Origin of the sequence: Nannocystis bainbridge (genome assembly GCF_028368995.1) — a bacterium.
GTDB classification, from domain to species: domain Bacteria; phylum Myxococcota_A; class Polyangia; order Nannocystales; family Nannocystaceae; genus Nannocystis; species Nannocystis bainbridge.
Map to the genome: position 1 here is coordinate 114,317 of NZ_JAQNDL010000002.1, position 922,746 is coordinate 1,037,062.

The window sequence follows — 922,746 nt, forward strand, 5'->3', positions numbered from 1 at the left end:
AGCGGAGGGATCGGGCGCAGGGATCCCGGGGGACGGGTCGGGCGGCAGGACGGGCGGGGAGGATGTCCCTGGGGACATGTCACTCGGCGGCGGGGACGGGGAGGTCGAGGATGTCCCCGGGGACATGTCACTCGAGAGCGGTGGGTCGTTCGCGGAGGTCGAGGATGTCCTCGGGGACAGGTCGTCGGGCAGCGAGGATCGGTCGCCGGGGGAGGTCGAGGATGGCCTCGGGGACAGGTCGGGTGACGCGGCGGCGGATGGCCTCGGGGACAGGTCGGGTGACGCGGCGGAGGATGTCCTCGGGGACAGGTCGGCGGGCAGGCGGCGGCTGACGGACAGCGGGTCGAGGTGGATGGCGATCAGGAGGGCGGTGGCGCGCGCGAGGTCCTGGCAGCTCTCGGCGTGGATGGTGCGGCGGTAGTCGGCGCCGCGCCCTTGCCCGCGCGACACGAGTCGCAGCTGCCAGCGGGCGCCCGTGCGGGTGACGACGGCGCGGGCGACGGCGCGGGCGGGCACGGCGTCGCCGGTCGGCTGGCGCAACAGCGCGCCGACCATGTCGACGACGGCGACGGCGGGCGGGCACTCGCGGGGGGCCTGCCAGTCGAGGTCGACCGGCGGCGCGGCGAACGAGAGGCGAGCGAACACCAGCGCGGGGAGGGCGAGCAAGCGAGGTCCTGAGCTCCGGCATCGTCGCCGCACGCGGGGAGGGCGTCAACCGCTCCGTCGCAGCTCGACGCTCGCGCGCAGGCGTGCTCCAGAGCGCGGTCACGTGGCCAGGAGCAAGCCTGTCTCTCGGGACAGGCCATGGTGCCCGTTACGAGCGCGGAGGAGGTTCGGCGCCGCTCTTCGCCGGCGCTGGCGGCCCGCTCACGCCGCGCGGCGGTCGAAGTTCACGAGCACCAGAGAATCGACGGCGGGACCGCGGTGGAGCACGCCGAGCAGCCGTAGGTGGTGCGAGACCAGGCGGATGGCCTGGAGCTCGGACAGGTCGGCGGAGAGGAACGCCGCGACCTCGGCGGCGCCGCTGTCCGGCCGGTCGAGGAACTGGCCGTAGAGCTTGCGCGTCATCGTGTTGTCGATGCTGCGGTCGAGCAGGAACACGCCGTCGCGGCCGCCGAGGCTGCGCGCGCGCGTCGGGTCGAAGCCGTAGCGGGCGTTTTTCAGGGTGATGGGCAGCGCCGGGGCTTGCCAGATCCGGGCGCGGCGGGTGAGCTTGAAGAAGCGGCGCGTGAGCACGACGCGCAGGGTCCGGCCGTCGCGCTCGACGGGCGGGAGCTCGGCGAACGCGTCGGTCTGGAGCTGCGCGGCCGCGGCGTCGAGGGCCAGGCGCAGGGCGGCGAGTTCGTCGGTGCCGGTCACTTGGGCTTGCGGCCGATCTCGAGGTCGTAGGCGGTGGCGGGGTCGACGGCGCCGGCTTCGAGCAAGCCGAGCTTCACGAGCTGATCGGCGAGGGTCTTCCAGCGGGCCGGGTCCATCGCGCCGATCGTGCCGCCCTCGGGTGCGGCGAGCGGCTTGAGGGCGGTGGCGCCTTTGGCCAGGATCTCGGGGCTGAGTTCGGTGTTGCGGGCGCGGATCTCGGCGTTGGCGGCGCTCGGGTCGCGCGCGTACTGCTCCCACCCGCGCAGGGTCGCCGCGGCGACGCGGTCGGCGAGCTCGCGGCGGTCCTTGAGCGTGGCTTCGGAGGTGACGAGCACGCTGGCGTAGGGGTTGAAGCCGAGGTCGGCGACGAGGATGCAGCGGACCTTGGCGCCCTCGGACTCGGCGATGATCGGCTCGCTGAAGACGTAGGCCTGCTGCACGGCCTTGGGGTCGAGGAGGAAGGGGGCGATGCTGCCGCTGTACGGGACGACCTGGACCGCCTCGGGCCAGCGGTACTCGGCGCGCAGGAAGCTGGCGAACGGCTCGCGCACGCTCATCTGCACGCTGCCGGTCTGCAGGTCCTCGAGGTCGGTGATGCCGGAGGCCTCGTGCACCATCATGCAGCGCGGGCTCTTCTGCAGGCCAGCGACGATCGCCACGACCGGGGCGCCCTGGGCCCGCGCGAGCAGGACCTCGCTGGCGTCGGCGACCGCGAAATCGACGCGACCGGCGGCGACCTGCGGCAGCACGGGAGCGTCGGGGCGGCCCGGCACGATCTCGACATCGAGGCCCTCCTCTTTGTAGTAGCCGTGCACGAGGGCGGCGAAGTAACCGCCGTGCTCGACCTCGGGGAACCAGTTGAGGGCGATCCGCACGCTCGGGTTCGCCTGCTCGCGGCCGCAGGCGGCGAGCAGCAGGGCGAAGCAGGCGGCCAGCAGGGGCAGGACGGCGCCGAGGCGCGGGCGCGGCGGGACCGGTCGGAGCGAGGCGCGCATGCCCACAGGGTATAACGGAGCGCGGCGGTCGTACCAGCGGACTCGACCGGCCGGGCGGCAGGATCCTGGCGGCTGGACTTCGGGACATGGTGAAAGGGCCATGTCCTCGAGGTCATGTCGCACCTCGGCTCGGGCGGAGCACGGGGTAGGCGGAATCAGGCGACCGGGATCGGCAGCGGTAGGATGCTGTCGGGCTGGCCGCCGGCGATCCGGGCCCGGCTGTCGTGGACCTGCCGGTGCGGGGTGTCGAGGGGGATCGCGCTGGCGTCGTCGAGGCGCGCGCGCTGGGCCGGCGAGAGCTCGAGGGTGAGGGCGGCGAGGGCGGCGTCGAGCTGTTCGCGGGTGCGCGGGCCGAGGATCGGGACGCGGGCGCTGGTGGAGGCGGCGGCGTGGGCCAGCGACCAGGCGAGGGCGACCTGGGTCGGCGCGACGCCGGCCTCGGCGGCGACGGCGAGGACGGCGTCGAGGACGGCGGTCTCGCGGGCGCTCTTCTCGGTGTGGACCAGCATGCCGAGGCCGGTGAGGCGGCCCTCGTCGCCGGTGCGGTACTTGCCGGTCAGGAAGCCGCCGCCGAGCGGCGACCACAAGGCCGCGCCGAGCCCCAGCGCCTCGGCCATCGGCAGCAGCTCGCGCTCGCCGGTGCGCTCGACCAGGCTGTGCTCGATCTGGATGCCGGCGAGCGGGGTCCAGCCGCGTAGCTCGGCGATCGCGTCGCCCCGCGCGACCCGCCAGGCGGGGAAGTTGGAGAGGCCGCCGTGGAGGATCTTGCCGGCGCGGGCGAGGTCGTCGAGGCCGCGCACGATCTCGTCGATCGGCGTCAGGCCGTCGGGGAAGTGGACCCAGTACAGCTCGAGGCGATCGGTCTTGAGCCGGCGCAGGCTGGCCTCGAGGGCGGCGATCATGGTGCGGCGGCTGTTGCCGGTGGCGTGCAGACCACCCTGGACGCCGAGGGTGTACTTGCTGGCGACGACGAAGCGGTCGCGCTCGGCGGCGAGGAACTCACCGAGGAGCTGCTCCGACTGACCGACCTGGTAGGCGTCGGCGGTGTCGATGAAATTGCCGCCCGCCTCGGCGTAGGCGTCGAAGATCCGCCGCGCCTCGGCAGGCTCGCTGCCGTGACCCCAACCCGTGCCGAAGTTGCCGGTGCCGAGCGCGAGCTCGGAGACGCGTAGACCCGTACGACGACCGAATGGCTTGTAACGCATGGTTCGTTCCTGGTTCTATATTATGGTCGTCATATGAAATAGGCAAGGGACCGTTTGTGAGATCGGTTGAGTCGGTGCGGGCGGATCCGCTCGGCCGGCGCTTGCGATCGGATCGGTGTTCGTTCAATGATTGAACGCATGCATGTTCGCCTGTCGCCGTTGGTCGTGGCCAGCCTCGCCGTGTTCGCGGTGTTCCTCGACACGACGGTCCTGTTCGTGGCGTTCCCGTCGATCGTGGCGTCGTTCCCGGCGGTGCCGACGGCCGAGCTGTCGTGGGTGCTGAACGCGTACACGATCGTGTTCGCGGCTGCGCTGGTGCCGTTCGGGCGGCTGGCCGATCGCTGGGGTCATCGGGCGACGTTCCTCGCGGGCTCGGTCGCGTTCACGCTGGCGTCGCTGCTGTGCGCGGCGGCGCCGACACCGGGGCTGCTGGTGGCCGCGCGCGTGCTGCAGGCGGCCGGCGGCGCGGCGCTGGTGCCGTCGTCGCTGGCGCTGGTGATGCGGGCGACGCCGCGCGAGCAGCTGCCGGTGGCGCTGGCGGTGTGGGGCGCGACGGGGGCGGTGGCGGGGGCGGTCGGGCCGACGCTCGGCGCTGCGCTGATCGAGGCGTGCGGCTGGCGCTGGGTGTTCGTCATCAACCTGCCGGTCGGGCTGGTGACGGTGCTGCTCGGCCGTCGGCGGCTGGCCGAGTCGCGCGACCCGGACAGCGTGCTGCCGGCGCCGCTCGGGGTGGTGCTGCTGGTGTCCGCGGCGGTGCTGGTGACGCTGGCGCTGGTGCTCGGGGAGGCGTGGGGCTGGACGTCGCGGAGGACGATGGCGACGCTGGTGGCCGGGCTGGCGACGCTGGCGGCGTTCGTGATCCATCAGGCGCGCACGCGGGCGCCGACGATCGATCCGTCGCTGTTCGCGTCCCGCAACTTCCGCTGGGCCAACGCGGCGACGTTGACCTTCGGCGCGGCGTTCACGGCGATGTTCCTGGCCAGCGTCCTGTTCCTCACCGCGGTGTGGGGCTGGTCGATCCTCGCGGCGGGCTTCGGCGTCGCGCCCGGGCCGCTGCTGGTGGCCGTGATGTCGCCGCGGTTCGGGCGGCTGGCGGCGCGGATCGGCCAGCGGCCGCTGCTGATCGCCGGCGGGCTGGCGTTCGCGCTCGGCGGGCTGTGGCGCCTGGTGATGCTGTCGGCCGAGGTCGACTACGCGGTCGACTACCTGCCGTCGATGCTGCTGACGGGGACGGGGGTGGCGCTGTGCCTGCCGCAGCTGTCGAGCGTGGTCGGCCAGGCGCTGCCGGCCAACCGGCTCGGGGTCGGCGGGGCGGTGCATCAGGCGCTGCGCCAGTTCGCGGGGACGCTCGGGGTGGCGCTGGCGATCGGGCTGACGGCCGGGGCGAGCGGACCGACCGACGCGCTGGCGCGGTTCGATCAGGTGTGGTGGGTGCTGATCGCGGGCGGGGTGGCGACGGCGCTGTGCTCGCTGCCCCTTCGGACAGGTCCGGCCCGGCCGTGATACAAGGTGCCCCGTGCGGCGCAAGCGGCTCGACCGGATGCAGTGCTCGATCGCGCGGGCGCTCGATGTCGTCGGCGATCCGTGGACGCTGCTGCTCGTGCGCGACGCGCTGCTCGGGGTGACCCGCTTCGAGGCGTTCCAGGCGCGGCTGCAGATCCCGCGGGCCACGCTGACGGCCCGGCTGGAGCACCTGGTCCGCGCCGGGATCCTGGAGCGCCGGTCCTACCAGGACCACCCGCCGCGCGAGGAGTACGTGCCGACGGCGAAGGGCCGCGGGCTGCGGCCGGTGATCATCACGCTGATGCAGTGGGGCGACGAGTTCGCCCGCGACGATCCGCCGCCGACCGTCCTCGAGGACGCGAGCACGGGGCTGCCGATCGAGCCGACCCTGGTCGACCGCGTCAGCGGGGCGCCGCTCACGGCGCTGCGCGTGCGCGCGGTCGGACCGCTGGTGCCGCGGCGGGGCTGATGGGAGCGAGACATGCTCGATGGGGCATGTCTGTCGGGACATGAACGATGGGGCATGTCGAAGAGGACATGCCCGAGGTCAGTGGACAGACAGCTCGCGGCCGCGCCAGCGGCGGAGGGCGAGCTCGCCGAGCAGGGCGACGGCGCCGAACAGGACCAGGCCGAGCAGGGTGGCGGCGAAGATCGCGGCGAACAGGTAGGCCGTCTGCAGGCGGCCGCTGGTCTGGAGGATCAGGGCGCCGAGGCCGAGGTCGTCGGCCCCGAAGCCGGCGAAGAACTCGCCGACGATGGCGCCGATGACGGCGAGGCCGCCGCTGATCTTGGCGCCGGCGACGAAGTAGGGCAGCGACCCGGGCAGCCTGAGCTTGAGCAGCAGCTGCAGGCGCGAGGCGTCGCTCATGGCGAACAGCTCGAGCAGCTGCGGGTCGACGCGCACGAGGCCGGTGGTGCCGTTGGTGATGATCGGGAAGACGCTGAGGATCGCGGCGGTGAGGATGACGCTCTGCAGGCCGGTGCCGAACCACACGACGATCAGCGGGGCGACGGCGACGATCGGGACGGTCTGCAGGAAGATGGCGTAGGGGTAGAGGCTGCGCGCCGCGGTCCGCGACTGCGAGAAGAGGACGGCGACCAGGCCGCCGACGAGGAGGCTGGCCCCGAGCCCGCCGAGCGCGCCGATGGCGGTGAGCAGCGCGGCCTGGGCCAGCTCGCCGGCGTGCTCGACGGCCTGGCGCGCGACCTCGGCCGGGGTGGGCACGAGGTAGGTCGGCAGGGCCAGCGCAGCGCAGGCGAGCTGCCACAGGCCGAGGAAGCCGAGGAAGACGAGGAGCGGCGGATACGCGGCGCGAGCGGCCGATGCGAGCTTCATGCGGGGGACGGCGGGAAGAGCGGGCTAGACGAGCGGAGGAGGGGACCGGAGGGCAAGGCGAGAAGGAGATCGTAACAGGTCTGAAGGACAGGTCTAAAGGGACAGGCTCGATCGGACAGGTTCGAAAGCACAGGTCCCGAGGGTCAGGTCCGAACGGACAGGTCCGATGGGTCAGGTGGTGCGGCGGCGCGCAGGCGGGCGCGGACCTCGGCGGCGACGGCGGCGAACTCGGGGCTGCCGACCAGCGCGGCGCGGCGCGGGCGGGGCAGCTCGACGCGGATGTCGGCGACGATCCGGCCGGGGCGGGCCGAGAGCACGAGGACGCGGTCGCCGAGCAGGACGGCCTCGGCGACGCTGTGGGTGACGGCGAGGGCGGTGAAGCGGTCGCGCTCCCACAGGCGCAGCAGCTCGTCGTTGAGGCGCTCGCGGGTGAGCTCGTCGAGGGCGCCGAACGGCTCGTCGAGCAGCAGCAGCTCGGGCCGGCCGACGAGCGCGCGCGCGAGCGAGGCCCGCATCTTCATGCCGCCCGAGAGCGCGGAGGGGGCGGCGGCGGCGAATTCGGAGAGGCCGACGAGGGCGAGCGCGGCGTCGGCGGCGAGGTCCTGCTCGGCCCGGGGGACGCGCGCGAGCTCGAGCGGGAGGCGGACGTTGGCGTGCAGGCTGCGCCACGGCAGCAAGGTCGGGTCCTGAAACACGAAGGCGACGGCGCGGCGAGCCCGGGCGCGCTCGGGGGGCTCGCCGGCGACGGTCAGGAGGCCGGCGCTGGCGGGCGCGAGGCCGGCGGCGACGCGCAGGAGGGTCGACTTGCCGCAGCCGGAGGGGCCGATGATGGCGAGCAGCTCGCCGCGGCGGACGACGAGGTCGAGGTCGCTCAGGGCCTGGACGCCGCCGGGGAAGCGCACGCCGAGGCCGCGGGCCTCGAGGTGGGGGGCTGGGACCGGCTCGGTCACGCGGCGGACGCTAACACAGGCGCGGACGCGCTGCGCGGGCGCTGGGGCTTCGAGGCCGCGGCCCGGGCGGAGGGAGCGAAGACCGACGGTGAGGTCGAGGTCGGTCGCTGCGGGGGCTCCGAGGTTGCGCGAGATGCACGACGTGGGGTTCGGGGGTGCTTCGCTAGCGACCTGTCTCGAGGGACAGCTCGATCGAGCGCTCGCGTCCGATCGAGCGCCGCGTGACGAGGGGCCGGGCGCGTGAGACTGTGACCGTCGGGCGGCGCGCGGACGCCCTGCGGAGGACGGGGCCCGCGACGGGGCAGGAAGTTGGCGGATGGTGACGAATCCACCTGAAGACATCACCGAGACGGTGCTCGAGGGCCGCTACCGGGTGCTGCAGCAGATCGGCCACGGCGGGATGAGCAGCGTGTACGCCGGCGAGGACACGCGGCTGCGGCGGCGCTGCGCGATCAAGGTGCTGAGCCCGCGGCTGGCGGCGGAGCCGGAGCACGTCGAACGCTTCCTGCGCGAGGCGCAGATGATCGCGTCGCTGCAGCACCCGAACATCGTCGACATCTATTCGTACGGCGAGGATCCAGCAGGGTGGGTGTATTTCGTGATGGAGCTGCTGACCGGCGAGGACCTCGATTCGCGGCTGCAGGCGCGCGCGGAGCGGCCGTTCGGGGTGGCGCATTGCTGCCTGTGGGCGCTGCAGGTGGCGGAGGCGGTGGCGGTGGTCCACGAGGCGGGGCTGGTGCACCGCGACCTCAAGGCCGCGAACGTGTTCCTGGCCCGGCGACGCGACGGGACCGAGGTGTGCAAGCTGCTCGACTTCGGCATCGCGCGGGTGGAGGACGGGCCGAAGCTGACGCGCACGGGCGTGACGCTGGGGACGCCGAGCTACATGTCGCCGGAGCAGGTCCGCAACGATCGCCTCGACGGCCGCAGCGATGTCTATTCGTTCGGGGTGCTGCTGTTCAAGCTGCTGACGGGGCGAGTGCCGTTCGTCGGCGCGCCGATGCAGGTGGCGATGGCGCAGTGCGAGTCGCCGCCGCCGCGGCCGACGACGCTGGCGAGCGGCATCCCGCCGAACCTCGAGGACATCGTGCTGACGGCCCTGGCCAAGCGGCCCGAGGAGCGGTTCCAGTCGATGCGCGCGCTGGCGTCGGCGCTGCGCTCGGTGCTGGCCGAGGAGGCGCCCGAGCTGGCAGGGGCCCTGCAATCGGCGGTGAGCGTGACGCTGGCGGGTGAGAGCGCGCGGGCGGTGCAGGCGGCGACGGCGACGCTGCAGGACGGGCCGACGCCGGGGTCGCCAGCGCGCCAAGGGAGCATGACGGCGGCGATGTCACCGCGCGGGCGCATGCGGCCCCTGCTGTGGGTGACGGCGAGCGTGGGGGTGGCGACGGTGGCGGTGCTGGTGACGGCGGCGCTGCGCGCTCGAGCGGTGGTGGCGGAGCCGGGGCCTGCGGAGGCCGGGTCCATCGTCGAGGCGCCGCGGGAGCCGTCAACGGCTGCGAGCGCCGTGCCGGCGATCCACATGCCGCGAGTATCGCCGACGGATCCGGGCGCCGCGCCGGTGCCGGCCGAGGCGCCGGCTGAGCCGCAGAACTCCGCCACCGCGATCGAGCGCGAAGGGCCGCAGGAGCCACCGCCGAATTTCGAAGAGGCCTTGCCGCCGCTGTCGCCCGAGCTGCCCGCGTCGCGCGAGGCGACGGGGCAGCCGTCGCGGCCGGCCTCCGATCCGCTGCGGCAGATCGAGGTCGCGGCGAAGAAATGTCGCAAGAAGCACAAGGCGGTCGGGGGGCCGAAGATCGAGGTCGACTACGCGGTCGGATCGAGCGGCGAGGTGATTCGCGCCGTGCCTGCGACCGCCGATCCGCTGGGCCGTTGTCTGGCTGATGCGGTGCGGGCGACCCGGTTCGCCGCCAAGATCGTGCTGGGTCGCAAGGTCTCGCTGTGACGCGCGTCGCTGCGGGTCCGCGAGGGTCGACGCGAGCGGAGCGCGGGGTCCTCGCGCGCGCGCGTCGGCGCGAACAGGGCCGGCGTCGCTGTCGCCGCGAGCGCGGCGATGCGGGCTGCACCGCCACGATCGGCCGCGTCGTGGCAGCACGCAGGGCACGGGCGTGTCCGCGCGATCGGGACGTGGATCGGCGGTAGCACGATTTTCGCGAGTGGGTCGCGCGGCCCGGCGATCGGCGAGGCCGCGTGTGGGTGGAGAGTGGTGGCTCGGCGGGCCGATGCTACAGACCGGATGTGACGGACGATGGGGCCGACGATGTCCTCGGATCGCTGCTGGAGGGCCGCTATCGAGTGCTGCGGCGGCTCGGGGGCGCGGGGGTGGGCAGCGTGTTCGTCGGCGAGGACGAGGTGCTGCGCCGGCGCTGCGCGCTCAAGCTGCTGCACCCGGCGCTGGCCGCCGACGCAGAACGAGCGGCGCGGTTCCTGCGTGAGGCGCAGACGATCGCGGCGCTCGATCACCCGAACATCGTCGACATCCATTCGTACGGCCAGGACCCGCGCGGCACCGTCTACTTCGTGATGGAGCTGCTCGCGGGCGAGGACCTCGATGCGCGCCTGCGCGACCGCGCGGCCAGGCCGGTCACGGTGCGCGACGCGTGCCGGTGGGGCCTGCAGATCGCCGCGGCGATGGCGGTGGTCCACGAGGCCGGGTTCGTGCACCGCGACCTCGAGGCGTCGAACGTGTTCCTGGCCCGCCGCCGCGACGGCAAGCAGGTGTGCAAGCTGCTCGATTTCGGCATCGCCCGCGCGGTCGAGCGCTCGGAGCTGACGCGCGCGGGGGTGCGGCTGGGGACGCCGGGCTCGATGTCGCCGGAGCAGATCCGCGGCGAGCAGCTCGACGGTCGCAGCGACGTGTACGCGTTCGGGGTGCTGCTGTTCAAGCTGCTGACCGGGCGGCTGCCGTTCGCCGGGGATGCGCTGGCCGTGGCGCATCAGCACTGCGAGGCGCCGGCGCCGGCCCCGTCGTCGCTGGCGCCGACGGCGAACATCTCGCCGCGGCTGGACGCGCTGGTCCTCAAGGCCATGGCCAAGCGGCCGGCCGATCGGTTTGCGACGATGTCGGCGGTGGCGGCGGCGCTGTGCGTCGTGCTGGACGCGCCGGCCCTCGAGTCGACGGTGCGCGGGGTGGTGCCGGACGTGATGGCGGAGATGACGCTGCGCGCGGGGGTGCCGGAGCCGGCGGCGCCACGGGAGATCCGTGGGCGCACCGCGGCGACGGCGTCGATGCGCGTGCCGACGCCGCGCGGGGTGCAAGGGCTCGGGCTGGCGTTCACGGCGCTGCTGGCGGCGACTTCGCTGGCGGTGCTGCGCGCGAGCGGCGGTGCGGGCGTCGGGGGCGCGGCGCTCGGGCCGGCGCCGGCCGAGGCTGTTCCTCTGGACCTGTCGCATGGGACGACCGCGGCTTGGGGTGATGCTGTCCCGGGGGACAGGTCGCGCGGGGCGGCGAGGGGTGATGCTGTCCCGGGGGACAGGTCACGCGAGGCGGGGACCGGAGCGTCGCCTGTCCCGGGGCACAGGTCGACGAAGGTGGCGGCTGCGCCTGTCCCGGCGGACATGCCCGAGCCGGAGGTCGAGCTGCCGCCGCTCGAGGACGAGTTCGCCGGCGCGCGCGCGAGGCAGCGGGCGGACCGGATCTTGCGCCGGCTGGAGGCCGAGGCGAGGCGTTGCCGGCAGGTCCACGGCGCGGTCGACGGGCCCGAGATCGAGGTCGACTATACGGTCGGTCCGAACGGGGCGGTGACGGCGGCGACGGCGGCGACGAGGGACGCGCTCGGGGCGTGTCTGGCGGCGGCGGTGCGACGGACCCGGTTCGCGCCGAGGGCCGCGCCCGGGCGGAAGATCTGGCTGTGAGCCCGGGCCGATCGAGCGCGCTGCCGACGAGAGACCGTCTCGGGGATCGGGTCGTGGGTGACCCGCGGGACCGCCTCGGTCCGCTCGAGCGCCGCACGCTGCTGCGCCTGCAAGCGTCGCAGAACGAGCGCTGCGCCTCCTGAGCCCGCTCGAGCGGCGCGGGCGCTAGGCTCGCCGGCTGCGGGGCTTGCGGGTGCGGGCGGGCTTGGCCGGGAGGGCCGGGGGCGGCTCGGGTTCGGGCGCCGATTCGCCTGTCTCTGCGGGCATGTCCGTGAGGACCTGTGCTTCGGGACCGGTCGCTTCGGACATGCCCTCGGCGTCACCCGGGTCGAGGCCGCCGCTGCGGAGGGTGCGGGGCGGCAGCAGCTCGGGCTCGCTGACGACCTTCTTGGCCAGGAAGATGGCGGCGTCGATCTGGGAGAAGCTGCGGGCGCGGTAGAACTGGAGCGCGCGCCGGTTGTTGGCGGCGACCTCGAGCACGAGGTGGGTGCAGCCGCGGACGCGGGCGAGGTGCTCTAACTGCTCGATGACGAAGCTGCCGATCCCGCGGCCCTGGAAGTCGGGGTGGATGGCGATCTCCTCGACGAACAGCGGGCGCATGTCGCGGCTCTCGAAGTAGCGCTCGTTGATCCAATTGTCGGAGCCGATGACCTCGTAGGCGCACTCGGCGTAGCCGACGATCACAGGGGCTTCGCCCTCGTGGATCTCGAACAGCAGCTGCTCGATGCCCTCCTCCTCGTAGATCTCGAGGAAGCGGGTCTTGGTGCGGGGGCGCTGGTATTCGACGGTCTCGCGGTTGACCGAGCGGAACACGCGCTTGAGGAACTCCCACACCTTGTTGAGGTCGCGGCGGTGGATCCGGCGGACACGGATGGTCGGCTCCGTGACGGCGAGCGCGGGCTTGCGAGAGGCCACGGCCGGAGTCTAGCACCGGCCGGCGGGCGCTCGTCCGGCTTGCGGGGCCGCACGCGCGCGTGGCATGCTCGGCCGATGCGTCCCCGCGCCGCCGCGTCCGCTGCCCTGTCTGCGCGTCGCCGTGGTCGAGATCGCAGCGCGAGGCTGCGCGGGCTCGGGCTCGGGTGCGTGGCCGTCGCGCTCGCTTGCGGGGCCGACGAGCAGAAGTCGGTCAAGGCCGAGGCGAACCCGAACATGCCCGACCGCGTGCACGCGCCCGAGCCCGCGCAGGAGCGGCCGGCGATCCGCGACTGCCCGGAGGCGCTGCAGGGGGTGGAGCAGGTCGACCGCGTGATCGGCTCCGGCTGCAAGCCGGTGACGGTCCACCCCGGGTATAGGGTCGAGAACGGGTCGCTGACGATCGAGGCCGGGGTCACGCTGCAGTTCATGCCGGGGGCCGAGCTGGGGGTCGGCTTCGAGCGGCCGGCGACGCTCCACGTGCGCGGCACGCCCGAGTCGCCGGTGCGCTTCACGGCCACCGGCGAGGGGGCGAAGCCCGGGGCGTGGAAGGGGGTCGCGCTGTACGAGCACGCGGACGAGTCGGAGATCGCCGGGCTGGTGCTCGAGTTCGCCGGCACCGACCTGCGCGGGGCGATCTTCGTCCAGGCGGTCGACGTCAAGATCGACGGCTCGACCGTGCGCGACAGCCAGAACGTGGCGGTCCACGTGACTTCGCAAGGCCACGTCAGCAGCTTCAAGGGCAACCGGCTCGAGCGCGTGAGCTCGCCGGCGCTGCTGCTGCCGGCCCGCTCGGCGGGCTCGGTGGCGCCCGACAACACGTTCCCGCCCGACTCGGTGATCCACGTGCTCGGCGGGATGATCCGCGATCGGGCCCGCTGGGACGTGCCGAAGGTGCCGCTCGTGATCGGCGGGGTGATCGAGATCGAGGGCCCCGACGACAAGCACGAGGCGCTGCTCGAGCTGGCGCCGGGGACAGTGCTCAAGTTCGACGACGACGCCTACTTCACGGTCGGCTACGACCACCCGGCGTCGCTGGTGGCCGAGGCGGCGGGCAAGGAGCCGATCGTGCTGACGACGGCGACGGAGCCGCGATCGCAGGCGTGGCGCGGGGTCAACCTGTACCGCTCGGCGACGGCGAGCTTCAGCAACGTGGTGTTCGAGTACGGCGGCCAGCGCTCGGACCGCGGGGTGGTGTACGCCAACAACGAGGCGCGCCTCAGCGTGAAGGGCTGCACGTTCCACGACAACGGCGGCGGGGTGACGCTGCAGGGCGCGGCGGTCCGCCTCGGCGAGTTCAGCGGCAACACGTTCGAGCGCTCGCACCCGGCCTTCGACGTGAGCCCGCAGCTGTACGGGATGATCGGGCCCGACAACAAGCTCGACGCCGAGACGACGGTGCAGGTCGAGGGCGGCGAGATCGACAAGGACGCGGTGTGGCAAGACTTCGGGGTCCCGATCGAGCTCAAGCGCCCGATCGCGGTCGACGGCGAGGCGACGCTGACGATCCGCGCGGGGGCCAAGCTGCGCGTGCACGACGGGTTCTCGCTCGGGGTCGGAGAGTTCGGCGGCGGGACGCTGCGCATCGAAGGCACGGCCGACAAGCCGGTGCAGATGTTCGGGGTCACCGACCGCCGCGGGACGTGGGACGCGATCCGCCTGTACGAGAAGGCCCGCGGCAACGTGTTCGAGCACGTGCAGCTGCGCAACGCCGGCGGCGAGGGGGCGATCAACGTGGCCATCGGGGTCGACGCGACCGTCCGCGACGTGTCCTGCGTGCGCTGCTTCAGCCCGACGCTGACGTGGGCCTGCGGCTCGAAGGTGACCTCCGAGCGGGTCACCGGCGGGGCCGAGACGCCGGCAGCGACGCTGCCGCCGTTCGGCTGCGACCCGGCGTAATACGCAGAGGCGCGGCCGGGTGAGGGCGCCGTGACAGGGGCTAATTTGTGATCCCTTGGGGGCTGTTTGGGCCCACAAAGGATCATAAATTGGCTGGTATTTTTCGCTGCCGATGGGCGCGTGACGATGCCCGCGCGTGGGTCCCGAGGGATGTCTCCTCTGCCGACAGGGGCGTGACGATGCCCGCGTGGGTCCCGAGGAATGCTCTGCGGCCTGCGAGCAGCGTCGAAGTCGCGGCAGGCGTGGCAGCGCGTCGGCTCGAGCTCTGAGCTCCGCGGGCGTTCTGCCTTCGGAAGACTCCATGGCGAAATGGACAGGTCGAAATGGATATGGTGAAAAGGACATGGCGGATGCGCCATGTCCTGTTCGCCATGTCCTTGCGGTCATGGCCGCGGAGGCGGCTTCGGGCGGGCGGCGGCGCGGGTCAGCAGGCGCTCGCTGGCGGCCAGCTGGCGGGCGAAGCTGGCGCCGGCGCTGCGGTAGAACGCCAGCGCGGCGCCGAGGTGCGGGCGGGCGGCGGCGATGGCGGGAGGCGTGGCGGTCAGCATGGCCTCGGCGAGGGTGCGGTGGGCGCGAGCGAGGCGCGGGGCCCAGTGCGGGTCGGCCTCGGCGAGCGGGGTGAGCTCGGCGACGGCGGCGGCGAGCGGGACGCGGGCCTCGAGCGGGCGATCGCGCATGAGCAAGTTCTGGCCGAGGACGAGGTGCAGCTCGGCGAGCTCGTCGCTCGACCAGGTGGCGTCCGGCAGGCGGTCCAGCGTGGCCCGCAGGTGCTCGACGGCGGTGTCGTCGTCGAACGGGCCGGCCAGGCCGCGATAGCCGGCCAGGAGCGTGGCCTCGGGGCCGAACAGGCGGGTGCCGGACAGCTCCGACAGCTCGGCGGCGGCGCGGAAGACGGAGGCGGCGTCGTCGTCGTCGCCGATCTCGATGGCGGCGCGGCCGAGGTGAAAGAGGCACCGCGTGCGCCGCACGAGGTCGTCGGGCAAGAACCGCTCGAGCGCGACGCAGCCGCTCTGGAGGATCGACCACGCCTCGCCAGGCTCGGCCAGCTGAGCCGCGGTGATCCGGGCCTCGATGGTGGCGGGGTGGACGACGCCGAGCTCGGCGTCGAAGATCTCGAGCGCGCGGGCGAGCAGCTCGTCGCGCGGGCGGCCCGGATCGGTGACGGCGGCGAGGTCGAGCAGGGTGGAGCCGACGTCGCGGTGGCCGACCGACAGCGCGGCCTGGCGCACGCCGAGGGCCTCGGTGAAGTAGCGCCGGGCCTCGACGGTGTTGCGCTGGGCGAGGTGGGCGACGCCGAGGTTGTGGAGGACGAGGCCGCGCAGGGCGTCGGGGTCGGCGCCGCGCGAGGCGAGGGCGAGGGCGAGGGGCTCGTCGGCGAGGGCGCGGCCGACTGTCTCGGGACGCCGACCGACAGCGACGATCCGCAAGGCGACGGCCTCGGCCGCGATCGCGTCGCCGCGCGACTCGATGCCGCTGCGCATGGCCCGGGTGAGCCACTCGAGCTCCTGGCCGGTCTCCTCGGCGGTGTTGAGCGAGAGCCGCCCGCGCAGCAAGGCGACCTCGGCGCGCAGCGGGGCGTAGCCGACCTGCTCGGCGGCGGCCTCGATGTCGACGGCCTCCTCGACGGCCTCGTGGACCCGACCGAGCCGGGCCAGCGCCTCGGCCCGGGCCATGTGATCGCGGAGGTCGGCGACCCGCTCGCCGAGGTCGGGGTCGTCGGGCGCAGGCGGCTCGGCCTTGAGGAAGGCGAGGTTGTGGCAGGCGGAGGGCGGCACGAGGTCGCTGGCAGCGCCGAGCGCCCGCGGGGCCATGTCCATGTCGGCGATCGAGAGCGCTTTGACGGTGGCGTCGAAGGCGTCGCGCCGGCGCTCGAGGCAGCGCCGCTGGCGATCGAGGAGGGCCTCGGTGTAGCGGCCCTGGTGCTCGGCGAGGCAGGTGTCGCGGTGGTTCTCGGCCCAGGCGGCGGCGAACCGATCGAGCTTGTCGGCGACCTTCGGCCACAGCACGGCGGCGTAGTGAGGAGCCGCGTCGCGCAGGGCGGTGGCGACGGCGTTGCGCTGAGCAGGACCCCAGACGCGGGCGATCTCGGCGTCGGCGTCGGCACACGGCGATTCGGCGGAGGCCTCGGGCACGACGGCGAGACCGGCGGCGCCGGCGGTGAGGGCGAGCGCCACGGCGGCGCCGACGAGCCGCCAGGTCCGACCGTGCGACGGGGCGAGCGCGCCGAGCAGGGCCTCCATCGACGGGTAGCGATCACGCGGCTCGGTCTTGAGGCCGCGCATGAGGGCGCCGACCAACCAGGCGGGCACGCCATGGTTGCGCGGAGGTGGCCGCGGCGGGCCGCTGGTGATCGCGTGGGAGAGGGCGAGGATGTCGTTGCCGGCGAACGGCGGCAGGCCGAACAGGGCCTCGTAGAGCGCGACGCAGAAGCTGAACTGATCGGAGGCGGGCTGGGCCGGGCCGCCGCGCCAGCGCTCGGGCGCGAGATAAGCGGGGGTGCCGAGGATGTCGTCGTCGTCCTCGCCAGTGAGGCGCGCGCGCATGCTCTGGTTGGCGCTCTGGCCCGACAGCTCGAGCAGGCTCGGACGATCGGGGGTGGCGCGCACGAGGCCGAAATCGAGGACGCAGGCGCGACCGGTGGCGTCGATCATGACGTTGCCGGGCTTGAAGTCGCGATGCAAAAGGCCGACGCCGTGCGCGGCGGCGAGGCCCCGCGCGGCCTGGGTGAAGATGTCGTGGATCTCGCGCCAGGTGCGTGGGCCGGCGGCGAGCCAGGCAGGCAAGGCAGCGCCGCGGATCAGCTCCATGGCGATGTAGACCTGACCCTTGACGACGCCGGCTTCGAGCACGGTGATGACGTTGGGGTGGCTGACCCCGGCCATCGCCTGGGCCTCGCGCAGCAGCCGGATCTGGCCCCTGGAGCCGGTGTCGGGCAAGACCTTGATGGCGATCTTGCGATCGAGGAGCTCGTCGTAGGCGGCGTAGACGGCCGCCGTTCCGCCGCCGAGCCGCTCGAGGATGGTGAACCGACCGAGCCGCGGAGGCAGGGTCGCAGGGATGATCGCGACACCAGGCAGCGACTGCGTGATGTCCACCGAGATCCCCGACGCGTCCGTATCGGGAATGATGACGCTCATGGGATTCGACCAGTCTTGCACCGACCTCCACGTACGCCGGGACCACGGGGTCGCGGGGCCGATGTAGGCCGTTCAAGCGGCGCGGCGGCCTCGTGGGGCGCGTCCGCTCGATGGTCACGCGCAGCGGGCGCTCGTCATGACCTGTCCTCGAGTTCTAAAAATCGGGCGTTGGTGGAATGGCGGCAGAGGGCCGCGCAAGGCGGTGTGGGCGCGATCTGTGGTTGATGGGGTGCGGCGTATGTGCGCCGGATCAATTCGATCGCGCGGACGCGAGATGTGGATCGTGGCACGGCGATTTCCGTCGCCGACGCTCCGTCGCGGCGCTCGCGTCGCGGTCGCGTCCGCGATCGCGGCGGGCCTCGTGATCGCGCCGAAGCCGAGGCCGGGGCCGCGCGCCCGGGGGCGCGACGGCGAAGGGCGGTACCGGTGTTCCGCCGCCGCGCGGCGCGTGCGGAGGATGGCCGCCGGTCCGGATTGCGCGCGGCGGCGGCAACGGGCACCTTCGGCCCGGATGTCGAAGGTCTCCGACGGCCCCGCGAAAACTCCGTCCCGCGCCCGCGTGCTGCGAGGTCGCCTGCTGTGCCCCGATCCGCGGCAGGCGAAGATCGAGCGCATCGCCGACGGCCTGCTGACGATCGGCGAGGACGGCCGGATCGTGTCGATCGCGCCGGCGCCGGAGGATTGCCCGCTGCCGCCGTCGTACCCGGGCGCGGTGATCCTGCCCGGCTTCGTCGACACCCACGTGCATTTCCCGCAGACGCGCGTGATCGGCAGCGCGAGCGGGCCGCTGCTGCGCTGGCTCGAGCGGTCCGTGTTCCCGGAGGAGCTGCGGTTTCACAGCCTGCGCTACGCGGCGGCGGTGGCGTGGGAGTTCTGCGAGGCGCTGATCCGCCAGGGCACCACGTGCGCGGCGATCTACGCCTCGAGCCACGAGGCGGCCACCGACGTGCTGTTCCACGAGCTCGACCGCTGCGGGCTGCGAGCATTGGTCGGCATGACGCTGATGGACCGCGGGGCGCCGGAGGGGCTGCTGGTCGGCGTCGACGAGGCGATGGCGGGCTGCGAGCGGCTGATCGCGCGCTGGCACGGTCACGACGGGCGGCTCGGCTTCTGCGTCACGCCGCGGTTCGCCCTCAGCTGCACGCCGGGGCTGCTGCGCGCGGCGGGGCGGCTGGCCGAGACCCACGGCCTGCATGTCCAGACGCACCTGTCCGAAAATACAGACGAGCTGCGGCACACGGCGGCGGCGTTCCCGGCGGCGCGTGATTATCTCGAGGTGTACGAGTCGCACGGGCTCAGCGGGCCGCGCTCGTTGTTCGCGCACTGCGTGCACCTGTCGGACGGCGAGTGGGACCGACTGGCGGCGACCGGCGGCGCGGTGGCCCATTGCCCCGACAGCAACTTCTTCCTCGGCAGCGGCTGCATGCGCCTGCGCGCGGCCACCGGGCGATCGATCCGCGTCGGCCTCGGCACCGACGTGGGCGCGGGCCGCAGCTTCTCGCTGCGCCAGGTGATCGCGAGCGCCTACGACGCGAGCCTCATCGCGGGGGCGCCCGCGACGGCCGAGGAACTGCTGTGGCTGGCGACGCGGGGCGGAGCCTGCGCGTTGGGGATGGCGGACGAGCTCGGTTGCCTGCAGCCCGGTCACGCGGCCGATCTGGCGGTGATCGACGCGCCCGAGATCGCGGGCGCCGAGGGGCTGTTCGACGCGCTGGCGTTCCGCCGCGACGCGGCGCCCGCTCGCGCGGTGTTCGTGCGCGGGGCGCTGCTCCGCGGGGCGGTCGCTGCGGGTCCCGAGGTGGTGTAAACCGGAGCATGCTCCGCGAGACGTATCCCCTGTTCCTCGGCGGCCGCGCGGTGCAGGCCAACTTCGACCTGCCCGTGTTGGACAAGTTCTCCGGCGAGGAGGCGGCCCGGGTGGCCCAGGCCGACGCGGGCACGCTCGACGCGGCGATCGCCGCCGCCGCAGGGACGACGCGGGCGACCGCCGCGATGCCGCCGTACGCCCGCCAGGCGGCGCTCGAGCACTGCGTGCGGCGGTTCGAGGAGCGCGCGGCGGAGCTGGCGATGGTGCTGTGCATCGAGGCGGGCAAGCCGATCCGCGACGCCCGCGGCGAGGTTGGTCGCCTGATCGAGACGTTCAAGGCGGCCGCGGCCGAGGTGACGCGGCCGGCCGGCGAGGTGCTGGCGATGGCCTCGAGCCCGCGCCTGCACGGCTACCGCGGGCAGTGGAAGCGGGTGCCCATCGGCGCGTGCTCGCTGATCTCGCCGTTCAACTTCCCGCTCAACCTGGCGGCCCACAAGATCGCGCCGGCGATCGCGGCGGGCTGCCCGTTCGTGCTCAAGCCGGCCAGCGCGACCCCGATCTCGGCGCTGCTGATCGGCGAGGTGCTGGCCGAGACCGAGCTGCCCGAAGGGTCATGGTCGATCGTGCCGTGCCCGCGCGCCGGCGCCGACGCGCTGGCCAGCGACGAGCGCCTGAAGCTGCTCAGCTTCACCGGCTCGCCGGCGGTCGGCTGGGCGATGAAGGCCCGCGCCGGCAAGAAGAAGGTGGTGCTCGAGCTCGGCGGCAACGCGGCCTGCGTGATCGACGAGACGGCGGACCTCGAGAAGGTGGTGCCGCGGCTCATCACGGGGGTGTTCTATCAGTCGGGCCAGAGCTGCATCAGCGTGCAGCGGATCCTCGCCCACGCGTCGATCTACGCGGAGCTGCGCGACCGGCTGGTGGCGGCGACGGCCGAGCTCAAGGTCGGCGACCCACGCGACGAGGACACGTTCATCGGCCCCATCATCTCGGAGAAGGAGGCGCGCCGGATCGCCGCGTGGATCGAGGCCGCGGTGCAGGCCGGGGCGCGGCGGCTGTGCGGGGGCGGGCGCGACGGGGTGATGGTAGCGCCGACGCTGCTCGAGCGCGTGCCGCGAGACCAGCCGATCGCCGCCGAGGAGGCGTTCGGGCCGGTGGCGCTGCTGCAGGAGTTCGCTACGTTCGACGAGGCGCTGCAGCAGGTCAACGACAGCAAGTTCGGGCTGCAGGCGGGGGTGTTCACCCGCGACATCGAGCGCATGCACCAGGCCTGGGACTCGCTCGAGGTCGGCGGGGTGATCGTGAACGACGTGCCGTCGTTCCGCGCCGACCCGATGCCCTACGGCGGGGTCAAGGACTCGGGCCTCGGCCGCGAGGGGCTGCGCTTCGCCATCGAGGACATGTCGGAGATCCGGATGCTGGTGGTGCGCTGAGGCTGGCCTTTGGCGCATGTCGTGAGGGACATGCGCGAAGGGACATGTACCACTGTCAGACGACCGGGACGGTGCCGCCGTCGATGGTGGTCTCGCTGCCGTGGATCGAGCCGGCGCGGTCGGAGACGAGGAAGGCGACCAACTCGGCGACCTCCTCGGGCCGGCCGGGGCGGCCGATGGGGATGCCGCCGAGCGAGGTCATGAGGCCGTTGCGGGCGGTGGCCTCGTCGGTGCCGGACTCGGCGGCGAGGCGGACGACGAGGGCGTGGGCGGCGGCGGTCTCGATGAAGCCGGGGGCGATGCTGTTGACGCGCACGCCCTGGGGGCCGAACTCCCGCGCCAGGCCCTTGCTGTAGGTGCTGAGGGCGGCCTTGGCGGCGGCGTAGGCGAGCGTGGCCTCGGGCAGCGGCATGCGGCGCTGGATCGAGGAGACGTGGAGGATGACGCCGGAGCGCTGGGCGACCATGCCGGGCAAAAAGGCGCGGTCGAAGCGGACGGCGGCGAGGAGGTTGAGGTCGAGGTCATGACGCCAGTGGTCGTCGTCGAGGGCGAGGGCGCCGCCGCCGGGAGCGGACGAACCGCCGGCGTTGTCGACGAGGATGTCGACGCCGCCGAAGGCGTCGGTCACGGCCCGCACGACCCGCTCGACGCCCTCACGGGTGGCGATGTCGGCCTGCACGAACAGGGCGGGCTCCTGGCCTTCGGGCAAGGCGGAGCGCGCGGTGGTGGCGACCGTCGCGCCGCCGGCGGCGAGCCGACGCACGACGGCGGCGCCCATGCCCTGGGTGCCGCCGGTGACGAGGACGCGCTTGCCGGTGAACTCGCGGGAGTCGTAGAAGAAAGGCTGGGTCATTGGATCGATCTCCGATCGAGCACACGCGCGGCGCGACGTTCGCCGCCGACGATTGCCCGGACCGCGAAGATGGGCCCAGTATGCAGGGGTGACAAGGACGCACGAAGAAGTGAGCCGCTCACCTGCAGGTAAGTCGGAGCCGTGGACGCCGGAGACCGCGGCGGAGGCCGTGAGCGAGGCGCTGGCGCTGCTCGAGGGGCGCTGGAAGCTGCGCATCTTGTTCCACCTGTTCGGTGGCAAGGTGCTGCGCTACTCGGAGCTGGAGCGCGCCATCCCGGAGGTGTCGCAGAAGATGCTGGCGCAGCAGCTGCGCAAGCTCGAGAGCGACGGGCTGGTCCGCCGCGAGGTGTTCGGCGAGGTGCCGCCGCGCGTGGAGTATCGCCTCACGGAGTGGGGGCAGTCGCTGTGCCCGGTGCTCGATGCGCTGCTGCAGTGGCACGCGCGGCGGGAGGGGAGCGATGCGGAGACCGCCGACGCTGCGGGCGAGGCGGTCGCGGTCTCGTCAGGGGCAGGGCGGCAGAGATGTCCTGAAGGCCAGGTCGATGACGCGAGGCGGTGATGTCGAGGCTGAGTTCGCGGCCGGTCGTCGGCGGCGGGCCGGAGCGGGCAGGTCGAAGTGGCTGTCCTGAAGGCCAGGTCGACGGCGGCGAGTCGGAGCTGGGAACTCGATGCGGCCGGCTGTGCTCGCGGCCGGGCGGGAGCGAAATAAGCTGTCTCTCAGGACAGGTCGATGCTCGGCCGGCCCGGGCCCGCCAGGGCGTGCGGTCGCGACGAAGCCGCCCGGAGTCGCGAGACGCCGGGCGGGACGGAGGGCCGGCGCGCCGATTACTTCAGCGAGTTGCGCAGCCGCGGGATGGCGTCCGGGAGGACGACGCTGACGAGGATGCCGAGGGGCGCCTTGACGCAGTCGACGGCCATACCCATGCGGTACTTGTCGGTCAGGTCGACGACGATGATCATGACGTTGCCCTCGTCGCCGAGGCGCAGGAGCGTCTGGTAGACGAAGTCGGGCACCGGCAGCTGCGACTTCTTGAGCGCCTCGGTGATCCTCTCGCAGAGGATGTTGAAGAGGGCGCACGCCTTGGGCGAGCTGCGAATACCGGCGACGGACATACCGGAGGTCTTGCTGAAGACGTCGATGGTGGCGAGGCCGCCCATCAGGCCGTCTTCGATCTCGGTGAGGGTCGCATTCACGTCTTTCAGGTTCATCTCGGTGTGCCTCTCGGCCGCGATCAGCGAGCGCGACGACCACACTACCTGGAGCCGGGGTCGGTGCTCGCGCGATCGAAAGGGCGAGCGTGAAAAACCGACCCCCGCAGTCCGCGGGCGTGTGCGCGGCGCGCCTTTCACGCCGGACACCGAAGCGGCCGTAGAGCGGTGCTCGTATCGTTCTGACGCATCGCGGGGTGCGCGCGGCAGATCCGAGGCGGCGAGAAATCCCGGGGAACCTGGGGGGATCCAGGATCGGGGCCTGCCGACGGCTGTAGATCACCCCGCACCGGGTTCGGGTGGACCAGGCGTCCAGATGTCCGCCGGTCAAGCCGAGGGGCCGGTCCCGGGACGGCGCGGAACCGCGGTCCGGGGGGCAGGTGAGAGCTGGCCTTCGGGACAGGTCGAAGCCGCGACCCGCTGGCCTTCGGGGCGGTCGGAGGGACGATAGACGCCGCGTATGGCTGTCTTTCGAGACAGGTGGCGAGTCGCCGGGGCAGCGCCGAAGCTGTCCTTCGGGACAGATTTATAATCGCGACGACGGCGAGGCCGACACAAAGGCCGACCTCGCCGCGGGGCTGTCTTTCGGGTCAGGTGCTGCTCAGGCCAGGAGGGCGGCGCACGGGGTGTTGGAGTAGCCGTCGCCGTCGCCGTTGGTGGCGCCGACCTCGGTGGCCTCGGGCACGACCGACTGCAGGCACGCGAGCAGGATGTCCGACGTGTTCTCGCTCGAGGGCGAGTGGTAGTGCTCGGCGGGGTAGCGCAGGGCGCCGCCGCCGCGGCCGGCGACGATGCACGGCTGGTCGAACACGCTGTGGGTGTAGCCCGAGGCGGCGTCGCTGCCGAGGATCACGCACGAGTTGTCGAGCAGGTTGCCGTCGCCCTCGGGCGTCTCCTTGAGGCGATTGAGCAGGACGGCGAAGCACTCGACGGTCTTGATCGTGGACTGGTCGACCGCCTCGTTGTCGGCGGTGTCGTGGGTCATGTCGTGGTGACCCTTGCTGTGGCCGAGGCTCTTGAACACGTGATAACCGACCGAGCCCGAGAACTGGATGCTGACGATCCGGGTCAGGTCGCAGCGGAACGCCTCGATGATGATGTCGACCATCGCCGCGTTGACGAGCTCGATCGGCTCGGCGCCGTCCATGTCGCTGTTGGTCTCGATCGGCATGCCCGGCAGGATGCAGGCCGGCGGCAGGGTCTCGATCTGCTTCTTGATCTGCTCGACGCTGGCGAGGTGAGCGTCGAGGCGCAGCTTGTCGGCGCTGCCGACCCGCAGCTTGAGCGCCTTCACGTCCTCGCGCACGGCGTCGAGGATGTCGACGCGCGGGCCCTTGGTCGGATCGTCGGGCGGGACGAAGCTCTCGAACAGGGCGGCGAAGGCCAGCTGCGGGTTGAAGAACGGCGGCAGCGGCTGGTCCGGGCCCTTGTGCGACAGGTACTGCAGGGTCGGGCCCTCGCCGCCGATGACGCGCTTCGAGATGGCGAGCTGCAGCGACGGCATGAAGGTCTGGGCGCCGACGGCGGCGGCGGCGACCTGATCGATCGAGGGGCCGCCGAACTTGGAGGAGTAGCTGTTCTCGGCGTGCGGCAGCTCGATGAACGGGTAGCCGGAGAAGAAGCCGGCGCAGCCGTCGTGGTGGCCGCGGCGGTGCTTGGACGCGGCCTTGATGTCGAAGCCGGTCAGCAGGTTGCAGTACTCGCGCACGCCCTCGAGCGCGGCCAGCTGCGGGGTCAGCGGGTAGCCCGGACCGGTCTCGGCGGGGGCCCAGCGGTTGCCCTTGCCGACGTCGGCGGGGTCGACGAGGGCGACGCCGTTGCCGAAGTGCCAGGTGATCATGCGCCGCGGCAGGGCGGTGCCGTCGGCGTGGGCGGTGCCGTTCGAGTTGAGCATGACCTCGAGCAGCGGGAGCGCGAGCGCGACGGAGGTGCCGCCGGCGACGCCGCGGAGCATGGTGCGACGGCTGAGTTGATGGCGCTTCATGACTCGTGCTCCTTTCACTCGGGGGTGCCCACGCGCAGGAAGGCGGGGCTGGCGACGAGCTCGGCGAGGAGCTCCTTCATGCGGTACTCGTTGTCCTCGAACACCTGGTCGAGGTCTTTCAGCGCGTCGGCCTCGCCGGGCAATTCGAGGTGGCCGGTGGCGTGGCGGAACAGGTTGCGCACGAGGCAGCGGGTGACCGCGGGGCTCTCGCGCAGGAGGCCGCCGAGCTGGCGGGCGCCGTCGAACTCGCCGCCGTCGAGCACGCTCTTGGTGTCGAGGTCGACGCCGTTCTCGGTCAGGCGGAAGGCGCCGATGCCGTCGAAGTTCTCGAGGCCGAAGCCGATGTCGTCCATGAGCTTGTGGCAGCCGGAGCAGGACGGGTTGGTCTGGTGCTCGGCGAGGCGGTCGCGCATCGTCTTGTACTCCTCGCCGTTCGGCAGCTCGGTGACGATGTCGGGCGGCGGCGCCGGGATGCCCTGGCACATCAAGACCTCGCGCACGAACTTGCCGCGCAGGGTCGGCGAGCTGCTGCTGATGTGGGCGTAGGCGGCGAGGAAGCCGCCCTGGCCGAGCAGACCGCCGCGCTTGCCCTCGACCGGGAGGTCGAACTTCTGCCACACGTCGCCGAGCACGCCCGCGTCGGGGATGAGGCCGTAGAGCTGGGCCAGCGGGCCGTTGGCGAAGGTGTAGGGGGCGTCGAGGAAGTCGCGGAAGTCGGCCTCGCGGGTGAAGGCGATGTCGTCGATGAGCTTCAACGCCTCGTCGCGCATGCTGGCCCCGAGCGCGGGCGTCCAGGCCGGGAACACGCCCGGGTCCTTCGGCAGGGCCTCGAGGGTGCGCAGGCGCAGGACCTCGGCGAAGAACCCGCCGAGAGCGCCGCGCGCGGCCGGGGTCTCGAGCATGGTCCAGGCGACGCCGCGCACGGCGTCGGCCGTGGCGAGCCCGTCAGTCTCGCCGAGGTCGATAAGCTCGCGGGTCGGCGTGGTGTCGAGGAGGAAGAAGCTGAGCCGCGTGGCGAGCTCGACGCCGGTGAGCACGCGCTGGCCCGGAGCGTCGGGGTCGGGCTCGCCGACCTCGACCTGATAAAGGAAGTAGGGCGACTGCAGCATGCCGGCGACGGCGAACTCGCGGCCCGACTCCCAGTTGCCGAACGCGAGCGCGGCGTCGCGACCGACCGCGCCGTAGCGATCGATCTCGGCCTGCGTGAGGCTGCGGCGCCAGGCGACGCGGCCGAAGTTGGCGACGAACTCCTTGTGACAGGCGTCGTCGTCGGCGCCGGTCGGGACGCAGGTGTGGTAGCTGGCGAGGATGGCGTCGTCGGCGGCGGCGGCGACCTTGCGCGCCGATTTCTCGTAGGTGTCGACGGCCTGGTCGTTGAGCGCGAGCTGGGCGGCGCCGATCGCCTCGAAGCCGTTGAGCGCGCTGTCCGGCGGGGTCTCGGCCTCGGCTACCGCGGCGTCGCCGAGCAGGTAGGCGACCGAGCTCCGGTACTGGCGGGCGAGCAGGATGCGCAGGCGGGCCGGAGCCGGGGCGAACTCTTCCCCACCGCCGTCAGTCGGGTCGGTGCCCTCGGTCGGATCGCCGTCGGTGCCGGCGGAATTGGCCCCGCCGGTCTCGGTGGGATCCTCGCCGCCGGTGAGGGTGGGGTTGCTGGCGCTCTGGTCCTGGCCGGCGCCGTGATAGCAACCGCCGGCGAGGCTCGCCGTGAGGGTGAGGAGGACCGCGAGACCGCCCGGACCTTGCGGCCGGGATGGTGTGCGGGCGAAACGACGCTGCCTGGGCATGGGCGGCTCCTTGCGGGGGACGATCCACCATAAAGGGGTCCCAGGATCTGCGTCCACGGCGCGCACGTGAGGGGGACTGTCTGCTGAGATTCCCTGTCCGCAGAAGACCCCACGCGCCGAGGTCGCGTCGTGACGCGCGCGTGAAAGCGTTGTATTACCGATCCCGGAGCGATGAACCTCCTCCCACCGACGTACATCTGCCTCGACCTGCCCGAGCCGCAGGCGTCGGAAGTGATGGCGCTGCGTCGCCGCTACTGCCAGCGGCTCAAGGACTTCCCGCCGGAGATCACGGTCACCGGCTCGAGCGGCGTGGGAGCGATGCTGCCGCAGCCCGAGTGGGACCGCGTCGAGCCCAAGCTCGAGGCGCTGGCGCAGGAGTGGGCGCCGATCCGCGCGAGCCTCGGCGGGATGGTCCGCTTCCCGGACACCGACATCTTCTGCCTCAGCATGTCGGACCCGATGCCGTTCATGGCCCTCCACGAGGCGCTCAAGCACTCGGGCATCGCGTTCGAGGACAGCCAGTTCCCGTTCTTCCCCCACTGCACGATCCGCATGGCGGGGCCGCTCACCGACGCGGACATCAGCGCGCTGTTCTCGTTGACCGTGCCCGGCGAGTTCGTGATCGCCGAGCTGGCCCTGTATCAGCGCACGAGCGACGACCGGATCGTGCGCGTGTGGTCGCGGCCGCTCGCGGGCGCGTGACGCGAGCTCGCGGTCGGCTCGGGGGCTCGCCGGCAGGCTGCGCGTCCTCGTGGGCGGCGAGCCGCAGACGAGCGACGCGCGGGCGCTGCGAGGACGCGCGACGTGGTCGCCGTTCGTGGGCTGCGCGATAAAAGCGGCGAGGAGATCCCGCGCCGCGGCCGTTCTGCGCGCAGCGCGAGGCCGGGGGCGTTCCTGCTCGAAGCGGAGGGCGCGGTCGAGAGGGCATGTCGCATCGGACATGTTTCATCGGACATGTCAACGAGGACATGCCGCGAGGGACATGTCCTCAGCGCGCGGCTTGCAGGGTCGGCGCCAGCATGCCGGCGAGGCAGCCGAGGGCGGCGTTGTAATCGCTGTCGCAGACCGACTCGATGCAGCAGCGCACGCCGCGTTCGTCGACGGCGGTGTCCGGGTCGTCGGGCAGGTCGAGCGACTGGCAGACCTCCTGGATCCGCCCGGGCGGGACCGCCTGGCCGGCCGGGCCGACGCAGCCGGGGCCGATGCCGAACTCGAACTGCTTGTCGGCCGGGGTGTCGGTGTCGCCGGGCAGGATGTCCTCGGGCCGCCAGTCGCGGTAGACGAGGGCCTCGGCGCCGCCGGACAGCGGTTCGAACGGCGGGTCGTCGCTGTGCGCGGTGACCTGCGGGACGCCGCCGAGCACCAGCATGACGACCTCCTTGTCGTGGAGCTGGCGCAGGCTGGTCAGGGTCTCGACGTAGCGGGCGACCGGGTAGAGGACCTGCTTGTCCTCGGACATGCACCACTCGTACACGCCGTCGTCGTCGTCGTCGGCGCAGGTCATGCCGGCGTTCCAGCACACGGCGCTGGTCGGCTCGCGCTTCTGGCCGCTGTCGGGGTCGAGCGGCCAGTACTTGCCGAACTCGGGGTCGTCCTGCAGCTTGGGGTCGAAGTAGGCGAAGTTGAGGGTCGAGCAGTCGGTCTCGTCGGTGACGAGGACGATCGCCAGCGGCGCGCCAGGGCGCAGGAACGGCCGCTCGCCGCGGTTCCAGCGGGCGCCGAAGTCGAGCGCGCGGGTCATGGCCTCGAGCGGCGACTCCATGCCGCAGCCGTCGATGCCCTGGGGGCCGATGCAGGCGAGGGCGTCGGCGGCGGCGTCACCCAGACCGTCAGGGTCGATGACGTTGTGGGTGGTGGGGTTGAAGTGGATGAACGGATCGGTCGGGACCGAGGGGGCGGCCTGCGAGCAGCGCGAGGTGCAGATCTCGGGCATCACCGGCGGGTCGGCGCCGAGGCCGGTAAACCGCGTCAGCCGCTCGGTGCAGGGAGTCTCGATCGGCTGGCCGTCAGCGGCGTCGTAGTCGGGCTTCTCGAACGGGGTGCACAGCGGGTGCGGCACGTCAGTGGTGGTGACCATGATGTGCACGTCGGCGCCGACGAGCTTGCCGTTGGCGTCGCTGAGGCCGCGCAGCAGCGAGACGAAGGCGGGGAAGCTGTCGGCGAGCTGGCTCTGCTCCTCGCCCATGGTGCCCGAGTTGTCGATGACGAACAGGACGTCGAGCTGATCGCACGAGCCGCCGTCGCTGCAGCCGAGCGGCGGCGGCGGCTCCTCGCCGGTGGTCACGGGCTCGCCGGTGGTGCCCACGGGCTCCTCGCCGGTGGTCACGGGATCGAAGGTGGTGGTCGGCGGCGGTCCGGCGGTGGTGTCGTCGACCGGCGGCGCGGTGACGACGAGGGTGCCCTGGCCGGTGGTGCCGTCGGTGTCGCTGGCGTGGGGGAACTCGCCGAGGCCGCTGGGATCGAGGAAGCAGGCGAGCTGTACCAAAGGACAGGTGAGAACCACGGCGCGGCAGACCCTCGCCGCGGAGGCGATGGTGCTGCGGTGCGTGCGGGGCGTGGGCACGGGGGGTCTCACCCGCCGCGGTCAGGGCTGCGCGGCCGGTTCATTACAAAGCGTGGCCGCCCGGTCGACCAGAGGCGAGCCCGGGAATTGTCGCGGGTAGCTGGTGGCGAGCTGGCGCGCGGCGTCGCGCTGGCCGAGGGCGCAGCGGGCCTCGATCTCGAGCAGGCCGCGCTCGGCCGCCAGGATCCCGCCGGGGAACCGCCTGGCGTGCTCCTCGAGGAGCTGCAGGCGCTCGGCGGGCCCGGCCAGCTTGGCCCGCCGTAGCAGGTCGACCTCGGCGGCGACGCTGTCCTCACGTGCAGGCCGGCGGGTCTTGGAGGTGTCCGAAGGGACAGGTTTGTCGGCGGGCGGCTCGTCAGGCGCGACCTCGAGGATGGGCTCGGGGGCCGGGGCGCGGGCCTCATCGGCGCGGCGGACGGGCTCGGCGGTGTGCGAGGCGTCGCCCTCGCGGGCCTGGTAGGGCGCGGCGACGTGGTTTTGCGGCGCCTCGCCGCCCCGCGTGACGGCCCAGGTCAGGGCCAGCAAGACGCCGGCGGCCAGAGCGAAGCCGGCGAACACGCGCGGGGCGAGGCGCGAACGAGGATGTGCTTCGTCGTCGAGGTCGTCGCTGCCGACCTCGTCGCGGCGCTGCTCGAGCGCGGCGAGGACACGATCGGCGATGGCGCGGTCGGGCGACTCGGCCCTGCGAAATGCGGCCAGGCGCGCCCGCGCCTCCGAACTCAGCGGTTCCATGCAGCTTGCCTCCCATCCGTCCGCTCGGTCTCGGCGATGGCGCGCTCGAACTCGGCGCGAGCGGCCCGCAGACGCGAATAGACGGTGTTCAGTTTGACATCGAGGGCCTGGGAGATCTCCGGCGCCGTGAAGCCCTCGAGGTCGGCCAGGATGAAGACCATGCGCTTGTCGTTGTCGAGGCTGTCGAGGAAGCGCTGAACGAACTCAGCGGCCTCGGCGCGCTCGGCGTCGCGCTCGCGCGGTTGGTGGGTATGGACGACGGCGAACGCCTGGATCCGGCGCTCGTGGCGCCGCAGGCCGCGGCGGAAATCGCTGGCGACCCGCCGGGCGGTGCCGAACAGCCAGCTCCGCAGCGAGATCTGCGGATCGAGGCCCGGGAGGCGGCGGTGGAGCACGAGGAACACGTCCTGGGCGGCGTCCTCGAGCTGGTCGTAAGGGACCCCGAGGCGACGGAGGATCCGCCAGACGAGGTCGAAGTAAGCGTAGTAGACGGTGGCGAACCCGCGCTGCGCGTGCTCCTCGGGGCCAGGGCCAGGTATGGGCGGCTGAAGCTTCAGCACGGCAGTCACTTGTTTCGTGGCCAAGCTCGGCCGCTTCCGTCACGGCGCGCGCCGGGGCCGAGACGAATCTCGACGCCGGCGCCGGCCCGGACGCCGACCGGCTGGGTGATGAAGACGACCTGGTCGCTGATCGCAAACGGTGCGCGCAGAGGGGCGACCACGAATTCGGTGCGCAGGCCGAGGCCGACGCGCGGGTGCGGCGACCACACCAGGCCGACGCCGAGCAGGGCGGCGAGCCAGGGCGGGCGGGCCCGTCGCGGGTCGACGGTGATGCCGGCGCCCTCGGCCAGCAGCTGGCCGGCTTCGATGCCGAGGCACAGCGGGATCTCGAGCACGCCGCGGACGAATCGGCCGCAACCGCGGGCCCCGAGCGCCCAGCGGGCGACCATGCCGACGCGAGCGTCCTCGAAGGTCAGCGGGCGGGCCGGCATGTAGTGACCGAAGACCTCGAAGCGGAGGCGGCGGTGGAGGAGGCCGACGGCCGCGCCGATGTCCCCGGCGATCGTCGGCGTGGCGCCGGCGTCGATGGCCCCGTCGACCCGCAGCAGCGCGGTGAGCCGGCGTGGGGGCGGGCGCGGGGACGGGGGCGGGGCCGCGGGTGATGCGGGCTCGGGCTCGGGCTCGGGCGCGGGCGCGGGCGGGGTCGGCGTGGGCGCGACGACCTCGGGCGGCGGGGGGACCGGGGTCGGCGGGGCGGGCTCGGGCACAGGCTCGGGCGCGGGCTCGGGGGCTGGCGCGGGCGGGGCGAGCTGGCCGGCGAACTCGAGCGGGTCGATGGCGATGGCGATGATCAGGGCGGCGGCGCCGTCGAGCGACTCGCAGGCGTCGGCGCGCTCGATCCGTCGCTGGGTGAGCTGGGGGGTGTGGATGTCGAGCCGCAGCTCGTAGCGCCCGGAGATCCGGCGGACGACGCCGCGCACGCGCACGCCCTCGAGGTCGGGCGGCCGCGTGAGGGCGGCGAGGGCGCCGAGGACGTCGTCGCGGGTCGGACAGCCGGCGGGGGCGCGCCACTCGATCGCGGGCGGTCCGGCCAGCGAGAGGAGGAGCAATCCGGAGGTCGGCCCGAGCATGAGCGCAGCAGCGTCGGATGGTAGGCCCGAGCGCGGTCGGGACGCCAGGGGCTGGGGCGGGGTCCGTGGGCCGTTCGGCGGCGAGGTTGCGATCTGTCTCTCGGGACATGTGATTGCCGGGCCTGCCGGAGGTCAGGGCGGTTCCGAGCCGGCTCGCCGGCGCGCTCGCAGGCAGGCCGCGGGGGTGTCAGCGCGGGCGAGGCGGCGGCGTTGTGGGGCTGCACGCCGGGACCCGGGGCTGTCAAGCTGACCCGAGTCCCGGCCCAAGGAGACGCGCATGAACCCGTGGATGAAGTGGATCCTCCTGGCGACCCCGATCGCGCTGACGCAGTGCCGCTCGAGCGCGGTGACCCCGATCGGCACCGTGACGCCCGACGGCAACAACAACGTGATGCTGGCGCACGGGCAAGGGGACGTGGCTTACGAGGCGCCGCCACACACGTTCTCGCCGCGCCCGCACCCGCCGCGCAGCCGCGGTGACGCGCCGCCGCCGAACCTGGCGGCGCTGCCGAAGATGGTGTCGCGGATCGATCAGTGCTACGGGCCGAGCGGTGGGGCGGTGGCGACGGGGTCGAGCCCGATCGCCCGGCCGGCGAAGAAGCCGGCGCCGGCGCAGCCGAAATACAAGCAGGTGCCCTACAACCAGGGCGGGGCCTCGCCGCCGCCGGCGCCCTCGCCGATCCAGAGCTCGCCGTCCGGCGGGGTGCTCGGCAAGGGCAGCGCCGGGCTCGGGGAAGGTCGCGCCAGCAGCCGCGGGTATGGGGACGCCGGGGGCGGTCCGCCGCCGCCGCCGACCACAGCTTCCAAGTCGGCGGCGCCGAAGCCGGAGTCGGCGGCCGACGTGCGCGCCGAGAAGAAGAAGCAGAAGGACGCCGAACGCCGGCGCGACAAGTCGGCCGAGATGGCGCCGTCGGCGAGCCCGCCGGCCGAGGCGCCGCTGGCCGCCCGCGAAGAGGCGGAGGACGCGAGCTCGGTGGCGTACGAGCCGGTCCGCCCGACCGACGGCGACCAGGAGCAGCAGTACAGCGACTGGGGTCAGGCGACGTACCTCTCGAACGACGACACGATGAGCCTGTCGTCGGCGCAGCGGGTGATCTTCGCCATCGACAAGTTCTTGCCGGTGCCGCTCGAGCACATCCGCCCGCACGAGCTGCTCAACTACTTCTCGTTCGAGACGGCCGAGGTGGCGCCGACCGACGACTTCTCGGTGCTGCCCGAGGTCACCAAAGATCCGAAGCAGGAGGGCATCTACAACCTCGCGCTGGCGATCCGCGGGCGCCCGGTCGACAAGCAGGCGCGGCGCAACGGCAACCTGACGTTCGTGGTCGACCGCTCGGGCTCGATGAGCGACGAGGGCCGCATGGACTACCTCAAGCGCGGCATGCGGAAGATGCTCGGCGAGCTCAAGACCGGCGACCTCGTCAACGTGGTGCTGTTCGACCACGAGGTGTGCGTGCCGGTCGAGAACTTCGTGGTCGGGCGCGACAAGCCGGAGGCGCTCGAGAAGGCGATCGACAGGATGAAGCCGCGCGGGTCGACCGACGTGCACGCGGGCCTGACCCGCGGCTACGAGCTGGCCGACCGGGGCTACCAGCCGACCTACAACAACCGGGTGGTGCTGGTCACCGACGCGCTCGCCAACACCGGCAACACCGACCCGCGGACCATGGCGATGGTCAGCAAGTACTACGACCAGCGGAAGATCCGCCTGTCGGGCGTCGGCGTCGGCACCGAGTTCAACGACGCGCTGCTCGACAAGCTGACCGAGCGCGGCAAGGGGGCCTACGTGTTCCTCGGCTCGGAGGCGGAGGTCGACGCGGTGTTCGGCCCGCGCTTCATCTCGCTGCTCGAGACGACGGCGATGGACGTCCACTTCCAGCTGCACCTGCCGCCGTCGCTGCGCATGAACGTGTTCTACGGCGAAGAGAGCTCGGCGGTGAAAGAGGACGTGCAGGCGATCCACTACTTCGCCAACACCTCGCAGCTGTTCCTGGTCGACGTGATGGCCCGCGGCGACAAGAAGCTGCGGCCGCAGGACCAGATCATGCTGACGATCGAGTACGAGGACCCGGAGTCGGGGCAGAAGATGCTCGAGGAGCGGGCGTTCTCGCTGGGGGAGATCGAGCGCGAGGCCTACAACATCCGCAAGGGCCGGCTGCTGATGGCGTGGGCCGACCGGCTGGCGCTGATGGCCTCGCGGCCGCAGCCGATCGGCACGGCGCCGGTGGCGGGCGCGTGGATCGACGCCGACGGCTGGCAGCAGTGCGAGCAGGGCAAGGCGGACCTGCGCGACATGGCCCAGGGCATGAACGACCCCGAGGTCACGCGCGTGGTGTCGCTGTGGGACAAGTTCTGCGCGCGCTACGAGCAGCCGCGCAACCCGGTGCGCCGCACGCCGGCGTCCGGGCCCGACGCCTGGCCGTCGGCCCGCTGAGCCGGGTACGAACGAGGGCCGCGCGCCGCAGCTCGTAGGAGCGGCGGCCGCGGCCCTGGCCTTTGGGGCATGTCCTCAAAGACCTGGCGCGAGGAGCATGTCCCGGGGGACATGCCCCTTCGGACTAGATGCAGGGCGGCGAGGCCTCGATGGTGTGGCCGCAGTGGACCTCGGCCTCGGCGGGACCGGTGGCGGCGATCGTCAGGTGGTAGAGGCGGCAGGCGAGCGTGTTGCCGGTGGCGTCCTCGGCGTTGTACGGCTCGGTGTCCATGAAGTTGGCGCAGGTGGCCATGCACTCGCCGGGGCTCGCATGCTCGCCCGGGCACAGCGCGGTGGCGATGGCGCAGAAGCCCTCGCAGTTCTGGCCGCACGCGCCGGCGCCGCCCGGGCCGGCGTGCACGCAGTGGACGGTCGGCTCGATCGAGGCCATGCCGGCGTGGTAGGCCCGGCAAGCCAGCGAGTTGCCCGAGGTCTCGCCCGGCGAGCCCTGCGGCAGGCCGCTGCAGGCGCCGAGGCAGCTCTCCAGGCTCGGGTACTGGGCGTCGACGAGGGTGCAGCTGCCCATCATCGCCGCGCAGTACATCATGCAGCCGGCGTCGGGATCGCCGCCGGTGGTGGTGGTGCCGGTGGTCGGATCGACGGGGCCGGTGGTCGGATCGGCGGGGCCCGTCGAGGTCGAGGTCGGCTCGTCGGTGGTCCAGCCGGTCGAGGAGGTCGTGGTGCTCGTGGTGGTCGTGAGGTCGCCGCTGGCCTGGGTCGCGGTCGTGATCACGGCGGTGCCGGCGGAGGTCGAGCCGGTGTCGTCGCCGCGCGAGTCGTCGAAGCAGGCGGAGGACAGGAGGGCACCGAGGAGGGGGAGGACGAGGACGCGAGAGATCATGCGTGGGCCTTGCGTGGCGGGGTGAACCGGCGTGGACAGGTCACACGCCGCCGCTGCTCGCTTCCGTCGAGCGCGAGGCGTGCGCGATCCTGGCCTTGTCGATGGCGATCCGAGTCTGCGGCCCGCGCGATCGGGTTGTCAACCGCGGGGCGTGGGGCTTTGGGGCCGCAGAGGCGCGGTGAAGAACCTGTCTGCAAGGACATGTGAACGCGGTAGACCGGGGCCGCGCGGCGAGTCGCGCGGGCCCGCGTCAGCGCAGGCAGACGTGGCTGATCTCCTCGGTCGAGGTCGCCCGGGCGATGCAGTCGCGCGCGCCCGGCGGCAGCGACAGGCCCTCGCAGCGCTGCAGCTCGGGCACGAACCGGCGGGCGAACTCCTGCTGCTTGCGCCGCGTCAGCACGGGGTCGCTGTAGCCCTGCTCGGCGAGCTCGAGGGCGACGATGCGGTCGAGGATGACGGCGCAGTCGTCGGCGCCGGCCCGCTCCGAGCGGCACGTCAGCAGCAACAGCGCCAGGCCGAGCGGGGCGAGGCGAGGCGAGCGCGGCGGCGGCGTGGGCTGCGGGTCGGTCATGGCCGGGTGGTCGATGGGACATGTCCTCGAGGACAGTCCGGATAAAGCTGCTCGGTGAAGCTGAGGATGTCCCTCAGGACATGTCTTCGAGGACGGGTGGCAGCGAGAGATCAGCGGTCGCGGGTGAAGTGGACGCGGATGGCGGGCGAGCGGGCGCGGACTGGCCGGCCGTCGCGGTCGAGCGCGGGGGTGAAGCGGGTCCGGCGGGCGCAGGCGAGGGCGGCGGCGCCGAAGCCGTCGCCGGGGTCGGCGACGAGCTCGGCCTTTTCGACGACGCCGCGCTCGTCGACGAGGACCCGGATGGTGGCGACCTGCTCGTCGAGCGCCAGGCCGTCGGCCTCGAGCGGCCACGGGCAGTTCCATTCGCTGCTGGCGAGCGCGACCGGGCGCGAGCGATCGGCGGCGGTCGGAGCGGCGGGCGGTGGCTTGATCGGCGCGGGCTGGGGCGGCGGGGCGGTCGGCTGCGAGCTGGCGTTCGGGACAGGTCGGGTGCCGGTGCCGGTCGAAGTGGTGGCGCCGCCGACGTACGCGCTGGCTCCGCCGACGATGACGACGTCGCCGGTCAGATCGAGGGCGCCCGGCGGCGCGGCGACGACCCGGCCGGCGCGTGCGGGCGCGGGACGGGCAGGTTTGGCGGGCGCGGGCACGGCGGCGGCGACGGCCGGGGCGGGCTCGCTGGCGGCCGGCGGAGGTTCGGGCGCGGCTGGCTCAGGGGGCGGCGGGGGCGGCTCGGTGCGCTCGACGTCGGCGAGCTGCAGGCGGGTAAGCTCGTCGTGCACGCGCGCGGCCATGGTGGCGCTCCAGGTCTCGAGCGTGGGCTGGGCCCGCAAGATCATGACGGCGAGGCCGAGGTGCAGGACGACGGCGACGATGATCGCGTGGTGCCGCCGCGAGGCCGGCGGGGCGGCGGCGGCGAACACCTGGGCGGCGATGCCGGGCCGGGTCACGCGCGGGCCTCCGGGCAGGATGTCCCGCGGGACAGGTGAGAGAGGCGCGGGGCCGGGGCGAGCGGGGTCGGGCAGGATGTCCCGTGAGGCAGGTCGAGACACCGGTGAGACAGGGGCGTGTTCGCGCAGGATGTCCCACGGGACATGTCTTCTTGGACGTGTGCGGAGGACGCCTGGCGAGTCACGGGGTCGCCTCCGGGGCTGGCGCGGGGGCCAGGGTGGCGAAGGCGACGCGGTAGACGCCGCCGCGCTGGAGGGCATCGATGGTGGCGATGACGCGGCGGTGGGCGACCTCGCCGTCGGCGTGGATGACGGCGCGGACCTGGGGGCTGCGGGCGCGCACGGCGGCGGCGCGGCGGACGAGGTCGTCGTCGCCGGCGAGCGGCTCGCCGTCGACGAGGGTGGCACCGCGCTCGGGGACGATGACGCTCAGCACGACCTGGACCTCGCCGGCGGTGCTGGCCTCCGGCAGGTCCATCTCGACCGCGGGGGTGACGATGATCTTGGCGGTGACGATGAAGATGATGAGCAGGACCAGGACGACGTCGACCATCGGCGTGACGTTGATGCCGACGATGAGGCCGCCCGGGTCGCCGCTGGAGTGACCGGCCATCAGCGCGCCTCCGCCGGGCCTTCGGGACCTGGCTTTTCGGACATGTAGGCGAGGACGAGGTTGGTGAGCGCCTCGCTGCCCTGGCACAGCGAGGTGATCCGGCGCTGGAAGGCGTTGTAGGCGGCGACGGCGGGGAGGGCGACGAGGAGGCCGACGGCGGTGGCGACGAGGGCCTCGGCGATGCTCGACATGACGGCGTTGGAGGCGACCTGCGAGGCGGCGCCGGTGCCCCCGCCGTGGCCGGGCGCGGCGTGGCCGAGCTCCTCGAAGGCCGCGATGACGCCGATGACGGTGCCGAGCAGGCCGACGAAGGGGGCGTTGTTGCCGAGGGTGCCGAGGAATATAAGCCCGCGCTCGAGCTGGCCGCGCTCGAGCGCGAGGGCGCTCTGCATCGCGTACTCGGCGGCCTTGGGGCCGCGGTCGGCGAGGCGCAGACCAGCAGCGGCGATCGCCGCGGCGACGCTGGGCGAGTCGGCGAGCAGCCGCAAGGCGCCGTCGCGGTCGCCGGCCTGCAAGAGGTTGCCGACGCGGCCGGCGAGCAGGCGCAGGTCGCCGCCGCGGGCGCGCAGGACCAACCAGCGCTCGACGGTGAGGGCGACGCTGACGACCGAGAGCAGGCCGAGCAGCCACAGCACCCAGCCGGCGCCGGCGCGGAGGAAGAGCTGCTGGAGGGCGTCGATCGGGGTCATGGGGTCACTCCTCGGCGGTCCAGGCCAGCCGCGGCGGGACGGCGATCATGGCGAAGCGCACGGCCGCCAGGGCGTCGGCGGCGGGCGAGGCCGGGTCTTCGGCGGCGAGGGCGTTGAGGTCGTGCGGGCCGGGGCCGAGCGCCGCGAGCTCGTCGAACTCGACGCCGGCCCACCAGGCGGCGCCGTCGACGGTGACCTCGAGCGCGCCGCCAGGGTCGAGCTCGAACGGGCCGATCCGCAGGCCCTCGAGGGTGCGGCTGCCGCGGAGCACGGGGGCGACGTCGAGGTCGGCGGTGAACTCGAAGGACATGTCCCCGGAGACAGCCGTGCCGGCGAACCGCGCCGCGCGCCCGCCGGGGGCGCCCTCCTGCGCGCGCGGCTTGGCCTGCGTCTTGAGCCAGGTGACGCCGTAGTCGAGCATGGCCGAGCGGACCTGGCCGGGCAGGACCTCGAGCTCGCCGAGCGGCTGCGGCTGGGGGTCGAGCAGGTCGACGGCGGCGACGGCGGCGAACTCGGCGGCCGCGGTGGCGCACAGCTCGGAGGACGCGGCCGCGGTGGCGCACAGGTAGAGCGGGCCGAGGCCGAGCTCGGCGCGCGTGAGGGTGACGGTCCAGGCGCCCACGGTCAGCTCGGTCGCGGCCCCGCGCGCCCGCAGCGGGGCCCGAAAGGCCGGCTCGCCGGTGGCGCCGCAGGCGGCGCAGAGCAGCAGGAGGATGGCTGGTCGAAGGGACATGCGCGAAAGGACCGGTGACGAGGGACAGGTGTGAGAGGACAGGTCCGAAGAGGCAGGTGGCTAGAAGTGGAGGGTGAGGGTGCCCATGACGCTGAGCGGGGGGCCGGCGGCGAAGTGGCGGGCAGGCAGGAGGGAGGGGATCGGGCGGGTGCCCCAGTCGGAGACGAAGTTGTACTCGGTGGCGGCCCAGCGGCGGGCGAGCAGGTTGAAGACCTCGACGCCGACTTCGACGACCCTCCAGCGGACGGCGGCGCTGGCGTCGAGGAGGTGGACGGGGTCGGCGAACTGTCCGTAAGGCAAGGGCCGCGGGGACAGGTAGGAGTAGCCGAGGCCGACGCGCAGGCCGAGCGGGTGGCCCCCGAGCTCCACGAGGTCCTTGTCGATGCCGATGTCGCCGCGCACGACCACCGGCGGGACGTAGGGCAGCAGCTGGCCGGGGACGTAAGGCGGCGAGGGGTTCTCGGCGGTGGCCGGCGGCGGGGCGCGCAGGACGGCGTGCACGTAGGTGACGCTGCCGGCGGCGACCAGCCATGGGAGAGGGCGGGCGATCAACTGGAGGGCGGCGCCGGCCCGGCGGGTGGGGCCGACTTTCTCGAGCCGGCCCTCCTCGGGATCGAAGGCGAGGTCCTGGGCGAGGAAGGTGGCGAAGCCGGCGGCGCTGAGCTGGAGGCGACCGCCGAGCGGGCTCATGCGCACGCCACCCTCGGTGCTGTGGACCTTGGCGAACGGGGCCCGCTCGCCCTCGTCGAGCTGGCGCGCCTGCGGCGAGCGGTAGCCCTGGCCGTAGGCGGCGAACAAGCTGACCCAAGGGACAGGCGCGACCTCGAGGCTGACGCGCGGGCCGGCGGCCACGCCGGTGGCGGTGCGGCGGTGACCGACGAGGTGGCTCTCGATCTGGTAGGGGGCGATGAAGTTGCCGAGGCGATCGTCGATGTCGTAGTGGAGGACGTCGGCCCGGCCGCCGCCGCGCAGGCGCACGCGCTTGCCGAAGCGGAGGTCGAGGTCGCCGTAGAGGCCGACGTCGCTGGCGAGCACGGTGGCGTCGACGCGGCGGTCCCAGGTCTCGTTCTGCGGGGCCTGCAGCAGGTTCTGGGCCTGCTGGATGTTGTGAATCCGGGCCGAGGCGCCGACCTCGAAGGCGGCGTGGAACCACGGGGCGGGGCGCCAGCCGGCTGTCCGATGGGACAGGCGCATGCCGCCGCCGAAGTCGCGGTTCTGCTGCTCGATGAGGTCGCCGCGGCCGACCCACATCGGCATGACGACGCCGCGCTGGGTGTAGCCGGTGAAGTTCTCGCGGCTGTGAAAGTCGACGAGGGCGGTCCACACGGCCATGCGCGTGACGGCCCCGCGCTCGCCGCGGCGCTCGAGCTCGAGCGAGAGGTGGCCGCGCGCGGCGGAGGCGGACTGACTGTTGGCGGAGGGGTCGCCGTAGCTGTCGTAAAAGCCGACGTCGCCGGCGGCGACGTCGTCGCGGCGGAGGACCCCGGCGAGGCCGGCCCGCGCGGCGTAGGCGGCGACGTGGACCTTGCCGCGCCAGCCACCGGCGGCCGAGAAGGCGAACTGGCCCATGGCCATGCCCGAGAGGCCGCCGCGGTTGATGCCGAAGCCGCGGGTGCGGCGGACGGCGGCGGCGGCGAAGGTCTCGTCCTCCTGACCCTTGGGGGCCCACAGCACGAGCTGGCGGAAGGTGGCGAAGGAGCCGCCGGTGCTGCGCAGCTGGACGCCGCGGCGGGGGACGGCGAGGTCGAAGTCGATGCTGCCGGCGACGGCGAAGTCGCCCTGCCGCGGGTCGTAGACGCCCTCGGTGACGCGGATCGATCGCACGGTCTCGGGCACGATCCAGTTGAGGTCGGCGTAGCCCTGGCCGTGCAGGTGCGAGACCTGGTTGAGCGGCAAGGCGCCGGCGGTGATCTCGATGTCCTGACCGTGCGCCGCGTTGAAGCCGCGCAGGGTGATCTCGTGGGCGACGGCCTCGCCCTCGGCGCGGGCGACGTAGACGCCAGGGGCGCTGCTCAGCATGTCGGCGGCGCTCTGCCGCGGCGGGGCGGCGAGGATGTCGCGCTCGACGACAAAGTCGCTGGCGGCCCGCGGCGGAGGCCGGCGGCTGCGAGCGGCGACGTCGAGGACGGGCTCGCTATCGCTGGGGGCGCCCGGCGGGGTGGTCGAAGGGGCAGGTGAGGTGGTCGAAGGGACAGGTTGCTTCGGGGTGGCCGAAGGGGCAGGTTGGCTGTCCGAAGAGGCAGGTTGCGCGGGGCTGTCCGAGGGGGCAGGTGATGGGTCCGAAGGAGCAGGTTGAGCGGGGCTGTCCGAAGGAGCAGGTTCGACGTCCGCGGGCTGGACCGGGGGGGCGAAGCTGAAGGGGACGCGGATCTTGACGGCCACCGGGAGGTCGCCGCGGCGCGCCGGCTCGAACCGCCACTGCTTGACGGCGGCCACGGCGGCGTCGTCGAAGGCGGCCCCGCCGCTCTTGAGCACCTCGGTGGCGCCGACCCGGCCGTCGGCCTCGACGGTGACGGCGAGCTCGACGGCGACGGTGTCGCTGCGCGCCTCGGCGAGCGGGTAGACGGCGTCGACGCGGTGCCGCGGGCTCGGCGGGACGACGGCAGGCGCGGCCCACCCCGGAGCGGCCCACAGGCACGCCGCGAGGCAGGCGCAGAGGGTGACGCGAGCGCGTGACACCGGGATCGAACGGTTAAGAGATCGAGGCCGAGGCCGTCAAGCGAGCGGGCCGCTCCCGCACTCGAGTCGCTGTTGTCAGCCGACTGCAATTGCAATGCGAGTGCATGTGCGGATTGTGCGCGAAGTGGCTTCGGGCGGCCCCAGGCGGCGCGCACGGGCGCCAGGGGACTTACGCGGCGAGACCGTGGGCGGCGAACGGGCCGTCCGGTCGGAGTTAGGTCACGGGTCCGGAGGCCGGTCGCCGCCAGCGACGTCGGGCGCGCCGGCGGTGGCGGGCCGCGCATCGCCGTCGATGTCGGTCTGCGGGTCGCCCGGCTGCCAGCGGGCGCGGCCGGCGAGCGCGCCGCCGTCGCCCGCGAGGTGGAGCAGGCCGGCGTCCCAGCCGGCGAAGATCGGCGAGACCTCGTTGGCCTGGATCAAGTGGGTGTTCTTGTCGGGGTTGGCGAACGGCCCGAGGGTCACGACCGAGTCGCGGATGTCGACGGCGCTGGGGACACAATCGAAGGTGTCGACGAGGACGTGGCTGAGGAGGGCGGAGTTGCGGGCGACGAGGGTGGCGGTGCCGTCGAGGCAGGTGAAGAGGCCGAACATGTGCTGGGTGATGTCGCCGAGCGTGGTGTAGACGAGGTCGGCCGCGGCGGCGCTGCCGATCGCCAGCGCCGGGCCCATGTTGAGGTGGGCGACGAGGCTGTTCTCGAGCCGCAAGGTGCCGCCGTCCTCGACGAGCATGCCCTCGAGGTTGAGCCGGAGCTCGCTGCGGCGCAGCACGACGTCGCAGTCGGACACGGCGACGGCGCGGCCGGTGAAGCCGAGGATGGCGGAGTCGTCGAGCCAAAGATCGGCGGCGGCGCTGCAGCGGACGGCGGCGCTGCCCTGGCCGCCCTCGATCACGATCTGCGAGAGATAGAGCTCGCTGTCGATCGGCGGGCGAGCGAGGCCGAGGCGGATCACGGGGTCGGCGTCGACGGTGAACACGACGCCAGGCCCGCCGAGCACGGCGATCCGGCGCCCGCCTTCGCTCACCTCGATGCCGGCCTGGTAGAGGCCGGGGGCGAGGTGGAACACGAGGTGGGTGGTGTCGAAGAACTGGCCGTGCGCCTGGGCGACCGAGCAGCACGGCTGGGCGAACGAGCACGGCTGATCGCTGCAGGCGCTGCTCGGGTCGACGTAGGCGTGCGAGGTGGCTTCGTCCGGGAAGCAGAGGCCGTCGTCGAGCTCGCAGGCGGTCTCGGGGCATTCGGCGTGCTCGCGGCAGCCGCGGCAGACGTGGTCCACCGGGTCGCACACGCGGCCGCCGCAGGTGGCGCTGTCGATGCACTCGACGCACTGGCCGGCGTGACACTGCAGGCCGGGCTCGCAGTCGACGTCGCCCTGGCAGGGACAGATGTCGAGGGTGCAGGGCTCGAGGGTGGTGCTGGTGCCGGTCGGCGGCTCGGTGGCGACGCCGGTGGTGGTAGTGGTGGTGGTGTCGGTGTCGGCCTCGCCGGTGGTCGGCTCGACGGCGGTGGTGCCGGGCTCGGTGGCGGTGGCCGGCGGCTCGGTGGTGTCGCCGCTGGTCGGCCCGGCGGTGCCCGGGTCGCTGCCGGTGGGGCTGAAGCAGGCGGTCAGGAGGAGGGCTGAACCGAAGGACAGGTAGGATGTCTTCACGGTCATGCTCTTGAGGACAGGGTCATCGGGTCATGGATCGAGGGACAGGCGAGGCAAGCCGCGTCGACGGCACGGCGCCGGTCGCGGCAGCGCGAAGCGACGAAGGTGAGGCGTGGCCGAGCGCGAGCATGCCGGCATGCCTCGGCGTCAGCGCGAGAGGGCAAGCTCACAGGTCGATCTTGAGGCCGAGCTTGAGCTGGGGAGCGAACTTGGTCGCCTTGACGGCGGCGGCGAGGCACTTGCCGAGGGCGTCCTGCTGCGAGGGCACGGCGCGGGTGACCGAGCCGTCGCTGCCGGTGGCGTAGTCGACGGTGATCTTGGGGCCCTTGACCGCCTTGTGGGTCTTGCGGCAGCCGTCGGCGGCGCGCCGCAGCCTGGCGACGGGGTCCTGCGGCTTGTCGGCGGGCTTGTCGCCGGCCTTGACGACAGGGTCCTTCTTCTTGCCCTTGAGGTCGTCGACCTTGGGCTCGCCCTCGCTGTCCGCAGGGACAGGTTCGACGTCGGGGGCGGTGGCCGAGATGTCCGAAGGGACAGGCTCGATCTTCGGCTGGGCCGGCGGCTGGACCGGCAGGTCGGGCGGCTTGATCGTTTCGAGCTTGGCCGGCGGAGGCGCGACCACCGGGTCGGTCGCGGCGGGCGGATCGCCGCCGCGGTTGAACAGGACCACCAGCAGCACGGCGACGGCGGCGGCGCCGGCGAGCAGCGGCATGAGCAGCCGGGAGCGCGCAGGCGAGGGGGATGCGTCGGCGGCGTCGAGGTGAATCTCGACGGTGGCGGCCGGCGGGCGCGGGTTGTCGAGGCCGGTGCGAGCCGCGAGGCGCGGCAGACCGCCGGCCGGGGTCGACGGCGCGAGCACCGTCTTCTGCGCCGAGCGCGAGGCGGCGGCGCTCTGCAGCGTCGACTCGGGGCCGGGGTGATTGGGGGCCGAGTCGTTGAGGCCGCCGGTGACCGGCGCGGCCATCGGCAGCGGGCCGGTGCCGGGACGCTGGGCGAAGCTGTGGGCCGCCAACAGGTCGTGGAGGAACGCCTCGATGTCCTCCATCGTCTGCGGGCGGGCGTCGCGGTCCTTGGCCAGCATGCGCAGGACGAAGGCGTCGAGCTCGGGCGGCACGCCGGCGTCGGGGCTGATGGCGAGGATCGTCGGCGGCGGCACGTTGCAGTGCTGCATCGCCACCTGGATCGGCTCGCCGACGAACGGCATGCGCCCGGCCAGCGCCTCGAAGAACAGCACGCCGAGCGAGTAGATGTCGGTGCGCGCGTCGAGGGCCTGGGCCAGGATCTGCTCGGGCGACATGTAGAACGGGGTGCCGAGGGCGGCGCCCGTGCTGGTCAGCGCGGCGTGGTGGGCGGTCTTGGCGATGCCGAAGTCGAGCAGCTTGACCATCTCGCCGCCGCCGCGCTTGAGGGTGAGAAACACGTTCGAGGGCTTGAGGTCGCGGTGGATCATGCCGGCGGCGTGCACGGCCGACATGGCGCTGGCGACCTGCTCCATCCACAGGGCGATCTGCTGCCAGCTGAGCGGCTTCTTGGCCCGCTCGAGCAGGCGCGACTCGAGGTCCTTGCCGACCAGCATCTCCATGGCGAAGAACACCACGCCGGAGTCGACGTCCTCGCCGAGGTGGTAGATGTCGACGACGTGCTCGTGGTGGATCTGCGCGATGGCCTGGGCCTCGCGCAGGAATCGCTCGACGCAGTCCTTGTCCTCGGTGAGCTCGGGGAGCAGGACCTTGAGGGCGCAGCGGCGACGCAGGCGCAGCTCGTCCGCGACGTAGACCCGGCCCATGCCGCCCTCGCCGAGCAGTCGCTCGACCTGGAAGCGTCCCTCGAGCACGGTTCCGACGATCGGGTCCTGCTGGGCCTCGATTGGCATGCGTAGACTGGCTTACCTACACCAGCCGTGGCCGATCTGCACGCTAGAACGGAGTCCGCTTCTGGAGCGAGGCGCAGAACGGGCGCGCCGGCGTCAGCGGGCGGATCTGCGCTGAAACGGCGCCTGCGGGGGCGCTGCAGCGAATCGTCCGCGGCGCGGGACGAGCCGGCGTGCGGGCCTCGAGCGGCCGGTGGGTGTGCGGGATCCTCCTCCCGCGACGCGGTGCGAAGGCCGTCCAGGCGCGTGGCTGCAGGGCGCCAGCGACCGCCGCGCCGGCGTCACGGGCCGCAGCGATCCGCGGGCGAAGCACGGGCGCGCCGAGCTCGAGGGCATGGCACAGGCCAGGCGCGAGCGGATCGGGCGGGTCGAGGTGATGTACACTCCCGCCGGTTTCTCCCCGGATGCCGCTTCGCCCGCAACCCGCTCGCCGCCGTCGTCCACGGCCGCGGCGGCCCCCTTCGGCCCCGCTCGCAGCCCGGCGGCGCTCTCGTTGCCACGTGTCGTCCGGCTCGCGGCGGCGCGGCTGACCGGACCGTTCCGACATGTCCTTTCGGACACCTCCCCCCACGCCATGAAGCACGCCACGCGTCCCTCCCGCGTCCTGTCCCTCGTCACCGCGCTGGCCCTGCTGGCGCCGCCGCCGGCGCTGGCGGCCCCGGCCCAGGACGCCAAGGCGCTGGCGGCCTTCGAGTCCGGGTTCAACGAGGGGCAGGCGAAGTTCGACCGCGGCGAGCATCTCGAGGCGGCGCGCACGTGGATCGCGGCCGCGGCCAACCTCAAGGAGACGAACGCCCACCGCGACAACCGCACGGCGGTCTACGAGTACGTGGTCGACGCGTTCACCCGCGGGCTGCAGGGCGAGACCCAGCCGGAGGCGCTGCGCGAGGCGGCCCAGGCGCTCGACGCCTACTGCGACGGCTTCACGCGCGCGTACGGGACCGAGACGCCGCTGAGCCCCAAGATCGTGGCGGCGCGCGACGAGTTCAAGCAGCGGCTCGCCAACGCCGAGGCCGCGGCGGCCGCTGCGGCGGCGCCGGTCGATCCGACGCCGGAGGGGCCCGAGGACCTGCCGCCGCCGCCGCCGCCGGACGAGACGCGGGGAGCGGGGAAGCCGTGGAAGGGCCTGGCGATCGGCGGCGGGGTGATGATCGGCCTCGGGGTCGGCGCGGCGGTGGTGGCCGGGTTCGGGGCGGCGCGCGGCAAGTCGCTGGCGAAGGAGGTCGACGATCCGGCCAACATGTGTGTGATCGCGATGCCGTCGCCGTCGTGCCAGGACCTGCTGGACCGCGGCAAGGCGGCCAACGCGATGGGCGTCGCCGGGGTGGTGCTGGCCCCGCTGCTGCTCGGCGCGGGCGTGGCCCTGCTGGCCGTCGGGCTGAAGCGCCGCTCGCGGGCGAACACCGCGTTCGCGCCGGCGCTCGCGCCGGGGTTCGCGGGGCTGAGCCTGCGCGGGTCGTTCTGAGGCGGTCTGGAGGGGCATGTCTGGAGGGGCATGTCCCCAGGGGCATGTCTGCGGGGACATGTCTCAGAAGGGGCATGTCTGATGGGACATGTTCCAGAGGAACAGCAGCGGGCGTCACGCCTGGCGGCGCCATCGCGTCACGCGTGGAGCGCGGGCGCCATCGCGTAGAGCGGCCTTCGGGGAGCGCCGGAGCTGTTCACAGGGACATGCTCGATCGAGCATGCCCTGGCGGGCATGTCTGAACAGACATGTCCTGGCGGACATGTCTGAACGGCCATGTCCTGGCGGACATGCCCGTTCGGGCAGCTCACTCGCCGCCGAGGCAGACGCCGTCGCGGCGGGGGTCGCCGAAGCCGACCAGGCGGCCGTCCCGGGTGCGCTGGACGGTGTGCACGCCGCCGAAGAACATGTTGAGCTCGGGCCAGGCGGTGGTGCGGGCGAACAGGCCGGCGAGGGCCTCGGCGGCGGCGGGCGAGAAGCCGGCCTCGAAGCTGACGTGGTCGTCCTCGACGTGGATCCGCGGGGCGGCGATCGCCTCGGCCAGCGGCATGCCGAAGTCGAGCACGTTGGAGACGACCTGCAGGACGGCGGTGCGGATCCGCTTGGAGCCGCCGCTGCCGCACACGAGCAGGCTGCCGTCGTCGCCGACGATCGCGGTCGGCGACATCATCGACGCCAGCCGCTGGTCGAGCGGCCAGGCGTGCGGGCCGGGCGGGTTCACGTCGTCCTCGCCGAGCATGTTGTTGAGCATCATGCCGGTGCCGGGCACGATCTCGCCGCAGCCCTCGCCGTTGCTGACGGTCACCGAAGCGGCGTTGCCGGCGGCGTCGATGACGCTGATGTGGGTGGTGCCGCGGCTGCGCAGCGGGCCGGCCAGGGCGGCGGCGTGGGCCGCCAGCAGGTCGCCGCCGAGCCAGACCGCCTCGATGCCCTCGCGCGGCGGGCCGGCGGCCGCGCGGGCGCGCACGGTCTCGGCCTGGACGCGGGCCAGCAGGGCCGCGTGCTCGGCTGTCTGAAAGCCCATGGCCTTCGGGTCATGTCCCGAGAGCAAGGCGAGGGCAAAGGCGATCATCAGCCCGCCGGCGGCCGGCGGCGGGTTGGTCAGCAGGGTGGCGTCGCGGTAGCGCAGGCGCAGCGGGGCGCGGGCCTGGACGCGGTAGGCGGCGAGGTCGTCGGCGGTGAGGTGACCGCCGGCCTCGCGGTTCTGGCGGACGATCGCGGCGGCGACGTCGCCGCGGTAGAACAGGTCCTCGCCCTCGCGCGCGAGCTGCTCGAGCATGTCCCCGAGGACAGGATTGAAGAGGCGCGCGCCGGCCTTGGGCGGCGCCGGGGCGCCGCTCAGCGTGGCCGTGGGGTCGCCGAAGATCGCGCGCGCGGCCGGCTGCTCGAGGTAGATCGGCGCGACCAGCGTCATGAGGTACGCCATGAACGGCGACACGGCGATGCCGTCGCGGGCAGCCTGCACGGCCGGGGCGGTGATGACGGGCATCGGCAGGCGCGCGAGCTCGCGGTGGACCGCGAACATGCCGGCGACGAGGCCCGGCGTGGCGGCGCAGCCGACCCCGACGTGGAACGCCTGCTGCGCGGTGCCCCAGTCGGTGACCACCTCGCGCGCGCACGCCTCGGCCTGCGGCCGGCGCACCCGCGGGGTGTGCACGAAGGCGTCGTAGAGCCGCGGCTCCTGGCCGGCCGGGAGCGCGAGGATGAAGCCGCCGCCGCCGGGCGAGGCGAGCACCGGCTCGGCGACGCAGGCGGCCATCAGCGCCGCGAGCACGGCGTCGAACGCGTTGCCACCGGCCGCGAGCGCGTGCATCGCGGCCGCGGCGGTGACGGGGTGACCGGCAGCGACGCAGCCGCGGCGGTCGTGATGGATCTCGGGTGGCGTGTCCGGTGTGTAACGTGCGTGAGGGGTCGCGCGCAACGGCGCTTGGCGCGTCGGGTAGGCGTCGGTATCCTCGCCGCCGATGTCGACCCCGCATCCTGCTTCGCCCGAGGCCCGTGATCGTCTGGTGTTGGGAGTGGTCGGTGGCTCGGGGCTCTACGAGATCGAGGGGCTGCAGGAGGTCGAGCAGATCGCGCTCGAGACGCCGTTCGGACGACCGTCCGACTCCTACACCGTGGGGCTGCTGCCGCGGGACGGCGGGCTGCCGCCGGTGCGCGCGGTGTTCTTGCCGCGGCACGGGCGCGGGCACCTGTTGCTGCCGTCCGAGATCAACTTCCGCGCCAACGTCCACGGCTTCAAGCAGCTCGGCGTGACCCACCTGCTCAGCGTGTCGGCGGTCGGGTCGCTGCGCGAGGACATCGCCCCCGGCGACGTCGTCATCGCCGATCAGTTCATCGATCGCACGGCCGGTCGGGCCCAGACCTTCTTCGGCGGCGGGCTGGTCGCGCACGTGCAGATGGGCGACCCGGTCGACCCCGGCTTCTCGCGGCGGGTCGCCGGCGCGGCCGCGGCCGAGGGCGCGCGAGTCCACGAAGGCGGCACCTGCATCGTCATGGAGGGCCCGGCTTTCTCGACCCGCGCCGAGTCCAACCTGTACCGCTCGTGGGGCGCGCACGTGATCGGCATGACTGCGCTGCCGGAGGCCAAGCTGGCCCGCGAGGCCGAGATCGCCTACGCCGTGGTCGCGCTGGCCACCGACTACGACTGCTGGCACGAGGTCGAGGTCAGCGTCGAGGCCGTGATCGCGGTGGTCAAGGCCAACGTGGCGCTGTCGCGGCGGATCATCCGCCGCCTCGCGGCCGGGCTGCCCGAGGCCACCGCCGAGCTGCCGTACCCGCGCGCGCTGCAGTTCGCGACGATCACCGATCCGGCGCGCATTCCGGCCGAGGCGCGCAGGCGGCTCGACCTGATCGCCGGCCACGTGCTGCCGCCGTCCGAATGAGATGTCCCGTGGGACATGCGCCGATGGCCATGTCCCGCAGCGCCTGTCCCTACAGGCATGTCTGAACGAACAGGAACGAAGAGAGAGCCATGACCGTGCAAAAGCCCCACCTCGTCGTCGTCGGCAGCGTCGCCATCGACTGGATCATCACGCCCCGCGCCGAGCGGCCGGAGAGCGTCGGCGGGTCGGCGACCTTCTTCGCGATGGCGGCGTCGTACCTGGCGCAGGTGCGGCTGGTGGGCGTGGTCGGGCGCGACTTCCCCGACTACGCGGTGGCCGACCTCAAGGCCGCGGGCGTCGACGTGTCCGGCCTCGAGATCGTGCAGGACGGGCTGACCTTCCGCTGGAAGGGCCAGTACCACGAGAACATGAACGACCGGACCACGCTCGAGACGCACCTCAACGTGTTCGAGAAGTTCCAGCCGAACCTGCCGGCCGAGTTCCGCGGCAGCGAGTACCTGTTCCTGGCCAACATCCAGCCGCGGCTGCAGAGCGACGTGTTCGCGCAGATGCAGCGGCCGCGCCTGGTCGGCCTCGACACCATGAACCTGTGGATCTCGATCGCCAACGACGACCTCAAGGCGGTGCTGAAGGACGTCGACGTGCTGACGCTCAACGACGAGGAGGCCCGCCAGCTCAGCGGCGAGCACAACATCGTCAAGGCGGCCCGCGCGATCCGGGCCCTCGGCCCGCGCAACGTCGTCATCAAGCGCGGCGAGTACGGCGCGCTGCTGTTCGACGCCGACGGCGAGATGTTCTCGGCCCCGGCGCTGCCGCTCGAGGACGTGGTCGACCCGACCGGCGCCGGCGACAGCTTCGCCGGCGGCTTCATGGGCTGGCTGGCCCGCCCCGGCGTCGAGCCGAACGGCGCGTCGCTGCGCACCGCGATGATCTACGGCTCGGTGATGGCGTCGTTCTGCGTCGAGGGCTTCTCCTACGACCGCCTCAAGGGCCTCGACCAGGCGACCATCCAGAAGCGGTTCGAGACGTTCGCGGCACTGACAAACTTCGCCCGCGCGAGCCTGACCTGAGCTGGAGCGTCGGTCCGCGAATTGCCGACTGCGCCTCGCGGGGGGTCCGGGGAAGGGGCGGCCGCGAGTTAACCGGCAGGATGGCTGCTCGCTCCTCGCGCCGTCCTGCCTCTAATTCGCGTCCGCCCCTTCCCCGGACCCCTGGCACGGCTACAGCCGTGAGGAGCCGCCGCGCCGAGTTCGGCTTCGATGGGGAGCCTGATCTTTGCAGCAGGACGTCGGCGTCGATGCGACGGCCAGGTCTGGCCGGCGCATCGACGCTTTCTCGCGTCCTCGCCCGGCGTGGCCCAGTCCGCGGTGCGGCCGATCTGTCGCGCGTGGCGCTGCCCTGCGGCTGCGCGGATCAGGCCGTGACCAGCGAGTCGCGGGTGATCGCGCCCTCGACGGTGTCGCCGCCGATCGAGACGTAGAGCCGGCCGTCGGTGCGCACGAGCTCGAGCTTGGCCTTGCGGTCGAGCCGGGCCTCGAGGGCGTCGAGGAAGGCGGGCTCGAGCAGCCACACGGCGATCGTGTCGGCCTTGTGGATCGCGCCGCCGGCGGCGTCGCGGCGCAATTGCGTGAGCGAGGCGGCGGTGAACAGCGAGACCTGGCGCGCGGCCTTGGTGGCCTTGTGGAGGCGCTCGGCGGCGGGGGTGCCGACGTCGATCCACTCGAGCAGGATGCCGGTCGGATCGCGGATGGCGATCGGCGGGTCGTCGGTCGAGGCGATGCCGTCCTTGCTGAACGCGATGCCCTCGGCGTGGCTCAGGCAGTAGGCGATCGTCCGCGTCCACATGAAGCGCGGGCTCTCCGACGGGTGCCGGGCGATCCGCAGGTCGAGGTCCTCGTAGACGCCGCGGTCGATGTCCGAGAGGTTGATGTGCAGGTTGTAGAGCGTCGCGGTCAACGCCATGCGCATGACTACCACGGATGGTGGCGCCGCCGCCGGGCCGCCGGGCGTTCGGCGTGCGAGGGCTGGCGTCGAAGGTCGCGGGCGGGCCGCTCGGCGGTGCACGGGCCCGACGAGCCCTTCGGCGCAGCACGCGGACGGGCGGGAGGCGAAGCCCGAGCGGAGCCTTGACGGACCGAGCCGCGGGTCTCCTCGGGTCCGGTGGCCTTCGATCCGCGGCCGCGCCACGCTGCTCGCATGGGCGACGCAGGGACAGCGGACCCAGCCAAGTACCTCGTCACCGGGCTGCTCCGCGAGAGCTCCGGCGCCTGCATCTACCGCGCGGTTCGAGTCGAGGACGATCGCGCGGTGGTCATCAAGACGGTCGACCCGCGGCTCTGTCCGGCGCGGGAGCTCGAGCGGCTGCGGGCGGAGTACGAGCTCGGGCGCGCGCTGGACCTCGCGGTCACTGTCAAGCCGATCGCGCTCGACACCTATCGCGGGCTGCCGGCGCTGGTGCTCGAGCACTTCGACGGGGTGTTCCTCGAGCAGCTGCTGACGACAGAGCCGCTGGCGATCGAGCGCTTCCTGACGCTGGCGATCGCCATCGCCGGCGCGGTCGAGGCGCTGCACCGGCGCGACGTGGTCCACATGGATCTCCGGCCGGACAACATCGTGGTCGATCCGGAGCGCGGCGAGGTCAAGCTCGCCAACCTGGGGAGCCCCGGTACGCTGCAGGACGCCTCGCGGCCGGCGCAGAGCCCCGGGATCCCGACCGAATCACTGGCGTACATGTCGCCCGAGCAGACCGGGCGGCTGAACCGCCCGCTCGACTGCCGCACCGACCTTTATTCGCTGGGCGTCACGTTCTATCGGATGCTGACGGGGCGCCTACCGTTCCGCGCCCGCGATCCGCTCGAGTGGGTGCACTGCCACCTGGCGCGACGGGTGACGCCGCCGGCGTCGCTGCGGCCGGCGGTGCCGGCGGCGGTGTCGGCGATCGTGGTCAAGCTGCTGGCCAAGGTGGCGGAGGACCGCTACCAGAGCGCGCGCGGGCTCCGTTGCGATCTCGAGCGGTGCCTGGCCGAGTGGCGGGAGCACGGGCGCGTCGAGGCGTTCCCGCTCGGCGAAGATGACCTGTCCGAACGGCCATCCGAGCCGCAGGAGCTGGTCGGCCGCGAGCGCGAGCTGGCCGCCCTGACCGGCGCGTTCGAGGCGATGCTCGAGACCGGCGCGCCGGGGCTGGTGTGCGTGTCGGGTTATTCGGGGATCGGCAAGTCGTCGCTGGTCCACCGGCTGCGGCGGCCGATCGCGCAGGCGCGCGGCTATTTTCTCGCCGGCAAGTTCGATCAGTACCAGCGCGGCATCCCGTACGCGACGATCTCACAGGCGTTCCGCGGGCTGGTTCACGACATCCTCGCCGAGCCGGAGGCGCGGGTGGGCGAGTGGCGCGCACGACTGACGGCGGCGCTCGGGCTGAACGCGCGGCTGTGCGTCGACATCATCCCGGAGCTGGCGCTCATCGTCGGCGAGCAGCCGCCGGTGTCGGAGCTGTCGGGGACGGAGGCGCAGCTCCGGTTTCACCGCGTGTTCCGACAATTCGTCGCGGTGTTCGCGGCCCGGGAGCATCCGGTGGCGCTGTTCCTCGACGACCTGCAGTGGGTCGATCCGGCCAGCCTCGCGCTGCTCGTCGATCTGATCACGCACCCCGACGTGCACCACTTCTTGTGGATCGCGGCGTACCGCGACAACGAGGTGACGACCGGGCACCCGTTGCTGGCGGCGCTGGACGAGGTGCGAGCGGCGAAGGTGCCGGTCCGCGTCATCGAGCTCGCTCCGCTGACCGAAGAGAACGTCGTAGCGATCGTCAGCGCGACCTTCGGCGGCCGCGTGCGCGGGGCGGAGGACCTGGCGCGGCTCGTGCACGACAAGACCGGCGGCAACCCGTTCTTCGCCTTGCAGTTCCTGAGCATGCTGCACCGGGAGGGGCTGGTCGCGCTCGACCTGTCCTCGGGGACATGGTCCGGAGACCTGCCGCGGATCCGCGCCAAGACCTCGACGAGCAACGTCGCCGAGCTGGTGGTGGGCAACCTGCAGCAGCTGTCCGCGTCGGCGCAGGAGGCCCTCGAGCTCGCCGCGTGCCTCGGCGGCGTGACCGAGGTCGAGCTGCTCGCGGCGCTCGGCGGGCGGTCCGCGGAGGCGGTGCAGGGCGACCTGAAGGCGGCGGTCCGCGCGGGCCTGATGCTGCGCGACGGCGACGCCTACAAGTTCGCGCACGACCGGGTGCAGGAGGCGGCGTTCTCCCTCATGCCGGCGCACGAGCGGGCGGCGGTGCACCTGCGGGTCGGGCGGCTGCTGCTGGATCGCCTGTCGCACGAGCAGCTGGAGGCGCGGGTGTTCGAGGTCGCCGGTCACTTCGAGCGCGGCGGGCACCTGCTCGACGGCGCGGAGGAGCGGGTTCGGGTCGCCGAGGTCCAGCTGGCGGCCGGGCGCAAGGCGAGGGCCTCGACCGCCTACGCGGCGGCCGTGCGCTACTTCTCGGCGGGGATCGAGCTGCTCGGGCCGGAGGCGTGGGCCGAGCAGCACGCGCTGGCGTTCGCGCTGGGGTTCGGCCAGGCCGAATGTGAGTACCTGCAGGGCCGATTCGAAGCGGCGGAGGAGCGATTCGCGGCGCTGTTCGAGCGCGCCCGCACGCGCGGCGAACGGGCGGAGATCCGGCGGGTGGAGGTCGATCTTTTCACCAGCCGGCAGGAGCTGCGCACGGCGGTCGAGCGCGGGCTCGACGGCCTGCGACTGCTCGGCGTCGAGGTGGCGCCGCACCCGACGCGGGCGCAGGTGCTGGCCGAGGTGCAGGCGATCTGGGACGCCATGGGCGAGCGACGGATCGAGGACCTGATCGATCTGCCGCCGCTCACGGACCCGGACATGCGCGCGGCGCTGGCGATCCTCGCGGTGCTGTTCGCGCCGACGCTCAACACCGATCCCCATCTGCCGGCGCTCTGTTACTGCCGCATGGTCGAGATCAGCCTCCGCCACGGCAACGGCGACGGCTCCGCGCTCGGCTACGCGTACTTCGGGATGGTGCTGGGCCCGGCGTTCGGCCGCTATCACGCGGGCTATCGCTTCGGCGAGCTCGGGTACGCGCTGGCCGAGCGCAGCGGGGTGATGGCGTACCGCGCCAAGCTTCACTTTATCTTCGGCGATTGCATCCGCTTCTGGACGCGACACCTGCGGGGCGCGCTCCGCTACCTCGAGATCGCGTTCCAGTCGGCGCGCGAGACCGGCGACCTCACCTTCGCCTGCTACTGCTGCAATCACTACGTGACCGACCTGCTGGTCCTCGGCGAGCCGCTCGATCAGGTCGAGCGCGAGACGGAGCGGCGGCTGAAGTTCACGCGCGACGCCAGGTTCGCCGGCTCGTCGCAGGTGCTGATCGGGATCCAGCGGCTGGTCCGCAACCTCCAGGGGCGGACGTCGAGCCCGGCGAGCTTCGGCGACGAGGCGTTCGACGACGTGGCCTATCAGGCGATGATCGACGATTCGCCGTGGCGGGTGGTCGCGTGCTGGTATGCCATCCAGAAGCTGCAGGCGCGGTTCTTGTGGGGTGACCACGCGGGGGCGCTGGCGGCGGGCGATCGCGCGGCGCCGCTGCTGTGGTGCTCGCTGGCGCATATCCAGGAGCCGGAGTACTGGTATTATTATGCGCTGGCGCTGGCGGCTTCGGTGTCGGGCGGGACGCCGCAGCGGCAGCAGGAGGCGCTCACGGTGCTCGCGCGGCACGAGGCGAAGCTGGCCGGGTGGGCGGCAGCGGGTCCGGAGAACTTCGGCCACAAGCACGCGCTGGTGGCCGCCGAGATCGCCCGACTCGAGGGCCGGGACCACGACGCGCTGGCTTGCTACGACCGCGCGATCGCGGGGGCGCGCGCGCACGGCTTCGTCAACAATCAGGCGGTCGGCGACGAGCTGCTGGCCGGCTTCTACCGCGAGCGCGGGCTGGCGGCGCTGGCGGTGACGCACTTGCGGGCCGCCCGGGCCGGCTACGCGCGGTGGGGGGCGCACGGCAAGGTCCGCCAGCTCGACGCGCAGGATCCGGGCGCGATCGACGTCGGCCAGCGCCGCGGCGGATTCGGCGACACGGTCACGGCGGAGCACATCGATCTGCTGGCGGTGGCCCAGGCGTCGCAGTCGATCTCCAGCGAGATGGTGGAGGAGAAGCTGCTCCGCCGGCTGCTCGCGGTGGTGCTCGAGCAGAGCGGGGCGCGTACGGCCCACCTGATCGCGGTCCGGCACGGCGAGCTGACGCTGACGGCGAGCGCGACGCTCGACGAGTCAGGGATGCGCGCCGATCTGCGACCGCGAGGCCCCGGCGAGCTGGGTCGCGTGGTGCCGTCGTCGATCGTGCAGTACGTCCACCGCACCGGCGAGCAGGTGCTCCTCGACGACGCGCGCGCCGACCCGGGTCGATTTGGCCGCGACGAGTACGTGGCGCAAGCGCAGCCGCGCTCGCTGCTGTGCTTCCCCATCCGCCGCCGCGGGGCGGTGCAGGATGTCCTCTGTCTCGAGAACAGCCTGGTCCCGAGCGCGTTCCGCCGCGAGCAGCTGACGGTGCTGGAGCTGCTCGCGGCCCAGGCGGCCATCTCGCTGGAGAACGCGACGCTGCTGGCCCAGGAGCAGGCGGCCCGCCAGGCGGCCGAGGCGGACCAGCGGCGCGCGACGTTCCTCGGCGACGCGAGCAAGCTGCTCGGCGAGTCGCTCGATCACGAGGAGGTGCTGCATCGATTGGCCGATATGTGCGTGCGATCGTTCGCCGACTGGTGCGTCATCGATGTCGTCGAGGACGGCGCGATCCGCCGCTTGACGTGGCCGCCGGCCGATCCGGCGCAGGCGGCCCTGCTGGCCGAATTGCGCTCGCGCTACCCGCCGGGCATGCATTCGCCGCACCCGTCCGCGCACGCGATCCGTACCGGCGAGGCGCTCCGCCTCGAGAGGAGCGAGGAGACGCTGACGCGCTACTGCGTCGACGCGGGCCACGCCCGGATCCTGCGCGAGCTCGGGGTCGAGTCGGCGATCGTCGCGCCGCTGACGGTGGGCTCGCGGATCGTCGGCGCCATCACGCTCGCCTCGGCTCGGCCGGGCTTCCGCTACGCGCCCGCGGACCTCGAGCTGCTGATCGAGCTGGCCCGGCGCGCGGCGATCGCGATCGACAACGCCCGGCTGTATCGCCAGACCCAGGCGGCGCTGCGGCTGCGCGACGAGTTCCTGTCGGTCGCCTCGCACGAGCTGCGCACGCCGATGACATCGCTGACGCTCGCGCTGCAGACGCTCGCCAGGCGGACGCCGGCCGGCACGCCGCTCGATCCGCAGGTGGCGGGCAAGCTGATCGACCTGGCCATCCGGCAGTCGGGGCGGATGAACCGTCTGATCGGCGACCTCCTCGATGTCTCGCGCATCGAGACCTGGCAGCTGGCGCTGGCGCTGGCGGAGGTCGAGCTGTGCGGCCTGGTGCGCGAGGTCGTGGCCCGGTTCCAGCCCGACCTGGTGCGCGCCCGGAGTGCCGCGAAGATCCGCGCCGAGGGGCCGGTGATCGGCCGCTGGGACCGTTCGCGGATCGAGCAGGTCATCTCCAACATTTTGGCCAACGCGGCCAAGTTCGGGGCCGGCGCGCCGATCGAGATCGCGGTCGAGCGGGTCGACGATGTCGCGCGGGTGACGGTCCGCGACCACGGGATCGGCATCGAACCGGACCGCATGCCGCGGATCTTCGAGCGCTTCGAACGCGGCGTGTCGGCCCAGAACTACGGCGGACTGGGGCTGGGGCTGTACATCGCCCGGAGGATCGTCGAGGGTCACGGCGGCTCGCTGCGCGCCACCAGCACGCCGGGCGAGGGCTCGACCTTCACGCTCGAGCTGCCGTGCGAGCGGTCGCCGGGCGCGGCGGAGGGGGGCCTCGCGGCATGACGGACGGCGATCAAGCGGGCGGCCTGGTGCTGGTCGTCGACGACGATCTGGACGTGTGCGAGACGCTGCAGACGGTGCTCGAGGTGTCGGGCTATCGGGTGGTGGCCGCGAGCAACGGCCGCGAAGCGTTGATGACGCTGCGCAGCGGGGTCCGCCCCTGCCTGGTGCTGCTCGACCTGATGATGCCGGTGATGAACGGGATCGAGTTCCGCGCCGAGCAACGCGGCGATCCGAAGCTCGCGGAGGTGCCGGTGGTGGTGGTGTCGGGCGATCACGGCGTGGCCGAGAAGGCGACGGCGATGGGCCTCGAAGGGTTGAGCAAGCCGATCGACATCGACGACCTGCTGCAGGTGGTGGGCCGCTTCTGCGGGCCCCCGGCGTGCACGTGCGGAGGGGCCGGGGAGTAGCTGATTCGCGCGCTTGACAACTAATAAGCATTGGCTTATGAGTTGGACATGCAGAGCGCGGCCGTGCTCGAGGACAGGGTTTTCCAGGCGCTGGCGGATCCCAGCCGTCGGGCCATCTTCGAGTCGCTCACGCGGGGCGAGGCGGCGGTGAAGGACCTCACCGCGCGCTTCGACATCTCGCAGCCCGCGGTGTCGCAGCACCTCGCCACGTTGAAGGACGCCGGCCTGGTCAACGGCCGGCGCGAGGGGCGTTGCGTCTACTACCGGGTCGAGCCGCGCGGCATGAAGCCTCTCATCGACTGGATCGAACACTACCGTGCCTTCTGGACGGAGCACGTCGATCGCCTCGATCAACTCCTCAAGAGGATGGAGCCATGAGTCTCACCGACAAGACCGAAGCATCGCAGACGGAAGCCCTCACCTTCGAATTCGACCTGGCGCACCCGCCCGAGAAGGTGTGGCGCGCGCTCACCGACCCGGAGCTGCTCGCGGAGTGGCTCTTGCCCGTGACCGGGTTCCGGCTCGCGCCGGGGGCGGCGTTCACGTTCAAGACACAGGCCTATCCCGGCTGGGACGGCACCGTGAACTGCCGGCTCGTCGAGATCGAGGCCCAGCGCAAGATCAGCTACACGTGGAGCGTCCCGTTCCTCGACACCGTCGTGACCTTCACGATCACGCCGACGACCGCGGGGACGCGGCTGTCGCTGGTGCAGTCGGGCTTCAAGTCGGACCAGAAGCAGGAATTCGGCGGCGCCCGCTACGGCTGGAAGATGATGGGCGGCAGGCTCGTCGAGCTGCTCGACAAGATCGCGTGAGCCGTCCGCGGCTCGCATCGATGACATGATCAAGGTCGGGCGTGGGGGCCACGATGTTCGTGGTCCACGCGTCCCGTGCCCATGTACTGGGGTCGATCGGCGAGGCGCTCGGGTCCTCGTCGTGACTCCGCTTCACGCGTGTTCACAAGGAGGTTGCAATGCGAACGAACAACTGGATTCGGCAGACCCATCGCTGGCTGTCGATCGCCTTCACGGTGGCTGTGCTCGTCAACATCATCGCCATGGGCGTCGGCTCGCAGGCGGTCTGGATCGGCCTCGTGGCCCTGTTTCCGTTGATCCTGCTGATGATCAGCGGGCTCTACCTGTTTGTGCTGCCGTACCTCGCCAAGGGACGCGGCGCCGCGGCTCGCGGGTGACCTGCGAAGTCAATCCGCACTTGACACTCCCCTGAGACTCGACGTTCATGAGCGCGAACATGCCCGCATCCAATCGACACGCCGCCGATAGCCATGACTGGATCCGGGTCCAGGGGGCCCGCGAGAACAACCTCAAGGACGTGAGCGTCGAGATCCCCAAGCGACGGCTGACCGTGTTCACCGGCGTGTCGGGCTCGGGCAAGTCGTCGCTGGTGTTCGGCACCATCGCCGCGGAGTCGCAGCGGCTCATCAACGAGACCTACAGCGCCTTTTTGCAGGGGTTCATGGGGTCGCAGTCGCGGCCCGAGGTCGACGTGCTCGAGGGGCTGACGACGGCGATCATCGTCGACCAGGAGCGCATGGGCGCCAACTCCCGCTCGACCGTCGGCACGGCGACCGACGCCAACGCGATGCTGCGGGTGCTGTTCAGCCGGCTCGGCAAGCCGCACATCGGCTCGTCGAACGCGTTTTCGTTCAACGTGCCGTCGATGCGGGCGGTCGGCGAGATCACGGTCGACAAGCCCGGGGCCAAGGCCGAAAAGAAGGTCTTCAGCGTCAACGGCGGCATGTGCCCGCGCTGCGAGGGCATGGGCTCGGTCAACGACATCGACCTGTCCCAGCTCTACGACGAGAGCAAGTCGCTCAACCAAGGGGCGCTGACGATCCCCGGCTACAACGTCGACGGCTGGCACGTGCGCATCTTCGGCGCCTCGGGCTTCCTCGACCCCGACAAGCCGATCCGCAAGTACACCAAGCAGGAGCGCCACGATTTCCTCTACAAGGAGCCGACCAAGGTCAAGATCGAGAAGATGAACCTCACCTACGAGGGCCTCATCCCGCGGATCCAGAAGTCGTTTTTGACCAAGGACGTCGACGCGATGCAGCCGCACATCCGCGCGTTCGTCGAGCGCGCGGTGACCTTCAGCGCCTGCCCGGACTGCGGCGGCTCGCGTCTCAACGAGGCGGCGCGGTCGTCGAAGATCAAGGGCGTCAACATCGCCGACGCCTGCTCGATGCAGATCAGCGATCTGGCGGCGTGGGTGCGCGGCCTGGAGGCGCCGTCGGTCGCGCCGCTGCTGGCGTCGCTGCGGCACACGCTCGACTCGTTCGTGGAGATCGGGCTCGGCTACCTCAGCCTCGACCGCCCGGCGGGCACGCTGTCGGGCGGCGAGGCGCAGCGCACCAAGATGATCCGTCACCTCGGATCGTCGCTCACCGACGTGACCTACGTGTTCGACGAGCCGACGGTCGGGCTGCACCCGCACGACATCCAGCGGATGAACGGGCTGCTGCTGCGGCTGCGCGACAAGGGCAACACGGTGCTGGTGGTCGAGCACAAGCCGGAAGCGATCGCTATCGCCGATCACGTGGTCGACCTCGGCCCGGGCGCCGGCACGGCGGGCGGCGAGGTGGTGTTCGAGGGCACGCTCGAGGAGCTGCGGGCCAGCGGTACGCTCACCGGCCGGCACCTGAGCGATCGCGCGGCGCTCAAGCCGGCGGTGCGCAAGCCGAAGGGCGCGCTGAAGGTGCGCGGGGCTCGTTCGCACAACCTGAAGGACGTCGACGTCGACATCCCGCTCGGCGTGCTGGTGGTAGTGACCGGGGTGGCCGGCTCGGGCAAGAGCTCGCTCATCCACGGCTCGGTCAGCGGCAAGGAAGGGGTGGTGTCGGTCGATCAAGCGCCGATTCACGGCTCGCGCCGCAGCAACCCGGCGACCTACACCGATCTGCTCGAGCCGATCCGCAAGGCGTTCGCCAAGGCCAACGGGGTCAAGCCGGCGCTGTTCAGCGCCAACTCCGAGGGCGCGTGCCCGACCTGCAACGGCGCCGGGGTGATCTACACCGATCTGGGGATGATGGCCGGGGTGTCGACGGTGTGTCAGGACTGCGAGGGCAAGCGGTTCCAGGCGTCGGTGCTCGACTACAAATTCGGCGGGCTCAACATCGCCGAGGTGCTCGATCTGCCGGTCGACGCGGCGGTGAATTTCTTTGGCACCGGCAAGGCGAAGACGCCGGCGGCGCACGCGATCCTGCAGCGCATGGCGGATGTCGGGCTCGGCTATCTGCGGCTCGGCCAGCCGCTGACGACGCTGTCGGGCGGCGAGCGTCAGCGGCTCAAGCTGGCGACGCACATGGGCGCCGAGGGCGGGGTCTACGTGCTCGACGAGCCGACCACCGGGCTGCACCTGGCGGACCTCGAGCAATTGCTGAAGCTGCTCGATCGATTGGTCGACGCGGGCAAGTCGGTGATCGTGATCGAGCACCATCAGGCCGTGATGGCCCACGCGGACTGGATCATCGATCTCGGGCCGGGCGCGGGCCACGAGGGCGGCAAGATCGTGTTCGAGGGGACGCCGGCCGCGCTGGTGGCGGCGAAGTCGACGCTGACCGGCAAGCACCTGGCGGAGTTCGTGAGCACGCCGAAGGCGTCGCGCGCTCGCTGAGCTCGGAGGCGAGTGAGCGTCCCTGGACGCTCACCGCGTGAGGCCGCGGCTCGCCGCGGAGTCGCGGATTGCCGGCGCTCCGTGGGCGCCCGCGGCTGCTCACGAGGGGTGCGTGGTCGAGGCTGGGGGAGCGTCGCGGAGGCGGGCCGGGAGGCCGACGCGCCAGAGGCTCGCCTGCAAATGCCAGCGCGCGCCCCCGTCGAGCTCCTGGGCGTCGAGGAAGGCGGTGATACGCGCGGGACCCAGCTCGGTGCAGCGCTTGACGGCTTGCTCGTGCTCGCGGGCTCGCTTGCGATCGGCCCACGGTTCGAGATCGTCGGCGCGGTGCAACATCGCCAGCCACAGCCGCGGGAGGGCCGCGGCGGGCAGTGACTCACTGCTGCGCTCGAGGGAGCGGCGGGCTGCGTCCGCGAGCTCGCGCGCGGCGTCGATGCGGCTCGCGGGCGCCCCCTCGAGGACGGGCAGTTGGTCGAGCCACTCGAGCGTCGCAACCACGCCGAAGGCGAGGTGGAAGGTCGGCGAGGCGAGGACCGGCGATTCGGCGAGCGCGCGGCCGAACGCGAGGATGATGCGAGGCTCGCGGGTGCGCTCCAGCAGGTCGAAGAGGTGCTCGCAAGCGAGATCGCGGACGGGGGCGCGGGGCGTCGCGCGGAGGGTCGCCATGGCCGCGTCGGCCCGCTTGCGGACGGCCGCGCGGCGTTTGGCCTCGCCGTCGTCGCGGTGGACGCTGGCGGCGAACAGCAGATCGACGGCCGCGTCGGCCGTGTCGCCGCGGGCCAGCGCGACGGCGGCCCGGCGTTCGGCGAGCTCGCGCGCGAGGTCGAGGAACCACCAGTCGCGCTTCTGCTTGCGGGCCGCGGCGAGCAATTGCTCGAGCTCCGCCGCGAGCCCGCCGGCGCCCTGCGGGGCGAGCTCGGCGAGGATCGCCGGCACCTCGGGTTGCTCGCCGGCGATCAGCGATCCGACGACCGCCGCCGCGTCGACGGTCGGCAGGGCGCGGAACTCGTCCCGCGTCCACACGCGCAATTCGCCGGCGTCGCCCTCGCAGAGCAGCGTGCCGCCGGCCGCGAGCGCGACGCGAGCCGCGGGCTTCGGCAACTGACGCGCGACCCGGCGACCCTGCGCGTCGACGACCTCGACGAGCTGTGACCGGGCGCGCACGGCCGCCCAGCCGTTGGCGGCGAAGCAGGCGTGCTGCGGCGCGAACGGGACGGACAGCCAGGTGATCGCGGGGGTGCGGCCGCCGAGGCGCACGAGCGCCAGCGCGTCGGCGGTGCCGAGGAGCAGCTCGCGCTCGCGGACGGCGAAGATCCGCGGCGCGACCAGGCGCTTGTCATCGAAGCGGACCTCGGCGCCGCGATCGGGGCGCAGGAGCGCCTCCCCGGTCGCGCCGAAGATCACCAGCGCGCCGTCGACGAGGGCCAGCGCCGCGGCGGTGACATCGAGCGGGAGCTCGCGCGCGCCGGCAGGCGTGACCTCGAACAGCCGCGAGCCGGAGGCAGCCCTTCGTCGCGCGCCGCGAGGCTTCCGCTCGTCCGCCGCCGGGCTGACGCAGGCGAGGACGCGGGGCGCGGTGGCGTCGACGGCGAGCGCGACGAGCTCGGGCAAGCCGGCCTCGTCATCCCACTCCAGCGGGAGCGCGCCGCGGAGCTCCAGCTCGCCTGCGGGCCCGAAGCGCTCGATCCAGAGCTGCTGCTCGTCCCAGTACACGATCGCAAACGAGCGGCCGTCGGCGGCGTGGGCGAGCGCGAGGACCTCGCCGTGATAGGTGTCGCCGTCGCGCACGACGCGGCGGCGCCAGCGATCGCCGTCGCGTCGGTGATGCACGACGTCGCCGCCGCGGTGGTGCGGCACGAAGGCGTGGACGGCGACCAGTGATTCGCCGACCGGCAGCAGGTCGAGCAGCGCAGGGCTGCGGACGCCCGAGCGGAGGATGGTTCGGGGGCGAGTGGGCATGCGACCTCGCCATTGTATGGCGCGAGGCCGTCCGGTCAGTCGAGTCGGCCGTGCCAGATCGATCGGTCGCCGACCTGGTACTGGCCGCACACCGCGAACTCGAGCGCGCCGGCCTGGCCCTGCTGATAGGTTGGAGATTCGACGTAGATGGCCGAGGGCGCGGCGAAGCCGGGGCCGGGGCTGGCGACCTCGAGGACCTCGGCGTCCGCCCACGCGACCGGGCCGCCCGGCGCGGGGGCCCGCAACAGCTCGACGCCCTGGCCACTGAGGCTGCCGCGGATCAGCCACAGGGGAGCGCCGGCCGGCCGGGCGAAGCGGGCGCGGTAGGTGTCGGCGAACACGTGCAGCGGGGAGGTGTGGGTGTCCCAGGCGGCGCCGGCGGGGCGGTGGTAGTAGGCGACGACGTCGTCGAAGTAGGCCAGCACGTGGGTGTCGCCGGCCGGATCGTGGAACAGATCGGCGCCGCTCTGGACCTGGGCGGCTGGATCGGGTGGCTCCAAGGACATGTACTTCGGGACCTGTCCCATGGTGACATCGGCGACCACCGCGGCGTAGCTGCCGTCGGGGTAGTTGCCGGTGAAGGTCTGGCCGACCAGCGCCAATTCGCCGCCGGGCGTGGCCATGGCGTGCACGTAGCCGAGGTCGTTGGCGCCGCCGAGATCGACCTGGACCGGGCCGTTCCAGCCGCCGCCGTAATTGTACGTGTAGATCCATTGACCGGGCCCGCCGCCCGCGCCGACGACGGTAAACCACACGACCCGCGCGCCCGGGCCGAGCACCGCGGCGCCGACGTAATTGGAGGAGGGCGGGGTGGTGTAGACATTGCCGCTGACGAGCACCGCGTTGCAGGCCCGCAGCGCCGGATCGGCGGTGTCCAGATAGCACTCCTCGAGGAACTGCTGCTGAATGTTGACGCCGTAGGTGTAGAGCATCGAGCCGACGAGGATGCTGGCGGCGTTCTGCTGCACGCCGTCGGTGTGCGGCTGCTCGGCGACGAGGCTCCACGCGGGTTCGTCGGGGCCGCGGCGGAAGTAGCGGATGGTGCGGTTGTGAAGCACGTCCTCGCCGGCGTCGACGTGGAACCACAGGCTGCCGTCGGGCGCGCGCATGAGGCCGCGCAGGTGCGGGCCCCAGCCGCCGTGCATCTCGACGTAGGCGCGGTTGTCGTCGGTGATGAGCGTCAGCGCGACGTTCGGCGGCGGCTCGGTCCCGGTGGTGCTCGTTGTTGAAGTGTCGGTGGTGGCAGTGCCCGTGGTGGTTGCATCGGGCCCGTCGCTGGTGGTGGTGGGAGCCGCGGTGGTGGTCGTGCTGGTCGTCGTCGTGGTGTCGGCGCTGGTGCTGGGCGGAGCGGTCGCGGTGGTGGTCGTGGTCGTCGGTGTGTCGGTGGTGCCCGCGTCGCCGGCGGGGCAGGCGGTGAGCCCCACGGCGAGGCATGCACCTGCGGCCAGGCCGGCGAGGGTTTCACGAGGGGGGCGCAGGCCAGCCGCGGCGAGGGTCATGGCGCCATGGTGACGCGTCGCCGGGCGCGAGGGCGCGCCCGGCGACATGCGAAAAAACCGGCGTCAGAAGCCGCAGCAGCGAGCGGCCTCGGCGAGCACCGCGTCGCCCGTGGCGCACACGTCCTCGGAGGCGCACTCACCGAGCTCCACGCCGCCCTCGAGGCAGGTGCAGGTCGAGCCGTCGCAGATCATCTGCCGCAGCGGCGCATCCATGCACTCGATCTGCAACTCGCACGCGTCGTCGCTGGTGGACATGCTCTGCGAGCATTCGTCCCCGGCGCAGACGTCGGTCACGGCGGCCTCCTGCTCGCTGCACGGCCCGCCTTGCTCGATCGAGCCCAGCAGATCTTCGCAGCCGAGGGCGGTGAAGCAGCCGAGGACTTCGAGGTTGGCCTGCTTGCAAGCGCCGGCGAGGCCGATCTGGTTGTCGGCGCAGCCTTCGATGCAGCCGGCGAGGTCGGGCTGAAAGCCGCACGCCTCCCACCGCTCGCAGTAGGCCTGGCAGGCGCTCAGGGCGTCGGGATCGACCTCGCCGGTGGTGGTGTCGGGCCCGGTGGTGGCGTCGCCGGTGGTGGCGTCGCCGGTGGTGGTGTCACCGGTGGTGCCGTCGCCGGTAGTCTCGCCGTCCTCGGTGGTCGAGGTGGTGGGCGCTTCGGTGGTGGTGGGCGCGGTCTCGGTCGTGGAAGACGCCGCGTCGGTGGTCGATGCTTCGGCGGTCGCGTCGGTGGTCTCCGGGGCGTCGTCGTCGTCGCCGCACGCGCCGGTGAAGAGGAGCAGGGCGAGGGTGGATACGTAGGATCGTGAGGTCATGATAATTCCAGGCGGTGCCGCGATTCGCGGGGCCATCGGGCCCCCGTCGCTGCGCCGCACGGGAGTAGCTGCGTCGGTAGCGACGAAGGATCACGGCGGTGATGCGGAGCGGCCGTTCGCAGCCGCACGTCGAAAGCGTGGGCGAACGAGCCGAGCCAGTGAAACCAATCGGGCCGGGTCGAGGGCGGCGAAAGGTTTCGCGCGGAGGTCGAAGTTTGCCGCTCGCTCGCGTTCGTGGACGGGTCGAGCGGTCGAGAGCGCGAGCTCGACGAAGGTGAGCCGACGATGTCGAGGTAGCGGCATGTCCACGAGGACATGTCTAAAAAGAAATGTGCTTAGGAGCATGTCGATGAAGACATGTCGAATGGGACATACTGGTGCGTTCGTCCGTGCGGCGATCCGGCATTAAAGGAGGGATGCCGGAGGGCTGCGCTGGATGCGCGTCGACAGCGCGACCTGCCCGAAAGAGCAGGTCGGAGCGTAACCGCCCACCTGCTCTGGAAGGCCGCGAGGGGCCACAGATTCTCGCTTGACGCCTTACTACACCTGTAGTACTACGCTTGTCGTTCATGGGTGAGGACCACCAGCTCAGCGACTCGCAGCTCGGCCTGCTGCGGATCTTGTGGGGCCGCGGCGAGGCGACGGCGCTCGAGGTGCACGCCGTTCTGGCCGAGGGGGACCTCGGGCTCGCGCCGACCACCGTGTCGACGATGCTGTCGCGGCTGGAGAAGAAGGGGCTCCTCGCCCACCGAACGGAGGGCCGGCAATTCATCTATCGCGCGCTCGTCTGCGAGGCGGATGTGCGGCGGTCGATGCTCGGTCGGGTCACTGATTTTTTCTTCGGCGGGGACGTGCCATTGCTGGTCAGTCACCTCGTCGAGGGCCGCGGCGTCGATCCGGACGACCTCGCGCGCCTGCAACAATGTTTGGCGGAACGATCCGGTGAAGCTGAGGAACACGACGATGCTTGACCTTGCGATCGATCCTGCCGGCCTCGCCGGTCTCGCCGCGCCTGCGGCTCACAAGACGGTGAGCTGGCTCGGCACCTACTTCGTCCACAGCACCGTGATGATCGGCGGCGTGTGGGCGTTCAGCCGCTTTTTGCCGCTCGACGCGCTGACCCGCAGCTTGCTGTGGAAGATGTCGCTGGTCGGCGGGCTGTTCACGGCGACGCTGCAGACCGGGCTCGGGGTCGAGCCGATGTTCGGCCGCGTCAACGTGGCTACCAACGAGGCGCCGACCACGGCCCCGCCGATGATCGCCGCGCCGCCGCCCCCGCTCGTGGAGGAGCCAGCGACGCTGCTGCTGCCGTTCACGCGCGCGTGCGTCGGTTGTGAGTCGCACCTGGTGGTGATCAGCGACGACGACATGACGGCGGTGTTCGCCGCGCCGCCGCTGTTCGTCGACGTGCCGGGGTGGGCGGTCGCGCCGCCGCAGCCGCCGATGGCCGCGCCGGCGCCGCTCCAGATGGCGACCGCGGGGCCGGTCGGGGGCGTGAGCGCGGCGGTGTGGGCGTTCGCGGGGCTGTTCGTGTTCGGGGCTGCGGCCTCGCTCGGGCGGGTCGGGCTGTCGTTCCGTCGCATGCGTCGCGGGCTCGCCGACCGGCGGGTGCTGGGCTCGGGTCCGCTGCGCGAGCGGCTGACGCGGCTCCTGGCCTCCGCGCGGGCCCCGGGCGCGAGCGTGCAGCTCAGCATGTCGGACGTGATCACCTCGCCGATCGCCATGGCGGGCCGCGAGATCGTGGTGCCGGAGCAGGCGCGCGAGCTGGCGCCGCGGCAACAGGAGGCGATGTTGGCCCACGAGCTGGCCCACGTGCTGCGCCGCGATCCGGCGTGGCAGATGCTGGCGGCGGTGGTCGAGGCGGTGCTGTTCTTCCAGCCGCTCAATCGCGTGGCCCGCCGCGGGATGCAGGAGGCGGCCGAGGAGCTGTGCGACGACTGGGCGGTGCGCCACACCGGCTCGGAGGTGCACCTGGCGCGCTGCCTGGCCGAGGTCGCGGCGTGGCCTGGTCATCGGGACATGTCGACGTTCGCCAGCCCGATGGCGGGGCACGCGTCACAGCTGGCGCGGCGGGTGCAGCGGCTGCTGCACGTGCACCTGCGCGACCGCGGGCAGTGGGCCCGCCGCTGGCGCGTGGGCCTGGCGGCGGCGCTGCTGATGATGGTGACGTTCGGCGCGCCGGGGCTGTCGATCGCGGCGACGACCGGGCCGCACGAGCCGCAGGAGTGGCCGACGGCGCCCGACAACGGGCCGGCGCCGCAGCCTTCGCTGGCGTTCGTGCACGTGCCCGAGTCGCCGGTCGTGGTCGTGCGCACGCCCCACGATCACGCGGTGCACGGGCACGAGGTCATCGTCGTCCAGCAGTCGCAGGAGCTGACGCGCAAGCAGAAGCGACTGCTGCGCCGCGCCGAGCGTCACGCCAAGAAGGCGGCCAAGCTGCGGGCCAAGAGCGGGTACTACGCGGCGCCGGCGGTGTACGTGCCGGTGTCGCACGTCTCGCACGTCTCGCACGTCTCGCACGTCTCGCACGTGGCACCGCCGACGCCGCCGACGCCGCCCAGGCCGCCGACGCCGCCGACGCCGCCGACGCCGCCGAGCTTCAAGGTGGTGATCGGGCACGACCACGACGACTGCGACGACGACGATCACGACGTGATGGCGCTGGCGGTGCCGCACGTGGCGGTGCATCCGGGGGCGTTCCACGTCTCGGGCTTCGACGAGGAGGCGCTGGCGGCCCATGCCGAGGCGCTGGCCGCCCAGGTCGACGCGCAGCTCCAGGGCCTCGACGAACAGATCGAGCGCGAGCTGGCCGGGGTCGATTTCGAGAAGATCGCGGCGGACGTCCAGCGCGGGGTCGCAGCCTCGCTCCAGGGAGTCCAGCGGGCGCGCGAGCAGGCGGATCGGGCCCGCGAGCAGGCGGACCGGGCGCGCGAGCAGGGCGAGCGGGCGCGCGAGCGGGGCGAGCGAGCGCGTGAGCGGGCCGAGCGGGCGCGCGAGCGGGCCGAGCAGCACTCCGACCGGGATCGCCGGCGGGGCGAGGCGGCCAGGGCCGCCGGCGCGGCCGTGCGCAGCGCGGTCGACGAGGCGCTGCGCGACGGGGTGATCGACGCCGAGGAGCAGCGCAAGATCAGCGAGGCGGCCCGCAAGGCCCGCGCGAAGTGATCTCGTAAGGTGTCGGAAGGGACATGCTCGTGAGAGCATGTCCCTTTATTTATGGTCGAAGGGGCATGCCCGATGGGGCAGCCTTCGCGGACTGTCGCAATGTGGCGGCGCTCCGGAGGCCGTCGAGCGCGGCGGCCCCGGCGAATCCCGGCCGGACTTTCGCCGCGGGGCGTCCGCTCACGCGGGCGCGGTCACGGAGACTTCCAGGTGCACGGATCGGGCGTGGCCTCGCCGCCGGCGTCCGGGTCGGCGGGCAGGTCGAGGGCGACGACCAGGCGGTCCTGCAGCTTGATCGCGCCGGCCAGCGCCTTGTAGGGCGCGATGCCCCACTGCGAGGGCACGAGGGTGAACTCGGCGTGCAGGCGATCGCCTTCGACGCGGACGGGGGCGCGGACCGGGACGGTCTTGCCGAGCATGACCAGCCGGCCGTCCAGGACCCCGCCCGGGGTGAGCGCGCCGGCGAAGCTGACCTCCGGGTGCTGCGCCGTCAGCAAGATCTCGTCGGTGATGTTGCGCTGGATCTTGGCCTTGTCGCTGGCGCCGAGGCCCTCGACGTCGACCCGGCCGTCCTTGCCGACGACGCCGTCGACCTTCAGCGAGGCCGGCCAGAAGCGACCGCTGAGCGCGGTGCCATCGCGGCGGATCTCGAAGCGCCCCAGCGACAGCCGCAGATCGTGGGCGAGCCGCGCGAGCAGGCCGTCCTTGAACGTGAACACCGTGATCTGGGCCGGTTCTGGCGTGCTCATCGAAATCCCCTGTCCGTGGCTCGGTCGCCGACGGGGGCCGGCGAGCGTGTGGCCGAAGGCTAGCACAGCCCGGGCGGGGCGCGACCGTCGGGCCGGTCGTCGGCGGCGCGAGGCGTCGAGGGTCGGGGCGGGTACGGGGCTCATCCGTGGCTCGCAGGGGACCGCGCGATCGGGATGCTTCATGGGACATGTAGAGAGGCATGTTTGATAGGACATGTCTTTAAGGGCATGTCTTTGGAGGCGTCGAATAATGTCCTTAAGGACATGTTCCGAAGGTCACGCTCGCGCGGCGGTACGACCCGCGACGATCGCCTCGGGGACGCGCGGGCCTCGACGCGGCCGGGGTGCCGGCGCGGCAGGTCCTGCGGGGTCTCCATGCGCGCGAAACGATCACGACCGCCGATGTGGACGCGGCGCGTGACGCGTCCGCGGATGGGTCGCGTCGTGCTCCAGATTTGGGCGCCGCCGTTGGGATCCCGCGTACGGTGAATCCGGTGCACGCGGCTTCATCGGGCCTGCTCCGAGCCTGCGGGCGGCAGCGGTCGGAGCGCTGGCCACGCCGGGGGTCATCGTCGACGGATCGTGATACGTAGGGGCACTTGTCCGTCCGCCCGCCACTGCTGCTCCGACAGCACGTCTGGCGCGCCTTTTTGCGGGTCGCGCTGCTCCCGTTGTTGCTCGTCGAGATCGCGCTGATCGCCGTCTACTTGCTGGCGAACGGCGCGGGCACCCGCGAGAACCTGGCGGCGGTGCGCGAGATCGCCGACGCCGAGCTGGCGCGAATCGCCGCGTACAAGGCCTCGATCATCGACGGGCAGCTGGCCGGCGTGCGGCAGATGGCGACGCTCTACGCCCGCCAGACGCGAGAGGCGCTGACGCGGCCGTACGCGCTGACGCCCGAGCAGCGCGCGAGCCTCAGGACCTCGCCGGACGGCGCGCTTTACAGCGAGACGGGGGCGCCGGGCAGCTCGGTCTACTACAGCGCGGTGACGTCGATCGGTCCGGCCGAGCTCGACAAGGTCGCGCGCACGGCCCAGCTCGAGCCGGTGATGCGCGACATCCTGGCGAGCAATCCGCTGATCGTCCAGCTGTACTTCAACGCGTTCGACTCGCTGAACCGGATCTTGCCGGGGGTCGACAGCCTGGCGCAGTACGGGACGCGCATGGACATCCCCTCGTACAATTTTTATTACGAGGCGGACGCGCGTCACAACCCCGGGCGCGAGGCGGTGTGGACCGACGCGTACGTCGATCCGGCGGGGCAGGGCTGGATGGTCTCGTGCATCGCCCCGGTGTACCGAGACGAGTTCCTCGAGGGCGTGGTCGGCCTCGACATCACGACCAAGACGATCATCGGGGAGGTGCTCGAGCTGCAGCTGCCGTGGAGCGGCTACGGCGTGCTGGTCGGCAAGGACGGCTCGCTGCTGGCGTTGCCGCCGGCGGGCGAGGCCGACTGGGGCCTGCACGAGCTGACCGAGCACTCGTACACCGAGATCATCAGCCAGGACACGTTCAAGCCCGACGACTTCAACCTGTTCAAGCGGCCCGACCTCGCGCCGCTGGCGGGCGAGGTCCGCGGCGCGCGGCAGGGCGTGGCCGCGGTCGAGCTGCACGGCCCGCACGTGGTCGCCTGGGCGACGGTGGCGCAGACCGGCTGGACGCTGCTGATCGTCGCGCCCGAGCGTGACATCTACGCCCAGGTCACCAGCCTCGGCGACCGCTTGTTCCGCATCGGCGGCTGGATGGTCTGCGGCCTCATCGCGTTCTATTGCGGGTTTTTGTGGTTCATCGCCCGCCGCGCGCGCCAGATCTCCGCCGAGGTCGTCACCCCGCTGCTCGCCATCGACGGCCTGGTGCGGCGGATCGGCGCCGGCGAGTACGTGGTCGAGCCGCCGCCGATCGTGATCGCCGAACTCGACGCCAGCGCCCACGCGGTGGCCGAGATGGGCCGCCAGCTCGGCGCCGCCTATCACGAGGCCGAGGTCGCGCGCGACGGGGCGCAGCGGGCCTCGCAGCTCAAGTCGGAGTTCCTGGCGACGATGAGCCACGAGCTGCGTACGCCGCTCAACATCGTCATCGGCATGAACGAGCTGCTGCGCGAGGACGTGGCCGATCCGGAGCTGTGCCGCTACACCGAGGCGATCGACAGCGCCGGCCGCGACTTGCTGCGGATCGTCGAGGACATCCTCGACCTGTCGCGCATCGAGGCCGGGCAGATCGAGCTGGCGACCGCGACCTTCGACCCGGCGGGGCTCGTCGAGTCGGTGGTCACCCTGTTCACGCCGCAGGCGCGGGCGCGCGGGCTGCACCTGGCGGTGGTCGTCGAGCCGGCGCTGCCGGCCGCGATCGTCGGCGACCCGGGGCGCATGCGGCAGGTGCTTTTCAACCTGGTCGGCAACGCCATCAAGTTCACGCCGCGCGGCGACGTGGTGGTGCGGGCGCGGCGGAGCGACGCGCGGCTGCGCGTCGAGGTCGAAGACACCGGCATCGGAATCCCCGAGCAGGCGCGCGAGCGGATGTTCCAGCTGTTCACGCAGGTCGACGGCTCATACGCGCGCCGTCACGGCGGCACTGGCCTCGGCCTCAGCGTGTGCAAGCGGCTGGTCGAGCTGATGGGCGGCGCGATCGGCTATCAGAGCGAGGCGGGCGAGGGCTCGCTGTTCTGGTTCGAGCTGCCGCTGGTCGAGCAGGCGCCGGCGGCCGAGATCTCGCCGTTCGCGGGCCTGCAGGCGCGGATCGTCGGCGCGAGGACGCCGTCGCGTGACGCCCTGGTGGCGACGCTGCGCAACCTCGGCCTCGCGGTCGAGCGCGCGAGCGACCCCGCGATCGCGGGCGAGGGCCGCGGCGTGGTGTGGATCCTCGAGGGTGACGCCGAGGCGCCGGCGCACGCCGTGGCGATCGCCATCGCCGACGGTGCGCCGCCCTGCGGCTTCGTGGCCGCGCTCGCCGAGCCCTTCACGCGCGAGGCCGTGCGCGTCGCGCTGGCCACGGCCGTGCGGACCCTTCCGTCACCCGCGGCCTGAATCTCGCCGCCGTTGCCAGCGCCGCGGTCATGGCCTATGACCGGGCGTGCGCATGCTTTGTCGGATCCGTCATTCGTCGTTGTGGGCAGCGCTGGCCGTCGCCGCCCCCGGTTGCTTCCTGCTGGACGGTGAAGCGAGCCCCGTCGAGCACACCCTCGCGCTCTCGACCGGCATCGACCTGGCCTACCACGAGCTCGGCGATCCCGACGGCGACGCGGTCATCTTCCTCCACGGGTACACCGACACCTCGCGCTCGTTCATGCCGACGGCGCTGGCGCTGCATGAGCTCGACGACGACTATCGCCTGTACGTGCTCGACCAGCGCGGCCACGGCGGCTCGTCGATGCCGCCGGCGTCAGCGTGCGCGGCCGCGCCGGAGCAGTGCTTCGCGCCGGCCGAGCTCGCCGCCGACGTGATCGCGTTCATGGACGCCAAGGGCATCGCCCGCGCCTCGATCGTCGGCCACTCGATGGGCAGCTTCGTGGCCCAGGAGCTGGGCCTGTCGCACCCGCAGCGGGTCGACAAGCTGGTCCTGATCGGCACCGCGGCGGGCGTGGCCGGCAACGTGGTGCTGCAGGACTACGTGCTCGCCGATCCGGTCGAGGGCGCGTGGAAGGCCGGCTTCGAGGCCCAGGGCCTGCAGTTCCCGGAGGACGTGTACGAGCTCGATCCGCTCGACGCCGAGGCCGACGCGCAGGCGTGGATCGAGGGCGCGTGGGTGGTCGACCCGGCGGCCGACCCGGCGTTCCTGGCCGCGATCGCGGCGGAGACGGCGGCGACGCGCATGGGCACGTGGATCGGCGCGGCCCGGGCGCTGCTGCAGACCGACAACACCACCCGCCTGCACGACCTGAGCGTGCCGACGCTGATCCTGTGGGCCACCCAGGACGGCTTCTTCCCCGACGACCCCGACCAGCAGGCGCTGCGCGCCGCCCTCGACGTCGCGGTCGACGCCTGCAAGCTCGAGTACTGGTTCAAGCAGTACGGCAAGCGCCCGCTCGCGCCCGACGGGGTGCAGGTCGACGACCTCGGCCACAACACGCAGTGGGCCGCGCCCGCCGAGGTGGCCCGCGACCTCAGGGCCTACCTCGACACCGGCAAGCCGACGAAGGACTGGTACTACTCGGCCGACGGCGATCCGCAGGACATCGTCACCCAGAAGAAGGCCGCGCCGCTGATCCACGGCAAGTGCGAGTGACTCGCGGGCGCCTGGCGCGCTCGCTCATGAAACCGAGATGTCCGAAAGGACATGTTTGATGAGGCATGTCGCTTCGAGCATGGCTCTTCGGACATGCCTGAACAGGCATGTCCGAAAGCCCAGGCGGCCTCAGACGTACTCGATCTCGATCGCCAGGTCCGGGCCCGCGGGCAGGCGGGTCACGCGGCAGTCGTACGGGTACGTCGCGTGCCAGCGGGCGAACCCGTGGCACAGCGTCTGGACCGCGCGCAGCCAGCGGGTCACCGCCTCGACGCGGGGGAACTCGGCGCGCAGCAGCTGCGACGCGCCGGTCAGGCCACACAGGCTCTCGTCGTGCAGCGCCTCGACCTCGGCGGCGGCGGCGGCCGGGCTCAGGCCCTCGTTGTAGAGCATGCAGCCGAGCAGGTTGGGGCGGTGCGAGGCCAGGTCCTCGGCCACGCCGACCAGGTCGTCCTGGACGGCGACCAGGCGGGCGGCGTAGCGGCGGACCGCGGCGTGGGCCGGGTGGCTGCGGACCGCCAGCGGCAGCGGACAGTCGCCGACGTACTCGAGGAAATCGATGGCCGGGGCCACGCCGACGCTGGCGACCCGGATCGGCAGCAGGTCCTGGCGCGCCGGGTAGGCCGCGTCGGCCTCGAGCTTGGCGCGCCAGTGCGCCTCGCAGCGGCCCGCGTCGAGCCAGTCGGCGAAGTCCTCGGCCAGCCGGCCGCACCAGGCCGGGCCCATCGCCGTGCGGCAGCGCCGGGCCACCTCCCACCACGCGCGCAGAGCCGCCGGGGTGCTCGTCGGCAGGTCGTCGCTGCCGCGCACCGCCGCCAGCAGCTCGGCCTCGGGGAAGCCGACCTCCTCGCCGAGGAGAGCCCAGAAGGTCAAAAATCGCAGGGCCGTGGCGGCGCGCTGCGGGTCGGCGGCGAGCGTCGGCCAGCCGCCGAGGCGGGCGACCGCGAGGCCGCGGAAGCCGGAGCCGCCGAGCAGACGCGGGCCCGGGCTCAGGAGCTCTTGCAGGCCGAGGTCGCCGGGTGAAAACCAAGGCAACGGATAACGCAGCGTCACCTCGATCGCCAGCTCGGCCGTCATCCGTGATCGATCGTCGCTTGGGAACTTCATGCTGGGAGGAGGTGGGGAGGGAGGGTCCGCCCCGACGCCCGAGACCGGCGCCCTCGGGCCCGGAGCGCCGGCGAATTGTCCTCGGCTGGATCGATGGCCAGGACGTGGTCGAACCCGTGCGAGTCCGGGTCACGACACGAGAAATGCTCCCGGTCGTCCAGTGAGCGACACCACCGGGCCTTTCGGATCACGGCGATCACGGGTCCGCGAGGCGGAGACGTTGGGAAGCCAATTTGTCGCTCCAAGCCCCCATTTAGGGGCTTTGCGTGCATTCTGTCGCGAAGGCGAGACGACGCAAGTTTTTCGACCGGACGTCGTGTCGCAGATCAGACCGAGGTTCACGGTCGCCGCGGACGGCTGTCCTCCGGGCGAGGACTGAGCGGCCGATCAGGGCGCCGACAGAGGCCCGGCGGACGTCGTCGAGGTGTCGGCCGTCGCGGAGGGTACGTGGACCACCCGCTGTGGCAGCGGGATCACGAGGCCCTCGCGGCGCAGGCGGATCAGCAGGCGCTTGACCATGGCGGTGGTCAGCGGGTTGCGGTCGACGAAGTTCTGGATCGGCACGAACAGGCGGACCTCGAGCGACCACTCGCCGACGCGCAGGCGCATGGCCGGGGCCACCTCGCGCAGGCCGGGCAGGACCTCGCGGGCCTTCCGGACCTCGTCGAGCAGGATCGCCTCGAGCGCCTCGGGGTCGACGTCGAGGCCGACGCGGAACGGGACCTCGATCCACATGGTCGGGTCCGGCCGGCTGAAGTTGGTCATCATCGCCTCGCCGAGGCGCTTGTTGGGGATGAAGATCAGCAGGTCGTCGAGCGTGCGCAGGGTCGTGGTGCGCCAGCCGATGTCGGCGACGAAGCCCTCCATCTTGGCGTCGACGCTGATGAAGTCGCCGACCCGGATCTGCCGCGAGGCGGTCAGGTTGACGCCCGCGAACACGTTGGCGAGCGTGTCCTGGAAGGCCAGCGCGACCGCGAGGCCGCCGACCCCGAGGGCCGTCAGGGCCGGGAACACCGACACGCCGAACAGGCCGAGGATCGCGCCGCCGCCGAGCAGCAGCAGCACCGAGTTGATGATGTACTTGATGAGGGTCGTGCCGCCGCCGGCCGGCGATTGATTGCGGCCGACGACCTCGGACACGATCCGCATCAGCGTCAGCGTCACCGACAGGGCCAGCAGCGCGAACGTGACCTTCTCGCCGAAGGCGATCGAGCGGGCCTTCCACGGCATGTCGGGCAGCGCCGAGAGCAGGCCGCCGAGCAGCGCCCACAGCAGAGCCCGGTCGCGCAGGCGCGCCGTGATGATGTCGTCGATGACCCACTCGTTCTTGGCGCTGGCGCGGACCAGCAGCGGCAAGACGATGAACCGCAGCAGGAGTCCGAGCAGCAGCGCGAACGTCAGCTCGGCCGCGACGTCGGCGTAGCCGCGCGCAGCCTTGGGCAAGATCTCGAGCGCGACCCATTGCAGCTGCGGCAACGGGAAGATCGCGTCGTCCATCGGGGCGGTCAGAAATTCGATCACGGCGAAACGAGCGCGGCCCACAGGCCTTCGATGTGCTCGCGGAGGAACATATACTCGAAGGCCGCGAGCGCCAGGAAGGGCCCGAACGGGACGCGCGCCCCGAGCACGCCGTCGTCCGGGTCTTCGTCGCCGAGCTCGGGGTCGTCGCCGTGGACCTCGGCGAGCGCGGTGTTGGCCACGCCCCGCCCGAGCAGCAGCATCGGCACGGCGACGAGGAGGCCCTGGATCGCCCCGGCCGCGAGGGTCCACATCAGCCCGCGCGCGCCGGCGAAGGCGCCGACCATGCACAGCAGCTTGCCGTCGCCGAGCCCGAGCGCCTCGATGCCGCGGAAGCGCAGGTAGACCCAGCGCAGCCCGGCGATCAGCAAGTAACCGCACGCGGCCGCGAGGCCCGCCTCGAGGATGCCGACGCCGAGCGTGGCCGGGCTGGCCGCGGCGACCACCAGGCCGAGGCCGGCGATCGGCAGCACGACCTCGTCGGGGATGATCCACACGTCGAGGTCGGTGTACGTGGCGATCAGCAGGCCGAGGCCGAAGCAGAACCACAGCAGCCACGCGAGCAGGCCGGGTGGGCCGCCCTGGACCATCGGCCGCAGCACGAACTGCAGGTAGAGCGTGAAGCTGAGCACGCCGCCGAGCAGCTCGACGACGAGGTAGCGCAGGGCGAACGGCTCGCCGCAGCGGCGGCAGCGCCCGCGCAGCAACAGGTACGAGAGGATCGGGATGTTGTCGTACCAGGCGATCGGGTGCTCGCACGCGGGGCAGGCCGAGCCCGGACGGACGACCGACAGTCCGCGCGGCAGGCGCCAGATCGCCACGTTGGCGAAGCTGCCCCACAGCGAACCGAAGAGAAACGCCAACCACGGCGCCCAGGGGGCCATCAGGGCCTGCACCAGGACCGGATGGGTCTCGACCAATTCGAGGGTCTCCGGGCCCTGGAACATCAGCAGCGGCTCGAGCATCGGGTGGCCCGGATCCTACGCGATCCGGCCCGCGCTTGTTCCTGTTATCCTCCGCGCGTGCCAGCGCCCTCGATCCGGCCGGTCCGCGGCCTCGCCCTCGCGCTCGTGCTCGCGGGCGGGCCCGCCTGCGGCGGCGACGACGACGACAACCTGCCGGTCGCCGAACCCGCCGCCCTGCCGCCCCGCCCCGGGGCCGAGCACAAGAGCCAGGAGGAGCAGGCCCGCGCCGGGGTCGACGCCCTGCTGGCGACCCCGAGCCCGGCGACCCTGCTGGCGGTGCTCGGCCAGAGCCACGCCGTCGCCCGCGCGCTGCTCGGCCGCCACACCCTCAAGTACACCGCGGAGTTCAGCCTCACGCCGGTCGAGCCGGTGCGTCCCGCGGTCGATACGCCGGTGCTGCTGGCGCAGAAGGTCGTCGACGAGCTCGATCTGCAGTGGGCCGCCGGGGCCGGTGAACCTGTCCGTTTCTACCTGTCCCAACATACCGATCAGCACCGCGGCCGCGAGCTCGTGGTGATCGACGAGACGGCCTACACGCGGCTGATGCACCGCGCCTGGCACGTGCGCCCGCTCGACGCCGACCTCCACCAGCGCTGGCTCGACGAGGCCCAGCGCAGCGTGCACGACGTGGTCGAGCTGGCCGCGCCGGCGCTGGCCGTGGCCGCGGCCGACGAGGGCGAGACGGTGCGGGTGACGCTGTCGCTGGCCGAGCCGGGCGCGCGCGTGCCGGTGCCCGCGGGTGCGGCGCCTGGCCGGGAGTGGCGTGAGAAGGCCGAGCTCACCGCGATCGAGGGCACGCTGACGATCGAGCGCGCCACGGGGCTGTGGCAGTCGGCCGAGGTCCGCGTCGGCTACGGCGTCCGCGACGAGCTCGAGCGAGCGCTGGTCGGCGAGACCCACCTCACCGGCACCGCGGCTCGCACCCCGGAGCTCGAGCTCCAGGCGCCCGAGCACGTCCTGCCGCTGCCCGAGCGGGTCCGCTACGAGAGCGAGCGACGGCGGCTGCTCGACGGCCTCGCCGGCACCTGAGCGCGAGCTCGCGTGACGCGGGCGCGGCCCGAGGGCGCGAGGAGCCTGCACCGCGTCGGCGAGGTCGGGCGTGAGCGGGCGCGGGCCCGAGGGCGAGCGAGGCTCCGCCACGAAGCCACGGCTCCCGCGGGGGAGCGGGCGCCTCCGCGTGAGCTGACGCGCCCGCGTCCGAACCGGGGGCCTTTGCGGCGCCGCTCGCCCGCGCTAAAAGGCCACGCGTGACGAAGCCTGCTCTCTCGCGCGCGGCCCTGCCGCCCGCCATCCAGCGCGCCCTCGACCTCGCCGTCGACGCCAAGGCCGCTGCGCCCGTCGTCCTCCAGCTCACCGACGTGGCCGGTTACACCGACTGGGCGCTGGTCGTGTCCGGCCGATCCGACCGCCACGTCGGCGGCATCACCGAGGCGATCATGGCCGGTCTCAAGGACCAGCAGCGGTCGCCGATCGGCACCGACGGCCTCGAGGAGCACCTGTGGGACCTCCTCGATTACGACGATTTCCTGGTCCACGTGTTTTACCACCCGGTGCGCAAGCACTACGACCTCGAGAGCATGTGGCGCGACGCGCCGCGGGTCGAGCTCGGGCTGCCTGAAGATGTCATGGACACCTCGGCGCTCGAGGGCCTGACGCCGCCGACCGACATGCCGCCGTTCCGCGGCGGCAGCTTCGGCGCGTTCCCGGGCGAGCTCGAGGACGAGGAAGAGCTGGCCGACGCGCCGGGTGAGCTGCCCGAGGGCGCCGAGGACGAGGAGCCCGAGGAGGGCGACGAGGACGAGGCCGCCGAGTACGACGAGCCCGACGACTTCGCCGACGAAGAGGGCGAGTACGCCTACGACGAGGGCGACGAGGGCGACGAGGACGACGACGCGCTGGCGGCCGAGGACCCGGACAGCGACGCGGCCCCGGCCGACGCGCCCCCGGCCGACGCGCCCCCGGCCGACGTGCCCCCGCGGCGCAAGTGAGCGTTCGCCCGTGAAGATCAGCGTCGTCGCCGCCGGCAAGCTCAAGGACACCGCGCTCGTCGCGTTGTGCGCCGACTATGCTCGGCGCGTGCAGCCGTTCGTCACCGTCGAGACGCTCGAGGTGCGCGACCTGGCGGCTATCCGCGCCCACTGGACCCGCCACGAGGGCGCGCGCGTGCTGCTCGACGAGCGCGGCGAACAGATCGCCACCCGCGAGCTGGCGCAGTGGATCGACCGCTGGCGCCGCGACGCCCGCGACGTCGCGCTCTACATCGGCGACGCCGACGGCTTCACCGTCACCGACCGCACTCAGGCGGACCGCCTGATGGCCCTGTCTCGCCTGACCCTGCCGCACCGGCTGGTCCGGCTGATCCTGCTCGAGCAGCTCTACCGCGCCGGCAGCCTGCTGGCGGGTCACCCGTACCACCACGGGTGAGGCTGTCCGAGCGGGCATGTCCCGAAGGGCATGTCTCGAAGGGCATGTGTTGGAGGGCATGCCCGAAAGAGCATGTTTGAAAGGACATGTTCAAAAGGCGAGCCGACGTCGTCTGGACGCAAGCGCGACTCGTGACGGGCGGCGTGGCCCGCGTGTCCGCGTCTCCCTGCGCTGCCCAGGCGTCCTCCGCCTCGCCGCGGTCGCGCCTCGCGCCTCGGCCCGTCGGTGGTTTATCCTGCGCTCGCCGTGGACCAGCCGCCGCGCGGACAGCCCGACCTGCTCGCCCTCGTCGCGCGCCACGCGACGAGCGAGGGGCGGACCGACTCGCCGTACCCGGGCCTGTGGTTTTGGCGCGCCGATCGGCCGTTCAGCGGGCGCAAGTCGCAGGCGCTCACGCTGTCGCTGCTGGTGGTCGTCCAGGGCCGCAAGACCGCCAACTTCGGCGCGCAGGCCCTCACCTACGATCCGCTCCACTACCTCCTGCTCACCGGCGAGGGCGAGTTCGAGAGCGCCGTGATCGAGGCCGACCCGGAGCGACCGTACCTGTCGCTCAGCGTCGCCATGCCGCCCGATGTCGTCGCTCGCACCCTGATCGCCCTGGCCGACAGCGAAGTCGGCGGCGGCGACGAGCCGGCGCCCGCGTACGTGTCGCGGCTCGACGCCCCGATCGTCGGCGCCCTGTGTCGCTTGCTCGAGGCAGTCGGCGATCCGGCCGAGCGGACCGTGCTGGCGCCGCTCATCGTCGAGGAGATCGTGTTCCGCCTGCTGCGCTCCGAGGCGGCGGCGGTGCTGCGCCGGGCCGTGCGTCGCGGCGACGAGGCCCGGATCCAGGAGTCGATGGCGTTCATCCGCGCCCACGCGAGCGACCGCCTGACCGTCGAGGAGCTGGCCCGCCGCGCCGCCATGAGCCCGTCCCACTTCGCCCACCGCTTCCGCGCCGTCGCTCGCGTCAGCCCGATGCGCTACGTCAAGCACGTCCGCCTGCACGAGGCGCGCGCGCTGCTGCTCCGCGGCGCGCGAGCCGGCGAGGCCGCCGATCAGGTCGGCTACGCCAGCGCCTCGCACTTCACCCGCGACTTCAAGAGTTACTTCGGCGTCCCGCCGGCCGAGTACGCCCGCCGTCTGCACGCCGCGCCCGGGCAGCCCGCCTAGCTCGCGCGGCCCGCGGATCGCAGGATCGGGCCGGCGTAGCGCCGCGCCCGTCCTCGCTGGTGCGTGCCTGCGTCTCGCAGGATCGGGCAAGAGAAGCGCAGCGGTCGGCGTGGCGGCCGCGGGGGCTGTCGCATACACAGGAGGCCATGAAGACACGCAAGCTCGGCACCTCCGGCATCGACCTGTCCGCCATCGGCCTCGGCTGCATGGGCATGTCCGACTTCTACGGCCCCGCCGACGAGCAGCGCTCGATCGCCGTCATCCACCGCGCGCTGGACCAGGGCCTCAATTTCCTCGACACCGCCGACATGTACGGCAGCGGCGCCAACGAGGCGCTGGTCGGCAAGGCCATCCACGATCGCCGCGACGACGTCGTGCTCGCCACCAAGTTCGCCATTCGCCGCGGCCCGAACGGCGAGTTCCTCGGCGTGTCCGGCAAGCCCGAGTACGTCAAGGCCGCGTGCGACGCCAGCCTCCAGCGACTCGGCGTCGAAGTCATCGACCTCTACTACCAGCACCGCGTCGATCCGGAGGTCCCGATCGAGGACACCGTCGGGGCGATGGCCGACCTGGTCAAGGCCGGCAAGGTCCGCCACCTCGGGCTCAGCGAGGCCGCGCCAGCGACGATCCGGCGCGCCGCCAAGGTCCACCCGATCGCCGCGCTGCAGACCGAGTACTCGCTGTGGAGCCGCGATCCCGAGGACGAGCTGCTCGGGCTGTGCGCCGAGCTCGGCATCACCTTCGTCGCCTACAGCCCGCTCGGTCGCGGCTTCCTCACCGGCCAGATCAAGTCGGTCGACGACCTCGCGCAGGACGACTATCGCCGCCACTCGCCGCGGTTCCAGGGCGAGAACTTCCAGCGCAACCTCGACCTCGTCCGCCAGGTCGAGCGCCTCGCCGCGGCCCGCAAGGTCACCGCCGCCCAGCTCGCGCTCGCGTGGCTGCTCGCGCGCGCCGAGCACGTGGTCCCGATCCCCGGCACCCGCAGCGAGGCGCGCCTGACCGAGAACATCGGCGCCGTCGACCTCGAGCTGACCGCCGAGGAGCTGCAGGCGATCGACGCCGTCGCCCCGCGCGGGGCCGCGGCCGGCGAGCGCTACCCGGCCGCGAGCATGAGCCAGGTCAACGGCTGAGCCAGCGGCCGGCGAGGGCGCGGTGGCCGGCCGAGCGAGCGGGACGCCGAGGTGGAGCGTACCTGTCCGATGGGACAGGCCGAATCCGATGTTTGCGAGGTCGTCCGCTCGCGCGATCGTGACGCCGCGATCGTCGCCGCAGGTCTGCTCGTGGTGCGGCCGCCGGTCGAGCGAGCAGCTCGCCGGGGAGCTCTGCAGGCCCGGGCGCCCGGGTTGCGAGAGGTGCTGTCGCGGTTCTGCGGCAGCGGTCGCGTGGGGCCGCAGGACATGTCTGTTTGGATATGTGCGAATGGACATGTCGTCATGAACATGTCCTGAGTTTTCGTCCGGGCGCCGCCGGTCGGTGCATCCCGCGCGAGCAGGGTCGGTGACGCGCCCGTCACCGGGATGTCGCCCGCCCGTGGTCCGGCGCCGCGGCTCACGCGCGGGCGGTCCGCGGCGACGGACGGGCGTGCGCGCGCGATCGCGGGTGTACGCGCGAACGCGGCGCGTGGGGCTGCAGCAAAAGCGGCGCGGGCTTCCCGGGGCCCGAAGGACGCGCTAGACGACCCGCATGCCTGCACGCTTCGCTTCCTCCGCGCTCCTGCTGTCCGTCGCCGTCCTGCTCGCCTGCAGCCCGAGCGAGCCCGCGACCACCGACGACACGACGGGCGGCACCGGCACCGGTGAGACCGACGCGACGACGACCACCGGCACGCCGACGACCACCGCCGCGCCGACCAGCACGAGCGACACGAGCACCAGCGACGGCACCACCTCCGAGGGCACGACCTCGCCGGTCGACACCACGACGGACGCCGAGACGACGACGACGACGACCGGCGAGACGACGACCGGCGAGGCGACGACCGGCGAGACGACGACCGGCGACGAGACGACCACCACGACCACCGGCTCGACCACCGACGACACCGGCGAGACCACCAGCGGTACCACCGGCGACGAGGGCCTCGGGCCCGACGCCCAAGCGGCGATCGACGCCCTCGAGCTGGTCGTCGACGGCGTGCTGTGGACCAGCGAGTCCGACTACCCGTGGACCGTGTTCGGCCTGCCCGACGCTGCGCCGATCGGCGTCGACAACCTCAAGGAGCTGCTCGCCCCGCAGATCGTGGTCGAGAACGGCGAGGCCCCGCTCGAGGAGCAGACGATCGAGCAGAAGCCGTGGGACAAGATCTTCCTCGACATGACGACGCCGCAGGACTGGTGGACCGACTACGAGATCCAGCGCGCCGAGCAATACCAGGCGATCCAGGACGTGCTGGAGGGCCACCTCGTGAACCTGAAGATGTTCCGGATCGGCGAGAAGTCCGGCAACTGGCTGTCGGGCGCGATCGACATGTTCGTGATCGGCGAGACGGTCGACGGCGACCTGGTCGGGATCCAGACGATCACCGTCGAGACCTGAGCCCCTGGCGCTCAGGGCATGTCCGAAGACACAGGGCCTTTCAGGCATGCCCTTTCGGACATGCCCGAAACGCCAGGCAGCCTCACTGCTTGCGGACCACGCCCCCGTCGTCGACCGTGAACGTCAGCTCCTCGCGCAGCAGCTGGTTGCTGTCCTGCGAGCGCGACAGCATCACGGTCGCCGTGGCCTCCTCGAAGCCCTCGGCGACCGACAGCAGCACGCGGAAGGTCTGGGGCGTGCGCGGCGGGACGAAGCCGTCCCAGCGGGTCGTGCCGCCCTCGACGTTGAAGCCCTTGATGTAGATCTCGGCGACCAGCTTGTTGGTCTCGACGATGCCGGCGACCCGCATCTTGAGCACGAGCTCGACCTGGCGCGGGCCCTTGGGTTCGTAGGTGAGGTCGAGCTGGAGGTCGGCGGCGTCCTCCTTGACCGACTCGCTGCGCAGGGAGACCGGGCCGGCTGCCGGCTTGTGGGCGCAGCCGAGGAGCGACGCGGCGAGGGCCAGGGACACGAAGAGGCGCATGGGGGCCGGTTTTACCCCGACGCCGCCGCGGCGTCAGCGGGGCCCGAGCCCGAACTGCAGCGCGAGCTCCAGCCCGAGCGACAGCTCGAGGCCGCCGACGCGGAAGCGGGGCACGCCGACCGCGTCGGCCAGGCCGACCACCCGCGGCCCGTCGTGGTCGTCGATCCCGAAGCTGCCGCCGAGCTCGATCCGCGGGCCCACGCGCAGGCCGAGCCGCGGCGACGGCCGAGCCCGCCAGCCCGGCGACAGCCGCAGGAACCCGCCCAGCAGCGGCGGACGGGCCACCGTGTCGTCGTCGCCCGACGCCGCCAGCGGCGCTCGCTCGCCCGCGCGCGTGACCCACCACGGCTCGATCGCCAGCCCGACCAGGATCGGCAGCTCGAACCGACCGCGGCGCAGGGCGTAGCCGGCCGCGATCGCCACGCGCAGGCGGCCGAGGCCGACCCCTGCCTCGGCCTGGCCGATCGCGCGGGTCTCGAGCGCCGCGGCGAGGCCCCGCGGACTGCGGACCTCGAGGCCGAGCCCGCCGCCGCCGCCGCCCAGGGCGCCGCCGTACGCTGGCGGACCGAGGCCGAGCACCGCCGCGGCGTGCAGGCCGACGCCGAGCTCCCAGCGTGGCCGATCGGACATGTCCTTTTGGACCTGCGCTTTTGGGCCTGTCTCTTCGGCCATGTCGAGGGGCGGCGACGGCTCGGGAGGTGGCGGCTCCGGCGGGGCCGGCTCGGGTGGCACCAGCTCGGGAGCGGCTGCGGGCGGTGGGATCGCCACGTCCTCCTGGTCGGGGATCACCGCGCCTTGCTCGACGGCGAAGATCAGGTTCGCGGCGGTGCTGGCGACCACGCGGACCTCTTGCCCGATCTCGACCGCGAAGCTGCGCTCGTACGCGCGGCCGTCGGAGGTGATCACGCGGATCGTCCCGCGGTCGTCGGCGGCGCGGGTGAGCTGGAGATAGAGGTACGGCGCCTCGGTCGGGGCCGCGCCGCCGTGGCGCTCGATCGGCAGCCGCGGCAGGCGCAGGGCCAGGGCCGCCAGCACGGCGGCCTCGTCGAACCCGCGGATGTCGGCCCGCGCGGCCCGGAACTCTTGCGGCTCGCCGGTTGTCGCGTCACCTGTCCCCGGGGACATGCCCGAAGCGACACCCGGCTCGGCCGCGGGGGCGACCAGCACCGTGACGAGCGCGCATGTCGAGGCGAGGAGCACGGGGCGAGCCTAGCGTGTTTCAGCCGCAGCCGTTGTCGACGCACACCGCCGCGCCGAGGTAGGCGGAGTCGCAGCAGACTTCGAGGTCGCCGGCGCAGGCCGACGGGCACGGGCAGGTCAGGCAGGCGCCCGCGTAGGCGAACGGGCGGCAGTCGCCCGCCAGGCACAGCTCGTCGCCGGGGCACGCGCTGCCGCAGTCGTCGCAGTGCAGCGGGTCCTCGGCGAGCACCACGCAGGCGCCGTCGCAGTCGACGCGGCCGTCGCCGCAGCCCTCGGCGCACTTGCTGGCGTTGCACACGCCCTGGTCGCCGCAGTCGTTGTCGCACTCGCCGCAGTGGCGCGGGTCGCTGCGGGTGTCGACGCAGGTCTCGCCGCAGCGGACCAGGCCGTCGCGGCAGCGACACTCGCCGCCGTCGCAGCGCTCGCGCTGGGCGTCGCAGGTGCCGTCGCAGCAGGCGTCCGCGGCCACGCAGCCCTCCCCGCACTGGACCTGGCCCTCGGGGCACGGCGACTCGCCGCAGGCGGTCGAACAGGTCGGATCGCAACCTTCCTGGCCTTCGGGACAGGCGGTGTCCTCGCCGCAACCTTCCTGGCCCTCGGGACAGGTCTCGGAGTCGTGCGAGGTGTCGTCGCTGTCGTGATCGCTGTCGTTGTGGTTGTCGTCGGTCGAGCCGGCGCCGCCGATGGTGTACTCCTTGAGGCAAGCCGGAGCGCCGAGGAGCAGGGTCAGGGCAGCGAGGCGGCGGAGCGCGCCTGGAAGGTCGAGGACGGGGGCGGGCGCGAGGCGGCGGAGCGGGCTCGGGGGGCTCGCGGTGGTGGCCGGATCGAGGGGGGCGGCGGCGAGGCTGCGGCGCGCGTTCATCGGGCACGGGGAGCTCGGGGAGCTCGCGGTGGTGGCCGGCTCGAGGGGCGCGCAGGCGAGGTCGCGCAGGCTCACCTCGCTCGCCTCGCGCGCTCGAGCGGCCGGGCGGAGCGGGCTCGCCGGGCGGGCCGGCCTCGCGCAGGCGTCGTGGGTCACGGCGTCTCCCCGCCGGCGAGGGCGGCGTCGGCTTGCTTGCGGTGGGCGCCGGTCGGGTGGTGCTCGAGATAGTCCTGCCAGCAGGCAGCGCGGGCGTCGGCGGGGCTGCGACGGCACAGACCGGCGCGCGCGTCGTCGGCGAAGCGGCCGGCGGGGAAGCGGCCCAGGTACTCGCGCCACGCGGCGGCCTGGCCGTCGCCGCCGCGCAACTGGCGGGTCAGCGCGAACAGATCGCCGTAGGCCAGCTCGGCCCGCGCGCCGGCGCCGGGCAGGGCGAGGATCTCCCGGAACTTGCGCTCGGCGGCCGCGAGCTCGCCCTTCTGCCACAGCTGTTGCGCCTCGTCCTCGAGCGACAATCCGGGCGCGGCGTCCTCCTGCGACTTGCGCCGGCGGGGGCCGTCCTTGGCGAGGGCTTTGCGCGGGCGCGTTTCGTCCGGGACGTCGACAGTCGGTGATGTCCCTCGGGACATGTCCTCGGGGGCACTTTCACGTGTCGTTTTGGGCATGTCCTGGGGGACATTCGTGACTGTCTCTTGGGACATGTCATTCCGGTCCGCGGCCCGCTCGGCGGCGCCGTCGGTGTGGACCTCGGTGGTGCCGCCGAAGCGCGCCTCGCCGTGACGCCCGCCCGCGCCGTCGAGGGCCGCCGCGGTGCCGCGCTCGCCGGCCCGCTCGGCCACGAGATCGGGGCCGACGACGGCGAGCAGCACGGCCGCGGCGAGGGCCGCGACGACGCCGAACACCACGCCGAGGCGGCGGCGCCCGGGGACGGGGGCCGGCGGGATGCTGGCCAGGCGCCGCTCGGCCAGCTTGCCGTCGAGCTCGGCCTTCAGCGCGGTGGTGAACGGCGCCAGCGCCCCGGCGTCGCCGCGCCCGTGGCCCGGCGCGAGCGGGACCACGGGCGGCAGGACGCCGGCGCGCGCGACCGCGTCGGCCGGGACGGCGGCGGGGTCGAGCTCGCGGGCGCGGGCCAACATGGCCGCAAAGTCAGGTGCGGGTCGGGCCCTGGCGACCAGGCGATCGAGGTGCTCGGCGGTGTCGCGGGCGAACGGCGCGAGCGCGGGCGGGGTGCCGTCTTCGTCATGCGTCGCCATGGTCGCGCTCCTTGTCGGCCGAGTCCTCGGTGAGCCAGCCGAGCCGCACGAGCTCGCTGCGGATCCGCGCACGCGCCCGGGTGGCGCGCACGCGGAGGTTGCCGGGCGAGATGCCGAGCTCGGCGGCGGCCTGCGGCGCCGGCATGTCCTGCAGGTCGCACAGCACGAACGCCTCGCGCAGCTGCGCGGGCAAGGTGTCGAGCACGGCGAGCAAGACCTCGGCGCGGCGCTGCCGGAGGTGCGCGCCCTCGGGGTCGGCGTCGGTGCCGACGCTGCTCTGGGCGCTGACGACCTCGAGGCGATCCATGGCCTGGTCGCCACGGTAGCGCGAGCGCCAGTGCTTGCGCACGATGTTGACGGCGATCCCCCGCAGCCACCCGGCGAAGGCGCCGCGGCCCTCGAACTGGGCCAGGCCGACGAAGGCCCGCGCGAAGGTCTCCTGGACCAGGTCCTCGGCGGCCGCGGTGTCGCCGGTGAGGTAGGCGAGGTGGCGGAACACGCGGTCGAAGTGCTCCTGATAGAGGCGCGACCAGGCTTCGATGTCGCCGCCGCGGGCGCGATGAAGGAGCTCGGCCTCGCGGTCCTCCGCTTCGGAGGCGCTCGGCGCGGAGCCCGGACGTAACAGTTGCAGGAGCGAACCCACTCAGCCCCCAGGTACCCGATCGCACCGCGGTGTTACAGGGAATCGCAGGCGCGAAAGCGCACTGTGGGGAGGGCGAAAAGTTTTTTGACCAGCGGCTGTAACAGGCCGGCCGCGGCGGGGACTCGGGGCGGGAGACCCAACATCATGCGCATCCTCGGCACCGCGATCCTTTCCCTTTCCACGACCCTGTTCCTGTTCGGCTGTGACATCGACCTGAACGGCAAGAACGCCGACGACCAGGCCGATGACGACAAGGAGGGAGACGGGGACGGCGAGGGTGGCGGGGACGGCGACGGTGGCGGGGACGGGGAGTCGCAGGGCGATGGCGAGTCGCAGGGCGATGGCGAGTCGCAAGGTGACAATGAGTCGCAAGGCGACGGCGAGTCGCAAGGCGAGACGCAGGGCGACGGCGAGTCACAAGGCGAGACGCAGGGCGACGGTGAATCGCAAGGCGACACGCAGGGCGACGGCGAGTCGCAAGGCGACACGCAGGGCGATGGCGAATCGCAGGGCGACACGCAGGGCGATGGCGACACGCAGGGAGACGGCGAGTCGCAGGGCGATGGCGACACGCAGGGCGACGGCGGTGAGTCGCAAGGCGACACGCAGGGCGACGGCGGTGAGTCGCAAGGCGACACGCAGGGTGATGGCGGCGAGTCGGAGGGCGACACGCAGGGTGATGGCGGTGAGTCGCAGGGCGACACGCAGGGCGACGGCGGCGAGTCGGAGGGCGACACGCAGGGCGACGGTGGCGAGTCGCAAGGCGACACGCAGGGCGATGGCGAGTCGCAAGGCGACGGCGAGTCGCAAGGCGACACGCAGGGCGATGGCGAGTCGCAGGGTGACACGCAGGGCGATGGCGAGTCCGAGGGCGACACGCAGGGCGACGGCGAGTCCGAGGGCGACACGCTCTGATCGCTTCGGAGCGCCCAGTGCATGCGCCTCGCACTTCGAGGCGCGGCCCTTCGAGGCGTTACCGTGAGCTCGTCATTGTCAGCCACGACGGCGATCCTCGCGGACACGCGATGCCTCGCATCTGAAGAAATGCGGCGTCGCGTCTCGCCATCTTCGTGAAGCAACACCGATCGACGTCTCCGAACGCGACGACGCGCCGGAATCGACCTCGACGAGGTCGATCCGGCGCGGGCACCGTCACTCGGACTGCAGGGGCTCAGCGGTTCTGCTGATCCTTGCGCATCGGATCGCGCTGATCCGTCTCGACGTCCTGGCCCACGCCGGTGCGGCCACGGTTCGGGTCCTGCTGCTGCTGCTGCTGGTCCCGGTCGGTGCGCGGCGTGCTGGCCGGCATGTCGGGCTGCTGGCGGCCGCCCTGCTGCGGGTTGCGCTGACGATCGTCCTGCGTCTGGCCGACACCGCGGTCGCGGCGGTTGTCGTCCTGCTGCTGCGGGTTCTTCTGATTCGGGGTCGTCATGGATCGTTCTCCTGAACATGTCCCTCGGGACAGGGCGGTGATTCGCCCGTCCGGGGCTCGGCGTCGGGAGCATGGTCGGCAGCGCGAGGCGGGCAAGTGATTTGGTGACGGTCGAAGCGCGGCGCGCCGTGCGACGATGCGACTTCGACGCGGTCCGCCTGCGAAACCGTTGTACCGCGGTGGCAGGGTCCGCTCGGGTGATCGGACCGGACTCGGCCTCGTGCGGCGCCGCGGCCACGCCGTCCGCGCGGACGGCGTGGCGTGCTCGACTGCCGCGCCCGGGCTCAGGTCACCAGCTCGGCGAAGATCCGCAGCATCGGTTCGGTGAACAGCGGCGACGGCAGGATCGTGCCGCCGAGGGCCCACGCGCGCGCCAACGGCAGCGGCCAGCGGCGCACTCCCAGCGGGCCCTCGACCGCCAGCAGCAAGCCCTGCAGCGAGAAGAACGCGGCCGTCCGCACGACCATGTCGAGGTCGAGCGCGGCGGCGACGATCCAGGTGTGGAGGGCGACGCTGACGGCGAAGGCGAGCGCGAGGCCGGCGCCGGGGCGGCCGCGGCGCGCCAGCGGGACGAAGCAGTGCTGCCGGAGCCAGCGGTTGACCACGAGGTTCCAGCGCTCGCCCCAGAAGTCGCGCAGGCTGCGGGCGAGGATCGGGTGGCGCTGGACCGGCGGCACGCGGGCCCCGAGCAGGCGGCCGATGCCCTCGAGCAGGCCGGCGGCGGTCTCGGCGAAGCCGTAGAGGAAGGCGCAGCCGGCCAGCCAGCGCAGCGGCAGCCCGCCGACCTGCGGGGCCAGGACGACGCCTGTCCACAAGGACATGAACATAAAGACAGCCGCGGCCGCGGTCCGCGACCACACCGCGGGGTCGAAGCGCGGCGGGACCCACTCGCAGCGGCGGCTGTCGACGATCGCCAGCACGTGCACGACCCGGCGCAGCGGGCTGAACTCACGCGGCTCGCGGGCGAGGTCGATCAGGCGCGCGAAGCCCCAGAACGCCAGCGCCGCCAGGAGCGCGCGGGAGAACGGGGTGCTGGCGGCGAACGGGGCGAGGAACGCGGGCAGGGCGACGCACAGCCCGAGCGCGCGCCGCAGCGGCGAACCAGCGGTCACGAGGGCGGCGAGGACGAGGAGCGCGAGCATCGTCGCGCGCAGTGTACCCGGCCGGCGCCGCGCTCGACCAGCTGGCTCGTGGGACAGGTCACAGCACCGCTGCGCCGACGCACCGCAGCGACGATCCCGCGGCGCGCACGCGCGAGCGCACCCGCTCGAGATCGCGGCTCAGCCCGTTCGAAGCGCACGCCTCGCGCTCACGGGCAGAAGTTGCCGTGGGGGTTCTCCGAGGTGCAGGTGTTGAGGGTCGCGCCTTGACCCTTGGGCACGCTGACGGTCTCGAGGTGGATGTGCGGGGCCGACGAGCAGCCGGAGTTGCCGCTGTAGGCGACGAGCTGGCCCTGATCGACGTGGCTGCCGTTCTGGATCCCGGGGCCGAGTCCCTCGATGTGGAGGTAGTAGACGAACAGGTCGTTGGCCGGGTTGTTCGGGTCGCCGCAGTCGGACTTCAACTTGACGTAGTTGAAGGCATTCCAGCACTGCATCGTGCAGCCCATGTCGTAGCAGTTGGGCAGGCCGGTCTGCTGGCCGACCACGGTGCCGCCGATGCCGGCGTAGATCGGGGTGCCGAGCGCGACGCCGTAGTCGATGCCGTAGTGCGAGCCGCCGTTGCCGCAGGCCGAGAAGCCCTGGGTGACCACGCCCGGCGGGACCTGCAAGCAGCACTCGCCGCCGTTCGGCACCGCCTTGCACGCGTCGGCGACGCCAGGCGCGTTGACCTGGCAGCCGTCGGGGCACACGGTCTTGTTCACCGTCTTGCCGCCGGCGCAGTCGTAGAGATCGTTCGCATCACCCGCGGGCAAGCTCTGGCCGCAGTAGAGACCGTCGCCGCTCATCGCGCCCTGGCACGGATCGCTCTCGGGGTTGCACGCGTCGGCGACGCCGGGCGGGTTGACCTTGCAGCCGGCGTTGCACGCGGTCTGACTGGCGGTGGCGCCGTTCTGACAGTCGTAGAGGACGGCCGCGTCGCCGCCCATGAGCGTGCCGCCGCAGTAGAGGCCGTTGCCGCTCATGGCCGAGGCGCACGGATCTTGCGCGATCGCCTTGCACGCGCCGGCCTCGCAGCCGGCCGGGCAAGGCGTGACCGATCCGGTGAGGCCGCCGCTGCACTGGTAGAGGCTGTTGTGATCGGCGAGACCGCCGAGCTCGCCGCCGCAGTGCGGACCGTCGCCGAGGCCGTCGCACGGATCGGCGGGCAAGTTCGGGTCGGTGGTGCTGGTGGTGAGCGGACCCTGCGTGGTGCCGTCGCTGGTGGTGGTGAGCGTGGTGCTCGTCGGTTCGCCGGACGTCGTGGTCGGTGGACACAGCGTGAGCTGGTCGCACGGCGCAGCGGTGGTCGCGCTGTCGGTCGTGGTCGCTCCGCCCGTGCTGCCGGAATCGCTCGTCGCGGCGTCGGTGGCCGTCAGCGCCGACGCGCTCGTGATCGTGCCCACCGACAGGCCCGATGGCCCCGCGGAGTCACCGCAAGCGAGCGTGAAGCTGACGAGCAGGACAGGCGACAGGAGCGCGGTCGAGCGAGTCATCGTCGTCGACGATACGCGCGCGCTGCACCGGGGGACAAGGCAGGGCTGGGCGAGCCTCGGCGAATTCGCGAAGCTAGGCCGCATGCGCATTACGTTATCGCTCGCTCGCGTGTTCGTCGTGTCGCTCGCCGCCGCTGGAGCGGGGGCGTGCGGCGACGACGAGAAGGGCAGCGCCTCGGGGTTCGCGACCGGGACAGGGACGACGGTGACGAGCGACGACTCGACGACGGCGCCGACGACCGAAGCTCCGACGACGACGACCTCGACCTCGACCAGTTCGACTTCGACTTCGAGTTCGACGAGCACGAGCACGAGCGAGCCGGTGGTCCCGACCGCCGGCATGACGACCGACGAGACGACCGACGAGACGACCTCGACCTCGACGACGGACGGCAGCAGCGGCACGACGGGGACCGAGGAGTGCGGGGCGCCCGGCATCTTGCTGGTGTGCGACAAGGGCGACGACGTCGATCCGTTCCACGCGATCGGCGTCGGTTGTCCGGGCGCCGCGGAGAACACCATCCCGATCACGAGCCCCGTGTTCAACTCGCAGCCGATCGCCTGGCGAGCGGCGCGAGGCTTCGGCACCGCCGAAGATCCGAATGCGCCGGGCGAGCTGCTGTTCCGCCCGCGCGAGGGCGAGAAGTTTTTGGTCCTCAGCACCGGCCGGGTCGAGAAGCTCGACGGCGACGGCGTGCTGGTCGAGACCGTGCCGCAGTTCGACAACGACAACAACTTCAACCCCGACGAGCCGAACGCCCTGCCAGCGCCGATGAGCCACCTGGTCGGCTCGGACAACGGCCAGGGCGGGACCCCGTTCGCCGGGTGCGACGGGGTCCACGACTGCTCGGACAGCATCGAGCCCAACTGGACGCTCGGCAACGGCGACCCGAACGACATGCTGTCCGGCGCGTTCACGGTCGAGGTCCCGCCGGGGGTCGACGGCTTTTTGTTCGACGCGGTGTTCTTCTCCTCGGAGTACCCGGCGTTCGTCGGCGACACCTACAACGACATGTTCATCGGCTGGTCGACGAGCGAGGCGTACACCGGCAACGTCACGTTCTTCGACGGTCAGCCGTTCACGGTCACGTCGCTGGCAGAGGCGATGGAGACCGCCGGCTACGTCGCCGACGCGCCCGAGCTGGCGGGCACCGGGTTCGAGACCCACGGCACCACCGGCTGGGTGACGATCCAGGCCCAGGTGGTCCCCGGCGAGACTTTCACGTTCGCGTTCGCGTTGATGGACATGGGCGACAGCAGCAAGGCGACCGTGACGGTGGTCGACCACTGGCGCTGGGACTGCAAGGGCTGCGTGCCGCTCGAGGTCGATCCGCTGTGCGGCACCGAGGGCCACCCGAAATGCTGCGGCCTGTGCGTCGATCCGGCCGACGATCCGCAGTGCGGGAGCGAGGGTCACCCGGCCTGCTGCACCGCGGGCTGACCCGCCGTCATCGCCATCGCGGAGGCCCGGATCGGGAGATCCACCCGGGCCGGCGGTGGGCCCGGGGCTCTCGCGGGCGAGGGGGCGCGTCCGCGCGGAGGTCTCCACGGCCGGCTCCGGCGGCGACAGTGGTTCTCACGTCGGCGATACGATAGGGTGGCGGCCATGGCTGTTCGCTCTGGCTTTCGTCACCTGTCTCTTGGCACATGTTCTCTCGTATTCGCGCTGGCTGGCTGTTCGACGGCCGCGAGCGGCACCGGCGGGTCGACCGACGGGCTGACCGACGCCGACTCGGGCGGTAACAACTCGACCGGCCAACCGGGCACCGGCTCGGACACGGCGGTGCCGACGGGCGGGAGCAGCGAGACCTCGCCGACGACCAGCGACGACGGCGTCACGTTCGGCTCCACCGACGCGACCGCGACGGAGGGCGTGACCAGCACGACCGAGGCCGGCACGACCGAAGGCCCGCAGACGACCTCGGGCACCGACTCGGACACCGCCACCACCGCCGTCGACACCACCGACGGCACGAGCACCACGGGTGAGAGCTCCGACGGCACGACGTCCTCGACGACCGAGCCGGTCGACGATGACGACGACGACGACGACATGGTGCCCGACGTCGACGACAACTGCCCGAACGACGCCAACCCGCTGCAGGAAGACACCGACGGCGACGGCATGGGCGACGCCTGCGACGACGACGACGACAACGACACCATCCCCGACGACGTCGACAACTGCCCGCTGGTCCCCAACCAGGATCAGAAGAACACCGACAACGACGCGTTCGGCGACGCCTGCGACGGCGACCTCGACGGCGACGGGATCCCCAACGGAGACGACCCGTTCGCCAACGACGGCAACCTGCCGGGCGTGACGACGCCGTTCAAGATCTACGCCCACTCGTCGGGCAACCTCTACACCGTCGACGTCACCGACCCGTACGCGGTGTCGATGGTCAGCAACTTCAAGTTCTCCAACGACAACTGCGACCACTCGGTGACCGACGTGGCGATCGATCGCTGGGGCGTGCTGTACGCGGTCACGTTCGGGTGCGGCTACGTCATCAACCCGCAGACGGCCCAGGCGTACAAGCTCGGGACCCTGCCGCAGAGCTTCAACGGGCTGACGCTGATCCCGAAGGGCATCCTCGACCCCAACAAGGACGCGCTGGTCGGCATCGCCAACACGGGTCAGTGGTACCAGCTGACGCTGCAGAACGGGATGTTCGCCATCCAGCAGATCGGCCAGTACGGCGCCGGCTACACCTCGGCGGGCGACGCGTTCTCGATCGAGAACGTCGGCACCTACGGCGCGGTCAACAAGCAGGGCGTCGCCGGCACGGTGATCGTGCAGGTCGACCCGAAGACCGGCGCGGTCCAGAGCGAGCTGGCGACGCTGCCCCAGAACCCCGCCGTCTACGGGCTGGCCGGCTGGGAGGGGCTGATCCTGGCGTTCGACTCGAGCGGGCAGATGTTCCGCATCGACCCGCAGACCAAGGTCGTCACGCCGCTCGGCAACAAGGGCGTGGCGTGGTGGGGCGCCGGCGTCGGCACCGTGATCCCGCAGTAAACAGCAGGGCGAGGGCGGCCCAGCCGCCCGCCTCGCCCCCGCTGTTGCAGCCGCACGGCTCGTAGACCGGCGGCATCGAGGCGGTGTCGCCGGTGGCATCGCCGGCGGTGCCGTCAGTCGCAGTGCCGGTCGTGGCCTCGTCCACGACGGTGTCGCTGACCGTGCCCATCGTCGGCGAGGTGCCCCACGCCGGCTCGTCCTCGGCCTTCAAGACCCCCGTGGTGGTGGCGGACGGCGCGAGCAGGGCGAGGGCGAAGACGAGGGGGTGGACCATGCCCGCGAGCATAGGCGGGCGCGCGCCCGCCTGTCCACCGCGAACGTCCGGGCCGTGAGGGCTCGGAAGAGCACCCGAACGGACATGTCACGGAGGACATGTCGCATGGGCTATGTCGCCGAGGACATGTCCATATCAACATGTCCTCGACGCCATGCGCGCGCGGTCAGGCCGGCTTGCGGATCGCCCAGTGGGCCTCGAGCGGGGCGTCGCACAGGCCGCTGCGGTGCGACTCGAAGTTGATGGCGTTGCGCGGGCCGAGCGGGGCGCTCTCGCCCTCGCTCAGCGTGATGTCGGCGCCGCCGAGGGTGAACTGCAGCTCCCACAGCTCGGCGTCCTGGCAGCAGCCCTCGCAAGCGCAGGTCTCGAGGCTGTGCGGGGTGACGGTGAGCTCGCCGGCGGCGGCCTGGGTCGGGGTGAAGCCGCGGCCGGCGTGGTAGACGGCGGGCTCGCCGGGCGCGCCGAGGTCCCACACCGAGATGGCGGCGAACTGACAGCCGCCGAAGCCCTCGACGCGGTCGACGACGATCCGCGGGCAGGCCGGCATGAGCGGCAGCCAGGCGGCGGGGGCGGAGACGTTGAGGGTCCAGGGGTCGGGGATCAGGCAGTTCTGACCGCAGGCGCAGCCGTCGAGCTGCCACAGGGGGCCTTTCTCGGGGCTGATGCGGGTGCCGGTGAACTCGAGCGGACCGCACGCGACGGGCTTGCCCTGCTGCACGAGCTCGGCGCCGAGGTCGTCGCCGTCGACGCCGCACACGCCTCCGCCGGTGGTGGTGTCGGTGGTGTCGGTGGTGGCGGTGGTGCCGGGCTCGGAGGTGCTGGTGGTGGTGCCGTCGGTGGTGGTGGTGCCGGTGGCGTCGGTGGTGGTGGTGCCCGGCCCGGTGGTGCCCGTGGAGGTGGAGGTGCTGGTGACCGTGCTGGCGCCGGTCGGCTCGGGCGTGGTCGTCGGCGCGTCGGAGGTGGCGTCGGGCCCGGTGGTCGGCCCGCTGGTGTTGTCAGGGCCGGTCGCGTTGGCGGTGGTCGAGGGGTCGCCGCCGGTGGTCATGGCGGTGGTGTCGTCGGCGCAGGCGACCGCGAGCGCGGCGAACATGGATAGGGCGAGTTCAAGGCGAGGCATGCTGCAAGGGTAGCGAGTCAGGGCGCGGATGGCCCGTCGCGTCCGCGAACGGACCGATGTGCGCGGCGCACTGCGGGCCCGCGAGCCCGGTGCGCGGAGGGTCCAGGGCCCGTCGGCCCACGAGCACGAAAGGTCGCGCGCGTGAGCTCCGAGGGCGTGATGGGCGTGACGCGGCGGCTCCGCGGAGTCGCGCGGGTGAGCTCCGGGAGCGTGACGGGGCACTACGCGGAGGTTCCGCGGAGTCGCGGATGAGCTCCGGGCGCGTGACGGGCACGACAGGACGCGGGCTCCGGTGCGCGTGGTGGCCGGGGCGCGGACGTTCCGTCGCGGTCATGCCCGGGACCGCGAGCGAGGTTGCCGGGCAGTCAGAGAAGACGCCGCGAGTGACGGTGGCCACGCGCGTGGGCGCGGCTTCAGGGCGACTTCTCGCCGGCGGGGACGGCGAACGGGAGACGGTTCTCGGCCAGCGGGACAGGGCAGGTGGCGTAGGCCGTGAAGGCGCAGGGGGGATTGTGGGCGCGGTTGAAGTCGAGCAGGACGCTGCCGTCGACCGGCAGCTCGGCGAGCAGGAAGCGGCCGCCGTGGTAGGTCTCGCGGCCGCTGGTGCGATCGCTGAAGACGAACAACAAGGAGTCGCCGTCGGGGCCGTGCTCGAGGATCGGGGTGAGGCGATGCTCCTGGCCGGCGATCGTGAAGACGGCGACGCCGGGGACCTGGACCGGCTGGACGGTGCCGAGCACGGTGGGATGCTCGAGGGTCCGCGGGCTCGCCAGCGCCTCGAAGCGAGCGTGGACCTGCCAGGCCGGATCGAGGGCGAACGTGGCGATGCCGGCGAACTCGCGCCGCTCGGGGGCCTGCAGGTCGTAGAGGCGCAGGCCGAGGCGCTCGCCGCGGGCGATGATCAGGAAGGTGAAGCGATCGCCGAGCACGACGCGATCGGCGGGCTGCGATGGATCGATGTCGGAGCGCAGCGAGACGTCGGTGATGGCCTCGCCGCGCAGGCGAGCGTCGACGCCCGGGGCGAGGCGCAGGCGGACGCGGCCGGCGGCGAGGGCGAGCACGCCGACCTCGGCAGGGGCGCCGTCGGGGAAGACGATGTCGGCCCCCGGATCGGCGCCGAGCCGGTAGTCGCCGTCCCGCAGCCAGTAGAGCCCGGCGAGCGCGAGCCAGCCCTGCGGCTGCGTCAGCGCCTCGATCCGCGCGGCGTGCCAGCGGGCGTGATCGGCGGCGAAGGCCGGATCGGCGGCGGGCGGCGGCGGCGGCTGCGGGCGACAGGCGGCGAGGGTCACGCCGAGCGCGAGCGTCACCCGGGCCTTTTTAAAGAATGTGGGTCGCATGGGTACGCGAGGGGGCGGCCTTGACAGATGTGTCCTGAAGGACATGTCGTGGAGAGCATGGCCTTCGAGGCATGTCGCAGGGAGCATGCCCTTCGGGGCATGTCCCGACGGTCAGAAGGTGATGCCGACGTCGAAGATGAAGCGGCCGTTGCGGTCGTCGATCGGCTTGACGTTGCCGGGGGCGATCGAGTTGGGCAGCAGGATCGCGTAGCCGAGGGCCAGGGTGACCAGCTTGATGTCCCACTTGACGAAGTTGATGCCGACGCTGCGGCGGAAATCGCGGGCCAGCTGCACCTGCGACCAGCGCTGGGTCAGGATGCCGAAGTCGAAGAACAGCGAGTGGTGGATCTTGCCGCCGAGGAAATCGTTGAGCGAGGTGACCTGCAGGGCGATGGTGGCGAGGGCCCGGATGTGGCCGCCCTGGGCGGTGTAGTGCAGGCGCTTGAAGCCGTCGCCGGTGTCGATCGCCTCGATGTCGACCAGCATCGTCTCGGGGAAGATGCCGCGCAGGCCGAGGTCGGCCGTGCCGCCGCCCCAGTAGCGCCAGATCTCGGGCACGCCCGCCGCGCCCGAGCCGCCCGGCAGGTTCGGCAGCGGGATGGCGTGGCCGTAGCGCAGGGCGTAGCGGAAGTTGAGGCGGTTCGCCGTGCGCGGGATCGGGATGAAGTGCTGGAACGCGAGGTCGGTGCGCAGGAACCAGTCCTGGCCGCCGAAGTAGGGCGAGGCGAAGCGCACGTCGCCCTGGATGATGATGCCCTTGTCGGGGTTCGAGGGGTTCTCGGTGTTGTTGTAGGTGAAGCCGGCCGTGAGCGCGCCGGTGCGATCGGAGACGATGGCGTCGCGGCGGTTGACGACGGTGGGCAGGCCGAGCTCGGTGTCGGGGGTGAACGCCGGCTTGGAGATGTCCTGCGAGATGTTGCTCTTCTGGATCAGGTAGCCGACGTAGAGCTGGAGCGCGCGGCTGCGGCTGTAGCTGAGGGTGATGTTGCCGACGGCGAGCTCGATAGGTCCGCGCGCCGGGGTGACGCGGCGCTGGTACTGGCCGTTGATCTCGAGCGTGAGCGGGGTGGCGAAGATCCGCGGGCGGGCCAGGCGGCCGCGGACGCTGCGCTCGTAGCAGGGCTGGCCGGCGCAGTCGCCGAGGAACGGCACGTTGGACGAGAAGCGCTGGGTGTTGAAGCCGTAGTGGCCGAGGATGTCGAAGTCCCAGGCGGTGCCGAACAGGTTGGGGAAGATCGGGTGGAGGAACACGTAGAACGGGTCGAGCGTGGCCAGGCCGACGCCGCCCTGCAGCTTGACCGAGACGTCCTTCGACTCGCGCATCTCGAGCACCTGGTGGACGGCGCAGCGCTCGTTGGGGTCGTCGTCGAGGTCGCAGCCGGTCGGGTAGGCGGTGAGCTCGGTGCTCTCGGCGACGTCGAGGCCGTCGACGTTGGCGCGCGACTCGTCGGCCTTGGCCCGCGAGTACACGCCGCCGGTCTTGTGGGCGAACTGGCGCCGCAAGATCCAGTTGTGGGTCTTGAAGTTGCCGCGCACGACGGTGTCGCCGAACACGCCGGGGCGGCCCTCGTAGACGCTGATCTCGGCCTCGACCTCGACGGCGGAGCCGCTCTTGTACGCCTGGCACAGGCCGATCTCGGGGTCGACGAGGCGCCTGGCGTTCGGGACAGGTTTGACCTCTTTGGTGCGCGGGTCGGTGTAAAGCCAGCGCAGCTCGGCGTCGGCGACCGGGAAGCCGTCGTTGCGGTAGTTGTCGACGATGCCCTGCTCGGTGTCGCGGTCGAGCGAGGTGGCGAGCGGGATGTTGCCGGGGCGGTCGTCGCCCTTGTGGCGCAGGGCGGTGCCGCGGAGCATGCGGGTCGCGCCCCACTCGCCGCGGTCGTGGTGCGGCTGGCCCTCGATCTCGCGGTCGCCGGGGACCGGGCCGTCGAGGTAGCGGACGACCTCGGGCTTGCGCGAGGTGAACACGCGCGGGCCCGGCTCGACGCTGACGCGCACGTAGAGCTCGGCGCGCGACTGCTTGCGCAGGGCCGCGAGGCCGCGGGGGTCGAGGTCGCGCACGGCCCAGGCGGCGAACGAGTCGCGGCGCAGGATCGTCTCGACGTCGACGTCGGCGTACTCGCCCTTCTTGTCGAGGCCGTCGGGCCAGAAGGCGACGCGCACGCCGGCCTGGGCGCACAGGTAGCCGGCGTCGGCGAACTTGGCGAGCAAGGCCGAGAGGTGGTCGACGACGGCGGCCTCGGTGAAGGTGCCGGGGGCCCGCAGCACGCGCTCGTCGGCGAACTCGCGCTCGAGCCGCTCGCGCACGCCGCGAGGGACGCCGCGGCCGACCACGAGGTCGAGCTTCTTCATGCGCACGACCGGGCCCTCCTTGATCTGGAAGGTGAGGGCGCCGGGGGCGTTGCCGTAGTCGTCGTAGCGGCCGTCGATCTCGGCCAGCAGGAAGCCCTTGCCCTGATAGAAGCCGCGCAGGTTGGCGGCCTCGCGCTGGGCCGTCTGCGCGCTCGGGGCCTCCCGGCGCGAGAACAGCTGCAGCTCGCTGCGCAGGCGCTGCTCGGAGTAGCTGCGGCGGCCGATGAAGGACGTCTTGACGCCGGGGCCGAGGTCGACGTCGACGGTCAGCGGCAGCTTGCCGGTCTTCGGGATGTCCTCGGGCTTGAGGTCGTCGTAGCTGGTGCCGACCTGGACCTGCGGGTAGGGCAGGGCGAGCCGCGAGGTAGCGGTGCGGCGGATGATGGCGTCGCGCGGCTCGGCGAACTGCCGCTCGACGCGCTCGCGGCTCTCCTCGATGCGCTCGCGGGTGATCCGGGCCGGGAACGGGGTGGCCTTGACGCGCGGCCAGAAGGCGCGGCGGATCCAGCCCTTGTCGTCCTCGGAGACCTTGCCGACGACCTTCACCTGGCGCATCGGCACGCGGAAGGCGGGGCCCTTGTCGAGGTACACGTAGAGGTCGACCTCGTCGCTGGCGCGCCCGCACGTGAGCCCGAGCGAGGCGTTGCCGCGCAGGTAGCCCTTGTCGTAGAGGTAGCGCTTCAGCCGATCGATCTCGTCGGCCTCCCACTTGGTGCAGGCGGCGTCGCCCGGCTCGCACACGGACGGCCGCTCCTTGCGCTGCTGTCGCGGCGAGACGCACTTGCCTCGCGACAGCGAGCCGGGGCGCGAGTTGATGCTGAGCTCGCGCTGGACCTCGGTCTTCGACAGCGGCAGGTGGCCGCGGACCCGCACGCGGCGGATGCTCTGGCCCGGCTCGACGCGGATCGACAGCAGGTTGGCGCCGTCGGGCTCGAACTGGGCCCGGTAGCCGAGCTGCTGCAGCTGGGCGGAGATGGCGGCCGGGATCAGGTAGCCGGTGCCGAGGTTCAAGATCTTGCGCAGGCGGACGCCGTCGTCACCGGGCAAGAACTTGTCGCCGACGACGCGCGAGCGCTCGATGCGGGCGAACACGACGCCGGGGTCCTCGCCCTCGAGCACGGGGCGGACGCTGAGCTCGACCTCGCCGGCGCCCTTGGGCTCGAGGGCGATGACGTAGCTGCCCTCCTCGGCGGTGAGCTCGAGCTGGTAGTAGAGGAGGGCGTAGTCCTTGCCGCGCAGGTCGACGACGCAGGCGGTGCCGCGCAGGGTGGTGCCGCGCTCGCGCGTGCCGACCTCGAAGCCGCCGCGGTCGCGCAGGCTGTCGAGCGCGCGGTCGATGAGGCCGAACGGGTCGGCGCCGGCGTCGACGCGGGCGCAGGTCGGGCCGCTGGTGACGACGCTCGGGGCCTGGATCTCGGGCGCCTCGGTGGTGGTGGTCGGCGCGGCCAGCTCGCTGCCCTCCGGTGGCAGCTCCTTGTCGGGGGCGGGCGCGGACTCGATCGGCACGTCGGTGATGCCGACCGGCGCGGCCGGCGGGGCCGGCTGGTCGGGCTTGGCCGCCGGCCCCGCGTTCACGCCCTGCGGCTTGCCGACCGGGGTCCGGCTGTCCTTGGGGGCAGGTTCTTCGGGACCTGTCCCTTCGCTACTGTCGTGGGGGGCAGGTGCTTTGGGACCTGTCCCATCGTTGCTGGTCTTCGGGGCAGGCCCCTTGGGGCTCGCGCCGGAGTCGTCGGGGCTCGGGGCCGGCGTGGTGGTGATCGGCGCCTGCGATCCGGGCGGCGGGCCCGGGGGCGCGGCGGCCCACGCCGGCGCGGCGCTCGTCCACGCGAGCGCGAGGGCGGCGAGCAGGCGCGCGAGGCGGCGGTCAGCGCAGGCTGGGAAGCTGGTATTCAAGGCGCAGCTCGAGCGAACGCTGGCGGAGAGGGTCGAAGATGATGCGCTCGTTGAAGTAAGAGCGGCGGTTGTCGCGGAACTCGAGGACGGCGGAGTCGAGCAGGCGGAAGCGGACGCGCCAGTCGTAGCTGTTGCGCAGGAGCAGGCCCGGGTAGCCGCGGGTGTAGCCGGCGCCGATCGTCATGTTGCCCCAGTCGGTGCGGAACCACGGGCGCGGGGTCTCGGCGTTGACCTCGACGCCGAGCTGACCGAGCTGGGCGCCGACCTGCGGCAGGTAGGGGGCGAGGCGCGGGACCGACTTCTCGACGTAGCGGTTGAGGTTGATCTCGGTGAGGTTGCCGACCAGGCCGAGCGGGCGCCCGAGCAGGCCGCCGGAGCCGTAGCGGCGGACGTTGGCGTCGGCGACCTCGCGGTTGCCGCTGCCGAGGATGGCGTAGTCGACACACTCGCGCTGGGTCCGGCTGCGCGCGCGCGTGTCGCCGAGCACGGCGCAGCGGAAGGTGATGGCGTCGAGGGTGCCGCCGAGGATCAGCGACATCTGCCGCGGCTGGTTCTCGATGTAGACCGGCTCCTGCCGCTGGGCGCGGACGTCGACCTTGCTCGACGACAGGTTGTTCTCGAGCAGGACGCGGCCGAAGGTGATGTCGTAGGCGCCGTTGAGGATGGCGACGTCGAGCACGCCGGCGGTGACGTCGACGCGGCCCGACATCTCGAGGTCGGCGATCGAGCCGCCGATCGCCAGCGAGACCTGACCCTCGACGCCCTTCATGATGTTGTTGTCGACCCGGAATGGCGTGGTCGTGCGGAGCCGGAGGTCGAGGTTCATGTCGCGCAGGATCTCGGGCGGCGGAGCGGACGGCGCGGAGCTCGGATCGGCGAAGGATAGCACCTTGACGCCCTGCTGCGCGTCGCGCACCCAGCGGCCGCGCGCGACCTGCACGTCGCCGCGCAGGGTCTGGACGTCGCGCCCCTCGAGGACGATGCCCTTGCCCGAGATCGCCGCGTAGAGCTGCGGGCGACCCGAGTTGTCGAACATCTTGTACTGCACCTCCTCGAGGTCGACCCGCAGGCTGCTGCTCTCGAGGCGCGAGAAGTCGGGCGCGAGCACGACGTTGCCCCACAGCGACAGCGAGCCGCGGTCGCCGACGCGGGCCGCGAGGTGGCCCTCGGGCGCGACGAGGTCGTCGATCGCGGCCGTGCGACCGCCGACGATCACCGCGAAGCCTTCCTGCTTGCCCGGGCACGGGTCGGACTCGTTGCAGCGCTGGATCTCGATCACGCCGTTGTCGAGCTCGATCGCCTCGAGGCCGAGGCCCGCGAGCTCCATCATCAGGCCGCCGGGCGCGGGCTGCAGGCGGGCGCGCACGGTCTTGAGATCGAGGCTGTCGCCGACGCGGCCGGCGGCGTGGGCGTCGGCGATCTGCAGGCCGCCCGAGCTGGCCGCGAAGGTGTCGGGCAGGAACTCGCGCAGCAGCCGACCGTCGAGGCGGCCGCGCGCGGCGGCGGAGAAGCTGCCGCCGCACTCGCCGCCGAGCACGTAGAAAGTGCGGTGGCCGTTGAGGTCGCCGAACTGCACGGTCTGGCCGCGCACCGACAGCTCGCCCGAGGCGAGCAGGGCGTCCTGGGCCCACTGCAGCGACAGCTTGGGCACGGCGAAGGTGGTGCCGGCGGCCTTGGCGGTGACGGGCTTCTGCGGGTCGGGGACGCTGAAGCTGCCGGTGATGATCGGGTCGCTGACGTGGCCGTCGAGCTTGACGTCGAGGCCGATCTTGCCGGCGATGCCGGACACGGCGGTGCCGGCGACGAAGGGGTGGAGGCCGGCGAGGTCGAGCTCGCCGGCGACGCGGGCGCTGGCGCCGGTGGCCGGGGGCGTGCGCGCGGCGGTGGGCGGCTCGCTGCAGTCGCGCTTCTCGTCCTTCTTCGGCGCCTCGGGCGAGGCCGACAGCTCGACGTCGCCGGACACGGTGAGGGTCTTGCCGACGGCGACGCCGCCCGAGCGCAGCTCCCAGCCGTCGCGCAGGCTGAGGCGCGTGCCCTGCAGGGTGGCGACCAGGCGGTTGGCGGTGCACAGCGAGTCGGACTCGCGGCACGGGTCGCCGGGCAGGTTGCTGCCGGCGGCGACGCCCGAGCTCGGCGAGCGACCGGCGGCCCACAGGCGATCGAGCTCGACGAGGATCTTGAGGTCGCGGTCGCCCTGGTCGTCGTGCCACAGGCACGAGGTGATCAGCGGCTGTCCCGGAGGACAGGTACGGGCTGTGACCGTCAGGCCCTCGGCCTGGCCGTGCAGGCCCTCGCCGGGCTCGATGCCTGCGGCGCCGAGGAGGTTGCGCAGCGGCAGGTTGGCGAAGTGGACCGCGAGGTCGGCGGCGTACGGCGGGCCGGCCTTGCTGCCGCGCGGCTTCTCGCCGATGGCGACGATGGCGTCGACGTCCCACTCGTACGGGGCGCGGCGCCGGCGGCCGCCGTCGTCGCCGAAGCGGCCCTTGACGACGATCTCGCGCCGCGCGGCCAGGCCGTCGCCGGCGGGGCGGTCGTTGCTGTCGAGCTGCAGCTCGCCGCTGCCGAGCGGGATGCCGACGGCGTTGATGGCGGTCAGCTCGACGGTGCCGTGCACGCTCGGGCGCGTCAGCGTGCCGGTGATCTCGAGGTCGGTGCCGCGATCGATCTGGGCCCCGGCGGGCAGGTCGGTGAGGCCGGCGATCGCGGCGAAGGTGCTGATCGGCAGGCGGCGGCCGCTGATCTTGAGGTCGAGCTGCGGGTCGCTGTCGAAGCTGACCGAGCCCTTGCCGGTCAAGGAGCCGACCGGGACGGTGAGGTCGGGCGCGGCCGAGGGGCTGGGCCGGCGGTGCTGGCGGGCCACGAACTCGTCGATGTTGACGCCGTCGCGGGTGAGGCTGAAGCGGGCCTCGGTGTCGCGCAGCTCGCCGTGGCCGACCTTGAGCTCGGGCACCGAGGCGGCGCCGCGGGCCTGGAATTTGGAGAGCGGGACCGGGCGCTTGGCGTCGTCGCCGACCTCGAGCCGGATGTCGGCCTTGCCGGCGACGCTGTCGCCAGCGACGCGCTCGAGCTCGACGCCGGTGAGGTCGATGGTGGCGCGCAGGGTCGGATCGCTGCTGACGCCCTTGCCGTCGAACAGGCCGACGTCGACGTCGAGCGCCCCGGCGCCGCCGAGCACGGTCGCCCGCTCGCTCTTGAGGCTGAGCACGCCGTCGCGCAGGCCGAGCGAGACGTCGCGGATGTTCTGCACCGCGAACTGACCCTGGCCGACGTCAGACAATTGCAGCGACCCGTTGCGGCCGCTCGGGCGACCGAGCGGGCCGTGGACGGTGAGGCCGGCCTGCAGCCGCTCGACGAACGGGCTCATGCCGAGGCTGGCGAAGAAGCTCTTGCCGTCGGTGATCTTGAGCTTGATGTCGGTCGGCTTGAGGTGGGCGAACTTGGCGTCGAGGCCGCCGTCGACGCTGAGGCTGGCGCCGTCGACGGTGACGAGCAGGTCGGCGAGGTCGAGGCCCTCGACGCGGTCGAGGACGACGCCGCCGTCGATGCGGATCCGTCGCGGCAAGCCGTCATGGGTGCGCCGGCGCTCGATCTTGAGGCCGCCGATCTCGAGCACGATGCGGTCGAGCGGCGAGGCCTCCTCGGCGGGTGGAGTGCTCGCGGCGGCCGAGGCGAGGGCGTCGGCGACCGGCTCGGCGGCCTCGCCTCGCGCCTTGGGCCGGGTGGCCTTGCCCGACTTCTTGGGCGGCGGCGCAGCGGGAGCGAGGGCGTAGGTGACGTCGGCCGGGGTGGCGGCCGGGGCAGGCGCGGTGTCGTCGCTGCTGGTCGGGGCCGGGGCGCTGAGCTCGAGCGCGAACTCGCGGAGGTCGAGCTTGCCCGAAGCGGTGCCGGCGAGCATCGCCCGGGTGCCGCCGGCGGCCACGAGCTCGCCGGGGTCGATGCCTTGCAGCTCGGTCTGCGCGGTCAGCAGCATGCGCCGCTCGGGGCCGGTGCCGAGCACGAGGTGGTTGCGGGCCTCGTGCTCGCGCAGGTGGAAGCTGCCCCCGAGGACATGTCCTTCGAAGCGGGCGATGTCGAGGATCCACCGCTCCTCGCCGGCCGGGATGTACTGCGACCAGGCGACGGGCACGGGGTCGCGGCCGAGGGTGGCGTCGATGGCGGCGTCCTTGATCGCCCAGTCGACGTTCGGGTCGGTGAAGAAATTGAGGCCGACGCCGGAGGCGGCGATGGCGATGCGGATGTCGTCGAAGGGGCCGCGGAAGGCCAGCTGCGCCGGGGCGCCGAAGGCGTCGATCATCGGGTCGGCGAGGCCGTGGACGCGGGTGATGAGGCGACCGATCGGGCCGGCGTCGGTGAACAGGGCGGTGACGTCGACGCTGCGCTTGCCGGCGGTGAAGATGTCGCGCAACCACCCGCGCAGGATGCCGTGCGAGCCGCCGATCTCGCCCTCGGCGCGGATCCGGATGTCGCCGAGCGGGCCGTCGCCGCCGGAGGCGAACTCCTCGAGCTTGAGGTTCTGGATCGGGAGTTCGTAGCCGAGCGCGGTGATCCGCGCGAAGCCGGTGGTGGCGAGCGCGCTGAGGCCGAATTGCAGCGGCTTCTTGAGCGGCGGCGGCTCCTTGGGGTGCTGACCCTCGAACAGGAGGACGGCGCCGACATCCTCGAGCGCGAGCTGGGTCTGCCAGCCGGTCTGGCCGCGGAAATCGAGGTCGAGCGCGAGCTCGGCGAGGTCGGTGTGGTCGATGCGGATGCTCAGCGCGCGGGTGTGGACCTCCGGGTAAGGTCCAGGGCCGGGCCCGAAAGCCTCGACGAGGTCGACGATCCAGGCCTCGGTGCCGTCGCCGTAATGGGTCTTGATCTCGGACACGTTGAGCCGCATCGGCGCTTCGGTCCAGATGTCGGTGAAGTGCAAGACCCACGGGACCTCGAGCACGGCCGGCACGAGGAAGCGGTTCCACGGGATGATCTCGTGCAGGATGATCTCGGCGTCGATCGGGCCGTCGCACTCGGCGATGACGGTGTCCGGCTCCGGCATGTCCTGCTTCATGTAGCCGCGCCACAGCTTGAGGCCGGTGACGGTGGCGTGGTGCGGACGGCCCGTGATGAGATCGAGGATGAGGTCGGGGCCCCAATGGACGCTGCCGAGCTCGAGCCGGCCGTTGACCTGCTTGTCGATGACGACGGTGAGGATCCGGCCGAGAGTGGCGTCGTTGACGAAGAAGTAGGCGACGACGTAGACGACGCTGAAGAGGCCGAGGAAGCCGAGGACGAACGAGATCGGCAGCTTGATCAGGAGGAACCGCAGCAGCGGGTTCTGGCGCCGGACCGGCTGCGGCGAGGCGGCGAAGCGGACGATCTGGGGGTGCAGCGCGCCGATCTCGTCAGGGTGCGCGAGCGCGTGGAACAGCAGGGCCTCGCGCAGCTGGCCGAAGCCGTGGTGCAGCCGCGGATCGACGTCGGGGCCGGGGACGTCGCCGTCGACGCGGCCGAGCACGTGGTCGCGGATCCGCGGCTCGACGTCGTCGTCGACGGCCTCGAGCGCCTTCTCGACGATCGGCGGCAGCTCGGCCCGGAAGGGCCGCGGGCGGGCCAGCGGGATCCGGTAGGCGAGCCGCAAGGAGCGCTCGACGGCCTCCTCTCGCACGCGTCGCCGCAGCTGCTTGCGCAAGGTACGGCGTGCGCTGCGCAGGTCGCCGGCGGCGATCCGGCCGACGAGGCGCTGGCGCCCCAGGTCCTGGTAGGCGTCGAGCAGGAGGGCGAGGCTCGGTCCGCCAGGGAAGAGGTGACGGAAGCGTCGGGAGTTGCACAGCCGTTCGAGGCGCACCCGCCCGTCAGCGAGGAGATCGGCCTCCTGCTGCCATGCGCTGCCCGTTACCCCGGCGTTGGCCACGGTTCAGGGCTCTAGCCTATCATCCGCGGCACCACCAGGGCCGGACGGCGGGGCAGAAGTTGCACCCCCCGACGCGGCGGCCGGGCGGCCCCACGCAGGATGATGGAGCCGGACCCGCTCGCCCGTCGCAGGCAGCGCGACTTGACAGGCGAGGCGACTCGGCCCCGTGAAGCCGAATCGCGCCTCGATCGCGGTCGGCTGCGAGAGGGCCGCGAGCCCGACCTCGACTTCGACGGCGCAGCTGCGACAGACACCCTCGCCGCGGCAGCTCTGGCCGAGCGGCAAGCGAGCCGTTCGCACGGCGTCGAGCAGGGTCGGCGGGAGCTCGTCGTCCGCGGCGACGATGTCGGCGACCTCGAGGACGATCTGCCGCGTCGCGGTGAAGAACTCGATCGCCACGCGGGATCGAGTGTGGCCCAATCTCGCGGGACGGCGCTGCTAAATCCGTGGCGCCCGCGAGGGGCGATCCGCGGCGTCGCGTGCTCGCCGCGCGGCGTGCAGGAGGGCGAGCCTCGGCGCGCTCAGCCGCAGCGGGCGCGGCCGCTTCGCGGCACAAAAAAAGAAGGGCCCGTTCGTGAGAACGGGCCCTTCAAGAGTAGCGGGGACGGGATTTGAACCCATGACCTCCGGGTTATGAGCCCGGCGAGCTACCTGGCTGCTCCACCCCGCAGCGAGGACTTGCCTTGTACTTCTCTGGCGTCGGCGCGTCAACGAAATTGTGTTGGCCCTCGGTCGATTTGGATCTGGGCATGGGGCGAAATCGCGCAGAGAGGGTCTCGAGACAGGGGACAGGCGGGGCCTGGTGGTCCTGAATCAGCGAATTGGCCCCGGATCGGGCTCGCGGGCGAGGTCGGCGAGGTCGACGCGGACGGGCGAGAGATCCCCGGTACCGTCCGCACGATCCCAGAGGGTCGCCAGGACGGCGAGCGGCTGATTGACGGCGTCGAGGCGCAAGACGCTCTCCCGCGGCGGCGGGCCCGCGGTGAAGTTGAGGGGGCAGTGGTCGACGCGCGGGGTGGGGTCGGCGACGGCGACCGGCAGGCCGTGCGAGCGGCAGATCAGCGGGCGCTCGGCGTAGACGGCGCAGGCGCCATCTACGAGGAGGGCGCAGTGGTGCTGGTGAGCCGGGTCGTCGGCTTGCTCGCGGACCCTGTTCCGAAGGACAGGTGTCCGGACGGACAGGTCGGCCAGCGCGCGACGGATGGGCTCGGCCTCGGCGGCGTAGACGCCGAAGCGGTGGTGACAGCAGCTGTCGCAGCCCGCGCGACAGGCGAAGGCCGCGGGGGTGCGCGCCTCGGCGGCGGCGAAGTGGGCGTCGACGCGGCCGCGCAGCTGGACGAGGATGGCCGCGAGGGCAGGTCGGTCCGGGTCGCTCACGCAGGCGACGGGATACCAGAGGCCGCGGGCTCAGGCGCCGGAATGCGCGCGCGCGGCCGTGAGGGGGGCGGCGGGCCGGCTGCTGCGGAGCGTGGCGGTGATGGCGCGCTGGACGGCGACGGCGCGGTCCTCGTCGTCGGCGGCGAAGGTGCAGCCGGCGACGTAGGGGTGGCCGCCGCCGCCGTGCGGCTCGAGCAGCGCGGCCATGCTGTGCTCGCGAGCGTCGCGCGGGAGCCAGGGGTTGTAACCGGCGGTCAGCTTGATCCGGCGGTCGGGGCCGCGGGTGAGGGCGACGACGTAGCGGATCCGCGGGTGGTGGTAGTACGGGATGAACTTGTTGTAAGCGCGGACCGGCTGGTCGATGAGGCTGTAATGAAGGACGTCGCCCTCGACCACGGCGGTCTCGCCGATCAGCCGGATGTCGTGGCGGTTCTGCTCGAGCCGCGGGCGCAGGAGGGCCTGGACGTAGTCGGCGGCGGCCAGGCCCGCGAGCGAGCAGACGAGCAGGTCGTGGATGAAGCGCTCGCCGAGCTCGCGGTCGTGGTTGTTCTCGACGAAGGTCATCAGCAGCAGCGCCGGTTCGGTCAGCTCGACCGGCATGCGCGGGTCGGGGAAGGCGGCGCTGTCGATGATCTCGGCCCAGCGGATCAACTCCGCGTGGGCCGACAGGTCGCAGGCGAACCGCTCGCGCACGACGCGGGCCAGATAGCCGGCGCAGCTGCTTGCGGTCGGGTCGTGGAACTTCTGGCCGCTGGTGTCGGCGAGGAAATGTTCGCGGTCGCCGGGCAGCTGGAAGGCGCTGGCGTGGTGGTCGAAGTACCAGGCGAGCCGCGGATCCTGGCTGTAGCGAAAGTCGACGCTGGCGACGTCGTCGGCCTCGAAGTCTTCGGGGTCGTAGGGGTCGCCAGGCCGGTGATCCTTGGGGATCAGGCGGCAGGGGCGGGGGCCATGGCGCTGGCGATCGAAGGCGGCGAACAGCGCGGCCGAGGCGGCGCCGTCGAAGCACCAGCCGTGATGGAGGATATGAACCGCCATGCGGCGGCCCTTATACCGGCGGCGTCCGGCGCCGTCTCCAAAGCGGCTATTCGTCGCGCTCGACCTGGCCGGGCTGGCGCGCGTGGAGCGTGAAGATCCCCTCGGGCAGGCGGCGCAGCTCGGCGCCCTCGGGCGCGGGCGGCAGGTCCGCCGGGCCATCGTCGTGGATCAGCAGGGAGGCCTGGACCCGCGATTCGGGGCCGTGGGCGAGGGTCCGCCGCGAGCCGGCCGGGGCCGGGGCGTCGGCCACGAGCAGCCGGCCGCCGCGGTGGATCACGCCGACGGTGCGGCCGTCGCAGACGAACAGGTTGAGCCGGGCGGGACGGCCGAGCATGTCGTCGAGGGTGGCGAGGGCGCGGCGGATCTGCGGCGGGGCGACGTATGGTTTGTTCAGGTCGCCGGTGGCGTGGAGGGCGGCGAGGAAGCCGAACACGACCAACTCGCGGTCGCCCGAGTGGGTGAGGGCCCGCTGCAAGAAGTCGGGCAGGGAGGCCTTGAGGCGGTCGCGGAGGGCGTCGCCGGGGTCGTCGGCGACGGCCAGGGCGCCCTCGGCCCGCACGCCGAGCCAGCGCTGGAAGCGGGCCAGGCCGAGGCGCGGCACGGGGATGTCCTCGGAGCCAGGTCCCGAGGCCGCGAAGGCGTGGGCGGCGAGGGTGGTCTGGCTCGGCGCACGCAAGAAATCGGCGATGAAGTCGGCGCGCAGCTCGCGGACCACGGGACGCGACTGCACGAGGGTCTCGCTGCCCTGCACGCCGCCGACGCTCCAGGCCCGCACGAGCGCCGGGTCGACCGGAGGCCCGTCGTCGGCGATGAAGCCGTGGCCCTCGCAGCAGCGCGACAGCACTCCGGCCAACCAACTCGCAGGCACCCCACGACCGTCCGGATTGCCGTGCACAAGCGCAAACAGGGCTACGTTATCCACGTTCCGATCATAGCGAGGGGGGGGCGCAGGGACCAGTGCGACGGCGACGGGTCCGCGTCACAGCGGGGCCACGCGCACACCGCCCCGCGCGGCGATGCATCGGCGCAGAGTCCGAACGCGGCGGAGGGGCGATCACGAGGGCTTTGCAGAGGTCGCCGTGGGACTCTCGCAGCGTCGGCTCGGTCGCTGCCGGGGTGACGCACGCCAAGTGCGAGATCGCCTGTCGAGGACGGGAAAAACACCCTGGGAGGCCGCGAGAATCGACGGGGGCAGGCGTATACAGGCACGAATTCGCCTGTTGGGACCGTTGGCGACGATTGCGCCGAAAACTCGCGTGGAGGTAGGTATCGGTGTGAAAATGCTTGCCCGGGGGGTTGCCGCCGAACGCGGCTTGATCTCAGAATGTGCGCGCATGCGAGTTCCCACGGGCCGCCTCCGGATCGTCAGCACCCAACCCACCGAGGGCGCCGAGGTGCATGAGGGACCGCCGTCGCCGGGCCGTTACATCCGGGAGGCGCGACAGCGCCGGGGGATAAGCGTCGAGCAGCTCGCGCTCGAGACCAAGATCCCTCGCCCCAGCCTCGAGGCGCTCGAGGACGATCGGTTCAGCGCGTTGCCCGGGCCAGTGTTCGTCCGCGGGTTCTTCCGCTGCTGCGCGCGCTCGCTGAGCCTCGACTCCGACACCGTCGCCGGGTTGCTCCACGACCACCTGCACGCCCAGAAGGCGGGCGCGCAGCGAGGGACGCGGCGCCCCGTGGCCCACTCGGCCAATCATCGAGCGTCGGCGCCGGTCCAGGCGATCGGCGGCCCGCGCAGGCCGGCTCGCGCCGAGGGTGCGAAGTCGAAGCCGGCCACGGAGTCCGCCCCGCGTCCGGCGGCGCTGGCAGCGGCCCCCGTGGCTGCCGCAGAGTCGGGCCCGAACGTGGTGTTCGAGGCGGTCCATCGCTTCGGCGTCCAGTCGCTCGACATGCTGCGCGCGCTCAACCGGATCCCGCAGAGCCGCACGCTGATGTGGATCGCGGTGTGCCTGGTGATCGCCGTGATCGCGGTGACGGCCTTTGCGCTGTCCGGCGGACAGGTGACCCCGCCGCACTCCTGATGCCTCGAGTCGTCGCGCCCCCTCCTTACTTAAGGAAGAGGCAGTGACGCTCGACGCTGCGGTCGCGTGAACTCCGGCGTAAGGCGGTCAAATCGTGGCGAAGACCCGTGACACGCGGTTTGGGCACGGATTGGCGCCTGCTCGTGGACGGTTGCGTATAGTGGCCCCCGCATGACGCCGGCGCTCAACCAAAACGATCTGGCGCGGCTGGTCCATGCGGGCGATCCGCGGCGGGTCGCGCGGGCGCTCGCGCGGCTGGACGCCGTACAGATCGCGGCGTACCTCGACAACTTCGAGCCGCACGAGCAGGACCTGGTGTTCCAGGCGCTGCCCGCGGAGCGGCGGCCGCAGGTGCTGGCGGCGATGCGCTACGAGGTGGCGGCGGAGCTGATCGGCAGGCGGGCGCCCGAAGAGGCGGCCGGGATGCTCGGCGACATCCAGGAAGATGACGCGGCCGACATCCTGGGCCGCGTCGACGAGGGCAAGCTGCGCGAGATCCTGGCGCACTACGGCGACGAGGACGCGCATGCGCTCGAGGAGCTGCTGGCGTACGGCGAGCGCACCGCGGGCGGCATCATGTCGCCCGAGGTCTTCTCGATCCACCACGACGTGACGATCGCGGAGGCGACCCGGATGGTGCAGACGGCGGACGACCTGCCGCAGCACGTCCACTACCTCTATGTCGTCGACGAGCACGACCGCCTGGTCGGGGTGATCGGGCTGCGTCAGCTGGTGCGCAGCAAGCCGGACATGCCGATTCACGCGGTGATGACGACCGAGCTGGTGTCCGTGACGGCCGAGACAGATCAGGAGCAGGTCGCCGAGCTGGTGAGCCGCTACGACCTGGTCGGCATCCCGGTGGTCGACGACCAGCGGCGGCTGCTCGGCGTGATCACGATCGACGACATCCTCGACGTCGTCCGCGAAGAGGCGACCGAGGACATCCTGAAGATGGCGGGCGCGGGCCAGATGATGGTCGAGACCCGCACCTTCTCGGCCAGCTTCCGCGCCCGCATGCCCTGGCTCCTGGCGGCGGCGGCGGGCGGGCTGCTGGTGGCGGCGTCGCTGCAGGGCTTCGAGGGGGCGCTGCAGTCGGTGCCGGCGCTGGCGCTGTTCATGCCGGTGGTCGCCGGGATGGGCGGCAACGTCGGCACGCAGAGCTCGACGATCGTCGTTCGCGGCCTGGCGGTCGGCTACGTCGAGACCAATCGGCTCGGCCGGCTGGTGCTCCGCGAGGTGGGGCTCGGCGCGACGCTCGGCGCGCTCTACGGCACCGGGATCGCGGTCGCGGCGCCGTTCGTCGGCGCGACCAGCAGCGATCCGGTCCACCTCGGCGCGGTCATCACCCTGGGGATGATGGGCAGCATGATGATCGCGGCGGCCGTGGGCACCAGCGTGCCCCTGCTCATGAACCGGCTCAACATCGACCCGGCGGTGGCGACGGGGCCGTTCGTGACGACCTCGGTCGACATCCTGGGCCTGCTCTTCTACTTCTGGCTGGCGACGGTGCTGCTCGGAATCTCCGGCTGACCGCGGCGGTTGTCCCCGAACTCGCGCATGCAGTCGCAACCAACGCCCGCGGTCATCCTCCGCACGCGCCCGCTCGGCGAGGCGGACCTGATCGCGATCGTGCTGACGCCGGAGCAAGGCAAGCTCGAGACGGCGGCGGCGCGGGCCCGCAACTCGAAGAAGCGGTTCGCCGGCGGGCTGTCGCCGGGGATGCGCGGGGTGGCGGCGATCGCTCGCGGGCGCGGGGCGCTGCTGCGGCTGGAGAGCTTCGACGCGACCGCCGCGCACGCGCCGGTCGGCGCCGACCTGACGCGCTTCGCCTATGTGGCCTACCTCTGCGAGCTGACCGACGAGCTGGTGCTGGCGCGCCACCCTGACCCGGAGCTGTTCGCGGCCCTGTGTCTGGCGCTCGAGCAGATCATCGCCGGGGCGCCGCAGGCGCTGCATCTGCGGCAGTACGAGCTGGCGCTGCTGCGCTGCCTGGGGCTGTCGCCGGCGCTGACGCGCTGCTGCGTGTGCGGGGTCGAGGTCGAGGTCGAGGGCGACGGCAGCGCGGCGTTCGACGGGCCGCGCGGCGGGGTGCTGTGCCTGGAGCACGAGCGCGGGGCGCCGCGGCTGCCGACCGCTGCGCTGGCGGCGATCCACCACCTCGAGTCGGGCGGCGATCCGGCGGCGCTGGCCTCGGCCCCGCCGGCGCTGCGCCGGGCGGTGCGTGACGCGATCCAGTCGATCGTCCGCTCACACCTGCGGCGCCCGCTGCACGCGCAGGCCTTCTTCGCGGCGCTGCCGCGCGACGCCGGCGCGGAGGGGGTGTAGGTGCCGCGCGGCTGTGTTAGGGTCCCGCCGATGTCGCGCCCCAAGTCTGCGTTCGCGTGTGCGCTGGCCGTGCTCGCCGCGTTGGGCGCTTGTGAGCGGCGCAATCAGGGCATCTCGGCCGCCGAGGCCGGGATCTACTTCCCGGCGGCGCTGACGCTCGACCCGCGCGTCGCCGACGGCGACCCGGCGCGGTGGTTGTTCGTCGCCAACGCCAACAGCAACCTGGCCTACAACGCCGGCTCGCTGGTCGCCGTCGATCTCGATCGGTTCTTCCACGCGTGGATGAACTGCCCGAGCCTCTGCCTCTACAAGGTCGACGACGGCACCTGCAGCGCCGCCGCCAAGACCGACCCGTGCGGGATCCGTGAGACCGTGCAGGACATCGGCGAAGACGTCGACGCCGACACGCCGTGTCGCCACGCCGCGTTCCGTCCGCAGGTGATCGAGTGCGAGGACACGCAGGTGATCGCCCGCGTCGACGTCGACGGCGACGGCGAGTCCGACAAGCCGCTGTCGGTGCGCATGGGCAGCTTCATCACCGCGCTGGCGGGGTGGAGCCGCAGCGCCAAGGAGGCGCTGCTGCTGGCGACGGTGAAGGCCGACCCGAGCATCACCTGGGTCGAGCTCACCGGCGGCATCGCAAAGCCCTTCGATCCCGAGCGACCGCTGGCGCCGACCGACCTCTCGTTCGAGTGCGGGCAGGGCACGACCGACCTGTTCGACTCGGGACGCTGCGCCCGCTCCGGCGACGACTCGCACGCGCTGCGCTTCCCGTTCGACGACGGCGACAACCGCCGCATCGGCCCGGAGCCGTCGAACATCCTGGTGTCGAAGCTGCGCAACTGGGCGTTCGTGACGTTCGCGACCACGCCCGAGGTGGTGCTGATCGACCTCGCGTACCCGGTCGGCGGGCAGCTGCCGGCCAACCCCGACGACACCACCGGCGAGCCCGACACGACCACCGGCACGTCGACGACCACGAGCACCTCGACGACCAGCGACACGACCGACACGTCGAGCACGACCGACGCCTCGAGCACGACGGACACCTCGAGCACGACCGACGCCACGAGCGCGGGCGACACCTCGACGACCACCGGCGCGCCGCCCGAGCCCGAGCCGGTGCCGCCGGGGACCAAGCCGCTCATCGTCGACGCGCGCTCGGTGTTCCTCATCGGCGAGTCGTTCGGCGGCGGCGGGTGGGGGATGGCCGAAAGGCCATGTGTGCCCGGCAGCTCGCAGGTGCCCAACGTGACGAAGGTGCCGGTCACCGCTGACGGCGAGCCGACCGACTGCGGGCGCTCGCTGATCTACAGCAGCTTCCGCACCGGCCTGTTCTTCGCCCGCCTGACCCCGGACGAGGCGCTGCCGACCGCCAACCAGGTGTGCATCGGCGCGCCGCGGCTCGACGCCGAGGGCAACCCGATCGACCAGGAGGGCCAGCCGATCGACGCGCCCGAGCCGGTGCAAGCGGGCGAGCCGGGGGCGCTGCTGTGCACGCCGCAGATCTTCTCGGCGGGGTTCACGTCGGCGGTCGGCTTCACGGTGCCGCAGGGCTCGGGGCAGATGGGCGACATCGCCTTCTCGCGCGACGGCCGGCGCCTGTTCGCGGTCCAGAGCAGCCCCGGCGCGCTGCTGTTCGTCGACACCAGCGTCGACGAGCGCGGCGAGACCCGCGACGAGTCGGCCGGCCTCGTCGAGCTGTGCAGCGGCCCGAGCCGCATGGCGCTGTTCGAGGACGGCGCCAACGAGTACGCGGCGGTGTCGTGCCCGACGCCCAGCGAGGTGTTCATCATCGATCTGTCCGGCTTCCGCGTGGTCGCCAACGTGGCCACCGGCGCCGGCCCGCACCCGATCGTGGTCGACCAGGCGCGCCAGCTGCTCTACGTCGGCAACACCCTCGACGCCACCGTCAGCGTCATCGACATCGCCCGCGACCGCCCGACGCGATTCGCCGAGATCGCTCGCGTCGGCCTGCAAACGCCCTACAAGCGCTAGCCCGATGACCCGCCGCCCCGCAACCACGCGTGTGAACCTCTCGGCCCTCGCCGCGCTCGTCGTGCTCACCGCGGGCGCGACCAGCTGCGGCAACCGCCAGAACCAGGTCGTCCCCAACCGCGTGCTCGACCGCCCGCTCGACATGGCGCTCGCGTGCGTGCGCAACGAGAACGGGGTGCTCACGCCGCAGTCGCTCGACCTGTGCTCCGACGCGGTGTCCGAGTCGGTGTGCGGCGACCTGCGGTTGGTCGGCTTCGTCGCCAACTCCGAGCGCAACGACATCGCGATGTTCAGCCGCTGCGCCGGCTCGGTCATCGACATGAACATCGGCGCGCCGGGGCCCCAGCTCATCAGCGCCGGCGAGGTGCCGTCGAGCATGACGGTGACGACCGGCCTGCAGGCGGGCTGCTTCGCCGTCTCGGGCAACCTCGGCAGCTGCGACCTGAGCGTGCTCGACGTCACCGGCCTGGCCTCGTACGCCTTCGAAGAGCCGCCCGAGGAGGACCCGGCGGCCTACGTGTCGACGGTGGCGCCGCGCCGCGCCGACGGCACGCCGCTCGGCGCCCGCCCCGGGCAGGTGCTGGCGGTGCCGCCCGAACTGAGCAACACCGGCGAGCCGATGCAGGGCTGCGACCCGGCCAACCCGGGCAGCGTGTACGTCACGTTCCCGTCGTGCCAGCTGATCGCCGAGGTCGACTTGCGGACCCAGCGGATCCTGCAGAGCCGTCAGTTCGTGCGCGACCCCAAGAACGACGCGATCACGGTGGTCGACACCGGCGCCGATCCGTCGTGCCCGATCGACTGCGCCGAGCAGTTCGAGGACCCCGACTACGCCGACGCGCTGGCCAGCGCGCCGACCGGCGACCCCGACGGCATGTACCCGCTGGCGATGGCGCTCGTGACCCCGCCGGTCGATCCGACCGCCTGCGTCGACCTCGCCGACCTCGCCATCGAGGACGTCTCGCTGTACGTCGGCGGGCTCGGGTCCGACAACGTCTACGAGCTCCGCTTCGACAACAAGACCTGGACCGACGATCCGCTCGAGTTCGAGTTGACGGCGGCGCAGGGCATCTCGGCGATCCGGCCGACGCCGCCGATGCTGATGGCGAGCGGCAACAACCTCGAGCCGGAGCCGTATCAGTTCCTCTACGTGATCGCGGGCGACGGCTCGACCCGCGTGGTGCGGCGCGACTTCAGCCCCAACCGCACGGAGCTCGGCAGCGAGTGCGACACGCAGGTCGACCCGACGGTGGTGACGGCCGCCGCGTGTCACCCGGCCGAGTTCCCCGGCGAAAATCCGCCGGACCGGCGGCCGTTCGCGCGCGGGCCGGGCATCCGCGGGCCCAACGGCTCGCTCATCACCGACTGGACGTTCCAGAAGTGGTACCGCTCGTCCGAGGTCGAGGCCGCCGGCGGCAGCTTCGATCGCTGCCCGTCGAGCAGCGCCGACACGGCCGAGGCGACCGCCGAGGGCCGCGAAATCTCGTCGCCGTTCACCGGCCCGGGCGTGGTCGGCGTGGCCTCGACCAGCTTCGGTCGCCTCGTCTTCGGCGTGTTCGATCAGTTCCAGGACGATCGCCGGATCGCCACCGCGTACGACTACCTCGGGATCATGGACGCCCAGATCCCGCCGCACTCGCTGTGGCCCAACGTCGACCCGACGCAGCCGACGACCACGATCGAGTCGCTGCCGCGGATGGACGACAAGGCGCCCGAGCGCCTGCTGCCGAACGGCATCTCCGATCCGACGGTGACGCGCGTGCTGTCGCCGAGCCTGCGCCGGATCGATCGCGCCTACGAGACGCGCGTGAGCTGCGACGACGACAACGACTGCAACGACAGCCGCTGCTTGAAGAGCCCTGGCGAGGTCACGGGCTACTGCGAGCAGCTCGGTCCGGCCCTGTCGCCGCCGGTGTCCGAGCGCGAGCAGGATCGCCTGGCCAAGAGCGACGCGGACGACGACGTGATGGCGTCCGGCCTCTACGAGAACGACGTCGTCCGGGCCGTGGTGCGCGACTACTCGGCGTGGGTGACCGGGACGTGGAACCTCTTCTGGGAGGGCGAGATCCCGGGCACCACCAGCTCGAGCGGGCAGCTGCTGTGCGAGGAGCCCGGCTGGGCCGGCGGCACCTGCCTCAGCACCACCGCCGGTGACACCCGCCTGGTCGACAAGACCGCGCAGTTCTGCGAGCGCGGCGTGCTCGGCGGCGACAAGCTGTTCATCCTCGGCTGCAACCAGGACCCCGAGTGCGGCGCCGGTCAGTACTGCTTGCTCGATCCGCAGGCGCCGGCGGGCTCGCCGGGCCTGTGCGTGTCGGAGGTCTCGTACGGCACTTCGCGCGAGGAGCTGCTGCAGATGTGTCGCCCGTTCCTGCGCGACGACTGCGGCTCGGCGCGGCGCGAGTGGGCGATCACGCGGGCGTTCCAGCAGGAGCTGTGGCTGCAGGTGCTCGACCGTCCGCTCGACTCGTTCGTGATGATGCGCGGCGAGGGCACCTCCGCTTCGACGCCGGTCACCGAGGTGGAGCGCGAGGGCCTGTGCCGCGGCGACTACGTGGTCGGTCACGTCGTCGACGACGAGGCGACCTGCGCGCGCGCGTCTGACGAGCCGAACTGCGGCGCCGACGGGGCGCTGCCGTGCTGCTCGCCCGACTACGAGTTCATCGGCGATCCCGGGTTCGTCGAGTGCGAGGGCCGCCTGTCCTGCGCCCCGGCGCAGCCCGACAACGGTTGCAGCACCCACGCCGACTGCGCGGCGCTGTCGTCCGAGTTCCCGCTGTGCCTCGACGGCCTGTGCAAGCGCCAGTGCGGGGATGACGAGGACTGCTCGCTGACGCCGTTGCCCGGGCCCGAGTGCTTCCGCGAGCTCATTCGCTACCAGGTGCTCGCGCGCAACAGCTTCATCGTGCGCGGGCCGTACGACTTCCTGCCGCAGAAGGTGAAGGCCGATCCGGACTCGGGGGAGTGCTACGAAGATCCCGAGGTCTCGAACCTTCTCACCAGCCGGATCCGCCTCGGCGAGGACGAGCAGGACTCGCGGCAGAACTCGCTGTGGCCGATCCCCAGCTGCCCGGCCGGGAGCAATCGGCCCGACGGGGCGGCGCCGAACCCCTGCTTCATCGACGTGTCGCGCCCGGCGACGCTGAGCAGCCAGGACACCGCTCGCGCGCTGTACCACTTCTTCATGTACGGCCCGCCCGAGGACGGTCAGCGCCCGGTGCCGGCGATCCGCTACAGCAACCCGATGATGAGCTTCGTGCTCGACCTGACGAGCCTGCTCGATCTGGCGGCGCCGATCCCGGGCACCGACGACGCGCTGTGGCCGGCCGAGTTCGCCGAGTTCAAGCGATCGCGGATCCCGGGTCGCGCCCGCGAAGCGTTCGGGACCAAGGCGGGTTATGCGCCTTATGACGCAAATGTGGTCACGGCCAGCGTGACGCTGACGGGGCCGACGCGGGTCGTAAACGCGCCCGAGCTCTCGACCGTGTTCGTGGTCGACAGCGCTGGCGGCACGACGCGCGGGCAGGTCGTGCGCGTGACCCTCGCCGGCGGTCAGGTCCAGCCCGACGTCCGGTTCCTGGTCCGCTAGGAACGCCGACCCCGGCGGGTCCTGCGAGCGTGAGGGGGCGGGACTGCCGCCGCCCGCGCAGCGGGGCCTGGGGGCGTGGAGCAGCGCGGTGAGGCTTGGGGGCGCCCCGGCACTTGCGTTACCATGGGCGCCGCGGTGCCGCAGTTCAAGATCAAGTTCGGGGGGCGCACCTTGTCCCTCCCCACTGGGTCCCACCTGGTCGGGCGCATGAGCGACTGCTTCTTCACGCTCGACGACGACCTGACCTCGCGCTACCACGCGCGCCTGCACGTGTCCGCCTCGGACCTGCAGGTCGAGGACCTCGACAGCAGCAACGGCACGTTCCTCAACGGCCAACGCCTGCCGGGTCGCGTGAAGACGCAGCTGGTCCACGGCGACAACCTGAAGATCGGCCGCGAGGTCATCGCCATCCTCAGCGACGGCAGCCAGGCGCCCGTCGACGATCCGATGGACAGCCTGCGCAAGACCATCGGCCCGCACGAAGAGACCCAGTTCCCGTCGCTCATCAGCCAGCTGGTCCAGAAGAGCCTCAACATGGGCAAGATCAAGGAGGCGGAGCGCTACGCGCTCGCGCTGACCAATCAGCTCATGGGCTCGAGCGTGCCGGTCGATCACCCCACGGCCAGGTCGTGCGTGGTGTGCCTGATCGCCCTGGCCCAAAAGTCATCCTCGGGCGTGTGGCTCGACCGCGTGTTCCGCCTGCACGCCGTGCACGGGTGGCTGATGCCCGACGAGATCATCGAGCAGCTCCGCGGCGCGCTCGACCGCATCACGCGGATCCCCGGCACCGGCCTCGAGGACTACGAGCGCACGCTGCGAGAGATGGCCCGCGACGGCGTCGACGTGCCGCGCGGGTTGATGTCGACGATCGCCGAGTTCAGCGACGCCTTCGGCGGGCCCTGAGCTTCTTCAGCGGGTGAGCGGCGTAAGCCGTCGCAAGCGACGCGACGCTTACGGTGCGCGTCGTCCTGCAAGATTGTGCGCGTGCATGGAGCACGCGCCGACGTGCTTGAGAGCGACATCCCCACGCGTGCATCGTCCGCTTCCGATGCGGCGTGTGCTCGCATCGAGGATGCGTCGTTATGCTCGGTGATTGAGAAGCAGCGATCAGGGCGTCGTTCTCCTCCGATGCGGCGGGCGCTCGCATCGAGGATGCGTCGTCATGCTCGGTGATTGAGAAGGAACGACGACCTTGTCGCGTGCGTCGTCCGCTTCCGATGCTGCGGGCGCTCGCATCGAGGATGCGTCGTCATGCTCGGTGATCGAGAAGGAGCGACCACGGCGTCGTCCTCCTTCGATGCGGCGGGCGCTCGCATCGAGGATGCGTCGTCATCCTCCGCCTCTGATGCGGCGGGCGCTCGCATCGAGGATGCGTCGTCATCCTCCGCCTCCGATGCGGCGGGCGCTCGCATCGAAGATGCGTCGTCATGCTCGGTGATTGAGAAGGAGCGATCACGGCGTCGTCCTCCTCCGATGCGGCGGGCGCTCGCATCGAGGATGCGTCGTCATGCTCGGTGAGTGAGAAGGAGCGACGATGTCGTCGCGTGCGTCGTCCGCTTCCGATGCTGCGGGCGCTCGCATCGAGGATGCGTCGGCATGCTCGGTAGGTGAGAGCAGCTCACCATGCGCATGAAGCTCGTCGGATGACGACAGCACCGATCCGGAGCGAGCAGGTGCAGCTCGCTCGTCAGGATCGGTGCTCACGGCGGCGCGGCCCGTGACGGGCGCGGCGCTCAGGAGTGCATGCGCTTCTTCTTGCGCCGGCGCCGACGCGGGGCCGTGGCCTCGTCCTCTTCGACCGCGGGCGGCGGCGGCGGCAGCGGTTCGTCGTCGGCGAAGTCGACGTCGGCGGCGAGCGGGGGCAGGCCGAGGCGGTCGCGGCGGGCGTCGCTGAGCTGGAAGAAGTTGGCCAGTTCCTCGAGCACGGCGAAGCGCAGCTCGTGGTCGAACTGCTCGGCCGAGCGGGCCAGGCGGACCAGGTTGCGGCGGTAGATCGCGAGGCCGGTCAGCTCGGGCGGCTCGTCGTCGGAGCCGCCGCGGGTGGCCAGACTGAGCGCGCTGATCCGCGGGTCGACGCCCTCGAGCACCAGCTCGAGCGACGGTACCTCGTGGACCAGCAGCACCAGCGCGGCGCGGCGCTGGCCGAGCTCGCGCAGGGTCTCGTCGGGGCAGTTGCTGAGGATCTGCACCACCTTGCGGTGCAGCTGCGCCGGGCTCGGCAGCCACTTCGGCGGCGCGTGGTTTTGGTCGAGCCGGTACACGCGCAGGGCCGCGTGGCAGGCCGCGCGGGCGTCACCGCGGGCGTACTCGGCCTCGCTCAGCAGGTGCCAGGCGTCGCCGTTGTTGGGGAACCGCTCGGCCGCGGCGCGCAGGGCCGGCAGGGCCGACTCGGGTACGCCGAGGTCGAGCCACAGCCGGCACATGCGCAGGATGAACTGCAGCACGCGCTGGACCTGGGCGCCGCGCTCCTCTTCGTCGAGCGGCTCGCCGTCCTCGTCCTCGTCGAGCTCGGCCACCGCGGCTTCGGCGGCCTCGGCGGCCTCGGCGGCCTCGGCGGCCTCCTCGGCGTCGACGGCTTCACCGTCGCCGCCGGCCTTCGCCTCGCTGTCCTCGCGCACGATCACCGGACGCCGGCGGCGACGCTTGACCGAGCCGTCGAGCTCGAGGTCGGACGCCTGCGTCGAGGATGAACTCAAGGACATGTCCTCTTCGCCAGCCTCGATGTCGCCGGCCTCGAGCGACGCGTTCAGGATCGCGGAGAACAGCGGGTGCTCGCGCAGCGCGTCGAGGCGGGCGCGGGCCTCCTCGTCGCGGCCGAGCGAGACCAGGCACTCGGCGCCGAGCAGCTCGAGGTCGAGGGCGTCGATGGCGCTGACCGACTCGACGCCGAGGCCGTCGTCGCAGAACTGCAGGGCGCGCGCGGAGTCGCCGAGGTCGAACAGGGCGATCTGGGCGGCAGCGGCGTAGGGCTCGAAGTAGTCGGGGTCGAGCTCGATCGCCTGGTCGTACCAGCGCAGGCTCTCGACCGGGTCGCCCTCGGCGAGTGCGATCGCGCCGAGCAGCACCGCGGCGTCGGGCGCGTCGGGGCGGATCCGCTGGGCCTGCAGCGCCGACTGGCGCGCGGCCTCGTAGTCGGCGCGATCGAGCAGAGACCAGCCACGGTCGAGATGGGCCGCGTAACGGCTGGTCTCGCCGAAGCCGGAGTCGTCGAGGTCTTCCCCGTCGCCGATCGACATGCCCGCTCCGTATAGCACGCCGTGCCATGGTTCGGACGGGGCGCGCGCGCGGCCGAGGTCGCCGCGGACGCATGGCCGATTGCTTGGGCCCGTCGACGCGGCCGGCGTATGCTCGCGGGCCATGAGCCGATTGCCCGCACGTTCGCGACCGGGTGCGCCGGGCCCGAGGGTCCTCAAGCCGCGCGGAGGCTCGCTCGGGCGAGCGCTCCTTCACACCGCCGTGATGGTCGCCGTGCTCGGCGCCTGTCGTGGATCGCAGGCGGTCGGTCCGGCGGGGCAGGCGACGCGCAGCGTCGATCCCGGCCAGGTCGATCCGGCGTTTCAGGGCGAATGGGACGCCGTGCAGGCCGCCCACGAGAAGGACCCGAGCGGGGCCGCGGTCGTCGAAGCGGCCGATCGTCTGCTCGCCCGCGACCCGCCGCTCAACCTGCGGCTGGCCGCACAACAGTTGAAGGCCGACGCGAACCTCGAGCGCGGAGACTACGCGGCGGCGCTGACCTCGGCGCGCGCGGGTCTCGAGGACGTGGCGAAGGTCCGTGCGAAGGGGACCGATCTCGCTCCGCCCGAGCGCGAGCTGGCCGAGGACCTCGGTCGCACCCGCGCGCTCGCCGAAGCCGAGGTCGGGGATCCACAAGCGGCCCTGCAGGCCATCGCCGCGGCGACCCGCGGCGACCGCGGTCCAGATCTCCTCGCCGCGACCGCGCGAGCGCGCGAGCGCCTCGGCGACCGGGCAGGCGCGGCGCTGGCCTACGCGCAGTGGCGCGAGGTCGTGCCCGACGGCAGCGCCGCGGCCGCGCTCGCCGAGGCTCGCATGCGCGAGCAGTGGCGCGGCCTCGACGCGAGCGCGCTCGAGGAGGCGGCGCGCACGGCCGCCGGGACCGCGGCCGCGCAGTGCCTGCTGGTGCGCGCCGGTCGAAGCGCGCCGGCGGGCGCTCCGGCGTGGGTCGGCGGCTGTCAGGCGGCGAGCGCCGGCGGGCCGCCGCGGATCGGGCTGCTGCTGCCGCGCTCGGGCAAGTTCGCCGGGCTGGCCGACGTGCAGCTGGCGGCCGCGACCGCGGCGGTGCGGGTATTGGCCGGGCCGGCCGGACGCGGCCTGCAGGTCGCTTGGGAGGATGCCGGCTCGAGCCCGGCCGAGGCCAAGCAGGCCGCCGCGGCGCTGCTCGCCTCGGGCGCCTCGGTGCTGGTCGGCCCGGTCGGCCCCGGCAACGTCGAGGCCGCCGCCGAGGTCGCCGCCGCCAGCGGCGGCCGGGCCCGGCTGGTGGTCCCGGGGGAGGGCGCAGGTCAGGTCGTCGGGGTCGCACCGACGATCGAGGCCCGCGCCGCCGCGCTCGCCCAGGCCGTGGGCCGCGCGAACCGCACGACTGCGGTGATCCTCGCGCCCGACAACGCGTACGGCAAACGCGCCGTGGCGGCTTTCGAGAAATCACTTCCGAAGATGGGGGTGAAGTCTCTGAAAACAATCTACTATCCGGCCAACACGACAAGCTTCAGCAAGATCCTCGACCCGGTCCGCTCGAGCCTGAAGACGGCGGCGGTGCTGATCCCCGACCAACTCGGGCGGGTCGAGCTGGTGGTCCGGCAGATGGTCCGCGACGGCGTGGTCGTCGAGCGCGCCAAGCAGCCCGGGGTGCCGGTGCTGACGACCGCGGAGGGCTGCTCGCCCGAGGCGATCGGGGCCGGGCACGAGGTGCTGGAGGGCGTCCTGGTGGCGCCCGCGGGCTGGGAGACGCCCGAGGCGGCCGGCTTCACCGAGGCGTACACGGCGATGGAGGGCTCGGGGCCGCCGGACCAGGCGTGGCTGGTCTACCGCGCGGTCGCCCAGGCATGGGCCGGCGGCGACGCGGCGCCCCCTCCCGCGGCGGCCGTGCTCAGGGTAGAAAGCGGTCGCTTTGTCGCGACCGAATCGGCCGTCTCGCTCACTCCCGCGGAGCGCCCCCAGGGCCGCTGACGCGCCGTCCGGCCCGGGCCGGCGCGGTCCTCATGGCGCACCGGCAGAGGCCGGTCGGGGCTCTCGCGCCCGACCCGAAGCCCAGCCGGAGCGCGGGCACGGAGCCCAAGGCTCGCCGGAGCGTGGCCGTGGGGCCCAGGGCTCGCCAGAGCGTGGCCGTGGGGCCCAGGGCTCGCCGGAGCGTGGCCGCGGGCCGCAGCCCGGGTCGCGCGACGGCCAGCACGGGCGGCCAGATCCGCGCGGGCGTGACGGTCAGCGCGGCCGTTCGGAGGGCCCGGAGCGGGGCCCTGGAGCGCGTGCGGGCGACAGGCCCTCGCTCGGGCGCGACGACTACCTCGTGCCCGGCGAGCGGGCCGTCGTCGAGCTGCTGCGCGGCGCCCCGGCGCGGGTCAGGCGGATCCTCGTGCTGCCCGGGCACGAGCTCGAGCTGCGGCGTCACGCGCCGTCCGGCGTCACGATCGATGTCTGTACACTGGACGCGATCGCCGCGGTGATCTCGCCCGAGCTGGCGCGGGGGGTCGTGGCGATCGCCCGTCCGCCGCGCGCCTGGGACCTTGAAGAGCTGCTCGAACTCAAGCCACCCAAAGGTGCCAAACAACTGTTGATTGCGCTCGATGGAGTGCAAGATCCACACAACCTCGGGGCGATCGTGCGGAGCGCTGAATTCTTCGGCGCGACTGGGGTGTTCTGGGCCCGTGACCGGTCGGTGGCGGTGACGCCGACGGTGGTGCGGGCGTCGGCGGGGGCGACCGAGAGGTTGCCGCTGGGGCAGGTGACGAACCTGGCGCGCGCGCTGGCGCGGGCCAAGGAGCTCGGCTTCTGGGTGGTCGGCACGGTTGCCGAGGCCGGCGCGGACCTGCGCCGACTGGCCGCGGACGGCATGCCGGACGCGCTGGTGCTGGTGCTCGGCAGCGAGGGGTCAGGGCTGCGCCGGTTGACGCGTGACTCCTGTGATTTTCTCGCGACCATTCCGGGCGCGGGCGGAGTCGCGTCGCTCAACGTCTCGGCGGCGGCTGCCGTCGCGCTCGCGACCCTCTGTACGCCGGCGCCGGTCGAGGTCCCGATCGAGCGGGACGGCGGGTGAATCCGGGGGAGTCCGAGTCGCCCCGCGATTTCGCGGCCGGCTGCTTTAGGACCTAGCGAAGCAGGCAAATCTTCGCCACCCTATGGCAGCCTTCGCATGCCGCTCGCACGGCAGACGCCCCGCGGCGTCGCCCCTTGAGGCTTTCTATGTCCGAACTCCGCTCCGTCCTGTTTCAGTTCCTGACCCAACCGTCTGACCCGGCACGGCGCAGTGAACTCGCCGCCTCGTTGGCTTCGGTCGACCTGGCGACGGCGCGCGCCGAGGCCAAGCAGGACCCCGGCTCCGGGGACGCCGCCGCGAAGGTCGTCGGCCGCATGATCCTCGACGGCGCCAGCAACGAAGAGGTCGTCGAGGTCGCCAAGCTGGCGGCGCAGAAAGCTCCGCGCGAGGGCGCCGGCAACGACGTGGCCCTGCTCGCGGGCGTGGTGGTGTGGCGGCTGTCGAACCAGGCGACCCAGGCCGAGCCTTACTTCCGCCGGGTCCGCCGCAACGAGCCCGCCAATCCCCAGATCCTCGCCTTTTATCGCGAGATGTTCTCCGCCGACGCGGACGCGAGCCAGCTCATGCAGGTGCTGGTGCAGGCGCGCCGCTCGCTGAAGAAGGAAGACACCGACCAGCGCTTCGCGCTCGCCCACGAGATGGCGGACCTCGCCGAGAAGAAGCTCGGCAGCATCGACCGCGCGATCGAGGTCTGGCGCTCGGTGCTGCGCGAGGACGGCTACGACCCGCGGGCCGCCAAGGCGCTCGAGCGGCTGTACCGCGAGGGGCAGAAGTGGACGGCGCTGGTCGAGCTGTTGAAGGAAGAGTTCGACCGCGTCCAGGACCGGCCCGAAAACCGTGACGAGCGGATCGGACGTCTGCTCGAGATCGCGGAGCTGTACCGCGACCAGCTGCGCCTCGACGCCATGGCGCTGTCGATGCTGCAGCGGATCCTCGAGATCAACCCGCGCCACGCCGCCACCATCAAGGCGCTGGCCGACACCTACGGCGCGTCGGGCCGGTGGAACGACCTGCTCACCGTCTACGGCCGCCTGCTGGACGCCGCGCGCGCCGAGAAGGATGTCCCGCGCCAGATCGACATGCTGCGCCGGGTCTCGAGCATCTGGGTCGACCAGCTCGACAACACCAGCAAGGGTATGGAGCCGCTCCACGAGGCGCTGCGGCTCGGGCCCGACGACCGTGAGACCCGCGACGCGCTGGCCCGCATCCACGAGCTGCGCAAGGACTGGCGCGCCCTCATCGACCTGCGCAGGGACGAGCTGGCGGGCGCCAGCGGCGAGCGGGCCTGCGAGCTGCGCATCGCCCTCGCGCGCATCGCCGAGGACAAGCTGAACGACCGCGCAGAGGCGATCGCGGGCTGGCGCGAGGTGCTGGCGCAGCACGGCGAGGTCGAGGAGGCCTTCGTCGCGCTCATCGACCTCTACGAGCGCGAGGGCCGGTGGTCCGAGGCGACCGACATCCTCCGCCGCCAGATCGACGCCGCCGCCGCGCCGGTGCGCAAGGTCGAGCTGCTGGGCCGCCTGGCCCACTTGCAGGCCGATCGGCTCGGCCAGCCCGAGGCCGCGATCGAGACCTGGGCCGCGGTGGCGCGGCTCGATCCGAGCCACCACGAGGCCAGCGAGGCGCTGCGCGCGGCCTACGTCGCCGCCGGCCGCTGGGACGACCTGGTCGCCCTCTACGACGCGCAGGGTCGCCTCGGTGACGTGCTCGACGTGCTCTACGCCGCGGCCGAGCAGCTTACCGACGAGGACCCGAGGATCGCGCTGTACCAGCGGATCGCCGGCCTCGCGCAGGGCCGCCTCGGCGCGGCCGAGCGCGGGCTGGAGGCGCTCGAGCGGGTGCTGGCGCTGCGCCCGGGCGACCTGGCGGTGGCCCGCGAGCTGCTGCCGATCTACCGCGAGCAGGGCAGCTGGCACCGCATGCTGGCGACCTACGAGGTGCTGCTGGCCGGCGTGAGCGACGACGACGACCGCCTCGAGCTGCTCGCGGTGATGCGCGACATCGCCCTGCAGAAGCTGAGCGACCCCAAGCTGGCGCTGCAGTGGGCGGCGCGGGCCTACGAGCTGCGGCCGACCGACGGGGTGCTGCGCGCCGGGCTCGAGGCCGCGGCCGGGCGGGCCGATGGTTGGTCCGAGCTGAGCGCGATCTACGAGCGCCGGATCGCCGCGGCCGACTGTGACAACGGCGAGCGGCTCGAGCTGCTCGACAAGCTGGCGACGATCGCCCGCGAGCGGCTCGGCGAGCCGCTCGAGGCGCAGCGGTTCTTCCGCCAGATCCTCGACCTCGACCCGGCCAACAAGGTCGCCCACGCGGCGCTCGAGGAGATCTACACCGCGACGTCGCGCTGGGCCGACCTCGCCGGCGTGTTCCTCATCCGGCTGTCGGTGACCCGCGAGAACAACGTGCGCCTGCCGCTGCTGCGCCGCGTCGGCGCGCTGCAGGAGCACAAGGTCGGCGACCTCGACGCCGCGATCGAGACCTACCGCGAGATCGTCGGCATCGCCGCCGGCGACGGCGAGGCCCTCGACGCGCTGACCCGGCTGTACCGCGCGCGCGGCCGCTGGGCCGAGCTGGCCGAGGTGCTGCAGCGGCGGCTCGACTCCGGCGAGTTCCGCGGCGAGCAAATCCCGGTGCTGTTCGAGCTGTCGCAGCTGCACGCGACCCGCCTGCTCGACTCGCAAAAGGCGATCGCCGGCTTCCTGCAGATCCTCGCCGTCGAGCCCGATCACCTGCCGACGATCGACGCGCTCGAGGTGCTGCGCCGCGCCGACCCGTCGAGCGCGCTCGCCATCATGCGCGGGCTGCTGCCGTACTACCGCAGCATCCACGACCACGGCCGCGAGGCCGAGGCGATGGAGGTCATCACCATGGCCGAGCCCGACGCCGCCACGCGGGCGAGCGGCCTCTCGAGCCTGGCCGCACTGTACAGCCAGATGGAGGGCCGTCGCGCCGACGCGCTGCGGGTCCGTCGCGAGCTGTTCGTGATGAACCCCGAGGACGCGGAGCTGCGCGGCGAGGTCGAGCGGACCGGCCGCGAGCTGCAGCGCATGGACCTGGTCGCCGGCGCGTATGGGCAGATCCTGCAGAACATGCGCCGGGCCGAGGAGGCCGCCGAGGCCGAGGGCCGCGCGGTGACGAAGGAGCAGCAGGCGCTCTACAAGGACCTGCTGCAGTCCCGGGCCGTCGCGCTGCGCGACGACCTGCAGCAGTTCGACGACGCCGAGGTCGCGTTCGCCGAGCTGCTCGACCGCGACGAGGCGCACGAGGCCGCCTACCACGCGCTCGACGAGCTGCTGAACCGCCGCGACGCCCACGGCGAGCTGCTCAAGCTGTACCGCCGCCGCGCCGACATCATCATCGACGCCGGCGAGCAGAAGCGCCTGCTCGAGCGGATCATCGCCATCGCCCGCGACGTGCTGAACGACCGCGAGGTAGCGACCCGCACCGCCGAGGAGCTGCTCGACCTCGTGCCGGAGGACCTCGGCGCCGTCGCCACGCTGGCCGGCATGTACGAGTTCAGCGAGCGCCAGGACGATCACTACGCGCTCGAGGAGCTGCTCGGCCGCTGGGCCGAGCGCGTCGACAGCGACGCCGAGCGCCACGATCTGGCCAGCCGGCGCGCCGGGCTGCGCATGGACAAGCTGGGCGACGCCTACGGCGCCGTCGAGCTGCTGCAAGGAGTGATCGCGGCCGACCCGGGCCACGAGCACGCGCGCCGGCTGCTCGAGCGCCTGCTCGACAACCCCGACGTCCAGCTGCAGGTCGCCAACCTGCTCGAGCCGATCTACGACGCGCTCAAGGATCACGGCGCGCAGGTCAGGGTGCTGCGCGTGCGCCGGGCCCAGGCCGAGAAGCTCGGCTCGACCGACGCCGCGACCGCCCTCCTCCTCGAGATCGCCCGCATCGAAGAGAACGAGCTCGGCGACTCCGAGGCCGCGTTCGCGGCGGTGCGCGAGGCGTACCTGCTCGACCCGCGCCGCGCCGACGCGCGCACCGAGCTGCAGCGCCTCGGCGTCGAGCTCGAGAAGCAGCGCGAGCTCGTCGAGGTGTGGCAGCAGGCGCTGGCCAAGCTGCCCGACAACAACTCGAAGATCGAGCTGCTGTCGCGCATCGCGGTGGTGCTCGACGCCCACCTCGACGACCGCGACGGCGCGCGCTCGGCCTACGCCGAGCTGCTGGCGCTCGAGCCGGCCGACGTCGACCTGGCCAAGCGGGCGACGCTGGCGCTGACGCGGCTGCACCGCGCGGCGGGCGACGCCAAGGCGCTGGTCGAGGGCCTGCGCGGGCTGCTGCGCTACATCGACAAGGACGCCGAGCAGGTCCGGATCCTGCTCGAGATCGCGGAGCTGCACGCCGACAAGCTCGAGGACCCGAAGGGCGCCGCGGCGACCTACGTCGAGGTCCTCGACATCGACCCGGGCAACTTCCAGGCGCTCGACGCCCTCGAGCGGATCTACGTCGATGGCGGCGAGTGGGAGTCGCTGTGTCGCGTGCTGCGTCAGCGCGTGATGAGCACCGACGACCCGTTCGAGCAGGCCCGCCTGTGGCGCAAGGTCGGCGAGATCCAGCGCGACCACCTGAGCGATCCGCACCAGGCGATCGAGGCGTTCCAGTGGATTGTCGACCTCGCCGTCGCGCCCAAGGAGACGCAGGCCGCGCTCGACGCGATCGTCCGCCTCAACCTCGAGCTCGAGCGCTGGCCCGACGCGGAGGAGGGGCTGCGCCGTCTGATCGCCCTCGCCACCGACGACGAGCGCAAGGCCGAGCTGCTCGGCCGCGCCGCCGAGGTCGTCGGCGAAAAGCTCGGCCGCTACGCCGACGCCACCGACCTGCTCGAAGAGGTGCTGCGCCTCGACCCGCGCGACCAGCGGGCCCGCGCCACCCTGACCGAGTACCTCGCGCGCGACGAGATCCGCGACCGCGTGATCGCGGTGCTGTATCCGCTCTACGAGTCGGAGCAGAACTGGCGCGCGCTGCTCGACCTCGAGGAGCGGCAGGCCCGGCACCAGCCGGCCGGGCGTCATCGCATGCTCGCGCTCTTGCAGGTCGCGCGCACCCACGAGGAGCGGCTGTCCGATCCGGGCCGCTCGTTCGAGGTGCTGATCGACGCGCTGGCCGAGGCCGGCGAGCAGGAGGAGATCGTCGAGGTCCTCGACCGCATCGATCGCCTCGGCAACGAGCTCGGCCGCCACGAGGCGGTCCACGACGCTTACCTGCAGCACGTCGACAACGTCAGCAGCTCGGCGGTGGCCCACCGCATGCTCGCGTCGATCGGCAACATCGCCCGCGTGCTCGGCCGCAACGCCTCGGCCCGCCGGGCCTTCGAGCGCCTGTTCGAGGCCAGCCCCGTCGACATCGCCGCCGCCGAGGCGCTCGAGCAGGTGCTGGTCGAGGAGAACGACTACGCGGCGCTGGCCGAGCTGCTGGTCCGTCGGGCCCAGCGCAGCGACAGCGACCTGGTGCGCGACGCCTTCTTGATCCGCGCCGCGGAGCTGCACCGCACGAAGCTCGACCGCCTCGAGGACGCGATCGACCTGTACCAAAAGACATCCGCGACCGCGCAGCGCGGCGACGAGGTGCAGGCGGTGCTCGGGCCGCTGTACGAGCGGACCGAGCGCTGGGCCGATCTGACCGAGTTCCTGCGCCGGCGGCTCGAGGGCCTGTCGGGGCGCGAGCTGGTCGAGACCCACCTGCGCCTGGCCCAGCTCTACCGCGAGCAGCTCGGCGACCTGAGCGAGGGCCTGCGGCAGTTCGCCGAGGCGCTCAAGGCCGACCCCGACTACGTCGTCGGCACCGAGCAGCTCGCGCGCTACCTGGCCGACGAGGACCTGCGCCCGCAGGTCATCGCTCAGCTCGAGCCGGTCTTCACCGCCGTCGGCGACTGGCCGCGCCTGATCCACATCCAGGAGCTACGCCTGCTCGAGGCCGGCGACGACCCCCACGCCCGCATCCCGATCCTCCTGAAGATCGCCCGGATCTACGAGGACCAGATGGAGACGCCCGAGGGCGCCTTCACCACCGCCGGCCGCGCGTTCGCCGAGGCGCCGACCGACGGCAGCGTGCGCGAGCTGCTGGCCCGCCTGGCCCACGTGCTGAACCGGGTCGAGGAGCTCGCCAACCTCTACACCAAGTACGTCGAGGACAACGCGAGCGACGAGGGCGACGAGACGCTGGCGATCGTGCGCGAGGCGGCCGAGCTGTGGTCGGTCGCGCTCGGTCAGCCGCGCCGCGCGGTGCCGCTGTACCAGCGGCTCATCGAGGCCCGCCCCGACGATCGCACGGTGTTCCCGGCGCTCGAGGTGGCGTTGACGCAGGCCGAGATGTACGCCGAGCTGGCGGCGGCTTACTGGCACGAGGCCGACACCTCGCTCGACGAGGAGCGTCAGCTCGAGGTGCTGCAGCGCCTGGCCGAGCTGTCGCTCGGGATCCTCGACGACCCCGATCAGGCGATCCGCGCCTACCGCCGCGTGCTCGAAGCCCAGCCCGATCACGAGGCGGCGCGCTCGCGGCTCGAGCGGGTCTACGCCCAGCGCGAGCGCTGGGACGACCTCATCGAGCTGTTGCGCGAGCGGCTGGTCCGCACCGAGTCGCCGGGCGAGCGCGAGGTGGTGCTGCTCAACGTCGCCGACCTGCAGGAGCAGCAGCTCGGCAGCGTCGACGCGGCGCTCGACACCGTCGAATTGCTGCTCAGCGAGCAGCCGGGCAACGCCGGCGCGGTCGGCTCGCTCGAGCGCATGGCCGAGGGCCACGAGGGCCAGCGGGTGCGCATCTTCGGGGTGCTGCGGCCGATCTACGAGCTCACCGGCAACACCATGCGCCTCATCGCGGTCGACGAGTGGCAGCTGACGCAGACGGAGGATCCGGCGCAGCGCCACCAGATCTACCGCGAGATCGCGGCCTACTACGGCGGCCTCGATCAGGGCCAGGCGTACGCGTTCCGCACGCTGGCGCGCGCGCTGGCCGAGCCGGGTCCGGCGGGGGCGATCGAGTCGCTCGACGCCGAAATCCAGCAGATCGCCCGCGCCCACGGCTGGCTCGACGAGCTGCGCCAGGCGCTGCTGATGGCCGCCGAGTCGGCGACGCTGCAGTCCGACGCCGACCGCCGGGTCGCGCTCGAGCTGCAGGCCGCGCAGATCGCCATCGACATCGGCGACTTCGACGGCGCCGCCCGTACTTTGCGACATGCCCTCGAGGTCATGCCCGATCAGCCAGAAGTGCTCGCGCTCCTCGACGAGGCGCTGGCGGGCCTGGCCGACTTCGAGGGCCTGCGCGGGGTGCTCGAGCGGCGGGTCGCCGTCGCCGAGGACGACGAGGATCGCATCGGCCTGCTGCGCCGCCTGGCGCGCCTGGTCGAGGAGGGCCTCGGCCAGCCCGAGACGGCCGAGGCCGTGTGGCAGCGGATCCTCGACATCGAGCCGGGCAGCACCGACGCGATGAACCGCCTGCGCCGGCTGTACGCGGCCCGCGGCGCCTACGACCTGCTGATAGCGATCATCGGCCAGCAGATCGACTCGGCCGACGATCCGGCGACCCGCACGGCGCTGCGCAAGGAGCTGGCGCGGATCCACCGCGAGGCCCGGTCCGACCGCGACAGCGAGATCGAGACGCTGCGCGCGCTGCTGCTCGACGCGCCCGAGGACGACGAGGCGCTGGCGATGCTGGCCCAGGGCCTGCTCGCGCAGGACCGTCACCGCGAGGCGGGCGACGTCATCATCGAGCGCGCCGCGATCGCGCCGAGCCGCGAGCGCCGGGTCGTCCTGCTGCTCGAGGTGGCGCGGCTGCACATCGGCCCGCTCGGCGACGCCGTCGGGGCGATGGCTCACTACGAGTCGGTGTTCCAGGTGACGCCGGGGCACCCCGAGGCGATCGGCGACCTGATGCGGCTGGTCCGCGACAAGGCCAGCTCCGACGCCGCGGCGGCGCTGATCATCCCGCAGCTCGAGCAGAGCGGGCGCTGGGCCGACCTCGCCGAGGTCTACAAGGCCCGCTCCGAGCTGACCGACGATCCGTCCGAGGCCGCCGAGGCGCTGCGCCAACTGGCGAGGATCCGCTACGAGCGGCTCAACGACCCGCGAGGCAGCCTCGAGGCGTCGAACCTGCTGCTCGACCGGGTCGCCGCCGACGAGATGCGGCCGGTCCTCGAGTACACGGCGCGCCTGTCTGTCCTTTTGGACAGGGCCGAGGAGCACGTCGAGTCGCTGGCGCGACGGGCCGCGGTCGAGTCGCTCGACCCGGCGGCGCGCCTGCTGGTCGCCCAGGCCGCGGCCGGGGTGGCCGAGGAGATCCTCGGCGACCGCGCCCGCGCGCTCGGGCTGCTGGCGGCGATGCTCGACGCGGGGATCGCCGACGAGGCGACCGCGCGGCACATCGAGCGCCTGGCCCGCGCCGGCGGTGAGAAGCGCCTGCTGGCCCGGGCCCTGCGCGAGTCGGCCAAGCTGGCCCTCGGCCAGTCCGGCCGCGCCGACATCCTGGTGCGGCTCGGCGACGCCGAGTTCGACACCGGCGAGCTGACCGGCGCGACCGAGGCCTACCGCGACGCGCTCGACGAGCGACCCGGCTTCGCCGGCGCCGTGGCCGGGCTCGAGCGAGTGCTCGACCGGCTGCAGAAGACCGGCGGCGAGGTCGGTCAAGGGCTCATCGAGCCGCTCGAGAACTCGTACCACCTGGCCGGCAACCGGCCGGGCCTGGCCAAGCTGGCGCGGCTGCGCCTGCAGAGCGCGACCGGGGCCGACCGCGCCGCCGCGCTCGAGAACCTCGGCCGCCTGGTCGACGAGGGCGGCGGTTCGCCGGACGAGGCGCTCGAGGCGTGGGGCAACCTGCTGCAGATCGACGGGGCGCACCCGCTGGCGATCGAGCGGGTGGTCGCGCTGTCCGCCAACAAGCAGCTGCTGATCAAGGCGGTCCAGTTCATGGCCGGGGCGATCGACGCTGCCCGCGAGGAGCAGCGCTCGTGCAGCCAGCTGTGCATCGAGACCACCAAGATCCTGCTGCGTGACCTGCGGCAGTACACCGCGGCCCTGCGCGCCCTGGCGCCGGTGCTGGCCGAGAACCCCGACAACCTCGAGGCGCTCGAGCTGCAGATCATGGCCTCGCGCGCGGCCGGCGATCTGCCGATCCTCCACGACTCGCTGGTCCGCTACGCGACGCTGGCGAGCAACCCCGACCTGTCGATCCCGCTGCTGCAGGAGGCCGCCAACGTCGCCGAGGCTCAGGCCGACCCGATCACGGCGATCATCGACCTGCGGGCGCTGCTCGACTTCGATCAGAGCCACGAGCAGGCGTGGGCGCGGCTGCTGCAACTTCTCGAGGCGACCCAGGATCAGCCTGGTCTCATCGCCGCGCTCGATCAGCGGATCAGCATCACCGCCGACGAGAACGAGCGCCGCGGCCTCCGGCTCAAGCTGGCGCACCTGCAGGTCGAGGTCGGCAAGGTCGACGACGCCGTCACGATCTACAACGACATGCTCGGGGCCAGGCCCGACGACCTGCAGGCGATGCAGGAGCTCGAGAACCTGCAGCGCCGGCTCGGCAACTGGCGCGAGGTCCGGGACGTGCTCGAGCGCAAGCTCGACCTGCTGCAGGCGGGCCAGCGCGTGCCGGTGCTCGAGGAGATGGCGGTGCTGTCGGAGGAGAAGCTCGGCGACGTCGACGAGGCGATCGAGCGCCACCAGCGGCTGCTGCTCGAGGCGCCGCGGCACACGCCGAGCCTGGTCGCGCTGTGGCGGCTGTACGAGGGCGCCGAGAAGTGGGAGGACCTGTCCCACCTGCTCGAGCAGTTCCTCGCGGTCCTGCGCGAGGTCGGCGGCGTCGATCAGCGGCGCGAGGTCGGCCTGCGGCTGGCCGAGCTTTACTCGGAGCGCCTCGGCGAGGCCGAGAAGGCGCGCGCCCTGCTCGAGGAGCTGCTGCAGACCGACCCCAACTCGGTGCCGGCGCTGATGGCCCTGGCCGCGGTCGAGGAGCAGCAGGGCAACGAAGAGGCGATGCAGGAGCTGCTGCAGCGCGCCGCCGGCCTCCAGCCGCAAGGCACGGTCGGCGCCGATCTGCAGCTGCGCCTGGCGCGGCTGGCCGGCACGCCGGAGAAGACGCGCGAGCACCTCGAGATGGCGCTCCACCTGCACCCGGCCAACGTCGAGGCGGCCCGCACCCTGCTCGAGCTCAGCCGCAAGGAGGGCTACTGGGAGCAGGTCGCGTACCTGCTGGCGCTGCTCGCCAGCCTCGCGGAGGGCGACGAGCAGCGCAAGCTGATCATCGAGCGCGTCGACCTCCTGGTCGAGAAGGTCGGCGACGTCGAGGAGGCCCTGCGCGCGCTGGCGCCGGTCTACGAGGTCGTCCAGGACGACATCGAGATCAACCGCCGGATCGCCGACGCGCTGTTCGTCAGCGGCCGCTTCGAGGACGCGAGCGGCATGTACGCGTGGCTGGTGCAGGTCGCGTCGGCGCAGCCGAAGAAGACCAAGCTGCTCGCGCACTACCAGACGCGCATGGCCCGGATCGCCCTGGCCAGCGAGACGCCGGACATGAAGGCCGCCCTCGACAAGCTCAAGGACGCCTACAAGATCGACACCACCAACGCCGAGACGATGGTGCTGCTCACCGACGTCTACGCCCACCAGAACGCGTGGGACGACTCGCTCAAGCTGGCCCGCGCGATGCTGCTGCAGAACGTCGACCAGTCGGGCATGGTCCGCCGCGGCGACATCTACCTCCGCCTCGCCAACGCGCACCTGGGGCTGAAGGAGACGTCGAAGGCGCTGTCGATGCTGCGCCGCGGCCTCGAGGAGGACCCGGAGCACCCGGATCTCGGCAACAAGATCCGGGAGATCCAGGCCGCCTCCTGAGCCGCGCCGGGCGACGGGCTGCTCGCCCGTCGCCCGTGTCTTTTCGGACAGGTCTCCAAGCACAGGTTCGAGAGGACAGGAACCAAGGGACATGCCCGTAAGGATCGGCGACCACGACCTCGCCGCGCCCAAGGGCCACACGGCCGGGACGCACCGCACGCGCAGCCCGGCCGCGACGCTGGCGGCGTTCGGCCCGCTGATGCCGCGGCTCGGGATCACCCGGCTCGCCGACGTCACCGGGCTCGACGTCGTCGGCGTGCCGGTGGTCCAGGCGGTGCGCCCCAACGCGCGCTCGGTCAGCGTGTCACAGGGCAAGGGGGCCGACCGCGACGCCGCGGCCGCGTCGGCGCTGATGGAGGCGATCGAGGGCTGGCACGGCGAGCGGGTGGCGGCGCCGCTGCGGTGGGAGCGAGCGGCGGCGCTGCGGCGCGAGGGCGAGGCGGTCGTCGACCTGCACGGGCTGCCGCGCCGCGAGGGCGCCGAGGTGCGCGAAGACCTGCCGCTGCTGTGGTGCCTCGGCTGGGACCTGCTGGCGCAGCGGCCGACGTGGGTGCCGCACGCGTGCGTGAGCGTCGATTTCGTGCGCGACCCACGCGAGCCGCTGCCGCCGTTCATCGAGAGCACCAGCGGCCTGGCGTCCGGCAATCACCTGCTCGAGGCGGTGGTGCACGCGCTGTGTGAGCTGATCGAGCGCGACGCGACGGCCCTGGCGCCGCTCGAGATCGACGACGCGCGCCGCGTCGACCTCGAGGTGGTGACCGACCCGAGCTGCCGCGAGGTGCTGGCGCGCCTGGCGGCGGCGGAGCTGGTGGTCGGCGCCGTCGAGGTCACCTCCGACCTCGGCGTGCCGAGCTACGCCTGCCGGATCGTCGACCGCCCCGGGGCGCCGCGCTGGGCCGCGCGCGGGGCCTGCGGCGGCTACGGGGCCCACCTCGATCCGGCGGTCGCGCTGCTGCGCGCGCTGACCGAGGCGGTCCAGAGCCGGCTGACGCTGATCGCCGGCAGCCGTGACGACCTGTCCCTCAAGACATACGAGGCGTTCACCGATCCGCAGGCCAGCGCCGACGAGGCCGCGGCGCTGACCCGGGCGCGTCCGCGGCGTGCGCTCGGCCCGAGCCTGGCGACCGACAGCTTCGACGGCGACCTCGAGCTGCTGCTCGCCCGCGTGCGCGCGGCGGGCTGCCCGGCGGCGGTGGTGGTCGATCTGACGCGGGCCGAGATCGGGGTGCCGGTGGCGCGGGTGGTGGTACCAGGCCTCGAGGGCAGGTTCGCGGGCATGGCCCCGGGGTCGCGAGCGCTGGCGCGAGCGGGCCGCTGAGAGCATGTCCGAAAGGACATGTCTTTTAAAATTGCGGTGGGCGCGAGCATGTGTCTCGAGGGACATGTTCGAAGGCGGGGTCGGGCATGTCTCGAGGGATATGTTCGAAGAGACATGTGATTCGGGCGACTGGCGGTCGCAATCAGGTGTCCATCGGGACATGGTTGAAAGGACAGATAACAGGACGACGGAGCTGGCCGCTCGGGTGCAGGACAAACCGCGAGCGCCGGGCGATCGCGGGGCCGGAGCGACGGGAGGCCGGTCGCGCGAGCCCCGATCGCCGGGGCCGCTGCGGACGCGACTCTGGCGGGGCGCTTCGGCGCGTGCGCGGCGGCGGCGGAGCGGGTACCTTGTCGGCGTGACTTCGATCCGCAGCGACGAGCAGCTGCTGACGGCCTGGCGCGCGGGCGAGCGGCGGGCCGGGGAGCAGCTGTTCGAGCGCTACTACGAGCCGGTGGCGCGCTTCTTCTTCAACAAGACGGAGGCGGGGCCGGAGCTGATCCAGCAGACCTTCCTGGCTTGCGTCGAGGCGGTGCCGCGGTTCCGCGGCGAGGGCAGCTTCCGCAGCTTCCTGTTCGCCATCGCCTACCGCCAGCTGTGCCGTCACTACCGCGATCGCAAGGGGGACAGGATCGACCTCGAGGAGGTCTCGGTCGCGGCGATGGACCCGTCGCCGAGCCAGGTCCTGGTCGAGGGCGAGGAGCTCAAGCTGCTGCTCGCCGGGTTGCGACGGATCCCCGTCGACTGCCAGGTCGTGCTCGAGCTGCTCTACTGGGAGCAGCTCACCACCGTCGAGATGGCGGCGGCGCTCGAGATCCCCGAGGGCACGGTGAAGTCGCGGCTGCGACGCGGGCGCGCGCTGCTGCGCGAGGCGATCGAGACGCTGGCCAGGACCCCCGATCTTGCGACGAGCACGCTGATGGGGATCGATACCTGGGCGGGGGCGCTGCGGGCCCAGGCGGGCCTGCCGGCGGACCCGCGCGAGGAGTGACGGTTGCGGGTTCGGGGGCCGGCGGAGCGGTGCGCGTGCGGGCCCGGTCGCGCGCAGCCGGGCCGCGATGCGCCATGCGAGCCGACCTCGGCGAGGCGGAACACGTGCGGGCCTTCGGGCGCGGGCAGCGATGATTTTCGTGATCCGAAATCGAAAGTCTGGCACGCGGGCGTTCGGGTGCGGGGCGCGACGATTTTGGTGATCCGGAACCGGCGGGTTGGAACCACTGCGGACAGGAGCGCCCCCGCATGTCCGAAGCCAAGGTCCAGGAGTCCGTCATGAAGCTCGTCGATGTCGACGAGACCCACCCCGATCGACTCGAGGCCGAGGCCTCGCTCGACGGCGACACGCTGGAGACGCCGGGGCTGCGCCCGGAGGTGCTCGGCGACGCGGCCCAGCGGCGGACCAAGGCGATGATCCGCGCGTCGCTGTTCGCGGGCGCGGGCGAGGCGCCGACGATCGGGCAGTACCAGGTGCTGAGGCGCCTCGGCGAGGGCGGGATGGGGGTCGTGTACGCGGCCTACGACGACGCGCTGCAGCGCAAGGTGGCGCTCAAGCTGCTGCGCGGGGCGGCGCTGCGACTGCCGCAAGGTCGGGCGCGCACGCTGCGAGAGGCGCGGGCGCTGGCCCGGCTGTCGCACCCCAACGTGGTCCACGTGTATCAGGTCGGCGAGGTCGACGACGAGGTGTTCGTGGCGATGGAGTTCCTCACCGGACCGACGCTGCGCGAGTGGTTGGCGGCCGCGCCTCGCTCGTGGCGCGAGGTCCTGGCGGTGTTCCGCCAGGCCGGCGAGGGGCTGGCGGCGGCGCACCGCCAGGGCGTGGTGCACCGCGACTTCAAGCCGGCCAACGTGATCCTCGGCGACGACGGGCGCGTGCGGGTGGTCGACTTCGGCCTGGCGCATTTCGGCGGCGAGGGTGAGGCGCTGCCGGCGTTGCCCGCGGCGGGCGAGCCGACCGACGTGCTGCTGACGCAGACGGGCGCGGTGCTGGGGACGCCGGCGTACATGGCGGCCGAGCAGTTCGCGGGCGGACGCGGCGATCCGAAGACGGATCAGTTCAGCTTCTGCGCGGCGCTGTTCGAGGCGCTGTACGGGCAGCGGCCGTTCGCCGGCGCCGACGTGCGCGCGCTGGCGCAGGCGGTGGCGGAGGGTCGACCGCGGCCGCCGAAGTCCGGTCAGGAGGCGCCCGCGTGGCTGCACCGCGTGGTGGTGCGCGGACTGCAGGCCGATCCGGCCGCGCGCTGGCCGTCGATGGAGGCGCTGCTGGCCGCGCTACAGACGACCGACACGAAGGTGCGAGACCGGCGAACCTTCGCGGCGATCGCCTCGGGGTTCGGTTTGTTGATGGGCGTCGGTTACATGTCGGCGAGCCCCGAGGCGCAGCCGGAGGCGGTGGCGCAGGATGACGACGTGGCGGCGGCGCGGGCCGAGGTGACGCGGGCGCAGGACGCGAAGCGGCTGACGGAGGCGCGCGCCGCGTTGACGCGCGACCCGGTGGCGACGATCCGCGCGCTCGCGGAGCTCGGCGGCGACGAGCCTGCGACGTGGCACGAGGCGCGTTTTCTGGCCGCGGCCGCGACGGCGCGCGGGCTGCCGGCGCAGGTGCTGCGGGCCGAGCGACCGCTGGCCGAGGCGCTGCCGCTCGCGGGCGGGGGGGTGATCGGGCGCGACGAGCTCGGCGCGGTGTGGCGCTGGGACATGTCCGCGGGGACAGGTGAGCAGGTGCTCGATCCGGGCGTGGCCAGGTCGCTGCTGGTGGCCGACCGCGCGCCGGTGTGGGCCGCCGTCGGGGAGGCTTCGGTGCAGGTGTTCGGCGACGGCGTGGCGCAGACGATCGATCTGCGTGGTGAGCCGGTCAGCCACGACCACTGGAAGCTGACCACCGACGGGCGCACGCTGGTGGCCCACGCGTGGCTGGACGGGCGCGGCATGGCCAGCCCGATCACGGTGCGGCTGTGGGACCTGTCGCGCCCGGGCGCGCCGCCGCAGGCGTTCCCGCTGCCACCCGGGCAGTGGCCGGCGATCTCCGCCGACGCGACCGTGATCGCCGTGGCCGACGGCGGAGCGATGCGGGTGATCCGGCCGCGCGACGGCAGTGAGGCGCGGCTGGCGTATGCCGGTCGGCCGTTCGAGATCTCGCGCGACGGGTGGTTCGCGCTGGCGCACCCGCACGGCGACGACGACGGCAAGCTCGACGTCGTCGACCTGGCGACGGGCACGGCGCGCCGGGTCGAGGCGGACTGGGGCACGATGGTCGGCGACGGCGAGGCCGCGTTCATGCGCCCGGAGTACGGGCATCACGTGCTTTGGCGCGAGTCGCTGGCGACCGGGGCGGTCACGTGGCGGATGCAAGTGCCGTCGAGCCGCCGCGGCTTCGGGGCGCACATCCTCGTCGACCCGACCGGCGAGCGCTTCGCGCTGGCGCTCGGTGACGAGTGGGCGGTGGGCGACCTGCGGACGGGCGGGCTGCGCTCGTTCTTGACTGTCCCGAAGGACAGGTTGCCGCGGTGGGGTCACGAAGGTGCGCTCCTGGTGGTGCACCGCCAGGAGGTGCGGGTGCACCGGCCGGCGGCGGCGGCGGTGACGCTCGAAAAGCGCGGACCCGGCTGCGCGCTGGCGCCGGGGGCTCGCTGGGCCGCGACGACGCCGTGGGATCGAGCTCGCGGCGAGTTCACCCGGACCGAGCTGGCGACGGGCACGACGGTGAATTTCCGCTGCTCCGATCCGCCGCCGGCGGCCGACGACATGGACGCGATGTACGGGTTGTTGGGGTTCGTCGACGACGCGGGCCAGGTCGCGGTGATCGGCGAGGAGGGCTGGAACTGCTGGTGGGACGAGCAGCACGGCGCGCGCCTCGGGCCGCAGCGGCTGCTGGGCTTCGTCTTCGGGCTGCCGCGCGGGGTGGCGCAGGTGCAGAACGCCGAGATCGCCATCTGGAGCGGGCCGGGCGAGCGGGCGCAGCACTTCACGGCGGCGGGCAAGGTGTTCGAGCTCGAGGCGAGCCCGTCCGGAGAGCGGGTGGCGGTGCGCAGCGCGCTGGGTGTCGAGCTGCTGGCCATCGCTAGCGGCGAGGTGACGCCGGTGGTGAAGGAGGCGAGCCCGCTGGAGCCCGCCGCGCTGAACGCCGGGGCGCTGGCGTGGAGCCCCGACAGCGCTCAGCTGGCGGTGCTGAAGCCGGTCGACGGCGCGCTCGAGCTGACGCGCTGGGACGTGACCGGGCCGCCGCGAGCGGTCGCGCGACATGTCCTGAAGGACAGCCCCGGGCGGCCGCGCAACCGGGTCGCGTTCACGCCGTCGGGCGCGTCGCTGGTGCTGACCGACCGCCACGAGTCGCTGATGCAGGTCGCCGCCGACGGCGCGACGCGGCGGATCGCCACGCCGGAGCTGGCGAAGTTCGCCATGCGCAGCGAGACCGGGGCGCTCGGGCTCGATTTCCGCGGCGGACCGTCGATGATCGACTTCGCGGCGGGCGAGGGGTCGCCGCTGACGCCGAACACGGAGCTCGGCGCCTCGACGAACCCGCCCATCGTCCGCGCCGCCGACGGGACGGTGTGGGCCTGCGACGCGCTCGGACCGGGCACCCTGCTGCGCTCGGCGCCGTATGCCGGCGAGACGCCGCAGGCGGTGCGCGAGCGGATCGCGGAGCTCGCGGCGGCGCTGTGAGTAGCGACCGCGGCGCGCTCGCACGGGCGGCTCGTCCGCCTCCGAGGGGCCGCGGCTTCGCAGCCGGGCGGGCGGTCGCGGCGGTTTTGCGGTAGCCTGCGCAGGTGCGAGACAGCCAGCCCGTTCCGGCCGCGGAGGCGTCGTGCGCGGAGGCGCGGAGGCTCGAAGGGACATGTCTTGAGGGACATGTTATTTCCATGCGCGAATGGACATGTCGATGCGGACATGTCCGAAAGACCATGGATGGTACCGCCGGGAGGGCGGCATGAGCGGACTTGTCGTGTTCCTCGGGCCGACGCTGACGAGCGGCGAGGCGTCGCTGCACACGACGGCCAACCTCTTGCCGCCGGCGCGGCTCGGCGATGTCTATGACGCGGTGACGCGGCAGGGCGCGCGGGCGATCGGGCTGGTCGACGGGCTTTTCAACTCGGTGCCGGCGGTGTGGCACAAGGAGCTCCTGTTCGCGCTGTCGCGCGGGGTGCGGGTGTTCGGTGCCGCGAGCATGGGGGCGCTGCGGGCGGCCGAGCTGCACCCGTTCGGCATGGAGGGCGTCGGCGCGGTGTTCGAGGCGTTCGCGCGCGGCGAGCTGACCGACGACGACGAGGTCGCCGTGGCCCACGGCGCGGCGGAGTCGGGCTTCCGGCCGCTGTCGGAGGCGCTGGTCAACCTGCGCCACGGGCTCGACATGGCCGAAAAGGCAGGCTCGATCTCGGCGGCGACGGCGGGCCGGCTGCTCGCGCACGCCAAGGCCACCTTCTACGCCGACCGCTCGTGGCCGGCGCTGTTTCGGGCGGCGCCGGGGCTCGGCGTCGACGAGGACGAGCTGGTCGGGCTGCGGGCGCTGATCGGCCGGGTCCGGCCCAACCGCAAGCGCGACGACGCGATCGCGCTGCTGCGGGCGATGACCGAGGCGGGCGGCGAGGCGATGCCGCCGCACGTGGCGAAATTCGAGTTCGAGGCGACCAGCTTCTGGGAGGCGATGATCGCCACGACGGCGCGCAGCGAGGCGAGCGCGCCGCGCGACGAGGCGCTGGCGCTGCACGGATTGCTGTCGCCGGGCGGCGAGGAGCGCGGGCGCGGGGCGCTGCTGCTGGCGCTGGCGCTGCAGGAGGCGGAGCGCCGCGGGATCGAGGTCGACGGCGCGGGGATGAGCGCGGCCGCCGAGCGGATCCGCCGGGCCCTGGGGCTGCGGGACAAGCTGGCCATGGGGACATGGCTCAAAGAACAGGGGCTCGATCTGGCGGGGTCGCAGGCGCTGCTGCGGGCCGAGGCGATCGTCGACGCGCTCGGGCGCGAGCAGGCGCTGGCGGTGCGCAGCCTGGTGATCCTCGAGCTGCAGCGACGCGGCGAGCTCGGGCGCGCGCGCGAGCAGCTGGCGGCGACGGGCGAGGTCGGCTGGTCAGAGTCGGGGCTGCCCCGCGAGGCGCTGCTGCAGTGGTACGAGCGCGAGGTCCGCTGGCTCGGCGCCGACCTGCCGGCGGCGCTGCGCTCGCTGGGGCTGACGACGCTCGACCAACTGCTGACGGCGGTGGCACGGGTCAAGGCGACATTGGCCGGGTCGCGCGCGCCCTGAGCGGCGCGGACGGAGCGCGTGACGGCGGTCGCCGCGAGGCGCGGTCGGACTGCGCGAACTCTCAGTCGCGCCGACGCGGTGCGTGAAGGTGCAGCGAGGGCGAGGGCAGGCGCAGTCGTCCGCGTCTCGGCGGTCGCGCGGGTCTTCGGCCACGCTGAGGCGGCGCAGCGAGGGCGAGGGCAGGCGCAGTCGTCCGCGTCTCGGCGGTCGCGCGGGTCTTCGGCCACGCTGAGGCGGCGCAGCGAGGGCGAGGGCAGGCGCAGTCGTCCGCGTCTCGGCGGTCGCGCGGGTCTTCGGCCACGCTGAGGCGGCGCAGCGAGGGCGAGGGCAGGCGCAGTCGTCCGCGTCTCGGCGGGCACCGGGCGGCGGATGCAGAGGCGGCGGAGCGGGGGCTCACGGGTTATCGTCGGCGTGTGCGGCAACCGTCTCGTGGTCTTCGCTTCCTCGTCTTCGCGCTGGCGACTTCCTCCGCCGACATCGCCGCCGCGGCCGGACCTCCGCTGCACGAGCCGTTCCGCGTCATGACCTACAACGTCCGCAAGATCACCGACGAGGATCCCGGCGACTATGCCTGGAGCGAGCGCAGCCCCGGCGTGATGGCGCTGATCGAGGGCAACGGCCCGGACGTGTTCGGCGTGCAGGAGGCGAGCGATCCGGTGATTCAGGGCGACCTGGTGGCTGCCTTCGATGCCACTCACGATCGCTTTCATCCGCCCAACGGCAGCCCCAAGATCATCTTCTTTCGCCGCGGTCGCTTCGAGCGGCTGATCGATCCGCCCGAGGACGGGCAGGGCAACATCGGCATCCCGAACCCGTACGCCGAGGATCACGCGTGTCACCCGAACGCCAGCGGGAGGACGGCCGCGTGGGTCAAGCTGCGCGATCTGGTTTCGGGCCGCGGGTATCTGATCGTCAACGCCCACGTGGCTCACGGGGCAGGTTGCTGGCTGGCGCGTAATGCCGCCGCCGAGGCGCTCCACGCCCTCGTGGCGGCGCAGGGGCAGGGGCTGACCGTCGTCCTCATCGGCGACCTCAACTCCGATCCGCAGCGCCAGGGCGCGGGCGACGACGACGACATCGTGCCGCTGCTCGAGGCGCCGCAGGCCGGCTACGCGCTCGCTCGGTCGGCGCGCTACTCGGGCACGACCTCCGAGGACACCGCGACCTTCAACAGCTCGTGGAAGGCGCCGAGCAGCTCGTACACGCGGCTCGACTACGTCTTCACCAGCGTCGAGGACGCGACCGCGTATCACCCGAGCATCGATCGCAGCGAGTACGGTGGCATCTCGCCGTCGGACCATTTCGCGGTGCTGGCGACGATCCGCACGGCGCCGTTCGCCCCGGCGCCGCGGAGCGACGATCGCGGCGACGGCGAGGGCGCGCGGCTTTATTTCGCGGACGTGAACGGCGACGGGGCGGCGGACAAGATCGGGTGGGATCCGGCGCAGGGAGGGGTGCGCGTGCACCTCAACGACGGCGCGGCCAACTTCGGCGCGGCGATCGCCGGCGCGAGCGCGACCGCCGAAACGACCCTGTCGTTCGCCGATGTCGACGGTGACGGCTGCGCCGATCGCATCGACTGGAGCCCGGCGGTCGAGGCCGGGCGCACGCGGATCGCCCGCTCGCAGTGCGATGGGACGTTCGCGGCGGCGGCGACTTCCAACGACGGCAGCGCGCAGGCGGGGACGCGGCTGACGTTCGCGCGGCTCGACGCCGACGCGTGCGCCGACCGGATCGCCTGGGATCCGGGCGGTGACGGGCAGACGCGCGCGGCGCTGTCGCGCTGCGACGGGCAGTTCGCCGACGAGGTTCTCGGCGACGACGCCGGCATCAGTCAGAACCCCGACGCGCAGCTGGGCTTCGCCGACCTGACGGGCGACTGGCTGGCCGACAAGATCGTGTGGGACCCGGAGGCGAACGAGGGCCGCACGCGCGTGTTCGCCGGCGACGGCGACGGGACTTTCACGTTCCACAGCGAGCACGCGGCCGGGACCAGCGGCGTGGCGGCGTCGCGGTTCTTCTACGGCGACGTCGACGGCGACGGCCACGCCGACAAGCTGTTCTGGCGCGCCTCGTTCCGCGAGGGGCGCCCGCAGCTCTACTACGGGCATGCGGACGGGTTCGATCCGCACCCGACGATGGTCAACGCCGGGCCGAGCGAGTCCTCGGCCAACCGGTTCTTGCTCGCCGATGTCGACGGCAGCGGCTCGGTCGATCTGATCGCGTGGGACCCGTCCGTGGACGGGGCGACGCGGGCCTACCTGGCGCTGGTCCACGCGCCTGAGAGCGAGCAGCCCGAGCCGACGACCGGCGGCGAGGAGGGGACGACCTCGACGTCGGGCGAGGAGAGCGGGACTTCGACGACGAGCTCGGGCGAGGCGCCGACGAGCTCGGGCGAGGAGACGACGGGCGGCGGCGCGGGCGAGGCGAGCTCGGGGCCGGCGAGCGCGAGCGACGGCGGGACGCCGGCTGATGGGGCCGAAGAGGGTTGCGGGTGCGTCGGCGATCCTCGCGGCGACGGTCGAGGCGCGCTGGTGATGCTGGTGGCGGCGCTCGGGCTGCGGCGGCGCCGGAGGACGCAGCGTTCCGGCGGCGCCTCGGCGTCGGGCCGATAAGGCGCAGCTCGCAGGCAGCCCGGCCGCGGCGACAAGTCGCGGCGGAGTTCGGGCCGTCCGGGCGGCACGCCGGGCCGGCAGACGACCCACCGTCGCAGCGGGACGACGACCGTTGCTGCCGCGAGCGCGTCCGGGTCGCGGCGGTCGCATCGACATGACGTATGGGACATGCCCCCAAGGACATGGCCTCGAGGACATGCCCTCGAGGACGTGTCCTCGGAGTCATGTCCGGAAGGACATGGCCGAACGGGCACCTACGAGTGGCCGCTTTACTTGGCCGGCTGGCCGGCCAGCCACCCGCGGATCTCGTCCTGCTCGCGCTTGTAGGCTGGGCCGAGGGTCGTCAGGGTCATCAGGCCTTGCTGGGCCAGGTTGCGGTCCTCGAGCGAGAGGCTGGCGGTCTCGGTGGTGCGGGCGCGGGCCAGGCCGAAGCGGGCCTGGGCCAGCTCCAGAGTGTTCTCGTCGCCGGTCGCGGTGAAGATGGCGATCGCGCGCTCGTAGTGGCCGCGGGCGCCGGCGGGGTCGTTGCGGGCGAGGGCCAGGTCGCCGAGGCGGAGGCGGATCAGCGCCGCCTCGGGGCCGTCGATCATCGGCCCGCGCTCGCGCAGGGTCTGGGCCTGCTGCAGCATGTTCGCGGCCTCGTCGAGGCGGCCGGCGAGCCGATGGACCTCGGCGATCCGGCGCAGCGACTCGGCCAGCTGCGGGGCGCCGGGGGGCAGGCGGGCCTTGCGGATCTCGAGGCCACGGAGGTACTGGCCGAGGGCCGCTTCGATGTCGCCGGCGCGCAGCAGCATGTCGCCCTCGCGGTCGTCGACCTCGGCGGTGCGCGGCTCGTCGGGGCCGAAGTTGCGCTCGGCGATCGTGCGCGCGCGCTGAAAATGAGCGGCGGCGGCGGTGAGGTCGTCGCGGCAAGTCGCGGCCTTGCCGAGGCCGAGCACCGGCACGAAGGCGGCGCCGTCGACCGAGGTCTCGTCGGCGCCGATCACCTGCAGGGCGCGGCGGTAGCTGGCGTCGGCCTCCTTGCAGCGGCGCTGGTCGACGGCCAGGTCGCCGATGGCGGTCAGCACCCAGCGCAGGTCGGCGGCGTCGGGCCCGAGCAGCTCGCTCTGCAGCGCCAGCGCGCGCTGGAAGTAGCTCTCGGCCTCGGCGAAGCGGTGCAGCGCGGTGAGGCCGATGCCGAGGTTGATCGCCAGCAGGGCGATGTGCGGGTGCTTGGGCCCGAGGCTGGTCTCGGCCGCGGCGAAGGCGGCGCGCAGGCGCTCGACGCCGCCGAGGCTGTCGTCGCTGCTGAGCAGGGCCAGCCCGAGGTTGCCGAGCGCGTAGACGACCTGCGGGTGCTCCTCGCCGAGCACGGCCCGGCGCGCGTCGATCGAGGCGACGAAGTACTCGCCGGCGGCCTGCATCTCGGCCAGCACCGCGTGGGCGATGCCGAGGTTGTTGAGGTGGTCGCCGCGCAGCTCGCGACCCTCGCGGGTCGAGCCGACGCGCGCGACCAGGCCGTCGATCAGCGGCGCGTCGGCCAGCACCTCGTGGCTCTGCTGCAGGCGCCCGGCGCGGACGAAATCGCGGCGGGTGGCGATGGTCGCGGCGACGACGTCGTGGCCGCACGCGAGCGCGGTCTGCAGGGCGCTGGTGAGCTCGCGCAAGGCGTCGGAGTGGCGGCCGGCCTCGCTGAGCAGGCTGCCGTGGCGCAGGCCGATCTCGGCGACCAGCGGCGGGTAGTCGAGCCCGCCGAGCTCGAGGCCCTCGACGAGCTTGAGGCCCTCGGTGATCTGGCCGGCGAGCTCGTGCGCCTGAGCCTCGGCCAGGATCCCGCGCACGGCGGCGACGCGGGCGGCGCTGTTGGGATCGTCGGGCGGCGGGACGGCGGAGGTGAGGGCCCGGGTGTCGTCGCAGGCGGCCAGCGGGGGCAGGTTGGCGGCCGCGGCACCGGCGTTGCCGACCACCTCGGCGTCGGCGCGCTGGAGGATCGCCACGAACGCGGCCAGGCTCTTGTGCCGCTGGTCGAGGCACGCGGTGCGCAGGTCGAACAGGTGCGTCGAGGCGCGGCCCTGTTGATGGGCCTGACAGGCGTCGACCCGCATGCCGACGAGCTCGCCGGCGTAGGCGTCGAGGCGGACTTTGACGCGGGTCCAGGTGTCCTCGGCGAACGGCACGCCGGTGCGCCGCAGGCCCTCGCGCGCGGCCGCGGCGGCGACCGAGTCCCACACACCGACGAGCTCGTTGCCGGCGCCCTCGCAGGTGTCGCCGAACGACTGCATCGAGGCGGCGGTGATGCCGGCGGCGGCCATGACCCCGGCGAGCCCGGCGGTCATGAACCACGGGGCGCGGCGGCGCTCGAGGGTCCGCTCGAGGGCCGCCAGCAGGGCGGGCATCGAGGGGAAGCGACGGGCCGGATCGACGGCGAGGCCGCGGGTGATGATCTGCAGCAGGGCCGCGGGGACGTGGTGGCCGGGCGGCGGGTCCCGGATCGCGCCGCGGGTGACGGCGTCGGTGAGCGCGAGCAGGCTGGTGCAGTCGAACGGCGGCGCGTCGTAGAGCGCCTCGTAGAGGCTGACGCAGAAGCTGAACTGGTCGCTCTTCTCGGTCGCCGGCTGACCCATGTGCTGCTCGGGGGCCATGTACATCGGCGTGCCGACGACCACGCCGGTGTGCGTGAGCTGGTGGTCGAGCGAGCTCGTCAGGGTGCTGCGCAGCACCGGCGCGTCCTCGGCCAGCGGCTCGCGGTCGACAGCGCGGGCGAGGCCGAAGTCGAGCACCTTGGCCACGCCGTCTTCGCCGACGATCACGTTGGCCGGCTTGAAGTCGCGGTGGACCAGGCCGGCGGCGTGGGCGGTTGCGAGGCCGCGGCCGGCCTGCAGCAGGGTCTCGACGCGGGCGCGCCACGGGCGGGCGACCTTGAGCCACTGGGCGAGGTTCTGCCCGCGCACGAACTCCATGGCGATGAACACCTCGCCGTCGTGATCGCCGACCTCATGGACGGTGACGATGTTGGGGTGCGAGACGCGGGCCATCGCCTGGGCCTCGCGCAGCATGCGTTCGCGGGCCAGCGGCTCGCGGCGGGCGGTGTCGTTGCGCAGGACCTTGACGGCGACCTTGCGGTCGAGCTGGTCGTCGTAGGCGGCATAGACGATGCCCATCGCCCCCTCGCCCAGGCGCTCGAGGATGGTGAAGCGGCCGATGTGGGCCAGCAGCGAGGGATGGGTGGTGGCGACCGCAGGGGCGGCCGCAGGGGCGGGTGCGGTCGAGGGCGGCGGCTCGCGGGTCAGCGCCTCGTCCATCCGCAGGGTCGCCGCGAACGGTCCTCTCCCGGACGGAGCGAGAGATGGGGAAGCGGCGGCGGCCACCTCGGTGACTTGAGCGGTAGGCGTCGTTTTGTCCAGCGCGGTCGGCTTCGCCATGAGCGGCAGGCACCCACGGGGGCGCCTCTGGAGAATAGAAGAGGCGAGCTCGAACCGCGAATATTTACTTGTGATTTACAGTGTATTTAGGCGGGCGAATTTGCGCTGGTTATTTTCTAACAAATCAATGTGGACTTTCAGGAGCTAAATAGAAAATAGTCTCAAACATAATCTAACTATTCATACTTTAATAATGAAAAAATGTTTGATTGTTTAGTTTGAAAAAATGTGGAGCTGGGACCCAGATTTTCGCTGGACGGGCTTCGGGGACGCCACATGCACAAGCCAGAACCCGAGCTGGAGAACCCCCGATGAACGTCCGCAACCTTGTTCTTTTCACGATCCTGGGCATGGGCATGGGCGCTGGCTGTGATGATGTCGGCGCGGTGGATGCCGCGGACGCGGACCTCGGCGCTGTCCTCCCGCGGCCCGGGAGCGGGGCCTCGGGCGGCGTGTGGCTGAACACGAGCACCATCGGGACCACGGCGTTCTCGGAGCTCGACCTGTCGGGCCAGGTGCACGCCGGCGCGCAGTTCACCGGCGCCCAGCTGCTCCGGCCGGGCAACGTGTGGCTCGACATCACCAACGGGTCGGTGAAGGACGGGACGCTCGAGGCGAAGGTCGGGAGCAAGGTCTACAAGGGCGCCGACCTGATCGGGTCGCGCTGGCAGTTGACGCTGTTCAACGCGGACACCGACGGCGACGGCGACCACGACGCCGACGACGAGGCGGCGGTGCCGGTCGAGATCTGGATCACCGCGGTCCAGCAGATCTCGACGAAGGAGGCGCGCTACGTGTTCGAGACCTACGACGCCGACGACAACGTCGTGCCGGTCTGTAGCCCGGACGCGTCGGGCGCGACGACGATGGTGCCGATCAAGGACCTCGCGGTCGACGAGGTCACTGGCAAGATGACCAAGCGCAGCAACACGCTGTACCTGGCGTGTACCTCGGGCGCGATCGGCAAGGCGGTGACCTGGGGTTACCGGCCGTGGGAGCGCACGCTCGAGGAGTTCGAGGTCGCCACCCGCATGATCCGCGCCGACTACTGCTTCACCGGCCACTCGTTCACGCAGACCGGGACCAGCATGCAGGTGAAGGACCGCTACAACATCAACACCTTCCTCCACACGGGCGATCCGAACGAGGCGGTGTGGGGCCGCACCGGCGTCCGCTGCATCAATACGCCCCGCAGCTCGACCTACTCGGCGCCGCAGGTGCAGTGCAACGGCCAGACGCTGCCGGCCTGCCCGAGCGACGTCAGCCTGACGACCTACTCGGACGCGCTGTTCTGGACCAAGGTCGACGCCGGCTGAGCGAGCCCCGCGACCAGAGCAGCCCGCGCTTCCCCGAGGATGCGCGGGCTTCGTGCGTCCGGGCGCGAGCGCGGCGACGAGAGCAGCCCGCGCCTCCGAGAGGATGCGCGGGCTTCGTGCGTGCGGGCGCGAGCGCGGCAACAACAGCAGCCCGCGCTTCCACGAGGATGCGCGGGCTTCGTGCGTGCGTGCGGGCGCGAGCGTGGGGGCTCGCCGTGGAGCGGCCGCTCAGCCGCCGGCGAGCACGCGGGTGGCGACTTGCTTGAGCAGGTCGGAGTCGACCTGGTCCTTGTGCGTCTTCATCACCGCGCCGACCAGCTTACCGACCTGCTTGGGATCGGTGATGTTGTTGGCGGTCGCGGCCTCGCGGACGAGCGCCTCGGTGGCGGCCTCGTCGAGCCGGCTCGGCATGAACTGCTCGCAGAAGCCGAGCTCGAACTGGGCCTCGGAGAGCAGCTGCTGGCCGCGGTCGCCCAGCTTCTCGTACTCGCCGATCGTCTTCTTGAGCTGCTTGGCGTACGACTTGATGGTGTCGAGCCACAGCGCGTCGTTGTCCTCGGCGCCGGAGCCCGACTTGAGCTCGAGCAGGGCCTTGCTCTTGAGCATGCCGATGACGTTCTTGGTCGCCTCGTCGCGGGCGAGGCGGGCCTCGCGGAGCTTGGCTTCGATCTGGTCTTTGACGGACATGAGGCCGCGGAAGATAACAAACAATTGCCGCGGGGCGCCTCAGCCGCCGCGAAAGCGGGGCGAACGACGCTCGCGCGCGGCGGCCCGGCCCTCGCGGAAGTCCTCGCTGGTGTAAGCGACGCGGCGGGCCTGCTCGTGCGCGGCCAGCTCTTCGCCCGTCGGACCGCCGCGGTCGAGCGCGCGCAGCAGCTCGCGGTGGGCCCTCAGGCTGTGCGGCGCGCCCTGACGCAGCCGCGCGGCGAACTCCTCGCCGGCGCGGGCGAGCGCGTCGGCCGGGTGCAGCGAGGCGAGGGCGCCGGCCCGATGCGCCTCCTCGGCGCCGATCGGCTCGGCCGCGAGCAGCATCCGCCGCGCGAGCGCCGGGCCGAACACGCGCCGCAGCAGGACCACGCCGGCCGCGTGGTAGACGACGCCGAGGCGCGCGGCCGGGACGGTGAAGCGCACGCCGTGGGCAGCGAGGCGCAGGTCGCAGGCGGCGATCAGCTCGACGCCGGCGCCGAACACCTCGCCGTGCACGACGGCGATCAAGAGCGCGTCGCAGGTCTGGAGCGCGGCGGAGGCGGTGATCAGCGGGGCGTCGGGGGCGCTGGCGGCCGGGGCGTCGAGCTGTCCTTCGGGCAAGGCGTCGAGGTCGTAGCCGGCGCAGAAGCACGGGCCCGGGGTGGCGTCGAGCAGCACGACCTCGCCGCGCAGGGCCCGGGCGCGCGCCTCGAGGGTGGCGAGCATCGCCGGGGTGAGGGCGTTGCGCTTGCGCGGGTGGCTGATCGTCCAGCGCAGCAGGCCCGGCGCGAGCTCGGCCTCGAGGACGCGCGCCTCGTCACTCATGGGCGGGCTCCGGAGCGGCGGGTCGAAGGTTCATGGCGGAAAAGACATGTGCGTGAGGACATGTTCGATGGACCATGGCGGTTCATGCATGTCCGGAGAGGCATGTCCGAAGGGGCATGGCTGACAGGACACGCGAGAGCGACGGGTCGGAGCGACACCCGGGCGCGCATGGCCCGGAGGACATGCGTGCACGGTCGGCGCGGGCCTGGCCCGAGGGACAGCCATGCGCCGGCGCGGCTCACGGCGCCGGCGGGGTCGCGGGGGCGGGCGGGCTGGACGCGGCCGGGGCGTGGAGCGTGAGGCCCTTGCCGGGGGCGTCGCCGGACTTGGGCGGGAGCTCGGGCTTGACCGTGCCGGCCTCGACGTCGCGGCGGAGCTGCTCGAGCTGCTGCGCCTGCGGGCTGTCGGGGTTCTGCAGGATCTTCCGGCGCAGCGCGTGGGCCCGCGCGCGGTGCTGCTCGGGCGTGAAGTTCTTGGTGTCCGCTTCGATCAGCGCGATCTCTTCGGGCGTGAGCGGCGGCTCCTTGGCGATCGTCAGCTTCTCGGCCGGCGCAGGGGCGGCCTCGGGCGTCGGCGCCGGGCTCGGCGTGGGGGCCTTGGCGGCCTCGGCGGGGGCGCTCTTGGCGACCTCGGTGGGCGCAGGGGCCGTGGGACCGCAGGCGGCGAGGATGAGCGCGGCGATGAGCGGGCGTCGCATGGGGCGCAGCATACCAGGCCGCCGGGGCCCCGCAGCGGCCTGTGACGCAAGTCCGAGCGGGCCGGGGCGGCGGGGTCCGGGGCGGGCACGGGCGGGGACGCGGGCGGCGATCGGGCGGCAGGGCCGGACCGGGGCCGGGCCCGCGGCGGGATGCGACGGCGGCGCGAGGACGCGAGGCCAGCCGCCCGGCGGCGGCCTGGAGGTAAGATGTCCCAAGGGACAGGTGCGCACGGCCGCGGACGCTCGACGAAGAATCGCGGATGCGGTGAAATATCCTCAGGCGTGGCGGCGTTCGTCGCGCGGACAGCATGCGCATCGACCTGCGGAACCTCGGCAAGACCTACGACGGCGACCGCTGGGCGATCCGCGGCCTCGACCTCACGGTCCCCAGCGGATCGATCTGCGGCCTCATCGGCCCCAACGGCGCCGGCAAGTCGACCACCTTGCGCATGCTGGCCACGGTGATGCGGCCGACCGAGGGCGAGATCCGGTTCGACGGCCGGGCCCCGGAGATCGACGACGCCGACCTGCGGCGGGCGATCGGCTTCCTCGGCGACGGCAACCCGCTCTACAAGCACATGAGCCCGGCCGAGTACCTGCGCTTCTTCGGCGAGTGCTTCCGCATCCCCGACAAGGAGCTGGGCGCCGCGGTCGAGGACATGCTGGTGACCTTCGACCTGGTCGACAAGCGCGACGCGCCGGCCGGCTCGCTGTCGAAGGGCATGCGCCAGCGGCTGCTGATCGCCCGCTGCCTGCTGCACCGGCCGCGGCTCCTGATCCTCGACGAGCCGGCCGACGGCCTCGACCCGCGCGGGCGCAGCGACCTGCGGGCGATCCTGCAACGCACGCGCGAGCGCGGGACGACGGTGCTGATCTCGTCGCACATCCTGCGCGAGCTCGACGACCTTTGCGATCAACTGGCGATCCTGCAGCAGGGCAAGCTGGTGGTCGCGGGCGACGTCGGCGACATCATCGAGCGCTACGAGGTGCGCCGGTTCGTCTACGAGCTGCGCATCCTGCCGCCGACGCGCGAGGGCGGGCCCGGCAGCGAGCGCGCGCGCGAGCTGTTGATCGAGCACCGCGGCCTGGTCGAGGCCAGCGGGTTCGAGGACGGCTGCGAGACCCTCACCGCCCAGATCCCCGGCGGCGAGGACCGCATGGCCGACGCCCTGGCCGCGCTGGTGGCCGCGGGCGTCCGCGTCGTCACCTGCAGCCGCGTGCGCAGCCGCCTCGAAGACGTTTACAACCGCCTGTCCGAAGACCGCGTCAACTAGCCAGGAGCCCGCCATGTCTCGCCCCCTCTCGATCCGCTCCGCCGCCCGGCCGTTCGTCGCCCGGGCCCTCCGCGGCCCTCGCGGCCGCCGCCTGTTCGGGCTGTCCGTGCTGCTCGCCGCGCTGTCGGCGGTGCTCGGTACCTGGCTGACTCTCGGGACAGGTGAGTTCGAGCGCGAGCTGCGGGTCGCGCTCGAGCTCGAGCAGTCCCGCTACCGCCAGGAGGAGGCCGGCTTCATGCTGATCGCCGACTCGGCGGAGGAGGCGGCGCAGCTGCGGCGCGAGGTCGCCAAGCGGTTCGCCGGCGGCGAGACGGGCTACGACGAGGTCGCCTTCCGCGTCAACAACGCGCTCGACGCCGCCGAGACCCGGCTCGTGCGGGCGGCCCACGGCGACGCGCCGCGGACCCACCGCAAGCTGCAGCAGGAGGCCCGCCTGGCCTACGAGGCCTGGTCGAAGTACCCGCTCCTGACCACCGGCCTCCACGGCCTCCCGGACTACAACTGGTACGACGCCGACGAGGTGGCGATCCTGCAGGTGGTGGTCGATCGCGGGATGTCGCCGCGCATCGAGGAGTATGCCTCGCCGCTGCCGCCGTCCGACGCGCTGAAGCTGACGGGCGTGCTGGCCGGCGGGGCGCTGCTGCTGCTGCTGCTGCTGGCCGCGCCGGTGCTGGCGGGCACGCAGATGGCCCAGGAGACCCACGAGAACACGCTGCAGCCGCTGGCCGGCAGCGCGCTGCGGGCCCATGAGCTGGCGATCGGGCTGACCGCGGGGCCGCTGGCGGTGGTCGGCGTGCTGGCGGCGCCGCAGCTGCTGCTCATGCTCGCGGCGGCGGCGGCGGTCGGTCACCTCGGCGCGGCGCTGGCGTTCGTCGCGGTGGTGCTCGCGGGCGGGGCGTTCCTCGTCATGCTCGGGCAGCTCGCCGGGCTCGCGCTCGGCAAGGTCCGCTCGCCCGGGCTGGTCGGCGGCGGGCTGGCGGCGATCCTCGGCGTGCTCGGCGGGGTCGGGGTGGCGCTGGCGGCCGAGCTGTCTGAAAGGACAGCCGGTACGCTGGCCCTGCTGCCGCAGGCGGCGGCCAGCCACTCGCTGGCGCAGGCGTTCGGGCTCGGCGAGGCCTCGCGGGGCTTCGGCGCGTCGCTCGACACCACCGCGCCGGTGGTGATCGGCGCCGCGGGCATGCTGACGTTTGCGTTCCTCGGCCTGCGGGCCCTGGCGCGCCGGGTCGGCAACACCTCGCTGGTGTCGCTGCGCCGCGGCGAGGCGCTGGTCGGCGCGATCGTGGCGATGGTGCTGGTGACGACCGCCAACCCGCCGCACCCGTGGCGCGCGGAGGAGTTCTACCTGCTCAACCTCGGCCTGCTGACGATCCCGCTGGCGATCCTGCTGATGATGCGGGCCCCGACCGGCGACGTGCCGCCGGCGCTGCGGCGCACGCCGGTGGCGGCGCTGGTCGGCGAGTTCGTCGGCTGGGCGGGCCTCTACCTGCTGCTGGCCGGGATGCTGCTGACGGAGGGGTCGATGTGGCTGCTGTGGAACCCGGTCGCGCTGCTCTACGCCGGCTGGTTCCTCGGGGTCGCCGCGCTGCTGGCCCTGCGCGTGGCCGTCGCGCCGATGACGTTCGCGTCGCGGGCGTGGGCCGGGGTGTGCGCGGCGATGCTGGCGGTCGCGTTCGGCCACATGATCATGTGGGCCCGCCCCGGCGAGGAGCTGCTGTGGCGCGACGCCCACGTGTTCGGGTTCACCGCGCTCAGCCCGCTGCTCGGCCTGGTCCAGGCGCTGCTGACCGTCGCCGTGCCGTGGACGCTGCTGCGCGCGCTCCGGCGCCCGGCCTCGGTCGCGCCGGCGGCCGGCGAATAGGCGAAGCAGGCGAGTCATAATAATGGCCCGAAGGACATGTCCTTCGGGCCATTGTTTATTGTGGCGCCGCGATCGGCGGCGGCGGCTCAGCGGCCGGCGCCGTGGAAGGTGGTGCGCAGCGCGCCGACGCGGCCCTCGTCGTTGAGGTCGATCGGCGGGACGGTGTCGTAGGCCTCGTAGAAGGTGTGGGCGCGCAGGTCCTCGGGGATCTCGAGGGCGCGGCGGATCTTGCGGTTGTCGGGCACGAAGCCGCGGTGGAGCAGGCGCTCGATGGTGGCGCCGATGGTGCCCTGGAGGCCGCAGATCAGGATGCCGACGCGGTCGGGGCGGAAGCCGCCGCGGCCGAGGCCGAGGCTGTCCTCGAGGACAGACAGACGGTCGGCCAGAAAGAAGTCCTCGGCCCGGCCGACGTGGCCGCTCCAACTGGTCTCCTGCTGCGGCCGGCTGACCGTCGGCAAGTAGCGCAGGCCGTTGCGCCGGGCCAGCTCCTCGAGCTCGTCGCGGTAGCCGAGGTCCTTGCTGTAGCTGGCGCCGTGGATGATGGCCCAGTCGTCCAGCCGCACCGCCGGGTCCTGGTTGACCTTGCTGCGCACCATCGACAAAAACGGCGCCAGGCCGGTGCCGGCGGCCACGCAGACCTTGACGCGGGCGTCGTGGCCCATGGTGTCCTCGACCGTGAACTTGCCGACCGGGTGCGAACGCAGGAACATGCGGTCGCCGGCGCGGGCCTTCCACAGCAGGTGCGTCAGCGGGTTGTCCGACTCCGGCTTGTCGACGAAGCGGATGTAGAACTCGACGAGGTCGCGCCGCTCGGGCGCCGAGGCGATCGACATCGGGCGCCGGACGCCGCCGAGCTCGGGCTTCTCGGTGTTGTTGAGACCGATCGTGAGGTACTGCCCGGGCACGAACCACGAACCCTCACCGGGCAGCGCTTCGTCGGGACGGATCCGGAACACCGCGAGGGCGGGGGTGAGGTCCTCGCGCTCGGCGAGGGTGGCGTTGTACGCGAGCTCTTTGGCCATGGTGTGACTTTACCCGGGCAGTGTGCGGCGGAACAAGCGCCGGGCGTCGGCCGGGAATTCGGCGCCCCGGCCCGCCAGACGGGGAGTTCCGGATTATACGGCAAGGGGCGGGATCAGTCCGCCTTGAAGGCCCGCACCCAGACGTTGCCGTCCTCGCCGAGCACGTTCACTTGGCCGGACAGGACCAGGAAGTCGGGGCCCCAGGCGGCGTCCCGACCCTCGTCGTAGAGGTCGATGTCGTCGTTGTTGTAGATGTGCGTCCATTGCCGCGTGCCGTCGCCGGCGTAGAGGGCGCCGAAGACGTCGTTGAACTGCTTCGGGGCGACGTGGAAGCCGGAGGCGAAGATGCGCTCGTCCGGGCCGACGGCCACGCCGTTGCCGGTGCCGTACAAGAATTCGTGGTCGTAGATGTCGGTCCATTGCTCGGCCAGGTCGGGGCCGACGCGCCGCAGGCCGAAGTCGTAGCCGGTGACGCCCTCGGGCCGCCGGCGACCGATGAGGGCGATGTCGCCGGCGGCGCCGATGGCCTCGGCGTCGTACCAGGCGCCCCCGGGATGATCCTCGACCTCGGCGCTGACGATGGCGCCGCCGTCGTCGACGACCACGAGCAGGGGCCGGGTCTGGTAATCCTCATCCTGAACGAGCCCCGCGACGAGCACGCCGCCCTCCGTCTTGACGATGGCGTTGCCGCTCGCGTACGCGAAGTCCGCCTGCGTCCCCGCTTTCCAGTCGGCCTCGCCGGTGGCGAGGTCGTGGCGGCGCACGACCAACTGCGCCGACTTGTCGCTCAGGCTCTCGGCGCCGGTGGAGTAGAGCTTGCCGCCTTCGAGCAGGAGGCCGGAGATCGTACCGCCCAGCATGTCGGCGGGCGGCTCGATGAACGTCCAGCCCTCGTTGCCGTCGGGGTCGAACGAGCGCACCACCGGGGCGTTCACGTCCTTCATCACTTGTTCGGTGCCGGCGGCGTAGATGGTGCCGTCGTCGCCGAGCGCCACGGAGCTGAAGAAGTTCGGCAGCCCGTTGGCGTCGGGGTAGGTCTTCTTCCACAGCTCGGTGCCGTCGGGGTCGAGGGCGATGAGCAGCATGTCGCTGTCGTTCGGCGCGACGCCCTCGATGCCGGCGAGGATGATCTTGCCGGTGGGGTCGATGGCGATGGCGTTGATGGTGTCGAACTCGCCGGCCGCGCCGCTGTGGGTGTAGGTCCACAGCACGGCGGCGGTCTTCTGGCAGCTCTTGTCGCAGCCGTCGTCGGGCTCGTCGTTGCCGTCGTCGCAGACCTCGCTGTCGGCGACGACGCCGTCGCCGCAGACGGCGGGGGCAGGTTCGGTGGTCGAAGTCGTCGGCTCGCCGGTGGTCGGCGCGACGGTGGTCGGCTCGCCGGTGGTGGTGGTGATTTCCGGATCGGTCGTGCCCGAAGTGGTCGTCGAGGTCGGATCGCTGTCCGTGCCGGATTGACTGGTGGTTGTGCCGTCCGAGGGGCAGCCGATCAGGAGCCAGGGTCCAAGAGACAGGGCTGTGAGCCGCGCTGCGCGGCCCGGGAGATATGCGTTGGCCATGACTTCATGATCGCACGCCGCAGGGCCTCGGTCAGCAATCGCCGCGTTTGTCGCTTTCCGTCGCAGTTTGGCGGCACGTCGAAAAATAGTTGGTGGTGCACCGGCCAAATTCCGGTGCTCGCGTCCGCACGCCCGGGGGCGGTCCGCCACAAAGGTTTGACAGGTGTGCCGCGTTTGGAGGACGCTTCCCGCATGCGACGCGCCTCGCTGTTTGCGCTCTCGGGGATCTTTGTGGGCCTGCCCCTCCGCGCCGCCGCGGCAGAGCCGCCTCCGCTCCCCGCGGACGCGACGACGCCTCCTGCCAGCGAGACGCCGCCCGCCGATGCCCCGCCGGCGCTGCCGGCCGGCGATCCAGGCGCGGCGCCTCCGCCCGCGGGGACGGCCGGGGGCGAGGCGAGTGGGGCTGTCTCCGGGGACATGTCCGGAAGTATCAATACGAGCGAGGCGCCGGCGCCCGGGCCCGAGGCGGAGGTGCCGGCCCCGACGCCGCCGAAGTCGGTCAGCGACAAGCAGCCGGGCATGGTCCAGGGGCGCCGCGAACCGGCGGTCAACAGCCTACGCGGCGGCCTCGGCCTCTATCACACCACGCTGGCCGACGTCGGCGGCCGGCACACGGTCCGCGTCCGCCTGCACACCGATTTCTTCCGCAAGGAAGGCTTCATCTACGACAGCAGCGAGCACGGGCCCGACGAGCAGGGCCGGGTGCGCGGCACGGTCAACATCGGCTACAGCCCGTTCAAGTGGGGCGAGGTGTTCCTGGCGGTGCACAGCCAGGCGTCGCGCAACGCTCGCGCGCAGCCGGGCCGGCAGGACCAGGTCAATCAGTTCGCGCTCGGCGACCTCGATTTCGGCATCAAGGGCGCGCACCGGTTCGTCAAGGGCGGCGCGATCGGCCTCGGCGGTCAGATGGGCATCGGCCTGCTGTCGGGCACGAGCCGGCTGCTCACCGACAAGGTCAACTTCAACATCGATTTCCTGTTCACCCTCGATGTCCGCTACCTGACGCAGAAGCAGGTGCCGGTGCGGTTCTCGACCAACATCGGGTGGTTGCTCGACAACTCGAGCAAGCTGATCGATTTCGGCAAGTTCACCGACCCGACCAGCCGCGAGGTGTCGCGCTTCGCCCTCGGCGTGGCGCCGAGCCGCGTGCGCATGCGCTACGGCCTCGACTTCCCGGTCCGCCTCGGCAAAGAGGGCAAGTTCGGCCTCGACCCGATCGTCGAGCTCGCGTGGGACGTCGCCACCGCGGAGATGGCGGTGTTCAAGCAGGAGGGCGCGTCGCCGTCGCCGCTGCCGCGCTCGAGCCTGTGGGGCACCGTCGGCCTGCGCGCCAACGTGATCGCCGGGCTGCACCTCGACGCGGCGGTCGACATCGGCATGGTGTCGCCCAACTTCGAGTACGGGCCGCCGGTGGCGCCGTGGCAGGTGATCCTCGGCCTCGGCTGGTCGATCGACCCCAACCCGGTGGTCAAGGAGGTGCCGGCGGCGAGCACCAACGAGCCGCTGCCGCCGCCGGCGGTGGTCGAGGGCCGCGTGGTCGGCCAGGTGCTCGACAACACCGGGGCGCCGGTCGCGGGGGCCAAGGTGCGATTCCCGGGCGCGGCCAGCAACGCGATCCTGACCGACGACGGCGGCAACTTCACCAGCTACCGGTTCCCCGAGGGCCAGGTGGCGATCCAGGTCGAGCTGGCCAACAAGGCCACGAAGGACGCGACCGCCGACATCAAGGCCGGCGAGGACACGCAGATCACGATCACGATGGACGTCGCCAACACGCCGCCGGTCGGGATCCTCGACGGGGCGTTCACCGACGAGGCAGGCGCGCCGGTGCTGGTGACGCTGTCGGTCTCGGGCAACGGGGTCGACGAGCCGTTCACGAGCACCGAGGGCGGCCTCATCCGCCTCGAGCTGCCGGCGGGTGATTACTTCGCGATCGCCCGCGCGCCGGGCTTCGAGGAGAAGTCGCTGCGCTTCACCGTGCAGCCGGGCGAGCAGTTCACGGCGGTCAAGGAGCAGCTGCGCCGGGCGGTGCCGGTCGACACGCCGCTCGTCAGCGGCAAGGGCAAGAAGCTGCGGCTCAAGAAGGCGATCAAGTACACGTCGGCCAACGGGGTCGACGACAAGAGCGCGCCGCTGGTCGAGCAGCTGGCGGCGTTCCTCAACGCGCACCCCGAGTACGAGGAGATCGAGATCGGGGTCCACACCGACGACCGCGGCAACCCGAAGCAGCGCAGCAGCGAGCGCGCCGACGCGGTCCGCAGCGCGCTGCTGGCCAAGGGCGTGAGCCCCGATCGCGTGACCGCCAACGGCTTCGGCGACAACAGCCCGATCGCGGTGAACCTGACCGCCGCCGGGCGGGCCAAGAACAACCGCACGTCGATCAAGGTGACCCGCTACAAGGGCGGGGTAGCGGCGTCGACCCCGGCCCCGGCCCCGAAGGCGAAGAAGAAGGCCGAGGAGCCGGCCGCGCCGCCTCCGTGAGCGACACGCGCGCGGCTCGTGACCGACGAGCCGCGGGCGCGGCTCACGAGCAGGCGCAGGTGCACTCGGGCGGCGGATCGTCGCCGGCGCACAGCGGCCAGCCGGCCGGGGTGCCGCACAGGCCCTCGCTGGGGCCGGCCATGATCAGCTCGACGGCGCCGTCACAGCCGCGGCGGCCGAACACGCCGAGGCCGATCTGGTCGCACGAGGTCGGGACCGGGCACTTGGGCTCGCCAGGCACGAACACGCAGGTGCGGAACAGTTGGGTGACGTCGCAGGTGCCGGGGTAGACGGGGACGACGTCCATCCAGCGGCACTCGCCGCCGCCGTGGGCGACGCCGTCGCAGGCGGGGGCGGAGGTCAGGGCGGCGCAGAAGGCTTCCCCTTCGGACATGTCTCGAGGGACCTGTCCGGAAGTGCCGGTCGGGTCGTCGCCGGTCGTGTCGGTGGCGCCGCCCGTGCCGGTGGTGCCGCCGGTGGTGCCGTCGCACTCGGGTGGGTCGCCGAACTCGGTCGGCGAGGTGTCGGAGACGACGACGAGCCCGCCCGTGTTGGCGCCGGTGGGCTCCTTGCAGGCGCACAGGGCGAGGCCGAGGACGAGCGCGGCGCGGGTCATCGCTCCGAAGGTGTAGACAAGCCCGCGCCCGCGCGGCAAGCGACGAGGCGAGCGCTTGCGCACGCGCAGACGCCGGGGCCGCGCGCCGAACACGATGCAAAGCGACGACGAACGCGAGCGACGGGGGCGGCCGCGGCGACACGGCGAGGGGAGCGGGCCGCGGGGCGACAGGCTTCACGGCGGGCAGCCCTGGGCGATCCGCTGGCCGACGCGTCGCGCGGGTCGGGAGGCAGCGGCTTGCGCAGCCCGCTGCCGCCGGGGTCATATGGCGTTCAGCTTGCTCCACTGCTGGCTGCCCGCGAGGTCGGCCGGGCGCGACCCGCAGCACCGGGACAGCTCGAGCGTCCGTGGGCGCCTCGGAGAGGATGAGTCACGAGGCCCCGGAGGGGGTGACAGCCGGCGACGCGGTCAGCATCGCGACATGTCTCTAAGGACATGTCTGGGGCGGGGCCGGCTGGGCGAGGCCGAGGCGGCGCAGGCCGGCGCACACGAGCACGAGCACGAGCACGGCGGCCTCGACGAGGGCGAGGTCGCGTGGGTCGCGGATCAGGCCGAGGGCGACGATGAGGGTGGTGGCGCCGGCCGGGGCGTGCTCGGCGTCGAGCAGGACGGTGAGGCCGCCGGTGGCGGCGAGGGCGAAGGTGACGGCGCCGAGGTGGGCGAGATCGAGGCGCGTGAGCACGGCCGGGACGTCGGTGACGCCGAACAGGTGCAGCGCCGCGGCGCCGCTGAGGACGGCGACGCCGTGCGCGACGAGCACGCGGCGCGGATGGTTGGCGGGCGCGGTGGGGGCGACGAAGGCGAGGAAGGCGGTCGGGCCGAGCGAGGGGAACACCCACGGCAAGGCTGTCCAAAAGGCCATGCCCGAACAGACAGCGATGGCGAGGCCGGCGCCGAGGCTCACGCGCGCGGCGCGGGCGAGGCGCGAGGAGAGCGAGGCGAGCACGAGGGCGAGCATGGCCCGCGGCCGCCGACAGGGGAAGCGGGGCGGGCCGGGTCCGGCGGGGTCGCCTGCGGCGGGCTCGCCAGCGGGCGATGCGGCGTGGGCGTCAAGGACAGGCCGCTTCGTCGGTCTCGTCGACGCAGTCGACGTGGCCGTCGCAGACCCAGTTCGCCGGGACCTCGAGGCCGTCGTCGCACGCGAAGTAGCAGAGGGCCGTGGCCTCGTCGGACGCGTCATCGCAGTCGGGCGTGCCGTCGCAGCGGTCGAACGCGGGGATCTGCTGGCCGTCTTCGCACACGAACACGCAGGTCGCCTCGGCCTCGTCGGACATGTCCTTGCAGTCAGGTTGGCCGTCGCACACGTACTGGGCCGAGATCGTGCCGCCGCCGCTGCACGCGAACGCGGGGCCGCCGTTGCACTGGATCGTGAGGGCGCCGACGCTGGCCTTGGCGGCCTTGTCACAGGCGGCGACGGCGTCGGCGTACTGGCCGTTGCAGGTGAAGTAGGCGTCCTCCTGGGCGCAGCCGAGCGGCTCGAGGCAGCCCTGATAGCCGACGGCTGCGTCGGCGAGGCAGGCGACGTAGGGCGCGTGCAGTGGGTCGGCCTCGAGGTCGCAGACGCACGAGGTGTTGGCGGTGGCGACGAGGTCGGCGACGCAGCCGCCGACGTCAGGGTAGGCGCCCGCCTCGACCTCGCACGGACAGCGCAGGTCGGCGGCCGCCTGGGTGGCGATGGCCTGCTTCTCGCACGCGGGGATCGTCACCGGGGTGGTGGTGGCGGCGGTGGTGGTCGCGTCGGACGCGTCGGTGTCGGTGGTGGTCGCTTCGGTGGCCGAGGCCGTGGCGCCCGTGCTCGCCTGTTCGTTGGGACAGGCGCACAGCAGGAGCGCGCCCGCGAGCCGCGTTCGAGGCTTCATGCCTCGAAAGTTAGCGCCGGCGCGTGGGGGTCGAGCCGGACCTGACGGCGGACGTGGCGGGCGACACCGGCGCGCTGTGCTGCCGGTCGTGGCGGGCGAAGCGTCGGCCGCGAGTGGTCGCCGGATCGGTCTCCGCCGGTCGCGCCGGGCGCGAGGGCGCGCTTATGTCCCGAGAGACAGGTTCCGGTGCTGCGCGCGAGGTCAAGCGCCTGTCCCGATGGACATGTGACGGAGCGCGCGCCGGCGCTGTGAGCGAGGTTGAGCGCCTGTCCCGAGGGACAGGTGAGGTGGGCTCAGGGCGTGGCCGCGGTCGTGCAGGTCAGGGTGCGGTCGCGCAGGTCGACGGTGGAGACCACCGTGGCCTGGCCGCGGACCACGTCGACCACCACGCCGTCGTACTGGTTGGTGCACTGGGGCTGGCTGCGCTTGCTGATGACGCGGTAGCCGCCGTCGATGGTGCGCACGCTGTCGTCGCCGCACAGCGGCTGGACGCCGAGCAGGGCGGCGAGCAGGCGGGCCTCGCCGGGGGTGTCGATGGCGCCGAGCAGCGTGAGCAACTGCGACCGGGTGGCGACCGGGCGCACGTTGGCGCCGGACTGCAGCACGAGGTAGCGGGCCACCTGCGGGTCGGAGCCGGGGAACAGCGAGGTGCTGGCGACGGTGCTGGCGAGCAGGCGGGCGCAGGCGGGCACGTCGGCGACGGTCTGACAGGCGAGGCCGACGCTGGCGAGGGTCTGCGACTGCTGGAAGCGGACGCCGGTGTCGGTCTGCTTCAGCACGGTCTCGCGCAGCAGGGCGTGCTCGAAGCGCACGTTGGTGTGGGTCGGCTCGAGGCCGGCGAGGAGCTGCTCGTGGCTGCAGATCGGGGCGCTGTAGGCGGGGCTGCCGGGCGGGAGCGCGGGATCGTCCGAGACGGGCGCGGGGTCGCTCGTGGCCGGCGCGCGGGGCGGAGAGCGGTCGCACGCGAACGCGGACCCGGCGGCGACGGCGACGGTGAGGACGGCGCGGAGACGAACGGCTGGCACGGGGCCGAGGATACTACGCGGGCCGAACAGTGCGGAAGAAGCGGCCCGATCGGGCTTCACCCGCACGGACCTCCGCCCGCACGAGGTCGGGTCGACGCAGCGAAGATGGCCGCGGCACCGCTCAAAACGCCGCTCGGAGGCCGATCGCGCGGTTCGCCTCGCGCGGCCGTCCGCGGCGTCGATGGGCTCGCGGACGACCATGCGGAGGTCAGGCCGGGAGGCGTGCCTGGCGAAAAGACCACGTCAGGCCGGCGATCGAGGCGGGGCGCGAGGGCTGGCCCTTGGGTCAGGGTCGGTCGGCGTTACCGCGCCTGCGGGCAGGTCGAGTTGACGCGCTCGCGTGGGTCGCGCGCGCGGGCTCGTCGCTCGCGGCGCTCAGGGGCGCGGCGGGGCCGGCAAGATCCACGGGCGAGGGCCCAGGCCGTCGACCTCGCGCGCGAGGTCGACGTCGGGGTCGACGAGGCGCGCGGCGGGGCGGCCGTTGTAGGTGACGAACACGTCGGCGCGGACCTCGGCGCCGGGGTTCTCGGCCGCGATGTGGTGCGCGTACTCGAGGACCATGTCGGGCTGGAAGGCCATCTGCTTGGCCTGCTGGGCGGTCAGGGTCGGCTCCGGATCGACGAGGCGCTGGCGGCCGCTGACGGGGTCGCGCACGCGGTAGACGACGCTGCCGACCTTCTCGACCAGCATGACCTGCCAGGCGAAGCGATAGCCCTCCTCGGTCCAGGCGGTGTCGCCGGGGTAGGCGAAGCGGCGCAGCGGCAGGGTGAGCTGCACGGCGAAGTGGAGCGCGAGCAGGCCGAGCAGCAGCGGCCGGGCCGGGAACGAGCTGGCGGATAGGACAGGTGCCATGGGGCATGTCCTCGGGGACAGGCGACACCACAGCCGCCGCGGCCAGTCGGGCGGGAAGAACACCAGGGCGGCGGCGGCCATGAGCCACGGGAACATGCCGATCGCGGGGAACAGGGCGCCGGTGAGGCCGTGGAACACGAGCACGCCGGCGTAGGCGAACGGGCGCGTGCGCGGGTGCAGCAGCAGGAACGGGACCGAGAGGTCGAAGGCGGCGCCGCCCCAGCTCATGAGGTGGGCGGCCTCGGGCCGGCGCAAGAGCCCGCCGATCAGCGGGAAGTCGGCGCGCGCGGCCAGCCACAGCCGCAGCGGCTGGGCGTGCAGCAGCCAGTCGGGGCGCAGCTTGGCCAGCCCGGCGAAGAAGTAGACCAGCCCGACCTGCAGCCGCAGCGCCCACAACGCCCAGGCCGGGGCGACGGCGACGCGACGGCCGAGCGGGAGCACGATCATCAGCAGGGCGACGACGCTGACGAAGTAGTAGTGGTTGAGGTAGGTCGCCTTGTCGAGCAGTTCGACGTAGGTGAAGAGGACGAAGAACAGGGCGATCGCGGGCCGGTAGCACACGCCCGCGGCGACGAGCAGCGACAGCGCGCCGAGGGCGACGAACACGGCGATCATGCCGGCCTCGGGCAGCGGTGCGAGCCAGCCGAAGCCCCAGTAGTGGAAGTGGAAGGTCGGGTCGACGTACAGCTGGTGGATCCACCCGCGCGCGGCGAAGCGGACCGTGCCGGCGAACATCAGCAGGCCAAAGGCGATCCGGAACGCGTGGAGGCCGGCGGCGTCGACCGGGGCGAGCAGGGCGCGCAGGAGGCGGCTGAGGGCGCCATGGCCATCATCTGCCCGAATCGACATGTCTATTGGGACACGTTCTACCGGCGCGTCCTGCTCGTCATCTGTCCGAAGCGACATGTCGCAGGGGACATGTTCATCGTGCGGCCGGCCGACCGCGGGCGGGCTGCGGTCCGGGGGGGCGCGGTCGGGCATTTCGCTCGGGTCAGTCGCCGTCGTTGTCGCTGAGGGCGAGGGTGACGCCGAGGGTGCTGGCGACGTCGAGCTTGAGCAGGCGACGGAACGTGTCGAGCTCGTCGCGGGCCAGCTGGACGGCGGTGCGGTCGGCGACGAGCGCCTCCGTCAGGGGCTCGGGGACGGCGACGAGGACCTCGACGGTGCGGGCGTACTGGGCCCGCACGCGCTCGTCGAGGGCCGGATCGAGGGCGGCGACGAGGACCGAGATGCCGGCCGCGGGCGCGTCCAGATCGGCGCCGTGGTAGACGGCCCACACGCCGGCGAGGTTGGCCTGCAGGTCGGCGCGGGTGCGGCCGGAGAAGCGCGACTCCATCAGGCTCGGGTCCTCGGCGGCGCCGGAGAGGTTGCCGAGCGGGTTGTCGAGCTTGCCCTTGACCATGGTGAGGCAGGCGTCGATCGACTTGTTGATGACCTCGTCGACGCCGGCCTTGAGCGAGGGGTAGGCGGCGCTGCCGGTGCCGGCGGTGGCGAGGGCATCGGCGTACTCGCTGGCCCAGGCGGTGGCGAGGGCGTCGGTGCGGGCCTCGATGTCGACGGCGAGGGCCCGGGCGTAGCCGCAGCGGCGCGCGCCGTCCTCGCTCTGGAAGGCGGTCAGGGCGGCGCCCGGGTCCTCGCCCCACAGCAGGTACTCGAGCGCGGGCATGCCCTTGGCGCTGACGCCGAGGCCGCCGAGGTAGCCGGCGTCGGCGGCCGCGGGGGCGCCGGCGACCGCGGTCTCGACGGTGTCGACGCGCACGGGCCAGAAGTCGAGGGCGTTGAGCTCGGGCGGCAGCGGGCCGAAGCCGAACGGGAGCACGCGCGACCAGGCGTCGCGCTCCTCCGACCAGGCGGCCTGGGCGGCCGCGAGGGTGGTGGCGTCGGGGCCGGCGCACAGCGGCTCAAGGGCGGCGACCAGCGCCCCGGCCCGCTCGTGCAGGGTCGCGAAGGCGGGGGCCGCGACGTCGTGGCCGATGTGGGCCAGCACGGCCGGGCGAGCGTCGTCGCCGCTGCCGCCGCCGCAGGCGAGGCCGGCGAGCATGCCGGCACCTGCTCCGAAGAGCATGGCCGAGAGGACAGGGCGAGAGAGACCGGCGCGGATCATCGGGACCTCGAGGGACGGGGGAGCGTGCCGGCACCTGCCCCGAAGAGCATGGCCGAGAGGACAGGGCGAGAGCGGCCAGACGGCGAGCGCGCCGGCGGGGCGCCGACGACAGCGCGGGTGCTTTGAGGCATGTCCTCGCGGACATGTCCTTTCGCGCCGGGCCTCGGGGACATGTGCGAAGGGGCAGGCGGGGCGCCCGCGGCGGTCACAGCGACTCCAGGAAGGCGATCAGGTCGGCGCGCTCGTCGGCGGAGAAGCTCCGCACGGCCTCGCGCGCGGGCTCGGCCTCGCCGCCGTGCCACAGCACCGCCTCCATCAGCGAGCGGGCGCGGCCGTCGTGGAGGAAGCTGGTGTGGCGGTTGACCGTCTCGACCAGGCCGATGCCCCACAGCGGCGGGGTCCGCCACTCGTTGCCGTCGGCCAGGTAGTCGCGGCGGCCGTCGCCGAGCCCGTCGCCCATGTCGTGCAGCAGGAGGTCGGTGTACGGCCAGATCGTCTGGCCCCGGACCTCGTCGATGGCGGCGTCGGCGGCGGTGATGTGGCGCGGGACGTGGCAGTCGACGCAGCCGGCCGCCGCGAACAGCCCCTTGCCGCGCAGGACCTCGGGCGCGTCGGCGCCGCGGCGAGCGGGGACGGCGAGGGTCGCGGTGTAGAAGACGACGTCTTCGAGCAGGTCGGCCGTGACCTCGGGCTGGCCGCCGTGCGGGGCCGCGGCGCACTCGGGCTGGCCTTCGGGACAGTTCTCGAGCGGGAACATCTCGGTCGTCAGGCCCATGTCGCCGAGGAAGGCGCCGGCCGTCTGCTGGGCGATGGTCGACTGGTTGGCCTTCCAGCCGAACCGGCCGAGCACGGCGGCGTCGGCGGCCAGGTCCCACACGTAGTTGGCGCGGCCGGAGATGCCGTCGCCGTCGGCGTCGCGTGGGTCCTCGCGGGCGACGATGTCGGCCTCGGGGATGGCCTCGAGCAGGCCCATGCCGATCATCACCGGGGCGACGCGCGGCGAGATGAAAAGGTCGGCCGGCAGCGGGCCGTAGGCCGGGTCCTCGAGGGTGTAGGTCGGGACGCGCAGGCTGTACGCCTCGCCGTCGGCGAAGGCGCCCGGGCGCTCGACCCACGTGACCTTCGGGACAGCTTCGGGCGCGACCCCGTCGATGGCGTTCGGCTGCAGCTGGTCGCCGTAGCCGGGCACATCGCGCGGGCCGCCGTGCAGGCCCTCGCCGGGGATCGAGAGGCGCAGCAGCATGCTGGTGAACGGCTCGTCGGCCTCGGGCGGGCGGCCGCGGCCGTCCTTGAAGTGGCAGGCCGAGCACGAGCGGGCGTTGAAGGTCGGGCCGAGGCCGTCGCGCCCGGTGGTCGAGGCCGGGGCGATGACCCAGTTCTTGTTGAAGAACGAGTTGCCGACCACGAACCGCTGGCGCCGCTCGAAGGTCATGTTGCGGGCGCTGTACGAGAACGCGTTGGGGCTCTCGTCGCGGATGGTGGTGTCGCCGCCGGCCAGCTCCTCGCCCGGCTCGAGCGCCGGGGCGAGGTCTTCACAGGATGCCCCGAAGAACAGGGCCAAAAAGACAGGCAGGCGGCGCACGACCCAGTCTACTCCAAGTTGAGCTCGATCTCGAGCACACCCGCGACCTGGACCAGCGCCTCGGTCGCCTCCTTGAGGCTGTCGATCGCGGCCTTGACCGCGGCGCGCTCCGGGCTGCCGTCGGCGGCCTGGATGGCGTTGTCGAACGGGGCCGGGATGGCCTTGACGGCGGCGACCGCGGCCTGGAGCTTGGCGGTGGCGTTGGCGTCGACGTCGGCGTCGAGGCGGGCGACCAGGCTCGAGAGACCGGCGCCCGCCTGCCCGTCGATGCGGCCGTGGTACACGTCGTCGATGCCCTGGATGTTGGCCAGGATGTCCTTGTGGGTGTTGTCGCTGAAGCAGGAGTGCTCGTCCTCCTGCTCGCGGGTGTCGTAGGCGACGGTCATGCGCTCGCCGGCGAGCTCGGCGCCGCTGAGGCTGGCCATGCCGAGCAGGACCTTGCCGATCGCTTCCTTGGGGTCCTGGGCGACGAACTCGGCGCGGTAGTTGGCCTGTCCTTCGGACCAGGCGTCGGCGACGCGCGCCAGATCGTCGAGCAGCAGCTCGCTCGTCAAGGTGAGGTAGTCGCGGCGGCGCTCCTGGTTGGCGGCGGTGCCCTCGGGCGCGTCGACGAAGTCGGTCCACGGGCGCGCGCCCGGGCCGTCGGCGCTCAGGTCCTGGCCCCACAGCAGGAACTCGATCGCGTGCCAGCCGGTCGAGATGCTGTCCTCGCCCTCGGCGCCGTTGCGCTCGATCAGCACGTCGCGGGTGATGTCGGGGTAGCCGGCGAGGTCGTTGATGATGCCGGCGTCGGCCTGGCCCTCGACGTAGTCGATGTACGCCTCGTCCATCGGCCAGGCGTTGATGCGGCCCTCGAGCTCGTCCGGGGCGGCGTCGATCGGGCCGTTGTAGAAGCGGAACACCTCGGTGAGGCCGTACTGGTCGCGGGCGCCGAGCCAGGCGGTCTTGGTGGCCGCGAGCGTCTCGGCCGAGGGATCGCCGACGAACGCCTGCAGGGCGCTGTCCATCTGCTCGGCGCCGCGGCTCGACTTCTCGTAGGCGGCGGAGACCAGCTCGGCGTAGCGATCGACCACGTTCTGCGCTTCCTCGCGGAAGGACGCGTCGTCCCAGCCGGTGTCGGCGGTGGTGGTGCAGGCGGGGAGGAGACAGAGGGCGAGGAGCGAGCGGCGCATGCGGGGGCTTCCAGTCCGTGAGGCGCGCCAGCGCGAGGGGCGATGGCGATCGAAATTTGGGATACTGAAAGTGGTTTTCAATGTCAACGCCCCGGGAGTGCCTGGACGCACGCCAGGGCCGCGGCTATGGTGCCGGCCATGGCGGCGACCGCCGATACTTCACAGAACCGTAACTATTACGACGCTTTCTCTGCCGGCTACGACGACGGCCGCGATCGCGGATACCACAAGCTCATCGACGACCAGGCGGCGGCGATCGTCAGCCGCTACGCCGCCGGGAAGGACGCGCTGGAGGTCGGCTGCGGCACGGGGCTCATCCTCCAGCGGGTGGCGTCGGTCGCCCGCTCGGCCAAGGGCGTCGACCTGTCGCCGGGCATGCTGGAGCACGCGCGCAGCCGCGGGCTCGACGTCCAGGAGGGCAGCGCGACCGACCTGCCGTTCGCCGACGCCAGCTTCGACGTGACCTACTCCTTCAAGGTGTTGGCGCACATCCCCGGCTGGGAGCGCTGCCTGCAGGAGATGGCGCGCGTGACCCGGCCCGGCGGGCACATGGTGTTCGACATCTACAACCGCAACTCGCTGCGGTACCTGATCAAGCGGCTGTGGGGCCCGCGCAAGACGTCGCACAGCTTCGACGAGGCGGCGATCTCGACCCGCTTCCTCAGCCCGGCCGAGGCCGCGGACGTGCTGCCCGCGGGCACCCGCGTGGTCGGCCGCGCCGGCATCCGCATCACGACGCCGCACCCGGTGGTCTGCCGCCTGCCCGTGATCGGCAGGGTCCACGACCGCGTCGAGTGGGCGCTGATGGAGAGCCCGCTGGCCGCGCTGGCCGGGTTCTACGTGTTTGTGGCGGAGAAGTTGTGAGGGTCCTGGTCGTCACGACGACCTTCCCGCAATGGGCCGGCGATCCGCGCGGCCGCTTCATCCTGCGTCACTGGGAGGCGCGCGCGGCGGCCGGCGACACGGTCAGATTTCTGGTGCCGCGGACGGCGTGGGTCCGCGGCGCGCTGCCGTCGCCGTGCGAGGTGGTCCGCTTCGCCTACGCGCCGACCGGCATGTCGTCGCTGACCGGCCAGTTCGGCATCCTCGAGAACATCCGCGATCGGCCGTGGCGGGCGCTGCTGGTGCTGCCGTTCGTGGCCGCGCTGCAGCGGGCGCTGCAGCGCGAGATCCGGGCGTTTCGCCCCGACAAGGTCGCGGCCCACATGCTGCTGCCGTGCGGCTGGCTGGCGGCCGAGGCGGCCCGCGCGGCCCGGGTGCCGTGCGAGCTGTACGGCCACGGCACCGATGTCGACCTGCTGCTGCGCCTGCCCGGACCGCTGCGCGAGGCGGCCCTGACGGCGCTGGGGCAGGCCGAGAGCGTCGCCCTGCCGTCGGCCGAGAAGCTGGCCCGGGTGGCCGCGGCCTGGCCGGGTCCGCCGCCGCTGCGCATCGAGACGATGGTCGGCAGCGTGGCCGATGGGGCAGGTTCCAACGCACATGTCTATCAGGACATGTCCGAACGCGCAGGCGACGAGGTGCTGTTCCTCGGGCGCCTGATCAAGCAGAAGGGCGTCGACGATCTGCTGCGGGCGGCGGCGCTGATGCCCCGGCGGCCGCGCCTGGCGATCGCCGGCGACGGGCCGGAGCGGCGCCGACTGCAAGGCATGGCGGAAGGGCTGCGGCTCGACGCGCGCTTCCACGGGTTCGTCGAGGGCGCGGCCAAGGAGGCGCTGTACCGGCGAGCTGCGCTGCTGTGCGTGCCGTCGCGCGAGATCGGCGGGCTGTCCGAGGGGGCGCCGCTGGTGATCGCCGAGGCCAAGCGCTACGGGCTGCCGGTGGTGGCGACGGCCGTGGGCGGGATCCCCGAGCTGATGCGCGACCTGTATCCCGAGACCGCCCTGGTCCGGCCCGGAGCGCCGCAGGCGTTGGCGCAAGCGCTGGCGCAGGCGCTCGCACAGGGGGCCTGAGCGGCGTGGTGACGCGACGCGTGAGGGCGGCGCGGTGAAGTGGTTGCGGCGTGCGCTGGTGGGGTTGATCGCGCTGCTGCTGGTGACGCTGGCGATCGGCTGGGTGTACCTCGGCGACCTCGTGCTGGCGGTGGCGGCTCCGAGGGTCCCGTTCGACCGCGCGAACGTGCCGCCGGCGCCCGACTACGACCAGCCCGCGGCGTGGAGCGCCCGGCCCGAGACGGTCGACGCGGCCGACGCGGAGGTCGAGGGCGTGGCGATCGCGGCGGACCCGGAGGTCGACGTGTTCTACCTCCACCCGACGTCGTTCCTCGGCAATGCATGGAACGCCGGCCTCGATGACGCGACCGTCAACGTGGCGACGGACCAGGGGGCGACGCGGATCCAGGCGAGCCTGTTTTCGGGCTGCTGCCGGGTGTTCGCGCCGCGCTACCGCCAGGCCAACATGACGGCCTTCACGACCGCGAGCGCCGACGGGGCGGCGGCGATCGGGCTGGCCGGCGACGACGCGATCGCGGCGTTCCGCCACTACCTCGAGCACGACAACCACGGGCGGCCGTTCATCCTGGCGGCGCACAGCCAGGGCTCGTTCGTCGGGCTCCGCCTGCTGCGCGAGGTGATCGCGCCCGGGCCGCTGCGGCAGCAGCTGGTGGCGGCGTACCTGCTCGGCGGACCTGTCACGGTCGAAGCGCTCGGTGACCTGCCGGTGTGCGAGTCGCCGGCGCAGACGGGCTGCGTGGTCGGCTTCAACGCGCGCAGCCTGGGCTACCGGCCAGGCATCGAGTTCGTGGAGAACCCGCCGCCGCCGGCAGGCGCGCCGCCGCGGACGCGGGTGTGCGTCAATCCGCTGACGTGGACCACGGACGCGGCGCAGGCGAGCGGCGGGCTCGGGGCTGTCTTTTGGGACAGCAGCGGAGCGAGGCCGACGCCGCGGCCCGGGTTCGCGTCGGCGCGCTGCGAGGCGGGCACGCTGTACGTGGAGCTGAGCGGGTCGGTGCCGCGCGACTTCATGAGCCGCCTGCTCGACCACGCGCTCGGGGCCGGCAACTATCATGCGATCGAGTACGGGCTGTTCTGGCTGGACCTGCGCGCGAACGCGAGGGCGCGCGCGGCGGCGTTCGTGGCCCAGGAAGCGGCTGTCCGAAGAGACATGTGATTCGATGCTGTTCGAAGGGACAGGCGAGCTCCGCGGGCGGATGACGCGCTGCCGGTCGCTCGGCGGTAACGGGATGGCCGAAGGGACAGGTTCGTCGCGTCACCCGGGCGACGCGGCTGCGGGCGGCTTGCGGGTGCGCAGGTCCCAGACCAGCAGGATCACGCCGATCACCAGCGCGGCGTCGGCAATGTTAAAGCTGGGCCAGCTGCCGCCCCAGGGGTAGTTGAGCTTGATGAAGTCGACCACGCCGTGGTGGCCGAGCGCGTCGACGCGGAACAGGCGATCATAGACGTTGCCGAGCGCGCCGCCGGCGACGAGGCCGCCGGCGACGAAGCGCAGGCGCGTGCCGTGGGGGGCGCGGGTGGTGAGGACGATCCAGGCGATCATCGCCACGGTGACGGCGAGCAAGACGAAGGGGTAGTCGAGCCGACGCACGAGGCCGAAGGCGCTGCCCCGGTTGTAGGCGAAGGCGAGCTCGAGCCACGGATCGAGGACGACTACGACGCGGCCGGTCGGGCGCAAGCTGTCCCACACCCACTGCTTGGTGCCCAGGTCGAGGGCGAGCGCGCCGGCGCCGGAGACGGCGAGCAGGGCCCACAGGCGCGGGCTGGCGGGGACTTGCTGGTTTTTTAGCATCGTGCTAGAAAAACAGCACAAGGGATGCCGCGACGCAAGCCCGACCTCGATCCGCTGAGTCGGCGTGAGCGACAGATCATGGACATCGTCTACCGGCGCGGGCAGGCGACCATCCGCGACGTGCTCGACGCGCTGCCCGACCCGCCGACGTATTCGGCAGTGCGCGCGCTGGTGAAGGTGCTCGAGGACAAGGGCCACCTGCGGCACACGCAGGACGGGCCGACGTACGTGTACGCGCCGACGCGCGCGCGCGCGCGGGTGGCCACGTCGGCGCTGGCGCACGTGGTCGACACGTTCTTCGGCGGGTCGGCGAGCGACGCGGTGGCGGCGTTGCTCGACCTCGACGGGCGCGAGCTGTCGCGGGCGGAGCTCGACGAGCTGGGGGCGATGATCGAGCAGGCGCGCAAGGAGGGCCGCTGAGATGATCGCGGCGGCGGCGGCTTGGCTGGGGGCGCTGCAGCTGGTGGGGGCGCTGGTGTTCGCCTCGGCTGGCCTTTTGGACATGTGCGCCCGCGGGCGCAGCGCGGCGGTGCGCCGGCAGATCTGGGCCCTGGCGATCGCGGTGGCGCTGGTGCTGCCGCTGCCGCGGCTGGCCTTGCCGACGTCGGAGCTGCGGTTGCCCGAGGTCGCGGCGACGGCGTGGCTGGTGGCGTGGGCGATCGGGGCGGGGCTGTTGCTGGCGCGGCTGGTGCGGGGTCAGAGGCTGGCGCGCAGGCGAGCGCGGCGGGCCAGGCCGATCGCCGACGGGCCGTGGCAGGCGACGGCGCGGGAGGTCGGCGGTCCGCGGGCCGAGCTGCGCGCGTGCGAGTCGGCGCGCACGCCGATGGTGGTCGGGCTGGTGCGACCGATCGTGCTGGTGCCGGTGGTGATGCTGGGCGCGCCGGCGGCCGAGCGACGGGCGCTGCTGGCCCACGAGCTGGCCCACGTGGCCCGCGCCGACGCCATGGTGGCGCTGGCGGGCGGGCTGGCGCGGGCGGTGTACTGGCCGAATCCGCTGGCCTGGTGGGCGCTGCGGCGGCTGCGAGCCCACGCCGAGGACGCGGCCGACGACGCCGCGCTGCACACGGGGATCGCGTGCTCGAGCTACGCGGCGCAGCTGGTGGCGGTGGCGCGGGCGCAGCTCGAGCGGGCCGGGCGGGTCGCCGCCGGCGGGCTGCGGGCGCGCGTGCGCGGGGTGCTCGACGCCAGGCGGATCCGCAGCGGCGCGCCCCGTCCGCTGCGCTGGGGCGTGCCGCGGTTCATCGCGGCGGCGCTGGTGCTGGCGACGATGGTGACGGCCTGCGAGGCGCGCTCGGCCGAGGATGACGGGGCGCGGCCGGGCGTGCGGCCCTGAGGTCGCGGCGTCAGTCGCAATATCCGGGGACCCGGGCCATGCGGCCGCCGTCGCCGACGATGACGCGGCGCTCGCCGTCGGCGAGCCTGCGCGCCCACGGCGCGCTCCAGGCCTCGAGCTCGGGCTCGTCGAGCAGCACGAGGTCGTAGACGCGGCCGTCGGCGCCCAGCGCCGTGACCCGCGTCGGGCCGCGGCTTCGCGGGGCGAGCGCTGCCGCGCGGCATGGCTCTTCGGTATACGGTCGCTCGATGCCCGGTCACCGCCAGGAGGGGCGGATTCTTGCGCAATCTGGGGCGACGATCGGCTTTTGACGATCGTTCGAGGGCGGTGGATGGCCTGAAGCGGCGCACTGGCGCGAGGTCATGCTGCATCGAGCGAGACTGGGCTGCCCGGACGCATGGAATGATTCGCGCGCCTGGGGTGGCGATGCTGCGCGGATGAAATGTCATGACATGGCCTCGGGGCAGGCGGTGCGGATGAGGCGTTCCACCATTACCTCTGGCGCCCAAATTTTCGGACCGCTCGGGCGGATTGCTGCGAGCTGGCCGGAGGGACAGGCGGAGACTGCGCCGGGGCCGGGCGTTCGGATGGCGGGAGGTGCCGCGGGTCACGGCGTGCGGGCGCGAAGGGGCGCGAGAGCGGGAGCAGGGCCGGCGTTCGCAGCGCGGGCGCGGCCGTTCGGCTGCAGGGGCGGCGAGGCGGGCAATCTCTCGCGGCCATGAACCGACGAACCTTCCGCCACGCTGCGAGCCCACGCGCCTCTCGATGGCTCCTGCTGCTCCTCATGTCCGCCTGCTCCCGCGGGAGCTTCGGCGGCGAGGTGACGAATCCCGACACGGCCCCGCCCGAGCCGGGTGGGGCGAGCTCGGGCGCGGAGAAGGGGGCGCCGGCGCCGGCGGCGACGCACGAGCGGGTCGCGTTCCAGTGGACCTCGGGCACCGATTCGCTGTCGGGCCGGATCAAGACCCAACTGCCCGGTGGCGAGGCGTTCGAGGGCCGCTATCACGAGATCACGAAGACGGCGACGGTCGACGAGTACGGCGATCTCTATGGGGCGTGGTACGCCGATCCGTGGATGGGCTCGAACTGGTACTGGGGCGGCACCTGGCCCTACTACGATAGCGTCGAGGAGTTCATCACCCGCAACACCGGCAAGGTGGTGGCCACGCTCGAGGGCGACCGCGGGACGAAGATGCGCTGTCGCTTCACGCTCGAGGACCCGGACCGCGGGATCAAGGGCGGCGGCACCGGTGAGTGCCAGCTCTCGAACGGCGAGCGGATCACGACGCGCTTCGAGCCGCAGTGAGCATCGGACTCGACGACGGACCTCGAGCGGAGCGCGGCGGAGCGAGCCGTCGCGCGCTCCGCGACAGCAGAAATCACGGGACTCGTGCGCTCGTCGTGACGGCAGGATTCATGGGACTCGCGTGACGGCAGGATTCATGGGACTCGCGAGTCGCTGCATATCGGTGCTTCGATAGGCAGCGAGCCCATGAAAATCTGCGGCGTCAACGGACGCCCGGCCCGCTCACAGCGCCATGCGGAGGATCACCCACACGATTGCGAAGATCACGAACAGCGTCAGGAAGGACGGGACCTTGCTGGTCTTGGCGGGCTGGGCGACGGCGGCGGGCGGGGCCACGGCCGGCTCGGACTGCGCGGCGGTGGGCGGGTTGACGGAGACGTTGACCATCCACCGCCGGTGCTCGCGTCCCGGGTGGGTGTCGGTGCGGTTGAGGTTGCCGTTGCTCAGGTCGAACTTGTTGCCGTCGCCGCCGTCGAGGCCGACCGCGAGCCAGGGCTCGGGCCCGAACTGCACCCCGGTGACGGCGCGGTCCATGTAGCGGAGCTGGCCGATGTTGTCGCGCCCCGGCCACGACAGCACGATCACGAGGCTCTCGCCGAGGACCATGGCGATCGCGTCGCCGCCGAGCGAGCAGGCGATCGCGCGGATCGGCGTGTCGGCCGGGCCGCCGGTGAGGTGGTGGACGGCGCCGCTCTCGACGCGCAGGAGCTTGTTGGCGAGGGCGACGACCCAGAAGCCGCGCGCGTTCCAGGCGGCGGCCACCACCGGCGCGCCGACCTCGACGTCGAACAGCAGGCCGTCGGGGCCGAACACGCCGACCTTGCCTTGCTCGTCGGCGACGAGGAACTGACCGCTCACGCCCCACGCGACCACGGCGGCGCCCGGCCAGGCGTGCCGTCGTCCCGGGCCGCTCTGGGTCAGCTCGACGACGCCGTCCGCGGTTGCAACGAGCACATGCCCCGCCGGCGAGACGGCGGCGTCGCGGGCGATGTCGCCGGCCTCGGCGGTGGCCCGCTGCTCGTCGCGCTGCGGGTCGTGCCACACGGCCTGGCCGTCCTCGTCGACGCTGATGACGGCGTCGGGGGTGGCGCCGACTGCCACCAGCGGGGACTTGCAGTCTCGCCGCCAGCGCGGGCCCTCGCTCGGACCGTCGTGGACGAGGAGCTCGGCGTCGTCGGCGAGCACGAGGTTGCGACCGGCGCTATCGAAGGCGATCATGCGCATGCCGCGTATCACGGGGCGCGACGGCGCGCAACGGGGGGGCGACGGGGCTGAGGGGCCGCAGGAGCCCGCTGGCGGCGAGATCGGGCCGCGCCCGGGATGGTCGGCACGAGTCGGCGAAGGCGGGGCGAGTGGCCCGAGCCGGGACGGTCGCGGGCACCGACGAGTCAGGACGTGGACTGTCGTTAGGGACATGTCCTTTGGGGCATGCTCAGCGAGACATGGCTGTGAGGACATGTCCGGAAGGGCATGTCATTACGAAAGAACAGGCCCTTCGCGGCGGTGGCCGCGAGGACCTGTCTGGAAGGGCATGTCCACAAGGACACGCTCTCCCGCGCGCTCAGGGCTTGGCGACGACCAGGACCTTGCCGCCGCGCTGCTGCTTCTCGGCGTGGCGCAGGGCCTCGCCGATGCGGTCCAGCGGGTAGGTGGCCTCGATCGGGGTGGTCAGCTCGCCGGTTGCGAGCAGGCCGAGCAGCTCGCCGAAGGCCTTGGCGACGCCCTCGCGCGGGGTGTTGCGGAACCACTCGACCAGCCAGAAGCCGCGCAGGGTGACGCCGCGGAACACCAGGTCGACGCCCGAGAGCTGGCAGGCCTCGCCGGACAGCAGGCCGTAGTTGACGACGACGCCGCCGGGGCTGACGGACGAGCCGAGGCGACCGGTCGCGGCGCCGCCGATGGCGTCGACGGCGAAGCGCAGGCTGCCGTCGCCGACGACGGCCTTGACGCGCTCGGCGAGGTCGGGGCCGTCGACGAGCACGACCTCGGCGCCCCAGCTCTTCAAGGTGTCCTCGAGGCCAGGTCGACGCACGACGGCGATCCCGCGCGCGCCGGCCTTTTTGGCGAGGGTGAAGAAGGCGCGGCCGACCCCCGAGTTGGCGGCGTTCTTGAGGACCCACTGGCCGGGCTGCAGCTGGGCCTCGTGGACGAGGGCGCGGGCGGTCAGCGGGTTGACGGTGAGCATGGCCAGCTGCTCGTCGGCGATGCCGGCCGGGAGGGCGAACAGGCCGGAGGCGGCGAGCACGTGGTGCTCGCGCCAGGTGCCGCCGCCGAGCAGGACGCGGTCGCCGACGCGGATGTTGTCGACGCCGGAGCCGACCGCGGTGACGACCCCGACGCCCTCGAGGCCGCCGATCGCCGGCAAGGTGGGGACGATGCCGTACTGTCCGCGCAGGTTGAGCAGGTCGGCCGGGTTGATCGGCGCGGCCAGCATGGCGACGGCGGCCTGCCCGGGCCCGGGCGGTGGAGGTGCGGGGAGGTCGACGACCTCGGCGACCTCGTCGGGGGCGCCAAAGCGGGAGAACTGAACGGCTCGCATGGCCGGAAAGTAGCACCGCGGCGGGCTCGATCGCTCGAGTCGCGGCGGGGATGCGGACAGCGAGCCCGGCCGCGCGAGCGAGCGGAGGCCCGGCCGCAAAAGCGTGAATCCGGGACGTCGAGGACGGGTGAAATGAAGGTCGCGGGTGCCCGCGAGCAGCGGCCGGGCGCGACGCAGGTCGCGGGTGAACGGCGAACGGAGGTGCAGCGCGACGACTCGCGGGCGCCCGGCGAGCACCCGTGATTCGCTGCGCCGGGCCTCAGAAGCGGCCGGACAGCGTCAGACCGGCGTAATTGAAGCTGAGGGTCGGCTGCAGGCGGACCTGGTTGTGGGTGATGTAGCGCATCAGCTTGAGGTTGCGGCCGTAGGCGACGCCGTGGGTCAGGAGGCCGACGCCGACGACGCCCATCGCCTGGCCGATGCCGATGCCCGCGAGGTAGCCGCTCATGCGCCGGCCCATGCACTGGCGGAAGCCGGGGACGTTGCCCTCGACGACCTCGGGGCCGCCGAGGTCGCCGCCGGTCATGTCGAGGATCGGGCTGCGCTCGTTGCAGGTGGCGAAGCCGAGGACGTCGGCGAACGAGGCGATCCGGACGCCGAGGTAGGTGACGATGCCGGCGGTCATGATGCCGGCGCCGAGGCCGATCTGCAGGGCGGCGTTCTGCTTGCGCTCGCCGGAGAAGGCGGTGCGGTGGGCGTCCCAGCGGCCGCGCATCGAGCCGCCGCCGGCGGCGAAGGCGAAGGCGGCGGTGTTGGAGAGCAGGCCGATCGGGGCGAGGATGCCGAGCGCGGCGCTGCCGTTGATGCACTGGTCGAAGCCGGCGACGCTCATGGCCTCGTTGTCGTAGCTGAGGTCGCGGCACAGGCGGCTGGCCGCGACGACGCGCCCGAGGTTGGCGCCGAAGCCGATGCCGCCGAGCACGCCGGCGGTGGCGAGCAGGCCGGTGCCGCGCCAGCGCGGCTCGGGCGGGCGGGCAGAGGCAGGGGCGGGGGCGTCCACGCTGGCGGCGGGCGCGGGGCCTTCGGGCGCGGGGGCCTCGGGCTGGGCGGCGAGGACGACGGAGAGGGCGAGGGCGACGGTGGAGGCCATGGTGGTGCTTCCGATCGGGATGTCCGCGAGGACATGGGGTGCGATCACCACGCGGCGGCGCGAACACGTCGCGCTGCGGTCGTCGGGTGACGCGGCTGCGATCACCGGCGAGCGGGCGCGAGCGCGGCGCGCCGCGCGGCCCGTGGGGTGACCACGATCGGATAGCTGCCCGTGCGGGCGCGACGGATCAGTGCGCGCTGTTTGGCGAGCTCACGGCCTCTGCACGTCGTTCGCGTGAAACCGGGCCCCGGACGGGCCTTCAGGCCCGCGGGAAAGTGCTGCTTTCTGCAACGACGTCGGCCAGCAGGTCGGCGACGGTGTGCGCCTCTTCCACGGTGAGGCACAGCGGCGGGCAGATGAATAAAAGATTGTCGCGGTACGGGACGTAGGCGCCGCGCTCGAGCAGGCGAGCGGCCAGCGGGGCGGCGGGGCGGTCGAGCTCGAGGCAGCGCATCAGGCCGAGGCCGCGGCTGTCGCGGACGGCGCCGCGCAGGGATGGCTTTTGGGACATGTCCTGAAAGCGCTCCGCGAACACGCCACCGACCTGGTCGGCGTTCTCGGGCAGGCGCTGCTCGGCGTAGACCTCGAGCGCGCCGAGAGCGGCCGCGCAGCCGACCGGGTGGGCGTAGTGGGTGACGCCGCACCATAACTTGTGGTCGTCGAAGTGAGCGGCGACCTTCGCGGAGGCCATGACTGCGGACAGCGGGGCGTAGCCGCTGGTGAGGCCCTTGCCGAGCACCATGAGGTCGGGCTGCACGCCCCAGTGCTCGCGCGCGAACCACCGGCCGGTGCGGCCGAAGCCGCTGAAGATCTCGTCGTCGACGAGCAGGATGCCGTGGCGGTCGCACACCGAGCGCACCGCGGGCCAGAAGTCGGGCGGCGGGGGCTGCATGCCGTTGGTGCCGGTGAAGCCCTCGAGCACGATCGCGGCGATGGTCTCGGGGCCCTCGCGCTCGACGACCTCGTGCAGGCTCTGGGCCCACGCCGAGGGCTCGCCGGCGGGCGCGGGGTACGGGTCGTCGATGTGGATCGCGGGCGCGAGGTCGGCGGCGAACGGGGCGCGGCGCGGGTCGCCGGCGATGCCGAGCGTCGCCAGGGTGGCGCCGTGGTAGCTGCGGCGGCGCGTGACGATCTTGCTGCGGCCGGTGTAGAGGCGGGCGATCTTGATCGCGTTCTCGACCGCCTCGGCGCCGCCGGAGGCGAGGAAGGCCCGGGCGAGGCCGGTGCGCTCGGCCAGCGCGGCGGTGAGCTGCTCGCGGACCTCGAGGCGCATGTTGGGCCCGGCGACCGGGAGCTCGCGGATCTGGGCGATCATCCGCTCCTGAATGTGGCGCACGCCGTGGCCGGCGTTGACGTTGTAGGTCTGGCTCTCGAGGTCCCACAACCAGCCGTGCTCGCGGGTGCGGAAGCGGGCGCCCTCGGCGGCGTCGACGGTGAGCGGGTGGGCGTTTCGCTGGGCGGACCAGGTGTAGAAGATATGGCTCATGGGACATGTCCTCCGCGCCAGCGATCGAGCTGGACCACGGTGAACGGCTCGGTCTGGCCGCAGCCGCGGCCGACCAGGACCTGGCCGCGGGAGAGGTCGATGATCATGCGGCCGCAGGTCTTGGAGGCGGACGGATCGCCGCCGCCGTCGTCGATGTGCGAGCAGACCGAGCGGGGGAAGCCGTCGTGGCTCGACAGCATGGTCCACAGGGCGCGGGCGTCCTGCGGGCGCTGCTGGACGTAGAGGGTGGTGGCCAGCTCCATGCGGCGGAACGAGGTGCTGGCCTTCGGGACAGCTTCGTGCTGGCGCAGGATCGGGTCGAAGCAATGGTTGGTGTGGAGGTGGGCCGCGCGGGCGCCGACCTGGGTGACGACCTTGAGCTTGCCGGAGGTCTCGACGCCGAAGAACTCGCGGCCGTCGGCGATCATGTAGTGGTGACCCGAGGACAGGCGGGTGCGCAGCAGCAGGTCGCGGGCCTCGCGGGCGCTGGCGCAGGCCAGCATGGCGCGCACGAGCGCGGGCCAGACCACGCCGACCTGACCGTCGGTGCTGGACAGGTTGTTGATGGTGACGGCGAGGCCGCTGGCGCTGACGCCGGTCATGCCGAGGCAGCCGGTCAGGGTGAAGCAGACGACCTCGTCGTCGCCGCGCCTGGGCTTGATGCGGATGGCGCGCACGTAGGGCTCGGCGGTGCCGTGCATGTCCCAGGTCTGGCCGAGCACCGGGGCGTCGTGGCCGGGCAAGTAGACGGCGGTGCAGCCGCCCGGATCGTCGTCGTCGTCGTTGGTGTTGAGGGCGTGGAAGGTGTCCGAAACGACAGGGTCTTCCGGACATGTCCCTTCGAGCACGCTCGGCGGGACGTCGCGCAGGTCGGTGTAGTGGTTGAGGATGACGACCGCCTCGGGGGTGACGGCGGCGCCGCGGGCGATGCCCCGCAGCTCGGCGGCCAGCGGCGCCGAGAAGTTGTCGAGCAGCGGGAGGTGGAGCCGGGCGACGTCGTCGAGCTGGGCGCGGCCGGAGAACGAGCCCTTCTTGAGCGCGAGCGCGGCGCGGATCTCGACGAGCTCGCGGATCTCGGCCCGCCACAGCTCGCCGTGGGCCTCGCCGCGGGCGGCCGGGTCGTCTTGATCGAACAGGAACGGTGCGAAGGAGTCGGTCACGCGGGGCTCCGGGCCTCGTCGATGGCGGCCAGCACGCGGCGGCGCAGGTCGCCGGTGATGGTGGCGGGCGAGATGGTGAGCGGCGGGGCGAACACGAGGGTGTCGGGCAGGCCGTTGCCGAGGTAGAGGCCGCGGTGCAGGCAGGCCTGGTCGACGGCCTCGGCGACGGCGACGCTGGGGAAGGTGATGGTGCGGTAGAGGCCGACGCCGCCGAGCCGCGCGCCGGGGCAGGCGGGCAGGACGTCGTGCTGCAGCAGCTCGTCGAGGGCGGCGATCGACTCGGCGAGGTCGAGCCGCCGGGCGGCCCGCAGGTGCTCGTGGGCGCGGATCGCCGACAGCTCGTCGCCGTCCCAGGTCGAGATCAGGACCAGCGGCTTCTTGATGAAGTAGCGGTCGCCGACGAAGATGTGGCCGATCTGGCCGCCGGGGTACCAGAGCACCATGTCGGGCACGACGTCGGTGGGCAGGGTGTCGACGCCCCAGGCGGCGCCGCCGGTGCGGTAGCAGCCGCTGGCGGCCTCGACGAGCACGAGCGGGATGTCGTGGGCGCGGCAGGCGGCCGCCAGCACGCGCGCGGGCTCGCCGGCGAGGACCCGGCCCGAGCGCTCGCCGACGACCTCGACGAACAGGCCGAGGATCTTGTCGGCACCTTGCCTTTCGACCAGGTCCTTGAGGCCAGCTTCGAAGCCGGCGGGGTCGTCCTCGGGGTGAGGCAGGCGCGGGAACTCGAACAGGGCCAGGCCGTCGCCGAAGCCGGCCGGGTCGGACAGGCTGCGCGCGGCGGCGGTGACGTGGCCGAGGTAGCCGCCCTGCAGGCCGACCGCGAGCTGGCCCTGCGGGCGGCTGAGGCGGAGGCAGCGCAGCGCCTTGTCGACGGTCTCGTCGCGCGACGAGGTGAAGTACATGTGGCCGGTGCCGCGCGGGGCGAGCAGGCGCAGGTGCTCGCTGTAGTGGACGGTGTCGACGGTGGCGTAGTTGCTGAGGTTGATGCGGCTGGCGGTCGGGCCGACCAGCTCGTGGCCGGCCATGAACGCCGGCGTGGCCCCGAACGGCTGCTGCAGGCCGCTGGCGAGGTCGAGGATGCCCTCGTCGTTCGGCGCGCGCGGGACCGGCGGCGGGACCAGCGGGATCCGGTAGTAGTCGGCCAGCGCGTTGCCCTCGTACTGGTGCGTCAGGCGGACCACCGGGAAGGCGCCGTACGAGCGGTTGAGGCCGGCCATGGCGTCGGTGGTGCCGACGCGGTTGCGGCCCGAGACGTAGGAGAAGCCGTGGACCTTGGCCCACTGGACCTGGGCGCGCTTGAGCAGGCGACCGACGCCGCGGGCCCGCGCGGCCTCGGCGACGGTGACGTCGGCCGAGTAGAAGGTGTCGCCGAGGCCGAGGCGCTCGTCCTGGCTGGCGCCCGAGACGCCGCGGAAGCCCTCGAGCGGGCCGCCGAAGCAGAAGCCGAGGATCGAGCCGCTGGCGGTGTCGACGGCGCACAGGCCGAGGCCGGTGGCGGCGGCGCGGCGCAGGTAGGCCTCGCTGTCGCGGCGCGCGGGCTCGTAGCTGGTGTTCTCGATGACCATGATCTGCGGCCAGTCGCGCTCCTCGATCGGGCGCACGATCACGGCCGGGTCGCTGTCGGCGGTCTGACCCTCGGGGACCCAATCCTTGGCTGTCTTGTCGGACAGGCGCGCGAGCGACTCGTGGATCCGCTTGAACAGGTCGTCGACGACGCGCTCGTCCCAGCCGGCGCTGAAGCGGAACCGGATCGTGCGCTCGCCGGCGGGGTAGGTCATGAGGCCCCGCTGGTAGCGCTGGTCGATGAAGGCGGTCTGAGCGGCGGTGTCGGGCAGGTCGAAGGCGAGGGCGGTGCCGGCGAGGCGGACGTCGCCGACGAGGCCGGGGAAGGCGGCGGCGAGCGCCTCGGCGCGCGGGCGCAGCAGGCTCTCGAGGTAGGTCTGGTCGCGCGAGGTCTCGAGCTGGATGAGGCCGCGCAGGGCCGAGGCGACGTGGACCTGGTTGCTCTCGGGGTCGGGCCAGCGCGACAGGACGACGCCGAGGCCGGCCTTCTTGGCGCAGGTCAGGATGTCGGGCGCGGTGGCCTCGTCGCCGCCGAGGCCGAGGCGGGTCCACCAGAAGAACGGGCCGCCGGTGGCGAAGCCGGTCTGGACCTCGTCGACGACCAGCGGCAGCTTGCGCGCGCGGGCCAGCTTGCACAGGCCGAGCAAGAACTCGCGGCGCAGGTAGACATCACCGCCCTCGGCCTGCATCGGCTCGACGACGATGGCGTAGATCTCGTGACCGCGAGCGTCGAGCAGGCGCTCGACCTCGTCGAGGTCGGCGTGGCTGAACACGGCCTCGTAGCCCTCGAACTCGAAGGGGGCGCGCTTGTCCGGGTTCCAGGTGGCGGCGAGGGTGGCGAGGGTGCGGCCGTGGAAGCCGTCGCGGAAGGCGAGCACGCGCCGGCGCGGGCCGTCGACCGGCGGCGGGGCGTGCAGGCGAGCGATGCGCAGCGCCTTCTCGTTGGCCTCGGCACCGCCGGCGCAGACGAAGCTGACGTGGTCGAGCGCGGGCGGGGCCAGCCGCTCGAGCGCCTCCTCGTAGGCGGCCAGCTCGGGCACGTGGTGCACCGTGGTGTCGGGGTTGCTCCACAGGCAGTGGTCGAAGCGGCCGGTGTAGAGCGCCTTGACGATGCCCGGGTGATAGAAGCCGTGCGTCAGGGTGGCGATCTGTGAGCAGGCGTCGAGCAAGGTGAGCGGCCGGGCGTCGACCGAGACCATGTAGGGGCCCGAGCTGCGGCGGGTGTCGACGACCATCGGCTTCTTCTCGCGGACGGTGAAGCCGCCGCCGTAGAAGCGCTCGAGCAGGGCCGCCGACTCCGGCAGCTCGCCGCCGGGCGGGATCCGTACGCGCCTCGTCTCGCGCTCGAAGATCGCCCGCGGGCGCGGCGCCTCGGACCGTTGGCTCGACTCGAGGGCGTCGAGCCGGGCGTTGAGATCGAGTTCGCGGCCTGAATCCGGTTCAATAGACACGGGTCGAAGTGTATCGCCGCGGCCTTGGGCTCGCTGTGCCGCCCGTGCGGCGGGCGGCGAGGCCGCCCTCACGCGTGGGCCGATTCACGCGCCTGGGCCCGTCGGCGGGGCCCGAGGTGGTGGACCGCACGTCGGCGCGGGGGTAGGCTCGCTCCATGGCCCGGGCCGATCTTCACACGGCGTTTTTCGGCGGGCGGGGCTTCACGCTCTACCACGCCACAGGCGCGCACGGGAGCCGCCCGCTCACGCCGCATTTCCACGACGAGTACCTCATCTGCGCCCAGCTGGCCGGGCACGAGGAGTGTCACGTGGCCGGTCGGCTGTTCAGCTTCGAGCCCGGCGACGTGGTGCTGATGAACCCGCAGCAGGTCCACACCGGCAACACCCGCGGCAGCAGCGACGTCGACTACATCACGCTGTACGTCGACCGTCGGCTGGCGCTCGGCCTGGTCGAGGACGCCGCCGGGCCGCGCTGCGCGCCCGAGTTCACCAGCGTGCGCGTGAGCGGCCGCGTCGAGCTGGTGGCGGCCATCACGGCGCTGCACGACCTGGTGCGCAGCGAGGACGCGCCGGGCCGCACGCTCGAGGTCGAGGCCGCGCTGCAGACGGTGGTCAGCCACGCGTTCACCGAGTTCTCCAACCTGCGCGAGCCGCTGCGGCGCTCGACCAACCGCGTCGCCCACCGCAAGATCGCCCGCGTCGTCGACTTCATCCGCAGCCTCGACCCGCGCATCGACCCGACCACGCTGTCGCTCGACGAGCTGGCGGGCGTGGCCGAGCTGTCGAAGTACCACTTCCTGCGCCAGTTCGCGCAGGTGGTCGGGATGACGCCGGGGGCCTATCTGCGCACGCTCCGGCTGTGCCAGGCGGCCCGCGAGCTGCGGACCTCGCGGCGCTCTATCCTCGAGATCGCGCTGGGCGCCGGCTTCGCCGATCACCCGAGCTTCTCGCGGGCTTTTGCCCGCCATATGGGGATGACGCCGAGCCAGTATCAGGCTCTGGGGCCGCTCTAGCGGCCACGCGCTCGGCGTCGTCCTCGCGCAGGGCCGGGTCGACGTCGGCGTCCGGGTCGTCGGCCTCGTCGTCGTCGATCTCGGCGGTCTCGGGGGCACGCGCCGCGAGCTCGGCCACGGCCGGGCGCAGGGTCAGCAGGCCGAGGTGGCCGGGCACGACCGCGAGGCCGAGGGCGAGCTGCTCGGCGGCGGCGGCCGCGTCCTCGCGCTCCAGCGCGTCGCGCACGGCGGCCTCCTGGGCGGCGGCGAACATCGGGTTGTGGGTCAGGGCGGCGGCGGCGAGGGCGGCTCGCTCGGCGTCGGCCTTGGCGTCCTGGCGCGAGAGACCTGGCTTTTCGGGCATGTCCTTCGGGGCCTGCTCCGAAGGACCGGGCGCTTCGGACATGTCCTTAGGAGCCTGTCCCGAAGGACCTGGCCTTTCGGACTTGCCCGAGAGGGCGAGGCAGGCGAGCGCCAGGCAGTGGGCGCGCAGGCCGGGCTCGGTGGCCCGCTCGGCGGCCTTGCGGAAGGCGGCGACGGCGTCGCCGAGCTTGCCCTCGCCCTGGCGGACGCGGCCGAGCTCGAGGTGGCCCCACACGAACTCGGGGGCGCGGCGCAGCAGCTGGCGCAGCTCCTGGGCCGCGCCGCGCAGCTCGCCGGCGCGGCGCAGCGACTGGGCCAGGCGGAACCGGGCCAGCGGGGCGTCGGGGTCGAGGTCGAGGTGGCGGCGCAGCAGCCGGCGCTCGGCCGCGGGGGTGAGCTCACCGTCGTCGCCGAACAGGTCGGACTGGTACTCGCCGTCCTCGTCGAACAGGACCGAGAACTCGCCGAGCAGGGCCAGGACCAAACGGTCGATCGAGGAGGCGCACGGCAGACGCTCGCCGTCCTCCTCGACGAGCACGACGTCGGCGCCCTCGGCGTGCGGGTCGGCGACGAGGACCAGGAGGTCGCGCCCGCGCTCGCCGATGACGCGGTCGCCGGGGCGCAACCGGCCGTCCTCGGCGGCGGCCTCGGTGGCGCCGGCGTGGTCGGCGAGCGGGTAGAGGCGAGCCTCGCCGCCTGCGAGATCGAGGCCGTCGTAGGTGCCCCACAGCAGGGCGAGGTCGGGATCGATGCCGGAGGCCGCGAGGGCCTGCTCGCTGGCGGGGCCGCCGACGTCGTGGAGACCTTCGGGAGCGTCGCGCAGGCGGTCCTCGATGCGGTCGAGGTTGTTCAGGACGCGCCGGCGCTCCTCGCTCATGGCGGGGCCTCCTAGCACGCCGGGCGGGCGCGCGCCAGATGCGGCAGGAGCGGGCGCAGAGGCCTGTCCGCAGCGGGAGGCGCCCGGCCCGTGAGACGCCGTCGGGCGGGCGGGACGCGTCCACGGAGCGGCAGGACGCGAATTCGGCGCCGCTCGAAGGCGCCGACGCCGGCCTCGCTGCGTCCGGGCGAGCGAGGTGGGCGCCGTGTCGAGGTCGGGGCGAAGGAGGCTTCGGGAGCCGCGAGCGGCGGAGGCTCGAGCCCATGTGCCTGGGCCCGAGCTCGATGGTCCGCGGAATCGACGACGACGTGGCCCGGGCGGCCAGCGAGGGCTGGGAGCGGGTGGTGCTGTCGCAGGGCGTGGTCTGCTTCAAGCGGCCGCGCGGAGATGATGCGAGTCGGCCGCTCCCGGGCGCGGGTCAGCCGGCGGGCTGCGCCCTGGCGGGCGTGGCGAGGACGCTCTGGGCGCCGTTGTGGACGCCGAGGATCACGAGCTCGCTCATGTTGCCGAGCATGGCCGCGAACACGGGGCCGCTGGGCTGAAAGCCGGCCGGCAAGGCGACGCTGCGCCAGGCGCCGGCGGGGTCGCGGTGGAGCAGGCCGGTCTCGGTCTGGGCCCACATGCCGCCGTCGCTGGTGGGCCAGATGCCGGCGAATTGCGGGCCCGCGGGGAGGACCTCGAGCTTCCAGCCGCCGGTCTCGTAATGCAGCAAGTGGTTGGTGTTCGGGTGGTCGCGCAAGGTGATCGAGACGCCGTGCTTCTGGCGCGGGATGCTCTGCAGCCATTCCCAGCTGCCCGGCGGCAGCGGGGTGCTGTGGGTCTGGACGCAGGCAGCGTCGGCGCAGGCGATCTGGACCCGATATTCGTCGTGCTTCGAGAGGGCGAAGAGGTCGCCGGCCTTGCTCTCGACGAGGTCGCGCAGGTGCCCGTGCACCTCCGGCAGCGACGGGTCGGCGAGGCCGTTGCCTGCGACGCGCACGAGCTTGTCGTCGAGGACGGCGAGGAAGCCGACGTTCCAGCTCTTGCGCACGGGGCCGAGCCGGTCGGTCATGACCCATTGATCGAGGTCGAGATCTTGCGGGACCCACCGACTCCCACCGCGCCATCGATGCAGTCGCATGCGCCCGATGTCGGCGCGGTCGCCTAATTGGCTGAACTCGACGGCCCACGCCTCGTCGGGCCAATGACCGCTCATTGGCCACGCCGCGCCCGTGATCCCGGCGGGGGTCCAGGCGCCGGTGGGGTCGAGGGTGAAGAACTTCGGCGCCTCGCCGGCGAGCACGCCGGTGGCGAAGTAGCGGAAGCCGCCGGTCACGGGTGCGGCGGGGGTGACGACGGTGCGCCAGGCGACGGTGTGCTCGGTCGCGGCGATCGGCGCGGCGACGAGGGCGGCCGGGCCGGTCGGGGCCGAGGGGTCGGCCGAGGGGACGGCAGATGGATCGGCGTCGGGCTCGGGATCGGCGAGCGAGGGCAAGGCAGGCGCGCCAGGAGGGGCGTCGCTCGCGGGCGGCGTCTCGGGCGTGGGCGCGGCAGGGGCGGGCGTGGGCGCGGCAGGAGCGGGCGTGGGCGCGGCAGGAGCGGGCGTGGGCGCGGGCGCAGGCGCGGTCGCCGGGGCGGCGGGCGCAGGAGGAGCGGCGGGGGCGGCGGGCGTGGGCGCGACGTCGGCGGTCTTGCGGGCGTCGGCAGGAGGATTCGCGGTGCAGGCGGCGACGCCGAGGACGGCGGCGAGCGACGCGGAGAGGATGGTGGCACGGTCGGTCGTCGTCATGGCGAGCTCGCAGGCGTGATGGGTGGCAGACGCCCCTCGGCGAGGCGAATGGTATCAGCGATCGTCGAGGCTTCGGGGCGATCGGGATCGCGCGCGTCGACGCGTTCGAGGTCGATGTGCCACACCAGCGCGGCGGGGGAAGCTTCGCCGGGATGCAGTTCCAGGCGCACGCCGGCGGCCCCGTGGATCCGGTCGTCGACGACCGGGAGGGACGCGGCGTGGCGCAGGCGGCCGTCGAGGTGATGCCGGGGGACGAAGTGGCGCGCGAGGTAGCGGACGTCGCGGGCGAGCTCGCGGCCGTCGGGGCCGACGAGGGCGGCGTGCACGGCGAGGCGGCGGAACAGGTCGCCGGTGGGGAAGGCGTGGCCGACGTCGCGGGTGCGCAGCTCGAGCTCGAGGGCGTCGCCGTCGCGCCGCGCGACGACCTCGAGCGCGCGCTGCATGGCCGCCGGATCGCGGGTGGAGGCGAAATCGTGGGCGGCGGCCGGCATGTGACAGTCGGCGCAGCTGCGATCGGCGTGCGGCGAGCGCTGGTGCTCGCGCATGGTGGTCTGCATCATGGTGCCGCGGGCCTGGGCGCTGCCGTCGGGGAAATCGAACTCGTGGCAGGGGGCGCAGGCGCGGGTGGGGAAGGCAGGATCGCGGCGCAGGACGTGCGGGGCGTCGCTGCCGGCGCGGATGGCCGCGGTGACGATCGTCCCGGGGCCGCCGTGACAGTCGAGGCAGCCGACGCCGAGCAGCTCGGCGTCGGCGGCGGGCATGCGGGGGCGCGCAGGGGCGTGACAGTCGCGGCAGAAGGGGGTCGGCTCGCGGGCGTAGGAGCGCTGAAATTCGTCGTTGGTGAAGGCGGCGTGGTGCCGCGAGCGGGCCCAGGCGTCGGCGACTTCGGCGTGACAGGCGGCGCACTCGTCCTCGCGCGGCAGCCAGGTGATCGCGGGCTCGCGTGCGGGCGGGGCCCGGCGACCGTCACAGGCGGTCAGCAGCGCGACGAGCAGGACGAGGTGCGCGCGAGCGGCCAAGGCGGCGACGATAGCGGGCCGACGGGCGCTGCTCAAGGCGCTCGCACGAAGATTGACATAGGTCTCTTGGGACATGTCCCGAGAGTCCTATGTCGATTGTCGCTCGACCCCGGTGAATGGCCGGGGCGAGTGCGGACTCTTGGGGATGTCAGGCGCCGATCAAAGCGCGGCGAAGAAGTCCCAGATCGCGGGGCCGGCCCAGTCGGGCCAGCCGTGGCCGCCGAGGTCGGGCTCGTCGTGCTGGCACCAATGCACGGGGAAGCCGGACGCACAATCGTCGTAGGCGACGCACGGGGCGGGATCGACGGGGGCGGTGGCTTCGCCGCAGGTGTTGGCGGCCAGCCAGTGGTCGCGCGCGCCCTCGCCTTGCGAGAGCGGGACGGTGGTGTCGCCGGTGCCGTGGGCCAGCCAGGCGGCGACCTGGCCGCTGCAGGCGCCGAAGGGGCCGCCGCCGGCGACGGGGGCGATGGCGCGGACGATGCCGGCGCGGGCGCAGCCGAGGGTGTTGGACATGTAGCCGCCGAAGCTGTGGCCGGTGCTGAAGACGCGGGCCGGATCGATGCAGAGGCGGGCGCTGACGTCGGCGAGGATGGCGTCGAAGAGGGCGACGTCTTCGTTGGCGGGATCGAGGTCCCAGCCGGTCTGATTGTTCATGTCGGCGAGCGGGAGGCCGTCAGGGTAGACGAAGACGGCCTGGCCGGCGCTGGCCTCCTCGACTTTGAAATAGAGGCGCGCGAGCTCGCCGTTGCCGCCGCGGCCGTGCCAGGCGAACACCAGCGGATAGGCGACGTCGGGGTCGTAGCCCTCGGGGACGACGAGGTCGTAGTCGCGCTGCATGCCGGCGGCGTCGATGGTCTGGGCCATGAGGCCGGTGAACGGCGGGGGCTGACCGCACGGGCCCGCGGGCGGGGCTTCGGTGGTGGTGCCTGGATCGGTGCCGGTAGTGGGGCCCGGATCGGTGCCGGTGGTGGTGCCCGGGGCGTCGGTGGTGGTCGGCGCGGGACCTGTGGTCTGGCCTTCGGGACCTGTGCTCGAGGACATGTTCCCGGAGGCATCCGTGACGCCGGCCGAGCTCATGGCGCCGCTGTCGGCGGCGGTGGAGCAGGCGAGGACAGGCAGGAGGAGGAGCGCGAGGCGGCGGCCCATGGCGGCCACGGTAACGCGAGCGGGGGCGCGGACGCCATCGGGTCGCGGAGGCCCGCCGAGGGGCGCGTGGGAGCGCAGAGGCACGGGTCGGGGGCTGCAGCCGCCCTGCGGCGGGTTTGCCGAGGAGCGCGGCGGGCGGGCTTGCGCACGGCGAGGGAGACCGGGTGGCGCCGGTGCGAGGGGCAGGCGGAGATCGGCGCGCGAAGAGGGATGAAGAGCGATGCGACGTCCCGCGAGTGATGGCCTGCGCGGAGCTCGAGCGGCGAGGCGAAGGTGCAGCGTGCGGCGCTGCTCGTGTCTTGCACGTGGGCCCGGGGGCGGCGTGCGGAGCAGCTCGTGTCTCGCACGTGGGCCCGGGGCGGCGTGCGGAGCTGCTCGTGTCTCGCACATGGGCCCGGGGGCGGCGTGCGGGTCTCGTGAATCGTACGCGCGCTGCCGGGAGGCGGATGGGTTGTCGCTTGAAATTGCGTGCGAGCGGCGTGAACCTTTCGCGTGCAGCGGGCGTGGGTGAAGATCGGGTGGTTTTGGACCTGGTCGAAGGGTCAGGTCGTCGGTCGGGCGTGTGGAAAGTTCGATTGCGCCGGGCGGCGCGGTCTTTCATGCTCGAGGCTCGCAGCTGCGATTCGTCGTGATGTCGCTCTTTGCCAACCTCTCGCGGTCAAGGTCGAAGCCGATCGGGTCACGGCGTGGCGGGACAGGGCGTGGCGTCGCGGCGGCTGCGGAGGAGGTGAATCATGGCATCGGTGACGGCAATGCTGAGCGAGGCGGTCGCGAAGTTGTTCTGCGACGAATGGACGATCGCCGGGGTGCGCCAGGTGTCGCAGCATTTCCGCCGGCTCGACCTGTCGGGCGAGGCGCTGCGCAAGCCCCACGGCGCCGGCGACAAGGTGCAGGTGATGATCTCCGGCACGGGGCCGCGCACGTACACGCCGTTTTCGCATCGCCCGGAGCAGGGGGCGGTGTCGCTGCTGGTGTATCTGCACGGCGAGGAGCCAGGGGCGCGGTGGGGCCGCGAGGCGGCCGTGGGCGCGCGGGTGCGGGTGTTCGGGCCGCGCGGGTCGCTGCCGTTCGCGTCGCTGGGGTCGTCGGTGGTGCTGTTCGGCGACGAGACTTCGTTCGCGGCCGCGCGCGCGCTCCGGGAGCTGCGCGGGGCCGCGGCGCCGCTGGCGTTCGTGTTCGAGGTGACGGACCCGGCGGAGTCGGAGGCGGTGCTGGCCGAGCTCGACGTGGGGCCGCACGCGCTGGTCCGACGCGGGGCCGATCACCTGGCGGAGGTCGAGCGGCAGGTTCGCGCGGCGCTGGCCCGCCACGCAGGCGCCGACCTGGTGCTCTGCGGGAACGCGCGATCGATCCAGTCGCTGCGGGCCGCGCTCAAGGCCGACCCGCCGCCGCACGGGCGGCAAAAAGTGAAGGCGTACTGGTCACCGGGCAAGCGCGGGCTCGATTGAGGCGAGGGGCCGCGCTTGCTCGCCCCGTGGATGCGGCGCCTGCGGGGCGCGCGATGGTCTATCGTGGCGGCGATGGCCGACCGCGACGTCGAACGCAACTGCAGCCCCGAGACCTTCGTCGAGACCCTGCGCCGCCTTGCCGACGCGATCGAGCGCGGAGAGGCGTTCCGGATCCAGGTGGCAGGGGCCCGCTTCAACGTGCCGCGCGACGCGGCGCTGTCGATCGAGCACGAGGTGTCCGGCGACGAGGAAGAGCTCGAGCTGCAGCTGCGCTGGCGGCGGTGAGCCGGGCCTGCATGCGGGCCTGAGCGCGCCTGCGGGGATGTCCTTGCGGACATGCTCGGTAGAGCGTGTCCGGAAAGGGCGGCGATGCGGGGCGACGAAGGCGGCCCCATGCGGCATGGTCCAAGGGACATGCTCGCGGGGACAGGGCCTTTGCGGCATGTCGCACAGGACATGCCGCAAAGGTCAGGCCGTCACGGCTTGACGGCGATCCGGCCGGTGTAGTCGATGCGGTGGAGCAGCGGGGCCCCGCCGTGCGCGGCGAAGTAGCCGTCGACGGCCTCGCGAGCGCCGCGCCAGTGGCCGTAGTCGTCGACGATGAGGACGCCGCCGCGGGCGAGGCGGGGGTAGAGGTGCTCGAGCTCGTGGCGGGTCGACTCGAACCAGTCGGTGTCGAGGCGGAGGATGGCGATGGCGTCGGGGATGGTGGCGGGGATGGTGTCCTCGACCTTGCCCTTGACGAAATGCACGTGCGCCTGCGGGTAGCCGGTGGTGGCGAGGCTGGCGGTGGCGTCGGCGAGGCTGTTGGCGCAGAAGACCTTGTGGTCGGTGCCCTTGATCTTGTCCCAGTCGCCGAGCGGGCTCTGATCCTTGAACGAGACGTCGCGGGCGGTCGGCTCGCTCATGCCCTCGTAGGTGTCGTAGAGGTAGAGGTGACGCTCGCGCTCGCCGAGCTCCTGGAAGCCGAGAGCGGCGACCATGGCGCTGCCGCCCTTCCACACGCCGCACTCGACGAAATCGCCGGCGATGCCGGCGCGGTGGACGTGACGCACGGCCTGGTAGAGCGCGTACATGCGCTCGGTCGAGGTCATGGTGTACGGCCGGGCGCGGTCGTGGATGGCGCGAAAGCCAGGTTCGAAGTCGGGGTACTGCTGGCGCCAGCGGCGGTCGTCGCGGAGGCGGCGGAGGCGATCGAGGAGCGTCACGGGTGGCGCGGAGGGTAGCAGGACGAGGCGTGGGCGCGGATGCGTTAGGTCTCTTCGACCAGGCGCAGCCGCGGGCCGCGGTCCATCAGCTCGCAGAAGCGGCGGACCGCGCCCTGGAGGGCGGCGACGCAGCGCTCGAACACGAGGCGGAAGTCGCCCTCGGCGGCGAGGAACAGCTCGGCGGCGGCCTGCATGTCGTCGTGCTGCGGGTAGAGCTTGACGACCTTGAACTCGGCGGTCACCTCGGCAGCGGCGATCCGCGCCCAGTGGCGCTCGGCCTCGCTCTCGAGGCCCCAGAAGTTGGGGAACACCAGGCGGAAGTACAGCGGGTCGTCGTCGTCGACGGTGAGGCAGTAGAAGCGGCCCTCGCACTTGAACACGAGGTCGCCGGCGTCGTCGGCGACGGGCCGGAAGCCCTCGGCGCGCAGGAACTCGGCGTAAACCTCCGCCTGGCTCATGCGCGCAGGATACCCCGCGCGGCGGAGGGGCGGCAACGCTGGCGCGAGCGCGGCGAATTGCGGGCGCTCATACGCGGGACGGCTTGCTTTCAGCGCGGCGCGTGGTGCAAGACCGTCGGCTCGGGCAAGATCTGGCGCAGGTACGCGTCGGCGAGCATGCCGGACCGTTGCTCGCGCGGGTAGCCGAGCGAGCACTCCTCGAAGCGCACGCCGTCGATCCAGTCGGTGCGCCGGGTGTGAAGGTGGCCGCTGACGACCACGCGCGCGCCGTAGCGGCGGTGCCAGTCGTGCGTGGCGAGCGTGCCGCACCACGGGCGGTACCGCGGCACGCGCGGGATGAAGATGAGGTCGTCGCGCAGCGGCCAGTGATTGACGAGGACGGTCGGGTGCGCCTGCGATCGCTCGAGCCGCGCGGCGGCCGTGCTCACGCGCGCGGCGGACCAGGCGGCGATGTCGGGGAACGGGGCGGGATCGAGGCGCGATTCGTCGGCGGCGACGACGCCGTCCTCGGCGGCCCAGGCGATCGCGCCGGCGCGGTCGAGGCCGGGCGGGGCGAAGCCGTAGTCGTAGAGCAGCGCGAGCAAGGCGATGGTGTGCGGGCCGCCGTCGCCGGGCCACACGGGCCACTCGTCGTCGACGCCGACGACGCCGCGCGCGCGGCACAGCTCGCCGAGCGCGGCCAGCTTGTCGGCGCCGCCGAGGCGGACGCCCCGCTCCTCGGAGGTCCACAGCTCGTGGTTGCCGGGCACCCACAACAGCCGGGCGAACCGCGGCTGCAGCAGGTCGAAGGCCCACTGCATGTGATCGCCGGTCTCGCCGATGTCGCCGCCGACGATGAGCCAGTCATCTGGCTTTGGGGACAGGTGGACGAGCAGCTCGCGGTTGCGGCGGTGACCGACGTGGAGATCGCTGAGGGCCCAGAGCTTCATGCGGGCGCCGGCAGGCTAAGGCGGCGAGCGCGAGCTTTCAAGCGCGCGCGGGAGGGCGGAAGGGCCGCAGGGCGGCGGCGAACCCCGACCAAGGTCGGGTCCGCCGGCGCGTGCGTCGAGCGCCGCGGCCCGGGCGAGGCCGCGCGTTCGCGGTATGCTGCGCGGCGCATGACGACCCTCCCCAACGATCCGTCGGCCCAGCGGCGCGAGGCGACCTTCCCGCGGCTCACCGAGGCGCAACAGCACCGGCTGTGTCGCTACGGCCGCCGCCGCCCGATGCGGGCCGGCGAGATCGTGTTCGAGCACGGCGAGACGGGCACCAATTTCTTCGTGATCCTGTCGGGCACGCTCGAGGTGGTGCAGCCGGGCTACGACGGGGTCGAGCACCCGGTGGTGATCCACGAGGCGGGCCAGTTCACCGGCGAGATCAACATGCTGACCGGGCGCCCGAGCCTGGTGCGCGCGCGGGTCGGGGCGCCGGGCGAGGTGCTGGAGATCGATCGGGAGGGGCTGCGCCACATCGTCCAGGTCGAGGCGGAGGTCGGCGAGCTGTTGATGCGCGCGTTCATCCTCCGCCGCGTCAGCCTGATCGCCCACAACGCCAGCGACGCGGTGCTGGTCGGGTCGGTGCACTCGCCGGCGACGCTGCGGTTGAAGGAGTTCCTGACGCGCAACGGCCACCCGTTCTCGTACATCGACGTCGAGCGCGACGCGGACGTCGCGGGGCTGCTCGAGCAGTTCCAGGTGGCGGTCGACGAGGTGCCGGTGATCATCTGCCGCGGCAATCAGGTGCTGCGGAACCCGACGACGGAGGAGGTGGCGCGCTGCCTCGGCTTCAACGCGGACGTCGATCGCAGCGTGCTGCGCGACGTGGTGGTGATCGGGGCCGGGCCGGCGGGGCTGGCGGCGGCGGTGTACGCGGCGTCGGAGGGGCTCGACGTGCTGGTGATCGAGCGCAACGCGCCGGGCGGGCAGGCGGGCTCGTCGTCGAAGATCGAGAACTACCTGGGCTTTCCGACAGGTATTTCGGGACAGGCGCTGGCCGGGCGGGCGCTGACGCAGGCGCAGAAGTTCGGGGCCCACGTGGCGGTGGCGATGTCGGCGGTGCGGCTCGACTGCTCGCGCACGCCGTACGTGGTGGAGCTGGAGGGGCAGGGCTCGGTGCAGGCGCGGGCGATCATCCTGGCGACCGGGGCGCAGTACCGCCGGCTCGGGGTGCCGGACCTGAGCCGCTTCGAGGGCGACGGGGTCTACTACGGGGCGACGCAGATGGAGGCGCAGCTGTGCTCGGGCGAGGAGGTGATCGTGGTCGGCGGCGGCAACTCGGCCGGGCAGGCGGCGGTGTTCCTGGCCGAGACGGTGCGCCACGTGCACGTGCTGGTGCGCTCGAGCGGGCTGGCCGACAGCATGTCGCGCTACCTGATCCGCCGGATCGAGGAGCACCCGAAGATCACGCTGCGGCCGTTCACGGAGATCGTCGAGATGACCGGCGAGACGAGCCTGCAGCAGGTGCGGTGGGTCAACCGCAAGGACGGGACGAGCGAGACGCGCCCGATCCGCCACGTGTTCTCGATGGCGGGCGCGCGCCCGAACACGGGCTGGCTCGAGGGCTGCGTGGCGCTGGACCCGGCGGGGTTCGTCAAGACCGGGCCGGACGTGACGGCGGAGGAGCTGGCCCCGCGGCCGTGGCGACGCGCTCCGTACCTGCTCGAGACGAGCCTGCCCAACGTGTTCGCGGTCGGCGATGTGCGCTCGGGCAACGTCAAGCGCGTGGCGTCGGCGGTCGGCGAGGGCTCGATCTGCGTGCAGATGGTCCACCGCGCGCTGGCAGAGTGAGACAGGCAGGGCAAAAACGGAGATCGATCATGGCGAACGAGACTTGTGACCACCTCGACCAAATCCACGATGTCCGCCCGCACACCCGCGGCTGCGAGGAGTGCCTGAAGCTCGGCGACGAATGGGTGCACCTGCGCCTTTGCATGTCCTGCGGGAAGGTCGGCTGCTGCGATTCGTCGAAGAACAAGCACGCGACGGCGCATTTTCAGCAGACGCAGCACGCGATCGTGCGCTCGCTCGAGCCGGGTGAGCGGTGGTTCTGGTGCTACGTGGACGAGGTCGGGTTCGAGGCGGAGTGAGGCGAGGCGCGGCGGAGGCCCAGCCGCGCGGCGTCACAGGGCGAAGACTTCGAGGTTGTCGAAGAACACCCGGGCCTCCCAGCCGCCGAAGGCGAAGTGGCGCTGGGCGGGGCCGCTGAGCGGCTCGGGGTCGTCGTAGCGGAGGGCCTCCTGGCCGTCGAGCTCCCAGGTGATGCCGCCGTCGCGGCGGGTGACGGCGAAGTGGTAGCGCTTGCCGGCCTCGACCTTGAGCGCCTGGGTGGTCTTGCGATCGCCGCCGTGCTCGTCGCGGCGGACGATGGCGCTGGTGGTGTTGTTCCAGCCGCCGAAGATGACGACGTAACCAGTGGCGGTGTAGCTGGCGCTGCGGGCGAAGCTCTTGCCGTCGCCGGCGAGCTCGATCTTGATGTCACCCTCGTCGGTGGCGGCGCGGGCGTCGAACTCGATGCGCACGTTGTCGGGCAGCGGGAGGGTCAGCCAGAGCGGGTGGTTGCGCAGGCCCTCGATGACGAGCTCGCCAGCCTCGATGCGAGCGCCGGGGCCGGTCGATTTCCAGGAGTCGCCGAGCTCGGGGCCGTCGAAGCGGTCGGCGAACAGGAGCTGGGCGGGGCCGGCGCTGCTGTAGGTGCGGGGCAGCTCCTCGCAGGCGAGCAAGAGCAGGGCGAGGGGGGCGAGGCGGCGCATGGCGAGAGGGACAGGTCCGATAGGCAAGGTCGAAAGGGACATGTGCGAAGCGCCAGGTCAGGCGCGGGCCGCGGGGTCGGGGCCGAGCATGCGGATCAGGCGGTCGGACCAGCCGTCGGGCAGGCCGTGCGGGACGTGCTGTTCCGGGTCGAGGGCGGCGGCGCCGATCTGGTCGAACACGGCGGGCAGCGGCTGCGGGTGGAGGGCCAGCTCGAGCAGGACGACGCCGGCGCTGAACAGGTCGGTGGCCGGGGTGGCGCGGGCGGCGGGGCCGGGGCTGCGCAGCTCGGGGGCGAGGTAGCGCAGGGTGCCGGCGTGGCCGCTGCCCGAGCGTGGGTCGGCGAGGGCGAGGCCGAAGTCGGCGAGGGCGACGGGCGAGCCCTCGCGGGCCTCGCGGACGAGGATGTTGGCGGGCTTGATGTCGCGGTGGACGGCGCCGGCGGCGTGCACGGCCCTGAGCGCGCTGACGATCTGGGCGCCGACCCGCGGCAGGTCAGCGGGGCCGAGCAGGCGCTTGCGCACGGCGACGCGCAGGTTGCCGCCGCGGCACAGGCCGAGGGCGACGAAGCGGTGGGCGGGCTGGACGTCGAGGAGGGCGACGACGTGGGGGCTGCGCACGCGGGCGAGGGTGCGGGCCTCGGCGAAGAAGCGGGCGCCGACGAGGCGGCCGTCGCTGCCCTCGGCGACCAGGCGCTTGATGGCGACGTCGCGGCCGACGCGGCGGTCGAAGGCCTGGTAGACGACGGCGTGGCGGCCGCGGCCGAGCGGGCGGCCGAGCTCGTAGCGGTCGACGCCGAGGCCGGCGACAAGCTCGGTGGCGTCGAGGCCCTCGAGCAAGGCGAGGCCGCGGCTGGCGTGGGCACCGCCGCGGCCGAGACGGCGCTGGGCGGTGCTCCAGCCGCGCAGGGCGCGGGCGTGGTCGATGTCGACGGCGAGCAGGGCCTCGAAGTGGCGCAGGGCGCCGAGCGGGTCGCCGCGGTCGAGCAGGGTGTCGCCGAGCAGCAGGTTGGCGGCCACGTAGGCGCCGGTGGGCTGCCAGCGGCTGTCCTCGACCTCGGGCAAGGCGAGGGCGGCGCGGGCGAGCTCGACGCCGAGGTCAGGCGCGAGGGCGTCGCACAGCTCGCGCGCGAGCACGAGGACGAGCTCGGGCCGCGGGCGCAGGCGCAGGTGGGCGGCGAGGCTGACGAGGGCGCCGCGGACGTAGCCGGCGTGGCTGAGGTCGCGGAGCTGGCGATCGATCTCGGGGGCCGGGGCGCCCTCGACGAGGCGGCGCGAGAGGGCGGCGATGCCCGGCAGCTCGCGCGGCAGCTCGGCGCCCTCGGAGAGGCGCGCGAGCACGGCCCGCAGCTGATGGTCGAGGGCTGGATCGACGCGGATGTCACCGCGGAGGGGCTCGATCGGCATGGGGACGGGGGAGGGGGCCGGAGGGACAGGTCGCGGGGGCTGATGACAGGGTCGAAGAGATGGGTTCTTTGGGGAATGTACTCGGGGACAGGTTCTTCGGGGCATGTCCTTATGGATATGGCCGTTGGGAAATGTCCTCGGGGACATGTCCTCGGGGACACCGGTCAGGTCATGGCGATCTCGAGGGTAAGGCGGCCGTCGGGGAGGTCGAGGTGGAGGCGGTCGCCGTGGAGGAGCTCGACGGTGGCGCCGGTGCCGAGGGGCTCCTGGCCGAGCTGGGCGCGCACGCCGGGGGCGATCCGCACGGCGATGAAGGGCGGGCGCAGCTCGAGCACGGCGGGGATCGGGCGGTCGGGGGCGAGCCACAGCGGGCCGCCGCCGGGCAGGTAGAGGGTCCAGGGGGCGACGAGGCCGGGGGCGAGCGGGCGCAGGAGCGCGCCGAGCTCGGCGCGCTCGCGCGGGAGCGGGTGGACCTCGAGGCGGGCGGCGGCCAGGCCGAGGGCGAGCTCGCCGGGGCCCTCGAGGGCGAGCGGCTCGCCAGGGGCGAGGGCCTCGCCGCGCCAGAAGGTGCCGGAGCGTGAGCCGAGGTCGACGAGGGCGACCGCGAGCTCGACCTCGTCGAGGCCGGCCTCGCTGGCAGCGGCGGCGGCGATGGCCTCGAGGCGGAGGGCGGCGTGCTCGCGCGAGAGGCTGACGCCGCCGAGGCTGAGCTCGACGTCGGGCGAGCGACCGAGCCGCAGGTCGGTGCGCAGGACGACGCGGGTGGCCTGGCCGGAGCCCCAGCGCAGGTCGAGCCGCTGGCCGCGCGGGAGGGCGACGGCGAGGTCGGCGTGGACGCGGGCGAGGGCGGCCCGCAGCAACGGGGTGCCGCTGTGGGCGAGCGGGCCGCGGGCGGTGCGGGCGTCGTGAAGGTGCTCCTGCAGCAGGCCGTGGGCGAAGAACCGCCGACCCTCGCGCAGGGCGGCGTCGATCTCGTCGCTGGCGCGCTGGAGTTCGGCCTCGGCGTGCTCGATGCGGTCGATGAGGCCGAGCACGTACTCGAGCTGGGTGACGGCGCCGGCCCGCTCGTAGGCGACGGCGGCCCGCCGCAACATGTGGAGGCGCTCGTAGATCTCGCCGGCGATGGCGCCCTGGTCGGCCTCCTCGAGCGCGCGGGCGGCCTCCATGAGGATGGCGCGCCGGGGGGCGCCGTCTTCCATGAACTCGGCGTGGCGCAGGAGGGTCTCGGCCAGCGCCTGGTGGAGGCTGCGGCCCTCTTCGGTGGCGCCGGAGTGGCGGGCGGCGCCTTCGCGCAGGAGGGCGATCCGCTGGGCCGTGCCGCACAAAGTATGGGCGTACTCGAGGCGCAGGGCGGCGGCGCGGGCGTGGTCGCCGGTGTGCTCGAGGGCCCGCGCGCGGGTGAGGCCGTCGCCAGGGCGGGCCGGCGTGTCGAGCGCGGCGGAGGGCGGACGCAGGGCAGGCGGCGGGGGTGGGGGCGGCGGACGCGGCTTGCTCGGGCGGGACAAGCAGCGCCCATGCTAACACGCCGGGACCCGGACGCCGCAGGGCGCCGTCTGCGGGCCCGCGGCGCCCGGCAGCGAGGCTTTCGCGCGCGCCAGGCCAGGCCGGGAGTCGAGGCCGTAGATGGCCCGCAGGGGAGCGGCTACACTGCCGGTCCCGATGCCCGCCCTGCTCGAGCCGATCGCCGCCGGCCAGACGCGCTTTCATCTCCAGGGTCTGGCGCCGGACGCTCGCGGGGTGGCGTGCGGGCGCGAGACGCTGGTGGCGTTCCCGTCGCTCGACCGCCTGGTGGCGTTCCTCGGCGCGTACAGCGAGGAGTGCAGCCTCGACGAGCTGATCCCGACGATGACGATCGAGCGGGCCCGCCGCGAGGGCGGCGGTCATGCGCTGCTGATGCGCTGCGCCGGCACCGACAGCTACGCGCTCGATCGCCTGGGCCGGCTGTCGCTGGCGGTCCACGGCCAGCTGTTCACCGGCAGCGGCACCGTGTTCGTCCGCTACCGCGACCGCATGGCCCCGTTCGGCTACGACCTCGCGGGCAGTACGACCACGGCCGCGAGCCCTGAAGAGGTGCTGGTGGTCGATTTCGACGTCGCGGCGCGCTACCGCGCCCTCGATCGGCTCGACCCGGTCGAGCTGATCCAGCGCCTGTCGCTGCGCCAGATCCCGCTGCCGCTGGCCGGCATCGCCTCCGACCCGCAGCTGTGCGGGCTGCACGAGATCGCCCTGGTGCTGGTGGCACCTGGCCTTTCGGACAGGGTCCTGAGCTACCTGTGGAGCAACCAGGTGCCGCTCGCGGGGGTCCGCGTGGCCCTCGCCGGCGAGCGCCGGGCCAGCCTGCTGGTGCGGCTGCGCCAGCCGAGCGGGCAGGTGCTCGACGTGCTGCACGGGATCCCGGGGGTCGAGCTGCTGGCGCCGGTGTCGCAGCGGGCGGCGGTCGAGATCGGGTACCGCCACCCGATCCACCTGGCGTCGGCGTCTTCGTGCCTGCCGGGCGACGAGATGTACCTGTTCCGCGGGCGCGTCGGCCGGGTCGAGCGGCTCGACGGGGCGCCGCAATTCATCGACGGGGCCCACCTGGTGCGCAGCGAGACGGCGGCGCGGGTCCACGAGCCGGGCGACGCCCGCGGGACCGCGGTGCAGGCCCTCAAGGTCGAGCTGCGGCTGCGGCCGACGGCGTCGATCCGCGAGCCGCGGGGGGCGCTGATCCGCTGGGAGCAGGCGGGCCTGCTGCGGCGCCTCATCTACCTGATCCCGCCGATGGCGCTGGCGGCGGCCCGGCTGGCGGTGCTGCCTCAAGGGATGCTGGTGCTGACCGGGTCGTCGCTCGGCGGCGCGGCCGGGCTGGCGGCAGGGGTCGGGGCGGCGGCGATCATCCCGCTGGGGATGCGCATCGTCGAGGTCGCGCCGGGGGTGCTGGTGCCCGACGGGTTCGAGCTGTGGCCGCACGTGCGCCCGCAGCTGGTGCGCGAGCTGCTGGGGCTCGAGGCGGCCGACCACGCGCTGTTCCTCGGCACCGAACAGAGCCCGCTGCGCCTGCGGCCCGATCACCTGGCGCCGCTCGACGCGGCGATGATGAGCCGGCTCGAGCTGGCGGTGATCGAGGCGAGCCCGTCGGAGACGCCGACTTCGGGCCCGGCGACGCTGCAGAACGAGCGGCTCGGGCGCTTCGCGCTGTGGGGCTTCGGCGAGGCGGGCCGCGGCGGGCGAGCCGTCGCGGTCGAGGAGCCGAGCGAGACGCCGGAGCTGCCGCCGGGGCGAGAGTCGTGACCCGGGACCTCGGCGAGTTCTGTGCCCGCTTCGTGGCGCCGCTGCTCGGCGGCGGGACGGTGCACGTGGCCGCGCCGGTGCGGCCGGCCGACTTCCGGGCGATGACCGGCGGGCTGGCGACGCTGCGCAGCGGCGAGGTCGCGGCGCTCCGGCTGCAGCGCGCGCAGCAGCTGGTGGCCGAGCCCGACCTGCAGGAGCCCGGGGCCGAGGAGCTGGCGCTGTGGGTGGCGCTCTACAACCTGCTCGTGCTCGACCACCCCGACCGCAGCCGCGTGTGGGCGCGCCAGGCGACGTGGCGCCGGGTCGAGTCGGCCGCCCGCTACTGGCTGCTGTTCAGCCGGCCCGAGGGCTTCTCGGCGGCGCTGGCCAACCACGCGGCGGTGGGGGCCTTCTTGGAGCTGGCGCGCCGCGATCAGATCCTGAGCGGGGCCGAGGGCGAGCTGCGCTTCGTCGGTCAGGAGATCCCGCGTCGGCGCCTGCGCTGGACGGTCCCCGGCGCGCTGTCGGTGCGCGAGGAGACGGTGACCTGGTGGTCGACCGCGCACGTGGCCGAGGTGTCGGCGCTGCAACAAGATGTCCTTTGGGCCAGCCCCGTGACGTGCCTGCTGCGGCCGCTCATGGCCCCGCCCGGCTACAGCCCGCTCGAAGGCGCGAGCTTCCTGCGCCACCGCGCGTTCGCCCGCGCGGTCTGCCACGCGTGGGCGTCGTCGCGGCACTGGATCGAGATCGGCGGGACCGTGCTCGGCTCGCTGCTGTTCTCGCTGACCGGCCGCCCGCTGTCGGGGCCGACGCCGAGCTCGGGGGCCACGGGCGCGGCGTCCGCGGGCCGGCCGATGCTGGCCCTGCCGGCGCCCGTCGACACCGCCGGGCCCGAGGACGTCGCGGCCCTGGTCGCCGCCCTCATCCACGTCCATTTCCTCCGCGTGCTCGAGCTGGGCGCCCGGCTCGGCGTCGCGCCCACCAGCCGCGACCGCCCGGTGCAGATGTTCCTGGCCCTGCCGCTGCTGCTGCCCGCGCTGGGCGAGGTCCTCGGCTCTCCGCTCGGCGGCGCGGCCGAAGGCCTCGGCTTCGACGCGCAAGTGGAGCGGCGCTGGATCGAGTATATCGATCATCTCGGCGAGCTCATCCCGCGCTCGGTCGTCGAAAATCTCCTGGCGACGCTCGTCCCGCGCGTCGTAAAAGCCGAAACAGAGCCATGAGCACCACCCCGGCCCCTCCCTCGATCAGCGACCTCGCCCGCCGCCTGCAGGACGGGGCGCGCCAGCTCGAGCAGCAGTTCCTCGGCAAGGAGGAGATCATCCGTCTCCTCTTCATCTCGGCCCTGGCCGGCGAACACATGGTGATGGTCGGGCCGCCCGGCACCGCCAAGAGCGCGATCGTCCGCGCGTTCGCGCAGGTGATCGACGCCCGCTTCTTCGACTACCTGCTGACCCGCTTCACCGAGCCCAACGAGATCTTCGGCCCGGTCGACATCCAGGCGTTCCGCCAGGGCACGTACCGCCGGCGCATCGAGAACATGCTGCCCGAGGCCGAGGTCGTGTTCCTCGACGAGATCTTCAAGGCCAACAGCGCGATCCTCAACAGCCTGCTCACGCTGGTCAACGCGCGCCGCTTCACCCACGGCACCAGCACGGTGCGGGTGCCGCTCATCTCGCTGTTCGCGGCCAGCAACGAGGTCCCGACCGACGAGGCGCTGTCGGCGATCTTCGACCGCTTCCTGCTGCGCGTGCGCTGCGACTACCTCGACAGCTATCACTTCCGCGGCCTGCTGCAGAAGGGCATCCAGCTCGAGGTGCAGCAGATGGCCGACGTGCAGGTCGGGCGCAAGGTGGCGACCGCGGCCGAGCTGCTGTCGATCCAGCGCGACTTCAGCCAGCACGTGAAGATGAGCGAGGAGTTCCTCACCACCTTCAAGGGCATGGTGTTCCAGATCCGCTCGGAGGGCATCGGCCTGTCCGACCGCCGCGTGGTCAAGCTGCTCAAGGTGTTCGCCAGCTCGGCGCTGTTCGACGGCCGCGACCACGTCACCGACGCCGACCTGTTCATCCTCCGCCACGTGTGGAACACGCCGGAGCAGGAGGAGATTCTCCAGGAGATCGTCGGCCCGGTGCTCGACCGCTGGTACGAGTCGCACCCGGACCACGGCCGGATCGGCGCCACGCCGACCAGCCTGCAAGACCTGCTCGAGGAGCTGCGGGTCATCCGCGAGACGCTCACCGGCAGCCAGGTGCTGTCGGACATGCAGCTGTTCAGCCAGCTGCGCAACCTCGGCGACATCAAGGCGGCGCTGCTGCGCATGCAGGACAGCCCGACGGCCCAGCGCATGGTCGGCGAGGTCGACAAGCTGCTCGAGACGATGTTCGCGTCGAGCCGGTTCGCCTGAGCGAGTGCCCATGGCCGACGTCCGCAAGCCCCCGGTCCCGCCGCGCGCGTCGCCGCCTCAGCCGGCGCCGCCGCGGACGTCGCGGTCCTCGGCGGGCGCGCCGGCCCAGGCGCCGCGGGTGGCCCCGAACGTGGCCGAGCTCGAGCGCCAGGTCGGCAGCCTGGCGCTGTCGCAGATCGATGGCGCCGGGGCGCTGGCGATGATGCGGGCGCTGGTGTGGCAGGGCATCCTGGCGCGCCTCGGCGTGGCGGCGCCGCTGGTGGTGCTGCACGACCTGGGGTGCCTGATCACGGGCCTGGGCGGCCCGGGGCCGGTGGTCAAGGGCATCGCCGAGTCGGAGCTGTGCGAGGCCTGGCGCGGGCTGTTGGTCGAGCTCAGCGAGAGCGACCTGGTGCGCGCGCAGGCCGGCTGGAAGCACCGCGACCAGATGATCGGCGTGGTCCTGGCGCGGGTGTTCGCGCCGGTGGTCCCGCAGCTGCCCGACGACGTGCGGGTGCTGCGGCCGATCGAGCTGCCGGTCGACGCGGTCCACTACGCCAAGGTCGAGCCGAGCTCGGCGTACACCCGCTACGACCAGCGGCAGACGATCGCGTGGCTGCAGACGCTGACGACGCACCGGCTGTTGCCGCTGCTGGCGGTCGAGCAGATCGACGTCGACGCGCTGCGGCTGTTCGGGCTGTTCCGCGGCGGGCCCGGCGAGGCGGCCGCGGGCGTCGACCTGGCCGACCTCTACAACGTGATGGTCAGCCCGGCGCTGGCCGACGTGATCGACTTCTCGATGGAGCTCTTGCCGTCGATCCTCGAGGTCAAGCGCGAGGCCGGGCAGCAGGCGTTCTCGATCGACGGCTACGCGTCGATCGAGCGCTTCGGCGGGGTCGACGACCTCGAGCTGTCGCAGCTGGCGTACGACGAGGACATCTTCGAGCAGAAGTTCATCGACGACGAGCTGTTCTACTTCACCCACGAGAAGCAGGTGGAGACCGAGCACCGCACCCACTACGTGCTGGTCGACGGCTCGGCGTCGATGCGCGGGGTGCGGGAGGTGTTCGCCCGCGGGCTGGCGCTGGCGCTGTGCAAGCGGCTGGCGCTGCTCGGCGAGCACGTGATCCTGCGGTTCTTCGACAGCCGCCTGTACGAGGGCGTCAAGGTCGGCGCGCAGGGCCACGCCGAGGTGCCGTACGTGCTGCAGTTCCGCGCCGAGCACGGCCGCAACTACGCCCGCGTGATCCGCCAGATCAACGCCGAGCTGTCGGCCCCGCGCCGCTCGGGCGGCGGCGGCGGCGGCAAGGCGCTGGTCTACCTGCTGACGCACGGCGAGTGCCAGCTGCCGCCCGACGACGTGGCCGCCCTGGCCGCGCGCGCGCCGATCTACGGGGTGTTCATCCTCCCGAGCTCGGGCGTGCTCGACCTCGGCTACCTCGACCTGTTCTACCGCGTGCACGTGATCGACGACCAGGCGATCAGCCACGGCCGCCGGGCCCAGCGCGCCCGCCAGATCATCAGCGACGTCGAGGCCGGCCAGCGCCAGGCCCAGCCGGTGCGCCGCAACACGGGTGGCGCAAAGACCATGTCCGTGGGGACAGGTCCGAAGGGACAGGGGCGGAGGCGGCGGTGATCGACACCAACGTGCTGTGGATCCGCGCCGAGGGGGCGCTGCGGGCCGGGCGTCACGCCGACGCCCAGATCTACCTGCGCCAGCTGGTCCAGGTCGTCGACCGCATCGACTTCGAGTACGAGGAGTGGCTGCGGGCCTACGTCGACTCGCTGCGGGCCACCGGCAACTGGGGCGAGGGCATGGCCTGCCTGTCGTACCTCGGCGCGCGCGAGATGCCGGGGCCCGACATCATGCGGCTGTACGCGCAGCGGGCCCAGGCCGGCGACGCCGACGCGATCCGCACGGTGCGGCTGTACGCGATCTATCTGTCGCGCGCCGGTCAGCACCGGCCGGCGGCCTCGTGGTTCGAGCTCGGCGGGATGCCGGTGCACCGCGCGATCGCCCTCGAGCGCGCCGGCGACGACGCGGCGGCCTCGCAGCTGTGGGCCCGCATGCTGGCCGGCGACGCGCTGGTCGACCGCGACTACGAGCGCGCGCTGATGAAGATCAACTACGCGCTGTGCCTGCGCCGCCTCGGCCACGAGCGGGCCCGCCAGGCCATCGCCGACGCGACCACCAGCGTCGAGGAGGTCGCCGACGCGTTCGAGAGCGAGGGCCTGCGCGAGCGCGCGTTCGACTGCTACCAGCTGATCGCGCGCCTCGGCTCGGAGACGCGGGCGTTCGAGAACGTCGCCGAGGGCTACCTCAACAGCGTCCGGATCCTCCGCGACGACGGGCTCAAGCTCGACGCGCTGCGCCTCTACGAGACGTTCATCGCCATGGCCCGCGAGGCCGGCGAGTTCCACGCGGTGGCGTCGATCCTGCGCGAGGCCGCCGACTACTGCACGCGCTCGGGGCTGCCGTACGCCGACGACCTGCGCTGGCGCAGCGCCGAGGCGTGGATCAAGGCGGCGACCGAGGCGCTGGCCGCCGGGCACCCGCCGCAGATCATCGAGAACGCGTGCCTGGCCGCGGCCGAGGCGTTCGCGTCGGTGCGGGCGTTCCGTCAGGTCGCCGAGGCCTACCGCAAGGTCACGACGCTCGACCTGCCGGCCAAGAACCGCGAGCGAGCGCTGCGCCTGATCCGTCGCCTCGGCGACCAGCCCCAGGACGCGCCGCGGCCGATGCCGGTGCCCGAGTTCCTGCGCCAGCTGCCCGACTACGAGGAGGTCTGGTACGTCGACCTGGCCGAGTGGGAGCTCGGCGGCGACCCGGCGCTGGTGGCCGCGGGCGTGATGGCCGACCGCCGCTTCCCCGACTACGTGCGCCGCCACGCGCTGCTGCTGGTGCTCGAGCTCGAGCGCCGCGGGCAGGCGGTGCCGCCGCTCGAGATCGTCAAGAGCCTGGCGGTGGTCCGCGCCTATCCGGTGATCGCCGGGCTCGAGGCGATGTACCGCCAGGGCGACGCGTCGCTGCGCGAGTCGGTGGCGGCGGCGATGGGGGCGCTCCGGTTCAAGCGCAGCTTCGGCCTGGTGTCGCAGGCGCTGCGCGACCCGAGCGCGCCGGTCCGCAAGGCGGCGGCGGCGTCGGTCGAGCGGCTGGTGTTCCCGCACGCGTTCGAGCCGCTGCGCCGGATCTTCGAGGCCCGCGACCTGCCCGACCCCGAGGCCGCTCGCAAGGCCGCGCTGGCCGCGATCGGCAAGATCGGCAGCGTCGAGGCCCTGGACTTCCTGTGCGACCGCCTCCGCGAGGGCGAGCAGCCGTTCGTCAAGGTCGCCAGCACCGCCATCAGCGAGCTGCCCAACTCGGAGCTGCTGCCGTACCTGCGGCGCCAGATCGAGTTCGTGCCGGCCGAGCACCGGGCTGTCCTCGAGGACACGGCGCAGCGGCTCGAGCACCGGCTGCGCTGAGGCTCGCGCGCGCTGCCCGTTCGCGCCGCGCGTGGTAGCTTCGCGGGCGGCGCAGCATGCACGACACGGTCCACTGCCACGGCCTCCAGCTGACTGTCGGGATCGGCTTCCACACGGCCGAGCTCGACATCACCCAGACCGTGAGCGTCGACCTGGCGATCGCGTGCGACTTCGGCCGCGGCCCGGCGCGCGACGAGTTCACCGGCCTCGTCGACTACTTCGAGCTCGTGCAGCAGCTCGAGCGCCACGTGGCCGGCCGGCGCTACGCGCTGATCGAGGCGCTCGCCGTCGACCTCGCGCGCGAGGTGGTGCGTTTGTACCCGCCCGTGCAGGTGCGCGTGAAGGTGACGAAGCGGCCGCTGGCGATGCCGCAGGTCGCGGCGGTCGCGGTCGAGTGCGTGCGCTCGGCGGCCGATTTCGCCGGCGAGTGACGGCGCGGCCCGCCCCGCGCGGCTGTGCGCCGCAGCGAGCGGCGACGCGCGCCGCTTCGAGGTCGCGCTGGACCGCGAGGGCGTTCGGCGGTACGACGGCCGCATGCCCGTCTGGTTGACGCTCATTTGGTTGCTCTTCGCCGCCGGAGGAGTCTGGTTCTTCTTGAACCTGCACTACCAGCGGACGACCGCGATCGACGCGTGGGACCGGTCGCCCGCGGGCAAGCTCCACCGCGAGGCGCTGGCGTCGTGGCTGCTCTGCAAGGCGCGCGTCGAGGAGGCCGTGCCGACCGGAGAGCCGCCGGTGATCCGGGCGGCGACGGAGAGCAAGCGGATGACGTCCGGGCGGCTGATCCACGTGTACGTCCGCGAGGAGCGGCGACCGATGCGGATCCGGGCCCGCTTGCTGCCGATCGGCGGCGGTGAGGTCGAGGCCGAGGCGTTCGTCCCGATCATCACCGAGGAGCTGGCCGAGCTGACGCCCGGAAAGATCCTCAGCGTGCTCTACGACCCGAAGGACCCCAGCCGGTTCTGGATCGACACGGCGCGGCGCGACGAGACGCTGATCGACGCGGTCACGATGCGCACGCGCGCGGCAGAGGAAAACCTCCGCGCGGCCCAGGCGTTCTCGTCGGGCCAGGGCTGACGGACCTGCGCGAGCCGGAGAGTGGCTGCTCGAGAGGACATGTCCTGATAGACATGTCCTCTGGGGCATGTACGAGGCCTGGCGGGCGCCTCGCCCGGGTCGTGCGCGCCGCGACGCGCGGGGGTAAATCCGAGGTCGGCCGGCAGCAGCGCGGCGGCAGCCGAGCACGTCGCGGCCGCACGCACGGCCTGCGGACGGCGGAGGCGAGCGCAGGGCCGAGGCGCGGGCGGCCGCGCAGGTGGCCGCGATCACGGCGCGCCGCCGCCCAGGGGCGCGGCCCGCTTTTCCAGAAATCACGCGCAGATGGCCGTTTGGCGGGACCCGGCCGACGAACGCGGTTCGTGTGACATCAACGGAAATTGAGGTGCCGGTCGTCCGACCGCCGCCATCTTGGTGATCGATCATGCGTCCCAACGTCGTCCTGTACCTCGCCGTGGCGCTCGCGGCGTCCTGTGGTGAAAAGGAGAAACAAGGCGTGGCCGCCACCGACGGCGACGCCGGGCCAGGGCCGATGGTGCCGATCGTGGACCCGACCGGCACGACCGTCGCTTCGACCACGACCGAGGCGGAGACCACGACGACCACGAGCACGACCACGACCGGCGATACGAGCACGACCACCACGACGGGCGAGACGACCGGCCCGCCGCCAGCCGAGACCGAGGGCCAGCCGTGCATGTTCAACGCCAACTGCCCGGCGACGGCGCAGTTCTGCGTGTTCGGCGAGTGCCACGACGGCAGCGAGGGCGACCCGTGCGAGTTCCACGGCGAGTGCAGCGCCGCGGCGCCGCGCTGCATCATGGGCGTGTGCTACGACGGCAGCGAGGGCGACGCGTGCAAGACGGACACCGATTGCTCCGAGAGCGCGACGCACTGCGTGTACGGGGCCTGCTACGACGGCAGCGAGTTCGACCCGTGCGAGTTCACCAAGGACTGCATGGACCTCTCGAGCTGCGAGAACAACCAGTGCGTGTGACGGCGGTCAAGCTGTCCTGAAGGACAGATCGGAGAGCGGGGCCAGGGCGCAATGATAGGACATGACCTTCGGGTCATGTCCCATCAATTCCGGGATTGTGTCCGGACGCGCCCGGCGAGGGCGGCGCTGTTCACTCGGCCATGCCGTCGAGCAGGTAGTTCTTCATGAACAGGATCGTCGCGTACATCTGGTAGTCCTGGTTGCGCTTCTTCTGGAAGCCGTGGCCCTCGTCCTTGCCCTCGAGGTACCACACCGGCGTGCCGCCCCGCTTGAGCGTGGCGACGATCTGGTGGGCCTCGCTGGCCGGCACGCGCGGGTCGTTCTTGCCCTGGATGACGAACAGCGGCTTCTTGATCTCGGCGGCGCGGGTGAGCGGCGAGATCTCGAGCAGCTTCTTGCGCAGCTCGGGGTCGCGCTCGTCGCCGTACTCGACGCGGCGGAGGTCGCGGCGGTAGGCCTCGGTGTTCTCGAGGAAGGTGACGAAGTTGCTGATGCCGACGATGTCGACGGCGCAGCGGATCCGGTCGGCGAAGTGGACCGAGGCGGCGAGGGTCATGTAACCGCCGTAGGAGCCGCCCATGATCATGACGCGCTCGGCGTCGAGCTCGGCCCGGCCGGCGATCCAGTCGAGCGCGGCGCCGAGGTCCTTGACCGAGTCCTCGCGCTGGGCGCCGTTGTCGAGCCGCACGTAGGTCTTGCCGTAGCCGGTCGAGCCGCGCACGTTGGGGTAGAGCAGGGCGACGCCGAGCTCGTTGAGGTAGTAGTTGTTGCGGGCGATGAAGCCGCTCTGCGACTGACCCTCGGGGCCGCCGTGGACGATGACGACGACGGGGCGCGGGCCGGTGAACCGCGCCGCCGGCTTGTAGTAGAAGCCGGGGATGTCGCGCCCGTCGAAGCTCTTCCAGGTGACGAGCTCGGGCTCGCTGAAAGTGGTGGGATTGAGGGTGCCGACCTCGCTCTCGGTCCAGCGCTCGATCTCGCCGGAGCGCACGTCGAGCACGTAGGTGTCGGCCGGCGAGCGCGCGGACGACAGGGTGAAGGCCAGCAGCTTGCCGTCGGCGTGGAAGGTGAGGCTGCCGATCGCGCCGGCCGGCAGGCGGGTCTTGATCGGTCGCTCGCGCCCGCTCGGCAGGTCGTGCAGGCGCAGGCGATCGACGCCGCCCTCGTTGACGACCGAGGCGAGCTGCTTGCGGTCCTTGCTGATGGCGAAGAAATCGACGTCCCACGGCACGGGCGGGCCGAGCGGGGTGGTCTGCTTGCTGGCGAGGTCGAGGGTGACGAGCTCGCGGAACTCGCCCTTGCCGTCGGTGGTGGTGATGACGCCCTTGCCGTCGGCGGTGAAGGCGGCGCCCGACCAGGCGACGGGGATGTCACCTGTCTTTTCGGTCAGCTTGGTGCGCTGGCCGGTGGCGAGGTCGAACAGCCACAGATAGGTCTCGTTGACCGAGAGGTTCTCGCTCGCCAACAGCAGGTTGCCGTCGACGGAGAAGTCTTCGGGATCCCAGCCGCCGCCCTCGACCTCGGCGACCAGCTTGTCGGTGCTCGGGTCGCGCGGGTCGACGACGTAGAAGTCGGTGTCCTTCTTGTTGCGCCGGGTCGAGGTGTAGGCGAACTTCTCGCCGTCGCGGGTCCACGGGCCGAGGCTGTTCTTCGAGGCGCCGTCGGTGAGCAGGGTGAGCTTGCCGTCGGCGCGATCGAAGCGCCAGTTCTGCGCGAACTCGTTGCCGCCGATGTCCTTCGAGAGCACGAAGAAGCTGCCGTCGCCGACCGGCGGATAGGTGGCCGCGCCGACGCGGTCGGGGAAGAAGGTCAGCTGGCGCCGATCGCCGCCGGCCAGCTTGACCTCGTGGATCTGGTCGGTGTCGGCGAAGCGAGTCCGGATCAGCAGCGAGTGATCCTTCGGGTGCCACTTCAAGGCGACGGCCGAGCGCGCCTCGGAGTAGGTGCCGACGCCGTCGGCGATCGCCCGCGGGATCGGCGGGATGTTCTCGGCGAGCAAGCTGTCAGGCATGCTGACGATGTCGTCGTCGGGCGACGGGTCGCCAGGGACGAGGACCGGCGGGGCGTCGGATTTGCCTTCGCGCGGCTTGCCGTCAGTGGGCGGAGCATCGGCCTTGTCGGCCGGCTGGGCGTGCTTGGCCGCGATGGGGGCGACCTTGGGGGCGTCCTTCGGCGGCGGTGCGTCGCAAGCAGCAGCGGCGAGGAGGAAGAGGCAGACGCGAGGCGAGGTCGGCATGCGGGCGCGACTATAACCGAGGGGCCGGCCGCCCGTGAGCGCGGGGCAGCGGATGGTGAAGATGCCGTGGGAGGAGGCGCGGGGCGAGAATTCGCGGGATGGCGGGGCGGACGCTGCGCCGCGAATGTGACAGCGTGGGCGTCGTGCGGCCGATGATGCTCGACGGCGAAAGCCCAGACGAGAGGCTGGCCTTCGGGACAGCCTCGACACGATGCTGGGTGCCGTCCGAGCGCGACGTGCCTGACGGCCACCGACGTGACATGCTGGCGTGCGAACGATGGTCGACAAGACGACGCATTTCGGGCGAGCCGGGGAGTTTTACGCGATGTCGGAGCTGCTGCTCCGCGGCTGGAACGTGGCGGTGCCGGTCATCGACCTGGGCGACGACGTGTTCGTGATCGACGACCGGGACAAGACGATCCGGCGGGTCCAGGTGAAGTCGACGGAGGCGAAGCCACTCTCCGCGGAGGCAAACACGTGGGAGGCCACATTCAACCTGTCGCGCGCGCAGCTGCGGACGGCCCAGCCGATCGAGCTCTATTACATGTTTCTCGTGCGATACCCGCGGTCTTGGCGATTCTTGCTGATACCGCGCCCGGAGCTGCTGGCGATTCGCAACGGGAGGACCGTCTCGCCGCGAGCGGGTGCGGGCCGTCCCGCGCTCACGGACGGGCAGGCGAGGACTGACGCGCTCGGGCTCACTGTCACGATCCAGGGCAGCTCCGCGTCCGGCTGGGAGGCGGTGCTGGACCGCTACCTGGACGCCTGGCCGGCCGATTTGCCGGTCGTCGTCGACGGTCCGGGGACCGCGAGGACCGGGGGGACGTGAGCTACGCGGCCGACCGCGGCAGGTCCCGGTCGCTGACCGGATCGCGGAAGACGACGCGCCCCAGCTTCTCCAGGCGGCTCTCCGACAGGCCGGTCAAGAGCATGACGATCTGCTCGGCGATCGAGGCCTGGACCCGCTCGTGATCGTCGCGAGTCTCGTGAGCGATGAACACACGGCTCCGCGGATGGAGCGCCTCGCCGAACTCGGAACGCAGGCGGGTCAACGAGCCGGGTTCGAGGGCGAAGGTCGCTCCGTCGCGATTGGAGCTCCGGTAGATGACGATCGGCTCGGAAGCATCCATGGACCGAGTATGGAGCGAAGCGCGCACCGCTGCAACCGAGCGAGGCGAGGGTGGTTTTGTCGTAGCGCCCGGCGCGCTGTCGTTTTGCTATCCTCGCGGTCTCGGCCGTCGCTCGGCGGCGCCGCACGCATGGCCTCATTCTCTTCGACCCACCCGTTCGCCTATCACGTCTTCCCGCTGACGGCTGCGCGCTCGATCTGGCGGCTCGGGGCGCTGCACGGCAAGGACGACCTCGGCGCGCTCGGAGCGATTCGTCGCACCACCGGCGACCTCGATCGCCTGCTCGGCTTCTCGCGGTTCGTCCACTTCTATCTGCCGCGGCAGGGCACGACACCGGCCGAATTGCCGATCCTCGGGGCGCAGCTGCAGCCGTCGCGCGTGCCGCCATGTCCGCACGCGATGCTCGTCGTGCCGACCGCGCCGCTCACCGACGAGGATGCGACGATCTGCAACTGGAACATCGCCGTCAGTCGACCGACCGTCGAAGGGGTGTGCAAGGGCGGCAACTGGACGCGTGGGACCAATCCAGAGTGGATCCTCGATCGCTGGCGGCGCTTTCGAGCGACGAATCCGGAGCCCGAGAGGGCGCGTGGATTTTGGGGCGAGCCGCACGTGCCGATCGTGGCGGGGCCGCAGATCGCGGCGAACCTCCGCCTGCTCGGCCGGGCGCCGCGCAAGACGCCCGAGCTGCTGCTGCGATCGCCCGCGCGGGTGTTCGCGGGGGCGAAGGTGATCGCGTTCTCTCGCGCCGATCTGGCGTCGCTGCAGCGGCTCGGAGCGGCGCCGGACGGGGCGGCGCTGGAGCTGGGGACGTTCCCGGGCTACGACCCGGACGGCGATCCGCTGGGGCCGCGGCGCGGGCTGCTCGACGATTTCCTCGCGGGTCTCCGCGACGCGCCGCCGCCGATCGACTTCGACGCGATTCGTCCGAGCGTGTGATCGCCGTCAGCGCGCGCCGAGGGAGCGCAGGAGCATGGCGCGCACGGCCGTGAGGTCGGCGTCGACGCGGGCGCGCGGGTGCGCGGCCGCGGGGCCGTGCGGGACGGTGCGGAGCTGGTCCTGGCGGGTGACGTAGGTGACGCAGGTCGAGGAGCGGTTGCCGCGGAGCATGGCCAGGGCTTCGGCGAGGATGGTCGTCTGGTCCTCGGGACATGGTGTGAAGGACATGTCTCCCCAGGCAGGTAATGCGACGGCGGCGGCGGCGTCGGACACGAGGCCGGGGGCGTGGGCGCGCAGGTGGTCGAAGGCGCGGGCGAGGCCGGCCGAGTCGCCGGCGGCGGCGTGTACCAGGCCGAGCTCGACCCACGCGCCGGTGCGGGCCGGGTGGCTGGTGACGGCGTGCTGGAGGTCCACGAGGGCGCCTGCGAGGTCGCCGGTGGCCGCGCGGGCGCCGGCGCGGTGGGCGTAGACGGCCGGGCCGACGGTGCCGCGCATCTGGGCGATGCCGGCGGCGGAGACGGCGAGGGCGCCAGCGGGGTCGCCTGTCCGCTGGGACAGGAGGGTGAGGCCGACGTAGGCCCAGCGGGTGCGCGGGTTGAGGGCGATCGAAGCCTCGAGGTCGGCGCGGGCGCCGGCGTCGTCGCCGAGCCACATCCGCAGCTCGCCGCGGTGGGCCAGCGGCAGGGAGGAGCGCGGCCAGCGGGCGCAGGCGGCGTCGAGCAGGGCGAGCGCGCGGGCCGGGTGGGCGCTGCGGATCGTCTGCAAGGCGTGGCGCGAGGCGTGGCGCACACCTGTCCGTGTGGACAGGCGCTTGAGGACATGTCCGTCGTGCCAGGTAGCGAACGGCGAGCGGTTGCAGCCCATGCGCGCGAGGGCGTCGCGGGTGGCGTCGACCAGCGGGCCCTGGCGGTCGGCGGCGAGGGCGGCGGGGGCGAGCGGGGAGACCTCGGCGAGGGCCTCGGCGAACTCCTCGATCTGCCGCAGGTTGACGGGGGCGTCGGGGGCGGGGCGCTCGCCGGCAGCGGCGAGGAAGCGCAGCATCCAGGCGACGAACAGGTAACCATCGCCGATCGCGGTGGCGCGGGTCAGCGCGGCGTGGGCAGGGTCCCAGGCGCCGCGGCAGATCAGCGCCTCGGCGCGCGACAGCTCGGCGGCCGGATCGGGGACCTGGCAGGCGAGCTCGAGCTCGCGGAGGGCGGGGTCGTGGTGGCCGTCCGCGAGCAGGAGCTGGCCGCGGATCCTGCACGCGCCAGCGCGACCGCGAGCGCCAGGGATGGCTTCGGCGCGGGCCAGGGCGGCCTGGCGATCGCCTGTCCACAGGGACATGTCGGCGAGCGCGAGGGCGACGGGCGGGTCGTCGGGCTGCAGCGCCAGAGCGGCCTCGCCGTGACGGGCGGCGCCTCTGAAGTCGCCGGTCTCGAGCAGGGCGAACATTGCGGCGCGGCGGTAGAAGGCAGCGTCGCCCGCCGGGGCGAGGCGCAGGGCGGCGGCCAGCTCGACGCCGCAGGCGTGATCGTGCCCGGCGCGGGCCAGGGCGGTCGCCAGCTCCATGCGCAGCTTGGCCGAGTCGGGGGCGCGCTGCAGGCCGCGGCGGGCGGCGACGATGGCGAGCTCGAGGTCGCCGCCGCGCAGGTGCATCTGCGCCTCGAAGGCGTCCCAGGTCGGGTCGGTCGGATCGGCGGCGCGGCCGACCGCGATCGCGGCCGCGACCTCGCGCTCCCAGCCGAGCGCGCTGGCGTAGCCGACAGCGCGGGTGGCCGCGGCGCGGGTGGCCGCGGGTGCGGCTCGGGCGGCGGCGGCGAGGGCGTCGAGGCTGCGCTGATAGTCGTGCGTGGCCCGCAAGATCGCGGCGGCGGCGAGGGCGACGGCGGCGTCGTCGGGCCTGTCCCCCAGGGCAGCTTCGGCGGCCGCGCGGGCGCGGGCGAGCTGGCCGTGACGAGCCAGGGCGACGGCCCGCAGCAGGGCACCGCGGGCGCCGAGGCGCGGCTCGTCGGCTTCGAGGTCGCCGGCGTCGAGCGCGGCCTGAAGGCGCAGCGCCAGCTGCGGGCTCGCCGTGCGGTTCACCGGCTGCCGCTCCTGCGAGTCCCCGGCGCAGGAGATGACGTCAAGGCGGAGGGCCGCGGCCGATCGAACTGCGTCGAGCGCGGGCGAGCGACAGGGGGCCGCGGGAGCGATGGTTCGCATCGAATCCCGGGCGAACGGACCGCTCTGGCGATCACGCGAGGCGAGTGTGGGCTCGGCGTCGCCCCGGTCGTCGTCGCGGGCGCGAGGTGGGCGGCCGGCGAGCGCATGGCTCAAGGGACAGGTTGCATGGCCGCGAACCCGTGGGCGCGCACGTAGTTGATGTGCATGCCCTTACAGACATGTTCATGAGAGCATGTCTTGCAGCGCAGGCTCTTGACGTGGAAGCCGTCGTCGATGAAGCGGCGGGCGTAGCGGAAGATCTCGAGGCCGCCGTCGGGGCCGAGCTGGGCGGCGTCGAACACCGGCGGGCGCTCGCGCGGCGGCCGGCCGGCGATGCACGCGGGGACGGCCTCGACGGGCACCGGGGGCCGGAGGGCGGCGAAGAAGGCCGGGAGGTCGAGGTCGAGCTCGGCCGACTCGGTGAGGCGCTCGCGCGCGGGCTGGCGCAGGACCAGGCGCGGCGGGGCAGCCTCCAGGGCGAGCAGCCAGGCCTCGGCGGCGCGCGACAGCAGGAGCACGACTTCGAGGTCGAGGGGGAGGTCGAGCAGCGCGGCGGCGGCGGCAGGGTCGGCGACGACGACGCGGACCAGGCGCTTGCCGGCGATCGATGGCTGGCCTTCGGGACCTGTCGTGGAGGACATGTGCGAGAGCCGGGCGATCAGGGCCGCGGGGTCGGCGAGCTCGAGCTCGAGCTCGGGGACTTCGGGGTAGTCGGCGGCGAGGGCCTCGGCGGCCGCGAGGTCGGGCGCGACCAGCCACAGCGCGCGGGGCCGGGCCGCCGCCGCGAGGGCGCGGGCGTCGAGGCGCGGGCGCGCGGGTGGCTGCGACGCGCCGGCGCCGAGCAGCGGGAGGCGGAAGCGGCGGGGCGGCGGGTTCGCGGTGACGCCCGGCCGGGTGGCGGGAAGGACATGTCCCGAGAGACTGGTGGTGACGGGGGCCGGCGACGAGATGGCGGGAGGGACATGTCCCGCGGGACCGGTGGTGACGGGGGCCGGCGACGAGATGGCGGGAGGGACATGTCCCGAGGGACTGGTGGTGTCCAGGACCGGCGACGAGATGGCGGGAGGGACATGTCCCGAAGGACTTGTCGACGTCGTATCGTGGTCCATGACGGCGAGGGCGCCTGGGCCGCGGTCGGTCGCGCGCGGGTCCGGGAGCTCGACGCGCCGCGCGTCGCGGGCCTCGGCCATGCCGGCGGCGGCCTCGTCGGCGGTGCCGGCCCACGCGTCGAGGCTGTCCTCGGGGACATGTCCTGAAAACCCGTCTTCAAAGCTGTCCTCGGGGACATGTCCCGAGAGGCCGGCGGCCAGGGCCCGCTCGGCGAGCACGCGGTGCAGGCGGGCGGCGGCGTGCTGGCGGCTGGCCGGGTCGCCGCCGTAGGCGACGGGGGCGTGATGCTCGGCGCCGGCGTCGATCCGCAGGACCTCGAAGCGCTGGCCGGCGAGGGCGGCGCGGACCTCGTCGAGGTGGTCGCACAGCGGCTCGAGGTAGCAGTGCTTGCAGCGCTCGGGGGCTCGGCAGTCGAGCGGGATGTCGTGCTCGAGCAGCAGCGCGTACTCCTCCTTGCGCCCGCGGACCTCTTCGATCAGCTTGTGCGGGTCCTGGATCAGGTCCTCGAAGCCCTCGAGGTGCTGCGGCGGAAATCGGTTGAGCCAGACGTGGACGCCGGGCCGGCGTGCGTAAGCGAAGGCCTCGAGCAGGTAGGGGCGCATGGCCTCGAGGTCGTAGAAGAGGACCTCGCGGCCCTCGCTGTAGGCGCGGCCGAACGGGATGACGTGCAGCAAGTCGAACTCGCGCACGCCCATGGCGGTGAAGGTGGCCATGAGCTCGGGCAGCTGCTTGACGTTGCCGCGGTTGACGCAGACGTCGATGTTGACGACGGGGCGACCGTCGGCGAGCGCGCCCTGGAGCCCCTTGACCTCCTCGTCGAAGGCGCCCTTGGTGCCGACGAGGGCGTCGTGGATCCGGGCGTTGGGGCCGTGGATCGAGAACGTGATCTCGCTGAGGCCGGCGTCGAGGGCGGCCCGCAAGAAGGCCGGATAGGCGAACATGCGGCCGTTGGTGACGGTCTGGATCTTGCGATAGCCGGCGCGCCGGCCGAGGCGCACGAAATCGACGAAGTTGGGGTGGATGGTGGGCTCGCCGCCGGAGAGGATCAGGCGAGTGGCGCCGCGCCGGCGTCCGTCGAGGATCTGGGCCTTGATCTCGTCGCGGTCGCGGTTGGTGCCGTCGTGCGTGTGGGCGTCGAGGCAGAACACGCAGCGGTCGTTGCAGTCGAACGTCAGCCGCACCCAGTTGCGCCGCTCGTGCGCGGCCTCTTCGTGCTGCACGGCGGTGGCGGGGAGAGCGTCCATTCCGGGCCAATCGTACCCGGCGCCCCGCGCAGGCCGCAAGCGTGCTAACGTCGCCAGCCGTGCGCCCCGGCCGCGTCCTCGTCGTCCATCCGCCCGTGTCGGTGGCGCGGGACTTCATCGATTACCCGTACTTCGTCGACCTCGGGGCGGTGCAGCTGGCGGCGGTGCTCGAGGCCCGTGGGATCGCGTGCGACCTGGTGGATGCGTACGCGCTGCCGGAGCAGCGCGAGGGGCTGCGCGGCGCGGAGGACGTGGGGGCGAGCGAGCCGCGAGGGCCGGAGACCGTGAGGTCCGCGGCGGGCGAGTCGCAAGCGACGGAGAGCGAGCGAGCGGGCGAGGTGCGGCACGCGGCGTCGTCGATGCACTGGCGCAGCGACGGGCGGGCGCACCTGGGGGCGACGGTGGCGGCGACGCTGGCTGCCTGTGCACGGGACGTCGCGGCGGTCGTGGTCGCGGTCACGCCGTTTCACCGGCCGCCGGCGCGCGACGATCTGCTCGGCGAGCTGCTCGCGGGCCTGCGCGCGCGCCACGGGGCGGCGGTGCCGATCGTGCTGGCCGACTGCTACCAGTCGGGGCAGCACTACGTGGCGGCGCCGCAGCTGCTCGCCAGCTACCCGGAGGCGGACGCGTACGTGCAGTTCGAGGCCGAGGTGACGGTGCCGGCGCTGCTGCAGGCGTTCTTGGCCGGCGGGCCGGGGCCGCGCGGCGTGCACCGGGGCGAGCAACCTGTCCTCGAGGACATGCCCGTTCCGGCATGGTCCAAAGTCAACCTCGAGGCGTACCACGAGTTCCGCGCGGCGGTGGTCCGCGGGCTCGGGCGCGGCGGCTGGGCGTTCCCCATCGGCGGGCGCACGCTGCCGGCGGTGACGAGCCGCGGCTGTCCGTTCCAGTGCGCGCACTGCAGCTCGAACCCCGACGTGGAACCGGGCCGGCCGAAGACGCAGCGGCGCCACGACCCGGCCGGGCTGCGGCGGATGCTGACGGCGCTGGCGCAGGAGCACGCGGCCGAGCGGGTGTTCATCCTCGACGAGCTGATCAACGTGCACCCGGCCCACTTCGATCATGTCCTGGAGGCCATCGGGGCGCTCGGGCTGGGCTTCGAGCTGCCGAACGGGCTGCGCGCCGATTACCTCGAGCCGCGCCACTTGCAGGCGATGCGCGGGCGGATCACGACGCTGAGCGTGAGCGCCGAGAGCGGGGTGCAGCGGGTGGTCGACGAGGTGGTCGGCAAGCGGCTCGACCTGGCGGCGATCGTGCGCGCGGCCGAGTCGGCGGCGGCCGCCGGAGTGCCGCTGATGATCCACTACATCATCGGCCAGCCGGGCGAGTCGGCGGCGGAGATCAACGCGACGCTGAGCTTCGCGCTGGATCTCTGGGACAGGTTCAAGGCGTGGCCGGCGGTGCAGTTCGCGACCCCGCTGCCGGGCACGCGGCTGGCCCGCGCGCTGCCGCTGGCGCCGCCGCCGGCCGATCACGACTGGGGGCCGCGGTTCCAGCGGGCGCCGACCGGGGCGACGGTGCCGGCGGCGCTGCTCGAGAAGTTCCGCTGGACGTTCGAGCAGCGGCTGCGGGCGTCGCAGGGGCCGCAGAAGCTGGTGATGAACGCGACCTACGCGTGCAACAACCATTGCAGCTTCTGCGCGGTCGGGACGCGGTCGCAGCTGCACGGCGACGGCGAGCGCCTGCGCGAGCAGCTGAGCCACTACCGCAAGCAGGGGGTCGAGCTGCTCGACATCGACGGCGGCGAGCCGACGCTGCACCCCGATCTGCTGGGCCTCATCCGTCACGCGCGCGCGCTCGGCTACCGGGCCATCAACGTGACGACGAACGGGCGGCTGTGCGCGTACGAGGCGTTCGCGGCCCGCCTCGTCAACTCGGGGCTGTCGTCGCTGCTGTTCAGCGTGCACGGGGCCGACGCCCGCACGCACGCGCAGAACGTCGGGGTCGCGGAGGCCTTCGAGCAGACGCTGGCGGGGGTGCGCCACGCGGTCCGCCTGGCGCCGCGCGGGGTCGAGCTCGGCCTCAACGTGACGATCACGAAGCACAACGAGGGGCAGCTCGATGCCATCACGGCGCTGGCGTGGTCGCTCGGGCTGCGCTGGGTGAACTACCAGTTCCTGACGCCGTTCGGGCGGGCGACGGCGATGCTGGCGCCCGACACGGCGCGCGCGGCGGACAGCCTGCGGGCGGTGATCGAGGCGTGGCAGGACCGGATGAAGCTGCAGGTGATCAACCTGCCGTTCTGCTTCCTGCCCGGGCACGAGGCGCTGCTGCAGGGCGACCTCGGCAAGCTCGAGCGCCACATGGCGTTCGTCAACAACGAGACGGTCAACCTGGCGCAGTACCTGGCCGAGCGCCGGGTCCGCAAGCCGGTGTGCGCGTCGTGCCCGCACGCGTGCTTCTGCGGCGGGTTCTACGAGCTCGACGAGGTGCCCGAGCCGCCGTGGCTGATCGCGCCGGAGGACCTGGTGCGGCCGCTGACCGATCCGCGGCGCCACGAGTCGGTGCCGGCCGAGCTGCGCGAGCGCCTGCGCAAGCGCGCGGGGCCGGCGTGAGCGCGGGGCTGGCGTGCCCGCGCTGCGGCTGTCCTGAAGTGCAGGTGACGGGCGGGCGGGCGAGCGCGTGCGCGCCGCTGCCGACGCCGGAGCTGCTCCGCTGCCCGCAGTGCGAGAACACGGGGACGCGGCTGCCGCTGCGCGGGCGGCCGCTGGTGCGCTGGGAGCACGAGGCCGGCGAGGGCGGTGAAGGACATGTCTGAGGAGACATGTCGAATCGGCAATGTCCTGCGGGACATGCTTATGAGGGCATGTCCCAGGGGACAGCGTCGGCGCGGCCCGGCGCGCGGAGCCGGCGTTCAGCGCGGTCGCTGCAGCTCGGCGAGGGCGCGCCCCAGGACCTCGTCACGGCCGGCGCGCACGCCGGCGATGGTGGAAGAGACGGCCACGTCGGGCGTGAGCGGGGTGTAGGGATCGCCGCCGCTGGCGCGCGCCTGGGCAGCGCGGGTGAAGCTGACGACCAGGCCGCCCGGCAGGCGGAACGGCTGCCCGTCGAAGCTGCCGCCGGCCGTGTCGCTGCCGACGAGCAGGGCGCCGTGGCGCGCGCGCAGGGCGTCGGCCACCGGCTCGACGTTCCGCGTCGCGCCGGCGTCGACGAGGATGGCGAGGCGGGCAGGCCAGGCCGGCGGGTCGGCGTGGGACAGCTGGCGCAGCTCGTCCCACGCGTGCTGGCCCCCGGGCCAGGTGGTGTGGCGGTCGACGACGGTCTGCGGCGCGAGCAGGTGACGGGCGAGCGGATCGCCGACCCCACCGCGGAGATCGAGGACCGCGGCGTCGGCACGGGCGAGGCGCGCGGCGGGGAGGTCGGCGAGTTCGAGCCCGGACAGGTCGAGGTAAAGCACGCCGGGGGCGAGCTCGCGGACCCCGGGGCCGACGTGGAGCTGCGGCGCGAGGGCGACCGGGACGGTGGCGACGGCGACCTCGCGCGCCGTGCCGTCGACGCCGCGGACCACGAGCTGACGCGGCACGCCGGTCTGGCCGCGAGCCAGCCGCGACAGCGCCCACAGCGTGCGCCGCTGCTCGCTGGCGCCGGGGGCGGTGGCGCGGGCGTCCGCCAGGGTCTCGGCGATGGCGACGCCGTCGAGGGCGAGGACGACGTCGCCGACGCGCAGATCGGGGGCGCGCGCGGGATCGACGGCGGTGATGACGACCTGTCCTTCGAGCCAGGTCCAGCGCAGGGCCAGGCGGTGGCCGAGCTCGACGTCGTTGTCGACGTGGACCTGGCCGGCGGTGTCGCCGACGGCGGCGAGGAGCTGCCAGACGACCTCGCGCAGCCCGAAGCGATCGCGGGCGACGGCGGCGCGGGAGAAGCTGTCCCGTAGGACATGTTCCCAGGCGGCGCTGCTTCGGGCCACGTGGGGCGAGAACTGGGTCATGTGCGCGCCGAGCAGGGCGATCGCGGTCAGGCGGGTCAGGCGGTCGGCGAGGTCGGGGCTGAACTCGGGCGGCCGGGCCAGCGGCAGGTCGGGGCGCGACGGCGGGGGCAAGCTGGCGGCGGCGGCCCACACGGCGAACGGCATGGTCGCGACGAGGCCGCGGCCGAGCGCGATCGGGTGGCGGACGGCGGGGTCGGGGACGGGGGTGTCCTCGGGGACATGTTCGAGGAGCCAGCTGCGATCGACGCGCTCGCTGGTGGGCCCGTGACGCCACACGAGCGCGCGCTCGGCCGCGTCGGGGCGGGCGATGGGCGTGAGGTCGGGGGCGCCGAGGCCGACGCGCAGCAGCGGGGCCCGCGGCTGGAAGGCCCGCTCGAGCGCGGCGGCCAGGGCGGCCGGACTCTCGGCGCGCAGCGCCGCCTGGACGCCGGCGAGCGCGAGCCGGTTCCAGCGGGCGCCCCCGGCCTCGTCGCCGGGATAAAACGATCGGACATGTCGCAAGAGCCAGGTGTAAGCGAGCAGGTTGTCGAGCTCGCGGGCGGTGAGCGGAGCCGGCGGTTCGCAGCCGGGGCAGGCCGGGCCCACGCGCTCGAGGGTGACGCCGTCGAGCTCGACGCGCGTTGCGCCGCCGAGGCGGACGGTGAGATCGAGGTGGTCGGCGTCGACGGGGACGTCGAACACGAGGTCGCGCAGGGCCCAGCGGTGGTCGTCGAGGCGGATCGCGGCGCCGTCGACGACGCGCTGGTGCTCGCCGACGCGGGCGCGCAGCTCGAGAACAGGCGAGGCGCCGGTCTGCCGCTCGACGCGGGCATAGGCGAACAGGCGCACGCGCTGGCCGCGGAGGTCGTCGGTGGGGACGAGCCGGGTGAGCCGAGCGTCGCGCGGGAAGCCGTCCGGCGGGGCAGAGAGGGCGATCGCAGCGCAGCCGTCGAGGCCGGGCAGGAGCTCGCGGGCGGTGCCGTCGGCGTCGAGCAGGCTCCATCCGGCCAGCGGATCGGGGCGGGCCTCGAAGCTGCCGTTGGCGAGCGGGACGCCGCCGATCGCGGTCGGTCCGCAGGCGTAGGAGAGGGTGGCCGATGGGACATGTTCTTCGGGGCAGGTGTCGTCGCAGGCGAGCACGCCGAGCGCAGCGAGGAGCATGAGGAGGCGGGACGGAAGCAGGGACGGCATCATTATTAAAACTAAGTCCGGCGAAGGGCGAGGTGAGCACGGTACCACGACCGCGGGCCGTGGAGCGCCCCATGCGGGCCAACCGTGGCTCCATCGGCAGGCATCTTATGGGTCGCGTGGGCTGCGCCGCTGAACGGTGATATCGACGAGCGATTGTTGCGGCTGTCTGGCCGCGCGCGCGAGCGATGGTGGGCGCGACGCCTGCATGGGCCCCGAGGCCGCAGGGCGACAGCACACGGGCGGGGCAACTGGCGGCGAGATCCGGGCGCAAGGGCTGCCGCTGCGCCGATGCGGGCGGGGCGAGTTGGTGGCCCTGCGTGGACGTGAGGGCGAAGCTCGCGTCGCGGCGCTGGCGGGCGCTGAGCCGCGGGCGCAGCGGTGCGCGCCTGGGCGATCCAGGCGCGCGCCGCTGCTTCGTCGCGCGTGGTCCCAAATGCATGTCTTTGGGGACATGCCCTCGGGGTCATATGGACGGCGCGTTCAATGTCGTTATTTCAGGGGCGCGCCGCTGCTTCGTCGCACGTGGTCCCAGAGTCATGTCTTTGGGGACATGACCTCGGGTGCATGTGGGTGGATCGGTCGATGTCGTGTCATTTCGGGATTGGTGGGTGGCCGAATGTTCTCAGGGTCGACTGGCAGATCCGTTTCGGCTATGAACGACTGTCTCATTCGCAGGGCGACGCGGGATTCGGCGCTGACGGCTCCGGCGCGGGCGACGATCGCGGGCTGGCGAACGGCATTGATGGCAGTCGGCGAGGCGGTCGCAGCGGCCGAATCAATGCTCGTTCGGGCGGTTCTCCGCGCGCCCCGCCGGGGCCGCGGGGTCCAGGCAATTCCCGCGAATTCGTGGCTGGGAGGGGGGCAGGAGGGCGTCCTTGCGGCAATGGTCGGTATCATCCTTTGCGCTTCGCCACACCGCAGCTTTGCCTACCCGGGACTACCAACCAATAGTTCGACCGGAAGAGCTCAGGCGGGATTGCCCCGCCGGCTGCTTTCGAGTCAGAGAAAGGAACCCTCCCATGTTGCGTACCATTCTTGTATTGTTCCCCGCGCTCGCGTTTTCGCTGCCCGTCACGGCGACGGCCGCGGACGAAGCCCGGTGGGGCGGTAGTCATCAGGGCTACGGTCAGAACGAATTGCTCGAGCTCGAGACCTGCTTGGCCGACGTGGAGCAGCTGACCCAGAACCGTTCGTGCACGATCCTCGACGAGGAGGAGTGCCTCGCCGCGTGCGACGTGGCGGCGGACTCCGAAGACGCCAATCGGTCCTGCCGCAGCTCGTGCGTCGACGCGGGCGTGGCGGTGTGTGAGCGCTGGGGCGGCAGCCAGGGCTTCGACCAGCACCAGGGCGTGATGCCGGGCAAACCCACCGGGCCGGGCGTTGACCTGACGCCGGACCAGAACGTCGGCCAAGGCTTCGGCAAGGACATGGGCCAGGGCTTCGGCAAGGACGTCGGCAAGATCGAGCAGGAGCTGCTGCAGGAGCTCGAGCAGGACCTCGACCAGAACATCGGCAAGATGGTCGAGCAGGACATCATCCAGGAGCTCGAGCAGGACATCGTCCAGGACCTGGACCAGAACATCGGCAAGAACGTCGGCAAGCTCGAGCAGGAGCTCGAGCAGGACATCCTGCAGGATCTGGAGCAGGACCTCGACCAGACGATCGGCAAGGACGTCGGCAAGAACGTCGGCAAGCTCGAGCACGAGCTCGAGCAGGACATCCTGCAGGAGCTCGAGCAGGACCTGGGTCAGACGATCGGCAAGGACATGGGTCAGACGATCGGCAAGCCGGGCTTCGGCAAGCGCTGGGGTAACCAGGGCTACGGCCAGCAGGGCTACGACCAGGGCTTCGGCAAGGATGTCGACCAGGGCTTCGGCAAGGACGTCGACCAGGGCTTCGGCAAGGACGTCGACCAGGGCTTCGGCAAGGACGTCGACCAGGGCTTCGGCAAGGACGTCGGGCAGGGCTTCGGCAAGGACGTCGGCCAGGGCTTCGGCAAGGACCAGACCATCGGCAAGCCGGGCTACGGCAAGCGCTGGGGCAAGCCCGGCTACAACCAGGGCTTCGGCAAGGAGCCGACGCCGGTCACCCCGGGCCAGTACGATCAGGAGCTGATCTACGTGCTCGGCTCGGAGTGCGCGATGCTGGTGCTCGACCAGACGCAGGGCGTCGGTAAGGGCGTCGGCAAGCACGTCGGCAAGTGAGCCGACCTCGGCGGGTCGCCCGGACGATCGCTCGACGATCGCCGGGGACCCGCCGCGAGCGGAGCGCTCGAGGGTCTCTCGAGCGCTCCGCTGCGGGCGGCGAAGCGTTCGCCGCCCGTGATCCGCTGAAACCCGCGAGTCCCCGCGCCACAGCCGGCGCAGCGCCCGAGCGGCAGATCGAGCGCCCCTTCGGACTCGCACGACCCCCGCGGCAGACATCTCCCGCGGCCTCGATTCCACAACCGGCGACCCGTCACGCTGACCTCGACTCGATGGATCGCCCGCCGGTCTCCTCCGTGCGGCTCTTGCTGCGTCGCGCTCGCCTGTCGTCTCGGCGAGTCGATTCCGCCACCGTCGCACTGCCGTCATTGTCCGGACCGATGGATCGGTCCTGTGAATCGCGCTCACGCAGGGGACCGCTCCGGCGGCCCTCTCCGCGCCACGAGACGAGAGGAGAATCATGCGAGGCAGGCGCTTGACGCCGCGTGACGACCACGCCGCCTCGATGTCGCTCCCGAGGACCCAGCGGCGATCCTGCCGCTGACGACGACGGAGAACGTGCGAATCGGTCAGACCATTTCGAGGTGTCTCATGTCATTCACGATTCTATCCTCTTTCTCCGCGAGCCGTCTCGCGGGCCGCCTCACTCTCCGCGCCGCGTTGATGCTCGCCGCGCCGTTTTCGCCGCTGATCGCCTGCGACGAGCCGGTCGACGAGCTCGACGAGGTCACCGCCGACGAGGACGAGCCGGCGCTCACCGAGGAGCAGGAGGAGGCGCTGCTGTACCGCGAGGGTTGGTCCAAGGCGGATGACCCGCGCCTCCTCAGCAAGGACTTCAACTATGGGTTCCACGAGCTGCCGACCACGGGCTGGGCGCAGCGCGTGCCGTGGCCGGGCTATTACTGGCCGACCTACAACGACAGCATCAACTACCGCTGGGCCGGCGCGAAGGTCCGCTCGCCAGCGGAGAAGTACGGGGCCGCGTTCGGCCGCGCGGGGGTCGGGACGGTCATCTCCAACCGCTTCGGCGTCGGCAGCATCGGCGGCACCCGGGCGTGCAGGTACGACTCCGACTGCGGCAACGTGAACGGCCGCATGTGCGGGCGCCGGCGCGGCGAGTCGCGCGGCCGCTGCATCGAGACGTGGATGGGCATCTGTCACGCGTGGGCGCCGGCGGCGATCATGGAGCGCGAGCCCAAGCAGGGCATCTCGTTCAACGGGGTGCGCTTCGAGATCTCGGACCTCAAGGCGCTCATCAGCCTGGTCTACACCGAGGGGCTGTCGGTCCGCTTCATGTCGCTGCGCTGCAACTCCAAGGGCAGCCTCAAGAGCCAGGCGTGCCGCGACACCAACGCGGGCAGCTTCCACGTCGCGCTGGCCAACCTGCTCGGGGTCCGCGGCGAGTCGTTCGTGTTTGACCGGACCTACGACCGCGAGGTGTGGAACCACCCGGTGATCGGCTACAAGGTGACGCGCGATCAGGAGGTCTCGGCGGCGACGGCGAACGACATGATCAGCGGCGGCGGCTCGAAGTACCGCTTCAACCCGCACGCGGTCGAGCTGCGGCGCGTCCGCACCGAGGTCTACTGGATCAACGAGGCGGGCCCCGGCTTCAACCAGCAGCTGGTCGACAACGTGGCGACGTTCACGTTCACCGAGGTCTACGACTACATCATCGAGCTCGACGGCGGCGGCGACATCATCGGCGGCGAGTGGGTCGGGGCGTCGAAGCGCCGCCACCCCGACTTCGTGTGGCGGCCGATGGCGAAGAAGGACACGACGGTGGCGGGCGCGGTCCGCTACAGCGAGGTCGAGCAGCTGATGCAGCTGGCCGGCGGCGGGATCTGACGCGGGCGGCTCGCCGGACCGCGCGTCACTCGCGGTCCGGGCCGCGCCCGTGACCAGGATGACGGCAGCCCGATTCGCATGATTGCGGATCGGGCTGCCGTCATTCGTGCGTCCGACATGGAGGCCCTCGCGCCGTCGTCTGCGCGGGAGACCCGTGGATGTCCCCGCGGCGAGCGCGGCGCGGCGCGGCCGGAGGGACGGCCGGGCGGCCGAATCGGGGCGGCTCGGAGGCGTTCGGCCCGGGCGCCGGTCGGCGCGATCGTGCCCGCGCGAGCGCGGCTCGGCGGCGCCGCGGCGATCCATCACCGCCGTGTTGGTGCGGTGCGGTAAGGTGACGCCATGTTGAGAATCTGCTCCTTGAAAATTGTTCAATCGTATTTGCCCGTGGCCGTGATGTCGCTGCTCGCCGGCGGATGTCCGGATTCGGGCAACCCCGGCAGCGCGTCGGCGACCGAGACCTCGACCGGGACCGGGACCGCGACCGATCCGACCACCGGCAACGTGGGGCCGACGACGACGACGCAGTCGACCGACGATCCGACCGGCGGCACCAGCACGGTCGGGACCGAGGGCACCGGGGTGACGACGACCGAGGGGACCTCGACGACGACGCAGGGGGTCGACACCACGACCTCGGACACGACGACGAGCACCAGCGAGCCGGGGACCACGACCTCGACGACCGACGACACCTCGACCGCCGCGTCCGAGACCACGAGCTCGACGACGACCACCGGCGGCGAGACGACCGAGACGACCGGCGAGCCGGCCAGCGACATCGAGATCGTGATCACGGCCGACAACGCCTACGGGTTCGCGTACGGCACCGACGACAACATCTCGATGTACTGGGGCGGGATCGAGAACACCACCGCCGGGCAGATCTTCAACTGCGGCGAGGGGCCCGAGAAGTACGTGGTGCCGGCCGCGGAGGCCGACAGCGCCAGCTTCCTCTACATCATCGCCTGGGCCGACTCGTCGGTGACGCAGGGCGTGCTGGCCCGGTTCCGCCGCAAGGACGGCGGCGGGGTGTTCGGCGAGGACGTGTTCACCGGCACGAAGGGCTGGGAGGTGTGCGCGACCGGGGTCGACTACCAGCCGGGCAGCGGCGGGCCGAGCCTGCAGGTCATCAACGATCACATCGTCAAGTGTAACCAGGGCGTGCTCGATCCCAACACGACCAGCGTCGGCTGGGTCGACGAGGTCGGGACCCAGTACGGCGCGGTGGCGTTCGGCGAGGACAACACGACGCCGTACAACGGCGGGCCGATGGTGGGCAACGAGTTCCCGCTGGTGTGTCCGATGGACATGCCGGCCGAGGCGAAATGGATGTGGTTCGACTGGGGCAACGTGCAGCCGCCGCAGAGCCCGTTCATGTGGCCGGGCGGCAACGGCAACCCCGATCACCAGTACTTGATCTTCCGCTTCGCGGCGGAGCTGGTGCCGATCCCGATGTGAGCCGGTCGTCGGATGTCCGCAAGGACAGGTCTGTGGGGCCCGGAATGCGGGGCGACCCGGAGCTGTCCGAAAGGACATAGAGGCGATTGGCAGGAGCTGGGGACATGTCCTGCGGGACATGTCCTTCGAAGCCGAGGATTCACCGCGCGGGTCCGGCACGCGTGACAGGGCGCACGGGCTCCGGCGTCGGGCCGCGCCGCCGGCGGACGTTGCGAGGGCGGGTCGGATTGACTATACCGTGAGCACGTCTGGCGGACGCAAAGTGCCCCCAATCGCCGCTGCGCGACCGGGTAACCCCGAGGGAGGACACATGAAGACCACCGACGTCGTTCGAGGCTATGATTTGTGGGCGTCCACGTACGACCGCATCGACAACCCGCTGGTTGCGATGACGGCAGTGGCGATGCGGCGCTGGCACCCGACGGGGCGCCGCGTGCTGGAGCTCGGATGCGGGACGGGGCGCAACGCGCCGTTCCTGCTCGAGCGCGGGTTCGAGGCGTACGTCGGCGTCGACGTGTCGCCGGGGATGCTGGCCGAGGCGGCGCGGCGCGTGCCCGACCCGCGGGCGCGCTTCGTCGAGCGCGACGCGGCCGAGGCGCTGGAGCTGGGCGATTTCGACGGGGCGCTGCTGAGCCTCGTGCTCGAGCACGCCGAGGACGTGGCGCCGCTGCTGGCCTCGGCGGCGCGGGCGGTGCGATCGGGCGGCTGGCTGCACATCTTCGAGATCCACCCGCGCTGGCGGGCCGACGGCGGGCGCGCGCACTTTCAGCACGAGGGCGAGGACCTGTTCCTGCCGAGCTACCTGCACGACGTCGCGGCGATCCAGGCGGCGATGGGCGACGACTGGACGCTGGTGTCGGCGACCGACTGGTACGCCGATCCGGCCGCCAGCGCGAAGCTGGCCCGCCGCCGCGGCCAGCCAGTGCTGCTCGAGGTGACGGCGGTGCGCGCGTAGGCGCGCCCGGGAGATGTCCCGAGAGACATGTGGGTCGATCGCCGGCCCGCGCGCGGGTATCGTCGCCGTCGTGACGGGACGAGGCGCGCGGGCGGCGATCGTGGCGATGGGCGTGGCGCTGCTGGGCACGAGCCCGGAGGCGGCCGCGGACGCGGTGATCTACGACGACGAGAGCCTCGTGGAGGTGCCGACCGAGATCGTGGTGCGCGGGGTCGATGCGCTCGGTGACGTGATGCTCGTGGTGTATCCGTACCCGTGCGTGCTGGGCGGCGCGATCACGCGGTTGGAGAAGGCGCTGGCGAGCGACCCGGACGCGAAGATCGAGGGATCGCCGGAGGAGGAAGAGGGTCGCGGTTACCACGTGGTCCGCGAGGGCGCGGCGTTCGCGAGCCTCAGCAATTACGAGGGGCCGTACAACCTCTGCTATTTCTTCGGCCTGCCGCGCGCGGCCTTCCCCGAGCAGGACGGGGCGATCGCACGGCTCGAGGAGCTGTCCGACGGGGGCCGCTGGCGGCTGTTCTCGCGCGACCCCGCGGTGCTGCGGACCGGGGTGCCGCTGGCGATGGCGGGGCTGAAGAAATCGCCGGGGGCTCCGCGCTCGCGGGTGGTGTCGTACGCGGCGCGACTGGTCGACGGGGTGCTGAAGATCGAGGCGACCGAGTGGGCGTGGACGACGAAGAAGAACGGCCGTGTGCGGCGCGAGGACCCGCGCAAGCTGTCGCGCGAGGCGCTGCTCGCGGTCGAGCCGCACGACGAGCTCGATCTGGTCGAGGAGCAGCCGTGGTTCGCGGGGTCGCTGGCCCAGGTGGCGGATACGACAGGTCCTGAAGGACATGTTGAAAAGGACAGCCTCGATACGAAGGCCGCGGCGGGACCGGCGGTCGCGAGTGGGCCCGCCGTGAAGGCGAGCGCGAGCCCGGGGCCGGTCGCGGGACCCGGGCAGATCGAGCCGGCGCGGGCGCAGCCGTCGCCTGGCTGGTGGGACAGCCGGCTGTGGTACGGCGGGGCGTGCTTGCTGGTGGCGCTGGGCGCGGGGCTGGTGCTGCGGCGAGGGCGTTGAGGGCGGCGTCAGGCCTGCGAGCGATCGGGGACGCGCACGCCGTCGACGACGATGTCGGCGAGCACATCGGCGAACTGCTCGACGCTCAGGCCCTGGCGCAGCGGGTCGTCGCGCACGAGCGGGGCGAAGCGGGTGAGCGCCTGCAGGACGACGAAGCGAGCGTGGCGCTCCTCGGCGGTCCAGGTCGCCGGGGCGACGGCGGCGTCGAGGAGGTGACCGATGAAGCCGCCGGCGTCGGCCATCGCCGCCGCGAAGCGCTCGGGCATGGCCTCGATCAGGGCGGCGAGCATGTCGGGATCGCTGGCAGAGGCGCGGGTCAGCAGCGGCGAGGCGGCGACCATGAGGATCGAGGCGCGCACCCACTGCCGCAGGCGATCACGCGGGGCCAGGTCCGGCGCGTCGAAGCCGTCGAGCACGGCGAACAACCGCAGCTTCTCGAGCGCGCAGGCGACGTAGAGGACGTCGAGCTTGGTGGCGAAGGAGAGGTAGACGGTGCCCTTGGCGATGCCGGCGGCGCGCGCGATGTCGTCGATGCTGGTCTTGCGATAGCCGTGGGTGACGAACAGCGCGATCGCGGCCTCGAGGATCTTGAGGCGCTTCTTGCCCCTGCTGCTCTCGGGGTCGACGTCACCCACCGCTTCCGCGAGGGCGGCGCGCATCTCGGCGAGGGTCTCGAAATTCATGTATGACCAGTTTGACAAATCAGGTCATTTAGTCAATATTGGTCTCAAGCCCGCCGGGGAGTCGTTTGGAGCCGATGTCGGCGCGAATCCGCGCGCCTGCTCCGCGCACCGCGCAGGGCCCCAGGAGTCATGGCCATGAAGTGGAGTCAGATCCGCGAGCTCAGCCGCATGCAGCGCGAGGGCCGATCGATCGGCGACATCGCGGCGCTCAAGTTCTCGTACCTGGCGGGGTCGAAGCACGCCGGCAATCACCGCCTTCACACGCTGCCGACGCCCAGCCTCGAGGTCGACCTGGCCAGGCTGCGGGCGCTGCCCGAGGGCACGGTCGGCCGCGCGCTCGCCCACCAGCTCGACCGCAACAAGCTCGAGCCGCTGGTGATCAGCGACGAGATGAAGGCGCGCCTGGCCGACAACCCGCTGGCGCTGCGCTACACGACCACGCACGACCTGGTCCACGTGCTGACCGGGTTCCCGACCACGCCGGCCGGCGAGATCGGGGTGTTCGCGTTCATGATCGGGCAGGGCTTCGGCTCGTCGCGCGCGCTGCTGTGGACCAGCGCGGCGGTGTATGGGCTGCTGATGCCGCTGCACGTGGCGGGGATCGTTCACAACGTCCGCGTCGGCCTGCGCATGGCCCGGGAGACGCCGCCGATGCTCGAGGCGCGGCTCGAAGACCTGATGGCGGTGCCGCTGGCAGAGGCGCGCGAGCAGCTCGGCCTGCGCCCGGAGACGATCGCCGCGATCGCGCCGGGGCACGACAGCTGGCTGGCCAAACGGATCCTCGCCCAGTCGCCGAGCAAGGCGATGGCGTGAGCTGCTTCTGTGACATGTCCTAAGGGACATGTGTGTGTTTGCGAAGCGTGAGGTTGGGCGGCGACATGTCCCGATGGACATGTTAAGGTCGAGGTCCGATCTGACCCGGAGGACAGGGGATAGATTCGGGCGCCGGTGGGGTGGCCCGGAGGACAGGTGTCATCGCCGCGACGGCGGGTGAGTGTCGCAGCATGTCCCGGAGGCCAGGTTCGTCAAGCGCCCCGATCGAGGGCGACGTCGAGGAAGGCGTGGCCGTCGCGCTCGAACACGGCGCCGCTGCGCAGCGCGAGCGGGCGGGCGAAGCCGGGCAGGTCGGTGACGAGGGTGTGGAACTCGCCGTGCTCGCCGCAGGGATCGACGGCGGCCGGCAGACCGGACAGCAGGGTGCTGTCGAAGCTGCGACCGAGCCATTCGGCCCCCATGCGCGCGAGGTCGACGGCGACGAGGGTCGCTCGCAGGCCACCGGCGATCATCGCCCGCGCGAGTTCACCGGTGTCCTGGCCCCACAGCGGGAAGACGGCGCGCAAACCTGTCCCTCGGAGCATGTCCTCTCGGTAAGCCCGGATGTCGGCCAGGAACAGGTCGCCGAACGCGATCGCGTCGATCTGCTCGGCGCGGGCGCGCTCGATCACCGCGCTCATCCGGGCCTGGTAGACGGCGTTGGGGCACGGGTCGGGCAGCGCGACCTGCCACAGCGGCAGGCCGAGCGCGTCGGCCTGGGCCAGCAAGACTTCGCGCGGAGTGCGGTGCATGACGACCCGGGCGTCGTCCTCGCGCGTGGTGGTGAGCAGACCGACGAGCTCGACCGCAGGGTCGCGCGCGAGCACGACGCTGGCCCACGCGGAGTCTTTGCCGCCGCTCCAGGCGAGGATCGTTCGGGCGCGCTTTCGCGGCATCACGTCGTTGGTAGCAAAGGATCGCGCGACGCGGGAGGCGGGGCGAGCGGCCGCGCGGCTTGACGCCGACGCGCGGGCGGGCCTACGCTGGCGATGGAGGCTTAGTCCGGGCTTCCTTCTCACTCATTCTAGAAACCAGCTCGGGCGCTTACCTCCACCTTTTCTCCGCCGCCCATGGGAGTCACGCACACCGCCACGCGCGAGGCGCTCCTGCGCCGCCAGGGGCTGGTGTTCGTGGCGCCGGGCGCGGCGACCGCGAGCGAGCGGCACCTGCAGGCGATCGAGCTCGAGCTGGCGCAGCTCGGGTACGTGATCTCGGTGCGGCTGCGGCAGCGGCTGGCGACGCTGACGCCCGAGGAGCTCGCGCCGCACCCGCGCCTGGTCGCCGGCGCGCTGGCGGCCCAGTTCGGCGGCAATGTCCCCTACACGCCGCTGTTCCGCCGCTTCCCCGAGGATGTCCCGAAGGACACGCGCGACGTCTACCTGCACAAGGTGCTGTGTCACTTCCTGCAGACCGAGGGCCAGCCGTGCGTGTTCTGCCGCCGCGTCGGCACGACCCACGTGCTGAGCCCGTGCCTGCACGTGGTGTGCGACCACTGCTTCGACGGCGCCAACTACAGCGCGTGCCCGGTGTGCGAGCACCACGTCGACCGCAGCTCGCCGTTCTTCAAGCCGGGGCTGTTCCTGGCGCGCAGCCTGCCGAAGGAGAAGGTCCGCTTCAAGCTGCTCGACCTCGGCGAGGACCTGCCGGCCGCGGCGCGAGAGCTGTTCGAGTCGTTCTGCGCGCGCACGCAGGTGATGTCGCCGGTCGACGCGACGGACCTCGGAGCGATTGTCGACGATTTCGCCGAGCAGGTGCTGGCGTGGCTGCCGGACAAGATCGCGGTGCGTGAGAACGTGGCGCGGATCTTCGGGGCGCTGCTGCGCAAGTGCAACGCGCCGGCCACGTTCGCGATGGCACAGGCGCACCTGGCGACGGCGACCGACGTGCTGCGCACGCTGGCGGTTTATTCGGGCGCCGATCCGTCGTTGCAGGGCGCGACCGTGAAGCGGCTGGTGGCGCGGCCGAAGGAGGGCGCGGCCGAACCCAGCGGGCTGGCCGCCCGGATCGAGAAGATCTTCGCCGGCGGCCGGCGACTGCCCAAGGCGGAGACGGTGTCGGTGCCGATCCACGCGTACCGCTTCAAGGTGGGGCCGCTGCGCCGGCCGCTGCGGCGGGCGCTGCTGGCCCACCTCGAGGCGATGCACCCCGACGGGCTGGTCGAGGACATGCTGCGCCACCGCTCGTACTGGCAGTGGGTCGGCAAGTTCCTGCATCCGCACGAGTTCGCCGAGCAGTTCCCGCAGGTGGCGCGCGCGTTCGCGGTGGTGCGCAAGAAGGCGCCCGACGGCACGCCGGCGCCGCGGTTCATCGGCTTCCACGCGGCGATCGAGGCGGCGGCGCGGGCCGGCGACGCGCCGGCGATGATCGAGAAGCTGCGGCAGCGACCGGGCGAGCTCGGGCGCCGCTTCGACCACGCGCTGCGGATCGCGGGCGCCGACGCGGCGGCGCAGGACGTGGTGATCTCGGCGTTCGTCGCGGCGGCGCCGCGGCTGGCGAACCCGCTGCTGCTGACGTTGCACGGCCACCTGCCGACGCGCGGGCGGCCGGCGGCGGTGCGGCTGTTCTGGCCCAAGGGACAGGTGGCGAAGGGGGTCTCGGCGCCGGACGTCCGGCCCACGCTGGCCCCGCAGGCGATCGCCGCGGCCGGGCAGGTGGTCGAGCGCGAGCTGCTGCGCCGCCTGGCCGACAAGCCGAAGTTCGCCACCTGCGTGCTCGACGAGGGGCTGCGCGACGTGATCGTGCCGTTCAACGAGCGCACGGCCAGCCGCGCCGCGGTGTCGCTGTCGCGCGGTACGAAGGTGGCGCTGCCGGCCGGCGAAGTGGTGCGCCTGTTCCTCCACTGGTGTCAGCCGGAGGTCGGCGACTCCACCGATATCGACCTCTCGGTCGCCTTTTACGACGAGCAATGGGCCTACGTCGGGGTGTGCTCCTATTATCAATTGCGATTCGACGGGGCCGACAAGCGGCCGATCGCGCAGAGCTCGGGCGACCTGCGCGACGCGCCGTACCCCGACGGCGCGGCCGAGTTCGTCGACGTGCACCGCGAGCGCGCCCGGGCCCAGGGCATCCGCTACGCGGTGATGGTGGTCAACAACTACGCTGGCATGCCGTTCTCGAAGCTCGAGCGGGCGTGGGCCGGGATGATGCTGCGCACGGACCTCGGCGGCCGGCAATTCGACGTCCGCAAGGTCGAGCTCAAGTTCGATCTGCAGGGCGAAAACGGGGTGTTCATGCCGCTGGTGCTCGATGTCGCCGAGTCGACGATGCACTGGCTCGACGTGTACACGACCGGTGAATTCGAGTTCAACAACGTGGAGACCTCGAACAAGGCGATCACGAAGATCTGCCCGGAGATGATCGGCTACTTCGCCAGCGGGGCCCGGATCTCGATGTACGAGCTGGCGCTGCTGCACGCGGCGGCCCGCGGCCAGCGGGTGGTGGTGCGTGGGCCAGACGGGCTGCGTGGGTTCGAGCGTGGGGCCGATGAATCGGCGGAGGCGTTCTTGCGGCGGCTCCGCGCCGGTGAGGGGGCGAGCCCGGCGGAGCTGCCCGCGGCCGAGGGAGCGCCGGTGTTCGCGGCGCTGCTGCACGGCGACGTGGAGCTGCCGGCGGGCAGCGTGTGCTACGCGCTGTTCCGCGAGCGGGTCATCGCTCCGATCGCGGCCAGCGACCTGCTGACGTGAGCGGCGGTCCGGCTGTCCGCTCGCGGCGGTCCGCGTGCGCGACCTCGACGCGGCTGCTAGCATCGAGGACGGCTCGATGCGCGCGCTCGAAGCACAGCCCCGGATCGCCCGCGAGTCGTATCGCAGCTTCGCCGAGACGGCGCTCGAGCGGGCGCTGCGGGAGGGGCTGCCGGCCTGGTCGGAGCCGGGGCCGCCGCACGAGCTGTGGGCCGCGGCGCGCATGGCCGGGATGTTCACCGGGCTGGTGTGCGCGGTGGCGATGGTGCCGCAGGTGTTCGCGGCGCTGCTGCTGTGGAACGTGCTGGCGCTGGTCCGCAGCGCGCAGGGCCGCGAGCCGCCGGCGGATCGCTGGCTGCGCGGGCGGATCGGCCGCTACCGGGTGCCGGTCGGCGATCTGAAGCACTGGCAGCTTCACGGCGCGGTGTGGTTCGGGCGCGTCGAGCTGGTGCTGCGGCGCGCTCACGAGCTGGCGGCGGAGGCGGTGCGGGTGGTCGAGCCCGAGGCACGCCTGGCGTGGACTGGGCCGAGGCGGCTGCGGGTGGAGGTGCCGTGGACGCGCCAGGGCGGCGATCACCGCCGGTTCGATCGCCTGGTCCGCTTCCTGGCGGCCCACCGCGACGAGCTGCAGCTCGAGCGGATCACCCTGGTGCCGCGGGAGGGACATGGCCCGAAAGACACATAGGCGGTGATGCGGGCGGTGGGTGTCGCGAGATGGCGCGAGGGACATGTTCTTTAGAGCATGTCTTCGATCACCCTGCGCCGAGGTCGAGGCGATCAGCCGCGGGCGCGCCAGTCGGCCAGGGCCTTCGCCTCCTGCTCCGGGGTGATGGCGAACTCCGGGGCGTCGCGGCGCTCGGCTGGGACGGTCGGCCACCAGGCGAGGGTGTCGCGCACGGTCTCGGCGAGCGGGCGGAACCGCAGGCCGGCGGCCACGGCCCTGGCGTTGCGCGTCGACATGTGGCCGAGGTCGTTGCCCTTCAACATGACCCAGGGGACAGCATCCGAGATGCCGTGGGCCTCGAGGAACGCGTAGTCGTCGACCCACACCAGGCGGGCTTCGGGGTTGACCGCCGCCTGCGCGGCCGCGAGGAACTGCGGCATGGTCATCGGCTCGCGCGGGCCGACGGCGTTGTAGATCCCGCTGCGGCCGTCCTCGAGCAGACGCAGCATGAATTCGGCGAGGTCGCGGACGTCGATCAGCTGGACCGGATCGCCCGGGCGCCCGGGGGCGAGCACGTCGCCGCCGCGCTGCAGCCGGACCGGCCAGTAGGGGAAGCGATCGGTGGTGTCGCCGGGGCCGACGATGTAGGTCGGGCGGACGACGAGGCCGCGCTCGCCGAAGGCCTGCAGGACCTCGCGCTCGCTGCGAGCCTTGGCGACCCCGTAGGCCTCGGAGCCGTCGGCGGGATCGGTGGCCTCGAGGCGCACGGGCCAGGCCTCGTCGGCGCCCGCTCGCAAATAGGGGTAGTAGACGCCGGTCGAGGAGGTATAGAGATAGCGGCCGACCTGGTCCTTGAGCAATTGCGCGGACTGCCGGACCCACTCGGGGCGGGTGGCGGAGTCGTCGACGACGATGTCCCAGCGCCGGCCGACGAGGGCTTCGAGCTGGCCGTCGCGGTCGCCGGTGAGGCGCTCGACGCCGGCGGGCAGCTCGGCTTGTCGGCGGCCGCGGGTGAAGATCGTGACACGATGGCCGCGGGCGACGGCGTGGCGGACCAGGTGCGGGCCGATGAAGCCGGTGCCGCCGAGGACGAGCAGGTCGAGCGGGCGGGCAGGACTGTCGGGGGCGACGACGGCCGGCCGCGGGCCGCAGGCAGCAGCCGACAGGGCGGCGGAGAGCGCGAGGAAGCGGCGACGGGTGGGCATGGCCTGTCGCAAGGGTACGAGGCCGGGGGCGGGCCGCAAAGCGGCGCGCAGCCGGTTGGCCATGGACGGCCGGCTCGCTCCCTGCGACTCACGGCAGGCTGACCCGACGGTGCGGGCGATTCGTGGATCGCTACGGCATGTTGGACTGCGGCAGGACCGACAGCTCGAGCGGGGCGTGGCCGTTGTAGCCGACGGCGTGTTGATTCCAGACCATCGCCTCCGGCCGCGGCTGGACGCGACCGGCGTCGTCGCTGGCCCGCGCCATCAGGCGGTAGCGTCCGGGCTCGGCGTCCTTCCACGTCACCTCGAAGCGGACCCACATCATCGGCTCCGGCGCGTGAAGGAGCTTGGCCGACCGCCACCCGGGCTCCCAGATCGGGGCCCACCGGTCCTGCGCGACCTGGCGATCGATCCGGACCTCGACCTGCTCGATCGCCCCGGCGCCCGACCACGCGCGCCCGTGGAGGGTCCGATCGCCGGGGCCGAGGGTGATGTCCTCGGCCAGCTCGAACGCGCTGCGCACGGGGCCCACCGTGGCCAGGATCGGCTCGGCGTAATCGGGGCCCGCGAGCACCTGATTGCGCTGAAAGTGGGTGAGCGGCAGCGGCTCCTGCGAGACCTCGATCCGGCCGAGCCACTTGACCGCAGAGTTGGCACCCCAGCCGGAGAAGATCGCGCGCAGGGGATAGCCGTGATCGATCGGCAGCGGCTCGTCGCGCATGCGATACGCGAGCAGGGTGTCGTCCGCCAGGACCTTGTCGATGGCGATCACCTGCGAATACGGCAGATCGCCGGCCTCGGTGGCCACGGCGTCGAGGCTGGTGAACTGCGCGTTGGCGGCCGGGCCGAGCCCGACGGCGTCGAGGAGGTCCTTGACCCGCACGCCCGTCCACTCGGTCGCCCCGACGGCGCCGAAGTGCCATTGTGTCCACCCGGTGGGCAACCACTTGATGCTCTGGTACGGCGAGACCCGGGGGAAGAATGCGCGGCAGTTGACGCCGCAGTCGAGGACGCGGCGGCAGGTGACGGCCGGGAACGCGAGCAGTTCGTCGTAGGTGAAGGCGCGCGGCTTGGCGACGGCGCTGCCGGCGACGTGGAGGCGCCAGGTGGTGAGGTCGATCGGGGGCGGGGCGGCGCGGCTGTGGATGTACATGCGATCGTTGGGGACGAGGTCGCCGTATTCGGGCGCGGCGCCGAAATTCATCTCCTCCGAGCCGTTGCCCCGCGAGATGAAATAGGCCGAGGGCGTCGGCTGGACGACGTAATTGGGCGGTGGCTTCGGCGGCACGAGGTCCCCTCTTTGCGAGAAGAAGAATCGCCGGTCGCGACCGTGCGCGGCGGCGACCTCGAAAGCTATCACTGCGAGCTCGGCCGGCAACGGCGGCCCGGACGGTCCGCGCGGGGGAACGCGGTGTGCGGTGATTCTTGGCGGTCGACGCGAGCGTGGGCCTGCGTCACTCAGGGCGGCGTGAGGGGGCCGCAGCGCACGCCTGCGCGGGCTTCGCGGGCGGCGCGGTGCGTGAACGAGCCGGCGAAGGGTCGAAAAAGTCCGCGCAATCTCGCTCGCTGACGGAGCATCGTCTGCCATCGCGGCCATGCGCGAGAGGACATGTCCGAATGGACATGTGAATGGGCGAGAGTCTGCGCGATCTCGCTCGCGACCATCGTCCGCCATCTCGGGCATGGGCGAGAGGACATGTCCGAATGGACATGTGAAATGTCGATGGTTCGCGCAATCTCTCGCGGACGGAGCATTCTCCTCTATCGCGAGCATGGTCGAGAGGACATGTCCGCATAGACATGTTAAGGGGCGAAGGGCCGCGCAATCTCGCTAGTGATCCTCGCCCGCCATCCCGGGCATGCGCGAGAGCACATGTCCGGGTGGACATGTCTATAAAAAAGCCCAGGTTCAGCGATAGGCGCCGCGTGGCGCGACGCCCGTGGTCGCGTGAATCACGGGCGGGACCCCGGCTGGCGCCGACGGCCACTGCACCTCGTAGGCCGCGCCGGGCTCGACGATCGCCTCGAACAGCTCGAACTGGCCGTCGGCGAGGAACAGGCCGCGCTGGCGGAGGAAGCGCTGGCGGGCGCTCTCGGTCATGGCGGGCCGGGTGACGGCGGTGAGCGGCAGGCCGAGGGTGACGGCGTCGGCCTCGACGTGGCGACCGTCGATGTCGAACGCGCTCGAACGCATCTCGCGGAGGACCCAGATCGGCGGCCAGGCGTCGCCGGGCGCGTCGAACAGGACGCCGAGCTCGTAGCCGAGGCACGGGCGGCCGGAGAACGGGGCGGCGAGCAGCGGGCCGCGGGGCTGCGGCTGGCCGACGGCGCGCGCGGCCACGACGGCCTCGGCGGCGACCAGCGGCAGCGGCATGTGCCAGCGCGTGGGTCGGCTGCTGCCGCGCAGCATCAACGCGCGGCCGATCCGGCGCCGGCCGAGGCGATGGGCCAGGGCCGTGGCGCCGCCGCCGAGGCCGAGCAGCGACGGCCAGCCGAGCGCGACGAGACCGGCCAGCGCGAGGCCGCCGGCGCAGCCGATGCCGATCGCCGCGCCGGCCGCAACGGACGCGAGACGGACCTGCCACTTGAGGCGGTCGGGCGGGTGCCGACGCTCCTCCTCCTCGCGCTCGCGCAGGGCCTCGGCGACGTGCCAATAGTCGAGGTCGATCCAGGCCGTGCGCCCGCACGAGGGGCAGGCCGGATCGGTGTCGCAGAGGTAACCGCAGACGTCGCACAGGAACATGCAGTCGAACGATTCCTTCGGCGAGCCTGCGCCCAATTGATGCGGGCGGATCGAGCTGCGCTTGCTGGCGATGACGGCCTGCTCGCGCTTGAGGCGGGCGATGGCGTCGACTGTGGCTCCGCCCCAGACCATGCTCGCAGGATAGCCGAGGTCCGTGGACCGCGGAATACGCGGGGAGCGAGGTCGGTTCCGCCCGACGAACCAAAGGCGGTGGGGCGGTCGTGTGCGCGAAATCGTGGCAATGTCGTGCCTGCCGGCCTGGTCATCGTAAAGGGAGAGGACATGCAGTTTCACAACTTTGGAATGATCTTGATGACATGCGCCCTGGCGGGCTGTCCGGGCGAGAAGAACGACACCGAAGGCGGCACCGATCCGACGGCGACGGGCGGCGAATCGGCGTCGACGAGCGACGGAGCGACGGGGCCGACGACCTCGGGATCGACGGCGACGAGCACCGGCGAGGCGACCGAGCCCGGCGCGACGAGCACGAGCGACGGCGACGCGACGGGCCCCGGCGAGACGAGCACGAGCACCGGAGAGCCGGGGCCGACGACCTGCGAGAAGTACTGCGCGCTGCTGGTCGCGTGCATCGGGCTGACGCCGGAGGAGGCCGCGACGTGCCCGCAGGACTGCGAGGCGGAGCTGGTGGAGCTGGATGGCGAGTGCCGGGTCGCGGTGGTGGCGACGTACGAGTGTCACGCGGAGCTGACCTGCGCGCAGCTCGATGACCTCGAGCAGGGCAAGGTCGGACCGTGCACCGACGAGGGCAAGGCGCAGGAGGAGGTGTGCGGCTTCGGCGATTCTTGCGAGCTCACCGGCGGGGGCGACGGCTCGGAGAATTGCGAGTACACGCGCAAGTGCGCCGGCGAGCCGGAGATGATGATGCGCTGCACCGAGGCGGCTTGCGAGTGCCTCGAGGCGGGGGTCAAGTTCGGCGAGTGTGCTCCCGAGCAGGTCTGCAGCGACATCGCGGGGCTCGAGGCCAAGGCGCTGTCGTGCTGCGGGATCGGGGCGTGACGGCGGGGCGAGCGGCCGAGCGGTGAGATGTCCTCAGGGACATGTCCTGAAGGTAACCTCGGGATCGGGCCTCAGGAGGGGTCGAGATCGGGGTAGCGGCGGAAGATGCCGTGCTCGTTGAAGGCCAGGCGCCGCGGGGAGGCCAGGTACGCGGCGATGCGCGGGCGGGCGGCCACGCGGTCGCCCAGGCGCAGCAGCGCGGGCGTGCCGCGGGCGTGGCGGGCGAACGCGTGGGGGAAGGCGTACTCGAGGCCGAGCAGGGCCTGCAGCAGCGACAGGTCGGCGTGGCAGCAGGCCTCGCCGAGCAGCCACGGGCCGCCGCTGCGCTGCAGCACGCGGTCGAAGTAGGCCAGGAACTTGGGCAGCCGGGCGTCGCGGAAGGCGGCGGCTCGCAGCGCGGCGGCGTCGCGCTGGTCCTCGTAGTATTGCGCGCTCGAGATCGGGTGGTGGGTGTCGTGGGCCTCGGCGACGAGGTCGCTGATCGTCAGTTGCAGCTGCATGGCCTCGGCGCGGCCGCCATCTGTCCCCGGGGACAGGTCGTGACGATCGCCGAGGAAGCCGCAGATGTTGGCGGTCTGGGCGATCACGAGGTCGCCGGCGCGGAGGATCGGCGGGGCGAAGGCGGGCAGGCCGGGCAACGACTCGAGGGCGCGCACGATGGCCGCCTCGCCGCCGCCCTCGGAGGCGGGCCGGCGGGCGACGTCGAGGTAGGGCGCGCCGGCGTCCTCGCAGACGAGGCGGACGAACTCGCCGCGGCCGGGGATGCCGGGCCAGTAGTAGAGCTCGTAGAGATCGGCGGTGGGCATGGTGATGAGCGAGTGTGGCCGAGGTCAGGGTCGTCGGCGACGCGCAGAGAGTTCAGCGGGCGGCCTTGTGCAGGCGGTCGCGGACTTCGGCGGCGATCTCGTAGGAGCGCAGGCGGGCGACGGGGTCGAAGATCTGCGCGGTGATGATGAGCTCGTCGGCGCCGGTGCGGGCGAGGAAGGCCTGCAGGCCGGCGTGGACCGTGTCGGCGGCGCCGATGAACGAGCACGACAGGACGTCGTCGAGGATGGCGCGCTCGTGCGGGGCGAGGCGGGCGTCGTAGCCCTCGATCGGCGGCGGCAGCAGGCCCGGCCGACCGGTCCGCAGCGAGACGAACATCTGCTGCAGAGAGCTGAGCAGGCGCCGCGCCTCGGCGTCGGTGTCGGCGGCGATGACGTTGGCGGCGACCATGAGGTGCGGCCGCTCGAGCCGCTCGCTCGGGCGGAAATGCTGGCGGTAGACGTCGATCGCCCGCATCAGCGCGGCCGGGGCGAAGTGCGAGGCGAACGCGTACGGCAGGCCGAGCATGCCGGCCAGCTGGGCGCCGTAGAGGCTCGAGCCGAGCAGCCAGACCTCGATGTCGGCGCCGGCGCCCGGGACGGCCTGCACGGCTTGACCGGGGACGACCGGCCGGAAGTAGCCCATCAGCTCGGCGACGTCGTCGGGGAAGTTGTCGACGTCGCCGGCGAGGTTGCGCCGCAGGGCGCGTGTGGTCCGCATGTCGGTGCCGGGGGCGCGGCCGAGGCCGAGGTCGACGCGGCCGGGGAACAGGGCGTCGAGGGTGCCGAACTGCTCGGCGATGATCAGCGGGGCATGGTTGGGCAGCATGATGCCGCCGGCGCCGACGCGGATGGTGTTGGTGCCACCGGCGACGTGGCCGATGACCACCGCGGTCGCGGCGCTGGCGATGCCGGGCATGTTGTGGTGCTCGGCCAGCCAGAAGCGGTGATAGCCGAGCTTCTCGGCGTGCCGGGCGAGTTCGAGCGTGCTGCGCAGGGCGGTGCCGGCGTCGGTGCCCTGGGCGATCGGTGCGAGGTCGAGGACGGAGAACGAGACCACGGGCTCACCTTACGCGATGCGGCGGGCGCAGGCCCGAATCGCACCGGTCACAGGGAGGACGGAGGAGTTCGCCGTGGGCGTGCGCCCGATGCTGAGGCATGATGACCGGCGATGACGCACGGACGAGCGCAGGCGTTGCCGTCGAGGTGGCCGATCGTGCAGGCGCCGATGGCCGGCGGACCCGACACGCCGGAGCTGGCAGCGGCAGTGACGAACGCGGGCGGGCTCGGCTCGCTCGGCTGCGCGTACATGACGGCGCGCGAGATCGAGGCGGCGGCGACGAAGCTGCGCTCGCTGACGACGCAGCCGTTCGCGCTCAACCTGTTCGTCCGCGCCGACGCACCCGACGAGCCGGCCGCGGCGGCGCGCGTGTCGCCGATCCTCGCCGGGTTCCGCCGCGAGCTCGGGCTGCCCGCCGAGGCGCCGCCGGGGCGCCCGGCGCCGGAGTTCGCGGAGCAGCTGGAGGCGGTGCTGCGGGTCCGACCGGCGGCGTTCAGCTTCACGTTCGGGGCGCCGACGCGGGCCCAGATCGAGGCCCTGCAGGCGCGATCGATCGCGGTGATCGGGACGGCGACGACGGTCGAGGAGGCGGAGCTGCTGGCGTCGCTGGGGGTCGATGCGGTGTGCGCCCAGGGCTCGGAGGCGGGCGGGCACCGCGGGACGTTCCTCGGCTCGTTCACGGACGCGCTGGTCGGGACGATCACGCTGGTGCCCCAGATCGCGGCGCGGGTGCAGGTGCCAGTGATCGCGGCGGGCGGGATCATGGACGGTCGGGCGATCCGGGCGATGCTCGGGCTCGGCGCGGCCGGGGTGCAGCTCGGCACCGCGTTCATGACGTGCCCGGAGGCAGGCACCGGCGCGGCCCACCGCGCGGCGCTGGCGACGGCCGCTCGCACGGTGGTGACGCGAGCGTTCAGCGGCAGGCCGGCTCGTGGGATCCGCAATCGCTTCAGCGACGCGTTCGCGGCCGTCGAGGCGGCCCCGTTCCCGCAGCAGCAAGGGTTGACGCGAGACATCCGCGCGGCCGCGGCGGCGCAGGGCCGGACCGAGATCATGCAAATGTGGGCAGGGCAGGGGGCGCCGCTGGGCCGCCCGCTGCCGGCGGCCGAGCTGATGGCGCTGCTGATCGCCGAGGCGGAGCTGACGTGACGCGCCAGGGAATCATGGCAGTCCATGAATGGCCATAGGGCGCCGCGTGAAGCGCCGGATCGCGGGGCACCGGCGAGGCGCGAAGAGAGCCGGATTCTCGGTTCGCCGGACGTGGGGGGCGGGTGTGTCGCTTCGGCACATGCGACCACGCAGCGGGCGGTGAAACGCGTTCTCGCCGGGCTTTCGCGCGGCTGGGCTCGATGGTCGGGGAGCCGCGCATTCCTGTGACGTCGCGGCAGGGTCGGCGGACGATTCGCGGTCCCGAGCGGCCGGGTGCGCGCATTTCAGGGCCGTAATTCCAGCGAGCTGGACAAAAGCGCGTCGTTCGCGGTACACGTGGTAGCTCGTGCGCGCGGTCCTCGTAGCTCCGAGGTCCTGCCGGTCGCGCGGAGATGTCCAGCGGTCGGAGGACTCGTGCGAACCAGCAGATCGGGCGGACAGTACAACGGCGCCGCGCTCTATTCATTCTTGCTCGGGCTGGGCCACTCCGAGGCGCTCGTGCACAAGGTGCTGCAGGACGCCGGGGTCGACAGCATCGACCCCAAGCGCTGGTACGACATCAACTGGGCGATCGAAGTGTACTTCGCCATCTACGAGAAGATCGGCCGCGGGGCGATGATCGCGGTCGGCAAGAAGATGATCGAGACGGCCCCGTTCCCGCCCGGCCTCGACGACGTGAAGCGCCTGCTGATGGGCCTCGACGCGGCCTATCGCCTCAACGTGCGCGGCGGCGCCGACCTCGGCGGGATCACCTGCGAGTTCGACGACGACGACAGCGCGCGGCTGGTGTGGAGCACGCTCGGCCCGTGCCCGCTCAACATCGGCATCATCGAGGGCTGTTGCTCGCGGGTCGGCGCGGCGGCGCTGGTCGAGCACGGGGCAGGCGGGTGCATGGACGAGGGGGGCTCGTCGTGCACGTATCTGGTGAGCTTCTGAGGCGGTCGGCGATGCAAGCGGCTTTTGCGTGGATCGAACACGAGCGAGCAGGCCTGGCTTCGCAGCTGGCGGAGCGGCTGGCAGGGCGCGCGGGCAGCGTGTTCCGCAGCGCGGGCGAGGCGACTTGCACGGCGATCGCGGAGGGCTTGATCGCGGCGCTGATCGCCGACGCGGCCAGTGGCAAGGACGCGGCCGGGCGCGAGGCGATGCTGGCGCTGGTGCAGCGATTCTCGGGGGCGCTGGCCTACGCCGACCTGCGGCACCTGGCGACCTCGCTGCGGTCCCTGGTGCTGGCGGCGGCGAGCGGGGCCGAGCCGGGGGAGCGCCAGCGGGTCGAGGACTGGCTGTTTCAGCTGGTGCTGGTCGGGGCGATGCGGTTCGTGGCCCAGCGCGAGCAGACGTTCCAGGAGCAGGCGGCGCGGCTGGAGGTGCGTCAGCTCGAGTCGCAGCTCGAGGAGCTCAAGGCGGCCTTCGCCGAGAAGACGCGGCTGCTCGAGGTCATTCGCCAGGCCTCGACGCCGGTGGCGCCGGTCCACGAGGGCATCCTGGTGGTGCCGCTGGTCGGGATGTTCGACGCCCAGCGGGCGCAGATGCTGACGGAGCGGCTGCTGAACGCGATCGGTGAGGCGCGTGCGAGCGTGGTGATCGTCGACATCTCGGGGGTGCCGCTGTTCGACGCCGAGGCGGCCGAGCTGGTGATCCGCACCAGCCAGGCGGTGCGGCTGCTCGGGGCGCAGTTGCTGCTGGTGGGGCTGTCGCCCGGGGTGGCGCAGACGATCGTCGACCTCGGGGTCGATCTGGCGAGCCTCAAGACGATGCGCTCGCTGCAGGACGGCATCAGCCACGCGCTGGCGCTGCGTCAGCTGCGGATCGCGCCGGTGGTGAATGGACCGGGTCGAGGTCGGTGATGATGCGCGCCCCGGTGCTGTGATTCGCCGCGCGGTGCGAGGATTCGCCGGTCACTTCGATTCGCCGGCGAGGGCGCGGTCGCAGGCGGCCACGCGGTCGCGCAGGAGGTCGCGTTCGCGGGCGTTGCGGGTCAAGGATGCGGCGCGCTCGAGCTCGGCGCGAGCCTCGGCGAAGCGGCCGAGCTTGAAGAGAAAATCGCCGCGCACGCCCGGCAGCAGGTGATAGCGGGCCAGGGCCGGCTCGTCGACGAGGGTGTCGACGATGGCCAGGCCGGCGGCCGGGCCCTCGGCCATGGCGACGGCGACGGCGCGGTTGAGCTCGACCACCGGCGACGGCGACAACTGATAAAGAGTCCCGTAGAGCGCGGCGATCTTGGCCCAGTCGGTCGCCTCGGGGGTGAGGGCGCGGGCGTGGCAGGCGGCGATGGCGGCCTGGATCGCGTAGGGGCCGCGGGCGCCGCCGAGCGCGTCGATGCGCTCGAGCGCGGCCAGGCCGCGGCGGATCAGCAACCTGTCCCAAAGGCCACGGTTCTGCTCGGCCAGCAGCACCGGCTGGCCGCCGGGGCCGACCCGCGCCCGCGCGCGTGAGGCCTGGATCTCCATCAGCGCGACCAGGCCGTGGACCTCGGACTCGTCCGGCATCAGCCCGGCGACGATCCGGCCGAGCCGCAGCGCCTCCTCGCACAGCGCCGGCCGCATCCAGTCGTCGCCGGAGGTGGCCGAGTAGCCCTCGTTGAAGATGAGGTACAGGACCTCGAGCACCGAGGACAGGCGGGCCGCCAAAGCCGGCCCGCGCGGGACCTCGAACGGCACGTCGGCGTCGGCGAGGGTCCGCTTGGCCCGCACGATCCGCTGGGCGATCGTCGGCTCCGGCACCAGATAGGCGCGCGCGATCTCCTGCGTCGTGAGGCCGCCGAGCAGGCGCAGCGTCAGCGCCACGCGGGCCTCGCTCGACAGCGCCGGGTGACACGAGGTGAACACCAGGCGCAGCAGGTCGTCGCCGACGTCGTCGTCGAGCGCGGCGTCGAGGACGGCCGCGGGCGCGTCCTGCTGGACGTCGAGGACGTGGCCGAGCTCGACGTGCTTGCGGCCGTGTCGCTCGACGCGGCGCAGGTGATCGATGGCGCGGTGCTTGGCGGCGGTCATCAGCCACGCGCCGGGGTTGTTGGGCACGCCGGCGCTCGGCCATTGCTCGAGCGCGGCGACCAGCGCGTCCTGGGCCAGCTCTTCGGCGATGCCGAGGTCGCGGACGTAGCGGGTGAGCCCGGCGATCAGCCTGGCCGACTCGAGGCGCCATACGGCGTGGATGGCGCGATGGGTGTCGGGGGGCACGCGAAGGGACTAGACCACTGTCGTGGGCCGGCGCAAGGGCAGGGCGAAAGATCGCGGTTCGGTGGCGGCGAGCGCGGGCCGGCGGCCAATCATAGCAGTCGAAACATCGTGGATCAGGGGGCCGGGGGCAGCTCGTCGACGACCCATTGGGCCAGGCGCTGCTCGACGCGGAAGTAGAGGTCGCGGCGATCGAGCGGGGCCGCCAGCACGTGGCGCTTGAAGTAGACGTAGAACAGGTTGCCGGGCACGCCGACCAGGGCGCGGTGGCGCAGCGCCGGCGCGGCGTCGTCGGCGAGCGTGTAGAAGCTGCGCAGCTCGACCCCCGGCTCGAGCGCGGTGCTGCGGAACACGCTCGCGCGCAGGGCCGGGCGGCGCGAAGCCGGGGCGATGCCGGCCAGCAGGGCCCGCAGCTGGGCCAGGCCGAAATCGTCGCCGGGGAAGCCGAGGATCAGCTCGTCGTGCGAGATGGTGGCGATCGCCCGCTCCTCGAGGCCGCCGCGCCGCAGCTCGTCGGCGAGGGCGGCCGTCAGCCCGTGCTGCAGGCGCTGGGCCTTCTTCGGCTCGAGGTAGCCGAACACGGTCTGGCGGAACGCCTTGGACTCGGCGAGCACCGGGTCGACGCCGCGGGCGGCGCAGAACTCGGCCCAGGTGCCGTCGCCCAGCGTGCGCTCGTCGTCGTGGAGCTTGAGCACGCTGAAGTTGGCCTCGCGCAGGTCGAACGAGACCAGCCACGCACCTGCCTGTTCGGACAGGCGGCTGCGCGTCGGCGGGCTGGGACCGACCGGGGCGGCGCACATGCGGCGGAAGGCGGGCGTCTTGCCGAGGGCGTCGCGCAGGGCGACCAGCTGCTGCTGGCGGTATTCGCCGACCGACTGGCCGCGCGCGGCCAGGCGGTCCTCGAACGCGGCGAAGCGCAGGGCGAGCGCCGGCAGGTCCTCGTACTCGGGCGAGCGCGCGAGGGTGTCGAGGTAGTACGCGGCGTGCTCGGTCACGGGGATCGTGAGGCGAAACAGCCGGCGGAATTCCTCGAGGTCGCGGAGCACGGCGCGAAGCTAGCACGTCCACGCGGCGGTCTCGGGGCCCGGCCGGTCCGCGAACAGGCCCGCGCGGCGTCGTGGTAGGCTGGCCGCACGATGACCCTCGACCTGCGGCGGACCTCCTGCTTGGTGCTCGTGTGTGGACTCGGCTGCGGGCAGCCCGGCGCGGGCGACTCGCTCACGGCCGCGACGACGGCGAACTCGACCTCGACGACCGACGCCTCGACGGCCGCCCCGACCGGGACCACCACCGCGGAAGCGACGACGACCGCGGAGCCGACCACCGGCGAGCTCGACCCGTGCGTCGCCTCGCCGCAGGCGCTGGCCGATTGCTCTGACCCGGTCGCGTACGCCGAGGATCTGAAATTCATCGCCGACATCCGCACCCCGGGCACGCCGCACTGGAAGGCGGTCCAGGACCTGTGCGCCGAACGGCTGAGCGAGCTCGGCTATCAGGTCCAGCTGATGGACTACGGCAGCGGCGTCAACGTGGTCGGCCGGCGGCTCGGCACGGTGAACCCGGAGCAGATCGTGCTGGTGGCCGCCCACTACGATCACATCTCGAATTGTCGCGGCGCCGACGACAACGCCAGCGGCGTGGCGGCGACCCTCGAGATCGCGCGGCTCCTGGCCAAGGTCGAGTTCGACCGCACGGTCCACATCGCCTGCTGGGACGAGGAGGAGGACGGGCTCATCGGCTCGGAGGCCTACGTGGCGGCCGCCAAGACGGCGGGCGACGAGATCGTCGTCGACTTCAACTTCGACATGATCGGCTACACCTCGACCGCCGAGAACAGCCAGACGGTGCCCACCGGCTTCGGGCTGGTGTTCGCCGAGGCCTACGCCGAGCTCGAGGCCAACCAGTTCCGCGGCGACTTCATCGCCATCATCAGCAGCGCCAAGGCCAACGCCCACGCGACCGCCTACGCGGCGGCGGCCGACCGCATCGGCCTGCGCCGCGCGCTCATCGAGCTGCCCGCCGGCCAGGAGTCGTCGGACCTGTTCGCCGACCTGCGGCGCTCCGATCACGCCCCGTTCTGGGACGCGGGCTATCCGGCGGTGTTCCTCACCGACACCAGCGAGTTCCGCTACGCCAATTATCATTGCATGGCCGGCGAGGACGAGGTCGCCAACCTCGACCTCGAGTTCGCGGCCGCGGTGACGCGCGCGACCGTCGAGGCCAGCGCGGTCGCTCTCGGGATGTGACCGCCGGGGCGCGCGATCGATCGATCGGGCGTTCGCGCGGCGACTCGCTGCATTGGGCCCGGCCTCGCATGAGGCCGGCGAGGGGCCCGTGCGTGAACTCCGGTCAATGGCGGGGTCGACCGCAACGCCGGCGCAGCGGGGCGCTCGCCCATAGCGACGGTCGGGGTATCACCCTGTCAGCCGCCGGGCGGCGCGCTGCTCCCAATGGGCAATCGTACGACCCGGCCATACGGGCGGGGCGGGGCGGGCCCGCGCAAAGGCCCCGGTTCGGCCGCTGCGCGGCCCGTGGCGCGGGTGCTTGCATTCGCGCCGGCGAAATTCCCGGGGGCCGCCATTGCCAAATGGCCACGGTTGACGGATATGGACCGCGCATGATTAAGGCCATCTCGACATACGCCCTGCCGCGCCTCTCGGCCGGCGCCCTGTTTACATTCAGCGCCTCGCTGGTCGCGCTGGGTTGCCCGGCCGACTCCGGCACCTCGACCGGGACCGAGACCGAGACCGGCACCGACACCGGCACCGATGCGGGCACGGAGACGGCGGGTCCCACCACCGTCGACCCGAGCGAGACCGGCGGCCTGACGACCTCGACGACGATCGACCCGACCACCGCCGGGCCGACCAGCACGACGGAGGACGAGACGACGACCACGACCGAGGCGACGACGGTCGACACCACCACGACCGAGGCGACCACGGTCGACACCACCAGCGCCGAGACGACGACCACGACCGGCGTGGTGGAGGAGACCACCACCACCGGGACCGACACGACCGACACCACGACCGGCGAGACGACCACCGAGGACACCACGACCGGCGGGCCGATCAAGCCCGAGGACTGCGAGGAGCTGCCGATCTTCGGCGTCGAGCTGCTGAGCCAGCAGGAGCACCAGCTCGAGAGCGCCGGGCCGGTGCCGCTCGTGCGCACGCCCGCGGGGCAGGCCAGCATCACCGCCGATCCGGCGCTGTTCGACCTGCTGCGGATCCTCTTCGACGGCGACCTCGGCGTCGGCGTGCACGCGCTGGATCCGGACCCCAACCATGCGGTCCCCAACAACGTCCAGCTTTACGTGCCGATCAGCAACGCCGCCGTGGTCTACCAGGAGGACCTGGCGATGAACGCCTACACCAAGGTGTTCACGGCCGTCGCCGGCGAGCTCGAGATCTTCGACCTGGTGACGCCGCACCAGACCCACGGCCGCGTGCGCCACGTCGAGCTGCGCGAGATGGTGAAGGTCGGCGACCTGCTCGAGCCGGTGATGGGCGGGGCCTGCTACTGGATCGAGGAGGCCGAGTACGACGTGCGGCGGCCCAGCGGCTGCGCCCCGTTCACCGACGATGCGTGCGCTGCGGAGCAGTTCTGCATGCCGGTCAACGCGATCGGCAGCGACGGCGTGTGCGTGACCGGCGGGGCCAAGGTCGAGGGTGAGACGTGCGCTCTGGTCGACCCCAACGGCTGGGACTCGGACTGCGGGCTCGGCCTGCGCTGCGTCGATTTCGGCGACGGCCACGAGTGCGGCCAGGTCTGTGACGTGCTGTCCGACGCGCCGGGCTGTCCCGCGGGCACCCACTGCGGCGGCGGCTACAACATGTGCCTGCCCGAGGCGCTGCTGCAGAACAGCGGCATCGACCCGGCGCCGCTCGGCGAGCCGTGCGTCGACAACCCGGCGGCGCTGTACTGCGGCGGCGAGGGCCGGCCGGGGCACTGCTACGACGACGACGGCAACGACGGCCCGCTGGTGTCGACGTGCCTGCCGTTCCTGCCGGCGCAGTCGCAGTGCGAGGCGCCGCAGGTCGCCGGCTACGTGGCGTACAAGGCGGGCATCGACCGCTCGACGCTGTGGTGCCTCACGCCGTGAGGCGCAGGGCCGGGCGCGGTGCCCGGAGGGGCGGGCGCCCGGGGTCGCCGGCGTGATGTGTTCGTAAGAGCATGCTCGCCAGGACATGTCCTTGAGGGCATGCTCTTGTGGGCATGCCCATTCGGGCATGTCCCGAGAGTCAGATGTCAGCCCAGGTCGGCGAGCGCCAGCGGCCAGCGGTGGTCGTAGGCCACCAGCTTGCCGGTGGCCGCCAGCGGCGCGGCGTCGGGGAGCGGCTGCGGGTCGCCCTCGGCGGCGAGCACGAACGCGTGCAGCGGGGTGACGACGACCACGCCGCGCTCGCTGCCGGTGGCCAGCAAGTGGGTCACGGGCGGTTGCACGACCTCGCCGGCGGGCAGGGTCTGCTCGCCGCAGGGGCGGCCCTCGGCGTCGAACCACAGGTGACGGTCGTCGCTCTCGACCACCAGGCGGCCGGCGCCGTCGAACTCGAACAGCCAGGCGTTCTTCAGGGTCCTGCGGGCCAGCTCGCGGCCGGCGCGGATGTCGTGGAGGACCAGCGCGTCGTCCTTGCGGGCGGTCCAGGCGACCCGCTGGCCGTCGGCCGAGAAGCGCGGCGACTCGTACTCGCCCCACGGGGCCGCGACCTCGCGGAAGCCCGCGCCCTCGCGCAGCCAGCAGCGCGACACGTGGCGCCCGCGCTGCGAGTCGTAGACGTCGGCCTTGAACAGCGAGCCGTCGTCGCTGGCCAGCAGGTTGCCCGAGCTGAGGAAATCATCGGACGAGACCACGCCGAGCTGGGCGAGCTCGCGGCCCTCGGCGTCGAGCTCGACCAGCCGGCCGCTGCGGTCCTCCTCGCGCAGCAGCGCGAACACGCCGCCGGTGCGCTCGATCGGCGCGGCGTGGTGGATCCGGATCGCCAACTGCTCGGCCCCGGCGGCGGTCAGGCGGAAGGCGTCGTCGTTGTTGAACCACGCCAGCGCGGCGTCGCGGCCGAGCGGGACGGCGCCGCTGAACGCGTGCGAGGCGCCCCAATCGATGCCGCGGGCCAGCTCGACGCCGGCGGGCGAGCGCAGGGCGACGCCCTTCTCGACTTCGGTGAAGCCGAGGATCAGGCCGCTGCCGTCGCGCGTGACCTGAGGCTCGTACAGCGGCGGGGACATGTGCGCGGCCCGGACCGCGCCCTTCGGCAGGGTCTGGCGGAACCGGACCGCGCCGTCGTGGCCGAGGTGGAGCACCTGGTCCTCGTGGACGCGGGCGATCAGGCCGTCGGAGGCGCCGGCGGAGCTGATCTGATCGACCTCGGCGATCGGGCCGGCGAAGCGCAGGCCCTCGGGCTCGAGCGTGGCCACGAACAGCTGGCCGCCGCGGCGCGCGAGCGCGGCCAGCGTGCCGCTGGCGTCGCGGTGCATCATGCCGACCGCGCAGTCTTGCTGGATCCGCGTCTGCAGCTTGCGCGCGATCGTGCCTTCCACGTCGGCCCACACCACCTCGCCGGCGGCAGTGCCGAACACGAACTGACCGGCGGCGAGGCCTGGCGCGATCGCGGTGATCGGGCCGTCGGTCGACGGCAGGGTCGAGGCGACCGCGCCCGCGCGCAGCACCGCGACCGCGCCGGCGGTGGCGACCGCGATCGCGTCCTCGCCGACCGCCGCGAGGCCGACCACCGGGCCTTCGACGCGACCGAGGGGCACCAGCGCGGCGTCCTTGCCGGGCTGCCAGGCGGCGACGCTGCCGTCGTCGAAGCCGATCAGCGCCCGCGCGCCGGCGGCCGCGAGCGCGGTCGCCTGAACGCCTGTCTCGAAGGACAGGTCGGCGATCGGCTCGCCGTCGCGATGGGCGCGCAGCTCGGCGCGACCGAGGGTGACGAGCACGTCCTCCGCGAGCGCCGTGAACGCGCGCAGGCCGAGGTGCTGCGCGGCCCAGGTCGGCTTGCCCACGCTGGCGCGGCCGCGCTTCTGCGCGACCTCGTAGGCCTCGATCGCGCCGCTGTCGCGGGCGACCACGACCTGGGCATCGTCGGCGACGAAGGCGGCGCCCATCCGCCGCATCGGCGCGGGATAGGCGGCGGTGTCGCGGCCGTCGCCCTTCTTGATCCCCTGCAGCCAGGCAGCGTCGCGGACCACGAGGGTGAAGGTGGCGCTGGCCTTGGGGACGGTGCTGCGCGCCGACACCAGGCACTCGGCCACGTAGTCGTGGAGCTCGCCGGCGGTCGCGTGGGGATCCTGGTCGTTGGCGCGGGCGATCGGGCCGGCGGCGCCGAGGCCGTCGAGCAGCCGCAGGGCGAAGATCGGGCAGAAGGAGACGACGTCCTTCTCGAGCGAGCGCACGGTCAGCTTGATCTCGGCGCCCTTGAGCGCGGCGACTTTGACGGAGTAAGTGGCGGTCGACATGGGGGGGCGCCGGCCATCCTATCATCGAGGTCCTGCGCATCGGCTGGGGGCGCGGGGAGGCGGGGGCCGCGGAGCGACGGTCGGGGGCGGCCTGGCCGTGGCCCGGCGCGGCCGGGGGCGCGAGCGGGAGACGAGGCGCGGCGATCGGCTTACGATCCACGGGACCGCCATGCGCCGCCTCGCCGCCCTCGCCGCCCTCGCGCTCGCCATCACATGTCTTTGGGGACAGCCTGCCGCCTCGGCCGCCGCGCCGGCGCCGGTGCCCGATAAGGCGTACTTGCTGCGGCCGGCGCGGGTGTTCGACGGCGAGGCGGCGCGCGAGGGCTGGGTCGTGCTGGTCCGCGGCGAGCGGATCGCGGCGGTCGGGCCGGCGGCGCAGGTCGGCGTGCCGGCCGACGCGGAGCCGATCGAGCTGGCGAACACCACGCTGCTGCCCGGGCTCATCGAGGGCCACTCGCACCTGCTGCTGCACCCGTATGACGAGACGTCGTGGAACGACCAGGTGCTGCGCGAGCCGCTGACGGTGCGCGTGGCCCGGGCCACCAACCACGCCCGCGATGCGCTGCTGGCCGGGTTCACGACGGTGCGCGACCTCGGCACCGAGGGCGCGGCGGAGGCCGACGTGGGGCTCAAGCAGGCGATCCGGCAGGGCATCATCCCCGGGCCGCGGGTGGTGACGACGACGCGGGCGATCGTCGCCACCGGGACCTACGCGCCGCGGGGCTTCGCGCCGGCGTGGCACGTGCCGCAGGGCGCGGAGGAGGCCGACGGCGAGGACCTGGTCCGGGTGGTGCGCGGCCAGATCGCCCGCGGGGCCGATTGGATCAAGGTGTACGGCGATTACGCGTGGGGGCCGAAGGGCGAGGCGCTGCCGACGTTCTCATTGGCGGAGATGCAGCGGATCGTGGCGACGGCGCGCGACGGCCGGCGGCCGGTGGTGGTCCACGCGAGCACGCCGGAGGGCATGAAGCGGGCGGTGCTGGCCGGGGCGGAGACGATCGAGCACGGCGACGGCGGGACCGCGGAGGTGTTCAAGCTGATGGCGAAGCGCGGGGTCTACCTGTGCCCGACGCTGGCGGCCACCGACGCGGTCCAGCAGTACGCCGGCTGGAAGCCGGGCGTCGGGCCCGAGCCGCAGGCGATCCGCGACAAGCGGGCCAGCTTCCGCGCGGCGCTGACCGCCGGGGTGCCGATCTGCTTCGGCAGCGACGTCGGGGTGTTCCGCCACGGCGACAACGCGCGCGAGCTCGAGCTCATGGTCGACTACGGGATGAAGCCGATCCAGGCCCTGCGCGCGGCCACGTCGGTCAACGCGCGGATGCTTCACATGGCCGACAGCATCGGCCAGGTCAAGGTCGGGCTGCTCGCCGACCTGGTGGCCGTCGAGGGCGACCCGACCCGCACGATCTCGGCGGTCCGGCAGGTCCGCTTCGTCATGAAGGGCGGGGCGATCCACCGCCGATGACGGGCGATGGAATCATGCCACATGTCTCCGGAGACATGTGGCATGAATGCCCGGGCCGTTCACTCGGCGGGCACGGGGCCGGGGACGTCGGCGCCGGTGCGCTGGCGGGAGGCGTGGCGCATCTCTTCGATGCGGGCGCGGGCCTCCTGGCGCATGTTCTCGGGCAAGAAGCTGAGGATGATCGCCAGCAGCATCAGCGACGCGGGCATCAGGAACACCAGGAACTCGACGCGGTGGGCGATCGGGACGGTCACGGCGGCGCCAGCGGCGAAGGCGGCGATCTTGCCGGCGCGCAGGGCCGCGTGGCGCTTGGCCAGCGCGAGCGCTTCGTCCTTGCTGAACATCAACTCGGCCAGGTGGATGCCGAGGTCGGTGGCGGGGCCGGTGAGGTGGGTGGTGCGGACGAGCAGGCCGGTGCTGGTAGCGATGGCGGCGTTCTGCAGGCCCATGGCGAAGCTGAGGATCGACAGCAGGATGAAGTCGGCCGGGACGATGACGGGCCCGCCGAACACCCCGAGCAGCCCGAAATGCCCGGCGATCGCGGTGAACAGGACCAGGGAGAAGGAGATCCACAGCGGCACGCTGAACCGCGGCCGCTTGTTCTGGTGCGCCCGGCCGTTGATGAGCAGGCCCGAGAGCATCGCCCCGCCGATGAAGCAGCTCAGCACCAGCGCGAAGTCGAGGAGCGGCATCAGGTGCACGACTTCCATACCCAGGCGCGTGACGGTTCCTGTCACGTGTGTCACGTAGGTCTGGCAGGCGAGCAGCGCCGCGGCGTTCACGGCGCCGGCGGCGAAGGTAAAAAGCAGCCAGCTCGGGATGTGCCGGGGCGAGAAGATCGATTCGGGGCGGTAGAGCGTCAGCATCGTTTCGCGTTTGGAGAAAGCGGAGAAGCTATTCCGGAGCGCGCAGGCGGGGTGCCACCATTGGCGGGAGCACTCGCTCCTTCTTGCGCTCGTAGTATAGTCGCGAGACGATGAATTTCATCCACCGATTGAAGAGCGCGGTAGGGATTGGTACGCCCACCATCGCCATCGAGGGCGTCGTGGGTCCGGTGCGCGCGGGGGAGGTCCTCCGTGGCACCCTGGTGCTGCAGGGCGGAGAGTACGAGGTGCCGGTCGAGCGCGTGATGCTCCGCTTCGACGAGCAGCACCTCACGCACAAGGTGCCGAGCGCCGCGGCGCCGCCGGACCGGGTGAGCGAGCGGAGCCTGGCCGCCGCCGAGCTGCCGCTCGACCCGCCGGTGCTGCGCATCGGCGAGCGAGTCACGCGAGAGTTCACGCTGCCGCTGCCCGCGACGATCGAGCCGAGCCAGGGGCCGCGGGCCTACGCGCTGCTCGCCGAGGTGTCGATCGCCGGCGTCGACCCGCGCGCCGAGCTGCCCCTCGAAGTGGTTGCCTGAGCGCCCGCGCCTCCGCCGCGGCGCGCCCCAGGACGGCACAAGGGCGGACGGCTCGGCGAATTTTTTCGTGAGCGAGCGCAGGTCGGCGCGCAGGGCGGAGACGAGCAGCCGAAAACAAGTACGACGAATCCGTCGCCGAGGCGGAGGACGCGCTCGTGCTCGCGGGGTCGTCCGCCCGGGGTGCAATGATGACAGCAGAGAAAGTCCGAGGCCCGCTGTCATTGTTGCGGTGCCGTCATTGTTGCGGTGCCGTCATTGTTGCGGTGCTGTCATTGTCGCCAGCGCGGCCGGACGGCTGTCTCGGCGAGCGCGGCGAGGGCTGGATCTTGCGCGGCGTGAACTCCCCCCGGCGTGGGCCGAACACGGGAGGGTGGCGCGGCTGTGGGGGCACGGGCGAGCGACGGCCGTCGCGGGGTCCCAGGAGCACGCGCACGACGAACGCGAGGATCACGGGTCGAGCACGACGACGTAGCCGTCGCGGCCGCCGTGGCTGGGCTGGTTGCCGGCGCCGAGGTCGATGCCGTTATTAAAATGACCGGTGGCGGCGACCGAGCCGGCGTCGGCGGCGGCGACGTGGGTGTCGCGCTGCTCCTGCGGGCCGCCGAGCCGCTTGCTCCACCCGTGCTGGCCGAGCGGGCCAAACTTGGCGACGAACACGTCGCGGTTGTCGAGGGCCATCAGCGGGCCGCCGCCGAGGTCGCAGGAATTGTAAAAGGTGCCGATGACGGCGAGGTTGTCGAGGCCGTCGACGGCGACGTGCTCGGCGATCGAGCCGCCCTCGCACAGCTCGCGGCTCCACAGATGGGCGCCGTCGCCGTCGAACTGGGCCAGGTAGCTGACGACGTTGGGGCCCTCCAGCGGCCCGCCGCCGAAGTCGAGGACGCCGCTCGTGCCACCGGTGAGGCTGACGCGGCCCTTGCTGTCGACCGCGAGGCCGCGGATGGCCTGGCTGCCGACGTCGCCCCAGCGCTTGCCCCACTTGGCGGCCCCGGACGGGTCGAACTTGATGAGGAAGATGTCCTCGAGGCCCGCGCTGACGAGCGGGCCGGTGCCGGGATCGAAGCTGCCGCGCATGCCGCCGGTGACGTAGATGTCGCCGGCCGCGTCGGCGCCGATGCCCATGCCGATCTGCCACTGCGGGTCGCCGAAGCCGCGGCTCCACGCGTGCGCGCCGGCGCCGGTGAACTTGGCGACGAACAGGTCGTTGGCGCCGGCGCCGAGGAGGGTCGGACCGCCGAGAGCGAGCGAGCCGACGAAGGCGCCGGTGAGCAGGATGTCGCCGGACGGATCGATCGCCAGATCGACGATGGTGGCGTCGTCGCCGGAATGGAACGAATGGCTCCACTGGTGCTGGCCGTCGCCGTCGAGGCGGGCGAGGAACAGGTCGGCCTGGGCGGTGGGATTTTTGAGCGGGCCGCCGCCGAAATCGAGGTCGCCGTGGAAGACGCCGCCGAGGACGATGTCGCCGTCGCCGGCGATGGCGAGGCCGTATTCGGGACCGCCCTGGTAATCGCCGTCGCCGAAGCGCTTGGCCCACAGGAGGGCGCCGTCGGGGGCGAACTTGGCGAGCAAGACGTCGTAGCCGGCGTGGACCAGCGGGCCGCCGCCGAAGTCGACGTCGCCGTTGCTCCACGCGGCGAGCACGAGGTTGCCTTCGCCGTCAAAGGCGACCCTGTCGCCCTCGTCGTTGCCGGCCTCGCCGAAGGTGAGGCCCCAGGCGTATGCGCCGTCGCCCTGGCACGGGTCGAGGCCGTCGCAGCTCTCGTCGCCGGGCGCTTCGCAGGTGTCGCGGGCCGGGACGACCTCGCCGAGGCAGGGTCCCCACAGCTGCTCAGGGCCGCAGGTCTTCTGGCCGCCGTGGCACTCGCCGACGTCGAGGGTGCCGTCAGGGCCGCTGTAGCAGTCCTGCATGTCCCCGGGGACACATTCGCCGACGACGCCGGTGTCGGTGGCGTCGGTGGTCGTGGTGGAGTCGGTGGTGACGGAGGTCGTGGTGGTCTCCGTGGTGGTGGTTGTTGTGCCCTGGGTGGTGCTGGTGGTCGGGTCGACGGCGGTGGTGGGTTCGCCCGTGGAGGTGGTGGACTCGGTGGTGGTCTCGCTGCCCGCGCCGGTGGTGGGCGCGATCGCGGTGGTCGATTCGCTCGCGGTCCCGGCCTGCGCGGTGGTGTCGGCGGGGTCGGTGTCGGTGGCAGCGACAGGGTCGCCAGGGCACGCGGCGAGGACGAGGGGGGTGAGGCGCAGCCAGCGAGTCCAGGGCATGGCTGGCCTATAACCCGCGCAGAACGCCGATGTTGCCGGGACAAACGCGCGCTCGTGTGATTCGTGCAGGGTGATGCCAAACCCGCGCGGCCAGATCGATTACCATGGCGATCGATGGCTCGTCCCCGCGCGCGCTGGCTCGTGATCGCAATCGTGGTGGCGCTGGCGGTGACGGGCTACTTCGCTTACCCGTACGCGGTGGTGGCCGGGCTGGCGCGCTCGATCGCGGGGGCGGAGACGGCGGAGGCGGAGACGGCGGCGCTGTGCCGGGCGAATCGGGCGTTCCACTCGGGCTGGGCGCCGACGTACTCGGTGCGGACGCGCGACGCGAACGGGGCGGAGCTGCGGCCGTGGCAGGACGGGGCGTACGCGCAGGTGGCCGCGATCACGCTGACCTGGGCGACCGGTCAATCGGTGGACCGCACGCTGCTGACGCGCGACGGGCTGGCGTGCGTGTTCGGCGAATGAGCCGGGCGCGACCCGGCTCATTCGTCGGACCGGCGGTCGTCGCCGGGGCGCCGAGTCGTCGCATTCGCCCGGCGCGGCCCGGGGCGAACCGGCGGGTCACGCGTCGCCGAAGCCGCTGGCGATCCAGCGGCTGGCGGTGGCGCTGCTGAGCTTGAAGCTGGGGGCGACGCGGCGCTCGGCCAGCTTCTCGCCGATCGGGTCCCACGCGGTGAGCATCGCGTGCGGGTCGTCCTCGTCGGGGGCGATGTCGAGGTCGACGCGGATCGAGGCGCCCTCGGCGTCGACGACGGTGACGCTGCGGTGGCGCTGGGCCCGGGCGTGGGCCTCGTGGCGGGTGACGACGTCGAGGGCGCCCTTGAGCAGGGTCTTGAAGTCGGTGTGGTTGAGCGGCTTGGGGTTCTTCTTGTCACGCCCCATGGTCCACGGGCTGGTGAGGACCGGCTCGGCGTCGCCGTCGCGGGTCATCGTCACGGCCCAGCCGTCGTCGTCCTCGTTCTTGATCACCTGGGCCGTGAAGCCGCTGGCGACCCATCGGCGCGCGTCGCCTTCGCCGCTGTCCGTTTGGTCGGTCGTGTCTTTCGCCATGATGCGGTGCTTCCTTGCTTCCTGCGCGTTTGTACAGCAACCACGGCGCCGGCGACAGGCATCGGCGCGTCAGGGCTCGCGGACCAGCAGCGAGACGGGCAGGTCGGCGAACACCTCGGCCAGCGGCAGGGCCGCGCCGCGGTGCTCGGCGCCAGTCAGCAGGTCGCGCCAGGTCCCGGCCCGGCCGAGAGCCAGCGCCTGGTCGCCCCAGGCGGCGCCCAGCGGCCACGGGTGGCGACCACCGGTCATCGTGTAGGCGAGCCGGGGGACCACGCAGACGAGCTCCTGGTCGCCGTGGGCGCGGCGGAAGGCGACGACGTGCCTGCCGCCGGCGATCGGGGCGTAGCTGCCCTCGAGGTAGAGGGCGCGGTGCTGGCGGCGGTGGGTCAGGCCGAGGTGCAGGACCATGAGCTTGATCCGGCCGTCGAGGTAGCTGGCCAGCAGATCGCGGGCGCGGGCGGCGGGATCGGCGGCCTGGGCCCGGATGTCGGCGAGCGCCCCGCGGCGCCGCTCGTAGTCGACGGGCCGGCGGTTGTCGGGGTCGACCAGCGAGAAGTCCCACAGCTCGCCGCCCTGGTAGGTGTCGGGCACGCCGGGCGAGGCGAGCCGCAGGCACAGCTGGGCGAGGCTGTTGACGGCGCCGTGGGTCGAGAGCTTGCGCGCCAGCGCGGCGGCCGGGCCGACGAAGCCGGGGTGGGCCAGCATCTCGCGCACGAACCGCTGCAGCGCGGCCTCGTAGGCGGGGTTGCCGGCGATCCACGAGGTGTGCTCCTTGGCCTCGCGGGTGGCCTTTTCCATGTAGGCGCCGACGCGATCGACGAAGCCGGGCGGGACGCTGTCGCCGTCGCCGAGCTCGTCCAGCGGGAGGGCGCCGACGACGGTCTGATAGAACAGGTAGGCGTCGTTGCGGCTGGGCGCGAGCGCGTCGTCGACCTCGGTCTTGTGCGGCCGCGCCAGGCGACTCCAGGCCGAGACGGCGCGCCGCCACTCGTCGGGCAGCTCCGACAGCACGGCCAGCCGCGCGCGCACGTCCTCGCCGCGCTTGGTGTCGTGGGTGGCGGTGGTGGTCATGGTCCGCGGGAACCGCTGCCGCTGGCGCCGGTTGTGGGCGTGGAAGACGTCGGTGCCGGCGCCGAAGATCGCCGGGTCGCAGCCGACCTCGTTGAGGCAGACCAGGCGGTTGTAGCGGTAGAGCGCGGTGTCCTCGACGCCCTTGGCGATCACGGGGCCGGTGAGCTGGGCGAAGCGCATGGCGAAGCGCACCTGCTCGGCGCGTTCACCTGGCTCTTCGGGCAGGTGATGCAGCATCAGCAGGTCGCGCAAGAACTCGAACACGCTGGGGTCGACGTCGGGGCGGCGGCGCCGGGCCCGTCGCAGAGCGCGGTCGATGCAGGCGTCGTCGCTGGCGGTGCGGGTGCCGTCGGGCCGCACGTAGGTGCGGTAGACCGGGAAGGCGGCGATGGTCTCGACGATCGCGGTGGTGAGGCTGGCGCGGGTGAAGTCGCGGGAGCGCCGGCGGGTCTGGGCGATGCGCTCGAGCCGGTGGGCGAGCATGTGGATCTCGCTCGAGAGGCTGGCGCGCAGGATGGCGATCCGCGAGGCGTAGGCGACGGCGTCGTAGTCGCGCTCGGTGGCGATGAAGCGGTGATAGAAGTTGGTGAGCTTGGGCCCGGCGTCGGGGCGGATCCACAGGCCGTTGACGACGCCGAGGAAATCGTAGCCGGTGGTGCCGTCGACCTGCCAGTGCGACGGGAGCTGCTCGCCGGGCTCCAAGATCTTCTCGATCACGAGCCAGGGCGGGGCGCCGCCTTCGGGGGCGTGGGCGCGGGCCTCGGCCTGCAGGGCCTCGAAGTAGGCGGCGGGATCGTAGAGGCCGTCGGTGTGATCGAGGCGGAGGCCGGTGATCCGGCCCTCGGCGATCTTGCGCAGGACGAGCGCGTGCGCGGCGGCGAAGACGGCGGGGTCCTCCATCTTGACGGCGGCGAGCTCGTTCACGTCGAAGAAGCGGCGGTAGTTGATCTCCTCGGTGGCGACGCGCCAGAAGCTGAGGCGGTAGACCTGCTCGCCGAGGAACGCCTCGAGGGCGTCGAAGCTGCGCGGGTCGCCGGGTGCGCCGGCGAGCTCGGCGAGGGTGGCGTCGACGGCGGCGGCGATGACCTCGGAGTCGGCGAGCAGGGCGCCGAGGCGGCGCTTGATGACCTCTTTTTCGCGGGCCCGATCTTCGCGCGCGGCGGGCGGAGTGCTGGCCTCGCCGGGCAGGTGCTCGATGGCGGTGGAGATGCTGTGGAGCTCGGCCAGCGAGGGGTCGTCGGCCGGCAGCTCGAGGCGAGCGAGCGCGGGGCGGAGGACGAGGGCGAGCGACTTGACGGCGACCGGGAGGCGGCGCTCGTAGTAGGCGACGAAGAAGCTGCCGCCGTCGCGCACGACCGCGAGCTCGCCGGCCTCGAGCGCCTCGCCGAACTGACGCCCGAGGATCGGCAGGAGCAGCTTGCCGGCCATGCCGATCTTCGGCGGCGCCCACTCGATGTCGAACCAGCCCTCGCACAGCGAGGCCTCGCCGCTCTCGAGCACGTCGTTCCACAGGCGGTTCTCGCCGCTGCCGATGCCCATGTGGTTGGGCACGAAGTCGAGCACGTGGCCGAGGCCGCGGGCCTTGAGGTCGTCGGTCCAGGCGTCGTAGGCGGCCTCGTCACCGAGCTCGGGGCCGAGGCGGGTGTGGTCGACGATGTTGTAGCCGTGGGTGCTGCCGCGCTCGGCGTGCAGGTACGGCGAGGTGTAGACGGCGTCGACGCCGAGGGCGTCGAGGTAGTCGGTGATCGCCGCGGCGGCGCCGAAGCCGAACTCGCCGTGCAGCTGCAGGCGATAGGTCGAGGCGGGGACCGTCACGTCGCGTCTCCGCTGGCGCCGTAGATGGCCGCGCGCGCAGGCGGCAGGTCGGGGTGGACCTCGCCGCCGCTGGTGAGCAAGAGCTGCCACTCGCGGCCGGGCGGCGGGCCCGGCGGGTGGGCCTGCGGTTCGGGGCCGAAGTCGATGACGAGCACGCGGTCGCCAGCGGGGCCGCGTCGCAAGACCCACAGGACGTGGTCTCCGACTGTCCCGACGGACATGTTCGATCGGTCCTGTTGGCGGAGGGTCGGATCGTCGCGGCGCAGGTGCAGCAGGGCGCGGTAGAGGGCGAGCACGCCGGCGTGCTCGCCGGCGTCGCGCTCGGACCAGTCGAGGCGCGAGCGCTCGAAGGTGGCGGGGTCCTGCGGGTCGGGGATCTTGGCCTGCTGCTCGGGATCGTGGAAGGCGGCGAACAGCTGGAACTCGGCGCGGCGACCGGCGGTGACCTTCTCGCCGAGCTCCTGCGGGTGATCGGTGAAGAACAGCCAGGGGGCGCTGGCGGCCCACTCCTGGCCCATCCACAGCAAGGGGGTCATCGGCAAGAACAGCAGCAGGGCCGAGGCGGCGCAGTACTTGTCGAGGCTCGTGAGGTGGTGAAGGCGCTCGCCGAGGGCCCGGTTGCCGACCTGGTCATGGTTCTGCAGGCAGTAGACGAAGGCGGGCGCGGGCAGGCCGCTGGCGTCGGCGCCGCGCGGCTTGCCGGACGGCGGCCAGGCCTGACCCTCGTAGAGGAAGCCGCGCTCGATGCAGCGGGCGAGGTCCTGGACGCTGGGCTCGAAGGCGCCGTAGTAGCCGTCGCGCTCGCCGGTGAGGACGACGTGGAGGCTGTGGTGGAAATCATCGGCCCAGATGGCGTCGAGGCCGACGCCGAGGACGATGGCGGGATCGTTGGTCTCGTCCTCGGCGATGAGGATCCGGTGGTCGGGGGCGCCGCGGACGTCGGCGGTGAGCTCGGCGAGGATCGGGCGCTCGGTCGGATCGACCATGGCGTGGGTGGCGTCGAGGCGCAGGCCGTCGAAGCCGAACTCGGTGAGCCAGTAGCGGACGTTGTCGAGGACGAGCCGCCGCATCGCCGGGGTGGCGAAGTTGAGGGCGTCGCCCCAGGGGGTCTGGACGTCGTGGGCGAAGTACTCGGGGGCGTAGCTCGAGAGGTAGTTACCCTCGGGGCCGAAGTGGTTGTAGACGACGTCGAGGAGGACGTTCATGCCGAGGCCGTGGGCGACTTCGACGAGGGCGCGCAGGTCGTCGGCCGGGCCGTAGCCGGCGTACGGCGCGAAGTGGGCGACGCCGTCGTAGCCCCAGCCGCGCGCGCCGGGGAAGCTCGACAGCGGCATCAGCTCGATCGCGGTGATGCCGAGCTCGGCGAGCAGCGGCAGCCTGGCAGCAGCGGCGGCGAAGGTGCCCTCGGGGGTGAAGGTGCCGATGTGGAGCTCGTAGAGGACGCAGTCGGCCAGCGGCCGCGGGCGCCAGTCGGTGGCGCGCGGCTGGTAATGACCGCGCACGACCTCGGCGGGGCCGTGGAGGCCGAACGGGAGGGCGCGCGCGTAGGGGTCGGGGACCTCGGCGTCGCCCAGCTTGAAGCGGTAGAGGGTGCCCTCGGGGAGGTCGTAGAAGGCCTCGAACAGGCCGTCGCCGCGCGGCTCGAGCGGGCGGGCCTCGCGGGCGACGGGCGAGCCGTCGTCGGCCCGGTCGTAGAGGACGACGGCGACTTCGGTCGCGCGGGTGGTCCACACGCGGAAGCGGACGCCGCCGTCGACGAGCGCGGCGCCGAGGTCGGACAGGGCGGAAGGATCATGGGTCATGGGGCAGCTCGGGGTCCGCGATCGGACATGGCGAAAGGGTCATGTGCCGTGGGACATGGCGAAAGGGTCATGTGTCGCGCGGCGGCTCCGGGTCGACGCCGCGCAGCAGGAGCAGGGTCCTGGGCGGGAGCCGGGCCAGGTCGCCGCCGGCGATCACGCCGCGAGCGTCGTCGTCGGCGGTGTCGAGGAGGCGCTCCCAGGTGGCGTGCAGCGACGGCAGCACGAACTCGACGGGATCCTGGCCGCCGTTGAGGACCAGCAGGAGGTCATCGTCGCGGATCGGCTCGCCGTCGTCGTCGACGTCGTCGACGCCGCGGCCGGCGAGGAACATGCCGAGGCTCTGGGTGGTCGGGCTCTGCCAGTCGTCGTCGGACAGGCCCTCGCCGTCCGGCCGGAGCCACAGGATGTCATGGACGTCGCTGCCGCGGATCTTGCGGCCCTTGAAGAACTTGGACCGCTGGAGGGCGGGGTGCTCGTGGTAGATCCGGATGGTCCGCTGGACGAATCGCAGCAGGGCCCGCCGGTCGTCGTCGAGGTCCCAGTCGTACCAGCTGATCTCGTTGTCCTGGCAATAGGCGTTGTTGTTGCCGCCCTGGGTGCGGCCGATCTCGTCGCCGCCGGCGATCATCGGCGTGCCCTGCGACAGCAGCAAGGTGGCCAGGAAGTTCCGCTGCTGCCGGCGCCGCAGCGCGAGCACCCGCGGGTCGTCGGTCGGGCCCTCGGCGCCGCAATTCCACGACAGGTCGTGATCGCTGCCGTCGCGGTTGTCCTCGCGGTTGGCCTCGTTGTGCTTGTGATCGTAGGCGACGAGGTCGGCGAGGGTGAAGCCGTCGTGGGCGGTGACGAAGTTGACGCTCGAGTAGGGGCGGCGGCCGTCGTTTTGGTAGAGGTCGCTGCTGCCCGAGAGGCGATAGCCGAGGTCGCCGGCGACGCCGCCGTCGCCGCGCCAGAAGGCGCGCATGGTGTCGCGGTACTTGCCGTTCCACTCGGCCCAGCGGACCGGGAAGTTGCCGACGTGATAGCCGCCCTCGCCGAGGTCCCACGGCTCGGCGATCAGCTTGACCTGGCTGATGACCGGGTCCTGGTGGATGATGGTGAAGAAGGACGACAGCTGGTCGACCTCGTAGAGGCCGCGCGCGAGGGTGGCGGCGAGGTCGAAGCGGAACCCGTCGACGTGCATCTCGAGCACCCAGTAGCGCAGCGAGTCCATGATGAGCTGCAAGGTCTGCGGGTGGCGGACGTTGAGGCTGTTGCCGGTGCCGGTGTAATCGTAGTAGTAGCGCGGGTCGCCGGGCACGAGCCGGTAATAGGTGGGGTTGTCGATGCCGCGGAAGCTGAAGGTCGGGCCGAGGTGGTTGCCCTCGGCGGTATGGTTGTAGACGACGTCGAGGATGACCTCGATGCCGGCCCGGTGCAATGCGCGCACCATCTCCTTGAATTGCTGGACCTCGGCGGCGACCTGCGCGCCGCTGCGGTAGCGCACGTCGGGGGCGAAGAAGCCGATGGTGTTGTAGCCCCAGTAATTGCGCAGGCCGCGGTCGAGCAAGAACTTGTCGTCGACGAATTGATGGACCGGCAGCAGCTCGACGGCGGTGACGCCGAGCTGGGTCAGATGCCGCACGATCGGCGGGCTGGCGACGCCGAGGTAGGTGCCGCGCAGCTCGGGCGGGACCTCGGGGTGGCGCATGGTGAGCCCCTTGACGTGGGTCTCGTAGATGATGGTCTTGTGCAGCGGGACGTGCGGGCGCGCGTCGTCCTGCCAGTCGAAGCCGGGATCGATGACGACGGCCAGCGGGACGCCGTAGCTCTCGCGCGGGTTGGCGAGCAAGTCGCGGTCAGGGTTGTCGCTGGCGATGTCGTAGGAGAAGGTGCCGTCCTCCCAGCGGGTGACGCCGCTGAAGGCCTTGGCGTACGGGTCGGTGAGGAGGTTGCGCGGGTTGAAGCGCAGGCCCTCCTCGGGGGCCCAGGGGCCGTAGACGTGGTAACCGTAGAGCTGGCCCGGACCGACGCCCTCGACAAAGGCGTGCCAGACAAAGGCGGTGCGCTCGCGCAAGGGGACGCGCTGCTCGCCGCCCTGGTCGTCGACGAGGACGAGCTCGACGCGCGAGGCGTGCTCGCTGTAGAGGGCAAAATTGACGCCGGTGCGACCGTCCCAGGTCGCTCCGAGCGGATAGGCATTGCCAGGTCGGACGCGCATGGCAGGCCTCGCTGTCACGATCGCGGGAGGACGGTGAGGGAGGCGCGCGGGGGGAGATCGACGGGCTTTTTCGCGGGATGGAGTCGCTGGGTCATGTCGGTCCGTGGCCTGTCGCGCCTGGGTCCGGTGAGAGACGTGGCGAGAAATCCGAGGCGAGCAAACACTGTCCGGGATTCGCTCGCCGGCGGCAGTCTGGGCGGCACGGGTCAGGCTTTCAGCGGTGACAGGATGCGGTTGGCGTGAGGCGCGCGGAGCCCAGCGCGGAATATGGGCCGGCGTTTGGTGGTGCGATGGGGTGCTGCGCGTGCCGAGCGCGAGCCGCGGGGTTCGAGCTGCGGGAGCTCGGTCTGGCCACGGGTGCACCGGGTCGCGGTCGCAGGCCCCGCCTGCTGGCTCGGGTTCGATGGCTCACCGTGGTGGTACAGGGCGGCGGCTGATTCGGACGCGAGCGCACCCGGCGGCGGACGGCGGAGGCATGGAAGGGCGTGTCAGGGGCGCAGAACAGGTGACTTCGCGGGACACCGTACATCTGCTGCAGCGGCTGACGTTCCTACTCTTCATCTTCTACCCGGGCTGGTGGACGAAGGCGCTGGGCGTGTTGGGCATCCTTGGCCTTACCACGCTGGTCCGCGTATCTGCGCGCCGCCGTCGACTGGATTCGTCGCTGGGTCGGGTGCTTGCTGCGGGGCCTAAGGACGCCCTCGATGACACTGACCATGAGTGACGGGCAATCGTACGAACTCGCCGTGCTTGGAAGCAATGCGAATCGACGGGCGCCTCGGTCGTCGACGCCAGGTCTGCGGGCTGGCGACGCAAGCGGCAGGTCGTAGGGACTCGGCGGGACGCCGCGCGCGAACACCAGCGCGCGGCGCCCTTGCGACATGTCTTTTGGAGCATGTCGCAAGGGCAACGTACAGAGTACGTCGGGGCTCGCGTCAGGGGTTGATGATCGTGTACGGGGTCCAGGCCAGGCCCCAGCCGTAGTCAGGGTCGACCGGCGGGTCGTTGTTGACGAAGTTCGACAGCCGGCCGCGGTAGCGCGCGCCGCCGGGGTGGTACGCGTAGAAGGTGTAGGCGTCCTGCTGCGAGTTCGGGGCGGCGTCGAGGAAGTGGGTCTCCACGGTGCTCCACACGCCGCTTTGCAGCTTCTCGATGCGCAGCCACTTGTCGTCGACGTCTTCGCTGCCGTTGTGATCGGCGACGCAACCGCCGATCCAGGTCTTGGTGTTGGGGCTGGACCCCGGGGCGAAGTACAGCGGCGACGCGAGGTACTCCTGCACGTAGTGGTCGGCGGCGTCGTACTGGCTGAGGGGGTTCAGGTCGGCGTGCCACGAGTTGACCCAATTGGTGGCAGTGCAGTAGCCGCCGATCGGGTGGAAGCCCTCCTCGCTGAGGTCCTCCGGCGACATCGTCACCCGCGGGTTGGCCTTCAGGGGCCGCGGCGGCTGCTTGGCGACCTCGTCGTGGTGCAGGGTCAGGCGCGCGAGCACGGCCGGCTCGTCGCCCTCGGCGGCGAGGTAGATCTCGAGCGGGGTCGGGTCCTCGGCCTGGACCTTGATCAGCGCCGACGGTTGCCGCGCGCTGCGGGTCTCCAACACCGCGATGCCATCCTCGAGGTCGAGGAAGGTGAGCCGCGCCCCCTGGGCCCCCTCGATCGAGGCCAGCACGGTGCCGATCGGCTCGTCCGACACCGGCGCGTCGTCGGCGTCGAACACCACCTCATTGTTGCTCTCCGGCGCCGTGTCCGGGTCACACGCGGGCGCCAGCACCAGCGCACCCACAGCCACCTTGGTCATCATCCGCGAAACAATCGATTGCATCGTCATTGGTTGGTCCATTCACGAGATGCACGACGATGCGAGCGGCCTATCCGCGAGCGATCGTCGGTGCGTCAGACTCGTGGCTGGTTGAGCAACCGACGTGCCGCAAAATTGTCGAATAAAGTCGCGGCACCGCGCGATGGACCGCGAGCGAGGGCCCCATGGGGCCCCATGGGACACTCGCTCGCCATCTGGCCGATCACTTCTTCGCGGGCGGGTTGTTGTCGCGACCGCCTCCCGACTCGTTGCCGCCGCCGCCCTGTTTGCCGCCGCCACCCTGAGTACCGCCGCCCTGTTTGCCGCCGCCCTGGTTGCCGCCGCCCTGGTTGCCGGCGTTGGCCTGGTTGCCGCCGACCTGCTGGTTGGCGTCGCTGGGCTGACTGCCGCCGGTCCGCGGATTTGTATTCGTGAGTTGGTCGTTGCCCTGGTCGCCGCCGGACGGGTTGCCGCCGATGCCTTGATTGGCGTCGCTGGGCCGGCTGATGTCGGGGCCCTGATTGGCGTCATTGGGCTGATTTTGGTTCGGACCGTTGTTGCTCATGGGTGCTCTTCCTCCGGGGAGAGAACCGTGGTGCGGGTCGGGGCGAGCGGCAAGCCGATCCGGGGATCAACGGGAGCTACGCGAGGGCGCCGTCGACGAGGCCGGTGGGCGCGGTAGTGTTCAGCGGGCTGGGCCGCGGACGAGGACGCGGCCGCGGGGCGGGGCGGCGGGGGTCGACGTCGTCGTCGACGCATTGTTGCCGACGCCCTGGCAGCGCGGGCAATAATAGGTGGTGCGGCCGAGGGTGCCCTGGCGGCGCATGGCGATCGGGGTGTTGCAGCGGGGGCAAAGCTCGCCCGAGCGGTTGTAGACCCAGGCGTTGGCGCCGCCGCTGTCCCATCGGGTCTTGCGCGGGCCGGCGCCGAGGTTGCGGCGCATCCATTTGCGGGCCTCGATGGTGGTGAGCGTGCGGCCGACGGGCGCGACCTCGGGGATCACCGATTCGAAGCGGGTGACGGTCTGGCCGACCATGACCTGCAGGCGGGCCGCGACCTTGAAGAGGGTGTCGCCCTCGGGCACGGGTCAGCGCCTCCTCGCGCCGGGGCGCGGCGGGTGTGTCGTGTCGCCCCTTCGTCCGCGTATCGGCGCGTCGCCGACGACTGGATCCGTCGCTCGATCGGGTGCTTGCTGCGGGGCCTACGGAGGCCCTCGATGACGCCGACCAGGATGACGAATCGTACGTCACCACACGTGACAGCAATGCGAATCGACGGGCGCCTCGCTGGCGGGACCACGAGGTCGGCCTGCGCCGACACAGCGGTCGGCCGCCGTGCCCGGCGCCTCGATCATTTCTTGGCCGGGTTTGCCTGCCGTTCTGCGACCTCACCGAGCCGAACACCTGCCCCGGCCAGGGCCTGGCGTGCGTCGCCTGGTACGAGGCGGGTCACGAGCCGCCCGGCCTCGAGGACGTCGGCCTCTGCGCCGTGATGCCCTGATGGGGCGCGGTGCGAGGCCGGCGGCTATCCCGTCGCGCGCGCGCCGGACGACGGACGCGCGAGCGCGGCCGGGAACATGCCGAGCGCGATGCACAGCGCCTCGCCGGCCTCGACCAGATCGTCGATCAGCATCTCGTCGCCGACCGCGCTGTAGACGATCCGGCCCGCGTAGTTGATCATGTCGGTCCCGGCGTAGAGCTGCTGCGTCACCACGTCCGCCGCGACGCCGTCGAGGTCGAGCGCGTTGGGGAGCAGGCGGTTGAACTCGGCCATGTCCTCGCCGTTGTAGGCCATGTTGCCGGCGAGGTACTGCACGTGCTGGGTCTGGGACCCGAGGTTGGCGCCGAGGAAGTTGTAGCGAATATTGGTATTCGCGACCTCGGCGACCCACTGGTTGTCGATGATCTGAATCAGCAGAGCAGGCATGGTATCTCCTCAGGCGTCCTGGATGGTGACGGTCACCGACAGGCTGGAGTGCGACGAGGTCGGCACGGCGGTGATCTTGAAGCCGAGGCTCGACGGCCAGGTGTAGTTGTCCGAGGGGTCGGAGAGCTGCACCCAATTGATGTTGCTGTTGTCCAGCGACGAATCGTTCATGTGGTACCAGTAGGGCCGGTCGCCCATGCCGATGACCTGCATCCCCGCCCACAGCTTGATGCCGAACCGCTGGCTGCCGTTGTTCCAGCAGCACCAGATCCCGGCGTCGCCGTCGGCGATCGAGCCGCCCAGGTCTTGCTGGTATTGGAGGACGCCCGAGCCCGCATAGGCCTGCAGCGAGGTCGGCGGCTGCTGGCTGATGCCGGCCACGCCTGCCTGGGTCTGCCACCCCATCACGTCGCGTTGCCACTGGGTCGAGGAGTAGTTGGTGAAGATCGCGGTCAGTACGGTGTTGGACATGGTGCGCTCCTGTTCGGCGCTGCGGTGATTCATCCGCCGCGCGCCGCCTTGCCTGGGGAGTCGCGGGCCCCTCCGTTTTGATCAGACCGCGATACGATTTTTTTTCGCGTCGGCGTGCGCGCCCAGCGCCGCGAGCCGGGCGTCGAGCTCGGCGACTGCGGCGGCGCTGCCGGCCACCCGGGCCGTGGCCGCGCGGGCCTCGACCAGCGCCGCGCGGGCCGGGGTTTCAGCGGGCTGGGCCGCGGACGAGGACGCGGCCGCGGGGCGGGGCGGCGGGGGTCGACGTCGTCGTCGACGCATTGTTGCCGACGCCCTGGCAGCGCGGGCAATAATAGGTGGTGCGGCCGAGGGTGCCCTGGCGGCGCATGGCGATCGGGGTGTTGCAGCGGGGGCACAGCTCGCCCGAGCGGTTGTAGACCCAGGTGTTGGCGCCGCCGCTGTCCCATCGGGTCTTGCGCGGGCCGGCGCCGAGGTTGCGGCGCATCCATTTGCGGCCGGCTTCCAGCAATCGTCGAAGGGTCGGATCGTCGTACTCGCCGACGGGCTTGAACGGGTCGAGGCGCTCCATGAACAGCAGCTCGCTCTTGTAGACGTTGCCGAGGCCGGCGACGAGGCGCTGGTCGAGCATGGCCTCGCCGAGCGGGCGCTTGGGGTCGTTGCGCAGGCGCTCGAGGGCGAGCGCGACGGTCTGGTCAGGATCGTCGGGGCCGAGCAGGTCGGGGCCGAGCGCGGACAGCACGGGGTGGTGCTCGACCTCCCAGGCGCTGAGCCACTCGACGACGGGGGCGTAGAAGCAGACGGCGAGCCATTCGGCGGTGCCGACGACGGCGCGGGCGGCGGTGGCGGGCTTGCGCCACGCGACCTGCGGGCGATAGAGGTGCCAGCTGCCCTCCATGCGCAAATGGGTGTAGAGCGCGTGGGTGGCGTCGAACCAGATGAGCAGGTTCTTGCCGCGGGCCTCGATGGTTGTGAGCGTGCGGCCGACGGGCGCGACCTCGGGGATCACCGATTCGAAGCGGGTGACGGTCTGGCCGACCATGACCTGCAGGCGGGCCGCGACCTTGAAGAGTGTGTCGCCCTCGGGCACGGGTCAGCGCCTCCTCGCGCCGAGGCGCGGCTCGTCGCGGCGCAGCAACAGGGAGTCGTGGGTGGGGCGGAAGCCGGCGGCGGTCAAAGCCGTAGCGAGCGGCGAGGCGGGGGCGACCTGGCCGTCGATCTGCTCGAGCAGGACGTAGCGCTGGCCGGTGACCTCGGGCAGGAGGGCGAGGGCCTCGGCGAGGGCGGCGACGGCCCGGCCGCGCTCCGGCTCGGCGTCGGGCAAGTGGGTGACGAGGTTGCGGCCGCCGCGGCCGAGGAAGCCGACGAGCCGGCCGTCACGCAGGACCACGCGGGCGCCGGCGGCCCGCTCGAACCTGGCCTCGGGGACATCCGGCCACGGCAGCGCGGCTCCGTACGGGTTGGCGGGATCGGTGGCGGCGATCAGGACGGTGAGCGGGGCGTCCTCGTCGGTCTCTCGCACGTCGCGCAGGCGATCCTCGGCGCCGGGCAGGGCGAACTGGACGGCGCCGAGGCCGGCGACGAAGTAGCCGCGGCGGACCCGGCCGGCCTCCTCCATGGCCTTGAGGACCGGGTAGACGGCCGCGAAGCCGCCCTCCATGTCCTCGGCGGCCACGGCCTCGCGGGTGAGCACGCCGTGGCGGGCCAGCAGCTGGCGGGCGCGGGCGGCCCGGCGATCGGTCTCTTCGGCGGGGCGCGGGCCGATCAGCGACCAGCGACCTTCGCTGCCGGGCGGGCCGCTGCGGCGGCCGCGACCGTCGACGCCGAAGCGCAGCGGTCGCGGGCCCCGATCGCCGCCGGCGAGCCGGCTGCGCAGGCAGGTGAGGGTGTCGTTGGTGACCTCGCCGGCCCACACGAGGTCCCACAGGGCCTCCAGGAGCTCGTCGGCGGGGGCCTGGACCAGCGTCGCCAACTCGGCGAAGAACGAGGCGCCGCGGGCCTGCAGGGCCTCACGCACGCGACCGGCGAGGGCGCCCTCGGCCGGGGTCGGATCGGGGGCGAGCAGGGCGGCGTCGTCGGCGAGGTAGAGGGCGACGTAGCCGTCGGCCTGGCCGAGCGGCCGCACGCCGCGCCAGACGACGTCGCCGGCGCCGCAGAGCACGTCGAGGTCGGTCGCGCGGTAGTTGGCGACCCGCGCCGGCAGGACCTCGCCCTCGAGCACCGAGGCCGGGACCGGCACGCCCTGCAATTGCTCGATCGTCTGCAGCACCGCCTCGGGGCCCTCGCGCTCGCCGCCGATGCCCTGCCACGCGAGCAGGAAACGGCCGAGCACCGCCTGCTCGACCGGCTCGACCTCCTCGCGCAGGCGGGCCAGCGACATGCGCTTGAGCCGGCGCAGGACCTCGTCGTCGCACCACTCGAGGCCGGCGCCGCCGGGGATGAACTCGCCCTCGACGACCTTGCCGCGGGCGGCGAGCCGGCGCAGGGCGCCGACGACGAGGGCGGTGCCGATGGCGAACCGCTGGGCCAGCCACTCGGCGCGGAACGGGCCGTGGGTGCGGGCGTGGCGGGCCACGAGGTCGGCCAGTGGGTCCTCGACCGCGGCCAGGAACACTGCGGGCAGCCCGGGCGGCGAGACCACGCCGAGCGCGTCGCGGTAGCGGCCGGCGTCCTCGGCGGCGATGTAGCGCCAGCGGCCGCCGAGCTTGACGCGCACGATCCGGCGGGTGTGGGTGAGCTCGGCCAGCCAGCGATCGACCTCTTCTTCGCCGACGCCGGCGCGCGCGACCACGTCGTCGCGGTCCTGATCGCCGAGCGCGAGCAGGAGGTCGTGGACCTCGTCGAGGTGGTTGAGCTTGCGGGCGCGTCGCTGCAGCGTCGCCTCGAGCTCGGCGATCGCGTCGGCGTCGAGCAGGTCGCGCAGCGCGGCCTCGCCGAGCAGGGCCTTGAGGCGAGCGTGGTCGATCGTCAGCGCCTGGGCGCGGCGCTCGGCCAGCGGCGCGTCGCCCTCGTACATGAAGTTGCCGACGTAGGTGAACAGCAGCGCGGCGGCGAACGGGCTCGGGCTGCGCGTCTCGACGTCGACGATCTTGATCGCGCGCTGCTCGACGCGCCGCAGCACGTCGACGCAGCCGGGCAGGTCGAACACGTCCTGCAGGCACTCGCGGTAGGTCTCGAGCACCACCGGGAAGTCGCGGAAGCGCGAGGCGGCGGCCAGCAGGTCGGCTGACTTGCGACGCATGGCCCACAGCGGGGTGCGCTGGCCGGGCCGGCGCTTGACCAGCAGCAGCGCGCGGCCGGCGTTCTCGCGGAAGCGGGTGGCGAACAGCGAGGTCTCGGCGAGCCGCGCGACCACGCGGTCCTCGACCTCGTCGGCGCGCGGGAAGAACTGCGACGGGTCGGGCACGTGCTCGGCCTCGGGCAGGCGGAACACGATGCCGTCGTCGGACCAGACGACGTCGAGCTCGGTGGCGTAGCGCTCGAGCAGGATGCCGCGGACCGCCATCGCCCACGGGGCGTGCACGGCGGCGCCGAACGGCGAGAGGATGCAGACGCGCCAGTCGCCGATCTCGTCGCGGAAGCGCTCGACGACGATGGTGCGATCGGTGGGCAGGGCCTTGGCGGCCTCCTGCTCCTCGCGCACGTACTGCAGGAGGCTGTCGGCGGCGGGCTGGTCGAGGCAGTGCTGCTCGGCCAGCTTGGTCGCGGCCTCGGCGTCGGGCAGGGCCCCGAGCTCGCGGACCAGGGCGCCGATCGCCTGGCCGAACTCGAGCGGCCGACCCGGACCGTCGCCGCGCCAGAACGGCAGCTTGCCGGGCTCGCCCGGGGCCGGCGAGACCAACACGCGGTCGTGGGTGATCTCTTCGATGCGCCACGACGAGGCGCCGAGCACGAACACGTCGCCGATCCGCGACTCGAACACCATCTCCTCGTCGAGCTCGCCGACGCGGCGGCTGGTGGCCGCGTTGCCGGCCAGGAACACGCCGAACAGGCCGCGATCGGGGATGCTGCCGGCGTTGCCGATGGCGACCCGGCGCGCGCCGTGGCGGGCCGTCAGCTGGCCGGTGACGCGGTCGTAGTTGACGCGCGGGCGCAGGTAGGCGAAGTCCTCGCTCGGGTAGCGGCCGCTCAGCATGTCGAGCACGCCCTCGAAGGCGTCGCGCGGCAGCTCGGAGTAGGGGGCGGCGGCGCGCAGCTTGTCGTACAGATCTTCGGCGGCCCAGTCGTCCATCGCCACGGTCGCGACGACCTGCTGGGCCAGGATGTCGAGCGGGTTGCGCGGGTATCGCGACGACTCGACCGCGCCGGCGAGCATGGCCTGGGCCGCGGCGGCGCACGGCAGCAGGTCGCCGCGGAACTTGGGGATGATGACGCCGCGCGAGCGCCCGCCGACGTGGTGGTTGGCCCGGCCGACGCGCTGCATGCCGGCCGCGATCGACGGCGGCGAGGCCAGCTGGATCACCAGGTCGACCGCGCCCATGTCGATGCCGAGCTCGAGCGACGAGGTGGCGACGATCGCCGGCAAGGTGCCGCGCTTGAGCTGCTCCTCGACCCCGGCGCGCACGTCCTTGGCCATCGAGCCGTGGTGGGCCAGCGCCAGCGGCTGGCCGGCGAGCTCGTTGAGGGCCGCGGCCAGGCGCTCGGCGAGGCGGCGGCTGTTGACGAACAGCATCGTCGAGCGGTGGGCCCGGATCAGCGCGACCAGGCGCGCGTGCAGCCCCGGCCAGGCCTCACGCTGCACCCCCGAGATCGCCGTCGGGCCCTCGTTGGCGGCCGGCGGCACTTCCTCGGTCGGCGCCGGCGCGGTTTCGGCGGCGGCCGCGGCGACCGGCAGCTCGATGCGCAGCTCGAGCGGCTTGACCTGGCCGGCGTCGATGATCGTGACCGGCCGCGACGACACCGCGTCGCCGTCGACGAGCGAGCCGCCGAGGAACCGCGCCACCTCGGTGAGCGGGCGCTGGGTCGCCGACAGGCCGATCCGCTGCAGCGGCCTGGCCCCGGCGCGCAGCCACTCGAGCCGCTCGAGCGAGAGCGCGAGGTGGGTCCCGCGCTTGCTGGCGACGAGGCTGTGGATCTCGTCGACGATCACGGTGTCGACCGATCGCAGCATCGCCCGCGACTCGCTGGTCAGCAGCATGTACAGCGATTCGGGGGTGGTGATGAGGATGTCGGGCGGGTGGCGCTGCATGTACGCCCGCGCCTTTTGCGGGGTGTCGCCGCTGCGGATCGCCACTGTCGGCGTGTGCACCGTCATGTTCAGGCGCGCGGCGGTCGCGGCGATGCCGGCCAGCGGCGAGCGCAGGTTCTGCTCGACGTCGACGCCGAGCGCCTTGATCGGCGAGACGTAGATGACGCGGCAGCGCTCCGCCGGCGCCGGCACGGGGGCGAACATGACGCGGTTGATGGCGCCGAGGAACGCGGCCAGCGTCTTGCCCGAGCCGGTCGGCGCCAGCAGCAGCGTCGAGGCGCCGGCCTCGATCGCCGGCCACCCTGCGACCTGCGCCGACGTCGGGGCGTCGAAACAGGCCTCGAACCACGCGCGGGCGGCCGGGTGGAGGAAAGCGAGCGGATCGCCGGTCACGCCTGAATGTGGCCGAGTTGGCTGCACATGCAAGCAGCGGCGCCGGCGAGCCCAGCCGTGGACGCGCGGGAGAGCGGCGCGCACGGCCCGGCGCGGCGGCGCGGCGTCGTGATCCTCACTCGCGGCGGGTTACTTCTTGCGGCCGGTCTTGTAGCGCGGGTTGCTGTCGTGCCACTCGAACGCGCCGCCCATCCACCCTCGCAGGCCGCGCAAGAACCGCTGCAGCTCGAAGGACGGGACGCCCTGCATGCTGCGGTGGGCGGCCTCGAAGTCGCGCACGAGTTCGTTGTGGAGCTGGACGGTGACCTCGGTGGCCTCGTCGAGGGAGCAGCCGCGATCGGCGGCGACCTGCAGGACCATGTTGCACGGCGGCTTCTCGTCCTCGAGGTCCTTGGCGACCGAGTAGAGGTCGTTGACGAGGACGACCGCGGTGCCGGCCAGGAACGCGGCGCGACGGACCCGCGCGTCGTAGAAGAGGTCGGCCGGCAATCGATAACCGCCGATGACGTCGCACAGCGTCATCGAGGTGTAAAAGCTGTCGTGCTGGCGCGCGGCCAGGTACTTCCAGGCCGGCGGGTACTCGCCGGTGTGCCGCCAGGCCGCGTAGGCGCTCCACGACACGAACATGGCGAAGGTCGCGTAGCAGGTGCGCTGGACCTGCTCGTGGCTGGCGTGGCGGCCCATGTGCTCGAGGCCCGAGCGCAGGGCCACGAGCACCCGCTCGTCGTCGATGGCCTGCTGCAGCGGGACGCTGAACTCGCCGGCGCGCGGCAGCGGATCCATGGCGGCCATCGCCAGCACGAGGCGCGGCGGAAGCTGCTCGGGCACGGCCCCGAGCGCGCTGTCGTCGGCGTAGTAGTCGTCGGCGGCCCACCACGCGGCGTTCAGCTTGGCGCCGATCAGCAGCCGCTCGGGATCGTCGCAGTCGGGGTGCGTGAGCATGACCAGCCGGCCGAACCGGGTCTTGCGGATCTTGACGACCTCGTCGTCGTCGAAGCCGCACTCGCTGGCCCACGCCGCCAGGCGCTCGTCGACCACGTCGGCGAGCGGCTCGTTCAAACGCTCGGTGATCGGGCAATACAGCGGCGAGCCGGTGCCGTCGCCCCACGGCCGCCAGGCGTACGCGGGATCGAGGCTCGGCTGCGGCGCCGGCGGGTCGAGGTCGCCGGCGCGGGCGCGAGTCAGCAATTGCGCGAGGCGAGCGGCGGAGGTGCCGAGGCCGCTCGGGCCGGCGAAGAGGGCGGTTACGTCGTTCGGGTCCGTCATGCGCTTGGCCTCGGTCATCGCTCGCTCGCGTGGCAAAAGAAGGTCGCCGGCCGGTATGTGCATACCGACCGGCGACGCCGTCATGTCAGCGGACGATCCGGTCCGCGACGATCAGGAGGTAGTGGAAGCTGCCCTCCTTGTAGGCGCGCAGGAACGGGTCCTCGACGCCGGTGGCGACCGACGCGTGGGTCCGCAGCTCCCAGTACGGGATGGTGTCGGGGGTCAGGTCGGTGACCTCGATCGGCACCAGGTTGTTGGCGGCCATCGCCTTGAAGTAGTCGCTGCGCGGGTGGATGTTGCAGATGTACTTGGCGTCGATCTCGCTGACGGCGCGCGAGCGGCCGCCGGTGATGTCGTTGTAGCAGCCGGTGATGCAGACGTAGCGCCCGCCGTCCTTCAGCAGCCGCGAGAACTCGGCGTACAGCTTGAACAGGTCGACGTACATCGTGGTCTCGTTGGTCCAGATGGCGTCGATCGAGCCGGTGTCGATGCCGGTGTCGAGCATGTTGCGGAAGTGGTACTTCAGCTTGTCGCCGAGCCCGCGCTTGGCGGCCTGCTCGTTGGCGAACCCGACCTGATACTCGGAGATGGAGACGCCGTCGACCTGGCAGCCGAACCGCTCGTGGGCCATCAGGCTGGTGCCGCCGCGGCCGGAGCCGGCGTCGAGCAGGCGGCTGTCCTTGGTGATCGGGCCGAGCTTGCCGAGCAGGTACTCGGCCTGGGCGTGCTCGAGCCGGTGCAGCTCGCGGATGATGCTGTCGTCGCGCTTGGCCTCGGGCTCCTCGAGCACCTTCCAGTTGACGGGGCCGATCCCGTAGTGGTGGTGATAATAGCCGTCGACGTGGCCGAGCAGCAGATTGACGGGGTCGTTCTGGTTGGTGTTCCAGTAGTTGGCGACCGACTTCTGGTATTCGCTGCGCAGGACGGTGGGAGCCTGAATGGGCGTATTCATGATCGTCTGTTTCTCTTTCGTTGCGCTGTGACGAGGCGCCCCGAGACGGCGCCTGCCTCGGCGAGGGCGCTCAGCGCCCGATCTCGATGTTTTCAAGGATGCCGAGCGCGTCCGGGATCAGGACGGCCGCGGAGTAATAGGTGCTGACGAGGTAGCGGCCGACGGCCTTCTCGTTGGTGTCCATGCGGCGCACGGACAGGCCGGGCTCACGCTCGTCGGGGAGGCCGCTGCGGTAGAGGCCGATGACGCCCTGGTTGTCCTGCCCGACCCGCATGGCGAGGATCGAGCTGGTCTGCGTCGCGGAGATCGGGATCTTGTCGCACGGCAAGATCGGTACGCCGCGCCAGCCGGCGACGATCGACCCCTCGTATTCGACGTTGGGCGGGTCGAGCCGCCGACGGGTGCACTCGCGGCGGAAGGCGGCGATGGTGCGCGGGTGGGCGAGGAAGAATTTGGTCTTGCGCCGGCGGCACAGCAGCTCGTCCATGTCGTCGGGCGTCGGCGGGCCGCTGCGGGTGCTGATCCGCTGCTTGTAGTCGGCGTTGTGGAGCAGGCCGAAGTCGAGGTTGTTGACGAGCTCGTGCTCCTGCCGCTCGCGCAGGGCGTCGATGGTGAGGCGCAGCTGCTCCTCGAGCTGGTCCATCGGCTCGTTGAAGAGGTCCGACACGCGCGTGTGGAGCTGCAGGATGGTCTGGGCCAGGCTGAGCTCGTACTCGCGGGGCGTGGCCTCGTAGTCGACGAAGGTGCCCGGCAGGGTGACCTCGCCGTGGTGGCCGGCGGTCAAGCGAATGGCGGCCTGACCGTGCTTGTCCTGCGGGGTCTTCAGCAGCTCCTTGAAGCGCTCGACGTGGGCCCGCAGCTTGGGCGAGCGGCCGATCAGCTCCTCGAACACCTGCTGCGGCAGCGCCAGCACGGTGCACGGCGTGACCGCCTTGACCGTGTAGTCCCAGGCGTCGTCGTCCTCGACGAGCGCCTGGTCGCCGAAGTGCGCGCCGTCGGCGATGACTTCGAGCAGGACCTCCTCGCCGTAGGCGCCGCGGCCGAGCTTGTTGGCCTTGCCGTGGACCAGCAAGTAGACGTGATCCGCCGGTTTGCCGCGCTCGGCGATCGCTTGCCCGGGCTTGAACTCGGCCTGCACGAAGCGGCTGGCCAGGTGCGACAGGACCTCGTCGTCGTCGAACCCGCGCAGCAGCGGCAGCTCGCCCAGCTCGGCCGGGACGACCTGAGCGCGCGCGCCGATGTTGGTAAACTCGATGCGCCCGTCGCCGACAGCGACGTTCATGCGGCGGTTGACGCGGAAGGTGCCGCCGGTGACGTCGACCCAGGGCAGCGAGCGCAGCAGCCACCGCGGCGTGCGGCCCTGGTTCTGCGGCTCGGTCTTGGTGGTCGTCGCCAGCTGGCGCGCGGCCAGGGTCCCGAGGCTCGTCAGCTGCCCGTCGTCACGCCCGGACTTCTCGAAGATCGACATGATTTCACCTCTATGCGGGGCTCAAGGATGCGGCGCTCCGATCCACACCGGAGGATCGGAGCGCCGCGGGATGCACGGCGATCGTCAGTCGGCGCGGCCGATCTCGACGCTCTCGAGGATGCCGAGCGCGTCCGGGATCTGGACGGCGGCCGAGTAGTAGAGGCTGACGAGGTAGGAGATGACGGCCTTCTCGTTGATGCCCATGAAGCGCACCGACAGGCTCGGCTCGATCTCGTCGGGGATGCCTTTGTGCTGCAGGCCGATCACGCCCTGGTTCTTCTCGCCGACGCGCATCAGCAGGACCGAGGTGGTGCGCGTGTCCGAGATCGGGATCTTGTTGCAGGGGAAGATCGGCACGCCGCGCCACGACGGGACGTGATGGCCGCCCAGCTCGACCGGCGTGGGGTAGATGCCGGCGCGGTTGCACTCGTGGCCGAACGCCGCGATGGTCCGCGGGTGGGCGAGGAAGAAGGCCGGCTCCTTCCACACGAGCGCCAGCAGGTTGTCCATGTCGTCCGGCGTCGGCGGGCCGCTGCGGGTGTGGATGCGCTGCTTGAGGTCGGCGTTGTGGAGCAGGCCGAACTCGGGGTTGTTGATGAGCTCGTGCTCCTGGCGCTCCTTCAGCGCCTCGACGGTCAGGCGCAGCTGCTCCTGCGTCTGGTTCATCGGCTCGTTGAAGAGGTCGGCCACGCGGGTGTGGACCTGCAGCACCGTCTGGGCGACGCTGAGCTCGAACTCCCGCGGCGAGGTCTCGTAGTCGACGAAGGTGCCGGGCAGCACCGGCTCGCCCGTGTGGCCGGAGGCGACCTCGATCGCGGCCTGGCCGGTGTTGTCCTGCTTCTTCTGCGCGCGGGCCTTGAACTCGTCGACGTGCCGCTTGAGCGTCGGGAACTGATTCACGAGCTCCTCGAACGAGCTCTGCGACAGCGTGAGGATGCTGCCGGCGGTCACGGCCTTGGCGGTGAAGTCCCAGTAGTCCTGCGACTCGAGGATCGCCTGGTACGAGTAATGGTCGCCGTCGGCCAGGGTCTCGAGGACCGCCTCGTCGCCGTACTTGCCGGTGCCGATCTTGTTGACCTTGCCGTGGGCGATGAGGACCATCTCGTTGGCCTCGTTGCCCTTCTGCGTCAAGACGTCGCCCGCCTTGAACTCCTTCTGCACGAAGCGGCCGGCGAGCACGCTCAGCACCTCGAGGTCCTCGTAGCCGCGGAACAGCGGCAATTCGGTCAGCTCGAGCGGGACGACCTGGATCTTGGCGCCCGTGTTGTAGAAGGTGACGCGGCCGTCGCCGACGGCGTAGCTCAGGCGGCGGTTGAGGCGGAACACGCCGTTGACGTGGACCCACGGCAGCAACTTGAGCAGCCAGCGGGACGAGATGCCCTGCATCTGGGGCGGGGACTTCGTCGTCGTGGCCAGCTGCCGCGCGGCCGCCGTCGAGAGGCTCGTCTGCTGATCATTACCGGGCTTTCCTGCGATCGACATGACTATCCTTTTCACCGACAGCTCCGCTGCCGCTTCCAATCTCGCTCGTACACGGGCCGGGTCGGCGCACCGCGATTCGAGCTGGCGGAGGTTACGCTCCAGCGTGGCGGAGGGTCAAGACAATTCGGGGAGACGAAGCATTAAATGAAGGGTGAATTGATGACTGTGGATTGGGCGCTCGAACGCGCGGAGCGGGCGGTAGACCGCGCTTTCGTCAGGTCGCGCGATTGGGTGAATCCCGAACTGTCATGCGCCGATGATACGCGTTCCAGCCGCCGATAACGGCGTTGGCGTGTCATCCATGGTGTGTCTGGCGATTCCGGGCGAGCGATGATTCCCGGCTGCGCTTCGTCATCCACCCGCCGCCGCTGTCACGGCAGAGTGCGCGTCATCGTGACAGTGGTGGAAGGTCGAATCCGCCGAGCGGCGCGGGCCTGACCGCGGCCCGCGGGCCGGCAATGGCCATTGTTGCGCGGCTCGTATTCGCGGCGGCGCGCGGCGCGAGGGGCACGAATGCACAGGGCCTATCCGGGCCGGCCGACGCGGACGCGACGACCGGCGTGTGCACGGCGTTCTGGCGGCGGCCGCGATCTACCTTATTAAAGAGATCGGGGGAGCGCCGACGTCGGGGCGCGTCGCCGTCAGGCGCGGTCGCGCCATTCGGCCCGGGGGCCGCGGGCGCGATCGTATAGGGCTTCGCGCGAGCGCGGCGGCGGCGAGCGAGGGTCGGTAAGAGCCACGCGCCGCCGGTGATCGATCGCGGCGGAGCGTGCGTGGCCCGCAAATCGTGCGACATCGCCGCGACGTCGCCGTTATTCCCCGGTATTCGCGGTCGACGCTGAAATGTCGCGAAGCGGACAATGGTGGGACAGGGGGCGCTGATTCAGCGCACCACCCCGCGGGGGGCCGGCGCGCGCGGCAGAGTTCGTTCGCCGCGACAGCCTGCGCCGATCGCCGGGCTCGCTGCCGGCGACGCACGTCGCGGAGCCGAGGCGAGGCACGGGCCGTCAGGACGCGTCGTGCGCCGCCCCGTGGCCGCCCGGTGGGCGGGCGGGCGCCCACGGCGAGGCACGGGCCGTCAGGACGCGTCGTGCGCCGCCTCGCGGGCGCGCAGGAGGCGGGCGATCGCGGCGATGCCGGCCTCCATGCGCGCGCGAGCGGCGGTGTTTGCGGAGTGCACGGCGAGGGCGGGCGGGACGAAGCCGCGGGTGGCGACGGCCTCCTCGATCCAGCGGACGACGTCATAGCCGGTGCCGCGCGCGTCGTCGCCGAGGTCGTGATCGAGGCTGAGCTCGGCGACGGCGCCGGTCTGCAGCAGGGCCACGACCTCGTCGGGCCAGCGCACCGGCAGCCAGCCGGGCGGGGCCGGGCGCTCGTCGTCGAGCCAGAGCCGCAGGTTCGGAGCTGTCGCTTCGGACATGTCCCGAGAGACCTCTCGGATCAGCGGACCATGACCCACCGGGCGGCGCCGGGCTTGTGGCAGTCGTGGATCGGGACGACGGCGTCGAGGGTGTTGGGGTCGGAGGCGAAGGTGTCGGCGGAGGGGGAGACCACCGCGGCGCCCTTCCACGGGTAGTTGGCGAGGCCGCAGCCGTACTGGTCCTGGGCGATCTCGTCGATGTGCCAGGCGCCGGCGCAGCCCTCGGAGGTGCCGACGTGCCAGGTGCAGATGGTCTTGTTCTGGACGAAGTTGCCCTTGAGGCGGGCCTCCTTGTAGAGCACCTTGGTCCAGTTGAAGCAACTGTTGGGGCCGCCCTGGCCGTTGAAGAGGTTGGTGGCGGCGGTGAGCAGGTAGTCGTCGCCGCGGCAGTCGATGCGCATGTCGGTCGCGAGGTCGCGCCAGGTCGTCATCTGGGCCTTGGACAGGCGGTGGCGGGCGTTGGCGGGGTCGGCCGGATTGACGGGCAGGTCGTTGTAGAGGGCCTTGCCGATGGTCTGGGCGCCGAGCGGGCTGCGCTCGAGCACGGTCCAGCCGCCGCCGGCGGTGAGCATGTCGCAGAAGACGGATTGCGCCGGCTGCGGACCGACGCCGTCGGGGTCGACGAGGTAGACGCCGCTCGGGGCCTGGGGGAGGCTGGCGTGCAGCTGCTGGCAGGTCTCCGGCACGGTGCAGACGCTGGTGCAGCCGTCGCCTTCGTCGGCGTCGGCGTCGTCGCACTGCTCGACGCCGGCTTGCACGTGGCCGTCGCCGCAGCTAGCGGCGATGCAGTCCGTCAGGCAGGCGTCGGTCTGCGCGGCGTTGCCGTCGTCGCAGACCTCGACGCCGTCCTGGACGTGGCCGTCGCCGCACTTGGCGAGCTCGCAGGTGGTGAGGCAAGCGTCGGTGTCGTCGGCGTTGGCGTCGTCGCAGGCCTCGACGCCGTCGCGCACGTGGCCGTCGCCGCAGCTGGCGGCCAGACAGGTGGAGAGGCAGGCGTCGGTGTCGTCGGCGTTGGCGTCGTCGCAGGCTTCGCCGACCTGGACCGCCCCGTCGCCGCAGGTCGCGAGGGCGCAGTTGTTGGTGCAGGCGTCGTCGTCGTCGTCGTTGGCGTCGTCGCAGGCCTCGACGCCGGCCTGGACCAGGCCGTCGCCGCACTCGGCGAGGGCGCAGGCGAGGGTGCAGTTGCCGTCGTCGGCGTTGGCCGGGCCAGCGTCGCAGGCCTCGCCGTCGTCGACCTCGCCGTCGCCGCAGAAGGGGGCGGGGCCGGTGGTGCCATCCGTGGTGGTGGTGGTGTCGACCGAGGTGGTGCCGGTTTCGGTGGTGCTGGTCGAGGTCGAGGTCGAGGTGGTGGTGGTGTCGCCGGTGGTGGTGGTCGAGTCGCTGGCGTTGCCGGTGCCGAGCGTGCTGTCGCCGGTGGTCGGCACGCCGGTGGTCGGCGCCGGTTCGCCGCTGCTTTCACCGCCGGTCGTCGCCTGCGTGTCCGTGCCGGCCGTGGCCGTGTCGGTGGTGACCGCGACGCCGCTGTCTCCGCACCCCGCCGCGACGAGGACCGTGGCAAAGGCGCCCCTGCTCCCCCATACAAACAGTTTCATGGCGGGATGGTACGCGAACGGATCGCTGGCCGGGGAGCCGCGTCGATCGGCACGAGGACGGCGGCGCCGACGCTGGCGTCGTGCAGGCGGGTGCACGGTGACGTGGCGGAGGTGCGGGGCGAGACCACCCGGCCCGCGTGCGCAGAGCGGGCCGCGGAGGAGGAGCTGTCTTTCGAGACATGTCCGTGGATTCGCCGGGGTGGTGACACGGCGGTAGCAAGGGGCCGGTGCGGTGGGAGCTGGTCGCTCACGGCCGAGTGCATCGAGGAGCGCTTGTTCCGGATCTCGAAACGAGAGCGCGGGGCCGAGCGCCGTGGTGTCGGCGTCGCCGACGCGGTGCGTCGATGCACGACATCGTCGCGCGCGGCTCGCTGCGAGGCCACGCTTCGCAAGCGAACGCACGAGGACGCGGCAGCTGGATCGCGGCAGCAGGACGCTAGCTCGCGTGGGGGTGACGGGGACTGATGCTCACCAGGGGGTATCGCCGCTCGCTTCCACGAACCGACCGGAGACGGCGTCGGCGCCGCGCAGCGCGTGCTGGACCGGCAGCCTCGCGCCGTCCTCGGCGGTCAGGAAACCCTGGTGCCCGGTCAGATCCGTCTTCACGTAGCCCGGGCTCACCGAGGTCACGACGATCGGCGTGTCCCGCAGCTCCTCGGCGAGCTGGACGGTGAGCATGTTGAGGGCCGCCTTGCTGGCGTTGTAGCCGATGAGCCGCGCCGAATAATAAGGCGACGAAGGATCGCCGTTCAGCGTCAGCGAACCGAGAGAGCTCGAGAGGTTGACGATCCGCGCGGCCGGCGAGCGGCGCAGCAGCGGCAGCATCGCCTGCGTGACCGCCAGGGTGCCGACGAAGTTGGTATTGACGATCTTGCGCACGGCGGCGATCGAGGCGGCGCTGGGCGGGCCGTCCTCGGCGTCGACGATGCCGGCGTTGTTGACGAGGATGTCGAGCCGGCCGTGCTCGGCGGCGATCGAGGCGGCGGCGGCCGCGATGCTGGCCTCGTCCTCGAGGTCGAGCTGGACCGCCTGGGCGGTCAGCCCCTGCTGCGCCAGAGCGTGCACCGCTGCGCTCGCCCGTCCGCGGTCGCGCGCGCCGAGGAGGACGATGACGCCGGCTCGCGCGAGCTGGCGGGCGATCTCGAGGCCGATGCCCTTGTTCGCGCCGGTGACGAGCGCGACGCGCTCGGTGACCCCTGCCTGATGGACCTTGTCGTGCATGCGTGGAGTCTTAGGCCGCCGCGACGCGACGAGGAAGGGCGATCGGCGCACGACTCTGTTGCTCGCCGGTCAACAATTGGCGGAGACTCGGGTGATGGATCCGCTCAGCGAGATCGGCGTGTTCGTCCGCGTGGTCGAGAAGCGGAGCTTCACGCTCGCCGCGCGGACGATGGGCCTCACCGCGTCCGGGGTCAGCCGAGCGGTCGCGCGGCTCGAGGGGCGCCTCGGCGTGCGCCTGCTGGAGCGGACCACCCGCAGCGTCGGGCTCACCGCCGACGGCGCCGTCTACTTCGAGCGCTGCACCCGTATCCTGCGCGAGCTCGAGGAGGCCGACAGGGCGGTCGCCAGCACGCGGAGCGCACCCCGCGGGAGGCTCCGCGTCGACGCGCCCTCGATGTTCGGGAGCTACGTGCTCGGCCCGGCGATCGGGCGCTTCCTGGCGGCGTATCCCGAGCTGTCCGTCGATCTCAGCCTCCGCGATCACCTCGTCGATCCGATCGCCGAGGGGATCGACGTGGTCTTGCGAATGGCGAAGCTGCGGGAGAGCGAGCTGCATTGCAAGCACCTGGGGGCGATGCCGCTGGTGATCGTCGGGACGCCGGCTTACTTCGCGCGCCGGGGTCGGCCGAGCACCGTCGAGGACCTGCGCCAGCACGATACGCTCGGGTTCCTGGTCGGCGCGATGCCTCTCGCGTGGAAGCTCCGCCACGAGGACGGCGAGCTGGCGCTGCCGCCGACGGGGCGGCTCTACTCGAACGGCATCGGGGCGCTGCTCGACGCGGCGCGCGCGAGCCAGGGCATCGTGCAGGTGTTCGAGCACGTCGTGCGCGACGAGCTCGGGCGCGGGACGTTCGAGGCGGTCCTGCGCGCCGAGCAGCAGCAGGAGGTGCCGGTCACCGCGCTCTACGCGAAGGAGAAGGCGCAGCTGCCGAAGGTGCGCGTGTTCCTCGAGTTCACGGCCGAGCTGATGCGCGCGGCCGCGAAGCCCGTCGGCCCGGCGAAGCGGCGCGAGGGCGTGCGGCGGTCGTAGAGTTTCGCGTCAGCCGGGGATGACGAAGCACTGGATGCTGGTGTCGATGCGGAAGTTCGACTGGGTGGTGTGGCGCTCGGCGTGGAAGATGTCCATCGAGTAGGTGCCGTTCAGCTGGATGCCGAAGAAGCCGGCGTTGCCGTCGAGGTCGATGCTCTCGGTGAGGGCCCCGTGGACGCCGCCGAGGTCGATGGCGAGCTTGCCGTTGATGAACAGCCACAGGTCGTCGTCACCGGTGAATGTGAACACTTCGCCGCCCGAATAGGTGAACTGGGTGTGGATCTCGGTGGTGAAGTGGAAGTTGTGGTTGTTGCCCTGGTTGCCCCAGCCCTGGTCGTCGACCGGGAAGAAGTTGTTGTTCTGATAGGTGTACTGACCGGGCATGACCTCGGTCAGCTCGATCTGGATCTCGAACGATTGGTTGACGTCGGCGACGTCGTTGTACCACTGGGCGAACTCCGTCGGCCCGGTGGTGACGGAGGTGCTGCCGCCGTGGGCGTAGACCGGCTTGTGGTCGGGGCCGAGGTCGATCTGGACGAGGCCGTCGACGGTGCCGCCGTAGCTCTCGAAGTCCGGGTGATTCTCCTTGAAGTCGCGCACGGTGGCCGTGAGCAGGGAGGTACACTCGGGCGGCCGCTCGCCGGTGGTGGTGGTGGTGCCGGTGGTGGTGGTCTCGGTGGTCGTGGTGGTGGAAGTCGTGGTCGTGTCGGTGGTGGTGGTGGTGGTCGACGGATCGACGGGGCCGGTGGTGGGGCCGAGGGTGGTGGGCTCGGCAGTGGCGACGGTGCCGGTGGTGTCGGGCGCGGTGGTGCCGGTCTCGCTGGTGGCAGGCTCGGTGGTGCCGGTGGTGGTCAGGCCGCCGAGGGTGGACGGGCTGGTGGCCGAGCTGCCCTGGACAGCGCCGGAGTCGCCGCAGGCGGAGGCGGCGAGGACGAGGGTCGAGAGGGTGAAGCTGTACTTGAAGACATGTCGCATGGGACTCCCGCGCGGCCTGGGCCGGCCCACGATCACATACCACGCCAGGCTGCGCGCGGCCCCCGGGGATGCCCGGGCCAGGCGCGCCCGGGGCGCGGCCGGTGGACAGGGCCTGGGCGGCGCACTAGCCTCGCAGCCGATGTTCGCCCGCGCGCTCCAGCTCGTCACCGCCGCGTCGCTCGCCCTGTCCGCGGCCGCGTGCGTGAGCCACTCGTCGACGCCGATGACGGGGCGGGTGGAGGTGCCGCTGGCAGACAAGCGGATCGGGCAATACATCTCGTCGGGCTGGTCGTTCGATACTTCGAGCTTCTGGATCGAGGGGCCCGAGGGAGTGGTGGTGATCGATGTGCAGTTCCTGCCCTCGATCGCGGCCGAGGTGATCGCGGCGGCAGAGCGAGTGACCCGCAAGAAGGTGGTGGCGGCGATCGTGCTGCACCCGAACCCGGACAAGTTCAACGGGACGGCGACGTTCCAGGCCCGCGGGATCGAGGTGTGGACTTCGGAGCAGGTGCTGGGGCTGATCCCGGAGGTGTTCGCCAGGCGCTCGGAGGTGTTCGCGGAGCGCTATGCGCCCGACTGGCCGACAGCGACGCCGCAGCCGCGCAGCTTCGGGGCGGCGACGACGACGCTGAAGCTGGCAGGCCTCGAGCTGAAGGCGCATGTGCTCGGGCCGGGCTGCAGCGCGGCGCACGTGGTGATCGAATGGGAGGACCACGTGTTCGTCGGCGATCTGGTGGCGAACAAGGCCCACGCGTGGCTCGATCTCGGGGAGACGGCGGGGTGGCTGCAGCGGTTGACGGAGATCGAGGCGATGGGGGCGCGGTCGGTGCACCCGGGCCGCGGCCGCTCGGGCGGGGCCGAGCTGGTGACGAATCAGCGCGAGTACCTTCAAACGGTGGTGTCGCTGGTGGCGGCGGAGAAGCCGACGATGCCGCCGGAGCCTGCCGCGATTCAGCGGGTGCGGGCGGAGCTGGAGCGCCGCTACCAGGATTACCGGTTCCCGGTGTTCCTCGAGACCGCGGTGCCGGCGGTGTGGCGCCAATTGGCAGCGGAGACCGCAGCCGAGGGGCCGGAAGAGGCCCCCGCGGAGGCTCCGCCGGAGTCGCAGCCGACGGCGCAGCCGTAGCTGGGGTGGAGGCTCCGTGCGAGGCCGAGGGTCGCAGCGGTGGGCTTCGAGCGCGGCGGAGGGCCCGCGAGATCGAAGCGAGGTCGCAGGCTCGGTGGGCTTCCAGCGTGGCGGAGGGTCCGCGAGATCGAAGACATCGCGCCTGGCCTGTGGGGCATGCCCGATCGATCATGCCTATCAGAACATGTCTTTAGGCACCTGTGCGATCGGCCATGCGTAGGCGTCCGGCGGCTCAGCCGGCGGGATCGAAGCCGACGTCGCAGCCGTAGCGGACGTCGAGCTTGGCGCCGGCGTCGGCCTGGACCTCGGCGCAGGCGGCAGGGCAGAGGATGACGGTGGCGTTCTCGATGTAAAAGGCTTCGGCCTCACAGGCGGCGAGGTCGATGACCTGATGGAAGGCCTTGGCGGGCGGGAGGCCGCCGACCTGGTAGTCGATCTGGATGGTGTCGGGATCGATGGTGCCCATGGGCGGGTCGGGGATCGGGAAGGCGCAGGCGATCGGGGTGGTCTCGACGACGTCCTTGGCGATCTCCTGGAAGAGGACGTCGAAGGAGTCGGTCTGCGACAGCGGGAACCGCCAACCACCGCTGACGACGCTGACGCGCTGGATCGATTCGCCCTCGCCCTGGAGCGGGTCCACCGGCAGCCAGGGGGCGTCGGCGGGGCTGTTGGCGGGCATGGTGACGATGGCGTGGAAGACGTAGTCGCGCGCGCCAGGGGTGCCGAAATGCGGAGGATCGAGGGCGAGCAGGGCGGCGTCGAAGGCGTCGCCGTCAGCCTCGGCGTTCGAGGCGCTGGTGGCGTCGGTCATGGCGAGGATGACCTTGCGGGTGCCGTCGCGCAGGAAGTCGCGGAAGCCGCCAGGGGCGAGGCCGTGCGGGTCGGGGGTGGTGTACCAGGCGAGGATGTTGTCGAGGAAGGCGCCGGAGCCGGTGATGGCGTCGTAATGCTTGTAGCGCTCGGTGACGGCAGGGACGGTGGGGGGAGGGTTGCAGTCGGTGCCGGACAGCGGGGCGCTGATGCAGATGTCGAGCTGCTCGCCAGGCGGCCAGTCGCCCATGACGATGACGCGATAGTCGATGTCGCTGGCGCCGAGGATGGCGGCGAAGTCCTGGTTGATGCTGGCCTCGACGGCGGCGATGGCAGCCTGCATGGAGTTGGAGGTGTCGACGACGACGACGACGTCGACGCCGATCGACTGGACCTGCGGCTCGAGCATCTGGGCGGCACAGTCGCCGGTGGTGGCCATGTCGCCCTGGTCAGGCTGCTGGCCGAGGTCGAGCTTGGGCAGGCCGGTGGTGGAGGTGGTGGTCGGCTCGCCGGTGGAGGTGCCGTCAGTGGCGGCGCCGTCGGTGGTGCCGAGCGTGGTGGGGGCAGGACCGCTGGTGGTGAGGGTGGCGTTGGCGGTGTCCTGGGGCCGGCCGCTGTCGCCGCAGGCGAGGAGAGGAGCGCACAGGAGAAGCGCGGGGAGGCGGTGCATCGCGGGGATGGTACTGCAGGATGTCGGCGGCGGTGGAGCGCGAGGCTGCGCGCGCATGGGCCGGCGATCGCGGAGGGGGCGGGGCGGTGAGGTGGCCTTTGGGACAGGCGGTGCGAGAGGTAGCGCGCGTCGAGCGAGGCGCGAAGCGGGCCTTTGATGCGGGTCGAGGGCGAGGGGCGCGATGGTCGCACGGCTCGGGCCTGAGTGGCGAAGCAGAGGCGAGGCAGAGGACCGTGAGCGGGATTGCCGATGGGACATGTCCTCATGGGCATGAGTCATGGGACATGTCGTTTTGAACATGTCCTGAGAGCAATGTCATGCGCGGATCAGGCGGACGATGAGCTGGGCGGTGGCGCCGGCGGCGAAGGGGAGCAGGCAGCTTGCGGCGACGCGCAGGGCGGCGAGGCGGGCGCCGTAGATGCCTACTTCCATCGGCAGGCGGAGGATGGGCAGGAGGGCCATGCTGGTGAGGTAGGTGACGAGCACGCCGACGCCCGCGCCGGCCTTGAGCAGGCCGGCGGCGAGGGGCATGCCGAGGAGGCCGCCGCCGGGGGTGAGGGCGCCGGCGATCCAGGCGAGGAGGTGGCCGCGCGGGCCGGCGGCGTCGCTGAGCCAGCGCTCGACGAAATCGGCGGGGAGGAGGGCCTCGGCCATGCCGGCGAGCAAGAAGGCGACGACGAGGATCGGCATCATCGTCAGGAAGGTGCGGCCGGATCGCTGGAGGCCGTCGACGAACACGCCCTGGACGGCGGCGAGCAGGCCGAGGATCAGCAGGGCGGCGGCGAGGAGGAGGAGGGCGAGCTTCATGGGCCGGGCTCCGCGAGGACCTCGACGATGCCGCGGCTGCCGTCGACGCGCAGGCGCTGGCCGGACTTGAGGCGCTTGGTGCCGTCGCCGACGCCGACGACGGCGGGGATGCCGTACTCGCGGGCGATGACGGAGCCGTGGGTCATCATGCCGCCGACGTCGCACACGAGGCCGGCGGCGTGGACGAACAGGGGGGTCCAGCCGGGATCGGTGTAGGGGGCGACGAGGATCTCGCCGGCGCGCAGGACCTGGGCGGCGGGATCGAGGACGACGTGGGCGATGCCCTCGACGACGCCGGCGCTGGCGCCGAGGCCGGCGAGTGCCCCTTCGGGCAGGTCCTTCGGGACAGGTCGGGCGGGGACCTCGCCCTCGCTGGTGACGACGAGCGGGACGGTGAGGTGCCGCGAATGCTCGTAGTCGGCGCGGCGCTCGGCGATGCGCGGGCGCGGGTCGAAGGCGTGCGGATCGGCGACGAGCTCGAGCAGCTCGTCGTAGGTCAGGAACCACACGTCGCCGGGGGCCGCGAGTCGACCGTCGCGCACGAGCGGGTCGGCGGCGGCGAGGATGGTGCGGCGCACGAGCTCGAAGCACTGGACGAACAGGTACTTGGGGTGCTCGCGCAGGCCGAGGCAGTAGCGCACGCACTCGACCTGGCGGCGGACCCACCCGCGCGCGAGGACAGGTGCAGCGGCGACGAGGCGCGCGGCGGCGGCCTCGGCCTCGGCCTGCAGGCCGGCGAAGTGGCGGCGGTGCTGGCCGGGCGCGTCGCCGTGGGCCGCCATGCCGCGGATGCTGGTGAGCAAGAGCGCGGGATCGTCGGCCCAGCGCGGGCGGCCGATGTCGATCTCGGCCTGGCCGCGCATGCCGAAGCGGACGAGGAAGGCCGCGAGCGCGTCGACGAAGGCGGGGCCGCCGGGCAGGTCGCGCAGGCGCTCGAGCTGGCCGGGGCGCACGTGCTCGAGAGCGGCGCGCAGGTCGGGGTGAAGGCGCACGAGGTCGGCGAGGTCGCCGACGCGGAGGTCCATCTCGGTGGTGACGTTGCCGACGAGGCCGCGCTGGAGGAGCTCGACGTCGGCGGCGTGCGGGGTGTCGGCGAAGCGACGGCGCAGACGACCGAGGCTGAGCAGGCCGGCGGCGAGGCGCGGGGCGATCTTCGGCATGACCTGAAAGACGCCGGTGAGCTGGTGCCGGGCGGCGCGCAGGCGGGCGGCGCCGGGCGGCTGAGATTCGACGGCGGCGCGGAAGCTGGCGACCCACGCGGCGACGAGCCGATCGGCCCAGGCGGCCTGATCCTCGAGGCGCGCGCCCAGCAGCAGCCACGCGAGCTCGAACGGGACGCCCCACATCATGCGCGCGGCCAGCCCCAGCGCGGCGGGGCGCGGCTTGGCGGCGGCCTGGATCTCCGGGCGATCCACCAATGTGGCAAGGCGCGCCGCCACCTCGGGGTAGACCGCGCGCAAGATCCGGAAGGCCAGGCGGCGCGTCGGCCCCAGGCGCAGCGCGGGCGTGAAGTCGATGAAGATCCGGCTGCCGGCGTCGACCATCGTCGCCGCGCCATGCGGCAGCTCGTCGAGGCGGGTCTTGCCGAACGGGAACACCGCGCGCCACAGGTCGCGGCCCATCGGCGTGATCGGATCGATCATGTTCTGCGCGTGGCCGAAGCTGAGGTAGAGGTGCACGGCGCCGTCGTCGGGGCCGGGCGCGGGCAAGGGATAGAGCGAGGTGATCGGGCGCGCCTGGACCAGCCACAGCCGGCCTTCGACGAGGCACCACTCGAGGTCCTGGGGGACGCCGCCGTAGTGGGCCTCGACGCGGGCGCCGAGGTCGGTCAGGGCGGCGACGGCGGCGTCGTCGAGGACGCGAGCGCGACGCCTGTCCTCGGGGACATCTTCGGTGACGGTGCCGCCGCCGGGCACGGCGCGGATGGCGACGTGTTTGTCGCCGATACGCAGCTCCTTGAGCGCGCCGGTGCGGCGATCGACGCGGTAGAGGTCGGCGGTGACGAGGCCGCTGACGAGCGCCTCGCCGAGGCCATAGCCGGCGTCGATGGTGAGGGTGCCGCGGTGACCGGTGACGGGGTCGGCGGTGAAGAGGATCCCGCTGGCGTCGGGCACGACCATGCGCTGGACGACGACGGCGAGGGCGACGTGGCGGTGGCCGAAGCCGTTGCGCGCGCGGTAGAGGATCGCGCGGTCGGTGAACAGGCTGGCGAAGCAGCGCCGGACCGCGGCCGACAATTCGTCGCCGCCGCGGATGTTGAGATAGGTGTCCTGCTGGCCGGCGAACGAGGCGCCCGGCAGGTCCTCGGCGGTGGCGGAGGAGCGCACGGCGTAGGCGTGCTCGCGGCCGAGCTCGCGGTGGGCGGCGGCGAGATCGGCGATCAGCGCGGGCGGGAGCGGGACGGCGAGCAGAGCGTCACGCACACCGGCCCCGAGCTCGCGCGCGCCAGCGACGTCGTCGGGGCCGAGGGCGTCGAGCCGGTCGAGCCATTGCGCGAATTCGGGGCAGCCGGCCACGAAATGGTGATAGGCGGCCGTGGTGACGCAAAAGCCCGGCGGGACGGGGAAGCCGGCGCGGGTGAGGGCGCCGAGGTTTTGTCCCTTGCCGCCGACGCGCGCGAGGTCGTCGGGGCCGATGGCGGAGAATGGCAGGATCAGGGTCACGGAGCACCTCGTTTCACGCCGTGGAGGAAGAATGCGACGATGGTCCGGGCGTCGCGCTCGGGGTCGCCGTCGCCGGGCAATCCCCACAGTCCGTCGAGGATGCCGAAGCCCAGCAGCATGCCCTGGAAGGCGCGTGCGAGCCGGTAGGGGTCGTCGTCGACGAGGTGGCCGGATTCGACGTAGCGGCGCATCAGGGCGGCGAGGCCGTGGATCGAGCGCTCGGGGGCGTCGGCGAGCTCGCCGAGGGTGCTGCTGCCGCGCAGCCGCTCGACGAGGATGAGGCGCATGAGGGCCTGGTCGCCGCGCATCTGCTGCAGGGCGGCGAGGGCCATGCGTTCGAGGTCGAGGGCGAGGTCGCCGGAGGGCTCGCGGGCGGTGCTCCACACGACCTGGCGAATGTGCATACTGCGGCCGAACTCGCGGAGGAGGTTCTTCTTGTCGCCGAATTGGCGGTAGACGGTGGCCGTGCCGACGCCGGCGGCCTCGGCGATGGCCTCGATGGTGGCGCCCTCGAGGCCCTGCCGGGCGAAGACGTCGCGGGCGGCGGCGAGGACCTTCTCGCGCGCGTCTCCGCGCGTGGGGGCGTCGACCCCCGCGGCGGCGAGCTGCTGGACGAGGGCCTCGCGGCTGCCGACGAGGCGGTAGGCCGAACTGCGAGAAATGCCGGCAGCCTCGGCCAAACGGTCCATGGTGAGCGCTTCAGGCCCAGCCTCGTCGAGCAGCCGCCGCGCGACTTCGAGCAGCTCCGGGAGGGTGACGGACGCTTGGGATGACACGAGAGATATGTGTATCAATCGTTCCGTTTCGTCAAGCGGTCGTCTTGGAGGGCGGCGGAATTTGTTGGCGCGGGGCGGATGCGCGCGCGGCGATCCGGGAGAATGCCACCGGGATGTCCGAAGGGACAGGTGGTCATTGCGGGCGCGATGATGGGGGCGTGGCGGGATCGACGATTCGCCGGGGACACGGGGGCTCGATCGCGCGAGGGCCGGCGACGTGAGCCGAGGTTCTCGCGCCCTCACCTTCGCGTTTCGCTGGCTGGTGGGCGCGATCGTGGGCGAATCGGGCTCGCGTCGAGGCCGCGTCGCGCGGTCCTCCGCGCCGAGCGACCGATGCCGGGGCCCGCGCACCGGGGGCCGTGGCATGCTCGGGGCATGGCCCGCACTAACCCCAAGCTCGCGTTCTCCATCGTCGGTGCGGCGTTCCTGGCGGTCGGCGTGGGCTGGTGCGTGGTCGACCAGCTCGATCGCAAGGAGGTCGCGCTCCTGCAGCAGGAGGGGGTGATCGGCACGGCGCGCGTGCTGTCCTACGAGGACACGGGCTCGGCGCAGAACGGCAGGCCGCGGGTGCGGTTCCGCTTCGAGATCGAGCCCGAGAGCGGGGGCCCGCCGGTCCGGGCCGAGACGACGCTGGTGGTCACTTCGATGGAAGCGCCGCGCCTGCAGGTCGGGTCGGTCCGCAAGGTGCGGTTCCTGCCGCGTGACCCGGATGTGTTCCGGTTCCTCGACTGACGACGCGGCGCGGCGCGAGGCTCAGGCGCAGGTGCCCTTGGGCGCGCCGCAGTCGCCGGCGCCGGTGCAGGTGCCGCTGACGCACTCGGCGTCGAAGCGGCAGGCTTCGCCGGCCTTCAGCGAGGCCTCGCAGTAGGAGTCGCCGCACTCCTCGGGGAACTCGGCCTCGCGCTGGGCGTGCGGCGGGAGGGCGACGATGCCGCTGGCATCGAGGTCGCCTGCGGGGTCGGCGGGGCCGGAGCGCGGGGCCTCGGCGCGCTCCCACATGCGCACGAAGGCGTCGGCCGAGTCGCGCAGCGGGGTGGTGTCGGTGCCGAGCTGGTCGAGGTCGGCGAGCAGGTCGGGGAGCAGGCCGATGTGGCCGAGGCCGGCCTCGTCGAAGCCGGTGCCGAGCGGGGCGGGGCCGCCGGCGAGCTCGTCGCGGGCCTGACAGCGGGCCTCGGTCGGGAACGAGGCGGAGCAGGCGTCGACGCCGAAGCGCGGGCGGACCTGCTGGATGAAGCCGTTGAGGTCGGAGCCGAGAGCGACGGCGACCTTGAGGCCGAGGCGGGCGAAATCATAGGACTGCGCGAACGAGCGGCTCGAGCCGTGGCAGGTGTTGGCGACGTCGGAGGGCTCGTAGGTGTTGACCTCTTCGTGGCCGGTGCGGATGCCGAAGATCCCGCCGACCTCGCGCAGGTGCTCGACGATCCACACGGGGGTGGTCTTCTCCTCGCGCGCCTTGTCGGCCGGGAGCATCTCGCGGAAGTGGCCGTGCGAGACGTAGAAGGGGTAGTAGTCGCGGGCGACCGCGAGGGCGTGCAGGTCGCGCACGCCCTTCTCCGACAGGTGGGCGGCGTCGACGAGCATGCCGAGGTCCATCATGGCATTGGCGAGCTGCTCGCCCTCGGCGGTGAGGCCGAGGGTGTTGCGACAATCGGCGTCGACGTCGAAGCCGAGGGTGACGCCGCCCTGGGTGATGCCGCAGTCCATGTCGATGTGACAGTTCTCGGCGTACTGGGCGATGTGGAAGATGTTGTTGTGCGGGGCGGCGCCGCCGAAGCGGTTGTCGAGCTGGTGGACGGGCTGGAGGGTGCGCACGCCGAGGGCGTAGAGCTCGTCGAGCTGCGGCTTCCAGTCGCCCTGCTGCATGAGGTGCGAGGCCTCGACGCTGAGCACGAGGGCGAGCCGATCCTCGCCGACGATCCGGCGGGCGTCGGCGGCGGTCAATGCGATCTCGGCCCAATCATGGGTCTCGACGAATTGGTGGGCCAGCTCGAGCTGGACCTTCACGTCCTCCATCTCGTCGCACTGCGGGCGCTCGAGGTTCTCCTCGGCGATGGCGCGGCACAGCCAGTCGTTGGAGACGGCCGAGACGACCTCGAGCCGCAGGCCGGCCATGTAGGCGGCGTGGAGGTGCTCCTCCCAGACCTGCTGGTGGGCGATGGCGTCCCAGCGCGGCCAGCCCTGAAAGCCGGGCCAGCCGTCGACGCGGGCCTTGTGCTCGCCGGTGTCGCCGGTGGAGCCGGGGATCTGGCTGACGAACTCGCTGACGACCTCGCCGCCGCCAGGCGCGGCGATGACGGAGACGAGCGGGACGAGCTTGGCGAGGTCGGCGAGGCTCATGCCCTCGCACTCGCCGAGCAAGGGGGCGAGGTCGTCCTTGAGGCGAGCGTGGTCGCCGGGGTCGCCGCCGTCGCAAGGGGCGAGGGCGACGTCGCCAGGGCCGGCGTGGCTGCCGTGGAACCAGCCGCCGCCGAAGGCCTCCTCGGCGAACATGTGGAGGTGGAGGTCGGCGACGCCGTGCAGGGTCGGGAGGTCGGGGCCGCCGGTGGTGGTCGGGGCGTCGGTGGTGGTCGGCGTGTCGGTGGTGGCGCCGGTGCCGGTGCCGGTCGTGGTGCTCGCGTCGGTCGCGGCCGGGCCGCCGCCGTTGCAGGCGGTGAAAAAGGCGAGGCTCGTGAAGGTGACGGCGAGACCGCGGATCATCGTTCCAGGCACGCTAGCGAGGGCGAGGGCGACGGTCAAGGCGGGGCTGCGGGGCGCCCGGGGGCCGCTGGGCGGGCGGGACGGCCGGGGCGCGGCGCCCGGGGCCGGGGCTGGGGCGCGGCCGAGGAGGCAGTGTGGCCCATGGGACATGTCCGATGGGTCATGCGTGCGCGCCGCCGGCTCGACTCGCGTGGCCGGCGGGACAGGCTCGGTCTGCGGCTGGTTCGACCGCGACATGGCCGACGAAGCAGAGCCGACAGGTCGCGTCGTGCCGGTGCGCATGGCTCTTGGGACATGGCGAACAGGGAATGTTCGATGGGGCATGTTCCATCGAACATGCGCGTTCGGGCATGCCCCTTCGGTCAGATGTGCGCGATCGTGACGAGGTAGCCGAAGGCGGGCTTGCCGTCGGGGAGGCTGCAGCTGAGGTCGAGGCTGACTCTGGTGTGCGGCGGGGCGCCGAGCAGCCAGCACGGGAACACCTTGGAGCCGTAGGGCGAATCGGGGACGAGGTAGCGGCGCAGCTCGTCGTAGGTGACGGGGACGGGCTCGCGCACGCCGGCGGGGCTGCGGGAGCCGAGCGCGCTCGAGACGGGGCCGAGGCCGCCGAGGGCGACCAGGACGGGCTGGACGCGCGCGAGCAGCCCGTCGAGGCTGGCGAGGCCGGTGACGTGGAGGTCGGCGCGGTTGAGGTTGCCGTTCCAGGCGGTGAAGTGGAGCTGGCCGAGTGGGCCGAGGTCGCGGACGAGGCGCTCAGCGGCGGGCTCGAAGCGCAGGTCGGGCCGCTCGCGGTGGAACTCGGCGAGGGCGATGCGGCGGAAGCCGTGGGCCTCGGCGACCAGCAGGCCCTCGTGGGCGGGGACCTCCAGCCGCGGGCCGGACGGGGTGAAGGCGGGCGAGATCGGGGTGCCGGCGACCCGCTGGGCCTCGAGCTCGTGGAGGGCGCCGAGGTCGAAGATCGGGGCGCCGCCGGCGGGCCTGGGCTGGGCGGCGGCGGCCGGCGGCAAGTCGTCCCAGTGCTCGTGGATGCCGTCCAGCGGGTCGAGGAGGATGGATAGCGGATCTCTCGGGGGGATGTGCTGGAGGGTCGGCTGCGGGTGGAGCGTGACCCGGGGGCCGGCGCCGAACATGGCCTTGAGCTTGCCGAAGAAGCCCTGCGGGGCGGGGGCACGCGGGGCGCGGGCGGTGGGGATGCTGCCGAAGGTGCGGGCCAGCTGATCCTCGAGCGCTTCGGCGGACCTGGGCGGGGCGATGCCGAACTCGGTGGTGACGCGGCCGTCGCCGGCGATCCTGATCTCGATGGCGGTGAGGGGGGTGCCGCTGGGGTGGCGCGAGACATGCTCGAGCAGGCCGCGCGCCGCCTGGGTGAGCGGCGGGAGCGACATGGACCGCAGCTCGCCGTCGATCTCGTGCAGGACGCGGCCGGCCTTGACGACCTCGCCGGGGCGCGGAAAGTGGGCGATGAGGACGATGGCTTCGATCTTGGCGCTGTGCGGGATGATGTTCAGCAGCTCGGCGGCGATCTGCTGGACGAACGGGAGCAGGGCGGCCTCGTGCTCGCCAGGGCGAGTGCGGCCCGGTCGGGTCGGCTTGGTGGGCTCGGCCGGGGGAGCAGCCGTGGGGTGCTGGGTCTGCAGGAGCTTCTGGAACTGGTCCGGGGAGAAGCGCAGGGGGGCCTCCTCGTGCGCGTGGGCGGGGCCGGCGATCGGGCCGGGCACGGTGCCGGCGAGCCAGGCGACGTGCTCGGCGGGGTCGTGCTCGAGCCAGGCGCACGGCAAGGTGGGGCCGTCGTAGTAGTCGACGACGGCGATGTCCCGCCACACGCGCTCGCCGGTGGAGGTGTCGCGCAGGACGAGGCCCTTGCCCTCGAGCTCGGCGGCGAGGTCACGGGCGCCCATGTCCATGAAGGCGACGGCGAGCAGGTGCTCGTCGCGCCAGGACGGCGACCAGCGCGAGGTGATGGCGGCGACGCCGTCAGGGTCGACGGCGAGCAGGCGATCGATGCGAATCAGGAGGGTGGTGAACTGGATCCGGACGGCCATGGCGGGGGGGCGTCGAGGATATCGCCGCGGTGAGCGGGGCTCCAGCGCGGCCCGGACGGAGCGGGTCAGGTGCGAGGGCAGGGGCGCGCAGGGGATGGTCTTCGGGACATGTCTCGAGAGACATGGGGTTGCGGGGCGCTCGGAGAGTGACAGGGGTCTGGAGGCCGCGTGCGATGCAGGGTTGCGAAATGCGCACTGTGCGTGAAGCTATCGAAGCGAGCTGGTTAATTGTTTGTTTCGGTCGAAAAATAGGGCATGGTGAGCGGCGAGATGGCAGCTTTTCGTTCCACGCTGGGCGTCGGGGCCTGGTGCATCCTTCACGTCACCGGCTGCTCGCTGCGGCCCCTCGAGCCCGGCGAGACCGCCACGGAGGCGACGACGAGCACGGGGACGACGACGCCCGGCACGGGGACGACGGGCACGAGCGCCGCCGCTACCACGGGGCCGGACGGGCCGACGACCGGCGTGGTCAGCGAGACCTCCACGGGGGTCGCCACGGTCAGCGGCACGGACGACAGCGGGACGTTCGTGATCCAGTTCGACATGGGCGAGGACGAGTGCGATCCGTGGGAGCGGATCTGTCCCGAGGGACAGAAATGCATGCCGTTCGCGGACGACGGCGGGTCGGCCTGGAATCGCTGGGGTTGTTTTCCGCTCGTGCCCGACCCGGCCGGCCTCGACGAGCCGTGCACGGTCATCGACAGCGCAGTGAGCGGGAAGGACACCTGCGACGACGGGCTGCAGTGCTGGGACGTCGACGAGGACACCGGGATGGGCACGTGCCTGGCGATGTGCACGGGCACGCCGAACGAGCCGATGTGCCCGATCCCGAACACGGACTGCACGGTCACGGCGGGCGACACCCTGGTCCTGTGCCTGCCGAGCTGCGATCCGCTGGCCCAGGACTGTCCGGACGGCGATCTCTGCCTCCCCAATCCACAAAACCCGGACAGGTTCCTCTGCGTCCTCGACGCGAGCGGCGAGGAAGGTCAGGTCTTCGACGCCTGCGAGTTCCAGAACGCCTGCGACCCGGGCCTGGTGTGCGCACCGGTCGAGCTGGCGACGGAGTGCGACCCGCAGGCGCCCGGCTGTTGTTTGCCGTTCTGCGACGTCTCGACGGCGAACACCTGCCCGGGGCAGGGGCAGGAGTGTCTGGCGTGGTCCGAGATGGGACAGGCGCCGCCAGGGCTCGAGAACGTCGGGTTCTGCGGCATTCCGTCGCCGTAGGGCTCACGTCGATGCGAAGGGCGCCGGCCGCCGCGGGCCTTCGGGACATGTCCGAAGAGTCAGGCGTGAGCGAACGCTGACGCCTGGCTCACGTCGCTGCGAAGGCCCGCGCTGGATCGGGCCTTCGGGACATGTCTGTAGAGGCAGGCGGTAAGGCGGGCGCGAGGCTCATGACACTGCGAAGGCCGGCATATGAGCGGGCCTTCGGGACATGTCCGAAGAGATAGGCGGGAGCGCGCGGGCGGGCGCCGGTGATGCACCGACGACCGCGTGCGGGCTCACGCGCCCGGGGGGTTGGGGTTCTTGACCGGGGTGGTGTCGCCCGAGGTCGAGGTGATGATGCCGCAGGCGAGGCGGCCGCCGGCGTTGCCGGTGGGCTGGCCGAAATCGTCGACCTTCTCGTGGACGATGATCGCGCGGCCGAGGACGTTGTAGGTGCCGCTGGCGATCGAGAAGTGGGCCGGGTCCATGGTCAGCGTCAGCTTGGCGTGGCCGTCGGCGCCGGCGTCGAGGTTGCCGAAGTCGCCCGGGTGGTGGGCGCCGGACCCGGGCGCGCCGTGGTCGACCTTGTCAGGGTTGAAGTGACCGCCGGCCGACTCGCCGTCGGGCGAGGTGCAGTCGCCGAACTCGTGGACGTGCATGCCGTGCTTGCCAGGCGAGAGGCCAGTAATGTCGGCCTCGACCTTGATCTTGCCGTCGGCGAGCTGGGTGAAGTTGACGGTGCCGTTCACGCCGCTGCTCATCAGCGCGGTCAGGGTGGCCGTGGCGTCGGGCGAGGGCTCCTCGTCCGTCGTGCAGCCGGGCGCCCCCAGGAGCAGCAGCGGGAGCGTGGCGAGGGTGAATGCGGTCCGGGTCATGGCCGGGAGCGTGATCGAGGTCCGCGTCCGGTGCAAACGCGCACGTCGCACGCCGCTGGGGGGCCGCTGGGGGCGGTGGGACGAGGAATTGGAAGTCGCTGCCGGAGGACGTCAGGGCGCGCAGGTGCCGGTGCGCCGGTACTGCCAGGTGTGGCCGATCCGCTGGCCGACGTCGCCGTCAGGGTTGGAGACGCTGGCGGTGAGGCGATCACCGGCGAGGCGGTAGACGATCCGGCGCGGGAAGTCGTGATCGGGGTTGACCCAAGTCCACACCCGCTCGCCCGGCGCGGCGACGACCGCGGGATCGCGGCGCTCGAGGAAGATGGTCGGCTCCTGGCCGGAGGGCTCGGCGTGATACTCGGTGAGGCCGCTGCGGAGGACGGTGAGGGTCATGAGCTCGAGCTCGACGAGCTTGCCGCCCGGCTGGGTGGTGGTGCTGCGACCACGAAGGCCGCCTCGCATCGGCCGCCAGCTCTCGGTGACGATGTGACGGCCCTGGTGGCGCCAGGTCCCGCACAGCGGCGCCAGCGCGTCGGCGACGGGGGCGTGCCCGCAGCCGAGTCCGGCCACCAGGACGAGAGCGAGGATCGGCGGACCGGCGCGCATGAGGGGACGATAGCCGGACATGCAGGGTTCCGTCTCGCACCACCGGCGAGCGGCGTCGAGGCGGCTCACGGCGGGTCCACGGCGAAACAGGCCAGGTTGTGCGACCCTTCGGATCGTGGCGCGCGCGCTGGCTCGCATGACTCTCGGGACATGTCTCTCGGCGCTGGTGGCGTGCAACGAGACGTCGGCGCCGGGCTACACGCTGGCGGGCGAGACGGAGGTCGAGGGCAGCAGCAGCGAGGGCACCGGCGAGCCGGGCGGGACGCAGCTGCCGGTGACGTTCTCGACGGGCTCGGGGGCGGCGTGCGGCGACGGGGTGCTCGATGCCGGCGAGGCGTGCGACGACGGCAACCTCGAGGCCGACGACGGCTGCGACGCGAGCTGTTCGCCGATCGCGGCGGTGGAGTGGACGTACACGCACAACGGCGGGGCCGGCCAGGACGACGTCGCCAGCGGGGTGGCGATCGACGGGACCGGCCGGGTGTTCGTGGTCGGGGCGGAGGTGGTGCAGTCGCGCGACGCGTGGATCGTGGCGCTGGCGCCGGAAGGCCACGAGCTGTGGCGCAAGACGATCGACGCGGCGGGCTTCGACGATGCGTTCGCCGAGGTGGTGGTCGACGCGGCGGGGCAGGTGTTCGCGGCCGGCCACGAGGAGCTGAGCCCGGGGCTGCGATCGCCGATGATCCGGGCGTTCACGGGCGAGGGGGCGGACCTGTGGAAGTTCAGCGAGCCGGCGGCAGGGGCCGGGGCGAGCGGGGTCGCGGGGCTGGCGGTGGCCGACGGGGCGATCTATTCGACGGGGTCGGAGGCGGGGTACCCGGTGCGGTTGGCGATCCGTCGCCACGATCCGGGGAGCGGAGCGGCGACGTGGAAGACGCTGGCGGCGGCAGGGACGGGCGACGCATACGCGGGCGGGATCGCGGCGGCGGGGGTGGAGATGTTGGCAGCGGGGGCGGCGGAGCTCGACGGGGTGCTGCACCCGCTGCTGGTCCGCGTGGGGCACGACGGGACGCTGATGGCGTCGACGGTCGAGGCGGAGCACGCAGGGGCGTGGACGGACGCGGTGGCGATCGGCAGCGAGGGCGAGGTGGTGGTGACGGGGCGGCTCGAGGCCCGGCCGGGCGCAGGCTTCGACGTGGCGGTGCGCCGAATCGCGGCGGGTGAGCTGGTGCGCTGGACGCAGTCGATCGATCAGGTGGCAGGCTTCGATACGGGCCGCGGGGTGGCGGTGGGCGCAGGCGAGGAGGTGTTCGTGGCCGGGGCGGTGACGAGCGCGAGCGGAGACCTCGAGATCTTCGGAGCGCGCCTGTCGGGGCTCGGCGAGACGCGCTGGACGCATGTGAACGCGAACCGCGGAGTCGGGCTGGACGACCACGGCTCGGCGGCGGCGTTCGGGCCGGGCTTCGTGGTGCTGGCGGGCGACGAGCAGGTGCCGGGCGAGGGGGCGAACGTGTGGGTGCGTCGCTTCCGCGCGGAGTGAGACGAGGTCGCGGAGCGGCGCGGCATATGGGCCGAGGGCGGTCCGATCGCGCAGGACGAGGCGCGCGGGCGCGTGGCGGCCGGGGCCCTGGGCATGGCTTCGGCTCACCGGGATCGGTGCAGGACGAGCCGCAATTGATCGGAGGAGGCGAGGCACTGTCCGCGAGAGAGGCTCGCCATGTCGTCGTCCGTCTGTCTTTCTTCGTTGCTCGCGCCGACCTGCGATCCGCCGCCCGATGCGGCGATGATCGCCGAGACCTGCGCGATGGCGGATCCAGCGCAGCGCAACCTGTGGATCACGTACGTGTATCACCGGCTCGAGGTGGCGCTGGCGGGGCACCTCGGCGGCGAGGACGTCAGCTGGTGCGCGTACGGGACGTGGGCTTCGAAGAGCGCGGGGCGGTTCATCCGCGGCGAGGCGGTGGCCGAGGCGCTGCGGCTGGCGCGGCTGGGTGGGGCGGTGAGCCGGGTCGACGCGGAGGTGCGTGAGCGCATCGGTCGCGGCAACTTGCTGGTGTTCGCCGAGCTGGCGCCGCTGTTCCGCGCGCTGGTCGAGGTGCTGGCGCGGCCGGTCGGGCAGCGGCGCGCGGCGGCGGCGGTGGCGTTCGCGGGGCTGACGGAGGGGGCGACGCGCGAGGGCGGGCAGACGCTGCTGCGGCGGGCGTTCGCGGCCTATGTGACGGCGGCGGAGACGGGCGAGGCGAAGGCGCGGGCGGAGCAGATCCTGCTGGCGAACACGCTGGTGGGTTATCACGAGCAGATCCGGTTGCAGCCGGCGATCGCGGGGGCGCTGTCGGCCCCGCTGGCGCTGCTGGTGACGGCCGACGCGGCGCCGCTGCGACGGGCGCTGGGCGAGCGCCTCGGCGAGGTGGCGCGGTCGCTGCTGACGCGGTGGATGATGACGATCGAGCTGCCGGAGGGGGCGCTGGCGCTGGGGCGCGATGTGCCGGCGACCCGCGACGGGCGGATGTTCCCGGCCGCGCTGACGCAGATCACGGACCCGGAGCTGCGCGCGGTGCTGGAGGAGGTCGACCGCACGCCCGATACGACGCAGGGCAGCGCGGCGGCCGACTGGGCGGCGCTGGCGGACCGCATGAACTTCATCGTCGATCTGTTCCGCTCGCGCCAGCGCGATTCGTCGCTGCGCCGGTCGCCGTTCCGCGCCGATCAGGTGGCGGCGATGCAGCTGGGGCTGCGGCCGCTCGGGCCGCTGTAGGAAACTTCAGGCGGCGAACGCAGGCCCCGGGTCAGGAGCGGCGTGTGGTCTTTAGGACATGCTCGAGAGGACATGCTCATGTGGGCATGTCGAATCGGGCATGTTTGATGAGGCATGTCCGAATGGACATGCCGGGGTCACGGCCGGACCCATCGCAGGACGGCGTCGGCGGCGGAGTCCGGGGAGGTGCTGAAGCACAGGCTGGCGCCCGGGGCGACGGCCTGGACGAGGTTGACGATCCGCTCGAACAGCAGCAGGTGGGCGGGCTGGGTGCGGATGCCGGCGCCGATCATGACGGCGGCAGGCGGACGCGCAGTGAGGCGGGCGCGCAGGACGGGCTCGGCCTCGGGCCAGCGGTCGGTGATCAGGCACCACTCGGCGTCGAAGCCGGCCGCGGTGGTGGCGTCGAGCGAGGCCTGGAGGCCGGCGGCGAGCTTGGGAGCGTCGAGGCCGGGGAACTGGCTGAAGTCGACGACGGCGGGGTCGAGGCCGACGAGCAGGACGAATTTCTTGGCGGAGGCGGTGGTCATGGCGATGGGCTGCCGGGGAGCGCGGGGTGGAGCGCCGAGGTTAGCCGCGCCGCCTTTTCGGCGGACGGCGCGGTTTGACGGCGCGGATCAGCGCCAGAAGTCCTTGCGCTTGCCGGGCGGGGGCGGCGGGCTGCGCTTGTCCTCGACGAGCTTGCGCAGGGCGGCCACGGCTTCCTTCAGGAGCGCCAGCAGGTCGTCGGCGCCGAGGGACCCGCGCAAGCGATCGACGAGCGGCGCGAGGGCGGTGGCGAGGGCGTCGAGGCCGACGGTGCGCAGGTCCTCGAGCAGCTCGATCAGGCGCGCGATCGGCAGCTGCGCGGCCGCCGTGTCGACGGCGCGCTCGAGGTCGCGGACGATGGCGCCCAGGCGCGCGAGGTATGGGATCGCAGAGACGGTCGCGCCCTCGGGCGACTCCTGCCTGGGCGGAGGGGGCGAAGGGCTGCGTGGAGGCGAGGCGGGCGCGGGGGCGCGGGCGCCCGGAGGGGGCGGGGCCGAGAGCGTGGCGGAACGGGGAGGGGCGGCGGATCGCTTGCTGCTCATGGAGATCGCACCGACGAGCTTGGGCTCGCCGCGCCTGGCGTGTTCCATCGGCATGGCGTCGAACCGCGGCTGGGACCATCCGGCCGGGCGCTCGACGGGCTGGGTGACCGTGCGCGGGTTGCCGCCGGGGTTGACGACTTCGCGGTCGACGGCGACGAAGGCGGTGAAGCGCGAGAGCACCTGGTGACGCCGCGAGACGGCGACGATGGCTTGCTCGAGCCGCGACGGATCGGCGGTGCGGGCGGCGTACTGATCCTCGAGATCGCGGATGTGCGCGCGGGCCCACGACTGCGCCAGCGCGGCGGCCGGCGGGGCAGGGTCGAGGCGGACGCGCTGGTGGTACTCGGTGCCGGCGGGCAAGCGGCCGCGCAGCTCGAGGGTGGCGCCGGGGCGCGGCTGGCCGTGCCAGCGGGCGTGGACGACCAGCGGGGCGCCGGCGAACACGGCGGGCAGGCGGTGCGGGGCCTGGGTGGCGAGGTCGAGGCCGTCGCCAGCGACGCTGACTTCGACGAGGACAGGGGTGGCGATCCGGCGGTGGATCTTGGCCATGACCTCGTCGAGGCGCTCCTCGCTCTCGACGAGCTCGCAGGCGCCGCCGCCGAGAGCCGCGAGGCGGCGCAGGAAGCCGGCGTTGACGGCCTTGTCGATGCCGAGGGTGAAGACGCGGATGTCGCCGAGGCGCGGGCCGTGGTCGCGCAGGATCTCGTCCTCGTTGCCGACCTGGCCGTCGGTGACGAGCACGAGCACGCGGTCGCGGTCGTCGTCGCCGGCGAGCATGCGGGTGGCGAGCGCGAGCGGCCTGGTGAGATCGGTGCCGCCGCGCTCTTGGAGGCCGGCGAGGTACTCGACGGCGCGGAAGCGGTTGCGGTCGCTGGCGGTCGCGAGCTGGGCGCCGAGGCTCGGCGGCGACTCGACGGTGTTGTCGAAGGCGAGCACGGCGAAGCGGTCGCGGGCGCCGAGAGTGTCGATGATGCGCGCGGCAGCCCGGCGCGCGGCGACCATCTTCCACCCGCCCATCGAGCCGGAGCGATCGAGGACGAGCACGACGTCGCGCGGGCGACCCTGGGCGGCGGCGCCGACGGGCGGGACGATGGTGAGGACGGCGGTGGCGCCCTCGCCGTCGGCGTCGGGGGCCCACACTGCGGCGCTGTGCAGGGCTGCATCGCCGAGGGTCCAGCGGAGGATGAAGTCGCGGTCGAGGCGCTCGCCGGGCCGCAGCTCGAGGCGCCAGCCGCCGGCCTCGGGCGCGGCGAAGACCTCGTGAAGGCTGGCGCGCAGGTTCGAGACGGGCAGACCGGCGCCGTCGACAGTGACGGCGAGCGCGAGTCGGACGGGGCTGGCGAACCCGGGCAGCAGGACGGGCGGGGAGATCCGCGAGGCGTCGGGGACACGATCGGTGTCGGCAGCGAGGCCGGTGCCGGCCTGCTCGCCGCCGAGCGGGGCGCCGGGGATGTAGCGCGGGGCGACCACCAGCGGGAAGGCCCAGGTGACCTCGCCGTCCTCGATCGGCAGCGGACCGACGGTGCGCAGGGTGATGACGGCGTGGTCGCCGGGCACGAGGTTGCCGACGCGCAGGGTGAAGACGCCCGGTCGATCTTCCTCGGCGATCGCGGCGCGCTGGCCGGCGGCGATGGCCTGCTCGTAGACCTCGCGGGCCCGGCCGCGCTCGTCGATCACGCCGTCGACGATCCGCCCCTGGACCTGCATGCGAAAGGCGTAAACGGCGGCGCGATCGGGCAACGGAAAGATGTACGTGGCCTCGATCGCCGCGCCGGTGTTGTTGACGAAGGTCTGCTGGATCTCGGTGGCGACCTGCAGGCCGCTGATCCGCGCATTGACGGACAGGGCGGCGAGCGGGAGGCGACCCTGGGAGGTCTCGAGGCGACCGAAGGCGGGCTCGTCGAGTGGCTGGGTGAGCGTGGGGTCGATGGTGAGCGCCGTGGGGATCATCGGGAGTCCTCGGGAGGTTCGGGGTCGTCGGAGCAGTCGGGTTCGGAGCGGGTGAGGAGGCGGCGGCGGGCGAGCTCGGCGAGCAGCGGGGCGGCTGCGGCGAGCAGGGCCGCGGCGTCGGCGTCGGTGGCGTCGCGCGCGGCGGAGAAGCCGAGGCGGACGCCAGGAGCGAGCTCGAGCTCGAGGGTGGGCGTGAGCGCGGGGGCGGCGGGAAGCGGCGGCGCTTCGGGCTCGAGCGTGGTGACGGGGGCACGCCAGAAGTCGCGGCGACCGGCGGAGCGCGGGGCGGGACGCAGCTCGACCTGCGAGAGCTGCGTGAGCGCAGAGTCGTCGAGGGTCGGGAGGAGGCGCTGGATCTCGGCGAGCGGCTTGCCCTCGGCTTGCAGGCGCTTGATGGCGATCAACTGGGCGAGGTGCCGCGGGCCATAGAGGGCGGTGCGGCCCTGCAGCGCGGGGCGATCGAGGAGGCCGAGTGTCGTGTAGTAACGGATGCTGCGCTCGTCAGGGACAGCGCGCACCTGGCCGTTGGCGGGGGCCTCCTCGCTCGCCAGGCGCTGCTCGGCCTGGCGGCTGAGCTCGCGGATCGTCCAGGTGACGGTCACGGGGAGGATGGTGACAGTGTTATATGACAGTGTCGAGATTGAATTTTTAAATCATTGGAAATATGAGGGAAAATCGGACGCGCCGAGCGACTCGGGAGCGACATCGCTCACCGGGCTGTTCGCGCAGGAGGGCGATGGCACGCGGGCGCAGGCGGACGTGGTGAGGCGTGTCGTCCTCGAGTTCGCGCCCTTGCGAAGCTTCGTGACGAAGAAGCAGCGATGAAGAGCGAGCGTGGCGGCTCACGATCGGCGATCGGTCGATGTTGACGGGCTTGGTCGTTCGCGCAAAACCAGAGGTGAGGCGCTCGGGGTCGGGTCGGTTCGGTCGGTGACTCTGTCCCGCGCGGGGCAGCGAACTTCTTGCTCGCCGCGCTCAACCCGACACGAACCGACGGATCCACAGGTCCGTGTCCGAGATGGCGACCGTCTCGAACCCGACGACGACGAAGAACTCGGGCCCGACCGCGACGTCGTAGCCGCGCTCGCTGAACCCGAGTGTCGTGTTGTCGTACAGTGCCGACCAGCGCGCCGCTCCGTCGCCCTCGAGCCGCGCCATGTAAAGATCCTCTTGCGCCGGACCGTCGCCGACCGACCCGGTCACGAGCACCGACCCGTCGAAGTCGGCCGCCACTCCGAGCCCGCCGTACCCGTAATTCGAAGTATCGAGCAGATGCGTCCATCGCTCGCTCCCGTCGGCCGCGATCCTGCGCGCCGATTTCCCCTGGCTCAGCCATCCAGTCAACACGACGTCGCCTTCCTCGCCGATCGCCGTCACGGCGTGCCATGCCCCCGACGTGCCCGTCTCGACCGCGAGCGACTGCAGCGCCCCGGACGCGTCGAACACCGCCGTCAGCGGCCGATCTTTCCCTTCGCCCGGAGGCAGCGCCGCGCCCGCGACGATCAACCGCCCGTTCGCCTCCGTGAGCCCGTACCCGCGCGTCGATCCCTCGGCCTTCGCCGGCGTCTCCCATACCGGCGCTCCCGAGCCCACGTTGTGCCGTCGCAGCACCATATGGGTGCCCGTCGAATCATTGAACGCCTCGCCGAGCGAGTACAGGCCCTCGTGCGCGAGCACCAGCGCCGTCACGCTCGAGCTCTCCTCGTCGGGCGTCGGCACCGAGTATGCCCACACGTCGTTGCCGTCGCGGTCGAGTCGGCGCACGACCCCCAGCCGCGACGCGTCCCACCCCGCGACGAAGATCGCCCCGTCGTCGCCGACCACGACATCATTGAACACCGCGTCGAGCTCCAGCGCCGCCGCGAACCGTCGCGTCCACAGCTCCGTGCCGTCGGGCGCGAGCACCAGCACGAGCCCGGCGAAGTTCTCGTCCGCGTCCGTCTCGAGCCCGACCACGACGATCCGCCCTTGCGCGTCGATCGCCACCGCGCGCGCCTCGTCGCGCCCCCCTGCGGCCCCGCCATGGACGTGCGTCCATTCGACCGCCGGCCCCTCGCACTCTGTCGGACACGCGGGGCCGGTGGTCGGGTCAGCTTCGGTCGTCGAGGATGCGTCCGTCGCCGTCGTGTCGCCTGTATCGCCCGGAACGCCGGGGCAGGCTGTCGCGCACAAAAGGAAAGGCAGGGCGAGGATCGATCGCGTCATCAAGCTCTCCGCTCGAGCGTGGAGTACCCGGCGAGGCGAGAGAAATTGCGGTGACGGTACAAGTTCCTCGCGCGCGGCGGCGCGCTCGCGCGATGGGCGGCCTGTCAGCGCTGCCCGTCACGACGCGGCAGACCTCGCGGTGATTTCTGCCGGGCCACCTCGTTCAAGGGCGGCTGCGATGAAGTCGTGGATCGTCTGCGCGATCGATGGATCGAAGTACATGCTGTAGTGGTCGCCGTCAGGCAGCACGAGGCTCGATGCGTGGGGGATCGCGGCGCCGATCGCCGCGGCTGCGGCCGGGTGAGCGACCTCGTCTGCGGCGCCGGTCATGACCAGGGTCGGCGCGGTGATCGAGGGCGGCGGACCGCTCGCGCTCTCGGCGAAGAACTCGCGCAGCAGGAGCGCATAGCGGTGCAGCGCGACCGGGCTGCGGAACGGCATGCTCGCCAGGTGGACGAGCGAAGGGTCGATCTCCCCGAGCACGTGAGAGACCTGGTCGCGCGCCTCCCCGTCGCGCTCGCCGCCGCCGCCGAACACGACGTGGTGCACGTGGATGAATCGTCGCACGCCGAGGGTCACTGCCAGATCGAGCACATTGCAGGTCCCGCCGAAGTTGTGCTCGAAGATCATGCTGCGCTGGCGGGCCTCGAAGCTCAGGCTGGCGGCGAAGTGCCACGCGCTGGTCGGCACGCCGCGGCCCACCGGACGGACCGTGAGGTCGACGCCGCAGCCCGCCTGGCTGCGGCGCTCGGGCGCGGCCGCCGGCTCGATCATCCGCCGCGGCAATGGGGCGACAGCGCACAGGTACGCGACCTCGTGCTCGTCGATCAGTGCCAGCAATCGTGCGGGCAAGTAGAACGGCGCGGTGTAGAGCCGCACCGTGGCGCCTTGGGCGAGCGGGAAGAAGATTTCGAGCAACGACACGTCGAAGAACAGCGGCGCGGTGTTGAGGCAGCGCGCGCCGGCCTCGACCGGGTAGTACGCGACGATGTCGCGGAAGAACGCGGCCACGTTGGCGTGGGAGATCCGCACGCCCTTCGGGGCGCCCGTCGAGCCCGAGGTGAAGAGGCAATAGGCGTCGCGCTCTGGCTCGGGACCACGGCGAGGCGCCGCATCATCATCCTCGGCGAGCGTCGCGGTCAGCTCGGCGTCGGCCGCGACGCAGACGACCCCGGGCGCCGCGTCGGCGACCAGCGCTCGCAGCTCGGGTCGCACGACGGCGTCGCCCGGGGCGATGCGCCCGAGCAGGAGCCGGAGACGGGCCGGCGGCAGCGACGGGTCGAGCGGCACTGTCACGACCCCGGCCAGCCAGGCGCCGAGCATCGCCGTGACGACGTCGATGGATTTGTCGGCGACGATCACCAGCGGACCGCCGCCGAGCCGCGCCGCGAACGAGCGCGCCCGCCGGACGAGCGCGCCGTAGGTGACCGAGGCGCGGTCGTCGATGAGCGCGATGCGCTCGGGGCTGGCGGCCGCGTGCGCTGCGATCGCGTCGGTCGCCAGCGCTGCGGGGTCAGACGCGCGCATGGACCCACGCCGTGAGGCTGTCGAGGCTGCGCAGCGCCGCGAAGTCGTCGGCGCCGCCGCCGAATGCCAGGCCGAAGCGTCGCTCGAGGCGCGCGAGGAACTCGATCACCTCGAGCGAGTCGAAGCCTGCCGCGCCGAGCAGGTCGGCGTCATCGGCGATCGTCAGGTCGGGGACATGCTTGATGTCGCGGATATCCGCGACGATGGTGCTCTTGATGTGCATCATGGTTCCCTCGTTTAGGAGTGCGGACAGGGGTCAGGCGGACAGAGGCTCGCGGGCGAGGCCCTCGAGGTAGCGGTGCGAGGTCTCCAGGCGGTACAGCGCTCCGATTGCGACCGGGCGCCGGACGTCGGGAGCCTCGACCAGCGGCGAGATCACCTGATTGAGCCAGCCGCTCGCGTGCTGCGCGTCCATGCGGATGTGCAGGCGGTGGTACTCGAGGCCCTGCTCGCTCAGCCCATTGCGCCGCCAGCCGGTGACGATGTGTTGAAACCGGTCCGGAACCAGATACTCGGTCACCGCGTAGTAACCGATGGCCTTGTGGAAGTGCCGGCGGTGCAGGGCGAGCAGCACGGACAGGTTGCCGCACACCAGCGATTCGAGCGACGCGGCGCCGTCGAGGTCGGCTTCGTCGATGCCGACATCCGCGAGCGCCTGCGTGAACAGGACGGTGTGGGTCGCCGCGAGCGTGCCGTTGCCGATCTCGTCCCAGAAGTTGCGACCGATCTCCAGCTTGACCCCGCCGCTGGTGCCGAGCTGCAACAGCGCGAGGATGTCGTCGAGGCGCGCGTCGATCGTGCTCTCATCGACGAAGAACCGCCGCAGGTCGGCGAGCCCGGCCCGCTGCGCCAGGAAATCGGTGTAGTACGGGTGCTTGTAGGCGGGGTGGGCGTGGATCAGCCGGGTCAACCACCGGCGGAACGCGCCTGGCTCGCGCGGCATGTCGTCCAGCGGCGAGAGGTCGATGGAGCGCTCGAGGTCCGCGAGGAACGCCCGCTCCGCGAACCCGGCGATGTCGGCGAGGATGCCCGCGAACTGCGGGTGTGCGCGTCCGGGCTTGGGGATCTTCAGGTGGAGGTCGTAGAGCGCGTGCAGCACCCGATGCAGCTCGAGCGCGTAGCCCGGGTCGCCCGCCGCCTTGTCGCACACCTGCGCGGTCAGCCGGAGCAAGGCGTCGCGCCGCTCGGCGTCGGCGAACAAACCACCGAGCTCGTCGGCGTCGAGGCGCAACAGCTCGCGGACGACGGTGGTCAGCGGCCCCGGCCCGGTCTGCATCGAGCGCGCCGGCTCGAGCGCGCGCAGTAGTTCGAGGCTCATGACAACACCGCCATCCGCTCGGAGACGATGGCCATCGCGTCGACCTCGAACCACGCGGTGTCATGTGTGCGGGTTTTATGGGGAACAATCATCATACAAGCGCGCGCTTTCGTGATTTGTCAGGACTTGCGGCCGCACGAGTCATCGTGCTTCGGCCTCGCCGCGGCAACCTAACAGGGCGGGGCCGGGCCGAAATTGCATCCGAATTACACGAATGCAGGCTCGAAATTATCTCCCGGATCCGGACTCACCGCATCGTCAGACGCGCGCGCACAGTAGGGTGGGGGGCGTCCAGCGGCCGGAGACGGGTCCGCGCCCACCGTGTGAGTGCGCTACACATGAGGCGCCGTTGAACGAGCGTCTGGAGCAGGCCGGCGTGCCGCTGCTCGCCGTGTTCGGCGAGCAGGACCAGATCTACGCCGCACACGAGGCTTTGCGAGCCTACGCGAAGGTCACGGGGTCCCAGACCCGGCTCATCCCGGACGCGGGCCACGCTCCGAACGTCGAGCAACCGAGGGTGCTGGCGCAACTGATCCTGGCCTTCTCGGCCCCGGCGGACCCCGGCGGCGAACGACGCCATGAAGAGCGGTCCAGTCGGTGAGACGGGCGTGAGACCGGGGTGATCGTCGCGCTCGGCGGGGTGAACCCGTACTACGATGATTGCCGCTCGGGCTTGCTGTGATTCAGCGCCAACCTCGACTCGGACTCGCGTTCGGGCAGCTCAGCAGCCATCGGGACGAGGTCGGCGTGTCGAGCATGGCATCGGCGCTCGACCTCGCACGCTCCAGTCAGGGTCGACCGTGTCGCAGTAAGAGATCGATCGCGTCGAGCCTGTCACCGGCGAGATCGACAGCGTCGCAGTCCGTCGTCCGTCTCGTCCTCGCCTGTCCCTCGGGACAGCACGTGCCCGTCCAGGACCTGTTAGCATGGGCCCGTGACCGACGAACACTGCGCGGACGCTGTCCAGATCCTCTCGCTCCGCGAGGTAGTGCGCAAACGGCCCGCCATGTACGTCGGGGGGACCGACGAGGGGACTGGCCCGTTGCACCTCCTGCTGGACGTCCTCGCCGGTGCCGTCGAGCTGGCCGTGCGCGGTCGCTGCACCCGCATCGACATCGTCGTCGAGGCCGACGACCACATCACTGTCGCCGACGACGGCCCCGGCATCCCGGCGGCCGCGCTCGTCGACCTCCTCGAGGTCCCCGCGGGCCGGACCCGCGGCGAACTCACGTTCCTCTGCTCCGACCTGCCGCTCGCCGTCGCCCTGTGCGACCCCCTCGAGATCGACACCGTCCACGCCGGCGAGCAGGCGAGCGTGGTCTATGCCGCCGGCTTGCAGCGCGCTCCCGTGCGGGTGGCCCCTGCCGCACGGTCGTCGGGTACCCGGATCCGCTTCCGCCCCGATCCGCACATCTTCCAGTGCACGCGTGTCCCGCGGGCCGAGGCGGCGCGGCGCCTCGCCGACCTCGCGTTCGTCCTCCCCGCGGTGTCGCTGTCGTGGACGTTCGCCGAGCCCCGCGTAGCGAACCTCGCCGATCGCGTGCGTGTCGAAGTCGGGGCCTCGCCTTTCGGTGTTGCCCACCACCATGGCGCCTACGGCACCGGCGAGCGTCCGATCGCCGTCGAAGTCGCCCTCGCCTGGCGCGCCGAGCCGCGCGGACGGCCGCCGCAGATTCATGCCTTCGCCAACCTCCGGCCGAGCGCGGGCGGCCAGCACGTCCTCGGCGTCGCGGCGGGCGTGCGCCGGTTCCTGAAGGCCCGCGGCGACCGCGGCCTCCACGACCTCGTCGCCGCCGTCGCCGTGCAGCTCACCGACCCCCGATTCCGCGGAGCGTCGCAGAGCGTGCTGCTAGACGCAGGGGTGCGTGCCGCCGTCAAGCAGGCGACCCTGATCGCCTTGATGTCCTGGGCCGTGCGCGACCCGGAGGCCGTCGAAGCGCTGCATCGCCGTACGCGGGCCCGCTGACCGCCGTGACCCGAACACGCAGAGGGGGTAGGACGGGTGGCTGACGTCGAGCAGGTCACTGATGTGGGGATCGATTCGTCGATCTCGAAGCGGGCGCCGCCCTTGAAGCATTGGACGAGCGCATGGACGTCATTGGTGAGGAACGGGATCTCGTCGGGGCTGCGCCCGCAGCTGCTCGTAAAGCCGCTCGCTCGGGGTCGGACCCTCGGGCACCGGGTCCGGTTGGCCGGGCAGGGCCTCGTGTACGTTCATGGAGCCCGTCGCCTCGTACCACGTATGGAAGTCGAGGACCTCGACCTGCCCGCCGCGCACCCGGAGCTGGCCCGCGCTGGTGGTGAGGCGCTCGTGTCCGCCATCGGCGCTCGTCCCGAGGACCATGACCACGATTTCAACGTACCCGTCTGGCAGCCGCGGCATGGCGATCTGCCACGGCCGAGCGGTGGACAGGCCGGGTACCCGGACCTCGGGGCCGAGGACCGCCGGGACAAGCTCCTCGCCGCGCCCATCGACGATCATCATGCCCGTGGCGAACACGAGGTCGCTGTCGGTGTTGTTGGTGATCTCGGAGGTCACGGCGGAGGCGGTGATCACGGAGCACATCACGAGCTCGGATTGTGCGCCGGTGCAGGCGTGCGCGAGCTTGAGGCTCGCCGCGCATAACGGCTCGTCGACGGGCTGGACCAGCGGGGGCTCCGGCGCCGGTCGCCGCATGCACGCAGCGAACGCGACGAGGACGAAGATCGCACACGTATCCGGGCGCCAGAGCATCGTCGACCTACTTCGCACGCGGCGAAGCTGATGGTCAATCGCCGCAGCTCACGGTCGCTGGCGCGCCAGCGCTCGGACATCGCAGCAACGAGTCGTGTTCGCGGTCGGCATCGATGCTCTCGATCGCCTCCGCTCGCGGCTCATTCCAACTCCGCTGGAGGATGCTCAAGGCGACGCTGCTTATGGTCCTGGACTCGCTGCGGAGTGACCGGATGTTCTGCGAGCAGCTCGACCACAATCTCCTGTTCCGCTGGTTTCTCGCCATGGACATGAGGGAGGACGCGTCCCACCCGACGACGTTCACGAAGAACCGCGAGCGACTCAGGGTCCACGAGCACGTGCTGATGGGGAACCGCGACGGGCTCATCGTCGGCATGTGCATCAAGCCCGGCGCGGGAGGCCGACTGCAGCTTCGCGCGTGCGGGCGCTGGGGCCGGGCGATCGGCACGTCATGATACGCTGCGCCGATGTTCGCTCGGCCCGCGCCCCGTGGCTCTCTCCTCGTCGCGCTGGCGCTCCTCGCCGGCGGGCCGGCCTGCAAGGACCCCCAGCAGCCGGAGTCGGCAGTGAGCGCGGCCAGCGAGCCCGCCCCCGCGGCGCTCGTCGACGAGCACTTCCGCTTCCGCATCGACTGGCCCGGCGCGGGCTGGACAATGCTGTCGCGCGACGAGGCGCGGCAGCTCGCCCCGAGCGCGGTCGCCGGGGCTCGCCACGCCTCGGGCGTGTCCGCGATCGTCCTCGTCAAGTTCGCGCCTGGGCTGACCGTCGACGCGTACGCCGAGAGGCTGCTGCCGACGCTGCTCGACGGCAGGGTCGAGCTGGAGTCGCGCGAGGTCGTGACGTTCGCCGGCCAGGACGCGCGCCGGATCGTCTACGTCGGTGAGAAAGACGGCCTCACCTACCGCTGGATCTACACCGGCTTCGTGCGCCAGGACCACGCTTACTGCATCTATGGCTCGGGACTCGCGCACGCGGTGTCACTGCCGGCGCTCGAGCCGTTGCTGCGCGCCTTCTCGCTGCTGCCCGGGGAGATATCCGCTCCGCCGGTCGTGGCGACGGCCGACCAGCGCGGGCCCGGCTGGCGCGTCCGGGGCGGCGTGTTCGAGAGCGCGGTGTCGGGGCTGCGCGTCGCGCCGCCGCCGGGCTGGCGGCTGCTCGTCGGCGACGAGCTGATGCGCATGAACCCCGACGCCGAGGTCGGCCTCCAGACGGAGGGGCTCGGCGCCCAGCTCGTCGTCGTCCCCGAGCGCTTCCGCGGCGACGCGGCGACCTACCGCACGCGGATCCACGGCATGTGGATGGACGATCGCACGACGTCGCCCCTCGACCCGTGGACGGTCGAGCTCGCCGGCGAGCCGGTCGCGCTCCTGCGCGTCGCCGACGATCGGCTCGAGTACGCGGTCGGCACCCGCGTGGCTGACGGCTTTGGGCTGCAATTCGCGGCCTCGTATCCGCCCGCGCCGGGCGAAGCGGCGCGCGCCGGGCTCGACGAGGCGTTCGCCGCGGTCGCGCTGGTGGACCCGACCGCCCGTGCCACGCTGGGCGAGGAGCTGGCGGCGCTGGGAGACCCTCAGAGCGACATCGGCTCGCGGCACAGCCTGCGCGGCGGGGTCTTCCGCGACTTCGCGGCGCGCGTCGTCTGGCGCGCGCCGCCGGGCTTCTGGCGCCTGATCGCCCGCGACGACCCCGAATCGCCCGACCGCGAGGTACTGGAGTTCGAGCACCCGGCGAGCGGGCTGTGGGGCGGCCTCGTCGTCGCCGAGCGCCCGGGCGTCGACCCGGACGCGTGGCACGCGGAGCGCGTCGCGGAGCGCGGCGGCGTCGCTACGCACGTGAAGGGCCTCGCGCTCGGGCGCGGCGCGGCCCGGTTCGCGCGCGTGACGATCGCCCACGAGGGGATCGAGGTCGCGTACACGATCGCGACCGCCGTCCACGGCGACGCGGCGATCGAGCTGTCGACGCAAGCGTTTGCGAGCGAGCTCGGGCAGGTCGAGGCCGAGCTGGGCCGGGTGTTCGCCGGCCTCGAGCTCGCGCCGGCGCTACCGATGTCGCGGCAGGACGGCGGCGAGCACGTCGACGAGCGCCGCGGCTTCGCCGTGCGAGTGCCGGCCGGCTGGGAACTCGCCGAGGAGAAGTTCGGCGACGGCGGTGACGGAGTCGACATGGCGCAGTGGCGCCGCGGCTTCCAGACCTTCCTCGTCATGGTCCTCGACTCCGGTCAGGGCCCGCTGACCGCTGAGTACGGGCGCAAGCTCTCCGTGCAGTCGATGCGCAAGCTGTTCTCACAGGACGCCGGCGAGCCCCGCGAGACGGTGACGACGCTCGCCGGCGCCCCGGCCGAGCGCCTGTCGTGGACGGGCGGCCCGGGCGGCGTCGAGCTGGTGACGGCGACGTTCGCCGAGCGCATATACTTGATCGTCGCCGAGAACCTCGAGCCCGCCGAGTTCGAGGCGACGCTCGCCAGCTTCCGGGCGCTGTGACCCGCGGTCGAGACGCAGCGCTGCTTCGAGACGGGTTTTGGTGATATGGCCTGCAGGCCCAGTCAGGCCCCTATAAGGGCCCGAATTCGAGGGCTTGTATCGCAGACGATGCCGGGAACCCTGTCCCAGGAGAACGGAGATCTTGACGACGCGGACGCCTCCGTCCATGCGCCCTTCGTTACACCACGGGAAAGTTCACGACCGTCAGTTGTCCTCTGAAGCTTCCGGCTCCGTCGCCCGGCACGATTACCGGCACATTCGCGAAGTCCAGGTTCGGCACGTCCTGGGTGATGTGGAGCGGCTCACCTTCGGGATCCGTGGTAGTGCAGTCGGTGCCCTCGAGCAAAGTAAACGTAGCGCCGAGCTGGACGGTTGTCCCATCACCGAGCAAAGCGCCTGTAATCTGAACGACGAGCCGGACTTCATCACCCGCACACGGGTAATCGACATTGATCAAGCTGATCACCTGACCGGGGCCTCCGACGACGGCGGCGCCCTCGAGAGCGACCGGCGCGGTCTCATCGGTCCACGGCCAGTTCTCGTCGTCAGTCAGCGTTCCGGTCAGCTTGACAGAGATCCTCTGCGCCATTTCACGCTCCTCTCGCTTCAAAGTATGGAGCAGGAATTCTCCGGTGAAGGTGGCGAGGTGATCAATGGCATACCCTCCGGAACCGTCTCTTGGCATGCCACGCGCGGAAGGGCCCGTATCGCCGCGGGCGAGTGCTGCGCAGGCGAAGACCGTTCCTTTGCTCAGTTCGCCGCTCGATCCGTTACCGGCATCCTCTTGGAACGTCGAGTGCCTGTCCCAGCATACGATCTCGCATCACTTGAATTCGGTGGGGCGATATCATGAGTGACGACGGTAAAGCCACTCGACTGGATGGAACGAGAAGGCTGTCGGCGCGCTCAGGGTGTGCGATCTGTGATGCACGGCGTGTACGTATCTGAACCTCAAACGTGTAAACCAGGCGCAGAAATGTCTGCACACCGACGACGGGGAGAGATGGGCTGTCGAAGCGTACGATCGTGAGGCTCCGCGCGATGTCGCTTGTCAGCGCATTACTTCGGGCGATCCCCCTTGCGAGCCGGACGGACCGCAGTGGGAGAAGCGACGATGGCCTGTTCACGCTGCGGCGCACGCTCAGCACCGTGGCTCCGCCGTCACTGGCTGCCTTCCTCCCGCCTGCCGTGATCGCTGTCGACGCTGGCTCGACGGCCCGACACCCGCTCATCATGGGTGCGTCGCCCCCGTTCGTCGTCCGCGGTCGCGTGAGGGCTGTGCTGGAACGCTCGGGACGACGGGAGCGTGGCGTCGCCCCGCTACCCCTCGCAGCCCCAGGGGACCGCGGTGCCGCAGTCGGAGATGAGCCCTTGCTCGCCCTCCGCCTCGGCGCATTTTTGGAGGCAAAGCTCGCCGCGACGGAGCGGCTCGCCGGCCGCGGTCAAAAAATCGACCTCCGCGTCGTCCTTGCCGACTTGCTTCAGGTATAGCGAATCACAATCGGGCCCTATCTCGATAAAGAGTCGGTCGATGCCGCCGTGCGGCATGAACTCGTGCGAACCACCGGCCGGCTCCAAAAGGATCACGCCGTCGACGGGCCCGCTCGGCCGATACTCGTAGGAATGCGGGCCCCAGGCGCAGCTCTCGGTGCGGAGCGTCGCCCCGTCGGGACGTAGCTCGAAGCGCGTGAAGCCGAACGCGCTGCCGCCGTTTTCCCACGACGCCGGAACGTTGACCGGGAACTGATCAGAGAGGGCGTACCACGGGCCGTACCATGGTTCGAGTTCGACGGCGTCGCCGTTGGTGCCGGTGCCCGTCGACTCCGAGATACCCCCGGTCTCCGCCGTCCCCGCCTCGCCCGCCTCCTGAAGCCCGTGGCCGGAGACGTCCGAGTCCCATTCGCTCGGCGTACAGGCCAGCGTCATGACGGACAGCAGCATCGCCGATAAAGGGGCTGATAGGCATTGTATGCGCCTGTACGTCCTTCGCGTATGTGCCACAGGATAGATGGTTTTTGGCACGTGCGAGGCTACCTGGCATACGGTGCAACGCAATATTTGGGGAGGTCGAGGCCACAAAAGAAGCATCCTTATCGGCGAACCTAGCCGACTTCAGGTCCTCGGTGCAGCGGGTAAACTCCGTAAACTTTTGGACGCGCAGGGGCTGCGCTCCCCTCGGTCTGCTCCCAAGAGTTCGTGGCCCTGGAAGTCACGGGGAGGTCGGATCGAGGGTATCGAGCGTCTGCGCCGTGGTAGACCATGTTCTCGGTGCTGCATGATCGATTGACTCGGGACCCACGAGCGACGCCCTGAAGCTGCCCGATTTGGTGGACACCCTCGATGAGCCGGGGACCCGCCGATCAGCCCTTCGCGTCGCGGACGTCTTCGCCCCGCTCGGCGAACGCCTTGAAGTCCTGCATGTGCTGCTGCGACTGCTTGCGGAAGGCGCCGGGCATCAGGAGTCCCACCATTCGCATCATCAGGCCGCTGAACCGGTACTCGCTCTCGCTCTCCCAGAGCGTCGTCTGCGGGCCGGCTTCGGTCAGCCGGTCGCGTACGGCGCTCCACATGCCGCCGCCGACGATCTCGCGTTCGAAATGGACGACGCTCGCACTCGGAATGTCGTGCAGGTCCACCGGTTCCCGGCGTGTGACGGTCTCGGTGCCCTCGAACTTCTGGTTGCCCATCTGCAGCACGACCCGCGACGTGGTGCCGGCGTGGCCGTGCGCCCCTTGGAGCGGCTCGTGCAGCACCAGGCCCCGTAGCCACTTCGGCAGATGTGCCGGGTCTGCGAGCAGCTGGGCCGCCCTCTCCCGCGGCAGGGCGAGCTCGATCGATACGGTGTACTTCATGCGGAGCGCTCCAGGTTCTCGAGTGGACGGAGGGGCAATATCCGTACCGTTTTATACGCGAAGGTCAACCTCTGGATCGAGGGCGAGCCAGTGGCGCCACAACCGCGACTTCGGCTACTCGGGGCAGGTCTGGAAGTGTTCCCCGTAGGCGCAGCGTTCGCGTGCCGGCTCGGTCGGCGGCTTGCCCAGTGCTCGGCCCCGGTGCCGCCGAGCGCCTGAAATTTCGGTCAGGCAGCTCTCCGAAATTTCAGTAAGACCGCCACGACCGGCTGCGCGACGCTTCATACCGGGCGCACGACCGATTTTTTGAGTGTCTCGACGAATAGACGCAGAGGACCGGAGCGCTGGGCGCGGCTGGGGTAGTAGAGGTAGAAGCCGGGTACTGTCGGCGCGTACGGTTCGAGCACCCGCTGCAGCCGCCCGGCGCCCAGCTGCTCGAGGATCATCGGCTCGAGCGCGTACGCCAGGCCCAGGCCCTGCTCAGCCATGGACACGGTCAACAGGTTATCGTTGGCGACGACGGCCCCTCGCACCGGGATGCGCCAGTTACGGCGCCCACGCTCCAATTCCCACGCGTAGAGCGTTCCGGTGCTCTGCGAGCGGAAGGTGATGCACTCGTGTTGCAGGAGATCCTCGGGGCGCGCGGGCGTACCGTGGCGCGCGAGATAACTCGGCGCCCCGACGACCACGAAGCGGAACGCGTCGGTGAGCCGCACCTGCACCATGTCGCGCTCGATGGCCTCGCTGAGTCGCACGCCAGCGTCGAAGCCTTCCGCGACGATGTCGACGAAGCGGTCCTCGACGGTGACCTCGACCTCGATCCGCGGATGGCGCTCGCGGAAGGTAGGGAGCGCCGGGGCGATCACGAGCGGGTAGGCCGCTCGCGGGACCGACAGCCGAAGCCGCCCGACCGTCTCTCCCGGACCCGCGGAGACCTCGGTGAGCGCCGCGAACACCTGGCTCAACGCCGGACCCGCACCCTCGACGAGGCGCCGCCCCGCGTCCGTCAGCGACACGCTGCGCGTCGTGCGGGTCAGGAGCACCACGCGCAGCTGCTTCTCGAGCTGCTGCACCGCCTGACTGACCGCGGACCTGGACACGCCGAGCTCGCGCGCGGCGCTGCTGAAGTTGCCCAGGCGCGCGACGGCGAGGAACGTCTGGAGCTGTGGGAAAGGTGCCGCGTGCACGGGCGAGGCCGCCGACGATGTGCCTTGTGTGAAGGTCCCGTCCGGGCGTGTCAAGGAACGAGCGAATGGAGCGCGGTCGAGGCTGGCGAGCCATGTCGCGGCGAGCGGGTCGGGCACGCAAGGCGTGTCGGCGCCTCACGACGGCAGGCGCCCGCAGAGGCCCGCTCGGGGCGCTCAGGATGAGTTTGCTTCCCGGCGGACGACCCGCACTGCCCGGCCGCTCGTAGGCCCCGGTCGACTGTCAAGCAGGGCTTGACGGCCTGTAGGCCGCGCGGCGCCTAGTCCGAGGCGAGCACCGGGCGCATGATTCTTCGCGCTCCGGCAAGCGGCGCACACACGGTGCGTACGCCCGGGGAGCGTCAGCCCGCGACGAGCAGTACGGGCGCTGACCGCAACCGCGAAAGGGAGCAGAGCCATCATGCGTGCAACTATCATGTACGGCGCCGGCGACGTCCGCGTCGAGAACGTCCCCGACCCGTCGATCGTCGAGCCGACGGACGCGATCCTTCGCGTGGTCCGGGCCTGCATCTGCGGCAGCGACCTCTGGCCCTACCACGACATGACCCCGAGCGACGCGGGGCAGAGCATGGGTCACGAGGCGATCGGCGTCGTCGAGGCGGTCGGCCGTGACGTCCGGACCGTGAAGCCCGGCCAGGTCGTCATCATGCCGTTCGCGATCTCGGACGGGACGTGCACGTTCTGCCGGGAAGGGCTGCCCACGGCCTGCGTGCACGGCGGGTTCGTCGGCAACGGCGGGATGAACGGCGCGCAGGCCGAGGCGCTGCGGATCCCGTTCGCCGACGGGACGCTCTACGCGATCGATGTCACCGAGAGCGACGCGCGGCTGCCGGGGCTGCTCACGCTCTCCGACGTGATGGGCACGGGCCACCACGCGGCGGTCGTCGCTCGCGTCGCGCCGGGCCACCGCGTCGTCGTCGTCGGCGACGGTGCCGTGGGTCTCTGCGGTGTCATTGCAGCGAAGCGTCTCGGAGCGGAGCAGGTCATCCTCATGGGCCGGCACGAGGACCGGATCGCGCTCGCGCGGGCGTTCGGCGCCACGGACGTCGTCCCCGAGCGCGGCGAGGAAGGCGTCGCCCGCGTGCGCGAGCTGACCGGTGGGCACGGCGCCCACTCCGTGCTCGAGTGCGTCGGTACCGGCGAGGCGATCAAGACCTGCGTCGCGGTCGTGCGTCCCGGCGGCGCGATCGGGCGGGTCGGCGTCCCGCATTACCCGGCGATCCCCGGCGCGGACACGATGTTCTTCAAGAACGCGATCGTCGGCGGCGGCCCGGCTCCGGTGCGCGCGTACATCCGCGAGCTCTTGCCCGAGGTCCTCGAAGGCAAGATCGATCCCGGGCGCGTCTTCGACAGCATCGTCGGCCTCGACGGAGTGCCGGACGGCTACCGCGCCATGGACGAGCGCAAGGCGATCAAGGTGCTGGTGACGCCGTGACGTGCGTGGCGCTCGCGGCGACCGAACGAGCAAACGGGGAGCTTCCCCACGAAGGAGTACGAGATGCAGACACGAAGACTCGGTAACAGCGACCTCACGGTGTCGGCCATCGGCCTCGGCTGCATGGGCATGAGCTTCGGCTACGGGCCGGCGGCGGACAGGCAAGCGATGATCGGGCTGATCCGCCGGGCCGTCGAGCTCGGCGTGACGTTCTTCGACACTGCCGAGGTCTACGGCCCGTTCGTCAACGAGGAGCTCGTCGGCGAGGCCCTCGCGCCGTTCCGCGGTCAGGTGGTGATCGCCACCAAGTTCGGATTCAAGCCGGCCGGGGAAGGCGAGGCGCGATGGAGTCTGCTCGACAGCCGGCCGGAGCACATCCAGGAGGTCGTCGAGGCCTCGCTCCGGCGGCTCAAGGTCGACGCGATCGACCTGTTCTACCAGCATCGCGTCGACCCGGAGGTGCCGATCGAGGACGTCGCCGGGGCGGTGAAGGCGTTGATTCAGCAAGGTAAGGTCAAGCACTTCGGTCTCTCGGAGGCGGGCGCACAGACGATCCGCCGGGCCCACGCGGTCCAGCCGGTGGTGGCCGTCCAGAGCGAATACTCGCTGTGGACGCGGGAGCCGGAGGCAGAGGTGTTGCCGGCGTGCGAGGAGCTCGGCATCGGCTTCGTGCCGTTCAGCCCGCTGGGCAAGGGGTTCTTGACCGGCAAGATGGACGAGTCCACCAACTTCGACCGCAGCGACTTCCGCAACATCCTCCCGCGCTTCACCCCGGAGGCTCGCAAGGCGAACCAGGCGTTCGTCGACCTGCTCGGCGCGGTCGCGGCGCGCAAGCGGGCGACCCCGGCTCAGATCGCGCTCGCGTGGCTGCTCGCACAGAAGTCGTGGATCGTGCCGATCCCGGGGACGACGAAGCTGACCCGCCTCGAGGAGAACGTCGGCGCCGCCCACGTCACGCTGACGCCCGACGATCTCCGCGAGATCGACGGCGCGGCCGCGAAGCTGACGGTGCAGGGGGCGCGCTATCCCGAGCACCTGCAACGCATGACCAACCGCTGAGCGCGTCCAGGAGCGGCGGCGAAGGACCCCATTCCGGGCGTCTCGGAGTGATCAGGGGTCCGCGAGGAGCTCTCACTGGTCGCGCTTCGCCATCAAAAAGCATGGAGAGACGAGACATGAATCCAACGTATGACTTCAAGGGCCAGGTGGCCTTCGTGACCGGCGCGGCGATGGGAATGGGGCTCGCCACGGCCCGCGCCTTCGCAAAGAGCGGCGCGTCCGTGGTGCTGGCCGACCGCGAAGGCGAACTCGCAGTCAGGGAAGCGGCGAAGATCGTCGAGGAAGGCGGCGTCGCCATCGGCGTGCGCTGCGACGTCACCGACGAGGCGCAAGTCGCCGCCGCGATCGAGCGGGCGGTCGCCGAATACGGCCGGCTCGACATGGCGTTCAACAATGCCGGCATCCAGGTGCCGCCGAGCGATGTCGCCGACGAATCGGCCGAGAACTTCCATCGCGTCACGGCGGTCAACCAGTTCGGCGTATGGGCGTGCATGAAGCACGAGCTGCGCGTCATGCGTGCGCAAGGGTCGGGCGCCATCGTCAACTGCTCGTCGCTCGGTGGATTGGTCGGCCTGCCCGAGCGCGCGGCCTACCACGGCACCAAGCACGCCGTGTTGGGCATGACCAAGAGCGCAGGCGTCGAATATGCGCCGCGCGGCATCCGCATCAACGCCGTCTGCCCCGGCACCATCGACACGCCGATGGTGCAGGACATGCTGAAGGGTCAGTCGGACGCGATGGCCGAGATCATGAAGCAGCAGTCGATTGGGCGGCTCGGTCGGGCCGAGGAGGTCGCGGCCGCCGTGCTGTGGCTGTGCAGCCCGGGCGCGAGCTTCGTGATCGGCGTCGGCTTGCCGGTCGACGGGGGCTTCACCGCGCACTGAGCGGAGAGGCGAGGGGGTCTCGCGGGCAGCTGCGCATCCGGAGCCCCGGGCCAGCGCAGACACCCCCTGGGGGCCGGGCGCTCATGGTAGGCTGGTGCCATGTCGTTTCGCGTCCCGGTGTACTTCAGCCCGGACTACGTCCTGGCTCGCCACGAGTTCGACACCACGCGCAAGGCGTCGTGGGTGTACGAGTCGCTGGCTGCGGCGCCGATCGCCGGGATCGAGGTGCGGGCGCCGGAGCCGCTGACTGCGGCCGGGCTGGGCGAGGTGCACGATCCCGAGTACGTCGAGGCGGTCCGCTGCGGGGAGCCGCGCGAGCTGGCCGAGTCGCAGGGCTTCGCCTGGGACCCCGCGCTTTGGGCGATGGTGCGGGCGTCGAACGGCGGGGCGGTGGCGGCGGCGCGGGCGGCGTTGGTCGAGGGTACTGCGGGGTCGTTGTCGAGCGGGCTTCACCACGCGCGGCGCCGCCACGGGGCCGGCAACTGCACGTTCAACGGGCTGGCGCTGGCGGCCCGCGCGGGGCTGCAGGCCGGGGCGGGGGAGGTGCTGGTGCTCGACCTCGACGCGCACTGCGGCGGCGGGACGCACTCGCTCCTGGCCGACGACCCGCGGGTGTGGCAGGTCGACGTGTCGGTCGACGATTACGACGCGTACGAGGCGTCGGAGCGGTGGACGCTCGACCTGGTGCGCCGGGCCGACGATTACTTGCCGACGGTGCAGGAGCGGCTGGCGGCGCTCGAGAGCGCGGCGCCGCGGTTCTCGTTGTGCATCTACAACGCGGGGATGGACCTCCACGAGCGCAGCGGCGACGGGGCGCTGGCGGGCATCACCGCGGAGGTGCTGGCCGCGCGCGAGCGCCTGGTGTTCGAGTGGTGCCGCCGACGCGGGACCGCGGTCGCGTTCGTGCTGGCGGGCGGCTACATCAGCGCGACGCTCGACCGCGCGGAGCTGGTCGGGCTGCACCGGCTGACGCTCGCGGCGGCGTGCGGGTGAACGTGAGCCTGCAGCCCGAAAGAACCGCGACAGCCGGCTGCCGATCGCGCGTCAGACCTCGCAGATGCACCGCGTAGTGGCCGTCACGCTTCGTCGACACGGGTCCACCGCGACTGGGTCTACGACCTCGGACCGTTCGTCTTCGATCGCCAGGCTTACGAGCGCGCGCTCGCCGAGTGACCCGCGGCGCGCGAGCTCCACCTTCTCCGCGGTCGTCGGGTTGTCCGTCCTCGAACCAGGGCACGCACTCCGAGCCGGCGTCGTCACACGCCGGCATCGTCAGAGCGCAGAAGTTCAGGCGACGAAGGGCCGGATCGCCGGGCGAGCCGCAGGCGCCGGCCGTTCGCTCACCGCCGACGAGGCGCGCGGTCGCAGCGAGCGACCGCGCGGCTGTGGACGGCGGAGCCACACCCGTCCGCCGCGTGTGGACCGCGGAGCCACAGACGCGCGGCCGGGGCCACGACATCGCGTGCACTGGGGTGGCACGGTCGGTGCATTCCGAGTCGGCACACCCGAGGAAACTCATGCGCTTCCATACCCTCCTGAAGACCGCCTGCCTGTTCACACTCCTGCCCCTCGTCGCCTGCGACGTCGCGGACCTCGACGCCGAGAGCGTCCGCGTCGAGCATCTCGCCGAGGAGGACGTACCCCCGCCGCCGAGCGCCCTGCGCGACGCCCCGGCCGACGAGGACGCCGAGGGCATCTCGCTCGACCCGAGCCTCGAGGTCGCCGACGCGGGCGACCCGAGCGCGGCCACCTGCTTCACCGGTCAGGTGCAGTGGCAGGACAGCCCGAGCGGCATCTGCGGCGGGTGCCTGATCAACAACGCGTACCCGGGCCAGAAGTACAACCGCTATTACCGCACGTGTCAGAACGGGGCCTGGGGCTCGTGGACGTACTACAACAGCCCGTGCGTTGACTGCTGAGACCTGGCTCGCCGCCCGTCACCGTGCCCGTGGCGGTGGCGGCGGGATCGCCGGCGCGCAAGCGCGTCGCCGATGGGAGCGCCGCGACATGTCTTTATGGACAGGTCGCGGCGCTGTCGCTTCCGGGGAGGCGGATCCCGTTGCCGCCGGCGACCCGGTCACGGTTCGAAAGGCGGGAAGCCGCAGCAGCTCACGCCCTTGTCCCCGAGCCCCTGAGTGAGCGACAGTCGGCTCGTCGGCTCGTTAGCGCATCTGGAACCGTTCCACTGGGAAGGCCACGTAGGAGTGCCTGTGAATGGCTACGACGCTGCTCTGCGCGAGATAGTTGGTGATGTGGTGTCCTCGTGGAGCTAGACCTTCCTACGGGCCCGTATACGAGAGGTCGTCTCGAAACTGCCCGGATCGCGACGGTCCTGGCGATGCGTTGATTCCGCCGCGCTCGGTCGACGGCGCGAACGCCTGGACCGGCGCGACCTGGCTGTGGGCAGCGGAGCTCGACGAGGTCTGCAAAGCCTATCAGGGGCGTCAAGGTCATCCTGCGGGGGAGCTCGAAGCGATCGCAGCTGCGATGCACCGACTGAACGGGAACGCTTCACAACGCACTCGCTGCGTGTTCCGCTTCTTCTAGCGCAGGGCCGTTCCGCCGCAGCGGTTGCCCCCTCGGCCGCCTCGCGGGCGACGGCGAGGTCGTGCGCACGTGGGAGCGGCTCGACCGCGCGCTGCTCGACGGCCGCCTGCCTGCGCTGCAGCACGGCCGCCCGGAGTTCCCGCTGCGCGGCGACGGCTCGGCACTCGAGCGTGAAGCCGAGGCCGTGTCAGCAGCCTGGTGCGAGCCCCTCGGGGCCGAGGCTCCACGAACCCTTCAGGCTCGCCATCGGCAGGCGCAGTGGAGATTTCCGCCGGGTGCGCCCGAAGTCGCTGGTCTGCCAGGAGAGGCTGCGCACGAGATTGACGGCGAGGCAGCGCGGCGGTCTGGGCGCGAGCGAATACTCGTACTCCCAGCCGCCCTCGCTGCGCAGCATCGCCATGCCTCGCACCGGCAGCGGCAGCCGGCCGGCGGGGCGTAGCCCCTCGCCCTCGGCGACGAAGATCGTCAGCCGGCCGTCGGCGTAGGCGAGGCCGTCGCCGCCTGGGCGCTCGTGCGAGCCGAGCACGAGACCGACCATCTGTCCGTCGGGCCATATCAAGTGATCGCGGACATCGTCGCCGTCGAGCGCGCTGAACTGCCAGCCGGACGGGAGCCGGCGGAAGATCCATGTCGCATCGGGTACTTGGCCTTGCGAGCCGTCGCCGTACTCGCCCGCGACGATCCACTCGGCCGTCAGCGAGCGGACCCACAGCGCCGCGAACTCGCCGCGGAACGGCGCGAGCGTGGCGGGCTCGAACCGCCGGTCGCCGACGAGCGGTCGCGGGCGTCCGCGCCGGCTGTTCGCACTGCCGACGACCGTCCAGCGGCCCGCGGCGTCGAGAGCCCATACCTCGAGCCGGTGACCTGTCCATACGGTCATCTCCATCGGCGCGAACGCGTCGGCCCGATCGTCTGCGGATTCGCCGTTTTCGTCGTCCCGGGATTCGTCGTCCTTGCCGACACGCAGGCCCGGCATGGCCTCGTCGATTTCGACCGGCGATGTCGACCAGCAGCCGCGCTTCGACGCGGCCTCGACGCACAGCACGCTCACCGTCGCGTTACGCACGTGGACGAGCCGCGGCAGCGTCGCCAACTCCTCGTCGCCGATGACGATGTCCCAGCCGATCGGGTAGCTCTCTACCGAACTTCCGGCGGGCAGTTCGGCGAGCCACGCGCTCAGCTTGCGGGCGGTCGCTGCCGGGCGGGCCGCGAAGTTCAGGCCGCGCCACGGACCGTCGAGGCGCCGCTCATCCTCCTCGAAATCGGGATCGACGTCCCCCTCGGCGGTGTCGGCGAGCCGCTGCTTCACCGCGGCCCAGCTCGCCTCGTCGAGGCGGGCGAGCGACGCCGTCAGCGAGTCGCCGGACGCCGGATCGATGCCCCCGAAAAACACGCGCCCGCCGAGGACGGTGCGTCGCGTCGGGCTGGCGACATCGTCGGTCACTCCGGGCACGAGCTCGAAGTCGGAGACGTGCCACGGCTCGCGCTGAACTACGCGCAGCGCCGGCGGGCAGGTGAACCCCTCGGGTGCCGGGTTACGCGCCAGCCAGGCCGCGAGGGCGCGCTGCTCGTCCCCCGCGCCGGCGGGGACCGTACAATGGCGTGGCGCCGCAGCAGCAGGCTCCAACTCGGCGGCAGGCGCAGGCGCAGGTGCAGTCGCCGCCTCCGGCCGATGCTCCGGTCGTTCGGGCGCGTGCTCCGGCGGACGGGTGCAGGCCGAGAGCACCATAGCGAGCGAGGCGAACGACGAGCGCGCAGCGCGGGGCACCACCGCCGACGGTATCACGTCAGCGACTGCGAGCGTCCTGACTCCCCTCGGCACGGAGGCCGCCGAAGCGAGAGGTCGCCCGCGCGACCGCCTGCCCCTCGATCGGCGCCACGCTGGGCGGGAGCTCGGGGCACTGGTTCACGAAGCAGGTCGTCGCAGGCCACCACGGCGGGCCAGGTGTCGTCGTTCGCCTGCTGACCGCGCCCCGGGGGCGGCCGTCGACCTGATCCCGGAAACAGGCGCGACCGCTGGTGGGTGCCCGGGCGATGGTGTATGGGCGAGCATGCTCTACGTCGGAATCGCGCTCGCCGTCGCCGTGCTCCTCGGCCTGATCGCCCTCTCGTCGCGGAAGTCCGCGGATCGATCGCCGCCGGACGCGGACGAGGCGCCGGCTCGTCCGACCCCGGTCAAGCAGCCGAAGCGCCACCTCATCGTCAACCCCACGACCAGCTTCGAGAGCCTCGCGGCCTCGCTCGCGCGCACCGGGTTCAAGATCCTCGAGGAGAAGAGCGGCGAGCCGACCTCGGCGTCGTGGGACGCCGGCGCGGGGGTGGTGCACTACACCTACGAGCCCGAGCTCGGCCTGCGCAAGCTCGAGATCGAGGCGCCCGTGGACGCGTGCGCGAGCATCCTCGACGACATCGTCAACGGCAACGCCTACGTCTCGACGATCTCCTACCAGCTCGGAGACATGCTCGACCCCGCGAAGCCGGCGAAGGAGCTGCTGTTCGCCATCCGCGGCGCCGGGTGGATCGGCCGCGGCGACGACCACTGCTACTACTGGCAGAAGGTCGGCAAGCTGCGCGAGCACAGCGACCCGCAGGTCGCCGCCGAGGCCCGGCGCGTCTACGACGCGCTCGTCGCCGAGGCCGGCGGCAAGCCGATCCCGGCCGGTCCCGCCACCCTCTACATCACATGGACCAGGTCGGGCGCCGACTACGTCGCCAAGTTCCGCGGCAACAAATGGGTCTACAAGCCCGACGGCACCGTGCTCCTCGACGGCCAACCGCTCGACGAGAAGATCCTCGAGTGGCCCGCACGCTGGTCCCGGGCGTGATCGATCTGCTCACGTGACGATCGACCAGATCGCCCGAGGAGATGGAGGGCGTGTGCGCGACGTCGAAAAGCAGTTGTTCGAAATCGTCATCCAGTACCTGATGGATGAGTACGCCGACAAAGAGCTGAGAGCCGAGGATCTCACCCTCGAGACCAACCTGGCGAAGGACCTCGGCCTCGACAGAAGCGCGCTGAAGTCGCTCTTGGATGCCATCGTCGTTGGCTTCGATTGCGAGCTCCGACTGTCAGGGAGCAACGCCCGAAAGGTCCACACCTATGCCGACCTGGTGAGCCTCGTGAAGACTTCGCTGAAGCGAGGTGTCCCGACCGGGGCAGTCGACCCGAAGAACGTCGAGAAGAAGGTCATCGCCATCCTGCGAGAAGACTTCGTCCCCACGTCGAGGAAGATCACGAGGGAGACGACGCTAAAGCAGCTCGAGATCGGCCAGGCGGAGCAGCTTCTGCTCTTCTTCATGATCGAGCCAGCGTTCGGAGTCGTCATGACCCGGCTCGACGACCCCGACACGCGTGAAATACTTTCGGTATGCGACCTGGTGGATTGCATATGCGAAAAGCTGGAAAGGAGGAAGGGCAGGAAACCGACGCGCTCGAAAGGATAAGGAGCGCACGGCCGGCCGCGACCTTGGCGAGCCGACGCAGCCCCCGCCCGTGCCGCGCCACGGCAAGGCCGAGCTCGGGCGCATCGAACCAGCCCGAGCGCAGCGCCCGCAATGCCTGAGCCTGGCAAGCCGACGACGCTCGTGCACAGCCGCTGCCGCGCGGGGCTCCTGCACCAGAGCAGACTCGCCACGCGCGTGGATTCCTTTCGACCTAGAGGTCGAGAGCGCTCCACATATTTGCCGGCGGCTACTCCGCAGATCACTCTTATCAGAGCAGAAGAGTGGATTTCCGAAGGATCTACGCGGGCGCTTCGAATCCCGTCCGGAACGGAGCGTCCGTTCGCTGCTGCCCGTGGACCGCGCGCTCGCTGGCGCGGTAGGTTGGACCGGAGGACAGGCCTCGGGCCGGGAGCAGTCATGTACGCATCGTTGAAGTCGGCTGACGGGAGATTCGTGACGAACGAAGGTAGGACCTGGTTCGTACAAAAGGACGAACGTCCGGCCGCCGAGATCGAGCAGGAGGTCGATTACTCGGCGTTGTTCGCACTGGTTCGTACGATGAATCCGTTGCGGATGTCGCGGCCGGAGAGCCGCCCTGGGGTCCAATACCTATTCGCGGAGCTGCCGCCCGATCCGGTACGCGAGGCGGTGGTCTCCGGCGGCGGGCACGTGATTCATGCGAGCGAGGTGGTGCCCTTCGACGGGCCCCTGCGCGCGCCCGCCGACCTCGCCGAACACTTCTTCGCCCGGATCGCCCGCAAGGTCGCGGCCGAGCGCGATCTGGGCTTCTCACGCGACGGCCTCGAGCAGCTCGAGCAGGCGCTGGCCGATGCCCAGGAGGCCGACGAGGCGACCTACTGGAAGGCCGTGTTCGACCTCGGCGCATATGCGGGCGAGACGCTGCGCGCGGCCGCCGGCGGGCGGTGGATCCGGCAGGACGCCGCCGGCGTGGTCCCGTTCGCGTTCGCATGCACGATCGGCGATGAACCGGCCGAACTCTACCTACTGGCCAAGGCGATGAGGTTCATCGCCGAGGGCCCGGAGGACAGCCTGACTGGGTTCGTCGACCTGGCGGCGCGTACGAGGGCTGCGCGGTAGAAGGAGCCGGCGCTCTCGGGCGGGGCGCGGGAGGGCCGCGGTCGGCGATGCTGCGGCCGACGCTCGTGACCGTCGTGACGAAGACCTCGGCGCCCTCGTGGTCGTGGCGATCATGCTCTGGCGGTCGCCGCGCTCGCTCGCACAGCCATGCGACCGCTCGACGTCCGGCTGCAGGAGCTGACGGCAGCGGTGCACGCCGACACGGCGAGCGACGTCTCCCAGGACCAGCGGCTCGATACGCACGAACGCCGCCTGGACGAGCACCAGCGGCAGCTCGCGGAGCACCATCGCATCCTCACCGGTCATCTCGAGGTCCTGTGAAACGAGGCGATCCAACCGTTGCAGTCGGCTACGTCAGGACGTCGACGACAGAACAGCGGCTGCGGACTGCGGCGCTCAGTTGCTGTCGTCGCTCCGCGGGTCGTCGCTCGGCCCTGCGGTGAACCCCGTCGCCAGCAGCAGCGCGGAGAGCTCGCCCCGAGCGTCGCGGGCCGCCGCCGCGCGCAGGAGGTCGCGCAGGCGACGGCTGCGCGGGTTGGGCGGGGTCTCCGGCGAGCCGAACAGCGCCTGCAGGTCGGCCTGCAGCAATCCGGTCTCATGCTCGCGGATCACCTCGGGCAGGGTCGGCCAGTACTCGCGCAGCCGCTCGTTGCGGGCGACGAGCCGGGTGGGCGGGCTCACGCGTCCGGGTGTAGCACCTGCGCCGGTCCACTCCCAGCCGGAATCGCAAGCGCGACCGGGCCGGCAAGCGCCATGAGCGCGTGTCGTCCCCCCAGCACCTCACGCGCCGAGCAGGAAGTGATACTCGCCGAGCACCTCCCAGGTGTCCGCGCCGTCCAGCTTGCGGACCCGTACGCCGGCCAACACCTGCGGCGGCATCATTCGCACGTTCACGCCCATGCGCTCGGACGTCGCGTCGAGGCTTTGCCAGTGCGTGGTGCAGCCGCAGATCGGGCAATGGTGGGTCTCGAGGGTTCGATCACCCTGCACGTAGGCGATCGTCGCGCCGGATACTCGCCGCACTTGCTCCGGACGATAATACGCCCACAGCCCACCCAGCCGGCGGCACAGCGAACAATTGCAGTCGGTCAAGATCTCGGGCGTATGGTCGATCTCCATCCGCACGGCGCCGCAATGGCAGGTGGCTTCGATCATGGTGGGGGGCTCCCTCTTTCGCGACGACCTCTACCACACGCCGTGTTCTGCGGCAGCGGCCCGACGGCGGCATGGCGACCGGCGACTCTCAGCGGTACAGGCATGCCTCCGCGTCGCCGGCGACTACCACATCTTCGTGCCGACGCAGGGTAGGGGCGTGTGGGGGATCCCGAGCTGCAAGGGCTGCGTCGACACCTGCCCGACCGGGCCGGAGGACTATCCGTGCGGGACGGCGATCGAGCCTTGCGATCCGGCGATCGCTCGGTCGAAGGCGTCCCGCTCTCCATGTCGCCCGCGAGCTTCACCGTGGGCACGATCCGTCGCGGCCCGAGCCCGTCAGGTGGACCACACGGCCGGATTGAAGTTGGCATAGACGAGTTGGATCGCGTCGTACTCGCTGCCGCTCCTTCCCCGGAAACCCAGCACGAAGCTGCCGGCCGGTGGTGCCATATCGAAGGTCTTGTCGCCGCTCGAGCCCCCGGCGCTCACCGAGGCGCCGCCGGTGATCGTGAAGGTCATCGAGTCCATCTTCTTGTTGTACTTGCCCGTGCATCGGGTGACGAACTGCCCGGCTCCCACCGTGAGCGAGCGGTCCTCTCTGCCTCCGCTCCCGCCGTGCGCCTTCACCGTATCCCCGTTCTGGTCCTGGTAGGTCGTCGTCAGCTTGTCGATGCGATCCCCCATCCTCATCTTGATGTGGCTGATGCGCGTGCGCTTCGAGATGTGGTCCGAGGGAGAGGGCACGTCATCGTACGGGTTCCCCCCCGTGCTGCCCGCTTGAGCGGTCGCCGCCCACGAGAAGCTGAGCGCCGGCGTCCCCTTCGTGAGCGATGGCAGCGGAGGCTCCGTGAAGGACTGGATGGGATCGCGCGAGTACTCGCTCTTCTGGGAGTGGATCGCAGCCAGATCTTGACCGCTGATAACCTTCACCTCGTTGACCTTGGCGTCGGTGTAACCGCCGTAGAAGCTGTAGGTCTCCTGTAACCAGAGGAGCTGATCATCGAGCGCCTGCACCTCGGCCTCCTTGCTGTTGAGGCCGGGGATGGCCTTGTCGCCGATGAAGTAACGCCGGTTTTCCGCGATGGGGCTGAAGGACGTGCCGATCTCGGGCAGGTGCTCGTAGCCGTCGTATTCGTAGCCGAGGATCACCGGGGCGCTGACCGGAATCGACGGGAAGTTGAGCGCGTAGCTGATCATCTCGGTGGCGGCAGGCAGGCTGGGATTGGCGATCCCGGCGACCTCCTGATCGAACCGGATGGTCACGGAGAACGACCTCATCGCCTCGTTCAGCGCGGTCTGCAGCGAGGCCGAAAGCGTCACCCCGCTGTAGATTCCCTTGGCCTTCAGCTCGTTCTCGAAGCCGCGCTGCTCCACCTCGGTCTGCGCGTAGAGCACGTACGTGCCGTAGTACTCGCTGCCGGTGGTCAGCGACGTGATGAAGGAGTCCCCGTAGGCGGAGAAGAACTCCCGGAGCGCCTGGTCGTCCCTGGGCGGCTGGACGGTGGACATCAGGTGGGCCTCGGCTGCCGTCTCCGTCTTTTCGACGTGTTTTGAATAGACCACGATCGTCAGGCTGTAGGTCGTGATCTTGAGCGAGTGGACGAACTCGGACTTGCGGCTGGCGCTTCCGACCCCCGGGATGCCGGCCCCCAGCGACCAGCCGATTCCGAGCTCCTGGTACACCTGCTCGATGGACAGACAGACGGAGATGCGCGATGAGCCTGAACCGCCATGAACCACCGGCGGCGTACCCTCGACGGCCCTCGTGACCCTGCCGTTGTCGTTTACGCTGTCGTAGCCTGCATATACCGCGGCGACCTCGGTGAACGGACGGACATCGCTGGTTCGCGCGCTCGCATTCTCGATTTTGGCATTCATGGTTCTACCTCTGTTGTTTGTTGTATGCGGCGGCCTCGACGACGACAAAGTCCCTCGGGTCCACCACAGCGGGACACTGCCGCATGCCCCATTGAGAAGTCAAGCACGAACGAAGCGGCGGCGCGTGGTCGCGCCATAACGACGGTCTAATTTCCTACAAGCGGGATGGGGCTGGCCGGCCGCAGGACGGAGCGCGGTCGCTGCTGTCGTCCACCAATTCCGCGGGGTCGATCCAGACAAACAAGTCGCCGCCGAGCGCTCCGGCGCTAACCGAAAGCGGTGCGCGCGATCCGTACCGCGTGGCCGCCGAGGAAACCCGGCTCGACATTCTTGTCGAGCATCGACAGCAGCAGTCCCGAGCCCTTGAAGGTGCAACACACGAGGAGGCGTCACACTCGACGCGTCGGAGGCCTTCGGGACAGAGGTCATCGATGAAGCAGGAGTCCAGGTCGAGCCAACCGGCGTCGCTGTGACGGAGGGAGCAGGCCTCCAGCATCGCCCGCAGTTCGGGCTCGCAGGCTCGTGAGTGGCATGCGAACACCGCTCGAACATGGTTCGATGAATACGACGACGATGAATACGACGGCACCACGCCGCTGCACGTGCTCGTACTGAGCCGCGATTCCGAGCGACGATCGGTCGCGCGCTACGGGAGAATGGAGCCGTGCAATCAAGGCGAAGCGGAGCCTGTGGACGGCGCCCCCCGCCACTTAGCACTAATTGGCGTTTGCCTTCGAGCCCCCGACTGTGCGACCATCTATTCGCGATAGGAGTATCCACATGAGTGATCCGACTTTCTCCCGTAGCTCGATCAACCAGTACATCGTTTTCAACAACAACTACAACGTCCTGCCGGTGAAGATCCGGCTCAAGGACGCCGGCGACCCGGGCGTCATCAACCTCAACCCCGGACAGCAGATCGTGGTCGGCATCCAGTACAACGGCAATCTGGCCAAATTTTATTACAACAATGCCGTCGTGCAGATGATCGATCTCAACAACGGCGCCAGCTCCGACGATCTGAACGCGCCGAACTGCGACAACAACGGCTACAACACGCTCCGCTACGACGAGGGCAACCCGCAGGGCGGGCTCGACGTCGTCAATTTCGATGTCTGCACGTACAAGGCGAGGTTCGACGACCAGGACGGCATCGCCGGCGGTCCCAGGGCGGCCTTCGTCCAATCCATCGAGGGGAGCGCGATCAAGGTCTCGATCCGGGTCGCGGACGCGTAGCGCTGCGGACGATCCGCGTTTCCTGGCCCAGCGGTCGACACGCGTCCGCGGCGCGACTACAACGCCGTCACGCCTATTGGAGGCGCTTCGTTCCGTACGGCACCGACGAACACGCCTGCCTGCTGCCGCTGGCGGTGAGCGGGCGCGCGGTCAAGCGTGCCGCGTAGCGACGCGAGAAGGCCCGCCAGGGTTCACCCGGCGGGCCTTCGCGTCGTGCCGACGAGCGGCCGTCACGCGGCCCTCCTCACCTCGGTCCGGACCGTTCGGACCGCCCAGAGCTGGAGACCGATGGCCAGGAGATCTGCGAGCGCTACATCGAGTGCGTGTCGGTCGCCCAGCCCACCGGCTTGCCCGCGGCCCAGGAGGGCTTCGGCGACGACAGCAAGTGCTGGTCCGGCAGTACTGAAGACGCCGCGCTGTGCATCCAGGCCTGACAGGCGCGCGGCGAGCGTGGCGTCGCGGACGTTCGCCGAGCTCCACGCACGCGCTCGTGGCGACGGACATGACCCGGCTCGGGTACGCGTGTTTGTTGTCGGCGTCGCCGATCGACCTGATGGCAGGGTTGTTGTTGCTGGCGCACCGGCTCATTCGCGCTGGCGCGATTGCTGCGAGCGCCACGCTCCCGGTGATACGCCGACTTCGCGGCGGAAGGCGACGTTGAAGGCGGCCTCGCTGCGGTAGCCGATGTCGGCGGCGACCTCGGCGAGGGCGTGGGTGGGTCGGGCGCGCATCGCCTCCTTCGCCAGCTCGATGCGCCAGCGACGGAGGTGTTGCAGCGGGGCTTCGCCGAGGTCGGTGTGGAAGGCGGCGGCGAAGCCCGAGCGGCTCATGCCGGCGACGCGTGCGAGGGCGGCGACGGTCCAGCGGCGAGCGGGCGAGCGATACAGGGCCTGCAGCGCGCGGGCGATGCGTTCGTCGCCGCCGGCTTCGCGGCGCGCGAGCGCCTCGCGGACGCAGGCGAGCAGCAGGAGTTCGGCGAAGCGGGCGGCGAACAGCGGCGCGCCCGGTCGACGGGCGCGCACCTCGTCGCGGATGCCGTCGAGGAGGCGCGCGAGGCCGGGCACGGCCTCGCGGTCGTCGGCGCGCAGATGCACGACCTCGGGCAGCGCGCGCAGCAGGAGGGCCCGGCCGGCCCCGGCGAGCGCAATCGAGGCGCACAGCACGACGGTCACGGCACCGGGGCCGCCGAGACGGCGCCGCACCGACAATGCGGGAGTGGGGATTCGAGATTGCGCGACGACGGCGGCGCCGGGGGCAGACCGCAGGCAGTGGGGCGTGCCGTGCGGGAGGAGCAGCAGGTCGCCGCGATCGATGCGCTGCTGCACGCCGCCGTGCTCGAGCCAGACGACGCCGTCGAGGACGTGGTGCAGGTCGACGGTGTCGCGCGGCCCGATCCGGGCGCCCCACGGCGCACCGAGCTCGATTCGCCCGAACTGAGTGGTCTCGATCCGGACGTGGCGAAGCAGCGTGGTCAGGACGTCGGTCATGGACGATCGCGAAAGATAAGTGGACGGCGACTCATAGCGCGTCCGGACCCGGAACTCTACAACGCTCGCACAGGAGGAGCTCATGGATATCTTCGTCACCGGCGCGAGCGGCTTCATCGGCGGCGCCGTCACCCGTACTCTCGTCGCGCGTGGCCATCGCGTCCGCGGCCTGGCCCGCGACGACGCTGCGATCGCCAGAGTTCGAGCTGCCGGCGCCGAGCCGGTGGTCGGGGCGCTCGCCGATCTCGACGTCCTCGCGGGAGCGGCGGGGGCCGCGGGCGCGGTCGTTCACACCGCGGCGACGACGGGCATGGATCGTCCGGTTGTCGACGCGGCGGCGGTCACCGCGATGCTGGGTGCGCTGGCGGGCGGCGTGTTCGTGTCGACGTCGGCGGCGCCGTGTACCCGCTCGTCGCGCGTGCCGATCGCCGAGGACGACAATGCGCCGCCGGACGGTCCGCTGGCGTGGCTCGCGGCGGCGGAGCAGCGGGTCCTCGCGGAGCCGCGGGTGCGCGGGGTCCTCGTGCGTGCGCCGATGGTGTACGGCGACGGCGCCGGTCCGCCGGCCGGGCTCGTGAAGGCGGCGCGGCAGGCCGGGGTGGCTCGCTACATCGACGACGGCGCGGCGCGCTGGTCGACCGTGCACGTGCGCGATCTGGCGGTCGGCTATGCGCTGCTGCTCGAGGGCGACGCGCGCGGGGTGTTTCATGCCGCCGAGAGCGAGCCGGTGGCGATGGCGACGCTGTTCGCCGCGATCGCGGAGGCTGCCGGCGTGCCGCTCGGCTCGTGGCCCCTCGCGGAGGCGCAGGCCGGGCTCGGACCGATCGCGGGCTTCCTGGCGATGGACGCGGCGACCGACGCCGGCAAGCTCCGCGGCCTCGGCTGGACCACGCGCGTGGGCGAGGTCGTGGGCGGCATCACCGGGGCGCTGCGCAACCCGGCGCAGGGGTACCGACGGGATGCATGAGATGGCGCGCTTCGGCGCGACCGGCCACCCGTAGGCGCTCGAAGCGCGACCAGTTGCTCGCGCTCGGCGGTGTGGTCAAGCACCTCGCGCTCGATGAGGACGAGGTGGCCGAGTCGCGGGCGTGCGCGAGGCGCGGGCCGACGGGCCGGGGTTCGGGTAGTCCGACGATCCGGGCGTGTGCAACGAATGGCTCGAGAGGCTCGATCTGGCGGCCGAGCCGTCGAGCGAGGTGATCGAGGCGTCGCGGCTCGAGTGCGAGGCCGAGCTGCTGGGGTTCATCGCCGAGCTCGAGGCCGGGGCCTGAGCGCCGGGATCGGCGAACCTTCTCAGCCGGGGATGCAGATCCCGCCGGCGCAGTAGCAGCATTCGCTGCAGCCGCCGTTGTCGACACAATCGACGCACAGGCCCATCATGTCGCACTGATCCTGCTGGCCGTTGCACAGGGAGCCGGGCGGTTCGCGGCGGTGGAATCGTCGCTGGTGGCCGTGCTCGTGGTGGTGCCGGTGGTCGTCGTGTCGGTTGAGGCCGCGACCCAGGATACACATCAACTCACCATGCGATCACTACCGCATCGAGGCAGGGGAAGTCTCCCCGCCGGCCACGCGAGTTGTCGCGTGGCACCGGCGGAGCGCTCAGAGCTCGCGGAGCGTCGCACCCAGCCGCACCTCACCCACCGCGGCGTGCCGCCCGACCACGCCGCGGATCGCCGCCTCGTCCGCCACGGTCGCCTCGACCGCGACGTTGATCTCGTCGAGCCGTTCGGTGAACGGGCGCGTCAGCGCGACCTCCAGCAACGTGTCCCAGGGCGCCGACGTCGGGGCCTTGAAGCTCTGCAGCAACCCGCGTAGACGGCCATCCCGGCGCTCGAACCACAGGTGAGCGATCGCTCCCTCGAGGTGAAAGTGCAGGATGACTTCTCGCAGTCGAGGCAGCGCGTCGAGCACCGGCAGCCACACCGCGAGGTCGTGCGGACTGGCCAGCACCTCCACCGCCTCGAGCTGCGCCGCCAGCCGCGACGCCCAGAACCAGGCGGGCGCCGGCTCGTACGGCCGGCTCCCCCGCGCCAGGCGGTCCTTGTCGGTCTCCGTCGCGTCGAACGAGAGGGCGCGCAGCCGCGTCAGGGCGTGGACCGCCAGCGCGTCGGCCCACGCCTTGCGTGCCAGCCTCGGAGGCGACTGGACCCTGCGCCCTTCCCACCAGTTGTCCACTTCGTGGGCGAACGCCACCTCGAGCGCGACCGGCTCGTCCGTGCGGGCCAGCGCGGACAGCCCCGCGCCGTCGAGCGTCGCGCGCAGCAACCTCGGCAACTGCTTCGCAGACAAGGGCATGTGACCGCTGGCGAGCTCGATCAGGTCGGGCGCCCGCGCCTCGAGGACCGCCCGGTCCGCCGGCAACTCGAACCCTCCTGCACGCACCGCCCAACCGTCGGCCGTCTGCTTCCACAGCGGCTCGCGCGGCGCGGTGCTCTGCCCGAGCGCCTGCGCGAGCGCCTGCGCGTAGCCCTCGGACGACGCGATCACCCGTGGCGTCCGCGGGTGCGTCGGGGCGGGCGGCGGCGCATGCTTCGGGGCCGCGCGGGCGGCTCGCTTCGCCGGCGCTCGCGCCGGAGCGGGCGCCAGGTAGTTGACGTATTTGGTGGCGCCGGCGAGCAGCGCCCGCGCCGTGCCCGGGAGGCCCGCGACGCTGGCGAGGTGGAGGCACATCGCGGCGTGCTCGTAGCACCCGCCCTCGAGCGCCGTCGAGAGGTTGGCCCGCAGGAAGCGCTCGGCGAGCCCCACCGGATCCGGCGCACCGTCAGCGAGGGCGAGGGTCAGCTCGGCGACCGTGCACGCCCGGGTCGGCTCGAATTTCTTGTCCGGCAAGATCCTGGTGAGGAACGCCCGAGCCTGCTCGAACTTCCGGGCGGCGCAGGCCAGCTCGATTACTGGGAAGACGTTAAACTGCAGCGATGGCTTCTTACGCGCCGTGGTGACGGCGAAGCAGCGCGCCTGGGCGGTGAGCGCCCGCTCGAACCAGAGCACCTGCGGCTCGCTGGTGGCGATCCATTCGGCCAGCGCGAGGGTGCGGAGCCCCTGCGAGACATGGAACGGACCGAGCGACGCGGTCAGCGTCGTGATAGCGACGTCGCTCGAGAACGCCGCCGCGAGCACACGCCGAACCATGGCCAGCAGCTCGACCGCCCGCGGGTCGTCCCCGAGTCCGATGATGTGCGCGAGGGCAACATCACCGAGCATAAAGCTCCAGAACCCCGGGTCGAGCGGTTGCCCGGCGAGCTCGCGCGCGTGGGCGAGGCCGTCGTACCTGGCGAACGCGTCGCGTCGTTGCCCGGGGTCGAAGGCGCGCGGCATGACCTTGCAGTACCGCGACGGCCGCGGCGTGAAAAGCCCCGCGTCGCGGCCCGGCCGGACTTCTCCGACGCGGTGATCGACCCCGACATCGAACCCTCGCACCGACGCTGCGTCCCAGTGAAGCCGTCGCACCGGACCGTCAACGGGCCGGCGATCCCGCGCGCCTCTTCGCCGAGGGATCGGGTCGGCGAGCCCAGATCACCACGACGGCCCGCCGGCGCAGCCCGAGCGGCGGGCCCGACAGGCCGATCACGTCATCGAGCTCTGCCGGGAACGTCAGCGTCACCAGCAGCCAGAAGGCCCGGCCGGCAGGGCGTCGAACACGGCGTCGAGGATGCGCTCCTGCAATCCCGTCGACGGTTCCTCGTCCTCGCCGTCGTCCGCCTCGTCCACACCAGCTCGCTCTTGCCGGCCCCGCCGCGCGCCGTCATCACCCGCCCGGGCGGCCCGCTCGCCAGCGCGAACGCGCGGAGGTCGTCCTCGGGGCGGTGTCGACGGCCTGGTCGTGATCCACGGGCCCCTCGAGCGCGGCCACGCCGGCCTCACGCGCACGGCTGAAATCATGACTGACGCACGGATCTCATTCGCATCTCTTGCGCCGCTCTCGTGGCGGCGCTTATAGAGGGCTCCGACCGCTCTCCAGGCCAGTCCACGACCAGGCCAGTCCACGACCCAGAAGCCCGTGACCCAGAAGCCCGTGACCAAGAAGCCCGCGACCAGGAAGCCCGCGACCAAGAAGTCCGCGACCAGGAAGCCCCGGGAAATGCAGGTCAAGGAAACGACGGACGCTAGCCGGACCGCTCGTGCTGAACGAATGAGGACAGCCCTCGGGCGGATCAAAGCGTGGATGCGCTCCAACAACGCCGAGGACATTGTCGACAACCTCGCACCACCAACGTCCGACGAAGAAATTGCTTCGTGCGCGAAAGCCCTCGGTTTCGCGGTACCCGATGATTTGCGTGAGCTCTGGTTGCTTCACGGCGGTCAGAACCTGGAGAAGACACATCCGTTTCTGAATTCCCACGACCTTCTCAGCCCTGCGAGGGCGGCGAGCGTGCGCCACGATTTCTTGTCGACGCTCCCGACGCTCCGTGATGCGCCCGACGACCTCGTCGAGGTGACGGAAGAGGAGCTCGCGTCGGACGAATGGTTGACGATCGGCAAGATCGGCCGATGGGACGTATGGGTGATTTGTGCCCTTACGGGACGCCTCTTCGGCTCGAGTCCCGACTATCCGCAGTTGTACGCAATCTCAGGCTCGCTGCTCGATTGGCTCGAGACCTTCGCGGAGGGGGCGGAGAACGGCGAGTACGAGGTGACTCGATTGGGGAAGTCGTGCTTTGTGTCCCCGATCCTCTGATAGCGCGCGATTGCGGCGGCATGGCGTCAGGTCGCCGAGGGCCTGGACGCCCTCCCGCGCCAAGCCTCGGGGCCGCGGGTCGGCGGGCCGTCGTGCCAGGGACAGCCCGCCCCAGGGCGCCGTGCCGCTCACCGCCCGCAGAGCCAGTCGAGGATCGCGGCGTCGCCGAGCACGTATCGGCCGTGCGAGCTTGCGGTGAACCACAGGTTGTTCGCGGCGTGGAGCAGGATGCCGGGGAGGATCGATCCGGTGCGGAGAAAGACCCAGCCGAGCGCCAAGGCGACGAGGAGATAGCCCGTGTTCCAGCCGTAGCCGTAGAGGTAGTGCAGGACCACGAACACGCCGCCGCCGATCACCAGCGCGTGTGAGTCCTTGAACCGCTCGCGGAGTGCGGAGAGCAGGATAGCGCGATACATGATCTCCTCGTAGAGCGGCGCGAGCAGGACCATGCAGATCGTGTCTCGCACGAACACGGGCCACGGATAGACCACCGGGGCCCATAGTGCCCGCTCGCTCAGCTCGCACACAAGACTCGGGAGTACGAGCCGCCCGAGCACCAGCACTAGCGCCGCTGCGAAGATCGCTACGGCCGCGGCCTTGGCGAGCCAGCGCAGCGCCGGCCCGTGGCGCGCCACGGCAAGCCCGAGCTCGGGCGCACTGAACCAGCCGGAGCGGAGCGCCCACGCGAGGGCGACACCCGCGATCAGACAGCGGCCGGCTTGGTAGCCGGCGTAGAACCCGGCTTCGCCATCGACGAGGCCGAGTGCCCCGAGGGCCGGGATGTGCGTCGCTACCCACGCGAAGTCGGCGAGGATCGTGGCGACGACAAGCGCCCCCCGCTTCTGCGAGGGGCGCTGCGGTGGCGTCGGCGCGTCCATGCCGACACGAGTCTATCAGGGCTTGCCGCCACCGGGCGGCTGCGTCCCTGGGTTGTTCGGGGCGCCGCCGGAGTGCCCGGAGGGACAACTGCATCCGTCCACCAGCGCAGCGGCGGCGATCACGACGACCACAAGGAACCAGACCGCCGACTTCTCGGTCTCGATCGCCAGATCACCGAGCCCTTGCCCGAGCTGTTCGTCAGTCAGCGGCTCGCCGTGAATCGGGCAGGGGAGCGCGACATGGGCGGTGATGAAGCGGTAGCTATCGAGGATACGGGTTTGTGTCACGTCCGCGAAGCTGTCGGGCGTGAGCGCGGCGAAGCGGCTCCGCTTGTGCGCGGCGAGGCGTTCCGAACGGGAGTCGTCGGGCTTTTTGGCCGCGGCGAGGCTGCGCTCGAGGATCTTGTTCAAGGTGGCGAGTGCGATCATGGTTCTCTTCCTCCGCATGGTTCAGGGCCGAGGCCGCCACGCCGCGATGTTGGGCGGGCTCCTCCACGACATCGGCTATCACGGCGCCACGCGCGGAGGGACGCGCGGCCGATGGTGTACCGCGTTAGATCGACAGGGCGCCGTGCAGGTTGCCGCGGAGCTTTACCCCCGGCGGGTGACATCGCCCGCCGTACGCGCTAGCCTGGACATCATGCGCCGTCTCGCGCTCGCCGCTCTCGCCGCTCTCGCCGCCTGCAACAACGGCGAAGGGCCAGGGCCAGGATTCGGCTCGAGCATCACGACCGCGCCGCAGGGCACAAGCTCGAGCGGTGACGCGTCGACGTCGACGTCGACGTCGACGTCCACCAGCTCGGCGGAGGACTCGGCCGCGGCGTCGAACAGCTCCACCAGCTCGGCGGGCTCCGGCATCCCCGACGGCGGTACGCCGCCGGACGGCGGCGACAAGCCGCCGCCGGGCTGCATGGGCAAGGTCGATCTGGTGTTCTCGATCAGCTCCTCATGGACGATGGAGAACCAGCAAGAGGCGCTCAAGGCGAGCTTTCCCGGCTTCGTCGATACGCTCGAGACTGCGTTCGCCGGCTTCGACTATCACATCCTCGTGCCGCGCCAGTATGGCCCTCCGTGGGGGATCCCGGGCTGCGAGGCCGACTGCGTCGACACCTGCCCGACAGGGCCGGAGGACTACCCATGCGGGGCGGTACTTGAGCCCTGCGACACGGTGAAAGGCGCAGGGATCACGTTCTCTGCCGGGTGGGACGCGAGCAACGAGCGGTGCGACCTCGCTGGCGGCCACCGCTACATCACCGCCGGTCAGCCCGATTTGACCGGCGCCTTCACTTGCGTCGGGTCGGTCGGCACCAGCGGCGCCGGGGTGGTCGCTGAGGCCGCCGTCAGCGCACTGAAGGACGAGATCAACGCCCCGGCCGGTTGCAACGCGGGCTTTCTCCGCGAGGACGCGCTCCTCGTGGTCGTCGCCATCGATGACGTGTGGGACGAGCTAAGCGAGGGCACGCCCAAGGACTGGGCCGACGCGCTGGTCGGGGCCAAGGGAGGCGACGCGGACGCGGTGGTGCTCCTCGTGATCGCTAACGATATCGACGATCCGGACAGCCTCTGTGGCTACGAACCTGGCGGCGAGCACAGGCTTCGCACGTGGACGCAGCTCCTCCCGCATTCGGTGTTCGGGTCGATGTGCGTCGACAGCTACGATGGGTACTTCGCCGACGCGGCGGCGAAGATCAAGGCGCAGTGCGACGTATTCGTGCCGCAGTGAGCGTCTACGGGTAGAGCCGCAGCGCGAACGCTCGCGGCTGCAGCTCCGCGAACTCGCTTCCCGCGATCGAAACATGACCCCACGGACCGATGGCCAGCCCCGGGGCGTCGTCAGGTCCGTGGCCCGGCCCATCGCGGACGACGTCCCAGACGTGCGCGCCGAGCGGGCCAGGGATGGCGAAGATCCACGCGTCCATGTCGGTGGCCGGCTGCTTGCGCGAGCCGGCGATGATGATCTTGCCCTCGCGATCCTCGCCGATCGCGTAACCAATCGCGTCGCTTCCTGGCGTGGGCTCGACTCGCACGGGTCCGGCCTCGCCCGCGGCCGAGAACCAGCGCGTGAGCACCTGACGGATCGTGCCCTTGTTGCGGCCCCAGCCAACGGTCACGAACCCGCCCCCCCGGAGCGGCGTGACCCCCATCGCGCCGTCCTCCGTCAGTAGCTCGCCGGGCGAGGTCCACTCGTCGAGGGGCTCTCCCGCGAGCGAGTACCGCAGCACGACCGCACGCCGATAGATCTTCGTGTCTCCGCCCTTGATCAGGCGCTCGCCAACGACGATGACTTCATCGTCGACGATGGCCACGCCGCGGCCGATCTCGTCCAGGTCGTTCGGAGGGTCATCGGCGAGAGATGCGGCGAAGGGCGCCTCGTGGAGCAGCGCTCCGTCCTCCGCGGCCAGCCACCAGACCCGGAGGTCATGCGTGCCCGGCGATATCTCGATCCCGCCGACGACGATCACGAAGGGACCCGCGACCGTGACCGCGAGCGCTTTAGTCTTGGGGTCGCCCGTCGCCTTCCACTCGAACGACAACGGATCGTCGAGCCACACCTTGGACACCGCCCACGTCGGCCCGAGTTGCGTGGACGCGACGAACACCGCGCCGTCGTCGCTGGCAGCGATCGCCGGTCCGCTCCCCGCGGACGCGAGCGCGACCTTACCGAGCGCGACCGGCCCCGCCTCGAGCTTGCCCGTGGCGCCGTCGATCTTGACCGCGATCGCCTCGAGCCCCTGTTGGGTCTCATAGAAGCCCGCGGCGGCGATCGCCGCGTCGTCGAGTAGCGTCGCGCTCGTGAAGCCGTTGATCGGCCCGGCCTGCACGTAGGGCGGCCAGACGTCGGTGCCGCCGGGCGCGACGTCGATCGTCAAGTCCTTCTCGGCTTGCCCGCTCACGCCGTCGGCGGCATGCGCGACAGCGCGGATCGTGTGCGTGCCGTCGCCGGGGACGTTGTCCGACGTCACCTCGAACACGCAGACCGGATCCCCCGGCGTCGCGCCGAGCGCGAGGGGCACGTCGCCGTCGAACACGTCGATCGCCGCCACCGGGCGCGACGTCCACACCGCGACCTGCACCTCGCCGACCTTGTCCACCGACGTCGGCGTCAGGAACACCTCCACGTTGACCGGCAGGGCCTTTCCGTCGTCGGTGGTGGTGCCGGTCGCGCCGTCGCTCTCTGTCCCGCCGTCGGTCGCCGACGCGCTCACCGACGTCGCCTCACCGATCGTCGCGCTCGCGTCTGCGGTGCTGGCCGTCGTGCTCGCCGGGCTCGGATCGTCGGCGGTCGATCCGCTGGTCCCGTCGCTGATCGGGTACGCCCCCCCTTGCTGCAGGAGCTGATCGAAGTCTCCCGCGCAGGCAGCGAGGATGACGGCGGACAGGAGGCTGCGGCGGACCATCGTTGCGAGGGTACCACGCGCGGGTCCGCGCGCGAAGTCGAGGCGCCACGTCAGGCGCGTTGACGACGTTTCATTTCTCCCAAGGGAGTAGACCCTAGAAGCGCCCGAAAATCGAAAGGCCGGCGCCCTGGGGCCCCCCGTAGGGCGCAACGCGGGCCCGGTCCGTCGTCGGGCGCAGCTTGCCGCGGGCGACCATGCCGACGCCCACAGCCCCGAGCACCGCCGCCGAGATTGCGAGGCCGATCTTGGCGCCCCGCGTCCACGTCCCCACGGATCCGAGGTCGCTCATGCGCTGCGCCTGCTCCGGGGTCCGATGGCCCGCCTGTTCAATCTCGGCGATCAACGTCTCGAGGTCATTGAACGCCCCGGCGCGGCGGACCTGCACGGGGATGATGGCGAGGGCGGCGAGGGCGGCCGTGCCAAGCAGGACCCCGCCGGCGATCGTCAGGCCGTTGGCGCGCGGAGGCGTGCGGCCCGTCGTCGGCGCTGTCATCGCGGGCGAAGGTTCGCGCGCCTGCTCGGGTTCCGCCACGGGGCCGGGCTTCGGCTCGGATGTCGGCTGCACGCAAGGGGGCGCGACGAAGCGCGCGTCACCGCGTGCGGCCGCTTCAGCGTGCGAGGCGAGGCCGGCGCGCGCTTCGTCGCGGAAGTCCGTCGCCTCGGGCGGCGGGGTGTCCGTGCGCGCGAGGACCCGCTCCGCGGTGGCGAGTAGTTGGCACAGGTGCGCAGCGTCGTTCGTGCGCTGGTACGCGACGCGGCGGGCGGTCACGGCGAGCGTGAGCAGATCGCCGAGGTCCTTGACGTCGGACGTGTCCGCGAGTCTCGACTCCACCAACTCGGCAGCGGTGATGAGCCGCTCGAGCGGCGCGAGGTTGTCGGTGGTGATCGTCGGGTCGGCCGCCGTGATCTCGTCGTTGATCTCGGCGTTGCTGGCCGTGGGCGACAGCGGCGGCGCCGCCAGGGTGGGCCCCGCAAGGACGAGGGAGAGCAAGGCGGCGCGCGCGGGCATGGGTTCGTTGTACCACCACGCCGGCCGAACGTGCTCCCGGCGTGGGTTGAAAGGGGGAGGATCGCGGCGGAACGAGGGGGTGAAGCGCGGTCGGGTGTGGGACGAAACGGGCCTGAAAATGGCAGGAAAGGCATTTAGGCGGTCTTTCTCGCCTGGGGCTGTGGCACTCTTGGCGACGATGGACAGCCCCCTCACCCCACGCTCCGGGCCCAGGCCGACGTGGCCCATCTACAAGGAAGTCGGCGCCGATTTCATCGGCGAGCTGCTCGACGGGCGCTACAAGATCGTCCGGCGGCTGGCGAAGGGCGGCATGGCCCACGTGTTCCTGGCCAAGGATCTCACGCGCAAGTGCTACGTAGCGATCAAGCTCCTGCGCGCGTGCAGCCCGGAGGCGCACCGCCGGTTTGCGGTCGAGGCGGAGATCCTGAGCAACATTCGGCACGAGAACATCGTGCGCGCGATCGCGTTCGGTCACACGGCCGACGAACAGCCCTACATCGCGCTCGAGCACCTCGACGGCGAGACCTCGTCACAGCGCCTCGCTCTCGGCCCGCTCCCGTGGCGTGAAGTGGCCGAGATCGGCATTCAGATCGCCGACGCGTTGCACGCCTTGCATCGCGTCGGCGTGATCCACCGCGACGTCAAGCCCGACAACATCATCCTGACGAGAGATGCCGATCGCAGCGCGGCGAAGCTGATCGACCTCGGCCTGGCGAGCGTCGGGGTTCCGTTCCACGAGGCCCAGGACGCGCGCTTTACCCCGCCCGTGATCCGCCACAAGACCCAGCTCGGTCGGGCGATCGGCACTCCCGACTACCTGCCGCCGGAGGCGGGGCTCTGCGACGCAAATCCGCTCCTGGACGTGTACCTGCTCGGCGCCACGCTCTACCAGCTCTGCACACAGCTCCTGCCGAAGCTGGCGGGGCTCCGGCCGATCCACGAGGTGAACCCCAGCGGCGAGGCGCCAGAAGACCTTTCGCGACTTCTCTGCTCGGCGCTCGAGCCCGAGGTGAGTCATCGGCTACCGTCCGCCGATCACCTCCGCCGCGGACTCGAGGCGATCCTCGCCGCGCACCCGAAGACGCCGCGCCGAGAACACCTGTTCGGCGGAAGCTTCGACCGATTGGAGGTCCTCGGCGTCGGCGCGAGCGCGGTGGCTTTCCGCGCCTCCGATCGTTGGCTGTCACGCGAGGTCGCGCTCAAGGTGCTGCGCGACGCGAAGCCGAGCGAGGACGACGCGATTCGCTTTCACCGCGCGGCGAAGATCCTGTCCGCGCTGCGGCACCCGAACATCCCGCAGATCCACCACTACGGGATCGAGGGCCGAGAGGCGTTCACGATCACGGAGCTGTGCCCCGGCTCGCCGGCGACGGACGTCGCGGGGCCCGACAAGCACCTGCGCCCCGACGAGGTAATCGCGGTCGGCCGCCAGCTAGCGAGCGCACTCATGGCCGTGCATGGGGTCGACGTCGTGTATCGCGACCTGCACCCGGGAAACGTCTTGATAGCACGCGGAGAAAAGCCGCAGGCGTGGATCTTCGACTTCGACCACGCGCAGGTGTCACCCGCGTTCTACGCCCACCTGACGGAGCGGTGGGCGACGCCGCCGGAGGCGCGCGTGGAGCCCAAGAGCGAAAAGCCGCTCCGAAACATGGACTACGCGGCGCCGGAGGTTCGCAGCGGTGGGGCGTTCACCGTGGCGAGCGACGTGTTCGCGCTGGGCCTGTTGCTGTATCGCCTGCTCACGGGCTTGCGCCCGTTCCCGCCCGGCGGCAGCGAGCCCGTACCGGCGCGCAAGGTGTGTCCCGAGTGCCCGCCCGGCCTCGAGTCTTTGCTCATCGCCATGGTGAACCCGAGCCCGAGCGGCCGGCCCGCGCTGCGCGCCGTGGAGGAAGCGCTCGCGGCGGAAGAGGAGGAGCTTGAAGCCGTCAAGCGCGAGGAAGCCGAGGCCGAGCAGGAAGCCGCAGCGGCCGCGCCGATCGTCCCGATCGGGCCGACCGTTTCGAGCGCGACGCCGGAGAGCACACCCGTTGTGAGCGCTGCCGCGGTCGAAGGGCCAACACCTTCGCAAGCGGCCACCGCCGCTGCAGAAGCGCCGCCCGTCGACCTACCGATCGGCACGTCGGGCGTGACTCGCATCGCCCAGCGCGGCGGCATGTGGGGGCTCCTCGCGCTGATGTTTGCGATCGCGGTTGGCGTCGTCGTGGGACGCGTGACCGCACCGGGCGATGTGGCAGAGGCGGGGCTGGCGACGCCGCTGGCGATGCTGCCGCCCAGCACGGAAGAGAAGCCGCGCACTTCGACCGGCGACGGGCCGGCCAAGCCAGCGACCGCCGAGGTCGCGCCGATGAAGTCGTCGCACGAGGGGACGTTGCCGAAACCAGCCCAGACGACCGACACGACCGGCAAGCGAACACCGCCGCAGCGCCGCACACAGCCGTCGCCGCGTGGCGCGGTGACGACGGCAGAAGCCACCACCGCAGCACAAGGCGCCCTGCAAGCGCTGCGCGTTTGCAAGGATGTTCCCGGCGCCATTACGGCCGACCTCGACGTCGTTCGGGGCAAGGGCGCCGTGGTCACGCTCAACGCCCGCGCGCCGGCTCCCGATGATCCGCGCTACCCCTGGCACGCCTGCGCCCGCGATGCACTCGAGCGTGTGCGCTTCCCGGTGAGCGAGATCGCCGGGCGCGTGCGTGTCCGCCTCCCGCTCGAGTGAGCGCCCAGGACGTTGTCTTGACGTAGCGGTCGCAGGCGCCGCAGAGGAAGAGGTCTTGGGGTAGAGCGCCGAGTGTTAGCCTACTTGAGCGTGCATTCCTTCAACATCACATTGCCGAACTTGCCGTCGCAGCGGCAGGCCACGGTAACGTCTTGTCCCTTCGAGAGATTGGCCAATTTGGGCAAGGACGCATCGTCGAAAAAGGCCTGAACACCCAAGATGTCAAACTTCCCGCCGGTCGACAGGGCCACGTACGGGGTGTCGAGAAGGTCCTTCCCGACGTTGTCGACCTTCCCGCTCACTTCCAGGAGCTTGTCCTTGAAACGGTTGTCGGCCGCGATTTCGTTCTTTTCGTACGCCTCGAACAGTTCGCGAGCTGTGACGCGCGCATCGATCTGCGGCGCTTTAGGAGGCTCAGGGGCTGAAGAAGGTCTTGCGGCGGACGCTGCGGACGTCGAAGTCGTCGGCGAGGTGTTCTTGTCCCTGCTGATGATCGAAATTACGAACAGCGCGCCGACGCCAACGAGAAGGTAGAAGCCGATGCCGCGCTTCTTTTCTTGATTTGCCATGTCACGCCACTAACACGGCTGCCAGTAATGCCGCCACCATCTCGTGCATTACGCCGTTCTCGGGCGCCGATGCTTCAATGAACGCCGTTGGCCGAAGGCGCACTGAGGCGGGGCCGACGTGGCCGGCGACGCTGGCGGTGTTGCTCGGCACGCAGATGTTGCTGGCGCGCAGGCTTTGCGTGCGTGGCTGTTTCTCAGCTCGGCCTCGCGGCTCGCCGTGTTCCGACGCCCACTTGCGGGCTCACGGATCCAGCCTTACGGTCGCGGCTCAACCCGGCGAAAGGACACAACATGAGCAAAGGCGGCGGCAGCAAGGGCGGTGGCGGTAGCGGGACCAAGGGCGGTGGCGGTAGCGGGACCAAGGGCGGTGGCGGTAGCGGGACCAAGGGCGGCGGCAATTGGCCGAGCACCACGGGGAACCCCTCGGGTGGGGGCAGAGGCAACAACCCTCCATCAAAGTAGCAGGCGCAGCCACCAGGAGAGCGAGGTCTTCCGCGGAAGGCCCCGCTCTTTTGTTTGGCGCCGAGTACTGCTCGCCGCGTCAGGTGTTGCTCGGCGCGAGCACGGGGTCGGCGGGGCGAGTTTGTCCTGGACGTTGGGGCGAAGCTGTTACTCGACGTGCAGCGACACGGAGCTGTTGCTCAGCGCGACGGGGCAGAGTTTTTTGGCGTGTCCGCCTCCCGCTCGAGTGAGTGCTCAAGAGCGCGTCTTGACTTGGCCCGCGGCGGCCGGTGACTCGGCTCGCGCCCTAGCTCGCCCGTCGAGAGCTCCAGGGCCGCCGCGATCTGCTGCCACGACGCGGTCCGCTGGGTCCTACACACCGGACGATCCGATCCGTGGCCGTAAGGCGAGGGTCGCGGTCAGGCTGGCGCGCGCGGTAGATCAACCGTGAACACGCACCCCGTGCCGGGCACGTCGCGCACATGGATTGCGCCGCCGCATGCCTGAACGCCCTTCAGACTGATAGCGAGTCCGAGCCCCAGCCCGGCCTTGTTGGCGGATCGCTTTTCGAACGGTCGGAACATGTCCTCGACGGCCCCCGGCGGCAGTCCGCCGCACTCGTCCTGGACGTCGATCAGCACCCGTTCGTCCGTCGCACGGGCGCAGACCGTGATGTGACCGTGGGGGCGGGTGAACTTGAACGCGTTCTGAACCAGGTTAGCGACGACAGAAGCGAGGATCTGGTGGTCGGCCTCGACCACGACGTCGCATGCGCCGGGATCGACCGAGAGCTTGATGTCGTGTTCCTTGGCCTCGATCGTGGCGACGACCTCGATCTCCTCGATCAATTCTGCGACGCGCACGCGCTCCGTCGTCCCGATTCCGGCACCAAGGCGAACCTCGGCGAGCGTGCGATCGATGAGATTTCGCATTCGTCGCAGGCTGCGTCCGAGCAAGGTGCCGGTGCTCCCCTGGATCCCGACGCGGCCGTGCATGAGAGCTTCGAACGTCAGCATCGCGGTGGTGAGCAGGTTGCGCATCTCGTGCGCCAGGAATCCAAGGTGCTCCACACTGGGACCGCTGGTCGAGTCGCGCTGGTGCTCGTACTCGGTCACGGCCTGCGCGATGGCGTCGTCGAGGCAGCGGTTGAACGTCTGGAACTCTTCGGCGGTGATGGCGACACCACGCTCATCCGCCAACTCCGTGACGCTCTGGCAGATGCTGCCATAGTCGTGGACGACTTGGCCGACGGTCAGTCCCATTTGTAGCAGTTCCCGCCCATGGACGGCCGCGCTGGCGATGACGTCGTGGTGACCCGCCGCGCGCTCGCCCTTCTCGGTGCGCAAGATCGTGACGAGTTGGTCCAGGAAAAAGGGCAGTCCGTTCCCCATCTCGGCCATCGTGGGAATCGGAACTGAGCGCGCGGCGATCTTCAAGCACGAGCGCTCGAGGATCTCCTCTCGGTGGGTGACGATGAACTCGTGCAGCATATTTTGGGAGTATTGCCCCAAGCATTCGGTGCCTGGGTGTTCCGAAGCTTTCTGTGGCCGCCGCGTGCGTTTGTTTTGCGCTTGTCCGGCGCGGCCCTATGCGGCTTTGCCGCGGCACCGAGCGGCCGCCCGCCCAGATTGCCTTCGTCCTGGACGCGCGACGGTGGCGTGCACGACGCTCGTGCACGGCCCTCCGGGGCCGCGCCCCCCCCCGACACGTAGTCACAGGAGCGCGGCGGATACACGAACGGCTAGACCGGGGCTGCCGCCTCGACCGCCGTGACGTCGATCGGCGTCGCGTTGCGGTGCGACTTGGCCCGCGGGGGCCGGTGGCCCGGCTCGCGCCCGATCTCGGCCGGCGGGAGATCCAGGGCCGCGGCGATCTGCTGCCACGTGCCATCGCTGCACCAGCGCTCATACCAGCGCCAGCACGTGGTCGAGGCGCCATACTCCGCGGGGATCTCGCTCCACTTCGCGCCGGTGTGCAGGACTCAGCGGACCGCGTCCACCGTGCGGCGGAGGTCGATCCGGGGGCCGCCGCAGCGGCCGCGCGTGCTCTCGACCATCGCCTCGATCGCCTTCCACTGCGCGTCGCGCATCGGCTCGAACGGCGCCGGCGGGAGCGCGACGATCGGCTGCACCGCCTCCACGATCCGGTCCGTGGCCGTCTCGAGCGCCTGACGGAGGTAGTCATCCGCGAGGTGCGTGTAGCGCTTCGTGGTTCGCTCCTGCTTGTGGCCCAGCAACTTGCCGACCGTGCTGAGCGATGCGCCGCTCATGATCGCGTCGCTGGCGAAGGAGTGCCGGAGGTCGTGCAGCCGGACATCGGGGATCCCGGCGGCGGCGCGGATGTTCTCCCACGTGCGATTGATGCCCCGGAGGCGCTTGCCGTTCGGGGTACGCAGCACGTACCCCGTGCTCGGGTTGCCCGCCTGGTCGTGAATGTGCTTCAGGAGCGCGAGCACGCGGGCAGACACGGGCACCTTGAGCTGTCCCGTCTTGGTGTCGGGGATGTTCAGGAGCGAGTGTTGGAAGTCGACCATGGCCCACGTGAGCGTCAGGATCTCGTCGCGACGTCGGCCAGTGAGCGCGAGCAGGTCGATCGCCCAGACGCTCACGAGCTTGACGTGCCCCTTGCGTCCGGCGGGGATCTTGAGCCCGACGAGGATCACCGCGTGCACGCGCTGGCGCTCCTCGGGGGTCAGGAAGCGCTCGCGCTCCGGAATGGCGAAGCGCTTGACCTTGTGCGCCGGGTTCCGCAGCTCGGCGAGCTCCCAGTCTTCGATGATGCGCGTGTAGAGACTACCGATCACGCACAGGACGTAGTTCGCGACGGAAGGGCCCCGCACTTTCTTGAGCTTGGCGTGCAGCGCCGCGATCTCGGCCTTCTTCACGGTGCGGAAGTCGCGATCTCCGATCGTCGGCAGGATCACCGTCTCGAGGTGTTCCTTGTAGTTCACCGCTGAACCAGGCTTAAGGTGCACGTCGACGTAGTCACGGATGAAGCGCTCCACCAGCTCGCGGACCGTCGTGATCTGGGATGGCCGCGATTCCGGCTGTTCCAGTCGAGCGGCCTTGTCCGCGGCTTGCTGGCCGGATTGTTCATCGGCGCTCGCGCTGACGGCCGCGTTAGTGAGCAGGACAGCGGCACGCCGCCGCGCCTCGTCAATGGACAGTGCGGACCCGAGCAGTCCGATCTTTCTCCCGGTGGTCCTTGCCGTCCAAGCGGTATCGAACCAGCGCGACTTTCTTCCCCGTAGGCAGAACCCGCAAGATGAAGCCCGGGAGCGCTTCGCAGGTGACTTCGTACATCGTCGCGCGAGGCTTGCACTCGCGCACGAACGCAGCAGTGATCATGAACCCCTACCTTCCTACCCCTAGTTTTCGAGACAAATTCGAGCCAAGCTAGAGCGACTTAAGACCTGTCCGAAAGTGCACAATGTCCTGTGCACGGCCGCGAAGGGCGGTTTCAGGACAAGCGTATCACATTGGTGATGTGATAGGTGCGATGATTCCACCGCGGGCGTGACGAGGCCCAGCGGGAGAGCCTGTCCCGAAGGACACGTATTCCGATGAGACCCGCGGCACACCGTGCCGGCACTATCCATCGATCTGTCCCGAAGGACAGCCTACGTCTCACGCCAGCAGCTCGGGGATCGTCTGGCTGACGAGGCCTTCGTCGGCGCCGAACGAGGGGTCGGGGCTGCCGAACAGCTTGAGCAGGGTGAACGGGACCTTGCTGGCGTTGTCGCCGGCGGCGCGGTGGTGGATGTCGCCGCGCAGCAGGCCGCCGGCCTTGCCGACGACCAGCAGCGGGAAGTCGTCCATGCGGTGGTCCCACGGCTGGCCGACGCACGAGGTGGTGTAGACGGCGGTGTTGTCGAGCAGGTTGCCGGTGGCGTCGGGGGTGTCGCGGAGGCGCTTCAGCAGCTCGGCGAGGCCGGACATGGCGTAGGCGACGCCGGTGTGGAAGCCGCCGGTGGCGTAGTCGATGCCCATGGGGCTGAGGCGGTGGCCGAAGTCCTCGTGGAAGGTGACGCTGCCGAGGCCGGCCTCGGTGTAGGGGGCGTGGCAGGCGGCGCACGAGAACACGAAGGAGGCCACGCGGGTCAGCTCGCACGAGAAGGCGAAGGCGAGCAGGTCGGCGAAGGCGCGGCAGCGGTCGAGGGAGATCGAGCCGTCCTCGCCGCGATCGGGGTAGGCGACGTCGGGGTCGATCGGGGTGCCGCAGTCGGCGGAGGTGATGGTGGCGTCGATCTGGGTCTGCAGCTCGGCGATGCCGTCGAGGTGGCGGTCGAGGCGGAGCCGGTCCTCGGCGCCGAGTTGGTGCTGCAGCGCCCGGGTCTCCTCGGCGACGGCGTCGAGCAGGCTCTTGCGGCGGAACAGCGAAGGGTCGGGCTCCTGGGCGCCGGAGAGCGAGAGCAGGGTGGCGAACAGGTGGGCGGGGCTGTAGTTGGGCGGGTTGGGGGCGTTGGGGCCGTTGAAGGAGATGTTGAAGTCGAGCGCGCCGGCGCCGGTGACGTTGCTGATGCCGACGTGGAGGCCGCTGGGGAAGGCGGTGTCCTTGTTGATCAGGGCGGCGATCCGCTGGTCGATCGAGGGCGCGGTGACGTCGCCGTTCATGGCCGCCTGGGCGCCGGTGAGCACGGCGGCAGGGGCGGACTTGTGGGCGTAGAGCGCGGGGATCTTGACGTCGTAGCCGGACAGCACCGACAGCCACGGCTTGAACTCGGCGAGCGGCATGAGCGAGGGGCTGAGGCTCCACGCGGCGCCCTGGCCGACAGCGGCCGGGACCCATTGGGTCGGGTCGGCGCCGTTGCCGAAGAACCAGGTCAGGTAGCGCGGCAGCAGCGGGGTGGCGTCGGCGTAAGCGGTGCCGTTGCCGTCGAGCATGGCGGCGAGGCGGGGCAGCGGCACGGCCACGGCGACGCCGGCGAGCATGCCCCGGAGGACGGTGCGGCGCGGGATGGGGCGGCTCATGGCTTGTCTCCTTCGCTGTCGTCGCCGGCGACGACGGTGCCCGCAGGGTGGGCGAAGCGGAAATCATCGTGGGTGACGAGGGCGACGAGCAAGCGGTCGAAGCGGTTGCCGGACAGGGCCAGCTCGTCCTCGATCTCGGCGACGGTGTCGGTCTCGCGCGGCAGCGGCAGGCGGCCGCCGGCGTAGGTGTAGAGCTTGCGCACGAGGCAGTTGGCGACGACCGGGTGCTCGCGCAGGAGCAGCGCGAGCTCGCTGCCGTCGGCGAAGTACTGGCCGTCGAGCTCGCCGCTGGCGTCGATGGTGAGGCCCTGATCGGTGGGGCGCCAGCGGCCGACGGTGTCGAAGTGCTCGAGCGCGAGGCCGAGCGGGTCGGTGATGTTGTGACAGCCGGAGCAGGCCGGGTCGGCGCGGTGGGGCTCGAGCTTCTCGCGCAAGGTCTTGGGGCCGGGGTCCTGCATCTCGCCGTCGTCGAGGTTGGTGTCGACGGTGGGGGGCGGCGGCGGGACGGTGCGGCACAGCAGCGACTCGGCGATGAACTGGCCGCGCTCGGTGGCGGAGGTGCGGGCCGGCAGCGAGTTCATGGCGAGCACGAGGGCGCTGCCGATGAGGCCGCGGCGCGGGCTATCGGGCGGGAGCATGGCGGCGCGGAAGCCGTCGGGCTGGACCTCGTCGAGGCCGTAGATCTTGGCCAGCTCGTTGTTGACGAACACTTTTTGCCCGTCGTAGAGGCTGAAGAAATCGGCCGGTTGATCGAACACGACGTCCTCGACGCGGGCGAGCAGCTCGTCGCGCATGACGGCCTTGAGGGTCGGGGTCCACTCGGGGAAGAGGGTGTCGTCTTTGACCTTCTCGCCGAGGGCCCAGAGGCCGTAGAGCTCGGTGATGAAGTTGTGCACGCCCTGTCGCGCGCGCGGGTCGGCGAGCATGCGCACGGCCTGGGCGTGGACGCCGGCGCTGTCGGCGAGCAGGTCGGCCTCGGCGGCGTCGAGCAGGGCCTCGTCGGGCACGGTGTTCCACAGGGTGAAGGCCAGGCGCGAGGCCATCTCCCAGGCGGTGAACTTGAGCCGGCCGCCGTCGTCGGGCGAGGGCAGGCCGAGCTCGACGCGGTAGAGGAAATGCGGGGCCTGCAGCAGGGCCCACACGGCGTGGCGCAGGCCGACGACGACGTCGCCGGTCTCGCCGCCGATCGCGGCGGCGATGCCGAGGTAGCGATCGAGCTCGACGCTGGTGAGCGGGCGTCGCCAGGCGCGGCGGCCGAAGGTGGCGAGGGCGTCGCGCATGCACGGCACGTCGTCGAGCTGGGTCGGGACGCAGCGCAAGATCTGGGCGACGCGCGCGGGGTCGCTGAAGGCCTGGGCGGTGGCGTCGCCGATCGCCTGCTCGTACTTGGCGACGCCGGCCGGCGAGAGGGCGACGCGCGCGGCCCCGACGGCGAAGAAGCCGTCCTGCGACGAGTCGGCCTCGACGGCGCCGATGCTGACGGGGCCGAGCAGATCCTGCACGGCGTGGGTGAACTCGGCGGCGGTGAGGCGCCGCAGGGTCGGGCCGGGGACGGCCTGCGGGGCGTCGGGCGCGTCGCCGTCGCTGTCGCTGTCGCTGGTGGTCGGGGCGGGGTCGCCGGTGAGGTCGCCGGTGGTGGCGAGCGTGGTGGTGCCGGCGCTGCCGTCGGCGTTGGCGCTGACGCCCTGATAACAGGCCGAGGCGCCGAGCAGCGCCGCGAGCAGAGCGCCGAATACGTAGGAGTCGCCGCGTCTCATGGACCTCCGGGCGCGCGCGATCGCGGAGCGAGGGCGGACGCTCCGGCAACGTAGCGCCGAGCGCACGCGGCCGTCAACGCGGGCAGAAATCACGAGCGTCGCAAGCCCGCGCGCACGGAGGCGCTGGAGCGCGCGAGGCAGGGGTCTGCGGTCCGCACACGCGGTGGAGCGACCTGCGGGCGCGAGGCCGCGAGGGGGATGTCCCTTGGGACAGGTTGATGGCGAAGTCGATGCGCCGGCTGAAAGAACATGTCCGAAGAGACATGGCATGGGATGTCGGGCGCGATTGCGATCGTCGCCTGCCGCGGAGACTTTGTTACCCTCGCGCCATTCTCATGACTTCCACGCTTCGCGCGCCCCTGGTCCTCTTCACGTCGCTGCTGGCCGCCTGCGGGCCCGGCGAACCGTCCGACAGCGAGAGCGGCAGCGAGGGGGAGCCGACCTCGACGTCGACCACATCGACGACGGGCGAGCCGAGCACGGAGGCGCCGACGACCACGACGCCGGGCACGACCACGGTCGACGAGACGACCACCGAGGCGGGCACGACGGGTGAGCCGGGCGAGCCGGTCGGCTGTGAGCGGCTGGCGGGACCGGCCGACGGGCCTGTGGACTGGTACCTGCGCTGCGGCGGTCTACAGGACGAGCGCATCACGGGGATCGCCACCGACGCCGCCGGGGCGATCTACGTCGGGATCGAGCTGCGCGTGCTCGAGGGGTCGTCGCCGCTGCTGATCGGCGAGGTCACGGTGACGCCCGGCGAGCTGTCCGACATCCTGCTGATCAAGCTGTCGAGCGCGGGCGAGCCGCAGTGGGTGCGTCACTTCACCGGACCCGGGGACCAGAGCGTGTACGGCCTGGTCGCGTGCGGCGGCGGCGTAGCGATCCACGGCTGGGCCGAGGGGGAGTCGCTCGATCTCGGCGGCGGGCCGATCGGCGGGGCGTTCCTCGCGTCGTTCGACGCCGAGGGCCAGCACCGCTGGAGCCGCGCGGTGCCGGCGGTGAATGACGACGGGCACGTGACGTTCTCCGCGATGGCGTGCGACGGGGCGGGCACGCTCGCGGTCACCGGCGATCTCCGCCACGGCGCCGATTTCGGCGGCGGGCCGGTCATGGCGCCCGAGCTGTACGACGGCTTCGTCGTCACGTACGACGCCGCGGGCGAGCTGCAGTGGGCGCGGCAATTCGGCAGCACGGGCGACGCCACGGCGCGCGGGCGGGCGCTGGCGTTCGCGCCGGCGGGCGAGGTCGTGGTGGTGGGCGCGTTCCAGGGCAAGGTCGACCTCGGCGGCGGCACGCTGTCGACGGACTTCCAGGACGACATGCTGGTCGCCAAGTACAGCGCGGCCGGCGAGCACGTGTGGAGCCAGCAGGTCGGCGACTGGGGCCTGCAGTACGGGACCGCGATCGCGGCCGACTCGGCCGGCGGGATCACGCTCGGGGGCATCTTCCTCGAGGAGATCGAGATCGGCGCGGACAAGTACACCAACGTGTTCCCGGAGCAGATCCCCGACGCCCACGGGACCCTCTACGACGCCGTGCTGGCGCAGCTCGATCCGGCCGGGGCGGTGCAGGCGTCGCAGCACGTCGGCACCATGGGCGACGACGACATCATCGACCTCACGTTCGACGCGGCCGATGCGCTGCTGATGACCGCCTTCACCGAAGAGGCGTTCACGATGCGCGCGCGGGTCGGCCAGGAGACGACCTGGGAGTGGACGACCGATCAGTTCGCGCGCGCCTACTCGACGCCGTCGGGCGATGCGGCGGTGCTGCTCGGCGTGTCGGCGGGGGTCGACATCGACCTCGGCGCGGGGCCGCTGGTCGGCCGGGGCGAGACGGACTTCCTGGTCGTGCGGCTGCGCCGCTGATCAGACCGGACGCGTCAGCTCGACCTGGTCGATATCAGGCCGCCGCCGGCGACGATGGGGAGGTAGTTCCCGCGCTTGCGGTCGCTGCCGTAGTGGGCGCCGAGAGCGACGCGGAGGTGACGCTCGGCCACGGCCTGCTGGTCTTGATCGGCGCGCTGGAGGTTGTGCGCGCCTTCCTCGGCCAGCCGCAGCAGCTCGGCGGAGGGGGCTGGACTCGGTCGGCTCGGCTCGTGCGCCACGGCGAGGACGATAGCGGGGCGCCTGCAGCCGGGCAACGTGCAGTTCCACGCGGGCGCCGCGGGCGCGAGATGGCTTTCGGGACAGGTGTGAAATGGCGCGTGGTGTGGCTGTTAGCTGTCTATGAGGACATGTCCTTAGAGACAGCATCTTGGGTGAGCATAAGGAGCGCCCGTGCTCGACTGCGTCACGCGGTGGGGCTCGAGATCACGAGGTCGCCGTGCGACTCGAGCCGCCGACGCTCATGACTTGGGCGGGACGGTGTAACGCAGCTCGATCAGCCCGCGCGGGAAGCGGGTCACGGCGGTGAGCTCGAGCGGGCCCGGCAGGGCGGCGGGCAGCAGCGGGGCGCCGGCGCCGAGGACCACCGGGATCACGCTGAGCACGATCTCGTCGATCAGGCCGTGGCGGGCGAACTGGGCCGCCAGGTGGCCGCCGCCGACCAGCCAGACGTGCTTGCCCGCGGCGGCGCGGACCATGTTGGGGTGGACCGCGGCGAGGTCGTCGGCGGTGAAGCGGATGTCGGCGCCCGGCACGGTCGGCAGCGCGCGGTGGGTGAACACCCAGGTCGGCATGCCGGCGTACGGCCAGACCTCGAAGCCCTCGGCGAGGATGAACTCGTAGGTCGCGGCGCCCATCGCCAGCGCGCCGACGCCGGCGAGGAAGGCCTTGTAGTGGGCGTCGAGGCCCTCGACGTCGTTGAACTGAAACAGCCATTGCAGGCGGCCGTCGGCGTCGGCGATGAAGCCGTCGAGGCTGGCCGCCACGTAGTACTGGGTTCGTGTCATGCGGCGAGCATGACCGCGAACCCTGACAGGACCTGTCAGTGATTTTCCGGCAAGATGCAGGCGTGCGCTCGAGCCGACTCCTGGCCCTCTTGCTGGTGCTGCAGCGGCGTCAACGGGCCACCGCGGCCGAGCTGGCGGCGGAGCTCGAGGTGTCGGTGCGCACGCTCTACCGCGACGTCGCGGCGCTGGTGGCCGCGGGCTTTCCGCTGTGGACCGAGCCGGGGCCGCACGGGGGCGTGCGCCTGGTCGAGGGCTGGCGCACGCGGCTCGACGGGCTGACGGCGGAGGAGGCGAGCGTGCTGTTCCTGTCGGGCGCGCCGCAGGCGGTCACCGATCTCGGGCTCGGCGCGGTGGCCCTGTCGGCGCGGGCCAAGGTCGACGCCACGCTGCCGGCAGAGCTGCGCGATCGGGCGGGACGGATCCGCGAGCGCTTCCTGCTCGACGCGCCGGCGTGGTTCTCGCGGCCGGAGCCGCTGCCCGCGCTGCCGATGGTCGCGACCGCGGTGTGGGAGAGCCGCGCGCTCGAGCTGCGCCACGGCGGACGCCCGGGCAGCCGCCGCGTCGAGCCGCTCGGGCTCGTGCTCAAGGCCGGCATCTGGTACCTGGTGGCGCGCGCGCGCGGCGAGGTGCGCACGTACCGGGTGGGGCGGATCGATCACGCGGAGGTGCTGGCCGAGACGTTCGCGCGGCCGCAGCAGTTCGACCTGGCGGCCTGGTGGGCGGCGTCGTCGGCGGCCTTCGATCTGTCGCTGCTGGTGTATCGCTGCCGCCTCCGCCTGTCGCCGGCCGCCCAGCGAGCGCTGCCGCGGGTGGTGCCGCATGAGGTGGTGCGCCGCCTGCTGGCCGAGGCGGGCCCGGCCGACGCGCAGGGGTGGATCGAGCTCGAGCTGATGCTCGAGGGCGAGGAGGTGGCGGCCGATCAGCTGAGCGGCCTCGGCGGCGGGGTGGAGGTGATCGAGCCGGCGGGGCTGCGACAGCGGCTGCATGCCGTCGGGCTCGAGATGGCGCGCCGGAACGCTGGCCCGTGAATGGGGTTGCTCTTGGGACATGTCATCGAGGACATGCCTTAAAGTACAATGCTTCGAAGACAGGACCTTCAGGACATGTCCGAAGGTTCGTTCGCGGGATGCGCCCGCTTCCAGTTCATGCGATCGATTTCGTCGATGAGGCATGGGGGCGTGGAGCGACGGCACGCGCCCCCATGCGTTGCCCGGTCGCTTCGCCGCGGTCCGGGTGGCATCTACGCCGGCTGCGCAGGGCCCTCGCGGGTCGTCCTGGTCGGCTCCCCGAGGTGGGTTTGCGAAGGTTGTCGCGCGTCGCGCGAGCGCGGGATGCCTCGCCATCGCTCGCGCGGGCGACCTATGCTCGCGGCCTCAAAGGTAGTCCATGCGCATTCAGCGAAATCTCATCCTCTCGGTCGCCCTCGCGGCGGCCTGCGGCGACGATACGGTCGTCGTCACCGACAGCGACAGTGCCTCCTCGACGACGACCGGCTCGACGACCGGGGTCGAGGCGACCACCCAGGATGTCACGCCGACCGAACCCGGCACGACCACGACCGGGATGACCGGCACGACGACGACGGGCACCACCGATCCGACCACGGGGCAGGTGTCGGCGACCGAGTCGACGAGCGAGACGACGACGACGACGACCGGGGAGACGACGACGAGCGAGTCGACGACGACGAGCGAGACGACGACGACGAGTGAGACGACGACGACGGGCGAGACGACGACGACGGGCGAGACGACGACGACGACGGGCGAGACGACGACGACGACCGGCGAGACGACGACGACGACGACGACGACGAGCACCGACACCGGCGAGAGCTCGACGACCGAGGGCGAGACGGGCGGGCCGGTCGAGGAGGGCTTCGGCTACGCGGGGATGTCGGGCAACAACTCGCTGGTGATCTTCGACCCGCAGACCAAGCAGGTCGTCGGCGCGCCGGTCAGCCTGCTGCCGCACGCCAGCTATCCGTACGACGCGACCATCAAGCCCGACGGCGCGGAGGTGTGGGTCGTCGGCGCGGTCGGCGACGGCGTCAAGGTGCTCGACACCGCGACCGGCCTGCTGTCGCAGCAGATCAGCCTGACCGGGGTGGGCGAGTATGCGGTCGACGTGCTCTTCAACCAGGACGGCTCGCGCGCGTACGTCAGCTCGCGCGACAGCGACGCGCTGGTGTTGATCGACACGGCCAGCTACTCGGTGATCGGAGCGATCGCCGTGCCGGCCGGGATGGAGGGCGGCAAGGGGGCGCTCGATCCGTGCACCGGCGCCGTCCACCTGGTCGACTGGTACGAGAGCAACCTGATCCGCTTCGACCCGGTCACGGAGACGATGGCCAGCAAGCCGCTCGGCGATTCGCTGTGGGACCTGCGCATCGACCCGTCCGGCTCGACCCTCTACGTGACCGACCGCGGGCTCGATGTCGTGCACGTGCTCGACGTCGCCACGCTCGAGGTGCAGGGGACGGTGTCGGTCGGCAACGACCCGTGGGGCATCGACATCACGTCGGACGGGGCGCTGGTGGTGGTCGCGTGCGAGGACGACGCGACCGTGCACTTCATCGACACCGCCTCGTTGACGAGCACGAGCCTGGCGCTGCCGGCCGGCGCCGACCCGCGCGACGTCGAGATTAGCCTCGATGACGCGCGCGCGTACGTGCCGACCGGCGACATCCCCGGCAACGACGGGGTCTACGAGATCGACCTCGCCACGCAGACGGTGACGGGGCTGATCGACTTCGGGATCAGCGCCAACACCAACGTGGTGGCCGTGAAGCCGCAGCCGGTCGCCTGCGAGCCCTGAGGGCCGCGGCCGGGGGTATGCTCCCGGCCGGGATGGCCGCGCCGGACGATCGTCGAGGAGCCAGCGGGCGCGTGGATGCTCTGCCGGTCGCCGCCTCGTCGTTCGTCGGCCGCGCCGCCGATCTCGAGGCGATCGCCGATCGCTTCGAGGACGGGGCGCGGCTCGTGACGATCACCGGGCTCGGCGGGATGGGCAAGACCCGCCTGGCCCAGCGCTTCGCGAAGGCGCAGGCCAGCAGCTACGCGGCGCCGGGAGCCGGCGGGGTGTGGTTCTGCGATCTCACGGGGGTCCGCGGCCGGGCGGGGTGCTGCTCGGCGGTCGCGTCGGCGCTCGGCCTGCAAATCACAGCGGACGAGGCCGCGCTGGTCGAGCAACTCGGGGCCGCGCTGGCGCGGTGCGGGCGGATCCTGATCGTGCTCGACAACTTCGAGCAGCTCGCCGAGGTGGCCGCGGTGACGCTCGGCGCGTGGCTGCGGGCGGCCGCGCGGGCGCGGTTCGTCGTCACTTCGCGGGTGGCGCTCGGCGTCGATGGCGAGCACCTGTGGCCGCTGCAACCACTCGAGTTGCCGCCGCCGGAGCTGCGCGAGCCGGCGGAGCTGGCTGCGGTGGAGTCGGTCGAGCTGTTCGTCCGCCGCGCGCGCCAGCTCCGCCCCGATCTGGTGCTGCGACCGGAGGATCTGTCGGCGATCGCCGAGGTGGTTCGGCGCCTCGAGGGGATCCCGCTGGCGATCGAGCTGGCGGCGGCGCGCGTGACGGTGCTGTCGGTGATCCAGCTGCGCGACCGCCTGGTCGATCGGCTGGCGCTGCTGGTGCGCCACGGCGAGAGCGGACGCCACGCTTCGATGCGCCGGGTCATCGCCGAGACCTGGGATCAGCTCGAGGCCGGCGAGCAGGACTGCCTCGCGGGGTGCACGATCTTCGCCGGCGGCTTCACGCTCGCGACCGCCGAGGCGGTGCTCGCCGAGGACGTGGGGCCGGTGCTGCCGCGGCTCGAGTCGCTGTGCCTGCGCTCGCTGGTGCGCGCGACGCCCCGGCTCGAGCTCGAGGGCGAGCTGCGGTTCTCGCTGTTCGAGACGATCCGCGAGTTCGCGGCGGCGCGCCTGTCGGCGATGCCCGAGCTGGCGGCGCGGCTCGCCGGACGCCACGCGAGCGTGTACGCCGGGCTCGCGCGCACGCTCGCGGCGCCCGCGGTCGGTGGCGGGCCAGCGGCGGCGCGGCTCGACCTCGAGCTCGACAACCTGGTCGCGGCGCACGCTCACGCGCTAGCGAGCAGCGATGCCGAGGCCGCCGAGCGGGCGCTCGTCCTGGCGTGCGCGGCTCACCGGCCGTCGATGCGCCGCGGCATGGTCGGGCACGCGCTGCGCTTGCTCGACGCGGCGATCGCCAGAGCCGGGGCCACGGCCGCGCCGGCGGACCTCGCCGCGGCCGTGCTCGCGCGAGGTCGGGCGCACCGCCTGCTCGGGGCCGGGCAGGAGGCGCGCGCGGACTTCGTGGAGGGGACCGCGCTGGCGCGCTCGGCCGTCGATCCGTCGCAGGAGGCGCTCGGGCGGATGCTGCTGGGCGAGCTGGTCGAGATCGACGGCGCCACCGCGGAGGCGCGCGAGCACTTCGCGGCCGCGCTGGCGTGCCTGGTCCGCGCGCCGGACGATCCGCTGGCGCCGCTGCGCGAGGCCGAGATCCGCACGCGCCTGGCCCACGCGTACCGGCGCGAGGGCCAGCTCGATCGCGCGGAGCAGGAGATCGATCGCGCGCTGGCGCTGCACCGCGCGGCCGAACACTGCGAGGAGCTGCCGCTGGTGCTCTACGAGGCGGGGGTGATCGCGTGGTTCCGCGGCCGTCACGAGGAGGCGCTGGCGCGCTACGACGAAGGGCTCGCGCGGGTCGAGGCGAGCGATCCACGGCACGCCCGCGGCGCGCTGTCGTACGTCCGCGCGATCCTGCTGCAGGAGCGGGGCGACCTCGACGCCGCGTTCGACCACTACGTCCGCGCGCTCGCGCTGATCCGCGTCAGCGGCAACCTCCACCTCGAGGCCAGCGCGCTCTATTACTTCGCGGGCGCGCACCTCGAGCGCGGCCAGCGTGACGACGCGGCGCGGTTGCTCGAGCGCGCGCTGAGGATGTTCCACGAGCTCGAGATCCCCCGCTACCAGGCGCTGACCGAGAGCTGTCGCGCGACGGTGTTCGCGCTCGCCGGCGAGGTCGAGGCGGCGCGTCGCTGTCTCACCGCCGCCGAGCGGGCCGCCGCGGCGTGTCGCTCCGAGGGCGCGCTGACGGCCACGGTGGCGATCCACGGGCTCCACGTGCGCATGACGACCGCCGCCCCGGCGGCCCGTGCGGGGCTGTTCGAGGAGGCGCGCGCGCTGGCCGAGGCGTACCCGAGCGACGACTCTCGCTTCGCGCTGCGGGTCGCGCTCGCCAGCGTGGCGCACGGCGAGCCGCCGGGAGCGCCGCTGATCGTGCGCGCCGGCGGCCAGGCGTTGCGCCTGCCGGGCGCCGCGGTGGACGTCGATCTGCGTCGCCGGGTGCCGCTGCAGCGGATCGTCCTGGCGCTGGCTCGCAAGCGGATCGAGGCGCCCGGCGAGGCGCTCGCGCTCGAGGAGCTGCTGGCCGCCGGTTGGCCCGGCGAGCGCGTCGGCGACAGCGCCGGGACCAATCGCGTGCACGTCGCGCTGTCGACCCTGCGCAACCTCGGGCTGCGCGCGGTCCTCGTCAGCAGCCGCGAGGGCTATGCGCTGACTTCGGCGAGCCCGTGCGTGCTCGAGCAGTGATTCGGACGCATCGAGATCGAGTGATGCGCGACCGGTCCTCTCTGCGGAATTTCGAGGCGACTGCCTTAAGCGGAGCCGCGAACATTTAAGAGCTCGCGGCGATTGTTTAAGCGCTACGGGCGAGGCGCGCCGCGGCCCGGCTCATGGCGATCGGATAGGCTCGCCGGATGTTTCGTGACGAATTGATTGCGTTCTCCTGCGTGCTCGCGCTGGCCGCGTGCGGCCCGATCGCAGGCGACTCCACCGGGAGCAGCAGCACCGATGCCAGCGCTGGCTCGACCACGACCGGCGAGCCGACCTCGACCGGCGTGCAGCCGACCACCGGCGAGGCGACGAGCACGACCGGCGAGCCCACCACGCTGACGAGCACGACCGAGGCGAGCACGACCACGGGTGAGCCCGGCCTGTGCGACGTCGTCCAGGGCGATCACGCCGCCGCCTGCCGCGAGCCGGATTGTGCCATCACGGTCGACCTCGAGATCCGCTGTCAGGACGGCGGGCTCGGGGTGCCCGGGATGGGCGTCGCCGCGGCCCCCGACGCGACCTGGCTGGTGACCGCGAGCTGGAACGAGGCGCTGCTGTTCCGCGCCGACGCCGACGGCGCCGAATCGATCGGCGGCGTGATCGATGCTTACCCGGGCAAGCAATTCCAGATGACCCTGGGCCCCGACGGGGCGCCGCACATCGTCGTCGATGCCACGGCGATCCCGAACTACACGGACGGGCTGCGCCACCTCGGGCTGGTCGGAGGGTCCTGGACCGACACGCTCGTCACCGACGGCGAGCAGTACGTGCCGGCCTTCGACGTCAAGGTCGACAGCGCGGGCCGCCCGCACGTGTTCTTCGACGGGCCGAAGAACGCCGACTACGCCGCGGCCGTGCGCGAGGGCGAGACGTGGACGACCCATGACATCGCCTCGGCGGGGTCGTGGGCGCGCTTCGTGCTCGGGCCCGACGACCAGGAGATCGCGCTCGGCGTCGCCGACGATCATCTGCATGCGCTCGTCGACGGCGAGGCGGTGCCGCTCGGATCGAGCTTGCCGCTGACCGTGCGCTACCAGGCCGCCTCTGCCCCCGTCGGTCCGACGATCGCGGCGGCGCTGCAGCTCGGCGACGCGCTCGAGGTGGCGTGGGGACCGAACGGCGGCGCGGCGGGGATCGCCGGCACGGCGCCGGTCGGCAACCCCTGTGGATCGATCGACGCCGACGGGCCGGACGCCACGTGCCCGGGCCCGTGTCAGGACGATAGTGTCGGCATGCAGCCCGAGGCGTTCTCGTTCGCGCGCACCGCCGACGGCGTCGGCTGGCTCGCGTGGGTGGTGACGCATCGCGATGTCGCGTCCCACTACGAGCTGGGGCAGATCGAAGGCGATTATTTCTGCGTGGGCCAGGTGGACAGCGATGCGACCACCGGGGTGCTGCACCTCGCCCGCGTGCCGCTCGGCGCCGGCGCGCCGACCGAGGTCCTGGTCCTGCCGGTCGCCGACGTCGTCCCCTCGGGACCGCCTCAGGGCGGCCCTCGCCTCAGCGCGGTGACGCTCGAAGCTTTTGATCGTGACCTCGCGCTGGCGCTGCGCCTGCGCGACGACGTGGACTCGTACATCCGCGTGATCCGCCTGGACACGCTGGCGCTGCCGTAGCCGGCGAGCGTGAGGCTCCCGCTCGCGGAGGCCGCATGCAAAGGGCGAGATGCGGAGGCTCGCAATATCCATCGATGGACGGCGCTGGAGGAGCGCCGCGAGCCTTCGCGTCCGCGCGACGGCTCGCCGTGATGACGCGCCTATCTTGCGACGCTGCGGTCAGTCGTGGACGCAGCCGTGGCGGCCGTCGAAGCGGGCGTCGGCGGCCCAGAAGCCGAGGGCGACCGCGTGCACGCGCTTGTTCTCGCGGTCGATCGTGGCTCTGGCGACGTTCGGCGAGACGCGGGTCCAGGCGGCGCACTCTTGCTCGCTCAGCTCCATCACGAACAGGCAGGAGCACATCTCCTTGGCCTTCTGGCGCACGGCGAGCTCGGCGTCGTTGTTGTCGTAGGCCTCGGCGTTGCAGGCGGCGAGGGCGAGGGTGCTGGCGAGCAGGGCGCGGCGGATCATGGCGAGTCCTCGGCGGCGAGGGCGAGGGCGAGCTCGAGGTAGCGGTTCTGGTCGAAGCCCGCCTCGCGGTCGTCGGCGGTGCGCACGAGGACGAGGTCGGCGGAGGGGATGACGAAGATCGTCTGACCCCAGTGACCGAGCCCGGCGAAGGTGTCGGGCGGCGCGGCCGGCCAGCGGCGCTCGTGCGCGAGGTCGGGGACCGGCAGGTTGAGCCACCAGTGGCGCCCGGGCACGGCGTCGCCGTCGCGCAGGAAATGATCATAGGACTCGCCGACCTGAAACGAGGGGTTCGGCTGGGTGCTGGCGGCGATCCAGCCCTCGGGCAGCAGCTGCTCACCGGCCCAGCAGCCCTCGCGCAGGGCCAGATAGCCGAAGCGGGCCAGGTCGCGCGGGGTCGCGTAGACGTAGGACGAGCCGACGTAGGTGCCGGCCAGGTCGCGCTCGAACATCGCGCTGGTCATGCCGATCGGGTCGAACACGAACTCCCACGGATAATCGCCGGCGAGGCCGGGGCCGAGGGCGCTGGCGAGCACGGCGGACAGCAGCACGGAGTCGCCGGAGCTGTAGCGATAGACGGTGCCGGGCGTCTCGGCGAGGCCCTGCGAAGCCACGAAGGCGGCCATGTCGCCGGAGCCGATGCCGTAAAGCATGGCGATCACCGACGACAAATAATAAGGGTCGTCCTCGTAGCCCTCGTTCCAGTCGATCCCGGAGCCCCAGTCGAGCAGGTCGCCGACAGTGACGTCGCACAGCTCCGGGCCCGGGTCGTAATGATCGCAGATCGAGTCGTCGACGGTGAGCGCGCCGCGGCCGACGCCGACGCCGACCATCGCGTTGAGGAAGCTCTTGGACACCGACCAGGCGAGGTGGCGGTTGTGCCGGGCGTAGCCGCGAGCGTAGCGCTCGTAGACGATGCGGCCGCGGTGGACGATGACGACGCCGTCGGTGCGGATGCCCTTGCGATCTTCGTCGCGGCCGGTGAGCGTGAAGAGGTAGTCGTCGGCGGCGTCGGCCGTGGGACCGCGGACGAGCGCCTCGGGCCAGTCGGCCGCGGGCCAGGTGACGCCGGTGGGACAGGCCGCGGCGGCCTCGCGGGCGACGAGCAGCGACGCGACGGTGCAACAGGAAAGGACCAGCCGCTGCATCAGAACTTGAACTCCAGGACCGGGACGATCATCTCGTTCGCGGCGGTCGGGGTCGGGTTGCGCGGCCGCCGGGTCAGCTCGGCGGTGATCGTCGCCAGGCCGCTGTTGAGGAACGCCTCGCCGAGCACGATCGCGGTGGCGTGGCCGAGGTTGCGGAAGTCGGCGCCGCCGACGACCGCGCCGATGAAGATGCCGAGGTGCGAGATCTGGTTGACGAGGAAGCCGGGCCAGAAGCGATCGCGGCCCGGCGCGATGGTCCGCCCGACCGCCCACTGCACGGTGTAGTTGAGGATCGGCGGCAAGAAGGCGCCGAGCATCAGGGCGCCGATCGCCGGGCCGAGGCCGTGGCCGGTCTCGCCGACGCGGGTGGCGACGAAGTAGGTCGCCGGCTGGATGATGATGGTGCTGAACACGCCGGCGCTGAAGTGCGAGAACACGAAGTTGCCGTCGGTCGGGCCGCGCTCGCGGCGACGGCGTTCGCGGCGGGTGGTCGCGGGCGCCGGGGCCGGCTCGCTGGCGGCGGCTTCGGGGGTGGCGACGGCGGCGGTGGAGGTCGGCGGCGTCGCGGTCGGGCCCGGCTCGCGCAGTTCGCCGGCGCACGCGACGAGCGCGAGGCAGCCGGCGAGGAGGGTGGGACGGTGCCCCTGCATGCGGCCGAGGATACCGCAGGCGGCGGCGGGCCAGAAGGACCGCGGGAGCCCGTGCGAGGCCGGCCCGCGAAGGGCGTCAGGGACTTCGGGAGCGCGCGGTCGGCGGGTCACGAGGTCTGCGCCGGCCCAGGGCCACCGCGAGCGCGGGCGAGAAAAAAAATCGAGGGCCCACGAACCACCCCGCGGAGTCCCATCACTAAGCCTCGGACGGTGATGGCCGCGTGTCTGCTCGACTCGGGCCCCGTCACACGCCCCTTGGAGGAGTCCGCCATGAGTCCGCGCATTGTCACTGCCCGAAGTGTTTCTTTCGCCATCCTCTTCGTAATGATGGGACCCACAGTGGTCCAGGCCGAGCCGCTGGTGTGGCCGACCCGCGGGGAGGCGCTTCCCCCCGACACCTATATCACCACGTCCGGCCACGCCTTCACGACCAACGCGATCGACTTCTCGGCGCTGCGCTGGGACGCGAGCGCCGGTCAGTATTCGATCTGGAGGGCCGACGCGACCTCGCCGCTGACCGTCGACGATCACGCGGCGTTCGGCACCGCGCTGTTCGCCCCGGAGGACGGCTTCGTGGTCGCGTGCTTCCACAATCACCCGGACAGCCAGGATCCGACCGTCAATCAGTGCCCCGGCGGGAACTGTCCGGCGGGCCTCAACGAGGGCGGCAACTTCATCATGATCGTCGGGGCCGACGGCGATCACGCCGTCACCCTCGCGCACCTGCAAGAGGACTCGATCCCGCCCGGACTGTGCCCCAACGCCTCGACGCCGCCGGTCGCCAACGCGGGCTCTTGCAGCATCTCGGGCATGGACGCGATCCGCGACGAGTTCCGCCTCGACATCCAGAACCCCGGCCAGCCGTATCCGCTGGTGTTCAAGGGCGATCTCGTGGGCAGGCTGGGCCACAACGGCAACTCGACCGGGCCGCACACCCACGTGCACTGGAAGCCGTTCGCGTTCGACGGCTCCGACAATCCTTGTGAGGGCGATTCGGAGCCGATCGAGTGGTTCGAGGGCTACCGGCAGAGCCGCACGCCGGGCGTGGCGCCGACTTCCACCTGGACGCAGATGGACGGCCACGAGGTCGTCGACGGGGTCAGCCTGCTCGTCTGGCCGGACCCGGTCGGCTGGGCCTTCAGCCCGCTCGCGTACGGCCACGACGCCTCGAACCTGCACCTGTACTCGTATGGGGCCGGCGGCGTCGGGGCCTACCAGGACGCCACGGGCAACCTCGACATCCGCACGTGGACGGTGTCGACCGCCGGCGTGGTGACCGACCAGGACCTGCGCGAAGAGGGCGCCGTCCTGGACGTCGCGCTCGCCGGGCCGATGAGCTCGCGCGACGTGATCGCGGTGATCCGCGGCTCCAACGGCGACCTGAAGCTCATCCCGTACGACGTCGACAGCAGCGGCAACATCACGCGCCTGACCGGCCAGGAAGAGGACGGCGGCGCGGTCAGCCAGGTCGCGGCGGTGAAGTCGCCGACGCACATGGGCGTGGTGGTGGCGGTCCGGGACGGCAGCGGCAACCTCGAGGTGATCGACTACACCTCCGACATCTCGCTGAACCTCACCAAGGAGGTCGACGAGGGCAGCGGCGGGGCGATCCGCGACATGGCGATCACGAGCGTCCAGGTCGAGTTCCAGGGCGTGGTGACGGCGGAGCTCAAGCAGTCGAACGGCGAGCTGATCGTGCGCAGCTTCGACGTGCCGACCGGCGGCGGGGTGTTCGCGGCCGACGACTTCGCGTCCGGCGTGCTGGCGACCGCGGTCGACATCGACACGGTCCCGGTCGGCCTCGGCGAACAAGTCGTGACCAGCGTGCAGCTCGCCAGCGGGGTGCTGCGCCTCGATACGTGGGAGGTCGATGTCGCCGGCACGATCGTGCACAACGAGACGATCTCGACCGACGGCACCGTCAGCGCGCACTCGGGCACCCACGGGGGCAATGGCGATTTCCTGACGGCCGTCGTCGACTCCACCGACCACGCGCGCCTGATCAGCTGGCAGGTCGCGAGCGACGGCCAGCTCCGCCGCAGCGGCACCCGCCTCGGCCGCGAGACGACGGCGCTCGCCGTCATGCGGGCGAACGATTCGGTCGGGCACGTCACGCTCCTCTACACCGATGAGAATGACGCGCTGAACCTGCGGGTCTACGATCGCAACTACGATTCGAACCTGTGAGGGCGCGCGGCGAGCGGCGAGGTCGTGACCGTCGCCGCTCGGTCCGCGAGTTTCACGAGCGGGCGGACGCATACCGGCTGCCTCGATGCGCGGCGCCGCGAATGGCGTGTCATGACCGCGAGTCATCCGAGCGGTTCCGCGAGGGAGCAGGTGCCTCCGCAGTTCACGGGTGGATACCCTCGTGGGGCCTGGTGTCCTCGATTGTCCTGCGCGATTCGTGGGAGGGCGCCGGCGAATGAGCCGTGTCGATTGTCGGCGATACGATGATTCGCGGTGTCGTGATTTTATCGGTGACAGCGATATCGATATCGACAGTCGCACCCGTATGCGCTGCCGACATATCGTGCGTGGCGAAGGATGGGATCAGCCGCCGTGATCCGCCAGCCAGGCCGCGACGCGTGCGGCGTCGGCGTCGCCGGCCGGGGTGGCGAGCGCGCGGAAGCCCTGCGCGGCGCTCGTGGCCAGGCGCAGCGCCTCGTCCTGGCGCTGGTCGGTGTCGGCCAGGGCGCGCGCCAGCAGGAAGCGCACCTTCGCCAGCAGCGAAGGCAGCACCTGGTGCCGCTCGAGCAGCGCCTGCGCCCGCTCGAGCGGTGGGATCGCCGTCGCCGGCGCGCCGCGCATGACGTGCGCCTCACCGATGCCCGCGAGCGCGAACGCGTTGTCGATGAATTCCGCGCCGTGGGCCCTCTCTTTGAGGGCGAGCGCTCGCTCGTGGTGGTCCAGCGCGGCCGCGAAGTCGCCGCTGCGCAGGAACACGTTGCCGAGGTTCTCGAGCGCGTTGCCGATCTGCTCGTGGTCCGCGCCGAACACCTCCTCGTAGAGCGCGCGCGCCTGCTCGTGGGCGGCGAGGGCCGCTGCGAAGTTCCCGAGCTCGCTCTCGGCGTTGCCGAGCGCCGACAGGGCGTCGGCCGCGAGCGGGCCGGCCCCCGCGGTGGCGGCGAAGATGCGGTGCGCTCGCTTCGCCGCGTCGACGGCCTCGTGCAGCCGGCCCAGTCGGCGCAGCGCGCTGCTGTGATGCTCGAGGATGAGCGCGACCTGCGGGTGGTCCGGCCCGCGCGCTGCCTCGACGATGGCGAGCGCCTCGGCGAACGACGCCTCGGCCTCGGCGGCGCGATCCTCGAGCATCGACTGATTTCCGACCCGCACCAGCAGCGCGCCGTGGGCCGGGTGTTTGGCGCCGAACAGCCGCAGCGACAGCGCCGTCGCGCGCGCCAGGTAGTCGCGGGCCGCCGCGGCGTCGCCCTCGGCGCTGGCGGCCATGGCAAGGAGCTCGAGCGACTGCGCGGTCTGGCGGTGCTCCGCGCCGAGCCCCTGCTCGCGGGCGGCCAGCGCCGCCGCGTACTCGGCCCGCGCGCCGGCGAAATCGCCGTCATTGTAGCGCAGGCTGCCGAGGTTGGCGTGCAGCGCCCCTTCGAGCTCCGGGTCGGCGCCCCAGCGCGCGAGCGCGGCCTCGGCGTGGAAGGCCCACTCGCGGCCGGCCTCGAGCTGGAACAGCTGCGAGCCGACCACGAACACCAGATCGATGGCCGCGCGCGCGGCCGTGCGATCGTGGCGGCCGGCCTGGGCCGCCGCATAGGCCGCGCGCAACGTGGCCTGCGCCGCCGCGGGATCGACGGCCTGCAGCTGCACGGAGCCGAGAGTCTCGAGCGCCTCGGCCTCGGTCGAGGGGTGGCCGAGCGCGCGCGCCCGCGTGACCGCCCGCGTGGCCTCGACGAGCCCCTCCTGGTGGCGCCCGAGCGAGGCCAGGAACTTGGCCTGGGCCAGCACGGCCTCGATGGCGCGCGCCTCGGCGGCCTGCTGGGTGCCTTCGGGGGCCCGCACGGGCAGGCGCAGCGCCTCGAGGTTGGCGCAGGCGGTGATGCTCGGCAGCTGGAAGGCGGCGTCGACGGCCTTGGTGACCCCGTCGGCGTCGGCGGTGCCGAGCAGGGCCGTCAACGTCCGCACCTCTGTGAGGCGGCGATCGAGGCAGAGCATGCGCAGCGACAACAATTCGTCCGATTGTTCCCCGCGCACGCGGGTGGCCTCGCACGCCTCGGTGTGCATGGCCGACCACGCGCGCTCGTAGGCGTCGAGCGTGCGCGCGACGGTGTGCCAGTCGTCCTCGGCGTGGGCCAGGCCGCTGGCCGCGAAGCGCTCGTGGATCGCCTGGCGCGCCGGCTCGCTCCACACCGCGGCGAACCTGGCCGCGCTGCCCTGACACAGCGGCGCCGGCTCGCCGGCGAGGCGCGTCGCGGCGACGACCGAGAGCCCGAGAGCGACCGCGCCGAGCCCGACGAACGCGCCGCGCCGCCAGGTCTGCCGCGGGTCGCGGGACAGCGCGTCGAGCAGGGCGTCCATCGACGGGAACCGCTCCTCCGGGGCCAGGCGGAGGCCGCGTTCCAGGACCCGGCGGACGAACGCGGGCACCGGCGGATCGCCGGGCAACGCGGGCAGCTTGCCGCGCTGGGCCTCGGCGCGCAGGACCTCGCGGGTGTTGATCGAGAACGGGCGCCGCTGGTACAGCGCGGCGAACAGGGCGACGCAGAAGCTGAACTGATCGGCGCTGGCATCGACCACGCTGCGCTCGAACTGCTCCGGCGCCATGAAGGCGGGGGTCCCGAGGAACGCGCCCGCCTGGGTGATCGTGTGGCCCGGCCCGGCGAGCTCCGCGGCGACCTCGACCTCGGGCTCGGTCCGCGCGGCGCTCGAGCGGACCAGGCCGAAATCGACCACGCAGACGCGCCCGTCGCGGCCGACGAGCACGTTGGCCGGCTTGAAGTCGCGGTGGATGAGCCCCTCGGCGTGGGCCGCCGCCAGGCCGCGGCCGACCTGCTTGAACACCTCGACGACGGCGCGCCACGGGTGCTGCCGCTGCGCCAGCCAGGCGCCGAGAGTGACGCCGTCGATCAGCTCCATGGCGATGAAGACGCTGGCCCCGAAGGTGCCGACGTCGTACACGGCGACCACGTTGGGATGGGACAGCCGCGCGAGCGCCTGGGCCTCGCGCATCAAGCGACCGCGCAGCTCGTGCGAGCGGGCGAACGCGGCGCTGCGCAGCAGCTTGAGCGCGACCTTGCGGCTCAGCTCCGGATCGTAGGCGGCATAGACGACGCCGGTGCCGCCGACGCCGAGCGTCTCCAGGACGACGTAGCGGCCGACGAGGGCGCCGCGCAGGAGCAGCCGCGGCGACGCGGCGTCGGCGTCGGCGGCATCGGTGGCGGACGCCGACGAGGTGCTCTTCGCGAGCGCGGACAGCAGCCGGCGACACGCGCCACAGCCGGCCGCGTGGGCCTCGACGCGGCCGCTCTCCTCCGGCCCGAGCAGCCCCGCGACGAACTCGGTGATGGTGTTCTCTTGCGGACAGACCATCGCCGGCAAGAGATAGGGCGGCCGGGCGAGCGTGTCCACAGCCGCGAGGCCCCGCGCCGGTCGTCGTCACCGAGGACCGGAGCGCCGTCACTGCGCGCACCGGCGCCGGCTCAGGTGCGATCGATGACGCCGACGCTGAGCTGGCTCTGGGCGAACTCGAGGAGCCGCTCGAGCTCGTCGCCCCACAGCTTGTGATGGGACATCAACGACCGCCGCACCTGCGCCAGCAGGCCGCCGCGGATCCGCGCCAGGCTGCGGCTGATGGTCGACGGCGCCACGTCGTAGAGGCGGCCGAGCTCGACGACCCCGACGCCGTCGAGGTGATACTGGAGCAAGAGCATGCGGTCGCGCGCCGGCAGGGCCGCGATCGCCCCGTTGAGGGCCGCCTGCACGATCTTGCGGGCGTCCTGCTTGAGCTGCGCCAGCTCCGGGCTGTGCCCCGGATCGACGCTGAGCGCGTCGAGCAGGTCGTCGTCCGTGGGCTGCTCCCGCTCCGGCCGCGCGCCGTCGATGACGATGCGCGTGGCGACCGTGCGGACCCAGCGGCCGAGCTCGCCGCGCCCGCCGTAGCGCGCGATCCGGGCCGGCGTGTCGCCCTGGGCCAGGAACAACTTCTGGCGCAGCAGCTGCTTCTGATCGTCGGTGGTCCGGCGGTCGCGGGCGATGAACTCGGCGTCGAACGCGGCGATCGCCGCCGTCGAGCCGCCGGCGCACGCACACGTGAGGGCCAGCTCCGCGAGGCGCAGGCCCGCGAGCGCGGCCTCGACCGGCTCGGGGCCCGCGGGCAAGCGCGCGGCGACCCAGGCCGCGTAAGCCTCCGCGTCGACGGCGACGCCTGGCCAGCGGCGGTCGGCGTCCGCGAGGGCCGCGACGAGCAGCCGCTCGACGGCCTCCGCGTCGTGGTCGCGCTGCCCGTCGAGCAGCGACAGCAGGCGCGTGGCCGGGCGCATGGCCGCGATCCTAAGCCTTCGCGGGAGGATCGCCGAGACCCTCCGGCGAGCCCCGGCGACAAATCACCGGGGGATGCCGGACCTCCGGCGCGGAGGTCGACCGCCGCCGCGACGCCGGACAATCGGCCGCGCACGGGCTCGAAAAAAATCCGCAAAACGCCGGAGCGACCCCCGTCCTCCTGTCGGACCGGGCGCAAGCACCCGGACGAGCGAACATGTCCTTCTCATCTTTTCGAACGACGGCCCGCCCTTCCTCTCTCTTTTGCGCAGTGCTGATCGCAGCGGCTTGCGGCGAAGATCCGCAGATCACCAGCGCGACCGGGGCTTCGGCCGCGGACTCCGAGACCTCCGGTGACACCTCCGGCGGCGATCCGACCGGGGGGACCGAATCGACGGCGACGTCGGCGGACACCTCCGTCCCGACCTCGACCTCGCCCGCGACGACGGAAGGCACCGAAGGCACGACGCCCGGCACCTCGACGGACACCGGTCCGATGGCGACCAGCCTGGCCACTGACACGACCACGGAGACCGACACCACGGTCGCCACGACCGGCGAGACGAGCGAGACCGGCGTGACGAGCGAGACCGGCGAGACGAGCGAGACCGGCGAGACCGGCGAGACCGGCGTCGATCCGTGCGGGCCCGACAGCGAGGGGCCGCTGCTGAACTGCTTCACCGGCTGTCCGCCCGAGCTGTTCGCGGTCCCGCCCTACGTCGAGGAGTTCGACGATCCGGCGCAGTACGAGGCTCACTGGAACGGCACCTGGGCGGCGCCGACGGTGGCAGGTGGCTCGCTGAATTTCGGCCCGCACCCGATGACGGACGACTGGTGGGACAACTACAGCCCGACCTGGTCGAAGGAGACCTACGGCGACGCGCTGCTGTGCGCGCGCATCCGCCTGACGCCGCCGATGATCGCCGTCCCGGACGAGGAGATGTTCGAGATCACGTCGCGCGTGCCGGCCGACGCCGCGTTCGAGAGCGGGGCGATGTCGCTGGGGCTGCTCACCGCAGACGCGCGGCTGGTGTTCCGCACCCGCATCGACGAGGCCGAGTGGCAGGAGCACGCCGAGGCGACCTTCCCGCTCGACCGCGGCACCGAGAACACGCTCGACGTGCTGATCTACGCCCAGGGCGACAAGTACGTGGCCGAGCTGCGCAACGCCGCGTACCCGGGCGAGATCACGGTGCTGCCGGCCTCGGCGCAGTTCAGCCCGACCGGCCTGGTGACGCTGCTCGGGTGGCGCAACAGCATGGCGCTCCACGTCGATCGCCTGGTGCTCGGCGGACCCGCCGCGGACGTGCTGCCCCGCCTCGTGGCCGAGCTGCCGTGAGGGCCGGCGAGGCCGCGCGAGCGAACGGGCGATCGCGGTGAGAGACGCGCGCTCGCGGCCCAAGGTCGCGGGCGTCGATCGCGGGCCTTCGGGGCCCTTTCTCGAGGGACAAGTCGAGGCGTGCCGGATCTTCGCGGCGCGAGGCGCCGAGCGGCCGACGCGGGCTTGTCGCGGCTCGGTGATCACCGGTGGTGATGCGCGGCGAAGATCATCGCGGGCCTTCGAAAACCTGTCTCGAGGGACATGTCGATTTGCGGGCCGCTCGCGGGGCCGCGCCCGGCCTCATTGTAAACTCCCGGTTTACAGCGCAGCCAATGCAAGATCGCTTCCTTCTGCCTCGCGGCCGCGTCATCGTCGAGGTGGGAGGATGGTTTTGGACATGACCTTAAAGACATCTCATCACGAGCACGCCCTGAGGACCGCGGCGGGGTTGGTCGGACGGCCGCGGCTGCGGTTCGGGCTGATGTTGACGCTGGTCGCCGCCTGCGGGCCCGGCCTGGGCGAGGGCAGCGACGGCGCGAGCGATGGTTCGACGGCCACCACCGGGGCCGACGCGGCCACGCTGGCGACCACGAGCGCTGGCGCGAGCGCGACCGGCGACGACGCTTCGACGGGGGAGGCGACCACGACGGCGACGACCAGCGGCGAGGCGAGCACCACCACCGGCGCCGACACGCTGCTGACCGACGCCACGACCTTCGCCACCACCACCTCGACGAGCTCGGGCACCAGCGAGACCGGCGAGACCACCGGCGAGACCACCGGCGATACGACCGGCACTGATACCGACACCGGCACCAGCACCGGCGAGCTCGACGACTGCGTCGATCGGCGCTCCGGCGAGATCGATTTCCGGTGCTGCGAGGCCCAGGACTGGCGGCCGCAGCCGCAGTGCACCCCGTGGGGTCCGCCGGCGCCGCCGGCCGCGGGGCACGATCGCCTGCAGCGGGCGCGGGCGGCCCGCGGGAGGTTCGTATGACAAGCCTCGATCTGCGCGGCGCGGCCGACCGCGCCGACCTGCGGCTCGGCGCTGGCGCGCTGGCGGGCCTCGACGAATTCGATCGTCAGTCGGCGATCCTCACCTGGCGCGGGCGCATGCTCAACGAGCACGTCTCGGCCCGCGTGTTCTCGACGCTGGCGCGCCAGCTCGAGCGCGCGGGCGTGCGCGGCGATCGCCCGGCCCGCGTCGGGGCGATGGTCGCCGAGGAGTGGCGCCACGCCGATCGCTGCGCCGCGGTCGTCGAGGTGCTCGGCGGCGATCCGGTGGTCGCGCTGCCGGCCCTGCCGCCGGTGCCCGAGCACGAGGACGCGGACGCGATCGAGGCGGTGCTGCGCAACGTGATCAGCGTGTCGTGCCTGAGCGAGACGGTGGCGGTGGCGCTGATCGACGCCGAGCGGCGCGCGGCCGGGCCGCCGGCGCTGCAGCGGCTGCTGGCGGAGATCCTCGCCGACGAGGTCGGGCACGCGCGGTTCGGCTGGCGGCTGGTCGAGGAGTACGCGCCCTCGCTGTCGCCGACCCTGCGCGAGCGCCTCGGCGACTACCTGGTGATCGCGCTCGACGACCTGGCGACCCACGAGCTGTCGCACTTGCCGGCCCGCCCGAGCCCGTCGAGCGCGGCGGAGGCGGTCGGGGTGTGCGACGGCCACGCGGCCCGCCGGCTGTTCTTCGCCACGGTGAACGAGGTCATCGTGCCGGGCCTGGAGGCGTCGGGGCTGCCGGCTCTGTCGGCGTGGCGCGCGGCGCAGGAGCTCGGCGCCTGGGCGAGCGCGCAGAAGGTCGACCCGCGGGCCCGCATGACCGCCTGAGCGCGGCGATCGAGGGGGCGAGTCGACGTGTCGCGGCGGACATGTCGTCGCTGAAGGTGCGCGAAGGGACATGTCGTGACGGGCATGTCCTTTCGTGGTTCAGCGGACATGTCCTCGCAGAAGGTGGCGAATGGACATGTCGTAAAGGGCATGTCCGTTCGTGCTGCAGCGGACATGTCGGCGCAGAAGGTGTGCGAATGGACATGTCGTAAAGGGCATGTCCTCTCGTGGTTCAGCGCGCGCTGGACGGCCGTCGCGGTCACCTTCATGGACATGCCCGATCGGGCATGTCCTCGGGAGCATGTCCGTATCGACATGTCCGCGAGGACATGCCGCTTCGTCAGGCGATCGGCGTGCGCGCCAGCTCGCCGGCCAGGGCGCGGTAGACCGCCTGGCGGGGGTCGTGGTCGCGGTACAGCAGGCGGAAGTAGTCGATCAGCAGGGCGACGCCGGGGAACAGGCGGCGCAGGCGGCCGGCTCGCAGCTCGGCCTCGATCAGGTAGAGCGGCAGCACGGCGACGCCCTCGCCGGCGAGCACCTGGACCTTGACGGCGGCGCCGAGGCCGAGCCAGCGGTGGCCGCCGAAGCGGGGCAGGGCCGGGGCCGCGGGGGCGCCGCTGAAGTAGTGGAAAAGGGGCGTGCGGGCGTCGATGTCGAGCAGGACGTGGCGCGGGACGTCCTCGGGGCGGGTCAGCGGCAGGCGGTCGAGCAGCTCGGGCGCGCCGACGAACGCGTAGCGCTCCTCGTGCAGGCGCTCGGCCAGCAGGCGGCTGTCCTCGAGCTTGGCCGAGGTGACGGCGCAGTCGACCAGGCCGCTGCGCAGGCGGTCGACGATCTCCTGACCTGACCCGAAGAACAGGTGCATCGTCACCCGCGGCAGGGCGGCGCGCAGCTGCGGCAGGGTGGGGACGATCCACGACATGCCGAGCTCGAAGCGGGTGCCGAGGGTGAGCTCGATCGGCGGCGGGTCGTCCTCGCCGCGGACCACGCGGACGCACGCGGCCGCCTCGCCGAGGCAGGCGCGCGCGCGCGGCAGCAGCGACAGGCCGGCGTCGGTGAGGCGCACCGAGCGGGTGGTGCGGACGAACAGGCTCGCGCCGAGCTGCTGCTCGAGCAGGCGGATCCGCTGACCGACGGCGGCGGGGGTCAGGGCGAGCGCGCGGGCGGCTGTCCTGAAGTTCAGGTGCTCGGCGGCGGCGACGAAGCAGCGCAGGCTGTCGATCGCGGGCAGGTCGCTGGCGGCCGGCGGCGCGGGCCGGTTCACGGGTGGTCCTGGCGGTACGACAGCAGCGCCGCCGCGTGCGCGCGCTCGGCCCGGGCCTGGGCCCGCTCGCGCGGCTCGTCCCAGGCGGCGGCGGCCAGCCAGTCGGCCAGCGGATCGATGGCCGCGGCCAGGCTGCGAGCGCGACGCAGCAGGGCGATCCGGTCGGACAGCCACGGCTCGCGGATCGCCCGCGTGGCCTGCATCGTGTCGGCTCGTGGATCGATGGTCACGGTCACCGGCGGCAGCGCGGCCAGGTCGAGCGCCGGATCGCCGAGGCGCAGCGCGTCCCAGCCGAGCACGTACCACGCCCCCGCCGGCGTCACGCACAGGTTGCCGGGCCGCAGCAGGGCGCCGTGGACCGGCAGGTCGGCCGGCACGGCGAACGAGTTCGAGGCGCGCACCTGGGCGGTCACGCGGTCGACCTCGGCGGCCAGCCAGGCGAGCGTGGCGGTGTCGACAAAGGCCGGGCCGGCGGCGCGAGCGGCCCGCAGGGACGCGGTGCAGCGGACGAACTGGTCGACGAGGTAGGCCTCGCAGCAGGTCGGCGCCGGCCCGGGCAGGCGCGAGGCGAGGTCGCGGTCGGCGTGCAAGCGGCCGATCATGGTGGTGAGGACCCGGGCCAGATCTGGCGCTTCGGACAGGTCGCGCACGACCACGCCGTCGACGTGCTCGCGCAGCAGCCCGGCGTACGGCGTGTCGACGATCTCGAGCCAGCCGCAGATCCGCGGCGCGTGGTAGCGGGTGGCCAGCGTCGCGCCGAGGTCGTGCCAGCGGCGCAGGGCCGCGTGGCCGGCCGGGTCGGCGGCGAGCTCGAGGTCGAAGCGCGCGCCGGCGTCGGCGATCGAGAACGAGGCCCGCGAGGCGGCGGCCCGCTCTGCCACGTGACGCACCGTGAGCGTCGCCGGGTCGAGCGCGAGTCCGGCCGCGAGCATGCGGAACTGGGCCGTGACGCGCGGGATGAGCTCGGACAAGATCATCGAGGCGGGACACTATACGCCCGCCCGGGCCGCGGCAGGAGGGCCCCCGCAGATCGGCCGCTGCGCCCGGGATCGCGCGGCCCAGGCGGGTCGCCCGGCGCGCGCCTCGGGGCCGGCCGGCGTGTTAGCCTGGCGAACATGCCCACGTCCGACCCGATGCAGCGGCTGGCCTCGCGGGGCGTCGCCGCGGCCGCCGTGATGGTCCTCCTCGGCGGCGCCGCCCTGCTCGCCCTCGAGAGCTGCGCCCAGACCGGCGGCAGCAAGCCGATCCAGGCGGCCGAGCCCCGCCCCGCGCAGGACCCGGGCCCCGCGCCGCAGCCCGAGCCCGAGCCGCAGCCGGATCCGATCGTGCCCCGTCCAGAGGACCACCCGCCGCCGGTGACGTGAGCGCGGGCGGGAGCCGAAAGGACATGTCCATGAGGACATGCCGCAAAGGGCATGTCTCCACGGACTTGTCCATGAGGACATGTCGTTTCAGGCATGTCCTCCGGGACAGAGCGGCCGCGCGCGGTGTGGCCGGGGCGGCGGCGTGGTAGCGTGAGGTCGATGTCGAAGCCGCCCGAACCACCCGCCACCGCACTCCCGTCCCGTCGCACGCCGCTGGCGCTCGCGGCTCTGGTGCTCTCGCTCGCGGCGGCCGGCTGCACCGGCACCGCCCCGGCGCCGAAGACCGGCGAGAAGGAAGCTGCGCCCAAACAGCCCGGCGACCAGCCCTACGCCCCGCCGCCCGACGCCAGGGTCGAGCCGCGGCCGCAGCCCGTGCCGCAGCCGGAGCCGCAGCCGGAGCCGCAGCCCAGGACCGACCCCGAGCCGCAGCCGGTCCCGCGGCCCCACCTGCCGCCGCCGACCTGAGCGGGATGCGGGAGCCTGCGCACGAGCCCCACGGATCTGCCGACTGGCTCCGCGGGCCGCGCTTCGATCTTTCGCTGATCGTCGGCGTGCTGGCGCTGGCGCTGGTGCTCGGCGGGGCGGCGTGCGCCTCGCCGGCGCTGTTCGCCGCGGTGCTCGCCCTCGACTTCTGGCTGCTGGCCTACCCGCACGCGGCCTCGACCTTCACGCGCATCGCGTTCGATCGCCAGGCGGCGCGCGCCCACGGATTCTTGCTGTTCGGGCTGCCGCTGCTGGTGTTCGCGGGCACGGCCGGGGCGGTGGCGCTCGGCGGAGTGCTCGCGCTCAACACGATCTACTTCTATTGGCAATCGTGGCACTATACCCGCCAGAGCTACGGGATCGCCCGCGCCTATCACCGCCATGCAGGGGCCGATCCGGGGGGTGATCGGCTCAGTGATCTGGTGGTGTTCGCCTGGCCGCTGTGGGGCCTGCTGCACCGCGCGCACCAGGAGCCGCGGCTGTTCTACGGCGGGCCGATCTGGATGCCGCCGGCGCCGCGGTTGCTGGTGATCGTCGCCGGGGCGCTGGCCGTCGGGGCGCTGGCGCTGTGGACGGTCCGGCACGTGCGAGCTGCCGGCGCCGGCCGGCCGCGCAGCACCGGGCACGCGCTGTTCGTGCTGTCGCACGTGGTGATCACGGCGGTCAGCTACCTCGTGGTCCGCGAGATCACCCTCGGCTGGCTCTTCATCAATATCTGGCACAACGCGCAGTACCTGCTGTTCGTGTGGGCGATGAACGCCCGCCGGTTCCGCGGCGGGATCGACCCGCGCCGGCCGTTCCTGTCGCGCCTGTGCCAGCCCGACCAGGTGCTGCGCTATGTGCTGGTGTGCCTGGCGCTGTCGTCGGCCTTCTACTTCGCGCTCGGGCAGGCGACGGGGCGGATGACGTGGGAGGTGCTGCCGCTGGTGCTGGTGTGCCATCAGACTGTCAACTTTCACCATTACGTGGTCGACGCGGTGATCTGGCGCTCGCGCGGCCGGGCCGCATGATGCTTGGGGCATGCCTGATGAGTCATGTCCTCGAGGGCATGTCTCGCGGGGCATGTCCCGGAGGTCATGCCTCGTCGAGCGCGGCGGCGCGGGCCAGGTGCTCGCGGACGCGGCGGACGTCGCGGCCGAGGGCGGCGGCGCGCTCGCGGTGGGCGAAGGCGACGAAGCGGCGCAGCTCGGCGTCGTCGGGCCGCTCGCGCACGAGCGCCTCGTAGACGGCGAACACGCCCGGCCAGTCGGGCTCGGGGCAGCGCCAGCGCCGGACCTCGGCGCAGCCCTCGGCGAGGGTGTACTCGTCGAGCCAGCGGTCGTCGCCGTCGCCGGTCGAGCGCACGAACAGGCGCGCGTCCGCGAGGTGCACGGCCAGGCGATCGAGCGCCCAGTGGAGGTTGCGCGCGTCGATGTAGCAGACGTCCGACAGCAGCTCGAGCGACAGCAGGTCCTGACCGGGCTCGCCGTGGTCGAGCGACCACCCCCACGCGTGGGCGTCGCGGTTGATGCGTCGGAGCGGCCAGTGCTGCGCCGGCAGGGCCTCGATCGCGGCGTCGAGCTCGGCGGTGGCGCCCGCTCGCACGGGGATCAGGGCCCGGTAGTCGTCGAGCCACGGCGTGACCTGCTGGAACCACAGGCGATAGCGGCCGTAGAAGGCCGGGTCCTGGTCGCGGACAAAGGCGCGGACGACGGGGAGAGGCTGCGGGTGCATGCGGGCCCGGGGCCAGCATGGCACGCGCGGGCGCATCGGGGCGAGCGAACCCGAAAGCGGAGGGGACAATCGCGGGCGGTGGCGGTCGTGGGCCGAGTTCGAGGTCGCGGGTTCGGGCGGCGGGGCGTCGGCGAACTCGGGGTCGTGCGAGCCGCGGCGACCGATCGTGACAGCGAGGCGGGGCGCGTGCGAGGATGCTCGCATGCGCGGGAACGGGCTGCTGTGCGGGGTGTTGTGCGGGGTGCTGGGGCTGCCGGCGTGCGGCGAGCCGAGCCCGGGCGGGGCGAGCGAGACGGGGACCTCGACCGGCACGGGCCCGGGGAGCACGAGCAGCACGGGCACGACGGGCGAGGCGCCCACGACTTCCGTGGCGCCGACGTCGGGCAGCGGCACCGGCGGCGAGACCTCCTCGACGACCGGCACGACCACCGCGGAGACCACGACCACCGAGGCGCTGACCTCGACGAGCACGAGCACGAGCACGAGCACGTCCACGACCACGACCACCGGCGACACCACCGACGGCGACACCACCGACGGCGACTCGCTCGACGACCTGCTCACCCTGCAGCACGTGCAGGTCAAGGGCACCCACAACAGCTATCACGTCGAGCCGCTGCTGCCGTTCGATCCGAGCCACGAGTACAGCCACGCCCCGCTCGACATCCAGCTCGGCCAGCAGGGCGTGCGGGCCTTCGAGCTCGACGTCCACAAGGGCATCGGCGAGTTCGAGGTCTATCACATCACCGTGATCGACTCGTCCGCGACCTGCACCGACATCCCGGAGTGCCTCGGCATCGTGCGCGACTGGTCGCTGGCGCACCCGGGCCACCTGCCGATCGTGGTGTGGATCGAGATCAAGGACTCGACCGGCGGGCTGCCGATCGGCGCGTCGGACCTCGACGCGCTCGACGACACCATCCGCGAGGTTCTGCCGCCCGAGCAGCTGTTCACGCCCGACGACCTGCAGGCCGGGCACCCGAGCGTGCGGGCGGCGCTCGAGGCCGACGGCTGGCCGACGCTGGGGCAGCTGCGCGGGCAGGTGCTGATGGTGCTGCTCAACGTCGAGGACGGCCACGCGGAGAATTACACCGACGGGTTCACGTCGCTGGCCGGGCGGGCGATGTTCGCCCGGGCGACGCCGAATCAGTTCTCGGCCGGGTGGGCTGCGATCGCCAAGCTCGGGGTCGATCAGGACGGGCCGATCGCGGCGGCCCATGCGGCGTCGATGCTGATCGCCACCAACGTATGCGGGGCGGGCGACGCTGACGCCGCGTGCGCGGCCAAGGCGGAGCTCGCCAGGGCCGCGGGGATCCACATGCTCAAGGACGACTTCCCGGCGCCCGTCGACGGGATGGGGTATTTCCTCGATTTCGCCGACGGCAACCCGGCCCGCTGCAACCCGGTGACGGCCCCGCCGGAGTGCACGAGCGTGGCGCTGGAGGACCTGTGAGGTCGGTGGTCGTGATCGTCGGGTTGCTGCTGGGCGGCTGCGGGCGCGGCGAACCGGCGCCGAGCCGGCCGGGTGGCGAGGCGGCGGGGAGCGTGGACGCGGCGGGGGCGACGAGGTCGGTGGACCCGGCGGCCACGATCCCGGATACGGTGTCGACCGCGGGCGAGGCCGCGAGCGGCGAGGGGCCGCCGGCGCAGCAGCGAGGCGTCGACGGTCGCTGCGAGCCGACGCCGAAGTCCGGCGCGCCGTGCCGCGAGGGCGACGGGTACTGCGTGCTGTCGTGGGGCGAGCCGGGCGGCCACAGCGAGGCGCTGTGGTGCCGCGGCGGGCGCTGGGTGCTGGAGCAGGAGGTCAACCTGCCGCGCGGCGGCTGATCGCCGGGGACATGTCGCAGAGGACATGTCCGAACGGGAATGACCTCGACGACATGCTCTATGGAGCATGTCCTGATGGACATGTCGAAGTGCGGCTCGCGCGCGACCGACGGTGCCGCCGCCTGGTCTCGTCTCGGCGCGTCTCCGCGTGACGCCCTGCGCCCCGCGTCTCGGCGCTCCGCTCAGGCCGGCGGGAGGGCGGCGAGCACCGACGCGGCGAAGCCGTCGAGGTCCCACGCGGCGCGGTCGTGGGTCATGCCGAGGCGGACGATCACGGCGTCGCGCGAGGGCACGACCAGCACGGCCTGGCCCTGGAAGCCGGAGGCCTGGAAGGCGTCGGCGGGCACGTGCGGCAGGCGGCGCTTGGCCGGGTCGGCCGGGTCGGGGGCGTTGGCCCAGAAGTGGGCCGCGTAGTCGCCGGGGCCGGTGCGGGTCGGCGTGCGGCTGTACGCGACCCAGCCCTCGGGCAGGATCCGCGCGCCGTCCCACACGCCGTCGCGCAGGTACAGCAGGCCGAAGCGGGCCCAGTCGCGCGCGGTCGCGTGCACGAACGAGGACCCGAGGAAAGTGCCGGCGGCGTCGGTCTCGAACACGGCCGAGCGCATGCCGATCGGCGCAAACAGGGCCTCGTGGGGGAAGCGGTGGTAGTCCGCCAGCGCGGCGAACTGGTTACGCACGATCCAGCTGAGGATGTTGCTGGTGCCGCTCGAGTAGGCGAACGCGGTGTCGGGGTCGCGCGCGAGCGGGCGCGCGAGGGCGACGTCGGCGGCGTTGGTGACCTCGAACAGCATGTGGGTGGCGTCGGCGAGCGGGCCGTAGCGCTCCTCGAATTGCAGGCCGCTGCTCATGCGCAGCAGCTGATCGAGGGTGATCGCGCGGCGGGCGTCGCCGGCCCACGCGGGCACCGGCGCGGGCGCTTCGCGGGCGAGCAGGCCGCGGCCGACGAGGATCCCGACCAGCGCGCCGGTGATGCTCTTGGCCATCGACCAGCCGAGGTGACGGGTGTCGCGGTCGAAGCCGTCGGCGTAGCGCTCGGCGACGATGGCCCCGCCGTGCACGACGACGACGGCGCGGGTGCGACGCAGCGCTTCGGGGTTCGGCTCGGTGAAGGCGGCGGCGACGGCCGCGTCGAGCGCGGCGCGATCGAGGCCGGGTGGATCGGCGGCGATCCGCTCGCCCTCGCCGGCGGGCCACGGCGCGTCCGCGGCCGCAGCGTGAGTCACGGCGAGGGTCTGGGCCTGCAGGGCGTCGGGCTCGACGCCGATGGCGAGGGCGCAGCCGAGGCCGTCGCGGTGGACGGCGGTGCGCCCGGCCAGCCCGAGCACGCTGGCGTGGACGCGCCGGCGCTCGCGGTCGACGGTGAAGGACACGTACCACTGCGGCGCGAGGTCCTCGGCGCCGACGCGGTCGGGATCGCGGCCGGCGACGAACACGGCCGAGCAGGCGTTCTTGGCCACGTAGCCGGTCGCGGTCGGGAGGATCCAGCCGGCCGCGAACACCAGCGCGGCCAGCAGCACGAGGACGAGGCCGACGAGGAGCCGCCGACGCAGGCGAGAGGGTGCAGGCGTGGCGGTCACGTGCAGGCGAGTGTACCGCCTCGGCGCGTCATGCATGCGCGGACAGGCGAGTCGGTGCGGCAGGCGGGCCGCGAGTGACTTGAGGCATCCGTGCTCGCGGCGCGCGGGCGCGCGAGGGCTGGCGGGGCGTGATACGGTGCGGACCGATGCGATCTTCGGCTTGGCAGGGACTGCTGGGGGCCTCCGTGGCGGTGCAGGTGTTGGCGTGCGGCGACGTGGGCAGCGGCGCGGACACGAGCGCGACGGGGGTGACGGGGGCGACCTCGCTGACGACGACGACGTCAGGCGAGCCGACCACCGGCGGGACGCCGACGTCGTCGGGCGAGGCGAGCGCGACGAGCGTCGACGACAGCACGGGCGCGGCGACCTCGACGAGCACCGCGACGGGCGGTCCGGCGCTCGACCTCGGCATGCCGGATTTCGGCGGCCCGAGCGAGTGCGCGGCGCAGCAGCACGTCGCCTGCGACGCGGTCGACGGCGATCCGCTGCAGGCGATCGGGCTCAACTGCCCCGGCGAGCTGGCGGTCACGGGCGGCTTCGACGGCCACCCGGACGGGCTGCGGGTGATCTCGCAGTGGGGCCAGGCGGACACGTTCACGCCGCGCGAGGGCGACAGCTTCCTCGTGCTCAGCACCGGCGACCTGGCGGAGATGCACGACGCGCCGGCCGACGCGGGCGACGTGTCGTATCACTGCAACTCGTGGTTCTCGCCGGGCGACGGCATGGACACGACCAAGTTCCCGCCGCCGATCACCAAGCAGCCGGTCCAGGGCGACTGCCTGAGCGACCCGTCGCTGGTCGGCACCGGCGACTGCTCGAAGACGGTCAAGAACCAGTTCGACCAGAGCGGCTTCAAGTACGACTATCAGGAGCTGCGCTTCACCGCGGTGGTGCCGGACGGGGCGGAGTCGTTCAGCTTCGATCTGGCGTTCTTCACCAAGGAGTACCCGATCTGGCAGGACCAGCCGTATAACGACATGTTCATCGGCTGGCTCGAGTCGGAGCACTGGACCGGCAACATCTCGTTCGACGCCCAGGGCAAGGCGCTGTCGCTCAACGCGGCGTTCCTCGAGCTCTACGACGACGGCGGCGACCTGCCGGAATTCGCCGGCACTTGCATGCGCTACAGCGCCGGCACCAAGTGGTTGACGACCACGGCCGACGTGGTGCCGGGCGAGACGATCGAGCTGGTGCTGGCGATCTTCGACCTCGACGACGTCAACTGGGACAGCTTCGTGCTGGTCGACAACTTCCAGTGGCACTGCGGCGACGCGACCGGTCCGGTGACCGAGCCGGTGGGCTGAGGTCGCATTGACAGGGCGCGGCGCGGTCGGTAGGAACCAGGGCTCGCCCGCCCGCCATGACGATCGCATCGACGCTGCTTGACGAACTCGAGGCGCGGATGATCGCGCTGCCGGCGGCGTCGGTGACCCTGCGCGACGAGGGCTCGAAGACGAACTGGAGCGTCGCGGTGGCGGCGTTTCGCCTGGCGGCGGTGCCGGTGACCCGCGAGCTGTACGCGGCGGTGCACGGCGAGGCGCCGCCGTCGCCTGCGGGGCCGCGCACGCCGGTGACCGAGGTGTCGTGGAACGACGCGGTCCGGTTCTGCAACGCGCTGTCGCTGCAGGCGGGGCTGCGGCCGTGCTACGCGATCGGCGGCGACCCGGAGGCGCGCGACGTGACGTGCGACCCGGCGGCGGGCGGCTACCGCCTGCCGTCGGAGGCGGAGTGGGAGTACGCGTGCCGGGCTGGGACGACGGGCGAGCGCTATGGCGAGCTCGACGCGATCGCGTGGCACCGCGACAACTCGGGCGGCGCGCCGCACGAGGTGGCGACCCGCGAGCCCAACGCGTGGGGCTTCTTCGACACGATCGGCAACGCCTGGGAGTGGTGCTGGGACGTCTACGATCCGAAGGTCTACGGGCCGTATCGGGTGTTCCGCGGCGGGGGCTGGAACGACCGCCCGCGCGGCCTGCGGGCCTCGTGCCGGCGCAAGAGCCACCCGACCTTCCGCGTCGACGACCTCGGATTTCGCGTGGCGCGCTCGATCTGAGGCGATCGGCTGGCGAAATGGACATGTCCTTGGGGACATGTCATTCTTCGGAGTCGGGGCCGCGTGAACGTGGTTCCTGGTGGACATGACTGTTTCGACATGTCCCAAGAGACATGGGCGGTGCAGCACGGACGCGCGCCTCCTGGGTCCACGGGCGGCGTGCGATCGCGGCGCGCGATGGGCGAGTCATGGGCTATGCTCGGAAGATGCGAAACTATTTTTGGCTTGGCTCCCCGCGGAAATTTGGCTTGTGGATGGCGATGGCGGCGGCCCCGGGCTGCACCGAGCGCGACCCTGGCGGTGACACGGACAGCGACGGCGACACGGGGGGGCCCGCGACCGCCGGGACGATGACGGACGGGTCGATGACGGATCCGGCGACGACCGCTCCGACGACGGTCGCTCCGACGACGACCGATCCGACCGACGGGCCGACGTCGGACAGCGAGGGCACGACGGACGGGCCCGAGCCGGCGCAGACGGTGCTGATCGCCGGCAGCAACGACGCCGACATCCTGTTCGTGATCGACAACTCGGTGTCGATGGCGACCCGGCAGGCCAAGCTGGCCGCGGCCATGCCGGCGTTCGTCGACGCGCTCGGCAGCCTGCGCTACCGCATCGGCATCACCACCACCGACGACGGCAACCCGCGCTGCGCCGAGGCGTCCACCGGCCCGGAGCACGGCGAGCTGGTGCTCACGAGCTGCCTCGAGCGCGTGGCGGCCGGCGAGTTCGAGGTGCCAGGGGTGCTCGAAGACGTGTCGGCCGCGTGCACCGCGACGTGCGAGCTCGGCGACGCGCAGCTGCCGATCAAGCCCACGGCCACCCACGCGTCGGGCGGCGAGCTGGCGCCGCGCAAGTGGGTCGAGGTCGACGGCCTGCACACCAACCTGCCCGACGGGGTGACGCCGGCGCAGGCGCTGCAGTGCTTCATGCCGCAGGGGGTGACGGGCTGCGGCTTCGAGTCGCACCTCGACTCGATGTTCCGGGCGATCGCGCGGACCACCGACGCGGGCTCGCCGAGCAACTTCGGGTTCTTGCGCCCGCAGGCGAGCCTGACGGTGGTGGTGTTCAGCGACGAGACCGACTGCTCGCGCCAGGTCGACGAGATCTTCACCACCAACAAGGTGTTCTGGGAGGACCCCGACGGAGTGGTGCCGACGAGCGCCCTGTGCTGGAACGCTGGCGTGCGCTGCGACGGGCCCGGGCCGGTGTTCGCGGGCTGCGCGGCGGACAACCACGACATCACGGGTGCGGTCGGGGTGGCCGACGAGGCGGCGGTGCTGCCATCGGTGACGCAGTACGTCGCGTTCTTGCAGGCGATCGAGGACGACAAGCGCAAGCTCGACCCGCTGGCCGAGGTGCGGATGATGATGATCGCCGGGGTGCCGCCCGGCTACGAGTCGCACCAGGCCGAGATCGTGTACGCGGACGCGGCCGACCCCGAGGTCCAGAACAGCTTCGGCATCGGCTTCGGCTGCGTCGACGGCGACGCGCTCGGCTCGGTCCCGCCGGTGCGCGAGCGCGAGGTCGCCGAGGCGTTCGCGGTCGGCGACGGGCGCGACATCTTCTCGATCTGCGAGGACGACTACAGCGCCGCGCTGGCCGCGATCGCGTCGCGGATCGCCGACCAGATCCGCCCGGCCTGCATGCCGCTGTGCGTCGCCGACGTCGATCCCAATACGGCGGTGCTCGATCCGCTCTGTGAGGTGTTCGAGGTCGATGACGCGGCCCAGACCCGCGTGGGGCTGCTCCCGTGCGAGTCGCTCGACGACAACTGGGTCGTGCCCGCCGGGGTGACGGCCTGCTTCGCCCCATTGCTCGACCCGGACGGCAGCACGCCGAGCCCCATTGACGACATGTCGAGCGTGTGCGTCGACCAGGGCTGGAACCTCGAGTTCTTGCTCCTGCGCTCGGCGCCGGCGCCGCTGGGCGTGACGATCGAGGCGACGTGCGAGGTCGCTACGAACCCGGCCGCCCAGTGCCCGCTGCTGTGACGGCAGGCGCCGAGCTGCCTCGTCGTCGATCGCGGCGGTGACGGGCGGCCCGGCGGGTGGCCATGCACGAAGCGTCGCAGTTCCGGAGACGGACGGATGTCGGGCTGGCCACGCGGCGCGCCCGTGATCGCCGACACGCCCTGCGGAGACGGACGACCCGCGCCCCGGCCACTGCAACGATCAGGGGCGCGAGCGCGGGTCGGCGGAGCGATCGGCGGCGGGCGTCGCGGAGGATTTTATGGAGATGTCTCGAGGGCCATGTGACGACATTCGCCGCGGCGGCGCGGAGGTGCGGTCATGACGGGGGTCGCACCTGCGGACGGTCTGCTGGCGCGGGCCCGGCGGATGGTGGCGCGCTCGCCGACGGCGGTGGCGCTGGCGGAGCAGGTCTATCGCTCGCCGCGGCTGCAGCGGACTCCCGTGTTCCGCCGCTTCGTCCACCAGCGCGTGGCGGGGGCCGAGGCGGCGGTGCAGGCCGGGGCGCCGCCGCTGCTGTGGCTCGAGACGGTCTCGCTGGGCAAAGGCCGCGGCGCGCGGTGCGACCCCAGCACGATGGCGGAGGTGATGGCGATGGACCTGTTCCGCCGCCTGGTCGACGAGGCGTCGGCGTGGGGCGTCGATTCGGTGGGCCTCAGCATCCACGGCGAGCCGATGATCGACGCGCGCTGGATCGAGCGGCTGCAGTACGTGCGCATGGCGGGGATGACGTACCGATTCTCCTCCGACGCGAGCATGCTGACGCCCGCGCTGGCGGCGACGATGCTCGAGCTCGGCGGCTGGGCGGAGGTCGAATTCAGCGTCCAAGGGCGCTCGAAGCCGGTCCACGAGGCCACGATGCCGCCGCGGCCGCGCGACCTCGTGCACGCCAACATCGAGCAGTTCCTGGCGCTGCGGCGGGCCCACGTGGGCGAGGTGCCGCAGGTGACGGTGTCGTGCGTGACGCTGGCCGAGGACGAGCTGCCCGAGTTCGTGCGCTACTGGCGGCCGCGCGTCGATCGGGTCAGGGCCGGCTGGCCCGGTGAGGCGCAGCAGACGGACCGGTCGGTGCCGGTGCGCGGGCACCTGCCGGTGGTGGATGACGCGGGGCCGCAGATGCCGTGCCCGGCGCCGTGGCGCAAGATGTATGTGTACGCCGACGGGCGGGTGTCGCCGTGCAGCGAGGACGCGGCGCTGCGCGAGCTGATCCTCGGCGACGCGAATGCTCAGACGCTGCGCCAGATCTTCCACGGGCCCGCCTACGCGGGGTTGCGCGAGCGTCACCGCGAGGAGCGCCGTCACGAGCACCGGATCTGCGGCGGCTGTCACGTCAATCCGCCGTGGATCTGACTGCGCAATTTCATGGGACTCGCTTTGAGGTGAGGCGAAGCCGCGGGCGGCTCGGGTCATGTGATTTCGTGACGCGGCAGCGAGGCGTAAATCAGCAGCGCCGTGTACTCGCACGAGGGCGGCGCGGCAGGGTGAGGTCGGGCGCGGAATCGAGCTGCGGAGGCGGCTGTGGGGCGAAATTCGCGCCTTGACGGTGATATTGAAATTCGTTATCAAATAATCATGCGCACGAAAGAAGTGGAAGCATGAGCCACGCAGCCTTCGACCTGCTCGACAGTCGGACCGCGCGCGTCCTCCAGCGGCTTCACGCCGAGGCGGACCGGCAGATGCCGCGGCTCCTATTACAGTACCTGCCGGTGCTGCCGCGGCTGCTCCTGGGTCAGCGGATCGATTTCAAGGACGAGCACCTCGGGTTTTACGCGGACAAGTTCATCGCCCTCGACCGCGATCAGGCGGCCTTCTGCTATTTGCAGGTGCGGGCGCTCCGGGCCCGTCAGGTCGTCGAATTCGGGACTTCGTTCGGGGTCTCGACGATCTGGCTGGCGGCCGCGGTCCGCGACAACGGCGGGGGCAAGGTGATCGGCACCGAGATGGTGCCGGCGAAGGCGCAGCGGGCCCGCGAGCACGTCGCGGAGGCGGGGCTCACGGAATATGTCGAGATCCGCGAGGGCGACGCCAACGAGACGCTGCGGTCGATCGACGGCGAGGTCGATTTCTTCCTCAACGACGGGTTCCCGATGCTCGCGCTCGACATCCTCAGGCTGGTCGCGCCGCACATTCGCCCGGGGGCGGTGGTCCTGACGGACAACGTCGGTCACTTTCGCGGCAACTACCGCGAATACCACGCCTACCTGCGAGACCCCCGGAACGGCTTCCAGACGATCACGATGCCGCTCCGCTCCGGGACCGAATATTCGGTGCGCACGGCCGAGGCCCCGCGCTGAGCGGGCGATCGGGCGCGCGCCCGCGAGGCCGAAGTCCTCGCGGTGTGGTGAATGCCGGATCGGAGGGTGGAGCGATCGGCGGAGGTGGGCGGCGTCGTTCGCCGGCCGCGTGATCAGGTGCCGGAGCGCCAGCCGGCGAGGTAGTCGCGCTGCGCGTCGCTCAGGACGTCGAACTCGACCCCGAGCGCGCGCAGCTTGAGGCGCGCGACCTGTTCGTCGAGCGCGTGCGGGAGGGTGTGCACGTCGGGGGCGAGCGCGCGGCCGGACTGCAGCACGTACTCGGCGGCGAGCGCCTGGTCGGCGAAGCTGAGGTCCATGACCGCGGCGGGGTGGCCCTCGGCGGCGGCGAGGTTGACGAGGCGGCCCTCGGCGAGCAGGTAGATCCGGCGGCCGTCGGGGCGCACGAATTCGTCGAGGGACGGGCGGATCCGCCGCTGCTGTGGGGCCGCGGCGGCCAGCGCGGCGAGGTCGATCTCGACGTCGAAGTGGCCGGCGTTGGCGATCACGGCGCCGTCCTTCATGGCCGCGAACTCGGGGCCGCCGATGACGTCGCGGTTGCCGGTGACGGTGCAGAAGATGTCGCCGACGGCGGCAGCGTGGGCGATCGGCAGCACCTGGAAGCCGTCCATGGTCGCCTCGAGCGCGCGCAGCGGGTCGACCTCGGTGACGATGACGCGCGCGCCCATGCCGGCGGCGCGCGCAGCCAGGCCGCGGCCGCACCAGCCGTAGCCGCAGACGACGAAGCAGGCGCCGGCGAGCAGGCGGTTGGTGGCGCGCAGGATGCCGTCGATGGTGCTCTGGCCGGTGCCGTGGCGGTTGTCGAACATGTGCTTGGTGGCGGCGTCGTTGACGGCGATCACGGGGTAGCGCAGGGCGCCGTCGCGGGCCATCGCGCGCAGGCGGGTGACGCCGCTGGTGGTCTCCTCGGTGCCGCCGACGATGGCGTCGCCGAGCGCGGCGTGGCGGGTGTGCACGAGCGTGGCGAGGTCGGCTCCGTCGTCCATGACGAGCTGCGGCCGGTGGGCCAGCGCCGCGGCCAGGTGCGCGAAGTAGGTCGGGCGATCCTCGCCGGCGCGGGCGTAGACGGCGATGCCGTCGTCGAGCGCGAGCGAGGCGGCGACGTCGTCCTGGGTGCTGAGCGGGTTGCTGGCGCACAGGCGCAGGTCGGCGCCGCCGGCCTGGAGGGTGCGCACGAGCGCGGCGGTCTCGGCGGTGACGTGTAGGCAGGCCGCGACGCGCACGCCCGCGAGCGGGCGCTCGCGGGCGAACCGCTCGCGCACGGCGGCGAGCACGGGCATGGCCCGCTCGGCCCAGTCGATCTTGTCACGCCCACGCGGGGCCAGGGTGTCGTCGCTGATGTCTCTCGTGGTGGTCGTCATGTCCCGGTCCCCGCGGTGCGCGGGGCCTCCTGCCAGCGAAGATGCGGGAGGGCGATGCATCAGTCACGTTCGGGTTTTTTCGAGATGGTATAAGTCGAGCTAATGCTGCCGGACTTCAACCGCCTGCGGGTGTTCTTCCACGTCCACGAGGCACGCAGCGTCAGCGCGGCCGCGGCGGCGCTGCACGTGACGCAGTCGGCGGTGAGCCAGAGCCTGGCCAAGCTCGAGGACGAGCTGAAGGCGCAGCTGTTCGTCCGCCGCCACCGCGCGATCGTGCCGACGGCGGCAGGCGAGGCGCTGTTCGCCGTGGTCGCGCCGTTCGTCGCGGGGCTGCAGGAGGGGGTCGGGCAGATCCACCGGGCGCGCCACGAGCTGGCAGGGACGCTGCAGATCGGGGCGCCGGTGGAGTTCGGGTCGCATCGGCTGCCGGAGGTGCTGGCGAGGTTCGCCCGCGCACACCCGGGGGCGCGCTTCTCGCTGCGCCTGGGCCACCCGTCGGAGATCGTGCCGCTGCTCGAGGAGGGCCGGCTCGACCTGGGTTTCGCGGACTTGTTCGAAGGGACAGGCGCTTCGGAGCGCCGACTGGCGGGCTTCGAGGTGGCGGAGGTGATGGAGGAGGCGCTGGTGCTGGTGGCGAGCGCGGAGGTCGAGGCGGCGGCGCTGCAGGGCAGCGGGGCGTTCACAAAGTTGTCGCGGCTGCGCTTCGTCGACTACCACCCGAGCGCGCCGGCGGTGCGCGGGTGGTTCCGCCACCACTTCGGGCGGGTGCCGCCGCGGCTCGAGCCGACGCTGGCGGTGGAGAGCGTGCAGGCGGTGATCGCCGCGACGAGCCACGGGATGGGCTTCGGGGTGGTGCCGGCCCACACGGTGGCGCGGGCGCTGGCAGAGGGCGAGCTGGTGGCAGTGACGACGCGCAAGCGAGCGCTGACGAACCGGATCTCGCTGGTCCGCCTGCTCGACCGGGTGCCGAGCCGATTGGAGCGGACGTTCGTGGCGTTCGTGACGCAGGCGCTCGGGAAGCGCGCGGCGGGGTGAGGCGGAGTCATGCATGACTCGATCGGGACGAGGCGGAGGATGAGCCCGATCGGAATGCGGATGCTCGACCGGCCGAAGATTCGAGATGTCTCTCGGGTCATGTCGGCCGGTTGCCGTGAGCACAGGACGAATCAGGAGCGCTGGGCTATGCTCGCCGCGCATGCTCGGTGCTCGGATCGATCTCGAGGGGCTGCGGACCGGTGGGCCGCGGCAGCAGCGGGCGTACGCGGTGCTGCGGTCGCTGGCGATCTTCGAGCGGCTGGCGGCGTTTCGCCCGGCGCTGGCGGGCACGTTGCCGCTGCCGATCCATACCGAGGCGAGCGACCTCGACGTGCTGTGCGAGGTGCACGATCCGGGGGCGTTCGTGGCCGCGTGCTCGGTCTACGCGGCGTGGCCCGGGTTCAAGACATCGCAAGCCGAAGTGCGCGGGGTGTCGTCGACGATCGTGCGCTTCACGGCCGAGGAGTTCCCGGTCGAGCTGTTCGGGCAGCCGCAGCCGGTGGCGCAGCAGCACGGCTGGCGTCACCTGCAGGTCGAGGCGCGGGTGTTGGCGCTGGCGGGTGAGGCGGCGGTAGCGACGATCACGCGATGGAAGCGCGAGGGCATGAAGACCGAGCCGGCGTTCGCGCGGTGGTTGCAGCTGCCCGGCGACGATCCGTACCTGGCCGTGCTCGCGCTCGAGGGGCTCGACGACGAGGCGCTGCGGCGGCTGGTGGCGCGGGCCGGGCGGTGAGCCGCGGCTGATCGGGTCGCGGTCCCCGCGGGTGTGTCGCAATGCCTCCGTCGGCGGGGAGGTCACGCGTCGCAATCAGCGCGCGTGGCTGCGGTCGAGCTCGCTCGGCGCCGCGCGGGCGCCCTGCTGGCGGCCTCGGCGGCGGTTTGTCGCCGGCGCGGCGAAACCAGGGCGCGGGTCGCTTGCCGAGGGCGGTGGTCGTCGACAGATAGGAAGAGCACGGTTCGCCTGGCGAGCCGGCGAATCCGAAGGAGATCCAGCTTCATGACGCAGCCCCTCAAAGTCCCGGTAGGCACGCGAGTCACGACCCCTTCAGGCGAGGAGGGCGACATCATCGAGGCGCTCGGGCGCGACGGCACGGCGCCGTACCGGGTGAAGTACGCGGACGGGCGCGAGTTCGTGTGGACGCCGCCGCCGGACTACGCCCTCGGCGACGAGCCGGCCCCGGAGAACGCGCCGCTGCCCTAGACGCCGTCTGTCTCGTGAGACATGCATGAAGGGACATGTCCTCGGGTTTATGCGCATAAGCGCAGGTACGAAGGGACATGTCCTCGGGTTCATGTGCCGGGGTACAGGCGCTGACCTCGGCGGGCAGCCACGGCGCGGGCCGCTAGTTCGGCCCAGCGGACGGCTTCTCGAACACCACGGCGCCTTCTTTGACGACCCGCGACCACGTTGTGGGCTAGTTCGGCCCGGCGGACGGCTTCTCGAACACCACGGCGCCTTCTTTGACCACCGCGACCACGTTGTGGATGTGCTCGATCTGCGACAGGTCGCCGTCGATCACCACGAAATCGGCCAGGAACTCGGGGCGGATCGCGCCGATGCGGTCGTCGGCTCGCAGCAGCTTGGCGGCGTCGGTGGTGGCGGTGGCGAGCGCCTCCATCGGCGTCATGCCGACGTCGTGGACGAACACGTCGAGCTCGCGGGTGCTCTCGCTGAAGGCGGTGTAGACGGCGTCGGAGCCCATGACGATGGTGACGCCGGCGGCGTGGGCGGCCCGGGCGGTGGCGACGTTGTCGGCGATGAATGCGTCGAAGGCGGCCCGCTTGTCGGGGGAGAAGCCGAAGCGCTCGATGTTGTCGCGGTAGTAGCGGTTGTGATGGATGGTCGGCACGTAGGCGACGCCGCGCTCGCGCATGGCGGCGAGGGTCTCGGGCGAGAGCGTGCGCGGGTGCTCGACGCTGTCGGCGCCGGCGCGCACGATGTCGGGGGTGACGGTGCCGAGGGTGTCGTGCACGGCGACGGGGATGCCGTGGGCGTGGGCGATGTCGACGGCGGTCTTGATCTCGTCGAAGGAGTAGGTGCGCTCGCCGGTGAGGTCGTCGTCGCTGCCGGTCGAGGCCCACAGCTTGACGACCTTGACGCCGGCGGCGATCTCCCGCCGCACGGTGGCGGCGACCTGCTCGGTGCCGTCGGCCTGGCCGGGGCGTGTCGACTCCGTGGGCGTGAGCCGCGACGACCACACGCCATCGGCGGCGCCGAAGATCCGCGGGCCGACGAGCTCGCCGGCCTCGATGCGCGCGGCGGTCTCGAGGTCGAGGTGATTGTCGGAGCCGAGGTCGCGGATGGTGGTGACGCCGAGCGAGAGCAGGGTGCGGCCGTTGGCCTCGACCAGCGGGACGAGGCGGTCCTTGGGCTGGGAGATCTGGAACGGGTCGTTCGGGGCGCGCTCGCCCCACGCGGGATCCCAGCAGAAGGTGATGTGCGTGTGGGCGTCGATGAGGCCGGGGATCGCGGTGTAGCGGCCGTGGTCGACGACGCGGGCGCCGGCCGGCAGCGGCTCGCCGGCCGCGAGCACGCTGTGGAAGCGCTTGCCCTCGACGACGACGGCGCCGCCCTCGACGACCTGGTGCGGGGCGGTGACGACGCGCGCGAACTTGTAGACGGTGAGGCTGGAGGCGGGGATGTCCGCAGGGACAGGTCGGTCGGGGACCGCCTGCTCGGGCTTGCAGCCGAGGCCGGTCGCGGCGAGGAGGCCGAGCATGGCCCACGCGCGCGGCCGCGCGTACTCGCGGGGCCGACCGCCGGCGCTGTCCGGGGGCCGCAGACGACCACGCAAGACCATGCCCGGCCGAGGATGCCGGAGGCGCCCCGGGTTGTCGAGGCGACGTCGACGCGCGCCAGGCCCAGGGAGCGCCGGTCCCAGGGTCGCAGGGAGTGGGCGCAGGCATCACGGGCGCGAGGCTGGGAGGCGCGAGGGCGCGGGCGTCACCCGCGGGGCGGATGCAGGACAGAGGGATCGGGCATCACCGGCGCGAGGAGCGTGGACGCGGGCATCACATGCGCGGGGCCGGGACGCGCAGGACGAAGGTCGAGCCGCGCCCGGGGGCGCTGGTGACTTCGATGTCGCCGCCGAGCAGGCGGGCGAACCGATGGGCCAGCGCGAGGCTGACGCCGCTGCCTTCGTGGGAGCGCGTGGGCCCGTCGTCGAGCGGCTGGAAGGCGACGAACAGGCGCGGCAGGTCGGCGGCCGCGATGCCGACGCCGGTGTCGGCGACCCGCAGCTCGAGCCACGGGAGGTCGTGCACGGCGATCGCGGCGAGGCGGACCTCGACGCGGCCGCGGTCGGTGAAGCGGACCGCGTTGTCGACGAGGGTGTGCACACAGTGGGCGAGCATCGCGGGATCGGTCAGGCAGACGAAGGCCGTCGGCAAGGGCGCGAGCGTGAGCGCGTCGCCGCGCGCGCGGGCCTCGAGCTCGCAGTGGGCCACGGCCTCGCGCACCAGCGTTGCGACGTCGACGGGGACGCGCGCGGGCTGGACGACGTCGGCCTCGACGCGCGACAGCTCGAGGATATGCGTCAGCGTGCGGACCAGGCGCGCGGCGGCCCGCCGGATTCGCTCGGTGTCGCCGTCGATCGCCGCCAGGTCGCCCTCGGCCGCCGACTCGCGGATCAGCTCGGCGTAGCCGACCACGGCGTTGAGCGGGGTCCGCAGCTCGTGGCTCATGTTGAGAAGGAAGCGGGTCTTGAGCCGATCGGCGCGCACGGCCGCGTCGCGGGCGCGGGCCAGGTCCTCGTAGAGGCGGGCGTTGTCGATCGAGGTGGCGATCTGGGCGGCGAGGTGGCGCAGCAGCGCGAGCCGGCCGCTGCCGAAGGTGTGCGGGGCGAGGTCGTTGTCGAGGTAGAGGACGCCGAGCAGCTCGCCGTGGCCGAGGATCGGCGCGCACAGGACCGAGCGCACGCCGGCCAATGCGGGGTCGCCGGCGAAGTCGTGGTCGACGGCGACGTCGCCGAGGACGACGTCGCGGCGGGTGCGAGCGACGAAGTGGACCAGCGACTGCGGTAGACCTGGCTCTTCGGACATGGCCCGAGATTGCAAGACGTCGAGCCGCTCGCGGGCGACGTCGGCGGCGGCGGCGATCTGCAGGCCGCCGTCGCCGTTCAGCAGGACGAAGCAGCGGCGGGCGCCGGCGACCTCGAGCACGGTGCGGACGAGCGCGCAGCAAGCGGTCGAGGACCAACTCGCCGGTGATCGCCCGGGTGCTGCGGAGGAGCGCGGCGACGTCGATCGCCTCGGCGCCGGCGCTCGGCGGCGGGGCGTCGGCGGGGGTCGGCGCGGGCACCGGGGCGGGCGCGGGCGCGGCGAGGCCGGGGAACTCGGCGCGCAGGCGGGCAGACAGGGCCGGGGCGCCCCAGCGGTCGTAGGTCGCGGCGGCTGCCCCGAGGTACATGTGCGAAAGGACATGTGATTCGCGGGCGCGGGCGTGGCGGCCGGCTCGCTCGAGCGCGAGGGCCTCGATCCGCAGGTGACCGGCGCGGCGGGCGGCCTCGACGGCGCGCGGGTAGAGGAGGGCGGCCTGGTCGTGGTCGCCGCGGCAGCGGGCCAGCTCGGCCTCGACGAGGAACAGCCGACCCTCGATGTTGGCGGGGCACAGGGCGGCCCAGCGGCGCAGGTGCCCGAGCCAGGCCTGGGCCCGCTGGCGGGCCTTGCGGGCCAGCGGCTGGCCGCGAGCGGTGAGCACCAGCAGCGGCAGGGTGATCTGATCGACGAGCAGCAAGGTGCCCTCGGCGCGAGCCCAGCGCAGCCGCTTGGAGAGGACGAGGGCCTGATCGATGGCGCCGTGGTGGTAGAGGAGGGCGAGCTTGATCAGGTGGTAGGCGGAGGCGAGGGCGCGGCTGTGCGGGCCGAGCTCGTCGACGAGGGCGTCTTCGTCGAAGTCGGGGCCCTCGAGCGTGGTCGGGCCGTCGGTCTCGCCGCGCAGGGCCAGGGCCATGCGCTCGAACAGGAGGTGCCAGTGGCGCTGATCGAAGCCGGGCATGCCGACGCCGATCGGGGCGTGGGCGCGGGCGCTGGCCAGGAGTTGATCGATGTCGCCGACGCCGAGCCAGCGGGCGTGCATGACCCCGGCGGAGATGTAGAGCGCCATCGACGAGGCGCCGATCCGGCTGGCGTGCTGCAGCTCGCGCTCGAGCCGCGGGACGATGATGGCGACCGGATCGAGCCAGGAGGCGACGTAGACGCCGCAGTAGTTGGCGAGCTGGGGGCCGAGGCGCGGGTCGGGGAAGCGATCGGCGAGCGCATAGGCGACGGCGTGCAGGGCCCGCGCGCCGGCGGCGTCGTCGAACATGTGCACGTGCCCGAAGGCGTAGAGGGCGACGGCGATGGCGGACTCGCCGTTGACGCCGTGGCGCAGCGCGAGCGCGAGGGCCCGCAGGCCGTAGAGCAGCGCGAGGTCGGGCTGGTGGTGGTAGGCCGAGACGCAGATCGTGCAAAGCAGCCGCAGGGCGCAGCCGATCCGCGGGTCGCGGACGGCGGGCAGCGCGGCCAGGTCGCGCAGCGAGGTGCGGCCGCGCAGCCAGCGGATGGCCGCGAGCTCGCGCAGGATCGCCAGGCGCGAGGCGTTGGCGGGGACGTGGACGCCGAGCAGCGCCAGGCCGGCGCGCCCGGCCGCCAGCGCGGCGTGGATGTGGCCGCGATCGGTCTCGAGCGCGACCTTGAGGTCGTGGACGCCGGCGCGGTCGACGTCGTCGCGGGCGCGGGCCAGCAGCGGGGCGAAGCGGGCGGCGGCGGCGTCGGGGTCGCCGGCGAAGTGCTCGCACTCCATGCAGTCGCGGGCGAGCGCGAAGGCGAGGTCGTAGCGGGTCTCCCACGCGTGCTCGGGCAGCAGCGCCAGGCCCTGGCGCAGCAGCTGCACCGCGGTGGTGAAGGCGGCGGCGCGCATGGCCTTGCGGCCGGCGGCGAGGTCGAGCTCGGCCAGGCGCAGGCGCTCGGCGGGGTCCTCGATCCGCTCGGCGGCGAGGTTGAGGTGGCCGACGATCTCGAATAACATGTCCTCGAGGACAGCCGACGTGGCGCCGCGCAGCAGGCCGCGGCCGAGCTCGAGGTGGAGGCGCTGGCGCTCGTCGGCGGCGAGGCCGGCGTAGGCGGCCTGCTGCACGCGGTCGTGCACGAACTCGTAGACATCGACGTCGACGGCGAGCACGAGGCCGCGCTCGATCGCCTGGGTCAGCGCGGCGGTCACGTCCGCGGGCTCGCGGCCGAGCAGGCCGGCGAGGCGGCCGGCGTCGAAGCGCGCGCCGACGCAGGCGGCGGCCTGCAGCGCGCCGCGGACGTCGGGGCCGAGGGCGGCGAGGCGGCGGGTCATGAGCGCGACGATGTCGGCGTCGGGGGCCGCGCGGGCGGTGGCGGCGGCGTCCCAGGCCCAGCCGTCGCGCTCGGGCGACCACACCAGGAGGCCCTGGTCGAACAGCCAGCGCAGGTAGGCGCGCACGAACAGCGGGTTGTTGTCGGTGGTGGCGGCGACGACCGCGGCCAGCTCGGCGGCCTGTCCTTCGGGCCAGGCGAGCGTGTCGCCGATCAGGCGCTGGACCTCGGCGGGGGCGAGCGGTCCGAGGCGGACGCGCACGTCGGCGGCGAGGCTGCGCAGCGGGTGGGCGGCGGCCAGCTCGTCGTCGCGGTAGCTGCCGACCAGCAGCAGGTGATCGAGGTCGGGCTCGCGCGCGAGCTCGTCGTAGAGGCGCAGGCTGGCGGCGTCGGCCCACTGCAGGTCGTCGACGGCGATCACGAGCGGGGCGTGCGGGCCGGCGAACACGCGCACGAGGCGGGTGACGGCGGCGTGGAAGCGGCCCGCGGCCTCGGCGGGCACGGCGACGGTCGGGCGCGGGCGGGCGCCGATCACCAGGGCGAGCGCGGGCAGGACGTCGGCGAGGCCGGCTGCGCCTTCGCCGAGAGCGGCCTCGAGGGCGGCGCGCACGGCCGCGAGGCGCTCGTCGGGTTCGGCGAGGGCGCGGCGCAGCAGTTGGTCGAGGGCGGCCAGCAGGCCGGCGTACGGGGTGGCTTTCTCGACCTGCTCGAAGCGCCCGCTGACGAACACGCCGCCGGCCTCGCGCACGGCCCCGGCGAAGGCCCGCAGCAGCGCCGACTTGCCGGCGCCCGAGGGCCCGGCGACCAGCGCGAGGCCGCGGGCGCCGGCGCGCACGGCTGTCCAAAGGGACAGCAGGGCGGCCAGCTCGCGCTCGCGGTCGAACAGGGTCGCGGGCAGCTGCAGGCCCGGCGGGCGGTCGCGCGCGGCCGGCTCGAAGCGCGGCAGCTCGCCGCGGGCGAACGCGTCGCGGCAGCGGGCGAGGTCGTGGCGCAGGCCCTCGAGGCTCTGGTAGCGGGCCTCGGGGCTCTTCTCGAGCAGGTGGAGGATGACCCCGGACAACGTGTCCCCGAGGTCAGGTGCGAGCGCGACCGGGGCCGCGGGCACGCGCGCGAGGTGGGCGTGGACCAGCTCGAGCGGGTCGTCGCTGGCGAACGGCAGGCGGCCGGTGAACAGCTCGTAGAGGGTGACGCCGAGCGCGTAGTAGTCGCTGCGCGGGTCGACGTCGCGGCCGGTGCGGCCGGTCTGCTCCGGCGACATGTACTGCAGCGTGCCCTCGCCGGCGGCCGCGGCGGCGAAGTCGATCAGCTGCACGCGCTCGCCGTCGCCGTGGACGATGATGTTGGCCGGCTTGAGGTCGCGGTGGACGACGCCGGCGGCGTGGACCCGCGCGAGCGCGCCGCAGATCTCGAGCGCGAGGTCGAGCCGGGCCACCAGCGACAGCGCGCGCCCCTGGCGGAACCGGTGCAGCGAGGCGCCGCCGATGTCGCGCAGGACCAGCACCGGGCAGCCGTCCCAGCGCTCGAGCGCGAGGACCTCGGGCACGGCCGGGCCGGCGCAGCGGCGCAGCAGCTCGGCCTCGCGCTGCAGCCGGGCGACGCCGGGGCCGTCGCTGAACTCGCGCCGCAGGGCCTTGAGGATCGCGCGCGCGCCGTCGCGACGGCGGAAGCCGCGGAACACCTGCGAGGTGCGCCCGTCGTGCAGCTGCTCCGCGAGCTCGTAGTCGCCGGCGGCCATGTGGGGCCCAGTGTGCCTTGCCGCGCGGGCGACAGACACTGCGACGTGAGGGCTCGCTTCCGCGCCGACGCTGCGGCGGCGCGAGCGACCTCCGGCGGCGCCGCCCCGGTCGCCTCGCAGCGCCGATGCGGCGCCCGGGGTCGGGCGCGGGCGGCGGGATCACGGGCGCGTCGTGAGGCTCGTCGCGCGGCGCCGCCGTCGGTGACGTCGTGGCGCGCGAGCCGGCGATCTCTGTGCGGCGACTGGACCTCGCGTCCGGCGGGGCGGAGCGCTGCTGTCCCGGGGAGCATGACTTTTCAGTCATGTTCGCGGGGACATGTCCTTTGCAGCTTCTCGCAGGTGGGTGCGGCTCAGCCGACCGGCGGCGGGAGGGTGTCGCACGACAGCTGGATGAGGGTGAGGGCCTGGTCGAGGGCCTGGGCCAGGTCGCCCTGGCAGATGTCGCCCATCAGGCCGTTGGCGGCCATGGACGTGAAGTCGTGCAGGGTCGGGGCCGGGTCGGCGCTGCCGAACACCGAGTCGCAGGCGGCCGCCTGCGGGCCGGCGATGGTGACGACGACGTAGCGCTGGTCGCCGCCGACGAACGCGTCGAGCGCGGCCCGGGTCGCGGCCGGCGTGGTGGTGGTGTTGGCGAGGTCGTCGTCCTCGTCGGTCAAGAGGACGATCACCAGCAGCGAGGCCTCGCCGCGGTAGAAGCCGTCGTTGGCGCCGCCGAGCGCGGCCTTGGCGAGGAACATCTCGATGGCGTCGAGCGGCCGCTCGCGCCCGAGGTCGGTGCACAGGTTGCAACTCGATCTCGGGTCGGTAGCGAGGCAGCTGAAGGTGGCAGAGACGCCCGGCGCGGGGCCGTCGATCCACAGCTTGCCGTCCATGTCGCAGTCGTCGTCGAACTGGTTGTCGCCGTCGAACAGGGCGCCGTCGAGGCCCATGGTCGACTTGCCGTCCTTGTTGGCGACGATCGAGGAGTTGGTGACGCCGAGGCGGTAGCCGAGGGCCGCGGTCTGGCTGTCGCCGACGTAGGCGTCGAGCACGGCGACGAAGTCGGGGAAGTTGGCGTCGAGGTTGGCCTTCTCCTCGTTCATCGAGGCCGAGATGTCGACGACGAACAGGACGTCGATGGTCTCGCAGCCGACCTCGAGCGAGCTGCCGAAGTCGGCGGCGACCCCGAGGTCGAGCTTGAGGGCGTCGGTGGGGCCGCCGGGCCGATCGCCGGTGCTGGTGTCGTCGCCGCCGGTCGGCAACAGATCTTGCAAAGTCGTGCCGACCCCGGCGTGCATGACGGTGGTGATCCCGAGGGGGGCGGTCGCGCTGGCCCCGTCGCCGCCGCCCTCGCCCACGCAAGCGCACACGAGCGACGACGACGAGAGGGCGACCGAGACGAGGCGAAGCTGCATGCGCTGTTCTTGACCGCCGACGCCACGAACGGCACGCGAGCGACGTGCACGGCGTCTCACCGGCGCGCGCGCGGCCTGGTACTGTCGCGTGGTGCCGAAGCGTCCGCGTGTCGTCGTCCTGCTCACCCTCGTGATCGCGTGCACGCCCAGCAAAGCGCCGGTGACGGCGCCGACGAGCGCGGCGAAGACGACGCCCGCGGCGAAGGACACGCCGGCGGTGGCCGTGACGTTCGACGACCTGATCATCGGCGGCCGCGACCTCGAGCTGGTACGCACCGAGGCGATGACGCGCGCGCTGCTGGGGCACTTCCAGGCGGGCGCGGTGCCGGTGGTCGGGTTCGTCAACGGGTCCAAGCTGGAGGACGGGCCGGCGAAGACGGAGCGCCTGAAGATCTTGAAGCTGTGGACGGACGCCGGCATCGAGCTCGGCAACCACACGTTCTCGCACCCGTCGCTGCACGCGACGCCGGTGAACGAGTACGAGGCCGACATCGTGCGCGGCGAGCCGGACATCCGGGCGCTCAACGCGACGCTCGGGCTGGGGCTGCGGTGGTTCCGGCACCCGTACCTGCACACGGGCACGTCGCTCGAGATCCGCGCGGAGATCGATCGCTTCCTCGCCGAACGCGGCTACACGGTCGCGCCGGTGACGGTCGACAACGCGGACTGGCTCTACAACTTCGTCTATACCGACGCGAAGACGCGCGGCGACGAGGAGACGATGGCCCGGGTCGGGGCGGCGTACGTGGCGTCGATGGAGGCCGCGCTGGAGTTCCACGAGCGCGCGACCGAGGCGCTGTTCGGCCGGCCGATCCGCCACGTGCTGCTGCTGCACGCCAACGAGATCAACGCGGCGCACTTCGACGAGGTGGTGGCGATCTATCGACGCCGCGACTATCGCTTCATCACGCTGGAGGAGGCGCTGAAAGACCCGGCGTACCAGGAGGCCGACCGCTTCGTCGGCAAGGGCGGGGTGTCGTGGCTGTACCGCTGGGACTGGACGCGCGGGCGCAACCAGGTCGACTGGAAGACGCAGCCGGAGCCGCCGGCGTTCGTGCAGGAGCTGTTCGCGGCCAGCCAGTGACCGGCGCGCGACAATGAGTGGTGCTGACATTCGACGGAAGAGACAGGAATCGAACCTGCTACGGTGTCACCCGCGACGGTTTTCGGGACCGTTTGCCAAACCAAATGGCCGCTCTTCCAGGTGTGCGGAGCGGGAGGGATTCGAACCCCCGCAGGCTTGCGCCCTCCAGCTTTCCAGGCTGGTGTCCTAAGCCGCTGGACGACCGCTCCGCAATGGACAATGGGCGCCGCTGGCTCGCGCTGAAATGACGGAAGGAGCGCGGATCGAACGCGCGCGGGTTTTCAGGCCCGTCCACGGGTTAGCACCCCGGAGCCTTGCCTCTCGGCCATCCTTCCATATCGCGCGAGCCGGTGCGGCGATTCGAGCGCAGCCCGTGCGATTCGCAAATCACACAGGTGCGGACTTCCACGAGTGTTTGGCGTGACCCTGTCGCCCGCTCATGCGCAATCGCATGAGGACCGACCTGGCCCGCGAAACCCCGCGTAGAGCCCTTGCGCCGCCTCCGGAGCCGCTGGTGCGTGAACGCCCGTAGGCGCCCACGCTAGCGTGAACTCGAACTGGAGCGCCCGAATCCGCTGACGGATCGAGGACTCCGGGTCCGGTCGGTGCGACGAGGCAACATACGGACGATGTATCATGGGGTCGCCGGGGCGTCAAGCGACCTTCGCATAATTCGACGATGAATGATGCGAGCGACAATGCGAGGGGAGGCGGCACGCACTGCGATGATTGACGGCCCGCCGCGGGCGCGCGGACAGGGGCCGCACGGGCGCGCACGATCGAGCGCATGGCGGCGAGGGCCGGGCGCGTCGTCGAGTTCGTCCGTGCCTCCACGCGCCACGCGCCGGAGATTCTCGTCGTCGGGCGTGACGGCAGACGCCTGCGTCCCCGCAGGTCAGCGCCGATCTACCCAGGGCGCGGGCGTTGACGCCGCCGGGGCCGGTGAGGTACGCATGGGGCCGCATGGCAGTCCACGGCGGCGGATCGCCCGGGCCCAAGGCGGGCGAACGCGCCGGCGGCGTGGCGGGCCGCCGCGACATGGGCCTTGAGGCGACCGTCGACTCCGACACCGTCGACGGCCCGAGCGCGGGCATGACCGGCGGCCCCTCGACCGGCCGGGCGCGGATGCCCGCGCACCTCGACTCGACGTCGTCACAGGACGCGTCGAGCGTGTTCGACGCGCGGTCGATGCCGATGAACATCGGCCGCCACGAGCTGGTGCGGCCGCTCGGGATGGGCGGCATGGGCCAGGTGTTCGAGGCGCGCGCGCCCGACGGCACCACGGTGGCGCTGAAGATCATTCGCGGCACCAGCCCCGAGCGGCTCTACCGGTTCAAGCGGGAGTTTCGCTCGCTGTCGGCGGTGGTCCACCCGAACATCGTCGCGCTCTACGACCTCGTCCACGTCGACGACGGCGGCGGCCAGGGCCTGGCGTTCTTCACGATGGAGCTGCTGCGTGGGGCCCACTTCGTGTCCGCGGTGCGCGACGAGCTGGCCGAGGGCGCGCTCGACGAGCCGGCGCTGCGACGATTGCAGGACGCGATGGTCGGCCTGGCGTGCGGGCTGTCGTGCGTGCATCGCCATGGCCTGGTCCACCGCGACATCAAGCCGTCGAACGTGATGATCACGCCGACCGGCCGCGTGGTGGTGCTCGACCTCGGCCTCGTGCGCGAGAGCCGGGTCGCCTCGTTCGACAGCGTCGGCGAGAACCACGCGCTGCTCGGGACGCCGCTCTACATGGCGCCGGAGCAGGTGATCCGCTCCGACGACGCCGGCCCGGCCGCCGACTGGTACGCCGCCGGCGAGGTGCTGTGGGAGTGCCTGCACGGCGAGTCGCGCCACGCCGGGCGCACGCTGGTCGAGGTGTTCGAGCGCAAGCTGATGGAGCCGCCGACGCTGCCGCGGCGCGCCGGCGTGCCGCCGCACCTGGCGCAGCTGTGCCTCGACCTGCTGGCGCGCGAGCCCGCGGCGCGGCCGAGCGCCGGCGACGTGCTGGTGCGGCTCGGTCGCGGCGATCTGGTTGCGATCGAGCTCACGGTCCAGGGGCTGCTCGGGCGCGAGCACGAGGCCCGGCTGCTGCGCGATCAACTGGCGCAGACCGGCCGCACCAACGCGGTGTTCGTCAGCGGGCCGTCGGGCTTCGGCAAGACCACGCTGGTCGAGCACGTGCTCGACGTGGCCCGCCGCGAGGACGCGGTGGTCGCGTTCACCGGCAGCTGCTCGGAGCGCGAGTCGATCCCGTTCAAGGCGCTCGACTCGGCGATCGACGCGCTCAGCCTCTACCTCTGCAACACCGACGCCGACGCGACCGCGATCGCCCGCCCCGACGATCTGGCGGCGCTGGCCCGCCTGTTCCCGATCTTGCGCACGGTGCCGGCGATCCGCGATCTCGACGACGCGTGGCTCGAGGGCTGCGATCCGATCGAGATCCGCCGCCGCGCCGCCGATTCGCTGGCCGCATTGTTGACGCGGATCGCCACGCGCCGGCCGGTGGTGCTGGCGCTCGACGACCTGCAGTGGGCCGACCTCGACAGCGTGCTGCTGCTCGAGTCGATCCTGCTGCGCAAGCACCCGCCGCCGATCACGCTGCTCGGCAGCCACCGCGAGGGCACCGAGACCACGCGCGCGCCGCTGTCACACCTGTGGAAGGCGCTCGAGGCGGCCGAGTTCATCGGCCTGCGCCGGGTATTGGTCGGGCCGCTGTCGGACGAGCAGTCGCTGGCTCTGGCCGCACGCCTGCTCGGCGGGCCGGTCGACGATCCGGTGGCCGCGCGGATCGCCCGCGAGGCCGGTGGCAGCCCGTTCTTCATCGGCGAGCTGGTCCGCCACGCGCTCGCCCACGGCGGCCTCGACGAGGCCGGCCTCAGCCTCGACAGCCTGCTGCGCGCGCACCTGCAGCGGCTGCCGCCGTCGGCCAAGCGGCTGGTCGAGGTGCTCGCGGTCGCCGGCGGTCGGCTGCCGCGCACGCTCGCGGTCGACATCGTCGCCGCCGCGGCCGGCCCGGTCGATCGCGGCACGCTGGCCCGCCTGCGCGCCGAGCATTTGATCCGCATCGCCGACGCGTCGCAGGACGACGTGCTCGAGACCTACCACGATCGCGTGCGCGAGGCCGCGGCGCAGGAGGCCGCCGAGTCGCAGGGCTCCGAGCTGGCGGCGATCCACCTGGCGATCGGCGAGGCGCTGCTGAGCAGCGGCGCGGCCGACACGGCCACCCTGGCGCACCACTTCCGCGCCGCCAACGACACCGAGCGCGCGACGCAATTCACCCTCGCGGCCGCGCTGGAGGCCGCCCGCGCGCTGGCCTTCGATCAGGCGGCCGAGCTGTTCCGGGCCGCGCTGTCGATCGGGGGCATCGACGCCGCCACGGCCACGCACACGCGCGCGCACCTGGCCGAAGCGCTGGCCAACGCCGGGCGCCTGCACGCCGCGGCGCGCGTCTACACCGACGCCGCCCACGCCGACGACACCTCCGCCAGCGAGGCCCAGCGGACCGAGTGGTTGCGCCTGGCGACCGCGCATTTCCTCTCGACGGGGCACCACGACGAGGGCCGCGCGGTGCTCGAGGAATTGCTGCCGCGCGTCGGCCTGTCGCTGCCGCGCGGGACCGCCTCGACGATCGTCGCGCTGCTCGGCCAGCGGGCGCTGCTCGCCACCCGCAAGCTGGTGCTGCCGCCGCCCGGCGGTCCGCGCCTGTCGGAGCGCGACGCCCAGCGCCTCGACGTCTGCTGGACGGCCACGCGCGGCCTGCTCTACAGCGACGGCATCAGCTCGACGCTGTTCCACGCCCGCCACTTGCGGCTGGCGCTGGCGAGCGGCGATCCGCTGCGGGCCGCGCGGGCGATCGGCTACGAGGCCTACCTGCGGGCCTTGATGGAGGGCGGGGCCGCCGACGCGGCCGCGACCGCGATCTTCGACAGCCTCGAGGCCTCGGCGCCGATCCAGGCCAGCCCGTACGTGCTGGGAATGCTGGCACAGTACCGGGCGGGCGCGCATCAGATGCTGTGTCGATTCGAGCCGGCGATGGCCTCGTACGAGCGCGGCATCGCCATCCTGCGCGAGCAGTGCACCGGCGTGATGGACGAGATCGCGCAGATGGACGCGCATCGCATGATGGTCCTGCTGTACCTCGGCCGGATCGGCGAGCTCGGCGACGTCGCGTTCCGGCTGCTGCGCGAGTGCGCCGAGCGGCCCAACCCGTACGTCGAGGGCTTCGCTCGCGGCGTGCTCGGCAACCACGTCCACCTCGCGCAAGATCAGGCCGACGCCGCTCACGAGCAGCTCGAGCTGTACCGTCGCAACGCACCCAAGAAATTCGAGGCGCATTTCTTCAACTGCGCGTCGAAGCAGACCGAGCTGCTGCGCTACCGCGGCCTGGCCGAGGAGGCGTGGCGGCAGAACCAGGCCGACTCGGCGATCGTCGAGAAGTTCCCGTTCTTCCGCGTGCCGTACGTGAAGGCCGAGTTCTACCGCTCGCGCGCCGCCAATGCGCTGGCCCTGGCCGCGCGCTCGCGGGACCCGGAGCCGCTGCTGAAGATCGCCCGCGCGGCCGCCAAGCAGTGCTTCCGCGTGCCGCTGCCGATGGCGGACGCCTACGGCCACCTCACGCTCGCCAGCGTCGCCGCGCTCGAGGGCAAGCTCGAGCTCGCGGCCACCGAGCTGCGCCGCACCGTCGCCGTGTTCGAGCGCCTGAACATGGCCAGCGACCTCGCGGCGTGCCGGCGCCGGCTGGCGGCGCTGCTCGGCGGCGACGAGGGTCGCGCCCAGCAGCAGGCCGCCGACGCCTGGATGGCCGAGCAGCAGATCCTGCGCCCCGATCGCTTCACCGACATGATCGCGCCGGGCTTCGACCGGCACACCTAGACCCCACCACAATCAGGAGCTGTGCGATGCAGGACCTCTCGCGTGCGCGTGAACTAGCCATTGCGCTTTCTCGAAACTCGGGCGGCACCGACGCCCACGCGCGGGCCGCCGCCCTCAGCGGCGAGCTGGCCTCGCTCTTCAATCACCCGACGGGCGCCCCGGGCACGCTGAGCGGCTATCAGGCCGAGGGCACCCTCGACGCGCGCGTCGCGGTGCTCGTATTGCCGGCGGCGACGGTGCGGCGATTGTTGCCCGCGGGGCTCGAGCTGGCGCCGCAGCCGGTCGTGCCGGCCGAGTATCACCCGGTCTATCTGTTCTTCTCGCACGAGAACTTCCCCGCGTGGTTCGGCACCATGGATTACCATGAGCTGCTGATCGGCGTGCCGTGGGTGCAGATCGCGGATCCGAAGGCCACCTATCCCGGCCCGTTCGTCTACATGCCGCGGCTCTATCTCAATGAGCTGGCCCCGTGCGAGCTCGGCGTGCACATGTATGGGTGGGAGAAGCAGATGGGCACGCTCGACGTCGTCGGCGACGGCGCCCCGACGGTGCGGTTCACCGTCACGCCGAAGGACGGCAGCTCGCCGGCGGCGATCGGCGAGTTCACCGAGATCCCGGGCGTGGGCCCGAAGTCGTCGGCCGACTTCAAGAACTTCCTCATCGTCCGCCAATTGTTCGAGCAGCCGACCATCTCGCAGGCGCTGCACATCGTCGATCGCAACTCCTTCGACTCGAAGATCGCCGGCCCGTTTTTGGCCGCCAACAACACCCTCGAGGCCGACAAGGCGGGCGCGACGATCCAGCCGCTGGCGGCGACGATCACGATCGGCGCCTCGTTGACGCCGCCGGGCATCCCGCCGGGCACCTACCACGTGCCGAGCCTGCTCGACGCGGAGCTGGGCGCGTTCAGGATCCGCTGCCCGCAGGCCATCTCGCTGCCCGGCTCGTGCGCCGACGCCAGCTATCCGCGGCCGCCGGCCGCCCGCAAGCTCAGGGTCGCGGTGTTCGGCGGCGGGCCCTCGGCCTGCGTCGCCGCGCTGTACCTCGCGCGCCAGACCGATCGCTACCAGGTCACGCTCTACACCACCGGCTATCGCCTCGGCGGCAAGTGCCAGTCGTGGCGCAACCCGGACAAGGCCTGGCGGGTCGAGGAGCACGGCCTGCACGCGTTCCTCGGCTTCTATCACAACGCCTTCACGGCGGTGCAGGACGCCTATCACGACGGCTTCGCCAGCCCCGAGGTCGGCGAGGCGCTGTACCAGAACGCCTTCTACGCCGAGCACCACAACGGCCTGATGGTGCATCACCGCGGTGAATGGTCGTACTGTCCGCTGCCGAGCCCCTCGGCGGTGGCGCCGACGCCTTCGCCGACGGCCTCGTCGACCGGCGGGCACGCGCTGCTGATGGCCGTCGAGGCGCTGGCGCGGCGGGCCCTCGAACATTTCTCGGCGATGGCCGACGCGCACGCCGGCCTCGCCGACGGCATGGACGCGCACGCCTCGGTGCTGCAGCGGCTGCGCAGCGCGATCGTCGGGCTGGTCGTGCGCGCCGCGGAGGACATCTACGAGGCCGACCTCGGCGGCATCGACGACTTCATCGCCGCCGAGGTCGAGAAGGTGCGCGACAACCTCGCCAATCGGGTCCGCGCCACGCCTTCGCTGCCGACGTACCTGTGGTTCTTGTGGACCGGCGCCGACACGATGCTGACGATCGCCGTCGGCCTGCTCAAGAACCCGGTGAAGAACCTGTCGGAGCTCGACGGCTCGGACTTCCGCGACTGGCTCAAGGCCAACGGCCTGCACGAGGCCGCCGGCGAGTCGTGGGCCGTCATCGATCAGGTCTACGAGACCCTGTTCTCGCACCAGGACGCCGACCCGGCCAAGGACGCCTGCAAGCTGCTCGACACCGCCGTGCGCCCGGCCAACCTGGCCGCCGGCGTGGCCACGCGGTGGTTCTTGCTCGAGAGCCTCGGCTACCGCGGCGCGCCGGCCTACCGCTTCGAGTACAGCTGCGCGCAGACGATGATGACCCCGTACTACCTGGCGCTGCAGCGCCTGGGCGCCGAGGTCCGGTTCTTCCACACCGTCACCGGCCTCGAGCTCGCAGGCAGCGGCGAGCAGCGCGAGCTGGTGCGCGTGCACCTGCAGCGACAGGCCGAGGTCAAGGGAGGGCCCGCGGCGTATCAGCCGCTCGTCATCCCCGACCTCGCCAACAACCCGCCCGAGCTCCACGACTGGCCGCTCGATCCGGACTGGTCGCAGCTCGTCGACGGCGACTGGTACCGCGAGCACAACATCGACTTCTATGATTCGTGGCAGGCCGGTCGCAACACCCGGGCCACGCCGGTCCAGCTCGAGCGCGGCGAGGGGTTCGACCTGTGCGTGCTCGGGGTCCCGCTCGGCGCGTTGCCGCTGATCGACTCGCCGCTGACCCGGCCCACGCGGTCCGACGCCGATCCGGCGTGGAAGCGGATGATCGACGGCATCGCCGTGACGCAGACGATGTCGTTCCAGCTGTGGCTCAAGCCCAACGCGGGGGCGCTGATCGCCGGGGCGCCGCGCGGCCTCCTTACCTGCTTCGCCCAGCCCGAGCCGAGCTACGGCGATTTTACGCCGCTCATCGCCCACGAGGAGTGGCAGGCCCCGGGGCCGCACCTGCTCTCGTACTTCACCGGGGCCTCGGTGGCCGGCAAGCCGCCGCTGCCGCCCGAGTGCGGGCCCGAATATCCGCGGCGGATCCAGGCGCAATGGGTCGCCAAGGTCACGCAGTGGCTCGGCGATCATTACGCCGAGTTCTATGACGGCAGCAGCACGCCGGACAGCTTCGGCGGGTTCCTCGACGATCTCGTGGTCGAGGGTGAGCCGCTCATCGGCGCCGCGCGGCTCGAGTGGCAGCATTTGATCGCCGACGTCGAGCCTTCGAACCTGTACGTCCTGAGCCAGCCGGGCTCGATCGGGCTGCGCCTCGGCCAGGCCGAGTCGGGCGTCAAGGGCCTGCTGCTGTGCGGCGACTGGACGCGCACCGATCTCAACTGCGGCTGCGTCGAGGCAGCGACCGCCTCGGGCATGCTGGCCGCGCGGGCGATCAGCAACGAGCCGCGCACCGTATGGCGGCCAGGCTTCTGAGCCATCCAAAGGGAGGAAATGCCATGACCGACGATCGCACCGGCAACGACATCGACCTCGCGCCCGCGGCCGCCGCCTCGCGCGACACGACCCAGAGCAACTGGTCGGAGACGATCAGCTTCACGCCCGCGACGGCCGCGTCGCCGCGCTGCCTCGTGGAGCTGCGCGAGCTCGTGCGAGCGGCCCACGCCGCGCGCAAGCAGGTGCGCGCGCGCGGCAGCGGCCACTCGTGGAACCCGGCGATCGTGACCGCCGATACCTCGGTGAACACCAGCCTGCTGGCCCCCAACGACGAGCACGTGTGCGGCGGGTCGGGGACCGGCAATTGCCTCGAGATCTTTCATTCGACGGTGACCGGCGCCGACGGTCGCACGTATCGGCGGATCAGCGTGCCCGCCGGCATGTGCCAGGGCGATTTCGCAAGGTTGGCGCAGCAGCTCGGCGCGCCGCTGCCGACCCAGGGTCCGGCGCCCGACATCACCCTCAGCGGCTTCGTGGCCAACGGCTGCCACGGCACCGGCTGGTCCGAGCCGACCATCGCCGAGCTGGTCTACGGCCTCGACGTGGTGGGGCCTGACGGCAGCGTGCTCAGCTTCACCGCCGATTCGAGCCCGCCGGGGTTCGAGGCGCTGGGGCTCGATCCGGCCGCGCTGATGAACGTCGTGCGCGTGAACCAGGGCGCGCTCGGGGTGCTGGCGCGCATCGTGTTCCAGCTGCCGGCCGAGCCGTTCAACCTGCGCGTCTCGAACGCGTTCGTGCCGGTGACCGACGTGTTCGACCGCGCCGATCCATCCAAGCTGCAGCGCCTGATCGAGGGCCACGATTACGTCGAGATTTTTTGGTTCCCCTACAATAATTATACGATGAAGGGGCTCACCCCGGTGCCCGCGGGGCCGGAGCAGGACACGCTGTGGGTGATGATGCTCGACCGCACGAGCGAGCCGGTCAGCGGCGACGCGACCTTCGTCGATCTGTGGAACGACGCATTCGGGGTGTTGGCCCTGGCCGGTGGGGCGATCGGCCCCGTCATCGATCGCCTGCCGCGGGTGGTGCCGGCGATGTCGAACTTCGCGCTGCACACGATGAAGTGGAAGAACCACTTCAGCGACCCGGTCGTGCTGAGCCCGCCCGACGCGTTCCTGTATCAGAAACACTACTTCCGCAGCTTCCTCGACCTCGAGTTCACGCTGCCGATGGACGGGGCGCAGGGCTTCGCCGACGTGGTTGCGGCGTTCTATCAGTTGGTCGATCGCATGGAGGCGTGGCGCAGCGGCAGCGAGGGCGACGCCGAGTACCCGATCAACCTCAACGCCCACGCGCGGTTCGTCCGCAACAGCCAGGCGACGCTGTCGCCCGCGTTCGCGCCGGCCGGCTCGTCGCAGCACACCTGCTACTTCGAGTACCTCAGCTACTCGCACGGCGATCTGACCGACCACTACCTGGCGTTCAACCGCGAGTTCTACAAGCCGGCGCACGGGCTCGGCTGGAAGAAGTGGGGCGGCCTGCCCAATTGGGGCAAGTACCTGGGGAGCGTGCCGGGCATCGACGAATACGTGCACACGATCCTGGCGGCGAAGACCGGGGCGGAGCCGAGCCGACTCGAGCAGTTCCTGGCGGTGCGCGACCGCATCGATCCGGACGGGGCGACGTTCACCAACGATTACCTGCGCGGCTTCTTCAGCGGGCAGGCGGTGGCCGGCGAGACGCGGCTGCGCGGGGCGCCTGCGGGGCGCTTTTTGGCCATGCCGGCCGTGCCGCCGCGCCGGGCGTTCCCGCTGGCCAACGTCGAACACGCGACGCCGACGCGGCCGATGCAGGCGGAGAGCATGGAGCTCTATCACGACCTGGCGGCCGGGGCGGCGTTCCTGCTCAACGAGCACGGCGAGGTCAACCTGCTGGCGCTCGAGCACGATCCTTCGACGGGGCTGCTGCACTACGTGCCGGCGTCGCCGTCGCAGCACCTGGGCTTCGAGGAGATCCTCGACCGGGTGGCGCGGTTCCATGCGCCGCTGCGGGCGGTGTGAGGACGAGTCCCGAAGGACATGTCGTAAAGGGCATGTCCTTGGGGGCTTGTGATTGGGGCTCCCGAACGACGCGAGGTGAAGTGGTTGTGGCGGCGAGCCGCGAAGCGGGCGGCTCCCGCGCGCGTGGCCGTGCGAAACTTCGCGGGTGGCGGGGCGTTCGCAAGGGCATGCCCGTCCGCGCGCTGCTCGCCCTCGTCCTGGTCTCGATCGCCTGCGGCCACGCCCGCGGCAGAGAGGTGGCAGAGACGCCCGGGCTGGCAGAGCAGCCGCAGCCGGCGGAGGTCGAGGCCGCTGCGCCAGCGCCGGAGGTCGAGGCCGCTGGGCCGGGGTCGGAGCATGCGAGCGCGCAGGTGATCACGTTCAGCGGCGACGATGCGGATCCAGAGCCGTCGACGCAGATCCGCAGCCCGCCGAAGCGGCCGCCGATCCCGAGCTTCCAGCTGTACGGCACGCGGCCGACCGACGGGCCGCGGTGAGGCGCGCGGGGCCTTCGACCTCGAAGCGATGGGCCAGTGAGCCCCCCGTTCGCGTCGGTGGCGAACGTCCAGCCAGGGAGCTTTGCCCGAGGGCGCAGGGGAGCGGCGCGTGGGCCGGTGCGCGGCCGGGGGCTCGCGGCTATGATGACGGCTCTCCTGCGCGAGCGAGCGCGCGCGCGAGGCCGAAGGAGCGACATCGTGAGCGTGTCCGTCAACCCTCCCAAGACGCCGGTGACCGCGGGCAGCAGCGGCGTGGCCGCCGCGACGGTGCCGAACGTGTGCAAGATGCCCGGGCCGCCGGCGCCGTTCGTGCCGACGCCGCTGCCCAACATCGGCAAGAGCGGCGACTCGCCGAAGGGTTATTCGCAGCAGGTCCGGATCGCCGGCAAGAAGGTGGCGATCAAGGGCGCGAGCTTCGGCTCGACCGGCGACATGGCGAGCAAGGCGACCGGCGGCGGGATCGTGTCGAACAACACGCACGGGCCGACGAAGTTCGTCGGGCCCGGATCGATGGACGTCAAGATCGAGGGCAAGAACGTGCAGCTGCTGAGCGACCCGATGCTCAACAACTGCGGACCGAGCGGGACGCCCGCGAACGCGGCGACGCTGCTCGGGGTGATCCAAACCAGCGGGATGGTGACAGCGGTGGAAGCCGGGCCGTGCCCGATCTGCGAGAAGAGCCACGGAGAGCTGAGCGAGTCGCCGCAGACGAAGCTCGACGCAGGGGGGCTGGCTGCGAGATTCGAGGCGGAGGTCCGGCCGATCATCGACGAGGTGGAGGCGCGAGGCCCGGACGACAAGCTGCCCGTGAGCACGATGCTCGGAATCGTGGCGTGCAAATGCGGGAAGAAATACGCGGACCAGTCGGCGGCGACGACCATCGAGTTCTGCAAGGCAGCCGAGGGGATGAAGCACCCGGCGGACGTGACGCTGTCGTATCGCCACGGAAGGCCGGTGCTCGACAGGGCCTATCTGGAGTCTCTCAAGACGGTGCGGGAGCGGATCGGCGCGCACCTCGGGAACTCGCCGCTCTTTCGCGAGACCTGGGAGGATGCCAGTCAGCGCGCTGCAGAGAGTGACAGGCAGCGGTCGGGGCCAGCCGCTTACCCGCCCGGCACTTGCGCAGCGCAGAAGACGCTCCTGTTGCTGATGGACGACGGCGCCCTGGCGGCGGCGATGACGGAGAAGTGGTACAGCAGCAGGAAGAGCAAGACGCAGGCGCCGATCCGGTATGTGGATGCTCGCGGCGGCGCGCGTATGGAGGTCGTCGCAAAGTTCAAGCACGGCGACACGGTGCCGCCCTGCGGGGCATGCGAGCTGCTCGTGCCGTTGCTGCTCTGCGCGGGAGGTAAGGCGGAATGCGAACACAAGAGCTAGAGCCGGAGATGGAAGCGCTGTACCGCAGCCTCGTGCCTGACTTCGAAGCGCAGGTGGTCGGGGCGACGGAAGGCGAGGTGGAACATATCGAGGCGCTCGCCGGTCGGCCCTTGCCGCGGTTCTATCGCTGGTTCTTGCTGCGCATGGGAGGCCATATGGGCCCCTTCGAGTATCCGACGATCGACTTCACGGCCAAGGCGGTGCTCGCTGCCTATTCCAAACGGCTTGTTCATCCGGATTCGCGGTTCCTGATGATTGGCCATGAGGGGGACGAGATGATGCCCCTGCACGTGTTCTACGATCTCGATTGCCTTGCACGGGACGATGCTCGCGTGACCAAGAACCACGTGCTCGGCGGCGAATTTCACCATCAGTTCGAGACCCTGCGAGAGATGTTCGCGTGGGGAAATGTCCTGGCGCTGCACGTCGAGGAGCTCGGGCAACGTTGCGTCGGCAACTTCTATGATCCCGAAGGCGATGTCCTGGCGCGCCTCGTGCCCGTCCTGACCAACCTCGGCTTCGCCAGCCCGATTGCGACCGGCTCGCATTGCGGCTTGTTTCGCGGACCGCGAGGGGCCGTGGTGACTCGCGCCACTCCCGGTCTCGAGACCGATATTCACACGTTTCGCATGGGCGCCGCCGATGCGGGCGGCCTGCGCCGGATCCTGGGCGCGATCGCTTGCGAGACGGCCCTGAAGGTCAACGTGAGAGAATGGTTCCCTCCGCTTGCGCCATAGCGCGGGCGTGAAAGGCAGAATCCTGCCGGCGCCATCTCATCCTGGCGTCATGTAAGGCCGCCGCACCGTGTGCAGACCCACCATGGAACGCTGGCCCGCGTCGCTGCGGTGGGGACGTGCATTCGCGGGCCCGGCGATGCCCGCGTTTGAGCGACGTTTGCGCGCATGTGACCTGCGGATGGTGACGGCGGTGATGGCTGCGTCCGCTGGGGCGCCGGCTTGTGTATGGTGGGGGTTGTATGTCCGCGCGCCGCCTCGCCCCGGTCCTCGTCTTGTTCGCCGCTTGTAGCCCGCCCACGGCCGGCGGGACCGACGACGCCAGCAGCGGCAGCGAGGCGACCGGCACGACGGCGCCGACGGGCACCACCACGACTTCGAGCGGCGAGCTGCCCGATCCGACTACCACCGGCACCACGGGCGACGACAGCACCACCAGCACCAGCGAGCCGCTGCCCGAGCCGCTGGCGCCGCTCGAGGGGCCGGTGCCGCTGACCGACGAGGTGGTGCGCGTGCCGACGCACCCGGTCGACGAGGACAAGCTGCTCGACCTGCGGCTGCCGGCCGACGTGGCGACCGCGCTGGCCGAGGGCTACGGCGACGTCATGCTCGCGGCGGGCGAGCCGGTGCTGCCGCGCACGCTCGACGACGCGGAGCCGCCGACGCCGGGCGCGGCGCCGAAGCTGCTGGTGCGCTTCGTCCATCTGGCCGACACCCAGCTCGCGGACGACGAGTCGCCGGCGCGGCTGGCCTCGTTCGACGAGGTCTCGGGCGGCGCGTTTCGGCCGCAGGAGGGCCACGTGTGCCGCATGCTCAACGCGGGGGTGCGCACGATCAACGCCCTGCACGTCGACGACCCGCTCGACTTCGTGCTGCTCGGCGGTGACAACACCGACAACGCCCAGACCAATGAGCTCGAGTGGTTCCTTGGGATCTTGAACGGGGCGCCGGCGGTCGAGTGCGACTCGGCGATCGACGACGATCCGCTGCCGGGGCCCGACAACGATCCGAAGGACCGGTTCGCGCCGGTGGGCCTCGACGTGCCGTGGCGGTGGGTGGCCGGCAATCATGACGTGCTGCGCCAGGGCACGTTTGGGATCCTCGACTTCAGCGAGCCGATCGGCGACGCGTCGGTCGGAGGGACCCGGGATTACGGGCAGCCGGGGGCGCCGATCGTCAAGGGCATGGTGCCGGCCGACCCGGCGCGGGCGTTCCTCACCGAGCCGGAGCAGGTCGCGTGGGTCGCGGGCGACGGCGACGGCCACGGGCTCGACGCGGCGGCGGTCGAGCTCGGGCGGGCGTTTTACACCTTCGACGTCGCGGGCACGCCGCTGCGCTTCTTCGTCCTCAACACGTCGTCGCTGAAGGGATCGAGCCAGGGGCTGATCCGGGCGGTCGACCTCGAGGCGATCATCGGGCCGACGCTCGACCAGGCGGTGGCCGACGACAAGTGGGTGATCGTGACGTCGCACCACCGCTCGGGCAGCCTCGGCGACGGCCAGGAGTTCGGCATCGGCACCAAGTACGACGACGCGCTGACGGCGGTGCAATGGCAGGAGTTCCTCGGCAGCTACGACAACGTGATCCTGCACCTTGCCGCGCACACGCACCGGCTGATGGTCGAGGCGATGCAGCCGGCCGGGGGCCACGCGTACTGGGAGATGGTGACGCCGTCGCTCAACGATTTCCCGTCGCAGATGCGGGTGCTCGAGGTGTGGGATCAGGACAACGGCGCGCTGACGATCCAGGCCCGCGCGTTCGACATGATCACCGACGACGATCCGGTGGCCGAGATGGGCCGGACGCTGGCGATCGCCGACTTCACGTCGGGCTGGGAGAACGACGGCCGCGGCACCGGGCCCGATCAGCGCAACGTGGCGCTGTGGATCGCGGCGCCGGAGTGACGGCGAGTCTGTCCTGAAGGACATGTGCCTCGTCCCGCCGGGCTTCGAGCGCTCCGCCGGTGCATCGGCGCGCGGTTCGGCCCACCTCGCTCTACCGAGGTTCGCTGGCCGCGATTGCGCGTCCGTGGCATCTTGAGCGAGAGGTCGTGATGCGAGTCCTGCACGCCATTCGCACCCCGTGGGCGCCCTATTCGCTGATGTTCGCCAACGACGGGACGCGGCTCGCGGTCGGGGGCGGGGCCTGGTACGGGGAGGGTGGGATCTCGCTCGCGCGCCTCGACAGCGGGGAGGTGGCGGTCACGCCGATGGGGCCGCAGCGCGGCTACGGGCCGCCGTCGGTCGCCGGTGTCTATTTTTCGGCCGACGATCGCTACCTGGTGGCGGTGACCCGTGGATCGAGCTTGGGGCCGGGTCCGACGATCCTGTTCGCCGTCGACGGGCTGTCGATCGGCCGCGCGGCCGCGTTCGAGCCCGCCGGACAGCGGAGGATGGGAGACCCCTGCGCGACGGGGGCGATGATGGCGGGCGAATCGACGATCGTGCGCCACTGGGCGAGCTCGGTCGAGCAGTGCATCGCCGTGCGGCGGTTCTCGCCGCGCTTCGCCTGCCGCGCCGACGATCGCCGGCATCACCTCACGCACAGCCGCGTGGTGGTGCGGCGCGGGCGGGCGCTCACCGGCGGCGGCGGCTCGCTCGCGCTGGCCGAGTGGCGCGCGGACAGCGGGTTGCGCGAGTCGGGGAGAGCCGCAGAGGGATTGATCTCGGCGCCGCTCGCCGGCGAGGGGCCGTGCGAGACCATCCCCATCGAAGGTTGTCCGCGGGTGACGGCGATCGCGGCGCTGCCGGGCGAGGACGGGTTTCTGACCGGCGGCCTGCGGGGCGAGCTCGATCGCTGGTCGTGGGCCGAGACGCTGCGACAGGAGCGGCTGGCGGTCCCGGGCGCGCCGCTCGCGAACATCGAGCCGGCGCTGCCGACGACGCCGAAGGTGCAGGAGGCTGTGGCGGCGTTGGCGTGGGCGACGTACACCCGCGACAGCGTGGTGGCGATCTGCACGCTGCACGACGAGACGCGGTGGGTCAGCGTCGACGCGGGCGGGCGGCTGCGGCTGTGGCAGGGCGCGCAGCAGCTCGGGGCGTGGACGCTGCCGGCTCCGGGCACGCCGAGGTCGCTGGCCGCCCACCCGAGCGAGCCTTGGATCGCGGTGGGCATCAAGCAGGGCGGCTTCGGCCACCCGAGCTCGCTGGTGCTGGTCCTGGAGCTCTGAGCGCCGAGGCTCGTCGGCGACGGACGACGCGGATGACATGGCGATTCGGACATGCTTATTCGAGCATGTCCGAATCGACATGGTTTCGAGGGCATGTCCTTCGGGACATTCGACGCTCGCGGCGAGAACGAGCCGAGGAGCAGGTCGTGCTGGCCCTTGGAGCTCTTGGGGCCGCCGCCGCGGGTCGCGGGCGCGACGACGGGCGTCACGCAGGATCGGTGACGCGGCCGTAGAACAGCAGCACGCCGCTCCGCACGTCGCGGATGTAGAACAGGAACGGGCGGTCGACCAGGAACGGGGTCGGGCTGGTCGGTGCGCCGCCCACGGCGATCTCGATCGCGCTGGGCGGCGAGCCGTCGGCGCCGCGCTCCTCGACGGTGAGGCGCGCCCGGTGGTGCACGGCTTCGAGCGCCAGCTTCTTCTCGCTGGCCATCGCGTCGAGCTCCGCGCGGCGGGCGTCGAACACCCGCGCGGCCCCGAGCTTGGCGACCACCGGGGCCAGGTCGAGGGTGCTGTCGAGGCTGAAGCGCGGCATTTGGAGGTCGATCGGGGCCGGCTTGGCGGCGTCGATCCAGCCCTGCAGCCGCTCGTAGTCGAAGCCCTTCTCGACGTCCTCGAGGCCGCCGCGGGTCGAGGGCAGGAGGATGATCATGCTGTACTCGCCGCCCCGGTACGGCAGCTCGAGCAAGCGCAGCTTGCCGGCCAGGCCCAAAGTGGTGGAGAGGCGCTGGACGCTGCGCATCATCGGCACCGGCTCCTTGCGTTGGTGGCCGTAGAACAGCACCGGCTCGGTCGCCTTCGGGTCGAAGGGCTCGAGCCAGTCGGCCTTGAAGGCGGCGACGTCGGTGACGAGCAGGCGGGTGGCGGCGGTCAGGGCCTCGGGGCTGAGGATCTGGTCGATCGCGGCGTCGGTCTCCTCGCGGGCCCAGCCGTTGATGTGATCGCGCGCGCCGACGAGGTCGCCGGCGAAGTCGAGCGTGCCGAGCGGCGATGCGAAGACCTTGCGGGTGAGGTCGAGGTACTCGGGCTTGAAGTCGTGGCTGCGATCGCCGAACACCCGGCTGGCGGTGACGAGGCTGACGTGAGCGCTGGGGTGATTCCAGCGAGCGGCGAGGTGGGCCAGGGCGGTGTGGACATCGCCGGTCAGGCCGTCGAGGTGGAGGACGTCGGCCAGTTCGCGCTCGGTGGCCCCGCTGGCGCCGGCGTGCAACATCGCCAGGGCGACCGAGACGCTCATGCCCGAGAAGAGCAGGTTGCCGGGCTGCTTGGCGAGCTTGCGCTGGAGGTCGATGGTGAGCTCGTTGATGCTGCGACCGAGAGCCTGCTTGAGCTCGGCGTTGTGGCCCTTGACGACCGGCGCAGGCGCGGGCTTGACCGGCTCGGAGGGCGGGGCCTCGGCGGCGAGCACGGTCCTGTCGGCGGCCGGCGTGGGGGTCGGCGGCGCGGTGGGGATGGCGGCCGGGGCGGCGACGGTGGCGAGCGGGGCGGGCTCCGAGGGCGCCGCCGTGGTGTCGCAAGCGACCAGGGCGACGCAGACGAACAAGAGGCGGGGGTCTCGCTGCGACATGAAGAAGGATGGTGCCGCAAGTCGCCGCGCACGAGCGCGCCTGCGAGGGGCTGTCGCCTGGCAGGACGGCGACGGGGGGCTGCGCGCCCAGGCGCGGGCGACAGGGCGCCAGGTCACCGGACTCAGCCGCGCGCGGCCATCGTGCGTGGGGGCGTGCAGCCTCGAAGGTCGCGATTGCGCGTGCGGCCGCCGGGCCTTTTAAACGGCCGATCGGGGCCGATCCGGGTGATCGCGCCGTGAGGACCTCGGCGTGGGATCATGGCTTTTTGGACAGGTTGAGGCGAGCGGGAAGACCTGGCCTTCTGGACATGCTGTCTCATGGGACATGTCGATCGTCGGGCCTAGAAGTGATAGTCGAGCTGATAGGGGACGCAGGCGAGGCTGTCCGGGGTGTCGACGCGGATCCAAATCTTGGCGCTGTCGTCGAGGCCGTCGCAGTCGAGCTTGGGGGCGACGGAGGTGGTGCTGCAGCAGCCCTTCTGGCCCAGGGGGGCGGTGTCGGGGGTGGCGCCGCTGCAGTTGATCGAGGTGCCGCCGCTGTTGCATTGCAGGTAGACGCAGACGCGGCCGCCGCTGCCGTTCTGCTGGACCAGGCTGCGCACGGGATCGACGTAGTTGAGGAAGGCGTCGTCGCCGGCGAAGGTGTACCAGTCGACGTCGTTTTTGCCCTTGATGGTGGCGCACACGAAGGAGCCGTCCTTGTCGTCGTCGGAGATGGTGCCGAGGTTCTGCGCGGTCTCCTGGTTCTCGTGCGGCTCCTGGCCGTAGTCCTCGCAGGCGTCGGTGACCTGCTTGCAGGGGCGGCAGGCGCCGTCGGTGTGGCAATACTGGGCGAGGCCGGGGCCGCAGGCGGTGTGCATGGCCCGGGGCGTGTGCGTGGGGACGTCGCCCTCGCAGGTGTCGTCGGTGCAGTCGTTGTCGTCGTCGGGGAGGTCGGTGGGGTCGGGCTCGACGCCGGCGACGCCGGCGTCGCAGATGAACCGCCGACAGTCGCCCTTGACCTGGTGCGGCGGATCGTCGGCGATCTCGGTCTGGAGGCCGCCCTGGCCGTCGCACACGTTCTGCTGACAGTCACCGGAGGCGCTGGGCCAGACGCTGCCCGCGGGCAATTCGGCGACGCCGCAGACGTCGCCGTCACAGGTGACCTCCTGGCAGAGGCCCGGCCAGGGACAGCTGTCGGGGCAGACGGCGGCGCCGGTGGTGGGGACGACGTCGGTGGTGGAACCGGCCGAGGTGGCGGTGTCGGTCACCGGGCCAGTCGGATCGTCGCTGAGACACGCGCCCGCGAGCGCCGTGAGGATGATGATCGCCGCCGCGTCGCTTCGCATCGCCTGGGACTCCTCGTCGTCGAGGATGCCCGGGCAGGCGAGGGAGCGCGAGGGCTACGTCGAGAGACGGTGGACGAGCGTGAGCGCGCGCGGTGCTGCGGCAAGAGATGAGCGGCGCTGGCGTCGCCGCGCCCCCGGCCGGCCGTGAGGTATCGTCACCCGCGCGGGGGCAATCGTCTGTCGGACCTCACGACTGGATTTCAGGCGTCGACCGCCAGGCGCGTTCTCGTCAGCACGGCCGGAGCGTTCAGCCTCGCGGGCCTGGTCGTGGAGCTGCTGCGGCACCTCGCCGGAGCGCGAGGCGCGATGATCTCGCTGTGGTCGCTGAGCTACGAGGGCAACATGCCGTCGTGGTACGCCAGCGTCCTGCCGCTCCTGTGCGCCGGGCTCTTGGCCTGGATCGCCGCCGGCGAGGCGAGCGACCGCTTCTACTGGCGTCTGCTCGCGTTCGGCTTCCTGGTGATCTCGGTCGACGAGGCCGTCGGCCTTCACGAGCGGCTCAGCGGCCAGTTCGACGTCGGCGGCATCCTCTACTTCGACTGGGTCATCCCCGCCGGCGCGCTGGTGGCGGCGCTGGGCGTCGCATTCCTCGGCTTCGTGCGACGCCTGGCCCCTGAGACAGCCCGCCGCTTCGTCCTCGCCGGCGCCATCTATGTCACCGGCGCGGTGCTGTTCGAGTTGCCGCTCGGCTGGTGGACCGAGCGCTACGGCGACGACAGCTTCGGCTACGCGCTCATCGACTGGTGCGAGGAGACGCTCGAGTTCGTCGGCTTGACGGCCTTCGCCTCGGCGCTCCTGGGCCGCCTGCAGGGCCGTCAGATCGCGGTCATACCTCGCTACGACGCACCGACCAGATGAAGCCGTCGTACCAGAAGTGCATGAGCGACACGACCAGCGTCACGCTCAGCGCGACGCGTTGCTCGCTCGAGTCCACCAGCTCGGCCCACACCCCGTAGGCGCCCGCAGCGAGCAGCATCGCCGCCAGCGCGACGGCGCCGCCCCAGCGCGCACGAGCGAGGCCCAGGCGCTCGCGCAGGTTGCCCCGCTCGCTCCACCACACCAGGCCGAAGTACTGCCAGGCGTGGAAGAAGTTCATGATGAAGAACGCCTCGCCGAAGCTGTTGAAGCCCCAGGTGTAGAGCGAGCAGGCGCCGGTGAACACCAGCAGGGCGACCTTCTGCGGCGAGACCTGGTAGCCGCGGCGGTGCAGTCGCACGTAGGCGAGCACGTAGACGAGCAGGTAGAGCGCGCCGCCGAAGAGCAGCGCGGGCGCCCACGAGGCCTGGTGTGCCTCGGCGAAGATGGGGATCTCGCGCACGGCCGTGGCGCCGACGTGCTCGAACGCGGCGAACGGCTCGAGGTGATCGAGCAGCGTCGCGCCGGCGAGGATCGGACCGACGTACAGCAGCAGGTTCAAGCCGAGGTCGAGGCGGCGGCCGGCGTCAGGCGGGTTGCCGCGACGCGCGTCGTAGATGCGTCCGAGCCCGAAGGTCTGCAGGCTCGAATGCACGACATCCCACCAGACCGTCAGCACGATCGCCGTCGCCAGCAGCCAGTCGGACGCGCACAGCAGGAACAACAGTACGAACGGCACGGCGACGAAGCGGCGCGGGTGGCGAGCGAAGATCTGCCGGTTCAGGTGACTGCGCACGAACACGAGCCCCAGGTGCGCGAAGATAAAACTGCCGATGAAGATGCTCGTCACGGTGCCGTGCCGGCCCCACAGCTCGAGCTCTTCGTCGGCGAGCGGCGTGCCGGAGATCGTTATCCCGAGGCCCAGCGCCAGCAGCGGCGCACCGATGAACATCACGGCGTCGTAAAACGGCCCGGCGATGAACGGCCCGCGCACCGTCGCAGTGTACCGGGCAACGACTTCGGGATCAGCTTCTCGCGCGTGTTCGGGACCACGAGCATCACCGGCCAGGCCGGAGCGTACCTGCGCGACGTCTTCTGCGGGCCGACGACCGTGCCGTCCAGCAACGCGACGTCGCTCGACAACTACGGCGTGCGGCCGATCGAGGCGCCTCCGCCAGGTCAGTGCGAGTTGTTAGCGAGCGAACGCGGCGGTCCTGGCAGCCGCAGGGGTGCCAGCTCGGCAGCTTGATCGCGGCCGCGGGCGAGCTCGGTGTAGGGGTGAGCTGTCACCAGTGCCACTTGCCCTTGCCCTTGTGCTTGTGCTTGCCCTTGTGCTTATGCTTGTGCTTGTGGATATGCACGGTCGGGACATCGATGACGATGACGCCGACATAGACCGGGCGGACCGCGAACAGCCAGCCGTAGAACGCCGGACCGCCCGTGACCACGATCGTGTCGTTCTGGACGACGATCGGGACGTCGTAGTCGTACACGATCGTGTCGTGGCCGATGACGCAGGGCGCGTAGGTCGCCTTGACCACCAGGGTGTTCGTCGTCTTGTCCGGCGCGAAGTCGATGAAGGCGACGATCAGGGCGTTGTCCTTCTCCTCCTTCGACGACGGGATCACGTGCAGCTCGAACACGATCTCGTCGTTCGGCTTCTTGACCTCGACGATCTGGATCTTGTCGAGCTTGCCGTCGCCGTCGATGTCGATGCTGTGCAGCTTCTCCTTGGGATTGTTGAGCTGCTTCTCCAGCACCTCGGCGTCCTTGACCTTACCCTTCTTGATCAAAAAGTTGATGGTCTCGAGGTCGAGCGCCTCGGGCTTGATCTGGGCCTCGACGTTCGCCTGCACATCGACGGCCGCGACCGCTGCGGGCTCGTCGGCCTGCTCCGAGACGGGTTCACCCTTGGACTTCGCCGCGATGACGGCGTCGCACGCGAAAGAGGAGGAGGTGGCGGCGACGATCAGTGCGCACAGGAAGGGCTTTGTCATGGGGGACCTCGAGCGACAGTGCCTTCGACAGGCGCCGCCCTGGTCATTCTAAACGCAGATGCGGTGGCGAAAGCGCGACGAGCGGGCTCTGCCCGAGAGGGGCGCGGAGGTCGCATCGCCCATGCCCTCGCAGCAGCCGGCTCAATGCTCGCACACGCCGCCGAGCTGCATGCAATCACCAGGCATGCACGTATTCGAGTTCGGGCCGCGGTCGAGGCCCGCGGAAGTCGGAGGGTGCAGTACATGCGCCGCACTTCGTCGTTTGCGGGTCTCCATCTTCGAGCGCAGTCGTCGTCATGCATGGCGCCTCGCGGCCCGCTCGGTCTGCTCGCGACTCGCTCGGGGCCCTCGGTCCGCAATTCCATGCAACGGGCGATTCGCTCGGCGCGATGAAGGCGACGGCACGCGGCTGTCGCCGTCCGGGGGCGCGGCTATTGCCGGGTGTGGGCGACGCCTCGCAGCTCGGCGGTGAGCGGCGGAGTGACGCCGGTCCAGGTGAGGCCGTCGGGGCTGTAGGCGATGTTGCCGCCGACGCCGACGGCGACGTGGCGCTGGCCGTCGCTGGCGACGTCGTTCAGGTTGGTCAAAAATGGCGAGGGCCGGGCGACCCAGGTGATGGCGTCGGTGGAGGCGAGGATCTGGCCGCCGCCGCCGACGGAGATCCAGCCGCCGGGGCCGTAGGTGATGCCGCGCGGGTCGGCGGCGAGGTTGAAGAGCGGGGTGTAATTCCAGTTCAGGCCGTCGCCCGAATAGGCGGACTTGATCGGGCCGAGCATGGCGAAATTGGGGGCACCGTGGCCGAGCGCGCCGTAGCGATCGCCGGTCGGGCTGCCGTCGATGCGCTGGACCCAGCCGACGCCGTCCTGCCAGTTGAAGGCGCCGAAGTTCATGGCGTCGGCCTGGTAGTTGCCGATGGCGACGAGGGTGACGCCGTCGCCGGCGAGGTCGATGAGCATGTGCTTGGGCGCGGGCAGGTCAGGCCGGGTCCAGGTGATGCCGTCGTCGGACTGGAGCGTCTCGGCGCCGGCGCTGTAGTCGCCGCCGACTGCGATGAAGCGGGTGCCGTGCCAGCGCACGGCGTAGAGGTCGCGCGAGGAGGGGCTCGAGGAGGCGCTCCACTCGACGCCGTCGTCGGAGTGGAGGATCTTGCCGGCCTGGCCGACGGCGACGTACATCTCGGCGCCGTAGGCGACGTCGTTGAGGGCGGTGGTGATGCCGGAGGTGGAGATGGTCCACTGGGCGCCGTTGGCGGAGCGCACGATGGCGCCGGCGTCGCCCACGGCGATGAAGAGGTCGACGCCCACCGGGCCGCCGGTGCCGCTGTCGCTGTCGGTGTCGCCGGCAGGCGGGAAGAAGATGCAGCCGGAGACGGCGAGGACGAACGACGCGACGACGACGCGGAACATGGCCCGGCAAAGCTAGCCGCGCGCGCCACGGGTGTCGAGGCGCGGCGCGGCGCGGCGCGGCGGCCCGCGGTGACGCGCGCCGACGCGATACCGGCGACGGATGACGTGGGTCGACGTTCGGCGCGGGGAGTGAGCGTGACGAGGCGGAGCGCGTGGCCGCACCGAGCCGGGTCGAGGACGGATGCCGAGCTCCGCGCGGAGGCTTCACGTCACGCGTCGGAGCCCTGTGCGCGGTGAGGCTTCGCGCGGACGCTCGGGTCGTGCTCCTCACTCGCGGGCCAGCTGTCCCGAAGGACATGTGGGCCCGGAGCCGCTGCGGCGGCCCTCTAGCTGGTCGCCTGCGGCAGGCGGCGGGGGCGGCGGTAGGGGGTGTTCTCCAGCGGGTTGTCGCCGACCAGCGAGGGGCCGAGGAGGTGCTCCATCAGGTTGAGCAGCTCGATGCGCTCCTCGTCGGTGCCGCGGGCGCGCGCGAGGTCGTAGAAGAAGGCCGGGATGGTGAGGGCCATGAACATGGCCACGAGGCCCAGCTTGGGGCCGGTGAGGCCGGTGAGGCCGAGCCAGGCCAGGCTGGTGGCCCACATGATCCAGAAGCTGGCCTGGCGGGCGAACGGGCCGCGGGTGAAGCGACACTGCACGGCGGTCCCCTGGGGCATCGGCACGAGCTCGGCCTCGAGGGTCATGCGGCGCATGATGGCCGGGCCGGTGTCGACCACGCCGGCGGTGACGTTCTGGCACACGCGGAACTTGCGCGCGCCGAGCTCGGCGAGGAACCGGCGGCGGCTGCGGCTGCGGGCCGGGAAGCCCTCGAGCACCTGGATGTTGGCGTCGCCGCGGAGCCGCGCCAGGACCTCGGGGGGCGCGAGGTCGACGTGGTAGGTCAGCGCTTCGGGCAGGGCGCGCAGGGGCACGTGCGCGCGAGTATTGGCGATTTCCCCGGCGCTCGCCAGCGACTCGCGGTTCGGGCGACGCGCAGCGGGCGTGCGCCCGCTCGGCGGCGGCTCAGGAGCGCGCGACGCGGGCGTTGCGGCGAGGGCCGGCGGTGACGGTGGCGGCGCGCTTCCACGGCCACCAGGCGCGGCGCGGCGGCTCGGCGGAGCGCTGGCGCCGGTCGGTCCGCGCCGGGCGCTCGGCCGCGGGGGCGCGGCTGCGCTGGTCGCTGATCCGCCACGGGCGCGGGCGGCGGGAGATCGAGAGCAGGATCCCGGTCGCGCCCATGCTGACGAGCAGCGAGGAGCCGCCGTACGACAGGAACGGCAGGGTGATGCCCTTGGCCGGGATCACGTCGAGGACGACCGAGATGTTGATCAGGGCCTGGAAGCCGAACAGGGCCGACAGGGCGACGGCGAGGTAGGTGCCGAAGCGGTCGGGGGCGCCGCGGGCGGCCACGAGCCCGCGCCAGACCAGCAGGCAGAACAGGCCGATCACGGTCCACACGCCGACCAGGCCGAGCTCCTCGGCGATGCTGGCGAGGATGAAGTCGGTGTGGTTCTCGGGCAAAAACCCGAGCTTCTGCCGGCCGGCGCCGAGCCCGAGGCCCCATGTGCCGCCCGAGCCGACGGCGATCAGCGACTGCTGGATCTGGTACGACTGCTCGCCCGAGAGGAAGTCGAGCAGGCGGCCCTTGCGGAAGCCGACGCCGACGATCTGCGACCAGGCCAGCGGCGCGGCCAGCATCATGGCGGCGACCACGTAGGTGATCCGCGTGCCGGCGACGAACAGCGCGGTGAGCGTCACGGCGCCGAGGAGGATCGTGGTGCCGAGGTCCTTCTCGAGCAGGACCAGGACCATGGTCAGCGAGGCGATCAGGAGCGGCGGGAGGAAGCCGGCCTTGAAGCGGCGCACGCGCTCGCCCTGGCGGGCCAGCATGGCCGAGAGGAACATCGCCAGGAACACCTTGGCGAGCTCGCTCGGCTGGATGTTGATGCCGGGGGCGCGGATCCACCGGCGGGCGCCGTTGACCTCGTCGCCGACGGCGAGCACGAGCAGCAGGCCCATGAGGCCGATGCCCATCAGGTGCGGGGCGAAGCGGCGGAAGATCCGGTAGTCGAGCCGCGACGTGAGGACCATGACGCCGGTGCCGAGCGCGAACAGCACGCTCTGGCGGCCGAGGAAATACTCCCAGTCGTGGTAGCGCACCCGCGCGGTGTAGACGCTGGCGCTGTAGACCATGACGAGGCCGAGGCAGGCCAGCGACATGGCGGCGAAGAACAGCCAGGGGTCCATGGCCCGCCGCTCCTCGCCCGCGTCCGCGACGAGCGACGGCGAACCCTCCTCGGGGTCGGCGACGAGGTCGCATCCCGGGTCGGGGGCCGCGGTCTCGTTGGGGGTCACGCCCAGGGCCCTCGCACAGGTGCGCGCGCGAGGCGAGTTTTCGGCGCAAACCGGGGGGCGCGCGGGCGCGCAGCGCCAGGTTGACAGCCGGGCGTGTCAACTTGACCGGAGGTCGTGCCCAAATGGCGCCGGAGCGGCCTCGGAGGGGCTTTTTGACGCTGTCGGCGGGGACTTGCGCGAGCCGGGGGGGTCGCGTCATCCTCACGGAGTCCATGCAGTTCTCGCGTCGTCCGCTCCACGGCCTGTGCGTCGTGCTCGCAGCCTCGCTGATGGCGCCGCCCGTGGCCGCCGCGCCAGCGAAGACCCAAGACGCGCCGGCCGGCACCGCCAGCTCGAGCCGGCCGATCGACGCCGACATGCCGGACGCCGGCGACGAGGCGATCCCCGACGACGCGCTCGAAGAGGGCCAGGTCGCGGCCGGCGCCCGCGCGACGTCCGGCGCGGGCCCGAAGACCGGCTCGGGCCTCTCGATGTCGCGCAAGCCCAATGTCGGCTCCGACACGCTGGCCCTGCAATTCGACGCCGAGGCGTCGGCCCGCTTCGACGAGGGCAACTACCGCGAGGCCGCCCGCATGTGGGTCAAGGCGCTCGACGTGCTGTCGGAGAACGAGTCGAACCACTCGGTCCGCTCGGCGATCCTGCTCAACGCGGTCACCGCCTACGAGCAGCTGTTCGTCGAGTCCGGCGACGTCGACATGCTCAAGCGCGGGCAGGTCATCATCGCGGACTACCTGCGCGCCTGCAAGAAGCGCTACGGGACCGCCTGCGAGCGCTACCCGGAGACGATGGACGCCCGCAAGCGCCTCGAGGAGCTGATCAAGCGCATCGAAGAGGTGCAGCCGAAGATCAAGAAGATCCCGCCCGAGATCGACACGGCGCCGGGCGGCCGGCCGTACAACCGGGCGATCACGCAGCCGTCGGCGCCGGCGTGGATGGGGGCGTCGTTCGCGGTCGGCGTGGCGCTGATCGGCGGCGGCGTGACGCTGGCCTACTGGGCCCGCACCAACCCGAAGTTCAAGGAGACGGACGCGGACGCGCTCGAGTCGCAGCTCATCCGCTTCCGCGACGAGACCGACACCGGCGGCACCGACGACACGGGGACCGACGGGACCGACGGGACCGACGGGACCGACGGCGCCCCGACGTCGGGGACGACGCAGATCGAGCTGGCCCCGAAGGTCCGCGGCGACCTGGCGACGGCCGCGGGGGTGTTCCTGGCCGTGGCCGGCCTCGGCCTCATCGTCATGGCGTCGGTCAAGCTGGCCAAGCACCGCCGGATCAACCGCGAGCGGGCGTCAGTGCTGTCGGTGTTCCCGGCGTTCACGCCCGGCGGCGGCGGGCTCGGGCTCACCGGGCGGTTCTAGGGCCTGTCCCCGCGGACAGGTGCGAGAGGGCATGTCCTGGCGGGCATGTTCTTGAGGGCAGGTGCCCGAGGGCATGTCCTCGGGGGCATGTCCTCGGAGCATGTCCTCGGAGCATGTCCTCGGAGCATGTCCTCGGAGCATGTCCTCGGAGCATGTCCTCGGAGCATGTCCTCGGAGCATGTCCTCGGAGCATGTCCTCGGAGCATGTCCTCGGAGCATGTCCTCGGAGCATGTCCTCGGAGCATGTCCTCGGGGACAGGTGCGGGGGCACCTCTGTCGCGGTGAGCAGGCTCGGCAGCAGCGGGCGGGCCGCGGCGCTCGCGGCGGGCTACCGCGCGGGGCCGCCCGGTGCTAGGGTCGCGGGTGATGGATCTGCGGACGATCAGCGAGAGCCGCTGCTTCGGCGGCGTACAGGGGACCTACAGCCACGCTTCGACATCGACCGGGACGGAGATGCGCCTGTCGGTGTTCGTGCCGGAGCAGGGCCGCTCGCGCGCGCTGCCGGCGGTGATCTTCCTGTCGGGGCTGTCGTGCACCGAGGAGAACTTCACGGTCAAGGCGGGCGCCCAGCGCTACGCGGCCGAGCTGGGGCTGATCCTGGTGGCGCCCGACACGAGCCCGCGCGGGCCGGGCGTGGCCGACGATCCCGCGTATGACCTGGGCCAGGGGGCCGGGTTTTACGTCGACGCGACGGAGTCGCCGTGGGAGCCGCATTTCCGCATGTACTCGTACGTGGCGACGGAGCTGCCGGGCCTGATCGCCGGCAACTTCCCGCTCCGCGCCGGGGCGCTCGGGATCATGGGCCACTCGATGGGCGGGCACGGGGCGCTGGTGGCGGGGCTACGCGAGCAGGCGACGTTCGGGTCGGTGTCGGCGCTGGCGCCGATCGCCACGCCGTCGCAAGTGCCGTGGGGGATCAAGGCGTTCTCGGCGTATCTGGGGCCGGAGGCGCAGCGGTGGCGCCCGTACGACGCGACGGCGCTGGTCGAGGACGGGCTCACGCGCAAGGACCCGATCCGCGTCGATCAAGGCGAGGCGGACAAGTTCCTCGGCGAGCAGCTGCGGCCGGAGGTGTTCGCGGCGGCGTGCGAGCGGGCCGGCCAGCCGGTGACGGTGCACCGGCACGCCGGCTACGACCACGGGTATTTCTTCGTGGCGACGCTGGTCGGCGAGCACCTGCGCCACCACGCCGAGCTGCTCGCGCGGCGCTGAGGCTTCGCGGCGGCGACGGGTCGTGAGGCGAGGTATCGGGGGCGCGTGCTCCGCTAGTTCGGCTCTTGACCCGATGTCGTGAGCAGGACCGCGGGCAGGCAGACTCCCGAGCACGGCTCATGACGCGATGTCGTGAGCAGGACCGCAGGCAGGCGGACTCTCGAGCACGGCCCGCGACCTCTCGGATGGCCTGGCAGATCAGGGGAACACGAGCTCGATCGCAGTCGTGCCCGGGAAATCGAGCATGGCCTCGGCGACCCGCCCCGTGCCGGACAGCGTGCCCGTGAGCTCGCACCAGCCGTCTTCGTTGGCCGCGCAGGAGCAGTCGCCGCACTCGATCAGGGTGTCGCTGGCGAACGCCTCGAGGCCCAGGAGCCCGGGCGCGACCTGCTGCTCCTCGAGGCAGGACGTGTTGTCGCAGAATTCGCCCGCGCAGGCGGCGGGGACCGCGAATTCGACGAAGTGATTGCCGGTCCACACGAGGTCGAATCGGCCGCCCGGCTCGAGCCGCACGACCTCGGCGGAGCCGCAGCCGTCGCTGCAGCCGCACGAGGACTGCATGCCGGCGCAGGTCTCACAGGCCAGGGCATCGACCCGCAAAAGCCCGGCGTCGGCCGCCGCGAGGACCACGAACGGACGATTGCCGCAGCCGTCGTCGGGCTGGAAAAACAGCGGGGTCATGCCGCCGTTGCGCAGGGTGAGCGTGACCTCCGGTCCGGCGGGGAGCGTCGAGGCGCCGCACTCGGCCGGGGTGTCGGTGGTGCCCGCGGTGCTGGTGGGATCGGCGTCGGTCGTGGGCGTGCCGGTATCGCCGGAGGTCGAGGGACCGTCCGTCGCGGTGATGGAATCCGAGGCGCTCTCGGTCGCCTGCTCTTTTTCACCGCACGCCGCGAACACGAGCCCGAAGAAGGCTGCCAGTCTGTAAAGATCAAGCTTCATGGCGGCATGTTAGGCCGAAGGGACCGCGGTGACGAGCGGCGGGAGTTTCGGCGACGCGTCGGGTGCGGTCGACGGCGCGGAGCTGCAGCGCCTCTCGGCGGGTGCGGTAAGACGTCTGGCTGCGCCCGCGCCGGCTGTCAGAGCGGGACCAGGCAGTGGCCGAAATTTTCGAGGTCGGGCGGGGCCTCGCCGTCGGCGTAAGGGGAGAGGCACATCAGCTCGGGCGGGCAGGCGGGCTGGGATAGGTCGCAGTACGGGGTGCAGCAGGACGGGTCGGCGGGATTGCAGGTGGGGACGTATTCGGTGGAGACGCACAGGTGGCCGGGATCGCAGTCGTTCGTGGCGGAGCAGACCTCGGTGTAGGCGCCGCCGTCGCCCGAGATGTCTGGGACGCAGACCGGGTCGAGGCCGACACAGACCTGTCCCATAGGACAGGCTGCGGGGCCGGCGAGCGGATCGCAGGTCGGCTCGCACAGGTGGATCTCGAGCTCGTCGTCGCCCCAGACCTGGCAATGGGTGGCCGGGTCGGCGCATTCGGGCGCGTCGGGGCTGCCGGTGCAGCGCGCGGTGCAGATGCCCTGCGCGGTGTCGGCGTCGACGCGGCTGCACACGGCTCCCGGGGCGCAGTCGCCCCACGACCACGAGCCGTCGGAGGTGACGGTGCAGGGCTCGCCGACGGGGACGCCGGGGGCCGGGACGGGCACGCACGACCACCGGTCGGCGAAGGGGTCGTCGTCGCGCGAGACCGGCAAGCAGGTGGTGCCCTCGGTGCGGCAGGCGTCGGGATCCCAGGGGTCGCAGCGGTTGTTCTGGGCGCAGAGCACGGCGTCGCCGAACTCGCAGGGATCGGCGTAGCCGCACTGATAGCCGCCGCAGATCTGGTGGACGCAGTCGAGGCTGCAGATGGTGTGGCGATCGCAGCCAGGAGGCAGCGGTACGCACTGGACCTCGGGATAGCCGACGCAGGCGTCGTCGGCCCCGACCCACTGGCAGAACTCGTCAGGGCCACACATGGCGCACGGATGTTCGGCGCCGCCGGTCGACGAATCGTCGGTGGTCGAGTCGTCGCTCGTGCCGGTCGTCGCGTCCGAGCTGCTGCTGGTGGAGACGGCCTGCGGCTCGGTGGTGTCCGCCGTGTCGCTCTCGGTGGCCGGGGCCTGGGAGCAGGCGACCAGAAGGAGGACCAGTGAGCTCGATAACGCGCGGAGCAAAGACGGGCGGTCCATCTTTGTCAGTTTCGTTGGCTTTCAAGGCGAGCGCAACTATAAATTCTCGGCGCGGGTTCGCGCTAGCGGAACAAGGATTCGCCAGGGGCCCGGCGCAAGAGCTGTCTCAAAGTTCAGGTGTGGTCGGCGGGCGTTCGGCTGGTTTACCTGTCCGAAGAGGCAGGTAATCCGGATGGTCGGGCTGAGGCTGTCCGAGCGTCGAGATCGTGAGCGGCACAGCCGGCATGACGCCCCGGCGGTTCCTGCTCGAGGCGGACGGGTCGAGCCGGGACGACTGACGGCAGGTTTCACGCGCGTCGAGCCCGGTCGCGGGCATGCGACTGCCACTTCGAGTGGAAGGCTCGCTTGCTCGCCAAGCTCGCAACGGATACCTTTCTCACTCCAGGTTCAGGACAAAGAGATGTCGAGCTCGAATGTACTCACGTTCACGGAGCAGAATTTCGAGCAGGAGGTCGTCCAGGCGTCCTGGTTCGTGCCTGTGTTGGTGGTATTCACGGCGACCTGGGCCGGGCGCTGTAGCGAGCTCTTGCCGATCGTCGAGAAGATCGCGGACGACTACCAGGGCAAGGTCAAGGTGGGCATCCTGGACATCGACGGTGCCCCCGAGACCACTCAGAAGAACGGGGTCAAATCCGTCCCGACCTCCATCGCGTTCAGAGGCGGGAGCAAGGTGAGCATCGAGCCGGGCCTCACGAGCCGCGAAGTCCTGCTCAGCATGCTGAGCTTGGCATAGCCAGGACGGCGGCGTTGTGGGGTAGTGGATCGATCCCGCCGCCAACGACGCTCGCCTCGAGCGTGGCTCGCAGCGTGACCGCCGAAGGAAAGGGCCCGCGAAAGCGATGAGCCGCATGGCTGACGAGCGCAGCCTGGGCATCCTGGACTTTCATCGATGCCCACCCGGGCATCGCTGTGCCATGCGAAGCGTGGTCCCGCCGTCTCTCGTGTACCTGCCTGAAGAGACAGGTGGTACTGCTGGGCTCACTGACCGAAGAGACAGGGCTCTGTCTCCCCGGCCGTGCGCGGCCGCCCGCGGCTCGAGGGGCGGCCCGCGAGGGCTCCGCTCAGACCGGGCAGCCGGGCTCGCCCATGTCGCAGCAGAGGCAGGCGGACGTGCCCATCTCTTCGCCGCAGAAGCCGTGGTCGTAGAGGGCCATCATGTCGTCGCCGACCTCGGTGCACTGGATGAAGCAGTCGAACTCGGCCAGCTTGCCGTAGATGCAGGTGTTGAGGTTGACCTCGTCGGCGCAGGAGGCCGGGTCGCTGTTCTCGCAGGCGGTGCCGGGGCCATCGCCGCAGATGAACTCGACCGACTTGCCGTTGTCGATGCAGCCGTAGGCGAAGTCGTAGCCGTCGAAGTTGCAGCTGTCCTTGGCGAGGTTGGGCTCGAGGACCCAGGTGTCGCCGTCGCAGCGGTAGATCTGGCTGCCCTCGGGGCCGCAGGCCTCGGTCATCGTGCACCAGAACTGGCCGTTTTTGCAGCTGTCGGGCGGCGGCTGCTCGCCGCGACACTCCTCGACGCCGGTGGTGGTGCTCTCGCTGGTGTCGCTGGTCTCGGTGGTGCTCGCCGTCTCGTCCGTGGTGCTCGTGGAGGAGGTGGCCGGGATCGTGGTCGAGTCGGTGTCGGTCGAGTCGGTGGTGGTGGTGGTCGGCTCGCTGGTCGAGGTCGGCTCGACGGTGGTGGTGCCGACGCTCGGCGACGAGGTGGTGTCCGCGACGGGACAGCACGACAGGTCGTCGGGGTCGTCGGTGCAGTACTCGAAGCCGTCGTTGCAGTAGCAGTCCTCGCCGTCGAGGTACGCGTTGGGATCGTCGCACACGAACTGGCCGGTGTCGGAGTCGGTGCTGGTCGTGGTGTTGCCGCTCGTGAAGACGCAGGCCGGCGAGAGCGCCAGGAGGGCCAGGAGGGCGATTTTGCGAGGTAAGCGAGCCATGGCGAAAAAAATGACACAACCCGCCGCGCGCGTCAGGGCAATTTATCGCCCGTGTCGCACAGGAAGCGGAAGCTGTAGCCGCCAGGCGCGGGCAGGGCCTTGTAGCTCTTCACGCTGCCGTCCTGGTTCCACTGGTAGAGCATCGAGCAGCCCTCGCACGCGCCGAGCTCGTCGGGCTCGCCGCTGCCGACGGCGACGTCGCTGACGTACCAGGCCTCGTCGTCGCCGGCGCGCCACTCGGGACAGTCGAGCCCGTTGAGCGGCGCGTCGACGCAGCTCTGCCCCGCGGTGACCGGATAGATCCCCAGAATCTGCAAGTAGTCGGCGCCGCTCTTCACCGCCCCGCCGCCGACGGGTTCGAGGTCCTCGCCGGTGACGACCTGCCAGGCGGCTTCGAGGTGGGCCGGGCTGCGCGGGGTGAACAGCTGCATGCCCCACTCGTTGCAGGTGGTCTCGGCCTTGGTGGCGGTGGCGGGGCTGGGGTTCATGCCGGCGGCGACGTCGACCTTGAGGAAGGTGTAGCCGCCGCCGTCGGTGGCCTCGTCGAGGGCGCACCAGACCTGGATCGAGTCGGCGACGCCCTCGCGGCGCACGCTGAAGATGCCGCTGACGGCCGCGGGGTCGGCCTCCTGCCACTCGCGGCAGCTGTGGGCGTACTGGCACGAGGGCAGGCAGTCGGGGCCGTCCTCGCAGTCCTCGAGCTCGGGCTCGACCACGCCGTCGCCGCAGCCGGGGCCGGCGGCGCTGCAGTCGGCGAGGCAGCCGCCGTAGCTGCCGTCGTTGACGCCGTCGTCGCAGACCTCGCCGCCGTTGAGGACACCGTCGCCGCAGGCGGGGACGCGGCACTCGGTCGTGCAGGCGCCGTCGTCGGCGTTGTCGGGGCCGAGGTCGCACTCCTCGGCGGCCTTGTTGACGAGGCCGTCGCCGCAGGTGGCGTTGAGGCAGGCGGTGGTGCAGTCGCCGTCGTCGGCGTTGGCGGGCCCGAGGTCGCACTGCTCGCCGGGGTCGACGAAGCCGTCGCCGCAGGCGGGCCCGGCGGTGGTGGAGGTCGGGCCCGCGGTCGGGTCGTCAGTGGTGGAGCTGGTGGTCTGGGGCGGCGGCTGGGTGGTCCCGATGTCGGTCGTGCCGATGTCCGAGGTCGCGTTCGACTCGGTCTCGGTGTTGGCGTTGGGGTCGAGGCACGCAGGCAGGGCCGTGACGCTCAACAGGGGCAGCGAGATCCAGAGGCGCGACGCGATGGGCATGGGCGCCAGGATTTGTCCACGATTCAGCCTGGGCCGCAAGAGGCGCCGGCGCGCGCGGGGGCGGCGAGCTGATTCAAAAGACAGGCCGCGGCGATGACGTGGGGTGACTGCGACCGGGCCGGGGGTGGGTTCGGGCGAACTCGAAGTCGTGGGCTGCACATACGACGAGGCCGCGGGCCCTGGGGGGGCGCGCGGCCTCGTCGGCGGCCTCGGAGCCGCGTCAGCGCGATTTGACTTCGAAGCCGAGGGCGCGCCGGGCCCCGACGTAGGCCGGGCTGACGGCGAACACCAGCAGGTCGCGCAGGTCGGCGTCGTGGGCGGCGCGGGCCTTGAGGGCGGCGCTGCGTTCACCTGGCTCTTGGGGCAGGCCGAGGATGTCGAGCGCGGCGCCGAGGTTGCGCGACAGGCACAGGCCGACGCGGTCGCCGGAGCGCTGGACCCACGCGCGCCAGTCGCGGCTGTCGAAGCCCTCCTGCTCGCGCTCCTTGAACTGGCCGCTGAGCTGGCGCGCCAGCCGGATCGGCAGCTTGCGCGCGAGGGTCTGGCCGAGCCGCGTGGCCAGGTCGGCCTCGTCGCGGGTGCGCACGCGCCGGGTGTGGCGCGGGTGGAACGCCTGCAGCGCGGCCGCGAGGACCCCGGCGAACAACGGCCGCGGCAGGCCGGCGACCAGGATCGCGGCCGGGCGGGTGAAGAACAGCGCGCGGCCGAGGGCGAAGCGCAGGCGCGGCGCGGTGGTCTCGGCGCGGGCGGCCGGGCCGACGAGGATCACCGGCGAGTGCACGCACGAGACGCTGGTCCAGCCGCCCTCGACGTGCATCTCGGGGAGCAGGCCGACATCGGCGAGGCGCACGCCCTGGGCGGCCATCTGGGTCCCGAGCTCGGTCCAGACCTTCCACAGCAGGGTGTCCTTGTCGGTCTCGGCCTCGATCCAGGCGGCCTCGTTGAACTGCGGGCGCGGCAGCTCCTCGGCCAGCAGCTCGGCGGCGCCCTCCCACAGCGCGGTCATGGCCGGGACCACGCCGGCGTCGGCGGGGGCCGGCTCGACGACGGTGGCCGGGTCGAGCTTGCCGCCGCGGACCGACAGCAGCTCGTGGCTGGTGAGGAAGGCGCCGGCCTCGGCGTGGCCGGGGCTGACGATGCGCAGCAGCTGATGGATGGCGTGGGCGCGGTGCTCCTCGCCGGCCTCGGCGCAGTGGCGGGCCAGGGCGGCCAGGCTGGCCTCGTCGAGCGGATCGAGGTGCAGCAGGGCGTCGGAGTTGGTGCGCACCTGCGGGCCCTGGATCTTCTCGTCGGCGTAGAGCTTGGCGAGCTGGCGCCGCGGGGCCAGGCCGAGGCCGGTCGGGTCGAGCTCGGCGGCCCGCTCGAGCAGCCGGATCGCCTGCGCGGGGCGGCTGTCCTTCGGGTCAGGCGATGGCTCGGCCTGGACCACGAGATCGGCCAGACGGACCAGCAGGCGCTGGCGATCGCGGGCCTCGCGTGGGTCACCAGGCGGCTTCTGGACGCTCTCGCGGGCCAGGTAGGCGCGCACCGCCGGCTCGATCTCGTCGACCGCACCGGTGGCCCGCAGGGCGTCGACGAGGCCGTGGATCGGGGCGGCGGCGTCGGGCAGCAGCGGGGCGGCGGCGCGGGCGTAGGCGAGCGCGCGCGCGGGGTCGCCGGGCTCGCCGCGCTGGAGGGCGATCTTGACGCCCTCGAGCAGGAAGCCGACGCGCTTGGCGTCGCGCAGGTCGGGGTGGTGGAGCAGGCGGTCGAGGCAGCCGAGGGCGATGCCGGCGTTGCGGGTGACGGCGGTCCAGAAGGCGGCCTCGAGCTGGCGGCGGTCGAGCACCGGGTGCGGGATGTGCTGGATCAGCGCGAGGCCGGCCTGGACCGCCTCGAAGGCGGCGCCGAGGATCTTCTGCGCCGAGGCGCTGACGACCGTCTCTTCGCCGGACTCGGCGGCGGCCCCGGCGGCCTCGTGGAACAGCATGCCGGCGGCGAGCAGGGCCCGGCCGCGGGCCTCGGGGTCCTGCTCGAGGTCGGCGAGCGCGAGGGTGTGGTCGGCGGCGTCGACCAGCCGGCCCGACTCCTGGGCCAGCTGGGCCAGGGCGGCGCGGGCCTTGCGGTGGCGGGGGGCCAGCTCGAGCGCGCGGGCGTAGCGGGCCGCCAGGCGGTCGGTGGGGGCGTTCTGCTTGGCGTCGCACTCGGCGGCGAGGATCAGCAGATCGGCGACCACCGAAGCCCGCTCGGGCGCGACCGGGGTGCCGGCGGCGAGGCGCTGCTCGACCGGCTCGAGGGCGGCCACGGCGTCGCGGTAACGACCGGCGGCGGCGCGGTTGTGGGCCATGCCGGCGCGGATCTCGAGGTCGTCGGGGACGTGGCGCAGGGCCATCGAGAGCCGGCGGTAGGCCTCGTTGGCGCGGTCGGTCTGCTCGAACAGGCGCGCCAGCATCAGCAGGCCCTCGACCAGGCGCGGCTGGTCGCGGGTCAGGCCGAACGCCTCGACCGCGGCCTCGAGCGTGGCCTCGGCCTCGGCGTGCAGGCCGGCGTCGATGAGGGCGGCGCCGAGGGCCAGGCGCGCGGGCGCGTGGTCGGGGTCGGCGGCGAGGGCCGCCTCGAAGCGCTGGCGGGCGCGGGCGAACTCCTGGCCGCCGCGCAGGAGGGCGCGGCCGCTCTCGGTGAGGATCCGGGCCCGGATCTCGGGGTCGTCGATCTGGGCCAGCTGGGCGTCGAGCAGGGCGTCGGCGCCGTCGAGGTCGCCGGCGGCCAGGCGCAGGCCGACCAGGCCCTCGATCGCCTGCGACAGCCGGCGGCTGCGCTGCGGGGCGCCGGGGGCCAGCTCGGCGAGCACGCGGGTGAACAGCTGGGCGGCCAGCTCGGGCTCGTGAAGGCGGTCGCGGGCGATCGCGGCGGCCTCGAGGATGCCGTCGGGCTCGCCGACGGCGGCGAGGCTGACGGTGAGGGCCCGGTCGTCGCCGAGGGCCCGCGCGAGCGCGACGCGGCGCTGCTGCAGGCCGAGGGCGGCCTCCGGCGGGGCGTCGGCGAGGGCCTCGTCGAGGGTCTCGAGCGCGCCGCGGGGGTCACCTGCCTCTTCGGCCAGGGCGGTCGCCAGCGCCTCGGCGATCCGCACCCGGCGGGCCGCCAGCGCCGGCGAGACCGGCTCGGGGATGTCGAACGGCAGCGGCTCCTCCGCGAGCGGCTCGTTGCGCACCTCCATGTCGCTGACGATCTCGGCCAGGCGCCGGCGCAGCATCTCGATGCCGTCGTCCATGCGCCCGCCCTTGCGGTAGAGGCGGGACAGGCCGAGCACGACGTCGTCGTTCTCGGGGGCCTCGGCGGCCAGCGTCTCGAGCGTCTCGAGCGCGGCGGTCTCGTCGCCCTGGCCCTCTTGCAGGGCCCGCGCCTTGACGACCAGGAGGGCGATGCGAGCGTCGCGGTCGCCGGGGCCGACCTGGGCCAGGCGGCGGTCGAGGATCGGCAGCAGCTTGGCGTACTGCTCGCTGCGCAGGTAGAGGCTCTGCAGGCGCGCCAGCGCGTCGGGGTCGCCGGGGTTGTGGTCGAGGACCTCGGACCAGCCGGCGATCGCGGCGTCGAGCTGGCCGAGGCGCTCCTCGGTGAGGGTGGCGGCGCGGGCCAGGCAGCGCACGCGCGCGTCGGGGTTGGGCACCACCTCGGCGGCGGTGCGCAGGGCCTCGACCGCGCGGACCCACAGGCCCTCGCGCTGGAGGATCTCGATCAGCTCGGCGTGGACGTCGGCGGTCTCCGGGGTCTCTTTGACCAGGGCCTCGAGCCGACGGATGGCCTCGAGCGAGCGGTCGGCCCGGTAGGCGAGGTCGCGCGCGAGCTGGAGGACGCGGGGGATCCGCTCCGCGAGCGGGAGGCCGTCGGCCTCGACGTCGTAGAGCCGCGCCGAGGCCTCGGCGGCCTCGCGCTCGCGCCCGGTCTTGGCGTGCAGCGCGGCCAGGCTGCGCAGCGCGCCGAGGTGCTTCGGCGAGACCGCGAGCACGCCGCGGTACTGCTCCTCGGCGCGCTCGGGCTGACCTGTCTGTTCGTACAGGTCGGCGAGGCGCGAGTGATAGGCGACGATGTGCTCGGGCAGGGTGAGGTCGGACAGCAGGCGCGAGAGCGCGGCGATCAGGCGCTCGGGGTCGGCTGTCCGTTCGGCCATGTGGACGAGGCCGGTGAGCGCGGCCGCGTCGTCGGGCACCAGGGCCAGGGCCTCTTCGTAGCGCTCGAGCGCGGCGTCGGGCCGGCCGGCGCCCTCGTCCCACAGGCGGGCGAGCAGGCGCTGCAGGCCGGCGCGCTCGGACTTGCTGGCGGGGACCACCGAGGCGTAGGCGTGGGCGAGCTCGTGCCAGGCGCTGCTGGCGGCGGGGCGGACCGGCACGACCGGGGCCTCGAGCTCGGGCAGGGCCGGCAGGCCGGCGGTGACGGCGTCGATGAGCTCGCGGCTGGCGACCGGCGGCGGCGGGGGCAAGCTGGCCGCGGGGACAGGTTCGGGCGGGCGCGACGGCGGCGGCGGGGCGGCGGGCCGGCGGGTCGGCGGCGGGGCCTTGGCGAGCGGCTTGCCGCCCGGCGGGCGCGGCGGGGTCGGCCCCCGCGGCTTGGCGGCGGGCCGCGGCAGCGAGCGCTTGTGAGACACAGGCCGCGGGGCGTCGTCGTCGAGCTCGAGCATCTCGTCGAGGTCGAGCACGCCGGACACCTCGGCGCTCGGGCGCTTCGGCGCCGGACCGACCAGGCTGTCCTCGATCGGCTCGAAGTCGGCGAGGTCGAACACGCCGGACTCTTGCCGCGGCAGGCCGGCCGCGCGCACGCTGACCGAGCCCGAGGCCTCGAGCGGCTCGAGCTCGGCGATGTCGACGATGTCGGTCTCGCCGCGGCTCGGCCGCGGGGCGCGGACCTTGATCGCGGTGGCCGACAGCTCGACGGGCTCGAGGTCGGCGAGGTCGACGATGTTGGTGTGCGTCTCGCTGCGGAAGGTCTTGCCGGGGCGGGCGACGACCTCCTTGCCGCCGCCGCGCCGCAGCTCCTCGAGCGGCTCGAGCTCGGACAGCTGGATCTCGGCGGTCGGGCGCGACAGCTCCTCGAGGTCGTCGAGCTCCATCACGCTCGACTCCTCTTTCTTGCGGGCCTTGACGGCCATGCGCGGGGCGAGCGTGTCGGGGTCGAGGCCGAGCTTGCGCCACTGGTCGCGGTCGGCCAGCTCGGGTGGGGCGATCTGCGGCCACAGCAGCGGATCGCGGGCCTGCGGCGGGCTGGTGTAGGTGCCGGTCAGGCCGGCGAGGTGCCACATCTTGGCGTGCGCGGGCCCGAGCTCACCTGTCTCGGGGGGCAGGTCGCCCTGCAGCTTCCAGGCGGCGATCCGGGCCCGCAGCGCGTACTCGGGCCGGCCGAGGCAGTTCTCGTAGAGCTCGGCGATCTGGGTCAGCAGCTTGCCCTGCTGGGCCTTGCCGGTCCCGAAGTGCAGCTCGCTCGCGGGCGCGAGCAGGAGCAGGTGCCACAGGTTGTCGCGCTCGGCCAGGCGGTCGAGCTCGAAGCGGGCCTCCTCGTGGCCGGGGTGGAGCGCGAGGGCCCGCAGCCACTCGGCGATCGCGCCGGCGGTGTCGCCGAGGCCGGCGCGCAGCTCGGCGCGGCGCTTGAGCAATTGCAGCTTGAGCGCGGGATCGACGGTCTGGCCGATGATCTGCTGGGTGACCGAGAGCAGGGTCAGGGCGCCGGTCGGCGGGGTGTCGGGGCTCTTGTTCTCGTCGACCTTGGCGGCCATCGCCTCGATCGCGGGCATCAGCGCGGTGCCGTCGCGATCGTAAGCGACGCCGAGCCGCAGGGTGCGCAGCGAGGCCAGCGGATCCTGGCGCTTCTCGTAGTCGATGCGGGCCGAGTCCTTGAGCTGATTGAGGCCGCCGCGTTCGTTGCGCTGCAGCTTGGCGAGCGCGAGGCCGCGGTGATGATCGGCGAGCTCGGGCCACAGTTGATGGCGCTGGGCCAGCTCGGTCATCAGGCCGGCGGCCTCCTCGGCGAGCGAGGGGTCGGCCGGGCGCAGGTCGGTCTCGGCGCGGCGCAACCACTGGAAGGCGCGCTTCGGATCGTGGAGGTGGCGCTCGTAGATCTTGGCGATCGCGGCGCAGGCGTCGAAGCGGCCGAGGCCGGTCCGGGCGCGGGCGAGCTTGGCCTCTTGCAGGTCGACCAGCGCCTGCCACATCTGATGCTGTTCGCCGAGGGCCTCGATCTGGCGCCCGAGGTCCTCGTCGTCGGGCCGCAGCTTGTAGGCGCGCTGCAGGTAGCCGATCGCGCGCGCGGGGTCGCCGAGGCGCTCGCGGGCGATCTCGGCGGCCGAGATCAGCAGGGTGATGGTGCCGAAGTCGCCGTAGTTGGGGGTCTTCTCCTGGAAGGCCAGCTCCTGCTCGCTGACGTCGAGCATCTGCGGCCACAGGCCGTGGGCCTGGGCCAGACCCTCGAGGCGAGCTTGCACGGCGCCGGCGTCGAGGCCGGCGCGCAGGGCCACGAAGTAGGCCTTGCGGCCCCAGGCGAAGGCGAGGTCGGGGTCGCCGATCTTCTTCTCGGCGGTGGCGGAGGCGCCGAGGCACAGGTCGATCTGGCCGCGGCTCTCGGCGCGCGCGCTCATCTCGGTGAAGCGCTCGCCGTAGACGACGAGCAGGTCCTTGTACATGCCGTGGCGCTCGGCGAACGCCTCGATCTTGGTCTTGAGGTCGCGGCTGCCGGGGGCGATGCCGAGGGCCCGCCCGAGCAGCGCGAGCGCCCGCTTGGCGTGGCCGAGCCCGAACTCGCACACCTCGGCCATCTGCTCGAGGGTGACGACCTGCTGGGCGGCGTCGGTGAGGCTCTCGAGCCGCTTGCCGAGAGTGTCGAGGGTGGCCTGGTGATCGCCGGCCAGCGCCTGCAGCTCGCCGAGGACCTTGAGGCCCTCGCCGTCGTCGGGCTCCTCGCGCATGAACCGCTGGAACGCGGCGGTGGCCTTGTGCGGGGCGCCGAGGTTGACGACGTAGGTGCGGGCGATCAGCGAGAACAGCTCGCGCCGCTCCTCGGTCTCGAGCGCCGACAGCAGCAGCACCTCGGCGTGGCGGATCAGGCGGTCGAACTGGCCGGCGCGCTCGTACAGCTCGAGCAGCTTGAGGGCGACGTCGCGGTTGCCGATGGCGGTGGTCGACGCGAGCTGCTCGAGCACGCGGATGGCGGCGGCCGGGTTGTCGAGCCGGTCGGCCAGCACCTCGGCGCGCTCCCAGCCGATGCCGAGCGCCTCCTCGTCGCTGTCGGCCATCTCCTGCAGGGTGCCGAGCGAGGCGGCCAGACCGTGCCAGCTGCCGAGGTTGCGGTAGAGGCGGGTCAGCGCCTCGGTCGCGCCGCGGTGGTCGCGGTGGATCCGGAGCGCGCGCTCGAAGGCCGAGCAGGCCAGGTCGGCGTCGCCGAGCGACGACTCGGCGACGTGGCCCAGGCGCATGAGGTAGTCGAGCTGGCGGATCGGCGGGGTGCGGGCCGAACTGGCGGCCTTGCCGAGCAAGTTGGCCAGCTCCTCGCGGTTGCCGAGCGCCTCGTAGGCGGCGATCAGCTTGTCGGTGACCTCGAGGTTGTGCGGGTCGCCGGCCTGCAGCTGCGTCCACGCCTGGGCCGAGCGCTGCGGGTCCTGCAGCTTGCGGTCGGCGACGTCGGCCATGCGGCGGATGATGCGGGTCCGCTGGGCCGGCTCGCCGACCAGGCCGAGCTCGCGCGACAGGGCTTCGTGCTCGCCGCCGGCGTCACCGAGCTCGGCCGACAGGCCCTGCATGCGGTGCACGGCGTCGATGTCGGAGGGGCTGTAGCCGAGGATCTGCTCGCAGGCCCACAGCGCTTCGCGCGGGCTGTGCAGCTCGTGCTGCCACAGCTCGGCCATGCGCCGCAGCAGGACCACGCGCTGCGAGATGCTGCGGGTGACGTCGTGCTGGCGCCGCAGCAGGTCGATGACCTGGTCGTAAGCACCTGTCCTCTCGTACATCTCGGCGAGCGCGCGCAGGGCCCCCTCGTGGCCGGGCGCGAGCGCCAGCATCTCCTGCAGCAGGACGATGGTGCGCTGCGGGTCGGTCATGCGCTCGCGGTGGGCCTGCGACAGCCGGCGCAGGACCTCGAAGCGGCGCTGCGGATCGACGGTGCGCTGCAGCTCGGCCTCGAGGGTGGCGAGGTTGGCGTCGAGCATGCGCGCGCGCTTGTCGATGCGCGCGATCTGGTCGCGCGGGCGCCAGTCGTTGGGGTAGGCGAGAGCGAGCCGGTTCCAGGCGTCGAGGGCCCCGGCGAGGTCGCCGAGGCGGCGCTCGTAGATCTCGGCGAGCTCGACGAAGTGCTCGGCGAACTCGCTGCGCGCCAGCGGGCTGTCGGCGCCGCCGCCCATCTGCAGCGCTTGATCGACCTGGTAGAGGATGAGGCCGGCCAGGTGCGACCAGTTGTTCTTGCGCCGCCAGTGCTCCTTGTAGCCCTCGAACGCCTCGTGGTTGAAGGGCTCGCGCTCGAGCACGCGGTAGAAGCTGACGGCGGCCCGCTCCTCGTCGCCGAGGTCCTCGCGGGCGACGCGGGCGGCCCACAGCAGCTTGTCGGTCGGCAGGCCGCCAGGGTCCTGCTCGGACCAGCGCTCGTAGAGGCCGACGAGGCCGTGGTTGTCGCCGAGCTCGACGAGCAGCGCCTCGAGCCGCAACCACGCGTCGCCGCCAGGCCGCTCGAGCCGCGAGGCCTGCTCGTAGCAGGCGCGCGCCTCTTCGCGACGGGCGAGGCGAGTCTCGAGCAGCTCGCCGCGCGAGAGCCACAGGCCGTAGCTGTCGGCCTCGGTGACGTAGCCGATCCACGCCCCGTAGAGGTCGTCGAGCTCCATCCACTTCTCCTGCGCCATCAGCAGCTCGGCCAGCGCGTTGCCGGCCTCGTGGTGATCGGGGCGCAGGCTCATGGCCCGACGCAGGAGGCTGTAGGCGATCTTTTCGTCGCCCTGGCTGCGCGCCAGCTTGGCGGCGCGGAAGAACACGTCGGCGGCCTTTTGCAGGCCCTCGTCGCTGGCCTTGCCGCTGCCGAGGTAGAGGGCGCCGAAGGCCCGCAGGGCGGCGACGTCGTCAGGGTTGGCCTTGAGCGCGGCCTGGAGGTGGAGGGCCGCGGAGGGGATGTTCTCGAGCTGCTCGGCCTCGATGCGGGCGAGCCGGAGATGGAGGGAGGCGAAGCGGTCGCGCTCGCGGACGCTGTCGGTGCGCGCGAGCTCGACGTTGATCAGATCGATGACGCGCAGCCAGGCGCCGGCCTGGAGATGGAGGCGAATGAGCTGGTCGCTGGCGTCGCGCTCGCCATGGTTGATCTCGAGCGCGGCTCTGTAGCAAGCGATCGCCTCGTCGACCTGGCACCGCTGCTCGTCGACCTTGCCGAGCTCGACGAGCGCGCCCGGGACGGCGGCGCGATCGTGCCGCCGCAGATGATCGAGGCGAAACTTGAGGAGGGTGGCGAGCTCGTCGAGGCTGCCGAGCTCGCCGTAGACCTTGCGCAACTGCTCGTAGGCGCGGTTGTTGTGCGGCTCGGCCTGGAGGGCGCGCACGAGGGCGTAGGCGGCCTGGGCCTTGTCCTTGACGCGGTCGTTCCACAGCTCGAAGGCCTGGACACAGAGCTCGGCGACCTTGGGCGGGCCAGTGATGGCGGCGGCGTGGACGACGAGCAGGGTGGCGAGGCCGCTCCAGTTCTCGGCCTCGCGGAAGGCCCGCCGCAGCTTCAAGAAGGCGTCGTCGCTGGGCTTGGCGCGAAACGCCGTCAGCTCGGGCGGCTCTCCAGGAGCCACCGGCGGCAACGGGCAAGGCAGATCGTGAGGCGAGGGCTGGCGCTTGGGCGCGACGGCAGTTTCGGGCATGGGCTTGGTGCCGCGAGCGGGGCCGCCCAAAATACCACGGCCGCGCAGGCGTGTGGTTTGCGGGCGGACAGGTGACCGTGAACAGCGCGGGGCGCAGGCGGCGCTCGGAGAGGTCGGTGATGGGGGCGGGGAGCCTCAAGGCCGGGGCGGTTCCGCGCGAGGAGGGTCGCGGTTGTGGCTTCGCGAATTGCCGGCGGCGCCTCGCTGGGGGTCCGGGGAAGGATCGTCGTCGAGTTCAGCGGCTGGATGGGCGTTCGTGCCTCACGCCCATCCCGCCTCGTATTCGACGTCGACCCTTCCCCGGACCCCCGGCACGGCTGCAGCCGTGAGAGGCCCGCGCGCCGGTCCCGGCTCCGCTGGCGATCTCGGAGGGGCGGGGGCCGGAGGGCGGCTGTTCGACGGCCAGGGCTGGCCGCCGAACAGCCGCCATCTGGGAGTCCTCGCCGCGGCGTGCGTTCGCCGGCGGGGAGACGATCGCGGGGAATGTGGAGAGTTGAAGGCGGCGGCGGAACAGGCGGGCCTTGAATGTGAGTAGGGGGTGAACGTGAGGGGCGGCGAATGGGGAGGTTGAGAATGTTGGTAGTCGTTCACGGTGGCTGTAGTGATTCGCTGTTTGCCGGAGAGAATATTGGCGTGGGTCGCGGGGCGGTGCGTGGTGTGCAGCGCGTCCGCGGGCGCGGATGTCCGAGCGGTGCGCGAACGGGGCGTGGTGATTTGTTTCGTGCGAAGCAGCGAGCGCGGCGTGAGGGGGCGGCTCGCGGTCGGTCGTCGAGGAGCGAGCTTCGGGGTCCGCAGGCCAATGATTCCCGAACGTGCCGGACAAGAACGGCGCGACGATCATGCAGCGATATATTCTGTGGTTCTCTGTGATGTCCGGCGCGCTGGTCGCCGGCTGCTCCGAAGCTTCGAACTCCGCGACGGAGGCGGCGCCGTCGACGACGGATGATGCGACGAGCACAGGCGCGCCGACGACGGCGGGCCCGACGGGCGAGTCCACCGAGACGGGCGCGGCGCCGACCAGCAGCGGCGGCGAGGAGCTCGGGCAGTGCGATCCGTGGCTGCAGGACTGCCCGGAGGGGCACAAGTGCATGGCGTTCGCGCCGGAGGGCGAGGGGGCGTTCACGGGCACGAAGTGCACGCCGGTGGCGGCGAACCCGGGCTCGCTCGGAGATCCATGCAAGGTCGAGGACGGCTGGTGGAGCGGGGTCGATGATTGTGATCACGGGCTCGCGTGCTGGGACGTCGACCCGGCCGACAACTCGGGGCAGTGCGTGGCGCTGTGCCGGGGTAGCGAGGACGATCACGGCTGTCCCGGGTCGGACGATGTATGCGTGTTTTGGGTCCCGGGGGTGGCGCACGTGTGTCTGCAAGGCTGCGACCCGCTGCTGCAAGATTGCGCGGAGGGGCAGGGCTGCTTGCCGAACTGGGCCAATGGCGGCCAGGATTTCGTGTGCCAGGCGGAGTATTCAGCGGAGGAGGGCCAGGTGTTCGACCCCTGCGAATTCACCAACGCGTGCGATCCGGGGCTGCTGTGCTGGGGGCCGGGCAGCGCCCTGGAATGTGAACAGGATGCGATCGGGTGCTGCCTGCCGTTCTGCGACTTGAAAGATCCGCAGTGCACGGGCGAGGGGGCGGTGTGCACGTCGTTTTACGAGGCGGCGGGCAGCGAGCCGTTGCCGCAGTTCGAGGATGTGGGGATCTGCGTGCTGCCGGGCTGAGGTCCCGACTGTGGAAGGGCGAACTTGCGCGGCGGAACAGCCTCGCTGTTTTGTGGTATTTCGTCGTCATGGCCTCGCCGTCTCGCCGCCGAATCGTGTGGTTCTCTCTCGCCTTCGCCTGCGCTTGCGGCCCCAAACCGGCTGCCGAGACGACCGACGCCACTGACTCGGCGAGCACTGCCGAGCCGGGGAGCACCACCGGCGATACCACGGTCGTCGAGACCACCTCGACGACCGGCGGTACTTCGACGACCGCCGGCTCCACCGCGCCGAACCCTACCACCGCGAGTCCCACCACGAGCGACAGCGGCGATTCGACCGGCGCCACCGGTACTCCCTTCATCACGCCTCCCGACCTCGGCGGCGGAGGCTGTCCCAGAGCCGCCGCCAGCTCCTGCGACCCATGGACGCAGAATTGCCCCTCTGACGACAAGTGCGCGCCTTCGGGGGGCGGCTGCGGCGTCTTCACCAGAACAGTCTGCCACGAGCTGCCCGACCAGCCGGTGCCGCTCGGCGGCATCTGCGAATCGGAGGGTCATCCGCTGAGCGGCCGCAATGATTGCGAGCTCGGCACCACCTGCTGGTTCATCGATCCCGAGACCTTGATCGGCACCTGCGTCAGCCTGTGCCACGGTTCCCCCGTGGCCCCCGATTGCTCGCATGTCCCCGGCACCGCCTGCGTGCTCGTCCACGACGGCCTCGACGCCCCGCTGTGCCTGCCGACCTGCGACCCCTTCGCGCTGACCTGTCCCGAAGGACATCACTGCCACCCGAGCGCGCTCACCCCCGCGCTGTTCGCCTGCACCCCCGACGCCTCGCTCGGCGCCGCCTTCGAGGCGTGCGACAAGGCCGATTGCGCCGCCGGCCTGCTGTGCAGCGAGTCGGAGGCGGCCGCCGTCGAGTGCGCCCCCGACACGAACTGCTGCACCCCGCTGTGCGACCTCGATACCCCCGATTGCCCCGGCGTCGGCCAGGTCTGCCTGCCGTACTACGAGATGGGCCAGGCGCCCGCCGGGCTCGAGGACGTCGGACGCTGCGGCCTGCCGTGATTCGACCAGGGGGATGAGGGGCGGAATGCAGTCCGTGTTGCGAGGCGGCGAGCAGCGAGCCGTCGCCGCAGTTCGAGGATGTGGGGAGCTGCGTGCTGCCGGGCTGAGGCTTAAAAAGCGGAGCCAGGGCGCGCCGTCGACCGCAGGCGTGCCGGGGCGGCTCGATGGACGCGGGCGGGGAGACCTGGGAAGATGCCGGGGAGCGTGTCTCTTCAGGCGGTCATCCTTCGACGATCTGCGGCCTCTCGGGCGCTGCCCTGGCCGGTCGGGAGGTCGGCCGAAGCGAAGAGCTTGGACGGTGCCGGGCATCGAGAGGTGATCCGATGAGAGCTGCGATGGCGATCCTGGGGATATGCGTGCAGGCCCTGCTGGCGTGCGACAAGGGCGACGGCAAGACCACGGACACGGCGAGCTCGGCGAGCTCGACGAGCACCACCGGCGACGACGGCCCGACCAGCGGCGGGACCACCGAGGCGAGCGCGAGCTCGACCGAGGCGGGTTCGAGCACCAGCGGCCCGATGGCCTGCGAGTTGGTCGTCGGGCCGTCGGACGAGTTCGAGGTCGAGGATCCCGACGGGTGCTTCGCAGCGGCGGACGAGGCGGGCTGTCTCGCTGTCGAGAGCCAGTGCACGGCCCTCTACGGGGTGCCGATGACGTGCACGGACGACACGTGGTGCGCGCCCGATGGCGCGGCCTCCGTGTATCTCGGGTGCCGCCCGTTCACGATATGCAAGCTGAACGCGAAGGCGGTCTGCCGGAAGGGCCCGAGCGGGGTCGAGGGCTTCTGGACGATGACCTGCACCCCCGAGGGCTTCGGTCTCTGCGCCCCGAACCTGCAGGAGACGGAGGCCAGCGCCCCACCCGACGCCCCGCCCACGTGTGAATGAACGATGCCGGCGCGGCAGCCTTCGTGCCGCGCAGGCGCGAGAGGTTCAGAAGCGGCCGGTGAGGCTGACGAGGGCGCCGCGCGGGGTGGGGTTCATGCCGGCGGAGAAGCGACGGGCGCGGTCGTTGCGGTGGAGCAGGGGGATGAGGGTGCCGATGGCGGTGCCGGCGAGGGAGCCGAACAGGACGTCGGTCCAGAAGTGTTTGCCGGCCTCGACGCGCAGGACGGCGGTGGCGGCGGCGAGGCCCATCGCGCCCAGCCACAGGGGGACGGCGGCGCGGGCCCGCGGGTGGCGCAGAGTGAAGATGGTGGCCCAGGCGCTCATCATGGCGAAGGCGGTCGAGGTGTGACCTGAATAAAAGGACAGGCGGGCCTCCTCGGCGTTGACGTCGCCGAGCTCGCTCTCGGGCTCGTAGCTGTAGGGCCGCGGGCGCCGGACGGCGAGCTTGACGAGGTTGTTGAGGCCGACGTTGACGGTGAGGACCTCGAACAGGACGACGACGTCGCGGGCCCAACCGGCCGCGGCGTGCCGGTAGGAGCCGGGGGCGCGCCGGCCGGTGACGAGGGTGTCGGCGAGGTCGGCGAGCACGGGGATGGCGATGGCGCCGTAGAGGAGGGCGTCGGAGGCGTGGGCGGCGGCGAGGTTCTGATTGCCGAGGACGCGCCGGTCGAGGGCGTTGATGTGGCTGCGATCGCAGGCGCTGCAGCCGGGCCAGCGCATGTCGCGAGCGGCGAGATCGATGCCGATGGCGGTGACGAGGCCGAGGGTGATGACGGGGACGTCGACGGCGGGCCGCAGGCGCATGAGGTGCGGCGGGAGTGATGGAGGAGGGGGCGGGAGCGGGGGAGCGGCGGCGGGGACGATGCCCGCGGGCGTGTCGGCGGTGGGCGGAGCGTCGGGGGCTGCGCTGTCGGACATGTCTTCGGGGACATGTTCGGAGGGGCCGGTGGGTGTGGTGGTCGTTTCGGACATGTCTTCGGGGACATGTACGGAAGGACCGGTCGGTGCGGCGGACTTGGCGGACATGTCTGGGGAGACATGTGCGGAGGGACCGGTGGGCTGCCAGGCGCCGAGTGACTCGCGAGTCGGGGCCAGCGCGGTCCGGGCGGGGACGAGCGGGTGGGCGGCGGCCGGCGAGGCGGTCAAGACCACGAGCAGGGCGGAGAGCAGGCGGCGCGGCATCGCGGGTCGGCCGAGTATGCCCGGTCGCGGCGGGACCGGGCAGCCGCGAGATGGTCTTCGGGACAGGTGAACCCATGCGGTCCGCGGCGAGGAGTGGCGGCTCGGGGGATTCGCGGGCGAAGCACGATGTTTGCGTCGATCGCGCGCGGCTGGCGGCGGGCGCACGCGTCGCGGTAGATTGCGTCTCTGGCATGCAGACCGAGACGTACGCGGAGCTCGAGGCACGGTTGACGACGGCGGTTGCGAGCGCGGCGGGCGGGGACGCGGCGGCGGCGGAGCGGCTGGCGGACGAGCTGGAGGCGCTGGCGAAGGCGCCTCCGTGCCGCGAGGGCTGGCCGCGGCCGGGCAGCGTGGCGTACATGACGTTCGACGCGTTCCTCAAGGTCGAGGGAGCAGGCCGGGCGCCGCTGGAGCGGCTCGCGGGGCCGTTTTTGCGGGCGATCGCGGCCCACCCGGAGACGCTGGGGGTGCCGCATCGGTTCGCGCCGGCGACGATGCTCGGGCCGTCGGCGATCCCGCTGCTGCTGGCGCTGCTGGACCGCGGGCTGCGATCGACGTCGCGGGCGACGATCGAGGCGCTCGGCGAGTACAACCCGGGTAACGAGGTGGGGTTCAAGCTGGCGAGCGAAGCGGTGGCACGATTGCTGGCGTACACCGACGGTGAGGCGGTCGCGGCGGGGTTGCTGGGGCTCGAATGGAACGACGAGCGCATGTGGCTGCTGTTCCGGGTGCTGACGGAGGCGAACGCGCTGCGGCCGGGCGAGGTCGAGCCGGGGGCCGCGGCGGCGCTGCGGGGGCTGGTGGCAGGGACGGCGACGATCTCGGGCTCGGGGGCGGACCGGCTGCGGGCGCTGCTGCTGCGGGCGAAGATCATCCCGAAGTCGATGGCGCCGGCGATCCGTCTGGCGACGCTGCCGAAGCAGCTGCCGCAGACGGTGGCGGAGGCGCTGGCGCTGATGGGCACGTGGGGGCTGTCGGCGGCCGACGTGGAGGCGAAGGGTCCGGCGAGGCCGCGCGAGATCGAGGCGCTGGCGAAGCAGGTGAAGCCGCGGCTGCCGAAGGCGCTGACGCAATTGCTGGGCACGCACGCGAAGCTCGGCAACCGCGACCTCGGGCCGCCGGCGCGCATGCGGGCGCTGATCGGGGAATTGGCGGAGATGCTCGAGGAGCACGAGGAAGACGCGGACGAGGCCGAAATGGGCCGCGGGCAATACGACGTGCGTGGCTTCGATCCGGGGAAGAAGGCGATCCCGCTCGGTACCGATCCGTCCGGCGACCTGTTCTTCCTGGCGACGGGGGCGAAGTCGGCGGCCGGGACGGCGCCGGTGATCCGCTTTCGCCACGACCAGACGCTGGTGGGGACGATCGCGGCCGACTCGCTCGGCGAGTACGTGGCGCTGATCCTCGCCCGCGCGTACGCCCGCCGCGAGGGCCTGGAGTCGCAGCTGGACAGGCTCGAGGGGCGCAAGCGGACGATCGTGTCAGGGTACAAGCCGCCGAAGCGGGCGTGAGCGGCCGGGTCGCACGCGAGGCGGAGGTCGGCCCACGGAGGCGACGGAGGGGGCGCGGGCGGCCGTGGGGGGTCGTGGCCGCTCGCTGCACAAACATGGCGATGTGTGCAATGGCGGCTTGCACAAATGTGCCGCGGTGTGCAACCGTGTGACGGTGGACGGGGCGCGGGGCAACGGCGAGACGCGGGAGGCGATCCTCGACGCGACCGATCGGCTGCTGACGAGCCGGGGCTTCCGCGAGGTGACGATGGACGACATCGCGGCCGAGGCGGGGGTCAGCCGGCGCACGATCTACATGTACTTCCCGAGCAAGATCGAGGTCGGGCTGTCGTCGATCGACCGGGTGGTGGCGCAGACGTTCGCGCGGCTGACGGCGCTGGCGAGCAGGGGCGGCGACCCGGCCGAGGTGCTGCGCGCGGTGCTGGTCGAGCGGGTGCTGCGGCGGTTCGACAGCGTGAGCGCGTATCGTCAGAGCCTGGACGAGCTGTTCGAGGCGGTGCGGCCGGCATACATGGCCCGAAGGACAGCCCACATGGCGCGCGAGGTGGCGCTGGTGGCGGAGGTGCTGGCGGCCGGGCGGGCGTGCGGGCGGTTCGAGCTCGACGACGCGGCGGCGACGGCCTCGTCGCTGGTAAAGGCGACGAACGCGTTCCTGCCGTACAGCCTGAGCGTGGTCGAGCTCGGGGAGCGAGCGAAGATCGAGGTGGAGGTCCGGCGCATGGCGGCGCTGCTGCTGCGGAGCGTGATGACGCCGGCGGGGCTGCACGCGGGGGCAGGGACGAAGAGCGCGGCGCAGACGAAGGGCGCGGCGCAGACGAAGGGCGCGGCGCAGACGAAGGCAGCGGCGACGACAGCGGCGACGACGAAGGCAGCGGCGAAGACTGCGGTGACGACGAAGGCAGCGGCGACGACTGCGGCGACGAAGAAGCCTGCGGCGACGACGAAGGCCGCGGCGACGAAGAAGCCTGCGGCGAAGGGGACGACTTCGACGACGGAACCTGCGGCGACGAGGAAGCTCGCCGCGACGACGAAGACTGCGGCGAAGGTCGCGGCGCGGGTGAAGGGTCGGGGCCGCGAGCGGGCGGGGTGACGAAAGGCGACGGAGGTGAAGATGCGATTGTCGACGGTGATTCTCGGGTGGTTGTCCGTGTCCACGTTGCTCGGCTGTGCTTCGGCGGCAGCGGCTGCGCCGGCGCCACCGTCACCTGCGGGGCCGCAGATGGCGGTGCCGGTGACGCCGCCGCCGCGGGGGCCGGATGGGCCGATCACGGCGGCCGAGCGCGACGAGGCGATCGAGGCGATCGCGCGCGAGCTGACTGCGAAGTACGTGTTCCCGGCCAAGGCGAACGAGGTGGTGAAGTCGATCCGGGCCCGCCACAAGCGCGGCGAGTACGACAAGCTGACGACGGGGCACGCGCTGGCGACGACGTTGACCGATCACGTGAACGCGGTGCTGCGCGACGCGCACTTCAACATCCGCTTCAGCAAGGAGACGCTGCCGCCGATGCAGGGCGGGGACACGCTGTCGCCGGAGGAGCAGGCCCGCTTCGAGGTGTTCAGCCGGCGCATGAACGGCGGGTTCGAGAAGGTCGAGCGGCTGCCGGGCAACCTCGGCTATCTCGAGGTGCGCGGGTTCGGGTTCCCCGGCCGCGGATTCGAGGCGGCGGCGGCGGCGATGGCGTTCCTGCAGGATACGGACGCGCTCATCATCGACATCCGTCGCAACGGCGGCGGCGACCCGTCGGTGGTGGCGTACCTCTGCAGCTATCTGTTCGCCGATCGGGTGCACCTGAACGACCTGTACTTTCGGCCAGCCGACGAGACGCACCAGTTCTGGACGTCACCGGTGCCGGGCAAGGCGTACACGGGCCGCGAGGTCTATGTGCTGACGAGCAAGCAGACGGGCTCGGCGGCGGAGGAGTTCGCGTACAACCTGCAGAACCTGCGGCGCGCGACGATCGTCGGCGAGGTGACGTGGGGCGGGGCGAACCCGGGCGAGATGGTCCGCCTCGGCGCGCACTTCTCGGCGTTCGTGCCGACGGGGCGGGCGATAAGCCCGATCACGAAGACGAACTGGGAGGGCGTGGGCGTGCAGCCCGATATCGCGACGCCGCCGGACGATGCGCTGCGCGTGGCGCAGGTCAAGCTGCTGGAGAAGCAGCTGGCGAAGGTGACCGAGCCGGAGCTGAAGGCGGGCCTGGAGGCGCGACTGCGCGAGCTGCAGCCGCAATGACGCGGACGCCCGCGGATGACGCGGGCCGAGGTCGAGCTGTCGGAGTCACTGGCGAACGTGATGGAGCAGGGCCTCGCGGCGCGAGGATGACGACGCCCGCGGACGGCCCGTTGCGTGGAGTTCACGGCGAACTGGTGGAGAAACCGGCGAGGGCGTCAGAGTCGTGGCTCGAGCCGCGGCTGCGATGATGACCACGCCGCAGACGACGGGCGTGGGGCCCAGGGCGAGCTCGGGAGAAACCGGCGAGGGCGACGGATTCGCGGCTCGAGCTGCGGCTGCGATGACGACGACTCCGCAGACGACGGGCGTGGCCCAGGTCGTGCGAGTCGCGCGGTGCGTGAGTCCGCCCGGGGGCCGCGGAAGCGCCGGTCGTAGCGAGGTCGATGATTGGTATCGGTGGGCCCGAGTTCGGGGTGGGCCGATTCCCGTGAAGCGGGTGTCGTCATTCGAAAGCGCGCCCGAATGCGCGCACCCACGATACGGTCCGCGCAATCACGCGCGAGGCGAGCGGAACGCAGCATTGACGGCGCTCGCCAGAGGGGAGTAACCGTGACGGTCGCCTGTCATGCCGAAGCAGCGCAAGGTCGAGCCGGGAGATTGCCTGTCCAGCATCGCCTATGAGCACGGCTTCTTCAGCGCGACGGTGTGGAACGCGGGCGCCAACGCGGGGCTGCGGAGCGCGCGGCGGGAGCCCAACTTGCTGGTGCCCGGCGACGTGGTGGTGATCCCCGATCGGCGTGACAAGGGCGTCGGGTGCCCGACCGATCAGCGGACCCTGTTTCGGCGCCGCGGCGTGCCGGCCCGGCTCAACCTGGGGTTCGTCGAGGACGAGGAGCCGTGCGCGGACACGCCGTACGTGCTGCTGGTCGACGGGGCGCGCTTCGAGGGGGTGACCGACGGGGAGGGCCGGCTGTCGGTGCCGATCTCGCCGGCGGCCCGGCAGGCGCGGGTGATCCTCGGCGTCGGGCCGGAGGCCGTCGAGTACACGTTCAACCTCGGCCGGCTGCTGCCGCCCGATCAGGACGACGGCGTGCGCGCGCGGCTCGAGAACTTCGGCCACTCGTGCGGCGGCGAGACCGGGCCGCTCGGGCCGCAGACGGCGGCGGCGCTGCGCAACTTCCAGGTCGAGCAGGGGCTGGCGCCGAGCGGGATCGTCGACGACGAGACGCGCGCGCGGCTGTCGGCGCACCATGGCTCTTAGGACAGGTGACACATGACGCGGTGGGTCGACACGATCGATAAGCGTGAGGTCCCGCGCCAGACCGCTGGCCGGCTGACCTGGAGCGACCTCGACGATCTGCGCACGCCCGGACGGGCGCTGTCGGAGGACCTCGTGGCCTACGCGGTCGAGGATTTCTTGGGGGTCAAGCAGGATCGCGTGACGTGGGTCCGGCCGATCCTTCCGGTGCCGGACGGCGCGCTCGACGTCGACGATCACGCTGCGCCGCGGCTGACCTGTCGCGTGCTTTGCCACGGTCACTACAGCTTGCTGGTGCTCGATCGCCACACGGGCGAATTGCTGCACCTCGATACGGCCAACCGGAATCACAACAACGCCCAGGCCGAGGCGCTGGTCGGCGGTGGGGGGCGGATCACGCACGCGGCGTGGGTGCCGAAGCAGCAGTCGGGGAGCAACAATTGCGGGCCGATGGTGGCGCTGATGCTGGCGGCGATCGCCGGGACCGACGGCGCGCCCGCCAACGTCCGCCGGGCGATCACGGGCGGGGTCTCCAACGACGCGGCGGAGCGGCTGCGCCGGGCGCTGCTCGATCACTTCAAGCCGATGTTCGTCGAGGACGACGAGGACGACGACGGCGCGCTCGAGGATGAGGCGCGGGGCGAGGCGCCGCGCGAGAGCTCCGGTGAGCCGCCGCCGGTGCTGTTGGACGAGGCGCCGGGCGAGATCGTCGACGACGTCGCGGAGGAGGACGAGCCGGGTGAGCCGCCGCCGGTGCTGTTGGACGATGCGCCGGACGAGATCGTCGACGACGTCGCGGAGGAGGACGAGCCGGGTGAGCCGGTCGCCGAGGAGATCGACGTGGTGGTCGCGCGCGCGCCGTGGCTGCCGCCGGCGATCGACTACGCGGGGTTCGTCGATCTGCGGCCGGTGCCGCCAGTGCCCGAGTCGTCGAACGTGCACGACGTGCCGCGCAGCGAGCACGCGGCGGAGGTCCGCTCGACGCACGCGCGCTCGCGCCTGCAGCTGGAGGCGCTCTACCTCGAGGACGCGGACGGGCAGCGCTCGCGGGCGTACCGCTACCCCGCCGACGTCGATCACGCCGCGCCGGCGGAGGATCAGCGGTTCGCGTTCCGGGTCGACGATCCGGCGCCGCAGTCGATCCGCTGGCGGATCCGTCACGCGAAGCCGCTGCGGCGCGGGGTGCTCGAGCTGTTCGTGGCCGGTCGCGCCGAGCCGGTGTGGTCGCGCGCGCTGTCGGCGGAGGAGCTCCGAACCTCGCCCGGGGGCGAGCGCAGCGACGGCAGCACGGTCGAGGGCGGGCTCGCGTGGACGGGCAGCTTCGCCGGCGGGGCGCCGGCAGACGGCCGGGTCCGCGCCGGCGAATCGCCGTACAAGCTCAAGCTGACGATCTTCAGCAAGACCGGCGCGGTGGTGGCGAAGCGGCAGGCGTGGACGTACTTCGACGTCCCGTATCAACACAAGTACGCGCTGCTGAGCTACGTGCCGAGCACCGAGTTCGGCTGCTTCGGCGTCCGCTTCGATCCGGCGCGGGCGCGGCTCGACGTGTTCATCGACGCGATGTTCGCGTTCCTGCCGGTGACGCCGGTCGAGGCGGCGTGGGATCCGGGTCGCAAGGCGGAGATCGTCGCCAATTATCCGCGACGGATCCACGCCGACTGGAGCGGGCACTACGATCTGAGCTGCGACGGGGTCCGGGCCGCGCCGGTCATCGTCTTGAGCGGGCGGCACGTCCAGGACCTGCCCGCGATGGAGGGCACGGACAACCCGCTCAGCGTCGAACCGGCGCTGGTGCGCCGCATGGACCGGGACTCGCTCCACTTCTTCGCGTGGTTCCGCGACGGGATCGGGCGCTCGGGGCTGATGCTCCACCCGCTCAGCGCGAGCGTGAATCTGTTCGCGCCCTCGGCCTTCGACGAGGATCAAGCGAGCATGATGCTCAGCAGTCCGACGATCCGCGAGGACCTGCAACGGGCGCAGCGGAGCGTGCTCGAAGCGCTGCGCGAGGACGCGGGCTTCGCCGCGACCGGGGCTCGCATCGAGGTGCTCGATGAAGGCAGGCCCGACGCGCGGCCGCGGATCGTGCTGCCGTTCGCGTCCAGGGTCGAGGAGCTCGATCCGGCGACGCACCGGGTCGCGCTCGACCGCCTGGTGACGGTGCTCAACGCGATCCGCGGCGAGCTCAACACCGACGTGCCGGTGTTCGTGACCGGCTGCATGAAGCGGAGCGAGCGCAGCAAGCTGCTGCGGCGACAGCACCACGACCGGGAGCGCGCGGCGCACGTGTCGGCGTACTTGCGCCGCGAGGGCGGGCTGGCGGCGCCAGCGTACCCCGAGGGGGCGACGGCGCGGCAGATGGTCGCGGGGCGCGGCTACGTGGTGCAGGCGAAGGACGGTCAGATCCGCGAGCAGGGCGGCGTCGAGATCGAGATCGGTTACACCGACGACGCCGAGTACTCGCAGGTGATGGTCGGGCGGACGGCCTACTGCGCGCTCGTCCACGAATTCGGGCACATGCTGGGGATCCCCGACGAGTACATGACGTACGAGTTCGACACGTCGACCTGCAGCATCGCTTCGAGCCAGCCGCGGCTGCGGGAGATGTGCCTCGACAAGGGGATCGCGGCGCCGGAGTTCCCCCGCGAGGGCGCGAACCTGTTCCACGCGGCGTTGATGTCGGCGGGGGTGCGGTTCTACGAGCGCTACTACCTGACGATCGCCGAGGCGGTGGAGAAGGCGACGACGCTGGCGATGGGGGCGCCGCGGCGGTGGGACATCGGCGCGAACGAGACGGTGGCCGAGGCGACCGACGAGGCGTTTCACCAGCGGTACGACCATTTCGGGTTGATCGAGGCGCTGCACAGGGCGCGGCGGGCGGTGCAGCGGCACGAGGTGGCGCCGGTGCGGCTCCTGGCGTCGATCCGGCGGAAGATCCTGCGGACCGTCGCGGGGGCCAGGATCGCGTATCTGCGGGTGGTCAGCCGCGACACGCTGGCGCCGGTCCATCGCGTGGGGCCGGTGCGGGTGCTGATCGGGGTCGGTGTGTTCGACGGCGACGAGGTGCTGCACGCCAGCATCCACGCGCGCCAGTGGCCGCTCACCTGCACCATCGCGCTGCCGCTGGGGACGCAGGTCGTGGAGGGGGTACACTTGCCCGCGACGGGCGACGGTCGCGTGCCAGTGACGCTGCGGTCGCGCTGGGCGTTCGAGGGGACCGGCGTGTTCACCTGCTCGACGCTGCGGGTGCGGTTCTTCGCGACCGCCGACGGCGATGCGCCGCTCGACGTGTTCGCCGGCCACACGCTGCGCGGGCGCGACCTCGGCAGCGCCGAGGGCGTGGTGCTGTACATGGAGGGCGAGCCCCAGGGGGCGGAGTTGGGGCTGCAGCTACGCTCCGACACGCACCTCTTGAGCCCCGACGTGGCCCGCGTCGAGCTCGGGAGCACGCGCGCCGCGCTCGACGTGTACGCGCCGGTCCACGAGCCGCCGGCGGTGCCGCAGCCGCTGTCGGCCGCCGATCGGCTCGCTCCCGGCGCCGTCGTGCTGCTCGATCACGAGGACGCGCGTCGACCCCGGACCCTCGTCACCGTGCATCGCCCGCACGGGGCCACGCGGCGGCTGCGGCTGCGGCTGCGGGGCGGCAAGGTCGATCTGTTCGCGGCCGAGCGGGCCACGCCGGGCGAGGCGAAGCTGGGGGCCGAGCGGCGGCGCGGCGACGATGTCGCGTGGGAGTACGTGATCCCCGACGAGCGCTTCGACGCCAGGGGCCGCGCGTCGTTCTGGCTGGCCGGCGCGGCGGTCAGCGGGGCCGCCCGCGACGCCAGCGTGGAGCTGCGCTGGGAGGGCAAGCAGCTCGAGCTGGCCAGCGCGAGGCTGACGGTGGTGGACGTGACGCTGACGGCCACGGTGCCGGCGACGCGGGCCCGCACCGAGCGAACGGTCTCGCTGCGGCCGGTGACGGTGGGCGCGAATCAATTGCTGATCGCCCGCGACGGTGAGCGGCGGCGGGCGACCACCGACGATCAGGTGTTCGACGCGGCGCGGATGGGCGCGTCGCGGCTGGCGAAGATCCGGGCGACGCATCCGTACGCCACGACGGACTTCGACAAGAACCCGCCGCTGGTGCTGATCCGCGGGTCGCTCGGGGACTCGCAGGTCCGCGTCGATCTGGCGATCGCGCCGGCCGAGCTGGCGCCGGCCGTCGCGTGGGACATCGCGCGCGCGGCCGACGACACCATCGACGAGGCGCCGCCGGTGCTCAACCCGGGGGGCCTGCGCTGTACGTTCGGCGACGGGGCGACCGGTTCGTTCCACGTGCGGGCGCTGCTCGGCGGACGACCGCTGGCGGTCCTCAACCTCGTGATGGTGGCTGCGACGCTGCAGCCCGACGGCGACGGCGAGGACGAGCGGTCGCGGGCGGGGGTGGAGATAGCCCGACCGCACGAGATCGACGGGGATTCGATCGACAACGCGATGGCCCGCGAGTTTGGGCAGCCGCAGATCGTGCGGATCAAGAGCGGTGACTTCGGGGCCCAGCCGTGCGTGCGCCTGCGCGGCAAGGTGCGCCTGATCAGCGGCGGGCCGAGGGGGCGTCGCGGCCTCGATCAGGTGGCGGCAGGGTGGGTGCAGAACTTGACCCACGTGCTGGTGCGCTCGCGCTACGAGGGCGGGCGGCAGATCGAGCTGGGCCACGTGCACAACAAGGAGGGCGCGTCGATCCTGCGCCCGTTCATGCCCGGCGCCGACGCAGGGGACAGCTACTTCGTCGGCGCCGACGTCGCTATCGCGCTCGAGCAGGACGTCGGGGTCGACACGCCGATCCTGGACACGGGCCTCATGGGCCAGGGCGGCGCCGACTCGGTGCTGGGGAACAGCAAGTTCGAGGAGGTCTGGAACGCCCACGGGTTGGAGCTCCGGGTCGAGGCGCTCGACGCCCCGGCGACCGAGTTCTTCGTCCACTACCCGGGCCAGCCAGAGGCGCTGCTGACCCGGATCCGCTACGAGCACGACTTCCGCGCCTATCTGTGCGTGTGGACCAATTGCATCGGGGCGGCGGCGTCGAACAAGACCGAGTTCCGCGCGGCCAGCTACGCCGCCGACCGCTGCGTGGCGGTGCTCCGCCGCGTCGACTGGTCGCTGAAAGGACGCTGGCGGGTCCGCTGGGAGGGGCTCGTCGAGGGCGAGATCGCCGGGCCGGGCTGGGCGACGAAGATCCGGATCGAGCCGCTCGCGCCGGAGGACGAGCTGCGGGCGGTGCTGGACGCCACGATCGATGAAGCGAGGCCGGCGCGCGACGCGGGGGTCGAGCTGTACTACCCGACCGAGCTGCAGGTGTTCGCCTGGCAGGGCAGCGAGTGAACGACATGTCTCATGGGACATGCCTACAATGACATATCGTGAATGACATGTCGTGGAGAGCATGTCCACAAGGACATGCTCTTCGGGGCAGCCTCGCTCAGGCCGACAGCTGGGCGCCGTCGAGCGCGAGCGAGTGGCCGGTGATGAACGAGGCGTCGTCGCTGGACAGCCAGGCGATGGCGCGGCCGACCTCGTCGGCGCGGCCGGGGCGGCCCATCGGGATGGCGGCGATCACGGGCTCCATCACGGCGGGGAAGTGAGCGAGGGCGCTGTCGACCATCGGCGTGCCGGTGATGGCGGTGGGGGCGACGCAGTTGACGCGGATGTTCTGCCTGGCGTGGCCGAGGGCGGCCGAGCGGGTGATGCCGAGCACGGCGTGCTTGGTGGCGACGTAGGCGGAGCCGGTGGGGGTGCCGACGTGCGAGAGGATCGAGGCGACGTTGACGATGCTGCCGCCGCCGCCCTGGGCGACCATCTGCCGCAGCTGGTGCTTCATGCCGAGCAGGGTGCCGCGGACGTTGACGGCCATCATGCGATCGAAGGCGTCGCCGTCGACGTCGGTGACGGGGCCGAAGTCCTCGCAGACGCCGGCCGAGTTGACGGCGCAGTCGAGCCGACCATAGGCGGCGACGGTGGCGGCGACGCCGGCGACGATGTCTTGCTCGACGGTGACGTCGAGGGTGATGAACATCGCGGCCGCGCCGCGGGCCCGCAGCTGCTCGGCGACCTCCTCGCCCTCGGCCCGGCGCCGGGCGGCGATCACGACTTTGGCCCCGGCGTCGGCGAAGGCGAAGGCGGTCGCCTTGCCGATGCCCGAATTGCCCCCGATGATCAGCGCGACCCTGTCTCGCAACGATTGCATGCGGCGTTGTCCTCCCGGCCGAGGATAACCGGAGGCGAGCGCGTGGCGGCGGTGCGCGGGCTGGGCGAGCTCTCGCGGCGGTTCGGTGGACGGCGTCACGCGGGCCGGGGAGGCGCCGCGAGGGCGAGTTCACGGCGCGGGCACGGGCTCGGCCCCGAGGTCGCGGGCGAGGTCGGCGAGCTCGCCGATGGGGACCTGCAGGGCGGGCAGGCGGGTGATGTCGGTCCGCGCGGCCTGGGCGATGGTCTCGCTGGCGCGCATGACGAGGCCGCCGTGGGGATCGGCGACCACGGTGTAGCCGGCCTTGCGCAGGCGGGTGAGGCGAGCCTGGGCCGAGGGCGAGAGGTCGGTGGCGGTGATGCGCAGGGAGGGCACGCGGCCGGGCCAGATGGCGGCGAGGTAGGCGGTGATCCGCGGGGGGTAGACGACGCCGCCGGCTGTCTTTTCGTTCAGGTGAACGTCGACCAGAGCGGGGTAGCCGCTGACGTCGCAGCGCACGGCGCCGTGGAGGTGGCTGGTCCACATGGCCTCGGGGCTGACAGGCGCGGGCCACAGGCCGTCGAACCACGCGGCGATGGCGTCGTAGCTGGGCAGGCGCTGGCCGCCGAGGGCGTCGCCGAGGCGCTGGACCTCGGCGCCGAACCGCTCGCCGCGCTCCTCACGACGCAGGCGCAGGAAGATCGCAAGCACGGCGATCGCCGCGGCGAGGTACCACAGGCCGAACAGCAGCAGGCCGCCGCAGACGATGGCGACGAACAGCAGGCCGAGGCCGCCGCCCTGGACCTGCTGCTGGCGCCGCTCGTCGGCGTGGCGGGCCAGGAGGGCGCGGCGGGCCACGGCGAGGGCGCTGGCGGGGATCCGCCCCTCGGGCTCGGGTTCGGCGGCGTCGGGCCGGTCGGGGAGGATCGAGCGGACGGCGGCGAAGAGGGCGTGGGTGGCGACGGCGGGCTGGCCGTCGGCAGGCTCGCGCACGGCGGCGACGAGCAGCGGGGCCTCGGCCAGGCCGCCGGGCGGAGGGGCGAGCGCCGCGGTCTGGGCGGGCGCGCTCTGGCTGGCGCCAGGGCGGTTGTAGAGGATGGAGAGCAGCGAGGAGTTCGAGGGGTTGATCGCGGCGCCGGGGAGGGTGTCGCTGGCGCTGGTGCGAGCGGTCGGGTCGCGCGCGAGGCTGGCCCCGAAGACAGGTGCGTCGGCGGGCGCGGGCAGCGGGCCGGACAGGACGGCGGGGTCGAGGCGGGCGGCGGGATCGGGATCGGTGTCGGGGCCGGAGATGTCCGCAGGGACAGGTGGGGGCGGGAGGCCGGCGGGCAGGGTCTGCGCGGCGATGGGGATGTCCGCGGGGACAGGTTGGATGTCCGCGGGGACAGGTGAGATGTCCACGAGGACAGGTGAATACGAGCTGTCTGCGGGGACATGTGAGATGTCCGCGGGGACATGTGAGATGTCCTCGGGGACAGGTGCGTCGGCGGCAGCACGTTCGCGGACGGCGTGCTCGGCGGCGGCGGGCCGGGGGCCGGGCGGGCGGCCGGGGCGTGAGCCGGGCTGGACGGCGGCGGCCGGGCCCTGCAGGGTGTCGCCGGGGTGGGGCGGGGCTTCGCCGGCGAGGTCGATGTCCTTGAGGACAGGTCGCACCGGGGCGGGGTCGGCAGGGGCGGGGGCGGGGCCGATCGAGAGCAGGGTGGTCGGCGGGACGGGCGCGGCGAGCAGGCTGGCGGCGAGCCCGGGCTGGTGGCGCACGCGGACCGGCGCGGCGAACTCGAGGTCGGGATCAGGGCTGTCTTTGGGGACAGGTGACCCCTGGACCAGGTCGCGCACGGCCTGCTGGATGGCCCGCTCGTAGAGGGCGAGGGCGTCGGCGACGGCCGGCGGCAGCCCATGCGATCGAGCGCACGCGGGGCAGTCAGCGGCGCCGCGGATGTCGTCGAGCGAGAGCGCGTGCTGACAGTGCGGGCAGCGCAACGCGAGGGTCGGAGAGAGCACGGCGCGACGATACCGCAGAACGCGGGGGCGGGGCCTGTCCGGCGGACGCGAGCGTGGGCGCGCAGACGGGCGCGGCGCGGCCGACGAGGCGGCGGGCTGGTCGAGCGCGGCAGATGTCGCGTGCGCGAGGTCCGGGATCGACCACGGCGAGGCAAGGTGACGAGATCGTCAGGATGCAGCGACGCGGGGAGATGGCTCGGTGAGGTGCAGTCGCGGTCGGTCGAGTCGCCGGCGCATGATGTCGAGTACGCGAGCACGGGCCAGGCCGAGGCGGTGAACGAGCAGGGACGAGGGAGTGCATGCGTCCGCGCGACCGGCAGACCCGCATGGGCTTCACGGGCCCCGCTCCCGGGTGCGCGGGCCATCGGGTCGCTGTCGCCATGGGCGAGCGAGAGCGGTCGTTCGGGACGGCGCGGCGAGAGCGATGTTTTGGAAACCTCGACCGGGCGCGGAGGCCATGGGCGAGCGAGGGCGGTCGTTCGGGACGGCGCGGCGAGAGCGGGGTCAGGTTCAAAAAAACACGACCGGGGGCGGGGGCCGGTGCGGGCGAGATCGGCGGAACGAAGGTCAGGGCCCGGGAATGCGGGCCGAGGGCGCGGCAGTCGGGGCCCGCGCTCGGGCGCGGAACGGCGGCTCCGGGCCGTTTTGGCGGTGTCTGGGGCGCTTGCGGCTGGGTCCGCCGGACGCGCGGGCGAGGATGCGCGCGGCGGCGAGTCGCGGTATGAGGAGGCGCCGCGCGCGACCGCGGGCGGCGAGCTTTACCGTGCCCGATCTGCCCGTCTCGCCTCCCTCGCCCCGCGGCCTCGCCCTTCCGGGGGCCGCCACTTCCTTCGCGCCGCTCGTCGACGAGCGGCTGGCCAACGGCGCCCGCCTGCTGATCCTGCCGGGCCGCCCGACCGGCTCCGGGCCGGCGGCGGTGCAGCTATGGGTCGGCTCGGGCACGGCGGCCGAGCGCCCGGACGAGCACGGCTGCGCCCACCTGCTCGAGCACATGCTCTTCAAGCCATGTGCTTTGGGACATGGCCCAAAGAGCATCCGCGCGCGCCTGGCCGCGGCCGGGCTGCGGCGCGCCGAGGAGGCGCTCGACCTGGCGGGGGCGATCGAGGCGCTCGGCGGCGACATCAACGCGTTCACCAGCCACGACGAGACGGTGGTGCACGTGACGGCGCCGGCGGCCCGCGCGGCCGAGGCGGCGGCGATCATCTCGGCGGCGGCGCTGTTCCCGACGCTGGACCCGGCCACGCTGGCGCAGGAGCGCGAGGTGGTGATCGAGGAGATCAAGCAGTACGACGACGATCCGGGCCAGCGGGTGACGCAGGCGGCGCTGTCGCGGGTGTACGGGGCGCACGCGTACGCGCGGCCGGTGCTGGGGCTCGAGGCGGAGGTCGCGGGGCACACGGCGGCGCGGCTGCGTGGGTATCACCGGCGGGCTTACGCGGGTGAGCGGCTGACGCTGGTGGCGGTCGGGCCGGTCGACGTGGCGGCGCTGCGCAAGGTGGCGCGGGCGATCGTCGGGGCGGTGCCGGCAGCCAAGGCGCGCGCGTCGGCGGGCGAGCCGGGGGTCAAGCCGGGGGTGACGCTGCGCCGGGCCGAGGTCCAGGAGACCTACGCGCTGCTGGCCTGGCCGGCGCCGGAGGCCGGGGCGGCGGAGGCGGCGGCGATCGACGCGGCGTCAGTGGTGCTCGGCAACGGCGAGTCGTCGCGCCTGGTCGCCGAGACTCGGCGCAAAGACCAGGTCGTCTCGGACATCCAGGCCCACTGCGACTCGCTGCGCCACGGCGGGACGGTGATGGTGTCGGCGCGCACGACCGCGAAGCAGACGACGGCGGCGGTGACGGCGGTGCTGGCCCAGGTGCGGCGGCTGGCGGACGCGGCGGTGTCGGCGGAGGAGCTGGCGCGGGCCAAGGCGATCCTCGAGAGCGACCTGGTCTATCGGCGCGAGACGGTGCAGGGCCAGGCGCACGCGCTCGGGGCCTGCGCGACGCTGTTCGGCGATCTGGCCCGCGAGCGCGAGTACTACGCGGCCCTGGCGGCGCTGACCCCCGAGGCGGTCCGCTCGGCCTGCGCGCGCTGGCTCGACCCGGCGCGCGCGTGCGTCAGCCTCGAGCTGCCGCGCGCGGAGGTGGATGTAGCGACGGCCAAATCCCTGAAGGCCGCCGTGAGCGAGGCGCTGAAGCCGGCGCCGGCGCGGGCGCGCGGCGGGGTGACGCCGAAGCGGGCCAGCGACGGGATCGAGACGGTGACGCTGTCGAGCGGGCTGCGCCTGCTGGCGCGGGTCGAGCCGGCGGTGCCGGTGGCGGCGGGCTGGCTGATCTGGCCGGGCGGGCTGCGGCGCGAGCCGGCGGCGCTGGCCGGGGCGAACTCGCAGATCGCGGCGCTGCTGACCCGCGGCAACGCGCGCACCAGCGGCGAGGCGCTGAGCCAGGCGATCGACGGCATGGCGGCGGGGCTCGACGGGTTCGCCGGCCGCAACAGTCTGGGCCTGCATTTCGAGTGCCTGGCGCGCCACTTCCCGGCGGTGCTCGGGCACGCGCTCGATTGCGCGACGACGCCGAAGTTCGCGGCCGAGGAGCTCGAGGAGGAGCGCCGGGTGGCGCTGCAAGACCTGGCGTCCGAGGTCGACGATCCGGGCCAGGTGGCCAGCCGCGGGCTGGCCGCGATCCTCTACGGCGAGCACCCGTTCAGCCGCCCGGGCCGCGGGACGCCGGCGGGGCTGCGGGCGCTGACGCCGGCCAAGCTGCGCGGGCTGTGGCGCCGCGACTACCCGATCGGGCAGGCGGTGCTGGCCCTGGCCGGCGACATCGACGTGGCGGCGGCGGCGGCCCAGGTCGAGGCGGCGCTGCGCGAGGCTGGCCTTCAGGACAGGCTGTCCTCGGGGCCAGGTGCGCTCAAGAAGTTCGGCGCGCCGACCGGGCCGCGCGAGCGCGAGATCTTCCAGGACCGCGAGCAGGCCCACATCGCCCTCGGGTGGCCGGGGATCGCTGTCGGCGATCCGCGCGAGCCGACGCTCGACGTGCTCAGCGCGGTGCTCGGCGGGCAGACCGGGCGGCTGTTCACGGCGCTGCGCGAGGTCCAGGGGCTGGTGTACGAGGTGTCGATGAGCAGCGTCGAGGGCCTCGACGCCGGCCACGTGGCGATCCACGCGTCGACGAGCCAGGACAAGCTGCCGAAGGCGCTGGCCGCGATCGCGGCGGAGGTCGAGCGCGCGATGCGAGAGCCGCCGACGGCGGCGGAGGTCGAGCGCGCCAAGGCGTGGCTGGTCGGCCAGTTCGAGCTGGGGCAGCAGCGCCGCAGCCGGATGGCGTCGCTGCTGGCGCTGTCCGAGGTCTACGGGCTGCCGCGCGCGCGGGCGTTCGCGTACCCGCAGCGGGTGGGGGCGGTGACGACAGACGGGGTGTGGGCATTGGCCCGGACGCTGTTCCGCCCGCAATGGGCGGCGCGCTGCGTGGTCCGGGCGCGCCGGCGCAAGGGCTGAGAGGCCAGGGTGAGGGGCCTGTCCTTCGGGACAGGCGGGGCGCGGTGCGGACGGGGGCATGGGATGTCCCGAAGGACATGTCCTTCGGGATGAGACGCGGCGACGCTGGTGAGAGCGCGGGATGTCCCGGAGGACATGCTCTTGGGGACATTGTCAATAGTCACCGGCGTGGGATGTCCCGGAGGACATGTCCCTCAAGACATGCACGGGCCGGCGAGTCCGTGGTGGCGCGCGGACAAGCATGTCCCTCAGGACATGTCCTCAGGGCCAGTCGTCGAGATCGAGGCCGCGGGACAGCTCGGGGTCGTCGGCCAGGAGGTCGCGCAGGGTCGCCTCGCGCAGGCCGAGGGCGCGGGCGCCGGCGCTCACGCTGGCCTGGGCGGCGAGCACGGCCCGGACCTCGCGGCGGAAGGCGAGCGGGTCGGTGCGGCGCAGGGCCAGCAGCAGCGGTTCACGAGGCTCGGCGGGCAAGGTCACGCGCGAGGACTGTAGCGCTTGTCGTGGCGCGGGCGGGCGTGTTCAATGGGCGCGATGCCAGGACGACGGGCCGACGCGTGGATCTTGCTGGGGCTGCTGCTGGGCGGGTGCGACCCGAAAGCGCAGAGAGAGCTGGAGGCGGCGCGGGAAGAGCTGGCGGCGATGTCGACGCGGCTGCGAGACCGCGGGCTCGAGATCGAGGCGCTGACGGTCGAGCTCGACAAGGTCCGGGCGGCCCGCGCAGCGTGCGAGACGGAGCGGGCCAGGCCGGTGGAGACCGACGGTGCGCCGCCCGCCGAGGCCCCGCCGGCGGGCGAGCCGCCGCCCGCGGGAGAGGCGACGCTGACGCCGATCTGCACCGACGGGGTGTGCGTGGTGAAGCGGGGCGAGATCGAGGCGTTCCTGGCCAGGCCGGAGGCGGTGGTCCGGATGGCGCGCGTGATCCCGGCGATCGAAGCGGGCAATTCGGTCGGCTTCAAGCTGTTCGCGATCCGTCCCGAGTCGCCGCTGGCCCTGGTGGGGTTTAAAAATGGGGACCTGGTGCGCACGGTGGGGGGGCAGGAGGTCCATGACATGGAGGCGATGCTGCGCGCCTATACGCAGCTGCGCACGCTCGACCGCTGGACGTTCACCGGCACGCGCAAGAGCGGGCCGTTCGAGGTGACGATCGTGGTCCAGTGATGTCCAAAAGGACAGGCTGGCTGTTCGCAGGGACAGTCACCGGGCGTCGGGGTCGAACTGGAACACGGCCTCGAGCGGGACGGCGAACACGAGGGCGATCCGGAACGCGACCTCGAGCGAGGGGGCATACTTGCCGCCCTCGATGGCGTTGACGGTCTGACGACTGACGCCGATCCGCTCGGCCAGCTCCTGCTGGGTCATCTCGCCGCGCTCGAAGCGGAGCTGGCGGATCCGGTTTTTGACGCTGCCGCGCGCGGGCTCCACGGCTAGATCCCGCGCCGGTAGTAGACGAGCTGCAAGCCGAGGCGGGCCAGCTCCGAGAGGTACAGCGAGAGCAGCAGCAGGTGCGCGACCCACACCGGCTCGACGGCGACGACGAGGGCGCCGATGGCCCCGATGACGCCGGTGGCGAGGATCCAGCCGGTGCGGCTCTCGGCGCGCCACTCGATCTCGTGGTCGCGGACGTCGGCCGGCTCGGGACGACCGACGAGCGCGGCGACGAGGTGGCCGCCGACGAGGATCGCGACCAGGAGGACGACGGCGACGACGAACACGCCGGCGAAGGCGGGCAAGATCGTGATGCCGCTGGCGAGCATCCAGCCGGCGACGACGAAGTAGGCACCCAGGGCGAGGGCGACGCCGACGAGCTGGATCCAGACGCTGCGCTCCTCGAACGAGGCGCCCGGGCGAGGCTCGCGGGTGACAGCTTGGCTTGACATCATGTCAAAGATACGCGACACGCCGGCCGTGTCAAGCCGGCTTGACATGGATCGGCAAAGGTCGCGGAACGCCTGGCCTGCAGGCGCTGGCGTCGATGCGGGCGCGAGTGAACACGGAAGTAAAGTTCGCGGAGATGTGGCACGGGGCACACAGATCTGCTCCAAGCGCGAGCGAGCGCGACGGCGCGCCTGGGCCGTGGCTCATCTCGTACAGGCGAGCGAAGTACGGTGGCTCTCGAGGGCCGCCGTACCTGACTCTTGGGGCAGGTCACATGCTGGCTCGCGGATGATGATCGGGGCGTTCACGCGGGTTGTGTTGGGTGACGCCACGCGGTGGGTCGTGGTCGCGCCGAATTGCGAGGTCGAGCCGGATGGCCCATGGGACATGTTCGTGCGGACAGGTAGCGAGCATGCAGCCGTCTCGCTACCCGTCCTACGAGGCGCAGGCGAGCCGGTGTTGGCATGACCTCGCGCTGCGGGCTCAGGCGGCGCGGGCGCGGGCGTTCACGCGGCGGAGGCGACGCCGAGGGTGCGGGCGAGGGCGCGGGCGACGGCGAGGGGGCGGCCCTTGAACACGCGGACGTAGGGGATCGTGCTGGCCCGGGCGGCGCGGGCGAGGATGCCGTCGATGTTGTGGGCCTGGAAGCCGGTGGCGATCAGCACGTAGTCGTAGCTGTGGCGCGAGATGCTCTCGCACTGGGCCTGGACCTTGCGGGCGTTGCCGTCGCACCAGGTGATGTCGAGGCCGAGCGACTCCTCGAGCTTGGACTTGAGGTCCGGGTCCTCGCGGTTGCTGACGAACAGGACCCGCTTGCCCTCGACCTTGGGTCGGACCTGGGCCACCAGGTGCGCGCCCGGATCGTCGACGTCGTCGTTCTCTTCCTCGGTGTCGTGGTCGCTGTCGGTCGGCAGCACGCCGAGCTCGCCGCGCTTGAGCACGTCTTGCAGGCCGGTGAGGCGGCGGCGCATGCGGCGGTCCTCGAACAGGTCGGGCCGCAGGGCGTCGATGCGCGGGCGGATCGGCTGGATCAGCGACGCGACCTCGGGGGTGTTGTGGGCGTCGAAGGCCCGGCCCAGGAAGGCCAGCAAGGTCTCGTCGTCGAAGCCGTCGACGCCGGCGAGGGCGTCGCGCTCCGCTCGCACGGCGGCCTGTTGCTGGCGCACCTGGTCGGCCGAGGGGCCGGTCTTGGCGCGCTCGGGCGGCGGGATGAAGTCGGGGTCGAGCCAGCGCCGCAATTGCGGCAGGCGCTCGCCGAGGCGCCCCGCGAGCCAGCGCAGGCGGCCCATCACGGCGCCCCAGGTCTCGGGCTCCTCGGCGGCGATAAAGCGCCGGATGTCGCGCAGCGCCTGGGCGTGCTTGACGAGCGCGTCGAGCTGGTCGTTGGGGAGCTCCTCGGGCGGCGTGGTGAGGTGCCGCGGCGGCGGGTCGGTGACGTTGCCGGCGATGGCCTCGACGGCGCGCTGGGCCTCGCGCAGGAGGGTCCGCGGCGGGCCCGGCGGGGCCTTGCGCGGGCGGTCGGCCCAGCCGTAGTCGTCGACGGGAACCTCGCTGGTCATCGCCCGCTCGCGGTGGTTCTGCACGAACTCGTGGGCCTCGGCCCAGGTCTTGGGCGCGTGCAAGGTCTTGAGCCCGAGCTCGGCGACCACACACGCGGGCACGGCATTCATCTGCAGCGCCTGGACCGAGCCGGGCCACAAGGTCTTGCTGAGGTTGGTCAGCTCGTGGGCGATCCGCCGCACCAGCACGGTGATCTTGTGCTCGCCCTGGAACTGCTCGTCGAAGCTGCGCGCGCGCGAGATCCAGGCCAGCATGTAGACCTTTTGATAGCGCGGGGACATCAGCGCGAAGTCGGGCCGCATGTCCTGGATGTCCTTGAGGATCTCTTCGAGGGTCTCGCGCGCCTCGGCGACCGCGGCCGCGGGATAGGTCGGCAGCTGGATCCGTCCGACGATCGGGCTGCGCGGCAGCTCGGGCTCGGGCGCGGGGGCGGGCGTGGGCGTGGGCGTGGGCGTGGGCGGAGGGGGCGGGATAACTTCGGCGGATACGGGGGCGCTGACCGGCGCGGGCTGCGGACGGGCTGGCTCCTGGGCGAGGCCGTCGCGGAAGCGATCGAACAGCTGACGCGCGGCGGCCGAGGGGAACATCTGCGTCAGCGCGTCTTCGAGGGCGCTGTCGCGGTCGGAGCCGCGGCCGAGCCAGCGCTCCGTGTCGCGCCAGATCAGCACCTCGGTCCACTGATGGGTATACGTCGCGTGGCGGTAGCCGCTGTCCGCGAGAAACTTGGGTAGCCAGCGCGCGCCGTCGTCGTGCATCGCCCGTTACGCTAGTCTTTTCGCGCTGCTGCTGCAACGAAGGGACAAAATGCCGCGCGCGGCCCGAGGTCCGCGCGGGCAGGGTGAGGGCCTGCCGTGGCGGAGGCTGTTCAGCGCCGCGCGCGCCGTCGCGGACGCCGTTCGCCGCCAGTGAGGCCCGAGCAAGACGGCGTGCAGCGGTTCGGCTGCCGATGACCGCGCCGACGTCGACGCTCGAGATGGCGCCGCGGATGAAAGTCGACTTGTCGTCAGCCAAGAAGCGACAAAGGCGAGCGATGTCGTCAGGCTCCCCCGCGCGGACGACCGGGTGTGATCGATCAGCGACTGACAGTCCTTCTCGGGGATGCTCTCGTCCGGTGGCGGATGTGCCAGCGGCGGACGTCCCGGCAGTCACCTGTCCGGACCTCAGTCCGCTCGCTGGGGCGGGTCAGATCTGCGAGGCGGCCGGCGAGCCCCTCGACGAGGGACGCGACGCCGGCCTCGCCGCCGAGCAATGCTCGTGCACCTGCTTCGAGCGGCTGCTCGCTCAGCGACGGCGCGCCTGGATCGCATCGAGCGCGGCGTGTTCGTACGCGCGACCGGAGGCGGCGGCGGCGGCGTCGCCCTCGGCGAGCACGAGCGAGCCGTCGGCGAGGGCGCGGAGGATCGTGTGCGCGGGGGCGGCGATGACGTGAGCGTCCTGGGAATCGGTGGGGAGCGCGACGAACCGAACTTCGAGATCGAGGGCCTCGCACAGAGTGTTGAGCAGGCCGATCACGGCGGGCACGTCGAGCCAGTCCGACCGGTCGCCGGCGACGATCTCGAATGTGCAGTCGGGCAGGAACGCTCGCAGGCGATAGGCGTCGCGCAGCTGATCGGGATCCGCGTCGTCGTCGTCGTCGTCGTCGTCCGACTCGACATGGGAGACCTCTTCGAACAAGACTTCGTCGAGCGCCGGCGCGACGAGGTCGGCGAGCCGGCGCAGCAGGTGATCGTGGCGGTTGGGCCAGGCGTCGGTCTCGGTGTCGAAGACGAGACCCTGGCCGATGGGCACGCCGGAGTCACTCGGAGGCGGCGCGTCGTAATCGTCGTCGTCCGCGCCGCTCGCGGGCGGCGCGGTGTGTCTCGCCAGCGCGTCGAGCAGGCACCGGCGGTTGTCGTCGTCACGCACGACCTCGAGCATCGCCTGCAGCTCGGCGGTGACGGCGGGGCGCGCCAGCCGGCCGAGCGCGCGGGCGGCGGCCGCCAGCGCGGGGTTCCAGTCGCCGGGGAGGGCCGCGTTTGCGACTGCGATCATGCGGGCGAGCGGGAGGCGCTCCAGCGAGCGCTGCGAGCCGCCGAAGTAAGCGGCGCAGGTCGGGTCGTCGACGAGCCGTGACGCGAACAGGGCGTCGAGGGTGGGTTCCGGCGGGATCCGCGGCTCGCTCGCGATGGCCTTTGCGAGGCCCGTGCGTACGCCGGGGGGAATTCCGTCGTCCGCGAGGCAGCGCGCGAGCCAGGCGGAGAGCGGGGCGAGCAGAGGCGGCTCGCGCAGGAGCTCGGCGACGATCGAACCGTACACATACCCGACGTCGCGCGCCTCGTCGGGCGCGACGGTGACGAGGGCGCGCACGAGGTCGTCGAGCGCACCGAGGTCGCCGCGGCGGATCCGGTGGGCGAGCAGACCGGTCGGTGCGTGCTGCGACGAATACGAGTCGAGCGCGGCGTGAGTGGTGGCGAGTTCCAGGTCGAGCCGCGGGGCCCGTCCCGGGGTCGGCTGGACTTCGAGGTACAGGAACGGGGAATCGTGCTCGCGGCGGATCGGGGTCGGCTCGTCCACGGACCGAGGGTACTGCGATCCGCGGATTGTGCGAAGGCGCCCGGGGTCACGAATCGCGCCGGCATTGCATTGGTGCGCTGACGCGTCCGCCGGCTTGTGGCACCCTCATCGAGGATGCGGCGGCGATGGGTCCACCTCTCGAGGTGCGCGACGATCCTCGCCGGCTGCGGTGCGTGCACGCGGCCGACCGTGAGCCGTCCGCCCGTGGTCGCGTCGGAGAGCCGCCCGATCGAGCCGCGCGTCGATGTCGACGACGTGAACGCTGATGGCGCCGCGGCTGCCGAAGCAGAGCCGGAGCGTCACGGCAAGGTCGTGAGGTTGGACCCACCCGAGCCGCCCGCGCGCGACGAGTACGACGTCTGGGGCGACGTCGAAGGCACGCCGGTCGGCGAGGTCTACGGCGCCGGCGGGCTCGGCTGCCCTCGCGGAGTCGAGCCGTCGCCTCCCTCTTCGACGCGGCACGGTCGTCGGCCCGTCGCGCGCTTGCGGTCGCTCGAGGCCGAGGGCGCACTGTCCCACGGCGCGGCCTCGTCGAGCTTCCGCGGGCGCGCCGACAGCCTCCGCGATTGTCAACTCGCGGCCATGGAGGAGCAGCCGGAGCTCGCCGGACGGCTGCGCTTGCGAATCGACATCGGCGCCGACGGACGCGTGCTCACGGCCGCGAGCGACGGGCTCGATGCGATCGCCGGCTGCGTCCGCGAGGTCGCGCTGCGCTGGCGGTTCGCACCGGCGGACGCGGGCTCGCGGATCGCCGCAGAGTTCGACCTGCGCACCGAACCCGCCGCGCCCGAGCGTCCGCGACCGCCTTCCTGTCGGAGGTGATGCGCTCCGTCCGCCGCTCGTCGCGCCCCGCCGAGCCGGCCCCGCGCGATCACCAGAGCCCCACGGGGATAGCCCCACCGCGCCCGGGCTGCATGCCCGCGCCGCGGACGCGAGGTGGGCAGGCGGGCTTTGGGTGGCCGCCTGCGAGCGCAGCCCCGCGCAACCTCACGCTCTCGGGCTGGCCTTTGGTGCAGGCGACCCTCGCGGCCTCTCGGTACGCTCGCCGCCCCATGACAAGCACCAATTCACCGCGGATCGCCATCGTCACCGGCGGCGGCAACGGCATCGGCCGGGCCACTGCCCTCATGCTCGCCGAGGCCGGCTATGCCGTCGCCGTGTGGGACCTGGCCGAACAGGCAACCGAGGAGGTCGTCTCCGCGATCACGGCCGCGGGCGGCGTCGCCATCGCGCGCAAGGTCGACGTCAGCAAGCCGGAGGACTGCGCCGCCGGGGCCGCCGCGGTGGTCGAGCGGTTCGGCCGGATCGACGTCCTGATCAACAACGCCGGCGTCGTGCGCGACGGCCAGCTGGTCAAGGTCAAGGACGGCCAGGTCGTCGGCCAGATGAGCGCCGAGCAATTCCAGTTCGTCCTCGATGTCTGCCTCAAGGGCGTGTTCAACTGCACCCAGGCGGTCGTGCCGACGATGATCGCGCAGAAGTACGGCCGGATTGTGAGCACCAGCTCGGTGGTGGCGCTGTACGGCAACTTCGGCCAGACCAACTACGTCGCGGCCAAGGCCGGCGTGATCGGCATGACGCGCGTGTGGGCGCGCGAGCTCGGCCGCTACGGCATCACCGCCAACGCGATCGCGCCGGGTTTCATCGCTACGGCGATGGTGCAGAGCATGCCGGAGAAGGTCCTGCAGTCGATGATCGACCACACCCCGGTCGGCCGCGCGGGTCAGCCGGACGACATCGCCCGGGCCTTCGCCTTCCTCGCCGACGAGAAGTCGAGCTTCATCAACGGCGCGGTCCTCAGCGTCGACGGCGGCTCGGTCCTCGGGACCTGAGCGCGCCCGTCGAGGACGCCGGCGCGCCGTCGATGCGATGGCGCGCGGCGCTGCGGGGTGTCGCTCGCCCCGCGCTGAGCCGCACGAGGGATCGTTCCGGTTCACGCGGGCTGCGAACTCAAGGCGGTGTCGAGGCCGGCCCACAACTGTACGGCGCGCGGCGAGGGCAGGCCGAGCGCGACGAGCTTTGCCTGCTCCGATGCTTCGGCGGCGGTCCGCCGCACGGTAGCGACCGCGAGCCGGCCGGTGAAGTCGAGCTGTCCGATGAGCCAGGCGTCGAACATTCGCGGGCGAGCTCGCAGATCAGCGCATTCCGTAAACGACACTGCCGGTGGTGCTGCCGCCGGCAGACACGGAATCACCAGAGTCTGTGGTCGTGGCGCCCATGACGGTGGAATCCATGGTGCCCGAATCGGTGGAGGTGCTCGTGTTCGCGGTGGGGGAATCCGTGGTGTCGAATCGGTAGAGGTGCTCGTCCGGGGCAGGCGTGCGCGCGGAAGCCCGAGGGCACCCGACCTCGATTCGTCGCGCAAGCGAGCTGCCAGGGCAAGTCCGAGCAAAAAATCGTGACGAGCATGGCGAGAGCATGGCCGCGCGGAGCGGGCTGTCAGGTTGCCGGGAAGGGTCGGGTAAGGGCGCCGGTGAGCCCTCGCCAGGGTCGCGGAGAATGAGGGCTCGGATCCGCTGCGCTGGTCTTCGCAGACAAATCGGATTATCGTGCGAGGCGATGGCATTTCCGACCGCAGTCAACGCTCAGATCACCGACGAACTCGTTCAGACGGCCCTCCGCGCGGGCGTCGAGCAAGACACCGCCCGCAAAGTCGTCGAGTCGATCCTCGATCACCTGGCGAGCCGGGACGTCCTGCTCAGGGAAGGCAGCCCCACGCCTCAGGCCGCGGATTAGCGCATGAAGGCGCCGAGCAGGCGCGAGCGACCGAACGCCCGGCCTGCGGGCCGGGCGGTCCTGAGCGCGGATGGACCAGCCGCGGCCGACGCGGGCGTGATAGAGGTGAGAAAATGCCTCGACTGTTTGCGCCCGCCCTGGTGATCGCGTCGTGTCTGTTCTCGAGTCCCGCCTGGGCCGTGCAGACCGACACCGAATTGGTCTGTCTACTGGTCGGAAAGGACTATCACAACGGGACCGATCCGACGTCGGCGCATCAGCCGGACCTGCGGCTGTTCGGCACCGACCTCGGGTTCTCGTTCCGCCACGACGACAGCGTGGTGATGCTGTTCGGCGACACGTGGATCGAGGAGGACTTCATTTGCGAGCCGCCGAGCTTCACCGACGATTCGCTGGCGTTCATCGACCTCGCGGAGGACGACGACCCGGAGGATTGCCTCGACCTGGTGTTCCCGACCGACCTCGCCGACGTGCCGCTGCCGATCGAGGTGTGGCAGTCGGGCGTGCTGCAGAACATGGGGCCGCTGCGCACGCCGCTGACGGGCTTCAGCGATGGGCGCCAACTATACGGGATGTTCACCGGCGACGCGCAGACGTGCCTGGCGGCGCCGGTGTGCCCGGAGGGCCTGACCTGCGTGGGCGGTCTGTGCGGCGACGCGACGAGCTCGCAGGCGGGGTTCGGGACGCTGGCGTTTCGCGTCAAGATCGCGTCGGCGACATCGTCGAACCCGACGGTGTTCAACGTCGGCCACGAGTGGCCGACCAACAAGTTCGTCAACCCGACCAGCCGCGCGATCGGGGCGCTCGACGAGCGAGATCCGGACAACAACGACTACGAGCCCGGCGAGGAGCCGGACGAGCTGCTGGTGTGGGGGCGACCGGGGTTCGCGGCCGCGGGCACGGGCACGGCGGATCTTTACCTGCTGCATCACCCGCTGAGCACGCTGAACGGGCCGGGCACGACCATCAATTGGACGCCGCGTTACTTCGCGGGGATGAGCGGGTCGGTGCCGACGTGGTCGTCGACGCAGACGGACGCGGTGCCGGTGATCGCGCTGGAGGATGTCGATCCGGTGCTTCACTCGTCGGTGGCGTATGTGCCGGCGATCCAGAAGTGGGTGCTGCTTTACAGCGGGCGGTGGCCGGGCACGGCGTCGACGCCGACGACGGGGGTGTACATGCGCACGGCGCCGCACCCGTGGGGTCCGTGGAGCGAGGCGGACCTGATCTGGCACGCGGTCGACGACGGGGCCTACGATTGCCCGGGCGGGTTCATGTACGACGAAGAGAGCGTCGGGATGTCCTGCACGCCGACCGATCCGTATCGACCGGGTGCGTTCGAAGCGTGCCCCGCGGAGTCGGCGGATCCGAACGGGGACCTCGGGGTCGAGTACGGGATCAACATCCTCGACACGTTCACCGCGAGCGGCATGGCCATCGACACGGCGACGATCTACTGGAACCTCTCGACGTGGAACCCGTACCGCGTGGTGCTGATGAAGACGGACCTCGACGACAGCGTGATCATCCCGCCGTGAGCCGGCGAGCGCGGTGAGCCTTTCGCGGCGACTGCGAAAAAAAATCGAAGAATTTTGGATCGGGCGGGCGGCCAGCTCACCTATCCCCTTTGCATGAAGACCATCCTGACCGCCTCGCTCTTCGCTGCGTCCCTGGCCTACGGCCAGCTCCCGGGGCGTGATTCCGACCTGGGCCCGGAGCGCGACGCCGGGTCCGAAGCGCGCCTCCACGCTCCGGAGCCCGCCAGGGCGTCCGCGGAGGCGCCGCAGGGGAACCAACCCGGCAGCCTCTGCATCATGCCGGGGGTATCCGCGAGCGTGGCGAAGGCCAACCCGGGCACCCAGTACCCTCTGGGCGGAATGAGACCGCCCGCCGTGTCATGCCACGACAACAAGGGCAAGCACGCCGTCGGGTACCACTTCAAGCTCTACGTCGGCCCGGGCACCGACTGGCCCGACGCCGTCTGCAGAGTCGACTACCTCCACAAGCCCGAGGAGCTCACGAGCGCGTGCTGGAACGCCTGCATCGAGCAGAAGAAAGCTTGTTACGCGAAGTTCAGCGGCAAAAAGGGCAAGCAGCAATGCGATGAGCAACTCATTGCATGCAAGGCCGTCAACGACTCGAAGAAGCACCCGGCCATCCTTCAAGAGCGTTCGAACAGTTTCTGCAAGCAGCCGGCGCCACCATTCCCGCAGCCGCCGGCGCTCACGGTGACCCCGCCGTAGAAGCGCGGCCGGGATTTTCGCGCCGCGCTCTGGCCCTGCGGGTGTGTCGACGCGGCCGACCGCTCGAGCGCGGCCGGCGGCGACGCAGTCCTCGACCTCGCGCGCGATGGCGCTGCCGCCCGCGGCGGTGATCGCGGACACGAAGTCCGGGGCTGCCTGTTCGGCCAGGTCTCGTGACGATGGCGATCCGCGGCCGCTCGCTGTCGTCATGGCGAGGCACCGAGAGGCCGCAGGACCCGCCGCAATACCAAAAGGGGCGAAGATGTGAGCTTGCGCCCTGTCCGTGGCCTGGAGCACGCGGCTCGGGTGGCCACGGAGGACGATGACTGCTGCTTGTCGTCTCCAGGGCGTTCCCCGTAGGATGCGCCGACCCCATGACAGATGCCGCCCCGCCCGACGCGCTGGTCCGCGAGATCAAGGAGCTCATCATCGAGGCCCTGATGCTGCAGGACATGACCCCCGAGGACATCGACCCCGAGGCGCCGCTGCTGGTCGAGGGGCTGGGTCTGGACTCGATCGACGTGCTCGAGCTGGCGATGGCGATCGGCAAGAAGTACGGCGTCAAGACCCGGGCCGATGACGCGCAGAACCGGCACATCTTCGCCAGCGTGACCAACCTGGCCCGCTTCGTCCAAGAACAGCGCGCTGCGGCGGCGGGCTGAGGCCGGGCATGGCGGACCCTGGTGGCGAGCCGCGGCGAGCCGCGGGGGTCCCGAGGTGGATTCCGGCGGTGCTGCGATCGATCGTGATCGGCGGCTATCCGCTGGTGGTCTACTTCGGCATGACGCGCTGGAACCCGCGCACGCTGGCGCTGGTGCTCGCGGTCGCGCTGCTGCCGGGGCTGGTGCTGCGCCTGCGCGAGGCCCGGCGCGAGGACCTGTGGCCGGTGCTGCGGGTGCCGCTGTCGCTGTTCGGGCTGTTCGCCGTGGCGGCGCTGTCGGGCGAGCAGCGGCTGTTCATGGCCCTGCCGGTGCTGGTCAACCTCGGGCTGCTCGCCAACTTCGCGGCCAGCCTGCGGGGGCCGGTGTCGCTGGTCGAACGGTTCGCGCGCCTGCAGGAGCCCGAGCTGCCGCCGGGCGGGCCGGCGTACTGCCGCACCTGGACCAAGATCTGGTGCGGGTTCTTCGTCGCCAACGCGGCGGTCAGCGCCGGCCTGGCGCTGTGGGCCCCGGCGTCGTGGTGGATGCTCTACACCGGGCTTTTGGGGTACCTGCTGATCGGGGTAATGTTCACCGTCGAGTTCATCGTCCGCAAAGTGACGTTCCGTCGCTTCGGCGACGGGCTGCCCGACCGCCTGCTCCGCCGCTTGCTCCGCGCATGAGGTCCTTCGTCCCGCTCGTCCACACCGATCCCGCGGCGCCGGTCGCCGTGGGCGAGGCCGTGCGCACGGCGGGCGAGCTGATGCGCGACGCGCGAGCGGTGGCTGCCAGGCTGCCGGCGGCGACCGCGGGCAGCGAGGTGCTGGTGGTCTGCGGCGATCGCTACCACCTGGCAGTGACGACCCTGGCGGCGTGGCTGCGCGGCCACGCGGTCGCGCTGCCGCCCAACGCCCAGCCGGCGGCGGTGCGCGCGCTGGCCGGGCGAGCCTCGGTGGTCGCGCTGCTGCACGACTCGGACCTGGCTGACGCGCAGGACGTCCGCGAGTGGCTCCCGGAGCATGTCCCCGGGGACATGACCGATCCGACATGGCCCGAAGCGCTGGCGGCGGACCGCCGGCTGGCGGTGGTGTACACCTCGGGCAGCACCGGCGACCACCAGCCGTGCGTCAAGACGGCGGCGCAGCTGCTCGGCGAGGCGCAGACGCTGGCGGCCACGTTCGCGCTGCGGGCCGGCGAGGTGGCGCTGGCGACGGTGCCGCCGTATCACCTGTACGGGCTGCTGTTCGGGATCCTGGCGCCGCTGGCCGCCGGGGCGGCGTTCGCCCGCGAGACGCCGCTGCACGCCGAGACGGTGGCCCACGTGGCGCGTCAGGTGGCGGCGACGGTGCTGGTCAGCACGCCGGCGCACCTGCGCGGGCTGACGGTGCTGCAGCGCGGCGACCTGCCGCCGCTGTCGCGGGTGTTCTCGTCGGGCGCGCCGCTGCCGCGGGCGACCGCGGACGAGCTGTTGACGGGGCTCGGGCTGCAGGTGACCGAGGTGTACGGCTCGTCCGAGACCGGCGGGATCGGCTGGCGTCGGCACGAGGATGTCTCGGGGGACATGTCCCCGGAGACAGCCTGGGCGCCGCTGCCGGGGGTCGCGGCCGAGGTAGCGAGCGACGGGCGGCTGCTGCTGCGCTCGCCGTTCCTGGCCCCGGACGCGCCGGTGCCGTACCCGTGCGAGGACCGGATCGAGCTCGACGCGCGCGGCGGGTTCCACCTGCGCGGGCGGCTCGACGGGGTGGTGAAGATCGCCGGCAAGCGGGTGGCGGTCGCCGAGGTCGAGCAGCGGCTGCTGGCGCTGACGGCGGTGGCCGACGCGGCGGTGGTGGCGGTCGAGTCGCCGGGGGCCCGCGGGCACGAGCTGGTGGCCGCGATCGTGGGCCGCGAGGCCGGGCGCGACGCCGGCGAGCTGGTCGCGGAGCTGCGCCGGGCGCTGCTGCCGTGGTTCGACCCGGTGGTGGTGCCGCGGCGGATCAAGGTGGTGCCGGCGCTGCCGCGCGAGCCGAGCGGGAAGCTGACGCGGCGCAAGCTGCACGCGCTGCTCGGGCTCGACGCGCCAGCGGGCGCGGAGAATGAAGGCACGGCGGCCGGGCGAGGTGGCGCGAGGGACATGTCCGCGGGGACAGCCAACGAGGCCGCAGGCGGCGTGAAGGACATGTCCTCGGGGACAGCCGCGGCGGGCACGCCGGCGACCGAAGGAGATGGCGCGAGGGACATGTCCTCCGGGACATCGAGTGAGACCCGCGCGTTCGCGCTGCGCGGGCACGTGCGGCGCGACGACGGCGAGGCTTCGGTGCACGAGGTCGAGGTCGGGGTGCCGGTCGACCTGGCGTTCTTCCGCGGGCACTTCGAGGGGCGGCCGGTGCTGCCGGGGGTGGCGCAGCTGACGGCGCTGGTGGTGCCGCAGGTGGCGGCGCTGCGGCCGGAGCTGGGGCGGCTGCGGCGGGCGGCGCGGCTCAAGTTCACCCGGCCGATCGCGCCGGGCGACGCGCTGGTGCTGCGGCTCGAGGTCCGCGGGACGCAGGTTCGCTTCTCGCTGGCGCGCGCGGGCGAGGTGGTCACGGCGGGCGCGCTCGAGTACGACGCGCGCGGTGGTTGATATGGTCGGAGGGACGGACGAGCGCGAGATGGCCCGAGGGCCAGGTGACGTGTCCGCCGGGACAGCCGCGTTCCGGCCGTGCGCGCTGATCCCGACCTACGACAACCCGCGGACGGTGCGCGACGTGGTGCTGCGGGTCAAGGCGCACCTGCCCGCCGTGGTGGTGATCGACGACGGCTCGGGCCCGGAGGGGCGGGCGGCGGTCGAGGCGATCGGGGCCGAGGGGCTGGCGCACGTGCGCCGGCGGACGCAAAACGGCGGCAAGGGGGCGGCGGTCAAGACCGGGTTCCAGTTCGCCCACGAGCTCGGCTACACCCACGCGCTGCAGGTCGACGCCGACGGGCAACATGACCTCGGGGACATCCCGCGCTTCCTCGCGACCGCGCAGGCGCGGCCGGACGCGCTGGTGCTGGGGGCCCCGGTGTACGACGCCTCGGCGCCGAAGGGCCGGCTCATCGCCCGCAAGATCACCCTGTTCTGGACCGACTTCGAGGCCGGGCGCGGCGTCATCACCGACCCGATGTGCGGCTTCCGGGTCTACCCGCTGACGCCGGCGCTGGCGCTCGGGCGCACCGGCGACCGCATGGACTTCGACATCGAGATCGCGGTGCGGCTGGTGTGGGCCGGGGTGCCGGTGATCAACCTGCCGACGAAGGTCCGCTATATCGGCCGCGACGAGGGCGGGGTGTCGCACTTCCGGGTGTTCGGCGACAACGTCAAGATCTCGTGGCTGCACACCCGGCTGTCGTTCCAGCGGGTGATGGTGCGCCCGTGGCTCGACCTCTACCGCCGCCTGCGCCGCCCGGCGCTGCCAGCCGGCCGCTGACCGAGAGGACAGGTTCGATCGGCCATGGCGCAGCAGGCAGGTTTGAAAGGACATGTCCCGGGGGACAGCCGCGACGAGGCCGCGAGCGGCGGAGCGGCGGCCGGCGCGGGCGGAGCGAACGGGCGCGGGGCGATGGTCGGCGCGGGCGGCGGGGCAGCGGCCGGTGATGCGAGCGAGCGCGGGCCGATGGTCGTGGCGAGCGGCGGTGGGGAGAGCCAGGCGGCGGTCGTCGCGGGCGCGGGCGGCGATCGGGCGTGGATGACCCGGCCCGAGCGCGGGACGGTGCTGGGGATCCGGGCGACGCTGCTGTTCTGCCGGGTGTTCGGGCGCCGCGGGGCGGGGGCGCTGCTGGCGGTGATCACGTTCTACTACGCGCTGTTCGCCGGGGCCGCGCGCCGGGCCTCGCAGGACTACCTGCGGCGGATCGGCCAGCCGCATGGCTTTTGGGCCAGCTGGCGCCACATCTACACGTTCGCCCGCTGCGCGCTCGACCGCGTGTTCCTGGTCCGCGGCGAGACCTCGCGGTTCCGCGTGACGCACACGGGCATCGAGCACCTGCGGGCGCTGCAGCAGCAGGGCAAGGGGGCGCTGCTGCTCGGGGCGCACCTCGGCTCGTTCGAGGCGATGCGGGCCAGCAGCGTCGACAAGCGGCTGCCGATCCACATCCTCGCGTACTGGCAGAACGCGAAGATGATCAACGATTTCTTGCGCACCGTCGGGGCCGACTTCGACGTGCGCGTGATCCCGATCGACCCGCGTGACACCAGCTACATCCTGGCGGCGAAGGAGGCGATCGAGCGGGGCGAGCTGGTGGCCGTGCTCGGCGACCGGGTCGGGGTCAACGACAAGACCTGCACGGCCGACTTCCTGGGCGCTCCGGCGCGCTTCCCGACCGGGCCGTACACCCTCGCGGCGCTGCTAAAGTGCCCGATTTACTTGACTTTCGGGCTTTACCACGGGCCCGACCGCTACGATCTTTATTGCGAGCCCTTCGCCGAACAATTAGAACTGCCCAGAGGCCGCCGCGAGGCCGCCACCGCCGCCCATGTCCAGCGCTACGCCGAACGCCTCGAGCACTACTGCCGCCTCGCGCCGCTCAACTGGTTCAACTTCTACGAGTTCTGGAGGGCGGAGTGAGTAACGCGCGCGTGCTGCTGGTGGGGCCCGCCGGGCTCGGCCTCGACGACGTGATCCAGCTGGCCGAAGGGACAGCCTTCCCGGCGCTCGACGACGCGCCGGAGTACCGGGCGCTGTTGGCCCGCGGCGCCGATCACCTGGCGCGGCGGCTGGCCGCGGGCGAGGTCGTGTACGGGGTCACGACCGGGTTCGGCGACTCGTGCGAGACGGCGGTGCCGGCCGAGCACGTGCCGTCGATGCCGGTCAACCTGATGCGCTTCCACGGCTGCGGCACCGGGCGGATCCTCGACGAGGTCGAGGCGGCCGCGGTGGTCGCGGTGCGGCTGGTGGCGCTGGCGCGCGGCTGGTCGGGCGTGCGGGTCGAGGTGCTCGAGCGGCTGTGCGACTTGCTGAGGCACCGCCTGTTGCCGCGGATCCCCGCCGAGGGCTCGGTCGGGGCCAGCGGCGACCTGACGCCGCTGTCGTACGTGGTCGCGGCGCTGGTCGGCGAGCGCGAGGTCTGGTTCAAGGGACAGGTGGCGCCGGCGGCCGAGGCCCTGCGCGCGGCCGGCATCCCGCAGCTGACGCTGCAGCCCAAGGAGAGCCTGGCGCTGATGAACGGGACCAGCGTCATGGTCGGGCTCGGTTGCCTGGCGGTCGCCCGCGCGCAGCGGCTGGCGCGCCTGTGCGCGGCGCTGACGGCGATGGGCAGCGACGTGCTCGGCGGCAACCCCGCTCACTTCGACGACCGCATCTTCGCCGCCAAGCCGCACCCGGGCCAGAGAGCCGTGGCGGGGTGGATCCGCGAGGATATCGAGTTCCCGCGGCCCGCAGCCCCCGCGCGCATCCAGGACCGTTATTCGATCCGCTGCGCCCCGCACGTGATCGGGGTCCTCGTCGACGCGCTACCCTGGGTCCGGCAGTGGCTCGAGGTCGAGATCGTCGGCGCCAACGACAACCCGCTGGTCGACCCGGAGACCGGCGAGGTGCTGCACGGCGGCAACTTCTACGGCGGGCACGCCTGCTTCGCGCTCGACGCCCTGAAGACGGCGGTGGCCAACCTCGCCGACCTCGTCGATCGCCAGGTCGCGCTGGTCTGCAACCCCGACACGAACGCGGGCCTGCCGGCCAACCTGGTCGCGCGCACCGGCCCCGATCGCGCGGCGCATCACGGCTTCAAGGCGATGCAGATCTCGACCTCGGCGCTGGCGGCCGAGGCGTTGAAGCTGACGATGCCGGCCAGCGTCTTCAGCCGCAGCACCGAATGCCACAACCAGGACAAGGTGAGCATGGGCACGATCGCGGCGCGCGACTGCCTGCGGATCGTCGAGCTGACCGAGACGGTCGCCGCGATCGGGCTGCTCACCATGTGCCAGGCGGTCGACCTGCGCTCGGGTCACAACGTGCACGCGCGGGCGCGCACGCTCCACGAGGCGGTCCGCAGGGTGGTGCCGATGGTCGACGCCGACCGCCGCCAGGACCACGACATCGCCGCGGTGTTGACGCTGATGCGCGCGGGCGCGTTGCCGATCGGAGCGCTGCCGTGAGCCGCCTTCACGAGGTCTCGGTCGAGTTCGAGGTCCCGTTCCACGATGTCGACATCCTCAACATCGTCTGGCACGGGCACTACTACAAGTACATGGAGATCGGCCGGACCGCGCTGATGCGCTCGCGCGGGCTCGACGTCGCCGACATCCGCGGCGCGGGTTACGCCCTGCTGCTGGTCGACAGCCACTGCCGCTACACCTACCCGCTGCGCTACGCCGACCGCGCCCGCGTCGACGCGTGGTTCGTCGCGGTTGCGCCGCGCCTGGTCGTGGCCTATCGCATCCGCAACCTCAAGGACGACCGCTGCTCGGCTCGCGGGCAGACGATCCTCGTCACCACCGACCAGGATGGTCGCCTCTTGCAGGAGACGCCCGATGCTCTGCTCCAGCGGCTGGTATAGCCCACGCTCCCGTCTGTCCTTCCGGACAGGTCTTTTCAGACATGTCCTCACGGTCATGGCGGTCACGATCGCCGCGGTCGCGCCGCTCGGCCAGGCCCAGGCGGTCGAGCCGCTGCCGGTGACGGTCGCGGCGCCGCTGGTCACCAGCATCACGCTCGACCAACTGCTGGGCCAGTTCGCCGGCATGAGCGGGCTGCAGGCGACGTTCCGCGAGGAGAAGCGGATGGCGCTGCTGGCGGCGCCGCTGGTCAACGAGGGCACCATCTATTTCGTGCCGAACGGCAAGAAGCCGCGCCTGGCCCGCCACACGGCCAAGCCGGCGCGCTCGGTGGTGGTGATCGACGGCTCGGCGCTCAAGCTGGCCGACGACGCCGGCCGCGAGGAGATCGCGCTCGACAAGAGCCCGATGGTGCGGCTGTTCATCGACTCGTTCATCAAGATCTTCGCCGGCGACCGCGAGGCGCTGACGAACATGTACGCGATGGACCTGCAGGCCGAGGGCCAGCGCTGGACGCTGAAGCTGAAGCCGAAGCTGACGCCGCTCGACAAGCTGATCGAGCGGGTCGAGATCGCCGGCGACGGGGTCGTGATCGCGTCGATGCGGGTGGTCGAGGTCGGCGGCGACGAGGCCGTGACCACGTTCTCGGCCGTCGACGCGACCCGCAAGTTCTCCACCGAGGAGCTGACGGCGCTGTTCAGCCTGCCGCCGAAGCCGGCCCCGGTCGCGGCCGCGCCGGCGAGCCGCTGAGGCGGCCTTCCGCACCTGCTCCATGGAACCTGCCCGATCAGACAGGCCGAGCGCATGGCGGGCGGGGATCGGCGCGGCGATCGTCGCCGGGCTGGCGGCGTTCTGCGCCCTGCGCCTGCAGGTGGTCACCGACATCACCGCGTTCATGGCCGACGTCGCCGACCCCAAGCTGGCGGCGCTGTCGCGCGGGATGGCCAGCTCGGAGCTGACGCGCACGCTGGTGCTGTCGGTCTCGGACGAGCGCGGCGAGCCGGACGTGGCGATCGCCGGGGCGCGGGCGCTGGCCGATCGGCTGCAGAACCGGCCCGAGGTGGCGTGGCTGCGCACGGGGCCGGGCGAGCTGCACGCCGAGGCGATCCACAACCTCTACTATCCGCGCCGGCACTACCTCCTGGCCGACGAGTTGGCTGGTCTTCAGGACAGGTTGTCCGACGACGGCCTGCGCGCCGCGGCCCGCGAGCTGCGGCGCCAGCTCGGTCTGCCGACCTCGGGGGTGATCAAGCAGATCGCGCCGGCCGACCCGCTGCTGGCCTATCCGACCCAGCTGCGCCGGCTCGAGGCGGCCCAGGGCGGCGGCGTCGGGCTGCGCGACGGGCACTTCGTGGCCGAGGACCAGCACGCGCTGGTGATGCTGGCGACCCGCGGCTCGCCGTTCGACGCCACCGAGCAGGGGCCGCTGCAGGCGGCGATCGAGGCCGCGTTCGCCGAGGTCGACGCGCAGTCGGGCGGGCGCCTGGCGCTCGAGCAGTCGGGCGTGGCCCGCTTCGCCCTCGCCGCCGAGACCAGCATGCGCGCCGACATCGGCCGGATCTCGACGGTCTCGCTGGTCGGCATCATCGCCCTGTTCCTGCTGATGTTCCGCTCGCCGCGGCTGGTGCTGCTGTCGCTGGCGCCGCTGGCGGCCGGGGTGACGGCGGCCCTGGCGGCCTGCCTGGCGCTGTTCGGGGCGGTCCACGGGTTGACGCTGGCGTTCGGGGCGACGCTCATCGGCGTGTGCATCGACTACTCGGTGCACCTGTTCAACCACCACATGCTCGACCCGCCGCGCGGCGGGCCGCGGGAGAGCGCGCGCCGGATCTGGCCGGGGCTGCTGCTCGGGGCGCTGACGACCGTGGCGGGCTTCGCCGGGCTGGCGTGGACCAGCTTCCCGGGGCTGCGCGAGGTGGCGCTGTTCGCCTCGATCGGGGTGCTGGTGGCCGCCCTGGCGACGCGCTACTGGCTACCTGACCTTTTGCCCATGGCCCCAAAGCCAGGTTGGTTGCAGCGGCGGGCGGCGGCCGGGCTGGCGCGCATGGTGGCGGCGATGCGACGGCGACGCTCGGCGGTGGCGGTGCTGCCGGCGGCGGCGCTGGGGCTGTGCGTGGTCGGGCTGCCGCAGATCGAGTGGTCCGACGACGTGCGGCTGCTGACGGCGCTCGACCCGGGCATGCTGGCCGAGGACGAGCGGGTGCGGGGGCGGGTGTCGCGGATGGACGGCGGCCGGTTCGTGGTCGCGTTCGGGGCCGACGACGAGGCGGCGCTGGCCGGCAACGACGCGGTCGCGGTCCGCCTGCGCGCGGCCCAGGCGGCCGGCGAGATCGAGGCGTTCCGCAGCCTGCACGCGCTGGTGTGGTCGACGGCGCTGCAGCGAGACAACGCGACGGCGCTGGCCGACCCGAGCCTGCCGGCCCGGCTCGACGCGGCGTTCGTGGCCGAGGGCTTCCGCGCCGGCTCGTTCGCCAAGTTCTTCGCGGACATGTCCCATGGGCCAGACGTGATGCGGCCGGCCGACCTGGTCGGGACGCCGCTGGCCGAAGCGGCGCGCACGTTCCGGGCCGAGATCGAGGGCGGCGAGGTGGCCCTCGTGACGCTGCTGCGCGGGGTCGGCGACGCGACGGCGCTGCAGGCCCGCCTGGCCGATCTGCCGCAGGTGCGCTACTTCGACCAGCAGGGCATGATGCAGGCGGCGTTCGGCCGCTACCGCGCGCGCACGCTCGAGCTGGTGGGGTTCGGGCTGTTCGCGGTGCTGGCGATGGTGTGGCTCCGCTACCGCAAGCTGGGGCTGGCGCTGGCGGCGTTCACCCCGGCGGTGCTGGCGGCCGCGACGGCGCTGGCGGTGGTGGCCCTGTCGGGGGTGACGATCGGGATCCTCCACGTGGTGGCGCTGCTGCTGGTGCTCAGCATGGGCGTCGACTACGGGGTGTTCCTGGCCGAGAGCCGGCGCGACCCGGGCGGCTTCGACGCGACGGTGCTCAGCGTGCTGCTGGCGTGCCTCTCGACGGTGCTGGCGTTCGGCCTGCTGGCGATGTCGCAGAGCCCGGCGCTGCAGGCGATCGGGGTCACGGTCGGGCTCGGGGTGCTGCTCAGCCTGGTGCTGGCCCCGGCCGCGCTGGTGCTGGCGGGCGCGGGCGAGGAGAAGGATCGGGGATGAATCTTCGGACATGGTCGATCGGGCATGTCTTATGGGCCATGCTCATCGGGGCCTGCGCGAAGGGACAGGCGAGCGGGTCGGCCGCGCCGCCCGAGCTGAAGGACGCCGACTACCCGGGGGCGCTGGCGACGACGCTGGCCGGGCCCGACTTCATGGCCCGCCAGCGGCTGCGCGGGACCGCCCGCGGGCGCGAGTTCGGCGGCGAGGTGGTGCTGCAGAAGCAGGGCGACGGGCTGACGCTGATCGGGCTGACGCCGTTCTCGACCAAGGCGTTCGTGGCCAAGCAGCAGGGCGCCGCGGTGCAGGTCGACGTGTTCGCGCCGGAGGGCAAGCTGCCGTTCCCGCCGCGCTTCATGCTGCTCGACGTGCATCGGGTCCAGTTCCTCGGGCTGCCGGGGGCGCCGCTGGCCGACGGGACCCACGCGGGCGAGGTCGGCGAGGAGGCGGTGACCGAGGTGTGGCAGGGCGGGGCGCTGCTCGAGCGCCGCTTCGAGCGCAAGGACGGCAAGCCGGCCGGGACGATCGTGGTGACCTACGAGGGCGGGATGAAGGACGGCGCGCTGCCGGCCCGGCTGAAGCTGGTCAACGGGTGGTTCGGCTACGAGATCGCGGTCGAGACGCTGCAGTGGCAGCCGCTGTGAGGCGGGGACAGCGGCGCGCCGACGTTATCGAGGCGGCCGAGACACCGCGCGGCGTGAACCGCGGTGCTCGAAGAGCATGTCCCAAAGGGCATGTTCGTTGCGACATGTGAAAACGGCCATGTCCTTGGGGACATGGCCGAAGAGGCTGGCACGATCGGCGCCGGGGGGAGCGGCGCCGGGGCTCAGCGGTTCTCGAGCTTGAAGCCGGTCAGGCAGCGCTCGCCGCCGTTGCCGGCCTTGTAGGTCGGGGTCACCTCGACCTGCTTGCGGGCGCGCATGGCCTCGAACAGCAGGTTGATCCCGCTGGCGCTGACGTCGCGGCCAGGGCACAGCGAGCCGCCCCACTTGTAGTCGCGCTTCTGTCCGGTCTTCTCCTTGAGGGTGACCGAGCCGTTGAACATGGCGTGGTTGTCGCTGCTGCTCTCGTAGAGGGTGACGGCTTCGACGTTGCCGGCGACTCCGTTGGAGTCGGCGAAGGCGACGGCGGGGAGCAGGAGCGCCGACAGGGCGGCGATCAGGGACAGGCGGGGACGGTGCGACATGGTGATTCTCCTGGGGGGTGACCCGTGGGTGCGGGTCGGATTGCGGGGGCAAGAGTCCTATTTGCGTCCTCGACCTGCAACACCTCGTGCGCCGACGATCTGCGCGGGATCATGCGCCAGGGCGCGTGAGCGCCCGTTGCGGGCGAGCGGCGACAGGTCCGGCCTGGAGACAGAGATGTCTCTCGGGACATGTCGATGAAACGCGTTCCAGGGACAGGTGACCGGGCTCCGAGAAGGACGTGTCTCTCGGGACATGTCGAAGCATCACGGGTCTGGGACAGGTGACCGGGCCGGAGAACCATGTGTCTCTCGGGACAGGTCGAAGGCGCGCGCTCCGGGGCCGGGCGGCGCCGAGAGCGGCATGTCCTCGGGGACATGTCGATGGAGCGCGGTCCGGGGACAGGTGGCCGTCCGGAGCGGCGGGATGGCTCCCGGGACATGTCAAACGCGACATGCCCCGAGGGACAGGTCTAGCCGCGCTGACGCAGGGCACCGCGCAGCTTGACGAGGGTGTCGTCGAGGCGCGAGGCGGGCACGCTGACGCGCGTCGGCATGCCGCCGCCGAGGCCGAGCAGAGTGACGAAATCGAGGCCGCTCTCGAAGCCGGCGGCGATGTTGAGGGTCTGGCCGTCGATGACCACGGCGATGGTGGCGCGCTGCTGGCCGAGCAGCAGCAGCTCGGTCTTGTCGAACGGGCGCGGGTTCGCGGGCACGCGCACGAGCGCGACGCCGTCCTCGACGACGTAGGCGCGGGCGAGCGCGGCGGCCTCGGCGGCCATGGCGTCGAAGTCGGCGGCGGCGGCGGCGATCGCCTCCTGCTCGGCGCCGCGCGGGCGACCGGCGACCAGCCAGCGCACGATCTTGATCAGGAGGACGGTGTCCTCGTAGTGGGCGCGCAGGGCCTTGTCGACGAGGGCGCCGATCGGGCCGACTTCGCCGGTGCGGGTGTCGACGGCGCGGGCGTCGGCGTCGGCGCCGGGGTAGGGCTCGACGCCGCCGAGCAGCCACTTGGCGGCGGAGTAGAGGCCGTCGAGGTCGAAGTGGGCGACGATGGTGTCGACCGGACCTGTCTCCTGGACCATCTGCGGCGTGATGATCTCGGGGCAGGCGCCGTGCTCGGCCTTGGTGTGGAGCACGAAGCGAGCGTCACCGCGGAACTGCGCGTGGCGCTCGTGATCGTGGTGATCGACCCACCGGGCCAGGCGCGGGCCGAGGCCGTGGAGGAACTTGCCGGTGATCTTCTCGAAGCCGCTGCCGATGCCCTCGGCCGCAAAGGCGACGTCGAGCACGACGACGCGGCCGCGCAGGCTGGCCGGCTTCGGCAGCCGCCGCGGGCTGGCGAACACCAGGTCGATCGCGGCGGCGTGGGCGAGGTCGGGCGTGGCCTTCAACCTTCCAGCCCGGCGCGAGCGGACTCGAGCTCGCCGAGCGCGTGCGAGTCGCCGGCCTGGCGGGCGATCTCGACGCCGGCGTCGAGGACCGCCCGCGCGCCCGCGGGATCGCCGGCCTCGAGGAACGTGTTGCCGGCCATCAGGTAGGTGGGCACGTATCCGGGGACGCGCGCGATGAGCTCCTGGAACTCGGCGATCGCCTCGGCGAGCTGCCCGCGACGCTTGAGCTCCATGGCCAGGCCGTAGCGCGGGAACGCCTCACCTGGCTTCTGGGCCACGAACTGTCGGAGCATCTCGAGGCGATCCACGCGGACCTCAGGAGGCGGCCTGCTGACGCATGCGCGGCTTGTAGGTCTGCTTGTGCTTCTCGATGTACTCGCCGGCGGCCGCGTCCTCGACGCCGAGGGCCTTGAGGACCTCGGGGGTCTGGTCGAACACCGGCGTGTCCTGCAGGTGGCCGATCAGCAGCAGGTAGCTGGCGACGTGGGCCGGCGGGTACTTCTTGAGCAGCTCGGCGACGCCCTCGCGCAGCTTCTCGGGCGGGTTGGTGACGCAGAAATCCTCGTCGGTCTCGCCCATGGTGTGCTTGACGCCGAGGAAATCGAGGTAGTCGACCAGCATCTGGCGGTGGTGACGCATCAGCCACTCGAGCAGGAGCGCGAGCGCGAGGTTGTCGTTGCCGCCCGTGAGCTCGGCGTCGAAGCGGCGGCGCCACGCGCGGCGGCGGGCGGCCTGGGTGTACGCGGTCGGGGGGACGTTGACGCTGCAGCCGCCGGCCTTGAGCACTTCGCGGACTTCCTTGCCGGAGAGCTCGTCGTAGTACGCGTCGATGTGGCCTTGGCCCAGGTGTTGACAGATCTCGATCGGCTTCACAGCGCTTCCCTCTGGAGGGCGGCACCCTAACCGCCCTGCCGGTTCCGCGCAACCCGGACGCGCCGCGAACGCCGTGCGGGCGCGGGCCGGCTGTTGCGAGGCGGCCCGGGGCGCTATGGTTGCCGGACCCTCGCCGATGCGAATCTCCCCCGGCCCGCGCGCCCCGGTGCGACCGTGACCCGCGCTTCGTCCCCCGGAGCTCGCCCTTGGGCCCTGCTGTGGCTCGCGCTCGGGCTCGCCGCGGCAGCGGCGCTGCATCGCTTCGGCCCCGACGTTCCTGTCCTTTTGTTCACCCTGCCCGAGTGGCTGGCGGCCAGGTTGTCCGAGGCCGGCGACCGCACGCTGGTGCTGACGCGCCCGTCCGTGCTGTGGCTCATGCCGGTCGCGCTGCTGCCGTTCCTCGTCGCGGTCGCGCGGCGATCGCTGGTCGACCTGCCGGCCTGGCAGGTCGCGCTGCAGCTCGGCGCGCGCGTGCTGCTGCTGCTGGCGCTGGCGCTGGCGCTGGCGGCCCCGAGCCTGCAAGCGCCGCGACGCGGCAAGACGGTGGTGGTGGCGGTCGATGTGTCGGCGAGCGTCGACGACGGGCAGCTGGCGGCGTTCACCGCGGTGGCGCGCGAGGTGGTGGGGCTGGTCAAGGCGGAGACCGGCGACCGCGACGACCGCACGCGGCTGCGCCTCGTGACCTACGCGAGCCGGGCGCAGGCGGTGCCGCTGGCCGAAGAGACAGGTGAGATCGAGCTGTCCCGAGAGTCAGGTGGCGGGCTGGCCAGCGATCACGCGGGGGCGCTGCGGCTGGCCGAGGCGCTGCTCGACCCGGACACCGAGGGCCGGGTGGTGCTGGTCAGCGACGGGGCGGCCAGCGTGGCCGAGCGCACCGACCTGATCGCGGCGGCCGAGGGGCTGCTCCGCCGCGGGGTCGCGCTGCACACCCGCACGGCCGCGCCGGCGGCCCGCGGCGACGTGCTGGTGGCGGGCGTGCACCTGCCGGGCGAGCTGCGGGTCGGGCAGACGTTCGAGGCGGCGATCGACGTGTGGGCCAGCGGGCCGCGCACGCTGAAGCTCTACGTCGACAAGGACGGGGTGCCGAACGCGCTGTCGCCGAGCGTCGACGTGGCGCTGCGCGGCGGGCCGCAGCAGGTCAAGGTGCCGGTCCGCGCCAACGCGCCAGGGCCGATCGTGATCGCGGCGCGGCTCGACGCGGGCGAGCTCGACGCGGCCGACAACCGCAGCCTCGACAACGACCGCGCGGCGGCGGTGGGCGAGGTCCGCGGGCGACCGCGGGTGCTGCTGGTCGGCGAGGGCGATCCGTCCGGCGCGCTGGCGCGGGCGCTGCGGGCCGACCACCTGCAAGTCGACGCGGAGGCGGCTTCGGCGATCCCGGCGGCGGCCGAGGGGCTGCAGCCGTTCGACCTGGTGATCCTGTCGGACGTGCCGTCGCGCCACGTGTCGGGCGCGCAGCAGCAGGCGATCGCCAAGTGGGTCCAGGACGGCGGCGGCTTCGTGATGATCGGGGGCGAGAGCGCGTTCGGGGTCGGCGGCTGGGGCGGGAGCGTGCTCGAGGACGTGCTGCCGGTCCGCTTCGAGGGCGAGCGCCAGCGCGAGCAGCCGACGCTGGCGCTGGTGCTGGTGATCGACAAGAGCGGATCGATGTCGAGCGAGGACCGACTCGACCTGGTCAAAGAGGCAGCTCGCTCGACGGCCAGCACGCTCGACCCGGGCGACGAGATCGGGGTGATCGCGTTCGACTCGCGGCCGGTGACGCTGGTCCGCCTGCAGCCGGCAGCCAATCGCATCCGCATCGCCGGCGACATCCGCAGGCTCAGCGCCGGCGGCGGGACCAATGCGCTGCCGGCCCTGCGCGAGGCGTACATGCAGCTCGCGGGCAGCAAGGCGCTGGTCAAGCACGTGATCCTGCTGTCCGACGGGCAGTCGCCGGAGACGGGGGTGTCGGCGCTGATCACCGACATGCGCGACGCCGAGATCACGGTGTCGGCGGTCGGCGTCGGCGCGGGCGCGGGCAAGGACTTCCTGGCCCGCGTGGCCGAGCGCGGGCGCGGCCGCTACTACTTCAGCCAGGACGGCACCGACGTGCCGCGGATCTTCTCCCGCGAGACCCGCGAGGTGACGCGCAACGCGGTGGTCGAGCGCGACCTGTTCGCGCGCGTGGCCAAGAGCGCGCAGGTGCTGCGAGGGATCGACTTCGACCGCGCGCCGGGGCTGGCGGGGGTGATCCCGCTGAAGACCAAGCCGCTGGCAGAGCTGCTGCTGCGCACGCACGTCGGCGATCCGCTGCTGGTCCGCGGCCGCCGCGGGCTCGGGCGCACGGCCGCGTTCGCGTCGGACGCGAAGCCGCGGTGGGCCCATCGCTGGATCGGCTGGGACGGGTTCCCCAAGTTCTGGTCGCAGGTGGCCCGCGACCTGATGCGCCAGGGCGCCGCGTCGCTCGGCGGGGCGTCGCTGCGGATCACGCCGGGCGCCGACGAGGGCAGCTTCCGCGGGGTGGTCGACATCGACGCGAGCACGGGCTTCGTCAGCGACCTGCGCGGCGAGCTGCAGGTGATCGACCCGTCGCTGCCGCCCGGCTCCGAGGGCCATACGACCAAGCTGGCGACCCAGCTGACGGCGCCCGGCCGCTACGAGGCGACGGTGCTCGGGGTGCGCGCGGGGCAGCGGCTGATCAAGGCGCAGATGTTCGACGACGGCCAGACGCCGGCGCGCCTGGTGGCCGAGGCGACCGGGCAGGCGAGCGTGCCGTACCCGAGCGAGCTGGCGCCCGAGCAGCTGGACGCGGACCCGGCCTGGCTGGCGACGCTGGCGCCCTCAGGCTCGCACGCGGGGCCGATCGACGCGGTGGTGACGACGCCAGGGGCGCCACAAGGGACCCGCCAGCGCGCGGTGTGGCCGGAGGTGCTGTGGGCGCTGGCGCTGCCGCTGCTGATCCTCGATCTGCTGCTGCGCCGGGTGGCGTTCGGCCGGGCTCGACGCGGCGAGATCGGCTGAGCGGCGGGATGTCTTCGAGGGCATGTCCCGATGGACATGTCTTGGAGAGAATGTCCTCGGGGACATGTCGATGTGAGCATGTCATTCGGGACATGTTCTTGAGGGCGTGATACGCAGCACGGCCGTGGTTTGCGTGGTGAGGGCCGCCGGGCATGCCTGAAGACAGGGTGGCGATGCGAGTGAGGGATTGTCCCAGGCGGCGCGGACGCGGAGCGGTGGTGGCCCTGGCGCTGCTGGGTTGCCCGGCGGGCGAGGTCGCGGAGCTCGAGGGGGAGGAGCCGGCCTGCGCGCGGCCGGGCGGGCGCGGGTTCGCATTCTCGGGGGCGCCCGAGACGTTCGTGGTGCCCGAGTGCGTGACGAGGCTGACGGTCGAGCTGTGGGGCGCGCAGGGCGGGCCGAGCCGCTGCGGGACCGACGAGGGGTCTGCTCTGCCGGACCTGCAGATGGACGGCGGACGCGGCGGCTGGCTGCGCGCCGAGGTGCCGGTCCGCCCGGGCGAGGTGGTGCTGGTGCGCGTGGGCGGGCGCGGCGGCCTCGACGGCGCGCCGGGCTGGAACGGCGGCGGGCGCGGGGGCCGGTGGGCCGGCGGGGGCGGCGGTGGATCGGACTTCCGGATCGGCGGGGCGAGCTTGATCGATCGCGCGCTGGTGGCCGGCGGCGGAGGCGGCGGTTCGTGCGGCTTTCCGGACCACGGGGCGGGCGGCGCCGGCGGCGGGCTGGTGGGCGAGGACGGGACTGTCGGCGAGGCGCCCTGGATCGCGGGCGGTGGCGGCCGACAGCTCGCGGGCGGCGAGGCAGGTTCAGCGCCGGGGCAGGCGGGGGTGTTCGGGCTCGGCGGCGGGGCAGCCCGCTACCACGTGGCCGGCGGCGGGGGCGGCTGGTACGGGGGTGGCGGGGCGTACGGGGCGGGCGGCGGCGGCGGTTCGTCGCACGCGAGCGGGGAGGCGAGCGCGGTGGAGAGCGAGGCGGGGGCGCGCGGCGGAGACGGGGCGGCGCAGATCTACTGGTGAGACCGAAGGGAAGACGGGCGTCGAGGCGTGGGGGCGATGGAGATGTCCGAGAGGACATGTCGAGATCGGCGAGCGCATCGGGTCATCGCGGTGGATGATGGTGTCTTTGGGGACATGTCCATGGGGACATGTTTCGAGCGGGTGGGTCGGGGCGCGTCGCCGAGGATGTGTTTCGGACATGTCTCGAAGGACATGACAAAAGCTCGCGGGTGACGGGGGACACAGCGTGGTTTGCGTGCCCGCCTGCTGCGCTTCATGCCTACAGAGCGCAGGGGTGGCCGTGCGGAGCGTGTTCGAAGGTCGAGGGTCGGGGGTGCTCCCGAGCGTCGGCCCATCCCGGCTGCCGGGGCGACGGCGGCGGTAGATCCTGCGGCTGAAACAGACCTCCACTCGACCCGCCGGCCCGGCTTCCCCCCTCTGTCGCGGCCGGCGGGTTTTCTTTTGCCGGGGTCGTGGGGCATCCTCGCGGCGCGCATGTCCGCCCCCGATCGCTGCATCTTCGCCGCCGATGGCACCCGTGTGGTCTACCGCCGCGAGGGCGAGGGGCCGGCGCTGCTGCTCTGCAATGGGATCACGACCTCGGGGTTCTTCTGGACCCATCTGGTGCCGCGGTGGGCCCGGCGGTTCACGGTGATCACGTGGGACCTCAAGGGCCACGGGCGCAGCGAGCCGGCCCGGTCGGCGGCGGGCGTCGAGATCCCGGCGCTGGCGCGCGACGCGTTGCAGATCCTCGACGCCGAGGGGCTGGCCGACGCGGTGCCGGTGGGGTTCTCGATGGGCTGTCAGGTGGCGCTCGAGATCTATCGCGCGGCGCCGCAGCGGGTGCGCGGGCTGGTGCTGCTGCTCGGGTCGTCGGGGCGGGTGTTCGACACGGCGCTCGGGCCGGTCGGGCCGGCGCTGCACGGGCTCATCGCCCGGCTGTCGCGGCCGGGCTTTCGCGTGGCGTTCGGCGGGCTGCGCCGGATCGTGGGCATGCCGGGCGGTCGGCGGCTCGGCCGGCTGCTCGGGCTCGTCGGCCCCGCGGCCGAGCCGGCCGACGTGCAGCTGTTCATCGACCACTTCGTGCGCGAGCTCGACCCGGGTACGCTCGCGGCGATGGCGCTGGCGGCCCAGCGGCACAGCGCGGCCGACCTGCTGCCGCGTATCGCGGTGCCGTCGCTGGTGGTGGCCGGCGACCGCGACGTGTTCGCGCCGGCGCTCCGGGTGGGGCTGCCGCTGCATCGCGCGATCCCGGGCAGCCAGCTGCTCCGCCTGGCCGAAGGGACGCACACCAGCCTGTTCGAACACCACGAAGAGATCGGGGCGGCGGTCGAACGGTTCTGCGAGGGCCTCACGGGGCGCCGCGAGGTCGGGTAAAACGGCGGCATGCGCCGCTTCGCCTCGCTTACTCTCCTCCTCGCCGCCTGCAGCACCGCTGCGGCCACCACCGGCCCCGATCCGAGCGCCGGGGGCACCGACAGCTCGGACTCGCAGAGCGGCTCGACGACGCTCGACGACCTGACGGCGCCCGGCGGCACGACCGGAGGCTCCGGGGTGCCGACCACCGGCGAGGGGACCGACACGCTCGATCCGAACGCCACGGGCACCACCAGCGGCGGCGCCGAGCAGGACTACGAGGCGCCCGGGCCGGCGCCGGTCGGCAACGCGACGTTCTCGGTGGTCGCCGGCGATCGCACGCTGCTCGTGGAGGCGTGGTACCCGGCCGACGCGTCGGCGCAGGCGGCCGCCGAGGCCGGGCACCCGATCGCGGAGTTCGTGCCGGAGGGCCCGCAGCGCGACGAGATGGTGGCGCTGCTGGGCCAGCTGTCGGAGCACGGGCAGGTCGGCGTGCGCGAGCAGACCCGCTCGGCCCGCGGGGCGGCGTCGGCGGGCGCGGGGCCGTACCCGCTGGTGATGTTCTCGCACTGCCACGGCTGCGTGCGCTTCTCGATGTTCACGATCGCCGAGCGCCTGGCTAGCCACGGGTTCGTGGTGGTCGCGCCCGATCACACGGGCAACACCCTGTTCGACGAGCCGCAGGCGCCGCTCGACGAGGCGTTCCTGCAGGTCCGCGTGGCTGACCAGCGCGCGGTGCTCGACGCGGTGCTTGACGCCGGCAACTCGGCGGTCCCGGAGGCGATCCGCGGGGCCATCGATGCGACCCGGATCGGGGCGATGGGGCACAGCTACGGGGCGGCGACGGCGGGGCGGCTGGCGCAGGAGGACGACCGGATCGTGGCCGCGCTGCCGATCGCGGCGCCGGTGCAGAACCCGATCTTCTCCGGCACCAAGCTGGCCGAGATCGTCGAGCCGCAGCTGTTCGTGCTGGCGGTCGAGGACAACAGCATCGGCAAGATCGGCAACCAGCTGATCGAGTCGAACTTCGACGCCGCGGCGACGCCGACCTACCTGGTGCGGATGAAGGACACCGGCCACTGGGGCCCGACCGACATCTGCGGGCTGGCCGAGCAATTCGACGCGGGCTGCGGGCCCGGCACGCGCCAGACCGACGGCAGCGAGTTCGTGTACCTGGCGCCGGTCGAGGCGCGGGCGATCGTGGCGAGCTACGCGGTCGCGTTCTTCGACCACCACCTGCGCGGCAACGCGGAGGCGCAGGCGTTCCTGCAGACGGCGACGCCGCCCGAGGTGGTCGAGGTCGAGGCGCGGCTGTAGCGGAATCATCTGGCTAAAAGGACAGCTAGCGATCGGGCTCACGCGGCGAGCGGACGCGCGGGCCAATTGATCGCGGGTCCAAAGTCACCGACCCTTCGATGTCGTCCGACGCACCGCTCATTCACCAGCTCCTGGAGCAGCTCGAGCTCGAGGGGATCACGCACGTCTTCGGGGTGCCGGGCGGGCCGCTCAGCGCGCTGTTCGAGGCGCTCAAGGCCCGCGGACGCATGCGCTTCGTGCTGGCGCGGCACGAGGCGGGCGCGGCGTTCATGGCCAACGCGTACGCGCGGGTCCGCGGCGAGCCGGCGGTCTGCTGCGTGACCTCGGGGCCGGGGGCGACCAATGCGCTGACGGGGGTGGCCTCGGCGCACGCGGACTCGCTGCCGGTCCTCTACCTGACGGGGCAAGTGGCGACGGGGATGTTCGGGCTGGGGGCGATCCAGGAGAGCACGTGGCACGGGGTCGACGTGGTCGAGATCCTGCGGCCGGTGACGAAGCTTTCGACGATGGTGGTGACGGCGCAGATGGGGATGCGGCTGCTGCGGCACGCGCTGCGCACGGCGACGACGGGCCGCCCTGGGCCGGTCCACCTCAACATCCCGGCCGACCTGGCGCGGGTGAAGGTGCCGTACGAGGTGCGCGAGCCGGGCAGCTACCGCCCGCCGTGCGTGTCGGTGGCGCGGGCCGAGGACGTCGAGCACGCGGCGCGGCTGCTGGCAGGCGCGCGCAGGCCGACGCTGTTCGCCGGCCACGGGGTCGCGCTGGCGAGAGCCGAGCCGGCGCTGCGGCGGCTGGCAGAGCGGCTGCAGGCGCCGGTGGTGACGTCGCCGAAGGGCAAGTCGGTGTTCCCCGAGGATCACCCGCTGTCGCTCGGCGTGTTCGGGATGGGCGGCCACACGCGAGCGGACCGCTGGCTCGAGGACGACGACGTGATCCTGGTGATCGGCTCGAGCCTCGGCGAGTTCGCGTCGAGCGCGTGGAGTCAGCGGCTGCGCGCGCCGGTGGCGTTCGTGCAGGTCGACGTCGATCCGCTGCAGATCGGCAAGAACTACCCGGTGACGCTCGGCCTGGTCGGTGACGCGCGCGCGACCGTGGAGGCGATCACGGCGGCGCTGCCGGGGGGTCCGTCGCGGCCGGCGTCGGAGGCGGTGGCGAAGCTGAAGCGCGAGGTGCCGCGGTGGGAGCAGCCGGAGCAGCGCAGCGCGGAGGCGTCGCCGCTCTCGCCGCCGCGGGTGATCACCGAGCTGCGCGCGGCGCTGCCCGATGACGGGCTGCTGTTCGTCGACACCGGCAATTCGAGCCTGTGGGCCGGCCATCACTTCGAGGCGCGGCGGCCGGGCACGTACTTCATCGACATGGGATTGGCGGCGATGGGCAGCGCGGTGGCAGGGGCGATCGGCGGGGCGCTGGCGGCCCCGGGGCAGCGGGTGGTGGTGCTGACCGGCGACGCCGCGTTCGCGATGCACGGCTTCGAGGTCCACACCGCGGTCGAGCTCGGGCTGCCGGTGACGTGGGTGGTGCTCGACAACGCGGGTCACGGGATGATCCAGCAGGGCGAGCAGCTGGCGTTCGGCGGCGACGCGGGCTTCTACGGGTTCCGTCACCGGATCGACGCGGCGATGGTGGCGCGTGGGTTCGGGGCGGTCGGGGTCGAGGTCGAGGACGTGAAATCACTGCGGTCGGCGCTGCGCGAGGCGCTGGCGGGATCGCGGCCGACGGTGATCAACGTGCGCGTCGACCCGACGGTGATGGCGCCGACGCTGGCCCGCCGCGCCAGCGCGGTGGCAGAGTTCTTCGGCACGGCGCGCGCGCTCGGCCCGGCAGGTGCGGCGTGATCGGCGAGGTCGGGATCCTCGGCTTCGGCCACGCGCTGCCGGACTGCATCCGTCACAACGACGATCCGCTGTTCGCCGCGCTGCCGCCGGCGGGGCCGTTCACCGGGTTCCGCGAGCGCCGGGTGCTGGCCGCGGGCGAGCGCGTCGAGACGCTCGGGGTGCGCGCGGCCCGGGCCGCGCTGGCGGACGCGGGCGTGGCGGCGGGGGCGATCGATCGCCTGTACGGCGCGGTGTCGCCGTCGGAGCACCTGCTGCCGAGCGGGCTGTTCGCGCTGCACGCCGAGCTCGGGCTGCGCAGCGACGCGACGGTGGTGCCGATCGGCGGCGAGTTCGTCAACTTCGTGGTCGCGCTGACGAGCGCGTGTGAGGCGGTGGCGGCCGGCCGCTGCGAGCGGGCGCTGGTGGTGGTGGCGGCCGGCTGGAGCCGCGTGGTCGACTACGGCGACGCGGGCGCGTTCGGGGTCGGCGACGGGGCCGGGGCGGTGGTGGTCGGCCGCGGCGGATCGCTGCGCTTCGTCGACGAGATCGGCGAGACGCACGGGGCGCTGCACGCGGCGATGACGGTGCAATTGCGGGCGCCGCGGCACGCCGAGCCGGGCGCAGGGCCGCGGCCGACGTTCGTGTTCGAGGCGGCGGCCCGCCGCGTGTACGCCGAGCTTTCGACGGCCGCGCCGGCGCGGCTGTGGGGCGCCTTGCTGGCGCGTCACGGGCTCGTGCCGGCCGAGGTCGCGCTCGTGACCCATCAGCCGAATCAGCCGGCGCTGGCGGCCTGGCAGCAGCAGCTCGGGCCGGGCGAGCTGCCGAGCGTGGTCGAGACGCTCGGCAACTGCACGCTGGCGACGTCGGCGATCGTGCTGTCGCTGCACGCCCGCACGCTGCGCTGCCGCCACGTGGTGGTGCTGGGGCTGGGGATCGGCCAGAACTTCTCGGCGCTGCTGTTGCGGCGAGAGTGAAGAGATGGCCCGAAGGACAGGTCGAGGGCGCGGACGCGGCGGGGAGTCCGGAGCTCGCCGTAAGAGCGGGGCATGTCCTCGTGGGCATGTCCTCGCGGGCATGCCTTGAAGGACATGTCTTCATAGACATGCCGAAACGGGCATGTCCCCGGGGACATGCTCAGCGGCGCAGCAGGGCCCGGCGCAGGACGCTCGGGTGGAACAGGGCGTGGCTCGGGCGCATCAGGTGCAGCACCTCGACCAGGCGCAGGTGGATCTCGGGCGAGCGGGTCGCCGCGGCGAAGATCCGGTCGACGAGGCGGTGCATGAGCTTGAGGCCGGGCGAGACCTTGCCGGTGGTGCCGGGCCAGCGCAGGTCGTCGCTGCTGGCGGTCATGAAGGCGGCCAGGTTGCCGGCGGCGAGGCGCTTCTGGAAGCGCAGGCCGAGCGGCTGCTCCGGGCGCGCGCGCAGGGCGGCGTCGAGCACGGTGGCGGCGACGGCGGCGACGCTCATGCCCTGGCCGTAGACGGGGTTGAGGGCGCAGGCGGCGTCGCCGAGCACGACCAGGCCGGCGGGCCAGCGGCGCAGCTTCTCGTAGTGACGCAGGCGGTTCTCGGTCTTGCGGTAGCCGTGGATCGCCGAGCACGGGACCGCGCCGACGAGGGCGTCGCGCAGGGCCGGGGTCTCGAGCGCGCCGGCGAACTCGAGGAAGCCGGCCTCGTCGACGGGCGGGAAGGTGCCGCCGTAGCCGACGAGGGTGACGATGTGGCGGCCGCCCTCGACCGGATAGACGACGCCGCCGCGCGGGTTCTTGCCCGGCTTGCCCATGGCGTAGAGGACCTTCCAGTCGGGCCGCGCGGTCAGCTCGTAGAGCCGGGTGGCGTAGCCGAGCTGGGCGTCGATGACGGTCTCGGGCGGCTCGGGGTAGCCGAGCGCGGCCAGCCAGGTCGGGGCCTTCGAGGCGCGGCCGCTGGCGTCGACGACGAGGTCGGCCCGCAGGTCGTCGTCGGCGAGCTCGGGGGCGCCGCTGCGGCGGTGGACCTGGACGCCGACGATGCGCTCGCCCTGCGCCTGCAGGCCGGTGACCTCGACGCCCGAATGGACGCGCACGCGGGCGTCGGCGATCAGGGCCTCGCGCGCGAGGTACTCGAGCAAACCGCGGGTGCAGGCGCGCGAGCGCAGCTGCGAGGGCACGCGCGGGGCCTCGCCGAACGGGGTGTGCCAGGCGACGTCGTCGAGCCAGTCGATCTCGTGGGCGCCGGCGGCGGCGAGGGCCGGGCCGAGGTCGGGGAACAGCTCGCTCATGATCCGCCAGCCGCGGGTCAGGAGGACGTGCACGTGGTGGCTCTGCGGGGCGCCGGCGCGCGGGTCGGGCCCGGCCGGCAAGAGGTCGCGGTCGAGGATGGTGACGCGCTCGAAGTGACGCGTGAGCACGCGGGCGGCGAGGAGGCCGGCGATGCCGCCGCCGACCACGATCGCGCGGCGCCGGGCCGGCGCGGAGCCTGAGGTGGACATGGCGCAGTGATACGACAGGGGGGCGACGGCCGGAAGCGGGCGGGACCCGCGTCGATGGTCGGGGCGTGTGCGCGAGGCCCAGCTCCGCGCGGCGGTGAGAAGGACCGCGCGCGGACGGGCGCGATCGCCCGCGGGGCGTGCTGGTCGAAGGGACAGGTGGCGCGGGGCTCGAAGGCGCGGGTGATGCCGGGTTCGAGCCGCGTCGATGTCATCTGGCCGAAGAGACAGGTCCGCGGCGGGCGAGCGATGGATGTCCGAAGGGACAGGTCGTCGATAAGCCGCGGCCTCGCGCTGTGATCGCAATCGCAAGCGGCGCGGGCGTCGGCATTCACGGGTCTGCACCTCGGAGGTTCCGCACGGGCCTTCGCCTTGACCGCCCACCGGACCGCGTGTATCCCCAAATCGATGCTCCGGCGCGCCACCACCGCGACTACCACGACCACCCTTTCGGGTGGGGTCGGTCGCGTGCGCGTGCGCTGAGAGCCTTCTCGTCACGTCCTGCGAAGCCCCGCCCGAACCGGCGGGGCTTTGGCGCGCCTGGTGGCGTCGCTCCGTCCGGTCGGCCCTTTCGACCCGGAGAACGCCGTCATGAGCCACGAACACAGCCCCCATTCCGTCCTCGACGCCCACGATCACCGCGCCCTCGGTCCGCGCCTCGGCCTGTTTCATCTGCAGGAAGAGGCGCCGGCGATGGTGTTCTGGCACCCCCGCGGGCTGGTCCTCGCCCGCGCGCTCGAAGACGCGGCCCGCCGCCGCGCCCGCGCCGATGGCTATCAAGAGGTGCGCACGCCGCAATTGCTGCGACAGCCGATCTGGGAGAAGAGCGGCCACTGGCAGCATTTCCGCCAGGGAATGTTCGCAGTCGCGGACGAGGGCTGCGGGGCGGCGCTGAAGCCGGTGAGCTGCCCGGGCCACATCCAGATCGCGCAGCGCCAGGCGCTCTCGTACCGCGACCTGCCGCTTCGCCTGTGCGAGTTCGGGCTGTGCCACCGCGACGAGCCGAGCGGGACGCTGCACGGGCTGTTCCGGCTGCGGCAGTTCACGCAGGACGACGGGCACGTGTTCTGCGCGGAGGACCAGATCGCGGCCGAGATCGTGCGCTTCTGCCAGGGCGCCCGCCAGTTCTATGCGGGCTTCGGATTCGACGAATTCGCGGTGGGGCTCTCGACGCGCCCGCCGGAGCGGGTCGGCGACGATGCGCTGTGGGACCGCGCAGAGGCGCAGCTGGCGGCGGCAGCCCGCGAGGCGGGGCTGGAGTTCAATGTGCAGCCAGGCGAGGGCGCGTTCTACGGGCCGAAGCTCGAGTTCTCGCTGCGCGACCGCCTGGGCCGATCGTGGCAATGCGGGACGATCCAGCTCGACTTCAACCTGCCAGAGCGGTTCGGGCTGCACTACATCGACGAGGCAGGCCAGCGCCGCCGGCCGGCGATGCTGCACCGGGCGATCTACGGCAGCCTCGAGCGGTTCCTGGCGATCGTGCTCGAGCAACACGCAGGGTCGCTGCCAGCCTGGCTGGCGCCGGTGCAGGTGGTGGTGGCGCCGGTCGGTCCGGAGCAACAGGCGGCGGCGGCGGCGGCGGTGGCGGAGATGGCGGCGGCGGGGATCCGCGCGGAGCTGGACGACCGCCGCGAGACGCTGGCCCGCCGGGTGGCAGAAGCCCACGCGCACGGGGTGCCGATGATCGCGGTGATCGGGGCGCGCGAGGCGAGCAGCGAATCGCTGACGCTGAGGGTCGGGGCGGCGCAGCAGGTGCTGCCGCGCATGCAAGCGGTGGCGCAGATCGCGAGGGACTGCGCGCCGCCGGTGTGATGGCGGATGCCGCCGCCCGCGCAGAGCGGGCGGCGGCTGCTCTGCAAGAGCCTGCTCGTCGGTAGGCCGAAATCCTGCGAGGGAGCGCCCAAGAGCGAGTTCAAGGAAGGCTGCTCGTCGCTACCGAAACGTCCTTCTTGAAGGTGCGAGACGGGCGGCGGTGCCTGGCCGCCAGGATGCCGACGTGGTACGGAAGAGCGGTGCAGATCCGCGACATCGAGCTCACGAACTTCCGCGGCTTCGAGACGCTCAAGTGTGAGCTCAACCCCGAGTGCACACTGTTCGTGGGGATCAACGGATCTGGCAAGACCAGTGTACTTGATGCGATCGCGGCGCTGCTATCGATGTGGATGCGTGCTGTGGCCGGTCGATTGGATGGGGGGAGGCTCGAGCCCGACGACCGGCGGCTAGTCCGGCGGATCATCAAGGGGGTCCCGAGCCTTGAGGTTGCGGGGCCCGTGGTCGTCCATGGAACCATCTCTGGAAGAGAGGGTGAATCGCACCTTGAACGCGTGTCGTTGGACGGCACAGATTTTGTAAACAGTTCCCTCCTGTCGGAAGGGTATCGCACTGTCGAATCGGTCAGTGCAGGAGCGCAGGAAGAACTGCCGCTCTTCGCTTACTACTGCACCGGTAGACTGTGGCAAACGAGCGATGTGCAGGGAAACCTGAGGTTGCAAAGCGTGTTCGATGGCTACCGTGATTGTCTGCGCGCGGCTGTTAACCATCAGCTTCTTCAGAGCTGGATGTCGTGGCGGGAATCCGTCCGCCTGCAGGAGATCGGTCTCGCCGTGGAAAGCGGCCAGGAAATCAGGTCGGTACGAGAACCGCTGCTCGAGGTAGTTGCAAACGCAGTTACCGATTGTGTGGAAGGGGCAAAGCGGTTCTACTATTCCGTAAACCACGAGGAGCTTCGGGTCGACTTCAAGGACGGGCGAACGCTGCCCTTCCGCATGTTGTCGGACGGGTACCGCAACTTGCTGGCGCTCGTCGGCGACATCGCCTGGCGCGCCGCGCGGCTCAATCCTCATCACGGGGTAGATGCGGCCAAGGAGACCGCAGGCGTGGTGCTGATCGACGAGCTCGATCTTCACCTGCACCCGAGCTGGCAGCGGAGCGTGCTGCCGAACTTGCGGCGGGTCTTCCCGAAGATCCAGTTCATCGCCACGACCCACTCGCCGCAAGTGCTGTCCACGGCCGAGCCGGCGTGGATCCGCGTGCTCCATCCGGACGGCAGCGTGGGCACCGTCGAGCATACGCACGGACGTGACTCCAACAGCCTGCTCGAGGACGTGTTTGGCGTCCCCGAGCGGCCCGTCGAGACGCGCGACGACATCCGGCGGCTGTTCGACCTCATCGATCGCGGCGCGTTCGACGAGGCCGAAGCGTTGCGGGAGAAGTTGCAGGAGGACCTCGGTCCGGACGACCCTGACATCGTGCGGGCTCGAACCGCGATCGATCTCGAGAGGAATCTATGATCTCGGCCCCAAAGGGGAGCGCGCCGTCCTGTCTCACCACGCTGGCCGCCACGCCGGGGGCCGACTGGGACAGCGTGTACGGCGACCAGAAGCAATCGATGCGGGATGCGCTCGTGCGTGACCAGGGGTCGCTCTGCGCGTACTGTCAGCGGCGAGTGAAGGCGACCGAGGCCGACATGCGCATCGATCACTGGCACCCGCGCGAGCGCGGCGGAGGTGTGTTCCAGTGGAACAACCTCGTCGGCTCGTGCGCCGATCGTGTGACCTGCGACGCGGCGAAGCAGGAGACCCGGCTGTTCCTTCATCCTGCGCGCGGGCTGGGGCCCGATCCGCGGCAGTTCCTGCGCTACACCGGCTCGGGCGAGGTGGTCGCCGACGACGAGCGGGCGCGTGCCGACACGCGTACGCTCGGTCTCAACGACGATCGCCTGGTCCGGGCCCGGCGGGCGGTGCTGGACGCCCTCCGCGGATGGATCGCGCGGCGCGAGCGGTCAACGGCAGAGCTCCAGCGACAGATCGTGCTCCTGGAGTCGCCTGCAGGCGAGGCCCCGGAGTATGCGGCGACTCGTGCCTACTATTTCCGCAAATGGTCGAGGGCGCGGGGAGCAGCCGTGGAGCGGTGACAGCATTCGCTCGTAGCAAGGCGAGCAGACGCGGCTGCGCTCCACCGCGGGGAGCCGTGAGACCGCCGACGATCTGCGTTACGCCGATGCGCCCGCAATTGCTGCGAGACAATTTCGCTGCGCTCGTCTCCATGCCAGCACGTCGTCCCGACTTGGCGAGCGTGTGGCGAGCTGGAGGATCTGCAGTGGATCCCCGACGCCTGCGACCGTGGTCGTGCCGAGGAGATCGCGTCTTGCGTCTTGGTCAGGCGCGGCGCTCGTTCCGCCTGCCACTCTTGTAAACTGGCCTGGGGGGCCGTAGCCGCGGGTCTGGCTCGGGGCGTTGGGCGAAAACGCGCGCTGTTTTCGCCGGACTGTGCCACTCGTCGGCGGGGCCGGGGTGAGCGAAAGTCTGGGCCGCCGGCATGACCGTCAACGTCCCCAAGCCCATCACCGCGCTCGAGGCGCTGGAGCGCGCGCAGTGGATCGCGTTCGCTCCGTTCGTGTTTCAGGCCGCCCGCGTGCTGCGCGACCGCGGGATCCTCTTCGCCATCGAACGCAGTCGGGACGGGCTCACGCTCGAGGAGGTCGCGGCGGCGGCGGAGCTGCCGATCTACGGGACGCGGGTGGTGCTCGAGGCGGGGCTGGGGATCGGGCTCGTGACCGAGGTCGAGGGCCGCTATCGCATCACCAAGACCGGCGTGTACGTGCAGCACGATGCGATGACGCGCGCCAACTTCGACTTCACGCGCGACGTGAACTACCACGGGATCGCGGGGCTCGACGCGGCGGTGGCGTCGGGCAAGCCGGAGGGGCTGAAGGTGTTCGGCGAGTGGCCGACGGTGTACGCCGGGCTGTCGCAGCTGCCGGAGTCGGTGCGCAAGTCGTGGTTCCAGTTCGACCACTACTACTCCGACGGGGCGTTCGGCGCGGCGCTGCCGCTGGTGTTCGCAGGCAAGCCGAAGCGGCTGCTCGACATCGGCGGCAACACGGGCAAGTGGGCGACCGCGTGCATGAAGCACGACCCCGACGTCGAGGTGACGCTGATGGACCTGCCGGGGCAGCTGCGCAACGCGGAGCAGAACCTGCGCGCGGCGGGGCTGCTGGCGCGGGCGCGCTTCCACGAGGCGGACCTGCTCGACGACGCCACGGCGATCCCGGGCGAGTTCGACGCGATCTGGATGAGCCAGTTCCTCGACTGCTTCTCGGAGGCCGAGATCGTGTCGATCCTGCGCCGCTGCGTGGCGGCGGCCGGGCCCAATTGCAAGATCTACATCCTCGAGGCGTTCTGGGACCGTCAGCGCTTCGAGGCCGCCAGCTTCTGCCTGCAGATGACTTCGCTGTACTTCACGGCGATCGCCAACGGCACCAGCCAGATGTACCGCTCGACGACGTTCCTCGCGTGCGTGCACGCGGCCGGCCTCGAGGTCGAGCGCGAGTACGACGAGCTCGGGGTCAGTCACACGCTGCTGGTGTGCCGGCCACGCGCGATGTGAGCGACGCGGCCCGCGGGTGAAGAAGGGTCGCCGGGTCCGATCGGCGACCGCGGCGCCGCGTGGCGAGCGTACGCTACGTTGGCACGATGCTCGCCGCCGTGCTCGCGCTGCTCGCCGCCCCGATCGTGACGCCGGGCCAGGACGCGCACTACTGGCTGAGCAACGGGCTCGAGGTGATCCTGCGCCACGATCGGCGGGCGCCGCTGGTGGCGGTGCGGCTGCGGATCCACGCCGGCAGCGTCGACGATCCGCGCGGTCTCGGCGGGCTGGCCCACGTGGTCGAGCACGTGGCCCACGAGGGCTCGCGGCACGTCGACCGCGAGCGCCGCGAGACGCTCGAGTACATGCTGTCGGCCCACGCCAACAACGCGGAGACCGGGTTCTACGCGACGGAGTACTACTACACGGCGCCGGCGCAGGCGACCGAACACGTGCTGTGGTTCGAGGCCGATCGCCTGGGCTTCGTGCGCGGGCAACACGGGGCGCCGACGCTGGCCAACGTGCGGCGGATCGTGGTCAACGAGCGACGCGAGCGGGCCGAGCAAGATCCGCTGGCGCGGCTCGAGATCCAGGCGCTGGCGGCGTTGTTCCCTGCGGGGCACCCGTACCACGCGGCGATCATCGGCACCGCGGAGGAGCTGGCGGCGGCGACGATCGCCGATGTCGACGCGTTCGTGGGCGAGTGGATGCACCCGGGCAACGCGACGCTGGTGATGGTCGGCGATCTGCCGGCCGAGACGCCGGGGTGGATCGAGCGTCAATTCGGCAACCTGCCAGCGACGCCGCGACCGCCGGCCCGCGCGGTGCCGATAGTGACCCGAACGAGCGAGCTGCGATTGAGCGCCGAGCGACCGGTGGGCGCTGCACCGGCGGTGCTGCTGGCGTGGCCATCGCCAGCGCTCGACGCCGACGGTGACGCGGCCGCCGATGTGCTGGCGGAGGCGCTGGAGCGCGGTGGATTCGCCCGGCTGGCACGGTCCGGGGTGCCGACGGAGACGGCCGAATTCCAGGCGGTCCAGCGCAGCTTGCCGAACCAGTCGGTGTTCTTCGTGCGGGCGCTCGGGCGCGTCGGCGGCGATCCGACGCGGCTGCTGGCGGAGGTCGATCGGGTGCTGGGACGCGTGGCCGCGGGGGCGCTGGACGAGGCCGCGGTGCGTCGCGCGCGGCTGCGGATCGCGCGAGCGCATCGCAGCGCGCAGCAGGATCTGCAGGACCGCGCGGAGCTGCTGGCGAGCGAGGCGGCGGCCGGCAAGCCGCTCGGTGGTTCGCAAGATGTCGCGGAGTGGTCGGCGGTGACGCCCGCGGCGGTGGCCCGGTTCGCGCGCGAGGTGCTGCGGCCCGACGCGCGTGTGGCAGTGCTGGCGGAGGGCGAGCGATGAAGACCGCGAGAGGCAGCGGCGGGTCGTCGCGTGCGGGCGACGCCGCGAAAGACGGCGCGAAGGTTGCTGGGCCGAGGCGCGGCGGAGACGGACCCGTGCGAGCGGCTCGTGAGGCGATGCGAGGGCCGCGAGCGTGGTGGTTGGCGCTGGGGCTGGTGAGCGCGTGCGCGGGCAATCAGTCGTGGCGAGACTCGGGGCCGCCGCTGCCGACGACGGCGCCGTCGGTGGTGGCGCCGCGGATCGAGCAGCTCGGGCCGTCGCTGCTTCAGGTGCGGCGGGCGGGCCCGACGACGGCGATCGGCCTGGTCTTGCGGACAGGTCCGGAGGTCGACGCGCCGCTGGCCAGCTTCACGCTCGAGCTGCTGGCGCGCGGGCCCGATCGCGCGGTCGAGGACGCGCTCGGCGAGCTCGGCGGGGCGATCGAGGTGGTGTGGCTCGGCGACGCGGCGCTGCTGTGCGTCGAGGTCGAGGCGACGCGGTGGCGCGAGGCGCTGGCGATCGTGACGGGGGCGGTGCGCGGGGCCGAAATTACGGAGGAGGACGTCGCGCAGCTGCGACGCGAGCGACTCGCGGCCCTGCAGCGGCGCGACGGCGATCCTGCCGCGCGTGGGCGTCATGTGCTGACGCGCAGGCTGGCGCCCGGGCTCGATGCGCTGGGCCAATCGCACAGGGTCGAGAGCTGGTCGATCGAACATGTGCGAAAGGCACAGCAGCAGTGGCTGGGCGGGGACCGGCCGACGCTGGTGGTGGTGGGCGCGGCGCCGCGGGCCGAATTGCAGAGGGCGGCCGCGGACGCGCTGGCGGGCTGGCAGACAGTGTCGGCGCCGCGCTGGCCTGCGCCTGGGCCCGTCGAGCCGCGCGGCGAGGTGCTGGTGGTGCCGCGGGTCGGGCTGGCGCAGACGGCGATCGTGGTCGGCCGGGCGATCCCCGGCGACGCCGACGCGCTGGCGCTGGAGCTGGCCTCGGCGGTGGTCGGCTCGGCCCTGCGCGAGGTGCTGCGGCGCGATCGCGGCGACACGTACAGCGTGGCGGTCGGTCACGCGCCGGCCCGCGGCGGCGGTCTGCTGACCATCGAGACCCAGGTCGACGCGGCCGCCACCGGCGCGTCGCTGAAGGCGATGTTCTCGCAGCTGCACGCGCTGCAGGGCCGGTTCCTGAGCGGCGACGTGCTGCGCCTGCTCGGCCGCGCGTTCCAGGTCGAACGCATGCTCGAGCACCAGCGGCTGGCGGCGGTGGTCGAGGCGGTGGCGCGAGTGCCGGCGGGGGGCCGGCCCGAAGGCGCGCTGGCGGCCGAGCTGCGCCGGCTCGGCGCCGTCCGCGACGACGACCTCGAACAGGCGCTGGCGCGGTGGTTCGCGCCTGCCGAGCTGCAGGTGGTGCTGGTCGGAGACCCCGCGGCGATCCGCGCCCAGGTCGAGCCGCTCGGGCTCGGTCCGATCAAGGTGATCGACGACCAGCGCTGACGAAAATGTCTCATTGGACATGTTTGTTTGAACATGTCCTTATGCGTCTGTCGTCGAATCGTCGAGGACATGTTCATAAGAACATGTCCGATTGAACATGCGTCAGGGCGGGCGCTCCGGGGCTCACGACTTGGGCGGCAGCACGCGCAGGGCGATCCGGCGGTTGTGGGCCCGGCCCTGCTCGGTGTCGTTGGCGGCCACCGGGTGCTGCTCGCCGTAGCCCTCGGTCTCGATGTGGTCGCCGGGCACGCCGCGCTCGACCAGCGCCTTCTTGACGTTGTCGGCGCGCTCCTGCGACAGCTTGAGGTTCGCCTCGGGGTTGCCGGTGTTGTCGGTGTACCCGCCGATCTTGACGTGGATGGCGGGGTAGGCGTTGAGGATCGCGGCCAGGTTCTCGAGCTGCTCGTGCGAGCTCGCGGCCAGCGTCTGCTTGTTGGTGTCGAACACGAGGCGGTCGAACTCGAACCAGGTCTTGTCGTCGGCCTTGGCGCCCCTGTCGCGCAGGAACGCCAGCAGCTTGGCCTCGATGCCGGTGTCGGCGAACCGCAGCTCGCGGTTGACCTCGGCCACGTGGACCGACTTCATCGGCGCCGCGGCCTGGGTCGGCGCGGTCGCGGGGGACGGGGTCCCGGGTGTCGGGGAGGTCGCGGGGGCGGTCGCGGGCGCGGGCGGCCTGGCGGGTGCGGGCTTGCTCGCGGGCGGAGGGGTGCGCGTGGCGACGGCCGCCGGGGTCTCGTGGCGCGCGGCGGTCGTGTCGAGCTGCTTCTCGGGTCGGCGGTCGCCGAGGAACCACCAGGCGAGCAGCGCCAGCGGCAGCAGGGCCAGCGGGATCGCCCACCAGGGCGGTCGCTTGGCCGCGAGGACAGACGGGTGCGCGAGGTGGGGCAGGTGCGCCTGGCCCTCGCGGACGACGTCGTAGATCTGGGCCCGGCCGACGATGTTGGCCAGCGGCGCGGGCACGGCGTTCATGATCTCGCTCTGGTGACCGAGCAGCGTCTGGCCGAGCGAGGCGACGGTGACGCCGCCGCCGCGCACCAGACCGCCGAGCGCCCGCAGCACCAGCGGCGCCGCCAGGCCCATCAGCGACGCGGCCGCGGTGGTGCCGACGTCGGCGTGACGCGCGAGCGCGGCGATGATGTCGTCGGTGCGCCCGCCGAACAGCGTCGAGATCGCGTGGGTGCCGAGCTCGCGGGCGCGCACGGCCTCGGCGGTGCCGCCGAGCAGACGGGCGGGATCGTCGAGCGCGGCGCTGCCGAGCGCGGGGTCCTGGACCATGTCGAAGACTTCGCCGAGCGCCAGCGGATCGCGGGCCTTGTTGGTCAGCGCCGCCAGCATGGCCGAGCCCGCGGCCCCCATGGCCTTCGAGGCCGACGCGGCCGAGATCCCGAGGGCGGACGCCGCTCCATGGACGATGCCGCCGGAGGTCAGCGCGTCGCGCACTGTGTCTGTCAGGGAGAATGTCATCGTGTTCCTTTCGAGTCCGCGCAAAGAGTAATCAGGTCGCGCGCGGCGACAAGCCGCGGCTGCTGCCGTCCGCCGCCCGCACGAGCGCCGGCGGTCGCGCCGCTTCGAGGCGGGTCACGAGAATGACCTCAAGGACATGTCCTGAAGGGAATGTCCGTGGTCGCTCGCTCGCTCGCTCGCGGTCATGAACGCTCGGGACATGTTCGAGAGGACATGTCCCGTGCGTCGAGCTCGCTGCGACTCAGCGGTCGGCCGCTCGCGTTCACGCGGCCGTGGGCGCGCCGTCGAGGATCCGCCGCACCAGGGCGACGAGGGCGTCGCCGGTGAACGGCTTGGCGATGAAGCTGGCGCCGACCTCGAGCTCGGCGGCGGCCTGCACCGCGCGCTCGGGCGAGCCGCTGGTGAACAGCACGCGCAGCTCGGGGCAGCGGGCGGCGAGTCGCTGGGCCAGGTTGACGCCGGTGGTCCACGGCATCACCAGGTCGGTGACGAGCAGGTCGATCGCGCCGCCGTTGCGCTCGCACAGCAGCAGGGCCTCGGCCGCGTCGACGGCCGTGAGCACGCGATAGCCGGCCGCCCCGAGCACGCGCAGCACGAGGCGTCGCACCGGCTCGCTGTCTTCGACCAGCAGGATGAGCTCGCCGCCCGGCTCGCGCGGCAGCGGAGCGGGCGCCGGCGGGTGACGGCGCGGCAGCGGCTCCTGGTCGCGCGGGAAGTAGATGCGGAAGCTCGTGCCGCGGCCCGGGTGGCTGTCGACGACGATCGCGCCGCCGGCTTGACGGATGATGCCGTAGACGATCGCCAGCCCCATGCCGGTGCCGAAGCCGGGCGGCTTGGTGGTGAAGAACGGCTCGAAGATCCGCGCCCGTGTCGCCTCGTCCATGCCGCTGCCGTCGTCGCGCACGGTCATGACGACGCGCGGACCGGGCGGCAGATCGAGGTAGTGACCGTCGTCGTCGCCGGCCGCGAGCGTGGCGGTGGTGATGACGATGCGGCCGCCGGCGCGGGTGGCGTCGCGGGCGTTGATGACGAGGTTGACGAGCAACTGATCGATGTGACCGGGACCGATCCGCACCGGGCACGGCGCGCCGGCCAGCGAGACCGTCAGGCTGCGCTCCTCGCCGAGCAGGCGGACGAGCATGCCGCGGAGCTCGCGGACCTTGGCGCCGAGGTCGATGACCTCGGGGGCGACGATGTCGCGCCGGCCGAAGCCCAGGAGCTGCTGCGTGAGCGCGGCGGCCCGCTCGCCGGCCTTGCGGATCTCGCCGAGGTCGGCGACGTCGCCGCTGGCCGCGTCGGCGGTGATGCTCTTCTCGAGCATGCCGGTGTAGCTGAGGATCACGGTGAGGAGGTTGTTGAAGTCGTGGGCGACGCCGGCGGCCATGCGCCCGAGCACCTCCATCTTTTGCGCCTCCTGGAAGCGCCGCTCGAGCTGGCGCTCGCGGGTGACCTCGACGACGTGGGTGAGCACGAGGTCGGGCGGGATGAAGCCGAGCGAGACGACGTAGATCGCGGGCAGGCCGGCGGACGTGGGGACCTCGACCTCGCGGCGCAGGGCCGACTCGGTGGCGGCGCAGGTCCGCATGGCGTCGACGAGCTCGGGGCGGTCGGGCAGCAGCTCGACGAGCTCGCGGCCGACCCACGCGGGCACGTGGCCGTCGCTGAGGATGAAGGCGGAGCGGTTGTGAGCGACGAGCACGAAGGCGTCGCCGCGCTGCTGCCATACGACGGTGGCGATCGGCAGGTGCTCGTAGAGCTCGCGGGCGTGGATCTCGCTGGTCCGCAGCGCCTCGACGATGTCGGCTCGCTCGACCAGGGCGCCGATCCGGCCGGCGACGGCGTCGAGCAGCTCCTGCTCCTCGCGCAAGAAATAGCGGGCGCACGGGACGGAGGAGTCGGCGATCCGGCACACCTCGAGCACACCCGCGAGTCGGTCGCCGACGCGGATCGGTGCGGTCTGGCGGCAGCGATCGGCGGCGAACCGCGGCGAGCTGTAGAGCCGCTCGCCGAGCTGGATCTGGGCCGCGACCTCCGGCGGGTAGGTGTAGCCGCGCGGGATCCGCTCGGCGATCTGCCACAGCGCCTCGTCGAGCGTGAGGTCGTCGCTCACGATCGACGAGACCTCGTAGAGCACCTCGATCTCTTTGACCCGCTCGCGCAGGTCGTGCTCGGCCCGCCGCAGCGGCGTGATGTCGGTGACGAAGCCCTCGAGCAGGGCGCCGCTGCCCTCGCCGCGCAGCAGCCGACCGCGCTCCCACACGTGCTTGGTGCGGCCGGCGCGATCGCGGATCCGGTACTCGACGGTGAACGACTGGCCGGCGGCCACGGCCGACTCGACGGCCGCCTCGACCGCGCGGCGATCCATGGGCAGGATGAGATCGGCGTAGGCGCGGCGCTCGCCGGCCAGCAATTCGTCCGGGCGAAAGCCGGTGAGCTCGAGGGCGCCGGCGCTGACGAAGTCGAGCGTCCAGGCGCGATCGGCCCGGCAGCGATAGACCATACCCGGCAAGCTGTCGATCAGCGCGGCGAGGTCGTGTGGAGTGCAGGCAGCTCCCTCGGACTCGGGCATACGCGGTTCAGCATAGCGGACCGACTGCGCATATTCCCGGTCGCGCGATAGTTGACGACGTTCGCGGCGCGGCGGCCGCGGCACCTGCTGCGAAAGATCGGCGCCTCGCCGCGACTGTGGTCATTGACCCGTCTCGACCGTCGAGCGCGCGGAGGTCCGCGCCGGTCCCCACCTGGGGGCCGCGCTCCTCTCCTGGCACAGCCATCAATGGCTTTTTGGACATGTCGACGAGGACATGTCCCGGAGGTCACGGGCGCTGCGCGGCGGCGATGCGGGCGGCGGCGCGGCGCCCGGCCAGCGCCTCGGTGGTGCGGCCCGTCGCGACGCTCTCGGCCAGCAGCTCGCCGGCGGTGGTCCCGAGCGCGGCGATCAGCGGCTCGCGGTCGGCGAGCTGCATCACCGAGCGGCCGATGCCTTCGATCACCGCGCCGGCCGAGGCGACCACGTCGGGCACGTGCAAGACGCCGCGCGATCGCAGGGCCTCGGCGACGTCGGGGGCGGCGAGCACGTTGTTGGCGGCGCCGCACAGCGCCCAGGCCGACATGGCCGCCGCGACCTCGGCGGTGACGACCCCGCCGACGGCGCACGGGACCAGCACGTCGACGGGCGCCAACAAGATGTCCTTCGGGTCATGTACGTGAGAACCTGTCGCTTCGGCCAGGTCATGGGCGCGCCGCGGGTCGACGTCGGCGATCAGGAGGAAGGCGCCCTCGGCCGCGAGGGCGCGCGCGACCGCCGAGCCGATCGCGCCGCAGCCCTGCACGGCGACCCGCAGGCCGCCGAGGCCGCGACCGCGGGCGCGGGCGCAGGCGCGGACGCAGGCGATGACGCCGCGGGCCACGGCGTCGGCGAGGCCGCGGTCGTCGGTGTGCACGTAGGGGCAGGTCTCGGCCATCGCCGCGAGGTCGGCGGGCGTGGTGCCGAGGTCGCCGGCGGTGCGGAACAGCCCGCCGAGCTCGGCGACGCGGCGGCCGAGCGCGCGGAAGGCCGCGGGGCGGTCGAGGCCGGGGTGATCGAGGACGACGGCCTTGGCCCCGCCGGCGTCGAGGCCCGCGAGCGCGCACTTGCGGGTCATGGCCCGGGCGAGGGCCGCGGCCTCGGAGATCATCGCCGCGGCGTCGGGGTAGGCGCGGGTCCGGATCCCGCCGGCAGCTGGCCCGAGGGACAGGTCGTCGATCACCAGCACGGCGCTCAGGCCGGACGGCGGGTCGCGCCACAGCACGCAGCGGGCGGCGCCGGCGGGATCGAGGAGATCGGAGATCGTCGCGGACATCGGCGCGACTCTACCTCGCTTGCGCGCGCGCGTGCGCCGGCCTACCGTCGCGGCCATGGGCACCTGGGACGACGGCCTCTACGACAATGACTCCGCGCTCGACCTCGTCGGCAGGCTCGTGAAGCTGCCAGCGCTCGACGCCCCACCGAGCGAGTTGGTGGTGGGCATCGGCCTGGTGGCGTGGCTGCAGCCGGTGGTGTTGAAGCTGCGCGGGGCGGGCCACGTGGAGGCCGCGCTGGCCCACGGCGAGGCGCTGCCGGCCGACGCGCGCGAGGTGCTGGCCGGGCTCGCGCGCGATCTCGAGGGCGGGCTCGCGGTGCGCTCGCGCAGCGCGGCCGCGAAGGCGGCGCTCGGCGGCTACAACAACGGGACGCGGTTCGACGCGCTGCTGCGCGTGCCCGGCGGGCAGGCGGGCATTGACGCGCTCGGCGAGCGCGCGGGCGAGGTCCTCGATGGCGCCGACGACGGCGATCTTTACGAGGCCGCGGGCGACTTCGCGGCGCTCGGCGTGATCGTCGAGCTGGTCGACGCCGGGCTGTGGAAGCCCGCACCGGCGCGCGTGGCCGAGTGGCGGGCCCGGTTCGAGCGCGCCGACGCGGGCTCGCGCGAGGAGCGGGAATTCTGGGACAGCTACGCCGCGCGCGTGCGCCTCGGCTTCGACCTCGTCTCGCGCGCGTGAGCGCGCCTGCGCGATCGTGAGGCGCGGCCGCGGGGCTGCCGTCGCGCTGCATCGGCTCGTATTCTCGGGGCCCGCGACTTCGCCGTCGCGACAGGAGCCCCATGAACGACCGAGGCCGTGAACGAGACCTTGTCCTCGCACCGAACGAGTTCGCCTTCATCCTGGACGAGACGAAGGGCAACATCAACGTCTACGTCGGGCCGCACAAGACGAGCCTCGCCAACACCGACGCCCCCGTGGTGTTCGACGCCGGCAGCAAGCGGTTCGAGCGGCGCCAGCTCGACGGCGCGATCCAGTCGCTGTCGATCGCGCCCGAGGGCTGGTACCTGTCGCTGAAGAACCCGGCGACCGACAAGAGCCACCCGCGGACCGGCGCGCTCAACAACTTGCCGTCGCTCGACACCGGTCGCAAGGTCAACATCCCCGGGCCGACCTCGTTCGCGCTGTGGCCGGGGCAGATGGTGCGGGTCATCCAGGGCCACCACCTGCGCTCCAATCAATACCTGCTGGTGCGCGTGTACGACGAGGAGGGCGCCAAGACCAACTGGAAGAACGCGGTGCTGCGCATGCGGCCCGAGGCGGCCGGCGAGGAGGGCGAAGAGGGGAAGGTGCAGCGGCCGTCGGACCTGACGATGGGCACGCTGCTGATCATCCGCGGCACCGAGGTCGCGTTCTACATCCCGCCGACCGGCGTCGAGGTCGTGCCCGACGTCGAGGGCAACTACGTGCGCGAGGCGATCACGCTCGAGCGGCTGGAGTACTGCATCCTGCTCGACGAGAACGGCAACAAGCGCTACATCCAGGGGCCTGCGGTGGTGTTTCCGCAGCCGACCGAGACGTTCGTGGCGATGCGGGGCGCTCGCAAGTTCCGCGCGATCGAGCTCAACGAGAACACCGGCCTCTACATCAAGGTCATCGCGCCTTACGAGGAGAACGGGGTCCGCTACAAGGTCGGTGACGAGCTGTTCATCACCGGCAAGGACACGATGATCTACCTGCCGCGGACCGAGCACGCGATCATCAAGTACGGCGATCAGGAGCGACACTACGCGGTCGCCATCCCGGCCGGCGAGGCGCGCTACGTGCTCGACCGCAACAAGGGCTCGATCACGCTGAAGCGCGGGCCCGCGATCTACCTGCCCGATCCGCGGTCCGAGCTGATCATCCGGCGCGTGCTCGATCCGAAGACCGTCTCGCTGTGGTTCCCCGGCAACCGCGAGGCCTACGACTACAACCGCCGCATGGCCCAGCAGAACGCGCCGCAGATCGCCGCCGAGTTCGCCGCGGTCGCGTCGGTGCCGGTCCAGACCGCGCGCGCCTCGGCGGCGCCCAAGGCCGCCCAGGCCCCCGGTGGCCCGCCCGCGCCGCCGCCTCCGCCGCCGCCGTCGGAGTTCGCCGGCGACGACTTCACGCGCAGCCAGACCTTCACCGGGCCGCGCACGATCGTGCTCGACACCCGCTACGAGGGCGCGGTCGCCATCGACGTGTGGACCGGCTACGCGGTGCTGGTGGTCTCGAAGACCGGCGAGCGCAAGGTCGTGACCGGGCCGCACACGCACCTGCTCGAGTACGACGAGACGCTGCAGGTGCTCGAGCTTTCGACGGGCACGCCGAAGACCGAGCACAACCTGTTCAAGACGGTCTACCTGCGGGTGCTCAACAACAACGTGTCCGACCGGGTCGAGGTCGAGACCCGCGACCTCGTGCGCGTGCAGCTGCAGCTCAGCTACCGCGTCAACTTCGAGGGCGACCCGAACAAGTGGTTCGAGGTCGAGAATTACGTCAAGTTCCTGACCGACCACCTGCGCTCGCTGATCCGCGCGGCGGTCAAGCGCCACGGCATCGAGCAGTTCTACGCCGACTCGGTGGCGATGCTGCGCGACGTGATCCTCGGGACGGCCGGCGAGGACGGCAAGCGGCCGGGCCGGCGCTTCGAGGAGAACGGGATGCGCGTGTACGACGTCGAGGTGCTCGAGGTCCAGATCGGCGACGACGCGATCGCCGATCTGCTGGTCCAGGCGCAGCACGCCGCGGTCCAGCAGACGCTGTCGCTGGCGGCCGAGCAGCGCCGGCTCGACATGGTGCGCCAGACCGAGGCCGTCACGCAGCAGGTCGCGGAGGCCAAGTCGGCGACGCTGCAGCAGGCGATCGGGCTGCGCACCCGCGAGGGCGAGCAGCAGCAGCGCTATCAGCTGGCCGAGCTGGCCGCCAAGCTCGACCTGCACGAGCGCCAGCAGCAGGCGCTGCTCGCCGAGCAGGAGCGGCTCGCGGCGATCCACGCGGCCGAGCTCGGGCGGCGCCAGGCGACTTCGACGCTCGAGCTGACGATCGAGCAGCAACAGCTCGACCAGCGGCTGCGCGAGCTGCAGGCCGAGGTCGCGGCGGTGGTCGAGAAGGCGCGGGCGGTCTCGCCCGACCTGATCGCGGCGCTGCAGGCGTTCGGCGATCGGGCGCTGGCGGAGAAGATGGCGGAGTCGATGGCCCCGCTGGCGATCCTCGGCGGCGAGAGCGTGGCCGAGGTGCTCGGTCGATTGCTGCGCGGCTCACCGCTGGCGCGGCTGCTGCCGGCTGTGGCGAGCGAGTCGGACAAGGCGTGAACACCGTCCCGGACGCCGTGCTCCGTCGTGGGGCGCGGCGACCGGGGCAGCGATGTCGCGGTGACGCGGCGACCCGGGTCAACGACGTCGTGAGGCTTCGGCCTCGCGCACGGGCGCCGGCTCGGGCCCGCGCGAGCCTCGGTGCGACCCGCGTGTTAGCCTTTTGCCATGAGCTTAAATGATGTGCGCCGTCGTCTGCCCGTGGTCGCCTCGTTGCCGGTGCCGGCCAACCGCTGGCTGAGCCACGACGATCGGCGCGAGGCCCGGGCGCCGCGCTGGGCGGTGTGGGAGCTGACGCTGGCGTGCGATCAGCACTGTGCGCATTGCGGGCCGCGGGCGGGCCACAAGCGGCCCGACGAGCTGTCGACCGAGGAGTGCCTGAAGGTGGTGCGCGAGCTGGCGGACCTCGGCTGTGGCGAGGTGGTGCTGATCGGCGGCGAGGCGTACCTGCGCAACGACTTCATCCTCATCATCCGGGCCATCCGCGAGGCCGGGATGGCGTGCACGATGACGACCGGGGGCCTCAACCTCAGCGAGGAGCGGGCGGCGGCGATGATCGAGGCCGGCATCGGCAGCGTGACCTTCTCGATCGACGGGCTCGAGGCGACCCACGATCGCCTGCGCGGGGTGAACGGCAGCTGGCAGCGGGCGTTCGCGGCGATGCGGCGGATGCGGGCGGCCGGCGGCAAGATCGCCAGCAACACCCAGATCAACGCGCTGACCCGCCACGAGCTGCTGCCGCTGTTCGAGCTGCTGGCCGACGAGGGCATCCATTCGTGGCAGCTGCAGATCACGGTGCCGCACGGCAACGCGGCCGATCACCCGGAGATCCTGCTGCAGCCACACATGTTCATCGACATCTTCGCCACGCTCGATCAGGTGCTCGACCGCTGCGAGGCGCGCAAGGTCCGGCTGTGGCCCGGCAACAACCTCGGCTACTTCGGCCCGCTCGAGCGGCGACTGCGGCAGTCGCAGCGCAAGCACTGGCGCGGCTGCACGGCGGGGGTGTCGGTGATGGGCATCGAGAGCGACGGAGGGATCAAGAACTGCCCGAGCCTCGGCGGCGGCACCAACATCGGCGGCAACTGGCGCGTGCACGGGGTCAAGAAGGTGTGGGAGGAGTCGTATCAGCTCGGCTACATCCGCGCGCGCACGATCGACGACCTGTGGGGCTATTGCCGCGAGTGCTACTACGCCGAGACGTGCATGGCCGGCTGCACCGCCGCCGCCGAGCCGCTGCTGGGCCGGCCGGGCAACAACCCGTTCTGCCACCACCGCGCGGTGATGATGGATCGCGCCGGGCTGCGCGAGCGCATCGAGCAGGTCCGCGGCGCCGGCGGCAAGTCGTTCGACAACGGGCTGTTCCGGGTGATCCGCGAGCACGCCGATCCGGCGCTGCGCGAGCAGCACGGGCCGGTCGCCATCGAGGAGCCGCGGGTGTCGCGGCTTGAAGAGCCGTACGGGGCGGGGCGCACGGTCACGCTTTGAGGTGTCCGCGCGGCCGCGGCGCGCGGCGAACGTGGCCGCGTCGGCCATGCTGCCGGGGCGAGGCCGTGTCGCATCGCGGCATGCTTCTCGGGTGGATGATTGCGAGGCCGCGCGATCGGTGGATCGGCCGCGAATGAAAGGACATGTCCTTGCGTCATGTCCTTTCGGTAGTGTCTTTAAGGGCATGTCCTTTCGGACATACCATTTGATGGCACGGCCGCATGGCGCACGCAGCGTGCGGGCATGCGGCCGGGGCGTGCATTCGCTACAGGCCTGTTACTTGCTATCGTCCCAGGGCTCGTCCGCGCCGGCGTAGGTGCTGGCGTCGGCCGTATCCTCGCTGGTGGTCCAGTCGGACGTGTCCCACTCCTCGTCGGGGCCGGCGTAGGTGCTGGCGTCGGACGAGTCGTTGGTGCTGTTGGTGGTGGTCGACGTCGAGCCGGTGGAGGTGGTCGACGTGGTCGACGTGTCGTCGCCGGTGGTCGTGGTCGAGTCGCCCCAGGTGGTCCAATCCTCGTCGGGGCCGGCATAGGTGGCGCCGTCGCTCGAGGTGGTGATCGTCGGGTCGACGGTGTCGCCGCCCGGGTTGGACGAATCGGACACCATCGAGGTGTCGGCCACGGTGTCACCGTTATCGGCGGTGTCGCTGGCGGTGGCCGTCTCGTCGCCGAGGTCGCGGTCGACCTGGCAGGCGGCGCCGAGGACCCCGAGGCTGGCAGTGAAGGCGACGGCGGCCCAGGTCGAGCCGAGCGAGTGGCGCTGGACGTGGCCGCAGAACGGGCAGGTCGCGTCGGCGGCGCGGAACAAACAGGCACAATCAGGGCAGTCGATAAGCGAAGACATGCCCGGACCTTAGCAGACTGGGGCCGCGCGCGGCCATAAAATCCGCCGTGACGGCCGCGGCTCAAGTACATTGCCGGGGTGTCTGTCGCACTCGCGGTGGCGCTCGCGACGATGGCCGCGAGCCTGGTCGGCCTGGTCGCGCTGCACCACGAAGGGCTGCGCCGCGTGCTGCTGCGCGGCGTCGACCCACGGCCGCTGGCGCTGCTGCGAATCGCGTTCGGCTGCTGCCTGCTGGTGAACTTGTTCGAAGTCGCGCCGCTGGCCACCTATTTGTTCTCGGACGAGGGGCTGCTGCCGCGGGCAGCGGTGCCGGAGGTGATGGGGCGCGCGGCGCTGGTCGGGTTCGGCGACGGCGTGCGCGAGCCGGCCGGCCCGCAGGACGCGAGGGCGGCGCTCGAGTTCGTGATCAGCGGGCGGTGGTCGCCGCTTTATTTCGTCGACAGCCCGGCGGCGGTCGGCGTCCACTTCGGGCTGTTGATGGCGGCCGCGCTGGCGCTGACGCTGGGGTTTCGCACCCGGTTCAGCGCGTGCGCGACGTGGCTGCTGTACGCCGGGCTGCTGCGCCGCGGCGACGCCCACTGGGGCGGAGAGCAGGTGTTCTGCGCGTTCCTGTTCCTGCTGCTGTGGGCGCGCAGCGGGGCGGCCTACAGCGTCGACAACTGGCGGCGCTGCCGGGCATTGCGACGACATGGCCTTTTGAGCATGACCTCGGGGACAGGTGCGGGGGCGGGCGCGAGGCCGTCGACAGAGGCGCCGCAGGGGCTGGCGGCGATCTATCGGCGGGTGCCGGCGTGGCCGCAGGCGCTGATGGCCGGGCAGCTGGCGCTGTGCTACGCGGCCAACGGGTGGGCCAAGGCGGGGGTGGCGTGGCAGACCGGCGACGTGCTGCAGATGACGCTGCTGCGCGACACGTTCGTGCGCTGGGACCTGTCGGCCGCGATCGCCATGACTGGGCCGTGGCCGCTGCGACTGGCGAGCTGGGGGGTGCTGTGGTGGGAGCGGCTGTTCCCGCTGGTGCTGGTCGGGCTGGCCGCGCGGGCGCTCGGGCGCTGCGGGGCGCCGGCGCTGCAGGGGACGGCGGCGGCGCTGGCCCGGGTGTGCTGGGGCGGGCTGGCGACGGCGGCGGCGATCGCCGCGGCTGTCCCGGGGGACCTGGTCGAAAAGCCAGATACGCCGGGGGCGGCGGAGCGAGCGGCGATGCTGGCGGTGCTGGCGGTGCTGGCCGCGGCGGTGGCGATCGCGGGGCCGCGGGCGGGGGCGGCGGTGCGGCGGCTGGCCGACGGTCCGCTGGCGCCGAAGTGGTGGCTGGGGTTCGGGGCGCTGTTCCACCTCGGCAACCACGTGTTGCTGGCAGTGGGGGCGTTCGCGCCGGCGACGATCGCGGTGTACCTGGTCTGCGGCGCGGGCCCGTGGGCGGTGGCGACGCTGCGGCGCGCGGCGGGCTGGCTGGCGCGGCGCGGGCTGCCTGTCCCCGAGAACCTGGTCAAAGAGACAGCCGTCGAGGATGGGTCACTGCCGCACCTGCACCGCGACGCGGCGGCGCTGCCGGGGTGGGCGATCGCGGCGGCGGGGGGGCTGATTTTGGCGGGCGGGGCCGGGGCGCTGATCTCCGGGTGGGGGGCCGGGGCGTGGCACGCGGCGTGGCTGGCCGCAGGGACAGGTCTGACGATCATCGGCTGGCGGATCGCGCGGCGCGATCGCGGCAAGACGATGGCGCTGGTCGAGCCGTGGGCGCACGGGCCGGCGGGGCGGCTGGCGGCCGGGGGACTGGTCGCGTACCACGTGGTGGCGCTGCTGGTGTGGCAGCTGCCGGCGTGGCACAGCCTGCCGTGGCGCGACTCGACGCGGACGCTGTTGGGGCCGTGGATCGAGCTGAGCTTCACGAGCCAGGTGTGGTCGATGTTCGCGCCCAATCCGCCGCGCGATCAGGCGATGCTGCGGGCGACGGTGGTCGACGCGGCGGGGGTCCAGCACCGGTTCGGGACGGAGCCGCAGCGCGCGGACGACCTGCCGCGGCCGGCCCCGTGGCACGACCGCTGGCGGAAGATCGGCGACAACGTGCTGGGACAGCGCAAGACGCTGATGCCGCGGCACGCGCGGTACCTGTGCCGCCGCTGGGCGCTCGAGCACGGCGGGGAGGCGCCGCGCGAGGTGCTGCTCGAGATGGTGCTCGGGCCGTTGACGCCGCCAGGCAGCGATCCGCGCGAGCACTTCGCGGCGCATCACAAGGTGAAGCCGCTGACGCAGGTGACGTGCGCGGAGGAGCCGTTCGCCCAGCTGGCGCCGGCGGTGCGGGCACGCCACGGGCTGCCGCCGGCGCCGGAAGGTTCGCTGAAGTTCGCGTGGGAGCGGCCGGGGCGGTGGGCGGACCGCCAGGCCCGGCGCAATCCGCTGGCTCCCCTGTGGCCGCTGATGGCGCTGGGGCTGCTGGGGGCGCTGGCAGGGTGGGCGCGAGAGGATCGGCGGGCGCGGGTGGCGATGCGAGCGTCGGCGAGGTCCTGAGAGGCATCGCTGGCGGTGGCGCTGACGCTGAGGCTGGCGTGCGAGGCGAGATTTTCATGTGTCCTGAGGGACATGTGACGAGTCCCAGAGGGTCTCGGTCGTTGCGCAAAGTGAGGCGCAGCTCGTTGGTGCTTGGCATCGTTGATAGGCGCGAGTAACTCGCGGCATTTGTGATCAGGGCTGAGGGATACGGAGACGATTGCGCGTCAGGTGGTCCTTGAGACATGTTTTATTGGGCATGTCATGATCCGTGTGTCGGATGATCGAGTGTCGGATGTCGTTGCGGGCCGAGGGACTGGGCACCGGGCGACCGAGATAGGCGAGAGCTTCTAAAGATGTCTCTTGCGACATGTTCTCGGGGGCATGTGCGCGGCGTGGGTGACCGGAAACGCACGTGGCGGCGCCGGGCAGGGGCGTGCGTGGGCGGGGGCGTGCGCGGTAAGACTCGCGCATGCGGACGCCGTCGTTTTTCGCCTTTGGCTCGGCTCATGGCGGGGTGGGCCGCACGCTGGCGGTGTGGGGCGTCGGACGCGTGCTGGCGGCGCAGGGGCTGCGGGTGCTGCTCGTCGACCTGGACCTCGAGTCGCCGGGGCTGACGCGGCTCGTGGAGGCGCAGGGCGAGGGGATCGTCGAGGCGGGGGCCGATGCGGTGTGGCTGACGATCGCGGAGGGGTTGCGGGTGCTGCCGGCGGGGCGGCTCGATGCGGCGTACTGGGATCGGCTCGATGCGTGGACGGCGAGCGAGCAGGCGGCCGCGTGGGGCGAGTTGCGGCGGAGCATTGCGGCTGTCGACGATGTCGATATGGTGCTCGTCGACGTCGGAGCGGGCTCGTCGCGGGCGACCGAGCGGGCGCTGCGGGCGCTGGCCGAGCGAGTGGTGCTTTTTACGGCGCTGAATCGCCAGCACGTGGCGGGCACGGCCGAGCTGGTGCGGCGGTGCGAGGCGGCCGGGCTGGCGACGCGGGTGGTGGGCAGCCTGCTGCCGCTCGGCGAGGACGAGTTGACGGCGGCGCGCGAGGCGGCGGCGCGCGAGGCAGGGATCGAGCTGTCGCTGGCATTCGGGCAGCACCCCCGGGTGTCGCTGGACGAGCGGGCGAGCGAGCGCGGGCCGGTGCTGGCAGGGCACGTCGAGCTGGCGCGGCTGGTGCTGCGCGAGGCGGGCTTCGAGGTGGGGACGATCCTGCGGGCGATGGCGGCGGCGATCGCCGAGGGGGCGTGGTCGCGGGTGCTGTCGCTGGTGCGGGTGGCGAAGGTGGTGGAGCCGGAGGGTGCGTCGTTGACGAGCACGCTGGGGTGGCTGCGCGAGCACGCGACGCCCGATGCCGCGAGCGATCCGGTGTTCGCGGCGCTGGTCCAGGCGCTGCCGGCCGATTCGCCGGTGCATGCGAGCTTCGCGACGGCGCTGCACCGGGCCGGCAATGCGTTGGCGCGCGGGTTCTACGAGCAATTTTTGAAAGAAGTGCCGGACCACGCGGACATGCTCGGCAACTTCGCGGCGCTGCTCAGCGACGTGTGCGGCGAGCACGACCTGGCCGAGGACTACTATCAACGGGCGCTGGCGGCCGACGACGAGGACGCGGATCATCGCGGCAACTTCGCCAACTTCCTGGCGCTGGTGCGCGGCGATCGGGCGCGCGCCGACGCGTGTTATCGCGAGACGATCGCGCGGGCGCCGGAGGACGCGCATCACCTCGGCAACTACGCGAACTTTCGCATCAGTGCGTTCGCCGATTCGGCCGGCGCGGAGGCGCTGTACCGCCGGGCGCTGGCGGTGGAGCCGGACGATGCGAACTTGCTCGGCAACTTCGCCCGGTTGCTGCTGGCGGAGGGGCGGGCGGAGGATGGTCGCGCGCTGCTGGGGCGAGCGCTGGCGGGGTCGGAGGCCGGTTCGGCGCTGCGCTGCGAGCTGTGCTTCTACGCGCTGGCGCACGCGCCCGAGCTGTGCCCCGACGCGATGACGCAGCTGCTCGCAATGCTGGAAGACGGGGTGCGCTCGCCGGGCTGGGACCTGCGTGCGAACGTGGCGCGGGCGCGAAGCGACGGGCATCCGCGGCCGGAGCTGCTGGAGGCGCTGGCAGCCGTGATCGCCGACGAGGCGCCGCTGGCCGCGCTCGACGTGTTCCAGCTCGGGTGAGGGCGTTCACAGATACGCGGTGATCTCAGGCGGGCGGTCCTGGCGGTCGCGCTTGCCGTCCTCGTAGATGATCGGCGCTGCCGCCAGCTCCACCTCGCTGGCGTCGTCGAGGCAGGCGACGTTGACCGCCCAGAAGTCGCCGCCCATCTCCTTCTCGAGGTAGCCGCGCGAGAACACGTGCGCGCCGCAGGTGCCGCAGTGATAGTGGTTGATGTCGCCGGGCGGCCAGTGCAGGGGCGTCGGCTGGTAGTCCTTCATGACTTCGCGGCCGGCGGTGATGCGCAGGGCTTCGTAGGGGATGAGCGCCTTGCGGTAGCCGAGCTTCAAGCAGAAGCTGCAGTTGCAGCGGCGGATCCCGGCGCCGAGGTCGATGTCGGCGTCGAAGCGAATGGCGCCGCAGTGGCAGCTGCCGCGGTAGGTCTTGGGCATGGTCGGGTCTCCGCGGGCAGCATGGGCGAGGCCGCGCCGGGGCGCCAGTCGTGGGCCCGTGCGTGTCACAGACGCGCGAGGACCCGCGGGCCGGAGCGCGCGGGTCCTCGAGGTGGCCGAATCAACCTGTCTCTCAGGCCAGGAGCTCGGCGAACTCGCCTTGCTCGAGGCCAGCGCGGCCGAACTGGGTGATCGGGGCGCCATTGTCGGTGCAGCCGACGGCGTTGAGCAGGGTGATGAGCAGGCGGTTGTGCGGGTGGGTCTGGACCCACGGGTCCTGGCCGTTGATGAGGTCGATGTAGTGGCCCTGCTTGAGGTAGCCACCGGCGCCGCCGGCGATCACGACCGGGAGGTCGAGGTACGAGTGGTCCTTGCCGTCGGACAGCTCGTTGAACCAGACGACGGCGCTATTGTCGAGCACGGTGCCGTCACCCTCGCTGTACGAAGCGAGGCGGTCGAGCAGGTGGCGGTACTGCTCGGCGTGCCAGCGATCGATCTGGGTCAGCATCTCGTGATAGCCGGCGACCTCTTCGCCCGAGTTGTCGTCCTTGGTGTTGCCGTGCGACAGCTTGTGGTGGTTGAACTCGTGGTTCATGCCGTCCCACTTGTAGATCGGGCCGCCCGAGCCGGAGCCCCACTGGATGCTGCCGGCGCTGGTGGCCCCGCAGGCGATCGCCATGGCGAGGATGTCGAGCTGCATCAGGCCGATGGTCTTGAACTGCCAGTCCTCCATGACGGAGTCAGGGTCGATGGCCTCGATCTCGGCGGCGCGCGCCGGGTCGAGGGCGCACTCGATGAGGCCGTTGCCGACCATGCCGACCTCGAGGTCGCGGATCGAGTCGGCGTGCATCTCGAGCTTCTGCGCGTCGGCCTGGCTGAGGTTCTTGGCCTTGAGCGACTTGAACTCGTCCTCGACCAGATCGAGCACGCTCTGGCGGCGCGCGGCGATCTGCATCTTGACCATCTCGTCGAGGCCGCCCAAACCCATGAGGTCCTGGTAGGTCAACCACGGGTTGCCCTCGGGCGTGACGGGGGTGTTGTTGCCGGAGTACGAGATGTGGCCGAGCCAGTTGCTGTGGCGCCAGCCGACCGAGAGCGTCATGGCCGGGCCGCCGTCCGCGTTGAGCTTCTGGGCCGCGAACTGGTCGACCGAGATGCCGCGCGCGTAGAGGGTGCCGGGATCGAGGGCCTCGGCGGTGAGCTTGTGGCCCATGCCCTTGGCGTGATCGTCCCCGGGGGTGTCGGCGTCCTGGCCCCAACCCTTGGGCACCATGTGCATGCCGCGAGGGATGAGCAGCTTGCTCGCGTAGTCGGCGATCGGCTCGAGGCTGGTGCCCATCAGCGAGGCCGCGGTCAGCGGGCCGGCGGCGGCGGGGAAGAAGGTCTCCATGTTGACGCCGTTGCACATGAAGAACACGACCAGCCGCTTGCCGCCCGGATCGGCGGCGCGGGCGGTCTTGATGAAGCGCCGCCAGCCCAGCGACTCGAGGAAGGGCAGGGCGACCGCGACGCCGCACGCGCCACGCAGGAAGTTGCGCCGTCTCATGGTCATCACTCCTCCACCGCGCGGAAGCGGAAGGTTCGGGTCAGGGTGAGGGACACCAGCAGCTCCTTGATGTTGTAGCCGGAGGCGGCGAGCTCGGCGTCGAGGGCGTCGATCGTGCAACGATCGATCGGGGCGACGTCGCGGCCGTAGCCGTAGCGGAACCAGTTGGTGAGGTAGCAGCGGGTGCCGTTGGCGGACTCGCCGATCTGGCCGACCATGTCGACGGCGTCGGTGAACGCGAACACCCACGCGCCGGAGACGGACTCGCCGCTGGCGTCGACAGGAGCGCCGTTGTCGAGGTCGCGCCACTTGCCGAGCGCGTCGTAGTGCTCGAAGGCGAAGCCGGGCGGGTTGATGACGCTCTTGTGACAGCCGGCGCAGTACGGATCCTGCTCGGTGTGGGCCTCGACCTGGTCGCGGGTGGTGACGATGTCGTCGCTCGGCGCGGGCAGGTTGGGGTCGATGCCGCCGGGCGGGGGCGGGGGCGGGGTGCAGAGGATCTGCTTCTGCATGAAGGCGCCGCGGAAGATCGGCGAGGACGAGCTCTGGTAGGCGTGGGTGGCGAGGAAGCTGGGCTGGGTGAGGATGCCGGCGCGCTTCTGCGGGTCGAGGGCGGCCTCGGTGAACTCGGCGCCGTACTGGCCCTCGAGGCCGTAGAGGGCGGCGAGCTCGGCGTTGACGAAGGTGACGGGGGCGGTGAGCAAAGCGGCGTAGTCGCCCTCGAGCTCGAACACGACGTGCCGCACGAACCGCTGGGTCTCCTCGCGCATGGCGCCGGCGAGGGCCTTGTTGAACTCGGGGTAGAGGTCGCCGTTTTTCTGGAGGTTGTCGACCTTGTCGAGCTCGAGCCACTGACGATGGAAATCGGCGACGGGAGCCTCGGCCTTGGGGCTGTCGAGGAGGCGGCGGGCGTGCGCCTCGACGCCCTCGGGCGTGTCGAGCTCGCCGGCCCCGGCGGCGGTGAGCAGGAGGTCGTCGGGCATGCTGCCCCACAACAAGTAGGAGAGGCGCGAGGCGAGCTCGTAGCCGCCGAGCGGGATGACCTGGTCGCTGTCGGCGCTGTCGCTCAGCTCGACGCGGTAGAGGAAATGACCCGACTGCAGCATGGCCTCGATGATGAAGCGAATGCCCTGCTCGAACGCGGTGCCCTCGGGGTAGAGGCCGGGGCCCTGGGTGAACAGGCCGCTGTAGGTGGTCTGCTCGGCGGGCGTGAGCGGGCGACGGAAGGCGCGGCGGCCGAACTCGGCGACGAACTGGGCGGCGCACTGCGAGCCGTCACCCTCGGGCTGGCACGGCAAGATGGCGGCGAGGGCCGCGGGCGCGACGGCCTCGGCGGCGAGGCGCTCGGCGGCGCGGCGGTAGTCGCGACCGAGGCGGTCCTTGACGACCATCTGCGCGGCGTTGTTGTCGAAGCCAGCGACCGCGGGATCGGCGAGGAACTCGGCCGAGGGCAGCGGGTCGAGGTTCAACTTCAGGAGGTCGGCGACGGTGAGGTCGTACTGCTGGTGGGTGAGCCGCACGAGCCGCGGCATCGGCCCCGGCTGCGGGCCTTCGTCGCACTTGACGGGCTCGCCGCCGTCAGTCGGATCGGCGCTGGTGTCGGTGCCACCCTCGGTCGGATCGCTGGTGTCGGTGCCGGCAGAACCCTCGCTCGGACCGGGGTTCTCCGTGCCGGCGGTGGGACCATCGGTGCCGCCGCCGCCGCCGCCGCCGCAGGCGATCGCGGGCGCGATCAGGGCCAGCGCGGCCAGGTATCGTGGTAGGTGTCGTGACACTCCGTCGCCTCCTCGGAAGCCACGGTAAAAGCCGGCCAGAGGGCTTGCAACGCGGAATCCGCGGGGGGCCCGAGGCCCCGCCCGGAGCCGCCCGAGGGCCAGCGACGCGGCCCCGCGGCCACGGACGCGCTATGGTCGGCGCATGTCCGACCGAGAGGTGACCAAGACCGACGCGGAGTGGCAAGCGACGCTGACCCCGGAGCAGTACCGGGTGCTGCGCCAGGCGGGGACCGAGCGCGCGTTCACGGGCGCGTACTGGGACGAGAAGGCGCCGGGCAAGTACCGCTGCGCCGGCTGCGGGGCGCTGCTGTTCGACGCGACCACCAAGTTCGACTCGGGCTGCGGCTGGCCGAGCTTCTTCGACGCGGTCGACCGCGAGGCGATCGAGGAGCGGGCCGACACCAGCCACGGGATGCGCCGCGTCGAGGTCGTGTGTCGCCGCTGCGGCGGTCACCTGGGGCACGTGTTCCCCGATGGTCCGCAGCCGACACGTCTGCGTTATTGCATCAACTCGCTCAGCCTCGAGTTCGATCGCCAGGACGGATCGAAGTAGACGATCCCGGCTCAGTCGCTCAGCCAGTGGCTGCGAAAGCGCGCGCCGTCCCAGTAGAGGAGCGCGCTCGAGGACTCGAGCTTCATCATGACGATGCCGTCGCCCTGGAGCGCGGGCGGCTTGCCGCCGGGCCCGCCGGGCACGGAGGTGCCGCGGTCGTGGACGTACCAGGCGTCGCGCGCGGGCAGGGTGAGGCCGGCCTTGGCGTCGTCGTCGAGCCAGACGGCCGGGCGCCCGCCGCCGCGCAGCACGACCAGCCGCGGCAGCGCGCCGGCGCCGAGCTTGGGCACGACGCTGACGAGGTAGTCGGGCGCGGCGTCGCCGTCGAAATCGCCGCGCAAGTAGAAGGGGTTGATGCCGCGATCGATGGCGTGCTCGGCCCAGATCTTGGCGGCGGCGCCCCGCTCGAGCAGCTCGGGCGGGGTGTTGGCGTCGCCGAGGCGATCGGCGAGGGCGGCGTCGTCCTGGGCCGGCGGCGGCGGCGGTAAGGGCGTTGCGGCAGGCGGCTCGGCCTTCGCGGGCGCGGGCGCGGGCGTCGCCGCGGGCGCGGAGCAGGCGAAGGCGGACAGGCCGAGGGTGACGAGGAGGTCGATGCGGACGCTCATGGGAGGGTGCGGAGCGGGGCGACAACGGCGAGGGCCGGCGGCGCATTCCGTCGCGCGACGGGATAGCACGCACGCCGGCGGCGCCCAGCCCCGAGGGCGGCCGCGGGGGCGCAGGCGGGCCGGCGAGGCGCGCGCCCGGAGCCGCGCGGATGGCGGCGGGCGGGCTCGGCCGGGCTGGCGTGGGGCGATCGCCGAGGGTGATGCATGGGCCATGGCGGGAGGGACATGGGCTTTGGGACATGTCGGTCGGGCCAGAGGCGGGATGTCAGGGGGGACATGTTGGACCTGGTGAAGCGGGCGCGTCATGCTCCGGCACGAGGCATGTGGCGCGAGAGACATGTCCCGATCCACATGCTCGATTCGACATGTCCTGATCGACATTCCTGAATGGACATGTTGGGCCTGGTGGAGCGTGCGCGGCCATGCGCTGTTACGAGCCATGCAGCGCGAGAGATGTCCCGATTGACATGCTCTATTCGACATGTCTGGATCGACATGTCTCGATAGACATGTCTCCGCGGACATGTCCCGCGGCGCGACGGCCTCAGCGCGGGCGCGAGATGCCGGGGCCGGGGTCGGGGCCGATCGGGGCGGGCTTGGGCGAAGGGTCGGGCGGGGGCGGTTCGGGAGGGGCCTGCGGGGTCGTGGCGGCGGTGCCGAGCTCGGTCTCGGCGCTGACGTCCTCCGGCAGCACGGGCGCGTCGTAGGGGCGGAAGCGGGTCTTGCCGGCGCGGCCGGCGTTGAGGCGCTCCAGCTCCGCGTCGGTGAACGCCTGCGGGGTGCCGTACGGCGCGACCTGGCGGACGAAGGCCTCGATCTTGGCGCGGGCGGTGCGGGCGACCTCGAGGCGCATGCGATCGACCTCGGTGCGGCGGTTGGTGGTCGGGTCCTCGCACTCCTCCCAGCGCTCGAAGATCCGCCGCTTGCGCTCGGCGAGCGGCAGCTTGGCGTCGCGCCACACCTCGGTGAGCTGGCCGCCGAGGTCGGCGAGCTCGCTGCGCAGGCGCTGCCGGTACCAGGCGTTGGCGAGGTGGAAGCGCAGCTGCTCGGTGGCGATCATGAACGCCTGCTTGGCGCTCTTGTGGCGGTTCTTGCGGCGGCCGTCGGCGAGGCCGCCGAAGCGGGCGCCGAAGCCGGCGAGGATCGGGGCGGCGCCGAACGGGGCGGCGCGGCGCGGGTACACGGCCTCGTCGATCACGCCCATGAACCACGGCGGGTGACGCTCGGGCTCGGGCTCGCGGAGGCGACGGCGCCACAGGTCGAGGCCGAGGAAGTTGATGTCGGCGGTGCCGCCGTGGTCGCGGAACTCGACCGAACCGTCGGGGTAGATGACGGCGGTGAAGCCGTCGCCGCGGTGCTTGAGGCGGCCGGCGCTGTCGGGCTCGAGGTCGACGGAGGGCCGCGGGATGTCGGGCGGGAGCTTGGCCGGGGCGGCGTGCAGCGCGGGCGCGACGGCCAGGCCCAGCACGACCGCGCTCGCGCGCACGAGACGGGAGCTGAGCGAGGAGCGCGGGCGCATGGACGGGGTTCCGGCACAACCCGGCGGGCCGGACCGACATTTCCGGGCCGCGTGGGGCCTTCAGTTCATCGCTGAACGCGGTGGCTGTAAAGCGGCGCGGCGATCGCTGGCGACGCGGGCGGGGCTCGGCCGAGTTGCCGGGGTCGCGGCGAAATCAGTCGCCCTGGCCGCGGCTGCGCGGGTCCCTGTAAAAGGCGCGCAGAGACCGGTGGTCGGCCTTGCGGGCGCGGTTTCGCGCGGCGGTCTCGCGGTCCTTGGCCAGCGAGGCGAGCTCGGCGACCAGCTTGCGGTAGCTGTCGAGGCGCTCGGGCTCGATCGTGCCGGCGGCGGCGGCGGCGACCACGGCGCAGCCGGGCTCGTGGGCGTGGGTGCAGTCGCGGAAGCGGCAGTTCTCGGCGACCGCGGCGATGTCGGCGAAGGCCTCGGGCACGCTCTCGTCGGCGTTCCACAGCCCGAGCTCGCGCATGCCGGGGGTGTCGATGACGAGGCCGCCGCGTGGCAACACCAGCAGCTCGCGGTGGGTGGTGGTGTGGCGGCCCTTGCCGTCGTCGCGCAGCTCGCCGGTGAGGAGCCGCTCCTCGCCGAGCCAGCGGTTGATGAGCGTGCTCTTGCCGACGCCCGAGGCGCCGATCAGGGCGGTGGTCTGCGGGCGGGCGATGTAGGCGTCGAGCTCGTCGAGGCCCTGGCCGCTGACGCTCGAGAGGACGTGGATCGGGACCGGGCGCTCGCCAGCGACGCGGGCGAGCAGCGGGCGGATGGCTGAAAGCACAGGTTCGGCGGTCTCGACCAGATCGGCCTTCGTCAGGGCGAGCACGGGGGCGGCGCCGCTGGCGAGGGTGATGGCGAGGTAGCGCTCGAGCCGGCGCAGGTTGGGGGCCTGGTCGAGCGGGTGGACGATGAAGACGCTGTCGACGTCGGCGGCGACGATCTGCGGGGCGGCGGCGCCACGGCCGGCGGCGCGGCGGGTGAGCACGGTCTTGCGCGGCAGGACGGTGTGGATGGTGGCGGTGCCGAGCGCGGCGTGGATGTCGAGCGCGACCCAGTCGCCGACAGCCGGCTTCTGCATGGCGTCCTTGGCCGCGGCCTTGCGCAGCCTGCCGGCCAGCTCGCCGCGAAACTCGCCGGCGGCGGCGAGCACGACGTAGCCGCCGCGGTGCTCGGCGGCGACGCGACCGGGCAGGTTGCCGTCGCCGCGGTGGGCCGCCCAGGCGCCGGCGGCGTGCTCGTCCCAGCCGAGTCGCGCCAGCGGGTCGGGGGCGTCGCTCATGGTTTTTTGCTCATGTTGATGATGACCTTCCGCGAGCCGGTATGGACCACGGGGCGCGGGTCGGCGAACTTGCGCACGCAGGCGACGCCGTCGCCGAACGGGCCGGCGCCCTCGTAGATGGGCTCGATGACGATGCGGCCGCTGCGGTCGATGAAGCCCCAGCGGTGATCGACGCGCACGGCGGCGAGGCCCTCGCTGAAGCTCTGGGCCAGGTCGAAGCGCGGGTCGATGACCATGCGGCCCTCGCGGTCGATGAAGCCCGTCTTGGCGCCGACGCCGACCGGGGCCAGGCCCTCGGCGAAGTTGCCGGCGCGGAGGAAGCGGTAGTCGATCACGGCGGTGCCGCTGCGATCGCTGTAGCCGTACTGGCCGCTGTCGCCGACGGCGGCGAGGCCGTCGTGAAAATCACCGGCGTCGGTGAAGCGCGGCTCGATGGCCCAGGCGCCGCTGGTGTCGATGAAGCCGAACAGGTCGTCCTGCTGGACGCAGGCGAGGCCCTCGCAGAACTCGCCGGCGTAGTCGAAGCCGGCGGGCACGACGACCTGGCCGGCGCGATCGATGTAGCCCCACGCGGGCACGCCCATGCGCGACAGGGCGCGGAACGGGGCCCGGCCCTCGGCGAACCGGCCGAGCTGCGAGGCCTGCGGCGGGGCGGCGACGAACTCGCCGGCGCGGTCGCAGTAGCCGGTGTGATCGCCGAGCTGCACGCAGGCGAGGCCGTCGGCGAAGCTGGCGGCGGCGACGAAGCGGGCCGGGATGACGAGCTCGCCGCGGACGTCGATGAAGCCCCAGCCGCCGTCGAGCTTGACGGCGGCGAGGCCCTCGCTGAAGCCGAGCGTGAGCGCGTAGGCCGGGGCGAGCGCGACCTCGCCGTCCGGGCGGACGAAGCCGAAGCGGTCGCCGTCGCGGACCGGCAGCAGGCCGCTGGCGTGGGGCAGGGCGAACCGCAGCGCCGAGGCGGCCAGCACCTGGCCGCGCGGATCGATCAGCTGGAACGCGCCGGGCTCGCCGTGCGGGTTGACGTAAGGGAAGTCGATGTTGCGCAGCAGGGCGCCCATCAGCGCGTCGGCCGACTCGGACAGGTCGGCGCCGGACTCGACGCGGCTGGCGAGGCGGTCGAGCAGGGCGACGACCTCCTTCATGCCGATCGGCGCGTCGCCGAGGTAGGTGCCGAACTCGTGGCCGAGCCGCAAGGTGCAGCGCGACTTCTTCTTCGGCCCCTCGAGCACCTCGATCTCGTGCTGGTAGTCGGCCATGGCGTCGCCGTGCAGGCCGGTCGCGGCCTTGAAGCCGTACTGCGCGAGGCGGCCGAGGATGTCGCCGTAGACGTCGGGTGGCAGCTGGACCTCGCACTGCCGACCCTGCGAGCTCCACGTGGCCCGACCGTCGGGCTCGAGCGTCAGCGTGTCGACCTCGCTCGAGTGACGGGAGCCGACGCGATAGACGATCTGGGTCGCGCGGCTGAGGGTGCCGGTGGCGTTCATCTCGGGGGACCTCGGGGGGCCCGACTATAGCGCGGCGATCGGGCGCGGGAGGCCGCCGCGCCGGCGCTCGCGCCGACGCGCGCGCTCACGAGCCGGTCGCGGCCGGGTCGCCGTCGTCGCGGTCGAGGGCGCGGCGGATGCTGGCGGCCCAGCCCTCGAGGTCGGTGAGGGTGGCCTGGAGCTCGGCCGGCGAGCGGGCCAGCTCGGCGAGGCGGGCCCGCAGCTGGTCCTTGCCGAGCCGCAGGCGCCCGCGCACGGTGCCCTCGGGCACGCTGAGCAGCTCGCTGATCTCGCGCCCCGAGAGGCCCTCGAAGATGTTGAGCTCGAGCACGATTTGCTGGTCGAGCGGGATCTCTCGCAGCGCCAGCACCAGCAATTGGGCCTCGCGCCGGCGCATGACGATCGAGCTCATCGACGACGGCGACAGGTCCTTGACGCACAGCGCCCCGAAGTCGAGCGCCTCGCCCTGGCGCTTGTGCTTGGTGCGGATGTAGAGCCGGAGGACGTTGAGGGCGATGGCGAAGACGAACCGCTTGAAGCTGGTCTCGCCGCGGAAGCCGTCCTTCGCCTTGGTACACTCGAGGAAGGTCTGACTGACGAGGTCGGCGGCGTCGTGCTCGCTCGAGACCTTGTTGCGGAAGAAGCGGGCGATCGCGCCGAAGTGTCGCTTCACCAGCCGCTCCCCCGCGCCGCGGTCGCCGGCCCGCCAGGCCGAGAGCAGTTCCCAGTCGGGGTCCATGGCGCCTCGATCTTACCTCGACCTGCGCCGCCCGCGGGGCCGCGTCGCCTGTTATCTTCTCCGCCCCTCCGACGATGTCGACGCCGCCCGACACGCCGCCCGACACGAAGGCCGCCCGCGGTGCAGGTGCGGGCACGTGGGCCGACGTCGACGTCCATCGTCTCCATGCGCGCGTGATGGGCCGGCTGTTCGGCGAGCCGGCCGCGCCCACCATGATCGGCAGGTTCCATGTCGAGCGCCGGCTGGGGTCGGGGGCCATGGGCGTCGTCTATGCGGCCGTCGACGCCCAGCTCAATCGCCGGGTCGCCATCAAGCTGCTGCACCCGCACCTGCAGGGCGACGAGCAAGGCCGCGCTCGACTGCTGCGCGAGGCCCGGGCGATGGCCCGCCTCGAGCACGATCACGTGGTGCGGATCTACGAGGTCGGCGCGTGGGGCGACCAGATCTACATCGCCATGGAGCTGATCGAGGGGGTGACCCTCGACGCGTGGCTGCGCGAGCGCCCGCGGGCCTGGCAGGCGGTGCTGACGGTGTACCTGCAAGCGGGGCGGGCGCTGGCGGCGGCCCACCACGCGGGGCTGCTGCACCGCGACTTCAAGCCCGAGAACGTGCTCGTCGACCACCGCGACCGCGCCCGCGTCCTCGACTTCGGGCTGACGTGCGCGCTCGATGCCGGCGAGGCGCTCGACGACGAGCTGATGCCGCTGACCCGCACCGGCAGCATCCTCGGCACGCCGGCGTACATGGCCCCCGAGCAGCAGCGCACCGGCAACGCGGAGCCGCGCTCCGACCAATTCAGCTTCTGCGTGGCGCTGTTCGAAGGTTTGTTCGGTCTGCGGCCGTTCGGCTCGGTTCCGCGCTTCGGTCAGGTCGAGATCGCGCCCATTCCGCGGGAAAGTCGCGTCCCTTTGCGCATCCGCCGCGCGATCTTTCGCGGCCTGTCCGAAAAGCCAGATGCGCGCTGGCCGGGCATGGACGACCTGCTGGCGGCCTTGCAGGCGCCGCGCCGGTTCGTCGGCGGGCCCGAGGACGGGCGGGCGCGGCCGTGGCTGCTGGCGGGCGGAGTGACGCTCGCGGCCGCGGGGCTGGTGGCGCTCGGCGTGTCGCTGGCGCAGCCGGAGACGGGCGATGCGGTGGCGGAGGGGCCAGAGCCGGGGCCGCTCGCGAGCGCGCCCGACGAGGCGCAGGCCGACGCGCTGGCGACCGAGCGCGCGGCCGCCGAACGCCAGGCCCACGCGCTGCGGGTCCGCGACGCCGCGCTGTCGCTGCTGCCCCGCGATCCGACGACGGCGGCGCTGCTGCTGCGCGAGCTCGACGATCCCGGAGCGCTGGCCCAGCGGGTGCTGGCGGAGCCGATCAGCGCGGCGATCCTGCGCGGCCACGACGGGCCGGTGGTGGCGGTGCGCTGGATCGAGGCTGTCCCGGGGGACAGGGGCGCGGTGCCGGGGGCGGCGAGCGAGGCTGTCCCGAGGGACAGGTCGCATGGCGCGCCGGCAGGGTCCGCGAGCGCGGCGGTGCTGGCGAGCGGTTCTGTCCGTGCGGGCAGCGGCGGGGCTGTCCTCCGGGACAGGTCGGGCGGCGAGGCGGCGCTCCTTGGGAGCGGGTCGATGCCGCACGACATGGCTGTCCTCGGGGACAGGTCACGAGTGAGCGGTACGGCTGGCCTTTCGGACAGTTCACGCGCGCGTGAGCCGATCGAAAAGACTGTCCTTCGGGACATGTCGCGAGCGAGCGGAGCGGCGGTGCTGGCGAGCGGCGTCGGCTCACCTGTCCCGGGGGACAGTTTGGCGTCGCCTGTCCCGCAGGACAGCTCGAGAACACCGCCGGCGGAGCTGCGCGGCGCGGTCGAGACCGTCGACGCCTCCGGGCACGTGCGTCGGTTCGCGATCGCCGGCGGGCCGCCGACCCCCGGCGCGGGCAGCTTCGGCGCCGACCCGCGCCGCGGCCCTGCGGGCGAGGAGCTGCGGGTCGACGCTCGCGGCGGCGTGTCGCTGGTCGCCGGCGAGCGCGTGACGGCCCTGCGCGGCGTCGTCGGCCCGCTCGCGGCGGTCGCCTGGAGCCCCGACGGCCAGGAAATCGCCGCGGCCGGCCCGCGCGGCGAAGTGTGGCGGATCGCCGGGGGGCGCCCGATCGCCGTCGGCGAGCGCGGCGCGGCCGTCGGCGCGCTGGCGTGGGACCGCGGCGGGCGGCACCTCGCGATCGGCCGCGACGACGGCGGGGTCGAGGTGTGGCGTATCGACGGCGCGGCGCGGCGGATAGCGGCGGTGGTCGGCGACGGCGGCGTCACCGGCCTGGCTCTCGGGACAGGTTGGTTCGCCAGCGGCAGCGACGACGGCAGCGCGCGGGTGTGGCGGATCGGCGGGGTCGGGCGGCCCTTCGTGCTGCGTGGTCACACCGGGCCGGTTCGGGCGCTGGCGTTCGCGCCCGGCGGTGTCCGCCTGATCACCGGCAGCGACGACGGCAGCGCGCGGGTGTGGCGGCTCAGCCCGGCGGCGGTGCGCGAGCACGACCTCGGCGCGGTCGTGCACGCGCTCGCCTGGAGCCCCGACGGCACCGCGCTGGCGGCCGCCGGGGCGCGCAGCGTGTGGCTGCTGCCGACCGACGGCGGGCCGGTGCGCCGGCGCGACCACGCCGGCACCGCGCTGGCGCTGGCCTGGCGCGGCGACGGTCAGGAGCTGGCGGTCGCCGACGACGGCGGCGCGATCACGTGGATCCCCCGCGGCGAGGGCGAGCCGCGGCGGGCCAGCGTCGACCGCCGCCCGCTACCCGCGCTGGCCTGGGATCCTCGGTCCTCGCGCCTGGCCGCCGGCGGCAGCGACGGCGCGTTCTTCATCTGGCCTTCAGGACATGACTTCAAGGACATGGCCGATCCGACCCGCGCGCCGCAGGGCCGCGGGGCCATCGCCGCGCTGGCCTGGTCGCCGGTCGACGATCGACTGGCGGCCGTCACCGCGTCCGGCTACGTGCTCGTGCGCACCGAGCAGACCGTGTTCATCGAGCTCGGCCAGCCGCTGCGCGGGCTGGCGTGGAGCCCCGCCGGCGACGCCCTGGCGATCGTCGGCGACAATCGGGCGCTGGTGCGCATCGCCGCGGCCACTGGCGTGCGTACCGAGCTGGGGCGGGCCGCGGCGGCGCTGACGAGCGTCGCCTGGGACCCGCGCGATCGCTGGATCGTCGCCGGCGCGGCCGACGGCGGGCTGCTCCACTGGTCGCTGCAGAGCGAGGGCGGGCCCGAGCTGCTCGTGGGCCACGGCGGCGGCATTCATGCCCTGGCGTTCGACACCGCCGGTGACCGCTTCGCCTCGGCGGGCGGCGACGGCCGCGTCGTCGTCTGGCCGCGCCCGGGCGAGGGCCTGCGCGCGCGCATCGCCGACGCCACGCGCGCCTGCCTGCAGCCTGCGGATCGCCGGCGTCATCTCGGTGAATCGCAGGACATCGCCGACGCAGGAGCCGCGGCTTGCGAGCGATCATTTGGTAATGTGGATTACTAAATGATCGAATGAGGCTCACCGCGAGCCGCAATGCGCATAGGCGATCGCATGGCGGCCCGCGGCCCCCAGGTCCGGCCTCGACCGGGGCAGCCGCGCGCGGTCGGCGGCAAACCGCTGGTCATACATCTGTTACGACGCTTTCGAGAATTTTTTGTCGGTGACGGTGATCGATCGGGCGGGCCTCGTTACTCGAGGGACAGGTCGGGTCTCGCGGTCGTCGCGGTGATCCCGCCCATGCGCCACGGATGGTGCTCTGCCACGGAGGCTGTCTCTCAGGCCAGGATGGCCACATCTATTCCTCGCGGTCCGTCAGGCCGTCGCCAGCCTTGCATGTGCATGCAAGGCCGGCCTGTTGGACAGCATCGTCGCCGCGCGTCGCGCTTCGCGGCCGCGGCCCTCTAAGGAGAGCACATGTCGACAGTACGATCGCAGGGGCGCCGTTCGCTCCTGAAGGTGGGGATCGCATTGTCCCTGGTGGTTCCGGCGCCCGCGTGGGCCGCCCAGCCTGGGGAATCCTCGAGCGGATGGAAGACTGAATCGGCCGCGTCGGCGGACGGCGACACCGTCGTCCTCGACGACTCGCCCGAGCCGGCCAAGCGCAGCAAGAGCAGCGGCAAGAAGAAGGCCCCCAAGGCCCAGCCGCGCGAGGCGATGATCAAGGCTCAGGTCGAAAAGGCCGAAGCCGAGCGCGCGCCGCTGCAAGATCAGGCGCAGCAGCTGTCCGACGCCGGCAACCTCGAGGGGGCCGTCGGCCTGCTCGCGGGCGGCGCCGAGGCGCTGCGCGATCCGGTGCTGCACCTCGCGGCCGCCGACGCCCGGCAGAAGCTCGCGCGCAAGCGCAGCGCCGATCAGGCCAAGGCCGAGTGGGAGGCCAGCCTGCGCCACATCGACCGCGCCGACGCGCTGCTCGCCGCCAACAGCGGCGGGGCCGTCGACGGCCTGCGCGTCAACCCGGACGACCTCGAGACCATGCACGCGTGGAGCGTCGAGCTGCGCGGCGCCGCCGATGGCGCGCTGCCGGACCTCGTGCGGCGCACCAACCCGGTCCGTCGCAACGCCCGCGGCGAGCTGATCGCCGGCTCGATCTTCCTCGCCGGCGGCCTCGCGGCGCTCGGCGTCATGGGCGGCGGCATCTACCTCAGCAAGTCGGCCGACCGCGAGCTGCCCAAGGCCGATGGCAACCCCGAGTACCTCGCCCCGCTCGAGGCGCAGAAGAAGCAGGGCGACACCATGATCGCCGCGGGCGCGGTCGCGGGCGTCCTCGGCGTCGCGCTCGGCGTCACTCTGGTGGCGCTCGGCGCCACCGACTTCAAGAAGGCGCGCCAGGAGCAATTGGCGCGCCTCCGCGTCGCGCCCGCCGTCTCGCCGACGTTCGGCGGCCTGTTCCTGTCCGCTCGCTTCTGACCCCCCGGCCTGAGGGCCGCGATCGTCGCCCTGGCCCGGGCCCCGCGATCCCCACCTGTCCTACGGGCCACTTCTTTCAGGAGCACCTACGACCATGTCTCAGCGATTCTCTTCATCGATCCCGCTCGTCACCGCCGCCGCGCTCGCGCTGCTGGCCGGCGGCGCTTGCAAGACCGTCGTCCTGCCCGGCAACGACAGCGGCGACGAGACCGAGGGCACCAGCGGCGGCACCAGTGCGGGCGGCACCGAGGGCGGCAGCAGCACCGGCAACGACGGCGAGCAGGGCACGGCCAACTGCGGCGAGCTGTCGGCGCAGACCGTCAACATCCTCGACAAGAACTGCAAGCAGTGTCACGGGGCCGACAGCGCGGCGCTCGGCAGCATCAACTACATCACCAACCTCGACGCGCTGATCTCGAACGGCAAGGTCGTGCCGGGCGAGCCGAACAACTCGGCGATCTACCGCCGCATGGCCGCCACCATGGCGCCGATGCCCCCCGAGGGTCAGGAGCCGCGGCCGACCGAGGACGACATCCGCGCGGTCGAGCAGTGGATCGGCGAGTGTGCCGGCGTGACCGGGTGTGACGCGAACCCGTGGATGACGCGCACGCAGGTGATCGACCTGATCCGCAACGACCTCCTCAACACGCAGGAGATCTCGGCGGACGCGCGGCCCTTCATCCGCTACTTCAGCCTGGTCCACCTCTACAACTACGGCTGGTGCGACGACCAGATCGAGGTCTACCGCCACGCGCTGTCGAAGCTGGCCAACAGCCTGTCGAACGAGATCAAGGTCGTGGCGCCGGTCCCGATCGACAAGGACAAGCTGGTCTTCCGCATCGACATCCGCGACTACGACTGGGACGCGCCGGGCCGCGTGCTCGACCCGGTGTCGAACACCTTCGTCGAGGAGTTCCGCGACACCTGGGAGCTCATCGCCAACAAGGACCCGTACGCGATCGAGTTCATCGGCGACAGCGCCGAGGACGTGAAGCAGGCCACCAACACCAGCTTCTTCCTGCTGCAGGCCGACGCGTTCGTCGAGGTGTCGGCCCAGCCGCCGCTCTACCACGACATCCTGCGCATCCCGGCGACCCGCTTCGAGCTCGAGCAGAGCTTCGGCATCGACGTCGACGCCAACGTCACCGAGGAGGTCGAGACCAACCCGAACCGGGTCGCGCGCGCCGCGTTCCACGAGTCGGGCGTGTCCGAGAACCACCGCGTGATCGAGCGTCACGACTTCCCGAACGCCAGCAACCGCGTCTACTGGATCAGCTACGACTTCCAGAGCAACGCCGGCGACGCCAACGTGTTCGTCGACCCGTTCAACTTCGTCGAGGACGGCAGCGAGATCATCTACAGCCTGCCGAACGGCCTCCAGGGCTACATGATCGTCGATGCCGTCGGCTTCCGCATCGACGACGCGCCGATCCAGATCGTGCAGGACAAGAACGCTCCGGACGGGGTGGTCCGCAACGGCAAGTCGTGCATGGGCTGCCACAGCGTCGGCATGATCAACAAGGAGGACGACCTGCGCTGGGAGGTCGACGCGAACCTCGGCGAGGGCGACTTCGACGACAACGAGCTCGACGCCATCCGCGCCCTGTATCCGCAGCGCGACGACTACAACGGCCTGCTCGCGCTCGACGCCGACCGCTTCAACCTCGCGGTCAAGGCCGCGGGCGTCCCGATCGGCGGCGACAAGGAGCCGATCGTCACCGCGTTCAACGCCTTCGACGAGGACGTCGAGATCCGCCGCGCCGCCGCCGAGCTGTGGACCACCGAGACGACCCTGCGCGAGAAGCTCGGGCAGCTGAGCCCAGATCTCGACGATCTCGGCAAGAGCCAGACCGGCGTCCGCCGCGACGTGTTCACCGCCGCCTACGCCGACGCCGTCTGCCAGCTCAAGGTCGGTATCACCAAGGCCTGCAAGTAATCCTCACCCACCAGACCGCCCGGGCAGATCTGGCGACCTGCCCGGGCGGTCGTCTGTCTTGCGTTCGACCTGTCTGAAAAGACATCTTGCGCGCGGCCGCGGCGGCGCGGTCCCCGGGCCGCGCGTGGCCCGGCGCACGGCGGAGTGGGGCATGCGCGCCCGTGCGCGATAGCGTCCTCGATCGAGGGCCATAGGTCGTGTACCGTGGTCGGCGGTGGGAGCCCGCTCGCCCGACGACGTGTGCTCCGGGCCCTCCGGCCCGGACCTGCTCGCGACCACCGACGCGAAGTCGCCGGCGCTGGACGTCACCGCCCGCGCCGGCGCCAGCCCGATCGAGAAGACGGTCCTTGCAGCACCTGTCCGCAAGGACAGCACGCCGCACGTGAGCGCCGGCGTCAGCCTGCGCGCCGCGATCGCGCTCGACGACTCGCTGCTCCGGCAGTCGCGGCGGATCGGTCGCTACGCGATCCTGAGCGAGCTCGGCGAGGGCGGCATGGGCGTGGTCCTGTCGGGCTACGACGAGGTGCTCGAGCGCCGCGTCGCCATCAAGGTGCTGCGCTCGCACAACCGCCAGGACGGGCGCCTGCAGGCCCGCCTGCTGCGCGAGGCGCAGGCGCTGGCCCGCCTGTCGCACCCCAACGTGGTCCAGGTCTACGAGGCCGGGGCGCTCGGCGACGAGCTGTTCATCGCCATGGAGTTCGTCCGCGGCGTCACGCTCTCGGCGTGGCTGGCCGACCGCGCGCGCACGCAGCAGGAGATCCTCGCGGTGTTCGCCGAGGCCGGGCGCGGGCTGGCGGCGGCCCACCGCGTCGGCCTCACGCACCGCGACTTCAAGCCCGGCAACGTGCTCGTCGACCTCGAAGGCCGCGTGCGCGTGGTCGATTTCGGCCTGGCCGCGCTCGCCGAGCAGGCCGAGCGGCCCACCAGCGAGGAGCTGGCCGGCGTCGGCGTCGAGCGCACCGGCGTGCTCGCCGGCACGCCGGCGTACATGGCCCCCGAGCAGTGGCTCGGCGAGCAGGTCGACGCCCGCACCGATCAGTTCAGCTTCTGCGTCGCGCTGTGGGAGGCGCTGGTCGGCGCCCGGCCGTTCACCGGCGACAGCGTCGACGAGCTGCGCGACCAGGTCCTGGTCGCCGATCTGCCCGAGCGCGTGCACGTCGGCCCGCGGATCGGCAAGCGGCTCTACCGGGTGCTCGCGCGGGGCCTCGCGCGGGTCCCCGACGGCCGCTATCCCAGCATGGACGCGCTGCTGGCCGACCTCGCCGGCCCGCAGGTGCGCGCCCGCCATGCGGTGCTCGGGCTCGGGCTCGGCGCCGTGATCGGCCTGGCCGCGGCCGCGTGGAGCTTCCAGGACGAGGGCCGCTGCCTCGGCGCCGAGGCCCGGCTCGTCGGCGTGTGGGACCCGGCCCGCCGCGACGCCGCCGCCGACGCCTTCGAGGCCGCCGGGGTCGGGTTCGCCGACGAGGCGTGGACGCAGGTCGCCGGCCGCCTCGACGCCCGCGCCGACGCGATCGTGGCCATGCACCGCCACGCCTGCGAGGCCCACGCCCGCGGCGAGCAGTCCGAGCACCTGCTCGACCTGCGCATGGCCTGTCTTTCGCGCCATGTCCATGAGGTCAGGGCCGTCACCGACCTGCTGGTGGCCGCCGACGCCGGCGTGGTCGAGCGGGCCGTCGACGCCGTGGCCGCGCTGCCGCCGATCGAGCGCTGCGCCGACGTCGCGCTGCTGACCGCCGAGGTCGCGCCGCCGGCCGATCCGGCCACCGCGCTGGCCGTCGACAACGTCCGCCGCGCGCTCGCCAACGTCGCCGCGCTCGAGCACACCGGCCGCTACGAGGCCGGCCGGCTCGGCGCCGAGCAGGCCGTCGCCGCCGCCGAGGCCACCGCCTACGCCCCGGCCGTCGCCGAGGCCCAGCTCGCGCGCGGCCGCTTGCTCGCGCTCGTGCAGCGCGACGGCGAGGCCGAGACCAGCCTGCGCGCCGCCTTCACCACCGCCACCGCCAGCCACCAGGACGCGGTCGCCCGCGACGCCGCCGCCGCGCTCGTCGAGACCCTCAACACCCTCGGCCGCCTCGACCACGCCCAGGTCTGGCTCGAGATCGCCGCCGCCGCCCAGGCCCGCGCGCCCGACGACGGCGCCGCCGCTTTCCTCGATCTCGCGCGCAGCAAGCTGCTGTGGTCGCTCGGGCGCTACGCCGAGTCCGAGGCCGCCATCGAGCGCAGCGTCGCCGCCTACGACGCCCTCCACGGCCCCGACAACCCCGCCACCGCGCGCGCGCGCCAGTGGTTCGGCACCGCGCTGTGGGCCCGCCAGGAGTTCGCTCGCTCCAAGGCTGTCCTTCCGGACAGCCGCGCCCGCCTCGAGCGCCTCTACGGCCCCGAGCACCCCGAGGTCGCCGCCGCCCTGCGCTTCGAGGGCAACCTCTACTTCGCGCTCACCGACTTCGACGCCGCCCTCGCGACCTGGCGCCGCGGCCTCGACATCATCCTCCGCACCCGCGGCGAGGACGACCCGCTGGTGGTCGTGCTGCAGGGCAACATCGCCGCCGCGCTGGCCCGCGCGCGCCGCCCCGTCGACGCCGTCGCCGCCTTCGAGGCCGTCGTGCGCACGCTCGAGCGCCGCCACGGCCCCGACCACATCGAGCTGTGCACCCAGCTCGACAACCTCGGCGCGTCCTACCTCGAGGCCGGCCAGCTCGGCCCCTCGCGCCTGGCCATCGACCGCTCGCTGGCGATCCGCCGCCGCGTCCTCGGCGAGGGCCACGCCGAGGTCGCGCGCTCGCTGCTCGGCCTCGGCGAGTGGGGCCTGCACGCCCGCGACTACGCCACCGCCATCCCCGCGTTCGAGCGCGCCCTGGCGATCCGCGCCGGCACCGACGTGCACGCCCTCCTGCGCGGCCGCGCCGAGTACGGCCTGGCCCGCGCGCTGTGGCTGTCGGACCGCGACCGCGGCCGCGCCCGCGCCCTCATCGATCAGGCCGTCGCCACCTTCACCTCGCTCGGCCAGGCCGGCTCGCTCGACCTGAACGAGGCGACGGCCTGGCGCACCGAGAACGTGCCGCCCGCGGTCGCGCCGAAGCGCTGACGTCCGGCGCGCCACCATCGCCGCTGGCGCCTGGCCACGCGGGCGCGCTACGTTCCGCGCATGCGCCACGCCATCGTCTTCGGGGCCACCTCTGCCATCGCCGCCGAGGTGTGCGCGCGCTGGGCCGCGCGCGGCGATCGGCTCCACCTGGTCGGGCGTGACTCCGACAAGCTCGCGGCCGTGGCCGCCCGCTGCGGCGCCGCCGAGGTCACCACCGCCGCGGGCGATTTCACCGACCTCGCGCGCGCCGAGGCCCTCGCGCACGAGGCTGTCGCCGCGCTCGGCGGCCGCGTCGACGTCGTCCTCGTCGCCCACGGCGACCTCGGCGATCAGCAGCGCAGCGAGCACGACGTCGCCGAGGCCGCGCGCATCGTCCAGACCAACTTCCTCTCGGTCGTCGCTCTGCTGGTCCCGCTGGCGAACGTGCTCGAGCGCCAGCGCAGCGGTACGCTCGCCGTCATCACCTCCGTCGCCGGCGAGCGCGGCCGCCCGCGCAACTACACCTACGGGGCCGCCAAGGGCGCCCTGCACGTGTACCTGCAGGGGCTGCGCAGCCGCCTCTACCCCGCGGGCGTCACCGTCACCACCCTCAAGCTCGGCCCGGTCGACACCCCCATGACCGTCGGCCACCCCCGGAACGCCCTGTTCGCCACCCCGCAGCGGGCCGCCCGCGACATCGATCGCGCCATCGCTCGCCGGGCCGTCGTCGCCTTCGTCCCGTGGTACTGGCGCCCGATCCTGTTCGTCGTCCGCCACACCCCCGAGCCGCTGTTCCAGCGCCTCGGCTTTCTCTCCGGCCGCTGACCGGCCCGCGCCGCGCCGCTCCGCGCGGTCACCGACCGCGGCGATCTATCGATCGTCGTCTTGGAGACATGTACCGAAGGTCATGCCCCAAAGGTCATGCCTGTATGGACATGCTCGATCGAGCATGCCTCGTCGACCATGTCGTCTCAGCCGAGCTCGCCCCAGCGGACGATCGTGCCGTCCTCCGAGCTGCTCCACAGCGCCCCGTCGGCCCACGTCAGCGCCCGCACCGCGTCGGTGTGAAAGCGCAGCGTCGCCACCGTCGCCCCGTCGGCGACCCGGTGCTGCACGATCGGCCCGGCGGGGTGGCCGACGAACAGCCAGCGCCCCGCGTCGTCGAAGCAGAGGCAGCGGTGGAATTCCGGCTCGCCGTCCAGCTCGGCCGCCAGTTCGACGGTCGTCCCCGCGGCCACGTCGACGAGCCGCGGGCGATCGACGCCGATCACGCCCACGTGCGCGCCGTCGCGGCTGATCGCCACGCTCAAGGCGTTCGTCGGCAGCGTCAGCGACTGCAGCGGCTTGCCCTTGGCAAGACCCACCACCACCAGCGCGGCGCCGACGGCCACCGCCGCCGCGGAGTCGCACAGGGCGATGCGAGGGAAGCGGCCGGGCAACTTGAGGTTCTTGGCCCATTTCGTCGCTCCGAACGCGCGCCACTGGGCCTGTGCCGTCGGCTCCGTCATCCGCGACGCCGGGTAGTTGGACGAAGTCACGCCCCAGGTCCGGCCGTCGGGCGCCAGCGCCAGCTCGCCGGCGCGGCGCTGGACCTCGAGCAACTCGCCCGGTTGGCCGGCGGCGTCGAACTGGGTCACCTTCAGCGGCTGGAGCGGGTAGGACTCGTGGAACACCAGCAGGCGCTGCCCGTCGGCGGTCGTGGCGATGTCGTGGACCTCGCGCACGTCCAGCAGCTTCCGCGCGCCGCTGCCGAGCTCGAGCTTCACCACCGACGGCCTCGAGTTGGCCGGCTGACACGACTGCAGCGTCAACCTCTCGCCGTGGACGAACAGTCGCTGCGCGCCGGGGCTGTAGCCGGTGATCGTAGCGAGCGGCTGCTCCGGCCGATCGACGCGCCAGATCCTCACCGTCGCGGTCGCGTGATCGATGGCCGCGACGTGGCCCGCGCTTGCGGCCGCAGCCTGGCCGGCCCAGCCCGACATCTGCCCGGTGGCGCTCTCCAGCTCGACGCTGAAGACCACCCGCTGCTCGGCGACGTCCCACACCTGCACCGCGCCCTGGATGGCGTGGAGGGCGATCCGGCTGCGGTCGTACGCGATCGACCCGCCGTCGGCTCGGCGGGGCAGGTCGCCCTGCCGCACGATCGCGCCGTCGACGAACGCGACCCGCTCGCCGCTCTTACCCACCATCCCGCGGGCGTCGGCGAAGAACGGCTTGAAGGCGCCGAAGAACGGCGCGTCGTCGAGCGCCTCGAGCCGCCCGTCGGGATGGACCGCCACCATCGCGTCGCCCCGCAGGTACACCACCCCGTCGGGACGCACCGCCAGCCACAGCGCCTCCGCGACCTCCGGCGGCAGCGCCACCTCGCGGAGGGGCGCCCCCGTCGCCGCGTCGACGAAGCACAGCGCCGGAGACGGGCCCTCGCGCCGCCACACCAGCTGCGCGCCGTCGGGTGAGACGGCGCCGCAGAAGTGCTCGCCGAATGGTTCGCTCGCCAGCAGCTCGACCACGCGTCCGGTCGCCGGCCACACCCGCGCGACGACGCGACCGCTCGCGCCGTGGGCCCACGCCAGCACCGATTCGCCGTCAGGGTGCGCGACCATCCACGCCACGCCGACCACAGCGACGCTCGCCCGCGGCGGTGACGGTGCCGACGGATCGTGCAGCGTGATCCCGTGGCTGCCGCCGACCACCAGCGACCCGTCGGCGAGGAACGCCAGCGCGTGCGGCTTGCCGGCGAAGATCCGCAGCGAAGGCGCGCGCGGGGCAGGGGGCAGGTGGACGATCGGGGCCGAGGGGAGCGGATTCCAGGTCATGACGGGCAGCGCAACCTCCATAGCAGCGCGCGGGTCGCGTCCGCAAGCGCCCCCGACGCGTGCCCCCTGATAGGAACGAAAGACAGGACGCGAGGGACATTCTCACGAGATGTCCCTTCAGACATGTCCCCAAGAACACCCGCTCAGTACAGCCGCAGCACCACCACGCACGCGTCCCACACCACGTGGCAGACCAGCACCGCGAACAGGCTGCGGGTCTTGAGCCCGAGCCAGGCCCAGAAGAACCCCGCGCCCGCGGCCGCCACCACCAACGCTGGCACCCCGAGGCTCACGTGGGCCACCGCGAACGCGGCCGCCGACGCCGCCGCGCCCCACCACGGGCCCGCGCGCGACGCCACCGCGAACGCCACCGCCCCGCGCCACACCACCTCCTCCGCCGCCGCGATCAGCGGCAGCAGCACCGCCGCCGCGCCGGCCGGAAGCAGGTAGACCCAGCCGTACACCGCGGCCACCTGGACCCGCGCCTCCGGCGTCACCGCGAACAGCACCTGGCTCCCGATCCACCCGGCCACCAGCAGCGCCGCCGCGGCGACGATCCCCCGGGCCAGCCCGCGCAGGCTCGGCCGCCACAGCTCCCGCCACGGCAGCCGCACCAGCGCCAGGCACAGCGGCACCAGCACCACGTTGGCCGCCAGCATCCGCCACCACACGTGCGGCGTCAGCGACCCGAGCGCCCAGATCAGCCCCACCGCCAGCGGCACCAGCCAGGCCAGGTGGACAGCGCCTTTGGAACATGTCTTGAAGAACATGTCCTCATCGCCACGTCGCAGCCGCAGCGACAGCCCCAGCCACGGTTCGACCCCCGCCGCCAGCTCCACGATCCGGGCCTCCGTCAGCGGCTGCGTCACCACCCCCAGCTCGGCCGCCGCCGGCCCCGGATCGCCGACCAGGCCGTGCGTCAGCAGCCCGAGCTGCGAGCGCGTCAGCAGCGGAGCCGGCAGCTTCTCGAGCCCCGCCACCGCGACTGCCAGCAGCGGCGCAGGGCAGGGGATGAGCGTCACCGGCAGCCCCAGCGCGTCGGCCACTCGCTGCACCACCGCGCGCAGCGTCAGCACCTCCGGCCCTACAACGTCGTAGCAGCGCCCGATCGCCGCCGGCCGCTCCAGCGCCGCCGCGACCGCCCGCGCCACGTCCTCCACCAGCACCGGCTGCAGCGGCGCGTGCCCGCCGTCAGGGGCCGGGAACACCCCCGCGTGTCGCAGCGTCGCCGCCAGGTTGTTCACGAAATCGTCGCCCGGCCCCGCCACCGGCCCCGGGCGGAGGATCGTCCAATCTGTCCCCGAGGACATGACCAAACGTTCACCCGCACGCTTGCTCGCCAGGTACGGCGTCGGCGAGGCGGGCTCCTGCTGCGGACCTGCCACGCTGACATGGATCAGCCGCCGGATGCCCGCCGTCTGCATCGCCGTCGTCAACGCCGTCACGGCTGCCTCGTGCGCCGACGCGAACGTCTGCCCTTGCTCGGTCCGCTTGATCCCCACCAGGTTGACGACCGCCTCACAGCCTGCCAGCGCCGCCGCCAGCTCGGGCCCGCCGCGGCTCGCGTCCGCGTCGCGCCAGGTCAGCCCCGGCCGTTCGAAGCGGCCGCGACGGCCCCGCGACAGCCCCACCACGGCATGACCGGCCTGCAGCAGCGCGTGCACGGTCGCCTGTCCGATGAACCCGCTCGCTCCGGCCACGGCCACCTGCATGCGCAGCCAGCCTCGCACCGGCTCGGCCCGCCGCGCAAGGCCGGTTTTTGCTTCTCAAACGCCGCCCGCGCGCCTACAACAAAAACTCGACCCGCATGCTCAGCGCCCTCGCCGACCACGCCTGCGCCCGCTTCGATCGCGTCATGCGACACGGCCTCCGCCGCGTCCTCATGCAGCGCAACGAGCTCGACCGGATCGCCCGCGCCGAGCTCGAGCGTCGCCTCGAGTCCGTCGCGCAGTACACCGATCCTGCCGTGCTCGCCGAGCCCGATCGCCTGCTCGCGCCGCCGCCCGCGCCCCCGCCGCTCGCGCCGCAGAGCGTGCGTCGCCTCGCCGACGGCCGCGCCACCCACTTTACCTTCGCCTCGCCGTACCGCCCGCGCGACCCTGACTACGCCCGCGAGTACGCCGGCTACGACCGCGTCGGCACCGTGCACCTGCACGCATGGCAGCACGACCGGCCCGCTCCCGCCTCGATCCTGCTCGCGCACGGCTGGTGCGTCGGTCACCGCCGCCTTCACGAGATCGAGTTCAACGTCGCCACCCTTTACCGGGACCTCGGCCTCGACGTCTACTTCTACGTCCAGCCCTATCACAGCGCGCGCAAGCCGACCGCCGCGCGCTTCTCCGGCGAGCTGTTCCCCTCGACCGACCTCGTGCGCACCAACGAGGCCTTCATCCAGACCGCTCAGGACGTGCGCGCCGCCATCACCGCCATCCTGCGCCACAGCCCCGCGCCGCTCGGCATGATGGGCTCGAGCCTCGGCGGCTACACCTCCGCCCTCATCGCCTCGATCGATCCGCGGCTGGCGTTCGTCGTCCCGATCATGGCCCCCGCCTCGTTCGCGCACCTCCTGTGGGATCACGGCGAGGGCGACCCGTTCCGCCGGCAGGCCGAGGCGATCGGCATGACCCGCGAGCGCTTCCACAGCGCGTGGGCCCTCCACAGCCCCCTCTCGTACGCGCCCAAGGTCCCGTGGGAGCGCCGCCTCGTCGTCACGGCCCGCGGCGACGCCCTCGTCACCGAGGCCCACGCCGACGTGCTGTGGCACCACTGGCAGCGCCCGCGCCGCTTCAGCTTCACCGGCGGCCACTTTTTGCAGCTGGGCCGCCGCGACTACATCCGCGAGCTCGCCCGCTTCCTCACCGACCTCCGCATCATCCCCGGCCTGCGCTGAGCTCGCTCGCGCTCCGGCGAGCTGCACGAAGAGGCATGTCTCCGAGGACATGTCCGAGTGGACACATTTACTCGCGGGAAAATTCGGGTCATGTTCAAAAGAACATGCTCGATTGGACATGTTTTAAAGAGCTCGTCGGGGCGATGCGGCCGCGGCCTGCGGGGCAGGGGAGGGCGATACGTCGCCGCGTCGAGCCGGGCCGCGCTCGCTCTGCCCAGGCGCAGCTCTGCTCGCCTGCACCTGCGCGCACGCGAGCCGCAGCGCTCGGTGGGCTAGCGTCCGTGGCGCTGCAAGGGCCGCAAGCCGGCGCGTCGTAGCTCGACGAGCGAGGCGATGACGGACGCGCCCGCCGGTCCGAGTGGGCCCCGTTCAGCACCGGGATCTTCCCGCGCCCTCGCATCACGCGGCGAGCCGCGCCGCATGGCCCATGGGACAGCCTACTCTGGCGCCCGCACCTCCGCGCCGATCGGCGCATCACACTTCGCCATTCGACTCCAGCAATCGGTCGGACTCCGCGCTGCATCATCCGCGATCGAACCGACCCATCGAAACACGTAGCAGCGCCGCAAGAAGGTCAGGCCGCCCCGCATTGCCAGGGGGCGACCGATAGTCGCCCACACCGCCGCCGAAGCCAGCGTCCGCGATCGGGCCAGCCCACGGGCGCTGCGAACGGGGCGCCGCACGGCGTCGAGGGCCGCCTGAACGCAGCCCGAAGGTCGCCACTTGGAGTCGTCGCTTCCGGCGCGCCGCCAACTTTCGACCTCTGTCCCGATGGCCATGTCGACACCGTGTCGACGCCGCGGACAGACGCCTCCGCGCATCAACATCCAGCCTCGCCGCCGGTGTCCGTCGAAGGCCCGCCGACGCCCGCGACCGCATCGTCACGCTCGCCTCCGGGTCCCGCACATGCAGCGCGGCTCGGGACCGCTGTGTCGCGCATCACCTGCTCGGCAGCTTCGTACACGGGCGACGCTCGCCCACATCCGCGTGGTCTCGTTCACCTCGCAAGGCCCCGCGCACGGACCGCCTGCGCGGCGGTTCCTTGATCTCGTCGGCGCGCTCTGGCAGCATGATGCTGTGCGGTTTGGTTTGGGCGCCCTCTCTGCGGGCGTCGTCTATCTCTTCTCGTGGCTGGTGACGACCGGGTGTAGCCCTGGCCGTTCGGACGCGCCCGTGCGCGGCACCGACGGCGACGGCGGCAGCACCGTCGCCACCAGCGGGGAGGGCAGCACCACCGGCCTCGCGAGTGGTTCGAGCACCGGCGACGCCGTCACCAGCCTGCCCGCCACCACCACCTCGGGCGCGCTCCTCGTCCCGCCGCCCGACCTCGCCCCCGAGCCCGCGCCCACCGCCGTCCAGCCGTGCGAATCGCACGCCGTCGAGGCTGACTGCGACGCGGCCGGTTGCATCTGGTTCGCCACCGAGCGGCTCGCCGAGCGCTCCACGTGCGCCCTCGCGCCCACCGGCGCCTGCGCCTCCGCAAGCGCCTCGACCGGCGACGACGACTACGACTCCGCTTTCTACAAGCGCCTCGGCGACGAGGTCCACGTCCGCCGCGTCGGTCGCAAGGCCGGCGAAGTCCGCGGCCCCGAGCATCCCGCCGGCTGGACCGAGTGCGGCCTCGGCCCCGACGACCCGCCCGAGTGCGCCTGCGTGTGCGCGGCCGGCCGTTGCCCCGGCGACCTCGCCCTAGTCCTCCTCGACGCCTGCGGCACCCCGCGCCCCTGCGACGACGAAGTCGAGGGCGACGCCTGCCTCTACCAGACCCTCGCCGCCGCGGCCGCAGCCAGCCTGCGCGTCGTCAGCCCCGACCGCAGCCTCGACGATCGCGTCTTCCTGCGCGGCGACGGCACCGCCACCTGGATGCGCAGCACCTGCGACCCGCGCGACCAGAGCTGCCGCGATCGTAAGTGGGAGCTGCCGCGCCTGTGCTCCCTGCGCGACCGCGCCGCCTTCCTCGCCTGCGCCGGCGCCGACGCCCCCGGCCCCGAGTGCCGCGACGTGACCACCTGGTTCACGGACTGCAAGCTGACCCCGGCGACATGTCCGTAGAGACAGCCCTTTCGCTCCGGTGCCCGCGCCCTGACAGCCCGCGACCGGGCCGGCGATCCGCCGCGAACGAGCAAATTCGCCCTCACACCTCCCGCACCACCTGGGCTACCGTCCCGGTCGCCCCATGCTGCAGGTCAAGAAGTACGGCAACCGTCGGCTCTACGACACCGAGGGGAGCCGCTACGTCACCCTCGAGGAGATCGCCGAGCGCGTGCGCATGGGCGAGGACCTCAAGGTCGTCGACGCCAAGAGCGGCCAGGACCTCACTCAGGTCACCCTCGCCCAGATCATCCTCGAGAGCCGCGGCGCGGCCCGGCTGCTCCCCGTCACTTTGCTCAAGCAGCTCGTGCGCATGCGGGACGACGCGCTCGCCGAGTTCTTCGGCCGCTACATCGCCTGGGCCCTCGAGGTCTACCTGCAGCTCAAGGGCGGAGCGCGGGCGGTGGTCCCGTGGAACCCGCTCGCCGATCTCGCCATGCCGGGCATCCTCAAGCGGTGGTTCGGCGGCGCGGCGCCGACCGCCGGCGACCCGACGCCTCCGCCGTTCCCGGACGAGCCTCCCCCCGAGCCCGCCGGCATGGGTGACGAGCTCGCCGCGTTGAGGCGTGAGCTCGCCGACCTGCGCAAGACCGTCGAGGACAGCCGGCCCGCCCGCAAGGGCAGGCGGCCCGCCTCCTGATCCATTTGTGCGCCGCACAATTCGCGACCGCTGACTCGACTGTCTCTGCCTCCCCGACGGCCATAGCGGCCGGCCCCGCCTTTTCGCACGTGCAGCACGGCCGGGGCTTCGGGTAGCCTCGCAGACGGAGGAGCAGAGCATGTTCATCGGCGACTGGATGCGACGCGGAGCCCAGTACTGGCCCGACAACCTCGCCGTGGTCGACATCGCCAAGGGCGACGCCGGCCGCTTCACCTACGCCGCGCTCAACCGGCGCGCCGACGCCGTCGCCGGGTGGTTGCGCGGCCGCGGCGTCGTGCGGGGCGACCGGGTCGCCTTGCTCGCTCACAGCGGCGTCGAGGTCCTCGACGTCTTCTTCGCCTGCGCCAAGCTCGGCGCGATCTTCGTCCCGCTCAACTGGCGCAGTCCCTGGCGCGAGCTCGTCGAGGTCATCCTCCCCGTCGCACCGAAGGTCCTCGTGTTCGGCCCCGAGTTCGCCACCGCCGCCGCCGAGCTCCACCCGCACACCGCGATCGCCGAGCTCGTCCACCTCGAAGGCGAGCCCGTGGCCGGCAGCACCGCCTACGCCGCGCTGCTCGCCAGCCCCGCCGAGCCGATCGAGAACCCCGCCGTCGACCTCGAGGACATCGCCTGCCTGCTGTTCACCGGCGGCACCACCGGCGCGCCCAAGGCCGCGCGGATCTCGTACCGCCAGATCGCGTGGAACACACTCAACACGATGGTCCACGAGATCCAGCGCGGCGACGTCACGATCACCCACACGCCGATGTTCCACACCGGCGGCCTGTTCGTCTACACGGTCCCGCTGCTCACCCTGGGCGGCACCGTCGTGATCATGAAGAAGTGGACCGCCGACGACATGCTCGCGCTCATCGAGCAGTACAAGGTCACCGCGCTGTTCTGCGTCCCGACCCAGTACCAGATGATGCTCGACTCGCCGCGCTTCGCCGCGACCTCGTTCGCCAGCGTCCGCTTCCTCACCAGCGGCGGCGCCCCGCTGCCGGTGCCGCTCATCCGCGCCTTTTGTGCGGTGCACAAGGTCGCCTTCAAGCAGGGCTTCGGCATGACCGAGTTCGGCCCCGGCGCCTTCTCGCTCGCGCCCGAGTTCGCCGAGCACAAGGCCGGCAGCATCGGCCGGCCCAACTACTTCGTCGACGCCCGGATCGTCGACGACGACAACGTCCCGGTCGCCGACGGCGAGGTCGGCGAGCTCGTGCTCAAGGGCCCGGCCGCCTGCTCCGGCTACTTCGGCGTCGAAGCCCCGCACTTCGACGAGGCCGGCTTCTTCCACACCGGCGACCTCGCGCGCCGCGACGCCGAGGGCTTCTACTTCATCGTCGACCGCAAGAAGGACATGTTCATCTCGGGCGGCGAGAACGTCTACCCGGTCGAGATCGAGAAGATCCTCTACGAGCACCCCGCCGTCGCCCAGTGCGCCGTCATCAGCATCCCCGATCCGCAGTGGGGCGAGGTCGGCAAGGCCGTCGTCGCCCTGCGCCCTGGCGCCAGCGCCAGCGAGGCCGAGCTGCTGCAGCGCTGCCGCGACCACCTCGCCCGCTACAAGATCCCCAAGTCGGTCGTCTTCCTCGACGCCCTCCCGCTCTCGCCGGCCGGCAAGATCCTCAAGCGCGAGCTGCGGGTCATGCTCTCCACCTCCGCATAGGACCCTTCCGCCATGTCCCAAGAGACAGCCCCCCAGAACCTCACCGCCCGGGTCCTCCGGCTCGTCGGCTACCTCACCGATCCGAAGAGCGGCCCCGGCAAGTGGTGGATGCGCTTCGAGGGCGCCTCGACCGGCGTCATGACCCGCCTCGCCACCAGCCCGCGCTATCTGCGGCTGGCCGGCCGCGGGCTACAAAAGATGTTCCACCTCCACCGCGACCTCGTCGACCTCACCGAGGAGGTCCTGCACTTCTGGCGCGTGCCCACGCTCGGCGACCTCGACGAGGTGCGGGCCCAGCTGCGGCGCGCCGAGGACCGGCTCGAGATCACCACCAGCCAGCTCGAGCTCGCGCTCGAGCTGCTGGGCAAGCTGCAGGCCGAGCTGGCTCGCTCGACGCGGGGGGCCGCGTGACCGCGGGCGACGGCGGACCGTTCTCGCGGGTCAAGGGCGCCGCGCGCAAGCTCGCCGACATGGCCGAAGGGACAGCCACGATCGGCGGCGCCTGGCAGCGGGCGCTGCGTGACCGCGCGATCAGCCCGACGCGGTACCTCGCCCCGCTGGTCAAGCGCGCCACCGGCCTCGGCGACCCGCCCGTCAATTCGACCCCGAAGCGGGTCGTCTACGCGCGCGGCGGCATGAAGCTCATCCGCTTCGAGCCGGCCGTGCGTCGGTTTCGCACCCCGATCCTGTTCGTCTACTCGCTGATCAACCGCTACTACATCCTCGATTTCCTGCCGGGTCGCAGCCTGATCGAGTTCATGACCCAGCAGGGCTTCGACGTCTACGCCATCGACTGGGGCACGCCCGGCCCGGTCGAGCAGGACATGACCTGGGACGACCTGCTCGGCGGCTTCGTCGAGGCGGCCAAGCGGTGGATCTTCAAGCTGTCGGGTTGCGACGACCTGACGATGTACGGCTACTGCATGGGCGGCACGATGGCCCTCGCCGCCGCCGCGCTCCACCCGAACGGCGTGCGCAACTTCGTCGCCCAGGCCACCCCGGTCGACTTCAAGCACGGCGGCATCTTCACCACCTGGACCGACCCGGAGTTCTTCGACGTCGACGCCATGGTCGACGCCTACGGCAACGTCCCGATCGACCTGATGGAGTCGGGCTTCTCGATGATGGCCCCGGTCCAGCGGATCTCGAAGTGGTTCGAGGTGTTCCGCCGCCTCGACGACCGCGAGTTCGTCACCAACTTCCTCGCCATGGAGCACTGGGCCGCCGACAACGTGCCGTTCCCGGGCGAGGTGTATCGGCAGTACATCCGCGACTGCTACCAGGAGAACAACTTCTTCGAGGGCCGCATGATCGTCGGCGGCCGCCGCGTCGACCTGCGCCAGATCGAGGGCCCGCTGCTCGTGCTCGTCGCCGACAACGACACCATCGCCCCGCCGCCCTCGTCCGAGGCGCTGCTCGGCGCCGTCGGCTCGACCGACAAGACGCTGCAGCGCTTCCCGGTCGGGCACATCGGCCTCTCGACCTCGAGCAAGGGGCCCAAGGTCATCTGGCCGAAGATCGCCGCCTGGCTGGCCGAGCACAGCGAGCCGCTGCCGCCAGCCTGACGGCGCCGCGCATCACTGCGCCAGCCACGTCGAGATCTGGGCGGCCGCCGTCGCGTGCCAGCCCAGCTTGAGGTGGTTGATGTCCGGAAGGACAGCCGAGTCGGTGAGCGTGCCGATGCCGTCGGTCGCCGCGCAGCTGTCGACGAGCACCACGCCGTCGCTGGGCCCGGCGATCTCGTTGGGGATGCCCGGGATCAGCACGTTGTTGTCCTTGAGATCGAGGTCGCCGCACAGCAGGTGCGTCTGGATCGACGCCGGGATCCCGGCGTCGATCATGTCGTCGATCACCGAGCCCTGCGCGATCGCGTAGTCGATGCCCTTGCCGCGGGCGTACACGCCCTTGTACTGACCCTCGCCGTAGTAGGTCGACTCGCTGTCGCCGACGATCCACTGCATCAGCCCGTTGTTGGCCGTGCCGGTCAGCGGGTACACGTCGTCCCACGCCGCGAGCATCTGCAGCTGCCCGCGGTAGTTGTCGCCGGCGGCCGACTTGTAGATCGCGTACTCCGAGCGGTCCTCCCACAGCCCGAAGATCAGCAGCTCGTCGTGCGGCCCGGGCGCGTGGATCTTGCCGCCGAAGTCGGCGTACACGCCGGCGTTGTGGGCCGTGCCGTAGCGGAAGATGTAGTCGAAGCCGAGGTTGGGCCCGCCGATCAGGATCAGCTTGTCGATGTCGTCGCGGTACTCGAGCTTGCCGCCGGTCAGACCCGACGCGTACATGCGCGACGACATCACGCCCTTGCTCCACCCGATCACGTCGACCTTGTCGACCCCGGTGCGCTCGCGGATGATGTCGATCGCCCACGCGATCTGCAGGGCCCAGAACACGTTGTCGCCCTGGCTGTGCGCGTGCGACACCGCGAACACGCGGTGACCCGCCGCCGCCAGCTCCTGCATCAGGCCGATGTCGGGGCACGTCGACTGCCCGCAGCCGAAATCGCCGCTCTCGCCCGGGTTGGCCCACGCGCGGTCGGCCTGGTCGTTGGCCCCGTGGGCCAGCAGCACCGTCGACTTGGCGCCGTTGTTCCAGCCGGGCGCGTAGTACAGCAAGAACCGGCCGCTGTGCGGCACCGGGTCGTTGCCGAAGAACTCGAGCCGCTGCCCGTTCTGGTGGGCCCGCTGGTCGAGGTCGAACCGGTCCTCCTGAATGAAGAACGGGTCGGGATCGAACCACCGCTCGACGCGGACCCACCCGTTCAGGATCTTGTCCTCGAAGGTGTCCTCGAGCACGAGGCGGTGCAGCGGATCGCCGGTGGTCTCGCCCGTGGGGTCCGTCGTCGAGGTCGGGTCCTCCGTCGTCGTCGACACCGAAGTGCTCGAGGTCGGCGCGCTCGTCGTCCCGGTCGGCGGCTCTTCGCTGGTCGCCGTCGGCCCCGTCGTCACCGTGCCGGTCGCCTCGCTCGTGTCGGTGCCCGGCGAGCTGTCGGTCACCGCCGCGGTCGCAGCGTCGGTGTCGCCGCCGTCTTGCGGCGTGCAGGCGAGGAGGAGGGTGAGGACGGCGCAGGGACGGCGTGTTCGCATGTGCAGCAATTTAGCCCATTCGCTCCCACCTCGACAGCGCGCGCGGGAGTAGATATCGGCTTAGAACGCCGTTTCTGCGAAATTTCGCACCGCCGCAAGGAAGCGCTCCGCCTGCTCGATGTGCGGCGAGTGCCCGCATTCGGCGAACACCTCTTCGCGGACTTGGCCGCCGGCGGTCGCGTAGCGGTCGAGCACCCCGCGCAGCTGGCCGACCATCGGCTGCGGCGGCGCGACCTCGTCGCCCGGCCAGCCCGGCACCGCGCCGAGCTTGCCGAGGAAGCCGAAGTCGAACAGCGAGGTGTCGCTGACGATCTGGTCGTCGGCGCCGCGGATCCACAGCACCGGCGGCCGCGGATCGATCGCGGCGAAGCCCGAAAGGTCGACGTACTTGGCCGAGATCGCGTTGTTCATGCCGCGCGTGCCCGGGGCGACCCCCGGCCAGTTCGTCGAGGCCGTCGTGTCGCCGGGGTAGTGGTCGTCGCCTGTCTGCGTCTTCAGCATCGCCGCCACGAACGCGTCCTCGAGCGCCGGCGCGACCCGGAACGGGGGCTTGAAGTAGAACGCGTTCATCACGTTGCGCGGCGACACCTGACTGTCGTTGCCGCGGTCGCCGGCCTTGATCAGGCGCGCGAACTCGGGGTTGGCCGTGCCGCCGCCCGAGCCCGCAAAATCGTCGGTATACGCGGTGCCGCGGACATCCTTGGTGCCGCCGAAGCCGAACGGCGACATCGGGTTCTCGAGCACCAGGCCGGCCACGTGTTCGGCGTGGTCGATCGCGTACTGCATGATCACGCCGCCGCCCGCCGACCAGCCGACGAAGAGGACTGGCCGCGAGGACAGGTCGAGCGCGTCCATCAGCGAGCGCAGATCGTCGGCGAAATCGCGGACCCCGCGGGTCGCGTCGATCGGCGCCGGCTCGGTGTCGCCGAACCCGCGCATGTCCGGCGCGATCACGCGGAAGCGATCGGACAGGGCCTCCATCAGCGGCTCGAAGAACGCCCCCGTCGACACGTTGCCGTGGACGAGCACGATCGGCGGCGCGTCGACCGGACCGGCGATACGGGTGTGGACGCGGAGGCGCGACGTGGGGACGAGCTGCTGTTCGATCGGCATGATGGCAGCATGCAGGGTCGCAAATGGGCCCGCGCTTGTCGACGCGGGCGCGACGCGCGAACCCGCGCAAGCTAGCACCTGGCGTCAAGGACAGGTCGCTTCGGGCGCCGCGACCGGGCAGGGCACGCAGTGCTTTCGCAGTGCAACATGGCGCCCGGTCTGCCCCTGCGATTCGGGCCTGACCCGAGGCGCGGCCGCCGATCAGCGGCGCCGGCGCGAGCGGCGGATCGCCAGGCCGAGCACGCCCAGGCCCAGCAGCGCCGGCGCGCTGTCGTCGCCCGCGCGGCAACTGCCGCACCCGAGCTCCTTCTTCGGCGTCGTCCCGTCGCTCTCGCTCCCGGAGCCGCTGCCCGCCGACGCGTCCGAGTCGCTGCCCGCCGAAGTGCCCGCCGTGTCGCCCGTCGAGGTCGCGGCGGTCTCGGCGACGCACAGTTTGATCGCGCGGCACGAGCCCTTGGCACAGGTGCCGCCCTCGCCGCACAGCCCGAGCAGATTGTCCTCCGACGAGCCGCTGCCGGTGTCGGACCACCCGCCGCTGCAGCTGACCGTATCGAGGCAGCCCTGGATCTCCTTGCAGACCTTGCCCTCGGAACAGGCGGAGCTCTCGATGCACACGTCGGGATCGCAGTACTCCCCGCCGTGGCAGCCGTTGGGGCTCGAACCTTCGGGGCAGCTCGGCGGCTCGGACACCGCGTCAGCCCGGGCGGTGTGGCTCGCGGCAGGGGCGAGCAGGAGGAGCGCGGCCGCGGACCAGCGCGCGACCGAAGTGAAGAAGAGCGGCGAAGACAAGCGCATCACCCGATCGTACACGCGCCGGGGCGAGCCCGGCAACCGGGGGCGCGGGCGTGAACCCGTCGCTCGCAGCCCCCGATTCCGTTCACGATGTCCTGGTCATTGAGACATGTCCAAAAAGACACTGCGTGACGCCTCCTCGCTGTGGTGAGCGACCTCGGACGTCCCATGTCTCTTCGGACATGTTCGACCCCGCGCTACGTGGTCGAGCTGCCGAGCTACGAGCCCCGCGCGATCACATGTCCTTGCGGTCAGGTCAAGCCATCGACCGCCGCTTCGATTTCTCGACTACCGCGGCCCGTAGATCAGGTCCGAGCGGACCGCATACTTCACCCCGGCCGTCACCTCGGCGCCCTCGTGGAGCAGCAGGTGATCGAACACCACCGCCCCGCCGACGGCGGGCTTGAGCGCGAACCTCACCTTGTTGTCGAACTTGCGTCCGCGGCCCTGACCGCGCCGCTGCGACTTGTCCTTCTCCTCGAAGAACCGCGTCTCGCCGCCCTCGAACTCCGCGTTCAAGAAGATGACCAGCGACTCGCGCGTCTCGCCGAGCGGCACCACCGTGCGGACGTCGACGTGCGGCGAGAACCGCATCCCGACCTCGTAGCGATACACGCGGAAGCGAAAGTTAAGCCCCCGCACCGGCGCGCCCTCGTGCTGCGGACCCGCGACCCCGCGGATCCGCTGCCACAGCCCGTCGGCCAGCGCCGGCGCGTCGAACACCACCCGCAGGTTGTTGCGCGCCGCCAGGTTGACGCGGTAGGTGTCGTCGCCGATCGCCAGGCCCGCGTGCGTGAAGCCGATCGCCTCGGCCGCCGCGATCAACCGCTTGCACTCCTTCGGCGACATCACCCCGTGGAGTACATGCACCCCGGGCGCCACCTCTTCGCGGCGCGCGACGGCCTCGCGGTCCGCATCGAGCACCGCCTCCGTCAGCGCGTGGGGCGCCGCGTGAAACGTCGCCTCCCGACGAAACGACTCGTGCTCGCGGCTCCGCATGCCCTTGGCTCGGCTCACGGTCCTCCTTTTATCACGCCGGCGCGACGCCCTCCGCGGTCCGGACATTCGACCGAGCGGCGCCCCTCGCGCGCTGGCTGCATCGGCCCAAACCGCCTCCAGGCCGTCGCCTGCACCAACTTTTCCTGAGCTTGCTCAGCATATCGGCCTCGGCTAGTGTCGTTTCGTGGCCAACTACTTCGACGACAACGAAGACCTCCAGTTCTACATGGATCGCGGGCTCGACTGGGCCCCGATCGTCGGGCTCGTCGAGCAGGACTTCCGCGTCCCGGGCGGCTACGCGTCGCTCGACGAGGCGCGCTCGGCCTATCGCGACATCCTCGGCATGGTCGGCGAGTTCGCGGCCGAGCAGGTCGCGCCGCGGTCGATGGCCATCGATCAAAAGGGCGTGTCCCTGAAGGACGGCGAGGGCCACCTCGCGCCCGAGACTGACGCCCTGTTCGAGCAGATCAAGGGCCTCGACCTCCACGGCCTGGCGCTGCCGCGCGAGCTCGGCGGTATCGGCTGCCCGGCGGTCGTGCACTTCATGGTGTGCGAGCTGATGGCGCGGGCCGACAACGTCGTCATGACGCACTACAACTTCTACAGCGGCATCGCCCTGATGCTGCTTCTGTACTCGGTGCACGAGGGCTCGACCACCTTCGACCGCGAGCAGCGCGTCATCACCGGCACCCGCTTCCAGCCCGAGATCGCCGAGATCCTGCGCGGCGACGCGTGGGGCAGCATGGACATCACCGAGCCCGACGCCGGCAGCGACATGGCCGCGCTCCAGGCCCGCGCCGAGCAGGACGAAGAGGGCAACTGGTTCATCACCGGCCAGAAGATCTTCCTGACCTCCGGCCACGGCAAGCACCACATCGTCATCGCCCGCACCGAGCCCGACAAGCCCGGCCTCGGCGGCCTGTCGCTGTTCCACGTCCCCGCCTACGAGGACATGCCCGACGGGACCCGGCGCCGGATCGCCGTCATCGACCGCCTCGAGGAGAAGCTCGGCCACCACGGCTCGGCCACCGCCGCCGTCAGCTTCGAGCGCGCGCCGGGGCGCCTGCTCGGCAAGCGCGGCGAGGGCTTCCAGCTCATGCTGCTGCTGATGAACAACGCCCGCGTCGGCGTCGGCTTCGAGTCGATCGGCCTGTGCGAGGCCGCCTACCGCAAGGCCAAGGCCTACGCGGCCGAGCGCCGCAGCATGGGCAAGTCGATCGATCGCCACGAGATGATCGCCGACTTCCTCGACGAGATGCAGACCGAGATCCTCGGCTTGCGCGCGCTCGCCATGCAGTGCGCCTACCACGAGGAGCTGCACCAGCGCACCAAGATGCAGGGCACCCTCGACACCGACGCCGACAGCCTCGAGCGCGCGCGCGTGCTCAAGCAGGCCAAGCGCCACGCCAACCGGGCCCGCCGGCTCACCCCGTTGCTCAAGTACATCGCCAGCGAGAAGGCCGTCGAGATGGCGCGCAAGTGCATCCAGATCCTCGGCGGCGCCGGCTACGTCCGCGAGTACGGGGCCGAGAAGCTGCTGCGCGACGCCATGGTCCTGCCGATCTACGAGGGCACCAGCCAGATCCAGTCGCTCATGGCGATGAAGGACGCGATGAGCAGCATCATGCGCAACCCGCAGCGCTTCCTCACCCGCGTCGCCCAGGCCCGCTGGCGCAGCCTCTCGGCCCTCGACGCCCTCGAGCGCCGGGTCGCTCGCCTGGTCTCGCTGTCGCTCGCGTCCCAGCAGCACCTGATCCAGCGCACCGCCGCCGACAAGCTGCGCGGCCTCGGCAAGCACAAGATCGCCGAGTGGTCCAAGGAGTTCTTCCAGAACTGGGACCCCAAGCGCGACTTCGCCTACGCCATGCTGCACGCCGAGCGGCTGACGCGCCTGATGGCCGACGTCGCGATCGTCGAGATCCTCCTCGAGCAGTCGCGCCGGCATCCCGAACGCCGCAGCATCCTCGAGCGCTGGCTGGAGCGCGCCGAGCCCCGCTGCAACGCCCTGTTCGAGGAGATCACGACCCGCGGCGACCGCCTCCTGGCCCAGCTCCGCGAGCAGCAGCAGGACGAGGCCGTCTCGGGCCGCTGAATTCACGACTATGACGGCGCCGGCCGGCCTGCCGCGAGCAGGTCGCGCCGGCGCGCGCATTTCGGGCCAGCCGGCGCGAGATCGGGTACCGTCCGCCCCCCATGGCCGCCCGCTCCCGCACCGCCGAGCCGCGCCCCGCCGCGCGCCGCGTGCAGGGTAGGGCGGCCAGCGCCGAGCCGCGTCCCGCCGCGCGCCGCGTGAAGGATAAAACGGTGCCCGTCGAGCCGCGCCCCGCCGCGCGCCGCGTGAAGGACAAAACGGCGCCCGCCGAGCCGCGCCCGTCTGCGCGTCGCGTGCAGGGTGGGGTGGCCACCGCCGACGTCGTCGTGTCCGCGCGCGTCGGCGACAACGCCGAGCTGTTCGCCCAGATCCTCGGCCTGCACGTCCGCCCCGGCGGCACCGTCGCCGACGTCACCTACGGCCTCGGCGTGTTCTGGCGCCGCGTCCCCGAGGGTCGCTACCGGTTGCTCGCCAGCGACATCGCCCTCAAGCCCGACGTCCCCGCGCGCGCCGGCGCGAAGTTGACGAGCGGCGTCGACTGTCGCGCCCTGCCGTACGCCGACGTCAGCCTCGACTGCGTCGTGCTCGATCCGCCCTACATGGAGGGCATGTACCGCCGCAGCGTCGATCACATGGCCGGCTCCGGCACGCACGCCGCCTTCCGCCGCGCCTACTCGGCCGCCGCCGCCACCGAGGCCGGGCCCAAGTGGCACGACGCCGTCGTCGACCTCTACGAGAAGGCCTGCCGCGAAGCCGCGCGCGTGCTCGTGCCTGGCGGCACCCTGATCGTCAAGTGCCAGGACGAGGTCAGCGCCAACAAGCAGCGCCTTACCCACGTCGAGCTGATCACTGGCTGCGAGGCGCTCGGTCTCTACTGCAAGGACCTGTTCGTGCTCGTGCGCCCCAACAGCCCCGGGGTCAGCCGGCTCAAGGTCCAGGTCCACGCGCGTAAGAACCACTCGTACTTCCTCGTGTTCGAGAAGCGGCGGGTGGCGATCCGCAGCGTCCGCGACTTCACGGCCGGTGCCGCCGCCAAGCCGACCGACCTGTCCGAAAAGCCAGCCCCGCGCTCGCCCGAAATTGACCTGTCTCTCGAGACAGCACCATCATCCTCGCGCCAGCTGCCGCTCGTCGACCTGTCCCGAGAGACAGCCATCAAACCCGCCGCCCGGCCGACCGCTCGCCGCTCGCGCAAGCCGGGGCAGGGGGGCGGCGGTTGAGGCGCCGACCGTCGCGCGGCCCAGGCGCGGTTGCCATTTTGGCAAGCGGCCTCGGACGGCCTGACAATTGCGCGTGACAGACCCGTTCTGGCTCCAGGAGATGCCGTAGAATCATTCGTCTTTCGCCGGGGACCCTGAATTGCACACCGCGGCTTCGACTCGAGCGCCCATGACCAGCAACGCCCGTACCCCGACCATCCTCGTCGTCGACGACGAGCCCAGCATCCTCGACGCGCTGCAGAAGGTGCTGGCCAAGGAGAACATGGCCGTTCGGACAGCCTCGAGCGGACAGCAGGCGCTCGACATCCTGCGGACCGTCCCGGTGCAGGTGATGATCACCGACCTGCGCATGCCGGGCATGACCGGCGAGGACCTGCTCAAGGCGGTCAAGGCGCTGACGCCCGAGGTCGAGGTGATCATGATGACCGCCTACGGCACCGTCGAGAACGCCGTCGGGGCGATGAAGCTCGGCGCCTACGACTTCATCTCCAAGCCGCTCAAGCGCGCCGCGATCATCGCCGCCGTGCAGAAGGCGCTCGACAAGCACGCGCTGGTCGCCGAAAACCGCGAGCTCAAGGCCCAGCTGGCCGCCGCGACCAACCGGCCGATCGTCGGCAACAGCCAGGTGCTGCGGGCCGCCCTCGACATGGCGCGCCAGGCCGCGGGCTCGTCGGCGACCGTGCTGCTGCTCGGCGAGAGCGGCACCGGCAAGGAGCTGTTCGCCCGCTACATCCAGCAGCACAGCCCGCGCGCCGCCCGGGCGCTGGTGCCGACCAACTGCGCCGCGCTGCCGGAGTCGATCCTCGAGAGCGAGCTGTTCGGCCACGAGAAGGGCGCCTTCACCGGCGCCGTGCGGGCCCGCGAGGGCCGCTTCCTCGAGGCCCACACCGGCACGCTGTTCCTCGACGAGATCGGCGAGATCCCGCTGCACATCCAGGTCAAGCTGCTGCGCGCGCTGCAGGAGGGTGAGATCGAGCCGGTCGGCGGGCGCCTCTCGAAGGTCGACGTCCGCTTGATCTGCGCCACCAACCGCGACCTCTCGGAGGAAGTGAAGGCCGGGCGCTTCCGCGAGGATCTTTTCTATCGCATCAACGTCATCCCGATTCGCGTGCCCCCGCTCCGCGATCGCCTCGAGGACGTCCCGCTGCTCGCGGATCACTTCCTGCGCATCTTCGCCGGCAAGCACGGCAAGCCGGTGTCGGGCTTCACCGAGGCCGCGCTGTACCGCATGGGCAACTACGGCTGGCCCGGCAACGTGCGCGAGATGGAGAACGCGGTCGAGCGCGCGGTCGTGCTGTGCCGCGGCGGCCTCGTCGACGAGAGCGACCTCCCGCCCGAGCTGCGCGACCCGCAGGCCGGCCATGGGCGTCAGATCACATTCTCGGTCGGGACCCCGCTGGAGGAGGTCGAGCGCCGGATGATCACGGAGACGCTAAAGTTCACCCGCGGCGACAAGCGGCTGGCCGCCGACCTGCTCGGCATCGCCACCCGCACGATCTACCGCAAGCTCGAGTCCGGCGCGCAGCCTGCCGAGCCCGCGCCGCGCGTCGAGTCGGAGAGCGACGAGGTCATCCACTAGCGGAGAGCGATGGAAGCCGTCTTCAAGCAGCACTTCTGGGTCGTCAAGGCGCTCGGCCTGAGCGTCGCCGCTGCGTTCGCCGCGTCGGCGGTCACCACCTGGCTCGGCACCTCGTACATCTACGATCCGCCGAGCGACGAGGTGGAGGCGACCGGCGGCACCGACACCGACGGCGCCGTCAAGGACGAGGAAGAGGACGAGGAGGACAAGCCGATCATCAACCCACGGTTGATGTCGAGCCCCTCGCGTGGGCCGAGCGCCGCCGACCGCAACAAGGTCACGCAGACCATCCTCTCGCTCAACCTGTTCTGCCCGACCTGCACCAAGGTCGTCACGCCCGAGACCGGCCCCGGCGGCTCCGTGATCACGCCCGACCTCGGCCCCGGCGACCTGCCCCAGGTCGCGGGCGGCAAGCAGCCGGGCGAGGGACCGTGCACGCAGCCGCTGCGGCTCATCGCCACGATGGAGACCAACATGCCCGAGTACTCGTGGGCGACCATCCGCGACGAAGAGGACGGCAGCGTCGGCCCTTACTGGCCCGGCGATCGCATCCGTACGGGCGTCTACCTCGTCAGCGTCGAGCGCAGCCTCGTGCACGTCAAGAACGGCGGCGCGCTCGAGTACATCGAGCTCGGCGTCGAGCCGCCGAAGCCCTCGGCCAAGCCGTTGCAGGTGGCCGAAAAGAAGGAAGACGCCCCGCCGGCCGCGGGCGCGCTGCCCGGGGCCGAGGACGCGATCAAGTGCGAGAGCGAGAACTCGTGCACCGTCGATCGCATGTTCATCGACAGCCTGTTCGCCAACCCCGCCGCGCTGACCAAGCAGGCGCGGGTGATGCCGTCGATCAAGGACGGCGAGACCAAGGGCTTCAAGTTCTACGGGATCCGCCCGGGCAGCCTGCCCAAGCTGCTCGGCATGAAGAACGGCGACCTCCTCACCTCGGTCAACGGCATCGAGCTGAAGTCGGTCGACCAGGTCATGGGCCTTTTGACCAAGATGCGCAGCGCCAGCAACCTCCAGGTCACGATTGAGCGCAAGGGCGAGTCGATCACCAAGGACATCACGATCCAATGACCGCGCGTAGCACCCCGATCCGCCCGAATGCCTTGGGCCTCGTCTCTCTCGGTTTCGCCGCACTCACCCTCGGCCCGACCTCCGTCTCCGCGTCCACGCAGGACCCGACCACCGGCAGCCGCGGCGGCGAGCTGATCGGCGACGAAGGCGGCGGTACGCCCGGCGGCGGCCCGATCCCGTTCAACACGTGCAAGAAGACCCCGCGCGGGGCCAAGTTCACGATCACGTTGCCGAAGGAGACCGAGCTCGAGGATCTCGTCAACTGGATCATGTCGATCACGTGTCAGAAGTTCATCTGGGACCGCAAGGTGCGGTCCGGCAAGGTGACGATCCTGTCGCCCGAGCCGGTCACGGCCGAGGAGGCGTACGCCGCCTTCTACGCCGCGCTCGAGACGATGGGCCTGACCGTCGAGCCCTCGGGTCGGTACTTCAAGATCGTCGAGACCACCGACGCCAAGAACCGCACCCTGCCGACCTACGGCGACGACGCCAGCGCGCCCAACAGCGACCGCTTCGTCACCAAGCTGCTGCGCGTCAAGCACGGCAACAGCAAGGAGATCAGCGACGTCCTCGGCCAGCTCAAGAGCAAGTCGGGCAGCGTCGACCTGGTCGGTAACCTCGTCATCATCACCGACAAGGGCTCGATGGTGCGGCGGCTCGAGACCTTCGTCGCCGAGCTCGATCAGCCGATGGGCAGCGAGAAGATCTTCTTCTACCAGCTGCAGTACGCCAACGCCGAGGAGGTCGCGCAGATCATCCGCGACATCTTCGGCGAGTCCAAGGCCAGCGGCGGCGGCGGCGGCAGCACCGGCGGCGCGGGGGCCGGCCGCGCCGGTCGGCGGGCCAGCGGGGGCGGGGGCGGGGGCGGCGGCGCGACGGACTCGGCGATCAGCCGCGTCATCGTCGACGAGCGCAGCAGCACCCTCATCATCGTCACCACCGAGTCCGACTACTTCGTCATCCGCAAGCTGATCGAGCGCCTCGACGTCAAGCTGCCCGGCGGCGGCGGCCGGATCCACGTCTACAAGCTCAAGAACGCCGACGCCACCGAGGTCGCGCAGGTGCTCTCGCAGCTGGCCACCGGCGCCAAGCAGGCCGCCCAGGCCTCGGCGCAGGGCGGGCAGAAGCCGCCCGCGGGCAACCCCGTCAGCGCCGACCTGTTCTCGGGCGACGTCAAGGTCACGCCCGATCCTGCGACGCGCTCGCTCGTCATCATCGCCTCCGCGGGCGACTACAAGAACCTCGAGCCCGTGATCGAGAAGCTCGACCGCGAGCGGCGCCAGCTCTACATCGAGATCTACATGCTCGAGGTGAGCATCAAGCATCAGACCGACGCCGGCGCCGGCGGCCACTTCGGCTACCCGATCAGCACCAGCCTCGGTGGCACCGAGGGCACCGCGATCGGCCTGGTGAGCAGCGCCCCGACGCCCGCGCTCAACTCGCTGCTGCTCTCGCCCGACTCGCTGAAGAACTTCACTCTCGGCCTCATCGGCCCCCCGCTGCTCAACTCGGGCACCATCCTCGGCACCGGCCGCGACGTGCCCGCCTTCGGCGCCGTCATCCAGGCGCTGCAGAGCAACAGCGACGTCAACGTCGTCAGCGAGCCGCACATGTACGCGGCCGATAACCAGGAGGCCACCATCGAGGTCGGCCGCAACGTCCCGACCCCGGGCGCCCTGTCCTTCGGGGCAGGTGGCGGCGGCGGCACCGGCCTGGTCCCGCTGCAGTCGGTCGAGCGCCAGGACGTCACCCTGCGCATCAAGGTCAAGCCGTACATCAACGACGAGCGCAACGTGACGATGGACGTCGAGGTCGAGGACCGCGACATCACCGAGAAGGACCCGGTGCTCGGCGTCACCACCACCAAGCGGCGCATCAAGCTCGACAAGATCGTCGGCCGCGACGGTCAGCCGGTCGTGCTCGGCGGCCTCATCCGCGACCGCGAGAGCGAGAACGTCAAGCAGGTCCCCGGCCTCGGTTCGATCCCGCTCCTGGGCTGGCTGTTCAAGAACCGCGTCAAGGAGAAGGAGAAGATCAACCTCCTCCTCGTCATGGTCCCGCACATCATCGACAGCCCCGACGACGTGCGCCGGATCCACGAGCGGCGCGACAAGGAGCGGCTCGAATTCATCGAGCGCGAGACCAACTTCCGCAAGCGCGAGCTCAAGAGCAACATCAACTACCGCAAGAAATCCGGCATCTTGGCCTCGATCGACAAGGAGGCCCGGCGCATGGAGCAGGAGGAGCTGCTGCTGCGTCGCGCCGAGGAAGAGATGCGGCGCGAGATCATCACTGGCGAGCTCGGCCTGAGCCCGCGCTCGGCCGCGGCTGACGACAACGTCGGCGGCGAGGGCGGGGGCGGCGGGTCGCCGACCCCGACGGTGAATCCGGCGCCGGTGATCCGCCGCGAGCCCTGAAGCTATCCTGAAGTCGGACACGCCCATGGACACCGCCCTCAAGACCACCGCAGAACGCAACGCCGGCCCGACGATCGCGCCGCTCGGGGTCCGTCCGCTCTCGCGCCCGCTCGGCGAGATCCTCATCGAGATGGGCTGCGTCACCGCCGAGGCGCTGGCCGAGGGCCTGCGGGCGCAGCACCTCGAGGGCGAGAAGATCGGCGAGACGCTGGTGCGGCTCAAGCACTGCAGCGAGTGGGACCTCGCGCGTGGGCTGGCGCGCCAGTTCGGCCTGCCTGCCCGCGAGAACGTCGAGATCGGCGAGATCCAGGACGAGCTTGTCGAGCAGCTGCCGATCCAGTACGCGCGCGCCAACAAGGTCCTGCCGTACCGCCTCGACCGCGAGCTCGGCGTGCTCAGCGTCTACGCGGCCGACCCGCTGCGGCTGCTCGACCTCGACGACCTGGGCACCCTCTACGAGGCCGACGTCGACGTCACGCTGATGCCCGAGTCGAACGTCCTCGAGATGATCAACCGCACCTACGCGCGGCGGACCAAGGACGTCGACCTCGAGAAGAAGGACGCCGAGTACGAGGAGGAGGACGAGGACATCCTGCACGCCTCGGCCGAGGACGCGCCGATCATCCGCTTCGTCAACAGCCTGATCTTCAACGCCTCGAAGGAGAAGGCCAGCGACATCCACATCGAGCCGGGCGACAAGGAGATCATCGTCCGCAACCGCGTCGACGGCGTGCTGCACGAGGTCAAGCGGGCCCCCAAGGCCCACCTTCCCTCGGTCATCGCCCGCGTCAAGATCATGGCCGGCCTCAACATCGCCGAGAAGCGGCTGCCGCAGGACGGTCGTATCCGCCGCAAGATCGCCGGCAAGGAGGTCGACATGCGCGTCGCCACCGTGCCCACCGCGCACGGCGAGCGCATCACCGTCCGTCTCCTCGACAAGTCGGCCGTCGCGCTCAAGCTCGACAACATCGGCATCGCGGCCGACCACCTGCGGATGATCCGCGACGTCATCAACCGGCCGCACGGCATCTTCCTCGTCACCGGTCCGACCGGCTCGGGCAAGACGACCACGCTCTACTCGGCGCTGACCGAGATCAACACGCCCGACCTCAACATCCTCACCGTCGAGGATCCGGTCGAGTACCAGCTCGCCGGCATCTCGCAGGTCCAGGTCCAGAGCAAGATCAACCTGACCTTCGCGGCCGGCCTGCGCTCCTTCCTGCGTCACGACCCCGACGTCATCATGGTCGGCGAGATCCGCGACGTCGAGACCGCCGAGATCGCGATCCAGGCGTCGCTCACCGGTCACTTGGTGCTCAGCACCATCCACACCAACGACGCCGCCACCGGCATCACCCGCCTGGTCGACATGGGCGTGCAGCCGTTCCTGGTCGCCTCGTCGCTGGTCGCGCTGCAGGCCCAGCGCCTGATCCGCCGCGTGTGCGTGCACTGCTGCGAGCCGTACCGGCCGCTCGCGTCCGAGCTCGAGGAGATCGGCATCATCCCCGCCGCCTTCTACGCCGGCGAGCAGGCGCTGAAGGTGCCGGTGCGCGACGAGAACGGCGAGGCCATGCCTTTGTCCGTGGCCGAGCCGCGGCGGTTGCCGCCGCGCGGGCACGTCTACCGCGCCGTCGGCTGCGACAAGTGCCAGGGCAGCGGCTACTCCGGGCGAACCGGCGTGTACGAGGTCCTCATGGTCACCGAAGAGGTGCGCCGGCTGGCGATCCGCAACGCCGACGCCATGCAGATCAAGCAGGCGGCGCTGGCCCAGGGCCTCCGCACGCTCCGCGACGACGGCGCGCACAAGGTCGTCTGCGGCATCAGCACCCTCGACGAGGTCCTGCGCGCGACCTCGGTGGAGTCGTAACCGAGCATGCCGGCGTACGCGTATACGGGCCTTCGCAAGGACGGCAAGACGGTCAAGGGCGTCGAGTCGGCCGACACGGTCGGCGCGCTCAAGGCCAACCTCAAGCGCGTCGGCATCTTCCTCACCGCGGTCAGCGAGACCACGGCGCAGGTGGCCTCGGCGGGCGGCGCGGGCATGGGCCGCGAGGTCGACCTCGGGGCGCTGTTCGACCGCGTGTCGCAGAAGACGGTCTCGCGGACGACGCGGCTGCTGGCCACGCTGCTGTGCGCCGGCGTCACGCTGCCCGAGTCGCTGTCGGCGATCACCGAGCAGAGCGAGAGCCGGCGGCTCAAGGGCATCCTCAGCGACGTCGCCAACAAGGTCAACGAGGGCAGCTCGCTGGCCGACGCCTGCGCCCGCTACCCCGACGTGTTCCAGCCGCTGTTCATCAACATGGTCCGCGCGGGCGAGGCGTCCGGCTCGCTCGAGACCGTGCTCCTGCGCATCGCCGACTTCATGGATCAGCAGGAGGAGCTGAAGGGCAAGGTCACCTCGGCGATGATCTACCCGGCGATCATGACCGTGCTGTCGGGCGGCATCATCACCATGCTGATGCTCAACGTGGTCCCGCAGATCACGGAGATGTTCGAGGGCATGAACGCGGACCTGCCGTGGAACACCGCGTTCCTGATCTGGCTCAGCGAGTTCATCGCCTCGTGGTGGGTCATGATCTTGATCGGCATGTTCGGCCTCGTCTGGCTGTTCCGCCGCTGGCGCAAGACCGACATCGGCCGCGCGACCGGCGACACGATCTTGCTCAAGATGCCGATCGTCGGCGACCTCGCGCGTAAGCTGGCCATCGCGCGGTTCGCCCGTACACTTGCGACCATGCTCGCCAGCGGCGTGCAACTGCTCGCGGCGCTCGACATCGTGCGCGCGCTGCTCGGCAACTGGGTGCTCGAGAAGGTCGTCGCCACCGCGCGCGACAACATCCGCGAGGGCGAGGGCATCGCCCCGGCGCTCAAGCGCAGCGGCGAGTTCCCCGCCCTGGTGACGCACATGATCGCGGTCGGCGAGCGCTCCGGCCAGCTCGAGCAGATGCTGACCGACGTCGCCAACGCCTACGACCGCGAGGTCAACACCGCCCTCACGCGCATGACCGCGCTGCTGGAGCCCCTCATGATCGTCTTCATGGGCGGCAGCGTCGGCTTCATCGTGTTCTCGATCATGCAGCCGATCATGATGCTCAACGAAATGGCCGCGCAGTAGCCCGAGTACCTCAGGAGAGACCACCCATGAACCCGCAACTTCACACCGTCCGCCAGGCCATCCGCCGCCGCCGCAACAGCCGCGGCATGACGCTGATCGAGATCCTCGTCGTGCTGGCGATCATCGGCCTCATCGTCGGTGGCGTCAGCGTCGTCGCCTTCAACGCGCTCTCGGACTCCAAGGTCAAGATCGCCTACAACGAGGTGGTCGAGATCCAGAAGCTCAGCGAGCAGTACATGCTGCAGAAGAACGACAAGTGCCCGAAGACCATGGCGGACCTCAAGGCCGCCGGCGTCACGGCGCGCGTCAAGAAGGACCCGTGGGGCGAGGAGTACATCCTGGTCTGCCCCGGCCAGCACGGTCCGGTCGACGTCACCTCCAACGGCCCCGACAAGAAGCCGGCGGGCGGCGACGACGTCAACAGCTGGGAGGACCTCAAGGAGATCGAGGCCGCCAAGGAGGAGAAGAAGTGAGCGGGCGCTAGCCCGTTCGCTCTCTCGCCGCGAGGACCGTCATGACCGTGCGGAGCCCCATCACAGCAGCGCGTCGGCGGCGAGGGAGCCTCGGCTTCACGCTGATCGAGGTCCTCGTGGTCATGGGGATCCTCGCGCTGCTGATCGGCTCCGTGATCACGGGCCTCGGCGCCAGCAAGCAGGCGCAGGTGGCCCGCGTCACCAACCAGCTCGCCAACACGATCCGCTTCGCCTACAACAAGGCCCGCGTCACCGGCACCTACTACCGGCTCCTCATCGACATCGACAAGAACAGCTTCACCATGCAGCGCGGCGACGACCGCATGTACCTGCCGGCCACCGATCGCTACGGGCGCATCGTGATGGTCGACCCGGGCAAGGTGAAGGAGCGCGAGGAGCGGGACAAGCGGGCCGAGGAGAACTACAACCGCTCGCTGCAGGCGCGGGTGCTCGACGCGGTCAAGGGCGCGCCGGTCGGCAAGCCCGGCCAGACCATGGGCCCGCTCGGCCAGCCGATGGCGAACGTGTCTCAAGGGCCAGGTACGCCGGGGCAGCCGACCAAGGCGGGCACGCCCGCAGCCCCCGGGCAGCCCGCGGCGGCCGGCGCGGCCAAGCCGAGCACCCCGGCGTCGGCCGGCTCGCTCGACAAGTACATCACCCCGCCGAAGAAGGTCCCGCGGCGCAAGCCGCCGATCTTCGGCGCCTTCGAGGACGACAACAGCCTGTCGGAGCTGCGCAAGCCGTTCAAGTTCCCGCCCGAGGTCAAGGTCATCGCCGTACGCACCGCCGAGGACCTCAAGCCGATCACCAAGGGCGAGGCGAGCCTGTTCTTCTTCCCGCAGGGCCACACCCAGCAGGCGCACATCCACGTGCAAGAGGTCGCCAACCCGGAGAACGAGTTCACGATCATCGTCAAGCCGCTGACCGGCCGCGTCGAGATCAAGGAGGGCCACGTCGACCTGGCGCTGCCCGACGATCCGACCACCATCCGCGACGACCTCGGCAAGAGGATGAACCGGAGGGCGTTCTGACATGACCGCGCCCCGCACCCCTCGTCCGCGCCTGCGCCCGCCCGAGCAGCGCTACGCCGCCGCCGGCTTCACCCTGCTCGAGGTCATGATCGCCATGGCCGTGCTGTCGCTGTCGCTGACCTCGATGCTGACGTCGCAGATGGCCAGCCTGCGCGCCACCCGCTACGCGCAGACCATCACCTCGGTCGCGTTCCTGGCCGACTACCAGCTGATCGAGACCGAGTACATCGTCCGCAAGGAGGGCGGCTGGGTGCTCGAGGACAAGTTCTACGAGGGCACCTTCGCCGACCAGGGCTGGCCTGACGTCAAGTACAAGTGCATCGTCGACTTCCTCAAGCTGCCCGAGTTCACCGAGCTGCGCGCGGCCAAGGACGACACCGACCGGGCCAACCGCGGCGAGAGCAGCATGTACTACCGCAGCGCCGCCGATCAGGCGTTCACGGCGCTCGGCATGGTCTGGACCCCGGTCAAGCAGGCCATCGAGCGCTCGATCCGCAAGGTCAAGTGCACCGTCAAGTGGAAGAACGGCAACCTCGACGAGGAGTTCGTCGTCAACACCTTCTGGGCCGACCCGGAGAAGCTCAAGCAGCTGCCCGGCCTCGGCGGCGAGGCGAAGGAGGGCGACCTCGGCGACGACAAGCCGCAGGGCGGCAGCGGCGGCGCCGGCAGCGGCACCGGCACGCCTTCGACCGGCGGCGGCGCGGGCCGGCAGCCGGCGGGCGGCGCCACGGGCTCCAACATGGGCATGGGAGGCGGGCGGCGATGAGCACCTTCGTTCCTGGCGCTTCGAACATGTCCTCGCGGACAGCCCGTCAACGCGGCCTGTCGCTGGTCGAGATCCTCGTCGCGGTGACGATGATGACGATGATGACCGCCTCGGTCTACGCCAGCTTCAGCACCACCGCGCAGAGCATGCGCACCGCCGAGAAGACCCAGCAGAAGTACGCGGTGCTGCGCAACTGCCTGGCGCGCATGGGCACCGAGATCTCGCTGGCGTACCTGTCGCACAACCGGCCGCCGGTCGAGGACCTGCACTTCACGCTGTTCGAGGGCCGCGACCAGTTCTACTCCGACAGCCTCACGTTCTCGGCGTTCGCCCACGTCCGCATGCGCAAGGACGCCAACGAGAGCGACCAGTCGGTGATCCAGTACTTCCTCTACAAGGACCCGAACGACGCCAACCGCACCCACCTGTACAAGCGGGAGTCGCGGCGGCTGATGGGCGACCGCCCGGAGAAGATGGAGGAGTTCTTCCCGGCCTACGTGTTCTGCGAGGACATCAAGTCGTTCGACGTCAAGTACTGGGACGTGAAGCGCATCGAGTGGCGCGACGAGTGGCGGACGATGAAGCAGGACATGCAGCCCAACCGCCTGCCCGAGCGCGTCAAGATCACGCTCGGCGTGTGGGACGCGGACCTCGGCAAAGAGGTCAAGTACGTCACCCAGACCCTCATCCCGATGCAGGAGCGCATCGACTTCTCCCGCTGAAAGGCCCCCCGCCGTGACCGTCGACGCCGACAACACCCCGCCCGAGAGACATGTCCGTAAGGTCAGGTCCGGCGTGGCGCGTCGACGCGGCGGCGGCAAGGAGCACGGCATCGCCCTGCTGATGGTCCTGGCCTGCATCGCGGTGCTGCTGCCGTTCACCGCCTCGTTCAGCTACACCACGCGCGTCGACTGGCAGGCCGCGATCAACCTGCGCGACGAGATCTCGGCGCGCAACCTGACCCGCGGCGGGATGCGCCTGTCGCTGCTGCTGTTCGAGCTGCAGCGCATGGTGTTCAACCAGAAGCAGTTCCGGCAGATGCTCGGCACCTGGGACATCACCCAGGTCGCGCCGTACCTGATGTCGGCGTTCGGCTCGAAGGACGGCCACGAGGCCATCTCCGGGCTGGTCGGCCTCGACAACTCGACCTTCAAGGACCTCGCCATCGACCACGGCGGCTTCGAGATCCGGGTCGAGGCCGAGAGCGGCAAGCTCAACGTCAACTGCCTGGCGTCGTCGGGGCAGGGCAAGGACAACTCGCAGGCGCGCACCGTCGAGACGCTCGAGGCGATGCTGATGCCGACCCTCTACGACCCGCTGTTCGACGAGGAGAAGGCCGACGGTCAGCGCTACACCCGGGCCGACGTCATCAAGGCGATCGTCGACTACATCGACGAGGACAACAAGTCGTGGGACATGGTCAAGCTGGCCTCGTCGTCGACGCAGGAGCGCTACCGCTACACCGAGATCTTCGACCCGTACCAGCCGCGCAACTCCCGGATCGACAGCGTCGAGGAGCTGCACCTGGTCCAGGGCGTCGACGACGACCTGATGTCGGCGATCGCCGCCGACATCACCGTCTACGGCGCCTGCAAGGTCAACCTCAACTTCGCCAGCGCCGACCAGATCGCGCTGGTGCTGCGCCACTCGGTCACCGAAGAGGACAAGTGGAAGACCGAGGGCGAGAACTTCCTGATCAAGACGCTGCCGCTGGCCCGCTACGTGGTCGACACGCGGGCGATGAGCTTGTTCTCCGACATGAAGGCGTTCAAGGAGTTCGTCGAGAAGCCCGACAAGCTCATGAACCCGATGGCCGCGCTCGGCGGCGGCGGCACGAGCGCGCAGGCGCTGAACCGGGCCAACCTGCCGCGCATCCCCGAGGGCATGAACATCCGCGAGAACAGCGAAGAGGACAAGGGCTCGGGCGAGCAGCTCGGCGGCCTCAGCGACATCGCCACCATCGCGCCCGAGCGGGTCTATCGCATCGAGATCATCGCCGAGGTCGGCGCGGTCAAGAAGCGCCTCACCGCCATCTACGACATGCAATTCGTCCGCAGCGAGGGCGCGAAGGGCACCGGCGCGTGGCTCTACCTGCGCGAGGACTGACTCCCATGGCTCCCAACTTCAACCGCAAGGACTGCCGCCCGTGGCTCAGAAGTACGTAGGACTCGACCTCGGCACCTCCGAAGTCAAGGCCGTGCTCATCAACGCCGGCCTGCGCACCATCCAGGTGCTCGAGACGGTCGTCGAGCCGGTGACGCTCACGCCGCAGGGCGACACGTCGCTGGCGGCCGCGCTCGACATCGGCATCGCCGTGCTGCGCCGCCGCGGCTGGAACCACTACCCGATCGGCGTGGTGCTGCCGGGCAGCTTCGCGGCCTACCGCGTGTTCAAGTTCCCGTTCAGCGACCCGCGCCGGATCGCCCAGGCGATCGCGTTCGAGGCCGAGGGCCAGTTCCCGGTCCCGCTCGAGAACCTCGAGCTCGACCACGTGCCCGCGACCGTCGCCGGCGGCGGCGGTCAAGCGCTCGCGGTCGCGGTCCGCCGCTCGGCGATCGACCAGGTCCAGGCCGCGTTCAAGGCCGCGACGATCGACGTCAAGCTGATCACCGTCGACGTCCTGGCGACCGCGCAGGTGCTCACCGCCGACCTGCCCGAGGCGGCCAAGGGCGCGCCGGCCGAGGCGCGCACGCCGGTGGTGCTCGGCCTCGACATCGGCCACGCGACCACCGACCTGGTGGCGTTCGGCGCCAAGGGCCCGGTCGCCGCCCGCATGCTCCGCCGCGGCGGCGTTCACGTCACGCGCGCGCTGCAGCAGCGCTACCAGCTCAGCGACGCCGAGGCCGAGGCCGCCAAGCGCGACAACGCCTTCCTGCCGCACCGCGGCCAGGGCGACCTGACGGCCGAGCAGATGGAGTCGGCGACGCTCGTGGCCCGCGCGCTCGAGCCGGTGGTGCGGGAGATCGAGCACACGCGGATGTGGCTGCGGGCCGAGTTCGCGGCCGAGGTGGTGCAGCTGCGGCTGTCCGGCGGCGGCGCCAACCTGCGCGGCCTCGACGCCTACCTGGCCGAGCAGCTCGGGCTGCCGACCGAGCGCGCCCGTCCGCGCGAGAGCCTCGGCCTCAAAGGTCTCGCGGGACATGACTGGACGGCCATGTCGGCCGCGCTCGGCGGCGCCGTCGGCTGCGCCCGCCGGCCGCTCATCCAGCTGCACAAGGACGCCGCCGTCCAGCGCGGCGGCGACGGCAGCTGGATCGCCGAGCGCATCGCCACCGTCGCCGCGCTCGGGTTCGCGATCCTGGCGTTCGGCGTGGTCGACACCGTGGTCGGCATGAGCGCGCTCGAGGCGGAGCGCATGGCCTACGAGGAGGAGCTCGGCGAGGCCAGCAACAAGGTGTTCGGCGAGACGCTCACCTCGAAGGCCGAGATCGAGGACCGCCTCAACGCCGTCGACGGCCGCGACATCACCAAGCTGATCCCGCAGCGCGGCGCGCTCGACGTGCTCGCGGGCTTCGTCAAGGCGGCCACGCCGAGCGGCGCCAAGCCGCCGCCGACGCCGCTGCCGGTGGTGGAGGGCGAGGGCGGCGTCGTCTCCGACGACAGCTCGCCGGCGACGACGCCGACGGCTCCGGTCCAGCTGCCCTCGGTCGACCCGGCCTCGGGCATCGCGTGGGACGACGAGTTCGTGCTGTCGCTGATCGAGATCCGGCCGCGCGCGATCCAGTTCCGCGCCTCGGCCACGCGCTCGTCGGCGCAGGAGCGGTTCAAGAACAAGCTGCTGCAGGCGCTGCCCTGCGTCATCCCGTTCCAGGTCGGCAAGGTGCGCGACGAGGGCACCAAGAAGGTGTTCGACCCCAACATCGAGCACGACTGCTACAGCAGCACGGAGACCGAGTCGTGAGCGCCATCGATTCCACCCTGTTCGGGTTCATGTCCCGCTTCAACCCGCGCGAGCGGGCGCTGCTCGGCGTGCTCATGCTGGTGTTCTTCGTCACCGCGGTCGGCGTGCTCTACATGATGCGCAAGAGCTCGTTCGACACCGCCCGCGCCGAGATCGCCGATCTGCGCGAGGGCCTGGTGCTGGTCCGCACCAAGGGCACCGCGTACGACACCAAGAAGAAGGAGAAAGAGGCGCGCGAGGCGAGGATCGCCAACGCCCAGCCGATCGTGTTCTCCATCCTGCTCGAGGAGGCGCAGAAGGACCTCGTCACCGGCACCCTGCGCGGTGAAGAGGAGCGCCAGGCGGTCGCCGTCGACGACAAGGGCCTGACCAAGCGCGTGGTCGCGTTCGAGGTCCGCAACGTCGCCCTCGAGGAGCTGCTCAACTTCCTCGCCAAGATCGAGGGCCAGCCGGGCAACATCCTGTTCGTCGAGCGGCTGATGCTGCGCTCGCCGTCGGCGCTCGAGGACCGCCTCAACGCCGAGGTCGAGCTGGCCACGTGGGAGCTGCAGAAGCAGGACGAGCCGGCCGCGGCGCCGACCGTCGAGGAGGGCGAGTCGTGAAGATCCGCCTGCCCAGCCTCACCAGTCTCCGTCGCGGCGGCGACCTGCCCGGGCCCCCGCCGAGCGGCACCATGATCGCCCAGCCCACCCCGATCGGCGGCTTCGGCGACCGCATGCGCCTGTTCTCGCGGCGCCTCCGCAGCTCGGCCGGCTGGGTGTTCCTGGCCGTGTTCGTGTTCTTCGCCTTCGTGTGGCTGAGCCTCCCGACCCGCGGCATCGCCTGGCGGATCGGTCAGCAGGCGCGCAAGGCCGGCTACCTCATCGACATCGAGGACATGTCGGTGCGCCCGTGGGGCAGCGCGACGCTCCACAACGTGACGTGGACGTACGCGCCGTCGCACCCGGGCCAGATCCCGCACCAGCTGGTGCTCGACGCCGTCGACGTCGACTTCTCGGTGCTCAAGTACTTGCTGCTCGGCAACATCGACGTCGAGGTCGACACCGTGCTCGACGAGGCGCCGATCCACGCCGAGTACGCGCGCAGCGACAGCGAGTCGAGCATCAAGATCGAGGTCACCGAGTTGCCGCTCGGCTCGGTGCCCAAGCTGCAGCAGGCGCTCGGCGCCCCGCTGCGCGGCCTGTTCGCCCTGCACGTCGACATGACGATGCCGGAGAACCTGTTCGAGAAGGCCGAGGGGACGATCGCGCTCGAGTGCGCCTCGTGCTCGATCGGCGACGGCGAGGAGCTGCTGTTCATCCCCGGCTCGTCGGGCATCACCGCCAAGGGCATCACGATCCCCGAGATCGACCTCGGCACCCTGATCGGCAAGCTGAAGGTCTCGGAGGGCCGGGCCACCGTCGAGGACTTCAAGACCAAGAGCGCCGACATCGAGCTCGAGCTCACCGGCGACATGCCGCTCAAGGATCCGTTCTCGAAGTCCGAGTTCGCGTTCCAGATGAAGCTGCTGGTGACGCAGGCGCTGCAGGACAAGAGCGAGACGCTGCGCTTCGCGGTCCAGACCGCGGGCCCGTCGTCGAAGATGGATCCGCCCGACGACGGCTGGCTCGGCTTCAAGCTGCGCGGCACCGTCGGCAAGCCGCGCTTCATGGGCATCAAGAGCAAGACCGCCGAGGAGCGCATGCTCGAGCGGCGGCAGAAGAACGCCGAGCGCGACGCGGCCAGGAAGTCGCGCACCAAGTCTCGCTCGTCCACTTCGAAGAAGACCGACGAGAAGGACGCGCTCGAGCGCAACCAGGGGCCGGAGCTGCCGAACATCGGCGGGGACACCGGCGGGACCGACCGCGAGCCGGAGAAGGCGCCCGACACCGAGATGCGTCAGGCCGAGCCGCCGTCGATGCCTTCGACCCAGCAGCCGCCGCCCGAGCCCGAGCCCGAGCAGCGGCAGGAGGAGCGTCCGCCAGAGCCGCCGCCGCCGCTACCGCCGGCGATGGAAGAGGTGCAGCCCGAAGGTGGTCAGGGTCAGGGCCAGGGTGATGGTCAGGGCCAGCCTGAAGCTCAGCCCGATGGCCAGATGCCGGCCGAACCGTCGCGCGAAGGCGAAGCGCCGCCGTCGACGGACGCGCCCACAGGCTGAACGTCGTCAAAAAGCAGCTCTCGTGCCAATCGGGAACCTCTCTCAACCAAAAGAGAAAGGTTCCTGAGGGGGTCTGCGGGTTTGCGCCTGCGCGCAAAGTATGCATTACACCCGCGCATCTTCCGCCCGCAGAGTAGGCGAAGCCCCGCGGAGGTACCGCCTATGACGAACTTTGAAGAGCCCAAGCCGACCCGAATTCTGGTGGTTGACGACGAGTCAAGCGCACGGTCTGCACTCAGCGAGCTGCTGCGCGAGGAAGGTTATGAAGTCCAGTCCGCCGCCGATGGTTACAAGGCGCTCGGACGCGTCGACCAGTGGGAGCCCGACGTCGTCATCACCGACGTCAAGATGCCCGGCCTCACTGGCCTCGAGCTCATAACCAAGCTCCGTGAAATCTACCCTGACGTCGCGGTCGTCGTGATGACGGCTTTTGGCTCGGTCGAGGGCGCCGTCGAGGCGCTCCACCTCGGCGCCGACGATTACCTCGGCAAGCCGGTCGATCTGCCGCAGCTGCTGATCGGGCTGCAGCGGGTGCTGCGTCACCGGGCGCTGCAACGCGAGGCCCGGCAGCTGCGCTCGGCGCTGGCGAGTCAGCGCGCCGATATGCGCGCCGGCGTCATCGGCCAGTCGAAGGTGTTCCGCGACCTCCTCGGCCTGGCCCGCCAGGTCGCCGACTCGCCGGTGTCGGTGCTCGTCACCGGCGAACGCGGCACGGGCAAACAGCACCTCGCGCGCCTGATCCACCAGTGGAGCGGTCGCCGCGGCCCGTTCGTCAGTCTGCAGTGCAGCGGCTTCACCGACGAGGCGTGCGCCCGCGAGCTGTTCGGCGTGCGCGAAGGCGGAGCCGTGCTGCGCGAGGGCAGGCTGGTCGAGGCCGACGGCGGCACGCTCTTCCTCGCCGACGTCGACGAGCTGCCGGCAGGCGTGCAGGCGGCGCTGCTGCGCTTCCTGCAGGACCGCACGTTCTGCCGCGTCGGCGACAGCGAGCCGCTGCAGGCCGATGTCCGCGTGATCGCGGCGACCAGTCAGGAGCTCGGCGCGGCCCGGGGCAGCAAGCTGCGCGAAGACCTGTACTACCGCCTCAACGTCGTCAGCCTGCGCATGGCGTCGCTGCGCGAGCGCCGGGACGACGTGCCGCTGCTGGCGATGTATTTCCTGCGGCAGTTTGCGGCCCAGGCCCATCGCCCGGTGATCGGCTTCAGCGAGCGGGCGCTCGGCGTGCTGCTCGGCTGCGATTGGTCCGGCAACATCCGCCAGCTCGAGAACAGCGTCGAGCGAGCGGTGGTGCTGGCGCGCGGGGCGGAGATCGAGCCGCGCGACCTGCCGCGCGAGCTGATGTCGAAGATGCGTGGTGACGACGCGGCGCCGGTGATTCCGGGCGCGTCGCTGCGAGAGATCGAGCGCTACGCGATCCTGCGGACGCTCGAGCACGTCGGCGGCAGCACCAGCAAGGCGGCCAAGATCCTCGGGATCTCGCCGCGCAAGATCCAGTACCGCCTCAACGAGTACCGCGGCGCTCCGCAGACGGGGATGCCTCCCGCGCTGCCAGAACCGCACGCGCACCGCAGCGCGGTGAAGTAGGCCCGCGGAACGTCGAACCACCGCGGGCGATCATGGTTCGCCGCGGTGGTCGGCTGGCTGAAGAGACAGGTTCGAATTTCACCGATCCGCCGCGCCCGCGCGCGTGGGACCGCGCCTGCGAGGGGGGTCGTGGCCGCGTGCTACCTTCGATCCGTCGGAGGGCGCGATGAAAGAGATCGAGATACGGATCGGGCGCGGCGCCAGGGCTACGCGGTTCGCCGCGGTCCTGGTCAAATCGGGCAGCACGGCCACCCGCAGCTTCGAGCGGTCGCGCAGCGGGGCGGGCGTGCAGGTCCACCTCACCGGCGAGCGCGACTACCACGTGGCCCTCGTCGCCGAGCCCGCGGCGGCCGACAAGGCGCTGCTGCGCGCGACCGTCGGGCAGAAGCTCCTGCTCGATTTCCCCGGGCGTCGGGCCGTCCGCCAGCGCCTCGCCGGCCTCGCGGGACATGGCCTTCAGGACAGGTCAGAGCCGAAGGCTGCGGCGCTCGACCTCACCGCTGGCATCCACGGCGCAGCCCCGCTGTTCCTCCTGAGCAGCGGCGAGCTGGCCGCGGACGCCGACGGACCTGCCCCGAAGGACATGTCGTCGCTGCCGGTGTTCGTCGCCGCCGCGCGCTGGATCTCGTCGCGGCGGACCTCGAGCTTCGAGTGCCTGTTCCCGCCGAGCGCGTTCTTCCCCGACGAGCCGCTGCGCACCGAGCGATTGACGCCGACGCAGGCCAGGGCGCTGCTGCGGCAGGTCGATGGCGTGTTGACGGAGGCCGCCGCGAGCGGGCCGAACGCGGCGGTCGACGACGCCGTGCAGCTGCGCTCGGCCGCGCTGACGGTGCTGTCGCACGTGGTCGCCACCGTGCTCAAGGATCCCGAATTCCGCGCGGCCGCCGACGCTGCGGCCGAACGCATCTTCCGGCTGATCGACGAGGAGACCGGTCCTGGCGGACGCGGCGAGCTGCGGGCGCACGCCATCTCGCTGCTGTCGCTGCGCGGCCCGGCCCTGCGCCCCGAACAACAGGCGCGCGCGCAGGCGCTGCTGCGCTCGCTGTCGCGGCAGGCCCCGCCGTACGCCGCGCTGACCGGGCCGTGGCGGTTCGCGCTGGCCTCGGCGCCCGAGTTCTTCCCCGGCGAGGTCGAGCTGCTGCAGACCAAGTTCGGCTTCACCAAGGTGGCCGCGCCCGAGGGCACGCCCGCGTCGCCGAACCCGTGGGGCGACGGCTACGTGGTCCTGCGGGCGCCGTTCGTCGGCAAGGGCGGGCGCGAGTTCATGGTGTTCGCCCGCTCGGCCGCGCCGCGCGACGAGAACTTCGAGATGTCGCAGGAGTTCTTCACCGGCCTGCTGGTCAGCCGCCACGCCAACCTCGGCGCCTACGACATGCGCGCGTCGGCGATCCAGACCCCGCAGGTCGGCTACAAGCTGATGATGAACTGCCAGTGCGCCGGGCTGACCACGCGGTTCGCCATCGCCCGCATGTTCCCCGACGCCGACATCTTCTCGAGCTGGGACTCGACCTACTTCCGCACCGGCGAGGGCGACAAGGTGGTGGCGTCCGAGGGCATCGACTGCTTCGTGGCGATCCTGCGCGGCCTCGCGGAGGAGGAGGACTTCGCCGCGATCGACCGGCGGATCCGCAAGGCCCAGTGGCACCACCGCCAGAGCCGCACGCCCGACTTCGTGCAGTTCATCGGCCCGGCCCACCCGCTGGTGGTGGCGCGTTACCAGGACATCAACCGCGACGGCAAGGCCGACTATTACGACGGCTTCCTCGACTTCCGGCTGGTCGAGATCGCCGAGAGCCTCAAGGACTCGGCGATCCCGCGCGACCCCGGGGCGTCGCCGTCGCAGATCGGCGGCGAGGCGGCGCGCGGGCTCGGGTGGGCCGCCGGCAGCCTCAATCGAGTCACGCAGTACTCTGAACTTTGGGACAGCTTGCCCGGGCAGGCCGAGCTCCTGTACGCGTTCCGGGCCGGCGGCTTCTTCAGCGGCGCCGAACCACCGCGCGACGTGCCGGCCGGCAAGGGCCCGCGCGGCGAGCTCGGGCGGCTGCCGGCGGTGGTCCGCTACGTGCGCGAGCCGGCCGGCGACGCGCTCACGGCCGACGTGCTGTTCCACAGCCACCTCAGCCACAGCGCGCAGGAGCTCAAGCGCCTGCTCGTGGCCGCCGAGGCGTGGTGGCGGGCGATCGACCTCGGCTACCTGGCCGACACCACGCCGCTCGACACGCCCCTGGGCCAGCGCGCCGGCCTGCTGCTGCTGCTCGCGGGGCTGCTCGAGTTCCCCGCTGATCAGAACTTCATCGACGGGCTGTGGGAGATGGCGCTCGACATGCTGCACCTGCCGCGGCTGTCCCGCTCGCTGATCCGCCGCTGCAACAGCGACGAGGACCACAATGACGGCAACTACTACGGGTCGGTCCGCGGCATCCGCGAGCTGGTCGGCACGGCCGAGGCGCCCGGCGGGGTGCTCAAGCCGGCCAACCCCGAGGCGTACGAGGAGCTGGCCGCGGCCGATCCGGCGATCGGCCGCGCCCGCCCGCTCGGCGAGGTCGCCCAGGCCGCGGGGCCGTGACGCGTTGTCGGCGAGCCAGGCGGCGTGGCAAAAAGGAGGGATGCACCGCCTCACGCCCGGGCTCGCCGGGTTCGCCCTGCTCCTCGTCGCCTGCGCCGGCTCGGGGCCTCCGCCTCAACCTGTCCCGGAGGACAGCCTCCGCGCGGCCGCCCCCGAGGACGCGGGCGGCTCGTGCTCGGCCAGCGCCGAGTGCCCCGGTGCCGCGCCGGTCCGCTGCACCGGCAAGGGCGAGGGCCGCTGCCGCGGCGAGGACGGCGTCGGCTGCCGCTTCGAGCCGCTCACGGGCCCGCCGCAGACCCGCTGCTGCGACGGCTCCGACAGCTGCACGTTCACGCCGCTGTCGGGCCCCTGAGCGCGTGGGGATGATCGAGGCAGCTGTCTGAATCGACATGTTCTTCAAGGCATGTCTCGGAAGCCATGTTCTCGCTCGCGCTGACCAGGGCGAGCGCGCTTCGAGGTCCGGTGACCAGATGCTCGTTCGGAGTCTGTCTGTAAGGACATGCTCTTTCGAGCATGTCCCGCGGCCAGGGATCAGCCGGCCGAGCTGTCGTCTGGGTCTGTCCGTAAGGACATGCTCTTTCGAGCATGTCCACCGGCCAAGAAACAGCCGGCCGAGCGGTTTTTAAGTGACCTGCTCTTCCGGCAATGTCCCGGCGACCAGGTGCTCGAGCCAGCCGGCGAAGCGCGGGCCGGTGAGCCCGTGGCCGAGGTGGTAGCGCAGCTCGGCCTCGACGGCGCCGCGCCAGGCCTCGATCTCGCCCGAGCCCGCCAGCAGCTCGCCCACGGTGGCGTCGCCGAGCCCGGCGACGACCTCGTTCAACACGGCCTCGATCTCGGCGGGCAGGCGGTCCCACGCGGCGACGGCGACCAGCGCGGCGTGGAGATCGCGGGCGACCACGGCAGGGTCGAGCTTGAGCAGCTCGGCATGCAGCGCCGACTCCGGCAGGTCGAGCAGCGAGGCCAGGACATCGCCGCGAAAGGCCGCGCCCTCGCTGGCGTGCCTGGGGTCGCTGACGCGATCGACGATCATGTCGATCACGCGACCGACCGCGCCGTCGACGAAGCCGCGCACGCGGTCCTCGACCGAGGCGTCGAGGCCGACCGCGGAGGCGACGCCCTTGGCGACGCCGAACAGCTTGGAGGTCACGCCGGCGCCCGGGATCTTGCTGGTGTCCGGGAAGATCGAGCCGACCTTCTTTGCGAAGTCGAGCAGGGTGGTGTGGAGGATCGTGCGCGACAGGTCGCGCACGGTCGCCTGATCGACGACGGCCCGCACGAGCGCGCGGCTCGGCGTGTAGGGCCTGCGGACGACGCTGCGGAGCAGCGGCACCAGCTCGCCGGGCAGCCGCGCGCGCACGCTGCCCTGGCGCGGACGGATCCGCCCGAGCGCGTCGCGGAGGCGCTGCTCGAGCCATGACGCGTGGCCGGGCGCGGCGGCGGCGGCCTGCAGGCCGGTGACGATCAGCGGGGTCAGCCGGACGGGATCGACGAAGCGACGTGCGGGCGCCGCGAGGACCTCGTCGACCAGCAGCGCTGCGAGCGCGGCGAGGTAGCGCGGCTCGTCGCGCAGTCGCGCGAGGAGGGCAGGGACGTGGGGCACGCCGGCCCTATACCAAGCTTCCTGCACCACGGATACGCTGGTCTCACGACGCGCTCTCGCCGGCCTCTCGCCGAGACCCGGCCCTGACAAGGCGCGTTGTCCCGCCGCCATGCACAGCCGCAACGTCGAGATCAAGAGCCCCTGCCACGAGTCGTGGGACGCCATGCACGGCGACGAAGCGCGCCGCTTCTGCGATGTCTGCGCCAAGCACGTGCACAACCTCTCGGCGATGTCCCGGCAGGCCGCCACCGATCTCCTGACGGAGCACAAGGGCCAGCACCTGTGCGTCCGCTACTCGAACCAAGAGGACGGCCAGATCGCGTTCCGCGACACCGTTCCGCTGTCTCGCCTGCGTCCGGTGCGGACCGCCTTTGCAGCGATGATGCTGGCCGCCTGCGCCCCGCACGGCGACGGCCCGCCGATCCAGGACCTCGGCGACATCGCCATCGAGGCGATGGCCCGCGACGCCAGGCCGTCGCCCGAGGGCGGCTGCGAGGTCCAGACCGGGCCGTTCACGACGATGCACTTCCCCGCGAGCCACGAGGTGTGCCGCAACGTCGTCGACATCGGGGCCCAGATCCGTCCGCCCGTGGCGCCGCCGCCCGAGCCGCCGCCGCCGATGCCGACGATGGGCGCCGCGCCCGTGGCGATGGACCCGCCGCCGCCGCCGCCCGGTGAGGAGCTGATGGGCAAGGTGGCGCCGCCCGAGCACGTGAAGATGGGCGAGGCGACGCCCGACGCGAAGGAGCCGTGCGACCCGCAGGCCTTCGCCCCGCCGCCGCCGGACCCGCCGCCGTCGATGCTGATGGGCCAGGCGGTCGCCCCGGAAGCGCTCCAGCCGCCCGCGCCGCCGCCCCCCGCGGAGCCGCTGATGGGCGACGTGGTCGCCGACATCCCGCCGCCGCCGCCGCCGACCGCGAGGATGGGCCGGGTCGCTCCGAAGACCGGCAAGGTGAAGGTGCCCGCCGGACTCTGAGGTCGCGTCGCTGCGGGTGGGAAGGGCATGGCCTCGCGGCCATGCCCTTTCGTACATGTCCTCGAGGGCATGTTTTTATGGGCATGGCCTTTGGCTCATGCTTCGCCGAGCCCGCCGCGGACCCGGCCCGCGACCGCGGTCACGGCTCCTCCGCCCGAGCGTCCGCGGGGCGAGGCGGCCCTCGCACCGGCCCTCGCACCTGGCCTGCGGGTCATGCCCTCACGGCCATGTCCTCAAAGACATGGCCGCAGCGACATGTCCTCACGGACCGGTGGTGAAGTCCTCGCGGTTGCTGTCCCACCAGGCCTGCCAGGCGCGCAGCGCCAGGTCCCGGCTGCGGCGGTCGCCCTCGGCGGGGAACGGGATCCGCTGGCCGGTGATCCGCGCCAGCTCGTCGGCGGCCCACCGGCGCACGGCCTCGTCGCGGTGACGCAGGCCGTCGATGACCCACTCGATGCGCGGCTCCTGGCCGTGCTCGGCGTACCAGGCCCGCCAGCGCTGGGCGCGGTAGCCGTGGTGCTTGGCGGTGATCGAGCACAGCGCCTCGAGCGCGGCCTCGCGGACGTGCTTGTCGCGCACGGCCAGCAGGTCGATGAGGCGCGGCACGGCCAGGGTGTCGCGCAAGGTGCCGGCGGCCTCGACCGCGAGCAGCTGCCGGTCGTGGTCCTCGCTCTCGAGATCGCCGCGGATCTCCGCGGCCACGGCGGCGAAGTCGGGCACGCGGCTGTACGACTCGAGCACGCGGGTGGCGATCAGGCGCACGTCGGGGTCGGGGTCGAACGCCAGCTCGGCGAGCGGCCGCAGGCACCGCGGGTCGCGCAGCTCCTGGAACAGGAACGCGGCGTAGAAGCGGATCTGCGGCCGCACGCTGGCGAACAGCGCCAGCACGTGGGGGCTGACGGCGTGCCCGAGCTCGACGCAGGCGCGCAGCAGCGGGCCGTGGGCGCTCGGCGGCGGGAAGGTGGTCGCGTTGGCGAGGTCGATGGGGCCGGGGAAGCGCGCGGCGAGGCGAGCCAGGCCGCGCTCGTCGAGCGCCCGCAGGCGCGAGACGCTGGTCCATTCGGCCGGGTTCTGCAGGAAGGCCTCGAGCACGGCGTCGATCTCGCGCTCGTCGAGCGCCGTCGTCGGGCCCGCTTCGGCCGGCCTGTCGGCGGGCGCCGCGTCGGTCGGCGGCGCGGCGGCTGCAGACGCGGTCGCGGCGGCCTCGGTCGCGTCGTCGCGGGGGGTGTCCTCCGCGACATGCCCTTCGGGACCGGTCTCGGAGGACATGTCCTCGGGGACATGACCGGAAGTGCTGGAGGAGGCGGCCGGGACGTCGTCGGCCTCGCGCACCAGCCGCGGCATGGTCAGGACGTCGGACGAGGCCTCCGGGCGCGGCTCGTGCTTGGCGCGGCGCCGGCCGCTGCGCGGGCCGATCAGGGTGGTCGGCATCGACAGCGTCGGGCCGCCCTCGAGCTCGTCGGGGCCGCTGCGCCGGGCCATCGGGTGCGGCGTGGCGGTGAGGCCGCTCGAGCGCCGCAGCGTCTTCGGGATCACCAGCACCGGCTCCTCCGCGCTCGGCTCGGCGGGACGGCGGCGCCTCACGGCCCCGGGGGTGCCGGGCGGCGCGACGAGGTTGGGGATCAGCGGCCCGGATGCGCCCGGTTCGACCAGCGGCGGGATGTCGAGCACGGTCTTGGCGTCGGGCGCGGCGAGGCTCTCGACCAACAGCGGCGCGTGCGTCAGCGGCGGCGAGAGGTCGAGGATCGTCGGCGTGTCGGAGGCGGCGCGCGGCCAATCGTCGAACTCGGGGTCGGGCAGGCCGCCCCGCGCGGTCTCGTCGAGCATCACCCGCGGCGCGCCGGGCAGCGTCGAGGCCGGGTCGTGATCGACCCGGGCGTCGGCGGCGGACCGCAGCGCGCTGGCGACCGGCAGCGGATCCTCGATGCCCGAGGGCTCGGCGGTGGCGATCCAGCCGGGCATGTCGGCCCGGGCAGCCGCGGGCGGCCCGGAGGTGTCCGAACGACCATGTCCGAAGGTGCCTGGCCGATCGGTCAGGTCGATGGTGACGGTCGGGACCGGCGGGCGCGTGAACATCGCCGCGAAGCGAGCCACGAGCGGGCTGTCGGGGCCGTTCTCGGGGCCGAGCGGCACCGGCACCGGCGCCAGGCCGAGGCCGGGGCCGTCGCGCCGCGGGGGCGGGCTGTCGGCCTCGTGATCGTCGGTGAGGTCTTCGTAGTCCTGCTCGTCCGCGCTCGGTTCGGGCTCGTCGGCGCTCGGCTGGGCCCGCACCACCGCGGAGCTCTCGGCGCGGACCGGCAGCGGGGTGACGGTCGACGGATCGTCGCGGCGGATCGGGTTCTTCAGGGTGATGATGCCGCGGCCACGGCTGCTGCTGCTGCTGCTGCTGCTGCCGCTGCTGCGCCCGCGCGAGCGGCTGGCCGCGCTGCTGCTGTCCCCGAAGCCAGGTTCATCGGTCAGCCGGGCGGGGCTAGGCGGCGGCTCGTCCGGAGTCTCCGGCGCTGCGGCGGCGACCGCGGGCTCGGGCTCGGGCTCCGGGATGTCCTCGGGGACAGGTGGCACGGCGGCCGGCGCGTCGGCCTCGTCTTCGCTGACGATCGGGTGCGGGCGGACGGACGGGCGCGCGCGGTCGGCTGCTCCGGCGCCGACGGTGCCGCCGGGCACCACCCAGCCGAGCAGACGCAGCAGGGCCTCGAGGCTCTGGCGGGCGGTGTCGCACAGCTCGCGCAGGACGGTGCGCTCGCGCGGATCGAAGGCGACGCCGGCGCGGTCGACGTAGAGCATCAGGACCGTGCGACCGCCGGCGAGCACCGGCTCGAAGATGCAGGGGATCCCGAGCGGCTGGCCGACGGCGAACGACAGGCTCGGCTCGATCAGGAGGTGCAGCGGGCCCTGGCCGGACACCGCGCGATCGAGCAGGCCGCCCTCGGGCAGCGGGATGACGAGGCCCTCGGACAGCCTGAGCGCGCTGCCGGGGGCCGCCAGCACGCGCAGGCCCTCGCGCTTGACGCCGAACAGGGCCACGCGCGGGGCGACCAGCGAGGCGGCCTTGACCAGCGCCTCGGTGATCCGGTCGCGCTCGCGCGCGGTCGCCAGCGCGGCCCGGGCGGCGTCGAGCCGCTGGGCCAGGGTCATGACCATCGCCTGCGGGAGGGCCGGGGGCTTCTTGGTCGAGGACTCGATCAACGCCTCGTCGGCGCCGACGACCGCGGCTTCGGAAGCGCTGGTCGAAGGGACAGGTGCGGCGTCCGCCGGCTCGTTGGATCTGGCCGAAGAGACAGGTAAGGCCGAGCCCGCCGGCGCGGGAGAGCTGGCCGAAGCGACAGGCGGAGCTTCTTCCAGCGCGGTGGAGCTGGTCGAAGAGACAGGTGAGGCCGAGCTCGCCGGTGCGGGAGAGCTGGTCGAAGAGACAGGCGGAGCGGCTTCCGACGGGCGAGTGGCGCTGTCGTTCGCGCCGGGAGCGAGGTTGTCGGGCGGCGTGGTGGCGGCGCCGACGGGGATGCCGACCAGGGTGCGGCGGTCCGCGAGACCGGAGGAGTCCCTCGCGCGGGGCGTGGGCCGGGTCGTGGGCGCCGGCGGGAGGATGATGAGCGGCGTATCGGGGGCGATCGCCATCCCGGCGAACGAGCCGCCGCCGTCGTCGAACCCACGCGGGGGAACGAGCGGCGCGTCAGGGGCGACGGGCACGGGGTCGAAGCTCGACGGCCGGGTCGGCGACGGTTGCGGGGCGGGGTTCGCGGTGATGCTCGCCGAATCGGTCTCGGGCGCGCTGTCGTAGGCGGCCGTCTGACGGCTGGCAGCGGGGGTGGGGGCGGGGTCGTCGGTGAGGCTGTCCTCGAGGCCAGGCTGCTGCGCGTGCCGTGAGGCCCGGGCCGCGTCGGCTGCGAACGCCTCGGTGAGGGCGCTGGGCTCGCCCTTGTTCGCGGGGCGCGCGTCGGGGATGGTCGCGGCGGGCCTGTCCTCGGGGACAGCTGCGGCGAGGTCCGAGGACCTGTCCGGAGAGGCAGGTGCCGAACCCGACGGCTCGCCGGCCGCGGACGGCGAGGTCGCGGGGACAGGCTGAGGCAGATCGACCCGGGCCGTCGAGCCTTCGGCGGCAGGACGCGACGAATCGACGGAGATGTCCTCGGGGACAGGCGCGAGCGACTCGTCGCGCGCGGTCGCGCCGTTGCCGGCTCCGCGCAGCGAGCCCGCGTCCGCAGGGCGGGGCGAAGCGGCCGTCGCGGAACCACTGGTAGCAGGGCTCCCGGCGAGCCCGGAGGCGCGGGCGGCGGTGGTCGGACCGGACATCGCGGCCGGTCGGGGGCCGGCGTTTTGCCTGTCCGCGGGGACAGGTACGTCGGTCCCTCGCGCCTCGGTCAGCGGCGCCGCGGCGTCCTGGGTCGCGCCGAGCGCACGTGCATCGGCGGCGTCGCGCGGCCTGTCCGCTGGGACAGGCGCATCCGCGGCGCGGAGTTCGGGCGTCGCTCCGGCCGAGGTGTCGGCGGGGTTGTCCGCAAGGACAGGCGCTTCGGGCGAGGCGTCGGCGGGGCTGTCCGCAAGGACAGGCGCTTCGGGCGAGGCCTCGGCGGGGCTGTCCGCAAGGACAGGCGATTGGGCCGAGGCGTCGGCGGGGCTGTCCGCAAGGACAGGCGCCGTCGCCTCGTGAGCGTCGCGGGCCCCGGAGGCGTTCGCGGACTCGTCCGTCGCGCTCGCGTCGTCGGAGCCACCGATCTCACCCGGCGCGACCTCATCCTCGGCCATGTCCGAAGAGACAGGCCGCTCGTCGCTCGTCGACAAGTCGGGCGTCGCAGCCCCGGCGCCCGTCGAGCTGTCCGCGGGGACAGGTTCTCCGGCCGTCGGCGCATCGGCGACGGACCGGACCGAAGAGCCAGGCGATTCGACGCCCGCCGGCTTGGCGGCGGCTGCGTCCCCGCGCTCGGCCTGCCTGTCCTCAAGGACATGTGCACTCGTCAGCTCGCTCGCCGGCCCGTGGGTGGGGACGAGGCTGATCGTGAGCGAGGAGGTGCGCATCGCCTCGAGATAGTCGAGCAGGATCAGCGCGTAGCGGGGCGCGAGGATCGAGCCGGTCCGCTCGGCCGCGATCTTGGCCAGGCAGCACTCGGGCGCGACCACCGGGTAGAAGCCGCGGACCATGCGATAAAGCTGGCCGAGCTTGGCGTCGGGCAGGTCGGGGTGGACGGCGACGATCAGGCGACCGTCCTCCTGCACGAGCGGCATGGCCCAGCCGATGTCGACCAGGTCGCGCGGGACGTGCTCCCACGGGCGGGCCGGCCCGCGCTCGAGCAGCCGCACCGGCGCGCCCGGGAGGCCGCACGCGCTCTGCAGCAGGTGATCGAGCTGCACCGGGGTCATCAGCCCGAGCTCGAGGATCGCGGTGTCGAGACTGCCGCCGGCTTGTTGCTGCCGCCGGGTCGCGGCCTCGAGATCGGCGCGCGACAGCGGACCGTTGGCTTCGAGGTGGCGCAGGAGGAGGCTCACTGTTCCCTCACGACGTAGGTGCCCGTCAGATAGTCGTGGAAGGCCCGCTTCTCGCGGTCGAAGACCATCCACAGCGAGCCGAGGCCGCCGGGCACCAGGCCGACGGCGGTGCCCGCGAATCGCACGGTGGCGCGCACCGGACCGACCTTGCCGCCGGCGCGGTGGACCACGCGGATGCCCGTGAGCTTCTGCCCGGGTGTCCTCCCGGACAGGGCGATGAACAGCACGAAGTAAATCGCGACCATCACCAGCAGGGGCGCGAGCCACACGAGGATCTCGAGCGGCTCGACGGTGAGGAGCTGCAACAGGCCGGCCCACGAGAAGCCGCCGCGCACCGGGCTCGCCTCGCCGAGCACGCGCTGCAGGCCGAGGTGCAGCGGGCCCGCGGTGACCAGCAAGATCGCGGCGTCGACCACCGCGGCGGCGAAGCGGCGCCAGAAGCCGGCGACGCGCACCGGCACCAGCGCTTGCCCGCACGCGGGGCACGTCGGTCGCCCGTCATTGACGAGGCCGATGTCCAGCGCCGCGTCGCAGCTCGGACACGGGGCGGGGCGCTCCTTGCGAGACCAAAACGCCATGGGCGCGCACCATAACACGGCCCCGGGCCTCCCGGCCGGTCCCCGCGCGGCCCGGGCCGGGTCTGGGCGGGCGCTCAGGCGAACATGACGCGAGCGACAGCGACCAGCGCCGCCGTCTCGGTCCGCAGCGTGTAGGGCCCGAGGCCGATGGCGCGGAAGCCCGCTGCGCGCAGCAGCGCAGCCTCCTCGGGGGTAAAACCACCCTCGGGTCCGACGCACACGCGCGCGCCCGTGACGGCCGCCGGCGCGTCGCTCGATGTCGCGCGCAATTCCTCCCACGCGAACACGCCCGGGAGGTCGGCGCGCCGGGCGGTGGCCTCGCGGAGATCGACGGGGCCCGAGATCGCGGGGGCTCGCGGCCTGCCGCACTGCCGCTGCGCCGCTCGCAACACCCGCGCGATCCGTTCGCCGCCGGGCGCCGCGCCCTGACTGCGGGCGCAGCGGACCAGCACGACCTCGGCGACGCCGACCTCGCACAGCCCCGGCAGCAGGTCCAGCACCGTGGCCGGCTCGGGCATGCCGAGCAAGACCACGATCTCGCGCGGCGGCGCCGGCACGGTTCGTTGCTCGAGCAACTTCACGGTGGTGCCGCGCGCGTCGCCGCCGACGACCTCGGCCAGCCACAGCGCGCCGTGGTCGTCGATCGCCTCGACGTGCGCGCCGTCGCCGACGCGGCGGACCCGGCGAAGGTAGTGCGACTCGGCGGCGTCGAGGGCGACGCGCGCCGGATCGGCCGGCGCGCCGACGAACACGCGTGTGCTCATCCGGCGGCCCGCAGGACCAGCGCGCACCACTCGGCGAGGTCGCGGCGATCGATCAGGGTCAGGCCGGCGGCGGCGTAGGCCGCGAGCACTTCCTCGGCCTCTTCGCCGAGCACGCCGCTCAGGACCACGGCGCCGCCCGAGGCGAGGCGGCGCGCGACGTCGCCGGCGATCGGGATCAGCACGCCGGGGCGGATGTTGGCGAGGATCAGATCGAAGCCGCCCTCGAGCTCGAGCACGGTGACGGCCCGGATCTCGAGCCGGTCCTCGAGCGCGTTCTCGGCGGCGTTCTCGGCGGTGGTGTCGGCCGCGTCGGGGTCGTTGTCGGCGGCGACCACCGCGGCCTGCGGGAACAGCCGCGCCGCCGCGAGGGCGAGGATGCCGGAGCCGCAGCCGAGGTCGAGCACGCGGCTCGGGCGAGCGCCCGCCTCCGACAGCGCGACCAGCAGCTCGAGGCACAGCCGCGTGGTCTCGTGCTGGCCAGTGCCAAAGGCGCGGCCGGGGTCGAGGACCAACTCGAGCTCCGGGTCGCCGGGCCGACGATCGATCCACGACGGCCGCACCAGCAGCGTCGTCGTCGCGGCCGAGAACACCAGCGGCGCGTAGAACTGCTTCCACGTGTCGCGCCAGTCGTCGTCGGTGCGCACGGCCGGGGTCAGGCGCAGCGGCAGGTGCAGCTGCGCCGCGAGCCGCTCGACCTCGGTGACGAGGCCTTCGAGGCCGTCGGGCGTGGTGTAAATGGTGAGCTCGGGGATCTCGCAGCGACTGCCGAGCGTCGAGGTGTCGCGCGTCTCGACCCCGGCGGCCCGCGGGTCCTCGGCGATGAGTGTCGCCAGCGCCTCGAGCCGCTCCGAAGCCTCCGCCACTTCGCCGAGCTCGATGCCCCCGGCGTCTTCGTCGGACCGGCCGCGGAGCTGGACCAAAAGCGTCGCCCACGGTTCGGCGGTCGTCTCTGCTGTCTCACGCATCGCGCGGCAATATAGGCGAGTTCATCGCAATAGCGACGGATCAAATTGCATGCTCAATTACAAAAACGGCAATAGCTGGCAGTGGCCTGCGGCCCGCGGGCCTGTGCGCACTTTTTAACTTTATTCGCCTTGCCGCCTCTGCCATACCTCGGGGCCAGATCTGGGCGGCGCCTCCGGCGACGGCGACCCATGAGGGGTTGGCCGCGCATCATCCCCCGGGCGCTGCAAGAGGGAGAGGCACATGGTGGCATTTACGGGAGTCAAGGTGTTCTCGGCGACCAAGGCTTGGGAGCGCGAGCAGATCAGCGATCGCATCAACGAGTGGCTCGAGGCCAATCCGGGCGTCGAGATCGTCGACAAGGTGGTCACCCAGAGCTCCGACAGCGAGTTCCACTGCCTGACCATCACCCTGTTCTACAGCCGCCCGACCAGCCGTGCTGCCCACGCTCAGGCGTCGGCCGCGCCCTGACGCGCGAGCCGCCGATCGAGCTTTTCGCCTCGCGAGCGCCGGCGCCTGTTTGCGTCGGCGTCGCGCTTTCCCCCGGTTCCGTGGGCTGAACGCTGCCTGGCGCATCACGCGCTCGGATCGCTGGTAGTGTCTTTCGGGACAGGTCCCTCGGGACAGGCGGCGGCGATGCTTGTCGCGCCGCCCGGCCAGCGGGTATGGTGCCGGTGGCGATGGCACGAGGGCGGCTCAGCGTCGAGGCGTACGCGGCGGGGGTGCGAGCCGGCGATCGAGCAGTGCTGGCGCGGGCGATCACGCTGGTCGAGAGTCAGCGGGCTGACGACCAGGAGCTGGCGCGCGCGCTGGTGTCGGCGCTGCAGACGGAAGATCTGCGGACCGGCGGGGCGCTGCGAGTCGGCATCACCGGCAGCCCGGGGGCCGGCAAGAGCACGCTGATCGAGGCGCTCGGCCTGCATCTGGTGCGCGAGCTCGGCCGCCGCGTCGCCGTGCTCGCGGTCGATCCGAGCTCGGTGCGCAGCGGCGGCAGCATCCTCGGCGACAAGACGCGCATGCAGGAGCTGGCCCGCGAGCCGCGGGCCTTCATCCGCCCGTCGCCGTCGCTCGGCGAGCTCGGCGGCGTCGCTCGCCACACCCGCGAGACGGTGCTGCTGTGCGAGGCCGCGGGCTTCGACGTCGTGCTGGTCGAGACCGTCGGCGTCGGCCAGTCCGAGGTGATGGTCGCGCAGCTGGTCGACTGCTTCCTCGTCCTCATGCTCGCCGGCGCCGGCGACGAGCTGCAGGGCATCAAGCGCGGGATCCTCGAGCTCGCCGACATCCTCGCCATCACCAAGGCCGACGGCGACAACCTCGCCGCGGCCGGGCGCGCCCGCGCCGAGTACGCCCTGGCGATGCGCCTCATCCGGCCGAAGCACGCCGGCTGGTCGGTGCCGGTCGTCACGACGTCGTCGGTCACCGGCGCCGGCCTCGCCGCGCTGTGGCAGACGGTCGAGCGCCACCGCGAGGCCCTCCAGGCCGGGCCGGCGTGGCAGGCCCAGCGGGAGGCGCAGCAGGTCTACTGGCTGTGGCGAGCGATCGAGGCCGAGCTGATGCGCCGTTTCGCCGCCGACCCCGAGGTGCTGGCCCGCAGGCCGGCGCTCGAGGCCGGTGTCCGCGCCGGCCGCGTCAGCCCCGACCACGCGGCCGCTGAACTGCTCGCGGCGTTCACCCGCGCGTCGGGGCAGTAGCGGTTCCATATTAAAGAGAGGACATGTTCCGAGGGGCATGTCCTGGCGGGCATGTTCGAATGGGCATGTTTTATCAGCCATGTCTTGAAGGGCATGCTTATTGCGACATGTTCCTCGCCCAGTGCTCGGTTCGAGCGAGAGGGGTGCTTGCGACCGGCACTTGGCGCTCGCAGCGAGAGTCGGCCGGTCGCAATCGCGGTGGAGCGGGGCGCTCGGCCTCCGCAAGTGCGAGCACGGCCGCGCTAGCCTCGGCTCGCGGGCGTGCGCTGGGGGCCAATTTCGGTCGCGGGCGTCTCTCGTCGATGTGGCGAGACGTTCGGCGAACGCGGCGATCTCGGTGAGCTTCGCCCTGCGGATCGGCTTGCATGCGAGCTGCCGTGTCGCGCGTCGTGATGACTCGCTGGGCCGAGCGGCCGCGGGGCCCTGCGATTTCCTCATGGCCCGTCGACTTCCTGGCGGCCTTTCGAGAACCACCGCGTCTTCACGCTGCGCCGATCTGTGCGCAGCGAGGCCGGCCGCCGTATCATGCCCCGGTGAGCGTCGACATCGACCGGTTGCTCGAGCTGTTCCGCCGTCACCTCCCGCTGCGCGCCGGGTCCGTCGAGGTCGCGTTCGCCTCCGAGGTTGAGCCGCCGGTGTGGCGCAACGAGGCGGGGTACCCGGTCGTCGCGTTGCGGCTGACGACGTTCGACCCGGACGACGGCGTCGTGCCGCTCGACATCAAAGCGCAGGAGGTGTGCATCGGCGACGACCGGGAGCACCCGCCCGAGCGCTGGCTGGCGTTCGTCGAGGGGCACCTGCGGGCGATGCCCGCGATCCTCGGGCACGTCGAGGAGTCGGACACGCTGATGCCCTCCGATCTGTTCGTGTACGAGGCCGTGCTCACCGACGCCGGGCTGCAGCGGGCCGACGAATTTGCCGCGGCGCTGCGCGATCCGGTCCGCCTCGCCGCGATGCAGGCGGCCGCGGGTGAGGCCGAGTGGCGTGAGCGGCTGGAGCCGCTCGGTCTCGCCGAGCACGTCGCCGAGGTGCGCGCCATGGCCCGCCCGTCGATCCGCCTGCACCTGTCCCGCGTCGAAGGGGAGGACGAATACGACGACGAGGATGACGAGGACATCGACGACACCGAGAACACCGACGCCGTCGACGATGCGACCTGTCCAACCGGCCAGACGCGCCTGGGTGGCGACCCCGACCTGCCGCCCGAAATGCCGTGGCCCGAGGTCGACGGCGTACCGTTGACCTTCGTCGCCCAGTTCGACCTCGCCGGGCTGGCGCGCCGCGACGCCGCCAGCGAGCTGCCCGCGAGCGGCCTCCTGAGCTTCTTTTACGCCCCGAGCCCCCCCGACGGCGTGCGCGGCCACCCCGTGCGGGTGCTCCATCTCACCGACCTCGATACGCTGGTGCACCGCCCGGCCCCCGCGGCCGTCGAGCGGCTCGCCGCGTACGACATCGACACCGCGGACGAGCTGCAGTACCCGGGCGTCGACAGCCACTTCTTCTACGAGGCGCTGTTGCCCGAGGCGCGCATCCTCGAGGGCCATCGTCAGCGGCAGCAGGGCGAGGGGGGCGAGCTCGTCCCGTTCAACCCGCTCGCGTGCTTCATCGCCGAGTCCGAGCAGCTCGACGCATTCGAGCGGCCGACCCACCGCCTGCTCGGGCACCCGTCGGCGATCCAGGGGGACCCGTACCTCGACGTCGAGATCGATACCCGCCCGCAGGGCTGGGACGGCTGGGAGGACGGTTCCCACGAGGCGCTGCAGGTCCGCCGGCGATCGCTGCGCTGGCGGCTGCTGCTGCAGATCGACGCCCAGGAGCACGGCGGCCCGCTGCTCAACCAGGACGGCGGCTTTTTCTATTTCTGGCTCCCCGCCGACGCCCTGGCCGCCCACGACTGGTCGCAGGCGCGCGGGTCCCTGCAGTGCCACTGAGGCTGGAGCTCCGGGACATGTCCGGGAGAGCATGTCCGATGGGTCATGCTCTCGCGGACATGCACCGATGGACATGCCTGAGAGGACATGTCCGGAGCGACATGCCTCGCTAGACGGCGTTACGCCGCCGTGCCGCGGCCGGTGAGGTCGATGCGGCGCCAGGCGCCGGAGCGGAAGCGCAGCACCATCGCCGCCGCCAGCGCCACCATGTACACCACCATGCTCCACGTCGCGGCCGCGGCGCCGCCGTCCCAGGTGAACACGGTCAGCCAGGCCAGCGGCAGCCAGATCACCCAGGCGAGGGAGATCCGCAGCACCAGCGGCCAGGCGGTGTCGCCGGCGGCGCGCAGGGCCTCGTTCACGGTGATGACGGTGGCGTCGAGCAGCTGCCACACCGCGCTGATCGCCAGCAGCTGGGCCCCGAGCTCGACGACCGCGCGCGACGACTCGACCTCGTCGCGCGCGAACACCATCATCAGCGGCACCGGGATGGCGAAGTAGAGCAGGCCGACCACGCCTTGCCAGGACGCCGCGACCGCGAAGGTGCGCAGCACGATCCGCGGCACGTGGTCGTGGTGGCCGGCGCCGATCGCCTGGCCGACCAGCACCGCGCCGGCCGAGCCGAGCCCGAACGCCGGCATGAACGAGACCGAGTTGACGGCCGTCACCGCCATCAGCGCCGCGACCGCGACGGTCCCGAGCTCGGCGACCACGAGGTTGATGAAGATCAAAAAGGCGGCGAACTCGAGGAACCAGTTGAGGCCGTTGGGCAGGCCGAACCGCATCATCCGCGCGAACTCGCGGACGCCCAGGCGGCCGTCCTGTCTGTCCGAAAGGACAGGTACGGGGTGCTCGACGGGGCCGACGGTCGCGGGGTCGATGGTCCGCTGGTGGCGCGCGCGCCAGAACGCGTGGCAGCAGACGGCGAAGCCGGCGACGCTGGCGAGCACGCTGGCCCACGCGGCGCCCTGGACCCCGAGCGCGGGGGCGCCGAGGTTGCCGTAGATCAGCACCCAGTTGAGGGCGAGGTTGACGACCATCGCCGTCAGGCTGGCGCGCATGGCCACCCGGGTGTCGCCGAGGCCGGCGAACCAGTTGCCGAGCGCCTCGGTGCCGACGACCACGCCGGTGCTGAGCATGCGGATCGCCATGTACTCGCCCATCACCTCGCGCACCGCCGGCGCGTGGCCGGTGAGCGCGAGGACCGGCGCGATCGCGGGGATGATGGGCAGGGCGGCGAGCATCGCCAGGCCGGCCAGCGCCAGGCCGTACCAGGCGTAGCGGCGGGCGCTGGCGAGGTCGCCCTGACCGGCGAGCTGGGCCGCGTAGCTCTGGACGATGAACGTGATGCCCATCGGCAGGATGAGGATCCCGAGCGCGTTCATGGCCCCGGTGGTGGCCGCCGCGAGCGCGTCGTCGCCGAGCGGGGCGACCATCGCGGCGTCGCTGAAGCTGATCACCGACTGCGCCGAACGTGCGAGCACGATCGGCCAGGCGAGGGTGATGAGCGCGCGGAGTCCAGGGACCGGGGCCATGGGCGCGGGAGGATACTCGCTCGCGCCCGCGACGTCTCGGCGCGTCAGGTCGCGCGCGCGAACTGAGCCGTCGCCGGATCGACGAGGCTGTCGACGCTCACGCGCCCGTTGCTGGCGAGGTGTCGCAGCACTTGCCACACGGCCACCGGGTCGGTGCCGAGCGCGTCGGCGAGCTCGCGGCAGGTCTTGCCTCCGGAGCCGGGCAGCGCCGCCAGCACCGCCGTCTGCAGCACGAGCACGCCCTGGGCGGCCTTTTTGCCGGCCTCGACGCCGGGCTGGTGGTACGCGTTGACGTCGATGAGCTCGGCGTAGATCCCGACGGCGCGCTCGAACAGCGCGATCAAGGCGCCGACCGAGGTCGCGCTGACCTCGCGCAGGACGATCGTCGCGCTGGCCCGACCGCGCTCGGCGAGGGCGGCGCGGGTGCCCTGATAGAAGCCGTCGAGGCAGTCGCCCGAGCTCACCTGCGGCTCGACCTCGACGGCGCCGGGGCCGTTGGCCGGGCCGTCGAGATCGCGGAGCACCCGCACGAACACGGCGAAGAAGTTGTGGAGGCCGTCGCGCAGCTGCTGCACGTAGGCGTGCTGGTCGGTCGAGCCCTTGTTGCCGTAGACGGCGAGGCCCTGCCACACCTCGCGCCCCTGGCGATCGAGGCGCTTGCCGAGCGACTCCATCACGAGCTGCTGCAGGTAGCGCGACATCAGCGACAGGCGATCCTTGTATGGCAAAATGACCATGTCCCGAAGGCCATGTCCGGAGCCCTGCTGATGCCACATCCAGGCCAGCAGGGCGGCGGGGTTGCGCCGCGCCGGGCGCACGCGGCCCCACTGGTCCATGGCCGCGGCGCCGCGCAGGAGGGCGCGCCAGTCGTGGCCGAGCAAGGCGGCGGGCAGGAGGCCGACGGGCGAGAGGACGCTGGTGCGGCCGCCGACCCAGTCCCACATCGGGAAGCGGGCGAGCCAGCCCTCGCGCTCGGCGAGCTGATCGAGGGTGCTGCCCTCGCTGGTGATGGCGATCGCCCGCTTCGGGAATTCGATGGCCTGGCGGGCGCAAGCGGCCCGCAGCTCGAGCATGCCGTTACGCGTCTCGACGGTGGAGCCCGACTTGGAGACGACGAGGATCAGGGTCTGCGCGAGCGTACCTGTCTCTGCGAGCAGGTCGGCGATGCCGGCGGGATCGGTGTTGTCGAGCACGCGCAGGCTGAAGCCGGGGCCGCTGTCGCGCGCGGTGAGGGCAGCCTCGAGCAGCTGCGGGCCGAGAGCGCTGCCGCCGATCCCGACGAGGATGGCGCCGGTGAACGGGCGGCCGTCGTCGGCGAGGATCTGGCCGCCGCGCACGCCCTCGGCGAAGGCTTCGATCTGGTTCCAGCTGGCCTGGATGGCCTGGGAGAGCGCGGGATCGGGGGCGCGCTCGGGGTCGCGGAGCCAGTAGTGGCCGACCATGCGCCCCTCGTCGACGTTGGCGACGGCGCCGCCCTCGATCCGGTGAAGAGCGTCGAGCGCAGCCTCCAGCCGCGCGGCATTGGCGGTCAAGGCGGGCTCGTCGAGCTGGGCGTCGGCGAAGTCGAGCTCGATGTCGAGTTCGCCACGGTAAAGGCGCCAGGTGAGGTAGTGGTCGAGTGGGTCGGCCATGTCGGGGCGCTTTATAGCAGCGTCGGGGGCGGCTGGGCTCGTGCTCGGCGGGGCTGTTCGCTTGCTCGGTGGGCTGAGGTCGGTCGGAGCGCTGCAGAGCGGCTGGGTTCGCGAACTGCCGGTGCCGCCTCGCGGGCGGTCAGGGACGCGGGTCGGCGCCCAGTCCTCGCGGATGCTCCCTCCTTCGTCGGGCGCATCTCGCTGCGGATGGGCGCCGACCCGCGTCCCCGACCGCTGCACGGCTGGCCTCGTGGGTGGCTCGAGCGCCGGTCGTCGGCTTCGACGTGGGGCCTGGACTCCGCGGTGTGGCTTTCCGTGGGATGGCCGGCCGGGGCCGGCCGGCCATCCCGCGGACCTCTGGGCGAACTATCCGGCGCTCGTCGAGGCGCGACGGGCCTGCGCGACGCGAGGGTCGTCTGCGTCGCGGCGGACCTCCGGTGGCGGGGCTCGTTCGCGAGAGATCGTCGGTTGCGGGGCTCAACTTCGCTGCGATACGCGTCCGCGATGCAGAGGCCCGTCCGCGTTGCGGAGCCCATCAGCGGCGTGGGGGCTCGTCGCGCTACGTCGGGGAGGGGCGCTCGCCGGCTGCGCTCGCTGTGAGAGGTGGCCTCATGTACATGTCCTTTGGAGAATGTTCCAAGGGACATGTCTGCGAGGACATGGTGGAAAGAGCATGCTCAAAAGAGCATGTCCTCGGGTGAGTCGTGGACGATCAGCCGGGATCGAGGCCGACGCTCTTGACGATGGCGGTCATCGCGGGGCGGGCGGCGGCGAGGTCGTCGCGGGTCTTGATCGGGAGGAAGCGGGCGCGGTCGACTCGCAGGCAGGCGGTGCGGGCGAATTCGGTGATCTGGCCGATGAGCTGTTCGAACTGGATGACGGCGAGGTCGTCACGGCCGGGCCACTCGACGGCGCGCTCGACGGGGAACCAGGTGAGGGGGTAGGGGCGCTCGAGCGCGGCGAGGGAGATCCACAGGGTGTTGGTGTTGAAGTGCGGGTACTGGGCGAGAGAGGTGCCGGGAGGGAGGCGGAAGGACTCGATGATGGTGGCACGGCCGTCGAGGTCGGCGACGCAGCCGCCAGCGTCCTCGGGGGCGCGAGCGACGACCTCGACGCTGAGCTCGGCGCCGCCTTCGACGGCTTCGAGGTGAGCACCGAGGACGGTGGGGTCGAGGGAGGCGCCGAGGTTGTCGACGTTGGAGACGAGGAGGTGCTCGACGCCGCGGGCCCGCAGCTCGGCGACGATGCCGCTGTCGCGGACGCGCCGCAGGGTGTCGCCGTGGCCAGGGGCGGCGTAGACGGTGGTGTCCGGCAAGAGGTCGGCGCCGGGCAGGGTGACGAGCGGAGTGCCGTCGGGGAGGACGCGCGGCATGAGCGACTGCAAGAACTCGTGACGATCACGCTCGGGGATGCCCGACCAACCAAGGGTGGCGAGGTGATCGCGGGAGGCGGCAGCGGTGGCGAAGCTGTGCATGACGACCGCGGGGACACCAGCGGCGCGGACACCAGCGAGCTTGACGGCGAGGAAGGAGAGGTCGGGCCGGTCGGGCAAGACGGGGACGACGCCCTTGACGACGCCGCCGAACCTCGTGGCCATGCCGCCGTTCAAGATCAGGGCGGCGACCTTGCGCGCAGCCAGAGCTGCCTCGCCGCGGGCCCGCCTGGCAGGGCGGGCGTGAGGCTCGTCGAGGTCGAGCAAGGCGTCGTCGCCGAGCGGGCGCGGCGGGGCAGGCAGGCGAGCGCGCGTGGGGCTGAGCTCGCCGCGGGCGAGGGCGCTGCGCAGCTGATCGAAGAGAGCAGCGTCGAAGGCGATGTCGGCGACCGAGGGGCGGAGCATGTCGCGCTGGTCTTACTCCACGTCCGGCATGAGGTCGAACCGAGGGCCGCGAAACGCCCGCACGCGCGCGGTCCAGGCGGCTGGTCGGCGCCGGCCCGCCGAGGTGCGCAAGTCCCTGCGGAACCACCGCGAGCGTGGGAGCCAGATACGCCTCGCGGTCGAACGCGGGCCGTGACGCGCGTCGGTGAGGGGGCTCGGTGCTCGAGTTTCGCGGTGACGCGCGTCGGTGAGGTCGCTCGGCGAGAGCGCGCCCCTTCGTGATCGACGCGCAGGTCGGGGCTCAGAGGCGACCGACGGAGCGCGCCCAGGCGACGGTGTGCTCGAGGCCCTTGGCGAGCGGCCACTGCGGCGCGTACTCGAGCTCGCGCACGGCCCGGCTGTCGTCGCACCACCAGCCGGGAGCCATGCTGCCGCGCGCCTTGTCGAGGGTCAGCGCGGGGGCCTTGCCGCGCAGGCGACCGATGGCGTGGTTGATGCCGGCGACGGTCCACACGGCGACCTGCGGCATCGGCAGGGCGAGGGCGCGGCGACCGAGCGCGGCGGCGGCGGCCCGCCCGAAGTCGACGACGGTGCTGCGCTGGCCGTCGGTCAGGTAGTAGATGCCGGCGCCGGTGGGGTGCGAGCTGTCCTCGGGGACATGGTCGAAGGGGCTGCCGTGATCGGCGAGCACGTGGTCGCCCTGGCGGGGGATCGGGATGCCGCGAGCGCCGGCGCGGGCGATGCCGTCGACGAGGTCGAAGGCGTGGATGAAGGACATCCACGTGGATCGCATGCCGGGCTGGGCGATCACCCCGAACTTGGCGGAGCGGATCATCTGCAGCATGTCGAGGTCGCGCGGGCCGTAGACGGCGGGCGGACGCACGATCACGGCCTCGACGTCGCCGGCGCGCGCGGCCGCGAAGATCAGCCGCTCGCCGTCGAGCTTGCTGTCGCCGTAGAGCGTGTAGCCGACGCGCGGGGCGTGGTGCTCGCGCCGCGCGACCTCGGGGTGCGAGGGGCCGGCGGCCATCAGCGAGGAGACGTAGACGAGCCGCCGCGGCCGTCGTGGGGCCTGACGGATCGCCGCGAGCACGTTGTCGACCCCGGCGGCGTTCGCCAGCGCGAACTGCTCGCGCGTGAACGCGGCGGTCAGACCGGCCACGTGATAGACGACCTCGGCGCCGTCGAACGCGGCGGCCATGGCTTCGACGTCCGTCAGCGAGGCGCGCACGAGCTCGGGTCGCGCGTCTGTCCGCGCGAGCGCGTCGGCGAGGTTGTCGAGGTTGGCGCTGGCGCGGACCATCGCTCGCACCGCGTCGCCGCCCGCGAGCAAGCGATCGACGAGGTGGCTGCCGATGAACCCGTTGGCCCCGGTGACGACGACCTTCGTGGGCACGATGCGGGGGGATTACCGGGCGCGCGCCGCTTCCGTCAAGGCTGTGACGTCGCACTCGCGAAGCCTCGATCGCGGTCTTGTGTCCGCGTGACATTCAGCCAGTGTGCGACGCATTTCGCAGTCCACACGCGAGCGCGAGCGCGAACCGGCCGTCGAGGTCGGTGGCAGGTCACCGAGATTGTTGCACTCGAGATTAACTACCAGCGGCCGATGCAGCCGCATGCGGGCGCCTCACGGCGCATCATTTTATGCATCGGTTTAAATAGTTCGGCGATAAGGCCAGCGCGTCGCAATCTGCAACACGTGAAGCTACGCATCAGCGCGCGCTGCACGTGGATCCGCATGCGATGAAGAACAAAATTTCCGTGACAGCCGCGATACTTTCGCTGTAACTACGCCCGGGCCTCGATATGCCGGGGAGTACCGTAATGGGCCGCGAAGCCGAGCACAGTTTGGCCGACTTCTACTTCTCGGACAGCGACGATCCGCTCTGTCCGCCCGAGGGCTTCGTGCAGTGGGCCGAGGCCGGCTCGTGGGCGATGTCGATGTACGAACCCCACATGCTGGGGGCCGTCGCACCGCGCATGGCCATCGAGCGCGCCGGGGTTCGCAGCGACGTCATCAACCTCAGCTCGTACAACTACCTCGGGCTGGCGACCCACCCGGAGGTCGTCGAGGCGGCGCAGGAGGCCCTGCGCACCTACGGCACCGGCGCGTGCGGCTCGCCGCTGCTGTCGGGCCTGTCGGACCTGCACCGCGGGCTCGAGCAGGAGCTCGCGGCGTTCCTCGGCCAGGAGGACTGCATCCTCTTCAACAGCGGCTTCGCCGGCGGCATGGGCACGCTGGCGGGCGTGCTGCGCAAGGGCGACGTGGCGATCCTCGACGCCAAGACGCACCTTTGCTCGATCGACGGCGCCAAGCTGGCGCGCGCCAAGCTGGTGTTCTTCGACCACAACGATCCCGACTCGCTGGACCAGGCGCTGAAGGACAGCGAGGGTCAGCGCCGGCTGGTGGTGGTCGAGGGCGTGTACTCGATGGACGGCGACACCGCCGATCTGCCGAAGCTCCTGCCGGTGGCCGAGAAGCACGGCGTCGGCGTGCTGATCGACGAGGCCCACTCGATCCTCGTGTACGGCGCGAACGGCCGCGGGGTCGTCGAGCACTACGGCGCCGAGAAGTCGATCGGCCTGCAGTTCGCGACCTTCAGCAAGGCGTTCGCCGGCTGCGGCGGCTTCACCGTCGGGCCGCGCTCGCTGCTGCACTACATGCGCTACTACATCAACGCCTACGGCTTCAGCTGCGCGCTGCCGCCGTCGGTGGTGGCCGGGCTGCGCAAGGCGCTCGAGGTGGCGACCCGCGACAATTCGCTGCGCGAGACGCTGTGGGCCAACACCCGCTACTTCCGCGAGAAGGCGCTGCAGATCGGCCTCGACCTCGGGCATGGCTCGAGTCAGGTGGTGCCGATCATGGTCGGATCGGATCGCCGCCGGCTGTATGAGTTGACGCGCACGCTGCACCGCCGCGGGCTGTTCCTCGCGCCGGTCGACTACCCCTCGGTGCCCGAGGACGGGCTGCGCTTCCGCGTCGCGATCACGGCCGCGCATACGCGCGCCGATCTCGACCGCGCGCTCGAGATCCTCGAGGATACGATCATCCGCGGCCGCGTCGACGAGGCGGTCGAGTGAGCGGGACAGGGGAGGGGGCACGACGATGACGACGCTGGTGTTCATGTTCCCAGGGCAGAGCTCGCGCTACCCGGGGATGCTCGGCAAGCTGGCCCGGCTGCATCGCCGCGCGGCCGAGGTGCTGGCGGTCTGCAGCGACGTGCTCGGCCGCGATCTCGGCGCCCACACCAGCGAGGACAACCCGACCGCGTTCGACCGCAACGTCGACGTCCAGGTCGGCGTGTTCGTCGCCAACCACATGATGCTCAGCGCGCTGCAGGCCGAGGGCGTCGACGCCGAGCTGTCGCTGGGGCTGTCGCTCGGCGAGTACAACCACCTCGTGCACATCGGCGCGCTCGAGCTGCCGGAGGCGCTGCGCCTGGTCCAGGCCCGCGGCGAGGCCTACGACGCCGGCCCGCGCGGCATGATGGCCTCGGTCCAGCCGCTCGACCTCGAGACGCTCGAAGAGGTCGTCGAGCAGATCCGCGGCCAGGGCCTCGGGGTGCTCGAGATCGTCAACCTCAACTCGCCGAAGCAGCACGTGCTGTCGGGCGAGGCCGCCGCGGTCGAGGCCGCGGTCGCGCTGCTTGAGGACGAGCATTACGTGGTGCCGACGATCATCGAGCGCCAGGTGCCGATGCACTCGTCGCTGTTCGAGCCGGTCGGCGCGGCCATGCGGCCGTACCTGCAGCGCGCGCGCTTCAAGGCGCCGCGGCTGCCGTATCTTCCCAACCGCCGCGGCGAGCTCGTGCCGACGCCGACGCCCGCCGACTTCGTCGAGCTGCTGGCGGCGCACGTGCACACGCCGGTGCTGTGGCGCAAGTCGATCGACCGCGTGGCCGAGCGTCACCCGGGCGCGGTGTTCGTCGAGGTCGGCCCGCGCCAGGTGCTGCACAACCTGCTCGACCGCAAGTGGTCGACGCGGCCCAAGTACGCGACCGACAGCCGCGACGACGTCGCCGAGCACCTCGCCGGCGTGCTCGCGGCGCTGCGCCAGCACCTGCCGCCGACGACCCGCAAGGACAAGGCCCGGGAGGCGTCGTGGACCAGCTGAGCGGCCTCGACGCGCTGGTCAAGCAGCACCGCCGCCGGCCCGTGTTCGTGCCCGGAGAGGCCAGCACGCGGGTCGAGTTCGGGCGGGCTGCGATCGAGCGCATGCTGCCGCACCGCGATCCGTTCCTGTTCGTCGACGCGATCGACGCCGTCGAGCTGCCGCGCACGCCTGAGGCGCCGGGCATGATCCGCGGCGCGCGGACGATCGACGCCGCCGACCCGGTGTTCGCCGGTCACTTCCCCGGCGACCCGGTGTACCCGGGCGTGCTGCTGGTCGAGGCGATCGGGCAGCTCGGGATCTGTCTCCTCCACCTCATGGCCAAAGGGACAGCCAGCATCGACGCCGCGGACACGCCCGCGCGCCTGCGGCTGCTCAAGGTCCACCACGCCCTGTTTCAGGGCGGCGTCCGCCCGGGCGAGCGGCTGACGCTGCTCGCCCGCTCCCTCGAGCACAGCGACTACGTCTCGACCTGCGTCGGCCAAGCCCTCCGCGGCGAGGAGGTCCAGGCCCTCGCGGTGTTCGAGGTCTACTTGATGGACTGATCCCCCCAGAAGAGCACGCATGGTCTCATCGCAGGCACAATCGCCCCGCCGCGTGGTCATCACCGGCCTCGGCATCAACACGCCGCTCGGCGACGATCTCGACACGTTCTACGCCAACCTCGTGGCCGGCAAGTCGGCGATCACGCGCTGGAAGTGGCACAACAACGAAGGCGTCTACTCGAAGATCGGCGGCGATCTCTCGCAGTACGACGTCAAGGCCAAGCTCGAGCGCATGCGCGGCGTGCTTCCGGCCGAGGTGCACAAGCGGGCCCGCCAGCTGTGCAACAAGGCGCCGTTCTCGACGTCGCTGTCGGTGCTGTGCGCGGCCGATGCCTGGCGCGATGCCGGCATGGTCGAGGTCGCGGACCCGACCCGCTGCGCGGTGCTGGTCGGCGGTCACAACCTCAACGAGCGCTACTTCGCCGACAACTACGTCACCTTCCAGACGGAAGACCCCGACTACATCGACTCGATGGCGGCGCTGCACATGCTCGACACCGACCACGCCGGTTCGGTGAGCGAGATGCTGGGCTGGAAGGGCGCCTGCTATACGCTCGGAGGCGCGTGCGCCAGCGCCAACGTGGCCCTGCGCAACGCGATCGACGAGATCCGCCACCACGACCACGACATGGCGATGGTGGTCGGCGCGGTGCTCGACTTCTCGCAGATGGGCGTGCACGCGATGGCGCTGCTCGGCGCCATCACCTTCGAGAGCTTCAACGACACGCCCGAGCTGGCCAGCCGGCCGTACGACTCGCGGCGCGAGGGCTTCGTGCCGTCGCACGGCGCCGGCGCGCTGGTGCTCGAGGAGCTCGGCCACGCGCTGAAGCGCGGGGCGACGATCTACGCCGAGGTGCTCGGCTGCACCTCGAGCTCCGACGGCTGCCACTTGCCGTCGCCATCGACCGAGGGCCAGGCGCGCACGATCGAGCGGCTGCTGCGGCGCGCGCAGGTGCGGCCCGACGAGATCGATTTCGTCAGCGCCCACGCGACCAGCACGCCGCTCGGCGACCTGTCCGAGCTCAACGCGATCCGCAAGGTGTTCGGCGCCCACGCCAAGAAGCTCAAGATCAACGCGCCGAAGTCGATGCTCGGCCACACCTGCTGGTCGGCGCCGGCGGTCGAGACCGTCGCGGCGATGCTGCAGATGCGCGGCGGGGTGCTGCACCCGTCGATCAACATCGACCAGCTCGACCCCGAGGTCGACGTCGACGTGTGCGCCAACCAGGCCGTCGAGCATCGCATCGAGCTCATGGTCAAGAACTCGTTCGGCTTCGGCGGCCTCAATTGCTGCGCGCTGTACCGTCGGTGGGATCCGAACGCCCTGTGAGCCGCGCCATGAACTTCTTCGTCACCGGGGGTTCGCGGGGGATCGGCGCGGGGATCGTGCTCGAGGCGGTGCGCGCCGGCCACGACGTGGCGTTCGCGTACCGCAGCAACGACGAGGCCGCGCGCAAGATCGAGGCCGAGGCGGCGGCGATCCGACCGGGCGCCAGGTGCAAGGGCTACGCGCTCGACGTGAGCCGCTCCGACAAGGTCGGCGAGGTCGCCGACGCGGTGCTCGACGACTTCGACAGCATCGAGGTGATCGTCAACTGCGCCGGCATCAACCGCGCCAATCTCGTGGTGTCCATGTCCGACGAGGAGTGGCACGACGTGCTGGCGACCAACCTGCACGGGCCGTTCTACGTCGTGCGGGCGTTCCTGCCGTCGATGCTGGCGGCGCGGTTCGGCCGGATCGTCAACATCTCGTCGATCCAGCACAACGGCGCGGCCGGGCAGGCCAACTACGCCGCCAGCAAGGCCGGCCTGCACGGCTTCACCCAGGCGCTCGCCAAGGAGTACGGGCGCAAGGGCATCACCGCCAACGTGGTCGTGCCGGGCTTCTTCGACACCGACATGACGCGCGAGACGATGCCGCAGGCCGCCAAGGACTACTGGCAGCAGTACTGCCCGATGCCGAAGGGCCGCATGGGCACGCTGGCCGAGCTGGCCGCGGCGGTGCTGTTTTTGGCCACGGGCGGCAGCTTCATCAACGGTCAGGTCGTGCCCGTCACCGGCGGCCTCGACTGGACGTACTGAGGGGAGGACGGCGATGGCGCACCACCGGCCGCGCGTCGGCATCGAGCGGATCACGGCCTACCCGTGCACGCTCTCGCTCGACATGAAGCTGCTCGCAGAGGCGCGTGATCACGATCCGCGCCACCCGCTCGACGAGCTGTGGGTCCGCGAGCGCTCGCTCAACCCCACGTGGGAGGATCCGGTGACGATGGCGGTGAACGCCGCGCTGCAGATCGTCACGCCCGAGGACCGCAAGGACATCGAGCTCGTGATCGTCGGCACCGAGTCGTCGGTCGACTTCGGCAAGCCGATCTCGACCTACGTGCAGCGCTACTGCGGCCTCACCGCGAACTGCCGCAACTTCGAGACCAAGCACGCCTGCTACGGCGGCACCGGCGGGCTGATGATGGCGGCCCACTGGGTCGCGTCGGGCGCGGCGCCCGGCAAGAAGGCGCTGGTGGTCTGCACCGATCAGAGCCGCGTGCACCTCGGCCAGCCGTGGGAGTACGTGCTCGGCGCGGCGGCGTCGGCGATGCTGGTCAGCGCCCAGCCGGACGTGCTCGAGATCGACCTCGACACCTGCGGCTACTGGACGCAGGAGATCTTCGACACCTACCGGCCGACTTCGACCAAGGAAGTCGGCCACGCGGACACCAGCCTGTACGGCTACCTCGACGCGCTCGAGGGCGCGTACGACCACTTCGTCGCCCGCTCGGGCATGGTCGACTACGACGCCGAGTTCGCCCGCCACATCTATCACGTGCCGTTCGGCGGCATGACCTTCCGCGCCCACCGGGCGCTGCTGCGCCGCGGCCCGCACGAGATGGCGCTGCGCGAGGCCAGGGCCCACTTCGAGCGCAAGTCGAAGCAGGCGCTGCGCTACAACTCGCGCTTCGGCGGCACGTACACCTCGGCGACCTTCATCGCCATGCTCGGCCTCCTCGACGCCGACCCCGAGCTGCGCGCCGGTGACAAGGTCTCGGTGTTCTCCTACGGCTCGGGCTCGTGCGCCGAGTTCTACCGCACGACCGTCGGCGAGCGCGCGCGCGAGCAGGTCGCCAGCCAGCAGCTCGCCGCCGGCCTCGATCGCCGGATGCCGCTGACGATCGCCGAGTACGAGGATCTCGAGCACCAGCGCGCCGGCTACATCGACCAGAGCGACTACGAGGTCGACCAGTCGGGCCTGCGCGGGCTGTACGAGCGCGCCTACGCCGGCAAGGGCCGCCTCGTGCTCGACGCGGTGCGCGGCTTCCAGCGGGAGTACCGCCTGTCCTGAGGGACCGATCCATGCTGCGCACGTGCCCCGTCACACCGCCCGCGCCGCCCTTCGGCGACGCGCGGACGGATCGCTCGTCCCCCCGCCACCATCCTGCGGAGATCTGAGCCGATGCGCGTCCGCTGCGAAGAGGGCGAGCTGATCCGGCGACTGTTCCTCAGGACAGGTCCTGGAGGACATGTCGCTTTGGACACCGACGGGATCGCCGCGCTGGCCGAGGCGGTCGAGCGCGCGGTCACCTTCCCGGCGCGCGCGCTGGTGATCGCCAGCGAGGGCCCGGAGTTCTGCGCAGGCATGGACCTGGCGGCGGCGCTGAAGACCCCGCCGGCGCAGATGCGGGCGGCGATGGAGCGGTTCGCCGGCTGCCTCGAGCTGCTGGCGAGCGCGCCGGTGGTGACGATCGCGGTGGTCGGCGGCCCGGCCAGCGGCGGCGGCGTCGGTCTGGCGGCCGCCTGCGATCTGGTGGTGGCGGCAAAGACGGCCACGTTCGCGCTGCCGGAGCTGCGCTACGGGCTGGTGCCGGCGGTCATCTTGCCGGCCCTCGAGGCCCGGATCGGCGCGCGGCGGATCCGGAGGTTAGCGCTCACCGGTGAGCTGGTGTCGGCGGCCCAGGCCGAGCCGTGGGGCCTCGTCGACGTCGTCACCGACGATCCCGACGCGGCCCTGCGCGGGCTCCTGCGATCGCTCTTGCGGGCGCGGCCGCAGGCGGTGGCGACCCTCAAGCGCATCACCGGGCCGGCGGGGCAGGGCGGGGTGGCCCAGACCGCGGCCGACCTCGAGGACCCCGAGCTGCGCGCGGCGCTGGCGGCCCTGCTGGCCGACGGGCAGGCGCCGCCGTGGTTCGCCAGGCTGAAAGGACAGGAATGAACGCGCATGTCCCTACGGACAGCCTCGTCGAGGTGACGCTCGAGCGCGACGGCGTGGCGGTGCTGACGATGCGAGACGCCGCCGGCAAGAACGCGTTCAGCCGGGCCTTCGCGGCCGCGCTGACGCGGGCGCTGGAGGACCTCGGGCGGCGCGCCGACGTGCGCGCGTGCGTGATCGCGGGCCTGCCGGAGGTGTTCTCCGCCGGCGGCGACCGCGACGTCCTGCTCGGCCTCGCCGACGGCACGATCGCCCCGTACGACCTCCTGCTGACGCGCGCGCTGCTCGAGGTGCCGGTGCCGACGATCGCCGCGATGGCGGGCCCCGCGGTCGGCGGCGGGCTGGTGTTCGGGCTCGCCTGCGACATGGTCGTGATGGCCCGCGAGAGCCGCTACGGCCTCAATTTCATGGACCTCGGGTTCACGCCGGGGATGGGCGCGACGCGGCTGGTGCAGTTCGCGTTCGGCGAGTATGTCGGCGCCGAGATGCTGCTGGGTGGCCAGTACTTCCGCGGCGAGCAGCTGGCGGGGCGCGGCCAGATCAACGCGGTCGTGCCGCGCGCCGAGGTGCTGCCGCGGGCGCTCGACATCGCGGCCCGGATCGCCGACAAGCCGCGGGCTGCGCTGCTGTTGCTCAAGCGTGCGCTGGCGTTGCCGCGCCGGCGCGCGTTCGAAGAGGCGCGCACGGTCGAGTCGATGATGCACGAGGTATGCTTCGCCGACCCGGAGACGGTGGCGCGGATCCGCACCAACTACGGGCCAGGCCAGGGAGGATGACGCTTGCTCAATGACTTCAAGGACAGGGTCGTCTTGATCACGGGCGGGACGCGCGGCATCGGCCTCGCGTGCGGGCTCGCGTTCGGGCGCCAGGGCGCGCGCACGGTGCTGACGCACCGCTGGGGCTCGGCCGACGAGAACGACATCAAGGCCCGCTTCACCGCCGTGGGCGCCCCGGCGCCGCTGGTGCTCGAGGCCGACGCGTCGCGCGAAGAGGACACCGACAGGCTGACCGCGCGGCTCAAGGAGGAGTGCGACGGCGTGTGGGCGTTCATCAGCAACGTCTGCGTGGTCCAGCGCGGCGACGGCCCGGAGAAGCACACCCGGCGCGCGCTGTACAAGAGCCTCGAGTACTCGAGCTGGCCGTTCGTCGGCTACCTGCAGGCGCTGCACGCCGCGTTCGGCCGCTACCCCCGCTACGCGCTGGCGATGTCGTCCGACGGGCCCGACACCCACTACCCGGGCTACGACTTCGTGGCGGTGGCCAAGGCGGTGCTCGAGACGTTCGTGCGCTACATGAGCACGCACCTCTACGAGCAAGGCTGCATCGTCAACGCCTTGCGCACCCGCCAGGTCATGACCGAGAGCTACGAGCAGATGTTCGCCGCCCAGCAGCGCGAGCTGGCCGGCAAGTTCCCCGAGTTCGCGTGCACCGTCGACGAGGTCGCCGACACCACGCTGGCGCTGTGCAGCGGGCTGTTCGACGCGATGGGCGGGCAGGTGCTGACGCTCGACCGCGGGGCCGCGTTCGTCGACAACGTCGCCACGCTCGGGCCGCGGCTCGTCGGCGGCAGCGACAAAGAAGGAGCTCCGGCGTGATCCTCCGCAACGATCTCAAGGGCAAGGCCGTCATCGTCACCGGCGGCACGGCCGGCATCGGGCTGGCGACCGGCCTCCTGTTCGGCAAGCACGGCGCGCACGTCTATCTGACGCACCGCTGGGGCTCGGCCGACGAGGACGAGCTGCGGGCCCAATTCGAGGCCGCGGGCGCGCCGGCGCCGACGATCGTCGAGGCCGACGCGTCGCAGGACGAGGACACCGAGGCGCTGATGCAGCAGGTGAAGCGCGACCACGACGCGGTGTTCGCCCTCATCAGCAACGTGTCGTTCGCCCACGTCAGCAAGTCGCACGAGGACCTCGACAAGAAGAGCTTCCTGCGCAGCCTCGGGTACAGCGCGTGGCCGTTCGTCGGCTACCTGCAGGCCATCCACGAGACCTTCGGCCGCTGGCCGCGCTACGCGGTGGGAATGTCGTCGCGCGGGCCCGAGTACTTCCTGCCGGGCTACGACTTCGTGGCCGCGAGCAAGACCGTGATGGAGACCTTCTGTCGCTACCTCACGGCAGATCTGCTCAGTGAGGATGTTCGCATCAACATCCTGCGCGCGAACCCGGTCGAGACTGCATCGCTGGAGGCGACCTTCGGGCCCGAGTTCGTCCCGTTCTGCAAGAAGTACTACTCGGAAGGCTGGTTCATCCAGCCAGACGAGGTCGCGGCCGCGGCGCTTGCTCTTTGCAGCGGCCTCATGGACGGGGTCAAGGGGCAGATTCTGCTACTGGACAGGGGCCTCGGTTTCGCCGACAACGTCGTTCGCCTGTTTTCGGCGCGCGAGCGTCACGGGCTGAATTTTTGACCTTCGCTTCCTGCGAGATTCGCTGCGGGCAACCTGCACCGCGCCCACCAAGGAGAACCGAGAATGAGCACCCGCGATGATGTCTTGGCCGTCGTCAAGCGCCACCTCGTGGACACCGTCGAAGGGATCGATGTGGCCCAAGTCGACCCCGCGAAGTCGATGAAAGACCTCGGCGCCAACAGCCTCGACATCGTCGAGGTCGTCTCCTGCAGCATGCGCGAGCTCAAGGTGAAGATCCCCCGCGCCGAGCTCAACAGGCTCACCAACATCGACGAACTCGTCGACCTGCTGCACAAGACCCTGCAAGAGAAGCAGGCCGCCGCGTCCTGAACCGCGGCGGTGCATGTCCCCGGGGCCAGGGTCCTGGGGGGACATGTCCGACCAGCCAGACCTTCGCGCCCGCGCTGCGCATGCCGCAGCCCGGGCGCGCTCGTCGTCGCGGAACCCGGACGCGCTGCGTCGCGCTCGAGCGTCGTGACGCCGAGCGCTTCGCGGCGTGTCTCGGCTCGCTGCGTCTGGGACGCTCGACGAGCGGGCGGGGCTGTCCGTCGCTCGAGCCGCGCGGGTCAACGTCGTGATCCCGACGGGGTCGGGGCGCGCTGGCGCTGCGGTGATGCGTGCCTGTCCTTCGGGACAGGTGAAACGGTGCGACCTCAGGCCGGCGGCAGGCGGCGGACCAGCGCCTCGGCGCGGCGCCAGGCCGACACCACGAGCAGGCCCCACGCGTTGAGGCCGAGCGCGACCGCGAGGGCGACTGTCCAGAAGGACAGGTCGAGGCGGATCGCCGCGCACGCCGTGGCGACGTAGAGGAGCGCGAGGTGGGTGTCGTGGCCGAGCAGGGCCGCCATGCGCATCGGTCCGGCCAGCAGCGAGCGAGCGGCGCCCGGCGCCGGGAGCGGTCCGCTGTGCTTCGGCCCGAGCAGGGCGGCGGCGATGTCGTGGAACACCGCGGGGCCGCGGACCTGCGAGGCCGGCGCGTCGTCGCCGACGGCGCCGGTGAGGTCGCGGAAGCGACGGCGCAGCTCGGCGTGGAGGCCGACCTGGATCAGCGCGCTGACCACCGCCAGCGACGCGAGCGTACAGGTCCATGGGTTGGCGGGCGCGGTACGAGTCGTCAGCGCGAGCCAAAAGGCCGCGCCGACCGCAAACTCGAGCGTGCCGGCCTCGACCTCGGCGGCACCGGCCACGAGCCGGCGGCCGCGGCTGGCGACGGTGAACGCGAACAGCAGCCAGGCGGGGAAGATCCAGTCCACGCCGTGCGGCGCGGCCAGCAGCACGGCGACGGCGCCGGTGAGGCCGACCACGAGTCCGGCGAGGGTCAGCAGCTCGACGCTCGGCGCCGGTCGCACCCGCGCGAGCACCCACGCTGCGAGCGGCCGATGGAGGTGGCGATCGAGGATGCCCTCGGTGATCGGATCGTCGTCAGCCATCGCCCCGGAGGGTGGGCGGGGCTCCGGGCGCTGTCAAGCGAGCCCCGGCGCCGCCGAAAACCGCTCAGGAACGCGGCTTGACGTTGTCGGGGAGAACGAGCCCCTGGCCGTCGAGCGTCTTCCAGAACGCGGGCCAGCGCGAGATCTCGCGCAGGGTCGGCAGCACGTCGACGGGGTTGTGCGGGTACGTGCGGCGCAGGAACAGCACCGCGGCCTCGGCCGATGGCGCCTCGAGGAAGTGGGCCTCGCCGGGCGGATACTCGTAGCGGAACTTGAGCAGCGGCGGCATCACGGGGCGGGGCTCCGGCGGTGCGTATCCCACAGCACCTCGGGCACGGCGAAGGCGTGGGCCGCGGCGCGGGCGACGACGAAGAAGTAGTCGCTGAGGCGATTGATGTAGCGGACGGCCTCGCCGCGGACCGGCTCGACGCGGCTCAGCGCGACCACGGTGCGCTCGGCGCGGCGACACACGGTGCGCGCGAGGTGGGCGTGGGCGCCGAGCGGCCCGCCGCCCGGCAGGATGAAGCTGCGCAGCGGCGGGAGGTCGGCGTTCCACGCGTCGAGCTCGTGCTCGAGGCGCGTCACGTCGGCCTCTTCGACGCGCAGCGGCGCCTTGCCCTCGGTCGCGCCCGGCGTCGCCAGCTCGGCGCCGAGGTCGAACAGCTCCTGCTGGATCTGCCCGAGCTGGGCGTCGAGCGCCGCCAGGAAGTCGCGGCGCTCGCCGGGCTCGGTGCGGGCGACCTCGACGCGCAGCACGCCGATCACGGCGTTGAGCTCGTCGACTTCGCCATAGGCGGCGACCCGCGGGGCGTCCTTGCCCACGGTGTCACCGCTGGCGAGCATGGTGTCGCCGCGGTCGCCGAACTTGGTGTAGACCTTGCTGATGTAGACCACGGGGCTGTCCGATCGGCCAGGTTCGCGGGGGCAGGTGCTTTGAAGCAGGCGCAAAGGGACATGTTCGTCAGAACATGTCCCTCAGAACAGCCGGGTCAGCGGTTCTTCAGCGCGGCGATGAGGCGGGGCTGGAGCTCGGGGATGATGACGAACACCCACCCGAGCTGAGCCTTGACGCCGTCGACGAGGATCGCCCAGCGGTGGCGATCGTCGAGCTCGATGACGAAGATCAGGAGGCCGTTGTCGCCCTCGATGATGAACTTGTTGATGCCCTTGGCGAGGGCGTCCTCCGAGCGGGTCAGCGCCGTGTGCAGCTGCTCGGACAGACGGTTGAACATGGCGCAGGCCTTGGGCGCCGAGTTGATGCCCGCGAGCGACATGCCCGAGGCTTTGCTGATGATGTCGACGCTGATGAGGCCGCCCATCAGGTGGTCGTCCAGCTCCTCGAGGATGGCCTTCACGACCTTGAGGTCCATGTCTGACAGCTCCTTGTCGCGCGCTGCAACGTTGGGGGCGGCCGCGTAGGCCGGCGTCGGTGTAGAGAGGGGCAGCGGCGGAAGTGGCGGGACGGTGACCGGCGCAGCTCGCTGCGGCTTCTCGATCACAGGCACCGGCGGAGGGGAGGGCGGCGTCGCGGACCGCGGCTCGTGGCGAGCCGGTGGTTCGCGTGGCGGCGGGTCGTGACGCGGCGGCGGCTCGTTGCGCGAAGCCTCGTCGCGTTGCCGCGCCCGATCCATCAACAGCGCGACGATCGAAGTGTGTCGCACCGTCTGCGGGCAGTTCTCCGGCAACTGCGACGACGAGACGCTGCCTTCGCGCCAATCGAGGATCGTGTTGACGGCGTCGTCACCCTGGGCCGCGCCGGTCTCGGCGTGGACGAGGTTGCCGCCCTGGAAAAACATCGCGCCGACGCCATGCGGCGACTCGACGGACAGCTTGATCGACATGCGCGATGTCTGCGCAAGTTGCAGGATGTCCCAAAGTTCAAATCCACCGATCTGGGCGATCGTGGTTGCCATTATTCGCCTCCCCGTGGCCCACGTGGGCCGCGACCGCGATCGGCGGGACAGCTCCCGCCGGTGTTGGTCTGGGTACAATACCGCGCCTGCTCATATCTTTGGGACAGGTTCTTCACGCGAGCCTGCGGCGACGCCATCTCAGCCCAGGTTCGTGGGGCCGTAACGGCATCGCGTGTGTCCCGTCTCACTCGGATTACGAGGTTTGGCGTCCGAACTAGCATCCGCGCTCGCCGGGCAAGCCTGCGGTCAAGGCTTTTCGCCCGCCACGCTAACACCAGCTTCAGAAGAAAGCTACGTTGGAGACGCCGGGCACGCAGCGCGCTGAGTGCGCAGCGCCGCACCGATCCCTCGGGACCTGCCGGTCGAGTCTGTCTCGCGTCTGGCATCACCGCAGCAGGGCGTAGGCCGACGTCATCAGCAAATTCGCGATCGCCAAAGGCATCGCGGTTCGCTCGAGAAAGTTGAGAGCAGCGCGCGCACGCGAGCCGGTGACCGCCGCGTGAAGCCGCTGCACGAGCCATACGACGGCAGCGATCTTCGCCGTCGCCACGACTGCGCTGATGAACAGCACCACGCCGTGGCTGCTGCCCGTCAGCGTCGCGGCGGGCAGACCACCGCCGAGGAAACAGGCGACGAACGCAGCGGCGAAGGCCCAGCGCTCGAGTCGTGTCGACGGCGGCGCGGCGGCGACCGCGAGCGCGACGGCTGCGGCGATCGGTTGCACGAAAATTCCCCAGGCGGGGGGGATCGCAGCGCTGCCGACGAGGGCCGTCGCTTGCTCCCCCACGAGATGCCGTGGATCGAGGGTGCCAAAGGCCAGCAAAGGGCCGGCGAATGCGGCGGCGAGGGCGAGGTCGCGCGACGCGAGCCGACGCGCCACCGCGGTCCGCTCGGCGAGGCGAGCGAGACCCGCGAGCACGAGGGCCACGAGGTAGACGAGCCAGCCCTCGCCCACGGCCATCAGCGACAGCGGGACACCGCCCCGCCCGACGGCGCACTGCTCGACGTCCGCCGCGGAGAGGCTGCGACCGACAGCGTCGAGGCATAACCCCGGACCGAACGGGAACAGCGCGACGACGGCGATCAGCGGCAGCCATGAGGTCCAGGCGAACCGCGTACGCCGCGTCGAGAACCACCCCAGCGCGACGAGCGCGAGCAGCAACCCGGTACGAAGCGCGGTGCGGCGTAGATCGCCTGCGAGGTCGGGCTGCTCGTAGCGGAGCTCGACGATCTGGGGCGCCTCACCCGCTGCGAAGAGGAGGCGGGCGCTGCCGGAGCGAGCCGCGCCGCCGCGGGTGAAGTGATCGCGGTCGACGCGGAGGCGCAGGCTCACGGCCCCGCCGGCAGCGATCTCCCGCGGGTACTCGCGGTTCTCGATGGCGAAGGCGCCCCAGTCGGGCGTGCGCGTGTCGAACCGGATCCGCGACAGCGGCACGGTCGCCTCGCCGTGATTCACGAGGCGCAGCTCGAGTCGCTCGGCGGCGGGAGTGAACACGAGCGACCCGGGCTCGGCGCGCACGCCGGCGAGCGGGGTGCCGCAGCCGAGCGTGAGCGCGAGGAGGGCGAGGCAGGGAAGGGCACGCGTGGCGCCACGCGACGGCGACGAGACGATGCGCGGCGAGGAGTCGTGCTCGCCGATGGGGGGCACGGTACCTGCGTCGGGTCTCGTCGGTGCGCACGTCATGGCGAGCGCAGACGGGGCGAGGTTGATCTTCCTGGCGAGCGCGGACGCGTGGGTCGCCGCGAAGTTGTCGGTCGCGGCGGTGAGGGTCATGTCGAGCGCGGACTCCATGACGAGCGTGCGTGCAGTGTTGTTGTCGACACCGCGATGCACTTCGGGCTCGATGACACCGCGATGCACTGCGAGCTCGTCGAGGCCGCGATGCGCCTCGGACACGACGAGACCGCGATGCACTGCGAGCTCGACGCCACCGCGATGCACTGCGAGCTCGTCGATACCGCGAGGCAATTCGAGCGCGACGCCACCGAGGCTCGCCTCGATCTCGACCTGCGGCATCATGAGCACGAGCATATCGTCGCCGCGGCTCGCCGACGCGGGCGTAGGCGAGGCAGCGGCGCGCGGGCGGCTCATGGTGCGCGGGTCAGCGAGGGCCAGGCGATCGCGGTCGCCAGGCCGAGCAGACCGAGGCCGGCGGCGCTGACCCAGAGAGCAGGTCCTTCGGGACATGTCGTACTGGACAGGCAGACCGCGGCGGTCGGCGCGAACAGGACCAGGGCCAGCGCGAGGGCGAAGCCGAGGCCGGCCAGCGCCAGCAGACCGCCGGTGTCGACGGGCTGACGCGGACGCAGCCGGACCAGACCCTCGCCCGCATCGGACCCCGGCGCGGCTTGCTGCTTGGCGTGGGCGCGGACGAGACCCGCGAGGACAACGACGAGCCCGACGGCTGCGACGAGCGGCAGATAGTCGAGCAGGGGTCCCATCTACGGGATGTTCCCTTCCATGGCGAGCTCGAACACCTCGACGTCGTCGGCGTCCTTGGCCATGAGGAAGGCGCGCAGCGGGCGTTCGCCGCGGTACACCTTGAGCTCGCTGTGGATCGCCCGCGCGGCCTCTTCGGCCGGGATCCCGAGCTCGAACGCCCCCATCAGCGGGACGGCGACGCTCGTGAAGCCCTTGACCTTGCAAGCGACCAGCACCGCCGCGGTGGCGCGCAGGACATCCTCGACCTGGACGCGACCGCCGGGGCGATCGGTGTTGGGCACGTGGATGAGGTACTTGGCCTTCATCCGGCCCGCCGGCGTGACGAACGCGGCGCCGATCGCCAGCGGGGTGTGCTCCTTCACCATGACCTCGATCTCGCGACCGGCGAGGTCGCGGATCTTGTTGGCCGGGAAGTGACTCATCACGCCCTCGGAGTTGGTCGGACACACAAAGGCGTCGACCGCGATCTGCTCCCAGGGCAAGGTCGAGATCTGGATCTCGACGGACTCGTTGATGTCGGTGGCCACGCGCGGACCTTACTCAAGCCTGCAGCATCGAGTCCAGCTCAGCGGCGATCGCGGACTCGGGCTCGTTGCGGACGGTCGAGAGCTCGCGGATGACCAGGTTCCGGGCGGTCTGCAGCATCTGCCGCTCGCCGTGCGAGAGGTTCTTGGTGTGCTTGAGCAGGCTCAGGTCGCGGTAGACCTCGCCGACCTCGAACAGCGAACCGGTGCGGATCTTCTCCATGAAGCCGCGGTAGCGCCGGTTCCAGGTCTGGCGATCGCAGGGGACCTCGTGGTCGCGCAGCAGATCGTACAGCTCGTCGATCATCTCGCCGTCCGCCAGCGCCCGCATGCCGTTCTCTTCGGCCTTGGCGACCGGCACGATGATCTTCAGCCCGGAGCCGAAGACGCGCAGGTGATAGAACTGGAACGGGCGCGACTCGATGATTTTCGTCTCGAGGGCCATGACCTCGGCGACACCGTGAGTCGGGTAAACGGCCTTCTCACCAACGTTGAATCGGGGTTGCATCGGCAGTTCGTCTCCAGGCGTTTGCGCGCGCCCCTCTGCACCTCTTGTGCCGCCGACTGGTCGGCGCGCAGGGTGGGGGACAAAATCCCCCATCTTCAGGGTAGTTCGGGACAGTGGGCCCGGTGCAGGCCAGCTCGGCGTCGATGCAGGTGCCTTTAAGCGGAAAAAAGGCCCAGGGGGCCGATTGGGGCAGTCCTGCGGGTGACGGCGCGGCGTGTGGATGGCGCGGCGGAAAGGGCGAAGAAGCAGCGACAAGCCAAGGGGGGTCGAAAACGCGGACGGCCGCCCGGACACCGGTCGGCCACTTGCCGGCATCGCTGGAGCCGGCGCGTCAGGTGGCTACTGCGGGTGGCAACGACTGTCGCCACCACGGACGAGCGGGTTTGCCCGCCTGTCGGGCAAAGTAGATAGCAGCGGGCCAAGGCGCGTCCAGTGAAAAGAACGGCGTGAACCTGGCATATCTCACTGCAGGGCCACGATCCGCCATCCCTGAGGAGTCTGCTCGAGCGTCAGGGCCCTCCCGGGCTCGTAGCGCAGGATCGCACGCTCCATCCCGGGCGTGTACTCGATGGAGCCCGGTTGCTTCAGGAGTTGCTCCAGCAGGTCCGCACGCCGATTCCAGTCGTCCCGGAGGCGCGAAGAGAGATCGTCCGCGAGCAGCGCGGAAAGCGCGCCGAGATCGGCCCGCCGTACGGCCGCCAGAAAGGCCCGAATCGCGCTCGCTGGGGTCGAGAGGTCCGGCAGGCCCGGCAGCCCGGACACGACCTGGTACCGGCCGCCCACGAACGCCCACGCGAGGGCGGCGCCGTCGTGGACGGTCTCGCCCCCGCGCAGCGGTGCCTCAAGCGCGGGCGGCAAGGTCTCGATGGCGGCCCTGGCGGCGGAGCGCTCACCAGCCTGCGCCTTCCAGCGCGCGGCGAACGCCGCTTTGGAGGTGGCAGCGCGAAGCTCGGGGCTGAGCAGAGCGTAGGCCGCTGCTGGATCGTCGGCGGCCAGGGCGCGGGCATAGGCCTCGCGCAAGGCCTCGGGGCTGCGCGCGCCGCCACCGCCGCGACAGGCGAGCAGCATCGCGGCGAGCAGCAGAGGCGCCGCGCGGCGAAGCGTCGAACGAAGCGCGCCGGAGGGCACGGCGCCGATCGCGACGGAGGAGCGACGGACGCTGGAGGCGTTGCGGGGCGAGGGCACGGGCTGGGGAGCTTCCTGTCGGAAAGGCCAGGTCGGCTCAGGCCTTGGGCCCGCTGCGCTTGTCGAGGATGATGTCGTGGGCGAGGTCGTCGCGCATCGCGGGGTAGTCGATGGTGTAGTGGAGGCCGCGCGACTCCTTGCGCTGGCGGGCGCACTCGATGATGAGGCTGCCGACGAGGGAGATGTTGCGCAGCTCGAGCACGTCGCGGGTGACGCGGAACTTCCAGTAGTACTCGAGGATCTCCTCGCGGATGAGGTCGAGCCGCCGGCGCCCGCGCTCGAGTCGCTTGTCCGAGCGCACGATGCCGACGAAGTTCCACATGGCGGCGCGAACCTCCTCCCAGTTGGCCGAGACCATGACGGCCTCGTCGGAGTCGCGCGCGGCGCCCTCGTTCCACGGGCTGACGTGGTCCGGCGGGCCGCGACCGAAATCGTCGCAGGCCTGCGCCGCGCCGTCGGCCAGGACCACGGCTTCGAGCAAGCTGTTGGACGCGAGGCGGCAGGCGCCGTGGAGGCCGCTCATGGCGACCTCGCCGATCGCCATCAGGCCGGGGACGTCGGTGCGGCCGTGGCGATCGACGACGATGCCGCCGCACATGTAATGGGCCGCGGGGACCACGGGGATGGGGTCCTTGCGCATGTCGATGCCGACCGACATGCAGCGAGCGTGGATCGCCGGGAAGCGGCTGACCACGTAGTCGGGATCGAGGTGCGTCATGTCGAGGAACACGCAGCGCTCACCCGACCGCTTGAGCTCGGCGTCGATCTCACGGGCGACGACGTCGCGCGGGGCGAGCGAACCCATGGGGTGGCGCTCGGCCATGAGGTCACTGCTGTCGGCCCGCCGCAGGATGCCGCCCTCGCCGCGCAGCGCCTCGGAAATAAGGAAGGTGTTGGCGTCCGGGTGGTGCAGGCAGGTCGGGTGGAACTGCATGAACTCGAGGTTGGCGACCGGGGCGCCGATCCGGTACGCGATCGCTACCCCGTCGGCGGTGGCGACCGCGGGGTTGGTGGTGTAGCGGTAGACCCGGCCGGCGCCGCCGGTGGCGAGGACGGTGATCGGGGCGACAAAGGCCTCGACCCGATCGGCGGCGCTGTTGAGGGCATAGACGCCGAAGCACCCGCGGCTGCCGTCGACCTTGGTCCAGCTGAGGAGGTCGATGACGGTGTGGTGCTCGTGGATGGTGATGTTGGGGTGGGCGTGCGCGGCGGCCAGCAGGGCGCGCTCGATCTCGTGGCCGGTGGTGTCGCGGTGATGCACGACGCGCCGGCGCGAGTGCCCGCCCTCGCGCCCGAGCTCGAACGGGGCGTGCTCGTCGCCGCCGACGCGATCGAAGTGGACGCCGTAGCGCTCGGCGAGGCGGCGGACGAGGGCCGGGCCGCGCTGGACGGCGTAGGTGACCATGTCGCGGTTGCAGAGGCCGGCGCCGACGGTCAGCGTGTCCTCGATGTGCTCCTCGAGCGAGTCGTCGCCGGAGAACACGGCCGAGATCCCGCCCTGGGCCCAGCGGGTGTTGCTCGACTCGGCGCGGTGCTTGGTGAGGATCACCACCGGACCGCGGTCAGCGACCTCGAGGGCGAAGTAGAGGCCCGCGAGCCCGCTGCCGAGCACGAGGTAGCGCGCGTGGTGGATCGGCGTGCCCGCAGTCATGGTCGTGCCGCGAAAGTAGCAGAGCGGCGGGGCCGGTCGACAAGGGTCGGCGGCGGCGATAGGCTGGACCTGTGGGAGCGGATCGGCCCCTGTCGCCCCTGAGAGCCGGACTGGCGGTGCTGGCGGCGATCGTGATCGCGTCGGCCGCGAGCTCGGCGCGAGCGGCCGAGCCGACCTACCGCCGCTACACGGACGCGCAGGGGGTGGTCCACGTGACGCCGGTTCGCGCTGTCGGCGCGGGCAGCCGCCGCGAGGCCGAGGACATGCCCGGCAGCGGCGGCGAAGCGGGGGCGCCGAAGACGGCCGCGTCCGAGGCAGAGACGGGGGCGCCCCGCCGCGATCTGCAGGTCGAGGTCGCCGAGGCGCTGGCCGACGAGCGCTCGCGCCGGTGGGAGACGCACATCCGTGGGGCGGCGCGGCTGTATCAGCTGCCGGAGTCGCTGGTGCGCGCGGTGATTCACACCGAGAGCAACTACCACCCGGGCGCGGTCAGCAGCACCGGGGCGATGGGGCTGACGCAGCTGATGCCGTCGACGGCGCGGTTCCTCGGGGTCCAGCAGCCGTTCGACCCGCGGCAGAGCATCTACGGGGGGGCCAAGTTCCTGCGGCTGCTGGCCAATCGGTTCGGCGGCGACATGGTGCTGGTGGCGGCCGGGTATTTCTCGGGGGCCGGGGCGGTGCAGAAGTACGGCGGCGTACCGCCTCACGCGGGGGTGCGTGCGTACGTGAAGGCGGTCCTGCGCCGGTTTTACGCGTACGAGCGGCTGCTGCAGGACGGGGCCGGCGGGGCGAGCCCCGCGCGGGCGATCGCCGGGCCGTGAGCCGCGGCGATTTCGCCGGGCCGCGCGTCTTGTCCTTGGACCTGGACCGCGCTTCGCGGTAGGCTCCCGCGGCTTTTGTGAAGAGGTATGAAGGCTTCCGCCGGGAGATCCTGAATCTCCCCAACATGATCACCATCGGCCGGGTGTTCCTCATCCCGCCGGTGCTCATGCTGATCGACAAGACCGATCCGTGGCGCTGCGTGCTCGCGTCGCTGCTGTTCACCGTCGCGTCGCTGCTCGATCTCATCGACGGCTGGCTGGCGCGCCGAGCCGGCCTGGTGACGGTGTTCGGCAAGTTCGTCGACCCGCTCGCCGACAAGATCATGGTCTCGGCGGTGCTCATCTATCTGGTGATGGATGACCGCGCACCGGCGTGGCTGGTGGTGCTGCTGCTGACCCGCGAGTTCTACATCAACGGGCTGCGCTCGCTGGCCAGCTCGGAGAACATCATCATCGCGGCCAGCGCCGGCGGGAAGGCCAAGACGGCGTTCCAGCTGACGGGCATCTCGTTCCTGCTGATGCACTTCCGCTACCGCCTGCCAGGGGTCGAGGAGGCGCTCGACTTCCATCGCATCGGCCTGGTGCTGCTCGGGCTGTCGGTGTTCGTGTCGATCAAGAGCGCGGTCGACTACACGTTCGGCTTCCGCGAGGCGCTGGCGCAGAAGAACGCCGAGTGAGCCGGGCTCGCCAGATCGCGGCCCTGGCCGCGTCGGAGCCGGGTGGGGCGCTGGTGTGGCTCGACGGCGGCGATGGGCGCGGGTTCGTGGCGCTCGAGCCCGACATCGAGATCGTGGCCGACGACCTCGAAGGGTTGGCGGCCGTCGAGGCGCTGTGGCGCGCCGAACCGGAGTTCCCGTGGTTCGGCTGGCTGACGTACGAGGTCGGCACGGCGGCGCTGCTCGGCCGGCCGCCGGTCGCGGCGACCCTCCCCGGGCTGGTGCTGCGGCGCTATCGAGCGGCGCTCGAGCTGGGGGAGCGTGAGCGGATCGTCGGGGATCCGCGTGCCGGGGCAGCGTTGATGGCGCGGCTGGAGCGGGGGTCCTGGCCTTCGGGACAGTCGTGGCCGCTCGGCCCGGTGGAGGCGCAGGTCGCCGCCGACGACTATCGGGCGCGGGTGCGTCAGGCGCAGGCGTTCATCGCCGCGGGGGAGACGTACCAGATCAACCTGACGCAGCCGTTCGTGGCGGAGTGGTTGCCGGAATGGGCCGGTCGGCCGCTGGCGGCCAGGGCGGCGGCCGTGTACGCGGCGCTACAGGCGGCGACGCCGGCGAGCATGGGGGCGCTGCTGGCGGTCGAGACCGGGCGGCCGTGTGGGCGCTGGGTGATCTCCAACTCGCCGGAGACGCTGCTGGCGATCGAACTGGGGGCGGGGGAGGACGGCGGCGACCTGGCGCGGTCGTGGCCGATCAAGGGGACGCGCCCACGAGGCTCCGATCCGGAGCGCGACCGGGCGGCCCAGGAAGCGTTGAAGCAGAGCACCAAAGATCTGGCCGAACACGTGATGATCGTTGACTTAGTTCGCAGCGATCTCGGCCGGCTTGCGCGCCCCGGTTCGGTCCGGGCGCCGGCCCGCCCGGAGCTGGTGACGCTGCCGACGGTGCACCACCTGGTGTCGGAGGTCCGCTGCACGCTGCGGCCGGACTGGTCGCTCGCGGAGGTGATCGCCGCGGTGTTCCCCGGCGGGAGCGTGACCGGGGCGCCGAAGCGGCGGACGGTCGAGCATATCGAGCGGCTCGAGCAGCGGGTCCGTGGGATCTACTGCGGGGCGATCGTGGCGCTGACGCCCGACGGGCTGCGCTGCAGCATCCCGATCCGCACGGGGGTGGCCGACGCGGCCGGGCTGTGGCTGCAGAGCGGCGGGGGGATCGTGATCGACTCCGACCCGGAGGCCGAACGCCGCGAGTGCTGGGCCAAGATGCGGGCGTTCGAGCGGGAGTGAGCCCCTACGCGGTGCTCGATGTGCCCTGACCTGCGAGAGGCTGGGCAGGCAGGCTGTTCGGGAGCAGGGGGGCGGGAGGGGCGTAGCCCACGCTCCGGCGCCCCTGGGGCGTTTCGCAGGCTTGGGGGCTCGGTGGGGCTCCCCGACGTCAATCGTGGCAGGAGCCGCTCACAGCTCGTACAGGCGGGTCGGGTAGAGAGCACCACGCTCGCGGCGGCTCCGAGCTGAGTCCCTGGGGCCTCGAGGGCTGCTCGGGGGCTGCTGAGGCTTTCGCTGCCGGTCCAGCGACCGGCAGCCGCCAGTGCGAGGCTTCACCGCGGCAGAGCCCCACGCAGCTCGCAGGGGCCTTCAAGCCGCGGTTTGGGGCCCTGGGGCTGGCGCTGTCGAAGCCGGTGCGGCGCGGCTGATCGGTCGTGGGCAAAGGCCGGGAGGCGCCTTCGTGGCGATGCTCAGCCGGTGGACTCTGGCTTGGGAGAATTCTCGGATGTTTCAGGCGGTTGCGCATGAAACATCAAGTAAGGGATGAGCAGCGCCACGCCGACGACGAGGGCGACGTCGGCCACGTTGAAGTTGGGCCAACAGTAACCGCGGGGGCTCCACGGGGCGCAGACGCGGATGAAGTCGACCACGCCGTAGTGGAGGTCGCCGAGGTGGTCGGTGTCCTGGCGCAGCAGGCGGTCGTGCATGTTGCCGAGGGCGCCGCCGATGATGCTGCCGATGGCGAAGAAGCCGTAGAGGCGGTCGGTCGGCAGCTTGCGGACCAGGGCGGCCATGTAGACGACCGTCACCAAGGTGACGACGATGAACACGGGGCGCGAGAAGTCCTGGCCGCGCATGAAGCCGAAAGCGGAGCCCGTGTTGAAGCTGTAGGACCAGTGGAACCAGTTGCCGATCGCGGCGATCGCCTTGTTCGGCGGCCGGAGGTTGTTCCAGGCCCAGCTCTTGGTCACGAGGTCGAGGATCAGGAACACCGCGGCTGCCGACGCGGTGACGAGGATCGCCCGGAGCCGGGCGGACTTCGAAGCTGGCGTGTCGCTCATGTAGGGCCGAAAGCCCGGCCAGTGTACCCGAGGCAACCGGGCGAGCAAGCGCGGCCGCCGCTGGCGCCGGCGGTGTTTTACGGCGATCGGTGGGCTCGCGCGGACCCACGAAGATGAGCGCCGCAGCGCTGCCGGGGACGGCGGCGCGGCTGGGCGCTCATGCAGCGGCGGCTTCGAGGCGCGCCAGGACGATCGCTCGGGCCGCGCTCACGCGGCAGGGCGGGCGTCGGGGGGCGCATCGGTGCGCGGGAGCACGAGCAGGAACAGGAGCACGCCGGCGACGAGGACGGCGTCAGCGATGTTGAAGGCCGGCCAGGTCTTGCCGCCCCACAGGTAGACGACGATGAAGTCGACGACGCAGTAGTCGCCGGCGTAGACCCGCACGAGGCGGTCGTGGAGGTTGCCGAGGGCGCCGCCAGCGATGAGGCCGATGGCGACGAAGGCGGCGCGGCTGGTGGTCGGCAAGGTCCGCGCGAGGTGGACGAGGTAACCGACGGCGGCCAGGGTGACGACGATGAAGAAGTAGCGCGCCCAGTCGACGCTGTTGAGGAACCCGAAGGCCGAGCCGGGATTGCAGGCGAAATCGAAGTGCAGCAGCTTGTCGCTGACCTTCACTGCCGCCTGGTCACGCAGGTTGTTCCACACCCACGCCTTGCTCCAAAGGTCGAGACCGAGGCTGAGACCGGCGATGACCGCTGCGAGGGCGATCCGCGATCCGCGTGTGGGTTCGGGTGGGGCGGCCATGGCGGGCGCGGAGCATACCAGGCCCGCGCGCCCCGTGAAGCCGTTAGCGAGGCGCGGGCCGTGATGTCGACCTCGTCCCGGCACGACGGCCTGGAGCCGCCGGGCGGACCTCGCGGCCGCCGCGACCGAGGAATTCGAGAGGGGTCGCAGCCTGGTCGATCGCACCGAGGAGCGCGCCTCGATGGATGGATCGTGAGGACAGAGACTTCGACCGGCCGATGCGGCGGCGACGTCGCTTCGCCGCGTCCTGGGGTCGAGGTCGGATCTCGGGGCCGCTACGGCCTCCAGGTTTAGGCCTCGATCGCTCGCCGTGACCGGAGTCGCCGGATCTTCAGGGCGGGTGATTCCGGCTCTGACGCTGCGGCGAACGATCTCAGGCGCGCTGGAGCAGGTCGAACAGGGCGGGACGGCGGCGGCGCGGCCAGGTCGAGCGCGGGTGGGCGAGCGCACGGCGGCCGCGAGAGACGCGTTGGTCCATGGCCTGGCGCGTCATGCCGTCGAGGGCCAGGGGGCGCTCGGCCTGCAGGTCGGCGAGCTCGCGCCGCTCCTCGCCGAGCAGCGCGGCGAGGGCGTTCTCCAGCAGGACGGCCTCGGGGAGGCGGAGCTCGCGGAGGGCGGCGCGGAGGCGGGCGCGCATGCGCAGCTCCTCGCGGGTGTCCTCGCCGGTGTCGCGCAGCTCCTCGGCGCGTGACTGGGCGTCGCGGGCCAGCGAGACCGACGCCGACGCGAGCAGGACGGTCAGCGGGCGGACCTCGGGGTCGGCGAGGTCGGGGTGATGCAGCAGCGTGGCGACCTCGGCGTAGGCGATCGCGTCGATGTCGGACTCCTCGCCGCCGACGACCTCGAACTCCTCGCCGCGGAACGCGGTGACGAACAGGCGCAGGCGGATGGCCTCGAACACCAGCAGCTCGGCGAGCGCGGCCTGGAGGGCGCTGCGCCGGTCGTCGTCGCTGCCGCGGGCGAAATCGAAGAGCATGTGCTGCAGCGGCGGGTTGCCGGCGCCGTTGGCCGCCAGCCGCGCCCACGGCTCGAGCTCTTCGGGGATCTCTAGGAAGAGGGCGTCGCGCAGGCCCTGGTGGAAGCCATGGAGGGCCGGGAAACGCGGGTCGCGGACCGCCGACAATAAAGAAAGGCCCTGGCGGCGCGCGCGCAGGGCCTCGTCGGCGAGGACGTCGAGTTCGGTCTGGAGCTCCACCACGTCGAGAGGAGCGGCGATGCCGCCGCCGGCCGGAAGAGGAAGGAGGTGGGTGACGGCGGCGGCGACGTTCATGGCGTGCTCAGGGGTTTAATCACCCGGCGAGGGCACGCAAGCTCAGGGGTTCTCCGGGGTGTGAGAGGGATGCAGGAGGGTCACCCGCAGGAGCGTCTTCAGGCGCGCGTTGGCGACCCGCTTGCCGACCGCGGCCGGACCCGGCGGTCGCTCCCACCGCGGCGGCGGTCGGCCAGCGAGGGCGGCCAGGCGGGCGAAGATCTCGCGCCGCGGCGTGTGGTCGTCGTCGACGACGTTGACGACCCCGCGCTGCTCGGGCTCCAGGGCCAGGGCAGCGAGGACCGCCTGCACGGCGTCGTCCCGGTGGACGAGGTTGGTCGGCTGCATGCCGTCGCCGGGGAGGACGGCGTCCTCGCCAGCGCCGCGGTACAGGCGGAACAGCTCGCGGCCCGGACCATAGAGGCCGGCGAGGCGGAGGATCGTCCACGGCAGGTCGTGGCGGGTGCAGGTGTCGCGCACGAGCTCCTCGGCCTCGCGCTGGACCCGGCCGCGCGGCTCGTCGGGCCAGTCGGCGCAGTCGTCGTCGAGCCAGGCGTCGCGGTCGGGCAGGGCCGAGGTCGAGGAGACGTAGACGAGGCGCGTCGGTCGCAGCATCACCGCTGCCGCGAGCAGGCGGCGGGTGCCCTCGACGTAGAGCTCGCGGCGGTCCTGCTGCTTGCCGGGGGCGTAGCAGACGACCAGCGCGCGCGCGCCGGCGAGGGTCGCGGCGATGTCGGCGGGGGCGAGCGCGGCGACGTCGAGCGGGCGGACCTGGATGCCCTCGGGGACATGTCCGTTGGGCCATGTCCCGGAGCGCGAGGTCGCAAGGACAGGTGAGCCGCCGACGCCCGCCGGGTCCGCGAGCGCGGCGGCCACGGGGGCGCCGAGGAAACCGGCGCCGACGACGGCGATCGGGCGGGCGATCGGGGACGCGCCGGTGGGCACGCGCGGCTCGCTCAGAACGATACGCCGCCGCCGAGCAGGAGGTTCAGGCGGGCGATGAAGAACGCCGGACACGCGCCGGGAGCGGCCCCACAGCCGTAGCCGTAGCGCGGGCCGAAGCTCATGTCGAACTGCGGGAACTGCAGCCACACGATCCAGCGGTCGTCGAGCATGAGCTTGACGCCGACGCCGAACTGCAGGTTCGCGGCGTGGTTGGTGTAGTGGTAGTAGGCGCCGTTGTAGTAGTTCCAGCGGTCCGACAGCAGATGGTAGCCGAGCGAGATGTTCGGCGAGATGTACAGGCCGAGGTCGCGCTTGACCTGGATGTCGTAGGTGAACTTGGGCGCGACGACGAAGCCGAAGCGGCGGTAGCCGAACTCCTCGTTGAGGAGGATGCCGAGCGCCGGGCCGGAGGCGTTGCCGCTGAAGTGGCCGCTGAACTCCTGCGTCAGCTTGAACGCGCCCCAGTAGCCGAAGCCGCCGTAGCGACAGGGGAAGCCGGGGGCGCCACAGCCGGGGCCGTAGTAGCCGGAGTCGTAGTAGTGCGACGAGCCGCCGATGCCCCACGAGGGGCCGATACCGAACAGGAACTGCATGGGCCGGGTGCCCGGTCGGAGCACGCGGGGCACGGCCGCTTCAGCGTCCGTGGGGGCGACCGTGCTGCCGAGGAGCGCGGCGCCGAGCGCCGCGGTGGCGAGGCCGAAACGACGTCGGCGACGACCAGAGGTGACAGGCAGGGGACGGTCCGAGGAGGTGGCCTGGGTCATGGGGACTCCTGCGAGCGAGGGATGAGGCACGCTCCGTAGACCGGGGCGCGCGCGGTGATTCTAACGTGTCTTGCGGCGGGCGCGGAAGTTCGGGGTTCCTCGGAGAAGCTCCGGGGGGGCATGGCACCCAGGACGCTGCCGCCGACGCGAGTGTGATCTACGCTGCGGTCGGTGCCAGGTGATCGAGGCGACGAAGCTGCGCTGACCATTCGTGCGCAGACGCGCACGGCTCGACACCAGCGGCTCGCCGCAGCGATCGAGACGCGTCGGCTCGAGCGGCGCCGACGCGCCAAGATCCTGGCGATCTGGGCGCTAATCTCGACGATCGCGGTCTTCGTCACCGCGCTCATCCGTGGCGTGTTTGACCCGCTCGAGCTGGTGTTTTTCGCCACCACGCTGGGGACGATCGCGTTCGCGTCGTTCTCGGGGGTGCTCGCTCGCCCGCTGCCGTTGATGGAGCGGCAAGCGCTGGCGGGCGCCGACGCGGCGCTGGCCCTCGACCACCTGCCGCCCCGCGTGGCCGAGCTGGCCCGAGAGACACGTGCGCTACGGCTCGCGGTCGAGGCCGCCGATCCGGCCGACGAGGCGATCGACGCGTGGGTGTGGAGCTGGATCCGCAGCGTGCGCGAGCTCGGGCCGGAGGAGCGCGAGCTGGTCGCGCATGTCGGGATCTCCACCGGCGACATCGAGGCGGTGCTGCTCGGCGAGGCGCTCGACGCCGGCCCGGTGGACCTGTCCCCGGCGACAGGGGAGCGGACGACGGCTCGCGGGCCGCGGCTGGCGCCGGTCGAGCTGGCGGCGTTGATCCGCCGGGTCGAGCTGCTGGCCGAGCACTTCGAGGCGTTCGAGGTGGCGCTGCTGCGCTACCGACCCGGGACCTACCGCGGGTCGTGAAGGACATGTCCGAAGGGGCATGCCTGAAGGGACATGCCCGTCACGACATGCCCGTCACGACATGTCCTTCAGGACTCGCGGAAGCTGACCATGACGGCGTGGGCGTCGTGCTTGTGCTCGAAGTTGGTGGCCCGGCGGAAGGCGGTGGCGTCGACGACGATCGGGTGCTTGATGTGGGCGACGGCGCCGGGCGGCAGGTAGGGCAGGCCGAAGCGGCCGGCGCTGTACTTGAAGAGCGGCTCGGGGATCGGGATCGGCTGACGGCCGGTGCCGCGGGCCAGCGTCGAGAGCGGGACGGGCGGCGGGCCGGCGACGTTGTAGATGCCGTTCAGCTGATGATCGACGGCGCGGACGATCGCCTCGACGCCGTCCTCGTCGTGCATGAAGTGGTAGAGCGGGTCGAAGCCGAGGATCGTCGGCACGCGCGGCCCGGCGAGGAAGCTGGCGAGGGTGCCGCGGTGGGTCGGGCCGAGCATGTAGACCATGCGCAGGACGGCGGTCTTGAGCCCGGGCCAGCGCCACAGCGCGGCGGCGGCGAACAGGTCGGCGGCGACGAGGTCGGCCAGCTCGGGGAAGGTGGAGACGGCCAGCGGCGGCTCCTCCTCGGTGCGGTACAGCGGGGCGTCGGGGGCGGCGCCGTAGATCGTGTGGCGACCGACGAACACGGCCTGCTTGACGCCGAACTCGTGGCAGTACTCGAACACGAGCCGCGTGCCGTGGAGGTTGATGCGCAGCCGCTCCTCGGCGCTGGCGGTGAAGTGGGTGATGGTCGCCATGTGGATGACGACGTCGGGCCGGTGCTGGCGGAACACGTCGGCGGCCGGCCGCTTGCGCACGTCGGTCTGGAACACGTGCACGCCCTCGGGCGCGTCGGGCCAGGGGCGCCGGTCGATGCCGAGGATCTCGTCGCCGCGGGCCCGCAGGCGCAGGGCGACCATGCGCGCGTGGGCGCCGTTGATGCCGGTGATCAGGATCTTCATGGTTCGGAGTCGGTCGGCTCGGAGGTCGAGGGGGCGTCGGCGAGGTCGTCGGACGGGCTGTCCTTTGGTTCCTGTGCGAAGGTCCCGTCGGCGCGCTGGCGGTGGAGCGCGCAGCCGCGGAGGACCAGCAGCTCGACGACGCTCTTGACCTGCTCGACGTAGCCCTCGATGACCTCGTCAGGCTCGCGGCCGGTGCCGGGGAAGTGCATCGGCTTGCCGTAGTGAATCTCGCAGCCGAGCGGCAGCGGGAACGGCACGAGGTAGGGCGGGACCGGCCAGTAAGGGGCGCCGACGAGCTTGGCCAGAGTCTTGGCGTGGTAGACGGTGGGCAGCGCTTCTTCGCCGCCGATGAAGGCGAAGGGGACGATCGGCGCGCCGGTCTGCAGGGCGATCCGCATGAAGCCGGTGCCGAACTGGACCAGGCGGTAGCGGTCCTTGAACAGCTTGCCGGTGCCGCGCGCGCCCTCGGGGAAGACCATCAGCAAGCGGCCGTCCTGCAGCAGGCGCAGGGCGTGCTCGGGCAGGCCGGGCAGCTGGCCGACGCGCGAGAACCACTCCGAGACGAACGGCCAGTTGCCGGCGAACTTCTCGACCATGCCGGTGGCGTGGCGCGGGAGCTCGCGGGCGAAGAACAGCGAGGCGAGCACCATGCCGCCGTCGACCGGGAGGCCGCCGGAATGGTTGCCGACCAGCATGGCACCGCCGCGCTCGGGCACGTTGTCGATGCCGAAGCACTTGACGCGGAAGTACGTCTTGTAGAACACCTCGAGCATCGAATAGAAGACGCCGAGGTGCTTCTTCGAGATCCCGAAGGGGTCCATGCCGTATTGATTGAACGGGAGCTCGAGACGTTCGAGGCGGTCCCGGACGTCGCGGCTGGTGATAGTCTCGAGGCGGAACGGTCCCATCCGGCGCGAAGAAGTCTCAGGCGGGCCGGGTCCTGAAGCAAGTCGCACGCGAGAAGCCGCGGCGAGCGAGGTTCTGCGCGGTCCAGGACGCTGCGGGCCGGACCGCGCGCCGGGCTAAGGCGAGCACTTCAGCGTGCTGCCGAGGATGGTCGAGGTCGCGTTGCCGCCGTGCGAGCTCTTGATCTTGGTCACCTGGTAGTAGACCGACTTGGCGATGCCGAAGTCGGCGAGCGGGCCGAGGGCGATCCGCGGGTCCGCGCCGTCGAGCTCGATGGCGACGGCGGGGTTCGAGCACGGGAAGCCGCCGGCGTCGGTCGAGGCCCCCAGCGTAAACGCGGTGGCCTTGGCGGTCGGGTTGCCGGTGCGCAGCTTGCAGAACGCGTCGGCGTCGGCCTGGTCGCAGCCGGACGGGCCGCCCCACGAGCAGGTGCCGGCGCAGTACAGCTGCGTGACCTGCGAGAAGTCGAAGATGCAGTCCTCGGTGCAGCCGACGCCCATGAACGGGGCGGCGCCGTCGCAGAACTCGAAGCCCTTGGGGTTGTTGATGTCGACCTTGTCGACGGTCCCGTCGCCGCAGTGCGGGCCGAGCTTGCTGCAGCCGGGGGCGCAGCCGTTGTAGTCGTTGTCGTTGAAGCCGTCGTCGCAGACCTCGACGCCCTCCCAGAGGATGCCGTCGCCGCACACCGCGGCGACACAACCCTCGAGGCACGCGTCTTCGTCCTCGTCGTTGGCGTCGTCGCACTCCTCGCCAGGCTGGGTCCAGCCGTCGCCGCACACGGGCAGCAGACACTCGGCAGTACAGCTGTCGGTGTTCTCGCGGTTGCCGTCGTCGCAGTCCTCGCCCTCGTGCTGGATGCCGTCGCCGCACTCGGGCAGGCGGCACAGCGAGGTGCAGCTGTCGAAGTCATTGGTGTTGCCGTCGTCGCAGGCCTCGCTGCCCTCGAGCACACCGTTGCCGCACTCGTGGGCCGGATCGGTCGTGGAGGAGGTGGGCTCGCTGGTCGGGCCCTGCGAGGTGTTGCTGGTGCCCTCGCTCGGATCGCTGGACGCAGTGCCGTCGGTCTCGGTGGTCGGATGCCCGGTGACGGTCTGGATCCCGGTGCCTTCGTCTTCGGTGGTCGAACCGGTGGTCGACGTCGGCTCCGCGGTGGGGTTGTTGTTCTGCGTCGGCGTGCAGGCCGCGAGCGCCAGCATCCATCCTAATCTGCGCATAACCGAACGTTAGGCCGGGCAGTGCGCGATTGCAAGCGTGATTGCCGCGCCTGCTTGAAGCATCGACGCGAAACGACGATCGGAGCGCAACTCCGCGCCGACCCAAAACGAAGGGCCCGGATGTCACGAGGACATCGCGGGCCCTTGCGCGCGTGATCGCAGCTCAGGTGCGCGTCTTGGCCCCGAGCACGCGGGCCATGGTCGAGCCGAGGTCGGAGGGCGTCTCGGCGATCGCCACGCCAGCCTCGCGCAGCGCGTCCAGCTTGGCCTCGGCGGTGCCCTTGCCGCCCGAGATGATGGCGCCGGCGTGGCCCATGCGCTTGCCCGGCGGGGCGGTGACACCAGCGATGAAGCCGACCACCGGCTTCTTGACGTGCTCGCGGATGAAGGCGGCGCCGTCCTCTTCTGCCGAGCCACCGATCTCGCCGATCATGATGATGCCCTCGGTCTCCGGGTCATCCTGGAACAACTGGAGGCAGTCGACGAAGTTGGTGCCGTTGACCGGATCGCCGCCGATGCCGATCGCGGTGCTCTGGCCGAGGCCGAGCGTGGTCAGCTGATGCACGGCCTCGTAGGTGAGGGTGCCGGAGCGCGAGACGACGCCGACGCGGCCGGGGGTGTGGATGTAACCGGGCATGATGCCGATCCGGCACTGCTTGGGCGTGATGATGCCGGGGCAGTTGGGGCCGAGCAGGCGCGAGCCGGTCTTGTCCTGCAAGAACCGCTTGGCCTTGACCATGTCGGCCACCGGGATGCCCTCGGTGATGCAGACGATCAGCGCGACGCCGGCGTCCGCGGCCTCCATGATCGCGTCGGCGGCGAACGGCGGCGGCACGAAGATGACGCTGGCGTTGGCGCCGGTCTTCTCGACGGCGTCGCGCACGGTGTGAAACACCGGGACACGGCCGTTCAGCACGGTCTCGCCGCCCTTGCCGGGCGTGACGCCGCCGACGACCTGAGTGCCGTAGGCGAGCGACTGCTCGGCGTGGAACAGGCCGACCTTGCCGGTGATGCCCTGGACGATGAGACGGGTGTTCTTGTCGACGAGGACGCTCATGGCTTGACCATCTCCACGATCTTGGTGGCTGCGTCGCGCAGGCTGCTGGCGGTGGTGATCGCAAGGCCGCTCTCGTCGAGCATCTTCTTGCCGAGCTCGACGTTGGTGCCCTCGAGGCGGACGACCAGCGGGACCTGGAGGCCGACTTCCTTGACGGCCGCGATCACGCCGGTGGCGATCGTGTCGCACTTCATGATGCCGCCGAAGATGTTGACGAGGATGCCGCGCACGTTCGGATCGCGGGTGATGATCTTGAACGCCGCGGTGACGCGCTCGGCCGTCGCGCCGCCGCCGACGTCGAGGAAGTTGGCCGGCTTGGCGCCGACGTACTGGATGATGTCCATGGTCGCCATCGCCAGGCCGGCGCCGTTGACCATGCAGCCGATGTTGCCGTCGAGCTTGACGTAGCTGAGGTCCCACTGCTTGGCCTCGAGCTCGCTGGCGTCCTCTTCGTTGGGATCGCGCAGCTCCTCGAGGTCCTTGTGGCGGTAGGTCGCGTTGTCGTCGAACGAGACCTTGGCGTCGAGCGCGAGCACCTGGTCGTCGCCGGTGATGACCAGCGGGTTGACCTCGAGCAGGGCGCAGTCGAGGCGGTCGTAGGCGGCCGCGAGCGCGAGCAAGAACTTGGTGAAGCGCGGGGCGACCGGGTCGACGAGGCCGAGCGCGTAGGCCAGCTTGCGCGCCTGGAACGCCTGCAGCCCGACGGCCGGGTCGATGGACTCCTTGAGGATCTTCTCCGGCGTGTGCGCGGCGACCTCCTCGATGTCCATGCCGCCCTCGGTCGAGGCCATGACGGTGTTGCGACCGGTGGCGCGATCGAGGGTGATGGCGATGTAGAGCTCACGGGCGATGTTCATGCCCTGCTCGACGAGCACGCGCTGGACCCGCTTGCCCTCGGGACCGGTCTGGATGGTCACGAGGGTGTTGCCGAGCATCTTCTCGGCGAACTGCGCCGCGTCCTCGGCCGACTTGACGACCTTGACGCCGCCGACCTCGGGCTGCTCGATGAAGCGGCCCTTGCCGCGCCCGCCGGCGTGGATCTGCGACTTGACGACGACGACCGGGTTGCCGGTGCGCTTGATCAGGTCGGCCGCGACGAGCTTGACCTCGCCGGGAGTGAAGGCGACGCTGCCCTGCGGCACCGGCACGCCGAGGCCGCGCAGCAGCTCCTTGCCCTGGTATTCATGGATCTTCATCAGGTCGCCTGGCCTTTCCCGTAGGGCAGGAGGGCCACCAGCTCGCGCACGGCGTTGGCCGAGACCTCGAGCATGCCCTTCTCCTTGTCGCCGAGCTTCATCTCGATGATCTTCTCGACGCCGCCCTTGCCGAGGACGCAGGGGACGCCGATGAACAGGTCCTTGTAGCCGTACTCGCCGCCGAGCAGGGCGGCGCACGGGAGCACGCGCTTGCGGTCGCGGACGATCGACTCGACCATCGCCACCGTGGCGGCCGCGGGCGCGTAGTAGCCGGAGTAACCGAGCAGTCCGACGATCTCGCCGCCGCCGCCGCGGGTGCGCTGGATGATGGCGTCGATCTTGTCCTGCGGCAGCAGCTCGGTCAGCGGGATGCCGGCGACCGAGGTGTGGCTCGGCAGCGGGACCATGGTGTCGCCGTGGCCGCCGAGGACCATGCCGTGGATGTCGTCGACGCTGACGTTCAGCGCCTCGGAGAGGAAGTACTTGTAACGCGCCGTGTCGAGCACGCCGGCCATGCCGATCACGCGCTCCTTGGGGAAGCCCGACTCGGCGTGCATGACGTGGCACATGGCGTCGAGCGGGTTCGAGACGCAGATCAGCACCGCGTTCGGCGAGCGGCTGGCGATCTCGCGGGTCACGCCGCCGACGATCTTGCGGTTGATCTCGACGAGCTCGTCGCGGCTGGTGAACTTGCCGGTGACCGGGTCCTTCTTGCGCGGGACGCCGGCGGTGATGACGACGACGTCGCTGTCCGCGGTCTCGTCGTAACCATTGGTGCCGACGATCTTGAGGTCGAAGCCCATGACCGGCGAGGCCTCGGCGAGGTCGAGCGCCTTGCCCTGCGGCACGCCCTGGGCGATGTCGACGAGGACGATGTCGCCGAGGTGCTTCTGGGCGGCCCAGTGCGCGGCCGTCGCCCCGACGTTGCCGGCTCCCACGATCGTGATCTTGTTGCGACGTGACATGTGCGAGATCTTTCCCCCTAGGAGGTCCGCGCTGCATATACCAGCCGCACAGGCATCGGAGCAACGGCGGCGGAGCTCCCGATGAACGCTGATCTCGCGCCCCGCCGTGATTCACCGCGACCCGCGCGAGATCGCGCCACGGTCGGACGACCGACCGAACACGAATCGGACCCGAAGACTACCGACGCGTGGGGGCCGCCGGCGTGATCGAGAGCTCGACCCTGGCGCCCTCGCGCACGACGACGATCGGCACAGCGACGGCCGGCTGCAGCTCGGCGAAGCTGGCCATGTAGTCGTCGATGTTGTGGATCTCGCGCTTGCCGATCTGGACGATGACGTCGCCTGCCTTGAGCCCGGCGGCCTCGGCGGGGCTCTGCGGGCGGACGCCGGACAGCTTCATGCCGTCGGCGTTGGCGGCGTAGTCGGGGACGGTGCCGAGCGAGACGCGGAAGCCGCCGGCGCGCGGGGCCGCGGCGGCGATCTTCTTGAAGTCGAGGACGGGCTGCTCGCGCAACATCAAGGCGACGAGGCGGACGCTGAGGTCGGCGATCGCGGTGGCACCCTCGAGGTTGATCTTCTCGAAGTCGTCGGTCGGCCGGTGGTAGTCGTCGTGGGCGCCGCTGAAGAAGTGGAGGACGGGGATGTCGGCGGCGTAGTAGCTGGCCTGGTCGGAGGCGCCGAAGCCGTCCTCGCTGGGCTTGAGGACGAGGGTGCGCGCGGCGTCCCGCGGGTCGACCTTGGCCCGCTCGAGCAGGCCGGGCCAAACGCTGCTGGTGCCGGTGCCGACGACGACGACGGTGTTGTCGCGCACGCGTCCGACCATGTCGAAGTTGAGCATGGCGACGATGTCCTGGCGCGCCTCGGGCGAGAGCGACTCGACGACGCGCTTGCTGCCGAGCAGGCCCATCTCCTCGGCGGCGAAGGCGACGAACTGGATGTCGAAGGGGCGGGCCTCGGGCGGGAGCTGGGCGAGCGCCGCGGCGACGCCGAGGAGGGCGGCGACGCCGGAGGCGTTGTCGTCGGCGCCGTTGTGGATGGAGTCGACGCCGGGGGCGAGCGAGGAGTTGGTGCCGTGGCCGAGGTGGTCCATGTGCGCGCCGAGGACGATCCGCTTGCGACCTGTCCCTTGGAGCAGGCCGGCGACGTTGGCGGTGGTGGCGGTGACGCGCTGGACGGGGCTGTGCAGCGAACCCCGGCCGACGGCGCCGACCTTGAGGCCGCCGTGCGGGTTCTCGGCGGTGACGGGGCCCTTCTTGCCGAAGGCCTTGAGGAGGTCGGGGGTGCCGGCGGCCGAGACGGCGAGCGCGGGCAGCTGGAGGTCGTTGGCCTCGCCATGGTTGGGGTAGGGCGCGGTGGCGTCGGGTTCCCACAGGACGAAGCCGACGGCGCCGCGATCGCGGGCGGCGATGACCTTCGATTGCACGCGGGTCTTGGCCGGATCGAGGTGCGGGTCGTCCGGGGCGCCGCTGCGCGCGACGACGATGGCGCCCTTCACCTTGTCGAGGATCTTGGCGTAGTCGCCGCTGTCGGGGGTGTCGCCGGGGATGCCGTGACCGACGTAGACGATCTTGGCGCTGACGGGCGCGGCGGAGTCGGCGGAGAACGGGACGAGGGTGTGGAGGATGGGCTTGCCGCCGAGCTGGAGGGCGCTCTGCTCGCCGGCGCGGAGGGTGACGCCGTCGGTGAACTCGAAGCTCTGGCGGAAGCTGTCCCCAAAGCCAGGTTGAAGGCCGAGCTGACGGAGGGCCTGCTCGATGTGCGCCTCGACCCGCTGGTCGGCGGCGGTGCCGGGCGGGCGGCCCTCCTGGGCGTCGTCGGCGAGGAAGGCGAGGTGGCCGCGCAGGCGCTCGAGGTCGACGGGCGGGGGCTCGCGCAGGGCGCTGCGGGCGGCGGTGCCCTCGGGGGTGTTCGCGGGCTCGGGTGCGGTGGTCGGCTCGGACCGGCAGGCGAGCGCGAAGGCGAGGAGGAGCCACGAGGCGCGGAGCGACATGGCGAGAGGATGCGCGAGCGCGGGCGAGCGACGCAAGAGGTGGCCGACCGGGCGCGCGGGCCGGCGATCCCCGCCTGTCCCCGAAGACATGACTCGTGGGACTTTTAAAAGGGGAGATGCGCGGCAGGTTCGAGCGGGTCGTGACGGGACTTACGAGCGGGGGGCGGGGCGCTCGCTCTGCATCGGGAGGCGGGAATTGCTCGTAGGTGGGTCGTTTGCGGGGAAGTTCGAAGGGCCGCAGGGGTCGGTGGACGGCAGTCGAGCGCGCGAAGTGGCGGGACCGGTCCCCGCATGACGGGCGCGGCCGTGTATCGGGAGTGGCGAATGGGACATGTCGCATCGGGCATGTCGAATGGGCCATGTCTTTGAGAACATGCTCATGGAGGCATGTCCTTTGGGGCATCCGTGACGGAGCCGGTCAGAGGTCGAGGAGCTCGCGGCAGGCGGCGGCGGTCCGGCTCACGGTGCCGCGGTCGGTGCCGAACTGCAGGCCGGCGGCGGCGAACAGGTCGGGCAGGCGGGCGCGGGCGCCGAGGCCGAGGGCGCGGCGGAGGTCGGCGACGGCGGCGGCGGGCTCGGCGAGGGCGCGGCGGTGCAGCTGGACGGCGCCGAGGCCGGCGATCGCGTACTCGATGTAATAAAAGGGCAGCTCGAACACGTGAAGGCGGCGCTGCCACAGGGCAGCGCGGTCGGCCTCGAGGCCGCTCCAGTCGACGCCGGGGCACAGGCGCTCGTGCTGCGCTCGCCAGGCGGCGTCGCGGGCCCGGCGATCGCGGGCGGCGTCGGGGTGGGTATAGACCCAGTGCTGGAAGGCGTCGATGGCGGCGGCGAGCGGGAGGAACAGGACGAGCTGTTCGAGCTGGTGGCGGGCCGCGAGGGCGCAGGTGTCGGCGTCGTAAAAGGCGCGCAGGTGAGGGGCGGCGAGCAGCTCCATGCCCATGCCGGCGACCTCGCAGAATTCGATCGGCGGGCGGCGGTTCCAGATCAGCGGGTCGGCGGCGCAGGCGAGGGCGTGGAAGGCGTGGCCGCCCTCGTGGAGGACGGTGAGCAGGTCCTCGTGGCGGCCGACGGCGCCGGCGAACACGAACGGGAGGCCGCTGGCGTGGAGGTGGACCTGGAAGGCGCCGACGGCCTTGCCTGGCCTTGACATCATGTCCAAAAGGCCATGTTCGGCGAGGCGGGAGAACTGGCGGGCGAACTCGGGGTCGACGGCCTCGAAGGCGCGAGCGCAGCCGGCGACGAGCTCTTCCTCGCGGGTGAAGGGGGCGAGCGGGCCGCCGGTCATGACGGCGAGGTCCCACGGGCGCAGGCCGGCGAGGCCGAGCGAGGCGGCGCGGCGGCGGAGGACCCGAGCGGCGAGCGGGCCGAACTCGGCGGCGATGGCGTCGTGAAGGGCGAGGCAGTCGGCGGGGCCGTAGGCGAGGCGGTCGAGGCGGCGGAAGCGATAGGCGCGGTAGTCGGGCAGCTCGGCGGCGGCGGCCTGGGCGGTGCGGTTGTCGAGGAGGCGGTCGAACAGGTGATCGAGCTCGGGCTTCACGGCGCGAAAACCGGCGGCGACGGTGCGCCAGGCGGCCTCGCGGCGATCCCGGTCGGGTTCGTCCTCGCCGCGCTCGACCCGGGCCAGCGGGACGTCGGCGCCGTCCCAGTGGAAGCGCATGCCAGCGCGCAGCTGGCCATAGGCGGCGCACAGGTGCAGCTCGGCGGCCTCGAGCGGGACCAGGGCGGGGCGGTAGAGGTCGGCGCGGTTGCGCAGGACGGCGAGGGCGCAGGCGTGGCCGGGAGGCAGGCGCGCGGCGGCCGGATGAGCGGCAAGTCGTTGTGCGAGGGCGTGGCGCAGCGGCTCGCAGGCAGGACCGAGGACGTCGACGTGGACGTGCCAGGCGCGCGCGGCCTCGAGGTCGTCGGCGCTGCAGCTGGTCTCGATCTGCCGCCGCGCCTGGACCTCGGCGAGGTGACTCTCGAGCTCGGACCAGTCGCGCAGCCACTGCCCCAGAGTCCACGGGTCGTCGAGCGGCAGGGGTCGCTCGCCGAGCTCGCCGTAGCATGCCTCGAGGTCGGCGAGCCGATCGAGGCGCACGCCGGCGGGCAAGTAGCGCCGCGGCGGCGGCGGGAGCGAGCCAAACACGCGGGCGAGGGTAGCACCGCGGAGGGCCCACGCTGGTGGTCCGCGGAATCGCTCGGGGGGTGCGGCCCCACGTCGAGGTCGCCGCCGAAATCAGGCTGGTCGAAGGGACAGGTCCGTCGTGGCGCAGGCCGCGGGTGACGACGCCGATCGTGCGGTCGTTGTCGTCGTCCCACGGGCGACCGGGCAGGATCGCCAGGCGTCGCCGTCGAGGGTGCCGAGCAAGATCCGCAGCACGGTCTCCGGTCGTCGGATGACGGCGAGCAACTCGGGGACGCTGTGGCGAGCGCTGTGGTGAAGCACCGTCGCTCGCGGCTCCGGGCGGAGCGGGACCTCTTGCAGGAAGATCCGCGGGGCCGGCACTTGGCGGAGACGTGTGGGCCGAGCGCTGGCGCTTAGCGACCTGGTCCTGGGTACAGGCGACGCGGAGAGGCTCGGCGATCCATCCGGTGCGGTGGTCCGCGGGTGGAGAGTGGGCGGGCCTGAGCTCGTGCTGCTCGGGCCCGACATGCACGACGGCGGGTGGGCGCCGCCCGCCCGATCGTTGCGGGCCCACGCGACGCGATGGTCTCGCGGCGCGGCTACTTGTGATTGAGGCCGAAGTACGCGGCGAGCAGGCCGAGCAGCGGCGCGACGATCCAGAGGACGCGACCGGCTCCGGGCTTGCGGGCGAGCAGCGCCGGGGCGGCCGCGAGGCAGATCCACGCGAGCAGCTTGGGGTGGACCCAGCCGGGCATGGCGCCGCCGTACTTCACGCCGAGCATGCCGAAGCCGGCGGCGACGATGAGCAATGTTCCGACGCCGTGCGTGGCGGAGACCAGGCCGCGCGCGGGGTTGGTCTCACGCGTGCCACCGGCGATGCCATGAAACGCGAGGCCGCCGAGGCCCATAAAGAGGAGGACGATGCCGAAGATGTGGAGGACCAGGAAGAGCTCGTAGGACACGGCGGCGCCGAGCCTCGCACGCCTCTGCGCGATTTGACAAGCTCGCCCCGGCCCGAAGGCTGATACACTCGCCGCGATGTCGATCCAGGGCTACAGCGCATCGGAGTTCACCCACGAGGGCGTCACCAAGACGGTCTATCGGCGCGGGCAAGGGCCCGGGGTCATCATCATCACCGAGGTCCCTGGCATCCACGAGGCGGTGGTCGCGTTCGCCAACCTGGTGGCCGACGCGGGCTTCACCGTGGTCCTGCCCGACCTGTTCGGCGAGCCGATGAAGCCGGTGTCCGGCGGCTACCTCGCCAGCACGATGCTCAAGCTGTGCGTGAGCAAAGAGTTCAAGCTGCTCGCCGGCCACGAGTCGAGCCCGATCACCCACTGGCTGCGCGGCCTGGCTCGCGCGCTGCACAAGGAGCTCGGCGGCAAGGGCGTCGGCGCGATCGGCATGTGCCTCACCGGCAACTTCGCGCTGTCGATGGCGGTCGAGCCGTCGCTGATGGCGCCGGTGCTGTCGCAGCCGGCGCTGCCGCTGCCGGTCGGCAAGGCTCGCCGCGGCCAGCTGGCGATCGCGCCGGACGAGCTGGCGACGGTCAAGCGCCGGGTCAAGGACGAGGGCCTCAAGGTGCTCGGCCTGTGCTTCACCCACGACGGCAAGGTCCCGCGCGAGCGGTTCGAGACGCTGAAGCGCGAGCTCAAGGAGGGCTTCGAGGCGATCGAGATCGACTCGGGCCCGGGCAACGCCCACGGCATCAAGTCGTCGGCCCACAGCGTGCTGACGGTCGACCTGGTGCGCGAGACCGGCCACCCGACCGAGCAGGCGCTGCAGCGGACGCTGTCGTTCCTGCGCGAGCGGCTGCAGGCGTAGGGCGCAGGGCGCACGAGAACGCGGGGGCATGTCCGAAGGGGCATGCCCTTTTGTTTATGCCCGATCGGCCATGTTCGTTCGGACATGCGCTTGCGAGCATGTCCTGAAGGTCATGGCCCGCCGGACAGGGTCACGTAGACCACGGGGACGGCGATCCCGAGCAGGACCAGCAGGCCGCCGCGACCGAGCAGGCCCTTGCGGCCGGGCAGCATGAACATCCCCGAGGCGGCGAGGAACAGCAGGAACACCGCGTAGCTGTCGGCGACGAAGGTCCAGGCCTGCTTGCCGCGGTTGAGGTGGAGCCAGTTGGCGATCCGCAGCAGCAGGCGGGGGCGCTGGCCGTCCTCGGCGACGACGCCGCTGTCGAGGTCGACGTGGAGGGTGCTGCCGTCGAGGAGGATCGAGAGCTCGCGCGCGTCGCTGCGGTAGACCTCGGTCGGCGGCACGGTGATGGCGAGCGCGGCGAGCACCGTGTCGGCGGCGGCGCGGTCGTCCTCGGGCAGCGGCACGGCGACCTGGTGGCGGGCCTCGTAGTTGTGGAAGTTGGGGTCCCAGTCGGCGATGTGATTGACCGCGAGGCCCGACAGCGCATAGACGAAGGTCAGGCCGACGGCGACGTAGCCGATGTCGCGGTGGAGGGCGCGCAGCCACGGCCGCCAGCGAGCCGGACGCCGGCGCTCGGGCTCAGGCATAGCGCTCTTCCTTCCACGGGTCAGCGTGGTTGTGGTAGCCGCGGGTCTCCCAGTAGCCGGGCTCGTCGCGGGCGACGAACTTGATGCCGGTCAGCCACTTGGTGCTCTTCCAGAAGTAGAGGCCGGGGACCATCGCCCGCACCGGGCTGCCGTGCGGGCGCGCGAGCGGCTTGCCGGCGTGGCGGTGGGCGACCAGGACGTCGGGCGCGAGCGCCTCGCCCAGCAGGACGTTGGCGGTGTAGCCGTGGGCGCCCTCGAACACCACGTGGCGCGCGGTCTTCTTGAGACCAGCCTTTTCGGCCAGGTGACTGACGCGCACGCCCTTCCACGCGGCGCCGAGCAGCGACCAGCCGGTGACGCAGTGGACGTCGGCTTCGATCTCGGTCTGCGGCTCGGCGAGCAGGCCGTTCCAGTCGAGCTCGAACGGCTTGTCGACCTCGCCGTAGATCTTGATCTTGACGTCGGCGGGGCTCGGCGAGCCAGGGACGCCGCCCATGGGCCGCAGCGCCTCGAGCACGCGCTGGCCCGGCGGGAGGCGCGGGCGACCGTCGGCGAGGGTCATGGCCTTGGCCTCGCCCGTGAGGCGGTCGCTGAGCACCCACAGCATGCCGCCGCCCATGGCTGCGACGACGGTGCCACTGGCGGCGCGGGACAGGAAATCGCGCCGGTTCATGGCGGCGAGGGCGGCGGGAGGCAGCGGGCGCGAGGCGGGCATCGTGGGACCTTCCTGCTCGGGCAACGCGGGCCGGCGGCGAGTGTTACGCCGGCCCGCGGACGCGTAGCCGCAGCGTACCGTCGACGGCCTGGGTGGTGTCGACGGTGAGACCGGCGGCTGCCGCCGCGGCGCGGACCCGGGCGGCGGCGAGCGCCTGGGTGAGCGGGGCCACCAGGCGCTCGGCGAGGACGGCGCGATCGTGCTCGCCGCACACGAGCACGAAGGTGGGGCCGGCGGCGCGCAGGCCGAAGTCGCCGACGGCCGCCAGCGTGCCGGCAGGCAGGCGCAGGTCGACCGGCTCGCCGGCGCACTCGAAGTTGCCCTCGAGCATGAGGCCGCCGGGGATCTCGGCGACTTCGGCGCGGAGGCCCAACTCGGCCAGCGCGGCCTCCAGGTCAGCCCGCGCCAGCTCGCGGGCGCCGAGGTCGAGGCGGACGTAGCGGCTCATGGCTGGCTGTCCTTCGGGGCATGACACAAAGGACAGGTCGCCTCGGCGTCGAGCACGAGCCAGCCGCAGCGCGCGCAGACCGTCGCGGACGTCGGCGGGGGCAGGTCGGCGACGTCGGTCGGCTCGTCCAGCGCGGGCAGCTCGAGCTGCTGCTGGGCGAGGTTGCGGGCGCGGGCCACGACGGGAGGCTGACCTGAGCGGGCCAGCCTTGCAAATTCTCGCCCGACGCGCGCGCCCGAACCCGGGCAGGGGCGCGCTCAGGGCCGCGCAGGGCGGCTCAGGGGCGGGGCGGGGCGGCGGGCTGGCCGGCGAGGCCCTCGGTCGCCCACAGGACGGCGAGGCGGCGCAGCTGGTGCGCGCTGTGGGCCCCGAGCTTGAGCTTGAGGTTGGACTGGTGGGTCTCGACGGTCTTGATCGAGATCTTGAGCGACTCGGCGATGTTGCGGGTGTCGTGCCCGCGGCCGAGCAGCTCGAACACCTCGAGCTCGCGGTCGCTGAGGTTCTCGATGCCGGTGCCGGCGCGCGGGCGGGAGACCATGGCGTTCAGCATCGTCTCGGCCAGCTGCTCGCTCACCGCCAGCTCGCCCTTCAGCGACTTGCGGATGGCGCCGACGATCCGCTCGGCCGGCACGTGCTTCATCAGGTAGCCGTGCGCGCCGGCCCGCAGGACCCGCTCGCCGAACAGCTGCTCGTCGTGCATCGACAGCACCAGCAGCTTGAGCTCGGGCCAGGCGGCGCGGATCTGCTTGATCAGGTCGATGCCGCTGCCGGTCTTGAGCGAGAGGTCGACGACCGCGAGGTCGACGGGCTTCTCGCGCAGGATGGTCAGGGCGGCCTCGGCGTCCTCGGCCTCACCGACGATCTCGAGATCGGCCTCGGCTCCGAGGAGCTGCGCGAGGCCGAGGCGGAAGATCGGGTGATCGTCGACGAGGAGGACCCGCGCCGGCGACGAGGGCTGGTCCGCGGGTCCTGTTCCTTGAGACAGGGGAATGGTCGGCGGCTGCACGGTCATAATGAGCGCTCGTACAGTATCCCATAGCCGTGATCACAGTGTCACGCACCTGGAGCCCGCAGGTCGGGTGGGACCCTGGCGCGAAAATTCCCACAAGCCTCGCAGCAGGTTTGGCGGTGCGAGTCACGTTCGCTCGCGACATCGTGCTCGCTTGAATTGTGTTCAACAACACGCTCCGCGCACCACCGTTCACCGGTTCACGTCGGGCGATTGCAGGCTTTGTGCACACATTGCGTGACCATGGGTCACGCATGAAATTGGAACTAAAAGACAGGTCCCTCAGGCCCGCCGGGCCGCAGCGGTCGCCCATGCCCGCAGGGCCGCGATTTCGCCGGCACGGCTGTGACTGAGCGGGATCGTCGCGGAGAGCGCGCGAGCGAGGTCGTGGCGCGCGAGGGGTCGCGACTCGGCGAACGCGTCGAGCCGAGCTTCCACGATCGCGCCCTCGATCTCGGCGCCGGACAGTCCGTCGGCCGCGCGTACGAGGTCGACCAGGTCGGGCAACGGATCAGCGAGCACCGGGGCGGCGCCCATGTGCGAGCGCGGCGCATGTTCGAGATGGATCTCCGCGATGGCGGCGCGTTCGTCCGCGTCCGGCACATCGACAAAGAAGATCTCGTCGAGCCGCCCGCGACGGGTCAGCTCGGGCGGCAATCGCGTGACCTGGTTGGCCGTGGCGACCACGAACACCGGCCGCCGGCGCTCCTGCAGCCACGTGAGCAGCCCGCCGAGCACGCGCGCCGCGGTGCCCGCGTCGCTGGCACCACCGTCGCTGCCGGCCAGGCCCTTGTCGAGCTCGTCGATCCACAGGGCGACCGGGGCGATGCGCTCGACCGTATCGGTGACGCGGCGCAGGTTGGCCTCGCTCTCGCCGAGGGTGCCGCCGTAGAGCCGCCCGGGCTCGAGGCGCAGCAGGCCGAGGCCGAGCGCGTGGGCGCAGACGCGGGCGGCCAGGCTCTTGCCGCAGCCCTGCACGCCGACCAGCAGGACGCCGCGCGGGTCGGGGATGCCGGCGGCGCGGGCCTCGGGGCGGAGCGCGAGGGCGCGGCGGGCCAGCCACTGCTTGAGCTGCGCGAGCCCGCCGAGCATGTCCGAAGCGACAGGTTCGACGCGCTCGAGCAGACCTCCGCGTCGCAGCAGCTCGGCCTTGCCCGCGGACAGCTCGGCGAGCGCGCCGGGGTCGTCGGCGACGTGGGCCGCGCGTCGCAGCAGGCGCCGCGCCTGGTGCTCGGACAGGCCGAGCGCGGCGTGGGCCAGCAGCGGGGCCCGGCTCGCGAGCGCGATCGCGGGGCCAGGACGGCCGGCGATCCGCAGCTCGTCGGCGAGGTCGGCGGCGAGGCCGGCGAGCTCGTCGGCGTCGGGCAGCTCGAGCTCGACGAGCTCGAGCTCGGGGATGGCGACGACGGCGCCGGCGAGCTCCCCGACGACGACGACGGCCGGGCCGACGCTGCGCTGGGCGAGCTCGCGGAGGGCCCGCAGGGCGACGGGGTCGAGCGGGGGCGGATCGAGGAGCACCCACAGGCCGGGGTCGGGGTCGCGCAGGAGGCCGCGCAGGAGCTCGACCAGCGGCTCGGGGGCGCCGAGGCCGTCGCGCCCGCCGGCCGCGCTCCAGGTGTGCACCGGCCAGTCGAGCCGATCGCCGACGTCCTCGCACAGCCGCACCGCCCGCGCCTCGTCGACGGCGCGCAGCCCGAGGCCGCGCGCGCCGGCCTGCAGCGCCTCGCGCAGGCGCTGCCGGGCGCGCGCGAAGGGGGTGTCCTTCGGGTCATGTCTCATGGAGCATGTCCCTCGGACCCTGTCATCCGCGCGGCGAACCGGGTGTCCTTCGGGTCATGTCTCATGGAGCATGTCCCTGGGACCATGCCATCCACGCGGCGAGCAGGTGGCCCTGGGCGGCGACCGAGACCGGGCCGTCGTCGGCGAAGCAGAAGCCGTTCAGCCACAGGCGGGCGCCGCGGAGGCGGGCGAGGCGGCCGTGCAGCAGCGCGAGGTCGCCGGCGCAGGCGCGGGCGAGGGCGGCGCGCGGGCGGGGCGGGAGCGTGTCTGGCCAAAAGGACAGGCGGTAAGCGGGCTTGCCGTCGACGCGGAGGACGTCGAGCCGCAGCGCGCCGCTCGGATCGGCGGCGACGAGCTGGGCGCGGCGCAGCAGGTCGGGGAACGGTCGCGCCCGCGAGCCGCGGAAGTCGAGGGCGAAGAACACCGGCGCGGCGGCGGAGCCGGGGAGGGCGCGGGTGAGGCCGCGGGCGAGGGCGCGAGCGACCGCCTCGAGCGCGCCCGGGACCTGGGGCAGGGTCAGGAGGCCGGCGGTCGCGGCGGGCGTGCCGGCGGCCGCCAGGGCGGCGACGACGGCCCGCAGGCGGCCGGGGGCGCGCGGGCCCAGGGCGACGAGGCGAGCGACCGCGAGGTCGTCCGGCGCGTCACGGGCGAGCAGGTCGTCGAGCTCGCGCAGGGCCTCGGCGGCGTCGCCGACGTCGGGCGGGGCGGAGGGCACGAGCCAGAGGTGCGGGGCGGGCTCGTCACGGGCGCGGTCGAGGGCCGCGAGGGTGTCCGATGGGACAGGTCCGTCGGAGCCCCGACCGCTCACGTCCGCTCCCGAATGGCCCGATCGATCTCACGCTTCTGCTCGCGCTCCTTGATCGAGGCGCGCTTGTCGTAGGTCTTCTTGCCGCGGCACAGCGCCAGCTCGAGCTTGATCCGGCCGTTGCGAGCGACCATCGACAGCGGGATCAGCGTGAGCCCGGCCTTGTCGACGGACTCGGCCAGGTGCTCGAGCTCCTTGCGGTGCAGCAGTAGCTTGCGCGGGCGCAGCGGCAGGTGGTTGCGGTCGTGCGCCTGCGTGTACTCGCCGATGTGCGATTGATAGAGGAACAGCTGGTCGCCCTGGAACTGGCAGTACGACTCGCCGAGGCTGACGCGGCCGTCGCGGATCGACTTGACCTCGCTGCCCATGAGCATGAGGCCGGCCTCGTAGCGCTCGAGGACCTCGTACTCAAAGGTGGCACGGCGGTTTTGAACGAAGAGGTGGCCGTCCTTCGTCGCGGTCTTGTCGGTCTTCTTCACGGCGGGGGTGGAAAGCTACAAAGCGGATCGCAGGAGGGCAAGTCCGGCGGCGCGAGCGGCCCCTGCGGCCCGCACAGCGCGGAGACAGGCGTTCAGGGTGGTGCCGGTGGTGGTCACGTCGTCGACCACGAGCACCCTCCGGCCGGCGAGCGAGCGCCCGGGCCGGACGGCGATCGCCCCGCCGAGGTTGTCGCGGCGCGCGGCACCGTCGAGCTCGGTCTGCGGCAGGGTCGCACGCAAGCGCTGCAGCAGCCGCGGCGCCACGCCAGCACCCTGGGGGTGCTCCCGCGCCGCCCAGCGCGCGAGCAGGGCCGCCTGGTTGTAGCCGCGAGCGCACGCGCGGCGCCAGTGCAGGGGGACCGGCGCGACGAGATCCCAACCCTCGCGCCACACCGGCGCGTGGGCCAGGAGCCGGCCCAGCGGCCCGGCGAGCTCGAGCTCGCCGCCGTACTTGAGGCGGCGGACGGCGACCGCCAGCGGGCCTTCATAAAGGAAGCAGGCCTCGATGTCGCCGAGGCGCCGCGCGGATGGTTCGAGCCGCGCGAGCTCGGGGGCGCAGCGGCTGCACAGGGGCGGCACGCCCCCTGAGACCGGGGCCCGCAGGAGATGACGACAGGCGAGACAAACGGGCGGTGAGAAGAAGTCGAGTAGCACACGGAGAGGTCGTACGCATCGCCTCCGTTGTTGCACGCGCAAGAGATCGTGCTGGAGATCGCGTCGATTTCGCAGCGTCAGAGGCGTGTGAAGATCATTTCGCCGGGCGATGCAAGCGGGCCACGAAGCCGCCGATCGCCAGCGAGGCTGGGAAATTCGCCGGATCCGCGGTCGTGCTCGCGATCCACGGCGGAGGAACAGGCACACATCGCCGCTGAGCCTGATCTGACGTGCAAATCGCGGCGGTGGGCGGCACGCTAATTCCAAGGAGGCCGCGTCATGCTCGTACACGATCTCGGATCTCTCAGCGTCGGAAGTGTCTTGACGACTTCCACGTTCACGGTGAAGCCGGTCGATCTGACCGCGCACGTGGAGTCCAGCTTCTTGGGGCAGGTGGTGGGTTGCGGCGAGGAGACGCTGTCGACCGGCAGCGTATCCGGCGGCGGCGCGCCGCAGCCGTGGGGAAGGCTTTGTCCGCTGCCGGTCGTGCTCGGCCGAGCGCTGTCGGCCCTGGCCCACAGCGAGCCGTTCCGCGAGGTCGCGCTGACGCTGCGCAGCATCAGCCGCGTGCGTCGCTTCGGTGAGATGCTGGTGGGGGAGCCGCTGACTGCGATCGCTACGGTGCGCTTCCGCAGCGGCAGAGTCCCGAACGCCACGCACGTGACGCTGGCCGTGGAGGTGCACCGCGAGAGTCAGCGCGGCCGCGTCGGCGCGACGGCGTTGAGCTTCGAGGTCGGGCTCGAGCTGCGATCGCTCCGCGGCGCGACTGCAGAGGTTCGCATGAGCGACGGCGCCGCCGCCGCGTGACACGGCACCCGACCGCTCGACACTCGCGCCCGCTTCGCTCGCTTGCGTCATGGTTCTCCGACCATGTCCCAAGATGCAGTCCGCCTCGTGCCACGGTCGTGCGCGCACGCGACCTGCGCAGTGGCCCGCGGTCCGGTAACGCCTCCGGGTGGTCTTCGAGACAGGACCCGACGGGACCTACGAAGGACAGCACAGCGCGTTTCCGCGCCAGGGCCGAGATAATCTTCTCGGCCATGATCGGGTGGGCATCGGCTTGCCAAGGCGGATCCCCTGTGTGACCTTCAGTCTGCGGCGCATGCTCTACGAGGACCGCTACAAGCTGATTTTGGCCGCGTGCCAGGACATTCGCCGGCATCGCGAGGAGGTCGCCAAGACGGTGATAGCGAGCCAGCTCCTCGACGCTCTCGACGTCGATGTCCCGAGCGACGCGCTCTTGTCCCACATCGTCGCCGAGTCGCTGCTGCGACGGATCGACCGTAACCTGCTGTCCGGGCGGAACTTGTACCTGCAAGTCGAGAAGCGGCCGCAGATCGATCTGTTCACGCTGCTGCAGCGGGCGATCCCGGCCGTGCCGCAGGGCTATGCGCTCGCCAACCAGTATCTGGTCCACGCGATGCGGCAGTCGAGCACGCCGACGCTGCTCGAGATCGGGATCGGCAAGGGCTTGCAGGTGGTCGCGCTGCTGCGGGCGCTCGCGCGCGACCCGGGGAAGATCGAGCGCATCCGCGTGATCGCGCTCGACCCCAACCGCACGGCGTTGACCGAGGGCGTGGCGGCGATCGACGAGGTCCGCGCCGAGCTGCCGTTCGACATCGAGATCTACCCGCTGGTCAAGCTGATCGAGGTCTGCGAGGATGCCGACTACGCGCACTTCGAGGCGCTCGCCGAGGGGAGCTTGTCGATCAACGCGGCCTACACGCTGCACCACACCACGGGCCCCGACAGCGACGCGCGCACTCGACTGCTGCGGCGGCTGCGGGCCCTGAAGCCGCGGGTGTTCACGCTGGTCGAGCCGAGCTCGGACCACGACACCGAGCACCTGACCCGGCGCATGCACCACTGCTGGCAGCACTTCGCGACCGTGTTCGACCTGGTCGACCGCAGCGACGCGTCGCCCGACGAGAAGTTCGCCATCAAGGAAGGCTTCTTCGGCCGCGAGGTCCGCGACATCCTCGGCACCAGCGACGCCTTCCGCTGCGAGCGCCACGAGACGCTCGAGTCGTGGCTGCTGCGGCTGAAGAAGTCGGGCTTCGTGCCGTACCCGGAGATCGAGCTCGACGTCGACCTGCCGGAGTACTGCCGCTCGTCGGTCAGCTCCGGGCTCGTGCGGCTGTCCTACCGCAGCGTGCCGATCATCGCCGTGTTCGCGTTCGCGGGGGAGGCGGGATGAGCGACGGGTCCGAGCCGAGCGAGCCGGTGGTCCACGGGGCGTTGATGGCCGGCTTCGCCCAGGCGTGCGTCAACCTCAACATCGTCGCTGGGCGCCGGGCCACCGCGCTGCTCGCCGACATCGACATGGGTCGGTGGTTCCCGCTCGCCAAGTGGATGGAGATCGAGCAGATGGTCGGCGAGTCGTACGCCAACGTCGAGCCGATCCGGCTCAAGCTCGGCATCGAGATGATGACGCTGTGGTACCACCGTGGCCCCGGCAAGGCGCTCATCCACCGCGGCGCCGACTTCCTGCACTTTCAGACAGGTAGCCACGGCATCGCCAGCGTGATCCGCGGCCCGCGCGGGATGGTCGGCTCGTTCGACCTCGAGGACTTCGACGCCGAGCGCGGCCACGCGGTCATCCGCTCGTCGACGCCGTTCGACAAGACGATCGAGCGCGGGGTGCTGATCGGCGGGGTGATGGCGCCCGGCGACCTCTACTACGTCGACGTGACCAACGACGGCGATCCCAACCGGCTCGTGGTGGAGTTCCACTGAGATGACGCTCGACGAGATCCTCCAGGGACGAGATCCCGATCGCCTGTCCGAGCTGTCGCGCGAGGACATGCGCCGACTGTTCTGGATGTACAAGGGCCTGCTCAAGGGCGTCGAGCGCGACACCGCGTACTGGCAGGCGACCAACGACAACCTGCGGACCGCGTACGAGCGGCTCGACGAGCAGGAGCGCGAGCTGGCCCGCGCCTACCAGACCATCCGCCAGGACCTCGAGATCGCCCAGCAGGTCCAGCACGCGCTGCTGCCCAAGGACCACCCGGAGATGCTCGCGCGCTTCGAGTTCTCGGTCTACCACAAGCAGATGACCGAGGTCGGCGGCGACTACTACGACTTCTACCGCCTCCGCGACGGCTGCCACGCGATCGGCGTGTTCGACATCTCCGGCCACGGGGTGTCGGCGGCGCTGATCATGGCCTACCTCAAGGCCCAGTTGGTCCAGACGATGGAGCAGGTGTCGCGCCCGCGCGACATCGTCGAGTACCTCAACAACGCCACCGTCGGGTTCCTCCGCGAGGTCCGCCGCTACGCGACCGTCAACTTCGTCGCGTTCGGCGAGCGCACGTTCCGCTACGTGTGCGGCGGCGGCTACGGCGTGCTGGTCCGCGGCGACCAGGTCCACACGTTCAACAAGGGCGACCCGTTCATCGGCCTGCGCCGCCGCGCCTACAGCGAGTACGAGCTGCCCTTCGAGACAGGTGACGTGCTGGCGCTGTACACTGACGGTCTGGTCGAGGCTCAGGACAGCACCGGCGCCGACTACAGCACCCGCCGCCTGCACGAGCTGGTGCGCGCCAACGCCGACTTGCCGGCCAACGAGATCCTGCAGCGCTGCCTCGACGACTACGGTCAGTTCCGTCGCGTCGACGCCGACGACATCACCCTCATCGTGCTCCGGAGGCGGGCCGCGTGAACGACCACGAGCTCGACGACGAACCGATCACGACCAGCGTCGGCCTGACGCTGACGGTCGCGCCCATGGGCGACGTCGGCGGCAACCTGGCGGCGACCGTCGGCGAGTCGCTGCTGGCGATGCTGACGGTGTTCTACCCGCAGGCGCTGTGCAAGAAGGCCAACGTGGTGATCACCGAGCTGGTCCAGAACGTGATCGACAACGTCAACGATCCGGCCAGCCAGATGCGCGTCGACCTGCGCATCGACGGCGACGCGCTGCAGGTCCAGGTCACCAACAAGGCGACGCCGGAGCAGTTCCAGGACGTCAAAGATCGCGTCGAGCAGCTGACGACCTCGACCGATCCCAAGCGCCTGTTCGCCGACACGCTCCGCGCCCGCCGCATGCAGCGGCTGCGCGGCGGGCTCGGCCTCATCCGCCTGGTGTCCGAGAACCGCTTCCGCCTGTCCGCGACTTACTCCGGCGAGCAGCTCACGATGCAGGCGGTATTTCCTTTGCGAGGTGCGCAATGAACGTCCTCACCTACGGCGAGATCATGGACGGCGGCGTCAGTGTGTTCCACTGCGTCGCACGCGAGGACGAGGGGAACTTCTCCCTCACGTTCTCGGGCGTGGTCCGCATCGACAACCCCTATCGCTATCTGTCGGCCCTGCTGCAGGACCTGCGCGAGATCTTGCCCAAGCGCGAGGTCCAACGCAGCGTGCTCGACTTCACCGAGCTCGAGTTCTGCAACTCCAACGGCTTCTACGTGATCATGGACATCGTCGAGCTGGTCTACCTGCTGCTGCCCGGGCCGGTGCTGGTCCGCCGCCTGCAGGAGGACGACTGGCAGCAGGAGACGCTGCCGATCCTGCTCAACCTCGACGAAGAGACCATCGCCGCCCGCACGACCTTCGAGGACGTGCGAGAGTTCTGACATGGTGGCCCTCCTCGAGCTGGTCGAATCGATCGCGCTGCGCGTGGACGCCGAAGGTCGCGTGACCGCGGCGTCGCCCGCCGCGGCCCGCTGGCTGGCCGCGCGGACCGGGGCGCCCGGCCTCGGCGCGCTGTTCGGCGCGGCGTCGCCGGAGTCGCTGCGCGGCCTGGTCGAGAGCGGCGGCAAGGCGGTGCCCGCAGAGCCATGGCCCGAAGGACCTGTCGTATGGGACCTGTCCTTGGAGCCATCCGACGCGGTGCTGGCGGTCGGGGTGGCGATCCGCCCGGCGCGGGCGCTGGCGTCGCAGCTGGCGAGCGCGACGCTGCTCGACAAGAGCCTGGCGCTGGCGGTCCTGCCGCGTGAGGCGGCGGCGCCGCTGGGCGAGCGGCTCCAGCCCAAGGCGTACCGCGAGGCGACGGTGATGTTCATCGACGCGGTCCAGTTCTCGCGCCTGGCCGCCCGCGTCGACCCGGTCACCTGCCTCAAGCAGCTCGATTTCTTCTTCTCGGCCTTCGACCAGATCACCTCGGCGTTCGTGGTCGAGAAGCTGCGCACGGCCGGCGACACCTACGTGGCGGTGTCGGGGATCCCCCAGCGCCGCCTGTCCCACGCGGTCGACGCGACGTTCGCGGCGCTGCGCTGCGCCCAGGTGGTCGCGTCGGGGCTGACACCGATGGTCGACGAGTGGGACTGGAGCTTCCGCATCGGCCTCCACTCGGGGCCCTGCATCTCCGGCGTGCTCGGCTCGAAGAAGCCGGTCTACGACCTGTGGGGCGACACGGTCAGCGTCGCCAGCCACGTCGAGCGCATCGGCCAGCCCGACTCGGTGTGCGTGTCGGGGGCCGTCCGCCAGCTGATCGAGCCGTTCTTCGCGCTCGAGTTCATGCAGACGACGGTGACCCGCAGCGTCGGCGAGATCGAGGTGTTCGCGGTCCGCGGGCTGCTCCCCGAGCTGCAGGCCGACGGCCAGGCGCTGGTCGCCAACGCGGAGTTCGCCGAGCGCTACGAGTCGCGCTTCGGCACGCCGTGCCCGGCCGCCGCGCTCGAGGCGCTCGGGGTCGAGCTCGGACAAGGGCTCGAAGACTTCTGAGCGGTGGGATGGCTGATCGGGCATGTCCGAAGGGGCATGCCCGTCGGGCAATGTCGTCGAGGACATGTCCTCGAGTTCAGGCCGCGTCGCTTGGGGGCGGGTAGCGACGAGCAGGGGCCGCCGGGCGCGCCGAGTGAGAACGCGGGCGACGAGCGTGCCCGAGGTGTGCGACGCCTCGCGGGCTCGATCAGGCGCCTGCGCCGGCGCCCGGACCCGAGCGCCCGTTCAATCGCGGCGGTAGTCCTTGAACAGGTAGGCGTAAAAGCCGACGACCTCGCGTAGCAGCGACCACGGCTCGCGCAGCTCGAGGTCGAGCTCGGCGTGGGCGGCGGTGGCCTCGACGCCGAAGCGACGCAGGGCCAGCTTGGTGCGGGTGAGGTGGTAGTACTGGCTGACGGCGATGGCGGAGCGCTCGCCGCGGGCGCGCAGGTCGGCGGCGACGAAGCGGGCGGTGGCGTGGGTGTTGACGCCGCCGCGGTCGACGGCGATGCGCTCGGCCGGGACGCCGCGGGCCACCAGGTAGTCGCGCATGACGTCGGCCTCGTGCGGGCTGCCGGGGTCCTGGCCGCCGCTGACGATGAGCCGCGGGACCAGGCCGGCGGCGTAGAGCTCGGCGGCGCGATCGAGGCGCAGCTGTAGGCGGCGCGCGGGCTCGCCGGCGGGGCTGACGTGGTTGCCGAGCACGACGGCGACGTCGGCGGGGCGGCCCTCGTCGGTGCAGCCGTCGACGCTCAGGACGAGCAGGTGCACCAGGCCCCAGGTGCACAGCAGGGCGAGAAGGCGGAGGATGGTCTTTCGCACATGTGCCATGCGACATGTCCTCATGGACCTGTGATGGTCGCGGCGGGCGGGCGCACGGCCAGGCAGGTGAGCTGGGCCGAGTCGGGGGCGTAGCGGAAGCCGGCGTGGGCGGCCAGGAGGCGGCGCACGTAGCCGTGGAGGCGCTCCGGTCGCATGGGCCGCGAGGCGACGCCGGCGGCCCCGGTGGTGTCGAACACGCGCACGCGGCCGAGGCGATCGCGGGCGGGGTCGACGATCATCATGTGATGGTACATGCGCTCGCCACCGCGGGCACGGGCGCGGTGCGAGACGCTGCAGAGATGAAGGGCGTCGGCTGCGAGGGCGGCGAGCAGGCCGGCGGCGCCGAGGCTATCGAGGCGAAGGTCGAGCAGGTCGAGGCCGCGTGGGAGGGCGCCGGCGGGCAGGCGCGCTGCGATCTGGAGGAGGGCGGCGCGGCCGGCGTGGGCGCCGTCCTGGCACGACTCGAAGCCGCCGGGCGGATCGCAGGGGACGAGGTCGGCGAGCTCGAGCCGCGGCAGCCACAACAGGCGCACGCCCTCGAGGAAGCCGCCGAGGCAGCCGAGGTCGTATGTCCCCGGGGACAGCTTGATGGGGCGACCGGCGTCGGTGCGGCAGAAGCCCGCGGGCTCGCCGAGGCGGATGTGCCCGAGGCGCTCCCAGGCGTCGATCTCGGCCCAGCGATCCGGCTCGAAGGCGAGTTCGAGGCCGCGGAAGACGCCGGCGGGGTCGCGCGCGCGCAGGGCCGCTGCGAGCGCGGGCGGGACGCGCGGGTAGTGGGCGAGCGAGGGCCAGCGCGTGAGCAAGTCAGCGTCGCGGGGGTCGACGGGCTCGCGGTGCACGGACGGGCGCGCCGGGGCGCCGGGGACGGGCGCTGGCTCGACGCCGGGAGGGAGGTCGGCGGGCGCATCCGGAGCGGTCGGCTCGCCGCAGGTCAGCGCGGCGGTCAGGCCAGCGGAGAGCAGCTGCGACCGGCCCATCGGACGCATCTACCGCAGCGGTGGGCTTTCGTCGAGTCGTCGCGCAAGCCGGCGCCGGCGGCTCCTCGAGGCGAGCATGGCCGCGCACTTGCGTCGATGCGTGCAAGGGGTGAGGCCGTGAGGCGCAGCGAGGGCGCTCGTCATCATGCAGGACGAAGCGGGCTGCGATGCCGCGGTCACGGCCGGTGGGAGCGCGTTCGGGCATGGCGAACGTACGTGGCTTTCAGGGCATGTCCCGGGGGACATGCGTGGAAACCGGTCGGGCCGGGCCGATTGATGGGTGTCCGATCGGGCATGTCCCAGGGGACATGCTTATGAACCGGTCGGGCCGGGCCGATCGACGGTGTCCGATCGGGCATATCCGAGGGACATGATTGGGAACCGGTCGGGCCGGGCCGATCGACGGGTGTCCGATCGGGCATGACGCAACGGACATGCCTTTTAAAAATTGTCGGAAGGGGCGTGCCCGCGAGTGCAGGTCAGTGCGAGGCGGCGATCACGGCGATCGTGCGCCGCAGCACCAGGAACTGCCAGGTGTCGGTCAGGGGCAGGGCGGGGATCGTCACGCTGCCGTCGGGGCCGGCGACGACTTCGCCGTGGTCCTGACCGAACGACCAGGCGACGCGCTCACCGGGGCGGCAGCGGAACGCCTGGGTGCGGCGCGGGGTGACATCGACGAACGCGGGCAGATCGGCCATCACGCGGTCACCCTCGCTCGGGTAGCCGGGCGCGGGCGGGTTGGCCCCGTCGCCGTCGTGGACGCGCAGGGCGAACTGCAGGCGATCGACGGTGTCGACCACCGAGGCGCCGTCCCAGCGGAGGAACCGGCCGAGCGCGCCAGCGACGGCGCCCTCCCAGCCGGTGTCGCCGGCGACCGCGACCGTGCCGGCGAAGCCCTTGCTGGCGCTCCAGTCCTGCTTGCCGTTGCCAGCGCCGACGCCCGGGTCGTCGTCGAGCGACGAGTAAGAAAAGGCGGGGAACGCCCGGTCGCGGCGCAGCGTGGCCTCGTCGCCGTGGATCGGCGCCCACGAGCCGGTCCACCAGCTGTCCCCGAGGACAGGATCGGCGACGCCGTGGCCGCCCTCGTCCCAGATGGCGAAGTGGCCGACGCCGCGGCTCTGCAGCGCGTCGTAGAGGCTCTCGCCGGTGCGCGGGCTCGGCAGCACGGCGGCGCCGAAGTGGATGGTCGGGTCGTCCTTGCCGTGCTTGAGGAACAGGAACTGGTCGCGGGCCTCGCTCGAGTCGGCGAGCGCGCGCGTCAGGTCCATGTGATCCCAGGCCGACAGGCCGCCGCCGCCGTCGAGGTCGAGCTCGGGGGCGCCCCACCAGCTGGACAATTGGGTGATCCGCGAGGGTCGGTGGTTGCGCGCGATCGCCTGGCCGAGGCGGGCGTCGACGTAGGCGAAGTGACGCCCGCGCAGGAGGCCGAGCAGCATCGCCCCGGCGCCGCCCATCGAGCTGCCGAAGACGTGCACGCGCTCGGGGTCGGCCTCGGGGTGGTGACGCAGCACGTACTCGACGAGGTGGAGCACGCGGCGCACGGTGTAGTCGGGGGCGGCGCCGCCGGCGGTGGGGTCGACGTCGGGCAAGGACGCGGCGTAGCCCCACCAGTAGGTGTTGTCGGGGTCGTGCGGGGAGATCCGGATCTCGCTGGCCGAACCAGTGCCGCCGGGGTTGGCGGTGCCGAAGCCGTGGAGGCCGATCCGCACCGGCACGCCCTCGGGCGGGACGTCGAGCGGGACCATGACCTTGGCGACGAACTCGCGGCCGGCGTAGCCCGGGCTGTCGAGGTAATCATCTGTCTTTTGGGACAGGGTGTAACGGACGTAGCCGCTGCCGTCGAGGAACTCGGTGTCGACGACCTCGGGCCACGGCGGCTGGATGGTGTCGCGCACGACGACCTCGAAGGTGGTCTCGACGCGCGACTCGCCGTCGTGGGCGAGCACGGTGACGGTCCAACTGTCGCCGCCCTGGGTGAAGTCGGGGGTGAAGCGGAAGGTGCGGGTCGGCTCGTCCCAGGTGGCGCCCGGCGGCAGGCCCTGCAGGTGGACCCGCAGGGCGCCCGGGTCGGCGACGTCGACGACTTCGAGGACGAGACCGACCTCGGTGTCCTCGTCGACGCCGACCTCGGCCGGCACGAGGATCCGCGGGGCCGAGCGATCGACGGCGAGGGTCAGCGGTGCCGAGTCCTCGTCGTCGCGGCGCACGAACACCGGGTAGTCGCCGCGCTTGCGCGGGCCGCTGCGGGCGTGCAACTCGCCGCCGGAGACGAAGGTGGTGGGTAGCGCCTGGCCGGCGACGACGACGACGCTGGAGCGAGTGAAGCCGGCGCCGGTGACGTGGAGGTCGAACTCGACGCTGCCAGGGGCCGGGTCGGGCGAGAGGGCGTCGAGCTCGAGCGGCGCGAGCTCGGGGCCGCCGATCGGACCCTGGCTGGCGGGCGGTGGTCGGGGCGAGGACGGCGTTTCATCCGCGGGAGCGGCACCGGACGGGCCGCTGTAACAGCCGGCGAGGACGAGCCACGCGAGCGTGAGGCACGCGCGGGAGACCTGGCCAGAGCACGACAACATGCTTTGATTCTTCCCACGACGATCGCCGATCCGCCAGCGACGCCGGCGAGAAATTGTGTGACGTCGTTGCAAGGGCAACGAGCGGGCGTCCTGCGATCCGGCGCACACGTGGGTCCACGTGGCCTTCCTGGGGCGATCGTTCGCCGTGGCCAGCCCGCGGACCTCGGTGCTCGCCGGAGGGCGATTGCCACATGGCGGAAAGGACAGGCGACGATCAGTTCGGGTGGCGCTCGAGCCAGGCGTCGACCTCGGCCCGGTAGTGCTTCGCCCCTGCCTTGCGGAACAGGGTCTGCGCGGAGACGGCGAGGGACCGTGCTCGAGCGCGGTCTCCGCGGCTGTCCCAGAGGACCTGCGCCAGCTGGAACTCGGCGTGGGCGCGCTGGATCGGGGCGTTGCGCGGGTCGAGCAAGCCGAGGCTGCGCTCGAGGTCGCGGCGCGCGTCGTCGAAGCGCGCCTGGCCCTGCCGCACCTTGGCGCGGGGGGTCAAGACCTCCGACATCCACAGCGAGTCGACGCCGTAGTTGCGCTCGATCGCGGCGACGGCGGCGTCGGCCTCGCGCTCGGCCGCGGTCAAGTCGCCGAGGCCCGCGAGGGCGACGGCCCGCATGGCCCGACTGACGGCGGTATAGAGGTTGTCCTCGCCGAGCACCGTGGCCGCGAGCGGCAGGGCGAGGTCGATGTGGTCGCGGGCGGCGGCATAGTTGTTGCGGGCCAGCTCGATCTGGGCCAGCGCGAGGTGGGCCAGTACGGTGCCCTGTGGATCGGGGCTCTGAGCCGAGCTCCAGATAGCGAGTGCGCGAGAGGCGTGCTGCTCGGCCAGGCCGAGCTCGCCGCGCACGAGCTGGACCGAGGCGAGTCGCTCGAGCATGGCGGCGACGCGGGTGCTCTCGGGGCCGAAGTTGTGCTCCCAGATCGCGCGCGCCTCCTCGAAGGCGTCGAGCGCGGCGGTGAAGTCGCCGCGCTGGGCGGCGATGTCGGCCAGGGCCGAGAGCGGGAAGGCGAGCCGCTCGTGGCGCGGGGGCAGGGCGGCGCGGAGGATCGCCAGGGCGGCGCGCTGGTGCTGCTCGGCGGTGTCGAAGTCGCCGCGCAGGGTGGCGACGTTGCCGAGGTCGGCCAGCGAGAAGGCGTTGCTCGGGTGAGCCTCGCCGTAGATGTCGCGGCGCAGGGCCAGGAGCTCGTCGAAGATCGTCTGCGCCGGGCCGAGCTGGCCGAGGCTCATGTGGACGTTGGCGAGGTTCTGCCGGGTGGTGACGGCGGCGGCCGAGCGCTCGGGCACGCCCTCGAGCGAGCGGCGGTAGTGGTCGATGGCGGTGACGTACTCGCGGCGCGCCTCGGCGATCTGGCCGCGGCGGAACTCGAGGTCGCCGCCGAGGCCGGGCGGACGTCCGAGGCGCTCGTAAAGAGCCTCGGCGTTGCGCAGCCACGGCCGGGCGTCTTCGGGGTGGCCGAGGGTCTGCGCGAGGCGGCCGGCGAAGGCGCTGGCGGTGGCGAAGGCCAGGCGATCGTGGCCGACGGCGAGCGCGCCCCAGTAGGCCTCGCCGTATACGCGGGTGCCGTCGTCGTACTTGCTGGCGACGAACAATTGCTCGGCGAGCTCGGCCAGCACCTGGGTGTGCAGCGGGCGGTAGCCGAGGGCGCGTGCGCGCTGCTCGGTGGCCTCGAGCAGGGCCAGGCCGGCGCCCGGGTGACCGGCGGCCGCCTCGGCGGTGGCGACCGAGAGCTGGTCGCGCAAGGTCTGGACGGCGTCGACGATCGCGGGCGCGGGCGCGTCGACCTCGGCCTGCAGGGCGTCGAGGTCGGCGCAGCGGGCGGGCGGGGGCAAGGCCTCGACGGCGTCGTGGGCGTGCTCGACGGCGTCGGCGTCGGCTCCGACGAGCACGCCGAGCAAGGCCTCGAGCTCGTGGCGGCGATCCTCGAGGCAGTGCATGCGCCTGTCCAAAAGGTCATGTGATTGTTCGCCGCGGATGTTGGCGGCCGCGCACGCGTCGGTGTGACCGGCGATCCACGCCTCGGCCCAGGCGTCGACGCGGGCGCCGGCGCGGGCGGCCGCGTCGCGGGCGTAGGGCAGGCCGGTGGCGGCGAAGGCGGCGTCGAGACCGGCGCGCCGCTGCGGGTTCCAGGTCGGGGCGAGCGCCTCGGCGGCGCCGGTGCACAGGGCGGGGGCGTCGGGAAGGACGGCGAAGGCGATCGCGCCGGCGATCAGCGCCGCGCCGCCGCCGGCGAGGGCCCAGCGCCGACGGTCGCGCCGCAGCGGCCGTTCGAGCGCGCCGAGCAGCGCCTGCATCGAGGGCCACCTGTCCCCGGGTTCAGGTGAGAGGCCGCGCAGGATGGCGCGGTGGATCGCGGGCGGGACCCGGATCGCGCGCCGCGGCGGATCGAGGCGGCCCTGGGACTTGGCCGCCTCGAGGGCGAACAGGTTGTCGCCGCTGAACGGGCGGTTGCCGTAGAGGCCCTCGTAGAGGGCGACGCAGAAGCTGAACTGATCGGCGCGCTCGTCGATGGCGGCGCCGCCCCGCTGCTCGGGGGCCATGTACGCCGGGGTGCCGACCACGGTGCCTACGCGGGTGAGCGGGCCGGACACCAGCGACGAGGACAGCGGATCGAGCGGAGCGTCGAGGTCGGGGGTGGCGCCGGCCGGGTTCACCTCGACGTCGCCGGCGGGCCGCGCCAGGCCGAAGTCGAACACGCAGATCCGACCTGTCTCTCCGACCAGGACGTTGCCGGGCTTGAAGTCGCGGTGGATGACGCCGACAGCGTGGGCGGCGATGAGGCCGCGGCCGGCGGCGAGGAACACTTCGACGATCTCGCGGACGCCGCGGACGCGATCGTCGAGCCACTGCGCGAGGGTGATGCCGGGCACGTACTCCATCACCAGGAACACGCCGCCGGCGTGCGGTGATCTGGCCTTCGGGACAGGATCGGTGCGGCGCGGGCCGATCCTCATCGTCGTGAGCGCGTCGGCGTCGTACGAGCCGACGTCGTGGACGGCGACGACGTTGCCGTGCGACAGCCGGGCCAGCGCCTGGGCCTCGCGCAGCAGGCGGGCGTGGGCGGCGTGGGCCGGACCGTCGCCGGGAGCGACGCGCAGCAGCTTGATCGCGACCTTGCGATCGAGGCTGGGATCGTAGGCGAGGTAGACGACGCCCATGCCGCCGGCGCCGAGGCGACGCATGAGCACGTAGCGGGTGAGCTGGAGCGCGCGCTCGCGCTGCGACAGCGACGAACGATCGAGGTCCGGCGGCCGGGCCGGGGCGCGCGCCGTGGGCGAAAGATCTCCGGCCAGAGTCGCGTCGGTGGCGAAGTCGGGGCGCGGAGGAAGGTCGCCGACAAGCGTGGGATCGGGGTCCGGCCCAGAGGATGGTGGGGTGGGATCACCGCCGGCGCGCGACATCTGCGGGTCCAGGTTATCCCGGCGTCGCATCGATGTCGTGCCGGGCTTGAGGCGCAATGCCGCGCGCCTGTATCATCCCGCCGATCGCATGACCGTCCTCGTCACCGGCGCCGCGGGTCACATCGGCGCGAATTTAGTCCGAACGTTGCTGTCTCGCGGCGAGCGCGTCCGCGTGCTCGTCCGCAATTCCCAGCGCGCGCTCGCAGGACTCGACGTCGAGCGGGTCCCTGGCGACGTGCGCGATCCAGACGCGGCGCGCCGCGCGACCGCGGGCGTCGATGTCGTCTATCACCTCGCGGCCCAGATCTCGATCTCGGGCGATCCGCGGGGCCTGGTGCGCGCCGTCAACGTCGACGGCGTGCGCTCGATCGCCGAGGCGGCGCTGGAGACGGGCGTGCGGCGCCTGATCCACTGCAGCTCGGTGCACGCGTTCGACCTCTACCGCGAGGGCACGAGCGGCGTGGAGGTCGACGAGCGCTGGCCGCGGGTCCCCGACGAGCCGGGCCACTTCGCCTACGACCGCTCGAAGGCGGCCGGCGAGCGGGCGCTCCGCGAGGTGATGGGCCGCGGCCTCGACGCGGTGATCGTGCACCCGTCGGGGGTGATCGGCCCGTACGACTTCGGGCCGTCGCGCATGGGCCGGCTGTTCCTGCAGCTGTACCGGCGGTCGCTGCCGAGCCTGGTCGACGGCGCGTTCGACTTCGTCGACGTGCGCGACGTGGTCGCCGGGATGCTGGCGGCCCAGACCCAGGGCGTGAACGGCGAGAACTACCTGCTGACCGGCCACACGGTCCACGTGCGCGACATCGGGGCGACAGCCGAGGCGATCACGGGGGTGAAGCCGCCGCGGCTAGTGACGCCGATCTGGCTGGCCCGCGTCGGGGTGCCGTTCTTCGGGGTCGCCGGCGCGGTGATGCGGCAGGAGCCGCTCTACACCCACGAGTCGCTGTCGGTGCTCTCGACGGGCGCCCGCTTCGACCACGGCAAGGCCGAGCGCGCGCTCGGCTACACGGTGCGGCCGTTCGCGGAGAGCGTGCGCGACATCTACGCGTGGTTCGACGCGGCGGGCATGCTCGGCAAGCGGCGCCTGCCGGGCAGCGGCACGCAGGTCTGAGCGGGCTGTCTCGCAGGACATGGCCGAAGGGTCATGTCCGCCGAGGCGCGCCCGAGCGGCAGGGGAGCGCCCGACCGCGCTCGCGGCGGTCGCATCCTCGCCAAGAAAATGCCCCGCGAGTCGGCTGACTCGTGGGGCATGTCGAAAAGAGCAGGTCCCTTCGGGCATGTCGTGAAGGACATGCCCCAAAGTTCACCAGGACGGTTTCTCTTCCTCGGGGCCGGGGTCGGGCTTGGCGGCGCCGCCGGCCGGCTTGTCCTCGACGACGGGCGGGGTCGCGGGCGGGGCGGCCTCGGGCGCGACGGGCGGGGCAGCGACCGGCGCGGGGGTGGGCTGGGGCTGGGCAGGCGGAGGGGCCGCGGTCTTGGTGTCGGCCTTGGTCTCGACTTTCTTGGCGTCCTTGCTGCCGCAGGCCGGGGTGGTCGCGGTGGCGAGCAGCATGGTGGCCGCGAGGAACTTCTCCAGATCGATCTTCATCGCCGTCTCCTTCGTGGCGCGGTCGCCGCGCCGATGTCGCGCGAGTATAACCCTGTCCGCCCGGCTCGCCATGGAACCGGCCGGCGCGCGGGCGGGGCGATCGGGCTCGGCCGCGCTGCGGTTCGGGATTCGCGGCGCGGCCGAGACCTGTCTCAAAGGCCATGTGCCGGAGCCGCGGGCGGGGCGGCGCGCGACGAATGCGTCGCCGGCCCGGTCGCTCCTTTCAAGTGCCGGAGAAGCGGGCGGCGCGGCGCTCGACGAACGACTGCATGCCCTCGCGCGCGTCGTCCGAGCCCATGATCGCGCGGACGTCGTCCATCATGGTGGCGAGGGCGGCCTCGGGCCCGCGCTCGACGGTGGTGCGGGCGGTCGAGAGGGTGGCGCGCACGCCGAGCGGGGCCTGGGCGGCGATGGTGGTCGCGATCTCGAGGGCGCGCTGGACCTGCTCGCCGGGCGCGACGACCTCCTGGACCAGGCCGATCCGCAGCGCCTCGGCGGCGTCGAAGTTGTCGCCGGTGAGGAGCCAGCGCATGGCGTTGCCCCACCCGGCGACCTGCGGCAGCCGCAAGGTCGCGCCGCCGAACGGGAAGATCCCGCGCCGGATCTCGATCTGGCCGAAGCGCGCGTCGCTGGCGGCGATCCGGATGTCGGCGGCCAGCATCAACTCGATGCCGAGCGTGAGGCAGAAGCCCTGGACGGCCAGCACGACCGGCTTGCTGCGCACGCGGCCGTGGAGGCCGAGCGGGTCGACGGCGCCGGGCGGGAACAGCAGCTCGCCGCGGGCGACGGCGGGGCCGACCTCGGCGAGGTCGAGGCCGGCGGTGAAGTGGTCGCCGTGGGCGAACACGACGGCGCAGCGCAGCTGCGGGTCGTCCTCGAATTCGGTGAAGGCCTCGGCGAGCTGGCGCAGCATGGCCAGGTCGAAGGCGTTGCGCTTGGCGGCGCGGTCGAGGCCGATCATCTGCACATGGCCGTGTGTCTGGGTCGAGAGCCGGCGGTCGGTGGACATGCGCGCGAGTCTACCCCGCCGGGGCGAGGCGGGGGAGGCGGGTCACGTGGTCGGAGGGACATGTCTCAAGGAACATGAGAGGAGCTCGCGCGGCGACGGCGACGGAGGGCGAGCAGGCTGGCCATAAGGACAGGCGCGAACGGAGCGTCGATGCGGCAGCCGCAGCCGCCCTCCGGCGGGCCCGCGCCGGCCGAGTCGCTGCCCTCGCTGGTCCCGCCGGTGCTGGCGGGCGGCTCGGCGCCGGTGGTGGGGTCGCCGGTGGTCGGCGATTCGGGCGAGAGCGGGGCGAGCCACAGGTGGTTGGTGACGGTGCGTGGCTGGCCGTCGACGAGGACCTCGGCGCGGACGCGCGAGTGGCCGGCGGCGGGCGGCTCGACGACGAACGCGTGGGTGAACGGATCGCCGACGACGGGCACGGGCTCCTGCGGCTGGCGGTCGCGGACCAGGCGGACGCTCGCGCCCGCGGGCGCGCCGGTGACCCGCACGGTGAAGGTGGCGGCGGCCGATTCGAAGCTGTCCCCGGGGACATGTGTCCCGGAGGACAGCTCGAGCATGGGGTCGGCCGGGCCCTGCAGCTTGACGATGGTGCGGCCGGCGCGGAGGCCGGCAAGCATGGCGTCGACGGCGAGCGCGTCGGCGTACACGAGGGTGGTGGGGTCGCCGATCGGGCTGTCGAAGCCGCCGAGCTCGAGGCCGGCCTTGTGATCGTCGCTGCCGCCGATCGGGGCCGGGCGATGGCCCTGATCGCAGAGGTCGTCCCAGAAGCGCATGGCGTCGTCGGTGAAGAACTTGCCGGCCTTGTCGAGGCCGCCGGTGGCGATCTCGACGGCGCCGAGGCGCGCAGGATCGAGGTCCAGCTCCCAGGCGCAGCCGATGCACAGGTCGCCGAGCGCGAGCGCAGGGTGGTTGGCGCTCAGCACGGCGCCCTGCTGATCGTAGGCGTCGGCGGCGGCGGTGATGGTGACGCCGGGCTGGCCGAGCTTGTGGTCGACCCACGCGGTCGCGCCGATGGCGTTCATGTGGCCGGCGTAGGTCGTGAACTCGCAGCCGGGGACGAACAGGAGGTCGGGGTGGCGCGCCTGGGCGTCGGCGAAAAAATCGAGGTGGGTGGTGGTGTTGTGGTCGGTGACGACCACGAAGTCGAGGCCGCGGCCGCGCGCGAACTCGGCGATGGCGTCGAGGCTCGGCGAGGCGTCGCCGCTCTCGCGCGAGTGGACGTGAAAGTCGCCGGCGTACCAGCGCGGCGCGCCGCCGAGAGCAGCAGGCTGATAGGGCGCGCGCTCGGGCTGTGCGGGCGAGGTCGGGGCGTCACGCAGGGTGACGGTGATCAGGTACTCGCCGGGCGGCGCGGCGAGCTTGGCCTTGCCGACGACGACGCTCCATGTACCTGCAGCGAGCGGGCCGGGCACGTAGGAGCGCGAGGCGGCGGCCTCGCCGATGACGGCGTTCTCTTCGTTGCCGCCGCCCCAGCCGCGGAACACACCGCGCGGGTCGACGAGGCCCCAGTCGAGGATGTTGTCGTCCGAGAGGTCGTCGTGGGCGATCTCGATCTCGCGCGTGCCGACAGGGACCTCGAAGGCGACGAAGAAGTGGTCCAGGCTGTCTATCGGGACCTGTCCCTTGAGCTCCTGGACGGTCTCGGCGGCGCTCGCCCGGGCGAGCGGGACGAGCAACGCGAGCGAGGCGAGGGCCGGCCAGAGACGGGTCATGGAGGCACGATAGCGCACCGGCGGGCGGCGCGGTCGGGGCCGTCGCGGGCGACCGGGACGCTCGGGTACACTCGCGACCGATGGCCGAGCGCGACCCCGAAACCAACGTGGCCCTCGGCGAGGGCAAGCTGACGTTCCCGTGCGAGCAGTGCGGTTCGGCCCTCGAATACTCGCCCGGATCGGACCACCTGCGCTGCAGCCACTGCGGTCACACGCAGACGATCGGCGGCGAGAAGGCGGTCCTGGAACATGACTTTCAGGACATGTTGCACCGGCTGTCGCGCGCGCCGGCGTCGACGCTGGGCGGGCACAGCATCCAGTGCGAGGGGTGCGGGGCGCAGGCGATGCTGGCGGGCCAGGCCGGCCGCTGCGCCTTCTGCGGCGCGCCGGTGGTGATGGACGTGAAGGAGCTGGGCGAGATCGTGCCGCCCGAGTCGCTGCTGCCGTTCGGCATCGACGGCGCCAAGGCGCGCGAGGCGTTCTCGAGCTGGGTGCGCAAGCTGTGGTTCGCGCCGAACGACCTCAAGCGGCTGGCGCAGGTCCACGGCATCGACGGGGTGTACCTGCCGTACTGGACCTACGACTCGCAGACGACGACCCGCTACAAGGGGCTGCGCGGCGATCACTACTACGTGACCGAGTCGTACAACGACGCGCAGGGCAACCGCCAGACGCGGCAGGTGCAGAAGACGCGCTGGCGCCCGGCGAGCGGGACCGTGCATGTCGGCTTCGACGACGTGCTGGTGTGCGGGTCGCCGTCGCTGCCGCGGCCGCTCATCGAGAAGCTCGAGCCGTGGGACCTCGACAACCTGCGCGGCTTCGAGGCCGGTTACCTGAGCGGCTTCATCGCCGAGCGCTACCAGATCGGGCTCGAGGACGGGTTCCAGATCGCCGACGAGCGCATGCAGCCGGAGATCCGCGGGGCCATCCGCAGCGACATCGGCGGCGACGTGCAGCAGATCCTATCGATGAACGTCCGCCACGCGGACGTGAAGTGCAAGCACGTGCTGCTGCCGCTGTGGATCTCGAGCTTCCGCTACAAGGAGAAGGTGTTCCGCTTCATCGTCAACGCGCGCACCGGCGAGGTCGCGGGCGAGCGGCCGTGGAGCGTGGTCAAGATCGTGCTGACGGTCCTGCTGGTGGCGGCGGTGATCGCGGCGATCGTGGTGATCGCAAAGTCGCGCTGAGGTCGGCGAGTGCGGGCCTGTCCGGATGGACATGGTCCAGGACACATGTCCGCAAGGACAGCGACACCCTGTCCGTCGGGTCAGCCGTGCGGCGAGCGGTACCAGTCGTCGACGAGCGGGCGGATGGCCGCGAGGATCTCGGAGTGGTGCGCGCCGTGCGAGGCGACCAGGCCGTTGTCGTGGCCGAGACGCCGCGGATCGTAGGTCAGCGGGTGTCCCCACAGATCGGTGAGCGCGCCGCCGACGGCCCGCAACAGCGCCCACGGCGCGCAGGTGTCCCAAAGCTTGGTGCCGCTACGCGGGTGGACGTAGAGGTCGGCGTCGCCGCGCGTGATGACGCCGACCTTCACGCCGACGGAGCCGAGGCGAAGGTTGCGCTCGGGCGGGATGGCGAGGACTCGCATGACCTCGAGGGTCTTCGGGGAGGCGTGACTCAGGCTGCTGACGAGTCGCAGCTCGGTGAGCGGGCGAGCGCTGGCCTTCAGCGGCGCGGCCGCGCCGCTGTCGTCGACCACGAACGCCTCGCGCCGGTCGTGCGTGCAGACGCCCCAGGACAGTCGTCCGGCGCCCGCCTCATACACGACGCCGAGGACGGGTTCGCCGCCGATGCAGAGGCCGATCTGAATCGCCCAGCACTTCTCGCCGCGCGCGTACTCGGCGGTGCCGTCGATCGGATCGATGTACCAACAGCGCGCGACGTCGGCGGCTGCAGCGGCGTCGTCGGCGGACTCCTCGGCGACGACGGCGTCGCCGGGGAAGGCCGCGCGCAGCGCAGCGACCAGGCGTGTGTTGATCTCGGTGTCCGCGCGCGTGACCGGCCCGGCGTCGTCGGGCTTGTCCCGGGCCTGCATGACGTCGGCGCCACCTGTCTGATAAGCCAGGGCGAGCGCGCCGGCTTCACGGGCGAGCGAGAGGGCGAGTCGGAGCTCGGGTTCGAAAGTGGCCACGCGGAAACGCTTTCCGGCGCCCCTCGGGCGCTCTCTGAAGGGGCTGGAGAGATCTCACTGATGACCCGGCAAGGACGGGGTTATCAGGGGGTGCCCGATATGTAGGTTGAACTCAGGTAACCTGGCGACAAAACAGCGGAAATCTGCCCACTGTCGAGGCTGGCATTTTTTTCGCTGAACGTCATTTTTGGGGGTTACGAACCTTGTTCCAAGTTGCGCTTCCCGCGAAATCCAAGGTTCCGTCAGGCCAAAAAACCTGATAGTCATGAGGAATGTCACGTGTTCAGCGAGCAGGCCTACGACAGGGAATCATTCAAACCAGCCTCGAGATTGGGAGCGAACGCGGCGAAGAAGGGCTGACGATGCGCGGCATCGCGGCGCGTCTCGGCGTCAGCGCCACCGCGCTCTATCAGCACTTCGAGAGTAAATCGAAGATTCTCCGCGAGATCCGGATCTACGGCGCCGAACTGCTGCAGAGCGAGGTATTGGAGCCCGCAGCCGCGACCGACGACCCGGCGGAGCGCCTCGTCATCGCCGGCCGCAACTATGTGCAATTCGCAAAGTCGCACAAGTGGCTGTACTCGGTGATGATGGGGAACGAGCAGCTCGACTGGTCGCAGCACAACGCCGAGGAGGTCGACCTCCTCCTGCGCCCGCTGAAGACGTTCCAGGGCTGGCTGGAGGAGGGTACGGCGCGCGGCTGCTGGCGCGGTGACGTCGACCTGCAGCTCGCCTCCTTCCGCATCTGGATGTCTCTCCACGGGCTCTGCACGATGCTGCTGTCGGGGCGCATCAACGAGGGGCATCCGGCGTTCCCCCGCAAGGACGAGCAGAGCTTCGTCGACGAGTTCATCGCTTCGATGGTCGCCTGTCTCAAGCCCTGAGGGGCCTACGCGGGGACGAAGCAGGCGCCGCTGCTCTCGAAGCCGGGGGCGGGGGCGGGGAACAGGGGCTCGCAAAGGGAGGGCGATGCGCACTGCGCGTCGCCCTCTTTCGTGTCGCAGGTCGAGGTGCAGCAGTTGCTCGAGCCGCAGTTCGGCACCAGCGCGCCCGGCATGCACACGTACGTGGCCGCGCAGCCGCGACCGGTGAACTCCGAGCAGTTGGCGCCCTCGGTGCCCATGTCGACCTCGAGCATCATCTCGCAGATGAATCGATCCTTGCCCTGTCGACAGCCGAGTCCCGGCGGACAGATGGCCACGATCGGATCACAGCTGTCCGCGCAGTAGGTCGTGCCGCTGAACGGGCTGGTGGTGCACAGGCCCGGCTCGCAGTCGATGTCGTTGCGGCAGATCGGGAAACAGAGGCCCGAGGTCGGATCGCCGTCGGTCAGCGAGAGGCACACGGTCCCGGCACCGCACGCGTCCTGCCCGCTCTCGGGCGCGGGCGTGCACACCTCGAGCGGGAGCAGCGCGCCGTCGTCGGGCACGCACTTGAAGTGGTTCTGCAGGCCGCCCTCGCTGACGGCGGTGCACTTCTGTCCTTCGGGACATGCGGGGGTGCCGGACGGTTCACAGTCGAAGACCGGGGTGAGGTCCGGCGGCGGCTCGGACACGCCCGTGGTCGGATCGCTGTCGCTCAGGCCCTCGCTGTCTCCGCCGTCACTGTCGCTGTCGCCCTGGTTGCCCGCGCTGTCGTCGTCGTCGTAGGGGACGCGCTGACATGCTCCAAAGGACAGGAACGCGAGGACAGTCGCGAGGCGAGCGGCGGCGACGCCGGGGCGGCGAGGGTGGGCGTCGAGCATGCGCTCACAGTAGCAGGTGCTCGTGCGTCCGGCCTGATGCGTGCCGCGGACGGAAGGGCGGGTCCGATCGTGGACCGATGCTGGTCGAGGTCGATGCGCCGCGGACTGATGTCCGCGGTCCGCGGCCGTGCATGAGATGGCGACGAGCGAGCGACGTGACGCGGAGGAAGCCGACGGACGATCGTCCGTGCTCGCGTCGCGAACGGAACGCATGCGAGAGTCGGACTGTTGTCCGCATCGCGATCGACGCGATGTGCATAGCGATCGAGGCGAGCCGTAACCACTACAGTGGCTGGATGCGACGACGAGGGTGGTGGTCGCTCGAGTCCTCGCGCGGTGTGAACTGCGGACAGCGACTTCTCGCATCGGCGTAGCGAGGTCGACGCGCGGGCCGCACGAGAGGGACGCGCACGTCGGTGTTCGCAGACGCGGGACGAGGATCGTGCGCTGCGAATTTCGCGGACGCGAAGGTCCGTCCTCGCGGGCTTCGAGTCGCGCGAGGTCGACGCGTGAAGAGGTGCACTTTCGGTCTTCGCGGTCGCTCGCTCGCGCGGTGTCCCGGAGGCGCGGCACCTCGGAGGCGCGGCACCTCGGAGGCGCGGCAGCGACGCGGAGGGCGGGGCGGGTGCGCGACTTCGGGCGCGCCTGGCACACGCGCCAGCGCGGCCGAGGCGCGGCCGTCACTGGGCGGCGGTGCGCAGGTCGGCGAGGGCGGCCGCGCAGGCGTGGACGACCGTGCGGGCGTGGTCGAGGCCCTGCTGGGCGGCCTGGTTGGGCCCGCGGTGGAGCTGCACGAGCGCCTCGGAGCCCGCGGGGCCGGTGGTGACGGCCACGGGGATGGTCATGAGCGCGCGAGCGGCCTCGGCGGCGCGTGGTTCGAGCGGGGCCTGGTCCTCGGGGCGGCAGTCGCCGAGCAGCCGCAGGTGGTCGACGTAGCTGCGACCCCAGCGCGACTCGGCGGCCGCCAGAGCGTCGGCGGTGCCCTGGGCGCGGGCCCAGGCGACCAGGACGGCGTTGAGGGCCATGCCGGCGGCCCGGCGGGCGTGGGTGAGGGCGGTGCGGCGGGCGGCCACGTGGTCAGCGCCCGCCTCGAGCTCGGTCAGGGCGGAGCGCATCCACGCATCCGCATCGAGGCGCCACAGCCAGTGGGCCTCGGCCTCCGTCATCCGGAGGAGCTCCCGGAGCTGGTCGAGCTGGTCGAGTCGGTGGTCGAGCCCGTGGTGGTCGTCGTCGAGTCGGTCGAGGTGCTCGAGGTCGAGGTCGAGTCGGTGGTCGACGAGGTGGTCGTCGTGTCGGTGGTCGACGAGGTGGTCGTCGTGTCGGTGGCGGTGCCGTCGGTCGTCGTCGAGTCGGTGGCGGTGCCGTCGGTCGTCGTCGTGCTGTCGCTGGTGCCGGTCATCGACGAGGCGGTCGCGGAGCCGTCGGTCGGGCCGCTGGCGCTCTCGCTGTTGCTGTTGCTGCCCGGGCCGGCGAGGTCACGCTTGGACGGGAGGTCGTCGCGGATCGGCATGTCGGGCAGGCCGGGGCCGGCGGAGTCGGTGTCGACGCTCTCGGACACGACGCACTGACCGATGATGCCGGGCTTGAAGCAGACGTCGCCGGTCAGGATCTTCTCGCCCTCGGCGTAGCACTCGAGGCCGACGCCGCAGTCGCTGCCGCAGCGGCACGGGTCGCCGGCCTTGGGCCGACATGCGCCCAGCACGGCCAGCATGGCCAGCATGACGCCGGTGGCGAAGGTCGGGCGCGGGCGCAGCGGCGTCACGTGATCGCCTTGTACTCGATGCGGATGACCTCGTACTCGCGGTCGCCCTTGGGCAGCTTGACCACGACGTCCTCGCCGACGCGCTTGCCGAGCATGGCGCGGGCGATCGGGGCGCCGAGCGAGATCTTGCCCTGGGTGGCGTCGGACTCGTCCTCGCCGACGATGCTGTAGACGACCTTCTGGTCGTTCTCGACGTCGTGCATCGTCACCGTGGCGCCGAACGTGACCTTGTCTTCTTTGACAGTCTCGGGGTCGATGACCTGGGCCATGCCGATGCGCGACTCGAGGTAGCGCATGCGGCCGTCGAGCTGGGCCTGGCGCTCCTTGGCGGCGTGGTACTCGGCGTTCTCTCGCAGGTCGCCGTGGCCGAGCGCGGTCTCGATGTCACGGACGTTCTCGGGCCGATCGACTTCCTTGATCTGCTTGAGCTCGGCGCGCAGCTTGGCGTGGCCGGCGGGGGTCATCGGGATCTTCTGCTCGGTCATGGCGTGTCCTGAGTCGCGGACGGAGGCGCAGTCTCTCGATGATAATCCTGCAGGGTGCGAGCGACGAGGGTTTTTTCGCCGCTGCGCACCGCCTGGATCGCGCGCGCCGCGGCCATGGCGGCGGAGATCGTCGTAAAGTGCGGGATCTTCTGCATCAGGGAGGTGCGGCGGATGCTGAAGCTGTCGCGGATGGCCTGCGCGCCGACAGTGGTGTTGATGACCATGGCGATGGTGCCGTTGACCAGCGCGTCAACGATGTGCGGGCGGCCCTCCTTGACCTTGTTGATGAGCTCGCAGTCGAGGCCGGCGGCCCGGATGGCGACGGCGGTGCCGCGGGTGGCGACGATGCCGAAGCCGAGGTCGACGAGGTGGCGGACGACCGGCATGACGAGGTCCTTGTCGTCGTCGCGGACGCTGACGAAGACCCGGCCCGTCTGCGGCAGGACCACGCCGGCCGCCAGCAGGCCCTTGTAGAACGCGGCGCCGAAGTCGGCGGCGACGCCCATGACCTCGCCGGTGCTGCGCATCTCCGGGCCGAGGATGGTGTCGACGCCCGGGAACTTGTGGAAGGGGAACACCGAGACCTTGACGCTGACCTGGGCCGGCATGCGCTCGCGCAGGCCCATGGCGGCGAGCGGCTCGCCGGCGGCCACGCGCGCGGCGATCTTGGCGAACGGGACGCCGGTGGCCTTGGCGACGAACGGGACGGTGCGGCTGGCGCGAGGGTTGACCTCGAGCACGTAGACCTCGTCGCCCTGGCGGGCGAACTGGACGTTCATCAGGCCGACCACGCCGAGCTCGCGCGCGAGGGCGACGGTGGTGCGCCGGATCTCCGCGAGCACGCCCGGCGGCGCCAGCACCGGCGGCAGCGAGCAGCCGGAGTCGCCCGAGTGCACGCCGGCCTCCTCGATGTGCTCCATCACCCCGGCGATGACGACGTCCTTGCCGTCGGCGACGGCGTCGACGTCGAACTCGGCGGCGTTGTGGAGGAACTCGTCGACCAGCACCGGGTGGTCGGGCGAGGCCAGCACGGCCGTGCGCATGTACTCGTCGAGCTCGGCGCGGTCGTAGACGACGCGCATGGCCCGGCCGCCGAGGACGTAGCTCGGGCGCACCAGGACCGGGAAGCCGATCCGCTCGGCGATCCCGCGCGCCTCGTCGGGCGAGCGGGCGACGCCCCAGCGCGGGCAACGGACGCCGAGGCGCTGCAGCAGCTCGCCGAAGCGGCCGCGGTCCTCGGCGAGGTCGATCGCCTCGGCCGAGGTGCCGAGCAGCTTGTAGCCGGCCCCCTCGATCTCGGCCGCCAGGCGCAGCGGGGTCTGACCGCCGAACTGCACCAGCACGCCGACGATCTCGCCGCGGGCTGACTCATGGGCCAGGACCTCGAGGACATGTTCCGCGGTCAATGGCTCGAAGTACAGGCGGTCGCTGGTGTCGTAGTCGGTCGAGACCGTCTCGGGGTTGCAGTTGACCATGATGGTCTCGTAGCCGGCCTCGCGCAGGGCGAAGCTGGCGTGGACGCAGCAGTAGTCGAACTCGATGCCCTGGCCGATCCGGTTGGGGCCGCCGCCGAGGATGACGACCTTCTTGCGCGCGCTGACGTCGGCCTCGTCCTCCTCCTCGTAGCTCGAGTACATGTAGGGCGTGCCGGCCGCGAACTCGGCGGCGCAGGTGTCGATGCGCTTGTAGACGGGGCGCAGGCCGGCGGCCTGGCGGGCGTCACGGATCTCGCGCTCGGGCACGCCGCGGATCTGGGCGAGGCGGCGGTCCGACAGGCCGGAGCGCTTGGCGTGGGCCAACAGCGGGGCGCCCAGCGGGCCGGGGGCGGCGCTCTGGACCTCGGCCTCGACGGCGAGGATGGCCTCGATCTGGGCCAGGAACCACGGGTCGATGCGCGTCAGCTCGTGCACGCGCTCGGCCGAGACGCCGGCGCGCAGGGCGTTGCCGACGTGCCACAGGCGCAACGGGTGCGGCCGGCCGAGCGGGGCCTCGGCGGCGCCCAGGCCCTCGCCCTCGAGCGGGAGGTCGAAGCCGTGGGTGCCGGTCTCGAGGCCGCACATGGCCTTGCCGAGCGACTCGCGGAAGGTGCGGCCGATCGCCATGACCTCGCCGACCGACTTCATCTGGATCGTCAGTGTCTCGTCGGTGCCGGCGAACTTCTCGAAGGCGAAGCGCGGGATCTTGGTGACGACGTAGTCGATGCTCGGCTCGAAGCTGGCCGGGGTGGCGCGGGTGATGTCGTTCTGCAGCTCGTCGAGCGTGTAGCCGACGGCCAGCTTGGCGGCGAACTTGGCGATCGGGAAGCCGGTGGCCTTGGAGGCCAGCGCCGACGAGCGCGAGACGCGGGGGTTCATCTCGATGACGATCTGGCGCCCGGTCTTCGGATCGACGGCGAACTGGATGTTGCAGCCGCCGGTCGACACGCCGATCTCGGTGACGACCGCGCGCGCCGCGTCGCGCATGCGCTGGTACTCCTTGTCGGTCAGCGTCTGCGCGGGGGCGATGGTGATGCTGTCGCCGGTGTGCACGCCCATCGGGTCGAGGTTCTCGATCGAGCAGATGACGACGAAGTTGTCCTTCGCGTCGCGCATGACCTCGAGCTCGTACTCCTTCCAGCCGAGCACCGACTCCTCGACGAGGATCTCGCCGCGCATGCTCTCGGCCAGGGCGTGCTGGACGTGGGCCTCGAACTCCTCGCGGTTGTAGGAGATGGCGGCCCCGCTGCCGCCGAGAGTGAAGCTGGCGCGGATGATGGTGGGGAAGCCGAGCTGCTCGAGCGCCGCCCACGCCTCGGCCACCGAGTGGCAGTAGAAGCTGCGCGGGACGTCGAGGCCGATCTTCTTCATCGACGCCTTGAACTTGTCGCGGTCCTCGGCACGCTCGATGGCGTCGAGGTCGGCGCCGATCAGCTCGACGTCGTACTTGGCCAGGATCCCGCGCTTGCCGGCCTCGATGGCGAGGTTCAGCGCGGTCTGGCCGCCGACCGTCGGCAGCACCGCCTGCGGCCGCTCGGCCTTGAGCACGCGCTCGAGGAACTCGGGGGTCAGCGGCTCGACGTAGGTCCGATCGGCGAGATCGGGGTCGGTCATGATCGTCGCCGGGTTCGAGTTGATGAGGACCACCTCGTAGCCCTCTTCACGCAGGGCCTTGGTGGCCTGGGTGCCCGAGTAGTCGAATTCGCAGGCCTGACCGATGACGATCGGGCCCGAGCCGAGGACGACGATCCGGCGCAAGTCGGTGCGGCGCGGCATGGCAGGTCAGCGCTCCTTGATGTGGGTGCCGTCGAAGGTGTGGTCGTTGCCGATGGCCTGGTTGATGACGTCGCGGTGGGCGCTCACGTCCCAGCCGAGGCGCGCGAGGCCGGTGAGGACCCGGGTGCGCAGGCGCAGCGAGTCCTCGGCCGGGTTGCCGATGCGAGCGACCAGCGGATCGAGCGAGCGCGGCTCGCCGATGTCGAGCAGGGCCTCGACCGCGAAGAAGCGGACACCCTCGTCCGGATCCTCGAGGTAGCCGGCGAGGATGTCAGGCACCCGCGGGTCGTCGATCTCCTGCAGGTGGGTGAGCAGCTGCAGCTTGGCGCTGGGGTCGCGCTCGTAGCCCGGCGCGTGGTGGGCCAGCAGGGCGTCGAGGATGTCCCACTCCTGCTCCTTGTTGGCCAGCTCCTCGACCACGCGCAGCACCCACGCGATGTTGTCGCTCTGCAGCGAGAACTCCTTGGCGGCCGGCAGCACGGTGGCGAGCGGGAGGCCGAGCAGGCGCTTGTAAAGCCAGCCCTTCTCCTCCTCGTCCTCGATGCTCTTGCTGGCGTTCATCGTGAACCGCTTCATCAGGCCGACGATCGCCGGGATCTCGGCCATCTCGAGCAGCTGCTCCATCGCGTAGTAGCGGTCGGCCGACTGCGCGTACTGGTTCTGGACGGTCTTGATGTGCTTGTCGAGCTTGCTCTTGCTGCGACCCGCGCTGCTGAAGAGGTCCTTGAGTCCCACGTTCGTCCCCGTGTCGCTGCGGGCGCGCCGGCCCGCGGTTTTCGGCCCGGTGGGCCGCGTAGCAAGAGCCCCGGCGGGGCTCCTCGAGATCGGGCCCAGAGGTGCCCGCGTGCAAGTGGCCCGTGGGCCGTGAAGCAAAATTAAGGCCCGTGGGCCGTGAAGCTGGGGCGGGCCGGTCGTCGCGCGGCCCGGGCGCGGCGGCGCCGTGAGGCTGCCCGCGCGCGCGAGGACAGGGGCGGAGGAGCCGCCCCGTCGCGCATGAATTGGTCGCTCATGAAGTGGAAGATGCGCCGGTCATGGTGGTGGCGCCGGTCGGGTCGGTGTCGTCGCCGGTGCTGTCGCCGCTGGTGCTGGTGCCGGTGGTCGGTTCGGGGGGACCGCCGCCGCTCGCGCCGGGGGCGCCGAGCTTGCACGCGCCGACCGAGTCGTCGTCGGGCGTGTCTTCGCGGTGGCAGCAGCCGTCGATCCGGCACTCGTAGCCGCCCGGGCACTCGCCGCCGTCGTCGGGGTCGCAGGCGAACTGCACCGCGTCGCTCGGGGCGTTGAAGCAGGCGGCCAGGGCGGCCGACCCGAACAGGAGGCCGGCCAACGTGGCTTTTACGACATGGCGCATGGGTCCTGTCCCTTTGGCCATGTCAGAAGCGCACCTGCAGCCCGCCGAGGCTGGCTTGCACGCGAGTGGGCCGCCGCTTGACGCGGTCGGCGATGAACAGGCTGATGCCGACGGCCAGCACGACGCCGCCGGCGGCGAGGAAGCTGCGGGCGAGGATGGCGTCGCGGCGGCCGCGGGCGAGGATGTCGTCGTACTCGTCCTTGACGTCGGCGTACTGCAGGGAGGCGCCGGTCTCGGGGTCGATCTGGGCGATGAGCCGCGCGGCCTTGTCCTCCTCGGTCTCGGCCAGGCCGGCGAACACGCCGCCGGTCGAGGCGAGGGCGAAGCCGCCGAACACGGCCCACCAGCCGCCGCGCTGCAGCGGGGGCAGCCGCTCGGGCACGCCCTCGGCCGGCTTGTCGCGCAGGGCGGTGCCCTCGAGCTCGGCCTTGGCCCGCTTGCCCTCGGGATCGGTGGTGGCGACAGTGCTGCCGAGACCTGCGCCCTGGGACACGTTGTTCGGCGGAGCGGTAGGATCCGCGGGCGGAGCGGTGACCGGCTGGGTCGCCGGGGACGGCTCCGTGGCAGGGGGATCTTGCTTGCCCGCGGGCTGCGCAGGCGCGGGAGCGGGCTCGGAGGTCGGCGCAGGAGCGGGCGCCGAGGCAGGGGTGCTCGGGCTCTGAGCGCGGACGGGCAGCGAGGCGCCAACGACAGCGATGCCGACGAGGAGGCCGAAGGCCCGCGCGGACATCGTGGTGAATGGTGCGCCCATCGCCGGGCGGGATTGTAGTCAGGTCGTTGGCGTGACGCTCGTGCGTTTCCGGCGCCCCTGGGTGGCAGGATGGTGTGACTTTTGCCACCGGCGTGACGGTGCCGAATCACGTCGGATCGGGCCGCGTGGTATCCACGATCCCCTTCATGCATCGCCTCCTCTGCGCCGCGCTCCTGCTCGCGCTCGCCGGCGGCTGCAAGCGCAACGGCTCGCGGGACATGGACGTGGTCGATGTGGTGGCGCCGTCGGGCGAGGTCTACCCGGAGGGGGCGAGCGACTTCACCGGCGAGTGGGTCGGCGAGAGCGCCGGCATCTTCGGCACGCTGACGATCCAGCGGCTGGCGAGCGATCGCTACTACGGCCGCTTCGCCAGCGAGGACGGGCTCATCGGCTTCGTCTGCAACCTGCGCCAGATCCGGGCCACGCCGGGCGAGGGCGGGGCGATGCTGCCGAGCAACCTGGTGACGTTCCAGTGGCAGGACGGTCGCGGCGGCCGCGGCGGCGGGTGGGCGCTGATCAACCGCGAGAGCTCGGCGCTGACCGGCGAGATCCGCTACGGCGGGCTCGGCACGCTGAGCTTCGTCCGCACCGACGCGCCCGACATCGAGGCGCCCGCCGACGCCGAGACGGCCGAGGCGATGACGGACGAGCTCGACGAGCAGGCGGGCTGAGTCGCGGCGCCGGGCGAGCGGGCGAGGCTCCTCGGCGGGCGGAGATCCTGGACGCGCGCTGATTCAGGCGGCGTCGGCACCGAGTCGAGAGAGCATGTCCATCGGGACATGCTCTCTCGGACATGTTCTCAAGAGCATGCCGCCGGGGACATGTCCCATGCGACATGCCCCCGAAGTCACGTCATGGCGTGCGCGGAGTCGGGCGCGGCAGCAGGCGGCGTTGGTTGAAGCAGAGGCCCCAGCCGTGCGGCTCCTCGTGGGGGCGCGCGGGGCCGCTGACGAGGCGCGGGCCGTCGCCGCGGGCGGGCGGGCGCTCGCCGCCGGCGCGCACGCGCACGAGGGCGATGTCGAGGTGGCCGCGGCCGTCCATGTCGAGCGGGAGCTCGGCGACGGTCTCGGCCTCGAGGGCGAGCGGGCCGCCGGGGGCCTCGACGGTGAGGCCGGTGCGAGCGGGCGCGCGGCCGGGGCGGCGCTCCTGAGTGACGCCGAGGTCGCGGATCGGGACGACGCCGCCGGGGCGCTGGACGAAGCCGCCGGACAGGCTCACCCACGGAAATCGAGCGGTGTGCACCCACGTCCGCAGCGGGCCGACGGCGGCGAAGCACTGCATGGCGGCGTCGCTGGCGCCCCAGTCGCGCACGCCCCAGTTGTGGACGCGGATCGCGGCGCCGCCGAAGGCCCGCAGGTCGCCGCCGAGCGTGACGGTGCCGTGGAGGTCGCCGGCCTGGACGTAGCCGCGGAGCGGGTGCCGCCGGACGGCTCGGAGCAGGCGGGTGTCCCAGGCGGCGGCGCCGAGCTGGCGCGCGAGCAGGTCGGGGTCGTCGTCGGCGCCGGGCACGAAGGGCAGGAGGCCGGCGAGGAAGGTGAGGTCGAGGCGGGCCTCGATCGACTCGGCCGGGGCGTCGCCGGCGGGGCGCACGGGGCGGCCGCGTGGATCGTGGACGTCGAGGGCGCCGCGGTAGCGCAGCGTCCAGGTGCGCAGGGGCTCGACGCAGTCGAAGCTGAGGCCGCCGACCGACCAGCCGCGCTCACCGTCGCCGCGCAGCAGGGCCTGGCCGCCGGGCAGGCTATAGACCGCGGTCGGCGTGAGCAGGGTGAGCCAGACGCGGTGGGCGTCGCGGCCGGGCAACCACTCGAGCCGCGCGATCACGCCGAGCTCGGACTGCACGCCGGCGAACACGAACTCCTCGGCGAAATGCGGGCGGCCGTCCCAGGCGTGGCGCGCCTCGTCCTGCGGGCGCGGCCATTCGGCGGCGGGCCGGCGGAGCACGGCCCAGCGCGCGATCGCGGCCTTGACCCCGCGGCGCAGCAGGCCGGAGAGGCCGGGATCGGCGACCGCGGCGCCCAGATCGAGGCTGCCGTCGTGATCGTCGGCCGGCGCGACGTGCGGGCGCAGCGGCCGGGGGCCGCGTGGGTCTTCGGAGTGGGAGTCGCGTCCGGACATCGGCCTCGGAAGGCGGCCAGCGTATCATCCGTGCGCCAGGACGGCCACCGCCGAGAATGCGCCGGCGCAGGCGGCCCCTTGCCGGGCGCCCGGACAGGGACGGCTGGCCGGCCGCCCTTGTGCCGGCGGCCCGCCGCGTGATACCGAAGTCGACGGAGGCCTCTCTGTGGTTCGTCTCGCCTGCGCCCTGACCGTCGTCCTGACCACCGCCTTCGCACCCGCGTGCAACAACCCGCCGCCCGTCGACCCCGCCGAGCAGGCGGCCCAGATGAAGAAAGACCTCGCCAACGCGGCCGCGCGCGTCAACGACGAGAAGTGGGAGGAGGCCAACGGCATGCTGACGCGCGTGCTGGAGGCCGAGCCGGGCAACCCGGAGGCGCTGGCGCTGCAGGCCAAGGTGCGGCTGTTCGGCGACAAAGACGTGCCCAAGGCGCTCGAGCTGGTCGATCGGGCGATCGCCACCAAGGGCGATGTGCCCGACTACCACGCGACCCGGGCGCTGGCGCTGCAGAAGAGCGGCAAGGACGCCGAGGCCGCGGCGTCGTGGGGCAAGGCGGCCCAGCTCGACCCCGACAACGGCAACTACGGGCTCCACCAGGGCCAGGCGCTGCGCCGGGCCAAGCAGTTCGAGCAGGCCGAGGCGGTGTTCCGCGAGGTCATCAAGAACGACGAGGCGGTCAAGTTCGTGTACAGCGAGCTCGGCGACGCGCTGCGCGAGCAGGGCAAGCTCGACGAGGCGCTGACGGCCTACGCCAAGGGGATGATCAAGTACCAGGGCGACAAGACGGCCCACGCCGGCGCGGCCCAGGTCTACGAGGCGAAGGGCGACACGCAGAAGGCGATCGACGAGTGGTCGACGTACATCCGCATGGACTGCTGCTCGGACTTCAGCAACAACGTGGCGAAGAAGCGCATCGCCGAGCTGCAGCAGGGCCGCGCGGGCTGAGCTGTCCTCGCGGACAGGTCGATCGGTTGTCCTGAGGGACAGCCGAGGTCGAGGCGACGGAGAGTCGGCGATGGATGTCCTCAGGGACATGTCGCGACCGCCGTCGAAGCAGGGCTTCGGATGTCCTCAGGGACATGGCGGAAAGCGCAGGTCGCCCGAGGCCATCTGCCCTCGCGGCCAGGCGCGCCGGGGCCTCAGGGCGCGAGGGTCGGGCCGGCGATCGCGGCCAGGGTCTCGCGCAGGTAGCGGACCGCCAGGGCCACGGTCTGCTTGCCGCCGTCGCGGGCGAGCGGGGGGGCGACCTCGACGACGTCAGCGGCGCACAGGCCGATCTCCCGGCCGAGGGCGCGGATCAGCTCGACCACGAAATCGGGCTCGAGGCCGTCAGGCTCGGGCGTGCCGGCGGCGTCGGCCCAGATCGAGTCGGTGCCGTCGATGTCGTTGGAGAAGTAGACCGAGCCGACGCCGAGACCCTTGAGGTGGGCGACGATGGCCACGATCGTGCCGGCGGGGTCGGCCTTGACCTCCTCGGCCCAGAACTGGCGCACGCCGAGGCTGCGCTCCCAGTGCTGACGATCGTGCCGCGAGGCCCGGACGCCGACCTGCACCAGCCGACCGTCGCGGCCGAGCAATTCGTTGGCGTGGTAGGACCAGGTGGCGAAGCAGATCTTGATGCCGAGCCGCTCGGGCAGCAGGTCGGTGTGCGCGTCGGGCTGGACGATGGCCCAGCGATCGCGGCGGTGCCGGGCCAGGGTGGCGGCGACCGGCCAGGCGTTGGAGTGGTCGCCGCCGAGGATCACGGGGACGACGGCGGGGTTGAGCTGGTAGACGAGGTCGAGCGCGCGCTCGGCGATCGACAGCGGCGAGACGGGCAGGGTGGCGGCTGTCTCTTCGGGCAGGTGGCCGTAGAGCGCGCGCCGACTGGCGGCCAGCTGCCCGGCGCTCAACATGTCGTCGTGGAGCAGCTGGGGGATGACGAACACGTCGCCGATGTCGATCACCCCGGCGGCGGCGGCCCGCGCGGTCCAGTCGTCGTCGCTGGCGAGCAGGCCGCTGCGGATCGCCTGCGGGCCGACGTTGGCGCCGCGCAGAAATCCGGCGCCGACGTCGGAGGGGCAGCCGAGCAGGACGACGCGCGCGCCCGCGATCGCGGCGAGGTTGCGGCGGAACGCCTCGGCGACGCCGGCCTCGTCGGCGACGCCGTAGAGCCGGCGCTGCATCGCCAGCTGCTCGGCCCGCCCGGTCGAGACCAGGAAGAGCCCGCCGCCGGCGGGACGCAGCAGGGCCGCGAGTTCGTCGAGTGGGGTCATGCGAGAAGGCTAGACCCGCGGGCGGCGAAATTCGAGGGCGAGCAGGCGGTCACGAGAGGTCCTGGCGGCGGCTCGGCCCGCTGACGCGCCAGGGTTGAGCGTGATGCGGGCGAGCGCACGGCGGTGACCTTCGTCTCGCGCGGCGAGGGGCTCCCGCGACCGGCGTGCGCGCGAGAGGATCGCGGGCAGGGCCTTTCACACAAGCGGGCGGGCTCGCGCGAGACATGTCTGTAGGGACATGCCGTAAAGGACATGCACTGGGAAGCGCGGTCGTCCGCTCAAGCGCGGCAGTCCGTCGGGCCGCTCGCCCGGCCGACGCTACCTGATGACCTGCGCTTTTCGACCTGGCCTGGGGGACATGTCCCTTCGGGCAGGGCCTCAGAAGTTCACGTCGAGGTACAGGTTGGTCAGGAAGATGTTCTGCTTGTAGACGCCGTCGGCGCTGGCGGCCCGGGTCGGCGCCTGGAACTTGTTGAGGACGCTGCGGCCCTTGGTGTCGACCTTGAAGTAGGCGATGTCGGTGAAGGTCAGGCCGAGGTGGAGGCGCTGATGCAGGCGGAACCGGCCGCCGAGGGAGAACGTCATCTTGTTGGAGTCGAGCAGGGCGGGCTCGATCGTCTGCACCGGGACGGCGGTCGAGTCGAAGCCGAGGCCGGCGTACAGCTCGACGGCGTCGATCACCCAGTAGCTGGCGCCGAAGCGGACGCCGCCGGCCGGCTTCCAGAAGCGCGGGATGTTCTGGGTGACGTTCTTGACGCCGTCGTCGGGGCCGTCGCCGCCGTACGACGCGGGGTCGGTGAGGGCGGTGTCGGCGTTGGCGAAGTCGCACTGCCGATCGGCCTTGGTGGCGTCGAGGACGCACTGCTTGTCCAGCACCTTCCAGTTGGTGAAGTCGCCGAACAGGCGCAGCTCGAGCTTGGGGACCGGGCGGACGCGGAAGCCGAAGCGGACGATGTCGGGCAGGCGCTGCTGCAGCTCGATCGGCGTCGCGGGGGCCACGGTGGCGGTGCCGAGCGCGTTGCTGAGATCGCCCTTCAGCGTCATGTTGCCGGTGATGTTGGGCCGGCTGGTGTACGAGGCGCCGATCCACAGCTTGTCGCGCCAGTTCCAGATCGCGCCGATGCCGAAGCTGCCCTGCCAGCCCGAGGCCTTGAGCCAGCTGCGGCCCTCTTTGAGGGAGCCGTCGGACAGCACGAGGTCGTCGGTGCCGTCGGCGTTGCGGGCCCGGATGGTGTCGATCTCGCTGCGGATGGCGCTGCCCGAGAGGCCGATCGAGAGGCCGATCTTGGCGATGTTGAAGGCGACGGCGCCGGTGATGTACATCGACCGCAACTTGCCGTCGATGGTGTGCCAGCGCTGCACGCCGTCGACCGCGCCCGGGTAGTCCTGGCTGCCGCGGTACTTCTCGTTGGGCTTCCACGTCGACTGGCCGCCGAACGGGAAGTAGACCGCGGCGCCGGCCGAGAAGAACTTGGTGCCGAAGTCCGAGCTGGCGCCGGCGAACGGACCGGCGATGAAGTTGGAGAGCTTGGCGACGCCGGCGTTGGCGTCGGTGGCCCCCTCGGGAGTGCCGGTGTCGCTGTTGATGGCGGACTCCGGACGGTCGTAGCTGACCCACCGGGCCGCGAAGCTGCCGTCGACGAAGATCCGCGTGCCCGGCTTGAGCGCGATGCCCGCGGGGTTGTAGTAGATCGCGGTCGGGTTGTCGGTGGTGACGTGACCGTGCTCGCCGCCGAATCGCGCGGTGCTGAGGCCGGACGCGCGGGCCTCGTTGGCGCCGACGAAGGCGGCGGTCAGGAGGCCACAGGCGAAGAGGGTGCGCGAGCGAGACGCATGACGGGCGAGCGACATGAAGGTGACCTCGTACGACGACAAACCGGCGCCACTTTACACCGAGGTCACTGCTTTACGGCGGACAAAATGCACGGCAGAGTGATGCGCAGGATGTCCCGATCGCTCTCCGTCCTCGGTCTGTCGCTGCTGGTCCCGCTCGTGGGGGGGTGCCCCGACTCCGAGGCCAAGTTCGAGGAGTTCCTCGACAACACCAAGGACGACCGCGACTTCATGCCGCCGCCGCCCCCGGACGTGATGCCCGCCCAGGCCGACATCAGCGGCGATTTCCTGCTGGCAGTGTCGACCGTCATCTCGCCCGATCTGCCGCTGCAGTTCATCGCCACCAATACGCTGACGGTCGACGACATGGGCAACACGCTGCTCGCGGCCTGCCTGCAGCCGCTGAGCCTCATGGCGGGCAAGGTCAACGCGCCGCGCGAGCCCATCGGCGATCCGCTGTGTTACACGGACATCCCGATCGTCGACGGCAAGTTCGACATCGACGCCGGCCTGGTGAAGGTGACCGGCATGGCCAACCCGGTGACCGGCGCCGACATCGAGGCGACGCTGAGGATGATCGCCACCATCATCGACGAGGGGTTCTACTGCGGTGACATCGAGGGCGATCTTTCCGTGCCCTTCGCGCTCGACCTGAAAGGCTCGACCTTCGCGGCCGTGCGCATCGAGGATCCCGCGATGCTGCCGCTCGACGTGACCGTGAACTGCAAGGGCGATACGTTCCGCGACAAGGAATGAGCGCGATGCCGCGCAGAATCACGCAACATCACGCGTGATGGCACTGGTTTTTCGCCGGCCCGAGCCCGATCATCGCCAACCCCCACGATGACGACGACGGTCTCGCCCCCGACGCCCGCCGGGCAGTGGTCCAAGGTCCGCAACGAGCTGCAACAGCTCTGGCACACGGAGCTGCGCGACTCGAACATCCGCGCTGCGTACGTCGTGTGCGCGATGACCGGAACGGCGTACGGGATGGTGACGGCGGTCGTGGCCGTGTACCTGAACAAGGAGCGCGGGATCGACGAGCTCACGATCGGTGAGCTGGCGATCTTCTTCTCGCTCGGCATCGCGGCGTTCAGCGTGCCGATGGGGCTGCTGATCAAGCGGCTGTCGCCGCGCACGATGCTTTCGGCGGCGCTGCTGGTGTACGCGGGGGCGACGGCGATCTTCCCGTTCTTGCTGACCTTCGGCGGGCTGGCGACGGCGCGTGGGATCGACGGGGCGTTCTCGGTCGGCGTGTGGGTCAGCCTCGAGACGATCCTGCTGATGCGCACGACGACGGCGCACCGCGGGCTCATCACCAGCCTCTACACCATCTCGATGGCGACCGGTTACGGCATCGGCGCGGTGTTCGGCTGGGCGGTGATGCTGCTCTACCCGATGCAGATGGTGTTCGTGGCCGCCGGGCTGTTCGCGTCGCTGGCGGCGCTCATCGCCTTCGTGTTCCTCGACCGCGACATCCAGCCGATCACGGGCAGCGACCACGGGGGCGACCACGGCCACCCGCCGGCCGAGCAGCCGAGCAAGCCCGCGGTCGAAGAGGCCCGGCCGCCGATCCTCTCGCTGTACTGGAAGATCAAGACCGCCTGCATCCCGACGTTCTGTTACGGCTACTTCCAGGCGTCGCTGGTGCTGTTCCTGCCGCTGTTCCTGATCGAGGTCCGGCACGTGCCGAAAGAGGACACCAGCCTGCTGGTGGCGAGCTTCTCGATCGGCATGGCTGCGAGCGTGGTGTTCGTCGGCCGCCTCGGCGATCGCTACGGTCACCTGAAGACGGTTCGCTCGCTGGTGGCGCTCGGCGTGGTGCTGACGGCGTCGCTGGTCTACCTGCCGACGTTCGGGCTGGTGGCGGTGGCGGTGCTGCTGGCGGGCGGATCGCTGGCGCCGATCTGGCCGATGAGCCTGGCGTTGCAGAGCCTCATCGTCGACCCGCGCGACTTCAGCCGCAGCAACGCGCTGCTGAACGGCTCGTACGGGCTCGGCACGCTGGCGGGGCCGCTGATGTCGGGCTACCTATTCAAGCACTACGGCGGCGAGACGATGTTCCTCCACATCGCGGTGCTGTGGGCGCTGGCGCTCGTGGCGACGCTGGCGTTCCGCCGCGACGACCCGAGCTTCCGCGCGATCGCCCACGCCCGCGCACGCGCGGCGGCCTGAGGCTATCCTGGCAGGCATGGGCCTGCTCCACCGTCTTTACGCTCGCGCCGCGCCCGAAGTGTGGGAGACCGAGACGCGGCTGCTGCACGCGCTCCGCCTCGTGCGAAGGCCGGTCGCGGTGCAGTGGATCGCGACGGCGATGTGCGACCTCCGCTGTCCGCACTGCTACTCCGGCGCGGGCAAGCGGGCCGAAGGCGAGCTGACGACGCAGGAGGCCATCCGCCTGGTGGTCGACGAGCTGGTGGCGCTCGGCAAGCCGACGTTCGTGATCGCCGGCGGCGAGCTGCTGCTGCGCCGCGACATCGCCGAGATCGTGGCGCACGCGCGGGCGCAGGGGCTCGAGTGGGCCATGCACACGCACGGCGGACATGTCCCCAAGTTCAGGTCGATGTTCGAGCGCCACCCGCCGACGCTGGCGGCGATCAGCCTCGACGGCGAGGCGCGGCAGCACGACCTGTTCCGCGGGCGTCAGGGCAGCCACGCGGCGGCGCTGGCGGCCATCCGCACGCTCAAGGAGTGCGGCTGCCCGGAGGTGGTGGCGGGCACGACGGTGACGCGCGAGAACGCCGACCGCCTGGCCGACCTGTTCCCGCTCGTCGCCGCCTCGGGGGCCGACTCGTGGGGGCTGCACCTGTTCGCGCCCGAGGGCCGCGGGGCCGAGCACACGGCGCTGTGCCCGACACCGGAGCAGCTGCAGCGGGTGGCGGCGTTCGCCCGCCGCAAGCGCGGGCTGTTCCACGTCGAGCTGTGCAACGAGTGGGGCAGCGCCGGCGCCGACGATCGCTTCTATCGCGACCAGCCGTTCCTGTGCGGCGCGGGCCGGATCTCCTGCGTCATCGGGGCGACCGGCGAGGTGCTGCCGTGCACCACCACCGACCTGCGCGAGTCGGAGGGGAACGTGCGCGACCGGCCGCTGCGCGACATCTGGACCCGCGGCTTCCGGCGCTTCCGCAGCGCCGGCCACGGCGAGTGCTCCGACGGCCACGAGTGCTGGCTGCAGGCCCGCAACGGCAACCCGTGCCGCGAGCAGGCGTTCGGGGCCTGCCGCAAGGAGGCCGTGTGAGGCGCTGGTGGCTCGATCTGGGCGGGTTCGCGGTCGCGCTGGCGCTGGCGGCGGCGGTGGTGCTGCGCTGGCGCAGCGGCCAGGTGGCGCTGCTCTCGAGCACGGCGGCGCCGGCGATCCGGCTGCTGGCGCTGCTGGTGGTGTTCGTCCAGGGCTGCGCCGACCGGCTGCGCGGGCGCGAGGAGCCGGGCGGGCAGGCGGCCGAGCGGCGGCCGGCGGCGGGCTCCGAGGACATGTCGGATGGGGCAGGTCCTTCGGGACAGGGCTCCAGGGGCATGTCCAAAGAGGCAGGCGAGGAGCCCGGGCCGGCGCCGCAGCTCGAGGCGGACGCGTTCCCGCTGGCCGACGAGGCGGCGCTGGGCCGCTGGGCCCGGCTGGTCGCCGGCGACGGGTTCGACGCGGGGCCGGGCAAGCGGCTGGCGCTGGCGCTGGTGCCGATGCCCGAGGCGACGCCGGCGCAGGACCCGAGGTGGCTGCAGGTCGCGTCCGCGCTCGAGGCGCTGGCCGACGCGGCGGGCGGCGCGGAGGGCGAGGCGTTCCGTACGCGCTGGCGAGCTCACGTGGAGATTCGCAAGGCTGGCGGCAGCGAGACGATCGCGGAGCTGCAGGCGCTGCTGACGACGATGGAGGCGCTGCCGCTGCTGCACGCGGGGCTGGCCGGATACGTGTGGCGTCGGGCGGCGCCGCTGCCGGCGGGGGCGCGCGAGCGGGCCGAGCTGCTGGGGCGGCTCGAGCGGCACCTGCGGGCCTGCGAGGCGCTGCTGAAGGGGCAGTTCGAGACGGGGCCGATCGAGTTCACGGCGTGGCGCAGCAAGGCGGCGCCGCCGGTCGGACATTCAGGGCTGCGGGTGCCGAAGGGGTTGCTCGGGGCGGCGAGGAGCCACTATCCGGGCAGCGACGCGGGCACGTGGGCGAGCGAGGCGACGCTGACGCTGACGGCCACGGACGGCGAGGTGACGCTGCTGCGCGCCGGCCGGGCCGAGCGTCTGCAGCCGGGGCAGCGGTTCGAGCTGCGGCGGCTCGACGCGCTGTGGGCCGGGCGGCCGGCGAAGCTGCGCCACGATGAACTCGGGGACATGTCCCTCGGGGCAGGCGCTGTCGCGTCGGCGTGGGACGTCGGGCCGCGGCTGACGCCGGCCGGGCGCGAGCAGGTGCGGGCGCAGGTGGCGGCGGCCCAGCGCGGCGAGGCGCAGGCGCTCGAGCGGCTGCGAGCGATCCTGCCGGCGGCCCACCTCGAGATCCGGCGAGCGCTGGCCGAGAAGCCGCAGGCACCAGGGTCGCCGGGGCTGCGCACGCTGCTCGAGCTGTTCGACGGGTGAGGCGAGCCGGCCATCGCCGGGAGCGAGCGCGACGACGCGTGGGGGCGGCACGCTACATGTCCCTCAGGGCATGGCGTCAGGGTCATGTCGCAAGCGACATGTCGCAGAGGACATGCCTAAACGGACATGTCGGGGGCGACATGTCCCGCAGCGGCGGTCAGCCGGCGTCGACGACCACGCGGATCTCGGCGGCGGCCGCCTCGGCGCGGGCGCGGCACTCGGCGACGTCGTCGCCGTAGGCCAGGACGACGCCCATGCGCCGGTACTTGCGGGTGTCCGGCTTGCTGAACAGGCGGATCTTGGTGCGCGGGTCGGCGAGGGCCTTGCCGACGCCGGTAAAGCGCGGGTTGGTGCCGGGGCGGTCGGCGAGGACCACGGCGGAGGCCCCGGGCGCGCGGAGGATGACCTCGCCGATCGGGAGGCCGAGGATCGCGCGCACGTGCAGCTCGAACTCGCTCTGGTCCTGCGTGATCATGGTGACCATGCCGGTGTCGTGCGGGCGCGGGCTGACCTCGCTGAAGATGACCTCGTCGCCGACGACGAACAGCTCGACGCCGAACAGGCCGGCGCCGCCGAGCGCCTCGGTGACCGCGGCGGCGATCTCCTGGGCCCGCGCGAGGGCCTTCGGGGCCATCGCGTGCGGCTGCCACGACTCCATGTAGTCGCCGCGCTCCTGGCGGTGGCCGATCGGCGGGCAGAACAGGGTGCCCTCGTGCCGGGTGCGGATCGTCAGCAGCGTGATCTCGTAGTCGAAGGGGACGAAGCCCTCGACGATGACGCGGGCCGAGCGACCACGGGCGCCCGACAGCGCGTACTCCCAGGCGGTGGCGACGTCGGCGGCGGTGCGCACGGTGCTCTGACCCTTGCCCGAGCTCGACATCACCGGCTTGATGACGCACGGGAGGCCGAGGCGCTCGACGGCGGCTTCGACCTCTTTGTGGGTGTCGGCGAAGGCGTAGGGGCTGGTCGGCAGGCCGAGCGTCTCGGCGGCGAGGCGGCGGATGCCCTCGCGGTCCATGGTGAGCCGGGCGGCGCGCGCGGTCGGGATGACGCTCCAGCCCTCGCTCTCGAGCTCGACGAGCGCGTCGGTGGCGATGGCCTCGATCTCGGGGACGATGTAGTGGGGCTTCTCGCGGGCGACGACGGCCCGCACGGCGTCGCGGTCCTGCATGTCGAACACGTGGCTGCGGTGGGCGACCTGCATCGCCGGGGCGTTGGCGTAGCGATCGCAAGCGACGACCTCGACGCCGAGGCGCATGGCTTCGATCGCAACCTCGCGGCCGAGTTCGCCCGAGCCGAGCAGGAGCAGCCGCGTGGACGAAGGAGAGAGAGGAGTGCCGAGCGTGAGATCCATGGCGAGCGCGCGCAGGATAGTGGCGCACTGTCGCGCGCGGCAAGGCGGGCCCCGCGGGCGCGAGGTCACGCGCGTCGGAGGGGCAGGCAGGCACGCGCGCGGCGGCGGTGCGGGGCTCACGCCGGTCGGCCCGCGGCGGTCACGCCGGTCGGCCGCGGGCGCGCTTCAGGTGGGCGCGCTGCCGTTGAACATGGCGCTCCACTGCGCGGGGCGGAGGATCGCCTGCGACTCGAGGACCTGATCGGCCTGGGCGATCAGCGGCGCGCCGGTGGGGCCGAGCAGCTCCCCGCGGCGGCGGCGGGCGCAGGCGGCGTGCAGGCGCATGTCGGCGGTGTCGAAGCTGGCGGCGGCGGCCTCGAGGCGGACCAGCGCCTGCGGGATGTCGCCGTTCTGCGTGGCGATGCCGGCCCGGATCAGCGCGGCCATGGCGACCGAGTCGTGGCGCAGCGCGCGGTCCTCCTCGAGCTGGGCGGCGTCGCGTTCGGCGGCGGCGAGCAACACGCCGGCGTTGTGCGGCTGCTCGCGGGCGGCGGCGACGGCGGCGAGGCCCCGCGCGTGGAGGAAGAGGATCCGCTGGCCCTGCCAGCCGAGGATGTACGAGTTCTCGACGGCGACCCAGTTCTCGGCGAGGCGCTGCCACGCGGACCCGCCCTGGCCCTGGTAGAGGTCGCACGAGGTCTCGAGCAGCAGCGCGAGCATGTGCTGGAAGTGGAAGCCGTCCTTCGACCAGCGACGCATCGCCCCGCGCACGCGATCGCGGGCGCTGGTGATGTCGTCGGCGGCGAGCAGGGCATAGGCGCTGTAGAGGGCCGACCAGACCTCGCCGCAAAGATCGCCGGCGTCCTCGGCCTCGCGCAGCCAGGCGTGGGCGCGGTGGCCGAGCTCGGACAGCTCGCCGAGCATGAACAGCCCGCCCATCGAGCTCATGCGGGCGAGGTCGAGCTCCCAGCCGACGCCGACGCAGCGGTCGAGCAGGACCTGGGCGCCCTGCTCGTTGTGCTCGAGCGCGCGGCGCCAGCGGCCGAGCGAGACGTCGGCGATGGCGTCGATGATCTCGCACAGGGCCACGAGGCGCGCGTCCGTGAGCTGGTCGGCGAGCTTGCGCGCCTCCTTGAGGAGGGTGGTGCCGCGGCCGACGGCGTTGGCGGTGCCGCGGCTCATCACCATGGCGCCGACGCCGGCGAGGGCGCGGGCGATCCGGTGGGGCTCACCTGTCTGAAGGGCCAGGAGCAGGCCGCGCTGGAAGAAGCTGTAGCCGCGGATCGGGTCGACGAAGGCGAGGCCGACGGCCGCCGACAGGCACACGTCGAGGCGCAGCAGGTCGGCCGGCGGGACCTGCTCCTCGCGCACGCCGACGAAGCCGAGGCCGCGCAAGCTGAGCTGCGTCGAGCGGGTGATGATCGACATGTTGGCGCGGCCGGGCGTGGCCGGGTAACCGAGGTCGACCTCGACGAGCGCGGGCCGCAGCATCCGCACGCCCTGATCGATGTTGCCGCTGACGAGGAACTGCTCGCCGGCGCGGCGGCGCAGCTCGAGCGACTCGGCCGCGGTGGCGCCCTCGGCGGCGCTGGCGTAGACGGGGGCGGCCTCGGCGCTGCGACCGGCGAGCGCGAGCGCGTCGGCGCGGCGGCGCAGCAAGGCCCGGCGCTCGTCGTCGGCCAGGTCATCGGCCCACGCGAGCGCGCGGCCGTACAGCTGGGCGGCGCGCTGGAACGCGAGCGTGGCGGCGGCTCGCTCGGCGGCGGCGACGGCGGCGGTGTGGGCCTCCTTCAGGGCGCCGGCGGCGTGGAGGTGGTGCGCCAACAGCTCGGGATCGTCGGCGGCCTGGGCGAGCGCGTCGGCGAGGGTGCGGTGCAGCTGCGCCAGTCGATCGCCGCCGAGCTGCGCGAGCACGGTGTCACGGATCCGGTCGTGGTAGCACTCGATGGTGTCGCCGCTGCGGCTGGCGAGGGTGCGCAGCAGGTGCTGCGCCTGCAGCTCGCCGAGGACCGCGCGATCGGTGACGCCCGAGGCGGTGAAGGCGAGGCTCGGCGGGATCGGCCGCCCGGCGACGGCGACGATCTCGAGCAAGCTGCGACCGGCCGCGCGCAAGCCGGCGAGGCGCGTGCGCACGACGGCGTCGAGCGAGACCTCGGCCGGCGCGGAGCCGCGATGACCGGCGATGTGGCGCGCGAGCTCCTCGACGAACAGCGGGTTGCCGCCCGACTCGGCGGCGATCCGGCGCGCCTCGGCGCGGGCGCTGTCGCTGTCGCGACCGAGCCGGGACAGCGCGAGCTCCTCGGCCTGATCGGGCGACAGCGGCTCGACCAGGAGGTCGCGCACCAGCGCCTTGAGCTCGGGCCGCGCGCCGAGCCGCCGCAGCTCGCGGAGCATCGGCGCGTCGTCCTCGTCGATGCGGTAGGAGCCGATGAACAGCATCGCCGGCGGATCGGGGGGCGACAGCAGCTCGACGAGCAGGCGCGCGCTGTCCTCGTCGCCCCACTGCAGGTCGGCGATGCGCAGCACCAGCGGGCGGCGATCGGCGATCCGTGCCAGCAGCTCCTTGAGCCCGCGGAAGGCGCGACGACGAGCCTCCTGCGGGTCGGGGGCGACGAAGTTGCGCTGCGGCAGGTCGGCGACCACGGCCGCGCGCGCGAGCACGGGGAACAGCCGCGTGAGCTCGTGGATCTCGCGCGGCAACAGGGCCGCGGCCTCCTCGGGCGGGAGGTGGCGGAGGTGCTGCGCGAGCGCGTCGAGCACGCTGTCGAACGCCTTGTAGGGCACGCTCTCGCGCTCGTAGCAGCGGCCCTGCAGGACAAAGGCGCGGTCGGTGCGGCGCAGCTCGGCGATGAAGCGATCGATGACGGCGGTCTTGCCGATGCCCGAGCGGCCGCGGACGTACACGCACACCGGCGAGCCGGCGACCGCGAGCTGGAAGGCGTCGCGCATGGCCGACAGCAGGTCGTCGCGGCCGACGAAGCGGGCGCCGGAGTCGGTCGGGCCGAGCGGGGCCTCGCCGAGCGCCTCGCGGATGTCGGCGCCGCCGAGCCGCGCGGCCGGGTCGCGCTGCAGGAGGCCCATGCACAGCGCGGCCAGCTCGAGGTCGACGTCGGGCGCGAGCTGCTGCGGCGGGGTCGGGTCCTCGTGCTGCTTGGCGTGCAGGATCTTCAGCGGCGGGCCGCTGAAGGGCAGGCGGCCGGTGAGCGCCTCGTAGAGCATGACGCCGATGGCGTACCAGTCGCTCGCGGACGAAGCCGGGTTGCCGGCGGCTTGCTCGGGGGCCATCGTCGCCGGGGTGCCGAGCAGGCCGTCCTCGCCGCCCTCGCCGACGTCGTCGGCGGCGAGGCCGAAGTCGAGGATGGCGACGCGACCGTCGCCGCTGACCAGCACGTTCGACGACTTGAGGTCGCGGTGCAGCTTGCCGGCGGCGTGCAGGGCGCTGACGCCGGCGGCGAGCTGCAGCAGGGCCGGGCGCATGCGCTCGGGCGGCGGCGCTGCATCTGGCCTTTCGGACATGCCCTCACGGACATAGTCGACGAAGCTGACGCCGTCGACGAACTCCATGGTGATGAACCACTCGTCGTCGTGCGAGATCAGCTGATGGAGGCTGACGAGGTTCGGGTGCGACAGGCCGGCGGCGCTGCGGAACTCGTTCTTGAGGCGGAACAGCGCGCCGGGGTCGAGCTGGTGCAGGGTCTTGACCGCGACGGTGCGGCCGCTGTCGCGCTCGATCGCGGCGTAGACGATACCCATGCTGCCGGAGCCGACCCGTCGCACCAGCTCGTAGCGGCCGAGCGTACGCGGCAGGATGTCCTCAGGGACAGGTGGCGTCACCGGCAGCGAGGCGCGGGCCTGGGGCTCGTCGGACTTCAAGGGCAGAGTATGGATTATGCCACGCGGGCGGGCCCGAGGTCGCCGTCCGTAGGCAAGGCCCCGGGCGGGACGCCGAGGCCGGGGCCGCAAAGCCGCGGTAGTTCGGGCGCGAGCCGCACCTGGCTCCCCGGCGGCATCGGATCGTCCCGCGTGAGCATGTGGGCGTCGAGGTCGGCCTCGTCGGCGAGGCGGGCCAGGGCGGCGCCAGCCGCGAGCCCGACGCGGGTCTCGATCATGCAGCCGACGAGCACCCGCAGGCCGGCCTCCCGGGCCGCGGCGATCGTCGCCAGCGCCGGCGAGATCCCGCCGCACTTCATCAACTTGACGTTGATCCCGGCGACCCGGCCGCGCAGGGCCGCCACGTCGCCCGGCCCCTGCACGTCCTCGTCGGCGTAGATCGGCAGGGGGATGTCGCGCGCGAGCGCCGCGAGGAGGTCAGGCCGACCCGCAGGCAGCGGCTGCTCGAGCTGCTCGACCCCGAGATCGACGAGCAGCGGGAGCAGGGCGCGCACGTCGTCCGCGGTCCAGCCGCCGTTGGCGTCGATCCGCAGGCGCGCCCGCGGGGCGGCGGCGGCGACCGCTCGCAGCGCCGCACGGTCGAAATCGCGGCCCTTGCCGAGCTTGATCTTGAGCACCGGCAGGTGCGCGGCCGCGGCCGCGCGGGCGGCCATCGCGTCGAGCTCGTCGAGCGCGATCGTGTAAGAGGTGACGGTCGCGCCCGATGTGGCCGAAAGGACATGTCGTTCGAGACCTGCCCGATCGAGCACGTCGGGATCGGCCAGGAGGTCGGGCAGGGGGCGGTCCGCGGCGCGGGCGGCCGCGTCCCACAGGGCGGTGTCGACGGCGCAGCGGGCGGCGGAGTGGTCGGGGGCGAGCTCGCGCATGCGCGCGCCGGCGGCCGCGATCGCGCGCGGGTCGAGGAGGATCGCCGGCGCCAGCTCGGCCGCGATCGCGGCCGCCAGCGGCGCAGCGGCGGCCGCCGACTGACCGAGGTAGCGCACGGGCGAGGCCTCGCCGAGGCCGCGGCGATCGGGGCCTTCGGGCAAGCGGCATCCGGGACCCTCCGGGTCGAGGCGCACGAGCAAGCTCGGTAGTTCGCTCACGGTGCCGCGCGACAGGCCGAACGGATGGCGCAGGCGGAGCGTGACGAGGGCGGCGCGCAGGTCCATGCGGCTCCACGGTGTACCACCGCCGACGCGGCATTGTATGGTGGCCCCGCATGTCCGTTCGCCGCCCCGGAGGCTCGTCCAGCGCCGCGCTCGAGCGGCTGTTCGACCGCGACTCGCCGCTCTCCTATGAGGAGCGGCTCGAGGCCCTGATCAAGGCGGCGCTGCCGGACCGGATCCAGCGGCTGTCGTTCGGCGCCGAGCTGGCGCGCGGAGGCATGGGCGCGGTGCGGCTGGCGTTCGACGAGGTGCTGCAGCGGCGGATGGCCGCCAAGACCATGCACGCCAAGACCTACGAGCACCTGATCCTGGTGCACGGGTTCTTGCGCGAGGCCCAGGTGACCGGCCAGCTCGACCACCCCAACATCGTGCCGATCCACGAGCTCGGGCGCGACGAGCAGGGTCAGCTGTACTTCACGATGAAGCTGGTCGAGGGCCAGAGCCTCAAGGCGCTGATCGGCGGCGAGGCGGCGACCGACCACGAGCGGCTGTTCCACCGCCTCGAGATCTTCGTCAAGGTGTGCGACGCGCTGTCGTTCGCGCACAGCCGCGGGGTGATCCACTGCGACATCAAGTCGGCCAACGTGATGGTCGGCGCCTACGGCCAGGTCTACCTGATGGACTGGGGCGGGGCGCAGCTGCTGCCGCTTCGGTCCGGTGACGACGAGGCCCAGTGGGTCCGCGACGCCCTGCCGCCGCTGCCGCCGTCGGAGACCGACGGGCTGGTGTTCGGCACGCCTTCGTACATGTCGCCCGAGCAGGCCAACAGCCAGCCGCTCGACGAGCGCGCCGACGTGTTCTCGATGGGGGCGCTGCTCTACGAGATGATGGCGGGCCGGCCGCCGTACACCGCGCGCACCGCCATGGACGCGCTGATCATGGCCCGCGAGGCCAAGTTCGCCCCGCCCGACACACACGTGTCGGTGCCGTTCCCGCGCGAGCTGGTGCGCATCGTGACCCGGGCGCTGCGCCGCGATCCCGACGACCGCTACCCGAGCGTGGCGGCGCTGCAGGCCGACATCGTCCGGCTGCTGCGCGGCAGCGGCAGCTTCCAGACGGTCCGCTTCGCCGCCGGCGAGCACGTGATCCGCGAGGGCGAGATCGGCGACGCGGCCTACATCGTCCTGGCCGGCAGGCTCGAGGTCTACAAGATCGAGGCCGGGCACCACGTGTCGCTGCGCTGGCTCGGGCCCGGCGACGTGTTCGGCGAGACCTCGATCTTCGCGGCGTCACGCCGGACCGCCAGCGTGCTGGTGGTCGAGGAGGCGACGCTGACGAAGATCACCAGCGACCTGATCGAGGAGGAGCTGACCTCGATGAAGCCGTGGATGGGCGCTTTCGTGCGCACCCTGGCGGCCCGCTTCGCCGGCGTCGAGGGCCGCACGCCGCGGGCCGAGGGCGCGCCGCGCTCGGCCCCGCCGCGCCCGGCCGTGACGGTCAGCGCGCCGACGACCTCGGGCGGCGAGAGCGTGATCATCGACATCGACGAGCCGCTCGACGACGCGCTCGACGGCAGCGACATGCACGCGACCGTGGTGGCCCGCCGCCGCTGAGCGGAGGCGGTGCTCGAGGACATGTCCCTGGGGGCATGTCTGCAGCGACATGGTCGATGTGTCATGTGCGTCACGACATGTCTGAACGGGCATGTCTTTCAAGCCATCGTGAAACGCGGCGCCCGTGCCGTGGACGCGGTCGCCCCTCCGGGCAGCGCGTCTTGGCCTCACGCGCGCGCGGGCAGGGCGTCGAGCAGCTCGGTCAGCGCGCGCGGCAGGGCAGTGAAGCGGACCACCGCGCGGCCGGGGCTGGCGGCGACGACCTTGGCGTAGGCGTCGACGCCGGGCAGGGCCGCGAGCACCAGCTTGAGGTCGGCGCGCAGCGGCAGCGGGGCGGACACCTGCAGCTCGGCGTTGTGGCGCTCGTCGTGGGCGACCAGCAGGGCCGGGACCTCCTGACCGCCGGTGTCCTTGCCCTCGAGCGCGGTGAACACCAGCGGCTGCGGCTGGGCCAGGATCCGCCACTCGGCTGTCTCTTCGGCCATGTGGATGGCGAACGGGCCGTCGACGCCGGTGACGTCGTGGATCGTGATCGGCTCGCGCACGCCCTTGGGCCGGACCTCGAAGCAGCCGCGGGTGCGCAGGCGATCGCCGAGGGCCCGCGCGGCGGACTCCGAGATCAGCACCTGACCGCCGACGGTGTAGCTCTCGATGCGCGACGTCAGGTTGACGTGGCGGCCGACCACGCCGTACTTGGCGCGGCGGTTGGAGCCGATGTTGCCGACCACGACCTCGCCGGTGTGGACGCCGATGCCCATCTCGAGCGCGGGCAGGCCGTGCGCGGCCAGGGCGGCGTTGACCTCGCCCATGGCCCGCTGCATGGCGATCGCGCAGGCGACCGCGCGCTCGGGGTGGTCGTCCTGCGGCACCGGGGCGCCGAACACCGCGAGGATGGCGTCGCCGATGAACTCGTTGATCGAGCCGCGGTACTCGCCGATCACGTCGGCCATGGCGCCGAGGTAGATGTTGAGGATCGCCACCACCTGCTCGGGGCCGAGGCCCTCGCACAGGGTCGAGAAGCCGCGCAGGTCGGAGATCAGGATCGTCAGCGTGCGCCGCTCGCCGCCGAGCTGGCGGCCCTCGGGCGAGGCGAGCAGCGTGTTGACGACCTCGTCGGTGACGTGGCGGCCGAACATCTGGCGGATGAAGGTGTTGCGCAGCTCGAGCTCGACCACCAGGGCCTCGACCTGCTCGATCTTGACGGCCAGCTGCTCCTCGATCTCGTTGGCGTGCTCGAGCGTCGAGTCGTGCAGCAGCACCAGGTCGTCGTGCTCGGCCTGCAGCGCGGCCGCGGCGGCCACGAACGCGGCGCGGGCGGCCGGGTCGGCCAGGAGCTCGGCCGCGGCCTCGGGGTCGGCGAGGGCTCGCCGCCAGCGCGCATCGTCCGTGAGCATGCGGGCGGCCGGCTCAGTCGAGCGCGATCACGATCGCGGGCAGGAACTTCTTGAGGTTGGGCAGCGACTTGCCCTGCCACGGGATGGTCGACGAGCCGTGGACCTTGATCTCCGTCTCGCCCTTCTTGCGCGCGGCGATGGCGAACTTGTAGAGCATGTTGATGCCCGAGCTGTTGAGGAACTGCAGCTCGGTCATGCGCAGGGCGAGCGTCGGGCTGGCCTGGAGCACGCCGTCGAGCAGGTCCTCGATCGGCTTGTACTCGCTGGTGCTGAGGCGGAGCACGCCCTCGAAGTGGAGCGTGCGCGCGGGCAGGTCGAACCACACGCGGTAGCCGGGGCCTTTGATGTCGGTTTCCGACCCGGTGGGTCGCGTTGTCGTGTCCGTCATGCCGATTTCACCTGTAGGCGGGCGGTGGTCTTGAGGAGCGCGTTGTCAGGATTGCCAGGCGCGGGGTCGAAGCGCCAGCCGAGCCGGGCCTTGTAGTCCGAGAGCATGGTGAGAAATCCCAGGCCCGAGGTCGTGAGCTCGGGGTTGGCGGCGTTCTCTTCGACGCGCTGCATCAGCAGGTCGGCGGGATCGCCGTCGAGCAGCTCGGCGAACTTGACCCGCAGGCCGTCGACCGTGGTGGTGGCGATCTGGTTGCTGACGACGACCACGAACTCGCCGGTCTCGACGCCGGCCTCGATGACGACGGTGCCGCCGGCGCAGAACTTGACCGCGTTCTCGATCAGCTCGTTGAGCACGTAGCCGACGCTGCCGATGAAGTCGCGCCGCTCGGCCTCCTCGGTCAGCTCGCTCTCGCTGACCTCGACGAAGTACTCGGCGAAGAAGTCGGCCGCGACGCTGCACTGGTTCCATCTGACCGGGAACGCCCCCGGGTAGAACACGAGCGTGACGCGCGGTCCTGCGTCCGTGGGCTCCCTGTACTCGCCGATGATGCCGTCCATACTCTCCGTCCGCCTCGTGCGCCTCAGCGCCGCTTGATCACCACCGTCGTGATGTCGTCGAAGACCTTCTGCGCGCCGATGAAGCGCATGACGTCGTCGACGATCGCCTGCTTGATGTCCGTCGCCGGCCGCTCGTGGGCCCGGCGCACGACCTCGCACAGGCGGTCGATGCCGTACTGCTCGCCGTGGATGTCCTCCGCCTCGGTTATGCCGTCAGTGTACAGGACGACGACATCGCCCGGCGACAGGCGCACCTCGGTGCGGGCGATGAAGGCGGCGATGTCGACCTCGATGCCCACGGGCATGCCCAGGTCGATCGTGTCGATGCGCTCGATCGAGCCGTCCTGGCGGACCACCACCGCCTCTTCGTGCTGCCCGGTGAGGCGGAGCACCCCCTGCGCGTAGTCGAGGAGGACGAGCGTGGCGGTGCGGTCGAGGCCGACCCGCTGGATGTTCTGGTAGAGGACCTTGTTGACGATGTTGAGGAAGCGCGCCGCGTCGCGCTCCTCGGCGGCCTGCAGCGTGCGCACGGCCGTCTGGATCATCAGCATCAGCACGCCGCTCTCGAGCCCGTGGCCCGTGACGTCGCCGATGCCGATCTTGACGCCGTCGCCGGCGCGCAGGACGTCGTAGTAATCGCCGCCCACCTCGTCCGCGGGGCGCATGTAGCCGGCGACGTCGAGGCCCTCGATCTCGGCCAGCTCGCGCTCGGGCGGCAGGACCATGAGCTGCAGCCGGCGGGCGACGTCGAGCTCGGCGCCGAGCCGCAGGTTCTCCTGCGCGAGCCGCTCGTTGAGCGCCATGATCTCGCGGGAGGCCCGCTGCAGCTGGGCGGTGCGCTGCTCGACCAGGCGCTCGAGGTCGTGCGTATTCGCGCGGATCTCGGCGGCCATCTGGTTGAAGGCGCGGCCGAGGGCGCCGAACTCGTCGTCGCTGCGCACGTCGACGCGGACCTCGTAGTCCTTTTGCGCGATCTTGCCGGCGCCGGCGGCGAGGTCGACCAGCGCGCCGGTCATGCGCCGCGAGACCAGGAAGATCCCCAACATCACCACCGCGAGGGCGAAGAGGGTGATGGCGATCTGGTTGAAGAGGATCCCGCGGCTGCTGGCGGCGATGGTGTCTCGCGCCTTGTGCAGCGAGGCGTAGATCTCGGCGGCGGGGACGACGAAGCCGAGAGTCCAGCGCTCGGGCACGATGTCGGCCGAGCCCGACCAGGCGTTGAACGGGGCCAGCCGCTTGAGCACGACCACGTAGTCCTGGCCGCCGATCGCGACCGGGTCGCGGTAGTCGACGGCGTCGCCGCTGGGCAGCGCGAGGGCCCGGATCGCCGGGTCGCGCGACTGGTGCAGGAACCGCTGGAAGATGTCGACGCCGCCGCCCGAGGCGCCGCGGACCTCCTGCAGGCCGAGGATGTTTTGGCCGTCGTCGCGCACGGCGAACACGTTGCCGTTGTCCTGGGCGAGGAAGGCGAAGCCCGAGCCGGCGAGCCGCAGATCCTGGACGTAGCGGATCAGCTGGCCGAGCGTGACGTCGACGCCGACGGCCCCGGCGAAGCGCGTGCGCGTGGCGTCCCACACCGGCTGGAACAGGGTCATGATCGCACCGCTGCCGCCGGCGTCGGTGTACGGCGCGGTGCCGGTCAGCTGCGTCGCGGGCTCGCGCATGCGCGCGGGATCGGCGAGCCAGCGCTTCCAGCCGTCGACGATGCCGGGGAAGTAGAAGCCCCAGAACGGGCTGTTGTTGTGGCCGGGGTAGAGCTGGTCGGCGTGGCCGGCGGCGTCGGCGTAGGGGGCGATCCGCAGGTACTCGGCGCCCTCGGGGCCGATGAAGTACATGGCCTGCTTCTCGGCCCCGTGCTGCAGCTGCGCGGGCAACAGCAGGTCGAGCAGGGCGGTCTGCGCGACGGCGGCGCGGACCTCAGGCTTGATGTCCCGAAGGCCAGGTTGATTCGGAGCAGCAGGCGCGTGCAGGTAGCCCCACACGGCCACGGCCGTCGGCTCGCCCGCGGGGGTCTGCGACCACTCGCCGCGCGCATCGTAGACGAGGGCGTCGCGCAGCGGGCCGGCCGCGGCGGCCGCGGCGGTCAGCGGCGCGAGCGCGGCCTGTTGATCGATGAGCGTCTGGGTCACCGCCGCGAGCACGCCGAGCTCGGCGCCGGCGCGGCCGCGGAGAAATTCGACGCGCTGCGCGGTGTCCTCGAGGTGGTTGGTGAGGTACTCGCGACTGGCGCGCTCGAGGCCCTTGCGGATCTCCTCCGAGGCGTCGCTGCCGAGCGAGCTGATGCCGCGCAGCGAGGCCAGCGCGGCGAGCGTCAGCCCGATGACCAGCCCGACCCCAGCGACGAGGACGAACTTGGTGCGGAACCTGGAGCCCGTGGTGGCCATGCGGTCGAGGACGAGGCGAGACGAGGCGCGTCAGCGTCCGGGTTTGCGGCCGGAGGCGACGTAGATCGGCCAGGTGGCGAAGCCGCGGCGGCTGCGGATCGCGTACACGTGATCGCGGAAGCCCATGCGCAGGCGCTCGACGACCTCGGGCGGCTGCTGCGTGGCGGTCGACAGCTCGCCGGTGACGTACTCCTCCCAGCTCTCGATCACCCGCGCGAAGTCGTCGATCGCGGTGTTGTTGTTGGTGATCGGGATCTGCTCCATGCGCACGTCCTCGAAGCCCATGTCGGTGAGCAGCGAGAACATCTTCGGCCCGAAGTTCATGTCCATGCCGAGGCTCTGGGCGATCTTCACGGCCTGCTGGTAGGTCCACGTGACCGACTCGTGGCGCGGGTAGCCGTAGTTGTGCGCCGACATCTCGTTGGTCAGGTAGACGCGACCGCCGGGCTTACAGATCCGCAGCAGCTCGCGCAGGATGCTCGACGGATCGTTGAAGATCTGCAGGGCCAGGCGCGAGGTGACGAAGTCGAAGCTGTTCGACGGCAAGAACAGGTGGGTCGCGTCGCCGAACTGGTACTCGATGTCGGTGATGCCGAAGTCGCGGGCGATCTGCTGCGCGTACTGCAAGAACGGGCGCGAGTGGTCGACGCCGACGATGTAGGTGGGCTCGAACTCCTTGTAGACGAGCACCGCGAAGTCGCCGATCCCGCAGCAGATGTCGGCGATCCGCATGTGCTTGCCGAGGCCGTGCTGGCGCAGCAGCTCGCGCTCGTGCGACCACACGATGTTGGTCTGGGTCCGCAGCACCGGCACCAGCTGATCGTTCTCGATCACGCCCTGGCCGGGATAAAACGCCTTGTCGTACTGCTCGACGATGGTGTTGCCGAAGCGCGCGCCGAGGAAGCCGAACCGCAGCGGCGCCCACGGGACCACGCTCGAGATGACGAGCTTGAGCTTGAGCGCGGGGTGACGCTCGGCGCAGGCGGCGATGAAGCGCGCGAGCTCGAGGAAGCCGGCGTGGTTGAGGTAACGCAGGCGCTTGAAGTTGAGGTAGAGGACGCCTCGCACGGCGTCGGCGGCGTGGTCGAGGCGGGCCCGCACCGGCGCGAAGTCCTCGGCGCCGGCGGGGCGCAGAGAGCCCTCGAGCGCGACCTCCTGGTCGTTCTCGCTGAAGCGGATCGTGAACGGTCGCTCGTGCTCCATGGCCGGCTCGGCTCACTCGTGCGGGACGGTCAGGACGATGACGCCGGTGCCTTCACCCTCGCGCAGCGCGAGCCCGACGCCGTGCAGCGCGACCAGCTCGAGCAGCCCGACCTCGGCCGGCGGGCGCAGGATCATCGACTCGAACTCGGCCTCGTAGCGGGCGCGCGCGTCGGTCGGCTCGGCCAGCCCGAGGTCGACCCGCAGCCGCCGGGCCAGCGCCTCGTCGGTCGGCATCGTCAGCTCAGCGATCACGTGCTCGTCGGTGCGCCCGACCTCGACCACGATCTCGCCCTCGCTCGGGCGGGCGCGGAACACGTACTCGAGCACCTCGTTGAGATAGGTCGAGAGGCGCGTGGTCAGCTGCTCGGGGTCGAAGCGATCGGAGGCGACGAAGCGCGCGATGTAATCGGCCAGCCGCTGGCAATGCGTCCAGCTGTCATATAGCCCGCGGACGCTGATCCGCAGGGTGAGGATCGGGCTCGGGCCGGACGGTGAGGGGGGCGCGGGATCGGAGGTCATGCCGGGGCGGAGGCGTGAGAGGGACCGCAGGCGCTCGCACCGGGCACGGATCGGCGCCTTGAGCCACGGTAACACGAAGCCGTCACGACCGGCCGCGAGCCGCGGACGCGGGCGAGGTTCGGGTCCGCGCACCGACGTGCGCCGGCGCAGACGGCCCGCGCGGGCGCGAAAAAAGCTCGCGGGCCGCGGGAACAAGCCCCAGGAGCCCGTGTCCGAGCCGCCACACGACCGGGGCAAGGACGATGACTACGACCAGGACGCTCGCCATCAAGGTGTTTTACGGCGATCAGCTCGTCGACACGCAGACGCTGACGCAAGACGTTATCAAAATTGGAAAACTGAAGAGTAGCCACCTCTGTCTCGATGACGAGGCTGTGGCCCGCATGCACGCCGTGATCGAGGTGTCCGGCGAAGAGGTGCGGGTGATCGATCTCGGGAGCGCGGCGGGCACCGTGCTCAACGGCCAGCGGATCGACAAGAACGCGGTGCTGCACGATGGCGACGCCTTGAACTTCGGGCCCTACCGGCTCGAGGTCGGCTTCGTCCGGCAGCAGGCCGCGGTCGCGCCGGCCCCGTCGCAGGTGGCCGCGCCCGTGGCTGTGGCGGTCGCCGCGGCGCCGATGGCCGCGCCGATGGCGACGCGGGCGCCGATCCAGATCGACCTCAGCGAGGTCGAGAATCAGGGCGGCTCGCGCGTGGCCGAGGTCGTGGCGATGTACGGCACGACGGTGCTCGACGTGCAGCACGTCGGTCAGCTGCGCAACCGCAAGTCGCAGGCGCCGATCTTCCTCGCCATCGGCGGGGCGATGCTGGTCGCTGGCGCGGCGGTGTTCTTCAGCGACGTGAACGCGGACTGGCCCGGCTACGGCAAGAAGGTCCAGGATTCGATCGAGCAGGGCACGCCGCGCCCGACCCCGCCCGGAAACGGTCTGGCGGCGATCGGCATGCTGCTGGCGATCGCGGGCCTCGTGCCGTTCAGCATGGGCCTCATCCGCACCGGCGACTACGTCAACAAGAACTTCACGATCGGCGAGGGTCACGGCGCGTCGTTCCACGTGCCGCCGGCCGGCCTGCCCGAGCCCAACGGCTTCCCGCTGGTCCGCGGCAGCGACCACGAGTTCGCGCTCAACTTCACCCAGAACATGAGCGGTGAGGTCACCTTCGACGGCCAGACGATCACGCTGCAGCAGCTGGTCGCCACCGGTCGCGCGGGCGCGCAGGGCTCGTCGTTCAGCTTCCCGCTGCCGCCCGGAGCGACGGCGCGGGTCAAGTACCAGGACGTCACCTTTTACGTGAACTCGGTCGCGCCGGGCGCGGTGATCAAGGGCGGCAGCGAGACCGACAAGCCGTTCTGGATCTACAACGGCGCCTCGTTCGTGGTCATCGGCAGCCTGCTGGTGCTCACGCACCTGATCCCCAACGAGGCCGGCAACCTCAGCCTCGACGAGATGATGGAAGAGAACCGCTTCGTCGGTTACCTCAACCAGCCCGACAAGCCGCCGGAGGAGGAGGAGCCGCCGCCGGAGGACATGGAGAACTCCGACGACGAGGCCGGCGGCACCGGTCAGCGTCACAAGGGCGAGGAGGGCAAGATGGGCAAGCCCACCTCGAAGAGCAAGTCGGGCCTCTACGCCATGAAGGGCCCCAAGGACGCCATCCCGCAGATGGCCCGTAACTTCGACCCCGACATGGCCGCGCGCCAGGCCGGCATCCTCGGGGTCATGAGCGCCGAGAGCGGCCACTTCCTCGCCTCGCCGTACGGCGGCGCGTTCGCGGTCGGCAACGACGACGCGGACGTGTGGGGCGGCCTCACCGGCACCGAGGTCGGCGAAGCGTACGGCGTCGGCGGCCTCGGCCTGGTCGGCACCGGCCGCGGCGGCGGCGGCACCGGCGAGGGCACGATCGGCCTCGGCAACACGGGCCTCATCGGCAAGGGCGGCGGCGGCGGCACGGGCTCCGGCTACGGTCGTGGCGCAGGCGCCGGCTTCGGCGGCCGCGGCACCCGCGTGCCGACGGTCCGTCAGGCCAAGGCCGAGGTCCAGGGCGCGCTCGACAAGGACATCATTCGCCGCATCGTCCGCGCGCACATCAACGAGGTCCGCTACTGCTACAACCAGGCCCTCGCGCGTGACCCCAACGCCAAGGGCCGCGTCGCCGTCCAGTTCACCATCGGCGGCACCGGCAAGGTGCCCACGGCGGTGGTCCAGGAGAGCACGTTGAAGGACCCGGCCGTCGGCTCCTGCATCGCCCAGGCGGTCAAGCGCTGGACCTTCCCCAAGCCCGAAGGCGGCGGTTCGGTCATCGTCTCGTACCCGTTCGTGCTCGAGCCGGGTTGATCGAAAGCTGTCCTGAAGGACAGCCTGTCTCGAAAGCCAGGAGGCCCGGCCACGCCGGGCCTTCGGCGTTTCACGGCGCGAGCGGGCAGGGCGGCGAGCATCATCTGGCGCGAGAGACATGTCCATGAGGACAGCCCATCACCCCCGCGCCGCGCTCCGTCGCGGCGACGAATCCGCGCCCCTCGCGATATGTCCCGAGAGACAGCCTCACCGCGAACGCGGCTGCGCGCCCCCGGCCGGACCCGCGCGAGGAACTTCTGCGCCGCGCCGAACTGCGCTATCTGTCGCCCATGCAGGCCCCTGACCCCTGGGGCGAGCGGTTGCCTCGCAAGCTCGGACTCGCCAGCACCGTCGCCGTGCTGGTCGGGTCGACGATCGGCAGCGGGATCTTCCGGACCCCGGCGGAGATCGCCGGCCACATCGACGACATGGGCCTTTTCATGGCCGCGTGGGTCGCCGGGGGCGTGGTCGCGCTGGCCGGGGCGCTGACGGTCGCCGAGCTGGCCATCCTTTATCCCCGCAGCGGAGGCGTCTACGTCTACCTGCGCGAGGCCTTCGGCAAGCTGCCGGCCTTCCTGTTCGGCTGGGCCGAGCTGCTCATCCTGCGCCCGGCCGCGTACGGCGCGATCGCGGTGACCTCGGCCGAGTACCTGCTGCGCGTGTTCGGGGTGGCCGGCGCGGAGCCGCTGCTGGGGCCGCTGTCGCGCGCGCAGGTGGTGGCGGTGGCGATGATCGCCACGGTGGCCGCGATCAACCGCCGCGGGGTCGAGTTCGGGGCGGTGGTGCAGAACGTCAGCACCGCGCTGAAGGTCGCGGCGCTGCTCGGGCTGGTCGCGCTCGGGCTCCTGCTTTCGCCGGAGGCGTCCACGGCAGTGCCCGCGGTCGCGGCGCCGGCGGGCGAGGGGGCGTTCGTGCTGGCGATGGTCGCCATCCTCTGGGCCTACGACGGCTGGTGCGACGTCGGGTTCGTCAGCGGCGAGGTCCGCGATCCACAACGCGCGCTGCCGCGCGTGTTCATCCTCGGCACCGCCGCGGTGGTCGCGCTGTATCTGGCGGCCAACCTCGTGTACCTGCGGGTGATCCCGCTCGAGCAGATGGCCGGGGCCCCGCTCGTGGCCGCGGACGTCGCCGCGGCGCTAATCGGCCCGTTCGGCACCACTCTGGTCGCCGCCGCCGTCATGATCAGCACCTTCGGGACCCTCAACGGGTCGATGATGACGGGGCCGCGGGTGTTCTACGCGATGGCGGAGGACGGGCTGTTCTTCCGCCGCCTGGCCCAGGTCCACCCGCGCCACGGCACGCCCTCGGCCAGCATCGTGCTCGGCGCGGCGCTCGGGATCGTGTTCGTCTCGGTGCGCAGCTTCGCCGAGCTGGCCGGTCAGTTCGTGATCGGGATCTGGCCGTTTTATGCCCTCAGCGTGGCCGCCGTGTTCGTCCTGCGGCGGAAGCGCCCCGACCTGCCGCGGCCGTACCGGACATTCGGCTATCCGTGGGTGCCGCTGCTGTTCCTGGCCGCCTCGGTGTTCCTGCTCGGCAACTATGCGGTCTCGCAGCCGCGAGCGTTCATCCTCGACTGTGCCGTCGTTTTGTCCGGAGTGCCCGTATTTTGGCTGTGGTCGCGTCGCGCGCCGGTCTCCGAGGCCAATGGCGGAGGAAGCGCCGGCACAGGGTGACAGAGATCTCCTCTGCGCTCAGACCTGTGAGCGCGGTGGATTGATCCGGCATTGCCGTGTCGCTCGGTCCTATCAATCGTCGAAGTTTATGTAATTTGATCTACATTTTTCTTGTCGGCGCCACGAACGCCGATTGTGACGATCGCCGCAGTTGGCCGCAAAGCCGGTCCACACGGCGGAAAATTTGGAATCGGGCTTTCATCGTCGTCGGCGTGAAGTGCGGCCGTGCGGCACCTCCGTGCTCGCCGTCTCGTCGCAGAAACCCGTGATCGCGGGGTGCGTGATTGGTTGCGCTGCGCAAGGCGCGACGATTATGGTGATGCGGTCTCAGGTGAGCTGACCTGAGGCTGCCTCTCCGGCAATGTCCTTTTCACCATGGTCGTTCGGCCAGGTTCTTTCGAGCCTGTCCGATGGCCCCAGGGGGTCTCATGTCCGCGCGTCGCATCATCGTCTCTGCTGTCTCCACCTGTCTGCTGTCTGCCTGCCAAGAGGCGGGAATCGCCGCCGAAGCCGAGCTTCGCACCGTCACCGCCGAAGACCTGACAGGGCTCGGCCCCGGCGAGGTGCTCGAGCTCGACCTGTCTGAAGGGACAGTTCGTTTCGCGATGACCGACGGCCCGATCGACTTCACCCGCGTGGCGGTGCGCAGCGGCGACGAGCGCCCGGCGCTGGTGCAGGACCTGCTGGTGCGCCACGGCGAGCGCTGGGGCGTGCGCACGGCCGGGGCGGAATTTGACTTCGCGTTCGAGCTCGACGGCGACATGGTCAAGGCCGCGACGTCGGCGGGGCAGGTGGCGACGTTCGTGTGGTCGCAGAGCCAGGCGATCGGGGCCCTGCCGCGGGTCGACCGGGTCGAGGCCGACGAGGCCGGCGTGCCGCGGTTCCTCGCTGGCGACCTCGGGCGGCTGGCCGGCAACGGCGACGTGCGAGAGTCCGCCCGCGGCTGGCTGGCCGGCATGGCGCCCGTGTTCCGCCTCACCGACGCGGCCGATCTCGAGGCGGTCCGGCACCACACCGACGCGCTCGGAGTGGTCCATGTCCGCTTCCAGCAGTTCCTCTACGACCTGCCGGTGGTCGGCGGCGAGCTGACCGTGCACGCCGATGCGGCCAGCGGTCAGGTCCACGCGGTCACCGGTCGCTTCGTGCCCGGCGAGGCGCTGCCGATCGATCCGGCGCTCGAGCCCGAGGCGACCATCGCCGCCGTCGCCGATACGCTGAGCGACGCGTGGGTCAGCCTCGAGGCGCCCGAGCTCGTCTACGTGGTGACCGAGACCGGGCCGCGCCTGGCCTGGCAAGGGGTCATCGCGTACGAGGACGAGGAGGGGCCGCAGCGCGACCTCGTGTTCGCCGACGCGGCCTCCGGCGAGCTGGTGGCCCGCCACCCGCAGATCCACCACGCCCGCAACCGCAAGGTCTACGACGCCAAGTCGGGGACCAAGCTGCCGGGCGCGCTCGCCGTCAGCGAGGGCGGCACCACCAACGATCCGGTGGCCAAGGCCGCGTACGACTTCTCGGGCATCACCTACGACTTCTTCGCCGCCAAGTTCGGCCGCGACAGCTTCAACGGCAGCGGCGCGACCATCCACTCGACGGTCCACTACTCGAAGAACTACGTCAACGCGTTCTGGAACGGCCAGCAGATGGTCTACGGCGACGGCGACGGCTACTACGCCAGCCCGTTCGCGCAGGACATGGACGTGGTCGTGCACGAGCTGACCCACGCGGTCACGCAGTACGAGGCCAGCCTCGTCTATCAGAACCAGTCGGGCGCGCTCAACGAGGCGATGTCGGACATCATGGCCGCGGCCGCCGACGCCCACCAGAACGGCGTGACCGCGAAGACTTGGCTGCTCGCCGAGACCTGTTGGACCCCGGGTGTGGCCAATGACGCGATGCGCTACATGGCCAATCCGACCAAGGACGGGCAGTCCTATGATTATTACCCGGAGCGCTACACCGGCAAGGCGGACAACGGGGGCGTCCACATCAACTCGGGCATCGCCAACCTGGCGTTCTACCTGCTGTCGCAGGGGGGCAAGCACCCGCGCAACAAGACGAGCACGCAGGTGCCGGCGCTCGGCATCGACAAGGCGGGGCAGATCTTCTACCGCGCGCTGACGAACTACCTCAACAGCAACGCGACGTTCCAGGACGCCCGTAACGCGACGGCTCAGGCCGCCACCGAGCTCTACGGGGCCGACGAGGTGGCAGCGGTGCACGCGGCGTGGACGGCGGTCGGCGTGCCGGGTGCCCCCAATGGCGGCGGTGGTGGCGGCGGCGGTCAGGACTGTTCGGGCACGCCCTTCGCGGGCAACCTGAGCGGCACCGGCGAGGAGCAGTTCCAGCCGAACGGCTCGTATTACTCCACGACCAAGACCGGGGCGCACACCGGTTGCCTGGCCGGCGCGGACGCGGCCAACTTCGACCTCTACCTCTACAAGTGGAACGGCTCGGCCTGGGCCAAGGTCGCCAAGTCGGAGGGCCCGACCAGCGAGGAGTCGATCAAGTACAACGGGGCCGCCGGCTACTACACGTGGCAGGTGGTGTCGGTCAGCGGCGCGGGCGATTACAGCTTGACGCTCAAGGCCCCGTGAGCGGGCTCGCCCGGCGGTCTGCGCGGTGCAGACCGCTGCGGCGACGAGCTGGAGGCGAGGGCGCGGCGCTCGATGTAGGCACAAAAACAGCGAGAACCAAAAGAGCGGGCACGGTCCTCATCCGTGCCCGCTCACGCCTCAACAACACACACCTCGAATTCGATCGGGCCTCCTCTCACCACGGTGACTTCGACCCGTGAAGGCCGAAGGCTGCCGGCTTATCAAGACCGAGATGCTCGGGCTTGAATCGCGGCCGGAAGCCGTGCACCGGGGTGCAGAGAGGAGGACCGACCGACGCTTTCATTCTTGTCCGTGTCACCGGTGCTTGTCAAACTCAAAAAGCGAGCACAGCAGTCGCCACATTATCGCCCGGAGCATTTTCGGGTCCGGGAGCATTTTCGGGTCTGCACATGGACGACCACGATTTCGCCCGAGGTGCTCCAGTACGGCGATTTCGACCGCGTGCGCGTGAACTACGGTGAATCGCTCGGAGGCGGACCGGAGGTGACTCGCGTGGGAGACTTTCGGACATGTCTGTAAGGTCATGTCGCGCGCGCCCACTGTCACTTGCCGCGCCGCGCCCGTCGCGGGCCGAGCGGCGCGCGGGTGCCCGGGCCGAGGCGGGCCGCGATCGCGCCGATCGCACGCGGTGCTGAACGGTCCACGCCGACGGGATCGCCGCGACGTCGGAGCGGCCGCGCGTCGATCGGTCCCCGGGGACAGGCGCGGCCGGCGGGACCGCGGCCCGGTTTCTCGGCGCACCTCGGCGGCTGTGCTAGTTTCGGAGCAGAGGAGACCATGGCGCAGGTGAGCCACCGGAAGCGGATGTCCGCCCTGACGCTGTGCACGGCGACCGTAGCGCTGTTCGCCTGTCGCCCCGCGGCCCTCACCCCCGAAGCCGAGCGCGTGCATCGAGGGGTCAACCAGATCCCGCTCAGCGCTCGCCCGCCGATCGCCGCCACGTCGTCGACAGCGCCCGTGGAGGCTGCACCCCGGCGCGCACCGGCGGAGCTGTCGGCCGCGGCGCTGCTGGCCCGCGGCGAGCCGGAGGCGGCGCTGGCCCGCCTGGCGCAGGAGTCGGCGCCGGCAGGTTCGCCGCAGGCGGCCGCGCAGCAGCTGACGAGGGCCCGCGCCGCGCGCGAGCTCGGGCGCCCGCGAGAGGCCGTGCAGGCGCTGGCCGGGCTGGCGGCGGAGCGACGACCGGCGAAGTCGTGGCCGCACGAGGCGGTGCTTCACGAGTACGCGCAGGCGCTGGTCGAGGCGGCGGCGACGACCGCGGGCGCGGAGGCTGACAGGCTGCGCAAGCAGGCGGTGGCGGCGTGGGACCGGGCGATCGACCACGAGCCGGTGCGCAACGCGGCGCCGATGCGGGTGGCGCGAGCGCGGGCGATGGCGGCGATCGAGGGCCAGGCGGCGGCTCGCCGCGCGGTCAAGGCGCTGACCGAGGTGCTGCGCGATTACCCCGGCCACCCCGACGCACCGGGGCTCGAGCTGTTGCGCGCGCAGACCCTCGCGCGCGAGGGCAAGACCGCCGACGCGGTCCGGGCGCTGCGCGCGGTGGCCATCGACCGCGCGGGCACCGAGGCGGCGCCCGGCGCCGAGGCGGAGCTGGCCAGGCTCGGGCGGCCGGTCCACTACAGCGCGGCCGAGCAGCTGGGGCGCGCGGCCGCGGCCCGGCGCGCGCGCGACATGACGCTGTCGCGCCAGGTGCTGACGGACCTGGTCGAAGATTCCAAAACTCCGGGACATGTCCGAGAGGTCGCGTTGCGCTCGCGCGCCGCGACCGCCTCGCGGGCCCACGACTACGGCGCGTGCGCGGATGACCTTTCGGTCCTGTACAAAAGGTCAGCTTCGACGGAGCTCCGCGGCGACCTGCTGCGCTGCCTCGACAAGGCCGGCCGCTACGACGAGGCGCTGACGATCTGGACCGAGCTGGCCGGTCGCAAGGGCGGGGCCGGGCGGGCGGCGCTGTGGGAGGCGATCCGGCAGGCGGTCCGCGGCGGCCGCTACGAGCGGGCGCGCGACCTGCTGGGGCGCACGCCGGCGAAGGAGCGCCAGCGCGGCGAGGGGCTGTGGCTCGACGCGTGGCTCGATTTCCGGCTGGGCCAGTTCGACGCGGCGGCGACCACGTTCGCCAGCGCGGAGCGGCGACTCCCGGCCGATCAGGCGCGCGCGGCCCGGTACTTCCGCGCCCGCGCGCTGCTGGCCGCCGGCGCGGCCGCGAAGACGACGACCGACGGCGCGGACGAAGCGGTCGGCGATCGCGGCGAGGGCGAGCGGCTGTTGCGGCAGATCGTCGGCGAAGATCCGCTCGGTTACTACGGGCTGCAGGCGCGCCAGCGACTGCTCGACATCGGCGCCGATCCGGGCCCGCCGCCGGCGTTGTCGCCGGTGCCGGCGGAGGCGAACGAGGCGCCCGACTTCGCGGCGTCACAGACGACGTTCGCGGCGCTGGCGGACGAGTTCGGCTGGGCGTTCCCGGCCCTGGCCCGCGGCGCGGCGCTGCACGCCGCCGGGCTGCTCGAGGAGTCGCGCCGCGAGCTGCGGGTGGCGGTCGACGCTTTCGAGGCGCTCTACGGGCTCGATCGCGGCGGCTGGATCCCGCGCCACGAAGACCTGGTGGTGGGGCTCAGCTGGAAATCGACGTGGAAGCAGCCGCGCCTCGGCCTGCCGAAGGACGCGCGCAAGCTGGTGCGTGAGCGCGGGGCGGGCGAGACGCTGCGCGAGGGGCTGTTCGCGCTGACGTGGGCGCTCGACGAGCCGTACCGCCGCAGCCGCTTGATGCCGAGCTCGGCCGGCTCGTACAAGGCGCGCTGGCACCCGCGGGCGTTCCGCACCACGGTCGAGCGCGAGGCCTCGGCCCGCGACTTCGACCCGACGCACCTGTGGGCGCTGATGTACACCGAGTCGCGGTTCCGCCGGCACGTGGTGTCGTCGTCGGGCGCGCGCGGGGCGATCCAGATCATGCCGTGGACCGGCCAGCAGCTGGCGGCGCGCCTCGGCGAGTCGTTCGACGTCGACGCGCTGTTCGAAGAGGAGCACAACGTGCGCCTGTCGGCCTATTACTTCGCCGAGCTGCTGCACAAGTTCCACGGCCAGGCCGCGCTGGCTTACGCGAGCTACAACGGCGGGCCGTTCAACGTCGCCCGCTGGCTGGCGGCCAAGGGCGCGTCGGCGCCGCTCGAGCTCGATGTGTTCATCGCCGAGATCCCGTTCCGCGAGACGGCCAATTACACCCGCCGCGTGCTCGAGGTGCAGGCCGCGTACGCGCTGATGTACGGCGGTTCGCTGCCGCGCTGGCAGAACACGGTCGACCTGCGCGTCGAGGACAACATCGATTTCTGATCGCGCGGCGATGGAGCCCACCGCGATCGCGCAGACGCTGGCGTGGTTGGCCGCGCGGCGCCGGCTGGGCGCAGGGTTGTTCGCGGCCGCGCTGGTGCTGTACTCGCCGACGCTGGGCGGCGGGCTGGTGCTCGACGATGTCGCGCAGCAGGCGTTCATGCAGGCCAAGCTGGCGGGCGGCGAGCGCGACAAGCCGTGGTGGGCGCTGTTCCACCTGGTGACGCCGTCGCGCGAGCTGCTGGTCGGTCAGCGCACGGCGGGGCGCGTGCCGTGGTGGACGGATCCCGAGCTGCGCATCGTGTTCTTCCGCCCGCTCGCCAGCGCCGACGCCTACGTCGACGCGATCGCGTGGCCGCGCACGCCGTGGTCGATGCACCTGCACGGGCTCGTGCTCTACGCGCTGCTGTGCGCGCTGGTGCTGCGGCTGTATCGCCGGATCGTCGGGCCGGAGGGGCAGGGGATCGCGGCGCTGGCGGCGATGATCTTCCTCGTCGATCCGACGCACGCGGCGCCGGTCGCCTGGATCGCGCAGCGCAACGCCGTGATCGCGGCGCTGTTGATGGTAGCGAGCGTGCTGGCGCACCTGCGCTGGCGCGAGGCGGGCCGAACGCGGTGGTTGTTCGTCGGGCTGGCGTGGTTGCTGGCGGCGCTGCTGGCGGCGGAGGTCGCGGTGACGGGGCTGGCGCTGGTGATCGCGTACGCGTGGACACTGGATCGGGGCGGGCGCCGGCGCGGGCTGCTCGCGGCGGCGCCCGCTCTCGTGCTGGTCGCGAGCTACGTGCTCGCGTACGGGGCGCTGGGCTTCGGCGCGCGCGGCTCGGGGGCGTACCTCGATCCGCTGGGCGATCCGTGGCCGTTCCTGGCGGCGCTGCCGGGGCGCGTGGCCTACCTGATCGCCGCCGCGCTGGCGCTGCCGATGCCGCTGGTGTGGCGCGTGTGGGGCAGCCCGACGCCCGAGGCCTGGCCGCTGCAGCTGTGCGGGGCGGTGGTTTTTATCTGGCTCTTGCGACATGTCCTCGGGGGCAGGACCGATCCGCGGCTGAGGTTCGCGGCGCTGGCGTTCTTGCTGGCGCTGGTGCCGATCGCCGCGGCGCCGGCGGACGAGCGCTTGCTGCTGCTGGCGAGCGTGCCGGGGGCGCTGTGGCTGGCGCTGGTGATCATGGAGTTCGCGCGCTCGGCCCGGCGGACGCTGCGTGCGGTGGCGCTGATGCTGGCGGCGGTGCACGTGGCGCTCGCGCCGGTGGCGTTGATGGTCGCGTTCGCCGGGCAGGAGGGGCTGAGCTTCGGTGGTTCGGCGCTGCCGCTGGCGCCGACGCTGGCGAACGAGGCGCTCGGGCATCAGACGCTGCTGGTGGTGCAGGCGCCGACGACGCTGCAAGCGGCGATGCTGCCGCTCGCGCGCGGGCAGGTCGGGCTGTCGGTGCCGCGGTTCTCGTTCGTGCTGAGCAGCAGCGAGGCGCCGTCGAGGTGGACGCGCACGGGGCCGCGCACGTTCGTGCTCGAGCAACCGGAGGGGCTGCTGCGCGATGCGACGGCGGCGTTCTTCCGCAGCCCGACGGCGCGGCTGCGGCCGGGCGAGGCGGTGACGACGCTGGCGTTCCGCGCCGAGGTCCTGGCCGTCACGCGCGACGGCTACCCGTCGCAGGTGCGCTTCGAATTCGCGGCCGATCCGGAGCACCACAGCGTCTGCTTCGCGACCTGGGACGGGCGCGAGTTCGTGGCGCTGCGGCAGCCGACGGTGGGGGAGAGTGTGATGTTGGCCGGTCGCTGAGAGCGCCGAACGAAGCTCCGCGGCGGCGGCGCAGGGCTGCCGGCGCGGAACCGGCCCGCGGGCGCAGGCCCGCGCAGACGGAGGCGACGGCGGCTGCTTGTCGCCGCGACCACGGCAGCGGTACCGTCAGCGTGGTGGCGCGAGCCACTCCGGCGGGAGCCGGGACCTTCGCCCTGACGGGCAGACACGAGGGGATGTGATGAACGAGAGGCTGAACCAGCTCGGGCAGGCCGCGCAGCGGCTCAACGAGGGATCCGACCAGCTCAACGCGTTGATCTCGGCGATCGACAAGGCGCTCGGTCGGTTGATGATCGGGATGGACTACGTGCACCCGCGGCCGCTGCAGGAGTCGATGTCGATCGGCCGCGACGGCAAGCGAGTGATCGAGCTCGGGTTCCTCGGCTACCTCCGCGTCCAGGGCGAGTACCACCTCGTCATCAAGACGGTGAAGATCCTCGAGTCGAAGATCGCGCTGGCCTCGGAGACGCCGGGCAACGTGATCCCGCTGCTGCAGGCGCCGCGCGTGCTCCGACACGCCGCCGTCGACCTGTTCCCCGAGCTGATCCAGGTGCTCTCGAATCAGGTCGGCGACCTGGTGGCGCAGATGGAGCGCCGCTGCACCACCGCGAAGGGCCTGCTCGAGCAGCTCGAGGGCCTGGAGGCCCAGATCTCGGCCGTCCGCGAGACGCTGAGCGCGGAGGCGGCGGGCTCCTGAAGCCATCAGGGGGCCGCTGCGCGGCTGTCCTCGCCGAAAGCGGGCGAAGCGTGCTATAGGCGCCGCGATGCCGCGTCGCGTCCTCGTCACCGCCGCCCTCCCGTACGCCAACGGTTCGCCCCACCTCGGGCACCTGCTCGAGTACATCCAGACCGACGTCCACGTGCGGGCGCGCCGGCTCGCCGGCGAGGACGTGATCTTCATGTGGGCGGTCGACACCCACGGCACGCCGATCGAGCTGCGGGCCCGGCGTGAGGGCATCGACCCGGCCGAGCTGGTGACGCGCATGCACGCCGAGCACGAGCAGGTCTATCGCGACTTCGGCATCGAGCCCGACATCTTCTACACCACGCACTCGGACGAGACCCGCAAGCACGCCGAGTTCATCTACGAGAAGATGCAGGCCGCCGGGCAGATCGAGAAGCGCAGCACCCGGCAGCTCTACTGTCCCAAAGACCAGATGTTCCTGCCGGACCGGTTCGTCAAGGGGACGTGCCCGTACTGCAGCTCGGCCGACCAGTACGGCGACGTCTGCGAGAAGTGTGGCCACACGTACAACCCGACCGAGCTCAAGGAGCCGCACTGTGCGATCTGCGGGACGACCCCGGAGCTGCGCGACTCGGAGCACCTGTTCGTGTCGCTCGGCCGCTTCGAGGGCTTCCTGCGCGAGTGGCTCAATGCCACCAAGCTGCAGCCGGCGGTCCGCAACTACGTGATGCGGTGGGTCGACGACGGCCTGCGCGACTGGGACATCTCGCGCGACGCGCCCTACTTCGGGTTCTCGATCCCCGGCTACGAGGGCAAGAAGTTCTTCTACGTGTGGTTCGACGCGCCGGTCGGCTACATCGGCGCGACCCAGAAGTGGTGCGACGAGCACCCCGAGCGGGCCGCGTTCGCGTCGTACTGGCACGCCGATCAGAGCCAGGATACCGAGATCGTCCACGTCATCGGCAAGGACATCGTCTACTTCCACACGCTGTTCTGGCCGGCGATGCTGCACGCGGCCGGCTACACCACGCCGACGCGGATCAACGTGCACGGGTGGCTGACGGTCAACGGCGAGAAGATGTCGAAGGCCCGCGGGACGTTCATCCTGGCCCGCACGTACCTCGACCACCTGCCGGCCGACTACCTCCGCTACTACTTCGCGGCCAAGCTCGGGCCGGAGCAGGACGACATCAACCTCGACATGGCGGACTTCCGCGCCCGCGTGAACGCCGACCTGGTCGACAAGGCGGCCAACGTCGCCAGCCGCTGTCACAAGTTCATCGTCGGTCGGCTCGAAGGCAAGCTCGGCCCGATCCCCGACGACGCGCTGCCGCTGATCGAGCGGGCCCGCGAGCGCCTGGCCCAGGTGCCGGGGCTGTTCGCCGAGTTCGAGTCGGCCAAGGCGCTGCGCCTGGCGATCGAGATCGCCGAGGAGTTCAACGGCTACATCACGGTGCAGGAGCCGTGGAAGGTGATCGCCAAGGACCCCGAGCGCGCGCGGGCGGTCTGCACCGCGGGCATGTGGGCGAGCAAGGTGATCGCGGCGATCCTCAAGCCGGTGCTGCCGAAGTGGGCGGCGGTGATGGAGGAGGGCCTGCAGCTGCCGGCGCCGCTCGACTTCGTCAACGCGATCGAGCCGCTGCCGGAGGGGCTGGTGATGGGGGCGTACGTGACGCTGGCGGAGCGCATCGACCCCAAGACGCTCGAGGCGATCATCGAGGCCAGCAAGGAGACGATGGGCGGCGCGGCCCCGGCCGCTCCGGAGACCCCGGCGTACACGGTCGAGCCGCTGGCGGCCGAGTCCAGCATCGAGGCGTTCTCGCCGGTCGACCTCCGCGTCGGCAAGGTGCTGGCGGCGGCGCGCGTGAAGGGCTCCGACAAGCTGCTGCAGCTGACGATCGACCTCGGGCCGCTCGGTCAGCGCAACATCTTCAGCGGCATCGCCCCGTCGTACGCGCCGGAGCAGATGGTCGGCAAGCACGTGGTGGTGTTCGCCAACCTGAAGCCGCGCAAGATGCGGTTCGGCGTCAGCGAGGGCATGGTGCTCGCGTCGGGAGCGAAGGACGACGCGATCACGGTGCTCGAGCTCGACCCGCGCAGCCTGCCGGGCGAGAAGATCAGCTGAGAGGCGACGGCCGAGAGCGGCATCGACGAAGGTCGGTGCCGCTCGCTCACGCTGTGAGCGAATCACATGTCCCGAGAGGCAGCTCGCCGGGCGAGGAGAGCAGGCCGGAGCATCGCCGTCGGGATACGGCATCTGCGAAGGCGGGGTGCCGCTCGCGCGCGCTCGCGGGCAGAAGGGCGTGAGCGACTCGCGGTCTCAGGCGCGGGTCACGAGTAGCCGCCCCAGCAGAAATCGAGCACGCGGCCGAGGCCGTTGGCCTCGCAGAAGTTGTGCGCGGCCGGGTCACAGGCGCCGTTGTCGAGCAGGCCGAGGTCCCAGCGGCGCACGCCGGAGCCGCTGCACTGGACCAGGCAGACGTCGTCGTTGTCGACGCGGGCGCACTCGGTGTCGCCGCACGCGTGACACTGCGGGGCCGGCAGCAGGGCGGCGTCGCCGAGCGCGGCCAGGCGGCGGGCCGGCAGCTGGGCGGCCGACTTCGGTTCGGGGGTGTGGATGATGGGGCCGTCCGGATCGGTGGGCCCGGGGCCGGGCGTACAGCCGCCGATCCAGGAGACCGCCACGATCCAGACGATGAGGCGGGGAGGCGGGGTTCGCATGGGGATTCCTCCGCCGGGAGTTGTGATCCGGGTCCGGCGGGCGAACAAGTCAAAAGGTCGTATCGCGCGCGCTGCGCCCGCTGGGCCTGGCTTTAAATGCATGTGCGATCGGACATGTCCCGAAGGACCTGGCCGATCGCACATCCGCGCGGACGCCGTTCAGTTGACCGAGACCGCCGGGGTGCCGCCGAAGAAGCGCTCCTCGAGGGCGGCCAGGCGGGAGCCGACGCGGCCCTCGCCGGCGATCCCGCGCAGGCGCGAGAACACGCGGGCTGCGGTCCGCTCGGCCAGGCCGCGCACGCGGTAGCGCCAGCTCGAGCGCTCGGCGGCGCTGCCGATCAGGACCTGCAGCGAGCCGAGCAGCTCGTGCTCGACGCGATCGACGAGCGGGGTCAGGTCGGGCTTGTCGTGGGTGACGTTGAAGTGGATGAGGTCGGTCAGGGCGGCGCACACCTGGGTGCGGGCGGCCCGGAACCGCTCGGGCTGGTCGCCGAGGTCGGCGTGGATGCCGTCGGCCAGCGCCTGGATGAAGCCGCGCAGGTTCTGCTCGGCGTCGCGGAGGTGGGGGGCGTCGCGGAGGTCGCGGCGGAGCTCGCCGAGCTCGGCCAGCAGGTCGGCCGCGATGTGGAAGCTGTCGAGGGCGCGCACCGAGGGGGTGCCCGGCGGCAAGGCGCGGTCGAAGCGGAGCCGCGGGCGCTTGGCCGAGACCTCGGCGTCGCTGTCGCCGTCGTCGAAGTGGTCCTCCTGGGCGTCGGTCGCCTGGGCCTCGGCCTCGGCCTCGGCGCCCTCGGCCGCGACCTCGTCGTCGCCGTGGCCGCTGTACTTGCCCGACATGAGGTCGTCGCGGTCGATGAGCCAGCGCGAGCCGACGCGGCGGGCGGGCAGGCGCCCAGTCTGGGCCATGTGCCGCACGGTGCGCTCGCTCTTGCCGAGCAGATCGGCGGCGTCCTTGATCGAGATCTCCATAGAGGTCCTCCTGTGTGCCGGCACTCTAACCGAAGTCGGATCAGGCGCCGCAAAAACGGCAAAAACTTTGCCGGTTGCGGCAGCGACCCTTGCCGTTTCTGGATCCAGCGGCCAGTCTCCCGACCGTGCGAAAGCCGGAGCATCAGTGGGAGACGCGCTGTTTCGTGGCCGTCCGGGCGCCGTCGGTGCCGCCGCCACACGCGGCCGAAGAAGGGGTGCAGGCGTTCGAGCTGCGGCCGCGTGACGGCGGGGCCGCGCAAGTCGCGGTGTTCTCGCTGGGTCGGCAGACGCTGCCCCGGGCCGCGGTCGAGGCGGACCCGGACCTGCTCCACGCGGCCCGCGCCTGGCTGGCGGCGCGGGGCTCCCGGCAGCTTCAAGCAGTGGATGAAGCAGGCAGGCTCATCGCCTCGGAACGATTCAATTTGTCGGATCTCGGTTCCCGTGCGAGCGAGGCTGTCCGTAAGGTCATCACGCTGGCGCCCTCGAACGCCGAGCTGGTGGCGAGCCTGGGCTGCTTCGAGCGCGTGATCGCGTGCGAGGACTCGTCGGACTCGCCGCCGGAGACGGCGAACTGCGAGCGGCTGGGCCCGGACCTCGGGCCGGATCTGGACCGCGTGGCCGAGCTACGACCTGACCTTGTGTTCAGCTCGCTCTCGGTGCCGGGGATGGAGCGGATCGTCACCGGGCTGCGCGCGCGAGGGGTGCCGCAGCGGGTGCTGGCGCCGCGCTCGGTGGCCGACGTGATGGCGGAGGTGCGGCTGGCGGGGGCGGACCTGGCGGTGCCAGACCGCGCCGAAGCAGTGGTGGCGGCGATGGAGGCGGAGGCGGCGGCGCTGCGCGAGGCCCGGCCGCCGCGCGCGGCGAGGGTCTATCTCGAGTGGTGGCCGCGGCCGATGTTCACGCCGGGGGCGGCGTGCTTCAGCAACAACCTCATCGAGCTGGCGGGGGGGATCAATGTGTTCGCCGATCGCCCGGGCGCGAGCGTGGAGATCACGGCGGCGGAGCTGGTGGCTGCCGACCCGGATATCTGCTTCGTGTCGTGGTGCGGCGTGGCGGTGGAGAAGCTGGACCCGGACAACTTGATCCGTCGCCCGGGGCTCGAGGAACTGCGAGCGGCTCGCGCCGGTCGAGTGGTCCGCCTCGACGAACGCTACTCGGGTCGACCAGGGCCGCTCATGCTCGAGGCGGCTCGCATCATGGCGCGCGCGATCGCCAGTCTGTGATCGCGGCGCGCCGATTTTTTGCGGCGGCGATCGAGGTGTGTAAAGGCTGCACCCATGGTGTCGCTCGAACCGCAGGTCGCTCGCCTCGTCGATGAACTCGCGCAGTACCACGGCCATCGCACGCTCTGGCTCGATCGCCGCGGATACCTGTGCCACTCCGAACCGGAAGATGATTTCGAAGACATCGGCTACCAGTACGTGGCGACGCTGATGCAGCCGACCGGCGAGGTGCTTCGCTCGACGATCATGCACTTCGCGGCGCGACGCGCGGCGCGCGTGGGCGCTTGCCCGGTCCCGGGGGCGTTCCACATGCACCCGGTGCCGGTGCTGATGGCGATCTGACCTTCGGGTCAGGTGGGGCGCCGTGCTGGCGCTCCGGTGGATGGATATAGGAGCCAGCTGGATGGACATGGTCTTTGGGCCATGTTCGTTCTTTTGCTCGATGAGCCGGTCGGCGAGGGCGGGGGCTTCGCGAATTGCCGACTGCGCCTCGCGGGGGGTCCGGGGAAGGGTCGGCGACGAGTTCAGCGTCTGGATGGACGCTCGTTCCTCGCGGCCATCCTGCCTCGTATTCGTCGCCGACCCTTCCCCGAACCCCTGCACGGCTGCAGCCGTGAGAGGCCGACCCGGCGCCCGGGCTTCGGCTGGGATGTCCTCCGGGACAGGTGTGTCGGCGCCTGTTCGACGGCCAGGGCTGGCCGCCGAACAGACGCTTTCTCGCGGGGGTCCTGCGCCGTGTCTCGATGCGCGGAGAGGCTCGGCGGTCCGCGGCGGTGTGAGCGTCGAGCTTCTCGGACGCGCTCCCTGTTCGAGCAAACCGAGGACGGCGTTCACGCCGCGCTGTGGGCTCGCTCGAGTGCACGGCGTCACGACGGGTGAGAGCTTCTCGGACGCGCTCCCTGTTCGAGCAAACCGAGGACGAAGCTCACGCCGCGCGGTGGGCTCGCTCGAGTGCACGGCGTCACGACGGGTGAGAGCTTCTCGCTCACGAGCGCCGTGGAGACGTCGGGGCGGGAGGTCGGCGTGGGCGCCGAGGCTGGCTTTTGGGTCAGGCGCGGGCGCGGCGGCGTCGCAGGCCGGCGAGGGTGAGGAGCAGGGCGAGAGCAGGGGCGGGTTCGACGGGGGAGCGGCAGCCGCAGCCGCTGGTGGTGTCGGTGCCGGCGGTGGCGCTGTCGCTGCTGTCGTCGCTGCTGGTGCTGCTGCCGGTTGAGGTGGTGGGGTCGGTGGTGCCGGGGCCGACAGTGGTGGGGTCGGTCGGACCGGTGGGGTCGGGGTTCGTGGGGTCGGTGCCGGTGTCGTCGCCGCCGGTGCTGGTGCCGGCCTCGCAGAACACGCCGGGGCGGATCGGGTCGGCGCTGGCGGTGCGGTTGAGGATGTTGGCGCGGCCGCGGGTCTGGCCGACCCACATGTCGATCGAGCGATCGACGATCTCGTCGATGAGGAGGTACTCCTCCTCGCACAGGACCTCGCCGGGGCGCTTGACGAGGACGAAGGAGATGCCGAACTCGTTGGGGGCGTCGGGGTAGGCGGGGACGCGTTCGCCTTCGGTCTGGATGACTTCGTCGATGGTGATGTCGCGCCGGGTGCCGCGGACGGTGAAGCTGTCGGCCTTAAAAAGGAAGGCGTTGGGCTCGGGACAGGCCTGGTCGGGGAGGTTGGAGTCGAAGCAGTCGTGCGGGTCGTCGATCACGAACCACGGCTTGACCTCGGAGGGATCCAGGAGACCCATGAGGTAGAGATCGAGGTCGCTGAACTCGAACTGATCGAGCTTGGCGGCGGTGAAGCTGCCGTCGCCGTTGTCGGTCCAGCGGTGGCCCTCGACCGGCGAGCCGCCCGTGTGCATGTAGAAGTTCCAGTGGGCCTGCGAGCGCCCGAGCAGCAGCTTGGCGTCGGCGCCGGCGACGTGCGGGAAGGCGAGCCAGGCGTGGCCGAGCTCCTGGCCGAACACGAGCGAGATCCACCAGTCGTCGATCTCCTGGGTGCCGAGCTTGATGAACTTCCGCCAGTTGTTCATGTGCAGCATGCCGATGAACTGGCTGTTCGGCGTGTCGTCGAAGAACTCGGCGGGGATCACCGGATCGAAGTCGGCGGCGTGGCTGTAGCCGATGCCGGCGACGTCGTTGGCGAGCGACTGATAAAAGGCGCCGACGCCCTGGACGAGATCGAAGGTGGAGTAGACGACGATGAACTGGGCGTCGTCAGGGTGCGCGGCGAGGAAGCCGTCCTCGAGCGGGTAGTAGCCGGCGTAGAAGCCGTCGCGCGAGAACCAGTTGGCGTGCTCGACGGTGCCGTCGTCGTCGAACACCATGAAGTTCCGTCGCTGCTCGACGAACTGGACCGGCCCGGCGTGGGCGCTGCCGGCGAGGACGAGGTCGAGGACGAGGACGAGCGGCGCGACGGGAGCGAGGCGGGGCACGAGGGCAGGATAGAAGCAGTTGCGCGGACTCCCAAGCCCATAACGTGCCCGGGCGGCGCGAGACGCCGGCCGCGCCGCGACGTCAGGCCCCGGCGTCCGCGCTCCGCTGCTCGAGGTCCTCCCAGCGCGTGACGAGGGCGGCGGCGCGCTGGCGGGCCGCGTCGAGCTGGCGCACCAGCTCCGCGACCTGATCCTTGCCGGTGCCGTAGACGGCCGGATCGCCGAGCTTGGCCTCGAGCTCGCCGACCTCGCCCTCGGCCGCTTCGATCTTGCCGAGGAGCCCCTGGAGCTCGCGCTTCTCGCTCGAGCTGAGGCCGCGCTTCGCTACGGGCGCGGCGACCTTGGCGGGCGCGGGCCGTGCGGTGGGCTGTGGTTCAGGGGCCGCTTCGATCTCGGCCAGGCGCTCGAGGTAGTCGCTGTAGTTGCCGTGGTGGCGCACGACCTTGCCGTCGCCCTCGAAGGCGAGGATCGAGGTGGCGACGCGGTCGAGGAACCAACGATCGTGGGTGACGATGATCGCGGCGCCGGTGAACTCGAGCAGCATCTCCTCGACAGCGCCGAGGGTGGCGACGTCGAGGTCGTTGGTCGGCTCGTCGAGGAGGACGAGGTTGGAGGCGCCCGACAGCAGGACGGCGAGGGCGACGCGGGCCCGCTCGCCGCCCGACAGGGAGCCGACCTTCTGGGCGTAGGTGCTGGTGTCGAACAGGAAGCGCTCGAGGTAGCGGGCGATGTCGAGCGGGTGGCCGCCGCCGAGGTCGAGGCCGCGGCGACGCTCGGCGATGTTGTCGTAGACGGTGCGGTCGTCGTCGAGGCCGGAGCGGTTCTGGTCGAGGTAGGCGACCGCGGTGTGCTTGCCGCGGACGACCTCGCCGGCGCTCGGGAGCAGGTCGCCGACGATCGAGCGCAGCAGGGTGGTCTTGCCGCTGCCGTTGGGGCCGACGACGCCGATGCGCTCGCCCTGATTGAGGGCGAGGGTGAAGTCGCGGACGAGCACGCGGCTGAGCTCGAGGGTGACGCCGCGCAGCTCGAGGATCGTCTTGCCGCTGCGAGCTGCCTCGAGGGACAGCTCGACCCGACGGTCGCGCGGCGGGCCGGACTTGGCCAGCTCGGCCTCGGCGCGGTTGACCCGCGCGGTCTGCTTGGTGGTCCGCGCCTTGGGCTGACGCCGCAACCACTCGAGCTCGCGGCGGAGGAAGTTTTGCCGGTTGGCCTCGGTGCGCTGGGCGTGGGCCATGCGCTCGGCCTTGGCCTCGAGGTAGGCGCCGAAGCCCCCGTCGTAGGCGTAGACGCTGCCGCGATCGACCTCGAAGGTCCGCGTGCACACGCGGTCGAGGATGTAGCGATCGTGGGTGATGAGGAGGACAGTGCCGACATAGTTCTCGGCGAGGTGACGCTCGAGCCACTCGATGGCGGAGACGTCGAGATGGTTGGTCGGCTCGTCGAGGACCGCGAGGTCGGGCTGGCGCGCGAGCAAGGTCGCGAGGGCGACCCGTCGGCGCTCGCCGCCGCTGAGGCGATCGGTCAGGGCCGTGGGATCGCGGACCCCGAGGCGTGCGAGGTACGACTCGGCCTCGGCCGCCCGCGACCAACCTCCGCAGCGCTCGATCTCCGCGGCGGCGGCCGCCTGCTCGGTCACCAGGACGTCGACCGCGGCCGCGTCGCTGGCCTGCTCGAGGCGCGCGGTGGCGGCGTCGTAGCGGGCGCGGGCGGCAGACCACTGGCCGAGGCCGCTGAGGACGGCTTCGAGGGCGGTGAGGCCGGGTGGGAGGCGCGGCTCCTGCTCGAGGTACGCGATCGCGGCGTCGCGCCGGAGGACGACCTCACCGGCGTCCGGGGCGTCCAGGCCGGCCAGGATCCGGGCCAGCGTGGTTTTGCCCGAACCGTTGTTGCCGACCAGCCCGACGCGCTCGCCGGTCATCAGCGTGAGGTTGACGCCGGCGAGGACGCGGCGCACGCCGTAGCTCTTTTCGACCTGGCGCAGGCTTGCGATGGGCACGGGCGGGGACTTTACCTCCGCCCGGGCCGCCGGCGCGGCAATTGTGGGGGAGAACACGCCCATCGCGTCGCGTGCCGGCCGCGAGGCGATCCGCGGGATCATGAAGGAGGGCGCGGCATGGCCGCCCGGGCCGCGAAATTCCGGGGTGCGGCGAATTCCAGGCCAGGGCCGCGTGAGGTGAAATCGCCGCGGGCAGGGCTCGCGGAGGTTGACAGGTCCCGGGCGGTCGGCGGATCCTGCTTGTGGTCATGACCTCAATCGGCACTCACGGAGCCCGTCGGGTCGCAGCCGGCCTCGCTCCGGTCGCGACGCGCGTGTGCGTCCGGCGTGTCGCTTGTGGAGTGTCGCAACGACGCGGTCCCGCTCAGGGCGCCGCGAGCCACGGCCGACGTGGCGTGCAGTGAAGAGAGAATAGGAGAGAGACAGAAGTGAAAATTTTCGTCGGTGGACTGGCGTGGGCGACGGGCGACGAGAGCCTGCGCGCGGCCTTTGAACCCTTCGGTAAGGTCGACGAGGCGATCGTCGTCAAGGACAAGGAGACCATGCGCAGCCGTGGTTTCGGGTTCGTGACGTTCGCCGATGAGGCGGCCGGTCGTGCCGCGCTCGAGGCGATGAACGGCGCGGTGCTCGACGGGCGGACCATCCGCTGCGACGCCGCGGTCGAGCGCGCCCGCAGCGATCGGCCCTCGCGTCCCTTCGTCGAGCGCGCCCCGTCGGGCGGCTTCCAGGGCGGGGGCGGTGCTCCCCGCGGTGGTGGCGGCGGCGGCGGTCGTGACTTCGGCGGCGGCGGCGGCGGTGGTCGCGGCGGCGGCGGTGGCTTCGGCGGCGGCGGCGGTGGCTTCGGCGGCGGCGGTGGTCGCGGCGGCGGCGGCGGCGGCGGCGGTGGTCGCGGCGGCGGCGGCGGCGGCGGCGGTGGTCGCGGCGGCGGCGGCGGCGGCGGCGGTCGTGGTGGTCGTCGGCGCGACGACGACTACGGCGACGACTGAGTCCTTCGTCGAAAATTGAGCCAGTGCGCCGCCCCGGGGTCTCCCCGCGGCGGCGCGCTCGCTTTGGTCCAGCTATCGGTTGTCCGGCGGGACCATCGCGCGAGCGAAGCGGTCGCGCGTGGTCACGGACCTGTCCGTTCGGGCATGTCCGAGCGGCTAGGCGGGGATCTCGATGACGGCGGGGATGACGAGCTCGTGGCGGATCACGGCGCCGTCCGGCTTGAAGTAGAGCTCGTGCAGGCGCCCGCCGGCCTCGAACTCGATCTCGTACTCCTCGCCAGCGCCGGTCAGGGTCTTCTTCTCGACCTCCTTGATGACGGCGCCCGGATGAGCCCTGTCGAAGGCGACGCGCACGGGCTCGGGCAAGGCCTTGGGATCGATGTGGCACTGGGTGTAGACGATGCCGCCGTCGGCCTTGGCGCTCAGCTCGCACTGCTGCTCGTCGGCGGTCTGGACCTCGATCTCGTGCAGGCGGCCGTGCGGGACCACGTGCTCGAGCTCGTAGCGCAGCAGCCGGGCGCCGGGGTAGGTCGCGTCGAGCTGCTTGCGCACCGGCTCGGGCACGGCCGCGACGTCCTGGTGATAGACGGACAGGTAGCGCACCGAACCATCCGCCTCGACCTCGAGCTTGATCTTGTCGACGCCGTGCGCGGAGCCGGCCGCGCGTATGAGCTCGGCGTCGAGCCGGCCGGGGCCGACCGGCGGAGCGGGCGGGGGCGGGGCAGGTTTGGCCTCGACGGGCGGCAGCGCGGCGATCGGAGCAGGAGCAGGCGCGGGCTCGGCTTCGCCCGCGGCCCCGGGTCCGCACGCGGCGAAGATCGATCCGGCCACGCCGAGCGCGCGGAGGCGGTGGTGCTGCATGGTGCGAATTACTCCTGGGCCGAGTGTACACTCATGCAGTGCGGGCGCCGTCGATCCGGCTGGCGCGGCCTGCAGATCTCGCCGCGATCGCCACGGTCCATACTGCGTCGGTGCGCCATCTGTGCGCCGGGCACTATTCGCCGCAGGCGATCGACCAGTGGCTCGCGCCGAACTCGGGGCTGTACGAGCGGATGCTGCGCTCGTCGACGGTGTTCGTGGCCGAGCGAGCAGGCGAGGTGGTGGCGTTCGCGGCGGTTCGCCTGGCGACGCGCGAGGTCCGGGCGCTGTACGTCCGCCCGGACGCGAAGGGCGGCGGCCTCGGGCTGCGGTTGATGCAGCGCCTCGAGCGAGTGGCGCGAGCGTTCGGGATGGTGGAGCTGCGGCTGTGGGCGACGCTCAACGCGGTCGGGTTCTACGAGCGACTGGGCTGGCGCCGCGACGCCCGCCAGAGCGGCAAGCGGCCGCCGCAGCGCTGCGTGGCGATGCGCAAGCGGGTCGGAGGCGCCCTGCGGGAGGACCGTTAATGTCCCGAAGGACAGGTTTTATCGGCAGCGGTTGGGATGTCGGAAGGGACAGGTCGGGGACACGAACGGGGGCGGGAGGTCGCGGCCTGCGGTGAGACGATGGGGATGTCCGATCGGACAGGTCGATGGGGTGAGGGCGAACTGGCCCGGGCCGATCTGTCCGAAAGAACAGATCGGCGCGGTTGGTGAACGAGGTCGCTCGCGGCGGCGCGAGCTCGCGGCTCGGGGGTGTCGGAGGCCGGCGGGCGAAATCGCGCCCGTGGCAAAATCACCTCCGCGGCGGCGCTTCGCTCGGTCGCACGGGTCGTCAGGGCCGCGGCGGCGGGGTACATTCGCGCGCCCATGACGAGCGCGATGGTCCGCCTGTTCCCGCCCCGTACGCCCGCGGCCGTGCTGATCGCGGTGTGGGGCATGCTCGGGGTGGTCGCGCTGTTGGTGAGTGCCATCGTCCGCCTGACGCCGCTGGCGGTCGAACCATTGACGACCGGGATGACGCCGCTGCAGTGGGCGCTGTATGTCGGCTGGTCGCTGTTCAACCTGTACGCCGAGGGCTACAAGGGGTTCCAGAAGGCGTTCGTGCCGCGGGCGGTGGCGCGGGCGTTCTACGTGGCTCGCTATCCGCGGCCGCTGCACGTGGTGCTGGCGCCGCTGTTCTGCATGGGGCTGTTCTACGCCACCCGCAAGCGGCTGATCCTGTCGTGGGGCCTGGTGATCGGGGTGACCGCGCTCGTCACCCTGGTCCGCGGGCTCGACCAGCCGTGGCGCGGGATCGTCGACGCGGGGGTGGTGCTCGGGCTGTCCTATGGGACAGTCGCGCTGCTGGTGACGTTCTTCGGGGTGATGGCGGGGCGGCCGATCACAGTGTCGGCGCAGGCGCCGGACGGCGCGCCGCAGTGACGTGACCTTCGGGGCAGCTGGAGCGCGAGCCGAGCTGCGCCCCGGATGGCCCTCGGGACAGGTGTTGGTTCTGGGCTGTCATGGGACAGCCCACGCGCCGCGGCCGGGTCAGTTGTGGGCGACGAGGCCGTACTCGACGCACTCGTCCTGGCTCGGCTTGTCGATGCGCACGTAGACCCGGAGGTCGTCGGAGCTGCCGGAGCAGTTGAAGTCCGACACGGTGAAGGTCGCGCCGCCGCAGCACCCGGGGCGCAGGGCGCCGGACAGGGCGGTCTGGGTGCCCTCGGGGCAGGAGATTTCGGTGCCGACGGCGCCGCCGGTGTCGCACTCGATGAACTGACACACGCGCACGGTCGCGGACGAGGTGACCTTGATGGTCGGCTCGGCGACGTGGCCGAAGGTGTCGAGGGCGTGGTAGGTGAACCAGTCGACGTCGGCGGCGCCGCTGAGCACGCCGTCGGCCATGACGGTGTTGTCGTCGTCGTCGTCGATCTCGCCGAGGTCCTGGGCGTTGGCCTCGCTGTCGTCGGGCTCGCCGATCTCGCCGTCGCAGACGAGGCCCTCGACGCAGAGGTCGTCGACGCACTCGAGGCCGTCGTCGCAGGAGCCGCCGTCGCACACGCAGTTGGCCTGACCGGGGTCGCAGATCGGGCCGGTGGTGCCGGTCGGCTCGTCGGTGGTGCTGGTGGTGGTCGTCGTCGAGGTGGTGGTCGTCTCGCCGTCGGTGGTGGTGCCGTCGCTCGTGGTCGGTGTCGGGCCGGTCGAGGTGCCGGTGGTGGTCGAGGCGTCGGTGGTCGAAGTCTCGGTGCCGACGGTGGCCGTGGTGACGCCGCTGTCGCTGGTGTCAGCCGGGTCGTCGCCGGAGCTGCAGGCGAGGAGCGTGAGCGAGGCGAGGAGCAGCGACGGGCGAGTCATGTCAGTTCACGGCGTAGGGGATGTTGAGGGCGAACGGCGCGATCTCGGCGTCGAACTGCTGACCGTCGTCGGTGACCATCTGGTAGGTGCCGCGCATGGTGCCGTAGGCGGTCTTGAGGGGGCAGCCCGAGGTGTACTCGAACGACTCGCCGGGCGCGAGCACCGGCTGGGCGCCGACGACCCCGGCGCCGCGGACCTCCTCGGTGCGGCCGTTGGCGTCGGTGATGACCCAGTGACGACTGACGAGCTGCACCGTGTCGATGCCCTCGTTGGAGATCTTCACGGTATAGGCGAAGAACCACTGCCGCTCGCTCTGGTTGGCGTGGGAGTGTTCGGGGAGGTACTGCGACGCGATGCGCACGCGCACGCCGTTGGTGATCGCCTCGGAGGTCGACACGGGGGCCATCTATACGCCGCGCGCACGTCCGCCGACAAGCGGCCCGAGACCCGGCCGTGGCGGCGCGAAGGTGCCTGTCAGGCGCGATAGCGAGGTCGCGCCGCAAGAATTCTCATTCGCCCGGCGAGCCGGCGCAGGCCTCGGCCTCGGCCTCGCAGCCGGCGGGGCTGTCGTCCATGAGGAGGAAGCCGATGCACGCCAGGCACACCGGGTCCATCAAGTTCTCGGTGGTGCAAGCCTCGGTCTCGAAGCAGGCCTGACCGACGCAGAGGGCCAGCTCGAAGGCCTTGCCGGCCTCTTCTGGCGAGAGGCCGTCGGCGCACGCCTGGGCGCACTCGAGGTCGAGGCCGAGAGCGCAGGGGAGCACGCAGTCGAGCAGCTCGTCGCAGGTCGGCGGCGGCTCCGGCGCGAGAGTGGTGCTGCTGGCGCCGGTGGTGGTGTCGCCGCCGGTCGTGGTGGTCGTGGTGGTCGTGAGCTCGCCGGTGGTCGGCGGCTCGCCGGTGGTGGTGGTCGTCGTGCTCGTGCTCGTGGTCGCGGGCAGGTCGGCGCCGCCGAGCAGGTCGTCGCTGTTGCAGGCGGCGCCGATGCAGGCGACCAGGGCGAGGAGCGACGCGCGACGCGACATGCAGCCGCGACGATAGCAGGTGCAAGCCCGGGCCGGGGACGAGGCGCCTGAGAAGCCGCACGCGCGCCGGCGCGGGGCGAGTTCGGAGGGCGGTAGTACACTGCCGCGATGTCGCTGACCGAAGCGCTGAGAGACAGGATCCAGGGGCTCATCAAGGCCGACGCGGTGGTGCTTTTCATGAAGGGCACCCGGCTCCGTCCGGCGTGCGGCTTCTCGGCCGGGGTGGTCGAGGTGCTCGACTCGCTGGTGCCGCAGTGGACCGGCGTCGACGTGCTCGCCGATGCGGAGCTGCGCGAGGCGATCAAGGAGTTCTCGGCCTGGCCGACGATCCCGCAGCTGTACGTGCGCGGGGAGTTCGTCGGCGGCGCCGACATCGTCCGCGAGATGCACATGTCGGGCGAGCTCTCGACGCTGCTCGGGGCGTCGGAGGTGCGGCCGCCGCAGGTGCACGTCAGCCCGCGCGCGGCGGCGGTGTTCCGCGAGGTCACGGCCGAGGCGGGCCCGGGCGAGGCGATTCGCGTGCGCATCAGCCCGCGCTTCGAGCACGACCTGGCGGTCGAGGGCCGCGAGGCCGGCGACCTCGAGGTCGTCGCCGAGGGCATCACGCTGCTGTTCGATCGCATGAGCGCGGCCCGGGCCGAGGGTCTGCGCCTCGACTTCGTCGAGCGCGACGGCGAGGCCGGCTTCGCCATCGACAACCCGAACGCGCCGGCGCAGGTCCGCTCGATCGGCGCGTCCGAGCTGCAGGGCAAGCTCGCGCAGGGGGCGGTGCAGCTGTTCGACGTGCGCACGCCGCAGGAGCAGGCCATCGCGGCGATCGCCGGGGCGCGCCTGGTCGACGAGGCGGTGCGTGCGGAGATCCTGGCGCTCGATCGCGGGACGCCGCTGGCGTTCCACTGCCACCACGGCGTGCGCTCGCAGGCGGCCGCCGAGTTCTTCGTGAGCCAGGGCTTCCGCGAGGTCTACAACCTCCGCGGCGGGATCGACGCCTGGTCGCGCGAGGTCGACTCCGCGGTGCCGCGCTACTGAGCCGCAGCCCGCCAGCGTTGCGCTTGACCGCCCCGGATCGGTAAACTAGCGTCCTTCACGCCTACGCCATGTCCTTCGCTTCTTCTGTCGTTCGCTCGTTGTCGCGCCCTGTCCTCGGGGCCATGTCGATCCTGCTCGCGGTCGGCCTCGGCGGCTGTGCCAGCCCGTGCGAGCGCCTGAGCCAGGGCGTGTGCGCGGGCGGCGACGCCGACTATTGCGCGGCCGTCGACGCCTGGCTGGCGACCCGCCTGGTCGACCCCGCCACCAAGGAGCCGCTGGTCGGCGAGGCGCGCGACCAGATGTGCGGGGCCATCTACGACAACGTCGAGATGTTCTACGCCTACCAGTTCAAGGCCAAGCAGAAGATCCTCGGCGTGCCCGACTTCATCCTGGCGTCGCAGAGGAAGGCCCAGCAAGAGGCCGAGGCCTACGAAGAGGCGACCAAGAAGATCAAGCAGGACGAAGAGGGCGGCGGCGGCGAGTCGCCCGGCGGCGCGAACATGTCCGATTGAGCCGGGGTCGGCCGGGCGACGTGGCGCGGAGCATGTCCGATGGGGCATGCTCGAAGGGGCAGGTCCGTTCGGACAGGCTCGTTCAGACAGGATCGAGAGGACAGGTCCCAGAGGACAGGTCTGAAGGACAGGTCTGAAGGACAGGTCCGGGCCGCGCGAGCCGGTCACCCGCCTGGCGGGCGCGTCGGTACCGGCAGGCGGCGCTCGCCGAGGCGCAGGGCGACCGGGTCGCCGTCGTCGAGCCAGGGGGCGAGGTCGGCCAGGGCGGTGTTGGTGAAGCGGACGCTGAGGGGGCGGCCGCTGGACTGGGCGGGGACGCTGCAGCGCAGGCCCTGCTCGGGCTCTTCCCACAGCGTCGCGGGGTCGAGCGGGAGGTCGCGGCCGTCGTCGAGGTGGAGCTGCGGGGTGCCGTCGCCGGCGCGGGTGACCCGGAGGGCGCGCAGGAGGCAGTCCTCGACCTGGAGGTAGCACCACTGCTCGCCGACCCGCAGGCTGGGCTCGCCGCCGGGGGTGCAGTCGAGGCTGCGGAGGAACAGCGCGCGCACGCCGGGGTGCGAGACGGGGTCGTCCTCGAAGAAGAACTGACCGCGCCGATCGAGGCGCAGCGGGACCTGGCGCCTGAGCCGCTCGAGGGTGTCCGGGTCGAGGGTCGTCATCGGCCGTGAGTGTACGCGCACCGCGGCGATGTGCACGCCCGCGGAGTTCGGCGATAACCCGCGACCGTGAGCATCGTCGTGTTCGAGAACGTGTCGCTGGGCTTCGGCAAGAAGACCATCGTCGAGGCTCTGAACCTGCGGATCGGGCGCGAGGACCGGATCGGCCTCATCGGTCCCAACGGGTCCGGCAAGTCGACGCTGCTGCGCATGCTGGCGGGCGAGCAGGGCACCGATCGCGGCTCGATCCGCTTCGCGCGCGGGGTGCGGGTCGGCTACCTGTCGCAGGACCTCAAGCTCGGCGGCGAACAGACGCTGGTGAACTTCGTGGTCGGCAGCGTGCCGGGCCGGGCCGAGCTGGAGCGTCAGCTCGCCGACGCCGAGCGCGAGATGGCGACGGCCGAGCAGAGCGGCGACGAGGAGGCGATGATGACGGCGGCCGAGCGGCTGGCCGACGCGCACACGCGGACCGCCGACTTCGACGTCCAGTACACCGAGCACGAGGCGCTGCGGATCCTCTCCGGCCTCGGCTTTCAGCCCGAGGACGCGACGCGTCCGCTCGACGAGTTCAGCGGCGGGTGGAAGATGCGGGCGGTGCTGGCCTCGCTGCTGTTCCAGCAGCCCGATCTGCTGCTGCTCGACGAGCCGACCAACCACCTCGACCTGCCGTCGGTGGCGTGGTTCTCGGCCTACCTCAAGCGCTACAGGCGGGCGTTCGTGCTGGTGTCGCACGACCGCGAGTTCCTCAACGAGCAGATCGATCGGGTGGTCAGCTTCGAGCCGGAGGGCATCCGCCAGTTCAGCGGCAACTACGAGGGCTACAAGCGCCAGCGGGCCGAGGAAGAGGTGGTGCTCGAGAACAAGGCCAAGAATCTGGCCCGCGAGCGCGAGAAGACCGAGCAGTTCATCGACCGCTTCCGGGCCCAGGCCAACAAGGCGGCGGCGGTGCAGAGCCGGGTCAAGATGCTCGAGAAGATGGAGGAGGTGCGGGTGTTCGAGCGCCGCCAGGTGATGAGCTTCGGCTTCCCGCCGTGCGACCGCACCGGCAACGAGAGCCTGCGCGTCGATCAGCTGCGCAAGGCCTACGGGTCGCGGGTGGTCCTCGACAAGGTCGACCTCAGCGTCCGCCGCGGCGAGAAGATCGGCATCATCGGCGTCAACGGGGCCGGCAAGACCACGCTGCTGCGCACCATCGCCGGCGAGCTGCAGGCCGACGGCGGCAGCGTCAACTTCGGCAACAAGATCAAGGTCGGCTACTACGCGCAGCACCACGCGGACGCGCTCCGCGGCGAGCGCACGGTGTTCGAGGAGGTCGCGGCCGTCGATCCCAGCGCCGGGCAGACGCGGGTGCGCACGATCCTGGGCGCGTTCCTGTTCACCGGCGACGACGTCGAGAAGCCGATCCGCGTGCTGTCCGGCGGCGAGCGGGCCCGCGTGGCCCTGGCCAAGCTGCTGCTCAAGCCGGGCAACCTGCTGCTGATGGACGAGCCGACCAACCACCTCGACCTCGAGTCGAGCGAGAGCCTGGCCGAGTCGCTCAAGACCTACGACGGCACGCTGCTGTTCGTCAGCCACAACCGCAGCTTCGTGCGCGCGCTGGCGACCCGGATCTGGGACGTCGAGGGCGGCAAGGTCGAGACCTACCCGGGCACGCTCGACGAGTACATGGACTCGAGCCGGCGCCGCCGCGACGGCGAGCCGCCGGCGGCGCCGGGCCGGACCGCGGGCGCGAGCCGTCCTTCGGAACAGGTCCAAAAGGGCAGGTCCGAAGGGCCAGGTCGTAACGACAAGGTCCCGGCGGACAGGTCGGAGCCGGCCAAGCCCGGGCGCGACGCCAGGCGGCGCGAGGCCGAGCGACGGAGCGAACGCAACCGCGTCCTGGGACCCCTCCGCAAGCGCGTCACGGCGATGGAAGGGGAGATCGCGGCGCTGGAGGCCGAGCAGCGCCGCCGCAGCGGTCAGCTCGCAGATCCGGCGACCTACGCCGACAACGCCCGCCGCAGCGAGCTGCTCGACGGCTATCGCCGCGACGCGACCGCGCTTGAGGAGCTCACCGCCCGCTGGGAGGTCGCGCAGGCCGAACTCGAAGGAATGGAGGCCGAGAGCGCGAGCGAGGGGTGAGCGCGCGGCGACCCCCGGGCGGCCTGAGGCCCGCAAATTCAGGCGGCGAATTTGCCTACGCCGCGCTGCGAGGATTGCACAGTGGACGCTGTGGCAAGTTGAAAGCCCGGCCACGATAGCGCCGCACATGGCCGCCGAGGCCGCTCGGCGGGCCGAGGCTGAGGACGCTGCTAGTCTTGTCGCCATGCCGATGCGGGAGGGCTCGATGTCGAAGCGATGGACGTGGCTGACCGGGGTGGCGGCGAGCATGGCGATGGGCGCGGGCTGCGACGCGCCGGAGGCGGGCGAGTGCGGCTGCAGCGAAGATGTGGTGAGCGTGCGCGAGTCGCAGCTCAACGGGGCGAAGCTCAACGGGGCGAAGCTCAACGGGGCGCGGCTCAACGGGGCACGGCTCAACGGGGCGCGGCTCAACGGGCCGAACGGCACCACCGACTACATCGAGATCGAGAAGATCAGGCTCCGCAAGGAGTCGTACAACGTGCAGTCGAGCTGGCTGGTGGGCAGCAATCTGCACATCAAGACGACGACGAACGAGGTGTTCTCCGGGACCGAGCTCGACTCGACCAGGATCAAGTTCGATCTGGCGGAGGGCGGCTGGGCCAGGAAGAAGACGCTCAAGGTCCTCGACGTCGAGCCGCTGGCGCCCGGCTCCGACGTGCTGCTCTACGACCTGGCGCTCAAGGTCGACGAGAAGGAGTGGGAGCCGCTGTGCGTCGACGAAGAGGGGGAGCCGACGCAGGCGATCCTGCTCGGGGACGTGTGGGACTCGGCGAACGGGAAGCGGCTGCCGTCGACGGGCGACGGGCTGACGTTCGCCTGCCGCGACGCGGCGCTGGCGAAGTGCGTCGAGTGGGGCTACCGGCCGTGGAAGGCCAACCTGCGCGAGTTCCATCAGGCGTGCACGCGGCTGGTCCGCGCCGACTACTGCGGTAACGGTTCGTCGCACACGGAGGCCGGGACGCTGATCCATGTGCTCGATCAAATCGGCGTGCAGACCGTCGATCCGGACCGGCAATTCGTGGTCGAGGCCGAGTGGGGCCCGAACGGCGCGGTGTGCCTCAACACCGCCAACACGCGGCTCGCCAACCAACAGATCGGCTGCAACATCCCGGCGTGCGGCGCCCCCTTCGCGTCGGGCGGCCTTATCCAGAGCGGCAAGATCGTGGTAGGTCCTTGATGGCCGCATGAGCGAGGCGAGCCCAGATCCCACGTCGATCGGCCCCTTCATCGTGGAGCGCAAGCTCGGTGAAGGGGCCATGGGCGTGGTGTTCGTGGGCTATGATCGCAAGCTCGAGCGCAAGGTGGCGCTCAAGCTGGTCCGCAGGCAGCTGCTCGGCAACCCGGCGGTGCGCGAACGGATGACGCGCGAGGCGCAGGCGATGGCCCGGCTGTCGAACCCGCACGTCGTGCAGGTCTACCAGGTGGGCGAGCACGACGGCGGCATCTACATGGCGATGGAGTACGTCGAGGGCGAGACGCTCTCGGAGTGGCTCGGACGCACGCCGCGGCCGTGGCAGCGGGTCCTCCGCACGCTGTGCGACGCGGGGCGCGGGCTGGCAGCGGCGCACGCGGCGGGCCTGGTGCACCGCGACTTCAAGCCCGACAACGTGCTGGTCGACGGCGACGGGCACGCGCGCGTGCTCGACTTCGGCCTGGTGCAGGCGGAGGGCGCGGACGAACCGGCGGAGCGGGGCTTTCGCGGGGCGTCGATGGATCCGGAGGTGACGACGACGGCTCCGGGCGAGGAGGCGCCGCCGGCCCACGCGACGGCGCCGGGGACCGTGCCGGACGATCGCTCGAGCATGCTGCACTGGTCGGTCCGCCTGACGCAGCTCGGCAACGTGCTCGGGACGCCGGCGTACATGTCGCCGGAGCAGCATTTCGGCCGCGCCGCGGGGCCGACTTCGGATCAGTTCAGCTTCGCCATCACGCTGTACGAGGCGCTCTACGGGGTGCGGCCGTTCGGCGGCGACTCGTGGCAGGCGATCCGTCTGCAGATCCAGGAAGGCATGGTGTCGCCGCCGCCGCTCGAGTCGCCGGTGCCGCGGCGGCTGTTCAAGGTGATCGCGCGGGCGCTGGCGCTCGAGCCCGGCGATCGCTGGCCGAGCCTGGCGGCGATGATCGCGGCGCTCGAGCACGACCCCTGGAAGCTGCGCGTGCGGGTGGCGGCGATGGCGGGCCTCATCGGCGCGGCGTCGGTGGCGAGCTACGCGGTGGCGGTGTCGCAGGTCGAGGGCGGGCAGCGCTGTCGCTTCGACGCCGACGCGCTCGCGGGGGTGTGGGACCAGGCTCGGGCGACGGCGATGACCCGCGCGTTCGAGGCGACGCACCTGGCCTTTGCGACAGACACGGCGCGGCGCGTCGCGGGCCGCATCGACGCCTACGCGGGGGCCTGGCTCGGGGCGCGGCAGTCGGCCTGTCAGGATCACGCGACCGGGGCCCAGACCGATCGCTTGACCGATCTGCGGGTCGCCTGCCTCGAGCGGCGCAAGGCGCACCTGGCGACGCTGGTCGACGTGTTCCTGGCCGCCGAACGATCGGTGGTCGAGAACGCGGTGCAGGCGGTGGCGGCGCTGCCGAGCCTCGCGGCGTGCAGCGACTCGAGCGAGCTGGTGGAGACGGTGCCGCCCGACGATCCGGCGGTGGCCGAGCGCGTCGAGGCGGCGGGGCGCGAGCTGGGGCGCGTCGACATCCTCGAGCGCACCGGGCAGTACGAGTCGGGGCTGGCGCTGGCGAGGCAGCTGCGGGGGGAGGCGGCGAGCCTCGGTTATCCGCCGCTGGCGGCCCAGGCGGCGCTGAGCGAGGGCCGGGTGTTGATGGCGTCGGTGCGCGGGGAGGAGGCCGAGGCGGCGCTGCAGCAGGCGCTGCGGCTGGGCATCACCCACGACCTGCACGCGATCGCGGCCGAGGCGGCGATCATGCGGATCTTCGTGGTGGGCAACGACCTCGCGCGCCCGCGCGAGGCGCTGGCGACGGTGCCGTTCGTCGAGGCGCTGCTCGAGCGCGCCGGCGACGGCGGCAAGCTGGGCGTGCTGCTTCACAACAACATCGGCGCGATCGACGACAACCTCGGCGACTTCGAGGCCGCGCGCGCGTCGTACGAGGCGGCGATCGCCGGGCTGCGGCGGCTCGCCGAGTCCGATCCGATCGAGGCGATCGTGCACAACAACCTCGGGATCCTGTACGTCGACCGGCGCCAATTCGACGCGGCCCACGGCCACTTCGCGCGCGCGCACGAGCTGTTCCAGGCGATCCTCGGCGACGGTCATCCGCTCACGGCGCACCCGCTGATCGGCCTCGGCGACGTCGACCTCGGGCGCGGCCGGCACTTCGAGGCGATGCCGAGCTACTTGCGCGCGCTGGCCCTTCTCGAGGGCGCGCACGGGCCGGAGCACCAGTATCTGCGGTACCCGCTGGTCGGCCTCGGGCACGCGCACGTGCGGGCGGGCCGGGGCGCCGAGGCGGCCGAGTTCTTCGCGCGGGCGGTGCAGATCGCGGAGCGGACCGAGGTGCGCGACAAGTTCTTCGCCGAGGCGCTCGAGGGGTTGGCGGACGTCTCCGCGGCGGCGGGTGACACGGAGCAGGCTCAGCAGCTGTATGAGCGCGCGGTGGGGGTGTTCGACGAGGTCTCGGGCGCCGATGACGACGGGGGCACGCGCGCGGCGCTGCGGGCCGGCGAGGTGGCGCGGCAGCGAGGCGACGGCGACGCGGCGGTCCGATGGTTCGAGCGGGTGATGGTGCGGCAGAACGCCGTCGGGTCGCAGCATCGGGCGCGCGCCGCGGCCCAGCTCGCCGTGGTGCTGGCGCCGCGCGAGCCGACAGTGAGCGCACGAGTCTGCGAATTGGCACGGGGCGCCGTCGCGGACCTCGACGAGGCCGAGCCGCTGCGGGCAGAAGCGAGCGAGCTGGCGCGTCAGGCCTGCGGCCCCGGCTGAGCCTCGGGGTATGATCGCCGGAGGTGAGCGCCGGCGACGTGGAAGACACGGTTCCGGGGGAGAGGGCCCCCGCTTCGCCGCGCCCTTCGCCCGAGCCGATCGAGGTGCCGCCCAGCATCGGTCGCTACCGCGTGCTGTCGCAGCTCGGCGCCGGCGGCATGGGGGTGGTCTACGCGGCCTACGACAACGACCTCGATCGCAAGGTGGCGATCAAGCTGGTGTTGCCGGACAGCGACGGTCAGGGGCGCGAGGCGGCGCTGCTGCGCGAGGCGCAGGCGCTGGCCAAGGTCGAGCACCCGCACGTCGTGCGCGTGTACGAGGTCGGCAACTTCCGCGGCCAGGTCTACCTGGTGATGGAGTTCCTCAGCGGGGCGACGCTGCGCAGCTGGATGCGGGCCGAGCCGCGGCCGTGGCGGCAGCGGCTGGCGGTGCTGATCCAGGCCGGTCGCGGGCTGCAGGCGGCGCACGACGCCGGGGTGGTGCACCACGACTTCAAGCCCGACAACGTGGTGGTCGACGGCTCGGGGCTGGCGCGCGTGGTCGACTTCGGGCTGGCGGGGGCCGAGGTCAGTGTGGACGACACGACGGTGCTCGGCACGCCGCGCTACATGCCGCCCGAGCAGTGGCGCGGGGCGCCGGCGGGGCCGCGGGCGGATCAGTTCAGCTTCGCGGTGACGCTGTACGAGGCGCTGTACGGCCGGCGACCGTTCGCGGGGGCGACGGCGATCTTGCTGCGCGAGGCGATCGAGATCGGGGTGGTGCCGCCGCCGCCGTCCGACTCGAAGATCCCGCGGCGGTTCTTTCGCATCCTCGAGCGGGCGCTGTCGCCGACCCCGGAGGCGCGCTGGCCGAGCATGGCCGACATGATCGCGGCGCTCGAGCACGACCCGTGGGCGGTGCCGCTGCGGGTGCTCGCGGTGAGCGTGGCGCTGGTGGTCGTCGCGGTCGCCAGCTACGCGACCGCGACCGTGCGCGCGAGCGATGCCCCGCGCTGCGAGACGGCGGGGGCGCGGCTCGACGCGGTGTGGGGCCCGCCGCAGCGCATCGACGTGCGTCGCGCCTTCAAGGCCACCGGGCTGGGGTTCGCGCGCGACGTCGGCGACCGCGTGATCGCCCGGCTCGACGACTACGCCGAGGCGTGGAGCGAGCAGCGGCGCGCGGTGTGTCAGGAGCACGCGTCGGGGCTGCAGACCGATCGCCTGACCGACCTGCGCAACGCCTGCCTCGACCAGCGGCTGGCGCACCTCTCGGCGCTGATCCAGGTGTTCGCGGCGCCCGATCTGTCGGTCGTCGAGAACGCGGTGCAGGCGACCGCGGCGCTGCCCGGGCTGGCCGGTTGCGCCGACACCAACGCGCTGCTGGCCGTGATCCTTCCCGACGATCCGACGGTGGTGCGCGAGATCGAGGCGCTGCGGGCCCGGCTGGCCCGTGCCGACGTGCTCGAGCAGACCGGGCGCTACGACGAGGGGCTGCGGATCGCGGCCGAGGTGCGCAAGGAGGCGGCGCGGCTCGGCTACTCGCCGCTCGCGGCCGAGGCGGCGCTGAGCGACGGGCGGCTGCGAATGGCCGCCACGCCGGGCGTAGAGGCCGAGGCGGCGCTGGCCGAGGCGGTGCGGCTCGGGATCGCCAACGACCAGTACACCGTCGCGGCCGAGGCGGCGGTGATCCACATGTACGTGGTCGGCAGCGACGCGAGCCGGCGCAGCGAGGGGCTGGCCTCGGTGATGTACGCCGAGGCGCTGGTGGCCCGCACGCACGGCGAGGCGCGCCTGGTCGCGCTGCTCCACAACAACATCGGCACGCTGCACGACGATCGCGAGGGCAGCGTCGAGCTGGCGCGGGCCCACTACGAGCGGGCGATCGAGGCGCTGCGGGTGCGCGGGGAGGCCGACCCGCTGGCGGCGATCGTCCACCACAACCTCGGGATCATGTACGTCAACCACCGGCGGCTCGACGAGGCGCGGGCGCAGTTCGAGCGGGCGCTCGAGCTGTTCGCCACCGTGTTCGGCGCCGACCACCCGCTCGGCGCGCACCCGCGGGTCGGCTTCGGCGACGTGGCGATCCTCCGCGGCGCGTACGCCGAGGCGATCCCGAGCTACCGCGAGGCCATCGCGTTGATGCAGTCGACGCTCGGCGCGGAGCACCAGTACTTGCTCGATCCGCTGGCGGGCCTCGGCGTCGCCTACGTGCGCGTCGGCAAGCACGCGGAGGCCCAGCCGTACCTCGCGCGGGCGCTGGCGATCGCCGAGCGCGACGGCCTGCGGCGCGAGCCGGTCGGCGACGCGCTGGTCGGGCTCGCCGACATCGCCGAGGCCGCCGGGCGCGCGCTCGAGGCCCGCGACCTCTACGGGCGGGCCGCCGATCTCTACGAGAGCTCGCTCGAGAGCGAGCCGACCAAGGCTTCGCACGCGGCGCTGCGGGCCGGTGAGCTGTCGGCGGCGCTCGGCCAGCGCGACGAGGCGATCCGGTGGTTCGAGCGGGTGCGCGTCAACGGCCGCGGCCCGGAGCTGGAGCGCGGGCAGGCGTCGCTGGCCCTGGCGGCGCTGCTGGCGAGCCGCGCCGCCGAGCGGGCCCGCGTGTGCGCGCTGCTGACCAGCGGCCGCGCCGCGGTGCCGGAGGGCGACCTGCGGCGGGCCGAGACCGAGCCGCTGTTCGCTGCGTGCGAGCGGCACTGAGGCGGCAGGGATGGCGAGCAGGCGCGCAGGCCGGGCTGCGAAGTCGGCGCGCTCACCGGACGCTGGCGCACGAGGGATGTCCCCGGTGGGGCATGTCCCCGGGAGCATGTCCCCGGTGACATGCCCTTGCGGACATGCCCGAAGCGACATGCCCGGTCGGACATGCCCCTTCGTTCAGCCGGCGCTGCGACGCAGGCGGGCCAGCTGGGAGTTGGCGTCGCGGGCGTAGCGGCCGGTCGGGGCCAGCTTCAGGTAGGTCTCGTAGGCGATCACGGCGCCGGCGTCGTCCTTGCCGTGCTGGCGCAGCACGCCGAGGGTCAGCCAGCAGTCGGCGAGGCTGGGGTCGACCGCCACGCACTTGTCGGCGGTGGTCCGCGACTCCGACATCTTGCCCTGCTCGAGCTGGACCTGGGCGGTCAGCAGCAGCACCTCGGGGTGCTCGGGCGCCTGCTGCGACAGCTCGGTCAGCGCGGACGAGGCGACCTTGAGCTTGCCGTCCTTGTAGGCGTTCTTGGCCCGGTCGAGCCGCTCGACGAACGCCGCGTCGGTGGGCGCGGGCGGGGCCGGCTTGGGCGCCTCGACGACCTTGGGCTCGGGCAGCGGCTCGGGCTTGACCTCGGGCGCCTTGGCCTCGGCGGGCGGCTCGCCCTGCGTGTCGGCGGCGACCGTGTCGGCCGCGGCCTCGTCGGCGAACAGCGAGTCGCGCATCGCGTACACGGCGACCGCGACGATCACCGCGGCCACGGCCCCGATCAGCGGCCACGGCGGGGGCGGGGGCGGGGGCGGTGTGGCGAACAGGTCGTCGTCGCCGCCGCTGTCGCTGTCGCCCATCGGCTCGGTGGCGCCGAGGAACGCCTGCATGAACTCGTCGGCGGGGCGGGCCTGGAAGGACGGGGGCGGCTCGCTCGGCGGGGCGGGGATCGGCGCCGAGGCGATCGGCTGGATCGGGGGCGAGGGCGGCGGCGGCGGCGTGGTGCGGATCGGCGAGAGCGCGGGCAGGACGTCGAGATCGAGGTCACCGCCGAACGAGCCGAACTCGGTCGAGCGGGCCAGCGGATCGCCGCGCCGCTCGGGCTCGGGCTGGCTGGCGCGCGGCTCGACCGACAGCGGCGGGATGCCGCCGCGCAGGGTCGTCGAGAACACGCTGTCGGGCGCGAGGCTGGCGCTCGGCGGCGGCTCGCTGACGGGCTCGGGGGCTGTCCCCTGGAACATGTGCGAAAGACCAGACGCGGGCGTGGACTGCGAGGTGTGGCCGAAGTCGCCGAGCGGACGCTCGCCCTCGCCGCGGGTGGGGGCCAGGCTGGCGAACGCGGCGCTCACGGGCGAGGCGCTCGCAGGCGCGGCTTCGGGTCGCCGCGACGGATCCAGCCACTCACCGCAGAACCGGCACTTGACGGCGACTTCCTGGATCTGCTCCCCACAGAATGGGCAAGGTTTCACTTCACGGGAGATACCTCAAAGCCCCTCCCCGGCCAAGTAGGCCACATTCAGACCCCTTCCGGCGGGACCTTCGCTCCAGCGCTGCACCAGGAGCATCGCTCGCCCGTCGCTTCCGGCGCCTTCGTCGAAAGCCAGCTGGACCCGGTTCCGTCTGCCCTCCAGGTCACTGGCCCTTCCGCCAATGAGATCCCGGCCCAGGCGTTCGGCCTGGGCGACGCGCCGGTCGCGCGTCTGTTCGGCGTGAGCCGGAAGCTGGTCACGAGCCGGGTCGGCAGTCGCCAGGCCGAAAGGAAGGTCGCCCATGGGTGAACCGACCAATCTCGGGCGCTGGATCCTTCGCTCCCTCGATGTTCAAGGGCGCGACCGCGCGCGGTGCTGCGATGCGGCCATCGCCAGCGAGCTCGATGGCTGGCGCGTGTTGGTGGTCGCGGACGGAGTGTCGAGCCGCGCGCACACGCACTTCGGCGCGCACCTGACCTCGCGTGTTGCGCTGCGTGCTGCACTTCACCACTTGCTGCGCGGTGGCCCAGTGCGCCTGGTGCCCTCGGCCATTCAAACGGAGGTCGGCGCAGCGCTCCGTGCTGCTCTCTGTGCGCTGGGGGATGAGGAGGCGCGCCTTGCTCTTCCGTGCACGCTCGTGTTGCTCGTCGTTGGGGCCCAGGAGGCCGCCGCGTGGTTCTGTGGTGACGGCGATGCTGCGCTCGTCGGGCTGCCCGATGACGTGCAACTGATGCGTCGTGTCGGCCACCCCCCGTCGGGGTTGGCCAACCGCACGATGACGACGTCGAAGCTTCATCATGCTGTCGGCGACAGCACCACGGAAGCGCGCGTCATCGCCTCAGAAGATGCCTACGCGGTCCACTGGCGTCGGCGTGGCGAGGTTGTGTCGGGGTTGCCCTGCTCGTGGGCGTTCCCCGAACAGCGGCCCGCTCAGATGCTGCCCGCCTTCCACGCGATCGGGGATCTGGCGGGGCTTCGCGGTGCTTTCGTGGCCACGGATGGACTGTCGGAGGAGGGTGCCCAGCTCCTGCTCGCGTCGCCGGCGGTGATGTCGAGCGACCTCCACGAGCGAGTCCGAGGCGCGTCCGACGACGTGGGCGTTGCGTGGGGGGGCTCGCTGGCCACTCAGGTGCTGCGCGATGCCGCGACGCCGCAGCACGTCGGGGACGAACTCGAGTTGAGTCTGAGGGCCCTCGGGCTGTCGGACTCCCAACTGCGGTTGGGCCAACCGGAGTTGGCTGAAGAGGAGGACGCGTAATGCTTGCGCAGAATTTCCTCTCTCCAGCGCGCAGCAGCGAATACGGCGGGGTGTCTGCGAACGACTCCGTCTATCCTCACCTCGACTCCCCGCTTGATAGCCGCGATCTGGCGTGGTGCTGCCCAGAATCTCCCACTCTCGGCGAGGCCTGGCTCGCGTTTCTCCAGCACTGCTGGCGTCGCGTTAAGCGCGGCGACATCGCCTACGAACGGTCCGTCGCTATGCCGACCTCCGCGACCAGCTCGGCGAGCTCGGGGCTCGTCCGGTCGTCGATCTGAAGTCCAGCGAGGCCAACACCTGGCACGAGGTCATCGGCAACCGGCTTGGCAAGAACACCGGCAAGCCGACTCTGCGGACGGCCGATCTGTGCCGCGACCTCCTCAAGCAAGTCTGCGACTTTGCCGAGCTGCAGGACTGGCGCGAGCCGAGGACCAACCCGGTGGTGGTCGTGCCGCGTTTCGGCTCCTCGCCGCGTGACATCCGCCTCGAGCCGTCCGAGTGCCGGCGCGTCCTCGAGGCCCTGGACGTCATCGAGCGCCGCCGGCTTCGGCGGAACCACAAGGGTGAGCTGCGGCAAGCGACACGAGCTTCGGCCACCCGCCTGATCCGCTGCCTCTACTTGTGGGCCCGGAGGCCCAAAGAGTTGCAGTACCTGACCTGGGCCCAGGTGGTCGACCTGGACACGGACCAACCGATCGCTCGTCGCATCGCCACCAAGCGCGGCATTCGCTCCCTCGCTGTGCCGATGCCAGTGGCCCGCATCCTGCGCGAGCAGCATCGCGTCGTTGGCCACCTGTCGCCCCTCGTGTTTCCTTCCGGCGTCGGCAAGCCGCTGTCGACGTTGTGGCACGTCTGGCACGAGGCGCTGACGATCGCCGAGCTGACGGCCATCCCGCTGTACGGCCTGCGCCACAACGCGGCGACCCACCTGATCGAGGCTGGCTTTACCTCGAGACAGGCCAGCGAGGTCCTCGCCAACTCCGAGGAGGTCTTCGACAAGCACTACAACCACGCCACGGTCTCGCCGCAAGCGGCGAAGGCCGGGCGTCGTGCCGGCGTGATCATGGCGCGGCTGGGGGGACTCGGATGAATTCCCTCCGCCCAGCGCCGACGCTCGCGCATCAAGTCCCGCCACAGGAGGAGGCGCGCCACACCATGTCGCCCTCGCACCTGCGGCGCACCCCTGACGTCCCAACGCAGCGGCCGGACCACGCGCCGCCGCCCTCGGTTTGGGAACTGAACATGGAGCGCGCCTTCGCGAGTGGCGTCCTCGTTGACGCCGGCGAGCGCCATCTTCGCCACCGGCTCGGCGGCCAGGACCACGCGCTTGCACTCCGTCATCCTGGGGCCGTCGTCCTGGCGGTCGCGGATGGGGCGAGCCGCGTCGGCAAGCTGCCAAGCCGCGCAGAGGTCGGCGCGGGCCTGGTCGCGGAGCTGGCGGCGCGGAGCGCCTCTGATGCTGCACTCCGAGGTCTCGGGCCGGCCGAGTTGCGTCTCCACGTGGCCGCACTGCTCGTGAGGCACTTGCTGCCCCTGTGGGTTGCTCTCGGCGACGGCGCTGGGCCGCTGCTGCACTGCACCCTCGTCCTCGCCGTCAGCACGCCCACCTGGACCAGCATCTGGCGGATCGGCGACGGCTGCTGGGGGGCGAGCGGAAGCCTCGCGCACGGCTACCGGTCGCCGTCGTCGTCGGCATCTGTTGCCTGCTACGGCACGCGGTGGTCGGCTCACGAGCGGCGACAGGTCACCAAGCTCCACACGACGGTCGCGCACCTGTGCAGGAGCGGCGACGTCGAGGTTGTGGCGCGGGGCCTCGAGCCCGTCCTCGAGGCGGAGGGCCCTGCGTTGACGCTGTACGTCGCAAGTGATGGGCTGGACGAAGAGCCACAAGTCCAGGCGTTGCTGCGGTGCGATCAGTGGCGAGGCGACCAGTTCACTGGTGCTCTGGCGCGGCCCAACGGGTCCGATGACTTCGCGCTGGCGTGGGCATGCGAACGCTTCCGCGGCGCCGCTGGTCTGGGCCTTGGCGAAGCGGGGGGAGCGTGATGCCGAAGGTCCACATGGACGATGCCGACGGCCTGGTCGGCCCGCCGGAAACCGACGTCCTCGGCGCAGTGGGTCGCTACCTCGAGCAAAACATCGGCGCACTCGCCCGCCATCAAGTCGCCCTGACGTGCGACCTGGCCCGCGTCCTCACACGCCTGTACTGCAGGAAGTGCGACGCTCGCCTCGTCTGCAACACATGCGGCGCCTACTACCGGAATTGCACAGGGCCTTGCGCCTGCGGGGACGTCGCCGCCTGCCCGGATTGTGACCTGGCGGTCGCTGAGGTCCGCGATCGGGACGGAGCGGTGGTTGGGATGCTGCGTGGGGTCTGCTCCGAGGCGCCCCGCCCGGCGGAGGGCGCCCGCGCCAAGGAGGTGCTGCCGTGAAGAAGGCCGAACGGAAGCACCACGTGGGCCGGATCCTCGGGTCGCTCGACTATGCGGTCGACCACGACCACGACGACTGGGCACGCAGCATCGCACACACGGTCGTGGAGCTCGCGGGCCTCACGCTCGCGGAGGCCAACGCGGCGCGCGTCGCCTGGTACGCCTCCACCGGCAGTTCCCCCCCCGATGACGAGTCGCCGTTCCTGCGGCCGCTCGTCATCTTCGATGCGAAGTCCCGTCGCTTCGTGTCCATCCGCGACGCGGAGGGGCCGTGAGCACCCTCCGCGTGCTTCAACGACTCGCTGTTCGTGCACTCGCGCGGCAGCTCGCACAGCAATGCATCGATGATTCGCAGGCGCTCCTGGCGATCAACCGGGGGCTTGTCCGTGCGTCTCACGTGCGGGGCGTCAGCCGATGCACCTTCGCTGGCTTCACTGCCGCCAACGAGCCGTGGGCGCAACAGTTGCCGCTCGCTGAACGCGCCTCCGAGATGGAGACGCAGCAGTGAACTGTCAGGGGAACGCCGCCCTGCCCATGGGGGGTCGCTGGCGTGACGGCGGGGAGAGACCCGCAACCCTTCCCCGATTTTGTGGACGGCACGCGGGCGTGCCGGGAGTGATGATGCGTGGACGCTCTACAAGTTCTGGCGAGCCTAACGCGCCGCCAACGAATTGCGCTGGTGCGTCTCTATCAGCGCCTCTACTGGCCGACACGACGACACCTGCCCAAGCTCGTCGCCTACGGCCTGGTCTTGGCCGGCGAACCAGCAACCCTCACCTCCAAGGGCCGGACCCTCGCGCGTTCGATCCTGAAGAGTGCCGGCGGTTCGAGGTCTATCTAACCGCCGGCGCCGTCGCTCAGCAGGGCCTCGTCGCTGCTCGCGAGCTGCACGGGATCCGTCCCGAGCGCTGGGCGGACCTGGGCACTGGGGCCGGCGTCTTCGGCCAGCACGCTCGGCACGTGTGGCCCGCTGCCAAGAGCTGCGGCTTCGAGATCCGTAAGGCTGAGTCCTTCGCTGGACGCCACTATGACAGCTTCGTCGCCGACGACTACTTCGGCGCCGCGGCGCGCGGGGCCCTGAAGCGCTACCGGCCCCAGTTGGTGGTCAGCAACCCCCCATACACGAAAGCCCGCGAGACGCTCGCGCTGGGCCTCGATGTCGTCGAGCCGATGGGCCACGTCCTCCTCCTCCTCCGCAGCACGTTCGGCGGCAGCGAGGCTGACGACGAGCAGCTGCGGCGCTCGCCACCGGTTGACGAGTGGTCCATCCCTGGCCGGCTGAAGCTGAAGCGAGGGCACGGCCGCACAGGCAGGCCGCTCGGCGGCGACTTCGTGGGACACATCTTCCTGCTCTTCCAGCAGGGCCGCCAGGTGACGGCGCCGGTCTGGTCGCGCCGTCTGCTGCCGCCGCTTCCGTCAGCGTGGCTCGGCTGGTCGGTGCGCCCTGGTGATGAGGCGTTCACCGCGCCTCTCCCTCACGAATTCTGGCCGCTCAAGGAGAACCGTCATGGCTGAGATGGATCGCCAGTTGTTCGGCGCAACGGATCGGGAGAACCAGAAGTTGAGCGCCACCGCCCGGCTGCTGCTGGCGCTGCTCTGGACGTATGCCGACCTCGACGACGCCAAGGCCTATCGAAAATCACGCGGTCAACCGATCCGCCAGGCGCCCAAAGTCGAGGTCCGCCGCCTGGAGGAGGCCGCCTCGCTCCTGGGCTTCGAGCTCGAGACGATCCGTCGCGCGCTCGATCGGCAGCTCGGTCCCGCCGGATGGGTCCTCCGCACGAAGGACTCACGCTTTTTAGCGCTGCTCGACCGCGAGCACCGTGACGCCTATCTTGCGGCGAAACACCCATTCGCACCTGTCGTCAAGCGCGATTTGGGAGCAGATCCCGGACAACGATCCGCGGTAGATCCCGGACAACGATCCGCAGATCCCGGACAGCGATCCGGGATCTGCGGGATGGTTGTCCGCGAGATCCCGGATAACCATCCGCTCCATCCTTTAAGGGTCCCAATTGGGTCTTGAGGGTGGGTCCCTTGTATGTTCCTCGCACGAGGTGAGCCCGACGCGGCGAAGCCTCCAGAACTTCGGGGAGGCCGAGGGTCCCTGGGGCTTCGAGCCCGGTAGCGAGTGTGGTCCCCCGAAGTTCGATCTCGATTTTTCTTGGATGATTGTGGGGCTGCGGACTCAAATCGGCCCCACCGCTGCCGGGTTCGTAAGCTGTCGTACCGCCGTTTCTTCCTTCGCAGGGCGAGACTTCTCGGAGGACTTCGAGAGGCCGTGGGTCCCTGGGGCAGCGAGCCCGCGCGTGAGACGAGGCCCCGAAGTTCGAGTTTGACCTCAAGAGCCCGGACAACTGCATGAGCGTCAGCCAGCTCGAATCCTACAAGGGTGGGCGGTAGGTCAAGCGAAGCAACGAGCAGGACAGCCACGGAAGGGAAGAACGACACATGAAGCGCGTGTACTTCATCGGGATCGATGTCGGGAAGGACAGGTTGGACGTCGCCGTCAAGGCGGTGGACCCGAGCCAAGCCTCGCAGCCGACGAAGCGAGCTCACCAGGCATGGGCGTCGGCCAACAACGAAGCAGGGATCGAGGCGCTGATCGAGCGCCTCCAGCAGCTCGATCCCGTCCTCATCGTGCTCGAGGCGAGTGGAGGCTACGAGCGGCGTGCGTACCTCGCGATGCGACAGGCAGGCCTTCGCGCTGCGTTGGTGCAGCCCAACCATGCCCGGGCGTTTGCCCGTTCGATGGGGCTCCTGGCGAAGACCGACAAGATCGACGCCCTGATGCTGGCGTACTTCGCCGAGGTGCGACGACCCGAGCCGGCGATGTTGCCGACCGAGAACCAGAGCAAGATCGCGGACCTCCGAGGGGTGCGCAGCGACCTCGTCGACACCCGCACCGCCTACAACAACCGCCTGAAGACGGCGAGCGAGACGACCCGAAGGCACCTTCAGCCGCTCCTGGAGGAGCTGGAGAAGTCGATCGCCAGCGTCGAGGCCGAGCTCAAGCAAGCGGTCGAGGGCAACCCCGACGACGCCAAGCGAGCTGCGCTCCTGCGAACGGCACCGGGGATCGGGCCGATCATCGCCGCCACGCTCGTCGGGGAGCTCCCGGAGCTCGGTCGCCTGGGCCGCCGCGAGATCAGTGCCCTCGTCGGCGTCGCTCCGATGAACCGCGACAGCGGCCGCCAGCACGGCAAGCGCTCCGTCAAGGGTGGCCGCAACGAAGTCCGCGACAAGCTTTACATGGGCGCTGTGAGCGCGGCGAAGTGGAATCCGCCGATCCGGGCGCTCTACGAGCGCCTCACGGCCGCCGGGAAGCTCTACAAGGTCGTCATCACCGCCTGCATGCGCAAGCTGATCGTCATCCTCAACGCTATGGTCGCTCATGACAGGCCCTGGTCGAATCCGACTTGACGCCGCAACACAACTGCTCGCGCCCGCGCCCTCTCAGAGCTCCGCTTCCGATCTTTTCTCTATCGCTTTGGAGATCGTCTCGCGGGCGGTCCCGCCGCCGGGGGCTGCTGCGATCGCGCCGACTCGGCGCGGGTTGCGTCATCTCGTCGAACTCCTGGCGGAGGGCGAGCCGGCCGCCCGCATCGAGGCCGTGCTCTCAGATGCACCTGCCGTCGTCGCGGAGGTCAACCCGAAGGCCGCGGAGTTCTACGGTCCCGAGATGTTCGTCGGCGAACGCTGGTCGCGTTGGTGCAACGATCAGGCGCGGCTTGCAGCGAAGCGTCAGGGCCCAGCGTTGGCGCAGCGGACAGCCCCTGCCTGCATCGAACCTGCTCGCGTGGATGAGCGCGCCGAGGTCCGGAAGCTCCTCTCGCTCGTCGAGACTCCTCGTGCGCCCAACCTGTGGGAGCAGACCCAAGCATCGAGCTTGCCCGCGCACCAGCGAGCGCTCCTGTTTGCGCCTGATGCCGCACGCGATGCAGCTCGGCGCCTTGAGCAACACGCAACGTCGCAAGGACGCGAGCTAGCGCTGGACGAACTCCGAGCGGCGCTCGCCGCGGTCGCACCGACACTGGAGCCGCCACGACGCCGGACGAGCGAGGACCTCGAGCGCGAGGAAGAGCTCGAACTTGCCGAGCGAGCGACCGAGCACCAGCGCCGTACCCAGCAGCTCGCGGCGCTCGACGAGGTCGCCCGCCGCGACCCCGCCCAAGCGGTTCTGCTTTTCCGTTCGCTGCTCGCACGCGGCGACCTCGACGACGTCGAGCAACGACTCGTCGAGCAACGACTCTCGCAACTCTTGCAGCGGCAAGTCGCCGCTGCGGAGGACGACTCACGATGACACGGCGGCGTCAGCTAAGCATTGACGACCTGCTCGAAGGGACAGACATGGCGAGCAAGAGTACCAAGAAGGCACCGACAAATCGGGCTGCAGCGACTGCGGCCAAGCCCGCCCAGGCGGGCAAACCCAAGTCAGCGAAGCCGACCAAGGCCGCGGCGAAGGTCGCCGAGGAGGAGGCGGCTTCAGCCATCGCGCCCAGCTGGTGCTACGCGGCAGCGGTTGCGTGCGACCTCGTGCTGCGTGATCTCGAATGGCAGGCAACGCGCCGGGCCAAGTCGCTGCCGCGATGGGAGGATGGTGGCGTCGTCCCGTGCTTCCTCGCCGTGTTGGTGCGCGAGGGGCCTGGCGTGCTGGAGCGCGTGCACGAGCTGCTGCCGAGCTGCCCGCGGGACTGGCGTGGGTGGGCCGCCGAACGGGACGCGCTGTTCGAGAAGGCCGGCGTGGTCCTCGACTTCCGCAAGCTGGCCGACCGTCAGGTCGTCCAGGTGAGCCCGCATCACATCGAGCTCGCCACCGACCCGAAACATTCGATGTTCGACCGGCGCGCCCTCCTGCCGCCCGACCGCGGCTTGGCGGAGTCGATCAAGGCCGTGGGCGAGGTCGTCGAGGTCCTGCAACTGACGCCGCACGAGGACGAGGACGGCACGACCAGGCTGTACTCGGGGAGCGGGAGTCGGCGCACGCAGGCGACCCGCCTGGCGAACCGCCTCCTGCTCGAGGAGTGGATGCAGCAGGTTCGCCGCACCAACGACGGGAAGCGCGCGACGCTGGCGCCGCCGGTGTTGATTCGGACGGTTCACGCGATGGTCCGGCGAGAAGGCAAGGCGCGCACGGTGGCCGCGGTGGTGGCCAACCAGATGCGGCTCGAGGAGGATCTGATCCGCGAGGCGGACGGCGTCGAGCAGCTGCTCGCCGCCGGCTACCGCCTCGAGGACGTTGCAGCTCGCACGGGTAAGAGCCTCCGCACCGTGACGAACCTGCACAGCCTGAACAAGCTCGCGGCCGAACTGCGCGACGAGGTGACGCAGGGGAAGCTGCCGGCGGTGGTGGCGTACAGGCTGGCCATGGAGCCGTCGAAGAAACGTCAAGTCGAGGCGGCGCGCGCGACCGACTCCTACAAGACCGGCGGTCCCCGCTGCCAGGCGATCGATTGCTATCTCGCTGGGCAACCGTTGCCCGTGGTGGCGCCCAAGAAGCCGACGATGGCCAGCCGGACCATCCACGCGGCCGCGGAACGCCTCGCTGCCGCCTCGCTGCCGGCCGAGCTCGGGCCGTTCGTGCTGATGGCCAAGGCCATGGCCGGCGACCACGATGCGATGGCGGCCCTACCGCCGCAGATCCGTGGCGCCTTCGTGGATCCGGCGAAGCAGGCGAAACAGCGGCTGCGGTGGCAGGAAGCGGGCTTCGACGAGACCTCGCAGATGGCGTGGATGGCGGCGAGCGACGAGATCGGCCCCGAGCAAGCGAAACGCCTGCAGGGGGTTGGGGCGCTGCCCGAACACCTGAACCTATCGCCCACGGTTCACCTGCTCGACGAGGTCGAGGAGGAGTCCTGGGGCCTCGCCAGCGACACGGTCACGCTCGGGAGCCTGCTCGACGACTTCATCATCAATGAGGCGCAAGTCGCAGCCGATGCTGGTCGCGACGGGCAACGCGTCACGACATACGCGGAGCATGAGGAGCTTCGCTGGAGTCGGCGAGGGTTCACGAGCGAGGAAACGGCCTCGTGGCGCCAGGCGACGCAGACGCCCAGCCTCGAGTCGGGCTGCTCGAGCGAGATGGCCGCCGCGTTGCGCGACTCGGGCGTCACGCCCGCGATGCTGCTGCTGGCTCCGACGGGCGACCTCTTGGGGAAGTACGTTGCAAGCTGGGACTTCGAGACCAACGAGCGACTCAGTCTGGGTCTGTTCGTGATGGAGGCCGGTCTCGAAGTCGCCGAGGTCCTGAAAGATGCCGCCTCCAGCGACCAGCGCTTCGCTACCGGCGGCGAAGCGCTGGCGCTCCTGGAAGCGGAGGACGCGGCCGAATAGGCGTAATGCCGGCGAAGGAAGCTGGCGCTGATGCACCAACGCAAACTGACGCTCGGCCCGATGGCGAGCGGAATGGATGGAAGACATGGAGTTGACGGAACAGGAGAAAATCTTCGCGCAGAGGCTGAAGGGGGATCCCAACGCCCACGCCTACTGCCTGCTCGCCGCGGTGCTGCAGGCGATCGCCAATCTCGCGGCATCTCTTGCGACGACCCAGCGACCACGGGCGCAGGTCCATGAGATCGTCGTGGCGTTAGTCGCCACCATGACGGCGCTCCAGGAGCGGCGTCAGGACTGGTCGGAACAGGCAGGGACGCTCGAGGCGCATCTGGGCGCTTTCATCAAGACGGTGCCGGATGACCTGAAACCCACCCTGGGCACGTACCTGGCGAAGATCCGCGAGGCGCGGGCGGTGGGCCCCGCAGAAGGCGAGGGGTGATGGCGCGACTCGAACAGCCGCAGAAGGGACGTCACGTTCAGCTTTCAGAGAAGGCGCCGACTGGGGGACCGCCTCCGGAGGCAACCATGCCCTACCTGCCAATATCGCGTGAGACACGGCTCCTTCGGAATTCAGAGAGCAGGGCGAGACCGTGAATCGAGAACATGAGTCACCAAACCATCGAGAAGAGCGGTAACGGAGAGCAATCGAGTAGATCGGACGAGAGCACGGCAAGGCCGTTGGGCGCCGATACGGCGAGTCAGCAATCGTATAGTCCCGTCGAAGTTCTTGCTTCACCTACAGCGGGCCCGATCGCCAGGAGCGCCCTGCTGCGGAGCAGAGACAAGGAGCAATCGAGTCGGCGAGGCGAGAGCGCGTCGAGGTCGCCGGGTACCGATGCGGCGAGTCAGCAAGGGCGTAGTCCCGTCGAAATTCTTGCTGCGCTTGCGGCGATGCCGAGGCGCACTCGCGGGTGGAGTTCGGGCTCGAATCGGGCGAGGAAGGAGGCATGGATCTGATGGCGACTCAAGCACGAGAGCCCGACCCCGAGACCGCCGAGAAGGCGACGCGTCGCAGCTTCACGCCGGCGTACAAGCGGAAGATCCTCGCGCAGACCGACCACGCGAGCGATGGGCAGATCGGCGCCATCCTGCGCAAGGAGGGCCTGTACAGCTCGCTGTTGTCGACCTGGAGGCGGCAGCGAGACGAGGGTACGCTGGGCGCGTTGAAGCCGAAGAAACGCGGACCGAAGCCGAAGCAGGACCCCGAGCAGAAGGAGCTGGAGCGCCTGCGCCGCCGTGTGGCGCAGCTCGAGCACAAGCTCGAGACGGCGGAGCTGATCATCGATGTCCAAAAAAAAGTCTCGCAATTGCTCGGGATCCCGCTCGCGACGATCGATCCGTCCGAGAAGCCCTGATCGCGCAAGCGGACGATCTGTCCGCGAGGACAGGTCTGTCGCGGGCGTGCGAGGCGCTGGGGGTCTCGCGGGCGACCGTGTACCGTCGGCGCCGCCCTGCGCCGTCGCCGAGCTCGGCGAAGCCGCGGCCGTCGCCACGGGCGCTGAGCGCGGTGGAGCGCCAGGAGGTGCTGGAACTGCTGCACAGCGAGCGCTTCGTCGACAAGGCGCCCGAGGTCATCGTGCCGATGCTGCTCGACGAGCAGCGCTGGCTATGCAGCGCGCGCACCATGTATCGCCTGCTCGCCGCCGAGGGCGAGCTCCGCGAGCGCCGGCGACAGCGGCGGCACCCCGAGTACAAGCGCCCCGAGCTGCTGGCGACCGCGCCGAACCAGGTGTGGTCGTGGGACGTCACCTGGCTGCGGGGACCGACGAAGGGCCAATACTATTACCTGTACGTCCTGCTCGACATCTACAGCCGCTGCGTCGTCGGCTGGACCCTGGCGCGCCGCGAGAGCGCCGACATCGCTGCGCGCCTGATCCGCGCCGCCTGCGACAAGCAGAACATTCAACCTGACCAATTGACCATCCACGCCGATCGCGGCGCCGTCCCGACCTCCCGCGAGCTCGCCGACCTTTACGACGTCCTCGGCGCCCGCCGCTCGCACAGCCGGCCCCACGTCAGCGACGACAATCCGTACTCGGAGGCCCACTTCAAGACCCTCAAGTATACCCACGACTACCCCGACCGCTTCGCCTCCTACGACCACGCCCACGCCTTCTGCGGCCGCTTCGTCGACGGCTACAACCATCACCACCGCCACTCCGGCATCGCCTTCCTGGCGCCCGCCGACGTGCATTACGGCCGCACCGAGGCCATCCTGTCCATCAGGGCTGCCGCCCTCCACGCCGCCTACGAAGCCCATCCCGAGCGCTTCGTCCGCGGACTGTCCACGCCGCGCCGGCCTCCCGCCGCGGTCTACATCAACCCACCGCGCCGCCTCGAACGCGGCCTTCGCGAGTACGACGTCCATGTCCTTTCGGACGGGTGCAGCACGACCGATCCATCCTTTCATCACCACTCCGGCGAAATCTCACAATCACTAAACCCGACCAACACCGTGTCTCAAAGTCATTGACAGGCTCCGGACATGACGGGCCGCGACTCCTCTGCGGAGTTCCTCGAGGTGACCTGGGCCTTTCAGGAGTGCGTGCGGTTGCTCGAGCATCCGGACGCCCCCGTTAGCGACGAGCCGCCGGGCTCGACGTCCGCTGCGGGCATGCCTCCATGGGCGCAAGCAGTCGAGGAGGAGTTCAACAAGGAGAAGAACGCGCTCCTTGAGGAGTGGCGCCGCGTGAAGCGGGCCGCCACCGCGAGCGAAGCGCTAGAGGGGCTCGGAGCGCTCGCCACGCGAGCCGAGCGCTACCATCGCGCCGGCCGTGAGGTGGTGGCCGGAGTACGAGTGTTCCGGCGAATGTTCAGCAAGTGACCCTGCTGCGTGGCGCTCGCCACGCGTGCCGAGCGCTACGTGAGGGACCCGCGGTTACAGCCGCGTCAGTCCTTTTGTCGAGTTCTGCCGAAACTGAACGCCCCGCCAGCGATGGAGATCATGGTCAAAATGATGAGGCCGGTCTCTTTGTCGTAGAAGAGAAGAAGCAGGGCCCCGATAACTAGGACAAGGATGACGGTTCCCGTCACATATAACCGATGCAGCTGCAGCGCATTTTCCCGCTGCAGGTGCCGGTCCGCGAACTCAAGCTCCTCACGCCCTTGTTCTCTACGCGCTGCGATGTCGGTTTCTGTGACGCGGACCAGGGGCTGGATCACCATGTCGCGAACCGCGAGCAGCAGGGCGCTCTGCTGTTCGCTCAGCGCAGGGTGGACGCCTTCCTCTTCTGGTTGCAGGACCTCTGGCGAGTCCTCATCTCCCACGTGCTGCAACGCTTGCTCGTTACTCGTCTTGTTGGGGTCGCTCACTTCTTGCTCGGCTCGCTCTTCACGGAGCTCTGGGCACCGCGTTCATAGCTCTCTGGGCCCCGAATCACTAACCCACCGACTCTCGCTGCGACGTTGCCGATCGTGACCACGACCTGCGCTACCTCGCTTGAATTTTGCGATTGGAATTGTCCGGACGGAGTGGCAGTCCGGACACGCTCCAGAGCACGCTGGACATCACGCTTGGCGTTGGCGTTTGTCATGCTCCTTGGACAGTAGCACAACCATCAGCGCCGTCTTGTCCCCTGGGTAGGCCATGTCCGCCCGTGACCGAGCTCGAGTTGGCGCTTGGAGTAGGGGGCTGCCTGTGGAGCCATGCATAAGCTATGCACAGCGCCCCTAGCGCGATGCAGTAGCGCCCCTAGCGCGATGCAGTAGCGCCCCTAGCGCGATGCAATAGCGCCCCTAGCGCGATGCAGGCGCCTTGGCGAGGACCTCAACGAGACGGCCACCTCGATGAAGACGAGGACGAGGTTGGAGTCGTCCAATAAAACCAAAAAAAGACCCGGTGGGTTGCACCGGGTCTTCCGAGTCGCGGGTCGCGTCCGCAACTCTTGTCCGCAAATTTATTTTGCCCTCTTGATTTTTTCAAGGGGGCCTGGCGTCATGCATCCACACAGGAGATGCCCATGTCGTCGCGTGACTTGGTCTTCTCCCGGGGTGACCTGTCCCCCACAGTAGGGACAAGGTTTCATTAGAGCGAGAAGCATACCGGGCCCTGCGGCCGCGACCCAGCATCGGGGTGATTCGAGCCCGAGTCCTCCCATGAGGAAGGTCTCGCCTATCGCTGCTGCGCGGCGTAATGGCTCTCGGGCAAGCTGGCTCCGCTCGTTTCTCGGCCCATGAAGCGCGACCACCACCTCTCGTCGTTCCTGCGCAAACCCCCGGCTCGCCTCGATCTGGCGACCTTGCCGACCCCGGTCGAGCGGGCGCCGTGGCTCGACGCTCCAGGCGCCGCGGTCTACGTCAAGCGCGACGATCAGACCAGCCGACTCTATGGCGGCGGCAAAGTCCGCAAGCTGGAGTGGCTGCTCGCCAACCCGCCGTACGACGATCGACGTCCGATCCTCTCGGTCGGTGGGATCGGCAGCCACCACCTCGTCGCCCTCGCGCTGCACCTCCAGGCCCAGGACCGCGAGCTGCACGCGTGGGTGTTCGACCAGGTGCCGACCGAGCACACGCTCGACGATCTGGCGGTGTTGCTGTCGACCGGGGCCAAGCTGTGGGCCGTGCCGACGCGGCCGGCGCTGCCGCTGGCGTGGCTGGGCTATCGCACGTGGGCGAAGCCGCCGCAGAGCGGGGTCTACATGCCGCCGGGCGGGACCACCGGGATCGGTTGCCTCGGCTTCGTCGAGGCCGGGCTCGAGCTGGCCCAGCAGGTCAAGGAGGGCCTGCTGCCGGCCCCGCAGGCGCTCTACGTCACCGGGGGCACGTGCGGCTCGTGTTGTGGGCTGGCGCTCGGGCTGGCGCTCGCGGGCCTGCCGGTGCGCATCCGCGTGGTCTCGGCGCTCGAGCGCCTGTACCTCGGGACATACTTGCTGAAGCGCACGCTGAACCAGGCCTTCGCCGCCCTGGTGGACGCCGGGCTGCAGCCCGAGCTGGCCGCGCTCGGTCCGGCCGGGCTGCTCGCGCGCGCCGGCGTGACCTGGTCGATCGATCACTCGCAGGTCGGCTCCGGATACGCCGTGCCGACCACGGCCGGGCAGGAGGCGGTGGACCTGGCCGCGGGCGGCGGGCTCGAGCTCGAGACGACCTATACCGGCAAGTGCCTGGCCGCGCTGCGTCGCGACCTCGCGGCCGGCGAGGTCGCGGGGCCGGTGCTGTTCTGGGACACCCACGGGGCCACCGACCTGCGGCCGCACATCGTCGCCGGCTGGCAGGCGCGCGTGCCCCTGGCGCTGCGGCGGCGACTGATCCGCGCCGGCGCGGCCCTGCCGGCCGCGCGCTGACCACGGCGCGCCCGCGGTCGGACGGACGATCGCACATGCCCCGAAGGGCATGTCGCACAGGACATGTCCGAAGGGGCAGCACGGTCGATGGCCAGGGCAGGACCGTCCTCGGCGGCCGGAGGCGGTCGGGCGGGGTCGAGCTCCGGATCCGGCCGTCCTCGGCGGCCGGCGGCCGTCCGGGCCCGGCAGAACGGTTTGTGCTTGCGCCGGGGGGGCCTTCGGGTCAATGTCCGGCCGCCATGTTCACCCTCACGCTCGACCCACCGGAGGCGTCGCCCCGCCTCGCGGTCATCACGATCGACCGCCCGGGCGAGAAGGTCAATACGATCGCCCCGGCGGCGCTGGCCGCGATCGAGGAGCAGTTCGCCACGCTCGACAGCACCCCCGGCCTGGCCGGCATCGTGCTGATCTCGGGCAAGCCCGACAACTTCATCGCCGGCGCCGATGTCGACGTGTTCGCCACCGCCAAGGAGCGCAAGGACGTCGAGACCTTCAGCCGTAAGGGCCACGAGGTCCTCAAGCGGCTCGCCAACTCGAAGCTGCCGGTCGTCGCCGCCATCCACGGCGCCTGCCTCGGCGCTGGCCTCGAGCTCGCGCTGTGCTGCACCTGGCGGATCGCCACCGACTCGCCGAAGACGGTGCTCGGCCTGCCCGAGACGATGCTCGGCCTGTTCCCGGGCGGCGGCGGCGTGACCCGGCTGCCGCGCCTCATCGGCGTGCGCGAGTCGCTCGACATGATCCTCACCGGCCGCAACATCCGCCCGCGCGCGGCCAAGAAGATGGGCCTCGTCGACCAGGTGGTGAGCGAGGAGTCGCTGCTGGCCGCGGCGCGCCGGGCCGCGGGGCTGCTGGCGGCGGACAAGCTCGAGCCGCGGCTGCACCCGAAGGGCGACGTCGTCCGCGCGCTGCTCGAGCACAACCCGGTCGGCCGCAAGGTGCTGTTCAACCAGGCGCGCAAGACCGTCCAGCGCAAGACGCTGGGGCTGTATCCGGCGCCGCTCGTGGCCATCGACTTGATCGAGCGCGGGCTGACGCTGCCGCTCGACGAGGCGCTGGCCCAGGAGCCGCCGGCGTTCGCCGAGCTGGCGGTCGGGCCGGTGGCGCAGAACCTGGTGTCGCTGTTCCGCCGCAGCAACGCGCTGAAGAAGCAAGAGGTCAAGGACGCCGGCGGCGAGGTCGTCGAGGGCGAGCCCATCACCCGCCTCGGCATGGTCGGCGGCGGCTTCATGGGCGCCGACATCGCCGTGGTCTCGGCCGAGAAGGGCATCGAGACGCGGATCCGCGACATCGCGCCCGAGCCGCTCGGCAAGGCGCTGGCCCACTGCAAGGCGTACTTCGACCGCCGGTCGCGGAGCCTCGGCGAGCGCCACGTGTTCAAGGCCCGGAGCCGGGTCAGCGGCAGCCTCGAGCTGACCGGCTACGGCACCATGGACCTCATCATCGAGGCCGTGCCGGAGAACCTCGGGCTCAAGCAGGACGTGTTCGCCCAGCTCGAGGCGATCGTGCCGCCGACGACGATCCTGGCGACCAACACCTCGGCGCTGCCGATCGGCAAGATCGGCGCGAAGATGGAGCACAAGGACCGCCTGATCGGCCTCCACTTCTTCTCGCCGGTGTCGAAGATGCCGCTGCTCGAGATCGTGGTGACGCCGGAGACCTCGGCGCAGACGCTGGCGACCTGCCTGCGCTACGCGGCCCAGATCGGCAAGACGCCGATCGTGGTCAAGGACGGCCCGGGCTTCTACACCACGCGCGTGCTCGGCTTCTACTTGATGGCCGCGCTGCAGATGGTGCAGGACGGTCACACCATCGAGGCGGTCGACCGCGGCGCGCGGCAGATCGGCTGGCCGGTCGGCCCGATCACGCTGCTCGACGAGGTCGGCATCGACGTCGGCGCCAAGGTGTCCAAGACCCTGGCCGAGGCGTTCCCCGAGCGCATCGTCGTGCCCGACACCGTCGACCAGTTCCTCGCCAGCAAGCGCTTCGGCCGCAAGAACGGCCGCGGGTTCTACATCTACCCGGGCGAGGGCGAGCGCGGGTTCCTCGGCAAGAAGCCGCGCAAGCGGGTCGATCCCGAGGTCTACGGGTTCTTCGCCGGCCGCACGCCGCTGGCCGAGCCGGGCGATCCGGAGGAGCTGGGCGAGCGTCTGACGCTGATCGCCGCGGCCGAGGCCATCCGTTGCCTCGAAGAGGGCATCATCGCCTCGCCGCGCGACGGCGACATCGGGGCGGTGTTCGGCTTCGGCTACCCGCCGATGCGCGGCGGTCCGTTCCGCCACATCGACGCGCTCGGCCCGGGCGCGGTGGTCAGCCGCATGGCCCAACTGCGCGAGCGCTACGGCGAGGCCTACGCCCCGCCAGCGCTGCTGCTCGAGCTGGCCCGGACGGGCAAGAATTTCTCGAGCCTCAACAAGGATGAGGGAGGTGCTGCATGAGTTCGCAAGTCCGCAGGGTCGCGGTGGTCGCGGGGGCGCGTACGCCCTTTTGTAAGGCGGGCGGGCAGCTGATCCGCAGCTCGGCCGTGCAGCTCGGCGTGGCGGCAGCCCGCGAGACGCTGCTCAAGGCGCAGATCCGTCCGGAGCGCGTGCAGGGCCTCGTGTTCGGCATCGTCTCGCCGCCGGTCGGCGCGCCCAACATCGCCCGCGAGATCGCGCTGGCGGGGGCGTTCCCCACCGGCGTGCCGGGCTTCACGATCAGCATGGCGTGCATCTCGAGCAACCAGGCGATCACGACCGCGGCCGAGAGCATCGCCCTCGGCAAGGCCGACGTCGTGCTCGCCGGCGGCGCCGAGGTGCTGAGCGACGTGCCGATCCAGTACGGTCGCCGCTTCCGCGACGCGCTGTTCGTCGCCAGCAAGGCGCGCAGCGCCGGCGAGCGGCTCAAGGCGTTCCGCGGGGTCAAGCTCGCGGACCTCGCCCCGGTGGCGCCAGCCATCGCCGAGACCTCGACCGGCCAGACGATGGGTCAGTCGGCCGAGAAGATGGCCAAGGCGTTCGGCATCAAGCGCGAGGACCAGGACAAGTTCGCCGCCCAGAGCCACCTCCGCGCCAGCGAGGCGTGGAAGAACAAGCTCATCTCGCCGCGCGTGGCCCCCGTGGCCGTCCCGCGCGGCAAAGAGGTGTCGGTGGTGACGAGCGACGATCACCCGCGCGGCGACACCAGCGTCGAGAAGCTGGCCAAGCTGAAGCCGGTGTTCGACCGCGAGCTCGGCTCGGTCACCGCGGGCAACAGCTCGCCGCTGACCGACGGCGCGTCGGCGGTGCTGCTGGCCTCGGAGGAGGTCGCTCGCGCCGAAGGCTGGCCGATCCTCGGCATCCTCCGCGGCTACCAGTACACCGCCATCGACCCGTTCGAGCACCTGCTGATGGGCCCCGTCAGCGCGGTCGCCAGCGTGCTCGATCAGACCGGCCTGGCGCTGTCGGACCTCGGCGTGATCGAGATGCACGAGGCGTTCGCGGCCCAGGTGCTGGCCAACATCCACGGCCTCGGCTCGGCCAAATACTGCGCCGAGAAGCTCGGGCGGGCGGCCGCCGTCGGTGACATCGATCCGACGTTCATCAACCAGTGGGGCGGCAGCATCAGCCTCGGTCACCCGTTCGGCGCCACCGGCGGCCGCCTGGTGATCCAGCTGCTCGACCAGATGGCCCAGCAGTCGGCCCAGTTCGGCCTGATCTCGGCGTGCGCCGCCGGCGGCATGGGCTCGGCGATGATCTTCGAGCGGGCGTAGCTCGCCTCGCCGCTCGCCCCCGCGGGCCTCGAGGTCGCCTCGAGGCCCGTTCGTGCTTTCGGCGAACACGCGTCGAGGCGCTCGCTACCGGGCTGTGCGGACCGCGAGAGCCGTTCGTGGTTTCGGCGCGTGCGCGTCGAGGACAGACGGGCGAGTGCCAGGTCAGGTTTTCCTACTGTCCCTTGGGGCATGCCCACACGACCATGTCGTGATGGACATGCCCGGAGGAGCATGTCTAAAAGGATAGCCGTTCAGGCGAGCCGCGTATCGCCGTCGTCGCCGTTGTCGTCGAAGCGATCGTCGTCATCGTCGTCGCCGCCGTCCAGCAGATCGAGCTCGTCGTCGTCGCCCGCCAGGCGCGGCGCGGCCGGCGGGGTGGCGAGCGCGTAGGCCAGTGGGGCCACGCCGAGGCGCTTGATCCGGAACAGGTTGAGGCCGATGGCCGCGGTGACCTCGGGGCTGCCGCGGTACTGCAGGCGGCAGTCGCCGGTGGCCGCGATCTGCAGCGACCCGCCGAGCCGGCCGAATTGCTGGAAGCGCAGCAGCTCCGGCGGATCGCCGCGCAGCGTCACGCCGGCGTCGCCGGCCTCCGAGCCGTAGAAGAGCAGGTCGCGGCCCTTGAACAGCTCGCCGACCACGAAGTAGCGGAGGAACGGCCAGTCGTCGCGCTCGCGCAGGGCGAGCGCGATCTGCCGCGGGCTCTGCAGGCGATCGACGTCGAGCTCGGCGACCGAGACGAAGAACGAGGAGCGGCGCGAAAGGTTGATGTCGAGCGCGGCCCCGGCCTCGCCGACGGCCAGCTCGGCGGCGCCGCCGAAGCCGAGCGAGCCCTCGCTGTGGTACTGGAATTTGTCGGCGCGCCGACCGCCCGGCTCGACGACGACGGGCACGCCGAAGTCGGTGGTGACGTGGCCGATGCGGACGAACACGCCGCCGCGGAACACCCCGTAATCGCCGGGGCGCACGTCGAGCAGCGGCGGCCACACGGCCCGGCAGCGCAGGTGTCTCCGCAACGAACGGGTGTACTCGCGGGCGATGCTCATCGCCCTCACTATGGCACGCCTACTCCCAGTCGAGCATGCTGAGCGAGGCGCGCACGAGCTCGCCCATCGACTCGCAGCGCAGGAAGCGGTCGTCGCGGTGGTAATGCGCGAGCTCCTGCCGCAGCCGCAGGATGTTGTCGAGCGGCGCGAGTTCGTCGGCGCTCATGGTGTGCAGGAGATCGCCGAGCGCCTCGTGCTCGGCCCGAGCGCGCAGCCGGAGCAGCGCGTGCTCCTCCTCCTGGTACTGCTTGACCGACTCGTGGGTCATGCACGACATGGCGAGGAAGATGACCGCGTTGTTCTGCGAGTAGTACTTGGGCATGTACACGTTGCAGCGGCCCTCATAGCTCTGCTGGTCGAAGTCGATCGCGCGGATCCGGATCATCACCTCGTCGAGGTCGGGGATGACGTTGACCACGAAGTTGCTCGAGTGCATGTCGCCCAGCAGGCGCACGAAGCAGCGCTCGTTGAACTTGACGAACTCCTTGGCCAGGCGCACCGCCTCGATCCGCGAGTCGCCGAGGTGCTCGCGGATGAACTGATCGCCCGGGATGCCGGCGATGTGCTCCTCGACGAGGGTGACGCTGTCGGTGAGGTACTGGATCCGGCTCGGCGACAGCAGGTCCTCGAGCTCGAGCCCGTAGAGCCGCGAGGCGTCGGCGTGCTTGACGTAGAAGTAGTCGAAGTTCTCGTTGAGGGTGTTGAGGATCCGGACGCGAAACGGCTGGGTGTTGCCGTAGGAGCAGACGTCGACGCGATCGGTGATGAGGTGCTGCATCAGCGAGGCGTTGCCCATGACTCGCATGTTGGCGTAGGTGCGCACGAGGTCGCGGTGGATCTCCTTGCGCATCGACGCCGGGTACAGCACCGACTGCCACAAGGTGTCGCGCCCGCGCTTGTCGTAGACCGGGGTGGCGTCGTCGTAGCGGGTGAGATCGGCGTACGACACCGGCAACTCGGCGAGGCGGCCGTGACGACGGAGATAGCTGCGCAGGCCCTCCTGCACGCGGTAGGGCCGCTTCTTCCGCGAGATCATCGCCATGCCGCGGCAGGATGACGGCTCGCAGGCGCCGGCGCAAGCGCGGCCGCGAAGGCACACCGGAGGGATCGCGGAGCATGCACCGCCGGGCCCGCGTGGACCGACGCGAGAGGTCCGCGGTCGTCTGGCGCTCCGCGGTCGCGGCGGGCGCAGCGTGGCGAACCTCGGGACGTCGCGCTCGCGGCGATCGGGCTCGGTGTGCTCGCGCGAGGCTGTCCCATCGGACAGCTAGCTTCCTGCGACCCGAACGGCGACCGCGAGAGCGCGCGTGGCCGACGGTCGCGGGTGCGTGCGCCCGGCGAGCTGGGTCGGGGCGGCCGGGGCGTTCCCGTCGAGCCCCGGGCTTCGCGGAAGGACCGGCCCATGCGTGCGTAGATCGTGGGCACCGCCGCGTGAGCTCGCGCAGGGTCTCGCGGGAGAGGTCTGCCCCGGTGAGCGGCCGATCGGGACGGAGCGGCCATGACGCTGCCTCCGACAGCCCTCGCGGGCCGGCAGCGTAGCTGTCTTTTGGGTCATGTCCGTGATCGCGGGCCCGGAGGGCCGGCCCGGATGCGCGGGCGCGGGCCTCGTCGCCGGCCTGTCGTGGCCCAGCGGAGCGCCAGGCTGCGCGAGCGCCTGCGGCCGAGAAGCCGTGGCGCGGAGGTCAGCGTGAAGGCCGGTTCATCGCGCCCCCGGCAGTTTCTCCTGGCGGGCGCGCGCGGCCGTGGGCGATGATGTCACCCAATGGTCTACCGAAACGTGACGCCGCTCGTCGTCGCCTGCGCGCTGGCGAGTGCCTGCGGCGACGATCTCAACACCACCGACAGTGCCACCGGGACCGATACCGAGGCGACGGGCACCACCGACACTTCGCCGACGACGACCGACGCGCCGCCGACGACGACCGAGGCGACGACCGATGCGACCACCGGCGACACCTCGACGGGCACCACCGGCGACGAGTTCCCGGTCGGTGGTTGCGGGGCCCCGCCGTTCGAGTGGTTGCCGTCCGACGGCATGGGCGAGATCATCGACTTCGAGCAGGTCATCCAGCTCGACGCGCCGACGATCACCGACCTGCTCGAGCAGAACGGCTTTACGGCGCTCGGCGCCGCCGACTACGGCGCGCGCGTCTACAAGATCCGCTACGTGACGCAGGACCGCGGCGAGAAGCACGAGACCACCGGGTTCGTGTCGTTCCCGATCCTGGACGCGCCGGAGGAGCGGCCGGTGGTGGTGTGGGCCCACGGGACCAGCGGCTTCACCGACGCGTGCGCGCCGACCAAGGATCCGATGGGCTTCCAGGTGCCGCTGATCCTGGCCGCGAAGGGCTTCATCTCGGTCGCGCCCGACTACATCGGCATGAACGGCTGGGGCCCGGCGTCGAACCGGCTGCACCCGTACATCGTGCCCGAGCCGACGGCGATCGCCACGCTCGACTCGATCCGCGCGCTGTATCAGCTGGCCGCGGGCAACATGGATCTGCCGAGCCTGCCGGGCGACGAGGTGGTCCTGTTCGGCGCCTCGGAGGGCGGCTTCGCCACGCTGTGGGCCGACCGCTACGCGCCCCACTACGCGCCCGAGCTCAACATCGTCGCCAACGTCGCCGCGGTCCCGCCGACCGACGCGGTCGGGCTGACCGAGCACGGCGCGACGGTGTTCGGGCCGACCACCGGCGCGCTCGCGGCCGCGGTCGTCGGCGGCTGGGACTGGACCGGGCGCCAGGGCGACCTCAGCGAGGTGCTCAGCGCCGGCCCGCCGATCGACGTCGCCACGGTGCTGCCGATGATGATGGAGGGCGGCTGCAACTTCGACCTGCCGCCCGAGATCACCAGCACCGATCAGGTCTACGCGCAGTCGTTCATCGACGCGGTGATCGACCGCGACTGGGAGGCGCTCGGCGACTGGGGCTGCTTCCTGCGCCAGGCGACGCTCGGCGAGTCCGAGGTCCCGCTGCTGAAGATCACGCCGACGCTGATCCAGCAGGGCGAGGTCGACGACCTGGTCTACACGCCGGTGGTCAAGGCCGACCTGCCGCGCCTGTGCGACCAGGGCTACCAGCTCGAGCACATCGACTGCGCCGGCGCCGGCCACGGCGACTCGGTGCTGCAGGCGGTGCCGTACATCCTGCAGTGGGTCAACGAGCGCCTCGACGGCGCGCCGCTGGCCGAGCCGTGCGTGATCCACGAGCCGACCGACTGCACGCAGCTGTAGGTCCGCGAGGACAGGTCCGCGAGGGCAGGTCCGAACGGACAGGTCCTCGGGGACATGCTCGTTCGGGCAGGCTCAGTCGGCGGGCGGCCCGACCGGCAGGGCGGGGGCGACGGGGGTCGCGGCGGCCCAGGCGTCGAGGTGGCGCAGCACGGCCATGACGATGCGGTCCTCGGCGCGCTTGCGCTTGGCGGCGACGGCGACGCGGCCGTCGTCGACGTTGATGAGGATCGAGAAGCCGACCTGCGGGGTGCCGTCCTCGGCGGTGATGACCCCGGTGAGGCCGCTGACGCCGTCGAGGGTGCCGGTCTTGGCGCGCACGCGCTTGCCCGACTGGCGCAGGCGCGACAGCATGGTCCCGCGCTCGCCGGCGACCGGCAGGGCCGAGACGAGGCCGCCCTCCTCGGCGCGCACGCGGCCGGCGAGGGCGATGAGGTCGACGAGCGCGCTGGTGGTGACGCGGCCGAGATCCGACAGGCCGGAGCCGTTCTCGAACACGAGGGCGTTGGGGTCGAGGCCGAGCGCGCGCCAGTAGCCGAGCACGACCTCGGCGCCGTTGTCCCAGTCGCCCGGGCTCTGGGTCACGCGCCAGCCGATGCAGCGCAGCAGCTGCTCGGCCATGAAGTTGTTGCTGAAGGCGAGCGCGTCGGCGGCGACGACCGCGAGCGGGGCCGAGTCGCGGCGCGTGACGAGCTCGGCGCCGTTGCCGTAGGGCGGGGCGGCGCCGCGGACGACCGGGAGCGGGGCGTCCTGGCTGCGCGTGGCGAGCAGGACCGCGAGGGCGCCGCCGGTGTAGAGGCCAGGATCGGAGATCCGGCGTCGCACGAGCACGGGCTTGGCTTTGCGGCGGATCTTGCCGGTGACCTCGACGACGGTCTCGACGCCGTCGCCCTCGCCGCGCGCGTAGGTGCGGACCGTGGGCACGCCGCTGCCGATGGTGGCGCGGTTGTCGATGACGAGGTGGGTGCTGTCGGGGAACAGGGTGACGACGGGGCCGTCGGCGGCCGGCGTGATGGTGATCTGGACGGTGTTGAAGTCGAGGCTGAGGGCGCCGCTCGGGGCCTGATACGACACGCCGACCGCGGTGTCGCTGAAGCCGGGGGCCAGGCGGCGCTGCGAGAAGGCGGCGTCGTCGACGACGATGCGCGTCAGCGAGGCGAGGTCGGTGCGCGCGGCGATCTCGTCGACGAGCGCGGCCAGAGCGACGTGGTCGAAGCTGGGGTCGCCCTCGCCGATCACCACGAGGTCGTCGCCGTGCCGCAGCACGCGGGTCTCGAACCGGTAGTCGGCGCCGAGCAGGTCGAGCGCGGCGGCGGTGGTCAGCAGCTTGTTGTTGCTGGCCGGGTTGAGCGGGACGTCGCCCTGGAAGTCGAACAGCACGGTGTCGCTGCCGAGGTCGCGGACGTGCACGCTGACCGAGGCGAGCCGCTCGAGCGGGGCGACGATCTTGCGGATCGCGGCGTCGAGCCCTGCGGTGTCGAGCGCGATCGGCGGGCCGGAGGCGCCGCCGCGGGTGCGCTCGACAGCGCGGCTGATCGCCTCCAACCGCGTCAGCAGCCGCTCGGCGGCGGTCGGCGGCGGCAGCTCGTCCGGCACCACCGCGACCTCGACGTAGGCGTCGCGCCGCGGCTCGGCCTCGCCTGTCTCGAGGGACATGGCATAGGGGACAGGGGCGACCAGGCGGGTGAGGGCGCCGCCCGCGAAGGCGAGGGCGGCCGCGGCGAGCAGGGCCATCGCGCCGGCTGCCGCGGGCCAGACGTGCATGCGCACACAATGCGGCGAGGCGGAAGAGCCCGTCAAGCTGCGCGGCGGCGCAGCCGCGGCGGAGCGCGCTGCGCGAGGTGACAGCGGCGTCAGGTCGGCCGAGAAGGCTGGCCGAAGGGACATGTGAGGACCGCGCGCGCGGACGCCCGTGCGCGCGCCTGCACGCGCAGACAGACGCGGTTCGTCGCGCAATTCCCCGGGTCCGCGCAGGGGCAGCGCCCGGGCGCGCTCGCGCTCGCTCACGTCCGTGGCCGTCGTCATGGACCCGATCGGCGAAGGCCCATAGGGCTGCGGAATGACTCCGTCTGCGCGTCGTTCCTGGGTGTTTGCTCCTCTGCTGCTCGCCACTTGCGGCGGCGACGGCGGCCGCGACTCTGCGACCGCGGGGGCCGTGACGATGACGGGCTCGACCGTGCCGTCGACCACGCCGGGGATCCTGACCGAGCCCGGGACCTCCTCCGGCAGCACCACGAGCCCGACCACCGGCGACAGCGAGTCAGCGGGATCGACCACCGAGGACGTGACGCCGACCGGCACCGGCGGGCTCAAGTTCGACCTCGGCGCCGGCGATCTCGGCGAGACCGGCGGCGGCCCGCCGGTGAACGTGTGCAAGGTGCAGGACGACATGGACGCGATCGGCGACTGCGAGATGGAGGCGCCGCCCGACAGCTTCGCGCCGGCGCTGCAGTGGTCGTTCGGCGAGAACCTGCAGTCGATGGTGACGCCGCTGGTCGGCAATTTCACCGACGACAACGCCGACGGCGCGATCGATCTTTGCGACGTCCCGGACGTGTTGCTCGTCGCCGGGCCGACGATCGGCTACGGCCAGATCTGCGAGCTGTTCGTGCTCGACGGCGCGACCGGGGCCCAGCACTTCGCCATCCCGACGAGCGAGAGCCTGTCGTGCTTCGCCACGCCGGCGTTCGCCGACATCGACAACGACGGCCTGCCCGAGATCGTGGCGATCTGGAACAGCGGCGGGGTCTACCGCCTCAAGGCGTTCGAGCACGACGGCACGCTCAAGTGGGCCAACACGATCGACGGCGGCCAGGCCGAGCAGTTCTACCGCGAGACCGGGGCGGTGGCGATCCACGACCTCGACGCCGACGGCGACGCCGAGATCATCTTCAACCACGAGGTCTACGACCACAACGGCGTGCTGCTGTGGGCCCAGACCAACCCGCAGCCGGGCGAGCTCGAGGCGAGCGTGGGCGTCGACCTCGACGGCGACGGCAAGATGGAGGTCGTCACCGGCCACGCGGCCTACCGTCACGACGGCACGGTGTACTGGGACAACTACCCGCAGGTGACGGCGCAGTCGATCCCGCAGATCGCCAACCTCGACGACGACCCGTTCCCCGAGGTGTTCATCACCTCGGGCCAGGGGCTGTGGATGCTCGAGCACGACGGCACGGTGAAGTGGGGCCCGGCGACGCCGACGGGGGTGCAGCCCTCGGGCTACTTGACGTGGATGCGGCCCGGCACGGTGCACGACTTCGACGGCGACAGTCTCCCTGAGTACGCGTCGTCGTCGAGCCAATACTACGCGGTCTACGAGGGCAACCCGGCGACGGTGCTGTGGCAGTCGCAGGTGTTCGACAGCTCGGGCGCCGCCGGCGGCACCGCGTTCGATTTCCTCGGCGACGGCGTGGCCGAGGCGATGTACGCCGACGAGCAGAACTTCCGCATCTACGACGGGGTCACCGGCGCGGTGGTGCTGACGCAGGCGCGCGTCAGCTACACGCTGAGCGAGTACCCGATCGTGGCCGACGTCGACAACGACGGTTCGGCCGAGATCTTGGTGGTGTCGCTGTCGGGCCAGCCGGCCCTGCAGGTGCTGCGCGACGCCGAGGACCGGTGGATCCAGGCGCGACGGATCTGGAACCAGCACGCCTACTACGTCACCAACGTGCGCGAAGACAGCACCCTGCCGACCACGCCGGTCGACAACTGGAAGCTGTTCAACACCTATCGGACCAACGCCCAGATCGAGGGCGGCGGGCTGTGCAATCCCAACCCGCCGGGCTGATCGGGGTGGCCTTCGGGACATGTCTGAAGAGTCATGTCCCGTGGTCCCGACGGTGCGCGCGGAGGAGACGGAGCGCTTGCTGGACGCCACGAGGCGTGACAAAAATGGAGCTCTGCGAGCGGGTTTTCGTCCTTATGAAGGACGCCCTCAGGCTCCTCGATATCCATGGTGTCGCCGCTGTTCTCTTCGTCGCGAACGTGCTCCTCGCGGCGTGCTATCGTCCCTGCGACGAATGGGTCTCAACTCCGCTCGACGGGCGTATCCGCAAAGCGGAAGGTATCGTAGCGATTGGTGCCGACGGCAGTGTGTTCGGGAGGCGCCGCGTTCAGGGCTTTCCGCCGACCGAGTTCACTGAGCTCTTGTTCTCAGCTCCTGAGCCGCTGTTGGCGCTCCACACTCCAGCCTTCGAGGGTTTATACGACCTGGAGGCGAGATATGCGGTCGTCGGAGAGCGCGGAACGATAGCGATTTCCAAAGGGAATGGCGTGGAGTGGGACCTCGTGCCAGCGCCGACGACCGAGGACCTCTACGGGGTTCGATTTTTTTGCGGACAGCCCGATCGCGGGCTCGTCAGCGGCGCAGCAGGCGTGATCCTCTCCACGGAGGCGGGCGGGGCGGCATGGGAGCTTCGTCCTTCTGGCACGTCGCAGGCGCTCCGCGCCGTCACGGTGCTTCGAGACGGCGTCGCGGTCGCAGTCGGCGACGCCGGCACCATCATCCGCTCCGAAGATTATGGAGCGACCTGGTCGCCAGTCGCTTCCGGCACCGCCAAAGACCTGGCCTCGGTGGATTTCGGCGACTGCTGGGACCACTCGACTGTCGGGGACGAGCTGGGCATCGCGGTCGGGGCTGACGGGGTCGTTCTGGTGTCCGAGAATCGGGGAGAGACCTGGAAGCAGGCGTCACTGCCGATCCAGCACGATCTCAGGCAAGCGCAGCTCAACTACCGGTCCCCCAGCGCGCCAGAGCCTTACGCGGCGCTGGTCGGCGACGACGAGATCGTGTTCTGGGAGTTCGGCACGGATGCGCCGTTCGATCGGCTCACGTTCCCGACCCAAGTTTATGCGCTCGAGGACCGCGATTCGCCCCAGTATGCTATCGGGGACGCGCAGATATTCTCGCGCAAACGGGACGAGTGGTGTCCGGGCCGGTTCGATTGAGTTCTCGACTCGACCGCTGCGCCGATCGTGTGGCCTTGGGGACATGTCGAAATGGGCATGTCCCGCGGTCCTGATGGTCCGTCGGCGGGCGATCGATCGAGGTGCTGGCGCTCGCGGCCGACATTGACCTGTCCGCGAGGACAGGCCCGCGCCTGGATCACGGCTTCAGCCGCGGCTGGGTGCGGGTGTGACGGTCGGGGTGCGGGTTGCCGGCCTCGTCCTGCCACGGGAACACGCGCAGCGACGGATCGCTGTCGGGGTCCCACGCGACCAGGCCGAGGCCCTCGATGTCGCGCGGGACCATGTCCCAGTCGTAGCGGAACATCGGGTTGTGAGCGTTGCCGAGGCGATCGAAGATGCGCACCTCGAATGACAGGCGGCACCACGTGCGGTACGTGTCGACCTCGGCCGCGGCGCCGCGGTGCACGGTGTACGCGTCCATCAGCGTCAGCTCCCACGGCGCGGCGTACCAGGCGTGGGCGCTCTGCGTCCGGGCGACCTGGTTGTTCATCTCGAAGAAGAAGTTATGGCGCGCCTCGTCGAGGCCGGTGAATTCGAACGGCTGGACGTAGTAGGCCGTCGGCAGGCAATCGGTCACGGTGTACGTGTGGTTGATGCGGACCTTGGGCTGCCAGCGGGCGCCCTGGAAGCCGTCGACGTGGCAGGGCGCCTCGCGCTGCAGCACGCCGCCGCGCACGGGGCCCTGGTCGACGGTGAGGTAGCAGTAGAACTCGTCGTAGTGGCACGGGTTGACGGCGAGCTCGAGGTCGGCGACGCGCTGGACCAGCCAGCGCAGCTGCGCCAGCTCGGCGGGCAGGCGGAAGTCCGAGCCGGGGAACTTGATCGGCATGTCGAGGGTGCGCGGCATGCCGGGGCGCACCAGCGCGGCGCGCTCGGCCTCGGGGACCTGGCCGAGCTCGACGGGGCGGCGCGCGACCTTGAATTGCTCGAGATCCCAGATCGTGCCGATCTGGGCGAGGATCGGCGAGTCGGCCGGGAGCGCGGGCAGGATGGCCTTTGGGTCAGGTTCGATCCGCACGCCGCTGCTGGCGAGGCCGGGGACCGTGTAGTGCTTGCCGCGGTAGCCGAGCTGGTGGACGTCCGTCACGCCTCCGTCATCTCGCACAGGCCGCGGACGTTGGCGAGGCCCTCGACGGCGTCGACCTCGGGCGCGCGGCCGTGCGCGACGGCGTCGACGAAGTCCTGGAGCTCGCCGAGGTAGGGGTCGGCTGGCTCATAGGACAGCTCGCGGTCGCCCACGACGATCCGGCCGCCGCCGTGCGGGCCGAGGACCTCGTCGCCGCGGGCCGAGCCGGCGTCGCCGAACACCTCGATCGTCCGCGGGGCGCGGAAGACGACCGAGGTGAGGATGTCGGCCGTGGCGCCGCTGGCGAACCGCAGCGCGACCGCGGCGGTCTCGTCGTGGGGGCTGCGGTGGACCGGGCTGCTGGTGAGCGCGCGGGCGTGCTCGATCTCGCCGCACGCGGGGCGCAGGAACCAGCGCACGAGATCGAGGCAGTGGGTGCCGACGGCCGCGAGCGACCACCAGCGGCCGACCTCGGGCGAGGCGCGCCAGTTGCCGGCGTCGCGCTCGACGAAGGTCCAGGTCGCGCGCATGTGCAGCACGCGGCCGAGCTCGCCGGCGAGCACGCGCGCGCGCAGGGCCCGGAGGCCGGGGTGAAACCGCAGGTGATAGCCGACGGCGAGGCGGACCCCGGCGGCCTCGCACGCGCGCACGACGGCCTCGGCGTCGGCGACGGAGGTGGCCATCGGCTTCTCGACGAACACGTGCTTGCCTGCCGCGGCGGCGGCGATCGCCTGGGCCGCGTGCAAGCGGTCGGGGGTGGCGATCACGACGGCGTCGAGGCGCGGGTCGGCGAGCATGTCGGCGAGGTCGCCGAAGATCGGACCGCGCGCGCCGTGGCGGGCGGCGAAGATTCGTGCGCGCTCCGGGTCGCGCGAGCACACGCTCCACAGCGTCGCGCCGCGGAGCTGCTGCAGGGCCGGCGCGAGGCGGCGATCGGCGATCGATCCGGGGCCGACGACTCCGATGTGCAGCACGGCCCACGCTACCACGCGGACCTCGAACGGCCGCGCGGGCCGGACCTGCGAACGCGAGCGCGCTTTTACATGTTCGATAGGACATGTCTGTAGAGACATGACCTTGAATTGCGGAGACGGGGCCGGGGGGCGGCGCCGCGGCGCTCTGCGGTGATCTCCGCCGGCCGCGCCGATGCGATCATTCCCACGCGTGGGCGCCAGGAGGCGTTTGCGAGCGGTTCACGGGCCTGGGCGGGGCTCGCGCGACTAGGCACTTCGTGACGCTTCCGTCACGATTCCGCCACCCAACCGTGATGTCGTCGTTCGCCGCCCTCGCGCTCACCTTGCCGCTGATGCAGGCGGCGCCGACGTCCCGGCTGCTCGTCGACGCGCCCGAGGCCGTGCCGACACCCGAGCGGTCGACGGTCGACGCCGCGCCGGTCGCGGGCGCGCCGGCATCGGTCGCCTCCGAGCCGACGCACAAGGGGGCCGACGAGGCGGCGCCGGGGCCCGAGGGACCGGCGGCGATCGAGGCCGAGCCGGAGCAGCTCGATCGCAAGGCGACGGCGAAGGTCGAGAAGTTCAAGTACAAGCCGGGCCGCGGGTTCGAGTTCGCGACGAAGGACGGCAACTACGCGCTGACGATCCGGGCCCGCTTGCAGGTCCGCTACGACCTCGAGCACCCGAACGTGCCGAACGAGCCGATCGACCACGTGCTGCAGATCCGGCGCGCGCGCGTGGTGTTCTCCGGCAACGTGTTCGGCAAGCACAACCGCTATTACATTCAGTTCGGCTTCTCGCCGCGCGACATGCTCGGCGGGCTGCCCGACAACTCGCCGAGCATCCGCTACAACCCGGTCCGCGACGCCCGCATGGAGTTCACGTACCTGCGCGACGCGACGGTCTGGCTCGGCCAGATGAAGGTCCCGTTCAGCCGCCAGCGCGTGATCTCGTCGGGCAACCAGCAGTTCGTCGATCGCTCGAGCGTGAACGAGGAGTTCAACCTCGACCGCGACCTCGGCCTGGTGCTGCGCTCGGACGACATCGGCGGGCTCGGCCGCCTCAAGTACGCGCTTGGCGTGTTCATGGGCGACGGCCGCAACCTCTACGAGCTGACCAACAGCGGCGCGCTGTACGTCGGCCGGCTGACGGTGATGCCGCTCGGCAAGTTCGAGGACGAGTCGGAGGCCGACCTCGAGCGGCTCAAGAAGCCGGGGCTGTCGCTGGCCGGGGCGTACGCGTACCACGACGACGCGCCCGGCGAGCGCGGGGTCCACGGGGCCCGGCCCGCCGACGGCGGCACGACCGACATCCACCACGCGACCGCCGACCTGATGTTCAAGTGGCGCGGGCTTTCGATCGAGTCGGCGTTCCACTACCGCAAGGCCCGCCGGCGCAACCCCGGCGGCGCGGTCGACGAGATGGGCATGCCGGTGCCGGTGGCGCTGGCGCGCGACGGGATCGGGTGGTTCGGCCAGGTCGGCTACCTGATCCCGCCGGTCGACGTCGAGTTCGTGACCCGCTACAGCTTCGTCCGCAACATCTTCGGCGACAAGAGCTCGATGATCGACCGCGACGAGCTCGGCGGCGGCGTCAACTACTACATCGCCGAGCACAACTTCAAGATCGCGTTCGACTACTTCCGCGTGTGGGACGGGCTGCTCGGGCCGACGCCGCGCGAGGCGCTGGCCCACGGGATCGACCGGTTCCGCGTGCAGATCCAGCTGGCGTTCTGAGGCGTTCGGGACATGTCGTCGAGGACATGTCCCGAAGGACCTGCGATCACTGCTTGCAGTAGTCGTTCTGGTGGACGACGCCGTCGATGACGATCTCGGTGCCGGCGCGGATGACGAACTCGCTGAGGCCGACCTCGGAGTCGGCGTCGGCGTCCCAGTCGTAGGTGTAGCCGAGCTGCGTCCACGGGTAGCCGGGGTCGTCGCCGTAGGAGGCGGCCCGCAGGTCCTCGATCCAGGTCTTGTGGGCCGGATCGACGTCGGCGCGGAAGTCGAGCTGGGCGACCGAGTCGTCGATCTCGGGATCGGGGCTGGGCCGGAACATGCCGTCCAGCGGCACCCACATGGTCACGAGGCGGTCCTTGCCGTTGTCGGCCGGGAGGCCCATGAGCTGCTCGAGGCGGGCCGAGAGGTCGGCGCCCTGCAGGCCGGTGGCGGTGCAGAACTCCTTGAGCGAGGGGATCGGGGTGACCCACACCTCGACGCCGAGCGGCATGCTGGCGCCGTCCATGCCGTCGTAGCCGGACCACGAGGTCCAGGTGACCATGAGGACGCGCCCCTGGTCGTCGAACATCAGGTCGGGGTTGTCGGGGGTGATGGCGACGAGGTCGTCGACGATCTCGTCGGCCTCGGGATCCGCGGCGTCTTCGACGGCGGCCCGATAGAGCTCGGCGGGCGTGGCCTCGGGCCCCGGCTCGGACTCGGTACAGGCGACCAGCGAGAGCGCGAACGTGAACGAAAGGACAGGGCGTAGCAGCGACATGCGCGGAGGTTACACGCGCGACCGACGGCGGTTCAATCGCTGGCGCCCGCCGCAAACTCGCACGCGGGCGCCCGGGTGCGCCCAGTGGGCGCCCAGGAATCCGGGACGCGTCGCGCTGCCGAGCGCGAAGGGCGAACTGCAAGACGCGCGACGCGGCGGATGTCCGATGGGACAGGTCGTGGGCGACCGCGTCCCGGCGCGCGGATCAGTGCTCGTGGCCGTGATCGTGGTCGTGGTCGTGATCGCAGCGACCTTCGGCGTGGGCCTTCTCGTGCTCTTCGATCTGGCGGCGGATGTCGTCCATGTCCAGGCCCTGGATCTCGCCGACGAGCTCGTCGAGGGCCTTGGCGGGCAACATGCCGGCCTGGCGGAACAACAGGATGCCCTGGCGGAACACCATGACGGTGGGGATCGAGCGGATGTCGAAGGCGGAGGCCAGCTCTTGCTGGGCCTCGGTGTCGAGCTTGCCCCACACGACGCCCTGGTGGCGCTCGGAGGCGGCCTCGTAGACGGGGGCGAAGGCGCGGCACGGGCCGCACCAGCTGGCCCAGCAGTCGAGCACCACCGTGTCGTTGCCCTCGACGGTGGCCTGGAAGTTGTCGCCGGTGATCTCGGTGGTGCTCATGTCATGTGCTCCTGGGCGCTTGCATAGCACCCGTCGTCGAAGGTCTGTCATGGTTCGGCGTGGCGCGCCGCCCGGGAACTCGCGCGCGCGGCCGCCTCAGCGGGAGAATTCGCCGAGGATGTCGGCGATGGGCCGGCCGGCGAAGCGCGCCCGGGCCTGGTCGCCGGTGGAGAACGAGCGGGAGAGCATGCGGTCGATGTAAAGGGTGCCGTCGAGGTGGTCGACCTCGTGTTGGAGGATCCGGGCGGGCCAGCCGCGCACCCGCAGGGTCTGCGGGTGACCGTGGCGGTCGAGCCCGGTGACCTCGACCTCGGCGTGGCGCTCGACCAGCGCGGTGTAGCCGTTGACGCTGAGGCAGCCCTCGAAGAAGGTCCGCGTGTCGGCGCCGATCGGCCGCAGTTCCGGGTTGATGACGACGTGCACCGGCAGCTCGACGCGCTCGCGCTCGCGCAGCTCGGCCGGCGTGAGGCGAGCCATGAGCTCGGGCCGATCTTCGAGCACGAGGATCCGCAGCGGGACGCCGATCTGCGGGGCGGCCAGGCCGACGCCCGGGGCGGCGCGCATGGTCTCGATCATGCGTTCGACGAGGTCCTGGATCTCCGGCGTGGCGATCCGCTCGGGCGCGAGCTCGGCCGCGCGGCCGCGCAGCACCGGGTGGCCGGCCTGGACGATGTCAGGGTGCGGACCGGTGGGCGCGGGCGTGGACGGCGGCATGGGCTTGGCGACGGTGGGGGCGCAGGCGGCGCTGGTGAGGGCGAGGGCGAGGAGCCGCGCGAGCGGGCGAGAGAGCATGCGCGCTTCCGGCTAGCACGAATGACGGCGGGCCGGAAGCGACCGAGAGGGCGGTGCAAGGGCGAGGGGACCCGCCGGGGCGGACGGGAGTCCGGCGGCCGGTCGCTTCGCCGGGGCCGGGCTCGCAGGTGCGGGACGGAGCGCACGCGCCGTTCGAGCCTGGTTCTTCGGGCATGTCTTTCGGGACATGTGAATGGTGTGTCGCGGCGGCGCGGCCAGGCGACGAACGGGCCGGTCGGCGGACGGCGACCGCCGGGCGCGCCCGCGGAGGGCACGATCCCGCATGAAGCCGGCGGTGAGATCGGGTAGATCGAGGGCATGTCGAGGGTCTTCACCCGCGAGCGCTGCATCCCGTGGCTGTGCGCCCGCGTGCCGGTCGACGACGAGCCGCAGGAGGTCGCGCTGTCGGTCGACGAGCTGTGCGCCCGGATCCCGCGCCGGGCGGCCCGGGGCCTGCGATGGTCGGGGGCGCTCGGGCTGGTGGCCGCGGCGGTGGTGCTGCTGACGGCGGCGCGCCCGGCTCGCGCGGACAGCTCCGGGGCGCGCCCGTCGGCCCGGTCGGTGGCCGGCTATACGCTCGGGGGCCTCGGCCTCGGCGCGCTGGCAGCGAGCCGTCGCCTCCACCGCAGCTCGCCGGGCCTGGCGGTGCTGTGCGCCGGGCGCGACGCCGACCTCGATCCGCGGTCGCTGGCGGCGCTGGTCAAGACGGCGCGGGCCCGCCTGTCCGAAACGGCATGGCCGGAAGGACATGTGTGGTTGATCTCCGAGCGGCCGCTGGCGGCCGACCGCAGGGCCCACGCGGCCGCGCTCCAGGTCCGCTGCTTCGTGGCGGTGAACGGCCGCATCACCGAAGTGTGACGGTGGGCGCGCGTGCGCGGGACGCCTCGTGCGGCGCGCGCCGCACGTGTCTGCATGGAGAGCGCGCGGGCCCCGATTGGTGGCGCGCAGCCGTCGGCCGATACTCGCGGCCGATGAGCGTGGCGAAGCCGGAGTACTCGGGAGCAGCCTTGAATTCGTTCGTGCTGGCGTTCGGCGAGACGAACGCGGTGGTGCAGAAGATCCTCGCCGACGCGGGCGTGACGGCCATCGATCCGCAGGTCTGGTACGACTACGCGTGGGCCAGCGCGATCTACGAGCGGATCGGGGCGATGGTCGGCCGCGCGGCGGTGGTGAACGTCGGCCGCAAGATGATCGAGGCGGCCGCGTTCCCGCCCGGGATCGACAGCGTGCAGAAGGTGCTGATGAGCCTCGGGGCGGCCTTCAAGATGAACACCCGCGGCGGGGACGTGGGCGACATCCTGTGCACGATCGAGGACGACTACAGCGCGACGATCGTCCGCACGCAGCGCGGGCTGTGCCCGTTCAACATCGGCATCATCGAGGGCTGCTGCGCCCGCTACGGGGTCCAGCCGCTGATCGAGCACGGGGCCGACGGCTGCCAGGACGAGGGCGCGGCGACCTGCACGTACCACGTGAGCTGGTGAGGCTGTCGGCATGTCTTCATAAACATGTCTGAATGGACATGTTTGATGGGGCATGGCCAAGAGAGCATGGCCGAGAGGGCATGTTTTCAAGGTCAGGCGAGGGGGCAGGCCGGCGGGGCTGCCCGCGAGCGGTGCGGATCCGAGAGGCCAGGGCCCGCGTCGAAGCTTCGGTTGGTTTGCCAGCGACCCGCGGGTCGGGAGCCTCAAAACCGCCGGGATCGTCACGATGGCGCCTGAGCGCATCCTCGACGCCCGCAACCCGGTGAAGGGCGAGCCGCTGCAGCCCCGGGCGGCGCCCGTCGCTCCGGCGGCCGCCGGTCTGATAGCATCGCGGCGATGGTGCGTCCTGACGACGCGGACGAGCTCGGCCCCGGAGGGGGCGGCTCGGCCGCGTCATGCTGCACCGTTCCAGCGGGTGAAAGTCCCGCCCGGGTAGGCGCCGGAGCGCCCGGTAGCAGGCCCCAGGCGCGAGGAGAGATTCTCGCGGCCCGAGCGGGGCGTCAAGAGCCTCTGCGGAGGGAGCAAGAACGCGGGCCGCAACATCAAGTGAAGCCTGCAGCCTCGACAGATGAACAATGGGGGAGCCGAGCCGCTCATCTCACGGCGAAGGCCACGCCCACCGCGCAGTCATCCGGAGCAGAAAGCGCGATGGGTCCTCCCGGGGTATGGGGCGCAGCACGCGTTCAAGGAGCGATGCGGAACAGGAGAGGCCCGTCTGCACGGCCCGTGTCGGGGCGATGCGACTCGTATAAGCCGAAGGCGAAGTCGAGCGCTGTGCAGCGGGAGTCCGAGGGGGTCGTAGTACCGGCGATGGCGGCGCAGAACAACGCAGTCGGAGGGAAGGACCCCTGGGGTGGTCGTGTCGGAGAAGAAGGTAAGCGCGAGGGCATGGCCTGCAGGACAGGTCCCAACCACCCCACGCGGCGCAGGCCGCGTGACAAAGTGCGAGAACTTCGACGCCGACTGTGGGCCGCAGCCAAGCGGCAACCGGGTCGACGCTTCCATGCGCTGTACGACCGCATCTTCAGGCGTGACGTCCTGAAGGAAGCATGGAGGCGGGTGAAGAAGAACAGGGGGTCAGCGGGCGTCGATGCCCAGACGCTGGCCGAGGTGGAAGAGCTCGGCGTCGATCGCTTCCTCGAAGAGATCGCCGACGAACTCAAGGGCGGGACGTACCGACCGAGCGCGGTCATGCGGCGGTACATCCCGAAGGCGGACGGGAAGAAGCGGCCGCTGGGGATCCCGACAGTCCGGGACCGAGTGGTGCAGATGGCGGCGAAGCTGGTGCTGGAGCCGATCTTCGAGGCGGATTTCCTTCCGTGCTCGTACGGCTTCCGGCCGAAGCGCAGCGCGACGCAGGCGCTCGAGCGACTGCGCGTGCTGGGAGCTCGAGGTGGGAACCATGTGCTCGACGCTGACATCCGCGACTACTTCGGCAGCATCGATCACGAGCGACTGATGAAGCTCGTCGAGATGCGGATCTCGGATCGAAGGGTCCTCAAGCTGGTGCGGCAATGGCTCGAAGCCGGCGTGATGGAAGACGGCCAGGTGACGGCGATGCTCTCGGGGACACCCCAGGGCGGCGTGATCTCACCGCTGCTGTCGAACATCTACCTCGGTGTCCTCGACAAGCTGTGGCAGCGACGGCACGCCCATCTGGGCGAGCTCGTGCGCTACTGCGACGACTTCGTGATCCTGTGCGGGACCAGGAAGGCGTGCGAGGAGGCCGAGGTCAGGGTCCGCGAGATCCTGCGGCGTCTCAAGCTGGAACTGCATCCCGAGAAGACGAGGCGAGTCGAGCTGAGCTGGGGACGGCAAGGCTTCGACTTCCTCGGCTGCCACCTGCGCAAGCGCATGTCCGGGCCGATCTGGGAGAAGGAACATCGCAGGGTGTACTTCCTCCAGCGCTGGCCCTCGACGCGTAGCATGACGCGGGCACGGCAGCGCGTGAAGGAGCTGACCGGCTCGAACCGCAACGGGGCCAAAGATGTGCGGGTGATCATCCGTGACATCAACCCGGTGCTGCGTGGCTGGGGTAACTACTTCCGCACCGGGAACGCCGCCGTGAAATTCAACCGGATCGACACCTACGTGTGGTCTCGCCTTCGTCGCTTCATGATGAGGCGCAAGGGCCGGCACCTCCGCGCAGGTGAGGTCGAGAGCTGGACGCGCGACTTCTTCCACAACCACGGTCTCCACCGTCTACGGGGGACCGTGCAGTACCCGGAGGCCGCGTAATGCGGCGGCTCGAGAGACCACCGGTAAGCCGTGTGCGGGAAATCCGCATGCACGGTTTGAACGGGGGTCCTGCCCTTCCTCCGGCTCAAGCAGAGGAAGGGTAGGATCTACCAATGAGCCTCGCCACCGCCCCGACCCAGCCCGGCGCTCGCTTCGACGACGCGGAGCTCGCCGAGCTGGCGACGGTCCTCGGACACGAGTACACGATCGAACGCGAGCTCGGCCGCGGCGGCATGGGGGTCGTGCTGCTGGCGCGCGACCTCCGGCTCGAGCGGCCGGTGGCGATCAAGGTGTTGCCGCGCGAGCGAGCCGGCGACGCCGCGCACCGCCAGCGGTTCCTCCGCGAGGCGAGGACGGCGGCGAAGCTGTCGCACCCGAACATCGTGCCGACCCTCCACGCCGACGAGGCCGGCGCGTTCGCGTATTTCACGATGCCGTACATCGACGGCGAGACGCTGGCCGAACGCGTGCATAATCGCGGCCGGCCGACGGCGCGGGAGGTCGTACAGCTGCTGCGCGAGGCCGCGTGGGCGCTGGCCTACGCGCACGCGCACGGGGTCGTGCACCGCGACATCAAGCCGGAGAACATCCTCGTCGAGCGCGCGACCGGCCGGGTGCTGGTCACCGACTTCGGGATCGCGTTCGAGGCGCAGGCGTCGCGGCTGACCGGCGACGACCACATGGTGGGGACCGCGGCGTTCATGAGCCCCGAGCAGATCCTCGGGCGCGAGCTCGACGGCCGCAGCGACCTGTACTCGCTCGGCGTCGTCGGCTACTGGCTGCTCGCCGGGCAGCACCCGTTCGAGGGCGCGGCGGTGCCGGCGGTGCTCGTCAAGCACGCGACCGAGCCGGCGGCGCCGCTGCGCACGCTCGCGCCCGAGGTCCCCGCGGGCCTGGCCGCGGCGATCGATCGCTGCCTGGCGAAGGAGCCCGACGCGCGCTGGCCCTCCGGCGAGGCGTTCGCGGAGGCGCTCGCTACCGCCGAGGAGGAGCTCGCCGGCGTGCCCGCGCGCACCGGCGGCGACCGCCTGCTGGACGAGCGCGAGGTCTCGGCGGTGCTGCAGCGCGCGGCCCAGCTGCAGGCCGACGCCGCCCGTCGCGTCGAGGAGCGCTCGCGGACCGGGACCGCCGCGCCGGCGCCGACCACCACCAGCGCGCTGCGGGTGTCCGAGGTCCAGGCCGCCGCGGCCGAGGCGGGCATCGCCGCAGAGTTCGTGGCGATGGCGGCGGCGGAGCTGCCCACGAGCGGCGCGCTCGCGGTGCCGTCGGTCTCGGCCGCGGCGGAGGGCCGCTGGTCGATGCGCCTGTTCGGCAAGGACGTCCGCCAGCTCGTCGCCTCGCGGGTGATCCGCGCGCCGGCGAAGACCGTGCTCGACGCGCTGGCGCACGTGTGGCAGGCCAGCCCTTACAACCTCCGCTTGCTCGACGCCGTCGGCCCTCACCCGCTCGACGGCGGGGCGGTGATGTTCCGCGTGCCGAAGTTCACCGCCAGCCCCGACGGCTCGGGCTACGGCGGCTTCAGTTATTACATGTACATCCTGTCGATCCGTCAGGTCCGCCTGACGATGCAGCGCCGCGGCCGTGATGCGATCGAGTGCACGGCGACCGTCGAGCTGCACGAGACGATCGCGGTCGGCCGCCGGATCTTCTTCCCGTGGATGATCGGCGCGACCTCGGTCGTCGGCGGCGCCGCCGGCATGGCGATGTTCATGACGATGATCCCGGTGCTCGCGGTGTTGACGACCCTGATCACCGTCGCCTCGGTCTACGGCGGCCTCCACAAGCTCAACCACGTCTTCTACGCCTACTACATCAAGCAAGCGCAGGAGCAGCTCGAGACGCTGCTCGCCGACGTCGACGCCAACCTGCGCACGCAGGCGGTGTTCGGCAGTCTGCCCGCGCCGCGGCCGGAGCTCCGGCGCGGCGACGACTGAGCGGGCGGGGCGACGGCGGCGAGCTCGGCGCTGGAAATCGGCGCGAGGCTGGAGGTCGCAAAAATGTCCGAAGGGACAGGTCCGCTTCACGTCGTCGTGGCGAGCGGCGAGGCGCGAGATCGGGAGCTGCGGAGGACGCGTGAGGGCGAAACGGAGGGGCGATGCACGCGAGGCCCGATCTGCGAGCGTGGAAGTCCGTGGTAGGGGCGCAGGGCAGGTACACTGCCGCGAATGGCGGAGATCATCGTGAGGCGGCAGGTGGCGAAGGGGCGCTCTCGAGCGGGCGCGGTGCGAGCGGCGGGGCTGGCGGTGACGCTGACGGCCTGCGGGCAAGCGCCGGGAGAGGCGACGAGCGAGGACACCGGGACGACGACGACGACGACGACGGCGACCTCGACGCTCGAGCCGACGAGCTCGAGCGGCTCGACGACGGCGGAGGTGACGACGGCGGAGGCGACGACGGCGGAGGCGACCACGGTCACGCCGACGACGGCGGAGGTGACGACGACGTCGACCTCGACGACGACCGACGCGAGCACCACGGAGCCCGCGGCAGGCTGCGCCGATCTGCCGCTGTGCGACGATTTCGAGGCGGAGGCGGTCGGTGGCGCGCCGGACCCGGCGCGGTGGACGGTGACGTCGCCGAACTGCAGCGGCAGCGGGACGCTGGCGATCGACGGGTCGGTGGCGCACACGGGCGCGCAATCGCTGCGGATCGACGGCGGGGGCGGCTACTGCGATCACGTGTTCGTGGCCAACACGGAGGCGATCGCGGCGATCGGGCCGCAGGTATACGGGCGGCTGTGGGTCCGCTTCGAGGCGGCGCTCGGGCAAGGTCACGTGACGTTCATGACGCTGCGCGACAGCGCCGACGCCGGCGGCAAGGACCTGCGGATGGGCGGGCAGTCGACGATCCTGATGTGGAACCGCGAGTCGGACGACGCGACGCTGCCGGCGCTGAGCCCGGCGGGGATCGCCCTGAGCACGGCGCCGACGCCGGGGGCGTGGACGTGCGTGGAGTTCCTGATCGACGCAGCCGGGCCCGGGCTGACGACGTGGGTCGACGGGGCGGAGGTGCCGGGGCTGGTGATCGACGGCGAGCCGACGCCGGACGTCGATCAGCAGTGGCTGAACAAGCCCGACTGGCAGCCGGCGCTGGTCGACTTCAAGCTCGGCTGGGAGAGCTACGCCGGGCAGACGATGACGCTGTACTTCGACGACGTGGCGCTGGCAGCGACCCGCATCGGCTGCGACGGCTGAGCGCGGACGGCGGCGCCGGCGGGTGACCGATCGGGCATGTTCGATAGGACATGCCTAAAAGGCCATGTCTCATGGCGCATGTCCATGAGGACATGGCCTCGGAGACATGGGCTCAAGGCGCGGGGTCGGTCGGGCGGCGGACGTTGTTCGGGCCGCTGAGGTGGTCGACGCTGACGAGCACGGCCTCGCCGGCCTGCCAGCCGTCGTACTCGGACTTTTCGGCGGTGCGGGTGTAGGACTCGCCCTCGTCGCCGTAGGCGAACACGACGGTGTAGAGGCCGTCCTGGACGGTGCGCTCGCGGTCGCCGCTGGTGGCGATCTCGGCGAAGCGCAGGCCGTCGTGCCCGTCGCCGCGCACGACCTCGCTGCGCGCCGGGAGCCAGGCCTGGGTGACGTAGTCGCACCAGGTGGCGTAGATCGGGCGTGAGCAGTGCTTGGTGCGCGTGCGCGTGACGGAGCGGGTGCAGGTCTTGGGGACGCTGGTGCAGCTGCGGGTGAACGAGCCGTTGCCGTTGCTCTGGGTGCTGCACGACTCGGTCGAGCCGCAGGTGTAGGACTCGCTGTCCTGGTAGTCCTCGGTGCCGCAGGCGTACGACTCGTCGTGGTGGTGCTTCTCGCGGCAGCCGGTGATCGCCACGCCGGCGACCTCGCCGTGACCGGCCCGCGGCGGGACCTCGGCGCGCTCGTGGACGGCGGTCTGCCAGTCGCCGCGGTCGACGTTCTGCCACCGCTCGAGGGTGGTGGTGTGCTGCCAGTGCAGGCCGGTGACGGTGCCCGGGTACTCGCGGTCGATGGTGCACCAGGCGACGAGGCCGGCGAAGGCGAGCAGCACGAGGCCGGCGATCCAGCGGCGCCGATGCGTGGACCACGAGGCGAGCAGGCGGTCGGGGAGGCCCGAGGGCGGCGGGGTCGGGTCGGGCTTGGGCGGCGGCGGCCTCCCGTCGCGCCCGCCGCCGCAGCTGTCGCAGGTGGCCGAGGAGGCGCGGTTGTTGCTGCCGCAGTAATGGCACGACCAGTCGGGGCCGTCGTGGGCGACGGCGAGCTCATCGCGGTCGGAGATGGCGGCGCTGGTGAAGGCGGCGTCGTCAGGCGGCCGCATGGCGTCGAGCTCGTGCTGCTCGCGCGGGTCGCCGCACGAGGGGCAGCGCTTGTCCCGGCCGCTGATGTCCTTCTGGCCGCAGCGCGTGCAGTCCCACAGGCCCCAGGCAGTGACGGTGGTGTCCACCGCGGCGAACGATAGCGCGTGCCGGGCGGCCAGGGCAGGGCGAATCGAGGCGCAGGTCCGCGCGAGCCGTGCGCGAGCGCGGGGGCATGCGCGGCGGGCCGGGTCCGCTCGCGGGGCCGCGAGTCCAGAGGCCGGGGTCGAGGTAGAGCTGGCGAAAAGGACATGTCGCATGGAGCATGTCCGAAGAGTCATCTAGAGCCGGCGCGACGGTGGCCACCGTGATGGGCAGGGAGTTCGGAGCGTGGAGCGCGCGGGCCGATCGCGAGGCGGCGCCGGACGGGCGGGTGAAGCAGATCGAGTCGCCCGAGGTGGACGCGTACGAGCAAGGCAAGCGCGACGCGCTCGCGGCGATCGCCAGGGACTCGCTGGGGCTGGAGACGTACGGCTACCCCGCGCCGTGCCGCTACAAATATGCCCAGATCCTGCGCCAGGACTACAAGGTGTGGCTTCACGAGGTGGCGGGCTGCGTGATCGACGAGACGATCGCCGGGCACGCGCGCGGCTACAACGAGGTGATGCACGCGGAGATCGAGCGCCGTCACGGCCCGAAAGTGTTTGAAAAGGCGAGCCGCAAGGCCGGCTGTTGAAAGGGCGGGGTCGGACGCCGGCTGCGCGGGCGATGAGCGAGCGCGCGGAGACGAGGAAGGCGCGATCGTGCGAGGTGGCCGTCGCGCAGAGGCGAGGACACCACGGGGTGAGAACGGTCGAGCGCGCGGAGGCGAGGGCTGAGCGACTCAGGGTCGTTCGGACATGGTCGAACGACCATGTCGTGACGGACATGCTCGTGGGGACATGGGCATGAGGACATGCGCTTTTGCGCATGTCCTCCGGGTCAGACCGGCGCGAGCATCAGCAGGAGGTCGCCGGCGTCGAGGTTGTCGCCGACGGCGACGGCGAAGCGGCGCACGGTGCCGGGGTGCGGGGCGGCGACGACGGTCTCCATCTTCATGGCGGAGAGCACGACCAGCGGGGCGCCGGCGGCCACCTTGTCGCCGACGGCGACGCGCAGCTCGGTGACGGCGCCGGGCATCGGGGCGGCGACGGCGGCGGGGTCGTCGGGGGTGGCGCGCTCGCGCTGCTTGACGGTCTGGACCGCCGACTTGTCGGCGATCCGCAGCGAGCGCGGCTGGCCGTTGAGCTCGAAGAAGACGTCGCGCTGGCCGTCGGGGCCGAGCTCGCCGACCGCCTTCATGCGCACGATCAGCGTCTTGCCTTGCTCGATCTCCACGCTGAGCTCCTCGCCGACCGGCAGCCCGGCGAAGAAGGCCCGCGTCGGCAGCCGCGAGACGTCGGCGAACTGGGCGCGGAACGCCAGGTACTCGCGGAACACGGTCGGGTAGAGCGCGCCCGAGACGATGTCGACGTCGCGCAGCGGCATGCTGGCGAGCTGCTGCAGCTCGGCGGCGAGGGTCTCGAAGTCGAGGTCGGGTAGCGAGGCGCCGGGGCGGCCCTCGAAGGTCGGGCGGCCGCGCAGGACCTTGGTGCGCAGCGGCTCGGGGAAGCCGCCGTGGGGCTGGCCGAGGTGGCCCTGGAAGAACTCGACGACGGAGCTGGGGAACGAGAGGGTCTCGGCCTGCGCGAGCACGGCGGCCTCGTCGAGGTCGTTCTGGACCATGAACTGGGCCAGGTCGCCGACGACCTTGGAGGACGGGGTGACCTTGATGATGTCGCCGAGCAGGCGGTTGGCGGCCGCGTAGGCGCGCTTGATCGCCGGCCAGCGGGAGGCGAGGCCGAGGGCGTTGGCCTGGAACTGCAGGTTGGTGAGCTGACCGCCGGGCATCTCGTGCAGGTACACGTCGGCGCTGCCGCTGAGGTTGCCGGCCTCGAAGGGGGCGTAGAGCGAGCGCGCCTGCTCCCAGTAGGTGCCGATCGGCGAGAGGTCGGCGATGTCGAGGCCGGTGTCGCGGTCGCTGCCGTGGAGCGCGGCGACGAGGGCCCCGAGGGCCGGCTGCGAGGTGACGCCGGCCATGGTGGTGATCGCGGCGTCGACGATGTCGGCGCCGGCCATGGCGGCGGCGAGCATGGAGGCGACGCCGGTGCCGGCGGTGTCGTGGGTGTGGACGTGGATCGGGACGGCGGGGTGGGCGGCGCGCAGGGCCTCGACGAGGATCATGGCGGCGCGCGGGCGCAGCAGGCCCGCCATGTCCTTGATGGCGAGCACGTGGGTGCCCATCTCGACCAGCTTGCCGGCGAGGTCGACGTAGTACTGCAGGGAGTACTTGGTGCGCCCGGGGTCGGCGACGTCGCCGCTGTAGCAGAGCGCGGCCTCGATCACGCCGCCGGCCTCGCCGACGGCGTCGACGCCGAGCTTGAGGTTCTCGGTGTAGTTGAGGCAGTCGAAGATCCGAAACACGTCGACGCCGCGCTCGGCCGAGTGGCGGACGAACCGGCGCACGACGTTGTCGGGGTAGTTGGTGTAGCCGACGGCGTTGGCGCCGCGCAGCAGCATCTGGAACGGGATGTTGGGGACGAGCTCGCGCAGGCGCTCGAGGCGATCCCACGGGTCCTCGCGGAGGAAGCGGAGGGCGACGTCGAAGGTGGCGCCGCCCCACATCTCGAGGCTGAAGGCCGGGGCCAGCACGCGGGCGGTGGCCGGGGCGATGGCGAGGAGGTCGATGGTGCGGACGCGGGTGGCGAGCAGCGATTGATGGGCGTCGCGCCAGGTGGTGTCGGTGAGGAGCAGGCCAGGGTGAGCGCGCACGGCGGCGGCGAACGCCGCGGGGCCCTTGGCGCGCAGGAGGTCGCGCCAGCCGGCCAGCGGGGCGCCTTCGCGGGCCTCGGGGACCTCGGGGTCGATGCGCGCGGGCGGGGTCTGGGTGGCCCACGGGGTAGTGGGGCCGTTGACGGCGACCTCGGCGAGGAAGCGCAGCAGTCGCTGGGCGCGGTTGCGTCGCGCGGGCAGATCGAAGAGCTCGGGGGTGCCGTCGACGAAGCCGGTGGTGATGTCGCCGGCGACGAACTTGGGGTGGCCGAGGACGTTTTGAAGGAAGGGGATGTTGGTCTTGACGCCGCGGATCCGGAACTCGGCCAGCGCGCGCAGGAGCTTGTGCCGCGCGACCTCGAAGGTGTTGCCGCGCGCGGTGACTTTGACGAGCAGCGAGTCGTAGTGCGGCGTGATGACGGCGCCGCTGTAGCCCGAGCCGCCGTCGAGGCGGATGCCCATGCCGCTGGCCGAGCGGTAGGCCTCGATGCGGCCGGTGTCGGGGCGGAACTGGGCGCGGGGATCTTCGGTGGTGATCCGGCACTGGATGGCGTGGCCGCGCGCCACGATCGCGCCCTGGTGGAGGCCGAGATCGGCCAGGGTGGCGCCGCCGGCGATCCGGATCTGGGCCTGGACGAGATCGACGCCGGTGATCTCCTCGGTGACGGTGTGCTCGACCTGGATCCTCGGGTTGACCTCGATGAAGTAGTGGCGGCCGTCGCCATCGACCAGGAACTCGACGGTGCCGGCGTTCTCGTAGCCGACGGCGCGGGCGAGCCTGAGGGCGTCGCCGTGCAGGCCGTCACGTGTCTCTCGGGACAGGCCGAGCGCGGGCGCCATCTCGACGACCTTCTGGTGGCGGCGCTGGACCGAGCAGTCGCGCTCGAACAGGTGCACGACCTCGCCGGTGCGATCGCCGAGGATCTGCACCTCGACGTGGCGGGCGGCGCCGACGAACCGCTCGAGGAAGACGGTGCCGTCGCCGAAGGCGGCCTTGGCCTCGCTGGCGGCGCGCGTGAAGGCCTCGTCGAGCTCGTCGGCGCTGCGGACGACCCGCATGCCGCGGCCGCCCCCGCCCATGGCGGCCTTGACGATGATCGGGAAGCCGTGGGCGGCCGCGAACGCGCGGGCGGCCGGGAGGTCGGGGACAGGGCCGTCGCTGCCGGGGACGACGGGCACGCCGCTGGCGATGGCGAGCGCGCGGGCGGCGGTCTTGTCGCCGAACGTGTCGAGGGCGGCGGCGGAGGGGCCGACGAAGGCGATGCCGGCGGCCTCGCAGGCGCGCGCGAGGGCGCTCTTCTCCGACAAAAACCCATAGCCGGGGTGGATGGCGTCGACGCCGTGGGCGGCGGCGAGGTCGACGATCGCCTCGATGTCGAGGTAGGCGCCCACCGGAGTCTTGCCCTTGCCGACCAGGTAGGCCTCGTCGGCCTTGTAGCGGTGGAGGTGGACGCGATCTTCGTGGCTGAAGATCGCCACGGTGCGGATCCCCAGCTCGGTGGCGGCGCGGAACACCCGAATCGCGATCTCGCCGCGGTTGGCACACAGGAGCTTGCGGATCGGTCGCTTCGTCAGGGCCATGGCCCGTCCGGCATAGCAGAGCTCGCGCACGCGCGTGGGACAGGGTGCGATGACACGGGCCGGGGGCGGGAGAACTCGGTCTGCGCGCGTTCTGGCGCCGGACCTACGCGAGCCGCGCAGGTGGGGCGGCAGGCCCTCCGTGCGGTATGGTGCAGGTGTGACCGAGGAGCCGCTGCCGCGCCTCTACGGCGACTTCGAGCTCGCGCGCCTGATCTGCGCCAACGAGACCGGCCGGATCTATCGCGGCTTCTTCCGGGGCTTCCGCGCGTCGAACGTGCGCGTGTTCAGCCGCCAGTACACGTGCGACGAGGCGGCGGTGCAGACGTTGCGCGCCGACCTCCAGGCCGACCGTGTGATGCACAAGTTCGTGACCGGCGGCTCGTGCTACCTGCCGTTCCGCGTCGAGCAGACGGTGCTGCAGGCGATGAGCCCGCGCGAGGGCGTCGACCTGGGGACGAGGATCGGCGCCTCGGGGCCGATGCCGTGGCCGGAGGCCCGCTCGGTGCTGCTCGACGTGTGCCGCGGGCTGGCCTACGCCCACGCGCAGCTGATCGTGCACGGCGACCTGAAGCCGGAGAACTGCTTCTGCGAGGAGCCGATGGAGGCCGAGCTGATGGAGGCCGAGCCGGCGGACACTCGCCCGCGGGTGCTGGTGATGGGCTTCGGGTTGGCCCGCGCGTACCGGCGCGCGTTCCCGGAGTGGCGGGCCGAGCTGGCCGAGGTGTTCGAGCCGTCGACGGTGTTCCCGGCGTACATGTCGCCGGAGCAAGTGGCCGGCGAACAGCCGACGGTGCGCTCGGACATCTATGCGCTGGGGGTGCTGATGATCCACCTGCTGACGGGCCAGCGGCCGCGCGCCACCGGGGCGCCGCCGGCGGTCGAGCGGGCCGGCACGCCGGGACCGTACCGCGCGGACGAGGGCAAGCTGTCGCGCGCGCAGGCGGAGGTGGCGCTCAAGGCGGTGGCCCGCGAGGCGAGCCGCCGCCACCCGAGCGTGTACGACTTCGCGGCGGCGCTGGTCGGGATCGACGGCGGCGACCCGGCGACCGAGCTGCCCGACTTCCGCCCGCCGGTCGGCCGCTGAGCCGCGGCGAGGGCATGGCCGATCGGGCATGTTCCCGAGGACATGTGCATCGGGGCATGTGTTCACGAGCATGTCCCGAAGGGCATGTCTCGAGAGACATGGTGCTGGCGGGCGCCGCCGCCGAGGCCGACCGTCAGAGCGCGAACCAGGCGATCGCGGCGGCGACGGTGCCGATGGCGGCGAGGACGGCGAAGACGAGCAGCGGGTGCGGGTCGCTCGCCCCGGCGGGCGCGCGGGACCTGGCTGAAGAGACAGGTGATGCCGGGGCGACTCTCGGGCCAGGCTGGCCGGGGCCGGCCTTCGGGACGGGCTGCTGGCCGCCGGTGACCGGCCTGGCGACGGGCTGCTGGCCGCCGGTGACGGGCCTGGCGACGGGCTGCTGGCCACCAGTGACGGGCCTGGCGACGGGCTGCTGGGCGCCGGTGATCTTCTTGGGGACAGGGAGGTGGGCGCCGGTGGTGGTCCTGGGCAGCGAGGGGTGGGCGCCGGAGATGTTCTTGGGGACAGGTTGCGCGGCGGCGGCGGAGCCCCGGGGCAGCGGGGGGTGGGCGCCGGAGATGGTCTTGGGGACAGGTTGACTGGGCAGCGCGGGGTGGGCGCCGGAGATGGCGCTGGCGACCGGCGGGAAGCCGCCCGAGGGCCGGGTCACGGGCCCTGGCGCGGCGGGCTGTGACCTGGCGTTCGGGACAGGTGCAGGCTCGGCCTCGGTGAGCGCCTGCGGGACCGCGCCGAGGCGCGGCAAGGTGTCGACGGGGTGGAAGTCGGCGATCGGGGTGATCGGCTGCATGCGAGCGCGCGGGCCGGGGCGCTCGAACGGCAGCAGGGCCTCGGCGAGGGCGGCGGCCGAGGGCCAGCGCTGGTCGGGCTGCTTGCGCAGGCAGCGGGCGACGATCTCGGACAGGCCGAGCGGGACCTCGGGGGCGAGGGTGTGCAGCGGCGGCGGGTCGTAGCCGCGGACGGCGGCCAGCGAGTCGGCGACGGTGTCGCGCGCGAACGCCTGCGTACCGGCGAGCGCTTCGTAGAGGATCGCGCCGATCGACCACACGTCGGCGCGGCGATCGACGGCGCCCGCGCCGTGGATCTGCTCGGGCGCCATGTAGTTCGGCGAGCCCATCATCGTGCCGGCGCCGGTGCGGATCGAGTCGTTGAACTTCGAGATGCCGAAGTCCATGAGCTTGACGAGCCACTGGTCACGGATCGCGCGACACAGGTGGATGTTCTCGGGCTTGAGGTCGCGGTGGATGATGCCGGCCTGGTGCGCGGCGTGCAGGCCGTCCAGCGCCTGGCGGACGATCCACACCGCGAGCCCGGGCTGCAGCCGGCCGTAGTGCTCGATCAGGTCGCTGAGCGAGCAGCCCGAGAGCAGCTCCATGACGATGTACGGGCCGATCGCGCTGCGGCCGAAATCGAGGACGTCGCAGATGTGCGGGCTGCCGATCCGGCCGGCGGCGGTGGCCTCGTTGCGGAAGCGGGCCAGCAGGTCGGCGTCCTCGGCGTAGCTGGCGTGCATCAACTTGATGGCGACGGTGCGCTCGACGAACACGTTGGTGGCCTGCCACACGCTGGCCATGCCGCCCTGACCGAGGCGGCGGTCGAGGCGGAACTTGCCGTCGAGCAGGCGACCCTCGAGCGGCAAGGCGGCGCCGTCGACAGGGCACACGAGGAGGTCGTCGGCAAAGCTCTCACCGCACGTGCGACACGCGGCGAGCTTCGGCAGCGGCGATACGACCATCGGCGGCGGACTATATCACCGGCGCCGTTGCGGCCAAGTCGTGCGTGCCGCGCGAGCCCGGGTGCGTCCCGGGTTGCGCGGCGGCTGTGTCGGTGACGGCCGGCCGATGTGGGCGGCGAGTCCGGCCCGGGCGTGGTGAGGGAATGGGGGCGAGGCGTGGCGACACGCGGGCCCAATCACCGCCCGCGTGCGCGGCTTATGGCGCGACTTCGTAGCGCTGCTGGCGTTGGCGGAACGCCTCGCGGCCGCCCTCCATCAGGCGCAGGATGTGCTGCTTGACGGTCTCGACGCTGCCCTGCGCGACCTGCCGGGCGTTGCGGCCGTCAGCCTCGAGCACGATGACCTGCGGGGCCTCGCCGAGGACCGGGAGGTTGGGGTTGTGGGTGATGAAGACGAGCTGCCGCTGGCCGCGGATGGCCGCCAGCTGCGGGACGATGGCGTCGGTGATGAAGCTGTTGTCGAGGTTGTCCTCGGGTTGGTCGACCAGCAGCGGGGCCTCGCTGTCCATCAGCAGGATCGGCAAGATGGCGGCGCTCTTCTGCCCGGTCGACAGCTTGTCGCTGCTGCGCCAATCGCCCTGGACCTGCAGCTCGATGCGCGGGATGTCCTCGAGCTCGAGCACGTCGAGCTCGAACCGCTTGTCGGGGGCCTCGCGCAGGGCCCGGAGCAGCGATTCGGCGAACTCAGGGTTGATCTCGGCGGTCGCGGCGAGCGCGGCGTGGTCGTCGCGGTCGACGAACTGGCCCAGCTGGACCGGGGTGACCTGGGCGACGAGGCGCTCGATCGGGGCGTTGTACTGCTTGCCCGAGCGGCGCATCACCGCGACCAAAAACTCGCGGTAGGCGGCGAGGTCGCCGGCGGCGGCGAGGATGATGCGGACCTTGCCGCCGAGGTGGGCGCTGACGTTGCCGGCGGCGGCGCTGCGGCGGGCGTGACGATCGCCGCGCAGCCGCTGCAGCTCGTCGCGCAGCTCGCCGCGGGTCCGCAAGGTCTGGTCGAGCGTGGCCTGCAGCTCGCCGAGCTCGGCCTTGCTGGCCGACAGGCGCATGACCTCGCGCGCGGCCTCGTCGCGGGCGGCCAGGCGCGCGCCGCTCTTGGCGGCCACGGTCGCCAGCTCGGCGTAGCGGGCCTCCTGCGGGGCGTGGGCGGCCGCGAGGGCGGCGGTGGCGTCGTCGACCGAGCGGTCGAGCAGGGCCAGCTTGTCGAGCGGCGACGAGACGTAGAGGTCGATCTCGACGATCTTGCGCTGGATCTCTCGGGACAGGTCCGCGAGGACATGTCCGTTGGGACCTCTGAGCAGGCCGTCGGGCAGGGCGGTCGACAGCGCCTTGACCTGCGGCAGGACGGTGTCGCCGATGAGGCCGCGCAGCTTGCCGACGGCGGCGCGGACGCGGTCTAGGGCGGCCTTCTCTTGCTCGCGCAGGGCCTTGTGCTCGGCGGCGGCCTGCAGCCCGTCGGCCAGGCCGCCCTCGCCGAGCGCCGCGTTGGCGGCGGCGAGCTTGCTCTCCCAGCTCGAGAGGTCGATGAGGTCGCGCTGGGCGGCGTGCAGGCGGGTGTGGAGGGCGATGATCCGCTGCGCGTTCTCGCGCAAGTGCGAGATGGTCTGGGTCAGCTGGGTCTCGATGGCGTGGCTCTGCTGGCCGCACAGGCGGTCGATGAGCTCGCGCTGGGCGACCGGGCTCTGGGCGATGTCCTCGATCTGGTTGTGCGAGAAGATGGCGGCGTCGACGAGCACGGCGGAGCCGAGCACTTCGGGCCGGACGGGCTTGCCGGCGGCGTCGGTGACCTGCGGGGCGTCGTGGGCCCCGCGGCGGATCTGGTAGACGAGGCCCTCCTGGCTCTCGAACTCGAGCTCGACGTAGCCGCTGGTCCCGAGGTTGGCGGCGAGCAGGTTCTTGAGCCGGTCGTCGGCCGCCTTGGCGGCGGCGGTGCCCGATCGCGGGGCGCGGTCGAGGGCGTGGCGGATGAACTCGAGGACGGTGGTCTTGCCGCTGCCGCGACCGCCGATGATGCAGTTCAGGCCGTCGGCGAAGCGGATGTCGAGCTTGTCGAGGAAGCCGCCGTAGACGCGGAGACGACGCAATTTGTGGTGAACCACGCGGGACCCTCCGCGCACAGGTTAGGACCCATGCGCGATCTCGTCCAGAGCGTCGAAGACGCATTCTCTGGGCCAGATAAAGCCGATCGAGCGCGCGCGGGGATGGCGCGACGGGGGCGAGGGCGGAAATCGTCGCTGCGAGATTCGTGGATCCGGGCGCGAGCGCGAGGGCCTGCGGCGGCGCGCGTCGCGGGCGTGGTGCGAGGCGGGCGGGGAAGGTAGCGTCGGGCATGCTCCGTGTCGCGCCGTGGCTCGCGCTGTTGCTGACGGGATGCGAGGCGATGTCGGGCCGCGAGGCCGGGCCCGAGGTCGCGCCGGTGACCGGGGCGACGCTGGCGGAGACCGGGCCGCTGCGGGCCGCGATCGCGGCGGGGGTCCGGCGGCGCAGCGAGAACGAGGCGAGCTACGAGGTCGACGCGTTCGTGGCCGCGCTGGCGGTCGAGGAGCTGGCGAGCGGGACGGGCGGGGTGCGGGTCGAGCCGGCGGTGGAGCGCGGGGCGCAGGTCGGCTATCGGCTGACCGAGGTGGTGCCTGGCTCGGTGTACGAGCGGATCGGGCTGCGGACGGGCGACGTGGTCGAGGCGCTCGGCGAGGTCCGACTCGACAGCCCGGGCCGCGCGGCCGGGGCGCTGGCCCGGCTGGAGCGCGGCGGGCAGGTGACGGTGAGCCGCGACGGGGTCGGGTTCTCGCTCGAGCTGCGGGTCGCAGGCGGGCTGGCGTGGGCGGAGCTGCTGCGCTCCAGGACAGGTTCGCCAGGACAGGTCGCCGGGGACATGCCCTCGCGGACAGGCCCGTTGGGGCAGGTCCCGGAGGACAGGTGGGTGGCGGACGGGGAGCCGCCGGCGGGGCCGCGCGACGGCGAAGCCGGAGGAACGCCGGTGGTGTCGCCGGGCGGCGGGGCGCTGCCGGGGACGCCGACGGGGTCGCGGCCGACGGGCGCGGGGAAGCCGAGCCGCGGCAGTACGGGCAGCGGGGTGGCGAGTCCTGCCGGTTCGACGGGCACGAGCCCGGCGGGGAAGACGGGGGTGCAGTGCGCGTCGGCGACGAGCTGCACGCTCGAGAAGCAGCAGTTCGACGCGGCGCTCGCCGACCCGAGCAAGCTCGAGCGCCAGGCGTCGATCTCACCGGCGCGCGGGGGCTACAAGCTGACCCGCGTGACGCCGGGCAGCACGGTGGCGGCGCTGGGGTTCCGCGCGGGCGACGTGATCGTGTCGGTCAACGGGGCCCGCCTCGACGACGACATGGCGGCGCTGGGGCTCTACATGGGGCTCGAGGGCACGCGCAAGTTCAACGTGACGTACGAGCGCAACGGGGCGCGCGCGAGCAAGGCGATCGCGCTGCGGTGAGCGGCGAGCGCTTCGGTGGATGGCGCATGGGACATGTCCAGAGGGGCATGTCCGAAGTGACAGCCTCGCGCGCTCAGCCGGCGTCGCCCGCCGCGCTGGCGAGGACGACGGTGTAGCCGTCGCGGTCGCGCAGCCAGATCTCGCGGTGACCGGCGCTCGGGTTGAAGTGGGGCGCGAGCACGACCTCGGCGCCGAGGTCGGCGGCGCGGGCGACGGCGGCGTCGAACTGGTCGGTCTCGAACCACAACAGGACGCCGTTGCCGTAGGGGCGCGCGGTCGGGTCGCCGATCGGGCCGTGGTCGTGCTCGACCTCCCAGCGGTGGAGCTGCAAGATCAGCGCGCCGCGGTGCACCAGCCGCTCGTATTCGCGGCCGCCGTGGTCGCTCTCGCAGGCGAGGAGGCGCTGGTACCAGCGGCTGCTGGCCTCGACGTCGGCGACGGCGATGAGTGGTTGGGGACGCATGGGGAGAGGATCGCGGGGCGTGGTTCGTGGCGTCAAGCGTGGGGGCTCGTCGCTACAGGGCTCGGTTCGCGCGGCGTGGCGGCGGCGACGGATCACGACCGGACAATGAGGCGTGACGGGGATCACGGGCGCGTGAGGTGCAGGAATCGTCGGCTTCCGCGAGCGTCGCTAAGCACGCGGGCTCGTCCCGCCCTCACGCCATGCCTTCATCGTCGCTCCCATCCGTCGCGTTGCTGTTCGCCCTCTCGTCGCTGTCCGCCTGCTCCGCGGCGCGCATGCAGCTCGATCCGGCGTTGACCGCCAGGGCGCCGGAGCAGGCGGTCAGCGGCTCGGCGTGGGCCCAGTTCCGCAAGCCGGTGACGTACGCCGGCTACACGGCGACGCTGACGAAGGGCGGCTGGAAGACCGAGAAGAGCGCGTCGGTCGGGCCGTACAAGCGCAAGGAGTCGGAGCAGAACTTCGAGTTCTCGCTGGTCGGCGGGACGCCGGCGAGCTGGGCCGGGTCCTGCTCGTACGGGACGAGCAAGCAGGGCGTGCTGTTCCCGATCAGCAACGACGCGGGGCTCGTGTGCACGATGATGCCGCAGGGCGCCGGCGGCTGGCAGCTCGAGCTCCGCAGCGGGGGCAAGCTGCACGGGCCGAACACGCTGTCGGGGTCGATGACCGACGGGGCGACGACGATGTCGATCGCTATGGTGCACAAGCTGGCCAACGCGGCGTTCTCGAGCGCGCAGCCGGTCGGCTACGAGATCCGCGACGCGGGCGGTGTGGCGGTCGCGGCGGTGCAGATCTTCAACCCGCAGTTCGTGTGGATCGACCCGGGGTTGCCGGTGGAGACGCAGACGGCGATCGCGGCGGCCGCGGCGGGGCTGCTGCTGTCGAGCAACGCGGCGTCGGACATCAACGACTAGGGTCGCGGGCGCCGGCGCGGGGGCATGGATCGACATGTCCCCGAGGACAGCTCGAGCGCGCGAGGAGCCGCCCGCCGCGACCTGACGCGGGCGCAAGGTCGGGGCGCGCTCGCCTGGCGCAGACACCGGACGTCGATGTCGTTGTGAACGAGGTTCGCCCTCCCGTACGGTGCCGAGCGTGCGAGACGGCGAGGACGGCGGCGAGGGCCAGACGCTCGAGGTCGTGGGCCACGTGACCGACGAGTCGTGGCTCGGCATCCCGGCGCTGCACGCCGGCGGCGGGCTGATGGTGGTGCTGGCGGTGGCGCTGGTGGTCCACGCGCTGGCGCTGCGGCTCGCCCTGCCGCTGGCGCACGGGATGGCGCAGCGCAGCCGGACGACCTGGGACGACGTGCTGGTCAAGCACAAGGTGCTGGCGCGGCTGGTGCCGATCGCGGCGCTGGTGGTGATCGGCCGCGGCGTCGGGCTGGTGGTCGGGCTCGACGACTCGCTGGCGCGCTTCGTCGAGCGCATGGCGCTGGCGGCGATCCTGGTGGTGGCGGTGCGCGCGTTCGGGGCGCTGCTGACGGCCACCAACGAGCTGTACACGCGCAACCCGCAGGCGCTCGGGCGGCCGATCAAGGGCTACCTGCAGGGGCTGAAGGTGCTGGCGTACATCGGCGCGGCGATCGTGGTGATCGCGACGCTGCTCGACCAGTCGCCGTGGCTGCTGCTCAGCGGCCTGGGGGCGATGACGGCGGTGCTGCTGCTGATCTTCCGCGACACGCTGCTGTCGTTCGTGGCCGGGATCCAGCTGACGACGAACGACCTGATCCGGGTCGGCGACTGGCTCGAGATGCCGCAGTTCGACGCCGACGGCGGGGTGGTCGACATCTCGCTGAACGTGGTGAAGGTGCAGAACTGGGACGCGACGATCACGGTGATCCCGACCCACAAGTTCCTCGAGCACTCGTTCAAGAACTGGCGGGCGATGTTCGAGTCGGGCGGGCGCCGGATCAAGCGCGCGGTCCACATCGACATGGCGACGGTCCGGTTCCTCGACGCGGCGGAGATCGAGCGGCTGTCGCAGATCGTGATCCTGCGCGAGTACCTGGCGAGCAAGGTCCGCGAGGTGGCGGAGTACAACGAGGCGACGGTGCCGGACGACGCCGCCGCGGTGCCGGCCAACGGGCGCCACCTGACCAACCTCGGCACGTTCCGCGCGTATGTGGAGGCGTACCTGCGCGCGCACCCGAAGATCCACCCGGGGATGATGCGGATCGTCCGTCAGCTGCACCCGACGCCGCAGGGGCTGCCGCTCGAGATCTACGTGTTCTCGAAGGAGACGGCGTGGGTGGTCTACGAGGGCATCCAGGCCGACATCTTCGACCACGTGCTGGCGATCGCGCCGGAGTTCGGCCTGCGCGTGTTCCAGGCCCCGTCCGGCAACGACCTGGCCCGGCTGGGCGGGCGCTGACGAGGTGTCCATGAGGACATGCCGCATGGGACATGTCCCATGCGGCATGGCGAAGCGGGCATGTCCCGGGGGACAGGCTAGCCGAGTGTGCCGGCCAGCTCGTGCGCCTCGTCGGGCTCGCGCTCGGTCCGCGGCTTCTTGGGCGCGAAGGTCGGGCCGAGGGCGCGCAGGCTGACGAGGTCGTCGCCGGAGCGGGCGAGCAGGCGCTCGCGGACCAGCTTGTGGTCCGAGATCACGGCGCCGACGAGGGCCTGGACGACCTCGCGCGGGCGGGCGCCAGGGCCTTCGGAGCTGAGGCGGACGCGGAAGCGCAGCAGGCCGGCGTCGACTTCGACCTCGGCGTGCAGCAGAGCAGCGCTGATGTCGACCGCGGTCGGCTCGCCGACGGCGCGTCGCAGGCCGCGGCCGGCCTTGGCCTTGCCGGCGCGCTCGACCTGGAGCGGACCGCCGAGGCGGGCGGGCAGCTCGGCGGCGACCTCGGCGGCCAGCTCGGGGCCGAGGTCGACGGCGTAGTCGGCGGCGACGACGAGCTCGCCGAGGCGGCGCTCGCCCTGGAGGAGGACGCGGACGTCGAGGATGTCGATGCCGGGCGGGGCGGCGGCGACGAACCGCTCGCGCAGCTGCAGGGCTTCGCGCAGGCGGTCGTCGTCGCTCCACAGGCCGGCCATGTCGGCGTCGCTGCGCGGCAGCAGGACGTCGAGGTCGACGACCTCCTCGCGGGCGCCGACGCCGAGCGCCAGAGCTGGCCCGAAGGACATGCGCGGCACCGGGTTGAAGCCGCGCGAGAAGGCGGTCTCGACCCCGGCGCGCCGCAGCATGCGCGGCAGGACGCGGGTGAGGTCGAGGTGGCCCATGAACCGCATCGGCCCCGTCTTGGCGAAGAACACCCGCACGCGGGTGAACGGGGCCTCGGCGGCGGCCTTGAAGGCGCTGTCGGCGGCCAGCTTGCTCGGGTTGAGGCGGCCGCGCAGGCGCTCGATCGGGACCAGGTCGGCGGCGATCGCCCGCTCGTGCTCGCGCTCGACCTCGTCGTCGCGCTCGCGGTCGTGGCGCTCGACCTTCATGCCGGCGAGACGATCGAGGGCGACCATCCGCTCGCCGCGCATCTCGGACATGTCGCAGGCGATGCCGCAGTCGTAGCAGACGAGTCGGCGCGCGTCGGCCTCGGCGGCCTCGCGGCTGGTCGGGTGGACCTTGGCGCCGAACGGCTTGCCGCACGGCGGGGAGGCGCGCCCGCGCAGGGCCTTGCGGTACTCCTCGGCGAGGAAGCCGGGCTCGAGGCCGATGTCGATGTGGTCCCACGGCAGGCGGGCGTCGACGGCGATGGTGCGGGTGTAACGCTCGGGCTCAACGCCGACGGCCGCGATCGCGGCGGTCCAGCGGGCCATCGAGAAGCGCTCGCGCCAGCCGTCGAAGCGGGCGCCGGCGGCGTAGGCGTGGCCGAGGACCTCGCCCATGTCACGGTCGCCGCGGGCGAACAGGCACTCGAGCCAGCTCTCGGTCTGCGAGTGGGTCTTGAGCTCGAGGCGGTAACGCCGGGCCAGGTCGCGCAGCAGGTTGACCTTTTGGGACAGGTCCGAAAGGCCATCCATGGCCGCCCACTGGAACGGGGTGTGCGGCTTGGGCACGTGCTGCGAGACGCTGACGGTGACGGTGGGCATGCGCTGCAGCTTGAGCTCGCGCGCGACCTCGCGGACCTTGCGGCCGGTCTCGGCGATGCCGACCACGTCCTCCTCGGTCTCGGTCGGCAGGCCCATGATGAAGTACATCTTGATGCGGTCGTAGCCGCGCTCGAAGATCCGCCGCGCCGAGGTCAGGATGTCGTCGTCGCTGACGTTCTTGTTGATGACGTCGCGCATCCGCTGGGTCCCGGCCTCGGGCGCGAAGGTGAGGCCGCTGATGCCGACGCTCTTGATCTCGTCGAGCAGGCCCTCGTTGAGGCCGTAAGCGCGCAAGCTGGCGATGCCGAGCTTGATCTTGCGGCGCTTGAGCTCGGGCACGAGCTCCTTGATCAGCGGATCGATGCACGAGACGTCGGCGGTGCTCAGCGCGGTGAGGCTGGTCTCGGAGAAGCCGGCCGCCTCGACGCCGTCGAGCACGGCCTTGACGATCTGCTTGGGGTCGCGCTCGCGGACCGGGCGGTAGATGATGCCGGCCTGGCAGAACCGGCAGCCCTCGGTGCAGCCGCGGGTGATCTCGACGGAGGCGCGATCGAAGATGGCCTCGGCGTAGGGGATCGGGAACCGCGTGGGGAAGGGGAAGCGATCGAGATCGCGCACGTAGACGCGACCGACCCGCGCGGGCACGCCGAGCGCTCGACCCTCCTCGGTCGGGCCGGTGACGACGAGCAGCTCGCTCCGCTCGTCGCGCTCGACGGCGTAGAAGGTGGGCGCGTAGATGCCGGGCGTGCGGGCGGCGGCGGCCAGGATCTCGCGCCGCGACCGACCTTCGCTACGCATGCGGCCGATCGTGCGCAGGAGGTCGGGCAGGACCTCCTCGGCCTCGCCGACGAGGAAGAGATCGACGAAGGCGGCCAGCGGCTCGGGGTGCGTGGCCGTGGGCCCGCCCGCGAGCACGATCGGGTCGGCGTCGCCTCGCGCGTCGCTGCGCAGCGGGATCCCGCCGAGTTCGAGGTTGAGGAGGACGTTGGTGTAGCTGAGCTCGTACTGCAGGCTGAAGCCGACGACGTCGAACTCACGCAGCGGGGTGGCGGTCTCGAGGCTGACGAGCGGGAGACCCCGCGCACGCAGCTCGGCCTCCATGTCGGTCCACGGGCTGAACGCGCGCTCGCACACGAGGTCGTCGTGCTTGTTGACGAGGTCGTAGAGGATGCGCGTGCCGAGGTGGCTCATGCCGATCTCGTAGAGATCGGGGAAGGCGAGGACGAAGCGACACGCGAGCCCGGCGCCCGACTTGCGGATCTGCTGCTCTTCGCCGCCGAGGTAGCGCCCGGGCTTTTCCACGCGCCCGAGGAATTCGGCATAAGGATGTTCTGCCATGACGAGCCGCTCTTTTAGCCGAAATGGCGCGTCCGCACCACCGCGTCCGCGCCGGGCGCACCGCCCCCCTTGCCGCGGGCCGCGTGTGACCCAAGAATGCCTGCCGTGAAGGACCTGTACTCAGTCCTGGGCGTGCCGCGCACCGCCGACGAGAAAGAGATCAAGCGGGCGTTCCGCAAGCTGACTCAGCAGCATCACCCGGACAAGAACCCGGGCGACAAGCAGGCAGAGGAGAAATTCAAGGAGATGTCCGGCGCCTACGAGGTGCTGGGCGACGCTCAGCGGCGCAAGAACTACGACGAGTTCGGCGACATGAGCCTGACGCAGGGCTTCGATCCGGAGCGCGCGCGCGCCTATCAGCAGGCGACCCGCGGCGGCGGTGGCGGTCGCCGGCGCGCCGGGCCGGCCGGGTTCGGCGGCGGCGGCGGGTTTGACGCCGACGGCCAGTTCAATTTCCAGAACTTCGGCGACGCGCGCGGGGTGTCGTTCGACGACCTGCTGTCGCAGCTGTTCGGCGGCGGGCGCGTGGTCGACCCTGCTGCCCGCGGCGGTCGCGGGCGACCGGTCAGCACCCGCGGGAACGACATCGAGGGCGAGATCACGATCGATTTCCCGCAGCTGCTGCGCGGGGCCGTGATCCCGCTGCGCATCGAGTCGCAGACAGGGGGCTCGCGCACGCTCGACGTCAAGGTGCCGGTCGGGATCGCCGACGGCGGCAAGCTGCGTCTTCGCGGTCAGGGCGGCCCGGGCGACCCGCCGGGCGACATTCTATTGACGGTGAAGGTCGCGCCGCATCCGCGCCTCAAGCGCGATGGCAACAACCTGCAGATGAGTCTGCCCGTGACCGCGCTCGAGGCGGTGCGCGGCGGCCCGGTCGACATCCCGACGCCGGCCGGGGCGGTGACGTTGAAGCTCAAGCCCGGCAGTCAGAACGGGCAGACGCTGCGGCTCAAGGGCAAGGGCATCGCGCCGGCGAACGGCGAGGCGGGCGACCTGCTGGTGACGCTCGACGTGCGCCTCCCCACCGCGGCCGACCCTGAGCTGACAGCCGCGCTCGAGCGCCTGCAGGGGCACGAGAACGTGCGCGCCGACCTCGAGCTGTAGAGGTCGCCGCGTGCTATGCCTTGCGCGTGACCGTTCGCCTCCCGATCGTCCGCACCGAGGCCGAGGCCGAGCCCGCGCCGGCGCCGCGAAGGCGCCACCCCGACTGGTTGCGCGTGCCGATGCCGGGCGGCGACGGCTACACGGCGCTGCGCCGCATGGTCAAGGAGCTCGGGCTGCACACGGTGTGTCAGAGCGCGAGCTGCCCCAACATCGGCGAGTGCTGGAACCACCGGGCGCTGACGATCATGATCCTCGGCGACATCTGCACCCGCTCGTGCCGCTTCTGCGACGTGAAGACGGGGCGGCCGCTGCCGGTCGACGAGGGCGAGCCGGCGCGCGTGGCCACGATGCTGGCGGCGCTCGACCTCAACCACACGGTGATCACGTCGGTCGATCGCGACGACCTGCGCGACGGCGGGGCGGGGATCTGGGCCGAGACGCTGCGCGCGTGCCACGAGGCGGCGCCGGACATGACGATCGAGGTGCTGGTGCCGGACTTCAAGGGCGCGCTGGCGGATGTCGACACGGTGCTCGACGCCGGGCCCGACGTGTTCGCCCACAACCTCGAGACGGTGCCGCGGCTGTCCCGCGAGGTCCGCGTGCAGGCCCGCTACGACCGCTCGTTCGCGGTGCTCCGCCGGGCCCGCGAGCGCGGGGCGCTGGTCAAGACCGGGCTGATGCTCGGGCTCGGCGAGGAGCCGGCCGAGGTCCGCGAGGTCATCGATCAGCTGGCGGAGCTCGAGCTGACGATCTTGACGCTCGGGCAGTACCTGCAGCCGAGCAAGAGTCACCTGCCGGTGCACCGCTACGTGCACCCCGACGAGTTCGCCGAGTTCAAGCGCCAGGCGCTGGCGGCCGGGATCGTGCACGTGGAGAGCGGGCCGCTGGTCCGCAGCAGCTACCACGCCGAGGGCCAGGCCGAGCTGATCCGCCGCCTGCAAGCCGACGCCGGCAAGATCGGGTTCGCCAGCCTGCGCCCGCCGCCGGCCTGATGTGGTTTTTGGGACATGCCCCGAAGGGCATGTCCGTCGAGACATGTCCGTGAAGACCTGGAGGACCCCGATGCAGCTCGAGCTGATCAGCCACGCCCTGTGCCCGTTCGTCCACCGCGCCTGCATCATGCTGCGCGAGAAGGGGGTCGAGTACAGCCGCCGCGACATCGACCTCGACAACAAGCCGGAGTGGTTCTTGGCCCTGTCGCCGCGCGGCAAGGTGCCGGTGCTGGTGGCCGACGGGACGCCGCTGTTCGAGTCGGCGGCGATCGTCGAGTTCCTCGACGAGACCCACCCGCCGCCGGTGATCCCGACCGAGCCGTTCGCGCGGGCGCGCGGGCGGGCGTGGGTCGAGGTCGCCAGCGATCTGCTGATGGCGCAGTACCGGGTCTACATGGCGGCGACGCAGGCGGACTTCGAGGCGGCGGCCAAGACGGCGACGGCGGCGCTGGGCCGCTACGACGATGCGCTGCGCAAGGGCGACCTGGCGGCGGACGAGTTCAAGCTGGTCGAGGTGGCGGCGGCGCCGGCGATGTTCCGCTTCGCGCTGCTGGCCGACCACGCCGGCTGGGCGTTCTGGCCGGCGGGCTCGCAGGTCGAGGCGTGGGCGCGACGCCTGGCGAGCCGGCCGTCGGTGACTTCGTCGGTGGCCGAGGACTTCGCCGAGAAGTTCCTGAAGCTGCTGGCCGACAAGAACAGCTACATGCTGAAGACCCGCCCGACGGCCTGAGAGGAGCGTCCCCATGCACATCGACATCGTGTCCGACATCGCCTGCCCGTGGTGCTTCATCGGCATCGAGCGGCTCGAGCGCGCGCTGGCCGAGACGGGGGCCGAGGCGACGGTGACGCTGCACCCGTTCCTGCTCGACCCCGACGGGCCCGACAGCGGGACCGACCTGCGCGAGCGCCTGCGCCAGAAGTTCGGCGGCGACCCGACGCCGGCGTTCGCCAACGTCGAGCGCGCGGCCCGAGAGTCGGGCATCGCGCTCGACTTCGCGAAGGTGCACATGGGCTACCCGACGCTGCGGGCGCACACGCTGCTGCGCCACTCGGTTGCCAAGGGGAGCCAGCGGGCGCTGTCGCGGGCGCTGTTCGCGGCCTACTTCCTCGAGGGCAAGAACATCGCCGACCCGGCGGTGCTGGCCGAACTGGCGGCGCCGCACGGGTTCGCCGCGGAGGAGGTTGCGGCGCTGGTCGGCGATGCGCGCGAGCTGGCCGAGACGCGCCAGGAGGCCGAACACGCGGCCCGCAACGGGGTCCGCGGGGTGCCGCTGTTCATCTTCGACGGTCGCACGGCGCTGTCGGGGGCGCAGCCGGAGGCGGTGTTCCGCGAGACGATCCGCAAGGCCGCGGGCTGAGCGGGCGCGTCAGGCGAGGGCGCCGAGGGCGAGCGACGTGCGCGCCGGCGACGGCGAGCTGCGTGCGCGCCGGTCATGGTCGGAGCGCGTGAGATGGCTTTTCGAGCATGTCCTGATGGGCATGCTCGAGGCGACATGTCGATCGGGGCATGCTCCCGAAATCATGTCCCGAGAGACAGCTGCCGCACCAAGTCCGGATCGAGCGGCTCGCTGACGTCGGGGCGGTGGAAATCGGGGCGCAGGCCGCCGGCGGGCAGGGCGGAGAGGTAGCGGCGCGCGTCGCCCTGGCCGTGGATCGCGTGGGCGTTGCAGCGGGCCAGGCCGGGCGGGAGCAGGTCGGCAGGGACGGTCGCGCGACCGCGCCAGCGGCCGCCGGCAAGCGCGTCGGCGACGAACTCGACAGCGACGGTGGCGACGAGGTTGCGGACGCCGTGCAGCTGGAGCGCGAGCGAGTGGCCGTGCGGGCCGAACTCGAGCTCGAGGTAGCGATCGCCGGGGGCGTGGAGGAACAGCTCGACGACCTCGAAATTCCACAGGCCCGGGGTCGAGCCGGGCGGCGAGGGCGGCGGCGGATCGCGGTGAAACGGGGCGTCGATCGTCAGCTCGAGCGCGCCGGGGCGAGCGCGGAGCTCGAGGGTGGTTCGTTCGACAGGCGCCGCCGGGCGGCCGTCCCACGTGCGGTCGATGACGAGGTGCACGCGGCCAGGGTAGCGTCAGTCGGCGCGCACGGCGTCGCCGAGGATCGCCGAGTACAGCGCGGCGGCCGGATCGAGCGCGGCGGCGGGGGCGGCCAGCAGGAGCACGGCGTGGTCGCCGAGGCGGCGCTCGACGAGGCGGGCGATGGTCTCGCCGTTGCGCTGCAGCGTGTAGTTGGTGAAGCCGGCGAAGGCGGCCTCGGGATCGGCCTCGGGGCGCAGGACGAGCTCGTGCGCGAGGGCCGGGGCGAGGACGAACAGAGCGCTGCCCTCGGCGGGGGCGTCGGGCACGACCACGAACTCGACGAGGTGGCCGCCGCGCAGCGCCTGGGTGTCGAGCCAGCCAGGGAACACCTGCAGCAGCGGGTGGCGGCGCTCGCCAGCTTCGACGCGCTCGAAGCTGGTCGGCAGCGCGAGCGCGACGCCGTTCTCGACGACGCGGAGCTCGCGGTGGGCAGCGGCGAAGGCGATCGGATCTTCGCGCGAGACCTGGACGGCGCCGAGGCCGACGACGGCGATCGCGGCCAGGCACAGGCCGGCCAGCGGCTTGCGGGTCCAGCCGGGGAGGGTCGGTGGCAGCAGCAGGGTCAGCGCGGAGGCGACGAAGGCAGCTGTCCCGAGAGACAGGGGCGTCGAGCGCAGGCCGTAGACCCCGGGGATGCAGGCGAACACGTGCGCGCCGAGCAGGAAGAGCAGGGTGAGGACGACGCTGCGGCGCACCGTCGAGAGCAGGCCCGGGGTGCGCGCGGGCAGCAGCGTCCACAAGGTGGCGACCAGCACGGCGACCGCGAGGGCGTTGCCGCCGCCGATGACCTGGGCCGGATCGGGGTCGGCGACCGCGGCGGCCCACATGCCGGCGGCGCTGCCGAGGATGGCGATCAGGCCGGTGCGGGCCCAGCCGTGGATGCGCTCGAGCACATGTCCTGCGAGCCAGATCGAGTAGCAGTCGAGCAGCAGGCCGACGAGGTCGGCGTGCACGAACGGGGCGGTGAAGAGGCGGCCCCAGCTGCCGGCGCGCCACAGCTCGCCGGTCAGGGCGCCGGCGCGGAGCAGGCCGACGCCGGCCCAGCCGGCCGCGAGCGTGACCACGTACCAACCGGCCGAGACGGCGATCAGGGCGGTGGTCATGATCAGCGGCTGCAGCCGGCGGGCCCCGCCGCGCTCGCGCAGGGCGGCGCGGAAGCGTTCGCCGACGGCCTGGACGAACTCCTGCAGATCGTCGTCGAACGCCGGCGCGGGCTCGTCGACGTGGGCGCGCACGGTGCGAGCGGCGGCGGCGAGGCGGGTCTCGCTGCGGCGCGCGAGCCCGGGGACCTGCTGCAGCAACGCGTCGGCGCGCTGCGGATCGCCGGCGCGGGCGGCGGCGATCCCGAGGAACAGCGTGGCTGTCCCCGGGGACAGGCCGAGCCGGCGCCCGCGGTCGCGCACCAACGCGTCCTCGACGACGCCGAGCGCCCCGGAGTGGGCGAGGAAGGTGAGGCGCGCCTGGGCCAGCAGCTCGGCGGCGCCGGCCTCGCTGCCGAGCGGGCCGTCCTCGATCGAGCGCAGCAGCGCGGCCGCGGCGTCGTGACGCCCGAGCTCGCCGAAGGCGCGCAAGATCCCGAGCGCCAGCGTCGGCCGGACCGCGGCGTAGCTCGGGTGGAAGTGACTCTCGTAGTGCGTCACCGCCTCGCTCCAGCGGTGGTCGAACAGCAGCATCGCCACGATCTGCTCGTGGATCACCGCCAGCTCGGCCGGCTCCTCGGCGGCGGCGACGAGGCCGCGGAAGTGGGCCAGCGCCGCGTCGACGCCGTCGCGGTCGAGCAGGGCGAAGCCGCGGAGGATCTGCTGCTGACGCCCGAGGCCGGCGCCGGGCATCAACATGGCTCGAAGACCAGACAGGCGCACGGCCAGGCGCGGGCGGCCGAGCGCGAACATCTGCCGGGCCCCGCGCTCGAGCAGCGCCGGGGCGACCACCGTCAGGCCGCACAGACAGATGACGACGGTCCCGAGGTAGCGGTCCTCGTAGACGATCGCGGTGAAGGCCAGCACGAGCTGCAGCCCCAGCACCGCCGCGTAGCCCCGCGGGCCGCCCGGTCGGCGGATCGTGCGGAGCAGGACCATGGCGAGGACCAGCCCCGCGAGGACCAGGAGGTTGTGATAGAGCGCCAAGCCGACCTTAACTCTGCAGCTCCACGTGACCCATGCGCCGGAACTTGGCGTAGCGCCGCTCGAGGCGGTCCTCGACCGAGAGCGCGGCGAGCTCGCCGAAGTGGCGGCGCAGGGTGTCGTGGAGCGCCGCGGCGGTGCCCGGGAGGCCGCGGTGGGCGCCGCCCAGGGTCTCGGGCACGATCTCGTCGCAGATGCCGAGGCCGACCAGGTCCTGCGCGGTCATCTTGAGCTGCTCGGCGGCGATGCGCTCGGCCTCGGCGTCCTTCCACAGGATCGAGGCGCAGCCGCGCGGCGAGATGACCGAGTAGACCGCGTGCTCGAGCATGAGGATCCGGTCGGTGACGCCGATGGCCAGCGCGCCGCCGGAGCCGCCCTCGCCGATGACGACCGAGATCGAGGGCACGCGCAGGCCGGCCATCAGCTCGAGGCAGGTGGCGATGGCCTCGGCCTGGCCGCGCTCCTCGGCGCCGATGCCCGGGTAGGCGCCGGCGGTGTCGATGAGGCAGAGCAGCGGCAGGCGGAACTGGTCGGCCATCTTCATCAGCCGCTGGGCCTTGCGGTAGCCCTCGGGGCGCGCCATCCCGAAGTTGCGGTGGAGGTTCTCCTTGGTGTTGCGGCCCTTCTGCTGGCCGAGCACCACCACGGAGCGGCCGTCGAGGCGGGCGATGCCGCCGACGATCGCGGGGTCGTCACCAAAGGCGCGGTCGCCCTTGAGCTCGACGAAGTCGGTGAGCATCTCGCCGATGTAGTCGAGCGTGTAGGGGCGGTCGGGGTGCTTGGCCAGCTGCAGCTGCTCCCACGGCGTGAGCGTGGCGAACCGCTCGCGCTGCAGCTCGGCGGCCTTCTGCTCGAGCCTGGCGATCTCGTCGGCCATCTCGCCGCTGGCGCCGCTCAGATCCTTGAGCTCGCGGATCTTCGTCTCGAGCTCGACGATCGGGCGCTCGAACTCCAATACTTTGCCGCTCATGTCAGGTCCCCCGCGAGGAAGGCCGCGGCCTCGGCGGCGATGACGTCGGCCTCGCGCTCCAGCTCGACCTGGCCCATGAGCCAGATCGGCCGCGTGACCGCGATCCGGCGATCGACGGCCAGCTGGTGGCGGAAGTAGGTGCGCTGGCGCCGGGCGTAGCGCCGCGTCTGCTGCTTGATGGCAGCGACGGCGTCGCCGAGGCTGAGGCCGGCGAGGTGATCGAGGATCTGGCGATAGCCGAGGCTTCCCATGGATCGATGGCGCGAATCATACCCAGCAGCGACGAGGTTGGACACCTCGGCGACGAGGCCCGCGCGGATCATCGCGTCGCAGCGGTCATCGATCGCGCGGTCGAGCGCGGTGTACTCGGGCTCGAGCACGACGGTGGCGAGGCGAGCTCGCGCACGCGGCGGGTCTTCGGCGCGGACGAGGCTCACGGGTCGATCATGCGCTTCGCACAGCCACAGGGCTCGCAGGGCGCGCACGACGTTGCGCGGGTGGATCGCGGCGGCGGCTTCGGGATCACGGCGCTGCAGCTCCGCGTGCACGGCGCCCGCTCCCTCGCGCTCGCGTGCTTCCCACTGCGCGGTGAAGGCGGCGCGCCGCGGATCGCTCGCAGGGGCGTCGGCGACCGGATCGGCGCCGCTGTGCGTGTGCGTGACGGCGCGGAGGTAGAACCCGGTGCCGCCGGTGAACAGCCCTGGGCCGCGCGCGAGCAACTGCCAGGCGGACGACTGGTAATCTCCGGCGCTGAAGTCGGCGTCGGGATCGACGAGGTCGAGCAAGAAGTGCGGCACGCGCTCGCGCGTGGCCGCGTCGACCTTGGCGGAGCCGATGTCGAGGCCGCGATAGACCTGCACCGAGTCGCAGCAGAAGATCGGCAAGCGCAGGCGTTCGGCCAGCGCGACCGCGAGGCGTGATTTTCCAGACGCGGTCGGCCCGACGACGGCGAGCAGGCGCGGCAGATCGTGCGCGCGATCCATCGCGTCGTCGGCGGTCATCCGCCTCCGAGCAGGGCGGAGCCGGTCCAGCGGCGGATCCCCGGCACCGACTCGAGCGCCGCGCCGGCGTCGACGAGCTCGGCGAGCCAGCGACGCGCGAGCCGGGGCGCCGGGTCGCCGCCGTGCGTGGTAGCGATCGCGTCGAGCAGCCCGCGTTCACGCGCCGCCCGGTCGCCGTCGGCGTCGCGGATCCGCAGCCACGGCACGATCCGGGCCACGAGGTCGGCGGCGTCGGCATCGTCGACGCAGTGGCGCAGGTGGGCCGGCACGCCGCGCACCACCACCGCGTCGTCGCCGAACACGTCGAGGTCGACGCCGAGGCCGAGCAGCTCGGCGCGCGCGGCCTGGATCAGCGCGACGTCGGCGGTCGGGCGCTGGACCACCGCCGGCGACAGCAGGCCCTGCACGGCGACGGCGCGGCGGCCGACCAGGTCGCGCTGCAGGCGGAGATAGACCAGGTGCGAGCGGACCCGCCGGAGGTCGACGGCCAGCAGCGCGTCGCGGTCGGCGAACACGGCCACCGGGCCCGGGAGGCAGGCGAGCAGGGCAGGGATGTCGGGCCGCGCGGTGGCGGCGCTGGCCTGTCCTCCGGGACCGGACTGTTCGCGCATGTCTCGCGGGACAGGTGCGTCGCCGGGCAGCAGCGCCAGCGAGGCCTCGCGCTCGGGCTCGGCCGGGCGCGGGGCGGCGCCATCGGGCCGCAGCGCGGCGGCGGCCTCCATCATCGAGCGCTTGTGGCGGTCGTAGCCGTGGTCGAGCGCGCGCGTGCTCAGGCGGTAGGCGCCGGGGCGCCGCTCGTCGGCCGCGGGCGCGGGCGCCGGCGCCGGGTCGGGCTGACGCTCGGACCAGCGCAGCAGCGGATCGGCGCTGGCGCGCAAGTCGGGTGGGAACTCGCCGTCGGCCCGCTCGATCCACGCGGCGGCGCGGTCGCGGGCCGGGTCGAGCTCGCCGACGGCGCCGGCGCGCGCCAGCCAGGCGAGGTCGTCGGGGGACATGTCCCCGGGGACAGGCACCTCGGGCCGCTCGCGGGCGGGACCGGTGCCCGAGGACATGTCCTGCGGGACAGGCGAGCGGAGCAGGGTGGGGCCGGCCGCGGGCGACATGTCCTCGGGGACAGGACGTGGGCTGGCCGAGGGCGCGGGGCTCGCGGATGGGTCCTCGGCGGGTCGAGCGGCTTGGCTACCCGAGGTTCGGGCAGCGACCGGATCGGCATCACCGGGGGTCGCTTGCTCGCGGTCCTGATCGGACCCGAATGGCATGTCCTGAGAGACATGTCCGAACGATCCGGGCCGAAGGGACATGTCCTCGGTGCCAGGTCGACCCGGGCCTGGCGCGGGCTCGCGGGACGAGTGCCGGGCGGCATCCGGATCGGCCAGGTCGAGGTCCCAGCCGGCGTCGCCCGTCGGCGCCGCCACGGTCGGCCCGGCGCCGGTCCGTCGCGCCGGCTCGGGGGCGGACGTGGCGAGCGCGGTCTCGACGAGCGGGCGGCGGGTGGCGTCGACCGAGGCCTCGGCGCGGCTCAGCCAGGCCTCGGCCTCGGCGCGGCGCCCGGCCGCCGCGGCTGCCGCTGCCTGCTGGGCGCGGCGGACGGCGGGGCCGGGCGCGTCGGACTCGAGGTCGTCGGCGCGACGCGGCGAGCTCGAAGACGTCTCGTCGCCAGCAGGAGCGCCGTCGTGGGCGTGCGTGGCCCTCGGAGCACCCGCGGAGACGTCGCGGCTCGCGTCGTCCCGCTGCGAGCGCGGGGGATCGCCCTCGTCGTCCGGGTCGTCGTCCTGCTCCTCCGGCGTCTCGCCGGCGTGCGGGCGCGCGGGGCGACGGCGCGGGTGTCCAGCGCCTTGTGCCTCGTCCTCGCGCGGGTCGCCGACGCGGACCGGCGCGAAGCCGATCGGGATCGCGCCGCCGCGGCCGGGGGGCACGCCGGTCGCGCGCGGGGTCTCGCTCGCGGCTGGCGCATCGGACATGTTCGTAGCGACCTGTCCCGAAAGACCGGCGAGTTCGCCGGCCCACGGCGCGGCGGCCACGGCGGCGGCGAGGATCCGGCGCACGGCCGCGTAGACCTGCTGCGGCTCGCTGAAGCGGACCTCGGCCTTTTGCGGGTGGACGTTGACGTCGACGGCGCCGCTGGGCGGCTCGACGAACAGGCAGGCCGAGGGGGCCTCTCCACCGAGGCCGTAGGCCTGGGTGAGGATCTGCGCCAGGCTGCGCTCCCGCACCACGCGCTGGCGGGTGATGAGGTAGGGGCTGCCGCGACCGCGGGCGGCGGCGGTCGGGTGGGGCAGGAAGGCTTCGACGCGGATGCCGTCGTCCTCGCCGCGGAAGGCGAAGAACGGGCCGCCGACGCGGCGCTCGAGCACCTGGGCGACGCGGCCCTCGCGGGTGGTCCGCGGCAAGTTGAGCAGCTCGCGCTTGCCGTGGCGCAGGGTGAAGTGGACGCCCGGGTGGACGATGGCGAGGCGCAGCAGGGTGTCGCTGCAGTGGCCGACCTCGGTCGCCTCGGCGCGCATGAACTTGCGCCGGGCGGGCAGGTTGGCGAACAGCGCGTGCACGTCGATCTGGGTCCCGACCGGCATGCCGGCCGGGGTGAGGACGGGGGCCTCGCCAGGGATCCCGTGCAGGTGCACGCCGACGGCCGCGCCGGGCTGGCGGCTGCGCAGGTCGACGCGCGCGACCGCGGCGACGCTGGCGAGCGCCTCGCCGCGGAAGCCGAGAGTGACGATGTCGGCGATGTCGGCCGCGTGCCGCAGCTTGCTGGTGGCGTGGCGGGTGACGGCGAGCAGGAGGTCGTCAGGGTGGATCCCGCGGCCGTTGTCGCGGACGGAGATCCGGGCCATGCCGCCGTCCTCGAGCTCGACGTCGACGCGGGTCGCGCCGGCGTCGAGGCTGTTGTCGACCAGCTCCTTGATGACCGAGGCGGGCCGCTCGACGACCTCGCCGGCGGCGATCTGGTCGATCACCAGGGCGCCGAGCACGGCGATCCGTCCGGAGGGCGCGGGCGAATTCACGCGGGTTAGTTAGGCCGACCGGAGGCCGCCGCGCAAGGCCCCCGCGCGGGCGCGCCCACCGCGGGGCCGGCAGCGATAGGGTCGGGGACCACCCCCGAGGCATCTGCGATGGATCTCCGCGCGTTCTTTACGACCTTCGGTCTCGTGTTCCTCGCCGAGCTGGGCGACAAGACCCAGCTCACCACCATGAGCATGGCGGCGTCGAGCGGCCGCCGCTGGCTGGTGTTCGCCGCGTCGGCGCTGGCGCTGGTGCTGTCGAGCCTCGTCGCGGTGCTGGCCGGCGAGTGGCTGCGCACCCGCGTCGAGCCGGTGATGATCGAGCGCGTCGCCGGGGCGCTGTTCGTGATCCTCGGCGGCTGGATGCTGGCGGCCACGTTCGTGGCCAAGACCTGAGGCGCGGGCGACCGCGAGTCGCCCGCCTCGAACCGCGGCGCGGATCAGTCGGCGACGACGCGGTTGCGGCCGGTCTGCTTGGCCTTGTAGAGGCGCGCGTCGGCCTTCTTGATCAGGTCGTCGTAGGTGGCGATGTCCTGCGTCAGCTCGGCCACGCCGATCGAGATCGTGACCGGGATGTGGCGGCCCTCGAACATGAACTTCGACTCCGCGATCATGGTCCGGATCTTCTCCGAGAACTGGGTCGCGCCGCGGATGTCGATCTCGGGGAGTATCATCGCGAACTCCTCGCCGCCGTAGCGCGCCAGCACGTCGACCTTGCGGGCCCGCTCGCGCACCACGTCGGCCACCTCGCGCAGCACGAAGTCACCGGCGCGGTGGCCGAAGGTGTCGTTGCAGGCCTTGAAGAAGTCGATGTCGAACATCACCAGCGCGAGCGGGCGGTCGTAGCGACGGGCCCGCGACAGCTCGCGCTCGAGCGTCTCGAGGAAGTAGCGCTTGTTGAAGATCTGGGTCAGGCCGTCGACCGTCGAGAGGCGATAAATCTCCTCGTGGTAGAGGCTCTCGACGTTGTCGCCGCTGAGGAACTTGAAGATGGCGCGACCGATCTTGATGAGGTCGCCGTCCTTGAGCCAGGCCTCGTGGATCTTGTGGTCGTTGACGTAGGTGCCGTTGGTCGACTCGTTGTCGCGCAGCTTGACGCCGTGATCCTCGACCCGCAGCGTCGCGTGCGTGCGTGACACGCTGTCCTGACTGACGCAGATGTCGTTGAGGGTTCCGCGCCCGATCGTCATCTCGCGCCCGTCGATGTGGTACTTGCGGCCGAGCTCGGCGCCGTAGATGACGACGAGACAGGCCTCCTTCTTGGGGCCCTTGCCGCCACCTTCGTCACTCTTGTTGATGACTGTAACGATCGTCTCGTCCCGCATAAGCCCGCGGCAGTCCTCGAGGGGGCCCCCCTCTGCGGCGGTCAAATTACCAGAGCCGGGCAACGACGCGGAGCGCGAGGGGTGATTCTGGTGCGACGCAGTCTGGAGATGTAGGCTCGTTATGGCGCCCTCGGGCCTGCACCCCCCGTCTCAGGTCACGTCGTGTAAGTGACCGAAATGAAAGGGTTATTGAGCCGATGTGGCGGCCGGCGCGCGGGCTCCGTAGCCGTCGTGATCCGGCGAAATTTTGCCGAGCCCGCAGGGGCGCTGCTATGACCAGCCGACATGTCGGCCCCCAACACCCGACTCAGCGGTCTCGGCGCGCTCTTCTTCGTCGGCACTCTCGGCGCCATCGCATTCTACGTGCAGCGCCAGGAGGTCCCGGAGACGCACGACGTGGTGCGGACCGCGGCGACGGGGACGCAGGCGGCGCCAGAGGAGGCGCCGGTGGCCGCGTTGCCGTGGCAGGACCGGCTCGACCTCACGGCCGTGACGCCCGCCCCGCTCGGGGCCGACGCGCCGGCGCCGACCCGGGCGGCGAAGACCGCGGATCCGGATTTCCCGACGCTGGCCACCGATTTGGCGCGCACGCGCCTGGTCCAGGAGCTGAGCGACGGCCACCGGATCCTCTACACGCTCGATCCGGTGCTTCAGGACGCGGCGCTGCAGATCTTCCGCAACCGCGAGGTGCCATACGCGGCCGCGGTGGTGCTCGACGTGCGCGACAACGCGGTGCTCGCGCTGGCCGGCCACTCGAGCATGGACCCCGAGGTCGACCCGCTCGAGATCGTGACCACGGCCTGGGCGCCGGCGGCGTCGACGTTCAAGCTGGTGACCGCGGCGTCGCTGCTGGCCAACAAGCACGTCAACAACAAGACGCGGGTGTGCTTCAGCGGCGGCCTCCACGGCATCACCGACGACCTGCTGCTCGACGACCCGCGCCGCGACGAGCGCTGCGACGACCTCGGCGGGGCCGTCGCGCACAGCCACAACGTCGTGATCGCCAAGCTCGCGCTCAAGCACCTCAGCGCCGACGCGCTGCAGGCGACGGTGCGCTCGTTCAAGTTCGACAGCGACATCCCGTTCGAATTCCCGGTCGAGCGCTCGCCGGCGCTGATCCCGGCCGACGCCAAGGAGCGGGCCAAGGTCGCGGCCGGGTTCTGGCACGTCGACATGAGCCCGCTGCACGGGGCGCTGCTCGCCAGCGTGTTCGCGCGCGACGGCGTGTACCAGGCGCCGCACGTCATCTCGCAGGTGCTCGGGCCCGACGGCACCGACCGCACGCCGTCGCTGCCGAAGACCGAGCGCGTGCTGACGAAGGACGTCGCCGAGGCGGTCGGCGCGATGATGGTGCGCACCACCACCGAGGGCACCGCGCGCGCGAGCTTCGTCGACCGTCAGGGCACCTCGTACATCGCCGACGTGCAGGTCGCCGGCAAGACCGGCAGCCTCACCGGCAAGCGCGCCCCGGGCCTCAACTACAACTGGTTCGTCGGCTACGCGCCGGCCGACCGCCCGGAGATCGCGTTCGCGGTGCTCCTCGCCAACGAGCCGAAGTGGCAGATCAAGGCCCACTACGCGGCGCGTCGGCTGGTCCAGATCTACGCCCAGCGGCGCGACGCGATCGCCGAGCACCGCGTCGCCAAGCTGACGAAGAAGGGCGTCGAGCTGCCGGTCGAGGGCAAGAAGCCGGCGCCCGCGACGAGCCCGAGCAAGCCCGCGCCGGCCGACGCCGTGGCCGCGCGCAAGCCCCCGGCCACTCGTCAGGACCCTGACGCGCTGCCGCCGGTGCCCGGTCCTGTCGCAAGGCCGCAGGCCGCGAGCGGCAAGGCGCCGAGCGGCGTCTGAGGGCGCGGCCGCGTGCACCCTTGCGCGCCCGCCCGCCGCGCCGGAAGATGAGCGCGTGCGAGTCAGCGCCGTCGCCGTCCCCCGCGCGTCTCGCAAGTGTCGCTCAGGACATGTCCGATGGGCCATGTCCCTCGGGCTAGGTCTCTCGATCTGGCTCTCGGGACAGCCGGCGATCGCGGCCCCGGCGGCGCCGGCGACCGCGGCGCGGGCGGCGTTCGAGGCCGGCGCCAAGGCGTTCGCCGCCGGCGACTACGAGCGCGCGCTGGCGGAGTTCGAGCGGGCGATGGCGCTGCGGCCGTCGCCGAAGATCCACTACAACATCGGCGTGTGTCGCCAGCAGTTGATGCTCGCGGCCCAGGAGCGGGGCGATGTCGCGGCCGAGTCGCTGCACGCGGCCGCGGCGGTCGAGGCGTACAAGGCGTACCTGCGCGAGGTGCCGGACGCGGACGATCGCGGCGAGGTCGAGGCGACGATCCGCGATCTCGGCGGGACGCCGCAATTTCAGCTCAAACCCCTCCCATCGCCGCGCGGCGAGGGGACACCTGTCGGACGCGAGGACGCGGCGACGTCACCCGCACCTGTCCCCGAGTCGCCGCCGGTGCCTGTCCCCGATCCGTCGCCCGTGGCTCCACTGCCGTCCGGGGCGGACGCGCGCGAGTCGACGCCGCCGCCGGCCGCAGTAACACCGTTGTTCCGCGGTCGCGTCGGCGCGACCTTCGGACTTAACGGTCAACCGCAAGTCGGCACGTCGCGGCTCGACGGCGCGGTGCAGGGCTTCGCGATGGCGCGGCTCGGCGGCTTCCTCGGCGCGCGACGTCGGGTCTACATCGGCGGCGCCGGCTTGCTCGCGGGGGCCGCCGTGACGGCGAACGACAAGCTCGCCCTGCACATGCAAGCGGTGCTGCTCGACCTCGAGTACGCGCATCCGGTCGGTCGTGCGCGGCGCTTCGAGATCGTTGGCGGCGGGTTCCTCGTCCTCGCGCGCGAGGCTCTGCGGATCCGCGCGGAGGGGCAACGTCCGGTGTGTGCGGCGCATTCCAGCGGAGGCCTCGTCAGCCAGCGGGGCGGGGCGGGCGCGGGTGGACGGGTCGGTTTCCACGTGCTACTTGGAGCGCGCAAAAACCACGAGCTCGGCGTGCGACTCTCCTCCGCAATTCTCGGCTTTGGACAGGGCACGGCGGCCGCCGGCTGCGAGCCGTCGTTCTCCCAGCTCGATGTCCCGAGAGCCAGGTGGCTCGTCCTCGTCGACTCGGGTTACTCGTTCCGATTCTAGGTCGAACATGGTGTGTACCCCGCGACAGCGTGGCGCCCGGAGGCGGCACGCATGACTGCCTCCGGCGCTGGACAGTTCTACAGCTGGCTCGAAGAGGCCGTGCCGCGCGCGGGCAGTCAGCGCTCGCTCGACAGTCAGGACACGACGCTCAGCCGCCGCGGGCTCATCATCCGCGCCGACAAGCGGGCGCGCGAGCTGGTCGGCCTCAAGATCGGGGCCGGCGACGTGGTCGCCCTCAGCATGGGCAACGTGGCCGAGTTCGTGATCCTGCTGCTCGCGGTCAGCAAGCTCGGCGCGATCGCTATGCCCATCGATCCGGCCAACGGCGATCGCAGCCTGCTCGCGGCGGCGCGACGGATCCCGATCCGCGCCGTGCTCCGGCGCCCGCGCGGGCTCGAGAACTCGCCGCTCGAGTACCCCGAGGGCTACGTGCTGCACTCGCGGCGCAAGCTCAGCGGGTCGCTGCTCGAGGTCGACGTGCTCGAGCCGCCGTCCGACCTGCGCTCGGCTGTCCCCGGGGACACGGAGTTCGTGCTCGAGGCCGTGAGCCCCAACGGGGCCGTGCACGACATCTTCCGCAGCGGCGCGCACCTGAAGTGGATCGGCGAGACGGCAGCGGCGCGGCTCGAGCTCGGCGCCGGGACCCACCTCGCCTGCTCGCAGGCGTTCACCAGCCCGCGCTTCTTCGACGCGGTGGTGCTCGGCTGGCTGGCCTCCGAGGCGCGCCTGGCCATGGCCGACAACCCGACGCTCGAGTCGGTGCTGCCGCCGCCCGGCACCTACGAGCGGCTGGTGGTCGTCGACCTCCTCTATTCGCTGCAACGCACCGCGCGCGCGATCAAGGCCGCGGGGGCCGAGCGCGAGCTGCTGGCCGTGATTCCCCAGGCCACGATCGCGACCTCGCACGGCAAGCTGCTCAAGCAAGTGTTCGGCGCGCCGCCGGTGCAGCTGCTGTGCCTCGAGGAGATCGGGATCCTCGGCACCCGCGTGATGGCCCGCGGCGAGCGCTTCGAGCCGTCGCCCGGCGTCGAGCTGCGCCCCGGCAAGGCCGGCGACGGCGGCCACGAGGTGCTCGCGCGCTCGCCTCACCCGGTGCGCACGCGCCCGCTGCTGGCCGCAGGTGAGCCCGGCGGTCCGGTCGCCGGCGAGACCGCGTGGATCCACACCGGCTACGCCGGCCACTTCGGCGCCGCCGGCTCGCTCGGCGAGGTACCTGGCCGCACGGACAGCCTCGTCAACCTCGAGGGCCGGCGCGCCAGCCTGCGCAGCATCGAGGCCGCGATGCGCAAGCACCGGCGGATCACCGAGGCCGAGGCCGAGGTCGACTACGACGTCGACGGCAACCCGTTCGTCCACCTGCGCTACCGCGCCACCGGCTCGACCGGCCTCGACGACCTCGAGGAGTTCATGGTCGCCGAGCTGCCGCCGTACCTGGTCCCGCGCGAGCACACGCGCATCGACCCGCCGCCTCCGGAAGACGAGAACTGAGCGGCCCGCGAGGGCGGTGCCCTGAATGGCTTCGAGGACATGTCCTGCAGGACATGTCCTCGAGTGCTTCGTGTCGACGGCTCGACCTGGCGCGCGCGTGTCGGCGCTCGCTCCGAGGCCTGCAGGATCAGCCGGCGACCGGCAGGACCTTCTCGATCGCCGTCGTCACCTCGGGCGCCAGCGGATCGATCGGCGACTCGAAGCGGGCGACCACGCGGCCCGTCGGGTCGATCAGGAACTTGGTGAAGTTCCACTTCACTTCGCCGCGGATCCCCTCGGGCGTCTCTTCGGTCAGTGTCTTGTAGATCGGCGCGATCTCGGGCCCCTTCGCGTGGACCTTGTTCATCATCGGGAAATCGATCGCGTACTTGCTGGCGACGAAGTCCTTGATCTGCGTGGCGTCGCCCGGCTCCTGGCCGCCGAAGTCGTTGGACGGGAAGCCGAGGACCACCAGGCCGCGATCCTTGTAGCGGCCGTACAGCTCCTGCAGCTTGGCGTACTGCGGCGTGAAGCCGCACTCCGAGGCGGTGTTGACGACCAGGATCGCCTTGCCGCGGAGCTCCGAGAATTTTTGCTGGCTGCCGTCGAGCGCCTCGACCGTATGGTCGATGACCGGGCTCTCGGCGGCCGGGCTCGGCTTGGCCTCGGCGGGGGCGGCGGGCGCGGCCTTGGCGACCTCGGCCTGGGCCGGCTTCGCGGGGGTGGAGGACGAGTCGCAGGCGGCGGCGACCAGGGCGAGGAGCGCGAGCGAGCGGAGCATGGGCGGCAGCATAGCGGAGGCGTGCGCTAAAGTGAGGGCCATGGCAGCCGATCGTCACACGCTGGCGCGCGCGCTCGAGTTCGCTGCGGTCGCCCACGGCGAGCAGACGCGCAAGGGCACCACGATCCCGTACGTCAGCCACCTGTTGCAGGTCAGCGGGCTCGTCCTTGAGTGGGACGGCGATCTCGAGCAGGCGACCGCCGCGCTGCTGCACGACGTCGTCGAAGACACGCCGGTGAGCCTGCGCGAGGTCGTCGAAGCGTTCGGTCCGGGGGTCGGCGAGATCGTCGGCGACTGCACCGACACCGGCGCCGACGAGACCCCGGGCAGCAAGCGGCCGTGGCTGCTGCGCAAGCGCGGCTACCTCGACAAGCTGCGCAGCGTCGGAGCGCGCAGCGCCCTCGTGATCGCCTGCGACAAGCTGCACAACACCTCGACGCTGCTCGTCGATCTCGAGCTCCACGGGCTGGAGACGCTGGGCCGCTTCAACGCGCCGGCGCCGAAGCAGCTGTGGTACTTCCGCTCGGTCGCCGCGGCCCTGCGCGGGCGCGTGCCCGACGGGCTGCAGGCGCTGCTGGCCGAGCACGCCGAGCGGTTCGCGGCGCTGACCGGCGCGGTCGAGTGGCGCGAGGACGCGGGCTAGCGCCTGTCGCAGAGGACATGCTCGGACGAGCATGTCGCCGGGGGCATGTCGCTTCGGGCATGTCGTTTCGGGCATGTCTCGAGAGACATACAAGGCCGGCCGTTCAGGCGGGCCCCCGAAGCCCGCGAGGCGGGTCAGCGCTGGAACGCCAGCGCCGGCGCGCCGCCGAGCTCGAGCTGCAGGTGCCCGAGCAGGCGCAAGGTGAACAGCAGGGCCAGCAGCTCGTGCTCGTCGACCTCGAAGTCGTCGAGCAGCTCGGCGAGGGTGCGCGAGCCGTCGAGGCGCGCCAGCCAGGCCGACTCGCTCGGCTCGAGCATGAGGGTCGCGGTCAGCTCGGCGCGGCCGTCGTCGGTGCGGTGCTCGTAGGCGAGGCGCGGCAGCTGGTGGTGGTCGCCGATGGCGTCCCACAGGCGGCGCAGGGGGATCCGGTGGCGGGCCGCGCTCATGAGGATGGCGGCGAGCGAGCGGTCCAGGACGACGCGGTCGGTGCACGGCCCGGGCTCGAACTGCCAGCTGCCCTCGTTCCACGAGAACATCGATTCGACCATGCGCAGGATCTGCTCGCCGAGCGCCTCGTTGAGCTCGCGCTCGCGGATGAGGCCGTTCTCGAGCAGGACCTCGCCGATCCGCTTGCCGCTGGTGCGCGCGAGCAGGTCCTGGGCCTGATCGAACTGCGCCCGCGTCAGCAGTCCGCGGACCAGCAGGCGATCGGTGAGGCGATCGCCGGCCTCGTTGCTGCGGGCGAACACCGGCGCGCCGGCGGCCAGCCACAGCGTCTTCTCGAGCGCGCCCTTGCGCAGGCGCAGGCACCCGCTGCGACCCTCGCTGTGGAACTGCCACAGCAGCTCGGGCAGAGGGAAGTCGCGCAGGCGGCCACCCTCGGGCCGGGCCTCGCCGCCCGGAGCGGACGCTCCTGCAGGGGAAGCAGACTCTGCGCGGCTCGGATCTTGGGTATCCATGGGGCGGCTTCGTCCGTCTGCGCCGGCGGCGCGTACTCGACAAGATAGACCACAGCCGGCCGACCAGGGCGGCGGGGTCGCCGAGCTTCACGGGGCAGGCGCGTGGATTGCCGCGTGTGGGCCCGCACGTGAGGCAGTGCGGGGTCCGCGAAGTCCGAGCCGGGGGCGGCGGGATAGAAGCGAGCCTGTCTGAAAGAACAGGTCTCATGCGCTATGTCCGAAGAGACACCTGGTTCGTCGGCGCGCGCGGCGGCGGCCCGGCCCGGGCGCCGGACGGGCGCCCTTGCTGGGCCGCGCGTGGCCGCGATAAAACGCCGGCCATGAGGCTCGCCCCGCTCGCCGCGCTCGCGCTGTCCGTCACCGCTTGCCCGAAACCGGGGGCCGAGCCCGCCAGCGAGGCGAAGCCAGGACCCGCGCCGGTGGCGGTCCAGACGCCGCAGAGCGCGGCCGGGAGCATCACGCCCGGGGCGACGCGCGTGACGGAGTGCCCGCGCTCGCTCGGGGGCGCCGAGGCGCAGATCGATCGGGTGATCTCGAAGGACTGCGGGCCGGTCACGGTGGTCGAGGATTACCGCGTCGACAACGGCTCGCTCACGCTCGAGGCCGGGGCGACGCTGCAGTTCAAGGACGGCGCGGCGCTGATCGTCGGCGCGTCGGAGCCGGCGAAGCTGCTGGTCGCGGGCACGCCGACGGAGCCGGTCACGCTGACTTCGGCCAGCGACAAGGCGGCGGGCGCGTGGCGAGGCGTGGAGCTCGGCGACAAGGCGGCGCGCTCGCAGATCCAGGGCGCGGTGATCGAGTTCGCCGGCACGGAGGAGCGGGCGCTGTGGATCGCGGCCGCCGAGGTGACGCTCGAGGGCACGACGATCCGCGAGGCCCGCGGTCCGGCGATCCGGCTCGAGGGCGCGGGCAGCCTGGCGTCGTTCACCGGCAACACGCTGCGCAAGCTCGGCTCGAAGGCGGCGATCGTGGCCCCGGCGACGGCGGTGATCGGGATCGCCGGCGGCAACCGCTTCGACGGCGAGGCGGTGGTGCAGGTGCTGGGCGGTGACATCGGCGCGCCGACCACGTGGCCCAACCCGGGCGTGCCGCTGCGGCTCAACGAGGAGGTGCGGGTGGGTGGCGCCGGGCCCGAGCGCGCGGTGCTCAACCTGTCCCCGGGGACAGAGCTGCGGTTCGGGCCGGAGGGTCGGCTGTCGATCGGCAGCAGCGCCGACGGCGGCCTGGTGGCCCGCGGCACCAGCGAGGCGCCGATCACGTTCACGGCCGGCGATCGGCGTCAGGCCGGTGGGTGGGGCGGGCTGCAGATCTGGGCCCGCGGCGAGGCGGACCTCGAGCACGCGGCCTTCGAATTCGGCGGCGGCGGCGACGAGGGCACCGCCGCGCTGATGGTCGAGGACGGGGCGCTGTCGCTGCGCGAGACGACGTTTCGCAGCAACCGCGCGGGCGTGGCGATCCGCGGCAAGGCGACGCTGCGCGCGCTGGCCGACAACCGCTTCGCGGCCACCAAGCGGGCGCTCGAGCTGCCGGCCGACCTGGTCGGGGCGCTCGGCGAGGGCAACGCGTTCGACAGCGACGGGCGCATCGTGGTGGTCCCGGGCGCGGTCACCAGCAAGGCGACGTGGGCGGCTCACGGCGCGCCGCTCGAGCTGAGCGGCGAGGTGCTGGTCGGCGCCGAGCTGACCCTCGAGGCAGGTCTGCGCGTGCTCGCCGGACCCGAGGCCGCGCTGATCGTCGGCAGCGACGCGCCGGCGGCCCTGCTGGCCCACGGGACCGCGGAGGCGCCGATCCAGCTGGCGGCGAGCGCCGGGGTGTGGCGCGGCATCAAGCTGCACGGCAAGACGCTGGCGAGCACGCTGCAGCACGTCGAGCTGTCGCAGACGGGGGCAGAGCCGGCGGTGTGGGTCGAGGCGCCGACCGAGGTGCGCCTCGACAACGTCACCTGCGCGAAGTGCAAGGCGGCGGTGGTCGGCTGGCAGTGCGGCGCCTCGGTGTCGCAGTCGGCGGTGCTGGCGACCGACGGCACGCCGGCGATCGACGCGCCGCCGCAGGGCTGCTGACGGGGCAGGGGAGGCGCGTCGGCCCTGAGGTCGCGTCGGGCGGTATCACCGGTCACGGGCAGCGACGGCGACGACGCGCCTGCGGTCCCGTGTGGTCGCGCGAGTGAGATGGCCGAAGCGACATGTCTTCATGCACATGTCCGACCAGTCATGTTCTAGCGGCGCTGGATCGCGGGCGGACCGGGCGGGCCCGGCCGGCGCGGATCACAGCAGGCCGAACTTCTCGGGCTGGACTTCGCGCAGCACGTCGCGGATGCGCGACTGCAGCAGGTCGTCCTCGTACGGCTTCATCACGTAGCCGTGGGCGCCGTTGCGCAGGCCCCAGTAGCGGTCGCTCTCGCGGGCCATCGTCGTGACGAACACGAACGGCGGCACCTGGCCCGCAGGCAAGGTCGCGCGCAGGCGGCGGAGGATCGACAGGCCGCTCAGGCCCTCGAGCAGCACCTCGCTCAGCACCAGATGGGGCTTGCGCTGCTCGATGAGCGCCAGCGCGACCTGGCCGTCGCTGGCGGCGTGGACCTCGAGCGACAGCCCCAGCTCCTCCGCGGGCACGCGCAGCAGCTCCTGCACGCGGGCCCGCTCGCGCGGGTCGGGGTCGGCGACGACGACGTGGCGCGGCTCGCTCATGTTCGCCTCAGACCGGCACGGGCATCACCCGCTTGCGCACCAGGTTGGCCTTGGCATGGCGGTAAAGCACGCGGGCGACCGCGTAGGTGCCCGTACGGGTCTTGCGCGCGATCTCCTTGACGCTGTTGCGGCCGTTGACCAGCTCGAGCACCGCCAGCTCGTCGCGCGGCAGCGCCTCGCGGCTCAGCTTGGCCACCTGCTCGTCGATGCGGAGGTACACGTCGTCGACGTCGGGGATGTGCGGGCCCATGAGCGCCTGCTCGTCGATCAAGCGCAGGCCGTCGAGCAGCGCGTCGGCGATGGTCAGCTCGGCCCGGCCCTGGGCGGCGGCGGCGGTGGCCATCGGGTCGAGCTCGACCGTCGGGGTGAACGTGAAAGTGCCCTGCTTCCACGCCAGCAGGTGGGAGATCAGCGCGCGGGCCTGGTCGACCAGGATCTGCGCCAGCTCGGCGGGGCTGAGGAACCCGCCCTCGACCAGGCGCGAGCCGAGCGGCCGCTGCTCCGGGTCCTTGCCGACGATGAACGCCTCGAGCTGCTCGTCGCGCATGAATCCGCCCTCGACGACGAAGCGGCCGAGCTTGAGGTCTTCCTCGGTGCCCTTGACCTCGGCCAGGCGGATCCGGCCGGCGTCGAGGTGCAGCTTGCCCCACGACGAGCCTTGCTCGACCTTCAGCACCCCGCGCACGCCGGAGTTGCCGAGCATCTCGAGCACGGCCTCGAGGCGGACCCCGCCGAGCGAGCCGCGGATCGCCGGCTTGTCGGCCTGGACCGCGAACTCTTCGTCGGAGCGCAGCGCCTTGACGAAGTGGTCGACGTCGGCGTCACTGAACTCCTGGCCAGGAAAGTGGTCGCCCAGCAGGTGCTTGAGCCGGGTCACGGCCGGGTCCTGCGGGGTCACGGCCGGCGCCTTGGACGCCGCGGGGACGTGGCCTTCGAGCGCCTCCTCGACGATCTTGATCAGCGCCGGGGTGCTGAACGGCCGCCGGAGGGCGGGCAGGTCCTCGGCGCCCGGGATCGGGTTGGGGTTCGAGCGGCTGACGAGCAGGATCCCCGGGAGCTGCGCACCGCCGGGGATCTGGACCAGCGCCCGGAGCACGCCGCCCGAGGCGGCGGGGTCGGCGGCGGCGTCGAGCAGGAGGGCCATGATCGCCCGATCCCCGGCCGGACCGTGCCGCTTGCACAGTTCGACCGCGTCCTGCTGCGTGTGCGCGTTGAACACCTGGTAGCCGGCCAGCCGCAGGCCCGCCGTCGCCAGCTTGGCCGTGGTCGTATTCGGGTCGTAGTACAGAATCCCGGGCTGGGACGGGCCGGACGGGGCTGGCATGGATGCGGCAAAGGATACTCGGAAACCGCCGAGTCGTGGTAGCGTTTGGCACACACATGGTCATGGGCGAGATTGAGCGACTGAACCCCCCCCGCCAGCTGGGCAACGTGACCCTGCTTGCTGCGCTGGGAGAGGGCGGGATGGCGACCGTTTATCTCGCGTCGCTCGGCCTCGGGACGTCCGCCCGGCTCGTCGCCGTCAAGCTCTTGCGACCCGGTCTGCCCGACCACGACTACCGCACGCGCTTCCTCGACGAGGCCAAGCTGGTGCTGCGGCTGCACCACCCGAACATCGTCGAGGTCCGCGAGGCCGGCGAGTTCGAACAGCAGCTCTTCATCGTCATGAGCCTGGTCGAAGGGCGCGATCTCGCGGACATCTGGGACCGCTGCGCCGCGGTCGGCAAGGCGTTTCCGGTGCCGATCGCGGTGCACATCATCCGCGACATCCTGCGTGGTTTGCACTACGCGCACACGTTCCCTGGCCTCGGCCTCGTGCACCGCGACGTCTCGCCGTCGAACATCCTGATCGACTGGACCGGCAGCGTGCTACTCGCCGACTTCGGGCTGGCGACTTCGACGCTGAAGGGCAGCCTCACCGTGCCCGGCGTGGTGTTCGGCAAGGTCGGGTACATGTCGCCCGAGCAGGCGCGCCACGAGACCCTCGACGGTCGCGCGGACGTCTACGCCTGCGGCGCGGTGTTGTGGGAGCTGCTGACTGGGCGGCCGCTGCGCGGGGGCGACGGCGTCGACACCGAGGACGTGTCGCACTTCACAGCGCCGCCGCCTTCGACCTACTCGAGCCGCGTCGACCCCGAGCTCGACGCCGTCGTCATGAAGGCGCTGGCCCGCGACCGCGAGGACCGCTACCTGTCGGCGCACGAGTTCATGGAGTCGCTCGGCGGGTGGTTGCAGCGCAACTACCCCGGCTTCACCGGGCAGGAAGCCGCGGCAGACTTCATGGGCATGCTGTTCGGCGACGCCGCTGCCCGCGAGGCCGAGAACCGCGAGTACTTGCTGATGGAAATCGCCGGCGTCACGCAGGCCGCGAGCAGCCGCGACGACAACAAGGACACGCTGGTCGACGAGGAGGAGTTCGAGCTGGCGCTCGACAACCTCGACGAGGGCGCCGACGTCAGCATGGGCAGCAAGAAGATCATCCCGCTGCCGCCCGACCGCGCCCAGCCGCCGCCCGCAGCCGTCGCCGCCGCGGCCGCCAACCGTCGTCCGCGCGAGAAGAACAAGGACGACGACCCGGTCAACGACATCGAGTACATCCAGCCCGGCACGATCATCGCCGACCGCTACTGCGTGGTCAGTCGCATCGGTCGCGGCGGCATGGGCACGGTGTACCTCGGCGAGCACACGACCGTCGGTCGCCGCGTCGCCATCAAGGTCCTCACCCACCAGTGGAGCCGCAACGAGCTGGTCGCCAAGCGGTTCCGGGCCGAGGCGCGGGCCGCCAGCGCCGCCGGTCACCACAACATCATCGAGGTGTTCGACGCCGGCCAGCTGCCCGACGGCCGCCTCTACCTGGTGATGGAGTACCTCACCGGGCGCAATCTCTACGACGAGATCCAGGAGCTCGGCTCGCTGCCGGTCGGCCGCGCCGTCCGCATCATCCGCGACATCTCGCGGGCGATCCGGGCGGCCCACGACGTCGGCATCATCCATCGCGACCTCAAGCCCGACAACGTGATGTTCGTGCCCATGCCGGAGGGCGAGGGCGAGTACGTCAAGGTCCTCGACTTCGGCATCTCCGCCGGCGCCGAGCGGGTCGAGGGTGAGGCGCGGCTCACCATCCCCGGCCACGCTCTCGGCACGCCCGAGTACATGGCGCCCGAGCAGGCCAAGGGCAAGGACGCGACCGAGTTCTTCGACATCTACGCGCTCGGCGTGATGCTGTTCGAGTGCCTCGTCGGCGAGCCGCCGTTCGTGTCGAACAACATGGTCGAGATCATGGCGCGCAAGGCCACCGAGCGCGCGCCGTCGCTGGGCGACCGGCGGCCCGACCTGCCGCGTCAGCTGGTCAAGCTGGTCGACGACTGCCTCGAGATCGATCCGGGCATGCGCCCGCAGTCGGCGCGCGAGTTCCTGACCCGCCTCGAGGAGGTCATCCGCCTCCTGCCGCCCGACGAGCACGACCTCGACGCCGACGACCCCGGCGCCTCGCTGGTGGTCGCGCCGGTGCGGCGCGAGAAGCTGATGTCCGTACCTGGCCCTGCGGCCCTGGCCAAAGAGCCAGCACAGGTCGCGGCCACGGTGCCGATGCCGGCGCCGCCTCCGCCGAGCGGCATGACCTACGAGCGTCAGCGCCAGCTCAGCATGGCCGCGATCGTGGTGTTCGCCGCGTCACTGCTGTGGATCGCGCTGCGCTGGGGCCCGAGCAACGAAGAGGGCGGCGACGAGGGCGGCGAGGTCGCGGTCAAGACCACTGGCGAGCCGGTCAACAAGCCGCCGCCGCTCACCAACGACCCGCCGGCCAAGAAGAGCAACCCGCAGTGGGGTGCGGTCGTCGTCGACCCCAAGCTCCTGAACCCGCCCGAGACCAAGCAGCCCGACGCGAAGGTCGGCGACAGCGACGGCGACACCAAGGACGACAAGGGCGACAGGGAGCCGAAGAAGGGCAACGACCCGAAGCCCGCGCGTGACCCCAACAGCGACTTCTGCAAGCAGACCGTCGACAAGGTCAAGTCGGCGCGCGCCGGCGGCAAGCCGGCCGACATGCTGCGCTTCCTCAACGCCGAGCCGGGCTGCTGGAAGAGCAAGGCCGAGTCGGCCAAGCTCAAGACCTACGCCTACAAGGAGCTCGAAAAGTGGAGGGAGTGCGCCCGCGCCGGCCGCGGACAGTCCGACGCCGACGTGGTCAAGTGGGTCAAGTTCTGCGAGCGCCGCGAGGCCGGGTGACGCGCAAGTTCGGGCCTGCGTGATCGCGCCGGGATCAAGGCGCGAACGCGCGCTGGCCGGAGCCTCTCAGAAGTGGACGCGCGGGGAGATGTGGGGCCATAATTGGCGTGCCCTTGTCAGGCCGGGCCAGGTGATGTCACCTTAGCCCGCCGCTCCGGCCCCTTTGGGTCCCCCCGCGCTCATGTACGCCTCGATCCTGGTCGCCTTCTCGCTCGTCCTCTCGCCTGCGCCTGGGGTCTGCCGTAGCGCGCCGCCGCAGCCGGCACAAGCCGAACGCGTGTTGCTGCCGCCGGCCTCGCGCGGCGTGCCCACGCCGCCCGCAGCCAAGCGCGAGCGCCTGGCCGCGTCGGCCTCGGTCGCCATCGACACCGCAGCCGCCGGCGAAGAGGGTCAGCTGATGAACCCGCGGATCCAGGCCCGGGTGGTCGACGCCATGCGGGCGTTCAACATCACCGAGGGCAAGGACGCCGGCCTGCCGAAGGTCGCGATCAAGGTCAGCGAGCTCGGAGGCGACGCGATCGGGTGGAGCTACACCATCGACGTCCGCCACGGCAGCGACCAGGCCATCTCGGGCGGCAGCCTGCGCGGCGAGTGTGTCGACTGCATCGAGAAGGAGCTGGTCGAGAAGGTCGGCACCGACGCTCGCCTCGCGCTGCAGCAGCTCCGCGTCTACATCGACGAGTACAACGCCAAGGTCGACGCCGACAACAAGCAGGCCGAGTCCTCCGCGACGACGACCACCGGCGACGCCGCGGCGACGCCGGGCGGGCCCACGGTCGACGCCGGTCCGGGCGGCGAAGCGGCGATGCATCCGCTGTGCAAGGCCGGCATCGGCCTCATGGCCGCTGGCGTGGTCGGCATCGGTGTCGGCATCGGCCTCGCGCTGGTGCCCGATCGACAGATCGATCCGAACATCGGCTACGAGCTTCGCAGCACCACGCTTCCTGGGTACGTGACGCTCGGAATCGGCGGCGCGGCGGCGCTCGCCGGCGTGGCTCTGTTCGTCGTCGGTCACCGCAAGGCCCGCGCGTCGCAGACCGCGCTCGTACCCAGCTTCGGCGCGGGCATGGTCGGGCTGCAGTGGTCCGGCCGCTTCTGATATCTTGTGGGGTCGAGGTTCGAGGTACTTATGTCGGAGCTTGGTTTGCGTGGTCTCGGGGTGCGAACGCTGTCCATGATGCTCGGCGCGGGCGCGCTGATCGGATTCGCGGGCGGCTGCTTCATCACCAACACCGCCCACTGCGGCTACCACGAGAACGGGGCCGAAAACCCGTGTCCCGTGGGCTTCGTGTGCAGCGCGTGCGCGTCGGCCAACAACGGCTGCGTGCCCGTGAGCGAGGCCGACGCGATCGAGCCGAGCTGTCGTGAAGGCGGCGGCACCACGGGGCCGACCACCGAGTCCAGCACGGCCGACCCGACGGTGGGTCCGACCTCGATGCCGACGACCACGGAGACCTCGACGACCGACGATACGACGATCGGCGTGACGACGATGGGCCCGACGTCGACCACCGACTCGACGACCACGCAGACGACCGAGACCAGCACCACCGAGGCGCCGTCGACCACGATCGAGACGATGTGCGACCCGGGCAACCTCAACGACCCGAACTGCGGCGAGCAGTACTGCGTGGCCCAGAATCAGTGCGGCTGGTGCACGTCGCTGCCGGAGGACAAGACCTGCAACGACGTGAACACCGCCACGCCGGCGTGCGACGAGGCCTCGGGCCTGTGCGTCGAGTGCACGGAGCAGGAGGCGCAGCTGTGCACCGGCGCCACGCCGACCTGCGATCCGGAGACGCATGAGTGCGTCCCGTGCACCGAGCACTCGCAGTGCGGCAGCACGGCCTGCGACATCTTCGAGGGCAGCTGCTTCCCCGAGCAGTCGGTGTTCTTCGTCAAGGGCGGCAAGGTCGACTGTCAGGCCAAGACCGGCCTGACGGCGGACAGCCCGTTCTGCAAGTTGACCGATGTCCCGCTCGACGCGGCCAAGACGACGGTCCGGCTGCTCGCCAGCAACGACGCTCCCGGCGGGCTGTCCGTCCCCGCCGGCAAGGTCGTGGCCATCGTCAAGCACAACGCGGGCATCCCCGAGATCAACGGCGCCAACATCCTGGGCCCGTCTCTGCAGGTCAGCGGCGCCGGGGCGCGGCTCTACATCTCGGGCGTCAAGCTCCGCTTCGCCCAGGGCGCGCTCGTCAAGTGCACCGGCGCCCGGCTCTACGCCCACGACTCGTGGTGGGACGGCAACAACCTCAACGCCGCGCGCGGCATCGAGGGTTCGAGCTGCGACGTGTCGATCCACCGCTCGCGGATCGTGCGCTGCGGCGCGGCGATGCAGCTCACCGCCGGTTCGCTGTGGATGGAGAACAGCTTCGTCATGGAGAACGGCGCCAACACTGCGGCGCACACCGCGTTCAACTTCGTCAACGCGGTGCAGGGCACGATCACGTACTCGACCATCGCCCGCAACCGGGTGATCGGCGGGCTGTCGGCCTTCAAGTGCGGCGGCAACCCGTCGACGATCACCGTGCGCAACTCGGCGGTCATCGGCGTCAATCCGATCACCGACTGCGGCGCCGCCCTGTCGTTCGTGAACGGTCGCGTCGAGGAGACCGCGGACGAGACCGCGGCCAACATCGTCATGAACCAGTGGTTCAACCCTGGCCTCGAGGACGTGTACACGCCGCGCAAGAGCGACAACATGGACCCGCTCGAGGACATGGCGGTCTGGCAGGAAGGCGATCCGCGGCGGGACTTCAGCAACGAGGCGGTGATCCCCACGGAGGATCCCAGCTTTGCCGGAGCCAGGCAGCCGCTCTGAAGGTAGGCGCAGGGGCGCACAGGGTTTTGCGCCCGGCGCTGCGCCCGGGGCCCTCGTAGGGCCCTGATTGTTCGTTCAGCGGTGTGCTGTGGAGACGTGGTTCCGGCGGCTCGCCTGGCGGGGGCGGTTGTCCGGCGCGGGAGGGTGAGCGATAATCGAACTTGCCATGCGTTCACCCCGTGCCTGGTCTTATGTGACGTACCTCGCCTCTCTCTTCGCGCTCGGTGCGTGCCCGGTCTCGCCGGCAGCGACGGAGACCGACAGCGACTCGACGACGGCGGGCTCACAGGCTCAAACCACAGGCACCACGGAGAATTGCCCGGTCGGCGACCTCGGCTGTCCGTGCACGCAGGGGGGCGCCTGCAACGACGGTCTCGAGTGCTCGCCGAGCCAGACGTGCGTGACCCGCGGGGACGACACGACCACCGAGAACGGCCCTGACGGCACGAGCACCACCACGGTCGAGCCCGCTACCACGACGAGCGAGACCAGCTCCACCACCGGTCCGGCGACGCCCTGCGACCCGGGCGGCGAGCAGCCCAGCGACGACTGCAAGGGCATCAGCGCCGACAAGCCCTACTGCTCCGAAGGGGGCGTGTGCGGCGACTGCTCGGTGCTGCCCGCCGACGGCTGCGCGGCCATCGATCCGAGCAAGCCGCTCTGCAACGCCGACGACGGCCAGTGCGTCGCCTGCACGATCGACGATCAGTCGCTCTGCTCGGGCGCCACGCCGGCGTGCAACCCGGCCACCAACGCCTGCGAGGGCTGCTTCGAGCACAGCCACTGCCCCGACACCGCGTGCGACGTGCTCAAGCGCGAGTGCTTCCCGATCGACAAGGTGCTCTACATCCGCCACGGCATCGAGGCCAAGGGGGACTGCACCAACAACATGAAGCAGGGCGGCTACGAGCAGGCCCCGTTCTGCAACGCCAACGTGGCGCTGGAGCGCGCGCAGTCCGAGGGGGCGACCAGCGGCTGGACCTTCAAGTTCCTCGAGAGCGAAGAGTTCAGCTCCTACCACGGCGACATCACGATCCCCTCGGTCGACGTGAACGAGCCGGTCAGCTACGCGTTCGTGCACGTCGGCGAGTTCGCCCAGGAGGACCTGAGCGCGCAGCGCCACACGCGGTGGCAGTCGAACGGCGCCGTGATGACCGTCGGCGCCAACGTGGTCGCCTACGTCAACAACTTCGCCATCTACAGCGTCAGCAACCAGGACGACAACGCCGTCGGCATCGGCTGCCTGCAGAACTCGAGCGTCTTCATCGACGACAGCTACATCCGCGACACCCGCGGCTCCGGCATCCGCTCGTTCGGCTGCGACGTGTACATGCGCCGCTCGAGCATCTTCAAGAGCCGCACCGAGGGCATCGAGCTCAACTGCGCCGATCAGGCGTGCGAGCTGCACATGAGCAACAGCTACATCACCGAGAGCCAGCACGTCCAGGGCGACGGCGGCGGCGGGATCGTGGCCGACAACGCGACCCTCGACATCAGCTTCAGCGGGATCCTCGCCAACAACGCCGAGGTCGACCCCATGGACATGACCGCCCGCGGCGACTCGATCCACTGCGTCAACGACAACGTCGACGGGGTCATCCGCAACTCGGCGATCGGCCGCAAGCAGATGGGCAACGTGCTGTCGGTCAAGTGCAGCGCCATGCTGAGCATCACGAACTCCCTGATCGACAGCGACGAGTTCAAGATCGGCAACAACAAGAAGGCCGGCGAGGATATTCTCGGGTACTTCCTGGCCAATGGGGTCACCGGGGCGCGACCCCTCAATCCTCAGCCGCCGATGGGCTTGCCCAAGGATCTCGAGTTCGCGGTGTGGAAGAAGGGCGACCCGGTGGTCGACTACGACGGCCAGCCGCGCCCGGCCAAGGTCAATCAGAAGGACTTCGTCGGCGCCGACATCATGGGCCAGTGAAGCCGCGTGCGCGCTCGCGCGCGAGTGTGCACGGGCTTGCACGTGGGCGCGCGAACGGCTCAGATTGCGGCCCGCGGGGCCCTTGGGGATACTGCCGGGACCATGCGCATCTCCTTGCTTTGTCGGGGCCTCGGGTTCGGCCTCGGCTTCCTCGCGGCGGCATGCACGCCGGGCGGCCCGCAGACTGAAACGTCGTCCGAGAGCGACAGCGACGCTTGCCAGCCGGGTTCGCTGAACTGTGTGTGCGAGGCCAACGGCTGTGATCCGGGCCTCGTGTGCGCGTCGGGCTTCTGCGTCGAAGACGGCAGCGGGAGCTCCGAAGCGACGCTCACCACCAGCACCTCGTCACCGACCTCGGCGACCGAGACCGACCCCGGCACGACGGACCCCACGGGCCCCACGGTGACCACCGAGACCCCGCAGTGCGACGACGGTCCGGGCGTCTCGCAGCAGTGCCCCGAGACCGCGCCGTACTGCCTCGCCGAGGGGGTCTGCGCCGACTGCTCCGGCTTGACGAGCTGCGCCGACATCGACGCCGGCGCGCCCGCGTGCGACGCCGCCTCGGGCCTGTGCGTCGAGTGTACCGAGGCCGACGCCTCGGCTTGCGGCGGTAACACGCCCGTGTGCGACGCGGCCGACAACACCTGCGCCGCGTGCACCGATCACGAGCAGTGCCCGAGCGGCGCCTGCAACATCGCCACCGGCGCCTGCTTCGAGGACGCGCTGTGGGTCGACGGTCAGGCCGACTGCGGCGGCGACGGCAGCGAGGACGCCCCGTTCTGCGAGATCCAGGACGCCATCGCCGTCATCGGCACCGGCAAGCCCACCGTCGTGCACGTCAAGCCGGGTCCTTCGTACAAGACCAAGATCGACGTCGGCAGCAACCTGGTCGTGGCCATCGTCGGCGACGGCCCCTCGCCGGCGATCGACGTCGACGTCGACGCGCTGCTCGTCAACGACGACGCCCGCGTCTACCTCAAGGACCTGCGCTTCATCGGCAGCTCGATGTCGGCCGGCAACGCGCTGGTGTGCCTCAACGCCGAGGTGTGGGCCGACAAGGTCGAGTTCTCGTCGCGCGAGTCGGTGGCGATCGACACCATCGGCTGCGCCCTGCAGATCCGTCGCTCGCGCGTGTACGCCAACCAGGGCGGCGGGATCCGGATCGACAAGGGGCAGACGCGGATCGAGAACAGCTTCATCACCTCGAACGGCGGCAACTTCGCGCAGTACGGCGGCATCCACGTCGTCACCGGCGACCTCGACGTCGTCTACTCGTCGATCATCGGCAACAACAGCGACGCCAACGCCGACTCGCTCCACTGCAACGATCCGGGCACGATCCGTCTGCGCAACGTGGTCCTGTTCGGCCAGTCGCAGCTGACCTCGGTCACCTGCGACGGCGCGACCGTCAGCGACAGCCTCGTCGACAGCAGCGTGCTCGCCGGTCGCAACGTGACGGTCGAGGGCGCTGCTCAGTCGGCGTGGTTCGAGAACGCCGCGGGCGGTGACTTCCACGCCAAGGCCGGGGCGCCGTTCGCGGAGCTCGGGCGCTGGCGCACCGGCGATCCCGCGGTCGATTACGACGGCGATCCGCGGCCCGACGTCGACATGTCGCCCGACTGGGCCGGCGCCGATCGCTTGCCGTGATCGTCGCTAGCGACGTTGCACGGGCGTCATCGACGTCGTGGCGCGTCGCTGCGGCCGTCGTTCGCCGCTTCGGACGCCGTTGCGCGCGTTCGTCGGGCGCGGGGGCGCGCGCGCATTTTCAAGGCGTGTCCCGAGGGACAGGTTGCGACCGGGCCGGCGAACGGGAATACTCGAGCGAATGATGCGGCTCGCGTCAGCGCATTTGGCTTTGTGGCTCGGATTCGGCGGCCTGCTCGGGGTCGCCTGCACGGGCTCCTCCGGGACGACCACCGAGAGCTCCAGCTCGTCCACCGGCAACACCGAGTGCCTGGTCGGCAGCGTCGGCTGTGCGTGCACGCCGGGCGGCACCTGCGACGGCAACCTCGTGTGCGCCTCCAAGTATTGCGTCCCGCTCGAGGACACCACCGGCGTCACGTCGACGGACACGAGTCTGCCGACCACCGGGACCGACACGGCCGGCGAGTGCGAGCCGGGCGAAGGCCAGCCGAACCCGGCGTGCAGCAGCCCCGCCGAGCCGTACTGCAGCGGCAACGGCGAGTGCGTCGATTGCAGCGGCCTCGCGAGCTGCGCGGTCGTCGATCCGGCCACGCCCGCGTGCGACCCGGCGACCGGCCTGTGCGTCGCGTGCACCGAGAGCGACGCCTCCGGCTGCACCGGCACCACGCCGATCTGCGACTCGGCGCTGCAGACCTGCCAGGCGTGCACGCAGCACGAGCAGTGCACGGGCGGCGCCTGTGACCTCGAGACCGGCGCGTGCTTCCTCGCCGAGGACGCGCTGTGGGTCGCCGGCGCCGGCGCCTGCGACGACGCCGCGAGCGGCAGCGAGGCCGAGCCGCTGTGCACGATCGCCGAGGCGCTCGCGCGGGTCGAGCCGGCCACCCCGCGGGCGATCCGGGTCCGCGCCGCCGTCTACGACGAGCCGCTCGCCGTGCCCGCGGCCAGCAGCGTCGCCATCGTCCGCGCCGGCGCCGGCGACGTCGAGATCACCGGCAGCGGCGAGGCGGCGCTCGCCATCGCCAGCGGCGCGCGCGTCTACCTCGACGGCCTCGAGATCCGCGGCAACGCGACCGGCAGCGGGGTCGTCTGCGGCGGCGGCGACCTGCTGTGGATCGAGCGCTCGCTGATCCGCGAGCACCACGTCAGCGGGGTATCGGCCAGCGGCTGCGAGGTGCGGGTGCGCGCGACCACGCTGACGAAGAACCTCGGCGAGGGCCTGTTCGTGTCGGGCGGCTCGGTCCGGATCGAGAACTCCTTCATCACCGAGAACGGCGACAAGGCCATCGCCGACAACCCGCGCGGCGGGCTCGCGCTGGCGGGCGGCGCCGCGGCCACGCTGGTCTACGTCACGCTGGTCGGCAACAACGCGTACACCGGCGGCGGTCTGTCGGTCGAGTGCGAGCCCGACATGGGCGAGGAGTCGATCAGCCTGCGCAACTCGATCGCCTTCAACGCCGTCGGCTACAGCACCTTCAATTGCGAGGGTGCCGAGGTCGTGTCGCACTCGGCGTACTCGGCCGCGACCGACGAGCCCAACGACGACAACGTCGGCGTGGCGACGGCCGAGGTGCCGATGCTCGTGACCCTGGACGTGGCGATCCCGGGCGTGTACCGGCCGAGCCCCGGCGGCAAGCTCGACGCCGTGGCGATGTTCGCCGAGGGAGACCCCGACATCGACTTCGAGGGCGACCCGCGACCGACCGACGCATTGAGCTTCCCTGGCGCGGATCAGCCCCCGCCGTGAGCGCGAATTGTTGCCTCCGCGGCCAAAAAATCCCCGCGGTCACCGAGCCGGTGGCGAGTTTTCCGGTTCGGACATGGCTTTGTGGACAACTCGCGTGGCCCGGTGCATCCTGGCCACGATCCCCTTTGTGCACTAGGAGTTACCGATGACCCGAACGTACTGGACCGTCGCAATCTTGGCCTGCGCGCCGCTGGTCGCCGGCTGTCCGCCGACCTACACCCCCGGGGAGACCGAGAGCGGGACCGAGACCGAGGGCGAGACGAACGAAACGTCGACCTCGACCGACACGACGCTGACGACTTCGACGTCGACCCAGCCCACGTCGACGACCGAGGCCGAGACCTCGACGACCACCACGAGCACGTCGACCTCGGAGCCGACCACCGGCACCATGGGCTGCGCCGGTGACGGCGACTGCGGCGACGCGAGCAAGCCGTTCTGCGTCGACGAGGCCTGCGTCGGCTGCGACGGCACGGCCGAGCCGGACGCCACCTGCGCCGAGGTCGACGCGGCCACGCCGGTCTGCGACATGGACGCGGGCGCCTGCGTCGTGTGCACGCCGGACAACAAGGCCCTGTGCTCGGGCACGACCCCGGTGTGCGACGCCGCCACCAACGAGTGCGCCGGCTGCATCGAGCACGCTGACTGCCCGGACAGCGCCTGCAACGCCGAGTCGGGCGCCTGCTTCGCGCTCGAGAACGTCATCCACGTCGACAGCGCCGCCCAGTGCGACATCGGCGACGGCACCAAGGCGCAGCCGTTCTGCCAGATCACGCAGGCGCTCGACCAGGTGGGGATGAACGACCCGTCGCTCGGCTGGACCATCAAGGTCAAGACCGGCAACTACATCCAGCCCGCGCTGGTCGTGCCCGAGGCGAGCAACCTGGCGATCGTCGGCGACGGCGGCGTCGCCAAGATCCGCTCGACCACCGCGGCGACGCTGCAGATCAGCCCGTCGTCGAAGGTCACGCTCGGCAAGCTCAACCTCGCCAGCAACGCCGACGACTCCGGCATGACCTGCACGGGCTCGCAGGTCCTCGGCAGCGACCTGACCTTCAGCCTCAACCGCCAGGGCTACGTCGGAACCGACTGCACCGCGCACTTCAACCGCAGCGTGTTCTACAAGAACACCTCGGGCGGCCTGTCGGCGTTCGGCGCCGGCGCGACCGCGCTGGTCAACAGCTACGTGTCCAACAACGGCTCCAACGCCGAGTCCAACTACGGCGGCGTGCTGACCGGCCAGGGCCACGAGCTCAGCCTGATCTACTCGACGGTGGTCAACAACCTGTCCGAGGTCGGCGCGCGCTCGCTGCTGTGCATGCCCGACGCCGGCCCGGCGACGATCCGCAACTCGGTCATCATCGCCTTCGTCGCCCCGTCGATCGACTGCGCGACCGCGACGTTCGAGAACTCCGCCATCGACGAGGGCAAGCAGGACGGCGACACCAACCTGCTCGCCGTCATGGCCGACGCGATGACGTGGTTCGAGCCGCAGGTCGGCGGCGTGTACAAGGCCAAGGCCGATACGCCGATCGCCGAGCTCGCGGTGTGGAAGGACGGCGACCCCGCGACCGACTTCAACGGCGACGCGCGGCCGGCGACCAACGAGAGCACCGACTACGCCGGCGCCGACCGCCCGGCTCCCTGAGCGGGCCTCGAGGACATGTCCTGCGGGACATGTCCTGAAAGCATGAGAGGAGGCCGCGAGGCCTCCTCTCTTTGTTTGGGTCGCGGCACCGTCAAATTGACGATCGACGTCTGGCGCGCTCTCCGGCCGGCAAGCGGGCAGGCGCCCAGGGCGAGCTGCTGCGATGGCGTGGGAAGATCGCCGTGGTGCCCGGCGAAGCGGCCGCGGGCGAGGTGGTGGAGCGTCGAGCAGGGCAGGGGCCAGGACATGCCGATTGTGAGCGGGGCTCTCGCGCCGTCTCCCGATGACGCTCGCCACCATCGAGAAGACCAGGCTCTCGCATCCGGGCGTGACGCGGCGGAGCGGCCGCCTCGCTGCCGGGCCTCGAGCTTGCGCCACGTCTGGCGATATGCGCGCACGAGATTGGGACGCGCCCGCTGGCGCTGGCGTCGGCGGGCGAGCGTGCTAGCGTCGGCAGAGATGAAGATCCGCTGCCCGATCTGTCACAAAGAGCAGGAGGTACCCGCCGACTTCGCGTATCGGCCGTTCTGCTCGCAGCGCTGCAAGACGATCGACCTCGGCAACTGGCTCGGCGAGGCGTACCGGATCTCCCGGCCGATCGCCGCCGACGACGAAGAGCCGGGCGTCCGCGGCGAAAACTGAGAGCCGTCGAAGCGCCGTGTGGGGCGCCGCGCGGGCGCCCTGACGGACATGTCCCTGCGGACATGCGCATGGCGCCGGTGCCCGGCGCCATGTCCGAGAGCCTTCGAAGCGCCGTGCGGGCGCCCTGACGGACATGTCCCTGCGGACATGCGCATGGCGCCAGCGCCATGTCCGAGAGCCTTCGAAGCGCCGCGCGGGCGCCCTGATGGACATGTCCCTCCAGACATGCACATGGCGCCATGTCCCGAGTGACATGCCCGAACGGGCAGGTCTCACTTCTTGTCGCGGTTCTTGCGGCGGGCCAGCTTCTCGGCGCGGCGCTTGTCCGCCAGGTTCTTGTAGTCGACCTTCGACGGCGAGCGGGGGGCCGAGCCGCCGTCGCCCTGCGGGCCGCCCATGCCGGGGAAGCCGCCCATGCCGGGCAGGCCGCCCATGCCAGGGAAGCCGCCCATGCCGGGCAGGCCGCCCATGCCGGGCAGGCCGCCGCCGCCGCCCATGCTGTTCATCAGCGAGCCGAGCGCGTTGGGGTCGGACATCATCTTCCGCATCGCGTTCATCTGCTTGAGCATCTTCATGCCCGGGACCTTGTCCATCATGCCCTGCGGCTTGGCGGGCATGCCGGGGATCATGCCGCCGAACATGTCGCCGAGCATGCCGAACATGCCGCGCATGGTCATGAAGCGGCCGACGAGGCCGCGCACATCGTCCTCGGTGCGGCCGGAGCCGCGGGCGACGCGGCTGACGCGAGCGGCCACGAAGTCCTCGGGCCGCAGGTCGTTGGGGTCCTTCTCCTTGGCGGTCTTGTGCACCGACCGCTTCTGCCGCCGGCTGCCGCGCCCGCTGTTGCCCTCGTCGTCGAGGAACACCTCGGGGTTCTTGCGCTCCTCCTTCGTCATCGAGCGGATCATCGCCTCGACGCGGACGAGCTCCTTGTCGTCGGCGGCCTTCTCGAGCGCCTCGGGCGGGATGTTGGCGCCGAACATCTGCCCGAGCGGCATCTTCTCGAGGATGTCCTTCATGCTGCCCATGGACTGGATCGTCTTGATCTGGCTCAAGAAGTCGTCCATCGTGAAGGATCCCGAGAGCATCTTCTCGGCGTCCTTCATCGCCTGCTCCTCGTCGACGACCTCGGTGAAGTCGTTCATGAGGCCGACGATGTCGCCCATGCCGAGGATCCGGCTGGCGAGGCCCTCGGGGCGGAACTCGTCGAGCTTGTCGAGCGACTCGCCGATGCCGAGGAACTTGATCGGCTTGCCGGTGACCGCCTTGACCGACAGCGCCGCGCCGCCTCGGGCGTCGCCGTCGAGCTTGGTGAGGATCACGCCGGTGACGTCGAGCCGCTCGTCGAAGGTCTTGGCGGTGGTGACCGCGTCCTGGCCGATCATCGCGTCGATGACGAGGAAGGTGTTGGCCGGCTGGACCCGCGCCTTGATGTCGTCGAGCTCCTTCATCAGCGGCTCGTCGATCGTCAGGCGACCGGCGGTGTCGTAGATGACGAAGTCGAGGCCCTCGGCCGCGGCGTGGTCAGTGGCGTCGGCGCAGATGTCGACCGGGTTGGCGCCGTCGATCGAGAACACCGGCACGCCGATCTTCTGCCCGAGCACCTTGAGCTGATGCACCGCGGCCGGGCGATAGACGTCGGCCGCGACCATCATGACCTTGTAGCCGGCCTTCTGCAGCTTGCGCGCGAGCTTGCCGGCGGTCGTGGTCTTACCCGAGCCCTGCAGGCCGACCATCATGATGCCGGTGCAGCCCTTGCGCGCCCGGTTCAGCGAGGTGTCGACGGGCCCCATCAAGGCGATGAGCTCGTCGTGGCAGATCTTGACGAAGTGGTCCTCCGGTCGGACCCGCATCGTGTCGCCCTGCTTCTTGGCCACGAGAGTGACCTTCTCGCCGAGCGCCTTTTCTTTGACCGACTGCAGGAACCGCTTGACGACGTTGAACTCGACGTCGGCCTCCAGGAGGCTCAAGCGGACGTCCTTGAGCGCCGCCGCCACGACGTCGTCCGTCAGTTCGCCCTTGCCGGTCAGGCGCTCCCGCGCCGCGCGAAAACCCTTCGAGATCGTCTCAAACACGCCCGCGGGTTCTACCACGGGCCCCCCCGGCGCGCCGACCCGCGCGTGGGCGCGGCGTAGCTCACAAGCCCCGGCCCCCCGCCGTCCGTCCCCGGCCCGCCGCTGGTGAATCTCGCGCCGAACGGCTACGTTCCGGGGCCATGGGAAAGCCCACTGCCGCGCCCGGGGAGCCTCATGGCTGGGGGATCCGCCTGTCGTTCCGCGGTCGCACGGTGGCCCAGATCGCGGCCGACGACGCCGCCCCGGTCGCCCTCGGCGAGGGCAAGGACTGCGATCTCGTACTCCCCGGTCTCGGCGAGCGCACGCCGCTGACCGACGGCGCGACCCTGATCGTCCCCGCCGGCCTCGTCGGTGAGATCCACGTCGGCGAGCGCACGCAGGCAGCGGAGGGCAGGGTGATCCTGGCGCCCGGCGACCGGGCCTCGCTGCGGATGGCGGCCCACCCGGACATCACGCTCGAGATCCAGCGGGTCACGCGCGAGCGCCTGCCGTGGTCGGCCCGCTTCCACGCCCGCGACCTGGCCCGTCAGCTCGTCACCGGGGCGGCGCTGGTCGCCATGGTGGCGCTGCTGTGGCGGGTCGAGGCGGCCGAGAACGTGCTCAAGCTGCGCGGGGAGCCGACGGCGGTCGACGACTCGCCGCTGCTGCGAGTGATGTTCGCGCCGACGCCCGAACCACTCGAGGTGGTCCGGACCCGCGAGCTGTTCCTCGCGCACCTGCCGCCGCCACCGCCGCCGGCCGCCGAGGAGCCTGGCCCGGACCTGGAGACGAGCGATCCTTCGGCGATCGCGCTGGCGCTGGGGGGCGTGGTCGAAGCCGCGGCGGTCGTGCCCGAGGAGGCGCCGGTCGAGGCGCCGCGCCCGGGCAAGAAGAAGCGCCGCAGCAAGCGCGCGCCGGATGTGGTCGAGTTCGGGGTCCTCAGCGCCTACGGCACCTTCAAGGAGGAGAGCGACGTCGCGTACCTCAGTATGCTCGAGACGGGCAGTGATGACAGCGACGCCGTCGCGGTCCTCCGCGGCGGAGTGATCGGCGAGGGCGTCGGCGGGGGCGGCCTCGGCTACGAGGGCGGGGTGGTCGAAGGCGTCGCCGGCGGGGTGCTCGGCGGTGTCGTGCTCGACAGTGTGGCTGAAGGGACAGGTCTCGAAGAACCTGCCCCTTTGAACATGGTCGTCGGGACAGTCCATGAGATCGGTCCGAACTCGCACGCGGCGGCGGGGGCCACCGCGCCGCGCGGCGAGCTCGACGGCCTGGCGGCGGCGGTCGTCGCGACCTCGTGCCCTGATCCCGCGATCGTGCGCAAGCAGCAGATCGACGTGGTGTTCGCGGTCGATGTGTCGACGACGATGAACTTCATGCTCGCCAAGATCGGCCGCGAGATCGCCGCGGTCGACGCGGAGGTGCGGCTCCACAACCTCGACGCGCGCTACGGCCTGGTCGTGTTCGTCGACGACGTGATGGTCACGAACGGCGGCCAGCCGTTCGCCGACCTGGCGGGGCTGCAGCAGGAGCTGACGCGGTGGCAGCGGTTCACCGCCGGCAACCGCGAGATCGGCAGCGCCGACGCCAACCTCGACTGGCCGGAGAACACGCTCGACGCGCTGCACGCGGCCGCGACCCGGTTCGCCTGGCGCGACCCGGCGACGACGCTGCGCGCGGTGGTCCACGCCACCGACGACGACTTCGGCGAGGCGCCCGCGGTGCAGAGCGGCCAGCGCGTGCAGCACGGCTACGGCGAGACGGTCACGGCCCTGCGCGCGGCCGAGGTGCGGGTGTTCAGCTTCGCGGCCAAGGTCGGCGGCCAGTGCGAGTGCCTCGACGTGCGCGCCGGGCTGTTCGCGCCCTACCGCGGGCAGCAGGCGATCCCGGCGGCGACCGGCGGGGCGGTGTTCGACATCGACGAGGTCGCGTCGGGCGCGCTGAACTTCGGCGCCGCGGTGTCGGGGGCGCTGAACTCGGCGGTCTGCACGCACTATCCGCTCTCGCCATTCGCCGGCAAATAGCCTCGGAGGCCGCGAGGGCCTTCTCAAGCGCGGGCGTCCGGCGCTAAGGTGACGGCCGGTGGCGGGCGACGTGCAAAAGCAGCTCGGCGAGCTCGAGCAGCTGGCGGGCAACCTCGGGGTCCGGGTCTGTTATGAGTCGATGACCGGCCTGTCGCAGGGTGGCGGCGGCCTGTGCAAGGTCCGCGGCGAGTGGCGGGTGATCATGGACAAGCGGCTCAAGCCGGCCGAGCGCCTGGAGGTGCTCGCCAACGGGCTGAAGAGCTTCGACACCGAGGCGCACTTCTTGTCGCCGCAGGTGCGGGCGCTGCTCGAGGCGTAGGCGAATCGGCCCGCGCGACGCGTGGACGACGCTCCCGAGCCGCATGCTCGAGCCGTCGTGCAAGCGATGCCTCGCCAGCCGACGCGGCACCGGGGGACACTCAAATGTCCTCGAAGAACATGTCCCGAAGGCCAGCATGATATGTCCTCCGGGACACGTCGACAGGATGCCTGTCCCTGCGGACATGTCCGTTCGCGCAGGCTCCGATCGACCGCGTGCCCGAGCGCCTCGCGCCAGCGTGGAGGCCGGTCAAAACCCCCGCGGGCGGGCACTAAATAGGGGCCAAGAGATCGGCCAGCGCCGGGTCGTCGGCCAGCAGCGCCGAGACCTCACGTTCCACGGCGGCCCACGCCTCGGAAGAAACGCGGGTCGGGCGCTGAGCGGCGACGGTCGCGGCGACGAGGCGCTCTGCCGCGACTGCGGGCTCGAGTTCGCCGGCGGCGACCGCCGCCGCGAGCGCCTCGCCGGGCGTCACGCCGGTCGTCGACGCGGTCGCCGCGACGCCCTCGGTCGCGGTCGGGCTCACGGGCTGCGGGCCCTCGGCGCGGGTGATGCCCGCGACCGTCGTGGGATCGTCGATCGGCCGCATCGGTCTCGCAGGCCAAGGTAACAGGTCCGGCACGCGCTGTCAGGGGCGCGCGGCTCACCTTCGCCCGGCGAGGTCGGCGCGCGACCTGCGAGCCGCGGGGGAGGTGGCGAGGTCACCGGGCACCGAGCCATGGCCGGGCGCGCGGCGAGCCGTCGCAGCGCGCCCGGAAAGTCGCTCTGTCGCGCCGGTCCAGACGCTCACGAGGGGGCGCCGGCGAGGCGCGCGGGGGGCCGCCGCTGGCGGCCGATTGACTTTCGCTCGCGCCCGGGGTCACATGGCGGGGCCCTGCTTCCTCGCGTGCATGGGCCGGAGTTCGCGTTGAATCAGATCACCCAATTTGGCCCCTACAAGCTGATGGAGCGCATCAGCGTGGGCGGCATGGCGGAGGTGTACAAGGCCGTCGAGCAGGGCGTCGAGGGCTTCGAGCGGATCGTCGCCGTCAAGCGGATCCTGCCGCACATCGCCGAGGATGACGAATTCATCACGATGTTCAAGGACGAGGCCAAGATCGCCGGCCAGCTCCAGCACGGGAACATCGCGCAGATCTACAACCTCGGCCAGCAGGGCGACAGCTTCTACATCGCGCTCGAGTACGTCGCCGGCAAGGACCTCCGCAACATCTTCACCCGCTGCCAGCAGCAGGGCAAGCCGATGCCGCTCGCGCAGGCCTGCTTCGTGGTGATGAAAATCTGCGAGGGCCTCGACTACGCCCATAACAAGCGCGACAAGCACGGCCGGCACCTCAACATCGTCCACCGCGACGTGAGCCCGCCGAACATCCTCGTGTCCTACGAGGGCGAGGTGAAGCTCATCGACTTCGGCGTGGCCAAGGCCGCCGGTCGGGTCTCGCGCACGCAGGCCGGCATCCTCAAGGGCAAGTTCGGCTACATGTCCCCGGAGCAGGTCCGCGGCATGCCGCTCGACCGCCGCAGCGACGTGTTCTCGCTCGGCGTGGTGCTCTACGAGGTGCTGGTCGGCAACCGCTTGTTCCAGGGCGAGACCGACTTCGCCACCCTCGAGATGGTGCGCACCGTCGACGTCCCGGTGCCGAGCTCGAAGAACCCGGAGATCCCGAAGGACCTCGAGAACATCATCATGAAGGCGCTCTCGGGCGAGCCCGAGACCCGCTACCAGACGGCGATGGAGCTCCACGACGACCTCCAGGCCTTCATGTTCGCGCACGGCATGTTCTACAGTCGCAAGGACCTCGCGACGTGGATGCGCAAGCAGTACGCGCGAGAGATCGAGCTCGAGAAGGGCTCGGGCAAGGCCCCGCCGGCGCCCGGGCAGCGGCCCGCCCCGCCCGGAGCTCCGCCGCGCAAGGCCCCGCCGCCGCGCCCGCCGGGCAACAAGACAGTGCCGCCGCAGGCGAGGCCGGCCGCGATCCCGCCAGCGGGCCGTTCTGCGGCCCCGGCGAGCCGCTCCGACGCCGATCCGCTGCAGCCGAGCGAGGACCAACTGGCCGCGGCGCGCAAGCGGTCGAAGACGATGTTGATGTCGCCGTCGAGCCGGCCTTCGACGCTCAAGCCCGGTACGCCGGCGACCGGGAGCGTGCCGACGCTGCCGCCGGGGATGGGCGGGCCGAAGGATCCGATCAAGTCGACGATCGTGCCCGGCGGCGCCCCGCCGCAGCCGGCCAAGAGCTCCGCCCCGCCGCGGGCCGCAGCCGCTCCGGCGGCGGCCAAGGCCGCTCCCATGCCCGCGTCGGACCTCGACTGGGACGACGACGAGCTCGAGACCAAGCTGTTCGACGATCCGGTCGGCGTGCCCAAGGTGAAGCGGCCGGAAGGCGAGGGGCCGCTGCGCCCGGAGCCGCCGCCGCAGGCCGGCCAGATCGACTCCGACGCCGACGAGGGCTCGCCGACGGTCCAGATCCCGCCGAGCGCCGCGGCCGTGATCCTGGCCGCCTCGATGGCCCAGGGGCCCTCGCAGGCGATGCCGGCGCCGCCGCCCGGCGCGACCCTCAGCCCCGCGGCCTCGTCGAGCATGGCCCGCGCGCCGGCCCCGATCGCGCCGTCGGTCACCGGTCCGCGCCCGGCGGCGCAGGCCCAGACGCACGCGGTCACGGCCGAGGTCGAGATCGAGGACACCGAGACGGGCAAGCGCCCGCCGCCGATCGCCCTCTACGCGGCCGCCGGCATCGGTGCGCTGCTGCTGGTCGTGTTCGTCATCTCGTTCTTGCGCGACCCGGCCGTGCCCACGCCGGGCCCGACCGATCCGGTCGCGTCCGCCGACACCGCCGCAGCGCCGCAGCCGACCGCGGCTGTCGGCACGGTCCAGCTCGACGTGAAGCCCGCCGACGCGCGCGTCACCGTCAACGGCGTCGAGTACCCCGGCAACACGCCGCGCCTGATCTCCAACCTCGGGCCCGGCACGCACAAGCTGATCGTGTCGCAGGACGCTGGCTACCTGCCGTACGAGCAGGATGTCCCGATCGCCGCCGGCCAGCAGCTGGCGCTGCAGGTCAAGCTGCAGGTCCGCGACATCACGCTGACGATCAACACCAAGCCGCCGGAGGCGACGGTCAAGCTGCTCGAGACCGGCGCGGCGCCGCTGCCGGTCGGCAAGGGCGGCGAGAGCTTCAAGCTGACGCGCAAGCCTGGCGTGGCCTACAAGGTCCTGGTCGAGGCGCCCGGGTTCGATCCGAGCGAGGTCCCGGTCAGCTTCAGCGGCGAGGCGTCCGACTCCGCCGAGGTCGTGCTCGTCAAGGCCAAGGGCCCGACGCCGCCCGACGTGGTGACGCCGGTGCCGAACAACAACACGGCGACGCCCAAGCCGCCCGTCGACAAGCCCAAGCCGCCGGCCGACAAGCCCAAGCCGAAGGCGAAGACGGCCGAGCTCAAGATCGGCAGCGCCCCCGGCCGCCCGCCGGCCACGGTGTGGGTCGACAACCAGAAGCAGGCAAAGCCGACGCCGGTCGTCGTGATGGTCGCCCCCGGGTCGCACACCATCAAGTGGAAGTACCCCGACGGCAAGACCGAGACCCGCAAGATCACCGCCACCGACGGCGCGCAGGTCATCAAGGGCACGCCCTGAACCCGCGCCTGCCCGATCGGGCAGGTCCTCGCGGACATGTGTGAACAGACAGGACCCGAGGGCCATGGCCTTCGGGTCCTGTGCTTTCGGGCAGGTCGTCGCGCCCGCGATCCCATGAGCGGTCGATGCTCCGGTGGGCCGTACCGAGGGGGTGAGCCAGCTCGCTCGCGCGGCGAAGGTGACGATGGCAGGGGCGCTGGTTCGCCCTCGGGCGGCTCCCCACGGCTCATCTTCGACCGATGCGCTCGCGCGGACTGCCGGTCGGCGCGCCTGTCGCTTCGGACATGTCCCGCAGGGCTGCCGCGCGGAGCCGACGGGCGCCGCTGCTGAGGGGGGGCCCCAGGGACCTGGTCCATCGGACATGGCCCGAAGGCCAGGGTCTTCGGGCCATGTCGCCCGGCGCGGAGGTCAGCGGGCCAGCGCCTCGGGGCAGGCCTGGAGCGGGCCGGCGATCACGCCCTCGGCGGTGGCGACGCCGTCGCGGCGGAACTCGTTGCACGGGTCGGCTTCGTCGTCGCCGCGCACGATCACCGTGAAGCGGCACACCCCGTGGTCGTCGGGGTTGCTGTTGTGCGTGACCAGGTCGTAATGGTGGGCGTGCGGGGTGGTCTGCACGAACCCGAGGGCGATCCACATCGGGTGGGCCGTCCATGCCGTCAGCGGATAGGCGCCGGGGACATCGGTCGCGCCGGGCGTGCAGGCTCCGCCGGCGGCGTCGCTGCAGACGATGTCGAGGCTCGGAGTGAAACCTGTTTCACCGCCGGCGGACGCGCCCGGCGGATGCGGGCAGCGGTGCGGGGCCTCGGCGCCGTCGTCGGTGAAGCTCGGGCGACGCTCGTGGTAGTACGCCGCCGTGGCGTTGAACAGCTCGCCCATGACCGTCACTGCCTCCGTGTGACGCTCGTGTCGCTTGATCGCCGCGTGCTCGCGCACCGCGAGGGCCGCGAGGATCGCCGCGATCGCGACCACGAGCAGCGAGTCGAGAGACGACAGACCCCGGCGCGCGCGACCGGAGCGTGGTGGGGGAAGCGGGCGATGGGCGTGGGGGGACATGATCGCGTCAGTGGGTCGACCGAAGGCCAGCCGGATGGGAGGCTGCTGGGTCTGTCGGCGTGACACGCGGCGCACGAGGGCTGGCCGCTGAACTTCCTAGGTAAACTCTATTCAAAATTCGATCACACTCGGCTCCGATGCAAGGATCCAGATTCGCACAGGACTCTGGGGTATCTCGCGCGCTCCTGTCCGGCGGTCTCAAGGATGCGCGATCCGGCCCGCGTTTGGGTCGGGCTTGCGCAGAACGGCGAGCAAGTGCGCGCCGAACTGGCGCAGAAAGCTGTCGCGGGCCCACCACTCGCCGGCCGCCAGGACTCTGCCGAGCAGCGGCAGCGAGAGGATCCGGGAGATCGGCACGAGCACCCGGATCCCGTACACCCGCGAGAGCTCCAGTTCGCGGGGGGCGAGCTTGAGCAGGCGGCCGAGCGAATCGTAGCGGGTGACGTGGTGGTCGCCCTCGACGAGGACCCCGCCGGCGGCGACGACCGTGATCGGGTGGCGGATCCCGTGGGCGACGCCGCGGAGGCTGCGAGGGTTGTTGATCTCGAGCAGCAGCAGGCCGCCGGGCGCCGTGACGCGGACCGCCTCTCGCAGCAGCGAGCGCACCAGCGCCAGCGAGCTCTCCTCGTCGCGGCCGAGGTGGGCCAGCGTGCGCAGGCAATAGACGGCTTCGTAGGAGGCATCCTCGGCGGGGATCTGCAGCGAGTCGCCGTGTTGGTCGAGTTCGGCGAGCGGCGCGACCGAGACGGAGCTGGCGACGCGGCGGACCCACTGGGTGATCTCCGGCGCGCCGTGGCCGAGGTCGAGGACGCGGCGGCCGGCCACGTGGCGGAGCACGGCCTCGCCCGCGAGCGCCTGGGTGAGCTCGGACGCGCTGGCGCCCGGGTCCGTCATCGCCGGCACGGGAGCGCCCCACCAGGTCTGTTCGCTGGAAGCCTCGGGCGGTGCGGCCGCGCCCCGGCGGCTGCTCGCGCCTGACGACCGTGGATTCGTTGACCCGCTCACAGGCTCCATGGTACCCCTTGGACCCTCGAAGGAGCCTCGATGCCGACCAAGATCCTCGCGATCGACGACAGCAAGACCATGCGCCTCGCCATCAAGATCACCTTCGCGGCCGAAGACTATGACGTAGTCGCGGTGAGCAAGGGCTCCGAGGCGGTCGCCCGCGCCAAGCAGATGCCAGCGGACGTGCTTATCGTCGACGCCGCGCTCGCCGCCGGCGAGCCCTCCGGGTACGATGTGGTCAAGGCGATTCGCGCCGACCCCGACACCGCGCACATCCCGGTGCTCCTCCTGGTCTCGAACCAGGTCGGCATCGACGAGGCCCAGGTCCAGGCCAGCGGCGCCAACGGGGCGATGATCAAGCCGTTCGACACCCAGGAAATGCTCGAGAAGGTGACCGCCCTCGCGCAGGGCAAGCCGATCTCGAGCGGCAAGACGGTCCCGAAGACTGCGCCCGCGCCGCAGCCGACCGCCGCGCCGGCCCGTCCGGCGCCGGCCGTCGCGCCGACGCCCGTGGCCGCCGCGCCGACGCCGGTGGCTGCCCGCCCGGTCCAAGCTCCTTCGACGCCTCCGGCCGCGGCGCCCAAGCCCGCGGTCGCGGCGACCCCGACGCCCGCGGCGCGGCCCGCGGCGACCCCCGCCAGCGGCGGCAACAAGAATTTCCCGGCAGCTTTCGCTTCAGGAGAGGATATGGCCAGCAAGATCCCGATCGCGACCCCCATCCCGTTCGCTCCCGCCGATGCGCCGTCCGCCGGCATGCTCAAGCGCCTCCAGGCGGCCGGCGGGGCCGGCACTGGGCTCGACCCGAAGGCCGTGCAAGCGCTGCTGTCCCTCAGCCGCGACGTGATCGAGCAGGTCGTTTGGGAGGTCGTCCCGGACATGGCTGAGCAGATCCTCGCGCGCGGGCAGCAGGCCCGGCACTGAGCCGTCCCGGGGCTGGCCCCGGTTCCAAGATGATGGCCGCCTCGCGCGATCTGGATCGCTCCCAGGTCGATGCGTGGCGGCTTTGCCGTGTTCGCGGTGGTGGCCCACGCGACACACGAAGGTGCGCCCCCGCCGGACCGTGACAGAGTCTCGGCGGGGATGGGCCGCATGAGTGCGAGTGACGATGCCGCCCCGACGAGGGCCGGAGGGAGCATGGAGAAGCTCAACAGTGTCTACGAGCCGCAGACCGTCGAGTCGCGGCTCTACTCGTGGTGGCGCGACGCCGGTTACTTCAAGCCGGCGCCGGGCGAGCAGCCGACCTACACGGTCGTGTTGCCGCCGCCGAACGTCACCGGCCGGCTGCACATGGGCCACGCGCTCACGGCGACGATCGAGGACACGCTGGTCCGCTGGCGGCGCATGTGCGGCGAGTCGGCCTTGTGGCTGCCCGGCACCGATCACGCCGGGATCTCGACGCAGGTGATGGTCGAGCGCCAGCTCGTCAAGGAAGGCACCACCCGCGAGCAGGTCGGGCGCGAGGCGTTCATGCGCCGCGCGTGGGAGTGGACCCGCGAGCACGGCGGCATCATCGACAAGCAGCACGAGGCGCTCGGCGCCTCGCTCGACTGGTCGCGCTACCGCTTCACCCTCGATCCGGTGTCGTCGCGCGCGGTGCGAGAGGCGTTCGTCCGCCTCCACGAGGACGGCCTCGTCTACCGCGCCTATCGCCTGATCAACTGGGACTGGGCCAGCCAGACCGCGCTCAGCGACCTCGAGGTCGAGCACCGCGAGTCCGACGGCTCGCTGTGGCACCTCGCGTACCCGGTCGAGGGCTCGGACGACGTGCTCGTGGTCGCGACCACGCGGCCCGAGACGATGCTCGGCGACACCGCGGTGGCGGTGCACCCCGACGATCCGCGCTACCGCCACCTCATCGGCCGGCGGGCGATCCTGCCGCTGACGGGCCGCAAGGTGCCGATCGTCGCCGACCCGATCCTCGTCGACATGAACTTCGGGACAGGCGCGGTCAAGGTCACGCCGGCCCACGACTTCAACGACTTCGAGGTCGGCAAGCGCCACGACCTCGACCTCGTGGTCGTGATCGACAAGCACGGCAAGCTCAACGAGAACACGCCGGAGCGGTTCCGCGGGCTCTCGGTGGCCGAGGGGCGCGAGGTCGTGGTGGCCGCGCTCGCCGAGGTCGGCGCGCTGATCAAGGTCGAGCCGCACAAGCTGAACCTCGGCTACTCGCAGCGCACCGGCGTGGTGTGCGAGCCGCTGCCGTCCGACCAGTGGTTCGTGCGCACCAAGCCGCTGGCGCAGCCGACGATCGACGCGGTCCGCAGCGGCCGCACCAAGATCCTGCCGGAGCACCGCGAGGGCGACTACTTCCGCTGGATGGAGAACATCCATGACTGGTGCATCTCGCGGCAGCTGTGGTGGGGCCACCGGATCCCCGCGTGGCACTGCAGCGCGTGCAGCAAGATCACCGTCGGCCGCGAGGACCCGACCGCGTGCGCCCACTGCGGCTCGGCCTCGATCGAGCAGGACCCGGACGTGCTCGACACGTGGTTCTCGTCGGGCCTGTGGCCGCTGTCGTGCCTCGGCTGGCCCGAGCAGTCGGCCGACCTGCAGCGCTTCTATCCGACGGCGCTGATGGAGACCGGCTGGGACATCCTGTTCTTCTGGGTCGCCCGGATGATGATGTTCGGCATGTACTTCGGCGGCGACGTGCCGTTCCGCACCGTGTTCCTCCACAGCATGGTGCTGGGCGAGGACGGGCGGAAGATGGCGAAGATGCGCGGCAACGTCGTCGATCCGGTCGAGCTCATCGAGCAGTACGGGGCCGACAGCCTGCGCTTCTACCTGGCGACGATGGCCGGCCAGGACCAGGGCATCGTCTTCAGCCGCCAGCGCGTCGAGGGCTACCGCAACTTCAGCAACAAGCTGTGGAACGCGGCCCGCTTCGCGCAGATGAACCTCGAGGACTTCGGCCCCGAGGAGCTCGCGGCCTACCGCGCGGAGGTGCTCGAGGCGGCCGACGTCGGCCCGCTGGCGATCGCCGACCGCTGGATCCTCGCGCGCGCGCTCGAGACCGCGATCGCCGTCGACGACCTGTTCTCGCAGTACCGCCTCGACCTCGCGGCCCACACCATCTACCAGTTCGTGTGGTACGAGCTGTGCGACTGGTACCTCGAGCTGGCCAAGAGCAACCTCCGCGAGGGCACGCCGCCGGCCGATCGCCGGGCGACGCAGGGCACGCTGGCGACGGTGTTCGACCTGGTGATGCGGGTGCTGCACCCGATCGCGCCGTTCATCACCGAGGAGATCTGGCAGCGCCTGCCGCGTCCGGCCGACGCGCCGGCGAGCCTGATGCTGGCGGCGTTCCCCCGCCCGCGCGTGCGTGACGGCGAGAAGGTGCTGGAGCTCGACGGGCCGGTGCAGCGCGTGGGGGCGATCCTGGACGAGGAGGGCACGCTGCGGGCCCGCGAGGACATGACGGCGCTGGTCGAGCTGACCACCGCGGCGCGCAGCCTGAAGGCCGAGTTCAAGCTGCCGCCGGCGAAGCGAGTCGAGGTGCTGGTCCGCAGCGACGACCCCGAGATCCGGGCCCGCGTCGCCCGCCTGCACCCGCTGGTCGTCCACCTGGCCAAGCTGCAGCAGCTGCGCCTGATGGAGCCGCACGAGGCGGCGCCGCGCGAGGCCGTGTCCGAGGTGGTGCGCGGCGCCGAGGTGATCCTGCCGCTCGCCGGCCTGGTCGACTTCGCGGCCGAGCGCACGCGGATCTCGAAGGAGCTGGAGAAGCTGCGCAAGGAGTCCGACGGCCTGACGGCGAAGCTGCAGAACCCCGGCTTCCGCGCCAAGGCCCCGCCCGACGTGGTCGCCAAGGGCGAGACCCGCCTGGTCGAGCTGAACAGCGACCTCGAGCGCCTGCAGGCGACGCTGACCCGCCTCGGCGGGTGACGGGCGCTCGTTCACGAAGGAACGGGCATGTCCTCGCGGACATGCCCGTTTTTTCATGTGCGAAAGGACATGTCGTGAAGGGCATGTCTGATAGGACATGCCAGAGGTCGACGGCGAGGGAATGACGGGGGCTCACGAGCGCCGCGGCGCGAGGTCGCGGACCGGCGAGCGCCGCGGATCGTCAGCGAGTTCGAAGGTCGCGGCGTCGCGCTCGCGCCGGCGCGGCGCTCAGGGCTGGCGCGGCGTCAGGAAGCCGGCGTCGAAGGCCAGCGGCAGGAGGTCGCGGACGGACGAGTGCAGGCGGGCGCCGCCGGTGGTCACGAGCACGAGGTCGGCGTCGGCGGCGAACTCGAAGAGGATCTGGCGGCACGCACCGCACGGCGGGGTCGGGACCTCGGCGGCGGTGACGACGGCGATCGACGCGATCTTGCCCGCGCCGTGGGTCACTGCGTGGAAGATCGCCACCCGCTCGGCGCACAGGCCGAGGGTGTAGCTGGCGTTCTCGACGTTGGCGCCGGTCCAGATCCTGCCGTCGACGTCGCGCATGGCGCAGCCGACGGCGAAGCCGCTGAACGGGCAGTGGGCGCGGCCGCGGACCTCGACGGCTGCGGCGACGAGCGCGGCTTCCTGGGACTCAGTTGCCGTCATCCATCACGTCTTCGATCTCTTCGATCTCTTCGACCAACTCGGGCTCGGCCTTGGTGAGCTTGGGGATCACGAGGCCGCGCGGGTTGGTCTCGACGAACGACTCCGTCTCGTCGGTGTCGACGTCGACGCCCACGTCGGTGTCGGCCTCGGTCTCGCTGACGTCGACGACCATGGTCCGCTCGCCGCCGTCACCGATCGCGTGGGCGAGCTGCGACTGCGAGTCCTCGAGGCGGCGTCCGAGCTCGGCGGAGAGGCTCCACAGCAGCTTGGAGGCGAGCGCGTGATCGCGGCGCAGCAGCTCCTGCAGGTCGCGGCGACCGATCCGCAGCAGCTTGCCGTTGGCCTCGACGGTGATGGTGACGCGCGCTGTGTCGGTGCCGACGAGGTCGGTCTCGCCGAGCAGGGTGCCGGCGTTGACGGTGACGAGGTGGTTGCCGCCGCGCGAGAGGGTGGCGCGGCCGTCGAGGACCACGAACAGGTCGCCCGGCTCCTCGCCCTCGCGCGCGAGCACCTCGCCCTTGTGGCAGGCCTGGACGCGCGAGATGTTCATGACTTTGCACAGGTGCTGGTACGTCAGGCCCTCGAACAGCTTGACGCCGCGCAGGGTCTCGACGGTGAACTGCAGCTGAGCGACGCGCGACGCGTCGCCGCGGACCTGCACCGCGAGGGCGGTGACGTTGTCCTTGCCGCCGCGGCTGTTGGCGAGGTCGATGAAGCGGCCCGGGATGTCCTCGATGTCGGAGAGCGCCAGGTTGCTGGCGATCTCGGCGTCGTCGAGATAGTCGTAGAGCCCGTCGGAGCACAGCAGGAACGCGTCGCCCGGCAGGATCTCGAAGTCGAGGATGTCGACCTCGACGTGCTCGTAGACGCCGACGGCCCGCGTCATCGCGTTCTTGAAGTTGGCGTACGGGCTGACCGCGAACTCGTCGGCGCGGACCTTGCCGCTGCGGATCAGCTCGTTCATCAGCGAGTGATCCTCGGTCAGCGGATAGACCACGCCGTTGCGGCTGAGGTAGATCCGGCTGTCGCCGACGTAGGCGATGAAGCCGCGCTGACCGATGATCAGCAGCGCGACCACGGTGGTGCCCATGCCGCGCTTCTCGGGCTCCTGCTGGGCCTTGTGATAGATCTGCGCCGAGGCCGAGTGCACGGCGTACTCGAGCAGGGTGCACAGCTCCATCTGCGCGGTCGCATCGAAGTCGCCGAAGCGCGTCAGCAGGTCGCGCTCGCGGCTGACGACGTCGCGGATCGTGTGCACCGCCAGCGCGCTCGCCACTTCACCGGACGCGTGGCCCCCCATGCCATCCGCGACGATGAAGAGGTTGAGGTTCTTGTCGATGAGGAAATTGTCCTCGTTGTGCGACCGCTTTCGCCCGACATCGGTCGCTGCCCAGTGCTTGATCTCCATCGCCATGGACCTCGTCGCTACCGGACCTCAGGGCTCCGGCGCCGCTGCCGAGAATACGGCATCGAGCGGGCGCTGGGCGGCGTCGGCTCCTGCGAGCCGGGCGGCGAGTGCGTCGAGATCGCTCTGGCCGACCGCGGCGCCGTCGAGCCATACGCCCTCGGGTAACGCGGTGATGCCTCCAGGCCCCCGCTCGAGCTCGGGTTCGCCCAGCTCGCAGGTCTGCGCCTCGGGCGCTTCGTCGAGGCGGGCGATGAAGTCGGCCGCCGCGGCGCTGCGCGGCTCCCTGCGAGCGCCTTCGCCCTCGCGCGCGAGGATCCGCAGGTACTCGAGCTGCAGCCCCAGGCGCTCGGCCACGCAGGTGCGCACCCGCAGCTGCCGGGCCCCGGTGTTGGTGCCGCGGGCGATGACCTGCACGGCCAGGAGGCCAGGATTCTGCCGGCGGAACTCGAGAACCGGGGCGAGCAGCGAGAAATTGGGGTGCTCGTCGTGCTCGGCGAACACGACGAGGCGATGGGGGAGGGCGACCCCACCGACGATCATGCCCGCCTTCGCCGGCGGGCGCATGAGCCGCTGGCTGATGCCGCGTCGGGCGGCGATCAGCGGCCGCACGAGCGGGCGGTTGCCGCGGATCCGCTGGGCCTCGCGGGCCAGCTCGCCGCGCACGCGCTCGAGGCCGAGGCCGTCCTCGAAGGCGGCGGCCTGGCCGACGACGAAGATCGGCGGACGGCCGAGGTAGCCGCCGGCGGCTTGATGCAGGCGCTGCAGCTCGGCCTTGCCGGCGCGCAGGGCGGTGTCGATGCAGCGATCGTCGAGGATCGCGGTGAGATCTTCAGGGCGCATCCCGAGCTCGCCGGCGAGGATGGGACGGGCTGCGAGATCGGCGAGGCGGACGGCCAGGCGATCGCGGCCGTCGCGGTCGAGCAGGCGCAGCGCGGCCTCCTGGTGGCCGCGCACGCCGGCGCCGAGCAGGAGGCGGAGGATCCGGGCGTCCCCCGGGGTCTCGACCATGGTCGTGGCGATCGGGACGACGCGCACGCTGACGGCGCCCTCGTGGTCGGCGACGAGGCGCCGGAGTTCGAGCCAGAGGCTGAAGGTCGTGGGCGCGAATGGGTCGACGAAGGCGGAGATCGCCAGGGGGGCGTCGACCGGGCCGACGTGGAGGGTCAACGGGGCGCAGTCGGGGCCGCGCGCGGCCGGTGCGGCGAGCAGCACGGCGGCGAGCGCGGAGGCGACGAGCACGCGCCCACTGTGACCTGCAGCCGCGGTTTGTTCAAGGCGAGCCCGTGGTAGTGTCGCGGCCCGTGCTGCGCGCCGCCCTGCATGTCCTGCTCAGTGGGTCGCTCCTCGCCGGCCCACCGACGGCGCGCGAGTACACCGGCGACGACGCGGCCATCGAGGCGCCGAGCGCCGGCGGGACGACGCCCGAGGTGCCCGAGCCGCCGACGACGGCCGGCCAGCCCCCGGCGGGCGCGATGGCGCCGACGGGCGCGCCGCAGGGCACCGAGGGCACGAGTTCGGCGAGCGCGACGTCGCCGTCGGCCTCGACGCCGGACACCACGCCGCCGACGCCCGCGCCGGTACAGCCCGAGGGGCCGGCGGACGATGAAGAAGAAGAGGACGAGCTCCCGTACGACCCGCTGATCGACAGCCCGGAGGCTCAGCGTGCGCGCAGCTGGGTGCGCGGCGGCGCGGTGTTCCTCGGCATCGGCGCGGTGCTGACCGGCGGCGGGATCGCCATGTCGCAGGCCAAGGTCAACACGCTCGAACAGCAGGAAGCCTGCGATGCGCGCCAGGACCGGGCCGGCAACGGTTGTCTAGAGCCGGCGCGAAACCGCGCTGCGGCCGCGATGCTGGTCCCGGGCGTGCTGCTGCTGCTCGGCGGGGCGGCGATGCTGACGGCCGGCAAGCTGCAGCAGAAGCGCCTGCGGGCCGACCTGCGGGCGAGCCGCCGCGAGGTGGTGCTCGGGCTGCAGTGGTCGTTCTGAGGCGAGCTTGAACCTGTTCGTCGAGCCAGGTCACCCCGACGCCGGGGCGCCGCTGCTGCAGGTGCTCGCGCGGGCGCTGGCGGCGATGGGCGCGGAGGTGGTGATCGCGGCGGGCGACGACAACCTGATCCGGGCCCGCCGCGCCGACGACCCGGGCGACCGGCCGTTCGTGGTGGTCGCGTCCGGGCTGCCGAACCTGGTCCACGAGTTCGCCCACGCGGTCCAGGCCGGGCGCCTGGCCGACGATCACGGGTTCGACTACGGGCTCATCCCGCTCGATCTGCGGGCGGCCGGGCAGCGGGCGCTGCTGTGGGAGGAGCTGGCCTGCGCGGTGCTTTCGTGTGCGTACGCGCCGGACGACGTCGACGCGTGGTTCAAGGAGCAGGTCGAGATTCAGGGGGTGTTCTACGGGGTCGCCGAGGGGGCCGAGTTCGCCGACCTGGTCGACGCCACGCGGGCGGCCCACCCGGACGAGCTGCCAGCGGCGGTCGAGGCGGCCTACCGGGCGGTGGCGCAAAATTTGCGCGAGGCGGGGGCCACGGATGCAGAGGCCGAGCCCCCACAAGCTCTCACCTTCGAGGCCCTGTGGGCGCGGTATCGCCGGCATTTGCCTGCATCGCCGCTTGCTTCCAGCTGAAACCGCGGGGACCCTGGTCGGGTCGTACGAGGGTCGATGCTGCGCACCTTCTTGTCATCTCTGGATTATGGCGGGTTTGGCCTGCACATCGATGATCTGGTCGAAGGCGCCGCGATGGCGACCCGCGGCTGCTTTACCCGCATCGGCTCGTTCTGGTGGGGCGGCCCGAGCGGGCCGAGCGGCGGCGCGGATGTCTGCGCCTCGTCGGTGATCGTCGACGTCGCGTTCCTCGCGCTGCTGGTGATCGCGGTGATCGCGGTGGTGAGGATCCGCCAGCGCAGCGAGGAAGGCCGATTCGAGCTGGCGCGACGCTACCTCGAAAAGGGCATGGATCCGCCGCAGGATCTGTTCCCGTCGTCGGCCCAGGGCGACCTGCGACGCGGGATCGTGCTGGTGTTCGCGGGCCTCGGCCTGCTCGGTGCTTCGGTCAGCATGCCCGGCCTCGGCCCCACGGGCCTCATCCCCGGCTTTATCGGTCTCGGCTATCTCGCGTCGTTCGCCGCGTCGCGCAAGAGGAACTCATGAGCAAGGTGTCCACAGCAGCGCTCTCCTGGCTCGGGTTCGGGCTTCGTAAGACCCAAAATCTGGCCGATCTCGGTGACGAGGCGCTGGTCCAGGCCGCAGGCCGGGCCGACGGTGAAAAGGCGTTCGGCGAGCTGCTGCGGCGGCACCAGGGCAAGGTCCGCGGGCTGCTCCTGCGCCTGACCAGCGACCGCAACCTCGCCGACGACCTCGCGCAGGAGGTGTTCCTCCGCGCCTATCGCGGTCTGTGTGGCTTCGAGGGCCGGGCCCGGTTTTCGACCTGGCTGTACCGGATCGCCTACAACGTCTATCTCAACCACCGCGCCCGCGTGCGCGAGCTGGCGGCGCTGCCGGAGAACTTCGAGGCGGGCGCGATGGCCCCCGAGACTTCGACGAGCGCCAACCGCTGCGACATGCGCAAGGACCTCGACGCGGCCATCGGCGCGCTGCCCGAGCGCTACCGGGCGGTCGTGATGCTGTACTACCTCGAGGACGTCTCGTACCCCGAGATCGCGGAGATCCTCGAGCTGCCTCTCGGGACAGTCAAGACGCACCTCCACCGCGCCAAGCGGATGCTGCGCGAGCACCTCGATGGATGGGGGTCGGGCGAAGTCGAGGCCGAGGATGCCTGAGCCGTCGCCATCGGTCCTGCGGCTGCGTGCGTTCCTCGAGATGCTCGACGTCCCGTCGAGCACGCTCAAGCGCGACCCTCGCGGCCGGACATGGTTGGCGCCCGAGCTGCGCGCGCTGGTCGAGGCCGACGCCGAGTGCCACACCGAGCTCGTCCGCTTCGTCGACCGCGAGATCGAGCTGTTCGACAGCGTGCGCCAGCGCAACGATCCGCTGTTCGCCAAGGACGTGCTCAACGCCACGCATGCGGTCGAGATCGCCGGCTCGGGGCTCGATCCGCGGATTCGCAGCTGGATCCTCGGGCTGTTCTACGCGCTGGCGACGATCGCCGCGTATGCCACGCTCGCGCCGCTGTTCGGGCTGTCGGAGCGGGGCGGCGTGCTCGCGCAGGCCCGGGCCGCGTTGGGTCTGGCGAGCGAGGCGACGAGCCCGAGCGCGTGGGGCATGGCTGCGGTCGGGGCCGCTGTGGCGCTGGCGCTGCTGCTCGCGTTCATGCCGGGCCGGCGTCCGAGCTCGCGCGCCTGAGTGTGCTTGCGATCACTCGCAGGCCGAAGTCGAGGCCGCGTGCAAGGCTTCAAAGTGTGAGTTGGCGGACGGCCGAACGGCCTCTGCCGAGCTCTGCAATTCGCTCGCAAACACCCATTGGCGGGCCACCCGCAGCGGATTTCGCCCCGGCCGCGAGACGGTGCATAGTTGAGGCACAGGCCCGTCCAAGCGCGCCAGGAGACAACATGCCCGTTTCACGCAGACTCGCTTCCACCGCCCTCGCTGTCGCTTGCTGTGCCGCCGTCGCCGCGGTGACGCCGACGGCCCGGGCGGCTGATGGCACCGTCAACGTGCTGGTGATCAAGGAGCACGGAGTGGGCAGCGCGGCGCAGGCTCAACCCTTGATCGACAAGCTCATCGCCGTGGTGGCGAAGCAGAACGGCTGGGCCGCGAGCGCGGGCAAGTACCTCACGAGCCGCGAAGCCGCCGAGACGCAGATCCACTCGGTCGACCCGCACTACGGGATCATGTCGCTGGCCGCGTTCCTGGCCCTCGGTCCCAAGCACAAGCTCGACATCATCGGCCAGGCCGAGGTGGCGCAGGCCGGCGGGCGGCAGTACCACATCATCAGCAAGACCCAGGCGGACCTCGCCGGTTGCAAGGGCAAGACGCTGGCGAGCGACCACGCCGACGACCGCAAGTTCATCGACAAGGTGATCGGCGCCGGCAAGTTCACGCTCGGCGACTTCACGCTGGTCGAGACCAAGCGGCCGGTGCAGACGCTCAAGAAGGTGACGAGCGGCGAGGCCGAGTGCGCCCTCGTCGACGACGCGCAGCTGGCCGAGCTCGCCAAGATCGAGGGCGGCGCGGCGGTGAAGTCGATCTGGGCGTCCGACAAGCTGCCGCCGATGGTGGTCGTCGCGTTCCCGTCGGCGCCCGCGGCGGAGCGCAAGACGTTCCAGAGCAGCCTCGGGAAGATCTGCGCCGGCGACGGCAAGGCGACCTGCCGCGAAGCGGGTCTGTCGGCGTTCAAGAGCGCGAGCGCGGCTGACTACGCCAGCGTGACCACGGCCTACGACAAGTGACCGCGTGGCGAGCGCCGTGGTATTCCTGCCGGCGATGCGCAGCTCGCTCCTCGCCGTCATCCTCGTCGCGCTCGCCGGTTGTCGCCCGCACGGCAACGTCCAGAACCCCAAGTTCACCGCGGCCGCCGAGGCGCACGACCCGATCGCCGTGTACGAGGCGCTCGAGGCCCAGATCGACGCCCAGACCGACAGCAAGACCGACCGCGAGGACGCGTACGCGCTGATCACGTCCTGGGAAGAGGACACGGCCGCCTATGCGTTCGCCCGCGCCGCGATCGCCGGTCGGCTGGCTGAAAATCGCGGGCTGCAAGCGGGCGGCCTGGTGACCGAGGCCGAGGCGTACGCCCGCAAGGCCCGCGAGAAGGAGCCCGATTTCCGCGAGGGCGCGGCGACGCATCTGCTCGGGTCGTTGTACGTGGCGGCGCCGTCGCGGCTGCTGAAGCACGGCGACTCGGAGACGGGGATCGAGCTGCTCGAGAAGGAGGTCGAGGCCCACCCCGAGCGGCCGATCGGTCAGCTGCGCCTGGCGAGCGGCTACATCACGCTCGGCGACGCGGACTCGGCGAAGGAGCCGCTGTGCGCGGCCAAGGGGATGGAAGATCGCCTCGGCGCGGGCGACCGCCGCCTGCTGGCCAAGCTGATCGAGGAGGCCGACGGCGCGGCGGCGCTGGCCTGCCCGGCGCCGGTCGGCGGGGCCGCGGAATGACGACCGCCGCCGGCGGAGACGGCCCGCCGGAGCGGCAGGGCCGGCGATCGATGCGCGGCGAAGGGGAGTTGCGAGGCTCCGAGAAGTTCGACCGACGCACGACGAGCGGTAGTTCGCAACGGTCCGACCTTCGTTGCCCGGGAACGACGAGCGGTGAGTTGCAAAGGTTTGATCTGACAGGGCCGGGAACGACGGGCGGCGAGTCGCGAAGGTCCGACCTGAAGGGCCCGGGAGCGACGAGCGGTGGGTCGCAAAGATCCGGCTCTCGGGGCCCGGGAACGACGAGCGGTGAGCTTCAAAGGTCCGCCCTGAAGGACCCGAAGACGACGAGGGGCGAGGCGCGCCGGTCCTTTCGGACATGTCGGAACGTTCTGGTAGCTTGGGCCATGTTCTTCGGGACAGGTTCAGTCGCGTGTCACTCGCGTCTGCCGCGGCTGTCCGAGCAGGGCCGCCACGCGGAGGTGGTGGAGCGCGCCGGGCAGGCGCGGATCCTGCCGCGCGGCAAGTCGGCGCGAGCGTGGGCTCGCTCGCTGGTGGCGCTCGGGCGCCCGGAGGAGGCGCGGGCGGTGCTGCTCCGCGATTTCCGCAAGCACGCGGAGCTGCCGTCGCTGGTGGCGCTCGCCGATCTCGAGGCTGCCGAGGGCCTGGCTGGCCTGGCGGCGGCTCACTACGCCCGCGCGGCCAGCCTCGAGACCGATCCGCTGGCGGGGCGGAGCGACGTGTGCGGGCTGTTTCGCCGCCGCGCGGCCCGGTTCCTGGCCGAGGGCGAGGCGCTGGCGGCCGATCTCGACCTCCGGCGCGTGGCGATGATCTGTCCCAAGGGCAAGACGAGCGCCGACGAGGTGCAGTGGCGAGCCGACCGCGCGCTGCACGAGGAGGTGGCGGCGGCGGCGAAGAGCCAGGCGCGCGCCCAGCGGACGCTGGTCGGCTGCGAAGGCGAGCGCTGCCGGCCGCCCTCGCTCGACTCGCGCACGCAGGCGCTGGCCCAGGCGCTCGCGCAGGCGCGGACGGCCGGGCCGGCGGCGCTGCGCGAGGCGGCGGTTCGGCTGGCGGTCCAGCTCGATCCGGGCGACGTGGCCGAGCTGCTGGCGGCGGAGCTGCGCGGGGAGCTCGGGCTGGATCTGGTCGACCTCGACGAGCTGCGCGGGTGGATCGGCGAGTCGGCGGCGGCGGACGTGGTCGCGGCCGCCGACGCGCGGGTGTCCCCGCTGGGGCGCGACTACGTGCGCCTGCGGCTGGCGCAGCTCGGGCCCGGCTACGAGCTGCCGGGCGACGACGCGGCGCGCTCGACGGCGAGCACGGTGATCCGCCTGCTGGACGCGGCCGACGACGACCCTGGCGCGGCGGCGATGAGCTGGCGAGTGTTCGTGCTGCTCGGAGATCTGCCGAGCGCCGAGATGGCGCTGACAGGCAGCCTGGGGGCGCGCGCGGGGGCCGGACGCGCGGCGGCGGTGGCCGACGACCTGGCGCGCGAGACGGCCGGGGAGCCGCGCGCGAAGCCGGTCGACGATGCGAGTCTGTCCAAGGGGACAGGTCGCAGAGCGAAGGGCAAGGGCGCCGCTGCGACGGGTGCTGGCGGTGCGATCCTGTCCGGAGGGACAGGTGGCACGTCGGGCAACAACGCTGGAGTGGCAGGGGCGAGCGTGTCCAAAGGGACAGGCCCCGGACCGGCAGGCGCTGGCGATGCGGGTCTGTCCGGAGGGACAGGTCGTGGGGCGAACGACAAGGGCGTCGCTACGAATTCCGGCCTGTCTGGAGGGACAGGTGATGCCAGGGGCCAGGCAGGCAGCGATCGTTCGGTCGGCGCTGCGAGTCCGGCGAGCGCCGCGAAGGCGCCCGGGCTGGCGCCGAGATCCGGCGAACCCGAGCGCACGTCGTCTGGCGCTTCGGACATGTCTTCCGGACCAGGTACCAGCGGCCCGGCGCAGCGGCTGGTCCCGCCGCCGGCGTTGTGGTCGGCGCGGGCCGCCGTCGACGCCTCGACGCTGCCGCGGCTGTTGCAGCTGGCGCGCCTGCGCGGGGCCGCGGGGCGGCGCGACCAGGCGGTGGCGATCGCGGCCTGGGGGCTGGCCGAGGGCCAGGCGCGCGGGATCCCGGCGATCGCCGAGCTGGCGGCGGCCGAGGCCCGGCACGAGCTGGCGGCGGGTCGACCGTGGGCGGCGCTCGCCCTCGCGGCGGTGGTCCGCGGCGGTCCGACCGACGACGTCGTGCGCGCTGCTGGTTCGGCGCTCGTACTCGAGCAGGCCGCCTGCGGCGATCGCTGCGACCAGGCCGACGACCGCGCCGCGGTGTTGCAGCTGTTCGGAGAGACATGGCTCTTGGAGCAGGAGCGGCGGGCGACCGAGTCAGCCCACGCGCGCGCGCCGGCGGGCCCGCGCGGGGCCGCGTGCCCGCTGCTGGCCGAGTCGCTGGCGCCGGGCGCGAGCGGACCGCTGGCAGACGCGCTGCGCCGCGCTCGCACCACGGGCCTCGGCGCGCCGGAGCTCGGCGAGAGGCTGCGCGGCGCGATCGAGGCCGACCTGACGCTCGACTGCGTCGGGCGGATCGCGGTGCCGCTGATGTACGCCGCCGACACGCGCGTGGCCGCGGAGGCGCTGGCCGACAACCTCGCTCACGTGCCGCAGGAGATCGCCGCCGGGCAACTCGCGCTGCAGTCGGAGCTGGCGCTGATGCTCGGTCGCCGCGACCACGCCGATCAGCTGGCCCAGGCGGCCGCGGCGGCGTCGGCCGATCCGCGGGCGGTGTGGCGGCGTGCGGCGTGGATGGCGGAGTGGATCGACGCCCGTCACTACGAGCTGCTGGCCCTGCGTCAGCTGCTGCTGCACGGGGTCGACGGGAGCGAGGCCGACGAGGTGCGCCTGCGGCTGACGGTGCGAGCGGTGCGGGACGCCAACGACGCCTGGGCGCCGCGCAGCGCCGAGGCCGGGCGCGAGGCCCTGATCCGCGGGGTCGAGAGTTACCTGGCCGAGGTCCCGCCGGCGCGCCGGTGGCACGCCCGCGAGGCGCTGGCGCTGGCGCTGGCCGAGTATGCGTGGACCGACGAGCAGGCGGCCGCGCTGGTGCGGGCCGCGGTGTGGCCCGACCTCTCGACGGTGCTCACGCACCCGGCCGGGTTCCGCCGGCTCGAGCGGGCGTTCGGCGGTGATGTCCCCGGCGTCACCGCGCCCGAGCTGGCACCGGCGCAGCTGGCAGCAGGGCTGGCCCCGGTGACGCCGCTGGGCGACCCGCGCGTGGTCGGCCGGCAGGCTGCGGCGAAGGGGGCTGGTTCGGCGCGGGCTGGCGGGAAGGACATGGCCTCGGGGGCAGGTTCGGCGGCGACCGCAGACGGCACGGCGTCGGGGGCCGGTGTCGCGCCGACAGGTGGAGAGGACACGGCGCCCGGCACGGACGCCCAGAAGCCTGGCGCGAAGGACATGTCGCCCGGGGCAGGTTCCCAGAGACCTGGCGCGCAGGACATGGCGAAAAGGGCAGGTCGAGAAGGACATGGCGGAGAGGACATGGCCTCTCGATCAGGTTCCGAAGGTCCTGGCGGATCCGCGCTGCCGGTCGAGGCGGAGGCGTTCTGCGCCGTCGATGCGCTGCAGCCGGCCCGGCTGGCGGCCCTGCGCGGGCTGAGCGGGGCGGCGCGGGTGCGGGCGGCGGCGGCGCTGGCGACCACGGGCGACGCGGCCGCGCGCAGGCAGGCGTTGCAGCAGCTGGTGGCCGGGCTCGATCCGGCCCGCCGCGCGGCCGTGCTCGACGCGGTCATCGTCGGTCTGGCCGCGGTCCCGGGCCGCGAGGCGGCACCGATGGTGACCGGCGACGACGCGCTGCTGGCGATCGTGTTCGGGCTGGTCCGAGACCCTGCCCGCCAGCCGCGCGAGCTCAAGGGGCAGGACGGTTGACGCGCTCGCGCGTAGCCTTCGCAGCAGGAATCTCGGGCCATGGACTTTCGGCCGTCTGATAGACGAGGAGAGCAGAGCGGCGGCGCGTCGAGCGAGCGCGCGGGCACGACTGCGAGCGGACCCGCTGCGAGCGAGGCGCGTCGGCGGGGGCGTGGCGAGCCGAGCGCGGTGGGTTCACCGGTGTCACGCGGTGAGCCGAGCGCGGCGGGTTCTCAGGTGTCACGCGGCGAGCCGAGCGCGGCGGGTTCACAGGTGTCACGCGGCGAGCCGAGCGCGGCGGGTTCACAGAGGTCACGCGGCGAGCTGCGCGCGGCGGGTTCACCGGTGTCACGCGGGGATCTGCGCGCGGCGGGTTCCCCGGTGTCACACGGCGAGCCGAGCGCGGCGGGTTCACAGGTGTCACGCGGCGAGCCGAGCTTGCCGCGCTCCCCGGGGCAGTCAGGCCAGCCGCGCGAGGTCGGGGTCCGGCGGCGAGAGGGCTGGTTTAATCACATGGCCTCGAGGACATGTTCGATGCGGCATGTTTTGTGGGGCATGCTCGTCGGGACATGTCTCTTCGGACCTGCTTGTGAGGCCAGCAAGCCCGAGCCCGTCGTCGGGACGGCGGCGCCGCGGCCGGCTGCGCCGGCGCCGGTGGCCCGGATCGTCACCGCCGATCTCTGGCAGGACCTGATCGCCCAGCGGCCGGGCGCGCTGACGCTGGTCGACGGGCGGCTGGTGGTCGAGCTCGGGCGGGTGCAGGCGCGGGCCAACCTCGATCTGGGGACCGGCGCGGCGCTGCGGCTCGGCGAGGAGTTCGGCGAGGAGCGCGGGGCGCTGGTGTTCGGGGCCGGGGGCACGCTGACGCTGCCGCTCGACGGCGAGCTGGCGCCGAAGCTGCACCCCGACAGCGAGGGGCAGCCGGGGCTGGCGATGGCGGTGACGCTGCGGGCGCTGGCGCCGGGGCAAGCGGTCACGGCGCTGTGGAACGAGCAGCCGCTGGCGCACCTGTCGATCGGCGAGGCGTGGGAGCGGCGGACGTTCTCGCTGCCGCCGGCGCTGGTGCGCGCGGGCGAGAACCGGCTGCGGCTGCACTTCTCGCGCCCGGGTCGCGGCGGGCAGCCGAGCGCGGCGATCCAGCGGGTCGAGGTAGGTCCGCGCGCGGCGATCGTCGCCGGGCCCGCGCCCCAGGCGGGCGGGTATCAGGTCCACGCGGGCGATGGCGACGAGGTCTCGCTCGACCTGGCCCAGGGGACATCTCTGGTGTTCTACGCGTTGGCGCCGCGGCGCGGGCGGCTGCGCGTCGAGGGCCGCGGCGAGCTGGCGGTGCTGGTCAGCACCGACGCCGAGCACCGCGAGGGTCGGGCGCCGGCGCTGCTGCTCGACGGGGCGCTCGGACCGGCGGGTCGCGACCTCGATCTGTCGGGCTACGGCGGGCAGCCGCTGCGCATCGAGGTGCGCGCGCCGGCGGGCGGCGAGGGGGCGACGCTGCGGGTGCTGCAGCTGGTGGCGGGCCGATCGCGGCCGGTCGATCGCCGCGAACGCAAGCCGCGCGACCTGATCGTGATCGCGGTCGAGGGCGCGCGCGCGGACGACCTGCTCGGGGTGCTGCTCGGCGGGCCGCGGTTCCCCGCGGTCGAGCGGCTGGCGGCCGAGTCGCTGGTGTTCGAGCGCGCCTACGCGGTGTCGCCGTGGGCGGTGCCGACCCACGCGGCGCTGCTGTCGTCGGTGCCGCCGCCGGGCCACGCGACGGTGCGCGGGACGTTCGTCGCCGACGGCCAGGTGCTGCTGCCGGAGCTGCTCGATCGGGCCGGTTATTACGGGGTCGGGATCGCGGCCAACGCCGACTTCAACGCCGAGCGCGGGCTGGTCCAGGGCCTCGATTTCGTCCGCAACATGACCGGAGGGACAGGTGCGGGCAAGGACGCGCGATCGGTGGTGCGCGCGGCGCTGGAGGCGATCGCGGGCCGGCCGGCGCCGCGGTTCGTGTACGCCGACATGACCGATCCGCAGGCGCCCTACGATCCGCCGCGCGAGCACATCGGCGGGCCGCCGCCGCCCGACGCGCCGCTGCCGCACCTGACCCATTTGTGGCTCGGACGGGTGCGCGCGGGCCGGGTAGTGGCCGAGCCGGCCCAGCGCGACTACGTGCGCCGGCTGTACCGCGGCGAGTTGCAGGTGGTCGACGCGGCGCTGGCCGACCTGCTGACGGCGATGGAGGAGCAGGGCGGGCTCGACGAGGCGGCGCTGGTGCTGGTCGGGCTGCACGGCGAGGAGTTCTTCGAGCACGGCGGGGCGCTGCACGGGTTCTCGCTGCACGAGGAGAGCCTGCGGGTGCCGCTCGTCATTCGCGCCCCGGCGCTGCTGGCCCCCGGGCGGGTGACGGCGCCGGTCGATCTGCTCGACCTGGCGCCGACGCTGGCCGACCTGCTGGGCCTGCCGTTCCCGGCGCAGTGGCAGGGCGACAGCCTGGTGCCGCTGATCGACGACCCCCAGCCGCCGCCCCGGCTGGTGGTGGCGTACCTCGGCGACGGCGCGCGGGCGGCGGTCCTCGGCGATTACAAGCTGATCGTCGGCAGCGGCCGCGACGCGCAGCGCCTGTACGACCTCGCGGCCGATCCCGGGGAGACCCGCGACCTCGAGGTCGACGGCGGGATCGCGCTGCGGCTGACCCGTACCGCGTTGGCGTGGGAGATGGCGGCCGAAGGGCGGTGGAAGCGGAGCCGCTGGGGGACCGGCGCGGACCTCAAGCCGGCCTTTGCGCTCGACCACGGGATGTAGTAATCGCCGCGCATGGCATCCGGCCCCTCGCTCCTCGAGTCGATCCCCAAACTCGTCGCCGCTCGTGACGCCGCGGCGCTCGTCGCCCTGCAGGACCACGACGACAAACAGGTCCGCAAGGCCGCGCGCAAGGCGATCCACACGCTGCGCAGCAAGGGCGTGACGATCCCCGAGGCCGAGACCCCGCGCGGCTGGTCCGCCGGCGACCTCAACGACCTCCGCGGCGACATGGCGGCGGTGGCCGTCGTCGACACCGAGAGCACCCCGGGCCTTTCGCGCGTGATGATCAGCGCCCCGCAAGAGGAGCGCAGCTACCTGTGGGTGGCGGCGATCAGCGGCCGCGACCAGATCGTCGACTTCGCCACCTACGTGCAGACGGATGGCCAGCGCACGCGGATGATCCGCGACTGGGACCGCGGCAGCGAGCGCCGCGTGCCGGCCGACTGGGCCCGCGCCCGCATCCGCTGGGCCCGCGAGCAGACGCTGACCTCGGGCTTCGCGGTGCCGCGCCAGCTCGACGACATGCTGGTCCACCTCGGCGAGGCGCCGGTGTACCGCCCGGCCAGCTTCCTCGACGGGGTGCTGCCGCCCGTCGACTTCGCGCCCGACAAGGACAACGTCATCATGTCGCTGGCCAACGCGCGCGTGAACCAGTGGCCGCCGGTGATCGACGTCGAGCCGATGATGCGCCGCGTCAACGAGAAGCACCCGGACCTCAACGACCAGAGCCCCGAGGACGACCGCTACACGGCGCTGCTCGACGGGGCCCGCGGCGACGAGACGCTGCGCGCCGACCTCAAGGCCCAGGTCGCCAACCTGCTCGAGGACGCCGCGGTCACGCTGTGGCTCGGCGGCAACGACGTCGAGGCGGCCAAGGTCCGCGTGCTGGCGTCGGAGATCCGCGCGTCGGCCGAGCCGGAGGCGCTGCCGTGGATCGGCCGCCTGCTCGGGTTCCAGATCGCCAGCACGTTCGCGTACCTGTCCCGCCAGCAGCAGCTCGGGCAGTGAACCTGATCCTGCTGCGCGCCGAGGAGCTCGCGCCGACGGGCGCGGGCTCGCAGCGGGCTGTCCTTCGGGACAGGCGGCTGCAGCACCTGCGCGAGGTCCTGCGCGCGCGCGTCGGCGACGAGGTCGGGGTCGGCGTGGAGGGCGGCGCGATCGGCAAGGCGACGATCATCAACCTCGACGCGCAAGCAGCCGAGCTCGAGCTGCGCCTCGACGAACCACCGCCGCCGCCGCTCGACGTGACGCTGGCGCTGGCGCTGCCGCGACCGCCGACGCTGCGCAAGGTGCTGCAACAGGCGACGGCGCTCGGGGTCAAGCGGTTCGCGCTGTTCCGGGCCGAGCGGGTCGAACGCAGCTACTTCTCGAGCCACGGCCTGCACGCGAGCGCGCTCGCGGAGGACCTCCAGCTCGGGCTCGAGCAAGCGCGCGACACGATCGTGCCGACGGTCGAGGTCCACCCGGAGCACTTCGGCCGATTCGTCCGCGAACGCCTGCCTGAACTCTGCGAGGGCCGCGCGCCGCTGGTGGCCCACCCGGGGGCGGCCACGCCGTGCCCGCGGGCGCCGATCGGTCCGGCGACGCTGATCGTGGGCCCGGAAGGCGGGTTCATCCCGGCCGAGGTGGCGCTGCTGAAGTCGCTGGCGCAGGCGATCGATCTCGGGCCGCGGATCTTGCGGGTCGAGACGGCCGTGGTGGCGCTGCTGGCTCGCCTGTCGCCGTGAGGCGCGCTGCTTCGGATGACGGGGCCGGTCGTCCGTGATCGGCGTGACCTCGACAGGCACGCGCGGCCGGTCTAGCGTGCGGGGCGGGTGACCGCGCTGCGCACAGGCTCCGCGACGCGCTGGCTGCTCGGCGCGGCCGCGCTGGCGATCCTGGCGCTCGGCGCCAATCCGGCCCGCAAGGCGTTCGTGCGCGCGCTCGTCGGGCGCGACGGACAGGTCCCTACGGACATGTTCCTCGGGACATCCGCGGGGCCCGGCCTGGCCCCCGCGGCGCGGGTGCGGGTGGTGCTGATCGACGGCCTCGGAGCGGCGGCGGCGAGCGAGCTGCCGGCGCTGTCGGCCGTGTGCGCGGCGGGCCAGGAGCTGCGCATCGACGTCGGCTTCCCGACGGTCTCGTTGCCGGTGCAGGCGGCGCTGTGGACCGGACGCACGCAGCAGCAGTCGGGCCTGCAGTACCGGGCCACGCAGCTGGCGGCGCCGCCACCCGGCGCGAGCCCGGCCCAGGTCGCGGACAGCGTGGCGCTGGCCGAGTCACACCCCGAGATCGTGCGCTCGTTCGGGTTCGCCGCGACGCGCCCCGATCCGTCCCGCGATCCCGAAGATCCGGAGGCGTGGCGCGCCGCGTTCCCCGAACAGGCGATCGCGGCGGTCGCTTCGCCGTCGCGCCTCGTGCACGTGCACGTGCTGCGCGTCGACGAGGCCGGCCATGCCGCGGGCGCGGCCTCGTCGGCCTATGCCGAGGCGGTCCGCGGCGCCGACGAGCTCCTGGGTAGGCTGCGCGCGGCGGGGCCGAAGGACGCGCTGTGGTTCGTGCTCGCGGACCACGGCCATCGCCCCGCGGGCGGGCACGGAGGCGAGGAGCCGGAGATCCGGATCGTGCGCGGCTGCGTGGCCGGGCCAGGGATCGCGCCATCACCGACGAGCGCGTCGATCCACGTCGTGGACCTCGCCCGCGCTGTCGCGGATGCGCTGGGGGCCGAGCTCCCCAGCGACGCTCGTGGTCGACCGTGGGCCGATGCGCTGGCCGATCCATCCCCCGGCGTCACGCTGCCGCGTCCGGGGCCGGTGCGCGTCGGGGTCGCCGGCCTGCTGCTCGCGCTCGGGCTCGGGCTCGGCGTGCGAGCGGACGGGACGCGCAAGCTGTGGTCGCGCGTGCCGTGGGCGCTGCTGCTGGCGCTGCTCGGCCTCGGCGTGATGTTCGGCTGGCCGTCGCTGTCGGACCCGCCGGTGTTCGCCCCGCGTGGGCTCCAGCTGTGGCTCGCGTGCGTGCCTGCAGCCGTGCTCGCGCTGGGGCTCGGGCTGGCCGGGCAGTCCCCGCGGGCCCAGCTCGCGCCGGCGCTCGGATCGCTGGCGGCGGCGCTGGTGCTGTGTCGGGCGCCCGAGGCGTGGCTGCTGCCGATGCTCGGCGTCGGCGAGGCCGGGCCTCCGCTCATGCCGCGCTGGAGCGCCACGGTCAGCGTGCTGTTCGTGGTGGTCCGCAGCCTCGCCGAGGGCGTCGCGCTGGCATGGGTGCTCGGACCACTGCTCCGGCGGCTGCGCTCGCGGACGCGGGCATGAGGACCTGACGGTGTGGCCACATCGTCCGCGATCTGGGTCCGCTTCGAAGTCTCGATCGCCGCGCGATCTTGCTTGACGCTCCTGGCGCGGTTTGGGATTGCTGGTGTGGCGGGCGACAGGCGTCGTGCGCGGAGGAACGACGGCGATGCTCATCTATCGTGGTTTGCGAGTGGTGCTGTTCGGCGGGCTTGTCATGGCGACGGGCTGCGGCGACGACGACAATCAGACCGGCGGCTTCACCAGCTTTTCGACCCTCCAGCCGACCGGGGCGACCAACCCGAACACCACGCCCGGGACCACGCCGGGCACCACCCCGGGGACCAGCGAGACGACGAACGACAGCTCCGGGGACTCGGAGTCGAGCACGATGCCGGTCGACCCGAGCACCGAGCCCGACCCGACCTCGACGACGAACCCGCCGACCTCGACCACCGAGCCGCCGACGGCGACGACGGATCCGGCGACCACCGACGAGTCGACGTCGAGCTCGTCGAGCTCGTCGAGCTCGAGCTCGAGCACCTCGAGCTCGACGACCGACGACACGAGCTCGAGCTCGAGCTCGAGCACGACGATGATGATGACGACCGACCCGCCGCCGGCCAAGGATCCGCAGCCGGCGCAGGGCCTCTACTCCAACTGCTTCCCGAGCGACATGTGCGTCGGCCTCAACGGCGGCGGCTGCCTCAGCCTGCAGGACGCCGACATGGTCGCGTTCGACGGCTTCTGCACCGTGCTGTGCCAAACCGAGGCCCAGTGCACGCCGAAGCCCAACAGCCCGGCGATCACCCGCTGCCTCGCCATCGACGCCATGCAGAAGGCGTGCTTCCTCGAGTGCGTGACCGACGCTGACTGCCCGACCGGGATGGCGTGCGAGCTGGTCGGCCTGCCCAACGGCGACGGCAGCTACTGCTGGTGAGCGCGCGCGGTGACATGGCCCAAGAGCCAGGTCACCCGCGCCGCCGCGCTCGCGTCTGCGCGAACGCTCCCGTGACCGCGGCGGCCACGGGCGAGTCGAGCGCATGGGGTGCGCAGTGACATGACCTGAGAGCCAGGTCGATGCTCGGGTCTGCGCGAACGCTCCCGTGACCGCCGCGGCCACGGGCGAGTCTTTCGACCTGACGGGCGCGCTGCGCCGACGCGGGTGAGCTCGCGCGGTGACATGACTCAAAAGCCAGGTCACCAGCGCCGGCCGCGTCGCTCGGCTATGCTCGAGTCTGCGTGAACGCTTCCGCAACCGCAGCTATTACGGGCGAGTCGATCGACCTCGCATTGACGGGCATGCGCTGTGCCAACTGCGCCCAGACGATCGAGCGCGCGCTGGCGCAGGTGCCCGGGGTGTCGGCGGCGCAGGTCAACTTCGCCAGCGAGACCGCCTCGGTCGCGCTCGCCACCACGACGCCGGCGAGCCGCGGGGCGCTGGTGGCGGCGGTCGAGGCCGCGGGCTTCGGGGTGATCGCCGGGGCCGACGCGACCGACCTGTCCGTCGAGACAGCCGCGCGCGCGGCTGAACTCCGGGCCAGCTGGCGCCGCTTCATGGTCGGCGCGGTGTGCACGGCCCCGCTGATGGCGATCAGCATGGCCCGCGATTTCGGGGTCATCGGCGACCGGCCATGGCTGTTGTGGCTGCTGCTGGCGCTGACGCTGCCGGTGCTGGCCTACACCGGCGGGCCGCACTTCCGCGGGGCCGCGCGGGCGCTGCGGGCCGGTCGGGCCAACATGGACGTGCTGGTGGCGCTCGGGGCCGGCGTGGCGTTCGTCGCCAGCGTGCCGGTGGTGCTGGCGCCGGCGTCCGGGCACCACGTGTACTTCGAGACAGCCGCGGCGATCGTCACGCTGGTGGCGCTCGGCCGCCTGCTCGAGGCGCGCGCCCGCGGCCGCGCCGGCGAGGCGCTGCGCTCGCTGCTCGAGCTGCGGCCGCGCAAGGCCCGGGTGATCCGCGACGAAGTCGAGGTCGAGCTGCCGGCCGAGGCGGTCAAGGTCCGCGACGTGGTGGTGGTCCGCCCCGGCGAGGCCATCCCGGTCGACGGTCGCGTGATCGCGGGCGAGTCGGCGGTCGACGAGAGCGTGCTGACCGGCGAGAGCCTGCCGGTGGCCAAGGAGGTCGGCGACGCGGTGGCCGGCGGGACGATCAACGGGCCGGGGCTGCTGCGGCTGACTGCGACGCGCGTCGGCGCCGCCACGGCGCTGTCGCAGATCGTCCGCCTGGTGCGCGCGGCCCAGGCCAGCAAGGCGCCGGTGCAGGCGCTGGTCGACAAGATCGCGGGGGTGTTCGTGCCGATCGTGGTCGGGCTGGCGCTCCTGACCTTCGGGGCGTGGCTACTGGTCTCGTCGCACGGGGCCGAGCACGCGCTGATGCGGGCGGTCGCGGTGCTGGTGATCGCGTGCCCGTGCGCGCTCGGGCTGGCGACGCCGACGGCGATCGTGGTGGCCACCGGCGCGGCCGCTCGCCGCGGGCTGCTGTTCAAGAACAGCGCGGCGCTCGAGGCGGTGCGGGCGGTCCGGGTGGTGGTGTTCGACAAGACCGGGACGCTGACGCTCGGCCGGCCGCAACTGCAGGCGATCACGCCGGCGCCGGGCGTCGATGAGGACGAGCTGCTGACGCTGGCGGCCGCGGCGGAGCAGGGCAGCGAGCACCCGCTCGGCCGCGCGATCGTGGCGGCCGCGAAGGCCCGCGGGGCCAGCCTGACGAGCCCGACCGGGGTGCGAGCGATCGGCGGGCGCGGGCTGCGGGCGCTGGTGGGCGACGCGGAGGTGTGGATCGGGACGCGGGCGTGGCTGACGGCGCAAGGGGTCGCCATGGATCTGGCCGAAGAGCCACCTGTATCTTGGGACATGTCCTCTGGCACAGGTGACAAAGAACATGTCGCTCCGGGCATGTCCGTAAAGACCGCCGATGCCGGTCACACGCGCGTGTACGTGGCGCGCGACGGGCGGTACCTGGGCGCCATCGCGCTGGCCGACGCGCCGCGGCCGGAGGCGCGCGAGGTGGTGGCGGCGCTGCGCGGGCAGGGCTTGCGGGTGGCGCTGCTGACGGGCGACCGGCGGGGGACGGGGCTGGCGATCGCGGCGGCGGTCGGCATCGACGCGGCGGACGTGTACGCGGAGGTGCTGCCGGCCGACAAGGTGGCGACGGTCGTGGCGCTGCAGCGGACCGGGCCGGTGGCGATGGTGGGCGACGGGGTCAACGACGCGCCGGCGCTGGTGCAGGCGGACGTCGGCGTGGCGATCGGCAGCGGCACCGACGTCGCGGTCGACGCCGCCGACGTGACGCTGCTGCGCAGCGACCTGCGCGGGCTGCTCGACGCGCTCGCCATCGGCAAGGCGACGGTCCGCACGATCCGCCGCAACCTGTTCTGGGCCTCGGCCTACAACCTGGTGCTCATCCCGGTCGCGGCCGGCGCGCTGTACCCCCTGAGCAGCTTGCCGACGTGGCTGCGCGCGCTCGATCCGGCGCTCGCGGCCGGGGCGATGGCGCTGTCGAGCGTGACGGTGGTGGTGAGCAGCCTGGCGCTGCGGCGGGTCGCGGCCGAGCGCTGAGCTCGCAGGCTGTAGCCGCGCGTCGCGGCCCGGGGTGCGCACGGACTGGGACGCGCGCGTCGCTACGAGGCCGTCGCGGCCTTGCGGGCCCTCTTCATGCATGGTTCGCACGGGGCTCGTGAGGGCTGCGAAACGCGCGGCGATCCGTGCTACGGATCGCGCATGTTCTTCCAGGAGCCGCCGGGTCGCCCCGATCTGTACGCCAGCGACGAACCCCTGCACGCGCTGCTGCGCCAGCGCCTGCCGCCAGAGGTGTTGCAGGAGATCCGGCCGCAGTACGAGGCGCTGGGGCGGGCGACCGCAGGCGAGCTGTGGGACTGGATGATTCGCGCCGAGGCCGAGCCGCCGGTGCACGTGGCCTACGACGCCTGGGGCCGGCGCATCGACGAGATCCGGACCTCGCCGGCGTGGGAGGAGCTGCGCAAGTTCTCGGCCCGCCAGGGCCTGGTGGCGACCGGCTACGACGAGCGCTTCGGCGAGCACCGGCGCGTGGCCCAGGCTGCTCTTTTGTACCTGTTCTCGGGGACATCCGCGACCTACTCGTGCCCGCTGGCGATGACCGACGCCGCGACCCGGGTGCTGCTCGACCTGGCGCCCGGCGGGCTGCGCGATCGACTGGTCGCCGGGCTGACCTCGCGCGACCCGGGCAAGTTCATCACCTCGGGCCAGTGGATGACCGAAAGGACAGGTGGATCGGACGTCGGCAACAGCGAGACGATCGCGCGGCCGTCGCGGATCGTCGGCGACGAGCGGCGCTACACGCTGCACGGGGTCAAGTGGTTCACGTCGGCGACGACGTCGGAGATGGCGCTGACGCTGGCCCGCATCGACGACGGCGGGACCACGCCGGGCTCGCGCGGGCTGTCGCTGTTCTGCGTCGAGATCGGGCGCGAGCCGGGGCGCGGCTGGACGGGGATCGCGGTCAACCGGCTCAAGGACAAGCTCGGCACCAAGGCGCTGCCGACGGCCGAGCTGACGCTCGACGGGGTCGAGGCGACGCTGATCGGCGAGCCGGGCCGCGGGGTGGCCAACATCTCGGGGATGCTGAACGTGACGCGGCTCTACAACGCGATCGCGTCGGCGTCGGGGATCCGCCGCGCCTGCGCGCTGGCCCGCGACTATGCGGGACGCCGCTCGGCGTTCGGGGCCCGGCTCATCGAGCTGCCGCTGCATCAGGCGACGCTCGACGACATGGACGCGGAGGCGGCGGCCGTGCTGGCGCTGGTGCTCGAGGGCGCGGCGCTGCTCGGCCGCGCCGAGGCGGGCACGGCCACCGAGGCCGAGCGCCGGCGCCTGCGCGCGCTGATCCCGATCGCCAAGCTGACGACGGCGAAGCAGGCGGTGGCGATCGCGTCCGAGGCGCTCGAGTGCTTCGGCGGCGCCGGCTACGTCGAGGACACCGGGATGCCACGGCTGCTCCGCGACGCCCAGGTGCTGACGATCTGGGAGGGCACCACCAATGTGCTGTCGCTCGACGTGCTGCGCGCGGAGGCTCGCGAGGGGGCGTTCACGGCCCTGGTCCAGGACCTGGTGGCCCGCGCCGAGCGCTCGTACGCCAACGTGGCCGCGGCCGACCTGGCGACCCTGCGCGTGGGGGTCCGCAGCCTGATCGCACAGGTCAAGGCGAACATGGGCCGCGGGGACGCGGCGATGCAGGCGGGCGCCCGCAAGGTCGCGCTGACCACCGGCTACCTGACCGAGGCGCTGCTGCTGGCGGAGGCCGCCGACGCCGAGCCGATCGCCGGCGAGCACCTGGCCCGCTTCGTCGCCCATCGCCTGCGCGGGCCGTTCGAGGGCTGAGCGCCGCGTCGGCGCGGTCGCCGAGCGCCGCGTCGGCATGAGCTTCTGGGCATGTCGCATGAGACATGTCCTTTGGGGCATATCTCGGGGCGCCGCGGTCCGGGGCCGGCAGGCTTCCTCACGACCGGGCGGTGAAACCTCGGACGTCCTTCGGCGCGTCGGCGGGGTGGCCTGCTCGCTGCAGAGCGGTCCGATCGGGGAGCGAACCACCGGGCCGCGATTTCGCCTACGATCGACCTCGTGATGCCGATGCGTGCCTTTCACCGACCTCGCGGTGCCGTGCTGGCCACGGCGGTGTTCGTCGGCGCGCCCGTGCTCGCGGCCCTCGTGCCGCAGACGGCGCGGGCGCTCGAGAGCGCGGGGCTCAGCGGCGCGATCAAGGACCGCCAGACGGGTGAGCCGGTGGCGGGGGTCGTCGTGCTCGCGCAGTGCAACTGCTTGCAGGGCCCGCGCGACACCCGGACCAACGCCGAGGGCGTGTACGTCTTCCGCGACCTGCCGCCCGGCGTCTACACGGTGCAGGCGCTGTACCGCGAGAACGACCTCAGCAAGATCGTCGAGCTGGGGCCGGCGGCGAAGGTGCGGGTCGACTTTCAGCTCGCGCCGGACGAGCGGTGGGTGCAGACGATCGTGGTCGAGTCGGCGCCGATCCGGACCGACGGCGCCAGCGTGCAGAAGGTCGACGTCGAGCGCATGCGCAAGATCCCGCTCGGCGGGACCAGCCGCGACTACACCGCGGTCGTCGACATCTCGCCGACCGCGGGCCGCGACGCCGGCGGGATCCGTCTCGGCAGCGGCACCAGTGCCGAGAGCAAGTACGTCGTCGACAGCCAGAACTCGACCAGCCCGGCGTTCGGGACCGTCGGCGCCAGCATCGTCCAGGAGTTCGTCGACGAGGTCGAGGTCGTCGAGGGGGTGTTCGACGCCGAGAACGGCGGGGCCAGCGGCGGCCTGGTGCGGGCGCGCCGGATCGGCGGCAGCAACAAGTGGCGCGGGCAGGTGCTGTTCCGCTTCACGCCGCGCATCGCCTCGCCGCGCTTCATCGACGCCACCGACGAGTCGCTGCGCGTGGCCGAGATCTACAACTACGAGATGCAGGGCGTGGTCACCCTGTCGGGCCCGATCGTGCGCGACAAGCTGTTCTTCGCCATCGGCCTCGCCCCGGGCGGCAGCAACAACTCGCTGGTGCAGTCGTTCTTCCGCCGGCGCGACAAGGACCTCTCGGGCGGCTACGAGGGTTGCCCGTACGCCAACGGCGTCAACGACTGCGCCGCCAACGGCAACTACATCGACACCGTCAAGTTCGCCGAGCAGAAGTTTCGCACCGGCCGCTTCGACCTCGGCTGGACCGCGAGCCTCGACTGGCAGATAAGCCCCCGCCACCGCCTGCGGCTGTCGGGCGGCGGCGGCCCGAACTTTCGCCGCCGCAGCTTCCGTCAGCCGACGGGGTCCGAGCCCAACGCGTTCGGCACCAACCCCAACGCGACGATCGGCGGCGCCTCGCGCGTGGCCTCGGGCGTGGTCAACGACAGCTTCGGCGTCGATTACGGCAACAGCACCGGCGTCGGCCTCGAGTACGAGGGGCGGGCGCTCAACGACAAGCTCGAGCTCGACGGCTACGTCTACTACACGCGCCTGCGCGGGCAGCAGGCGTGGAAGCTCGACCACGAAGAGAAGCGCCGGATCCCGCTGACGCAGGAGCGCGACACCCAGGGCCGCAACCTCTACGACCTGCTCGACCGCGACGACGCCGTGCGCCTGGTCCAGGGCGCCAGCGACGCCTGCAACGACTCGAACCTGCCCGGGCTGACGTGCCCGACGCGGGTGTGGCTGTCGGGCGGCATCGGCTCGTACTCGAGCACGCAGCAGGACCGGATCGGCGGCGGCTTCGCGCTGACGCATTTCCTCTCGGCGCGGCGCGGCGGCGCTCACCAGCTCAAGTACGGGTTCGAGATCGACGGCTCGCAGATCCGCCAGCGCTCGGCCTACTCGGGCGGCAACGACCCCGACTTCTACGCCAACTGTCCTCAGGGACAGGTCGGCGGCGGCGAGTACTGCTTCGATCGGGACAGCGGCGAGTACACCCTCAACACCGCCAACCGGGTCAACAACAACCGCGTCGTCATCGTCCAGTCGGACAACCCCGACCAGCGGCAGACGCTCGGGTTCGGCCGCGTGCGCTACGAGCAGGACGACCTGCGGGCCATCGCCACCCCGCTCGGCGCCGGCGTGCGCGTGCCGGCCTACGCGTCGTCGCTGTCGAGCCAGAACTACGCATTCTTCGCCCAGGACAAGTGGTCGATCCTCTCCAACCTCTACGTCTCGGCCGGCGTGCGCTGGGAGATCCAGGAGCTGCGCGACGTGTTCGGCCGGCGCGGCCTGCTGATCGCCGACAACGTGGCCCCGCGCGCGAGCCTGGTCTACGACTGGACCGACGAGGGCAAGAGCCGGCTGTACGTCAGCTACGGGTGGTTCTACGCCCAGATCCCCGCGATCCTCGGCAACCGGATCTTCGGCGGGCTCGTCAACGTCAACCGCACCTACCGCAACTCCGACTGCCAGACCCCGGTGACGATCGGCGGCGTGGCGCACGACCGGCTCGAGAGCGGCGCGCCGACCGAGTGGTGCGCCGACGGCAACCAGAGCACCAGCGGCCTGACCTTCGGCGCGGTCGCGCCTGACCTGAAGGGCATGTACGTGCAGCGCTTCAACGCCGGCTACGAGCACGAGGTGGTCGAGGACCTGCTGATCGGGGTGCGCTGGCAGCACGACGGGCTCGGGCGGGCGATCGAGGACGTGTCGACCAACGGCGGCCTCAACTTCCTGCTGGCCAACCCCGGCGAGTCGGTATCGCGGGCCGACATCGCCCGCCAGGAGGAGCGCTGCGAGCAGCTGCAGGCCCAGGCCGACGCCACCGACGCCGACGACCCGCAGCGCCAGACCGCGGTCCGCGAGCTGAACCGCTGCGACTTCCTGGCCTCGTCGTTCCGCCAGCTCGGCGGCATGTTCTCGCGCCCGGTCCGCAACTACGACGCGTGGATCTTGCAGGTGACCAAGCGGTTCGCCAAGAACTGGGTGTTCCAGGGCAGCTACATCTACAGCCGGCTGATCGGCAACTACGACGGCTTCGTCGACCGCAACACCGGCGCGATCAACATCGGCGCCAGCACCACGTACGACATCCCCGAGCTGGTGCGCAACAGCTACGGGCCGCTGTGGGACAACCGGCCGCACCAGCTCAAGCTCGACGGCTACTACACCTTCGACCTGCGCCGCGGCGGTCGGCTGACGCTCGGGGTCAACTTCCGCTTCCAGTCGGGCTCGCCGATCAGCGTCTACGCCGACAACAACCGCTACGCCGGCCAGTCGCTGGTGTACGTGCTGCCGCGCGGGGCCGGCGGCCGGCTCGAGCCCAACTACTACGCCAACCTCGGCGTCTCGTACGCGTACCCGCTGCCGGGCGAGCTCGAGCTCGAGCTCGCGGCCCGCCTCGTCAACCTCACCAACTCCAAGGCGGTGCTGCGGATCGACGAGACCTACTCCTTCTCGCAGAGCCGGGCGATCGCCGGGGGCGACCTCGACGACCTCAAGCACGCCAAGGTCCAGACCGCCAACGCGCCGACGGCCTTCTTCCAGCGCAACGTGCTGCCGGCCCAGGGCAACTTCGGGGTGCAGACCCAGTTCCAGCAGCCGATCGGGGCCCAGTTCGAGGTCCGGCTGCGGTTCTGAAGGTACATGTCCGTTCGGGAATGTCCGAACGGACATGTCCCGCGCGCTAGGTCGCTTCGGACATGCCCCGGAGGACAGCCGCGAGCGCGGCGGCGTCGAGCGCGTCGAGGCGATCGCCGAGCTCGACCTGCACGCCGCCGGGCCACACGCGGGTGCGGTGGCCGGGGAACGGCGCGAGGGCCAGCAGGAGCGACTCGGGCAGGCGCTCGAGGCGGCGGGCGTCGCCGCGGGCGCGGTGGCCGGCGACCAGCGGGTGCGGCTCGTCGCCGGCGCGGCCGGGCACGAGCTCGACGTCGGGCGCGCCGCGGCCGAGCACGCCGGCCTGCAGGACCACGTGCCAGCCGCCGCGATCCTGGCGGGCGCGCAGGTCGACGGCGACGCGCGCGACCTCGCCGCGCACGGCGATCACGGCCCCGCGCTCTTGCTCGAGCACCGTCGGCGCGGGCAGCCCGAGCAGGCCGGCGGCCTCGAGCACGATCGGCTCGATCGGGCGCGTCGGGGCGACGACCCGCGGCGCGGGAGCCGGGGCCCCGGCGAGGGTGTCGAGGCCGAGCAGCAGGCCGGCGCCGGTCATCAGCACCAGCTGCGGGGTCGACAGCCCGAGGCCGGCGCACAGCAGGATCACGAGGCACAGCCCGCGCACGTGGTCGCGGCGCGACAGCAGGGCGGTGGTCGTCAGCGCGAACACCACGAACAGGGTCAGCATGCCGCCGACGATCCGCCAGCCCGGGAGGTAACCGGGGTAGGGCAGCTCGAAGCCGAGCAGCGAGCGCGCGAGCTGACCGACGGCCGCCTCGAGGTCGCCGAAGCGCTGGGTGTAGCCCCGGTGCAACACGAGGCAGGCGACCGCCGACATGCCGAGGGCGGCGCCGTGGAGGCCGCGCTCGGCCCGGGGGCGCATCAGCACCATGCCGACCAGCGCGGCCGCGCCGACGCTGACGAGGATCGGCGCGGCGGCCTCGGAGCCGAGCGGCATGCCCGAAAGGACAGATGCGCCGCCGAGCCCGCAGCGCACGGCGAGCGGGACCAGCAGGGCGACGGCGCCCCAGCGCAGCAGGGGCGGCTGGAGCTGCGACCACAGAGCCGCGAGCGCGAGCGGGGCGGCCAGCAGCAGGCTGACCGTTCCGACCTGTCCCAAGAGACCGATAGGCGAGTCGGGGGCGCGGTTCAGGTGCTCGGTCAGCAGCAGGCCCGCGCCGACGATCGCCGGGGCCGCGGGGACCATGCGCAGGCGCCCGAGCGCGCGGTCGCTGGCCCAGCCCAGCGCCACCGCGACGCAGGCCGCGGCGCACAGGGCGGCGAGGAAGTGATGCAGCAGCAGCTCGCCGTGGTAGGCGAGGCCGAGCAGCGAGCCGCGGAAGCGGACCAGCAGGGCGGCGATCACCACGGCGGGCAGGCCGAGCGCGACGCACACGAGCGGCGGGCGGTGGCGCTGCCACGCGACCACGCCGCCGCCGATCGCCAGCACCGCGGCGGTGAGCAGGTAGATCGTCGGGCCCTCGCGAGCGGCGCGCATGACGGCCGCGTCGCTCGACAGCGACAGCTCGAGCGTCGCCACCAGCTGAAGGATGGCGGCGAAGGCCGCAGCTGCCGCGAGGGTGTGCGTCTTTGGCGTGCGGCCTGTCACGCGACTCTGGGCGCTGTCATGAGGTCGAGGCACGCGGCGAATTGCCGGTGTGCAGCCCGTGCAGCGTAGCACGCCGGTGGGCCGCCACGGACCGCGAGCGGGCGAGCGAGCGCGCACGACCGGGTCCGGCGGGCGCGGCGGCCGGCGACCGGCGACGGACCCCGAAAGCTCAAGCGCCCCACGGTCCGGGTCACCGGAAGGCGTGGGGCGCAGAGCATTTACTGAGGGCGATTAATGGGATTTGAACCCATGACCTCTCGGACCACAACCGAGCGCTCTAACCAGCTGAGCTATAACCGCCGTGTGCTTGTGGAGTCCCCGGCAGGGCCGGGGAGGCGGTGTGTAACACAGGCCCGTGGGGTTGGCTAGCCCGATTGCGCCGGCTTGGCGTCGCGCTCCTCACGAGGAGGCGGGGGCGGGGCGAGCTGACCGGCCGCGGGGTGGTCCTTGCAGACGCGCAGCCACAGCGGCATGACCTCGGCCAGGTCCTCGGCGACGACCCGCGGGACGACGCAGTGGGCCAGCCCGTGGTGGCTCATGTAGCCGACGATCGCCGCCCGGCCGGCGGCGATCTCGGCGTGCAGCGCGGGCTCGAGGGTGAGGCGGCCGAGCGAACCCTGGGCGGTCGGGAAATGGAACGCCTCGGCGTGCTCGCTCGGCAGGCCGCCGACCGGGTCGAGGCGGGAGCGGTCGACGACGCGGCGGAGGGTGTCGTAGATCTCGCTCTTGCCGGCCTTCTTGAGGGCGGCGACGTCGAGGCCCGACTTGGGCTTCGCCGGGGCGGCGGGCGCGGGTCGGGCGGCGGACTTGGCGGCGGGCTTGCCGGCCTTCTTGCGCTCGGCAGCGGCGAGTTGCTCCGGGGTGACGAGGCCCGCGGCGGCGAGCTTGGCCTTGAGGTCGAGCATGGCGGGGGATCTATAACTCAAGTTCAGGCGGCGCTGCGCAGCATGGCCTGCAGCAAGGTGGCCTCGAGCGCGGACAGGCCGACGAAGCGCAGGCCGAGCCCGGGGAAGCGGCCCTCGCGGGTGCCGCCGACGCGCACGACCTCGGCGTCGAGCACGAGCGGATTTTTGGCGGCGCCGCGGTCCATGGTCAGGCGCACGGACGTGCCGACGGCGACGGCGCGGGCGGTGGTGACAAAGGCGCCGCCGCCCGAGAGGTCCAGGGTTTGCCCGCGCACCGGGCCTTCGGGCGTGCTCACGAGCGCGGCGATGCGGACCCGCACGCGCGGGAAGGCCCGGCGCTCGCCACGACTGGTCAGATCTCCCATGGCCTGCACCTGCGCCGACCACCGGCGCCTCTTCTTCTTGTGCATCAACTCGCGGGGCGCGCCAGATGGAGTCACGGCGCGCGTGTGTCCGGTCGCACCCGTGGTCCGGCTTGACCGTGCGCGCGGGAGCGGTCCATCCTTGCCGCCGCTTGAAAGTCCACCTCATCGGCATCGGCGGCACCGGTATGGGCGCGTTCGCAGGGCTTTTGCAGGAGGCCGGTCACGACGTCCGCGGCTCGGATACGCAGCTGTTTCCGCCGATGTCGACCCAGCTCGAGGCGGCCAAGATCCCCGTGTTCGAGGGCTTCCGGCCGGAGAACCTCGACTGGGGCCCCGACTTCGTGGTCGTCGGCAACGTCTGCAGCCGCGAGCACGTCGAGGTGGTCGGCGCCCAGGCCCGCGGGCTCGCGCTCGAGAGCTTCCCGTCGCTGCTCGAGAAGGTCGTGCTGCCCGAGCGGCGCGCGCTGGTGGTCGCCGGCACGCACGGCAAGACGACCACGTCGTCGCTGCTGACGTGGATGCTGCAGGTCGCGGGCCTGCAGCCGAGCGCGCTGGTCGGCGGCGTGCCGATCAACCTCGGCCGCGGCTACCTGTTCGGCCGCGGGCCGTCGATCGTGCTCGAGGGCGACGAGTACGACACCGCGTTCTTCGACAAGGGCTCGAAGTTCTTCCACTACCGCCCGTTCCGCGCGATCGTCACGAGCGTCGAGTTCGACCACGCCGACATCTTCGCCGACCTCGACGCGGTCAAGGCGGCGTTCGTCCGCTTCGTCGAGCTCATCCCGCCGGAGGGCGACCTGGTGGTCTGCGCCGACGATGCCGGGGCGATGGAAGTGGCCCGCGCGGCCCGCTGCAAGCTCACCACCTACCGCGTGCTCGCCGACGGCGACGACCCGGGCTCGGCCGACTACACCTGCCGCGTCGAGGCCAAGCGCGGCCGCGGCCTGATGGTGTTCGAGGTGTTCGAGCGCGGCGTCAGCCTCGGCGAATTCCAGACCACGCTGGTCGGCACCTACAACCTCGGCAACGTGCTCGCGGCGCTGGCCGTGGCCCGGCAAGAGGGCGCGTCGGTCGAGGCGCTGTTCGACGCGGTGCGCCGGTTCCTCGGCGTCAAGCGGCGCCAGGAGCTGCTCGGCATCGCCAGCGGGATCCGCGTCGTCACCGACTTCGCCCACCACCCGACGGCGGTGCGCCTCACCACCACGGCGATCCGCCGCCGCTTCCCCAACGGTCGCCTGTTCGTGTGCTTCGAGCCGCGCTCGGCGTCGTCGCGGCGGTCGGTGTTCTCCGACGGCTACGCCGAGAGCTTCGCGGCCGCCTCGCGCGTCGACGTGGGCCCGCTGTTCCGCCCGGAGAAGATCCCGCTGGACCAGCGCCTCGATCCGCCGGCGCTGGCGCGGGCCATCGCCGCCAACGGCATCGAGGCGCTGGCCCACGCCGACGTCGACGAGCTGGCGCAGGCGGTGCTCGCCGAGGCCGCCCCCGGCGACACGATCCTGCTGCTCACCTCGGGCTCGTTCGGCGGGCTCGGCGACAAGATCCTCAAGGCGCTCGGCGACGCGGTCATGTTCGCCACCCCGGAGGACCTGCCGGCCGTGCACGCGCTGTGCTCGTCGTACGGGCTGGCGCCGACGATCCCCGGCGACACCACCGAGACGCTCATCATCCGCGAGCCCGAGGGCGCGGTGGTCGGCTGCGTGTCGCTGCGCATGGTCGGCGCGCAGGCGCTGCTGTTCAACCTGGCGATCGATCGCGAGCGCCGCGGCGAGGGCCTCGGCTGGATGCTGGCCGACGGCATCCTCCGGCGCGCGCGCATGCTCGGGGTCCAGCAGGTCTACCTCGTCACCACCGACGCGACCGATTTCTTCGCCGGCAAGCTCGGCGCGACGCCGGCGTCGGTCGAGGAGATCGATCCGCAGATCCGCCGCGACCCTAACTTCGTGCTCGGCGAGCGGGCCGTGTGCATGAAGATCGATCCCAGCTACAAGCGGGGCTCGTGACCGTCGCCGTGTTCGTGGCGCTCGCCGCGGTCGCGCTGGCGGCCGGCGTCGCCGCGGTGTGGCGCGCGCCGGCGTGGGCGCTGCCGGTGCTGGCGTGCGCGCTCGCGGGCGTGATGCTGCTGTACCAGGCGACGGGGCTGGCGCTCGTCACGATCGCGGCGATCGTCGGGGCGGCGCTGGTGATGGCGGTGGCGCGCGGACCGGCGCGCGTGGGCGCTCCTGCCGACGTTGCGGCGCCCTCGGGGCGGCTCGGGGCGGGGCGGCTCGCGGCGGTGACGGTCGCGGTCGCGGGCCTGCTGTTCGTGCTGGTCGGCACGTGGGCGCGCCAGTTCCTGTGGACGGGCCGCGAGCTGCCGCCGGGTTCGAGCTGGGGCGAGCTGCCCGGGCTGGGGGTCGCGCTGGGCGGCGCGCCGGGGCTGCTCGGCGTCGGGTTCGTGATCGTTGTGGCGGCAGCCGCGTGCGCCGGGCCGCCGCGGCATCGGATATAAGACCGCGCGTGCCCATCACCCACGTCTACTACCTGGCCAGCGGCTTGTGGCTGCTCGGGCTCGCGGGCGTGCTGCTGCGCCGCGAGGGCTGGGGACGGACGCTGGCGCTGGTGGTGATGCTGGTCGGCGCGGCGACGGTGCTGGTCGGGGCCGCGCGCGCGTGGGCGCTGGCCGACATCCACGGCCTGGCGGCGCTGATGTTCGCGCTCGCCGGGGCTTACGCGGTGGTGCTGGCGACGCTGCAGCCCGAGCCGGACCGGGAAGGTCCGTGATGGGCGCGCTGGCGGCGACGCTGCTCCCGGCGGCGGTCGGGCTCGCGCTCGTCGGCCTGGTCGGGCCGCTGGAGCGCCGCTGGGGCGCCGCGGCCGCCAGCGCGACGGCGGCCCGCGCGGCCCTGGTGGCGGCGGTGCTGGCCTGCCTGGTGCTGTGGCAGGCGATCCAGCGCGACCAGCTCGAGCACCGCCTGGCGTGGATCCGCGTCGGCCGCACGACCACGATCGACTGGATCGTCCAGCTCGACGGGCTCGGGCTGGCGCTGGCGCTCGTGAGCCTGGCGGCGCTGGGGCTCGGGGTGGTGGCGATCCTGGCCTTCGGGACAGCCGGCGGCGGACGCCCTGGCGCCCGCGTGGTCGTGGCCGCCGGCGGGGCCCTGGTGCTGGCGAGCGGCGGGACGCTGGTCCAGCTGGGGCTCGGGGTCGGGCTGTGCGTGCTGGCTCTTCGAGCATGGCCGATGGACCATGTCTCTTCAGACATGACTGTACGAGCATGGCCTGTGGACCATGTCTCCACGGACATGACCGAGAGGGCATGGCCGTTGGGTCTGGTGGGCGCGGGCCTGTCGCTGGCGATCCTGGCCTGGCTGGCGGCCGCGGGCGACTTCGACCTGATGCGGCTCGAGCGGTCGACGCTGGCGCAAGACGGGTCGCAGCTGGTGCGCGGCGAGATCGGCGGGCCGCTGTTCGGCTGGCCGCCGGGCGTGGTAGCGACCGTCAGCGTCGGCGCGGCGGCGCTGGCGTGGATCGGGGCGTGGCCGCGGCTGGTGGCGCGAGCCTGGGCCGAGGGGCCCGGGCCGGCGCTGGTGGCCACGTGCGCGGCCGGGCCGGCGCTGACCGTGGTGCTGCTGCGCACGCAGGTGGCGCTGGCGATGGCCCCGACCGCGCTGGCGCTGGTCACGGTGGCGGCGGCGGGCACGGCGGCGTGGGCGGGGCTGCAGGCGGCCCGGGCCGGCACGAGCGCGCGGGCGGTGGCGAGCGGGACGGCGGCGACGCTGGCGATCGCGACGGCGACCATCGCCATCGGCGAGCCGATCGCGGCGACCCAGCTGCTGCTGGCGGGCAGCCTGGCGTGGGCGGCGATGATCGCGGGGCTGCAGGCGCCGCGGCGGCTGCGGGCCGGCGTCGCCGGGCTGGCGGGGCTGGGCCTGATCGCGGGGCTGGGACCGGCCGTGGCGGGGCTGTGGAACGACCTCAGCGCGTGGTCGAGCGGGATCAACGTCGTCGCGCCGGCGCTGGCGCTGGTCACGGTGACGGCGACGGCCTGCGCGATCGGACATGTCCTCACGGACAGGACCGATGCGCCAGGTTGGCGGCAGCCCGAGGCGCCGCCGCTGCTGTCCGGGGTAGCCATGCTCCTGGCGCTGGGCGCGGTGGCGGCGGGGCTGTGGCCGCTGGCGCCGCGGATCTGGCAGCAGTTCGTGGCCGGCCGCATGTTCGAGGGGGCCTACGCCCTGGGGCCGCGACCGGACGCGTGGTTCGTCGGGCCGTGGCTGGGGATGGGGCTGGTGGCGGTCGCGGTGGCGATCGGGCTGGGGCTGGCGCCGCGGATCCGCCCGGCCCCGGCGCGCACGCGCAGGCGATCCGCGGGCGCCGCGGGTCCGACGATCCCGCGGCTGCTGCGGCTCGGCGAGCGGCTGGTGGCGCGCCTGACCTTGTGGCCAGGTGACGAGCGGGTGACGGTCGCGCCCGGCCGCTTCGATGTGCGCGGGCCGCTGCTGCTGACGAGCGCCGGGGTGCTGGCGATCCTCGGCTCGGTGTTCTGCAACCCGGACGTGGTGGTGCTGGGCCCGACGCGTGTGCACCCGGTCGACCTGGGGGGCCTCGACGCGGCGATGGCGGGGGCCCGCCGCGGGACCGGGGCGGCGACGCCGAGCCCCGCCGGGCCGGCCGGGGCGCCAGCAGGACAGGGCGAGGACATCGGCCCGGCGCCGCTCGGCGGCGTCGATCGGGCTGGCGGCGCGGACATGCTCGAAGGGGTAGGCGCTGCGCAGCGAGGCGAGACGGCTGGTGGATCGAACATGCCCGAAGGGGCAGGTTCGCAGGCGTCGTCGGGCGCGCACGGAGCTGGTGGATCGGACATGTTCGAAGGAGCAGGTTCACCGGCGCCGACAGGTGCGCGTGGAGCTGGTGGATCGGACATGCTCGAAGGGGCAGGTTCACCGACGCCGACGGGTGCGCGCGGAGCTGACGGACCGGTCATGCTCGAAGGGGCAGGCGCTCGGACGCCGACGAGCGCGCCTGGAGCCGCCGGCGCGGGCGCGCCCGACGGGCCCGGCTCGCAGGCGCGTGGAGCTGGTGGATCGGACATGCCCGAAGGGGCAGGTTCGATGCGACATGGCGCGATGGACATGTCCGAAGGGTCAGCGAGCCCGCGCCCCGGGGATACCGGCGCGGCGGCGGGAGGGCGCCCATGAGCGTGCTGGCCGACCTGCGGCTCCTGGCGGCGCTGCCGTGGCTGGCGGCCCTGGCGGTGCTGCTGCTGCCGCGGCGGGCGGCGCGGGCCTGCGCGCTGACGGCGACGGGGCTCGGGGTGCTCGCGGCGCTGGCCTGCTCGGCGGGCGCGCCGGCGATCGAGGTGGAGTGGCTCGGCCGCGGGGTCGCGCTGCGGCTGACGTCGGGCCCGCTGGCGGCGTTCGGGCTGGTGGCGACGGCGGTCGCGGGGCTGCTGGCGGTGCTGGAAGAGGAGACGCGCGGCCGCGGTCGACTGGCCGGGCTGCTGGCGCTGCTCGGGACGGTGCTGGTCGGGCTCCTGGCCGGTGACGTGCTGGTGCTGGCGGCCGCGTGGGCGCTGGCGCCGGCGCTGGTGCTGGGGCTGCTGGCCGCGCGCGCGAGCGAGGCGGAGGGCCGGATCGCCGGGCGAGCGCTGGCGCTGCTGCTGTCCCTCGGGGCAGGTGCGGTGCTGCTGGTCGGGGCCGGGCTGGCGGTGGCGCACCGCGGGGCCAGCAGCGGCACATGGAGCGCGGCGCTGACCGGGCTGGCGAGCGTGCGCGTGCCCGAGGCGGCGGCGACGGGGCTGGCGGGGGCGCTGGCGCTGGCGTGCGCGCTGGCGATCGGGCTGTGGCCGCTGCACGCGGGGCTGGTCGAAGGGACAGCCGTGGGCTCGCGCGGGACGACCCGGCTGCTGGCCGGGCCGGTGCGCTGGCTCGGGCTCGACGCGCTGATCCGGCTGTGGGCGCCGCTGGTGCCGCTGGGCGCGGCCGCGACGGCGCCGTGGCTGGCCGGGCTGGCCACGCTGGGGGCGATCTACGCCGGACTTTCGGCGCGCGTCGAGCTCGACCCGGAGCGGCGCGCGGCCCGGATCGCGCTGGTCGGCTGGAGCGTGGCGACCGTCGGGGTGGCCACGCTGACGCACGAAGGGCTGAGCGGGGCGCTGCTGCTCGCGGTCGTGGCCGGGCTCGGGCAGCCGGGGCTGGCGCGGGCCGAACCGATCGCGCGGGTGGTGCTCGGCCTCGCCGGCGGGCTGGCGGGCGGGCTGGTGATCGTCGCGGCGCTGCGCCCGGCCGCGCTGACGCTCGGGGCGCTCGGGCCGTGGTGCGCCTGCGGGGCCGCGCTGGCGCTGGGGCTGGCGGGTTCGGCGATGGCCCGCGGGACAGGTATCAAGGGGCATGTCGCCAGGGACATGGTGAAAGCGACAGGTCCTTCAGGGCATGTCGCGCAGGACATGGCGGATACGACAGGTCGCGCGGGACATGTCCCCGGGCGCTGGTCGACGGCGGCGCTGGTGACGGTGGTGGCGGTGGCGATCGCCCGACCGAGCCTGGTGCTCGGGCGCCTCGACGAGGCCGGCGAGGCGTGGGTCCGCGCGAGCGCGCTGCAGCGCTGCCTGGCGCTGGTCGACCCACGCATCGTGGCGGTGCTGCTGCCGCCGGTGGCGCCGACCCGCTGCGAGTCGCCGCTCGCAGGGCTGCGCGCGGGCAAGGCGATCGCGGCGGAGGCGGAGGGCCAGCGATGACGGCGACTCGCTCACGGTTCGCAAGGTTGGCGAGCGCGGTGGTTTCGCTTCACGGCGAGCCGCGGCGCGCGGAGCGGACGAGTAACGGAGGGCCAGCGATGGCGGCGAGTCGCCCACGGTTCGCAGGGCTGGTGAGCGCGGTGGCTTGCATTCGCTGCGAGACGTCGCGCGTCGCGGAGGGCTGGCGATGATCGAGGCGGTGGTGCCGTTCGGATCGGCGGCGATCGTGGGGCTGTGGGGCGTGCTCAGCTTGCTGGCGGCGCGGGCGGGGCAGCCGGCGGGGCTCGGGCGGCTGGCGCTCGGGCGGGCGGTGCCGGCGGGCGGATTGGTGCTCGCGCTGGTGACGGCGCTGGCGGGCCTGACGGCGCCCGATCTGGTCGGCGAGCTGCAGGCGCGCGGGGCCGTCGTCGTCGATCGCCTGGCGGCGCTGTTCGACGCGTTGCTGGTGACGGTGCTGCTGGCGGCGGTGATCGCCGATCCACGGCCGGGCTCCGAGCCGCGCGCGGTGTGGGGGCGCGGGATGCTGCTGCTCACCGGCGCGGGGGCGATGCTGGCGGTGCGCGCGGCCGACTGGGCCAGCCTGGTCGTCGGGCTCGAGCTGGCGACGCTGGCGGCCGGGCTGTGCCTGGCGGCCGGTCGTGAGGGTGAGGGCGAGGGCGCGACCGAGGCGGGGCGCGAGTCGGCGCGGACCTGGCTCTTGGGACAGGGTCTGGGCGCGGCGTCGCTGTGGCTCGGGGCCGGTCTGTTGATCGCGGCGACCGGGACGGTGCGGCTGCACGAGCTCGGGGCGCGGGTCGGCGCGGCGTTCTTGCGCTGGGGCGCCAGCACCACCCAGGCGGCGGTCGACGTGCTTCAGGCGAAGGAGGCGATGCCGGCCGGGCTGATCGCGCACGCCCGCGACGCGGCGGTCGAGGGCATGGCCCCGGCTGCCCTGTATGTGCCGGGCGCGCTGCTGGTGCTGGCGGGGCTGCTGGTGCGCGCGGGGGTGTTCCCGCTGCTGGCCGGGCGCACGCGGGTGGCCGGGCGCGCGGGGCTGTGCGGCTGGGTCGCGACGGAGCTGGTCGTGAGGACAGCCGCGGTGGCGGCGCTGATCCGCGTGTTCGTGGCGGCGCTGCATACCCCGCGGGTGGTCTACGCGCCGTACGGTTGGGGCACGGCGGCGGCGGTGGTCGGCGGGGTCGCGGTGGTGGTGTGCGGGCTGCGGGCGGTGCGGGCCGCCGATCTGCGGCGCCTGCTGGCGTGGGCCGGCGCGGCGCAGGTCGGGATGACGCTGCTGGCGATCGCGGCGGCGGCCAACTTCGTCGCCCACGCGGGGCTGCGCGCCGGCGGGCTCGAGGTCGCCGATCATTACGTGTGGGGCCACACCGCGGCCGAGGCCGCGGTGGCGGCGGCGGTGTTCGGCCACGCGGTGTTCGCCCTGGCGGCGATGACGGCGATGGCCGCGGCGGCGGCGGTCGAGGCCAACCGCGGGCTGGTCGACCTGACCGGCGCGGTCCGGCGCAGCCCGGTGCTGGCCGGGGCGCTGGTGGTCGCCGCGCTGACGCTGGCCGGGGCGCCGCCGACGGCCGGGCTGGCCGGGCGCTGGTGGTGGTTCACGGCTGTGCTCGAGGACAGCAACGTGTTGGTCCGGGTGATGGCAGCCGCGGCGGCGGTCGGCAGCGCGCTGGTCGGCTGGGCCTGCCTGCGGCCGCTGCTGGCGGCGCTGACCCCTGCGCCGGGCGGGACGGGGTCGACGGCGCGGCCGCGGCGCGGGGCGCTGGTAGTGGCGGCTGTGCTTTCGGGCATGCTCGTGGGGGCAGGTCTCTGGGCACATGTCGCATGGGACATGGTCCAAGAGGCATCCGCGGGGATCGCGTTCCAGGCCGGCAGCAAGGGCCGCCGCGAGTGGCTCGGCCGCGCGACGGAGTGACGGCCCGAGATCCAGAGGGTCATGACCGGAGGCGGTCATGACCCTTTGAACATGTCTCGATGAGCATGTTCAAAGGGGCATGTCGTACGCGCGAAGAGGCCCGCGGGCGCAGGGCGCCGGCGGGCCTCTCGCGGGGCGCGGGTGAGGATCAGCCGCAGACGCTGCCCATCGCGCCGCCCTGGCTGATCGAGCCGGCCATGCAGGCGCCGTTCATGCAGTCGGCGTCGGTCTTGCACTCGCCGCACACGCCGAGCTTCAAGAATCCCATCACGTCGACCTCGCCGCACTGGCCGGAGGCGCAGGCGGCGTCGGCGTCGTCCTCGCCGAGCGGGCAGAGGGCGCCGTTCTCGACGCTGCCGGGCTCGACGCACTTCTTGGCGCCGCTGAACGCCGCGATGTCGAGCTCGGGGCTGCAGATCTTGCCCATGTCGCAGTCGGCCGATTCGCTGCACTCGCCGCAGGTGTCGGGGATGATGCCGGGGATCGGGAGGTCGACCGCGGGGCCGCAGATCAGGCCGTCCTGGCAGGCGTCCTGCGACATGCACTGGTTGCCGTAGCCGCCGGCGGCGCAGGTGGCCCCGCTGGGCCCGAGCGAGCAGGAGATGCCGGTGCCGGCGCGCAAGCAGTCGGCGTCCTCGTTGCACTCCGAGCAGATGCCGCCGTCGGGGAACAGCGGGCTCGTGTAGCAGTTCATCGACTCGCAGTCGCTGTTGCCCGCGCACATCTGCCCGTTCGGCAGCGGCCCGCTCGGGCCGGTGGTGCCCTGGGTGGCCTCGGTGGTGATGAAGCCGGCCGACATGTTGGTGGTGGTCGGCGTGTCGTCGGTGGTGGTGTCGTCGAGAGTGGTCGAGCTGCCAGTGGTGGTCGTGCTGGTGGTCGGCGTGTCGGGGCCGGTCGAGGTGCTGGCGGTGCTGTCACCGGAGGTCGTGGTTTCGGTGGCGCTCTCGCCGGCCGGATCGTCGCCGCGACAGGCGGTGAGGGCGAGGGCGGCAGCGAGGGCGAGGGCGGCAGTCTTGGCGAAGTTATGCGCGAGGGTCACGGTGAAGCTCCGGGATCGGTCCGCGCGCATCATCCATCGCCGCGTCGCGGATTGTCCAGACGCCGGCGCAGTGCGAGATCCATGGCTGCGAACCGCTGCGCGACGCGAAACTCGCCGCGTGAGTGCGCGGGCTCCGAGACCTCGACGTCGCGCGCGGGCGGCAGCGTGGCGGTGATCGAACTCACCGGGTCGGCTCCGTACAGGAGCAGCGGCATGCCCGTGGGCGTGCACGCGAGCAGAGCCGCGACCGCAGCCGCAGGATCGACGTCACGCGCGACGAGCATGCGCTGGACCAGCAGCGCTCGTCCTTCGCGCGAGACGTGGGCCCAGGCGCCGGGCAGCGGCTCCAGCGTGGCCGCGAGCGCCGGCGGCGTGCGTGCCCACGCGCCCGCACGCCAGGCGCAGACCTCGAGTGGTTCGCTGTTCGTGGGGGCCGGGGACCACGGGAGCTTGCTGCGGTCGGCGAGCTCACGGTCCCAAAGGACATGCGAGATCGGGCATGTCCCATGGGCCAGGAGGGTGACGCGGCGAGCGCTGACGACGAGGCCGAGGCGGGCGTAGAAGGCCTCGCTCGCGGGCTCGGCGAGCACGCGCAAGGTCGAGAAGTCGCGGGCGGCGAGGCGCGCCGCGACCTCCTCGACGAGCGCGCGACCGAGGCCGCCGCCGCGACGCGCCGCGATCACGCCGAGGCCGGCGGAGTGGGCGACCGGGTCGCCGGGCTCCTGGCCGATGAGGAAGTAACCAAGGAGCATGTCCTGAGGGACATGTCCTGAAGCACCCGCGGCGACGGCGAGCACGGAGAGCTCGGGGTCGACGGCCTCGCGCTGCAGCTTGCGCGCGAACCACCCGGGCGCCCGCTCGCCACGGCCGAAGATGTCCTCGGCGAGGCGCGTGAGCGCGTCGGTGGCGACGCCGCGCAGGCTGCGGAGCTCGAAGTCCATGGAGGCGTAGCGAGTCTGGCAGAGGGCGGCGAGGACGGCGAGGCGGTCGGGCGCGGCACCCGTCACTCGCCCTGCGGAGCCGTGGACTGCCGCTCGACGCAGGCGGTCGAGAGGGGCCGGGCTTCGAGCCGAGCTCGGCGGGCCGCGAACAGCATCCGGGGATGCTGCGCCGCGCGAGGAGCACGCCTCGAAGCGTGGCCTCCGCGGCGAGAGCGTCGCTTCGCGGCGAGAGCGTCGCTCCGAGGGCATCACGCAGCGCCTCGCGAGAATCACTCCCCGAAGCGTCGCCACCGCGGCGAGAGCGTCGCCGCGAAATCACTCCTCGGTTGGCCGGCGCAGGCGGCCCAGCGTTGCCTCACCGCCGCGCCTTCGCTGCGCTCGCGGGCTCAGGCGAGGCCGACAGCGCGGCGGCAGCGGTCGATCGTCGCGCGGGCGATCGGGCGGGCGCGGGCGGCCGAGGCCTGGAGGACGGCTTCGACCTCCTCGGGGTGCTGCAGCAGGTGCTCGCGGCGGGCCCTGGCGGGGGCGAAGTGGGCGTCGATCTTGTCGGCCAGCAGCATCTTCGCGTGGCCGTAGCCGAACGGCTGACCGTCGCGCGCGCCGGCGCGGTACCAGTCGGCGATCTGGGCCAGCTCGGCCTCGCCCGCGAGCAGCTTGAGCAGCGCGAACACGTTGCAGGTGTCGGGGTTGAGCGGCTGGCCGAGCGGCGTCGAGTCGGTGACGATCTGGCCGACCAGCTTGCGCAGCTTCTTGCCCGACTCGAACAGCGGCAGGGTGTTGCCGTAGCTCTTGGACATCTTGCGGCCGTCGTTGCCGGGCACGATCGGCGCGGTGCCGAGCAGCGCCTCGGGCCGGACGAGCAGCGGCGGGCCGCCGGCGGCGTAGGCCTCGTTGAGGTAGGTCGCCATGTCCTGGGCGAACTCGACGTGCTGCAGCTGATCCTTGCCGACCGGCACCAGGGTGCCGTCGTAGATCAGGATGTCGGCGGCCATCAGCAGCGGGTAGTTGAAGAGGCCGGCGTTGGGCTTGATGCCCTGGGCGAGCTTGTCCTTGTAGCTGGTGGCCCGCTCCATCAGGCCCAGGCCGGTGACGCAGGCGAGCAGCCAGGCGAGCTCGTGGACCTCGGGGATGTCGCTCTGGCGGAACAGCACCGCCTTGGCTGGATCGAGGCCGAGCGCCAGGTAGGTGACCGCCGCGTCGAACACGTTCTGCCGCAGCGCCGCCGGGTCGCGCAGGGTCGTCAGCGCGTGGTAGTCGGCGATGAAGTAATAGGCCGCGCCCGGGTAGCGGTCCTGCAGCGCGATGTGCTGGGCGATCGCGCCGAAGTAGTTGCCGAGGTGGAGCACGCCCGAGGGCTGGATGCCCGAGAGCACGCGCGGGGCAGGGGATGGCGCTTGGGACATGGCGCTTGGGACCTGTCGGAAAGGACCTGTCGGAAGGGACCTGTCGAAAAGCTCAGGCGCGGCGGCGGGGGCCGATCACCGGCTTGCCGACCAGTGGCTGCAGGACCTCGGGGACGGCGACGGTGCCGTCGGCCTGCTGGTAGTTCTCGAGGATGGCGACGAGGGCCCGCGAGGTGGCGACGGCGGTGCCGTTCAGCATGTGGACGTGGCGCGGCTTGGGCTTGCCGTCGCCGGCCGGGCGGTAGCGGATCCGCAGGCGGCGGGCCTGGTAGTCGGTGCAGTTCGAGGTGCTGGTGATCTCGCCGTGGGCGCCGCGGCCGGGCATCCACGCCTCGAGGTCGAACTTGCGGAAGGCGGGGCCGCCGAGGTCGCCGCTGGCGATGTCGAGGACGCGGTAGGGGATCTTCAGGGCCTGGAAGATCTCCTCTTCGAGGGCGAGCAGGCGCTCGTGCATCGCCTCGCTCTGCTCCGGCGTGGTGAAGGCGAACAGCTCGACCTTGGTGAACTGGTGCACGCGGTAGAGGCCCTTCGACTCCTGGCCCGAGGAGCCGGCCTCGGTGCGGAAGCAGTGCGACAGGCCGGCGAGCAGCAGCGGGAGCTGCTCCTCCTCGAGGATCGCGTCGGCGAGCATGCCGCCGAGCGTGATCTCGGCGGTGCCGACCAGGCACAGGTCGCTGTCGGCGATGCTGTAGACCTGGGTCGACTCGCCGCGCGGCTGGAACCCGAGGCCGCGCAGGATCTCCTCGCGCGCGAGGTCCGGCGTGGTGTGCAGCGTGAAGCCGTGGCGGGCGGCGACGGCGAGCGCGAAGTGCTGCAGCGCGAGGTCGAGGAGCACCGCCTCGTGCTTGAGGTAGTAGAACTTCTGGCCGGCGACCCGGGCGCCCGCCTCGAAATCGACGAGGTCGAGCGACTCGGCGACCGCGAGGTGGTCGCGCGGAGCGAAGCCCTCGGCGGGGAAGTCGCGCGGGGTGCCGACGCGGCGCAGCTCGCGGTGGTCGTCGTCGGTGCGGCCGCGCGGGGTGCTCTCGTGGGTGAGGTTGGGGACGCGGGTCCAGGCCTCGTCGCGGGCGCGCAGGGCGGCCTCGGTCTGGTCGACGAGAGATCTCTCGTCGGTGCGCAGCTGCTTGCCCTGCTCGATGAGACGGGCCCGTTCGCCGGCCTGCTGGTCCTTGGGCAGCGCAGCGACCGACTTCATGGCGGCGCTGGTCTGGTTCTGCTGCTGGCGGAGCTCGTCCTGGCGGCGGAGCAGGCCGAGGTAGGCGGCGTCGAGGTCGACGAGGCGGGCGACGGTCTGCGCGGCCCAGTCGGCGCCCGCGGGGTCGGCGGCGGAGCCAGGGGCGAGGTCCTCGAACACGCGGGCGTGGCGGTCGCGCAGGTTCTGGGCGATCCGGGCGCTGTCATCGCGGAGGACGTGGATGTCGAGCATGGGGCGCGGACATTAGCAGGCCCGGCGCGCGGGGGAAGGGGTCGCTCGTGGGGGCCGCAGCGGGGGCGCGGGGGGCCGTCGGCGGAAATCAGCGCTTGACCCAACGGGGCCGCTCACGCATCCTACGCCGCTCCAAAGCGCCGGCCGCCGGCCGGCCCGGGACCCTCGGGTCGCCCGAATTCGGGCGAATCAGGCCCCGTAGACCAACATTTGCCGCCACAGAGGTCCTTGCCGCCATGGGATACGCAGACAACCGCCACACGCCGAAGATGCGCCAGCGCCGGAGCCGGAACAAGCTGATCGCCCGCCTCAAGCGCAAGGCGGCCGAGGTCAAGGCGACCCGCCTGGCCAACAAGCAGAACGCCCCGGTCGAGTCCGGCAGCAAGAAGACGAAGACCAAGAAGAAGACCGACAAGGGCTAGTCGGTCGCGGAACGGAGAGGGGCCTGTCCCGAAAGACAGGCCGCGCTCCCTGAGCAGAAGAGAGGCGTTCGTCGGGCGATCTGGCCCGAAGGACAGCCTCTTTTCGTATGCGGCGAGGGTGATGAGCTGTCCCGAAGGACAGCCGAGCTCCTCGGGGGCGCGACAGGCGGGGGAGGCTCGATGGCCCGAGCGACGGGCGAAAATGCGCGCGCCGGGAAGGGTCGCCGGGGCCGAGGAGCGGGGCCATTCGGGGCGCCAGGGGTCCGAACGGGCCGAAAGTCCGATTTCTTGAGCGCGGGGGGCAGGTACGCCATGGTGGGATAACCCCGCCGTGACCCGCTCCTTTCCTCAGCTCGCCAGCTTCGCCCTCGCCCTGATCACCGCCTACGCGGGCCTGGCGACCGCCGGTCCGCGCTCGCATGGGCAGGCACCCGCGCCGCAGACGCTGCGCGGGGCCTTCGAGGCGGACGAGCCGGGGGTGGTGCCGCGGGCCGGAGCGCCGTTCGCGGCGCAGACCTGGCCGCAGCGGGTGGCGGCGCGCCTGGACGACGTGTCGGCGCGCGCGCAGTCGCGCGGGTGGACGGCCGACCCGGCCGACGACGCCAACCTGCGCCGCAAGCTGGCCGAGCTGGTCCGTCGCGCCGGCCCCGGGGTCGCGGTCCACGTGGCCGATCTGGACGAAGGGACATGGCTCTTCGACCAGAACGGCGCGGCCCGCCTCAACCCGGCCTCGAATCAGAAGGTGCTGACGGCCCTCGCGGCGCTCGAGCTGCTGGGCCCCGACTATCGGTTCGAGACCCGGCTGATGCGCGACGGCGACGCGCTGGTGCTGATCGGCGACGGCGATCCGAGCTTGCAGCTGCAGGGGCTGCACGCGCTGGCGAGCAAGGCGCTGGCCGCCGATGCGCTGGCCGGCGTGCGGCGGATCGTGATCGACGAGCGGGCCTTCTCGCCCGAGCGGTTCGGGCCCGGCTACGAGGAGCCGGCGGGCGCGGGTCCGAGTTATCTGGCGCCGAGCGGGGCGCTGTCGCTGAGCTTCAACACGGTCGAGACGACGGTGCGCACCGACGGCAAGACGGTCCACGTCGAGGTGTCGCCGGCGAGCGAGCACGTGACGGTGGTCGCCAGGGCGCGACCGCTCCGCGGGCGCGCGCTCGAGGTGACGAGCACGTGCGCGGGCGGGCAGACGGTGCTGACGGTGACCGGCGCGGCCAAGCGCAAGCCGATCACGGTGCGGCGACGGATCTGCGATCCGGGCCAGTTCGCGGGCGAGGCGTTCGCGGCGGTGCTGCACGAGCTCGGCGGGCCGCTGCTGCCGGTCGAGCGCGGGGCGGCGTCGGCCCACGCGCGCGAGGTGGCGACGCGGACTTCGCCGCCGCTGGCGCAGATCCTGGCGAGCGCGCTCAAGTACTCGAACAACTTCACGAGCGAGCAGGTGCTGCGCACGCTCGGGCGCCGGATGTCCGGAGAGCCAGGTTCGTGGGACAACGGGCGCGCGGCGCTGCAGGCGTTCTGGCGCGCGGCCGGCAACGACCCGCGCGAGCTGCAGCCGGAGAACGGCTCGGGCCTGAGCCTGCGCGGCCGCGTGAGCGCGCGCGGGCTGGTCCGCGTGCTGGCGCTGGCCCGTGACGAGGGCGCGGCGGCGGCCAGCATCGTGCCGGCGCTGGCCGGCGCGGGCGGCGAGGGGACGCTGCGCCTGCGCATGCCGGGCGGTCGCGGCCGCGTGCGCGGGAAGACCGGGACGATCGGTGGCGTGAGCGCGCTGTCGGGGATCGCGGCGACGCCCGACGGCCGGCGAGCGCTCGGCTTCAGCGTGCTGATCAACGGCAAGAACCTGGCGATGCCGCGCAGCCGCGCGCTGCAAGACCGCATCGTCCTGGCGCTGCTCGAGCACCTCGACGCCCGCTGAACGCCGCGTGAAGGCGATACTGGCGGTCTGAAAGGACATGTTCCGAAGGACCTGGTGCATGAGACAGGTCTGAAGAGGCATGTCCTCGAGGACAGTTGGCGTGCCCGCGGGAGACCGCGGACAGACACGGTAGCGACAGGTGCGAAGGGCCTGTTCTCTCCCTGGTGCAGAGAGCAGGTCTGAAAGAGCAGGTCCCGAGGGTCAGGTCGCTCGCATGCCGAGGGCTCGGCGGATCGGGCGGGCCTCACGGACCACGGGAGAGCCCAGGGGCGACCGGCGCGAGGCGACCTGGCGAAAGAGACAGGTCCGTGGCCGACGCGTCGTCTGCGGGCGGGCGAGGGTCCGGAGATCGGTCAGCCAGACCCGGCGGGCGACCGGGAATGACGGCCGCAGGCCCGCGCGTCGAGTCAGGGCGCCGTATCGCCATCGCCGTCGCGCGGTGGTAGCGTCCCCCAGCCCATGCCAGCTCGACGTCTCCTCATCGTCTTCGGCGGTCGCTCCTCGGAGCACGAGATCTCGCTCCGCAGCGCGGCCGAGATCCTCAAGGCCATCGATCACCAGCGGTTCACGCCGGTCTTGCTCGGGATCCGGCGCGACGGCGGCTGGTGGACGGGACCGGCGGAGTGGTCGCTGGAGGCGGTGCTCGAGAGCGGCGAGCCGGTGGGCGACCTGCGCCAGCTGGCGCCCGACCTGGTGTTCCCGGTGCTGCACGGGCCCTACGGCGAGGACGGGACGTTCCAGGGGCTGCTCGAGGTGCTGGGCCTGCCGTACGTCGGCTCGGGCGTGCTGGCCTCGGCGCTGTGCATGGACAAGGCGCTGCTCAAGCACCTGCTGGGCACGCAGGCGGCGGCCATCCCCGGCGTGCCGTGGCTCGAGGTCGACGCCCATGGGCTCGGCACGGCGGGACAGCGGCAGGAGATCTGCGACGCGATCGTCGAGGAGGTCGGGTTCCCCTGCTTCGTCAAGCCGGCCAACCAGGGCAGCTCGGTGGGCATCAGCCGCGTCGACGAGGAGGCCGGGCTGTGGCGGGCGCTGACATTGGCGGCCCGCTACGACGCCAAGCTGGTGGTCGAGAAGGGCATCGACGCCCGCGAGATCGAGCTGGCGGTGCTCGGCAACGGCGACGGGCACACGCTGGTCAGCCCGCCCGGCGAGATCGGGCTGCCGGCGGGCGAGTGGTACGACTACGAGAACAAGTACCTGAAGGACGCGGCGACCCTGCAGATCCCCGCCGACCTGCCCGAGGCGACCGCCGAACGCCTGCGCGACCTGGCCCTGCGCGCGTTCCGGGTCGCCGGCTGCAAGGGCCTGGCCCGCATCGATTTCCTGGTCGACCGCCACACACTGCAGCCGTACCTCAACGAGATCAACACGATGCCCGGCTTCACGACGATCAGCATGTACCCCAAGCTGATCGAGCGGGCCGGCGTGCCGTACGCCGAGCTGATCAGCCAGCTTTGCGATCTGGCGCTGGCCCACCACGCGGCCCGCGGCAAGCTCAGCGTGACGCGCTGACGTACGGGCGGCACGCTCGCAGGAGCTTGCGCGCGTGCGGCCCACGTACGACGTGCCCTGAAGGACATGTCGCCATGGACATGTCGGAATGGTCATGTTGTCGCGGCTTCAGGCTCGCCCCGGACATGTCCCTCGTGGCATGTCCGATGGACCATGCGCTTCAGAGCATGGTCCAGGGGACACGTTCGCCCCAGCCGAAGGCGGCCATCAGGGCGGCGAACGCCAGGATGTTGAGCAGCCAGATCAGCGCGGCGAGGGCGACGGAGCCGAGCCAGCCGGTCTGGGCGACGGCGCGGCGCGGGTGCCAGTGGACCCACCCGAGCAGGTAGACCGGCGCGAACGCCAGCCACAGCGCGCCCTGGCCGACCAGCAGCGCGGTCACCAGGGACTCGTGGGCGTCGGGGCAGGTGCGGGCGAGCAGGGCGAGGACCACCAGCGTCGCCGCGGTAGCGAGGCCCGCGGGGGCGAAGGCCAGCAGGAACACGCGATCGATCGGCCACAGCAGGTTGTCGGTGCTCGGCGCGGGATCCGGCATGCTCTCAGTGTCCCCGCGGTCGGGCACCCGGGCAAGCCGCGGCGGCGCTTCAGGCGAACAGCAGGCGCAGCGCTTCGTCGCGCGGGACGGCGGCGAACGCCGCCAGCTCGAGGAAGAAATCGCGGCCGAGGTCGGCGCGGCTCGAGGCCGACACCAGCGGACCTATCGCCCGCAGCACGGCGAAGCGGCGCTCGCGCGGGAGGGCCGCGAGGCGGGCGCCGACGTGATCGAGCTCGGGCCGCTTCGCCAGGTACTCGCGCGCCAGCACCTCGCGGCGCTCGGGCGTGAGCGGCTGGCGGTCCAGCAGCGCGCGGTACTGATCGATCTCCTCGGGGTCGAGCACGCCGTCGAGGTGGATCATCACCGCCGCGAAGGCGGCGATGTGTTCGCCGAGGTCGGCGGCCTGCTCGGTCCACTGCCGGCGCCAGCGCGCCAGCTCGTTGGGCGTGACGCCGAGCTGCGCGGCGATCCGCTCCATCATCGCGACCTCGGCCGCGCTCGCTTCCCCGTCGGCGAGGGCCATCGCCCACGCGCGCTCGAGCGTGGTCTCGGTGAAGGCCGGCAGCGGCGGCGGGAGGTCCTCGAAGACGACGTGGAGCGCGTCGAGGTCGCCGAGCATCTTGAACCACCGCCGACTCTCGGCCTCGTCGAGGTGCTCATCGAGCATCGTCAGGATCAGGTCGGCCTCACCAGGCTTGATCTCGCCGTCGGCGTGGGCGATGAGGCCGCAGGCGACGAGGATCCACTCCTGCTCGGGGGTCAGGTGCATGGCGCGTCTCCGCGGCCAGCGTACAACGGATCGACCGCGCCGGGGCCGACGCGGCCGGTTGCGCGTGGGCGTGAGATCGCGCCCGTCGAATGTGCCTCGACGTCAGCCCGCGGCGCCGCAGTAGCGGAGGCACTCTTCGGGCGGGTCGGCCAGTTTGTACACGTAGTACTCGCCGCAGTTCCGCACCTGGATCTGGGTCTCCCAGTCGCACTGGGTGTCCCACGTGAAGCAGACCTGACGATCGACCACGCCGTCGTCGACGACCGGGTGGACGCCGACCATCCAGCCGGGAGCGTCGGTGCCGCAGGAGAATGGCGCGGGCGGGACGGTCGGCATCTGCGTGCCGGCCGGGCCGGTGAGGCGGTACCACTTGTTCTCGAGCAGCTTGTCACACTTGGTGACCTTGCCCGGGCCGTCGTTGAAGGTCGCGATGCGATCGGGCTCGGCGAGCGTGACGTAGCCGAGGCACTCGGCGGGCAGCTCCTTCTGGCACTGCTCGTCGCAGCCGTCGAGCGGGACGAGGTTGCCGTCGTCGCACGTCTCGAGGTCCGGCTCGATCAGGCCGTCGCCGCAGCGCGGCCCGAGCGAGGCGCAGCCGGGGGCGCAGCCGTCGTAGCTGCCGTCGTTGACGCCGTCGTCGCAGGCCTCGTCGCTGTTGTGGACGAAGCCGTCGCCGCAGCTGGCCTGCGTGCAGTCGACCAGGCAGTCGTCGTTGTTGTCGAGGTTGCCGTCGTCGCAGGCCTCCTCGCCGGTCCACAGGTAGCCGTCGCCGCAGGTGGCCGTCATGCACTCGACGCAGCCGTCGTCGGTGCTGAGGTTGGCGTCGTCGCACTCCTCGAACACCGCGTGGGTGAAGCCGTCGCCGCACGAGTCGGGCTGGCAGGTCGAGAGGCAGTTGTCGTCGTCGAGGGTGTTGCCGTCGTCGCAGGCCTCGCCGTCGTCGACCTTGCCGTTGCCGCACAGCATCACCGGGGCGACCTCGCACGCGACCGTGCAGCCGTCGTCGTCCTGCTCGTTGCCGTCGTCGCAGGCCTCGGCGCCGAGCTGGACGAAGCCGTCGCCGCAGCGGGCCTCCTGACACAGCGCGGTGCAGGTGTCGGAGTTGTCGGTGTTGCCGTCGTCGCAGGCCTCGGCGCCGGCCTGGACGAAGCCGTCGCCGCACACCGCGAGCACGCAGTTGCTGAGGCAGGCGTCGGAGTTGTCGAGGTTGCCGTCGTCGCAGGCCTCGCCGGGATCGAGCTCACCGTTGCCGCACTGCAGCTCGGCGCCGGTGCTCGGGTCGGTGGTCGTGGTCGGCTCGCTGGCGCCGGTCGAGGTGCTGCCCGAGGTGTCACCCTCGGTGACGAGCGAGCCGCTGGCGTCGGTGACGGGGGTCTGGCCGGTGTCGTCGGTGCAGCCCTGCTGCAGCGCGAGCGCGCCCGCCAGCAGCACCGTCAAACCCGCCCGTTGCCCGCCGCGTCCCGTCCAAGCCATGTTTTTCCACTACCACCGATCCCGGGGACCGGCAACCGCGGGCCCGGACGTGCATGTCGCGAGCGTAACGAAAGCGCGGAGCGCTGACGTGCCCGCGCGGATCTCGATCTACTTTCTATCAACCACTCGCGCCGGCGCGCGCATGAACTGTCCCAAAGGACAGGTCACTTCAACGCGCGCGATAGACGATGCGACCGCGCGTCGGATCGTACGGGGTCACGCCGACGGTGACGCGATCGCCGAGCACGACCTTGATGCGAAAGCGCCGCATCTTGCCGGCGAGGTGGGCGAGGACGCGATGGTCCGGATCGATCTCCACCTTGAACAATCCCCCTGTGAGAACCTCGGTGACTGTTCCCTCAAATTCGATCAGGTCGTCCTTACTCATTCGCGGGGAGAGTATGGGGCCCTCCGGTGTCGCGCAACGGGGGGACGACGGGATTTCAGCGGAGCCCCGTCACGCACGCGGGCGATAGGAGGCACCGTCACGCTCGTGCGTCGGCGAAATCTCGTGCGTTTGCGCGCGACTTCGCGGCGGCCGTTCGCTCGGTCGCCGACGCCAGTCTCACGCGCCGGTCGGCGCGGTGAGCAGGTCACGCGCCACGAGCAGGTCGACGATCGCGGCGGCGTGCTCGTCCGGCGAGGCGCCGACAGCGACGCGCGGATCGGCCGGGCTCGCATCGGCGGCGGCGTGCTTCGAGCTCACGTCGGCGTGAAACAGCAGGTGCAAGTCCGGCGCGTCCGGCGGCTCGTAGGGGGCGTCGATGCCGCTGAAGTCGGCGATCTCGCCGGCGCGGGCGCGGCGGTAGAGGCCCTTGGGGTCGCGGGACTCGCACACGGCGAGCGGGGCGTCGACGAACACCTCGAGGAAACAGCCGGCGGGGAAGCGCTCGCGCACGCGGGCCCGGTCGTCGCGGTAGGGGCTGATCGCGGCGACCAGGACGATGAGGCCCGCGTCCTGCAACAGGCGCGCGGCCTCGCCGAGGCGGCGCACGTTCTCGGCCCGATCTTCGGGCGAGAAGCCGAGATCTCGACACAGACCGAAGCGCAGGTTGTCGCCGTCGAGGATGTAGCTGTGGCGCCCGCGGGCGTGGAGCTGGGCGTCGACCTGCGCGGCGATCGTGCTCTTGCCGGCGCCCGAGAGGCCGGTGAGCCAGACGACGGCGCCGCGCTGACCGAGCCGCTGGGCCCGCTCCTCGGGGCCGATCGCGGCGTGGTGCCAGCGAACGTTGCTCGCGACCTGGTTCAAGGGACCACCACTTATGACACACCGGACCCGCGGCGCCCAGGCCGATCCGCCGCGGCCGCGCCGAGAAACGGCCCGGGGTTCTTGACCTGGATCGCTCCGCGGGTAACCTTCGGCCGCGCCTGAAACGCCCCCATGCGGGCGAGACGGGCGCCTTCGGCCGCGCAGGAGCAGTTTCCGGCGCGGCCAACCCTCGGGAGCGCAGGATGACTGTCCGGACGTCTGACGAAGAAGGGCCCCCCAGCGGCCGCCGCCGCAAGGCGACGCGCACGCACGACGACGACGAGGGCGGCGGCCCGAACCCCATCACCCTCGGCGACCTCGCCGAGGAGGCGCGGCGCAAGTACCTCAACTACGCGCTGAGCGTCATCACCTCGCGCGCGCTGCCTGACGTCCGCGACGGCCTCAAGCCGGTCCAGCGCCGCATCATCTACACGATGTTCGCCGACCTGGGCCTCACGCACGAGGCCCGCCACCGCAAGAGCGCCAAGGTCGTCGGCGACGTCATCGGCAAGTATCACCCGCACGGCGACACCGCGGTCTACGAGGCCATGGTCCGCCTGGCCCAGGACTGGGTCATGCGCGCGCCGCTGGTCGACGGCATGGGCAACTTCGGCTCCATCGACGGCGACTCGCCCGCGGCCTACCGCTACACCGAGGCCCGCCTGACGAAGGTCGCGTCGGAGCTGCTGACCGAGCTGACGCGCGACACGGTCGACTTCCGCCCGACCTACGACGGCACCGGCAAGGAGCCGATCACCCTGCCGGCCCGGTTCCCGCACCTGCTCGTCAACGGCAGCACGGGCATCGCCGTCGGCATGGCGACCAACGTGCCGCCGCACAACCTCGGCGAGGTGGTGCGCGCGGCGATCGCCCTGATCCCGCTGCTGCCGCCCGCGCGCGAGGACGAGGCGGCGGGGGAGAAGCGGCGCAAGGAGGCGCTCAAGGCCGCGCTCAAGGCCATCAAGGGGCCCGACTTCCCGACCGGCGGGCGCCTGGTAGCGACCCGCAAGGAGCTGGCCGAGCTGTACGAGGAGGGCAAGGGCTCGTGCAAGCTGCAGGGCGAGTGGAAGGTCCGCGAGGAGGACAAGTCGACCTTCATCGTCATCACCTCGGTGCCGTACGGGATCGAGAAGTCGGCGCTGGTCGAGGAGATCGGCGACATCATCGCCGCCAAGAAGCTGCCGCAGCTGGTCGGCGTGCAGGACCTGAGCACGCGCGAGGTGTGCGTCGAGATCGAGCTCAGCCGCAAGGTCGGCGCCGAGCCCGAGCTCATCATGGCCTACCTGTTCAAGCACACGCGGCTGCAGGTCACGGTCAAGTACGACTTCACCTGCCTGGTGCCGATCGCAGGCTCGGACGTGGGCCGGCCGGACCGCCTGGGCCTGGCGGCGATCCTCGAGCAGTTCCTGCTCTACCGCCAGGAGACCGTCCGCCGCCGCTTCGAGTACGACCTCCGCAAGCTCCGGGAGCGCATCCACATCCTCGAGGGCTTCGAGAAGATCTTCGACGCGCTCGACGAGGCGATCAAGATCATCCGCCGCAGCGAGGGCAAGGCCGACGCGGCGCAGAAGCTGATGAAGGGGTTCGACCTCGATGACATCCAGGCCGACGCGATCCTCGAGACGCGGCTCTATCGGCTGGCCAAGATCGAGATCCTGAAGATCCGCGAGGAGCTCGAGGAGAAGCGCAAGGCGGCGCGCAAGATCGAGGCGATCCTCAAGAGCCCCGAGAAGCTGTGGGCCGAGATCCGGGGCGAGCTCGAGGCGGTCGAGAAGGAGTTCGCCGAGCCGCGGCGCACCAAGATCTCCGACGAGGACGTGACCGAGGAGTTCACGGCCGAGAGCTTCATCGTCAAGGAGGACGCGATCGTGCTGGTCACCCGCGACGGGTGGATCAAGCGCCAGCGGTCGATCAACCTCGCCAGCACGCGCATGCGCGAGGGCGACGAGGCGCTGGCGCTGGTCGGCGGCAGCACGACCGAGTCGGTGGTGCTGCTGACCAACAAGGGCTCGGCCTACAACGTGCGCATCAACGACGTGCCGCAGTCGACCGGCCACGGCACGCCGGTGCAGCAGCTCTTCAAGTTCAAGGACGGCGAGCGGCTGGTCGCGGCCGTCGGCACCGACGCGCGGGTGATGCCGGAGTTCGGCATGCCGAAGCCCGAGCTCGGCGAGGAGTACGAGGAGCCGTACCCGCACTTCCTGGCGGTGACGCGCTCGGGCATGGCGCTGCGGTTCACGCTGTGGCCGCACCGCGAGGTCAGCACCACGCGCGGGCGCATGTTCGGCAAGCTGCGCGAGGGCGACGAGTTCGTGGCGGTGTTCAAGGTGTACGCCGAGGACGACGTGTGCGCGCTGACGCGGGCGGGGCGGCTGCTCCGCTGCACGGCGCAGGAGATCAGCCTGCTCTCGGGCCCGGGTCTCGGCGTCATCCTCGTCAAGCTCGACGACGGCGACGAGGTCGCGGGGGCGTTCCCCGGCTCGGCGACGGTCGAGGTCGAGAAGGCCACCGGCGGGTCGATGAAGGTCGGCGCCGGGTCGGTCAAGCCGACCGCGCGCGGCGGCAAGGGGGCCGAGCTGTGGAAGCGCGGCGCGGTCAAGAAGATCACGCTGCCCGAGCCGACGCTGCCCGATCTCGAGGCGGCCGAGGCGAAGAAGGCCGGCAAGAAGGCGTAGGGGGAGGAGTCAAGCGATGGCCCAGGCGAGCAAATACGGCGCAGAAGCGATCCAGTTCCTCGAGGGCGTGGACCACGTCCGCAAGCGCCCCGGCATGTACATCGGCGGCGTCAGCAAGGAGGGCCTCCACCACCTGTTGTGGGAGATCCTCGACAACGCGGTCGACGAGGTCATCAACGGCTACGCGACCCAGATCGAGGTCAAGCTCGACAAGGACGGCCGGGGCGTCAGCGTGACCGACAACGGCCGCGGCATCCCGGTCGACAACCACCCGACGCTGAAGATGCCGGCGATCGTGGCGGTGTTTACCAAGCTCGGCGCCGGCGGCAAGTTCGACGGCGAGAGCTACAAGCACTCGGGCGGCCTCCACGGCGTCGGTGCGGCGGTCGCCAACGCGCTGTCGGAGCAGCTGATCGCCAAGGTCTGGCGCGACGGATCGATGTGGGAGATCGAGTTCGTGCGCGGCGTGCTCGACGGCAAGCTGCGCAAGATCGGCAACGCCCGCGGCTCGGGCACCGCGATCTATCTGCGGCCCGATCCGCAGATCTTCGGCAAGTCGACCGCCTTCGACGCGGTGGTCATCCGCGACCGCCTCGAGGCCAAGAGCTACCTGCACAAGGGGCTCAAGATCGTGTTCGTCGACGAGACGGCGGGCAAGACCGAGACCTTCCACCACGCCGAGGGCGTGTCGGAGTACCTGAAGAAGCTGATCGAGGTGCGCGCCAAGCCGGCGGTGCACCCGGGCATCTTCTATCTCGAGCGCGCCGACGAGCCGAAGCTCGAGGTCGCGTTCGCGTGGACCGAGGGCACCGACGACGCGATGCACTCGTTCGTCAACGGCGTGCCCACGCCCGACGGCGGTACGCACGAGCAGGGCCTGCGGGCGGCGCTCGGCAAGGGCATCCGCGCGTACATGCAGACGCACAAGCTCGAGCCGAAGGGCCTGACTCTCGGGCTCGACGACATCCGCGAGGGCATGGTCGCGATCCTCAGCACCTACGTGCTCGAGCCGCAGTTCCAGAGCCAGACCAAGAACCGCCTCAACAACCCGGAGGTCGCGGGACAGGTCGAGGGCGCGATCCGGGCGGCGCTCGAGCAGTGGCTGCACGAGAATCGCAGCACCGCCGAGGCGATCGTCGCGCGCGTGATCGCGTCGGCGCGCGCGCGGGCGGCCTCCCGCGCCGCCAGCCAGCAGGTCTCGCGCAAGGGCCCGGGCGGGGTCCGCCTCGGCCTGCCGGGCAAGCTGGCCGACTGCTCCGAGCGCGACGCGTCCAAGTGCGAGCTGTTCATCGTCGAGGGCGACTCGGCAGGCGGCTCGGCCAAGATGGGCCGCAACCGCAAGACGCAGGCGATCCTGCCGCTGCGCGGCAAGGTGCTGAACACCGAGCAGGCCAGCCTGGCCAAGGTGCTGGAGAACGAGGAGCTCGGCAACATCGTCAAGGTGCTCGGCTGCGGCATCGGCAAGGACGTCAACGTCGAGCAGCTGCGCTACGGCAAGGTCATCCTGCTGATGGACGCCGACTCCGACGGCCATCACATCGCCACGCTGCTGCTGACCTTCTTCTATCGCCACATGCGCGAGCTGATCCGCAGCGGCCACGTGTACCTGGCCCAGCCGCCGCTCTACCGCGTCGACATCGGCAAGGAGACGCTGTGGGCGGCCGACGACGCCCACCTGCAGCGCATCCTGGCCGACAAGGGCCGCGGCAAGCCGGAGATCCAGCGCTTCAAGGGCCTCGGCGAGATGATGCCGGAGACGCTGCGCGACACCACGCTCGACCCGAAGAAGCGGGCGCTGGTCCAGGTCAAGATCCGCGACGAGCTGCAGACCGACCAGACGATCAGCAGCCTGATGGGCAAGGACGCCGGCGCGCGCTACTCGTTCATCATGGACCGCGCGGCCGAGGCCGACGCGCTCGACGTCTGAGCGGGGCAGGGCGCGCCCGGAATGGCGGACAGGAACGAAGGGACATGTCCCTTCGTTCCTGTTCGACGTCCGGCCGGGTGCAGAAGCTCTGTTGCCCCAGGATCTCGCCCGTTAACGCCGAAACGGAGGGACATGTCCCTCCGTTCCTGTCTCAAAGGTACTGGTCGTCAGTACCTGGCTCTCGGCACCTGGCTCTCGGTACCTGGCTCTTCGCTCACGCGGGGCCGCGGCTCAGTCGAGGCCGCGGGTCATGCTGTGCGGGTTGGTGGCGTGGACCAGCTCGACGCGGCTGTGGACGCCGATCCGGCGGTAGATCTGGCGCACGTAGGTCCGCACGGTGCTGAACGACAGGCCGGTGCGGGTGGCGATCTGCTTGTCGGTGCAGCCCGAGATGACGAGGCGGGCGATCTTGGCGAGGCGCGGCGGGAGCTGCGGCTCGGGGGCGGAGCTCTGGGTCTCCATCGCCATGTCCGGGATCGCCAGGGTGTAGACCTGACCCTCGGCCTGGATGGTCGCACGACGCGGCCAGTCCTTCGGGTCAGCCGGGGCGGCGGGCTCCGGATCGCCCGGCTTGCGATCGAGGGCGCGCATCGCGGGGGCGTTCATACAGAGGATGGCCCCCTGCTCGGTGAGCACGACGGCCGGACGGCGGTAACCATGGACCATCTCGGTCAGGACCGAGACCATGGACACGGCGCGCGTCTCCTTGGCGTCGACCTCGGGTTGGCCTTTGGACCAGGAGTTGGCTGCGCCGCGCGCGGCGGTGTCCACAGTGCTTGAATGGGTGCTATCGAGCTGCATACCAGGTTCCGCGTGAGTGACTCGAAGGTGAAAGACTTCGGGGCCCGCTGCCCCGTCGTTCGGCCGAGGTAGTGCACGCGGCGATCCAGTCGATCCCACTTTCTTTTGAAAACGCCTCAGGACGCAGAACTGGCCGAAATACCTGGTGGGCACGCGTGGACCGGGTCGTTCCGGGTCGAGAACGCGGTGAACCTGCCACCTCCAACATGCCTCGTGAATCCGCCTCCGGCCGCGCCCGG

At 72.0% G+C, this 922,746-nt stretch carries 704 protein-coding genes, 5 tRNA genes and 3 pseudogenes (1 of these 712 running past the window's edge); 361 read left to right on the forward strand and 351 right to left on the reverse strand.

The features are described from left to right. The 4 genes from POL25_RS18205 to POL25_RS18220 all read right to left on the reverse strand — a co-directional run. Nucleotides 1-666, reverse strand: the 5' portion of a protein-coding gene (locus POL25_RS18205; RefSeq protein WP_272087350.1) for a hypothetical protein. The gene continues 663 nt to the left of window position 1, outside the view; 666 of the gene's 1,329 nt are visible here — the first part of the coding sequence; the start codon lies at nt 664-666; its stop codon lies beyond the left edge, outside the window. Between the two features lie 201 nt (nt 667-867). Continuing rightward, entirely contained in the window at nt 868-1,359 is a 492-nt protein-coding gene (locus tag POL25_RS18210) for a hypothetical protein (protein WP_272087351.1), read from the reverse strand. Beyond that, on the reverse strand, nt 1,356-2,354 hold the full coding sequence (locus POL25_RS18215; RefSeq protein ID WP_272087352.1) for an ABC transporter substrate-binding protein: 999 nt from the start codon (nt 2,352-2,354) through the stop codon (nt 1,356-1,358). The genes POL25_RS18210 and POL25_RS18215 overlap by 4 nt, the downstream gene beginning before the upstream one ends. 155 nt (nt 2,355-2,509) lie before the next feature. Then, complete coding sequence (locus tag POL25_RS18220) at nt 2,510-3,559, reverse strand: aldo/keto reductase (RefSeq protein ID WP_272087353.1); 1,050 nt, start codon at nt 3,557-3,559, stop codon at nt 2,510-2,512. 138 nt (nt 3,560-3,697) lie between these two features. Between POL25_RS18220 and POL25_RS18225 the strand changes: the two genes are divergently transcribed. Then, nucleotides 3,698-5,062, forward strand: coding sequence for a DHA2 family efflux MFS transporter permease subunit (locus tag POL25_RS18225; RefSeq protein WP_272087354.1), 1,365 nt, complete (start codon nt 3,698-3,700; stop codon nt 5,060-5,062). 13 nt (nt 5,063-5,075) lie between these two features. After that, a complete protein-coding gene (locus POL25_RS18230) occupies nt 5,076-5,531 on the forward strand; it encodes a winged helix-turn-helix transcriptional regulator (protein ID WP_272087355.1) in 456 nt (151 codons plus the stop codon). A gap of 78 nt (nt 5,532-5,609) precedes the next feature. On the opposite strand, the gene POL25_RS18235 is transcribed toward POL25_RS18230, so the two are convergent. Both POL25_RS18235 and POL25_RS18240 read right to left on the reverse strand, forming a co-directional pair. After that, nucleotides 5,610-6,398 carry an ABC transporter permease gene (locus POL25_RS18235; protein ID WP_272087356.1) on the reverse strand — a complete coding sequence of 263 codons (789 nt, stop codon included), beginning with the start codon at nt 6,396-6,398 and terminating at the stop codon, nt 5,610-5,612. Between the two features lie 143 nt (nt 6,399-6,541). Then, entirely contained in the window at nt 6,542-7,348 is an 807-nt protein-coding gene (locus tag POL25_RS18240; protein WP_272087357.1) for an ABC transporter ATP-binding protein, read from the reverse strand. Nucleotides 7,349-7,667: 319 nt separating this feature from the next. Here POL25_RS18240 and POL25_RS18245 point away from each other — a divergent pair, with 319 nt between their 5' ends. Continuing rightward, nucleotides 7,668-9,290 carry a serine/threonine protein kinase gene (locus POL25_RS18245; protein WP_272087358.1) on the forward strand — a complete coding sequence of 541 codons (1,623 nt, stop codon included), beginning with the start codon at nt 7,668-7,670 and terminating at the stop codon, nt 9,288-9,290. Between the two features lie 293 nt (nt 9,291-9,583). Continuing rightward, nucleotides 9,584-11,200, forward strand: coding sequence for a serine/threonine-protein kinase (locus POL25_RS18250; protein WP_272087359.1), 1,617 nt, complete (start codon nt 9,584-9,586; stop codon nt 11,198-11,200). A gap of 165 nt (nt 11,201-11,365) precedes the next feature. Here the strand turns inward: POL25_RS18250 and POL25_RS18255 are convergent, their stop codons facing one another. Next, nucleotides 11,366-12,115 carry a GNAT family N-acetyltransferase gene (locus tag POL25_RS18255; protein ID WP_272087360.1) on the reverse strand — a complete coding sequence of 250 codons (750 nt, stop codon included), beginning with the start codon at nt 12,113-12,115 and terminating at the stop codon, nt 11,366-11,368. Between the two features lie 168 nt (nt 12,116-12,283). Here POL25_RS18255 and POL25_RS18260 point away from each other — a divergent pair, with 168 nt between their 5' ends. Next, entirely contained in the window at nt 12,284-14,011 is a 1,728-nt protein-coding gene (locus tag POL25_RS18260; protein WP_272087361.1) for a right-handed parallel beta-helix repeat-containing protein, read from the forward strand. Between the two features lie 383 nt (nt 14,012-14,394). Here the strand turns inward: POL25_RS18260 and POL25_RS18265 are convergent, their stop codons facing one another. After that, nucleotides 14,395-17,148 (reverse strand): serine/threonine-protein kinase, encoded by a 2,754-nt coding sequence (locus POL25_RS18265; protein WP_272087362.1) that lies wholly within the window; start codon nt 17,146-17,148, stop codon nt 14,395-14,397. A 511-nt stretch (nt 17,149-17,659) separates the two neighbouring features. Here POL25_RS18265 and guaD point away from each other — a divergent pair. Continuing rightward, nucleotides 17,660-18,955, forward strand: a complete 1,296-nt coding sequence (guaD, locus tag POL25_RS18270) for a guanine deaminase (RefSeq protein ID WP_272087363.1) — start codon at nt 17,660-17,662, stop codon at nt 18,953-18,955. A gap of 8 nt (nt 18,956-18,963) precedes the next feature. Continuing rightward, entirely contained in the window at nt 18,964-20,385 is a 1,422-nt protein-coding gene (locus POL25_RS18275) for an aldehyde dehydrogenase family protein (RefSeq protein WP_272087364.1), read from the forward strand. Between the two features lie 55 nt (nt 20,386-20,440). Here POL25_RS18275 and POL25_RS18280 read toward each other — a convergent pair whose 3' ends face one another. Next, entirely contained in the window at nt 20,441-21,238 is a 798-nt protein-coding gene (locus POL25_RS18280; protein ID WP_272087365.1) for an SDR family oxidoreductase, read from the reverse strand. Nucleotides 21,239-21,326: 88 nt separating this feature from the next. Here POL25_RS18280 and POL25_RS18285 point away from each other — a divergent pair, with 88 nt between their 5' ends. Further along, nucleotides 21,327-21,797, forward strand: a complete 471-nt coding sequence (locus tag POL25_RS18285; RefSeq protein ID WP_373372098.1) for a winged helix-turn-helix transcriptional regulator — start codon at nt 21,327-21,329, stop codon at nt 21,795-21,797. Nucleotides 21,798-22,063: 266 nt separating this feature from the next. Here POL25_RS18285 and POL25_RS18290 read toward each other — a convergent pair whose 3' ends face one another. The 3 genes from POL25_RS18290 to POL25_RS18300 form a co-directional block, all read right to left on the reverse strand. Beyond that, entirely contained in the window at nt 22,064-22,432 is a 369-nt protein-coding gene (locus tag POL25_RS18290) for a hypothetical protein (protein WP_272087367.1), read from the reverse strand. Between the two features lie 616 nt (nt 22,433-23,048). Then, complete coding sequence (locus POL25_RS18295) at nt 23,049-24,431, reverse strand: DUF1552 domain-containing protein (RefSeq protein ID WP_272087368.1); 1,383 nt, start codon at nt 24,429-24,431, stop codon at nt 23,049-23,051. Between the two features lie 14 nt (nt 24,432-24,445). Beyond that, nucleotides 24,446-26,215 carry a DUF1588 domain-containing protein gene (locus tag POL25_RS18300; protein ID WP_272087369.1) on the reverse strand — a complete coding sequence of 590 codons (1,770 nt, stop codon included), beginning with the start codon at nt 26,213-26,215 and terminating at the stop codon, nt 24,446-24,448. A gap of 171 nt (nt 26,216-26,386) precedes the next feature. Between POL25_RS18300 and POL25_RS18305 the strand changes: the two genes are divergently transcribed. After that, nucleotides 26,387-26,917 carry a 2'-5' RNA ligase family protein gene (locus POL25_RS18305; RefSeq protein ID WP_272087370.1) on the forward strand — a complete coding sequence of 177 codons (531 nt, stop codon included), beginning with the start codon at nt 26,387-26,389 and terminating at the stop codon, nt 26,915-26,917. 286 nt (nt 26,918-27,203) lie between these two features. Here the strand turns inward: POL25_RS18305 and POL25_RS18310 are convergent, their stop codons facing one another. From POL25_RS18310 to POL25_RS18325, 4 genes are read right to left on the reverse strand one after another with little or no spacing between them, the layout of a single operon-like run. Beyond that, a complete protein-coding gene (locus POL25_RS18310; RefSeq protein ID WP_272087371.1) occupies nt 27,204-28,778 on the reverse strand; it encodes a hypothetical protein in 1,575 nt (524 codons plus the stop codon). Nucleotides 28,779-28,799: 21 nt separating this feature from the next. Beyond that, entirely contained in the window at nt 28,800-29,510 is a 711-nt protein-coding gene (locus POL25_RS18315) for a hypothetical protein (protein WP_272087372.1), read from the reverse strand. After that, nucleotides 29,498-30,070 carry an RNA polymerase sigma factor gene (locus POL25_RS18320; protein ID WP_272087373.1) on the reverse strand — a complete coding sequence of 191 codons (573 nt, stop codon included), beginning with the start codon at nt 30,068-30,070 and terminating at the stop codon, nt 29,498-29,500. Before POL25_RS18320 ends, POL25_RS18315 begins: the two co-directional genes overlap by 13 nt. Nucleotides 30,071-30,075: 5 nt before the next feature. After that, entirely contained in the window at nt 30,076-31,140 is a 1,065-nt protein-coding gene (locus POL25_RS18325) for a hypothetical protein (protein WP_272087374.1), read from the reverse strand. Between the two features lie 277 nt (nt 31,141-31,417). Here POL25_RS18325 and POL25_RS18330 point away from each other — a divergent pair, with 277 nt between their 5' ends. After that, on the forward strand, nt 31,418-33,574 hold the full coding sequence (locus POL25_RS18330; RefSeq protein WP_272087375.1) for a vWA domain-containing protein: 2,157 nt from the start codon (nt 31,418-31,420) through the stop codon (nt 33,572-33,574). Between the two features lie 124 nt (nt 33,575-33,698). Here POL25_RS18330 and POL25_RS18335 read toward each other — a convergent pair whose 3' ends face one another. The 9 genes from POL25_RS18335 to POL25_RS18375 form a co-directional block, all read right to left on the reverse strand. Next, entirely contained in the window at nt 33,699-34,454 is a 756-nt protein-coding gene (locus POL25_RS18335; protein ID WP_272087376.1) for a hypothetical protein, read from the reverse strand. Between the two features lie 250 nt (nt 34,455-34,704). Further along, nucleotides 34,705-35,025 (reverse strand): hypothetical protein, encoded by a 321-nt coding sequence (locus POL25_RS18340; protein WP_272087377.1) that lies wholly within the window; start codon nt 35,023-35,025, stop codon nt 34,705-34,707. Between the two features lie 110 nt (nt 35,026-35,135). Then, nucleotides 35,136-35,972, reverse strand: a complete 837-nt coding sequence (locus tag POL25_RS18345) for an energy transducer TonB (RefSeq protein WP_272087378.1) — start codon at nt 35,970-35,972, stop codon at nt 35,136-35,138. Nucleotides 35,973-36,153: 181 nt separating this feature from the next. Continuing rightward, entirely contained in the window at nt 36,154-36,585 is a 432-nt protein-coding gene (locus POL25_RS18350) for an ExbD/TolR family protein (protein WP_272087379.1), read from the reverse strand. Beyond that, the gene (locus POL25_RS18355; protein WP_272087380.1) at nt 36,585-37,274 is read right to left on the reverse strand and encodes a MotA/TolQ/ExbB proton channel family protein; all 690 of its coding nucleotides are present in this window, start codon (nt 37,272-37,274) and stop codon (nt 36,585-36,587) included. The genes POL25_RS18350 and POL25_RS18355 overlap by 1 nt, the downstream gene beginning before the upstream one ends. 4 nt (nt 37,275-37,278) lie before the next feature. Next, nucleotides 37,279-38,007: a hypothetical protein gene (locus POL25_RS18360; protein ID WP_272087381.1), complete on the reverse strand. Its 729-nt coding sequence runs from the start codon at nt 38,005-38,007 to the stop codon at nt 37,279-37,281. Nucleotides 38,008-38,067: 60 nt separating this feature from the next. Next, the gene (locus POL25_RS18365) at nt 38,068-40,686 is read right to left on the reverse strand and encodes a TonB-dependent receptor domain-containing protein (protein ID WP_272087382.1); all 2,619 of its coding nucleotides are present in this window, start codon (nt 40,684-40,686) and stop codon (nt 38,068-38,070) included. 219 nt (nt 40,687-40,905) lie between these two features. After that, nucleotides 40,906-42,339, reverse strand: coding sequence for a hypothetical protein (locus tag POL25_RS18370; protein WP_272087383.1), 1,434 nt, complete (start codon nt 42,337-42,339; stop codon nt 40,906-40,908). Nucleotides 42,340-42,499: 160 nt separating this feature from the next. After that, nucleotides 42,500-44,203 (reverse strand): serine/threonine protein kinase, encoded by a 1,704-nt coding sequence (locus POL25_RS18375; protein WP_272087384.1) that lies wholly within the window; start codon nt 44,201-44,203, stop codon nt 42,500-42,502. A 571-nt stretch (nt 44,204-44,774) separates the two neighbouring features. On the opposite strand from POL25_RS18375, the gene POL25_RS18380 reads away from it, so the two are divergent. Next, on the forward strand, nt 44,775-45,665 hold the full coding sequence (locus POL25_RS18380) for a hypothetical protein (protein WP_272087385.1): 891 nt from the start codon (nt 44,775-44,777) through the stop codon (nt 45,663-45,665). 307 nt (nt 45,666-45,972) lie between these two features. On the opposite strand, the gene POL25_RS18385 is transcribed toward POL25_RS18380, so the two are convergent. Further along, nucleotides 45,973-47,478, reverse strand: coding sequence for a gamma-glutamyltransferase family protein (locus POL25_RS18385; RefSeq protein ID WP_272087386.1), 1,506 nt, complete (start codon nt 47,476-47,478; stop codon nt 45,973-45,975). A gap of 151 nt (nt 47,479-47,629) precedes the next feature. Here POL25_RS18385 and mtnP point away from each other — a divergent pair, with 151 nt between their 5' ends. Together mtnP and POL25_RS18395 are read left to right on the forward strand one after the other, a co-directional pair. Further along, nucleotides 47,630-48,550, forward strand: coding sequence for an S-methyl-5'-thioadenosine phosphorylase (mtnP, locus tag POL25_RS18390; protein ID WP_272087387.1), 921 nt, complete (start codon nt 47,630-47,632; stop codon nt 48,548-48,550). A gap of 89 nt (nt 48,551-48,639) precedes the next feature. Further along, nucleotides 48,640-49,581 (forward strand): PfkB family carbohydrate kinase, encoded by a 942-nt coding sequence (locus POL25_RS18395; RefSeq protein WP_272087388.1) that lies wholly within the window; start codon nt 48,640-48,642, stop codon nt 49,579-49,581. A gap of 343 nt (nt 49,582-49,924) precedes the next feature. Here POL25_RS18395 and POL25_RS18400 read toward each other — a convergent pair whose 3' ends face one another. Further along, on the reverse strand, nt 49,925-50,479 hold the full coding sequence (locus tag POL25_RS18400) for a YaeQ family protein (protein WP_272087389.1): 555 nt from the start codon (nt 50,477-50,479) through the stop codon (nt 49,925-49,927). Nucleotides 50,480-50,671: 192 nt separating this feature from the next. Between POL25_RS18400 and POL25_RS18405 the strand changes: the two genes are divergently transcribed. The 6 genes from POL25_RS18405 (at nt 50,672) to POL25_RS18430 (ending at nt 60,450) form a co-directional block, all read left to right on the forward strand. Continuing rightward, on the forward strand, nt 50,672-56,407 hold the full coding sequence (locus tag POL25_RS18405) for an AAA family ATPase (RefSeq protein ID WP_272087390.1): 5,736 nt from the start codon (nt 50,672-50,674) through the stop codon (nt 56,405-56,407). Beyond that, a complete protein-coding gene (locus POL25_RS18410; RefSeq protein ID WP_272087391.1) occupies nt 56,404-56,814 on the forward strand; it encodes a response regulator in 411 nt (136 codons plus the stop codon). Before POL25_RS18405 ends, POL25_RS18410 begins: the two co-directional genes overlap by 4 nt. 48 nt (nt 56,815-56,862) lie before the next feature. Further along, complete coding sequence (locus tag POL25_RS18415) at nt 56,863-57,192, forward strand: ArsR/SmtB family transcription factor (RefSeq protein ID WP_272087392.1); 330 nt, start codon at nt 56,863-56,865, stop codon at nt 57,190-57,192. After that, on the forward strand, nt 57,189-57,629 hold the full coding sequence (locus POL25_RS18420) for an SRPBCC family protein (RefSeq protein WP_272087393.1): 441 nt from the start codon (nt 57,189-57,191) through the stop codon (nt 57,627-57,629). Before POL25_RS18415 ends, POL25_RS18420 begins: the two co-directional genes overlap by 4 nt. Before the next feature lie 158 nt (nt 57,630-57,787). Next, entirely contained in the window at nt 57,788-58,006 is a 219-nt protein-coding gene (locus tag POL25_RS18425; protein WP_272087394.1) for a hypothetical protein, read from the forward strand. Between the two features lie 59 nt (nt 58,007-58,065). Then, nucleotides 58,066-60,450, forward strand: a complete 2,385-nt coding sequence (locus POL25_RS18430; RefSeq protein ID WP_272087395.1) for an ATP-binding cassette domain-containing protein — start codon at nt 58,066-58,068, stop codon at nt 60,448-60,450. A gap of 99 nt (nt 60,451-60,549) precedes the next feature. Here the strand turns inward: POL25_RS18430 and POL25_RS18435 are convergent, their stop codons facing one another. The 3 genes from POL25_RS18435 to POL25_RS18445 form a co-directional block, all read right to left on the reverse strand. Then, entirely contained in the window at nt 60,550-62,406 is a 1,857-nt protein-coding gene (locus POL25_RS18435) for a hypothetical protein (RefSeq protein ID WP_272087396.1), read from the reverse strand. 35 nt (nt 62,407-62,441) lie between these two features. Then, nucleotides 62,442-63,905 carry a hypothetical protein gene (locus POL25_RS18440; RefSeq protein ID WP_272087397.1) on the reverse strand — a complete coding sequence of 488 codons (1,464 nt, stop codon included), beginning with the start codon at nt 63,903-63,905 and terminating at the stop codon, nt 62,442-62,444. 63 nt (nt 63,906-63,968) lie between these two features. After that, nucleotides 63,969-64,715, reverse strand: a complete 747-nt coding sequence (locus tag POL25_RS18445) for a hypothetical protein (protein WP_272087398.1) — start codon at nt 64,713-64,715, stop codon at nt 63,969-63,971. 569 nt (nt 64,716-65,284) lie between these two features. On the opposite strand from POL25_RS18445, the gene POL25_RS18450 reads away from it, so the two are divergent. Together POL25_RS18450 and POL25_RS18455 are read left to right on the forward strand one after the other, a co-directional pair. Then, nucleotides 65,285-65,686 (forward strand): BlaI/MecI/CopY family transcriptional regulator, encoded by a 402-nt coding sequence (locus POL25_RS18450; RefSeq protein WP_272087399.1) that lies wholly within the window; start codon nt 65,285-65,287, stop codon nt 65,684-65,686. After that, complete coding sequence (locus tag POL25_RS18455; RefSeq protein ID WP_272087400.1) at nt 65,679-67,877, forward strand: M56 family metallopeptidase; 2,199 nt, start codon at nt 65,679-65,681, stop codon at nt 67,875-67,877. Before POL25_RS18450 ends, POL25_RS18455 begins: the two co-directional genes overlap by 8 nt. Nucleotides 67,878-68,068: 191 nt before the next feature. On the opposite strand, the gene POL25_RS18460 is transcribed toward POL25_RS18455, so the two are convergent. Next, entirely contained in the window at nt 68,069-68,623 is a 555-nt protein-coding gene (locus tag POL25_RS18460; RefSeq protein WP_272087401.1) for a YceI family protein, read from the reverse strand. 599 nt (nt 68,624-69,222) lie between these two features. Here POL25_RS18460 and POL25_RS18465 point away from each other — a divergent pair. Together POL25_RS18465 and POL25_RS18470 are read left to right on the forward strand one after the other, a co-directional pair. Then, nucleotides 69,223-71,646 carry a sensor histidine kinase gene (locus POL25_RS18465; RefSeq protein WP_272087402.1) on the forward strand — a complete coding sequence of 808 codons (2,424 nt, stop codon included), beginning with the start codon at nt 69,223-69,225 and terminating at the stop codon, nt 71,644-71,646. A 52-nt stretch (nt 71,647-71,698) separates the two neighbouring features. Then, nucleotides 71,699-72,844 (forward strand): alpha/beta fold hydrolase, encoded by a 1,146-nt coding sequence (locus POL25_RS18470; protein WP_272087403.1) that lies wholly within the window; start codon nt 71,699-71,701, stop codon nt 72,842-72,844. 129 nt (nt 72,845-72,973) lie between these two features. On the opposite strand, the gene POL25_RS18475 is transcribed toward POL25_RS18470, so the two are convergent. The 3 genes from POL25_RS18475 to POL25_RS18485 form a co-directional block, all read right to left on the reverse strand. Continuing rightward, on the reverse strand, nt 72,974-73,951 hold the full coding sequence (locus POL25_RS18475; protein WP_272087405.1) for a terpene synthase family protein: 978 nt from the start codon (nt 73,949-73,951) through the stop codon (nt 72,974-72,976). A 387-nt stretch (nt 73,952-74,338) separates the two neighbouring features. After that, complete coding sequence (locus tag POL25_RS18480; RefSeq protein ID WP_272087406.1) at nt 74,339-75,472, reverse strand: mechanosensitive ion channel family protein; 1,134 nt, start codon at nt 75,470-75,472, stop codon at nt 74,339-74,341. Then, nucleotides 75,469-76,434 (reverse strand): prepilin peptidase, encoded by a 966-nt coding sequence (locus tag POL25_RS18485; RefSeq protein WP_272087407.1) that lies wholly within the window; start codon nt 76,432-76,434, stop codon nt 75,469-75,471. The genes POL25_RS18480 and POL25_RS18485 overlap by 4 nt, the downstream gene beginning before the upstream one ends. A 57-nt stretch (nt 76,435-76,491) precedes the next feature. On the opposite strand from POL25_RS18485, the gene POL25_RS18490 reads away from it, so the two are divergent. The 6 genes from POL25_RS18490 to POL25_RS18515 all read left to right on the forward strand — a co-directional run bounded on the left by POL25_RS18490 (nt 76,492) and on the right by POL25_RS18515 (nt 82,548). After that, a complete protein-coding gene (locus POL25_RS18490; RefSeq protein WP_272087408.1) occupies nt 76,492-77,463 on the forward strand; it encodes a hypothetical protein in 972 nt (323 codons plus the stop codon). Between the two features lie 218 nt (nt 77,464-77,681). Next, a complete protein-coding gene (rsfS, locus tag POL25_RS18495; RefSeq protein ID WP_272087409.1) occupies nt 77,682-78,422 on the forward strand; it encodes a ribosome silencing factor in 741 nt (246 codons plus the stop codon). A gap of 10 nt (nt 78,423-78,432) precedes the next feature. After that, a complete protein-coding gene (locus POL25_RS18500) occupies nt 78,433-78,858 on the forward strand; it encodes a 23S rRNA (pseudouridine(1915)-N(3))-methyltransferase RlmH (protein WP_272087411.1) in 426 nt (141 codons plus the stop codon). A gap of 246 nt (nt 78,859-79,104) precedes the next feature. Further along, nucleotides 79,105-80,010 carry an AraC family transcriptional regulator gene (locus POL25_RS18505; RefSeq protein ID WP_272087412.1) on the forward strand — a complete coding sequence of 302 codons (906 nt, stop codon included), beginning with the start codon at nt 79,105-79,107 and terminating at the stop codon, nt 80,008-80,010. Nucleotides 80,011-80,156: 146 nt separating this feature from the next. Beyond that, nucleotides 80,157-81,143, forward strand: coding sequence for an aldo/keto reductase (locus tag POL25_RS18510; RefSeq protein WP_272087413.1), 987 nt, complete (start codon nt 80,157-80,159; stop codon nt 81,141-81,143). Nucleotides 81,144-81,696: 553 nt separating this feature from the next. Continuing rightward, complete coding sequence (locus tag POL25_RS18515; RefSeq protein ID WP_272087414.1) at nt 81,697-82,548, forward strand: nuclease A inhibitor family protein; 852 nt, start codon at nt 81,697-81,699, stop codon at nt 82,546-82,548. Nucleotides 82,549-82,630: 82 nt separating this feature from the next. Here POL25_RS18515 and POL25_RS18520 read toward each other — a convergent pair whose 3' ends face one another. Genes POL25_RS18520 through POL25_RS18540 form a run of 5 tightly spaced genes read right to left on the reverse strand, consistent with a single transcriptional unit; the run spans nt 82,631 to nt 87,026 of the window. Next, nucleotides 82,631-83,071, reverse strand: a complete 441-nt coding sequence (locus POL25_RS18520; protein ID WP_272087415.1) for a hypothetical protein — start codon at nt 83,069-83,071, stop codon at nt 82,631-82,633. Between the two features lie 33 nt (nt 83,072-83,104). Further along, on the reverse strand, nt 83,105-84,271 hold the full coding sequence (locus POL25_RS18525; RefSeq protein WP_272087416.1) for a hypothetical protein: 1,167 nt from the start codon (nt 84,269-84,271) through the stop codon (nt 83,105-83,107). A gap of 19 nt (nt 84,272-84,290) precedes the next feature. Continuing rightward, entirely contained in the window at nt 84,291-85,289 is a 999-nt protein-coding gene (locus POL25_RS18530; protein ID WP_272087417.1) for a hypothetical protein, read from the reverse strand. Then, a complete protein-coding gene (locus POL25_RS18535) occupies nt 85,286-86,383 on the reverse strand; it encodes a hypothetical protein (protein ID WP_272087418.1) in 1,098 nt (365 codons plus the stop codon). Before POL25_RS18535 ends, POL25_RS18530 begins: the two co-directional genes overlap by 4 nt. Further along, entirely contained in the window at nt 86,370-87,026 is a 657-nt protein-coding gene (locus POL25_RS18540) for an RNA polymerase sigma factor (protein WP_272087419.1), read from the reverse strand. The genes POL25_RS18535 and POL25_RS18540 overlap by 14 nt, the downstream gene beginning before the upstream one ends. A 144-nt stretch (nt 87,027-87,170) precedes the next feature. Here POL25_RS18540 and POL25_RS18545 point away from each other — a divergent pair, with 144 nt between their 5' ends. Then, nucleotides 87,171-87,941, forward strand: a complete 771-nt coding sequence (locus POL25_RS18545; protein ID WP_272087420.1) for a hypothetical protein — start codon at nt 87,171-87,173, stop codon at nt 87,939-87,941. A gap of 256 nt (nt 87,942-88,197) precedes the next feature. Here POL25_RS18545 and POL25_RS18550 read toward each other — a convergent pair whose 3' ends face one another. From POL25_RS18550 to POL25_RS18560, 3 genes are all read right to left on the reverse strand, one after another. Beyond that, nucleotides 88,198-88,458, reverse strand: a complete 261-nt coding sequence (locus POL25_RS18550; RefSeq protein WP_272087421.1) for a hypothetical protein — start codon at nt 88,456-88,458, stop codon at nt 88,198-88,200. Between the two features lie 284 nt (nt 88,459-88,742). After that, on the reverse strand, nt 88,743-89,600 hold the full coding sequence (locus tag POL25_RS18555; RefSeq protein ID WP_272087422.1) for an MBOAT family protein: 858 nt from the start codon (nt 89,598-89,600) through the stop codon (nt 88,743-88,745). A 167-nt stretch (nt 89,601-89,767) separates the two neighbouring features. Further along, nucleotides 89,768-91,093, reverse strand: a complete 1,326-nt coding sequence (locus POL25_RS18560) for a M23 family metallopeptidase (protein ID WP_272087423.1) — start codon at nt 91,091-91,093, stop codon at nt 89,768-89,770. 82 nt (nt 91,094-91,175) lie between these two features. Here POL25_RS18560 and POL25_RS18565 point away from each other — a divergent pair, with 82 nt between their 5' ends. Together POL25_RS18565 and POL25_RS18570 are read left to right on the forward strand one after the other, a co-directional pair. Continuing rightward, a complete protein-coding gene (locus POL25_RS18565) occupies nt 91,176-92,534 on the forward strand; it encodes a choice-of-anchor L domain-containing protein (RefSeq protein WP_272087424.1) in 1,359 nt (452 codons plus the stop codon). A 165-nt stretch (nt 92,535-92,699) separates the two neighbouring features. Continuing rightward, entirely contained in the window at nt 92,700-94,112 is a 1,413-nt protein-coding gene (locus POL25_RS18570) for a thrombospondin type 3 repeat-containing protein (protein WP_272087425.1), read from the forward strand. Here the strand turns inward: POL25_RS18570 and POL25_RS18575 are convergent. The 10 genes from POL25_RS18575 to POL25_RS18620 form a co-directional block, all read right to left on the reverse strand. Next, entirely contained in the window at nt 94,045-94,386 is a 342-nt protein-coding gene (locus POL25_RS18575) for a hypothetical protein (RefSeq protein ID WP_272087426.1), read from the reverse strand. The genes POL25_RS18570 and POL25_RS18575 overlap by 68 nt on opposite strands. A gap of 166 nt (nt 94,387-94,552) precedes the next feature. Further along, nucleotides 94,553-95,503 (reverse strand): hypothetical protein, encoded by a 951-nt coding sequence (locus POL25_RS18580; protein WP_272087427.1) that lies wholly within the window; start codon nt 95,501-95,503, stop codon nt 94,553-94,555. Nucleotides 95,504-95,916: 413 nt separating this feature from the next. Beyond that, on the reverse strand, nt 95,917-96,840 hold the full coding sequence (locus POL25_RS18585; RefSeq protein ID WP_272087428.1) for a DUF1684 domain-containing protein: 924 nt from the start codon (nt 96,838-96,840) through the stop codon (nt 95,917-95,919). A gap of 111 nt (nt 96,841-96,951) precedes the next feature. Next, a complete protein-coding gene (locus POL25_RS18590; protein WP_272087429.1) occupies nt 96,952-101,085 on the reverse strand; it encodes a BamA/TamA family outer membrane protein in 4,134 nt (1,377 codons plus the stop codon). Then, the gene (locus POL25_RS18595) at nt 101,057-106,972 is read right to left on the reverse strand and encodes a translocation/assembly module TamB domain-containing protein (RefSeq protein ID WP_272087430.1); all 5,916 of its coding nucleotides are present in this window, start codon (nt 106,970-106,972) and stop codon (nt 101,057-101,059) included. Before POL25_RS18595 ends, POL25_RS18590 begins: the two co-directional genes overlap by 29 nt. Before the next feature lie 3 nt (nt 106,973-106,975). Next, complete coding sequence (locus POL25_RS18600) at nt 106,976-107,371, reverse strand: 2Fe-2S iron-sulfur cluster binding domain-containing protein (RefSeq protein WP_272087431.1); 396 nt, start codon at nt 107,369-107,371, stop codon at nt 106,976-106,978. A 197-nt stretch (nt 107,372-107,568) separates the two neighbouring features. After that, nucleotides 107,569-107,642 (reverse strand) — tRNA-Met (locus tag POL25_RS18605). A gap of 143 nt (nt 107,643-107,785) precedes the next feature. Next, the gene (locus POL25_RS18610; RefSeq protein WP_272087432.1) at nt 107,786-108,349 is read right to left on the reverse strand and encodes a YkgJ family cysteine cluster protein; all 564 of its coding nucleotides are present in this window, start codon (nt 108,347-108,349) and stop codon (nt 107,786-107,788) included. A gap of 30 nt (nt 108,350-108,379) precedes the next feature. After that, nucleotides 108,380-109,384: a DHH family phosphoesterase gene (locus tag POL25_RS18615; RefSeq protein ID WP_272087433.1), complete on the reverse strand. Its 1,005-nt coding sequence runs from the start codon at nt 109,382-109,384 to the stop codon at nt 108,380-108,382. 46 nt (nt 109,385-109,430) lie between these two features. Next, the gene (locus POL25_RS18620; RefSeq protein WP_272087434.1) at nt 109,431-110,306 is read right to left on the reverse strand and encodes a hypothetical protein; all 876 of its coding nucleotides are present in this window, start codon (nt 110,304-110,306) and stop codon (nt 109,431-109,433) included. A 412-nt stretch (nt 110,307-110,718) separates the two neighbouring features. Between POL25_RS18620 and POL25_RS18625 the strand changes: the two genes are divergently transcribed. From POL25_RS18625 to POL25_RS18650, 6 genes are all read left to right on the forward strand, one after another. Further along, nucleotides 110,719-111,405: a helix-turn-helix domain-containing protein gene (locus POL25_RS18625; protein WP_272087435.1), complete on the forward strand. Its 687-nt coding sequence runs from the start codon at nt 110,719-110,721 to the stop codon at nt 111,403-111,405. 171 nt (nt 111,406-111,576) lie between these two features. Next, a complete protein-coding gene (gene mgtE, locus POL25_RS18630; RefSeq protein WP_272087436.1) occupies nt 111,577-112,935 on the forward strand; it encodes a magnesium transporter in 1,359 nt (452 codons plus the stop codon). Between the two features lie 27 nt (nt 112,936-112,962). Then, on the forward strand, nt 112,963-113,730 hold the full coding sequence (recO, locus tag POL25_RS18635; RefSeq protein ID WP_272087437.1) for a DNA repair protein RecO: 768 nt from the start codon (nt 112,963-112,965) through the stop codon (nt 113,728-113,730). 30 nt (nt 113,731-113,760) lie between these two features. Next, nucleotides 113,761-115,728, forward strand: coding sequence for a YncE family protein (locus POL25_RS18640; RefSeq protein WP_272087438.1), 1,968 nt, complete (start codon nt 113,761-113,763; stop codon nt 115,726-115,728). A gap of 4 nt (nt 115,729-115,732) precedes the next feature. Continuing rightward, nucleotides 115,733-119,317: a hypothetical protein gene (locus tag POL25_RS18645; protein ID WP_272087439.1), complete on the forward strand. Its 3,585-nt coding sequence runs from the start codon at nt 115,733-115,735 to the stop codon at nt 119,315-119,317. A 135-nt stretch (nt 119,318-119,452) separates the two neighbouring features. Further along, entirely contained in the window at nt 119,453-120,220 is a 768-nt protein-coding gene (locus tag POL25_RS18650; protein ID WP_272087440.1) for an FHA domain-containing protein, read from the forward strand. A gap of 830 nt (nt 120,221-121,050) precedes the next feature. Here POL25_RS18650 and POL25_RS18655 read toward each other — a convergent pair. Then, nucleotides 121,051-122,553, reverse strand: coding sequence for a tetratricopeptide repeat protein (locus tag POL25_RS18655; protein WP_272087441.1), 1,503 nt, complete (start codon nt 122,551-122,553; stop codon nt 121,051-121,053). 223 nt (nt 122,554-122,776) lie between these two features. On the opposite strand from POL25_RS18655, the gene POL25_RS18660 reads away from it, so the two are divergent. The 8 genes from POL25_RS18660 (at nt 122,777) to POL25_RS18695 (ending at nt 146,585) form a co-directional block, all read left to right on the forward strand. Further along, nucleotides 122,777-124,501, forward strand: coding sequence for an ABC transporter substrate-binding protein (locus POL25_RS18660; RefSeq protein WP_272087442.1), 1,725 nt, complete (start codon nt 122,777-122,779; stop codon nt 124,499-124,501). A gap of 337 nt (nt 124,502-124,838) precedes the next feature. After that, the gene (rlmB, locus tag POL25_RS18665; RefSeq protein WP_272087444.1) at nt 124,839-125,585 is read left to right on the forward strand and encodes a 23S rRNA (guanosine(2251)-2'-O)-methyltransferase RlmB; all 747 of its coding nucleotides are present in this window, start codon (nt 124,839-124,841) and stop codon (nt 125,583-125,585) included. 227 nt (nt 125,586-125,812) lie between these two features. Continuing rightward, nucleotides 125,813-136,423, forward strand: a complete 10,611-nt coding sequence (locus tag POL25_RS18670; protein ID WP_272087445.1) for a tetratricopeptide repeat protein — start codon at nt 125,813-125,815, stop codon at nt 136,421-136,423. Nucleotides 136,424-136,514: 91 nt separating this feature from the next. Then, entirely contained in the window at nt 136,515-137,741 is a 1,227-nt protein-coding gene (locus POL25_RS18675) for a YcaO-like family protein (protein ID WP_272087446.1), read from the forward strand. Nucleotides 137,742-138,099: 358 nt separating this feature from the next. Further along, nucleotides 138,100-138,732: an RNA polymerase sigma factor gene (locus POL25_RS18680; protein ID WP_308477894.1), complete on the forward strand. Its 633-nt coding sequence runs from the start codon at nt 138,100-138,102 to the stop codon at nt 138,730-138,732. Nucleotides 138,733-138,980: 248 nt separating this feature from the next. Continuing rightward, complete coding sequence (locus tag POL25_RS18685) at nt 138,981-142,397, forward strand: serine/threonine-protein kinase (protein ID WP_272087447.1); 3,417 nt, start codon at nt 138,981-138,983, stop codon at nt 142,395-142,397. Between the two features lie 265 nt (nt 142,398-142,662). After that, nucleotides 142,663-143,970 (forward strand): TfuA-like protein, encoded by a 1,308-nt coding sequence (locus POL25_RS18690; RefSeq protein WP_272087448.1) that lies wholly within the window; start codon nt 142,663-142,665, stop codon nt 143,968-143,970. Between the two features lie 413 nt (nt 143,971-144,383). Then, nucleotides 144,384-146,585, forward strand: a complete 2,202-nt coding sequence (locus POL25_RS18695) for an FG-GAP-like repeat-containing protein (RefSeq protein ID WP_272087449.1) — start codon at nt 144,384-144,386, stop codon at nt 146,583-146,585. 269 nt (nt 146,586-146,854) lie between these two features. Here POL25_RS18695 and POL25_RS18700 read toward each other — a convergent pair whose 3' ends face one another. Next, the gene (locus POL25_RS18700; RefSeq protein WP_272087450.1) at nt 146,855-149,866 is read right to left on the reverse strand and encodes a protein kinase domain-containing protein; all 3,012 of its coding nucleotides are present in this window, start codon (nt 149,864-149,866) and stop codon (nt 146,855-146,857) included. Between the two features lie 431 nt (nt 149,867-150,297). Here POL25_RS18700 and POL25_RS18705 point away from each other — a divergent pair, with 431 nt between their 5' ends. Further along, nucleotides 150,298-151,302 carry an ADYC domain-containing protein gene (locus tag POL25_RS18705; RefSeq protein WP_272087451.1) on the forward strand — a complete coding sequence of 335 codons (1,005 nt, stop codon included), beginning with the start codon at nt 150,298-150,300 and terminating at the stop codon, nt 151,300-151,302. A gap of 228 nt (nt 151,303-151,530) precedes the next feature. Here POL25_RS18705 and POL25_RS18710 read toward each other — a convergent pair whose 3' ends face one another. From POL25_RS18710 to POL25_RS18720, 3 genes are all read right to left on the reverse strand, one after another. Continuing rightward, a complete protein-coding gene (locus POL25_RS18710; RefSeq protein WP_272087452.1) occupies nt 151,531-151,989 on the reverse strand; it encodes a GatB/YqeY domain-containing protein in 459 nt (152 codons plus the stop codon). A gap of 39 nt (nt 151,990-152,028) precedes the next feature. After that, nucleotides 152,029-152,814 carry an enoyl-CoA hydratase/isomerase family protein gene (locus POL25_RS18715; protein WP_272087453.1) on the reverse strand — a complete coding sequence of 262 codons (786 nt, stop codon included), beginning with the start codon at nt 152,812-152,814 and terminating at the stop codon, nt 152,029-152,031. A 238-nt stretch (nt 152,815-153,052) separates the two neighbouring features. Next, a complete protein-coding gene (locus POL25_RS18720) occupies nt 153,053-153,511 on the reverse strand; it encodes a hypothetical protein (protein ID WP_272087454.1) in 459 nt (152 codons plus the stop codon). Between the two features lie 308 nt (nt 153,512-153,819). Between POL25_RS18720 and POL25_RS18725 the strand changes: the two genes are divergently transcribed. Both POL25_RS18725 and POL25_RS18730 read left to right on the forward strand, forming a co-directional pair. Next, on the forward strand, nt 153,820-154,785 hold the full coding sequence (locus POL25_RS18725; protein ID WP_272087455.1) for an ABC transporter ATP-binding protein: 966 nt from the start codon (nt 153,820-153,822) through the stop codon (nt 154,783-154,785). 13 nt (nt 154,786-154,798) lie between these two features. Next, nucleotides 154,799-156,643, forward strand: coding sequence for a hypothetical protein (locus POL25_RS18730; RefSeq protein WP_272087456.1), 1,845 nt, complete (start codon nt 154,799-154,801; stop codon nt 156,641-156,643). An 86-nt stretch (nt 156,644-156,729) separates the two neighbouring features. On the opposite strand, the gene POL25_RS18735 is transcribed toward POL25_RS18730, so the two are convergent. Beyond that, entirely contained in the window at nt 156,730-157,665 is a 936-nt protein-coding gene (locus POL25_RS18735) for a ferredoxin reductase domain-containing protein (protein WP_272087457.1), read from the reverse strand. 113 nt (nt 157,666-157,778) lie between these two features. Continuing rightward, nucleotides 157,779-159,221 carry a DUF4215 domain-containing protein gene (locus POL25_RS18740; protein ID WP_272087458.1) on the reverse strand — a complete coding sequence of 481 codons (1,443 nt, stop codon included), beginning with the start codon at nt 159,219-159,221 and terminating at the stop codon, nt 157,779-157,781. A 417-nt stretch (nt 159,222-159,638) separates the two neighbouring features. On the opposite strand from POL25_RS18740, the gene POL25_RS18745 reads away from it, so the two are divergent. Next, a complete protein-coding gene (locus POL25_RS18745; protein WP_272087459.1) occupies nt 159,639-161,702 on the forward strand; it encodes an OmpA family protein in 2,064 nt (687 codons plus the stop codon). A gap of 43 nt (nt 161,703-161,745) precedes the next feature. Here the strand turns inward: POL25_RS18745 and POL25_RS18750 are convergent, their stop codons facing one another. The 8 genes from POL25_RS18750 to POL25_RS18785 all read right to left on the reverse strand — a co-directional run bounded on the left by POL25_RS18750 (nt 161,746) and on the right by POL25_RS18785 (nt 170,912). Continuing rightward, nucleotides 161,746-162,318, reverse strand: a complete 573-nt coding sequence (locus POL25_RS18750; protein ID WP_272087460.1) for a hypothetical protein — start codon at nt 162,316-162,318, stop codon at nt 161,746-161,748. Nucleotides 162,319-162,745: 427 nt separating this feature from the next. Next, nucleotides 162,746-163,276: an HPP family protein gene (locus POL25_RS18755; RefSeq protein WP_444547407.1), complete on the reverse strand. Its 531-nt coding sequence runs from the start codon at nt 163,274-163,276 to the stop codon at nt 162,746-162,748. Nucleotides 163,277-163,367: 91 nt separating this feature from the next. Next, the gene (locus POL25_RS18760) at nt 163,368-164,177 is read right to left on the reverse strand and encodes a hypothetical protein (RefSeq protein WP_272087462.1); all 810 of its coding nucleotides are present in this window, start codon (nt 164,175-164,177) and stop codon (nt 163,368-163,370) included. 293 nt (nt 164,178-164,470) lie between these two features. Then, on the reverse strand, nt 164,471-165,202 hold the full coding sequence (locus tag POL25_RS18765) for a hypothetical protein (protein WP_272087463.1): 732 nt from the start codon (nt 165,200-165,202) through the stop codon (nt 164,471-164,473). 375 nt (nt 165,203-165,577) lie between these two features. After that, a complete protein-coding gene (locus POL25_RS18770) occupies nt 165,578-166,903 on the reverse strand; it encodes an HTTM domain-containing protein (protein ID WP_272087464.1) in 1,326 nt (441 codons plus the stop codon). A 142-nt stretch (nt 166,904-167,045) separates the two neighbouring features. Beyond that, nucleotides 167,046-168,119 (reverse strand): imelysin family protein, encoded by a 1,074-nt coding sequence (locus POL25_RS18775; RefSeq protein WP_272087465.1) that lies wholly within the window; start codon nt 168,117-168,119, stop codon nt 167,046-167,048. Between the two features lie 244 nt (nt 168,120-168,363). Then, nucleotides 168,364-169,740, reverse strand: a complete 1,377-nt coding sequence (locus POL25_RS18780; protein ID WP_272087466.1) for a di-heme oxidoreductase family protein — start codon at nt 169,738-169,740, stop codon at nt 168,364-168,366. An 8-nt stretch (nt 169,741-169,748) separates the two neighbouring features. Further along, on the reverse strand, nt 169,749-170,912 hold the full coding sequence (locus tag POL25_RS18785; protein WP_272087467.1) for an imelysin family protein: 1,164 nt from the start codon (nt 170,910-170,912) through the stop codon (nt 169,749-169,751). Nucleotides 170,913-171,050: 138 nt separating this feature from the next. Between POL25_RS18785 and POL25_RS18790 the strand changes: the two genes are divergently transcribed. From POL25_RS18790 to POL25_RS18800, 3 genes are read left to right on the forward strand one after another with little or no spacing between them, the layout of a single operon-like run. After that, nucleotides 171,051-171,776: a class I SAM-dependent methyltransferase gene (locus POL25_RS18790; protein ID WP_272087468.1), complete on the forward strand. Its 726-nt coding sequence runs from the start codon at nt 171,051-171,053 to the stop codon at nt 171,774-171,776. Continuing rightward, complete coding sequence (locus POL25_RS18795; protein WP_272087469.1) at nt 171,773-172,861, forward strand: glycosyltransferase; 1,089 nt, start codon at nt 171,773-171,775, stop codon at nt 172,859-172,861. The genes POL25_RS18790 and POL25_RS18795 overlap by 4 nt, the downstream gene beginning before the upstream one ends. A 34-nt stretch (nt 172,862-172,895) precedes the next feature. Beyond that, nucleotides 172,896-174,017 carry a DUF3089 domain-containing protein gene (locus tag POL25_RS18800; RefSeq protein ID WP_272087470.1) on the forward strand — a complete coding sequence of 374 codons (1,122 nt, stop codon included), beginning with the start codon at nt 172,896-172,898 and terminating at the stop codon, nt 174,015-174,017. A gap of 99 nt (nt 174,018-174,116) precedes the next feature. Here the strand turns inward: POL25_RS18800 and lspA (POL25_RS18805) are convergent, their stop codons facing one another. Then, nucleotides 174,117-174,653 (reverse strand): signal peptidase II, encoded by a 537-nt coding sequence (lspA, locus tag POL25_RS18805; protein WP_272087471.1) that lies wholly within the window; start codon nt 174,651-174,653, stop codon nt 174,117-174,119. Between the two features lie 24 nt (nt 174,654-174,677). On the opposite strand from lspA (POL25_RS18805), the gene POL25_RS18810 reads away from it, so the two are divergent. Together POL25_RS18810 and POL25_RS18815 are read left to right on the forward strand one after the other, a co-directional pair. Then, nucleotides 174,678-175,073 (forward strand): BlaI/MecI/CopY family transcriptional regulator, encoded by a 396-nt coding sequence (locus POL25_RS18810; protein ID WP_272087472.1) that lies wholly within the window; start codon nt 174,678-174,680, stop codon nt 175,071-175,073. Between the two features lies 1 nt (nt 175,074). After that, the gene (locus tag POL25_RS18815; RefSeq protein WP_272087473.1) at nt 175,075-175,986 is read left to right on the forward strand and encodes a M56 family metallopeptidase; all 912 of its coding nucleotides are present in this window, start codon (nt 175,075-175,077) and stop codon (nt 175,984-175,986) included. Between the two features lie 10 nt (nt 175,987-175,996). Here POL25_RS18815 and POL25_RS18820 read toward each other — a convergent pair whose 3' ends face one another. After that, the gene (locus POL25_RS18820; protein ID WP_272087474.1) at nt 175,997-176,125 is read right to left on the reverse strand and encodes a hypothetical protein; all 129 of its coding nucleotides are present in this window, start codon (nt 176,123-176,125) and stop codon (nt 175,997-175,999) included. A gap of 645 nt (nt 176,126-176,770) precedes the next feature. Here POL25_RS18820 and POL25_RS18825 point away from each other — a divergent pair. Continuing rightward, a complete protein-coding gene (locus POL25_RS18825; RefSeq protein WP_272087475.1) occupies nt 176,771-177,292 on the forward strand; it encodes a hypothetical protein in 522 nt (173 codons plus the stop codon). Between the two features lie 222 nt (nt 177,293-177,514). Here the strand turns inward: POL25_RS18825 and POL25_RS18830 are convergent, their stop codons facing one another. From POL25_RS18830 to POL25_RS18855, 6 genes are all read right to left on the reverse strand, one after another. After that, nucleotides 177,515-178,510 (reverse strand): hypothetical protein, encoded by a 996-nt coding sequence (locus POL25_RS18830; RefSeq protein WP_272087476.1) that lies wholly within the window; start codon nt 178,508-178,510, stop codon nt 177,515-177,517. Nucleotides 178,511-178,853: 343 nt separating this feature from the next. Beyond that, nucleotides 178,854-179,831, reverse strand: a complete 978-nt coding sequence (locus POL25_RS18835) for a zinc-dependent alcohol dehydrogenase family protein (RefSeq protein WP_272087477.1) — start codon at nt 179,829-179,831, stop codon at nt 178,854-178,856. A gap of 259 nt (nt 179,832-180,090) precedes the next feature. Further along, nucleotides 180,091-180,921 carry a hypothetical protein gene (locus tag POL25_RS18840; RefSeq protein WP_272087478.1) on the reverse strand — a complete coding sequence of 277 codons (831 nt, stop codon included), beginning with the start codon at nt 180,919-180,921 and terminating at the stop codon, nt 180,091-180,093. 259 nt (nt 180,922-181,180) lie between these two features. Next, entirely contained in the window at nt 181,181-182,407 is a 1,227-nt protein-coding gene (locus POL25_RS18845; RefSeq protein ID WP_272087479.1) for an aminotransferase family protein, read from the reverse strand. Further along, nucleotides 182,404-183,567: a C45 family autoproteolytic acyltransferase/hydrolase gene (locus POL25_RS18850; protein ID WP_272087480.1), complete on the reverse strand. Its 1,164-nt coding sequence runs from the start codon at nt 183,565-183,567 to the stop codon at nt 182,404-182,406. The genes POL25_RS18845 and POL25_RS18850 overlap by 4 nt, the downstream gene beginning before the upstream one ends. Next, nucleotides 183,564-186,584, reverse strand: coding sequence for an aminotransferase class III-fold pyridoxal phosphate-dependent enzyme (locus POL25_RS18855; protein WP_272087481.1), 3,021 nt, complete (start codon nt 186,582-186,584; stop codon nt 183,564-183,566). The genes POL25_RS18850 and POL25_RS18855 overlap by 4 nt, the downstream gene beginning before the upstream one ends. A gap of 155 nt (nt 186,585-186,739) precedes the next feature. On the opposite strand from POL25_RS18855, the gene POL25_RS18860 reads away from it, so the two are divergent. Then, nucleotides 186,740-187,597, forward strand: a complete 858-nt coding sequence (locus tag POL25_RS18860) for an AraC family transcriptional regulator (protein WP_272087482.1) — start codon at nt 186,740-186,742, stop codon at nt 187,595-187,597. Here the strand turns inward: POL25_RS18860 and POL25_RS18865 are convergent. The 4 genes from POL25_RS18865 to POL25_RS18880 form a co-directional block, all read right to left on the reverse strand. After that, the gene (locus POL25_RS18865; RefSeq protein WP_272087483.1) at nt 187,482-188,816 is read right to left on the reverse strand and encodes a hypothetical protein; all 1,335 of its coding nucleotides are present in this window, start codon (nt 188,814-188,816) and stop codon (nt 187,482-187,484) included. The two genes, POL25_RS18860 and POL25_RS18865, sit on opposite strands and share 116 nt — an antisense overlap. A 418-nt stretch (nt 188,817-189,234) precedes the next feature. Continuing rightward, nucleotides 189,235-190,584, reverse strand: a complete 1,350-nt coding sequence (locus POL25_RS18870) for a hypothetical protein (protein ID WP_272087484.1) — start codon at nt 190,582-190,584, stop codon at nt 189,235-189,237. Further along, entirely contained in the window at nt 190,581-191,603 is a 1,023-nt protein-coding gene (locus tag POL25_RS18875; RefSeq protein ID WP_272087485.1) for a multiheme c-type cytochrome, read from the reverse strand. The genes POL25_RS18870 and POL25_RS18875 overlap by 4 nt, the downstream gene beginning before the upstream one ends. A gap of 159 nt (nt 191,604-191,762) precedes the next feature. Further along, nucleotides 191,763-192,749, reverse strand: a complete 987-nt coding sequence (locus POL25_RS18880) for a CE1 family esterase (RefSeq protein WP_272087486.1) — start codon at nt 192,747-192,749, stop codon at nt 191,763-191,765. Between the two features lie 734 nt (nt 192,750-193,483). Between POL25_RS18880 and POL25_RS18885 the strand changes: the two genes are divergently transcribed. Further along, entirely contained in the window at nt 193,484-194,197 is a 714-nt protein-coding gene (locus POL25_RS18885; protein ID WP_272087487.1) for a siderophore-interacting protein, read from the forward strand. A 72-nt stretch (nt 194,198-194,269) separates the two neighbouring features. Continuing rightward, the gene (locus POL25_RS18890; RefSeq protein WP_272087488.1) at nt 194,270-194,482 is read left to right on the forward strand and encodes an amphi-Trp domain-containing protein; all 213 of its coding nucleotides are present in this window, start codon (nt 194,270-194,272) and stop codon (nt 194,480-194,482) included. 191 nt (nt 194,483-194,673) lie between these two features. Here POL25_RS18890 and POL25_RS18895 read toward each other — a convergent pair whose 3' ends face one another. From POL25_RS18895 to POL25_RS18905, 3 genes are all read right to left on the reverse strand, one after another. Beyond that, complete coding sequence (locus POL25_RS18895) at nt 194,674-195,405, reverse strand: TylF/MycF/NovP-related O-methyltransferase (RefSeq protein ID WP_272087489.1); 732 nt, start codon at nt 195,403-195,405, stop codon at nt 194,674-194,676. A 44-nt stretch (nt 195,406-195,449) separates the two neighbouring features. Further along, the gene (locus POL25_RS18900) at nt 195,450-195,863 is read right to left on the reverse strand and encodes a hypothetical protein (protein WP_272087490.1); all 414 of its coding nucleotides are present in this window, start codon (nt 195,861-195,863) and stop codon (nt 195,450-195,452) included. Between the two features lie 89 nt (nt 195,864-195,952). Then, nucleotides 195,953-196,792 (reverse strand): metallophosphoesterase family protein, encoded by an 840-nt coding sequence (locus POL25_RS18905; protein WP_272087491.1) that lies wholly within the window; start codon nt 196,790-196,792, stop codon nt 195,953-195,955. 168 nt (nt 196,793-196,960) lie between these two features. Here POL25_RS18905 and POL25_RS18910 point away from each other — a divergent pair, with 168 nt between their 5' ends. Together POL25_RS18910 and POL25_RS18915 are read left to right on the forward strand one after the other, a co-directional pair. Next, nucleotides 196,961-198,628, forward strand: coding sequence for an FAD-dependent oxidoreductase (locus POL25_RS18910; RefSeq protein WP_272087492.1), 1,668 nt, complete (start codon nt 196,961-196,963; stop codon nt 198,626-198,628). Nucleotides 198,629-198,657: 29 nt separating this feature from the next. Next, complete coding sequence (locus tag POL25_RS18915) at nt 198,658-198,927, forward strand: UBP-type zinc finger domain-containing protein (protein ID WP_272087493.1); 270 nt, start codon at nt 198,658-198,660, stop codon at nt 198,925-198,927. 33 nt (nt 198,928-198,960) lie between these two features. On the opposite strand, the gene POL25_RS18920 is transcribed toward POL25_RS18915, so the two are convergent. From POL25_RS18920 to POL25_RS18930, 3 genes are all read right to left on the reverse strand, one after another. Next, the gene (locus tag POL25_RS18920) at nt 198,961-199,590 is read right to left on the reverse strand and encodes a DUF6250 domain-containing protein (protein ID WP_272087494.1); all 630 of its coding nucleotides are present in this window, start codon (nt 199,588-199,590) and stop codon (nt 198,961-198,963) included. A gap of 57 nt (nt 199,591-199,647) precedes the next feature. Next, the gene (locus POL25_RS18925) at nt 199,648-200,994 is read right to left on the reverse strand and encodes a serine/threonine-protein kinase (protein WP_272087495.1); all 1,347 of its coding nucleotides are present in this window, start codon (nt 200,992-200,994) and stop codon (nt 199,648-199,650) included. Nucleotides 200,995-201,158: 164 nt separating this feature from the next. Then, on the reverse strand, nt 201,159-202,499 hold the full coding sequence (locus POL25_RS18930) for an FHA domain-containing protein (RefSeq protein ID WP_272087496.1): 1,341 nt from the start codon (nt 202,497-202,499) through the stop codon (nt 201,159-201,161). A 154-nt stretch (nt 202,500-202,653) separates the two neighbouring features. Here POL25_RS18930 and POL25_RS18935 point away from each other — a divergent pair, with 154 nt between their 5' ends. The 8 genes from POL25_RS18935 (at nt 202,654) to POL25_RS18970 (ending at nt 212,144) form a co-directional block, all read left to right on the forward strand. Further along, nucleotides 202,654-204,264 (forward strand): hypothetical protein, encoded by a 1,611-nt coding sequence (locus tag POL25_RS18935; RefSeq protein WP_272087497.1) that lies wholly within the window; start codon nt 202,654-202,656, stop codon nt 204,262-204,264. After that, entirely contained in the window at nt 204,261-205,463 is a 1,203-nt protein-coding gene (locus POL25_RS18940) for a hypothetical protein (protein ID WP_272087498.1), read from the forward strand. Before POL25_RS18935 ends, POL25_RS18940 begins: the two co-directional genes overlap by 4 nt. Beyond that, the gene (locus tag POL25_RS18945; RefSeq protein ID WP_272087499.1) at nt 205,460-206,647 is read left to right on the forward strand and encodes an AAA family ATPase; all 1,188 of its coding nucleotides are present in this window, start codon (nt 205,460-205,462) and stop codon (nt 206,645-206,647) included. Before POL25_RS18940 ends, POL25_RS18945 begins: the two co-directional genes overlap by 4 nt. Nucleotides 206,648-206,657: 10 nt before the next feature. Next, the gene (locus POL25_RS18950; protein WP_272087501.1) at nt 206,658-208,262 is read left to right on the forward strand and encodes a hypothetical protein; all 1,605 of its coding nucleotides are present in this window, start codon (nt 206,658-206,660) and stop codon (nt 208,260-208,262) included. Further along, a complete protein-coding gene (locus POL25_RS44410; RefSeq protein WP_272087502.1) occupies nt 208,259-210,091 on the forward strand; it encodes a HEAT repeat domain-containing protein in 1,833 nt (610 codons plus the stop codon). Before POL25_RS18950 ends, POL25_RS44410 begins: the two co-directional genes overlap by 4 nt. A 56-nt stretch (nt 210,092-210,147) precedes the next feature. Continuing rightward, complete coding sequence (locus tag POL25_RS18960) at nt 210,148-210,522, forward strand: dihydroneopterin aldolase (protein ID WP_272087503.1); 375 nt, start codon at nt 210,148-210,150, stop codon at nt 210,520-210,522. A 103-nt stretch (nt 210,523-210,625) separates the two neighbouring features. Next, nucleotides 210,626-211,168 (forward strand): hypothetical protein, encoded by a 543-nt coding sequence (locus POL25_RS18965; protein WP_272087504.1) that lies wholly within the window; start codon nt 210,626-210,628, stop codon nt 211,166-211,168. Nucleotides 211,169-211,571: 403 nt separating this feature from the next. Next, nucleotides 211,572-212,144, forward strand: coding sequence for a hypothetical protein (locus POL25_RS18970; protein WP_272087505.1), 573 nt, complete (start codon nt 211,572-211,574; stop codon nt 212,142-212,144). A gap of 130 nt (nt 212,145-212,274) precedes the next feature. Here POL25_RS18970 and POL25_RS18975 read toward each other — a convergent pair whose 3' ends face one another. Continuing rightward, nucleotides 212,275-214,380, reverse strand: coding sequence for a S9 family peptidase (locus POL25_RS18975; protein ID WP_272087506.1), 2,106 nt, complete (start codon nt 214,378-214,380; stop codon nt 212,275-212,277). Between the two features lie 277 nt (nt 214,381-214,657). Between POL25_RS18975 and POL25_RS18980 the strand changes: the two genes are divergently transcribed. Next, a complete protein-coding gene (locus POL25_RS18980) occupies nt 214,658-215,209 on the forward strand; it encodes a PDDEXK-like family protein (RefSeq protein WP_272087507.1) in 552 nt (183 codons plus the stop codon). A 1-nt stretch (nt 215,210) separates the two neighbouring features. Here POL25_RS18980 and POL25_RS18985 read toward each other — a convergent pair whose 3' ends face one another. Then, nucleotides 215,211-215,510, reverse strand: coding sequence for a hypothetical protein (locus tag POL25_RS18985; RefSeq protein ID WP_272087508.1), 300 nt, complete (start codon nt 215,508-215,510; stop codon nt 215,211-215,213). 129 nt (nt 215,511-215,639) lie between these two features. Here POL25_RS18985 and POL25_RS18990 point away from each other — a divergent pair, with 129 nt between their 5' ends. Next, nucleotides 215,640-216,449, forward strand: coding sequence for a hypothetical protein (locus POL25_RS18990; RefSeq protein ID WP_272087509.1), 810 nt, complete (start codon nt 215,640-215,642; stop codon nt 216,447-216,449). Between the two features lie 6 nt (nt 216,450-216,455). On the opposite strand, the gene POL25_RS18995 is transcribed toward POL25_RS18990, so the two are convergent. Beyond that, nucleotides 216,456-218,513, reverse strand: a complete 2,058-nt coding sequence (locus POL25_RS18995; protein WP_272087510.1) for a tetratricopeptide repeat protein — start codon at nt 218,511-218,513, stop codon at nt 216,456-216,458. 230 nt (nt 218,514-218,743) lie between these two features. Beyond that, nucleotides 218,744-220,987, reverse strand: a complete 2,244-nt coding sequence (locus POL25_RS19000) for a radical SAM protein (protein WP_272087511.1) — start codon at nt 220,985-220,987, stop codon at nt 218,744-218,746. A 59-nt stretch (nt 220,988-221,046) separates the two neighbouring features. Here POL25_RS19000 and POL25_RS19005 point away from each other — a divergent pair, with 59 nt between their 5' ends. Together POL25_RS19005 and POL25_RS19010 are read left to right on the forward strand one after the other, a co-directional pair. Continuing rightward, nucleotides 221,047-223,542 carry a radical SAM protein gene (locus tag POL25_RS19005; RefSeq protein WP_272087512.1) on the forward strand — a complete coding sequence of 832 codons (2,496 nt, stop codon included), beginning with the start codon at nt 221,047-221,049 and terminating at the stop codon, nt 223,540-223,542. Next, on the forward strand, nt 223,539-223,745 hold the full coding sequence (locus tag POL25_RS19010) for a hypothetical protein (protein WP_272087513.1): 207 nt from the start codon (nt 223,539-223,541) through the stop codon (nt 223,743-223,745). Before POL25_RS19005 ends, POL25_RS19010 begins: the two co-directional genes overlap by 4 nt. A gap of 96 nt (nt 223,746-223,841) precedes the next feature. Here POL25_RS19010 and POL25_RS19015 read toward each other — a convergent pair whose 3' ends face one another. Continuing rightward, nucleotides 223,842-226,058, reverse strand: coding sequence for a S41 family peptidase (locus POL25_RS19015; protein WP_272087514.1), 2,217 nt, complete (start codon nt 226,056-226,058; stop codon nt 223,842-223,844). 1,049 nt (nt 226,059-227,107) lie between these two features. Between POL25_RS19015 and POL25_RS19020 the strand changes: the two genes are divergently transcribed. The 5 genes from POL25_RS19020 (at nt 227,108) to POL25_RS19040 (ending at nt 233,613) form a co-directional block, all read left to right on the forward strand. Next, nucleotides 227,108-228,292 carry a hypothetical protein gene (locus POL25_RS19020; RefSeq protein ID WP_272087515.1) on the forward strand — a complete coding sequence of 395 codons (1,185 nt, stop codon included), beginning with the start codon at nt 227,108-227,110 and terminating at the stop codon, nt 228,290-228,292. A 663-nt stretch (nt 228,293-228,955) separates the two neighbouring features. Beyond that, nucleotides 228,956-230,140: a hypothetical protein gene (locus POL25_RS19025; RefSeq protein WP_272087516.1), complete on the forward strand. Its 1,185-nt coding sequence runs from the start codon at nt 228,956-228,958 to the stop codon at nt 230,138-230,140. A gap of 339 nt (nt 230,141-230,479) precedes the next feature. Beyond that, a complete protein-coding gene (locus POL25_RS19030; protein ID WP_272087517.1) occupies nt 230,480-231,598 on the forward strand; it encodes a hypothetical protein in 1,119 nt (372 codons plus the stop codon). Between the two features lie 310 nt (nt 231,599-231,908). After that, nucleotides 231,909-232,553 carry a class I SAM-dependent methyltransferase gene (locus POL25_RS19035; RefSeq protein WP_272087518.1) on the forward strand — a complete coding sequence of 215 codons (645 nt, stop codon included), beginning with the start codon at nt 231,909-231,911 and terminating at the stop codon, nt 232,551-232,553. A gap of 70 nt (nt 232,554-232,623) precedes the next feature. After that, nucleotides 232,624-233,613: a hypothetical protein gene (locus POL25_RS19040; protein ID WP_272087519.1), complete on the forward strand. Its 990-nt coding sequence runs from the start codon at nt 232,624-232,626 to the stop codon at nt 233,611-233,613. A gap of 8 nt (nt 233,614-233,621) precedes the next feature. Here the strand turns inward: POL25_RS19040 and POL25_RS19045 are convergent, their stop codons facing one another. Further along, nucleotides 233,622-234,296, reverse strand: a complete 675-nt coding sequence (locus POL25_RS19045; protein WP_272087520.1) for a TetR/AcrR family transcriptional regulator — start codon at nt 234,294-234,296, stop codon at nt 233,622-233,624. A 135-nt stretch (nt 234,297-234,431) separates the two neighbouring features. Between POL25_RS19045 and POL25_RS19050 the strand changes: the two genes are divergently transcribed. Next, on the forward strand, nt 234,432-235,109 hold the full coding sequence (locus tag POL25_RS19050; protein WP_272087521.1) for a Coq4 family protein: 678 nt from the start codon (nt 234,432-234,434) through the stop codon (nt 235,107-235,109). Between the two features lie 212 nt (nt 235,110-235,321). Here POL25_RS19050 and POL25_RS19055 read toward each other — a convergent pair whose 3' ends face one another. Continuing rightward, the gene (locus tag POL25_RS19055; protein WP_272087522.1) at nt 235,322-236,005 is read right to left on the reverse strand and encodes a Dph6-related ATP pyrophosphatase; all 684 of its coding nucleotides are present in this window, start codon (nt 236,003-236,005) and stop codon (nt 235,322-235,324) included. Between the two features lie 174 nt (nt 236,006-236,179). Between POL25_RS19055 and POL25_RS19060 the strand changes: the two genes are divergently transcribed. Further along, the gene (locus POL25_RS19060; RefSeq protein ID WP_272087523.1) at nt 236,180-238,792 is read left to right on the forward strand and encodes an MXAN_6230/SCO0854 family RING domain-containing protein; all 2,613 of its coding nucleotides are present in this window, start codon (nt 236,180-236,182) and stop codon (nt 238,790-238,792) included. A 34-nt stretch (nt 238,793-238,826) separates the two neighbouring features. Next, the gene (locus POL25_RS19065; RefSeq protein ID WP_272087524.1) at nt 238,827-239,474 is read left to right on the forward strand and encodes a hypothetical protein; all 648 of its coding nucleotides are present in this window, start codon (nt 238,827-238,829) and stop codon (nt 239,472-239,474) included. Nucleotides 239,475-239,566: 92 nt separating this feature from the next. On the opposite strand, the gene POL25_RS19070 is transcribed toward POL25_RS19065, so the two are convergent. The 3 genes from POL25_RS19070 to POL25_RS19080 all read right to left on the reverse strand — a co-directional run bounded on the left by POL25_RS19070 (nt 239,567) and on the right by POL25_RS19080 (nt 243,533). Next, nucleotides 239,567-240,658, reverse strand: coding sequence for an NAD-dependent epimerase/dehydratase family protein (locus tag POL25_RS19070; protein ID WP_272087525.1), 1,092 nt, complete (start codon nt 240,656-240,658; stop codon nt 239,567-239,569). Between the two features lie 130 nt (nt 240,659-240,788). Then, nucleotides 240,789-241,946 (reverse strand): molybdopterin-dependent oxidoreductase, encoded by a 1,158-nt coding sequence (locus POL25_RS19075; protein ID WP_272087526.1) that lies wholly within the window; start codon nt 241,944-241,946, stop codon nt 240,789-240,791. Between the two features lie 621 nt (nt 241,947-242,567). Then, nucleotides 242,568-243,533 carry a hypothetical protein gene (locus POL25_RS19080; protein WP_272087527.1) on the reverse strand — a complete coding sequence of 322 codons (966 nt, stop codon included), beginning with the start codon at nt 243,531-243,533 and terminating at the stop codon, nt 242,568-242,570. Nucleotides 243,534-243,683: 150 nt separating this feature from the next. On the opposite strand from POL25_RS19080, the gene POL25_RS19085 reads away from it, so the two are divergent. Beyond that, nucleotides 243,684-244,418, forward strand: a complete 735-nt coding sequence (locus POL25_RS19085; protein ID WP_272087528.1) for a hypothetical protein — start codon at nt 243,684-243,686, stop codon at nt 244,416-244,418. Between the two features lie 71 nt (nt 244,419-244,489). Here POL25_RS19085 and POL25_RS19090 read toward each other — a convergent pair whose 3' ends face one another. Further along, complete coding sequence (locus POL25_RS19090) at nt 244,490-245,224, reverse strand: glutathione S-transferase (protein ID WP_272087529.1); 735 nt, start codon at nt 245,222-245,224, stop codon at nt 244,490-244,492. Nucleotides 245,225-245,276: 52 nt separating this feature from the next. Continuing rightward, entirely contained in the window at nt 245,277-246,281 is a 1,005-nt protein-coding gene (locus POL25_RS19095; protein WP_272087530.1) for an LLM class flavin-dependent oxidoreductase, read from the reverse strand. 111 nt (nt 246,282-246,392) lie between these two features. On the opposite strand from POL25_RS19095, the gene POL25_RS19100 reads away from it, so the two are divergent. From POL25_RS19100 to POL25_RS19110, 3 genes are all read left to right on the forward strand, one after another. After that, nucleotides 246,393-247,430 (forward strand): NAD(P)H-dependent flavin oxidoreductase, encoded by a 1,038-nt coding sequence (locus POL25_RS19100; protein WP_272087531.1) that lies wholly within the window; start codon nt 246,393-246,395, stop codon nt 247,428-247,430. A gap of 414 nt (nt 247,431-247,844) precedes the next feature. Next, a complete protein-coding gene (locus tag POL25_RS19105) occupies nt 247,845-248,366 on the forward strand; it encodes a hypothetical protein (protein ID WP_272087532.1) in 522 nt (173 codons plus the stop codon). A gap of 11 nt (nt 248,367-248,377) precedes the next feature. After that, on the forward strand, nt 248,378-249,274 hold the full coding sequence (locus POL25_RS19110; protein ID WP_272087533.1) for an STAS domain-containing protein: 897 nt from the start codon (nt 248,378-248,380) through the stop codon (nt 249,272-249,274). Nucleotides 249,275-249,325: 51 nt separating this feature from the next. Here the strand turns inward: POL25_RS19110 and POL25_RS19115 are convergent, their stop codons facing one another. Beyond that, nucleotides 249,326-250,606 carry an RNA polymerase sigma factor gene (locus POL25_RS19115; RefSeq protein ID WP_272087534.1) on the reverse strand — a complete coding sequence of 427 codons (1,281 nt, stop codon included), beginning with the start codon at nt 250,604-250,606 and terminating at the stop codon, nt 249,326-249,328. Between the two features lie 113 nt (nt 250,607-250,719). Continuing rightward, nucleotides 250,720-251,649, reverse strand: a complete 930-nt coding sequence (locus tag POL25_RS19120; RefSeq protein WP_272087535.1) for a hypothetical protein — start codon at nt 251,647-251,649, stop codon at nt 250,720-250,722. Between the two features lie 90 nt (nt 251,650-251,739). Here POL25_RS19120 and POL25_RS19125 point away from each other — a divergent pair, with 90 nt between their 5' ends. Further along, nucleotides 251,740-252,849, forward strand: coding sequence for a M20/M25/M40 family metallo-hydrolase (locus POL25_RS19125; RefSeq protein WP_272087536.1), 1,110 nt, complete (start codon nt 251,740-251,742; stop codon nt 252,847-252,849). A 371-nt stretch (nt 252,850-253,220) separates the two neighbouring features. Beyond that, on the forward strand, nt 253,221-254,711 hold the full coding sequence (locus POL25_RS19130; protein ID WP_272087537.1) for a hypothetical protein: 1,491 nt from the start codon (nt 253,221-253,223) through the stop codon (nt 254,709-254,711). 146 nt (nt 254,712-254,857) lie between these two features. Here the strand turns inward: POL25_RS19130 and POL25_RS19135 are convergent, their stop codons facing one another. Beyond that, nucleotides 254,858-257,062: a hypothetical protein gene (locus tag POL25_RS19135; RefSeq protein ID WP_272087538.1), complete on the reverse strand. Its 2,205-nt coding sequence runs from the start codon at nt 257,060-257,062 to the stop codon at nt 254,858-254,860. Nucleotides 257,063-257,231: 169 nt separating this feature from the next. On the opposite strand from POL25_RS19135, the gene POL25_RS19140 reads away from it, so the two are divergent. Continuing rightward, nucleotides 257,232-258,527 carry a metal-dependent hydrolase family protein gene (locus tag POL25_RS19140; protein ID WP_272087539.1) on the forward strand — a complete coding sequence of 432 codons (1,296 nt, stop codon included), beginning with the start codon at nt 257,232-257,234 and terminating at the stop codon, nt 258,525-258,527. Nucleotides 258,528-258,586: 59 nt separating this feature from the next. Here POL25_RS19140 and POL25_RS19145 read toward each other — a convergent pair whose 3' ends face one another. Beyond that, a complete protein-coding gene (locus POL25_RS19145) occupies nt 258,587-259,393 on the reverse strand; it encodes a YoaK family protein (RefSeq protein ID WP_272087540.1) in 807 nt (268 codons plus the stop codon). Nucleotides 259,394-259,503: 110 nt separating this feature from the next. On the opposite strand from POL25_RS19145, the gene POL25_RS19150 reads away from it, so the two are divergent. Then, on the forward strand, nt 259,504-259,929 hold the full coding sequence (locus POL25_RS19150; protein ID WP_272087541.1) for a sporulation protein: 426 nt from the start codon (nt 259,504-259,506) through the stop codon (nt 259,927-259,929). A 447-nt stretch (nt 259,930-260,376) separates the two neighbouring features. Here the strand turns inward: POL25_RS19150 and POL25_RS19155 are convergent, their stop codons facing one another. Then, nucleotides 260,377-262,188 carry an NHL repeat-containing protein gene (locus POL25_RS19155; protein ID WP_272087542.1) on the reverse strand — a complete coding sequence of 604 codons (1,812 nt, stop codon included), beginning with the start codon at nt 262,186-262,188 and terminating at the stop codon, nt 260,377-260,379. A gap of 114 nt (nt 262,189-262,302) precedes the next feature. Between POL25_RS19155 and POL25_RS19160 the strand changes: the two genes are divergently transcribed. Continuing rightward, a complete protein-coding gene (locus POL25_RS19160) occupies nt 262,303-262,656 on the forward strand; it encodes a hypothetical protein (protein WP_272087543.1) in 354 nt (117 codons plus the stop codon). 96 nt (nt 262,657-262,752) lie between these two features. On the opposite strand, the gene POL25_RS19165 is transcribed toward POL25_RS19160, so the two are convergent. The 18 genes from POL25_RS19165 to POL25_RS19250 form a co-directional block, all read right to left on the reverse strand. Continuing rightward, nucleotides 262,753-263,241 carry a hypothetical protein gene (locus tag POL25_RS19165; RefSeq protein WP_272087544.1) on the reverse strand — a complete coding sequence of 163 codons (489 nt, stop codon included), beginning with the start codon at nt 263,239-263,241 and terminating at the stop codon, nt 262,753-262,755. A 69-nt stretch (nt 263,242-263,310) separates the two neighbouring features. Then, on the reverse strand, nt 263,311-266,127 hold the full coding sequence (treY, locus tag POL25_RS19170) for a malto-oligosyltrehalose synthase (protein ID WP_272087545.1): 2,817 nt from the start codon (nt 266,125-266,127) through the stop codon (nt 263,311-263,313). Next, nucleotides 266,124-267,929, reverse strand: a complete 1,806-nt coding sequence (treZ, locus tag POL25_RS19175; protein WP_272087546.1) for a malto-oligosyltrehalose trehalohydrolase — start codon at nt 267,927-267,929, stop codon at nt 266,124-266,126. The genes treY and treZ overlap by 4 nt, the downstream gene beginning before the upstream one ends. Nucleotides 267,930-267,996: 67 nt before the next feature. Continuing rightward, complete coding sequence (gene glgX, locus POL25_RS19180) at nt 267,997-270,126, reverse strand: glycogen debranching protein GlgX (RefSeq protein ID WP_272087547.1); 2,130 nt, start codon at nt 270,124-270,126, stop codon at nt 267,997-267,999. A gap of 935 nt (nt 270,127-271,061) precedes the next feature. Then, entirely contained in the window at nt 271,062-271,922 is an 861-nt protein-coding gene (locus POL25_RS19185; protein WP_272087548.1) for a hypothetical protein, read from the reverse strand. 223 nt (nt 271,923-272,145) lie between these two features. Continuing rightward, nucleotides 272,146-272,487 carry a hypothetical protein gene (locus tag POL25_RS19190; RefSeq protein ID WP_272087549.1) on the reverse strand — a complete coding sequence of 114 codons (342 nt, stop codon included), beginning with the start codon at nt 272,485-272,487 and terminating at the stop codon, nt 272,146-272,148. Between the two features lie 120 nt (nt 272,488-272,607). Next, the gene (locus POL25_RS44415; protein ID WP_272087550.1) at nt 272,608-273,006 is read right to left on the reverse strand and encodes a zinc finger domain-containing protein; all 399 of its coding nucleotides are present in this window, start codon (nt 273,004-273,006) and stop codon (nt 272,608-272,610) included. Between the two features lie 440 nt (nt 273,007-273,446). Beyond that, nucleotides 273,447-273,848 carry a hypothetical protein gene (locus tag POL25_RS19200; RefSeq protein WP_272087551.1) on the reverse strand — a complete coding sequence of 134 codons (402 nt, stop codon included), beginning with the start codon at nt 273,846-273,848 and terminating at the stop codon, nt 273,447-273,449. Between the two features lie 9 nt (nt 273,849-273,857). Beyond that, the gene (locus POL25_RS19205; protein WP_272087552.1) at nt 273,858-274,319 is read right to left on the reverse strand and encodes a hypothetical protein; all 462 of its coding nucleotides are present in this window, start codon (nt 274,317-274,319) and stop codon (nt 273,858-273,860) included. Between the two features lie 226 nt (nt 274,320-274,545). Beyond that, a complete protein-coding gene (locus POL25_RS19210) occupies nt 274,546-275,406 on the reverse strand; it encodes an Fpg/Nei family DNA glycosylase (RefSeq protein WP_272087553.1) in 861 nt (286 codons plus the stop codon). Between the two features lie 3 nt (nt 275,407-275,409). Then, on the reverse strand, nt 275,410-279,897 hold the full coding sequence (locus tag POL25_RS19215) for an Lhr family helicase (RefSeq protein WP_272087554.1): 4,488 nt from the start codon (nt 279,895-279,897) through the stop codon (nt 275,410-275,412). A 129-nt stretch (nt 279,898-280,026) separates the two neighbouring features. Beyond that, complete coding sequence (locus tag POL25_RS19220; protein WP_272087555.1) at nt 280,027-281,181, reverse strand: family 2 encapsulin nanocompartment cargo protein terpene cyclase; 1,155 nt, start codon at nt 281,179-281,181, stop codon at nt 280,027-280,029. Nucleotides 281,182-281,248: 67 nt separating this feature from the next. Beyond that, on the reverse strand, nt 281,249-282,115 hold the full coding sequence (locus POL25_RS19225) for a geranyl diphosphate 2-C-methyltransferase (protein ID WP_272087556.1): 867 nt from the start codon (nt 282,113-282,115) through the stop codon (nt 281,249-281,251). 70 nt (nt 282,116-282,185) lie between these two features. Then, complete coding sequence (locus POL25_RS19230; RefSeq protein WP_272087557.1) at nt 282,186-283,583, reverse strand: family 2B encapsulin nanocompartment shell protein; 1,398 nt, start codon at nt 283,581-283,583, stop codon at nt 282,186-282,188. A gap of 84 nt (nt 283,584-283,667) precedes the next feature. Continuing rightward, entirely contained in the window at nt 283,668-285,065 is a 1,398-nt protein-coding gene (locus POL25_RS19235) for a family 2B encapsulin nanocompartment shell protein (RefSeq protein WP_272087558.1), read from the reverse strand. A gap of 1,078 nt (nt 285,066-286,143) precedes the next feature. Beyond that, on the reverse strand, nt 286,144-286,461 hold the full coding sequence (locus POL25_RS19240; protein WP_373372107.1) for a cyclic-phosphate processing receiver domain-containing protein: 318 nt from the start codon (nt 286,459-286,461) through the stop codon (nt 286,144-286,146). Between the two features lie 44 nt (nt 286,462-286,505). Next, entirely contained in the window at nt 286,506-288,077 is a 1,572-nt protein-coding gene (locus tag POL25_RS19245; protein WP_272087560.1) for a fibrinogen-like YCDxxxxGGGW domain-containing protein, read from the reverse strand. Nucleotides 288,078-288,545: 468 nt separating this feature from the next. After that, a complete protein-coding gene (locus POL25_RS19250; protein WP_272087561.1) occupies nt 288,546-289,298 on the reverse strand; it encodes an SDR family NAD(P)-dependent oxidoreductase in 753 nt (250 codons plus the stop codon). Nucleotides 289,299-289,392: 94 nt separating this feature from the next. Here POL25_RS19250 and POL25_RS19255 point away from each other — a divergent pair, with 94 nt between their 5' ends. Continuing rightward, on the forward strand, nt 289,393-290,328 hold the full coding sequence (locus tag POL25_RS19255; protein ID WP_272087562.1) for a LysR family transcriptional regulator: 936 nt from the start codon (nt 289,393-289,395) through the stop codon (nt 290,326-290,328). Nucleotides 290,329-290,337: 9 nt separating this feature from the next. Here the strand turns inward: POL25_RS19255 and POL25_RS19260 are convergent, their stop codons facing one another. Next, nucleotides 290,338-291,303: a fibro-slime domain-containing protein gene (locus POL25_RS19260; protein WP_272087563.1), complete on the reverse strand. Its 966-nt coding sequence runs from the start codon at nt 291,301-291,303 to the stop codon at nt 290,338-290,340. A 139-nt stretch (nt 291,304-291,442) separates the two neighbouring features. Here POL25_RS19260 and POL25_RS19265 point away from each other — a divergent pair, with 139 nt between their 5' ends. After that, nucleotides 291,443-292,429 (forward strand): MBL fold metallo-hydrolase, encoded by a 987-nt coding sequence (locus tag POL25_RS19265; protein ID WP_272087564.1) that lies wholly within the window; start codon nt 291,443-291,445, stop codon nt 292,427-292,429. A 232-nt stretch (nt 292,430-292,661) separates the two neighbouring features. Here the strand turns inward: POL25_RS19265 and POL25_RS19270 are convergent, their stop codons facing one another. From POL25_RS19270 to POL25_RS19285, 4 genes are all read right to left on the reverse strand, one after another. Next, nucleotides 292,662-293,909 carry a hypothetical protein gene (locus POL25_RS19270; RefSeq protein ID WP_272087565.1) on the reverse strand — a complete coding sequence of 416 codons (1,248 nt, stop codon included), beginning with the start codon at nt 293,907-293,909 and terminating at the stop codon, nt 292,662-292,664. A 315-nt stretch (nt 293,910-294,224) separates the two neighbouring features. Continuing rightward, complete coding sequence (locus POL25_RS19275) at nt 294,225-294,716, reverse strand: hypothetical protein (protein WP_272087566.1); 492 nt, start codon at nt 294,714-294,716, stop codon at nt 294,225-294,227. Next, nucleotides 294,713-297,379 (reverse strand): phosphoenolpyruvate synthase, encoded by a 2,667-nt coding sequence (locus POL25_RS19280; RefSeq protein WP_272087567.1) that lies wholly within the window; start codon nt 297,377-297,379, stop codon nt 294,713-294,715. The genes POL25_RS19275 and POL25_RS19280 overlap by 4 nt, the downstream gene beginning before the upstream one ends. Further along, a complete protein-coding gene (locus POL25_RS19285) occupies nt 297,376-298,155 on the reverse strand; it encodes a TetR/AcrR family transcriptional regulator (RefSeq protein ID WP_272087568.1) in 780 nt (259 codons plus the stop codon). The genes POL25_RS19280 and POL25_RS19285 overlap by 4 nt, the downstream gene beginning before the upstream one ends. Nucleotides 298,156-298,530: 375 nt before the next feature. Here POL25_RS19285 and POL25_RS19290 point away from each other — a divergent pair, with 375 nt between their 5' ends. Then, complete coding sequence (locus POL25_RS19290; protein WP_272087569.1) at nt 298,531-298,887, forward strand: DUF3592 domain-containing protein; 357 nt, start codon at nt 298,531-298,533, stop codon at nt 298,885-298,887. Nucleotides 298,888-298,908: 21 nt separating this feature from the next. On the opposite strand, the gene POL25_RS19295 is transcribed toward POL25_RS19290, so the two are convergent. Beyond that, a complete protein-coding gene (locus tag POL25_RS19295; protein ID WP_272087570.1) occupies nt 298,909-300,852 on the reverse strand; it encodes a membrane dipeptidase in 1,944 nt (647 codons plus the stop codon). A 362-nt stretch (nt 300,853-301,214) separates the two neighbouring features. Continuing rightward, nucleotides 301,215-302,894 carry a hypothetical protein gene (locus POL25_RS19300; RefSeq protein WP_272087571.1) on the reverse strand — a complete coding sequence of 560 codons (1,680 nt, stop codon included), beginning with the start codon at nt 302,892-302,894 and terminating at the stop codon, nt 301,215-301,217. Nucleotides 302,895-303,164: 270 nt separating this feature from the next. On the opposite strand from POL25_RS19300, the gene POL25_RS19305 reads away from it, so the two are divergent. Further along, the gene (locus POL25_RS19305) at nt 303,165-304,121 is read left to right on the forward strand and encodes a hypothetical protein (RefSeq protein WP_272087572.1); all 957 of its coding nucleotides are present in this window, start codon (nt 303,165-303,167) and stop codon (nt 304,119-304,121) included. A 278-nt stretch (nt 304,122-304,399) separates the two neighbouring features. Here POL25_RS19305 and POL25_RS19310 read toward each other — a convergent pair whose 3' ends face one another. Together POL25_RS19310 and POL25_RS19315 are read right to left on the reverse strand one after the other, a co-directional pair. Further along, nucleotides 304,400-304,978 (reverse strand): superoxide dismutase family protein, encoded by a 579-nt coding sequence (locus tag POL25_RS19310; RefSeq protein WP_272087573.1) that lies wholly within the window; start codon nt 304,976-304,978, stop codon nt 304,400-304,402. A gap of 111 nt (nt 304,979-305,089) precedes the next feature. After that, a complete protein-coding gene (locus tag POL25_RS19315; protein WP_272087574.1) occupies nt 305,090-305,584 on the reverse strand; it encodes a DUF6265 family protein in 495 nt (164 codons plus the stop codon). Nucleotides 305,585-305,699: 115 nt separating this feature from the next. Between POL25_RS19315 and POL25_RS19320 the strand changes: the two genes are divergently transcribed. Then, nucleotides 305,700-307,064: a hypothetical protein gene (locus POL25_RS19320; RefSeq protein ID WP_272087575.1), complete on the forward strand. Its 1,365-nt coding sequence runs from the start codon at nt 305,700-305,702 to the stop codon at nt 307,062-307,064. Between the two features lie 177 nt (nt 307,065-307,241). Then, nucleotides 307,242-308,279, forward strand: a complete 1,038-nt coding sequence (locus POL25_RS19325) for a hypothetical protein (protein WP_272087576.1) — start codon at nt 307,242-307,244, stop codon at nt 308,277-308,279. Between the two features lie 137 nt (nt 308,280-308,416). Here the strand turns inward: POL25_RS19325 and POL25_RS19330 are convergent, their stop codons facing one another. The 3 genes from POL25_RS19330 to POL25_RS19340 all read right to left on the reverse strand — a co-directional run bounded on the left by POL25_RS19330 (nt 308,417) and on the right by POL25_RS19340 (nt 311,901). Beyond that, on the reverse strand, nt 308,417-308,809 hold the full coding sequence (locus POL25_RS19330; RefSeq protein ID WP_272087577.1) for a hypothetical protein: 393 nt from the start codon (nt 308,807-308,809) through the stop codon (nt 308,417-308,419). Nucleotides 308,810-308,896: 87 nt separating this feature from the next. Beyond that, nucleotides 308,897-311,299, reverse strand: a complete 2,403-nt coding sequence (locus POL25_RS19335) for a VIT domain-containing protein (RefSeq protein ID WP_272087578.1) — start codon at nt 311,297-311,299, stop codon at nt 308,897-308,899. Further along, the gene (locus POL25_RS19340; protein ID WP_272087579.1) at nt 311,296-311,901 is read right to left on the reverse strand and encodes a helix-turn-helix domain-containing protein; all 606 of its coding nucleotides are present in this window, start codon (nt 311,899-311,901) and stop codon (nt 311,296-311,298) included. The genes POL25_RS19335 and POL25_RS19340 overlap by 4 nt, the downstream gene beginning before the upstream one ends. Before the next feature lie 16 nt (nt 311,902-311,917). On the opposite strand from POL25_RS19340, the gene POL25_RS19345 reads away from it, so the two are divergent. Further along, nucleotides 311,918-312,124, forward strand: coding sequence for a hypothetical protein (locus POL25_RS19345; protein ID WP_272087580.1), 207 nt, complete (start codon nt 311,918-311,920; stop codon nt 312,122-312,124). Nucleotides 312,125-312,274: 150 nt separating this feature from the next. On the opposite strand, the gene POL25_RS19350 is transcribed toward POL25_RS19345, so the two are convergent. The 4 genes from POL25_RS19350 to POL25_RS19365 form a co-directional block, all read right to left on the reverse strand. Then, nucleotides 312,275-313,285, reverse strand: a complete 1,011-nt coding sequence (locus tag POL25_RS19350; protein WP_272087581.1) for a PQQ-binding-like beta-propeller repeat protein — start codon at nt 313,283-313,285, stop codon at nt 312,275-312,277. A gap of 336 nt (nt 313,286-313,621) precedes the next feature. Beyond that, nucleotides 313,622-315,031, reverse strand: coding sequence for an AMP-binding protein (locus POL25_RS19355; RefSeq protein WP_272087582.1), 1,410 nt, complete (start codon nt 315,029-315,031; stop codon nt 313,622-313,624). Next, nucleotides 315,018-315,257 (reverse strand): acyl carrier protein, encoded by a 240-nt coding sequence (locus tag POL25_RS19360; protein ID WP_272087583.1) that lies wholly within the window; start codon nt 315,255-315,257, stop codon nt 315,018-315,020. Before POL25_RS19360 ends, POL25_RS19355 begins: the two co-directional genes overlap by 14 nt. A 30-nt stretch (nt 315,258-315,287) precedes the next feature. Further along, nucleotides 315,288-316,349 carry an iron-containing redox enzyme family protein gene (locus tag POL25_RS19365; protein ID WP_272087584.1) on the reverse strand — a complete coding sequence of 354 codons (1,062 nt, stop codon included), beginning with the start codon at nt 316,347-316,349 and terminating at the stop codon, nt 315,288-315,290. A 349-nt stretch (nt 316,350-316,698) separates the two neighbouring features. Between POL25_RS19365 and POL25_RS19370 the strand changes: the two genes are divergently transcribed. After that, nucleotides 316,699-316,950 (forward strand): alpha/beta fold hydrolase, encoded by a 252-nt coding sequence (locus tag POL25_RS19370; protein WP_373372099.1) that lies wholly within the window; start codon nt 316,699-316,701, stop codon nt 316,948-316,950. 333 nt (nt 316,951-317,283) lie between these two features. Next, nucleotides 317,284-318,315: a hypothetical protein gene (locus POL25_RS19375; protein ID WP_272087586.1), complete on the forward strand. Its 1,032-nt coding sequence runs from the start codon at nt 317,284-317,286 to the stop codon at nt 318,313-318,315. A 129-nt stretch (nt 318,316-318,444) separates the two neighbouring features. On the opposite strand, the gene POL25_RS19380 is transcribed toward POL25_RS19375, so the two are convergent. Then, entirely contained in the window at nt 318,445-319,083 is a 639-nt protein-coding gene (locus POL25_RS19380) for a hypothetical protein (RefSeq protein WP_272087587.1), read from the reverse strand. Nucleotides 319,084-319,244: 161 nt separating this feature from the next. On the opposite strand from POL25_RS19380, the gene POL25_RS19385 reads away from it, so the two are divergent. Both POL25_RS19385 and POL25_RS19390 read left to right on the forward strand, forming a co-directional pair. Then, nucleotides 319,245-319,538 (forward strand): transposase, encoded by a 294-nt coding sequence (locus tag POL25_RS19385; RefSeq protein WP_272087588.1) that lies wholly within the window; start codon nt 319,245-319,247, stop codon nt 319,536-319,538. Nucleotides 319,539-319,550: 12 nt separating this feature from the next. Continuing rightward, nucleotides 319,551-321,563 (forward strand): hypothetical protein, encoded by a 2,013-nt coding sequence (locus tag POL25_RS19390; protein WP_272087589.1) that lies wholly within the window; start codon nt 319,551-319,553, stop codon nt 321,561-321,563. Between the two features lie 178 nt (nt 321,564-321,741). Here POL25_RS19390 and POL25_RS19395 read toward each other — a convergent pair whose 3' ends face one another. The 4 genes from POL25_RS19395 to POL25_RS19410 all read right to left on the reverse strand — a co-directional run bounded on the left by POL25_RS19395 (nt 321,742) and on the right by POL25_RS19410 (nt 325,602). Then, nucleotides 321,742-322,248: a hypothetical protein gene (locus POL25_RS19395; protein WP_272087590.1), complete on the reverse strand. Its 507-nt coding sequence runs from the start codon at nt 322,246-322,248 to the stop codon at nt 321,742-321,744. Between the two features lie 635 nt (nt 322,249-322,883). Further along, nucleotides 322,884-323,504, reverse strand: coding sequence for a hypothetical protein (locus tag POL25_RS19400; RefSeq protein ID WP_272087591.1), 621 nt, complete (start codon nt 323,502-323,504; stop codon nt 322,884-322,886). 419 nt (nt 323,505-323,923) lie between these two features. Continuing rightward, entirely contained in the window at nt 323,924-324,415 is a 492-nt protein-coding gene (locus POL25_RS19405; RefSeq protein ID WP_272087592.1) for an SRPBCC family protein, read from the reverse strand. A gap of 281 nt (nt 324,416-324,696) precedes the next feature. Further along, nucleotides 324,697-325,602 (reverse strand): LysR family transcriptional regulator, encoded by a 906-nt coding sequence (locus POL25_RS19410; protein WP_272088779.1) that lies wholly within the window; start codon nt 325,600-325,602, stop codon nt 324,697-324,699. 418 nt (nt 325,603-326,020) lie between these two features. Here POL25_RS19410 and POL25_RS19415 point away from each other — a divergent pair, with 418 nt between their 5' ends. The 5 genes from POL25_RS19415 to POL25_RS19435 all read left to right on the forward strand — a co-directional run bounded on the left by POL25_RS19415 (nt 326,021) and on the right by POL25_RS19435 (nt 330,917). After that, a complete protein-coding gene (locus POL25_RS19415) occupies nt 326,021-327,055 on the forward strand; it encodes a zinc-dependent alcohol dehydrogenase family protein (protein WP_272087593.1) in 1,035 nt (344 codons plus the stop codon). 63 nt (nt 327,056-327,118) lie between these two features. Continuing rightward, nucleotides 327,119-328,114, forward strand: a complete 996-nt coding sequence (locus tag POL25_RS19420) for an aldo/keto reductase (protein WP_272087594.1) — start codon at nt 327,119-327,121, stop codon at nt 328,112-328,114. Between the two features lie 116 nt (nt 328,115-328,230). Continuing rightward, nucleotides 328,231-328,998, forward strand: coding sequence for an SDR family oxidoreductase (locus POL25_RS19425; RefSeq protein ID WP_272087595.1), 768 nt, complete (start codon nt 328,231-328,233; stop codon nt 328,996-328,998). 99 nt (nt 328,999-329,097) lie between these two features. After that, the gene (locus POL25_RS19430) at nt 329,098-329,991 is read left to right on the forward strand and encodes a hypothetical protein (RefSeq protein ID WP_272087596.1); all 894 of its coding nucleotides are present in this window, start codon (nt 329,098-329,100) and stop codon (nt 329,989-329,991) included. A 524-nt stretch (nt 329,992-330,515) separates the two neighbouring features. Continuing rightward, nucleotides 330,516-330,917, forward strand: a complete 402-nt coding sequence (locus tag POL25_RS19435; RefSeq protein ID WP_272087597.1) for a hypothetical protein — start codon at nt 330,516-330,518, stop codon at nt 330,915-330,917. Between the two features lie 815 nt (nt 330,918-331,732). Here POL25_RS19435 and POL25_RS19440 read toward each other — a convergent pair. Beyond that, nucleotides 331,733-333,313 (reverse strand): hypothetical protein, encoded by a 1,581-nt coding sequence (locus POL25_RS19440; protein ID WP_272087598.1) that lies wholly within the window; start codon nt 333,311-333,313, stop codon nt 331,733-331,735. Nucleotides 333,314-333,596: 283 nt separating this feature from the next. Between POL25_RS19440 and POL25_RS19445 the strand changes: the two genes are divergently transcribed. From POL25_RS19445 to POL25_RS19460, 4 genes are all read left to right on the forward strand, one after another. Further along, on the forward strand, nt 333,597-334,370 hold the full coding sequence (locus POL25_RS19445; RefSeq protein ID WP_272087599.1) for a hypothetical protein: 774 nt from the start codon (nt 333,597-333,599) through the stop codon (nt 334,368-334,370). A 13-nt stretch (nt 334,371-334,383) separates the two neighbouring features. Continuing rightward, nucleotides 334,384-334,989: a hypothetical protein gene (locus tag POL25_RS19450; RefSeq protein WP_272087600.1), complete on the forward strand. Its 606-nt coding sequence runs from the start codon at nt 334,384-334,386 to the stop codon at nt 334,987-334,989. Between the two features lie 429 nt (nt 334,990-335,418). Beyond that, nucleotides 335,419-336,087 (forward strand): hypothetical protein, encoded by a 669-nt coding sequence (locus POL25_RS19455; protein WP_272087601.1) that lies wholly within the window; start codon nt 335,419-335,421, stop codon nt 336,085-336,087. A 147-nt stretch (nt 336,088-336,234) separates the two neighbouring features. After that, nucleotides 336,235-336,408, forward strand: a complete 174-nt coding sequence (locus POL25_RS19460; protein WP_272087602.1) for a hypothetical protein — start codon at nt 336,235-336,237, stop codon at nt 336,406-336,408. Between the two features lie 75 nt (nt 336,409-336,483). Here the strand turns inward: POL25_RS19460 and POL25_RS19465 are convergent, their stop codons facing one another. The 3 genes from POL25_RS19465 to POL25_RS19475 form a co-directional block, all read right to left on the reverse strand. Beyond that, the gene (locus tag POL25_RS19465; protein ID WP_272087603.1) at nt 336,484-336,768 is read right to left on the reverse strand and encodes a hypothetical protein; all 285 of its coding nucleotides are present in this window, start codon (nt 336,766-336,768) and stop codon (nt 336,484-336,486) included. Nucleotides 336,769-336,867: 99 nt separating this feature from the next. After that, nucleotides 336,868-337,242, reverse strand: coding sequence for a GFA family protein (locus tag POL25_RS19470; protein WP_272087604.1), 375 nt, complete (start codon nt 337,240-337,242; stop codon nt 336,868-336,870). Nucleotides 337,243-337,578: 336 nt separating this feature from the next. Beyond that, the gene (locus POL25_RS19475; RefSeq protein ID WP_272087605.1) at nt 337,579-339,120 is read right to left on the reverse strand and encodes a jacalin-like lectin; all 1,542 of its coding nucleotides are present in this window, start codon (nt 339,118-339,120) and stop codon (nt 337,579-337,581) included. Between the two features lie 780 nt (nt 339,121-339,900). Here POL25_RS19475 and POL25_RS19480 point away from each other — a divergent pair. Further along, nucleotides 339,901-340,356, forward strand: a complete 456-nt coding sequence (locus tag POL25_RS19480) for a hypothetical protein (RefSeq protein ID WP_272087606.1) — start codon at nt 339,901-339,903, stop codon at nt 340,354-340,356. Between the two features lie 584 nt (nt 340,357-340,940). Here the strand turns inward: POL25_RS19480 and POL25_RS19485 are convergent. After that, nucleotides 340,941-341,843: an AraC family transcriptional regulator gene (locus POL25_RS19485; RefSeq protein ID WP_272087607.1), complete on the reverse strand. Its 903-nt coding sequence runs from the start codon at nt 341,841-341,843 to the stop codon at nt 340,941-340,943. Between the two features lie 82 nt (nt 341,844-341,925). Here POL25_RS19485 and POL25_RS19490 point away from each other — a divergent pair, with 82 nt between their 5' ends. After that, nucleotides 341,926-342,810, forward strand: a complete 885-nt coding sequence (locus POL25_RS19490; RefSeq protein WP_272087608.1) for an NAD-dependent epimerase/dehydratase family protein — start codon at nt 341,926-341,928, stop codon at nt 342,808-342,810. A gap of 175 nt (nt 342,811-342,985) precedes the next feature. Continuing rightward, nucleotides 342,986-343,114: a hypothetical protein gene (locus tag POL25_RS19495; protein ID WP_272087609.1), complete on the forward strand. Its 129-nt coding sequence runs from the start codon at nt 342,986-342,988 to the stop codon at nt 343,112-343,114. A gap of 22 nt (nt 343,115-343,136) precedes the next feature. On the opposite strand, the gene POL25_RS19500 is transcribed toward POL25_RS19495, so the two are convergent. Beyond that, nucleotides 343,137-343,355 (reverse strand): hypothetical protein, encoded by a 219-nt coding sequence (locus POL25_RS19500; protein ID WP_272087610.1) that lies wholly within the window; start codon nt 343,353-343,355, stop codon nt 343,137-343,139. Between the two features lie 87 nt (nt 343,356-343,442). After that, a complete protein-coding gene (locus POL25_RS19505; RefSeq protein WP_272087611.1) occupies nt 343,443-345,158 on the reverse strand; it encodes a hypothetical protein in 1,716 nt (571 codons plus the stop codon). A 697-nt stretch (nt 345,159-345,855) separates the two neighbouring features. Between POL25_RS19505 and POL25_RS19510 the strand changes: the two genes are divergently transcribed. Beyond that, nucleotides 345,856-346,518 carry an SMI1/KNR4 family protein gene (locus tag POL25_RS19510; protein WP_272087612.1) on the forward strand — a complete coding sequence of 221 codons (663 nt, stop codon included), beginning with the start codon at nt 345,856-345,858 and terminating at the stop codon, nt 346,516-346,518. A 128-nt stretch (nt 346,519-346,646) separates the two neighbouring features. Here POL25_RS19510 and POL25_RS19515 read toward each other — a convergent pair whose 3' ends face one another. Further along, entirely contained in the window at nt 346,647-347,396 is a 750-nt protein-coding gene (locus POL25_RS19515; RefSeq protein WP_272087613.1) for a CPBP family intramembrane glutamic endopeptidase, read from the reverse strand. 15 nt (nt 347,397-347,411) lie between these two features. After that, nucleotides 347,412-347,825, reverse strand: a complete 414-nt coding sequence (locus POL25_RS19520) for a hypothetical protein (RefSeq protein WP_272087614.1) — start codon at nt 347,823-347,825, stop codon at nt 347,412-347,414. Between the two features lie 211 nt (nt 347,826-348,036). Between POL25_RS19520 and POL25_RS19525 the strand changes: the two genes are divergently transcribed. Beyond that, nucleotides 348,037-349,119: a hypothetical protein gene (locus POL25_RS19525; protein WP_272087615.1), complete on the forward strand. Its 1,083-nt coding sequence runs from the start codon at nt 348,037-348,039 to the stop codon at nt 349,117-349,119. Between the two features lie 4 nt (nt 349,120-349,123). On the opposite strand, the gene POL25_RS19530 is transcribed toward POL25_RS19525, so the two are convergent. After that, nucleotides 349,124-350,515 carry a hypothetical protein gene (locus POL25_RS19530; RefSeq protein ID WP_272087616.1) on the reverse strand — a complete coding sequence of 464 codons (1,392 nt, stop codon included), beginning with the start codon at nt 350,513-350,515 and terminating at the stop codon, nt 349,124-349,126. Here POL25_RS19530 and POL25_RS19535 point away from each other — a divergent pair. After that, entirely contained in the window at nt 350,481-350,735 is a 255-nt protein-coding gene (locus POL25_RS19535) for a hypothetical protein (RefSeq protein WP_272087617.1), read from the forward strand. The two genes, POL25_RS19530 and POL25_RS19535, sit on opposite strands and share 35 nt — an antisense overlap. 153 nt (nt 350,736-350,888) lie before the next feature. Here POL25_RS19535 and POL25_RS19540 read toward each other — a convergent pair whose 3' ends face one another. Then, a complete protein-coding gene (locus POL25_RS19540) occupies nt 350,889-352,031 on the reverse strand; it encodes a hypothetical protein (RefSeq protein ID WP_272087618.1) in 1,143 nt (380 codons plus the stop codon). Between POL25_RS19540 and POL25_RS19545 the strand changes: the two genes are divergently transcribed. Next, the gene (locus tag POL25_RS19545; RefSeq protein WP_272087619.1) at nt 351,982-354,519 is read left to right on the forward strand and encodes a protein kinase domain-containing protein; all 2,538 of its coding nucleotides are present in this window, start codon (nt 351,982-351,984) and stop codon (nt 354,517-354,519) included. The two genes, POL25_RS19540 and POL25_RS19545, sit on opposite strands and share 50 nt — an antisense overlap. Nucleotides 354,520-354,599: 80 nt before the next feature. On the opposite strand, the gene POL25_RS19550 is transcribed toward POL25_RS19545, so the two are convergent. The 6 genes from POL25_RS19550 to POL25_RS19570 form a co-directional block, all read right to left on the reverse strand. Next, complete coding sequence (locus POL25_RS19550) at nt 354,600-355,088, reverse strand: OB-fold protein (RefSeq protein WP_272087620.1); 489 nt, start codon at nt 355,086-355,088, stop codon at nt 354,600-354,602. 860 nt (nt 355,089-355,948) lie between these two features. Beyond that, nucleotides 355,949-357,019, reverse strand: a complete 1,071-nt coding sequence (locus tag POL25_RS19555; protein ID WP_272087621.1) for a sensor histidine kinase — start codon at nt 357,017-357,019, stop codon at nt 355,949-355,951. Nucleotides 357,020-357,270: 251 nt separating this feature from the next. Next, nucleotides 357,271-357,507: a transposase gene (locus tag POL25_RS44935; protein WP_373372108.1), complete on the reverse strand. Its 237-nt coding sequence runs from the start codon at nt 357,505-357,507 to the stop codon at nt 357,271-357,273. Between the two features lie 3 nt (nt 357,508-357,510). Next, nucleotides 357,511-358,479, reverse strand: coding sequence for a tyrosine-type recombinase/integrase (locus tag POL25_RS44420; RefSeq protein WP_272087622.1), 969 nt, complete (start codon nt 358,477-358,479; stop codon nt 357,511-357,513). Between the two features lie 676 nt (nt 358,480-359,155). After that, nucleotides 359,156-360,499, reverse strand: a complete 1,344-nt coding sequence (locus POL25_RS19565) for a DUF1552 domain-containing protein (protein WP_272087623.1) — start codon at nt 360,497-360,499, stop codon at nt 359,156-359,158. Next, nucleotides 360,496-362,256: a DUF1592 domain-containing protein gene (locus tag POL25_RS19570; RefSeq protein WP_272087624.1), complete on the reverse strand. Its 1,761-nt coding sequence runs from the start codon at nt 362,254-362,256 to the stop codon at nt 360,496-360,498. The genes POL25_RS19565 and POL25_RS19570 overlap by 4 nt, the downstream gene beginning before the upstream one ends. Nucleotides 362,257-362,591: 335 nt before the next feature. Between POL25_RS19570 and POL25_RS19575 the strand changes: the two genes are divergently transcribed. Then, complete coding sequence (locus POL25_RS19575; RefSeq protein ID WP_272087625.1) at nt 362,592-364,127, forward strand: hypothetical protein; 1,536 nt, start codon at nt 362,592-362,594, stop codon at nt 364,125-364,127. 14 nt (nt 364,128-364,141) lie between these two features. Here POL25_RS19575 and POL25_RS19580 read toward each other — a convergent pair whose 3' ends face one another. After that, on the reverse strand, nt 364,142-364,366 hold the full coding sequence (locus POL25_RS19580; RefSeq protein ID WP_272087626.1) for a hypothetical protein: 225 nt from the start codon (nt 364,364-364,366) through the stop codon (nt 364,142-364,144). Nucleotides 364,367-364,606: 240 nt separating this feature from the next. Then, on the reverse strand, nt 364,607-365,152 hold the full coding sequence (locus tag POL25_RS19585; RefSeq protein ID WP_272087627.1) for a dihydrofolate reductase family protein: 546 nt from the start codon (nt 365,150-365,152) through the stop codon (nt 364,607-364,609). A 62-nt stretch (nt 365,153-365,214) separates the two neighbouring features. Between POL25_RS19585 and POL25_RS19590 the strand changes: the two genes are divergently transcribed. The 4 genes from POL25_RS19590 (at nt 365,215) to POL25_RS19605 (ending at nt 372,377) form a co-directional block, all read left to right on the forward strand. Then, nucleotides 365,215-366,180 (forward strand): helix-turn-helix transcriptional regulator, encoded by a 966-nt coding sequence (locus POL25_RS19590; RefSeq protein WP_272087628.1) that lies wholly within the window; start codon nt 365,215-365,217, stop codon nt 366,178-366,180. Between the two features lie 358 nt (nt 366,181-366,538). Then, complete coding sequence (locus tag POL25_RS19595) at nt 366,539-367,969, forward strand: YncE family protein (protein WP_272087629.1); 1,431 nt, start codon at nt 366,539-366,541, stop codon at nt 367,967-367,969. Nucleotides 367,970-368,040: 71 nt separating this feature from the next. After that, a complete protein-coding gene (locus tag POL25_RS19600) occupies nt 368,041-370,737 on the forward strand; it encodes an ATP-binding protein (RefSeq protein ID WP_272087630.1) in 2,697 nt (898 codons plus the stop codon). Between the two features lie 167 nt (nt 370,738-370,904). Further along, nucleotides 370,905-372,377, forward strand: coding sequence for a hypothetical protein (locus POL25_RS19605; RefSeq protein ID WP_272087631.1), 1,473 nt, complete (start codon nt 370,905-370,907; stop codon nt 372,375-372,377). Nucleotides 372,378-372,536: 159 nt separating this feature from the next. Here POL25_RS19605 and POL25_RS19610 read toward each other — a convergent pair whose 3' ends face one another. The 3 genes from POL25_RS19610 to POL25_RS19620 are packed head-to-tail and all read right to left on the reverse strand — an operon-like array spanning nt 372,537 to nt 374,622. Next, nucleotides 372,537-372,827 carry a hypothetical protein gene (locus POL25_RS19610; protein ID WP_272087632.1) on the reverse strand — a complete coding sequence of 97 codons (291 nt, stop codon included), beginning with the start codon at nt 372,825-372,827 and terminating at the stop codon, nt 372,537-372,539. Next, on the reverse strand, nt 372,824-373,972 hold the full coding sequence (locus POL25_RS19615; RefSeq protein ID WP_272087633.1) for a serine hydrolase domain-containing protein: 1,149 nt from the start codon (nt 373,970-373,972) through the stop codon (nt 372,824-372,826). Before POL25_RS19615 ends, POL25_RS19610 begins: the two co-directional genes overlap by 4 nt. Beyond that, entirely contained in the window at nt 373,972-374,622 is a 651-nt protein-coding gene (locus tag POL25_RS19620) for a hypothetical protein (protein ID WP_272087634.1), read from the reverse strand. The genes POL25_RS19615 and POL25_RS19620 overlap by 1 nt, the downstream gene beginning before the upstream one ends. A 324-nt stretch (nt 374,623-374,946) precedes the next feature. Between POL25_RS19620 and POL25_RS19625 the strand changes: the two genes are divergently transcribed. Further along, nucleotides 374,947-376,809, forward strand: coding sequence for a hypothetical protein (locus tag POL25_RS19625; RefSeq protein ID WP_272087635.1), 1,863 nt, complete (start codon nt 374,947-374,949; stop codon nt 376,807-376,809). A 363-nt stretch (nt 376,810-377,172) separates the two neighbouring features. Here the strand turns inward: POL25_RS19625 and POL25_RS19630 are convergent, their stop codons facing one another. Continuing rightward, nucleotides 377,173-380,157 (reverse strand): serine/threonine-protein kinase, encoded by a 2,985-nt coding sequence (locus POL25_RS19630; protein ID WP_272087636.1) that lies wholly within the window; start codon nt 380,155-380,157, stop codon nt 377,173-377,175. Nucleotides 380,158-380,267: 110 nt separating this feature from the next. Next, nucleotides 380,268-381,107, reverse strand: a complete 840-nt coding sequence (locus POL25_RS19635; RefSeq protein ID WP_272087637.1) for a hypothetical protein — start codon at nt 381,105-381,107, stop codon at nt 380,268-380,270. 269 nt (nt 381,108-381,376) lie between these two features. On the opposite strand from POL25_RS19635, the gene POL25_RS19640 reads away from it, so the two are divergent. The 3 genes from POL25_RS19640 (at nt 381,377) to POL25_RS19650 (ending at nt 384,250) form a co-directional block, all read left to right on the forward strand. Next, complete coding sequence (locus tag POL25_RS19640) at nt 381,377-382,444, forward strand: hypothetical protein (RefSeq protein WP_272087638.1); 1,068 nt, start codon at nt 381,377-381,379, stop codon at nt 382,442-382,444. Nucleotides 382,445-382,823: 379 nt separating this feature from the next. Beyond that, complete coding sequence (locus POL25_RS19645; RefSeq protein ID WP_272087639.1) at nt 382,824-383,423, forward strand: hypothetical protein; 600 nt, start codon at nt 382,824-382,826, stop codon at nt 383,421-383,423. After that, nucleotides 383,420-384,250, forward strand: a complete 831-nt coding sequence (locus POL25_RS19650) for a ferritin-like domain-containing protein (RefSeq protein ID WP_272087640.1) — start codon at nt 383,420-383,422, stop codon at nt 384,248-384,250. Before POL25_RS19645 ends, POL25_RS19650 begins: the two co-directional genes overlap by 4 nt. 340 nt (nt 384,251-384,590) lie before the next feature. On the opposite strand, the gene POL25_RS19655 is transcribed toward POL25_RS19650, so the two are convergent. Together POL25_RS19655 and POL25_RS19660 are read right to left on the reverse strand one after the other, a co-directional pair. Then, entirely contained in the window at nt 384,591-385,514 is a 924-nt protein-coding gene (locus tag POL25_RS19655) for a LysR family transcriptional regulator (protein ID WP_272087641.1), read from the reverse strand. After that, nucleotides 385,511-386,491 (reverse strand): protein kinase family protein, encoded by a 981-nt coding sequence (locus POL25_RS19660; protein WP_272087642.1) that lies wholly within the window; start codon nt 386,489-386,491, stop codon nt 385,511-385,513. The genes POL25_RS19655 and POL25_RS19660 overlap by 4 nt, the downstream gene beginning before the upstream one ends. 138 nt (nt 386,492-386,629) lie before the next feature. On the opposite strand from POL25_RS19660, the gene POL25_RS19665 reads away from it, so the two are divergent. From POL25_RS19665 to POL25_RS19675, 3 genes are all read left to right on the forward strand, one after another. Next, nucleotides 386,630-386,878 carry a hypothetical protein gene (locus POL25_RS19665; protein ID WP_272087643.1) on the forward strand — a complete coding sequence of 83 codons (249 nt, stop codon included), beginning with the start codon at nt 386,630-386,632 and terminating at the stop codon, nt 386,876-386,878. Nucleotides 386,879-387,037: 159 nt separating this feature from the next. After that, on the forward strand, nt 387,038-387,343 hold the full coding sequence (locus POL25_RS19670; RefSeq protein WP_272087644.1) for a hypothetical protein: 306 nt from the start codon (nt 387,038-387,040) through the stop codon (nt 387,341-387,343). Nucleotides 387,344-387,348: 5 nt separating this feature from the next. After that, nucleotides 387,349-388,371, forward strand: coding sequence for a hypothetical protein (locus POL25_RS19675; RefSeq protein ID WP_272087645.1), 1,023 nt, complete (start codon nt 387,349-387,351; stop codon nt 388,369-388,371). A gap of 64 nt (nt 388,372-388,435) precedes the next feature. On the opposite strand, the gene POL25_RS19680 is transcribed toward POL25_RS19675, so the two are convergent. Beyond that, nucleotides 388,436-389,074, reverse strand: a complete 639-nt coding sequence (locus POL25_RS19680; protein ID WP_272087646.1) for a hypothetical protein — start codon at nt 389,072-389,074, stop codon at nt 388,436-388,438. Between the two features lie 202 nt (nt 389,075-389,276). Here POL25_RS19680 and POL25_RS19685 point away from each other — a divergent pair, with 202 nt between their 5' ends. Both POL25_RS19685 and POL25_RS19690 read left to right on the forward strand, forming a co-directional pair. After that, the gene (locus tag POL25_RS19685) at nt 389,277-390,527 is read left to right on the forward strand and encodes a Ca2+-dependent phosphoinositide-specific phospholipase C (protein ID WP_272087647.1); all 1,251 of its coding nucleotides are present in this window, start codon (nt 389,277-389,279) and stop codon (nt 390,525-390,527) included. Beyond that, a complete protein-coding gene (locus tag POL25_RS19690; protein WP_272087648.1) occupies nt 390,524-390,901 on the forward strand; it encodes a hypothetical protein in 378 nt (125 codons plus the stop codon). The genes POL25_RS19685 and POL25_RS19690 overlap by 4 nt, the downstream gene beginning before the upstream one ends. A gap of 182 nt (nt 390,902-391,083) precedes the next feature. Here POL25_RS19690 and POL25_RS19695 read toward each other — a convergent pair whose 3' ends face one another. Continuing rightward, a complete protein-coding gene (locus tag POL25_RS19695; protein ID WP_272087649.1) occupies nt 391,084-392,478 on the reverse strand; it encodes a serine hydrolase domain-containing protein in 1,395 nt (464 codons plus the stop codon). 146 nt (nt 392,479-392,624) lie between these two features. Here POL25_RS19695 and POL25_RS19700 point away from each other — a divergent pair, with 146 nt between their 5' ends. From POL25_RS19700 to POL25_RS19720, 5 genes are all read left to right on the forward strand, one after another. Beyond that, nucleotides 392,625-393,782 (forward strand): choice-of-anchor L domain-containing protein, encoded by a 1,158-nt coding sequence (locus POL25_RS19700; RefSeq protein ID WP_272087650.1) that lies wholly within the window; start codon nt 392,625-392,627, stop codon nt 393,780-393,782. Between the two features lie 98 nt (nt 393,783-393,880). Continuing rightward, nucleotides 393,881-394,531 carry a formylglycine-generating enzyme family protein gene (locus tag POL25_RS19705; protein ID WP_373372109.1) on the forward strand — a complete coding sequence of 217 codons (651 nt, stop codon included), beginning with the start codon at nt 393,881-393,883 and terminating at the stop codon, nt 394,529-394,531. 260 nt (nt 394,532-394,791) lie between these two features. Beyond that, a complete protein-coding gene (locus POL25_RS19710) occupies nt 394,792-396,528 on the forward strand; it encodes a VWA domain-containing protein (RefSeq protein ID WP_272087652.1) in 1,737 nt (578 codons plus the stop codon). 297 nt (nt 396,529-396,825) lie between these two features. Further along, the gene (locus POL25_RS19715; RefSeq protein WP_272087653.1) at nt 396,826-397,854 is read left to right on the forward strand and encodes a radical SAM/SPASM domain-containing protein; all 1,029 of its coding nucleotides are present in this window, start codon (nt 396,826-396,828) and stop codon (nt 397,852-397,854) included. A gap of 245 nt (nt 397,855-398,099) precedes the next feature. Beyond that, nucleotides 398,100-398,798 carry an O-methyltransferase gene (locus tag POL25_RS19720; RefSeq protein WP_272087654.1) on the forward strand — a complete coding sequence of 233 codons (699 nt, stop codon included), beginning with the start codon at nt 398,100-398,102 and terminating at the stop codon, nt 398,796-398,798. A 113-nt stretch (nt 398,799-398,911) separates the two neighbouring features. Here POL25_RS19720 and ahcY read toward each other — a convergent pair whose 3' ends face one another. Beyond that, on the reverse strand, nt 398,912-400,177 hold the full coding sequence (gene ahcY, locus POL25_RS19725) for an adenosylhomocysteinase (protein WP_272087655.1): 1,266 nt from the start codon (nt 400,175-400,177) through the stop codon (nt 398,912-398,914). Between the two features lie 102 nt (nt 400,178-400,279). Between ahcY and POL25_RS19730 the strand changes: the two genes are divergently transcribed. From POL25_RS19730 to POL25_RS19740, 3 genes are all read left to right on the forward strand, one after another. Beyond that, entirely contained in the window at nt 400,280-401,212 is a 933-nt protein-coding gene (locus POL25_RS19730; protein WP_272087656.1) for a LysR family transcriptional regulator, read from the forward strand. A 160-nt stretch (nt 401,213-401,372) separates the two neighbouring features. Continuing rightward, complete coding sequence (locus tag POL25_RS19735) at nt 401,373-401,945, forward strand: DUF4269 domain-containing protein (RefSeq protein WP_272087657.1); 573 nt, start codon at nt 401,373-401,375, stop codon at nt 401,943-401,945. Between the two features lie 264 nt (nt 401,946-402,209). Continuing rightward, nucleotides 402,210-402,413, forward strand: a complete 204-nt coding sequence (locus POL25_RS19740; RefSeq protein ID WP_272087658.1) for a DUF1918 domain-containing protein — start codon at nt 402,210-402,212, stop codon at nt 402,411-402,413. 214 nt (nt 402,414-402,627) lie between these two features. On the opposite strand, the gene POL25_RS19745 is transcribed toward POL25_RS19740, so the two are convergent. The 4 genes and pseudogenes from POL25_RS19745 to POL25_RS19755 form a co-directional block, all read right to left on the reverse strand. Beyond that, nucleotides 402,628-404,013, reverse strand: coding sequence for an amidohydrolase family protein (locus POL25_RS19745; RefSeq protein ID WP_272087659.1), 1,386 nt, complete (start codon nt 404,011-404,013; stop codon nt 402,628-402,630). A gap of 211 nt (nt 404,014-404,224) precedes the next feature. Next, on the reverse strand, nt 404,225-405,634 hold the full coding sequence (locus POL25_RS44940; RefSeq protein WP_373372110.1) for a GAF domain-containing sensor histidine kinase: 1,410 nt from the start codon (nt 405,632-405,634) through the stop codon (nt 404,225-404,227). Between the two features lie 2,233 nt (nt 405,635-407,867). Next, nucleotides 407,868-409,268, reverse strand: a pseudogene (locus POL25_RS44945) (serine/threonine protein kinase); the annotation flags it as partial. A gap of 350 nt (nt 409,269-409,618) precedes the next feature. After that, the gene (locus POL25_RS19755; protein WP_272087661.1) at nt 409,619-410,662 is read right to left on the reverse strand and encodes a hypothetical protein; all 1,044 of its coding nucleotides are present in this window, start codon (nt 410,660-410,662) and stop codon (nt 409,619-409,621) included. Nucleotides 410,663-410,753: 91 nt separating this feature from the next. On the opposite strand from POL25_RS19755, the gene POL25_RS19760 reads away from it, so the two are divergent. Then, on the forward strand, nt 410,754-411,746 hold the full coding sequence (locus tag POL25_RS19760; RefSeq protein WP_272087662.1) for a polysaccharide deacetylase family protein: 993 nt from the start codon (nt 410,754-410,756) through the stop codon (nt 411,744-411,746). Between the two features lie 34 nt (nt 411,747-411,780). Here POL25_RS19760 and POL25_RS19765 read toward each other — a convergent pair. The 3 genes from POL25_RS19765 to POL25_RS19775 form a co-directional block, all read right to left on the reverse strand. Then, nucleotides 411,781-411,864 (reverse strand) — tRNA-Ser (locus POL25_RS19765). Nucleotides 411,865-411,871: 7 nt separating this feature from the next. Further along, nucleotides 411,872-411,955: transfer RNA gene (locus tag POL25_RS19770), tRNA-Ser, on the reverse strand. A gap of 39 nt (nt 411,956-411,994) precedes the next feature. Then, a tRNA-Ser gene (locus POL25_RS19775) sits at nt 411,995-412,081 on the reverse strand. A 628-nt stretch (nt 412,082-412,709) separates the two neighbouring features. On the opposite strand from POL25_RS19775, the gene POL25_RS19780 reads away from it, so the two are divergent. From POL25_RS19780 to POL25_RS19815, 8 genes are all read left to right on the forward strand, one after another. Further along, nucleotides 412,710-416,606 carry a serine/threonine-protein kinase gene (locus POL25_RS19780; RefSeq protein WP_272087663.1) on the forward strand — a complete coding sequence of 1,299 codons (3,897 nt, stop codon included), beginning with the start codon at nt 412,710-412,712 and terminating at the stop codon, nt 416,604-416,606. Between the two features lie 26 nt (nt 416,607-416,632). Continuing rightward, complete coding sequence (locus tag POL25_RS19785; RefSeq protein WP_272087664.1) at nt 416,633-419,731, forward strand: NAD(P)-binding protein; 3,099 nt, start codon at nt 416,633-416,635, stop codon at nt 419,729-419,731. 23 nt (nt 419,732-419,754) lie between these two features. Then, complete coding sequence (locus tag POL25_RS19790) at nt 419,755-421,755, forward strand: D-arabinono-1,4-lactone oxidase (protein WP_272087665.1); 2,001 nt, start codon at nt 419,755-419,757, stop codon at nt 421,753-421,755. A 167-nt stretch (nt 421,756-421,922) separates the two neighbouring features. After that, a complete protein-coding gene (locus POL25_RS19795; protein WP_272087666.1) occupies nt 421,923-422,231 on the forward strand; it encodes a hypothetical protein in 309 nt (102 codons plus the stop codon). Nucleotides 422,232-422,462: 231 nt separating this feature from the next. Continuing rightward, complete coding sequence (locus POL25_RS19800; protein WP_272087667.1) at nt 422,463-423,608, forward strand: PAAR-like domain-containing protein; 1,146 nt, start codon at nt 422,463-422,465, stop codon at nt 423,606-423,608. A gap of 8 nt (nt 423,609-423,616) precedes the next feature. Further along, a complete protein-coding gene (locus tag POL25_RS19805; protein WP_272087668.1) occupies nt 423,617-424,345 on the forward strand; it encodes an SMI1/KNR4 family protein in 729 nt (242 codons plus the stop codon). A gap of 239 nt (nt 424,346-424,584) precedes the next feature. Continuing rightward, the gene (locus POL25_RS19810) at nt 424,585-426,246 is read left to right on the forward strand and encodes a metallophosphoesterase (protein ID WP_272087669.1); all 1,662 of its coding nucleotides are present in this window, start codon (nt 424,585-424,587) and stop codon (nt 426,244-426,246) included. A gap of 149 nt (nt 426,247-426,395) precedes the next feature. Next, complete coding sequence (locus POL25_RS19815; protein ID WP_272087670.1) at nt 426,396-427,511, forward strand: hypothetical protein; 1,116 nt, start codon at nt 426,396-426,398, stop codon at nt 427,509-427,511. A gap of 205 nt (nt 427,512-427,716) precedes the next feature. Here the strand turns inward: POL25_RS19815 and POL25_RS19820 are convergent, their stop codons facing one another. Both POL25_RS19820 and POL25_RS19825 read right to left on the reverse strand, forming a co-directional pair. Continuing rightward, nucleotides 427,717-429,078 carry a serpin family protein gene (locus tag POL25_RS19820; protein WP_272087671.1) on the reverse strand — a complete coding sequence of 454 codons (1,362 nt, stop codon included), beginning with the start codon at nt 429,076-429,078 and terminating at the stop codon, nt 427,717-427,719. Nucleotides 429,079-429,419: 341 nt separating this feature from the next. Then, complete coding sequence (locus POL25_RS19825; RefSeq protein WP_272087672.1) at nt 429,420-430,406, reverse strand: hypothetical protein; 987 nt, start codon at nt 430,404-430,406, stop codon at nt 429,420-429,422. A 306-nt stretch (nt 430,407-430,712) separates the two neighbouring features. On the opposite strand from POL25_RS19825, the gene POL25_RS19830 reads away from it, so the two are divergent. Next, entirely contained in the window at nt 430,713-431,264 is a 552-nt protein-coding gene (locus tag POL25_RS19830) for a DUF8692 domain-containing protein (RefSeq protein WP_272087673.1), read from the forward strand. Here the strand turns inward: POL25_RS19830 and POL25_RS19835 are convergent. Then, the gene (locus POL25_RS19835; protein ID WP_272087674.1) at nt 431,233-432,255 is read right to left on the reverse strand and encodes a hypothetical protein; all 1,023 of its coding nucleotides are present in this window, start codon (nt 432,253-432,255) and stop codon (nt 431,233-431,235) included. The two genes, POL25_RS19830 and POL25_RS19835, sit on opposite strands and share 32 nt — an antisense overlap. A gap of 45 nt (nt 432,256-432,300) precedes the next feature. On the opposite strand from POL25_RS19835, the gene POL25_RS19840 reads away from it, so the two are divergent. Next, on the forward strand, nt 432,301-432,510 hold the full coding sequence (locus POL25_RS19840; RefSeq protein WP_272087675.1) for a hypothetical protein: 210 nt from the start codon (nt 432,301-432,303) through the stop codon (nt 432,508-432,510). A 37-nt stretch (nt 432,511-432,547) separates the two neighbouring features. On the opposite strand, the gene POL25_RS19845 is transcribed toward POL25_RS19840, so the two are convergent. The 4 genes from POL25_RS19845 to ftsW form a co-directional block, all read right to left on the reverse strand. Beyond that, nucleotides 432,548-433,258 (reverse strand): hypothetical protein, encoded by a 711-nt coding sequence (locus POL25_RS19845; protein ID WP_272087676.1) that lies wholly within the window; start codon nt 433,256-433,258, stop codon nt 432,548-432,550. A 431-nt stretch (nt 433,259-433,689) separates the two neighbouring features. Further along, nucleotides 433,690-434,664: a hypothetical protein gene (locus tag POL25_RS19850; RefSeq protein ID WP_272087677.1), complete on the reverse strand. Its 975-nt coding sequence runs from the start codon at nt 434,662-434,664 to the stop codon at nt 433,690-433,692. A gap of 326 nt (nt 434,665-434,990) precedes the next feature. Then, a complete protein-coding gene (locus POL25_RS19855; protein WP_272087678.1) occupies nt 434,991-435,572 on the reverse strand; it encodes a hypothetical protein in 582 nt (193 codons plus the stop codon). A gap of 91 nt (nt 435,573-435,663) precedes the next feature. Beyond that, the gene (gene ftsW, locus POL25_RS19860; RefSeq protein ID WP_272087679.1) at nt 435,664-436,995 is read right to left on the reverse strand and encodes a putative lipid II flippase FtsW; all 1,332 of its coding nucleotides are present in this window, start codon (nt 436,993-436,995) and stop codon (nt 435,664-435,666) included. A gap of 212 nt (nt 436,996-437,207) precedes the next feature. Here ftsW and POL25_RS19865 point away from each other — a divergent pair, with 212 nt between their 5' ends. Beyond that, nucleotides 437,208-438,359: a hypothetical protein gene (locus tag POL25_RS19865; protein WP_272087680.1), complete on the forward strand. Its 1,152-nt coding sequence runs from the start codon at nt 437,208-437,210 to the stop codon at nt 438,357-438,359. A gap of 366 nt (nt 438,360-438,725) precedes the next feature. Further along, a complete protein-coding gene (gene fghA, locus POL25_RS19870) occupies nt 438,726-439,571 on the forward strand; it encodes an S-formylglutathione hydrolase (RefSeq protein ID WP_272087681.1) in 846 nt (281 codons plus the stop codon). 198 nt (nt 439,572-439,769) lie between these two features. Here fghA and POL25_RS19875 read toward each other — a convergent pair whose 3' ends face one another. Continuing rightward, a complete protein-coding gene (locus tag POL25_RS19875; RefSeq protein WP_272087682.1) occupies nt 439,770-440,510 on the reverse strand; it encodes a hypothetical protein in 741 nt (246 codons plus the stop codon). A 137-nt stretch (nt 440,511-440,647) separates the two neighbouring features. Further along, nucleotides 440,648-441,736, reverse strand: a complete 1,089-nt coding sequence (locus tag POL25_RS19880; protein ID WP_272087683.1) for a hypothetical protein — start codon at nt 441,734-441,736, stop codon at nt 440,648-440,650. Between the two features lie 400 nt (nt 441,737-442,136). Between POL25_RS19880 and POL25_RS19885 the strand changes: the two genes are divergently transcribed. Further along, the gene (locus POL25_RS19885) at nt 442,137-442,469 is read left to right on the forward strand and encodes a thioredoxin family protein (RefSeq protein ID WP_272087684.1); all 333 of its coding nucleotides are present in this window, start codon (nt 442,137-442,139) and stop codon (nt 442,467-442,469) included. A 328-nt stretch (nt 442,470-442,797) separates the two neighbouring features. Here POL25_RS19885 and POL25_RS19890 read toward each other — a convergent pair whose 3' ends face one another. The 3 genes from POL25_RS19890 to POL25_RS19900 all read right to left on the reverse strand — a co-directional run bounded on the left by POL25_RS19890 (nt 442,798) and on the right by POL25_RS19900 (nt 454,680). Beyond that, the gene (locus tag POL25_RS19890; protein WP_272087685.1) at nt 442,798-443,667 is read right to left on the reverse strand and encodes a hypothetical protein; all 870 of its coding nucleotides are present in this window, start codon (nt 443,665-443,667) and stop codon (nt 442,798-442,800) included. A 32-nt stretch (nt 443,668-443,699) separates the two neighbouring features. Next, nucleotides 443,700-444,911, reverse strand: coding sequence for a hypothetical protein (locus POL25_RS19895; protein ID WP_272087686.1), 1,212 nt, complete (start codon nt 444,909-444,911; stop codon nt 443,700-443,702). Nucleotides 444,912-445,131: 220 nt separating this feature from the next. Next, nucleotides 445,132-454,680 carry a tetratricopeptide repeat protein gene (locus POL25_RS19900; protein ID WP_272087687.1) on the reverse strand — a complete coding sequence of 3,183 codons (9,549 nt, stop codon included), beginning with the start codon at nt 454,678-454,680 and terminating at the stop codon, nt 445,132-445,134. Between the two features lie 881 nt (nt 454,681-455,561). On the opposite strand from POL25_RS19900, the gene POL25_RS19905 reads away from it, so the two are divergent. The 3 genes from POL25_RS19905 to POL25_RS19915 all read left to right on the forward strand — a co-directional run bounded on the left by POL25_RS19905 (nt 455,562) and on the right by POL25_RS19915 (nt 458,403). After that, nucleotides 455,562-456,467 carry a ribulose phosphate epimerase gene (locus tag POL25_RS19905; RefSeq protein ID WP_272087688.1) on the forward strand — a complete coding sequence of 302 codons (906 nt, stop codon included), beginning with the start codon at nt 455,562-455,564 and terminating at the stop codon, nt 456,465-456,467. Nucleotides 456,468-456,535: 68 nt separating this feature from the next. After that, nucleotides 456,536-457,516, forward strand: a complete 981-nt coding sequence (locus POL25_RS19910; RefSeq protein WP_272087689.1) for a hypothetical protein — start codon at nt 456,536-456,538, stop codon at nt 457,514-457,516. A gap of 335 nt (nt 457,517-457,851) precedes the next feature. Beyond that, on the forward strand, nt 457,852-458,403 hold the full coding sequence (locus POL25_RS19915; protein WP_272087690.1) for a hypothetical protein: 552 nt from the start codon (nt 457,852-457,854) through the stop codon (nt 458,401-458,403). A gap of 45 nt (nt 458,404-458,448) precedes the next feature. On the opposite strand, the gene POL25_RS19920 is transcribed toward POL25_RS19915, so the two are convergent. Next, nucleotides 458,449-459,429, reverse strand: a complete 981-nt coding sequence (locus tag POL25_RS19920) for a phosphatase PAP2 family protein (protein WP_272087691.1) — start codon at nt 459,427-459,429, stop codon at nt 458,449-458,451. 347 nt (nt 459,430-459,776) lie between these two features. Here POL25_RS19920 and POL25_RS19925 point away from each other — a divergent pair, with 347 nt between their 5' ends. From POL25_RS19925 to POL25_RS19945, 5 genes are all read left to right on the forward strand, one after another. Continuing rightward, complete coding sequence (locus POL25_RS19925) at nt 459,777-461,096, forward strand: hypothetical protein (protein ID WP_272087692.1); 1,320 nt, start codon at nt 459,777-459,779, stop codon at nt 461,094-461,096. Between the two features lie 154 nt (nt 461,097-461,250). Continuing rightward, a complete protein-coding gene (locus POL25_RS19930; protein ID WP_272087693.1) occupies nt 461,251-462,186 on the forward strand; it encodes a TetR/AcrR family transcriptional regulator in 936 nt (311 codons plus the stop codon). Nucleotides 462,187-462,243: 57 nt separating this feature from the next. Continuing rightward, nucleotides 462,244-463,329 (forward strand): S41 family peptidase, encoded by a 1,086-nt coding sequence (locus POL25_RS19935; RefSeq protein ID WP_272087694.1) that lies wholly within the window; start codon nt 462,244-462,246, stop codon nt 463,327-463,329. Between the two features lie 565 nt (nt 463,330-463,894). Further along, on the forward strand, nt 463,895-464,530 hold the full coding sequence (locus tag POL25_RS19940; protein ID WP_272087695.1) for a peptidoglycan-binding domain-containing protein: 636 nt from the start codon (nt 463,895-463,897) through the stop codon (nt 464,528-464,530). Nucleotides 464,531-464,542: 12 nt separating this feature from the next. Beyond that, nucleotides 464,543-469,885: a hypothetical protein gene (locus POL25_RS19945; RefSeq protein WP_272087696.1), complete on the forward strand. Its 5,343-nt coding sequence runs from the start codon at nt 464,543-464,545 to the stop codon at nt 469,883-469,885. A gap of 97 nt (nt 469,886-469,982) precedes the next feature. Here the strand turns inward: POL25_RS19945 and POL25_RS19950 are convergent, their stop codons facing one another. After that, complete coding sequence (locus tag POL25_RS19950; RefSeq protein ID WP_272087697.1) at nt 469,983-470,747, reverse strand: SDR family NAD(P)-dependent oxidoreductase; 765 nt, start codon at nt 470,745-470,747, stop codon at nt 469,983-469,985. A gap of 129 nt (nt 470,748-470,876) precedes the next feature. Then, complete coding sequence (locus tag POL25_RS19955; protein ID WP_272087698.1) at nt 470,877-472,724, reverse strand: hypothetical protein; 1,848 nt, start codon at nt 472,722-472,724, stop codon at nt 470,877-470,879. A 763-nt stretch (nt 472,725-473,487) separates the two neighbouring features. On the opposite strand from POL25_RS19955, the gene POL25_RS19960 reads away from it, so the two are divergent. Next, nucleotides 473,488-476,199, forward strand: coding sequence for a M16 family metallopeptidase (locus POL25_RS19960; RefSeq protein WP_272087699.1), 2,712 nt, complete (start codon nt 473,488-473,490; stop codon nt 476,197-476,199). A gap of 261 nt (nt 476,200-476,460) precedes the next feature. Here POL25_RS19960 and POL25_RS19965 read toward each other — a convergent pair whose 3' ends face one another. Then, nucleotides 476,461-476,676 carry a hypothetical protein gene (locus tag POL25_RS19965; RefSeq protein ID WP_272087700.1) on the reverse strand — a complete coding sequence of 72 codons (216 nt, stop codon included), beginning with the start codon at nt 476,674-476,676 and terminating at the stop codon, nt 476,461-476,463. A 54-nt stretch (nt 476,677-476,730) separates the two neighbouring features. Here POL25_RS19965 and POL25_RS19970 point away from each other — a divergent pair, with 54 nt between their 5' ends. Then, complete coding sequence (locus POL25_RS19970) at nt 476,731-477,357, forward strand: hypothetical protein (protein ID WP_272087701.1); 627 nt, start codon at nt 476,731-476,733, stop codon at nt 477,355-477,357. 36 nt (nt 477,358-477,393) lie between these two features. Here POL25_RS19970 and POL25_RS19975 read toward each other — a convergent pair whose 3' ends face one another. From POL25_RS19975 to POL25_RS19990, 5 genes and pseudogenes are all read right to left on the reverse strand, one after another. Next, on the reverse strand, nt 477,394-477,621 hold the full coding sequence (locus POL25_RS19975) for a helix-turn-helix transcriptional regulator (RefSeq protein WP_272087702.1): 228 nt from the start codon (nt 477,619-477,621) through the stop codon (nt 477,394-477,396). A 2-nt stretch (nt 477,622-477,623) separates the two neighbouring features. Further along, nucleotides 477,624-478,076, reverse strand: a complete 453-nt coding sequence (locus tag POL25_RS19980) for a hypothetical protein (protein WP_272087703.1) — start codon at nt 478,074-478,076, stop codon at nt 477,624-477,626. A gap of 504 nt (nt 478,077-478,580) precedes the next feature. Beyond that, entirely contained in the window at nt 478,581-480,389 is a 1,809-nt protein-coding gene (locus tag POL25_RS19985; protein ID WP_272087704.1) for a hypothetical protein, read from the reverse strand. Between the two features lie 211 nt (nt 480,390-480,600). Further along, nucleotides 480,601-480,783: pseudogene (locus tag POL25_RS44950) on the reverse strand (hypothetical protein); the annotation flags it as partial. A 132-nt stretch (nt 480,784-480,915) separates the two neighbouring features. Then, nucleotides 480,916-482,187 (reverse strand): hypothetical protein, encoded by a 1,272-nt coding sequence (locus POL25_RS19990; protein ID WP_272087705.1) that lies wholly within the window; start codon nt 482,185-482,187, stop codon nt 480,916-480,918. 189 nt (nt 482,188-482,376) lie between these two features. Here POL25_RS19990 and POL25_RS19995 point away from each other — a divergent pair, with 189 nt between their 5' ends. Together POL25_RS19995 and fabG are read left to right on the forward strand one after the other, a co-directional pair. After that, nucleotides 482,377-483,009, forward strand: a complete 633-nt coding sequence (locus tag POL25_RS19995; RefSeq protein WP_272087706.1) for a hypothetical protein — start codon at nt 482,377-482,379, stop codon at nt 483,007-483,009. 230 nt (nt 483,010-483,239) lie between these two features. Further along, nucleotides 483,240-484,019, forward strand: coding sequence for a 3-oxoacyl-ACP reductase FabG (fabG, locus tag POL25_RS20000; RefSeq protein ID WP_272087707.1), 780 nt, complete (start codon nt 483,240-483,242; stop codon nt 484,017-484,019). A gap of 101 nt (nt 484,020-484,120) precedes the next feature. Here the strand turns inward: fabG and POL25_RS20005 are convergent, their stop codons facing one another. Next, entirely contained in the window at nt 484,121-484,303 is a 183-nt protein-coding gene (locus POL25_RS20005; RefSeq protein ID WP_272087708.1) for a hypothetical protein, read from the reverse strand. A 443-nt stretch (nt 484,304-484,746) separates the two neighbouring features. Between POL25_RS20005 and POL25_RS20010 the strand changes: the two genes are divergently transcribed. The 13 genes from POL25_RS20010 (at nt 484,747) to POL25_RS20070 (ending at nt 498,095) form a co-directional block, all read left to right on the forward strand. After that, nucleotides 484,747-484,923 carry a hypothetical protein gene (locus POL25_RS20010; protein ID WP_272087709.1) on the forward strand — a complete coding sequence of 59 codons (177 nt, stop codon included), beginning with the start codon at nt 484,747-484,749 and terminating at the stop codon, nt 484,921-484,923. A 113-nt stretch (nt 484,924-485,036) separates the two neighbouring features. Next, nucleotides 485,037-486,461 (forward strand): glycoside hydrolase family 183 protein, encoded by a 1,425-nt coding sequence (locus POL25_RS20015; RefSeq protein WP_272087710.1) that lies wholly within the window; start codon nt 485,037-485,039, stop codon nt 486,459-486,461. A gap of 93 nt (nt 486,462-486,554) precedes the next feature. Further along, entirely contained in the window at nt 486,555-487,166 is a 612-nt protein-coding gene (locus POL25_RS20020; RefSeq protein ID WP_272087711.1) for a hypothetical protein, read from the forward strand. Between the two features lie 374 nt (nt 487,167-487,540). Continuing rightward, nucleotides 487,541-487,828: a phosphopantetheine-binding protein gene (locus tag POL25_RS20025; protein WP_272087712.1), complete on the forward strand. Its 288-nt coding sequence runs from the start codon at nt 487,541-487,543 to the stop codon at nt 487,826-487,828. 68 nt (nt 487,829-487,896) lie between these two features. Beyond that, nucleotides 487,897-488,487: a COG4648 family protein gene (locus tag POL25_RS20030; protein WP_272087713.1), complete on the forward strand. Its 591-nt coding sequence runs from the start codon at nt 487,897-487,899 to the stop codon at nt 488,485-488,487. Next, entirely contained in the window at nt 488,484-490,406 is a 1,923-nt protein-coding gene (locus POL25_RS20035; RefSeq protein ID WP_272087714.1) for an AMP-binding protein, read from the forward strand. Before POL25_RS20030 ends, POL25_RS20035 begins: the two co-directional genes overlap by 4 nt. Nucleotides 490,407-490,455: 49 nt before the next feature. Then, nucleotides 490,456-491,232, forward strand: a complete 777-nt coding sequence (locus tag POL25_RS20040; protein ID WP_272087715.1) for a glycosyltransferase family 2 protein — start codon at nt 490,456-490,458, stop codon at nt 491,230-491,232. Nucleotides 491,233-491,256: 24 nt separating this feature from the next. Further along, nucleotides 491,257-492,369: a lysophospholipid acyltransferase family protein gene (locus POL25_RS20045; protein WP_272087716.1), complete on the forward strand. Its 1,113-nt coding sequence runs from the start codon at nt 491,257-491,259 to the stop codon at nt 492,367-492,369. After that, nucleotides 492,366-493,895: an HAL/PAL/TAL family ammonia-lyase gene (locus tag POL25_RS20050; protein WP_272087717.1), complete on the forward strand. Its 1,530-nt coding sequence runs from the start codon at nt 492,366-492,368 to the stop codon at nt 493,893-493,895. The genes POL25_RS20045 and POL25_RS20050 overlap by 4 nt, the downstream gene beginning before the upstream one ends. Next, complete coding sequence (locus tag POL25_RS20055) at nt 493,892-494,296, forward strand: acyl-CoA thioesterase (protein ID WP_272087718.1); 405 nt, start codon at nt 493,892-493,894, stop codon at nt 494,294-494,296. Before POL25_RS20050 ends, POL25_RS20055 begins: the two co-directional genes overlap by 4 nt. A 55-nt stretch (nt 494,297-494,351) precedes the next feature. After that, nucleotides 494,352-495,044, forward strand: a complete 693-nt coding sequence (locus tag POL25_RS20060) for an outer membrane lipoprotein carrier protein LolA (protein ID WP_272087719.1) — start codon at nt 494,352-494,354, stop codon at nt 495,042-495,044. 22 nt (nt 495,045-495,066) lie between these two features. Continuing rightward, entirely contained in the window at nt 495,067-497,454 is a 2,388-nt protein-coding gene (locus POL25_RS20065; RefSeq protein WP_272087720.1) for an MMPL family transporter, read from the forward strand. A gap of 38 nt (nt 497,455-497,492) precedes the next feature. Then, nucleotides 497,493-498,095: a DUF3261 domain-containing protein gene (locus POL25_RS20070; protein WP_272087721.1), complete on the forward strand. Its 603-nt coding sequence runs from the start codon at nt 497,493-497,495 to the stop codon at nt 498,093-498,095. 182 nt (nt 498,096-498,277) lie between these two features. Here the strand turns inward: POL25_RS20070 and POL25_RS20075 are convergent, their stop codons facing one another. From POL25_RS20075 to POL25_RS20090, 4 genes are all read right to left on the reverse strand, one after another. Continuing rightward, nucleotides 498,278-498,637 (reverse strand): hypothetical protein, encoded by a 360-nt coding sequence (locus POL25_RS20075; RefSeq protein ID WP_272087722.1) that lies wholly within the window; start codon nt 498,635-498,637, stop codon nt 498,278-498,280. Nucleotides 498,638-499,107: 470 nt separating this feature from the next. Further along, the gene (locus POL25_RS20080) at nt 499,108-500,028 is read right to left on the reverse strand and encodes a hypothetical protein (protein ID WP_272087723.1); all 921 of its coding nucleotides are present in this window, start codon (nt 500,026-500,028) and stop codon (nt 499,108-499,110) included. Next, on the reverse strand, nt 500,025-500,336 hold the full coding sequence (locus POL25_RS20085; protein WP_272087724.1) for a tetratricopeptide repeat protein: 312 nt from the start codon (nt 500,334-500,336) through the stop codon (nt 500,025-500,027). Before POL25_RS20085 ends, POL25_RS20080 begins: the two co-directional genes overlap by 4 nt. A gap of 7 nt (nt 500,337-500,343) precedes the next feature. Then, entirely contained in the window at nt 500,344-500,901 is a 558-nt protein-coding gene (locus tag POL25_RS20090; protein WP_272087725.1) for a hypothetical protein, read from the reverse strand. Between the two features lie 174 nt (nt 500,902-501,075). Here POL25_RS20090 and POL25_RS44425 point away from each other — a divergent pair, with 174 nt between their 5' ends. The 6 genes from POL25_RS44425 to POL25_RS20120 all read left to right on the forward strand — a co-directional run bounded on the left by POL25_RS44425 (nt 501,076) and on the right by POL25_RS20120 (nt 510,351). Further along, complete coding sequence (locus tag POL25_RS44425; RefSeq protein WP_272087726.1) at nt 501,076-503,901, forward strand: VWA domain-containing protein; 2,826 nt, start codon at nt 501,076-501,078, stop codon at nt 503,899-503,901. A 215-nt stretch (nt 503,902-504,116) separates the two neighbouring features. Then, entirely contained in the window at nt 504,117-504,911 is a 795-nt protein-coding gene (locus POL25_RS20100; RefSeq protein ID WP_272087727.1) for a glycine-rich protein, read from the forward strand. A 474-nt stretch (nt 504,912-505,385) separates the two neighbouring features. Next, nucleotides 505,386-506,267 carry an alpha/beta fold hydrolase gene (locus tag POL25_RS20105; protein WP_272087728.1) on the forward strand — a complete coding sequence of 294 codons (882 nt, stop codon included), beginning with the start codon at nt 505,386-505,388 and terminating at the stop codon, nt 506,265-506,267. A 9-nt stretch (nt 506,268-506,276) separates the two neighbouring features. Continuing rightward, complete coding sequence (locus POL25_RS20110) at nt 506,277-507,563, forward strand: alpha/beta hydrolase family protein (protein ID WP_272087729.1); 1,287 nt, start codon at nt 506,277-506,279, stop codon at nt 507,561-507,563. Nucleotides 507,564-507,661: 98 nt separating this feature from the next. Further along, complete coding sequence (locus tag POL25_RS20115) at nt 507,662-509,398, forward strand: thiamine pyrophosphate-binding protein (protein ID WP_272087730.1); 1,737 nt, start codon at nt 507,662-507,664, stop codon at nt 509,396-509,398. Next, entirely contained in the window at nt 509,395-510,351 is a 957-nt protein-coding gene (locus POL25_RS20120) for a beta-ketoacyl-[acyl-carrier-protein] synthase family protein (RefSeq protein ID WP_272087731.1), read from the forward strand. The genes POL25_RS20115 and POL25_RS20120 overlap by 4 nt, the downstream gene beginning before the upstream one ends. Before the next feature lie 160 nt (nt 510,352-510,511). Here the strand turns inward: POL25_RS20120 and POL25_RS20125 are convergent, their stop codons facing one another. Continuing rightward, nucleotides 510,512-511,846, reverse strand: a complete 1,335-nt coding sequence (locus POL25_RS20125; protein ID WP_272087732.1) for an NAD(P)/FAD-dependent oxidoreductase — start codon at nt 511,844-511,846, stop codon at nt 510,512-510,514. 588 nt (nt 511,847-512,434) lie between these two features. Between POL25_RS20125 and thrS the strand changes: the two genes are divergently transcribed. From thrS to POL25_RS20155, 6 genes are all read left to right on the forward strand, one after another. Continuing rightward, nucleotides 512,435-513,655, forward strand: a complete 1,221-nt coding sequence (gene thrS / locus POL25_RS20130; RefSeq protein WP_272087733.1) for a threonine--tRNA ligase — start codon at nt 512,435-512,437, stop codon at nt 513,653-513,655. 200 nt (nt 513,656-513,855) lie between these two features. Next, nucleotides 513,856-515,133: an AAA family ATPase gene (locus POL25_RS20135; protein WP_272087734.1), complete on the forward strand. Its 1,278-nt coding sequence runs from the start codon at nt 513,856-513,858 to the stop codon at nt 515,131-515,133. A 74-nt stretch (nt 515,134-515,207) separates the two neighbouring features. Next, on the forward strand, nt 515,208-515,756 hold the full coding sequence (locus POL25_RS20140) for a retron system putative HNH endonuclease (RefSeq protein WP_272087735.1): 549 nt from the start codon (nt 515,208-515,210) through the stop codon (nt 515,754-515,756). A gap of 404 nt (nt 515,757-516,160) precedes the next feature. Continuing rightward, nucleotides 516,161-517,231, forward strand: coding sequence for a methyltransferase (locus tag POL25_RS20145; RefSeq protein ID WP_272087736.1), 1,071 nt, complete (start codon nt 516,161-516,163; stop codon nt 517,229-517,231). Between the two features lie 86 nt (nt 517,232-517,317). After that, on the forward strand, nt 517,318-518,610 hold the full coding sequence (locus POL25_RS20150) for a M16 family metallopeptidase (protein WP_272087737.1): 1,293 nt from the start codon (nt 517,318-517,320) through the stop codon (nt 518,608-518,610). Nucleotides 518,611-518,726: 116 nt separating this feature from the next. Further along, nucleotides 518,727-520,073 carry a M16 family metallopeptidase gene (locus POL25_RS20155; protein WP_272087738.1) on the forward strand — a complete coding sequence of 449 codons (1,347 nt, stop codon included), beginning with the start codon at nt 518,727-518,729 and terminating at the stop codon, nt 520,071-520,073. Nucleotides 520,074-520,196: 123 nt separating this feature from the next. On the opposite strand, the gene POL25_RS20160 is transcribed toward POL25_RS20155, so the two are convergent. The 3 genes from POL25_RS20160 to POL25_RS20170 form a co-directional block, all read right to left on the reverse strand. Next, nucleotides 520,197-521,537, reverse strand: coding sequence for an OmpA family protein (locus POL25_RS20160; RefSeq protein WP_272087739.1), 1,341 nt, complete (start codon nt 521,535-521,537; stop codon nt 520,197-520,199). Nucleotides 521,538-521,799: 262 nt separating this feature from the next. Further along, on the reverse strand, nt 521,800-524,106 hold the full coding sequence (locus POL25_RS20165; RefSeq protein WP_272087740.1) for an ATP-binding protein: 2,307 nt from the start codon (nt 524,104-524,106) through the stop codon (nt 521,800-521,802). Between the two features lie 247 nt (nt 524,107-524,353). Beyond that, nucleotides 524,354-525,379 carry a Glu/Leu/Phe/Val dehydrogenase dimerization domain-containing protein gene (locus POL25_RS20170; protein ID WP_272087741.1) on the reverse strand — a complete coding sequence of 342 codons (1,026 nt, stop codon included), beginning with the start codon at nt 525,377-525,379 and terminating at the stop codon, nt 524,354-524,356. Nucleotides 525,380-525,434: 55 nt separating this feature from the next. Between POL25_RS20170 and POL25_RS20175 the strand changes: the two genes are divergently transcribed. The 3 genes from POL25_RS20175 to POL25_RS20185 all read left to right on the forward strand — a co-directional run bounded on the left by POL25_RS20175 (nt 525,435) and on the right by POL25_RS20185 (nt 530,143). Then, nucleotides 525,435-526,058, forward strand: a complete 624-nt coding sequence (locus POL25_RS20175) for a hypothetical protein (protein WP_272087742.1) — start codon at nt 525,435-525,437, stop codon at nt 526,056-526,058. A 101-nt stretch (nt 526,059-526,159) separates the two neighbouring features. Beyond that, on the forward strand, nt 526,160-528,655 hold the full coding sequence (locus POL25_RS20180; protein WP_272087743.1) for an SPFH domain-containing protein: 2,496 nt from the start codon (nt 526,160-526,162) through the stop codon (nt 528,653-528,655). Between the two features lie 168 nt (nt 528,656-528,823). Then, nucleotides 528,824-530,143 carry a radical SAM/SPASM domain-containing protein gene (locus POL25_RS20185; RefSeq protein ID WP_272087744.1) on the forward strand — a complete coding sequence of 440 codons (1,320 nt, stop codon included), beginning with the start codon at nt 528,824-528,826 and terminating at the stop codon, nt 530,141-530,143. A gap of 276 nt (nt 530,144-530,419) precedes the next feature. Here the strand turns inward: POL25_RS20185 and POL25_RS20190 are convergent, their stop codons facing one another. Next, entirely contained in the window at nt 530,420-530,986 is a 567-nt protein-coding gene (locus POL25_RS20190) for a hypothetical protein (RefSeq protein ID WP_272087745.1), read from the reverse strand. Nucleotides 530,987-531,064: 78 nt separating this feature from the next. Between POL25_RS20190 and POL25_RS20195 the strand changes: the two genes are divergently transcribed. Continuing rightward, the gene (locus POL25_RS20195) at nt 531,065-533,488 is read left to right on the forward strand and encodes an HTTM domain-containing protein (protein ID WP_272087746.1); all 2,424 of its coding nucleotides are present in this window, start codon (nt 531,065-531,067) and stop codon (nt 533,486-533,488) included. A 451-nt stretch (nt 533,489-533,939) separates the two neighbouring features. Further along, on the forward strand, nt 533,940-535,622 hold the full coding sequence (locus POL25_RS20200) for a tetratricopeptide repeat protein (protein WP_272087747.1): 1,683 nt from the start codon (nt 533,940-533,942) through the stop codon (nt 535,620-535,622). Nucleotides 535,623-535,628: 6 nt separating this feature from the next. Here POL25_RS20200 and POL25_RS20205 read toward each other — a convergent pair whose 3' ends face one another. From POL25_RS20205 to POL25_RS20215, 3 genes are all read right to left on the reverse strand, one after another. Then, complete coding sequence (locus POL25_RS20205; RefSeq protein WP_272087748.1) at nt 535,629-536,051, reverse strand: GFA family protein; 423 nt, start codon at nt 536,049-536,051, stop codon at nt 535,629-535,631. Nucleotides 536,052-536,184: 133 nt separating this feature from the next. Beyond that, the gene (locus POL25_RS20210) at nt 536,185-537,597 is read right to left on the reverse strand and encodes a DUF1552 domain-containing protein (RefSeq protein WP_272087749.1); all 1,413 of its coding nucleotides are present in this window, start codon (nt 537,595-537,597) and stop codon (nt 536,185-536,187) included. 5 nt (nt 537,598-537,602) lie between these two features. Continuing rightward, nucleotides 537,603-539,372, reverse strand: a complete 1,770-nt coding sequence (locus POL25_RS20215; RefSeq protein WP_272087750.1) for a DUF1592 domain-containing protein — start codon at nt 539,370-539,372, stop codon at nt 537,603-537,605. Between the two features lie 142 nt (nt 539,373-539,514). Here POL25_RS20215 and msrB point away from each other — a divergent pair, with 142 nt between their 5' ends. Continuing rightward, nucleotides 539,515-539,925 (forward strand): peptide-methionine (R)-S-oxide reductase MsrB, encoded by a 411-nt coding sequence (gene msrB, locus POL25_RS20220; RefSeq protein ID WP_272087751.1) that lies wholly within the window; start codon nt 539,515-539,517, stop codon nt 539,923-539,925. 11 nt (nt 539,926-539,936) lie between these two features. Here msrB and POL25_RS20225 read toward each other — a convergent pair whose 3' ends face one another. From POL25_RS20225 to POL25_RS20245, 5 genes are all read right to left on the reverse strand, one after another. Further along, nucleotides 539,937-540,530, reverse strand: coding sequence for a hypothetical protein (locus POL25_RS20225; protein WP_272087752.1), 594 nt, complete (start codon nt 540,528-540,530; stop codon nt 539,937-539,939). Nucleotides 540,531-541,074: 544 nt separating this feature from the next. Beyond that, nucleotides 541,075-542,049 (reverse strand): hypothetical protein, encoded by a 975-nt coding sequence (locus POL25_RS20230; protein WP_272087753.1) that lies wholly within the window; start codon nt 542,047-542,049, stop codon nt 541,075-541,077. A gap of 154 nt (nt 542,050-542,203) precedes the next feature. Further along, a complete protein-coding gene (gene rsgA, locus POL25_RS20235) occupies nt 542,204-543,316 on the reverse strand; it encodes a ribosome small subunit-dependent GTPase A (protein ID WP_272087754.1) in 1,113 nt (370 codons plus the stop codon). Continuing rightward, nucleotides 543,313-544,800, reverse strand: a complete 1,488-nt coding sequence (locus POL25_RS20240) for a WG repeat-containing protein (protein WP_272087755.1) — start codon at nt 544,798-544,800, stop codon at nt 543,313-543,315. Before POL25_RS20240 ends, rsgA begins: the two co-directional genes overlap by 4 nt. Before the next feature lie 85 nt (nt 544,801-544,885). Next, nucleotides 544,886-545,539, reverse strand: coding sequence for an RNA polymerase sigma factor (locus POL25_RS20245; RefSeq protein ID WP_272087756.1), 654 nt, complete (start codon nt 545,537-545,539; stop codon nt 544,886-544,888). 74 nt (nt 545,540-545,613) lie between these two features. On the opposite strand from POL25_RS20245, the gene POL25_RS20250 reads away from it, so the two are divergent. The 5 genes from POL25_RS20250 to POL25_RS20270 all read left to right on the forward strand — a co-directional run bounded on the left by POL25_RS20250 (nt 545,614) and on the right by POL25_RS20270 (nt 556,259). Next, nucleotides 545,614-549,030, forward strand: a complete 3,417-nt coding sequence (locus tag POL25_RS20250) for a protein kinase domain-containing protein (RefSeq protein WP_272087757.1) — start codon at nt 545,614-545,616, stop codon at nt 549,028-549,030. Nucleotides 549,031-549,441: 411 nt separating this feature from the next. Next, the gene (locus POL25_RS20255; RefSeq protein WP_272087758.1) at nt 549,442-550,434 is read left to right on the forward strand and encodes a hypothetical protein; all 993 of its coding nucleotides are present in this window, start codon (nt 549,442-549,444) and stop codon (nt 550,432-550,434) included. Between the two features lie 94 nt (nt 550,435-550,528). Continuing rightward, nucleotides 550,529-552,370, forward strand: coding sequence for a c-type cytochrome domain-containing protein (locus POL25_RS20260; protein WP_272087759.1), 1,842 nt, complete (start codon nt 550,529-550,531; stop codon nt 552,368-552,370). 214 nt (nt 552,371-552,584) lie between these two features. Then, a complete protein-coding gene (locus POL25_RS20265) occupies nt 552,585-555,455 on the forward strand; it encodes a serine/threonine-protein kinase (protein ID WP_272087760.1) in 2,871 nt (956 codons plus the stop codon). A gap of 60 nt (nt 555,456-555,515) precedes the next feature. Next, the gene (locus POL25_RS20270; protein ID WP_272087761.1) at nt 555,516-556,259 is read left to right on the forward strand and encodes an SDR family NAD(P)-dependent oxidoreductase; all 744 of its coding nucleotides are present in this window, start codon (nt 555,516-555,518) and stop codon (nt 556,257-556,259) included. 146 nt (nt 556,260-556,405) lie between these two features. Here POL25_RS20270 and POL25_RS20275 read toward each other — a convergent pair whose 3' ends face one another. Both POL25_RS20275 and POL25_RS20280 read right to left on the reverse strand, forming a co-directional pair. Then, nucleotides 556,406-558,250 (reverse strand): WD40 repeat domain-containing protein, encoded by a 1,845-nt coding sequence (locus POL25_RS20275; protein ID WP_272087762.1) that lies wholly within the window; start codon nt 558,248-558,250, stop codon nt 556,406-556,408. 143 nt (nt 558,251-558,393) lie between these two features. Further along, entirely contained in the window at nt 558,394-559,962 is a 1,569-nt protein-coding gene (locus POL25_RS20280; RefSeq protein ID WP_272087763.1) for an NAD(P)H-binding protein, read from the reverse strand. Nucleotides 559,963-560,057: 95 nt separating this feature from the next. Here POL25_RS20280 and POL25_RS20285 point away from each other — a divergent pair, with 95 nt between their 5' ends. The 6 genes from POL25_RS20285 (at nt 560,058) to POL25_RS20310 (ending at nt 567,099) form a co-directional block, all read left to right on the forward strand. Further along, on the forward strand, nt 560,058-561,140 hold the full coding sequence (locus tag POL25_RS20285; protein WP_272087764.1) for an alpha/beta hydrolase family protein: 1,083 nt from the start codon (nt 560,058-560,060) through the stop codon (nt 561,138-561,140). Nucleotides 561,141-562,229: 1,089 nt separating this feature from the next. Further along, the gene (locus POL25_RS20290) at nt 562,230-563,192 is read left to right on the forward strand and encodes a hypothetical protein (RefSeq protein ID WP_272087765.1); all 963 of its coding nucleotides are present in this window, start codon (nt 562,230-562,232) and stop codon (nt 563,190-563,192) included. A gap of 124 nt (nt 563,193-563,316) precedes the next feature. Further along, nucleotides 563,317-563,871: a polyhydroxyalkanoate synthesis regulator DNA-binding domain-containing protein gene (locus POL25_RS20295; protein ID WP_272087766.1), complete on the forward strand. Its 555-nt coding sequence runs from the start codon at nt 563,317-563,319 to the stop codon at nt 563,869-563,871. A gap of 139 nt (nt 563,872-564,010) precedes the next feature. Further along, complete coding sequence (locus POL25_RS20300) at nt 564,011-565,534, forward strand: class I adenylate-forming enzyme family protein (RefSeq protein ID WP_272087767.1); 1,524 nt, start codon at nt 564,011-564,013, stop codon at nt 565,532-565,534. A 12-nt stretch (nt 565,535-565,546) separates the two neighbouring features. Next, on the forward strand, nt 565,547-565,945 hold the full coding sequence (locus tag POL25_RS20305) for a hypothetical protein (protein WP_272087768.1): 399 nt from the start codon (nt 565,547-565,549) through the stop codon (nt 565,943-565,945). Next, nucleotides 565,942-567,099: an alpha/beta fold hydrolase gene (locus tag POL25_RS20310; protein ID WP_272087769.1), complete on the forward strand. Its 1,158-nt coding sequence runs from the start codon at nt 565,942-565,944 to the stop codon at nt 567,097-567,099. Before POL25_RS20305 ends, POL25_RS20310 begins: the two co-directional genes overlap by 4 nt. A gap of 12 nt (nt 567,100-567,111) precedes the next feature. Here POL25_RS20310 and POL25_RS20315 read toward each other — a convergent pair whose 3' ends face one another. The 4 genes from POL25_RS20315 to POL25_RS20330 form a co-directional block, all read right to left on the reverse strand. Beyond that, nucleotides 567,112-568,620: an esterase/lipase family protein gene (locus tag POL25_RS20315; RefSeq protein WP_272087770.1), complete on the reverse strand. Its 1,509-nt coding sequence runs from the start codon at nt 568,618-568,620 to the stop codon at nt 567,112-567,114. Nucleotides 568,621-568,680: 60 nt separating this feature from the next. Continuing rightward, nucleotides 568,681-569,733 (reverse strand): alpha/beta fold hydrolase, encoded by a 1,053-nt coding sequence (locus tag POL25_RS20320; RefSeq protein ID WP_272087771.1) that lies wholly within the window; start codon nt 569,731-569,733, stop codon nt 568,681-568,683. A 201-nt stretch (nt 569,734-569,934) separates the two neighbouring features. After that, nucleotides 569,935-570,528 carry an MYXO-CTERM sorting domain-containing protein gene (locus POL25_RS20325; RefSeq protein WP_272087772.1) on the reverse strand — a complete coding sequence of 198 codons (594 nt, stop codon included), beginning with the start codon at nt 570,526-570,528 and terminating at the stop codon, nt 569,935-569,937. A gap of 285 nt (nt 570,529-570,813) precedes the next feature. Beyond that, nucleotides 570,814-571,542 carry a 2OG-Fe(II) oxygenase gene (locus POL25_RS20330; protein WP_272087773.1) on the reverse strand — a complete coding sequence of 243 codons (729 nt, stop codon included), beginning with the start codon at nt 571,540-571,542 and terminating at the stop codon, nt 570,814-570,816. A gap of 166 nt (nt 571,543-571,708) precedes the next feature. Between POL25_RS20330 and POL25_RS20335 the strand changes: the two genes are divergently transcribed. The 18 genes from POL25_RS20335 (at nt 571,709) to POL25_RS20420 (ending at nt 595,825) form a co-directional block, all read left to right on the forward strand. Beyond that, on the forward strand, nt 571,709-573,616 hold the full coding sequence (locus tag POL25_RS20335; RefSeq protein ID WP_272087774.1) for an acyl-CoA dehydrogenase family protein: 1,908 nt from the start codon (nt 571,709-571,711) through the stop codon (nt 573,614-573,616). A gap of 101 nt (nt 573,617-573,717) precedes the next feature. Next, nucleotides 573,718-574,836, forward strand: a complete 1,119-nt coding sequence (locus tag POL25_RS20340; protein WP_272087775.1) for a DNA methyltransferase — start codon at nt 573,718-573,720, stop codon at nt 574,834-574,836. Nucleotides 574,837-575,005: 169 nt separating this feature from the next. Then, a complete protein-coding gene (locus POL25_RS20345) occupies nt 575,006-576,415 on the forward strand; it encodes a sigma-54-dependent transcriptional regulator (protein WP_272087776.1) in 1,410 nt (469 codons plus the stop codon). 9 nt (nt 576,416-576,424) lie between these two features. Continuing rightward, nucleotides 576,425-577,486, forward strand: a complete 1,062-nt coding sequence (gene gspC / locus POL25_RS20350; protein WP_272087777.1) for a type II secretion system protein GspC — start codon at nt 576,425-576,427, stop codon at nt 577,484-577,486. A gap of 32 nt (nt 577,487-577,518) precedes the next feature. Beyond that, the gene (gspD, locus tag POL25_RS20355; protein ID WP_272087778.1) at nt 577,519-579,903 is read left to right on the forward strand and encodes a type II secretion system secretin GspD; all 2,385 of its coding nucleotides are present in this window, start codon (nt 577,519-577,521) and stop codon (nt 579,901-579,903) included. 25 nt (nt 579,904-579,928) lie between these two features. Next, nucleotides 579,929-581,770 carry a GspE/PulE family protein gene (locus tag POL25_RS20360; RefSeq protein WP_272087779.1) on the forward strand — a complete coding sequence of 614 codons (1,842 nt, stop codon included), beginning with the start codon at nt 579,929-579,931 and terminating at the stop codon, nt 581,768-581,770. 6 nt (nt 581,771-581,776) lie between these two features. Further along, complete coding sequence (gene gspF, locus POL25_RS20365; protein ID WP_272087780.1) at nt 581,777-583,018, forward strand: type II secretion system inner membrane protein GspF; 1,242 nt, start codon at nt 581,777-581,779, stop codon at nt 583,016-583,018. Between the two features lie 26 nt (nt 583,019-583,044). After that, nucleotides 583,045-583,491, forward strand: a complete 447-nt coding sequence (locus tag POL25_RS20370; RefSeq protein WP_272087781.1) for a type II secretion system protein GspG — start codon at nt 583,045-583,047, stop codon at nt 583,489-583,491. Between the two features lie 47 nt (nt 583,492-583,538). After that, nucleotides 583,539-584,522 carry a pilus assembly FimT family protein gene (locus tag POL25_RS20375; protein WP_272087782.1) on the forward strand — a complete coding sequence of 328 codons (984 nt, stop codon included), beginning with the start codon at nt 583,539-583,541 and terminating at the stop codon, nt 584,520-584,522. A gap of 1 nt (nt 584,523) precedes the next feature. Continuing rightward, nucleotides 584,524-585,288 (forward strand): type IV pilus modification PilV family protein, encoded by a 765-nt coding sequence (locus POL25_RS20380; protein WP_272087783.1) that lies wholly within the window; start codon nt 584,524-584,526, stop codon nt 585,286-585,288. A gap of 26 nt (nt 585,289-585,314) precedes the next feature. Next, nucleotides 585,315-586,010, forward strand: a complete 696-nt coding sequence (locus tag POL25_RS20385; RefSeq protein WP_272087784.1) for a PulJ/GspJ family protein — start codon at nt 585,315-585,317, stop codon at nt 586,008-586,010. 13 nt (nt 586,011-586,023) lie between these two features. Further along, nucleotides 586,024-587,394: a type II secretion system minor pseudopilin gene (locus POL25_RS20390; protein ID WP_272087785.1), complete on the forward strand. Its 1,371-nt coding sequence runs from the start codon at nt 586,024-586,026 to the stop codon at nt 587,392-587,394. A 40-nt stretch (nt 587,395-587,434) separates the two neighbouring features. Next, on the forward strand, nt 587,435-589,189 hold the full coding sequence (gene pilM / locus POL25_RS20395) for a pilus assembly protein PilM (protein WP_272087786.1): 1,755 nt from the start codon (nt 587,435-587,437) through the stop codon (nt 589,187-589,189). Continuing rightward, on the forward strand, nt 589,186-589,791 hold the full coding sequence (locus POL25_RS20400; protein ID WP_272087787.1) for a hypothetical protein: 606 nt from the start codon (nt 589,186-589,188) through the stop codon (nt 589,789-589,791). Before pilM ends, POL25_RS20400 begins: the two co-directional genes overlap by 4 nt. Continuing rightward, entirely contained in the window at nt 589,788-591,326 is a 1,539-nt protein-coding gene (gspN, locus tag POL25_RS20405) for a type II secretion system protein GspN (protein ID WP_272087788.1), read from the forward strand. Before POL25_RS20400 ends, gspN begins: the two co-directional genes overlap by 4 nt. 162 nt (nt 591,327-591,488) lie before the next feature. Beyond that, nucleotides 591,489-592,907: a sigma-54-dependent transcriptional regulator gene (locus POL25_RS20410; RefSeq protein ID WP_272087789.1), complete on the forward strand. Its 1,419-nt coding sequence runs from the start codon at nt 591,489-591,491 to the stop codon at nt 592,905-592,907. A gap of 166 nt (nt 592,908-593,073) precedes the next feature. Next, nucleotides 593,074-595,473, forward strand: coding sequence for a hypothetical protein (locus POL25_RS20415; protein ID WP_272087790.1), 2,400 nt, complete (start codon nt 593,074-593,076; stop codon nt 595,471-595,473). A gap of 40 nt (nt 595,474-595,513) precedes the next feature. Next, nucleotides 595,514-595,825 carry a hypothetical protein gene (locus tag POL25_RS20420; RefSeq protein WP_272087791.1) on the forward strand — a complete coding sequence of 104 codons (312 nt, stop codon included), beginning with the start codon at nt 595,514-595,516 and terminating at the stop codon, nt 595,823-595,825. A 270-nt stretch (nt 595,826-596,095) separates the two neighbouring features. On the opposite strand, the gene POL25_RS20425 is transcribed toward POL25_RS20420, so the two are convergent. Beyond that, nucleotides 596,096-597,073: a hypothetical protein gene (locus tag POL25_RS20425; protein WP_272087792.1), complete on the reverse strand. Its 978-nt coding sequence runs from the start codon at nt 597,071-597,073 to the stop codon at nt 596,096-596,098. 109 nt (nt 597,074-597,182) lie between these two features. Between POL25_RS20425 and POL25_RS20430 the strand changes: the two genes are divergently transcribed. After that, complete coding sequence (locus POL25_RS20430; RefSeq protein ID WP_272087793.1) at nt 597,183-598,049, forward strand: hypothetical protein; 867 nt, start codon at nt 597,183-597,185, stop codon at nt 598,047-598,049. Nucleotides 598,050-598,310: 261 nt separating this feature from the next. On the opposite strand, the gene POL25_RS20435 is transcribed toward POL25_RS20430, so the two are convergent. The 4 genes from POL25_RS20435 to POL25_RS20450 form a co-directional block, all read right to left on the reverse strand. Next, on the reverse strand, nt 598,311-603,530 hold the full coding sequence (locus tag POL25_RS20435; protein WP_272087794.1) for a hypothetical protein: 5,220 nt from the start codon (nt 603,528-603,530) through the stop codon (nt 598,311-598,313). Continuing rightward, nucleotides 603,527-604,108: an RDD family protein gene (locus tag POL25_RS20440; RefSeq protein WP_272087795.1), complete on the reverse strand. Its 582-nt coding sequence runs from the start codon at nt 604,106-604,108 to the stop codon at nt 603,527-603,529. Before POL25_RS20440 ends, POL25_RS20435 begins: the two co-directional genes overlap by 4 nt. 74 nt (nt 604,109-604,182) lie before the next feature. Then, nucleotides 604,183-604,872 (reverse strand): RsmE family RNA methyltransferase, encoded by a 690-nt coding sequence (locus tag POL25_RS20445; RefSeq protein WP_272087796.1) that lies wholly within the window; start codon nt 604,870-604,872, stop codon nt 604,183-604,185. Beyond that, nucleotides 604,869-605,837 (reverse strand): 50S ribosomal protein L11 methyltransferase, encoded by a 969-nt coding sequence (locus POL25_RS20450; RefSeq protein WP_272087797.1) that lies wholly within the window; start codon nt 605,835-605,837, stop codon nt 604,869-604,871. Before POL25_RS20450 ends, POL25_RS20445 begins: the two co-directional genes overlap by 4 nt. Before the next feature lie 241 nt (nt 605,838-606,078). On the opposite strand from POL25_RS20450, the gene POL25_RS20455 reads away from it, so the two are divergent. From POL25_RS20455 to POL25_RS44430, 3 genes are all read left to right on the forward strand, one after another. Continuing rightward, on the forward strand, nt 606,079-606,306 hold the full coding sequence (locus tag POL25_RS20455; RefSeq protein ID WP_272087798.1) for a hypothetical protein: 228 nt from the start codon (nt 606,079-606,081) through the stop codon (nt 606,304-606,306). Between the two features lie 209 nt (nt 606,307-606,515). Next, a complete protein-coding gene (gene meaB, locus POL25_RS20460) occupies nt 606,516-607,526 on the forward strand; it encodes a methylmalonyl Co-A mutase-associated GTPase MeaB (protein WP_272087799.1) in 1,011 nt (336 codons plus the stop codon). Between the two features lie 533 nt (nt 607,527-608,059). After that, complete coding sequence (locus POL25_RS44430) at nt 608,060-609,457, forward strand: DUF1963 domain-containing protein (protein ID WP_272087800.1); 1,398 nt, start codon at nt 608,060-608,062, stop codon at nt 609,455-609,457. Between the two features lie 119 nt (nt 609,458-609,576). On the opposite strand, the gene POL25_RS20470 is transcribed toward POL25_RS44430, so the two are convergent. The 4 genes from POL25_RS20470 to POL25_RS20485 all read right to left on the reverse strand — a co-directional run bounded on the left by POL25_RS20470 (nt 609,577) and on the right by POL25_RS20485 (nt 615,835). After that, a complete protein-coding gene (locus POL25_RS20470; protein WP_272087801.1) occupies nt 609,577-610,992 on the reverse strand; it encodes an MATE family efflux transporter in 1,416 nt (471 codons plus the stop codon). Between the two features lie 44 nt (nt 610,993-611,036). After that, entirely contained in the window at nt 611,037-612,623 is a 1,587-nt protein-coding gene (locus POL25_RS20475; protein WP_272087802.1) for a glucose-6-phosphate isomerase, read from the reverse strand. Between the two features lie 712 nt (nt 612,624-613,335). Beyond that, nucleotides 613,336-614,460, reverse strand: coding sequence for a UTP--glucose-1-phosphate uridylyltransferase (locus POL25_RS20480; protein WP_272087803.1), 1,125 nt, complete (start codon nt 614,458-614,460; stop codon nt 613,336-613,338). A 280-nt stretch (nt 614,461-614,740) separates the two neighbouring features. Next, on the reverse strand, nt 614,741-615,835 hold the full coding sequence (locus POL25_RS20485) for an NAD-dependent epimerase/dehydratase family protein (protein WP_272087804.1): 1,095 nt from the start codon (nt 615,833-615,835) through the stop codon (nt 614,741-614,743). 428 nt (nt 615,836-616,263) lie between these two features. Between POL25_RS20485 and POL25_RS20490 the strand changes: the two genes are divergently transcribed. The 11 genes from POL25_RS20490 (at nt 616,264) to POL25_RS20540 (ending at nt 626,033) form a co-directional block, all read left to right on the forward strand. After that, a complete protein-coding gene (locus POL25_RS20490; RefSeq protein ID WP_272087805.1) occupies nt 616,264-617,520 on the forward strand; it encodes an aminotransferase class I/II-fold pyridoxal phosphate-dependent enzyme in 1,257 nt (418 codons plus the stop codon). A gap of 43 nt (nt 617,521-617,563) precedes the next feature. Further along, complete coding sequence (locus tag POL25_RS20495; protein WP_272087806.1) at nt 617,564-618,553, forward strand: ACP S-malonyltransferase; 990 nt, start codon at nt 617,564-617,566, stop codon at nt 618,551-618,553. Beyond that, entirely contained in the window at nt 618,541-619,095 is a 555-nt protein-coding gene (locus tag POL25_RS20500; RefSeq protein WP_272087807.1) for a 3-hydroxyacyl-ACP dehydratase FabZ family protein, read from the forward strand. Before POL25_RS20495 ends, POL25_RS20500 begins: the two co-directional genes overlap by 13 nt. Before the next feature lie 19 nt (nt 619,096-619,114). Continuing rightward, a complete protein-coding gene (locus POL25_RS20505) occupies nt 619,115-620,425 on the forward strand; it encodes a beta-ketoacyl-[acyl-carrier-protein] synthase family protein (protein ID WP_272087808.1) in 1,311 nt (436 codons plus the stop codon). Nucleotides 620,426-620,433: 8 nt separating this feature from the next. Continuing rightward, nucleotides 620,434-621,177: an SDR family oxidoreductase gene (locus POL25_RS20510; RefSeq protein ID WP_272087809.1), complete on the forward strand. Its 744-nt coding sequence runs from the start codon at nt 620,434-620,436 to the stop codon at nt 621,175-621,177. 13 nt (nt 621,178-621,190) lie between these two features. After that, nucleotides 621,191-622,432: a hydroxymethylglutaryl-CoA synthase family protein gene (locus tag POL25_RS20515; RefSeq protein WP_272087810.1), complete on the forward strand. Its 1,242-nt coding sequence runs from the start codon at nt 621,191-621,193 to the stop codon at nt 622,430-622,432. Nucleotides 622,433-622,543: 111 nt separating this feature from the next. Continuing rightward, nucleotides 622,544-623,299 (forward strand): enoyl-CoA hydratase/isomerase family protein, encoded by a 756-nt coding sequence (locus POL25_RS20520; RefSeq protein ID WP_272087811.1) that lies wholly within the window; start codon nt 622,544-622,546, stop codon nt 623,297-623,299. After that, complete coding sequence (locus tag POL25_RS20525; protein WP_272087812.1) at nt 623,296-624,072, forward strand: polyketide synthase; 777 nt, start codon at nt 623,296-623,298, stop codon at nt 624,070-624,072. Before POL25_RS20520 ends, POL25_RS20525 begins: the two co-directional genes overlap by 4 nt. A 3-nt stretch (nt 624,073-624,075) precedes the next feature. Beyond that, nucleotides 624,076-624,891, forward strand: a complete 816-nt coding sequence (locus tag POL25_RS20530) for an SDR family oxidoreductase (RefSeq protein WP_272087813.1) — start codon at nt 624,076-624,078, stop codon at nt 624,889-624,891. Further along, nucleotides 624,888-625,703: an SDR family oxidoreductase gene (locus POL25_RS20535; protein ID WP_272087814.1), complete on the forward strand. Its 816-nt coding sequence runs from the start codon at nt 624,888-624,890 to the stop codon at nt 625,701-625,703. Before POL25_RS20530 ends, POL25_RS20535 begins: the two co-directional genes overlap by 4 nt. Nucleotides 625,704-625,766: 63 nt before the next feature. Then, nucleotides 625,767-626,033: a phosphopantetheine-binding protein gene (locus tag POL25_RS20540; RefSeq protein ID WP_272087815.1), complete on the forward strand. Its 267-nt coding sequence runs from the start codon at nt 625,767-625,769 to the stop codon at nt 626,031-626,033. Between the two features lie 323 nt (nt 626,034-626,356). Here POL25_RS20540 and POL25_RS20545 read toward each other — a convergent pair whose 3' ends face one another. From POL25_RS20545 to nadB, 10 genes are all read right to left on the reverse strand, one after another. Then, entirely contained in the window at nt 626,357-627,133 is a 777-nt protein-coding gene (locus POL25_RS20545; protein WP_272087816.1) for a hypothetical protein, read from the reverse strand. Nucleotides 627,134-627,197: 64 nt separating this feature from the next. Continuing rightward, a complete protein-coding gene (locus POL25_RS20550; protein WP_272087817.1) occupies nt 627,198-627,425 on the reverse strand; it encodes a hypothetical protein in 228 nt (75 codons plus the stop codon). Continuing rightward, the gene (locus POL25_RS20555) at nt 627,422-628,027 is read right to left on the reverse strand and encodes a cob(I)yrinic acid a,c-diamide adenosyltransferase (RefSeq protein ID WP_272088780.1); all 606 of its coding nucleotides are present in this window, start codon (nt 628,025-628,027) and stop codon (nt 627,422-627,424) included. The genes POL25_RS20550 and POL25_RS20555 overlap by 4 nt, the downstream gene beginning before the upstream one ends. A gap of 95 nt (nt 628,028-628,122) precedes the next feature. Further along, nucleotides 628,123-629,124 (reverse strand): DUF4388 domain-containing protein, encoded by a 1,002-nt coding sequence (locus tag POL25_RS20560; RefSeq protein ID WP_272087818.1) that lies wholly within the window; start codon nt 629,122-629,124, stop codon nt 628,123-628,125. 307 nt (nt 629,125-629,431) lie between these two features. Then, entirely contained in the window at nt 629,432-631,066 is a 1,635-nt protein-coding gene (locus tag POL25_RS20565) for an NADH-quinone oxidoreductase subunit H (RefSeq protein ID WP_272087819.1), read from the reverse strand. Nucleotides 631,067-631,134: 68 nt separating this feature from the next. Next, nucleotides 631,135-631,488, reverse strand: coding sequence for a hypothetical protein (locus POL25_RS20570; RefSeq protein WP_272087820.1), 354 nt, complete (start codon nt 631,486-631,488; stop codon nt 631,135-631,137). Further along, nucleotides 631,489-632,016, reverse strand: a complete 528-nt coding sequence (locus tag POL25_RS20575) for a macro domain-containing protein (protein WP_272087821.1) — start codon at nt 632,014-632,016, stop codon at nt 631,489-631,491. It lies immediately after the preceding gene. Nucleotides 632,017-632,029: 13 nt separating this feature from the next. After that, nucleotides 632,030-632,521 (reverse strand): CarD family transcriptional regulator, encoded by a 492-nt coding sequence (locus POL25_RS20580; protein ID WP_272087822.1) that lies wholly within the window; start codon nt 632,519-632,521, stop codon nt 632,030-632,032. Nucleotides 632,522-632,983: 462 nt separating this feature from the next. Further along, on the reverse strand, nt 632,984-633,706 hold the full coding sequence (locus tag POL25_RS20585) for a hypothetical protein (protein ID WP_272087823.1): 723 nt from the start codon (nt 633,704-633,706) through the stop codon (nt 632,984-632,986). A gap of 37 nt (nt 633,707-633,743) precedes the next feature. Next, entirely contained in the window at nt 633,744-635,357 is a 1,614-nt protein-coding gene (nadB, locus tag POL25_RS20590) for an L-aspartate oxidase (protein ID WP_272087824.1), read from the reverse strand. A 116-nt stretch (nt 635,358-635,473) separates the two neighbouring features. Between nadB and POL25_RS20595 the strand changes: the two genes are divergently transcribed. The 3 genes from POL25_RS20595 (at nt 635,474) to POL25_RS20605 (ending at nt 638,117) form a co-directional block, all read left to right on the forward strand. Next, a complete protein-coding gene (locus POL25_RS20595) occupies nt 635,474-636,178 on the forward strand; it encodes a lytic transglycosylase domain-containing protein (RefSeq protein WP_272087825.1) in 705 nt (234 codons plus the stop codon). A gap of 77 nt (nt 636,179-636,255) precedes the next feature. After that, nucleotides 636,256-636,855 carry a CDP-diacylglycerol--glycerol-3-phosphate 3-phosphatidyltransferase gene (gene pgsA, locus POL25_RS20600; RefSeq protein ID WP_272087826.1) on the forward strand — a complete coding sequence of 200 codons (600 nt, stop codon included), beginning with the start codon at nt 636,256-636,258 and terminating at the stop codon, nt 636,853-636,855. Beyond that, complete coding sequence (locus tag POL25_RS20605; RefSeq protein ID WP_272087827.1) at nt 636,852-638,117, forward strand: chorismate-binding protein; 1,266 nt, start codon at nt 636,852-636,854, stop codon at nt 638,115-638,117. Before pgsA ends, POL25_RS20605 begins: the two co-directional genes overlap by 4 nt. 449 nt (nt 638,118-638,566) lie before the next feature. Here POL25_RS20605 and POL25_RS20610 read toward each other — a convergent pair whose 3' ends face one another. The 5 genes from POL25_RS20610 to POL25_RS20630 form a co-directional block, all read right to left on the reverse strand. Further along, nucleotides 638,567-639,157 carry a signal peptidase II gene (locus POL25_RS20610; RefSeq protein WP_272087828.1) on the reverse strand — a complete coding sequence of 197 codons (591 nt, stop codon included), beginning with the start codon at nt 639,155-639,157 and terminating at the stop codon, nt 638,567-638,569. Between the two features lie 207 nt (nt 639,158-639,364). Then, nucleotides 639,365-639,901, reverse strand: a complete 537-nt coding sequence (gene lspA / locus POL25_RS20615; protein WP_272087829.1) for a signal peptidase II — start codon at nt 639,899-639,901, stop codon at nt 639,365-639,367. Between the two features lie 373 nt (nt 639,902-640,274). Continuing rightward, nucleotides 640,275-641,171 (reverse strand): hypothetical protein, encoded by an 897-nt coding sequence (locus POL25_RS20620; protein ID WP_272087830.1) that lies wholly within the window; start codon nt 641,169-641,171, stop codon nt 640,275-640,277. 42 nt (nt 641,172-641,213) lie between these two features. Next, nucleotides 641,214-642,095, reverse strand: coding sequence for an NAD-dependent epimerase/dehydratase family protein (locus POL25_RS20625; protein WP_272087831.1), 882 nt, complete (start codon nt 642,093-642,095; stop codon nt 641,214-641,216). Between the two features lie 11 nt (nt 642,096-642,106). Beyond that, a complete protein-coding gene (locus tag POL25_RS20630; protein ID WP_272087832.1) occupies nt 642,107-642,688 on the reverse strand; it encodes a hypothetical protein in 582 nt (193 codons plus the stop codon). 342 nt (nt 642,689-643,030) lie between these two features. Here POL25_RS20630 and POL25_RS20635 point away from each other — a divergent pair, with 342 nt between their 5' ends. Further along, nucleotides 643,031-643,753, forward strand: coding sequence for a hypothetical protein (locus tag POL25_RS20635; RefSeq protein WP_272087833.1), 723 nt, complete (start codon nt 643,031-643,033; stop codon nt 643,751-643,753). Between the two features lie 68 nt (nt 643,754-643,821). Here POL25_RS20635 and POL25_RS20640 read toward each other — a convergent pair whose 3' ends face one another. The 9 genes from POL25_RS20640 to POL25_RS20680 form a co-directional block, all read right to left on the reverse strand. Beyond that, a complete protein-coding gene (locus POL25_RS20640; protein WP_272087834.1) occupies nt 643,822-644,733 on the reverse strand; it encodes an NAD-dependent epimerase/dehydratase family protein in 912 nt (303 codons plus the stop codon). Then, on the reverse strand, nt 644,730-645,641 hold the full coding sequence (locus POL25_RS20645) for a lysophospholipid acyltransferase family protein (RefSeq protein ID WP_272087835.1): 912 nt from the start codon (nt 645,639-645,641) through the stop codon (nt 644,730-644,732). Before POL25_RS20645 ends, POL25_RS20640 begins: the two co-directional genes overlap by 4 nt. 114 nt (nt 645,642-645,755) lie before the next feature. Then, complete coding sequence (locus POL25_RS20650; protein WP_272087836.1) at nt 645,756-646,853, reverse strand: DUF4215 domain-containing protein; 1,098 nt, start codon at nt 646,851-646,853, stop codon at nt 645,756-645,758. Between the two features lie 163 nt (nt 646,854-647,016). Beyond that, nucleotides 647,017-647,910: a succinate--CoA ligase subunit alpha gene (sucD, locus tag POL25_RS20655; protein WP_272087837.1), complete on the reverse strand. Its 894-nt coding sequence runs from the start codon at nt 647,908-647,910 to the stop codon at nt 647,017-647,019. Then, nucleotides 647,907-649,106, reverse strand: a complete 1,200-nt coding sequence (gene sucC, locus POL25_RS20660) for an ADP-forming succinate--CoA ligase subunit beta (protein ID WP_272087838.1) — start codon at nt 649,104-649,106, stop codon at nt 647,907-647,909. The genes sucD and sucC overlap by 4 nt, the downstream gene beginning before the upstream one ends. Next, a complete protein-coding gene (gene mdh, locus POL25_RS20665) occupies nt 649,106-650,071 on the reverse strand; it encodes a malate dehydrogenase (RefSeq protein WP_272087839.1) in 966 nt (321 codons plus the stop codon). Before mdh ends, sucC begins: the two co-directional genes overlap by 1 nt. Nucleotides 650,072-650,249: 178 nt before the next feature. Further along, nucleotides 650,250-652,061, reverse strand: coding sequence for a M20/M25/M40 family metallo-hydrolase (locus POL25_RS20670; RefSeq protein WP_272087840.1), 1,812 nt, complete (start codon nt 652,059-652,061; stop codon nt 650,250-650,252). Between the two features lie 418 nt (nt 652,062-652,479). Then, the gene (locus POL25_RS20675; RefSeq protein WP_272087841.1) at nt 652,480-654,186 is read right to left on the reverse strand and encodes a M3 family metallopeptidase; all 1,707 of its coding nucleotides are present in this window, start codon (nt 654,184-654,186) and stop codon (nt 652,480-652,482) included. Nucleotides 654,187-654,764: 578 nt separating this feature from the next. Further along, nucleotides 654,765-655,127, reverse strand: a complete 363-nt coding sequence (locus tag POL25_RS20680) for a hypothetical protein (RefSeq protein ID WP_272087842.1) — start codon at nt 655,125-655,127, stop codon at nt 654,765-654,767. 76 nt (nt 655,128-655,203) lie between these two features. Between POL25_RS20680 and POL25_RS20685 the strand changes: the two genes are divergently transcribed. After that, nucleotides 655,204-655,989: a dienelactone hydrolase family protein gene (locus POL25_RS20685; protein WP_272087843.1), complete on the forward strand. Its 786-nt coding sequence runs from the start codon at nt 655,204-655,206 to the stop codon at nt 655,987-655,989. A gap of 110 nt (nt 655,990-656,099) precedes the next feature. Here POL25_RS20685 and POL25_RS20690 read toward each other — a convergent pair whose 3' ends face one another. The 9 genes from POL25_RS20690 to POL25_RS20730 all read right to left on the reverse strand — a co-directional run bounded on the left by POL25_RS20690 (nt 656,100) and on the right by POL25_RS20730 (nt 662,495). Then, a complete protein-coding gene (locus tag POL25_RS20690; RefSeq protein ID WP_272087844.1) occupies nt 656,100-656,681 on the reverse strand; it encodes a hypothetical protein in 582 nt (193 codons plus the stop codon). Continuing rightward, a complete protein-coding gene (locus tag POL25_RS20695) occupies nt 656,674-657,396 on the reverse strand; it encodes a molybdopterin-dependent oxidoreductase (protein WP_272087845.1) in 723 nt (240 codons plus the stop codon). Before POL25_RS20695 ends, POL25_RS20690 begins: the two co-directional genes overlap by 8 nt. Nucleotides 657,397-657,439: 43 nt before the next feature. Then, nucleotides 657,440-657,844 carry a hypothetical protein gene (locus POL25_RS20700; protein WP_272087846.1) on the reverse strand — a complete coding sequence of 135 codons (405 nt, stop codon included), beginning with the start codon at nt 657,842-657,844 and terminating at the stop codon, nt 657,440-657,442. After that, on the reverse strand, nt 657,841-658,023 hold the full coding sequence (locus POL25_RS20705) for a hypothetical protein (RefSeq protein ID WP_272087847.1): 183 nt from the start codon (nt 658,021-658,023) through the stop codon (nt 657,841-657,843). The genes POL25_RS20700 and POL25_RS20705 overlap by 4 nt, the downstream gene beginning before the upstream one ends. Before the next feature lie 98 nt (nt 658,024-658,121). Next, nucleotides 658,122-658,856 (reverse strand): response regulator transcription factor, encoded by a 735-nt coding sequence (locus tag POL25_RS20710; RefSeq protein ID WP_272087848.1) that lies wholly within the window; start codon nt 658,854-658,856, stop codon nt 658,122-658,124. A gap of 279 nt (nt 658,857-659,135) precedes the next feature. Continuing rightward, nucleotides 659,136-660,632 (reverse strand): AAA family ATPase, encoded by a 1,497-nt coding sequence (locus tag POL25_RS20715; protein ID WP_272087849.1) that lies wholly within the window; start codon nt 660,630-660,632, stop codon nt 659,136-659,138. Between the two features lie 61 nt (nt 660,633-660,693). Beyond that, complete coding sequence (locus POL25_RS20720; protein WP_272087850.1) at nt 660,694-661,440, reverse strand: hypothetical protein; 747 nt, start codon at nt 661,438-661,440, stop codon at nt 660,694-660,696. Further along, a complete protein-coding gene (gene smpB / locus POL25_RS20725; RefSeq protein WP_272087851.1) occupies nt 661,437-661,916 on the reverse strand; it encodes an SsrA-binding protein SmpB in 480 nt (159 codons plus the stop codon). The genes POL25_RS20720 and smpB overlap by 4 nt, the downstream gene beginning before the upstream one ends. A 15-nt stretch (nt 661,917-661,931) precedes the next feature. After that, nucleotides 661,932-662,495 (reverse strand): ComF family protein, encoded by a 564-nt coding sequence (locus POL25_RS20730; RefSeq protein WP_272087852.1) that lies wholly within the window; start codon nt 662,493-662,495, stop codon nt 661,932-661,934. A 396-nt stretch (nt 662,496-662,891) separates the two neighbouring features. Between POL25_RS20730 and POL25_RS20735 the strand changes: the two genes are divergently transcribed. From POL25_RS20735 to POL25_RS20765, 7 genes are all read left to right on the forward strand, one after another. Beyond that, complete coding sequence (locus POL25_RS20735; RefSeq protein WP_272087853.1) at nt 662,892-663,377, forward strand: hypothetical protein; 486 nt, start codon at nt 662,892-662,894, stop codon at nt 663,375-663,377. 274 nt (nt 663,378-663,651) lie between these two features. Continuing rightward, nucleotides 663,652-664,767, forward strand: coding sequence for a GRAS family protein (locus POL25_RS20740; RefSeq protein WP_272087854.1), 1,116 nt, complete (start codon nt 663,652-663,654; stop codon nt 664,765-664,767). After that, entirely contained in the window at nt 664,764-665,306 is a 543-nt protein-coding gene (locus tag POL25_RS20745) for a hypothetical protein (RefSeq protein WP_272087855.1), read from the forward strand. The genes POL25_RS20740 and POL25_RS20745 overlap by 4 nt, the downstream gene beginning before the upstream one ends. Nucleotide 665,307: 1 nt before the next feature. Continuing rightward, nucleotides 665,308-666,234, forward strand: coding sequence for a PP2C family protein-serine/threonine phosphatase (locus tag POL25_RS20750; RefSeq protein ID WP_272087856.1), 927 nt, complete (start codon nt 665,308-665,310; stop codon nt 666,232-666,234). After that, entirely contained in the window at nt 666,231-666,746 is a 516-nt protein-coding gene (locus POL25_RS20755) for an ATP-binding protein (RefSeq protein ID WP_272087857.1), read from the forward strand. Before POL25_RS20750 ends, POL25_RS20755 begins: the two co-directional genes overlap by 4 nt. Then, nucleotides 666,743-667,150 carry a hypothetical protein gene (locus tag POL25_RS20760; RefSeq protein WP_272087858.1) on the forward strand — a complete coding sequence of 136 codons (408 nt, stop codon included), beginning with the start codon at nt 666,743-666,745 and terminating at the stop codon, nt 667,148-667,150. The genes POL25_RS20755 and POL25_RS20760 overlap by 4 nt, the downstream gene beginning before the upstream one ends. Before the next feature lies 1 nt (nt 667,151). Next, the gene (locus tag POL25_RS20765; protein WP_272087859.1) at nt 667,152-668,240 is read left to right on the forward strand and encodes an adenylate/guanylate cyclase domain-containing protein; all 1,089 of its coding nucleotides are present in this window, start codon (nt 667,152-667,154) and stop codon (nt 668,238-668,240) included. Between the two features lie 225 nt (nt 668,241-668,465). Here the strand turns inward: POL25_RS20765 and POL25_RS20770 are convergent, their stop codons facing one another. The 4 genes from POL25_RS20770 to POL25_RS20785 form a co-directional block, all read right to left on the reverse strand. After that, a complete protein-coding gene (locus POL25_RS20770) occupies nt 668,466-669,050 on the reverse strand; it encodes a YdcF family protein (RefSeq protein ID WP_272087860.1) in 585 nt (194 codons plus the stop codon). A gap of 11 nt (nt 669,051-669,061) precedes the next feature. Next, on the reverse strand, nt 669,062-670,018 hold the full coding sequence (locus POL25_RS20775) for a hypothetical protein (protein WP_272087861.1): 957 nt from the start codon (nt 670,016-670,018) through the stop codon (nt 669,062-669,064). 479 nt (nt 670,019-670,497) lie between these two features. Continuing rightward, nucleotides 670,498-672,588, reverse strand: coding sequence for an alpha/beta hydrolase family protein (locus POL25_RS20780; protein WP_272087862.1), 2,091 nt, complete (start codon nt 672,586-672,588; stop codon nt 670,498-670,500). Between the two features lie 214 nt (nt 672,589-672,802). Then, nucleotides 672,803-675,979, reverse strand: a complete 3,177-nt coding sequence (locus POL25_RS20785) for a tetratricopeptide repeat protein (protein WP_272087863.1) — start codon at nt 675,977-675,979, stop codon at nt 672,803-672,805. Between the two features lie 88 nt (nt 675,980-676,067). Here POL25_RS20785 and POL25_RS20790 point away from each other — a divergent pair, with 88 nt between their 5' ends. Then, complete coding sequence (locus tag POL25_RS20790) at nt 676,068-677,093, forward strand: NAD-dependent epimerase/dehydratase family protein (RefSeq protein WP_272087864.1); 1,026 nt, start codon at nt 676,068-676,070, stop codon at nt 677,091-677,093. Nucleotides 677,094-677,285: 192 nt separating this feature from the next. On the opposite strand, the gene POL25_RS20795 is transcribed toward POL25_RS20790, so the two are convergent. From POL25_RS20795 to POL25_RS20805, 3 genes are all read right to left on the reverse strand, one after another. Continuing rightward, nucleotides 677,286-677,570 (reverse strand): hypothetical protein, encoded by a 285-nt coding sequence (locus POL25_RS20795; protein WP_272087865.1) that lies wholly within the window; start codon nt 677,568-677,570, stop codon nt 677,286-677,288. 223 nt (nt 677,571-677,793) lie between these two features. Continuing rightward, nucleotides 677,794-678,579 (reverse strand): crotonase/enoyl-CoA hydratase family protein, encoded by a 786-nt coding sequence (locus POL25_RS20800; RefSeq protein ID WP_272087866.1) that lies wholly within the window; start codon nt 678,577-678,579, stop codon nt 677,794-677,796. Between the two features lie 65 nt (nt 678,580-678,644). Next, nucleotides 678,645-680,288, reverse strand: a complete 1,644-nt coding sequence (locus tag POL25_RS20805) for a CehA/McbA family metallohydrolase (RefSeq protein ID WP_272087867.1) — start codon at nt 680,286-680,288, stop codon at nt 678,645-678,647. 80 nt (nt 680,289-680,368) lie between these two features. Between POL25_RS20805 and POL25_RS20810 the strand changes: the two genes are divergently transcribed. Next, nucleotides 680,369-681,475: a TFIIB-type zinc ribbon-containing protein gene (locus POL25_RS20810; RefSeq protein WP_272087868.1), complete on the forward strand. Its 1,107-nt coding sequence runs from the start codon at nt 680,369-680,371 to the stop codon at nt 681,473-681,475. 80 nt (nt 681,476-681,555) lie between these two features. On the opposite strand, the gene POL25_RS20815 is transcribed toward POL25_RS20810, so the two are convergent. After that, nucleotides 681,556-682,422 (reverse strand): 3'(2'),5'-bisphosphate nucleotidase CysQ family protein, encoded by an 867-nt coding sequence (locus POL25_RS20815; protein WP_272087869.1) that lies wholly within the window; start codon nt 682,420-682,422, stop codon nt 681,556-681,558. 272 nt (nt 682,423-682,694) lie between these two features. On the opposite strand from POL25_RS20815, the gene POL25_RS20820 reads away from it, so the two are divergent. After that, nucleotides 682,695-683,306 carry a TetR/AcrR family transcriptional regulator gene (locus POL25_RS20820; protein ID WP_272087870.1) on the forward strand — a complete coding sequence of 204 codons (612 nt, stop codon included), beginning with the start codon at nt 682,695-682,697 and terminating at the stop codon, nt 683,304-683,306. 5 nt (nt 683,307-683,311) lie between these two features. On the opposite strand, the gene POL25_RS20825 is transcribed toward POL25_RS20820, so the two are convergent. The 8 genes from POL25_RS20825 to POL25_RS20860 all read right to left on the reverse strand — a co-directional run bounded on the left by POL25_RS20825 (nt 683,312) and on the right by POL25_RS20860 (nt 691,505). Further along, a complete protein-coding gene (locus POL25_RS20825; protein ID WP_272087871.1) occupies nt 683,312-684,166 on the reverse strand; it encodes a hypothetical protein in 855 nt (284 codons plus the stop codon). Between the two features lie 680 nt (nt 684,167-684,846). Next, nucleotides 684,847-685,332 carry a hypothetical protein gene (locus POL25_RS20830; protein WP_272087872.1) on the reverse strand — a complete coding sequence of 162 codons (486 nt, stop codon included), beginning with the start codon at nt 685,330-685,332 and terminating at the stop codon, nt 684,847-684,849. Next, nucleotides 685,329-685,928, reverse strand: coding sequence for a hypothetical protein (locus POL25_RS20835; protein WP_272087873.1), 600 nt, complete (start codon nt 685,926-685,928; stop codon nt 685,329-685,331). Before POL25_RS20835 ends, POL25_RS20830 begins: the two co-directional genes overlap by 4 nt. Beyond that, on the reverse strand, nt 685,925-686,413 hold the full coding sequence (greA, locus tag POL25_RS20840; protein ID WP_272087874.1) for a transcription elongation factor GreA: 489 nt from the start codon (nt 686,411-686,413) through the stop codon (nt 685,925-685,927). Before greA ends, POL25_RS20835 begins: the two co-directional genes overlap by 4 nt. Continuing rightward, on the reverse strand, nt 686,410-689,664 hold the full coding sequence (gene carB / locus POL25_RS20845) for a carbamoyl-phosphate synthase large subunit (RefSeq protein WP_272087875.1): 3,255 nt from the start codon (nt 689,662-689,664) through the stop codon (nt 686,410-686,412). Before carB ends, greA begins: the two co-directional genes overlap by 4 nt. A 6-nt stretch (nt 689,665-689,670) precedes the next feature. Further along, nucleotides 689,671-690,399: a HEAT repeat domain-containing protein gene (locus POL25_RS20850; protein WP_272087876.1), complete on the reverse strand. Its 729-nt coding sequence runs from the start codon at nt 690,397-690,399 to the stop codon at nt 689,671-689,673. A 271-nt stretch (nt 690,400-690,670) separates the two neighbouring features. Next, the gene (locus tag POL25_RS20855) at nt 690,671-691,012 is read right to left on the reverse strand and encodes a hypothetical protein (RefSeq protein ID WP_272087877.1); all 342 of its coding nucleotides are present in this window, start codon (nt 691,010-691,012) and stop codon (nt 690,671-690,673) included. 22 nt (nt 691,013-691,034) lie between these two features. Continuing rightward, nucleotides 691,035-691,505, reverse strand: coding sequence for a hypothetical protein (locus POL25_RS20860; RefSeq protein ID WP_272087878.1), 471 nt, complete (start codon nt 691,503-691,505; stop codon nt 691,035-691,037). 404 nt (nt 691,506-691,909) lie between these two features. Between POL25_RS20860 and POL25_RS20865 the strand changes: the two genes are divergently transcribed. After that, nucleotides 691,910-692,434 (forward strand): hypothetical protein, encoded by a 525-nt coding sequence (locus POL25_RS20865; protein ID WP_272087879.1) that lies wholly within the window; start codon nt 691,910-691,912, stop codon nt 692,432-692,434. Between the two features lie 181 nt (nt 692,435-692,615). On the opposite strand, the gene POL25_RS20870 is transcribed toward POL25_RS20865, so the two are convergent. Continuing rightward, the gene (locus POL25_RS20870) at nt 692,616-693,878 is read right to left on the reverse strand and encodes a DUF7064 domain-containing protein (protein ID WP_272087880.1); all 1,263 of its coding nucleotides are present in this window, start codon (nt 693,876-693,878) and stop codon (nt 692,616-692,618) included. Nucleotides 693,879-694,044: 166 nt separating this feature from the next. Between POL25_RS20870 and POL25_RS20875 the strand changes: the two genes are divergently transcribed. Then, the gene (locus POL25_RS20875; protein WP_272087881.1) at nt 694,045-694,824 is read left to right on the forward strand and encodes a tetratricopeptide repeat protein; all 780 of its coding nucleotides are present in this window, start codon (nt 694,045-694,047) and stop codon (nt 694,822-694,824) included. A gap of 194 nt (nt 694,825-695,018) precedes the next feature. On the opposite strand, the gene POL25_RS20880 is transcribed toward POL25_RS20875, so the two are convergent. Both POL25_RS20880 and POL25_RS20885 read right to left on the reverse strand, forming a co-directional pair. Then, nucleotides 695,019-696,134, reverse strand: a complete 1,116-nt coding sequence (locus POL25_RS20880) for an arginase family protein (protein WP_272087882.1) — start codon at nt 696,132-696,134, stop codon at nt 695,019-695,021. 378 nt (nt 696,135-696,512) lie between these two features. Then, the gene (locus POL25_RS20885) at nt 696,513-697,985 is read right to left on the reverse strand and encodes an OmpP1/FadL family transporter (RefSeq protein WP_272087883.1); all 1,473 of its coding nucleotides are present in this window, start codon (nt 697,983-697,985) and stop codon (nt 696,513-696,515) included. Between the two features lie 93 nt (nt 697,986-698,078). Here POL25_RS20885 and POL25_RS20890 point away from each other — a divergent pair, with 93 nt between their 5' ends. From POL25_RS20890 to POL25_RS20905, 4 genes are all read left to right on the forward strand, one after another. Beyond that, nucleotides 698,079-698,723 (forward strand): hypothetical protein, encoded by a 645-nt coding sequence (locus tag POL25_RS20890; protein ID WP_272087884.1) that lies wholly within the window; start codon nt 698,079-698,081, stop codon nt 698,721-698,723. 87 nt (nt 698,724-698,810) lie between these two features. Next, the gene (locus POL25_RS20895) at nt 698,811-700,142 is read left to right on the forward strand and encodes an MFS transporter (protein ID WP_272087886.1); all 1,332 of its coding nucleotides are present in this window, start codon (nt 698,811-698,813) and stop codon (nt 700,140-700,142) included. 16 nt (nt 700,143-700,158) lie between these two features. Continuing rightward, the gene (locus POL25_RS20900) at nt 700,159-701,205 is read left to right on the forward strand and encodes a radical SAM protein (RefSeq protein WP_272087887.1); all 1,047 of its coding nucleotides are present in this window, start codon (nt 700,159-700,161) and stop codon (nt 701,203-701,205) included. Further along, complete coding sequence (locus POL25_RS20905) at nt 701,202-702,524, forward strand: hypothetical protein (protein WP_272087888.1); 1,323 nt, start codon at nt 701,202-701,204, stop codon at nt 702,522-702,524. The genes POL25_RS20900 and POL25_RS20905 overlap by 4 nt, the downstream gene beginning before the upstream one ends. 157 nt (nt 702,525-702,681) lie before the next feature. Here the strand turns inward: POL25_RS20905 and purT are convergent, their stop codons facing one another. From purT to POL25_RS20920, 3 genes are all read right to left on the reverse strand, one after another. Beyond that, a complete protein-coding gene (gene purT, locus POL25_RS20910; RefSeq protein ID WP_272087889.1) occupies nt 702,682-703,878 on the reverse strand; it encodes a formate-dependent phosphoribosylglycinamide formyltransferase in 1,197 nt (398 codons plus the stop codon). 165 nt (nt 703,879-704,043) lie between these two features. Continuing rightward, nucleotides 704,044-707,730: a serine/threonine-protein kinase gene (locus POL25_RS20915; protein ID WP_272087890.1), complete on the reverse strand. Its 3,687-nt coding sequence runs from the start codon at nt 707,728-707,730 to the stop codon at nt 704,044-704,046. 14 nt (nt 707,731-707,744) lie between these two features. Next, on the reverse strand, nt 707,745-708,899 hold the full coding sequence (locus tag POL25_RS20920) for an enolase C-terminal domain-like protein (RefSeq protein WP_272087891.1): 1,155 nt from the start codon (nt 708,897-708,899) through the stop codon (nt 707,745-707,747). A gap of 50 nt (nt 708,900-708,949) precedes the next feature. On the opposite strand from POL25_RS20920, the gene POL25_RS20925 reads away from it, so the two are divergent. Further along, nucleotides 708,950-710,449 carry a protein kinase domain-containing protein gene (locus POL25_RS20925; protein WP_272087892.1) on the forward strand — a complete coding sequence of 500 codons (1,500 nt, stop codon included), beginning with the start codon at nt 708,950-708,952 and terminating at the stop codon, nt 710,447-710,449. 167 nt (nt 710,450-710,616) lie between these two features. Here the strand turns inward: POL25_RS20925 and POL25_RS20930 are convergent, their stop codons facing one another. The 6 genes from POL25_RS20930 to POL25_RS20955 are packed head-to-tail and all read right to left on the reverse strand — an operon-like array spanning nt 710,617 to nt 716,897. After that, entirely contained in the window at nt 710,617-711,843 is a 1,227-nt protein-coding gene (locus POL25_RS20930; protein ID WP_272087893.1) for an adenylate/guanylate cyclase domain-containing protein, read from the reverse strand. Nucleotides 711,844-711,856: 13 nt separating this feature from the next. Continuing rightward, on the reverse strand, nt 711,857-712,231 hold the full coding sequence (locus POL25_RS20935; protein WP_272087894.1) for a slr1659 superfamily regulator: 375 nt from the start codon (nt 712,229-712,231) through the stop codon (nt 711,857-711,859). Next, nucleotides 712,228-712,791, reverse strand: coding sequence for a slr1658 superfamily regulator (locus POL25_RS20940; protein WP_272087895.1), 564 nt, complete (start codon nt 712,789-712,791; stop codon nt 712,228-712,230). Before POL25_RS20940 ends, POL25_RS20935 begins: the two co-directional genes overlap by 4 nt. Before the next feature lie 23 nt (nt 712,792-712,814). After that, nucleotides 712,815-715,175, reverse strand: coding sequence for a SpoIIE family protein phosphatase (locus POL25_RS20945; protein WP_272087896.1), 2,361 nt, complete (start codon nt 715,173-715,175; stop codon nt 712,815-712,817). Between the two features lie 30 nt (nt 715,176-715,205). Continuing rightward, nucleotides 715,206-716,378, reverse strand: a complete 1,173-nt coding sequence (locus POL25_RS20950) for a methyltransferase domain-containing protein (RefSeq protein ID WP_272087897.1) — start codon at nt 716,376-716,378, stop codon at nt 715,206-715,208. 12 nt (nt 716,379-716,390) lie between these two features. Then, complete coding sequence (locus POL25_RS20955; RefSeq protein WP_272087898.1) at nt 716,391-716,897, reverse strand: hypothetical protein; 507 nt, start codon at nt 716,895-716,897, stop codon at nt 716,391-716,393. A gap of 242 nt (nt 716,898-717,139) precedes the next feature. On the opposite strand from POL25_RS20955, the gene POL25_RS20960 reads away from it, so the two are divergent. From POL25_RS20960 to metG, 7 genes are all read left to right on the forward strand, one after another. Next, the gene (locus POL25_RS20960; RefSeq protein WP_272087899.1) at nt 717,140-719,233 is read left to right on the forward strand and encodes an AgmX/PglI C-terminal domain-containing protein; all 2,094 of its coding nucleotides are present in this window, start codon (nt 717,140-717,142) and stop codon (nt 719,231-719,233) included. A 290-nt stretch (nt 719,234-719,523) separates the two neighbouring features. Further along, on the forward strand, nt 719,524-720,906 hold the full coding sequence (locus POL25_RS20965; RefSeq protein WP_272087900.1) for an APC family permease: 1,383 nt from the start codon (nt 719,524-719,526) through the stop codon (nt 720,904-720,906). Between the two features lie 428 nt (nt 720,907-721,334). Continuing rightward, complete coding sequence (locus tag POL25_RS20970) at nt 721,335-723,500, forward strand: M4 family metallopeptidase (RefSeq protein WP_272087901.1); 2,166 nt, start codon at nt 721,335-721,337, stop codon at nt 723,498-723,500. An 807-nt stretch (nt 723,501-724,307) separates the two neighbouring features. After that, the gene (locus tag POL25_RS44435) at nt 724,308-726,845 is read left to right on the forward strand and encodes a lytic transglycosylase domain-containing protein (protein WP_272087902.1); all 2,538 of its coding nucleotides are present in this window, start codon (nt 724,308-724,310) and stop codon (nt 726,843-726,845) included. Nucleotides 726,846-726,855: 10 nt separating this feature from the next. Beyond that, a complete protein-coding gene (locus POL25_RS20980; RefSeq protein ID WP_272087903.1) occupies nt 726,856-728,616 on the forward strand; it encodes a hypothetical protein in 1,761 nt (586 codons plus the stop codon). Between the two features lie 199 nt (nt 728,617-728,815). Next, nucleotides 728,816-729,331, forward strand: coding sequence for a hypothetical protein (locus POL25_RS20985; protein WP_272087904.1), 516 nt, complete (start codon nt 728,816-728,818; stop codon nt 729,329-729,331). Between the two features lie 67 nt (nt 729,332-729,398). Continuing rightward, nucleotides 729,399-731,444, forward strand: a complete 2,046-nt coding sequence (gene metG / locus POL25_RS20990; protein WP_272087905.1) for a methionine--tRNA ligase — start codon at nt 729,399-729,401, stop codon at nt 731,442-731,444. A 206-nt stretch (nt 731,445-731,650) separates the two neighbouring features. Here the strand turns inward: metG and POL25_RS20995 are convergent, their stop codons facing one another. Together POL25_RS20995 and POL25_RS21000 are read right to left on the reverse strand one after the other, a co-directional pair. Next, a complete protein-coding gene (locus tag POL25_RS20995) occupies nt 731,651-732,040 on the reverse strand; it encodes a hypothetical protein (protein ID WP_272087906.1) in 390 nt (129 codons plus the stop codon). 159 nt (nt 732,041-732,199) lie between these two features. Beyond that, the gene (locus tag POL25_RS21000; RefSeq protein WP_272087907.1) at nt 732,200-733,006 is read right to left on the reverse strand and encodes a helix-turn-helix domain-containing protein; all 807 of its coding nucleotides are present in this window, start codon (nt 733,004-733,006) and stop codon (nt 732,200-732,202) included. Nucleotides 733,007-733,080: 74 nt separating this feature from the next. On the opposite strand from POL25_RS21000, the gene POL25_RS21005 reads away from it, so the two are divergent. Both POL25_RS21005 and POL25_RS21010 read left to right on the forward strand, forming a co-directional pair. Further along, entirely contained in the window at nt 733,081-734,229 is a 1,149-nt protein-coding gene (locus POL25_RS21005; protein WP_272087909.1) for a helical backbone metal receptor, read from the forward strand. 54 nt (nt 734,230-734,283) lie between these two features. Further along, on the forward strand, nt 734,284-734,571 hold the full coding sequence (locus POL25_RS21010; RefSeq protein ID WP_272087910.1) for a hypothetical protein: 288 nt from the start codon (nt 734,284-734,286) through the stop codon (nt 734,569-734,571). Between the two features lie 706 nt (nt 734,572-735,277). Here the strand turns inward: POL25_RS21010 and POL25_RS21015 are convergent. Next, entirely contained in the window at nt 735,278-736,645 is a 1,368-nt protein-coding gene (locus tag POL25_RS21015; protein WP_272087911.1) for a hypothetical protein, read from the reverse strand. An 82-nt stretch (nt 736,646-736,727) separates the two neighbouring features. Next, entirely contained in the window at nt 736,728-738,641 is a 1,914-nt protein-coding gene (locus POL25_RS21020) for an ABC-F family ATP-binding cassette domain-containing protein (protein WP_272087912.1), read from the reverse strand. Nucleotides 738,642-739,069: 428 nt separating this feature from the next. Here POL25_RS21020 and POL25_RS21025 point away from each other — a divergent pair, with 428 nt between their 5' ends. Further along, the gene (locus POL25_RS21025) at nt 739,070-739,627 is read left to right on the forward strand and encodes an RNA recognition motif domain-containing protein (RefSeq protein WP_272087913.1); all 558 of its coding nucleotides are present in this window, start codon (nt 739,070-739,072) and stop codon (nt 739,625-739,627) included. 156 nt (nt 739,628-739,783) lie between these two features. On the opposite strand, the gene POL25_RS21030 is transcribed toward POL25_RS21025, so the two are convergent. Continuing rightward, nucleotides 739,784-740,488, reverse strand: a complete 705-nt coding sequence (locus POL25_RS21030; protein ID WP_272087914.1) for a hypothetical protein — start codon at nt 740,486-740,488, stop codon at nt 739,784-739,786. Nucleotides 740,489-740,511: 23 nt separating this feature from the next. Between POL25_RS21030 and POL25_RS21035 the strand changes: the two genes are divergently transcribed. Together POL25_RS21035 and POL25_RS21040 are read left to right on the forward strand one after the other, a co-directional pair. After that, complete coding sequence (locus tag POL25_RS21035; protein WP_272087915.1) at nt 740,512-741,012, forward strand: GNAT family N-acetyltransferase; 501 nt, start codon at nt 740,512-740,514, stop codon at nt 741,010-741,012. A 342-nt stretch (nt 741,013-741,354) separates the two neighbouring features. Continuing rightward, nucleotides 741,355-741,909 (forward strand): hypothetical protein, encoded by a 555-nt coding sequence (locus tag POL25_RS21040; protein WP_272087916.1) that lies wholly within the window; start codon nt 741,355-741,357, stop codon nt 741,907-741,909. Nucleotides 741,910-742,017: 108 nt separating this feature from the next. On the opposite strand, the gene POL25_RS21045 is transcribed toward POL25_RS21040, so the two are convergent. The 3 genes from POL25_RS21045 to POL25_RS21055 all read right to left on the reverse strand — a co-directional run bounded on the left by POL25_RS21045 (nt 742,018) and on the right by POL25_RS21055 (nt 743,846). Then, nucleotides 742,018-742,824, reverse strand: a complete 807-nt coding sequence (locus POL25_RS21045) for a hypothetical protein (RefSeq protein WP_272087917.1) — start codon at nt 742,822-742,824, stop codon at nt 742,018-742,020. A gap of 1 nt (nt 742,825) precedes the next feature. Beyond that, nucleotides 742,826-743,221, reverse strand: a complete 396-nt coding sequence (gene apaG / locus POL25_RS21050) for a Co2+/Mg2+ efflux facilitator ApaG/CorD (RefSeq protein WP_272087918.1) — start codon at nt 743,219-743,221, stop codon at nt 742,826-742,828. A gap of 112 nt (nt 743,222-743,333) precedes the next feature. After that, on the reverse strand, nt 743,334-743,846 hold the full coding sequence (locus POL25_RS21055) for a hypothetical protein (protein WP_272087919.1): 513 nt from the start codon (nt 743,844-743,846) through the stop codon (nt 743,334-743,336). 108 nt (nt 743,847-743,954) lie between these two features. On the opposite strand from POL25_RS21055, the gene grxD reads away from it, so the two are divergent. Next, nucleotides 743,955-744,875, forward strand: coding sequence for a Grx4 family monothiol glutaredoxin (grxD, locus tag POL25_RS21060; protein ID WP_272087920.1), 921 nt, complete (start codon nt 743,955-743,957; stop codon nt 744,873-744,875). Between the two features lie 122 nt (nt 744,876-744,997). Then, nucleotides 744,998-745,387, forward strand: a complete 390-nt coding sequence (locus POL25_RS21065; protein WP_272087921.1) for a hypothetical protein — start codon at nt 744,998-745,000, stop codon at nt 745,385-745,387. A gap of 164 nt (nt 745,388-745,551) precedes the next feature. Here POL25_RS21065 and POL25_RS21070 read toward each other — a convergent pair whose 3' ends face one another. Beyond that, nucleotides 745,552-746,043, reverse strand: coding sequence for a hypothetical protein (locus POL25_RS21070; protein WP_272087922.1), 492 nt, complete (start codon nt 746,041-746,043; stop codon nt 745,552-745,554). 66 nt (nt 746,044-746,109) lie between these two features. Here POL25_RS21070 and POL25_RS21075 point away from each other — a divergent pair, with 66 nt between their 5' ends. From POL25_RS21075 to POL25_RS21090, 4 genes are all read left to right on the forward strand, one after another. Continuing rightward, nucleotides 746,110-748,161 (forward strand): ABC-F family ATP-binding cassette domain-containing protein, encoded by a 2,052-nt coding sequence (locus tag POL25_RS21075; protein WP_272087923.1) that lies wholly within the window; start codon nt 746,110-746,112, stop codon nt 748,159-748,161. A 184-nt stretch (nt 748,162-748,345) separates the two neighbouring features. Continuing rightward, nucleotides 748,346-749,338: an ADYC domain-containing protein gene (locus tag POL25_RS21080; protein ID WP_272087924.1), complete on the forward strand. Its 993-nt coding sequence runs from the start codon at nt 748,346-748,348 to the stop codon at nt 749,336-749,338. Between the two features lie 7 nt (nt 749,339-749,345). Then, nucleotides 749,346-752,096: a serine/threonine-protein kinase gene (locus tag POL25_RS21085; RefSeq protein ID WP_272087925.1), complete on the forward strand. Its 2,751-nt coding sequence runs from the start codon at nt 749,346-749,348 to the stop codon at nt 752,094-752,096. A gap of 104 nt (nt 752,097-752,200) precedes the next feature. After that, nucleotides 752,201-754,771 carry a serine/threonine-protein kinase gene (locus POL25_RS21090; protein WP_272087926.1) on the forward strand — a complete coding sequence of 857 codons (2,571 nt, stop codon included), beginning with the start codon at nt 752,201-752,203 and terminating at the stop codon, nt 754,769-754,771. A gap of 174 nt (nt 754,772-754,945) precedes the next feature. Here the strand turns inward: POL25_RS21090 and POL25_RS21095 are convergent, their stop codons facing one another. Next, the gene (locus POL25_RS21095; protein ID WP_272087927.1) at nt 754,946-756,211 is read right to left on the reverse strand and encodes a tetratricopeptide repeat protein; all 1,266 of its coding nucleotides are present in this window, start codon (nt 756,209-756,211) and stop codon (nt 754,946-754,948) included. Nucleotides 756,212-756,226: 15 nt separating this feature from the next. Beyond that, nucleotides 756,227-756,514 carry a hypothetical protein gene (locus POL25_RS21100; protein ID WP_272087928.1) on the reverse strand — a complete coding sequence of 96 codons (288 nt, stop codon included), beginning with the start codon at nt 756,512-756,514 and terminating at the stop codon, nt 756,227-756,229. Between POL25_RS21100 and POL25_RS21105 the strand changes: the two genes are divergently transcribed. After that, nucleotides 756,513-757,469, forward strand: a complete 957-nt coding sequence (locus POL25_RS21105; RefSeq protein ID WP_272087929.1) for a protein phosphatase 2C domain-containing protein — start codon at nt 756,513-756,515, stop codon at nt 757,467-757,469. The genes POL25_RS21100 and POL25_RS21105 overlap by 2 nt on opposite strands. A gap of 202 nt (nt 757,470-757,671) precedes the next feature. Here POL25_RS21105 and POL25_RS21110 read toward each other — a convergent pair whose 3' ends face one another. After that, nucleotides 757,672-757,857: a hypothetical protein gene (locus tag POL25_RS21110; protein WP_272087930.1), complete on the reverse strand. Its 186-nt coding sequence runs from the start codon at nt 757,855-757,857 to the stop codon at nt 757,672-757,674. Between the two features lie 51 nt (nt 757,858-757,908). Here POL25_RS21110 and POL25_RS21115 point away from each other — a divergent pair, with 51 nt between their 5' ends. From POL25_RS21115 to POL25_RS21175, 13 genes and pseudogenes are all read left to right on the forward strand, one after another. Further along, nucleotides 757,909-758,559 (forward strand): tyrosine-type recombinase/integrase, encoded by a 651-nt coding sequence (locus tag POL25_RS21115; protein WP_272087931.1) that lies wholly within the window; start codon nt 757,909-757,911, stop codon nt 758,557-758,559. A gap of 152 nt (nt 758,560-758,711) precedes the next feature. After that, nucleotides 758,712-759,515, forward strand: coding sequence for a protein phosphatase 2C domain-containing protein (locus POL25_RS21120; protein ID WP_272087932.1), 804 nt, complete (start codon nt 758,712-758,714; stop codon nt 759,513-759,515). Nucleotides 759,516-759,529: 14 nt separating this feature from the next. Beyond that, entirely contained in the window at nt 759,530-759,901 is a 372-nt protein-coding gene (locus POL25_RS21125; protein WP_272087933.1) for a hypothetical protein, read from the forward strand. Then, nucleotides 759,898-760,176 carry a hypothetical protein gene (locus POL25_RS21130; protein WP_272087934.1) on the forward strand — a complete coding sequence of 93 codons (279 nt, stop codon included), beginning with the start codon at nt 759,898-759,900 and terminating at the stop codon, nt 760,174-760,176. The genes POL25_RS21125 and POL25_RS21130 overlap by 4 nt, the downstream gene beginning before the upstream one ends. Beyond that, nucleotides 760,173-760,409, forward strand: coding sequence for a hypothetical protein (locus POL25_RS21135; RefSeq protein ID WP_272087935.1), 237 nt, complete (start codon nt 760,173-760,175; stop codon nt 760,407-760,409). Before POL25_RS21130 ends, POL25_RS21135 begins: the two co-directional genes overlap by 4 nt. 452 nt (nt 760,410-760,861) lie before the next feature. Then, a complete protein-coding gene (locus POL25_RS21140; protein WP_272087936.1) occupies nt 760,862-761,416 on the forward strand; it encodes a hypothetical protein in 555 nt (184 codons plus the stop codon). Further along, nucleotides 761,409-761,927, forward strand: coding sequence for a hypothetical protein (locus POL25_RS21145; RefSeq protein ID WP_272087937.1), 519 nt, complete (start codon nt 761,409-761,411; stop codon nt 761,925-761,927). Before POL25_RS21140 ends, POL25_RS21145 begins: the two co-directional genes overlap by 8 nt. Nucleotides 761,928-762,352: 425 nt before the next feature. Then, nucleotides 762,353-763,324, forward strand: a complete 972-nt coding sequence (locus POL25_RS21150) for an IS110 family RNA-guided transposase (RefSeq protein ID WP_272084108.1) — start codon at nt 762,353-762,355, stop codon at nt 763,322-763,324. A gap of 67 nt (nt 763,325-763,391) precedes the next feature. Next, nucleotides 763,392-764,204, forward strand: a complete 813-nt coding sequence (locus POL25_RS21155; protein ID WP_272087938.1) for a hypothetical protein — start codon at nt 763,392-763,394, stop codon at nt 764,202-764,204. 47 nt (nt 764,205-764,251) lie between these two features. Continuing rightward, nucleotides 764,252-766,234 (forward strand): ParB/RepB/Spo0J family partition protein, encoded by a 1,983-nt coding sequence (locus POL25_RS21160; RefSeq protein WP_272087939.1) that lies wholly within the window; start codon nt 764,252-764,254, stop codon nt 766,232-766,234. Between the two features lie 85 nt (nt 766,235-766,319). Next, nucleotides 766,320-766,673, forward strand: coding sequence for a hypothetical protein (locus POL25_RS21165; RefSeq protein ID WP_272087940.1), 354 nt, complete (start codon nt 766,320-766,322; stop codon nt 766,671-766,673). Nucleotides 766,674-767,181: 508 nt separating this feature from the next. Beyond that, nucleotides 767,182-768,566 (forward strand): annotated as a pseudogene (locus POL25_RS21170) (IS3 family transposase); the annotation flags it as partial. Nucleotides 768,567-768,719: 153 nt separating this feature from the next. Then, nucleotides 768,720-769,058 carry a hypothetical protein gene (locus POL25_RS21175; RefSeq protein ID WP_272087941.1) on the forward strand — a complete coding sequence of 113 codons (339 nt, stop codon included), beginning with the start codon at nt 768,720-768,722 and terminating at the stop codon, nt 769,056-769,058. A gap of 65 nt (nt 769,059-769,123) precedes the next feature. Here POL25_RS21175 and POL25_RS21180 read toward each other — a convergent pair whose 3' ends face one another. After that, nucleotides 769,124-769,546 (reverse strand): hypothetical protein, encoded by a 423-nt coding sequence (locus tag POL25_RS21180; RefSeq protein ID WP_272087942.1) that lies wholly within the window; start codon nt 769,544-769,546, stop codon nt 769,124-769,126. Nucleotides 769,547-770,406: 860 nt separating this feature from the next. Here POL25_RS21180 and POL25_RS21185 point away from each other — a divergent pair. From POL25_RS21185 to POL25_RS21195, 3 genes are all read left to right on the forward strand, one after another. Beyond that, nucleotides 770,407-771,513, forward strand: coding sequence for a pyridoxal-phosphate dependent enzyme (locus POL25_RS21185; RefSeq protein WP_272087943.1), 1,107 nt, complete (start codon nt 770,407-770,409; stop codon nt 771,511-771,513). A gap of 239 nt (nt 771,514-771,752) precedes the next feature. After that, on the forward strand, nt 771,753-773,948 hold the full coding sequence (locus POL25_RS21190; protein ID WP_272087944.1) for a 3-hydroxyacyl-CoA dehydrogenase NAD-binding domain-containing protein: 2,196 nt from the start codon (nt 771,753-771,755) through the stop codon (nt 773,946-773,948). Further along, a complete protein-coding gene (locus tag POL25_RS21195) occupies nt 773,945-775,240 on the forward strand; it encodes an acetyl-CoA C-acyltransferase (protein ID WP_272087945.1) in 1,296 nt (431 codons plus the stop codon). The genes POL25_RS21190 and POL25_RS21195 overlap by 4 nt, the downstream gene beginning before the upstream one ends. 251 nt (nt 775,241-775,491) lie before the next feature. Here POL25_RS21195 and POL25_RS21200 read toward each other — a convergent pair whose 3' ends face one another. Further along, entirely contained in the window at nt 775,492-776,283 is a 792-nt protein-coding gene (locus POL25_RS21200) for a hypothetical protein (RefSeq protein ID WP_272087946.1), read from the reverse strand. A 19-nt stretch (nt 776,284-776,302) separates the two neighbouring features. Continuing rightward, on the reverse strand, nt 776,303-777,325 hold the full coding sequence (locus POL25_RS21205) for a hypothetical protein (RefSeq protein WP_272087947.1): 1,023 nt from the start codon (nt 777,323-777,325) through the stop codon (nt 776,303-776,305). 720 nt (nt 777,326-778,045) lie between these two features. Between POL25_RS21205 and POL25_RS21210 the strand changes: the two genes are divergently transcribed. Then, nucleotides 778,046-779,515 carry a lipase family protein gene (locus POL25_RS21210; protein ID WP_272087949.1) on the forward strand — a complete coding sequence of 490 codons (1,470 nt, stop codon included), beginning with the start codon at nt 778,046-778,048 and terminating at the stop codon, nt 779,513-779,515. 72 nt (nt 779,516-779,587) lie between these two features. Here POL25_RS21210 and dacB (POL25_RS21215) read toward each other — a convergent pair whose 3' ends face one another. Further along, on the reverse strand, nt 779,588-781,276 hold the full coding sequence (gene dacB / locus POL25_RS21215; protein ID WP_272087950.1) for a D-alanyl-D-alanine carboxypeptidase/D-alanyl-D-alanine endopeptidase: 1,689 nt from the start codon (nt 781,274-781,276) through the stop codon (nt 779,588-779,590). Between the two features lie 322 nt (nt 781,277-781,598). Here dacB (POL25_RS21215) and POL25_RS21220 point away from each other — a divergent pair, with 322 nt between their 5' ends. After that, a complete protein-coding gene (locus POL25_RS21220) occupies nt 781,599-783,305 on the forward strand; it encodes an FG-GAP repeat domain-containing protein (RefSeq protein WP_272087951.1) in 1,707 nt (568 codons plus the stop codon). Between the two features lie 134 nt (nt 783,306-783,439). Beyond that, complete coding sequence (locus POL25_RS21225) at nt 783,440-784,465, forward strand: WD40/YVTN/BNR-like repeat-containing protein (RefSeq protein ID WP_272087952.1); 1,026 nt, start codon at nt 783,440-783,442, stop codon at nt 784,463-784,465. A gap of 157 nt (nt 784,466-784,622) precedes the next feature. On the opposite strand, the gene POL25_RS21230 is transcribed toward POL25_RS21225, so the two are convergent. Together POL25_RS21230 and POL25_RS21235 are read right to left on the reverse strand one after the other, a co-directional pair. After that, nucleotides 784,623-785,573, reverse strand: a complete 951-nt coding sequence (locus POL25_RS21230) for a hypothetical protein (protein WP_272087953.1) — start codon at nt 785,571-785,573, stop codon at nt 784,623-784,625. Continuing rightward, nucleotides 785,570-786,526 carry a Gfo/Idh/MocA family protein gene (locus POL25_RS21235; protein ID WP_272087954.1) on the reverse strand — a complete coding sequence of 319 codons (957 nt, stop codon included), beginning with the start codon at nt 786,524-786,526 and terminating at the stop codon, nt 785,570-785,572. The genes POL25_RS21230 and POL25_RS21235 overlap by 4 nt, the downstream gene beginning before the upstream one ends. A 293-nt stretch (nt 786,527-786,819) precedes the next feature. On the opposite strand from POL25_RS21235, the gene POL25_RS21240 reads away from it, so the two are divergent. Then, a complete protein-coding gene (locus POL25_RS21240; RefSeq protein WP_272087955.1) occupies nt 786,820-788,241 on the forward strand; it encodes a porin in 1,422 nt (473 codons plus the stop codon). Nucleotides 788,242-788,287: 46 nt separating this feature from the next. Here POL25_RS21240 and POL25_RS21245 read toward each other — a convergent pair whose 3' ends face one another. The 3 genes from POL25_RS21245 to def all read right to left on the reverse strand — a co-directional run bounded on the left by POL25_RS21245 (nt 788,288) and on the right by def (nt 790,418). Further along, the gene (locus tag POL25_RS21245; protein WP_272087956.1) at nt 788,288-789,001 is read right to left on the reverse strand and encodes a hypothetical protein; all 714 of its coding nucleotides are present in this window, start codon (nt 788,999-789,001) and stop codon (nt 788,288-788,290) included. Between the two features lie 205 nt (nt 789,002-789,206). Beyond that, a complete protein-coding gene (locus POL25_RS21250; RefSeq protein WP_272087957.1) occupies nt 789,207-789,626 on the reverse strand; it encodes a thioredoxin family protein in 420 nt (139 codons plus the stop codon). 96 nt (nt 789,627-789,722) lie between these two features. Then, entirely contained in the window at nt 789,723-790,418 is a 696-nt protein-coding gene (gene def / locus POL25_RS21255) for a peptide deformylase (RefSeq protein ID WP_272087958.1), read from the reverse strand. 318 nt (nt 790,419-790,736) lie between these two features. Between def and POL25_RS21260 the strand changes: the two genes are divergently transcribed. The 5 genes from POL25_RS21260 to POL25_RS21280 all read left to right on the forward strand — a co-directional run bounded on the left by POL25_RS21260 (nt 790,737) and on the right by POL25_RS21280 (nt 797,334). Continuing rightward, nucleotides 790,737-791,276: a hypothetical protein gene (locus tag POL25_RS21260; RefSeq protein WP_272087959.1), complete on the forward strand. Its 540-nt coding sequence runs from the start codon at nt 790,737-790,739 to the stop codon at nt 791,274-791,276. 113 nt (nt 791,277-791,389) lie between these two features. Then, complete coding sequence (locus tag POL25_RS21265) at nt 791,390-791,902, forward strand: hypothetical protein (RefSeq protein WP_272087960.1); 513 nt, start codon at nt 791,390-791,392, stop codon at nt 791,900-791,902. A gap of 888 nt (nt 791,903-792,790) precedes the next feature. Then, on the forward strand, nt 792,791-794,140 hold the full coding sequence (ltrA, locus tag POL25_RS21270) for a group II intron reverse transcriptase/maturase (RefSeq protein WP_272087252.1): 1,350 nt from the start codon (nt 792,791-792,793) through the stop codon (nt 794,138-794,140). Between the two features lie 113 nt (nt 794,141-794,253). Beyond that, nucleotides 794,254-796,074, forward strand: a complete 1,821-nt coding sequence (locus POL25_RS21275) for a serine/threonine-protein kinase (RefSeq protein WP_272087961.1) — start codon at nt 794,254-794,256, stop codon at nt 796,072-796,074. Between the two features lie 231 nt (nt 796,075-796,305). After that, nucleotides 796,306-797,334 (forward strand): hypothetical protein, encoded by a 1,029-nt coding sequence (locus tag POL25_RS21280; protein WP_272087962.1) that lies wholly within the window; start codon nt 796,306-796,308, stop codon nt 797,332-797,334. Between the two features lie 112 nt (nt 797,335-797,446). On the opposite strand, the gene POL25_RS21285 is transcribed toward POL25_RS21280, so the two are convergent. Beyond that, the gene (locus POL25_RS21285) at nt 797,447-798,559 is read right to left on the reverse strand and encodes a hypothetical protein (RefSeq protein WP_272087963.1); all 1,113 of its coding nucleotides are present in this window, start codon (nt 798,557-798,559) and stop codon (nt 797,447-797,449) included. Nucleotides 798,560-798,735: 176 nt separating this feature from the next. Here POL25_RS21285 and POL25_RS21290 point away from each other — a divergent pair, with 176 nt between their 5' ends. Next, nucleotides 798,736-799,146 (forward strand): hypothetical protein, encoded by a 411-nt coding sequence (locus tag POL25_RS21290; protein WP_272087965.1) that lies wholly within the window; start codon nt 798,736-798,738, stop codon nt 799,144-799,146. 245 nt (nt 799,147-799,391) lie between these two features. Here the strand turns inward: POL25_RS21290 and pyc are convergent, their stop codons facing one another. After that, on the reverse strand, nt 799,392-802,841 hold the full coding sequence (pyc, locus tag POL25_RS21295; protein ID WP_272087966.1) for a pyruvate carboxylase: 3,450 nt from the start codon (nt 802,839-802,841) through the stop codon (nt 799,392-799,394). Nucleotides 802,842-802,998: 157 nt separating this feature from the next. Here pyc and POL25_RS21300 point away from each other — a divergent pair, with 157 nt between their 5' ends. Further along, nucleotides 802,999-803,925, forward strand: a complete 927-nt coding sequence (locus POL25_RS21300) for a serine/threonine protein kinase (protein ID WP_272087967.1) — start codon at nt 802,999-803,001, stop codon at nt 803,923-803,925. Nucleotides 803,926-804,058: 133 nt separating this feature from the next. On the opposite strand, the gene POL25_RS21305 is transcribed toward POL25_RS21300, so the two are convergent. Both POL25_RS21305 and POL25_RS21310 read right to left on the reverse strand, forming a co-directional pair. Next, complete coding sequence (locus POL25_RS21305) at nt 804,059-805,657, reverse strand: serine/threonine-protein kinase (protein ID WP_272087968.1); 1,599 nt, start codon at nt 805,655-805,657, stop codon at nt 804,059-804,061. Nucleotides 805,658-805,853: 196 nt separating this feature from the next. After that, nucleotides 805,854-807,755, reverse strand: a complete 1,902-nt coding sequence (locus POL25_RS21310) for an AAA family ATPase (RefSeq protein WP_272087969.1) — start codon at nt 807,753-807,755, stop codon at nt 805,854-805,856. A gap of 230 nt (nt 807,756-807,985) precedes the next feature. Here POL25_RS21310 and POL25_RS21315 point away from each other — a divergent pair, with 230 nt between their 5' ends. Beyond that, nucleotides 807,986-809,101, forward strand: a complete 1,116-nt coding sequence (locus tag POL25_RS21315; RefSeq protein ID WP_272087970.1) for a PDZ domain-containing protein — start codon at nt 807,986-807,988, stop codon at nt 809,099-809,101. A 73-nt stretch (nt 809,102-809,174) separates the two neighbouring features. On the opposite strand, the gene POL25_RS21320 is transcribed toward POL25_RS21315, so the two are convergent. Beyond that, nucleotides 809,175-809,564 (reverse strand): VOC family protein, encoded by a 390-nt coding sequence (locus tag POL25_RS21320; protein ID WP_272087971.1) that lies wholly within the window; start codon nt 809,562-809,564, stop codon nt 809,175-809,177. Between the two features lie 200 nt (nt 809,565-809,764). Between POL25_RS21320 and POL25_RS21325 the strand changes: the two genes are divergently transcribed. Next, nucleotides 809,765-810,475: a hypothetical protein gene (locus POL25_RS21325; RefSeq protein ID WP_272087972.1), complete on the forward strand. Its 711-nt coding sequence runs from the start codon at nt 809,765-809,767 to the stop codon at nt 810,473-810,475. Nucleotides 810,476-810,653: 178 nt separating this feature from the next. Then, nucleotides 810,654-811,931: a mechanosensitive ion channel family protein gene (locus POL25_RS21330; RefSeq protein WP_272087973.1), complete on the forward strand. Its 1,278-nt coding sequence runs from the start codon at nt 810,654-810,656 to the stop codon at nt 811,929-811,931. Nucleotides 811,932-812,008: 77 nt separating this feature from the next. On the opposite strand, the gene POL25_RS21335 is transcribed toward POL25_RS21330, so the two are convergent. Further along, nucleotides 812,009-814,930 carry a TIGR03960 family B12-binding radical SAM protein gene (locus POL25_RS21335; protein WP_272087974.1) on the reverse strand — a complete coding sequence of 974 codons (2,922 nt, stop codon included), beginning with the start codon at nt 814,928-814,930 and terminating at the stop codon, nt 812,009-812,011. A gap of 69 nt (nt 814,931-814,999) precedes the next feature. Between POL25_RS21335 and POL25_RS21340 the strand changes: the two genes are divergently transcribed. Genes POL25_RS21340 through POL25_RS21355 form a run of 4 tightly spaced genes read left to right on the forward strand, consistent with a single transcriptional unit; the run spans nt 815,000 to nt 818,384 of the window. After that, nucleotides 815,000-816,034: a DnaJ C-terminal domain-containing protein gene (locus POL25_RS21340; protein WP_272087975.1), complete on the forward strand. Its 1,035-nt coding sequence runs from the start codon at nt 815,000-815,002 to the stop codon at nt 816,032-816,034. A gap of 26 nt (nt 816,035-816,060) precedes the next feature. Next, entirely contained in the window at nt 816,061-817,026 is a 966-nt protein-coding gene (lipA, locus tag POL25_RS21345) for a lipoyl synthase (RefSeq protein ID WP_373372100.1), read from the forward strand. Between the two features lie 43 nt (nt 817,027-817,069). Beyond that, nucleotides 817,070-817,756, forward strand: a complete 687-nt coding sequence (locus POL25_RS21350) for a glutathione S-transferase family protein (RefSeq protein WP_272087977.1) — start codon at nt 817,070-817,072, stop codon at nt 817,754-817,756. A gap of 13 nt (nt 817,757-817,769) precedes the next feature. After that, entirely contained in the window at nt 817,770-818,384 is a 615-nt protein-coding gene (locus tag POL25_RS21355; protein ID WP_272087978.1) for a DsbA family oxidoreductase, read from the forward strand. 161 nt (nt 818,385-818,545) lie between these two features. Here the strand turns inward: POL25_RS21355 and POL25_RS21360 are convergent, their stop codons facing one another. From POL25_RS21360 to mutL, 5 genes are read right to left on the reverse strand one after another with little or no spacing between them, the layout of a single operon-like run. After that, nucleotides 818,546-819,082, reverse strand: a complete 537-nt coding sequence (locus POL25_RS21360) for a DOMON domain-containing protein (protein ID WP_272087979.1) — start codon at nt 819,080-819,082, stop codon at nt 818,546-818,548. 15 nt (nt 819,083-819,097) lie between these two features. Next, entirely contained in the window at nt 819,098-821,230 is a 2,133-nt protein-coding gene (locus POL25_RS21365) for a rhomboid family intramembrane serine protease (RefSeq protein ID WP_272087980.1), read from the reverse strand. Between the two features lie 7 nt (nt 821,231-821,237). Next, nucleotides 821,238-822,197, reverse strand: coding sequence for an acetyl-CoA carboxylase carboxyltransferase subunit alpha (locus POL25_RS21370; protein ID WP_272087981.1), 960 nt, complete (start codon nt 822,195-822,197; stop codon nt 821,238-821,240). Further along, on the reverse strand, nt 822,194-823,198 hold the full coding sequence (miaA, locus tag POL25_RS21375; RefSeq protein WP_272087982.1) for a tRNA (adenosine(37)-N6)-dimethylallyltransferase MiaA: 1,005 nt from the start codon (nt 823,196-823,198) through the stop codon (nt 822,194-822,196). Before miaA ends, POL25_RS21370 begins: the two co-directional genes overlap by 4 nt. Beyond that, nucleotides 823,195-826,200, reverse strand: a complete 3,006-nt coding sequence (gene mutL / locus POL25_RS44440) for a DNA mismatch repair endonuclease MutL (protein ID WP_272087983.1) — start codon at nt 826,198-826,200, stop codon at nt 823,195-823,197. Before mutL ends, miaA begins: the two co-directional genes overlap by 4 nt. A gap of 108 nt (nt 826,201-826,308) precedes the next feature. Here mutL and POL25_RS21385 point away from each other — a divergent pair, with 108 nt between their 5' ends. Beyond that, complete coding sequence (locus POL25_RS21385; protein WP_272087984.1) at nt 826,309-826,593, forward strand: TMEM165/GDT1 family protein; 285 nt, start codon at nt 826,309-826,311, stop codon at nt 826,591-826,593. A gap of 44 nt (nt 826,594-826,637) precedes the next feature. Here POL25_RS21385 and POL25_RS21390 read toward each other — a convergent pair whose 3' ends face one another. Further along, nucleotides 826,638-827,522, reverse strand: coding sequence for a GGDEF domain-containing protein (locus tag POL25_RS21390; RefSeq protein WP_267707943.1), 885 nt, complete (start codon nt 827,520-827,522; stop codon nt 826,638-826,640). A gap of 285 nt (nt 827,523-827,807) precedes the next feature. Here POL25_RS21390 and POL25_RS21395 point away from each other — a divergent pair, with 285 nt between their 5' ends. From POL25_RS21395 to POL25_RS21405, 3 genes are all read left to right on the forward strand, one after another. Continuing rightward, nucleotides 827,808-829,370 carry a penicillin-binding transpeptidase domain-containing protein gene (locus POL25_RS21395; protein ID WP_272087985.1) on the forward strand — a complete coding sequence of 521 codons (1,563 nt, stop codon included), beginning with the start codon at nt 827,808-827,810 and terminating at the stop codon, nt 829,368-829,370. 124 nt (nt 829,371-829,494) lie between these two features. After that, on the forward strand, nt 829,495-830,643 hold the full coding sequence (locus tag POL25_RS21400; RefSeq protein WP_272087986.1) for a tetratricopeptide repeat protein: 1,149 nt from the start codon (nt 829,495-829,497) through the stop codon (nt 830,641-830,643). 51 nt (nt 830,644-830,694) lie between these two features. Then, on the forward strand, nt 830,695-832,131 hold the full coding sequence (locus POL25_RS21405; RefSeq protein ID WP_272087987.1) for an AMP-binding protein: 1,437 nt from the start codon (nt 830,695-830,697) through the stop codon (nt 832,129-832,131). A 127-nt stretch (nt 832,132-832,258) separates the two neighbouring features. Here the strand turns inward: POL25_RS21405 and POL25_RS21410 are convergent, their stop codons facing one another. After that, on the reverse strand, nt 832,259-832,891 hold the full coding sequence (locus POL25_RS21410) for a glutathione peroxidase (protein WP_272087988.1): 633 nt from the start codon (nt 832,889-832,891) through the stop codon (nt 832,259-832,261). Nucleotides 832,892-832,931: 40 nt separating this feature from the next. Here POL25_RS21410 and POL25_RS21415 point away from each other — a divergent pair, with 40 nt between their 5' ends. Next, nucleotides 832,932-833,534: an HD domain-containing protein gene (locus tag POL25_RS21415; RefSeq protein WP_272087989.1), complete on the forward strand. Its 603-nt coding sequence runs from the start codon at nt 832,932-832,934 to the stop codon at nt 833,532-833,534. 134 nt (nt 833,535-833,668) lie between these two features. On the opposite strand, the gene POL25_RS21420 is transcribed toward POL25_RS21415, so the two are convergent. Next, nucleotides 833,669-834,493: a DUF4388 domain-containing protein gene (locus POL25_RS21420; protein WP_272087990.1), complete on the reverse strand. Its 825-nt coding sequence runs from the start codon at nt 834,491-834,493 to the stop codon at nt 833,669-833,671. A gap of 320 nt (nt 834,494-834,813) precedes the next feature. Here POL25_RS21420 and POL25_RS21425 point away from each other — a divergent pair, with 320 nt between their 5' ends. Then, the gene (locus POL25_RS21425; protein WP_272087991.1) at nt 834,814-836,553 is read left to right on the forward strand and encodes a hypothetical protein; all 1,740 of its coding nucleotides are present in this window, start codon (nt 834,814-834,816) and stop codon (nt 836,551-836,553) included. Nucleotides 836,554-836,757: 204 nt separating this feature from the next. On the opposite strand, the gene POL25_RS21430 is transcribed toward POL25_RS21425, so the two are convergent. Both POL25_RS21430 and POL25_RS21435 read right to left on the reverse strand, forming a co-directional pair. Next, nucleotides 836,758-837,180, reverse strand: a complete 423-nt coding sequence (locus tag POL25_RS21430; protein WP_272087992.1) for a response regulator — start codon at nt 837,178-837,180, stop codon at nt 836,758-836,760. A 7-nt stretch (nt 837,181-837,187) separates the two neighbouring features. After that, nucleotides 837,188-838,504 (reverse strand): DUF4388 domain-containing protein, encoded by a 1,317-nt coding sequence (locus POL25_RS21435; protein ID WP_272087993.1) that lies wholly within the window; start codon nt 838,502-838,504, stop codon nt 837,188-837,190. Between the two features lie 62 nt (nt 838,505-838,566). Here POL25_RS21435 and POL25_RS21440 point away from each other — a divergent pair, with 62 nt between their 5' ends. The 8 genes from POL25_RS21440 (at nt 838,567) to POL25_RS21475 (ending at nt 851,839) form a co-directional block, all read left to right on the forward strand. Next, on the forward strand, nt 838,567-841,407 hold the full coding sequence (locus POL25_RS21440) for a serine/threonine-protein kinase (RefSeq protein ID WP_272087994.1): 2,841 nt from the start codon (nt 838,567-838,569) through the stop codon (nt 841,405-841,407). Nucleotides 841,408-841,588: 181 nt separating this feature from the next. Next, the gene (locus tag POL25_RS21445; protein WP_272087995.1) at nt 841,589-842,506 is read left to right on the forward strand and encodes a hypothetical protein; all 918 of its coding nucleotides are present in this window, start codon (nt 841,589-841,591) and stop codon (nt 842,504-842,506) included. A 60-nt stretch (nt 842,507-842,566) separates the two neighbouring features. Next, nucleotides 842,567-844,231, forward strand: coding sequence for a hypothetical protein (locus POL25_RS21450; RefSeq protein ID WP_272087996.1), 1,665 nt, complete (start codon nt 842,567-842,569; stop codon nt 844,229-844,231). Nucleotides 844,232-844,397: 166 nt separating this feature from the next. Then, a complete protein-coding gene (locus tag POL25_RS21455; protein WP_272087997.1) occupies nt 844,398-846,161 on the forward strand; it encodes a right-handed parallel beta-helix repeat-containing protein in 1,764 nt (587 codons plus the stop codon). 102 nt (nt 846,162-846,263) lie between these two features. Continuing rightward, on the forward strand, nt 846,264-847,808 hold the full coding sequence (locus tag POL25_RS21460; protein ID WP_272087998.1) for a right-handed parallel beta-helix repeat-containing protein: 1,545 nt from the start codon (nt 846,264-846,266) through the stop codon (nt 847,806-847,808). A gap of 208 nt (nt 847,809-848,016) precedes the next feature. Continuing rightward, entirely contained in the window at nt 848,017-849,549 is a 1,533-nt protein-coding gene (locus tag POL25_RS21465) for a right-handed parallel beta-helix repeat-containing protein (protein ID WP_272087999.1), read from the forward strand. Nucleotides 849,550-849,694: 145 nt separating this feature from the next. After that, nucleotides 849,695-851,197: a hypothetical protein gene (locus POL25_RS21470; RefSeq protein WP_272088000.1), complete on the forward strand. Its 1,503-nt coding sequence runs from the start codon at nt 849,695-849,697 to the stop codon at nt 851,195-851,197. Between the two features lie 459 nt (nt 851,198-851,656). Further along, nucleotides 851,657-851,839 carry a DNA gyrase inhibitor YacG gene (locus POL25_RS21475; protein ID WP_272088001.1) on the forward strand — a complete coding sequence of 61 codons (183 nt, stop codon included), beginning with the start codon at nt 851,657-851,659 and terminating at the stop codon, nt 851,837-851,839. Nucleotides 851,840-852,111: 272 nt separating this feature from the next. On the opposite strand, the gene POL25_RS21480 is transcribed toward POL25_RS21475, so the two are convergent. After that, on the reverse strand, nt 852,112-853,914 hold the full coding sequence (locus POL25_RS21480; RefSeq protein ID WP_272088002.1) for a signal recognition particle protein: 1,803 nt from the start codon (nt 853,912-853,914) through the stop codon (nt 852,112-852,114). A gap of 140 nt (nt 853,915-854,054) precedes the next feature. Here POL25_RS21480 and POL25_RS21485 point away from each other — a divergent pair, with 140 nt between their 5' ends. Both POL25_RS21485 and POL25_RS21490 read left to right on the forward strand, forming a co-directional pair. Further along, the gene (locus tag POL25_RS21485) at nt 854,055-855,914 is read left to right on the forward strand and encodes a vWA domain-containing protein (protein WP_272088003.1); all 1,860 of its coding nucleotides are present in this window, start codon (nt 854,055-854,057) and stop codon (nt 855,912-855,914) included. A gap of 58 nt (nt 855,915-855,972) precedes the next feature. Continuing rightward, nucleotides 855,973-856,233, forward strand: a complete 261-nt coding sequence (locus POL25_RS21490) for a hypothetical protein (RefSeq protein ID WP_272088004.1) — start codon at nt 855,973-855,975, stop codon at nt 856,231-856,233. A gap of 271 nt (nt 856,234-856,504) precedes the next feature. Here the strand turns inward: POL25_RS21490 and POL25_RS21495 are convergent, their stop codons facing one another. Next, nucleotides 856,505-856,822 (reverse strand): hypothetical protein, encoded by a 318-nt coding sequence (locus tag POL25_RS21495; protein WP_272088005.1) that lies wholly within the window; start codon nt 856,820-856,822, stop codon nt 856,505-856,507. A gap of 318 nt (nt 856,823-857,140) precedes the next feature. Here POL25_RS21495 and POL25_RS21500 point away from each other — a divergent pair, with 318 nt between their 5' ends. Next, complete coding sequence (locus POL25_RS21500; RefSeq protein ID WP_272088006.1) at nt 857,141-859,858, forward strand: serine/threonine-protein kinase; 2,718 nt, start codon at nt 857,141-857,143, stop codon at nt 859,856-859,858. Nucleotides 859,859-860,266: 408 nt separating this feature from the next. Here POL25_RS21500 and POL25_RS21505 read toward each other — a convergent pair whose 3' ends face one another. Next, nucleotides 860,267-860,827 (reverse strand): hypothetical protein, encoded by a 561-nt coding sequence (locus POL25_RS21505; protein WP_272088007.1) that lies wholly within the window; start codon nt 860,825-860,827, stop codon nt 860,267-860,269. A 282-nt stretch (nt 860,828-861,109) separates the two neighbouring features. Further along, a complete protein-coding gene (locus POL25_RS21510) occupies nt 861,110-861,805 on the reverse strand; it encodes a class I SAM-dependent methyltransferase (protein WP_272088008.1) in 696 nt (231 codons plus the stop codon). Nucleotides 861,806-861,955: 150 nt separating this feature from the next. Between POL25_RS21510 and POL25_RS21515 the strand changes: the two genes are divergently transcribed. Next, the gene (locus POL25_RS21515) at nt 861,956-862,837 is read left to right on the forward strand and encodes a response regulator transcription factor (RefSeq protein WP_272088009.1); all 882 of its coding nucleotides are present in this window, start codon (nt 861,956-861,958) and stop codon (nt 862,835-862,837) included. Nucleotides 862,838-863,050: 213 nt separating this feature from the next. Then, nucleotides 863,051-865,801 carry a valine--tRNA ligase gene (locus tag POL25_RS21520; RefSeq protein WP_272088010.1) on the forward strand — a complete coding sequence of 917 codons (2,751 nt, stop codon included), beginning with the start codon at nt 863,051-863,053 and terminating at the stop codon, nt 865,799-865,801. Nucleotides 865,802-866,029: 228 nt separating this feature from the next. Here the strand turns inward: POL25_RS21520 and POL25_RS21525 are convergent, their stop codons facing one another. Genes POL25_RS21525 through POL25_RS21535 form a run of 3 tightly spaced genes read right to left on the reverse strand, consistent with a single transcriptional unit; the run spans nt 866,030 to nt 869,096 of the window. After that, nucleotides 866,030-866,449, reverse strand: a complete 420-nt coding sequence (locus tag POL25_RS21525) for a cytidine deaminase (protein WP_272088011.1) — start codon at nt 866,447-866,449, stop codon at nt 866,030-866,032. Beyond that, nucleotides 866,436-867,863 (reverse strand): protein phosphatase 2C domain-containing protein, encoded by a 1,428-nt coding sequence (locus POL25_RS21530; RefSeq protein WP_272088012.1) that lies wholly within the window; start codon nt 867,861-867,863, stop codon nt 866,436-866,438. Before POL25_RS21530 ends, POL25_RS21525 begins: the two co-directional genes overlap by 14 nt. A 21-nt stretch (nt 867,864-867,884) precedes the next feature. Continuing rightward, nucleotides 867,885-869,096, reverse strand: a complete 1,212-nt coding sequence (locus tag POL25_RS21535) for a hypothetical protein (RefSeq protein ID WP_272088013.1) — start codon at nt 869,094-869,096, stop codon at nt 867,885-867,887. A gap of 44 nt (nt 869,097-869,140) precedes the next feature. Here POL25_RS21535 and POL25_RS21540 point away from each other — a divergent pair, with 44 nt between their 5' ends. From POL25_RS21540 to POL25_RS21595, 12 genes are all read left to right on the forward strand, one after another. Further along, complete coding sequence (locus POL25_RS21540) at nt 869,141-869,842, forward strand: hypothetical protein (RefSeq protein ID WP_272088014.1); 702 nt, start codon at nt 869,141-869,143, stop codon at nt 869,840-869,842. A 7-nt stretch (nt 869,843-869,849) separates the two neighbouring features. Further along, nucleotides 869,850-870,479, forward strand: a complete 630-nt coding sequence (locus POL25_RS21545; protein ID WP_272088015.1) for a hypothetical protein — start codon at nt 869,850-869,852, stop codon at nt 870,477-870,479. Between the two features lie 36 nt (nt 870,480-870,515). Then, complete coding sequence (locus POL25_RS21550) at nt 870,516-871,004, forward strand: DUF6249 domain-containing protein (protein ID WP_272088016.1); 489 nt, start codon at nt 870,516-870,518, stop codon at nt 871,002-871,004. Next, on the forward strand, nt 871,001-871,633 hold the full coding sequence (locus POL25_RS21555) for an RNA polymerase sigma factor (RefSeq protein WP_267768973.1): 633 nt from the start codon (nt 871,001-871,003) through the stop codon (nt 871,631-871,633). Before POL25_RS21550 ends, POL25_RS21555 begins: the two co-directional genes overlap by 4 nt. Beyond that, nucleotides 871,626-872,156, forward strand: coding sequence for a hypothetical protein (locus POL25_RS21560; RefSeq protein ID WP_272088017.1), 531 nt, complete (start codon nt 871,626-871,628; stop codon nt 872,154-872,156). Before POL25_RS21555 ends, POL25_RS21560 begins: the two co-directional genes overlap by 8 nt. Before the next feature lie 272 nt (nt 872,157-872,428). Then, entirely contained in the window at nt 872,429-873,202 is a 774-nt protein-coding gene (locus tag POL25_RS21565; protein ID WP_272088018.1) for a PhnD/SsuA/transferrin family substrate-binding protein, read from the forward strand. 34 nt (nt 873,203-873,236) lie between these two features. Further along, a complete protein-coding gene (locus tag POL25_RS21570) occupies nt 873,237-873,908 on the forward strand; it encodes a tetratricopeptide repeat protein (RefSeq protein WP_272088019.1) in 672 nt (223 codons plus the stop codon). A gap of 386 nt (nt 873,909-874,294) precedes the next feature. Then, nucleotides 874,295-877,792: a hypothetical protein gene (locus POL25_RS21575; RefSeq protein ID WP_272088020.1), complete on the forward strand. Its 3,498-nt coding sequence runs from the start codon at nt 874,295-874,297 to the stop codon at nt 877,790-877,792. A gap of 534 nt (nt 877,793-878,326) precedes the next feature. Continuing rightward, on the forward strand, nt 878,327-880,552 hold the full coding sequence (locus tag POL25_RS21580) for a sulfatase family protein (RefSeq protein ID WP_272088021.1): 2,226 nt from the start codon (nt 878,327-878,329) through the stop codon (nt 880,550-880,552). Between the two features lie 12 nt (nt 880,553-880,564). Beyond that, nucleotides 880,565-881,560 (forward strand): hypothetical protein, encoded by a 996-nt coding sequence (locus tag POL25_RS21585; protein WP_272088022.1) that lies wholly within the window; start codon nt 880,565-880,567, stop codon nt 881,558-881,560. After that, entirely contained in the window at nt 881,557-882,279 is a 723-nt protein-coding gene (locus tag POL25_RS21590) for a 16S rRNA (uracil(1498)-N(3))-methyltransferase (protein ID WP_272088023.1), read from the forward strand. The genes POL25_RS21585 and POL25_RS21590 overlap by 4 nt, the downstream gene beginning before the upstream one ends. 87 nt (nt 882,280-882,366) lie before the next feature. Next, on the forward strand, nt 882,367-883,836 hold the full coding sequence (locus tag POL25_RS21595) for an alkaline phosphatase family protein (RefSeq protein WP_272088024.1): 1,470 nt from the start codon (nt 882,367-882,369) through the stop codon (nt 883,834-883,836). A 222-nt stretch (nt 883,837-884,058) separates the two neighbouring features. Here the strand turns inward: POL25_RS21595 and POL25_RS21600 are convergent, their stop codons facing one another. Then, the gene (locus POL25_RS21600) at nt 884,059-884,403 is read right to left on the reverse strand and encodes a hypothetical protein (RefSeq protein ID WP_272088025.1); all 345 of its coding nucleotides are present in this window, start codon (nt 884,401-884,403) and stop codon (nt 884,059-884,061) included. Nucleotides 884,404-884,407: 4 nt separating this feature from the next. On the opposite strand from POL25_RS21600, the gene POL25_RS21605 reads away from it, so the two are divergent. From POL25_RS21605 to POL25_RS21620, 4 genes are all read left to right on the forward strand, one after another. Then, the gene (locus tag POL25_RS21605; protein WP_272088026.1) at nt 884,408-884,752 is read left to right on the forward strand and encodes a hypothetical protein; all 345 of its coding nucleotides are present in this window, start codon (nt 884,408-884,410) and stop codon (nt 884,750-884,752) included. Between the two features lie 302 nt (nt 884,753-885,054). Continuing rightward, entirely contained in the window at nt 885,055-887,373 is a 2,319-nt protein-coding gene (locus POL25_RS21610) for a heavy metal translocating P-type ATPase (protein WP_272088027.1), read from the forward strand. 162 nt (nt 887,374-887,535) lie between these two features. Then, nucleotides 887,536-889,173: an acyl-CoA dehydrogenase family protein gene (locus tag POL25_RS21615; protein ID WP_272088028.1), complete on the forward strand. Its 1,638-nt coding sequence runs from the start codon at nt 887,536-887,538 to the stop codon at nt 889,171-889,173. 249 nt (nt 889,174-889,422) lie between these two features. Next, nucleotides 889,423-892,902, forward strand: a complete 3,480-nt coding sequence (locus tag POL25_RS21620; RefSeq protein WP_272088029.1) for a TonB-dependent receptor — start codon at nt 889,423-889,425, stop codon at nt 892,900-892,902. A 46-nt stretch (nt 892,903-892,948) separates the two neighbouring features. Here POL25_RS21620 and POL25_RS21625 read toward each other — a convergent pair whose 3' ends face one another. From POL25_RS21625 to POL25_RS21640, 4 genes are all read right to left on the reverse strand, one after another. Beyond that, nucleotides 892,949-894,529: a hypothetical protein gene (locus tag POL25_RS21625; RefSeq protein WP_272088030.1), complete on the reverse strand. Its 1,581-nt coding sequence runs from the start codon at nt 894,527-894,529 to the stop codon at nt 892,949-892,951. A 226-nt stretch (nt 894,530-894,755) separates the two neighbouring features. Continuing rightward, nucleotides 894,756-894,829: transfer RNA gene (locus POL25_RS21630), tRNA-His, on the reverse strand. Nucleotides 894,830-894,894: 65 nt separating this feature from the next. Continuing rightward, a complete protein-coding gene (locus tag POL25_RS21635) occupies nt 894,895-895,434 on the reverse strand; it encodes a hypothetical protein (protein ID WP_272088031.1) in 540 nt (179 codons plus the stop codon). A gap of 23 nt (nt 895,435-895,457) precedes the next feature. Continuing rightward, complete coding sequence (locus tag POL25_RS21640) at nt 895,458-895,874, reverse strand: PilZ domain-containing protein (RefSeq protein ID WP_272088032.1); 417 nt, start codon at nt 895,872-895,874, stop codon at nt 895,458-895,460. 74 nt (nt 895,875-895,948) lie between these two features. Between POL25_RS21640 and POL25_RS21645 the strand changes: the two genes are divergently transcribed. From POL25_RS21645 to POL25_RS21670, 6 genes are all read left to right on the forward strand, one after another. Further along, nucleotides 895,949-897,799: a GNAT family N-acetyltransferase gene (locus POL25_RS21645; protein WP_272088033.1), complete on the forward strand. Its 1,851-nt coding sequence runs from the start codon at nt 895,949-895,951 to the stop codon at nt 897,797-897,799. Then, nucleotides 897,796-898,287: a hypothetical protein gene (locus tag POL25_RS21650; RefSeq protein ID WP_272088034.1), complete on the forward strand. Its 492-nt coding sequence runs from the start codon at nt 897,796-897,798 to the stop codon at nt 898,285-898,287. Before POL25_RS21645 ends, POL25_RS21650 begins: the two co-directional genes overlap by 4 nt. Nucleotides 898,288-898,295: 8 nt before the next feature. Next, nucleotides 898,296-898,559 carry a hypothetical protein gene (locus POL25_RS21655; protein WP_272088035.1) on the forward strand — a complete coding sequence of 88 codons (264 nt, stop codon included), beginning with the start codon at nt 898,296-898,298 and terminating at the stop codon, nt 898,557-898,559. Beyond that, nucleotides 898,559-900,976, forward strand: coding sequence for a hypothetical protein (locus tag POL25_RS21660; protein ID WP_272088036.1), 2,418 nt, complete (start codon nt 898,559-898,561; stop codon nt 900,974-900,976). The genes POL25_RS21655 and POL25_RS21660 overlap by 1 nt, the downstream gene beginning before the upstream one ends. After that, nucleotides 900,973-902,514, forward strand: a complete 1,542-nt coding sequence (locus POL25_RS21665) for a hypothetical protein (protein WP_272088037.1) — start codon at nt 900,973-900,975, stop codon at nt 902,512-902,514. Before POL25_RS21660 ends, POL25_RS21665 begins: the two co-directional genes overlap by 4 nt. A 145-nt stretch (nt 902,515-902,659) precedes the next feature. Continuing rightward, on the forward strand, nt 902,660-904,423 hold the full coding sequence (locus POL25_RS21670; protein ID WP_272088038.1) for a proton-conducting transporter transmembrane domain-containing protein: 1,764 nt from the start codon (nt 902,660-902,662) through the stop codon (nt 904,421-904,423). A 148-nt stretch (nt 904,424-904,571) separates the two neighbouring features. Here the strand turns inward: POL25_RS21670 and POL25_RS21675 are convergent, their stop codons facing one another. From POL25_RS21675 to serS, 4 genes are all read right to left on the reverse strand, one after another. Further along, nucleotides 904,572-905,462, reverse strand: coding sequence for a hypothetical protein (locus POL25_RS21675; protein WP_272088039.1), 891 nt, complete (start codon nt 905,460-905,462; stop codon nt 904,572-904,574). A gap of 29 nt (nt 905,463-905,491) precedes the next feature. Beyond that, on the reverse strand, nt 905,492-906,403 hold the full coding sequence (locus POL25_RS21680; protein ID WP_272088040.1) for a GNAT family N-acetyltransferase: 912 nt from the start codon (nt 906,401-906,403) through the stop codon (nt 905,492-905,494). A gap of 386 nt (nt 906,404-906,789) precedes the next feature. Next, nucleotides 906,790-907,806, reverse strand: coding sequence for a tryptophan--tRNA ligase (trpS, locus tag POL25_RS21685; protein ID WP_272088041.1), 1,017 nt, complete (start codon nt 907,804-907,806; stop codon nt 906,790-906,792). A 52-nt stretch (nt 907,807-907,858) separates the two neighbouring features. Next, entirely contained in the window at nt 907,859-909,232 is a 1,374-nt protein-coding gene (gene serS / locus POL25_RS21690) for a serine--tRNA ligase (protein ID WP_272088042.1), read from the reverse strand. A gap of 236 nt (nt 909,233-909,468) precedes the next feature. Between serS and POL25_RS21695 the strand changes: the two genes are divergently transcribed. From POL25_RS21695 to POL25_RS21705, 3 genes are all read left to right on the forward strand, one after another. Next, complete coding sequence (locus POL25_RS21695) at nt 909,469-909,654, forward strand: hypothetical protein (RefSeq protein WP_272088043.1); 186 nt, start codon at nt 909,469-909,471, stop codon at nt 909,652-909,654. A gap of 331 nt (nt 909,655-909,985) precedes the next feature. After that, nucleotides 909,986-911,563 carry a D-alanyl-D-alanine carboxypeptidase/D-alanyl-D-alanine endopeptidase gene (gene dacB, locus POL25_RS21700; protein WP_272088044.1) on the forward strand — a complete coding sequence of 526 codons (1,578 nt, stop codon included), beginning with the start codon at nt 909,986-909,988 and terminating at the stop codon, nt 911,561-911,563. A 459-nt stretch (nt 911,564-912,022) separates the two neighbouring features. Then, nucleotides 912,023-913,078 (forward strand): D-alanine--D-alanine ligase family protein, encoded by a 1,056-nt coding sequence (locus POL25_RS21705; protein WP_272088045.1) that lies wholly within the window; start codon nt 912,023-912,025, stop codon nt 913,076-913,078. Between the two features lie 160 nt (nt 913,079-913,238). Here POL25_RS21705 and POL25_RS21710 read toward each other — a convergent pair whose 3' ends face one another. The 5 genes from POL25_RS21710 to cysC all read right to left on the reverse strand — a co-directional run bounded on the left by POL25_RS21710 (nt 913,239) and on the right by cysC (nt 917,104). Continuing rightward, entirely contained in the window at nt 913,239-913,613 is a 375-nt protein-coding gene (locus tag POL25_RS21710; protein WP_272088046.1) for a hypothetical protein, read from the reverse strand. Nucleotides 913,614-913,662: 49 nt separating this feature from the next. Beyond that, on the reverse strand, nt 913,663-914,382 hold the full coding sequence (locus POL25_RS21715) for a TerB family tellurite resistance protein (protein ID WP_272088047.1): 720 nt from the start codon (nt 914,380-914,382) through the stop codon (nt 913,663-913,665). A gap of 102 nt (nt 914,383-914,484) precedes the next feature. Then, entirely contained in the window at nt 914,485-915,855 is a 1,371-nt protein-coding gene (locus tag POL25_RS21720; RefSeq protein ID WP_272088048.1) for a DUF4215 domain-containing protein, read from the reverse strand. A gap of 169 nt (nt 915,856-916,024) precedes the next feature. Beyond that, a complete protein-coding gene (gene infA / locus POL25_RS21725) occupies nt 916,025-916,243 on the reverse strand; it encodes a translation initiation factor IF-1 (protein WP_267707876.1) in 219 nt (72 codons plus the stop codon). A gap of 177 nt (nt 916,244-916,420) precedes the next feature. Continuing rightward, nucleotides 916,421-917,104, reverse strand: coding sequence for an adenylyl-sulfate kinase (cysC, locus tag POL25_RS21730; RefSeq protein WP_272088049.1), 684 nt, complete (start codon nt 917,102-917,104; stop codon nt 916,421-916,423). A 203-nt stretch (nt 917,105-917,307) separates the two neighbouring features. Between cysC and POL25_RS21735 the strand changes: the two genes are divergently transcribed. Together POL25_RS21735 and POL25_RS21740 are read left to right on the forward strand one after the other, a co-directional pair. Further along, on the forward strand, nt 917,308-919,779 hold the full coding sequence (locus tag POL25_RS21735; protein ID WP_272088050.1) for a DNA gyrase/topoisomerase IV subunit A: 2,472 nt from the start codon (nt 917,308-917,310) through the stop codon (nt 919,777-919,779). A gap of 16 nt (nt 919,780-919,795) precedes the next feature. Next, the gene (locus POL25_RS21740) at nt 919,796-921,706 is read left to right on the forward strand and encodes a DNA gyrase/topoisomerase IV subunit B (RefSeq protein ID WP_272088051.1); all 1,911 of its coding nucleotides are present in this window, start codon (nt 919,796-919,798) and stop codon (nt 921,704-921,706) included. Nucleotides 921,707-921,937: 231 nt separating this feature from the next. On the opposite strand, the gene POL25_RS21745 is transcribed toward POL25_RS21740, so the two are convergent. Further along, on the reverse strand, nt 921,938-922,393 hold the full coding sequence (locus POL25_RS21745; RefSeq protein WP_272088781.1) for a helix-turn-helix transcriptional regulator: 456 nt from the start codon (nt 922,391-922,393) through the stop codon (nt 921,938-921,940). Between the last annotated feature and the right edge of the window lie 353 nt (nt 922,394-922,746).

Bases quoted from the DNA above. Each gene is read 5' to 3' on its own strand.
- POL25_RS18215 (WP_272087352.1), bottom strand. From the start codon at position 2,354: ATGCGCGCCTCGCTCCGACCGGTCCCGCCGCGCCCGCGCCTCGGCGCC.
- POL25_RS19525 (WP_272087615.1), top strand. From the start codon at position 348,037: ATGCGCCGTCTCGCGCTCGCCGCTCTCGCCGCTCTCGCCGCCTGCAAC.
- POL25_RS18400 (WP_272087389.1), bottom strand. From the start codon at position 50,479: ATGCGCATGGCGTTGACCGCGACGCTCTACAACCTGCACATCAACCTC.
- POL25_RS18485 (WP_272087407.1), bottom strand. From the start codon at position 76,434: ATGCTCGAGCCGCTGCTGATGTTCCAGGGCCCGGAGACCCTCGAATTG.
- POL25_RS18870 (WP_272087484.1), bottom strand. From the start codon at position 190,584: ATGACGACGACCGACCGTGCCACCATCCTCTCCGCGTCGCTCGCCGCC.
- POL25_RS20490 (WP_272087805.1), top strand. From the start codon at position 616,264: ATGGGCCGCGAAGCCGAGCACAGTTTGGCCGACTTCTACTTCTCGGAC.
- POL25_RS18455 (WP_272087400.1), top strand. From the start codon at position 65,679: ATGCTTGACCTTGCGATCGATCCTGCCGGCCTCGCCGGTCTCGCCGCG.
- POL25_RS19460 (WP_272087602.1), top strand. From the start codon at position 336,235: ATGCGACCGCTCGACGTCCGGCTGCAGGAGCTGACGGCAGCGGTGCAC.
- POL25_RS19055 (WP_272087522.1), bottom strand. From the start codon at position 236,005: ATGCCGCGAAAGCGCGCCCGAACGATCCTCGCCTGGAGCGGCGGCAAA.
- POL25_RS20890 (WP_272087884.1), top strand. From the start codon at position 698,079: ATGTCCCGATCGCTCTCCGTCCTCGGTCTGTCGCTGCTGGTCCCGCTC.
- POL25_RS18225 (WP_272087354.1), top strand. From the start codon at position 3,698: ATGCATGTTCGCCTGTCGCCGTTGGTCGTGGCCAGCCTCGCCGTGTTC.
- POL25_RS19620 (WP_272087634.1), bottom strand. From the start codon at position 374,622: ATGCAGGGGCACCGTCCCACCCTCCTCGCCGGCTGCCTCGCGCTCGTC.
- POL25_RS19295 (WP_272087570.1), bottom strand. From the start codon at position 300,852: ATGATCCGCGGTCTCGCCGTCACCTTCACGAGCCTCGCCTTTTTCACC.
- POL25_RS20695 (WP_272087845.1), bottom strand. From the start codon at position 657,396: ATGCCCGCCTCGCGCCCGCTGCCTCCCGCCGCCCTCGCCGCCATGAAC.
- POL25_RS19545 (WP_272087619.1), top strand. From the start codon at position 351,982: ATGGACAGCCCCCTCACCCCACGCTCCGGGCCCAGGCCGACGTGGCCC.
- POL25_RS21495 (WP_272088005.1), bottom strand. From the start codon at position 856,822: ATGCGGCCGATCGACGATCCCACGACGGTCGCGGGCATCACCCGCGCC.
- treZ (WP_272087546.1), bottom strand. From the start codon at position 267,929: ATGACCCATGATCCTTCCGCCCTGTCCGACCTCGGCGCCGCGCTCGTC.
- POL25_RS20275 (WP_272087762.1), bottom strand. From the start codon at position 558,250: ATGACCTGGAATCCGCTCCCCTCGGCCCCGATCGTCCACCTGCCCCCT.
- POL25_RS18435 (WP_272087396.1), bottom strand. From the start codon at position 62,406: ATGCCCACTCGCCCCCGAACCATCCTCCGCTCGGGCGTCCGCAGCCCT.
- POL25_RS19445 (WP_272087599.1), top strand. From the start codon at position 333,597: ATGCTCTACGTCGGAATCGCGCTCGCCGTCGCCGTGCTCCTCGGCCTG.
- POL25_RS20380 (WP_272087783.1), top strand. From the start codon at position 584,524: ATGACCGCGCCCCGCACCCCTCGTCCGCGCCTGCGCCCGCCCGAGCAG.
- POL25_RS20260 (WP_272087759.1), top strand. From the start codon at position 550,529: ATGTCTCAGCGATTCTCTTCATCGATCCCGCTCGTCACCGCCGCCGCG.
- POL25_RS19670 (WP_272087644.1), top strand. From the start codon at position 387,038: ATGTCGAAGCCGCCCGAACCACCCGCCACCGCACTCCCGTCCCGTCGC.
- POL25_RS20025 (WP_272087712.1), top strand. From the start codon at position 487,541: ATGACAGATGCCGCCCCGCCCGACGCGCTGGTCCGCGAGATCAAGGAG.
- POL25_RS20015 (WP_272087710.1), top strand. From the start codon at position 485,037: ATGCCTCGACTGTTTGCGCCCGCCCTGGTGATCGCGTCGTGTCTGTTC.
- POL25_RS19735 (WP_272087657.1), top strand. From the start codon at position 401,373: ATGCTCGGTGCTCGGATCGATCTCGAGGGGCTGCGGACCGGTGGGCCG.
- POL25_RS20300 (WP_272087767.1), top strand. From the start codon at position 564,011: ATGTTCATCGGCGACTGGATGCGACGCGGAGCCCAGTACTGGCCCGAC.
- POL25_RS20820 (WP_272087870.1), top strand. From the start codon at position 682,695: ATGTCACGTGTTCAGCGAGCAGGCCTACGACAGGGAATCATTCAAACC.
- POL25_RS21355 (WP_272087978.1), top strand. From the start codon at position 817,770: ATGCACATCGACATCGTGTCCGACATCGCCTGCCCGTGGTGCTTCATC.
- POL25_RS21210 (WP_272087949.1), top strand. From the start codon at position 778,046: ATGGTCTACCGAAACGTGACGCCGCTCGTCGTCGCCTGCGCGCTGGCG.
- POL25_RS20325 (WP_272087772.1), bottom strand. From the start codon at position 570,528: ATGCGCTTGTCTTCGCCGCTCTTCTTCACTTCGGTCGCGCGCTGGTCC.
- POL25_RS21245 (WP_272087956.1), bottom strand. From the start codon at position 789,001: ATGTCGCTGCTACGCCCTGTCCTTTCGTTCACGTTCGCGCTCTCGCTG.
- POL25_RS19845 (WP_272087676.1), bottom strand. From the start codon at position 433,258: ATGACAAAGCCCTTCCTGTGCGCACTGATCGTCGCCGCCACCTCCTCC.
- POL25_RS19230 (WP_272087557.1), bottom strand. From the start codon at position 283,583: ATGTCGATCTTCGAGAAGTCCGGGCGTGACGACGGGCAGCTGACGAGC.
- POL25_RS19050 (WP_272087521.1), top strand. From the start codon at position 234,432: ATGAAGTGGAGTCAGATCCGCGAGCTCAGCCGCATGCAGCGCGAGGGC.
- POL25_RS18585 (WP_272087428.1), bottom strand. From the start codon at position 96,840: ATGCGACCCACATTCTTTAAAAAGGCCCGGGTGACGCTCGCGCTCGGC.
- POL25_RS18810 (WP_272087472.1), top strand. From the start codon at position 174,678: ATGCCGCGACGCAAGCCCGACCTCGATCCGCTGAGTCGGCGTGAGCGA.
- POL25_RS21105 (WP_272087929.1), top strand. From the start codon at position 756,513: ATGGGTGAACCGACCAATCTCGGGCGCTGGATCCTTCGCTCCCTCGAT.
- POL25_RS21185 (WP_272087943.1), top strand. From the start codon at position 770,407: ATGAAGCGCGACCACCACCTCTCGTCGTTCCTGCGCAAACCCCCGGCT.
- POL25_RS20505 (WP_272087808.1), top strand. From the start codon at position 619,115: ATGGTCTCATCGCAGGCACAATCGCCCCGCCGCGTGGTCATCACCGGC.
- POL25_RS21560 (WP_272088017.1), top strand. From the start codon at position 871,626: ATGCCTGAGCCGTCGCCATCGGTCCTGCGGCTGCGTGCGTTCCTCGAG.
- POL25_RS21045 (WP_272087917.1), bottom strand. From the start codon at position 742,824: ATGACTCGCCCGTCGCTGCTCCTCGCCTCGCTCACGCTCCTCGCCTGC.
- POL25_RS20210 (WP_272087749.1), bottom strand. From the start codon at position 537,597: ATGAGACGGCGCAACTTCCTGCGTGGCGCGTGCGGCGTCGCGGTCGCC.
- POL25_RS21635 (WP_272088031.1), bottom strand. From the start codon at position 895,434: ATGCTCGACCTCAAGGCCAAGCTCGCCGCCGCGGGCCTCGTCACCCCG.
- POL25_RS21225 (WP_272087952.1), top strand. From the start codon at position 783,440: ATGAAGGACGCCCTCAGGCTCCTCGATATCCATGGTGTCGCCGCTGTT.
- POL25_RS19780 (WP_272087663.1), top strand. From the start codon at position 412,710: ATGGCAGTCCACGGCGGCGGATCGCCCGGGCCCAAGGCGGGCGAACGC.
- POL25_RS21420 (WP_272087990.1), bottom strand. From the start codon at position 834,493: ATGGATACCCAAGATCCGAGCCGCGCAGAGTCTGCTTCCCCTGCAGGA.
- POL25_RS19265 (WP_272087564.1), top strand. From the start codon at position 291,443: ATGTTCGCCCGCGCGCTCCAGCTCGTCACCGCCGCGTCGCTCGCCCTG.
- POL25_RS21150 (WP_272084108.1), top strand. From the start codon at position 762,353: ATGAAGCGCGTGTACTTCATCGGGATCGATGTCGGGAAGGACAGGTTG.
- POL25_RS18625 (WP_272087435.1), top strand. From the start codon at position 110,719: ATGCGAGTTCCCACGGGCCGCCTCCGGATCGTCAGCACCCAACCCACC.
- POL25_RS18890 (WP_272087488.1), top strand. From the start codon at position 194,270: ATGGCCGACCGCGACGTCGAACGCAACTGCAGCCCCGAGACCTTCGTC.
- POL25_RS19220 (WP_272087555.1), bottom strand. From the start codon at position 281,181: ATGACCGAGGCCAAGCGCATGACGGACCCGAACGACGTAACCGCCCTC.
- POL25_RS21615 (WP_272088028.1), top strand. From the start codon at position 887,536: ATGTTCTTCCAGGAGCCGCCGGGTCGCCCCGATCTGTACGCCAGCGAC.
- POL25_RS18845 (WP_272087479.1), bottom strand. From the start codon at position 182,407: ATGAGCCATATCTTCTACACCTGGTCCGCCCAGCGAAACGCCCACCCG.
- POL25_RS18325 (WP_272087374.1), bottom strand. From the start codon at position 31,140: ATGCTCGGGCCGACCTCCGGATTGCTCCTCCTCTCGCTGGCCGGACCG.
- POL25_RS21275 (WP_272087961.1), top strand. From the start codon at position 794,254: ATGAGCCTCGCCACCGCCCCGACCCAGCCCGGCGCTCGCTTCGACGAC.
- POL25_RS18830 (WP_272087476.1), bottom strand. From the start codon at position 178,510: ATGATCGCCTTCGATAGCGCCGGTCGCAACCTCGTGCTCGCCGACGAC.
- POL25_RS18935 (WP_272087497.1), top strand. From the start codon at position 202,654: ATGCCCGCCCTGCTCGAGCCGATCGCCGCCGGCCAGACGCGCTTTCAT.
- POL25_RS19925 (WP_272087692.1), top strand. From the start codon at position 459,777: ATGCAGACCGAGACGTACGCGGAGCTCGAGGCACGGTTGACGACGGCG.
- POL25_RS19205 (WP_272087552.1), bottom strand. From the start codon at position 274,319: ATGTCCAACACCGTACTGACCGCGATCTTCACCAACTACTCCTCGACC.
- POL25_RS19515 (WP_272087613.1), bottom strand. From the start codon at position 347,396: ATGGACGCGCCGACGCCACCGCAGCGCCCCTCGCAGAAGCGGGGGGCG.
- POL25_RS18440 (WP_272087397.1), bottom strand. From the start codon at position 63,905: ATGACCCTCGCCGCGGCTGGCCTGCGCCCCCCTCGTGAAACCCTCGCC.
- POL25_RS21680 (WP_272088040.1), bottom strand. From the start codon at position 906,403: ATGGACTTCGAGCTCCGCAGCCTGCGCGGCGTCGCCACCGACGCGCTC.
- POL25_RS21145 (WP_272087937.1), top strand. From the start codon at position 761,409: ATGGCTGAGATGGATCGCCAGTTGTTCGGCGCAACGGATCGGGAGAAC.
- POL25_RS19365 (WP_272087584.1), bottom strand. From the start codon at position 316,349: ATGAGCCTCGAACTACTGCGCGCGCTCGAGCCGGCGCGCTCGATGCAG.
- POL25_RS19700 (WP_272087650.1), top strand. From the start codon at position 392,625: ATGCGATCTTCGGCTTGGCAGGGACTGCTGGGGGCCTCCGTGGCGGTG.
- POL25_RS19225 (WP_272087556.1), bottom strand. From the start codon at position 282,115: ATGAATACGCCCATTCAGGCTCCCACCGTCCTGCGCAGCGAATACCAG.
- POL25_RS19020 (WP_272087515.1), top strand. From the start codon at position 227,108: ATGTTGCGTACCATTCTTGTATTGTTCCCCGCGCTCGCGTTTTCGCTG.
- POL25_RS21085 (WP_272087925.1), top strand. From the start codon at position 749,346: ATGAGCGAGGCGAGCCCAGATCCCACGTCGATCGGCCCCTTCATCGTG.
- POL25_RS20930 (WP_272087893.1), bottom strand. From the start codon at position 711,843: ATGCTCACGGACGATGCGCGCTGGCGGCGAGCCCTCGCCGACCCCGAG.
- POL25_RS20285 (WP_272087764.1), top strand. From the start codon at position 560,058: ATGCTCAGCGCCCTCGCCGACCACGCCTGCGCCCGCTTCGATCGCGTC.
- POL25_RS19675 (WP_272087645.1), top strand. From the start codon at position 387,349: ATGCGGGAGCCTGCGCACGAGCCCCACGGATCTGCCGACTGGCTCCGC.
- POL25_RS18350 (WP_272087379.1), bottom strand. From the start codon at position 36,585: ATGGCCGGTCACTCCAGCGGCGACCCGGGCGGCCTCATCGTCGGCATC.
- POL25_RS21240 (WP_272087955.1), top strand. From the start codon at position 786,820: ATGTCGTCGTTCGCCGCCCTCGCGCTCACCTTGCCGCTGATGCAGGCG.
- POL25_RS19430 (WP_272087596.1), top strand. From the start codon at position 329,098: ATGTCGTTTCGCGTCCCGGTGTACTTCAGCCCGGACTACGTCCTGGCT.
- POL25_RS19825 (WP_272087672.1), bottom strand. From the start codon at position 430,406: ATGCGAAGCGACGCGGCGGCGATCATCATCCTCACGGCGCTCGCGGGC.
- POL25_RS18415 (WP_272087392.1), top strand. From the start codon at position 56,863: ATGCAGAGCGCGGCCGTGCTCGAGGACAGGGTTTTCCAGGCGCTGGCG.
- POL25_RS21580 (WP_272088021.1), top strand. From the start codon at position 878,327: ATGCTCGTCGGGACATGTCTCTTCGGACCTGCTTGTGAGGCCAGCAAG.
- POL25_RS19875 (WP_272087682.1), bottom strand. From the start codon at position 440,510: ATGAAGCTTGATCTTTACAGACTGGCAGCCTTCTTCGGGCTCGTGTTC.
- POL25_RS21485 (WP_272088003.1), top strand. From the start codon at position 854,055: ATGGGAAAGCCCACTGCCGCGCCCGGGGAGCCTCATGGCTGGGGGATC.
- POL25_RS20825 (WP_272087871.1), bottom strand. From the start codon at position 684,166: ATGCTCGACGCCCACCCTCGCCGCCCCGGCGTCGCCGCCGCTCGCCTC.
- POL25_RS18815 (WP_272087473.1), top strand. From the start codon at position 175,075: ATGATCGCGGCGGCGGCGGCTTGGCTGGGGGCGCTGCAGCTGGTGGGG.
- POL25_RS20780 (WP_272087862.1), bottom strand. From the start codon at position 672,588: ATGTTGTCGTGCTCTGGCCAGGTCTCCCGCGCGTGCCTCACGCTCGCG.
- POL25_RS20105 (WP_272087728.1), top strand. From the start codon at position 505,386: ATGTCCGCCCCCGATCGCTGCATCTTCGCCGCCGATGGCACCCGTGTG.
- POL25_RS20880 (WP_272087882.1), bottom strand. From the start codon at position 696,134: ATGACCCCACTCGACGAACTCGCGGCCCTGCTGCGTCCCGCCGGCGGC.
- POL25_RS19080 (WP_272087527.1), bottom strand. From the start codon at position 243,533: ATGGTCTGGGGCGGAGCCACAGTCGACGCCATCGCCCGCCTCAAGCGC.
- gspF (WP_272087780.1), top strand. From the start codon at position 581,777: ATGCCGGCGTACGCGTATACGGGCCTTCGCAAGGACGGCAAGACGGTC.
- POL25_RS21250 (WP_272087957.1), bottom strand. From the start codon at position 789,626: ATGAGCACCACCGAGATCACCGGCGACAACTTCCAGGCCACCGTCGAG.
- POL25_RS21100 (WP_272087928.1), bottom strand. From the start codon at position 756,514: ATGGGCGACCTTCCTTTCGGCCTGGCGACTGCCGACCCGGCTCGTGAC.
- POL25_RS19030 (WP_272087517.1), top strand. From the start codon at position 230,480: ATGTTGAGAATCTGCTCCTTGAAAATTGTTCAATCGTATTTGCCCGTG.
- POL25_RS19890 (WP_272087685.1), bottom strand. From the start codon at position 443,667: ATGGCTCGCTTACCTCGCAAAATCGCCCTCCTGGCCCTCCTGGCGCTC.
- POL25_RS18685 (WP_272087447.1), top strand. From the start codon at position 138,981: ATGTCCGAAGCCAAGGTCCAGGAGTCCGTCATGAAGCTCGTCGATGTC.
- POL25_RS19505 (WP_272087611.1), bottom strand. From the start codon at position 345,158: ATGCCGCGCGCCTTCGACCCCGGGCAACGACGCGACGCGTTCGCCAGG.
- POL25_RS20700 (WP_272087846.1), bottom strand. From the start codon at position 657,844: ATGAGCCGCTACGTCCGCCTCGACCTCGGCGCCCGCGAGCTGGCGCGG.
- POL25_RS18335 (WP_272087376.1), bottom strand. From the start codon at position 34,454: ATGATCTCTCGCGTCCTCGTCCTCCCCCTCCTCGGTGCCCTCCTGTCC.
- POL25_RS20810 (WP_272087868.1), top strand. From the start codon at position 680,369: ATGGCCGAGCGCGACCCCGAAACCAACGTGGCCCTCGGCGAGGGCAAG.
- POL25_RS20895 (WP_272087886.1), top strand. From the start codon at position 698,811: ATGACGACGACGGTCTCGCCCCCGACGCCCGCCGGGCAGTGGTCCAAG.
- POL25_RS18555 (WP_272087422.1), bottom strand. From the start codon at position 89,600: ATGCTCGCGCTCCTCGTCCTCGCCGCCCTCGTGACCGCTGGTTCGCCG.
- POL25_RS20125 (WP_272087732.1), bottom strand. From the start codon at position 511,846: ATGTCCACCTCAGGCTCCGCGCCGGCCCGGCGCCGCGCGATCGTGGTC.
- POL25_RS19330 (WP_272087577.1), bottom strand. From the start codon at position 308,809: ATGACCACCGCCTCCGCCAAGAAATTCGTCCTGCTCGTCGGCCTCGAC.
- POL25_RS21280 (WP_272087962.1), top strand. From the start codon at position 796,306: ATGGCGGAGATCATCGTGAGGCGGCAGGTGGCGAAGGGGCGCTCTCGA.
- POL25_RS18510 (WP_272087413.1), top strand. From the start codon at position 80,157: ATGAAGACACGCAAGCTCGGCACCTCCGGCATCGACCTGTCCGCCATC.
- POL25_RS19945 (WP_272087696.1), top strand. From the start codon at position 464,543: ATGACGCGGTGGGTCGACACGATCGATAAGCGTGAGGTCCCGCGCCAG.
- POL25_RS21190 (WP_272087944.1), top strand. From the start codon at position 771,753: ATGTTCACCCTCACGCTCGACCCACCGGAGGCGTCGCCCCGCCTCGCG.
- POL25_RS18560 (WP_272087423.1), bottom strand. From the start codon at position 91,093: ATGACTCGCTCGACCGCGCTCCTGTCGCCTGTCCTGCTCGTCAGCTTC.
- POL25_RS19385 (WP_272087588.1), top strand. From the start codon at position 319,245: ATGCTCAAGGCGACGCTGCTTATGGTCCTGGACTCGCTGCGGAGTGAC.
- msrB (WP_272087751.1), top strand. From the start codon at position 539,515: ATGTCCGACCGAGAGGTGACCAAGACCGACGCGGAGTGGCAAGCGACG.
- POL25_RS21125 (WP_272087933.1), top strand. From the start codon at position 759,530: ATGGACGATGCCGACGGCCTGGTCGGCCCGCCGGAAACCGACGTCCTC.
- POL25_RS20945 (WP_272087896.1), bottom strand. From the start codon at position 715,175: ATGGCCACCACGGGCTCCAGGTTCCGCACCAAGTTCGTCCTCGTCGCT.
- POL25_RS19895 (WP_272087686.1), bottom strand. From the start codon at position 444,911: ATGCCCATCGCGTCGCGCCTCTGGATCTCGCTGCCCCTGTTGAGCGTC.
- POL25_RS19130 (WP_272087537.1), top strand. From the start codon at position 253,221: ATGATTAAGGCCATCTCGACATACGCCCTGCCGCGCCTCTCGGCCGGC.
- POL25_RS21305 (WP_272087968.1), bottom strand. From the start codon at position 805,657: ATGGTCGTATCGCCGCTGCCGAAGCTCGCCGCGTGTCGCACGTGCGGT.
- POL25_RS20545 (WP_272087816.1), bottom strand. From the start codon at position 627,133: ATGGCTGACGACGATCCGATCACCGAGGGCATCCTCGATCGCCACCTC.
- POL25_RS20510 (WP_272087809.1), top strand. From the start codon at position 620,434: ATGAACTTCTTCGTCACCGGGGGTTCGCGGGGGATCGGCGCGGGGATC.
- POL25_RS21710 (WP_272088046.1), bottom strand. From the start codon at position 913,613: ATGCCGGATCCCGCGCCGAGCACCGACAACCTGCTGTGGCCGATCGAT.
- POL25_RS18975 (WP_272087506.1), bottom strand. From the start codon at position 214,380: ATGCCGACCTCGCCTCGCGTCTGCCTCTTCCTCCTCGCCGCTGCTGCT.
- POL25_RS18420 (WP_272087393.1), top strand. From the start codon at position 57,189: ATGAGTCTCACCGACAAGACCGAAGCATCGCAGACGGAAGCCCTCACC.
- POL25_RS19125 (WP_272087536.1), top strand. From the start codon at position 251,740: ATGACCCTCGACCTGCGGCGGACCTCCTGCTTGGTGCTCGTGTGTGGA.
- POL25_RS19820 (WP_272087671.1), bottom strand. From the start codon at position 429,078: ATGTCGCAGCGAGACCCCCGCCTCTTGTTCGTCTGCGTCGCCCTGGTC.
- POL25_RS19980 (WP_272087703.1), bottom strand. From the start codon at position 478,076: ATGTCAAGCCAAGCTGTCACCCGCGAGCCTCGCCCGGGCGCCTCGTTC.
- POL25_RS20315 (WP_272087770.1), bottom strand. From the start codon at position 568,620: ATGCGAACACGCCGTCCCTGCGCCGTCCTCACCCTCCTCCTCGCCTGC.
- serS (WP_272088042.1), bottom strand. From the start codon at position 909,232: ATGCTCGACATCCACGTCCTCCGCGATGACAGCGCCCGGATCGCCCAG.
- POL25_RS18410 (WP_272087391.1), top strand. From the start codon at position 56,404: ATGACGGACGGCGATCAAGCGGGCGGCCTGGTGCTGGTCGTCGACGAC.
- glgX (WP_272087547.1), bottom strand. From the start codon at position 270,126: ATGCGCGTCCGACCTGGCAATGCCTATCCGCTCGGAGCGACCTGGGAC.
- POL25_RS19185 (WP_272087548.1), bottom strand. From the start codon at position 271,922: ATGACCAAGGTGGCTGTGGGTGCGCTGGTGCTGGCGCCCGCGTGTGAC.
- POL25_RS19035 (WP_272087518.1), top strand. From the start codon at position 231,909: ATGAAGACCACCGACGTCGTTCGAGGCTATGATTTGTGGGCGTCCACG.
- POL25_RS21395 (WP_272087985.1), top strand. From the start codon at position 827,808: ATGTCGGCCCCCAACACCCGACTCAGCGGTCTCGGCGCGCTCTTCTTC.
- POL25_RS20190 (WP_272087745.1), bottom strand. From the start codon at position 530,986: ATGTCTTCGCTTATCGACTGCCCTGATTGTGCCTGTTTGTTCCGCGCC.
- POL25_RS20950 (WP_272087897.1), bottom strand. From the start codon at position 716,378: ATGGAGCACGAGCGACCGTTCACGATCCGCTTCAGCGAGAACGACCAG.
- POL25_RS20925 (WP_272087892.1), top strand. From the start codon at position 708,950: ATGTCCGTTCGCCGCCCCGGAGGCTCGTCCAGCGCCGCGCTCGAGCGG.
- POL25_RS19325 (WP_272087576.1), top strand. From the start codon at position 307,242: ATGTCGTCGTCCGTCTGTCTTTCTTCGTTGCTCGCGCCGACCTGCGAT.
- POL25_RS19135 (WP_272087538.1), bottom strand. From the start codon at position 257,062: ATGTCGACCGCCACTTACTCCGTCAAAGTCGCCGCGCTCAAGGGCGCC.
- POL25_RS19270 (WP_272087565.1), bottom strand. From the start codon at position 293,909: ATGCACCGCCTCCCCGCGCTTCTCCTGTGCGCTCCTCTCCTCGCCTGC.
- POL25_RS20985 (WP_272087904.1), top strand. From the start codon at position 728,816: ATGAACGAGAGGCTGAACCAGCTCGGGCAGGCCGCGCAGCGGCTCAAC.
- POL25_RS20765 (WP_272087859.1), top strand. From the start codon at position 667,152: ATGGTGGCCCTCCTCGAGCTGGTCGAATCGATCGCGCTGCGCGTGGAC.
- POL25_RS21065 (WP_272087921.1), top strand. From the start codon at position 744,998: ATGTCGATCCTGCTCGCGGTCGGCCTCGGCGGCTGTGCCAGCCCGTGC.
- POL25_RS20935 (WP_272087894.1), bottom strand. From the start codon at position 712,231: ATGACGGACACGACAACGCGACCCACCGGGTCGGAAACCGACATCAAA.
- POL25_RS20865 (WP_272087879.1), top strand. From the start codon at position 691,910: ATGCATCGCCTCCTCTGCGCCGCGCTCCTGCTCGCGCTCGCCGGCGGC.
- POL25_RS19665 (WP_272087643.1), top strand. From the start codon at position 386,630: ATGCCCACGTCCGACCCGATGCAGCGGCTGGCCTCGCGGGGCGTCGCC.
- POL25_RS18735 (WP_272087457.1), bottom strand. From the start codon at position 157,665: ATGGCCAAAGAGCTCGCGTACAACGCCACCCTCGCCGAGCGCGAGGAC.
- POL25_RS19950 (WP_272087697.1), bottom strand. From the start codon at position 470,747: ATGCAATCGTTGCGAGACAGGGTCGCGCTGATCATCGGGGGCAATTCG.
- POL25_RS20715 (WP_272087849.1), bottom strand. From the start codon at position 660,632: ATGAGACATGACCCGAAGGACACCCCCTTCGCGCGCGCCCGGCAGCGC.
- POL25_RS18430 (WP_272087395.1), top strand. From the start codon at position 58,066: ATGCCCGCATCCAATCGACACGCCGCCGATAGCCATGACTGGATCCGG.
- POL25_RS20610 (WP_272087828.1), bottom strand. From the start codon at position 639,157: ATGAGCGACACGCCAGCTTCGAAGTCCGCCCGGCTCCGGGCGATCCTC.
- POL25_RS20710 (WP_272087848.1), bottom strand. From the start codon at position 658,856: ATGACCGTGCAGCCGCCGACCATTCCCCTGTCTCAAGGAACAGGACCC.
- POL25_RS18710 (WP_272087452.1), bottom strand. From the start codon at position 151,989: ATGTCCGTCAAAGACCAGATCGAAGCCAAGCTCCGCGAGGCCCGCCTC.
- POL25_RS20115 (WP_272087730.1), top strand. From the start codon at position 507,662: ATGTCGTCCGACGCACCGCTCATTCACCAGCTCCTGGAGCAGCTCGAG.
- POL25_RS18840 (WP_272087478.1), bottom strand. From the start codon at position 180,921: ATGGCCTCCACCGTCGCCCTCGCCCTCTCCGTCGTCCTCGCCGCCCAG.
- dacB (WP_272087950.1), bottom strand. From the start codon at position 781,276: ATGCACGTCTGGCCCGCGGCAGCCGGCGCGATGGCCCTGCTCGCCGCG.
- POL25_RS21350 (WP_272087977.1), top strand. From the start codon at position 817,070: ATGTCCGTGAAGACCTGGAGGACCCCGATGCAGCTCGAGCTGATCAGC.
- POL25_RS19705 (WP_373372109.1), top strand. From the start codon at position 393,881: ATGATCGCGCTGCCGGCGGCGTCGGTGACCCTGCGCGACGAGGGCTCG.
- POL25_RS20795 (WP_272087865.1), bottom strand. From the start codon at position 677,570: ATGAAGATCGATCTGGAGAAGTTCCTCGCGGCCACCATGCTGCTCGCC.
- greA (WP_272087874.1), bottom strand. From the start codon at position 686,413: ATGACCGAGCAGAAGATCCCGATGACCCCCGCCGGCCACGCCAAGCTG.
- POL25_RS21385 (WP_272087984.1), top strand. From the start codon at position 826,309: ATGGATCTCCGCGCGTTCTTTACGACCTTCGGTCTCGTGTTCCTCGCC.
- POL25_RS19630 (WP_272087636.1), bottom strand. From the start codon at position 380,157: ATGGTCTGTCCGCAAGAGAACACCATCACCGAGTTCGTCGCGGGGCTG.
- POL25_RS20970 (WP_272087901.1), top strand. From the start codon at position 721,335: ATGTCCGCGCGTCGCATCATCGTCTCTGCTGTCTCCACCTGTCTGCTG.
- POL25_RS19740 (WP_272087658.1), top strand. From the start codon at position 402,210: ATGACGCAGCCCCTCAAAGTCCCGGTAGGCACGCGAGTCACGACCCCT.
- POL25_RS18580 (WP_272087427.1), bottom strand. From the start codon at position 95,503: ATGCCTCGCCTTGAACTCGCCCTATCCATGTTCGCCGCGCTCGCGGTC.
- POL25_RS20885 (WP_272087883.1), bottom strand. From the start codon at position 697,985: ATGTCGCTCGCCCGTCATGCGTCTCGCTCGCGCACCCTCTTCGCCTGT.
- POL25_RS20320 (WP_272087771.1), bottom strand. From the start codon at position 569,733: ATGCCGATCGAACAGCAGCTCGTCCCCACGTCGCGCCTCCGCGTCCAC.
- POL25_RS18355 (WP_272087380.1), bottom strand. From the start codon at position 37,274: ATGACCCCGATCGACGCCCTCCAGCAGCTCTTCCTCCGCGCCGGCGCC.
- POL25_RS21070 (WP_272087922.1), bottom strand. From the start codon at position 746,043: ATGACGACCCTCGACCCGGACACCCTCGAGCGGCTCAGGCGCCAGGTC.
- POL25_RS20185 (WP_272087744.1), top strand. From the start codon at position 528,824: ATGAGCTTAAATGATGTGCGCCGTCGTCTGCCCGTGGTCGCCTCGTTG.
- POL25_RS21290 (WP_272087965.1), top strand. From the start codon at position 798,736: ATGTCCGAAGAGTCATCTAGAGCCGGCGCGACGGTGGCCACCGTGATG.
- POL25_RS18865 (WP_272087483.1), bottom strand. From the start codon at position 188,816: ATGAGCGAGGAGCGCCGGCGCGTCCTGAACAACCTCGACCGCATCGAG.
- POL25_RS19165 (WP_272087544.1), bottom strand. From the start codon at position 263,241: ATGGCGAAAGACACGACCGACCAAACGGACAGCGGCGAAGGCGACGCG.
- POL25_RS18770 (WP_272087464.1), bottom strand. From the start codon at position 166,903: ATGTCGATTCGGGCAGATGATGGCCATGGCGCCCTCAGCCGCCTCCTG.
- POL25_RS20760 (WP_272087858.1), top strand. From the start codon at position 666,743: ATGAACGTCCTCACCTACGGCGAGATCATGGACGGCGGCGTCAGTGTG.
- POL25_RS20240 (WP_272087755.1), bottom strand. From the start codon at position 544,800: ATGAACGCCACCGGCACCCTCAGCCGCGCGACCCAGATCGTCTATCGC.
- POL25_RS20980 (WP_272087903.1), top strand. From the start codon at position 726,856: ATGGAGCCCACCGCGATCGCGCAGACGCTGGCGTGGTTGGCCGCGCGG.
- POL25_RS18920 (WP_272087494.1), bottom strand. From the start codon at position 199,590: ATGCGCCGCCTCGCCCCCCTCGCCCTGCTCTTGCTCGCCTGCGAGGAG.
- POL25_RS20630 (WP_272087832.1), bottom strand. From the start codon at position 642,688: ATGCAGTTCCTGTTCGGTATCGGCCCCTCGTGGGGCATCGGCGGCTCG.
- POL25_RS19260 (WP_272087563.1), bottom strand. From the start codon at position 291,303: ATGCGACATGTCTTCAAGTACAGCTTCACCCTCTCGACCCTCGTCCTC.
- POL25_RS18950 (WP_272087501.1), top strand. From the start codon at position 206,658: ATGGCCGACGTCCGCAAGCCCCCGGTCCCGCCGCGCGCGTCGCCGCCT.
- POL25_RS21010 (WP_272087910.1), top strand. From the start codon at position 734,284: ATGGTGTCGCTCGAACCGCAGGTCGCTCGCCTCGTCGATGAACTCGCG.
- POL25_RS19540 (WP_272087618.1), bottom strand. From the start codon at position 352,031: ATGGGCCACGTCGGCCTGGGCCCGGAGCGTGGGGTGAGGGGGCTGTCC.
- POL25_RS18715 (WP_272087453.1), bottom strand. From the start codon at position 152,814: ATGAGTGACGAGGCGCGCGTCCTCGAGGCCGAGCTCGCGCCGGGCCTG.
- sucC (WP_272087838.1), bottom strand. From the start codon at position 649,106: ATGAAGATCCATGAATACCAGGGCAAGGAGCTGCTGCGCGGCCTCGGC.
- POL25_RS20160 (WP_272087739.1), bottom strand. From the start codon at position 521,537: ATGACATTCTCCCTGACAGACACAGTGCGCGACGCGCTGACCTCCGGC.
- POL25_RS20180 (WP_272087743.1), top strand. From the start codon at position 526,160: ATGAACGACCGAGGCCGTGAACGAGACCTTGTCCTCGCACCGAACGAG.
- POL25_RS20870 (WP_272087880.1), bottom strand. From the start codon at position 693,878: ATGTCCGGACGCGACTCCCACTCCGAAGACCCACGCGGCCCCCGGCCG.
- POL25_RS18545 (WP_272087420.1), top strand. From the start codon at position 87,171: ATGCGCATCCTCGGCACCGCGATCCTTTCCCTTTCCACGACCCTGTTC.
- POL25_RS21605 (WP_272088026.1), top strand. From the start codon at position 884,408: ATGATGATGACGACCGACCCGCCGCCGGCCAAGGATCCGCAGCCGGCG.
- POL25_RS20420 (WP_272087791.1), top strand. From the start codon at position 595,514: ATGCACCGCCTCACGCCCGGGCTCGCCGGGTTCGCCCTGCTCCTCGTC.
- POL25_RS21735 (WP_272088050.1), top strand. From the start codon at position 917,308: ATGACTGTCCGGACGTCTGACGAAGAAGGGCCCCCCAGCGGCCGCCGC.
- POL25_RS20805 (WP_272087867.1), bottom strand. From the start codon at position 680,288: ATGACCCGTCTCTGGCCGGCCCTCGCCTCGCTCGCGTTGCTCGTCCCG.
- POL25_RS19140 (WP_272087539.1), top strand. From the start codon at position 257,232: ATGCGCCGCCTCGCCGCCCTCGCCGCCCTCGCGCTCGCCATCACATGT.
- POL25_RS20145 (WP_272087736.1), top strand. From the start codon at position 516,161: ATGACCGTCAACGTCCCCAAGCCCATCACCGCGCTCGAGGCGCTGGAG.
- POL25_RS21435 (WP_272087993.1), bottom strand. From the start codon at position 838,504: ATGCCAGCCCCGTCCGGCCCGTCCCAGCCCGGGATTCTGTACTACGAC.
- nadB (WP_272087824.1), bottom strand. From the start codon at position 635,357: ATGACTGCGGGCACGCCGATCCACCACGCGCGCTACCTCGTGCTCGGC.
- POL25_RS18645 (WP_272087439.1), top strand. From the start codon at position 115,733: ATGACCCGCCGCCCCGCAACCACGCGTGTGAACCTCTCGGCCCTCGCC.
- POL25_RS20470 (WP_272087801.1), bottom strand. From the start codon at position 610,992: ATGGCCCCGGTCCCTGGACTCCGCGCGCTCATCACCCTCGCCTGGCCG.
- POL25_RS20580 (WP_272087822.1), bottom strand. From the start codon at position 632,521: ATGCAACCCCGATTCAACGTTGGTGAGAAGGCCGTTTACCCGACTCAC.
- POL25_RS20270 (WP_272087761.1), top strand. From the start codon at position 555,516: ATGCGCCACGCCATCGTCTTCGGGGCCACCTCTGCCATCGCCGCCGAG.
- POL25_RS21520 (WP_272088010.1), top strand. From the start codon at position 863,051: ATGGAGAAGCTCAACAGTGTCTACGAGCCGCAGACCGTCGAGTCGCGG.
- POL25_RS21335 (WP_272087974.1), bottom strand. From the start codon at position 814,930: ATGGCAGAACATCCTTATGCCGAATTCCTCGGGCGCGTGGAAAAGCCC.
- POL25_RS18515 (WP_272087414.1), top strand. From the start codon at position 81,697: ATGCCTGCACGCTTCGCTTCCTCCGCGCTCCTGCTGTCCGTCGCCGTC.
- POL25_RS18945 (WP_272087499.1), top strand. From the start codon at position 205,460: ATGAGCACCACCCCGGCCCCTCCCTCGATCAGCGACCTCGCCCGCCGC.
- POL25_RS18570 (WP_272087425.1), top strand. From the start codon at position 92,700: ATGGCTGTTCGCTCTGGCTTTCGTCACCTGTCTCTTGGCACATGTTCT.
- POL25_RS20385 (WP_272087784.1), top strand. From the start codon at position 585,315: ATGTCCTCGCGGACAGCCCGTCAACGCGGCCTGTCGCTGGTCGAGATC.
- POL25_RS18375 (WP_272087384.1), bottom strand. From the start codon at position 44,203: ATGCCAATCGAGGCCCAGCAGGACCCGATCGTCGGAACCGTGCTCGAG.
- POL25_RS20200 (WP_272087747.1), top strand. From the start codon at position 533,940: ATGCGGACGCCGTCGTTTTTCGCCTTTGGCTCGGCTCATGGCGGGGTG.
- POL25_RS20250 (WP_272087757.1), top strand. From the start codon at position 545,614: ATGTCGACGCCGCCCGACACGCCGCCCGACACGAAGGCCGCCCGCGGT.
- POL25_RS18900 (WP_272087490.1), bottom strand. From the start codon at position 195,863: ATGAGCCAGGCGGAGGTTTACGCCGAGTTCCTGCGCGCCGAGGGCTTC.
- POL25_RS19565 (WP_272087623.1), bottom strand. From the start codon at position 360,499: ATGAGCCGCCCCATCCCGCGCCGCACCGTCCTCCGGGGCATGCTCGCC.
- POL25_RS20410 (WP_272087789.1), top strand. From the start codon at position 591,489: ATGACGAACTTTGAAGAGCCCAAGCCGACCCGAATTCTGGTGGTTGAC.
- POL25_RS19400 (WP_272087591.1), bottom strand. From the start codon at position 323,504: ATGCTGCTGTCCGTCATGACGCTGGCCTGTACGCCGAGCGAATGGGAC.
- POL25_RS21695 (WP_272088043.1), top strand. From the start codon at position 909,469: ATGGGATACGCAGACAACCGCCACACGCCGAAGATGCGCCAGCGCCGG.
- POL25_RS21740 (WP_272088051.1), top strand. From the start codon at position 919,796: ATGGCCCAGGCGAGCAAATACGGCGCAGAAGCGATCCAGTTCCTCGAG.
- POL25_RS21475 (WP_272088001.1), top strand. From the start codon at position 851,657: ATGAAGATCCGCTGCCCGATCTGTCACAAAGAGCAGGAGGTACCCGCC.
- POL25_RS18640 (WP_272087438.1), top strand. From the start codon at position 113,761: ATGTCGCGCCCCAAGTCTGCGTTCGCGTGTGCGCTGGCCGTGCTCGCC.
- POL25_RS20475 (WP_272087802.1), bottom strand. From the start codon at position 612,623: ATGGCCGACCCACTCGACCACTACCTCACCTGGCGCCTTTACCGTGGC.
- def (WP_272087958.1), bottom strand. From the start codon at position 790,418: ATGCTCTCTCGCCCGCTCGCGCGGCTCCTCGCCCTCGCCCTCACCAGC.
- POL25_RS18370 (WP_272087383.1), bottom strand. From the start codon at position 42,339: ATGACCGTGAAGACATCCTACCTGTCCTTCGGTTCAGCCCTCCTCCTG.
- POL25_RS19060 (WP_272087523.1), top strand. From the start codon at position 236,180: ATGGGAGTCACGCACACCGCCACGCGCGAGGCGCTCCTGCGCCGCCAG.
- POL25_RS20450 (WP_272087797.1), bottom strand. From the start codon at position 605,837: ATGCGTGAGACAGCAGAGACGACCGCCGAACCGTGGGCGACGCTTTTG.
- POL25_RS19085 (WP_272087528.1), top strand. From the start codon at position 243,684: ATGCAGTTTCACAACTTTGGAATGATCTTGATGACATGCGCCCTGGCG.
- POL25_RS21425 (WP_272087991.1), top strand. From the start codon at position 834,814: ATGAGGCTCGCCCCGCTCGCCGCGCTCGCGCTGTCCGTCACCGCTTGC.
- POL25_RS19070 (WP_272087525.1), bottom strand. From the start codon at position 240,658: ATGCCCACCCGTCGCCGCTTCCTCGCGCTCTCCGCCGCCCTGTCGGCT.
- POL25_RS20060 (WP_272087719.1), top strand. From the start codon at position 494,352: ATGGCGGTCACGATCGCCGCGGTCGCGCCGCTCGGCCAGGCCCAGGCG.
- POL25_RS19610 (WP_272087632.1), bottom strand. From the start codon at position 372,827: ATGATCCGCCGCGCCCTGCTCGCCAGCACCCTCGCCCTCGCCGCCTGC.
- POL25_RS19475 (WP_272087605.1), bottom strand. From the start codon at position 339,120: ATGAATGCCAAAATCGAGAATGCGAGCGCGCGAACCAGCGATGTCCGT.
- infA (WP_267707876.1), bottom strand. From the start codon at position 916,243: ATGAGTAAGGACGACCTGATCGAATTTGAGGGAACAGTCACCGAGGTT.
- POL25_RS19720 (WP_272087654.1), top strand. From the start codon at position 398,100: ATGAGCCACGCAGCCTTCGACCTGCTCGACAGTCGGACCGCGCGCGTC.
- POL25_RS19335 (WP_272087578.1), bottom strand. From the start codon at position 311,299: ATGATCCCCACGGCGCTCACCATCGACCCCACGCTCACCCAGCCACTC.
- POL25_RS20205 (WP_272087748.1), bottom strand. From the start codon at position 536,051: ATGCCCAAGACCTACCGCGGCAGCTGCCACTGCGGCGCCATTCGCTTC.
- ahcY (WP_272087655.1), bottom strand. From the start codon at position 400,177: ATGACGACCACCACGAGAGACATCAGCGACGACACCCTGGCCCCGCGT.
- POL25_RS18730 (WP_272087456.1), top strand. From the start codon at position 154,799: ATGTCTCGCCCCCTCTCGATCCGCTCCGCCGCCCGGCCGTTCGTCGCC.
- POL25_RS21530 (WP_272088012.1), bottom strand. From the start codon at position 867,863: ATGGCGATGGAGATCAAGCACTGGGCAGCGACCGATGTCGGGCGAAAG.
- POL25_RS19940 (WP_272087695.1), top strand. From the start codon at position 463,895: ATGCCGAAGCAGCGCAAGGTCGAGCCGGGAGATTGCCTGTCCAGCATC.
- POL25_RS19785 (WP_272087664.1), top strand. From the start codon at position 416,633: ATGCAGGACCTCTCGCGTGCGCGTGAACTAGCCATTGCGCTTTCTCGA.
- recO (WP_272087437.1), top strand. From the start codon at position 112,963: ATGCAGTCGCAACCAACGCCCGCGGTCATCCTCCGCACGCGCCCGCTC.
- POL25_RS19550 (WP_272087620.1), bottom strand. From the start codon at position 355,088: ATGGCAAATCAAGAAAAGAAGCGCGGCATCGGCTTCTACCTTCTCGTT.
- POL25_RS18315 (WP_272087372.1), bottom strand. From the start codon at position 29,510: ATGGAACCGCTGAGTTCGGAGGCGCGGGCGCGCCTGGCCGCATTTCGC.
- POL25_RS21715 (WP_272088047.1), bottom strand. From the start codon at position 914,382: ATGCACCTGACCCCCGAGCAGGAGTGGATCCTCGTCGCCTGCGGCCTC.
- POL25_RS19245 (WP_272087560.1), bottom strand. From the start codon at position 288,077: ATGAAACTGTTTGTATGGGGGAGCAGGGGCGCCTTTGCCACGGTCCTC.
- POL25_RS19500 (WP_272087610.1), bottom strand. From the start codon at position 343,355: ATGTGTATCCTGGGTCGCGGCCTCAACCGACACGACGACCACCGGCAC.
- POL25_RS20620 (WP_272087830.1), bottom strand. From the start codon at position 641,171: ATGAACGTCGCCGCCGCCGTCACCCACCTCCTTCCTCTTCCGGCCGGC.
- POL25_RS19435 (WP_272087597.1), top strand. From the start codon at position 330,516: ATGCGCTTCCATACCCTCCTGAAGACCGCCTGCCTGTTCACACTCCTG.
- POL25_RS20520 (WP_272087811.1), top strand. From the start codon at position 622,544: ATGCGCGTCCGCTGCGAAGAGGGCGAGCTGATCCGGCGACTGTTCCTC.
- POL25_RS18265 (WP_272087362.1), bottom strand. From the start codon at position 17,148: ATGAGCGTCATCATTCCCGATACGGACGCGTCGGGGATCTCGGTGGAC.
- POL25_RS18295 (WP_272087368.1), bottom strand. From the start codon at position 24,431: ATGAAGCGCCATCAACTCAGCCGTCGCACCATGCTCCGCGGCGTCGCC.
- POL25_RS20005 (WP_272087708.1), bottom strand. From the start codon at position 484,303: ATGTTCGACGCCTGGCTCATCGGACAGCTCGACTTCACCGGCCGGCTC.
- sucD (WP_272087837.1), bottom strand. From the start codon at position 647,910: ATGAGCGTCCTCGTCGACAAGAACACCCGTCTCATCGTCCAGGGCATC.
- POL25_RS20430 (WP_272087793.1), top strand. From the start codon at position 597,183: ATGCACAGCCGCAACGTCGAGATCAAGAGCCCCTGCCACGAGTCGTGG.
- POL25_RS18925 (WP_272087495.1), bottom strand. From the start codon at position 200,994: ATGCCGATCGAGCCCCTCCGCGGTGACATCCGCGTCGATCCAGCCCTC.
- POL25_RS19625 (WP_272087635.1), top strand. From the start codon at position 374,947: ATGATGGGACCCACAGTGGTCCAGGCCGAGCCGCTGGTGTGGCCGACC.
- POL25_RS21510 (WP_272088008.1), bottom strand. From the start codon at position 861,805: ATGACGGACCCGGGCGCCAGCGCGTCCGAGCTCACCCAGGCGCTCGCG.
- POL25_RS19830 (WP_272087673.1), top strand. From the start codon at position 430,713: ATGATCTCGCTGTGGTCGCTGAGCTACGAGGGCAACATGCCGTCGTGG.
- mdh (WP_272087839.1), bottom strand. From the start codon at position 650,071: ATGTCACGTCGCAACAAGATCACGATCGTGGGAGCCGGCAACGTCGGG.
- POL25_RS20960 (WP_272087899.1), top strand. From the start codon at position 717,140: ATGACTACGACCAGGACGCTCGCCATCAAGGTGTTTTACGGCGATCAG.
- rsgA (WP_272087754.1), bottom strand. From the start codon at position 543,316: ATGAGCGACGCCCCCGACCCGCTGGCGCGACTCGGCTGGGACGAGCAC.
- POL25_RS18575 (WP_272087426.1), bottom strand. From the start codon at position 94,386: ATGGTCCACCCCCTCGTCTTCGCCCTCGCCCTGCTCGCGCCGTCCGCC.
- POL25_RS20640 (WP_272087834.1), bottom strand. From the start codon at position 644,733: ATGAAGATCCTGATCACCGGCATCAACGGCGCCCACGCGCGCATGGTC.
- POL25_RS20650 (WP_272087836.1), bottom strand. From the start codon at position 646,853: ATGCGCAGATTAGGATGGATGCTGGCGCTCGCGGCCTGCACGCCGACG.
- POL25_RS18690 (WP_272087448.1), top strand. From the start codon at position 142,663: ATGAGCGGACTTGTCGTGTTCCTCGGGCCGACGCTGACGAGCGGCGAG.
- POL25_RS19910 (WP_272087689.1), top strand. From the start codon at position 456,536: ATGGCCTCGCCGTCTCGCCGCCGAATCGTGTGGTTCTCTCTCGCCTTC.
- meaB (WP_272087799.1), top strand. From the start codon at position 606,516: ATGGCACGAGGGCGGCTCAGCGTCGAGGCGTACGCGGCGGGGGTGCGA.
- POL25_RS20345 (WP_272087776.1), top strand. From the start codon at position 575,006: ATGACCAGCAACGCCCGTACCCCGACCATCCTCGTCGTCGACGACGAG.
- POL25_RS18280 (WP_272087365.1), bottom strand. From the start codon at position 21,238: ATGACCCAGCCTTTCTTCTACGACTCCCGCGAGTTCACCGGCAAGCGC.
- POL25_RS18755 (WP_444547407.1), bottom strand. From the start codon at position 163,276: ATGCTCGCCCTCGTGCTCGCCTCGCTCTCCTCGCGCCTCGCCCGCGCC.
- POL25_RS18835 (WP_272087477.1), bottom strand. From the start codon at position 179,831: ATGCGAGCCGTTCAGTTCTCCCGCTTTGGCGCCCCCGACGAGGTCGCC.
- POL25_RS19605 (WP_272087631.1), top strand. From the start codon at position 370,905: ATGTTTCGTGACGAATTGATTGCGTTCTCCTGCGTGCTCGCGCTGGCC.
- POL25_RS19880 (WP_272087683.1), bottom strand. From the start codon at position 441,736: ATGGACCGCCCGTCTTTGCTCCGCGCGTTATCGAGCTCACTGGTCCTC.
- POL25_RS19405 (WP_272087592.1), bottom strand. From the start codon at position 324,415: ATGAAGTACACCGTATCGATCGAGCTCGCCCTGCCGCGGGAGAGGGCG.
- POL25_RS19315 (WP_272087574.1), bottom strand. From the start codon at position 305,584: ATGCGCGCCGGTCCGCCGATCCTCGCTCTCGTCCTGGTGGCCGGACTC.
- POL25_RS19920 (WP_272087691.1), bottom strand. From the start codon at position 459,429: ATGTCCGCCAAGTCCGCCGCACCGACCGGTCCTTCCGTACATGTCCCC.
- POL25_RS20940 (WP_272087895.1), bottom strand. From the start codon at position 712,791: ATGGACGGCATCATCGGCGAGTACAGGGAGCCCACGGACGCAGGACCG.
- POL25_RS18740 (WP_272087458.1), bottom strand. From the start codon at position 159,221: ATGGCCAACGCATATCTCCCGGGCCGCGCAGCGCGGCTCACAGCCCTG.
- POL25_RS18790 (WP_272087468.1), top strand. From the start codon at position 171,051: ATGGCGGCGACCGCCGATACTTCACAGAACCGTAACTATTACGACGCT.
- POL25_RS21175 (WP_272087941.1), top strand. From the start codon at position 768,720: ATGACGGGCCGCGACTCCTCTGCGGAGTTCCTCGAGGTGACCTGGGCC.
- POL25_RS18475 (WP_272087405.1), bottom strand. From the start codon at position 73,951: ATGAAGTTCCCAAGCGACGATCGATCACGGATGACGGCCGAGCTGGCG.
- POL25_RS21165 (WP_272087940.1), top strand. From the start codon at position 766,320: ATGGAGTTGACGGAACAGGAGAAAATCTTCGCGCAGAGGCTGAAGGGG.
- POL25_RS20480 (WP_272087803.1), bottom strand. From the start codon at position 614,460: ATGCTCCGCCCCTCGGTCGCCGACATCGCCTTCGACGCTGCTCTCTTC.
- POL25_RS20830 (WP_272087872.1), bottom strand. From the start codon at position 685,332: ATGACGGAGGCCGAGGCCCACTGGCTGTGGCGCCTCGATGCGGATGCG.
- POL25_RS21120 (WP_272087932.1), top strand. From the start codon at position 758,712: ATGGAGCGCGCCTTCGCGAGTGGCGTCCTCGTTGACGCCGGCGAGCGC.
- POL25_RS19815 (WP_272087670.1), top strand. From the start codon at position 426,396: ATGCGAGTCCTGCACGCCATTCGCACCCCGTGGGCGCCCTATTCGCTG.
- POL25_RS20570 (WP_272087820.1), bottom strand. From the start codon at position 631,488: ATGGGACCCCTGCTCGACTATCTGCCGCTCGTCGCAGCCGTCGGGCTC.
- POL25_RS19660 (WP_272087642.1), bottom strand. From the start codon at position 386,491: ATGATCTTGTCCGAGCTCATCCCGCGCGTCACGGCCCAGTTCCGCATG.
- POL25_RS21320 (WP_272087971.1), bottom strand. From the start codon at position 809,564: ATGCGTCCCCAACCACTCATCGCCGTCGCCGACGTCGAGGCCAGCAGC.
- POL25_RS19100 (WP_272087531.1), top strand. From the start codon at position 246,393: ATGACGCACGGACGAGCGCAGGCGTTGCCGTCGAGGTGGCCGATCGTG.
- POL25_RS21160 (WP_272087939.1), top strand. From the start codon at position 764,252: ATGGCGAGCAAGAGTACCAAGAAGGCACCGACAAATCGGGCTGCAGCG.
- POL25_RS20075 (WP_272087722.1), bottom strand. From the start codon at position 498,637: ATGTCGCACCGTCCCCGCCTGTCCCTGATCGCCGCCCTGTCGGCGCTC.
- POL25_RS20775 (WP_272087861.1), bottom strand. From the start codon at position 670,018: ATGGGCCGGTCGCAGCTGCTCTCCGCTGGCCTGACCGCCGCGCTGACC.
- lspA (WP_272087471.1), bottom strand. From the start codon at position 174,653: ATGCTAAAAAACCAGCAAGTCCCCGCCAGCCCGCGCCTGTGGGCCCTG.
- POL25_RS18705 (WP_272087451.1), top strand. From the start codon at position 150,298: ATGAACGTCCGCAACCTTGTTCTTTTCACGATCCTGGGCATGGGCATG.
- POL25_RS19595 (WP_272087629.1), top strand. From the start codon at position 366,539: ATGCGCATTCAGCGAAATCTCATCCTCTCGGTCGCCCTCGCGGCGGCC.
- POL25_RS21205 (WP_272087947.1), bottom strand. From the start codon at position 777,325: ATGGCGATGATCTCGCGGAAGAAGCGGCCCTACCGCGTGCAGGAGGGC.
- POL25_RS18675 (WP_272087446.1), top strand. From the start codon at position 136,515: ATGCCCGTAAGGATCGGCGACCACGACCTCGCCGCGCCCAAGGGCCAC.
- POL25_RS20155 (WP_272087738.1), top strand. From the start codon at position 518,727: ATGCGAGGGCCGCGAGCGTGGTGGTTGGCGCTGGGGCTGGTGAGCGCG.
- POL25_RS21370 (WP_272087981.1), bottom strand. From the start codon at position 822,197: ATGAGCGGCAAAGTATTGGAGTTCGAGCGCCCGATCGTCGAGCTCGAG.
- POL25_RS19790 (WP_272087665.1), top strand. From the start codon at position 419,755: ATGACCGACGATCGCACCGGCAACGACATCGACCTCGCGCCCGCGGCC.
- POL25_RS18550 (WP_272087421.1), bottom strand. From the start codon at position 88,458: ATGACGACCCCGAATCAGAAGAACCCGCAGCAGCAGGACGACAACCGC.
- POL25_RS19795 (WP_272087666.1), top strand. From the start codon at position 421,923: ATGCCCGTCCGCGCGCTGCTCGCCCTCGTCCTGGTCTCGATCGCCTGC.
- fabG (WP_272087707.1), top strand. From the start codon at position 483,240: ATGACAAGCACCAATTCACCGCGGATCGCCATCGTCACCGGCGGCGGC.
- POL25_RS20340 (WP_272087775.1), top strand. From the start codon at position 573,718: ATGGCCGCCCGCTCCCGCACCGCCGAGCCGCGCCCCGCCGCGCGCCGC.
- POL25_RS21585 (WP_272088022.1), top strand. From the start codon at position 880,565: ATGGCATCCGGCCCCTCGCTCCTCGAGTCGATCCCCAAACTCGTCGCC.
- POL25_RS19235 (WP_272087558.1), bottom strand. From the start codon at position 285,065: ATGTCGATCGCAGGAAAGCCCGGTAATGATCAGCAGACGAGCCTCTCG.
- POL25_RS19160 (WP_272087543.1), top strand. From the start codon at position 262,303: ATGGCTCGTCCCCGCGCGCGCTGGCTCGTGATCGCAATCGTGGTGGCG.
- POL25_RS18970 (WP_272087505.1), top strand. From the start codon at position 211,572: ATGCGTCCCAACGTCGTCCTGTACCTCGCCGTGGCGCTCGCGGCGTCC.
- POL25_RS21515 (WP_272088009.1), top strand. From the start codon at position 861,956: ATGCCGACCAAGATCCTCGCGATCGACGACAGCAAGACCATGCGCCTC.
- POL25_RS21460 (WP_272087998.1), top strand. From the start codon at position 846,264: ATGCGCATCTCCTTGCTTTGTCGGGGCCTCGGGTTCGGCCTCGGCTTC.
- POL25_RS18660 (WP_272087442.1), top strand. From the start codon at position 122,777: ATGGTCGCCGTGCTCGGCGCCTGTCGTGGATCGCAGGCGGTCGGTCCG.
- POL25_RS19110 (WP_272087533.1), top strand. From the start codon at position 248,378: ATGCAAGCGGCTTTTGCGTGGATCGAACACGAGCGAGCAGGCCTGGCT.
- POL25_RS21325 (WP_272087972.1), top strand. From the start codon at position 809,765: ATGCCTTCATCGTCGCTCCCATCCGTCGCGTTGCTGTTCGCCCTCTCG.
- POL25_RS19190 (WP_272087549.1), bottom strand. From the start codon at position 272,487: ATGAGCAACAACGGTCCGAACCAAAATCAGCCCAATGACGCCAATCAG.
- POL25_RS19025 (WP_272087516.1), top strand. From the start codon at position 228,956: ATGCTCGCCGCGCCGTTTTCGCCGCTGATCGCCTGCGACGAGCCGGTC.
- POL25_RS20230 (WP_272087753.1), bottom strand. From the start codon at position 542,049: ATGCGCCCGCGCTCCTCGCTCAGCTCCCGTCTCGTGCGCGCGAGCGCG.
- POL25_RS20225 (WP_272087752.1), bottom strand. From the start codon at position 540,530: ATGAGCGTCCGCATCGACCTCCTCGTCACCCTCGGCCTGTCCGCCTTC.
- POL25_RS21000 (WP_272087907.1), bottom strand. From the start codon at position 733,006: ATGGAGATCTCGATCAAGGACGCCGCCGATCTGCTCGGCAAGAGCGAG.
- POL25_RS18905 (WP_272087491.1), bottom strand. From the start codon at position 196,792: ATGAAGCTCTGGGCCCTCAGCGATCTCCACGTCGGTCACCGCCGCAAC.
- POL25_RS18760 (WP_272087462.1), bottom strand. From the start codon at position 164,177: ATGAAGCCTCGAACGCGGCTCGCGGGCGCGCTCCTGCTGTGCGCCTGT.
- POL25_RS19355 (WP_272087582.1), bottom strand. From the start codon at position 315,031: ATGCGCGCGTCTGACCCCGCAGCGCTGGCGACCGACGCGATCGCAGCG.
- POL25_RS18860 (WP_272087482.1), top strand. From the start codon at position 186,740: ATGGCCCGGGCCGATCTTCACACGGCGTTTTTCGGCGGGCGGGGCTTC.
- POL25_RS18775 (WP_272087465.1), bottom strand. From the start codon at position 168,119: ATGCTCTTCGGAGCAGGTGCCGGCATGCTCGCCGGCCTCGCCTGCGGC.
- POL25_RS21260 (WP_272087959.1), top strand. From the start codon at position 790,737: ATGTCGAGGGTCTTCACCCGCGAGCGCTGCATCCCGTGGCTGTGCGCC.
- POL25_RS19275 (WP_272087566.1), bottom strand. From the start codon at position 294,716: ATGAAGCTCGCCCTCCTCCTCCTCGCCGCCGCCCTGCTGATCCTCGGC.
- POL25_RS19745 (WP_272087659.1), bottom strand. From the start codon at position 404,013: ATGGTCTTGCGTGGTCGTCTGCGGCCCCCGGACAGCGCCGGCGGTCGG.
- POL25_RS21195 (WP_272087945.1), top strand. From the start codon at position 773,945: ATGAGTTCGCAAGTCCGCAGGGTCGCGGTGGTCGCGGGGGCGCGTACG.
- POL25_RS19420 (WP_272087594.1), top strand. From the start codon at position 327,119: ATGCAGACACGAAGACTCGGTAACAGCGACCTCACGGTGTCGGCCATC.
- POL25_RS21415 (WP_272087989.1), top strand. From the start codon at position 832,932: ATGGCAGCCGATCGTCACACGCTGGCGCGCGCGCTCGAGTTCGCTGCG.
- POL25_RS18380 (WP_272087385.1), top strand. From the start codon at position 44,775: ATGAAGCACGCCACGCGTCCCTCCCGCGTCCTGTCCCTCGTCACCGCG.
- POL25_RS18750 (WP_272087460.1), bottom strand. From the start codon at position 162,318: ATGACCCGCGCCGCGCTCGTCCTCGGCCTCGCCCTGTGCGCCTGCAAG.
- mgtE (WP_272087436.1), top strand. From the start codon at position 111,577: ATGACGCCGGCGCTCAACCAAAACGATCTGGCGCGGCTGGTCCATGCG.
- POL25_RS21575 (WP_272088020.1), top strand. From the start codon at position 874,295: ATGTTCTTCGGGACAGGTTCAGTCGCGTGTCACTCGCGTCTGCCGCGG.
- POL25_RS20175 (WP_272087742.1), top strand. From the start codon at position 525,435: ATGGGCACCTGGGACGACGGCCTCTACGACAATGACTCCGCGCTCGAC.
- POL25_RS20995 (WP_272087906.1), bottom strand. From the start codon at position 732,040: ATGCGAACCCCGCCTCCCCGCCTCATCGTCTGGATCGTGGCGGTCTCC.
- POL25_RS18535 (WP_272087418.1), bottom strand. From the start codon at position 86,383: ATGGCGACGCATGACGAAGACGGCACCCCGCCCGCGCTCGCGCCGTTC.
- lspA (WP_272087829.1), bottom strand. From the start codon at position 639,901: ATGGCCGCCCCACCCGAACCCACACGCGGATCGCGGATCGCCCTCGCA.
- POL25_RS18395 (WP_272087388.1), top strand. From the start codon at position 48,640: ATGACCGTGCAAAAGCCCCACCTCGTCGTCGTCGGCAGCGTCGCCATC.
- fghA (WP_272087681.1), top strand. From the start codon at position 438,726: ATGGATCTGCGGACGATCAGCGAGAGCCGCTGCTTCGGCGGCGTACAG.
- POL25_RS19490 (WP_272087608.1), top strand. From the start codon at position 341,926: ATGGATATCTTCGTCACCGGCGCGAGCGGCTTCATCGGCGGCGCCGTC.
- POL25_RS21430 (WP_272087992.1), bottom strand. From the start codon at position 837,180: ATGAGCGAGCCGCGCCACGTCGTCGTCGCCGACCCCGACCCGCGCGAG.
- POL25_RS20415 (WP_272087790.1), top strand. From the start codon at position 593,074: ATGAAAGAGATCGAGATACGGATCGGGCGCGGCGCCAGGGCTACGCGG.
- metG (WP_272087905.1), top strand. From the start codon at position 729,399: ATGCCGCGTCGCGTCCTCGTCACCGCCGCCCTCCCGTACGCCAACGGT.
- POL25_RS18460 (WP_272087401.1), bottom strand. From the start codon at position 68,623: ATGAGCACGCCAGAACCGGCCCAGATCACGGTGTTCACGTTCAAGGAC.
- POL25_RS18700 (WP_272087450.1), bottom strand. From the start codon at position 149,866: ATGGACGAGGCGCTGACCCGCGAGCCGCCGCCCTCGACCGCACCCGCC.
- POL25_RS21410 (WP_272087988.1), bottom strand. From the start codon at position 832,891: ATGCTCCGCTCGCTCGCGCTCCTCGCCCTGGTCGCCGCCGCCTGCGAC.
- POL25_RS18655 (WP_272087441.1), bottom strand. From the start codon at position 122,553: ATGTCGATCGGCGACGGGGAAGACCTCGACGACTCCGGCTTCGGCGAG.
- POL25_RS19480 (WP_272087606.1), top strand. From the start codon at position 339,901: ATGAGTGATCCGACTTTCTCCCGTAGCTCGATCAACCAGTACATCGTT.
- POL25_RS18445 (WP_272087398.1), bottom strand. From the start codon at position 64,715: ATGACCTCACGATCCTACGTATCCACCCTCGCCCTGCTCCTCTTCACC.
- POL25_RS19650 (WP_272087640.1), top strand. From the start codon at position 383,420: ATGACAAGCCTCGATCTGCGCGGCGCGGCCGACCGCGCCGACCTGCGG.
- POL25_RS21470 (WP_272088000.1), top strand. From the start codon at position 849,695: ATGACCCGAACGTACTGGACCGTCGCAATCTTGGCCTGCGCGCCGCTG.
- mtnP (WP_272087387.1), top strand. From the start codon at position 47,630: ATGTCGACCCCGCATCCTGCTTCGCCCGAGGCCCGTGATCGTCTGGTG.
- POL25_RS19645 (WP_272087639.1), top strand. From the start codon at position 382,824: ATGACCTTAAAGACATCTCATCACGAGCACGCCCTGAGGACCGCGGCG.
- POL25_RS19985 (WP_272087704.1), bottom strand. From the start codon at position 480,389: ATGCACGACGACGGCGCGCGCTGGCTACCCAAGTTTCTCGCGGACAGC.
- POL25_RS20070 (WP_272087721.1), top strand. From the start codon at position 497,493: ATGCTCATCGGGGCCTGCGCGAAGGGACAGGCGAGCGGGTCGGCCGCG.
- POL25_RS20110 (WP_272087729.1), top strand. From the start codon at position 506,277: ATGCGCCGCTTCGCCTCGCTTACTCTCCTCCTCGCCGCCTGCAGCACC.
- POL25_RS20455 (WP_272087798.1), top strand. From the start codon at position 606,079: ATGGTGGCATTTACGGGAGTCAAGGTGTTCTCGGCGACCAAGGCTTGG.
- POL25_RS20800 (WP_272087866.1), bottom strand. From the start codon at position 678,579: ATGTCCACCGACCGCCGGCTCTCGACCCAGACACACGGCCATGTGCAG.
- POL25_RS20900 (WP_272087887.1), top strand. From the start codon at position 700,159: ATGGGCCTGCTCCACCGTCTTTACGCTCGCGCCGCGCCCGAAGTGTGG.
- POL25_RS19915 (WP_272087690.1), top strand. From the start codon at position 457,852: ATGGCGATCCTGGGGATATGCGTGCAGGCCCTGCTGGCGTGCGACAAG.
- gspC (WP_272087777.1), top strand. From the start codon at position 576,425: ATGGAAGCCGTCTTCAAGCAGCACTTCTGGGTCGTCAAGGCGCTCGGC.
- carB (WP_272087875.1), bottom strand. From the start codon at position 689,664: ATGCCGCGCCGCACCGACTTGCGCCGGATCGTCGTCCTCGGCTCGGGC.
- POL25_RS21055 (WP_272087919.1), bottom strand. From the start codon at position 743,846: ATGTCGCGTCGCGCGTCGCTCCTCGCCCTGGTCGCCTGCATCGGCGCC.
- POL25_RS19045 (WP_272087520.1), bottom strand. From the start codon at position 234,296: ATGAATTTCGAGACCCTCGCCGAGATGCGCGCCGCCCTCGCGGAAGCG.
- POL25_RS18330 (WP_272087375.1), top strand. From the start codon at position 31,418: ATGAACCCGTGGATGAAGTGGATCCTCCTGGCGACCCCGATCGCGCTG.
- POL25_RS18980 (WP_272087507.1), top strand. From the start codon at position 214,658: ATGGTCGACAAGACGACGCATTTCGGGCGAGCCGGGGAGTTTTACGCG.
- POL25_RS21440 (WP_272087994.1), top strand. From the start codon at position 838,567: ATGGGCGAGATTGAGCGACTGAACCCCCCCCGCCAGCTGGGCAACGTG.
- ltrA (WP_272087252.1), top strand. From the start codon at position 792,791: ATGGCCTGCAGGACAGGTCCCAACCACCCCACGCGGCGCAGGCCGCGT.
- POL25_RS19470 (WP_272087604.1), bottom strand. From the start codon at position 337,242: ATGATCGAAGCCACCTGCCATTGCGGCGCCGTGCGGATGGAGATCGAC.
- POL25_RS20785 (WP_272087863.1), bottom strand. From the start codon at position 675,979: ATGTCGCGCGCCGGCGGTGATCCCACCCCACCATCCTCTGGGCCGGAC.
- POL25_RS19150 (WP_272087541.1), top strand. From the start codon at position 259,504: ATGAATTTCATCCACCGATTGAAGAGCGCGGTAGGGATTGGTACGCCC.
- POL25_RS20245 (WP_272087756.1), bottom strand. From the start codon at position 545,539: ATGGACCCCGACTGGGAACTGCTCTCGGCCTGGCGGGCCGGCGACCGC.
- POL25_RS19360 (WP_272087583.1), bottom strand. From the start codon at position 315,257: ATGATGCACATCAAGAGCACCATCGTCGCGGATATCCGCGACATCAAG.
- POL25_RS18340 (WP_272087377.1), bottom strand. From the start codon at position 35,025: ATGACCGACCCGCAGCCCACGCCGCCGCCGCGCTCGCCTCGCCTCGCC.
- POL25_RS19520 (WP_272087614.1), bottom strand. From the start codon at position 347,825: ATGATCGCACTCGCCACCTTGAACAAGATCCTCGAGCGCAGCCTCGCC.
- POL25_RS18615 (WP_272087433.1), bottom strand. From the start codon at position 109,384: ATGGCGGTTCATATCCTCCATCACGGCTGGTGCTTCGACGGCGCCGCC.
- POL25_RS18825 (WP_272087475.1), top strand. From the start codon at position 176,771: ATGTCCGCCTGCTCCCGCGGGAGCTTCGGCGGCGAGGTGACGAATCCC.
- POL25_RS19485 (WP_272087607.1), bottom strand. From the start codon at position 341,843: ATGACCGACGTCCTGACCACGCTGCTTCGCCACGTCCGGATCGAGACC.
- POL25_RS20010 (WP_272087709.1), top strand. From the start codon at position 484,747: ATGGCATTTCCGACCGCAGTCAACGCTCAGATCACCGACGAACTCGTT.
- POL25_RS20540 (WP_272087815.1), top strand. From the start codon at position 625,767: ATGAGCACCCGCGATGATGTCTTGGCCGTCGTCAAGCGCCACCTCGTG.
- POL25_RS20565 (WP_272087819.1), bottom strand. From the start codon at position 631,066: ATGATGCCGCAGGTCGAGATCGAGGCGAGCCTCGGTGGCGTCGCGCTC.
- pyc (WP_272087966.1), bottom strand. From the start codon at position 802,841: ATGGCCCTGACGAAGCGACCGATCCGCAAGCTCCTGTGTGCCAACCGC.
- POL25_RS18915 (WP_272087493.1), top strand. From the start codon at position 198,658: ATGGCGAACGAGACTTGTGACCACCTCGACCAAATCCACGATGTCCGC.
- POL25_RS18880 (WP_272087486.1), bottom strand. From the start codon at position 192,749: ATGGGCCGCCGCCTCGCGCTCCTCCTCCTGCCTGTCCTCGCCTGCTCC.
- POL25_RS18965 (WP_272087504.1), top strand. From the start codon at position 210,626: ATGCCCGTCTGGTTGACGCTCATTTGGTTGCTCTTCGCCGCCGGAGGA.
- POL25_RS20750 (WP_272087856.1), top strand. From the start codon at position 665,308: ATGACGCTCGACGAGATCCTCCAGGGACGAGATCCCGATCGCCTGTCC.
- POL25_RS21555 (WP_267768973.1), top strand. From the start codon at position 871,001: ATGAGCAAGGTGTCCACAGCAGCGCTCTCCTGGCTCGGGTTCGGGCTT.
- POL25_RS19710 (WP_272087652.1), top strand. From the start codon at position 394,792: ATGGCGGCGGCCCCGGGCTGCACCGAGCGCGACCCTGGCGGTGACACG.
- POL25_RS18220 (WP_272087353.1), bottom strand. From the start codon at position 3,559: ATGCGTTACAAGCCATTCGGTCGTCGTACGGGTCTACGCGTCTCCGAG.
- POL25_RS19015 (WP_272087514.1), bottom strand. From the start codon at position 226,058: ATGCTCCTCGCTGCGCTCGGCGTGCTCGCCTGCGACGACACCTGCCCC.
- POL25_RS20690 (WP_272087844.1), bottom strand. From the start codon at position 656,681: ATGCCTGAGCCCGAGCGCCGGCGTCCGGCTCGCTGGCGGCCGTGGCTG.
- POL25_RS18725 (WP_272087455.1), top strand. From the start codon at position 153,820: ATGCGCATCGACCTGCGGAACCTCGGCAAGACCTACGACGGCGACCGC.
- POL25_RS21400 (WP_272087986.1), top strand. From the start codon at position 829,495: ATGTCCCTCGGGCTAGGTCTCTCGATCTGGCTCTCGGGACAGCCGGCG.
- POL25_RS19415 (WP_272087593.1), top strand. From the start codon at position 326,021: ATGCGTGCAACTATCATGTACGGCGCCGGCGACGTCCGCGTCGAGAAC.
- POL25_RS21705 (WP_272088045.1), top strand. From the start codon at position 912,023: ATGCCAGCTCGACGTCTCCTCATCGTCTTCGGCGGTCGCTCCTCGGAG.
- POL25_RS20045 (WP_272087716.1), top strand. From the start codon at position 491,257: ATGGCGCAGCAGGCAGGTTTGAAAGGACATGTCCCGGGGGACAGCCGC.
- POL25_RS19555 (WP_272087621.1), bottom strand. From the start codon at position 357,019: ATGCTGCACGAGTTCATCGTCACCCACCGAGAGGAGATCCTCGAGCGC.
- POL25_RS19970 (WP_272087701.1), top strand. From the start codon at position 476,731: ATGCCAGGACGACGGGCCGACGCGTGGATCTTGCTGGGGCTGCTGCTG.
- POL25_RS21660 (WP_272088036.1), top strand. From the start codon at position 898,559: ATGGGCGCGCTGGCGGCGACGCTGCTCCCGGCGGCGGTCGGGCTCGCG.
- POL25_RS20745 (WP_272087855.1), top strand. From the start codon at position 664,764: ATGAGCGACGGGTCCGAGCCGAGCGAGCCGGTGGTCCACGGGGCGTTG.
- POL25_RS20770 (WP_272087860.1), bottom strand. From the start codon at position 669,050: ATGGCACATGTGCGAAAGACCATCCTCCGCCTTCTCGCCCTGCTGTGC.
- POL25_RS19585 (WP_272087627.1), bottom strand. From the start codon at position 365,152: ATGACACGAACCCAGTACTACGTGGCGGCCAGCCTCGACGGCTTCATC.
- POL25_RS18745 (WP_272087459.1), top strand. From the start codon at position 159,639: ATGTCCGGAAGTATCAATACGAGCGAGGCGCCGGCGCCCGGGCCCGAG.
- POL25_RS21030 (WP_272087914.1), bottom strand. From the start codon at position 740,488: ATGCAGCACCACCGCCTCCGCGCGCTCGGCGTGGCCGGATCGATCTTC.
- POL25_RS19680 (WP_272087646.1), bottom strand. From the start codon at position 389,074: ATGCACCCGCAGCCTCTCCCCGTCGTCCGCGCCTTTGTCCGCGACCAG.
- POL25_RS19310 (WP_272087573.1), bottom strand. From the start codon at position 304,978: ATGACCCGGACCGCATTCACCCTCGCCACGCTCCCGCTGCTGCTCCTG.
- POL25_RS21405 (WP_272087987.1), top strand. From the start codon at position 830,695: ATGACTGCCTCCGGCGCTGGACAGTTCTACAGCTGGCTCGAAGAGGCC.
- POL25_RS21200 (WP_272087946.1), bottom strand. From the start codon at position 776,283: ATGAGCATCGCCCGCGAGTACACCCGTTCGTTGCGGAGACACCTGCGC.
- POL25_RS18785 (WP_272087467.1), bottom strand. From the start codon at position 170,912: ATGCGCCGCTCGCTCCTCGCCCTCTGTCTCCTCCCCGCCTGCACCACC.
- POL25_RS20020 (WP_272087711.1), top strand. From the start codon at position 486,555: ATGAAGACCATCCTGACCGCCTCGCTCTTCGCTGCGTCCCTGGCCTAC.
- POL25_RS20525 (WP_272087812.1), top strand. From the start codon at position 623,296: ATGAACGCGCATGTCCCTACGGACAGCCTCGTCGAGGTGACGCTCGAG.
- POL25_RS19255 (WP_272087562.1), top strand. From the start codon at position 289,393: ATGGATCCGCTCAGCGAGATCGGCGTGTTCGTCCGCGTGGTCGAGAAG.
- POL25_RS19810 (WP_272087669.1), top strand. From the start codon at position 424,585: ATGTCCGCGCGCCGCCTCGCCCCGGTCCTCGTCTTGTTCGCCGCTTGT.
- POL25_RS19290 (WP_272087569.1), top strand. From the start codon at position 298,531: ATGGCCCGCACTAACCCCAAGCTCGCGTTCTCCATCGTCGGTGCGGCG.
- POL25_RS19885 (WP_272087684.1), top strand. From the start codon at position 442,137: ATGTCGAGCTCGAATGTACTCACGTTCACGGAGCAGAATTTCGAGCAG.
- POL25_RS18470 (WP_272087403.1), top strand. From the start codon at position 71,699: ATGCTTTGTCGGATCCGTCATTCGTCGTTGTGGGCAGCGCTGGCCGTC.
- POL25_RS44940 (WP_373372110.1), bottom strand. From the start codon at position 405,634: ATGTCCTTTCGCACATGTACCTCGGGGCAGCCGCCGCGACCTACGACC.
- POL25_RS19090 (WP_272087529.1), bottom strand. From the start codon at position 245,224: ATGCCCACCGCCGATCTCTACGAGCTCTACTACTGGCCCGGCATCCCC.
- POL25_RS19570 (WP_272087624.1), bottom strand. From the start codon at position 362,256: ATGAGACGCGGCGACTCCTACGTATTCGGCGCTCTGCTCGCGGCGCTG.
- POL25_RS21080 (WP_272087924.1), top strand. From the start codon at position 748,346: ATGCCGATGCGGGAGGGCTCGATGTCGAAGCGATGGACGTGGCTGACC.
- POL25_RS21745 (WP_272088781.1), bottom strand. From the start codon at position 922,393: ATGGTCTCGGTCCTGACCGAGATGGTCCATGGTTACCGCCGTCCGGCC.
- POL25_RS21550 (WP_272088016.1), top strand. From the start codon at position 870,516: ATGCTGCGCACCTTCTTGTCATCTCTGGATTATGGCGGGTTTGGCCTG.
- POL25_RS20305 (WP_272087768.1), top strand. From the start codon at position 565,547: ATGTCCCAAGAGACAGCCCCCCAGAACCTCACCGCCCGGGTCCTCCGG.
- POL25_RS18300 (WP_272087369.1), bottom strand. From the start codon at position 26,215: ATGCCCAGGCAGCGTCGTTTCGCCCGCACACCATCCCGGCCGCAAGGT.
- POL25_RS21390 (WP_267707943.1), bottom strand. From the start codon at position 827,522: ATGCGGGACGAGACGATCGTTACAGTCATCAACAAGAGTGACGAAGGT.
- purT (WP_272087889.1), bottom strand. From the start codon at position 703,878: ATGGATCTCACGCTCGGCACTCCTCTCTCTCCTTCGTCCACGCGGCTG.
- POL25_RS18985 (WP_272087508.1), bottom strand. From the start codon at position 215,510: ATGGATGCTTCCGAGCCGATCGTCATCTACCGGAGCTCCAATCGCGAC.
- POL25_RS19200 (WP_272087551.1), bottom strand. From the start codon at position 273,848: ATGCCTGCTCTGCTGATTCAGATCATCGACAACCAGTGGGTCGCCGAG.
- POL25_RS19250 (WP_272087561.1), bottom strand. From the start codon at position 289,298: ATGCACGACAAGGTCCATCAGGCAGGGGTCACCGAGCGCGTCGCGCTC.
- POL25_RS19715 (WP_272087653.1), top strand. From the start codon at position 396,826: ATGACGGGGGTCGCACCTGCGGACGGTCTGCTGGCGCGGGCCCGGCGG.
- POL25_RS19865 (WP_272087680.1), top strand. From the start codon at position 437,208: ATGCAGTTCTCGCGTCGTCCGCTCCACGGCCTGTGCGTCGTGCTCGCA.
- POL25_RS20170 (WP_272087741.1), bottom strand. From the start codon at position 525,379: ATGTCCGCGACGATCTCCGATCTCCTCGATCCCGCCGGCGCCGCCCGC.
- POL25_RS20790 (WP_272087864.1), top strand. From the start codon at position 676,068: ATGACCGTCCTCGTCACCGGCGCCGCGGGTCACATCGGCGCGAATTTA.
- POL25_RS19395 (WP_272087590.1), bottom strand. From the start codon at position 322,248: ATGCCAAGAGACGGTTCCGGAGGGTATGCCATTGATCACCTCGCCACC.
- POL25_RS19305 (WP_272087572.1), top strand. From the start codon at position 303,165: ATGGCAGCTTTTCGTTCCACGCTGGGCGTCGGGGCCTGGTGCATCCTT.
- POL25_RS21720 (WP_272088048.1), bottom strand. From the start codon at position 915,855: ATGGCTTGGACGGGACGCGGCGGGCAACGGGCGGGTTTGACGGTGCTG.
- POL25_RS18450 (WP_272087399.1), top strand. From the start codon at position 65,285: ATGGGTGAGGACCACCAGCTCAGCGACTCGCAGCTCGGCCTGCTGCGG.
- POL25_RS21040 (WP_272087916.1), top strand. From the start codon at position 741,355: ATGACGAGCGCGATGGTCCGCCTGTTCCCGCCCCGTACGCCCGCGGCC.
- POL25_RS20295 (WP_272087766.1), top strand. From the start codon at position 563,317: ATGCTGCAGGTCAAGAAGTACGGCAACCGTCGGCTCTACGACACCGAG.
- POL25_RS21445 (WP_272087995.1), top strand. From the start codon at position 841,589: ATGTACGCCTCGATCCTGGTCGCCTTCTCGCTCGTCCTCTCGCCTGCG.
- POL25_RS19380 (WP_272087587.1), bottom strand. From the start codon at position 319,083: ATGCTCTGGCGCCCGGATACGTGTGCGATCTTCGTCCTCGTCGCGTTC.
- POL25_RS19730 (WP_272087656.1), top strand. From the start codon at position 400,280: ATGCTGCCGGACTTCAACCGCCTGCGGGTGTTCTTCCACGTCCACGAG.
- POL25_RS18235 (WP_272087356.1), bottom strand. From the start codon at position 6,398: ATGAAGCTCGCATCGGCCGCTCGCGCCGCGTATCCGCCGCTCCTCGTC.
- POL25_RS20280 (WP_272087763.1), bottom strand. From the start codon at position 559,962: ATGCAGGTGGCCGTGGCCGGAGCGAGCGGGTTCATCGGACAGGCGACC.
- POL25_RS19685 (WP_272087647.1), top strand. From the start codon at position 389,277: ATGCGCGGGAACGGGCTGCTGTGCGGGGTGTTGTGCGGGGTGCTGGGG.
- guaD (WP_272087363.1), top strand. From the start codon at position 17,660: ATGTCGAAGGTCTCCGACGGCCCCGCGAAAACTCCGTCCCGCGCCCGC.
- POL25_RS20685 (WP_272087843.1), top strand. From the start codon at position 655,204: ATGTCGATCCAGGGCTACAGCGCATCGGAGTTCACCCACGAGGGCGTC.
- trpS (WP_272088041.1), bottom strand. From the start codon at position 907,806: ATGTCCCAAGCGCCATCCCCTGCCCCGCGCGTGCTCTCGGGCATCCAG.
- POL25_RS20255 (WP_272087758.1), top strand. From the start codon at position 549,442: ATGTCGACAGTACGATCGCAGGGGCGCCGTTCGCTCCTGAAGGTGGGG.
- POL25_RS20065 (WP_272087720.1), top strand. From the start codon at position 495,067: ATGGAACCTGCCCGATCAGACAGGCCGAGCGCATGGCGGGCGGGGATC.
- POL25_RS20445 (WP_272087796.1), bottom strand. From the start codon at position 604,872: ATGAGCACACGCGTGTTCGTCGGCGCGCCGGCCGATCCGGCGCGCGTC.
- POL25_RS21620 (WP_272088029.1), top strand. From the start codon at position 889,423: ATGCGTGCCTTTCACCGACCTCGCGGTGCCGTGCTGGCCACGGCGGTG.
- POL25_RS20645 (WP_272087835.1), bottom strand. From the start codon at position 645,641: ATGGGACCGTTCCGCCTCGAGACTATCACCAGCCGCGACGTCCGGGAC.
- POL25_RS18520 (WP_272087415.1), bottom strand. From the start codon at position 83,071: ATGCGCCTCTTCGTGTCCCTGGCCCTCGCCGCGTCGCTCCTCGGCTGC.
- POL25_RS18720 (WP_272087454.1), bottom strand. From the start codon at position 153,511: ATGCGACGCCCGCTCATCGCCGCGCTCATCCTCGCCGCCTGCGGTCCC.
- POL25_RS19155 (WP_272087542.1), bottom strand. From the start codon at position 262,188: ATGCCCTGGACTCGCTGGCTGCGCCTCACCCCCCTCGTCCTCGCCGCG.
- POL25_RS20360 (WP_272087779.1), top strand. From the start codon at position 579,929: ATGGACACCGCCCTCAAGACCACCGCAGAACGCAACGCCGGCCCGACG.
- POL25_RS21525 (WP_272088011.1), bottom strand. From the start codon at position 866,449: ATGACGGCAACTGAGTCCCAGGAAGCCGCGCTCGTCGCCGCAGCCGTC.
- POL25_RS21265 (WP_272087960.1), top strand. From the start codon at position 791,390: ATGAGCGTGGCGAAGCCGGAGTACTCGGGAGCAGCCTTGAATTCGTTC.
- POL25_RS20515 (WP_272087810.1), top strand. From the start codon at position 621,191: ATGGCGCACCACCGGCCGCGCGTCGGCATCGAGCGGATCACGGCCTAC.
- POL25_RS19635 (WP_272087637.1), bottom strand. From the start codon at position 381,107: ATGCGCCCGGCCACGCGCCTGCTGTCGCTGCTCGACGGGCAGCGCGAC.
- POL25_RS20955 (WP_272087898.1), bottom strand. From the start codon at position 716,897: ATGACCTCCGATCCCGCGCCCCCCTCACCGTCCGGCCCGAGCCCGATC.
- POL25_RS20920 (WP_272087891.1), bottom strand. From the start codon at position 708,899: ATGGACCTGCGCGCCGCCCTCGTCACGCTCCGCCTGCGCCATCCGTTC.
- POL25_RS18360 (WP_272087381.1), bottom strand. From the start codon at position 38,007: ATGTCCCTTCGACCAGCCATCCTCCTGCTGCTCTGCGCCGCCTGCGGC.
- POL25_RS18385 (WP_272087386.1), bottom strand. From the start codon at position 47,478: ATGCACGCGCTCGCGGCCGGTGGCAACGCGTTCGACGCCGTGCTCGCG.
- grxD (WP_272087920.1), top strand. From the start codon at position 743,955: ATGTCGCTGACCGAAGCGCTGAGAGACAGGATCCAGGGGCTCATCAAG.
- POL25_RS18565 (WP_272087424.1), top strand. From the start codon at position 91,176: ATGCGCATTACGTTATCGCTCGCTCGCGTGTTCGTCGTGTCGCTCGCC.
- POL25_RS20370 (WP_272087781.1), top strand. From the start codon at position 583,045: ATGAACCCGCAACTTCACACCGTCCGCCAGGCCATCCGCCGCCGCCGC.
- POL25_RS20440 (WP_272087795.1), bottom strand. From the start codon at position 604,108: ATGGCGTTTTGGTCTCGCAAGGAGCGCCCCGCCCCGTGTCCGAGCTGC.
- POL25_RS19850 (WP_272087677.1), bottom strand. From the start codon at position 434,664: ATGTTCCGCGTCGTCGTCGCGTCGTTCGTCCTCGCCGTCTCCGGCTGC.
- miaA (WP_272087982.1), bottom strand. From the start codon at position 823,198: ATGACCGCCGACGACGCGATGGATCGCGCGCACGATCTGCCGCGCCTG.
- POL25_RS21455 (WP_272087997.1), top strand. From the start codon at position 844,398: ATGCGTTCACCCCGTGCCTGGTCTTATGTGACGTACCTCGCCTCTCTC.
- POL25_RS20965 (WP_272087900.1), top strand. From the start codon at position 719,524: ATGCAGGCCCCTGACCCCTGGGGCGAGCGGTTGCCTCGCAAGCTCGGA.
- POL25_RS20855 (WP_272087877.1), bottom strand. From the start codon at position 691,012: ATGCGCCATGTCGTAAAAGCCACGTTGGCCGGCCTCCTGTTCGGGTCG.
- POL25_RS19805 (WP_272087668.1), top strand. From the start codon at position 423,617: ATGGAAGCGCTGTACCGCAGCCTCGTGCCTGACTTCGAAGCGCAGGTG.
- POL25_RS20150 (WP_272087737.1), top strand. From the start codon at position 517,318: ATGCTCGCCGCCGTGCTCGCGCTGCTCGCCGCCCCGATCGTGACGCCG.
- POL25_RS19145 (WP_272087540.1), bottom strand. From the start codon at position 259,393: ATGCTGACGCTCTACCGCCCCGAATCGATCTTCTCGCCCCGGCACATC.
- POL25_RS20035 (WP_272087714.1), top strand. From the start codon at position 488,484: ATGAGGTCCTTCGTCCCGCTCGTCCACACCGATCCCGCGGCGCCGGTC.
- POL25_RS19575 (WP_272087625.1), top strand. From the start codon at position 362,592: ATGACTTCCACGCTTCGCGCGCCCCTGGTCCTCTTCACGTCGCTGCTG.
- POL25_RS18960 (WP_272087503.1), top strand. From the start codon at position 210,148: ATGCACGACACGGTCCACTGCCACGGCCTCCAGCTGACTGTCGGGATC.
- POL25_RS19300 (WP_272087571.1), bottom strand. From the start codon at position 302,894: ATGGCCGTCCGGATCCAGTTCACCACCCTCCTGATTCGCATCGATCGC.
- POL25_RS18885 (WP_272087487.1), top strand. From the start codon at position 193,484: ATGGCATCGGTGACGGCAATGCTGAGCGAGGCGGTCGCGAAGTTGTTC.
- POL25_RS20495 (WP_272087806.1), top strand. From the start codon at position 617,564: ATGTTCCCAGGGCAGAGCTCGCGCTACCCGGGGATGCTCGGCAAGCTG.
- POL25_RS18990 (WP_272087509.1), top strand. From the start codon at position 215,640: ATGGCCTCATTCTCTTCGACCCACCCGTTCGCCTATCACGTCTTCCCG.
- POL25_RS19390 (WP_272087589.1), top strand. From the start codon at position 319,551: ATGTTCGCTCGGCCCGCGCCCCGTGGCTCTCTCCTCGTCGCGCTGGCG.
- POL25_RS19425 (WP_272087595.1), top strand. From the start codon at position 328,231: ATGAATCCAACGTATGACTTCAAGGGCCAGGTGGCCTTCGTGACCGGC.
- POL25_RS19000 (WP_272087511.1), bottom strand. From the start codon at position 220,987: ATGGACGCTCTCCCCGCCACCGCCGTGCAGCACGAAGAGGCCGCGCAC.
- POL25_RS18425 (WP_272087394.1), top strand. From the start codon at position 57,788: ATGCGAACGAACAACTGGATTCGGCAGACCCATCGCTGGCTGTCGATC.
- POL25_RS19755 (WP_272087661.1), bottom strand. From the start codon at position 410,662: ATGCAGCTTCGCCTCGTCTCGGTCGCCCTCTCGTCGTCGTCGCTCGTG.
- POL25_RS21665 (WP_272088037.1), top strand. From the start codon at position 900,973: ATGAGCGTGCTGGCCGACCTGCGGCTCCTGGCGGCGCTGCCGTGGCTG.
- POL25_RS20165 (WP_272087740.1), bottom strand. From the start codon at position 524,106: ATGCCCGAGTCCGAGGGAGCTGCCTGCACTCCACACGACCTCGCCGCG.
- POL25_RS21315 (WP_272087970.1), top strand. From the start codon at position 807,986: ATGCTCCGTGTCGCGCCGTGGCTCGCGCTGTTGCTGACGGGATGCGAG.
- thrS (WP_272087733.1), top strand. From the start codon at position 512,435: ATGAGCCACGAACACAGCCCCCATTCCGTCCTCGACGCCCACGATCAC.
- POL25_RS21570 (WP_272088019.1), top strand. From the start codon at position 873,237: ATGCGCAGCTCGCTCCTCGCCGTCATCCTCGTCGCGCTCGCCGGTTGT.
- POL25_RS18275 (WP_272087364.1), top strand. From the start codon at position 18,964: ATGCTCCGCGAGACGTATCCCCTGTTCCTCGGCGGCCGCGCGGTGCAG.
- POL25_RS19615 (WP_272087633.1), bottom strand. From the start codon at position 373,972: ATGCAGCGGCTGGTCCTTTCCTGTTGCACCGTCGCGTCGCTGCTCGTC.
- POL25_RS18910 (WP_272087492.1), top strand. From the start codon at position 196,961: ATGACGACCCTCCCCAACGATCCGTCGGCCCAGCGGCGCGAGGCGACC.
- POL25_RS20670 (WP_272087840.1), bottom strand. From the start codon at position 652,061: ATGTCGCTCCGCGCCTCGTGGCTCCTCCTCGCCTTCGCGCTCGCCTGC.
- POL25_RS18305 (WP_272087370.1), top strand. From the start codon at position 26,387: ATGAACCTCCTCCCACCGACGTACATCTGCCTCGACCTGCCCGAGCCG.